Genomic DNA, 922,746 nt, shown 5'->3' with positions numbered 1-922,746 from the left:
AAGGAGCGATGCGACATGAAGGACGACATTCAAACGTATGCTACCGATCAATGGACGGAGCAGGACCAAAAAACGAACGGTCAGCCAAAGCCCCAGGCAAAGCGCAGCATACCGCAAGCGAATACCGACAAATCCGGCGGTACTAAAGCGTAAGAACGCCATGAAGAAGGCCTATGCAGTGCGCCCGCATAGGCCTTTTTTACATCGACACGGAAGCTCCTGCGTTCCTCCCTGCCCGCTTCAGCATGCTATATGCCAATAGCGAGGTCACGCAGCCCAAAATACCGACCATTAGGAAGCCTGCCTCCAAGGAAAGCCAATCCCCCGCCAGCCCCATAATCAGCGGACCCCCGAACATCCCGAGGCCATAGATCGCTTGATAGAAACCCATAGCCGTCGCACGCTTGCCGGTATCCATATGCTTAATGCTCAGCGACATCAGCACCGGGGAAGTGAAGCCCCTGCCGAACCCGGCTAACGCCTGCGTTGCCATCAGCAGCTCCAGCGAGGAAGTAAAAGGAATCATGACGGTGAAGAGGCCGCTCATAATAAAGCCAAGAACAATCGTCCCCGTCTCCCCCAGCCGGCCGGCCAAATGTCTTCCGCCGAACCAAGCGGCGAGCGCTGTAGGGAATGTCGAGAAAAACGTCAGCAGCCCCATATCCAGCTTGGTCGCACCGAGCGACATAGCGTACACCGGCGTAAACCCGAACACGGTAGCGAAAGTAAGTACCTGAAATAAAATCGACAGGAACGACACGGTAAGCAAGGTGCGGTCCTTGGCAACCTCCAGCACGCCCTCGAACGTAATTTTTTGCGCTTGCCGATCGACCTTCTCAATAAGGAACAAAGCCCCGATGAATCCAGCCATCCCGACGGCCGCCCCGATGAGGAAGGAGGACTCCCAGCCGTAACGGTCCGCAAACCAACCTCCAAGCAGAATCCCGAGCATTTGGCCGAGTGAGTTATAGAAGGACAAGGTCCCCATCGCTTTCGTCGTTTCCTGCTTCTTGAAGTAGCTGGCGAACAAGATCGTGAAATCGACCCACGTCGCGGCTGCAGCGCCTGCGAGTGCACGAAGGATGAGAATCCAGGTCACCTCCTGCGTGACCAAGATGCCCAGGCCGGCCAGCACCGAGAACAGCATACCGAAAATGATAAATATTTTCCGTTTATGAAACCGGTCGGAGATGACACCAACAGGGATACGCAGCAGCATCTGGCTAAGCCCGTACATGCCCACAATGAAGCCGGCCGTCTGGTGCGAGGCGCCAAGGTATTCCACGTAAGCCGCCAGGATCGGTACACAGGTATACATCGAAAACCAAAACAGCAGCGTTACGGTGCAAAATAACGGGATGCGGTAATTCGTCTCCAATTTCTCCATGATCAGACCACTCCGTTCGTAAGGACGATATGTGTTCCTTTCATCATAGTGGATGCGGTCTGTTATGAGAAGATAGCTGCTAAAGATTTTGCAGTGCCCGTACGCATGGTATAATGAGGAGGAGCATTTTACATAGAAAGGGTGGACTTATCTTGGATTTCATACTGGAAACCATCGAAACGAAAATAGAGTTCTTCGAGGCCTACGACCTAAAGACGCTGGAGAGGAAAATCGAGGAGCAGATCAACAACAACAAAGCGCTGCTGCTGAATGTTCATGCCGTACAGCACCAGGTCACCTTCGACCCGAACGCCGGCAAAATGTTATATACGGCGTCGGTTCATTTTCGCGTAAAATAGCTTGCCTCGTTGTATACAAAAGTATACAATATAAATACATCTTATAAATGATGCATGCAGCGATCACGATGTCATAAGCTTAAACATACAGAGGTGCACCGATGCCCGAAACCTATCGAAAATCCAAGGTGGAGCATTACGTAGCCCGGCTCGCCTTGCGGAAGAACGCTCTGCGGAGGCAGCTCGAGCAAGAGGAATTTTCGGAGATGAAGGATTTTCTGAAGGGCCAGCTCTCCGCAATTGACTTGATTATTGATGAATTGAATGCGGAGTTCGCCCTCTGTGAAGCAGCGACTAAGGAAGAGGGGGAAAACTTGTGAGTATCGAACCTGTCTCGTTTCAACATCAAACGCATCCGCAGCATAGTCATTTAAAAACGGGAAAGCTGCTCCGACGGGGTGTCTTCATGACACTTGGCGCAGCGCTCGTATCCGTAGGCCTGGAAATTTTCCTTGTGCCGAACAACATTATTGACGGCGGCGTCGTAGGGATCTCGATTATTACCTCCGCCCTATCCTCAATGCCTCTGGGTCTCTTTCTATTCTTATTCAACCTTCCTTTCCTAATCCTCGGGTACAAGCAAATCGGCAAAACGTTCGCCTTATCTACGCTGTACTCGGTTCTGTTAATGTCCGTCGGAACCACCCTTCTGCACAGTGTGCCGCCTATAACTATAGATCCGCTGCTTGCCGCCGTGTTCGGAGGCATTATTCTCGGCATCGGAGTAGGCCTTGTCATCCGGTCCGGGGGCTCCTTGGACGGAACGGAGATCGTGGCCATCCTGTTCAGCAAGAAGAGCGCCTTCTCCGTGGGTGAGATCGTGATGTTCATTAACCTGTTCATCCTCGGCAGCGCAGGCTTCGTCTTCGGCTGGGACCGTGCAATGTACTCCCTGATCGCGTACTACATCGCCTTTAAGATGATCGATATCACGATCGAAGGCTTCGACGAGTCCAAGTCCGTATGGATTATCAGTGATAACAATAAAGAGATCGGAGACGCCATTCTCTCCCGTCTTGGCCGCGGCGTCACCTATCTGAACGGGGAAGGCGGCTTTACCGGCGGAGCCAAGCGCGTTATCTTCTGCGTCATCACCCGTCTGGAGGAAGCCAAGCTGAAAACCATCGTGGAGGAGCTGGATCCGTCGGCCTTCCTGGCCGTCGGTAATATCCACGATGTGAAGGGCGGCCGCTTCAAGAAGAAGGATATTCACTAGTCTTGGTAAACAAAGGACCCTATCAACCGCAGTTCGAGCGGCCGATAAGGTCCTTTTGTTGTTGTCGATTAGATTTCAATATCCACGACGATGCTGTCTTCCCGGCCAACCTCACGGATGAAGGCCGCCACGGCTTGGTGATGAGGGTTCGGGCCGTACGCCTCGAGCGCGGCGCGATCCTCGAAGCGAACGGATAACACCACCTGATAGCCTTGGTTTTTCGTGGAAAAGTTAATTCCCGCCTGCAAATCAACGATACCTGTCAGATGCTGGCGAAGCGCCTTGAAACGATCCACAACCTCCTGCAGCTGCTCCTGTGTCGTCTGTTCGCCGAATTTCACCAGTACAATGTGATCAATCATGATTCCTGCTTCCTCTCTTCTGCTCCAAGATAAGTAACACTATACCACGGAAAGCAGGTGAGAGGAAATCCCTGGGGAAGGGACACCCCGGGGTTAGGGTTCCCTTCGCGATGGGTGGAGACGCGTTATTTTTTCCTTCCGCCCTGCGCCTTCTTCTTCGCGGATCCCTTGCGCCGGCTGACCTGGGCTAACTCATCCTCTCTCTTGTTCCAGCCCTGATGGTAGTCGTACTTATCATGATGCTGGCCAAAATGTCCATGATGATGACCGTGATGACCGTGGTGTCCATGATGATGTCCGTACCACCCTGCTCCCTGCCCCCAATATGGAGGATAGTACATCGGCGGGTAAGGAAGCGGATAAAGCGGCGGTTTGTTGCCGTACCCGTACATTCCAACATCATACACATTGCCATAAGGGTTAAAAGCCATCGTTTACATCTCTCCTTTGGATCATCCGTTGCCATACCAATTTATGCATATAAAGGAAAGCTGGTGGCTTGCCTAAGCCGAATTGGGCGCTCTGCTATCGATTGGGTTCCCTGCATAAAAAGAAAATGATTCAACCCTTCCCTTAGGTCATCGTTTATACTGAACGGTAGAGGTGATTTTGACGTGAAAATCAATGAACTCGCAAAACGGCTCGGCCTTACGCCCCGGGCCATTCGCTTATATGAACAAAAAGGGCTGCTGAAGCCGCAGAGAAACGCGGATAACGGGTATCGCGACTATTCGGACCAAGACGCCTGGCGTCTGCAAACCGTCGCTTCTTTGCGTGAGCTGGGCCTCGGCCTGCAGCAAATTGTAGGGCTGCTTGATAAGCTGGACCGGGATGACCGCGCCGAGGTGCATCACTATCTGGAGCTGCAGAGAATGGCGTTCACCGCCAAATGGGTGGAGCTGAAGTACGCCATCTCCTGCTTGGATGAGCTGATTACGCGAACGGAGAACAAAGGCAGCCTGGCGCTGGAGGACCTATTTCAGCTTTCCGGCGAGGTGAAGAGGCTTCAATCGGCTCACGCCTCCTGGAAGGACCGCTGGCATTTCGATCAGCTTGCCGTGCGCTTCGACGAGGCGGCCGCACAGGTTGCTACCGGTTCAGCCGCAACTTCGGAGGAATATGAATCGGCGCTGGAGCTGATAGCGGAGTGGGTTTCTCCGCAGAGAGAGGAGAAGGGCCTCGATATCGGCACCGGGACGGGTAATTTGGCAGGGAAGCTGCTGCAGCGGGGAGCCGACATGGCAGCCGTCGATCAATCGAAGGAAATGCTCTCGCTTTGCCGCAAGAAGCATCCCCAGGTGGCTTGCAAGCTGGGCAACGCCCTCTCGCTTCCGTTTCTGGATCGGCAATTTCACTTCGCCGTCAGTGCATTCGCTCTACAGCATCTCGAGGAAGAACAGCAGCTGCTCGCTTTGGCCGAAATGGACCGCGTCTTGCGTTCAAACGGGCGAATCTGCCTTGCGGGACCGATGTACCTTACGGAAGCAGAGAAAGCAGCCTCCTCGCCGGACAAATACCCTTCCAGCCGCTCCCGGCTGACCGAGTGGCTTCAGCAGCATCATTATGTGACCATAGCCCACCGGATCAGCGAAGGGCTGCATGCCGTCTACGGCGTACGCAAGCATTGATTTCGCTTGACCTTGACGCAGCGTTAAGCCTTATCCTACTGGAGAACGTTACTATGCAGAAGGAGGCTGTAATTGCTTGCCGAACCATGATCTGATTTACCTTACTGAAGCGGAACGCTATGATCGGCTGATTGCCAGAATGGATCCGGGAGGCAACATTCCACGTGTGCTGCGTAAGCTTGTACCGCTGCCGGGGGAGCTGCAGATGCTCGATATGGGCGCGGGTACGGGAAGGCTCTCTTGCCTGTTGGCTCCGCTGGTGAAATCCATCCTGGCGACCGATGCTTCTCCACCGATGCTGGAAGTGGCCGCAGCGAGACTCACCGGCATGGGTTGGGCGAATTGGAAAACGCGATGCGGAAGTCATCTCTCCGTACCGGCGGAGGATCAATCCTTCGATCTGATTACGGCGGGATGGACCCTTTGTTACCTGACCTCCGCACGTGTTGAGGGCTGGGAAGCCCATCTGGAGCAAATCATGAAGGAAATTCACCGGCTTCTGCGCCCCGGCGGTACTGCCGTCATTTTTGAAAACTTCGGGACCGGTGCCGAGCTGCCCGACCCGCCTGACTTCCTGACACCTTACTATCGGCTGCTGGAAACGAAATATGGCTTCTCCCATGAGTGGATCCGGACCGATTATCATTTTGAATCTCAGGAGGAAGCTGAGGAGCTCACCCGTTTTTTCTTCGGCGAAGAGCTTGCGGAGAAGGTGCGGAAGGAGCGATGGCAGACGGTGCCGGAGTGCGCCGGGGTATGGTGGAAACGGCCAACGGTTGACTAACCGCGCAAAAGGACAAGTATGTATGGTATCCTTGATGCATAAACATGCAGTATACGACCAGATCATCCCCTTCCAAGGGAAAGGAGCATGCTGAGATGTCCCATCCGGACCACCCCCAAGATATTGTACAATACTACGTAGTCAACGAGGATCTGTCGATGTCACCCGGCAAAATCGCCGCCCAAGCCGCACATGCCGCCGTAACGATGACTCTTCATTATCTCCTGGGGGATACGAAGCATCATGTCCTCTTTCAAGCGTGGCTGAATGCCGGGCAGAAGAAGATCGTGCTCAAAGCAAACGAGCAGCAGCTTACCAAGCTAACCGAAGCAGGCTTCCTAGCCATACGCGATGCCGGGCATACGGAGATACCGGCGGGCTCCATGACCGTTGTCGTGCTGCCTCCGATGGAGAAAAGCGACGCCCGCCCACACGTTCAAGGGCTCAAGCTGCTGTAAGAAAAAAGACCCGGCGTCAGGACGCCGGGTCTTTTGCTTATGGATGCACGTGCGTGAGCGAGAAGAAGGTTGCCTTCACATAATCGGACTGATTGGAGGAGGTATCCGTATTGTTTTGATTGTACACGCCTGCTTTGAAGTAAAGATACTTGTCATTGTAACCGGAAGGAAGCGTGTAATTCAGAGTGGAGGTCGAACCGCCCTCCGGTGTCACCTTAACTGTCAGCTGCAGGCCTACCACCTTGATTTCGTAGCTCCATTTCTGTCCGAGCGCGATGCCGTTCGATGGATTCAGGCTGCTTGGGCCGCCGATGATATTGACCCACGTATTATTGCCGTTCAGATCCTCCGTACCGATATAAATAGCCCCTTTGCTGTCGGACGGGCGCTTATGGTAGTACAAGCGAACCGGCTCCGTACTCGGCCCATGAATTTGACCTACGATCACGCGTCCAACCTTACCGCTATCGCCCGTTGTCGATACGCGGTCCACCCGGAGCGTAGCGTTCATCGTCCCGTCCACCCCACCGGCTTGCGACTTGGTCGTAGACGAGGAAGTGGACGTCACCCAATTGTTGCCGAGCGATTGTGTGCCTGCGGACGGATTCAGCATCTCCCTAAGCTCCGAGCGGGTATAGCTGCTGTTAGTCGTCGTACTGCCGAGGTTCGGCGAGACGAACACCATACCGCCCGTCGTCGGGTCGGTATAGAACCAGTTTGCGTTCGTGTAGCCATTGCTCAGCGCAGAGGGCTGTATTTCCGAAGCGTCGGGGAGCGTAATTTTCCACTTCGTCAAATCAAAGTTGCCTGAAGGCGGCTTCGAGGGGTCCAGCGTGCCGGTCCCGGCGGACCCTCCACCCCAAGCCTCCACCTCCGTGAAGCTGTTCCAGCTGTTCGAGGTGTTGCCATGGCCGACGATTCTCACGTACCTCGCACTGACATCGGCAAAGTCGAACGTCTGCAAATTGTTATTCAGCGCATTGTTCGCTCCGCTCAGACGGGTGGTCCAGGTGGAATTATCCGAGGAGGTCTGGACATCGAAGGTGAAGGTTCTGGAGGAGCCGTTGTAGAATGCGATCTTCACAAAAGAGACCGTCTTGCTTGAGCCCAGATCCAGCTTCAGCCATGCGCCGTCCCCGTCGCCGGACCATCGGGTCGACAGGCTGCCGTCGATGGCTTGCGATGCGTCGCAGGTGCAGCGGGTATCGTAGGTGCTGGCTGACGCCGTAGCCGCGAGCTTCACCTCTCCCGCCGCGAAGCTCACACTTCCGAGTAACGAGCCGAATAACAGGAACATGCTTGTCAAGGACATACCCAGCTTGCCCGCCAATCGTGCTTTCATCATAAATCCCTCCTAGATTTTGATAAAGCTTCAGTTTTGCTTGGAGAACGGTCCTCCTTTCCAATTAGCAGTTGCGCTATAATGATAGCGCTTACTTATAAAATAACAATTTCTTAGATGATCCGCTTGTGTAAATCGTATGCCTTATTGGGATTTTTTGGGGTTGATCTGCCAAATTATTCTTGAATCCTCCATAGGTAAGCATTACACTACTTGTAGTTCTTTTATCATGTGAAGGAGTGACTTTCATGCCTTTAGTAGATATGCCTTTAGAGAAGCTGTACCAATATGAAGGCAGAAATCCGCGTCCCGCCGATTTCGATGAATATTGGGACCGGGCCATCAACGAAATGAAGGCGACAGACCCGCAGCTGGAGCTTGTGCCAAGCTCCTTTCAGGTTCCTTATGCGGAATGCTTCGACCTGTATTTCACCGGGGTTCGAGGCGCACGAATCCATGCCAAGTACGTTCGGCCCAAGCATGTTCAAGGGCCGCACCCGGCGCTTGTCCGTTTCCACGGCTATACAGGCCGCAGCGCCGATTGGACGGATCATTTAAGCTACGCCTCGCTCGGTTATTCGGTGCTGGCTATGGATTGCCGCGGACAAGCCGGGCTGTCCGAGGACACCACTGCCGTGAAGGGCACTACGCATCACGGCCATATTATTCGAGGCTTGGATGCAGGACCGGACGATCTGCTGTTTCGCCAGATTTTCTTGGACACGGCCCAGCTCGCCGGTATCGCAATGGAGCTGCCAGAAGTCGACCCGAACCGGGTCGGGGCCATGGGGGGGTCTCAAGGCGGAGGGCTGGCGCTCGCTTGTGCGTCGCTGGAGCCGCGCATTAAGCGCGTTGCTCCGGTATATCCGTTCCTCAGCGATTACAAGCGGGTATGGGAAATGGACCAGGCGAAGGATGCTTACCAGGAGCTGCGCACCTATTTCCGTAACTTTGACCCGCAGCATGAGCGTGAGGATGCCGTCTTCGAGCGTCTCGGCTACATTGATATCCAATACCTGGTGCCACGGATTCGCGGAGAGGTAATGATGGCTGTCGGACTGATGGATACGGTCTGTCCGCCTTCCACGCAATTCGCTGCTTACAATAAGATTCAAGCTCCGAAGTCCCTGGAGATTTATCCCGACTTCGCCCATGAGAATTTGCCGAACTTTAACGACAAGACGATTCAGTTCATGCTGAAGCTGTAAGGCGGACGCCGACTGCGTCCTTTACCCAAAGAAAAAGACCCGGCCTCGGCCAGGTCTTTTCCTGTATTCGGGTGTCTGAGCTGAAGCGGCTACACCGTAACCGATTTCCATGCACCCTTTTTGAACCGCGTATAAATGAAAATCGACCGCATAAACTGATCGGCCGCCGCCGCGAGCCACAGTCCTGCTACATCCCAGCCAAACCCGTACACGAAGATCAGGCTGAACAAGACCCGGAAGCCCCAGACGCCGATGAGCGTAGAGTACAAAGGGAACCTCGTATCCCCGGCCGCCCGCAGCGCCCCGCCCAGAATAAACTGCGTTGCCTGCGAGATTTGAATAAAGCCCATAATTCTAAGGGCAATGGCCCCTTTCTCGATGATGCCGGGGTCTGTCGTAAACGCCATCATGATATAAGGCGCAAACAGGATGAATCCTACGCCCAGTCCCCCCGCTACATACATGCCGAACTTCCTCACCTGCCAGCCGTACCGTTCGGCCAGCTCGGGCTTCTCGGCTCCTAACGCCTGACCGACCAGCGTGGAGGCGGCGATGGAGAACGCCATGCCGGGCATGAAGGTCATGCCGAAGATGGTGAAGGAGATCTGCGTCGAAGCCAAAGCGACGGTCCCGAGGCTGGCGGCGATTTTGATAAACGTCAGCATCCCTAGACGCATAATCACCTGCTCCAGCGATGTCGGCAGCCCGATTCGAACAATGCGGCCGATCACCTCTCGGTTCACCTGAAACACATTGGGCAGCGTGATGCGTACCGCAGACCTACCGCTAAACAGGACGATCATCACCCATACGAAGGAAACCGCCTGCGCGGTCAGCGACGCGACAGCCGCTCCGGTAACGCCCCATTGCGGGAAACCCGCCCAGCCGTAGATCAAAGGAAAGCCGAGCACCAGCACGATCAGATTGCCCGCTACGTTAATGCGCATCGGTGTCCGGGTATCTCCTGCCCCCCGGAGAATCGCCGACATCGTCGTCGTAATCATCGTAAAACCGGCCGAGAGAAACATCAGCCCGGCATAGTGGCGGCCCGCCTCCAACACGTTGGGGGTTGCACCCATGAGGACTAGGAGCTGCTCGGCAAACATGAAGCTGGTCAAGGACACGACCACGGCGCATATCCCATTCAGCAGCAATGCCTGCCCTGCCGCTTTATTCGCATCCGCGACCTTGCCGGCGCCAACCGAGCGGGCAACGATAACGGTCGTTCCGATATTTAATGCCATAAACAAAGACAAGATGAGCAGAAACGGCTGTGTCGTCAGACCGACCGCAGCAATCGATTCCGCCCCCAATCTGCCGACCATGACCATGTTCAGCATCTGCATAATGTTGATAAGGACCATTTCCACAAGGGCCGGACCGGCTAATTGGAAGATAGCCTGCCGTACTGCTTTACTATCATTCGGATCAATCAAGGTTAACGTGCCGGGTGCCGCTGACGCGCCTGCTTTCTCCATGCTGAAACCCTTCTTCCCTCGTAATCAACTTAACCGAGCACATTCACTTCATCGAAAATATGGACTATAATGCAGAAGAACGTTTCGTCATCTCCGCCATACAGCTATAGTAACTTGAACCGAAATATCAAACCATGGATTTCCTTACTCGGAATCATGGACAATATCGCTATGGAATACGCCGCAAAAAAAAGATACCGCCTCATAAATGAGCGGTACCTGATGTGAACCTTAACGGCATGTTATCCTTTTTTCGGCTTTGCTCCAGCCACTTCGGAGTCCTGGTTGTTGCCGGGCTGCGACTTTTTCCCATTATTGTTAGCATTGTCTCGAGACATGGGGATGGTACCTCCTTACTCTATACTTGCGATTCGCCCTTATATTGTTTCTCCCGTTTCCGGCTGATATTCGGGGCCTGCACTTTCTCAGGAATATACCCTATACGTTTGCCCCGTTTGTATGCCCTCGACACTTTTTCTATACGCCAATGCTACCCTGGATACAGGGACGGGGTCTACTCCCGGAAAATAGGGAGCGTACTTATCCATGGATTCCAGCACCACATTGGGGCTGACATTGTTGATTCGGATGCCCCGGGGCATTTCGTAGGCCGCCGATTCAACGAAAGCCCGGATGGCGCCTCCGGCCAGCGCAGAAGAAGCCCCTCCCGCTATCGGATCATCCATAATAACCCCCGTCGTGAGGGTAAAGCTGCCTCCCTCTTTCACATAGGGGAGTCCGAGCAGCACGAGATGGACCTGTCCCTTCAGCTTGCTTTCGATCGAAAGCTCATTTTTCTCCGGGGTAAGCTCAAGCAGCGGACCGAAGTGGGTAGCTCCCGCCGTGCTGATCACCGCATCCACCTGCCCTACCTCTTGGTACATGCGGCTGATGCTATCCGGAGAGGTGATGTCAACCGTTAGATCAGCACCACTGCGTCCTGCCGTAACGATCTCATGTCGCGAAGCCAACTCCCGTTGAACCGCACTCCCAATGGTTCCATTCGCTCCAACCAATAAAATTTTCACTTCTCAACCACTCCATTCCTTTGTATGTAGGCTTGCCTTCTCATCGATAAAGCGATCAGGCCTCCAATGATGGCGATTTCCCGAATCAATATACCCCATTAGGGTATATCCACCTAAACAAATATAATATACCCTATATGGGTATGTCAACCGGGGTGTTTTTTATAGACAAAAAAAGCCCTTGATCATCAAGGACTTCCTCTCCCCGTATTTACGCCGAGCAGCCTTCCGATTCCGTGCCTTCACGAACGTGCTGCAGTAATACGCCCCTCACCTGCTCCAGCTGCCTTTGGACGGACATGAGCTGATGAACGGTGCCCGGATGAATCCGGCTCCGCTCTACGAGACCTTTTAGATCCTTCAGCCTCCACATTGCCTCGCACAAGCTTTCCTCTACTTCCAGTAAGCTCGCATTCATCTGCTTCTCTTCCTCCTCCGTATTGTCTATATATAGTGTACACAACCGTCCTTGGAAAACGAAGATAGGAAAATCAAGCATAAATACCTGCGATTTTCTTTACGTTTTTACTAGGCGATTTTCATGGTAAAATAAGCCATGCATTTATCATCATGCAGTTTAGGTGGAGGAGATCAATGCACGTAGGGGAAAGAATCCGATTCATTCGCACTCTGAAGAAAATGAATCAAATCGAAGCATCCCATGGCATCTGTTCGAATACGTATTTCAGCAAAATGGAAAATCATTACGTCAAGCCGGGGGAATCGTTATTGATTCCGATCGCAGAGCGTTTGGGCATTGATGCCGGCTTACTGCTCTCCGATGTTATCTATGATGAGAACAGGGTAAACGAGATCGCGGAGTTGTTCTGGAGGACGGGACGGCTCGGGAATAATGAGCTTCTTTATTTCACCATCGTTTCAAGGGAGTCCCTGCCTACCGGACAGCTGGTCAAGGTATTCGGCGTTTTAATGCGGCACTATGTGAATCTTTGCCTGGCTGATCTTGCCCATAAGGAGCAGGCCCGGGAGCTGTTCGAGCTGTCGGAGGCGATCCTGCCTAAGCTGCAGGGGGATCAATTTTATCCCGATTATTTCAACTATATGCTTGCCTGCAGCTCGTATCATGCCGATATCGCCTTAGACCACGTAAATTCCTATAAGTACATGGCGATCCTGGAACGACGAATGGACGCTTACACCGAGCTGGACAAAGCACGGCTCCACTATAACATCTCCCTGGTGCTCGATAAGATTCTTGAGGAAAAATCTATCGCACTGGCCTACTCCGCCAAGGCTTATGATTATTTCAAGGAAACGAAGGACACTCATCGATTCATTATGGTGATGCTGGCAAGAGGCATCCAGTTCCACAAGGTCGGCATGCTGGACGATTCACTGAAAATGTTCACTGAAGCGGAACAGCTTGTTGACGATAAGAATGCAGCGACATTTGCCCCCATTATCGAATTCAATCTCGGGATTATCTATGAGCTTCAGCAGCGGCACGACCAGGCCATCGAAAAGTTTCGGAAGTGTCTCCTCATGCATGAGCGGCGGCCGAACCAACAGGTGTACTGCTATCGAAGAATCGCGCAGAATGCTTTGAAGCTGAAGAGCTGGCCTTTGCTTGAAGAATGTCTCTTGGGAGGAATGGCCTTGGCCGAGGAGCTTGGCATGATGCAGGATTATTTGGAGATGACCTATCTCCGCAATCAATATTGGTTCATGAAACAGGACCTTGTTAAGTATGAAAAGGAAATGAAACGACTCGTTGATAGCAGCCTTCATCATGAGAAATTCACTCTATGCAGACAGTATGCCGACGAGCTCGGACAATATTATTACGACCGGAATGCTTACAAGAAGGCGGCTGAATTGTTCAAGATCGCCAACGACGCAGCTAAGCGGTATCGCCAATTCCGGCTGGAGCTCGGCATGTGACTTGGACAGCTCCCCTCCTCTTGCAGGAAGGGGAGTTTTTTAATTCGGTACTCTCAGCTAACGCTCAGCCTGCTCTCATCTTCGTTTCAGTTGTATGCTTCATAATGATCCTATCAGCAAGTTTTTTTGAAAGCTCACAGGAGGAATACAAGATGGCAGATCATAAATGGATAAAATGGGTCGTCGGCTTATCCAGCGTCGCCGTGTTTACGGGCTTGGTAGGGTTGAACGCAGGCCATTCGTCGCCGTCCGGACAGACCGCTGCAGCCGCAACTTCCGGTTCCGCTTCAAGAAGCGGAACCGGAAGTACACTTAGCCCCTCTTCGGAACAGAGCAATCGGAGCAGCGGCAGCAGCACCGCACCGGCAGCTCCCGGCAATCGGCAGCTGGAACGCGGGCAGTCTCAGCAGGATTCCTCCGCCGCGGCACAGCCAAGGACGCAGAATCGGATGAGAACCCACGCGTCATAAAAAGGAGGCGCAGCTTATGCATCAATTTCATGCAATGAACACAAGGATTGTCACCATAGGACTTCCTGAAAGCGCCGAACTGGAAACGGAGCATTGGTTTTCCCTCGTTGAATGCAGCCTGAGCCGGTTTCGAGAGGACAGTGAGCTGTCCAAGCTTAACCGCTCCGAAGGACGCCCGTTTCTGGCGACACCTCTTCTCTATGAGGTGCTCTCCGCCGCTCATCAGTATTATGTTGAAACGAAAGGACTGTTCAACCCCTATATGGGCAATCAGCTGCGTACGCTGGGGTACTCCGGTTCCTTTGAGCAAGTAGACGGCATCGCTCCCGCCGCTTGTACAGTAATCCCCCCCGCCCCGGTACCCGCCCGCTTCGATGCCGGGATGCAAAGCATCGTGCTGGCCAAGCAAGCCTCCGTAGATCTCGGCGGGTTCGCCAAGGGGTGGTGTGCTCATCAGCAGTCCCTTAGACTCCAACGCGATGGCATTTCTTCCGGAGCCATCGGAGCCGGAGGCGATATCGCCTACTGGGGGCATCCGGAGGATGCATGGGAGCTAGGCATTGCCAGCCCGTGGGACAGCCGCGAGGACCTGCTCACTCTGCAGCTTCGGGGGACTATGGGGATTGCTACGAGCAGCACAGCCAAAAGACGCTGGAGCGATAAGGCGGGGAGGGTTCATCATCATATACTCGATCCCCGCAGTGGCGAATCGGTCAAGTCCGACCTGCTCCAGGCTACCGTATTCGCACCGACCCTTGTCGAAGCGGAGATTTATGCCAAATGCGTGCTCATTCTAGGAGCCGATGCCGGTATCCGCTGGCTAACGGAACGGCATCCTTCTTGTGCAGTAATTGCCGTGACCCCGGGAGGCTCTCTTCTTAGCGGGGGAAGCTTGTCTCACTATACCATGGAAGGAGAGATCCGACTTGAGCTCATTTCTTAGCGCCTTCAGCGTATGGTCGACGACCCGCGCTGCAGGCATTACCTCCTATTTGTTTTTATTTCTGTCAACGGCCGCCGGAATCGTCATGAGTCTTCGGGCGCTTTCGGGTCGTGCCAAGGCAGCCCTGCTGGTTGTACACCAGTCATGCGGCTGGTTCGGCTTTCTCTTCGGGGGGCTTCATGGAGCCGTGCTCCTGTTCGACCAGTATGTCGGCTATTCGCCTTTGGATTTGCTGATCCCCTTCACCGCCTATTCTCACCCGGTTCTAAACGGACTGGGCACGATCGGCTTCTATATTTCCTTCGTACTGATTTTATCGTCAGACCTCATGAAGCAGCTGGGTCGGAACGTGTGGCGGACGATTCACTTTATGGCGTTTCCCGGGTTTATCGTAAGCCTGCTGCACGGCTTGCTCATCGGCACCGATTCCCTTCAATCCTGGGCCATATTTATGTACATCGCCACCGGGGCTATCATCATGCTGCTTACCGTACTCCGTTTCACCGGACTCAGGCAGGAGATGAGGAAGCCGTATTCGGCCGTATAAATAGGAAATCCCCCGCCTGCGTGCTCTTGCAGCACACGGGCGGGGGATGTTTCTGATCCCGTCCTTCGTCTATTTCCATATGACCTTCTCGCCGTAGTCCTTGCCCCAGCTGTACATCAATTGCAGAATCGGCATCAAGCTCTCCCCGTAGGCCGTAAGCGAATATTCCACCTTTGGCGGCACCTCGGCATATACCTTGCGTTCGACCAGCAGATCCTCCTCGAGCTCTCGCAGCTGATTAGTAAGCATTTTTTGCGTAATGGAGGGAATCAGTCTCTTCAGCTCACTGAACCGCTTGGTACCCTCGAGTCCCAAATGCCAAAGGATGATCAGCTTCCACTTTCCCCCGATCACCGCAAGCGTTAGTTCCTTCTCACAATTAATTTCCTTGAGATTGATTCGTTCCTTCAGCTCACTTGCCATATATTCCGCCTCCCTGACCTCGCTTTATATCCAATAGTATCCCAGGAGTAACTACACCACTTTGAAGTGCGTACTTCCACAAATATTCGTTACGTTTTAGAATAAACCATGCTAAGCGTTATGACAATCTGAACTTGATAAGGAGCTGGGATCAATGAAGCTGCAATTGGCGTTGGATCTGGTAAATATACCTCAGGCGAAAGAGCTTGTGAAGGAAGTTGAGGCTTATGTGGACATCGTGGAGATCGGCACACCGGTTGTGATCAACGAGGGACTCCGGGCGGTCAAAGAAATCAAAGAAGCGTTCCCGAACCTGCAGGTGCTTGCAGACCTGAAGATTATGGATGCAGGCGGCTACGAGGTCATGAAGGCGTCCGAGGCAGGAGCGGATATCATTACCGTGCTTGGTGTATCGGATGATTCCACGATCCTGGGGGCGGTGCAGGAAGCTCGAAAGCAAAACAAGAAAATTATGGTTGACATGATCAATGTGAAAAATATGGAGGAGCGCGCCCAAGAAATCGATGCGCTGGGCGTTGATTACATTTGTGTACACTCCGGCTACGATCATCAGGCAGCCGGGAAAAACTCCTTCGAGGAGCTGTCGGCCATCAAGCGCGTGGTGAAACAGGCGAAAACCGCCATTGCCGGCGGCATAAAGCTGGACACCTTACCGGAAGTCATTCAAGCGAAGCCGGATCTCGTCATCGTCGGCGGCGGCATCACCAGCCAGACAGACAAGCGGGCGGTTGCAGCTGAAATGCAGCGTTTGGTAAAGCAGGCCTAGGGATGGCGCAGCTGATGAAAGATACCTACATGGAGCAGATTGCCGGGGAGCTTCAACGCACCCTGCAGCTTATCCCCGAGGATCATGTGAAGCAGCTGGCTGATAAGCTTCTGCAAGCCGAGCGGGTCTTCGTAGCCGGCAGCGGACGGTCCGGTCTCATGATGCGGGCCTTTGCCATGAGGCTGATGCATTTGGGGTTGACCGTTTATGTTGTCGGCGAGACGGTCACTCCTGGGATTGCTGCCGAAGACTTACTGGTGATCGGCTCCGGCTCGGGAGAGACCAAGAGCCTCGCGTCGATGGCCGGCAAGGCAAAGAATGTGGGAGCGGATATCGCCCTGGTCACCATCGTACCGGAATCAACCATCGGGCAGCTGGCCCATGTCGTCGTTCCGGTACCGGCCGCCACGAAGGATTCCAACGATGAACGGTCTTCCGTCCAACCGATGGGCTCGCTGTTCGAGCAAAGCCTGCTGCTCATTCTGGATGCCATCATTCTTAGAATCATGGCTGCAACGAAACTGGATGGGCCTGCCATGTTCGGCAGACATGCCAATCTGGAATAAAAGCAAAAAAGGAGCTGATCTCCAGGCCGAAGCATACGGCGGCATGGAGACAGCTCCTTTTTTTTTGCAATCTCAGGCTCAGGATGACATGTTTACTTATTGTCTTATGATGAGGATGTCGCTAGGAGGTCTGCTCGTTCTTTGAATTTGGGAAATTTCAGAGTTGGTCAGGTTCCGTCCTACCAGAATCAACGAAGATGTGACATTGTTGAAGTTAAAGCTGCTTAAGTTCGCCACGCTTTGGCTGCCACGGTACACACGGAACGAGCCTTGAAAGTTTATTCGCGAGAACAATACAAGCGTTACTTCCGAGCGCTGCACAACATTTCTGAGCCGGAAGCTCGAGAGAACGTTGTCGAACCGAAATGCACCCAGGTCACGAACAGCAACTCCTCCGCGTCTGAAGAGGATTCGGCGACCGGAAAAATTGTTGCCGGACCAAAGAGCAAGACGTATATCACTGTTTGCCATCTATATCACTCCTTTCTCTCAGGATGATATAGAGTATTAAGGGCATCGGAGAACGGTAAATGACAAATAGAGCTGTTAAAAAGCTTGTTTTTCGGATTCCTTAGGCATACATAAGATAAATTCATGAACTTCTGACCAAAATAGGTGTAAAGATATACGTAAAGGAGGATTTTCATGGAATACAGAATCGAAAAGGATACCTTTGGCGAGATCCAGGTGCCAGCGAACAAGCTGTGGGGAGCTCAGACACAGAGGAGCAGTCAAAATTTCAAGATCGGCACCGAAACGATGCCGCCGGAGCTGATTAAAGCTTTTGCCATAGTTAAAAAGAGTGCTGCGCTGACGAATCAAAAGTTAGGCACATTGGATGATGATAAAGCGGAGGCGATTATAAAAGCAGCGGAGGAAGTGATACAAGGCCGGCTTAACGAGCATTTCCCCCTAATTGTTTGGCAGACCGGCAGCGGTACACAGACCAATATGAATGTGAATGAGGTCGTTGCGAACCGGGCCAATCAACTATTGGCGCAATCGGGCATTCCAAAACGCGTCCATCCCAATGATGATGTCAATCAGTCGCAAAGCTCCAATGATACGTTTCCTACCGCAATGCATATTGCCGGCGTCGCCGCCGTTGAGGATCAAGTATTACCCGCGTTGAATAAGCTAAAAGAAACACTTTCCAGGAAGGTACAAGAATATACGGATATTATAAAAATCGGCCGCACGCATCTTCAGGATGCAACCCCTTTAACATTGGGACAAGAAGTGAGCGGTTGGCATCGGATGCTGGAAAAAAGCGAACGCATGCTAAAGGAAAGCATCGAGTCCATGAAAGAGCTTGCCATCGGCGGTACGGCTGTAGGCACCGGCATTAACGCCCATCCGAAGTTCGGACCGATGGCCGCTGAACAGATTAGTTACATTACCGGGAAGACATTCGTTTCCGCTTCGAATAAATTTCACGCGTTAACAAGTCATGACGAGATGGTTTATGTTCACGGTGCGTTAAAGGCTCTCGCCGCCGACCTGATGAAAATCGCCAACGATGTGCGTTGGCTCGCGAGCGGTCCCCGCTGCGGCATCGGTGAGATTCACATTCCGGAGAATGAACCGGGAAGCTCCATTATGCCGGGAAAGGTGAACCCTACCCAAAGCGAAGCGCTGACAATGGTCGCCTGCCAAGTGATGGGCAACGACGCCGCCATCGGGTTTGCCGCAAGCCAAGGTAACTTTGAGCTGAACGTGTTTAAACCCGTCATCATTTATAATTTTCTGCAATCCTCACGGCTGCTGGCCGACGCGATGCTTTCCTTTAACGATAAATGTGCCGTCGGAATCTCGCCGAACCTTCCTGTGATCAAGCGGAATGTAGAAAGATCCCTCATGTTAGTTACCGCTCTAAATCCTCATATCGGCTATGAGAAAGCGGCGTCGATTGCAAAACTAGCCCATAAGAATGATATGACCTTAAAGGAAGCGGCTTTACATTTAGGCTTGTTAACGGAGGAACAATTCGATGCCATCGTCAGGCCGGAGACCATGGTTCATCCGGAAGCATGACTTCACTTCGAGCTCCGAGGTATTGAAAAAGAAAGACCTTTAAATGGGTCTATTACAAAGATCAAGGTGCGGTATGCTTTCACAGTGAATGTAATGAGTAAGAGCAAATAAGAAAATACTTTCTTTAGTGTAATAACCCACTGGGAAGAAAACTCCTCATTTTCTGTTCGTTCCATCTCGATCAGAGTCTTGACAATGGAGGCTAGGATGTTGGGAGCTGCCTTGAAAAAAAATAAGTACACAAATGCTTGTAAGATTATATCTTTCAACGGTTTCACCTCCTTTCAAGTAAAAAAAGCACGCTTAGAGCCCCATAAAGGCTTAAGCGTGCTTCGCTTTTTTCATATTAGATTACATCCAATATATCATAGTACCCCGCCTGCAATCAAATAACTTTAGGCCAGCCTTTGCGCTTTGCTCATTTCCACACACATGAGAATAAAGGCACCTGCGCCGTGCAGATCATTCTCGCTGGTAGGGCGGGCAATATAGTGGGCGTAGTCACCGATGCCCGTGCCGATGCAGATGTTGCCGATGACCACATGGCCGTTCTCATCGAACTTTAATGTGTCAATCACGCCTTGATAGCCCTTCCAGGCATATTCCAGATACTTCGCATCCAGATAGCCGAAGCGTACGGCCTTCGCTATGGCGTGAACGTAAAGGGACGTACAGGAATTTTCCAGCCAGTTGTCCGGCTGATCTCCTTTGTCGACCACCTGGTACCATAAGCCGGTTTCGGCATCCTGGAATGTAGGCAGGGCGATCAGCAGGTCCTGAAGAATGCTTACCAGCTTAGGCTTATCCTTATGATCCTCAGGCAAGTATTCAAACATTTCCAGCAGAGCGACAGGGAACCAGCCGATCGCACGGCCCCAGAACTCCGGAGCGAGGCCCGTTACGGGGTCAGCCCATTTCGCCTGCTTGGTTTCATCCCAGCCGTGATACAGCAAGCCGGTCTTCGGATCCTTCGTATGCTTCTCCATCAGAATCGCCTGGTAAGCCATCATGTCGAAATATTCGCTTTCCCCGAAGGTCTTGCCATACATGACGGCAATCGGCCCGGCCATATACAACAAGTCCAGCCACATTTGATTCGGATAACGATCCTTATGCCAGAACCCGCCTGATGGGTTCGTTTTCCATGATTTAAACAGGGGAACTAGCGTGTGCAGGGCTTTGGTATACCTCTCGTCTCCCGTTTGCTCATACAAGTTAAAAAGGAGCACGCCCGGCTGAATATCATCGAATTCACCGGGGTTATACTTCTTGATGCTGCCATCCTCGAGCACCTGGCTGTCCACCCAGCGCTTGATATAATCATAATATTTATTGTTCTTGGTCTCGCGCCAGGTTTTCTCCATACCGGACAAAAAGACCCCTTGATGATAATGGAACCTGTCCGGCGGAAGGTTTTCCGGCTCGAACTTGTACATCAATGCTTCACATGCCTTCTCCGCCCACTGAAGGGGAGTCCGTTCTCCTTGCAATGTCTTCTGGGCATTTGTTTCCGAAGAATTCATCGTACTTATCCTCCTTAACGTATTCTATACCTATACTATCACAACAATATGTACATTATTTGCAAAAAATCATGATTTCTTCTTATTTCTTGCGCATCATGTCAGGTGTATAATGAGGTAAGACAAACGGTGTAAAGGCGGTGTACAGGTTGGAAAATCTTTATTACGGGAACGACGAAGGGACCTTCTTGGTATCCTACCGGAAGGCGCTAAGTCACCATATGCCGACCAATCATTTTCACAGCACGTATGAATTTTATTATCTGATGTCCGGCCAACGGGAATTTTTTATCAAAGACCGGACCATGGTGTTACACGGGGGAGATATCATCATCATCTCGCCCAATATCCTGCATCGGACTACGAATGCGGAAATGCCTAAGCATGAGCGGCTTATCGTTAATATTCATGAGAAATATATGACCTCGGTGAATGAATCCTCTAGGGAGATTCTCCAGCCTCTCTTTGAGAGGGATTACATCATCGTGAAAGGCTCCGAGCTTGACCGGACCTGTGTGGAGTCGCTTGCGAACGGCATCATGCAGGAGATGCAGGACCGGAAGCCGGGCTTTGAGATGTATGCGCACACGTTAGTACTGCAGCTTCTTATCACCTGCTGCCGGCATGTCAAACAAAAAAGCCCGGAGCCGTTGGAATTTCCCAGCCCCAAGCATGAAAGAATTTCAGAAATCGTTCGTTACATTAACAGCCATTATATGGAGAAGCTGTCGCTTGACCTGCTGGCGGAAAAATTTTACGTCAGTCCCTATCATGTAAGCCGCTTTTTTAAAGAAGCGACAGGCTTTACCTTCGTGGAGTATTTGAACAGCGTTAGGATCAAGGAAGCGAAAAAGCTGCTGGTACGGTCCTCCATGAAGGTCAACCTGATTTCCAAAAAAGTAGGCTTTGGGAGTGTGACGCACTTCGGCAGAGTGTTCAAGCTGGTCACCGGACACCAGCCGTTATATTATAGAAAAGGCAAGTAGAATGTTCTCTTCGCCTCAAACTACCTGGCCTTCGGCATCGCCTTCTGCTCCTTGTATTGGAGCTCATACAGCCTGTAGTAGTAGCCGCGCTGCGCAAGCAGCTGATAATGGTTCCCGATCTCGCGGACCTTCCCCTTGTGCATAACGACGATCTGATCCGCATGCTGGATCGTGGACAAACGGTGAGCGACGATAAGCGTTGTGCGTCCGGCAGAAATGTTGTGCAGCGCGTCCTGCACGACGAGCTCCGTCTCCGTATCGATGTTCGACGTCGCTTCATCCAGAATGAGGATTTGCGGATTGAAGGCGATCGCCCGGGCGAACGACAGCAGCTGCCGCTGACCGAGAGACAAGTTGACGCCCCGCTCCCCGAGAGGGGTAGCATAGCCCTTCGGCTGGCTGCGGATGAATTCGTCCATGTGCACCATACGTGCCGCTTCCACGACCTTCTCCTCAGGGATCTCATGATCGTTCAACCGGATGTTCGAGCTGATATCCCCCGTGAACAAGAATACATCCTGCTGCACGATGCTGATGGTCCTTCTCAAATCGGCGACCGGAATGTCCCGTATGTCGATCCCGTCCAGCTTGATGCTGCCCCGCTGAATATCGTAGAACCGGTTCATCAGCTGAATGATTGAGCTCTTCCCTGCGCCGGTTGCTCCTACGAATGCAACGGTCTGTCCCGTCTGAATTGTGAAGCTGACATCCTTCAGAACCCAATCCTCACCGTTGTAAGCGAACCATACATTCTCGAACGAAATTTCCCCGCGCACCTGTTTGGGCAGGACGACCGTCTTCGGCGAATCCACGATCGCGGGCTTTTCATCCAGCATGTCAAAGATACGCTCCGCCCCGACCATCGCCGTCTGGATCTGGTTGTACTTCTCCGCCAGGCTCATCAAAGGCTGGAAAAATTGTCTGACATAATGCGTAAAGGCATACACGATACCGAAGGTGATTTCGCCGTTAATTACGCTCTTTCCTCCGTACCAGAGCAGCAGTGCAATCGCTACGTTACCGAGGAAGCCGATCGCCGGCTGGAAGATCGAGTTAATGACCGTTCCCTTCATCCCCGCGCGGTAATATTCGGTGTTCTGGTAGTCGAACTGCTCCCGCTGGCGCTCCTCCCTGATAAACAATTGCGTGATGCGAATCCCGGACAGGTTCTCCGCAAGGAAGGAATTCAGACGGGACAGAATGATCCGGCTCATCCGCTGGGCTTCCCGGATCACGCTCCGGTACCAGAAGGTAAGGATCGCCAGAAACGGCAGCACGGCAAAGGACAGCAGCGCCAGCTCCAAATTCATATGCAGCATGACCGCAACGATGCCAACGAGGATGATGACATCCTTCACCAGATTCACAACCACTTGGGAATAGAGCTGGTTCAATGATTCCGTATCCTGCGTTACGCGAACCACGAGTCGTCCTACGGGATTGCGGTCGAAGTAGGACATCGACATGCGGCTAAGATGCGTAAACAACTGCTGACGTATGTTAAAAATAATCGTTTGTCCCGTGTACTGAAGCAAATTACTCTGCACGTAGTTTAATATGGCCGCGCCGAGCACAGCTGCAAAGAACAGCGCGCCGAGCCACACGAAGCCCCAATAGTCCTGTGTTCGGAAAGCATCGATATCCTCGGCCGTCAGCACGGCCGACTTGGGCAGCTGTCCCGGGGCCTCCAGCTCCTGAGGCGTAGGCCAGCCGGAGACGAGCACCTCCTGCTCCTCCACCTTAACGATCTGCGTCCGCTCCGTGCCTTCCGGAAGCTGTCCCTGCAGGCGAGTGACCTCCTCCGGATCGAGCCGCACGTAAGCCTTGCCGTTCCATTCCGTAACGTCCCCGTAAGGCTTCAGCTTCTCCGCCTGAGACGCTTCCGCAGCCAGCATCGGCTGGTTTAAACCGTTGATATGTCCGTCGATAACCACCTTAATAATGTAAGGCCGAGCCAGGTCGGAGACGACGATCAGAAAGGCCATTGTAATACACAGCAGGATCATCTTCCAATATGGCTTGGCATAAGCCAGCAGTCTCGATAACAGCTGTGTGTCTTTAAACTTCTTGACTTCATTCTCGATATGGATGTTGGTCATATTCCGGCACCTCCCTGCTGCAGTCGGGCAAGAATCGCAGCCCGGTCCGCACCGTCCTGACGCTCCGCTTCCTGATCCAGCAGCTGCTTATGATACATATCCGCATAAAGGCCGTTGCGCTTCAACAGCTGGTCATGCGTCCCCCGTTCCACAATACGCCCTTCGTCCATCACGACGATCTGATCGGCAGCCTGAACGGATGAAATGCGGTGTCCTATAATAATCGTCGTACGCTGATTCATGACGGACTTCAACCCTTCGAGGATAAGGTCCTCCGTGATCGTATCCACGGCAGACAGGCTGTCGTCGAAGATCAGAATCGACGGCTTCTTGATAATCGCCCTCGCTATGCTGACCCGCTGCCGCTGACCCCCTGATAAGGAAATTCCCCGTTCCCCGAGCGCCGTATCGAATTGGTTCGGAAATTCAATGATATTCTCGTACACCTGCGCGACCTTCGAAGCTTCGATTACTTGCTCATCCGTGTAGGGATGGGGATCGAAGCCAATGTTGTCCCGAATCGTGGAGGAGAACAGGAACTGATCCTGCGGCACGATGCCGACTTGCCCCCGCAAGGTGCGCAGCGGAATTTCGTGAATGTCGTGCCCGTCGATAAACATCGTTCCTTTCGGAGGATTGTACAGCCGCACCAGAAGATGGACGAGCGTGCTCTTCCCGCTGCCGACCCGCCCTACAATCGCCAGGCTCGAGCCTTTCGGCACCTTGAGGGAAATATCCCGCAGCGTAGGCCTCTTCGCCTCCGGGTACGAGAAGGTCAGGTTCTTAATCTCGATATCTCCATCGATGAACTCAATCTCCTGATTCGCGATCACATCGTCCACGACGTCCGGCTGCGTATCAAAAATTTGCATCAATCGAACCTCCGACGCCCTGCCGCGCTGCATCAGATTGACTACCTTGCCAAGGTTCTCGATCGGACCCATAAGCAGAGATAGATACGTATTAAACGCAACAAATTCCCCTAGGGTGATCCATCCCTTCAGCACCATCGTTCCGCCAAGAACAACGGACACGAGGAAGCTGAATCCGACGATTCCCGTGCTGAGGCTGCCGAAGAGCGAGTTCGAGCGAACGAAACGGCGGTTCATATCGACGGCTTTCTGATTATCCTTCGTGAACAGCTCCCGTTCCGCCTCTTCCTGATTAAATGCCTTCACAACGCGAATGCCCGCGGTGAATTCCTGCACGCGGCTCGTTAAGTCGGAGATCGCCGCCTGCATGTCCGTCGATTGCTGCTGAATCCGCTTGTTGAATCTATACGCCAGCAAGCTTAGCAGCGGAAGCGGCAGCATGGTCAGAAGGGTAAGCCACGGATTTACGGAGCTCACCATCGCGATTACAGAGATCGTAATGAGCAGCACCGATTCCATCACGTTGAAGTATCCCTGCATCGTCACCTCCCGGATGACCCCGACGTCACTGATGGCGTGAGACATCAGGTCCCCGATCCGCTGATTGTTAAAATACTGCGCAGACAACCGCTCCCAGTGTGCAAACAGCTCGCCGCGCACCTTCATCTCCAGCTGTCTGGCCAGCCGGAATAAATAAATGCGCGAAACAGATCGAAAGAAAGCGATTCCGAACCCCGCCGCAACAAGCCATAATCCGTACTGAACCGCTTGGTCATACGTAAGGCTCCCTACCTGAAGCTGATCCGTAAATCTTCCCAGCAAGAGCGGAATGACCAATTGAAGCAAAGAAGATATGGACAATAATGCAAATCCCATTACGTAAGGCAAGCGGTGCTGTTTGATGTGACTTAAGAAAATATTTTTCCTCTCCATCCAATATCCTCCCGTACCGGTAGTTTGCTATAGTTAGGTTAACCTGAACGGGAGTAAGAAGCCATGGATATCCTTACTGCGAATCATGGACTATTTTGCTTTATGGAAGTGCCACATATGAATACGTTCCTTGCCTTGGGCGAGCCACTGCTTCATTTCCAGCAGGTCGGCATCTCCTTCGCCGGTTTCCTCTAAACGGTAGCTTTTGAGCGCTTGAAAGGCGGAATGCTCCATGCCCTCCCATACTTCGACAAACAAGCCCGGTTGATCCGTTCCTTCATAAATTTGGAGCGACGGATACCGCCCTGTCATTTTTTCCGCCCACGACATATACTTAGCACGATGAATCGAATCAATATGGTACTCAGAAAAGGCCAGCCACATTTTTTTCAACTCCTTTGCTTTATTTTGCGTAAGAAAATGATACACTAATACTACCTGCACAAAAAGACATACGAATTTTAACAGGAGGTATGCCCATGGATACCGGTACGCACCTAGTGATAGGACTTGGGCTCGCCGGGCTTGCACACATTGATCCTGTGATTGCCTCCGACCCGGTAGCATCCACCGCCGTTCTGATCGGAACCGTGGCCGGGCAGCAGGCGCCCGACGCCGATACGCTGCTGCGACTGCGAGGCAACGCCACTTACATTAAGCACCACCGCGGCATGTCGCATTCGCTCCCCGCTGTCGTGCTCTGGACAGGACTGATCTCCGGCGCACTCGGTTTGATGTTCAACAATCTTCCCATGTCGCATATCGTTTTCTGGGTTTTCATCGCTGTCGCTTCTCACGTCTTCTCCGACCTGTTCAATACATATGGAACCCAGGCGATGAGACCGATTACCGAGAAGTGGATTTCGTGGAACATCATTCACATTTTTGATCCGATTATTTTTCTGTCTCATATTCTCGCCTTGTTTCTTTGGTCGGTTCACTTGGTCGCCCCACAGGTGATTTTCCCCATACTTTACATGTTTCTGGGACTTTACTATGTGTATCGTACTTGCTACCATTGGAGATTGGAAGCCACCATGTACCGCAATGATACGACCTACGAGCCGGGAGATAAGTATACGTTGATTCCTACGATCCACCAGTATTTGTGGCAGGTTGTGAAGCGCCGGAGGGACGGTGCCTATCAGCTTGGTGAATATAAGAGCGGACAGATCAAATGGGTCGATCAGGTTGCTTGCGATGTGCACCCTGCCGTCGAAGCCTCCAAGAAACATCCGAATATCGCCTGCTTCCTGTATTTCTCCTCTTTCGCCTGTGCCCACGTAAAGGAGCACCCCTGGGGCTACGAGGTGCAATGGGCTGACGTAAGGTATCGACACCGCAAGCAGTATCCTTTCGTTGCCGTGCTGCTGATGGACCGTGAGTTTGAAGCGATCGATTCCTATGTCGGGTGGCTCAGCTCCTCCCGATTGGAGAAAAAGCTGCGGGTTGACTTGTACTAGATACGGTCTCCCGCTTGTTTTTGTTTTTGAATGGTCCGTCAGCCTAATGTTGTATTATCAAACAAATCTTATCCTTTTTCGGCTGTATGTCCCGAGAATCTTGCAGAACAAGTCAATTTCATTATGATATTGACTTCAATCGCACAAAATGAGCTTTGGCAGCGCAAATCTGCTTGCGAATTCTGCCCATTAAGATGATTTCATAACGTTCCAAGGAGCATTACCGGTCCGATATAAGCGCCAGACGCCCTGTAACGCGATTTTTGCATCTTACGGTGGCAGATGAACACATATTGGGTTCAGTAAGGTGATTTCATAACGTTACGAGGAGCGTTACCGGGCCCTGTTAAGCACCAGACTCATTGTAACGCGATTTTTTCATCTTACAGTGGCAGATGAACACATATTTGGTACAGTAAGTTAAAATGAACGAAACCGACTACCATTTTGCATTACGTAGGTTGATTTTGGAAATCAATTGAATTGAGTAATCAATCAAATAATCCAAAACAGAGCTACAAACAAAAGGAGTCGGTTTAGTAATGAGTATAACCATAAAATATGTTGGTCTAGACGTATCCAAAGAAAAAATAGCTGTAGCCATCGCCCCCGAAAATAGAAATGAACCCGTCAGGTTCCATGGTGTCATCTCGCATACGAAGGAGGCTGTTCGTAAACTAGTTAATCAGTTAATGAAAGATGATGACGTAAAGTTAAGTATATGCTATGAGGCTGGCCCTACGGGGTTCGTCTTGTATCGATGGCTTTTGGAGATGTATGTGGAATGCAGCGTCATCGCACCAACAGACTTAGAGGGGAATACTCGAATAAAAACAGATAAGAGAGATGCTGTACGTCTAGCGCAGCTCTGGAGAGCAAATGAATTGACAGAGATCTATGTACCACGTCCCGAGGATGAAGCCTTGCGAGATTTGGTTCGGGCCAGGGAAGATGCCGTACAAGACAGGAATCGGCATAAACAGCGTTTAACCAAGTTTCTGCTTCGCCATCAGATCCACCCGCCCAAGGGCGTTCGAGTGTGGACTCAGCCATATGAAAATTGGTTAGATACTTTACGGTTTTCTCGGTGTTGTGAGGATATGGTATTCCAAGAATACCGAAACAGCATCCAAGAAGCTACGAACCGGATCCGAAGATATGAAGCGGAGATGGAGAAGCAAACGAGTGAAGGATGCCAAGCGACCATGATCCAAGCATTGCAGGGGCTCCATGGCGTTGCCCTAATTACAGCCGTTACTGTAGCTTCGGAACTTGGCCACATTGCAGGAAGATTCGCATCCCCTCAGCAGCTCATGAGTTATGTGGGGCTGGTGCCATCAGAACGTTCTAGCGGGGGGAGTCGTTGGCAAGGTGGGATAACGAAAGCTGGAAATGCCCATATACGTAGGGTATTGGTTGAAGCCGCCTGGAGCTATCGGAGCTCACCTGCCATACGGAAAACGCTGCGAGATAGGCAAAAAGGACTGAGTTCGGAAATTGTCAATATCTCCTGGAAAGCACAAAAGCGATTACACCACAAATACAAGAAGCTCCTTTTCAAAGGAAAGCACAAAGGAACCATCATCGCCGCAGTAGCCCGAGAGCTTATAGGTTTCATATGGGCCATAGCCAAGGAAGTAGATAAGCAAAAAAACAGCATCACAGCATAAAAAATAAGGGTATGATTGAATGAAAAAGGAAGTGATTCCGGCTTAGTGAGTTAGGCAATGCGTTACGTTACATTCTTTGGCTCGAGGGCAAAGTACTAAAGCAAGGCAGAGAGTAATAATCCGCGGAAATCACCTGCGCAAAGTCAATCTTTCAGGTAGTGCGGCTTCATGCGCGTCGTAAGTTTAGCAGGTAAGCTCTCTGGTCGTATACAATTCACTTGTGATAACCCACGAATATCAGGTTGCCAACCGGCGCAAAGAACCATTTTGCCCTCGTGCCAAGGAATGAAACTCATTCGAACCACAAGCTCAAATTAAAGAAAGACAGCAGGGAGCACGCCCCCTGCACCCCGTTACTCGCCGTAGGGCAGGGTCTGGCTTGATCAGCCAGACCGAAGTAAAAAAGTATGGGCAGAGTGAACCGCCTGTCAAAAAAGGCATTTGACAGGCTTACTTTAGAGCACTCCAAATCAAGGGTACGTGCTGAGCACTTGACGGTTTCGTTCATATCAGTTGATTTCATAACGTTACAGGGAGCATTTCCAGGCCGTGTTAAGCGCCGGGTACATTTAATTCGAGATCGACAACCTCCCTTGAACTGCAGAAATTAAGAATAGCTTTAGATGAGCGACTGCGTTTCAGAGGTAGTTATTCTTTAACGTTCAAAAAAGCCCAAGGAGAATTCTCCTTGAGCTTCTATTGATGAATCCCTTGCAATTAGCGAACTTGGCCTGCGAGTGCTTGCTCTGCGATTTGTACCAGACGACGAGTGATGTGACCACCGATTGCACCGGTATCACGAGTTGCCATGTAACCATAGTAGCCGTCTTGAGGGATTTGGATACCCAGTTCTTGAGCTACCTCATACTTCAATTGATCCAATGCTTGAGAAGCTTGTGGAACTACCAACACGTTGCTGCTGCGGGATTGACCTGCACCCATGTTCAGCACTCCTTTCAATTTTGGATGATGTCTTTGATGTATTTGCAAGCTTGCAAGCTTATTATGTGACGTATGCCGAAACTTATACGCAACTTTTTGAAAAAACTTTTTGAGTTTCAAATGTTACGCCCCGCAGGCGTACGGAAAGGCGGTGGAACATATGAATAAAGGACTAGCACTCTTCTTTGCCTTCGTCGGAACGGCATTGCTCGCGGCCATCAGCTACTTTATGGCCGCAGGCCGCCCGTGGATGGCTCTCCTGTTCGGCGGCATTTCGCTGCTTTTCATCGGAGCCGGCTTTATCATTAAAGCCAAATCGAGAAAAAAAGAAAGCTAAGCGACCGCTCCCGCCAGGGAGCCCGCTTAGCTTTCTTTTTTCTTAATCCTAGCCTATAGGACGACGTATCCCATTTTCTCCTTCACTTGCTTCACCATCAGCTCCGCTTGCTCGTTCGCACGCTCTTTGCCGCTGCGCAGCACATCGTACAGTTCACCTGAGGAACGAATTTGGCGATAACGCTCTTGCAGAGGCTCCAGCAGCCCCACGACAGCCTCAGCAAGATCCTTCTTAAACGGTCCGTAGCCCTGCCCTTCGTATTGCGCCTCAATTTCCGCCACGGACTTGTTCGCGCATTGCGAGTAGATGCTCATCAAATTGCTGACCTCAGGCTTATTCTGAGGATCATATTTCACTTCTCTTCCCGAATCCGTTACAGCCCGGCTCAGCTTCTTCCGGATGACATCCGGCGAATCGAGCAGTGCAATGAAGCTGCCAGGGTTAGGGCTGCTCTTGCTCATCTTCTTCGAAGCGTCGTCCAAGGACATGATCCTTGCTCCCACTTCCGGGGTGTAAGGCTGCGGAATCGTAAACGTCTCCCCGAAGCGAGTGTTGAACCGGTGCGCCAAGTCGCGCGTCAGCTCAAGATGCTGCTTCTGGTCGTCGCCTACCGGTACCAGATCCGCATTGTAGAGCAGAATGTCAGCCGCCATCAAGGACGGATAAGTGAACAGCCCTGCGCCGACCGACTCCTTGCCCGCGGACTTATCCTTGAACTGCGTCATTCGCTCCAGCTCTCCCATGTAGGTGAGCGTCGTCAGCAGCCATCCGAGCTCCGCATGGGCCTTCACCGAGGACTGCAGGAAAACGCTAGCCACCTTCGGGTCAATCCCCGCCGCCAAATAAAGGGCTGCTACCGCCTCCGTTTGCTCCTTCAGCGCAGCCGGGTCTTGAGGAACCGTAATGGCGTGAAGATCCACGACCATGAAATAGCAATCGTGGGTATGCTGCAGCTTCACGAAATTTTTCAAAGCGCCGATATAGTTCCCCAGTGTCAATTGCCCGCTGGGCTGCATACCGGACAATACTCTCAGCTTCGTCATCGTATATCACTCCTGTGAATGGATTTATTTCCTGGAACGCAAAAAGGTCTCTCCTCCGCAAGGGACGAGAGACCGTGGTGCCACCCTAATTCGCCGCACGCTAAGCCTGATTGCTGCCGCATGAGCCTTCGATACTCCTGTAACGGGGAGCGTCCGGATCGGTATACTGCTGCGCGGCAAGCAATCGCTCTTCATCCGGGCCCGGATATGCGCAGGTTCAACCTTCAGCTCAAGGATCCATTCGATCGGCCGCCACCCGCCGGTTCACACCACCCACCGGCTCTCTGCAGAGCGTCGCTTCCGTCTACTTATTCCTGTCATCGCTTTGTTAGAGAACATCTTAACGATCTCATCGCCGTTTGTCAAGAAGTGCATCCTTACTTTTTTTGTAAAGCTCATCCATAAAAACTCGTCCTATTCCTCTGTTCCCCTGCATACGTTATAATAATAATTATTACGAAAAACAAAAGGGAGACATGTCCATTGCAAACGATGATCCTTCGGTGGGGCACCAACCTTCTGACGGTGCTGTGCCTCGTAATGCTGTTTCTCATTTTTACGCAAAAGCAGCCTCCCGATCTGTCGTTCCTAAACGCAGACAACGTGCAAAGCTTCAAAACCTTGTTCCTCAGCATCATTCTTGAAGCCTTCCCGTTCGTCCTGCTCGGGGTGATCGTATCCGCGCTGCTCCAAATGTTCGTCTCCGAGCAAACGATTCGCCGTTTTACTCCGAAGAATCCGATCCTGGGCGTCTTGTTTGCCTGCGTAGTCGGAATTATCTTTCCTTTGTGCGAATGCGGAATGATTCCGGTCATCCGGCGCCTCATGAAGAAAGGAATGCCTGTCTACGTCGCCGTCGTCTTCATCCTGGTCGGGCCCATCATCAATCCGGTAGTGTACGCCTCCACCTTCATGGCGTTCCGCAGCCGTCCGGAGATCGCTTATTCTCGTATGGCTCTGGCATTTATCGTCGCCTTCGTCATCGGTCTCATCATTTACCGTTTTGTTAGAAACAACCCGCTCCGCGGATCCGCTGCAGAACCCAACAACGCCGTACATAACCATGCTCATGACCATCATGAGCATCACCACCACCATGGACACCACCATCATCATGAGCACCCTCCTGCCAAAACAAACCGTTTCCTCGCTACCTTCGGGCATGCTTCGGACGAATTTTTTGACATGGGCAAATATTTAATCTTCGGTGCGCTGCTGACGGCATTGATTCAAACCCTGGTTTCCAGAGAGAGCCTTGTGTCGATCGGTCAAGGGGAGGTCGTCTCCCATTTATTCATGATGGGCTTTGCTTATGTGCTTTCTCTCTGCTCCACCTCGGATGCATTTGTTGCCTCTTCCTTCGCAACTACGTTCTCGACAGGCTCCCTGCTAACCTTCCTGGTGTTCGGGCCTATGATCGATCTGAAAGGGACACTTATGATGTTATCGACCTTCAAGGTCCGGTTTGTCATTTTGTTGTCTTTGTTAACGGCAGTGACGGTGCTTGCCGCCTCATTGCTGTTCGAACGCTTCTTTTTCATGTAAAACCATTTCGTAAGGAGTGTGGGCCGTGAGTCCTCGCGTACTAAGCTTTCATCATTTGCTAAAAGCACTGATTCTATTCGGCTTCGCCATTTATATCGCCCAGCTGGTGCGAACTGACAAGATTCTGCTGTACATTGCCCCCCGTATGGTCGACTATGTCAAATGGTCCGCCGTCGGCCTGTACGCCATCGCCGTGTACCAGCTGTACCAGACCGTCCGTACCCTTTTCGGCAAGCCTTCCGCGGTCTGCGACTGCGGACATGATCACGATCATGACCATATGCCCTCCCGCTCCTTGTTGAAGAATTCCGCGGTCTACGGCATATTCATTTTCCCTCTGCTGCTGGCCTTCCTCCTGCCGGATACGTCTATGGGCAGCAGTCTGGCCGCGAAGAAGGGGATGAATTTGAGCAGCTCCAGCTCGGTCAAAAAAGATACGCCGGCCGCACCGGCTGACCAGGCCGCGGAAGGCAAAGCCGTCACGGACAGCAGCGAGCTGTTCCCGGCCGATAAATTCACGCAGCATTATGCCAAGCACGCTGCTGCATTGTATCAGCAGGATGTGATCAAGGTTCCGGAGGACATTTATATCGAAACCTTGACCACCGTCGATCTTTACTTAGACCGTTTTGTAGGAAAAAAGCTGGAGCTGACCGGTTTCGTCTACCGTACGGAAGAGATGAAAAGCAATCAATTCGTCGTCGGCCGTTTCTCGATCCAATGCTGCTCGGCGGATGCCGCGCCATTCGGCGTTCTGATTGAGTACGACCGGGCGCAAACCTATGCTGACGACAGCTGGGTCACCGTCACCGGAACCATTGGCAAAACAAAGTTCAACGATGTGGACATCATGGTGTTAAAGGTAGAGAAGGTAGCCAAAGCGGCGGTTCCGGCCGTGCAATATGTATACCCCAACTATGATTTCGGCACATAACAGGTAAAAAGCCCGGTGACACCGCCCGGGCTGTTTTGGTACAATAAGACACAAAATGAAATGTAGAGGAGCCACTTTCGTGATTCGTCAAATCGATTGGCAGGGTACGCCTGCCTATACGCTTGAAACCGATCAATTGATCGTCAGCATCTGTCCTGCGATCGGCAACAATGTTTACAGCATCTGGGACAAGCAGCTGAAGCGAGAAATGCTACGCACCCCCGCCTCCCCTGCAGAGATGAAAGAGCAGCCCGTTCAGTTCGGCACCCCTATTCTCATGCCGCCGAACCGTATTCGGGAAGGGAAATTCCGCTTCGACGGACGGGACTATCAATTTGACCGCAATAACCCACTCACCGGCAACCATATTCACGGCGTAATCAAAAGCCAGCCGTGGACCGTGCGTTCCAGCGGCGAGCGGGATGGAAAGCTGTTCATTACGTCGGTACTCCGTACGCAGGGAGACGAGTTCATTCAGCGGCAATATCCGCATGATTTGGAATTCGAACTGACCTACGAGCTGCAAGGCAGCACGCTGCTGCACAAGCTGAAGGTAACCAATCAAGGTTCGGAATCGGCTCCATTCGGGTACGGCTTGCACACTTGGTTTCTGCTGGACGGGGAGCCGGACAAATGGAAGCTGCAGCTTCCCGTCAGCGGCTTATGGGAGCTTGACGAAACGAACATTCCGCTTGGCCCCATCGGTCCTCTAGGTTCGTACGAGGCTCTGGTCAAGGGAGACGTGCTTCAAGGCTATAACATGGATACCGTCTTCCAAATCGGCGATTATCCGTGTCTTGCCGTGCTGTCGCGCAACGATGTCGATATTCGATACAGCGGATCCGACCTGTTCAAGCAATGGGTGATTTTCACCAAAGGGGATGCCGATCAATTTATTTGTCTGGAGCCTTATACTTGGGTCACTAACGCCCCGAACATCGACCAGCCGGCTGAAGTCACAGGGCTTCGGGGCGTCGAGCCCGGCAAACCGCTGGAGCTGGAAGTAAAGCTGGAGGTTGTATATAAGTAAGCTTGGGATCAGTCGTTCTCCCCGGATTCGAATATGAGGGAGAACGATTTTTTCGCTTCACAATTTAAACGTTTCAATGCTATAATTTTAACAGGAATGTTTAAACGTTTAAATTGTCTTAATAGTATGATGGGGAGGCTTACCAATGATGGATCAGCAGTATGTGGCGAATGTGGTTGATCGGCTGCAGCCCAAGGTAGACCGCATGATCGCTCAAATCGGGGACAAATGCCCTCACGTGGCGAAGAAGGACGGCATTTATGACGATACGGGAACGGATTGGTGGACATCCGGCTTTTGGGGCGGCTTGCTGTGGGTCATGTACGATCTGACGGGCAAAGAGCATTATAAAGAGGCTGCCTGGAGCTGGGATGAGAAGATCGCTCCGTGGCTGCTGAAGGAAACGAACGAATTGCATCACGACGTAGGCTTTCAATTCCTTCCTACCGCGGTCATTAAGCATAAGCTGACAGGAGATCGCGACGGATGGGTCCGCGGCCTGAGAGCCGCCAATTTCCTGGCCGGACGCTTCAATCTGGCAGGTCGATTCATCCGTGCCTGGGAGGGCGATCGAATCGGCTGGGCGATTATTGACTGCACGATGAATCTGTCTCTTCTCTTTTGGGCTTCCCAAACGACCGGAGATCCGAGGTTTCAGCATATTGCCGTTGCCCATGCCGACACGGCCTTGGAGCATTTCATCCGCCCGGACGGTTCGGTGAACCATATCGTCAGCTTCAATCCGGAAACCGGTGCTTTCATCGAAGCCCTGGGAGGCCAAGGCTACAGTCCGACATCGGCTTGGAGCCGCGGGCAGGCTTGGGCCATCTACGGCATGGCCAATACGTATAAGTACACGAAGGAGCAGCGCTTCCTTGAAGCGGCGAAGCGTGTTGCCCACTTCTTCCTCTCCTCCCTGCCGGAAGACCATGTGCCACATTGGGATTTCCGTGTGGAGCATCTGGAGGGCGAACCGCGCGACAGCTCTGCAGCGGCGATTGCAGCCTCCGGGCTGCTTGAGATTGCGAATCACGTATCCGCCGCCGAAGCCCGCTTCTACACCGATGCAGCCAAGCGTATCCTCCAATCGCTGACAGAGAACTACGCTACATGGGAACAGCCCGATCATGAGGCGATTCTTCTGCACGGAACAGGCCACAAACCGGCGAATTCCAACATCGACGTTTCGCTCATCTACGGCGATTACTACTATGTTGAAGCGATTGCGAAGCTGCACGGCTGGAAGAACAGCATCTTCTAAAAAGGCCAAACAGGCTCCTTCCCATGGACGGTATAGCGCCACCGGGACGAAGCCTGTTTCTTTTTTACTTTGATTGCTCTGCGGATAATTGCTTTACCAGCCGTTTCACCTGCGCCAAAGTCTCGTGATGATGCGGATGGTAATCCAGCGTCTCAATAAACTGCAGGAACGCCTGACCGATAGACAGAACTCTTCTACGGTACTCTTCACCGTCAATCGTATAGACAGCCAGCTCTCTGGGCTCCCTGCCCTGCCGCTCCTCCAGCTCCGTAAGCTCCACATCCCCTTCGGAGGTGTGACGAACCCGGAACGAAAAAGCCCGGCATTCCGGGTCCCCGCAGCCGCAGCAGAAGAACGGCATCATACGCCATTCGCGGGGATCGGCGAAACGATCCGGCTCCACAGGCTCCAGTGCGCTGAGCAGCAGAGCCGGCAGCCCCACATCGACGCATAACGGCTCCTCGATAAGGGCCTCCCCTTCCACCACAAGCCTAACATCGGCGTGAACAATTTGTAAATCCTTCTCCAGCGACCATCCGCTGCATGTAAGCTCAAAAGACATATCAACGGCCTCCCGGCATATAAAATGTGGCGATAATTTCCATTGTCTAGCGTGAGTATATTGAACCGTTTGGTACATACTACCTTATGAACGGAGGTGATAACGATGGGCGCAGGACAATCCCGCAGCAGCAATGTACTGGTTGTTCCACAAGCTTCTCAAGCTTTGGACCAGCTGAAGTATGAGGTTGCACAAGAGCTGGGCATCCAAATTCCTCAGGACGGTTACTATGGTTACATGGCAACTCGTGATACCGGGGCAATCGGGGGCCACATCACACGTCGTCTGGTTCAAATCGCCGAGCAGCAATTGGCCGGCAAATTCACACGATAAGCAGTACGAAGCATACTTAGGAAGGTGACTCCTTGAGGGGTCGCCTTTTTCATTATACTACAAGCAGCAAAAAAAGCCGCATCAGGACGTCTTGCGACGCTGCTGCGGCAGGAACAGATAAATAATAATGATGAGTGCACGTGAATTAACGTATTAACGGCTCGACCGAACCTCTCCAAACAAGCTTGCCATGTTATAATTGGATTCAAAAATAACACTGGTGCAGAGCGTATTCTGCCTCATAGCGAATTCGAATTGAATTTCGCCGTGGGACCAGCGTTTGAGCTTCAGGGACTCCAACGCCGTTTCTCTAAACGAAACCTGGTGGTCCTCCGTCAATCCTTTCTCGAGCTTCTGAAGCTGCCTTCCTTTGCTTTCCAGAGGAAAATGGCGAATGCCGAACTTTCCAATGACGTTATTGCGAATTTGAACGAACACCGTACCTGATGTCAGATGTGCCAGCTCTTCCTTCAATTCCCGGAATACAAGGTCGATCTGTCTGGCCAATGGGAGTTGTTCAAGAATCATTAGACACCTCCTTTCCTATTCCAAAAATGGTGTAATCTGTATATTACTAGGACTGCAGCCCTATTATAGGATAGCTTTCTCCTATGAATCAACATGAATTTTGCAACTTTCTTAAAACTTTAGCAAATCCTACAAAATGATACAAAAAAAGACAGGAGTCATCCCTCCTGTCGAATACCTATTCTTCATCCAACGCTTCGGCATTGAATTCAATGATGTTATGATCGGGATCCAGTACATAGATCTGGGGGAAGCCCGCTTTGGCCCGGGGTCTCGCTTCATAAGCGACTCCTTGTCGATCAAGCCACGCCCTCGTTGCCTTGTAGCTGCTCACCCGGATTGCCATGTGCCCATCCCTTGTATCGATGCCGCTTTGCCGTCTCGTCTCTCCCTCGTGCACGATCAGGTGCAGCTGCTGCCCTGCGGCACCCATAGCAAACCACGCCCCGGGAAAATCAAACGGCGGCCGCGCAATCTCCTGCAGTCCTATGACCTCGCGGTAAAACGTCTTGGAGCGTTCCAAATCACTTACCGTAATGCTGACATGATGGAGCCCTTCCACAGGAATCATCGTCATCCTCCCTCCGGATCGTTCCGATTATCCTTTAACTATAAGAGACATAGCCGTCCTTTTGCAACCGAAGCACCTTCGAGAGCGGAATGCCGGTTTGCTGATGCACATCGTAGACCGTGCTTCTCGGATTGTTTTTCACAAATTCCCTGAAGGTTCTATAGATTTGGTCTTGGTTGACCTTACATTCAGCACAATATTCGGTATATGCAGCTTGGATATGCAGCTTACCGCACTCCTTGCAGTTGGTCAGTGACATGATCGATTCCCTCGCTTTTTCCTGAATACGTTTCGACTCTTGTCCTGTTATTATAAAGGATTTATCCGATATTCGACACGGTTCCAAAGATATAGTTCAAAAGCTATAGACCGCTCTCTCTCAGAGATGTTATAATTCACCATAGAAGTCGAAATTAGGGGAAGAAAGCGTTATCTTTCTGCCCTGCCTATCAAAAGAAGGGATTGGTTGCATGAGCTGGTTTCAAAGTTTGTCGATTAAGAAAAAGCTGCAGTTCGGATGTTACACGCTCGTTGCGTTATACTCCCTTGCTCTGCTGTTTCTCATTTACCAAGCAGAGGGAAGCAAGACGCTTGGTTTCACGTTTCTTATCCTGATGCTTGCACTGAGCTTCCCGATTATTCGTTTCCTTGAGAGAGCGCTTACAGATCCTATCTCCGACATTTCCCGGGTCGCTCTCAACATCGCCAAGGGCGATTTCTCCCAGAAGGTACCTGTGAACTCTAACGATGCGCTCGGCGAGCTGGCGGAATCGTTCAACCGGATGATGGACAAGCTTCGCGAGATCCTGAAGGATACCGGAAGCACCTCCAAACACGTCTTTGAATCCAGCCGCGATATTTATTTCAAGAATGAAAGCTTACGGTCGGTTCTGGAGCAGGTGTCCGTTTCCTCCGGGGAGCTGGCTGCCGGCGCCAACCAGATCTCTGAGGAAATTGTGGGCGTTTCGATGGCCACCAAGGATATTGAACAGAAGGTATCCTCTTATACTAGCGCAACCCGCGAAATGAACTCCCGCTCCGGATACATGATCGAGCTCGTGGAGAAGGGGCTTCAGGCCGTTGAGATTCAAAGCGCCGGCATGAAGAAGAACGTCGAGGCAACCGCCAACGTATCGCATACGATCGACCTGCTGGCGAAGCAGACCAACGGCATCTCCCAGATTACCCGATCGATCTCGGATATCGCGGAGCAGACGAATCTTCTCTCCTTGAACGCTTCGATTGAGGCGGCCCGGGCCGGCGAGCACGGCAAAGGCTTCGCTGTCGTTGCGCAGCAGGTTCGAAAGCTGGCCGAAGAATCGACGACCTCCACCAAGGAGGTATTCAGCCTCGTCCGCAACATCGAGCAGGGCATTCAGCAGGCGCTTCACCATATCGCTCAGAACGAGCAGGTCGTACAAGAGCAGACGAAGCTGATTAACGAGACGGAAGCGGTATTTGCCCAGATTGTGGACAGTGTGAAGTTCATCTCCGAGCAAATCTCCACCTTCGCCCAGGAGAGCGAGCATATGCTGGCTAGCGCTCAGCAAATTTCCGGTACCATGGAGAACATCTCCGCCATCACAGAACAATCGGCTGCTGGCACTGAGGAGGTTTCCTCTTCCATGAAGGAGCAAATCAGCGCCGTACAGGAGATCGTCAACCGCTCGGAGGAAATGACGAAGCTCGTCACCCAGCTGCAGCAGATGATGTCCGTCTTTAAACTGTAGACAAGAAGACCTTTAGGGTTCCAACCGCACTCGAAGTCGTGTCCAAAACAGTAAGGACACGACTTCAAAGGCGGTCGGTATATTACAGGTTCCGAAGGCTCCCCAGTGAACGGTTCGGAGCCTGTTCCTCTTTGAATTGCACATTTGTGCTATCATGCAACGTTTTTCCATTTTCTGCATTAATGCCACTTTCCAAATGCATTCGCCCCGTTTTCAGCCATTATGCCCTCTCAAAGATGCTCATTCTCACAAATCCCGTTCAGAATCCCGCTTGGGGTCACGAATTTCTGCCCATTAAGATGATTTTTCATAACGTTACAAGGAGCATTACCTGCCCGATATAAGCGTAAGACGCCTGTAACGCGATTTTTTCATCCTAAGGTGGAAGATGAACACATATTTGGTACAGTAAGGTGATTTCATAACGTTACAAGGAGCATTACCGGGCCGTGTTAAGCGCCAGACTCATTGTAACGCGATTTTTTCATCTTAAAGTGGAAGTTAAACGCATTTTTGGTGCATTAAGTTAAAATGAACGAAACCGACTACCATTTTGCATTACGTAGGGTGAATTTGGAAATCAATTGATTGAGCAATCAAATCAATATTCCAAAACAGAGCTACAAACAAAAGGAGTCGGTTTAGTAATGAGTATAACCATAAAATATGTTGGTCTAGACGTATCCAAAGAAAAAATAGCTGTAGCCATCGCCCCCGAAAATAGAAATGAACCCGTCAGGTTCCATGGTGTCATCTCGCATACGAAGGAGGCTGTTCGTAAACTAGTTAATCAGTTAATGAAAGATGATGACGTAAAGTTAAGTATATGCTATGAGGCTGGCCCTACGGGGTTCGTCTTGTATCGATGGCTTTTGGAGATGTATGTGGAATGCAGCGTCATCGCACCAACAGACTTAGAGGGGAATACTCGAATAAAAACAGATAAGAGAGATGCTGTACGTCTAGCGCAGCTCTGGAGAGCAAATGAATTGACAGAGATCTATGTACCACGTCCCGAGGATGAAGCCTTGCGAGATTTGGTTCGGGCCAGGGAAGATGCCGTACAAGACAGGAATCGGCATAAACAGCGTTTAACCAAGTTTCTGCTTCGCCATCAGATCCACCCGCCCAAGGGCGTTCGAGTGTGGACTCAGCCATATGAAAATTGGTTAGATACTTTACGGTTTTCTCGGTGTTGTGAGGATATGGTATTCCAAGAATACCGAAACAGCATCCAAGAAGCTACGAACCGGATCCGAAGATATGAAGCGGAGATGGAGAAGCAAACGAGTGAAGGATGCCAAGCGACCATGATCCAAGCATTGCAGGGGCTCCATGGCGTTGCCCTAATTACAGCCGTTACTGTAGCTTCGGAACTTGGCCACATTGCAGGAAGATTCGCATCCCCTCAGCAGCTCATGAGTTATGTGGGGCTGGTGCCATCAGAACGTTCTAGCGGGGGGAGTCGTTGGCAAGGTGGGATAACGAAAGCTGGAAATGCCCATATACGTAGGGTATTGGTTGAAGCCGCCTGGAGCTATCGGAGCTCACCTGCCATACGGAAAACGCTGCGAGATAGGCAAAAAGGACTGAGTTCGGAAATTGTCAATATCTCCTGGAAAGCACAAAAGCGATTACACCACAAATACAAGAAGCTCCTTTTCAAAGGAAAGCACAAAGGAACCATCATCGCCGCAGTAGCCCGAGAGCTTATAGGTTTCATATGGGCCATAGCCAAGGAAGTAGATAAGCAAAAAAACAGCATCACAGCATAAAAAATAAGGGTATGATTGAATGAAAAAGGAAGTGATTCCGGCTTAGTGAGTTAGGCAATGCGTTACGTTACATTCTTTGGCTCGAGGGCAAAGTACTAAAGCAAGGCAGAGAGTAATAATCCGCGGAAATCACCTGCGCAAAGTCAATCTTTCAGGTAGTGCGGCTTCATGCGCGTCGTAAGTTTAGCAGGTAAGCTCTCTGGTCGTATACAATTCACTTGTGATAACCCACGAATATCAGGTTGCCAACCGGCGCAAAGAACCATTTTGCCCTCGTGCCAAGGAATGAAACTCATTCGAACCACAAGCTCAAATTAAAGAAAGACAGCAGGGAGCACGCCCCCTGCACCCCGTTACTCGCCGTAGGGCAGGGTCTGGCTTGATCAGCCAGACCGAAGTAAAAAAGTATGGGCAGAGTGAACCGCCTGTCAAAAAAGGCATTTGACAGGCTTACTTTAGAGCACTCCAAATCAAGGGTACGTGCTGAGCACTTGACGGTTTCGTTCATATCAGGTGATTTCATAACGTTACAGGGAGCATTACCGGGCCGTGTTAAGCGCCATTTTTGCGCCTTCGTGTAGCCCATGCCATTTGGCAACCTTAACTTCGAGAATGTGGGGAGGTACTCCTGCTTTTGGATGCCGAATAACCTTATTCCACAAGGGCTTCTAATTATGAAATTGACTTCATTAGCAGCATTGCATCCTTTATCAGATGCTTGACTGCCTCTCATAAGCGGAAAACCAAAAGGGCTGTCCCTCAAAAAGTAGAAATTCTACTTGTGAGGAGACCGCCCCTTTTTTATTTCGACCGAATCCTACTCCGTCAGCCGCAAAAATTCCTCTACATCCTTCACCGTCACGTCCATCGCCTGCTGCCAGAAGTCGGGCTTCCGCAGATCGACGCCGAGATGCTTCTCCGCCAGCGCTTCTACGGTCATGCGGCCCGTATCCCGCAGCAGAGCAATATATTGCTCCTCGAATGCAGCGCCTCTCTGCAGCGCCTCCGCGTACAAGCCTGTGCTAAACAGGTAGCCGAAGGTGTACGGGAAATTATAGAAAGGCACCTCCGTGATATAGAAATGCAGCTTGGATGCCCAAAAATGCGGATGGTACTCATCCAGCGCATCCCGAAACGCCTGCCTTTGCGCCTTCACCATCAGCTCATTCAGACGTTCAACGCTGACAAGTCCGGCCCGGCGTTCCTCGTAAAATGCCGTTTCAAACAAAAACCGGGCATGAATATTCATGTAGAACGCAACCGAGCGCTGAATTTTGTCCTCCAGCAGCGTAAGCCTCTCTTCTTCGGTGGCTGCCCCCTTCACCGCTGCGTCAGACACCACCATCTCTGCGAAGGTAGACGCCGTCTCCGCTACGTTCATAGCGTACTCCTGCGCCAGCGCGGGAAGGTCGTTCATGACGTGCTGATGGTACCCGTGGCCCAGCTCATGCGCAAGCGTGGAAACATTGGACGCAGTACCTGCATAGGTCATGAAAATGCGGGTTTCCTCGGCAATCGGAAACGAAGTGCAGAATCCCCCCGGCCGCTTCCCCGGACGGTCCTCAGCCTCGATCCATTGGTTCTCGAAGGCCTTCACGGCAAAATCAGCCAGCTTCGGGCTAAACCGCCGGAACTGCTCTACGATAAGCGCGGCCCCCTCATCATAGCTGTAATGCTTGCTGCCGCGTCCTACCGGCGCCTCTACATCAAACCAGCTGAGCTTCTCCACGCCGAGCAGCTTGGCTTTACGCTCCAGATACTGCACGAAAATATCCTTGCTTCGCTCGATGACGCCCCACATGGCGTCAAGCGTTTCCTTCGACATCCGGTTCACCGCGAGCGGCTCCTTATGGATTTCCTGCCAGCCTCGGCGCTCATAAAGCTTAAGACGGAAGCCCGCCAAATGGTTCAAGGCATCGGCGCAGTACTCCGCATGCTCTCCCCACTTGCTCTCCCATCGGCGGAATAACGTCTCTCTGACGGTTCGGTCGGGGCTGTGCATCTTATTTGCCGCTTGACCGGCCGTCAGCTCCATGACCGCTCCCTTCTCTTCGAACGGAACGCGAAACTTGCTCACCGTTGTATTGTAAAGCTCCCCCCAGCCATGGTACCCGTCAACGGCGAGCTCGTTGATTAACGCCTCCTGCTCCGGAGGGAGCTTCTCTGCGGCCAGCGCCCTTCGCTCCTCGAGCGGATAGGCAATGGCCTGAATGGGCGGTTGGTCAAGAAATACATTCCAGATTCCATCCTCGATTCTCGTCAAGTAGTCGTCCAGGCGGGTCAACGCAGAGGCATAAGCAGCGCCCATCGATCTTACTTGTCCTGACAAAATGACCGCCTGTTTGTCCGCTTGATTCTCCGCCGACAGGCAAGCTGTGAAGGAATCGGCCTCCCGAAGCTTCTTCCCTGAGGACTGCAGCAGATCAAGCACAGGCATTAGGCTGGCCTGGACAGCTTCTGCAGAATCCGGCACAGGCAGGTCTCCCAGCAGGTTCACTAGCATGGAAATATCGGAGTGAAGCCCTTCCATGAAGCCCGCGAATTCCGCCGATCGGCTTCCTCCCGGGAAAAATCGTTCCAAATTCCAAGTTTGCGGCAATGGATGCTGCATCCGAGCACCGATCCTCTCTCCATTGAAGTTGGCAATGCTATCTTCATTAAAGCATATTTTGAAGAGAAACCCAAAATGCAGCCGCACCTTAAATTACGCTGTATTTTCGCTATCAAATATGGTTAAATGAAGTCTGTAGATCTATTGACAGGAGGGCCTTTCTTATGAAACCGCTGCAAATTTCACCCGAAACCGCACAGAAGCTGGCTAAAGAGCTGAATGTCCCTATAGAACATCTCATGCATATGCCGCAGCACATTTTACTGCAAAAGCTCGCAGAGCTGGCCAAAAAGCCATGATTCCTTTCAGCCATACTTGGCCGTACGAAACCATCGGGGAAGATATCTACGTGCAGGCCTGCCCGTTTTGCGATAGCAGCAACGTGATGCTCCCCCTGCAAAAAAAGGATTTGGCTGACATCCAAAGCGGTGTAAAGCGTTTACTTGTATTTCCATGCTGCCGGAACCGGCTGCGCATCGTGGATGCCGACCGGGATTACCTGCTCGCCAGTAAGCCCCTTCGCCAAGGACAGTAACCAATTCCCCTTAAGCAAACAAAGGCTCTGTACTGAAAACAAAGCTGGATTGAGGGAACCATGTCCATGTATCAAATTCCGTTAACTAATGCATGTGCGTTAATTGCTTTAAGCTATATCGCCCTTAAGCTTCGCAACGTCGCGCTGTTCGATAAGGTATCGGGACTTGCGGCTCCTTTTCTCACCGGAATCGCCAGCATTATCATGATGCTGCAGCCGTTCCCGAGCGAGCTGCTGAGCGATCTCAGCTTTGCCCCTATCGTCATGGCAGGGCTGCGATTCGGCTGGAAGACAGCCATTCTCTCTTCCTTGCTGCCGGGAGCGTATGTTTACATGTTTCCGCAGGAGGATTGGCTGCATCTGGTGTTTCAGGAGCTGTTCATTCCGGCCATCGTCAGCTCGCTGTTTCACCGCGCCGAATATGAGAACGGCTATTCCGTCATTCGGATGACGGACGGGCTCTATATTTGCCTGCTGCTGACCGCGGCGCGCATTCTTCTTCACGCAGGAGACCATCTGCTGGCGAGCGGAGCCTTCTGGTTAACCCAGTTGTTCATGTTCGGTGTCTCGGGAGCAGCTGTAGCCGTTCTCGTCTATATGTTCAATGATGAGAACAAGACGTGGATGCTGCAGCGTAAGCTGGAGCTCGAAGCGAATCAGGATGGCCTGACCCGGCTGCCTAATCTTCGCGGCTTTCTGGATATCGCCGGGCGCACCATCCGAAGCCGTAGGGTGGCCATTTTGATGATCGACATCGATAATTTCAAAATGTTCAACGACACGTTCGGTCATTTGCAAGGGGACCAGCTGCTTCGAGAAGTGGGCTCCATCCTCCGCGCGACCATTGATGTACAGGATTACGTGGCCCGTTACGGGGGCGAGGAATTCATCATCCTGAGCCATAGCACGGACCGGAGAGCCCTCGAGGCTTATGCCCAGCGGTTATGCGATGCGGTTGCCGAGTATCCTTTTGTCACGCGAGATAAGGTACGTACTACCATTTCCATCGGGATTTCCCTTGCCCGCACCGCCCAGGCGGATTTGACACAGCTCATTGCCGAGGCGGACGAAGCGCTGTACGAATCGAAATTTATGGGCAAAAATCGGTACACCATGTACCAGAAGCATATTTCCTTTCATGAATTTCCTACGGTATCCAATGAAACAAAATAACGCTTAACCGATGAGCTGCAAGCCTCATCCGGTTAAGCGTTTATTGTTATCCCTAGGTCGATTCTTCCACTTCTTCTTCGAGCTCCACTTTGTCTGCGGCCATATCCTCGCGAGTCACGACCCACTGCTCGCGGCAAGCCCGGATCATGGCGGCATCCACGATTTTTTTATCGTTAATGACGCGGCTAAACCACTTCACGGCTTGGTTGTAATGCTTCAAGCGCCGGCTCAGCTCCCCCATCAAGTACATCAGGCGTGCATTGTTAACCTCGCCTGCCTCCGTTTCGAACGTCCGGGTATACTCATCCAGCGCGTATTGCAAAAACCGGTTCTCTTGCTCGGCGTCGCCCTTATACCGGTACAGCCAGGCAATATGATGAAGCAGCCCTGCGATAACGCGGCCCTTTTCATTCTTCAGCTGAGCCGTAACCAATGCCAGCTTATAGGAAAACATCGCATCGTCCCAGCTTCGCTCTCCGCTGAGATCTCTCATTTCCCAGCGGTCCGCGATCTTTTCCTTGAATGCCATACGCTGAGAAGCCGTCAGCTTGTCCGTGGAATTCTCCGAACTGGTATAGCCGCAATACGGGCAAACCCGGACAACATAATAGTCCGGATTGATTTCCTTGTAGTGAATACAGAAATCGGTGTCCGTTTTCACCGACTTCTTGAAGCTCGGACGGACCCGAGAGGATTGAAACGTTGCTTCGCAATAAATACAATTCACTTTGACTTGGAACAAAGGCTCAACCACGAAATTCCCCACTCCCATGCATGATATCGATCCCCGTGCTATGCATCAAGGAGTATTGACGAAGTGATATGCCGGCCCCTGGAGCCGTTCAAGTACCGCCTCCTTCAGCGCCTTCTCCATGCCTACCTCATCCAAGGCATTGGCCATACAGCCCAGCCATGCGGCCGCCCGCTCAGGCGTAATCTCAAAGGGCAGATGCCGGGCCCGCATCATGGGATGCCCATACTGCTCGGAGTATAACGGCGGCCCCCCGAAAAATTGGGTTAGAAACAGATATTGCTTCTCCATCACCGGCGTAATATCCTCAGGGAACAACGGACCCAGCTTCGGGTGCTGCTGCACCTTCGGGTAAAAGGCCTCCACAATCCTTCGGATTCCTTCCGGGCCGCCCATCATGTCGAATAGCGTCATATTGTGCTGTTCACGACTCAAGCTGCTCATCTCCTACATCATGCTTCTAAACTGAAAAAAGATGCTAATGCACAAACCGCAATTAGCATCAGGAATGGCGGGACGATTACATTGAATTTATGCCGAGAAATAAAGGACTAGCCCTCCAAATCCTCTTCCGCCGAGGTCATTAATGTTTCCCTTATGACATAAACAAATGCACAAACGAGAATACCGGCAATTACGCTCATCATAAGGATCACCCCTATCTCGTTCGTTAGAAAAAGACGAAACGTAAGCGGAATGTCTTCTCTAACGTTAGTACAATTGTACCATAAATCACTTCAAATTTCAGCACTTCGCTGGAAGTTAACAAATATTTATGAGCAAAGCTTGTACAAGGAAGGGGCATGAGATGCGGGACTTGTACATATATCTGAATGAAGTCGCAATTGACGCGAAGGAGTAGATGGTTCCTATGCGAAAAAGCAACGCTCCGGCCTTAGCGGTAGCTGCACTTGCCGTTGCTCTGGCCGTTATGATGCTCATGTTCCCGGCCGAATCGTTCCATGCTTCAATCAAAGGTATCGTTATTTGGTGGGACGTGCTCTTTCCGGCATTGTTCCCATTCTTTGTTATATCGGAGATGATGCTCGGGGTCGGACTGGTGCACTTCTTCGGCACCCTCTTCGATCCCTTGATGCGGCCTCTGTTCCGCATCCCCGGCATCGGCGGCTTCGTGATGGCTATGGGCTTCGCCTCCGGCTATCCTGTCGGAGCAAAGCTTACCTCCCGTCTCTGGGAGAATCGCCTGGTCAACCGGGAAGAAGGCGAGCGGCTCGTCTCCTTCACGACCTCCTCCGATCCGATCTTCCTGATCGGCGCCGTTTCGGTCGGCTTTTTTCACGATCAAGCCTTGGCGGTTGTACTCGGAGCGGCACATTACGGAGGTGCCCTGCTGGTAGGCTTTCTGATGAGGTTTCACGGAAAGGCATCTCCGGGTAATCATGTTCAGGAGGCGGTGGAGAAGCAGGTTCGCAAGCATTCCCTGCCGAAGAACATTTGGCTTCGCGCCTTCGAAGCGATGCATGAAGCACGGATGCAGGACGGCCGGACTCTCGGCAAAATGCTCCAGCAAGCGGTCGGCTCGGGTTTGCAGCTGATTTTTGTAGTCGGGGGCTTGGTCGTTTTTTTCTCCGTCGTTATGGAAGTCATGACCTCCGGGCATATCATGGGCTACTTATACATACTAATCAATTCGATCCTACAATTCGTCGGAATGCCGCTCGGTCTGTCCCAGGCGGTGGCTAACGGCATCTTCGAGGTCACCTTGGGGGCGAAGGCTGCAGGCGGTGCCGAAGGCGTTCCTCTCGTCTATAAAGCTGCGATCGCAGCGTGGGTGCTGTCTTGGGCCGGTCTGTCCGTTCATGCACAGGTAGTCAGTATTTTGCATCATACCAACCTTCGCTATCTGCCTTTCGTCTTGGCACGCATCCTTCACAGTATCTTAGCCGGGCTATTGGTCCTCTTGTTATGGGAACCGCTAACCCCTTATAGCGAAACCATTGCCGCTCTTGTGCCGAAGCCGGATGTAACGACCCCTGTCGCCACTTTCTGGACTCATACGGTACCGATTGCCGGACTTGGCTTCCTAGTCGTACTTGGCTGCTTGCTATTGCTCTCCTTGCTTGTTACTCTTGGAAAGAGATGTATGAAGTGGAATTGAGTTTACGATACTATAGCAGGTGCAGCCTAGATGTACGCAACGTTATAAGCTGGTCTAAAATAACGCCGCCATGCCGCCTGCTCTGCCAGTAGTGCGGTATGCCGGCCGGGTAGAGGTGAAACGGTTTGCCATCCATGTACAGGTACATTCCGAAGACGATGTCGCTTCCCCCCGCTCTGGAACGCCTTCCGGAGCTTGCCTACAATCTGTGGTACAGCTGGAATGAGAGCGCTAAAGCACTGTTCGCCCGAATAGATTCAGAGCGGTGGGATCATGTGCAGCATAATCCCGTCCGGCTGCTTCTGGAGACCGAGCCTGCAGCATTCGAGGCGCTTGCCCGCGATGCGGCCTTCCTGCAAGATTATCAGGCTGTGCTGCAAGAGTTCGACGCGTATGCCGGTGCCGGCACATGGTTCGAGCAGCAGTACCCCCAGCATGTGCATCAGGCGATCGCTTATTTTTCCGCGGAATTCGGCTTCCACGAATCGCTGCCGATCTATTCCGGGGGGCTCGGCGTGCTTGCCGGGGATCACTGCAAATCGGCAAGCGATCTCGGTCTGCCGCTTGTAGGAATCGGGCTGATGTATAAGAAGGGCTATTTTGTCCAGCGGATCGACGGCGAGGGCAATCAGCATGCCGAGTCGGTGACCTATGATTTCGGGAAGCTGCCGATTCTGTCCGCTTATGCCAGAACAGGGAGCGGCGAAGCCGCCGAATACTCGGAGGAGGAGCTGGTCGTCGAGGTACGTCTCGCTGACCGGATCGTGCATCTCAAGGTATGGCAGGTGCAGGTTGGCCGTATCCCCGTTTTTCTTCTGGATGCGGACATCGACGGCAATAGTCCGTGGGACCGCGAGCTGACGGCCCAGCTGTACGGCGGAAATCAGGACGTACGGATCGCCCAGGAGGTGCTGCTCGGGATTGGAGGCGTGAAGGCGCTCCGGGCGCTCGGCATTCCCACTGGCACGTATCACATTAATGAGGGGCATGCGGCATTCCTCACCTTGGAAAGACTCCGGGAAGAGCTTCATCAGGGGCTCCCCTTCCATGTAGCGGTTGAGGTCATTCGAGCCAGCACGATTTTTACGACTCATACACCGGTACCTGCCGGGCACGATGCGTTCCCGCTGCCGATGTTCGAATATTATTTCAGCTGGTTGTTCACAGAGTACGGCGAATACCGGGAAGCCTTCACCCGGCTCGGTCTGGACGAAGGCAAGCAGCTGTTCAACATGACGCATCTTGCGCTCAATATGGCCTCTTTGCGCAACGGCGTGAGCAAGCTGCACGGTCATGTATCGCGGGATATGTTTAGAGCGTTCCATGGCAACATTGATGTACGCGAGGTGCCCATCGGTCACGTTACAAACGGAGTTCATATGAGCACTTGGCTGGCACCGGAGCTTAAGGAGCTCTACGGGCAGTTCCTTCCCGGGGATTGGGTCGGTATGCAGGCCAGCGAGCACCTCTGGAAATCGATAGATGTGGTGCCGGCGGAAACGCTCTGGAAGGTTCATCTCGGGCTAAAGGAAAAGCTCGTGGATTACGCCCGGGCGAACATCCGGGAGCATCGCCGGCGCATCGGAATGTCACAGGACCGGATCGAGGAAGTCAACGGCTACCTGAATCCTCGGGCATTAACAATCGGGTTCGCCCGCCGGTTTGCGACGTATAAGCGCGCCAATCTGATATTTAACAATCTGGATCGACTGGATCGGCTGGTGAACGATCCGGAGCGTCCGGTTCAGTTTCTGTTTGCAGGCAAGGCGCATCCGGCGGACCATCCGGGTCAGCAGCTGATCCGGGAAATCTATCGCGTATCTCAAATGGACCGTTTCCGCGGGAAGGTCGTCCTGCTGGAAAATTACGATATGAACTTGGCACGTTATTTGGTGCAAGGGGTTGATGTGTGGCTTAACAATCCGCGCCGGCCTTACGAAGCGAGCGGCACAAGCGGCCAGAAGGCGGCTATGAACGGCGTCCTCAACTTCAGTGTGCTTGACGGCTGGTGGGAGGAGGGCTACGACGGAACGAACGGCTGGAGCGTACACGGTACGAACGACGCCGACTGGGAGACCCAGGAGCGCGAGAATACGGAGTCGATCTATACGGTTCTGGAGAATGAAATCGTACCGCTTTATTACCGTGACGGCGAGCTGCCGTCCGGCTGGGTGGCGCGCATGAAGCGATCGATTCGAACGTTGACCCCGGCCTACAACACGAATCGGATGGTGATGGATTATACGAACGGCTCCTACGTGCCGTCGCTGCAGCGGACGAAGCACTTTATCGCCAATGCTTATGATGCGGCTACGAAGGTAGCCGATTACAAGCGGTTCATGACACAGAACTGGAAGCAGGTTCGGATTAAAGAGGTTGCGGATGGCGGCAGCGGTGCTTCTGGGGGGAAGAAGGAAGTGTCGGCAACCGTGGCCTTCGGTCCGGTATGGCATCAGGATACAGCCGTGGAGCTGGTGTATTACGAAGAGCGCCCCGATGGGTGGCATCCCGTTGTGGTCACGATGACGCAAGCCAAGGAGCTTGCGGACAATACGCATTTATACCGCGCTGTGATCCCTGCACATTTGCGCCATGTCGCGCACTTCCACGTCCGTGTTCATCCGATCAGCGCCAACTTTGCAAGATCCTTCGAATTGCCTTTGGTCACACGCTGGTAAGCTGCTCGGGCCAAGTACTAAGTGCCGCTCCTTCGGGGGCGGTTCTTTGCGCTTGTTCCGGGCATTGTAATCAGGGCGAATATTGATTATGATGAAATTACACGTTTGGTGTAGGAGGATACCCCCATTGAAATACAATGTTGTGCACCGTGGCGATGAAATATCGATTCAACTGATGCATACGTTTCATCAACTGATTCAAGAGTATGGCTTGGTCTTGGACGAATCGTCGCCGGACATTGTTCTCTCCATCGGAGGAGACGGCACGCTGCTGCATGCGTTTCACCGGTATAAGGACCAGCTCGATCATATTGCCTTTGTGGGCATTCATACGGGACGCCTCGGCTTCTTCGCCGATTGGAAGCCTGATGAAGTGGAGCACCTGGCCCGCTTGATGGGTGAAAGTGCGCAGCAGAACGATCTTCGCGTGGTGAAATATCCGCTGGTCGAAATTCAAATCACGACGATGCAAGGCATCGAAACGGAGCTCGCGTTAAACGAGTTCACGCTTAAGGGCGTCGACGCCACGCTGACCGCCCAATTACATATCAACGATGAGCTGCTGGAGACGTTCCGCGGCGACGGCATCTGCATCTCGACCCCGTCGGGAAGCACGGCATACAACAAGAGCCTTGGCGGCGCCATTGTGCATCCGTCGCTGGATGCAATTCAGATTGCGGAGATCGCCTCCATCAACAACCGCGTCTTCCGGACGCTCGGATCCCCGATCCTGCTGCCGAAGCATCATCACTGCGACATTTATCCGAAGGCGAATCAGAACATTCTGCTTTCGCTGGATCATGTGTATATGCAGCGCAACGACATCGTCTCCATACGGAGCATGGTGGCGGCCGGCAAGAAGGTAAAGTTCGCCCGCTTCCGCCCCTTCCCTTTCTGGAGCCGCGTGCGCGAAGCGTTCATCGGGTATGAGATGAACTAGCAAAAAAACCCGCCTTCAGCGGCCCGTCCATTCGATGGACAAGCCTGCTAAAGGCGGGTTTTTGCTGTGATGGTTCTACTTATCTGCTGCGCCACTTGCTAATCAGCTGCTCACGCTGCCGGGCAGCCAGATCGAAGCGGTAGGATTCGAGCAAGCGTCCTAAGTATGCAGGGGACAGCATCCGGTTCAAGGGAATATCGGGAAGCACGGGATACGAGAATGCCGTATTCATATAGTAGGTTTGCGCCTCGCTGGAAAGCACAAAATCGACCAGCATTTTGGCAGCATTCGTATTGCTGCCGTTCTTTAAAATGGAGACGGCGCCGATCTCCCAGCCCGCTTGCGGGGGAACGATGGATAAAGTGGAATATCCGGAATTGGCAAAGCGCAATTGATCTCCAAGAAAGCTGATGACCGCAGCCACCTCCCCCACCGCCAGCCGCTGAGCGGAAGTAATCCCCGAAAATGACGTCGACACACTTTGCTGCTTAAGCTCCTTCATAAGCTCAAGCGCCCGTTCCTCCCCTCTCTCCTGCGTCAGGGAGGCCAGCAGCGTGTATCCGGTTCCAGACGTCTCCGGGTCGGGGATCTCGATTCTGCCCTTCAGTTCAGGCCGCAATAAGTCTTCATACGTCTCCGGAGGCTCCATTCTTGCCAGTGCGGGATCCTGCCTCCAAACGTTCTGATTGATACCGATAGAAAGCGGCCCTAAATACATGCCTGTCCAGTGACCTTCGGTATCTTTATATCGATCGGGAATGCGCTCGGTTGCCGGGGAGGTGTGCCGTATCGATTTCTTGTTGTTCTTCAGCTGCTCATGCAAATCCGCAGGTCCTCCCAGCACAACGTCGATTCCGCTTTTTTTCAAGGTCAGGAGATGATAGGCCGCTTCCCCGCTGGACATACGGATGAGCTCATACGGCTGTCCTGTGGTCTCTTTAAATTTTTCCAATAAAATGCGCCCCTCGTCCTCCTGAAAAATGACGTAAATCTTCAGGGGCTGGCTGCCGGAAGGGTTTTGAAAGAAACGGTAGCCTAACCATAAGCACAAGAGTACAATGCTGATCATGAGCGCCATCTTTTTCACCTGCTTCACAACCTTTCATGATGCCTTATAAATAACGCTCCAAACAGAAAAAAGGAAAACCCGTAGTTTTCCTTTCCCCTAGTTTAGGCTATTACGTCAGCTTAATCAAATGAATTTTATCAGCCATGGCTCGAAGCTCGACTTGACCTCGGTAGGAAATCTCGCCAATATCATACGCATCGACGATCCATTCCTTGCCATCCTCCGCTTGGAGGAAATACCTCTCCTTCTCGCCTTGGAACATGGAGGAAACGACTTGGCCGTTCATAATAAATTGTCCGGCATCCGGCTGATTCATCCGCAAAGATTCGGGACGAATACAAAGCTTGACCTGCTCGCCTGGCGCCAGCGTTTCCGTAGTCGGCAATGTCAATGTTTGATCGCTATGGCCGAACGATACACAGGCCGTTCCATTATCTGCGCTGAGCACGACAGCATCCAGAAAGTTCGTTGTCCCAATGAAATCGGCAACATAGGCGGTTCGAGGCTTGTAATAAATTTCATGAGGCGTGCCGCACTGATCGATGGCTCCTTTATTGAATACAACGATCTGATCGGACATCGACAGCGCCTCGAGCTGATCGTGAGTCACATAAATGACAGTTAAGCCTAGCTCCATTTGGATATTTCTCAGCTCTACCCGGACCTCCTCACGGAGCTTGGCGTCCAAGTTACTAAGAGGCTCATCCAGAAGAATGATCGGGGAGTTCATCACGATCGCACGCGCCATCGCAACACGCTGCTGCTGCCCTCCGGACATCTGGTGAGGATACCTCTCCTCCAGCCCCGTTAATTTCACCTTGTCGAGCGCCGCCTTCACCCGCTGCAGCACTTCAGCCTCGGGGCGCTTCTGGATATCCAGCCCGTAAGCCACATTATCGAACACGGTCATATGAGGGAACAGTGCATATTCTTGAAACACCATAGGCGTCCCGCGTTTATATGGCGGCAAGTCGTTGACTACGCGTCCATCCATCCGTATTTCTCCTTCGTCGATCGTATAGAACCCTGCTATCGATCGGAGAAGCGTTGTTTTCCCGCAGCCGCTGGGCCCGAGAAAGGTAATAAACTTCCCTCTTTCAATGGTAAGATGAATATTTTTCAGGACATGATTCTCACCAAAGACCTTGTTTACATTTTTTAGCTCAAGCAATGTTTGCGAACTCACATCAGCCACTCCTTACCTTAAAAATCAAATATTTTTACCTTGTCACGGAAAATCAGCTTCATCACGCCGAGCGTAGCCAAGGTGGCCGCCATTAGTCCCACGGCAACCGCCGCCGCCCAGTAATAGGTTCCCGTTTCGGCATAATTGAAGATCGATACGGCCGCAACAACCCATTTGGGTGTAATAAGAAACACAATCGTGCTTAAGGTGTTCATATTTTTCATGAAGGCGTAGACGAAATTGGCTACGATCGTTTTCTGAAGCATCGGGAATACGATGGTAATCAAGGTTTTGCGGCTATCGGCTCCCAGATTCGTAGCGGCTTCTTCAATCGATTTGTCCACCTGCTTGAAGGAGGCGATTAATCCGCGGTAACCGACAGGCATTTGCTTCAGCAGCATAGCGACGATAATTAAGACAGCCGAACCCTGGAGCATAATCGGACCGGAGCTGAAAGCGACGATCAGAGCCAGCCCCACGAAGGTACCCGGCAGGGCAATCGGCAGGACAGCGGTGAAATCAAGCAGCCTTTTCCCCGGAAACACTTTACGCACAACAATGTAAGCCAGAACCAGGGCAAAGGCGACAGCTAAGATCGAGCTGATCAGCGACAATACCAAGCTGTTCAGAACGGCTGGACTTGATGCATTGAAAACCACCTTCATCATATGATCCATGGTAAAGGTATTGTCTCTGCCGAAGTTTTTAGTAAAGGCGAACAACAGCGTAATGGCGAACATGGCCATGATAAAAATGGAAATAACAGCATTCAGCGAGAAAAGCAACATGTCCACGCCTTTGGAGGTGGTCACCCGCTTCAATCCGGACACAGGCTTTCCCGTAATGGTAGAAAACGAGCCTTTAGATAAAACCCTCTCCTGTATGATGAACACAATGAGTGCCGGAATCACCAAGATAATTCCCATCACGGAAGCCAGTCCCGGCTCATTATTAATGATTTCCCCGTAAATTTCTACCGCCAGCAGGGAGTAATTTCCCCCAATCAGCTTAGGGTTGCCAAAATCGGCAAAGCAGTTAATGGCAACAAGCAAGAAGGCATTGATAATTCCCGGAAGCGCAAGCTTCAGCGTAATGGTACGAAATAGATGAAAACCTCTGGCGCCCAGATTTTGCGCTGCAATCTCCAGGTTCGGCGAGATGGACCGAAGCACACCGGTCGTAGTCATATAAGCCAAAGGAAAATAGGATATCGTCTGCACAATCCATAAACCGGGTAATCCGTACAAGTCCAGCTCAATGGAAAACCAGGACTTCAACCACTGCGAAACAATGCCGCCCCGGCCGAACAACAGCAAAAAGGCAAGTCCGCTCATGACCGAAGGGGCTAGAAGAGGCAGAAACGCAATAAAGCGGAAAAATCGTTTCCCTCTTATATTGCTGTAATGAATGGCATAGGCGTACAGGAAGCCGAGTACGGTTGCCGTTAACGCGGAAAGCGTGGAGCTCACTATGGTATTTAACAGTGCGGTTCCGTATCTGCCCTTTGTAAAGAAGGTCAGCCAATTTTCGCCGCTGGGAATGGTAATTACGAAGATCAAGGGATACAAGACAAACAATGCCAGCAAAACAAAGCTGATGAGAACCAAAAACATGGAGGACGGGTCTTTTACGAGTCTTACAATGGACTCGGCAAATCCTTTTTTCTCTTTCACCATAGGAGGTTATGGCCACCTTTCAAGCATTTTCAGAAAGGATTGTCTACCCGTTGGTCGGCGTAGACAATCCGTCTGCCCTTACATCGTTATTTCAAATTTTTCAGCAGATCCTGCAGCATCTTCCTCTGCTCGGCTGCCTCCCATAGGCTGTAATTTTTGTTATACTTCGTGGTCTTAATATCGATGCCGCCGTTTGGAACTGGTACGGAAGGCTTCACGGATACCGCGAAGGCGGATTGTGTGTAGAGCAGTCCCGGCTCCTTCGTGAGCATGAAATCCATCAGCTTCTTGGCAGCTTCCGTATTGGGTCCTCCCTTGATAATGGATAGTCCTCCAATTTCATACCCGGCCGCCTCCGGCACGATGCTGACGATCGGGTTGCCCTGAGCCTTCATCTTCAGCTGATCTCCGAGGAAAGTAACACCGATTGTGTATTCGCCCTTAGCCGCCTTTTGAATCGGTTCAATTCCGGATTTCGGGCGCTCCTTCAGATTCGGAAGCAGCTGCCCCATATACTTGAGCATCTCTTCGCGTCCCCATACTTGAGCAAGCGACGCTACCGCCGTATAAGCCGTTCCCGATGTCGCAGGATCGGACATGCCGATCTCGCCTTTGAATTTGGGGTCCAAAAGATCTTTAAAGGATTGAGGATACGGGGCCGTACCGTATTTCTCTTTCCAACGCTGCTCGTTAATACCGATGGCAACAGGGTTCATGTAGAAGCCCGTCCAAAAGCCGGCGTTGTCCTTCATATTATCCGGAATATCCGCAGCGTTCGGTGATGTATACGCTTTCAAAGTTCCGGCTTGTTTTAACACCTCATGAGAATCAGCCGGTCCTCCCATCAGAAAGTCCGCTTGAGGCTTGCTCATTTCGTTTTGAACCCGGGCTACGGCTTCCCCGCTTGGCAATCGCAGAATATCGTAATCGATTCCTGTTTCCTTTTTGAATTGATCCAATATTTTTCTGGCCTCTTCCTCCTGGAATATGGAGTAAACGGTCACCTTTCCTGCATCCTTTTTGCCGAAGGTGCCGGATTTATACAGGAAAAACCCGGCAACCAGCACAATCACCAATACGGAAACGATCATCATGGAGCTGTTGTTCTTTCTTCTTGCCATTTGGCATGACCTGCCTTTCAGAATGTCGTCGGAGTCGAAATCAGCTGAAAATAAGCTCTTTGATTCGTTTCATCGAGCAAGTCGAATACAACCATGTAACCGTTGTTGTAAAAGTCTAAATGAATCCAATGCGGACTTGGCGAGTCGGGGTCGCTTAGCTGAATGACATAGTTCATGTCGGGCTTTTGTGAATATTCCCGGAAATGACTGAAGTCGATCATTTTCACAGAAGCTTGGATCTGTAAGGCAAGTGCAGCTCTTTCCGCCTCAGATAGCGCTTCCATCTTTCCGCTGCGCAGCGCCATAATTCCATTTGACTCTCTTCCTACGGCCTCCGAAATCATTGACGGCGTCAGCATCTTATTGATAAATGCGCTTTGCAGCTTGCGAATATCAGCGCTTACCGATAAGGAATTTACCATGCTTTGATTCACCCGTAAGATGTTGTTTCCCACCTCGAAGGTATTGTCCTCTTGATCCAAATAAACGATCAGCCCCTTCAGCTTGAACCGCTGCGATCTTTCGATGCTCTGCGTCCTTCCTTCCCTTAATAGCTCCGTGAAGGCGGACTTCATGCTAAGCAGCTCCTTAGGATCTTGGATGGAAAGCGTTCCTAACCCAGGATACGTAACATCTACGCGCATGGGAACCCCAGACAAGGCATCGCTGGCACCGGACATAGGCGAGACCACGCGCACCTCATCCACAGGGACCCGAAACATGTACGCACATATGCCGATAATGACGATTCCTGCAGCGACTTGCATCATGATTAGACGGAGCCATGAGAGCTGTTTCTTCTCCACGGTCATTACATTACGCTCCTTTTATCTCAATAAAATCAACCAAATGTAACAATATTGTAACGCTGCTTATATCGGGAGCCGTTTGTTGAAGATCAGCTCCACTTCTGTTCCCTGCTCCACCACACTCGTCAAACGAATGGAGCCGCCTTGCATTTCGATAAGCTGCTTGCAGATCGGAAGGCCGAGCCCATGGGACCTGCGGGTGATAGGACGGTTTGACTTTTGGTCAACCGGTAAAAATAGGGTGTTTTGTTCTTCCATCGGTATGCCCTTTCCGTTATCACGGATCAACACCCGGCCGCTGCCGTTCCATTCCTCTACCGTCACATGAAGCTGTCGGCAGTCGCTGTGCTGGATAGCGTTGTCTATGATATTGAAGAGCACCTGCTGTGTCCTTACAGGATCCAGACAAACAAGACAGGGGGTCAGCTCCACCTTCATTTGCAATGCCGATTTGCGAATGGTCGGTTCAAGGATACGAATGGTATCAGAGACAACCTCTGCGAGGTTTCCGAATTCCAGGTTGATTCTCCATGCTTCTTCCCCCTTCAGGGAAGTTTCCAGCAGCTCCTCTACCATCGTCAACAGCCGGGTTCCTTCCTTGCGGATGTACTGGCTGCAGGTCCTGGCATCCTCAAGCTTATTCATTTTTTCTATTAAGTCCGAGAAGCCGATGATGGAGGTCAACGGTGTTTTTAGCTCATGGGTCATATTGTCATAAAAAACCTTCTGCTTGTTTTGCTCATACTTAAGAAGCCGAATATGTTGATTCAAAGCGTCCGACATTTCATTGAAATCCGAGGCAAGCTCGGCAATTTCATCCTTGCTGTTCACTCTTATTTTTTTACTGAAGACTCCGATCGAAACCAGCTTCAAGGCTTGTTTCAGCTCGTATACCGGCTTAAGCAGCAACGAAAAATAAGTAAAGCTTGATAAAAGCGACAGAACCAGGCACACGCCCGCTACTCCGGCAAACCAATACTTCATCTGCTGCTGCATGTGGACGTACTGCTGCATATCCAGAACGTACCGGATCCCCCCCACAATGGTTCCCTGATACCAAAAAGGAGCAGAATAAATAAAATACCGGGACGTTTCCGTTTCGGTAATCACGGTAGCCACCTGCCCCTGCAGTGCGGCTTCAATGTCCCCCCGTTTCAGCAGATCGAAGTTGTCGATGCTGCTGCCGACGATGGTTTGATCGTTCGAAAACAACTGAACCTGAAAATTGTTATTCGATGCCAAATGAGAGGCGATTAGAGGTGCATAGGAGCCGGAGAATAAATCCTTGATATTCATTTTCTTATCATTAACGATTTTCAGAGCTTCGATCTTATGAAGAGCATAGTATTGATTGAGTGTTTGAGTATCCCTTTCAATAATGCTTTTGGTAATCATATAATTCATAATAAAGTACATGGCTGTAAGCAGCATGCAGATGGTAAGCGTGTGCTGCAGGAACAGCTTGTTTCTCAATTTCATTGCTCACGCCTCCAGTTTGTATCCTGTTCCATGAACGGTCGCGATCAGCTCACCATGCGGTTTCAGCTTCTCCCGAAGGCGGTTCACGAGCATGTCCACCGAGCGGGTCTGCCCGAAATATTCATAGCCCCACACCTGATCCAGAAGCTGCTCTCTGGTAAAGACCATTTTCGGATGGCTGCACAGGAGCCACATTAAATCAAACTCCTTGCTCGTCGTTTTGATCGGGTTGCCCGCAATGGACAACGAGCGTGAGGGCTTGTTGATTTCTAGGACGCCAAGCTTAATCGTATGGGACTCGGCTTCCGTTTTCATCCGGCGCATAACAGCACGTATACGGAGGATGAGCTCTTGCGTCTCAAAGGGCTTCGTTAAATAGTCGTCAGCGCCAAGCTGAAAACCAAGAATTTTGTCATTCATTTCATTCTTAGCCGTCAAAATAATGACCGGGATTAAAGGATGCATGCTGCGCAGCTGCTGGAGGAATTCAAAGCCCGAACGGTCGGGAAGCGTCAGGTCCAGTATGATCAAATCTACAGGTGAGCCGCTAATGAGCTGAATGCCTTCTACGCAGGTACTCGCGGCAATGGGGTGATAGCCCTCGACCTGCATGCTCAGTCTAAGCAGCATCTGAATGCTGGGATCATCCTCAACGATTAGTATGTTCATCCGGTCCTTCTCCTTCCTGATGGGAATCGTCTAGCGCACAAAGGAAAAGCACCGATCGCTCGGTGCTTCTTCTTTATGGCTCGCGGGTTGGCGCGGGCGCCTGATTGCGATGGTTCGGCTTGGAGTGGCTGCGGGAGGAGCTGCGGTTCTGGCCCTGATACCCTCCAGGGCGTCCTCCCTGCGGGCGGTTCCCTTGGCCCTGACCTTGTTGCCCTTGGCGGTGCTCCTGTCCTTGCTCTTGCCGGCCTTGTCCATGACTGCCTTGTCTGCCTTGATGCTCATTGCGTCCTTGCCCCTGATGCTCACCGCGGACATGGCCTTGGTTCTCGCCGCGGCTCTGCTGCTCACCGCGTGCTTGATGCTCGCCCCGCCCCGGGTGTCTGGACTGGCCCTGCTGGTCCTTGTCCCGCCCACGGTCCTTATGATGCCTTGACCCTTGGTGCTGCGGTCGTCCGCCGCCCTGCCCTTGCTGCTTCTGCCCTTGCTGGCGGGAGCCGTGCTGCTGAGGCTGCGCATGGGTCTTCACCGGCGGAGGCGGAAGCGGCTCATACTCCTCTTCCTCCGGCTCCTCGACGTACAACTCCGGTGTTCCGTCCGGATTCTTGCCGGGGATCCGCTCAATGATGAAGTACGCACAGCCGAAATTGCAATATTCGTTCAAATAATCCTGAAGCGTATCGATCGTGGTTTCACGAGTCGCCTTCGGATGGGTGTCCTTAAAAAATCCGCGAAGCCTTAGCTGGCTGTAGCCCCAGTCGCCGACGATATAGTCATAGCGGTCCAGCACCTCGCTGTACCGCTCACGGAAAGCTTCTGGACGCCAGCCGTTCTTGTGATCCACGATCACTTCATAGGTTCGATTGGCAATATGGAACAAGCTGCTTGCCTCCTTTATCCCCTTGTACGTCTACCCTTTCGCCGATTCCACCTGCTCATGGGCATGGTAGGAGCTTCGTACCAGCGGTCCGGATTCTACGTGGCTGAAGCCTCGTTTCATCCCCTCTTCCTTCAGCTCTGCGAATTGTTCGGGTGTGTAGAATTGTTTTACCGGCAAATGCTGTAGCGTCGGCTGCAAATATTGTCCGATCGTCATAATATTGCAGTCCACCGCGCGCAGATCATCCATCGTCTGCAAAATTTCCGGCCATTCTTCCCCTACGCCCAGCATAATGCTGGATTTGGTAGGGATCGACGGCGCGATTTCCTTGGAACGCCGGAGCAGCTCCAGCGAGCGGCTGTACTTGGCTTTCGAGCGTACGCGGTCGGACATCCGTTCGACCGTTTCCACGTTGTGGTTCAAAATATCCGGCTTCGCCTCAAGAACCATACGCAAAGAATCCTCATTCCCCATAAAGTCGGGAATCAATACCTCAACCCCCGAGAAGGGCAATCGCTTGCGAATGGCCCGAATTGTTTCGGCGAAAATGGACGCGCCTCCGTCCTGCAAGTCATCGCGGGCGACCGAGGTCACCACGACATGCCGAAGACCCATCTGCTCCGCCGCTTCGGCTACGCGCTCCGGCTCCTGCAGATCAAGCTCCGTCGGGAGACCCGACTTTACGGCACAAAAGCGGCAGGCCCGCGTGCAAATATCTCCAAGAATCATGAAGGTTGCTGTCCGGTTGGCCCAGCATTCGTGTATGTTAGGGCACTTGGCCTCTTCGCAAACGGTGTGCAGCGTCTTGGTACGCATCATTTGCTTAAGCTCTTTATAATTTTCACCCGTGGTTAATTTGATCTTGAGCCAGTCGGGTTTCCGTTCGATGGATCTCGTCGCCATCCTTATGCCCCCGCTTTCTAAGGTGATCTGATGTGAAACAAGAAAAGCCTGCATCGGCATCGCAGCGCCCCTCCATGAAAGGCGCCCCCACAGGTTTTCATATATTTTACTTGCTATTATATCACGAATAGGTAAACAATCCACTTTCCTTTGTAAATGTGGTACACTGAAAAGGATGTTTTGGAAAAAGAAGCCTGCGTTGAAGCATAAAGATTCGGAGGAATCGTGACAATGATGAATATGGAGCGCATATTACAGCTGGTTCAATCCGGAGATATGGATACAGAAGAAGCCAAAAAGCTGCTGGAGGAGCTGGCCGGGGCATCGTCCGCTGTGGGGCAGCGCATTGATGATTCTCTAGGCTATGCCCAGCTGGACGTAGACCGGGCAGCGAGAACCGGCTTTCCCGAGGTTATCTTCGGCGAAGGAAAGACCGCGGAGCAGATCGCTGCGATCTTCGCCAGGCTGATGGCGCAGACGGACCGGGTGCTGGCTACGCGGGTCAGCCGGGATAAGGCCGAGCATATCCTGCAGCAAATTCCCGAGGCAGCCTATCATGAGAGCGCACGGGCGTTGACGTGGCAATCCGCAAGCGGGAAGAGCGCTGCCGCCGCGAACGAGGGATACATCGCCGTCGTATGCGCAGGCACGTCGGACGTGCCGGTCGCTGAGGAAGCCGCTATTACGGCAGAGATCATGGGCTGCCGTGTCGAACGGGTATTCGATGTCGGCGTAGCCGGGATTCACCGTCTGTTCCGGCGGCTGCCCTTAATCCGCGGAGCATCCGTAGTCGTGGTCGCTGCAGGAATGGAAGGCGCCCTTACCAGCGTGCTGGGCGGGCTGGTATCGAAGCCTGTCATCGCCGTGCCGACCAGCATAGGCTATGGCGCCAGCTTTAACGGCATTGCGGCCTTGCTGGCCATGTTGAATTCCTGCGCTCCCGGCGTTTCGGTGGTCAACATCGACAACGGCTTCGGGGCGGGCTATAATGCAGCGCTGATTTATAAAAACCAAAAAAGCGAGAGGTAGGCAAAATTGGTGAAAATTTTATACTTGGATTGCTTCTCCGGTATTAGCGGAGATATGACCCTTGGCGCGTTGGTCGATGCCGGTGCGGATCGCAGTTATATTGAAGAGGAATTGAAAAAAATCAAGATAGAGCCATTCGCTCTTGAATGGAAGCGTGTGAACAAACGCGGCATCTCAGCCTTGAAGCTGGATGTATTGCTGGACCCGCACACGCCGCCGAAGCATCACCGGCATTATTCCGAGATCGTGGATATCATTACACGAGCCGGGTTTTCCGAGCGTACGGTAAAGCTGAGTCTTGCGATCTTCGAGAAGATCGCCATTTCCGAGGCAAAAATTCACGATATTCCGGTCGAGCGGGTTCATTTTCACGAAGTGGGGGCAATCGATTCCATCGTGGATGTCATTGGGGCAGCACTGGCTATTGATTCCTTAGGCATCGAGAAAATTTACTCCTCCCCTGTACCGCTCGGCTCGGGAACGGTCCATTGCGATCATGGCATTTATCCGGTGCCTGCTCCGGCGACGCTCGAGATGATGCGCGGACTGCCGATTGTGCCGACTTCTTATTCCCTGGAGATGACGACACCGACGGGCGCCGGAATCATATCCGGCCTGGTGGACGAGTTCGCACGCGGCCTGCCTCCGATGATCGTCGACTCTATCGGCTACGGCGCAGGTACCCGTGACTTGCCGAATCAGCCTAACGTGCTGAGGGTCGTAGTAGGAGAATCGGATCCGTATATGCACAAATGGCAGGTGCACCATGAGGAGCTGGCACACAGCCATAGCCACCATCATCATCACCATGAACACGATCACCATCATCATCACGGAGATCATGGACACAGTCACGGGCACGATCACAGCCATGATCACACTCATGACCACAAGCATCATGAACACGGTCACGACCATGAGCACCACCATGAGCACGATCACGCGGATCATAAGCAGGAGCATAAGCACTCCCATAACCACCCCCCTGCCCACTCGAGTGAAGAGCCGCAGGATACCCTCTGCCGTTAGTAAAAGAACCGTTCGAGCCGCTTCATGGCCCGAACGGTTCTTTTGTCTGCTCACTGAGAAATCGCCTCCGCACCTCGTCATACACCAGCTTCAACGGAACACCATACTGCTTGGCTACCTGCTCGCACTCCTTGAACTCCGGCGCAAACTGCACCAGCTTCCCCCGGTGGTAGCCGGCCTTCACACTGACAGGCCCCCACTGCGTGTCCACCCGGTGGAAATCCCTTCCCAAACGATGGCACGAAGCCCGCAAATACCGCAAACCGATTGTGGTGGTCTCGCGAAAAATAATTTCCTCCATCCGTTCCAGCTCCGCCTCCGCTACCAGAACATTGAGCATTACGCCGGGACGCCCTTTTTTCATAATAATCGGAATCCAGAACACATCGTTGGCCCCCTGTTCAAAAAGAAGCTCTCCGATATAGGAGCAAAGCTCCGGATTCATGTCATCGATATTCGCCTGAATCATCAGCATGTGATCGTCAATATGCTCTTCCCTGTGCTGAAAGCTCACAAGCCATCCCTCCCTGCAGCCGCGCCTTGATTTCGTTCGATTATACCAAAAAGGCGGCGGGATAAAAAGGCAGCGCCCAGCGCAACCTATGATTACTATTTCGGCTAACGCAGATGTTTTCCAAAGGAGGAAACTATAGTGAAAGGACGCCGCGCTCAAGCGCTAACAGCTGCCCTGATCATCGCTATTGCGTCTGGAACGTCGGAAATTCAGGCAAGGGCAGAGCAGCCCGCTCCCTCTGTAGAGGTCAGTGCCAATGCCACCGCACCGAAAGCCGTCAAGAATGACGGCGGCATGAAAACGATATTTACCGAGCGAAAGGATATGTTCGAGAAGGTGAGTGCCTTGACCGGCCTCCCTTGGTATTATTTAGCCGCTGTAGACCAGTACGAACGAACCATCAACATGACCAAGAAGCGAGCGGCCGCTCCGGACGGACTTATTGCCATCCGCTTCACCGAGCTGCAATGGGTCGGTATGATGAACCCTGACTACAACGATCAGAATGAAAAGAGCATCGCCATGTTCGGCGGAATCGGTCTTGACGGTTCCGGGGATCATCTGGCTGACCGGAACAACGATCTGGACCGGCTGTACTCGATGGCGATGTTCCTGCTCAAACGCGGCAGCGTAGAGGATGATCTGCGAATCGGGCTGTGGGAGTACTACCAGAATACGAGAAGCGTGGAACGAATCCAGCAGTTTGCTAAAATTTACGCCAAGTTCGAAACCTTGGACCTGCACGAGCACTGCTTCGTCATGCCCCTTGGCGCCGACTATTCCTATCGCAGCACATGGGGAGCGAGCCGCGGCTGGGGCGGCTACCGGATCCATGAGGGCACCGACTTGTTCGCCGGCCATGGCGTTCCGGTACGCAGCGCTGCTTACGGCGTGGTGGAGATCAAAGGCTGGAACCCCTATGGGGGCTGGCGCATCGGAATTCGTGACCTAAACAATGTGTATCACTACTACGCTCATCTCTCCGGCTTTCAAAAGGGGCTTAAGGAAGGTGATATCGTAGCCCCGGGTCAGGTGGTCGGCTGGGTCGGCAGCACCGGCTACGGCAAGCCAGGTACCTCCGGCAAATTCCCTCCGCATCTGCATTACGGATTGTACAGAGATAACGGTCTCACCGACTGGTCCTTCGACCCGTACCCGCATCTTCGCAAGTGGGAGCGCGAAGAGCGGATGCGCAAGAAAAAGCGCTGAAACGAAATAACCCGAAGCCCCTCTGTGAAGGGACTCCGGGTTATTTGGCTTCCTTGCCCGCAGGAGCCGGCATACTCAGATTCGGCAGCGATATGCCCGGCGGCAGCGGATTCGACTGGCCGACCGGATTGCCCTTGCCGTCGAAATAATAAGTCGGGACATCCCCTACCACAAGCGAGTACGAAATCGGCAGCTCGGTTTGTACCACCTCCGGAACGGTATCGAACGGAATGATGATCGTCAGCTCCACGGTAATCCGAATATAAACCTCCACGAGGATCATATTGATGCCGGCATTCTGATACCGTGTATTCAGCTCTACCTTCGCGGCGCCGGCAGGCGTCAGCTTAATCGGAATGTCCGGCCCGAAGGAAGCGAGGATCGGACTGCTCATCGCTTGCCCTAGCGGGATGTGCTCCGGTACCGATTCCAGCGCTTTCAGCTTTTGCTCTACAGTCCGAACCGTTTCCGAAGTAATCTTCATATGCTCACCGTAATTCAGCGAGAAACCGGTGACCTTCCCATTCTTATCCGACCGCCAGTCGATCAGCTTTTCGAAATTGGTCGTCTCCGACACCCGTTCGCTGATCGCGCTATTGATGGCCTCCGTCGCCATTTGCTTAATGCGTACCTTCGCCAAGCTCATCAGCGGCTCCTTCAGATGTGTATCCACATATACGTAGCCCTGAATGAGGAACAGCAGCAGGATTACGAGAATGATAAGCAGGTTTCGTTTCAGTCTGGCTTTGCCGGTGGGACGGCTTCTCCATCTTCGCCTGATCATCGACTCCCCCCTCGTCCGCAAGCAGCGGTCCTGATCCATACAAGCATATGCAGCTTGCTTCTAGAAAAGAAGGGCAGGCTCTTCTGCATGGGGACGGCGGTACCGCGATTTAGGGAGACGGATTCGGCGGGTATTCATCGTTCCAGACCGGCACATGAAATACAAAGACTAAATCCGGCAGACCAAAAAATATTCCAGCCATGATCATAAGTAATATTTCCTTTGTTATACCATGCATACTCAAGAGCCGCATAACCAACGACCCACAGTAGATAATAAAATAACTTTTTATGAGTACGGGAAAAAAAGTGAAGATAAAGGATGGTCATGGAAGAAGCACAAACGTATTAAGCAAATCCGTAGTCTTATGGTTCAATAGCATATCCGGATGAAAGGACCATATTAAATAGTCTCGGCACAGGTAATTGTAGAGCAGATTACACAGAGAAACGTACAGGGCGGTTTTGTAGTATTTTTCCCAGAATTTCAAGGAACCTGAGGTAACTGCTATAAGCAGCAATGCAGCATTGGTTAACACAATCATAGCCGTTACCCCCGTCCACAGAGAATAACGGTAGTTTTGGATGCAAATGGTTTTTTTATACTCCACTGTTAAGGAAAGGGAGGGTTAGAGTGTCTGATGTCAAAGGCACTGCTTTCGTGACCAGTAATTTACAAATGCTCTGGTGAAAGCACCGGTAACGATATAAAAAACAAAGGAATAGCAGTAGGTCCATCCAAAATAAGAAACCGCTCCGGCCCAAACGGAAAACGGCTCACCGATAAAAGCGAATATAGCAGCCTGCAGAACTAAAGCAAGAGAGAAGGATTTCCAGGTTGTGAAGTACTGATAAATCAACATTTGTGCTACCGGAATGATAGAAAAATCAAAAGGAAACGCAATTAATGAATAAGGCACGAGCTTAACAGGGTATGTCCAAATGCCGATTTCCGCGCCAAGGTCGTCCAAAAAGGAGGAGAGGATTAACACCATTAGACCAAAAAACCAAATGGAAAGAGCCCTCTTGCGGTCAATGAGCCTGATAAGAATACACCACGGGATCACAAAGACCCCCAGCATAAACCACCAGGTCCAAGTAAATATACCGTCATTCAACCATCTTTGGAGCTCCTCATATGCCATATTTTGCTGCATTTCATGTAATTGCTCATTCATTGGTTACACCACACTAAGGGAAGGTTAATTATGGTTCTAGTGTTTCCATAACTCGTTAAGTTAAACGATACGAACCTTTTACCCCATAAATGATATACCCCTTTAAGCACGCAAAAAAAGCTCAGCCTTCTCCTGCATACTGCACGAGATGCCAAGCCTTGCGTTTATATTAAAGGGACGGTATATTTCGCCGATTCGATCCAGCTGCGGTCGGAAAACTCCCGGCCCCTCACGACAACCTCATTCGCATACACCTGAACGTACATGCCTTGCGCCACATCGGGGTTGTTTGAGCTGCGCGTTTTGCCGACAGAGGCGTTATTGAACCAATGGAACGTATTCTGCGTGTTGTAATGGCTCTCCGTGGCAAAATTGCGGTGCGTGTGCCCCGACAGCACGAATACATTGCGGTACGGCTTCAGAATGGCGCGGAATTCCTTCGCCCGGATCATCTGATGCGTTCTGCCGTCCGTATCCGGAGCGGGCAGCGGCTGATGGATGAAGACAAACGCCGGTCGGCCGTCCTCGTGCGCCTTCATGACCTCTTCGAACCATTTGAGCTGCTCATCCGAGTACCAGGCGCCCTCGCCAACCTCAGGCTTCTCCTCGGCATACGCTTCCTGCGACAGTAGAATCAGATGGACGTCACCCACCCAAACATCCTTGTAAGGCTTATCCTTGTATCCGAAAAATTTCATAAAACGCTCGCGCGCCATGGCATCGGTTTTCCCGTTGGGCTTCGTCTCGGTGGACCATTCACCCTTCTTGTTAATCCAGATGTCGTAATAATCGTGATTGCCCATATTGCCGTAAATCGGCGGAAGCTTGTAGCCGTCCAAAATTTTACGCAGCAGCTTGTAGTCGGTTTCCCTGGCCATATCCGTCACATCGCCGCCAAAGATGATCGTATCCACGGGAGATTCGAATTTGGTGATATCCTTCAGTGCCGAATGCAGCTTATCCGTCATGGTAGAAATGCCGTCGGATATGTGCACGTCACTCAGCAGAAAAAAGGAAAGCAAAAGCCGATTATCCTTCTCGGCTGGCTGTGGTACCGATGCCGCTGCGGGGCCGGCTGGCTGTGTCTGCGTCTCAGCTGCCATCGGACCGCCGGATTCCTTCCCTTTCAGTGCCTGCATCAGAAGTGCGCCGCCGCCGGTAAGCGCTGCCGCAACGCCCAGCAGCCTCTTAATAAATTGTCGCCTGGAGAGCATGGGTACTTTCCCCCACTTTCGAATAGTTACTAACTATTATCGCATAGAATTGTGAATTAATTGTAAACATCGGTTGAAAGTTTCCTGACAATTACCGAACGTTTGCCCATGGCATGCCGGAGCACACCGACATACCCTGTAGTTATAGGCCTTTGAAGGAGGGTTATTGTCATGCTGAGATTAATGTGCAAAGGAAAAATACACCGTGCTGTCGTGACGGAGGCCGATCTGGACTACGTGGGGAGTATCACAATCGATCCTTTGCTGATGAAGGAAGCCGGCATCCTGCCTTACGAAATGGTGCAGGTCACCAGCCTGCGCAATGCCACCCGCTGGAAAACCTACGCCATACCAGGTCCTGCCCAGTCAGGCAAAATCGGCCTCAACGGTCCCCCGGCCCACCTGTTCTCTCCAGGGGATCTGGTCATTATTCTAAGTCTCGCCCTGATGACTCCCGAGGAAATTGAAGCACTGAAGCCGCGTGTTGTTTTCGTCGACGAAAAAAATCAGGTGGTTCGAGTTGAAGAGCACGACCTGATTATCAAGGAGCAAGAGGAGAAGCGCAAATGACGAAAGAAATCAGTACCTCCAAATGGACCAAATACAGGCTGCTTAATCGGTCTTCGGCGCTGTCGCGCCACCTGCCCAAAACGATGTGGCTGCGCGAGTCGTCCTTGTACAGCTTCCTCGACCGGTACGGAGAGGTAATCGTGAAGCCAACCGGCAAATGGGGCGGCAGCGGTGTCATGCGTGTGCGGAAGGTTGAAGGCCGGCAATATGAGCTCCAACAGGACACCAAGGTGCAGACATTCTCCAGCAAAGAATCGCTATATGCGTATCTCCGCAGCAAGATAACGAAAAACTACATCGTCCAGCAGCGCATCTCGCTGGCCACTGTACAGCATCGCCCCTTCGATCTTCGCGTCATGGTCCAGCGCAAACGCGGCAGCAGCACCTGGAAGCTGACCGGAAAGCTCGCTAAGGTAGCCGGCCACGGATACATTATAACCAACGTCGCGCGCAGCGGCGGAAAAATCGTAACCGTGGAGCATGCACTCCAGAAAGCAGGGATCACGGACCGACGCCTGCAGGACATCCTAAGCGATATCGATCGCGTAGCCATGCTTTCGGCAAAGCAGCTGTATCCGAGGTATCGCTGGGTTCGGGCGATGGGTGTTGATATAGGAGTCGATAAGAGCGGCCACGTCTGGATTATTGAGGTCAACTACAAGCCGACACTTTCCCTGTTCAAGCGACTGAAGGACCGGACGATGTACCGAACAATTCTCGCTTATAGTAAATGATACGAAGATGAGCCTGATTGGTAACGCAGCAGGTCAACTAACAATCACTTCTCGGATGAGGAGTGATTTTTTCTATGAATCTCTCTTTTCTACCGTTTACCCTTGAATAGATTCGTCAACACTATTCCTAGAATCTTACACGGAGAGGTTGATAGATTCGCCTATGAACACACAAATGAACCAACAAAGCGAAATGGAAAAGCAGCAATTCGTCTACATGTCGGGAACGCAGCTTACGGAACAGGTACGCCAGGCTTATCAGCCGGTTTGGCTCGTGCTTATGTTTATTGTGTTGATCAGCGGAATGAGTCTATGGGGACTGGCCTTGAACGGAAGTTAGGGAATACGGGACATTCGAACAATCCTCTGCGGCTGTTGTCTCATACAATAGACCATCAAAGCTAAGGAGATGATGAGAATGGCTTATCAGCACCAATGTCCAACGGCCAGCCCAATCTATACCGCACCTACACAGGTATACAACAACATGTATTACCCTCAGGTCGTACCGGTCGTTCATCCTGTAGAAATTATTAATCAGCATCACTGTGTGCCTGTACCCCAGCATTACGTCACCTACACCGTGAAGGATGAGGTATGCACAACCAGCAGCCGGAAGCCGCGTAAAAAAAGAAAATAAGCTTGCCATCCGGCCCGCCGAAATCGTAAAAGCTATTCCGCAGGTGCGGAATAGCTTTTCGGGCCACCTTACATATCCTGATGTCGTTTCCCGATTAACCACTGGATTCGGCTCTTGAGGCTCATTCGGGTTTGATCGCTTGTTAGGCGCGGAACCTGCTGCAGATCCAGGTAGCAATGCGCCTCCTCGAGGCTGTCGTCTTCATGATGGTTTAGATCGGGATCATAGTTGACGTAATGGGAATGCTCCTCTACTTCCTCGGTATGCTTATCGAAAATATCCGTCATTCTCGTACCTCCGAAAATACACTACACATCACAGCTTTTCCAATCCGTTTTGCCTCCGGTGTCGGGACATGCTTGGAACAGCTCGCCCTTCTTGTATTGCATCTTGCGTCCGGTCACCGTTTCAAACACGCCGTTCTTAGGAGCCTCTTCACCGGTTTTGTAAGATTTCATCTGCTCATTCCTCCTCTTCAGGGTTGTTCCTCTACATCTAGGGCAGCTTTAAATGCGGAGTCCCCAGGCACGTTGGTGATCTCTTCCTTCTCATGAATCTGCTGCTCCAGCCGTTTGGAATGGCGAAGCATCCTCGGGGCCGCCGTCTGCTCAGGCTTAACGCTCTCTTTAGGGGTAAGACTATACGCTTCCAGCCCTTCCTTGCGCTCGTTCATACGGCCTTTATGCTCCTCCACTGGAGCTTGGCGCGTGCGACCCGCTCTCCCGGCTGCCGCCGACTCCACCGCCTCCGTCACCGTTCCCCGGTGTGCTTTGAGGCTGCGTCCCTTGCCCCTGCCCTTGGCCGCCTTGCTGCTGCATCTGGGATTGCCCCTGCCCGCCTTGGCCCGTCTGATTGCCGCCTTTGTTTCCTCCGCATGCTGTCAGGCTCATCCCGACAACCAATGCTATCATAACAACCGCCATACGCTTCATCTCATATGCCCCTTTGCACATTATGGAAATGCCAAACAGACATAACGTTCCCTTCCGAACCGTGAAATATCCTTTAAGTGCCCATCGCGGCGGCCGATTCGAACGTAACGAAAAAAGCCCAGCCATCTGCGCCGCGGCGCAACATGACTAGGCTTGAATCCTTTCGGCTTATTGCTTGTTGAAAATGTCTGTCAGAACAGGCACGATCTGCGACTTACGGGAAACGACGCCCTTCAACACAGCCTTGTTGTTCTCCAGCTTTACATTGTAAGCCTGCTCTACGTTGCCGGCTGCGCGGCCGAGCGCAATCCCGATGGAGTCATTGTTCAGGATATCGGTAACTACGAACAGGAACAGATCCAGGTTCTTCTCGGCGATGATGCCGTTCAGCGCGTCTTCCAGCTCGGCTTGACGGGACAGCACATCGTTGACATCAACCGCGTTGACTTGGGCGATCTCCACCTTCGCGCTGCCCATGGAGAATTCCTTGGAATCGAGGGAAATCAGCTGAGGAATCGTCTTGTCGCTCAGGTCGGCACCAGCCTTCAGCATGGACAAGCCGTACACTTCAAGCTCCACGCCGGCAATCGCTGCAAGCTCGCGGGCTGCGGCCACGTCCTGCTCCGTGCAGGTTGGCGATTTCAGCAGCAGCGTATCGGAGATAATCGCAGACAGCATCAGACCGGCGATTTCCTTGGTCACCGCTACGCCGTTTTCCTTGTACAGCTTGTTCAGGATGGTAGTCGTGCAGCCCACCGGTTCCGCACGGTAGTAGAGCGGACCGCTTGTTTCGAAGTTGGCGATACGGTGGTGGTCGATAACCTCACGCACAGTGACCTGGTCGATATCGTTAGCGCTTTGCTGACGCTCGTTATGGTCAACGAGGATGACATCCTTCACTTCGTTCGCAACCGTCTCCACTTGACGAGGAGCGCTTACCTTGAAGTAATCCAGAACAAATTGCGTTTCGCTGCTGACGGAACCGAGCCGAACCGCCTCCACCTCGAAGCCCAGTTTGGTTTTCAAATCAGCATATACGAGTGCAGAGCAGATGGAATCCGTATCGGGATTTTTGTGTCCGAAAATCAATGCTTTAGCCATGATCTTACTCCTTTATGATGAGATTGGATGTTAAACATTACCTCTTAGAAATGCCTAAGTTAGATTATATCGCTATACTCGCTGAAATCCAATTCCTTTACTTATCTTAATTACAATATATTCATGACAAAATAAAATCCGCCCTCACCCTAGGGGGTGATGAGCGGATTTTACTTGTGCCGTTACTGCTTCAGCTCCGCGAGCAGGCGCTTCACCGTTCCGGTAGGCGTTGCGATCGCTTCGTACACGCGAACCCGCAGAGGGAAGTTGTACTGCTCTGTCTTGAGGTTCGTGAAGCTGATCGTCTGCAAGCCGCTGATGAGCTTGTTCGTTCCCTGCAGCGTTTGAACGGAGCTGCCGAGCGTACGCCCGTTACGGTCAATGATCTCGAATTCCAAGGTCGAGAAGGCCGAATCGGTAATCACCTGTTCTTCCTTCTGAATATCAAGGCTTAGTCCGAGCTTGTAACTGAAGTTCCCGCCGCTGTACAGAGCCGAGATGTCATAGCTCTCCACTCTGATCTTGTACGGATACATGGCCAGCGTCGGCGAAATGTCGTACGGAAGCTCTTCTCCGAGCTTATTCACTTGAACCGCATAGTCCGAAATCGAAACCTTGTATTTTGAAGTGGTCGACTGATCCAGGATCGACAGCTTATACGGGCCTTCGGACGCAGGCGGCAGCAGGTAAGAATAGCTGTATACATACGCCGAGTTCGGAATCAGCTGCTGCAGCTCCGTCGTCTGGCGCGTTCCCGGATAAGAAGTGCCGAAGGCATCCGTCAGCTCCGTTGCGAAGGTCGGAAGCGTCATGGTCTGACCGCTTTTGTTCAGAAACTTAAACTTGGCAACTACGGTTTGATAGCCGTTCTCGGCATTCGTATGGCCGCTGAGCTCGACGACGGATACCTCCAGCTTCGGATCGATCAGCTTGCTGGTCGTATCGAAAACAAGCGGCTTGCCCAGCTCGTAAGAGGTCAGCTGCTCCAGTCCTGAGTCGACGGAGATCAGTCCTCCCTCCAGGCTTACCGTAGCAACCGGTACGGTCGATGCAGCGGAAGAACCGGAAGAGGCTTGGCTCGCATTCGAGTTCGCAGATGTATTCGTTGTGCCCGTAGTAGAGCTTGTATTCGACGCAGCCGACGACGCGGAAACCTCTTCCCCGATGAGGAACTGAAGGGTAGTTTCGTCAACGCCCTCCGGGATTTCTGCTGCGAACTTGTACGTTGCGTCCGCGCCGGTAGCTACATACGATTCCGGCTTCAAGACGGCATCGGTCTTCCATGTAAGCTCGCTGGAGACGGATACCAGGCTTCCCGCAAGGCTCGGAGCCTTCAAGGTTTTGCCGCTGTTATTATGCAGCACGGCGGTAATCAGCGCTTGGCGCTTCCCACCCTGCTGCAGTGCCTCCGCCTTGGCAACGGCCACGGCAACTCCCTGTTGTCCGGAGAGCTCGTAAGCTACTTCTTCTCCGGTTTTAGCCAGCGTAAATAACGCGGACAGCGACATTTTGCCTAGCGGCTTCGTAGACGAGACATCCTTGGACAGCTCAAGTGAAAGACCTTCGAGCGAAGGCTTACGGTCCATGGAAGCCGTAAGCAGCACATGCGACGTTTGTCCGGCGCTTAGCGCAGCCCCTCCGTTCAGTAACTTGGCCGTCATCGGATGCGCGTAGCCGTTTGCGTCGCGCAGGTAATATTTTAACGCAGCAGGTAAGGTTACGGTATCCGTTCCCTGAGGTGTGACGATAAGATCAAGCGTAATCAGCCAATTCCCGTCCTCCTGCGGATTAGCGAAGCCCTTCATGGCGCGGAACGACAGGATTTCACTGTTCGATGCGGCCGCATCCAGCTCGGAGAGGGCCAGCAGCACCTCCTGATGGCTTTGGCGGAAATTTTCCAGCTTGGCCACAGTAAGCGAGCCCAAATCTTGGATGCCGCCTCCGTTTCGTTCGAAAATGGTGACGAACATTTGGTCAGGTGTCACACCGGCCGGCAAGGTCGAGGTGAAGTAGTAGGAAGCCGCCGAATACGCGGCAACGATCCCCTCTCCTTTTTGCAAGAGACCGGCATAATAGCTGCCCCCGGCAGCGGTAGTCACCTTCACCCCGAACCGGTTATAGTCGACCGGGGTCCAGCCGTCATTATTCAGCTTCACTTGAAACCGAAGCGTCTGGTTATCGCTGCCTTGCGAGAGCGCCGCTTCCTCCAGCGTAAAATACACGGAGCTATCGATGAAAACTCCCTCCTTGCCGGCATGGGAAATCCCCGGAGCCAGCAGTGCAAGAGCCAAACAGACCGTGAGCAGTACCGCCATCCACTTCGTAAGCCGGCGGCTGTTTTTATGTAGCAGCATTCCATTGTCCTCCTTCATCTTGTTAGTCGGTGCGAAGTGCGTCGATCGGGCGCAGCTTGGATGCCTTGTTCGCGGGATACAGTCCGAAAATGACCCCTACGGCCACGGAGAAGGCAAAAGCGTACAGGCTGATATCCATCGAGATGACCGTCAGCTGCTTCGGGTTGAGATACGGCCAGAGGAGCGACAGCCCGATGCCGAGACCAAGGCCGAGGATGCCGCCGAGACCGCTGATAACGACCGCTTCGACCAGAAACTGCATCAGAATGTCGCGGCGCTTCGCTCCGATGGATTTGCGGATGCCGATCTCCCGGGTCCGCTCGCTGACCGTCACCAGCATGATGTTCATGATTCCGATCCCGCCGACCAGCAGCGAGATGCAGGCCACGCTGACGAGCTGCCCCGTCAGGGTGCTGGTCGCCTCCGTCCTAGCCGACAGAAGCTGATCCTGGTTCAGCAGGCGGAAGTTGTTCGAGCTTTTGAACGTATAGGTTAAATATTGCGTCATGGTCGTCTGGGCATTGTAAATATCGTCCTTGGAAGCAGCCTCGATATAGGTCGTGCGGATCGTCCCCAGATTCAGCTGCCGCATGGCCGTAGGCAGCGGTACGATGACATTGTCGTCTACCGACGTTCCTCCGATGTTCGAGCCTTTGGGCTTCAGCGTGCCGACGACGGTAAACTGCAGCCCGTTAATATTGATCTGTTTGCCCAGCGGATCGGCGGTATTGAACAGCGTCTTCGCCACATTGCTGCCGAGCACGGCTACATTCGTCCGAAAATCCAAATCGGATTCGGTAACGAACCGTCCTGTAGCGACATCCCCTTTCACAATCGAAAGGTAGCGGTCGTTGGTGCCGAGCAGGGAGAAGGTCTCCTGCGTGCGGTCATACTTCACATTGATGTTGTTGCCGGATACCGTCGGCGCAATCGCGCTGAACTCCGGAAATGCCTCAAACTTCATCAGCTCGTCGTAATTCAGCTGTGTCGCCCGGCCGTTCCCGTTGACCGTCACGACCAGCAGGTTCGAGCCCATGCTTTCGTACTGCTTCTCGATTTGCGCCGTCGTTCCCCGGCCGATCGAGACCAGCGTCACCACGGAGCCGACCCCGATGATGACCCCTAGCATCGTCAGCAAAGTGCGCATCCAGTTGCCGCCGACGGTCTTCATCGCCATGAGAACGAGCTCTTTGATATTCATGCGCCCACCTCCGCTTCCGCCTTCAAGGCAGGCGCTTCCCCGCTGCTCCGATCCCCGACGATCAGCCCGTCGCGGATCGTTATGACCCGCTTAGCATGCTCGGCGATGTGCAGATCGTGCGTGATCAGGACAATCGTATTGCCCTCCTCGTGCAGCTTCAGGATAAGCTCCAGCACCTCTTGCCCGGTTTTGGAGTCCAAGGCGCCGGTCGGCTCGTCGGCAAGCAGCAGGGACGGCCCTACGGCGAGCGCGCGGGCTATCGCCACCCGCTGCTGCTGCCCCCCGGACAGCTCGCTCGGGCGGTGGTTCGCTCTTGCATCCATCCCGAGCATCCCGAGCATATGCATCGCCTTCTCCCGGCGCACCTTCTTCGAGAGGCCGGAGTAAATCATCGGCAGCTCGACGTTCTCAAGCGCCGTCAATCTCGGCAGCAAATTGAACTGCTGGAAGATGAAGCCGATCTTCTGATTGCGCAGCTCGGCGAGCTGATTGTCCTTCAGCTTCTCGGTAGCTACCCCGTCCAGACGGTAGGAGCCCGAGGTCGGCACGTCGAGCAGGCCGATCGTATTCATCAGCGTCGATTTGCCCGAGCCGCTGGGACCGACGATCGCCACGAATTCCCCCTGCTTGACCGTCAAAGAAACATCCTTCAGGATCGGAAGCTCTTCGCCTCCGCGCTTGTAGGTCTTGCGGATCTGTTGAAGCTCTATCATGTTCATCGCCCGTCACCTTCCCTCTTCACGGCCGTCATTAGCGGTTGCCTCCCGCATTGCCCCCGCCGCCGCCGCCAGCAGGGAAGCCTCCCGGCGCACCTCCGGCCGGGGCTCCGCCGCCGCCTTGGTTCCGCGCACCCTGCTGGAACTGCTGGCGCATCGCATCGATCTCCTGCTGCGAGAGGTTCGTCCGGTTCCGGGTGTTCGAGCGGCTTACTACGACGTCGCCTTCCTTCAGTCCTTCGGTGATCTCCACCATCGTGCTGTTGTTGGAACCGATTTTTACCTCGTGGTTCGCGTCCACCGTACCGTCCGCTTTTTTGAGCGAAACGAACCGTTTGCCCTGACGCTGGCTCACCGCTTCCACCGGCAGCAGCAGCACATCCCGCTTATCCTCTATAATGATGTCCGCCGTTGCAGTCATGCCATATTTGAGCTCGGAGGCGTTCTTCAAGCTAAGCACCACGGTGTAGAACGAAACGCCATTGGTCACAGTCCCTACCGTAGATACCTGCGTGACTTCAGCCGGGAAGGTTTTGCCGCTGACCGCGTCCACCCGGACCTCCGCCTTCTGGCCCACCTTGATCTTCGGCAGGTCCAGCTCGTCGACCTTGATCGGCAGCTGCAGCGTGTCCAAATTGGCCACGGCCCCCAGCTGCACGTTGCTCCCTATGGTCGTTCCTACCGGATAGGAGGTAAGTACGTTTTTCTTCTGATCGGCAAAATCCGTCGAGAACACGCCATCGAACGGTGCCAGAACCTTCAGCTTCTCCAGCTGATCCTCCAGGCTCTTGATATTGTTCAGCGACTGGTCCACTTGAAGCTGCTTGTTCGTGATGTCTTTGTCCAGCGTATCGCTCTGGATGACACCGATCAGCTCTCCTGCACGCACATCCCGGTTCTCCTTGATTTCCAAACGGCTGATCGTTCCGGATACACCGGCCATTACCGAAGTGGTCGTCTGATACTGAAGCGCCGCCTGCGCAGCGGATTCAATCTTTACGCCGCCGACATTCGCCTCGCCTTTCACATTTAACCCTGCATCCAAAGAGCCGTCGTTCACTACCGTGATCTTCACGTCAAGAAGCCGGTTGCCCTTTGCGTCCCCCTTGACCGAATTGGCGACGGATTCGACCGTTCCCGTCTTGGTCAGCAGGAAGCCGTCTACCGTCAGCTCCACCAGATCCCCGGCGTGTAGCTGTGAGGCTTGCTCCTGCAGGAACGGCAGCGTCACCGTTAAGTGCTTGGCATCTGCAATCGTCGCTACCTTGGTCGTCTTATTGACAGAAGCACCCTCATTGATATTCGCGGACAAAATCAGCTTGCCGCTGGTCGGCGCCGCCATTCTAAGCGAAGCCGCTTGCGTCTTCAGATCGTTCAAGTCCGCCTGCTGCTGGCTAAGCGTCAGCTTCGCTGTCTCCAGACGCTCCTCCAGCGAGCTATCCGTAAGCTCGAGGAGCAGGTCCCCTTTTTTCACCGTCTGGTTGCGTGAAAGATTGATGACCTTGATCATTCCTTCTTTGGGAGGAACGATCATTTGCAGATCCTGCGCTTCAAGCTGCGCCGTCCCGGAAATGACCGACCTTAGGTTTCCCTTGCGCACCGGCGTTGTCGATTCCTGTACTGCGGACTGCTGCTGCTTCGGCGCTCCCCCATACTGGATATACGCGTAAGTGCCTCCCCCGCACAGAACCACAGCCACGGCGGCGAGTATCGCTGCTTTTTTCTTATTCAACTTGCCCGTACCTCCTTCAGCTTCCGTGATCTCTATGTATCGCTCTGCTTCTGTACCCTGCCTAGACCCATTATGAAGGACAATACTGAGGCAAAATTGAAGGGAAGCTGAAAATTTGCTGAATGTTCTTAAACTTCATCGGTTTTCCGCTATTTTCAGCTTTCTTTCAGCTTTTGCTCAGAGTGGGTTCAGCATGGCGGCGGATAATGAGGAAATAGTGTACAATGGACACAAAAAGAGAGGGGCCGGTCCTTATGAATAAATTGAAAGGCGTCAAAATCCTGCTCGTCGACGACGAGCCCAACATACTGCAATTTCTCGAGCTCGGCCTGCTGAATGAAGGCTTCGAAGTGGCGACCGCCCCTGACGGCTTTACCGCCATTACCACGGCCCAGCAATTCCAGCCGCACATCGCCATTCTCGACGTCATGATGCCGGGCATGGACGGCTTCGAGGTGTGCCGCATGCTGAAAAAAACGGAGAACATTGCCGTGATCATGCTCACGGCCAAGGACGAGGTCGAGGACCGGGTCAAAGGGCTTACGCTTGGCGCAGACGATTACATGATGAAGCCGTTCAGCTTCGAGGAGCTGCTTGCCCGCATTCATGCGCGGATCCGAAACCAATTTCCGAATCTTCTGGGAGAGGTATCCTACGGTCCTTTTCGCATCGATGACCGCCGCAAGGAAATCTGCTTGGACAACCGCGTGCTGGAGCTGTCCCCGACGGAGTACGAGCTGCTGAAGTTTCTTGTCATTAACCATGGCATCGTGATGAGCAAAAGCATGATCTTGGACAAGGTATGGGGCTACGATTTCGGGGGCGAGGAAAATATCGTCGAGGTGTACATCCGCTCCTTGAGGGAGAAGCTGCAGGACAAGGAGCATAAGCTCATTCGCACGCTGCGCGGAGCCGGGTACCGGGTGGACTTGCCATGAGCCGCGGGGGATGGTTTGCCCCCGGTTCGCTCAGGTATCAGATCCTGTCCAGGTCGCTGCTGATTCTGGCTGTCATTCTCTTGCTGATCGGCGTCTTTCAATACGTAGTGATGCAGAATTTTCTGTATCGCAACCGCGCGGAGACGATCCAAAGCCAAACCCGCACGATTCCCTGGGAGGCGTGGGCGCGAAATGGGACCATGCCTCGAAGAGAAGGACCCGGGGGACCTCCGGTGCTTTCCGATTCCACCATCGCTTTTATTAACCTGGATGGCGAAATGACTGTGCTTCAGGGGGACGTGGAGAACCGGCCGGCGCCGGTGCTGGCGAAAGAGGAATACCTGAAGGAGCTGCAGATGAACGAGCATCGCAAGCAAGGCGGCTACCGGATCGGCAAGGACGAGCAGGGCACGGAGGTCATGATTGTACTCCACCCTGTCGAATCGCGGGGACGCGGTGTGCAAGGGCTCATCCAGGTCAGTACCGCAACCGGTCCTATTAAGAACGTGCTGCTTCGCCAGCTGCTGACCTTCATTGCCTTATCTGCGCTCGCGCTGATCATAGGCTTGCTTACGTTCCTTCCGGTACTGCGCCGCGTGCTTGTTCCTTTATCCCGATTTATCGATACCGTGGAACGCATGGGAGCCAGCCATTTGAAGGATCGTCTTCCGGTCAATCAAGGTCAGGTCGAAATCGATCGGTTGTCCAAAGCCTTCAACGGCATGCTCGAGAGGCTGGAGCATTCGTTCGAGGCGGAGAAGGAGGCCAAGGAGCATATGCGCCGCTTCGTCGCCGATGCCTCCCACGAGCTGAGGACGCCGCTGACGTCGATTCACGGCTTCCTTGAGGTGCTGCTGCGCGGTGCCGTGAACCATCCGGAGCAGCTGAACCGGGCGCTGAAGAGCATGTATGGCGAGTCGGAGCGCATCAACAAGCTCGTGCAGGACCTGCTTCAGCTGGCAAAGCTGGACCAGACGCCGCAATTTGAGATGACGGACGGCACTCTCGACACGGTTGTGCGCGAGATGGAGGCACAGCTGCATCTCCTGGGGGGAGAGCGGAAGATCGTTCTGCAGCTGGAGTCAGGGGTAAAGGCCCGCTTCGATAAGGACCGGATCAAGCAGGTGCTGCTCAACCTGTTCCATAACGCAGTGCAGCATACCAGCCCGGAGTCGGGCTCCATCGAAATTTCCGTGAGGGATCACGAGAATCTAGTGGAGCTGTCCGTGCAGGACAATGGGCCGGGTATTGCGGAGGAGCATTTGCCGCATCTGTTCGACCGGTTCTACCGGATCGACACTTCCCGTGCCCGCCGGTCCGGCGGAGCCGGCTTGGGGCTCGCGATTACGAAGTCCATTGCCGAGCTTCACGGCGGGGAAATACAAGTCGAAAGCATCCCGGGAACAGGTACCGCGTTTCGTCTGTTGCTTCCCAAAACCGGTCTTGCCGCGGCCCACTCGGCTCAGAACCCTCCGCTCTGATAAGGGCGGCCGGGTTCTTTTTTTTCATCTAGTATCATGGCTCCAAATCCGGTATGATGGTAGGAAAGTCTTGGTTCTGGGGTGCTGCGCGTTACATGAAATTGGAACGATTAATATCAATGATTTATATGCTTCTCAATAACGAGGTCATCTCTGCGTCAGCCTTAGCCGATAAGTATCAAGTCTCGCAACGGACGATCTATCGGGATATCGACGCGATCAGCGCAGCGGGAATTCCTGTCGTCTCTTACCAGGGCGTGCATGGCGGGTACGGGATTATGGAGTCGTACAAAATGGATCGCAGCCTGCTCGGCTCCCACGATGTCGAGTCGTTAATCACGCTGCTGAACGGCTTGTCCACCGTTTTCTCCGATGAACAGGCCTCCGAGACGGTCCGGAAGCTGCGCACGATTCAAAAGGAGGGCTCCTCCCCCAGCTTAACGCTGGATATCGGAAGCCGCCGCGGCCCGAACGAATCTCTACGGCTGCTTCGAGCCGCCATCAAGGCGCGGAAGGTCGTACGGTTCGAATATGTCAGCGCCAAAAATGAACGGCTGACCCGCATCGTCGAGCCGGTCTGTCTGATGTATAAAAATCAAGTCTGGTATTTGCACGCGTTTTGCCGGGGGCGCAGCGATTACCGGGAGTTCAAGCTCACCCGGATGTCGGAGCTTGCCATGCTCCCGGAGCAATATCATAAAGTGCATCCTGTTCCGGCGGAGCGGCAAACCGGCTATCGCCGCTTCGAGAGTGCGAATCCGGTCACGCTAGTGCTGCATTTTTCCCCGCAGGCTCTTGCAAGGTCGCTCGACTTCTTCCATGAAGCGGAACGATGCTTCCAGGAGGACGGCTCTCTGCTGATTAAGCTCCGGCTCAGCGCTCCTGCGGAAATGAACTGGCTGCTCCCGCTTATTCTGAGCTTCGGCGACGATGTGGAGATCGTGGAGCCTATCGAATTTAGAGAGCAAATCAGGAGCAAGCTCGAGAGCATGCTCCTTCGGTACCGTTAATGGGTTGCCGCAGCGTGAGCGGCATGAGCTTCGAGCTCCGCTTGGGGATCATGCTTCTCCTTGCCCATCCAGCCCGCCGCCAAAACAGCGAGAAGAGCGGGGACGAGACCCCATGCGAATATACCGGCGATGGATTGGGATAGCCCCGATGTGATGATCTCCAGCGCTTTTTCGGGCACTAATGCACGGGTCGAGGCGCCCATCAGCACATACGGATCTTGAAAGTCGATCCCTGCCGGGATCGGCGTTCCTTTTGCCGCGAAGGTTTCGCTTATGGTTTGTGCCATAGAGCGGCTCTGCACAAGACCGTAAATCGTAATGCCGATCGTCATCCCGAGCGACCGCAGGAAGTTGAGCGTTGCGTTAGCCGTGCCTCTTTCACTTGGGGGCAGTGAATGAATCGCCGCATTCGACAGAATGGAGAAGGAAGCTCCCACGCCGAGCCCGACCAAAATCATATACAGCGTGATGACCAGTCGTGAGGTTTCCACTGTAATTGTAGTAAGCAGAGAAAGTCCCGCCAGGAGGAGGGTCAGCGTCGAAATGAGAATGGACCGGTACGACATCCGGTTCATGAGCAATCCTCCCCCTGTGGCCGTAACGACCGTACCCAGCATCATCGGCAGCAGCACGAGCCCCGAGCTTGTGGCTGTCCCGCCGAGCACTCCTTGGATATAGATCGGGATGTAAACCGAGGCGACGATGAACGCGGCTCCGCTGAACATCGCTACCAGATTGCTGGTCGCATATAATCGGACTCTAAACATGCTAAAGCGGATGATCGGCTCCGCCGCACGCAGCTCAGCCATCACGAAAATACCCGCGAGCACGATAAAGCTTAGGACTAGGCCAATGATGGTAGGAGAGCTCCATGCGTACATCTTGCCGCCAAGCTCCAGAACGAACATCAGGCAGGTTACGGCTCCGAGCAGCGTAACGGCCCCAAGCCAATCGACCCGCTGCTTCGCGTATTCCTTAGATTCCTTATAGAAGCCGATAATCAAGCCAAGCGCAATAAGCCCCAGCGGCAAATTGATATAAAATATCCACTGCCACGCCACATAATCCGTCAAATAAGCTCCAAGCAGCGGTCCGAAAATACTGGACATGCCGAAGACTGCCCCGAACAAGCCCATCAGCTTCCCTCTGTTTTCCGGAGAAACGGCGTCGAACATAATCGTAAAGCAAATGGGAATTAACGCTCCGCCTCCGATTCCTTGGATGGCACGGTACAGGCTTAACTCCACAATCGAGGACGCCGTACCGCACAGAATAGAGCCTAGCATGAAGACTACCATGCCGAAAAGAAAGAACCGCTTGCGACCGTACATATCCGATAGCTTGCCGAAGATCGGCATGCCCGCCATCTCGGCTATCATGTAAGCCGATGTGACCCAGACGAACTTGTCGAGTCCTCCCAGCTGTCCGACAATGCTGCCCATGGCTGTGGCCACAATCGTGTTGTCCATCGAGGACATAAGGATGGACAGCAGAAGCCCCGCAACAATCCAACCTGCTTTGTTTTGTTTCAAAGTCATATTTGTTCACTGCTTCCTTTCACTTGAATTACCTTGAGTATAAGCAGTGAACCCTGTCATCCCTATGTCAGTGTTTGAAAAAAATTCCCGACGCGCAGCCGATTCGGTTTATGGCATTTTTGCCACTGCCGGTGCTAACGCATGCGGGTGGGGCCTTTGTAATCGCATATGTGCGATTATTGCCTCACATTCCCGCTCCGCACAGCCCATCCGGCGTGGTTTATCGCATTTTTGCCATTACCGGTGCAATCGTACGCAGGTGGGGCCTTTGTAATCGCATATGTGCGATTATTGCCTCACTTTCCCGCTCCACACGGCCCATCCGGCGCGGTTTATGGCATTTTTGCCACTACCGGTGCAAGCGCACGCGGGTGGGGCCTTTGTAATCGCATATGTGCGATTATTGCCTCACATTCCCGCTCCGCACGGCCCATCCGCTCCACACGGCCCATCCGGCGCGGTTTATCGCATTTTTGCCACTGCCGGTGCTAGCGAACGCGGGTGGGGCCTTTGTTATCGCATATGTGCGATTATTGCCTCACATTCCCGCTCCGCACGGCTCATCCGGCGTGGTTTATCGCATTTTTGCCACTGCTGGCGTGAGTACCAGCGGGTGAGGCCTTTGTAATCGCATATGTGCGATTATTGCCTCACATTCCCGCTCCGCACGGCCCATCCGGCGCGGTTTATGGCATTTTTGCCATTACCGATGCAAGTACCAGCGGGTGGGGCCTTTGTAATCGCATATGTGCGATTATTGCCTCACATTCCCGCTCCACACGGCCCATCCGGCGCGGTTTATCGCATTTTTGCCACTGCCGGTGCAAATACACGCGAGTGGGGCCTTTGTAATCGCGTATGTGCGATTATTGCCTCACATTCCCGCTCCGCACGGCCCATCCGGCGAAATTAATCGCATTTCTGCCACTGTCGGCGCAAGTTCCAGCATTTGCCTGGTCCCCGCTACGTCCCTGACACACAAAAAACCTCTTAAGCTACAAGAGCTTAAGAGGTTATGTATCCTTACTGTGCAGGGGCTGTATCAGGAGCAGGTGCTGTTTTTGCCGTACGCTTGCTATCCACGAACTCATTGATGCGTTGCTCCGCCTTTTCCTTCAGCTTGCCAACTAACGTATCACGGCTGATGCCTTTCTCCTGAGCAATCTCAGCCGGAGATTTGCCTGCGGCTAGTCCTTCACGGATTTCCTGCTGGGTCAAACCCGTAACTTCGCTTAGGTCTTGGGAATGCCCAATCGGGCCGCCTCCGTGACCCTTCCCGCCGTGACCCTTCCCGCCAGGTCCTCTGCCGCCGTCACCCGCCGGCTTCGTCGAATCAACGGATTGCGTGATGCGTGTCGTCAGGTCCGTCTTCATCTTATTCGCTTGCTCGGCCATCAGCTTGCCTGCGGCTACGGCATCATCGATGTTCTTCGTTTCCGCTTCGACCATCTTCTGAATCAACGCTTCCTTGCTGAGTCCCGCTTTTTCCTGAGCTACCTGAGCGATCGTCTTGCCGCTCTGCAGTTCTTCCTTCAATACCTGCTGATCGATTCCGAGCAAAGTCGCCAGATCCGTGTGCTTCACGCTGCGGAAGCCTACCATTCCTGCACCTTTGCCGAAGCGGCCGCCCTTCATAGCCCCGTCTGTGCCTTGCTGAGCGGACGCTGCGGATGCAGCGGGTGTCGCTGCGTTTGCGAATACCTCTGTTGTCTGAAGCGCCCCTGTAAGTACGCCCCCTAGCACCAAGCTGCCTGCGATCCCTGCGATAATCTTTTTATTCAATGCTTTCATCGAAATTCCACCTTTCGTTTCGGTTGTTGAATTTATTTCCTTACAAGACCAAGTATAGACGTGCTAGCTGAATTCCCTCTGAGCCCAGGCTGAACATTTGCTGAAAAGTAGAATCATTTCCCAGTTCTCAGGCAACCCTATGAGAAACACATCCCAAAAAGGAGGCCCCCTCATGACTGAGAAGCCACTGCAGGAAAAGAATAAACAGGAGCCCTCGCAGGAAGCCCCTGTTTCCGGTGTTTCAATGGAAGCCCAAGCCAGGACGGTAGAGCAGCTGCTCACTCAACCTATCCCGGAAGCGCATTATGAGGATATGAACAATAACTGACCGGTTGTCCGGCGAGCAAACGTAAAAAAGCACCCCTCGCTAAAGCCGATCCATCCGGCTAAACCAAGGGGTACTTCATTCCGTTGCTAAAATATGCTCCACGTCAAAGCGTCGGACAGCTTCTCAAGCAGCTTCACTCCGGCGATGCTATTGCCTTTCCGGTTCAGCGCCGGGCCGACCAGCCCGATCCCGTACCGGCCGGGGACGATGGTCAGGATGCCGCCGGACACACCGCTCTTTGCCGGCAGTCCGACCTCGATGGCAAATTCGCCCGAGGCATTGTACATACCGCAGGTGATCATAAATGTTTTGGCGATTTGCACATAACGTCTCGGGATCAGCTCCCGCCCGGTTTGCGGCTCCACGCCATCATGCGCGAGTACTAGCGCCATTCGGGCAAGATCGGCGCACGTTACCTCAATCGCACAATGCCGAAAGTAGACGTCCAGCACCTCTTCCACATCATCCGTGATAATTCCGTTATCCTTCAGGAAAAACGCCAAGGAACGGTTCCGATGGCCCGTCGCCGATTCGGAGCGGTAGACCTCCTGGTTCATTCCCAAGGAAGGATTGCCCGCCAGCTCACGGAAAAAATGCAGCACCCGGTCGGTCTTATCCTGGACCGAGCTGCCCGGCAGCAGCGATGAAACCGTAATCGCTCCGGCGTTGATCAAAGGATTGAAAGGAATGCCCGGCTCGACGAGCTCCAGCTTCAGCATAGAATTAAAGTCATCCCCTGACGGCTCCTTCCCCACCTTGGCAAAAACCGCATCTTCGCCCCGGTCCATCAAGGCCAGAATCAGCGTAAATACCTTCGAGATACTCTGCATCGTAAACCTGAGGCCGGTATCTCCCGCGGCGATTTGCTGTCCGTCAGCGGTAACAATATAAATTCCTAATGCGTCCTTCGGCGCTTTCGACAGCTCCGGAATATAGGCAGCCACCTTTCCTTGCTCTGTATGTTTACGGCTTTCCTCCACCCATTCCGGCAATTTTGCTTGTATCAACTCTAATTCTTCAGCAGGCGTCATACTCCATCCCTCCGTTTTCCTTATCCTACCCTATTTGCCCGGCCTTCCTCAAGAAGGTTTTCTTACACCTGCCCCGAATGAAAAAGAAACACGTAGCCAACAATAACGGAGGATTTCGATATCCGAAGCTTCTCCTCTAAATTGAAGAAAGAAGGGACGAACCTCCATGGCAACGGTTCTTTATATTACGGCTCATCCGCATGACGACCAAGTATCCTATAGTATGGCGGTCGGTAAAGCCTTCATCGAGGCGTACCGCGAAGCTCATCCGCAAGACGAAGTCATCACACTGGATTTATACAAAATGGACGTTCCTCACATCGACGTCGACGTTTTCAGCGGCTGGGGCAAGCTGCGCAGCGGCTCCTCATTCGATCAGCTGTCCGGCGAAGAGCAGCGAAAGGTTTCCCGTTTAAACGAGCTGGTCGAGCAATATGTCGCAGCAGACAAATACGTATATGTGTCGCCGATGTGGAACTTCTCGTTCCCTCCAGTGATGAAGGCCTACATTGACGCGATCTGTATTGCCGGCAAAACGTTTAAGTATACCGAGAACGGACCGGTCGGCCTCCTCGGCGATAAGAAAGCAATTCACATTCAAGCGAGCGGCGGTATTTATTCCGAAGGGCCTGCGGCGGCGTTCGAATCCGGACACAGCTACTTAGGCAAAATCATGCAGTTCCATGGCGTTCCGTCGTTCGAAGGCATCTTCGTGGAGGGGATGGCGGCCATGCCGGACCAAGCCCAATCCATCAAGGAAAAAGCGATTGAAAAAGCTCGTCAAGCAGCCAAGAGCTTCTAAAATGGCACAAATAAAGACACCCTGCTCCGCAATCGAAGCAGGGTGTCTTTGTCATGTTTAAAATGGACTCGCAACCCCGTATTTTTTGCCTACCTCCTGCAGTTCCTTCACTAGTGCGGAACCGAGCGGAATGCCGTTTCGTTCCCGCTTCGCCGCCAGCTCCTGCTCGATCTCCCCCGGCAGATAGATCCTCTCGAAGCCTTCCGCCAGGGGAACCAGACGAACCTCGCGAATCATCCGGTCGACACGCCCTTTAAACACTGCCAAGTCCTCGAACAAATCTGCCCGCATCAACCAGAAAAATTGCCCTACCTCCTGATTCCTGTCCAGATCATCGTATAAATGTCCGATGTAAGGACCGAAGGCTGCACCCGTGAAAAGTCCCGACAAAATATCAACCAGCACGGCAAGTCCGTAGCCTTTGGCTCCGCCAAGCGGCAGGACAAGCCCTCCGTTCAGTGCGGCCGCCGGATCCGTAGTAGGCTTGCCGTCCTTCGCTATGGCCCATCCCAGCGGGATCGATTGACCGTTCTGCTGAGCTACTACCAGCTTCCCGCGCGCAACCATGCTGGTCGCCATATCGAATACGATCGCGGGCTCCTCTCCTGCAGGTACGGCATAGCATAGGGGATTTGTCCCAAAATACGCCCGCTTACCGCCCCAAGGCGCCATGTAGGCTGGCGCATTCGTTGTGGCGAAGGCGATGCAATCGTGCTCTGCGGCGTATCCCGCATAGTCGGCCAGCATCCCGCAATGGGCCGAATGCTTGATCCCTACAACTGCAATCCCTGTAGCCTTGGCTTTCGCTACCGCAAGCTCCATTCCCTTCGTCGCAAGCAGGATCCCCAGGCTATGGCCGCCATGAATCAGCAGGCTGGAGTCGGTCTCCTTCTCGATGTTCATCTGCAGCTTCTTCGACTCCAGCCCGGCCTCCAGTCTTCTCGTATAGATATCCACCCTGCTGACGCCGTGAGACTCGACTCCCCGCATATTCGCAAGGGTCAGATGCCTCGCGATAATCGCCGCGTCGGCATCCTCGAGGCCAGCGCCTGCAAATACCGCGCGTACATAAGCCTCAAGCACCGCACGCGGAACCAAAATCTGCGCGTTCCCCATGATGTTGTCCTTCATCCCTTCGCATCAGAATAACCGATAACGTTTGGTCACTCGTTATTTTATGCAAGGGGCGTCCATGGGGAGCGCCTTTTTTTATAGCCGATTACCGTGCTAACCAGCCGCCGTCCACCGCTACCGTATATCCATTCACATAATTGGACGCGGGGGAAGCCAAGAACACAACGGGACCCGCCAAATCCTCCGGAGTTCCCCAGCGTCCGGCCGGGATCCGATCCAGAATCGACTTGCTGCGCTCTTCATCGGCACGGATCGGAGCTGTGTTATTCGTCGCCATGTAACCAGGCGCAATGGCATTAATCTGGATATCGAATTTGGCCCATTCGTTAGCCATGGCCCGGGTGATACCCATCACGCCGCTTTTGCTCGCCGTATAGGAAGGTACGCGAATGCCTCCTTGGAAAGAAAGCATAGACGCTACATTAATGATTTTGCCGCCGGTGCCTTGCTGCAGAAACTGCTTTACAGCCGCTTGGCTGAAGAAGAAGACGGTCTTCAGGTTGATGTTCAGCACGTCGTCCCAATCCTTCTCGGTAAAATCAATCGCATCCGCTCTGCGTATAATCCCTGCGTTATTCACTAAAATATCGACGTGACCGAAGGTTTCCAGCGCCTTTTCTATAATTCTATCAATCGGCTCAAGGCTCATCAGATTGGCCTGGATCTCTAAGAAAGCCCTCCCTATTGCTGTGATCTTCGCTCTCGTATCCGGCATTTCCACATAGTCCACACCGACGATGTCGGCTCCGGCTTCCGCTAACGCCAGTGCCATGCCTTGGCCAAGTCCCGTGCTGGCTCCCGTAACGATGGCAACCTTACCTGATAGATCAAAGCCGCTTCGTCCCATAAAAAAACCTCCCAAGATATAATCACTTTCTACTGCGATTATACCTTCGGAGGCGAAGGGAACATGTGAATCTTGTCACTTAGTGCAGGATCAGGATGTGACAAAACGATATCCTCTTTATTTAATGACAAGCACAGGAATCTTTGATTGCTGTACGACGGAGTGGCTCACGCTGCCCAAAACCAGCTCTTGCAGTCCTCCGAGGCCGCGGCTTCCCATAACGATCAAATCGCATTGCTTGTCATAAGCATAATCCAGCAGTGCCTTGGCCGGATGTCCGCTAAGCAAAGCTACGCTGGCTTTCGGAATCTTCTCCGCCTGCTCCTGAAGCTCTTGTTTTACCGACTTGAAGGCTCCCTCCGCATCGTCAAGATACGTAGACGGAAAAGTAGCCAGAGGATGGCTCACTAGGATGGCAGGAGGCTGATATACATGGACGATATACAGATTCGCTCCGTTCTCCCCCGCCAGCTTTACTGCTTTATCGAGCGCTTTGCGGGAAAGCTCCGATTGATCATACGCTACCAATATGTTCTGAAATGCCATAGGAAATCGCTCCTTATCAGCTTGATAGCTTCATCGTAGCAGAACCACCCGAAAATGCTGTGACAAAAATCATACGCCGGTACTCCTACTGCAGCCGGCTTCGTTTGGCATGTCCTTCTCCGGATTGCACTTCCTCAAACAAATTGTTTCCCCTGCTCCCTTGTCCTTGAAGGTTTCCCTCTTTATCGGAAAAAAAAGTTTGAAGCAGTTCCCTCATTTGCTTCATCGTTACCGGCTTTGCGTCATCCGTAAGTTCATACCCCAACTGGCCGTTTGTTTCAATCGTTGCCGTTTCCCGTCACGAATCACAGTAACCGGGGGCCCGCTTAGAAATCGCTCGAACCAATCATACCGCAGCTGCAGCTTCTCTCTACACGCATTCCGTTTGAGGTTCCATGCCATCCACATTCAATTCCTGCTTCAACGCCTCCCATAAAGCATCGCATAATTCGGAGGCCGTCCATTCATACCGTGAGGTTGCTGCCCTCCACTCCCCGTTGACGGCTTGGACCCGCATCGAAGGCTGACGTTCATGTAATAGCTCCAACAGCTGCCCAATGGAAAAAAGGGGAAGCGATTTCGTCTTCACGAGACCGTTCAGGTAATAAACCATTTCCTCCTGTCCACTGGTGTAAATATAATCTCCCTCCTGAGGAGTCCAAAGACTTCGCAGCTGTTCGACCTGTCCCTCGGAGAGCTGCTGAAGCTGGCTTGCCGTTAATCGCTGCTTCATGAACCGTCCCCCTTATAGGATAAAATAAGAAAACCTCTATCGAGGTCTTTCAAAGATGAGCGACCGCGTTTCAGTGGTAGGTTTTCTTGGTAAAGAATGTTGCAGTGCTTTAAAGCTTTAGCCAACTTTAACATTCTTTAACGTTAAAAAAGACCCGTATCCGTGAAAGGTCCGCGATATGCTGCGGAAGACCTTACAAGAATCATGGGTCTAGGGTACATATAGACGCAAATAGACCCATTCGCGGGTCAACGAAGTGCACAAATATGCGCAATTGCCAAGGATTGTGACCCATCTACTGCTGACGAGGTTAGCTGCCGGGCTCGGGAAAGATGGTTCCCTACACGAGTGACGATGTGATTCGCCCCAAAAGATCTGGTTCCCCCGCTTTCCGAGCAGGCTCGGAAATTAAGCGTAACTCTATCATACACAACGTTTGAAAGCGTCGTCAACTTTTTTCAAGTAACTTATGATCTGGAATGGTTTGACAGCATGGCGATAATATGATATTTCTATATTTAAACACCATTCAATTAAAAGGAGCGACAGGCATGACCCCTAGAAAGGCCGTCGATAAGGAGCTTAGTCGCGAACGGATCGTGGATGCGGCACGAGCCTTGTTTGCCCGCAAAGGCTATCACGCGATCTCCATGCGGGCGATTGCCGAAGAGCTTGGCTACACACCGGGGGCTTTTTACTATCACTTTAAGGAAAAAGCCGAGCTGTTCAGTCTCATCGTAGCTGAGGACTTTGCACGACTTGACGCCCTGCTGGCCGGCACCCTCGCCGGACCGCCCCACCCTTCACTCTCTCCGCTGGAGACCATTCTGATTGAATTTATTCGATTTGGTTTGGACAATCGTCACGCCTTCGAGATTATGTTCCTGATTGCCGATCCCGAGCTGATGAAGTATTCTCAGCCTTACTCCGCACGTAGCTACGACCAATTCGCCGCCGCTGTGCTGAAGACGTCAGAGCTGCCCGGAACAGATCCCCAGCTTATGCAGAAAATTTGGGCGCTGTTCATCTCGATCCGCGGCTTCGTGCAGTTCTTTCTGCACTCGCAGCAATCGTTTGAGGATGTCCGTTCACTTGCCGAGGTTCAGGTACGTATGCTCTCCAGGGGGCTTGCGTAATTTTTTCGCCCCATTATTGAACGGTATTTAATTAACGGAAAGAGGTGTAAACAGATGAACAACCAACCCTTTGATTTGATTTTTGGAACCGGTCCTTTAGGCCGCTCTGTGATGGTAGAGCTGCTAGGCTATGGCCGTAAGGTGAGAATGGCAAATACCAGCGGTAAAGCATCCGGCCTTCCCGGAGATGTGGAGGTTGTACGCTGCAATGCTTACGCCGTGGAGGAGGTGGAAGCCTGCTGCCGCGGAGCCCGTGTCGTATATGTTTGCGTGCAGCCTCCATACCATGAGTGGCCGCAGAAGTTTCCTTCGCTGATCCGAAGCATCGCTGAAGGAGTGATGCGGACGGGAGCAAAGCTGGTCCTCGGGGACAACCTTTACATGTACGGCCAAACCGTTGGCTCAATCCACGAGGAGCTCCCCTACGCTGCGACGACCCGGAAGGGAAAAGTACGAAGCGAGGTGGCCCGATATGTGCTAGGTCTGCACCAAAAAGGCAATCTGCAGACCGTTATCGGCCGGGGCTCCGATTTTTTCGGTCCTTATGTGCTTGGCTCAACTCTTGGTTCCCGGGTGTTCCCTGCCCTTTTGCAGGGAAAAGCGTGCTCCCTGATCGGCCATATTGATCTTCCACATACCTTCACCTATATAGGTGACTTTGGGAAGTCGCTCGTGCTGCTGGGAGAAACCGAATCCGCCTATGGTCAGGCTTGGCATGTGCCGAATGCTCCTACGATGACCCCGCGGCAGGTGGCGGAGCTGGCATACCGTTTAGCCGGGAAGCAGCCTAAGATCCGCTCGATGGGTCGAGTCATGATCGCGATCGGGGGCCTGTTCATCAAGGAAGCCCGCGAATCGATGGAAATGATGTATGCCTTCGAGCAGCCTTATGTCGTCGACAGCTCCAAGTTTTTCCGGACGTTCGGCGACATCTCGTCTCCTTGGGAGACTTCCCTGCAAGCGACGCTGGACTGGTATGCTTCGTTGCGCTAGCCGAACAAAAAGGCCGGCCTTATCAACAAAATCATCTGCTGACAAGGCCGGCCCGTTACCGTTTATTTTTTCTGCAAATCTTCAATCGAATCGATATTCATATAGGAAGGAACGACCAGGCCGATCTTGGTGCCGTTCAGATTCGGGCCGAGATCCTCGAATTTGCCCTTGTACTTATCATAGTAGTCCTGATGCGTTGTCGGCAGCCACGCGGCTACAATGGCATCTGCGTCTCCGCCGGCAATCCCGGCCCACATCGGTCCTGCCTCTACCTGCATCATATCAACCTTGTAGCCCAAACGCTCTTCCAGCACCAGCTTCACGACATTCGTGCTGGCGATTTCGGAGTCCCAAGCGACATAAGCCAGCTTCAGCTTCTTGCCGTCCGCCTTCTCGATCCCCTTGGCCCATTCATCCACCTTCGCCTTGTTGGCTTCGATCCATTCGGCAGCGGCCGCCTCCGGCTTCTTGCCCTCTTGGATCGCTACCATCACCTTCGCCATATCATCCGGTGTCCATTCGAATTTATCGAGCAGCGCGTAGGCGGACGGATGATCGGCTTTCAACCCGTTGCGGACGATCGTGTGGATTTGCTCATCGCCGCCGAACACGCCCTTCGGATCCTTCAAGTACTTCAGCTCGTACTTCGCGAATTTCCAGTGCGGCGTCCAGCCGGTGACAATAATCGGCTTCTTGTCCTTATACGCTTTATCCAACGCGGCGGCCATTGCCGCACCCGAGCCCTCAACCAGCTTCCAGTCGGTCAGTCCGTAGTCCTTGATCGCTTTTTCCGTGGACTTCATAATCCCTGCGCCGGGGTCAATTCCGATGATTTCATACTTCACCTGATCTCCTGTAAAACCAGCAGCTGCCTGAGCCGGTTCCGCTGACGGCGGGTTGGCCGCTTCCTTGGCGCAGCCTGCCAGCAGGATGGAGCTTGTAATGCCCAACACCGTAATTGCTTTCATCCATTTTTTCATCTTATGCACTCCTCTTTTGTTTGTTTTTCACAATATGCTGTGACAAACGATCCAAAATAATCGCCAGAATCACGATAGCCAAGCCGGCCTCGAAGCCCTGCCCTGTCTTAATCTGGGTGACGGCCCGGTATACATCGGCGCCAATGCCCTGTGCACCGATCATAGAAGCGATCACCACCATGGATAACGCCAGCATAATCGTCTGGTTGATCCCCGCCATGATCGACGGAATCGCCAGCGGCAGCTGAATTTTGAGCAGCTTCTGCATCGGCGTACTGCCGAAAGCGTCGCCTGCTTCCACTAAATCGTGAGGCACCTGCCGTATACCTAAATTCGTCATACGAATCGTCGGCGGCACCGCAAAGATAACGGAAGCGATGACGCCAGGTACTACGCCCAGACCGAAGAAGGAAACAGCCGGAATCAGATAAACGAAGGCAGGCATCGTCTGCATAAAGTCCAGCACGGGCGTTATCAGGTTCCTTGCCCGATTGCTCCCTGCGCAAGCAATTCCTAACGGAACGCCAATAAGGATGGATACGATCGAGGACGTCATAACGAGAGCCAGCGTATCCATCGTATGATCCCAGTACCCCAAATTATCGATCAGTATAAGGCCGAGAAATGTGAAAACAGCGAGCGGTGCACGCGCAATCCAATAAGTTAAAGCGCTTAAAATAATGATCATCAGCAGGGAAGGTAAAAATTGAAACGCCGCCGAAAAACCCTCGACCGTCCCCTCAATTGCATCGGAGATCACCGTAAAGATGGGCGAGAGGTTCCCCTCCAGGCTGTCAACGAGAAGCTCGACCCATTCATCAAGCGGTAGCTTCGGTATCATCTACGCTCACCTTCCTTGGCAAAGGGTGTCCCGCCAGTGCGCCAAGCACGGCACCTCGAACAACGACCCCAATAATTCTTCCTTGCTCGTTCACGACCCCTACCGGATACTTTGAGGTGCCGCAAATTTCGAACAATTCATGCAGCAGCATATCGGGAGCAACGGTCGGCGTATCCCGTATGACAATTTCCTCCAAGCTTTTGCCCTGGGAAGCGGCTTCCGAGGCATCGTCCGCGGTAATGACACCGAGCAGCCGTTTGGACCGGTCCACAACGAACAGGTTCGAAATTCCGCCCTCCCGCATTAATTGCAGAGCTACCCGCGGTCCCCTATCGATGCTGATGGTCTCCGGTCTGCGCATGACATGCGACGCGGTCAGCACCTTGGATAGATCCACATCCTCCACGAACCGTTCTACATATTCGTTCGCAGGATTCATCATGATTTCTTCCGGTGTACCCACCTGGACCACCGAGCCATCCTTCATTAAGGCGATGCGATCGCCTATGCGTAATGCCTCATCAAGATCGTGGGTAATAAATACGATCGTCTTTTTCATCTTCTCTTGCAGATCAAGCAGCTCATCCTGCATATCTTTGCGGATCAGCGGATCAAGTGCGCTAAAGGCCTCATCCATAAGCAAAATATCGGGATCGTTCGCCAGCGCTCTGGCAAGGCCAACCCGCTGCTGCATGCCTCCGCTCAGCTGATCCGGGTAGCTTCCGGCCCAAGCCTCAAGTCCGACCAGCTGCAGTGCCTGCTCCGCTTTCCTCAGACGCTCCTTCTTCTCCATCCCCTGGATCTCCAGGCCGAAGGCGGCATTCTCCAGAATCGTTCGGTGAGGAAGCAAGGCGAACTTCTGAAATACCATGCTGATTTTCTTGCGCCGGACCTCGCGCAGCTGCTCCTGACTCATCTGCATCAGATCCTGTCCGTGAACATAAATGCTTCCCCTTGTCGGCTCAATAAGCCTGTTAAACAGCCGGACCAGCGTCGATTTCCCGCTTCCGGACAAGCCCATAATGACGAAGATCTCGCCAGGCTCGATCGACAGCTGAACCCGGTTCACCCCGACGGTCTGCTTTGTTTCCTTCAATATCTTCTCTTTACTCCAGCCTTTCTCAAGATACGGAAACACCTTATCCGGTTCGTTTCCGAACACCTTGGAAAGCTCTTTAACCTCAATGACGGCCAAGGTAACACCCCATTCCAGTTCATTTCCAGTTCTGACCCTAGTCTATCGTACAAGAAAACAAAGTGTCAACCGTTCATTTCGTTTGTATCGTTTGTACAGAAAATACTGTACAGGGTTATCCTTTGTTTTCTTCCCGTTTCCTCCGTAATGCTTACCTAGTTCTTTCTTTACTTTGTGTTTTCTGTTACTTACAATAAGGCTAATATGTCGAAACTCAGATTTAGACAAACACCGACAGGAGTGGATCAAGGTGTTCACCGAATTGACTGGTTTATCCGCAGAACATGAACAGTCGATTCAAAAGGCGCGCAAACGCATTATTGAATCAGTGGGCAAGAACATGGACTTATACGGCATCACGCTATCTACCGGACTATTATATGGATTGATGTTTTTTCAAGATAAACCGATGACTCTCGATGCCATGGGTGAAGCCATGGAGATGAGCAAAACGAGCATGAGCACGGGAATCCGAACCCTTGTTGATTTAAAGATGGTCAATAAGGTATGGGAGAAGGGGTCGCGGAAGGATCAGTACGAGGTGGAACGGGATTGGCATCAGACCTTTGCCGATTTCTTCGTCATTAAGTGGCGCAAGGCGGTTGAAATGAACCTGACCGCTCTGCGGAAATCGCTAAACGAGCTGACGGCGCTTGCCGGCAAGCACCCGGAGGACGAGACGCTGCAGTCTTATCTTCGCGGAGATATCGAGAAGATCAACCAAGCCATCGCCTACTATATGTGGCTCGACCGGTTGATCGATACCTTGGAATCGGGAGAAATCTACAAGCTTGTCCCGAAGGAAAACGAGTAATAAAACAAGAAGCAGGCTGTCCGCCTAACGTTAAGACGGAACAGCCTGCTTTGGTGTGCTCAAATATTGCTTTATTTTTCCCTATGCGCTTCTACAAGCTCGTACAGCGCCTCTCGGAATCTCCTTTCCTTCCTCCTCTTGAGCCGTTCCTCCTCATGAAGAGAAGTGTACAGCGAAACGCACATGAAGCCCATGATGACGGCGAAGGGCAGCGCCGTGACGATGGAGGCCGTCTGAAGTGCCTGAAGCCCTTGGCTAAGCAGCAGAACAAGTGCGATCAAGGATTGGGCAACCCCCCAAGCCACCTTAATCTTGGTGGAAGGGGTTAAGCTCCCTCCGGAGGTAAACATCCCGAGTACATAGGTAGCTGAATCTGCCGACGTAATAAAAAACGTAATAATCAGCAATGTGGCCAAAGCGCCCAAGATCTTGCCTAACGGCAAATGCCCCAAGGTTATGAACAAAGCGGAGGTCATATCCTTACTGACCGCTTGGGCAATAGGCAAGCCCTCCAGTACTTGCTGATGCAGCCCGACGCCCCCGAAGACGGAGAACCAAAGGAAGCTGAACAGACTGGGAATGAACAGCACACCCAGCACAAACTCCTTCACTGTCCGGCCGCGGGATACGCGGGCAATGAACATGCCGACAAACGGCGCCCACGCGATCCACCAAGCCCAATAGAATAGCGTCCAGTTGCTGACCCAGGTTGCTTGGGTAAAGGGTGTTAACCGCAAGCTCATCTGGATCAGGTTCTGCAGATAGCCCCCTAGCGTCACCGTGAAGGTATCGAGCAGAAACGAGGTGGGTCCGAGCACGAAGGTCGCGATCAGCAAGCCTAGAGCCACCAGCAGGTTGGCATTGCTCAGCATTTTGATCCCTTTGTCCAAACCTGTTGTTGCCGAAAGCATATACAGCACTGTAAGCACGGCAAGGATACCGATTTGGACACCTACTCCGTTCGGTACACCCCATAGAAACTGAAGCCCTCCGTTAATCTGGAGCGTGCCAAGACCAAGCGAGGTGGCCACCCCGAAGGCCGTTGCGATAACGGCAAGTATGTCAATAAGCTTCCCCAGTACCCCATCAACCCGGTCACCAAGCAGCGGATAAAAGGTATGGCTGATTAGACCCTTGCGTTTTTTACGGAATTGAAAATAAGCAAGCGCTACTCCGACGACGGAATAGATGGCCCATGGATGAAGTCCCCAATGAAAGAAAGCATATCGCATGGCAAGTCTGGCCGCCTCGGCGGACTGGCTCTCCGCTGCCTGAGGAGGGGACATGTAGTGGGACAGCGGCTCGGCCACTCCCCAGAAAACAAGCCCGATTCCCATCCCCGCGCTGAACAGCATGGCAAACCAGCTTACGTTGGAATACTCCGGCTCATCCTCGTCTTCGCCAAGACGGATGCCTCCGTACTTGCTGAACGCTAAATAAACGACAAAGATAAGAAATCCGAAGGCGGCGAACAAGTAAAACCAGCCGAAATTCGTCGTCGTATAAGCAAGAAATTCACTAGCCTGCTTCGCGAGACCGCTTGGATTCAAGCTGCCCCAGAGCACAAATAGGAGAATAATAACTGCCGCTATTGTAAAAACCATGGAAGCCTCCGTTTACCTTTTTACCATTTAAGGTATCCGCGGGCAATAGATGCTATTCGGATGCCTCATTTCCTTATCGGAACATCGGGGAGTTCATTAACAAATACAATCCCGCTTGCTTTTTTGCCGGGCTTAGTCCAATGCTTCTCGCTTCCGGGAAGATCGTCGAACCAGGCCGCATCCGAAGGACAGTCCAGCATCATGAATTTCCCATATTCCCCGTCGCGGGATTGATGGTACTTTAAATAGGCTTTGCCTGATTCGATAGCTAGTATTTCGATTTTACCGGAGGTATGGCTCATGTATAGGCGAACCCGCTTCCCGAGCCCCGATGTCCTGGCCTTCGCTTCCTCCACGATCCGGTAAACCCGCTCCAACGGCAGTACAAATTCCCGATTTCCCGTTACGGGACGATTGATGAAAAAATAATATGGCGTCACACCGGCCCAGGACAGCTTGTCGAGCAGCTCCCCAAGGATCACAGGGTCATCATGATTGATGTGAGCCATAACGTAAATTCGCTTCTCCGGAGTGGAATACATGTGGATTGTATCTAATAATTCCTGGTCCTCATAAATGCGCATCGGATTAAATACAGGAATTTTGGAGCCTAACCGTATAATCTTTACATGCTCAATCTGTCTGAGTCGCTCCAGGATCTTAGCCAACTTGGCGGTTGCAAGAATCAAGCTGTCTCCGCCGGTGAGAAGCACGTTATTAATCTCAGGATGCTTTGCAATATAGTTGATGCCCGGGCTGACATCCGACATCATAAAAAAACAGCCCATGGTCACCTAATTGCAAATCTGCCATTATACACGCGAAAGCATGGCTTCCGAGCGCCGATAATTGCACATCTGCGATTACACTGGTCATGAAACACGAAAAACCAACCTTCCTTCCCGCCCAATTGCAGATTTGCAACTATAATCGCGAAACCTGCCCATCGAGCAACAGTAATCGCACATCTGCTATTACATAGGCTTTAAAACAAGAAAAAACTCACCATGCTTGGTGGCTTTGCCTTCTTTTCCGCTTTTCAAAAGAGCAAAACAAAAAAAGACCCTTTGCTCATGAAAAAGGCTTCGTCTTACAGGACGAAAGTTCCCCCTATTCTCATGGGCACGGGTCTCCCGGAAAGCACAAAAAGACCCGATGCGTCGGGTCAATTCACACATTGAGTATGCATAGGCATGCAAACAATTGTTGACCCATCTACTGCTGACGAGGTTAGCTGCCGGGCTCGGGGAAAGATGGTTCCCTACATCGATGACTTCATGATTCGCCCCAACAACATTGGTTCCCCCGATTTCCGACGATGTCGGAAATTAAGCGTACACTTATGTTACAAAATAAGGAAAACATTGTCAGCCCTTAGACGTCTCCCTTCTCAAAACAAGACTGCGGCATCGAGTCCGCAGTCTTGTTCCGCTTACACGCGTGTTATTCTCGTCCAAAAGCCGCCCTTGAAGTTCTTGGGCTCATGGGAAATGATGAACGCCTTAGGTGCAAGCTCCTCTATCGTGTGCATGAGCTTGCGGGCGTTGCGGCGCCGCACCAGGACCTGCATCACAAGGCGCTTGCCGTCCCGTCCGTCCGCCGGCCATGTCGTTACTCCGTAGCCATGATCCCTCAGCTCGTTAGGAAGCTTGGATTCTAAGGAATCCACGATCACCTGCACCACCAGATAGCCTAATGCCAGCGCTTCTTCGATGCGGCTTCCGAGATACACACCAAGGCCAAAGCCGATGCAGTAAGCAGCCATATTCCATGGATTGTTCATGTTCTGAAGCACCAGATTCAAGCCCAGCAGGTAGATGAATACTTCAGCCATAGAAAGGAAGGAAGCCAGGAGGGTTCTGCCTTTGATGACCAAGATTAGCCGTAATGTGAAAGTAGAAACATATGCGATGTTTATGGCAATGATCGATCCGATTAAAGGCAGCGAGATCATAGGCGCTACCTTTCTGCGATATATCCGGGTCTTGGCGCTTGCCCGGAGTACGGAGCAACGAGACGATTCGTCTCGCTGTTGTACACCAGAAATACGTTGCTCCGGGGCATCGGAGAGATGTTGCTGTTCGAGCCGTGCATTATGTTGCAATCAAACAGCACGATCGACCCGGCCTTCCCGACAGGAGTATGGATGCCGTGCTCCCGCACCAGCTTCGTAAGGCTGTCCTGATCGGGAACGCCGTACTCCTGGCGGCGGAGCGACTCCTTATAATGCTGGTCCGGCGTTTGCCCCACGCACGAGATGAAGGTTCGATGAGATCCCGGCACTACCATCAGGGGGCCGTTGTAATCATAGTTATCCTCTAAGGCGATGGAGCAGCTGAGCGCCCTCATTCGGGGCATGCCATCCTCCACATGCCAGGTTTCGAAATCCGAGTGCCAGTAGAACTCCTTGCCCGTAAACCCCGGCTTAAAGTTAATCCGGGACTGATGAACGTACGTGGGCCCGCCCAGCAAATAATCGACGATCCCCTTGACCCGCGGATGCTCGGCAAGCTGCTTGAAGAGATCATTATGCTGATGCACGGCGAAGATCGATCGGACCTCTTCGCTGCCCGGCTCGCGAATCACTTCCTTCGCTTCGGAATGCCGGCCCTCCTTCCAGAGACGCTTCAGCTCGTTTTTAAATTCGGCAATTTCCCCTTCCGCAAAAAAGCTGTCGAGAAACAAATAGCCGTTCTGCTCATAAAATTCGGATTGGATACGGCTGATCGGCGCATCCGGCGACCAGGCAGAATATACAACGGGATCCTTACGTTCGATCCATTCGGGGTACTCCCGAACTCGGGATGGATATACATCGGCAGTAGCGTCCGCTTGCGTCAAATGATTGGCTGAAGTCATGCTCGTATCCTCCTTAAAATTGGGTTCGAATGTTAGCTGGTAAGCAGCGGATAGGTCCCCTGCTCGTCGTGCACCTCTCGTCCTACAAGAGGCGGATTGAACACACAGATCATGCGCAGCTGGGATTGTGCGCGCAAGTAGTGCTTCTCGTTTCCGTTCAGCGCATAGAACATTCCTGCCCGAATCGGGTACGTCTCTCCCCCGATCACCTCGATTTCGCCCTCCCCCTCGATGCAGTAGACGGCCTCCAAGTGATTCTGATACCAGATCAAGGTTTCCGTTCCCGCCTTAATCAGCGTATCGTTCATTGAGAATCCCATGCCGTCCTTCTGCAGAAGCAACCTTCTTGAGTTCCACGTCTCGGTATCCACATCGTCCTTCGTTCCCAGCACCTGCTCCAAATGCTTTACGATCATGTCGTTTCCTCTCCCTTGTCCTCAGTTATCGTTCTTCTTTGCCTGCCGCCTAGCCAGCTCCCGGAACCCTTCAGCCAGAAGGCGAAGTCCTTGTTCCAGCACCTCAGCTTCAATCGTGAGCGGAGGCATCAGCTTCGCCACCTCGCCGCGGGGGCCGGAGGTTTCCATGATTAAGCCTTGTTCAAAAACGATTCCGCACAGCACCTCCGCCAGCTCCGGCCTGCTGAAGGCGATGCCTTGAATGAATCCCTTGCCCCGGAGCTCTCCCTGCAATTCAGGATGCAGGCTGAGCATACGCTCTAACGTCTTGCGGATCATCCTGCTTTTCACATCAATTTCCCGCTCCAGCTCGTTCGTCCGCCAATATTCGAGCGCCTTTGCCGCCGCGACGAAGCCCAGATTGTTGCCTCGGAACGTTCCGTTATGCTCACCCGGGTTCCATTGGTCAATTTCGGGCTTAAGCAGCGTTATCGCCATCGGCAGCCCGAAGCCCCCAATCGACTTCGACATGCACACGATGTCCGGTTCTATCTCCGTCCCATCGAAGCTGAAGAAGCTGCCGGTCCGGCCGCACCCCATCTGGACGTCATCGATGATCAACAGAATCCCCCGCTCCTTGCACAATGCTGCGATCCCCTGCAGCCAATCCTTGCTGGCGACGTTCAGACCGCCCTCCCCTTGCAGGGTCTCCAGAATGATCGCCGCCGGCAGCGGCACTCCGCTTCCCGGGTCATCCAGAAGCTTCTCAATATACCCTGTTGTATCCAAATCCTTCCCAAAGTATCCGTCGTACGGCATAAAGATCGAATTTCCCAGCTCTACTCCCGCTCCCTTGCGCTTGAAGCTGTTGCCGGTAACCGCCAGCGAGCCGAGCGTCATGCCGTGGAAGGCGTTGGTGAAGCACATCACCGCCGTTCTGCCGGTTACCTTGCGGGCAATCTTCAGGGCGCTTTCCACGGAGTTGGTCCCTGTAGGTCCGGGGAACATCACTTTGTAGTGAAGTCCACGCGGCTTCAGGATCGTTTGCTCGAATGTCGTAAGGAAGTGCTCCTTAGCCGAAGTGGCCATATCGAGGCTATGCGTGACCCCGTCTTGGACCAAATAGTCGATTAACGCTTCCTTGATCCGCTCATTGTTATGTCCATAATTCAAGGCTCCCGCCCCTGCGAAAAAATCAATGAATTCGTTCCCGTTCTTATCCCACAGCTTGGCGTTCTTCGCTTTGGCAAATACGGTCGTAAAGCTTCGGCAGTAGCTGCGCACCTCGGATTCCATTTGGTCAAATACGTGCATGGACGGCTTTTCCAGTAAGGTCGTGTTCATTCGGATCTTCCTCCCTTATTCGGATTCGGGTCTGACTTACATCACGGCTTTCCTAGGCAAAGGGCCTAGCTTGTACAGAATCTCCTCTTCATGGGCTCGTTCAGAGGGAAACATGGATGCGGCATAGCCTTCAAACAGATGGCACTCCAGGTTATGGGACTTGGCCAAATGCAGGAACAAGCCCCTTGAAGCCAGATTGGACGGACTTACCGTCGCCTTCAGGTAACGAATATCCGTGCTGCTCTCTCGGAGCAGCAGCTCATGCAGCATATGCTTCCCAATGCCCCTGCGCTGGCGGCTCGGCTTCACGGCAATCTGCCAGATAAACAAGCAATCCTTCTGTTCCGGAGAACGAAATGCCGATAGGAATCCGACAATGCCATCCTCATCCTCCGCTATAACGCATGTGCTGCGAAAATAATCGCACAGCATGATGTAGCAGTATACGGCGTTCAAATCGAGCGTCTCCGTCTCCTTCACCAGCCTCCAAACGGCTGCGCCGTCCTCTTTTTCCGGGTAACGAAATCGAATCGTTTTCTCGTTCAACATCCTTCACTCCCTTCCGCTAGAGGTGCGGAACCGCCGTAAGAAGGACTGAAGCCGTTCGCTCTGCGGATGGTCGAATATCGCAGAAGGCGGTCCCTCCTCCACAATGCGGCCGTCCGCCCCGAAGATGACACGGTCGGCAATCTCCCTGGCGAATTCCATTTCATGTGTAATGAGCATCATGGCCATGCTGCCCTCATCGGCGAGCTCGCGGATGACCTCCAGCACCTCCCCGACAAGCTCGGGATCCAGCGCTGAGGTCACCTCATCGAATACCATCACCTTCGGCCGCATGACGAGGGCGCGGGCAATGGCGACTCGCTGCTTCTGTCCACCGGAGAGCTGTGAGGGATAAGCCTCCAGCTTATGCTCCAGCCCCACCTTGCGGAGCATCGATACGGCTCGCTCCTCGGCCTCTTCCTTCGGGAGGCCGAGGACCTTGCGCGGCGCTTCCGTCACATTGCGCAGCACGCTCATGTGCGGAAACAGGTTGAAATGCTGAAACACCATGCCGATCTTGCTTCGCATCCGATGCAGATGCTTCTCATTCGCCCGCATCAGACCGTTCGGCACCTTCCTGTGCCAGAGCAGCTCGCCGTCCACCTCGATCGTGCCCGAGGTCGGCTCCTCCAGGGTCATCAGCATGCGGCCGAGCGTCGTTTTGCCCGAGCCGCTGGGACCGATGATCGCGAGCTTCTCCCCCGGAGTCAGCTCAAGATCAATTTCCTTCAGCACCTCGGTATCACCGTAGCGCTTGCTAACTTTGTTGTACTTGACGACAGGAATCAAGCTCCCACCCCTCTCTCTGAAGTCGGTCTTTTGTCCTGTACGGCGGATGAGGAAGCCGCTTGCTTCACTTGCAGGCTAAGCCGCTTCTCCAGACGCTGCACGAGCAAGGATGCGGGGTAGCTGATCAAGAGAAACAATATACCCACCAGCGTATAAGGCTCGAACACCCGGTACGATTGCGAAACGATATTTTTGGCGGTCAGCAGCATTTCCACGAGCGTAATGGCTGACAGAATGGGGGTTTCTTTAAACATGACAATCAGGTAGTTCCCCATAATGGGAATGACGGGCGGAATGGCTTGGGGCAGGATAATCGTCGTCCATGTTTTTACTTTCGGATAGTTCAAGGCCACTGCCGCTTCCCATTGTCCGCGAGGGACCGCCTGAATTCCCGAACGGTATACCTCCGACAAATAAGTGCTGTAATGCAGTCCCAGTCCTATGATACCTACGGCAAAAGCAGATAGAGAGATATTCATGAGTTTAGGAAGGGTATAATACAGAAAAAAGACTTGGACCAGCAACGGAGTGTTGCGAATAAACTCCAAGCAAAATCTCGAGCAGACGGAGATCACTTTCCACCGGGAGCTTACGGCCAAAGCCATGACCAGCCCCCCGATGCAGGCGAAGGCGAAGCCCCCGAAGGTGGCCAGCACGGTGATCTGTAAGCCCCGCAGCAGCTCCGGCAGGATTTCGACGGCATAGCTCCAATCCCACATACGCTACACCCTCCCCACAGAGAGCCTGCGCTCCGCTCTTCGGATACCGAAGGAGAGCAGCGAAGCAATCCCGAAATACATCACAAGCAGCAGCCCCAGAATCTCCGGCGTCCAGGAAATGTAATTGTTCCGAAGGACCATCGCCTGATAAGTCAAATCCGACAAGGTGATGAAATATACGAGCGAGGTGCTCTTGATCAGCTCGATCAGCAGATTGCCGAAGGGCGGCAGCATACGGATGACTGCCTGGGGCAGAATCACGTACCGCAGGCTCTGCCATGGCTTCATGTTCAGCGCCACGGTCGCCTCCCACTGTCCCTTGGGGATCGCGAGCACGGTGCTTCGAACGACCTCCGAGCCGTACGCCCCGAAATTCAAGCCGATCGCCAGCACCGCAGCCCACAGCTTCGGAAGCTCGATTCCTACGAAAGGAAGTGCAAAGTACAGCCAGAATAGCTGGATCAGCAGCGAGCTTCCTCTGAAAAATTCCACGTACACTGTTGTTCCCGCTCTCAGCAGCCGGTACCGGGACATCCGGGCCAGCCCGGCGGTGAAGGAGACGAGAATCGCCACCACCGCCGAGAGCAGCCCGATGACTACCGTGAGCTTAGCGCCTTCCAGCAGTAAAGGAACGAATTCCATCCATGAGGAGACCATGCAGCTCTACCCTTTGCACAGAGCTTCCGAGGTTACATCACCCGGCAGCTCCTGCTCCGTAAAGCCGAATTTCTGAAGAATCTTCAGCAGCTCTCCCGATTCCTTCAGCTTCTTCAATTCCGCATTGAACGCTTGCTGGAATTCCTTATCCTCCGGCCGGAATGCGGTAGCCCCGTATCCTCTCACGCTCTTCCCATCGATTTCGGGCTGGTTGAAATCGCTTACTCTTTCCAATCCGTCGTCCTTGGCCGAATCCAGCATCGCTTGAAGCGCCGGTCCGGTCATCGTTACGGTATGTGCCCGTCCAGCCTGCAAGGCATTGAGCGCAGAGGCTTGGTCCGGTACGAGCAGCATCTGATCCTTAGAGACGCCGGACTTTTCTAAATAACCGATTTCCACCGCACCGGTCATAACAGCCACCTTCACATCCTTCTTGGATGCGATGTCCTTATAGCTGTGTAATCCGTTCGGATTACCCTTCTTTACGGCAATAGCTTCCCCAATACTGTACTCCGGATCTGCAAACAGCACCGCTTTACAGCGGTCGGGGTTAATAAACATTCCTGCGGTAATCATGTCAAAGCGTTTGGCCTGAAGTCCGCCGATCAGGGAGCCGAATTCCGTAAGCTCCCCTTGCATGTCTTCAATGCCCATGTTCTTCAGTATGGCACGAGCAATTTCTACGGCTTCTCCCGTCAGCTGACCGTCGGACGTCTTGTAGGCGTACGGCTTCTCGTTGGCGAAGCCAATGGTCACGACCCCTTTCTCCTTGACCTTGGCTAACGTGCCACTCTCCGATGACTTGGCCGGGGGCGGATTGTCCCCTCCCGCGCCGGCCTCCCGGACCTCTCCGCAACCGACGACTGATGTGAATAGCGATAGAAACAGCAGTAACGACAAACCCCTTCTCAAGCAGCACCACTTCCTCTCTTAAGAATTCGTTCGCGAACACTATTCATGCTAACACAGTTTTCCATAAGGTGTCATATGGACTCAGCCATGATATTTCCAGAGAATCCCTTCTCTCCTAGTCTGAGGGAGGATTACCCGGTACATTCTCCGAATTCCTCCCGTATGTTGCCATATCGTATCCGAAATGGCCCTTTTCCCCCCTCTGAATGTATGGTATTGCAAAAGGAACATATATTCCCTTTTTGTGTCAACCGCGATCAACATGTAGATTTCCACCTAACAAAATAACTATATCTAGATTCCCGCCCCTTAGATCATGAGCTTAGTCGTCTTCTGAACTCCTCTACCTCCTCCGGGTCACCGCTCACGAGAGCCTGCCGCCACGGCGAATTTCCGTGTTTCCGTGCGGAATCAGAAACGATTCTCCCCGGTAGATCCGAAGAATCAGAAGCTGATCGAGAAGCGGCAGCTGGCGGAGCAGTACCATGTGCAGACGCAGGCTGACCACCGTGACCTCGTGGATTGTTCCCTCCGATTCGGCGATAAGCTGCAATCCGCCCGGATTCTCGATCAATGCTCTCAGAACGGTGCGCGCCGCGAATAATGTCGAGAACACCTCAAAGCCCTCTCTGCTGAATTCCAGCTGAAGCTTCGGCTGCTCAATGCGGACCAGCACTCTTCCGTCCGTCAGCTCCTTGGCTCTGCGGGCAAGACGGGCATTGACCTCATCATCCATGTCGGCCAGCACTATAACATCCGCTTCGAAGGCCCCCAAGCTCTCCATCACCGTCTCGTCGAACGATGTCAGCTGATGAAGCGCTGCTTCCCCCTTGAAGGAATGACCACCTACGCCCATATTGGCGGATTGTGTCGTATAAACTTTTCCAACCCTTCCCACATGATATACAAAAAAGAGCAGAGGCATCGACCCCGCTCTTCTGGCTGTTTATAATTAAGATACGGCAGGATGCTCTACCTTATCTTCCTTATCCTCATTATTATGGTTGTTTTTCTTCGACAAAATTTTCCCTGCACCGACAACCACAACGGCTAGTCCGATCGGAAGGATATAATGTCCGCCCGGCACGTGCGTTTCGATAAAGTGGCCCACCGCCTTGTCCGCCAGCATCATCTCCCCTGCCGTATAGCCGAGCAGTGCTGCTCCGCCCCATACGATGATCGGGAATCGGGTCATCAGCTTCATCAGCAGCTGGCTTCCCCAGATGATCAGCGGAATGCTGATGGCCAAACCGATTCCGATCAGCAGGTAATTGCCACCCGCCGCGCCGGCTACAGCCAGCACATTGTCGAGACTCATGACGAAGTCCGCAATGATGATGGTTTTGACCGCTTCGGCAATGCTTCCGCCCGCCTTGAGATGCTCCTCATCTCCGTCGCCCTTCAGCAGCTTAACCGCAATGAAGAGAAGGAGAAGGCCGCCCGCCAGCTGAACGAAAGGAACGGCAAGGAGCCATACGGCTACGAAGGTCAACACTACGCGCAGCGCTATCGCACCGAAGCTTCCCCAGATGACCGCTCTCTTCTGCTGCTCCGCCGGAAGGTTGCGGCAGGCAAGGGCGATGACCACCGCATTATCGCCGCTAAGCACGATATTGATCAAAATAATTTTTAACAGTCCTAGTAAAAACTCGCTTTCCACCTGGTACACTCCCTTATGCCTCAACGTAATAGTATGATTTTAATAGATTAGAGGGGAAAGAACAATTGTTTCTTGTGTATAATGTCCATTTATTCGGCAGAACATGCCCTCTTTATCGAATCCTCTCACTTTCCGCAACAAAAGGCTCGATATGAATATGAACGTAAGAAATGCTGTGCTGCTCGGACATCCGTTTCTCGATATCCTCTGTTATTTCATGGCTTTCGATGACATTCAGCTGATGATCCACTGCGATCGTAACATCAACCAGCTTGTTATTCCCGTGAATTCTTGCTTTGATGTCGATGATTTTCTCTACGCCCGGCGTATCCGTAATCGTTTGTCTGATTGACTTCAACTCTTCGTAATCGAACCCGTCCGTCAAGGCGTGGGAGGCGTCACGGAATATATCCCATGCCGTTTTGCAAATGATCCCCCCGACAATGACCGCCGTGAGCGGGTCAAGCCAAGGCAGGCCGAATTGCGACCCCATGATCCCGACAAACGCGCCGACGCTGACCAGAGCATCCGAGCGATTGTCTTGAGCTGCGGCGATCAGCGCCTGACTATTGATTCTGCGGGCTAACCGAATGTTGTATAAGTACACCAAATAGATGGCCCCTGCGCAAAAAAGGGCGGTCCAAGCAGCAGTAATGTCCGGAGTCTCGATGGACGGACTGCGGAATGTAAGAATGGCCTGATACAGCACCTGCAGACCTACGGCAAACATGATGAACGATGCGACGAGGGCCGCAACCGTCTCCGCCCGAAAATGTCCGTACCGGTGGTTTTTATCGGGCGGCTTCCTTGATATTCGTAACCCGATTAAAACTGCCAGCGATGCGATAATATCCGTTGAGTTATTCAAGCCGTCCGCCGAAAGCGCTTCGGAGCCGGTTGCATAGCCTATGATCAGCTTGATCGCCGAAAGGGCAATGTAAGCAATGATGCTCAGCATGGCGCCCTTCTCACCCAGCTTAATATTGTCGTACGTTTCCTCCAACACCATTCACTCCTATTCCTTCCTCTTCCATGTTTATGTTACTTGATAGGAACCGTGTGGGTCTAGAGAAACAGTTTTGTCTTCGGCACGAAAAGTAAGGTAAGACTAACACTGTTGCGCAAGTCCAACTTTCTAAGTAGGATTTGAAAGACCAAAAAACCGGAGATTTCTCTCCGGCTCTGCAGTGCGATTTACATCGTTCCCCCGCCTTGGCGCACTTCGGGCGGAATTTTCTCGGGACCTTGATTGATATACTGGTAAATAAAGGTGCCCGCTTTCGATTCGTCATAGGCGGGAAGCTCCATGGTTTTCGTCCAAGCCGTCATGACGATTTGGTCCGGCTGGCTCAGGTCGCTGTTGGGCACGCCCAGGATGCCGGCGCCGGCTTTGCGGTATTTCGTAAGCTCCTCAATTCGTTTCACAATATCAGGATTAGCCTGGGGATGAAAATAAATAATAATATCTCCATGCTCCAGGTTGTGAACCAGATTCTCGTAGGGCGGCCTTTCCTTGTACAATCCGAACTTCAGATCATGCGGACTATGAGTGCCCGAGGTCGGAATTTTCATTTCGTACCGAATCGGCGCCTCCGAATGGCCTCCGCCGTAATCTTTATCGTTCACTACTTGAATCTCCGCCTGGTAGTTCAGCTTTTCAATGCTGTATTTGCCGCTGGTGTACTGAATAAGGTTAATTCCAATGAGGACAACCGCAAGGCCAAGCATCGCATGCGAAGCCCTGAGCGCCAGTTTTCTTTTTTTCGTCAGCTCCGCCTTCTGTGCCTTCTTCAGTTGGCTTGTATTCCGGTGATGCAGCTTATTCGAGAACCAATAACCGGCTACGGCGGCTGCAAAGAATACGAGCCCGATATACAGCAGTAAGAACGTAGTATCGAATCCTTGGTGCATACCCGCATGTGGGTCCATTCGTATCATCCCTTCGATTCGCAATTCGCGGTGTAACAACTCAGGTTACATGTAACTATAATAGTTACAACTAGTTCGGCTGTCAACCCTCAACACCCAAGTGGTAAAAAACACCATGCGCTTATTACCGAAGATTTCGTGGGTATGCTAGGGGCCACACAGGACCTCAAAGACGACCTGTCGGCTCCCCAAGGTAACTACTTTTACTGTGTAGGAACTCGTTCCTTTTCTTTTGCTTTTCCCTCACCCAGCAGCTTGGCCGCGGCCGCACCTGCGACTAAAGACCATACCGCTGCCGAGACGCCAAGGAAGGAAACGTTGGATATCGCGACGATAAAGGAGAACAAGACGGAATAACGATAAGACGCGTCCGAGAAGGAGCTCTGCAAGCTCCCCAGCAGCACGCCTACGAGCGAGAAGCCTGTGATGATGCGAATAAACGACATCGGAAGCGCCTGAATGACGACGCCGAGCTTCCAGGCGAATAACCCGAACAATGCTACCAGCAGTCCGGATACCATTGCCGCCTTATATCGCTTCTCTTTGGGGCCTGCCTCCTCACTGCTGCATAAAGCACTCATCATTCCCCCGATATTGGTGGCGTGTCCTCCAAAGAAGCCGGCAAACGCCGACGTCAGCCCAGTGATAAGAAGCGTCCGATTCACGGGAGCATCGAATCCGTTCTTCTTCAGCGCCGTTAGGGCAACGGCCACATCATTACTTAGGACAAGCACGGCACAAGGAATCGTGACCGATAAGAAGCCTCTCACTGTAAAGCTGGGCATAACAAGCTGCGGCACCACAAACTCCGCGGGGGGCAGCTGGGGCATCTCGTTACTTACCACAAGCCCCAACACAGCGAATACAACCACTCCGAAGATAGGCGGAATCGCTCTGGACACTCTCGGCGCCAGGAAAAAGCCAAGAACGGCCATCCCCCCTACGATCGGCGCCTCCTTCATCGACGGAATAAGCGCTACCGCATAACTCAGGATGAGGCCCGCCAGCATCGCATCCATAAGCTGCTTAGGGATATATTCCAGCACTTTGCCGAACAGCCCCGTTACGCCAAGCAAGGCCAGCAGCACGCCTGCCATGATGAAGCTTCCTGCGAGCTCCGGCCACGGGAACTGAACGGCAGCCGTACTCAAGAAGGCCGCTACCGTAATGGAATGAGCGCCGCCGAACGGGATTCGGTACCGCAGGCTCAGCAGGAAATTCAGCAGACCCCCTATCACATACACTGCGAACATCCAAGAGACCAGCTCCGTCCGGTCAAGCCCCAAATGATGCGAGCTTTGGACGATTAGGATGGCCCCGCCCGTACAGGCTAATAGGGCGGACATCATTCCGGTTACAACGTTCTCTGTCTTCATGGCATACATCCTCTTTCCTTCGAACAAACTTCGTAATCCCGACTTACTTGGGTCCTTACCTATGAACTGAATTGTAGGCTAACCTTCCTCAGGTGTAAACGTCCACTTTGCTTTCGGTTTTCCCGTCCACTTCTGGTATGATAAGAAAAGCTTTTACTTTCTGCTATGTTAATCATAGATATCATGTCAAAACAGACAAACGATGGTGATAAACATGCGAAATCCCGATCGGACCAGTCCCAAGCCCCTGTATCAGCAAATATCGGACGACATTGAAAGAAGCATCATCTACGGCGAATATCCGCCCGGCAGCTTCCTCCCCTCCGAAAGAAAGCTTGCGGAGCAGCTCGGAGTAAACCGAAGCACCGTGGTGCGGGCTTACGAGGAGCTGCGGGCCAAGGGCATCGTGGAAAGCATCACCGGCAGCGGCACAATGGTCAGCAAGATGACGTGGGGGGCCGCACCGAGTCTTGCACCGAATTGGCGCCAATTTGTCGAGGGGGGAACCTTCGCGCCGAACCTCCCCTTTATCCGCAGGGTCCGCGAGGTTTTGTACGAGCGCAAATCCATCATTAACTTTGCCAGCGGCGAGCTGTCGTCCGATTTATTTCCGAATGAAACGATCCGCGAGCTGCTAAAGACCGTGCCGTTTCAGGCCCATCTCGGCTATGACGATCCTTATGGGTATTTGCCCCTGCGGGAAACCCTGGTTTCCTTTTTGGAAAAGCACCTGCATATACGTACCACCGAATCTTCAATTCTCATTACGTCGGGCTCCCAGCAATCGCTTTACCTGATTACGCAGTGCCTGCTGTCCCCGGGGGATGCGGTAGCCGTCGAGGATCCTTCCTACTGTTATTCCCTGCCTATGTTCCAGTCGGCCGGTCTGCGATTATTCCGGCTTCCCGTAACGGAGGATGGCATAGAACCGGAAGACATCCGAAGCTTGTTCCGTCAGCATCGGATTCGTATGCTTTTCCTGAATCCGAATTATCAGAATCCGACGGGCAGCATTCTGCACCCGTCCAAGAGACAAGCACTGCTGCAAATCGCCGCCGAGCTGGGCATCCCGATTGTAGAGGACGATCCGTTCAGCCTGACCTCCTTCGACCACGAGCCGCCTCCTGCGCTTAAATCGATGGACATTCACGGATCGGTGCTGTATGTCGGCTCCTTGTCCAAGGTTGCGGCCTCCGGCCTTCGCATCGGATGGCTGGTTGCTCCCCAGTCGGTGGTGAAACGGCTTGCCGATTCCAAACAGCAAATCGACTTCGGACTAAGTGTCGTTCCGCAATGGCTCGCCAATGAGTTTCTCCGTGCAGGTCATTTCGATGAGCATATCAGAAGCTTGCGCAGCGCTCTATCGCGGAAGCAGTCCGTGATGCTTGACGCTCTGCAGCAGGAGCTGTCCGGTCTTATTCGCTATAATCCCGTCCGGGGCGGTCTCAACCTGTGGTGTCAAATTCTGAGGGACATTGATGATTACAAGCTGCTGGAAGAATCGATAAGAAGAGGGGTCGTCTTTATGCCCGGGACGGTGTATGGCTCGGAGCCGGGACATGTCCGATTCAGCTTCGCACGTCCCTTCGAAGAGGAAATCGTTCCCGGCATTCGGAAATTTGCCGAGGCTCTGCATTCGATTTAAGTTAAAGCGAATTGGATGGGTCAAAAATAGCCAAAGTGGATGGCCATGGACAGGCCAACTTTTGATATAGTAAAGATGTGATTCAAGTTCAGCGAGTAAGGGGGCGACAAAGAGATGCCTTTGTTTGTTTACTACATTTTGTTTGCAACTGTGATGCTGATTGCCGTGTTAGGCACCTTTTATGTAGGCTTTTCCAAAAAGAATAAAGAAGGCAATCCCACATACGATATGAAAACCAAAAGCAACTGGTCCAGACTCTCTTGGATCTATCTGATCATTATTGTTCTGAGCTATGTTGCGTTGGTCGTTTATATCGTCAAAATCAATACGTGAAAAGCAAAAGGCAATCATCCCCTGCATCGCAAGGTGATGACTGCCTTTTCTTATTGACCGGACCAGACGTCCTTCGCATACGTTCCGTTCGACTGAAGCCGCTCCAGCCATTGCTCCGCTGCCGGCCGCTCCGCTCCATGGACAAGCTGATAAGCCTTCAGCAGCTCCTCCTCTACCGACGGAGCCATCGTGCTTCCGTCTCCGCAAACGTAAAGCCGCCCGCCCCCGTCAAGCATACGGATGATCGCCTCGGCATCGTTCGCCATCAGATGCTGAACGTACGTTTTCGACTCGCCTTCCTTTCGGGAAAAGGCCGTATGAAGCGTAACGATGCCGTCTTTTTCATATTGCTCCAGCTCGTCACGGTACAGGTAATCCGCATCGTTCCTGCAGCCGAAATACAGATGGGCTTCACCCAGGGGGGCTCCTTCCCGCTTCATGACGGCGCGAGCCTGCAGAAAGCCCCGGAAAGGCGCCACTCCTGTCCCCGGTCCTACCATAATGATAGGGATCTGCGGGTCTTCCGGGAGCTGGAAGCCGGATTCCGGTGTGCGAACGAAGACGACGAGATCGTCTCCGGCCGTACGCTCGGCCAAGTAATTGGAGGCTACTCCACGGTATTCCCCTTGTCCGCTCCATGCCTCACCACGGACCACGCCAACGGTGACGCTGGCACGCTCTGCGTAGATCCGGGGAGAGCTGGAAATCGAATAGTATCTTGGCTTGAGCGGAGGCAGCATTTCCAGAAACTTCTCAAATGGTATCTCGCACGCTTCGTATTTCTCCACCAGGTCCAGCATCGTCACCCGTCTCTTCAGGATCTGTTCCTCGTATACACCCTCGCCTAACAAAGCTTCCAATTCCCGCTTATGCGGAGGACACACCGTGAATGCGGCCGCCTCACGGATTTGGGCACGTGTCGCTGGTTCTTGAAGCTCTATGCTATGGTTTAGCAGATCATGAAGCGAGACAGGGCGGTCTAGAGGCAGATGAGATGCGCTTACTCCGCTTGCCGTCAGGATCACTTGATCCTTGCCGTCCAAACCAAACCGCCGCAGGATACGCTCGACGTTCTCCCGGCGATTGCTTGGAAAAACTCCAAGATGGTCGCCTTCCTGATACGTTACGCCTTCCGGCAATTGGACCTCCAGATGCCGCGTACTCCGTTCGCTGCCGGGCTGCTGAAGCTCCCGGTTGTCCAATACCGCCGCGTGAACGGCTTCATAGGATTGAGCGAGCGGCGTCTCGGCCATGCCGCTGACAAACTGAAGGTTCAGCGTGCTCCGTTCCTTTTCCGCATTTTCGTTGAGCTTTAGATCAAACGTCTTCATCGCATCGGCCCACATTTGCGCTTTCCAGGCTTCAAACTGCTTTTCGAAATCTCCGCTCGCATCGGCCTCGCCGCGAAGGGAGAACCGGATCGCTCCCAGCTCAGCCAGCTTCTCGTCGATGTAGCGGGGGACTTCTTGATACGTGGCGGCCCAATTGCGGTCCCCGCAGCCGAATACCGAGTAGCGAACGCCTTGGAAATCCTTCGGCTCGGCCTGCTCCAGCCATTGTACGAACTGGCGCGCGTTGCTCGGCGGCTTCCCGTTATAGGACGAGGTAATGATCAGCAAAGCCCCTTCTTTGGGCAAATGGCCGAGCCGTTCATTCAATGCGGCCGCTTCGCTTCGGATCCCGTGCAGACGGGCTACATCCGCCAGCTCTTTGGCGATGCGCTCGGCCGTTCCCATATTGGAGCCGTAAAGGACAAGGAGCGGCCGGTTATCCACTCCAAGGAGGGATGCTCTCTGAGACGGCGACTCGGCCTTGGACGATGGAGCCTCCTCCGCCTTCGCTTCCGCTTCCGGCTTGACAGGATATGCCGAGGCTGCCTTCTGGTCCCGCAATTGCACGCGAATGCTAAAGTCATCCGGCTTTAGCGTCAGCGTCTGTTTGACCTTTAGCTGATAGTTCCTATGGTCAATCAACTGAAATTGCTGGAGGATCATTCCGAGCACAAGCGTAGCTTCGTGAAGCGCGAACTGCATGCCGATACATGCCCGCTGTCCGTTCCCGAAGGGCTTATACGCATGGTTCGGTATGCTTGCCGGATCTTCGAACCTCTCCGGACGGAATTGCTCTGCATCCTCCCCCCATGCTCCCTTATCCCGATGAAGCTGGGGCAGAAGCACGGATACGGCTTCTCCCTTGGCGATCGGGTACTTTCCCCCAATCACCGTATCTTCCTGGGCAACCAGATTAAATTGAGGGGCCGTCGGCCATAGGCGTAACGATTCATTCAGAATCATGCGAATATACTTAAGCTGTAACACCTGCTCATACGTAGGCAGCCCGTCGCCCAGCACTTCATCCACTTCGGCATAAGCCTTTTTCAATACTTCAGGGTGCTTGAGCAGGAAGTACGTTGTGAAGGACAACAGACCGCTCGTCGTTTCATGCCCGGCGATCAAGAAGGTGATCATTTGATAACGAATATTCTCGTCATCCAGCCGCTCTCCGGTTTCGGGGTCCTTCGCACTCAGCATCCGGGAGAGCAGGTCGGTTTCCCCTTGATCTCCGCTTGCTTTGCGGTCGGAGATAATTTTATCTACCAGCGCGAACATGGATTGAATATCGTTCTCGTATTGGCGTTTCGTCTTCACCATCAGCTTATTTTGAATCGGCAGCCGGTTGTTATAATGCATCGCTTCGTCCAAAGCCCGAACCATGCTGACGATAAAAGGATTCGGCGTTTCCCGGTAATAGCTGTTGAACCGATAGTTAAATCCGCACAGCCCGATCGTATCCAGCGTAAGGCGTGTCATATCCTCGGGCACATCGATGCTTTCGTCCGCGTTCAACCGGGCCCATTTTTGTACGAGCTGCACAGCGATATCAACCATCATGCCATGATACCCTTTCATAGCCTGCTGGCTGAAGGCCGGCATCAAAATCTGATGCGCTTTTTTCCAATTGGGCTCTGTGGTCAGACTGGTAAACAACCCGTCCCCCGCAAAGTCGCGTACCTTTAGGAGGTGACCGATCCCTTTGTCAAACCGGGATTCATCGCACGCATCGGCCACCAAATCAGGACCGGAAATAATAATGACCGATCTTCCGAATACCTCGAATCGAAAAATCGGACCGTACTCATCCGCAAGCTTACAGAAGGATAACGTGGGCGAGTCCTTATCAATTAACGGCAAATTACCGAGTACACCGTACGTTTTAGGCTGGGGGATCGACGTAACATTTTCCATTAAGCAGGCTCCTCTTCCGCATGTAAATCAGCAATTGCTGTATAAATCCTCTATAGGATTTACTTTCCACCCAGGAAGAATACAAGCAACAGTGAATTCCATGGTAAAAGGGTGCCTGCCCCGGAGCTTTTGCGAGGGCGCTACAATAATGGCGACAACAGACGGGAGACGGCTTCTCTCAGTTTGATCTTGCGGCCGCGAGCCTCATACCGTTCCGTTGTGAGCTCCGAACATACTTGCATATCTCGGACGAACAAATCATACAGCCGCTTGGCAACGTCCGTGTCATAAACGATGGCGTTGATTTCAAAGTTTAATTTGAAGCTGCGATTATCGACATTGGTTGTCCCCACGGAAGCAACGGTTTGGTCGACAATGATGGTTTTGGCGTGCAGGAAGCCCTTCTCGTACAAAAAAATTTTGGCCCCGTAAGGCAGCAATTCGCCGACATTCGACCAGGTAGCCCAGTAGACGAACAGCTGATCGGGCTTGTTAGGGATCATAATTTGAACATCGACACCCGATAACAAAGCAATTTTGCATGCGTCCATAAAGCTTGAATCCGGTATAAAATATGGAGTCTGGATATGTACGCTGTGCTTGGCCGTCGCGATCAGCTTGATATACAGATTCTTGAGATGCTCCGTTTGCGAGTTCGGACCGCTTGCGATAATTTGTACCGGAGAATATCCATGACAGCGCTCCGTACGATTCGCGAACAGCCGTGTTTCTTCCCCGGAGGCCTTCGAAGCCAACCGCCAATCCAGCATAAAGCGCCCTTGAATATGATTCACGGCCTCTCCCTGCACTCGAAAGTGGGTATCCCGCCAATAGCCCATGCCTTGGTCCAATCCCAAATACTCTTCCCCGACATTAAAGCCCCCGATGTACCCGATCTCTCCGTCAATCACACACAATTTGCGGTGGTTTCGGTTATTGATCCGAAAATTAAACAGCCGCAAGAAGGAGGGAAAAAATATCTCCACTTGCCCCCCATGCGAAGTGAGCTCTTGGAAAAAGGAGCGCGGAAGTCGTTTGGAGCCGACCTCGTCATACAGCAGCCTAACCTTGACGCCCTCTTTCGCCTTTTGTATCAATTCATCCCGCAGCTGCTTGCCGAGGGAATCGGGCTGAATGATGTAATATTGCACATGGATTTCCTTCTTCGCCTGCCTTATATCGCGAAACAAGGATTCAAATTTGTCCTTTCCATCGTGAAAAACTTGAATCTCGTTGTCCGTCGTCAGCAAAGCGCTCGAGGACCTCAAATTCATTTTGATTACATCGGAATATTGGCCGATCAAGCTTTCCTTATCGTATTTCAGCTCATCAATGGCGGCCAGCTCCTCAGCAACCTTCGTTTCAAAATATATTTTCTCTTCCCTGGTCAAATCGTAAAAATGCTTATGCTTCAGCTGCCTTCCGATAAATATGTAAAATATAAAGCCAAGCAGCGGGATAAAAAATAAAACCATCAGCCATGCCCAAGTGGAGCCGACATCTCTTCTCTCCATGAACACGACGACTCCCGCCAAAATAATGTTGCTCACCATAATCATCGATATCATGACGGACATCACAGTGATTTCCACGGAACACAACCCCTTCGATTGTTCACTTTCAGGAATCGCACGGCTGAGCCCGTGAATCGCGCTGCCTCAGCCTGAGCTGAATTGTATCATGGAACAGGCATGTCCTGCCATTCATACTATTGTTACCAGCCGATTCGTTTTCCATCTCTGAAAAATTCCCCGTTCGGTCCTTCCGGTCCAATCGTAGCCAACCAAAGGATAGACTCCGCAGCTGCCGTTGGAGTTTTGGGAGCGGATGGTCCCCCCATCTCCGAACTTACCCATCCCGGATCAACCGCATTTATTTTGATATCACCCTTGATTTCTGCAGCTATCAATTGTGTCAATCCATTCAAGGCAAGCTTAGACAATTTATAGGCCCCTGCTCCCTGATATGACATTTCGCTCATCGCCCCATATTCGGAAGAAACATTAATAATCCTGCCATATCCATGTTTTTTCATAAGGGGAAGAAACGAACGGATTACATGGTAAGCGCCGAAGAAATTAGTTGCCATTGTCCGCTCTAGAATGGAAGGTTCCATATCCACTAGCTTTTCATTTCCATCCAAGTACACGCCGGCATTATTAATCAATACGTCTAATCTTCCATACTGCTCATTTACTGTGAGCGCAGCTTGACGGATGCTTTCCGTATCGGATACATCCATCACCACAAACGAAACGTCAAGGCTTGACGCCTTAAGCTTTTGCGCAGCTGCATGCCCTCTTTCCCAATCCCGACTCGCCATAATGACCTTAAATCCATTCATAGCCAATTGTTTGACCAGCTCGTATCCAATCCCCCGATTCCCGCCGGTGACAAGGGCAACTCTCATGTCCTCTGACATCGTAACTCCTCCTCCGCCAAATAAAGAGGCACACCGGTGTAGGTGCGCCCTAATTTTGTACTAAGATAAATGTTATTCATTCCCCATCGTACTGATGTCGATCACAAACCGATACCGGACATCGGAAGCCAGTACGCGCTCCCAAGCTTCATCAATCCGGTTGGCGGAAATAACCTCGATCTCCGGAGTGATGTGGTGCTCAGCGCAAAAGTCAAGCATTTCCTGCGTTTCGCGAATTCCACCGATCATCGACCCGGCAAAAGACCGGCGATGGCCGATAAGAGAAAATACGTTAAGTGACAGCGGCTCCGCCGGCGCACCGACATTGACTAGCGTACCGTCCAGCGCCAGCAGCGAAAGGTAGGCACTAATATCGATCTTGGCGCTTACGGTATTCACGATAAGGTCAAACGTACCAGCAAGTTCTTTAAACGTCTCCGGATCGCTTGTAGCATAATAATGGTCCGCGCCCAGCCGCAAGCCGTCTTCTTTCTTCTTCACTGTTTGTGATAAAACGGTAACCTCCGCCCCCATGGCATGGGCGATCTTCACAGCCATATGTCCAAGCCCGCCAAATCCAACAACAGCTACCCTCTTGCCTGGTGCAGCTCCCCAATGACGCAGCGGGGAATACGTCGTGATGCCGGCACACAGCAATGGAGCGGCGGCGTCAAGCTCAATACCGTCAGGAATCCTTACCACGAAGTCTTCGGTTACCACGATGTGGGTGGAATAACCACCCTGCGTATATTGCCCGTACCTGTCGACCGCTCCGTAGGTGCCTGTCATGCCGCCCAGGCAATACTGCTCCTCACCCTTTTGGCAGTTATCGCACTCTCTGCAGGAATCAACCATGCAGCCTACCCCTACTCGGTCGCCAAAGGCATACTTTGTGACCTCCGGACCAACCTGTGTGACAATTCCGGCGATCTCGTGTCCGGGAACGAGCGGATAGTTGACCGGTCCCCATTCGCCGCGGGTTGTATGGATATCGGAGTGGCAAATACCGGCATATTTAATCTCAATGAGAACATCATGCGGCTCAAGCTCCCTGCGTTCTATCGTGGTTAGCTTAAACGGACCTTCGGGACTGAATGCAGCACGTGCATTAGCAATAATCATACATAACCTCCTGAAATCCATGAATTAGTTGGTAGGCTTCAGCTATCTTAATAAACACTTTATTATTAATCGACATCTGTTTATAATTATAAGTGGAACTGAAATGCTTGCAATGGTTAAAAGAACGCAATTCGTTGTTTATTCAACATATCAATAACAATTGTTCATAATTCAACACAGGAATCAAACATGTTACTTATTCAAGAAGGCTGGGTGAAAATTACGGTGGCAAAAGTAGACCGAAGAATTCTTAAAACACAAGAATCGATGAGAAAAGCTGTCATTGAGCTGATGACTGAAAAAAATTTCGATGACATTACCATTCAGGATATTGCCGACCGGGCAAACATTAACCGCGGAACGATTTACCTTCATTATCAGGACAAATTTGATTTGTTGGATAAACTTATAGAATCACACATTAAAGAATTAGAGGAGATGGGCGATTGGGCATGTAAGCTGAATTGGAGCAATGCTCTTGTGCCTTTTTTTGAATACTTTGAGAAAAATTATTTATTTTTTTCGACCATGTTAGCGAGCAGAGGAGCTCCATCGTTTAGAACTCGGCTGCTTGATTATATTATGGAAGGATTCAAAGGTGAAATTGACAATGAAAGCGAAAGAAATGCTGATTTAAGCGAAGATGTTATGCTGCAATATGCCGGGACTGCTTATGTAGGGGTAATTGAATGGTGGATCAGGAATGGAATGCCCTATCCGCCTCAAGTAATGGCCAAGCAAGTTGGGGCTTTGTTAGAAAGAACTTTATAATCCTGTGTAAATCCTGCGAATTTAACCAGAGCGTTCTGCCTGCTTGTCGGGACGCTCTGGTCTCTATCCCGTCAGCTTTGAATCGAAAGCGGCACCGTCCAATGTCCTTCCTCGATCCATGTCCGATTGCTGAACTCTCGGCCGCGCAGCACGACCTTGTCGGCATAAACCTCAACGAACAATCCCTGCGCAGCGTCCTTCCTTACATGCTGGTAGCTGCTGTCAAGCACTCTGCCGACTGATGAATTTTTAAACCAATGAAACGTTTCCTTAATGTAGTGCTGCGTGTTGTTCGTAAAGTCCTGATGGGTATGCCCGGAGAATACGAAAACGTTCGGATATGACTTCAAAATCTCGCGGAACTGCTTTGCTTTAATCAATGTATGATTACCTCCGTCCTGACCGATTGGAGGCAGCTCTTGGTGGATCATGACAAATACCGGTTTTCCGTCCTTGTTTTCCGCCATCTTGCTCTGGAACCAGTTCATTTGCTCGTCGGAGTACCAGGCACCTTCACCGACTTCCGGTTTCTCCTGAACATACGTCTCCTGCGACAGGAGGATAAAATGCACCCCGTTCAACCTCACGTCATGGTACGGCTTGTCCAGTTTAAATAAGGTTGTGAACGCTTGCCGCGCCATAGCATCCGTCTTGCCGTTCGGGAATGTGTCCATATTCCACACGCCGTTCTTGTCAATCCAGACATGGTAATAATCGTGATTGCCCATATTGGCATATACAGGCGGCAGCTGGTATTGGGACATGATAGATTGATATTCCCTATACTCTGCCGGTGTCGCCGAATCGGTAATGTCTCCGGTAATGAAAATGGCCTGAGCTTTATCTCCGAACGTATTGATGTCATCCAACGCTTTTCTCAGATGTTGGGACTGACTGGAGCTACCCGATGTAATATGCAAGTCGCTGATGATGAAAAAAGAAAGCAGCGGCAGGGCGACGGCTTCCGTCGAGTCTTTAGTCGGCGCCGTTACGGACTCAGCTAAGCTTCCTTCCGTATCAGCCTTGGAGCGGCGGAACATCGTAAATATGGAGATGGTCAGAATGAATGTCCCAACGGCAACGATCAGCCATTTGATGAAATTACGTCTTGTCACTAGGTGATTTCCCCTTAACAAAAGATGTATAAGCAAATTCATTTGTTTAATAAACTGACGTCTATTATTATATAATTAAGAATCGTGCATTCAATGGTTAAAGTAACGTAATTTGTTGATAATTCAACAGAGCGATCGAAATTGTTAATTATAGCCCAGGAAAAAAAATATCGGCAGCCGCGATTCGGCTGCCGATTTTTGCACGTTATTCTCATTCACTTGATATTACCTTTTATTTGCCATACCATATGACATTCGAACCCTACCGTGATTGCCGCTGACGCATGGCCTCGAACAAAATCACCGTAGCCGCCATAGCCGCATTCAACGACTCCGCCCGGCCTTGCATCGGTATAAGCACATGCTGCCCGGTCAACGCGCGCACTTCCTCCGACACGCCCTGCCCTTCGTTACCGATTACAATCCAAGTGGGACCGCGGAAGTCATAATCATAACAGCTCACAGCACCTTGCAGGCTGGTGGTCACGATGCCTACGCCCGTATCCGCCGCCTGGGGCAGCCATTCCGTCAACACTCCCTGGGCAATCGGAAGGTGAAACAAAGATCCCATCGTCGAGCGCACGGTCTTCGGATTGTACAGGTCCACTGTACCCTTTCCAAGCAGCACTCCAGAAGCGCCCACCGCATCGGCACTGCGAATGATCGTGCCTAGATTGCCAGGGTCCTGCACGCCGTCAATCACTACAACCAGCCCGCCGCTGGCAGAAGCCTTCAGCACGTGCTCCGGCTTCCATGGCAGCTTCGGCATGACGGCAAATACCGGCTGCGGAGTCTGGGTGTCCGTGCACTTGGCAAGTACTGATTCGCTGACGCCGACACACTCGATGCGCTGCTCGGCAGCCAGCACCAGCAATGCTCTCAGCTCTTCCGAAGGCCGCTCCCGTTCGGCTGAATACACGACGGTGTACGGCTGAATATCCGAGCGAAGCGCCTCCTGCACAAGATGCAGCCCTTCGATAAGAAAATGCCCTTCCTTATCGCGGCCCTTTTTATCTAACAAGCCCGTCCATTGCTTCACCCGCGGATTCTGCAGGGAGCTGATTTCCATAGTATAAGGTACCTTTATCGAATTCATTCTTCTACTCCGTAAGTGCTTTTTCGAATCGCTGCAGATCCGTATTTTTCCCGACAACTACCAAAACGTCGCCTTGCTTAATCAGATCATCCGCATGAGGTGCAATATTCATCTTTCCGCTTGATTTGATCGCCATGACGTTACATCCGAACCGGGCACGGATGTGCAGATCGCGCAAGCTCTTGCCGTACAACCCTTCCGACGCTTGAATCTCCACGATGCTGTGATCGTCGGAAAGCTCAATATAATCAATGATATTGGGGGAAATGAGGTGATGCGCCACACGCTGTCCCATATCCCTTTCAGGGTAAACGACCTTGTCCGCACCGACTTTAGTCAGAACCTTGCCGTGCAGCTCATTCTGTGCTTTAACAATGACGGTAGGCACGCCGATTTCCTTGAGAATAATGGTGGTGAGTATGCTAGCTTGAATATCTTGCCCGATCGCCACAACAACCACGTCAAAATTCCGAATGCCGAGCGCGCGCATCGCATCTTCATCGGTGGAATCCGCTTGCACGACATGCGTTACCAAGTGGGCGGCTTCCTGCGTCCGCTGGTCCGAGCTGTCAATTGCCAGTACTTCGTATCCCATATCGGCGAGCGATTTGGCAACGCTATGCCCGAATCGTCCCATACCGATCACAGCAAACTGCTTCTTCATAAGCTTCGCCTCCCGATCTCATTATACCAAAGTGCTGGTCATCACGCCAAAATGACAATCATGTGGTAAGCATGAAGCTTGCGTAAGTTGCGCATATTACAAAGTAGAACGGTACAGAATGACGAAATCGGAGGAATCTTTCATGAACCTAAACCTGAGGCAAGCCATTGTTCAACGAGTGCAGGGAAAGAACGACGAAGAGCTGCGCGGCGTTATCGAGGACTCCATCGACGCGCAGGAGCAAGTACTGCCCGGTCTCGGTGTCCTTTTTGAAATTATATGGAAGAACTGCGGTGCAGATGTTCAGAATCAGCTGATTTCCACACTGAAGGACCATGTCAGCACAGCCAAAGTATAATCCATCCATATAAAAAGCCACGCCGCGCGTATAGATTCTTTACGCGAAGCGTGGCTGTTTTACTCTGCTGTTTAATCCAAAATGCCCTTCACCAAGCCGGATGGCATGGCCTTCGGACGCTCGCAGGTGCTTTGCATTTGATAATGCTTGCCTTGGTCGGAAGAATCGTGGAAGCCATGCATGGCCTCCAGAACATGATAAGCAAGTTCTCCATTAGCCCGATTCTGACGACCGCCGCGAATCGCATACGCCATATCGAGCACGCCTAGACCGCGTCCGTTCTCTGCATAACCATGTGACAGAGGGATCTCCATCCACTCCTTGGCGTCATGACGCTTCAGCCGCACCGGACCGCCGAACGTATTCGGATCCGGCACACTGATCGTACCCAGGCTGCCGTAGACCTCGATGCGAGGAAGCTGCGCGCCGCCGAACACATCGAAGGAAGTAATGATCGTTCCGATCGCCCCGCTGTGAAAATCAAGCAAACCCGCCACATGGGTCGGCGTTTCTACCTGAATCGTCTGACCGTACTTCTTCTCGCTTGTAATCGTCCGCTCAGGGAAGCTCACCTTCGTCATCCCGCTCACTTGTCGGATCGGCCCGAGCATGGCGACCAGTGCCGTTAAATAATACGGTCCCATGTCAAACATCGGTCCGCCGCCCTTGGCGTAATAAAACTCCGGATCCGGATGCCAGTGCTCATGGCCGCGGCCCATCATGAACGCTGTGGCCGCCACCGGCGTACCGATCCAGCCGTCCTCGATCAGCTTGATCGAGGTTTGAATGCCGCCGCCCAGGAACGTATCCGGCGCGCTGCCCACGAGCAGCTTCTTCTCAGCTGCCTTAGCCAAAATTTGCTGCCCTTCCTCACGGGTAACGGCTAGCGGCTTTTCCACATATACGTGCTTGCCCGCTTCCAGCGCCTTCAAGCATACCTCTGCGTGCGCCGCCGGAATCGTCAGGTTGATCACGATGTCAATCGCCGGATCTGCAAGCAGTTCCTCTACCGAGCAGGCCTTCACTATGCCGTGCTCCTCAGCCGCGGCCTGAGCACGCTCCAGGCTCAAGTCCGCACAGGCGGCAACCTCCATATCGGGATACGTGCTGCAGTTTTTAAAATAAATGCCGCTGATTTTGCCGCAGCCGACAATTCCGACTCTGATCTTCTCCATGGTTCGCGTCTCCTCCTAGTTGCTGTCGCCCATGCCGGTATATTGGATTCCGGCGGCAACATTTGCTTCTTGAGCCAATCGCTTGCCTTCGGCTGCCCAGAGGAAGCCGCGGCGCATCATTTCCTTGACCTCTGGCATATCGACGATATTCGCCTGATGACCGAGCGAATTATAGTAAACGCGGCCTACACCCCATCGTTTCGTCCATACTACCGGCATATCTACGCTCTTGTTGAGCGAGTGCGGTCCCGGAACCACGGGGAACCGTGTCGTAGCCAATACCTCTACCGCCGGGTCGACGTGGAGGTAGTACTGCTCGGTTTTGACCGTAAAATCCTGCATTCCGTCTACAAGCGGACTGGAGCTGTGCTTGATGTTCACCACATACTCCACGCCGTCGTTACCGGGATGCGCCACCCATTGACCGCCGGTCATGAACTGCCAGTCGACATTATTGCGGAACGAATCGCACATGCCTCCGTGGCAGCCTGCGATACCTACACCGCTCTGAACCGCCTCCGACACATTGGCAACCAGCTGCTTGGTGATTTCACCCATTGTCCATGCCGGAACAATCAGATCGAGCCCCTTCAGCTTCTCCCCGTCCGCGAAGGCCTCCAGCGTATCGGATACCTCGACCTCAAAGCCTTCCTCCGTCAGTACGCTTCTGAAAATTTCCGCAACCTCCTGCGGCTGGTGGCCGAGCCATCCTCCCCATACGATCAAAGCTTTCTTAGCAGCCATGGTTTATTTCGCTCCTTCTCTCGGAATGTGATAGCCTTACAATTCTTCGACCTTAACCCAGCGGCGTTCCGCAATGGAAAGGTCTACCGCCTCCAGCACCTGCTGGCACTTCACACCGTCAACGAAGTTAGGCACCGGCTGGCGGTCTTCCGCCATCGCCTGCATCAGCTCAACCACCTCATGAATGAACGTATGCTCATACCCGATCGTATGTCCTGCCGGCCACCAGGCATCTGCATAAGCATGGGGAGCATCCGTTGCCAGCACGCGCCGGAAGCCCTGAACATCCTCGGCATCGTCGGTGAAGTACACCTGAAGCTCGTTCATTCTTTCGAAGTCGAACTTCACGCTGCCCTTGGAGCCGTTAATTTCGAAGGAATTCGTGCAGCGGTGGCCCGGTGCAAAACGCGTCGCCTCAAAGCTGCCGAGCGCCCCGTTCGCAAACCGGGTCAGGAACAGCGTAGCATCATCAACGGTTACCGGCCCTTTCGGCGCATCGGCGCTTCCTTTGGCGCTGAGTCCCGTCATGGAAGTCGGCAGCGGACGCTCCTTGATAAAGGTCTCGCTCATGCCGATTACCTCGTTCATATCGCCTACCAGGAAGTGCGCCAGGTCGATCAAATGAGCCCCCAGATCGCCGTGAGAGCCGGAGCCCGCCACTTCCTTCTGCAGACGCCAGACGAGAGGGAAGCTCGGATCTACGATCCAGTCCTGGAGAAACCAAGCGCGGAAGTGGTAGATTTGACCCAATCGCCCTTCCTCGATCAGCTTCTTCGCAAGCAGTACAGCCGGAGCGAAACGATAGTTGAATCCGACCATATGCTTCACGCCGGCTTCCTCGGCAGCCTTCAGCATCTCCCGCGAATCGGCCAGCGTAAGAGCCAGCGGCTTCTCGCAGAACAAATGCTTCCCGGCCTTGGCGGCAGCCAGGGCAATTTCCTTATGGGCATCGCTCGGGGCGTTAATATCGATCAGATCGATGTCCTCGCGCTGAACCAGCTCCCGCCAATCCGTCGCATAGCTCTCCCAGCCGAACTGCTCGGCCGCTTGGGCAACGCCCTTCTCATCCCGGCCGCAGATCGCCTTCATGACCGGCTTCGTCACCTTAGGAAAAAACATCGGCAAATCCCGGTAAGCATGGCTGTGCGCCTTGCCCATAAACTTGTAACCGACCATTCCCACGCGTACTTGCTTCATCCTTGCTACTCCTCCTTAAGGTTGGTTATGAGACCGGCAGGACGCGCGCACGACCAGCCGTGTATCCAGCTTGATTTGGATGGTGCCCTGCTCTTCCGTCCCGCTGGAATGGATACGCGAGAGCACCTCTTCCGCAGCGGCGCGGCCCATCTCGTAGAAAGGCACGGCTACCGAGGTTAACGGAGGATCCGTTATGCGTGCCGTATCGGAATCGTCGTAGCCGACGATCGCAAGCTCCTTGCCCCCGGCTACACCGAATTCCCTTAAGCCCTGCATGAGCCCCACAGCCATGCGATCGTTCGAAACGAACACTGCATCGATCCGATCCAGCTGTTTGTAGATCTCTGAAGCTATTTTATAACCGCTGGTCCGGCTGTAATTTCCTTCGTAGTATAAGTGCCCCGGAATATCCGGTTCCCCTTGACTGTTGTTTGAGAACCGGCCGGCCTCCTGCATTGCCTTCAGGTAGCCTTTTCTCCGATCCCGGCTGTTGGAAAACTCGGGCGGGCCGCTAATGAAAGCAATCTCCCGATGACCTTGGTCCAGCAAATGCCGGACGGCCTCATAGCTGCCCTTCACATGATCGGCGTCCACCTCATGAAACCGTTCTCCTTCAAAATGCTGGTTCACCAGGCAGAACGGGTGTCCCGCTTCCTCCAGCTTGCGGAGCTCCTCTCTTTCGCCGGGCGTGTCGGTAGCGCCGAGAATGATGCAGGCGTCGACCTTCTGCGAACGGAAGAGCTGGATGTAATCGCTTTCCTCTCCCGGAGCGCGGAACATCAGCAGCATATCGTAGCCCTTCTCTTTCACTTTCTCTCCAATACCGCTTAACACCTCGGAAAAATAATACGTGGAGAAAATATGTACCTTCGGCACGTATGGAAGCACAATGCCCAAATTTCCGCTTCTTCCCCGGGCGAAGTTCTGAGCGATCGCGTTCGGATGATAATTCAATCTCTTCGCTGCCTCGAGGACGCGCTGCTTCGTCTCCTCCTTCATAGGACCGACATTGTTAAAGACGCGCGACACAGTCGCCTCGGATACTCCCGCGGCATCAGCTACTTCTCTTCGGGTAACGATAGGTTCCACCTCCTTGGGTTGATTCTATGTGATATTTCATGATGACACTTATTAATGTACGCGCGTTCATTATCTCATGAGGCACATGGTCTGTCAATCCGTTTCTTGGAAAATATATGCTTGCTGTCTCCGGCTATTCCGCCAATTAGCGTCCCTCTGTGCCGCTGTTCGTACCCTCCCGCCAGCTGCTCCGCCTGATAACGTCCCCCAGGGACGTTATCATGCCACACTCGCGGTGCCACCCCCCATTTTCCGAGCATTAGCGTCCCTCTGTGCCGCTGTTCGTACCCTCCCGCCAGCTGCTCCGCCTGATAACGTCCCCCAGGGACGTTATCATGCCACACTCGCGGTGCCACCCCCCACTTTCCGACCATTAGCGTCCCTCTGTGCCGCTATTCGCCCCTCCCACTAGCCGCTCTGCCGAATAACGTCCCCCAGGACCGTTATCATGCCACACTCGCGGTGCCCCCCCCATTTTCCGCCAATTAGCGTCCCTCTGTGCCGCTATTCGTACCCTCCCGCCAGCTGCTCCGCCTGATAACGTCCCCCAGGGACGTTATCGACCCGCATCCCCGGCACCGCCCCCAAACTCGCTCCAAAAAAAAGAACGGCTCTACAGCCGTCCATACGCCTTTGCATACCGCACAATGCGCCGAAAGATGCTTTTATCCTTCAGCTTTTTGAAGATAAACGGGTCAGGGCTTGTATTCACCTCAAGAATCCACGGGTGCAGCGTCTTATCCAGCGCCACATCCAGACCGATCTCGCGAAGCCCGGGGTGCTTACTGTGCAGGCGTTTCGCTACGACCAGCCCCAGCTCTCCCAGCCTGCCCGCCAGCTGTCTTCTTCCGTCCGTGGACACATGCCCGCGCAGCAGCCGTCCGACCGCCGTCACCGTGCCACCATTATGAATGTTCGTTACGACCTTCTTCGGAGCGGCCAGACGTCCGACGATGCCCGTCGTCTCCCATTGACGCCTCGGATTTTGCTGCACCATGACCCGAATATCGAAACGTCTGCCGCGATATTTCAGCAGATGAATCCCCTTTTGCACCAAATACTGTCTTCTTCTCGTCAGTTTGCGTATCACGGAATACATCTTGTTATAGCTGCGGAAGCTGCGCACCTTCGTCCCGGTTTGAAAACGATATAGGAAGCCTGCCTCCGCCTCCTCACGTTCCACGCGCATGACACCGATGCCGAAGGTGCCTTTGTTTGGCTTAATATATACCATTTGATAGCTTTCCAGCATGGATAATAGGCTCCGACGCGTCATCCTCCGGGTATCCGGCACGAAGATCCGCGTCCGCGGCGAGGCCAGCAGCAGTTTGGTTTTGATCCACTTGCTGGTCACATGCCTCTTGTTCTTCTGCTTTCTCAACTCATCCACCATCCTTCTGCCTTTAGCCACATTACCGGTTTCCCGTTATTTTATGTGGGCGGTAGGTGAATGGTTATAGGATATCCGCCCATTTCACGAGCTCATCCCATCCTGCATCCGCTCAAACAAAAAAGCCAAGCCCACCGCCATGCCTAAGCATGCTGTGATGAGCTTGACCTCTTACTTCCGCCTTACGGGGCTGTTTCCAAAAACTTAGCGTCAGGACATTTCTCCATCGCCGTCCGCAGCGCATATTCGTTCTCGAAGAGCGCAACGAAGTTCCCCTTCTTATCCGTAACTAGCTGCGAATTGATGCGGAATTTCGAAGGATCCAGCTTGTCGTCGACAATCCAACGGGCGAACTGGTAGGTCATACGCGACAGCTGCACCTCGACTCCATACTCCGCCTTCATCCGGTACTCGAATACCTCGAACTGGAGCTGACCGACGACACCGAGAATCAGATCCTCGAAGCCGATCGTCTTGAACACCTGAATCGTGCCCTCCTCCGTCAGCTGGTCCACACCCTTCTGGAACTGCTTATGCTTCAGCGCGTTCTTCACCGTGACCTTCGAGAACAGCTCCGGCGAGAACGTCGGCAGCTCATCAAATTCCATCGAAACGCCTTGACAGAGCGTATCGCCAATGTTGAAAATTCCCGGATCGAACAATCCGATGATATCCCCCGGATACGCCTCGGCCACAATATCCCGATCCTGAGCCAAAAATTGCTGCGGCTGAGCAAGCTTAATATCCTTGCCCACTCGAACGTGCTTCACGGACATGCCGCGCTCGAACTTGCCCGAGCAGATGCGCAGGAAGGCGATGCGGTCGCGGTGAGCCGGGTTCATATTCGCTTGAATTTTGAAAATATACCCTGAGAACTTCTCATCTAACGGCTCTACCACGCCTGAATTGGTCTTACGCGGCGTCGGTGCGGGCGCCAGCTGCAGGAAGTTCTCCAGGAACGTCTGCACGCCGAAGTTGTTGATGGCCGAGCCGAAAAATACCGGTGTCAGCTCTCCCCGAGCCACCTTCTCGTAGTCGAACTCATCGCCTGCTACATCGAGCAGCTCCAGATCCTGCTTCAGCTGGTCATAGAAAAATTCACCGGCTACCTCTTGCACCACCGGATCGTCATAACCGCTGACCTTCCTCACCTTGATCTCCCGGTGGTCGTCGCCCTGGAACAGCTCCAGCTGTGTCTTCTTGCGGTCATAGACTCCGCACAGCTGCTTGCCCATGCCGATCGGCCAATTCATCGGGTACGAGCGAATGCCCAGCACGTTCTCCAGCTCCTCGAGCAGGTCGAACGGATTTTGCCCCTCCCGGTCGAGCTTGTTAATGAACGTAAAAATCGGAATGCCCCGCTTGCGGCACACCTGGAACAGCTTCTTCGTCTGGGCCTCGACCCCTTTGGCCGAGTCGATCAGCATCACGGCGCTGTCCGCCGCAGTGAGCGTCCGGTACGTATCCTCTGAGAAGTCCTGGTGACCGGGAGTATCGAGAATGTTGACCTTATGTCCTTCATAATCGAACTGCATAACGGAAGAAGTAACCGAGATCCCTCTTTGCTTCTCGATCTCCATCCAGTCGCTCGTCGCGTGCTTGTTGGCCTTGCGGCCCTTGACCGTACCCGCTTCGCGAATCGCGCCTCCGAACAAGAGCAGCTTCTCCGTCAGCGTCGTTTTCCCGGCGTCCGGGTGAGAGATGATCGCGAACGTGCGGCGTTTTAACACTTCATCCTTCAGTTGCTCTGATAAGCCTGTACTCATGATTGTGGTTGATCCTTCCTTAAGTTAATTTCACGGTCCAATCCGCTTCCTTCAGCCAAGTCCGGGTTGGGAAATCCCGCCCGCGCAGCGTCACTCGATCCTTATATACCTGTACGTAAAGCCCTTGTGATTTTTCCTTGGAGGCATTCTGGTAGCTGCGGTTCAGCACGCGCCCTACCGACGAATTATGGAAATAATGGAACGTTTCCTTCTCGTAATGCTCGACCCCGTTCTGGAAATCCTGATGGCGATGGCCGCAGAACACGAACACATTCGGGTACGGCTTCAAAATTTCGCGCAGCTTGATCGCAGGGATGACCGAGTGGTTTCCCCCGTCTCTCCCTTTCGGCGGCAGCGGCTGATGGGTCATGATAAACACCGGCTTGCGGTCCTTCTGCTGGGCCAGGCGACCCTTCAACCACTCCAGCTGGTCGTTCGAGTACCACGCGCCCTCGCCGACCTCCGGTTTTTCCTGCACATACGCCTCCTGAGACAGCAGGATCAGCTGATAACCCTTGACCGTTGCGTCATGGTACACATTCTTCAGCCCGAAAAATTTCATGAACCGCTCGCGCGACTGCCAGTCGGTCTTGCTGTTCGGCATTGTATCCTTGTTGAACCCGCCGTTCTTATCGATCCAGATATCGTAATAATCGTGGTTCCCCATATTGGCATAGAGCGGCGGCAGCTTATAGCCCTCGAGCAGCTTTTGCAGCTCCTTGTAGTCGGACTCCCGGCCGTATTCCGTCAGATCCCCCGTCATGACAACCGCTTCTACCGGTCCGTCGAACTTTGTAATGTCCTCCAGCGTTTCTTTCATATGCGTAATGGTATTCGGGTCATCTCTCGAAATATGAAGATCGCTTAAAATAAAATAAGAGAACAGCGGCGCATTCGGATCCGCAGCAGCGGGTGCGGCAGGGGCAGGCGTCGGCTCCGTCTTCGGGGCCACAGGGGCCGTCCCTCCGGCCTGCTGCGTCTCGATGGACTTCTGCAGCAGCCGATACAATCCGGTACCCGAGGCACCGATCAATACCAGCAAACCTAGTAACCAACCTATAAAAGCTCGTCTTGTCACCTAATCCCACTCCTAGTCTGACTTCCTTGACGACGTGCTACCCTCTATTATATAACGTTCCCCCCAAGAGTGCACTTTTTCCGGCAATAAAAAGAGGGCTTATGCAGCCCTCAGATTTTTCCACCCAAATCAAGCGGCTTAGCGCTGAACCAAGCCCCATACAACCTCGCCCTCATCCTGTCCGTTGACCGGCCACCAGCGGAAGCCGTCCTCCGCCACCAGCTGCTGAGCACGCTCAGGTCCCCATGTACCCGCGGAGTACTGCTGAAGATCCTCCGTGCGCTCGCCCCACGCGGCGGCGATCTTGTCCACGTATTTCCAGGCCAGCGCCACCTCATCCCAACGGGTGAAGTACGTCGAATCCCCGCGGGCGGCATCGTACAGCAGGCGTTCGTAAGCCTCAGGGGTGTTCAAGCCCACCTGGCAGCTTTGGCAGAAATCCATGGCGATCGGAAGGATGCTTCCGTCGGAGCCCGGCTCCTTGGCATTCATCTTGAAGTAAATGCCTTCCATCGGGTTGACCCGGAAGACGAGCAGGTTCGGCTCCAGCTTGTGCTTTTTGGACAGATAAACGTTGTTCGGCACATTCTTAAACTCCACTACAACCTCGGTCGTCTTCACCGGGAGCCTCTTGCCCGTACGGATGTAGAACGGCACCCCGGCCCAGCGGAAATTATCCACGAATACCCTGGCGGCGAAATACGTTTCCGTCGTCGACTCCGGATTGACCTTGTCCTCTTCCCGGTAGCCCGCTACCTGCTTGCCCTTGCTTGTCCCGCTTACATATTGGCCGCGAACCGTATTCGCGCGAACCTCCGCCGCGGAATTGAAGCCGCGCAGCGAGCGGAACACCTTCACCTTCTCGTCGCGGATGTCTTCGGGGTGCAAGCGGCTCGGCGGCTCCATGGCCATGATCGCCAGCATCTGCAGCATATGGTTCTGGCCCATATCCCTGAGGGCTCCCGAATGGTCATAGTATCCGCCCCGCTCCTCCACCCCGACCGTTTCACTAAGTGTGATCTGAATGTTGGAGATATAACGGTTGTTCCAGAGCGGCTCAAAGAAAGCGTTGGCGAAGCGGACTACGCTGATATTTTGTACCATTTCCTTACCCAGGTAATGGTCGATCCGATAAATCTCCTCTTCATTGAACACTTGACGAATCTCGGAATTGAGCTTCTCCGCCGACGGCAGATCGTAGCCGAACGGCTTCTCGATCACCAGACGGTGCCAGCCTTCGGATTCAAGCAGTCCGCCGGCCTGAAGATTGTGCGACACATTGCCGAACAGCTCCGGCGCCAGCGCCAAGTAGAACAGGCGGTTGCCGCCTACCGTAAACTTGGTGTCCAAACGGTTCGTCAGCTCGTTCAATTGGCGGAAGCCGTCAATGTTATTGATGTCAAGCGACATGTATTCAAAATGATCCGCGAAGGAGTCCCAATGCTCGTCCTGCGTCACATTATAGCGGGCAAATTCTTGGATGGATTCCAGCAGGTCTTGGCGGAATTGCTCGTTCGTACGGGGACGTCTTGCAACGCCGACCACGGCAAAGCGGTCTCCAAGCTTCCTCTCGCGGTATAGCGCATAGAAAGCCGGGAACAGCTTACGTCGGGCCAGATCCCCCGTAGCTCCAAATATCAAAAATACGGCAGTCGTCATAGTCTCCTCATTCTTTCTATCATAAATTTTGTGTTGTATACGCAAGTGGCAAAACATTCCTGTTCGTGTCGACATTATTAGCATAACGAAAACCTGCCGGAGATTCAACTCATAAGACTTATCATTTTGATAAATCTAATGAATTACGGCAGGCTGATTGCTATAACATCGGATTAATATTCCGTTGTAATCATCGGTGTGCCCAGGGTAAGTCTCCTGGAGCCGTCTTTGGAATCCGTATGCAGACCGACCTGCAGATGGATCTCCTTCTTTCCACTCTTCACCGAGTGCTTCAGCTTGGAGGAGGTATAGCTGACGCTAACCGTTCCGCGATCTTCATAACGTTCCGCTTCTACAGCGGCGAGAGGGGCTGCGATTCGGCCCAATACATCCTCCGCTTCCGTCCGCTGCAGCTGCCTGCTCAGCTCGCCCTGAACCATCACATTCCATACGGGCTGCCATTGTGCTCTCGTCTGCAGCTCGTGCTCAAGCTCTTGCTGCCAGACCGGCAGCTTGCTCAGCTCGGCTGCGTTGATCGTGCATTCCTTTTTCACAATGACGAAGGTTTGGGCATCCTCCCACCAAGTAAGCAGCAGCGTCTTTGTACAGCCGTCCGCCGTCTCCAGCTCCTGACGGTATACCGTTTCCCCCTGCTGCTCGCGCAGCTCATACTCCTCCTTCGGCATGCCGAGCAAACCGCCCAGCTCCTGACCGTAGCCAAGCAGCTTCGCCTTCTCCGTATAGCTGCGGTATGGGCCCGATGCCTTGAGCACAACACGAACCGGAGTTTCTTTGTCGTAGGCCTGGACCGCTTGCTCAGTCAGCATTTCCGCATCCTGATAGGCGCCGCTAGTAAGCATTCCCTGGGCCTGAACCGTCCATGCGCTTGCCAGTAAGATCGCTGCAGCCAACAAACCAAGCATCCAACTTGTCCGTGTTCTCATCGTCATCGTTCCCTCCGCTTTCCGAATCTAGTAACTATCATCTATCAAAAGCATATCCTGATTCGATAGAAAATATACCAAACCCTCAGAAATGGGCGGATTCACCCGGGCATCCGTCTATGACGACAGAGACATTCGCGCATACATTGCCTATGTATAGATGCCATGGAGGTGTGTTGGACGTGAAGCCGATCCATCCGATTTGCGAAGCCAGCTGCAAGGAGCATTACGGGAAACCGGTACTCATTTATTTGAAGGACGGCGGGGAAGTGTTCGGGGTTCTAAGTCGCCTTGAGAACAATCAGCTGATTCTGAACGAAGACCCGAGTGTCGCCGTTACGACGAAGAACAAGAAGAAAGGCAAGGCCGTCATCAAGGGGAAAAAAGGCAAAAAAACGGGTACCGTAGATGCCGCGACCTCGGCCTATCCATTCGCTCCCTATCCGTATCCGCCCTTTTACCCGGGAGGAAGAATCGTCCTCGATATTGCTTTGATCGCGCTGCTCTTTGTCTTAATTTAAGGAAAATTTCAAAAAACCAAGGCTGAAGCGGAGACTTCCTAAGCTCTCGCATGCCTTGGTTTTTCGTTACCTTATATCTTTAATGAGAAAATAACAGCGAATTCGCGGCTCATACTGAACCGCCGAAAATCCTTTGGCTTGGTAAAAGTTCTGGGCCTTCCGGTTGCTTTCATCGACCCATAATCCGACGCTGCGGCTGCCGGTGCGCAGTGCCACCCGTTCGGCTTGCTTCAACAGTGTGCCGCCGATGCCTCTGCCTTGATATCTCGGATCGACGGCCAGCATATCTACGAGCAAGATGTCCCGTCCCGATCTCAAAGAGATGAAGCCGATCACGGCTCTGCTCGGTGCTGTTTGTACATACGTGCTGCAGTGCTTCAGCCGGTTTCTCAGCGTGCTTATCGTGAAGCTCAAGTTCGGCTTGGCCTCTCTGGCAAAAGGCACGAGCAGCCGATTGACCAAATGAAAGATCGTTCCGTCGTCCTGTCTTGGGATGCGTTTGCGCAGCATCGGTACCGCCTCCGTCCGCCCCACATAATGGAATAATCCATTTTATGTTGAGCTCGCGGCAACGGTTATAGGCTATTTCAGATATTTCTTTCCGACGAACGCCATAAATAATACGCAAGCGATAATCACGGCTGCAATGACGATGATTTGAATCCAGTTCATGCCTACACGTTCCTTATGATAGATTGATAAATCATCATATCTCAGCCTTGTGTGAAGTGTCAAGAATGTTTCACAAACCAATTTACGGTAAATAGGGGCTCGGTTATAATGAAAGTAAGATGATGAGAACGGTATGAGGTGATTCGTATGGATACATCGGTTCCCAAGGTTACCCGAACGTATCAGACAACGTCTCTTTGGTATTTGATGGATCTAGAAAGGGACAAGAGGCAGGAAAAATACGCCTTTTTAAACCCTAATCTTCCCCCGGCGAACGCTCCTTTTTATCGTTATGCTTATGAGAGGTATGCCGAGACGTCAGCCCAAAGCCTTGCTTCCCTGCTGAAATCGGCACACAGCCTGAAGCTGGCGTCGGATGATGTGCGTTCAACTACAGGTGCCTCCGCCCTCGACCGGCGCAAGGTTACCGGCAATTCCCATGCGGTGACCGCGCAGGCGAAGGATCAAGCGGAGCTGCAGTCGTTCACTCTGCAGATTGATCAAGCGGCCGTTTCGCAGAAGAATACAGGGGCCGCGCTGTCACGGCTGGCTCCGTCCTCTGTAGAGGCGGGAAGCCATCGCTTTTCCCTGACGGCCGGGGCTACGACTCAGACGTTTCGAGTGGACTTCTGGAGCGGAGAAACGAATGAGCAGGCCCTTGGGAAAATTCGCCGGGTCATTAACGCGGCCGACATGGGCGTGACCGCTACCCTCGTGCGGGATACGACGAACAGCACGGTAAGGCTGGAGCTCACGGCGGATGATACGGGCAAGGGGCATGCGTTCTCCTTGAAGGATGAGACGGGCAATGCGGTTGATGCAACCGGCCTTGCTAACGTGGAACGAGAAGCGGAGAATGCACGGTACCGGGTCAATGGCGGTCCGGCGGTTTCGTCGGAATCGAACAGCATCAGACTCGGAGGCGGACAAGTTACGGCTTTCTGGACCAAGGCGACGGAGGGCTCCGTAACTCTGCAGGTGACGCCGGACAACGATGCCGTAGTGAAGCAGATCGCACAGCTTATCGAGGCCTATAACGGGCTTGCAGCCGCTGCTGAGGAAGCAGGTGCCTTGCTGAGCCCTGCCGTCACTCGCGCCATGGAACGGGCTCTGCCCGAGCGGAGCTTAGAGCTCCTCGGGATCGACAAGCGCAGTGGCGGATCACTGAAGCTGGACCTGGGCGCATCTGAGCTGCAGCGGCGTTTGGAGGAAGACTACGACGCCATTCGGCAAGAGCTCGTCGGCGCAAGCAGTCTTCCCGCACAGCTAAGCAAGCTCGCCGATAAGCTGACGGGCGCACCCTCTTTCGCCTTGCTCAACGTGTATACGTCTCCATACACATCCTTGACGAACTACCAGTATAACCCGATGTATGCCCCGCCGCTCCAGCGGTATTTGCCGGTGCCATGGACGGGAACATTGATGAATCATCATTTTTAGAGAGCATCCCGGGTCCATCCTTTCTTGCCCGAAAGGAAGGCCCGGGATGTTTATTATACTTGCCGGGCCGGCACTCGCAGCCAAGCAGAAGCCGTCCCCCAGAGGACTCCGACTTGGATTTGTGCTTTTATGCAACTTTTTTCGACGGCTATAGCCCTTTCCATTACGGAATTGTGCTAAAACGCAGCTTTCAAGTGCCTATTGGCTGCGATTCGATCGTTTACGGATCCCAAAGCTGCGCTTTTGCAGAAATCCCTGCTCAGATCCCTTACAGCTCTTTCCATTTGTGCTGATTTGCGGAATTCGTCCTCTCAACAAATTAGCGTGAGGTGCCGGCCAGCCGTTCCTTCCGTATCTGTAGCGAACAACGGATTGCTGCAGACTTAACTTCCTTCCGCCGCCCGGATTCGGCAAGCCGGAAGAAGCAGTCCCGTCGGAACAGCTCGATAAGCGCCAACTTGGCGGCCTGCTGGGCTCCCGGCGCATCTTGCAGCACATAATAGGCTACCTGATAGCAATAAGCCTCATGAACTCTAAGGACTTCCGCTTTCTGATCCGGCAAGAGCTCCTCTCCGAATTCGGCACGTTCTTTTTTCACTTGCAGTGCGGACATACGGACGTCAGCCCCTTCCTCGTCGTGTCAAACATACATCCTTTATCTATATAGACGGTGGTACCCCTGCAAAACTTTCACTTTATTAATAAAAAAAACCGCCAAAGTTGAAACTCCGGCGATTTGTTCATCAATTGGTCACATTTTACTCGACAAGACCATGTTTAAAAGCATAAATGGCAGCCTGCGTCCGATCCTCTACGCCCAGCTTAGCCAAAATATTCGTTACATGGAATTTGACCGTCTTCACTCCGATGAAAAGCTCGTCAGCCACATCCTGATTGGACTTCCCGGAAGCGATCAAACGGAGCACCTCCATCTCGCGCTCGGTCAGCTCCTCATGCGGCTGTACCGCCGCCTTCGGCTGGCGGAAGCGGTTCATGAGCTTGGAAGCCACCTGCGATTCCAGCACTGACTGACCCTTCACGGCGGAACGTATCGCCTGCGCTATTTCCGCGGCGCGCGACGTTTTCAGCAGGTAGCTGAATGCCCCCGCTTCAATGACCGGATAAATCTTCTCGTCATCGATGAAGCTGGTCAGCACGATGACCTTGCAGTCCGGATGCTGCTGGAGCAGCCGGCGTGTCGTCTCGATGCCGTCCATGCCCTCCATGACCAGATCCATCAGCACGACATCCGGCTTGTATTCCAGCGCCAGCCGGATCCCCTCTTGTCCGCTGCTGGCCTCGCCGACCACCTCAATTTCGTCCTCTGTACTCAGAACGGCCGCGAGCCCGATCCGCACCATCTCATGATCATCCACCAGCAGCACCTTAATCGTCGTCTCTTCCACTCTCATGCCCTCCTTCCGCCATGATCGGAACTCGTATATCAATCCGGGTGCCTTTGCCAGGGGCTGTAATCAAATTCAAGGAGCCCCCGATTTCGTTCACCCGTTCCTTCATCGTCACGATGCCATACGACGAATGCTTCTTGTCGTCAAGATTGAAGCCAACCCCGTTGTCCCGTATGAGCAGGCGCAGCGCGTCAGCCGACGGCTGGTTCAGACGAACCTCCAGCTTCGTCGCCTTCGAATGGCGAAGCGCATTCGACATCGCCTCCTGCACGATCCGGAACAGGTGATCCTCAATCCCCTTCGGCAGCCGAATGTCCTCCTCGATCTCCGAGGAGATCTCCATCGGCACCTTCGCCGACAGCTCCTGGAGCAGCTCGAGCAAGCCCTCGGACAGCCGCTTGCCTTCCAGATGCACGGGGCGCAGGTGCAGCAGCAGCGCGCGCATCTCAGATTGAGCGACGGAGGCCATCTCCTCGATCAGATGAATTTGCCGCTGCGCCTTGTCCAGATCCTTCTCGAACGTACGGCCCACAGCCGTTGCCGTCATCGAGATCGCGAACAGCTGCTGGCTCACCGCATCATGCAGCTCTCTGGCCAGCCTCTGTCGCTCCTCCACGATCGCGGAGTACTTCGCCTTCTGGGCGAGCTGTGCATTATTGCTCGACAGACGCTGGAGCGAGCTGACCTGCTCTTCCCATTTTTTTGTAATGGAATTGAGCTGCTCGCCGAGGCGTCCGATTTCGTCCTCTCCGAGAGGCGGGACGGAGCGGCTGAGGTTCCCTTTTTCCAGAGACAGCATTACTTCCCTCAGCAGCTCCAGCCTTCGCTTTGTCCGGCTGCTCGTCCAAAGCCCGTAAATCCCGCCGATGATTACGACCATAGCGATCAGGGTTAAGCTTAACCGGACCCCCTCCTGCCACGACGCGAAGGGAACCATATACCCGTTCGAGCTGAGAAAGTACACCACGACGGCAAACAAAACAAGGCTGAGCCCAATCGACTCCGCCATGCTTCGCCATATCATGTTGGTCAGACGTTTCTCCTGCCCGTGGCCGCCCATCGACTTACGCCTCCACTTGAGATTTACACGATTTTGATATCTATATCTGCTACGACGTACGAAATCATAAGTTTCACTTGACGGTCCGCAGAATAATAATTCGGCGACTGCCATACGACCTTGTTGAGTATGCCCGCTTCCTTATGGGTGCCGATATGCGCCTGCCCGAACAACACCGACGCTGTGACCGATATGCCGATGTCCTCAGGCACGATCAGATCAATATCTGCGATAACGCCCTGCAGAACGATCGTCGTTTCCTTCTGCTCAGGGATCGCATAGGTCAAATCCATCTGCAGCTCGCCGAGCACGTTCCAGATGGACATGTTGCGCAGAATCCACGGATCGCGCCCCCAGCGGATGCTTTCAATGAGGCTTTGCTTCTGCACATGCTGTTCATCTCTCTGGATCTGCCTTGATCTCACATAGAAAAAGCCGAGGGAGATCAGCACCACCGCGATGATGAGCGGCAGGTTGCCGCCCACCAGAAGCAGCATCGCGATCGCCATCATAATGTAGCCCTTGCGTGTGGCTCCCGAGCGGATTTTGTGAACGCCTATCAATAAGAGAAAGAGGGCAACGACGGTAAAGAAGCTGAAGTGATTGTCGAGAAGCAGGAACAAGCCGGCCCCAATCAAGATCAGCGCAATGTTGCGATTGCTGTGTTTCATCCGTGTCGCCCCCCTTTTGTCGGATCTCAGGTAGTGGTACAAAAAGCCATAGCGGCTGGAAATCATGCCCTCTATGGCCTTTCATAGCATATCATACTTGATTGACAGGCTCAAAGTGTATTTTTCATGAAAGCTTACGCTTGTTCAGCCGACAGCTTCTCTTTCAGCTGCGCCAGCTGATCGTCGATTCGCTGCTGCTTGGCGGTATCTACAGCGGGTACGCTGCCGTAGCCTGCATAAGCACTGCCGGTGTATGGAGTACGAGCGATTTCCGCTTCCACCTCAAGCGCCATGATCTTCTCTTCCATGCGGCGGAAGCCTTTCACCGCTTGGCCGCCTTCGATCACATTGTTCGCCGTCACTTCCGCCATTTGCTTCTTCGCCTTCGCCAGCTGGGCACGGGAGACAAGCTCGCTGCGCTTGTTGCGCATTTGGTAGTAGGCATCCTTCATCTCATGCAGCTGCTGAACAAGCTCCGCCGCTTGCACTTTGGACTGCTCGTGCATGTCGGTATACTCGCTGATTTTGCCCTCGTAATACAGCTTCTGCTCCAGCAGCTGGCGCGTTGCGGCCTCGTCGCCGTTCTTGAGCGCTTCCTTCGCCTGCTCTTCCCGCTGAGCGATCAGGCGGATCGTTTCTTCCAATCGCTGCTTCAGCTTTCGCTCATTGGCGATCTGGCGTGCTACCGTAACCTCCGCTTGCGCAATTTCCTCTTCCATATCGCGAAGGTATTGGTTCAGCATCACAATCGGATCTTCCACCTTATCCAGCAGCTCGTGCAGCGAAGCCTTCGTCATATCCTTAATTCTCGAAAAAACACCCATGATTACACATCTCCTTTAGTTTGGTTGGATTGGTTTTGTTTTTCATATTGCGCTACTTTAGCGCGCAGCTCTTCGATCTCTTTCCACATGGCCTTCTTCTCAATATCCTTCATCATTTCATCCAGATGGCTCTGTTCCGCGGCATCTTGCTGCGGAGCTTGCGAAGCCGCCCCGGCGTAGCTTGCTTCATGAGGAGGCGTCCAGCCGCAGCGCTGTGCTTTGCGGTAGTATCGTTCCGCCTTCCTCCACTCTTTCCAGCTGCCGAAATGCTGGCCCCACTGATGCCCGAAGCCGGGACCGCCTGGACTGCCGGGTCCGGCAGGTCCGCCGCCGTAGGCTGAGCCGTAAGGACCGGCGCCGATGCCGTTCCAAGGCTCCTTGGGCACTACAAGCGCCGTCAGCAGGTAGAACGGGATGACCGCTCCGCTGGATAAAATCGTTGCACCCACCACAATGACGCGAAGCAAAGTGGAATCGATGTTCATTACTTCCGCTAATCCGCCGCACAAGCCGGTCAGCTTGCGGTCGACGCGGGATCGGTACAATTTGGTCATGGCCGCATCCAGCCCTCCTTCTCCAGCTTCTGCCGCAGCTTCGACATTTCCTGCTCAAGTGCGCTGGACGCTGCCGTACTGGCTGTTGTCCAAGCGTCGCGCACTTGCCCCCGCACTTCGCGGAGCGTTCGTGCCGTAATTTCCATGTCGCTTACGCGCTCCTCCAGCCGATCGAACAGTCTTGGCGACGGTACCCCGCCCGCTTGACGAAGCCGCTCGTTCATGCGCTGCTGTAGTCTTACGGATTCCAATCTTGCAATATAATAAGTACGCTTCGAGGCAATCTCATCGAAATCGGCCTTCAGCTGCTGGATTTGCTCCTCCAGCTCCACGATGCCGAGCTTGCTTTGCTCGTACAGCGCCTTATACTGTCCAGCCTTCTCTTCCTGTTGAAGCTTTTCTTGCAAAGCAAGGCGTGCCACTTCATCCTCGCCGGCCTTCAAGGCCAGCAGCGCTTGCTGCTCGCGGCGCGCTTTGAGCTGCTCCGCCGAGGTGTACTGCTGGCGAAGCGATGCCGCATGGGACAGACACTGCTGCAAGAGCCGCTCCGACTCGCGAATTTGCTCGGACTGGGAGGCGAGGTACTTGTCGATCAGCCGTACCGGGTCCTCCGAGTTTTCCAGCATCTCATTGAAAGAAGCTACCGTCAGATCACGGAATCGTTTCCCTAAGCTCATTCCTTCTACCACCTTTTCCAAATTAGTGATCTATCTGTTTGCAACTTGGGAGCTAAATTATACCCACGACTTGCCGCGAAGCATCGAAATCCCGTAAACGATCAACCCGATCGCGATCAGGATGGCGAAGAACCCGGATAGCTTGCCCAGCAGGATGATCCCGCCGAGGCCCATCAGAATCCAACCGATCGCCGTGCGTCCGTTCTTGATTCCGAGATAGCCGAGGCCGACCATCGCAGCCGGGAACAGCCAGCCCATCAGGTGTCCCGTATGCACGCCGATTTTGTTTAGAATGATCAGCGAGCCGAAGAAGATAAGCAGAAGTGCCAATCCGCTGTTTCGAGTTAGTTTCATTTATGTACTCACCGCCTTTCGTTGTGATGTCGTTTGCTTATGTCTTTATTCTAGGGTTTTGGGCGGCTTTCCAAAACGGACCTGCGGCGGTTTTTGATACTGGACCAAAGTCCAGTACCCCCTCCGACTGAAGGCAAGACTACTCCCGGACCCTCCTTGGATAAAATCTCCGCACGAAGAAAGACTACGCTATAACTACGTAGACTCGAAAAGGAGACATGACGGGATGCGACGTACCTTATGTACCCTGCTTATAGGCATAAGCCTATTCAGCTTCGCTGCCGGGATCGGCCGGGCATTCCCCGCTCTGCCTGTAATGACCTCGGAGCCTGACCTCGTGCAAGTGTTTGATGTGCAGGAGGAGCGCGTCGTGTCGCGGCTCGGCATGACGCCTGAGATTCGCGAAGCGGCGGCACGCTGGCTCCAAGACGTGAGGGGCGTATCCCCTCGTTTTGAGATCGGGACGAAGAGCGGCATCGTGATCCGCATCCCGCTTCAGCCGAGTCTGACCGTAATGCCGGTCCCCGGGGTCAGCCTTCACTGCCGTGAGCTCTATGCGCTCATTCCGGCTAAGTCCGTACAAGAAGAAAGCCCCCTTCTGCTGGCTTTCAGCGAAGAGGGCCGTACGTATGCATTTGAATGTAACCGCTCCGTGCTGGAGCCGTTTCTTATTCGATATGGGCTGGAAAAGGAGTTTACTCGGTAGTCCAGGGCTGGGGTACTGACCTTACGGTTTCTCCCGTTTGGATCGCCTGTTCGATCAGTAACCCCAAGTACTGGTCGTGCGAAGCCTCGGAGAGACTATAAAATTCGGGGCCGCCTGCCGCATAATCAGCCATTTTTTCCAAGCAATGGGCAATTGCGAGCTCATCGTCATACAGTCTTGCAGGCGCGAACGGATTTTCATAAGCCCATTGCTCCCCGGCCATATAGCCTTGAAGGAAATAGCCTTCTTGATTTTCCAATTCGCCCTTGTTGATCCGCTTCATATCCAGATGCAGCGGCGTACGGTAATCCTTCATCACAGTAAGGCGGTTATCGAAAATTTCTCCCCGCTCCCCTCTTACGGACAAGTGGTTGGAGCGAATCCAGGACCGGTGCTGATCCTTGGTAAAATCATAAATCCCCAGCTTATCGCCAAAATCGAGCCATGCCAGGTCTCTCTGCGCCGGAATCCGCTTCTCCTCCTTCGGGGGACCGCTGCGGTTAGGTCCGGCCATCCATTCGGTATGAAATCTCATCCCCCGAATGGCCACCTCCTCGAATCCGACCCCCAGCATTCTTCGAATCAAGCTGACGCCATGGTAGAAATGCGATACGGATACGGTGGCTTCCGTAATGCTTCCGAGCCGCCCTTGCTTGATGACGGCAGCCCGGGCCTGATTGACCGGGTGCAGATGATACTGCTCGGCAACCTGGACACGGGCCCGCATGCTTGTCAGCTTTTCGTAAAGTGTCGTTAAGCCTTGCAAATCGGCAGCAGGCGGCGTTTCCGCGAGCACGGGGATACCTAAATTCGACAGCTGAAGCAAATACCCCCCGCGAGCAGAGAGACTCACGGATTCCACCACAAAATCGGGCCGCTCTTTGCTCAATAATTCCTCCAGCGTTCGGTAGGTGTTCACCTTCCACTGCTGCTCCAGTGCCTTGCCCTTGGCCTCGTCGCGAACGACCATACCGCTGACCTGAAACCTGTCCGGAAGTGCCTGCGCGATTCTAAGATAGTATTGCGCCCGAAAGCCGGCACCGCCAAGGATACTGAATGATGCAGGTTTGCCCATTGTTATCGCCCTTTTCGTTGTGTATTGGATATTACCTCCGCACTACAAAGCTTAAGCAATCGGAGGACAGGATCACCTTTCGCTCACCTCGTTCAATATCGAACCGAAGCGGTTTGACCGTAGAATACAGCAGGCTCCAGCCTGTAAACACGGCCTCCAGGTTCTTTACGGCCTGTTCCGTCCTCAGGTTGAGCTCCATCAACGTCTCCAGCGTTTCCCCTGTACCTGCGTCTGTTTCTCTGATGTTCGTGCTCATGATGATGCAGACGATTCCGCTCTCCCGGACTCCGCTTCGCATACGCTCCAGTACCTGACGCCATATCCGCTCCGATTCTACATGCTCTAATGCGGAAACCGCTACAATATAGTCGTAGCTCTGCTCCGGGATCTCGAAGCTTCCTATATCGGACTCGCACGTCTCGATATAATCTCGTACACCATAGTATGTGCCGTATTCCTTCAGCTTCGCCAGAGCCGTATCCATGATGTCCACCCCAACCACCCGGCCGCCCCGTCCCTTCAATGCCTGCGCCAGAGGAATGCTGTTACGCCCTACCCCACAGCCCAGATCGAGCACCGTTACTTCCCCGTAGGCATCGAACGCCCGAAACGTCTCCAGCACGGTGAGTACAGGCTTTTGCAGCCACGAACCCGCTTCAAATAAAGCATGCTTCGCATAACAAGCCTCATGGTACTTCCGTTCCTCTTCACGAATACGTGCTATTCTAGCGTCCAGCCTCTCCCCCAAAAGGAAACACCTCGCTCCTTTTTTACTCCTGCAAGCACACAGATACGAATATACATTCGCCAAGGCCCGGTCATCTCCTGCATGAAACAAAAGAGACCCCGCCGTCACAAGCCTTGTAACAGCAGGATCCCTTATCGCTAGAAAAAGTCAGGCAAATACGTTTGGCGTACCGGAATCAGCTGCTCCCAAGCCTCAATGGCCTCATCCTCAGCCCGGACCCTGCCGATTTCCTGCAAAAATCTCGGACGCTGGTACCCCATCAGCATAGCCGATAGAGTGGGGATGTCAGTCATGAGGAGCGGCACGCCCTTCGGCGCCTCCTCCAGCTTCACGATGGTCGCCGTACCCGATTCGTCCACCTCCAGCTTGAAGTAGCCGTCATTCCAATCCGCCTGATGATCGGTCACCCGAAGCGCCAACACATATTCCACGCCTGATTGGAACGGGTACCGTTCAACGAAGCCTTGTACATCCACGATTCGCGCCATAAAATACGGCACCACCTCCTGCTTCACCCTCGGATTATCCAGAAGGAAAGCCAGTTGGTCGCCCGCCGGCGCCTGCACAACAAGCTTCGTAATCATCGAATCGTGATTGCCGAGGAATCTCCACAACGCCAGCCGCGCTCCATGATGAAGGCTTACAAGCTCGTGGACGGTGCATACCTTATCCTTCACATGGTAGTACACATAGCCCATCGGCTGACCCGACGGATCATAGTAGACGGCGGTTGTTCCTTTTTTCACCAGGACCCGATCCCTCCACCACTCTTCATCACGTACCAGCGTGCCGTTATAACGGGAGGCGTATGCATCATAAATACGGTTCAGCAGCTCGATCTGACCGTCTACCCGCTCAATCCGGCCCGGTTGAGGAGCCAGCTTGGGCAGCAGCTCCGTTTCGATTTCGTATTTCTTGTACTCGCAGTAGGTTTCCCATCCGAACTTGCGGTAGAAGGCAAACTGAAACGGGTGCAGGAACGAAACCGTCTGGCCCTTCTCCTTCATTACCTTGAGTGCATTGTCCAGCAGCCCCGAGACGAGTCCCCCTCTTCGATGCTCCGGCCAGCTCGCGACACCGGCTACTCCGCCCATCGCATAGACCTTTCCTTGGATCCAGGTCTGCAGCTCCAGCAGGTTCAGCTTTGCCGCCAACTGGTCACCCAGGAAGCTCCCCCAGATCTGCTCGGGCTTTGCCGTAGCCAGTCTCCGTTCACGCTGCTCCGGTGTAAACTCCATTTGAAAAGCAAATTCCGACAGCGCTAAGCTATCCGGCAATTCCTCTGACGTTAACTGGCGAATGTTCATCTCCATCGCGTTTCTCCGCTCCCTTTAGCTTAACTCTTCAAGCCGACGCGAGCGCCGCCTTGCCCCAGGACTGCTCCCCATGTGCATCCGGCTCCAGTGTGGTCGCCACCCTGCTATACTCCCTTGGGCTCGAAGGTGAAATAAAATCGATCCCCGCCCGTTATAAGGGTACAATGTACCCTCATTCACAGGCTTGTTATCCTATTACAATCGTTGCCAACCCGCGGGAAACATAATCCTGCTCGCCCGGATTCAAGCTTGGAATCACGCGCATTTCCCGGCACACTCGAACGCTTACCAACCGGCGACAGCGCTTTCTCAGACGCAAGCGGCAGCTGCTCGCACATGTTCATAACCGGCGATGTCCTGTCTGCTGCCATTGTAACCCAATTTCATGAGAAATTCCATGATCGGAGATGGAGGAGGCGATCGGTCCCAAAGCCCCCCTGCGGCGTTACCTGCATTTCCTGCATCTAATTTTCGTCGTTCCACCTCGTTTCGCATGATTTACTCTTGGAACTGCCGCTACTGCACCTTCGTTGCACGGAATGGACCTCTGTCAAGAAAGTAGACACAGAAACTATGAAACCTGGTGTTGTTCATAGTACCTCTTCTCGCACTGATGCGGGGTGAGATAACCAATCGTCGAGTGGATGCGGATCCGGTTGTAGTCGAACTCAATGTACCGGTAAATTGCATCATACGCCTGTTTTCGGGTGTGAAACTTTGTTTGGTACACGAGCTCTTTCTTCATTACGCTGTGGAAGGACTCGATACATGCATTGTCGTAGCAGTTGCCCTTACGACTCATGCTGCCAATCATCTCATGCTTCGTCAGCCGCTCGCGGTATTCGTTTGAGGCATACTGTGAGCCTCGATCAGAATGGTGAATTAGACCTGGAGGAGGCTTTTGCCGTTCACAAGCCTGGTCAAACGCTTCCAACACTAGTTCTTTGGTCATTCGCTCCCCAAGCGCCCAACCGACGATTTTGCGAGAGTACAGGTCCATCACGCTCGCTAGGTAAACCCAGCCCTTAGATGTCCCAATGTACGTAATATCTGTTACCCATACCTTGTTCGGTGCAAGTACGTTAAAGCCGCGGTTTAACACATTGTCATACACCGGTTGATTATGTTTCGAGTTGGTGGTTGCTTTGTATTTCTTCACTGTGCAAGAGCGCAGCCCCATCTCTTTCATCAGGCGAGCCACTGTTTTCGTCGAGATGGTATCGCCTTCTTCACGCAATTTGGCTGCAATCTTATCACTGCCGTAACGACGCTTGTAGGCATAGAAATGATGCTGGATTCGCTTCATCCGTTTCTTGCGAAGCTTTTCCTGTTCGCTTGGCTTTCGGTTCAGCCACTTGTAGTAACCGCTTCGGGAAACGCCCATCACAGAGCACATCTTCTCAACACGAAACTGGAAGCGGAATTTACGGATAAACGCGTAAATCAGTCTCGGTTTTTCGTGAAGAAGTGCATCGCCTTTTTTAGAATCTCGTTCTCCTCTTGAAGTTCTCGATTCATCTCTTCGAGCTTTTTGAGTCGTTCGTAATCGACAAACAGTTGCGACTTTTCACCCGTGTTGGTAAACTGCTTTCTCCACGCTCGAATGCTGCTTACAGGGATATCCAATTCTTTGGACACTTCGGCTGGGGTTTTCCCACTCTCTTGCATATGTTTTACGGTTTGACGCTTGAACTCTTCATCAAAATGCTGACGAATATCTCCCATGACACACCTCGACCTTTCAGTTTATTTTATTGTACCAGGTCGCTGATAGAGTGTGTCTACTTTCTAGTCTAGCTCCAGAATGGCAGAAGTGCTATTATTTTGCCTCTTCCCACTTTGCAACAAGGAAGCTGAGGCGATTAATCGCATTTTTGCAACTACCGGCGGAATTTCGGACCTTTCGTAGCGCGCAATGGCAAATGTGCCATTATTTGGCCCCTTCCCGCCTTACAACCAGGAAGCTGAGGCGATTAGTCGCATTTTTGCCACTACTGGCGGAATTTCGGACCTTTCGTAGCGCGCAATGGCAGAAGTGCCATTATTTCAACTCTTTCCGCTTTGCTGACAACGATCATAAACGGTTTATGGCTAGGAGTTATTGCTGTTATCCCCCCACTCAATCAATACAGCCGGATTAGCTGTATAAGATGCAGTCACTTTCCCTGCCACATTCACTCCATTGCTCCTCGCCACCCCAGCCCCCTCCTACTGCTGCAGCTCCACATCCTTCGGTCTGGGCAATAGGATCGTCCCGCCTATTCAGTACTTCATACCCCGGATGTAGGTACTCGAAGCTCCCCACCATAGGCCACCACACATGTCGCAAGAACATCACCTCTCCATGCCGTTGCCCTCGCTCCAATCTGCTGCGACGTTCCCCCTGTCTTTTCTCCAAATCAACCTCCTGTGAAAAATGAAAAGAACGCCCTGCCGCCGCTCCTCCAAAACCAGAAGCAGTACAGGACGTTCCTCGTCTCCATTTACCAGTATAACCCAATTGGTAGCATGTATCTACTCAAACCTTCCATAAAACGCCTTGCGATACACCTCAGCCAGCTCCGTGACAAGAGGCATCCTTGGGTTTGCGGTCGTGCATTGATCCTCGAACGCACGATCCGCCAGCTCCTCTACCCGCTTCTCGAACACAGCAGGATCAATGCCAAGATCGGCGAACTTCTCCGGAATACCGAGCTTCCGGTTCAGGTCCCGAATCGCTTCAATCAAGCTGTTTACGCCCTCCTCGGTCGTCTTCGCAGGCAGCCCCAGGAAGCGGGCAATCTCTGCATACCGCTCATCCGCCACGAAATGGTCGTATTTCGGGAACGAGGCGAACTTCGTCGGCTTCCGTGCATTATACCGAATGACGTGCGGCATCAGAATCGCATTCGTGCGGCCATGTGCGGTGTGGAATTCCCCGCCCCACTTATGCGCAAGACTGTGGTTAATGCCAAGGAACGCATTGGCGAAAGCCATCCCCGCAATCGTGGAAGCGTTATGCATCTTCTCTCGAGCAAGTGGGTCGCCTGTGGCATAAGAAGCCTCCAAATACTTGAACACCAGCTGGATTGCCTTCAGAGCAAGCCCATCCGTGTAATCGTTCGCCATGACGGACACATAGGCCTCAATCGCGTGAGTCAGCACGTCCATCCCTGTATCCGCTACAGCCGTCTTCGGCAAGCTGTACACGTACTCGGGATCGATAATCGCCACATCCGGCGTCAGCTCGTAATCGGCCAAAGGATACTTGGTGTGGCCGACCTTCTTATCCGTGATGACCGCGAACGAGGTTACCTCCGAGCCCGTACCGGACGTCGTCGGGATCGCCACGAACTTGGCCCGGCGCCCCAAGCGGGGATACTTATAGACACGCTTGCGGATGTCCATGAACTTCTGCTTCAACGAATGAAAGCTGGTGTCCGGGTATTCGTAGAACAGCCACATCGCCTTCGCTGCGTCCATTGGAGACCCTCCGCCTAAGGCAATGATACAGTCCGGCTGGAAGGCCGCCATCATCGCGGTGCCCCGCTCCACCGTTTCTACCGACGGATCGGGCTCTACCTCGGAGAATACCTCTATCAACACCGGTTTACTCCGCTTCCGCAAATAGTGCTCCACCCGCTCCACGTACCCGAGCTTTACCATGGCCGCATCCGTAACGATCATCACCCGCGTGATGTCAGGCATCTTCTCAAGGTATTGGGTCGAGCCCTTCTCGAAATACACCTTCGGCGGTACCTTAAACCACTGCATATTCACCGTACGGTAAGCGACCCGCTTCAGATTGAGCAGATGCACGGCCGTCACGTTCGCCGTAGTGGAGTTATGACCGTAGGAGCCGCAGCCAAGCGTAAGCGAAGGAAGGTTCGTATTATAAATATCCCCGATCGCCCCGTGCGTAGAAGGTGAATTGACAATGACCCGCCCGGTCTTGAGCACGGAGGCAAACTGCTCGATGACCGTCTTATTGTTCGAATGAATGACAGAGGAGTGTCCCATCCCGCCGTACGCCACCACCTCGGCGGCCCGCTGAATGCCTTGCTCCGCATGCTTCACCTTATAACACGCCAATACGGGACTCAGCTTCTCGGCGGACAGCGGATGCGCAGCGCCGACCCCCGTAAGCTCGGCAACAAGGATTTTCGTGTCCGAAGGCACCGTCACACCGGCCATCTCAGCTATCTTGACCGCCGGCTGCCCTACGATAACGGCGTTGACGGCACATTTTTCCGGATGGATGACAAGTCTGGATACGAGCTCCGTCTCTTCCTTGGACAAGAAGTAACAGCCCATTTCCTTCATCAGGCGCTTCGCCGCATCGTAAATCGGCTCCTCGAGAATGACCGCTTGCTCCGATGCGCAAATCATGCCGTTGTCGAACGTCTTCGACAGAATCAAATCCGTTACCGCCTGCTTCAGATCGGCCGACTTTTCGATGAAGCAAGGCACATTGCCCGGACCGACTCCCAGTGCCGGCTTGCCAGTGCTGTAGGCGGATTTCACCATCGAGGATCCCCCCGTGGCCAGGACCAACGCGACATCCTTATGGTTCATCAGCAGCTGTGTCGCCTCGACGGAGGGCGTCTCGATCCATTGGATGCAATCCTCCGGCGCGCCGGCTTTTACAGCCGCATCCCTAACAACGGCGGCAGCCGCCACGGAGCACTTTTGCGCCGACGGATGAAACGCGAATACGATCGGGTTTCTCGTTTTGACAGCAATCAGTGACTTGAACATCGTAGTTGAAGTCGGGTTCGTCACCGGCGTCACCCCTGCAATGACACCAACCGGCTCCGCTACGACACTGAAGTTCTCATACGGGTTTTCCTCGATAACGCCGACCGTTTTGGCATACTTGATACTGTGATAAATATATTCCGTCGCAAAAATATTTTTCGTAATCTTATCCTCGTATACCCCGCGTCCCGTCTCCTCTATTGCCAGCTTCGCAAGCGCCATGTGCCGGTCTAGCCCGGCGAGCGCCATCTGCTGCACAATGCGGTCGATCGCGTCTTGATCCAGGCTCATATACTCCTGCTGTGCCGCCTTGGCCCGTTCCACAAGCCGGTCTACCTGCTGCTGGACGGACACGTTCTCCGCCCTTTCCGTCTCCTGCCGTGCTTTGTTTACTGCCATCTCCATCCACTCCTCTATAGAAATGATCCTTCCTGATCACTATGTTACTTTTTTCACAAGGAAAGAACTATGAAGTTGCTCACACCGTAAATATTTTTTTCCTGCACAAAAAAGAAAAGGACCACCCTCAGGTGATCCTTCTCACATCCTATGTACCTTGCTCGAATCAATACGCCGAACCGCCGTACAAAAACCGGTTGTTCCACTGGGTTCCGCTAATCGAATCGATGCGTACGCCGCCCGAAGCGACCGAATACGTATGCAGCATTTGGCCGTCCCCGAGATAAATGCCTACGTGCGTAACCGGCTCCGTTGACTTGTTGATCCCTTGGTAATCCGAAGCACTGGAGCCTTTGTAGGACATGAAGAACATCAGGTCGCCGCGCTTCAGCTGGCTCCAATCGTTTACCTGGTTGCCCTTGCCCCTCACAAAGTCCGCCTGTGCCTGAGAATCACTCGGGAGCACCGTTCTTGCGCCGAGCCAGAAGATCGTCTGCATGAAATCAGAGCAATCGAAGGTGGAATCCTCCCAACGGGTAGAGCCGAATTCATAAGGAGTTCCCAAGTAAGCCGTACCGGAATTGATAATGCTCTCCACCCGCTCCGCCATAGGCAGGATCACACCGGTAACGGAGAAATCCGTTGCCAGATATTGCGAACCTGCGCTTACGTAGCCGCTCACTCCAGAGGCATCCTCCGCCCGGTACCAGGAAGCATTCACCTTCTCGATGACATAAAGACCCTCCCCCACCGGCAAGGAGCGGATAATCGAAGACGAAGTCGAAGGCTGCGTACGGAAATTCACTTTGGCGATCACTTCCGCATTCGATAAAACATCAATGTAAGTGCCGCTGGAGCTGACGTACCCAGTCAAACCCTGAGCATCCTGAATTTGATACCAATTGGGATTGACCAGCTGCAAGGCCGTTACCACTTCACCGGCTTTGAGGTAGCGCATGACATTGCTTGAGGTGGACGGCTTGTCCCGGAAACTGACGCTTTTCGTCGCCTTAAGCTTGGTAACGGTCTCGGCGGCCTTCGCCGCCTGCATCGGAACCAGAAGCATACACATCATAAGCATGGCTAAGCCGGCGATCCACATTTTTTTCATCGTTAATTCCCCCGAGTTGTTAGAATGTCCTACCCGATCCGGAGTTGCCTAGGGAACGATGTAAAAAAAGAATCTTCCGCTGCAACGCCGCGCGCAGACGTCTTGCGGAGGTCCTCTTTCCTTCGATCGTTCGACAGCTGGCTGGCAAGAAGAACACCGAAACCGGCGTTCTTCGTAGCCCCTATAGCTTTGCGCCGCTGATTTTCATCAGGTTTGCCTTTTCGGGACGGAAAGTGGAAATGCTTTGCATACTCTGAGTATAATTCGACAATATTTTTCCGGCATGTGTCCAAATGCGTATTTTTTTCCATGGAATATTTAAGTTTTATTGCCTATTGTGCTCATGTTAATTTTTGTAAGGGACTTATAAGGACTCCAAGTGCTTGAGAAGTTCGTTGATTTCACGGCGCTTGTCGTTCCTGGAGATTTACAGCATTGGGCAGCAGGGATCCTTAGGGGAGGTTAGAGAAATATAGACTATTGGTCCTATACATTCGGACATTTCGTATCCCGTTTCTTTTTTAAGGGGAGGTCATTCGTATCAATAAAAATGCAGTAGCCGTGTTTTCATTCGCCGGTTACCATATTATACCTTTAAATTTAGGAGTTTATATCCTTGAAGTCGTATCTATCGAAGGGCCGGTTGGAATTAAATCCTCTTTTAGACCTGATCTATATAGTTCCCCATACCTGCCCCCAGCCTCTACTCTTCCTCCCAGCATCCTTCGCTGTATCCCTCGGTAAGCAGTCCGCCGTACGGACGCAGCACTTCATGTAGCAGCTGTATGACCGGCTCATGCTCATCCTTGCGGTATAACTGTTCCAGCGCAGCGACCAACGAATTACTCAGCTCTTCGTCGAACCTCCGCAGCATACGCAAGGCCCACTTCCCGTCTCCTATCCATTGCCGGTTAGCTCTTAATACAAATTCATGCACAGAACCGATCAGTTTCCCAGCAATAAACAATCTCTCAGCTCGATCCCTGCTGCTTTGCAGATCAAGCAAGCCATTTGTGATGTCATACCTGGCATCGCTCAGCTGCTGCGTAGTCCACTCGTAGGGTCCGGCCTGCAGCGCATCCCGTGCCAGTCCGATAAGCTCCGCCGCCGAACCGTCATCCCGCAGAACCGCTCCTTCGGTGCACATACGCAGTATCGACGGAAGTCCCGACTCGGCTGCCGCCTCGATAAACATAGGAAAGCTGTCGCGGGTAACCACGAATGCCTCAATCAACCAGCCGTGGGCGGTGTACGTTTTGCGGAACGGATACGACCGCGATTCATCCAGGATAACCAGATCCAGATCGGAATCCGAGGTGTCCATGCCTTTCACGGCACTACCGGCAAGTATGGCTGCATTGCATTCGGGAAATTGCTTCTCAAGAAACCATTCCGCCGCTTTCAGGGAAGACACTCGGCCCGCCATCTTATCCCTTCGACCCCACAAGAACGGCTGAACCCAGGAAGTCTCTGCTTTGATCCATCATGTCCGTATACGTAAGCGAGGTGTGCCATACGGAAGCGTCAATATAGGCACCTTCACTTACGATTTGATGCTCATCCGGATGATTTAGGTCATCCTGCGCCGACAGCTCTTCCATAGGGGAGACGGAGAGACGAATGTCGGTGAAGCCCTGCGCTTCCAGAATCGCTCCCCATTCCTCTGCAGATAGCAGTTGGGCAATGCCTAGAAATTCCACCAGTTCGTCTTTAATGCCTCCCGTCACATCGTGAAGGCGGATCACTTCACTGTCATATAACATCCCCCCGGGCTTCAGCACACGGTAATATTCCGAAACGGCTGCCGATGCATCCGCGAAGTTGGTAACGGATTCGGCAAGGACAAGATCAAATTGATTGTCCCCAAAAGGAAGCCGGCAAATATCGCCTACCGCAAAATCTACCTTCACCTGCTGCAATTCACTGCGCTTTTTCGCCTTCTCAATCATCCCCGGTCGCAAGTCGACGGCATATACTTGAAAGCCCTTTTGTGCAAGCAGACATGCTGTACGGCCTGTTCCGCACCCAACCTCCAGAATGGAGCTGCCCGGCTGCAGCGGAATGGTATCCAGCATTTTTAAGGTAAAAGCGAATCCTCCGGGATGGGCGCTGCCTATTCCCAAATGCGTTAACATATCTAAATATTTCAAGGTTAATCCTCTCCTTCGCACACTACTAATAAGTAAATGCGCGGAGCGAGGAGATGGTTTGGGCGATTGCCTCAGGGCATCCGTCCAAACAATTCATAAGCGGCTCCATATGCTGTTGTAGAAAACGTCAGGGAGGTGATAGACATGAGTGCAGTTGCAGGCTACCGCTCTTCCACAGCAGCGATCCTTGTGCTTTACATCCTGTTGGTCATCATTTTGTCCGCAGGTTTCTTTGTCTAAATGACACAGGGACGATTAAGAGCGTCGACCACTTCGGCCGACGCTCTTTCCTGCCTTCTTTTAAGCTTCCGCCAGCTGAAGCACGCGAACCAAGGCTCCGCGGGGAGGGGCTTGCCCGCCTGCAGGAATGCACAGCAAACACTCCGCATCCTTGATTGATACCATGATGCTGGACTTGTCCCTACCGGCAGGCGCTACCTTTAGTGTTGCTTGCTCGGTGTAAGTACGGGCTCTTACATAGCGCGGGTAAGCGGAGCCTTTGCCGTAATCCGCATCCAGCAATGCGGTACATTCTCTGGGCAAAGGACGGGCGCAGCCTTGAATCGCCTTAAGATACGGCCTCACGAACAGCTCAAAGCCGACGAAGCTTGCTCCCGGATTGCCTGACAAAGCAAACAGCGGCTTCCCCCGCCACCAGCCGAACGAGCTTGGACTCCCCGGGCGCATCGCCACCTTGTTGAAGATAAGCTCCCCGTCCCAGCGCTGAAACAGCTCGACCAGCACATCCTTATCACCGACGGAAACTCCCCCGGTCGTTACGAGGATATCCGCCCAGTCCAGCGCCTGCAGCAATGCCGCCTCTACCGTTTCCGGACAGTCCGGTAAAATCGGCATCAGCCTTGGCTCTCCTCCTGCTTCACGGATCTGGCAGGCAAGCATATGGCTATTGCTGCCTCGTATACGGCCAGGCTCCAGCGCAGCTTCTATTGGGAGCAGCTCGGAGCCGGTGGAGAAGACCGCCACTCGAGGTACACGGTGCACCCTCACCTCGGCACAGCCGAACGTAGCCAAAATGGCCGCTTCCCCGGGTCCGATACGGCGTCCTGTTTCCAGCAGCAGCTCCCCCACCCCGATTTCCTGACCGATTGGAGTGATGTTGTCACCCATCCGCATCGACTTGCGGACCAGGACCTTGTCGCCCTCCGGCCCGTCACCGGCCAGCAGCTTGTCCGTCATCTCCAGCATAATGACCGCATCCGCACCTTCCGGTACGACTGCTCCAGTCATAATGCGGGCCGCCTCTCCCGGCTGCACGGACCTTTCCGGCACCGATCCGCAAGGAATCGTCTCCGTCACGCGAAGCGCAACGGGCCGCAGCGCTTCCGCGTCCAGGCTGTCACTGGCCCGGATGGCATAGCCATCCATCCCCGAGCGGCGAAAATGCGGCACCGGATGGTCTGCTATGACGCTCTGCGCAAGCCTTCGGCCATGAGCCAGCTCCAGCGGAACGGCTTCCGCAGGCAGCAGCTCCGCCCGATTTAGGATAAGCTGCTGCGCCTCCTCCACCGTGATCGCTTTCCTGCCGAAGCGCAGCGAATTCGTCTGATCTGCGGCCATGCTTACCCTCCAATCTGCGACATGCGGCGCACCGTCGGCGTGTGGCTCTGCCGTTCGTTCAGCAGCGCCTTCGCCATTTCGTGGCTTTCGGGCTTCACGTCAAGCGCACGGAAGAACAGCTCGGCCAGCGCCTTGTCGTCGCCGATGGCCTTGCGTACGTTAAATTCGTCCGACCAATACAAACAAGGCTTGATGTTCCCGTCCGCCGTCAGCCGGAGCCGGTTGCAGGTTTCGCAGAAATGATCGCTCACAGGATGGATCAGACCGAATGAACCCGCGGCACCGGTAATTTTATAGTTTTGCGACGGTCCGTTTCCGTACACCTCTCCCGAAGGCTCGGCAAGCCACCCCTTGGCTTCACAAACATCCAGTACGGTACTAAGGGGGACATACTTATCCTTCCAGTTCTGGTCGTCATGACCGATCGGCATATATTCTATAAAACGCACCTGCAGGCTCCTCTCGATCGTCAGCCTCAGGAAATCTTCAATTTCGTCATCATTCAAGCCCTTCATGAGCACGACATTCAGCTTGATCGGGTCAAGTCCCACGCGGTAGGCTGCCTCGATACTGCCCAGCACCCTTTGGATGTCGCCGCCACGGGTAATCAGCTTGAAGCGGTCTGCTTTCAACGAGTCCAGACTCATATTGATCCGAGTCAGCCCGGCTGCCTTAAATTTCTCCGCCCGCGATGCAAAATATATCCCGTTCGTTGTGAGCGCGATATCCTCAATACCGGGGATGGCGCTCAGACTAGCGATCAGCTCTTCCAAATTTTTGCGCACCAGCGGCTCTCCGCCGGTAATCCGCAGCTTGCGAACCCCATATCCGGCCAGTACGCGAACGACTTCGGTAATCTCATGAAAGGTGAGCAGCTTCTCCTCAGGCTCAAACTCCATACCTTCCTCCGGCATGCAGTAAACACATCGAAGATTACAGCGATCCGTTACTGAAATGCGAAGATAATCATGAACTCTTCCAAACCGGTCCACTAGCACCATAGACATCCATACCCCTCCCCGCTCTCAGCCTCTTGTAGCTATTATGGCATATCCGTTTGGAAAAATATAGCCTATCTCCCCTGCAGTAATTGCTCATATGCGGCAGGATCGTTCACATTGCGAGCAAAGTCCAACCCGATTTGTCTTGTTTCAAAAAAATCCTCATCGGCATATGCCGTATAGAGCTTGTCGAGCAGCCGCATAAGACGAAGGTCTTCCGCCTGCAGCTGCCGCTCCACAAATGGCAGGCAACGCCGGCGGTAGAGACCGTGCAGCGGCTGTACGCGTCCATGAAGCCGCGGCACCGCGGCATCCCGGCTGTCCTCCTCCAGCAGCCCGACAAGAGCCTGTGCAGCCGTGGCGGAAATAAAAGGCATATCGCACGCGGCCACCCAAAGCGTATCGTTCTTGGCGGCATGCAGCGCTGCCTGCATACCCCCTAGCGGCCCGAGACCCGGCTGTCGATCCGGAATCAACGTTACGTTGAAATGTTTCGGAAGGACCGGCTTGTGACGATCGGGCTCATTGGTTACTAACAGCAGCTCCTGACAGCAGGAACGCATCACTTCCAGCTGATGCTCAAGAAAGGTCCTTCCTTGATAGGATAGCAGCGCCTTGCTTCTCCCCCCCATCCGGCTATTGAGTCCGCCGGCCAGAATGACACCGGTGAGCTTCGAGTCGCGTGTCGTCATTGCACCTCTGAGCCCTCCAGCTCACTCAGCTTCTTCCCGAACGACTCCCGCCAGCTTGCCGCAAGCGCCTCTACCTCCAGAATACGCCGGAGGGCGGGGACATCCTCCTTGTCATGGAATTTCACGCGGTTCACTTCGGCGACGGATATCCCCGACTCCTCCCGCTTCACAAGCTCGAACGTCTGTCCTGACGCTACAATGCCCTCTTGCAGCACGCGAAAGTAGTACCCCGTAAAGCCTGTCTCCTGCACCTGCACGGGCAAATCGGGCGTCTCATGCAGCTTCCCCAGCTTGAAGCACGGCCGCCGCGGCTGGCTCACTTGAACGATTGCGCTCCCGATCGCATATATATCGCCGATATGCACTGTACCTTCCGTCATCCCCTGAACTGTAAAATTCTCGCCGAAGGCGGCAGCCGGCAGCTGCCTCTTCAACTGCTCCTCCCAATAGGCATAGTGCTCCGCCGGGTACACGCACACCGCTTTATCGGGCCCTCCATGGTTCACCAGATCCGCTTGTCCGTCCCCCTGCAGATTGACTGTACTGAGACGAATCTCTCCTTCCACAGGCTGCTTGAAAATCCCCGTTTGCAGAGGCTTACCCTGGTATTGTATTGTCATCGGTTTACCGATATTAAGCGAGATCAGTCGCATGGCATACACTTCCTTTATCATCTTGGTAATCCTAGGATAAACCTCAAGGAAGCAGGGCGCAAGAGCTGCGGGATGTAAAAAAAGGCCAACCCGCCTGTCCCCGGCTTCTCGGAAGCCGAAGGTCTGATGGTCAGCCTTTTCCTCAAGTAAGTGAAACTACGTGTCGCCCCAACCTTTAGCGTGGGATTACCCGCATCAGGTCTTCACCCAGGCATCGTTCTCGTACCCCCGCAGCTCCCAATAGCCGATGTGCTCCTTCTCGATGAGCTCGATCGCCTGCAGCCACTTGACCGACTTATAGGCGTACATTTGCGGTACGATCAGCCGGACGGGACCTCCGAGCTTCTGCGGGATCGGCTCGCCGTCCATAAGGACAGCCACCAGGACATCGTCCATGCGCGCCTGTTCCAGCGAGAGTGCATCCGTATAGACTTTATCGCCCGAGTAAAACTTCACATACTTCGCCCGATCCTTAACCTGGGCCAAGTCCAGAAGATCCCGAAGCAGAATGCCCTCCCACGTTACCTTATACACCGACCAGCCGGTGATGCAGTGAAAGTCGCTCACCTGCACCGTCCGCTTCAGCTGCAGAAACTGCTCCCAGCTCCAGACCTGCTCCTTCTCCACCAGACCGGAGAGAGCGAACTGCCAGCTCTCGCTGGAGAACGCGGGAATCGGGGTGACCGTGTACACCCGGAAGCGCCCTTGAGCGCCGCCCCCCGCCGGGGGCAGCGAGGCGGGCAGCGGGTCCGGCGGCGGCACCATCCGGTTGCCGTCCTCCAGCCTCAGCTGCCCCGTGGCATCGCCGCCCGTATCGGTCGCGTTCTTCAGCCATCGATACATCGATGGCCCGACGACCGCGACCAGCACCGCCCCGGCGGCCAGGCGCAGGAACGTCGCCCGCGACACGGGCGACCGCTTCAGGGCCGCGACCACCGCGCCGGCGGCGGTCAATGCGGCCCCCGGCGCGGCGGCTTCGCCCGATGCCGCGCTGCTGCTGCGCGCCGCCTTCACCCAGCGGCTGCGCGAAAAAGCATGGTAGGCGGCATAAGGCACGCCTACCCAAGTGAAGGCATCGTGCAGCCAGAGCGCACGATTCGCCCACACCGGTGGCAGCGCGTTGTACTGCCACAGCACGAGGCCGGTGACGCCCCAACCGGCCAGCAAACCCAGGACAACGCCAAGGTTCCAGCGTTGTCCCGCGCGCGCCCGCAGCTGCCGCCAATGCTTCGGCAGCAGCGGCGCGTAGGCGGCCAGCACTAGCAGGCTCGCCGCGCCCAAACCAATGTGCGCGTATTTGAGCCATACGCGCCCGGCTCCCATCGTCCCGCGCAAGGCCGGGACGAGCAGCAGCACGCCGGTCACAGCGAGCAGCACAAGCAGCCACGCATTCCAGGCGTGCAGCTTCTTCAGCCTTTTCCCGTAGCTGACGCCGCCGAGCCACGGTATGCGTTTGCCTTTGATCCGTTCCGTCATGAGGATCCCTCCTGCGGGAAAGCCGGGTGACTCCCCCGCTCTCCCACCGTTTACCTAAATATACGCAAAAGCCCTCAAGGTAAGATTGCCGATGGCCTGATACCTGGTATATTTCATTCCCTAAACGCTTTACAGCCTAAATGTTTCATGGCGTTAACCGGCAGCGCCTATTCCACATGCCCCATGATGACGCCGGCCGTTTCCTCGATCGCCTTATCGGTTACATTAATCACGCGGCAGCCTACCTGCTTCATAATGGAATGGGCATACTCCAGCTCCTCATGAATACGCTCCATCGTGGCATACTTCGCACCCGACGGAAGCCCCACCGCTTTCAACCGCTCCGTGCGGATTTTATACAGCTTCTCCGCATCCATCGTTAAGCCGACAATCCGGTCACCGGGAACGAGAAACAGCTCCTTCGGAGGCTTCACCTCCGGCACCAGCGGGAGATTCGTCACCTTGATTCCTTTATGCGCCATGTAAATGCTAAGCGGCGTCTTGGACGTACGGGAGATTCCGATTAAGACCAGCTGCGCCTTAAGCAGTGCACTCGTATCTCGTCCATCGTCGCATTTCACGGCAAATTCCACGGCTTCCACTCTGCGAAAATAATCCTCATCCATCTGATGCAGCAGCCCCGGCTTTCGCTTCGGAGCATCGCCCCACGTATCGATGAAGGCCTCCATCATCGGGCCCATAATGTCAACCGCCCGAACGCCGAGCCGGGCCGCCTCCTCCCGCATCGTTTCCCGCAGCTCCGGCTGCACTAACGTATACGCAACGAAGCCGCCGCGCTGCGCCGCCTTTTCCAGAATGGAACGGATCTCATCCTCCGTCCGTATGTGCCCGATCCGCTTGGTCGTTACATGATGCCCGTCAAACTGGCGGATCGTTGCCCTCACAACAGCATCCGCCGTCTCCCCTACCGAATCGGAACAAATGGTAATTTCATATTGATTGTCGTCTTTCATCTGCCTTTTCCCCCATTTAGGCTGTACCGCCGATACCCAGCTCCAGCAAAATCTGCGTCATGATCGTCTTCGTCACCCGGCCGACAATTTCCAAGCGCGGACGCGTTCCCAGAGCCCCCTGAATCGGCACCACCACAGGCAAACTGTCCACCTGGTGACGAATCATTTTTCTAGCTGCATCGATTACCGATTCATCGGGTCCGACATGGACAACGTTCGGCTCACGCGTCATAACCATACTAACGGGCATCGAACCCCCATTCCCGTTACCCAGTGTGAATTTGAGCAAGTCCTTCCGGGAGATCACCCCGGTCAGGCAGCCTTCATCGTCCGCTACGATCAAATTTCCCACGTTCTCCATAAAAAGCGTAACCACCGCGTCATGAACCGACGTATGCTCTTTCACGATAACAGGGACCGCCTGCACTTCCTTCACCTTCATCTCCTGCAGCTTCCGGGATACGATCGTACCGGGCTGCACGGCCGTTCCAGCCGTATAACCTACCTTCGGCTTCGCATCGATTAATCCCAGCATAACCAGCAGAGCTAAATCCGAGCGTAAAGTCGGTCGGCTGAGCCCCAGCATCTCGGCAATCTGTTCCCCGGTGATCGGAGCATGGGCTTTAACCAATTCCACAATTTGCAATTGGCGTGCTGATAATTCGATGACAGGTCCCCCCTAACACTTAACTACCTACTACCTGCCATTGTATCAAAAAAATAGAACGGCTAATAGCTCCAAAAAGCGGAGCATATTTCTCAATTTTCTTATTTAATACACACAGTTACGCAATTTAATATGTACTATTTTCGATGTAGTGTGTTATATTTATTCCAATAAGTCATTATTAGTATATAAATGGGAGTGGGATTCGTATGGAAAGAGAGCTTGCACTTGAGGTCGTAAGAGTCACCGAGCTGGCCGCCTTATCGGCAGCGCGCTGGATGGGACGCGGGGATAAAAATGAGGCGGATGGAGCGGCAACAAGCGCCATGCGAGCCATGTTCGATTCGGTGTCTATACAAGGAACGGTCGTTATAGGGGAAGGAGAAATGGATGAGGCACCGATGCTATATATCGGAGAATCCGTCGGTAACGGACAAGGCCCTGAGGTTGATGTTGCCGTGGATCCCCTGGAAGGTACGGAGCTGGTAGCGAAAGGACTGCATAATGCGCTTGCCGTCGTAGCGATTGCCGGTAAAGGCAACCTGCTTCACGCTCCGGACATGTATATGGAGAAGCTTGCCGTAGGACCTGCCTTGGCCGGCAAGCTCAGCTTAAACGATCCTCTGGAGATGACGCTAACGAAAGCCGCGGCTATTTTGGGAAAGCCTCTCAGCAATCTTACCGTGTCCATATTGGACCGCGAGAGGCATCGGACTCACATTCAAACCCTTCGTGACACCGGTGTACGAATCAAGCTCTTGAGCGACGGGGATGTAGCCGGTGCCATGGCTCCTGCGATGGCCGAATCGGGTATTGATCTCTATGTCGGCTCAGGGGGAGCACCGGAGGGAGTACTTGCCGCAGCGGCTCTTCGCTGCTTGGGAGGGGAGCTACAAGGCCGGCTGATGGCATCGGAGCCATCGGAATGGAACCGCTGCCTCGACATGGGCATTCAAGATCCGCGCAAGCTCCTGACCATGGAGGATATGATCGGAACTGAGGATGTCATTTTTGCTGCGACCGGCATCACTCCAGGAGAAATCCTTGGTGGCGTGCGCTACCTTGCCGATCAGCAAGCGGAAACCCATTCCATCGTCATGCGCGCCAAAACCCGGACGATCCGTTTTATACGGTCCCTTCATTATTTGCCGAACAAAACACAGCTTCATTGATAAAATCTTCTCCCGTGTTATATAGTATATAAATACTCACCTATAACACAGGAAGAAGGTCTGATTTTGAGCTTTTTATTTTATACCGTTGTCGGTTTGCTTGCAGCCACTTTGGGAAGCTTGGTTGGGCTGGGCGGCGGCATCATCATTGTTCCTGCACTCGTTTATCTCGGTCCGCTCATTCTAGGCCATCCTGTCGATGTAACAACGGCCGTCGGCACTTCACTAGCCGTTCTTGTTTTCACGGCCATGTCCTCCACCTTCACCTTTGTGAAGCAGAAACGCGTCGATTTTCGCAGCGGCTGGATTTACTTTATCACTTGCGGTCCGGGTGCCATGCTTGGCTCTTATACTACACAATTCGTGAATGCGAAATCCTTTCAGCTTAGCTTCGGGTTCTTCATGCTGGCGATGGCGATCCTAATGATTCTTCGCGATAAGCTAAAGCCATTGAATGTGAAATGGGGCATCCAACGTACCTATACCGACGCAAGCGGCCAGAGCTTTGAATATGGCTACAGCATTCTCCCAGCCCTGCTCATCGGCTTAGGTGTCGGGTTTATATCCGGATTGTTTGGCATTGGCGGTGGCTCGCTTTTTGTGCCGGCTATGGTTCTGCTGTTTCGTTACCCGCCCCACGTTGCTACTGCTACCTCCATGTTCGTTATTTTCCTCTCCTCCCTCACAGGGACCTTCACCAAGCTAAGCTTAGGAGAGGTAGATCTATGGATGGTATTGGGGTTAGCTCCAAGTGCAATTGTCGGTGGCTGGCTCGGAGCCAAGATCGCCGGGAAGCTCAGCAGTAAAAAGCTGCTCTGGGTTCTGCGCATTACATTCCTTATTGTGGCTCTCAAAATGATTTATGAAGGCATTTTCTTAACCTGATACAGAAAGTCGCACAACACATGTTGTTTCAGGATAATCTCCCCGGTTTCGTCAAAAACTAAACCGACAATGCCAAAGGAGGAGAAGATCTTGGAGCGTTCTAACATGCGGTGTGCGACTTTTGCTTTCTTACTCCTTGCTATGACCTTATGCTCTTGTTCCCAAACAACGCGTCCTGCTCCACAGACATCACCTCAGCAGTCGAAGGAGTATTTCCCGGACGCGCTGCAGCAGCCTGACAATATGGTTTCTCCTCAATCGGAGGAGCGAATAGGTGCCTCACCCGTTTCGGAAGCCCCAAAGGTACTGCCGGAACAACCCGCACCGGTTCCGCAACCCGAAGCAGCGCCCGTTCCTGCCCCAATCAAGGAACCCAAACCGCCTGCTCCTCAAAAGCGTGAGAAAAAGCAAGAAAAGCCTGTCTCTCAACAGAAACAGGTCTCGTCAACAAGAAAGCTATCTTTATCTCAACTTGTTAGGAAGTACCCAGATCTCTTACTTTTAAAGGGCTCCTCAAGCTCCAAAAAAGTTGCCCTTACCTTTGACGACGCACCGGATACAACCTTTACTCCCCAAGTTCTGGATACATTGAAAAAACACAAGGTAAAGGCCACTTTCTTCCTTGTCGGAACTCAAGCGGCCAAGCATCCGGATATGGTAAAGCGGATTGTCAGCGAAGGTCATGTGATCGGAAACCATACATATGACCATAAGCTGCTTACGAAATTGTCGGATGATGCCTTCCAGCAGGAAATTATGAGAACCCAATCGATACTAGAGAAGCTCTGCGGCTATACACCACGTCTTATCCGACCACCTTATGGGGAAATCAGCGAATCCCAGCTGTTATGGGCCTCTGAGCATAATTACCGTATAGTCAATTGGAATGTGGATTCCAACGACTGGCGCCAGCTGTCAGAATCGCAAGTTTCAGACAATATTTTGAAACATACCAAAGCGGGTTCTATTGTGCTCCAGCATTCCGGCGGCGGTCCGGGACAAGATCTTTCCGGCACGGTGAACGCCCTGCCTCATGTCATCCAAACACTACAGTCACGCGGGTATAAGCTTGTCACGTTACCGGATCTGCTCGGCGAATCCAGGAAAAAGTAAGATTTCTTACATGGAAAAAAGCCCGGGAATCTTATTAGATAAGATTCTCGGGCTTTTGATGCCGGTGAAGGGACTCGAACCCCCACGGTTTCCCTCACGATTTTGAGTCGCGCGCGTCTGCCAATTCCGCCACACCGGCTAATGGCGTGCCCTAAGAGATTCGAACTCCTGACCTTTTGATTCGTAGTCAAACGCTCTATCCGGCTGAGCTAAGGGCACACAATATGAAGTTGCTAAAGTGCCGAAGACCGGACTTGAACCGGTACGGTGGTCACCCACCGCAGGATTTTAAGTCCTGTGCGTCTGCCGATTCCGCCACTCCGGCTTAAAAGAATGGAGGCGCCACCCAGATTCGAACTGGGGGTAAAGCTTTTGCAGAGCTCTGCCTTACCACTTGGCTATGGCGCCATGAAAAAAATTATGGAGCGGAAGACGGGACTCGAACCCGCGACCCTCGCCTTGGCAAGGCGATGCTCTACCACTGAGCCACTTCCGCATAATATAAAACTGGGGATCTAGGATTCGAACCTAGGCATGACGGAGTCAAAGTCCGTTGCCTTACCGCTTGGCTAATCCCCATCAAAGGTTTAATTAAAATGGGGCGATCGAAGGGAATTGAACCCTCGAATGTCGGAGCCACAATCCGATGCGTTAGCCACTTCGCCACGACCGCCACAGCTGAGACAGAAAAAAATTGGCAGGGGCAGCAGGAATCGAACCCACACCAAAGGTTTTGGAGACCTTTGTTCTACCTTTAAACTATGCCCCTAAATGAACTGGTGGAGGCTGATGGATTCGAACCACCGAACTCGTACGAGAACAGATTTACAGTCTGCTGCGTTTGGCCACTTCGCTAAGCCTCCAGGTAAAGCAATGGTGCCGCCGAGAGGACTTGAACCCCCAACCTACTGATTACAAGTCAGTTGCTCTACCAATTGAGCTACAGCGGCAAGTATGAAATTATAAAGGTGGCTCGGGACGGAATCGAACCGCCGACACGAGGATTTTCAGTCCTCTGCTCTACCGACTGAGCTACCGAGCCTAGTTAAAATAAAAAATGGCGGAGCCGACGGGATTCGAACCCGCGGTCTCCTGCGTGACAGGCAGGCATGTTAGGCCTCTACACCACGGCTCCGCAATAAAAATTGGTTGCGGGGGCAGGATTTGAACCTGCGGCCTTCGGGTTATGAGCCCGACGAGCTACCGGGCTGCTCCACCCCGCGTCGTGTAAATCTTATATGGTGGAGGCTGACGGGATCGAACCGCCGACCCTCTGCTTGTAAGGCAGATGCTCTCCCAGCTGAGCTAAGCCTCCAGGTATTGCTATGACCCGTAGGGGATACTCATCACTACGTGATGAGACTGCGAAGTATCGCTATCGAAGCTTATGCTCCGACGAACCCAAGGGTTCTCATTAAAGGGTATTGCTATGACCCGTAGGGGATTCGAACCCCTGTTACCTCCGTGAAAGGGAGGTGTCTTAACCCCTTGACCAACGGGCCTTATAACTCTTTCTTAATAAGGTATTGCTACGGAGAGAGAGGGATTCGAACCCTCGAGACGCTTGTGACGCCTACACGATTTCCAATCGTGCTCCTTCGGCCAGCTCGGACACCTCTCCATATGGCTCCCCGAACAGGACTCGAACCTGTGACAACTCGATTAACAGTCGAGTGCTCTACCAACTGAGCTATCAGGGAATAATGTTTCAAAGCGACTTGCGCCTTGAAAACTGGATTCGAAACTTCAGCAAATGTCATATGCTTTATAGGATAAGCCCTCGACCGATTAGTATTCGTCAGCTCCACACGTTGCCGCGCTTCCACCCCGAACCTATCTACCTCGTCGTCTACAAGGGGTCTTACATACTGGGAAATCTCATCTTGAGGGGGGCTTCACGCTTAGATGCTTTCAGCGCTTATCCCTTCCGTACTTGGCTATCCAGCCGTGCCTCTGGCGAGACAACTGGTACACCAGCGGTACGTCCATCCCGGTCCTCTCGTACTAAGGACAGCTCCTCTCAAATTTCCTACGCCCGCGACAGATAGGGACCGAACTGTCTCACGACGTTCTGAACCCAGCTCGCGTACCGCTTTAATGGGCGAACAGCCCAACCCTTGGGACCTACTTCAGCCCCAGGATGCGATGAGCCGACATCGAGGTGCCAAACCTCCCCGTCGATGTGGACTCTTGGGGGAGATAAGCCTGTTATCCCCAGGGTAGCTTTTATCCGTTGAGCGATGGCCCTTCCATTCGGTACCACCGGATCACTAAGCCCGACTTTCGTCCCTGCTCGACCTGTTTGTCTCGCAGTCAAGCTCCCTTATGCCTTTGCACTCTTCGAATGATTTCCAACCATTCTGAGGGAACCTTGGGGCGCCTCCGTTACTCTTTAGGAGGCGACCGCCCCAGTCAAACTGCCTACCTGACACTGTCCCCACACCAGCTAATGGTGCCAGGTTAGAACTCCGATACGATCAGGGTGGTATCCCAACGGCGCCTCCACCGAAGCTGGCGCTCCGGCTTCCTAGGCTCCCACCTATCCTGTACAGATCGTACCAAAGTCCAATATCAAGCTGCAGTAAAGCTCCATGGGGTCTTTCCGTCTTGTCGCGGGTAACCTGCATCTTCACAGGTATTAAAATTTCACCGGATCTCTCGTCGAGACAGCGCCCAAGTCGTTACGCCATTCGTGCGGGTCAGAATTTACCTGACAAGGAATTTCGCTACCTTAGGACCGTTATAGTTACGGCCGCCGTTTACTGGGGCTTCGGTTCACAGCTTCGGGTTTAACCCCTAACCGCTCCCCTTAACCTTCCAGCACCGGGCAGGCGTCAGCCCGTATACTTCGCCTTGCGGCTTCGCACAGACCTGTGTTTTTGCTAAACAGTCGCTTGGGCCTTTTCACTGCGGCCCCCTCGGGCTATTCACCCTACCGAGGCACCCCTTCTCCCGAAGTTACGGGGTCATTTTGCCGAGTTCCTTAACGAGAGTTCTTCCGAGCGCCTTAGCATGCTCTGCTCGCCTACCTGTGTCGGTTTGCGGTACGGGCACCTTCTCCCTGGCTAGAGGCTTTTCTTGGCAGCTTGAACTCATGACCTTCGCTACTTGAATTTCGCTCCCCATCACAGCCCAGCCTTACGGTTAGCGGATTTGCCTACTAACCAGCCTCGCTGCTTGGACGGACATCCATCAGTCCGCGTCACTATCCTTCTGCGTCACCCCATTGCTCATAACGGTTCACGGTGGTACAGGAATTTCAACCTGTTGTCCTTCGACTACGCCTTTCGGCCTCGCCTTAGGTCCCGACTTACCCTGAGCGGACGAACCTTCCTCAGGAACCCTTAGGCTTACGGCGGACAAGATTCTCACTTGTCTTTTCGTTACTCATACCGGCATTCTCACTTGTAACCGCTCCAGCTGTCCTCACGATCAACCTTCACCGCTGTTACAACGCTCCCCTACTGCCCATAATTGGACTCATAGCTTCGGTGGTGTGTTTAGCCCCGTTACATTTTCGGCGCAGAGTCACTCGACCAGTGAGCTATTACGCACTCTTTCAATGGTGGCTGCTTCTAAGCCAACATCCTGGTTGTCTTTGCAACTCCACATCCTTTCCCACTTAACACACACTTGGGGACCTTAGCTGATGATCTGGGCTGTTTCCCTCTTGACAATGGATCTTAGCACTCACTGTCTGACTCCCGGGTTAAAGTCTGCGGCATTCAGAGTTTGACTGGACTTGGTAACCCTTGGCGGGCCCCGCACCCAATCAGTGCTTTACCTCCGCGACTCATCACCCGAGGCTAGCCCTAAAGCTATTTCGGGGAGAACCAGCTATCTCCGAGTTCGATTGGAATTTCTCCGCTACCCCCACCTCATCCCCGAATTTTTCAACATTCGTGGGTTCGGGCCTCCAGTGCGTGTTACCGCACCTTCACCCTGGACAGGGGTAGATCACACGGTTTCGGGTCTACGTCTACGTACTTATTCGCCCTATTCAGACTCGCTTTCGCTGCGGCTCCGGCTTCTCACCTTAACCTTGCGCGTAAACGTAACTCGCCGGTTCATTCTACAAAAGGCACGCCATCACTCATTAACGAGCTCTGACTTCTTGTAAGCACACGGTTTCAGGTTCTTTTTCACTCCGCTCCCGCGGTTCTTTTCACCTTTCCCTCACGGTACTGCTTCACTATCGGTCACCAGGGAGTATTTAGCCTTGGCAGATGGTCCTGCCGGATTCCGACGGGGTTTCACGTGTCCCGCCGTACTCAGGATCCGTCTAGAGTCTCGGTTGCTTTCGGTTACGGGGCTGTTACCCACTTTGGCCGGCCTTTCCAGACCTGTTCGCCTACCAACCTGCACTCACATTGACGTCCTACAACCCCAAGGGGCAAGCCCCTTGGTTTGGGCTGTTCCGCTTTCGCTCGCCGCTACTGACGGAATCACTTTTGTTTTCTTTTCCTGAGGGTACTTAGATGTTTCAGTTCCCCTCGTCTGCCTCCTACACAGCTATGTATTCACTGTGTGGTACGTGAGTATTACCTCACGCGGGTTCCCCCATTCGGACATCCCCGGATCAAAGCCTGCTTACGGCTCCCCGAGGCATTTCGTCGTTCGCCACGTCCTTCTTCGGCTCCTGGTGCCTAGGCATCCTCCGTGTGCTCTTATTAGCTTAACCAATCGTTCGAATGATCTTGGTTCTCCGTTCCGTTGCGCTACGCACAAAGTCACTCCAAACTCAAGACATTCTCACTAGCAGCTAAAAGATTGATGATTTCGCATGCGCTCAATCATCACATCGTATAGATGTTTCGACATTTTGCTTTGTTTCGATATCCAGTTTTCAAGGAACAAGCGGAAAAACATCTTACCACGCTGCTACCGAAGTATCAAGTGGTAGGTTATGGTGGAGCCAAGCGGGATCGAACCGCTGACCTCCTGCTTGCAAGGCAGGCGCTCTCCCAGCTGAGCTATGGCCCCAAGAAAGTATTAAGTTTATGGTGGGCCCTAGTGGACTCGAACCACCGACCTCACCCTTATCAGGGGTGCGCTCTAACCAGCTGAGCTAAGGGCCCATATTACTATATGATCCACCAAAGTGGAATCGCTTGGCGACGTTCTACTCTCCCAGGACCCTTCGGTCCAAGTACCATCGACGCTGGAAGGCTTAACGGTCGTGTTCGGTATGGGTACGCGTGGTTCCCTTCCGCCATCATCACCAAACGATTTACTTGAAAGGCATTGCACCTTTCAAAACTGAACAACGAGGAGAGTGAGCTCGCTGCAACTGTTACATCGCGGAACGATGTCAGTTGTCAGCTATTATGTCCGATGGCCTGCAGCCATCATGGACTCCATAGAAAGGAGGTGATCCAGCCGCACCTTCCGATACGGCTACCTTGTTACGACTTCACCCCAATCATCTACCCCACCTTCGGCGGCTGGCTCCTTGCGGTTACCCCACCGACTTCGGGTGTTGTAAACTCTCGTGGTGTGACGGGCGGTGTGTACAAGACCCGGGAACGTATTCACCGCGGCATGCTGATCCGCGATTACTAGCAATTCCGACTTCATGCAGGCGAGTTGCAGCCTGCAATCCGAACTGAGACCGGCTTCTAAGGATTCGCTCCGGATCGCTCCTTCGCTGCCCGTTGTACCGGCCATTGTAGTACGTGTGTAGCCCAGGTCATAAGGGGCATGATGATTTGACGTCATCCCCACCTTCCTCCGGTTTGTCACCGGCAGTCACTTCAGAGTGCCCAACTCAATGCTGGCAACTGAAATCAAGGGTTGCGCTCGTTGCGGGACTTAACCCAACATCTCACGACACGAGCTGACGACAACCATGCACCACCTGTCTCCTCTGTCCCGAAGGCCTGCCCTATCTCTAGGACATTCAGAGGGATGTCAAGACCTGGTAAGGTTCTTCGCGTTGCTTCGAATTAAACCACATACTCCACTGCTTGTGCGGGTCCCCGTCAATTCCTTTGAGTTTCACTCTTGCGAGCGTACTCCCCAGGCGGAGTGCTTACTGTGTTTACTTCGGCACCAAGGGTATCGAAACCCCTAACACCTAGCACTCATCGTTTACGGCGTGGACTACCAGGGTATCTAATCCTGTTTGCTCCCCACGCTTTCGCGCCTCAGCGTCAGTTACAGTCCAGAAAGTCGCCTTCGCCACTGGTGTTCCTCCACATCTCTACGCATTTCACCGCTACACGTGGAATTCCACTTTCCTCTCCTGCACTCAAGTCTCCCAGTTTTCAGTGCGAACCAGGGTTGAGCCCTGGGCTTAAACACCAAACTTAAAAGACCGCCTGCGCGCGCTTTACGCCCAATAATTCCGGACAACGCTTGCCCCCTACGTATTACCGCGGCTGCTGGCACGTAGTTAGCCGGGGCTTTCTTCTCAGGTACCGTCATTTCCAGGGCAGTTACTCCCCGGAACGTTCTTCCCTGGCAACAGAGCTTTACGATCCGAAAACCTTCATCACTCACGCGGCGTTGCTCCGTCAGACTTTCGTCCATTGCGGAAGATTCCCTACTGCTGCCTCCCGTAGGAGTCTGGGCCGTGTCTCAGTCCCAGTGTGGCCGATCACCCTCTCAGGTCGGCTACGCATCGTCGCCTTGGTGAGCCGTTACCTCACCAACTAGCTAATGCGCCGCAGGCCCATCTGTAAGCCACAGCTTGCGCCGTGTTTCCAAGCTCCTCCATGCGAAGAAGCCATCTATCCGGTCTTAGCTACCGTTTCCGGTAGTTATCCCGGTCTTACAGGCAGGTTGCCTACGTGTTACTCACCCGTCCGCCGCTAGGGTCCGAAGACCCTCGCTCGACTTGCATGTATTAGGCACGCCGCCAGCGTTCGTCCTGAGCCAGGATCAAACTCTCCAATAAAGTAGTTTGACTTGCTCATGTTCAAAGCTAGCACGAATCCGAAGATTCGTTTTATTTTCACTCTCTCGTTGTTCAGTTTTCAAAGGGCAATGTCGGACAAAGTCAAACTCTGTAACCTTGTCGTTTGTTGTCGTCGTTTTCAGCGGCGACTTTTTTAATATACCACATTCGCCTATCTGATTGCAAGTGTTTTTTTTAATTCTTTTTAACACTCGGGATTTCGTTTCATTCAACCCTACCTCAATCGGACGAGTCGCCTTAACGACGAAGAATAATTTATCACATAGGCAAAGCTTAAGTCAAGCCTAATATTTCGAGCCATATTGAGAAGAAGAGCAAGAGCATACAACCTCGCCCCTGCTCTTCTTTTGGTCCTCTATTCGATCATACCTTCCTCAGGGCTGCTCGCAGAGGCATAGCGCTTCTTAGGTATACGTCCCGCAAGGAAACCCTTCCGTCCTGCTTCCACGGCCAGCTTAAAGGCCTCTGCCATCAAAACCGGATCCTTCGCACCGGCAACAGCCGTATTCAACAGCACACCGTCCGCTCCGAGCTCCATAGCCAAGGCTGCATCCGCAGGACCACCGATACCGGCATCAACAATAATAGGAACCTTCGCTTCTTCGATAATGAATCGCAGGTTCCCTTGGTTCACAATTCCTTGACCGGAACCAATCGGAGATGCACCAGGCATCACAGCAGCCGCTCCCGCCTCCTGCAGCTTACGTGCAAGGATCGGATCGTCCGATGTATAAGGAAGTACGATGAAGCCTTCGTCTACCAGGATTTTCGTCGCCTCAAGCGTTCCCACAGGATCGGGAAGAAGGGTTCTTGGATCGCCAATGACCTCTACCTTGATCATGTCGCAAAGTCCTGTTGCCTTGGCAAGTCTAGCTATGCGGACCGCTTCCTCTACCGTATAAGCCCCTGCCGTATTCGGAAGCAGCGTGAACTTCTTAAGATCCAAGGTCTCAAGAAAATTCGGCGCATCCGGATTATCAATCGGCAAACGTCGGATAGCAAACGTAAGTACATCCGCCTCCGAAGCCTTAACAGCCTCCGATTGAATTCCAAGGTCGGTAAACTTCCCCGTACCTAACAAAAGTCTTGACTTGAACTCATAAGGACCAATTTTCAACACGCCGCTCATAAAAAGCCGCACCTCCTGGAATAGTAAAGTATAGATGGACGGGCTTATCAACCCCCGCCTACAAAGTGAACAATTTCAATCCGATCTCCGTCCTTCAAAGCGGTCTCCTCGTACCGCTCCCGGTCAATAATCGTCCGGTTGAGTTCTACCACAAGGATCTTCTGATCTAATTTAAAAGCCTTTAACAAATCCAAAACGTTAGTTACGTCCGTTACCTCACGAATATCCCCATTCACTGTCAGCTGCATCGTGCCACCTCCCTAAAGGTCTCTACAAGCATAAAAAAAGCCAGCCGGCTAGGGCTGACTTCTTGGGTTCTACGCTGCAGAGCATCTCGTATCCGCAAAATAAGTCCACTTCCCTACGCTGGCATCACCCAGTGCCCCGCCTTACAGGCAGGCCGTATCAGGTTCCAAGGGTCAAAGAATGTCGCTTCTTACTCTCAGCCCCGCATGCAAGGGCTCCCCTAGTGGTATTCGATTACTAATATCATATCATAAGCTGGTAATGAATTATAGAGTATATCTTAATTCCAAGACGCTTAAATCATCTTCAATCACATAAGCGACTTCCCGAGCAAGTGCCTTCGTCACCAGCTTATTCAAGAGCAACGGCAGCTCTGTGCGCACATCCGACAACTTAGGCAGATGCTGCAGTTCTTCAAGACTCCAGGCAACCTCCCTGCTGCCCAGCACCTCAATCAGCAGCTTGCAGCAGCGCTCCATCTTGGACATTACGGAAAATTCACAAGCGAGAAGAACTAGTTGGACCCTCTGCTCAACGGTTTCGCTGCTTTGCATCAGCTCTTCATACAGCTTGTAGACACCGGGATTGATGCTTTTAATTTGACGCCATACGGTAACTTCAGGGTGATAGCCCGCCTCAATGATGACAATTCGCGCCCAATGATGCAGCGCTTCGAAAATATTATGATAAGCATCAAGATCATGCTTTTCCGATATATATTCCTTCGTTTGCAGGTAGCTTCGCAAAAACTTGGAAAACTCGATAAGCAGCTTGTGTTCCCTAAGCTCTACAGGAAACTCAAGCACGCGATGTCTCAAGCCCTCCAAATACATATCCCGATCCAAAAGTATCTCTCCTTTTAAGATCCAATAAATGATATTGCGATGCTCTCCATGTAAAATGAATTCATCCAGCTCTTCCGGGCTCATCCAACGTTCTTGTATACGGCGCCCCTCTTTACTATAATGGTACTGTTGATGTGTACGAGCCGGGTCTTGGGATATAACCAGCAGCAGCAAATCAAACCCGTCGGTGACTGCCGAGTAAGAAGAAGGGTTTTCTACCGCGATAACCCCGATAACTGATTCACTCTCCCGAAACCTTGCTATCCATTGCTGCTTCATTATAATCATCCTACTGGCCCCCCATGACCGTTACACATCTCTTTTTAGGTTATTTATTTCTACATTCGGACACCGGTTTCCTGCATCATTCTGTGACAAATCATACAATTCTTTTACACGAAAGAAGGCCCGACATGATACTCAGATCCAGTAAAGTCAATGAATTCCGGTTATGGGGATTACTGCTGACAATGGGCGGCATGCTGCTCATGATTCTCGGCCTTGCCGGAATCGTTTTTGATTGGGGAACCGCAGGCAGAATTATTGCCGTCATCTGTATGCTGATCGGAGCCATAGCCATGCTGGCTAGTATGGCGGTGTATTTCGCAGCAGGGATGATGTCGACCAGTGCAACCGTAGTGGATTGCCCGGAATGCGGCAAGCCCACGAAAATGCTGGGCAAAACCGATCGCTGCATGTATTGCAAAACGATTCTTTCCCTGGACCCGAAGCACGCTCCTCCGTCAGGGGAACAAACCCCAGCCGGGAAGTAGGCTGCACAAAAAAACTGGCCCTTTGTCAGCAAAGGAGCCAGTTTTTTTATTTAAGGTATAAGATGAGTGCGGATAAACTCCCAAAGCTCAGGACTTTCATAGCCGCGCCGCCAAGAGGCGATGCCGGCAAGGTCATATTTGTTCACTAGCTCCAGACGGGACTTCACGGACGTTTCATCCTCCAGCCAAATCCGCTGCAGCTTTCCGTCTTCGGTGTATTCCACGTAGTTTTGTCCGGTTTCCTTCGAAAACTCCGGGGTTAAGCCTTTTTCCTTCATAATTCGTTTGGACGTATCCATAAAAATCGCCCGGGAGGAGACTTTCGTCTTGCCATCCTTCATCTCTTCGGTCCATAAACGGGTGTAGAACGGAATCCCGAGCACCAGCTTGGAAGCAGGAACCTTCTCCTCCTGCAGCAGTACCTGCACCGTTTTCTCCACCCAAGGGAGAGATGCGACCGAGCCTGCCTTCGGGCTGCTCGCCCAATGCTCGTCATAGGCCATTACCATCATATAATCGACCGTTTGGGCGAGGGCAGGGCGGTCGTAGAAAAGCGACCACATCTCTGTCCCGGATTTCGGCGTAACGTCGATTGAAACGACTAAGCCCTGCTCATGCAGAAGCGGCGTCATTTCCCGCACGAATTGCGTCAGGTTCTGCTTATCTGCGGTATACACATTCTCGAAGTCAATGTTAATGCCGTCGAGCTTATACATCTGAGCAAAGCTGAGCAGCTGTTTGATCATGTTCATCCGCTTATCGTAGGTGGACAGAGCCTCCGTCGTTTGTTTCGGCTCGAAACCGTTGCTGAACAGCCCCCACACCTGGTAGCCGCGTTCATGCGCCCATTTGACATAAGCGGCGCTGGCCAGGTTCTTCAAATTGCCTTGACCGTCCGCCAAGTGAAACCAGGTCGGGCTGACGACGTTCAGACCGGGCATTGCGGAAATCTTAGCGGTGTCCGGGTTTTTCTCGACGACCTGCTCCCAGGTTAAGTTGATTTTGCCGCCCGGGGGCTTCCACTGAATCGGGCTTGCCGCCGGCTCTTGCTTCGGAATGACCTCTTCTCTAAGCTCCGTCAGATCCGATTGCTTCATATAACCTGTATATCCGTTCTTCAGGAGAATCTTCGCCCATTCCCCCTCCTCGCCCCAGACCATGACCTCTTCGCCTTGAACCAGATCTGCCAGGATCGGCGCCTTGATCGTCGGATCCTTACGCATAGCCAGCTTCTTCTCCGGCTTATCAGGCACCGTCCTGATCTTAGCCCAGCGAATGGTATCGCCTTCCTTGACCAGAATGACAGCCCCTGTCTCCTGCGACTCCCTAAGCTCAATACGGTATAGCATTTTTAGCGGCTCCATGGGCAAATAAAAACGGTCACCTATTTTCTCCAGCGGGAATTTTAATTGAAACGGCTTCTCATTAATCAACGCGGTTAATTGGCTTGTCTGCAGCCTGATGACCTTATCCGTGGTCGTAATGATAACCGAGTTCGTTTTGTCCTCACGCGCCATCGTCGGATCAAGCTGCTCCTTAACCATTTCATAGGGAAGCTTGAGGCTGTCCTTCTTGCCGATCGCCGGAAGGTCCAGCATTTCTCCTTCATAAAGGACCGGCTTCGGATTCCCGTTGAAATCAGGGGCTTCATGTCTCCAATTAGGAACGTATTCGTGCCATAAATAAGTGCCAAGCGCCAACCCGCATACGACGGCCAGGAGAAGCATCAAGACGGCTCCGGCTCGTGGCTTGCGCTTTCTTGGCGTGTTGATGATCTCCATGTAGTCACTCCTGTAGCTTAGTTAAAATAAAAAGGACGGGCTGCATCCCCTCGTCAGGCAAATGCAACACGTCCATTATACAATAAATCCGTGAGGCTGGCATATTAACGGATGCTGGAACCGACCGGCACGCTCGCACAGCCTGGGCAAACGCCGTAAACCTCGACCCGATGACTCTTAATCTTGAAGCCCGTCTGCTTGCTTGCCGCCTTCTCCATATCATCCAGCGGGTCATAGGCAAAATCGACCAGCTTGCCGCATTGCTCGCACAATGCATGATAATGATCGGAAAGATCGGCATCGAACCGGCTGGAATGATCTCCGTAGGTCATCTCCCGAACCAATCCTGCCTCAAGGAATACCTTAAGGTTATTATACACGGTGGCTACACTCATGCTGGGGAACCGCGGCGAAAGCGCCTTATAGATTTCATCAGCCGTCGGGTGGGTCATCGTGTCCAGCAAAAAGGCCAAAATGGCATGCCGCTGCGGCGTCATTCGTACACCGTTCGACTTGAGCTTGTCGAGCGCTTCATCCAATCGATTCATCCAGAGTTCACCGCCTTGTCTGCGTCACGTTGAGCTTCACTTTATTGTACGCAGAGGCCGGCGGCTTTGTCAATCAACGGACTTGATGGCAATGGAACCGTTCGTCTCTACCCGGATCTTATATTGGCCGCTTCCGATAGCGCCGCTCACGGTCTTTTCATGAACGGAAAGCGGCAGCTCGCTCTTGACGCTTCCCCCTCCTCCCTCTCCCTTTACTTGATAATCACCCTTGGATGGAAGCTCCAATTCAATCTTGCCGTGGGATGTCTCTACGTCCCAATCACCGCCAACCGTACGGCTTGCGATTTCAACCGATCCGTTTGTCGACTTGGCCTTTAATGCCTTCGGCGCACCATCCACTTCTACGCTTCCATTGTTCGTAGACGCATCAATCGAGCCGGTTACGTCCTTCACGACGACCCTGCCGTTCGTCGTTTTCACCTTGGCATCGCCTTTATGACCTTGCACCTCCACCTTTCCGTTCGTCGATTGAAGAACGGAGGAGGCTCCGGCAGTGTTTTTCGTCATAATGGAGCCGTTCGTCGTTTTCAGCGAGAGATTGCCTTCCAGATCGTTAACGAGCAGCTCTCCATTGGTAGACTGGGCTGTAAACTGCTGCTTAATAGGCAAACGCCCTGCGATGATTTTGCCGTTGGTCAGCTGGAGATCGACATCCACCTTCTGCTTCTCAGGCAGCGTGACGACCATATCCATGCGCGGCTTCTGTCTGCCTACGAAGCTCCCGCTGTATTCCTTGCCAGCTGCCGTCAAGGTAAGCTTATTTCCCGAGCTGGCATGCTCGATACGGGATTCCTCCGCAACACGGGCCGCTTCGACCTCATCATTCAAGTTCACGTAGACGATCAGCTCGACCTGCACCTGATCAACATTGCCTGATTGCATGGTGACAGTACCGTTGGTATTTTCTATCCGTACCTGGTCCACCCCTGCTGCAAGCGGGATGGCAGTCGTCCCCTTCTCGAACCTTTGGCCTTCACCGAAGGCACCGAACGGGTTATCCAGCGTGAAATTTTTAAAAACGGATTCCGATTGGGTCGCGACGAGCACCGCGGCCGAGATGACCACGGCAAAAATAACGCCGCCGAGATCCAGCATCAGCGCCTTCTCGCTTTCCTTGTATTTCATATTATAGAAGAGATACTCTAGGCCCAAGGAGATAAACAACAGCGGCCACCATTCGATTAACAGCGCGGTCAGCTTCGTTCCCGACAGCTTATCCGCGATAACGGCTCCCCCGACTGCGATCAACAGGAGAGCCGCGGTATACCGGCCTGCTCTGTGCATGTTTTGACACTTCCTTTTTTAAAAAAACTAATGTTATCGGCTATTTCTTAGTAGACTCACGGAAAAACATATACACCCCGATCAAAATAAGAACGATGGCGCCGATGGAGGAGCCCAGCAAATCAAAGATGCGGAACATCCAGTCGGGCTTGCTGCTGGTTAAAAACAGAACGATACCTACAAGAATCAGCATGTAGCCGAAGCTCGCCTTGCCATGAATGCGGCGATGACGCTTATGGGACCAGTGATCGTCTTCCGTCAGAAGAGAGTCCGTAGAACCGGTGCCGTAGCCAAGCCCGTTGACCTTGTCTGTCTGCTGCAGGGCATCGAAGATGTTAAAGAAATAAATGACCGGTATAAACAGGGAAAACAGGACGATAAGCGGTATGTTGGTCGCTCCGTTCGTAGCAAAGGCCACAATGGCGAAGATGTTCAGAATGAGCAGCACCATAATGGTCATGCCGCGGTGCATAAGTCCCAAATATAATTGACCCGTGCCGGGAACGAGAAAGGACAGTAATCCTGCAATCCATTTGTTCTTGACCGAGCTGCGGTAGAACGGGTCGAACGATTCCTGCCTCGGGCCGCCCCCCCAGCGCTCCAGCCGCTCTTTAAGAAACAGGTCCTCCTGATCCTCCGTTCGCTTCGGGTCTTGCTGCGGTTGGTCATTCATAGCTGGAAACCTCCATTTCTAGTACGATGATGATTATGTGAGCATTCCGCGGGAAAATATTTCGACGAATTGCGTCAGCTGGGCAACGGTAGCCTCTACACTGCTTTCCAGCTGGCTCGGACTCAGCTGCATCAGCTTGCCGGGAATGCCCGTAAGGATAAGGAAGAAGGTTGCCGCCGTAGCGATCAGTCCGTTCATTAATTCAGGCCGCCACCGTCCCGTCGGACTGGGCGGTAATTCCATAGTGGAGTCCTCCCGTTCCCAAGGCTTGGCATGAATTTGATGCATGATTCTCTCGGTCAGACGGTCCGGCGCTGTAATCAGCGGAAGCTCACTCAGCTCCGCTTCGAGGTCGGCATAGTCGGTGAGGCGCTTGCGGCAGCGCGGACATTGCTTCAAATGGCGCGAGGTCCGCTTGGCCTCGAGCTCGGTGCAGCTTCTATTTAGATATCGTTGCAGCTCTTGATCGTCCGGGTGCATGATGCTCATGCCCGCTCACCTCCAGCCATTTGTCTTTGAGCAAGGTTTTGCCGCGATACAGCCTGGTTTCGATGGTTTTGATCGGCAGGTCGGTCACCTCCGATATTTCCTGATACGATAGCTGCTTGTAATGATACAGATACATGATCAGCTTATACTTCTCAGGCAGCTCGGAGAGCAGCTGCTGCATGGTCCGCTGCTCCTCCCTACGAAGCGTAGCGGCCTCCGGCTCCTCCTTGCGGTCTCCGAACCAGTTCTTCACCTTATCGAGTATCGCTTCATACGGCTTGCGCCGCTGCGCGCGGAGATGATCCGTTACCAGATTGGTCGTCAGCCGGTACAGCCACGTAGTGAATTTGGCTTCACCCCGGTACAGCTCCAAGGAGCGGTACAGCTTAAGAAATACATCCTGAGTTAAATCCTCGGCGGTTTGCGGATGGGGAACCATGCGGAAGATGAGGGTGTAGATATAGTTTTTGTGCCGCTCTACAATGATGCGATAGGCTTCATCCTCGCCCTGACGGATCCGGTTGATGAGCTGCTCATCCGTCATTTGTTCCATCCTGCTTACACCGCCCTTCCTTCTTGATTCGCTGTTACAATTCATTAGACGCAGCTTTGGCGATAACCCCTTCAAATTCTGCAAAAAATAATTTATTCGCAGGTTACGGAGAAAACACCCTCTTGCTGCTTCAGCGCATCAATGGCCGGCGTCAGCTTATTATTCTTCGCCAGCCGAACGGTCAGATGAATCGTCATCCGGCTGGGACCGTCCGTTACCGGCGTTTCTTCTACAGACACTCTGCGAATATCATGGCCTTGTGTGGTCAGCAGGGAGGATACCGCGGTCAGGATGCCGGGCCGGTCCAACGTCTCAAGCGTCAGCTGCCTGGCTTGCTTGGCGCGAAAATATTTTTTCTCGACGTGGTTAAGTCCCCAAAGGCACATGAAAGCGAGCAGACAAGTAACCGCTGCCGCGTAATAGAAGCCGGCGCCGATGGCGAGACCCATGGCGGCAACCACCCATAACGAGGCGGCTGTCGTCAGGCCCGTTATGCTTTTACCGGTGAACATGATGGTTCCCGCTCCAAGAAAACCGATACCGCTGATAACTTGAGCCGCAAGTCTTGCAGGGTCCAGGCGAACGTTATCCAGGTAGGCGAAGGCGGAAAAGCCGTACATCGATAAAAGCATGATTAAGGTAGAGCCGAGACATACCAGAATATGGGTGCGGAAGCCGGCCGCATGGCTGCTCGTCTCCCGTTCAAAGCCGATCAGACCGCCTAATGCTACCGCCATAATAAGGCGCATTGTGATGTGAAGCGTATCAATTGTCCATGGATCCATGATCCTCGCCTCCTTGCAGTGAGTAAGTGTAAACATTGTAACATGATTCCCTTAAGATTCTATGGTTATTTTCAGTAAGATCGCCGCATCCGATACCGGAAAGGGATTGACATTCCGGCCGGTCAAGGTAGACTGGACTTATAATGAAACGTTTCAATTATGTTGATGGGGATGTGTTGGTTTTGAATAAAGAAGTGCTTGCGAGAAGACAAACGGTGCTGCAGCGTGTGGCCGAGCATGCCCTGGAGCTGCCTGTACAAGCCAGCGGCTTTTGGTTCCATGCGGATCTGCGGGATAACTTTTATTTGGCTGTTCATTTGTTTGGCTACTGTGCGGCGGGCGCTCCCGCGTGGAGTGAAGAACGGCGCCAGCGGGGAGAGGCGCTGGCCGTGACGATGCTGGAGAGGGTGATTGCACTGCAGGATCAGGATTCGGCCAGCAGCATGTACGGCCATTGGCCGCTGGGCCTTGGAACGGATCCTGCCGCGGCGAAGCCCCATCCCCTGCCTGTAGAGCTGATGGGCTGTCTGCTGATCTTCTTCTACGAGAAGTACGGTGCGGCGCTGCCCGTGGGCTTAAAGAGCGAGATGAGTATGGCGATCTTACATATGTATCAAAGCAGCGTGTACCGCCACCCGCTGGCGGCGGTGAACCATCATGAAGCGAAGCACACGGCGCTGAAGCTGCTGCTTGGCCATCAGTTTGCCGACGAGGCCCTGATGGAGGAAGGTCTGCGCTGCGCGACAGGGCTCCTTGAACACGTGCGGAAGCACGGGTTTAAGGAGTACGGAGCGCTGCCGTGGCACTGGCACTGGATCCAGGCGTTCACCTGTGTCTGGGAGGTTGTGGAGCAGGCAGCGGCCAGGAATTTGGCGGAGGAGCTGCTCGGCCTGTTGTGGGGGATCCGCGCCGACTACTACCTGAAGGGCTCCTGGGTCGGGGCGCTGTCCCGCAACTGGCCGCACGACGTGCCGAAGGACACGAACACGCTGCACGATTGGATCCAGTTCGGCGACTTCGGGGAGCCGAACGTGTTCCCGCGCGTCGAAGGCGCGGCGCTGTACGGCTACGAAGTGCCGGAGGCGGTGCGTGAGCGCGCGGCTGCGCCAGCCGAGCCCCGCGAGGTGAAGCGCCGCATCGGTTTCGCCGGCTATGGCGGCGAAGCGGAGGCTGTGGCGCACACGTACGCGTACGTGGCGCCGGGGTTTGCCGCAGGCGGCGTGTGGGAGCGCCGCGAGGAATTCGACAACGAGCAGCTGCGCTGGGAGGTGTCGCTGCCCTTGACGTCGGGAGCAGCCGCGCAGGGCGTCAATCGCCTCTACTTCTTCCACCCGGGGAAGAAGTATAAGGCGGGGGACGACCGGCATGCCAGCCCGTACGGGGAGGTGCTGCTGCATAAGGACACGGCGATGCAGCTTTGGGTGCTGCCGGAGGAGGCTGCCGATGCGGCAAACGAGCTCGTCGGCGTACTGCCTAAGGGCGAATGGAGCTTCGACGGAAGCAGCGCTTATGGAAGACTGGGCTCCGAAGTGTTTGCAGCCGTTCATTTGCTTGGTACCCTTCAGGCGGAAGAATTGGGTGACCGCATCCGGCTGACCTCCTCCGTGTTGGAAGGCCGCAACGCAGTTGTCGTAGAGGTATGGAGCGCTGAGGATGCAGCGGCGCTCGGCGCAGCGGATGCGGCAAGCTTCCGGGAAGCAGCCGGTCGTAAAAAGCCGGTGTGGGAGATCAGCGAGCACGGCACGAAGGTACTCTACGAAACCAAACGCGGCGATCGGCTGGAGCTAACGATGAATGGACGTCCCCAAGCGGGAGAGCCCGCTGCGCCAGGCGGCGGCGCGGAGCTGCTCCGAAGCATCAATGGAGCTCCCATTACTTGGGACGATTACCCGATTTCATGACGGGGCGAGGAGCCGCTGTATTTCGCCAACACGGTTAACGTTACGCCGGGAGCCAGCAGAAGCTGCTGCTCCGGCTCGAAGCCGTGCTTCGCATAAAGCTGCATCGCCGGCAGATTTCTCGTGCCTGTAGTGACTTTAAGCTTCATGCCGGGAACAGCCAGACGTTCCATATGCGTTAACAGTGCGTCGGCAATGCCTTGACGGAAGCATTCGGGATGCACCATCATCCGACAGATCAGCAGCTCCTTGGCGGTTTGCTTGCAGGAGGCCGCGCCGGCGATTCTCTCACCGGACCGGTATACAAAGAAGGTCTCCCCGGAATCCTTCAACGTTTGCGGTGAATCCAAGAGCGGCGGGACCTCCTCCAAGCCGATGAGCTCCGCCTCTATCCGATAAGCGGTTTGCTGCAGCAGAAGCACTTCCAGTACTAGCTTCATATCGTTCAAGTCAAACTCTTCAATCACTGAAACCCACCTCCCGTTTTGCAAAAAAGTGGTATATCGTGCAATCGGCCTTCTGCAGCTGATTGAGATATACCACTTTCTTCATTCCATTAACTGTTAAGAACCTCAACAATTAATTTGTTTACTAATCCGGGGTTTGCTTTCCCCTTCGTTTCCTTCATGACTTGTCCGACCAGGAAGCCGATCGCCTTGTCCTTCCCTGCCTTAAAGTCAGCTACGGACTGAGGATTATTCGCTACCACCTGCTCTACCACTGCCTTGATGGCACCTTCATCGCTGATCTGCACGAGTCCTTGCTCCTCGACGATCTGCTGCGGAGCCTTGCCTGTCTCCAGCATCGACTTGAACACGGTCTTTGCGATTTTGCTGCTGATGGTGCCTTTCTCCATGAGACCGATCATTTCCCCAAGCCCTTGGCCAGTGATCTTCACGTCGGAAAGCTCCAGATTGTTTGCATTCAGGTATCCGAGCAGATCGCCCATGATCCAGTTCGCGACAGCCTTCGCGTCCTTCGTATAATTCAAGCTTTCCTCGAAGAAATCGGCTACCTTCATGGAGGACGTAATAACCTCCGCATCATAGCTAGGCAGACCGTATTCACTGACATAGCGGCTCTTCCGCGCATCCGGAAGCTCAGGAATCGAAGCACGCACACGCGCCTTCCAATCCTCGTCAATATGCAGCTTCACAAGATCCGGGTCCGGGAAGTAGCGGTAGTCATGAGCCTGCTCCTTGCTCCGCATCGACAGCGTCTTGCCTTGAGCCTCATCCCAGCGGCGTGTCTCCTGCACGACCTTGCCGCCGCTGTCCAGCACATCGGCTTGACGCCATTCCTCATATTCCAAGCCGCGCTGAACGCCGCGGAACGAGTTCATGTTCTTCAGCTCGGCCTTCGTGCCGAACTCCTGCTGGCCGTAAGGGCGCAGGCTGATGTTGGCGTCGCAGCGAAGCGAGCCCTCCTCCATCTTCACATCGGAAACATCGCAATACAGCATAATGGCTCTCAGCTTCTCCAGATAAGCGCGTGCCTCCTCCGGGGAACGAAGATCCGGCTCGGATACGATCTCAATAAGCGGCGTGCCGCAGCGGTTCAAGTCGACCAAAGAAGCGTAGCCGCCATCCACGTGGGTCAGCTTACCCGCATCTTCCTCAAGATGTACACGGGTAATTCCGATGCGCTTCGTTTCGCCGTTCACTTCAATATCGATCCAGCCGTGCTCTCCGACCGGCTTATCGTATTGCGAGATCTGATAGGCCTTCGGGGAATCCGGATAAAAGTAGTTTTTGCGGTCAAACTTGGTCTCCGCAGCGACCTGACAATTCAAGGCCATAGCCGCCTTCATGGCGTATTCCACAGCTTGCTTGTTCAATACCGGCAGCACGCCGGGATGGCCCAAACAAACCGGGCACGTATGGGTATTCGGCGATGCGCCGAAGGAAGCCTTACATCCGCAGAAAATTTTCGAGTTCGTGTGCAGCTCCACGTGTACTTCCAGTCCGATGACCGTTTCGTATTTTTTATCGGTTGCTTGCATGTCTTAGCTCCTCCTTCCTTCTAAAGCTGGGGCCGCTGCTTATGATGTTCCGTGCTCTGTTCGAAAGCATGTGCTACGCGAAGCACAGTCATTTCATCAAGCGGCTTGCCGATGATCTGCAGCCCGACCGGCATGCCGTCTGCAAAGCCGCAAGGCACGCTGATGGCCGGTACTCCCGCCAAATTCACAGGAATCGTCACGATATCGTTCAAATACATCGTCAGCGGATCGTTCACTTGGGCACCGATCCGGAAGGCCGGCGTCGGAGTTGTCGGGCCGATGACGACGTCATAATTTTCAAACACCTTATCAAAATCCTGCTTAATGAGCGTCCGAACCTTCTGCGCCTTCAAATAGTAAGCGTCATAGTAACCGGAGGAAAGCGCATAGGTTCCCAGCATGATGCGGCGTTTCACTTCCGGTCCGAAGCCTTCGCTGCGGGACTTCAGGTATAGATCAAGCAGATTCTTCGGATTCTCCGCACGGACGCCGTAGCGTACGCCGTCAAAGCGCGCCAGGTTAGACGATGCTTCCGAGGAAGCAAGCAGATAGTAAGTCGCCACGGCATATTCGGAATGCGGAAGCGACACTTCCTCCACGATCGCGCCTTGTCCCTCCAGCACCTTCAATGCCGTCAGCACGGCATCCTTCACCTTCGGATCAATGCCTTCGCCAAGGTATTCCTTCGGCAGCGCTATGCGCAGTCCTTGCACATTGCCTGTCAACGCACTCAGGTAGTCGGGAATCTCCACGTTGAGCGAAGTCGAATCCTGAGGGTCATGTCCGGCAATCGCCTGAAGCAAATACGCCGAGTCCTCTACATTCTTCGTGATCGGACCGATCTGGTCCAAGGAGGACGCAAAGGCCACCAAGCCGAACCGGGATACCAGGCCGTAGGTCGGCTTCAAGCCCACCACGCCGCAGTAAGCTGCAGGCTGGCGAATCGAGCCGCCCGTGTCCGAGCCCAGGGTGAAGAAAACCTCCCCGGCCGCAACCGCCGCTGCCGAACCGCCGCTGGAGCCGCCCGGCACATGCTCAAGATTCCATGGATTATAGGTCGGATGGAAGCTTGAGTTCTCATTGGAGCCGCCCATCGCGAACTCATCCATATTCAGCTTGCCTACAGACACTGCTTGGGCGTCCTTCAGCTTCTTGACCACCGTCGCATCGTAAATCGGATTGTGGTTGCGCAGAAATTGGCTCGCACAGGTCGTCGTAACGCCTTCCGTTACGATGTTGTCCTTAATGCCGATCGGCAGGCCGAACAGCAGACCGCGCGATTGGTCCGTTCCGAGCTGCTTGTCCAGCGCAGCCGCCGTATTTCTCGCATTTTCTTCATCCAGCGCCAAGAATGCCTTCACCTTGCCGTCAACCGCGGCAATTCTCTTATAAACCTCGTCTACCAGATCGGTAACGGTAATTTCCTTGCTATGAAGCTTGTTATGTACTTCCTGCAGTCGTAAATCAAACAGAGACACGAGCCGCGTCCTCCCTTCAGTATACAAACGGTGCCGCAGCACCCTTCACTTTCACTCTAGCGAATCTCCTACTCCAATACGGCCGGTACCTTGAACTGCCCATCCTCTTCATCCGGGGCATTCTTCAAAACCTTCTCAATCGGATAAGACGGACGGGATTCGTCCTCCCGCATGACATTGACAAGCGGCATCGCGTGACTGGTCGGCTCAACACCCTCCGTATCCAGCTTTTCCAGCTGCTCCGCGTACTTGAGAATAGCATTGAGCTGTTCGGTGAACTGCTCCTTCTCCTGCTCGCTCAGCTCCAAACGGGCCAATGCGGCAACATGCTCAACATCCTTGATCGTAATACTCATGCTCTGCACCCCACTGTCTTCAAAAAATCATTCTTTTCATTATAGCTTAGTTGCAAATTGAACTCAATCGCTGGGATGAAAAGTTGTCATCTGGTATAATTGGCCTAGATCCTGGAGCCTAAAAAGGAGGTTTGCCACATGAGCTGTCCGAATTGCAGCAGCATGGCCCCGATTCAGGATGAGGGATGGCTGTTGTTTCAAGCAAATCAACCTGCTGCGCTCGAGAAGCTGCATACGCTTCGCGTGCAGGAACAACTGGAACTCGAACATAAGGACAGCCGGTTTTCTTTGGGCTACCGCACCAAGGACCAGCTTCTGCAGGTGCTTAACGTATTACAGTCAAGGCTCAGTGAGGAGGAACAGGAGTCACTGCTCCTCGATATCCGGGAGCCAGGCAGACCGGAATGGATTCACGGCCACTCGCTCACCTTCCGGCAGTTTAACACCCGGATGCAGCAGAGCAACATCGTGAGCTTAATCCTCGAAGGCCGATTCACCAGCCATATGCAGCCGATCGTCGATATGGCCACACAGCAGGTGGTCGCGTATGAGTTTCTTCTCCGGGCGGCCGAGGGAGGACCCGCGTTTCGTCCCTTCGAGCTGTTCTCTGTCGCTCAGCAAACGGGACTTCATTCCTTTCTCGACCGGTCTGCTCGCATCTCCGCCATACAGGTCAGCGCCTTACATTTGCCGAAGGGTTATAAGCGATTCGTTAATTTTTTGCCATCCTCCATCTATAATCCGAATTATTGCTTGAGCCATACCTTTCAAGCGATCAACCGCTTCTCTCTGGACCCGGGCGATTTCGTCTTTGAAGTCGTGGAAACGGAGAAGATTGAGGATATCGACCATTTGAAAAACATTTTTGCCGTGTATCGTCAGCATGGGATTAAGGTGGCGCTGGACGACGTCGGCTCCGGCTTCTCCACCGTCGATGTGCTGTCCGAGCTCAAGCCGGATTTCGTAAAAATCGACCGCGGCCTGGTGGACCGCTGTGACGAGGATGAGGCGAAGCAGCGGAAAATTACAGAAATTTTACGTACAGCCGATTCTTACGGTGCCGTGGTCTTGGCCGAGGGCATGGAGCGTAAAGAAGAGTGGCAGTTCTGCAAGGATCTTGGCGTCGATCTGGCTCAGGGTTATTTGTTAGGCAAGCCCGCACCGAAGCGGATGGACCCGGAGCAAATAACGATCTAAGAGAAGCGTCCGTACCTTATCAGGTTCGGGCTTTTCTTTCGTTTGGGCGGCGGATAAAGAAAAAAGACCTGAATCCGCGATCAGATCCAAGCCTTCAGGTTGATGGTTTTGATAAAATCCTCTTGCGTTTGAACTTCCTTGTTCGAATCCGCATCGGATGCCTGCTCCTCCTGATCGCCCTTCATGATCCGGTTGAACAGCTCTTCATTTCTCGTGGCCAGCGCAAAATCGATCAAAGCCTCCCGCTCCAAGCGGTCGACCTCCTGCTGAACCAGCACTTCCTCAATCTCTACATCCTCCGCAGGCATATAAAAATGCTTATTCACCTTCGGCACCCGCACGACATAGTCGAACACGTTATCCGCATTTCTGTCATACGCGATGATATATCCATATTCGCCGACCGGCAAATTTTGCTCAAACGTATCGGATATGATGTAAACCTTTTGCCCTAAGCGCAGCATGCAAGTTCCCCCTCTATGCAAACCAAAAGGTAGCTACCGTATAAGGATGAATTCTATTAATTTTATCATTTCTTCACAGGGTAAGCAATGCTAGACTACTTGTCTCTACAAGGTTCGCCCCGCCGGCTTATCCCTCAAAAGCTCTATGAAATCGTTCAGCAGGGATGACATCCATTTCTTCTTATGGGTGATCAGCTGAGTGTAAAAAGGCGGACCCGGCAGCTGAATCGGCAGCGCAATAAGCTTACCCTGTTCGATCTCGCTGTTCACGGCGATTCTGGGCAGCAGTCCTACACCGAGTCCATAGATCAAGCATTGCTTGATAGCTTCAATACTTCCCAGCTCATAGGCGAGCTGATAGGCTACCTGCTGCTCCTTCAGCCCCCGCTCCAGCATGGCTCGGTAGGTGCATCCAAGCTCCGTCACGATGAGGGAATGCCCATCCAGCGCCTGAATTCCTCTGCTCTTACAGCCTTGATGGAGGGGGTGCTCAGGAGAGGCAATGAAGACCAGCGGCTCTTCCCTGATCGCCAGCGTATCCAGCTCCGGGTCCGAGAAGGGCAGATCCAGGACAAGGCCGAAGTCGTATTCCCCTTCTCGTACCGCCTCGATAATATGCGCCTCTCTTCCCTGCTGCAGAATCACATTGACATGAGGATGCGACGAGCGAAATTGCTGCAGCAGCGGCGGGAGAAAGAAGGCGGCCATCGTCTCGATGGTTCCGATCACGATGTTGCCCGACATTTGGCTTGAGACGACCTCTTTCGATTCGTCATACAATCGAAGCATTTGATGAGTATACCGGAGCAGCTCTTCCCCTGCGTGGGTGAGCCGCATTTTGCGGCCGAAGCGTTCAAATAAAGCGGCACCGTATACCTTCTCTATCTTCTGAATTTGCGCCGTTACACTGGATTGGGCATAGCCCAGTTCTTCAGCGGCTTTCGTAAAGCTTCCCCACTTGGCTACCTCCCGGAACGTTTGCAAATAAGTCAAATCCATCGTCTCACCTGATTTCCTTGCATCGTTTTTTTCGATCGATTGCATCGAAATGTATAGCTAACTCCGATGCTTAACCTCATGATACAGTAAAGCTAACAACAGCGGCAACCATATATTTCTATACGGGGGGATATCGGATGTTACCGAATCATTTTGACTTAGAGCAGCGAATGGCGGAGCAGAGGCGCGAGGTGGAGCTCGTGCTGGAGATCAGCTATGAGAACGAAGAGGCAGGGGGTAGGGTTCTATCCGACGAGTCGTTGCAATACCCGATAGGTCGGTTTGTGAAGCCTAAGAGCTGGGACCCGTTGCGGACGGAAGAGGCGGTTCGTTCGTTGGAGGCATTCCCTTCGCTGCTTCGAGGCTTGGTGGATCAAATGGACGACGAGGCTCTTGGCCGGCGGTACCGTCCCGGCGGCTGGACAGCGAGGCAGGTAGTGCATCACTTGGCGGACAGCCACATGAACAGCTTCATCCGAATGAAGCTGGCGCTGACCGAGGAGCGTCCCGTCATTAAGCCGTATGCCGAGGACCGCTGGGCGCTCCTGAGCGATACGAGCACGCTCCCTGTGGCGGGATCGCTGCTGCTGATCGAGCAGCTGCATGCGCGCTGGGTCGTATTGCTTCGTTCGCTGAGTACGGAACAATGGCAGCGGTCGTTCGTGCATCCCGAAAGCGGCGAGATCCGCTTGTACGAAAATGCGGCGATGTATGCTTGGCACGGGCAGCATCATCTGGAGCATATCCGGTTGGCGGCTGGGGCGGGAGGAAAATAACGTGCGCCTATGATGGTGGATATGAAGCAAGCACCGGTTGGCCATCTTTGAGAATACGGGTGCTCGTTATTCCTTTGGGCCTTATCCCCTTCACTCAGTTGCAGCTGCCGCCCGGTATAAGTTGCTCGTCGGCAGCATCCGTACCTGAGCAGAAGGGATAAGTGCCAAAAGGCGCATTCTCCCCTCTTCACGCGGGACCTTAAATTTACAGACGGATGACTCCCTCGCGGGAAATCGTCAGCTTCTCAAAGCCTTCGTCCGTAATGGCGTAGCTGTTTTCTATCCCGACGACACCGAGGCCGGGAAAGGTAAATTTCGGTTCAATGGCAATTACCATTCCGGTCTGAAGAGGGTAGCTGAAGCCCTTCGCGAGGACGGGAAGCTCGTCTACCTCCAAGCCGATGCCATGACCGAGGAACTTGACCTGGTCCGCTCCGAAGCCCATGTAATGATCGCTGAGCCCAGAAGCATGTGCTTGCTGCAGCGAGCTCATATAGAGCTGCTCGCATACCGTTCCGGGCCGCAGCTGCTCCTCCGTGCGTCGGAGGATGGCTTCCGCCGTTTCGTACGCACGCTGTAGGTCATCAGGCAGCGTGCCGATGACAACGGTTCGGGTCTGGTCGATGACATAACCGTCGATACAGCAGCCGATATCGATCAGAATCGGCTCATGCTCGCGGATCTGCCGGCGGCTGACGCTCTGCGGTGCAGCCGGACTTAGACCTAAGCCGCCTGCCGGACCGTCAAAATACGTAGGGACGGCTGCCGCCTCCCCCGCTCCGACCATCCCGGTAATAACCTCCTGGTTATATCCGCGCATACGCATCACTCCGGCATGGCCTTGGCGCCGCATATCGTACTCGATGCGGGCGATGAGCTCAAGCTCCGTCATACCGGGGTGCAGCTGGGCAAGAGCTGCCTCGAAGGCCTCATCGGTAATCCGCGCAGCCTCGCGGATCCGGGAAAGCTCATAGGCCGACTTGATCATGCGCGTTTCGCGAATCCAGGAGGAGCCGTCCTTCCATTCTACATGAGGAAGAATTCCCTGAAGCCGGTTATAGAGCTGCACAGGCATCACGTCGAACTCCAGCGCTACGGACAGCGGCTTCAAGGGCAGCAGCTCCGCAATACGCTTCCCCAAATCACGGAAGGAGCCCATCGGTTCTACAGGAACCGCCGCCTCCTCGCGGGCACGGATAAAGCTGCGGCGTACAAACATTCGAGGCATGCCCTCAGACGGGATGACCAAATATCCCGTTTGCATGGTGCCTGTGAAATAATACAAATCGACGTTCTGCGTGACGATACAGCCGGAAACTCCTTCCTGCTGCAATCGCTTCTGCAGACGGCCAATTCGGCCGAGCAATTCATCTTGTGAAAGCTGGTTGTTAGTCAACATGAACGGGCACCCTCCGAAGACAAGTAGGTAATGTTATTACAATACTTGCTGTCGGACGATTTTGCAAAGGGGCATACTTGCTTACGCTCCTATGCCGTAAAGACTTCTGACCCGCTCCAGAAATGCGACGGCCTCTGCCCGGCTGGCTACGGCTCCCAGATGAAGCTCTCCCTTCTCGTCTCCACTGAAAAGTCCTTCCGCAGCAGCCCAACCGGACCATTCCTCCAGCGTGGTGCCCGCTTCTTCTCCGAGCACTGCGCGTGCCGTCATGCGCAGCATCTCGGCCCGTCGGATGCCCCGATTCCAGCCCTCTTCCGCAAAATCGTCCGGCTGTATGATGCCAAGATCAACAGACGTTTGAACGAAAGGGGTGTACCAGCTGCGGTCAGACGTTTCTTCGGCGACCGGCAGCTTCAAGGCTTTCACCAGCATCACCGTAAAATGGGCCCTGCTGACCCGGGATTCCGGACGAAAGGTACCGTCCTCGTAACCGTCTACATATCCCGCCGCAACGGCGGAATGAATTACGGAAACGGCCCAGTGTCCCTTGATATCCGAAAATAGGGATACGGCTTCAGCTGCTCGGACCGGTTTGGTATAGGTCAGGAACAGCAGTACGGCCAATAAACTCATTCTCATGGTTAGTGAACGGCGAATAACGATTCCTCCTTATTCCGCTTCATATATCTTGGATACTCTCCGGCTTTCTTGTTTACCGGTTGAGGTTACAGTGACGTATACCGTACTCCCTTCCGCTTGCAGCTGCAGCTTCCCGATCCGTACGGAGGTTTCCCCTTCAGCCACAATTGCCTCTGCAGGCTGACCGTCCTTGGTCAACAGCAGTGTTCCCGCCGCTGAATCACGATAAAGACGTACCTTGTCGCTCGGAAGGAGTCCGCTGACCGTTACCTCGTCCGCAGCCCCCGAATGATTCATCACCTGAATCCGACTTAAGGAGGGAGGAAGACTTTGCGGCTCCGCTGCGTAGATCTTCGGCTTACGGGGGCTTTCCTGCTCCTGTCCCCGCGTAAGTGTGACATAGACGACGCTGTAGCCCGTACCTAGCTGAGGGATGCTCAGAGTAATGGAGACTGCCCCCGCCGGAACCACTCCTTGGGCAATCGGAGATAACGACGTATCGTCACGATACACCTTGACCCGATTCCCGGACGAGATCCCGCTTATCGTAACGGTGTCCTGGTCCGGCTCTGCACGATTGACGATCTCGATCAGCGAACGCTCCGGCGGGGCCGATGCAGGCTCTGCGGCAAAGCTTTTGGCTGTAGCGGCGCTCTCTACCCGACCGTTTGAAGTCAGCGTTGCGTACACCTTGCCCGCTCCGCTGCCCACTTGGCTGACTTGGATTTTCACGCCGCTGCCGCCGGGACTTACGGTACCGCTACCGAGCAGCGTATTCATTGATTCGTCTGCATAAATTTTGATAAGGTCGCCCGCCGACAATTCGACTACTTCGATCAAATCATCGGTGCCGACGGTGCGGTTCTGTATGCTGATTTGTCCTGGCGACAGCTTCACCGACGGAGGCTCGGATTTGTACCCCTTGGCGATTCGGCGGCTTTCCTGGTATGGAGGCCTCGTTAGCGTTACATAAATATACCCGTTTGCGGTGCCGAGCTGCGGCACTGAAAGCAAAGCATGCGTTGCTCCCGCTGCAGCAGTGGCCGAGGCCAGCGGAGTGCTGACGGTATCGCTCGAATACGCTCGCAACACATCACCGGGCTGAAGACCGGAAACCTTGACCGTATCGGCCATTCCGGCAATCGCATTGGTTACTTCAATCGAACTAAGGGAAGGCGCCTCGGTTAACGGTTCTCCTTTGAAGCCCTTTTCCGTTCTTCGGCTTTCGCGCTTACCCGTTTCTGTGAGGGAGACATAAGCCACTCCCTCTCCAGAGCCCAGCTGGGCAACGCTGATAACGACGGTATCGCTTCCGATCATAGCCGTGGCCGTTCCCAGGGGGACTCCCCCCTCTTTGACGCTGTACACCTTCGCGATATCTCCCGGTGCTAACCCGCGCACGTTTACGTTATCGTTCGTACCGGCGGGCTGATTGTCAATTCGAATCGAGGAGGCCGCCGGAGCTGCGGTTTCAGGCTCCGAACGCACGGATTTGACGACCCTTCTGCTCTCCGAGTAGCCCGTCCGGGTTACGGTGACATACACGTGCCCTCCGTCCGCCCCCAGCTCTGCAACCGAGAGGACCGCGCTAGTGGCTCCGGACGGAACGGCTGCGGTGCTCAGAACAGCAGCGGTTGTTGCGTCTGCGTATAGCTTCACTACATCGTCCGGCAGCAAGCCCGTCACTGTGACAACATCCGCTGTACCGCTTACACGATTATCGATGCGAATGCTGCTTGGCGCAGGGGGAGGGGTGACGGCTGCCATAGCCGGCATTGGAAATGCTCCGAAAAGAATAAGAAGGCTCAGGGCCGTGAGACTGCTTTTGATATGGATAAGGATCACCTCTTTTTTACTCATAGGGGTATTCGTAAATCACCGTTTTATAAACAACCCCTTCATAGGACAACCCGTTCGTACGGGGCAGCTTTACCTTCACTTGATAAATGACAGCGGGACCCTTAAGCACCTGGGCGATACGCCTGTCCGTATGAACGTAGCTGATCGGGAAGGAGCCGCCCGCAGTGGAATCGTCGACATAATCCTCGAAAACGACGTCCGGGGATGATGAGAGAAGACTGCCCTCATACGGCGTTCCGTCCGCTTTAAGCTGAAGGTTGTGCTGAAGTCCGGTCAAAAAGGCGCTGCGGGCCTCTCCCCTGTTGAAGACGATAAAGCCTTCAGCAAGAGCACCCCGGTCGACCTGCAAAGCGGCATCATGAGCCCCCCGGTTCAGAGCAAGCTTGAGACGATTATGCGTCGTCTTGGTAACGTACCGATCCGCTTCGAAGCCGGTCGTGTACAAAAACATCAGCACGACAAAGAATAACAGCAGGACGCGATTCACCGGGCCAATCTCCCTCCTCTATCGCACTGGGGCTTCGCTCATTTGCTTCGCATACCGCACAATCTCGGGCGGCTCCCGGTCAGGAGCGCCGAACAGCTCCCGGAACAGCCAGCGCGGGGTGCTACGCACGGCGAGAGTACCTTCAATATATTCCCCCCGGGGAGTGAGGGTCGTCGTACCGAAAAAGCGAATATCCCCGGGATCCAACAGGAAGGTATGCTCCAGCGTCAGACGCATCTCCTCAATAATCTCAGGTGTGAAGCGACCGTTGTCGGAGGACGCTGCCTTTTGAATCGCGCTGTCCAGCACCAGCTCCACCGCATTCGCCCGCGTGGAGTAAATGTCATGCAGCACGGGCTGAAAAAGCAGCAGCATCAAAATGTAGACGGTCAGCATTTCCACTAATGCGGCCTTCATGGATTACACGGGTATTTCGGCAGGAGCGGAAAGCCCGGGTGGCTTCTCCGTAAACTGGCTGCTCTTGTGCAAGTACGACGTAGGTACATTGGTATTATTAAAAAGATCGTCCATTTGCGTCTTCTTCTCCTTGATCGAGCTCCACATCGCTACAAAAATGAAAAGTCCGATTGCCGCCAATGTGGCTGCTATAATAAGAAATTTTTCCAAAGCCGGTTTCATGGTTGGCACCTGCCCTTTCCTAAGGGTTCTTACCCGAAATGGTTCGTATTCTTTGCTAGATCGGTAACATAACGCTGGGCAATGCTCAGCGCATTCCATAAATAGATGAGCAGTGGACTAAAGGCTATGGCGTAAGCAAAATGTCCGAAAAGCCGGCGCCGGCGACGTTGATTCTCGCGAAGCATGTGGGTGTAGCTCTCCTCCCTCGCATCGACCAGCACCGCAATTTCCTCCGCCGGGGTCGTGTCTAGATCGGCAAGCAGCTTGCAAAGCTCCTTGGCTTCCTTGGTATCGATCTCCACGGCAATGAGCTCCATCGCGGCATGAGGACCTTCGTCAAAGCGCCGCAGCCCTTTCATCAACGCAGGCTTAATGCTCACCGTATAATCCTTCAGCTTGGATAGCAGCGAGAATAAATTCAGCCTATGGCTGTGGTTGCTTCGAAGCTCATCCGTTATCATGTTGTAAACCATGAAGAGCTCCCGATTTTTCTCCCCGTCGTAAACATCCCTCCACTTCGTAAGCAGGAAAGTAACAAGCGATGCCCTCGTGTTGGTCACCAGGAGCCATACGGCGGGTCCCCACAGCTTGAGCAGCAGAAAAGGCAAGCTAACCGCACCCGAGTGCCGCACAATATCATAGCCGCTATTGAGGATCCATAGGAGACAGATTCCATATCGGAAGCATTGCAGCTTCCAAGCTGTCACGCCGAAGGGGTAACCGGACCCGGCAAGCATCCTTTCAAGGGCTGACGCGCCGGCCTGCTGCTTCAAGCGCATATATTGCAGCCGGGTAAGACTGCGCACGGAAAACTTATCTCGAAATAAGCCATGCATAAGCCAGGCGGCCAAAACGTAGTTGAAACACACCAAACACGCAAGAAAAGCAAAGCTATATGTGCCGATGTCAACCGAAAACGTTGCTGCCAACGCCGTTTTCCTCCTTTCAGTAGTCATTGGGCGGTTTGCGGAACCAGGCAGCCATGAGAAGGGAGGAAGTAATGCAGAAGCTTGCGGTCATCAGCCAAAAGCGCCCGGTCTCCGTTCCCAGCTGGTAATGCACCGTACTGCTCCAGCCCATGAATACGACCATGAGGCCCATGAGGAGGGGGAATAACACGACATGCAGCCAGCTTAGCTGCAGCACCTCGCTGCTGGAATCCGATTCGTCCCGGAGCAGATCAATCTGTTTATGGATGTTTTTGTCAATTGTGAGCAAGGTATGTTCAACGTTCTCCCCCTGAAGCAGACCTTTCAGAATGGTCAAACCGAGCTGTTTGGCGAAGGACGTGGGAATGCCGTACACAAGCTCTCCTACTACCCTCTCCAGCTCCGCAGGCTCGGTATAGGTGAGCTCCTGCCGAACCATATGCAAAAACATTCTGCGGATCGTAGGCGAAGAAACTTCCCCGGCGGCAAGACGAAGGGCTGTGCGCATGTTGCCTCGCGACATTTTGTATTTGGCGGACAAAATTCCAACGGCTTCGGCCAGGTCGTAGCCATTCTGAATTCGGATGCTGCGAAGCTTAAGCCGGTAGCGAAGAAGGATCAGGGCCGTAACCAGTCCGCCGGTAAAAAGACTAAAGCGAACATCCGCTGAGAGGACATAGGCTATTACACCTGCAGTCGCTCCGGCTGTGATGAAGCTTAGAGTAAAGCGCTCGACAGCTCCGGACTGATAGCGCTCCCCTTGAACCGTCTTCAGCATGAGCTCCGTTTCACTCGCCCAGCGATCCTTCAAGGCGTATATTCGCGAACGGCTATCCTTACGCATTGGCTCCCGCAGCGCCCTCATGCTGGCTTGATGGCGGCGCTCAGCGGAATACTGGCGGGAGAGGCGCTGGAGCAGCGGAGACATCAGCTGATAAAGTCCCCAGACGAAGCAGCAGGCAGCAAGGCCAAGGCAAATCAGTTTCACGACGGAAAACATCCAGATCATACGGCATCAGCCCTCTTCATTCTCTAAGGTTATTGCCGGTTCGGTGCGCAAGAGTGCGATGAAGCTGCTCCAGCTGCGCCTGGATCCGGAATAACGGATTCGCCGCTGCCGGGTTGTAAACCACTACCCCTTCCTCCGGAGGAATCGGATGCTTTGCCTGCAGAGAATGCAGAGTAGTAACGACGATGTGCGCCCAATGGGGCTCTATCTCCTGCATTTCCTTGATCAGCCGTTCGCTTAAATCCATGCGGTACTGCCAAGTATCCGTACTACAGTCCCAGCGCATGAGCTCTCTCGTGCTGATCTCTCCTGTATAGCGGTCAAACCTAAGCTCCATGATGCTTTGAATCCTTTTTTTCTTACGGGAGGTATCCTGTGATTGCACAATGACGATATCTATGTTATCGGCTACCCGCTTCTCCTCCTCTTCGAACCGCGCACCAGGGTTTAAACTGCAAAGCAAGCGGGCGAATTGAGAGGGGATCGTCTCGGGCTTCCAGGTATGAAAGGTGCTTCCGAAGCCCTTCATGAGCCTTTCGCAGGCTAACATGGCTCCCTCCGCTTCCACCCTTCGAACCTCGCCTATGATGGCATAGTCCACATCAAACCGAAGAATCTGGTCCATGGCATGGTGAAAGGTGTGCTCGTGCGTAACCCGTTCTATCAGCTTTTTTTCGGGAAAATCCCGGCTGGCCGCCAGCTCGTAATGCTTCTCGATGATCGCGCCGGTGTAATGCTCAGCCCTTTCGGCAAGCAGGGCCTTGAGGGTAGTCGATTTACCTGTTCCGGGCGGACCGACTATCAGTTTGTTACAGTGGGTCTTAGATAAGCCCTGCAGGATGGGAACCGCCTCCGGCGGAATGGTACCGCGGTCCGGGTCTGCCAGGTCGGCAACGGTCACGCGACGGATCAGAAAACGCCGAAGGGTAATGACGTCATGCTTCACATCGGGCTTGACGGTAAGCGTCACCCGCTCCCCCGTATAAAGATCCACCTCCAGAGTCGTATGATAAAGGTTGACGATGGCGTTGTCCTTTTGCCGGGTGAGGGTGCGGATCATCTTGTCCACCTCGCGCGTCGATTGGAACCGGAATGGCATTCGTCTATGGGACCCCCCATGATGAATCCAGATGGAAGTGCCGATAATTTGCGCCGCATAGCTGTCCGGATACTTCATCCAGCAGGCCAGTGCTTTAAACCCGTATACCTCATGGAAAATGGCATGGGTAGCATTGTCGTAGCGGCGCTGCTCCTCCCGGGCGAACAAGTGTAAATCCACGTAATACTCAGGCAACGATATATAATGATAGCGATGGCGTTCCACAAACGTCTGGATTTGCTCCATAATCGCAGTTACGGTCTCGGGAACACCGAGCATCGCTCGATTTTCCAATTCAACGAATTCATCTGCTTCCGTCTTGGGGCTGCCGGTTGAAACCGTACGCTGTGTCAGATCGTCGGCAAGCACCCGCTTCGCAAACTCTGAGCTGATCTCGTCTTGATACTGCTTGCATACATCGGCAAACGATATTCTCTGATCGTGCAACGGACTGATCTGAGGCCGGGGTCGTGCGACTGGCTCGAACCGGCCGATGGCAAAGCGTTCCTCCCCTTTCATCTCCCCATCCCTCCGGTGTTTGCCGTACGCCACCGCCGAAGCCATGACCAGCGTACCGTGTTATTCTGAATTGCCGAGGGGAGTAAGGGTCGCTCCGGCAGCTTGTAGAGGTCGATCAACCTTCGGCATACTTTATCCAGCTCGGCTTGATAGTCTGTCGATAAAGACATACGTAACAAACGCCGGTCGGCCTCCATGCGAAGAAAGCTTGGATCATAGGGCAGCGCACCAACGTAAGGCAAGCGAAGCTGCTCCGACAGCTGTCTCTCGTTCTCAAGCTCCTCAGCCGCCCGGTGCATCCGGTTGAACCACAGCAGGAGCTTGGATTCCGGGAACGCAAATACCGGGTTCATCAGCTGCTCTCTTGTTCGGAGCCACTGGGCTTTGGCTTGTACCGATTGCCCGAGTTGAAGAAGCAATCGGTCGCAGGCGTGAATGCTCTGAGCGGCCAAGGCATGATCCGGGTAGCTGCCGGCATCCAGCAGTACAAGATCAAAGCTCTTACAAGCACACTCGATAAGCCAGGCCGCGCCTTCGGGCTGATAGTAATACAGACGCTTCAGGTCACGGCTGCCCGCCAAGTAATGTACCTTCGGGGCGACCTGCTGCATTTTGGACGAAAGCTCGGCGGCTGTCAGCTGTTTGCTTTGCACGGCTCCCCACAGCTCATCCAAATACTTTGCCGTATAGGGAATACCGGCATCGCCCGGATTCCACCCGTTCATACCGAGAATGCCGATTCGGATGTCAGCCAGCTCGGCCAGCCGCGCCGCCAAGTGAAGCACGCTTGTCGTCACACCGCTTTGGGGGAGCGCTCCCAGGATAGCCACGACCTGGCTTCTTGCAGGGGGAGGCGGCGGATCGGATGAGTAACGAACGATGTCATCTATGATTTGTGACGCCGTTCGATACGGAAGGATGCAGTGGATTCCATGCTCTGAGCAAACACGCTGCATTTGCTGAAAATGTGCCGCCTCCCCTTGGTTCGAAAGCAGGTAAAAGCAATGGGAGCCCGCGTACTTAGAACGCAGTGACAGCACAAATGAAAGGTCCCAATGCCGATCGCTTACAGCGATGATTTCCGGCACTGCCTGCGGGCCGCTGTTTGAGGAATCCTCCTCGTCAGCACAACGGCGCACGGTATGAAAATATTTCTCCTTCTTACACAGTTCAATGAAATGATCGTCTTTGGAGTAGATCCACAGATTCAGAGTTGTTCCTCCTTTCTTCGGCTACCGGTAAACGATAAGAAAACGGTACCCCTTCATTCCGTAACGACGAATGAGCTCCTTCTGCTCCTCCGATACGATGAGCTCTACGGTGGCTACGGCGCCCGTAGGCTTCTTGCGATCCTCGCTGCCGGCGATTTCCTGATTGTTGGTGCCCTTTGCGTAGCTCACCACGATATGCTGAAGCTTGCGCTCCTCCTCATACGGAATTTGCAGCGCATCAAGCTGTTCCCGCGAGACCGACTCGCTTGCCCGCTCGTCGAGGCGTTTAGCCTCCTCTTTGCTTATGAGGAGAAGGGAAATTCGATCTCCGCGCAGAAGGCTGCCCGGCGGCTTCCCGAAAATCCACTCCGTGGGCAGAGACATATTCCACTCGTCCTTTCCCGGCAGCAGATGCTTCGTGTTCAGCATATCCGGGGTCAGCTGCTCTCCGATGCGAATCGACCGCGTCACCTCCCGATCCACGGCATCCGTCAGCTTGGTCACGGCGCCTTGGACCAGCGCATCCTTACGTACCTTGTCGAGACGCAGTTGCTGCCCGCTCAGCCTTTCCCCGCGTTCGACATTCTTTACCGCTCTCACCACCTCCACGGTGCCCCAGTTGGGTTCAATCCACCAAGTCCAAGCGATTAATAGTGCCGGTCCGCTTAAACAAAGTCCGGCGATCAGCAAATAATAACCGATGATACGAAACCGATTCATCGCGTACGTTCTCCTGTTCTTGCGTAGTCGGCGAGCCAGCGGCGAAGCCACGGCCGCAAGGAGATCTGCAGCTGCCTGCGGACGGAAGGCTCATCGTGGATGAGCCTTCCGTTCCACGCGGCGGCGGCCATGGCGGCCATATCGATGGCCGGCAGCTCTACCGCGGGCGGATGCGGCAGCAGGCGCAGCCAATCTTCCCGTCCGGCCATGCGGACGGATTTGACGGCGGCGCCGTGGACGCGCTTGCCCGCGCGCTCGTGCTGCTGGAGCAGCCGGACGTTCCGCCGGGCGGACGGCTGCTCCAGCTTATAGATCAACGGATCGGCGGTGTACACCAGATCCGTTGCGACCTCCAGCAGCCGCTGCGCCGCAGGCTGCTCCCAATCGGCGCCGATGTCGACGACGAGCATCGGCCGCTGCAGCGCCGTGGCCAGCTCGCGCCACGGCAGGACCTCGGCTGCCCGTCCAGGCAGCCAGCGGGTATGGCCGTCCTCCCAGGGGACGGCCAAGGGGTCGCCGGCATCTCGGAAGCCGGCGGGGGCCTTACGTTCGCCCTCCAGCAGGGCGAACAGCTCGCTGCGCAGCGAGGGCAGCTCGATCACGGTGTGATACACACCGTGATCGTGCAGCAGCCGCGCGAGCGCCAGCGCCGTGAAGGTGGCCCCGGCGCCCGGGTACAGGGCGCCTACCGCCACGATCAGCGGCGCAGGGCCCTTTGCTGTGGCGGCATGCCCGGCCGCCGTACTCCCCGCGGCGCTGACGAAGCGCCGCGCGCCGCGCCGACCGCGCGTGCGCTCGGCCAGCGCTCGGCCGGGTTCGCGCGCAGCAGTCGCGCCAACACGGGCCCCAGCTCGCCGGGCAGCCGGCGCAGCGTCTCCCGCTGAGCGGGGGAATACAGCTGTCCCCCGCTCAGCAAGTAAAACATCAGCGCACCGAGTCCATACAAATCGGTGCGAGGATCGCTCTGCCGCCCTTCGAGCTGCTCCGGCGCCGCAAAGCCCGGCGTTCCTATCGCTACCGTATCGGCTCCCTGCCCTGCCTTGTGACGGCGAGCAATGCCGAAATCAACCAGCCTGACCCGATCCCCGACATCCAGCATCAAATTATCCGGCTTCAAATCGCGATAAATAATCGGCTCCGGCCGAAGCGAGTGCAAATAATCCAGCAAATCGCACAGCTGCATGGCGATTCCGAACACCTGATCAACCGTCATTCGGTATCCCTGGCGCTCGAACCGCCGCTGCAGCGTCTCTCCTTCGATGTAATCCATCACGACATAAAAATAGCCATGGCTATCGGGAGGATAATAATCCACAATATCCGGCAAATTCGGATGATGTAACGTGCTCATCAGCTCTGCTTCGGCGAGCAAAACCCTCCGCCAGCTAACCGCCTCCGACGCACCCCCTTTCCCAACATACGTCTCTTTCACTGCCCAACGCTTGCCGTGGAGCTTGTCATCCTCAGCCAGTAATACCCGGCTCATACCGCCATGACCAAGCTCCCTGATAATTCGATATCTTCCTGCCAGCGTACATCCGGGCGTCAATTGACCCTGTGCAGTATCCAAGCATCAGCTCCCCCTTGAACTCATTTGCATATGGCTTACCTATTTAAAATGCTTCCGGCCCCCTCTTTTTTCCCAAGATCAAAGCGGTTATCCTTGCAACTTTTACCTCCCTGTGACCTTAACCGAGCATAAAAAAAACGCCCCAACGGCATAGCTCTCGCTATGAGTTAGGGCGGTTCTTCCGCACGTGTCATGGAATTTGATATAAAAATATCATATTATTACCAATTGAGTCAACAGGTATTTTATTGGTTTGCTCAGTTCGGAATATGATGGCCAAAATATTTCCCTATTTTCTCAACCTCGGTCATAACTCGTCGAAACGGAGCCAATCCCCGATGGTAAAGGGCGGCCGCATTAGCCTCCTTTACCGATAATGGGTATCTTCAGTAACTATATTCCTCTGAACCCGGGTTAACAATGATGGAGGGCTGATGCTCTTATGATACTTTACGTGAAGCTACGGGACCTATGCTATATTGGGATTTATCTTCCGGGCTTATCCCCTACTCTCAGCAAGCAGTTGGAAATGGTCCACCCTCTATATCGTTTGCCCTAATGCACGTCCATCCTTCCGCCTTTTCTGAGTCAAAGGGATAAGCGTCCAACGTGCTGCGAGCCCCTGCCGGTCCACCCTATGAAAAAAGACATACCGTCAGGATTAAATACCTGCCTAGGTATGTCTCTTGTTCAAACCGTCAAATCCTCCGGCCAGTGCAGCTCAATTCCTTCGGATTCCAACAGTGCCTGAAACGACTGAAGATGAGCCTCGTTCTCATGAACCTCGCGAGGGATAATTCCGTGCTTTAACGCATAAGCAGCGAGGTATCCCGCCGATTCGCCGATATTCCATTCGGTAGGGTGAAGACGGTAGCAGCCGTTGGATATTTGCGTCGTGCCAATGTTCTTGCATGCCGGCAGAACGTTGGCGACACGGATCGGCAGCAAGGCGCCAAGCGGGATTTCGTATGGATAGCTAGGGACGTAGAAGTGGCGCTGTGTGATGGTGGTCGGATGCAAATCAAGATGATAGCTGCCGACACCGATGCTGTCACGGTACACCTTAATTCCCGCTTCGCCGCGCACCTCCTTGCTTACATCGTTTTCCGTTATGGTGTACACGGCCTTGATTCTACGCGACTCGCGTATGTAGGGAGCCTTGGCGAGCCCGTCCTCAGTGCCCAGAACGTCCCCGCGAAGGCGGACGCCCGGGTAGCCCTGACCGCCGTCCAACCGGGGCGCCTCCGTCTGCAGCCAATAGACGAGGGAGAGGCTGAGCTGACGGGCACCGTACAGATGCCGCTGCCTTTCCTCTTCCGATACCCCGAGGATCGGTCCCAGGTAGTAATCGTTTTGCGGCCAGTTGATCAAAGTAATTTCGCCGCTGTAAAGCTTCGGCTCCTTTAAGAGTGACGGATCGAAAATGCGCCGGTAATCCCATAGGGACACGATCCCCCGGTCATTCGGAAACAATGTGTATTCCTTCGTCCGGTCTGGATGATGCGGGTCCATCGCCTGCCAGCTTAAGATCGGAAAGCGTGAGAAGCTCGGGACATACTGCTTCCAGTAATCATACATCTCCGGCTTCTCTATCGTATAATCGCTTCCCTCTACATAGTCCAATGCGAACACGTGGGTGATGGACTGCATATCCAACGGATCGGCCGCATCCAGCGCATGGGGCTCTCCCGTTTCATTCCGGGACTCGGCCCCTGTAACATGTTCTATTCCCGCCAGCGGAAGCAGATCTCCGCATTCGGTGGCATCCAGAAACATCGGCCCGCTTAATTCATACCGCTGCCCCGTACGCCTATGCTCCAGGGTAACGGAACGCACTTGATCCGACTCGGTAACCGCAGCAACAGGACAAACCTCGTAAAGCACGGTAATCCTGCCTCCGTTCACATACGGAGCGAGCATATCCTCGAGGACGCGCAGCGCCACCTTGGGCTCATGCGAAAGCCGGCTTACCCAGCCGTTCCCCGGATTGAGCTGCTCATTACGAGCCGCCTGTTCGTTCAACGGGTAGTTATTCCGGTAATACTGCCGCACCCGGCTGCGAAATTCACGGTATGTCTTTGTACAGCCAAACGATTCAATCCATGGATGCTCGTCGGGAGGTACGGCCTGACTGGTCAGCTGTCCTCCGAGCCAATCGGTCTCTTCGGTCAAGAGAACTTGATAACCGCATTTCGCCGCAGCGAGGGCTGCAAGGCAGCCCCCGATTCCCCCGCCGATCACAATAATATCCGCATGCCGTTGTAGGCTCATCGCTACCCCTCCTTGTTCGCTCAATATGTGAGAACAAATTCTCATTCCCAAGGCTTAGCCTCACCGTAGCACAAGCGTATCCAAGGCCAGCTTGGCCGCGCCGAGCGAGCCGGCCAAATTACCAAGCTCCGCAGGTCGGACTACCGCACAGGAGCCGGCGCCTTGCAGCGATTCCTGCAGCGCCGGCCACCACAGCTCCTTAGCATCCGCCACGCCGCCCCCCAGTATGATCACCTGAGGATCTGTGATTACCATCATATTATCGATTACCACGGTAAGCAGGCTGATATAATCCCTTAACGCCTTGGAGCCTCCCGGGTTCCCATTGGCGGCTGCCTTGAATACTTCCTCTCCATGAAGGTAATGCCCCCCGCCATGCTCAGATGCGTGACGAACGAGAGCAGTGCCGGATAAGTACTGCTCTATGCACCCGCGTCGCCCGCAGTTGCAAGGGATCCCGCCAGGCACCAGGACTACATGGCCCCACTCCCCGCCATTCCAGTGGGCCCCGCGAACCAGCTTGCCGCCCGTCATGATCGCGCCACCGACGCCGGTGCCCAGCGTCAGCATGACCGCATCACTCACTCCGCGTGCCGCCCCCACCCAGGCTTCGCCCAGCAAGGCCGCATTGGCGTCGTTGTCTGCTTTGACAGGGAGGCCGAATTCCACCATGCCCCAGTCCGACAGGTTCGTTCCCTGCCAGCCCGGCAAATTCGAGGTGGCATACACCACTTCACCCGTGTCGGCATTCACTCGCCCTGCCGTCCCGATGCCGATCGATACCGCGTCGGGATAAGCTGACAGCAGCTCCGATACGGTCTTATGCACACTGCCAAGAATGGCATCGCGACCGGCGGATATATCGGTTGGATTCCTTGCTTCATGGCAAATTTCTCCCCATTCGTTACACACAATGCCCTTAACGGAGGTGCCTCCGATATCAATTCCGAGAAGATGCATAGCTTACGGCCTCCTAATAAATTCGGTCGATGACGGAACGAGCCGTCTTCTCCCTCATTAGCTTGGCTTGTGCCTCGTCTCTGCCGGCCAGTCCCAAGCAGATCAAATCCAGCACGAATAGCTGCGATATTTTCGCTGTAATCGAGCCGCCCTCCAAAGGGGATTCCTTCCCCGCGGTCAGCAGGACAATGTCTGCAATGCCCGTAATCGGCGATTTGGCGTAATGGGTGATGGCAATGACTTTGGCGCCTGCTTGCTTCGCCTTGGCCAGCATATGGTTCGTGTCCAGCGTGCTTCCGGATACGCTAAAGCCGATAGCTACATCGCCTTCGCCCATGGAAACGGCAATCATCGCCTGCGTATGGCTATCGAAGACAGCCTCCGAGCGTCTGCCGATCCGGAGCAGCCTGTTCTTGGCGTCCTGACAAGTGATGGCTGAAGCGCCGACACCAAAAAAGTGAACATGCCTTGCCTTATCTATCATGTCTACCGCTTGCTCCAGCTTATCCCGTTCCACCATCCGCAGGGAGGTTTCCAGCACTTGTACGGCACTTTTATACAGCGTCTGTACATAATCCTCAGGCCCCGCGCTCATAGAGCTGTCCAGCCTCTTCAGTCCCCCGTCCTGTGCCAACGCCAGCTTAAAGTCCTGATAGCCTTTAAACCCAATTTTGCGGCAAAAGCGCATGATCGTCGTTTCCCCGACATTCGCCTGTTCAGCCAGCTCCGTAACGGAGTGGTAAATGATCTCGCTGCACTGTTCCAATACGGTGTCGGCAACCTTCTGCTCCGATTTTGATAATGACGGATAGTAGCTATGAATTCGCGCTTTCATGTCCATAATGAGTCCCCGACTTTCTACTCCTCTAGGCTTCACGGTAAGAGGTACATGCTGCCGACCTGACCGATCTTTTCAGGTGTATTGTAACATAGGACGGAATTATTCTCCATCTTTTTATTTTTTGGTGGTAATTACTTTCTTTCCAACAAAAAAATAAGCCGCTGCCTGCTATACACCCCGCAGACAACGGCTTCCTTCCCCTTAGCTAACATATCGCTCTTGGATCACCTTCAAATGATGCTTCTCGTGCCCGAGAATAATACACGCCAAAGCAAGCGCCGAGGTAGCGTGACCGTTCACCGGCGAAGTGCGGCTCCATGCCTCTTCAGGCAGGCCCGACAGCAAGCTTAGCGTTGACGTGCGCACGGCCGACAGCTCCTGCTGCAGCTGCTTCACGGACAGCCGGTCGAAGGACGCACCTTGCACAAACAGCTCCTCGCTAAAGCCGGCCAACGGAGTTTCATCTCCCCGGGACGCGCGCAGCAGCCGATAGCTCATCACTCGCTCCGTATCGGCTAGGTGGCCCAGCACCTCCTTTAAGCTCCATTTGCCCGGCGCATAGCGATAGGCGCCCTGTTCTTCGGTTACAAGCTCCAATGCAGCTTGTGTCGCCGCAGCCTGCTCTCTCAGCAGCTGAAGCAAATCCCCCTCCGGCACCGATGTGACGTAACCCTCAAAATGTGCTGCATATTGTCCCGCTTCCGGTCTCATCCTCATACTAATCGCCCCCTAATTCTGCTCGAACAACCAAGCAAGAACGCGCTGAATTTTGGCATCCCAATAGCCCCACTCATGCGTGCCCGGTTCCTCTTCATATTCCAGCTGCAGTCCCAGACCAAGGCAGTGATCGCGAAACCGGATATTATCCTCATACAGAAAGTCCTCCGTACCGCAGCATTGAAACAAGCGCGGCTGTGTCGTACCAGAGGTCTTCAGACGATCCGCCAGCGTGAAGAGGTCATTATTCGTACCGGGAATCCGCTCCAGATCACCGAAGATGCGGCTGAATTCCTTAGGATCCCTACTGTTCGCGAGGGCCTGTACGTCCATTGCACCGGAAAGGCTGGCTGCCGCCCCGTACTGCTCGGGATGGGTCAAGCCCAGCTTGAAGGCTCCATAGCCCCCCATGGACAAACCGGCTACGAAGGTCCGCTCTCTCTCATGAGCCAAAGGGAAAAAGGATCTTGCCACCTGAGGCAGCTCCCGGCTGACAAAATCCCAATACCGGTAGCCCTGCTCCATGTTCGTGTAAAAGCTCCGATGCACGTTCGGCATCACTACGGCCAGCCCGTAGGCGGAAGCGTAGCGCTCGATCGAGGTGCGGCGCATCCATATCGTATGATCGTCCGAAAGGCCGTGCAGCAGGAACAGCACCGGATGTGTGGTGCCGGAGCTTTTTCCTTCCAGCCCGATCTGTCCCTTGGTGGTTTGGGGCAAGATCACATTCATCGAGGTGGACATCCCTAAGGTTTCCGAGAAATAGTGACATTCAATAAAAGCCATGGCTATTCATTCCTCCCGTTATGTAGCCGCTTGAGGCTTCTCGCGACCCTCGCCCAAAATTGACGCGGCCGTGTCCTCATCGGTAATCAGCACATGGATAAGACGCCCGGTCAATGCCCCTTGGATCGCCTTGATCTTACCGCTTCCGTAAGCAACTCCGATTCTTAGCTCAATCCGCAAATAATCCTCCGGCGAAGCTCCGACCACCCGGTCGCTCAGCTGCTGGTTGGAGAACTGTCCTTCCTCATTATAAAAATGAAAAATCACATCGCCAACCCCGGATTCGCTGAGTATCTTGCTGTCCAGACCGGGAACAAGAGCCGAGCGGATGATGGTGGAGTCCTCTCCCACATGCCCGATACCTACCACGGCGGCACTGACCTCCCGAATCTCCTTCATCATTTCTTGGATGCTCGGGTCAGCTAAGAAGCCGTTCTTGCTCTCCTGGGTGAGCGCCACAGCAGGGGCCGGAAACAGCAGCGGCTTTCCCCGAAGCGACTGCGCCCATACCTGGATGACGGAGGCTGCAGGCACAAGGTCCTCCTTGGCACCGGAGCCTCCGGAAAGCTGTACGATGCGAAGCCCCGGTCTTGCATCGCACTGCTGCATCTGCGTGCCGATGGAATATAGCGTTCTCCCCCACCCGAGTCCAATCGCTCCCTGCGTCGGCAATACGGAGTTTAAATACCTGCTCGTTAAGGCCTCGAACGACCCTGCCGCCTCCTCATTGCGAAACACGACGCAGTCCTTGAGGCCGTACATCTTGACCAGCTGCCTCTCGAGAGCGGAAGCTCTGGCGCTTTCGATATCCGAACGGATATGGAACTGAACGATGCCCCGCTCCCGAGCTTCATTCAAAAAGCGGGCGACCGAAGAGCGTCCGATGCCAAGCTGCTCCGAGATTTCCTGCTGGTTCATATTGAGCACGTAATACATGCGGGCAATACGCTCGAGAAAGCTGTCCTTAGACAGCTGCTCGTTGTTGGCCAATTTGCTCATAGTAACCCCACTTAGCGAAAATATCACTTATCTTATGCCCATTTTACCAATTGGGGACGGTTTCAAGCAATCATTCCTTTGACACACCGTTGCCCGGTATCATGGACCGTCAGAGCATCCCTGCAATCCGTTCAATGACCCAATACAATCCTACGAGAAAAATACATGCCGATGCGCCGCGAAAGAACCAGGAATATCCTGCGGACTGCCTGCGGAATTTAACCAGCATGGGAAGAAGGATTGCGACAATCGCCAGCTGCCCCAGCTCAATCCCTACGTTAAAAGATATGAGCGAGGTCACCATGTAGCTCTGGTGAAAGCCGATTTCGCGAATGGAATTGGCAAAGCCAAGTCCATGGATCAATCCGAAGAGAAAGGTCAGAAGCCAGCGCCATTTAAATGAAGTAAGGAAGAAATTCTCTACGGCTACGTAACAAATGGTCAGGGCAATCCCCGCTTCGACCCACTGCGGATATACCGGCAGCAGACCTAACACAGCTAGGCAAAGCGTAAGGCTGTGGGCAATCGTAAACGCAGTAATAATCTTGAGCATGGTCCCGAACCGCTCGGCGATAAGGATTAGGGCGAATAGAAACAACAGATGGTCGTATCCGGTGACAATGTGCTCCAGCCCAAGATTGATATACATAAAAATTACCGTTAGTAAATCCAATGAATTCAACCCTTCCTCATGGTTGTGACAACGACATGGATGACATACATCAACCCCAGCCACGCGAGAAGGACGCCGCTATAGTAAAGCAGCAGCGAAACCAGCTGGAATTGGCTGTTCAGCTGCAAATCGGCGACCCGTTGGAGCGAGCCCGCTCCCCAAGCGAGTCCGAAAAAAGCGGCGCACACTGATGGGGATATAAGCCTCTTTCGAAGCAGGCTGTATAACAGCAAGCACACAAACAGGGCGAGCAGCAGCGGAAAGAGCCATTCCAGCTTCAGCCGGTCTGCGGCCAGCCAGCCGATCATGCTGTGCAGGGATGCGTAGGCCAAGGCTGCGGCCATTTGCTTCTGGCGCTTGACGGTCCATGCCAGGTACAACAGCAGCAGCCAGCAGAAGGGCTGAAACAGCATTCCCTGGACACCGGACAGCACGTACTTCCCCATAAGCTTCGCGTCGAAACGAAACCGGCTATCGGGCGCATACCTTACGGTGCTTGCCCCCTTTTGCACGACCCAATGCTCAAGAAGCTCATCCTGCGCGTTGTACAGCTGAATATAGTTTTGATGAGCCTCGTCCCGGTCAAAAATCAGTTCATACCGAATCGTCACGCTGCCAAGCTGCATATCCGACGTGTATCTTAGCCTGATCTGTACCATCCGGTCTTCCGTCTGCTCCTGAACGATCGTTCGGAGGGAAAGAAGCTGCGGTTCCATTCTCTGCTCATTGTTATACAACGTCAGCCGGTTTAGGGCGTACTCGGTGATCGGGTCATGCTGCCGCTGCAGCTCCTCCTCGGAAATGACGTTATCCGCGTTGCTGTCATATACGTTCATGACGGGAAACGGCAGCTGCACCTCGTAGTCCACCGTTTTCTCCCCCGACAACCTCACATAAGAGTATCCGTTGTTCAGATTATGTGCCTGTACCCTCTCCGTGCCCAGAGATGTCCATAGGGCAGCGACAGCCAATAAAAGGAGAACTGCCCGTATCACTTCAGGCTCCAATCCTTCTCCGTAATCACTTCCAGCTTGGAGCCGTCCGAAGCGATCAGAATGTTCCCGTGAAGACCGGTGGAATATACCTTGGCGTTATTCCGTTCATAACGCTGAAGAATCTGTAAATTGTTAAAAATATTGGAGCTCAGTACGGCCACCTGCGGCGATACGGTTTCGACGAAGGACGGAGAGGAGGAGGTGGCATTTCCGTGATGCGGTGCGTGCACCATATCGGAGTCCAAGGATTTCCCTTTTAGCTCTACCAGCTCCAGCTCCTTATCCTTATAAATATCCGCCGGGAACAGGAAGCTGCTGTTTTTATAGGTCATCTTGATGACCAGAGAATTCGCGTTCAACACGCTCGTATCGAATGTTTTCACTGCGTCGGGCAGGGTGCCTTTGGCAGGGCTGAAAACCTCAAACTTCACGTGCTCTCCAAGCTCGAACGTATCCCCTTCCTCCAGCGTGCGATGCGGAATCTGCTTCTTCTCTACTTGAGCCATTGCGTTTCGATACGCACTTGAGCTTGTGTAAGGCAGATTCTCGGAATAGAAGGCTTTGGCCTCCTTCTTCGCCAGAATGGAAGCATACCCGCCGATATGATCCGAATGCGGATGTGTATTGAAGGCGATATCCAGCGTTTGGATACCGAGCTGATCCAGGTACTGAACAACCTGGGAGCCCGCCTCCGGGATGCCCGCATCGATCAGCATCGTTTTGCCGTCCGGTGTGATGATGAGGATGGAGTCCCCCGTGGCCACTTCCTTATTGGGCATGTGAAAATAACGAATGGTCAGCCGGTCCTTATATTTCGCCTGATCGAACACCTCTTTCGTCCGCAACGGCGCTTGCTCCTTGCCGGACTCTCCGGCCGGGGCCACCGGCGCCGCAGCCTGCTGAGGCTCAGGGTCCACCTGTGTGCAGGCCGCGGTAATCAGCAAGCCGGAGATGACCAAGGCACCGCCTATTTTCATACCGTGCTGCAAGAATCGGTTAGTCATTGCGGATGCCTCCTCTGAGAAGAGGCACGGTCTGTTGGGCCCAGTCAGCGAAGCGGCCCGCCATGATGCGATAGCCCTCCGCGCTCGGATGTAGCAGATCCGGGAAATAGTCTGCATATTCTTCTCCAAACAGTGTTAGCCCGTTAAGATAGTAGAGGTTGCGATCGCCTCTCGTTTGGAGCATGGAGACGGTGGCTTCGATGATCTCTCTTATTTTGACAAGCTGCAGGCCGACCTTATTGTCCGTCGTCTCCCGTTCCTTGGCATAGATAGGGGAAATGACCGCCAGCGGCGTGTGCGGATGCTTCTCGCGAATCGTTTGCAGAAAGCCGATTAAAGCCGGAGCGAAGGTTCGTTCCGATAAGGAGGAGCCGCCCATAATGTTGACGCCCACGCAAACAGACACAAAGTCGGCAGGCAGGTCCCGAATCATGCGGGACACCATAGGCTCCATATGGCAGTTTGCCGCAAAGCCTAAGCAGGTCAGCTGCAGTCCCAGCTTTGCCGATGCTAAAGCCGGCCAGGTCTGCGAGGGACTCTCCGCCTCGACACATTGGGTAATGGAGCTGCCGTAAGCCACCCATCTCGGTCTATAATCCTCCGGGATTGTGTATTCGGCATCCTCATCAATCCACACGCCCCGAATGCGAACGGGCTGCTTCTGGGATAAATAAAGCTCCACCAGCTTGTCCCCCGGCTGATTCAGCTCAAACACAAGGAACGGAGTCAACGTATCCGCTTCCAATTTGCCGGTTTGCACGAGCTTCCCGTCGATCAGACAATCCACCTCGAGCTCATAAGCCTCCCGTTCGAATTCAACCCGCAATTGGCTTGTATTCGTATGTAAGCGAATTCGAACTCCTGCCGGGATTTCCGCTTTTCCGTTAATTGCCTTCGGGTGAAACAATTCGGCATCCTCGTAGGGAATACGCCATGGCTTGACCCATTGCTCCGTAATTTGCAGGGAAACGGCCCCCTGAAAAAGCTCATTGCTTTTTGGAATCGCCTTCATGATGTCTTATGCCCCTCTGCTTTTGAGTTTTATTTCATCAATGTTCCTTAGGTAAATAAGTAAGAAGCGCCATTCTACTAGAATGGCGCCAATATCGCTTGATTGTCAAGTCATAAAAGAGATAAGACCGGACTATTCTTTGTTGCACGCCAGTACGTAATGCAGCACTTCCGCCACACCGTGCTCCACATTGCTGGCGGTGACGCGGTTTGCTATCCGCTTTAGCTCCTCCTGGGCATTTCCCATGGCGACGCCAAGACCAGCCGCCTGGATCATAGCATAATCATTCATGCTGTCCCCCACGGCTACGACCTCCGACATCTGTATGCCCAGCAAAGCACATACCTCCGACAAGCCGCTTGCCTTACTGACGCCTTTCGGATTCAGCTCAAGGTTGGTCGGGTGGGAATTCGTCACCTCGAGCTCTCCCATGGCCTCGATCCAAGACTGAATGCCGCGAAGCTTCTGCTCCTCCTTGGAGTAGAAGCCGAACTTGAGCCATTGCTGCTCTTCCCACGGCAGCTCCCGCCATGTATCCTTCGTCATCAGTCCGTCCGGCGTATAAGCCCAATACCAGGTATCCTCCTGAATAGCCTTCTCGTACAAGGATTTGACGACATCCGGCTGCAGTGCTTTGCGCGAATGCAGCATGCCCGGCGCCTTCCATACCTCTCCGCCGTTCACAGCTACAATCGGAGCCTGCAGTTCAAGCTGCTCCACATAGGCGGTAATGTTCTGAATTCCTCTGCCGGTGGAGAACATGACAACGACGCCGTTATCCACCGCTTGACGAATCGCGTCCGCATTCTGCTCGGAAATTTGCTTATGTTCATTTAATACCGTTCCATCCATATCCAGTGCTACCAGCTTGTAACGCATATGCCCTCCCCTATCCGGCATGCAACCGATGTCTGCTTATGTGCGTCGGTTTGCAGCCTTTCGAATTTCACTTACATAACGGCTTGTGATCAGCTGCGGCCGGGTAATGGCGGAACCGACAACGACGGCGAATGCCCCTGCTTGCAGAGCCCGAACGGCATGGGAAGGCTCCCAAATGCGGCCTTCTCCGATCACCGGTACGGATAAGATCCGGGAAGCCTCCAGAATCAGCGGAAAATCAGGCTCCTCCTCTTGTCTTGAATAGCTCGTATATCCGGAAAGAGTCGTGGAAACACAATCGACACCCAGCGCTGCGGCATAGACCGCTTCCTCTAGAGTAGAGATGTCCGCCATCATGCGGATTCCCCTGGAACGGATATACGCGACCAGCCCTTCCAGCGTCTCCCCTTCGGGTCTGGGACGCCGGGTAGCGTCAAAGGCAATCATGGAGGCTCCTGCCTCGATCAGCTCATCCGCTTCTTTGGTTGTCGGCGTAATGTAGATATCGCTATCCGCATAATCCCGCTTTACCAATCCGATGACGGGCAGCGGCGTCGCTTCCTTAATGGCCCGCACATCGTCGGCCCCGTTCGCCCGGATGGCAACGGCGCCTCCCTCCTCTGCAGCCTTCGCCATCCTGCCCATAATGAAGGGACTGTGCAGGGGTTCATCCGCAAGCGCCTGACAGGAAACGATGAGTCCGCCCCGAATGGATGCAAAAAAGGAATCGATCATACAAGCTCCACTCCTTCGAAACGTGTCCGCAGTCCGACCTCAAACATACGGCTCCATGGCATCCAGCAATCCTCTATGATTACCTTGCCTTGATCGTCGTTCATGTGATCGGCTGCAAAACGCCTGAGCTCCTCCCGGACTATTGCAGCCACTTTCCCGCGAGGGCCATCAACGGCAAAATAGTTCATGCCTAGCGTCGGAAGCTCCTGATCCGTAACTTTCCTTCTCACATAAGAGCAATAACCCGCATCCTCCGTGTAGCGCAGGGCAAGAAAATCACGGTGGGCTTGCGTATCCCCGAAGATCGAGAAAATCATGCCCTGAGCCAGCACGGTACCGAGCGTATTGGAGCTGGTGTTCCAGCCGGCGTAGCCGGCCAGCTGAAAGAGCAAGCCTTTGCTGCGGAGCAGCTTGACCAGCTGCAGGTCGGCACCGTTGGCATACGCAATGTCCGCCACGGCGACCGGCTTGCCCAGCATGCGCCGTGCATAATCGCCGTATTCGACAAGTTCAATGATATTGCGCATAACCTGATAGCCGACGTCCGGCGCAGCCTGAGTTACCGCTTCCTTCATCGTATCACCCGGCGTATTGACCAGCAATACGATGTCAGCCTCCCGGGCCGACTCCACGAGCATGCCCCCTGCTGCAAGGATATGATATTTTAAGCTCTCATAGAAGAGCCTATCTTCGTAGGACGGAATGATCAACGGTCCCCTGGTGCCGGAAAACCGCGGATACACTGCAGGTATTCTCCCGTGGAGCCGGTTCAGCATCCGGGCCAGCAGCGTACATCCTGCCTCGTCCGCACCGGGATACATATAGGCTTGCAGCTCTACGCCGAGCTCTTCGATTCTTCCTCGCACACGCTGTTGATCCAAGGCGGTCCAGCCGTACGGAGCGGAATCGTCCTGCGGGATGATCATGAAGTCGATGGTCCCGTCGGCTACATAATCCAATGCCCTCCGGTTCAGCTCTCCGTTCACGGCACGGCGAGTCAGGTAATCATTCAGATACTCCTCCGGCAGCCGAAGCTCGATCTCCGCCAGCTCGGCCAGCTCCTCCTCCGCTGCCAGACCCAGCTCTTGACGATGCCCGAGGTACCCTTTACGGAAAATTTCTCTGCCCCAATCCTCATAATAGTCCGGCTCCTCGTCACTGGAGGAATAACGCGGGCAGCGCATGATGAGCTGAGAGACGTACAGCGTCAACCGCGGATTGATCTGCTTCAGGCGGCCAAGACCCTGCAGCAGCTCCAGCCCCCGCTCTACGGAATCCATGTGCAGCCTTGAGGGAATGATGCCCCCATACAGCAGCATATCCAGCGACAGAATCGCTCCGTCGGCATCGGCGGCTTCCTTGAGAAGCCAGCTCCAAAGCCCATCCACATCCCCGGGCTGCTTCTTCCTGCCGAGAAGCTCAAGACCGGGTCTGACCAAGGTGACATCGGTCCCCAGCGCCATGAGCGCCGGAAATTCATAATTGCAAGGACGTTCGTCGAGCGGTACGTAAATCATTTTCTTATGCATGACGGACTCCTCCCTCTCTATCCTAATCATCCGTTCTGTTCTTATCCCTTCACCGCACCGGACACGCCTTCCATATAGTAACGCTGCGTGAATAAAAATACCACAACAATCGGCGTTACAGAGATGACCGTGCCTGCGGCAATCCAACCGAAATTATAGGAGAACTGTCCGTTCAAAAAGGTCAGAGCCGAGGCGAGCGGATACATCTTCGGATCCTCCAGAATAATCATCGGCCATAGGAAGGAGTTCCACGCCCCCATAAATTCAAGCAGGCCGATGACGGCAATCGCGGGCTTCACAAGCGGAACATACAGCTGAAGCCAAATACGGAATTCGCTCGCTCCGTCCATTTTCCCCGAATCGCGAAGCTCTGCAGGAACACCCATGAACGCTTGCCTCATCAAGAAGATGTTAAATACCGCAACCGCACTCGGTATCACCACGCCGAGATACGTTCCAACCAGCCCCAGCCACATGACGGTCAAATAATGTACCACCATTCCTGCGGCAGCCGGAATGATCATGGTTGCGACGAGCAGCGTAAAGACCAGATTTTTGCCCCGAAAATTCATGGTTGCCAGCGGATAGGCCATTAACAAGGCAAATAGGATGTTCGCCGTTACGTTTAGGACGGTTATGACGATTGTATTCCATATATACACCGGAAAGTCCATCGATTTCCACACTTCAATATAGTTGTCGAGCTTGACAAACGTCGGGAAAATCGCGGGTGGAAAGGAAAACGCATTTTTCCCCGGCATCAGCGAGGTGCTCAGCAGCCAAAGGAAGGGAAACGTCATAAACACGGCAAACAGCGCCAGGAATAAATAAATCAAAACATAGTTCACGCTTTTCTGAATTTTCGCTTGTGTCCGGACGGTGTTCATCAGTAAGAGTTCACCCCGCCTTTGCTGTTAAATCGGAATACGATGACACTCATAATGCCGAGAATCAAGCTGACGATCAAGCCGACCGCCGAGGCATAGCCGAAGTCAAACTCCTTAAATCCTTTATTATAAATGTACAGACTGGAGGTGAGCGTAGCTGTGCCGGGGCCCCCGCTTCCATTGCTCATAACGAACACCTCGTCAAATACACGCATAGCCGCCATCAGAGAAATCAGTGTACAGAAGAGCACGTAAGGACGAAGCATAGGAATGGTAATTTTGCGAATAATCTGGCTTCGGCTCGCGCCGTCGATCATGGCGGCTTCGGTCAGCTCCTTCGGAACCGATTGCAGGCCGGCCAAATAAATCATCATGTAATACCCTAGCCCCTTCCACATGGTAACGAACATCATCGTATACAGAGCTGTGCTTGCGGAAGAAAGCCAGCTGATTTTTTCCGTAATGAGTCCTGCGGACAGGAGCAAATAGTTCACGACGCCGTTTGGACTGAGCAGCCAGCCCCAAATCAAGGATACGGCTACCATCGAAGTAACGACGGGGATGTAATACGCAGTCCGAAACCACTTCACACCGGGTACGGAGCTGTTGACCAGAATGGCCATGAGTATCGAAAAAACTTGGATAAACGGCACAATGAGAACGTAAATAAATGAATTCAGCAGGGACACGCGAAAATCCGGATCATTAATAGCCCTCTCGAAATTTTTGAAGCCGACATAGCTGGTTTCTCCGATGACGGAGTAGTCCGTCAGAGCTAACGGGATGCTGTAAATGATCGGCCAAAAGATAAAGAGCGCAACCAGCAGCAGGCCGGGTGCCATGAACAGCCACGCCGTCAAGGCATCTCCGCGGAACCATTTTTTACTCACGGCGGATGTCATATGCCAACTCCTCCTCTCTATAAGAGATGGAGCTGCCTCGGACAGCTCCATCCAGCTTGATAATCGTTATTTCAGAACATTGTCAACATCCTTGGCTGCTGCATCCAGCTCCGTCTTGATGTCCGCTCCGTTCAAGAAAATGTTTTGCAGACGTTTATTAACCGCCGTGTTTACATCGCCTGCCTTCTCCACGCCGAGCAGGAAGTCCGATGCCTTCTCAAGACCCTTGGCCGAAGCGAGCTTCGCTTCCGCTTCCAGCGACCCGTCCGTTTGCGTATAGAACGGATCTTTAATCGAATCTTTCGTGGAAGGCAGCGTATTGGCGACCTTGGAGAACTCCAGCTGATTCTTCGCATTGGTCAAGAAGACGCCGAACTCCACAGCAGCCTTCACATTCTTGGATTTCGCCGGCACAACCATATTCATCGTGTTGGAGGTACGCGTACCGCTCTTACCTAGTGGTAGCGATGCCACAACGGTGTTCTGATATACTTCCGGTGCCGCCGTCTTAATCCGGTTGATGAAGGTCGTTCCGGACATTTGGAACGCTGTCTGCTCGCCCGCAAAGTAGGCTACCTGCTTATCGAAGTTTGCATCCTCCTTAGGAATGACGCCTTCCTTGTACAGCTTCGCATACTCATCGATAAACTTAACGCCTTCCGGTGTATTGAAGGCAGCCGTCTTCTTATCCGCAGAAAGAAGCGGAATCCCTTCGCCGCCGAAAATGGAGCTGTTGATCGCTCGGGCAAAGCCTGCTGCACCGGTCTTTTCCTTAATGGTGCGGGCCCATTGGAACAGCTCCTCGCGGGTTTTCGGAGGATTCTTCGGATCCAGTCCGGCTTTCTCCACCAGCTTCTTATTCATGAACAGAACACTAGCGCTAGTGTACCATGGCAGTCCGTAGGCTTTGCCGTTCAGTACGGTGGAGTTATAAATGCCATCGAAGTAAGCCGCCTTCTGTTCGGGAGTGAGATGCTGATTCAGGTCCGCCAGCGCCCCCTTGCTGCCCACCTGGTTCGCCAGCTCGGTATTCAAGTTGACGACGTCAGGCACGTTGCCGCTGGCAACGCTCGTCAACAGCCGGCTTTGAATGGCATCAATGGGGAAGTCCTTCCAATCAATCTTCACATTCGGATGCGTCGCCTGATACTCGGCAAACAGCTTATTGAAGTAATCATTGAACTTAGGCTGCAGCGAAATGGTCCAGAATTCAAGCGTAACCGGTTCGTCCTTAGCCGGAGCGGCGGCGTTCTCTGCCGGCTTGCCCGCTTGCGGCTTGGATTCTCCTTGGGAACACCCGGCAATCAGACCGGTCGCCATTAAGGCAGCCATACTTACGGATAAGGCTCGTTTCATGCTTAACTTCATCTACATCTACTCCCTTTTCCATAAAATATTTGTAATCTTCGACAGACCGATGCCAGCTGAGTCTAGGTAAGAAAGCGCTGTCGAAGATGAATTACACTAGTTCCATGAACTTCCTGAAGCAAGTATATCATCCGGTGGATATTTACGCCATAAATATTTTTAATGGTGGTAATTTTCTTCATTCAACTGTATAAAAAGGAAGCCCCCGCTTTTGCCGGCAGCTTCCCTCCAAGCACAACTTCCGTCTTTTCCCTTAATACGCATCGCTTTAGGATTTCCCAATACACTCCAAGAAGCGAGCCGGCTCATCGGTTGCATACCAGCGAATCCCCAGCTGCAGAAGCTCCTGCATCGTCTCCCGATTGAATTGGAACGGCAGCACCTCCAAATCGATCCCTGCCTTCTTCGTCGCATCCAAGGCGTAGCTAAGAAACTCCGGCTCCAACTCGTAGGGCCACGGCGCGGAACCGACCGATCCCTTAAGGTGAAGCTGGATCTGATCCAAGCCTTCGAATCCGCTCTGCAGCGCCGAACTGAAGGTTTGCTTGATGGCCTCCCCGCTGCCGCCAACCCACAGCATCGTGCGCACGCCTTCCGTGATCTGCTTCATCCGCTTACAGTTTTCTTGCCTGTTATGGGTAAAAATCACCTGCCGGTTCACTTCATACCGGTCAATGAGCTCCCCTAGCCGCCTTAGGTCTACTTCCTTCAAGTCGAGGTACATTACCCGTTCCGGATAGCCCTGCATCTCCTGGAAGGCTTCCTCTAAGGAAGGAATCCGTTCGCCCGCAAATTTCGGGTCGAATTTGCTCCCGGCGTCCCACTTGCGGACTTCGTCATACGTCAGCTCCGAAACCGGCAGCCGAGCGATCGAATCAGGGGCTGTCGTGGTGCGGGCGATCGTCTCATCATGAAGACAAATGATTATCCCATCCTTGGTCGTGCGAATGTCCGCCTCCGGGATCCCGCCAAGCCCCCAGGCATAACGGTTGGCGGCCATCGTATTATCGGGCGCTTCGTAGGCTCCTCCGCCTCTATGCGCCTGCCAATAGACGGTATCGGTCCGACTTCCGGGCTCCTGCAGCAGCTCTTCGGCGAAGGACTCAAGGAGCCCCAGCTGGTCCGCGAGCTGAAGGATCGTATATCGTCCGCGCACTTCTTTGGCATAGAGCAGAGCATCCCGAGTAGTATCGCGATCGATCCCGATCTGCTCAGGAGATACGGGCGCACCCAGCAGCTCCAGCAGCTGCTTCGCTTCCGGGGCCAGCTGCAGCAGCAGCGAGAACTCTGCCTTCAGCTCTTCCCACCTTGCTGTAAGCCTCTGCCGCCTTCCCTCCAGCTCCTCCTGCTTCAGGAACAGCTTTCGGTTGCTGCCTATGACCTCTTGAGCAAGCGGCCCGTAGCATCTTCCAACTTCACTTTCCCAGCGGGCCAGCTGTTCTTCCGATTTCTCTATCATATTCAGAGATTCCGCGGGCAGCTCAAGCAGCTTGTGATACATGGAAATAATGAATAAGGTTGCTATGCTCACCTTGACCCCATGCAGCTCCGGATCATGCCCCTGCATGACGTGCAGCATCTCCCAGTAATGAGACATGTGGTGCTCCGAGCCGGATGCGGGACGGGAGTTACCCAGCATCTGCATGGCGATTCCCGAAAGAACCAAGCCTTCCATTACATAACCTACGGCTTCCTTCTTCCCATCAGCTAAGCCTTGGACATGATTGATACATAAGGACAGTGCTTTCACCATCATTTTTGAAATAAGAGGACAGTAATGCTCCTCCTCCACCGCAGCCGCCAGCTTCCAATCGCAAAGCGCCGTGATTTTGGCCAGCATATCCCCGAAGCCAGCCGCCATCATCTCCCGCGGAGCCGCAGCCAAAATATCCAGATCCCCGATAATGGCCGCTGGAGAAACGGCAAGGAACGTTTTCTTGAAGCCTTCCACAAGCAGCGGCGATCCGGTAGAGGCATACCCGTCCATGGACGGTGCGGTGGCTACGACAAGATAAGGAAGGTTCAGCTTATAGCTTATATATCGGGCCGTATCGTTCAGTGTACCTGCGCCCACCACAATGATGAATTCCGTATCCGGTTCGATGTCGATCAGCGCTTTGCCCAGTGCCTTTTCATCCGCGTACAGGTTCTTCTCATGATTCACGCTAAGCGTAATATCGAGTCCTTGCTCGCTTAGCATTCGGTACAGCCGCTCCCCTGCGGCCTCATAGGTACGATCGTCTGCGATCAACAAGGCCTTAGTGCCCAATTGCAGCTCGGCGATCACCTCGTGTACGCGGCAAAGCGCCCCTTCCTCGATGACGACCTTTTGCAGGTCGACCCTGTGCTCCTGACCGCATTCACAGCGATAGACGAAATGGACCAGCTCCTCGAGCCGTTTATCCAGCATTTCGCCACGGTAGGCTTCCACTAGCTCCTTCATTCTCCTGCTCCTCTCCCGTTACCGATCCCCACTAGACCTTCTACAGGCTCATCTCTACATTGAACATTTGTCTCACTATAAAGCATTTGTTCAAAATTAGGTTCATTTTATCACACTGTAATTTTGCGTGTAAACATCATTTTACAGCGTGCGGCGGCCGGGGCAAGTTCGGTTTCCATCGAAAAAAAGACGCTTTCCCCGCAAAGAGTTCTTTCCCTACGTTGAGGCGTCTTCCTTCACTTCAGCTTCACTGGCCAATCCTGCACATGATACGCCATGTCCCAGAACATATATTCCATTTGAGCGCTTAGCTCAAAATGCTCGCGCATCCGCTCACGTTCGGCCGTTGTCGCCCGCTCCTCTGCCCATACGTCAATTCTCCGGCAAAGCTCCCGCGTTGCCGAAGCTATTCGTTCCGAAGCATAAAACTGGATCCAATCATAGTACGGATGATCCGGCTGAGGGTTGAACTCCTTGACCAGCCTTTCCCCAATATCCCAGTAGATCCAAGGACAGGGCAGCAGTACACACATGATTTCTCCCAGCGTTCCTTCGTGAGCAACCGTGAGCATATGCCGAATATAATGATGAGCGGCAGGCGCCGGCCGGAAGCCCTGCAGGTCCTCGTAGCTCACCCCGGCGGCTTCACAGAAGTTTCGATGCGGATGGGTTTCATCGTTAAGAATAAAGCCGATTTTCTCTTGAAAATAGGCCATCTCCTCCCGTGTGGAGCATTTGGATACCGCCAGACCGTAAGCGCGCACATATGCATTCAAATATTCGTAATCCTGTTTCACATAATGGATAAGCTGATCGGCCATCAGCTCCCCACGGCCCACGCCCCGAATGAAGGGATGATGATAATTGGCTTCAAAAATAGCGTCAAAGTCCTGCCTAAGCTGCCCGGTAAAGCTAGTCATATTGTGCTTCCTCCTCATACCGCCTCAGTGCTGAGACAAGGATAACAAAAAACCTCTCCGACGAAGGGAGAGGTTCGCTGACACAGCTCATGTGACAGGATCTACGGCTCTCCACTTCCCTACGCTGGCATCACCCAGATCAGGTTCGAAGGGTCCGGGATGGCATCCCGTCTCAGCCTGTCGGCTCCCCTAGTGGTATTTCTAACAGGAAAATGGTACCATATCGGTCTCGGTTAAGCAATGCTAAGATGGCTCCAAAACAAAAACGGCAGCCCCTCGGTGAAGAGCTGCAGCTTCCGTTATTCCGCCGGCGGCACAAAGGTCCGCTTCGCAAGCTCGGCATCCAGCATGAAGAAGGCATTGCTGTCTTTATCAATGCGCTTCAGCTTCTGAATCAGTCCGTCGAACATCGCTTCCTCTTCCACCTGTTCGTCGATAAACCATTTAAGGAAGTGAATGGTCGCGTGCTCACGATCATTCAGAGCCAGATCGGAGAGATGATAAATACGCCGGGTTACCTCCTGCTCATGCGCGTACCCTTGCTCAAATGCATCCAGCACCGAGCTGTATTCGTTGTTCGGGTCCGGCATTCCTTTGAACGTTACGCGTTTGCCGCGTGCGTTAAGGAACTTGTAGATTTTCATCGCATGAAACCGCTCTTCCTCCGCTTGCACAATAAAAAAGTTCGCGAAGCCGTCCAAGCTCTCCGCCGAACAATAAGCCGCCTTAGCCAGATACACCTGGGAGGATAGAAATTCGAAATTCATTTGGTCATTCAATGCTTGATATAAGGGCTCGTTCAATGCAGGATGCTCCTCTCAGTACGTTCATGTAATGGTCGTCAGACCTTACGTTATTCCAATATATTGTAACCGAAATTACCGTCAATATGAATCTCTATTATGAACTCTTCAGCAGAGCGCTCAGCTTCTCGTACAGCTCCTCCGGCGACATGGCGCAGATCGTATCCTTCTTGCCGATCTTCACAAAGCATTGCTTGGAGCACATTCGGCAGTTTCCGAGACAATCCTTCTTCTTCTGCTTCAGGTCTGGGTACTGTTCCTTCATCGTTCGGTAGACGGATTTGGTGCCTTGCTTCCAATTCTTGCAGCAGTACTTGATCTTCTTCATGGATGGCAGCCCTTCTTTCAAAAAGTATCCGTTATTCCAAATGATAATGCTTCTCATTCTCACTGTCAACACGAAAAAACGCCTTACCCGAAGAATCATTCCTTCAGGGCAGGCGTTATAGGATTATTCCTGTAAAAATCCTTTGCTCTTCAAAAACGGCTTCATCTGCAGCCGCAGCGGCTTGGAGGCCCGCTCCGACATCTCGCGCGACCAGACGGTATCCCGCTTTCCGCCGGAACGCTCAAGTATGTAGCTTCGGTACTCCCGATCGTAGGAAGCGACTTCCTCGTTATGCTTCCCTTCGTCGTACACATCCGTATGCACCACGGCTGTCTGTGGAAGGCGAGGCCGCTGATCCGGCGCTTGCTCCGGGTATCCGATACACATCCCGAACACCGGGTACACCAGCTCCGGAAGCTTCAACAGCTCGGATACTTGCTCAATCTGGTTGCGGATCCCGCCGATGTAGACGATGCCGAGTCCCATCGCTTCGGCCGCTACTGCTGCGTTCTGTGCGGCCAGCGACGCATCCACGGTGGCGATGACGAAATTCTCGGTCGTCCGTGCCAGCTCTTTCCCATACAATCCACAGGCATGCTGCAGCCGATGCAGGTCGGCGCACCATACGAGAAATTCCGCACACTCGAAGATGTAAGCCTGATGGCCTGCCAGCTCGGCAAGCGCCTTACGCAGCTCGGGGCTTTGAACCCGGATGACGCTGTACGCCTGCATGTTGCTGGAGGTCGAGGCTCGCTGTGCCGCGGCTATGATAGCTTCGAATTGGTTCTCGGGGACAGGCTGGTTCGTAAATTTGCGAATGGACCGGTGCTTCAGCAGCAGCTCCAGCGTTTCCTTCATAGGGTGCTTCCTCCTTCTTTCGGTGCCGGAATAACCGGAAGCTTCTTCGGCATGTCCGAACCTAATGCTCTGAGTACGAAGAGAGCCGCCTGATTAGCCGTCTCCTCTCCATTCTCCACCTTGGTATCCAGAATCGGCGCAAAGTACTCTCGTTTCTTGTGAGCCAGAACGATCCCGACAACCATCATCATGGCATAATCTAGGGAGTCATACTGAAACCGCCCAAGAGCCTTCCCCTTTTCCAGCAGTTCTCTTACCTTCTGCCACACCGGATGGGTAAAAGCGGTGACCGAGCAAATTCGCGTTGAATTGATCGTCATCTCCTGCTGCAGGATCGAGCTCAGCTCCGGGTCGGTGAAGCTGAACAAGATCACCTCGCGGACGATGAGCGCAAGGCCCTCGACCGGCTCCTTCAGCAGCTCTTCATATTGTGGTATGCGCTGTCCGGGAAAAAAGCTTTCGAACAGGGCGCGGAATACGTTCTCTTTCCCTCCGAAATAGTAGGAGACTAGCGCCACATTGGCACCGGCCTCTTCGCAAATTTGGCGTACGCTGGTACCGTCATACCCCTGCTGGGCAAACAGCTTCTTGGCGGCGAGCAAAATGCGGATTTTCATATCGGAATCGTTGTGTGCCATAGCTGCACTCCTCATGTCAACGCGTTAGCATTCATTATAATCGTTTCCTCTTGCTGTATGCAAACGTCTCCATGACGCAGAACCCGCTGCAGAACTAGGATAAAGCCGGCTTGCCGGCCGGTGCCGCCGCCTTCGTGGTAGCCTCTTTGCGCAGACCGGTTGCAAGGGCACCCAAAGCTGCACAAACGACCGCGATGGCCGCTAGAGCCCATGCTGCGGAAGCTGCACTCGGTCCGCCGAACAGCAGGTTCATGCTCCCTTCGACGGCATAGGTCGCCGGCAAATATTGGCTAATGCTATGGTAAAAGCTGCCCAGCAGCTCACGCGGCACCATCGCTCCCGAGGAAACTAGCTGTATGGACAGGCTGGCGATGTTAAGCAGCATGCCTGCCATACCGAACACGATTAAGAACAATTGGGAGAAGAACATAAAGGTAAGCAGGAACAGTGACTGGAACAGCCACATGGCCGCGAAGCCGGCTACGGTTTTTCCTCCGAGCAGCAGCACCAGCGCAGAGCCGATGAGGGCGATGACTACTGACGATACTATATTAATGAGGACGCGGGCACCGTATTTATGCCACTTGGACACTCCGCCTCCAATCATCATAGTGGACTGCTGGAGATTCATTCCCATGATCATCGCTCCGACGAAGGAGGCCAGGACGAGCATCATCGGAATCATCTGATTGTTCATCCCGCTGACCGGGTTCGTAAATTCATAATCGGCGGCAACCTTCTCAGCGAGCCCCTGCGCAATCCCATGCGCCTGGGAAGGCGGCAGACTTGCTAGCGTCAGCACGGCCTCCGCTCCTGCGATCGTCGCTTCCTTGTTGATGGATGCGGTGACGCCGGCCGCGACGCTTTGCATCATGGATTTGATCAAGGCCGGGTTGGACTCGTTAATGGAATAGTGAATTTGCGCTTTCTGGCCCGCTGCCTGCAGCAGAGGGGTAAAGTCCGCCGGAACGTGCAGCACCATCTGCACCTCGCGGCGATCGAGTCTGGCCTTCGCCTCTTCAGGCGTAGCGCTCATCTCGAGGACGAACGGTAACGCGGATTTCAGATTGTCGACGACCTTGGGGCCCATCCCCTTGTCCTCATTCACAACGGCGATCTTGAGATTCTTCGCGTTATCCGTGACCCCGTCATAACCGGTCATCCACACCAGACTAAAGATCACTTGAAACATCATCGCCGTCACGATTCCGATTATCGTGGTCGGCTTCTTGAAATAAGCTTGTAAAGCTGAAAGCATGCAGATTTCTCTCCTTTGTATGTATCCTTTTGCTAAACGTTTAATTTAATTAAACGTTTGTTTAAATAATAAAGGATAGTAGCTGCTCCTGTCAACCCACCAACCACCACCGCAAGGCTCCCTGCCCGAGCGTTACTACAGGGAGCCTTGGCGTTACATGGCGGTTCAGCCGACTGGGCCTGTCGGCTTCCCGTTCATGGCCGCCTGCTTACGCTATCTTCTTAGCATCTAACTCCGCGAAGAATGATAACGAGCAAAATGTAGAGCACGAGAATCGCTCCGGCCGACATCCAGCCCCCATGTGCATGCACATGATGATGATGCTGTTGCTTCTTCGGCGCATATACATTGATTTCCTCATAGCTGGCGTGAATGTTGATCGGCGCTGAATAGGAAGGCTGCGGCATTGGAGTCGGCATTGGCATCGGCATCGGGGCCGCCGGGGCTTGCGCTACTGGAGCCGGCATCGGCATTGGCATTGGCATCGGTTTGTACTTTTCCATATGAAAGGACACCTCCGTGTAATGGAGCCTTGGGCTTCGTGCCGTAGGCTTTGTGACATGATGCAAGTGTTCCTATCCTGAACACATCAACAGTCTATGGAAAAACACCCAAGCCGCACACGGTATTCACCCAGATGAGAAAAAATAGACGGCTGCCCGGTAAAGACAGGCTCGCGTGGAGGGAGCAGCGGCGAGTGAAGGGCATAGCGAAATGGGAGGAGATTCCGGCTGGAAGGGCGGGGAACCCGGGAGGAAGCCGGAATGGTAGAGAGTGACCGGGAAAGCCGTACAGCGGTGTACTTGGGCGAGATGATTGCTGGAGGCAGGCTTTGGCCGGTATCGAGGGTGTAATTCAACTGCCCTGGGAGGTCGGGGTAATAATAATGGGTTGATAGACATGCATTAACGGATTATGAGGGAGTTATCTCAAGCTAATTAAGGAATTGTTGAGATTTAACGGACTTTGAGGGAGCTAAATCCGATAGAGCTAACCCGATTAAGCGAAAACAACCCGATTTCATCCAAATAACCCCCTAACAATCCGCTATTCATCTCAAACGAGCAAAATTCTACCCATTAACACCCTAAAAGTCCGTTATTGGTCAGTTAACTTAATCCCCGCATAGCCGAAAATGCAAAAAGCCATCCCTCCTTCAACATGAAGGAGGAACGGCTTAGCGATTACACATAAGGATTGTTCTCGCGCTCGAAGCCGATCGATGTCCTGGGCCCATGGCCAGGGTAGACGATCGTCTCGTCCGGCAGCTTGAACAGCTTGCCGTGGATCGAATCCAGCAGCTCGTTATTGCTGCCTCCCGGCAAGTCCGTGCGGCCGACCGACATTTTGAAGAGCACATCGCCGCCAAACAAATGCTTGCCGTAGTGGATGCTCACACTGCCCGGCGAATGGCCCGGCGTGTGGTACATCCGGAACGTCAAGCCGCCGAGCAGCTTCAGCTGCATGCCCTCATCCAAGGCAAATTCAGCGGGATCCGTCGTAATGGGCGGCGTAACATCCGACCAGCGAGCGGAGCCGTTGCGGTTGGCATTGGTCAGCCAATCGGCCTCGGCATCGTGCAGATACACCGGGCAGCCCTTGAGCTTGCGCAGCCGGTCAACGCCGCCGATATGGTCGAAGTGAGCGTGCGTCAGCAGGATCGCTTCGATCGGCATGTCGGCGATGCGCTTCAGGAGCGGCTCAGGATTCATCCCCGGGTCGATGACGACCCCTTGCTCCACACCGGGCACCGTAAGCAGATAGGCGTTCGTCTGCAAAGGGCCGAGGGAGAACGTTTCTATTTTCAGCTCATGATTGTCCATATCCGTCAAATCCGCCTTAGAACGAAGACAGCAGCTCGCGCAGCTCTTGAACGATAACCGTCTGGTAGCCGTTGCCCTCGCCGTATTGGCGGCCCATTTCCTCACGAGCGACCTTGATCTTCTCATCATAGTCCGGTGCGTTGCGATCCGGATTCTCCTGCTTGAACTTGGTCATAACCGCCTGCACATGCTTCGGACGAGGACCCCACTGACCCAGCACATGACCGCTGAAATCCGCGAAAATGACGATCGGAATCGCACGGCCGCCCATGGTCAGGAACTGATCCATCGTATCGGTATGTTCTTCCATGATCAGCACTTCCGTAGGGATACCGGAAATTTCAAGCGCGCGGAACACCACCGGTACGTTGCGAACGACATCGCCGCACCATTCGGCCGCCAAAATTAAGCAGCGCAGATCGTCACGGTTGTTCAGCGACTCGAAGAACTCCTTATCATCCTCGTTTTCCCACTGAAAGCCGTTGTACAGCTCCTGGAAGCGCTCTTGATTTTTCGCCATGCCCTCCATAAATTGCTTGGGGGAAATCCCTTTCTTGAGCTTATCGGCTACACTTTTGGCCATGATCGGTTCATCCTCTCTTAGGGTACGTCTCTTTTCTATGGCTTATTGTACCAAAAAAATAACCCCCGTCCAACCGGACCGGAGGCATATATCCCATGCGCGCTATCCGCGAGCTTTATTTCGCTTCAGGAATTGATACAAGATGTAAGCGGCGGTAAGCACAATGGAGGCAAAAATAAACGGCTTGACGTAAGGCGCCGCCAATTCGTCGATCTGCTCCCAGTTATCGCCGAGCGCCTGTCCCAAGTAGACGAAAAGGATCGACCACGGAATGACCGCCAAGGTGGTAAGCACCGTGAATCGGGTCAGCGACATCCGGGCCATGCCTGCCGGAACCGAGATTGCGTGACGGACGACGGGAATGAATCTCGCGGTAAAAATAACACCCGTGCCGTAGCGGTTAAACCACTGCTCCGCTACATCGATGTGGTGTTTGTTGATGAGGATGTACTTTCCGTATCTTTCCAGAAACGGCCTGCCTCCGTAACGCCCGATCCAGTAGACGAAGATTTGGGCAATGACCCCGCCGACCGTGCCGAAGATGACCGCTCCGACGAAGGAGATTTTGCCTTGGGCTACGAGATAGCCTCCGAAGGCCAATACGATTTCACTCGGGATGACCTCAATCATTAGTCCGAACATAATGCCCCACACGCCGAGCCCCTCAACAAAATGAAGCGCCGACATAACCAGCTCATGCAACATCTCTCTCATGATTCCAGCCTCTTCCTCTCTCCCCTGTCAAAATGGAGGGCTTGCCCCTCCCTCTCTAATTATCCTATTCTATCATACTGCTTCTGATGCCGCATCCTTTGCGGGCGCTGCCGCAGCTTCGCCGTCAGGCGACACGGTCGATCGAAAGTGCTGCAGGATGCTCTGGCGCAGCAGCTCCGCCGGGCGGCCGAGCTCGCGGTGCTTCAAGCGAATGAGGCCGAAGGCGATGTCGCGGCGGCCGAGCGCCGCGCATTCCGCAAGCGTGCCGGCGCCCAGCTCGGCCGCGACATGAACCCGCGGCACGAGGGCTACGCCGAGGCCGCTCTTTACCGCCTGCTTGATCATCTCCATCGAGTCGTACTCGATGGTGCCCTTGCAGGCGGCATGGTTGCGGCGCAGCAGCTCCTCGGCTGCGCCGGTGTACTGGCATCGGCTGCCATAGCCGATGAGGCGCATTCGCGCGAGGGCGGCCCAGCCCTCGCTTGCAATGGCGGCGGCCTCCGGCGGGGCCGCCACCCACACCAGCGAGCCGCCGACCAGCGGCTCGAAGGCGAGCTCCGGCCGCTGCGGGTCGGCCGGGACGATGCCGAGGTCGGCGCGCTGCGCGAGGACGGCTTCCACCGTATCCCGGTGGAAGCCGCCTCCGAGCTCCAGCTCGACCGAGGGGTAGCGCCGCAGGTAGCGCTGGAGCACGCCGCCAAGGTAGGCGACGCAGAACGACTCCAGCGCCCGCAGGCGCGCCTGTCCCCGCGGCTCGCCGTCCTCGCGCAGGGACGCCTCCAGCTCCTCGCCGAGCGCGAGAAGCCTTGACGCGTAGGCGGCCAGCTTGCGGCCCGCCTCGGTCAGCTCGACGCCGCGCGGCAGGCGATCGAGCAGCCGCCGCCCGCTGGCCTCCTCCAGCAGGCGAATATGCGTCGTCACCGTCGACTGCACATAGCCGAGCTGCTGAGCCGCGCGGCTCAGGCTCCCGGTTTCGGACACGACGACAAACGTGCGAAGCGGCTTTCCATCCAATCGATCGAGCATACGAGTCACACTCATTTCTTTTTGCGATATGTAATATCGAATGTATTCATTACTCAAATAGGTATAATCATGATAGCATATCGCTTAGCAAGAAAACAGTCTAAAGAAACAGGTGATCCGTTATGAACACAGAAACCCAAAAAGTGAGCCCGCTTCCAAGACCATGGCTAACCGCGCTCCCCGGCCTCGGGGGATTCCTTACCATCTACCTTGTCTCTTGGCTCGGCGAGCTGTCCGAGCTTTCCCTGCTTATGGCTCCCTTCGGCGCTTCGTGCGTGCTGGCGTTCGCTCTGCCGGAGAGCCCGCTTGCCCAGCCCCGCAACCTTGTCGGGGGCCACGTGCTGAGCACGGCGGTGGGCTTGACGCTGCTGTCTGCGTTCGGGTCCCACAGCTGGGCCGCAGCTCTCGGCGTCGGGCTCGCGATCGCTCTCATGCAGCTTACCAAGACGGTGCATCCGCCCGCAGGGGCCGATCCGCTCGTCGTTCTGCTCGGCGGGGGCGCAGCCCATACGGTCGGCTGGAGCTTTTTGCTGACTCCCGTGCTGCTCGGCTCCATCGTCATTGTCCTTGTTGCCTGGGGCTTCCACCGCCTGAATAGGCGATATGCCTACCCGAAGCAGTGGTGGTAATCGTCCCAGTATTTAATAATTTACTTCCTCTCCTCCACCGTGTGACAATTGGGCTGAAGCGCCGATGCAACATCATACAATCGGCAAACGCTCTTGATGTAACAGAAGTAGGAGAGGAGCCTTTCTTTGAAAAAAACGATAAACACACTTGCCGTTTTGACGCTCTCAGCCGGACTTATGGGACTGTCGGGTACACCCGTGAAGGCTGATCCGTTGTCATTTTCCGACGTGCCGCCTCAGTTTTGGGGCTATGCCCCTATTCAGTGGGCGGTGGACCGCAAGGTGGTCGACGGCTATCCGGACGGTACGTTCCACCCGAACCAGGCGGTTACGCAAAATGACTTTTTGGCGATGCTGATCCGCGCCTACCAGCCGGATGACTTTCGGCCAAACCCACAGGAAAAGGATTGGGCTCTCCCCTATTTGCAGTACGGCACCCAATTGGGCTGGGGCTTGGCCTGGACACCTTCCCAAGGCAACCCTCCCATTACCAGAGGGACCGTAGCGAGAATCATCACGAATGCCTCCGGCAAAAATTATACTTTGGATGATTCCGTACAGTACTTGCTGGATACGGGGCTGTCCGACGGAAAAACAGCGAAAACACCGGAAGGCTACCAAAAAAACGATACTTTGACCCGTACGGAAGCCTTGACGTTCGTCCAACGCATGAGGGAAAAGGTGCCTGATTTGCAGCCCAAGCCCAACGAGGAGCAAAAATATTCAGCTGCCCTAGTCGAGGCTCCCGCCATTCATGCAGTCCCCATCAATGAGTACATTAACTTAATACAAAATACGGAGATCTATTCGCTACCCTCCAAGGAGGCCCCGTCTCTGGCAGTGATTGCGCCGCAAAGCGTGCACGCCTTTGAAAAGGCGGACAACTGGTATCATATCCATAGCCCATGGCTTGGCGATTCGTGGATCTATGCAGACAGCCAAGCTGCCCGACCGGATACAGACGGATATGGGGCGCCCGCCTTCGTACCGTTGACCGAAATCAAGGGACAATGGGCGTTTGAGCACCAATATGAACAGGTGAGCTTTAATATCGTGTATAGTATCGGGGATCATATTTCTCCGAATCTCACTTATCCGCGTGTTGACGGAGCCCCGGCGGGCGAGCCTGTGCCGTTCTCGCTTTCCCTGATCAACCGGGACCCGAATACCGTCGCCACGGTTACCGGTCATGATTTTGAAATTCAAATTTTCCGGCATCAGGAGCTGGTATGGAGAGGCAAGGTGCCTGAAGCCACCCGCATTCCGCTAAATACGCTGGCCGCCATGGGGATCGACTTTTCGTGGGATCAGAAGGATGCGAACGGAACACCGGTCCCTCCTGGAACGTATTCGGTCTACCTCCAAACGCCTGCTTCCATTCAATACCAGGTGGAAGGCAAGGAAGGTTCTTTAATCCAGCCGATAGACCATGTAGCGGATAAAACGCTCGGAGGTACATTTACCATCCGCTAATCTGCGTAGCACCGCCCTATTTTAGGGTTGGTGCTTTCTTTTCTTATCATGAACGAACAAGCCTCGGCATACATTGGTACAAACCTTCACCGGAAAGGAAGGGTGCCAATGGCCTCATTTTTCGTAATCCGCCCCAAGCATCTCCGATACATGAAGCTCGGCGTCGCCGCTCTGCTCATCTCCGGCGCTGCATGGCTCTGGTATGAGCAGGAGGAGGACAGCGTGCCCACGATGGGAGCGGCAGCCGCATCCGGGCAAGAGCGCACGATCCATCTCGTAACCGGCGAATTCAAAGCCACCGGGCCGGATGGGAAAACAATTGAAGCGTATCGCTGGGATCCCGGCACCATCTACGCTAAGAAAGGCGAAACCATTCGCTTGAGCATCTTCGGAGTCAACGGTGCCAGCCATCCGTTCATCATCGACGGCCTGAACGTGAAAGGCGAGGTAAAGAAGGGACAGGAAACGGTCGTGACCTTTAAGGCTGACAAGCCGGGGGTGTACCGGATCATTTGTATGACCCATCCGGATATCGCCCACAACGGGCCGATGGTCGGTTACTTGATCGTAGACGAATAACATGAAAAAGCCGCCTTTCCCGGCGCTTGATGATATGCAAGGGAAAGACGGCTTTGTTTTTTTGCTTAGGAGATCGCCTTTTGCAGCATACATTCCTTACAACGGCCGCTGATCTCCATGTACAGCTGCACCGGCTCGAACCCGGCCCCAAGCGTTGCCGCCACCGCTCCGGCTACCGGACCGGCGTAATAATCCTCTACGCTTCCGCAATCCATGCAGACCAGATGATGGTGGGCCGTCACATCCGTATCGTACCGCGCTACCGAGCTGCCGTGTAGGTAAAATTCCTGCACCAGGCCGAGCCGATTCAGCACCTTTAAATTTTTGTACACGGTCGGCATGCTAACCTCTCTGGGAAAGTCTTGATAGATCGCCCTATGCAGCTGCTCCGCTGAAGGATGGGACAGCTTCTCATAGAGATATTCCAGCAGCAGCTGCCGCTGCGTTGTCCTCCGCACACCGGCACGGTCGAGCGCCGCCTCCGCCTCGCTCCTTCGAATCCTCATATTCGAAACCGCCCCTTTCCGCTTATTTCGCAGGAACGAACCTGCTGATATCCACGCCTAAGCCCTTCGCTACACGCAAGCCGTAATCGCTATCCGCCCGGAAGAAATTACATATCGCTCTCAGCTGAATGTCAGGATGCACCTGCTTCAGATCTCCGACCAGATTAGCAATCAGATGGGCACGCTCACTATCCGTATAGCTGCGATACTGCTCCCCCGCTTGGGTGAAATCGTCGGTCTTCTCGATCCGCTGACGTCCAGCATGACCATGCAGTCCCATACTGCTGTCACGGTACTCCGGGCTTTCCTTCGGACTGTCCGCGTAGCTGTTCGGCTCATAATTGACCGGCGACGGGTCCTGCTTCACATTCATCGCCCCGTCACGTTGGTGGTTGCGTACCGCCGCATACGGGCAATTCACAGGAATTTGCAAATAATTCGCTCCCAGCCGGTAGCGCTGCGTATCCGGATACGAGAACAAGCGGCCCTGCAGCAGCTTATCCTCCGACGGTTCGATGCCGGGCACAAGTGCACTCGGCGAGAATGCCGACTGCTCCACTTCGGCGAAGAAGTTCTGAGGGTTTCGGTTCAGCGTCATCGTGCCGACCTTGTGCAGCGGATACAGCTCCTCCGGCCACACCTTCGTCGGATCGAGCGGGTCGAACGCATGCGCATCCATATCCTCAAGTGGCAGCAGCTGCACATGCAGCTCCCATTCCGGGAACGCCCCTCGCTCAATATGATCGTACAAATCGCGGGTCGCATGGCTGAAATCTTGTCCCTGTACTCGACCGGCCTCCGCGACGCTCAGGTTCACCACGCCTTGCTTCGATTTCCAGTGATATTTCACATAGGTGATCTTGCCCTGTGCGCTCACCCACTTGAAGGCATGAACGCCGAAGCCGTCCATCTGGCGGTAGTTGGCCGGGGTTCCGTGGTCGGAAAACACCCAAGTCAGCATGTGCGTCGATTCCGGAGACAGCGACATGAAGTCCCAGTAGCGGTTCGGCGTCTGTACGTTCGTGTCCGGAGCCGGCTTGAGGGAATGGACCATGTCCGGGAACTTCATTGCATCCCGAATGAAGAATACCGGCAGGTGATTGCCGACCAGATCGTAGTTCCCCTCCTGCGTATAGAACTTTACTGCAAAGCCTCTGGGGTCACGCGCCGTTTCGGGGGAGCCCGCGCCATGAATCACCGTCGAGAATCTCACGAATACCGGTGTTTCCGTACCGGCCTCCTGCAGGAAATGAGCTTTCGTATGGGCAGCCATACTATGCTCCAGCCTGAACACGCCATGTGCCCCTGCGCCGCGTGCATGCACCACCCGCTCCGGAATACGCTCCCGGTCAAAGTGGGCCAGCTTCTCAAGCAAATGATAATCCTCCAGCAAGGCAGGGCCCCGCTGGCCTGCAGTTCTGGAATTTTGGTTATCGCCTACCGGCGTTCCTTGGTTGGTGGTTAATCTGTTCTGATATGGGTTCATGGTTCAGCTCTCCCTTATATTTATTATATTTAGACTTAATCTAAATCTGTGTTCAAATCATACCATGCCACTATCATTAGATCATGAAGATCACATGAGGATTGCATGAAGATCCCATGAAGACCCTTCCGGCCTGCACGTATGAAAACTTGGCTGACCGCTGTTTCCCTTTAGGCCGCTCCCGCATACGTTATGGGTAGAAAGGAGCGTGTCATTCGCCGATGAAACCGAATACGCCTATGAAGCACAACCATCAGGAGCTGCCCTCCGCGCGTAAAATCCGCCGTTCTTGTGAGCGCGAGCTTTATCGCGCCCGCAAGAAGCTGGGCCAATGGATCCCTCAAAATCTGGTGGAGCAGGCTGAGGAAATTTACTATAAGAAGGTTGTTTTGAGTCTTCTATATATTCACGAGAACGGTAGCAACCGCCGATTGCTGTGCGACTGGTGGGATGAGCATGTATGCCCGGAGATTGCGGAGCTTTGGGGAGTGCCGGCGGAGAAGCTGGCCAGGGCCTTTCGCGATTCCTTCGGAGGATAATAGCTCAACGCCAAAAAGCCAGCGGCTTCGAATCCTCGAAATCGCTGGCTTATCGTTTGATTAGGGATTGGTATTAGTCCAATTTCACATTGCTGCCTGTCGCTTGGGATTCAAACGCAGCCAAAATGACCTGCAGCGACTTCAAGCCTTCTTCGCCGGATACGAGCGGTGTTGTTCCGGCAAGAATATGGCCGACGAACGCATCTACGACACCGCTGTGCGTTTGCTTCTCGTTCGTTGCCATGGCACCGACCTGATAGCGCTCCACGTTCCCGTTACGCAGCTCGACAATCACATTGTCCTTCGGATCGGTATCGATCTTGATGACTCCGTTCTCGCACCAAATGATCGTACTGTTGTCGCCGCCTTTGTAGTAGGTCCAGCTGGCCGTCAGCGTACCGATCGCTCCGCTTCTCATACGAAGGATACAGGTTGCGTTATCGTCCACGTCTGTACCCTCCTTGTGGATCGTCCCGACAAATGCGCCTACTTCCGACACCTCATCACTCAGCAGATGACGAATCAGATCCGCCTTGTGCACACCCAGATCGCCCATGGCGCCCATCGCCGCTTCCGGCTTACGGAAGAACCAGCTGCCTCGGCCGTCGACACTCCAGCCCTCCGGCCCAGGATGGCCGAAGGCGGTACGGAATGTCAGCACCTTACCGAGCCGGCCGGAATCCAGGATCTCTTTCGCCTTCACATGAGGAGGCATATAACGCTGGTTGTGTCCTACCATAAGCAGCACGCCATTCTCCCGTGCGGCCTCGATCATGGCTTGCCCTTCCTCCGCTGTGGCAGCCATAGGCTTCTCTACGAGTACATGAGCGCCAACCTTCGCAGCGGCAATCGCTACCGGGGCATGCAGCGCGTTCGGTGTACATACGCTTACTGCATCCACTTGCACTTCCTTCAGCAGCTGCTTGTAGTCAGCGTAAGCTTTGGCGCCATGCTTCTCGGCATATTTCTCAGCCCGTTCGATCACCGGGTCGGCGAAGGCAACCAATTCTACATGCTCGTTCTGTTCATACTCCACAATATGACGGCGCTGAGCAATCGCTCCGCAGCCGATAACGGCAACGCGTAATTTTTTGGACATGTTCGACTGACACTCCTTTTAGAAATAAATAAAAATTAAACCTGCACCAGGTAGTTGTTCTTAAGCCAATTCATGCTGGTCGCTACGCTCTCGAGCGGCGGATTCTGACAGCGGTCCTGCTCCACAATGATCCACTCCGCGCCGGCTTTGTCGGAGGCGGCAATAATGTCGACCAGCGGCAGCTCGCCGTGCCCCAGCTCTACGGTAACCATCTCGCCCTGTTCACCCTTTCGGTAATCCTTCAGGTGAACCAGCGGCAGACGTCCTGCATACTTGGCGATGTAAGCCAGCGTATCCTGACCTGCGAACTGTACCCAGCCCGTATCCATTTCCACCTGCACCGACTCCGGCGAAGTGGCTGAATAGAGCGCGTCAAATACAAATTCGCCGTCTACCTTCTGCTCGAATTCAAAGGCATGATTGTGGTATCCGAAAATCAAGCCCTCCTTCTGGCAAGCCGCTCCCGCTTCCTTGAACAGCTCGAACAGCGCCTTCCAGGCCTCCGTGGTTTGGTACTCCGCAATCGGCAGCCATGGACAGATGAAGTACTTTGCACCGATGGTTTTTAGGTAAGCGATTTCACCCTGCAGATTATCCCGGATCGCCGCTATGCCGATATGGCTTCCGATCGCCTTCAGGTTCAGCTCCTGCAGCAAATCGCGGACCTCTTCAGCCGTCATGCCGCCGTAGCCTGCGAATTCCACTCCCTCGTAGCCGAGCTCCGCTACCTTGCGAAGGGTTCCTGCAAAGTCCTTGGCCGTTTCTTCACGTAAAGTATACATTTGCAGCCCGATACCCATTTTTCTCATGCCGCTCACGCTCCATTGATTTGATTGTCTCTACCCAGCCGCAAGTGACCTCGCGGGATTAATTCCATTATAAAAAGACATGCCGTATAATGGGTATCAACGATGTGCCTAAGACATGAACTATTTGGCTATTATTATCGCGAAACGGAGGGGCCGCTCATGCTGGCTGAAGTATTGACGTGCGGGTATTCTTATCACGCGCAGCCCTTTTTCATCGATCAGCGCGACGGCTTAGTCAATTATCTGTTCCGATTGCAGACTGAGGGCTCCTGCCAAGCCTATGTCGATGGGAAGATGACCACGCTGAAGCCAGGAGATCTTCTTCTGTACAAACCCGGGGATGCCTACGCGTTGTCCATAAAAGAGCATGTTAATGAACTAGGCCAGAATGTCATTGCCAGCGCCGATTATTATGTGGTTGCAGCCGGTTTGTGGCTCGATGAATGGTGGGGAAGAAACCGCAAGCAGCAGTGCGTGCGGATCAATCCGGATGAGAAGCTGATCTCACTCTGGAGACATATCATTCTGGAGAAGCGAAGATTTAAAGAGGACAATAGGGAGCTGCTGCAGCTGTTATTTCAAGCCTTGTGCCTAAGCATCGATCAGGCCATTAAGGATACCGCCTTGCCGCAGGGACGTTCCTTCACCGCACTTCGAATGAAGGCATTTATTGAAGAAAACGCCGTTTCCCCGTTCAAGGTGCAGGATGTGGCGCGGCACGCGGGACTCAGCGTGTCGCGCGCCGTTCACCTGTTCAAGGAATGCTACGGTAAAACCATGATTGAATATACGATGGAGCTGCGGCTTCTGACCGCTATTGAGCGGATGAAGTACAGCTTCATGACCCTCGAGCAGATCGCCGAAACCTCCGGCTTCGGAAGCTATACGTATTTTCATCGCGTATTTCGAGAGCGCTACGGGATGTCGCCCTCCGATTACCGGAGGCAGGCGGCGATGAGCGGCAGCGGCCTTATGCCGGGTGCACCTTCTCCGTAAAATCCGAGCCGCTGCCGGATGGGAAAAGGCGGCTTCTTACCGATGGCTATGTTGAACGGTTCTTTGAAGAAAGGAATTCATCAGCAGCGGCAGTGATATCAAGATAGGGGGATCTTCCGGGTGCGGAGGGTGCAGCATTGCTTCCAGGTGCGGCGGATAGGGATGCGAGCCGATAACGATAGGCTTCTTCGAGCGCGTCCGCAAGGTAGCTTGAGGAAGAAGCACGTCCTTGGCCCGCATTCCCCAGGCTACAGAAGTGGCCATTAAATAGTACGTGCCCGGCTTTACACCGGGGATGCTGAAGTCTCCCAAGGACGAGATCAGCGTCCCGTACAAAGGCATCCCTTCCGGGATCGGTCTGGCAAATAATCCGATCAGTATTACCCCTTCGAAGGGCACCTCCGCCTGAATCGTTCCCCGAACGGTAGCATACTGCGGAACTGCCGCACTCACGGTTCGCCAATCCGCCAGCCTCTTCAAGGCTTGCAGGTGGTGGTCCGCGTGCAGCTGCTGAGTCCGAAATTCCGCCGGCGTCACTCCTACCCGCTCGGTAAACCTTGTCGTAAAGGTGCCGAGACTTTGCTGTCCAATCTCAAGCCCGATGTCGCGAATGCTGTAATTGGTATTCAGCAGCAGCTCCTTAGCACGCTGAAGCCGGAGCGAGGATACATAGTAGAGGGGCGGGAGCCCCATTCTTTCCTTAAAGATCCGGGCAAAATGGTACGGGCTGTAAGCCACATGAGCGGCCAACCGATTCAACGGAAGCGGCTCATCCAAATGCTTCCCTATGTAGGTGATGATCTCATCTATTTCTGCATACCGGGCTGTACCCATTCCTGTACCTTCCCTTCCTAGCGCCAAGAAGATAGAACATATGTTCCAGTATAGCATACCACATATTCCCTATTGCCCGAAACCGAAAATTTATTAAGAATTCGTCAAGCCATAGCAGCGATATCGCGAGACTCGTAAATTCTTGTTCCCTCTATGTTATTGTTTGCAGCCGCAGCCATAGCAGCCGCGACCTGCTCCGCCCGAATCGGCTTGTACCTTTCCAATGGTCCTGAGAACAGAAACGGAAGCTTGTCCGCTGCTTTCATCGCCGCCTGCTCCCCCGCCCGCTTCTCCTGCCGGTCCCCGAGCAGCAGCGACGGACGGAAGATGCATAGCTTAGGCAGACCCAGCTTGCCCAACTCCTCCTCTACCTTCCCTTTTACCCGGTTGTAGTAAAACAGCGAACCCCTCTTTGCGCCCATCGCCGTCACGATCAGCATCTGCTCGGCTCCATAGCGTTTGGCCAATCGCCCGAGCGTCATGGGGTACTCGTAGTCCACAAGCTCGAAAAGCTCCTTCGAGCCTGCTTGCTTCATCGTCGTCCCAAGGGTACAGAACAAGGAAGCGCCTTCCACTAGCTCCCCTGCCAAGCCCTCCAGCCGATCATAATCCACCACCAATTGTTCCAGCTTCGGATGCTCGAGGTTCATCCTTCTTCTGACGAGCACCGTAACCTTGGCATATTCCTCCTGATTCAATAGAATGCGAACCAGCTCTCGTCCTACTAAACCGGTAGCCCCTGCAACCAGCGCTTTTTTCATAAACCTCGCATCCCTTCTTGATGGGTTTGGGAAAACTAGCCTGCTCGGAATCCCGTTCCTATCCGTAGCTCGATCAAACTATATTCTGAATTTCATAACTAGAAAGCCCTTGTGGATTAAGGTTATTCGGCATACAAAAGCAGGAGTACCTCCCCACAACCATTACACGAGAAAGGAGTACTCCCATGTATGGTATTCAACAAGAAGTTTGCCGAATTGTTTAAGCTACGAACGGCCTATTGACGTGTCATTTCTATCTGAAATTATACTTTGGCATGGGCAAAAAACGGGCTTTTGCCGATCTTGAACTAAATGTACAAATAGAAATTGTTTACTTGTGGCAGATAGATGGCGTTACCAGGGCGTCTGGCGCTTAACACGGCCCGGTAATGCTCCCTGTAACGTTATGAAATCACCTGATATGAACGAAACCGTCAAGTGCTCAGCACGTACCCTTGATTTGGAGTGCTCTAAAGTAAGCCTGTCAAATGCCTTTTTTGACAGGCGGTTCACTCTGCCCATACTTTTTTACTTCGGTCTGGCTGATCAAGCCAGACCCTGCCCTACGGCGAGTAACGGGGTGCAGGGGGCGTGCTCCCTGCTGTCTTTCTTTAATTTGAGCTTGTGGTTCGAATGAGTTTCATTCCTTGGCACGAGGGCAAAATGGTTCTTTGCGCCGGTTGGCAACCTGATATTCGTGGGTTATCACAAGTGAATTGTATACGACCAGAGAGCTTACCTGCTAAACTTACGACGCGCATGAAGCCGCACTACCTGAAAGATTGACTTTGCGCAGGTGATTTCCGCGGATTATTACTCTCTGCCTTGCTTTAGTACTTTGCCCTCGAGCCAAAGAATGTAACGTAACGCATTGCCTAACTCACTAAGCCGGAATCACTTCCTTTTTCATTCAATCATACCCTTATTTTTTATGCTGTGATGCTGTTTTTTTGCTTATCTACTTCCTTGGCTATGGCCCATATGAAACCTATAAGCTCTCGGGCTACTGCGGCGATGATGGTTCCTTTGTGCTTTCCTTTGAAAAGGAGCTTCTTGTATTTGTGGTGTAATCGCTTTTGTGCTTTCCAGGAGATATTGACAATTTCCGAACTCAGTCCTTTTTGCCTATCTCGCAGCGTTTTCCGTATGGCAGGTGAGCTCCGATAGCTCCAGGCGGCTTCAACCAATACCCTACGTATATGGGCATTTCCAGCTTTCGTTATCCCACCTTGCCAACGACTCCCCCCGCTAGAACGTTCTGATGGCACCAGCCCCACATAACTCATGAGCTGCTGAGGGGATGCGAATCTTCCTGCAATGTGGCCAAGTTCCGAAGCTACAGTAACGGCTGTAATTAGGGCAACGCCATGGAGCCCCTGCAATGCTTGGATCATGGTCGCTTGGCATCCTTCACTCGTTTGCTTCTCCATCTCCGCTTCATATCTTCGGATCCGGTTCGTAGCTTCTTGGATGCTGTTTCGGTATTCTTGGAATACCATATCCTCACAACACCGAGAAAACCGTAAAGTATCTAACCAATTTTCATATGGCTGAGTCCACACTCGAACGCCCTTGGGCGGGTGGATCTGATGGCGAAGCAGAAACTTGGTTAAACGCTGTTTATGCCGATTCCTGTCTTGTACGGCATCTTCCCTGGCCCGAACCAAATCTCGCAAGGCTTCATCCTCGGGACGTGGTACATAGATCTCTGTCAATTCATTTGCTCTCCAGAGCTGCGCTAGACGTACAGCATCTCTCTTATCTGTTTTTATTCGAGTATTCCCCTCTAAGTCTGTTGGTGCGATGACGCTGCATTCCACATACATCTCCAAAAGCCATCGATACAAGACGAACCCCGTAGGGCCAGCCTCATAGCATATACTTAACTTTACGTCATCATCTTTCATTAACTGATTAACTAGTTTACGAACAGCCTCCTTCGTATGCGAGATGACACCATGGAACCTGACGGGTTCATTTCTATTTTCGGGGGCGATGGCTACAGCTATTTTTTCTTTGGATACGTCTAGACCAACATATTTTATGGTTATACTCATTACTAAACCGACTCCTTTTGTTTGTAGCTCTGTTTTGGATTATTTGATTGATTACTCAATTCAATTGATTTCCAAAATCAACCTACGTAATGCAAAATGGTAGTCGGTTTCGTTCATTTTAACTTACTGTACCAAATATGTGTTCATCTGCCACTGTAAGATGAAAAAATCGCGTTACAATGCGTCTTGTACTTAACACTGGACCTCTGTCAAGAAAGTAGACACAGAAACTATGAAACCTGGTGTTGTTCATAGTACCTCTTCTCGCACTGATGCGGGGTGAGATAACCAATCGTCGAGTGGATGCGGATCCGGTTGTAGTCGAACTCAATGTACCGGTAAATTGCATCATACGCCTGTTTTCGGGTGTGAAACTTTGTTTGGTACACGAGCTCTTTCTTCATTACGCTGTGGAAGGACTCGATACATGCATTGTCGTAGCAGTTGCCCTTACGACTCATGCTGCCAATCATCTCCTGCTTCGTCAGCCGCTCGCGGTATTCGTTTGAGGCATACTGTGAGCCTCGATCAGAATGGTGAATTAGACCTGGAGGAGGCTTTTGCCGTTCACAAGCCTGGTCAAACGCTTCCAACACTAGTTCTTTGGTCATTCGCTCCCCAAGCGCCCAACCGACGATTTTGCGAGAGTACAGGTCCATCACGCTCGCTAGGTAAACCCAGCCCTTAGATGTCCCAATGTACGTAATATCTGTTACCCATACCTTGTTCGGTGCAAGTACGGTAAAGCCGCGGTTTAACACATTGTCATACACCGGTTGATTATGTTTCGAGTTGGTGGTTGCTTTGTATTTCTTCACTGTGCAAGAGCGCAGCCCCATCTCTTTCATCAGGCGAGCCACTGTTTTCGTCGAGATGGTATCGCCTTCTTCACGCAATTTGGCTGCAATCTTATCACTGCCGTAACGACGCTTGTAGGCATAGAAATGATGCTGGATTCGCTTCATCCGTTTCTTGCGAAGCTTTTCCTGTTCGCTTGGCTTTCGGTTCAGCCACTTGTAGTAACCGCTTCGGGAAACGCCCATCACAGAGCACATCTTCTCAACACGAAACTGGAAGCGGAATTTACGGATAAACGCGTAAATCAGTCTCGGTTTTTCGTGAAGAAGTGCATCGCCTTTTTTAGAATCTCGTTCTCCTCTTGAAGTTCTCGATTCATCTCTTCGAGCTTTTTGAGTCGTTCGTAATCGACAAACAGTTGCGACTTTTCACCCGTGTTGGTAAACTGCTTTCTCCACGCTCGAATGCTGCTTACAGGGATATCCAATTCTTTGGACACTTCGGCTGGGGTTTTCCCACTCTCTTGCATATGTTTTACGGTTTGACGCTTGAACTCTTCATCAAAATGCTGACGAATATCTCCCATGACACACCTCGACCTTTTAGTTTATTTTATTGTACCAGGTCGCTGATAGAGTGTGTCTACTTTCTAGTCTAGCTCCACACGGCCCGGTAACGCTCCTTGTAACGTTATGAAATCATCTTACTGTAGCAAATATGTGTTCATCTGCCACCGTAAGATGAAAAAATCACGTTACAGGGCATCAGGAGGTTATATCATCATCTTAATGGGCAGATTTTGTGCGATTGAATTCAAGTCATTATAAAATTGACTTCAACAGCATCATCACATCCCTTGCCCAACACCTGACGGTCTTCTCACAGCTACAAAAAACCTTGAAGCCGCCGGCGTAAGGCCGAGACTTCAAGGTTGTGTCAATTACATCAAACGGCCCGCTGGCCCGTTCGGATCCAAGATGTCCTTCACCTGCCCGAACGGAATCTCGAAGGTGGGGAAGCCGTACACATACGGCGTGTATTCGTACAGCTGAAAATAAATGCCGATGGCCCGATCGGTTAAGAAGTAAGGCTGATCGGGACGGATGGATTTGAACTCCGCCAGCATCGGAATGTCCCTCTCCTTAAACTCCCGCCGGATGATCTCATTTATGCGCTTCACCCAATCGCTGCCGGGCAGGAACATATCGCCCAGCTTGTATTCCCTGCCGTCGTCCAGACCGAAGGTCTGAGAGCTCTTGTAGGTCATTCCGTGAGCCGCACCCTTGCTGTAGCCGTAATTCTCATAAACGAAGCTGGCCAGTCCGTTCTTGTGCAGCTTCGTCTCGTAGGTTCCCGTAATCGTCATCTCGGGATTATTCACATACCCCTGTGTCCGAATCAGATCGTACACCGCATCCAGAATGGAATGATTGATCATCTGCTCTGCAAAACGGCTTCTCAGCCCATGTACCTGGGGATATTTGACCTCCAGCCTGGGCTTTACCAGCTTCCGCGTGACGATCCGTTCCATTCGTATCCTCGTATCCAGCACCATATCCATTCCCACTCCCTAGGCTCTTACCTAATCGCTAAAGCATTGTATGCAGGAGGGGAACAGGGTGTTCCTGTCATTGCAGAAAAAAGCTCCTATTTGGCAGCGGGTTGAAACAACTCCAGACGTTCCCCGTCCGGTCCGAAGAAAAAGGCGAGCTTGGCGCCGTCCAGAATGGTTTGAGGCGTTTCATGAATCATCTGTACCCCGTGGCTCTTCAATCGTGCAATCTCGTCTTCGATGTCGCTTACCGTGAAGGCGATATGATGCACCTTGCCGCTGTCCGACAGCCCGTCCGAGCCGCGGCCGATCAGCTCGATCTCCACATTGTCCGATCCCGGAAACGACAGAAAGCCGAGCTCCGCCCCGTCCTCCAGCGCTGCCCGCTTCACCAGCCGAAGCCCCAGCACCTCCGTATAAAAACGGATCGATGCGTCCATATCATTTACACGCACACCCACATGCTCCAGCTTATGAATCATGCTTTAGCCACACCCTTCTTCGTCAGATTAGTATTTTCCACTTATTCCCGAAGAATAGCACGGAAGCTCCCGGATTGCAATGAAAACGCATACTTCCTAGTCCTTACAAGACATACCATTTGTCCGATTCGACATTATTTGCTATACTGATCTACTGGTTTTCATGTCCGGGCCTTAACAAATATAGAAGCTTACTTTACTGCCGAGGAGACTTACACATTATGGAACTGCCCTCATTCGATATGCTCCTGTTTCTGATCGCCGCAGGCTTCGTTGCCGCATTCATCGACTCCGTCGTGGGAGGTGGCGGCCTCATTTCGCTTCCTGCCCTGCTGCTCACGGGACTGCCTCCCGGCATGGTGCTCGGGACCAACAAGCTGGGCGGCACCTTATCGTCGCTGACCAGCACGGCGTCCTTCCTTTTCTCCGGTAAAATCAAAGGCAAGCTGGTGCTCGCGCTCTTCCCTTTGTCCTTTGCCGGGTCGGCACTCGGAACGTACTCCGTTCACCTGGTACCTTCGACCTTTCTAAAGCCGCTGGTCGTTACGATGCTGATCGTTGTGCTGATCTACACACTGCTTAAGAAAAGCTGGAGCGGCTCCGCCGTACAAGCTCCGCTGACAGCAGGGCGTACGATCGGAGCCGCGGTCTGTGCTCTCGTATTAGGCTTCTATGACGGATTCTTCGGGCCTGGAACCGGCTCTTTCCTGCTGTTCCTGTTCCTGCTGCTCGGCTTCGATTTCGTCGGTGCCTCCGCCAATGCGAAGGTGCTGAATTTTGCCAGCAATATCGCAAGCCTGGTTTCCTTTTTCCTGTTGAAATCCGTTCATATCGGGTACGGGCTTCCCATGGGCGTCGCGATGATCTTCGGCGCGCTTGTCGGGTCCCAGTTCGCCATCCGTCAAGGCTCCCGCTATGTAAAGCCGCTTTTCCTCTTCGTCACTACGCTCTTGATCGGCAAGCAGCTCTGGGATTTGATGCACTAACGGGCGGATTGCAGGAACATTTGCTCGAATTCCTGCATAGGCACCGGCCGGCTGATAAAATAGCCCTGGTAGCCGTCACAGCCCATGGCGTTCAAACGCTCCAGCTGCTGCCGTGTCTCCACTCCCTCTGCAATCACCTTTCGCTTCATCCCATGCGACATGGCGATGATCGCCTGCACTACGGCGGCGTCCTCCTCGACATTCGTCATGTTGCGGACGAAGGATTGGTCGATTTTGATGGCGTACAGCGGAAACAGCTTCAGCAGGGACAAAGAGGAGTAACCCGTCCCGAAATCATCGATGGAAAACCGGATGCCGTGCTCAATCAGCTCCTCCAGCACCGCCTTGGTGGCGCCGGCGTCATGGATGGCCGTGCTTTCCGTAATCTCCAGGCAGAGATAAGAAGGGTCAAGACCCGTATCCTCTAAGACCTTCTTCACCGTTGCGGCAAAATCCCGCTGCTGGAACTGCTTGCCCGATATATTGACGGATACGCTGAGCGGCTCAAAGCCGCGGTCCATCCACTGCTTCGTCTGGCGGCACGACTCCTCAAGAATCCACTGGCCGATCGGAACGATCAGACCGCTCTCCTCGGCAATCGGGATGAATTCCGCCGGGGATATCGGACCATGCTCCTTCGATTCCCAACGGATCAGAGCCTCCATACCGAACAGCCGTCCCGTAGCAATATCCTGCTGCGGCTGGAAAAATACACGAAACTCCTGCCGCTCCAGCGCCCTTCGCATACTGCTCTCCAGCTGAAGCTTCCGGCTGACCTTCAAGGTCATCTCCTGATGAAATACCTCTGCGGTGTTTCGGCCCTTTTCCTTCGCATAATACATCGCCATGTCCGCATTTTTGATCAACAGATCGGTGTTGTCGGCATCCTGCGGATAAAAGCTGATTCCCATGCTTGCGGATATGTAAAACTCCTGCTTTTCCAAAACAAAAGGCTTTCTTAGCTCGGTTAACAGCTTGTCCGCCAGCGGAAAGACATCCTCCGGCCTGCTCACATCCGGAAGCAGGAGCGCAAATTCATCGCTGCTCAGTCTCGCCACGGTATCCATGGGACGAATATGCTTCTGCAAAATATGGGCTGCATGAAGAAGCACCTGATCGCCTGCCTGATGCCCCAGACTGTCGTTAATCATTTTGAACCGATCCAGGTCAATAAGGACGACGGCAAGCCCCGTCTCGTACAAGTTCGCTTGAATCAGCGCAAAGGACAACCGCTCGTGGAACATCATCCGATTGGGCAGCCCGGTCAGGATGTCGTGGTAGATAAGATTGTCCGCCTTCGCTTCCGCCTTTTTATGCTCCGTAATGTCCCGAATTACAGTAAAGCCGTGAATCATTCTGCCCTGGTCGTCACGTACGACGCGGGTGTATACCAGGCTGTCCATGACCTCGCCGGACTTAGTAGTCCATTGAATCTCCACATTATCGAGGACACTCGTCTCTCTAAGCTTCGGAATGTGAACCTCCAGCAAGTAGGCCCTTGAGGCCGGCTCCATGAACTCATAAGAGCGCTTGCCTATAACTTCCTCGCGGGTATAGCCCGTGCGGGAAAGCCAGAAGGGATTCACATCGTGAATGAGACCGCCTGCGTCAAGCATGTGAGCCATGACCGGCATATTGTGAAAAATGAGCCGATACTTCTCATCCGACTCCAGCCGTGCCAGCTCCTGCCGCTTCCGTTCCTCGATGTTCCATGCGATGCCGTGAAGGTAATGAACCGACCTTGTGCGGTCCCCCTGGGCTTGTCCCAGCAGCTCCATCCACTGCCACCCGTCTTCGGCATGATGGCGAATGCGCACCTCAAGCCGCATAGGACCCCCGTTGTCCATATGCTGTTCAATGGTGCTGTTCAGCAGCACCAGATCATTGGGGTGAACGTAACGGGAGACAACGTCCGAAGACTCGCCTCCCGCTTCAAGCCCTTGTGAATGGTACTGCAGGGTGAGCCGCATTGACGACAGCTCTAATTGCCAGGTTGCATCGCTGCCGGGCAAAGCTATCTGGTTTCCGCCGGACAGAAACAGGCCCTTCGGCTGTATTCCACCATTGCGATGCCGCTGCATAAAGTATAAAAGCGCTATTCCGGCGAGGAAAATGGCTATGAAGACATAGGTTGAAAGTCCCGGATACATAATTCACCTTCTTGAACACCTGTAGTTGTACCTACATATTTCGACAATAATTTGCAAATTCCTCCTCTAGTCCCAATCTATTATGAAAGAAGCCGCAAGGCTGTCATTCGGTATTTGTTTTACCTGATTACTGCGCCACTCCTCTTGCGGATCCGTTACGGTATGAGGGTCCTCCACGGCCCTCGCATCCTCCCACTCACATTCCACACCGAGTCCCTGCGCATCCCCTGCGTACATGATACAGCTGCTGCAAAATCGTTCTTTCTGCGCATCATCGAGATCAACTACCCGGTTGCGCAAACAGCAGTACACGCGGCCCTGCTGATCGGCTAGGTTCACATGTCGTATGTTTCGCATGCTCATCGCCCCTTTCTTAGCGTGTCGAGGACAAATGTAATATTCATTATATATGCGTGTCTTCGTCGGTATGTGAGGAAATTGTCTCGGCTTGGACGAATGCGATCATACTCACGGGGTTCAGGTTCATGGGGCGAATTCGCGGGTAGTTTTATTGCAGTGGGATCAACCGGAGAAAGGCGGTGGGTGGGATGACATGGGGTATAAAATGAAACGGCCGCCTCAGGGCGGAAGCCGGCCGGGACCAGCTCCGGCGAGGCGGATTTCCCGCCTTGCTCGGCTCACGGGCCCCGGCCCTGGCTTGTGGTGCTACGCTCCGCCCTCCGCCTTGGCGAACTGCGTCCGATACAGCCTCGCATAGAGGCCGTCCGCGGCCAGCAGCTCCTCGTGGCGGCCGGACTCGGCGATCCGGCCTTCCTCCAGCACGACGATCCGGTCGGCCGACAGGATCGTCGACAGGCGGTGCGCGATAACGAGCGTCGTCCGTCCGCGCATGAGGCCGTCGAGTGCTGCCTGCACGTACGACTCCGACTCCGAATCGAGATGGCTTGTCGCTTCATCCAGAATGAGGATGCGCGGATTCTTCAGGATCGCCCGGGCGATGGCAAGCCGCTGGCGCTCTCCCCCGGACATCCTGTGCCCCCGCTCCCCTACCATGGTGTCATACCCCTGGGGGAGAGCGGCAACCGTGTCGTGGATATAGGCAAGCTTGCATGCTTCTTCCAGCTCCGCATCGGAGGCATCCGGACGGGCAAACCGTAAATTGTCCCCGACGCTGGCATGAAACAGGAACGATTCCTGCGTGACAAAGGCGATCTGTGCACGAAGCGATGCCAGCGTCACCTCCTTCACGTTGTAACCGTCGACCAATACGGCCCCGGACGTCGGATCATACAGCCGCGCCAGCAGGCCGATGAGCGTTGATTTGCCGGCTCCGCTCGGACCGACCAGAGCGACGACCTCGCCCGGCCTGGCCTCGAAGCTGACATCCTTCAGCGCTTCGTGTCCTGAAGCATAGGCGAACCCGACGCCGCGGTATTGCACATGCCCTTTCACCGGCGGCAGTACCGCGGCATGCGGCGCGTCCGACACCTCCGGCTCCAAGTCCTCGTACTCGAACAAGCGCTGGAACACACCAAGGGCAGTGGCCACCTCCACATGAAGGTTAAGCAGCGTCCCGATCGGTCCATAGAGCCGCCCAAGGTAAGCGGAGAAGGCAACAATGCCGCCGATCGTCAACGCTCCGTCCATCACCTTCCAGCCGCCGTACAAATAGATCAAGGCCGTTCCCAGAGGACCAAGTACGTTCACAAACATCCCGAACCAGCGCCCGACCAGGTTGAGACGCAGCTCCAAATCCATCACCTGCTGGTTCAGTCTTGTGAATTCCTTCTGCTGCTCCGGCTCCCGCTGAAAAATTCGCGTCAGCAGCGCGCCCGACACCCCGAAGATTTCGCCCAGCTGGGCGGACATGGTGCCCCGGATCCGCTGCGTTTCCCCGCGCAGTCTCTTGCGCACCTCGCCCACCTTGTGAACCGGCAAAATAAATAACGGCAGGATGAGCGTAGACAATACCGCCAGCTGCCAATCAAGGGCGAACAGGATGACCACGGTTGTAACCACGATCACCGCCTGCGTCACGGCGGATACGACCAATGTGGTGACGACATTTTGCACCGCCTGTACATCGCCTGTCAGGCGCTGAATGATCTCGCCCGACTTCGCCTCCGTGAAGAAGCTCATGGACTGCCGCTGCAGATTGGCAAACAGCGACTGCCGCAGGTCTCTCATGACTCCCTGTCCGACCTTCGTATTCTCGTGGTTTTGCCATACGCCGAGCAATCCGCTCGCGAGCGGCAGCACGACCATCAGCCCAACCAGCCACAGCAGCTCCTGCATATTCCCCTCGGGAAGCGAGCTGTCGATAATTTCGCGCATCACAAGCGGGGGCAGCAGTCCGATGACCGCCCCGCTGAGCGCAAGCAGCAGAATACCTGCCAGAGGCAGGCGGTAGCCCCGAAACAGCCGGTAAATCCGGCGAAGCGATACATCCTTCAGCGTAGCCTTCCCACGGCCTTGCAGCCGATGAGAGCCCCCGCTCCAGCCTTCTCTCATACGTCTTGTCCCCCTACCGGAAATACCTTCTGTACGGCCGAGACGATCTCGCGGGACATCCTCATCACCCGGTACAAGGAGGTGCTTTGCAGGATGGCATACTTTTGCCCTGTATCCACATTCACAATCGCAGCAATGGAGTAATCCCCCAAAGGCGGGAGCAGCTTCCCGAGCGACTTGCCCGGCTCAATCGGCTGGTTCGAAACCTGATAGCTCTCAAGCGATGCCTGCTGCCCCAAGCAAGCGTCAATTGCAATTACCGTGTAATCCTGCAGGGGCACCTGCTTGATCCGCTCCACCATATTGCTCGCATCCAGCGGCGAAGCCAGTGTGCCTACTACATGACGGTACCCCGCTTCTTCCAGCAGCGTGCCGACGATCGGCCCGAGCGCATCGCCCGTGGACCGATCCGTTCCGATGCAAAGAAACAGCAGCCCGTCGGCCCCTGTACCTTGGGCGGCAATCGATTCCAAAAAGTGATGCAGCTCCTCCCCCCGCAGTCTTCTCCGAAACAAAGGCTGTGCCGAAGACTCCTTCATTCTCGCTGCCCCTTCCGTAATCTAATCCTATGTATCCATCTATTGTAACATGATCGTACCCGGCATCAAGACGGGCGTTTGGTAACGTCAAGAGCCTCATGATATAATGCGGTCAATCAAGCCTTGAGAAAGGAGCCCGCAACCGTCATGAGCACCTTCCTGTCGATTCTTGCCATTGTATCGCTTCTCTACTGGCTGGCCATGGCATGGGACACCCTCCGGGCCCGCCGTTACATTATTACTATGCCGAAGCAAGCGTCGGCGTCCGGGCTTCCCACACCTCTCGTCTCCGTCATTATCGCCGCCAAGGAGGAGGAATCCTCCATCACCGATACGGTCAAGCATTTGATAAGCCAAACGTACCCGAGACTTGAAATCATCGCCGTCAATGACCGCTCGCAGGATGCGACGGGCACCAGGCTGGACGAGCTCCGGCGCTGGTCCGAAGGCAAGAGCGGACTTGGCATCCCGCTGCGGGTCATTCACATTACGAAGCTGCCGGACGGCTGGCTCGGCAAAAACCATGCTCTATACCAGGGCTATTTGGAATCGCGGGGCAATCTTCTGCTGTTTACCGATGCGGATATTCTCTTCGAGCCGCATGCCGTTGAGGATGCCGTGCGCTTCCTGCAGCAGGAGCATGCCGACCATCTGGCGCTGCTTCCCCGGATGATAGCCAAAAGCCTGCAGCTAAGGGCGTTCGTGCAATACTTTTTCTTCTCGTTCCATATGGGCATTCGGCCCTGGCAGGCAAACAACGACTTTACCGATCGAGGCGGCATGGGCATCGGCGCCTTCAATATGATTACGCGGGAGGCCTATGAGAAGATCGGCACGCACCGCGCCATCGCCCTTCGGCCGGACGACGATCTGCAGCTGGGCCGGCTCGTAAAGCGGTACCGGCTGCGCCAGCGGCTCGCCGCGGCGACGGAGCATCTGGCCGTCGAGTGGTATCCGCATCTGCATGCGGCGGTCCGGGGCCTCGAGAAAAATTTGTTCTCCGGCTTCGGCTACCGCACCTGGCTGGCTGTGGCTGCCCTGCTCGGCCAGCTTGCCTTCTTCACGGCACCTTGGCTTGGCTTGCTGCTGCTCCCTCAGCCCGCCGGATGGTTGTATTTGGCCAGCATCGCCCTAATGGCTGTCTGCTATCTGACTCTTATGCCTTCGACCTCCGACTTCCGGGTATGGGAGCTGATCGCCATTCCGGCAACATCGCTCTTCTTCTGCTATGTCTTGGCCCGTTCGGTCTATCTAACACTGCGCCAGGGCGGCATTTATTGGCGCGGCACCTTTTACTCTCTCAAGGAATTAAAGCGCATGCGGGGATCATCTTCATAAAACATTAACACTGTTGGAAAGCGCCCTGTTGTACAATGGACTTAGCAATACCAAAGTTCCATTGCAAGTCCCATAAATCCCCTGTCAAGGACACGTTCAGCGTGTCCTCTTTTTTATCCGCGGGCTTCGTCCAAGCCCTCCTTTCCCATCGTCCGGTTGCGGCCTTGCTTCTTGGCTTCGTAGAGCGCTTCGTCCGCCTGCTGGTACAGCTCTTTGAAGGTGCTGCTGGCCCGCTTCGTTCCGGCGATTCCGATGCTCACGGTAATACGGATCGGCTCCAGCAGCCCTTCCGGCCGGATCGCCTGTCCTTCAACCGCCTTTCTGATATTCTCCGCAACCGGATATGCGCTTTCCGGCTCATAACCCGGCAGCACCACAGCGAACTCTTCTCCCCCCATACGCCCTACCAGCCCCTTGTCCTTCGCCTCCCGCTTAAGCACAAGGGCAAACTGCTCCAGCACCTGATCTCCAACGTGATGCCCATAGGTATCGTTGATGCTTTTAAAGTAATCGATATCCAAAAGCATTAGCGCCAAAGACGCCGTTTCGGGCTCCATGTCCGCCAGAGCTTTCTCCGTCATTTCCATAACGTGCTGCCGATTATATACCTGCGTAAGTCCGTCCATTGTCGCCCGCTTCAGCAGATCAGACTCATAGTGATGACGATCCGTAATGTCCGCAAAAAGCAGGAGGGCGCCCGCGCTGATTCCTTCCTCCGTTATGGGCAGCAGGCTTACCGAATAATGGCGCTGCCGGATTTGAAGCCGAATCGCCGCCTGCTCCCCTAGTTTATATAAGCTCAGCAATTCAGGATAGTTCGACAAGCTCTCCTCCAGCTTCTCTCCGTGGACCCGGTTCAGCCCCCCCTCTGCCAGCTCCCTCCATATGCGGAGTCCCGCAGGGTTAACATCCGCGATCAACCCATGCGGATCGACCACCAAGATGCCGTCCTGGATCACCTCGAACACCTTCTCTTTGGCAAGAGGCCGGACCCGCAGCAATTTATATTGAAACAAGGCGTAGAAGAGCAAAATGCCCATTGGAATCGTAGAAAGAGATACACTTATCTGCACATCGCTGATATAAGATAGCAGTGTGAACACATATGGGAACAAGAGGGCGACCATCACCAGCAAGTGCTGGTTCCGGTAAAATCGCGATACCTTACGCAAATGAAGAAGCATTACCGCTAGGGTCAATAAGCCGATGATCCGCGCGGTCACCAGAAAGAAAATACTCAAATTCGTAGATTGTACGCGAATCCGCTCGGTTTGGCCGAAAGGCTCCAGCGTAACGTTCACCCGCATCAGATGGTGATAGGAATCCGTAAAAATAAGAATCAAATAAACGACGGCTGGGATCGTAATCAGCTTGAGGAGCGTGTCCCTTTTGGTTCGTTTCATTCCTGTCAGGTCGAGAACTAAACCGAGACAAGCAATCGGAGAGAGAAGGAGCGGAATCTGCTGCAAATTGCGCCAAAACAGCTTCGTCTCGAAGGGGGCCGACATCAGCTCCATGATGCTGGCGAAGGCGTTGAAGGCAAGCAGAAGCGTCATCCCTACGAAATACGCTCCCCCGGGACGCTTCCGGTACCGCAAAGCATAGAGCCCCAGCAGTGCGAACACAATGAAGTTAATCAGCGTTGAATAAGGAAATGAATACTGCAGCACGCATCTCACCACCCCAGGTAATATTTTACATAAAAAAAGCACAGGCTCCGACATCCGTCATGGCTGTCGGCTACTGTGCTTATGCGTACCTTACCGCATTTGCTTCGGCTGCTCGGTACCGAGCGACACCATTTCGATGCTCTGCATCGAATTTTCCATTTGCTGCTTGATTTGCACCAGCTCCTGCAAGCCTTCGTTATCCTGCGCCTCGATCTGACTGTGCGCCTGCTCCAGGTTGCGCTTCGCCGTCTCCAGCTGGGCAATCGCGGATTGCAGCTGCTGCGGGTTCGAGTCCAGCTGTGCGTGGCGTACTGCCATTTCTGCATCCGTAGCGACCTGAATCGCTTTCTCCGCATTATCGATTACGTGCCGTAAAGGCATTTGATGCTGTTTCACGTCTGTCATCTTCGGCATCTCCCTTATCTTCTCATGGAATGGATTTCAAAGGTTAAGATGCGCGAAACAGGGGAATTTCATTCCCCGTTATGCCCTAACGCGCACATAATCAACGAACTCGTAATCGTAGGGATTGTCTTCATTCTTCACGCCCTTCTCGCGCAGGACGGCCTTCCATTCGGCCGGGTCGACCTCCGGAAACCAGGTGTCTGCGGGGAAACGGTGCGCTATCTCCGTAACGTACATTTTATCCGCATGCGGCATGAGCAAAGCGAATACCTCCGTACCGCCAATGACGAACAGCTCCTCTTCTTCCAAGCCGCCATAACGCGACACTACCTCGTCGATGGAGTGAATGACCTCGCAGCCTTCGGCCTGAAACGTCGTATCGCGGGTCAGTACCACATTGCGCCGCTTCGGCAGAGGCTTGCGGCCGATAGAGTCAAAGGTTTTGCGGCCCATCAGGATCGTGTGCTGCAGCGTCAGCTTCTTGAACCGGGCCAAATCGGCAGGCAGGCGCCAAGGCAGCTTATTGTCCACCCCAATCCCGCGGTTCTCATCCATAGCGAATATATAGGAAATCATTGTCCGAATCCGTCCTCTCAGCTCTGCCACTGCCTAAATCGCAATCGGCGCCTTAATGCCTTTATGATACTGATATCCGACGAACTCAAAGTCCTCGAATTGATAGTCGAAAATGGATTCCGGCTTCCGCTTGATCTCGAGCTTCGGAAGCGGATACGGCTCACGGGTCAGCTGCCGGTTCACCTGCTCCAGGTGGTTGGAGTAAATATGAACGTCTCCCCCCGTCCAGATCAGGTCGCCGACCTCCAGATCGCACTGGTGCGCCACCATGTGTGTCAGCAGCGCATAAGAGGCCAGGTTGAACGGCAGCCCTAAGAACGTATCTACCGACCGCATCTGGAACATGCAGCTCAGCCTGCCGTTCGCCACATAGAATTGAAAAGCGTAATGACACGGCGGCAGCGCCATGCCGTCCACCTCCGCAGGGTTCCAGGCACTCACCAGATGTCTGCGGGAATCCGGATTGCTTCTGATCTGGCGAATCACGCTGTCGATCTGATCGACGGTCTGGCCGTTCGGCCCAAGCCAGGTGCGCCACTGCGCTCCGTACACTCTTCCGAGGTTCCCCTCTTCGTCGGCCCACTCATCCCAGATCGTAACATCGTTGTCCTGTAAATATTTAATATTCGTACTTCCGCTCAAAAACCATAACAGCTCATGAACGATCGATTTAATATGCAGTCTCTTGGTGGTCAGCAGCGGAAACCCTTCGGAAAGGTCGATTCGCAGCTGCCTGCCGAATACCGATACCGTACCGGTCCCGGTGCGGTCCCCTTTTTGCACGCCATGCTCTAAAATGTCCTTCAATAAATCCAAATATGCTTTCATGGGTCACCTCATGGTCGAAATTCTATCTCTACTCTTTCGACACCCTGCGCCAAAACTCCTGCCCGGATAGACTAGCTTACCTTCAGATAGGCCACAAGCCGCTGAGCTCTTCAAAAGAATAAAATGGGATTTCCATGCGCGGCTCACCTGTCCGGTCTTTTATTATCCAGTGACTCCCCTTCCAGTCTCCAAGTCTCTTAATAATGAGACTCAGCTCGCGTATGCAGTAGATGGCTGTATTGGGGTCGTTAATACCCAGAGAAATGGCACGGAGTCCGGTTTCAATGATCTTTTCCATAACATAAACCAAGTCCTGCTGATTCGTTCGGTCCAGTCCCAACGAGACGTTCTTGGTCAGTGCCGGCTCGAGTCCGGCGGAATCTTGGCTCCCCCAGACCTCAAACAACAACGAGCCCTTCTCGGCGTATTGCCCTACTTTCGGCGCCAATTTCAAATAAAGGCCCTCCTGCATGGCCAAATCAACCATTGGGCGGATTTGAACATAACGGACATAGCCTTCCTGCTTGGCATATATGCATAGCGGACTCTCGGCTCCGGCCTCGCGAGATTTCTCCAAGCTGCCAAGCTGCCGGATTTCTTGAATGATTTGGTCCGCATGGTCGGTAATTATGTGTATCAAATAATTGACTTGAATAAATTTGGATACAAAGTGAAAGAAGATCACAAAGAAAATCAAGCAAACCACAGCAAAAAAGACACCGATCGCAGCATCAGGCACCATGTCTTCTTTGGAGACCCGTTTCAAATTCAGCAGCGACGCTACTGAGTAGGTAAATCCGGCAAAGAGATTCCTTGCGCATGAGCCATAATTTTGCTCTTAATGAAATTCGGAAGCGTTCTCGGGGAGTACAGTACTGTGAAGCATAGGTGGAGAGCACAACCATCATTACGGAAAAGGTGATCGTTGTCATTGTCAGGAGCGACGTGGCATTCGCCGTCAAAACCGAGTCCGCCAGCTCCGCGCGGGTCAAGAAAACGGATGGGATCATCCGCTCCAGGTTTCCTTGCCCTGGTCGATCGAGACTATCAATAAGAAAAGCCAATAGTAAGGCGAACAAGATATACAATAAAGGGATGAGCCAAAACGAAACGTTTTTTTGGGGAAAAGGTAGGTTCATCGCGCTGCCTCCATGCGAATGTTTTCTATTGCCGATCGGGCATCGCCCCTGTCCGTTCGTCACCGCCGGGTATATCCAGCTTGGCATAACCATGAGGGACGAAATCCTTAATCAGCTCCTTCAGCATCCGCTCTTCCGAAGGGTCACAGCGCAGCAGGATGAGAATCTCGCTCCCTCCGCGGCTCTTCTTCCCGTGCTTCTTTGACTTTCGTTGAGCGATGGATGCCACCCCCAAAGTCCCCAGCGTCCCCCCGACCAGCCCAAATAATCCCCAAAGCACGGGTCCCAAATACAACACATACCCATAAATAACCCCGAGCAGCATCGCTGCCGTACCGATAGCCAAGGGGATATCCAGAATGTTACTGCCCCCTGTCGACGTAGCGGAAATTCGATTAACACGCCATTCCTCCTGGTTCAGAGGGAGTACCATTATATTTTGTCGAGTAACTCCTGCCTCCTCCATCCGATTCAACAAAAGCTCCACCTCAAAGGAATGGTGAAAGGTAGACACCAGATACATGACTTAAAACCCGCTCCTTACCTATGTTATATAGGCATTCGAAATTCCCGGTGCTGGTAGTTCTTGCGTAGAAACTCGGCCTGATTCATTCGATACAAATGGTTAAAATGCTTCGCACTATCATAGGATTCGTACATACCGTATACGTATAAGGAAGGCATGAACAGAAGCCATTCCGGGTTTAGCACCGACTTTGCTCCGGTGAAATCACCGATCATGGTCATATGAACCGCCTCCGGGAAATGGGAGTAATAACAGGTTAATACCCAAAAAACGATGATGAAGACACCCGAAATTAACCGCTGCAAGTAAATGTGGCCCAATCCCGGCATGAAGCTGGAATACAGCAGGGCAAGCCAAGGCTTGTAAACCCGGAGATAGTTGATGCCATGAGCTTTTATGACCATCGGAGGCTGCAAATCAAACTGATGACCGCACAGCTGGGCCAGCTTATTCATATCCAAGGTTTTCATGTAGCTGTCCCACAGGGTAAAAACATAAACAGCCACGTAGAGAATAATCCAGCTTTGGTGAAGCACCTGCTTGGCCAAGGTAAAATCGCCGATCATGGAATAATAAATCGCATAATTCAATTTGCCGTTGTAGTTGTTGAAAAATTCCCATACCACCAGCACGAAGCCCTGTCCGTATTTTCCCAGAATCATGTGGCCATAGCCCGGAATAGCTGCCGACCACCACATGACGACGAACGGATTGCGTACACTGAGATGATTCAGCGTAAATACGGAAAGATGCATTTTGGGGTAGCGGATCGGTTTCCCTTGCTGCTGCTCCACTTTTCTTCTCCTCCTTTGAGAAATGCGAAGACCCCTCGATGGTATTGTTTCTGCCGCCCCTTTTTTCTATACAAAGGTTTCCAGTTATTTTTTTGTGAAGGCGATTCCGCGATTTTGCTGACCGGAAAGTAAAGTAACCCCAGACGATCCCTACACTTACTGAAGTGTCGGGCATCTGGGGTTTATGTCATTTAAAAGGGCTCCGTCTGATCCGGGAGGTACCTGATCAGGTCCTCTTTCATAGGCGCCTTGTGCTCCCCTTCATGAGCAATCAGGGACAGCTCTTCTACCCAGCCAAAGGACCAGTGCCGCTTCGGCACATCCGGCCAATGCTGCACGACCTCTGCAGCGCCATCCTGCAGAGCGCCGCGGTAATAAATGAGGCTGAGCCACTTGGCGGCAACGTCCCGGTTTACCGGCAGCTCCAGAGCGGCAGCGTCGTCGTCCGAGCCCTCCATCAATCGCAGCGCTTTGGCCGTAGCTGCCGCTTCGCTCGCCCAATGCCCTTCCGCATCAAGGAAGCCTGGCAAAGGGAAAGCTTGCACACCGCGTACCTTTAAGATCAGGGCGACGAATTCCGCTCGGGAAATCGGCTGCTCGGGCCGAAAACGGCCTTCATTGCCGGTCATGTAGCCTGCTGCCGTAACCTTGCGGATATACTCCGCAGCCCAGTGATCAGCGGTAACGTCGCTGTAAGTCACGGTGGTCGATTCGCCCGTCAGATTCGAGAGGCGTGCGATGACGGCAGCCGTTTCGGCGCGGGTCAAGGAAGCGGCCGGGTGGAATCCCCCGTCGGGATACCCGTTAAATACCGGCTGGTGCAGCTCCGTGCCCAAGACCACGCGGACCGGGGGCAGCTCCATCCCAAGGTCGGCATCTACCCCGCCGGCACAGGCCATATCGAAGGAGCTGCCCTCCTTCGCATCGGCCTTCACTTTTAAGTTAAAGTGAAGGACATCCGCTCCTTTCGCCTTGATGTCCTTCAGATTCCACTGGAGAATCCGACTCGCGACATTCCAGTTTGCACCCGATGCCGCTTCCACCTCGAGACCCTCCGGCACCTTCACCTTGAGCCACGCCTTGGACATGCTTTGATTATCCACGTTGTGATATAAAATGTGATATCCGATCGTTCCGCCCTTGCCGACGGACTTTTGGTCAGCCATGCATTGCACATTCAGCTTGGCCCCCTGACCGGGCGCTGCGCTTGCTCCCCCCGGCATGAGAACTAGCAGCATGGCTGCACCTGCTATGAACTTGCTCAACCTGTTCCCTCTCATCGGATCAACCTCCTCTGGTTCGTTAGCCGCACGAAGCGTTTCCATGCATATCGTCCTTTGGCACTAGTGATTACCCGGTATGGGAATATATTGAAACAACCGGGACAAGCCTCTTGAAAAATAAAGAAGGTCCGTTATAATGAGGGCTATTATGCTAAGGAAGGCAGGCGTCAAAGATATGAAGTATAAAATGCTCGCAATTGATATTGACGATACCCTAATTAATGATGAAAAGCAGATTTTGCCCGGCACGAAGCAAGCGCTCGCGGAGGCAATCGCGAAGGGCGTCACCGTTACTTTGGCCACAGGGCGCATGTATGCATCGGCTAAGCAGCTGGCCGCGCAGCTAGGGCTGAATGTGCCGCTGATCACCTATCAGGGCTCGCTGGTCAAAAATCTCTTCGACGAGAAGGTTCTTTACGAACGGACTGTGCCTTTGGAAGCGGCTAGGTATATTTATGATTATTGCGAGCGGAACGGACTTCATCTGCAGGCCTATCATGACGATATATTGTATGTAAAGGAAGATAACCACAAGGCCCGGGACTATGCGGCATTATCTAAAATTCCTTATACCGTATACCCTAACTTCGAAGAATTGATCGGAAAGCCCTCTACCAAGCTGCTGATGATTGATGACCCGGCCAGATTGGATGAGGTCGCAGCCGAGCTTCGCGCCGCGCTGAACGGTCAAGTGCATATCACGAAGTCGAAGCCGCATTTTCTCGAGGTGGTTCATAGCGAGGGGACCAAAGGGCATGCGCTGGACTACCTGGCCGGCATGTTCGGCTACGATCTGTCCGAGGTTATCGCCATCGGGGACAGCTGGAACGACCGGGAAATGCTGGAGGTCGCCGGACTTGGCGTCGCCATGGGCAACGCCGTGGATTCCCTGAAGGAAATCGCCGATTACGTTACATTCAGCAATAACGACGAAGGCGTGAAGCATGTGGTGGAAAAGTTCGTACTTCAGACCGTATAAACGCTGTCGGCCATCGTAACTTTTACCCGCCTACTGCGTCAGATACCTTTAGAAATTACTGGGGAAAGAAGGACACCTCGTGGCTGAGTACATCGATAATATCCTGCTTATTATTAAAGAGCGCTATTTAACGCAAATCATCATCTTCCTTCTCGTATGTGCCGTTTCGCTGTTCCTGGTCAAGCGGAAATATCCGGCGTATATGTTTCTCGCGGAGTTCATTCTCATGGCCATCGCCTTTGCCGGCGGCATGTATGCTCTCTGGGATATCGTGACGTCGGATACACGAATCAAGACACCTGGAGCCGCTGGGTAATTCCGGAAAATTCTCCTCTACGGACAATCACGAATGGGCAAACGCCGCATATAGTGATGGTGTAATGGGCTCTTGCCAATATGGCCCGTAAGAGGAGAGATTAACGATGAATCCATATGTGTACCCAGCTGATAGCTATCGTTCTTTATTCCCGGGTTTTCCTGGCACAGGAGGTTTCCCCGGCGGTGGTCCCGGCGGTGGTCCCGGCGGCTTCCCGGGCAGTGGCCCAGGCGGCTTCCCGGGCGGCGGTCCCGGCGGCTTCCCGGGCGGCGGTCCCGGCGGCTTCCCGGGCGGTGGCCCCGGCGGCTTCCCGGGCGGTGGTCCCGGCTTCCCCCCACCGGCTCCAGGCAGTCCCGGAGGGCCTCCGCCGGCACCTCAAGGCGGAGCGCCGCAATCCCCGCCTCCGGCTTTCACCCCGCAGCTGGCGCCGTCGGTTATGGCTGTCGATCCCGGGAGTATCCGCCGCTGCTTATACCGGTATGTTTACATCTTGCAGGATAACGGCGAGCAGTATTGGGTGTACTTAACATTCGTAGGCCGCCGTTCGCTTGCCGGTTACCGCTGGTACGGCTTTGGCCCCTTCGGGTACTGGGTGTACTTCGGCTTGGATCTGCACCGCGTCAATCAATTTTATTGCTACGGCTAATATAAAAATCCCCCGGTCCATGATAGTTTGGTCCGGGGGATTTTTATATTAAAATTCGAAGCATAAGTAGCTCAGCGTACCAAAATCATAGCTGCGGTGCAGCACCTTCGGCTTACGGGACGGATCCCCGCTCCCGAGAGCTATGAACAGCGGGACGAAATGCTCCTCGCGAGGCACGGCCAAGCGGGCATGCGGCGCCAGCTCCTCCCAGCGGTACAGCTCTTCCAGCCGGCGCTCTTCGACATGCCGGATGATCCAATCGTCGAACTCCACGGCCCAGGCTTCCGGGTTGGAGTCACGCGGGCGGTCCCAGCGAAGCGCCCTTAGATTGTGGACGGTCACACCGCTGCCGATGACCAGCACATCCTCTTCCCCGATGCCCTGCAGCGCCTCTCCGATGCGATACTGCTCGCTCGGAGGCAGGAACGGATGTACGGAAATTTGCACTACCGGTATGTCCGCCTTCGGAAACAGTCGGCGAAGCAGCGTCCACGAGCCGTGATCCAGGCCGCGGGAGGTATCGGTTCGCACCTCGATGCCTTTTTGCTCGAACCGCTTCTTCACCTGTGACGCCAGCACCACCGAACCTCGCGCCTCATATTTCACAGCATATAGCTCCGGCGGAAACCCGCCGAAATCATAGATCGTCTCATAGACGCTATCCATAGAGGAAACCGTGAGTACAGGACTCTCCCAATGGGCGGTAAAGATAACAATCGCCTTTGGTTTCAAACCTGCGCCCAGCTGCTCCAAATACCTGGTGTATGCCGTATCCTCCAATGCAATCATAGGCGAACCATGAGCTAAAAACAGGGATGGCATCATCTTGTACATCTCCTTATTTTAAGTAGCTTACTTTTTGTAAGTTAAATATAACACGTTGCTTTGCCTCCGTCAATCTCATGCAGCGCTATTCCCCTTAGTGTAACCGGCACCCTTCCTACCCAAACAGAAAAAACCGGCCAGTGGCCGGTTAACTTAAAAGCTTTGAGCGGCAGCTTTCTGCAAAAATGCAACTTTTTCCGTAATTTTCCCTCAAAATGGAATGGATTTCTGCAAATATACAACATTTTGGGAACACTTGCCCATTTTCAGCCGCTGAGCGCTCTAAAAGATGCGTTTTATCACAAATCAAGTACTGAACTTGGATTGGGATCGTGAATTTCTGCACTTTTGCAGCTTTCGCGTACCCCGACTTTCAAAAAAGAGGGCATTTCCATGTCTCTTCCCTCTGATCAGATCAGATCAATCCGTCAGCTGTCCTCTTCCATTCAGCAGGGCTTTCCTCTTCGCAAAGCGCCAGGTTGGCTCCGAGCAGACGGAAGCCCTCCATCACGTCCTCGTAACCACGCTCGATATGCTCGACTCCGGTGATGCGGGTTACGCCTTGGGCCGCAAGCCCCGCAAGGATGAGCGATGTCCCGGCCCGAACGTCGGTGGCATGCACCCATGCTCCCTGCAGCGGACGGCCGCCGCGAATATAGGCGCTTTCCTTGCGCAGCTCAATGTCCGCTCCCATCCGGTTCAACTGCTGCACATGGTTGAAGCGGTGCGGGTACACCGTCTCCGTTATGATGCTCTTACCGGGCGCCATGGTGAGCAGCGAGGTCATCGGCTGCTGCAGGTCGGTCGCGAAGCCCGGATACATCGCCGTACGAATGCGGGTCGCCTTCAGCTTGCCCGTGCCGTGTGCGGTCATGCTCGATTCGTCACTCTCGATCTCGAGACCGACCTCCCGCAGCTTCGCCGTACACGATTCGAGATGCTCCCGAATGACATCCTTCAGCGTAATCGTGCCTCCCGTTAGGCCTGCGGCCATCAAGAAGGCGCCGGCGACAAGCCGATCCGGAATCACGGCGTAGGATGTGCCCCCGAGATAAGGCACGCCCTCAATGCGAATCCGGTCCGTGCCCGCCCCATAGATCTGGGCTCCCAGTTGGTTCAGGAAGTTGGCCGTATCGACTACCTCGGGATCCGTAGCCGCATTGTACAGCATCGTTCGGCCCTTCGCCCGGGCAGCGGCCAGCAAGCTGTTGATCGTCGCCCCTGAGGTAATGGTATCGAAGTAAATATCGGCCCCGCGAAGCTCCTTCGCCTCTACGACGTAATAATCCTCGTACATGCGGAAGTCCGCGCCAAGCGCACGGAACGCCTTCATATGCTGATCGATCGGCCGCGAATTGAAATTATCCCCTCCGGGGAAGCCGATGGTCACCTTGCCGAATTTGGCCAGCAGCGCCCCGGCAAAATAATAAGACGCCCGGTAGGAGGAGGCTTTGCCCGGGTCGATCGTCGTACTGTAAATATAACGCGGGTCTATGACAATATCTCCAGCATCCGTCCTTGTCATCTTAAGTCCGATATCCTTGCCGATCTGCCGTATGACCTTCACATCATAAATATACGGTATGCCCTCCAGCGTAACCACCGTATCCGCCAAACAGGAGGCGGCCAGCAGCGCCAGAGAGCTGTTCTTCGAGCCGGGAATGCGAATCGTCCCCTGCAGCGGTCCCGAGGGCTCGACTTGTATGTATCTCATCGAAAAGTTCCCACTTTCGTTATGGACATGGTTACCTATTGGCCGGACCTTGACCCTCGTTCCATTCCAGCACGTAGCCGTTACCCCGGACCGCGCTGATCGTGAAGGTATCCTTGCCGTATTTTTTGCGTATGCGGTACACCAGTGCGTTGAGCTCATCCACACTGACATCGGGCGCGCCGTCCACACCTGTCGTTCGTTCGGGCCATACCCGCTGCTTGATCTCATCCAGCGTGACCAGCTTGTTCGCGTGGTCGTACAAGGTCTTAATGAGCAAATATTCCTTCTCGGACATCGAAATCCGCTTACCCTCCACAATGACATCCCGCTTCTCCCAGTCCAGCTCCAGCGGAGGCACGAGGGCGTCCATCTGCATCGTGTGGGTCAAAGGCTCCAGCTCGAGTGTCTGGTCGGCGAATAAATAAGAAAAATGAAGAACGGCCATCCCCTTGGCCAGCTTGATGATGTCGAACGACTTAAGCGGGTAGGGCTTATTGGGCTCAATGCGTACGCCGTTCAGCTCCGTACCGTGTCTGCTGTTCAGGTCATACAGCACGGCCTGTTCTCCTTCCCTGCGCACAATCATATGCTTTCGGGAGACAAAGGCGTTGGAGAAGCCGACATCGGGTGCATATTGCTTCGAGGAACGGCCCACGACCGCGTCCTCCGACGATAGTTGTATACAAGTGCCGGGCTTATAAGGCTCTCCCCGGATCACATAAAGACAAGCGTAAGTATCCAGTTGATTTCCCTCCGGCTTTCGTGTTATAGGTACAGTCTTATTTTACATGAATCCGTGGCGGGAGAGAATACCGGCAAAATGATAACTTCCTCACAAACCGGTAATGAGCCGAGAGCGTGCGAAACCGTTACTACAAGCAAGAACCGCTCTTCCCCTTTACCCGGGTGAGCGGTTCTTTATATTTTACAGCTGGATCGGCTCGTTCCCCGGCCCTCTAACCTCAGCCTGCAGATCGCCGGGCAAAACAACCGTTACATTCATGTCAGGATAGTAGGCTCGTATCCCTCGTTCCATCGGGAGCGACTTGATAAGAATGTACAGCGTCTCCCCGACCTGCTTCACCTCGTAGACGGCATCCCGGGAAAGCGGACTCCCGTTGTCTCCTGCCTTAAGCATCTGCCGGTAGGTGCCGAACACATGGACAGTGCGTTCCGGCGAACGGTCTACCTTCGGCGGACGGCCTGTCGTTTGGACGATGACCTTCTTCACTTCGGACGGGAGTGCCTCCTGAAGCGCCGGAAGCGAGGATGTCGTCTCTACCTGCTGCAGCATCCCTCTTACTTCCCCGACAACGCCCAAGCTGGTGAGGAAGGTGAAGGCCAGGCAGCCGCTGAACAGTACCCCAACGAAAAGCATGCTTAGAAAATCATAATGCACCCGCTGCTCTTCCTTCCTCTGGAAGAACAAGTACAGCAGCACCTCCAGCCCGAGCAGAATCAAAAGGACCGGCCACCAGGCCACGAAGGTGTCGAACGCCGCCAGCCCTTGAAATTGCGAGCCCAGCAGCGCTGCGCCAAGACCTACCAGCGTAACTCCCATGGACAGCGTCCCTACACGCCAAGTTCTCATTTGGGTCCCTCCTTCTTCCCCTTGCTCCCCGCAAGAAGGCGAATGCCCCCGCCAATAAAGAGCAACGATACGACCACCGTCTGAAAATACCGCTCGATCCGATAAGTGATGCGCGCGCCCGGAAACATTTGCTCTAGAATGCCAAGGATCACCTGGTCAAACAAGTAATAAGCGCCGAGCGCGAGCAGACCGAAGCCTACCCAGCGCTGATGATGAATGAGCCAGTCAACGATCGGCACGTCCTGTACGTCTCCCTTGCCATGCTTCGAAATATGCTGGAGGCCGTCAAAGAAGCTGTAGAACCATAGGATCGGAATAAGAAACAAGAAAATCGACAAGCGAAGCACATCCATGATGTAAATGCTGAACAAGAAAGCCGCCATCAGCTGCAAGCCGCGCTTTTGAAAGCCCAGGTACATATGGCCCGCGCCCGGGAACATGCAGAGCAGGGTCGCCAGCAGCTTGTTCCTCTTCCCTGCCTCGCGGTTATCCTGAAAATCCTCGAATACCGAGCGATCTGCAAGCTCCTCTCCCCGTTCCTTACGATTGAGCTGCTGAATGACATCGAACATGGAATAAATCCAGAAAACAGGCAAAATGCCGAGGAAGGCGAGAAACTCATCCTGCTTCGTCCACGCGGTGATGAAAATGATCATCATTCCGAATCCGATAAACGAGATCAAAAGAGATAGTCCGCGCTGCATCAATCCAAGCTGAAGATGGCCCAGCCCCGGGATAAAGGAAAGCGCAATCGTAAAGCCGCGATCCTGATCGCGCCTCTGATGCTCCCCAGCCCCGTGAGCCGCCTGGGCACCCCGGCTTACCGTCCGCGCCATATCGATCAGATTGATTAAGGCGATCAGGACGGAGAACAGCGGCAGGATAAGCAGCTCATCGGCGCCTCGCCCGTTTCGCAGCAGGAGCGCAAGGAACAGCAAGCCTAAAGGCCCGAAGAAGCCGCAGCCGTAGAGCAGCCCCTTCCCCAGCTTCCCCAAATACAGGAAGCCAAGCCCGGGAATAAAAGAAAGCAGAAAAGCAACCATCGGATGTTTGGGTGGGACTGTCGGGTTCATCGCTTACCCCCTCTTTCTGTTTTTGATTGAATGGAATCCAGGACGAGCACCGTCTTATCCAGCAGCCGGCTGGAGAAGGACTGCTGGGCGGCATACTCGTTATCGTACAACGAAGCCCTGGCAACCGCATGCTGTCCGGTGCTGCCCAGCAGAGCTTGAAAAATGCCCGTGCTCACAAGCAGCAGCGTGATGGCAGCAGCAACCGCGTAGTGAAAGACCGGATGACTCCACAGCCTTGAACGATGCGGCTCGGACGGTACAAGGACCGGCGGCAGCTGCTTCAGCACCCGCTCGGTCAGTTCGGCCGGATCCGCCAGCTGAGGCATCTCATTCGACACTGCACCAAGGCAATCCATATACAGCATCAAGCATTCGTCACACTGGGCAAGATGCAAGTCACAGTGCTCCCGCTGCTCTTCGGTCATTCGGCCGCCTGCATAGTCGAGCCATTGTTCTCTTGTTGGGTGCGTCATTCTAGTGGTCCTCCTCCTTCCATGTTCTGCGCATGTACTGCTTGGCCCGGTACAGCTTGGATTCTACGGTTTTGAGCGCCAGCTTCTGCTCCAATGCAATTTGCTGATAGCTTTTTTCCTCAATATAAAAGGCGACCACTACATCCCGGTAAGCCTCGGGCAGCTGCCGGATCGAGCTTCGAACCTGCTCACGCTGCTCCCTGCTTAATACGTGCTTCTCGACCGCGCTGGTCGGCACAGTCGCCGGCGCGTCCAGCAGCATTTCAACGTCGTCCGTCAGCTCCTCGCGTTTGCGCTGCCTTGAACGCTTAAAGTCGATCGCTTTGTTTACCGCTATACGAGTAATCCAAGTCTTGAACCCTTGCTGCTGATACTGAGGGAGGGCAGAGTGCATTTTGAGCAGCACCTCCTGCGTCACATCCTCGGCATCCTTCGGCGATTGAAGCACGCCATATACAACTTGATACAGGTAAGGTCCGTATTGCAGGGCCAGATGCCTGAACGCTTCCCGATCCCCGGACGCTGCCTGCGCGATCCTTTGCTCCTCTGTGATGACTCTCCCCCTCCTCTCCAGGTATATAGACGTCATGTACGAAGGGAATCACTGCAGCTTAGCAAAAAAAATGTGCCTTAAGCATCATCATCTTACACAGAAAACGTAATCCTTGCTGCTATGTCACCAAAATAAATGCTAGATTTCGACAAAAATCGTGGTATACTCAAGGTATAACTCGAATTATGTCGAATGACTGACTTCTAACTGAATGAAAAAGGCAAACCCGCCGAAAGGAGGGGACGCAAAGCTACGGGCCTAAAGCGAGTGACGCCAAGGCAGCCGGGCTGCCATTGGGGAGAGCTTTGTACGAGGAACTGCCCCTGCGTTAAGGGCAGTTTTTCTTTTTATCAAGCTTAGGAGGGGAAATGATGCAAGCCATGGAACAGGAGCAGTATGTCGAATTCAGCCTTGGGAGCGAGCCCTATGCTCTCCCGATTCAAGACATTCATGAAATCATCAAAATGCAGAGCATTACCAGACTCCCGCAAGCGCAGAGCTACATGAAAGGCGTCATTAACATACGGGGGTACATCATCCCCATCGTGAGTCTTTGCCTGCTTTTCGGCCTTCCCGAAGAGGCTGTTACCAAAGCCACCCGCATTATTATCGTTCGTCTCGGAGAGGAAACGGTCGGCATGATCGTCGATCGCGTCAACAAGGTGACCCGGTTTACGGATATTCAGCCTCCGCCGGAGCAGCTAGGCTCCGTAAGCTCGAACTGCTTGTCCGGCATTGGTTTTTCACCTACCGGCCTCATCGGCATCCTCAGCTTGAACGGCATGTTTCAAGAATATCACTAAACCGTGCATTTGCGCTTCCAACAGGAAATAGCCCCATCTTCCCTTCGAGGGATGACGGGGCTGCTTTTTTTGTTTCCTCACCGCTTCCTTCCTTGCTCCGGCGGCTTGACGGCATGCCTGCGGTCCTTCTGCCTGCCCGAATTGCCGACGGGGCTCGGTCTCCAGCGGTCGTCCTCATCTACGAACTCCTCGTAATCCTCTATGTACGTGTCCACAACGGCTTCCTTCTGTTGTTCCGGGTTCACACAGCACTGCTCCTTCAGCTTCATCTTCAGCTTCCTTACGACAACACATATACCTTGACATTCTTCTTCACGCCGAAATGCCTTGCTTGCTTTACGTCCTCCATGTAGACGTCGATTCTGGCGCCGCGGATCGCCGAGCCGGTATCCTCCGCCTGACGGACGCCTACACCGTCAATATAAACCAGTGAACCGAGCGGAATGATGTTCGGATCTACTGCTACCGTACGCCCTTCCGTCGCCCTGCTGCCGCTGTAGGTGATGCCGTAGGCGGGGCTGGAAGGCGTTTTGCCCGTCGATTCCACCCCAGCCGTATAAGCTGTCAGAGTGGAGCTAAGCACCTTCTTGATCACCTTAGCCTCACCGGCCGGCAGCTCCAGCTCCCCTCCGATAGCCGGGATTTCCAGCTCCTGCCCTATACGCAGAGCATTGGCATTCTGAATCCCGTTCGCTGCAGCCAGCAATTGTACGTTGATGCCGAAATCGCGGGCGATCTTGTACAATGTATCTCCCCGGTTCACCTGGTATTTGACGGCTTCCGGAACGACAGGCTTCCGCTCCTCCTCAGGTGCCGGAGGCTCTTCTTCCAGCATGGCCAGACCATATGGCAAATACCCCGATTCCAAAATTTCGTTGCGCATAACATCTTCCATTTCAATATATGCATCCGCTCTAGAATTCACACTTAATAATACCACAATAGCCACCATGATCGTCCACTTTCGCATTGTCGTTCTCATCTTCTAACTCCTCCTCGAAAAAAAGTAGGTTCCTATGACTAGTAACTAGAGTTGCCCGAATTACTAGATTCTAAACCTGCTTTAACCCGAGGAGGGTGTATCTCCCTTGCGAAATCCAAAGAAGCCGCATCGAAAGAAAGCGAGGCTTTCCTCAATGCGGCTTCACTATTTCATAGACGGCCTGGCCCTTTAGTCCATTTCGTAGATCGAGCCGGAACGGCTGGCGAACAGCTCAGCGTACACTTTGTCCGCATACGCATCCGTCATGCCGGAGATGTAATCCGCCACCAGCCGCGGCCAAGACCACTTCTCCTTATGCTGCTCGTAGCTCTCGCTCCAATCCGGCGGCAGAATCAGCCGGCCGGTCTCATAATGCTTGAAGCTGTCCCACAGCTGCTGGAGCATAATCTCGCTGCGCTTCTGCAGCCGCTGGACGCGAAAATCCTTAATCAGCGTCACCCAGGCAAGCTTCTTAAGAATCTCCATCGTCCGAAGCAGCTCCAGATCCTGCTGACCGTCGCGCACGAAGGTGACCCGTTTCCAGCCGCGCTTCGGATCGTCGATAATGCCGACTCTGCCGGCGAACAAGCTTACCCACCGGGCTTTCATCTCCCGCCTCGTACGGGAGGACTCGCGGTTACACTCCGCATAGATCTGCTCCCACTGCTCCAGATACGCATCCAGTACCTGACGCACCATGACCTTCATATCCACCTGATCCCAGCCTACATCGGCGTTCCCATGATCCTGAACGATCTCTTGGATCAGATTCTCCACCAGCCGGTCATCCTCGAAGAAGGTCCGGTTCATCTGGATCTTGCCGGCACGGATGCCGTCTTCTATATCATGGGTCGAATAGGCGATATCGTCGCATAAATCCATGAGCTGGGCCTCCAGCGTCGGACAGCCGACCGGCATCCCCCACAGGTCGCGAAGGTAGGAGATGCCCTCCCATTCCATACCGTACACCCCCTTGAGCCGACCGGGCTCCTCCATCGAATACGGGTACTTATTGATGGCCAGCAGGGTAGCCGCCGTCAGGTCCAACCCGCTGCCGCTGCCGGCCCGCTTCTCCAGAAACATCAAAATCCGGAAGTTTTGCGCATTCCCTTCATAAGCGAGCCCATGCTCAGCCGAAAGCAGCTTGTTGAGCACCTCTTCCCCCTTATGGCCGAACGGCGGATGTCCAAAATCATGCGCAAGGGACGCGCATTCCACCACCTCCGGAACCACCATAAGCCCCGGGTGTTCGTTCTTCTGCAAAAACTCATACTGCTTTCCCATACGCCTGGCGGTTTCCCTGGCAATCTGGGATACCTCGAGCGAATGCGTCAACCTCGTTCTATAGTAATCGCCGGAGCCTGCTCCGAATACCTGTGACTTCCCCTGCAGACGCCGGAAGGCCGGCGATTGGATGAGTCGCGCATAGTCCTTTTCGTACTCGTCTCTTTCTTCACTGGACCTGCTGTTTGATGTATCGAATAAGCGCTGCTTTCGAATCTCCATGCTGTCTCCTCCTATCTCTCTATTCATGATACCTTATCTAACAGCATTCTGTCATGGGGAGATCGGTTAAATCGTGAAAGGAATTCGTTACCAGACTGTCGAATACAGCATGGATAGACAAATCATGGAGGTCAGAGCAGCATGCATACGATTCCAAGCGTATTACCCCATCGATACCCTTTTCTCATGGTGGATCGGGTAACGGAAGTAGAGCCGGGCGTCTCGGCCACAGGTTGGAAGAACGTGACGTGGAACGAGTGGTTTATTACCGAGGAGTATCCTTATATGCCGGGAACGATGATTCTGGAGTCACTGGCGCAGCTCGGCGCTTTTGCCATGAGCGGAAGCTCGGGCGGTCTCGGTTTTTTGTCGGCCTTCGGCGGTGTAGAGTTTCTCGGCCAAGCCCGCCCGGGTGACCGGATTGAGCTTAAATACGAAATTGTACGCAATCGCCGAGGGTTCGTGCTTGGCAAAGGGACGGCCAGCGTAGACGGTAGCGTTATTGTAAAGGCCGACGAGCTCATGGTGTATTATCAAACCGAATCCCCAAAGACTCCGTAAGCTTATATCCGGTTATCGTCTCCCAGAATAAAAAGAGAAGCAGGAGCCCCGTCAGATGAAGTACAGGTGGTTGTAAAAGAGTTATATTTTACCCGAAAAGAGGAATGGTATGTCTTACCAAATAGTGGAACATAACAATCGATTTAACGAGGTCGAACTGATCGATGCCGCGACAGATTCCGCGGTTACCGTAGCCCCTGGCAGAGGAGGAATGGCTATCCGCTTCCGTTCGCACGGCAAGGAATTGTTTTACCTCGACGAGGCTACCTATCAGGATGAGCAAGCCAATGTGCGCGGCGGCAATCCCGTACTGTTCCCTATCTCCGGACAGCTTCAAGACGGGATGTATTCATGGAACGGGCATACATACAAGATGAGCAACCATGGGCTCGCGCGCACACGTTCGTGGAAGATCATCGGTACAAGCACCGACGGCCAGGCTTCCGTCACCCTGTCGCTCTCCAGCGACGAAGAGACGCTGAAGTCCTACCCTTTCCCCTTCGAGCTGCGCTTCACTTATTCCTTGAAGGAGGGGACTTTAACGCTCCAGCAGGAGTACCGCAATCTGTCGGATGCTGCCATGCCGATGTACCCGGGCTTTCATCCTTATTTTGCAACGGATCGGAAGAAGCTGACCTACGAGCTGACAGGCGCCACCGAGCTGTACGACTACAACGACGGTCAGGTGAAGCCGTTTCACGGCACCGTCGATTTGGAAGGCAAGCCGGAATCGGTCGCTCTGCTTGATTCCACCCGCCCGGAAATCCGTTTTGCTCCCTCAGAGGATTATGCCGTACGGATGAGCTATGATCCCCAGTTTCGGTATGTGGTTCTATGGGCCGTCGAAGGCAAGCCGTTTGTTTGTGTCGAGCCTTGGATGGCCAAAACGAATGAGCTGAACGTACAAAAGGAGCTTGTCTACGTATCCCCCGGAGAGACGCTGACGGCAAGCTTGCAAATACGCGCGGAAGCTTAATTGTGGAAAACAAAGAAGCACTCTAAGCCCTTTAGGGGCCCGAGAGTGCTTCTTTGTTCCTTTTCGGGAAAAGTATCGTAATGGCAGACCCTTTCCCCGGGTTCGAATCTACTGTAATCCTGCCATGATGGCGTTCTACAATGCTTAGGCATACCGCAAGCCCTAGCCCCGTACCTCTGGTCTTGGTCGTGAAGAAAGGCTCGAACAGCTTCCGCCTTACCTCTTCCGGAATTCCTTTGCCGGTATCGGAGACCTGGAGCTCGACCTCCTCTTCCAGTTCGCGGGTGGTGATCGTGAGCACCCCCTTCTCCTCCATCGCCTCCATTCCGTTGCGCAAGAGGTTCAGGAGCAGCTGCTTGATCTCTTTGGCATTCAGCAGCAAGGGACTGAGCTCGGGGCTGAGCTCCAGCCTGAGCGTATGACCCCGAAGATTGGCCTCCGCCAGGACTAACGGCTCCAGTTGTCTGATGATTGCATGCAGGTCGCAATACTCCATGGGTACCACACGATTCTGGGCCAAGGAAAGGAAGTCGTCGATAATTCCGTTCGCCCGATCCAGCTCCTCCAGCATGATTTCAAGGTACTGTTCGTTAGATACCATCTTTTTCTCCTGCATCAGCTGCACGAAGCCGCGAATGACCGCCATCGGATTGCGGATTTCGTGGGTAATGCTTGCCGCCATCTGGCCAACCAGACTAAGCTGCTCCATATGACCGATTTCCCGGCGCAGTCGAATGAGCTCCGTCGTTTCCATGGATACCATGACGGCCCCCGTAATCCTTTGATCCTCCAGCTTGATGGGAAAGGCACTGGTGACAAAGGTACGCTCCTGGTAAGTTTGGATCTGGGATCGGATATATTTTCCTTGAAGCGCTTGCACCATGAGGCTCTGTTCCTGATCTTTCTTAAAGACCTTCGATATATACGAGTATGGAGTTCCGAGCAAGTCCTTTTTGTTTAAGTGAGGAAAAAAGCTCATCACCGTGTCATTGATCAGGGTAACGCTTTGCTTCTCATCAATGGCGATGATGCTGACCGGAGTCGCGTCGATCAGCTGCTGCAGCTTGAATGCCTCACTTCGATGTTTAACGGACATTTCCTTAAGCTCGTGCTGCAGGCGCTGCCTTTCCCTCAGATTCTCAACCAAATGGACGACAACGGCTACAGAAACCAGCTGGAGCATGCAAAAGCAGATAAGAAATAAATAAAACTCTGCGGAAAGCTCTGTAGGAGCCTGCCACTTTCGATAGGCAAGCCCTGCAGAGGTCATCAGCCAACCAAAACCTTGCAAGCCTACGGCAATGATGATTTTCCCTCTGGCATCGGCTGCCTGAAATTTGTTCTTGTACAGGAAGAAGGCAGGAACCAGGATGCTGTGAAGCGTGATAAACACCACAAAAGCCAAGCCGCCCCCAAGCGTGGCCACGCGCAAACCGAAGTAAAGGAGCGTCAGCAGCAGCCCGCTCACGTATCCGCCGTACAAAACCCCCACCGCGTAGGGAACGATCCGCATATCGAACATATAGAAGCCTTCCATTGGAAAGGAAAACAAAATGCAAAGAATGCAAGAGATGCCGCAAAGCAGCACCAGTCTTTGATTCATCGAGAATCCCAGGCCGCTCTCCGGCTTGCGTTCTCCATCCCTCTGGCTATAACCGATTCCAAGCAGCAGCGCTGGAAACAGGGCGAGCAGCACTTGCAGCATTGTATCCTTTAATCCCAACATCGTTACCATCCCCCAGCCGTCAGCCACGGTGCATTAGATCAACTATAGGGGAATCACCCAGCCTTTTCAACCTTTTATCGACGTATTTCGAGCTTTATGCATCCTGCTCTTTCGAAGGGTATTCAGGTCCGATCTTTGTTAAACAACGGCTGCCTGATTTCGGCCTGCTTCCGATCCCTCCGCTCTGCTTCCTCCGCAGATTCGGGAGGCAGCAAATCATCCGCATCCACTGTAGTTGCTAACAAATCAGTTATTTTATCCGGTCCCAGGTCCTCCATTGCCAGCCTCCTATAGGTTTTTGCATTAAGCCTTCCCTGACTGCGAAATTTTATGTATCTGCTTTTCCTGGATTTACAAACCTGTATCACTTTCGTATAATGTTTGTATAATGTTTATACATCGGTGGGAGATGACGGATAATGAGATGGAATTCCATACTTGTGAAGCTAATGGGTGCTTTTGCTTTCATTTTACTATTGTATTCCGCTATGTCTTATGCTTATTTGGGCACTACGATGAAATCGGAAATCCGGGAATCCGCTTCTCTTAAACTGCGATCCGACCTGGCTATGGCCAAGGCTTACGTGCAGCTGAAGTACCCGGGGGAGTGGTCCCTTAAGGACGGCAAGCTGTACAAGGGAACGGCTCTGCTTCAGGATCAGCACGAACTGGTAGATGAAATCGGACAATTCACCGGCGACTCCATCACTATTTTTAACGGGAATTTACGTGTTTCCACGAATGCAATGAGCGAGGGAAAGCGGGCAATCGGTACGACAGCCTCCAAGGAAGTGGAGCAAAAGGTATTGGCGGAGAAGCAGGAGTTCGTCGGAGAGACGCTTGTGCTGGGCAAGATGCACGAGGCCATTTATGAACCGATCAAGGATGCCGGAGGTGACGTCGTAGGTATGTTCTTTGTAGGGATGCCAAGTGCGCCCTTCGAGCGGCTGGTAACGGACTTTCAAGCCAAGATGATGTGGCTTAGCGCCGTGGCGATGATCTTCTGTCTTGGCATGTCTTACCTAATAAGCAGACCGACCCTGCAGGGTGTACGCCTTTTGGCCGAAGGGGCTGCCGCGATCTCTAAGGGAGACCTGACCCGAAGGGTGGCCCTCCGATCCAAGGATGAGCTGGGAGAGCTGGCGGGAACCTTTGAGCTGATGCGAACTAGGCTGTCGCAGATGATGTCAACTCTCCGCGACATGTCGGTAAACCTGAAGCAAAACAGCGATTACTTATCCGAAGCCGCTCAGCAAAGCGAGCATGCCTCCACCGAGGTAGCCAGTGCCGTACAGAGCATCGCTGAAGGGGTAACGGAGCAAAATGACCGCCTCTCGATCATTCGCGGGCAGATGCAGTCTACGGTTCTGCAGATGAAGCTTGGCAGCGATACCGTCCACGCTGCCTTGGAAGATGCGGAGCAATCCTTCGCCGCTGCCGTGAGGGGAAGCGAGTCGATCTCCGAAGCGAGCCGGCACCTGTACTCCATACGGGATACGCTCCAAAGCTCCTCCGACTCGATGCATCGCCTGAATGAACGGTCCAAGGAGATCGAAGGCATCATCGGTTTGATCAAACAGATTTCGGATCAAACCAATCTGCTGGCTCTGAATGCTTCGATCGAAGCGGCCCGCGCGGGAGAGCAAGGCCGAAGCTTTGCCGTCGTTGCAGCGGAGGTGCGAAAGCTGGCCGAGCAGACAAAAGCGGCGGCATTGGAAATCAACACCTTGATTCAGGGTGTTGTCGAAGGCACCGGACTTACGACCCGTGAAATGGATGCTAGCATGCTGGGCATTCAGGAGCAGCTCCAATATATGACCTCGGGACAAACCGCGCTAGGGACCATCTTAGCCTGTACCGAGGACACTCGCAGCAAAACGGCGGAGCTGCAAGAGGTATTCCTTCAGGTGCTGGAGCGCGCACAAGAATCGATGGAAGCGGTGGAGGGCATCGGACGGGTCGTGGAGAGCACCGCTGCCGCTGCGGAGCAGGTAGCCGCATCGGCGGAGGAGCAGACCGCTACCGTGCACGAAATCTCATCCTCCTCCCGCGGGGTCAGGTTCATCGCCGGCAATCTGGATCGCAAGGTGCAGGAATTCAAGCTGAGTGCCGCTACAGAATTCGTCTCGCCAGAGGCAACCGGCGGAGGATGAAATGGCTGATGAGGAAGCTTCCGAGAATCCCTAGAAGAGTTACCCAAACAAACCGCTGGAACGGACTTATCGGCCATTCCTCCGCAAAAAACTGTAGTGCGACTACGATGGGAACATGGATGATGTACCCCGCATAGGTGCCGGCAGCCATTGCTTTCAGGACCGGGAAGGACCGGTAGCCATAATGCCGGAACAGCGTGATCAAGCCAATGCACAGTCCTGCACACATGAAGGTTTCATGCAGAGAGTAGTAGAAGCTCCCCCATGCCAAACCGCCGAAGCTGTGTATGCGAAGGAGACCCGCGTACTGTATACCCGCAAGTGTTCCCCCTACGGCAAGCCAGAGGAAGCCTTGCTTCGCCGGGAGCTTGTCCAGCCATTGCCTGCGGGCTGCGAGAGCTCCTGCGATGAAGAACGATACGTACTGAGGCACATGGGCGAACTCCGTCTGGATAATGCCGAGAAATCCGACCCAGCGATCTATGGGGTACTCTATTCGCACGAGGAAGGTAACCGCTCCGATACCTAACGCGTATGCAACAATCGTGCTTGATTTAGGAAACGCGCCTTTGCTGCCGGTGATCGGCCGGACCGGGACGAGGCGGCGAAGAAACGCGTACACGAGTGAATAGAACAGCAGATGCTCGATAAACCACAGATGGCCGAAGTTGAAATCGGGCCAAGAGGGGCCTGTCCAGTTGGCCGGCTTGCTTCCAAGACCGAGGTACACATGAATATAGTAGTCAGGAAAGCTAATAGGGGGATAGCCCCGAAAGGAAGTATAGTAAGTGTACATCAACAGCGGAATCATCACGAGGAAGCCCAGCAGCAGCGGAATGCCGAAGCGCCCCAGCCGATCCTTCAGGAAATGACCCGCCCCTTTGCGGTCGAAGGAAGCGGGCATGAAGTATGCCGATAGCAGGAAAAACAGACTCATGAAAAAGCCCGCGTTTACGGCAAAGAAGCTGCCGAGCTCGGTCGTCTCCTGCGTCTTGAAAAACCAAAAGCCGTTCGAGGAACCGTACGGTTGCCCGGCATGATGAGCTACGACCAGCATCATCAACGCAATTTTGAGGTGGTCCAGGTAAACAAGTCTCTGTTTTATTATAGGTTGTTGCATCCTATCGTTCATCCTCCCTTGGTGTCCGGTCCTTACTTTATCATGGAAGAAAGGGCCGTTCACCGAAGAAACGAGGGCCGGGAACGCAAGCTTTTGCTTCGGAAAACGTTTCGGTGACGCTTCGGTGACTCTTTGTGGAAACAGGAGGAAAAAATTGTAACCCAATTGAAATCTGTTTTTCATTTTCCTTTAATGTTCATGTCCTATAATAATCCTCGACCCCCTTTTTTAATATATATTACTGGATGGCCTGCAGCCTGTTGCTGCGGGTCTTTTTTTTCATTTGGTCAAAAAGAGGCGGCAACCGCGAGACCGCAGCTCCCAAGCTTATGGTATAGTAAAAGCAACTACTCTTACATAAGGCAGGCGCACGCTCCATGACAACCTTATTGCTGGTGGACGACCACCCGATGTTTCTGGCCGGCACACAGATGATTCTCGAGAAGCACGGCTTCATTGTAGCTGCAGCGGCCAACGCGGCCGAAGCCCGGCAGAAGCTGGAGCAATCCCGCTTCGACGCGTATTTATACGACCTCAACCTGCCGGAGGTCAATGGCTTTGAGCTAACCGGAATGACGCTGGATCGCCACCCGGATGCGTGTATCGTCATTCTGACGGGTGAAGTGCTGGCGGAGCATTTCGATCGGCTCATGGAGCTCGGAGTCAGCGGCCTGCTTGACAAATCGAGCACCGGGGACCAGCTTGTTACCGGGCTTACCCTAGCCATGGAGGGCCGTGTCGTTCTACCTCTGGAGTTCGCCAGACAGCTTCGAACGAAGTCGTTCAGCCGTACGAACACGGACGATGCGATTCGGCGCAGGCTGACAGAGAACGAACGCAAGGTGCTTGAGCTCATAGCCGAAGGAGGCAAAAATAAAGACATTGCCGCCGCTCTCTTCATGAGCCAGCGCAATGTCGAATATTTGATCTCCAGTATCTTTGAGAAGCTTGCCGTTTCCTCCCGGCAGGAGGCCGTGGCCAGGGCAACTGCGCTGGGCTACTTATCCTAGCGCTAAGTGCAGGGAATGTGACAAACGACGCGCAGCCCTAGTCCGGACTCGGACTCCAGCTCCAGAGAGCCGTCCAGCATACGGACACGCTCCCGCATGCCCTGCAGACCGAGTCCTCCGCCTGCAGTGGAGGACAGCTCCAGCCCGCGGCCGTTATCCTCGTACTCGATGAGCATCCCCGTTCCACTGCCGGAAGGCCCGAGTCGCAGACGCACCTGCTCCGCCCCGGAATGCTTCATCGCGTTATGAATCAGCTCCTGCACAATGCGGTATGCCGCAATCGTTTGCTCCTCGCCAGGCTCTACTCCGAGCGGCTGCTGCTCGAACTCAAGCGCAAAGTCCGCACGGAGCCGCGTCTTCTCCACCAGCTTCGTCACGGCGGAAGCAATGCCGTTCTCCGCCAGGAAAGCAGGCATCAGCTCGCTGCACGTTTCGCGAAGCTGAAATTCGATATTCTCCAAACCGACGGCCAGCTCTTCACGGGTAGCCCCCATTGTGCGTCGTAGATGCAGCAGCTCCTGCAGCACACCATCGTGCAGATCGGAGGCCAGCCTTCTGCGCTCCTTCTCTCCCAGCTGCAAAAACAGCCTCGATGCCCATGACTCGCCCCCTCCCCGCTCCGCTTCCAGCTCTGCCAATCGGGCATCCGCCAACGCCAAGTTCTCATAGAATACGGCGATCGTTTTGGCCATTAGCCGCAGCGTCAGCCGCTCCCGCTCATCCGGCTCAACCATCGGCCCTCCCGGCTCGGGCCCAATGCCGACGGCGATCCGTTCGCCTTTCCATTTTCCAATCACAGCTATTTGCTCCGTCTCAAGAAAATCTTCCTCCACAGGCTGCTTCCTCAGCTCGAAGGTTTTTCGCGGAAACAGCTTGCCTCCTTCCTTTACGATCTCCTCTTCCAGGGCCTCAACCCGGTGGATCCGGGCAAGCCTTGTCAGGAGCTCGTCCATTCGAATCCGCGTTTCGGACTCCAGCTCCAGGGAATGACGGGACGCAGCGAACCGCCGAAGGAAGAGTCCACCGAAGGTTACGACCAGCACGAGCAGCGACCAAGGAAACGTATCCTCCCATCCCTGGCGCAGCCAGTGGCTCTCCTTTGCCTCCAGATTCCAGCCGAACACGTCCTGCAGCAGGTCTTTCCCGAGATCCGGTGCAACGAGCAGGATAAACACGAACATACCGCCCGCCGTCCACCGCTCCTCCGCAGCCCGCGCTCCTCCCGCTAGCAGCATTCCCATCTGGACGAGCTGGATCGAAGCGAAGGCAATGACCTCCAGCAGAAACAACTGATTCAGAAGGAAGAAATATCCCGGTGGAGCCTCGACCGCGTAAGCCATAAGGGTGACGGCAGGAAGCAGCAGGCTCAGCCCCCGAAGCCTTCGGTGAATTCCCGCCCTTCCCCTACCGTACAAATAATCCATAAGACAGAAGGCGAGGAAGAGCAGTACCGTTTTGACCAAAAGGGAGTAGTAGGTCGTATCTGCAGGGCCCCCGAACAGTAAGCTCTTCTCATCCCACTCCAGCAGGAGCAGAGTCGATGCGGCGAAAGAGAACATGGACACATAGAGAAACCCGCGCTCCCCCCGAACCGCCAAGAACATACCGAGCAGGATCAAGCCGACAAAAGCAAACAGCAGGGCAAACGCCGCATCATCCAGATGATGCCTGAGCGCCTGGACAAGGTAGGATGACGCCGGTACAGGCTGCAGCAAAAATTCATTCGTAAGCCCGTTCAATGCAAAAATGACGAAAGCCGTCAGAAAGAGCAACGGCAGCTGCAGTTGACGCAATGTAGATGTCATCCCCCTTCCGCATATCACTAATGAATTTGACTCTCGAACAGCTGATTCCTGCTGGTGCGCCGAATGAGAAAGATGAGCAGAAGCACATCAAGGACGGCTAACGCCCCGCCTGCCGCAAAAAGGATCAGGGGACTCAAGAAAACCAGTCCTGTGGATTGGCTGACGAGCAGCCCGATCACCGGCAGCACCAGCAAGCCGCCGAATTGCTGCGCCTCCTGGAACGTCTTCACCCTGGCTGAGATCAGCACGTTCAATAAGATGCTGAACAGCACCAGCGCCGGGACCAGCCAGCCCATGAGCAGCAGCCACGAGGCATCCAGGAAGAAAGGGGAGGCGAAGACCCCGCCCGCCAGTCCATTCACCGCCAGCGCCGCGAGAACAAAGGTTGCCAAAGCAATGCCATAGGAAGGCAGGAAGGCAGCCAGCACCTTGCCGGTAAACAGCTCTGTCATGGAGATCGGAGCGAACAATAAGCTCTCCAGTGTCCGGCGCTCCTTCTCTCCAACGAAGCTGTTTGCGGCAGAGACGCTGGAATTAATGATCGCCGTCAGCAGGTAGAAGGGCACCAGCATAAAATTCAGCATAAAGTACACGAACCTTAAGCTTAAGGATGGAAGCGAAAGCAGCTCCTCCTTGACCCGATTGTCGGGCAGGTGCGCCACCAGCTCCGTGATGGCTTTCTCGGCATCTCCCCCCGCTCCCTCCATCCAGTCGGTATGAATTCCAATCCAAGTGGCCGCTACCGGCATCACGCCGCAGAGAAGCAAGGAAAGCACGACCATCGGCACCCATACCTTACGAGAGGCGAAGGCTGACCCGATATCCTTGCGTAGGATCGCACCCCATACGTTACGATTCATGCCGCTCTCCTCCGATCTGAAAGTACAGTGTTTCGAGGCTTCGATTCACGATTTCGCAGGAGTGAACCCAGCCTTCAGCGAGCAGCTGCCGCAGCAGCGGGGAGATCTCATCCTTCCCGCGCAGGGTAAACATAAGCCGATTCTCTCCCTCGTAACGATAGGGATATTGTCCCTGATATAGCTCCGGATGGTCAGGCTTCACATTCGTCTCTACCAACAGCTCAACGGACTGAAGGTATTTGCGCTCAAGCGCCTCGGGGGTGCCCTGCTCCACAATGCGCCCTTGGTGAATAAACAAGTAATCCGTGCACACCGTTTCGAGCTGCTGCAGCACATGCGAACAGATAAGAATAGTTACATTCTCCTCTTGCGCTACCGACTTCAAATACCCCATGACGAGCCGGATGCCTTCCGGATCCAGGCCGTTCGTCGGTTCATCGAGGAACAGCAGCTTCGGCCGGTGGAGCAGCGCCTTGGCCAGCGACACCCGCTTCTTCATGCCCGTCGAGAAGGAGCCCACCTTCTGATCGCGATGCTCCCACATGTCAAACTGCTTCAGCAGTCTTTCGGCGCGTGCATCATCCTCCTTCTCTGTCCCGTAAATACGGCCGAAAAACCGAAGATTATCCAGCGCACTCCTGTCGTGATATAACGATGCGCTTTCGGTGACAATCCCGACCTTACGCCGGATGTCGTCCCCCTGCCGCCGCGGATCCGAACCCGCTACCCGGACCCTGCCTCCATCCGAGTCGATAACGCCGCAGAGCAAGCGAATGATGGTGGTTTTGCCGGAGCCGTTCGGTCCGAGAAGACCGGTAATCGCCCCCTCCTGCACCTCAAAGCTGACATCGCGAAGAATCGGCTTGCCGCCGAAAGCTTTATTCAGCCCTTCCACTTGAATCAGCGGGGCTGCAGCCGAATGTTTGAGCATGAATTATGCCCCCTCTTATATTATTCCCAATAATGATAATGGTTCTACGGCAAAAAAACAAGGAGAACGGGTGGACCCGTCTCCCTATGGATGAAAGGTTATGCGAATATCCAGAATCTCCGAGCGGCTGCCGATCCGAACCGGCGGCCCCCAGAAGCCGAAGCCGGAAGAGACGATCACATGCATTGCACCCTTTCGCAGGTAGCCCCAGTCCAGCTCAAATATGCGGCGGGTAATGAGATGGTTCGGCATCATTTGGCCGCGGTGGGTGTGGCCGGACAGCATCAGATCCACTCCCGCTTGCGCTGCTTCAGCGAACTGTGTCGGCTGGTGATCCAGCAGGATGATGGGCTTCGCCGAATCGATGTCCTTCAGCAGTTCCTCGTGGACGAGTCTCCTCTCCCCCGCGAAGCGATTCACAGATTTATCCTTCCTTCCGGCTATATAGAAGCTTCCGTCAATCTCCAGCACCCGATCGATCAGCACCTCGATTCCGATCGCCTTCATCCGCTTGACGTAATCCTCAATGTGGCCGCCGATATATTCATGATTGCCGAGACAGGCGTAAACGCCTAGCGGAGCCTGCAGCTTTCTCATGACGTCGGCCATATTCTCCCGAATGAACGGTTCGATGCTGTCATCCAGCACATCTCCGGGCAGCAGGATCATATCCGGCTTTAGGGCTTCCATCCGCTGAATCAAACGGGACAAGTGGCCTTTGCCCACCGTTGTGCCGAGATGCAGGTCAGATGCGGCGGCAATCCGCAGCTCCTTGCGATGGCCGGCCTGCTTGGCTATCGTGATATCATACCGTCGTACCGTCGGCTGCCAAGCGTTCCGCGTGCCTTGCAGCAGCAGTACCAGAAGAATAGCCATGACGATATACCCCACAACGAGAACGGCGGATGATTCCGGATATCCGGCGATCTGCAGCAGCCAAACCGCCAAATCAGCGAGCGGCAGCAGAAGCACGCAATAGAAGAAGCAGGCCATGCCGTAGGCACCGATCAGCTTGATCCACTTGTACAGCGCATAGGGCAGTGCCCGCCGCAGCAGCATCGCCAGCAGATAACCGAACGCAAGCAGCACGAACACGCCCCAGAACAAAACACCCGTACCGGAAGAAGGAAACGCCGTTTCCCAGAACGAAACCGCGTTCCAGAGCACATACAGATTCAAGCCGACATAAATCACCATAATGGCGGTAAACACGAGTAGAAATCGAAAATTCATTCGTTTAGTAAGCTCCTTAGCTTGAAAATAGTTCGAACGATCATTCATCCCCACTTATTCTCGCACAAACCCCGTCAAAAGCAAAATGGCGCTGCAGGTCTGCGTCCGAATTCTAAAAAAAAGATACCTTATCGGCGATAAGCCTCAAGGTATCTTATGTTCTAATCTATGGTTTCGGAGTCACTTCGATTTCCTTCAAATTGCGGAGAATGTTGACTTCTACCCTGCGGTTCTTGGACCGTCCCTCCGGCGTATCGTTGGTTTCAATCGGACGGTATTCGCCGTATCCGATCGACCGGAAGCGCTCCGGTCCCGCCTTGCCGGACGCAAGCAAATATTTCATGAAGTTCAACGAACGCCTAGCGCTCAGATCCCAGTTCGTCTCAAATTCTCCACCGCGGTTGATCGGCACATTGTCCGTATGACCCGCAACCTCGATGTTGTAATTCGGGTATCCGGCCAGCATGTCCGAAATCGCCCCCGCCAGCTTCTGGGCCTCGGGCTTCACAGCCGCCGAGCCTGAGGTAAAGAGCGCATGGTCGCGGATCGTAATCATCAGCATATCGGGCGTCAGCTTCGTGTCGAGCTGAGAATCCAATCCGTTCTCCTTAATGTATCCGTCGAGCTTCTGCTTCAGCTCCTCGAGATCCTTCTTCTCTTTCTCCAGCTGCTGTTGCTGCTGCGTTACGGTGCTGTTCTGAGGACTATCCTCATCCTTGTCCTTCTTCTTCGATTCAGAGACAGGCTCCTGCATCACGGGCACTGCGCTCGTTACCTCGAACATCCCCGTACCGCCGGAAAAGGCGGAATTCAACGCCCGCATAATCTGATCGTATTTCTTGGAGTCAATTTGGCTGGAGGCGAACAAAATGATAAACAGCGCTAGCAGCAGGGTAAGCAAATCGGCATAAGGAATGAGCCAGGTTTCGTCAATATGCTCCTCGTGGTGTTCCTTCCGATGCTTCTTGCTCATTGCTCGCCCTCCGCCTTATTCGAGGCCGCCCGCTCTGTAGGAGACAAGAATACCGAAAGCTTCTGCGTTACGGCGAACACGGATACACCCGCTTGGATGGACAGCAAGCCTTCTACGATCATCAGCTTGATTTCCACTTCCTTCTTGGACTTCTGCTTCAGCTTATTCGCCATCGGATGCCACAGCACGTAACCGGAGAATATACCGAGCAATGTCGCAACGAACGCCGCCGAAATCAAGTGACCCAGCTTCTCGACCTCGCTCAAGTTACTGAGGGCCGCAATCAGTCCTACGACCGCCCCGAGAACCCCCAGTGTCGGAGCGTAGGTGCCCGCTTGGGTAAAGATCAGGGCATTGTTTCTATGTCGCTCTTCCATGGCGCTGACTTCTTCGAGCAGAACGTCGCGGACGAACTCCTGATCGTTCCCGTCAATGATCATACGAAGACCGTTCTTCATAAATTCGCTTTGAATTTCATCTACCTTCGCTTCTAAAGCGAGCAAGCCTTCACGGCGCGTCGTGGCTGTCATTTCAGTGAACAGCTCCATTAAATCCTTCTTGGATTCCAGCTTCTGCTCACTAAAGAGAACCTTAAACAGCTTAGGAATCTTCTTCAGATCTTCCATTTCGAACCCGATGAAAAGGGCGGCCGCCGTTCCGACAAAAATAATCATGAAGGCTGCACCATTCAACAATGACGCCGGGCTTGCCCCTTTTAAATACATACCGACAACTACGGCAATTATCCCTAGCGCCAAGCCTATGTAGGTAGACTTATTCATTCCATACTCTCCCCAATTTTACATATTTCGACATTTAGACACACGGATCGACCCTACTACTATCATAATCCGACTCTACGAGATTGTAAACGATAAAAATGAGCAGATGCGGGAAAAACAAGGGGAGCAAGCCAAGCGCCTGCGTGTACTCCCCTGTCTCCCGACGCGCCGATTACTAGGACTTTAGGCGGAATTACGCAGGCCCGTAATGAAACGGATCATCTCCCCAGCCGGCAGCGGCTTGCTGAAGAAATAGCCTTGTCCGGTATCGCAGTGGAGCCCCCTAAGAATGTTCAGCTGCTCTGCGTTCTCCACACCCTCCGCTACGACCTCCTTCCCCAGCATATGCGACATCGAAATAATGGCCGGGACAATCGAGCGCTCCAGTTGCTCTTCGGTCATGTTCATAATAAAGGAGCGGTCGATCTTGATCGAGGAGACCGGAAGCTGCTGGATCACGCTTAAGGAGGAATATCCGGTGCCAAAATCGTCCATGGAGATATGTATGCCCAGCGCCACCAGCTCGTCCAGTGTCTTCATGACCATCGTCAGCTTGTCCATGACCATGCTCTCGGTAATCTCCAGACACAGCTGTCCGGCCGGAAGTCCGGTCGCGCGAAGCGCTCTCGTCACGATATAGACGAAATCCGGCTGCATCAATTGAATGGCGGATACATTGACGGACACGGTCATGGGGTAATCGGACAGCCCGGCCCAACCGACTGCCTCCCGGCAAGCCTCCTCGAGCACCCACTGGCCGATCGTGACGATCAAACCGCTTTGCTCCGCAAGAGGAATAAATTCGACGGGGGAAACGGCGCCCAACGCCTTCGAATGCCAACGCAGCAGCGCCTCCGCACCGGTCAGCCGGTCCGCAGCCAAGTCATACTGCGGCTGGTAATAGAGCTCCAGCTCCCCGTTCTCCAAACTTTTGCGCAGCGCGGTCTCCATATCCACATGACGACGAAGGGCCGCATTCAGCTCCTGAGTATAGAACCGGTATTGATTGCCCCCGCTGGACTTCGCATGATACATGGCGATATCTGCATTCTTCATAAGATGGGAGGTAGAATCTCCGTCGTTCGGATACAGGCTGATCCCGATGCTGGCCGCCAGGTAGAACTCGCGCTCCTGCAGCTCCACGGGCCGTAAGAAGAGCTGAAGAATCGACTCCGCCGTCAGGATTACCTCATCGAACTCGTTGATGCCCGGCAGCAGCAATGCGAACTCATCTCCGCCCAGGCGAGTCACAACCCCTTGTTCCCCTACGGCCTCCGTCAGACGATTCGACAGCTCGATCAGCGCTTCATCCCCGAACTGGTGCCCGAGCGTATCATTAATGAACTTAAACCGGTCCAGATCAATCAGCAGAACCGCCAGCTTTCTTGCTTTCCGTTCGGCTTCCGCCAGCTTCTCCTCCAGCATCTGATTGAACTTCAGCCGGTTGGCCAGTCCCGTCAGAGGATCGTGGTGAGCAATATACTGCGTATACAATTCCTCCTGCTTCCTGGCCGTAATATCGCGAATGACCGCAAGCACATACCGCTCGCCGCCCGCTACCATGGTGTCCGTGTCGATCAGAACCGTCTTTCTTTGTCCGGTTAAGGTTACCAGCGTGCATTCCCGGTTGACCCACGGGCTCATGAGCAAAGCCTCGGAAGTGATCTTTCCCTCCAGGGTCTCCTCCCCCTCGTTTAAGTAGCGGTACAGCGGGGTATAGAGCAGCTCGCCGCCGAACATTTTCACCGAGCTCGGGTTCGCCTCCTGCACAACCAGCTGCCGGTCCATCAGAAGAATGGCCGTTGGATTAATTTTGTACAGCACCTCGAATTTACTCGAAGCCGAAGGAAGCAGGTCGCTTCGGTTCATCAGCAGCCGGATGGCAAATCCCCATACGAATATCGGTAAAATACTAAGCGTGGACGGAATCGGGACATGCCCCTCCAGTCGCTGGGAAAGCCACCAGCATAACATACCGGAAGCGCCGACCAAAAGATGAGCCTGGATCAGCGTAAGGAAGCGGCGCTTCTCCTGCCGATTACTAGTCTGTAGCCAAGCCTTCAGGGAGATCCCGAAATTAATAAACGAAAACAAGGCCATACAGCCTAATAATAGAACGAGCGGCAGCTCCGGCTGTTCCAGCTTCCATATGGCTTCCGTCCGGACCCCTCCGACCAGCACTTGATGCCCCTGGGTGAACAGGATGGCAAAGTACACAAGCACCGGCATGAGAGCAGCCGTCCGAAGCCAGCCCCATGGAACGGAATGATGACGGCGGGCAATAAGAAAGTGAAACATCAGTGCGAAGGTACCGCACAGCAGCGTTGCGGGATATTTGACATATATGGCGATCCCGAGGGTGAAGCTCCCGGGTAGAACGATTTGCGCATAGTCCGACAGGAAGATGAAGAACAGGGTGAACATGACACCGGCTGCCGCCTGATTTTCCTTATTCTTCGGATCTCTCTTGAAGATTTCGATGGAGCAGTAAAGCAGGAAAAACATAGGCATCAAAAGGATTAGTAACACGACGCTCCCCATAGTTGTCACCTCTTGATCAGCTTTTCGATTTGCACCCTTCCTGAGAAAAAGACGGCTCCGCCTCCCATATCGGCAATTCGGTCAGGCGTCAGGGCATTCACCAAGGCGCTTCCCGGATGCTCCGTATCATCCGACCACAAGCCTTGACTCACCGCGACGCCCGGAAGCACATCGTCTCCTGCGGAAGCCGTCAGGATGCATTCCCCCCGCGAGTTCCACACTCGAACCTTTTCGCCCGATTGTATTTGAAGTCGTGCCGCGTCCGCCCGGTTCATATGCAGCTTAGGCGACTTCTCCATCCGCACATGCTTCTCATTATTGGAGAAGGTGGAGTTCAGAAAGTTATGATTCGGAGCCGGGATAAACAGAAACGGCAGGTCCCCCTCCTCCGCCAGCGGCATATAGGTCGGCAGCGGAGGATAGCCCCTGCGTTCCATAACCTTCGAGTACAGTTCAATCCGGCCGCTTGGCGTTCGCAGCTTGCCTGCAAGCAGCGGCGTCGTTTGCCCCTTCACATATTGCTTCTCCCTCAAGGCTTCATAGGTCATTCCCTTGATAACCGGATTGGCCGGATGATCCAGCGTCTGCCGGATCATGTCCTCTTCCGAATCCTGCAGCGCCTCGTCCTCGAAGCCCATGGCCCGAGCAAGCAAACGGAATACCTCTACGTTCGATTTGCTCTCCCCGTAAGGAGCAATGACAGGCTGCTGCAGCTGCACATAATGATGCCAATAGGACCGGTACAGGTCCGTATTCTCGAAGGACGAGGTAGCCGGTAAAATAATATCGGCATAGGCCGCCGTTTCCGTGAGGAACAAATCATGGACGACGGTGAACAGGTCTTCCCTGGCAAGCCCCTGCCTTACCTTGTTTGCCTCCGGTGCCACCACAGCAGGATTCGTATTATAAACATAAAGCGAATAGATCGGGGGCTCCTGCTCCAGCAGGGCGCTGCCGAGCAGGTTCATATTGATGCTGCGCGTGCTCTGCCGGAGCAGATCCGGCCTTTGCAGCGCGGCGTTGTTCATCTCCAGCCAGCCGCTGTTGCTCTTGATCGCGCCGCCGCCCTTATGCAGCCAGGCTCCCGTAAGTGCAGGCAAGCAGGCAATCGTCCGGATGCACATGCCTCCGTTGTCATGATGCTGCGGACCGTTGCCGATGCGGATAAAGGAGGCCTCCGTTTCGCCGTAAAGCCGAGCCAGACGGATGATGTCCTCCGCCGGAACACCGGTGATGGAGGCAACCAGCTCCGGCGTGTACTGCTTGACGTGCTCGCGCAGCTCTTCATGGCCTACCGTGTACTCAGCAAGGAAATCTTCATTCGCCAGCTGCTCTTTAAAGAGAACGTGCATGATGCCAAGGGCCAGCGCGGCATCGGTACCGGGCTGTACCGGAATGAACCAGTCCGCCCATTTGCCCGTTTGATTGCGGTGCACGTCAATCACAACGATCTTCGCTCCGTTCTTGCGGGCCTTCTCCGCCAGCACCACTTGGTGCATGTTCGTGCTAACCGCATTGATGCCCCACATGATAATGAGCTTGGAATGCACCGTATCTTCAGGGTCGATTCCGAACCCTCCGCCCATCGTATACGTGTAGCCCTCTTGCCCCGCCGCTTGGCAGATCGTGTATTGCAGCCGGCTCGAGCCCAAGCGGTAGAAGAAGCGCCGGTCCATGCCCTCCGTGCCGATGCGGCCCATGTTGCCGTAGAAGCTGTACGGCAGAATGGCTTCGGCGCCGTGTTCGGACGTGATCTGCTTAAAGCGGTCGGTAATGGTCCGAATCGCTTCTTCCCAGGAAATACGCTCGAACTGCGCCTCCCCTTTCCTGCCGACTCGCCGAAGCGGATATGTCAATCTTTTTGCATCGTAAATCCGTTCCGTCATGTTCCGTACTTTGTTGCAAATCGCCCCTTGGGTAACGGGATGCTCGGGATCGCCTTCGATTTTCGTTATGACGCCGTCCTGCTTATGTATGAGCAAGCCGCACTGGTCGGGACAGTCGAGGGAACAGACGGAGGGAAACACCCCATTCGGTTGATCTATATAGGAATGCATACATTGCTCCTTTCTTCCGGACATGCTAGAAGTATTATTCTATATTCGACAAAATGTGCCAGAACTCCTTCTTCATTCCGCATGGCTGCCAAACCGCTTCATAGCCAACGCTTCGGATGTATGATATAGTACTTTATGGTCTTTGACGACCCGGCCCGCCGCGGGCCGGTTTGCCGAGAGGTTCGCAAACTCCCTCTATAAAAAACTAAGGAGCTGCTTAAGATGAGCGCAGGAAGAAAAGAAGAAGAATTGAAGGATATTACGCTGCTCGGCGATCAAGGGACGCGTTATGTATTCACCTATGACCCGTCCGTCCTGGAGACGTTCGATAATAAACACCCGGGGCGCGCTTATTTCGTCAAGTTTAATTGCCCTGAATTTACCAGCTTGTGCCCTGTTACAGGACAGCCGGATTTCGCCACACTGTATATCTCCTACATCCCGGATGTGCGGATGGTGGAAAGCAAATCGCTGAAGCTGTATTTGTTCAGCTTCCGCAATCATGGGGATTTTCACGAGGACTGCGTGAACATCATCATGAATGACCTGATCAAGCTGATGGACCCGCTGTATATAGAGGTTTGGGGGAAATTCACCCCGCGCGGCGGCATTTCCATCGACCCGTACTGCAATTGGGGACGTCCCGGCACGAAATTTGAGGCTATGGCGGAGCATCGTCTGCTGAACCATGACCTATACCCGGAGAAGGTGGACAACCGGTAGTTTTTTGTGCCGTTACAATGAAAAGAGCCGGAGCTTGGCACGAGAATCCTCATGTGCTAGCTCCGGCTCTTTCTTATTTAGGATGGCGACGGAATGCTTAGCGCCGTCTTGATATTTTGCAGATCCACGTTGATCTGCTCCTGTGCGCTGTAAGGATGATAAACGCCGCGGGACATCAGATAGCTGATGATCGACTCATGCGCCGCGATCGTTTCGTGCAGCTGCCTGTGAAGGGCTTCCCTGACCTCGGGCGTCGCCGATTCCGTAATGGCCATTGCGTAGTTGATCGTCGCATTTTTCACCGATATCAAGTAATCCATCGCAATCACCTGATCGGTCAGCTTATTGACGCCAAGGACCGCCTCTACAATCGTATTCATCCGAACGCTCCTTCCTATGCCTTAGTCAGCAAGCTCTGCAGCTCTTGGAGCTGTCTAGTCGAAGTCTGCACATCCTGCTGGAGAATACTTTTCAGATCCGGATCGGATACCAGCACCTGCATGGTTTTCGATTTGGTGAGACTTACCGTCTTGAATACGGCGATTTCGTGCAAATCCATCGTTTCGTGTCTCGTATACATTGGGCTCCCTCCTATGGCTTGAGGACCACCTTAATGCAATGATCCGTCTTCGTATCAAAAATCTCATACCCATGCTTCGCCTGCTCCAGCGGCAGCACGTGGGTAACGATATCTCCGGGGTCTACCTTGCCCGAGGAGATCAGCTCATACATATGCGGCATGTAGTGTACGACAGGCGCTTGTCCCGTCCGCAGATTTACGTTCCTTTGGAAAATGTCCCCAAGAGGGAAGGCATTGTAACGGCCGCCATATACGCCGGTGATCTGAATCGTGCCGCCCTTGCGCACCGCTTGCGAAGCGATGACGACGCTGCTCATGGCCCCGCCCTGCAGCTTCAAGCCGCTAGCCAGAAACTCCATCGGCGTCATTTTGCCGCTCATGCCGACGCAGTCCAGCACAACATCCGCTCCGCCGCCGGTGATCTCCTTCAAATGGTTGCCGATGTTCTCTTCGGATTCGAAATTGACGATTTCCACATGGTTCGTCCGTTTCGCATGCTCCAGTCGGTAACCTACATAGTCAACGGCAATGACCCTCTTCGCGCCCTTAAGCCAAGCGAACTTTTGCGCCAGCAATCCGACCGGTCCGCAGCCTAGCACAATGACCGTATCTCCCGGCTTCACACCGGCATTGTCGATGGACCAGTAGGCGGTCGACATGGCATCGGAGATCAGCACAAGCTTCTCATCCTCAATCTCGGAGTCCTCCGGAATGCGGAAGGAGCTGAAGTTGGCGAACGGAACGCGCAAGTATTGCGCTTGGCCTCCGGCATACCCGCCTGTCGTTTCCGAATAGCCGAAGAAGCCGCCCATCTCTCCGTTCGGGTTCGAATTGTCACATTGGCTCTCCAGCTCGTGAGTACAATAATAGCAATGACCGCAAGCAATGTTGAACGGGATGATGACGCGGTCGCCCTTCTTCAGCTTCGTCACCTCGGGCCCTACCTCTTCAACGATCCCCATCGGTTCATGCCCGATCACATAGCCGGTAGGCAGATTCGGGATCATTCCGTGAAGGAGATGCAGATCCGAGCCGCAGATGGCCGTCGTCGTCAGCCGGACGATCATATCCTCCGGGTGCTCGATCCTGGGGTCCTCTACCTCGCGCACTTCAATGTTTTTGATCCCCTGAAATGTTACTGCCTTCATATATGATGATGTCCCCCCCTATTTGTTCGGTGTGGCGAACATGCCGATGCGCGCCGTATCCTCCGGAAACAACTTCAGCATAGCGATCTCCACTGTCGTTTGGGCGGCCTTCAGATCAATGGCAAATTGCTCATCAACCTGATAAGGATGGAACCAACGCTTCTCGATCATGAGCCGGCTGATCTCCTCATGCAGCGCGATCGCTTGATCCAGCTGCTGCTTGAGAATCGCTCTGGCGTCCGGCGTGGCCGTCTCGGCTAAGACCATGGCCGTATTCCGTACCGCACTCTTGGCCGAAATCAAAAAATCCAAGGCAAATAACGAGTCCGCCTGCTTCGGAAGCCCTTCCGAGTTGCGGGGATCCAAGTAATCTTCCATGTAGCAGCACCTCTGATTATTGTAATGGAAAACGCTGATACAGCTCCTGCAGCTGCTTGATCGATTCGACGGATTGCTCCACGTCCTTCTGCATCAATGCTTTCAGGTCGCGATCGAACACAATCCCCTGCAGCAGCTTCGATTTGGTCAGACAAATCGTTTTGAAATTGAGCAGCTCGTGAATTTCGATCGATTCATGCGGTCCAAGGGTTGTTTGGCTCATCCCTGGTATCACCTCCACATAAGTACAAGTATTGATAGGCTTTCCAAAAGCTGCCGAGGCTTATAGATTCCAATTTGTGTCACCTGGGAAGAATAATTCAGGAACAGGAAGACAGGCTAAGGAATGTCTGGCCAGTTAACGGGAAAGGCGGAAGCTTCTATGCGAAAACCTGTGTTTATCCTCTTGTGTATTTTTGGAGCCGTATTTTTGATTAATGGCCTGATTCATTACTTCACCTTCGAATACAGCTACTTTCCCAGTCAGACTGAAGCGGCTGAACCGATCCGGGTGCTGACCGCTCAGGAAACGTCGGAGGAAGAGTTCCCTGTTACCGATGAGCTGATTGCTTTTGGGCGCAAAGCCTTTTATACGGAAACGTTCGGCAACGAGGTTTTTTTTACCGATATTCTCGGGACGTACGACGGGGCTTTGACCTTGCCGAACGTGTTCAAGGCTTGCTTGAAGCTGAGAGGACAAGGCACCAACAATCTGCAGGTCGAGGCGGCAAAAACAGTTGTGCTCGGCGATCGGACGATTCATAAAGGAGAGCTGATCGACACCGGACTCGATGTGGCCAAGGGAGCTTATACCCCGCTCGGGATCACCCTCAAGGTGAAGGAAGGACGGCTTCAGGCAGGTCTCGGCTGCGTAACTTGTCATGCCATTGCCGATTTGCCTTCAGGTAAAATCCTCGAAGGAGTGCCGAACACGGATTTAAATGCAGGTCTGCTGCTTGCGCTCGGGACGAATTCTGCATCCTTTTTTACCCATACCGATGTGAATAATCTAACCAAGTTTATTAAGGATACGGGGAGAACGGTACCGGGCGAGGACGGCTCGAAGCTTGCGCTGCCCGATCCTGATGCCTTGGAGAAGGCCGTGGATCGTGATTTTCTTACATGGCCGCCCGGTTATGTCGATACCATGATCGATCTGAAAAATTCGCCGGTGCAAATTCCGGATTCCTTCACCAAAGGGGATCATCCTTACACCTGGAGCGGTTCGATAGGAATCGGCCCTTTTCACGGGCTCGCCTTTTTTAACGGGATTCCGAACGCTCAGAACATGGACCCGCTGTCCCAAATGAATCTGAGCAAGACCCTCTTTGGGCTGGATAAGGAGGTGTATGTGGGTACCCTGCTGCAGCGGGCGGCGAACGAGAAGTACCGGTATCGGCCGGAAAGCGGCGAGAAGCCTTCGGCTTTCTTAGATCGAGTGGATCCGACTCCGGGAGCCCCAGGCGTGAACGAGCTGGTCCCGACACCGAATTATCCTCGCCCGTCTCCGGTCTCCATCACCGGTTTGCTTGCGTCGAAGCCGGGCTATCCGGTCGCTTACCATCTGCTGGCTATGGCAGCTTACCAGAACGCATTGCATCCGCCCCCATCGAAGCATCAAGCTTCGGATGCGCAAAGGGTATCCGCGGGGAGAGACGTCTTTCGGAGAGCAAATTGCATTTCGTGTCATGCCGGCACTTACTTGACGAACAATTCCATTGTACCGAGCTCGGTGATCGGAACGGAGCCGACCCGGTCGATTGCTCTCCGGTCCTTGGAGCCCGCTTGGGACAAGCCGCTGATGTATCCCTGGGATACGCCGGTGCCGCTCCCGGCCCGCCCCAACACCTTTGAATTTGATCTGTCGCGGTATGATCCGGAGCAGCTTCGGCTCTCGCTGGGACAAGGCGGGAGAGAGGGGGGCTATAAGGTCCCGAGCTTGTTCGGTCTCTATTGGTCCGCACCTTATTTGCACGACGGCGGCGTTGCCGTTGGGGCGGAGGGTGCATCCCAGGCGGGGATTCCCGGCACACTGCACCGAGGGGTTGCCGCGGACCCGGCGAACAGTCTGCGGGCCCTTGTAGACCGGCGGCTTCGGCGGCAAGTCATCACGGCGAACGAAGCCGACCCCGATGTGATACGCGCACGTATCACAGGCGCCGGACATGAGTACTGGGTCGACGAGGAAGCCGGATTCACCCAAGAGCAGCAGGACGCGCTCATTGACTATTTGCTTAAAGTAAACGATCGGCCTTGATCCACATAATGAACGGGGGCTCCCGGTATGAAAGCAGTTACCTTTCAAGGAATGAATGAGGTCCAAGTCCAAAATACCCCCGACCCGCGCATCCTAAAGCCGGATGACATCATCATTCAAGTCACCTCGACCGGTATTTGCGGTTCGGATCTTCATTTTTACCATGGAATGATCCCCAGTATGGGTAAAGGCTACATTCTGGGTCATGAAACGATGGGCGTTGTGCTGGAGACGGGGCCTGATGTGCATAAGGTGAAGCGTGGCGATCGGGTCGTTATACCGTTCAATGTAGCCTGCGGCCATTGTCGGTTCTGTGAAGCCGAGCTGGAAAGCCAATGCGATCTGGCAAATCCCGAAGGCGAGATGGGAGCTGTTTACGGCTGCTCCCGCCTCTTTGGAGATTATGCCGGAGGGCAAGCCGAGCTGCTCAGGGTGCCTTACGCCAACTACCTCCCTATGGTGATCCCGCCTAGCTGTGAGGTGGAGGAAGACACGCTGCTGCTTATGACGGATGCTCTCCCCACTTCCCTGTGGGGAGTAATCCAGTCAGGCATGAAGCCAGGGGATACCGTTGTGGTTCTAGGCTGCGGCCCCATCGGATTGCTGACGCAAAAGTGGGCGTGGCGGCTCGGTGCCTCCCGGGTCATTGCCGTCGATTGCGTGCCCTATCGCTTGGAGCATGCTCGCAAGGCGAATAGGGTGGAAACGGTCAACTTCCTGGAGCAATCGCGTACCGGCGAGTATCTCAGGGAAATCACTAACGGGGGGGCCGATGTTGTGATCGATTGTGTGGGGGGCGACGGCAAGATGAGCTTTATCGAAAAAGTCGAAACCGCCCTGCGGCTGCAAGGCGGCGGCATGAGCGCCATCAATATCGCCTCGCAAGCCGTTCGCAAGGGAGGAACCGTGGAGCTGGTCGGGTTTTACGGCCTGAGGTACAATGCTTTCCCGCTCGGCGACTTCTTTGGCCGCAGCGTATCGCTTCGCATGGGCACGGCCTCGGTCGTTCATTTGATGGGACGCATCTATAAAGAGCTAAGCAGCGGCTTCGATCCGTCCGATATCATTACCCATCGACTGCCCCTTGCCTCCGCCGCCCACGCTTATGAGATTTTTGATAAAAAGAAGGAAGATGCGGTAAAGATCATCCTAAAGCCGTAGGCGAATTTACCTTCTCGGATAGCGTGCACTGCCCGATTCGGTGATGACTACACCCCCTGCAGCGCTCCTTGTCCGCGCACTTCAGCGCGGACGCCACCGCCTGCTCCGCACTGTCATACACGTGCTCACGCCCGATGCGGGCTATGACGCCGGACTTTTCCAGCATCGAGTAAGGCTGCGCGGCAACATCCGATAGCAGTACGACTCCATTAGAGCGGCTGACCTGATGAACCAGTCCTTCCAGTTGGGCGGCGCCCGTAATATCGATATAAGGCACTTTGCCCATCTGCAGAAGCAGCATCTTGGACTTTTGATCCAGGTCTTTACTCGTGACTCCCTTCTCCAGCAGCAAGGAGGAACCGAAGAACAGCGGCCCTTCTATTGTATACATGCTGAGCTGGGGGCAGCTGCGGCCGGACACCATTTTTGCCAAGCCGTTCGTATCGCCCATTCGCTTTACGAAGAGAAGCAGTGCCAGAGCCAGACCTGCTCCTACCGCCGTAGTCAAGGTGGTGAGTACGGTTAACCCGAACGTCACCAGCAGAAGCATCGACTCGCCGGTACGCATGTTTACAATGCGCAGGAACTCTTTGCGTTCGCTCATATTCCATGCCACCATCATAAGAATCGGCGCCATGCTGGCGAGCGGGATGCGGGAGGCCCATGGAGCGAAAACAAGCAGCACCAGCAGCACCGTCAGGCCATGGATTACTCCCGATAACGGGGATGCCGCGCCGTTCTTGATATTCGTCGCGGTGCGCGCTATCGCCCCTGTAGCGGGAATGCCGCCGAACAGCGGCGTAATTATGTTGGCGATGCCTTGCCCGATCAGCTCACGATTGCTGTTATGCTTGGTTCCTGCCATTTCGTCGGCCACCACAGCCGATAGCAGGGATTCGATGCCGCCCAGCATAGCAATGATCAGAGCCGGTTGAAGCAGGCTGTGCACTTTCTCCCAAGTGATCTCGGGAAGATGAAAGGCCGGCAGGCGGCTTGGAATCTCCCCGAAGGAGGAGCCAATCGTAGCCACATGCCCGTCGAAGAAAAGTGCCGCTACGATGCTGGATACGATCAGCCCGACCAGCGAACCCGGAACCTTCCAGCGATATTTGGCGCCCATAATGAGAATTACGAGGCAAATGCTTGCTGTTGCTAAGCTGTATAAGCTCCATGTTGGGAGATGCAGCCCGATTTCTTTCATATTCAAAAGAAAGCTCTCATGCTTTTCGATCTCGCGCAAGCCCAAGAAATTCGCAATCTGGCCGCTGAAGATAATAACGGCAATGCCCGCGGTGAAGCCGACCGTGACGGGCTTGGGAATAAAACGGATCAAGGAGCCCATTCGGCACAGACCCATAAGGACAAGCAGAACTCCGCCCATCAGCCCGGCGATCAGGAGATTTTCGTAGCCGTACTGTAACACGATAGCGAATAGAACAGGGATAAAGGCGCCCGTCGGCCCGCCGATCTGGAACCTTGACCCGCCAAGCAGTGAAATCAGGATGCCGGCTACAATTGTCGTGTAAATCCCGTATTCCGGCTTGACCCCCGAGGCAATAGCAAAAGCCATTCCCAATGGAATGGCTATTATCCCTACAATCAGCCCGGCAATCAGATCTTTGCGAAAAGCACCCCAAGAGTATCCTTCGAATCTGTCCATGGGACTAACCTTCTTTTCTTTATATATTTGAATATTTGAATATATATAACATGATAATCCCGCAGATATCGCTCTGTCAACGGGAAATCCTCTTTACTTGGCCTGCTCCTTCCGGATATCCTCAAGCAGATTGATGGCATCCACCAGATGATTATCGAAGATTTGCTTGGCTACCTGCAATAAATCCTTAATTAGCGGATCGCGAAGAGAGTAGATCACCGTGGTCCCTTCCTTTTTGCCATAGACGACATTCTTGCTTCTCAGAACGGCCAGCTGCTGAGATACGGCCGAGCCCTCCGAGCCCAGGATCGTTTGCAGCTCATTGACATTGCGATCCCCTTCGCTCAGCACCTCCAGAATCCGAATCCGCATGGGGTGCGCCAACGCCTTGAAGAAATCCGACTTGAACTGTTGTATCGATTGCATCGTTATATCCCTCCCGGCATTCATGGTAACCAGTATACCATATTGCCTAGGGCGCATAAATCCGGCGGGGGCGGGCACCCTATCGTCACGTGTCTTAGGCCCTGTGCATCACAGACTCCGCCATGCCCCACGCTGTAACTCGTAGCCGACAATATACTTTGCCGTCGGACCCTCCTTGGGAACAAGCCAGCCTTTACCGCAAAGTGCCTGCAGCACCCGAACCGCCGTGCGATGGTTGATCAGTAGATGCTCCCTTACGTCAACCGTACGCAGGGGGCGTGACAGACGGCATGCAAGACGAATGACCTCCTTTTCCAATACCGCCAAACGCTCTGTAGGACCTGGCTCCGCTTGATAGCGGCTGAGCACCATGCGCAGCAAGGTCGTGCAAACCTCGGGACGCTGGGACACGTCGTCATATGCGAAGGAAATGACCTGATACCCCATCGCAGTTAAGAACGTTTCACGGTTGAGCTCGCTGCAATACTTTTGTCTGTCCATATCCCGAACATGGGGACCGAAGCCTTTGATTTCTATGACCAGCTTTACCGGCTGCGTCAGCCAGACAAAATCGCAAAAGTAAGACATGCCTCGCCAATCCCGTACTTCGTACTCCGGATGCAGATCGTCGAAGCTTCCTCTAACGGGCCACCAGACATTGCGGCAGAAAAGCCTCTCCGCCTCGTTATGTCCGCGAACAAGCCGCCCTTTGCGTTCCCCCGTTCTTCGCTCGACATGGTGTAGTATAAACACGGCATGCGCTTCTTCAAAAGTCATTTCCCATCCTCCCTTGGAATGAAAAAACGCCCCGAGCCATCCTTTTGCTCAAAAAGGACAGTCATCGGGACGTTCTTCGTCTCTAATTCCATATTATAGTATAAAAGAGTATTTTCTGCTAGTTACAATACCGTCAGCAGCTCCAGCCCATGAGGATTTATGCAAATGCGCACAAATCCCCAGCCAGATGGTACTACATGTGCTTCATTTGTGCGATAATGCAACATTCCAGGAGGGCAAGGCGGCTGTTTCTCCTAATCCAGCTATCAAAGTTGCACTTTAGCACAATTCTAGCACCACAGACACGAAACCGGCCGGATTTGCTGCCGATTCGCACAAATCCTAGACGCACTTGCGCCATGCAGGACCGCGAGGAGAAGCTCACCCGCTCACCCAATCTCAGGCTTCGGGCATACCAAGCAACCCACCTCACGGCGCTGAGCATACGAAACAGCATGCCTCAGTAGCACACACAGGCCCATGAGGATTTATGCAAATGCGCACAAATCACCGGCCAAATGATACTACATATGCTTCATTTGTGCGATAATGCAACATTCCAGGAGGCAAAGCGGCTGTTTCTCCTAATCCGGCTATCAAAGTTGCACTTTAGCACAATTCCAGCACCACAGGCACGAAACCGGCCGGATTTGCTGCCGATTCGCACAAATCCTCAACGCACGTGCACCATGCAGGCCCGCTAAGGAGCAAACCGCTCCCCAGCTGCCCGCACATTACACGCCTAAAGCCGCACCGGCCCGCATATAATCGGTCGATTCCAGAAAGATGGCATTGCCGTTGATAATGAGCAGCACCGTGCCGTCCCCAAGGATCGACGCTCCGGCCAAATACGACAAATGCTTAAATCCGTCCTGCGGCGGCTTCACGACGACCTCCTGCTGCCCCAGCAAGGAATCCACCTTCAGCGCCAGACCGCTCTTCAGGATCACAAGATATTGGCCGCTCGTTTCTTCCTCCTGCCCCGCCAAGCCGAAGTAGCTCCGCAGATCGATCACCTTGTACACCTGCTCCCGAAGGATCACGATCGGCTGTCCTTGCATCGTCTGCAGATCGGCATCCGATACGCGGCCCGTTTCCTCAATTTGGTCCAGCGGAATCCCGTACGGATCTCCACCGACCTTCACCTGCAGCACTTGCGTCATGGATAGCGTTAACGGCAGCTCGATGCGAACCCTCGTGCCTTCCCCCGGCTCGCTAACGACCTGGACATCCCCTTGAAGTCTCACAATCGTAGTTCTTACCGCATCCATACCGATGCCCCGACCCGAAAGAGACGTTACCTCCTCCGCCGTCGAGAAGCCGGTATGAAATATATAGGGGATCAGCTCCTGCGGCTGAAGCTTCTCCAGCTTATCCCCTTCCACGAGCTGGTGCTCCTTCAGCTTCGCTCGAATCCGCTCCACATCGATGCCGGCTCCATCATCGCTGACCTCCAGCACAACCCGGTTGCCCTCCCGGAACGCCCCAATGCTCAGCAGTCCTTCGGGCGGTTTACCGGCGCGGACCCGGTCCTCAGGCGCCTCGATGCCGTGGTCGATCGCATTGCGAATGAGATGGATCAGCGGATCGGACAAGGCTTCGACCAGAGTTTTGTCGAGCGTGGTCTCCTCCCCGCTGAACTCAAGCCGAATATGCTTGCCGGATTGGCGTGCCATGTCCCTGACGAACCGGTTAAACTTGGTGAACACGTGGGATACCGGCAGCATGCGGATATCGACGATGGCGTCCTGCAGCTCCTTCGTGATGCGGTCCAGCATGGCATACCGCTCCTTCAGGTCTCTCGCCAGCGCTACCGTGTAAGGATCCTCCAGCATACCGCGAATCATGAAAGGAAAGGCATTCTTCGCAATTGCCAGCTCCCCGATCAGCTCCATCACCCGTTCTACCTTACCGGTCTCCACGCGAATGATTTTCTCCGATTCGGAGGACAGCTCGCCTCTTCCGCTTCGCAGCGGAGCCGGTGTCCGTTCCGGCTTCTCCACAACCGCGACGGCCTCCGCTACAGCCTCCTCCTCAGGAGGCTCCTGCTCCTTCGGCAGCACAGCCATCTCCGCTATAGGCTTCACCGCGTCACTCACGGAAGCGGCCTCAATGCTCACCTCCGTGTAGCGCGCCGCCAGCTCCTTTAAGGAATATATGTCTGGAGCAGCCGGCTGCGAGAGCTTGCGCAGCTCCTCATCCCCGAGCACCGTAGCGCAGCGATGCAGAATGCCTCTTGCCAGGTCCCACCTTTCAATGAGAGGACGACCCTTCGGGGCAAGAAAGTGAATCTGCTCCACGATGAGCTTCTTGGCCAAACCCGCGGTAACCTCCGGCGCTATGCCGGAAGAGACAGGCTCCTTGTGAGCTTGCTTAGGAGGCTCCTCCAGCTGAAGAGCAGCTGCCGTCTCCTGCAGCTCCTCCCAGCCCTCCTCCACTTCAGGCGCCAGCAGCGTGCCGAACTCCTGCTTAGTCTCTTGGCGCGGCTTGCACAAATCCCACAGATCGAGCACCATATCGGAAATGGCCACTGGACTGCGTCCCGCCGCCCATTCCGACAAAGTTCCGGCAATCGCCTGCCACACATCATACCACCAGGAAGGAACGGACGGTCCGCCCTTTTCCCGTAACGTATATTGCTCGAGCAAGGTCAATGTTACGATCATCTGCATAAAAAGGATCTGGAGGCTCTCGTTCTCCCGCTTTTTATCGGCTAAACGGGTGAGCTTCTGCACCATCGCGCCGATCTGCTCCGTCAGCGCCTCATCGAAGAAACGAATCGCTGCCAGCTGAGCCGCTTCCTGTGCCAAGGCTTTTCCGTGCTTGGCCTGGGTGCGGTCCGGCTGAATATCCGCATGATCGAGTACGGCGTACAGCGGAAACAAATGAGCCAATGCGTCCCCGGCTTTCTCCCCCTGCATGAATCCCTTCGTCATTCGGATCCATTCCTCCGGATCCGCCGAGAAAAGTCTCGGACGCGGCTCCAGCTTCTCCATGGGCTCCTCGCTCTTAGCCCGGTATTGACTTAAGCGGTGCAGCAGCTCCGGCTCCGACTGGGGATCTTCCGCCCCGGCGGCAATCGAGCCGACCATCAGCCGGATTTGGTCGAAGCTCTCCAGCAGCACATCGGTTAAGGTCGGCTCGAGACTGCGCGTGCGGCTCCGAAGCTCATCCAGGATCCCCTCCAGCAGGTGCGTCAGCACGGCAATGCCGCTATAGCCGTAAAGGTTGGCTGACCCCTTCAGCGTATGCGCCGCCCGGAAAATATGATTCACATTCTCCTCATCATCCGGGTGCTCCTCCAGCATGAGAATGTGGTCGTTAATCGAATTGAGCAGCTCGTCTGCTTCGTTCAGGAATGATTGCTTCAGGTTCATCGGCTTTCTCCCTCCGGTATAACCCCAAAGAGTCGGATCAAGCTCTCCAGCTGATCCGGTCGCACAGGCTTCACCAAGTACGCGTTCGCTCCCGCCTGATAGGCCAGATGCTGATCCGAGGGCTTGTTCTCGCTGGATATGACCGCGATCGGCGTATTGTACTTCTGCTCCCCGCCCCGCAGCTCGCGAATGAATTGGTACCCGTCCATCTTAGGCATGTTGATATCGACGATGGCCGCATCGAAGCTCTCGACCGCCATTTTCTCCAGGGCTTCCAAACCGTTGAATGCCTCGGAAACGACAAAGCCGCGCTCCGTCAGGTAGGTTCTGTAATAATCTCTTGTTGCCGACGAATCCTCTACAATGAGTACCTTGGACCTTATCACTTCCGAATCACCTCGCCACCGGTTTTTGGTAAATAATCGAATGCTGGAATTTGCGCAGTTGAAAAATCGAGGTAATCCGGCTCATCGACTCGGAATGGCCCAGAAATACATATCCACCGGGTTTAATCGATTGGTAGAAATCCAGCGCCACCTGCCTGCGGGATTGATCGTCGAAGTAAATCAGCACATTGCGGCAAAAAATGACATCCACCTCTTGAAGCTGCCGCATCATCGTCGATTCCATCAGGTTCAGCTGCTGAAATTCCACCAGGCTGCGCAGCTGCTGGTTCACCTTGAGCTCCGTACCGGACTGTTCAAAATATTTTCTGACATAAGGAGTCGGGATATGACGCGTCGACCTTTCGGCATAGCAGCCCTTACGGGCGAAGGCCAGCACCTTGTTATCAATATCCGTAGCAATGATACGGCAGCGGGCCAAGTTCTCGGGACCGAGCATCTCATGTAAAATAATCGCCAGGGTATATGCCTCTTCACCTGTAGAGCAGCCGGCCGACCAGAAGACCAAATTCCCCTTTTCTCTGCGTACAAGCTCGGGCAGCACTTCCTCTGCGAAGCATTTCAATTGACTGAACTCGCGGAAAAAATACGTTTCATTGACTGTCAGCACCTCGATAAATGCCTGCAGCTCCGTCCCATTGTTTTCAAACCTGAGCATGGAATAGTAATAATTAATATCACTGAGACCCAGCGCCTCCATGCGCTGTATCAAGCGGCGTTCCACAAAGTACAGCTTGCTGTCCGGAAAGTAAATGCCCGTCTTCTGATATATGTAATCACGCAATCGGTGAAATTGTTCCATGCTAAGCGTAACATTCATAATGACTCCTTAGACTGCGACGGCCCGTGGCCGAGTCTGCGCAGCGCCCTCTGTCCGACGTAATCAATGTACGGATGCTCGAACTGCCCCATCGCGTAACGAATGGCCTCGGCTTCTGCTTCTCCGCCTCCCAAATCACCGAGAGCCTCAATCATGGCTACAACGACGTTCGCTTCTTTATCAATGTGCAATTGCTTGATCAGCAGCCGGTTTACTTCATCCTTATAAGGCAGCTGAACCATTGCCTGCACCACAAACAAACGTACGTCGGCGTCCATATCGTTCAGATGATCCTGCAGCACCTCGAGCCCCTGCTTGCCGAAAGCGGCAAACAGCTCGACGGCCAAATTTCGCGCAGCCGCCTCCTCGGAGTAGAACAGCTCGATAAGAATGGTTGTTCCTCTCTCATGGGGCAGGCGCACGACTTCCGAGCCCAAATACTCTAGCACATCCGGTCGAAGCGGCGTCTGGAGTACGTTTCGCAGATACTCTTCCTTTTCCTCAAGAGAGATGTCCGCCAAATAGTCTCGGATCATACCCAGATTCCCGGTCTGACAATAAAACCGAAACTGCTTATATTCCATACCCCAGCACCTCGTTCACGATGACTTTACCAATCTGATGAGAAGGTAGAACAAGCTTCGCCCCGCCCAGCTCCACAGCTGCCCTCGGCATGCCGTATACGATGGCCGTCTCCTCGGATTCGGCGATCGTAAGGCCTCCGTTTTGCCGGATCGTTGCCATCCCCTGCGCACCGTCCGTGCCAATCCCTGTCAATAAGACCGAAATAATCATGGAGGCCGGCAGCTGCTCCGCAAGTGAATTCATGCTGACGTCAACGGACGGCTTGAACACGGTCTCGATCGGACCTGACCTGATCGCGATGCGAAGCTGCTGCTTGCCGAGAACCTTCTCGACGAACATATGCTTCCCGCCGGGAGCGACATACAGCGTCCCCGGCTCCACCAGCATGCGATGTGCCGCTTCGACCACACGAATTTTGAACTTGTCGTTCAGCCGCTCCGCGAAGGAGCTGGTGAACATGGCAGGCATATGCTGGACCAAAAACATCGGGGCAGGGAAGTTTGCAGGAATATGCTGCAAAATATCGATCACCGTCCGGGGCCCCCCGGTGGAGGCCCCGATAATTACGGCATGATCGTAGTCATAACCTCCGCGTTCCATGACATAAGGCCGGCTGCGTCCATCCTCCTGTCCCCGAACCGGCTTCTGCCCCGCAGCCAAAATACGCTCGGTAAGCTGCTGTATCATCGCTTCCATTTCCGCAACGCCCAGCACCTCCGGCTTCGTTACATAGTCGAATGCGCCCAGCTCCAGGGCCTCAAACGTGACCAAAGCTCCCTTACGGGAATAGGCGGAAAGAATAATGACGGGGCAAGGAGCCAGCTCCATTAAATATTGCAAGGCCGTGATCCCGTCCATTGTCGGCATGTGGATATCCATAGTCACCACATCGGGGCGCAGCTTAATCGCCTTCTCTACCCCTTCTCTTCCGTCCCGCGCCACCCCGATCACTTCGATTCTAGGATTGCGCGATAAAGCGGCCATCAGCTGCTGGCGCATTAACGCAGAATCGTCCACAATAAGTATCTTGATTGTGCTGTCCATTCCTATCATCCTGACCTTCTCCGAAATTCAAGTGTGTCCTTATTCCCATGTCGATGGGTCGATCAATGGAATCAATCGTGTGTCCGATTCCTTATAAAATCCCCGAAGCCAGCCAAACTGCGCGCTCTGCTCATACATGCCCGCCCTTTGTATTTTGTCTGCCGCTACCGGCAGTACTCGAGTGACCTCATGTACGCCTATGCACTTGGCGGTTCGATGTCCTTGCATGACGATCAGGTGCTCGAACGGGTCCCGCGAAGATTCCTGCATCAGCCAATCCTGCGCATCCAAGACCGTCACCAGCTGTCCGCGAATATTGGCAAGTCCCGCCACGCCAACAGATGCAAACGGAACCTTTCGCACCGGAGACATTCTTGTAATTTCCTTTACTCTCGCGGACGATATCCCGAACTCCTCTCCGTTCAGCCGGAAGAAGAGGATCAGCTCTTCTCCTTGACTTGAGGCGTCCTCTTCCGTGAAATCGGCGCCCGCGCCTTCTCCTCCGGCGGATTCGGAGAGCAAATAAGGCAGCACGGCAAGCTTCTCCAGCACCTGCTGCACATCCAGCAGAAACAAAGGCTTCGTCAATCCGCCGATGGAATACACTTTCTCGATTCCGTCGGACAAGCGCTTAAGAGAGGCCGGTATTTCCAGCGGGGAGGCCTGCTTCATCATCCGAACCTCATGGACATGCTCCACAGCCAACCCCAACTGAATGCTCCCATTGCCCGCCGGCAGCTCGACTACGATCACCCGGCTCAGCCTCTCGCGATGATGACCGTGCGTGAGATGGGAAGCCTCGACAATCGGCAGCATCCGTCCGCCGCGAAAGACGCCTAAACCGAGGATGCAGTCCGGCAGTCCTTGAATTGGCTCCAGCTGCTCCGGGAACGGGGCGATTTCGCGAACCTTCTCCATCGGCAGCCCGTAGCATTCCCCGGAAATCTCGAAGCGAAGAATCGCTGCGGAGCGAGGCTCCGACCATTCCGGCTCGAAGAGAGAATGGACGGCCGTTGACAGAGCCGACGGCATCACCGGTCTCGATTCGTTCTGGAGCGGCTTCAGGACCGCCTCGACCTTCAGGATCCGGATCACCGTGCCTTCCCGCATGACGAAGCCTTCATATTGCTCCAGCGAGCCTTCCTCGGGGCTCAGCACATCCTCAGGAGCAACCGTAATGACACCGTCTACTTGATCTACGGCAAAGCCTATAATCGACTTTTTCTTTTGTATTACCAAAATCTTCTCAGCAGGCGCGTGGCTCACGCGTCCCAGCCACCGGCTTCCGTTGATCACCGTCAGCAAGGACCCTCGCAGATTGACCATTCCCTCGAGGCACGGCTCGGAGAACGGCACCCGCGTTACCCGATCCATGCGAATGATTCCCTTCACGGCATGGATCGGCACGGCATAAAGATGATCATGCAAATAAAACGCAACCAGCTGCCTGCTCGTGGATGACTCCTTCATTGTTCCCTGCTCCTCCGGCTTCGGCTTATACGAGCATATCGTCCGCAAGACCTGCGATTTCCTCGATCGCGCGAGACAGCTCTTGAATGCCCACGGTTTGCTCCTGACCGGCATGTGAAGCCTGCTTGCTGGCGGCAGCCGCTTCGATTGCCGTAGCGGCAATCTGATCAACGGCCCGCTTGGAGTCGTTCACGGCATTTTCCGCTTCCGTAAGGCTGCGGCTGCTGTGCTCTGCCCCCTCCCTCAGCTGCATCAGATGTTCTTCAATCTGACCGGAGTTCACCAGAATGCGCCTAGCCTTCTCCACTTCCATCTTGGTCGTTTCCTTCGTAATCTGCAGCTCTCGGATAACCAGAGATACCTGGGAAGCAACATCGCGAATCAAATCCTTGATGTTCTCCGCATTGGTGGACGTCTCCTGCGCCAGCATGCGGATATCGGAAGCGACGACAGCGAAGCCGCGTCCGTACTTGCCCGCCCCTGCCGCCTCGATCGCCCCGTTCACAGCCAGCATATTGGTCTGAATTCCGACTTTATCTATCGTGCTTACAATCTTGTCGATGCTGCGAATTTGACGCTCCAGCTGGAGCAGGCTGGTTAGATGCTCGTCCAGCCTGGTGAGACCGAGACCGATGTTCTCTATCATGATCTCCGTCTGCTCTCTGCCCTTCTCGAACAGCCCCGTCACCTCGTTGATCCGGTCCTGCGAGGACATCGCCAGCGTGCTTACTTTGCTAGTCAGCTGCTCGAGCTGAACCAGCGCCGAAGCCGATTGCTCCGTAGCGACCGATTGCATCTCCGCGCTGCGGTCCATCGTATTGATAGCGGCCATAATCTGCTGCGCCGATTGAGCGGCCTCCGTAATTGATGCCGCCAGCTCCTCCGAAGCGGAGGCCATCGATTCGACGGATCGGCTCATGTTTTTCCCCGAGCGAAGCTCCTCCGTTAAGTCGCCAAGCTCCAACGCGCTGTGACTGATATCCTCAAGCGCACGGGTTTGCTCAGCAATGGCTTGAACCGCCTGCCCTGCACCGGTAGCCTGCTCCTCCGCCGCCTGCGCAATGATCCGCGAGCCTGTCTCAAATTCCTTGACTCCGGCTTTCAGCAGCAGCATCTCGCCGTTGATTTCCTTCGTGCTCTCGACAAAATCATTCATCCTTTGATTGATTTGGCGCAGCATGTCCGTCACGTGGCGGCCGCTTTCAACCTCCTCCAGGGACGATTGCTCCGCTGTGATAATCGAGGAAGCGATGGAACCTACCTCCGTCTGTATTGCCTCCACAACCGACTTAATATCCCTTGCCGACTTCTCCGAAATTTCCGCCAGCGCACGTACTTCATCGGCCACGACAGCGAAGCCGCTGCCGTGCTCGCCCGCGCGTGCCGCTTCAATCGCCGCATTCAAGGCAAGCAGATTCGTCTTATCCGCCAAGTGTACGACGGTGGCAATGATATCCCCGATCTCCCTCGCTTGATGCTCCAGCTCCGCAATCAACCGCGCGGATTCTGAATTTTTCACGGCGGACATCGAGATTCCTTCGATCAAGCGGCTGATGTCTTCCGAGGAGCCGTTCACCATATGCTGCATGGACAAGCTTCGGTTCATGGAGAGAGTCGCATTTTGCGAAATGATATTCATATTCTCCATGATCTTGGTTATGGATGCGGAGCTTTCTTCACAGGCCGATGCGGATTGCTCCGCTCCGGTAGCCAGCTGCTCGATGGCGGTTCGAAGCTCATGAATGGCAGATTGGGATTCCTCCACGCCTGCGGAAAGCTCCTGCGTAGCCGTGGCCAGCCGCTCCGAAAGCTGCTGCTGCTTCGCATAGGTGCGGGCACGCTGCCGCTGCTCCTGCAATCGCTTGGCCGACAAGGTATCCGCCTGTGCCTGTGTCTCGGAACGGAAGGCTTCGCTTGGGAAAGCTTCCTTCGTCATCGTCCTTTGCAAGGTTGGCGGGGAAAGCAAGGTCTTCTTCTCATTCATCGGTCGGTTCCTCCATCAGGTTCGGATTTTGCTTAAGGGGCAGGGTAATGTCGAAGGTGGTTCCTTCAAGAACACGGCTGCTAACCCCGATCTTACCGCGGTGCTTTTCAATGATTTTGTAGCTGATCATAAGTCCCAGGCCGGTGCCCTTCTCCTTACTGGAGTAAAACGGCTCTCCCAGCTTCTCCAGCCGGTCCTCCGGGATCCCGCAGCCTTCATCTCTGATGCGCAGGCATAACGAATGCTTGTCCGCCTGGCTTAGGCTAATATGGATGTTCCCTCCGGACGGCATAGCCTCGATCGCATTTTGCAAAATATTGATTAATACCTGCTTAATCTGGTTTGCGTCACATTGTATCATGGCGTTGCTGATCAAAATGACCTTATTCAGCTGCACTCCGTTCATGATCGCCTTCGTTTCCATCAGATGGATGACATCCTCCAGCAGCAAGCGAAGATCGTGGTCATAAAATTTCGCTTCCTGCGGCTTGGCGAGCATGAGAAATTCGCTGATGATAGCCTCAATCCGCTCGATCTCGGAAAGCATCAGCGCGTAATACTTGCTTTCTTTATCACTGGCTTGCAGAATCTGGGCAAAGCCCTTCAGCACGGTAAGCGGGTTCCTTACCTCGTGCGCTACCCCTGCGGCCAATTGTCCGACCGCCGACAGCTTGTCCGACTTGCGCAGGAGCTCCTCAGCTTCCTTCTTCTGCGTAATATCCTGCATTTGAATGATGTAATACAGCGGCCTGCCCTCGACATCCCGTACCAGCGTTAAGCATAAATACCCCCAGACGAACCGCCCGGAGGAGTGCAGGAATCTCCGCTCCATTTCACAGGACTGAACCTCCCCGATCAGCAGCCGGGTGCAGCCTTCCAAATAACCGTCCCGGTCTTCCTTATGAAGATAATCGAGAATCTGCAGCCCGTAAGTGTCCTGTGTATGAATATCCAGCGTCTCGGCAAAAGCATAATTCATCTCTTGGATCGACCCGTTCACCAAAACAAGGGCCATTCCCACCGCAGCATAATGAAAGGCCGCATGAAACCGCTCCTCCATTTCGCGTGAACGAGTGTCGTCCAGGCGTTTGTTCGTCACTTCTTCGATCGACTTAATCAGCAAATACCGGTCTTCGCCGGACTGCTTAATGACCCCATGAACCTCAACGTAAACAGGAGTCCTGTCCTTTCTGACTCCCTTCAGCTGAGTGTGTACCCTCTCGGAAAACGAAAACGAATGCTTGCCGGCTTGGAGCAAACTTAAAAAATTCGGACAGAGCAGCTTCTCGTAGCTCTCTCCTACCAGTTCGAAATCAAGATAGTCGAAGATCTCAAGCAGGTCTTGACCTACCTTTACGAACCGGCCATTTTTCAGGATGCTCATCTCCTGCAACCATTCGTCCCAAAAGAGATTGTTGTCACTCGCAGTACTATTCAATTGTCTCATTGCTTCGTTTGATAATTTCATGGTTGTCTCCCAATTGCCGGAATGAAACGTCGCTTTTCATAAGTATAGGGATTGAAAAACAGCGTGTAAATGAGTAATAACGTCGTATTGTGAGTAATTATGACGAACCATGTCGATAATCGAAAAATTCACGAGAATGACAAAAAATTTGAAGATTTTTGAATAAAAAAAGCTGCCGTAACGAAGTTCGGAACATTTCCAAACCGCGTTATAGCAGCCAATATTTTACAATATGTTACCGGCCCGCATTAAAATTCAGGCGTCACAGGAACAACGTTCCCTAGATCATGGGTGTATCCGCAAAACCGTGCAGCTCCAGGATGAAGTTCTCACAGCGCCGCCTGCTATGTTTGCTTGCTTCGGTACTCCCTCGGCGTGACGCCGACATAGCGTTTGAAGACCTTCGAGAAGTAGGTACGGTCCGAGTACCCCAGCTGAGCGGCAACGGCTTCCACAGTCGCTTCCGTATTCTCAAGCAGCTTGGACGCGATTTTCATCTTATAAACATTCAAGTAGTCGATGAAATTGTATCCGGTCATCCGCTTGAAGGATCTTGAGAAATAGCTGGGGCTCATATACAGATGCGCCGCCAGGTCGACGGTGCTGATGTTCTCGGACAATCGCGAATGAATATAAGCGTCGATGGCCTGAAGCTTCGGCTCCTTCGGGGCCGCTTCCTCAGCGGGTCGGTTCGCCGCCATCAAGGTAAGCAGTCTCCAAGCGAGCAAACCTTTCGTATCCTCCCAGAGCAGCGATTGTTCGAAGCTGTCATAGAAGGCCTCCTCTTCAAGCTCGGGCATAAGCTGCAGCTCCAGCAGCCGTACCCGCTTCATACACGCGTGGATGACATCAGCGGGAGCAAGTCTCTTACCCGAGGCTGTCGCGGCAAGTGCTTGGAGCGCTTCCTCGACCTTTTCCTCGCTTCCCTGCTCTACCGCTTCAGTCAGCTCCAGCAGCTCCTGCTCCAGCACTCCCGTAGGCATATACGCATAGGGCTCCGCCTTCTCCGCCCCAAACACCCCGGCCGAGCCCCCGTAATACAGAAAGTGCTTTTGCTGCTGCAGGTCCCGGTAGGCGTTACCGATTTGCTCCAGGCCCAGCCTGCCGGGCCCGCTGACACAGAAGAGCTCGACCTTCAGATAGTCACGGCAGTGCTCCGTCAGCTTCTGCAGGTAATCCTTGAGGTACTGATACTCGTTGAAGGAGAGGCTGGGGCGATAGTTGTACAGCACCGTCAGCAAGCCATCCTTCTGGAAGACGGTCAGGCCCTCGTAGGTATCGGCCAGCTCGCCCGCTATATTATACACGCCGTAACGGATCAGCGAAGCGTGGTGTAACGGATAGCGCGGCAGCAGCGTCGAATCGAGCAGCTTTACATAGCCGAGCATAAACGCCGGATACTCCCATTCAATACCGAGACGCTTGGCATAGCCGAGAATCCGCTCCGGCTCCTCGCCCTTCAGCACCTGCTGGAGCAAGGAATCCTTCAGCAGATCCCGGTTCCGGCTTAGATCCTCCCTATAAGCGTGCTGCTCCGCCTTCCACCCGGCCTTCTGCAGCGCGGCTGCACACCCCTGCAAGCTTCGCTCCAGCTGCTCCTTGGTGAGCTCATCCTTTACCAGGTAATCATCCGCCTGCAGCTGGAGCGCTTTTTTCACATAACCGAAGTCCTCATGACACGTCAAAAATAAAATGCGCACCTCCGGCTTTCTCCGGCGAAACTCCGCCGCCAGCTCCAGACCGTCGATTTGAGGAAGGCCGATATCCGTAATCACAATATCCGGCAGCACATCGGCGAACAGCCTAAGTGCCTTAGCGCTCGAATCCGTCTGCGCAACAATATGAAATCCGAGCGCCTCCCAATCCGTCAGCTGACTCAAGTATCTCAGCATCGGCACATCGTCATCGATCAGCATTACCTTCACCATGTTCCTACAGCTCCCCTTCCCCTGTCTTAGTTAAGGTTGTCCGGCCAACGCAGCATTGCGGTCGCCCCTCCATCAGGTCTATTCTCTAGTCGAAGCACTGCCTGTGTCCCATGGCTCAGCCGAAGCCGCTGAAGCACATTCACTAGTCCTACCCGTTCGTAACCGCTGTCGCCCGCCGAGGCCGCTTCTACAAACAGATGATTGAGCGCCTCCAGCTTCTCTTCGGGAATTCCTGTTCCATTATCCGAAACCTGAAGATGAATCCAGCCATGCTCCCGGAATGCGCGAACCGTAATAGAGCCGGGCTCATCCGTACCCGCCAGCCCATGGACAATGGCATTCTCTACGAGCGGCTGCAGCGTCAGCATCGGCACGGAAAGCTGCCGGAGCTCGTCCTCAAGCCGGACCTGAAGCCGGATTTCCCGGCTGCTGCGCATCTGCATAATCTCAATGTAATGCTGCAGCAGAGTGCATTCCCTCTCTAAAGTCGAGGGCTGGTCCACCTTCATATAGGCCTTGAGCAGGCTCATCAGCGCATCGATCTGGCCTCCATGCTTGCGGTCCCGCTCAATTAGAAGACTGCACTTAATGGAGTTCAGCGTATTGAGTAGAAAATGCGGCCGAATCTGCGCGAACAAAGCCCTCAGCTCCAGAAGGCGCTTTTGCTCCTGCTCCCGCTCAATCCCTTGGATCAGCTCGTCGATTTCACTCAGCAGCAGGTTCACCGCTTGGCCCAGCTCCTCAAATTCGTCACTGCCTTCACTGACATAACGCACCTTCCGGTTCCCGCCGCCGAACTGCTTGGCAAGCCCCTGAAGCTGCCGAATCGGGTGGTGCAATCTTCTCGCCAGAACGACGGCGAAGAGAAGAAATCCGACGGATAGCCCCAGCACAAGCAATCCGCTGACATAGAACGTTTGAGAGATTTGGCCGGTAACGGCCTGTTTCGGGGTGTGGTAAACCAGCTTCCAGCCGGTCTTCGGGATGACGGCCTCGCTGCGGATATCTCCATCAGCGGCGTCCACGTCGTTATGAAAGGGAGACGCCTCGCTGCCGGCAATGCGTCCTCCGTCAGCATCGTACAGGGCGAACTGCCCTTCCGCCACTGCAGCAAACAAGCTGTCGAAGTAACGGCTGGAAATCCCGACCATGAAGGTAGCCAGCACCCGGCCCTGCGGACTGCCGTCGTGAATGACACGGCCGAGATAATAATAGGTTTCCCCCGGTCGGCCCTCGGAAGGAACCGTACCGATCCACTGCAGCTTATCCGAAATCCCTTGGTCTACGCGGGGCTGAATGAGCCTCCAGTGACGCTGCATCTGCTCGATGCCGCCGCCTATGCCTTCATTGACCGTCATGTAAGGAATAACAAAGGACTGCTCATTCACGAGAAAAAGCCATATATCCTTGTTCACCGACTTCACAGCCGCCTGCTCGAAGAAGCTCTGGATCCTCGTATAGCTGTTATAATCGTCGATGGTTACGATTGCCTTCATGTCCGCGAAGGTATGCAGATGCTGCCGGATCGAAGGATCCCGGGCATAATAATGGGAAGCGGAAGCCAGCTCGTCAACCAGCTTGCTGATATCCTTCACCATGAGCTCCAGCACGGATTGATTCGCCTGACGTATCTTGTCCATCATCGTCTGCTTGATGATGGAATACGACAAGAGGGATAACGCGAGAATCGGAATCAGAATGAGGATAAGAAAGGATGCTTGAATCCGACGGTAAAATGATTTGCGCAGCATCAGACGTCCCCCTCGAGTAGTCAAATCATGACGATTCTTGTCGAACCTATACCTCTATTATACTCTGAACGGCACGCCGCCGATAGCTTCTCCGTTCCCGCCTACGAGCGAAAGGACACCCCCCGGGGTGCCCTCTCAACGTCCAGCTTACTTCGTATTTTGCTTGATGATCTTGTTCGCTTCTTCAACCATCCATGCTTGTACTTCATCGGATGATTTGTTCTCCAGAATAAACTTGGAGAAACCGTCCGTCAGCAGCTTGTCCAGATCCTTCTCATAGGAAACGGCGTTTTTGGAAGGCGGCAGCGCTTGAACCCGCTTGTCGAAGAGCGTATTCATGAGCGATTCCACATCATACAGCTCCTTGTTCGTGCCGATCAGCCGATCCACCAGCGGCTTCATATCGCCCTTCTTCCAGCCCGGCAGCTCGGTTCTCGCATCGGTCATATTCGTAGACACGAAGCGAATGAACTGGTATGCGGCGTCCTTATTCTTCGAGTCCTTGCCGATGGACAGGAACTGCCCGCCCATGTACAAATCCGGTTTGGCATCCTTGGAAGGCAGCGGCACCGGGGCGAAGGCGGTTTTAAACTTATGCGGGAACTTCGACGTATCCCCTACCTCGCTGATCATCCAGTTGCCGGCGATGATCATGGCCGCCTTCTCATTGAAGAACTCGGAGCGGTAATTCAGCTTCGCTCCAATCACATCCGCATATGGCTTGGCCGATTTGTCTTCCTTCTCCATCGCGCGGCGCAAATCGAAGAACCTTTTGTACGTCGGGTCACTGAAATTCGTCTTTCCGTCCTCGTACAGGAACGGATGCTGCATATGCACCTGAGCCGTCGGGTTCGCATACAAGGACCAGTTGTGGAAGTACGTTCCGTAACGTTTGCTCGGTCCGTCTCCTTTGTTCAGCTTCTTTGCATATTCACGGTAATCGTCGTAGGTCCAGCCAAGCGTCGGAACCGGCAGCCCCGCTTCATCCAGCGCATCCTTGTTGAGAAGCACGAAATTCAGCGTAGTATTGTTTTGAATGCCGTAGTATTTGTCCTTATAGCGCGGATTCACGTAGTATTCGTCCTCCGGCTTTATCTTCTCCTTGGCATACAGCTCATCAAGCGGCGCAAGCACTCCCTGCTCCGCCCGTGCGAAAAGATGGCGCGTATTCGGGAACAGCATGACATCTACTTGCTCCCCTGACGATAGCAGCACGTCGAGTTTCTTCATCGTCTCTTCGGAATTGCCCGGCACGAGCGGGATCGATTCCACCTTAATATTCGGATATTTTGCCTGGAATTGCTCGATGAACTTCTTGGTAACCCCTTCGGTCGTTTCGTTATCCCAGTTGTAATACTTGATCGTTACCGGCTTGGATGCATCTCCCGCCCCGTCGCCGCCGGACGCTTGCTGATCCCCCGATTGGGCGCAGCCGCTCAGCAGTGCCAGTGTGAGGATCGACCCGGTAATCAGCTTCCCTGCTTTGAATGTCATAAGATTACTCCCCCTAGAGTGATTCTTCCTTGTGCCTTGCCTGGCTTTATTATAGAATGGCGCGATTTCAAACGACGTGCACGATTGCATCCAGAACGTGCACTATTGTGCCCTGATGTCTACCCCTTCACGCCGCCTAGGGAAATGCCTTTGATGACCTGCTTTTGCAGTACCACGAAAATAAGGACCAGCGGAATAATCGCCGATAGGGAAGCCATCATCAAGACGGCGAAGTTGTCCGCGTAATCATCCTTGAACAGCTGCATGCCCAGTGTAATCGGGAACAGCTTCTTATTCAGTAGGAAGATCAGGGGATGCTGATAGTCGTTCCAGGTCCAGATGAATTTAATAATGCCCACCGTTGCGAGAATCGGCTTGCAGAGCGGCAGCACAATCCGGGCGAAAATGCGGAAATAGCCGGCGCCGTCGATTTTGGCCGCTTCAATGTATTCGGGATGAATCCCCATCATAAACTGCCGCATCAGGAACGTAAAGTAGATGGAGAACATCATGGTAACGATCAATGCTGCATGCGTATTATAAAGTCCGAGCCACTTGATCAGCAAAAAACGGGGAACCAGTGTGGCCTGCTCCGGAATAATCATGAAGGTAAGCAGCACGCCGAACGCCCAATCTCTGCCCCGAAATTGAATCTTGGTAAACGCGAAGGCCGCCATGGAGGAGAACAGGATGGTGATCACCGTAACGATCAAGGACAGCTTCAGCGAGTTCAAGTAAAACAAGTAGAACGGTACCTTGCCGAGCCATACCTCTTTAAAGTTATTCACCGTATTCCAAGCGGTAGGAATCCACTGGATCGGAAACACAAGCACATCCTTCTCATATTTCATGGCGGATGATGTCATCCATACGAGCGGTACTAGAAAAAATAATGAGAATCCCCCAAGCAGCACCGTCGTGGCCAGCTTCATATAATTGTCCAGCTTTCTTGTCATGGAGCCCGCTCCTTTCCTATGTTTTCAAGGGAATGTCCTTCCTATCCCGCACTTTTCGCTTAGTAATGTACATACCGCTTCTGAATTTGCCAGCTGAGGAAGGTAATCACGGCAACGATGGCGAAGAGCAGCCACGAAATCGCAGAGGCATACCCCATCTGAAAATTACGGAAGCCCTCCTCATAAATCCGATACACGATAACCGTAGAGGAATCGTTCGGTCCCCCGCCTGTCAGGAAAGCCACCAGATCGAATACCTTGAACGAACCCATAAGCAGCGTGATGAAAAGGAAGGAGTTCGTCGGTCCCAGCAGCGGCAGCGTAATCGCAAAAAACTGGCGAAGCTTGGAGGCCCCGTCAATATCCGCCGCTTCATACAGCTCGTCCGGAATGCCGCTGAGCCCGGCCAAATAGATGACGATCTGGTAGCCGATCCCCGCCCATATGGAGATGATGGCAATCGAGACCAAGGACATCTTCGGGTCCGCCAGCCACAAGGGTGGATTCTCCACGCCGATACTCCGCAGAAATTGATTAATGGGACCGAGTGAAGGATGGTACAGCGCACTCCATACCGCCCCGACCGCTATGATCGAGGAAATGTAAGGAATAAAGAAGGCTACTTTAAAATAGCTTTGGGCATACACCCGCGTATGAATGATCACCGACAGCACCAAGGCCAGCGCCATGCCGACAGGCACCGTCAGTAGGGTATAGATGAAGTTATTTTTCAGCGCGGACAGCACCTTGGCGTCCTGAAACATTCGTATGAAGTTATCCAGGCCGACGAATTTGATGGCCGATATGCCGCCGACCAGGTTCCATTCGCTTACACTCAGATACAAGGAGAACAATACCGGGAAAACATATAATACCAGAATGCCGACCATCTCCGGAGCCAGAAAAAACCACCCCGTTAGTGCATCCTTCCGGCTGTTGGTCCAGAACCTCCCTTGCTGCGCCGTGCCCCGCGCCGCGCTTTTCCGCGCTTCTGCTTCCATGCAGCTCACCTCGTCTTTGTTATGATGTTTATCTACAATATAATCCGCCAAAGGGACGAAGACAGAAGATGATTTTGACGGAAACGTGCACTATTGTGTCCTTTGCTTAAGCGTTTTGACAAAAATAAAACCCTCCATGGAATGGGATCCATCGAGGGTCTACGATTTATTGCATGCCTTTCTTCACCCAGCCGGCAACGGTAACAACGCGCCTCGCTTGGTGCTTCACCGCCTTACGGTAAGCCTCCTTATCTCCGACCATCTGATTGTTCTGGTCCACCGAGACGCTGGTGCCGTACGGATTGCCTCCGGCCGCAAATAGGGCGGGATCCGTATAGCCCGGTGCTGCCACGATAGCACCCCAATGGTACATCGAGGTATACAGGCTGAGAATCGTTGCTTCTTGGCCGCCATGCGCATTCTGAGCGGAGGTCATCGCGCTGACCACTTTGTTGACCGTTTTCCCATGGAACCAAATCCCGCCTGTGGTGTCCAGGAATTGCTTCATTTGCGCCGCGACATTACCGAATCGGGTAGGCGTACTGAAAATAATGGCATCCGCTTCTACGATATCATCCTAGGTGACCACCGGGATGTCCTTGGCGGCCTCTACATGGGCTTTCCATGCCGGGTTGCCGTCAATCTGAGCCTGCGGAGCCGTTTCTTGCACCTTGAAGATCTTTACCTCCGCTCCCGCTTCCTTCGCCCCTTCAGCGGCCCATTGAGCCAGCTGGTAGTTGGTTCCCGTGGAGCTGTAATACACAATGGCTAGCTTAACAGTCACGAATATGCACTCCCTAGAATTGGATTCTACGATCTATGGATAGATTTTCCCAAATCCTTGGCGCATATCCTGAACCGGCTCAGCTGCTTGTGAAAAACGTCAGATAGCGCTCGCTGAGCTCCTTCAAGACGTTCAGTGTCGCGAGAACCTCTCCTGTCTCCAGGGAATGATCGCCCCCCTCGACGGGAACTATGACCATCCTCGGCAGGCTGCCGGTAAGCTTTACCTCGTCCGGACCGAACTGCGGATCCGCCGTTCCGTAGATCATCATCCCTTGCGACCGCTGCAGGTAAGGAATCGTCGCCTTGATCGGGGTCAAGAAGAGATGCTTGATGACTTCATCGCCCAGCTGCTCGGCGCAGCCGCCGGCCACCACGGTACCGAGGCTTTTGCTTACAAAGAGGATCCTCTCGTACGTGTGCTCGCTCAAGACCTTGCGGATGGAGGCTATGCACTCGTCTACCAGGATGGGAAGCTGCTCGTTCTTCAGCTCCACTCTAGCCGCCTGGTAGCCATACTCCAGCAGCAGAACGTCATGCCCGGATTGGAGAGCGGCCTGGGCGGCATAGTACAGCAAAGGCAGCTCGTTCGGATATTGCTTGCCGGGAAACTGCACGACGAGTGTAGTTGAGTTTACCGTAATGTGCCTTTGCACGACTTCCCTTCCCCAATAAGAGGGCTGTTGAATTTTGTTTAGCTTCATTTGTCTTGGTCCGCTCCTTCGTTTGTATGTCATTGCCCGGCACCGGATAACGTTATATTTTCATCTTACAGTCGAGAGAAAGCAAGTCAAGGCTGCTTTAAGGTGATTTTTGTAACGTTTCAGCTTGCACGTCGGTCCTGAGTAAGGGTGCATACTCGCCTGTAATCATCATCTTATCGCATGACCACTGCCTGAGTTTGATCGCTGTAAGATGAAATACTGACGCTATCATCCCCCATGCAAATAACGCCGCTGCCTCCTTGTCAGAAGCGAGCGGCGACCCATGTCCCGTTCAGCGGCCCTTATACCTGCACCGAGGCCCGATATTCCGATGGAGTTACCCCCATCATTTTCTTGAACACCTGTGTAAAATATTTCGGGTCCTGATACCCGACCATCGGCGACACCTGATACACCTTCACGTCAGTGTTGCCGAGAAGCGAGCACGCCCTTTCCATACGAAGCTTCGTTACGTACTCGAGGAACGTCATGCCCGTCTCCTTCTTGAACAGCACGCAGAAGTGGCTGCAGCTCAGCCCGATGAACTCCGACACCTCATCGATGCTCAGGTCGTGGTGAAACCGACCCTCGATGTATTCGATCGCTTTGCGAATCGAGCGGAGCTCCTCCTCGCGGGAGGCTTCGGCACCGCCGATGAGCTTGGTGTATTCCAGCAGCTTCGCCAGCAAAAGCTCGTGCGCCTCCTGCAGCGTCCCGCAGCGCGGGAGGCTGGTGATCAGCTCCTTCAGCCCGGGCAGCGGCACCCCGCTTACATCCGACACGCGGCGGGAAATCCCCACCGAAAGCTCCACTAGCAGCGCAGCAGCTTCCTGCGAACGCATCCCGTTGGCCCGCAGCTGCTCCACACACTCCTCAAGGCCCGCCGCCAGCCGCTCCCCGTCGCACCCGGCAAGGGCCTGGGTCAGCCGCTGCTCCCAGGGCTCAAGGGCCGGCAGCCGGGTCTTATGCAAGGCAGGCTCCTGCTCCGCAGCCGGAAGGTCGGCATACACCTGCTCCCTGCCTCCGGCGAACCGGCCGAGCAAACCGCGCTGCGCACTGCTATAACACGCGAACAGCGCCTCCAGTCCCTGGTGCTCCCGGCTGATTCCGACAGAGCAGCTTAGCTTGGTGCACGACTTGACGACCGCGATCATCTCCCGAGCTACCTGCTGCGACTGCTCCGCACCGGCGTTCGGAAGAAGCATCACCCACTCGCCGCTGCGGAAGGGAAATACCGTGTAAGCACCGCACGCCTCGCCGAACTCCGTCAGCACATTGCCTACGGCGAAAAACCACAGCCGTCTGTCCTCCCTGCTCCAGCTCTCCACTTCCAGCGTATCGTCGATGGTAATGACCAGCATGACGTAGGAGTGCTCCAAATCCCAGCCCCGCAGCCAATAGGAGGGATGGAACAAGGCTTGGCTGCCTTCGATCATGCTGCTGATCATGCGCTCTCTTACCAGACTGGAGAGCGCTTGGGAGGAACGCGTTAGGAACTCCCACTCCGACTGCTGCTCCTCCTCATGCTCAAGCTTCGCCTTCGCTTCGCGCATGACCGATTCCAGCTCCTCGTGATCCACCGGCTTGAGTAAATAATCGAAGGCCCCATAGCGAAGCGCCTCCCTGGCGTATTCGAATTCCCCATAACCGCTGAGCAGCACAAAGATCAGCGAAGGATGCCGCTGCATCGCTTCCCTCATCATGGAGATGCCGTCCATGACGGGCATGCGGATATCACTGATCACCACCTGCGGCTGCAGCTCCTCAATTCGCTGCAGCGCGTCCTGTCCGTTGGAAGCTTCCCCCACAACGGACATTTGCAGCTCCTCCCAAGGCAGCGCCACCTTCAAGCTGCGCAGAATAATCGGCTCGTCATCGACGAGCAGTACTCGATATGCTCCGGACATTGATTCATTCCTCCTAGGCCCTTACTTGCCGACAAGCTCGTAATACTGCTGCAGCTGCTCCTCCATCCGCTCCAGAGCAGCCCTTGACGTAAGCCTGCCCGCAATCAGCTGCTCGGTGACTTGGAAGAACGTCTCCTGCAAAGCCGGGGGCAGCGCATTGTCATACGGCACGAAAGAGGGTGCCGACGCTTGCATCAGCTCGGCGATTTGCCGGTATACAGGTCCGGTTCGCTCATAATCCACCGAAATTTTCATGGACGGAAGCCGGTAGGACTCGTATACGATCCGGCGCTGCACCTCCGGCGAATAGATCGCCTTGAGCAGCGAAAGCGCCGCCTTGCGGCGTTCTCCCTCCAGCGCGGAGGAAAGCCCCAGACCGAACGTGTAGCCGCTGGCAAGGCCTTCCGAGGTCGGCTTGGCCGCCGTCAGCTGGGGAAAGTTGAACACCCCAATGCTGCTGACAAAATCCGGCTTCGCCTCCTCGCTTTGGAACAGCTGCAGCTCCCAGCTTCCGTTCAGGAACATCGCCGCCTCTCCGTCAAGAAACATTCGTTCGGAATCGGCTATACTGCGAGTATCCGACTGCGGCGGGAAGGGCTGCAGTCTTGCAAACTCGAGAAACCGCTCCGTCGCTTTCTCGTAATCGGCATGCAGGAAGGTCCCCTTCCCCTGCACAATCTGGTTAATCACCTCGGAGCCGGCATACCGCTGCAGGAAGTAGTGATAGTGCATCGCCCCCGGCCATCGCTCCTGATTCCCAAGCGCGAACGGAACCTTCCCTGCAGCCTTCAGCTTGGTGACCACCTGCACCAGCTGCTCCCAATTCGTCGGTACGCTTAGTCCCAGCTGAGCGAACAGCCGTTTGTTATAATAAACCGGCTCGGCGAAGCCCTCAATCGGCAGTCCGTAGACGCCCGCCCCGAACGTCCATAAGCTGAGGTCATGAAAGCTGTTTAACAACCCGTTCTCCCGCAGGAATCCAGACAGGTCGAGCAAGCGCTCCGCCCGCACATACGGCTCGATCTCGGCGCCGCCGAAGAGAACGAATAGATCCGGGGGATTGCCCGTTACCATCTCGCTCTTCAGCCTCTGCTCGCGGTGTACGGTCTGATGCACCCCTTCGAAGTCAACGCGGATGCTAGGGTTCGCCTTCTCGAAGTTCTTGATCACTTCGGTCATGATCTTCAGCATCTGCTGATTATGCTGCTGCACCCATACATGGCGGAAGGTAAGCCGAATCTTCTCCTCCGGAGGAGTGCCCCGCTCGGGTCCGCAGCCGGCTGTGCCAAGCAGCAGAGCTGCGGCGATAAGCAGGGACCATCCCCGTTTCCAACGTGCTCGCTTGAATCCGATCATCCTGCCGCACCTCCCCCTCCGCCGCCCGATGTGATGCGGGGCATCCGGATGCGGACAACCGTCCCTTCGCCCGCCGAGCTGCAGACGATGATGCCGTACCTGCTGCCGAAGCGAATGCGCAGCCGGTCATGCACATTTTTCATCCCAACGCCCCGATGCTTCGCTTTGCTTACCTCCGGCTTCTTGTCCGCGAACAGCTCCTCCAGCCGCTCCGGTTCGATGCCGAGCCCGTTATCCGTAACCTCCACCACCAAATCGCCGGACGATTCCAGCAGCCGGATTCGAATAACCCCTTGGCCCTGGAGCCGCTCAATCCCGTGATACAGCGCATTCTCTACGATCGGCTGCACGATCAGCTTCAGGGACAAATGATATTTCCACTGCTCCGGCGCCTCCAGCTCGTACAGCAGCTTCTCTCCGAACCTGCACGTTTGAATAAACAAATAATGCCGGACATGCTCGAGCTCCGTGCCGATGGGGATGAGCTCCTGCGTTTCGCTGATGCTGATGCGAAGCAGCTTGCCGAGAGAGATGACCAGCCGGCTGATCTCCCTATTGCCCTGAAGCACCGCCATCGAATTAATCGTTTCTAAGGAATTATAAATAAAGTGCGGATTGATCTGAGCGACCAGCGCTTGCAGCTCCGCTTCCTTCTTGCGGCGCTGCTCCTCCTCCACACGAGTGATCAGCTCTTGAATTTGACGGCTCATCCGGTTGAAGCCCCTGACCAGCAAGCCCGATTCGTCCTGGTACGCTCTGCGTCCCATGCTTACCTCGGTGAAGCTTCCGGCTTCCGCCAGCTTAAGCGCCTTAGTAACGGCAATAATCGTATGAACCAGCTTTCGCAGGAATAGCAAGTCGAACACAATCACGCTGAACAGCGTTAACAGAATGAGCCCTACGGCCAAATTACGGATGCGGATCATCTCCGCGTACATATTATCGATCGGTGTAAGCGCGATCAAATACCAGCCTTCCACTTGCGAGGGATGGTATGTAATGAACGTTTCCTTTCCTTCATAGGCTTCTACGAAGGTTTCCCTCTCACCTGTAGATGTCAAGAAGGGAAACGGCAGCCCTTCCCCTAGATGCTTGCCCGATTTGCTGAAAATGACCGTCCCGTCCCGGTTCACCACGAGCATCTCGCCCTCCTGGATGGTGCCGGCCTCCCATAGAATATGGTCGATCGCATCCGTACGGACCGTCAGCACCAGGGTTCCGATGTCCTCCAAGGAGTAATAATCCTTCACCATGCGCACCTGCGTCAGCTGCTGCCCGTCGAGCAGATCATTCTCATACGGTCCGAGCCACATCGGTCTCCCCTTCAACGCCTTCACCTTGGCATACCAAGGCTGCGCCCGCAGCGAATCGAGCGGCAGCGCTGTGCCGGAGCCCGTCGTATGCACAAGCTCGTTCTGATTATAGAGCGTCAAGGAGGTGATTTTGGGATGGGACAGCAGCAGATTGTTCAGCTCCGTCAGCAAGGCCCGCTCGGCCATGCCGTCCCCCCAGCGCAGTCCGCCCATCCGGGTCTGCTTCAGGAACTGCTGTACGACCGGCTGCGTAATGCTTAGATCCGATATTCCGTTCAGCTCGCCAAGCGCATATTGGATCTTCCGGTCGGTTTCCAGCAGGCTGCTTCGATAGTAGGCCTCCGTCTGCTCCTCGATTGCCCCGGAGAAGAGATAGTAGGTTACACCGCCCATCACGATGACGGGAATAAATACAAGGAGCAGCACGCCCAGCATAATCTTGTGGCGCAGCGACATTCAGCCTTCCTCCAGGAGAATCAAATGTAATAATTTGATCTTAGCTCTTCACCGCCCCGGAGGTCAATCCGGAAATAAACCAGCGGCTGAACATGGCAAACACAATCAGCAAAGGCATGGTAGCAAAGAAGGTCGCCGACATGATCATCCCATAATCGATCGAATCGTTTCTCGCAAACAAGCCCTGAAGCGCAATTTGAATTGTGAAATTATCGCTATTCTTCAGCACGACGAGCGGCCAGAAGAAATCGTTCCAGGTATTAAGGAAAGTAAAGATTCCGAGCGTCGCCATGGCGGGCAAAATGACCGGCATTACGATCCGGTAATACGTCTGGAAATAGCTGCTGCCGTCAATCCGGCTCGCTTCAATCAGCTCGGAATGAATGCTGGCCTGAATGTATTGCCTCATCCAAAATATACCGAACGCCGATACCATACCCGGCACGATAATGGCTTTGTAGGAATCGATCCAGCTCAGCTTGCTCATGAGAATGTAGTTCGGCAGTACGCTGAGCTGCTGCGGCACGAGCAAGGTGCCTAACACAACGGCAAACAGCACCTTCTTGCCGGGAAATTCAAACTTGGCGAAGGCAAACCCGGCCAGAGAGCAGAAGAACAGCACGAACAGTGTCGTCAGACTGGACACCACGAATGAATTCCACAGCGCGCGGAAGAAAATGATCCGTTCGATCGCATTCATAAAATTCGTGATCAGCTCAGCACCGGGTACGATCGCCGGAGGGATCGAGTAAACGGCATCCCGCGTCCGGGTGGCGATGACCAGCATCCAGTAGAACGGATACGCAGACGCCGCCGCCCCTGCAATGAGTATGATATAGGTGAGCCATCGGGAGATGACTCCCTGCCTTTCTCCTACCGGCATTACGCTTCGCCTCCCATTCGCTTGGATACCCATGTATTGAGCAGTGAGAACATCATCGTGAAGAAGAACAGAATCACGGCCGTCGCCGCGGCGCTTCCGAAGAAGGAGTTGCGGAACGCCTCCTGATACAAATAAATCACCATCGTGATCCCCTCGGCACGGGTGGAGCCGGTACCGCCTTGGCTGAGGAACACGTAAGGCTCGGTAAACAGCTGCATGCTGCCGATCGTCGAAATCAGCACCGCAAAGATGATAAAGGGCTTAAGCAGCGGCACCGTAATATACGTGAACAGCTGCGTACGGTTCGCTCCGTCAATTCGGGCCGCCTCATACAGGTCTGCCGGAATGCTCTGCATCCCCGACAGGAAAATAATCGCGTTGTACCCTGTCCAGCGCCATAGAACCATGGTGGCAATGGCGATCTTCAGCGGCCAATTTTGAATGTTCCACGAATACGGGCCCAGGTCGATCAGCGACACGAGGTAGTTGGCTAAACCTTTGTTGGCGAACGCCGCGCTGAAAATTAAGGTAACCGCAACGATAGACGTAATGTTAGGAAGAAAATAGATCGCACGAAGCAGCTTGGCCCCGCGTAAAAACGCCGAATTCAAGGCAACGGCCAGGATCAGCGCCAGAATGAGCTGGGGAACCGTGCCCATCGCCCCCATGATCAGCGTATTGCTGACCGAGGTCCAGAACGTGGGGTCGCCCAGCACAAGCTCGAAGTTTTGCAGTCCGACAAACTTTTTCGGACCGAGTCCGTTCCACTTGTACAGCGAAAGATAAAAGGTGAAGAAAATTGGATAAACCCCGAAGATCGCAAACAGGATAAAAAACGGCGAGATGAACAAGTAAGCGGCCAGCCGGCCTCTGCGGCGTTCCGTCAGCCAGGGCCGGGCCGTTGCGGCTGCAGCGGTTGCAGCGGTCTGAGTACTCATGGTTGTTTCCCTCCTCGTAGTGAGCTCCCGGAAGAAGACAGGTCCACGGAGCTGTGCCGTGAACCTGTCTTTGCCGGACGAAGCGGTTAGCTGCGCTTGTTCAGCTCTTTGATTTTCTTGATGGCATTATCCCACTCGGCCGCCGGGTCTCCGCCCTTCTGCAGTACGTTCCTGAGGCCTTCCTTCACGATGCTGTCCGTACCGTCATGCAGCTTGCCGTAGCGAAGCGGTTTAACCGATTTGGCCGCCTGAGCGAACTGAACCGAGATCGCCTGGTCTCCGAAGAACGGATCCTTCAGATCCTTGAACTTCGCATCGTCATAAACGGCAGGAATCGACGGGAAAAGACCGTTGTTGATATAGGACTTCAGCTGACCGTCCTTGCTTACCAGCCACGAAATGAACTCATAAGCTTCCTTGGCATTTTTGGATTCCTTCGGAATCGTCAGGAAGGAGCCGCCCCAGTTGCCCGCGCCCTCCGGCATTTGGGTAATTCTCCACTTGCCCGCCGCATCCTTGGCATTGCCCTTAATGACTCCGCTCATCCAAGCCGGAGCCAGCATCACTGCGAATCCGCCCGTATTCGTCTCCTTCGCCCATTCCGGCGTCCATAGCGTATTCTGGCCTACCCAGCCTTCCTTAATGGCCTTGGCGGTGTAGTCGTACGCTTTTTTCACTTGCGGGTTCTTATCGCCAATAAACTCGTCATTGTTGTTATAGTAGAGCTCGCTGCCTTGGTCACGCACGGCGTTAAACACCAGATCCGGCATGTCGACGAACGTCTTGCCCGTCTTCTCCTTGAACTTCCTTGCCGTCTCCGCGAACTTATCCCAAGTGGCAATCTCCTTGGCGAAGTCCTCCGGCTTGCTAGGGATCCCCGCTTGCTCCAGCAGGTCGGTCCGGTAATAAACGACCGTCGGCCCCACATCTGTCGGAAGGCCCAGCTGGAATTTACCGTCCACCGAGGAAGCCTGCTTCCATTTCCAATCCAGATAATTGCCCTTGATGCTGCCTGCGCCCAGATCATTGAGGTTATTGAATTTGTCCTTCGCTTCCATGAACTTTTCCAAGAAGGCGATCTCCAGCATGAAAATATCCGGTGCCCCCTTGCCTGCCGACAAGGCTGTAAGCGCATTGTTATGATGCACCGTCTGGTCCGACGTGTTTTGAATCTTGATCGTCACGTTCGGCTTCACGGCCTTATACTCCTCCGCCAGCTTCTCATACCCGTTCGTACCGAGCGACCAGAAGACCAGCTCCACAGGCTTATCCGTCTTCGTCTCGTTTCCTGTCGCTTTTCCCGGGTCTGCCGCCGGTGTGCTGCTGCATGCCGTAACAGCCGCCGCCAGCAGAAGGGCCGTGCCCGTTTTCCCCCAAGTTTTCAACCATTTCATCTTTTCGTATCCCCTCTCCCATAGTGCTTCACGTAATTCCTTGCCTCTTTATGATAGAAAAAAAGCGAGCGCTTGCAGAGGAGGCAATCCTTCGATTTAGGGTTGAAATTCTTATGCAGGGGCGGTCCCTAGATCGAGCAGGCTAAGATGATTTTTTCACATTACAGCGGAAGGGGGGGCCGCCCACGGGTACATTAAGGTGATAAAACGGCTTTACATTGTGCAGACTGGAGCTAGACTAGAAAGTAGACACACTCTATCAGCGACCTGGTACAATAAAATAAACTAAAAGGTCGAGGTGTGTCATGGGAGATATTCGTCAGCATTTTGATGAAGAGTTCAAGCGTCAAACCGTAAAACATATGCAAGAGAGTGGGAAAACCCCAGCCGAAGTGTCCAAAGAATTGGATATCCCTGTAAGCAGCATTCGAGCGTGGAGAAAGCAGTTTACCAACACGGGTGAAAAGTCGCAACTGTTTGTCGATTACGAACGACTCAAAAAGCTCGAAGAGATGAATCGAGAACTTCAAGAGGAGAACGAGATTCTAAAAAAGGCGATGCACTTCTTCACGAAAAACCGAGACTGATTTACGCGTTTATCCGTAAATTCCGCTTCCAGTTTCGTGTTGAGAAGATGTGCTCTGTGATGGGCGTTTCCCGAAGCGGTTACTACAAGTGGCTGAACCGAAAGCCAAGCGAACAGGAAAAGCTTCGCAAGAAACGGATGAAGCGAATCCAGCATCATTTCTATGCCTACAAGCGTCGTTACGGCAGTGATAAGATTGCAGCCAAATTGCGTGAAGAAGGCGATACCATCTCGACGAAAACAGTGGCTCGCCTGATGAAAGAGATGGGGCTGCGCTCTTGCACAGTGAAGAAATACAAAGCAACCACCAACTCGAAACATAATCAACCGGTGTATGACAATGTGTTAAACCGCGGCTTTACCGTACTTGCACCGAACAAGGTATGGGTAACAGATATTACGTACATTGGGACATCTAAGGGCTGGGTTTACCTAGCGAGCGTGATGGACCTGTACTCTCGCAAAATCGTCGGTTGGGCGCTTGGGGAGCGAATGACCAAAGAACTAGTGTTGGAAGCGTTTGACCAGGCTTGTGAACGGCAAAAGCCTCCTCCAGGTCTAATTCACCATTCTGATCGAGGCTCACAGTATGCCTCAAACGAATACCGCGAGCGGCTGACGAAGCAGGAGATGATTGGCAGCATGAGTCGTAAGGGCAACTGCTACGACAATGCATGTATCGAGTCCTTCCACAGCGTAATGAAGAAAGAGCTCGTGTACCAAACAAAGTTTCACACCCGAAAACAGGCGTATGATGCAATTTACCGGTACATTGAGTTCGACTACAACCGGATCCGCATCCACTCGACGATTGGTTATCTCACCCCGCATCAGTGCGAGAAGAGGTACTATGAACAACACCAGGTTTCATAGTTTCTGTGTCTACTTTCTTGACAGAGGTCCAGACGTCCCTCTGACCCGGGGGAAGCTTCGTTGTAGCGTTACTTTTTCACCTTACGCGGGTGATAGAGCCTATGTTTATCTCCTTAAGGTGATTGGATATCGCTACAAAAAAAGACCCGACACCATCAGGAAGTGTCGGGCCGTTCTATTCGCTTATTAATACGTCAGCAGGCTTCTTAAAAAACGGGAATCAGCGACAGCCGCATGGTACAGCTCTTCCTTATTCTCATGGCTGCTTACGCCTTCCGTAAATTCAATCGTAAAGGTGCCCCGGTAATTATATTTCGCAAGAATCTCGATCCCTTGATCGACCCGCTCCGGATCGCTCTCCAGCTTGACGCATTCATTCTGCGTATTGCGAAGCTGCACATGAATATGCGAGATGGTCCCTCCCAACCGGCCGAACCATTCGTCCAATTGCTCCGGCGTGCTCGGGAAATGAACGATCGCCTGAAAACGGGTATCCTTGAACTGCCGGAACACTTTCTCTGCAAACGCAGGGTCCTCCATCACCGTTCCGGGATGGCATTCGCATAGAAGACGGAAATCCTCAGGCAGTTGCTCAGCCCAGCGGTACAGGTTGTCGAGGTAAGTCTCCATTTCCGAGGCCTGCTTGCCCAGATTGTACTTGACGCCGCGGGCGCTCAAGGCGCGGATCAGTTTCGCTGCGGCTTGCCGATGTGCAGCCCCTTCCTCGTCGAAGCTGGCGTAGGAATTAAAAACCTCAATGGGGGCCCCGTACTTCCTCAAAAGCTCCAATTCCTCTTCTCCGCAAAGCATCGCGTGGTTTTCCCAAAGCTCTATCCCGTCGAAGCGGTCTGCATGAAATCGGTCGATCCACTCACTGACACGGAAGCTGGGCAGTCTTGAGCCCCACCGGTTTTTCTCCAGCAGCACAGTTCCAATATTAATTTGATACATCTCTTCGAAGTCTCCTTCCAGATACTTGCCAAATAATGACACCCTTCCATTATGCGTTTCCATTGTGTAGAGTGTAGGAAAGGAGCTGAGAAACGATGCGGCAATCCATTGTCCATATCGCATTAGTCGTTAAAGATTATGATGAGGCTATCGAGTTCTATACAAAAAAGCTGCATTTCACCTTACTTGAGGATACCTATCAACCGGAGCAAAATAAACGTTGGGTCGTCGTGGCTCCTCCCGACTCCGTGGGCACAACCATATTACTAGCAAGAGCCTCAACGCCCGAGCAAGAGTCGTATATTGGGAATCAGACGGGAGGAAGAGTTTTCTTGTTTTTAAATACGGATGATTTTTGGAGAGACTATCATGACATGGTGTCCAAAGGGGTCGAATTCGTTCGAGAGCCCAAAGAACAGCCTTACGGCATGGTTGCCGTATTTAAGGATTTATATGGAAACCTTTGGGATCTGCTGGAGCTGAAAAAGGATCATCCCCTATCCGAACGCACAAAGTAGCTAAAAGGGCCGTGAGGAAGATTCCAGTATAAGCTTGATTTTTTTCAAATCTTTGTTGTTGGCTCTCTTCATCATCATAGACATAAAGGGAGAAACTATTGCAGAAAATCCCTTGGGATTCCCTCTGTTGCGTAAAGTCATCCGAGTGGAGCGTTGACCCGCAGATTCCCACGTATATGTCGTTTCCATGGGAAAAGGACCGTCAATCGTGCTCATCACTAGTCTGCTTTGCGGGATGTACTCCTTGATTTGGTACACATAAGATAGCTCCTTCCCCAAGAAAGCAGCTCGAAATGCAACTTCAGAGCCAACCTGAAGCAGCTTTGGTGTCCGCCACTCCATGGATGTAATATTGACATACCATTCAGGCGCGTTGTCCGGGTTTGCCGCATATTCCGAAACCATATCAAGTGGACAATGAATGGTAATTTCCGTTTTTACATCCACCATGCTGAATACCTCCAAAGCGCTGAGATCCGTTCCCCTGTCCAAGTTCCGTTGCACAGCGGGTTCATTTGTTATATTCTTACCTGAAGTCAAGTTATACATAATAAGGAGCAATGTGATGCCGATTGATGCAGGTACAAAAGAAAATCCGTGGAAGCTGAAGACTCCTCCTCAAACATCCGAATATGAAATGTATAAGGACGAAAAAGACGGAAAAGCCATTCTCGTTTGTACGGTAGGTAAAACGGTTTTGCATTATGACTATCGCTGCATCGACGACTTACACGCTATGCTCAGGCAGCATGGAGATTGGGTCGAGCTAGGCAGCGCCGATGAGCAAAAACCGGCTAAAGAAGGTACTGTTGAAGCTTGGGGCCGTTCCCCTGAAAACCCAATTGGCGGATGGTATGGCCTAAAAAAAGGGTTTCGCGGCAGATTCGGCATGTATATCCCCCCTCTGCTCGAAGCATTAGGCTTTGCTGAAGTCGAGCACAACCCAAGGAACAATCGTATGAGGGCTCTCCCTGATAAGTAATTGCCTATGCAAACAACCGCCCTTAAGCAGGGCGGTGTTCTATTAATCGAAATCGTATCGCTGTTCCTTCCACGGATCTCCATACATGTGATAGCCATTACGCTCCCAGAAGCCCGGCTTATCCTTCTCCATGAATTCAATGCCTCGCAGCCACTTCGCGCTTTTCCAGAAGTACAGGTGCGGGACGACCGTGCGAACCGGGTACCCGTGCTCCGGGGTCAGAGGTTCTCCGTTATGCTTGATACCCAGGAACGTCGTATCCAGCAGAAAGTCCTCGATCGGCAGATTCGTCGTCCAGCCGTGCTCCGCGTGAAACATCACATACTTCGCCTCCGGCTTCAGCTTCACCTTCTCCATCAGAGTAGCTACCGATACGCCCTCCCAAACATTATCCAGCTTCGACCAAGTCGTTACGCAATGGATATCGTTCTTGAATTCCCGCCGCGGCAGCGCCATAAATTCATCGAAGGTGAAGGTCAGCTCTTCCTCGACCAAGCCGAAGATTTTCAAATCCCACTTGCTCATGTCATGATAATAAGGCACGCTGCCGTAGTGCAGCACGGGAAAGCCTTCGGTCAGCGTTTGGCCCGGCGGCACACGGTCATTCGTTTCTTTGTTTCCGCCATTAAGCATAATAATCCCTCCCTGCATTACTTATGTATTTAATATAACCCGACAGAGGCTGTTTCTTCCAATTCATAAGCTATACCAGCTTCTCCACCAGCCTGTGAACCGCCAGCACCTGATCCGCTCGAATGGTACAAGCCTCCGGCTTTTCCAGCGACTCAAGGAAATGCTCCACGACGCCAACGAAGCCGCGCCGATACAGCACCGTCTCCCAGCTGCCGAAGGTATGCATGCGGGGCTGAGCACCTTTTTCATACCAGGTCGCCGTCTCCATGCTCGTTACTTCAACTGAGCGGCCGCCTCCATGCAGTTCGAGCTTCTCGGAATCAACGCCGGCCGTTCTTACCATACTGAATTGGCCAACGGTAGGAACACGCTTCGAACGCAGGGAATGCCCGCTCCGGTCTTGGGTAAAGGCCAAGCTTCCTGTTCCGAAGCATAGACGGCCTTGATCATCCGTATGTTCCCGGTAGTCGGTTACTGAGTAATCCTCTCCCCCGATCCACAGCAGCAAATCCAGCATATGAATCAGATCATCGTAAAGCGTGAATTTGGAGGTCATCTGCTGCAAGCCCGTACGATGCTTCTGCGCCACACAAAGATCAAACCCTCCCGCCTCTTCCAGCCACGCTTTGCTCTTTACATACAGAGGCGCAAAGCGGCGATTGAAGCCTACCGCCAGCAAACGGCTTTGTTCCTTGGCATAGGCGGCCATTTGCTCCGACTTGCCGATCACATAGGAAAGCGGTTTGTCCACGTAGACGTGAACGCCTTCACGTAAGCATGTCATCACCAATTCATGATGCGTCTCCGTCGGACTGTGAATAAATACAGCCTCCGGCTCCGCCCGAAGCAGCTCTTCTACAGAAGTGAAACGGCCCGCAATACGGTATTGCTCACCCACTCGCGACACGGTCTCTTCCGAACGACTGGCAATACCGACAATATCAACCTTCGGGTGGGAAGCCAGAATGGGCAGGTATGCCTTCTGCGCGATGTCTCCAAGACCGATCATCCCTATTCTCGTTCTCATCCTTAAATCCCCCTTTGTTCATGTAGATGAAGCGTTAAGGAGGAAGACTTTCTGCGATTGTGTAAGCAAGCTCTTGGAAGAAGGCATAGTTCTTATTCTCCTTACAAAAATTTGATATGGAATCCCCGAGGGAAAGCCTTCAAAGACCGTGCCCGATATGATAAAATAGGAATGTTGCAGCAATGCAAACTACTGCCTTCCATCTGGGGGACTACTCATCATGACCAAGAAAAATCAGCTTTTGTTGGCCGGTTCGATTGTATTATTTATCGGATTGCTGCTGCTCGCCGTTTATTTCGAATCACAGCATTTCATATATGCAGCCAGCGCGCTGCCCATTCTCATCGTGCTGCTTCTGCCTGACTGGCGCCGGGATCAATATGTTACCGCCGCCAAATCCAGCCGATTTGAGCTTCATCGCCAATCTGCCGGTGAAGATTCCCTGCTGACAATCACCTTCAAGCCCGGTGCCGTTCGTTGGAGCAGCCGCCGCTTGTTCATTCGCTTCGAGGAAGCGGTGAATGCGGAGATGAGCCATCAGGCCGTGCCGGCTACCTCCATTGCCGTGCTTCCGTACGATCTGCTGCCGCATCCCAGCAAGGCCGGCTGGATCGGGATCGAGCTCGGACAACTGGTCGAGCGTACGCGGGGGCTTTCCTACACGACAGACGAAGTGACCAGGCTTACGATCCGAATGAACGAGCTGGAGATCGCGGCTTTGGATATGGTTTCTTCTTCATCCGCTGCGGCAAAGACCGGCAGCAAAAGTGTGCAAGCGTAAGCGGCAGGAGCTCCTGCCGCTTTTTTTTGTCTGTGCCTTGTGCCATTCTCAGTGGATTAACGGATCGCAGAGCCAATGAGCCAACGTTCGGGTCATGGTGCCTGTCCCGCCTCGCGGCTCGGTTCCCCGCTCATCCCACAGCCAGGCGGTGCCTCCCGTGTCCAGATGAAGCCAAGGAGTGTCTCCGGCAAAATAACCGATGAACAGACCACCCGTGATGCTGCCCGCCCAGCGGTCCCGCGAGGTGGAATTTTTGATGTCGGCGACCTGACTCTTCAGCATCTCATGGTATTCCGGATAATTCGGGAACGCCCACAGCTTCTCCCCAGCCCGCTTGGCCGAATCGAGCATCTCCTGCAGCAAGCCCTCGTCATTAGCCACAGCGCCGGTCGCCACATCCGCCAGGCTGACCAGCACCGCGCCGGTGAGCGTAGCCACATCTACAATGCGCGTCGCACCGAGCTCCTTTGCATACAGCACCCCGTCCGCCAGCACGACACGGCCCTCCGCATCCGTGTTAAGGATCTCGATCGTCTGCCCGCTCATCACGGTTACGATGTCGCCCGGTCTGAATGCCGTCCCCGACGGCATGTTCTCCGCCGCAGGAATGACGATCACCACATTGACCCTCGGCTTGAGCTCAGCCAGGACATGGATCAATCCAAGCAGCACGGCCGCCCCGCCCATGTCGCTGATCATCTCCTCCATGCCCTCCGGCTTCTTCAGCGAGATGCCGCCGGTATCGAAGGTGATGCCCTTGCCGACGAGTCCTACGGTGTCGGCCGAGCCCGGATCGCCCTGGTACCTCAGGGCGATCATCCGCGGCGGGTGGGCGCTGCCCATGCCCACCGCGTACAAGCCGCCCATGCCGCGCTCTCGAATCCGGTGCTCATCCAGCACCGTGCATTCGAGGCCGTACCGGGCGGCCAGGTCTTGCGCAGCCCGCGCGAGCGAATCCGGCACCAGCAGGTTGCCGGGCAGATTCGTGAGATCGCGGGCCGTGTACGTGGCCAGCGCGAGCGCCCGCGCGGCCTCCACCGCGCGCAGCAGCTCCGGCTGCGCGTCCGACGCGACCCTGCCGCACAGCAGGGTCACGTCCAGCGCGGGCGCCTCCGGCCCGCGCAAGGCAAAGCTCGGCATGCGGTAGCTGCCGAGCCAGAGCCCCTCCGCGAGCGCATACGCGAGCTCGCGGCTCACCGCGGCGCCCGGCACAGCAGCCGCGTGAAGCGGCACCGCAAGGCGCTCCAGCCCGTGCTGAAGCGCGGCGCGTGCCGCATGGACGCCGGCTGCGCGCCAGGCGTCCGTCCCGAGGCGGGCGGCTTCGCCAAGCCCGCACAGCAGCACGGCCCGGTAGCCCGGCACCAGGCCGAGCGTGGGCAGCGCCTCGGTCTCGGCGAGGCGGCCCCGGAAGCGTCCGCGCGCCTGAAGGCTGCGGACCTCCTGCACGAGCGCCGGGGGCAGCAGCCCGCCGGACGCAGCCAGCAAGGCGCCGTCCGACGCCAGCGCCTCTTCGCTGACGGGCACGACCAAAGCCCCGGATGCCGCCCCCTCAGCCTCGGTCTCCTCCCAAACCAAGCGAATTTCCGTCTTCAACTGTTCGGTAACATAGGTTCTCAGCAGGTCCAAGGAATCGCCGCCCTTCTCTAGCTTTTGACTATCTCCGAACCGGAATTAAGCCCGAAGCTTATCGTAATACCCTGCGGCCGCCTGCACTACCGATTGCATCGGCAGATGATAAGGACACTTCTCCTCGCAAAGCGGCTTTTCCTTACATGGCTCATAATCCGCACAAGAGGTTATTTTTTCCCTTTGTCGATCATAAAATCCGTTCCCCTTCGGCAGCAGGCCCAGCACCTCGCGAACCTGGCTGGAAATCATGATGTCCGGAATCGTGACGCCGATCGGGCACGAGCAGTAGTTGCAGCGGCGGCAGTTGTGTCCGCTCAGCTCCGAAGCCAGCTGCTCCAGCTCCTCACGCTCCGCCTGGCTCACTTCCTCTGCCTGAGCCGCCAAATTCTCCTTCACCTCATCGACGCTGATCATGCCGGAGATCGTCACATGCACGTCCTGGCTGTAAGGGTACCGAATCGCCTTCGATACCGGCTGAATGAAACCGCCGGACAAGGGCTTCATCGCCACCTTCCCCATGTTCATCCGCGTCAGCTCCGGAATAAGCTCCTTCAAGGCGAACGGCTGCGCCAAATTCAAGTGAAACAGCACCTGATCGTACTGCCCCTTGGCAATCCACTTCGCCAGCAGCTCCGGCCGATGCCCCGTAATGCCGATATGACGAACGTAGCCCTTCTCCTTCATTTCGAGCGCCGCATAGTAAGCGCCGTCTTCCTCCATAAGCGTCTTGTACTCGTGTACATAGTTCACATAGTGCATCTGAAGCAAGTCGATCACATCGGTCTTCATGCGGTCCAGACTGCGCTCAATCTCTTCCTTCGCTTCCTTGTAGCTGCGCTTGTTCGTCTTCGTAGCCAAAAAATATTCCGAACGGCGATGCGAAATGCACTCCCCGATGATCTCTTCGCTATTGCGGTAGCCCGCCGCGGTGTCGATATAATTGATGCCATGATCCAGCGCATAGTTCAGCGCCTCCCGAGCCTGCTCAAGCGGCACCCCCGGCAAATTCATCGCACCAAAGCCAAGAGACGATACCCGAAATCCCGTCTTCCCAAATTCCGTATAACGCATATCCCTCATCCTCTCCCATGAAAAAAAGCGTTTGTATTTTCGCTGCTCTTCGACTCATCAACTCTTTAACGCCTTACATCAAAAGGGCGGCAAGTCAGTCTTGTACCCTTCTTTTGCAGCTCAGCCCTGGCGCAGCACATCGATGCCCTTGCCCAGCATCCGCCCGTAGACTTCCGCCAGTCCCTCCGGCAGTTCCTTCCCCTGCAAAACTTGATAGATGCGTTCAAAATTATCAATCAGATGCTCAGGACCCATACCGTGCCGAATGAGAATACCGTTCAGCCATATGGCGTAATCGACGAATACCTGATCGCTCCCCACCTGATAGGCGGTTTCCAAATGGCGCAAATGATGCCGGTTATCCTCGCGGCATTTTTGCTTGCCCTGCTCGCCGTATTTGCTCAGCAGCTCCGGATAAGCCTCATAAATGCCCTGCGTAATCTCGTCAATCATGCGCTCCTGATCCGGAATCATTCGGCCACCACCTCATACCGATTCACCCTAGGCTTGATAGAGGCAAGCTCCTGATCCGGATATTTCTTTTCCAGCTCGTGAATGCGCTTAAAATCATCGCTCGTTACCCAAGCTACGTAATGCTCCTTCGTTTCCCATTGCATATGTACCGTTAGCTCACCCGGCTTCTGTTCATTCTGCCACAGCTGAAATCCCTGGAAGCCATTAGCCCGATCCACCAAACGGGAACGATTACGGTACAGACCGATCACTTCCTCCGTCTTTTCGAGCGGCACTTCGACAATCGATTGTACGACATACATGGTCTTCATTCCTCGTTTCTAGAAGGGTCCCTCCCTATTTTATCACACCTCACAGCATGAACATATCCCCTACATGGAGGAGTCACCTGAGCATACAAAAAGGACACCTGCATTTTGGCGTGCCAAATGCCGTGTCCTCTGCTTTTATCGTTTGTCGTCCTTGCCGTCCTTCTTCTCATCCCGGTCGGAGGAATCCGCTTTCTTCGGCTCGTCCTTCTTTTTAGACTCGTCCTTTTTGCGGTCTTCCTCTTCCTTCTTGCGTTCTTGCTCTTTTTTTGCAGCTTCATCCTTCTTCTTCTGCTCGTCTAAGCGCCGGGCTTCCTCGCGCCGGCGCTCCTCTTCCGCTTTCTTAGCTTCCTCCTGCTTCCGGTTATCGTCCTCATCCTTCTTCTCACTCGGCGGTCGAGTCGTTCCCGGATTGGTCGGTTTACCGGAAGGCGGCGTTACCGCCGGCTTGGGAGGGGTTTTCTTGTCGTCCTTATCGTCATCCTTCTTATCGTCTTTCTTGTCATCCTTCTTATCCGAGCTATTCCCGGAACCGGAGGAAGTACCCGGCTTCCCGTTGTTGGAAGGAGGGGTACTTGGCTTTTTCGGATCATTTTTGCTGTTGCTGTTATTATTGTTGTTGTTACTGTTGTTGCCGCTGCTATTGCCTTTGTTACCGTTATTGCTCTTGGACTCCTTCTGCTTCTCCTCCACCTTCTTATCGAGCTTCCCGGATTTCTCCTCCTCGACCAGTGCGCGGATGGCCGCTTTGTCCGGCAGCTTGCCCGGCTCCAGCGCTTTGCTGACCTCCGGCTTCTCTTTGGACAGCTTCAATACGGATTCCTTCTTGAGCTCCTCGATCGTGACCGGCGTACCGTTGTTCTTAGCATTTAGATAGACCGTATATTTCCCCATGGAAACGCCGTTCTTATCCGCTTCCGCCCGAACCTCCTGCGGCGCGGTGATGGCAGCGACCTGATACGAGCCGGTTTGATTCGGATGCGTCAGCTGAATATGCTTGGTTACCTGCTGGCGCACCTTCTCGGCAATCACCGTATCGCTCACGGCGGCGCTGTCAGACACCGTGGTGCTGGCGATAATAATTTCCGCTTCCCCTTTGGCTAATGCGGTTTGCTCTGCTTTGTCGAGCAGCGTCGCTGTGACGGCCTCCAGCTTTTTCCCTTTATATTCCACGGCTTCGATCAGCACCTGTCCGTCACCGTTCAAGCCTCGAAGCTCCAGAACGTTCTCATCCTTGTCGATACCCATTTCAATACTCGGGTTAATATCCATCGACACATACGCTACGATCTCCGGACTGCCAAGCTTGCCGTTGAAGCTGGCAAACAAGACGAGACAGAAGACAACGGCGGCCACGATCGCCGAACGTCCTGCTATGGAAGGGCTGCGCCAGTCCATACCTTTCACCGCTGCGTAATCGATTTCTTCGCCGATTTCGCAGCTCCGGTTTTTTCTCGGAACCCGGTCAAACTTGCCGTCCGGGCGCATCACGATGATACTTTTCTCCGAAATTTCCATGACAATGCCTTTATTCACTCGCGTCCCCCCCTTCGGTGTCATCTTTGATTTGCAAATAATCCTTGAGATACGGATAAGGCCCGTGATATATAATCGCAACGGCGATAATAAACTTACGGTTGCGCTCCAGCGTTTTGCGGGAGACGTCGACCTGATCCAGAAGCTCCTTAATCGGGAGCATGCGTTTGGTCAGCATGAGCCTCATCAGATCCGGATGGCGCGACAGCTTGCGTCCGATCCCGAACAGCGTCTGCCTCGAATCGTCATGCTTGGGAGAAGCGTCGACAAGCTCGGAGAAGCTGATGCCGAATTCCTTCAGACAGCGGTTTAAATCCATAATTTCACTGCGGCGCTCTTCTACTCCCCGCTGCTTCTCGTACTGCTCAACAGCCTGATGAATCTCGATCGGATTCACCACATTGTCTTCCTCATCCTCGACATCGAACGTGCTGTACGGAATTTGCCCTGTAAACCGCTGCTCCTTGCGCACATAATCGATCAGCCGTCGACGAATGACCTGCTCCGCAAAGCCCAAAAACGACCGGCCTGCCTGTGCGGAGAATTGATTGATCGCTTCGTTAAAAGCACCCAAGGCAATGCTGAACTCGTCATCTCTTGCCGGGTCGATATATCTTCTGCAGAATCGGCTCGTCACCTTGGCAACATACGGCTGGTAATCCGTGATGAACTGGTTGCGTAGGCGTAAATCACCTTCTTGTATTTGAAGTACAATCTGCTCCGGCGAGGATCCTTCACCGGAAGCACCGCTATCGTGAGACTGACGCTTTCCCAAAAATCTTTTAAATAAAACGAGCAGCAATCCGCTCCACCTCACACTAAATTTTTCGCTGTTCCTGATCTGATTACGGGGGTTCCTCTAATGCATTAAACGAAAGAATTGCAGGAATGTTTTGGCGTCCGTGGAAAATGTTCCGGCCAGCCTGTCCAGCGCATCTTTTCTATCGACCTTCCCTTTGGAAGGCCACGAGTCGATTGCCCCGAAATCCTTCATGCCCCCTTGTTCTAACGATTCTTTATCTATGTATAACGGATACGGAGCAGCGTTCTCCGTATCCACTTTTCAAACCAAAAAAATCCCTGCCGAACGCCTGTGAACTCAAGCAGCAGCCAGCCTGTTTTTATCGCACCGCAAAACAGCGATTTCCTTAAACGTCAGGGAAACCGGCGGCGATGGTCCATATGGCAGCCTCCATGCTGATGTTCCAGGGACCCGGCAGGGACCCGTATCATAACCTTTGCCTACGACATGCCGCGTGTCGACTTCTTCTTCAGCTTCAGCTTGCGCTCGCTGAGAATGTGCAGCCGCTTCTTCAGCTGCGCTTCCCATTCCGCGTCGCCGATCTGCTTCGCCACCATCATCAGATCAAGCGACATATCGATTTGGCTGCGGACCACCTCAAGCGGGTCCTCCTCCTCGGTATTGACGCAGTTCTCATACAGCTCCGATTGCTCCCGGGCCTCTACATATTCCCCAAAATCGACCTCAAGCGCCCCATCGCCATGGGCATATTCGGCCAAAATTTCGTATTCGTTCTCGACAGCATGATGCACCTCCACCCGATGACAAACCGGGCAGAACAAAATAGGTACATTATGAATCCGGGTCCGGATGTGCTTGAGCGTTCCTTTGGTACCCAGCATGCTCGCGCCGCAGCAAAAGCTCATATTTCGCAGCCTCCTCTTTCCTTCTTCCAGCACAAATCATTCTCCAACCGAGAAATCGCCAGCTGCTGTACCCTACGTATTCGACCAGAAGAGACAAAAATCCTCTTTTTTCAGCCGAATTGGCCTTTGTAAAATGTTCCCTCTCCAATGGTTTGCCGCCTTCCATTTAGCGCAGCGCAGTTCGTAAACCCCGGCTTCATGCATAATCTTGGTACTCCCTGTACATTCTGTAAAGGACATCCACCAAGAAGGAAGCAAGGGGGGACATCATAAGTGGATACGGCCCGGATAACCTGGTATGAGCTGCCGGACAGATATCACAAGGATATGCTCCGCCTGATGGTCCGAGATGCCCATACGCTGCATGTCTATTGGGAGATCAGCAATCGCAGGAGATGGCTCTGCTCCCAGCATTTTGAATGCGACTGGAGCGAGCTGCCCAAGGTACTGCGTGTGTACGACGTTACGGCCATTTACTTCCATGGCCACAATGCCAACCGCTTCTTTGACATACAGGCTACTCCGGAAGCGACCTCCTGGTACATCGGACCTGTGCAAGCCAACTCAACCTATATGGTTGATTATGGCGTCCGCACCCCTGAGGGCCAGTTTGTACCTCTTCTGCGATCGAATGCCGTCATGACGCCGAGAGACGGCGAAGCGCCGTGGGGAGAGCCGTTGCAGCCGACGGTGCCCGAGGTTCGCGGCCCTGAGCCGGTGACCGGCCGGATCATGCCGCATTTCTTCGAGAACTTTGGCGCTTACTCCAACTGTATGAAGTGAGGTTGCTTGTTTATGATCAATCGCATAAGGCAAAAACCCGAGCCGAAGGGATATTTGGCTTTGGTATTGCATGCCCACCTGCCCTATATCCGGCATGACGACCCGGACGATTATATGGAAGAACGCTGGTTTTATGAAGCGATGACGGAAACGTACTTGCCGCTGCTTGAGGTGTTCGACCGGCTTCATAGGGAACAGGTCGATTTTCGCCTGACTTGCTCCATGACACCGACGCTGCTGTCGCTTTGCTCCGATCCTCTGATGCAAGAGCGCTATTCCCGCCATTTACAGAAGCTTATTCAGCTGGCGGACAAAGAGATTGTGCGGCTTCAGGATGATTCAGGGCTTCAGCCGCTGGCACGGATGTATGCCGACCGCTTCCGTAAGCTCCGCGACCTCTATGAAGACTGCGGACGCAATATCGTCAGCCGCTTCCGTTACTATCAAGACATCGGAAAGCTGGAGATTCTGACTAGCGGGGCAACTCATGGATTTCTGCCGCTGATGATGACGGAGGAGGCGATTCGTGCCCAGATCGCTACCGCTGTACGGGATTACGAACGTCATTTCGGGAGAAAGCCCCGCGGCATCTGGCTGCCCGAATGCGGCTTTACGACCGGCATCGACCGGGTTCTCAAACCACTCGGAATCGATTATTTTGTATGCGACGACACAGCGGTTGCCAACGCCTCCCCATCACCGAACCGGGAGCTGTATGCACCGCTGTTGACACCTTACGGGGTATCCGCCTTCCCCCGTGACCCGGAATCCGCCAAGCAGGTATGGAGTTCTTCCGAAGGGTATCCGGGCGATTATTACTATAGGGAATATTACCGTGATATCGGTTGGGATCTTGGCTGGCATAACCCGGAGGAATGGGAGCATATCCGTCCTTATGTTCTACCGACGCATGAGCGCGTCAATACGGGATTGAAATATTACCGGATTACCGGACCTGGCACTCACCGCGAGCCTTATGATCCCCAAGGGGCCCGGCAGCGGGCGGCTGACCATGCCGCACACTTCCTGCATAACCGGATCCGGCAAACCGAGCATTGGCACGCGCATCTGGATCGGCGGCCGGTGATCGTCTCCCCTTACGATGCCGAGCTTTTCGGGCATTGGTGGTATGAGGGACCGATATTCATCGAAATATTGTGCCGTCAAATTTTCCATGACCAAGACGCCATTCAGCTTATCACCCCGTCGGAATACCTGAGGGAATATCCTGTTGCCGATACGGGTAAAATCAATGAGTCCAGCTGGGGTCGCAATAGCTCCTCGGAGGTTTGGCTGCAAGGCCACAACGATTGGATCTACCGGCATCTTCACGAGGCGGAGCGGCGGATGATCCGGCTGGCTACGGAACACGCGCATGCGTCCGGCCCCCTGCCGAAACGGGCTCTGAACCAGGCGGCACGCGAGCTGCTGCTGGCCCAAAGCAGCGATTGGGCGTTTATCATGGACTCCCAAACGGTCGTAGAGTATGCCTGCCGCCGGACCAAGGATCATCTAGGCTGTTTTCACCGCCTTTGCGATCAGCTCGAAGCGGACCGCATCGATGAAGACTACCTAGCCCGGCTGGAAGCAAAGGACAACTGTTTCCCGGACATCGATTACCGCGATTATGTCTCGATATATCCGGCATCGCAGGTTGCCCTTCTGCCCGACCCGTTGCTCTTGGGGGCTGTGCTGGAGGAGACGAAGCATCAACCGAACATCTTCATGCTGGCTTGGGAATACCCTCCTAAGTATGTCGGCGGTTTATCACGCGCCGTATGCGATTTGGCTGAATCGCTTGCCGAGCGGGGAAGCATAGTGCACGTGGTTACAAGCTCCCATTACGGAGCACCGCCCTTCGAGAAGCGAAATGGCGTCTATGTACACCGCGTTCCGGTGCTGTATTCCTATGATACCGATTTCTATCATTGGACCTTCGAGATGAACCTCGCCATGACAGACCATCTTGTACAGTGGAAGGAAAGCGGCGGGCGGATCGATCTGCTCCATGCGCACGACTGGATGGTGTATCATGCCGCACGCGAAATCAAAATGAGCTACAGAATTCCTTTACTATCGACCATACATGCTACGGAATGGGGCCGCAACCAAGGCAAGCTGCATTCCGCGCTTTCTCATAAAATTCATCATCTGGAATGGAGATTGACCTACGATTCGGATCGCGTAGTTGTGTGCAGCCAATATATGAAGCGGGAAGTCCTTCGCCTGTTTCAGCTGCCTGAGGAGAAGCTCCACATCTTCCCGAACGGCGTTCGCTTGAACAGCGGTCCCGCCGATGCCGGAGCCGGCGAGCGGCAGAAGGATGCCAAGCACCGCTTCGGGGTCCAAGGGAGGCCCGTCCTTTTCTACATCGGCCGCCTGGTTTACGAGAAAGGCCTCACCACACTGATTCAGTCGATGCCTAGGCTGCTTTCCCATGTGCCCGGCACCGTACTGCTGATCGCCGGCTCCGGGCCGATGGAGGACGAGCTTAAGCAGCTGGCGGCTCATTTAGGCGACCACGTCCGCTTCCTCGGCTTCATCGACGACGAAGCGAAATCGCTACTCTACCAAGCAGCGGATGTCTGCGTCATTCCAAGCTATTATGAGCCGTTCGGCATCGTGGCCTTGGAGGCGATGAAAAGCTTGAGACCTGTCGTCGTCTCGGATACGGGAGGACTGGCCGAAACGGTGGAGCACGGTATCGACGGGTATAAGGCGCTGCCCGGACATGTCGACTCCTTGGCCTGGCATGTCAGCGAGCTGCTGCTGCAGCCGGAGCTGGGTCGCCGGATGGCCGAAGCCGCTTACCGCAAGCTTGTGCAGCACTATCAATGGAGTACGATCGCCGAGCAAACCGCACAGGTGTACCGGCAATTGCTGCCCGGCGGGCAGCCGGCCCCTTCCCATACCGTACCGCAGTAGATTTTCGCATCGAAGGGAGCATTATCGAAACCCAAGCTTTGAGGAGGAAACACCGATATGAAAGCCGTCATTATGGCGGGAGGCAAGGGGACGCGGCTTCGTCCCTTGACTTGTCATCTCCCCAAACCCATGGTTCCGTTACTTGGCAGACCCTGCATGGAATATATCATTGATTTGCTGAAGAAGCACGGCATTACCGAGATTGCCGTCACCATTCAATATTTGCCCGATGTAATCCGCGATTACTTCGGCGACGGAACCGACTTCAGCGTGAAGCTGCACTACTTTGAAGAGTCGGCTCCTTTGGGGACGGCCGGCAGCGTGAAGAACGCCCAGTCGTTCCTGGACGAACGCTTCCTCGTAATTAGCGGCGATGCGTTAACCGATTTCGATCTTACCGAGGCGGTTCGCTTCCATGAAGAGAGCGGTTCTCATGCGACCCTGGTACTGACGCAGGTTCCGGAGCCGCTCCAGTATGGCGTCGTCATGACGGATGAGGGCGGCCGCGTCACCCGGTTTCTAGAGAAGCCCGGCTGGGGCGAGGTATTCAGCGATACGGTGAATACCGGCATCTACATCCTGGAGCCGCACGTATTGAACCGATTCGACGCGGACATCGAGTATGATTTCAGCAATCAGCTGTTCCCGGAGCTGCTGGCAGAGGAGCAGCCGCTGTATGGCTATGTTGCGGAAGGGTACTGGTCCGATATCGGGAATCTGCAGCAATACCGTCAGACGCAGTTCGATATGCTGGACGGGCTCGCAAAGGTTCAGATCCGCGGGGAGGAGTTGGCTCCCCGCGTTTTCGTCGGCGGGAATGTGTCGGCTGCCCCTGGGATCAAGTGGACCGGGCCTGCTTACATCGGGGAGGATTCCCAGCTGGAAGACGGCGTTGAGATCGGCGAATATTGCATCATCGGCAGGGGGAATAGGGTGGCCCGGGGCAGCTCCCTGGAGCGGACCATTCTATGGGACCACAACCACATAGCCGAGCAAAACGAGCTTCGCGGCGCCACCTTGGCCAGCCGAATCACCTGCCTTGAGCATTCCCGGCTCTCCGACGGGTCGGTGATCGGCAGCCATTGCGAAATCGGGCCGAAAGCGACCGTCGAGCCGAATGTGAAGATCTGGCCGAAAAAGCATATTCGCGAAAGCTCACGGCTCACCTCCTCCTTTATCTGGGGAGACCTCTCCAGCAAATCGCTGTTTAAAGCCAATGGCGTCTCCGGCAAGCCTAACATTGAGATCACGCCGGAATTCGCTTCCCGCTTCGGGACGGCTTACGGGGCTACACTCGCCAAAGGCAAAGCGGTTACGGTCAGCAGCTCGCATCACGAATTTGCCAAGGTACTGAAGCGCTCCCTTACGGCGGCCCTGCAGTCGGTCGGCGTCCAGGTCATCGATCTGGGCGTTGTCCTTCCCCCCGTCGCCCGTTTCGCGGTCCGACAGCTGCAAGCCGGCGGAGGGCTCCATGTGCAGCTGCATTCCGATGCCGGCATCTGCACATTCGAATGCTACGACCACCAGGGCTTGCCGATCGGGAAGGCAGCGGAGCGCAAGGTGGAGAACAGCTATTGGCAGGAGGACTATGGACGCGCCTCGCTTAGTGCATTGGGAGCCTACTACGAAGATGATTCCTTGACGGAGCTGTATTTGAGATCCGTTCTGGCCTGTACCGCCTTTGAGTCTTCTTCCGCGCGGCCTTTCCGTGTCGTCGTCAGCGCTCACCCCGAGGTTTTTTCCTTGGTGAAGCTTCTTCTGGAGCGGCTGCATAGCGAGCTGATTCATCTGCCCGGGGAAGCGCAGCAGGATCAGCTTCCCGGCTGCGTTACCGCTCTGCAGGCGGACATGGGCCTCCGGCTTGATGACGACGGACGCAGGATGTCGCTGGTCTCCGAGCGGGGCATGCGAATCGACGGAGATCAGCTTATGGTCCTGCAGTATTTGTCCTTCTTTCACAGCTTCAAGCAAACGGTTATCGGCGCTCCCGTCAGCGCCCCCCATTTGCTTGAAAGCTTGGCGGACGGACTCGGCTGCCGCGTACAGCGCACGAAGGAAAGTGCCCGCAGCATCATGGAGGTATCGGCCGAGCTGCTACTACACCCGTTGTTTGACGGGTTGTTCGCTACCGGGCTGATATTGCAGAATATGCATCGGAGCGGACTTACTCTTCACTCGCTGCTGGAGCTGGTACCGAGCTTTTATTTGCACCGCGACCGGATCGAATGTCCCTGGGACGCTAAAGGAAAGGTCATGCGCCGCATGATGCGGCAAACACAGGGACGCGAGGTCGAGCTGGTGGACGGCATCAAATTCCATCATGACGGCGGCTGGGTGCTGCTGCTTCCCGATTCGGACGAGCCTACCTTCAATGTGATCGCCCAAGGCGACCGTCCGGAGCTGGCCGAAGCGTTGGTAAGCGAATACCGCCATCACATTCTAAACTCGATGCAGTAAACATAAGCATAACCATAAGAAGAAAAATCCGTTGCCGGACTTTTTTCCGCGCCTAACGGATTTTTCGCTGTCACTTCGCCTTCGAAAGGAGAGGATCGCAAATGAGGAAGTTTCTCCCGATCAGCTCAAAGCAGATTGCCTTCGTCGAATACGACGATCAGTCCTCCCAGATGCACATTCAGTACCATACGGGACAATCGCATATCTGCACAAATGTAAGACCCGATCAGTATCAATCCCTGCTGCAGTCGTCAAACCCCTACGACATCATTGTAAAAATGGCCGCAGAGCCCTCCGCTTATCTACCCAAAGGATGAACGTTAGGAAAATCTCCTACTTTACGCTGGGAGGAGCAGCGAGGGTCGGAGATTTTTTCACCCGTATAGAAAGCTTGGATTGGGCAATAGTAGGTTACTAGAGCGATTTCCCCAAAAAATATGAAAAAAACCGCGCCGGTATACGTTTTCATTCATTTTCACGGATTGACCGGCTTGGTAGAAAAAGGTACTCTACAAATAGAGAAGTTGTTACCCCGCTTAAAGAAGGATGTGGATGAGTTGCCAAGACCATTAGCAATCGGAAACGGGAAGTTCCTAATCAACTTAGATCGACATACGTTCATGCGAGATTTGTATTATCCCTATGTGGGGCAGCTGAACCACGTCGGCGGTTACCAATGCAGAGTCGGCATCTGGGTCGACGGTACCTTCACTTGGCTTTCCGACCCCGAGTGGAATTTCCACCTTTCTTATGTAGAGGACTCCTTAGTCACGCAGGTGACGGCTTCGCACTACCATCTTGGCATCACGCTCTACATCAATGACGGCGTCCATCAACGGGAGACGATTTATCTCAAGCGGATCCGCGTACATAACCACTGGGATAAGGTGCGCGAGGTTCGGATGTTCTTCAATCAGGATCTGGTGATTAACGAGACGGAGGTCGGTGATACCGCAGCCTATTACCCTCAGAACAATACGGTGTTTCATTATAAAAAAAGCAGCTACTTCATGTTCAACGGCTTGGCCGGAAATGAAGGCATGTTCCAATATACCTCCGGTGTAAAGCGGTTCTACAATGCGGAAGGAACCTGGCGGGACGCCGAGGACGGACATCTGTCCGGCAATCCGATCTCGCAGGGCTCCGTCGACAGCACGATCAGCTTCCGCACCCATGTGCCGCCGAACGGTGATGAGCATATCTATTACTGGATGTCGGCCGGCAAAAGCCTGGAGGAAGTGAAGAAGCTGGATGCTTATGTCCGGGAAAGCCATCCGGGCAATCTCCTCGACCGCGCCCAAATTTACTGGCAGCGCTGGGTCAACAAAGCGGAGCTCAACTTCGGCGACCTGACGGAAGCCTGTGTCCGGCTGTATAAACAAAGCTTGCTGATCGTGCGGACCCAAACGGATGCGAACGGCGCCATCATTGCCGCAAACGATTCGGATATTATGCAGAGCAACCGAGACCATTACAGCTACATGTGGCCTCGTGACGGCGCCCTGATCGCTTATGCCATGTCGATGGCCGGCTATCAAGGGATGATCGTACCGTTCTTTGAGTTTTGCGCCAAGGCGCTGTCACCGGAGGGCTACTTACACCATAAGTACAATCCGGACGGCACCGTCGGCTCCAGCTGGCATCCTTATTTAAACAACGGCAATGCCCAGCTGCCCATTCAGGAAGACGAAACGGCGCTCGTGCTGTTCGCCCTGTGGCAGGACTACGTGCGCCACGGCGATATCGAGCTCCCGCAGTCACTCTACCGCGACTTGATCCGCCGCTCGGCCCGCTTCATGTCGAGCTATATTGAAGCCGACCTGAACCTGCCTAAGCCGAGCTACGACCTGTGGGAGGAGCGCTACGGCATCTATACGTTCACTGCTTCCGCGGTGTACGGCGGCTTGATTGCAGCAGCCAACTTCAGCAATCTGTTCGGCGACGAGGAACGCAGCAGCCGTTACCGCCACACAGCGGAACGTATCAAGTCCGGCATTCTCAAGCATCTGTGGGACGAAGAGGAAGGCCGCTTCGTTCGGGGGCTCTATCTCGATAACGGCCAGTGGGTGAAGGATCGTACGCTGGAGAGCAGCGTGTACGGGATTTTCGAATTCGGCGTACTGCCGGCGGATGACCCGCGCGTCGTCAGCACGATGCAGGCCAACAAGGCTGGATTGACCATTAAGACGGAGGTAGGCGGTGTGGCGCGGTACCACCACGACTACTACTTCCAGCGTTCCTCGGACATAGAGAACATTCCCGGCAATCCGTGGATTATCTGTACGCTCTGGATCGCGGAGTGGGAGATCGAATGCGCCAAGTCGCTGGAGGAGCTGGAATCGCCGCGGCGCACGCTGGAATGGGTTGTGGCTCACGCCATCGAAAGCGGCGTCCTTCCGGAGCAGCTGGATCCGTTCGACGGGGGCCCGGTATCGGTAGCTCCTCTGACCTGGTCACATGCCACATACGTGTTAACTGTGGTAAAATATATAGAAAAGTATCAAAAGCTTACAAGTCAATCCAAATGCTAAAGGTATAACCGGGATACGCCCCGACGGGGCGTGTTCCTTTTTTCAACTTGTTGTTTAAGGAGTTTTCCGTCATGACCTACTCGGCCGCGCCTCCACCCATCGGTACCTCCATCCATCACAAGCTCCCGCTGCTGCGCCGGGCACGTATGCTTGTTCTTGTGTACGCTCTCGTATACTTCGGATTATTGCTCGTGCTCCAGCCGCCATACGGCAGAATCGCTTCGGATGTGCTAAGCCCGGTTGGGGTGATGCTAAGCCTGCTTCTGATGGGGTACAGCCTTAGGCATCAGCAAGGGAAGCTGAGACGAGCATGGCAGTTGTTTTTCAGCGGTGCGCTGCTCTACGGAATCGGAGAAACCCTATGGCGCCTTCAAGACCTTTATGTATGGCAGGGCTCCGTTCCGGCGGCCTACACCACAGCGGATCTGTTCTTTGCCGTATTGCCCGTTGTGTTTATCGGGGCGATTTTGTCCTTACTGCATTCCTATCGACCGATGCTTACGATTCATGCGGCCTTTGACATTCTAATTACCATGGTGACCATCGGGACGCTCAACTGGCATTTTATTTTTTTACCGATCCTGAATCCGTCCGGCATCGACGGTGGTCGGGCTGTGCTCCTGCTGATGTATCCGATCGGAGCACTCGGCTGCTTTCTTGGTTCCCTATTTATGTATTACAGCTATCACACCCATGGAAGCCGCAGTTTGAGTCTGCTTCACATTGTATTTGCTTCCGGCCTATGGTGTATCGCCATTCAGATCTATGTAATGAAAACGATTGCGGGAAGCTATGCCTCGGGTGATTGGATTGATCCGTTATGGGCCTGCGGACTACTGATGCTCGGCTTGTCCAGCTTGACCGGCACGGACCGCCCTTTGGCAGATCCGCAAGCTCCCGATACCCGGCGTAAGCTCGGGGCGCATCCCTTGCTTCCTTATGTCGCTTTCGTCCTGCTGCTGGCGGTAATGATATTCGTCACTCCCCCGCTGGACGAGCTGATGATCGGCATCCTCGTATCGCTTGTTCTCATTATCATCCGGCAGTTTCTGACGCTTGCCGATAACCGAAGGCTGTTCGGCTTGCTGGAGCAGTCCAATGAGAAGCTGGAACGTCAGGGCCGGCGCCTGCTGCAGCAGCAGAAGGAGCTTGAGGCTGCATTCGAGGAGCTGCAGCGGCTGAACTTGCTGAAGGAAATGGAAGCGCGTACGGACTACTTGACGGGACTGATGAATCGCCGAAGCATTCAGGAGAGAATGAACAAGGTGTGGGAGAGAGCGGAGCGTACGGGGGAGCTGTTCTGTATCCTGCTTTTGGATTTGGATCACTTCAAGCAGATCAACGATCAGTACGGTCACGACTCGGGGGACAGGCTGCTTGAGTCCTTTAGCCGACTGCTGCAGAAGGAAGCCCGGACGGGCGATGCCATCGCCCGCTTCGGCGGCGAAGAATTCCTGATTCTCCTGCCGGATACCGGCTTGGATGCCGCACTGGCGCTAGCGGAAAGGCTGCTCAAGCAGCTGGCGGCGATAGAGCACCGCTCAGGTGAAGGCGCTGTCTTCCGCGTAACGACCAGCATCGGGGCGGCGCAGTGGCAGGGCCCCGGCGAGCCGCTGCACTCGCTGCTCGTACGCGCCGACCAGGCGCTCTATGAAGCGAAACGGACAGGCCGCAACCGCGTTTGTGTAGTATAAATTTCTTCATGAAAAAGGCTTCTTCCCGCCTGTCAGATACGACTCTGACTAGCGAGAGAAGCCTTTTTGTATGGTATGGCGGTGGTGGTAGTGAAGCCGTCCCGGTCCTCCGTGCCGTTATTGCGGTCGTTACCCGCTCCCCGACACTCCCTGGCACGCGTTAACGACCCTGCATGCCGTTATCCGGCGGTTTGCAGAGCTGGAATGCTCACTTAACGCACCTGCGTGCCGTTATTGTAGTCGTTCCGCGCTCTCCGGCACTCCGTGGCACGCGTTAACGACCCTGCATGCCGTTATCCGGCGGTTTGCGGAGCCGGAGCGCTCACTTAACGCACCTCCGTGCCGTTATTGCGGTCGTTCCTTATCGTTATCCCTTACTCATGTATGTAGGTTTCCTTGTACTTCTCGGCATCCCAGAGCTGTTCAAGCTCCGACGGATCGGCCATCTCCATGACGATCAGCCATCCGCTCTCATACGGCGACAGGTTGATGATCCCCGGATTCTCCAGCAGCTTCACGTTGATGTCGATTACCTTGCCGCTAATCGGCGCATACAGCTCCGATACCGTCTTCACCGACTCCAGACTGCCCAGCGGCTCCCCTGCCTTCAGCTCATCGCCTATTTCCGGCAGCTCGGCGAAGACGACCATGCCAAGCTCATCCTGAGCAAAATCGGTCACGCCGATCACCGCTCGCTTGCCCTCCGCGCGAACCCATTCGTGGTTCTCGCTGTATTTTAAATGGCTAATGACGTCCATCCTTAACGCCCCTCTCTATAGCAATAAACCCCTCGCCTGCCGTCAGCAGCCCGAGGGATTCTTGTATGCATGATGATTACTTCGCTGCCAGGAGCTTGTCGCCCTTCTTCCAGCCGATCGGGCACAGACCGCCGGATTGCAGGGCCTCCAGAACGCGGTAGGTCTCCTCGACACTGCGGCCCACGTTGTTATGGTGAACTACTTGGTACATCAGCTCGCCTTCCGGATTGATGATGAACAGACCGCGAAGCGCGATGCCTTCTTCTTCGATCAATACGCCGTAATCGCGGGAAACCTGCTTCGTCATATCGGATGCCAGCGGGAAGTTCAGCTGCCCGAGGCCATTCTGGTCAACCGGTGTGTTGATCCATGCACGGTGGGAGTGCTTGCTGTCCACGGACACGCCAAGGATCTCTGCGTCAACTGCTTTAAATTGGGCCGCAGCTTCGCTGATCGCCGTAATTTCCGTCGGGCACACGAAAGTGAAATCCAGCGGATAAAAGAACAATACGAGCCATTTGCCTTTGTAATCGTCCAGACTGACACGCCCGAATTCTTGTCCGCTGCCCAGGGCCGTATCCATTGTGAAGCTTGGTGCCGGTTTGCCTACTAAACGTTCTGCCATGATGAAAGCCTCCTAAGGATCTATATGGAAATGACGGAATAGCTCATCTTTACGCAATTCATGGTATCATTCGAAAAAATGAAAGTCAAGATTAGAACTATTATACTTTTAGAATAATTCTAATTAACGCCATTCCCTTACATTCCACGAAAAAAGACTCTCAAGAATCGCTTCTCAAGAGTCTTCCCAGGTTGATCTTATTTACGGATCGCGTTCACAATCAGCTCGCCCATTGCGGTTGTGCCGATGGCTTTGCTCTTATCGACGGCGATATCGCCTGTACGATGACCGGCATCCAGCACTTCCTTCACGGCGCGCTCGATGGCTTCCGCCGCTTCGTGGTAACCGAAGGTCAGACGGTACATCAGCGCTACGGACAGGATCGTTGCAATCGGGTTCGCAATGCCTTGACCTGCAATGTCGGGTGCGGAGCCGTGTACCGGCTCGTACAAGCCGAACGCGCCCTCGCCCAAGGAAGCGGAGGACAGCATTCCGATGGAGCCTGTCAGCATCGCCGCTTCGTCGCTCAAGATATCGCCGAACATGTTCTCAGTTACGATAACGTCGAAGCTGGCAGGACGGCGCAGCAGCTGCATAGCACAGTTGTCAACGAGCACGTGCTCGAGTTCTACATCCGGATACTCAGGAGCAATCCGGTTAACGACTTCTCTCCACAAGCGGGAGGTTTCCAGAACGTTGGCTTTATCTACGGAAGCCAGCTTCTTACGGCGAGTTTGCGCGATTTCGAACGCTTGACGAACGATGCGCTCCACCTCAGCTACGTTATATACGCAAGTATCTACCGCTTCTTGACCGTTCGCACCTTCACGGCGGAACTTCTCACCGAAGTAGATACCGCCTGTCAGCTCGCGTACCACGATCAGGTCCGTGCCCTCAAGCACTTCCGGCTTCAGCGTGGAGGCTTCCTTCAAGCAATCGAAAACGTTCGCCGGACGAATGTTGGAGAACAAACCCAGCGCTTTGCGGATACCGAGCAAGCCTGTTTCCGGGCGAAGCTCCTTCGAATTGTTATCCCATTTCGGTCCGCCGACAGCGCCGAGCAGTACCGCATCCGCTTTTTTACAAATATCGAGTGTTTCCTGCGGAAGCGGTGTCCCTTTCTCATCAATGGCGATACCGCCGAACAAGCCATGCTCGAATTCAAAGCGAAGTCCGAAAACGTCCTCGGTCTTCTTCATCACCTTAATCGCTTCGTTTACAACTTCAGGACCGATTCCGTCACCCGCGATGACGGCAATCTTTTTCAAGTCTGTCATTTTATTCACTCCTCGAGTCTTCATTAACTCTGTTGTATCATATATGTTCTTTGCTTGACCAAGATATAAAATCTATCATCGCGATAGGTTTTAACTATAGCGCTCGATTCGACCAAAAGCTTTGAGTACCCGCAGCTTCTCCAAGGTCAGGACGCCGCACCATTCCGTATGAGCCTCGGCCCACTCCTTTTCGTCTTGTCCCCAGCTCCACTCCGGCATCCAGCAGCCTTCCGGTGTTTGCTTCGATACGGCAAAATCAAGATTGGCCTGCACAGCCTCCGAGAGCATATCCGCATACGGGGAATCCGGCGATGTAACGACCTTGATCGGCTGCAGGCCATAGCCGGTCCACTTCGCCGGATCGGTAACCACATTCGATTGCACCGATGCTTGCAGCCATGGCTCCATCCGGCCGTACTGCTCAGAGGCTACAAACCGTGCCAGCCGCAAATAGCAGAGCAGTTCATGGAACTCAAGCTGCTTGACCTCCTCCAGCTTCTGTATTGCCGTCTCCGTTAGGGCTTCTGCGAAATTTCGATCCGATTCACTTCCGTAACGCAAGAAGTACCCCGCAATCTCCGCGTTCGCGTTCCCCCAATGCGGCCGGGTACGGACGCTTTCGTAGCCCCACCAGGGAGCCCTCGGAGCTTCCTCTGCCGCTTCTGGGATGAGGTCCCATCCTTGTCCGGCAGCATCATAGGTCGATCGAAAATAAGCGAGCGCCTCCTCTGCGGGCTCTTTAGCGGCTTCATCCGGCAGCAGCACGAGGTACTGCATCGCAATCGTGGTAGCGTAAGCGGATGATGCAGCCGTCCGCAGGTCCGGCTCCAGGCCGTACCCGAAGCCTCCGTCCTCGTTCCGGTACTGGATGAGCTCCTCCACTACCGTCTCCGCCGAGCCCTGACCGAATTCATAGGCCAGCATGGCACGCTCCAGCGGTCTTGCCTTTACATTCATGAAGTCCACCGCTTGTCCAAATGCATAATCCGAAAGCCTCTTCGTCACACCGATTCCTCCTCCGATTGTGTAACACCATTCTACCATAGAAACGAAGAAAACCGCCTTCTGGCGAAGGCGGTTCGTTTTACACTTTATTTCCCGTTCTTGCTCATTTGGTTGACGGCACTGAACAGCGCTTTGACAGACGAGGTCATGATATCCACATCGATGCCGCAGCCCCAATGTACGCTGCCGTTCGAAGCCTTGATGCCGATATAAGAAACTGCTTGGGATTTGGACCCTGTTTCCAGAGCATGCTCCTTATAGGATAAATCGGAGTAATCCAAACCAAGATGTGTCTGAAGCGCATTGCTGATCGCATCCAGTCTTCCGTTACCCGTACCCGTAATTTCTTTGACTTCATTGCCGGTCCGGATGGTGACTACGGTTTGGAAATCATCATCGTCGGTAAAACGGTATTTGACGAACTCAACCGGCGTTTTGATATTGACATATTCCTTCTGGAAAATGTCGTAAATTTCATCCGGCAGCAGTTCTTTCTGCTGTTGGTCCGATACGTTTTTCACACAGTATCCGAAGTGCTCGCGCATTTTCGGGGGAAGATCCAGTCCGTACTTCAGCTGCAGCACGTACCCAATGCCGCCCTTACCGGACTGACTGTTAATTCGGATAATATCCCCTTCATACTCTCTGCCGATATCCTTCGGATCGATAGGCAGGTAAGGCACTGACCAATACTCGCGCTCCTGCTCCTCGCGCCATTTCATTCCCTTGGCAATCGCATCCTGATGCGAGCCGGAGAAAGCGGTGAATACGAGCTCGCCGCCGTAAGGGTGTCGTTCGCTAACTCTCATTTTGGTCAAACGTTCGTATACGGCGAGGATGCCTGGGATGTTCTCGAAATTCAGCTTCGGGTCCACTCCGTGCGAGTACATGTTCAACGCCAGTGTAATGATGTCGACATTCCCTGTTCTTTCCCCGTTGCCAAACAAGGTTCCTTCCACCCGCTGTCCTCCCGCGAGCATGCCCAGCTCCGCATCGGCAACCCCTGTACCTCTGTCGTTGTGCGGATGGAGCGAAACGATGACGTTCTCGCGGTAATTCAGATGCTCGCTCATATATTCAATTTGGCTTGCATAGACGTGCGGCATGGACATGGATACGGTAGCCGGAAGATTGATAATTACCTTGTTGTCAGCGGTCGGCTGCCAAACATCCAGTACCCGATTGCAAATTTCGAGTGAAAATTCCACTTCCGTACCGGTGAAGCTCTCCGGCGAATATTGGAATTGGAAGTTCCCTTCGGTCTCTTCCGCACAGGCCTTCAGCAGCTTCGCTCCGGTAACGGCTATATCGATAATTTCTTCCTTCGATTTGCGGAAAACCTGCTCCCGCTGCGCCACGGAGGTCGAATTGTACAAGTGCACTACGGCCTTTTTGGCTCCTCTCAGCGATTCGAAGGTTTTGCGGATAATGTGCTCCCGCGATTGGGTAAGCACCTGGATCGTGACGTCATCCGGGATCAAATTCTTCTCGATCAAAGTGCGCAGGAAGGTGAACTCCGTTTCCGACGCTGCCGGAAATCCTACTTCAATCTCCTTGAATCCGATGTCTACGAGCAACTGGAAGTACTCCAGCTTTTCCTCCAGATTCATTGGAACGATTAACGCCTGATTTCCGTCACGAAGGTCGACGCTGCACCAAGTAGGTGCCTCGGTAATATATTCCTTTTGGGTCCACTTCAAGCTTTGCTTCGGCGGCATAAAATACCCTCTAGCATATTTCTCTGCGTTTCTCATAGGTTTCCCTTCCTCTCTTCCATATCCTGTAGCGTCCTGCCGGAACGCAAAAAAGCCTTTCATCTCCCTAAACAGAGACGAAAGACTGTGACATCTTACGCGGTACCACTCCAATTCATGCCTTTGACAGCATGCACTTAGCGGATAAGGGGCTGGCCTAACGGACAAGCCTACTATCCTCCTGATGATAACGGTCAGGCTCCGGCTCCACCTACTTGTTCGTTCAGCGGGCAACTCTAAGGCGAGTTCAGATCTCCTCCACGACTGTTTCGCACCAACCAACAGCTCTCTTAACGCTTGGGACACCTTACTATTCCTCTTCAACGTATTTTCATATTATTACGTATTGTATAACACGCGAGCCATAATATCAAGCATCTCCTTAGAAAAACAAAAAAGGTACGGCCCGAAACAGACCGTACCTTATGTAAACACCTATTACTTCTTGATCCAGTGCATCAGTTCACGCAGCTGGGAACCGACTTGCTCGATCGGATGCTCGGATTCCAGACGGCGAGTCGCAGTAAGGAACGCACGGCCGGATTGGTTCTCCAGGATAAAGTCGCGAGCGAATTTACCTTGTTGGATGTCGGAAAGAACTTCCTTCATAGCCTTCTTCGTTTCTTCTGTAATTATGCGAGGACCTGTTACATAGTCACCGTACTCCGCTGTGTTGGAGATGGAGTGTCTCATTGTTGCGAGACCGCCCTCATACATCAGGTCAACGATCAGCTTCAGCTCGTGCAAGCACTCGAAGTAAGCCATCTCAGGAGCATAGCCTGCTTCAACCAATGTTTCGAAGCCTGCTTTAACCAGTGCGGAAGCACCGCCGCAAAGAACCGCTTGCTCACCGAACAGATCGGTTTCTGTCTCTTCACGGAACGTTGTTTCGATAACGCCCGCACGAGTACAGCCGATACCCTTCGCATAAGCCAAACCGATCGCTTTAGCTTGTCCGTCAGCATCTTGGTGGATCGCGATCAGACCAGGTACGCCGAAGCCCTCAACGTATACACGGCGAACCATGTGGCCTGGGGACTTAGGAGCTACCAGCAATACGTTCTTGTCCGAGGACGGGTTGATTTGACCGAAGTGAACGTTGAAGCCGTGGGAGAACAGGATCGTTGCGCCTTGCTTCAGGTTCGGTTCGATTTCGTTCTTATATACCGACGCTTGGGTTTCGTCAGGCATCAGGATTTGCACCACATCAGCCAGCTTCGTAGCTTCCGCTACGCTGAATACTTCGAAACCGTCGTTTTTCGCTTGCTCAAAGGAACGGCCTTGACGAAGACCGATAACTACTTTCAGACCGCTGTCACGCAGGTTTTGCGCTTGTGCGTGGCCTTGGCTTCCGTAGCCGATAATTGCGATGGTTTTGCCCTTCAGTACGTTTAAATCAGCATCCTTCTCATAAAACAATGTTACAGCCATGGTATTATAGCTCCTCCTTTAATTTAGAACCCTGTATGCGGGTGTTCAGCCGGACAACACGGACTAGGGGCACCGCGTCGCGTTAAAGCGTTATCCGCTTGAACCCCCGCACACAGGAACCATTTTACTACACTTTGCCTTCAGTTGAAATGTTTATTTCGCAGACATGCCGCGAACCATTGCCGTTACGCCTGTACGGGACAGCTCCCGAATGCCGTAAGGCTTCAGCAGCTCGACCATCGCATCGATTTTGTCGGAGTCGCCTACGACCTGAACGATCAGCGAGGACGGTCCGATATCGACAACAGCCGCGCGGAAGGTTTCGACGACACCCAGGATCTCCGGACGTGCCGCCGGCTCTGCAGTAACCTTGATCAAGGCAAGCTCGCGGGCCACCATCGGATTGGCACTAAGGTCAACGACCTTGATTACGTCGATCAGCTTATACAGCTGCTTCGAGATTTGCTCCAGCGTCTGGTCATCGCCCGTAGTGACGATAACCATCCGGGAGAGGCCCTGCTCTTCGGATTCTCCCACCGTAATGCTCTCGATATTGAAGCCGCGGCGTCCGAACAAGCCGGATACACGCTGCAGAACGCCGGGCTGGTTGTTCACTAATACGGAAATGGTATGTTTGCGAATCATTCCGAGTCCCCCAATATCATTTGGTCTATCGTCGAGCCTTGTGTAACCATCGGATACACGTTCTCTCCCTTGCGGACGACGAATTCCACGAGTACCGGTCCATCGGTGTTCATTGCTTCCTGCCAAGCGGCTCTAGCTTCGTCCTTGTTGGTTGCGCGAAGTCCTTTCACGCCGTAAGCCTCTGCGAGCTTCACGAAGTCCGGGCTGCCGGCCAGGTCAATGTGGCTGTAGCGGTTGTCATAAATGATCTCCTGCCACTGGCGAACCATACCGAGCACCTGGTTGTTGATTACCACGATTTTCACCGGAATCTTGTTGATGGCGCAGATCGCCAGCTCCTGCGAACACATCTGCATTCCGCCGTCACCGTTGACCGATACGACCATACGGTCCGGATTTGCAACCTGTGCGCCGATCGCGGACGGGAAGCCGAAGCCCATCGTGCCCAAGCCGCCGGAGGTGATCCAGGAGCGAGGGTTGTTGAACTTGTAGTACTGCGCCGTCCACATCTGATGCTGGCCTACGTCCGTCGTAACGATCGCATCGCCGTTCGTCGTCTCATGAATCATCTCGATCACGTATTGCGGCTTCAGCTCCGTATCGGAATCCACATACGTCAGCGGGTTGTTCTTCTTCGTCTCGAGCACCCACTCAATCCACTTCTCGGATTTCGCCGGCTTCGCCTTCTGGTTCGCCTGCTGCAGCACTTCCTTGATATCGCCGACAACCGGGATCGAGGTTTCGACAATCTTGCCGACCTCAGCCGGGTCAATATCGATATGAACGATCTTCGCATGAGGCGCAAAGCCGTTCACCTTCATCGTCACGCGATCGTCGAAGCGTGCGCCGATCCCGATGAGCAAATCGCACTTCTGCAGCGCATGGTTCGCCGTGTACGTTCCGTGCATTCCCGGCATCCCCATCCACAGCTCATTCGCGCTAGGGAAGCCGCCCAAGCCGAGCAATGTCGTCGTTACCGGAATGCGTGTCTTCTCCACGAACTCGATAAGCTCCTTCGCCGCATCTGCGTACACCACGCCGCCGCCGGCCAGAATGACCGGACGCTCCGCTGCGGCAATGGCCTCCAGCATCTTGTCGACCTGCAGCTTGTTCGGCTGCACCGTCGGCTTATAACCGCGAATGTCCACCTTCTCCGGGTAGTGGAATTCCATTTGCGCATTGGATACATCCTTCGGAATATCGACCAATACCGGACCTTTACGTCCTGTCGACGCAATGTGGAACGCCTCTTTCATGATACGTGGGAGGTCCTTCACATCGCGCACCAGGTAGCTGTGCTTCGTAATCGGCATTGTGATGCCGGTAATGTCCGCCTCCTGGAAGGCATCCGTTCCGATCACCGTCGTGGCGACGTTTCCTGTGATAACAACCAACGGCACCGAATCCATGTAAGCCGTAGCGATCCCCGTAACGAGGTTGGTCGCTCCCGGACCGGATGTGGCGATACATACGCCGACCTTTCCTGTGGAACGGGCATAGCCGTCCGCCGCGTGAATCGCGCCCTGCTCGTGACGAGTCAGCAAGTGGTTAAAATCCGGATTGCCGTGCATCGCATCATAAATATATAAAACCGCCCCGCCCGGATATCCGAAGACGCAATCAACATCCTCCAGCAATAAGCTACGCAGCAACGCTTCCGACCCTGTTACGACATCCGGCTTCAGCAGCTCCTGACGCAGCTGCTCCTTCGACTTCTGTGTGGTTTGAACGATCATCTTCTTTATCCTCCTCTCAAAAAATAAAAACCAAAAAACCCCTCTCATCCCGACGCGCATAAACGCATCTGCCGGGACGAAAGGGGTTCGAATCCTCCGTGGTACCACCCATGGTTTGCCATCTGCCTCACAACAAATAGCCTTAGCAGGTAAAGTGCCGCTAGGTAGTGGCGCTTCTCTTTACCTTGGGCACGGTAACGTGTGCCAGTCCGATTCTCCCTAGTCGCTTTTGCTACGAGAGCAGCAACACTTTCAGGAAAACAGCTCGGAGGCGACTTCGCAAATAAGGGATTAAGGCGACGGTTTCAGCAGGTCCGCTGCTCTCTGAACATAAGAGCCCTTATTACTTTTTCCTCTTCATAGCTATTGTCAGCAGTTGTACTTTTTTAGCTATTATATGCTTATTCGGAGGTTTAGTCAATACCGACGTTGCAAGTCCCGGGTACTGGAGCCAAAGTCCTTCCAGCGTCTAACAAAAAAAGATCGCAATCCGCCGAAGCCGGCGTACTGCGATCTTTTCTATACATACGCGTTTACGCGTTTACTTTTTCCTTCGCTGCAGTAGCCAGTTGGTTGAACGAGTTGATGTCGTTAACCGCCAGGTCAGCCAGCATCTTACGGTTTACTTCGATGCCAGCCAGCTTCAGGCCGTGCATCAGCTTGCTGTAGGACAGACCGTTTTGGCGAGCAGCCGCATTGATACGAACGATCCACAATTTGCGGAAGTCACGCTTCTTCTGACGGCGGTCACGGTATGCGTACATCAAGGACTTCATTACTTGTTCTTTAGCTGTTTTAAATAATCTATGTTTGGAACCGAAATAACCTTTTGCAAGCTTCAGGATTTTCTTACGACGACGTGTGCGGATAAAACCGCCTTTCACTCTTGCCATGTGAAATCTACCTCCAGATAGTTAATGTTTAAGTATATATACGGGTCAATCAGAACGTGTGAAAATTACTTAAGCAGGGAAATTTGCTGCTTCAGACGCTTTACATCGCCTTCAGCCATTACCGGGTTTGTGCCGAGCACGCGCTTTTGACGAGCGGATTTACCGGACAGCAGGTGGTTCTTGTATGCTTTGTAGCGTTTCACTTTACCGGTACCTGTGATTTTCAGACGGTCTTTCAAGCTGCTGTGAGTTTTCATTTTTGGCATTTGGGTTTTCCTCCTTAAGAGATGTGATTTATTGCGGTTTCGGCGACAAAATCATGATCATGCTACGGCCCTCGAGCTTCGGCTTCCGTTCAACCACGGACAGCTCCTCTACCTCCGTTGCCATGCGCTCCAGCTGGCGTTGTCCGATCTCGGCGTGGGCAATTTCCCGGCCGCGGAAACGAACCGACAGCTTCACTTTGTCTCCATCGTTCAAAAATTTCACGACGTTGCGCAGCTTCGTTTGAAAATCGTGTTCATCGATCGTTGCGCTCAGGCGAACTTCCTTCATTTCGACGACCTTCTGGTTCTTACGGGCTTCCTTCTCTTTCTTCTGCATCTCGTAGCGGTACTTCCCGTAATCCATGATTCGGCAGACCGGCGGCTTCGCCGTTGGAGCCACGTTAACCAAATCCATATTCGCATCCAGCGCCAATTGCAGCGCTTCACGAATCGGCTTGATACCTAACTGCTCGCCGTCCGAACCGATCAAACGAACTTCCTTCGCCCGAATTTCATCGTTAATCATGTGCTCTGTACTAATAACCTGCCACCTCCAAAGGATTGTACAAAAAAGGACGTAGGCGTAAATCGCCCACGTCCGTTTGGTTTCAAGTGAATGATAGAGCTGAATACAGCCTATCTCCAATAAGGTCACTCAAGATCATGAACCAGCCAACCTAGGTCGGTCAGGTGAGAAGCGGGCGCTTCTACTTTTTCGCACTAAAACAGTATATCACTTACAATTGCCCAAGTCAACTAGTACTAGCTTGCCTGCTTGCTCTGCATATCCTCGAGGCGAATGACCCGGGTATGCTGCGTATGGCTCCACTGCTTGTTGTTTTGTGTGAAGAACGCATAAAACGTAATAGGCCACCAAGACAACAGGAAGATCGGATACGTGATGATGTACAGGTAAGACTTCAGCGGTGCCTTCTCAATCATCATCGCCAGCGGGAACTGCGCATACGTTGCGACTGTAAACAGCGCGAATGCGGCCGGCATGAACGCATAAAGCGATGTGAAGGTCGGTACGCCGGGAAGCAGCTGGTCAATCCAAAGCACGATGGTCAGGATCGAGCCGATGAACAGGTTATATACGTTCGCCGCATAGACGGCGGAGTCGATCTTCGCCCAGTTGCCTTCCTTGATTCCCTGCCACAGCAGCGGGAAGAAGTAGCGGCGGGCTACGTCGAAGTGGCCCTGCATCCAGCGCAGACGCTGGCGGGCGGAAGCCTTGAAGGTCAGCGGCTTCTCGTCGTACACTCTCGCATCGTAGTTAAAAATCGGATTCACACCGCGCTGCACGCAGCGCATGGTAAACTCCAGGTCCTCGACGAGGCTCGTTGCGCCCCAGCCCATTTCCTTCAGCAGGTTGGTATCGAAGCACATCCCCGTGCCGCCAAGGAAGTTCGCAAGGCCCAGGTTCGTCCGAGGCAGCTGCCACAAGCGGTTGCAGTACCAGTAAGTGGTTGCATAGGCCGCCGTAATCCAAGAATCGTGCGGGTTCTTCGTATCCAGGTAGGCTTGAATGACCTTGGAGCCGTTGCACAGATCGTCGTTCATGTGCGTCAGATAATCCGGGCTCACGAGGTTATCGGCATCGAACATGACGATCGCATCATACTGGCGCTCCATCTTCCAGAGCTCCTTGAGCATCCATTCGATAGCGTAGCCTTTGCCGCGCAGCTTCGGATTGCTGCGTTCCATGGCGTATACGCCGTGGTCCCTTGCAATTTGCGCCGTGCCGTCCGTGCAGTTGTCACAAATGACGAATATATCGTAAAGCTCCTTCGGGTAATCCAGTGTTTTCAGGTTCTCAATCAGGGCTCCAACCACTTGCTCCTCGTTGTGAGCGGCTACCAGCACGGCAAATGACTTTTGCGGCGCATGGTGCTGTTTATTCTTGCGGCGGTACCAACCGAAAAACGTCAGCAACAGCTGATAGGCTCCAATGACAGCTAAGACGATCTGGATGCCTAACAGAATACTGTCCAGCATTACAAACATCCCCCTTTTTTGTACGTACCCTTTTTACTCGCTTGTATTTGCGTCTCTCTCTAAATGCCTCGAATCCATCATCGTGTAAGACTATTCGTTGGATTGAATTGGTTTTTCGCGGGTCGCCGAATATGATTTTCCTCTCTTTACGCTCTTTTGTCAAACACCCTTGAACCGCTAATGAGGGTCGATTCTGTAGTTCTGGCGAAAAAGCATGAGGTTTCCGGTCAGACGCTTCGCCAACCAACCTTTTACCTCTTATTTTCATCGTTTTTCAATCATTTTATAAGCGGGTGTTCGAAAAAAATCCATAATTGCCCCTCGCCTCCGAGACCACATCCAAGTAGCTCCCGTACAAGCGGCTGAAGATGTGCTCCCAGGATTGGCCAAGGCTGTAGCTTCGGCCTTCTCTGGCCAGCTCCAAGCGATAGAGCGGATCGGAATACAACACCTGCATCGCCCGTGTAAATGCTGCCGGCTCTCCCGGGGGACATAACAGTCCCGTGCGGCCGTGCTCGATGTTGTCCTTCACTCCGCCTGCCGCGGCCCCGATCACTGCCGTTCCCGAAGCCATTGCCTCCAGCACCACATTGCCGAAGGTCTCGGTTGCCGACGGAAAGACGAAGGCATCCGCCGCCGCGTACAGCTCACTTAACTCCTTGCCCATCTTAAATCCGGTAAACGTAACATCCTTGCGGTCCGCATACTGCTCCTGAAGCGGCCCCAGCAGAGGGCCGTCACCTGCAATGATCAAATGCGAGCGGGTACGTATGTCATCGCATAACCCGTCGAAAGCAGCAAGCAAAACGTCGATGCTTTTCTCCGGGGCCAACCTTCCAACATATAACAAGACGAAATGACTCGGATCAATGTTGCATTCGGCGAGAACCTTTCGGCGATCCACGAACGGATGGAACAGGTTCACCTCCACACCGCGCGACCATATTTCCAGATTATGCAGACCCTTGTCCAAAAGATGCTCTCGGGTTGATCTGGAAGGCACATAAATTTTTCGACATTCTTGATGAAACCACAGCATATATCGCCAAAGCATGGGCTCCATCCACTGCAGCTTATAATAGGATAAATATTGATCGAAATGAGTATGGTAGGAGGCTACGAGGGGAATGTGATTTCTCTTGGCATAGAACAAGCCCAAGAGTCCTAGGTTAAAAGGAGTGGCTACATGAATGAGATCGGGTGCAAAAGCCTTCCATGTCCTTCTTAGATTGATTGGGCTTAGAATGGCCATTCTGCACTCCGGATACAATAGAAAGGGAATACTGTAAAACCTTTCCACTGTTTGTCGGTCCGTATTCTCGGGAGACTGGCTTTGCGGTGCGAATACCTTGCACTCCACCCCGCGCGATTCCAAATAGTCCACCCATCGCCCAAGCGTTTTCGCCACACCGTTAATATCCGGCAGGAACGTGTCTGTGAAGATGGCTACTCTCATAATAACCTCCTCAAGGGAATTTGAAACGGGACAGCCCCAAATACGTATCGTATCAGGATCATCTTACCAAGTGAGTGTTAACCGAGAGTTATGGCTATGTGAAAAATGCCGGAGCTTCAGATTTGATATCCGGATGATACTGCGTTAACAATCGGCTGATATGATGAAATAAGCAACGAAGATATTCATTACAAGGAGGGCTTAAGCCTTGAGCAGAATGGTTACATGGCTGCAGGCTCGCGAGCGCCGTATGTTCTGCTGGGTAAACCAGCGGATGCAGCACGGCGTCCTAGACCGCTTGTTCGGCACGCTGACCCATTTGGGCGGTGCTACCGCCTCCATCATGATCGCGCTCTGCTTCGCCATATTCGCCCAGGGCAGCTGGAGGCTGGCGGGAATTCAGAGCTGCATCGCCCTAGCGGCAAGCCATATCCCCGTCGCCATCATGAAGAGGAAATATCCGCGGCTTCGTCCTTATCTTGTTCTACCCGATACGAATACCTGCAAGAACCCGCTGACCGACCACTCCTTCCCTTCGGGGCATACCACGGCCGTATTTTCGGTCGCGCTTCCCTTCATGTTCTTAAGTCCTTGGGCCGCAACCGCCCTGCTTCCCTTGGCTTCCCTGGTTGGGCTATCCCGCATTTATCTGGGACTGCACTATCCTTCGGACTGTATGGCGGGGGCATTCATCGGCACCGTAACCGCCCTGGGAACCGTTGCATTTTTCGGGTAAAAGCAGTAATGTTAAAATGGTGTAAATTCCACTCGGTACAAGGTATGGTGAGACGCACATGCGGAAAAAGAGGGTTCTGTTATTATCCGAAGGCTTCGGTGCCGGCCACACTCAGGCAGCACACGCGCTTTCCGTTCGCCTGCGCCAGCAATCACCCGAGGTTCAGACCCGCGTACTGGAGCTAGGCTCATTCCTTCATCCTACGATCGCTCCATGGATCTTCACCGCCTACAGGAAAACCGTCACCACCCAGCCCAAGCTTTACGGTATGGTGTATCGCTCCCAATATAAAAAATCGCTCAACCGCTTCACGCAGCTGGCATTGCACCGAATTTTCTACGCACAAACAGCGGAGATCATCCATCAGCTGCAGCCGGATACGATCGTCTGTACGCATCCGTTTCCGAATGTGGTGATCTCACGGCTCAAGCGCTTCGGTTTGAATATTCCGTTATGTACCGTCATTACGGACTATGATGCTCACGGCACCTGGGTGAGCCCTGAAGTGAATAAATACCTCGTGTCGACTCCCGCTGTAAAGGAAAAGCTGCTCAGCCGAGGCGTACCGGAGGAATCCATCGAGGTTACCGGCATTCCCGTTCACCCGAATTTCCTCGAGCAGAACAACCGGGAGGAGCTTCGGGATCGTTTCAGGCTGAAGCCGATGCCTACGGTGCTTGTCATGGGCGGCGGCTGGGGTCTGGTGAAGGACGAGGACTTCCTGCCTTACTTGACCAGGTGGAGAAACCGGATCCAGCTGATCATCTGCTTAGGCAGTAATGAGAAGGCGCTTGAAACGATGTCGGAGGACCCACGTTTTCAACACGACAATATTCGACTCCTTGGCTTCACGAATGAAATCGATAAATGGATGGACGTATCCGATCTTCTCATTACGAAGCCTGGCGGAATGACCTGCACGGAGGGACTTGCCAAAGGAATCCCGATGCTTTTCTACAAACCGATTCCCGGTCAGGAAGAAGAAAACCTGCAGTACTTTACTCAGCATGGATTCGGACAGCAAATCACCTCGGCCGAAACGATCGATCACTGGTTCGAGCTGCTGCTTAAACGGTATCCCGAGCTGCTTCAGCGCAGAGCCATGCTGACCGAGCGCCAGAGCAAGCCTCAAGTCAAGGACTGCTCGCAGGCCATTATGGAAATGCTGACCATGCAAAAAACCTTCGTGTAGGACTCTGTTACCAGGCCCTGCTCGAAGGTTTTTATTATTACTCGGCGTCGGTTTCGCTCTCTTCCGGCTTCGGTTCATTCATCATGGATTGTTTTACCGCCTGCAGATGCTCGGTAAGCGCCTGCTCACCGATCACTACCTCGACACGGTGAATCGGCATGCCTCTCTCGTGAAACTTCGTCTCATATTCCGTCATTATGAGATCCGTACGTGGGCCTTCGGCATGAAGGTCTAGAGATATGTTTCGCATCCGAAGCCCCATATCGGCAAAGGAATTCAAGGAGAATTCGAATAAAGACCTAGAATCCGTTTTAAAATGAATCTCGCCGCGCGCATTCAGCATGGACATGTATTTCGTCACGAAAGCATGATGGGTCAGCCTCCGGCGGGCATGCCGCTTCTTCGGCCAAGGATCACTGAAGTTCAGATACACGCGTTCCAGTTCACCCGGAGCAAACATATTCTCAATGGTCTCGATGTTAAACCGAGCCAGCTTCAGGTTGGACAAATCCCCGCCATGCTCCTCACGGGACTGAGCCGCCTTCTCCGAAGCACGGCGGACAAGCTCATCGTACATATCTACGCCTATGTAATTAATTTGCGGATTGAGCGCGCTCAGCTGGCTGATGAAACGCCCCTTGCCCATGCCGAGCTCCACATGAATCGGCCGATCATTGCCGAATACTTCTGCCCAGCGCCCTTTATATTGTGCCGCATCGAGTACGACCAGCTCCGGCTGTGCCTCGAGCGCTTCTATAATTCCTTTTCTCCCGCGTAACCGCATGTCTTGCAGCCTCCTTCTGTACAAAGGGATTATACCCTTAATTCAGGAGAAATAAAAGACCGGTTAACCGCCACTGGAGCGGCAGTTAACCGGACTTTCCCTTTACGCTTCGATCAGCTGGTAGTGCAGCTTATCCGATTCCGGCAGCAGAAGCTGCTCCATCTGGGAGCGAAGCTTACGCTTCGCTTCAGCAAGCAGACCCGGCTGTTCGTGAAATCGCACACCGCTGGCTAACGCCATCGCTTCCTTTAGAGAAAGCTCGATGGTCAGCTTTTCATTCCCTTGGGGGATTTTCATGCCACCTATCCCCTTCCGTGTACCTTAGCGGTTGTTGGTGTTGAAGTCGCGGTCCCGGTTACGGCTCCGCAGACCCGCCAAGCCCAAAAGACCTAAAAGACCTAACCAGCCCCAGTCCGTATCGTTATCCGTAGCTGCAGTCGTACGATACGTACCGGTATTGTAGTTGCCTGTATATCCAGTACCGGTAGTAGTATCGTTCGTGTTGTTATAAGTGCTCATGCGATCCATCATATTATCGCTGTAATTGCGCACGGCATTACCCATGTTGGCAATCCCTGCGCCGATGCCTGTGCCAGTCCCTGTTGTACCGGCACCTGTTGTACCTGTCCCTGTTGTACCGGTCGTACCAGTAGTTCCTGTAGTTGTACCGGTAGTCCCTGTAGTACCAGTGGTTCCTGTAGTAGTACCGGTAGTTCCGGTAGTACCATAGGTACCGGTAGTCGTACCTACATTGCCGTAGTCGCCTGTAGTCATCCCTGCACCGTAGGTACCGGAAGAAGTGCTGGTCGTATGCGTTCCATTCGTGGAAGTACCAGCGGCTCCTGTTCCGGAAGTTTCAGCAAACGCCTGTCCGCCAAAGCCCAAAGAAGCAGTCAAAGCCAACGCCAGAACGGTCTTGTTAAACTTGTTCATCGATTGTCTTCTCCCTTCAAAAGTGCTTGATTTGTTGTTGCAAACATAGCATGGACTCGGAAGCAGGTTCTTATCCTGTGGAAGATACAGGAGCATGTGAAGCTCTGGGAATGGTTCGCAATTCGGGCGCGGATTCGGTACAATAGAGGCGGATACATTAATGAAGGAAACTTTGTTCGAGGAGAGGAACGCATCATGAAGCCGGAAGCAACGACGTCTCCCCGGTTATGGGGGGACAAGCGTTTTCATACATGGAATTATGAAATGAGGCGGCAGTTCGGCACGAAGGTATTCAAAGTCATGCTCGATGCCGGATTTACTTGTCCGAACCGGGACGGTAATATCGCCATCGGAGGCTGCACGTTTTGCAGCGCGCGAGGGTCAGGGGATTTTGCCGGCAGCCGTAGGGATGACTTGGTAACACAGTTCAACAGCATTCGGGACCTTCAGCACAAAAAATGGCCGGAAGCCAAATATATCGGATATTTTCAAGCCTATACCAACACGTATGCTCCGGTGGAGGAGCTGCGGGAGTATTATGAAGTGATTTTGCAGCAGCCGGGTGTGGTGGGGCTTTCCATTGCGACTCGCCCGGATTGCTTACCGGATGACGTGGTGGAATATTTAGCCGAGCTGAACCAGCGCACCTATTTATGGGTGGAGCTGGGACTTCAGACGATTCACGAAAGCACCTCAGAGCTGATTAATCGCGCACATGACACAGACTGTTACCTGGATGCGGTAAGAAGATTACGCAAGCATGGCATTCGGGTATGTTCCCATATTATTTACGGACTTCCGCAAGAAAGCCATGAAATGATGCTGGAGACCGGGCGAGCTGTAGCCAAAATGGATGTGCAGGGAATCAAAATCCATCTACTCCACCTGATGCGCAAAACGCCTATGGTCAAGCAATATGAAGCCGGACTGCTGCGGTTTTTGGAAAAGGATGAGTATGTGAAGCTGGTTGTCGATACGTTGGAAATTTTGCCCCCGGACATGATTGTACACCGGCTTACCGGGGATGCGCCCAGAGATTTATTGATCGGACCGATGTGGAGTCTGAAAAAATGGGAAGTGCTGAACGCGTTCGATCACGAGCTGCGAAGCCGCGATACTTGGCAGGGAAAGCTTTACCGGCCTTAGAGGGTTCATTTCCGCGGTAAGGGAGCCGATATAATGGGTAGCTTCATTTCCCAGGATAGAGACATCTACTGATTGAGGAATAGAGGGGATAGCCCATGAGAAAAAATGTAACTTGGTATACAGGGATTGTGCTCGGCGCAGCGGTGCTGGCCTTGGCCGCATGCGGCGAGAAGGCGCCGGAGCCGGCAAAGCCGGCGGTGACTGCGCCCGCGATAGGCGAGCTGGCGACGCCCCCGAAGGCGGAGTCCGGCGTTAGCACGCCGGGCGGCGCGGTGAGCCCGGGGGCGGCGGCGAGCGCTAACGCGGGCGGGGACGCAGGCGCTGGCGGAGCCGGCGGCAGCGCGGCAAGCGGCGGACCGGCGGCAGCACCCGCTGCGCCGGCTCAATCGCCGGTGGCCACGGTGCAGCCGCCGGCTCAGCCGACGCCGAAGCCGGCCGCGCAGCCGGTGCAGGAGCCGGCGAAGGCGGCGTCGGAGCCCGCCAAGGCGAGCGAGCCGGCCACGACAGCGCCGAGCGAGCCGCTGACGCCGCCGAAGGCGACGTCGGAGCCGGCGGGAGCTCCCGGCGAGACGGTAGGCGCAGGCACAGGTAAAGGAGAGCTGCATGACGTGCCGCGGGCGGGCGCTGGGAAGTAACGTTGGCGCTCAGACCCTATGGCAAAAGTAATTAGCGGACTTTCAGGGTCATATTCCTTACATTTGCTCCTATTTAACACGAATAACGGATTTTTACGGACTTATTTTGCTTATATTATCGATTTTCCCTTGTTTATTTTGTTTTCGTTTCAAATAAGGCCTTCGGAATCCGCTAATCGCAAAACGATCGCATTTATAGGGATAATAAGACCTTCAAAGTCCGTTATTTCCTCGGAATCTTATATACGGAAGGACTAGAGACATCGTGGGCTTCGTATCCATTCTCAGCTTTGCCCATCAACTGATCGAGGCGCGTGTGCAGCCGGGCGAAATCGTCATCGACGCTACCGCAGGGAACGGAGTCGACACCGTCTTCCTGTCCCGCCGAGTCGGTTCCGCAGGCGTCGTTCACGCCTTCGACATTCAATCCCAGGCGCTGGAGCAAACCGCTCTGCGCCTCGCAGCAGAACAGCCGGACAGCGATGTCCGGCTGCACTTATGCAGCCACGCGGAGCTGCTTGAGCGCGTGCCGCAAGAGCAGCACGGCAAGGTAGCCGCGGTCATGTACAACCTCGGCTACCTGCCGGGACAGGACCATGCCGTCACTACCACGGCCTCCTCCACCCTTCCTGCGCTTGATGCGTCCGCTCAGCTGCTTCGCCGCGGCGGGGTCATCACGATCGTGCTGTACACGGGTCATCCGGGCGGCATGGAGGAGGCGGAAGCGGTTGAGGCTTGGGCTGCAGCGCTTCCTCAGAAGGAATTTCAAGTGCTGCAATACCGTTTTCTTAACCAAAAAAATCACCCTCCCTATGTCATCGCTATAGAAAAGAGATAGCTAGATAAGCTATAATCCTTAGCATGAAGGGTTCTTTTACCAAATAGAGAAAGCAGGGAGCAGAGAGTTGAAACCATATCCTTTACAATTCAAGCCGGAATTTAAAGAACGTGTCTGGGGAGGCCGGGCTTTGGAGCAATTCGGATTCGACCTGCCGGAAGGCCATATCGGCGAAGGCTGGATGATCGGAGACCATCCGAACGGAACCACCTCCGTCATGAACGGCGAGCTTGCAGGCCTCGGTCTGGACCAAATCCGCGAGCAATATGGCGAGGCATTTTTCGGAAGCAAGGGCTTCTCCAAGAAAAACGGACGCTTTCCGCTGCTGATTAAGCTTCTCGATTGCAATGACGATTTGTCGGTGCAGGTGCACCCGAATGACGATTATGAGCGACTCCAGCCGGGCGAGCTGGGCAAAACCGAGATGTGGTACATTCTTGATGCCAAGCCGGGCGCAAAAATCATTTACGGTCTGAAGGACGGCGTGACACGTGAGTCACTTGCGCAGGCTATCGAGGAGAATCGCATCATGGACTGTCTGAATGAGATTTCAGTCGCTGCCGGCGACTCCTTCTATATTCCGGCGGGCACGATTCACGCTCTGGGTGCGGGCGTTTTGGTCGCCGAAATTCAGCAGAACTCCGACACAACCTATCGAGTGTACGACTATAATCGTCTTGGCCTGGACGGCAAGCCGCGCGAGCTGCATGTGGAGGACTCGCTTAATGTAACGGCCTATGAGGGCTCCGGCGCTACTTATATGAAGACGGACTTGTCCCAGGACAACAGCTGGCTGACCTTGGCGGACACGCCTTTCTTCGTTACGGAGAAAGGGCATGTGGAGGGCTCCTGGAGCTTGCAGACGACACCCGAGAGCTTCCTGATTCATATCATTTGCGACGGTACGGGAACGATTCGTTGGGACGGCGGCGAGGTGCCTGTGAAGCCTGGGGACTGTTATCTGATCCCTGCCAACCTGGGCGCTTACACGCTGCAAGGAAGCATGACCGTACTCCGAAGCTACTTACCGTAATCATAACGCAAAAAACACCGTACCTGGCGCTGAGCTGCAGCGTTTTCCAGGTACGGTGTTTTTATTATACTACTGCTGCATCTGCATCCATCGCGTAGGCTTGGGCTTTTGCCGCCCCGTCCGGCGGGAAATAAGCAATGAGCAGCTGCGGCTTGCCCGGCTCCAGCTCACCAGAGGATAAATAGCGCGCAAGATCGAATGGCACAACCTCCACCATGACATGCTTGTGAAGGTCCTTCTCGCTGATCCGCAGCTCAGCGAAACCGCCTGCCGCCTGCTCCGGATGCTCCGCCAGCAGCCGCATGTAGGCTAACTGCTGTGCCTTGTCGAGAGTGAAATCCCACCAGATTTTCCGCGGCTTGTACTTGTGATTCTGGAAGTAATCGAGCTTCATGAGCCCTTCAACCACATCCATTCGCTCCGTTCCCCGATCCTGCAGGAAAGCGAGCAATCGCGTGAATAGATCCTCCAGCTGATGCCCGATCTTCTGCCAGCCCTGCGCTTCCCAATAATCCCCGAACTCTTGAAAGAAATCGAAGGGCGAAGCAAATTCCCGCGTGATCAAATACTCCACCGTTTGATCCATCCGGTGCGCATTCCAATACTTCTCCAGCACATCCTCCACCCGCTTGATTCTCACCAAATCCGAGAAAGGAAGGATGTCGTTACCCAAAATTTCGTAAGGCGCATGGTCCATATAAATGTAGCCGTATTTCTCCGCATCATGCCTCATGCCGGTACCGCGAAGCATCTTGAGAAAGCCGAGCTGCAGCTCCTCCGGCCGTAAGACGAATACATCGTTGAACGTTTTGCGGAAGCTGTAGTAATCCTCCTCCGGCAGCCCGGCAATGAGATCCAAATGCTGATCGATCTTGCCGCTTTCCTTCACCTTCATGACCGTCCGTGTCAATTTGGAGAAGTTTTGTCTTCGCTTCACCAGGCTGTTGGTGAGATCATTCGTCGACTGCACGCCGATTTCGAAGCGGAACACGCCTGGAGGCGCATTTTCAGCTAAGTAGTCCAGCACCTCGGGCCGCATAATATCCGCCGTAATCTCGAACTGGAACACGCAGCCGCGATGGTTCCGGATCAGGAACTCGAAAATCTCCATTGCATAGTCACGCTTGATATTGAAGGTGCGGTCAACGAACTTGATCAGCTTTGCTCCGGAGTCGATCAAATACAACAGATCGCTCTTCGTCCGTTCCATGTCGAAATACCGCACACCCACTTCTATAGAAGAAAGGCAAAATTGGCAGCTGAACGGACAGCCCCGGCTTGTCTCGAAGTACACGACACGGCTTGCCAGGCTAGGCACATCCTCGGCAAACCGATGAGGCGACGGAATGTCATCCAGCTGAAGCTTCGGACGCGGTGCGTTCAGCACGACACTGCCATCCTTCTTGCTCCGGTAAGCAAGCCCAAAGACGCTGTAGTACGCCTTATCTCCTTGGAGCTCCGTGAGCAGGTGGTGGAAGGTTTCCTCCCCCTCCCCCATTACGATGAAATCCACCTCGGGCAGACGGTTCATCCAATAGTCCGTATCGTACGAAACCTCCGGCCCGCCGAGTACGATCGTTACGTTCGGCATAATTTTGCGAAGCATTCCGATCACGACGATTGTCTCTTCAATGTTCCAAATATAACAGGAGAAGCCGATCACATCCGGCTTTCGTTGGTAAAGGTCCGATACGATGTTCATGGCCGGGTCCTTGATCGTATACTCCGCGATGGCAATGCTCGGGAAGTCCTTCTCAGCAAACGATTTCAAATAGCGAAGCGCAAGCGACATATGAATATATTTGGCGTTTAACGTGGATAGAACGATGTTCATAAGGGTATGCAATTCCTTTATATCAAGTGGATTTATCCCTCAATTCTACACGGAAACCTGCATGATTACAAAAAAAAGAAAATGGAATCCGAAGTTCGATCCCATTTTCCCATCTACCATGAATAAGTGGTTTGCGTTCCGTCGATCTCGGGAGTTAGTGCGGATAGCGTAAAAGCATCCTGCCCTTCTTCCGTCCACACATTCGCTTGCGACTGCAGCTGTTCCTCGACCTGCTCTTTCTTTGTCAGAAGCTCCTCGACGTTCCCTTCGGTCCGGCCGATCGTCTCCTTCAGCTGATTTCGCTGCTCCAATCGTTTCGCCATTTGGTACAGTATCATCATCTTACATCCTTTCGTTTGTTTTATTCTGTCCCTTATCTTACACACTAAATATGAAGACAAGATTAGAGGAATATAAACGTACCGTTAAAAATTCCCCGATACATACTGTATTCAGATTTGGAAATAGTTTTACCGATATTTGTGAAAAATATGTGCCCGCATGATTTACTTTGGAAAGTCGGCATGTGTTAGCCTGTTTCGGCTTGAGTGGTTCGCTGTGGTATAGTAGTAAGTAGCAGGTAGGCTTGCTATTCACGGGCATAAGTGTAATGGATGATGCCTGACGCCGATGACGCACCGTGAACGTCTTATCGGATGGGGCCGGTGGACTCGAGGCACGATTCCTAATTACACGCAAACCGGCCTGTTGAAGCAGCTTTTATCCAAATGAACGACTTATCGGGTAAGAAACGGAGCGTATCCTTGATGAATAAAGTAAAGCCACATGGTAGGAAAAATGGAGCCTCACGACCGCGCCCCTCGCTTGGGACGGCAGAGGACGTGAAGGTAGGCGACCGGATTGTCGTCACTATTAAGCGGATCGGCATTAACGGAGAAGGCGTCGGCTACTACAAGCGCAAAGCTGCGTTCATTGACGGCGCTTTGCCTGAAGAAGTGGTGAAGGCTACCGTCACCAAGGTGGAGTCCAGCTTCCTCACCGCCAAGCTGGTCGGCATTGAGAAAAAGTCGCCGGATCGGGTCAAGCCACCCTGCCCTGTCTATGAGAGCTGCGGCGGCTGCCAGCTGCAGCATATGTCCTATCCCGCCCAGCTGCGGGCCAAGGAGGAGATTGTCCGGGAGTCGTTCTCCCGGTACGCCAAGCTGACGGAGCTCCCGCTCCGTCCGATCCTCGGCATGGAGGACCCGTGGGGCTACCGCAACAAGTCCCAGCTTCAAGTGGGCCGCGAGGGCGACCGGGTGATTACCGGCTTGTACTCTCCCGGGACCCATAAGCTGGTGGATATTGCAGGCTGTGCGGTTCAGCATCCGGTCATTAATCAGGTTACCGGCCAGGTTAGGGACATATTAATCGAGTTGAATATCCCTATCTACCATGAACGTTCGCGGCAGGGTGTCGTCCGTACGATTGTCGCGCGGGTAGGCCGTCAATCCGGGGAGGTTCAGGTGACGCTCATCACGGCGGCTGACCGCATTCCTCAGCAGCAGGAGCTGGTGAAACGCATTCGTGTGAACCTGCCTATGGTTACCACTATTGCGCAGAACATCAATAAAGCGGATTCGCCCCTGATCTTCGGGGAAAAAACGGTGCTGCTCTGGGGGAAGGAACGGCTGGACGAGATGCTCGGCGAGGTTCGCTTCTCGCTATCCCCGCGGGCCTTCTTCCAGCTCAATCCCGAGCAGACGGTGAAGCTGTACGACGCCGTAAGCGAGGCTGCCGCCTTGACAGGCGAGGAGCTCGTCGTCGACGCCTATTGCGGCTCCGGCACGATCGGGCTCTGGCTGGCTCCGCAGGCGCATGAGGTGCGCGGCGTCGAGCTCATCCCGGAGGCGGTCGACGATGCCCGCCGGAACGCTAGAGACAGCGGTGCGGACAACGCCCGCTTCTACGTCGGCCGGGCCGAGAAGCTGCTGCCCGAGTGGGTCCGCAGCGGAATTCGCCCCGACGTCGTCGTCGTGGACCCGCCGCGCACCGGCTGCGAGCGCCCGCTGCTGGACGCCGTGATTACGGCTCAGCCCGAGCGGCTCGTGTATGTGTCGTGCAACCCGTCCACGCTGGCGAAGGACTGCAAGGTGCTGCTGGACGGCGGCTTCCGTCTGGAGTGGATCCAGCCGGTGGATATGTTTCCGCAGACGAGTCACGTGGAGTGTTGTGCTTTACTCACTAGAAAATAACATGTTTGAAAGGAGAACTTAACATGACTAAGAGTGATATCGGCAATGTAAAGGCATTATTGCCGGAACAACGTGAAGAACTACTCCAAACGCTCAAAGCCCGTTTTGAGAAACACATGAATCGCCATCAAGGTCTTGAATGGGCAAACCTGCAAGCAAAGCTCGAAGCGCATCCTGAAAAACTGTGGTCACTCTATGAAATGGAGAGAACCGGCGGTGAACCGGATGTTATTGGTCATGACTCGAAGACGGACGAATATATTTTTTACGATTGTTCCGCGGAAAGCCCTAAAGGGCGCAGAAGTATTTGTTACGACCGTGAAGCGCTGGAGTCAAGGAAGGAACATAAACCGCAAAATAATGCGATCGATATGGCAGCTGCTATGGGCATCGAGCTTTTAACAGAAGAACAATACCGCGGGCTGCAGAAGCTTGGAAATTTTGATTTGAAAACTTCAAGCTGGGTGACAACACCCGCTAATATTAGAAAACTCGGCGGGGCCATCTTTTGCGATCGTCGCTACGACACGGTCTTCGTGTACCACAATGGAGCCGAATCCTACTATGCTGCTAGAGGGTTCCGCGGCTCGCTAAGGGTCTAAAATTGGGGCGAGGAGCCTAAGATCACCCTCTTCCCATGAATGGAGATTTGGGGTACCATAAAATGGATGAATTTTCACTTGGAATGGAGGCCAAAAATCCATCATGTTCATCGTAAACGTGGAGGGCGCCGTCTACCGGGACGATCAATGGCTCGTGATTACACGAAGCATGAAAGAAGAACACGCAGGGGGGACTCTGTCACTGGCGGGAGGAAAGGTAGATGCCGAAGGAAATTCGGCTGACATCCTGGAGCGGACGATAAAACGAGAGCTGTCTGAAGAGGTCGGCATCGAAATCAAGGATACAGTTACTTTTGTGTATAGCTCCTCATTCGTGACGGATGATGGATGCAGCGTAATCAATGTGGTCTTCCTCTGCGAGTACAACCAAGGCACAGCCCACTGCAAGAGTCCCGATGAGGTGGAAGCCGTCCACTGGATGACCAGCGAGGAGATCATGAACCATCCCACGGCTCCTCCGTGGACCAAAGAAAGCATCAGAAGAGCCGCATTAGCCAGAAGGCAGCTAAGCTAACAAAGTGATCCTCTGACACATCCGGTTTTGATCCAAGTTTCCCTCTCGGGTTCCCCTCTTCCCGGCTTCTTCGGATAGGTCCCGCGAGGTCCGCACAATATTCCAGTGAAAGATCCAAATACATATACTTTTCGTACACCCATAAACCGATGGTTTGTGGGTAGTTTTATTTGGGAATCGGAAATCGACCGCAATCGAAACAAGGAAGAGTAAGAAGCAGCATTTCAGACAGCCCATGGAGGTGTACGCGTATGGAACGATTATGGACGAAATCCTTTATTCAGATGACGTTAGGCATGCTTGTCTTATTCACCGGCTTTTATTTGCTGCTGCCCACGATGCCGCTCTTTATTAAAGAGCTGGGCGGCAACGAATCCCAGGTCGGTCTGGCTGCAGGAGCCTTCACCCTGACGGCGGTCATCTTTCGCCCTGTTGTCGGGGGCTTGCTGGACCGGTATGGCAGAAGGCCGTTCATGGTCTGGGGACTGGTCTTCTTTGTCCTCTCGATGTATTTATATAACTGGATCGGCGGCATTGCCCTCCTTCTTGCCTTGCGGGTGCTTCACGGCGCAAGCTGGGCCTTCTCTACCACGGCCGTCAGCACTTCGGTTACCGATATTATTCCTATAGCCCGTCGGGGGGAAGGTATGGGATGGTTCGGCATGGCGATGACCATCGCGATGGCCATCGGCCCAATGCTTGGAATATGGGTTGTACAGAAGGGATCGTTCCACAGCCTGTTTCTTTTGGCGGCCGGTCTATCTGTGGTAGCCCTAATACTTGTATTTACAACGAAACTCCCTGCTCAACCGCAAACCGAGATCCGGCGTATCGTTCTATTCGAAAAATCCGTATTGCCTGTCACAACGTCGCTTTTTTTCCTGACGATCGCTTACGGCGGGATCACGACCTTCCTTCCGCTGTTCGCAGATTCGATTCAGGTCAATCCCGGTACCTTCTTTCTGGTCTACGCCGTGGCGCTTACGCTCACAAGACCCTTCGCGGGCAAGCTGTCCGATCGGCTCGGTGAAGCCTATATCATCGTCCCGGCCCTTGCGGTTACCGTCTCTTCCTTGCTTGTATTGAGCTTCTCTAACGGGCTGGGCGGGCTTCTGGTCTCCGCCGTGCTGTTCGGTATCGGTATGGGCTCCGCACAGCCGGCTCTTCAAGCGGCAAATCTCCGTTTGGCTCCCCAGGATAAGAAGGGCGTGGCCAACGCATCGTTCCTGACAGCATTCGATCTTGGGATCGGACTCGGTGCCATCTTGCTGGGCTGGGTTTCCCAATACACCGGATACGCCGCCTTGTTCATCGTTTGTGCAGCGTCAGTTGCGGTTTCGGCAGTCGTGTTTGCAGCCCTTGCCAGACAGAAATTATCGGAGAAGCGCTCTGTACTAGAGCCTTAACGCCGAACCCCATGAACCCTTATTATGAGAGGAGCCTACCAATGACGACTCATCATCTTATACAGCAGCTCTGCGACTTCATCCCTTGGGCGAAAAAGCTCAAGGAAACCGCCGCCGGCCAATGGCGGGACCCCATAGCAGCAGGCAAATGGTCCCCTCGTGAGATTCTGACCCACATCATGAACTGGGACAGGAATCTGCTCGAGGAGATGCTTCCCCATGTAGCGAGCGACGCCAAGTTATCCTTCATCGATATCGAACAGCATAACCAAAGAGCCGCTGTCTTAGCGCAGGATTACTCTACACTTGAGAAGCTGATCGATGACGTGACTCACGCGCGTAGGCAGCTTACGGACGCCCTGGCCATCCAATACGATGAGATCACACACTTTACCGTAGATGGGCAGCCTTATACTTATGAGAGCTTTATCCTCATCTTTACAGAGCATGATGAGCATCATCGTAATCAAATCAATACATTCCTTGGGAAGCGGCGCCCATGAACTATATTTACCTCGTACGACACGGCCAAGCCGAAGGGCAAGCGCCCGAAGCGGTACTCACTGAGAAGGGGCAGCTCCAAGCACTGCAGCTGGCCGATTTATTATTGGATACACCAGTCGATCACATCCTCTCCAGCCCGTACTTAAGAGCTCGTCAAACCATTCAACCGTTAGCCGCACGGCTCCGTCTCCCCGTGTATACGGACAAACGATTGATGGAACGTGTCTTGACCGGCAGCAGTCACCCGCAGTGGCGTGAAATGCTTCGCTTGACCTACGATGATTTGGAACGCGTCTACGAAGGCGGCGAATCCAGCCGTGATGCGATGAACAGAGCGGTATCAGTCGTCAAAGATATTCTTCAGGGCGGCTTCACCCACTGCGTGCTTGTCTCTCACGGCAATCTGATTTCCCTTCTCTTGAGGTATTATGACGACCGGTTTGGCTTCAAGGAATGGGAAGCTCTCACGAACCCCGATGTATACCGGCTTACCTTTTCGAGCCGAACCGGCTTGCCTTTGGTCGAACGCATCTGGAAGACATAAAGCCCACCTTCATTTGGTTTTATTTTCCACGCGGGCACCCGGATAACCTTAAAGTGGTTGTGTATCCTGTAAAGTAGCTAGCCACGATATCCAAAGGAAGGGTGCTCATGATGAACAAATGGACTACGATCCTGTGCACGTTGCTGGTGTTTACCCAGCTGACGGCATGCGGCGGCAACAAAACAAACAACCCAGCCGGCAATACAGCAGGCGGAGGCGCAGCCGGAGGAGGTACAGCGGCCGGTGGTACAGCAACAGCTGCGGATGCGCAGGCTATTTTCAAGGCCAACTGTGTGGGCTGTCACGGGGATAACCTGGAAGGACGCATGGGCGGTAATTCGAATCTTCAGCAGGTAGGCGCTCGGAGGTCCAGAGAAGAAATCTCGGGACGCATTACGAATGGCGGCAATGGGATGCCCGCTTTTAAAGGGAAGCTCAAGGATCAGGAAATCAACGCGTTGACGGATTGGCTGCTGACGAAGAAATAATTCGCTTTACAGACGGATATTTCCGGGGAACCCTGTGGAATACTTTAAGAGTCATGAGGAGGTGATACTGATGGCGGAAAACCAACAAAACACTGTACAGCACGGATTGAACGCGGCGCAAGCCAATGCGGAGAGCGAACAGGATCAGCAGCAGGTACAAGCCCTCGCCTCCCAGCTTCAGCAAGGTGCGAATCAAACGAATGAGGCTCAAGAGGAAAACAACACAATGAGCTAATTGCCTGAACAGAAGGCGGAACGGTGGGTTCCGTCTTTTTTCTCGCGCGAAAAAGGCCTCCACCTTCCGCAGAAGGCAAAGACCCTTGCATAACCCTGCTGCATCCAATTACCAGAAAAACCCTCCATACGGAGCCCCAAAACCAAAACCGGCCCCATACGGGTAACCATAACCGCCATAACCGCCATAACCATAGCCTCCGTAAGCGTACGGCGCTGTGCCAATGGCCAGCAGGTCAAACAACACTAATGGGGCAATGGCCGAGGTCTTAGCTTGTTTTCCCTTGCGCTGGGATACAAACAGCTTCCCGCCACTGATTCGAACCAGCTTTCCTTCCACTACGGAGCCGTCTTTACGTACAGCATAGATGTGCTTGCCAACGAGTTTCTTTACGTCCTTCTTGCGAACCGCTTTCTGCATATGCGTGCACCTCCCTATTCGCACCGGGCATCGCCCTTGGAATGGTTGTGTAACGCTATATCATACGGAAGCGGCAGCTAGGTTGCTTGTATAGAAGTCCATAGGCCCCGACAATGGACGTGTGTACCTATTTGCGCAGTCTACCGAGCTCGCTGGTGATCGCCTCAATCTCACTGATGCTGAACTGATTCTTGCTGCACACCATGTCATAGATGTCCCTAAGGTCCTCGTACTGCTCATCCCCAAGCGCTGCAGCCTTCAGGGCAGCCCCGGTCGCCATGCGAAGTCTCTTTTTGATTTCCTCGATCATAAACTCTGTATTTTCCATTGTGTTCTGCGTTAAATCCATGGGGAATTCCACCTTCCTCGTCTCATCCGTCAAGATTCTATTGTACCACGTTTGGAGTACGGGCGCTTCCTGTAATATAATGTTCCCAATCGCTACATAAGCTTCCTAAGGAGGGAATCCAGCCATGATCCATACGCTTCACTTCAAGACGACTAGGCGGGACGAAATGATCGAGATCACCCGCCAGATTCACGACTTGCTTAAGCAAGAGAACATTGAGGAGGGCATCGCCGTTATCTATTGTCCGCATACCACCGCAGGCATCACGATTCAAGAAAATGCCGATCCGGATGTGAAGCATGATGTCCTGATGCGGCTCGATGAGGTATACCCTTGGGAGCACCCGAAATACCGGCATGCTGAAGGCAATACCGCTTCCCATCTCAAGGCGATGACCGTGGGCAGCTCACAAACCGTGCTGATTTCCGGCTCCCGGCTGCTGCTCGGCCGCTGGCAAGGGATTTACTTCTGTGAATTTGACGGGCCGCGGGAGCGCACTTGCCTGGTTCGGCTATTGAAGTCCGAATAGACCATTAGCCAAAAGCAGTGAAGCCTAACAGCGGTCATGCGTCAATGCAATAAAGCGAGAGGAGCAAAAAAAACGGCTCTCATCCAAGCGGGTGTTATCCGGCTTGCTCCTTTAGCCCTTCACATAAATACTTCACATGCGATTCCGCGAGCTTCTTCACGTCATCGAAGGTTTGGTTATAATGAATATTATAAGAGATGAATCCGTGCATCGACATAAACAGGCTCCATGGCATGCTGTACATCTTCTGCTCGTTCTTCGGCTGTCGAGCGATCACCGACCGGACGACCGTAGCAAACAGCTCCAGGCATTGTGCCTGTTCCGTCCTCGAGTACCGCTGCAATTCCGGGTCCTTGATCATGAACATGATTTCGTAATGGTTCGGATTTTCCAGCCCGAAGCGGATAAACTCAAGCATCAGCTTCTCCAGCTGCCCCAGGTCGCCAAGGCGCGTTCGGCTCAGCATTTCCCTTTGCCGCTCAAGCAGCAGCTTAAAGTCGTCTGTTACCAGCGCGTAGAACAGCTCCGCTTTTTCCCGAAAATGATAATACAATGCTCCATGGCTGTAGCCCATAGACTTGGCGATGCTGCGCATCGTTAAAGCATGATACCCGTGCTCTACGAATAAAAGCCTGGCCTCATCCAAAATCCGCTCCCTGCTCAGCTCCTGTGCAACCGCTTTTCTTGCCACCTCTCCAGCTCCCCCTTACATTCCCCATGTAGTGAATCCTGATATTTACAAAGCTGCCGGCCCCATTCCGGGTGTATGACAGTGAATGCATTGAACTGCTCTCTTCCGTCACGTGAGCTGCATCGGGGGCTCGGCATGTTCTATATAGCGTGCTTCTCCTGCAATAATCGTTCCTTGCCCTTGCGTTACATCCGTCATCCAGGCGATGAATCGATCGGCATCCGCTGCCAGCGGCAAGCAGTGAATCGTGACTTTATCGGTAAAAGCGGTCTCAGCAATCAGCATGCCGCGATTGCGCAGCTCATTCTCCACCTTACCGTGCCAGGTGTAGTCGATTTCGACCAGCACCTCCTGGTGCAGCACCCGGTACACAGGCTCGGCCGCGGCAATCCCTATAACGGCCCCATCCGTATAGGCGCGTATCAAGCCTCCCGCTCCCAGCATAATGCCTCCGAAGTATCGGGTGACCACGACAACGATATTCTTCAGTCCCTGGTTCTTAATAACCTCCAAAATCGGCTTTCCTGCGGTACCGCTAGGCTCACCGTCATCCGAGGCCTTCTGGATCTGATCCCGTTCACCGATCACATAAGCGGAGCAGTTGTGCGTTGCGTTCCAATGCTCCTTCTTAATCCCCTCGATGAACGCTATGGCTTCCTCCTCGGATTGCACGGGCTTGGCATAGCCGATGAACCGCGACTTCTTGATCACGATTTCCGCTTGTCCGAACTGCTTCAGCGTCTTATATTGGTTCAGCATGATGTTTGCCAAGCAGCCTCCTTCCTTTGAAAAAAAGCAGCCATCCCGCCCCTTTAGGCCGGGATGAACCGCTTTATCGAAGGGCGCGGGATCAGTCGTTCAATCTGGCCTCCAGCGCAGCCTTTTCCTTCTCGAAGCCCGGCTTGCCGAGCAGCGCGAACATATTTTTCTTATAAGCCTCGACACCCGGCTGATCGAACGGATTCACACCCAATAGGTAGCCGCTGATGCCGCATGCCTTTTCAAAGAAGTATACCATATATCCGAACGTGTAGGGAGACATATCCGGCAGCGTAACGATGAGGTTAGGAACGCCTCCGTCCGTATGCGCCAGCATGGTGCCCTCGAACGCCTTCTTGTTCACAAAATCCATGGTCTTGCCGCTGAGGAAGTTCAACCCGTCCAGATCCTGCGGATCCGTACCGATCGTAATATGCTCCGGCACTTCAGCCACCTGAATTACCGTTTCGAACAGAATGCGGTTGCCTTCCTGTACGAATTGGCCCATCGAGTGCAGATCCGTCGAGAAGTCCACGGAAGCAGGGTAAATCCCCTTATTGTCTTTCCCTTCGCTCTCGCCATAAAGCTGCTTCCACCATTCGGAAACATAGTGCAGGGACGGCTCGTAGTTCACGAGGATTTCAACTGTCTTGCCCTTACGGTACAAGGCGTTGCGCACAGCGGCATATTGATAAGCCTCGTTCTCGGCCAGGTTCGGGTTGGAGTATGCTTCGCGGGCATCCGCCGCACCCTTCATCATCGCTTCGATATCGATTCCTGCGGTAGCGATCGGCAGCAAGCCTACCGCTGTCAGCACGGAATAACGTCCGCCTACATCGTCCGGGATCACGAAAGACTCATAGCCTTCTTCGGTCGCCAGCTTCTTAAGTGCGCCCTTCGCTTGATCGGTCGTTGCATAGATCCGCTTGCGCGCGCCTTCTTTGCCGTACTTCTTCTCCAGATACTCGCGGAAAATACGGAAGGCAATCGCCGGCTCCGTTGTCGTCCCCGACTTGGAGATGACGTTCACCGAAATGTCCTTGCCTTCAAGCAATTGAAGCAGGTGTGTTACATAAGTGGAGCTGATATTTTGTCCGACAAAATATACCGCCGGCGTCTTGCGCTGCTCCTTCGGCAGCAAATTATAAAAGCTGTGCGACAGCATCTCGATCGCCGCTCTAGCGCCCAGGTAAGAGCCGCCGATCCCGATCACGACAAGCGCATCGGAGTCGGATTGAATCTGCTTCGCCGCCTGCTGAATGCGGGCGAACTCTTCTTTATCATAATTCACAGGCAGATCAATCCAGCCGAGATAATCGTTCCCGGCACCGGTTTGATTATGAAGCTGCTCGTGCGCCGTCTTTACCTGCTCTGACAGGTAGTCCACCTCATGCTGCCCGATAAAGCCGATGGCCTTGCTGTAGTCGAAACGCAATGTATTACTCATAAGCGCGGTTTCCTCCTAAAAGGTATGTATCTATATAGAAATAGAATACTTTAACTCTCTGTGGGAAGCAAGTGAACATTCACATGTTTATCCCGAAATGCTACAATATTCCCAAGAGGTGATTGTCCGATGAAAACTGTTGCATTTATCGGGTTGGGCACTATGGGTAAACCTATGGCTGCCAATCTGTTGAAAAAACATTACCCCGTGATTGTTTATAACCGAACCGCTGACAAGGCGGTCGATTTGCTGGACCTTGGAGCCAAGGTGGCGGTAACTCCTTCCGATGCGGTCAAGCAGGCCGATATCGTCATTACCATGCTGTCCACAGATGCTGTCGTGCTGGATACATTTTACGGGGAAGAAGGAATTCTCCAGGGGCTGCGATCCGGCCAAATCGTAATCGATTGCAGTACCGTCTCTCCGGAGACGAGCCGGAAGCTCTACAAGGAGCTGCTATCGCATGATGTCGATTTCATTGATGCTCCAGTCACAGGCAGCAAGCCTGCCGCGGAGGACGGAACACTGGTATTCATGCTCGGCGGAAACGAGGAAGCGATTGAAGAGGTCCGCGGCGTCTTCGAAGCCATGGGCCGGAAGCTGGTGTTCATGGGACCGTCCGGTTCGGGGTCGCACGCGAAGCTTGCCCATAATACAATGGTGGGTATTAATGCGCTTGGCCTGGTCGAAGGACTGTCGATGGTCACCAAGGCGGGCTTGAATGCGGCCGATTTCCTGGATATCGTGCTGGCCGGGGGAGCAAACAGCCGACAGGCGGAGCTTAAGGGCAGCAAGATCATCAACCGGGATTTCAGCAATCAATTCTCCCTCCAGCTTATGCTGAAGGATCTGCTGCTTGCGGGCAACGTAGCGAACGGCTATCAGCTGCCTTCCCCAATGCTGCGCGCGGCGACAAGCATCTTCCAGATGGGCCTTGCCAAGGGACTCGGGGATGAGGACCTCTGCTCCGTCGTTCAGTGCTACGAGGACTGGATGAGCGAGCAGGTAGGCGGCAAGCCGGAACAACCGGCTGGGAATGGCTCCGGTCAAGATCGCCGCCGCAGCACAAGGATTCAACTGAATATCAAGCTTCATCTGTCGGTCTATCAGTGGGAGCAAGAGGGCTCCTTCTCGGGTCAGACGCTGGATGCCACCCTCGTGGACTTGTCCGAAAGCGGCATTCAGATCGTCTCCTCGTTCCCGCTTGCACAGGACATGTTCGTTGTCATTCACTTCCAGCCGGAAGCCGGGTTGCCTCCGGTCACCGCCAGGATCATCCGCATCGAGCATGATGACAATGGCCTGTTCCGTTATGGCTGTATGCTGTCCGGGCTTCCGCCTTATGTGCGGGTGAAGCTGGAAGAATATATCCGCATGAAATCGGAATAGGCGGACACATATCGAGCGGTAAGTTAAAATGAACGAAACCGACTACCATTTTGCATTACGTAGGGTGAATTTGGAAATCAATTGATTGAGCAATCAAATCAATATTCCAAAACAGAGCTACAAACAAAAGGAGTCGGTTTAGTAATGAGTATAACCATAAAATATGTTGGTCTAGACGTATCCAAAGAAAAAATAGCTGTAGCCATCGCCCCCGAAAATAGAAATGAACCCGTCAGGTTCCATGGTGTCATCTCGCATACGAAGGAGGCTGTTCGTAAACTAGTTAATCAGTTAATGAAAGATGATGACGTAAAGTTAAGTATATGCTATGAGGCTGGCCCTACGGGGTTCGTCTTGTATCGATGGCTTTTGGAGATGTATGTGGAATGCAGCGTCATCGCACCAACAGACTTAGAGGGGAATACTCGAATAAAAACAGATAAGAGAGATGCTGTACGTCTAGCGCAGCTCTGGAGAGCAAATGAATTGACAGAGATCTATGTACCACGTCCCGAGGATGAAGCCTTGCGAGATTTGGTTCGGGCCAGGGAAGATGCCGTACAAGACAGGAATCGGCATAAACAGCGTTTAACCAAGTTTCTGCTTCGCCATCAGATCCACCCGCCCAAGGGCGTTCGAGTGTGGACTCAGCCATATGAAAATTGGTTAGATACTTTACGGTTTTCTCGGTGTTGTGAGGATATGGTATTCCAAGAATACCGAAACAGCATCCAAGAAGCTACGAACCGGATCCGAAGATATGAAGCGGAGATGGAGAAGCAAACGAGTGAAGGATGCCAAGCGACCATGATCCAAGCATTGCAGGGGCTCCATGGCGTTGCCCTAATTACAGCCGTTACTGTAGCTTCGGAACTTGGCCACATTGCAGGAAGATTCGCATCCCCTCAGCAGCTCATGAGTTATGTGGGGCTGGTGCCATCAGAACGTTCTAGCGGGGGGAGTCGTTGGCAAGGTGGGATAACGAAAGCTGGAAATGCCCATATACGTAGGGTATTGGTTGAAGCCGCCTGGAGCTATCGGAGCTCACCTGCCATACGGAAAACGCTGCGAGATAGGCAAAAAGGACTGAGTTCGGAAATTGTCAATATCTCCTGGAAAGCACAAAAGCGATTACACCACAAATACAAGAAGCTCCTTTTCAAAGGAAAGCACAAAGGAACCATCATCGCCGCAGTAGCCCGAGAGCTTATAGGTTTCATATGGGCCATAGCCAAGGAAGTAGATAAGCAAAAAAACAGCATCACAGCATAAAAAATAAGGGTATGATTGAATGAAAAAGGAAGTGATTCCGGCTTAGTGAGTTAGGCAATGCGTTACGTTACATTCTTTGGCTCGAGGGCAAAGTACTAAAGCAAGGCAGAGAGTAATAATCCGCGGAAATCACCTGCGCAAAGTCAATCTTTCAGGTAGTGCGGCTTCATGCGCGTCGTAAGTTTAGCAGGTAAGCTCTCTGGTCGTATACAATTCACTTGTGATAACCCACGAATATCAGGTTGCCAACCGGCGCAAAGAACCATTTTGCCCTCGTGCCAAGGAATGAAACTCATTCGAACCACAAGCTCAAATTAAAGAAAGACAGCAGGGAGCACGCCCCCTGCACCCCGTTACTCGCCGTAGGGCAGGGTCTGGCTTGATCAGCCAGACCGAAGTAAAAAAGTATGGGCAGAGTGAACCGCCTGTCAAAAAAGGCATTTGACAGGCTTACTTTAGAGCACTCCAAATCAAGGGTACGTGCTGAGCACTTGACGGTTTCGTTCATATCAGGTGATTTTGTGGCGCTACAGCACCCAAACTGAACCTCAGCCATGGCCTTAAAGTGATTTCATCACCTTATTGGACCAGATGGAGGAGCATCTCCTCCCCTGGGGCTTCGATAAGGTGTTTTTTTACCACTACAGCTATCATGTGCGCTGTTCCACCTGTTATAGAGTGATTTATTCACACTATCTCCCTACGAACATAAATACCCCGCCCGACCTCAAATGAGGCTAGGCGGGGTATTTCGCGTCTTAAGCTTACTCTTGAATGTAAGAGCAGATGTAATCCGTTACGGCAGCTACTTCCAGCTTGAATTTCTTGCCGGCCGGAACGGTGAACTCACCTGAGCCGCTGATTTGCAGCCATTCCGTTTGGTCCGGCAGCAGCACCTTCAGCTCGCCTTGTTGAATTTCCATAATTTCTTTAACGTCCGTGCCGAATTCATACTCCCCCGGCATCATAATACCGAGGGTTTTCTTCGTGCCGTCTGCGAACAATACTGTGCGGCTCGTTACTTTGCCGTCAAAATATACGTTCGCCTTCGTGGCTATCGTTACGTTCTCAAATTGAGACATATTCTCGTTCCCCTTGTCTTTCTTATTTATTCAGCAGCTGCTTCACTTTAGCAACCACGTTTTCTACCGTAAAGCCGTACTCTTTAATAAGCACAGGGCCCGGAGCGGATGCACCGAAGGTGTCGATGCCGAGCACCGCTCCTTGATCGCCTACATAGCGATGCCAGCCGGTGGATACGCCCATCTCGATGGCCAGACGCGCCTTCACATCCGGAAGCAATACGGAGTCTTTGTACTCCTGCGATTGCTTCTCGAACAGCTCCCAGCTTGGGATGCTGATGACGCGGGCAGCGATGCCTTCTTCAGCCAGCTGCTTCTGAGCCGCTACCGCGAGCTGCACTTCCGTACCGGTTGCCAGGATTTGCGCCTGCGGCTTGCCGCCGGCTGCGTCGGACAATACATACGCACCGCGATCTACTGCGCCAGTAGCCGTACCCTCCAGCGTAGGAGCCGCTTGGCGGGAGAAGATCAGCGCTACAGGGCCGTTCTTGTTCGCTACCGCATAGCGCCATGCCGCCGCCGTCTCGTTGCCGTCCGCAGGACGAATCACCGTTACGTTAGGCATCACGCGAAGCGCAGCCAGCTGCTCGATCGGCTCATGAGTAGGACCGTCCTCGCCGACACCGATACTGTCATGCGTAAATACGTAGATGGCAGGAACATCCATGATCGCCGCGAGACGAATAGCCGGACGCAGGTAGTCGGAGAACACGAAGAACGTACCGCAGAATACCTTTACGCCGCCATGCAGCAGCATCCCGTTCACAGCCGCGCCCATACCGAATTCGCGCACGCCGAAGTAGATGTTCTGGCCGCTGTAATCCTTGGCTGTGGCCACGCCCAGATCCTTCAGGTGCGTCATCGTGGAGGACTCCAGGTCCGCCGAGCCGCCTACGAGGGACTTCACGTTCTTCGCAATCGCGTTCAGCACGACGCCGGAAGCGGTACGAGTACCCTTCTCAGCCGAAGCGCCTGCAGGAATATCCTTATCCCAGCCCTCAGGCAGATCGCCGTTTGCTGCGATTTCAAACTGCTTTGCAAGCTCAGGGTAAGCCTTGGCATACTCGGAGAACTGGTTCTTCCAAGCGTTGTAAGCCTCAATGCCCTGCTGCTTCTTCTCGGCGAAATGCGCACGCACCTCATCCGGCACATGGAAATGCTGGTTCTCGTCCCAGCCGTAGGCTTTCTTCGTCAGCGCCACTTCGTCTACGCCAAGCGGTGAGCCGTGAGGACCTACGTGACCGCCCTTGCCTGCTTTGTTCGGGCTGCCGTAGCCGATGACGGTTTTCACTTCGATCAACGTAGGACGAGGATCAGCTTGTCCTTCCAGCACGGCCTTGTTGATCGCTTCGAGATCGTTGCCGTCCTCTACGCGAAGCACCTGCCAGCCGTAGCCTTCGAAACGGGTGGCCACATTTTCCGAGAAGCTCAGGTTCAGCTCGCCATCCAGCGAGATATCGTTCGAATCGTACAACACAATCAGCTTGCCCAGCTTCAAATGTCCTGCAAGGGATGCGGACTCAGAGGAAATTCCCTCCATCAGGTCGCCGTCGCCGCAGATCGCATAGGTGTAATGGTCGATGATTTTGAATTGGTCGCGGTTGTATACCGACGCCAGATGCGCCTCAGCCAGCGCCATACCGACAGCCATACCGAAGCCTTGTCCCAATGGACCTGTCGTGGCATCCACACCCGGCGTATGTCCGACTTCCGGGTGACCCGGAGTCAGGCTGCCCCACTGGCGGAAATTTTTCAGTTCCTCCAGAGGCAGGTCGTATCCTGCAAGGTGAAGAAGGCTGTATAGTAACATGGAGCCGTGGCCGGCGGACAATACGAAGCGATCGCGGTTGATCCACTCCGGCTGCTCCGGATTGTGCGTCATCAGCTTCGCATACAATTGATACCCCATCGGCGCCGCGCCCATCGGCATGCCCGGGTGACCGGAATTTGCCTTCTGTACAGCATCGATAGACAGGGTACGGATCGTATCCACGGATAATTGCTCGATCGATTTGTTCGTTACCGTCATAGTAGTTATCCTCCTACAATGTAAATTGGAATTTGCCGCGACAATGCAATACAGCATCAGCTTATTGCAATGCCGAAGCATAAGGGAGCTTCTGGCCTTTTATCCTTCAGCAGTGCACACGTGTGCACAAACGTCTAGGCAAAATTTTGTACTTGACCTATTGTACCATTCTCTTCAGAAGTTTGCCACAGGAAACCGGAACGGCCCTTTTTATAAATTTTATGGAAAAAAGTTCAAGAATCCCGAAGGAGTTTTATCTTTGAGAGCGAATAGTTACATAGTACTAAATACCTGTATTTTTAGAACTTAAGGTAGGGGTCGATTTATGAACCAACTGCTGCTGGAACTTGCGAATACCAGACGAACGTATCGTAGCATGCTCAACCTCTACTGGCTGACCATCGTGCTCACCGTCATTCTGGAATACACGCTGTACTATATAGAAGCTAAGCCGGATTCAGCCGATATCAAGGAGATGCTTCTGCTGCAAGCCCTCGGATTGGCCGCCGTAACGGGACTTGCCGAGCTGCTCTACCGCTACCGCAAAATGCAAAGCGATTGGCTGCTCATTCTAACCGGGATCATCTACGCGACATCGATTATTCTCATCAATCCATCCATCGGTATCGTCCCGGCCATCTACATTTTCCCCATTCTGACATCGGTTCTTTCCTTTAACAAAAATCGGATCTTATTCGCCTTCGCTCTTATTCTCGTTTGTTTTTCTCTGTTATATGCCGTAAATCCGGAGCTTCGCCAAACGCTCGAGCCGGTCCATACCATCGGGATTTTGTTTCTATATACCGGCGTTACCGTCATTGCCCTGGCCATTGCCGGCAGCGGGATCGAGCTTCTTAATAATCTGAAGCATGCAACGGAGGCCAAGCAGGATCTGCTTGTTCAGAATATTATTATGGACAAGCTGTCCAAGATGGACGCCCTGACGGATATGTACAACCATAAGACCTTTCACGAATACCTGGAGAAGTTGATCGAACACAACCAAAGCAATCCTCTTTCCCTGCAATTGGCCGTGCTGGACATCGACAATTTCAAAACCATCAACGACACCTACGGCCACTGGGTAGGAGATATCATCTTAATGCGCGTTTCGCATATTATTAAGGAAACGATTACACCTAACGATTTTGTCGCCCGCTACGGCGGCGAGGAGTTTGCCGTTATTTTCACAGAAAAGACGCTGGAGGAATCGTACCGGATCGTGGAGCTAATCCGCCAAAAGCTGGCGGCCACCATCCATACCGAGCTGGATTCGAAAGCAGCTACCCTGAGCATCGGGCTCGCCGAGTATAAGAAGGGTGAAGGCAAGGAGGCTTTGTTTAAGGGAGCCGATGCTGCACTGTATGCAGCCAAGCGCACCGGCAAGAACAAGACCGTTGTGCAATCCTTCGCAGGCAGCATGGAATTGTTACCGGGCGTGAGGTATTGGGTATGAGCCGGCGTGTGCTTGTGCAAGGGTTTACTCTCGGCCTCGCTGCTGGGGTGGTGCTGGGCTTGTTTCTGCGAACCGTTCAGCAGCTTACAGGCAGCCAAGTGTATACTCTGCTCTTGAACATTGATTTTCTTCCCGTCGCTGACGCCTTAGGCCTATTGGTACTTCCGGAATGGTTCGAATTTACCCTTCATCTCATCGTTTCCCTGCTGCTGGGGATCGTCTACGTCGGTCTTGTGCTCGGAAGCCGCTCTCCCTGGACTTGGGGCTGGCTGCTCGGGCTGCTTCCGTCCCTGCTGTATATCCCTTTGACCCAGCTCTCGGACCGGGTCCCCGATCTGTATGACGCCCAAGCGATCGGTTGGTGGCTGGCAGGACATTTCCTTTACAGCCTGGTGTTGATCGGCGCAGGTATTACCCTCCAACGCAAAAACTGAGGCTTCCCTTCTCCAAGCATGGGAAGCCTCAGTCTGTTTGTATCGAATTAGGCCGACTTCGTCTCCGGCTTCAGCAGCAGGTGCATGTATCCCTGCTCATCTACCTCTACCGCATAGGTTGTCACACAGCCTTCGTCCGGCGCTTGGACCAAGCCGTTCTTCAGGTTGATCTTCCAATCATGCAGCGGGCAAAAGACGTGCGTATCGCATACGATGCCTTCGGACAGCTTGCCGCCCTTGTGCGGACAGCGGTTCTCCACAGCGCGAATCCTTCCGTCCGACAGCTTGAACACCGCCACTTCCACACCATCCAGCGTCACCGTTCTCGACCTAAGCTCCGGAATGTCAGAAACATGACCGACCATGATTCGTTCCATCTCCATCCACCTATCCTCTCCATGACTTTCTCTTTATCTATAACCTGTAAAAAACTTACTGCTCCCTCGCCGCGGCAGTCTCCTGCCCGGGTAGCGCCTCGAACATCGAGCGCAACGCTTGATTCTGTGTGATTTCCTTCCAAGGATCCTTCGTCAGGCTAAGTGTTTTATTAATGCGCTCAATCAGAGCTTGACGCTTCTCCTCGGTATCCAAAGCCGCCTTGATGGATTCCAGTCCAACCCGCTCCACCCATTCGCTGGTCCGCTCGTTCCACTTCGCATGCTCCCGATAATATTGCAGGAAAGCTGCGCTGTACTCTTCCACCTCTTCTTCGGTCTTTACCTTCCAAGCCAGGTCTCCCGCTCTAACCTTCACGCCGCCGTTTCCTCCTACATAGAGCTCCCAGCCGCCGTCAATCGCTACGACACCGAAATCTTTAATGACGGACTCGGCACAATTACGCGGACAGCCGGACACCGCCATCTTCACCTTGGCCGGAGTATTCAGCCGCTCGAAGCGTTTCTCCAGCTTAATTCCCATCGCAATGGAATCCTGGGTACCGAAGCGGCAGAAGGTGGAACCGACGCAAGTCTTCACCGTGCGAAGCGCTTTGCCGTAAGCGTAACCGGAAGGCATATCGAGATCCTCCCACATAGACGGCAGGTCTTCCTTCTTTACCCCAAGAAGGTCAATCCGCTGCCCTCCTGTGATTTTGACCATTGGCACCTCATACTTTTCGGCTACTTCGGCTATCCGTTTCAACTCTTGCGGGGAGGTCACGCCACCGTAAATTCTCGGTACGACCGAGTAGGTCCCATCATGCTGGATGTTCGCGTGGTTCCGCTCATTGACGAACCGCGATTCCCGCTCATCCGCGTGCTCCTCCGGCCATACCATCCCCAAATAGTAGTTCAGGGCAGGACGACACTTCGAACAGCCCTCGGGATGGCTCCAACCCAGCACGTTGCGCACTTCCTTGCCGGTCGTGAGCTCCATGGACCGGATGGCTTCCACTACCTCGTCACGGCTAAGCGCCGTGCAGCCGCAGATGCTTTCCTTGCCTACGGTGATCTCCGCATCATCGCCCAGCGTGCACTTCAGCACCTCGCCTACCAGCGGCTTACAGCCTCCGCAGGACCTTGAGGCATTGGTGCAAGCCTTGATCTCCTCTATCGATGTCAGGCCTTTCTCCTTAATGGCCTGCACGATCGTTCCCTTGGAGACGCCGTTACAGCCGCAGATAATCTCCTCATCGCTCATAGCCGCGACGGACGAGCCGCCGCTGGCGCTTTGGCCAAAGCCCTCCCCAAGCACAGCCTCCTTCTCCCGGCCCGTAATATCCTCACCGGTACGAATCAGCTTGAAGATGCGAGAGCTGTCGCTGGTATCGCCGAACATGACGGCGCCTACGATTTTCCCGTTTTGAATGACGATCTTCTTATAGATACCGGAGAATTCGTCCTGAAACTTAATTGATTTGGATCCAGGCACATCGTTATATTGACCTCCGGAGAATACATCAACACCGGACACCTTCAGCTTCGTCGAGGTTACGGAGCCCTGATACCCTTCGCAGTCCAGGCCGCACAGCTTCTTCGCCAGCACATCGCCTTGCTCGTAAAGGGGGGCCACCAGACCGTAAGCGATGCCTCGATGCTCCGCACACTCCCCCACCGCATAGACGTTCGGAATATTGGTTTGAAGAAAATCATCAACGACAATCCCGCGGTTGACTTCAATGCCGCTGTCCTTGGCCAGCTGCACATTCGGCCGGATCCCTACCGCCATGACGACCAGATCGGCCTCCGCCAAGGTGCCGTCCTTGAACTTCACTCCCGTTACCCGCTTCTTACCCACCAGCTGCTCCGTCTGCTTCTCCAGCAGGAATTTCATCCCCTGACTTTCAAGCTCCGATTGCAGCATACGCGCTGCAGTCTCATCAAGCTGACGCTCCATCAGATGCCGGTAAATGTGGACCACCGATACATCCATGTTCAAGTTTAGAAGTCCCCTGGCCGCTTCCAGCCCGAGAAGTCCTCCGCCGATGACGACTGCCTTCTTGTACTTCTTGGCGGTATCGATCATCGTCTCGCAATCTTTAATATCCCGGAAGGCGATAACCCCTTCCTTATCCGCTCCCGGCAGCGGCAGCATGAATGGGAGGGAGCCGGTCGCCAGGATGAGCTCATCGTATTCCACCTGAACGCCCTTGTCGGAGGTAACGGTCTTTCGTTCCTTGTCGATCTTCGTGACCGTATGCCCTGCATGGAAATGAATATGATTGTCCTTGTACCAATCCCAGTCGTTGAGAACGATGTCCTTCATACTGGAATCGCCCGCCAGAACGGAGGATAACAAGATCCGGTTATAATTCGGATGCGGCTCACTGCCGAAAATGGTGACTTCAAACTGCTGCGGAGCCAGCTTAAGGATATGCTCCACACACCAAACACCCGCCATCCCGTTACCTATCAGCACTAGTCTTTTCTTCATTCTTCTCCACTCCCTCACCGAACTTTACGTCATATTCCATAACAAAACTTTTGAGCTCACGCCAATATTTGAGTTTTGGTGTTATATTATATGACATATTTTCTGTATATTCCAACTATATCGAATAAAAACGTAAAATTCAATAGTTTTATGTTAGTTTAATTAACATTTTCACTTTGCATTTGGGTAGACACGAACAATCCTATGTAACATTCTTGTTACTGTTCGTCTTTGGGCAACAACAAAAAAATCCCTTTCTCAGCAAATTGCCGGAAAGGGATCCCGTTACACTTATGATTACTTACTAAACACTACCGTCTTATTCCCATGCACAATCACACGGTCCTCCACATGCCACTGCACAGCTCTAGCCAGCACCGTACGCTCGATGTGCCGGCCGATTCGCTTCAGGTCCTCCACATTGTCACGATGGCTGACCCGCTGCACGTCCTGCTCGATGATCGGACCGCCGTCCAGCTCCTCCGTCACGTAATGCGCGGTTGCACCGATGATTTTTACCCCACGGTTATAAGCCTGCGCATACGGCTTCCCGCCGACGAAGGCAGGAAGGAAGGAGTGGTGGATATTAATAATCCGATTTGGAAAATGGGTAATGAAATTCGGCGAAATGATCTGCATATATCTAGCCAGCACCACTGCATCCACTTGACCTGACACCAGCTCCAGCTGACGCTTTTCCGCCTCTGCCTTCGTGTCCGCCGTAACAGGAATATGATGATAAGGGATGCCAAGGGGCTCTACCAGGCCGCGCATGTCATTGTGGTTGCTGATGACCATCGCAATGTCCGCGTCGAGATCTCCCGATTGCCAGTGCCACAGCAGCTCCAGCAGCGCATGATCCTCCTTCGATACGAAGATGGCTAACCGCTTCTTGCGGCTTGCCCGGGTAATGCTCCATTTCATCTGAAACTTCTCGGCCACCTGGGCGAAATCCGCCTTCAGCTGCTCGCGTCGTTCATTCAGGTTCTCCAAATCGAATTCGATCCGGATGAAGAACAATCCGCCCTCCGCCGGTTCCATGGTATATTGGTCGGACTGTATGATATTAGCGCCATGCTCGAACAGGAACCGCGATACCGCGGCGACGATGCCCGGCTGGTCGGGACAGGATACGAGCATACGCGCCCGATTGATCATATTGATTTGTTTAGCTTTAGAAGCACCTACATTTGGAATCATTTCGTCTCTAGTCTTCTCCTTTAATTACACAGTGGCAAAAAGATGCTCGGAAGCGAACCAGGCCGTCAGGCGTTGGTTGGTCTGTTCCTCGCTCAGCTCCGGGAACAGGTTCTCCGCAGCTATCAGGTCGTACAAGCGTTCCATCGGCTCACGGCCGTCCGCTTTTTTGGCTTTGGCGTCGTTCTTCAGCAGCTCCCAGGTTTGCAGCACGAAATCCCGCGGCGCCAGCTCCTGCTTCTTAAAGAAAGCGTTCAGCTTCTCTACATCAGCCAGGAACTCTTCCCCGAAGCGGCCCTTCACATTGTCGCTCAGCAGAGCAATCTCCGCCTCGTACATAGGACGCTGGGTGTTGTCTTGCTTCCCGATCCATGGCGTTTCGAGGATGAAAGGCAAATGCTTCAGCTGGTCATGGTGAACCACACTATGCATCGCCTTAAACCCGATCCAGCCCGCACCTACAGGAGCATGGCGGTCCTTGCCCGCGCCCTTCGGATTTTTGCTGTCGTTCAGGTGCACTACCCCGATACGCTCCAGCCCGATCGTCTTATCGAAGCGCTCAAGCACACCGTCGAGATCATTCACAATGTCGTAGCCTGCGTCGTGAATGTGGCACGTATCCATACATACGGACAGCCTGTCGTTGAATTCCACACGCTCCATAATCTCCGCGATTTCCTCGAACGAGCGGCCAATCTCCGTTCCTTTGCCGGCCATCGTTTCCAGCGCGATCTTCACGTTCGTGTCCTTCACGCCGGCCAGCACTTCATTCAACCCTTCCGCGATCCGGTTAACACCGTACTCCACATCCATTTCGGTGTAAGCACCCGGGTGCAGCACGATCTGGCGTACGCCCAAATAATCCGTTCGTCGAATCTCCTCCTGCAGGAAGCGTACCGCCAGCTCGAACGTATCCTCCTTATGGGATCCGAGGTTAATGATGTACGGAGCATGAACGATAATTTCTCCGATGCCGTGCTTGTCCATCACGGCCTTGCCCTCTTCGACGAATTGATTCTCGATTGGCTTGCGGCGCGTATTCTGCGGGGCTCCGGTATAAATCATAAAGGTGCTGGAGCCGTAAGTTACGGCTTCTTCCGCTGCATTCAACAACCCTTTATCTGAAAATGATACGTGAGATCCGATTTTCAACATGTCGAGACAATCACTCCTTTCATTGTTTCTATTTTACTAGGAAAAAGGCAATAAATCTAGGAATTCGGCAGTACTTTTTCTAGGAAGAAAAAATGCGGTATAATAGATTTGAGGTGAATTAGTACATGGAAGCAGCGAATAACGGGTTTATGTGGTTTATTTTCTTTTGGGTGTTTGTTCTGATCACTTTCATGTCCATCGGCGGCTACTTCATGTTTCGTAAATTTATGAAGGTGCTTCCTAGGGAAGACGGCAAATCCACGCTCGATTGGCAAAATCATTACGTTGATTCCTCCCGTCACCTATGGACGGAGGATTCGAAGGCTTTCTTAGACATGCTCGTAGAGCCGGTGCCTACGCCGTTCCGCGACATTGCTAAGCACTCCATTGCAGCGAAAATCGGGCAGGTCGCCCTGGAGGACAAAGCAGCTCAGATCACCCAAGACCACTGCATCCGAGGTTATATTCTGGCAACGCCTAAACGGGATTACAAGAGCTTGACCTCATATCTGGATAAAAAACAGATCGACTACACTGCATATAAGCATCTATTGCAGTAAAAAAGAAGCTGCCCGATTTCTCCTGCTGAGCAGGTGATCGGGCAGCTTTTTTTATTTTTTGGGCTTGGTCGCCTTCGGCTCTTCTTGAGACAGCTGAACCGAAAGTGTGGCAACCGTCCCCCCTACGGTTTGTGTACCTTTGCGCACCTGCGTCCGCAAGCCTACCGTAGTAATTCCCCTCACATCCAGCGTAAGCGGCAGCTCCTCCTGCTTCACAAAAGCAATCTTGCCGTCGAGGATGATATACAGATCGATCTTGTCGATAGATTTAAGACCGATGGTCAGGTAGTTCTGGTCCTTCGGGATAACGGCCGTTTCAACCTCTCCATAAGCCTTAATGTCTTTCGTGATAACGCCCTTATCGTCAAAATAATCCCTCACGTTAATAACCGAAAGACTCGAGCTCGTTCCTCCGGAGGCCGGTGCCGGGTTGTTGATGACATTGGAGGTCGGATTATAGCTGAAAGGCGCTTGAGACGACGGTTGTCCCGTATTCGTTCCCGGCGCCGCTTGCCCCGGATTCGGAGCAGGCTGTGCAGCCGTTCCTCCTTGTGCATCCAGATCGAGGGAGGAGAACCGCTTTAGCGCATCCGTTTTCTTAAGATATCGATAAATCCTGTCTAGAATGGTTACCGCTTCCGCCCGGGTCACCGGATCATTCGGCCGGAAGTAGCCGTCCTCATCCGCCGTCAAAATCCCATTGTACTGCAAATGGGCTAAAGCTTTGGCTTGGATTTTGGTCAGAGGATCCACGGAGAAGTCGCATTCGCCGTTGTAGAATTCAAAGAGCAGCACCGGATACACCCGATTCGAGTCCGCATGCTGCAGGCCGCTGGCCTCGTAACGCCGCTCTGAGTCCGCATACTGCTTGATCGCTCCCGACTCGGTGAATTTCTCCACCCGAATATCGCGGTAGGCTTCAAGCATCGTGCACACCTGCTTATCCCCGAGCTTTTCATTCAGCAGCTTATTATCGAAGAAAGAGTACAGCATATTCGCCAGCTGCAGCCGCGTCAGCTTCTTATCCGGCCGAAACGCCAGCTGTCCGCTGTCATCCACCCCGTATCCGCCATATTCGAAGCTGCGGTCGTAGATTTCCGCAATCGGCTTGGCCGCCCAATGCAGCTCCGGGACATCTTGGAATGGCGGCAGCCTTTTGGAGGAATACGAAAGCTGATTCGGACGGTAAAAGTCAAACAGCCGATACACCATCATAGTCCATTCCGCTTTCGTCACCGGTTGATCCGGCCGGAAGGTGCCGTCAGGATATCCGACCAGGATTTGCTTGGCCGACATCGTATTGATCGACGGCTCAGCCCAGGCGTACCTTTGCGAGTCTACATCTATAAATGGAGTGGCAGCCTTCGCCTGAGGCACAGGGGCCACCGACGAGAACATCAGTACGAGAGATAACCCAATCGTTACGGCGCGTATCCGTTTAAAGCTATACCATTTCATTGATTCTAAAACCTCCCATCTCCCTTACTTTATCGGATGCTGAGGCTCCTTTTGTTACCCATTATTCGTATTTTTCCAGCAGCTCCTTTAATCTGGCCGGGTAATCCGTGATAATCCCCGATACCCCTGCATCGATCAGTCTGCGCATATGCGTCTCCTGGTTCACCGTATACGGATAGGTTTGAATGCCATGGGCGTTCAAATCGGCAATATCCTCCGGCTGAATCAACATATGGAACGGATGAAGCGAATACACAGGCATGCCGGACGCTTCCGCGGCAAGGCGATGCTGAACAAAGTCACTGCAATACAAGAGACCCACGGAAAAACGCGGCTCATCCTGCTTCAGCTGATAGAGCAGCTTGTGACTGAAGCCGGAGAGGACTACACTGTCCCACCGATCATACTGCTGCATTAGCGCTCTAAGCCGTTCCGACAGAGCCGGGCTGTACAAGCACTTCACCTCTACGTTGATCTTGATGTGGGCAGGAACCTGCTCGAACACCTGCTGAAGCGTCGGCAGCCGCTCGCCGGCGAAGCGCTCATGGAACCAGCTTCCGGCGTCCAGCGTCAGCAGCTCATCCACCGTGAGCTCAGAAATGGCTCCGCTGCCGTTCGTTGTGCGGTTGACCGTTTCGTCATGGCATACAATGATTTCGCTGTCCTTCGTCAAATGCACATCAAGCTCCAGCATGTCCGCCCCTTGCTCCATCGCCAGCCGGAAAGAGGCCAGTGTGTTCTCCGGAGCTTCTCCCGCGGCGCCGCGGTGACCGATAATGAGGGGGCGTTGATAGGACTTAGTACTCATAGCAAAGTTCCTCCTGTTACATGAAATGGTTGGATAAGCACAGAAAAGCCCCACGCTATAGGCATGGAGCTTGTTCTTACTACACTTTAATATCCAATTGCTTGCCAAGATAAGGATGCTGTGCTGCTGCGAAATCCTGAAGCAGCGTCGCGGCTTGAGCAGCCTGCGTATCCTTCACGCGATTCAATAACGTAATGCCGATCGCTTGCTTCAATGCATCTCCGCTGGAGGCTGCATTCAATGCGCCGTTGATATTCAACCGGATCACCCGATTCGTAAGTTATGTAATATGCGGTTGAGAGGACTCGAACCTCCACGGGCGTAAGCCCACTACCCCCTCAAGATAGCGTGTCTGCCATTCCACCACAACCGCGTGACGTAATTCTTATTATATCCGTTTTGTTGATAGGAGTAAAGACCGCGCAAAAGGAAAAACCCGCCCACAAATGTGAACGGGTCTTTATGCGGTTGAGAGGACTCGAACCTCCACGAGCGTACGCCCACTACCCCCTCAAGATAGCGTGTCTGCCATTCCACCACAACCGCAAATATTAGGTTATAAACATGAGCCATGTAGGACTCGAACCTACGACACCCTGATTAAAAGTCAGGTGCTCTACCGACTGAGCTAATGGCTCTTATACAAAGGACATCGCATGCCCTGCATGGATGAAAATGGTGACCCGTAGGGGATACTCTCCGCTACGCTTCGAGACTGCGAGGTATCACTAACGAAGTGTCGCTTCGACGAACCCGCGGGTTCTCATTAAAAACAGGGTAATGCTATGACCCGTAGGGGATTCGAACCCCTGTTACCTCCGTGAAAGGGAGGTGTCTTAACCCCTTGACCAACGGGCCGTGCGTCATGTCGAACTGTCGCTCTTTTTGGCGACAAGTGTTATTATAGCGAATAGGCTGAGGCTTGGCAAGTCTTTTTTTGAAGTAAAAAAAAGACTGTTGTCGCGGAAGCTCGAATGTCCTTTTTAGGGCAGAACTGTAATTTGTACAGTTATTTCTTGATGCTCGAAGGATTGCTTACCTGCATTGTGTGCAGCTAAAATAGCCTACTGCAAAGATTGAGGCAAAAAAAAGTGAATTTAACGGTAGCATTGCATTCATTCGCATAGGAACGGGCGTTTCCATTGAACACAACTGTATGATTTACAGTTAGTCTCACTCTTTTCGGGTTCAAGCCTCCCTCAATTGGGCGGATATAACAGAGAAAGACTTCTGGCTCCGCCTCACGAGACTCCGTGGTCTTCCCCCTCCCACTCCGATGTCCCCCTCTCCTCGGATAATCGATCAAACCCCTCTCTAGTCTCCGTACATAACGAAAAAAGCTGCCATATAGGCAGCTTTTCGTTATGTACGGAGAGAGAGGGATTCGAACCCTCGCACCACTTACGCAGTCTAACCCCTTAGCAGAGGGTCCCCTTGAGCCACTTGGGTATCTCTCCAAGATAATGGCTCCCCGAACAGGACTCGAACCTGTGACAACTCGATTAACAGTCGAGTGCTCTACCAACTGAGCTATCAGGGAACGGTTTAATTAATTTATCATGAATTTTTCTGTAAGTCAAGTGCATACAGCTTCAGTTTCCCGCGGCATTTGCCGCAAGCATACTTGGTCGGGTCGAGCTTGCGTTTGCGCATATATTCCACCTTGCAGCCCATGCAGACCAGCTTGTACCGATAAGGCTCCTTGCGCTTCATCGACGCAGGCAGTGATTGGCAATACCGTGTACCGCCCACCTGGGCAAGCAAATTTTGAAAATCCGCATCCCGATGCTGGTATCCCCGCTTCATCAGATGCAAATGATAATGGCAAAGCTCATGTTTAATGATTTTCTCTACATCCTCGGCTCCGAATTGCTCATACTGCGCCCAGCTGATCTCAATATCATGAGTCCGGGTAAAGTAGCGTCCGCCCGTTGCCGTCAGCCTGCGATTGAACCGTGCCTGATGCTGAAAAGGCCGACCGAACGACGATAGCGATATTTTCTCTACCCACAGCTGCAGCTGCCGGTCATCCATCATGTCTTCCCACCTGTTTCCGCCACCGCGCTTTTCCGGTTGCACGCAGCAGCTATTTGTAATGATCCATGGATTTCTCACTTGAATTGTAACCGCACCTTGGGCTACACTGTCAAGTAGAAATCTCTGACACACGGCATCCGCCCTGCGAAGAGAAAGAGAGGAGTCCCATCCAACGCCATGTCCAAAATGAGATACGCACTACTCCAGCTTCAAGACAACATCGAATTCGTCGAGCTTCCGGCATCCCATATTTATCAGCTGACAGCCCTGAATAAGAGGCTGCATAAGGAAATGGAAAAGCTTACCGCGTCGAATGTCCCGCCCCTTCCTACTGTAATTGCGGAGTTCGATAATTTGGATATCGTTCACCCCAGCTATCGGCTGCACCACGGTTTAGAGTATATCAATCAGCTGGAAACGACCTTTGCTTCCATTCAGGAAAAAGAGTACCCTCTTGTCTCGCTGCTCACTGAAATACGCGCTTTACAGGCGCAGCTGGAGCAATGGTACGAGGAAGAAGAGGATCTTGCTTAATTCTGGCATAGATTAATCCCTTGGGACCTGCACCTGACCTCCTATCTGCCCATATGCTATTGTTATCAACGGGGTATAGAGCTGGGAAGGAAAGGGGCTGGTCCGCGTGCCGCAATGGCTTTGCAACCAATTGATGCGTGCCTTCTATAATAAGAATCGCCGCCAGATTCGCCTATTGAACGATTGCTGGTATTTCTATCGGACACGAAAGAACGACAGCAAAACCGAGACGGAATCCACTACGTCACAAACGCCACTCTAACAACGACAATAGAGCATAAGCCAGACGAAAGGGAGCTCCTGCACCCTTGCTTCCGGCCTATGCTCTATTTTACTTATCTGGGGATGGATTCATTCATTTCCCAGCTCATTTCCCGTTTAGGGGGGCATTACTGCGGCTTCTTCATCGTCAAACTGACGCGTCCCTTCTTGGCATCGACGCTCAGCACCCATACGGTTACGACATCCCCGACGGATACGACATCCATCGGATGCTTCACGAAGGAATTGCTCAGCTGTGAAATGTGGACAAGCCCGTCATTTTTGATACCGATGTCGACGAAGGCGCCGAAGTCGATCACATTCCGCACGGTCCCCTTCAGCTCCATGCCTGGGGCCAAATCCTCAAGCTGCAGCACATCCGTCCGGAAAATCGGCGCCGGCAGCTCCTCCCGCGGATCGCGTCCGGGACGCTGCAGGCTGTCGATGATGTCACGCAGCGTAGGCACGCCTACGCCAAGCTTCGGTGCCAGCTCCTCCACGCGCAACTCGGACAGCATCTGCTTCAGCTCTGTGCTGCCTAGCTGGGACAGCTCCAGCTTGAGCTCGCGGAACAGCTTGTCCACCACGTCATAGGATTCCGGGTGAATCGGCGTATTATCAAGCGGGTTGCCCGCTTCCGAAATTCGCATAAAGCCTACGCACTGCTCGAAGGCTTTGGCTCCGAGCCTTGGCACCTTTTGCAGCTGCATCCGGCTTGTGAACTTTCCGTTCTCTTCACGATACTTGACGATATTCTTGGCCAGCGTGCTGTTTACTCCCGATACATACGATAACAGCGAGGGAGATGCGGTGTTTACGTCTACGCCGACATGGTTTACCGCCGACTCGACGACGAACGTCAAGCTCTCATCGAGACGCTTCTGCGTCACATCATGCTGGTACTGCCCGACGCCAATAGCCTTCGGCTCGATCTTCACCAGCTCGGCCAGCGGATCCTGTAGACGCCGTGCAATCGAAATGGCGCTGCGCTCCGCCACGTCCAACTCCGGGAACTCCGCTGCCGCCAGCTTCGAAGCCGAGTACACCGATGCCCCCGCTTCGCTTACGATTAAGTACTGCAGCTGTCGCCCCTTCAGCTCGCCGATCAAATCCGCCACGAACTGCTCCGTCTCCCGCGATGCCGTCCCGTTCCCGATGACAATGAGCTCTACGCCGTATTTTTCGATAAGCTGCTTGAACTTCGCCTTCGCTTCCACTACTTTATTGTTCGGAGGCGTAGGATACGTTACCGCGATCTCCAGCATCTTGCCCGTGTCGTCGACTACAGCAAGCTTACAGCCTGTCCGATAGGCCGGATCGACGCCAAGAACCACCTTGCCCTTCACAGGGGGCTGCAGCAGTAGATTACGAAGATTTTCCGCAAAAATCTGGATCGCCTTCTCTTCAGCCTTCTCCGTCATCTCCCCGCGCACTTCCCGCTCGACAGAAGGAGCAATCAATCGCTTATAAGAGTCCTCAATGACGGCTAAAAGCGTATCCCTAACGATGGAAGGGCCTTTGATATACTGCTTCGCCATATAATCGTGTATCCGTTCTGCTGGGACGTCCAGCGCCACCTTCAGCACGTCCTCCCGCTCCCCGCGATTAATCGCAAGAATACGATGGGGAGGCAGCTTTTTAACCGGCTCCTGATAGCTGTAATACATCTCATAAACCGTTTCGGCAGAAGCATCCTTCGCCTCCGTACGCACAATGCCGTTGTCGTATGTATGTTTGCGCACCCACGCGCGTACCTTCGCATCGTCCGCCATTTGTTCGGCGAGGATATCCATAGCGCCTTGCACGGCATCTTCCGCTGAAGCTACACCCTTGTCTTCATTCACATACTTGCGAGCTTCAGCGAGCAAATCACCTTGGCGGGGCTGAGACAGGATCCAAACCGAGAGCGGCTCCAGGCCTTTTTCCTTGGCTACGCTGGCCCTTGTTTTGCGCTTCTGGCGATACGGACGGTACAGGTCTTCCACTTCCTGCAGCTTCACCGCCTGCTCAATCGATCCGCGCAGCTCGTCCGACAGCTTGCCCTGCTCATCGATCAGCCGGAGCACCTCCAGCTTGCGATCCTCCAGGTTGCGCAGGTACGTCAGCCGCTCTTCAATATCGCGAAGCTGATTCTCGTCCAGCTCACCTGTCATTTCCTTCCGATACCGCGCGATAAAAGGAATCGTATTCCCTTCGTCCAGCAGACCGATCGTCGTCTTCACCCGGCCTACAGCAATCTGCAGCTCCTGCGCGATTTGTTTAAGAATGCGCTCGGCGATCGCCGCTTTTTTCTCCTCCGTCAGCTCCAGGCTGCCTTGCCCCTCTACCACTTGCTCCTTCGCCATCCCCACGACTCCTCCTTAACAAATAAACGCCCCAGCAAATAAAAAACGAGGGCATCAGACCCCCGCTTCGCATGAAATGCTCAAAATTCAATCAGTCCAACACTGATTTGCAAAGCTTCATCCACCTTACGCATGGTTTCTTCATCCAAGTGCGTGATTTTATCCGTGAGACGCTGCTTGTCAATCGTACGTATCTGCTCAAGAAGAATTACAGAGTCTCTGTCAAAACCGTGCGCTTCCGCTTCAATCTCCACATGCGTAGGCAGCTTGGCCTTTTGGATCTGTGCTGTAATCGCCGCCACAATCACCGTGGGACTAAAACGATTACCGATATCATTCTGAATAATCAGAACGGGACGGATACCGCCCTGCTCCGACCCAACGACCGGTGAAAGATCCGCGAAAAAGACATCGCCACGTTTGACAATCACTCGCTACACCCCGCTTACCAAACGGTCAAGAGTGTGGTCCGCTTCTTCCTCCGCCTGAAATGCCTCCGAGGCCATGTGCAGGTTGATCTTCGCCATTTCCATATACCCGCGCTGCATCGATTCACGCAGATGACGCTTCTTCCGCTCCACCAGATAGAGCTTCATCGCTTGACGAATGAATTCGCTGCGATTGGAATTCTCCTTCTCCACCAAATAATCCACTTCCTGGAGCAGATTATCCGGCAGGCTGATCATGATCCGTTTCGTGTTATGCGCATTGGCCACCTTATCATGCACCCCCAACAACATTCAAAGCCTATTACCTATCATTATGGCAAAATTCCAGCAAAATTATACAAATTGAGTATATGCGTGCGGTATATCAATTATGTTATACCTTTCGTCGCTCCACAAAGTATGTATAGAACATATTCGCGGAATAAGTGAAAAATCCTTTCAAACCCATGGAAAAACTTCATTGCCAAATGCATCCAACCCTTTTAGTGTAACGGGTCAGCGAATTAGCGGATTCACAATGGATACTACTTGGCCGCCCCTGACGTACACTCTAGGTACCCGGTGCGAGATCATACAGGTGATCTCATAATTGATCGTTCCAAGCCATTCGGCATGTTCTTCTGCTGTGATCCGCTCCTTCCCTTGTCTGCCTAGAATGACGACTTCTTCCTCTATAGGAATATCGGCAAGACCGGTCACATTCATCATACATTGATCCATGCAAATTCTCCCAACGATCGGGACCCGCTGCCCTCGTACCAGCACCTGCGCCTTCCCCGTAAGCATCCGCGAAAAGCCATCGGCATACCCGATCGGCAGCGTCGCAATCGTCTCCTCCTGCGTCGTCCGGTAGATCGCTCCATAGCTGACCCCTTCGTCAGGCGGTACCTGTTTGACCATCACTACACCGGTTTTGATGCTGAGTACAGGCTCGAGCTGGATTTGCTGATGATTGACCTCTTCCGAAGGGTATAAGCCGTACATGCTGATCCCGAGACGCACCATGTTAAAGGTTTTGTCCGGCATATCTATGGCTGTTGCACTGTTGCCCGCGTGGATATATCGGAAGGTAATATTTTGTTGCTGAAAATGCTCCACTACACGTGAAAATCGCTCATGCTGAGCCTCGGTATAGCTTTTGTCCTCTTCGTCGGCACAAGCGTAGTGAGTAAACAGTCCCTCAAGCTCTATGGAAGGGATGCTTAATGCCTTGGTGATGAGGCGGATCGCCTCTTCCTCCGAAGGGACCCCGATACGGTTCATGCCGGAGTCGATTTTCATATGTACTTTTAAAGGACGGTTCTGCGTGTTCAGGGCCTGCGCCGCGTTCAGCAGCTCCTCCGTGTAAATGTTCACTGTAATGTCATGCTCCCAGGCCGGCTGAAGCCCTTCCGGAGGCGTATAACCAAGCACCAGAATTGGCGCTGTAATACCCAGTCTGCGAAGCTCAAGCCCTTCATCGAGAAAAGCCACCGCGATATACGAAACGCCGCAGCGCAGCGCCTCCTTGCTTACCTCCAGCGCGCCGTGACCGTAGGCATCCGCCTTCACTACCGCCATCATGTTTACATGCTCCGGAAGCGCCTTACGAAACGCCTCTAGATTATGTCGCAGAGCATCAAGCGATATCTCCACTCTCGTCGGCCGGTAAAATGAATCCACTCTAGTCCACCTTCTTTGTTCTTATGAGGTATCTAAGGAAGCCCACAATACCCATTATATGTGCATAGGAATAGAACCATGTTAATCCCATACCAAATGGCTGTCAACGACAAAAACGGTACTATTTACGGTGTTGTGGACATGCCCTATAATGTAGAAGTAAGGTAAAACCGCTGTGGAAGGGAGGTTACGCGCGATGAGCGAGCAGATTCTTGGGCAGATATTGGAAGAGCTGCGGGGAATGAATGGACAATTGACTTCACTTAATGAACGAGTATCATCACTTGAGCATCAATTTCAAGAGTTCCGAGTTGAGGTTCGTACGGATTTGCAGGTATTAAAGGCAGGTCAGCAAGGTTTGCGCAAAGAGATTACGGATCGTTTCAAGGAAGTCGATGAACGCTTCCATCGTCATGAGTTTACGGATGATGTACTGAATCGCAATATTTTGAGGCTGGAAACCGAACTTCAGATGCTTAAAGAGAAAAAATAGCAGACATTACAGCTGCAACCCCTCTGGCGCCCTTACCAATGTATTCGCTAAGCACCCATGCACAGAAAGCGGATCACAAGGGTTCCTTTTCTCAAAAAAGAAGTGCCCCGGAACACTAGGTCCAAGACACTCTTCTTATTTCTGTTATTTGCCCATTTCGCCTTGTACGGCTTGAGCCACCTTAATCATTTCTGTCTCCGGCAAGTCGCCTGTAGATAATCGGAACTCTACCCCGTCGTACGTCCATGTCAGCGTCTTCTTAGAGTCACCCGTTACTACCCCTAATGTAAATCCGAGGTCAATCACGTTGCCTTGAAGCGATGTTACCGTTTGTGTCGTTGGACGGGATTCCACCAACGTATAGTTGAACTTCCCGGAATAACGAAGCATAACCCCTTGATCCTCGCCAAGCTTAATCATCGTTTTGTCCTGCAGCTTCACACCGCTTGGCATATAGTTCGGCTCAATGATCCCGAACTCCTGCTGCTTAGCCACATCCGTCTTGGCTGCCGCGGCGCCATTGTTTGCGCTTTTGTTACCAGTCGCCGTCGCACCATGGTTGTGCTTATCGCTGCCTGCATTAGCCATCGTCGGAAGCGACTGAATGCTCATGCTTGTCATATTGCGCTGCATGTCAAACTGATCCTTATCGAACTTAGCGCCGAATTCGAACTCATTGAACTTCATCATGACCATCACATTGCCGTTAGCGTCGGCTACTTCCACATGCTGCGGCGCGTAGGTCTTCTTGTCCAGCCACACCTTCTGACGGGCCAGAGAGCCGTTCTGGTAGTTCGCAACCACATCGAAGACGTAAGCCTTCTCATCGGCTGTCATTTGGCGCTCATTGTCCATCAGGATGCTTTGAGCGAGCGATTGGTACAAGTACACCTGACCTTGGTTCTCCGGCCAGTCACTTTGGAAGCGGAAGCTCTTATTCAAGTGAGGCGTCAATACAAATACACCATCGTCATTGCGCAGCACGATCTGGGTGATATCCTTCTTCTCATTCGTCAGCGAGATTCTGTAGAAGTGCGGAGCCTCATAACATACCTCCACCGCATATTCCTGCGGGTCTTGTCCCGTATGAAGCACCATCGTGCCGGTACCATGATAGCTTTGGAGTTTATTCATCACTCCATCCAGATCCTTGACTACCCCCGCTGCATCCTTCTTGCCCACACCACAGCCCGCCAATACCAAGCTGAAGCACATTACCAGGGCCACCACCCACGTGTAACGCCGCATTTGTACATCCCTCCACCACATATTAAGATCAACTGTTAACATGTCTATGTGGGGACTTGGACAATTATGCAGACGAGTTGTGGGTGGAAAAAGAAAGACTCCAACAACCCTTGTTGTTGAAGCCTAGAGATATTATTTATGACCAAAGTTTAATATTATGAAGTTTCGTGCAAATAGCATCGAATACAATGTTCTCTTTTTCAAGATTCTTCTTGTAGTTAGGTATATCTTCTGGGCGACCTTGGAGTTCGGGAGAAACCAGACAAAGCTTAAACCCTGCTTCCTTTAATGTTTGATAGCTATTTTTATCGATTGGTAACTTTGTGAAACAATCAACCCAAACCCATTTAACTTTGTTCTGCATCAATAAAACGGATTCTAGACTTTCATACTCCGAATACCTTAATGCGATATTATGTTCACCATTTTGAACAAGATTAAAAATCATCGGAAAGGATGAGTCAAGAAAAAAATAGTCTTTGATATTATACTTCTTTATTAACTCCAAGACCTTATGCTCAATACGCTCACTTTTCACATTGAGAATTATTGTTCCGTGCTTATATTGCTTAAGATACTCCTCAAAGCATTCGCCCTCTGTGAATGGATCATGATGGATAATTATTCTCCCATCTTTGTGGTCCCTCAAATCTAGTTCTACACCCAAGTGCATAGGTACATCTTTAAGCTGCTCGACAGAATTAATTCGATGTGCGATAAAATTCATTTTTTTAACTCTCCCTTTAATTTTTTACTAAAACTAAGGGTTCTTTTGATGAATTTCCATTTGGACGCTAACCCTGTGTTCCAACTCGATTGTCCATGTATGCGCTCAGGAAATATAACATCAAATCGTTCAATAGTTAAGTTCGCTTTACTTGCTTTATACAGAGCAAACAGATCAAGTGAAAAGTCATGTGGTGGACTCTTCCATGAATCAAAGAAAGAGCGATGAAACAGATTAGGTTGGGCATTGATATCGGATAATTTTGTACCCATGTAAATAGATTCAAAAATACTCATTCCCGAGGTGAAAAATTGATCAAAAAGCGGTCTATTTTTTCTGTTTCCCTTGACATAGATGTCCCCAGGGTATCCCTTATTCTCTATTATTTTCAGGGCTTTAATAACATCATTAGGGTCTGTTTGTAGGTCTGCATGAGTCCATCCTATATATTTTCCTTTAGCTTCCCGTAAACCACTGATTATACCGAATCCATACCCTTGATTCACCTGGACCAAAACAGTTCGAGCGAAAGAAAAGCCTGGGAGTAGTTTCCTAAGCACCTCTTCACTTCTATCAGTGGAACCATTGTTAACTAAAATAACTTCAATATCCTCTCGTCCGTTAATGCACTGGTTAAACCTTTCAAGAATTAATGGTATATTTTTCTCCTCGTTGTAACATGGGACGACTATCGTTAGTAACGTCACTTCGGAACACCCACCATTTCTGGCCTATGAAATTAAGAACTGTACTCACACCCGTTGCTATAAAAAAGGCAAATATAAATTGCTCTTCCAGGATGAATAAAACACTCTTGTTTGTGATAACATTTGCCCCTAGTGTCAAACTGTATAAAAGTAAGAATTTAAATAGCTCTTTACTACTGAAATGCTTCTTTTCAAAGGTCCAAAATTTATTAAAAATGTACGCGACACAAGTTCCCAGAAGAAAAGAAATCGATTTGGCTAATGAAATGGATAGTAATGCTGACAGTAGGTAATAACAGATCGAATCCGTTGTTACGGCCAATGTACCGGTAGTAATGAACCGAATTAGTTGTTTAACTGAATTGGATTTATTCATAGTCCTGAGCAAAACTACAGTATCTATTTGTTAACTCCAATACTTTAGTCTTATTCATTTGGTTATCGCTAGTTAATGTATACGGGTGCCAGTTACATTTATGGAAAAAGCTTTGCCAATACTCGAATGTTCTCAAGTCATTCGGTGTTCCCCAACAAACATAATGATCTAACTCAAATACTTTTGCGGTCAATCCATTATAAATTAATTCATTAACACAGCTATCTACATAAAATTCTCCATTTACCCGGATATTTTTGTTATACAGATTTCTAACAGCGTCAATAAAATATTTTGCTTTCTTAAAATAAAAAGTTGCAACAATCGCATGATCATTAAATGGGTCGTCACTGATAGGTTGTTTTACTGAAACGGACTCTATTATATCTTTATCGTTTACTTTAATCCATCCATACATTTGCGGATTTCTTTGACTTGAAACATGATGACGGAAGCTAAAGATAATAGCATCTATCGATTCATCATTAAGCAAATGTTCATATTTCTCTACACCCCAAATCATACCATTATCACAAGCAGCGATTAATAGAGGCGATTCAAGATCTACACCCTCTAAACCAAGCTCGCATGTGCAAGCTTGCCCTTCAGTAATTGAATTAAGTGAAACTATTTTGGCTTCAGGATAGACCTTTTTTATCTCATCTTCTAACGGATAATTATTTAAATGGTCCTGCAGACATATAAAAATGTGGTTTTCTGCATTCGGTAAAGAATCAGCCGCTTGAATGATCATTGGCTTCCCGGATACATCAATGAGTGGCTTAGGATCCTTATAATTTTCTTTTGCAAATCTGCTTCCAGCCCCAGCTAATGGAATCATATTAATACTTTTGTGTTGAGGTTGTATGTTATCAAGAGGTTTAATTATTCTTGCAAAATAATTAGACCAACCCTCATATTCCTTAAGGTCTTGAGGTGTTCCCCACTGTAACATGTGCTGGATTTCATAAATAGAAACTTTAAGTTGATCCCTAACTAACAGGTTATATACGAGACTAACGTAATATTCGCCATTTAAATTTTGGTCTTCTTCAATCAATTGAGTGAAGTATTTTTTTACATAGGATCCTTTTTTAAAATAGTAAGTTCCACTAGAAGCGTATTCTGCCATACGATTATCTGTGAACGGTGCTTTTTCTTTTATCTCCAACATCCACTGTTGCTCATCTCTCATAAAAGCATAGTTCGTTGTCCCCAACATATGTGGGTGAAAACCTTTATAAGCAGGAATAGCACCGTCAGCATTTCTATTACGAGTATGTCTAAGGAAATCTGTATAATCCCAATAGCAGGAGAAATCACAATAGTTTACAATCACTTCTTCTTCATCGTTTATCATCTCTTCGAGATACGAAACTGCGAAAACCGGACCTTTTTTGTGAGGAGGAATTTCCACAATCCGTCCATTCGGAGCGATTCTCTCAAGAATGGTTCTCATGTTCGTTGTCTTTAGGTGATCACTATTACATATAAAGGTGAAATTCTCTTCGCCTGGAAACATATTTACTACATGTTCAATGATCGGTTTTCCATCAACTTGAATCAGAGGCTTAGGATCCTCATATCCTGCCTCAATAAACCGCTTACCAATCCCTGACATAGGTATAATGATTTGCATTTATAATCTACTCCCCTGTATTTATAATTTTTGCCGATATTTTTCTGCGTCCCAATTTCCTAAATAATTTAATTCATCCGTCGTTAATAAATTAATGTTTTCAATATCATTGTGAGAGAAAGACATTAACTGAAATTTAAATACATCCTCAATTTCTTTTGCCTTTCTCACATTTGCTGCAACTATAAATAACCTCTGGTTATAAACAATAATTTTGGGTAAATCAAAATACTGATCATAATATATCTGGATAGATTCTTTGTCTTGCAGATTTTTTATTACGACTGGTTTTACACCACAGAATACAAATCCATCTGGACAAAATGGTGTTAGGGCCATTAATGTATCATCTGAGATGAGTTTAGCCAATTGAAGGTCTTCTGACAAGTAGGCTATATTACTAGTTCCATTTAAAGAATTGACTAACCTTGATATAGCATTAGCTAATTTATATTGTGATGAATCAAACTTTAAATATTTTTCTAGAGTAGAAGTTACACGTTCGTTTAATATTTCAATTTCCGTATATTCATCTGATGAAACAATCAACCCATGATTTTGCAAAAAAATTAGTTTCGGTTTTACTCCATGTAGAGAGATGTATTTCTGCAATTCTTTGTTCATCTCCAAAGCTAAATCAATACCAGGTGTTTGATAAGAAATATATAGTGGCTTATCTTCGGAAAATATATTTTCAAGACTCTCTTTCCATTGTTTTTGACATGTTATAATGTTGACTACAATGGGGTGTGTATGAAGTGTATACTTGTAAAGTAAAGAGTGTAAGAAAGTTTCGATAGAAGGTCTGATATTATAATCCGAATGAATTGAATCTTTAAGAGCGAATGCCGCATACTTTTCTCGTTGTTTTTTATCATCAATTTCAAGTAATTCTTCATTACTAAAAAGTTTAAGAATCTTTTTATTATTAACTAACACATAGCCCCGATCTTCTTCAACATCTGATAGCAAAAAACCTGAGGCTTTGATAAGCATCTCTTCTGAGTTAAGTTTAACTGACGTGTTTCCCCCACCAGCTTGGATTAGATCAAATCGTTCCCCTGCGTACTTGGACATTAAGGATAACTTCTTGAATTCAGACATCATATATACCTCACAATTTCCTCAAATTTACTTACTACAGTTGTATTTTGGGGAACTGTTACCTTGGGTTTTTCAGGTGAAATCCAGAAATTCTTAATGCCCAGTTCAGAAGCCCCTACAATGTCTTTTTTATATGAGTCACCAATCATACAAACTTCATCTGGTGTCATTCCTAATTTTTTTAATGCTAACAAAAATATATAAGGATGAGGTTTCTCCACACCTGCTTCCTCGCTCGTCACCACATATTGGCAATATTTATCAAGCTGTAACTTTTTTATTTTCTTAAACTGAACATCCGCAGTTAAATCCGTTACTAAACAGATCTTACTGTTTTTACTTTTTTGAAAAAACTCTATAACCCCTTTTGAAAAAGTCATATGAGTTATAAATGTGCTCCAATAAACCTCATAAGCATCCCCCGCCAAAGGCATACTCGGTTTACCCAACAACTCGAATAACCTTTGAAAATATAACAATCTATTATGAGAAGCAGCAGTACCGTGAAGCTCAATATGAATCTGATTCTTTGCGATATTATAGTATTCATATAGAATTTCATTCTTTATTGAAGACTGTTCGCTTAAAAAGCCAATAACTGATTGTAATGCTTTCTGATGAACGGGTTCATACTCATATAGAGTATTATCAATATCCAATAATAAACCATTATAACTCATTTTCTGTATACTCCCTCATTTTGTAACTAATCATAAGTAAAATGATAATTTGAACAAGCCCACGATGATTTGAATGCCAAGTACTTTCTCCGAAAAGAATTTCTTCTCTGTTTGGAATTACTTGATCAATTATCAGGTCAAAATTTACCTTGAGATCCCCTGTGTTTACAACAATAAATTGTGAGCTTAGATCTTCGGAATAATCATGTTCAATATATATTCTATAAAAATTGAGAATACTAACTAATGGTTCTAAATCCACACTTGAGTCCATAGTAATTTTTAGTTTAATTTCAAATTCAGCATTCTCGTCTCCAAGTTGAAAATCGTTTTCCGTATAATAATTTATTATTAAATCGGCAAATTGTTTTTGAGGCCATATATATTTCTGGGCATCATTCATTCGAAATTCAATTTGTTGAATTACCTTTTCTATGCTATAGCCTCTCTTCTTTGTATCTCTTATAATTTTCCAGTGTCTTCTAAGTTTTTCGTCTGTTTCTAGATATATTTTCAAATCAATGACTTTTCTCATCTTAGGTAAATAGAAGGGATGAAGTCCAGCCATGACAATATAGTTTTTTAGTGATACTTTCTGTGGTTCGGTAAACTTACCCGTTTGATGATCATACTCAACTCTATGAATAATTTCACCTTTTTTTATTGCAAGCAAGTCGTCTGCTTGCCTGTGAAGATAATTTGCTTTGGGATTTAAATGAGTAAAAACTCCCCAATTTTCGTCACCACGTTCCCACTTATGGTCACCGTCACCTTCTATATGAAGGACGTTATGCTGATTTAATAGCTTGTCAATATCACTCAATAATGTACTTTTACCTGATCCACTATCGCCTCCTACACCAACAACAAAAGATGAACTTTTCTTTTTATAAACAGAGTTACTCTTTATTCCGTACTTATATAAGGAGTATATAATCGCTAACAAACAAGCTTCTAAAATCGTGAAGAACAAATTTCTTAATATTCCGGAGTCTTGTTTTACATTTAATGCTTGTTGCAAAAAATTTATGTCACTAATTGGAGATACATGTAAAAAGATAAAATAAATTATATAGGCAAAAGCAAGTGAATAACTCAAAATGATGTTTGTTCTAGCATTCAATTTGGATGTATTTATAAAATAAAGTGAAATAAAAGGTATAACCCATAAATACCAAGCTGGCATAGGTGGCACACAAAGAACAAATACTGAGAACAATAGTCCCATAGAACTAAAAAACAAATCATTATTAATTTTGGGGTAGCCAGCAAATCTAGCATAAATTAATAATATGACAAATGGAGCAACGTAGATGTACAAATTATTAAAAATAAAATAAACATCAAATAACTGATTTTGTTCAGCATTAAATAAGACTAACTCATAAAAGCCTGCACTTCCTAAAAAAGGTGTCGAGAGACTTATATACATTGCAACAGGTACACCTATAAAAGAAAGGATAGTAATAGCAGGTTTTTTACTTTTAAATAAATAAAGTAGAATTATTGGCAACGCTGCAATGACATGAAACTTTGTGGTTATCGCTAAACCATAAATTACACTTGCACTTATAATTTTATTCTTTATTAGTAAGTAAAGGGATATCAATAACATCGCAGTCGGTATCAAATCTAACTGCGAATGCATGTAACTAGCATAAAGTACAATTGGTGATGCAAAATAAATATAGATGATTTCTTTGTCCTTACTAGGAAATATTTTATATAAAATATACAAAATTGAAAAATCTGCAAAAAAAATCGGAAGTTTTATAAACACGTTTTGTATAATTACCGGTAAGTGAAATGAATAAGGGATCCAATAGGATACTGATAAAATATAAAGCATCAGTGGAGGATAAGGAAATGATTTAGGTAAATTATTAACATAATAATATTCCCATGGATTATCAAAGGAAGTTAGGAATGTATGAACAAAAGGTACAAATAATTTGTCTTGATAGTCAGAAGAAAAAAGTGCCATTACAACAAGTTTTGTAATAACTATAAATAAAAAAAACCTATTTTTTATTATGCTTTGCATTCATGCGACACCTTTCGATATATTTCAACCTTATTTAATATATCATAAATTTTGGTCTCCGGCACGTAATGTTGTTACCAACGTTGCAAATGAAAATAACTACCACCGTCCTTCAAAAAATATTGTACCTATTGCACTATGGACAAGCAGACACATTCCACCTCCCCCGAATCCGTGGGACATAATGCCCTTCAGCGATCAGGGATATAGTGGCACACGATGTCAAGACAGCTTTTTTAGATTTTTAAGGTGTGAAATTTTTCACTAGGCTCTTTAGTTTCCCTCTTGGGAAACCTGAGTTTCATTACATAAATGGAAAAACTAGAATTATAAAGTTGATAATAGCTGTCCACAGGTGGAGGACAAAGCCCAAGCGAAGGCGCGGGAGAATTGGTTTATTCACACGTTGGTGTTCATTTATCGTTGGTATAGAACAGCTGGCGTTTGATATTGTAAGGATTGATGCGGTAAGTAGTGATTATGTAGATGAATGTAGCGTTCCACACCATGCCGGGTCTCTCGCGGACTTTTGTAATCATGAATGTAGACTTCATTGTACTTCAGACTTCTCCAGAACCTCTCGATCACGATGTTATCAGTTGCTCGGCCTTTGCCATCCATACTTATACGTACCTCATGCTCCTTCAGTAGGTCCGTGTACTGTGGGCTGGTGAAGTGGCTGCCTTGATCACTATTAATAATCTCAGGTTTGCTCTTCTCCAGTGAGCGCTTCATGGTGTCTAGAACGAAACCAATCTCTAGGCTCTGATCAAGCTGCCAGTCTACGATGTAGCGGGAGTACCAATCCATAACAGCATAAAGATACATCCAACCGTGCTTCATTCGTAGTGAAATAAGAGATAGGGCGTAGTCGGACTATTTCCCCACCTCTCTTTCCCGAACCGGACTTGCACCTCTCAGCGCATCCGGCTCTCCATTTAAGTGTTGCTCAAAGCAAAGGCGACTTCATCATAATAGGATTCAATTGTACGACGTTTCTCTGAACGCAGGATGTATGGGTTCTCCGCAGGAGTGCGCCATGTGAACCAGCCTTTGCGGCTAGTTATTAGCCTTTTCAGCGGCAGTTCTCCATAGAATCCTCGGCTGTTTTAGCCTTGCAGCACCCAGATTTTAGCCTTACCCTTCTCAGGTGATCGGACATAATCTCTCATCAATGATCGGAAGCCGCGCTTGTACTTTCGTGCCAACCAATAGCCGAGTTTCCAGAAAACCGTACGATCAACTTTACCGTATATCGTCGCGGTATGGTCTGTATATTGATAGAAGTTTGCCCAGCCTGCAAGTTGTCGGTTCAGGCTTTCAACCAGATCCATCTTGTTCATGCCGAAATTCCCTGACAGTTGCTTGACTAATTTCTCCGTGAAACGGCGGTATTTATCCCAAGGGATAGAAGATATAGGACGCATACGCCCTCTGGCTCCACGCTTACGAATAATACAATGGCCGAGGAACACAAAACCATCATTCGCATGCGTAATATGTGTCTTATCCATATTAAGTGTGAGTTTCAACCGATCTTCGAGAAATGCTCGACATGCTTCACGCACTTCATCTGCGTGCGCCTTGGTTCCTTTGACCACCACCACAAAATCGTCAGCATAACGGCAATAGGAGATTGCTGGCTTCTATTGTCGCTTCTCTCGTATTGCGATAGGGCGCTCTTTCTGAATGCCGAAGTTCCAAGCCCGCGATCCTTCCGTACCTTCTTATTCAGAAATTTCTCTTCCATCCACTGATCGAATTCGTGTAACATAATATTGGATAGGAGCGGTGAGATGACACCGCCCTGAGGAACTCCTTCACTAGAGGCCCGAAACAGTCCGCGGTCTACGCATCCCGCCTTAATGATTCTCCATAGTAAGGAAAGGAATCGTTGATCTGAGATGCGTTTACGAACTGCCTTCATCAGCAAACGATGATGAACGATGTCAAAGTAACTGGCCAAATCGCCTTCGATGACCCAACGTCCTGCAGTTGCTTCTGTGCGTTCATTTCCATCCTGCAGCTGTATTTTAACCGTTCGTATGGCATGATGGACACTTCGTGCCGGTCTGAATCCGTAGGATTGAGCGTGGAAGTCGCTTTCCCAGATAGGTTCCATAGCCATTACCATCGCACGTTGCACGATGCGGTCTCGGAGACAGGGAATGCCTAGGGGCCTAAGCTTGCCGTTCGCTTTTGGAATATATACGCGCCGCGCAGGCCGTGGGCAGTAGGTTCCTGTCAGCAATTCGTGCCGCAGGTTTTCTAGCTCAAGATCAAGAATCTCTTCCATTTTGCTCTTATTGATGCCATCCACACCGGGTGTTCGGGCACCGCTAGAAGCTAGGGTAATGCTAGCCGCTTCACTGAGCCAAGTCTTGTTTGCAATAAGTCTTAGGAGTCGGTCGAACTTGCGTTCTTTACTTTCTGTTGCCCATGTCGCCAGTTTGCTTTGCATTTCACTGATTATCAAAGGTCTTCACCTCACTAGGGTCAGTTAATATGCCGAGCAAACCACTTAAACTGCCTCCCTTCGCCATGTGGCCGGCTTTCCCGTCCTCGGACTACTACGGAGGCTCCGTCATTCTGCATAGCATCGGGGAACTCACTCCCTTGGCATCCATGCAGACTTTCCCCAGTTCACATGCTGGACTTCACACATGGGTTAGGCTGCCTATCGCAGTCTTTGTCCTTGCATTCTGCAAGTCACCGCAGACATCACGCTCTAGCTGTGCGCTCTTCGTGAATCCCTGTAGGTCAACGTACATATTTGACCGTCATTCGTGAATACCGTCAATTCGGCTAACAGTATTCCAGTCCGCGACCTGCCTGTTAAGCGGTGTAGGCAGGGGTGACATTTCAACCCTCAGATGCGGTTTAATAGGTTCGTGTTCCTCAACCTTCCCATGCTCAGCCTAGAGACTCATCTTGGCGTAACGCTTCGCCGCAAGCCCCGTTAACCGCGGACTACGTCACCTTGCCAGTGTCGGCAAGTCACCGCCGCTTCGGCTCACTTCCCCTCACAGCAGGGGAAGGATATGCCTGTATAAAAAAATCGACATATATTCCAAAACATGCTCAAGTAACTTCGTTCCACTAGGGGAACTTGTTAGCTGGGCGTACTGTAAGTGATATCCACACTCCATACATGGTCTGGCTTTGTAATCGCTAGCCCACGCAGCAGATAGGGATAAATGCGATGCTGCAAGTTCCGCTTGCTAAGGTTAGGCCCAGGATAGATAGCGGCTAACCCCATTTCTTGCATATACTTTTGAACCGTATTTCGATGGACCTGCAAGTCCTCTCGATTAAGAATTGCTGCAATCTTCCGGGATCCCAAGAATGGATGCTCCGTATAGATTTCATCAATCCGGTGTTTGAGGCGAACTTCCTCCAGAGAAGGAGGTACCGGCTTGTAATAAAGACTGGAGCGGTGGAGGCTAAGAATGTCGGCCTGAGCCGTTAGTGGAAGCTCTGTGCTATGCCAATCGAGCATGGACATACGCTGTTCACGTGTTTGATCCGTAGCCAGATTTTTTTTTGATCCACGCCAATTGAGTGGACAATTTTCCGACTTCGGCGTAGAGTTCATTGATCTGATTTTCATAGTCGTTTTTCATTTTGGTTGTCGCCTTACGATCATCTACAAACAGCTGATGTAGATTCTGGACTGCTTCCGCTTTCCACCGCTGGAGGACATTTGAATGAATCCCGTGTTCGGCTGAGAGCTGGGAAACCGACTTTTCTTCCTTCAAAATTTCCAGTACAATCTGTGCTTTTTGTTCTGGCGTAAACCTTCTTCTTGATGTGGCCATACAACTTAAATACTCCTTTTTTGCTGTCCAGTTTTCTTAGTCCATTATAGGAAGCGTATATGCATCCCAAACATACCAGGAAGCAATAAAAAGAAAAGGCATTACCATTAGCATGTCCCGTGATGGAATGCCCGCTGATAATGCTTGATTAAACCCTAAATTCTGAAACGTTACGTTCTATCTCGAAGGGATTACTTGTATCATGAAGGTAATCATTCAACACTTCCTTTTATTATTTACTATTGCATTCAAACGAAGCTAAATAACAAATCACTGATTGAATACGACTGTTTTAGCTTGTAAGTGCTTTGATCCCTGTTAAGTCAAGCGGCTGTGTAGAACGATATATTTATCATTCAGATAATGTACACTAACAGGCAATCACTTTTCCGGTGTATCCTCTGTAAACATCAATACACATCAATACACATCAATACAGACAGAAGCTCTCTATTTTTGTCCTTTTTCAGGATGAACTAATACAATACATAAATCATATTGTGTCCAATTGTATGAAATAGACTTCAATTCCAAATTAGAAGTAAACTCTTTATCTTTTATTTTTACATAATCTGTTGAGGTCATAAGTACTAAAGTGTCTTCCTTAATGTTATTTTCAATATATTTTATTACTTCTTCAGGGTTGTCTTGAGGGTAATCCCTCCAAGCCTCCATTAAATATAATTTTATTAAACGATTGTTAATATCATCATTAAATAATACTCCAGTTATGGGTTTTGGGAACTTATTTTCATTTGTATTAATTACATTTGTATATCTAATATTAAGACTTGTTAATGTATCTAAAGAGCCACCATAGGCATACCAAAGTGTAGACATAATATTTATATTATTTGAGTTACTTTGTAGCATATCTTTAATGGTCGAATCTAATCGCATATGATTATTGTTAATATGATTTTTAAATTGCTTCATTCGAATTGGCTCATAGAAAGATCCCGAATAAATTCTATGAACTCCTTCACGACTCATAATCTCATCCGAAAAATTATGATAAGAGCTATACCACAGAAAAAAAAGAGACCCTATTGCTATACTGCATATCAGTAGCATTCTTTTTCTCAAGATAAAAAGTTGTTTTAATCCTTCAATCACTGAAACAGCCAAGAATATAGTTGATATAACCATAAATCTGGATTCAACTAAATTCGATTTATACACAAAGGCTAGTGCTATCATTGGATACGTACAAATTAAAAATAAAACATATTTTTTATGTTTTATTAAACTCAATAATCCAACGAAATAAAATGTCATTGTAACAACGGACATGAATTTAACTGTTGTAATGGATGTTATTTTTAATAGATTCCATAAACCTGCATATGAGGTGCTACTATTACTTTCTTTAATAGATTGAATTATATTCAAATCTAAGTATTGATAGAATACAACTACAAATAAAGCAGTAAATAGCGCAAAATTTAAAGTGTGTTTAACTGATGAAGAATAATTATTTTTTTGGGATATCAATACTAACAATATCAAGGGTAGCATCGCGAGAATATCAATTCGCATTGTTGCTGATAACGCAAAAAGAAATGAGGAAAACATGTAATTCCTTAATGTCGGCTTTTCCCCAATATAATATAACCCAGCAGCTAAAAAAGGTAATGCATACGTTTGCGAATTCGGAAATGATGCTGCTGAGGAGAGTGCAGGAAATAATAACATTGCAATTCCACAAATATAAATATTGGCACCTGTTATTCTTTTCAAGAACAACATTCCATAAATAATAAAAGTTAAAAACGAAAAAATACTTAATATTCCCGAAGAGTTCATTGCATTTAAACCAGTTAAGCCACTTATCCATTCGGTTATGACATATCTTCCTGGACGATTAATATAATTGTATTCATCTAGTTTTACGGCTGGGTTATTAATGTTATAATTTATTCCTGAAGTTTCCATCGCTTCAAATCCCTCAATAGATACAAATGGAATAAATGATTGTGAAACAAATAATATCATAGCAATAAATAGTAAAAATGAAGTGTTTTTAACAATTACTATTTTAATTGTATTGTAAAATGAATATACCTTCCAATTAATCATTCGTATACTCCTTAACATCTTAGTTATTCTATCACTTCTATCACTCACCTTAAAAAGGTTTGTTAAGAGGTAAATATTATAAAACTTAATAGGCGTTACGGTTAATTAATCCATTAGTGATAGTCATCCAAATAATCTTTATATCGAAGATAAAACTCCAATTCTCAATATAGAATATATCATGCTTTATCCTCTCTTCTATAGATGTATCACCTCGTAAACCACATGCTTGAGCCCATCCTGTAATGCCAGGACGAATATGATGTTTTACCATGTATTTAGGTATTTCCCATTTAAACTGATCCACAAAATAAGGTCTCTCCGGTCTTGGTCCTACTACACTCATGTGCCCAAATAGAACATTAAAAAACTGTGGCAGCTCATCTAAGCTTGTTTTCCTTAAAAAAGATCCGAATTTTGTTTTTCTCGGATCATTCTCCGTTGTCCACAAGGTATCTGAATCCGATTCCTTTTGTACTCTCATGGAACGAAACTTATACATCTTAAAAGTACGTCTGTTTAAGCCGACACGTTCTTGTTTAAAAATAATAGGCCCCGAAGAAGTAAACTTAATACCAATTGCAATTACAATCAATAAGGGAAGAGTAAGTATAATTGCTAATAGCGAAAAAATAATGTCAAATGCTCTTTTAAAGAATCGATTTCTAAATTCATCAAGCGGTATATCTCTGACATTGATTAAAGGCATTCCGGCAAAATTATCAAAGTATGGCTTTGAAGGTAAATAATCATAATAATCAGGAATAATTAACGTTTTAACTCCTGCTTTTTCACAGGTATTAATAATCTGACCATACTTGTGATGAGCTGATAAGGGCAGCGCTATAATAACTTCGTCAATTAATAATCGCTCCAAAATGACTTCCAATTCGTCCACCTGTCCCAGGATGGGCTTAATTGCGTCAAGTCCGAGTTCATGCTCCTCATAAAGGTCGTCCAAAAAACCGACCACTTCGTACCCTAACTCGGGATGCTGTATTAGTTGCTTATAGAACCTTTTTCCCAAAGTGCCAGCTCCAAGTATTAAAACAAATTGCTTATTATAACCACGCTCCCTGAGCTTTTTAAGAGTATTTTTCAATATATATCGATAAAGACTGATCATTAAAATATTATTTACCAAGAATAATAAAAGATAAGATCGAGAAATATGCAATTCTTTAAAAATAAACAAGAAACTGAGTAGTATCAATAAACTGATTGAATGTACTTGAATTATTGTAAAAAGTTCGTAAGAGAATTTTTTGCGTCGTTTTGGGGTATAAAAATTAAAAAAATAACTAAGTACTACCGCTATTCCACTATACAATAAACTCCACTGAGCATATATCTCTAAAGGCAAAGGATTTTCAAAGGGAATAATGCCACTTTTAAATTTTAACCACCAAGACAAGATGAACACACATTGAATACATATAAAATCAGCTAAAGCGTATATTTGCGAAAGGAAACTTTGGCTTTGTCTTAACAATTGCTTTCACCTCACTTGAAACCAAAAAGAGATTGATATCTTCTTTACATATATAATACCTCCTACGTTATTCTATAACAAAGAATATTAATATGCTATAAGAAAAATTATTAACATATATAATCCACTGGAATAAATGGGTATAATTATTAGTCATTCAGGTCATGGGAGAAACTGAGTTAGGAGCAGCAATTTATATCAAAATTGCGTTACACTCAATGTCAGTCTTTGCGTTATACTGTAATCATCTCTGCCCATAGATTTTTCACAAAATCAACTTCTCATTTTAGTTTAGTTCATTTAGGTTATCCCTTTTTTTTGTATAAAATACTTTCATAAAGTTTCCAATGAAATATCTAATAACAAATGCACATGGACGTTGGTTCAAATAAAATTGCTACTAGTTCCGTTCCGAATTCTTCTTAGGTACTGACCGCACTACTAAATTCGAGATACAAGCTTCTCAAATGCACGTGGTCATTGCCAATAGGCAAAACTTCTTCTTCAAAGATCGTAAACTTTATAACAAATAATGGTAAAATTTTAATAAATTTTTTACAAAAATATCGTCTGAAAACTTATTAATTACAGTTTTATATGCCTCAGAGCCAATTAATTGAGCCTTTTCGTGATTCAGTAAAATATCGCTGATAAAGTTACAAAATTCAACAGTATCTTTTGCTATGAATCCATTAACTGTATGAACTATAACGTCCCGATGACCGGGTATATTAGAAACCACCACAGGTTTTTTTTCTAACATTGCTTCTAATAAAGAAAACGGTAATCCTTCCCATAATGAGGCTTGTATAAATATAAAGCTTGCACGTAATATTTGGTTAACTTTATCTTTAGGAAGCCAGCCCGTAATTGTTACAGGTAAACCCAAGCTCTTAGCTTTTGCTTCAAACTCTATCCTTAAATCTCCATCTCCAATCCAGACAAAATTTAATTGTGGATATGTTTTAACCAAATCATTAATTATTGATAAAATTTCAAATGGATTTTTTGCTGCTGTTAGCCTTCCTATTGTTACTATCTGATAGGGATTTACACAAGTTTCACTCCTATCAATAACTTGACCTGTATCCACAGAATTAAAAATTAATTTCACCCTTGTTTTCTTCCTGTTCAATTTTACTGCTTGATTGTATTCTTCTTTAGAAACACAAAGGAAATAAGTGGTCCTTATTAACTGTGCTGCTGTTTTCTCTATAAAGAAGTAAAAAAACCTTTTCATTTTAGAAATATCTTTTCTCAAAAACGAAAAACCATGAGGTGTGTAAATAGTTTTTACTCGCAAGTTTATAGATGCAATACGTCCTAAAATCCCAGCTTTTGAAGAATGTAAATGCAATAAATCGGGCTGAACTGTTTTTATTATTTTCCTTAAGTAGTATATATTTAGAATATCTAATGGCAATGATATATTTCTCTTCATTATTAATTTAATGAACTGAGTATTTTTCGTAAAATCTTGAACAAAATTAACTGGGGTATCCTTTCTTAACGAATGAACGATTATATGGTCAGCATCAATGTTTTTCACAATTTTCGACACATACATGTATGAGCCGCCAGAAAAGCTTTCAATTACATGCAATATTTTCATTTATAACACCTTGTAATAATATCATCAAGATGACTTAATGAGTTGTTTACACTGTTCATTTCAGCTATCAGACGTCTCCTTTTTCTTTTTTCTTCATTCTCAGTATTTTTTAAATTATTAAAAGCATTTTTAAAATCTTCTGGTGTTTCGCATAAATAAATTACATCATTATATGGTTCTAAGGATGGTAATCTTGAGGCAAGCAAAGGCTTTCCAATCGCTAAACATTCGAATATTTTAGCTGGGATTATCCCGTCAGCAAAGGATGATAATTTATAAGGAATTATGAATGCATCATATTTATTAATTTCACAAAAGAGTTCATCTTGTTTAAATGGTCCTTTAATAGTGTAACGATTGGGGATATTTGCTGATTTCACGGCACCAATTAAATCTACTTTCACACCATTTTGCTCAAGTATATCCATATAACCCCAATCAATTCTATCGTCAATTGCTCCGAAAAAACAAATAGATCTAAACTCGTTGATATATGGTTCTTGATATTTAAATTTTTCAGTATTAACTCCTTGATGTAATTGATGTACATTATGGTGCATATTGTTATATTGGGTATAAAGAAGATTAGAATCTGTAATAACTGTGTCCACTATTTTCATTAATTGACTTATAATTCTATCATAATCTTTAGGCTTTTCATTATGGTCAGAGAAATTCGCAACACAGTCGAATATAACTTTGCTAGGGGAAAGTTGTCTTAATAATTCTATAGATGTAAATGATGGCAGATATATAAATGCAATATCTCTTTCATTAAAACCTAAAGATTTTATCTTCCTAATAAGTAACGGAATAAAAATATATTTATTTAGAAGTCTGAATATTATTCCATTAGGGGGAAATATTACAGGTTTAACTACGACCAAATTGCTAGGCTTGGGATTAACATATTTATTGTTTTTTTTAAATATAGAAATTATCCTTTTCCAATCTTTAACTTTCGGGTTACGGAATCCTGTATTCTCTAGATATATCACGTTATAATCTTTTGATAAATGTGTCATGAATATATGATGTCGTTGCCATAAAAAGTTCCAATCAATTGTTGAAATACATAGAATATTTTTTTTCATAAAGTCCATTACCTTTCGTATCTGTCCCTATAGAGAAAACGTCGCATAAGGCGACGTTTATAGTTTAAGCATCTTTTTCTTCTTTTGGTTGATAAACATTCATGACAGTTTTTGCATCTGCAAACATTTTAGTTTCTCCTTTATTAATCCATAAAGCTTTTTGACATATTTCTTCAATATCAGAAGCCCCATGAGAAACTAAAAGTAATGACGTACCAGATGATATCATTTGCTTAATCCTATTTTTACATTTTTTTTGGAACTCTACGTCCCCTACGGCTAAAACCTCATCTACAATTAGTATCTGCGGGTCGACCGAAGTTGCAACAGAAAACCCTAACCTTGCCTGCATTCCAGAGGAATAATATTTCACGGGAACATCAATAAACGACTCAATTTCAGCAAAATCAACAATTTCATCAAATTTCTTTGCAATCTCCTTTTTAGTCATTCCCAACATCATACCATTAATAAACACGTTATCTCTTCCGGAAAAATCGGGGTGAAATCCAGCGCCTAATTCTATCATAGCAGATATCTTTCCATTAATATTAATTACCCCTTTAGTTGGGCTCATGATTCCAGTTAATAGCTTAAGTAATGTACTTTTACCTGAACCATTTGATCCTACTATTCCGAGACTTTCACCCTTTTCAAGCTTAAATGATATATCTTTAAGTGCCCAAAAATCTTTTGTAATTTCTTTATTTCTTTTTTCTTTCCTTAATGAAAAAATTTGAGAAAGACTATTTACCCTGTTAGAGCTAATAGAAAACTTCTTCCAAATATTGCTTACCTCAACTGTCACCATCACATGACCTCCGCAAAGGAGCCTTCTAATTTCTTAAAAATTAATATCCCGATAAACAAAGTTACAATAGATATGCTAGTAGTAAGAAGCAAATCGTTTATATTTGGGCCTGTTTTACCAAATATAGCGGTAACTTCCATGTGAATAAGTTGTCCTATAGGATTATAACTAAAATACTTTCTTATATCTTCAGGGATTTGTTTAACAGTATAGAGTACAGGAGATATATACATCCATAGCATTAAAACAACACTAATAATTTGACTTACATCCCTAAAAAACACATTTATTGCTGAAAACAAATATGCTAATCCTGCAGTAAACATCAGTTGAACAATCAATAAAAGTGGTAACCATAAAACTTCCTTTGTGACGGAAATATCATAATAAACCATTAACACAATCAGGATCAGTAAAGAAAAAATAAAATCAACAAACCTTGCTATTATAGAAGAGGACGGTAATATAATTCTTTCAAAAGAAACCTTCGATAACATTGTGGCATTACCTACTAAACTATTCACGGACGACATAATTGAATTTGAAAATAACTGCCAGAGGGTAAGACCACAGAAGAGAAACACTAAATAAGGGACCCCTTCAACCCCCTGAGATTTAAACATATTATTAAAAACAAACCCCCATACCAACGCCATAAGCATAGGGTTTATAAGAGCCCAATATATTCCTAGTACCGACAACTGATATCTAATTTTTACATCTCTAACTGCTAATACTAAAGTTAAGTCCAATGATTTTCTCGCTTTTTTTAAAAAAGATCCCATATAAGTTCCTTTCTAGATCAGATCAGGAGAATAACTTATCCAACTTTAATTTCATAGCGAGCTTTAAAATTTTTTTAAATTTATTATTCTTCCAAAGAATCATTAATTTCTGTTTCAGTTCTATAGGCAACTCGTTTGTGTCAAAATTAATATTCGATATATCGTTGTTAATATTAACAAATCCACAAGGGGGCAAATTCCATGTAGGATTGTCATACAAATGGGCTGGACCATTGTTGTTTACAATATTAAATATTTCTTTTGCATACATGTTATAAAAGTCACTATTTTTTTCAGTGATCAATCTATACAAATAATTTTGGTTATCAGGGTTAAATTGTCTTGACATAGAATCGGCTCTAATCCTGTAGATAAACAAAGGCTCAGTAATAACTACTCCTCTGCAATTGGCTTTGACCATTCTTATCGCACTTTCATAATCTTCCATACCATAAACCATATCTGGGTCATTTAAGCCATTTCTAACGAAATCATCCTTTTTATAAACAAGTGCACTACTATTTACTGTATTGTGCACTAAGAAAAAAGGCGGTTCCGGATTCCAAGTAGGCCATAAATTTTCCGATCCTTCAAAGAATTGAGTCCAACATCCAACAAAGCTTACATTGTCATAAGCTTTCAAAATATTAATTGCCTTGGTGTAGTAATTTGGAGCAACTTTATCATCCGCATCAAGAAAAGTAAGATACTCTCCTTTTGCGTATTTAACTCCTTCATTTCTTGCACTTGCCAGTCCACCATTGTTTTTACTTATTATTTTAACTGGATATTTATCCTTAAGTTCTTCTAATTTTTTAATGCTTTCTTCATCTGTACTCCCATCATTAATGAGAATTATTTCATAATTTGTGTAATTAACTGATATTAAAGAATCTAAGGTTTCCTGGATCCATTTCCCCATATTATAGTACGGGATAACAATGCTCAATAAATCGGGTTCGTTTATTGAACCCACCGATGGTAAGTTTGCTAAATTTTTGTTACTCTTAGTTTTTATTTCTCTGATAAAGGGATATATCCTGCTTTGGGAAGGATTATTGATTTTAATTTTCCACGCATCTAATTTATTCTTATAAACATTTTCATAAGAGCAATAATCGTTTATTCTCGTGACTGCTTCTTCTCCATAATTAATAATTTCAGTATCCGTTAGTTGTAATAAGTGGTCAAAAGCTTGCTTAAATGAATCATGATTTTCGATTTCGAACAGTAAACCATTCTTTGTATTTTGAATTATTTCCCTTTGACCACCACTATCGGAAGCAATAACCAATTTCCCATTAGACATTGCCTCTACCACAGCATAAGAGAAGCTTTCAAATAATGAAGGTACAAAAATTACTTTTGCTTCAGACATCTGCTCATAAGCTTCTTTGGGATTTAACAATCCAGTAAAGTTAATGAGCCCTTTATCAATATATTTTTTATATTTTTTTGTTAAGTATTCTGTAAAGGAAATGTTTTTGGGAGCGAAAAAACCATCACCTCCAATAACTTTTAGAGGTAGTTTCATGCCTTCATCCCAATAATAGCTTAAATGCCTCAGTAGTTGGTCTAAACCTTTGTGATATTGAACCCTACCGAAAAATACCATTTCCTCCGAAATATATTTGTCCTTCTTCTCGTTTAGCAAACTTTGAGCTTTATAAGGATTAGGTATAACATATGCATTCCCAATTTTCAAAGAATATTTCTTTTGAAGTTGATCTAATAAAAATTGACTAGGAGAAATTACAATATCAGCTGCCTGTATACAGTACCTTTCCATTTCACCTATCCAAAAATCAGGCAATTTATAAACGGATGCTTGACAAATGTCATCAACAATAAACTTTGGAGTATGCAAATTTATTGATATAGTTAAATCTTGCAACAAGGGATTTAATTGTTTTTTGCGTAATAATAAGAAATATGCTATCCCTGAATAATCTTGACTTTCGATGATATCAGGTGCACCTTCATCTCTTATCAGCTGTTCAACCACTTCAGCAAACTCATAACTTAATGCAGCCATATAACCCAAATTCCTGTATATGGAGATTTGTGCAGGCCTGAATCTATATACTGTAATTTTTTCTTTCGTATTTTTGTCAAACGGTATAGATAGGTTACTATCTGGTAAAATAACAGTAACATCATGCCCATTTTCAGCCAACATTTTACTTGTATGAAGACAATAAGTGCTAATCCCCCCACCAAAGAAAGGAGGAAACTCGGTTGTCAATAACCATATTTTCAAAACTATGCCCTCCCCCGTAATATTAGTAAGACCAGTTTCCTACTTTTTCTAAAGAACCATCCAATTGATGTTTTGTCCATAAACGTCCTATATATTTTTATCATTTTCCATGTTCTCATGGAATAAATTTCCGACAACTCATTTTGAAGATTAGATTTAATTGCCTTTTCTTCATTTATTAATAACCAGAGATTATTTAATTCCTGAGTAAAATTCGCTTTTTCCTTAATTAATAAATTAAGCATGGTTCTGTAATTATCCCGATCCTCAGCAAGTAAAGAAACTTTCTTTTTTAATCTTTCTTTATCTTCCAGTAAAAATTCGTGTTTTTCTTTCAACTCAATATTAATCTTATATAACTGTTCCAAATGTTGTAAGTTTTCTTTTAACTCAGCATTTTCCTTCTCAAGTTGCTCATACTTATTGCTTATTAGTAAGTTTTCTGCTGTTAATAATTCTTCTTTTTTCTCTTTTAATCTCAATTCCATTTCGAGCAATGTTATTTTCTTAATCAAATTCTCTTTTTCTTGTAAATTTGCTTCTTTTATTTCATTAATATTTTTTGTATAGTTATGCTTTAAGTAATCTATATTTTCCCATAAATCATTCAAAGGCTTACGATATATATCATAACATACGCTATCCAAAGAATCATAGATTTCATTATTTGAACAAACTGCGACCATGTATAGATGAATATCAATTGGTAAATCTGTAGGAGTAATATTGTTATCCTCTATACTTATTCTGTTGTGAAGAATCGTTTCCCTTGGAGTATCCATTCCCCAAATTACGCTACTCATATTTGTTTCCTGGTAATAAAATTGAATTTGTGAAAAATGTTTACTAAGTAAATCTCGGAACTCCGCTTGATAAAGTTCTTTAAGGTGATATGGATTTTTTTCTTGGTACAAATCTGTTCGATTTTTATCTGGTGTTGAAATAAATAATACTCCATCTGGTTTAAGTACTCGTTTAATTTCTTTTAGAAAACGAAGTTGGTCTTCCTCGGGCATATGTTCTATTGTCTCAAATGAAGTAATAATATCGAAAGACTTATCTGCAAACCTTAAATTGGTTGCATTCCCCATATTAAATTCTAGATTTTCTTTTTGATATTTATTTTTTGCATTATTTATAGAGGTCTCGTCTAAGTCAACTCCTATTACCCTTTTAGCTTCTTTAGACAATGTAAAAGCCCCATATCCTTCTCCACATGCAAGGTCGAGCACAACTTTTCCCTTTACAAATTTACTAGCAATTAAATAACGGTGCCAGTGGAACAAAATTTCTACATAGTCGTTTGAAGACTGAATGTCAATTCTTTCAACGGTCATTGTTTACCCCCGCGTTTTCCAGTTTACTTTCAATTTGAAGTTGTAAATATTTTAGTACATCATCTTTCAATTCTGGATGTTTTAAAGCAAACTCAATCGTAGTTTTAATAAATCCTAATTTTTCGCCGACATCATATCGTTTTCCCTCGAAGTGATAAGCATAGACTTTTTCGAAGCTTGTTAGCTTCGAAATTGCATCTGTTAATTGTATTTCCCCACCTGCGCCACTTTCTTGACTTTCAAGTATATCAAAAACTTTTGGTGTTAGGATATATCTTCCGAGAATCGCCAAATTCGAAGGAGCCTTATCCTTAGTGGGTTTTTCAATTAAGCTATTTATGGAGTAGCATCTTTCAGTGATTTCATATGCATCAATAATGCCATACCTAGAGACCTCATCATAGGGTACTGGTTGTACACCGATAATTGATGCCTGATATTGGTCATACAAATCTATCATTTGCTTTAGACATGGTCTCTCTGCCTGAACCACATCATCCCCTAGTAATACAGCGAACGGTTCATCTCCAATAAATTTTCTTGCACACCAAATAGCATGCCCTAAACCACGCGGCTCTTTTTGTCGAATATAATGAATATCGGCCATCTGGGAGGGCTTTTGAACCTCACTAAGTAAATCCATTTTACCTTTACTTAATAAAGAGTGCTCCAACTCATAGTAACTATCAAAATGGTCTTCAATAGCCCGTTTGCCTTTTCCGGTCACTATAATTATGTCCTCTATCCCTGAAAGCACTGCTTCTTCAACAATATATTGAATAGTTGGTTTATCTACTATTGGAAGCATTTCTTTGGGCATAGCTTTGGTTGCGGGCAAAAAACGTGTCCCCATACCAGCGGCTGGGATAATGGCTTTTCTTACTTTTTTCATTAACGAATTTGCCTCCTGAGCGTATATAATATATTACAATTTTAATAACAAGAATTATGACGGATTTTCTCGAATTTCATTGTAACAAATGAATGTTGTAAATACTAGCGGTTGATGTTTTCCTATGCTTATTTACATTATCTATGTTAAAATAATGTCGGAAAATAAAAAAAGGAGACGAACCATGAGCAGCAAAAAGGGGTACTATGTACCTAATAAAAAGGAACAAAAAACTATTAGAGATTCCTCTTCAGAGAATCAGTCAATCATTTATTGGGCCCTTACAATATTTTCTGTTTTTTTTCTGGTATGGGCCCCATTTCAAAAGGCTTTATTTAATGGAAATTCGTTTGATTTTGAACGCCCAATCTATTCTACTTTAATTTGGGCATGTATTCTTCTATTTTTGATTTCTGTCAACATGTATTTCCAAACAAATTTCTTCACTAGATCATTTCTTATAAGTGCTCTCGTTTGGATGATACCACTAACGTTCTTGTTTTCTTCGCTCCATCCAGCTTCTCGTTATTATGCTAACAATATGAATCTAATAGAGATAGCATTTTGTGTCTTTTTTCTTCTTGGTTATTCATTAAGCAGAACCGAAAAAAGCCTCTCTATATTAACCAACATTGTATTAACAACAGGATATATCGTAGTAGGGTTCGGGGTTATTAATTGGTTTGGTAACAAAGAGCTAGCCTACAACTTGGTTAGCTGGTTTGCAGCCGAAATGAAAAATATTAATTTTTATCAAGATGCTATCATGGCGGACCAGAATGGAGTAAGGTTGACATCCTCTTTTCAATACGCCAATGCTTATGCAGCTTTTCTTATTGCCCTACTACTCGGTGCTTTGTATCTCGTCTCAACATCAAAACGATGGTATAGCATTGCATACCACTCGTTTATGATCATTCCAATCTATACTTCTTTTTGGGTGACTTTATCGCGCGGCGCTCTCGTAATATTACCTGTCATTTTTTTAGTATGCATGTTGATCCTAAAACCGAATAAGCAATTAACCTTACTTATACACACGATTATTGCTACCCTTATTTCTTTCATTGTTTTAGGACCCATATCAAATATTGGAGTAGAACAGGTTAAAAGCTATAATTCTGCGCTATCCTTAAAAGGATGGGGATTTCTATCAGCCTCAACAATTATTTTTACTTTTATAGTTATGATAATTCAGAAATATGTTGTACCTATATTTAACAGTAAACTTGTGAAGATTAATAGTTTTCGTTTTTCCAACCTTTACTTCCCTGCGGGAGCTATCTTGGCGGGTGTTTTAGCAATAACTTTGCTACTGAGCAACAATGTTATTTTAAATTTATTGCCTGAGAACATTAAGCAACGGGTTGAAAATATTAATTTCCAACAAAATAGCGTATTAGAACGTGGCACATTTTATGTAGATGCCATAAAGTTATTCCAGGACTACCCAATCACAGGAGCAGGTGGCGGCGCATGGTCCGCCTTATATGAGAAATATCAGAACAACCCCTATGTAAGCCGTCAGGCTCATAACTTCTTCCTGCAATATCTGGTTGAAACGGGAATCGTGGGAATGACCGTATTTTTACTGTTACTTGCCGCCGTATTCTGGATCTTTATTCGGACTCATAGACAAAGCATTGAAGAATCCAACGACCGTCGCATGGTCTTTTACATCATTGCCGTATCCTTACTCATCCATAGTATGATTGACTTTGATTTGAGTTATGTGTACCTGGGCATTCTACTGTTTTTATCTCTTGGCGCTATGATTTCCGGAGATACGACAGAGTTTAGGAGCCGCTGGGTTGACACGATTAACAAATACAGATGGGTCTATCCTTCGCTTCTGATGGTATTCTCCATTGTGATGTTTTTCCAATCTACCCAACTTCTTAGCGGGAATACTCATTTTAAAAATGCCGTTGCTCTGGCTCAAGCGCAGAAGCCTGTTAGTGAAATCTTCGCGTCCTTGGATAAGGCGATTGTTAAGAATCCAGGACATCCTGACTATGTTGGATATAAAATTGACATTTTACTACAGCTTTACAACCAGACGAAAGAAGAACGTTATTACACGGAAGCACTTGCGCTTATCGGACAGATTAGAACAACGGAATCTCATAACCGAATGCTGCTGGAGAAAGAAATTTATGCTTATCTGATGAAGAATGATTTAGAGAAGGCATTAACCTTGGTAACAAGCCAAATAGAAAATTTCCCATGGGATATTTCGTTATATGAGAGAAGTGTTACTCTGAACACGTCTCTTGGGGATAAGGCACAAACGGAGAACAATGCTCAGAAGAAAGATCAATACTGGAACCGAGCGTTCGAAACCTATTACGCTGTAATAGAAAAGCAGAAGGTACTAACCGCTTTGCCTAAGGAGCAGCAACAGGGTAGAGCTTTCAACGTTACTAAAGCAATGGGTTTGAATCTTGGACAAATTGAGTATATCCGCGGGAAATACAGCGAAGCAGAAAAATTATTAAGCATTGGAATGGATACAAACGTTCTAGATGATATGGGTAACCGCCTGCAGGTTCGCTGGTACCTAGCATCCTTACAGAAGCAAGGGAAGAACGACCAAGCTTTGCTGGATAAGCTAGTTGCTAAGGATGCGAATGAGCGTTCTGAAATTCAAAATCTAGTGAATGCTAAATTTTAAGTACTAAATCCGATGCTTGCTTGTTACAGGCATCGGATTTTTCTTTTGTGTTAAAAAAACTACAAAAAATTCTACAAAAAAAGACAGTTTGGTGGTAAAATCGTGTGGGGGAATAATCTATTTCTCGACAATTTAGGTTTTACGACCTATGACTCAGTGAAGTCAGCATAGGAAAGGAGGTGCACAAATACATGCACAACAAACTAGACTTACATGCTTTGCTTAGAGATGAGAGGAGAAGGATCCGTTTGAAATCTGCTGTAATGAAGAAAATGTCAAAGGTATTATGCGTTCTGTTGATCGTTTCTATGTTCTTGCCGGTGCTTGCCTCTGCCGCTACAATCGAAGCGACTTATGATGGCAGCTCCGTATCGGGCAGCGTATATTCCGATGTATACTACGATGCGCCGATCACAATTACGGTGTATGGACCTGACAGTACAACACTAATCACTACAACCACTGCTACATACTCGGTATACAACAGTGTATATCGCTATGATATCATCCCTGTTTCTATTAGCATGGCCTATCCGAAGGTTGTGTTGAAGACGGTTGAGGATTCAGTGTACGATGCGGTATACAGCAGTTATGTAGCTCCTGGTGATTCCGAAGCACCAACATGGCCTATAAATCCAAGTCTTTCTGTTACCGACGTAACTTATAAGAGCTTAAGCTTGAGTTGGCCGGTTGCAACGGACAATATGGCTGTAGTGAGCTATGAAGTATGGAAGAACGGAAACTTCTTCGAGAACCTATCTTTTGGCACCAATAGTTTGAGTGTAACCGGATTAACTTACAGCACTGAGTATACCTTTGCTGTTAAGGCTAAGGATGCACAAGGCAATGCTAGCTCGACTCTATCCGCAACGGTAACCACTCTTCCAGAACCGAGTGTTGACCCACAGGATACAACTCCACCAAGCTGGTCGAATAAGACGTTAACCGCAACCAACATCACCAAGACATCTCTGGTTTTGAACTGGACTGCAGCAACGGATGTACACGGTCCGATTGAATACTTTGTGTATCAAGGACAAACGAAACTTACAACAGTTACAGATGTGACTTACAACGTTAGCGGATTGACCGGGGAAACAAGCTATACTTTCTCCATTCTGGCGAAGGATGCTAAGGGCAATGTAACAACTGACGGCCCTACAGGTACCTTCAAAACGGATAAGGATAACAACGACAACGGTTCGAGCGGCGGTGGTGCTCCAGCTGGCGGTCTGACCACTGCAGCGGGCAAAATCGAAGCTAACAACGGTAAAGTTGATGCCTCCGTACTCTCCAAAGCATTCGAAGCTACTTCCAAAGTAGAAATCAAGGTAACCGGCGAGAAGGCTGAGCTTTCGGCAGCTGGTCTGGTGGAAGCAGCGAAGAAGAGCGATGCAGCAGTAACGATCGTTTCCGACAAAGGTACGTACACGCTTCCTCTGTCTGTTCTGAAGCTCGACGCTCTTGCGAAGTCTCTGGGTGTTGATGTAAAGGATCTGACAGTATCGGTTTCCATTACAGTTCTTAGTGGCGATGCTGCTACTGGCGTGAGCAGTGCAGTAAGCACTGCTGGTGCTACTTCCGTAGCTGACGCAGTTGACTTTGCTGTAACTGTAACAGGTAAGGATGGCAAGGCTGCATCGGTAGACTTCGGTAAGACTTACGTATCCCGTTCCCTGAACGCTACAAAAGCACTTGATTCCAAGAAAGCTACGGGCGTGCTGTACAACCCGGAAACAAAGAAGCTTTCCTTCGTACCAACAACCTTCGAAACGAAAGATGGTAAGACGGTAGCGACTCTGAAGCGTAATGGAAACTCCATCTACACCGTAGTGGAAGTGAACAAATCGTTCTCTGATTTGGCTAACCACTGGTCCAAGGCTGACGTTGAGCTGCTGGCTAACAAGCTGGTAGTTGAAGGCGTAGCTGAAGGCAAGTTCGATGCAGAGCGCAGCATTACCCGCGCTGAGTTCGCTGCTCTGGTTGTTCGTTCTTTGGGTCTGACGGAAGTATCCGGTAACGGCAACTTCAAGGATGTAAGCGCTGGCGCTTGGTACGCAAGCACAGTAGCAACAGCTGTTAATGCAGGTATCATTAACGGCTACGAAGATAACACCTTCCGTCCTGATGCTACAATCACTCGTGAAGAGCTGGCCGCTATGGTCATTCGCGCTCTGTCTTATGCAGGAGTTGCTTCTGAAGTAAGCAATCCTCAAGATGTTCTGAAAAAGTTCAAGGATGCCAATGACATCGTTTGGGCTCAAAAGGAACTGGCAGCTGCAGTTAATGCGAAGATCATCAACGGTTTGACAGATGACAAGATTAGTTCTTCCAGCCAAGCAACTCGCGCACAAGCAGCTACTATGCTGAAGCGTTTCTTGGATCTTGCTGATTTCATTAACTAAATCGTCGCACTTTAAGCACCCGGTCCTATTGCTATTGGACCGGGTGTTTTTTTATACAATTCAAAATTTAAGAGAGTAATCATCTAACTTTACTATTAACATTCATTGCCTACAGTTGATAACTTTCGGAACAAGGGAAATGATGCTATGATAAAATGTATAATACTAGAGAGGAGCTTAAAGAGAACATAATGAAATTGATAACCAAAATGTTAACAACCCTCGTGCTTGCTTCATCCATTTTACCTATTGGCAGCGCGTGGGCAGCTGAACAGGATGAAATCACCTACACCTTGGAAATGGTTGAGCCGACTAACTCGACGGTAACGGACAGTGTGTATGGTTCTTCGTTCGCCGATCTCGCCGACCACTGGGCAAAGAACACCGTTACTCAATTGGCCGGTAAAGGGATCATCTCCGGCGTAACGGATACCTCCTTTGAGCCTGACCGGAACATCACTCGTGCGGAATTTGCGAAAATTCTCGTTGGTGCTCTGAATCTGAATGTGGAAGCCAACGCTGTGTCCAGCACTTTCACTGATGTTAAAGCGGGCGAATGGTACACCGATGCTGTTACCACAGCTGCGAAAGCGAAACTCATTGACGGTTATGAAGACGGTACCTTCCGTCCAAACGCTTCTATCACAAGAGAAGAGCTGTCTGCTATGGTCATCCGTGCCCTGAGCTTCTCGGACATTGCTTCTTTTGTAAGTGTGGAAAGCCAAGGCACTTTGTTAGCCAAATATAATGATGCTGATCAAATCATCTGGGCACAAAAAGAAGTTGCGGCCGCCCTCAACGCTAAGATCGTTCAGGGCCTTACCGAAGATACATTGGGAACATCCAAACCTGCTACACGTGCTGAGGCGGCTACGATGATCCGCCGCATGATGGCCTATACAGCTGAATAATACCATTAAAAAAACAAGCCTAAGGACTCCCAAAAATCCTCAGGCTTGTTTTCTTTCACTACCTCACAGTACGCGAGATCTCGGCATATAACTTCTGCCAAGCAGGACTCATCTGCTCCAAATGAGGACTCGCCTCCACATCCATGTGCTGTAAGAGCTCCTCCACTTGCTTCGACCCCTTGGACTTGCCTCTACGCACGACCGATTGCTCGCCATCTTCCTTTCTCCTTCTTCCCATACATACCTCCCCACTTACTTCCCAATCCACTCACGCCTTAAAGCAAACAACTCCCGCAGCTCGCCTGTGGTCATCTCGGTAACCCAGTTCTCTCCCGCACCTACGATTTGTCGGCTAAGGCCGGATTTCTTCTCAATCATCTCATCGATTCGCTCTTCCAGTGTGCCCAGGGTGACGAACTTGTGCACCTGCACGTTGCGCGTCTGACCGATGCGGAAGGCCCGGTCCGTGGCCTGGTTCTCTACAGCAGGATTCCACCACCGGTCGAAGTGGAACACGTGGTTGGCCTCCGTCAGATTAAGCCCTGTCCCACCGGCCTTAAGCGAAAGGATGAAGACTCCGCTGGCCTCATCCCTTGAACGGCCCGATCCCGGCTCCTGGAACTGTGCAATCATCTCATCCCGCTTCTTCTTCGGCACGCCCCCATGCAGGAACGGCACCGCCTGTCCGAGTTCCCGCTCCAGAATCCCTTGCAGCAGCATACCCATCTCAACGAATTGCGTGAAGATCAAGCATTTATCTCCTTCCGAGCGCAGCTCGTCAATCATTTCCAACAGACGCGTGACCTTCGGGGATCGGCCTTCCTCTTCTCCCTGCGCCGCGGCGCCTTGCTCCTTCAAATACAGCGCTGGGTGATCGCAGATTTGCTTCAGCTTGGTCAGGGTGGCAAGAATTAGTCCCTTTTTCTCCATGCCAGTAAGCTCATCGATTCGATTCATCAACGACTCCACGACGTTCTCGTACAAGGAGGCCTGCTCCACGCTAAGTGACACGTACGCCTTGCTCTCCGTCTTATCCGGCAGATCGAGCTGAATGGTAGGATCCTTCTTAACGCGCCTCAGCAGGAAAGGCCGGATCAATCGCTGCACCTGTGCCACAAGCTCAGTATCCCCACTCTTCTCGATAGGATTGACGAATTTATGCGCAAATTCATTCAATGTACCCAAGTACCCCGGATTCATAAAATCAAAAATGGACCACAGCTCGGTCAATCGGTTCTCAATCGGTGTACCTGTTAACGCGATTCGATGCCCTGCCTCCAGCTTCCTGATCGCCGAGGATTGCTTGGTGTAGGCGTTTTTGATGTTTTGTGCCTCATCCAGTCCGATCGACTGCCAGCGAGCGGAAGAGAGCTCCTGCTCATCCAGCTGGGCAAGGGTATAGGAGGTCATCACAAGATCATACCCCGCTATCGACGCCGCAAACTCCTCCCCCTTCGCCCGCTGCGGCCCGTAATGAAGGTGTACACGCATCGACGGAGCGAAGCGCTCCAGCTCCTTCTGCCAGTTCCCGAGCACCGAGGTCGGGCAGATTAATAGGGCAGGAGCCGTCTGAGGACGCCCCGCCGCTTGATCCTGTTCCTTAGCCCCTAGGAGATACGCTATGAACTGAACGGTCTTCCCAAGCCCCATATCGTCGGCGAGACAGGCACCCAGTCCGAACCTACGCATGAACAGCAGCCAGGACATACCTTCCTTCTGATACCTCCGTAGATCCGCTTGTAGCATAGCAGAAGGCTCCGCAATCGGAATTCGCTCCGTCTGCTCCAGCTGATGCATGATCTCGGCTACGTGCTTGTTCAGCTCAACTTCGATCCGGAGCAGCTCCTCCTGATCCCCACCGTCCTGCGCCTCCTCAGAGGCTCCGAGCAAATGAAGCTCCATGACCTCCCGGAAGGTGAGTCCGTCCTTCTCGACCCGCTTCATTGCCTGCTGAAGCTGCTTTAGGAAAGCAGGGTCGAGCTGAACCCAGCGGCCTCGGATGAATAGAAGCCTCTTTTTCTCCGCTGCGATCTGGTGAAACTCTTCTTCGCTGAGCTCAACGCCCCCCATGGCAATTTTCCAATCAAATTGAATGATCTGATCAAGTCCGAACATGGAGCTGCGAGCCGAGCCAACGGACGATTTCAGCTTCGCCTTGAGCCGCGGCTTCTGTCTCTTCAGCTCTTCCCACCACGCAGGAAGCATAACGGAATACCCCGCCTGCAGCAGCTTCAGACTGCCCTCGTTCAAGAAATCCCACGCCATTTCGTCGCTAAGGTCGCTCACGACTTCGCCCGATGCACCCTCAAGCTCCGGCAGGATGCCTAGAAGCCGCTCTAGATGCCCAGGAATTCGCCTTTCAACCTGTTCCTTCCATTCCTCCGGAAGCTGCGTTACCGCCAGGACATCTGCCACTCCCGGCTCCGATTCCACCAGGAATCCGGCTCTCTGCTTATCCTGCAGAACGAGACGAAGGCTCCAATCCTCCAAACCCAACCCATCAGGTTCAACCAATTGAAAGCAGGTGCGAAACGGAACCTCATCCTTTTTCCACTCGACTGCGGTTAACCATTCATCTTCATTCAAAATAAATCCGCTGACCCGCGTCTCACGTTCTTCCTCGTCCAATTCTTGCAGCTGCGGCACTTCTGCCACAAGTTCCTCCCAAGCTTTGGATACACTAGCCTCCTCGCGAATCAGCTGCACGAGAGCCGAGCTAAACCATGCGTCCACATCTATCGACACCCCGGTCGCCTGCTCCCGCAGCTCCGTGAACGCCCTCTCCTTGTCTTCCGGCAGCATCAGCCTCCATCCAGGCGTACCCCTCTGCCAAGAATCGCTGTCCGGGACATACCAGCCCTTTTCAAGGGCTTCCAAGAAGACCCGTGCAACCCTACCTGCTATATCCAACCCACCGCTCCATTCGACAGGCAGATGTAGTATCGCAGCTGGAGCCGCCAAATACTCAGCCGCCGCCCAAGGTGAGAGAAGAAGCGCATGCTCGAACTTTTGAACTCCCTGCTTCAGCGTAGCTCCATAGAAGCTGCGATGATGCCAAGCAAACAAACGGACTCGCAGTTCATGAACAGGCAAATGTGCCCCGTTCTCGTCTTCAGCCCATATTGCCCATTCTCCGCTCTCCAGCTGCCGGCCTTGCACCTGAATCGTCCTGATCCCTTGCATCAGCTCTCCCCTCCCTTCTTCAGCTTACCCAGCTCCTCCTGAAAAGCACGCAGCCTTGCATACTTCTGCGTCAAATGCTCCAAGTACTTCTCCCAGCGGTCAGTTTGTTTGAGAGAACGATAATGCTGCCTCAGCTTTCGCAACAAGCGGATCGCCGTTTTGTAGGCTTGTCTATTTTTCAAAGCGATGTTCTGCTCCGTACTAAGATGATACCAAGGCAGCAGCAGCTCCCGTTGCTTCGTTTCGATTTCCTTGAAATCAGCCACCCGGTAATCGAGTGGCGAATAGCCGGCGGCCATGTTCATATCGATCCATTCCCGGTACTGCCCCCGTTCCATCAGGTACGTGGTGTAATAATCGTGGCTGCCCGGCAATGCCGCAAATACCGCTTGTCTCCACTGGCTCTCTACAGGACGATGCTCCATCAGCTTTTCCCAGAACGAAAAATAAACGGGAATCACCCCGGCCCCCGTATGACGAGTTTTGGGCAGCAGCCATTCCAACCACATCTGCAATCGGTCCCAAGTGCCTGAGTGCACCATCCCGTGAAGGTATGGAAAAAGAAAACCGAACGACTTGCTGTACATGCTTCCGATCAACCTCATAGCACGCTGGTCCTCCTGTACCCGCATCTCGAAGAACAGCAGCGCCAGCTTTAATCGGTCCGTATAGTGAGGAGAATCCGTTCCCGTTGTTTCCTCCAGAGCTTGATGCAGTCTCTCGATTTCCTTGTCGACCAGTGCCTGTACCTGCGTAAGCAGCAAGCCCCATATCATCGCATACACGTCCGACCAGTACATATAGCTTGATTCTCTGGGAAAAGCATAAGCGGCCAAGGATTTCGCCGTCCCCTCTGCAAAGGACAATACGAGCACATAGCCAGAAGACCCTCCATTAAACTCGTGAAGCCGACTGGAAATCTCATCGTAGCATTGATTGGCGATCTTTTTATATTGCTCCATCAACTGATAGTACTGACTGTAATGGTATCGATAATGATGCTGCTGGACCGAATCCGTCAGCCTCATAACAAACAAATACACCTGGATCTCATATATAAGTCGATAAGCTGGCTCCCACATCTCCGCGATAGGATGAAGCTCCTCGGTAACCTGCGGAAGCAGCTTAGGCAGATCATGGGGCTTGGCAAAGCGTTCCACTCGATAACGGCTCTCAAAGTAACGCTGCCACTCAATTGGCATGCCTTGCTCACTAGGAGGAGGGATCATCTCTTCCTTGGAAACCGTCGCCGTCCTTCCCTTTGCAGAAGCCGCAGATAGCAATGGTAACCCCCGGTTTGCCATCAGCTCGTTCAACGCGTTCATTGCATCGGTTGTACTTCGGACTGACCTTTGTCCCCACGCATTACCTCCCGGCTTCAGCAGCTTATAAGGGTCCAGTCCCGATTTGTCGCATACCTCAAAGATCAGGGCAGCCATATGCTTGCAGTAGCCGTCATACGGACAATCGCACTCGCTTTGCGGCAGCTTATTCAGGTTGACCTCCACATCATACACTTCCGTACCGGCCACGCTACCATAAATGACTCCGCTCTCTTCATATTCCGCCTCTAAGACGGCACCCCTCTCGAAATACGCCCAGCCCCGCTCCAGAATGGAATAGGAAAAATAACGATAAACCAGTTGGGTCAGCTCCGCCATGGTCAGCTGCACGATCTGTCACCTCCGTTCGGCGTTTTGTTCGCATAACCTATATTATAGCATGCAGAGCCGTGACAGCATACAAAAAGGCAGCATCCCCGTTACCGGGAATGCTGCCCTTGAGCAGGGTCGGATATTAGAATCCGCCCATGCCACCCATACCGCCCATGCCGCCCATATCAGGCATAGCAGGCTTATCTTTTTCTGGCTTGTCAGCGATAACCGCTTCAGTTGTCAGGAACATAGCCGCAACGGAAGCTGCGTTCTGCAAAGCGGAACGAGTTACCTTCGCAGGGTCAACGATACCCGCTTCGAACATGTTCACCCACTCGCCGGTTGCTGCGTTGTAGCCGATGCCTACAGCTTCCTTCTTCAGGCGCTCAACGATGACGGAGCCTTCTTGACCTGCGTTAGCAGCGATCGTACGTACAGGCTCTTCCAGAGCGCGCAGAACGATGTTTACGCCGGTTTGCTCGTCGCCGCCTACTTGTACTGCCGCTACAGCGTTGTATACGTTCACGAGGGCTGTACCGCCGCCGGATACGATACCTTCTTCAACCGCCGCGCGAGTTGCGTTCAGAGCGTCTTCGATGCGAAGCTTGCGCTCTTTCAGCTCCGTCTCGGTTGCAGCACCTACTTTGATTACCGCTACGCCGCCGGCAAGCTTAGCAAGACGCTCTTGCAGCTTCTCACGGTCGAAGTCGGAAGTAGTTTCTTCCAGCTGGGAACGGATTTGGGATACGCGCGCGCCAATATCCTTCTTGTCGCCAGCGCCATCAACGATGATAGTGTTTTCTTTCGTTACGCGAATTTGACGAGCGGAACCGAGCTGGTCAGGACGAGTGGACTTCAGCTCCAGGCCGAGCTCCTCTGTGATTACTTGGCCGCCGGTCAGAGCAGCGATATCCTGCAGCATAGCTTTGCGGCGGTCGCCGAAGCCAGGTGCTTTTACCGCTACGCATGTGAAAGTACCGCGCAGTCTGTTCACTACGAGTGTAGCCAGCGCTTCGCCTTCTACGTCTTCAGCGATGATCAAGAGCTGCTTACCGGATTGAACAACCTTCTCCAGAACAGGCAGGATCTCTTGGATGTTGCCGATTTTCTTATCTGTGATCAAGATGAACGGGTTATCCAGAACCGCTTCCATCTTGTCTGTGTCCGTAATCATGTAAGGAGAGATGTAGCCGCGGTCGAATTGCATACCTTCTACAACTTCCAGCTCTGTAGCGAAGCCTTTGGACTCTTCTACGGTGATAACGCCGTCTTTGCCCACTTTTTCCATAGCTTCAGCGATCAGTTGACCTACTTCATCGTCAGCAGCGGAGATCGCAGCAACTTGAGCGATGGATTGCTTGCCTTCGATTGGCTTCGCGATGTTCTTCAGCTCTTCTACAGCTGCTTTAACCGCACGATCGATACCTTTGCGAACGACCATTGGGTTAGCGCCTGCAGTTACGTTCTTCAGACCCTCGCGGATCATCGCTTGAGCAAGGACAGTAGCTGTTGTTGTACCGTCACCGGCAACATCGTTTGTCTTCGTAGCTACTTCTTTAACCAGCTGCGCACCCATGTTCTCGAATGCGTCTTCCAGCTCGATTTCCTTCGCGATGGTTACACCGTCGTTGGTGATGAGCGGGCTGCCGAACTTTTTCTCCAAAACTACGTTACGGCCTTTAGGACCGAGTGTTACTTTTACGGCATTCGCAAGCGCGTCGACACCACGAAGCATCGAGCGGCGAGCTTCTTCACTGAAACGGATTTCTTTAGCCATTGTGTAGAACCCTCCCGATTAATTGGATTGTGTATTTGGTCGTTCGCATAATTCGTTAAGTATGTGGAAAACTTGATTTACGGAATCTTTTCCCCTGACAGTTATGCCAAGATCGCGAGGATGTCGCTCTCACGCATAATCAGCAGCTCGCGGCCGTCGAACTTTACTTCGGTACCGGCGTACTTGGAGTAAATGACACGGTCGCCTTCCTTCACTTCAAGCGGAATGCGCTGTCCGTCTTTGAGTGTACCGCTGCCCACAGCTACGATTTTGCCTTCTTGCGGCTTTTCTTTCGCCGTGTCTGGCAGGACGATACCGCTTGCTGTCGTTTCCTCCTTAGCGATAGCTTCGATTACTACGCGATCACCCAACGGTTTGATCATGAGAAAATAGCCTCCTTTAAATTGGTGGTTCAGTGTTTGCAATTTTATTAGCACTCTTAACTGTTTAGTGCTAACAACACTTTTTATAATAATGATTTTGGAGATATTTTGCAAGTGGTTTTCTCTACTTTTTCACACCTCCTACATTGTCCCCATGGATTGGTAATTTATTCACTCGGTAGCTGCTCTTACATAACGTACTTTCATGCCGCTATTTCATACCACGAAAGCTCATGCAAGCCTCCATCCGCCTCTTTAGCGCACCTGTGTGCCGTTATCCTTTCCTTAGTCCTGTAAAATCCAGCAGTAACGGCACGACATGCCGCTATTCGTACCACGAAAGCTCCTGCAAGCCTCCATCCGCCTCTTTAGCGCACCTGTGTGCCGTTATCCACTCCTTAAATCTGTAAAATCCAGCAGTAACGGCACGCTATGCCGCTATTCATACCACAAAAGCTCATTCAAGCCTCCATCCGCCTCTTTAGCGCACCTGTGTGCCGTTATCTTCTCCTTAGTCCTGTAAAATCCAGCAGTAACGGTACGCCATGCCGCTATTCGTACCACGAAAGCTCATGCAAGCCTCCATCCGCCTCATTAGCGCATCTGCGTGCCGTTATCCACTCCTTAAATCTGTTTAATCCAGTAATGGCTATTCAACTCCCCCCGACTGAGCCAACGGGATAAGCACCTAAGGCTTACGCCCACCCAATACATAACAAAAAAGCCCTAGAATCATCATTCTAGGACTCTTCCCTATTCCGGTTAGCCGGGTCCAGCTGTTCCCGCTCCCACTCCATATCCTGCTTCAGCTGTTTGCGGTAAATGATCCCCGACATGATCACACTGAACTCATACAGCAAAATCATCGGCAGCGAAACGAGAATAGCCGAGGTGGCATCCGGCGGCGTAATCATCGTAGCTACCACAACGAGCAAGAGATATGCATAACGGCGCAGCTTCTTTAGCAGCACCGGATTCAGAATCCGAAGCTTCGTCAGAAACATCACCACTAGAGGCAGCTCAAACAAGAGCGACAGAGGAATCAGAATATTGAACATGAAAGAAAAATACTCCGAAATCCCGTACGTTTCCTGCAGGTGAAGCTTTTGCGTAATTGTTGAAGTAAACAAAAACGCCATTCGGAAAACGACGAAATACCCGAACGCCAATCCGATCAGAATCAAAACGAACGCGAACGGAATATACAGCAGCGTCGCCTTTTGCTCCGCCGGCTTCAATCCGGGCTTCAGAAAAGCCCATACCTGATACAAAGTAAAGGGCAGCGTAATAATGAGCCCCGTAACCAGTGCAACGTTCATGTAGATTTTAATCGCATCCCACGGGTTAAAGACATTCAAGCCGATTTGATCGGCCGGCGGAATGCTCTGAAGATAAGTGATCAGCGGCTGGGCGTACACGAGCCCTACAACCATGCCGACGACCAGAACAAGAAGCACCCAGATGATGCGCTTGCGCAGCTCGCCCAGGTGCTCTACAAGAGACATGCCGTCTTCCTGATGTTCCATGCGAAGTTTCACCAACCCGTTATGTTAAAATGGTGCCACCTTACAGCCTCAATCCGGCAAACGGCGATTATCCGCCGCCGGCTTCTCCGGCTGTCCTGCCGCAGCTTGCGGCTGCTCTGCAGACGGCTGAGCCGGGGCCTCCGCTGCCGGCGGCGTCACATCCTTGCGCGGCTGCTGCTGGGCCGGCTGCTCCGTCTCATCCGTGGACATCAAGTCACGGGCTCCCTGTTTAAACTCCCGCAGTGTACGACCTAGGGCACGCCCGAGCTCCGGCAGCTTTGCTGGGCCGAACAGCAGCAGCGCGATCAAGGCAATCAGCAAAATTTCTCCAAATCCTAAATTTCCGAACATGACTTTCCTTCCTCCTTCCTGTGAAGCACAGGCGTTAGCATCCGAGCAGTCCGCCATAGCCCATTTCCGTTATATCCGATCGAACAATGGTTTCCCCTGCACATATTCTCGGCAATAAAACATCAAACGACGTATAAGGGTCATGCATAACACAGCCGGGCAGTCCCATGATCGGGACCTCTCCTTCGAGGTATCCCATCAGCAGCATCGACCCGGGAAGCATCGGCGTGCCGTAGCTTACAATCCGGGCGCCGGCCTGCTTAATCGCTCCTGGCGTCCGGTCATCGGGATCCACCGACATCCCGCCCGTCACGAGAATCAGATCCACCCGGTCCTCATGAAGAAAGCGATGGATCTCCTGCACGATAACTTCGCTCTCGTCCGGCGCAAGCCGCTGGTCCACCACCTCGGAGCCGAGCGCCGCAACCTTTTGCTTCACGACGGGACCGAATTTATCCGTAATCCGTCCCTTAAACACTTCGCTGCCGGTGGTGATGATTCCGACTCGCAGCTTCCGGAACGGCTTGACCTCCACAAGAGGCTCCCCATCGCCCGCAGCGGCAATCCGTTCCGCTTCCTCGATCCGGGCCTCCTCCATCACAAGGGGTATGACCCGAGTCCCCATGAGTGCTTGCCCCGGTTGAACCACCGTATTGGTCCTAATCGTCGACATAATGATCTGATCCAGCGAATTGACTTGATCAATAAGCTGCTTGTTGATTTTCGCCAAGCCGTGAATGGTCGATTTCAGCGTGATTTTGCCCTCATGGGGCTGCGTCAGCTCGACATGCTTGCCCCGCGCGGCCGTCGCCAAACGCAAGGCCGCCTCATCCTCGTGCAGATACCCTTCCGCCAGCTTCAAGGTGTAGATATGCTCCTTGCCAATGCTGAGCAATGCCGGTATATCCTCTTCCGTGATCACATGCCCTTTACGAAACATGCGTCCCTTGAAGGTACCGGGAAGGATCTGCGTCAGATCATGAGCAAGGACCATGCCGATCGCGTCCTCTACCTTGACCTCCTGCAGCATGGCGTCAGGCTTCATTGCCGTGGTCCCCTTCCCGTCCGGTCAGGATGCCCAGCGCATGGGGAAGCTGATCCATGATGGCTAGCAGATTCTCCGAAACTCCCTTTGGACTTCCGGGGAGGTTGATAATCAGTGTGCGTCCGCGAATCCCGGAAACGGCCCTCGACAGCATGGCTCGAGGCGTCTTTTGCATCGAGATCATACGCATGGCCTCGGCGAAGCCCGGTGCCTGACGGTCGATAACGGCCAGCGTCGCTTCCGGCGTCACATCGCGAATCGCAAGACCCGTGCCGCCGGTCGTCAGAATCAGATCCGCCCTGAAATAATCGGTCATCTCGATCAACGCGGCCATGATCTCATCCTTCTCGTCAGGCACAACGCGGTATTCGATGATTTCCCCATGAATCTCCTCTTCAATCAGCTCCCGGATCACCTGTGCACTAGTGTCTTCTCTTTCTCCACGGAATCCCCGGTCGCTTGCGGTTAAGATAGCCACTTTCCAGCGCATAAGCCTGCTCCTCTCCAGAATGTACTTCCTTTATCTAGTCTCCTAAATGGTAATCCCCGCTCTTCCCGCCGGTTTTCGTCACCAGCAGCGTCGGGCCGATCTGCATCCCCTTTTCCGCCGCTTTGCACATGTCATAAACAGTGAGAGCAGCAGCGGAAACGGCTGTGAGTGCCTCCATCTCCACACCGGTTAATCCCTTTGTTTTTACCGTTGCTTCAATATATAGCTCATTCGTCCCGTTATCGGCAAAGCTGACATCCACTCCGGTCAAAGAGAGCGGATGGCACATTGGAATCCAGTCGGAGGTTTTCTTCGCCGCCATAATGGCTGCAACCTGAGAGACCGCCAGCACATCCCCTTTGCCGATGCGGCCCTCCTTAATCAAGGCCAACGTATCCGGCCTCATTGTTACCGTCGTCTTCGCTGTAGCCGTACGGCTTGTTTCCTGCTTCTCCGAGATATCCACCATCCGTGCGCGGCCCTGCTCGTTAAAATGCGTTAAATCCGCCATCCTAGCGCACTCCTCAGTCTAAAATTTCGAAGGCAGCTGCCGGTTCGGGGTTATCACCCTGGATTCCGTAATCAGCTCGTCGATGCGAAAATCAAACAGTCCCATTGGCACCTCGCGAATGATTTGCTGCTCGAAGGCCGCTGCAATAATATAAGGCTTCGGCAGCCTTGATCGAACATACTGCTGCATGAAGCGGTCGTAGAAGCCTCCGCCATAGCCAAGCCGTCCCATCCGCAAATCAAAGGACAAGCCCGGCACCAGCGTGACGTCAACCTGCCTCAGCTCCGTCACCTGCGGCAGCGACATTCGCGGCTCCCGGATGCCCCAGCTGCCCTGCTCCAGATCCTCATAGGAACGTATCTCGTAAAGCTTCATTTGCTTGTTAGCCGGAAATACCCTGGGAACCACGACACGAATCCCGCGCTTCCAGCAAGTCTCCATCACCGGCGTGACATCCACCTCGGTTTTGACCGGCATATACGTAAACAGCGTCGGACGGTGCCCCAGCTCCCGCTCCGCCTCCGGCCGAAGCAGCTCCCCCAGCCGCTCCATCACCTTCCTGCTGATCAGAGCGGATTTGCTGCGGTGTTCCTCAGCCGTCAAAGCCGCCCGCCGTGCTTCCGCTTCCTTTCTCAGCTCGATTTTGCGTTCTTTGATATTCATGTAAGGTCTTCCTTTGTCTTAGTCGATCTATGGTTTCTTATTAGTGTAACATACATTGCTTCGTTCGGAAAATGCACCTTGGGCCCCTCCAAGAAAAAAGCCGTGATTTATGATACACTCTTAATAGATTTGTCAGAATTGGGGGATTAGGTACATGCTTTTGCAGGTGTCTGGAATTACGAAGAGCTACGGAGTCAATACCGTGCTTTCTAATATATCGCTCCAAATCGAGCCGAGGGAACGGATCGGTCTTGTCGGCGTCAACGGGGCGGGGAAATCTACGCTGCTGCAGATCATAGCAGGAGAAATGTCATATGATAGCGGCGATATTTTTAAAGCGAAGGAAACCAAGATCGGCTATCTAAAGCAGAACAGCGGCTTGCACTCGGATCGCTCGATCGAAGCGGAAATGCGCAGCGTATTCGCTCACCTGCTGGATACGGAGGCTGAGCTTCGCAAGCTGGAGGAGCAGATGGCGGACCCCGCTGTGCTGGCTGATGAGAAAAAGTATGAGGAGACGATGGGGCGTTATGCGGCGCGCTCGGAATGGTTCCGGGAGCAAGGCGGCTACGAGATGGAAGCCAAAATCCGCGGCGTACTGCACGGAATGGGCTTCGGCGACTTCGATCCGGCTACTCCGGTCAACACGCTGAGCGGCGGTCAGAAGACACGGCTGGCGCTGGCCAAAATGCTGCTGCAGGCACCCGACCTGCTAATGCTTGACGAGCCGACGAACCATCTGGATATCGCTACGCTCACCTGGCTGGAGGGGTATCTGCGATCCTACAGCGGCGCCATTCTTGTCGTATCCCACGACCGCTACTTCCTGGACGCTCTGGTCGGTGCGATCTATGAAATCGAGCGTACGACCTCCCGCCGATATACAGGGAACTATTCCCGCTATGTTGAGATTAAAGAGGCCAACTACGAGGTTGAGCTGAAGCATTATGAAAAGCAGCAGGAGGAGATCGCGAAGCTGGAGGACTTCATCCAGCGCAATATTGTACGTGCTTCCACCACAAAGCGGGCGCAAAGCCGCCGGAAGATGCTTGAAAAGATGGACCGGATCGATAAGCCGCTGGGAGATTTGAAGCGCGCCAGCTTTGCCTTCGAAGTCGAACAGATGACCGGGCGGGATGTGCTGCAGCTGGAGCATGTCGCTGTCGGCTATGAGGAGCATAAACCGCTTTCCCGAAACATTTCCTTTGAGCTGAAACGAGGCGAAACCGCGGCACTGATCGGCCCGAACGGGATAGGCAAATCGACGCTCCTTAAGGCGCTGATCGGACGGCTGGAGCCGCAAGCCGGTTCGATTCGTTGGGGAGCTAACGTGAAGATCGGTTACTACGACCAGGAGCAGACGGGACTCAATCCCCAGAATACGATTTTGGATGAAGTGTGGAGTGCTTTTCCTCATGTGGAAGAAGCGCGGATCCGGTCGGTGCTGGGAAACTTCCTGTTCAGCGGCGAGGATGTATTTAAGAAGATCAGTTCTCTCAGCGGCGGCGAGAAAGCGCGGGTGTCTCTGGCCAAGCTCATGCTGGAAAAAGCGAACGTGCTGATCCTGGACGAGCCGACCAACCACCTCGATCTCTATAGTAAAGAAGTGCTGGAATCGGCTTTGATCGATTATGAAGGCACCCTGCTCTTCATCTCTCATGACCGTTACTTCTTGAACAAAATGGCCGAGCGCATGCTGGAGCTGTCGCCGCAAGGGGTATCTGCGTATTTCGGCAACTATGACGACTATGTGGAGAAAAAACAGGAGCTCGCCGAAATGGAGCTGCTTCGCCAGGAGCAGGAAGCGGCCAGACGCAGTGCTGCTGCCGGGGCAGCATTGACCTCGGCGCCGGCTGCGGGCAACGATTACGAGGCGGGTAAGCAAGCCAAACGCGAGGAGCGAAATCGCCAAAGGCGTCTGGAGCAGCTGGAGCAGCAGATTGCGCAGCTGGAGTCCGACATCGGCGAGCTGGAGTCGGAACTGACGGAGCCGGATGTGTATAACAACTATGTCCTTGTACAAGAGAAGAATGAGTTGATCGAGAAGAAAAAAGTCGAGCTCGCGGATTGCTACGAGCAGTGGGAACAGCTCGCAGAATAGATGAAACGGAGGATCACGATCCGCTGCACTTCGCAGCGTGAATCGCGATCCTCCGCTCTTTTTCCAACAGAAACAACCACGGTTCGCCTCAATCCCGTTTTATCGACACCCCACGACAACGGGCTGCTCGGCGCTATCCACAGGTGTACAACTTTCTCTACATTCCTCCAGCGGTTCCCTTCCTCTTGTTGATAAGCGTCGAACGGCAAGGGGAAGCAGCTATTCAACCGGTTGATATGACAAGCTTTCTCCTGCCTTGACCGCAAATGACAGCATCCCTCGGACGTTTCTTGGACTCGTACCCACACATGATCCAATAGTGGCAATCACAGACAATATCCACAAGATTATCCCCAGAAAAAGATGTCATTTTCCCTAGAAAAAACAGGCTTTTTCTTCGAATCCACAGCCTTATCCACATTATCCACAATTGAGCTGTGAAAAACTATTCCCATCCCATCGGGATAAGTTTGTCCTCCAATTCCGCTTTGCAGCGGGCTTTTTCAGACTTACCCACATTATACACAGGGGCTGTGGATAAGTCATATCCACAGCCCCTGCAGCTTCCTTTTAGGATACGCTTGCCTTTACAGCCTTTTCCATGCTTCCCTCCGCTGCCGACCGTTGTCGATTGTAGTCTCTCGCAGCCTGATTGCAGGCAGCCATAAAGGCATGCGCCGCAGCGAGCAAAATATCCCGATGCTCCGCGACCCCGCGATAGCTTTTTTCTTCGACCATTATCGTAATGATCGCCTCTCCGTTCGCCTCTTCCCCGGAGGACAAGGAGTACAGCTCCAAATCAGAGAACTTGACCTCAAACGGAAGCGCCTGCTTGATTCCTGCGACCACCGCCTCCACCGGCCCGGCGCCTGTCCCTGTGTACACCGTTTCCTGCCCGGTGGTATGGTCTGCAATTGTGCAGGAAGCCATACGATGACCTGTATTGCCAGTCACCAGCTGCACGGACACCAGACTATACGGCTCCAAGGATACATTGACCGCATGACCGACCAGTCCCAGCAGCTGATGATCGTGAACCACCTTCTGGCGATCCGCCAGCTCCTTGAAGGCTTCGTACACTTCCTCTACCTGTGTTTCAGTCATTTCTACACCGAATTGGCCGATCCTGTGCTTAATGGCATGGCGGCCGGAATGCTTGCCCAGAATGATCATGCTGCGGGGAATGCCCAGCTTCTCGGGATCCATAATCTCATAGGTGCTGCGGTTCTTCAGCAAGCCGTCCTGATGAATGCCCGCTTCGTGCTGGAAGGCATTCCGCCCAACGATCGGTTTGTTGAAGGCGATCGGGAAGCTCATCGACCGGCTTACCATTTGCGACGTTTCGTAAATATGCTCGGCGCGAATGCCCGTTTCCACGCCCATTGCCTCACCGCGAGTCTCAATGGCCATCACCAGCTCCTCCATAGAGCAGTTTCCGGCACGTTCTCCTACCCCGTTCACCGTTACTTCGACGTGAGTAACGCCGTTCTGAATGGCTGCCAGACTGTTGGCTACGGCAAGACCCAAGTCGTTGTGGCAATGGGCGCTGTATTCCACCTTATCGCCGCCGCGGACATTTTTCCTCACCCGGGAGAACATGGCGCCGTACTCTTCCGGAAGCGCGTAACCGACCGTATCGGGGATGTTAATGATCGTAGCGCCTTCAGCGATAACCGCCTCGATCATCTCGAACAGGAACTCATCCCCGGTTCTCGTCGCATCCATCGGCGAAAATTCAACGCGGTCCACGAACTGCTTGGCGTGGGCTACCATCTCGCGGGCCATTTGAATCACCTGCTCACGCGATTTGCGAAGCTGGAAGTCCAAATGGATGCTTGAGGAGGACAGGAACATATGCAGCCTGCGCCGCTCCGCATCCTGGGTCGCCTTGACCGCCGCATCGATATCGCCTTTCACGGCTCGAGCGAAGCCGCAAATTTCTACGCTGCGGATTTCACGTGAAATTTGCTGCACCGCGGCAAAATCCCCCGGGCTAGAGATCGGAAAGCCCGGCTCGATCACGTCCACGCCCAGCTTTGCCAGCTGCCTTGCGATGACAATTTTTTGCTCCGGCCTTAACATGGCGCCCGGCGCTTGTTCCCCGTCTCTCAAAGTGGTATCGAAAATGGTAATTTTACGTTTATGGTTTGTTGCTGTTGTGTTTGTCATAGGATATTCCTCCTTGGAATTTTGGGTCATCTATGCAAAAAAGCCCGCCGTCTCCTGAAAAACTCAAGAGACGACAGGCTCTAACCTACCGCGGTACCACTCTGATTGACTCCTACGTGCAGTAAGAGTCCGCTCAATCCCCGTATCGTGGGGCGAATCCGTCATAACCTACTTAAGACTTCGGCCGATGCGCGCTATCCGCCGAGTCCCCTGTTCCGTTATGCCGCTCCCGGGCGAGCTTCAAGCTTCCTGCTTACTGCGTCGCACCACCCCGCAGCTCTCTGATAAGCCGATTCGCTTTACTACTCCCGTTCCTCGCGTTAAAATTTTTAGTTAGCTTACGTGGAGATGATTGTTTTTAGCAGCGACTTTTGACGAAGTCAACGGAGCGCTAAAAATAATCATCGAAACATCAAAAAAACCTGCCGCCTCTTATAAACATAAGAGACGACAGGCTGATCAACCTATCGCGGTACCACTCTTGTTGCCCCGCATTCTCATGCGAAGCCCCTCAGCGTGCCATCGGCTGAATGCTCCGATCCGCACCGCCCGATCACGGGGGCGACCCGTTGAGGCTTACAAAGCACTCCCGCTAGCAGAGAGTCCCTTCAGCTTCACCGCTCCCGGGCGAGGTTCACCGATTCCTTGACTGCGTTGCACCAACCCGCAGCTCTCTGGCAAGGAAGATCAGGTTACTGGCTCCCGTTCGTTGCGTTTACAGATATTGTTTGTGATTATAGTATGCACATAAACGAAAGTCAATACATCATTCCGCCCTTTTTCATAAAATTTAGAAAAAATGTAAAAAGCCCCGATGCTCGAATCGATTCGAACACCGGAGCTAGTAAACCAACCTGGATTAGTGACCGGTCAGGAAGAAATAACGGGCCACGATCAATACCGCCAAAACCCACATCAGCCAATGTACACGGTACTTGCCTTTGCCGCCCAATTGAGCTGCGGTTGCAAGAACCACATACGTCACGATACCGAAGGAGATCCCGTTGGCGATGTTATATGTGAAAGGCATCAGGGCAATCGTCAGGAACGAAGGAATCGCATAGACGAAATCCTGGAAATCAATTTCCTTTACAGCCTGCATCATCAGCACGCCGACTACGATCAGCGCAGCCGCAGTAGCCGAGCCCGGAACCAGGGCAGCAATCGGAGCCAAGAACAGGGCAAGCAGGAAGCATACGCCTGTCGTTACCGCCGTCAAACCAGTGCGTCCGCCTTCAGCAACACCGGCGGAGCTTTCCACGAAAGCCGTCACCGTACTGGTACCGACCAGCGCACCGGCGCTGACGCCGACGGCATCCACCATCATCGCCTTGCCGACCTTCTTGTTGCCTTCTTCCTTGTTCTTCATGAAGCCGGCGCGGTTGGCCGTACCGACCAGCGTACCGAACGTATCAAACAGCTCTACGAAAGTGAAGGTCAAAATAACGGAAATAATCCCCGCATTCATAATACCAGCAAAATCAAAATGGCCGAAGTTCAACATTCCAAAATCCGGAACCCAAGTCGTCTTAGGATCCGATAACATGCCAAGATTCACTTGGCCCATGAAGTAACCGATCACCGTCGTAAGCAGGATCCCGATCAGAATCGCGCCGCGCACCTGCAGCACCATCAGAATCGCTATCGCCAAGATACCAATGATGGTCAGAATGACAGCCGGATTGTGCAGACTGCCCATATGAATGACCGTTTCGAAGCCCAGTACGTCCGTGTATTGATGCGCAGGAATCGGATTTTGCGATTCCACGGCAACCGTCATGATGCCGCTGTTCTTCAAACCGATAATCGTAATAAACAAACCGATACCGACTGTAATCGAATGCTTGATGCTGTCAGGAACCGCAACGAGCAAAATTTGGCGAACCTTCGTCACCGTCAGCACGATAAAAATCAAACCGGACAAAAATACAGCCGTAAGAGCCATTTGCGCTGTAAATTGACCTTGGGAAGATAACACAACCGTAGCAAAATAAGCATTAAGTCCCATCCCCGGAGCAAGCGCCACCGGAAAGTTCACGAACAAGCCCATCGCAATCGTCATCACGCCTGCCGCGATTGCTGTGGCCAAGAACACCGACGTCCAGTCGAGTCCTGTCGCCCCGCTCTTAAATGCACTTAAGATGTCCGGGTTGACGGCCAGTATATAAGCCATCGTCATGAACGTGGTGAGACCGGCCATAATCTCGGTGCGTACCGTCGTGCCGTTCTCCTTTAGCTTAAAAAACCGATCCATTCCTCAAATCCCCCTCAGCGGTTTGTGGAACAACGACAAAAACCCAGGTTCGTATGCCCCTGGGCTCCCCAAGCAAAAAGAAAGCTGCACGCGCCCCATGGCGGTCCACCATTCTTCTTCTTGTTCGTAGCCAGATCATTTACGGTGACCTCGTAGAAACTCCCAGGCCGATTCCCGGGATTATACGAAACTGTTATTCCCTTATTTTTCAACACTTATTCTAAGAGTCATGACGAAATTTGTCAACGGGTTTTTCCGAACATTCGTGTATTCCCATGCTCTTCCTGTTCGGAAAAAGAAAGACCCAGCCGCTCCTTACCGGAGAGACTAGGTCCGTTATCATTATTCCCACTCGATGGTAGCCGGTGGTTTGGAGGTGATATCGTACACGACGCGGTTCACGTTGTCGACTTCATTTACGATGCGCACGGAGATTTTCTCCAGCACATCCCACGGAATACGCGCCCAGTCGGCTGTCATCCCGTCGATGGAAGTCACCGCGCGAATGCCGACGGTGTAGGAATAGGTCCGGGCATCGCCCATAACACCTACACTCTTCATGTTCGGCAGCGCCGTGAAATACTGCCAGATCTCGCGATCGAGGCCGGCTTTGGCGATTTCGTCGCGCAGGATGGCATCCGAATCGCGAACGATTTTCAGCTTGTCCTCGGTTACCTCGCCCAGTACGCGAATCGCCAGACCAGGACCCGGGAACGGCTGGCGCCATACGATCTCAGCAGGCAAGCCGCACTCTTCCCCTACCTTGCGGACTTCATCCTTGAACAGCGTCTTCAAAGGCTCTACCAGCTTGAACTTCATGTCCTCCGGCAAGCCGCCGACATTATGGTGCGACTTGATGGTTTGGGCGGTTGCCGTGCCGCTCTCAACAATATCCGTATAGAGCGTACCTTGTGCAAGGAATGCAAAGTCGTCGAACTTCGCCGATTCTTCCTCAAACACGCGGATAAATTCGTTACCGATAATTTTGCGCTTTTGCTCCGGATCATCGACACCCGCGAGCTTGCTCATGAAACGCTCCCGAGCATCGATCTTCACAACCGTCAGACCGAACTTGCCGACAAAGGTTTCCATGACGCTTTCGGCTTCGCCCTTGCGCAGCAAGCCATGGTCGATAAACATACAGGTCAGCTGGGACCCGATCGCCTTATGGATCAGCATGGCTACAACGGAGGAATCTACGCCGCCGCTTAGCGCACACAGCACCTTCTCTTGCCCAACCTCCGCACGAATGTCCTTCACCGTGTCCTCAATCCACGTCTCCATGCTCCAGTTGCCCTCGCAGCCGCAGATGCGATAAAGGAAGTTGTGAATCATTTCGTTCCCGTAGACGGAATGGCGAACCTCCGGATGGAACTGGACCGCAAACATCCGCTTCTCCGGATGGCTCATCGCCGCTACCGGGGCATGCTCCGTGCTGGCATCCAGCACAAAGCCTTCCGGCAGGTCCACGACGAGGTCGCTGTGGCTCATCCAGACCGTTTGCTTCTTCTCAAGACCGTGCACCAGGTGGCAGGCATCGTTGAAATCCACTTCAGCCTTGCCGTACTCCCGCTTTCCTGCCCGTTCCACTTTGCCTTGCAGCTGGTGCGCCATCATCTGCATGCCGTAGCAAATGCCGAGGATCGGCAAACCCAAGTTGTAGATTTCAGGATCTACAAGAGGGGAGTTCTCCCCGTACACACTAGCCGGACCTCCGGAGAAGACGATTCCTTTCGGCTGCAGTGCTTTGATTTTCTCCACAGGCGTGTTGTAAGGAACTAGCTCGCTATACACACCCATATCCCGGATCCGGCGCGCGATCAACTGGTTATACTGTCCGCCAAAGTCGAGCACCACAATAATTTCATTCGGCTTGTCCATGATTTCCTCCATTTGTTTATATTTGTTCTTCCCATGAGTAACGCTAACGTCCTTGAGACTTGAGACGCTTCGTTACCCTTCGGTCATGCGAAGCGGTATAGAGCCAAAAGCGATATACGTTCAATATGACTAAATTCAATAGACAATATTATAAGCTTCCGTTTCTTAAACAGCAATGCCCACCCCGGAAAAAGTATACGAAGGCCTGTTTCTCCTGTTGATATCTGGATAACTCTGGCTTGCGTACAGTGCACAGGAAGTGGGGATAAGCTTGATTGAGGCGGTCGCTGCCTTGTGTGGATATGTGGAGAGGCTAGCGATTCAAGTGAACAAATATGGATGTTTGAAAATGGAGATTAGGCGGCGTGCACAGGTGGATAATTCGGAGGGAGGTTGATGAGGGTGTGGAGGAGATTTTGGGCGCGGTGGTGGGAGGCGGATAAGATGGGCGGAGGAAGGCAATGGTTGGCTGGATTGGTGGGATGGGGAAACCCCAAAAAAAGAGGAGCCCTAGGCTCCCCCAACCGGAAGGATCAATGTTTTGATGCTTTGCACCGTTTCAGCTGCTGCCACGCCTCGTATAAGCTGCGCCGATTCACCTGAGAGCACCGAATTCCCTCCCGCTCGTATCGCAAGACCTCCAGCTGCCGAATAAAATGCAGCCAAGCCTGTCGAGAGGACTCCTCTTGCCCGGCATGTTTTGCAGCGTATTCCCGCAAGGTTTGCGTATTTGAACTGCGCCCATAGGTACGCTCAATCCGCTTCCAAAGACGTTCACCGTAAAGGAGAATCGCCCGGTGCCGTAAGCTGACGAAAAAGAGCTGAGGCCCCATGTCACCCTGCTGCTGAACCGCTCCGGCAGCAACAGTCTTCCGCCAATGCCGCCAAGAAAAGGCCAAAAGCAGAAGCATTCCCATCATCGGCAGCAGCACCGTCCCCGCCATAACGTAGACAAGCTCGCGTTTACCGATCGAAGCGATGTAGAACATTGTTCTGTCGGCAGCTTCTGCAGCAAGCACGGCTGCCTGCCTGACAAGCGGGGCTAGTCGTTGGACCATAGTTCCCTCTGAGCCGTTAGCTGCAACTGCGGCACTAGCGTTTGCCGAAGCCGTAGAGCTTACGTTGGTGGTGGCTGCCGCCACGGCTGTCAAAGCCTGCGTTCCGTTACCGGTTAACGCTCCCCCGGAGAAACCGGGCGTCGGCTCGAACGGAACCCATCCGTAGGACGGGAAATACACCTCCACCCAAGAGTGAGCATCCTTATTACGCACTTCAACCGTGTATTGCGGTTTGCCGTCCCTCTGCTCGATGTTGCTGACATCCCCCGGAGCAAACCCCTTGACCCAGCGGGCCGGCACACCCGAAGCACGCAACAGCACGACCATAGCGGAGGAAAAATGATCGCAATAGCCGGCCTTCTGCTCAAAGAGAAACCGATCGACCAGATCTTCGTCTCTCTTTGGAATCCGGGAAGTGTCCAGAGCGTACTTATATTTTTCCTGCAAATACCGCACGACAGCCTCCGTCTTCTCCAGCTGCGTTCCACCGGACGACGTAAGGGTCCCGGCCAAGCTCCTGACGCGTTCCGGCAAGCCTTCCGGAAGCTGCAGATACTTCGACTTCATTTCGGGGGACAGCAGTTCGGACGCAGGAAGGATCGCTGAGGCATCCGGCGGCGTCAGCACCGTAACCCGATAAGACATCATCGGGTCTACCATAGACGGAACCGTATACTTCCCGGACTCCCCTCCAAGCCAAACCCAGTCCGCCGCAATGGGACGTCCATCCGCGGTGCTCATCGCATCCACACTTGTTATTTCTCCGCCGGTAAATAACTGCCGGGCCAACCGAGGATCATGGAAACGGATCTCCTGTGTAAGCAGCTCTTTACTGCGGTGGATCGGGTCCTCGGGATTGGCCATGGCGGCTCCATTGAGATTTTGAACGCGGGCGCCTTCGGGCTCCGTCCAGCCGTGCCCGGTATAGTAGCTCTTGGATTCGCCCCGCCAGTAGGTCAGCTTAGGGGTTACCGCGGTAAACGCCTGCTTATCATCCAAGGTAAGCGGCTGTCCCAAGAGTGTATCATCCGTACCGTACCCCGTCCTGGCTTGAGAAGCTCCTCCCTCCGAGCTGCCGTATTTTCCCGTAACCCACTGCTCCCAGGCCTGATATGACTTCGACATATCCATAGGGCGCATCTCGGCCGGATGCAGCATGCCGCCCAAGCTCCCCAGGATGACACAAACCAGGGCAAGCAAAAGGGGAGCACGAACCCCGGTGACCTTGCGACCTTCCGAATCCTCCCGCTGATAGGTCGGTTCATCGGACCATCGCCGCCAGATCCCCGATTGAATCCAGCCCTGCAGCAGCAGCCCGATTCCCACCGTCCGGATCACCGCATACCACAGATCCAGCTCAAACATCCACTGCAGGAAGCCGAGATACCCCAGCGTGAGCAGTACGAACCAGAACAAATAATGCCGCTCCAGCACAAAGGTTTGAACAATAGATATAAAAAAGGCCCAACCGGCCAAAAACAGCATCGTCCGCGTAGACGCCTCCCAAGCGCCCCAGCGGCCCTGCACGGCTTCAACGCCGTCCTGCGCCAGCTCCGCCGCCCACATCTCCCACCAGACGGGCTGCAGCGCCTGCGCCCCTCCGTGCAGGTAAGCGGTGACGCTGACAAGGAGCAGCACCTTGACCGGCCAGCCGACCCAGCCCGGCGGACGCATCGAATCGACCAGCAGGAGCAGCGCGAAGGCGACAATAAAGGGACCGATCATATACACCTCGGTCACCCGCGACAGCTGGCGCAGCGGATACAGCCATTCGAGCAGCAGCGAGAAAAGCAGGAAGCTCAGCGCCGCATTGCCGGCCCAGGTGGCCCGATAGCGGCGGGGCGAGCTATGCTCCGGCGATAGCATGGACACCCGCTCCTTTCGGCGGCGACGGCTCGGGAGCCGTCAGCAGCGTAACGCGGCAGCCGCAGGCTTCCAGCTGCCGCCTCCAGGCGTGCACGGCCCCGGACACCGCGCCCGGGCCGTGCACGTACACCACCTGCGCGGCGCCCCGGGGCAGCCGGCGCAGCAGCTCCGGCAGCTGCGCATCCGCGCGTGCCGTCACCAGCGTGACCGTCCCTCCGGCAGCCTGCTGCGCCTCGCGCAGCAGCAGCCCGCCCACGGGACGGTCATCGCTGCCCGGCACCGCGGCCAGCAGCCGCAGCAGCTCCGGGAGGCGCTCCCGGCGCTGCGCCTCCCACACCCGGCCTTGCCCGTCCGCGACGGCAAGGCGAACCCCCCGGCCAAGCTCAAGCGCTTGCTTGGCCAATCCCGCCGCGGCCTCGACCGCCGCCTCCAGCTTCAGCTCCGCCTCCGCGGAGCCCAGGCTGGAGGCGCCTCCGGCCGCGTCCAGCACCAGGAGCAGCCGCCCGGCGGCAGGCTGCTCCAGCTCCTTCGCGCGCAGGTCGCCCGTGCGCGCGCTGCTGCGCCAATGGATCCGGCGCAGCGGATCGCCTGGCGCATAAGGCCGGGTGCCGCTCACCTGCGGCACCTCCACCGGCCGCGCGTCGCCGCGGCCGCCGATCTCGCCCGCCGCCGCAGCGGCGGCAGCCCAAGGGCGGGGCAGCACGTACAGTGCCGCCGCCCCCTCCTCCAGCCTGCGCTCGAGGCGCAGCAGGCCGAAGGCATCGCCCGCGCGGACGACTACCGCGTCCGGCGCATACACGCCGCGCGACGGCGCCGTCATCCGTCCGCGGAACACCACCTCGCGGCGGCGGCCGGCCGGCACCGCGTCACGCATGACGAGGCACGCCTCCGTTACGGCGTGCAGCCAAATGATCTCCAGCCCGATCCACGTGCCCAAGAGAGGACGCCGGGCAAACCGCACCGCATAGCCGGCCTCCAGCCGTTCGCCGCGCACACAGGAGCCTGTACCGGAAAGAGCCTCCACCTGCACCGGACCGAGCCATTGCCAAACGACAAGCCCCAAGTAAGCCCATAAGAAACCAAGGGAATATACGACAAACCAGGCCGTCTGTCCGCCGCGATCCATGGCGAGCCACAAGGCGCCCGCCGTCACGATCAGCAGGCTGCCTATACGAAGAAAGTTACCCATCGGCCCGTCCCCCTAACGCCCGGCCGCTATACGCCGGATGGGAACGACGGTGCTCGCGGCAACCGAAGCCATCACTTCTTCCGCCGTACGACCTGCCAGGATGGCTGACGGCGCCAGGACCAGACGATGAGCGAGTACGGCGACGGCCAAGCTTTTCACGTCATCAGGAATGACATAGGTGCGCCCCAGAAGGAAGGCCTTCGCCTGTGCCGCCCGCATAAGCGCGATGGATGCCCGGGGACTTGCGCCTAGGGCCACTTCGGCATGCTGACGGGTGGCAGAGGTTAAAGCGACGATATACAGCTTAATTGCCTCGTCGACATGGGCTTGCTCGGCTTCCCTTTGCAGCGCCAGAAACTCCTCCCGCAGCACGACCGCTCTTACGGCGCTTAGCGGCTCCCGCTCCGACATCCGTCCGAGCATGTCCGCCTCTTCCGAAGCCGTCGGATAGCCTAGACGGAGCTTCAGCAGGAAGCGGTCGAGCTGCGCCTCGGGCAGCGAATACGTCCCTTCAAAATCAGCGGGGTTCTGCGTTGCCATAAGGAAAAAGGGCTCCGGCAGCGGGTAGGTCGTTCCGTCGACCGTGACCCGTTTCTCCTCCATCGCCTCCAGCAGCGCCGATTGCGTACGGGGGGAGGTGCGGTTCAGCTCGTCCGCCAGCACCATATGGGCCATCAACGGACCCGGCCGAAATTCAAATTCAGCGGACCGTTGATTATAGACAGAGACACCGGTCACATCCGACGGAAGCAAGTCGGGCGTGCACTGCACCCGTTTAAAATCACAATCGATCGTCCGGGCAAGAGCGCGCACGATCATTGTTTTGCCTACGCCCGGCACATCCTCCAACAACACATGCCCGCCGCACAGCAAAGCGATGAGCAGCTGATCCAGAACCTCTCTTTTTCCTACGATGACCTTCTCTACTTGATATCGGATTCTATCGAGCACCTGCTGCGGTGCTACCGACGGTGATGATGACGGCAGGGATGATGGCTTTTGCATACCGAAAATCCTCCTAAACGAGTTACGAACGACAAGACCTGCTAGTCTTGCATTCTATTATTTTTCAGTATGGACAAAATCCCCGCCGCTTAGACTTGCTAGAGCTAGAAACCTGCCGCCGTGAAAGACTCCGCCGCCCGATTCATGACATAACCGCTATCCTTCGGCACCACCGGCGCCTCCGCCCCCCGGCTCCAATTTACACCGAAGCTGCTGTGCAGGGCCATGCGAACATGCGCCTCTTCGCCGGCAATTCCTTTCTCAAAGGACATCACCTGATGGCCTAACAGCTCAAGCGTCTTCTGGAGCGGAACGTACAAGGTTCCTTCGCGCACATCCATTTCAGGAAGTGTCAGTCTCTTGGTCTCTCCGCCGAAATGCAGCCCCAAGCCAAAGCCCAAAAATCCTGCTGCAGGTCTTGTTACGCGGAGCTCCCTCCGCCCGAGATCATACTCCGCCTGATATAAGCCGAAACGTACGGCCGCCGTGCGCGCCTCGTCCCTCCACTCTACTTTGCCCCCCAGCATCTCCGTTAATTGACGCAAGGGCACCTGAACGCTTTGCTCCCCCAGCAGGAAGCGGTTCTGCTCCAGCAGCAGCGATTTGTCGCCGAACTGCAGCTTCAGCTGCGCCACCGCAGGCTTCCGCTCTTCTGCTTTGTCCTTTTCCCCTTCGCTTGGCTGCATCGCGTCTCCTTTTTGAGTCTCCTCGTTCCCTTTCGCCCAGCCTTTTCTCTTCTCCGTTTGCTCTTGAACCATGGCAAGCTGCCGTTGATACGATTCCACAGCTACCTGCCGCGGCCACTTCGGTTTACCGGAAGAGAACTGAATCGGCTTCACTTCCGTGGTGAGAGGAGCAAACTCATAGCCCTTTTCCTTAAACAGCTTGATGATCCTCGGAAGCGCCTTCACGGTTTCCCCATGACCTCCGCTATCATGCATAAGCACCACCATTTCCTTCCGGAAAGGTCCCTTGGCTACGGTCCCGTAGATGTCCTCCGCCGTCATTCCCGCCCGCCGTGCATCCTCGCTATCAATGTTCCAGTCATGCACCTCATATCCTGCCTGCTCTAAATAGTAGAAATAGAAAGCATCGAAATTCCCGAAGGTTCCCCCCGGTGCTCTTACGAGCTGCGGTCTTACTCCGGCTGCTTTCGCAATCGCCTCCTCCGCCTTTTGCAGCTGCAGCCAGAAATTGCCGAACCCGGCATACAGCTCCGAGTACACATGATTGTAGCTGTGATTCCCGACAGCATGCCCTTCCTTCACCATCCGCTTCACCAGCTCCGGCCTTGCTTCCACTTGCTCTCCCAGCACGAAGAAGGTTGCTTTCACTTGCTCTCTATGTAAAATATCCAGGACCTCCGGAGTCAGCTTGCTCGGTCCGTCATCAAAGGTCAAATAAACGGTAGGCTTCTCGGCCGTTTGATAGGTTCGTCCCGCATCGACCCGCTTCCCCTGCTGAAGCTGCTCGAAAAGCTGCCGATCTTCTGCTTCCGATGACACTGCAGCCAGCGCAGGCCATGGCGGGCATATTAGCAGCAGCAGCACTGCAGACAGCATGGCGGAAATCGCCTTGTGGATTCCATTTTTCACAAACAGCTTCAGCTTCGATGTCATGGAACAATCCCTCCGTATACTCTAGCAATTTGGGTTTACTAGAATATATGGGAGACGATGCGAATGTATGCCGATCTTTGGAAAAAGAAAAGGAGACCCGTCCCGGGTCCCCTGCATCTTCACTTACGGCAGCGCCTTGATAGCCTCCAACACATCGGCTACATGATTCTTGATCCGAACCTTGCGCCATTCCTTCACCAGCACCCCTTGCTCATCAATGAGAAAGGTGGAGCGTTCCACACCCATGTATTCTCTCCCGTAAAGCTTCTTCAGCTTCCATACCCCGAACAGCTCGCACACCGTAAGCTCCGTATCGGATAGCAGAAGGAACGGCAGCTCATACTTTGCAATAAATTTATCGTGCGAGCTCAGCTTGTCCGGACTGATGCCGAGAACCGCCGTATTCAGCTTGCGGTAGTCCCCATGGTAATCGCGAAAATCACATGACTCCTGCGTGCAGGTCGGCGTATTGTCCTGGGGGTAGAAGTAGATCACGACCTTCTGACCCCGATATTGCTCCAGCGATACCTCTTCCCCATTCGATGCAGGGAGAGTAAAGCTCGGTACCTGCTTGCCCACTTCCACTTGCGCCATTCTTGCTGCAGCTCCTTTCAAGATTCCCTAGCCCACGCAAACACTGTCCATTCTCTCCCAGTCCGCTTCCGCTCGAGTCCGCTAGGATCCCGCTCCGCGATACCTTTTCACACCGTAATTCCATACCGTTAAACCGAACGTCAGGAATACGAGTCCGACCAAGGGCGTCAGCAGAGCGAACATTCCCCAATTCGCCCGGTCCAGGAAATACGCCGCCGGGTAGAACCCGACGAAACCGAACGGCAAAACCCATGTCAGCATAAAGCCGAGCAAACGGTTGTAGATCGTCATCGGATACCGCCCGTAGTTCTGAAGGTTCCAGAGCAGCGCCAAAATCCCCGTAGGCGAGTCCGAGAAGAAGGAAAGCGACGTAAAGAAAATATAGACGCCTCCGTAGATCATGATCGAGCCGAGCACAAGCGCCACGAATACGAAAGGATCGTACCACATCAGGTCAAGACCGAGCTGCGATCCGGAATACACCATAATCAGGAAACCGACGAGTGCGCTGAAGAGAGACGAAGGATCCATATTTTCCAAAATCAGCTGAATCAAATTGTACGCCGGCCTGGTCAGGATCCGATCCAGCTCCCCTTTGACGATATACTTCTCGCTAAAGCCCCACAAATTAAAAAAAGTAATGAACAAGCCATAGGGCACCATAAAATAACCATAGATAAACAATACCTGCTGCTCCGTCCACTCATCGATCCTGGCGGTATGCTGGAATACAATTAAGATGAAGAACAGGTTCAGCACGTTAAAAAGCAAGTCGGACATCACTTCGATCCAAAAATCGGATCGGTACGTAAGCCGCGTTTTCATGTAATTTTTCAAATAGTCTACCAGTAATCCTGCATAGAACATACCCTTACCCTCCCTGCACGAACAAACGGGTTCTCGCGCCGCGCCACAAGAGCCACAGCGGAATGATCAGAATCGCAAACCAAAGCAGCTGAATGCCAAGCACATGGTATGCTGCGTCGCCTGCGACCTTCCCGGTAAAAACGGAGCCCGGCAAATAGGTGATGGCTTGGAACGGCAGCAGCTTCATCACACTCTCCGCCCAGCCGGGGAAGAACGACATCGGTACGACCAGGCCCGAGAACAAGTCCACCGCTACACGCTTCATGCGCATCATGCCTTCGTTGTTTTCTAGGAAGAAGGCGAACAGCCCTGTGATGATGTTGATCTGCGAATTGATCAGGAAGCTGAAAAACAGCATAACGAGAAAGATTGCCCACACACCCGGATCCGTCGGAAGGCGAACCGGGAAGAGCAAAGTCACAATGACCATTCCCGGCGTGGTAAACAGCAGCAAACGAAACAAACCTTCGCCCAGGCCCTGCATCATTTTTACAATAATATAGTTATAAGGACGAATGAATTGGATCGCCACGCTGCCGTCCTTTATCTCATTCGCAATCTCTCTGTCCAAGTTATTGAAATAAAACGCCCGTGCCATCCACGAGACGGCCACGTAGGTCGTCATCTGCGTAAGGGTCATGCCGCCCAGCAATTCCTTGGCTCCGTAAATGGCCTTCCATAGAAAATAGTACGCGCCGATGTTGAGCGCATAAATAATGATGCCGCTGTAATAATTGACACGATAGGCAAGCATCATAAGAAACCGCATCCGAATGATATCCAGGTACGCGTTATGCATGGACAGCCACTCCCTGCTCCTGTTTGGGCCGTTCCACATTCGCCGTGCCGGACTTATATATTTCGCGTACGATATCATCGGTGTTGGTTTCGACGATCTTGATATCCTCAATGTTCATTACACCGACGACGCGGCTGAGCACCTCGGATACATTCACTTGCTGAGGGATCCATACTTTCCCGGTTAACGAATTCTCAAGGCTCCAAGCGACTTCCAGTCCGCGAGTCAGCTCCTGCAGCCTCTCCAGCTGCACGGGCTCAGGAAATTGCAGCACGACTTCCTTTCCTTTGCCCCACTTGGCCTTCAGCTCCTCCAATCCGCCGTCATAGATAATACGGCCGTCGTCTAGCATAATGACTCTGGAGCAGAGCGCTTCAATATCCTGAAGGTCATGCGTGGTCAACAGAATCGTCGTTCCGAAGCGTTGATTCATTGATTTGAGGAACTCGCGAATTTCCGTCTTCACTACAATGTCCAATCCGATCGTCGGCTCGTCCAGGAACAAAATCTGCGGATTGTGAAGCAGAGAAGCCGCCAGCTCACAGCGCATGCGCTGACCGAGACTAAGCTTACGCACCGGGCGGTTGAGCAGTTCCCCAAGCTGCAAACGCTCAACGAGCTCGTCCAATCGACTCTTGTAGTCGCTCTCCGAAACACGGTACACCTTGCGCAGCAGCTGGAACGATTCGATGACGCCGATGTCCCACCAGAGCTGGCTTCGCTGACCGAAGACCACGCCGATTCCTCGGACGAATTTCTCCCGCTCCTTAAAGGGGATATAACCGTTTACCTTGATATGTCCTGAGGTAGGGACGAGAATGCCTGTCAGCATTTTGATCGTCGTGGACTTTCCGGCCCCGTTCTCACCGATATATCCGCAAATTTCCCCTTGGGGAATTTGAAAGCTAATGTCTTTTACCGCCGTAACTTGGTTATACTCTCGGTTAAACAGATCGCGGATTGCGCCCCCGAGGCCCTCGCGGTTTTTCTGCACCTTAAACTCCTTGCGCAAATCCTTTACATCTATAGCCAGCATAATGCTTTTGCCCCTCCTGTCATATTTTGACGATGCTTGCAGTGTCGAATGCATAGCATTTATAATAGAATGAAATTGTTTCCTGCCGAAAAACAGCATGTTTTTGCAACAAAATCGAATCCTAAATACGTTTACTTTGTAATGATACACGAACTCTCTGAGAAGGAAAAGCGACCGTCGACTCACACACAATCCACGGAGGAAAGGAATGGATCCGTATGGTACGTAAGCTCAAATGGGTATTGCTGTCGCTGTCACTCATTGTACTGGTTGCAATCGGCTATTATACATATGCCTTTTTAAACTTTGCAAAGAACATTCAAGAGGACCCCGCGACGAAGATAGGCAGTATCCGGCCCAGTCAACTAAGCAGTAAAAATGGAGAATCTCTGCTCCCGCCCAAGTGGGAGGGCAAGGACCGTGTGAATGTTCTGATTCTCGGAGGGGACTCCCGCGGCTTGAAGAAGAATGAGGTGCCGCGTTCGGACTCCATTATGGTGGCCTCCATTGATCCTGCTACGAAGAAGGCGTACTTGTTCTCGATTTTGCGGGATACGTATGTAAAAATTCCCGATCATGGCGAGGACCGGATCAATGTCGCTTATGCCTTGGGCGGCGCGAACCTGGCGATGAAGACGGTAAGCGATCTGCTCGGCATTCCGATTCAATATTACGTGTACACCGACTTCAAAGGCTTCGTTGCTCTGGTTGACGCTATCGGCGGTATCGAGATCGATGTGGAGAAGGACATGAAATATAAGGACGCTTACGACGGTCCGGAATATGATATCGATTTGAAGAAAGGACTGCAGACGCTGGATGGCAAAAAGGCGCTGCAATACGTCCGCTTCCGTCATGATGCCCTAAGTGATTTCTCCCGCACGGAGCGGCAGCGCAAGTTCCTTCAGGCTGTCGCCGCGAAAATGCAAAGCACCGGCTCGCTGATCCGGCTTCCCAAAATTTTAAACAGTATCGATCCTTATATTGAGACGAACCTCTCGACGATGGATATGCTGAAGCTGGGAACGCTTGGCTATGAAGCGAAAACCGAGGGGATGGTCAGTCAGCAAGTGCCGCCGCAGGAGCTGCTTGTGGAGAAACGCGTCGGCGGCGCCGAAGTTCTCGGGGTCGATCAGAATCGGTTAAAGATCTACGTGAAGGCTTTGTTTGAAGGCAAAGATCCGATTATGGCGATTCACGAGAAGCCGGCGACGACCACTAACGTGAAGAGCTCCCCGTCTCTGGGTACGGTCAGCGGGGCTGGCAGTACGAAAGCAGGCTCAAGCACGAGCACAGGCTCGACGTCCGTCAAGGGGACGACTGCGAACCCGACGGCAGGGAACGGCAGCACAAGTACGGCTAACGCAGTGCCCAAGCCCGGCACAAGCACAACGGGCACGGGTACATCCGTAACCGGAACAGCCGGTGGCGGAACAAGTACCGGTACGAAGCCATCCACTACGACCGGAACAAAAACAGGAACGGAATCGAACACCGGCGGCACTGCGGTAACATCGCCGGATGATACCAAGGCCGTTCCGACGCCAACACCGACCCGTACGGAAACGACGAACACCGGTACGACCAGCCCGTCTACGAAAACCGGTACGGGAGGAACCACGGATGCATCGGGATCGAATACCGATGAACCGGCAACTCCAGGAGCACCTGTGCCAAGAAAAACAGTACAATAAGTTGATAAGGAATGACCGGAGCCCCCTTCTGTCATTCCTTTTTTTATCCAGTAAAATTACTACTTGCTATCCATTTTACGCAGCCCCCCAATTTCCCCCATAAATTGGGCTGCAGCCGCTGTAACCTTTGCCAGCCGCCATCGTCTATGAGAGCAGAATAGGATAAAGGGGTTTGGTAACTATGGAGAATAAGATCATCCATCGGAAACGAGGCATCGGAAGAATCCTTCTGCTCTGCGGCTTGCTCCTTGCTGCCTGTGAGAATGACACGCCCCCTGCGCCCTCCGGCGTTACGAAACCGGAACCGGGGGCAACGGCTCCCAATGCCAATGCGGAGCCTTTGAAGCCTCCCCAAGCGGATGGCATTCCCTCCGGTGAGGTTCGTATGCATCTAAGCTCGGATCCCCGGCTGCAATCGCCCATTACGACCTTGGTTTCCCCGGGGAAACAAGAGCTCGTGGTTCGCTTCGGTGATGCGATGAATACGGCTTCCGTGGAGCAAGCGATCCGTAAGCAGCTTTTTATTCCCGAAGCTTCCTCTTCTCCCGCAGCTGCCAAAATCGACGTAAAGCTCCAGTATCGGTGGGAAAGCGATCGGACGCTCCATGTTACAGCCGAGCCCGTGATCAATAAGCTTCCGGATTACCCTTTATTCCGTTATCAAATCGATGTAAGCGGATCGCTTACCGCCGGCGGCAGCGTTCTGGAGAAGGTCCCCGCCTTTCAAGCCGTTATCGATCCTCCTTCCCAGCTATGGCGTGTATCTGCTGATGGGGCGAAACGTGAGAAGGTCAGCGGCTTCACAGAGCCTTATTGGTTTCAAAGGCTGGACGGCGATCCGAATTACGTGATCGCAACACGCACAACCGGGTACTGTGAATGTGATGCTCCTTCCCTTAAGCATTACTCCGTCTATGATGTCGCAAATAAAGAACTGGTGCATTATCCGGTTACTTTACACACTACGTATCAAGGACAGGGGCAATTCGTCGCCGATACACGCGGCTTCTTTTATGAAGAGACAACTCAATCGGTTCCATCCAGTACGACGACCCATAAAATTAAAGTGGATGGCTACTATGTTCATGGGGCCTCTCTCAGCAAAAACCGGGAATATGTTCTTATGGCTGTGGGTGAGACTAAGGAAACGACGGCTAACTTAGATTTCATTTTATATAAGCTGTCCGACGGAACCTCGAAACGCATGCCTCAAGCGCTGCTCGGATCTGTCCCGGAAAATCAGGTGAGCAGCGGACTGATGCCGGTACCTTTTACAGACAATGGCAAGGAAATCCGTGTACTATTAATGAAGAATACTAACTTCGATTGGACGGCGAACGTGTACTCCTGGGACAAAGGAAGCTGGCAGCAGCAGGAGCAGCCTGAAACGAACCGTTCAGGGGACGGAGTGTATGCTGTGGACACGTCCGACAGACTTTATCATAACGACAAGCTTGTTCAAGGGGTGAAGGCCCCTTCCGGGTTTCAAGGCATATGGCTGGGCAAGACGCACCGGTATGTTTACTTGGACTACAATTTTGAAGAGGCAAACGCCAAAAAGATCCCGCCCAAAGGAAGTCTCTTTGTCTATGATGCGGACCAGCGCAAAGCTCAGCAGCTTGTAGCTGGACTTGACCAAGGCGATATGCTGTTCAGTACCAGCAGTGACGGCACATGGATCTACATCCTGTCCAAGCATGAGCTTCCGGGCAAGCCGTAACCGTCAGTTTACCTCCCTCCGCAAAATGGCTATAATGTTCTCTTAAGCAGTAACTTTCAGGAGAACAGAAAGCCGATTCCGGCAGGGAGGTTTTTGCATTGAAAAGAACACAATCGGAGGCGCTGTATCAAGAAGCGCTTGACCATATTGTCGGAGGGGTCAACAGCCCCTCACGATCGTTTAAAGCTGTGGGCGGCGGCGCCCCTGTTTTCATGAAGCGCGGACAGGGCGCATATTTTTGGGATGTAGACGACAATCGCTACATTGATTACTTGGCCGCGTACGGACCGATCATTGTCGGACATGCCCATCCTCATGTGACGGAGGCCATCGTCCGGGCGGCACAGAACGGCACCTTGTACGGGACGCCTACCGAGCTTGAGATTGAATTTGCCCGCATGCTGAAGGACGCTATCCCGTCTTTGGATAAGGTACGCTTCGTCAATTCGGGTACGGAAGCGGTCATGACGACCATCCGTGTTGCCCGTGCTTATACGAACCGGACGAAGATCATCAAGTTCGCCGGCTGCTATCACGGCCACTCCGACCTGGTGCTCGTCGCCGCAGGCTCCGGCCCGTCAACCCTGGGGATTCCGGATAGCGCCGGCATCCCTACCAGCATCGCGCACGAGGTGATCACCGTGCCGTACAACGACCTCGCCGCGCTCGAGGCTGCCCTGGAGCGCTGGGGCGACGACGTCGCCGCCGTGATGGTCGAGCCCATCGTGGGCAACTTCGGCATGGTGATGCCGAAGCCGGGCTTCCTCGAGGGGCTCTGCACCTTGGCGCGCAGCAACGGCTCCCTCGTCATCTACGACGAGGTGATCACCGCCTTCCGGTTCCACTACGGCGCGGCGTCCACCTTCGATGGCCTCGGCGATCCCGCGGCCATCGAGCCCGACTTGACGGCCCTCGGCAAAATCATCGGCGGCGGCCTGCCGATCGGAGCTTATGGGGGCCGCAAGGACATCATGGCGCAGGTCGCGCCCTTAGGCCCGGCTTATCAAGCCGGCACGATGGCGGGCAATCCTGCGTCGATCTCCGCAGGCATCGCATGCCTGCAAGTACTGCAGCAGCCGGGCGTCTACGACCGGCTGGACGAGCTGGGCCGCCTGCTGGAGGGCGGCCTTACCGCCTCCGCTGAGCGTCACGGCGTTCCGCTGACGGTCAATCGGATCCGCGGCGCGCTCTCCACTCATTTTTGCGACCATCCGGTCACCAATTACGAAGAGGCGCAGGATACCGACGGCGAGCAGTTCGCGAAGTTTTTCCGCCTTATGCTTTCCGAGGGCGTTTGCCTCGCTCCTTCCAAGTACGAAGCTTGGTTTTTGACCACCGCCCACACGGAGGCTGATGTTATACAAACGATCGAGGCGGCTGATCGCTCCTTTGCCGCGTTGAAGCGCCAATAAACTTCATTTATCATCCAAATCACGAACTATTATCGGATAACGGTAATAGTTCGTTCGTTTTTAAATACCTAACATGACATGTGAAGATTTTACCTTTATTCACCTGATATACAGAATATATAGCGCTTACATTTGTCGATTCTCCTGATTGTTCTATTGTCTAGCCATCATTTTCGTGTTATTCTAATAATACTTTTACCTTTTTAAAGTCGGCTATTATTGGAAGGTTGTTGTCATGGAAGCTATTGGGACATGAGCTCATTTTGTCGATATAGGGCGCTTTACTTTTTATAAGCCCTATGCAATTCTGTTTCCGTCCTGCCCAAAGAATCGCAGAGTTGGTCATTTATGCATCGAACTGAATTTTTATTCATGCTTTTCATGCTGATGACTTTGTCCGCTTTCTTACAAGCGATCATGTTGTAACCTTTGTTTCAGGGTTAGCCCTATTATTTTTTTGGGAGGTGACGGTCAGCCTGCTGACCAATAGAATGAACGAAGTAATGCGCAATGAAGGCCGCTTTCAGAACTTGCTGGCAACCGAACATGACAGTTGCGGTATTATCTGTATCGTAGAGAAGGATGGATTTCCATCCCGCGATAATATTCAAAAAACGATCGACGCTTTGGTTAAGATGGAGCATCGTTCGGGCTTTATTAACGGAGAAGGCGACGGCTGCGGTATTTTAACGGATATTCCTCGAGCTCTCTGGGAAAGCAAGCTTAGCAGCGCAGGCCTGGACGGCAAGCTTGCTTATGACGAGCGCTTCTCCGTCGGACATATTTTTGTTCCGCGCAAGCTGGATCAGTCCGTTGAAGAGATTCAGAAGGGCATCCGCGAGCTGTTCGCACAGTTCGGTGTGAATATTATTCTTGAGCAGGAAAATCAGGTGGACAGCAGCGTGCTCGGCCCGAACGGCCGTGCGGATGAGCCTACGTTCTGGCAGATCGCCGCGCTTTGCGACAAGCAAGGTGTGAAGGTTGCCGATCACTTGTTCGAGCTGCATATTGCCATCGAGTCCAAATACTACGTTCACGTCGCTACACTCAGCAATGTGACTGCAGCCTATAAGGTCATGGGCGCGGCCAGCATCCTGCCAAAATATTTCAACGATACGCGTGATCCTCTTTTCGCGGCACAAGTAACGATCGGCCATAACCGTTATTCCACTAATACACAATCCAGCTTCTTCCGGGTTCAGCCGTTCTCCCTTCTGGGTCATAACGGGGAGATCAACACGGTGAAGAAGCTTCGCCTCGAGGCGGATATGGTCGGCGTGCCGCTTGTAGACGGCGGTTCCGACTCTCAGGATATGAACCGTACGATCGAAACGTTCATCCACCGCTTCAACCTCAGCTTGTTCGAAGCTATGGAGATCGTCTTCCCTCCGATCCTGAACGAGATGAAGCTGTATAGAGAAGATCTGCAAAATCTGTATGTTTATTATCGTCAAATGTGGGGTCATTATGCGCAGGGTCCTGCGGGTATCGTATCCCGATACGGCAATGAATGTATTTTCAGCGTGGATGCTCTCGGTCTTCGTCCGGTATGGATGGTAGAAAGCGAAACTTCCCTTTACTTCTCCTCCGAGCAAGGCGTCATTACCGTTGACGAAATGGTAGCAGATCCGAAGCCGATCGCTCCGGGCGAGAAGGTTGGCGTTCTGCTGACTCCGGGCGAGCATGTACAAGTGATTCCTTATCACCAAGTACAGAACACCGTCTTGAAGCGTGCTCAGGCCCGCATTTCTTTGGATGGTCTGAACAAGTATCTGAAGGCGGAAGCTCCTGCTGTCGAAGCGGCTCCTAATGCAGACATCGTGCCTACTGATTCCATCTATAGCGCATTCGGCTGGGATCGCGACGGCATCAGCATGATCGAGACAACAGCGGAAACCGGCGCAGAGCCGATTCGCTCCCTTGGCCATGACAGCCCGCATGCCGCTCTGGCTTGGGAACGTGTGAACATTCCTGATTTCATTAAAGAAAGTGTTGCCGTCGTTACCAACCCGGCGATTGACCGCGACCGTGAAATGGAGCATTTCTCCACTCGCGTGATCGTCGGACCTCGCCCTACCGTGTACGGCGCACATGATGCTCGTCCTCGTTTCGAGGTATTGTATCCGCTCGTACTGGAAGGCAGCAACGGGGTTGACTCCCTTGAGCAGCTGCACCAGCCAAGCTTTGAGCAGATCGCTGCTTTCTTCCGCAGCCATGGGGACAATGCGGTAGCTACGCTTTCCACTACCTTCGCGCGCGGTACATCGCTGAAAGATGCTTTGGAGCAGCTTGCTGCCGATGCCGTTACTGCCGTTCGCGGTGGAGCCATGCTTGTTGTTCTTGACGACAGCGACGCTCACCAAAACGATCGTTTGTGGCTGGATCCGCATCTTGCGGTTTCCAAGGTGGATATTGCGCTTCGCGCAGAGAAGCTTGGCTCCGGCGATAACCTGCGCCGTCATGCTTCCATCGTGCTTCGCAGCGGGGCCGTTCGCAACCTGCACGACATTGCTGTGGCATGCGGCTTGGGTGCGGATCTGATCTCTCCTTACGTTATGTTTGCAACAGCTGCCGTGAAAGACGGAGCTGTCGCAGCCCGCAAAGTGCATACCGCTCTGTCCAAGGGCTTGGAGAAGGTTATCTCCACTATCGGTACGCATGAGCTCAGAGGTTATACTCGCTTCTTCTCCTCCATAGGTTTGAAGCCGGAGGTGGCGGAGGTTCTTGATATCGTGAACTATCTCGGCAGTGACAATGTTGGTACCGGCTTTGCAGAGCTTGAAGCGGATGCGGAAGCTCGTTATAACGACTTCTCCAATGCTAAGGCCAAAGCTGCGAAAAACTTCCGTTTCTTCCAGCGCATGTGGAAGGCTCTCGGCGACGCGGCTTCCGGTACGGCACCTTACACCGATTACCGTGATAAGCTTCGTGAAGAAGAGAAGAAGAACGGCATTTCCATTCGTCACGTGGCTGACTTTAACTTCGAGAAGGCTCTGGCGGAAGGCCGCAAGCCGCTTGATAAGTCCCAGGTGGATATCAGCATCGGTGGCCACGATCTGCCTACGTTGATCTCCTCCATGTCCTTCGGTTCGCAGAACGAAACGGCTTTCCGTGCCTATGCGGAAGCAGGCGAGCGTCTGAACATGGTTACCATGAACGGTGAGGGCGGAGAGATCAAGGATATGCTCGGACGTTATAAGCGTACTCGCGGTGCTCAGGTAGCATCCGGACGTTTCGGTGTGAACGTAGAGCTGGCAACGGCGGTTGCGTTCCTCGAGATCAAAATCGGTCAAGGCGCGAAGCCGGGCGAAGGTGGTCACCTGCCGGGCTCCAAGGTTACAGCGAAGATCGCTGCTGCTCGTAACGCAACGATCGGCTCCGACCTGATCTCGCCGTCCAACAACCATGATATTTACTCCATCGAGGATCTGGCGCAAATCATCAGCGAGCTGAAGGAAGCAAGTGGACGTAAAGCGAAGATCATCGTGAAGGTTCCAGTAGTACCGGGTATCGGTACGATTGCTGTCGGCGTTGCCAAAGCGGGTGCGGATGTCATCACGCTGTCCGGCTTTGACGGCGGTACCGGTGCAGCACGGATTCACTCCATCACCCACGTTGGCTTGCCTACCGAGATCGGTACGAAGCTGGCTCATATTGCTTTGATCGAAGCAGGTCTTCGTCATCGCGTCGAGCTGTGGTCTGACGGCGGTATGAAGTCCGGTGCGGACGTTGTCAAAATGATTATGCTCGGCGCAAACCGCGTAGGCTTCGGATCCATCGCCATGCAGGCAGTCGGCTGTACGACTTGCCGCGGCTGTCACTTGGATACTTGCCACGTTGGTATCGCTACTCAGATCGACTCCCTGGAAGAGGCTGAAGAAAAAGGTCTTCGCCGCTTCGTACCTCGTGTGTACGACACGGCTGTAGATTCTCTCGTTCGCCTGTTCAGTGGCATCGGTGAAGAAATTCGTGAAATCACAGCTCAGCTGGGCTTCAACAGCCTGCAGGATCTTGTCGGTCGTTCCGACCTGCTCCAGCAAGTAAGCCATAACGATCGCATCGACCTGAGCGACCTGCTCCGTCCGGCTCCACTCTCCTTCGCGGCAGCGCAAGAAGCTCAAGCTGAGGTGGCGGCAGCGGTATCCTCCGATATTCGTATCGCAGCTGGCGCTGAAGGCCAAGAATTTTTCCCGGATGCTGTGGATTACAGCGCGCCGGTTGAGCGTCGCTGGTCCAAGGTGGATGCCGAGACTCGGATTCTCGGAAGCCGTTACTCCAGCCATCGCGTAAGAGACCGCTATGACGGCAGCTATGATCAGCTTCCGGCTGCGAACATCACCATCACCGATGGTTCCGTTCCAGGTAACGGTCTGGCGGCCTTCAACGCTCGCGGCGTTAACATCACCGTACATGGTGGTGCGGAAGACGGCGTAGCGAAGATGTCTCTTGGCGGTAAGGTTGCCGTTCTGAAGTCGCTTGGCAAGCACAAGCAATTCATTAACGGCTCCGTCGGCAAATCGTTCGGTTACGGCGCGCAGAAGGGTCTGTTCCTGATCCAAGGTAATGCCGATACTCGCGCATGTATCCGTTTCTCGGGCGCGGACGTTGTCTTCGGCGGCGAAATCACCAGCCCGCTGCAGGATGAGCTTGGCGGTTTGGCGGCACGCGCCAACCTGAAAGGCTTCGCGTTTGAGTACATGACAAACGGCCGTGCCGTTGTGATGGGCGACCCAGGTCCATGGATTTGTGCCGGTATGACAGGCGGCGTGATCTACCAGCGTCTGGTGCCTGAGATGGGTCTGGACCAGGCTGCTATCGAGCGTCGTATCGCCAAAGGCGCGAAGGTCAAAATCGAACCGGTCGGCGTACAAAGCACTAAGGACCTGAACGAGCTGCTCGGCGCTTACCGCGAAGAGCTGGCGAACTCCGGGCAAGCAGAAGCCGCTGCGAAGATCGACGCTCTTCTCGCTAACCTGCAAGATCACTTCGTACGGATTGCTCCTGTGGGTCTGCAAGCAGATCAATCGGTAGCTACAGAATAGAAATGCGTAAAGCCCTCTGGAAAGATATCCAGAGGGCTTTCTTTTTCCCTTAAAGGCATAAAAAAGGCGCATCCCTCATTTGTTGAAGGATGCGCTTTTTTTTATTATTAAGCTTTTGCCGCGCGATAGGCTTCGATATATTGGGCTGCTTTCTTTGCAACGAGACTGTAGTCTCCTGTCTTCACAGCATCAGAGGTTAGGTCGGAGCCGATACCCACGGCTACCGCTCCGGCTTGAATCCACTCACCCAGATTACTTAGCGATACCCCGCCGGTCGGCATAATATTGGCTTGCGGCAGCGGTCCTTTGATCGCTTTGATCATCGATGGGGAGTACAGGTTGCCAGGGAACAGCTTTACGATATCCACGCCAAGCTCTAAAGCCCGCTGGATCTCTTGGATTGTCATCACACCCGGCATGACAGGCACTCTGTAACGGTTACAGAGCGTGATCGTTTCAGGGTTGAGCGACGGACCTACCACGAACTCGGAACCACTTAGAATGGCAGCACGAGCCGTCTCAGGGTCAAGCACCGTGCCAACACCAATGATGGCGTACTTCGAAGGATCGGACGAGCTGCTGGAATATTTCTTCGCGAGCTTCTCGATCGCCTGCAGGGCAAACGGAACGGTCATCGTGACCTCAATAACCTTGATTCCACCCTCGATCGATTGCTCCGCCATCTCTACAACTTCATCCGGCGTTTCCCCGCGAAGAACGGCAACTACGCCTTCTTGCGAAATCTGCTGGAGTAATTTTAGCTTTTTCATCTAGTACACCATCCCTTAGCGTTCTACGTGCTTCACATTATTCAGGAATGCCTCGACTTGCTCCCAAGTCGGAATGCCCTCCCAATCGCCTTCCATTTGTACGACCATACAGCCAATCAGATTACCGAGCTTCACGGCCTCATCTAGGCTGTAGTTCTTTAACAGGCCAACGAAGAAGCCCGCACAGAAGCCGTCGCCGGCTCCTACCGTATCCACCACTTGTTCCGCCTTAAAGTAAGGCACGGAACGAACATCTCCCTTTTCTACGATCAGGGTAACGTCATCTCCGCCCTTCACAATCGATACAGCATTCAGCTGGTTCAGGTGACCGACGATCTCGTCAAAATTCTCCGTTTGATACAGCAGCTTCAGCTCATCCAGCCCGGGGAGGAAATAATCCGCTTCCTTAGCCAAATCCAGCAGGACATCTCTCGCTTCATCAATAGACCACAGCTTCAATCTCAAGTTCGGGTCAAAGCATACCTTTACGCCGTGTTTTTTGGCTAAACGAATCGCTTCCTTCGCCGTCTCGCGGCAGGATTCGCTGAGAGCCGGTGTAATGCCCGTAACATGCAGATATTGGGCCTGCTTGATATATTCCTCATCTAGGTGCTCAGGACGCAGCGTACTGGCCGCAGAGCCCTTACGATAGTAGTATACCGATGTCTTGCCTGACACAACCTCGCGAAGCATTAGGCCCGTCGGTGCTTCCGTAGTCAGCTCGACACGGGATACATCCACACCTTCGCCCCGGATTTTCTTCAAAATCATGCGGCCGAAAGGATCCTTGCCCAACCGGCTGAACCATCCCACGCGATGACCAAGACGAGATACCCCGATCGCTACATTACTCTCGGCACCGCCAAATAAACCTTGAAACCCCGTTGCGTATTCGATTCCTTTGACACCATTAGGCATCATTAATGCCATTGTTTCCCCAAAAGTGATAATCTCCGGTTGAAACATCTGCTGTCCTTGGTTTGTCATGGGTTACCTCGACATCCATCCGCCATCCACGCAAAGGACGTGTCCGGACATGTAATCAGAAGCCTTCGATGCTAAGAATATCACTGGACCTTGCATGTCTTCCGGCGTTCCCCAACGTGCTGCAGGAATTCTTACAAGGATTTGGGCGTTTCTTTCCTCATCGGCACGCAGAGCCGCTGTGTTGTCCGTTTCCATATACCCTGGTGCAATGGCGTTGACTTGAATGCCCTTGCTGGCCCATTCGTTTGCTAATGCCTTCGTTACCCCCGCAATTGCATGCTTAGACGCGGTATAGCCCGGTACGTTAATGCCGCCCTGGTAGCTCAGCATGGATGCAATATTAATGATTTTACCTGATCCTTGTTTAATCATCTCCCGGCCAACCAATTGGGAAAGGAAGAAAGCGGAATTCAGATTTAGCTGCAATACATCATGCCAATCCTGTGCCGCATGATCCGCTGCAGGCGTACGACGAATAATCCCTGCATTGTTAACCAAAATATCAATCTTGCCGAAAACCTTCAGCGCCTCATCCACAACCCCTTGCAGAGCATTCTCATCCATTAGGTTGGCCACTACTGTGTGTACCTTGCGTCCCATGGCTTCGATTTGCTCCTGCGTCTCACGGGATCGGTCATTACTTGTTACAATCACAATATCAGCACCAGCCTTTGCCAGGCCGATCGAAATACCGCCGCCAAGACCCACTGCTCCACCAGTAACAATCGCTACTTTACCGCTCAAATCAAAAAAACTCACGTTCCATTCACCCCTATATCATCTTATGAAATTGAACCAATTCGAACCGATATGAACCATACCGGACATGTCTGCCCCTTATATTATAAGTCAAACCCTAGGAAATGACCAGCAATATACCGATTCGTCAACTTTATCACACCAAAAAAAGACCCTTATCAAAGGGTCTTGACATGTACATTCTTATGATAAAGAAAAAGCCTTCACGAGAAGGGCTTCATCTTACGTCCCAGGAGGGATTCGAACCCCCGACCGACGGCTTAGAAGGCCGTTGCTCTATCCAGCTGAGCTACTGGAACAAAGGACGATATGGAGCGGGTGATGGGAATCGAACCCACGCTACCAGCTTGGAAGGCTGGAGTTCTACCATTGAACTACACCCGCATTATAAATAAGAAAAATCGGGACGACACGATTTGAACATGCGACCCCCTGGTCCCAAACCAGGTGCTCTACCAAGCTGAGCTACGTCCCGAAGTTACAATGCTGGTAGAGGGACTTGAACCCCCACGGTTTCCCTCACGATTTTGAGTCGCGCGCGTCTGCCAATTCCGCCATACCAGCATATTATGGAGCGGAAGACGGGACTCGAACCCGCGACCCTCGCCTTGGCAAGGCGATGCTCTACCACTGAGCCACTTCCGCATACTCACTAAGTGAGACACATTTGATACTTTACAATAAAACCGCATAACTTTCAATAGAAAGTTTTGGAGCGGAAGACGGGACTCGAACCCGCGACCCTCGCCTTGGCAAGGCGATGCTCTACCACTGAGCCACTTCCGCATAGATGGTGCGCGTAGAGGGACTTGAACCCCCACGGTCTCCCGCCAGATCCTAAGTCTGGTGCGTCTGCCAATTCCGCCATACGCGCACAAGGAATAAAACTGGTGAGCCATGTAGGACTCGAACCTACGACACCCTGATTAAAAGTCAGGTGCTCTACCGACTGAGCTAATGGCTCTTAAAGCATGGCTGGGGATCTAGGATTCGAACCTAGGCATGACGGAGTCAAAGTCCGTTGCCTTACCGCTTGGCTAATCCCCAATAAGGTAATAATGGGGCGATCGAAGGGAATTGAACCCTCGAATGCCGGAGCCACAATCCGGTGCGTTAGCCACTTCGCCACGACCGCCAAGTTTATTAAAATAGTGGCGGAGCCGACGGGATTCGAACCCGCGGTCTCCTGCGTGACAGGCAGGCATGTTAGGCCTCTACACCACGGCTCCGCGATAAAGATTGGTTGCGGGGGCAGGATTTGAACCTGCGGCCTTCGGGTTATGAGCCCGACGAGCTACCGGGCTGCTCCACCCCGCGTCGTGTAAATCTTATATGGTGGAGGCTGACGGGATCGAACCGCCGACCCTCTGCTTGTAAGGCAGATGCTCTCCCAGCTGAGCTAAGCCTCCATATTGCTATAACCCGTAGAGGATACTCATCACTGCGTGATGAGACTGCGAAGCATCGCTATCGAAGCTTATGCTCCGACGAACCCAAGGGTTCTCATTAAAGGGTATTGCTATGACCCGTAGGGGATTCGAACCCCTGTTACCTCCGTGAAAGGGAGGTGTCTTAACCCCTTGACCAACGGGCCTTATTAAAATGGCTCCCCGAACAGGACTCGAACCTGTGACAACTCGATTAACAGTCGAGTGCTCTACCAACTGAGCTATCGGGGAATGTTAATAACGAGTGTAAAGCGGTATTTCGCTTGGCGACGTTCTACTCTCCCAGGACCCTTCGGTCCAAGTACTATCGACGCTGGAAGGCTTAACGGTCGTGTTCGGTATGGGTACGCGTGGTTCCCTTCCGCCATCATCACCAAACGTGATGCTTCTGCCAAGAAACATCTAGGTTGTTGTTCAAAGCGACTTGCGCCTTGAAAACTGGATTCGAAACTTCAGCAAATGTCATATGCTTTATAGGATAAGCCCTCGACCGATTAGTATTCGTCAGCTCCACACGTTGCCGCGCTTCCACCCCGAACCTATCTACCTCGTCGTCTACAAGGGGTCTTACATACTGGGAAATCTCATCTTGAGGGGGGCTTCACGCTTAGATGCTTTCAGCGCTTATCCCTTCCGTACTTGGCTATCCAGCCGTGCCTCTGGCGAGACAACTGGTACACCAGCGGTACGTCCATCCCGGTCCTCTCGTACTAAGGACAGCTCCTCTCAAATTTCCTACGCCCGCGACAGATAGGGACCGAACTGTCTCACGACGTTCTGAACCCAGCTCGCGTACCGCTTTAATGGGCGAACAGCCCAACCCTTGGGACCTACTTCAGCCCCAGGATGCGATGAGCCGACATCGAGGTGCCAAACCTCCCCGTCGATGTGGACTCTTGGGGGAGATAAGCCTGTTATCCCCAGGGTAGCTTTTATCCGTTGAGCGATGGCCCTTCCATTCGGTACCACCGGATCACTAAGCCCGACTTTCGTCCCTGCTCGACCTGTTTGTCTCGCAGTCAAGCTCCCTTATGCCTTTGCACTCTTCGAATGATTTCCAACCATTCTGAGGGAACCTTGGGGCGCCTCCGTTACTCTTTAGGAGGCGACCGCCCCAGTCAAACTGCCTACCTGACACTGTCCCCGCACCAGCTAATGGTGCCAGGTTAGAACTCCGATACGATCAGGGTGGTATCCCAACGGCGCCTCCACCGAAGCTGGCGCTCCGGCTTCCTAGGCTCCCACCTATCCTGTACAGATCGTACCAAAGTCCAATATCAAGCTGCAGTAAAGCTCCATGGGGTCTTTCCGTCTTGTCGCGGGTAACCTGCATCTTCACAGGTATTAAAATTTCACCGGATCTCTCGTCGAGACAGCGCCCAAGTCGTTACGCCATTCGTGCGGGTCAGAATTTACCTGACAAGGAATTTCGCTACCTTAGGACCGTTATAGTTACGGCCGCCGTTTACTGGGGCTTCGGTTCACAGCTTCGGGTTTAACCCCTAACCGCTCCCCTTAACCTTCCAGCACCGGGCAGGCGTCAGCCCGTATACTTCGCCTTGCGGCTTCGCACAGACCTGTGTTTTTGCTAAACAGTCGCTTGGGCCTTTTCACTGCGGCCCCCTCGGGCTATTCACCCTACCGAGGCACCCCTTCTCCCGAAGTTACGGGGTCATTTTGCCGAGTTCCTTAACGAGAGTTCTTCCGAGCGCCTTAGCATGCTCTGCTCGCCTACCTGTGTCGGTTTGCGGTACGGGCACCTTCTCCCTGGCTAGAGGCTTTTCTTGGCAGCTTGAACTCATGACCTTCGCTACTATAATTTCGCTCCCCATCACAGCCCAGCCTTTCGGTTAGCGGATTTGCCTACTAACCAGCCTCGCTGCTTGGACGGACATCCATCAGTCCGCGTCACTATCCTTCTGCGTCACCCCATCGCTCATAACGGTTCACGGTGGTACAGGAATTTCAACCTGTTGTCCTTCGACTACGCCTTTCGGCCTCGCCTTAGGTCCCGACTTACCCTGAGCGGACGAACCTTCCTCAGGAACCCTTAGGCTTACGGCGGACAAGATTCTCACTTGTCTTTTCGTTACTCATACCGGCATTCTCACTTGTAACCGCTCCAGCTGTCCTCACGATCAACCTTCACTGCTGTTACAACGCTCCCCTACTGCCCATAATTGGACTCATAGCTTCGGTGGTGTGTTTAGCCCCGTTACATTTTCGGCGCAGAGTCACTCGACCAGTGAGCTATTACGCACTCTTTCAATGGTGGCTGCTTCTAAGCCAACATCCTGGTTGTCTTTGCAACTCCACATCCTTTCCCACTTAACACACACTTGGGGACCTTAGCTGATGATCTGGGCTGTTTCCCTCTTGACAATGGATCTTAGCACTCACTGTCTGACTCCTGGGCATAAGTCTGCGGCATTCAGAGTTTGACTGGACTTGGTAACCCTTGGCGGGCCCCGCACCCAATCAGTGCTTTACCTCCGCGACTCTCAATCCCAAGGCTAGCCCTAAAGCTATTTCGGGGAGAACCAGCTATCTCCGAGTTCGATTGGAATTTCTCCGCTACCCCCACCTCATCCCCGAATTTTTCAACATTCGTGGGTTCGGGCCTCCAGTGCGTGTTACCGCACCTTCACCCTGGACAGGGGTAGATCACACGGTTTCGGGTCTACGTCTACGTACTTATTCGCCCTATTCAGACTCGCTTTCGCTGCGGCTCCGGCTTCTCACCTTAACCTTGCGCGTAAACGTAACTCGCCGGTTCATTCTACAAAAGGCACGCCATCACTCATTAACGAGCTCTGACTTCTTGTAAGCACACGGTTTCAGGTTCTTTTTCACTCCGCTCCCGCGGTTCTTTTCACCTTTCCCTCACGGTACTGCTTCACTATCGGTCACCAGGGAGTATTTAGCCTTGGCAGATGGTCCTGCCGGATTCCGACGGGGTTTCACGTGTCCCGCCGTACTCAGGATCCGTCTAGAGTCTCGGTTGCTTTCGGTTACGGGGCTGTTACCCACTTTGGCCGGCCTTTCCAGACCTGTTCGCCTACCAACCTGCACTCACATTGACGTCCTACAACCCCAAGGGGCAAGCCCCTTGGTTTGGGCTGTTCCGCTTTCGCTCGCCGCTACTGACGGAATCACTTTTGTTTTCTTTTCCTGAGGGTACTTAGATGTTTCAGTTCCCCTCGTCTGCCTCCTACACAGCTATGTATTCACTGTGTGGTACGTGAGTATTACCTCACGCGGGTTCCCCCATTCGGACATCCCCGGATCAAAGCCTGCTTACGGCTCCCCGAGGCATTTCGTCGTTCGCCACGTCCTTCTTCGGCTCCTGGTGCCTAGGCATCCTCCGTGTGCTCTTATTAGCTTAACCAATCGTTCGAATGATCTTGGTTCTCCGTTCCGTTGCGCTACGCACAAAGTCACTCCAAACTCAAGACATTCTCACTAGCAGCTAAAAGATTGATGATCTCGCATGCGCTCAATCATCACATCGTATAGATGTTTCGACATTTTGCTTTGTTTCGATATCCAGTTTTCAAGGAACAAGTCCAAGCTTTGCGAAGCAAAGCTGCTTCGTAAGCATAGGCTTTGAAAGGCATTGCACCTTTCAAAACTGAACAACGAGGAGAGTGAGTATTATGTCCGATGGCCTACAGCCATCATGGACTCCATAGAAAGGAGGTGATCCAGCCGCACCTTCCGATACGGCTACCTTGTTACGACTTCACCCCAATCATCTACCCCACCTTCGGCGGCTGGCTCCTTGCGGTTACCCCACCGACTTCGGGTGTTGTAAACTCTCGTGGTGTGACGGGCGGTGTGTACAAGACCCGGGAACGTATTCACCGCGGCATGCTGATCCGCGATTACTAGCAATTCCGACTTCATGCAGGCGAGTTGCAGCCTGCAATCCGAACTGAGACCGGCTTCTAAGGATTCGCTCCGGATCGCTCCTTCGCTGCCCGTTGTACCGGCCATTGTAGTACGTGTGTAGCCCAGGTCATAAGGGGCATGATGATTTGACGTCATCCCCACCTTCCTCCGGTTTGTCACCGGCAGTCACTTCAGAGTGCCCAACCTAATGCTGGCAACTGAAATCAAGGGTTGCGCTCGTTGCGGGACTTAACCCAACATCTCACGACACGAGCTGACGACAACCATGCACCACCTGTCTCCTCTGTCCCGAAGGCCTGCCCTATCTCTAGGACATTCAGAGGGATGTCAAGACCTGGTAAGGTTCTTCGCGTTGCTTCGAATTAAACCACATACTCCACTGCTTGTGCGGGTCCCCGTCAATTCCTTTGAGTTTCACTCTTGCGAGCGTACTCCCCAGGCGGAGTGCTTACTGTGTTTACTTCGGCACCAAGGGTATCGAAACCCCTAACACCTAGCACTCATCGTTTACGGCGTGGACTACCAGGGTATCTAATCCTGTTTGCTCCCCACGCTTTCGCGCCTCAGCGTCAGTTACAGTCCAGAAAGTCGCCTTCGCCACTGGTGTTCCTCCACATCTCTACGCATTTCACCGCTACACGTGGAATTCCACTTTCCTCTCCTGCACTCAAGTCTCCCAGTTTTCAGTGCGAACCAGGGTTGAGCCCTGGGCTTAAACACCAAACTTAAAAGACCGCCTGCGCGCGCTTTACGCCCAATAATTCCGGACAACGCTTGCCCCCTACGTATTACCGCGGCTGCTGGCACGTAGTTAGCCGGGGCTTTCTTCTCAGGTACCGTCATTTCCAGGGCAGTTACTCCCCGGAACGTTCTTCCCTGGCAACAGAGCTTTACGATCCGAAAACCTTCATCACTCACGCGGCGTTGCTCCGTCAGACTTTCGTCCATTGCGGAAGATTCCCTACTGCTGCCTCCCGTAGGAGTCTGGGCCGTGTCTCAGTCCCAGTGTGGCCGATCACCCTCTCAGGTCGGCTACGCATCGTCGCCTTGGTGAGCCGTTACCTCACCAACTAGCTAATGCGCCGCAGGCCCATCTGTAAGCCACAGCTTGCGCCGTGTTTCCAAGCTCCTCCATGCGGAGAAGCCATCTATCCGGTCTTAGCTACCGTTTCCGGTAGTTATCCCAGTCTTACAGGCAGGTTGCCTACGTGTTACTCACCCGTCCGCCGCTAGGGTCCGAAGACCCTCGCTCGACTTGCATGTATTAGGCACGCCGCCAGCGTTCGTCCTGAGCCAGGATCAAACTCTCCAATAAAGTAAAGTTCGACTTGCTCATTCAAAGCTAGCACGAATCCGAAGATTCGTTGTATTTTCACTCTCTCGTTGTTCAGTTTTCAAAGGGCAATGAATTCGCCATTTCGAGCACCGCTCCAAAAGCGACTTTTATAATATATCACATTCACCCAGTTCATTGCAAGTGTTTTTTGAAATTCTTTTTTCATCGAATCCCTCAGCACTTGAAGAACTTGTCCGGCTCAAACGGCCGGAAGAACAATATAGCATGTTTCAAAATAGAATGCAAGCACAAAATGAAATTAAAAAACAACAGGAAGCCGAAGAGGCTTCCTGTAACATTTTTAAAGAGGAACTGACGTTACTTCGTTTAACTGCTCAAGCAGCTCGGAATGAATCCGAGTATTGCTGGCCGCCACGTCTCTGACCTCGAGCGAATATGGCTTCCCATGTATATCGGTTACCTGTCCGCCCGCCTCTTGAATGATCAAGGCTCCGGCGGCGATATCCCATGAATTCAGCCCAATTTCCCAAAACCCGCTTAATCTTCCTGCAGCTACATAGGAAAGGTGTAATGCAGCCGAGCCGGCCACACGCAAATTACGTACCTTCGAGCTCAAGGCTTGGATCCCGGCAAGATTCATGGGGAGCGCACGTTCGCGGTCAGCGGGTAGACCTGTAGCAATCAGGCTGTCTTTCAGCTTTTCCTCCGAGGAAACCTGAATACGTCTTCCCTTCAGATAAGCGCCCTTCCCCTTCTCAGCAACAAACAGTTCATTATGAATCGGGTTGTAAACAACTCCCGTAACCACTTCGCCTCGATGCGCCAATGCAATGGATACGGAGAAGAAAGGAAAGCCGTGAACAAAGTTAGTCGTACCGTCAAGCGGATCGACAATCCAGAGATACTCGGCATCCTTCATCTGGCGCAGGGCTTGCTCGGAAGCAGCCGGGCCCGGCTCAACGCCTTCCTCGCCTAATATGGTATGGTGCGGGAAGTGAGTATGAATTAAATTACGAATCATCATTTCAGCGCCCTTATCCACTTCCGTAACCAGATCGTGCGATGAATATTTGGTAGAAAGGCTCTGATAATCGCCAAGCTTGCTTTGGATCCATTCTCCCGCCTTCGACGCGGTATTAATGGCTACGGCAGTGAAGCTCTTGCCTCCCACCGAAAATGATTGCGATTCTTCACTAGCCAATCCAATCAACTCTCTTCCTAAAAATCAGTCATCTTATGTAACTCAAGTATAATCAATTATACGCCGGAAAAGCCATGGGGTTTCGCTACAAAAATAATTAGAATTCAGCCTCATTTTTGATGCACATTGTCTATATTAGCCCGCCGAAAATTGTGATATAGTTAAATTTAGTTCATTTTATCCCTAAACATTGCTAAAGACGCCGGGTCTTTCAAGGACCCGGCGTCTTTTGATATAAGCTGGAAAGCTAAAACTACACACCGACGATGTGATAGCCGTTATCTACATAGATGACCTCGCCCGTAATCCCCCGGGACAGGTTGCTCATCAGGAAGAGAGCCGTATCCCCAACCTCGGCGACTTCGGTCGTGCGACGCATCGGCGCTTTCTCTTCAACGGTTTTCAAGATGGAGTTAAAGTCCTTGATCCCCTTAGCGGCCAGTGTACGAATAGGCCCTGCAGAAATGGCATTCACACGAATATTAAATTGTCCCAAATCCGAAGCCAAATACCGCACGCTTGCTTCGAGCGCCGCCTTAGCAACTCCCATGACATTGTAGTTCTTCATAGCGCGTTCCGCTCCGAGATAAGTCATTGTCATGATGCTGCCGCCTTCCGTCATAAGCGGATACAGCTTCTGAGCTACGGCTACGAGTGAATAAGCGCTGATATCGTGAGCCAGAGCAAAGCCTTCACGGGATGTGCCGACGAACAGGCCTTCGAGCTCTTCCGTTTTGGCAAAGGCGATGCTGTGTACAATGCCGTGAAGCACACCGCACTGCTCACGAAGCGTTTCCGCTAATCGGTCAATGTCCTCGTCAACCGTCACATTGCAAGGAAGGATCGAGGAATTCGGAATTGTCTCCGCCAGCTTGCGAACACGCTCTTCCACACGCTCGCTTTCATATGTAAATACTAAACGGGCACCCTGGCTAGCCAAGGATTGAGCGATGGCCCAAGCGATGCTGCGGTCATTGGCAACACCCATAACCAATATATTTTTACCTTGTACCAAATTCATCTTCAACCGTTCCCCTCTCCATGAAAAAATGCTGTGTTGCTTGTCCGATGGTTCCTTCCTCAAAGTACCCCATTTTACCGAATATTTCAAGTAAAAGGAAAGGATTATTTATCGTCAAAAACCGCGCGGTTTCTCGACAAAAATCAGTTCCTACAGCTCAAATGAAGCTTGCGTGAGCAACGTTACTCCCTGTTCTCCTTGCAGATCCTCCATCAGCTTGAATAATGCTTCATCCTTCTTCTTTGCCTCCAGCATCATATCGAGCCTCGGAGTTACCGGAGCGATCTCACGCAAAAAACTCATTAGAGGCTCTATCTCAATAAAGTCTGCATGAGCTCTGACGTCTTTATCGCTTTTGGGGCTGGAGATATGGATCTTCGGCGGCAGCCCCGTTTCCTGCCAGGTTGCTTGAATTCGTGGCCACAGCTCAACCGGTGATTCCCCGGTATTGTTTACTTGATGGTGATGAATATCTAGCACCATCGGGACGCCGATCGCCTCGCAAACCTCAAGCGTTTCTGACGCCGTGAATGTTTTGTCGTCATTTTCCAGTGTCACTCTTTCTTTAATCCGTCCAGGCAGCTCGGTAAAGTTAGCAATAAAGCGTGCACGGGCCGTTTCCTTGTTACCATACGTACCGCCGATATGAATATTACATTTTGCCGTTATATCCAGTCCCATCGCTTCCAGCATATTTACATGCCGGTCAAGGTCCTCGCGGGAATGCCGCAAAACGTCAGCCCGCGGCGTACTCAGCACCGTAAAGTGATCGGGATGAAAGCTGAGCCTCATCCGATGCTCTTTGGCGTATGTGCCCAGCTCGGCGAAAGCCTCAGCCAAGACGGGAAACGGATCCCATCCGGCAAGCAACTCATGCCCCATAAGCGGAATCAGCTTCGAGGACATGCGATACATCTCAACATCGTGGGCGCGGTTATGCCGAAGCAGCCGAAGCGTATTATGTATGTTCTCCGCAGCAATACGTTCGAGCTTGCGGACGGCCGCTTCGCGGTCATCCAGCTTGGCGAAGTTGGTTGCGGTCATAGTCTTGGATGGAGACGCGTTGGCAACGATGGTGGACATGGCAACATAACCAAGACGAACGATCATGAACGTCACGCTCCCATATTGTGTCGGATTGGCTCATCCCTGCTTAGGCTTCCCTCGAAAGAAAAAAGCATCCCCTCTCCCGCCAACGGGAAAGGGAATGCTTCGTTTTTAGACATTTAAGCTTGCTGTTCTCCGAAAAACATTTCGTGTGCCAGAGCCGTTTGAATCCTGGCTTCTTCGTCGGTCAGCTTGCGGACCAGCTCCATCTCCACTTGCGTTACCTCTTCACCTTGAAAGTTAATCTCGGCGATCGAAGCAAGAATTTTTACAATCGCGATTGCTTTATTGTCGGGGGTATAAGCGAAGACCTTTTGTCCCGTCGGAAAGACGCGAAAGCCGCTTTTGACCATTTTGCCACGGCCGTACTCCAGCAGCTCATAAAGCTCCTGTTCGGATTTGAATTTGCATACGGAATTGAATTCAGTTTGAAAACCCATCGTTCTTTGCTCCTCCAGACTTACGTTCTAGGGCAAATCGAAAGAATAAACCAAGCCTTGCTTATCGGCATGGCGTTGAAGCGCCAGTCGGATCAGATCATCAAGCAGCTCCCGGTAAGGCTTGCCGCTCTCCTGCCATAACAGCGGGTACATACTGAACGGGGTAAATCCGGGCATCGTGTTGATTTCATTAATGAATATCTTGTTATCATCCTTGCGAAGGAAGAAATCCAAACGGGACAGTCCCGTTCCATCTACCGCTAGATAGGCGCGAATGGCCAAATCGCGGATTTGGTCGCTTAGCTCCGGAGATATCTCAGCCGGAATGATCATCGCGGATTTGCCGTCGATGTATTTTGCTTTGTAATCGTAGAATTCATTCGAAGAAACGATCTCGCCGACAACGGAGGCTTGCGGCTCCTCATTACCGAGCACGGCAACCTCCACTTCTCTGGCATTGATAAACTCCTCCACAATGACCTTGCGATCATATTGGAACGCCAGTCGAATGGCCTCGATCAGCTCGTCGCGGTTTCTCGCCTTGCTGATCCCAACGCTGGAGCCCAGATTCGCCGGCTTTACGAAGCAAGGGTACCCGATGGAGATCTCGATTTCCATTAGGAAGTAGGCATTGTCCTTCTCCCATTGGCTGCGTGTAAAATGGCGGAATACGCACTGCGGAAGCCCCTCCTGGGCAAAAACCTTCTTCATCATCACCTTGTCCATGCCAACGGCCGATGCCAGCACACCTGCGCCCACATAAGGGATGTTAGCCATTTCCAGAAGCCCCTGGATCGTGCCGTCTTCTCCGAAGGTTCCATGAAGCAGTGGAAACACAACATCTACCGCCGCTTTGTTACCTTCAGCCGCAGCCTCTTGAACCGTACCAAAGAACGGTTGAAGAGCGAACGAGCCTTCCTGCTGAGCCTGGTCGGCGAAGGTCAGTGCCGCTGCGGATGGCGCCGGGCCGGTCAGGGCAGGACCCGTACGCCATTCGCCATGTTTCGTTATGTAAAAAGGCTGTACCTCATATTTGTTTAAATCAAATGCTTTGGTTACAGCAAGCGCCGTTTGCAACGAAACCTCATGCTCTCCGGACTTGCCGCCGTAGATCAAGCCTACGCGTATCTTATCGCTCATAGCAACCTCCGATGATGATCTGTAGTAAGGGATAGCTCCTTATGCATGCCGGACATGCAAATAGTAAAGCTTAAAGATGGATGAAAAGCGAAGTGGCTACATGGATTCTACAATATGAAGGAAACGATATTGTGTGCGCTCCGACCAGGAAGGCGAGTCTCGGTAGCTCCAGAATCGGTGCTTGCTGTTCGTCGTATGAGCGTTCACCAGCGGCATGCCGTTCGCATCCTTGGCGGTTATGATGGTGTTGTGCTGAAAGGTTCCGTCTCCGTTCCAGTCGTAACAGATGACGTCGCCCAGCTCAAGCTGCTCCGGCGAAGCGACTTCTTCCGCCCGGAGCCCTGTGCGGCTTCGCAGCAAATAATACAGCAGACTGTTGGCTACAGCCCAGCTGTAGCTCCAATGCTCTTGCCCGCCGAAGCGGCCTTTGTACCACCAGCCCGAATCCCTTCTACCAGTATAGTTCATCGCCGCCCCCCCTGCATAGAGGCACTGGGACACAAAATTCGTGCAGTCCACCTCGAAGGTGATGTAGTCCGGGTTACCTTTGTCCCACCAGGCATCGGCGTAAGCAACGGCCGCTGCGCGGTTATAACGAGCGCGAGGGGCCCACGGCTGAACCTGGGGATTCAGCAAGGGACTTGAAGGAAGACGCATCGGCGCAGTCGCATGAAAGGCTTCATCAGCCTGCAGCAGACCTCCGTCTGACGGCAGCGTTATGAGTGATCGCTCGGTTTGGAGAGGCTCGATTCGAACAATATCCCAGCCATCTTCTTCCGGCCGCAGCGTAATCCGCTCCCATTCGACTCGCTGCTCCGACAGCTCTTCCTGCGCTTGAACGCCTACGGAGCTGCAGACCAGCTTAATATCGGCTGTAACCTGATCTTCCCTTTCAGCAAACCTTTGAACGGATAGTCGGGTTTCCTTTTTCGTTGGAGTGATCCCCCGGGCTTGATCCATAGCGCACTTGCGCCGAAGTCTGTCAGCCTCTTTATTCAAATAATTGTGATCACTTACGAACGGCAGCACGGATTCGACGGAATATTCCATGTCCAACTGATTTCGATGGTGAACGTAATTATACAAGGCGTTTTTCCAAGACATGAATAAGCCCCCCTATAAGCATAGAGACAGATGAACCACCGGCGAAAAGAAAAAGGCATACGGACGGAGGTTTCCATTCTTATCCTTATGACAGCCCGATGATAAAAATGAACGAAATCCACCTTTACGAATGGACGTCGCAGCAGTATACTATGTATAGAGTTACTTAATGAAATCGTGTTTCACAGAATGGAACAAGACGAGTTCAAACCGAATCCGTTTGCGGCATTTACATTAAGGTAAATGACTAACCGCACTATTAAAAGGAGGAACAGCGACCCATGTCCAGACAAGACCAGTTTTCGGTCCGCAAAGAGCTGTCGGTTGGCAACAAATCGTTCAACTACTACAGCTTGCCTGCATTTGAAGAGCAGGGCAACGGCAAGATCAGCAACCTGCCTTTCTCCATCAAGGTATTGCTCGAGGCGGCGCTTCGTCAATTCGACGGCCGTGCCATCACCCAAGAGCATGTGAAGCAAATTGCCAACTGGGCGTCCGACCGCGATGCCAACAAAGAAATTCCTTTTATCCCTGCACGTATCGTGCTTCAAGACTTTACCGGTGTACCGGTTGTCGTTGACCTTGCAGCGATGAGAGATACCATGAAGCGCGCCGGCGGAGATCCGAAGCGAATCAACCCGCTTGTTCCGGTTGACCTTGTTATCGACCACTCCGTTATGGTTGATGCTTTCGGTTCCTCCTCCGCTCTGGAAGAAAACATCGAGCTTGAGTTCCAACGCAACGAAGAGCGCTACCGTTTCCTTCGCTGGGCTCAAACGGCGTTCGATAACTTCCGTGCGGTTCCGCCGTCAACAGGTATCGTTCACCAGGTAAACCTGGAGTATCTCGCTTCCGTAGCAGCTACCAAGCTGGTAGACGGCGCGACAGAAGTATATCCTGACTCTCTGGTAGGTACAGACTCCCATACGACGATGATCAACGGTCTCGGTATCGTCGGCTGGGGCGTAGGCGGTATCGAGGCGGAAGCAGGTATGCTTGGCCAGCCGCTGTACTTTGTAACTCCTGAAGTTATCGGCTTCAAGCTGACAGGTACGCTTGCTGAAGGCGCAACCGCTACCGACCTTGCTTTGACGGTTACCCAAATGCTTCGTAAGAAGGGCGTTGTAGGTAAATTCGTTGAGTTCTACGGTCCTGGTTTGAGCAACATCAGCCTGGCTGACCGTGCGACAGTTGCCAACATGGCTCCTGAGTACGGCGCAACAATCGGCTTCTTCCCGGTTGACAGCGAGTCCCTGAACTATCTCAGAGGCACAGGCCGCGACGAAGAGCAAATCGCTCTGGTTGAGGCTTACTATAAAGCACAAGGCATGTTCCGTACCGACGAAACTCCGGATCCTGTGTTCACTGATGTGATCGAGCTGGATCTGGCAACGGTAGTACCGAGCTTGGCCGGTCCTAAGCGTCCTCAAGACCGCGTAGAGCTGACGAACATGAAGGAATCCTTCAATTCCATCATCCGTACCCCGATCGACAAAGGCGGCTACGGTCTGACAGAAGAGAAGATCGCCGAATTCGTAGATGTGAAGCATCCGAACGGCGAAACCAGCAAGATGGGCACCGGCGCGGTAGTTATCGCGGCGATCACTTCTTGTACGAACACTTCCAACCCAAGCGTTATGATCGGTGCCGGTTTGGTGGCTAAGAAAGCCGTTGAGCGCGGTTTGATGAAGCCGGGCTATGTGAAGAGCAGCTTGACGCCAGGTTCCCTGGTGGTTACCGAGTATCTGCAAAAAGCGGGCTTGATTGAGCCGCTCGAAGCTCTCGGCTTCCACGTAGCAGGCTACGGCTGCGCAACCTGTATCGGTAACTCCGGTCCGCTTCCGGAAGAAGTCAGCGCAGCCATCGCGGACAATGACATGACGGTTGCAGCTGTATTGTCGGGTAACCGGAACTTCGAAGGCCGCGTACACGCTCAAGTTAAAGCAAACTACCTGGCATCTCCTCCGCTGGTTGTTGCTTACGCTCTGGCAGGTACGGTGAACATCGATCTGGCCAACGATCCAATCGGCCACGACCAGCAAGGTCAGCCGGTGTACCTGAAGGACATCTGGCCGACATCCAAGGAAGTTCAAGATGCTATGGCTTCCGCTATGAGCGCTGACATCTACCGTGCGAAGTACTCTAACGTATTCCGTGCGAATGAGCGCTGGAACGCTATCGACGTACCGGAAGGCGATCTGTACGAGTGGGATAACAGCTCCACTTACATTCAGAACCCGCCGTTCTTCACGAACCTTGGCTCCGATCTGAACGATATCGCTGATATCCGCGGCGCTAAGACACTTGCCCTGCTGGGTGATTCCGTAACTACGGACCACATCTCCCCTGCAGGTAACATCAAGGTTGACAGCCCTGCCGGTAAGTATCTGATCGAGCATGGCGTGAAGAAGGAAGACTTCAACTCCTACGGTTCCCGTCGCGGTAACCACGAAGTGATGATGCGCGGTACTTTCGCGAATATCCGGATCCGTAACCAAGTAGCACCTGGCACGGAAGGCGGCGTAACTACTTACCTGCCTACCGGTGAAGTCGAGTCGATCTACGATGCTTCCATGAAGTATCAAGAAAACGGCACGAACCTTGTCGTTATCGCAGGAAAAGAGTACGGTACAGGCTCCTCCCGCGACTGGGCAGCAAAAGGTACTTTCCTGCTCGGCGTGAAAGCCGTCATCGCTGAAAGCTTCGAGCGTATTCACCGCTCCAACCTCGTAGGCATGGGCGTGCTTCCGCTGCAGTTCCTGGAAGGCCAAAGCTGGAAGACTCTTGGTCTGACCGGCCGCGAAGCGTTCGACATCACCGGTCTGAGCAACGATGTACAGCCTGGTCAGAAGGTGACTGTAACGGCTACGCGTGAAGACGGCACCAGCTTCAGCTTCGAAGCGCTCGTTCGTCTGGACAGCTTCGTTGATGTGGACTACTACCGTAACGGCGGTATTCTGCAAACGGTATTGCGTCAAATCATGGCTTAATTTTATCGATTCAAATAGAGCCGCTTTACGAGCCCCTAGTCTCTTGTCCATACAAGAGGCCAGGGGCTTTTTGCCTAAGCTGCGGGTAAGCGTCGACACGGATCTCTATAAAAATATAAAACTTCCATAAAATGTAGTTGATCCTACTAGAAATGACAATTTTTGAGTGATATGATGGTAAATGATTGGTAAATAGGATAGATATGACAGGAGGGCGTGTCTTGATTAATTTTTGGGACCAGGTAAATCCGGGGGATTTTCTGCAAGGGGAAATCGAAGGCTACGATAAGCCGGTTCGGCAGCTGTATCGAACGATTTTGTCCCGTCTATCGGTGGACGATATGCTGGAGGTCGGCTGCGGACCGGGGGTAGATTATATCGGGGCAGCGGTTACTTGTCCGGAGATCCGTTACACAGGCGTTGATTATACGGAGCAAATGATCGAGCATTGCCGCGCCAGCTTTCCGAAGGGAACGTTCCTCCAAGGCAATATTTTCGACCTTCCTTTCCAAGACGGTGAATTCAGTTTGGTTTACTGCAAGGATGTACTGAATCATCTGGACAATTGGGCAGCGGCCTTTCAAGAGCTGGTTCGCGTAAGCAACCGTTATGTATTGGTCAACTTCTTCGACGGACTCGGGGCTACAACCAAGAGTATTCGTACCGAATGCGAAGGCGGCTATATCGATCATTTCTATGACTGGAACGAAGTGATGACCACCCTGACTGCACTCCGGCCGGCGTCCATGACCATCCATACGGTGGTTTGCCCTCCGAATGGAGAGGAGACGATGATCCTGTTCGAAAAGAACAGCACAGCTCTAGAGGCTGTGACGGAAAGACTTACGGCGGTAGGTGCCAGGTAAATAAAAGCATTCCATATTTCCTCCCCGGGGCTGAAGCCGCGGGGAGTTTTCGCTGTATGCAAAAAAGCCCGTAAGTGCCGAGAGTGCCGCACCGTTCACAGCACGCTCAGACCTAGGAGCCTTTTGGAGTTACTTCACCATTTTCCCCATCCGACGAGCTGCTTCCATTAGCAGCGGAGCATGCTCGCGCATCAGCTCCGGAGTCAGCCGGTTCGACGGCCCCGATACCGCGAGCGCAGCCACAAGGCGATGCGCCCGGTTAAAGATCGGCGCAGCCACGGCGGCCGCGCCCGGCTCGCGCTCTTCCACGCTGGTCGCGAAGCCGAGCGAGCGAACCTCCTCCAGCTGCTGGCGATAAGCCGCAGCAGCATCTCCCTCCGCCTTCGGCCAAGCCGGATCCTGCAGCAGTGCCTGCTGCACCTCCGGCTCCGCGAAGGCGACGAGCACTTTGCTCGACGCGCCGACATACAGCGGCAGTCTTGCCCCAATCGGAGCAACGCGGCGAATCGCCTGGTTGCTCTGCACGGCCTGTACGCGAACACGCTCCATCCCGTCGCGCACGTACAGGCTGACGGTCTCGCCGAGCTGATCGCGCAGCCGCTCCATCTCCGGGAGGAGCAGCAGCTCGGGGTCATCGCTGTGCGACAAGTTCGCGGAGAGCTCCCAGATGCGGAAGCCCAGCCGATACCGCTCGGATGCCGGGTCCCGGATGATGAAGCCCTTCCCTTCCAAAGAGGCCAGCAGCCGATGAACCGTACTTTTGTGCAAACCTACGCGGGAAGCGATTTCCGTTAAGCTGAGGTCCTCCGACTCCGCAAAGCAAAGCAAGATATCCAGCGCCCGCTCCACAGCGCGCACCGTTAGTTTGCCGTCCTCCATGTATTCCATCTCCCGAAAAAGAGTTTCACTAGTTGAAATCTATTATACCGGATTTCATGCAAATTGCCTACCGTCCCCCGCATAATTGGATACAATCCCCTGCAGTATTACAGAATGATTACAAGCAGTTTACATTTTTCGCGGCTGATTGACGGTATCCCCCGCCGCATCTTACTATAGAAATAGAAGGAACTCACTTGAACGGCACGCACTTAAGCGACAGAGGCAGGACCTTCGACTCATCATGATAAGGGGGGACCTCTATGGATTCGAACTCGTACACTCCCGTCACTCTTCAAAACCCAACCGTTGAAACCGCTGTCAAACGCATATCACTTGCCCGGCGTTATCGAGCTTGGCTTCTGGCCCTGTTCTCCCTACTGCTCGCACTTTCCAGCTTAGTGCTGGGCTTCCATGCTTACATCGCGTGGACGCTGGCGAGACCCCATATCGATCCGCTGACCTCCAATCCGGCCTTAGCCTTCGGCGCGGCTTATGAGGATATTCAGTTCCCGAGCAGGGATGAGGCTTCCCGATTGGACGGCTGGTACATTCCGGCAGCAGCTGCAGGAGGAGCGGCAGCCTCCAAAATCACCGTCATCTTCTCGCATGGCTACGGCGGAAACCGAGAGGAGATCTGGGTGCCGATCTACGATCTGGCCAAGGCCGCCAAAAACCAAGGCTACAATGTGCTCATGTTCGATTACGGCTTCGTTCAATCGGAGCTCGGTGTGACCGGAGGACTGCGCGAATCCCAGGAGCTGCTCGGAGCGATCGACTATGCCAAGGAACGCGGCGCGGAGAAGATCTTCATCTGGGGCTTTTCCATGGGAGCCGGAACGGCACTACAAGCAGCGCTGCAAACCAGAGAGATCGACGGCATGATCCTCGACAGCACCTTCATTCTGGAGCCAGCTACGCTATACCACAACATGAAGCAGGTAGCCAATCTTCCTAAGCTGTCTCAACCGCTTGTTCATTTCTTTTTCCCGCTGATCAACGGGGTGAGCCTGAACCAAATCCCATATGATAAAGTGAAGGAAACACAGTATTCGATGCCGATCTTCTTCATTCATGGAAAGAAGGATCTGAAGGCCCCTTACGAAATTGCCGAAGAAATTTTCCACAATCAGAAGGCCGATTCGGGCTCGCAGCTATGGCTGTCCGACAAAGACTATCATGAGCTGATTTATCGCGGTCAGAAACGGAGCTACCTTCAAATGACGACAGGCTTCCTCCGTACTCTGGCGACAAGCCCTGCGAAAAATATTTCCAATTCCGGCGGCCGCTAACCCCGGAAGGAACATAGGACCCAAGCCTCCCTGAATACAATGTCTCGTAGCCGTTCGTTCTTCACAAAACCGCGAGACAAGTACAAGTATTCACAGGGAGGTTTTTTCATTTATGCTATATGTCTATGGAGCACTAATGCCGCTTCGGGTGCTGGAGGAAATCCGCTTCTGGAAGATGCAGGAACGAGAGCACACCGTTGTCATCCGTACGCTTGTCCCTAACCTGGAACCCGCATATGCAGCCTTGCTGGAAAAATGGGAGCAGGTCTTCGCTCAGACCGAAACCGCAGCTCAGCAATGGATCGAGGCCGTGCTTAGGGCCTCGGCCCCGATCAGTCCGGCCGTACATAACCAAATTCAAGAGCTTCTGAGGGTATCTATGGCTCAATCCCAGCAGTTTATCCACCAGCTGTATGCCCTTCTTGCCCAAAGCGCTCCCATCCAGGCCAATCCGGTCATCGAGACCGTCATGCTGCATATCATCCGGGAATCCGAATATTTCTTGGGCGTGCTGCAAGCCGTGCAAAGCGACCAGACCCCTTGTTAGCTCCCACCCTGTAACAACAAAGCCCATCGAAGTCTACCGTCAAGGTAGATTTCCATGGGCTTTTCTGTTTAATTTTCACGAATTAAGGATAAAAATTCCGAACGAGCCGGCGCATCCGTACGGAATACACCACGTACCGCTGACGTTACGGTCTTGCTGCCGTACTTCTTTACTCCCCGTGCGCACATGCAAAGGTGTTCGCCTGTGACGACAACCATACACCCGTGCGGTGTCAGCTCTTCTTCAATAATGTCGGCCAGCTCCGATGTAATTCTCTCTTGTACCTGCAAACGACGTGTAACCGCTTCGACCAGCCGGGCGAACTTGCTAAGACCTGCGATCTTGCCGCTCGGAATGTAGCCAATATGCACCTTGCCGAAGAACGGCGCCATGTGGTGCTCGCACTGGCTGTAGTATACGATATCCTTGACGATAACGAGCTCCTCATGCTTCTCGTCGAATGCTACGCCTAGAATATCCTTCACATTAGCGTCATACCCTGCGAAAATTTCCTCATACATCCGTGTTACCCGAGCGGGCGTTTCCAGCAAGCCCTCCCGATCCACATCCTCGCCGATCAAGCGCAAAATCTCGCGAACGTGGTGCTCAATCTGCTCCCTGTTCTCCTGTACGCGGCTATTCTTGTAATCTTTGGCCGGCATGCTTTCCCCTCCTCCTTAAGCTCCTCTCCGGCCGACTTAACGCCAGCCGAAAGAGCGATCCGCACCGCAATGCCAAATTACGGGCGGAATTTCTGCTTTTTCATCGCTTGCTGCATCTTGTTCATCTGCTGTTTATTCAAGTTGTAACCCATCTGCTTCGCCATCTGCTGCAGCATCTCCGGGTTATTCTGCATGTTCTCGATTTGTTTACGCAAGTAGTAGACGCCGATAAAAAAGCCGCCAACGCCACCTGCAATGAGTGCCAGCAAGCCTGTAATGATGTAACCCCACATATGTCCTTCACTCCTGGTGCCAAGATTTTCCTAATTCATCATACCATGTCCATAGATTGGATACAAACCATTAAAGCATAACGCTGTCGATAAATATAGTATTATGTTTTGCCAAATCGACTTCCTTCACTTCCAGTTGTCCTTCTGCGTCCTGCTTCACGATCCGCACGACAGGGCGTCCCGGCAAGCCGCGATGCTGCCCGACGACAACACCGGTTTCCTTGGTCGACAGGCGAACGGACGCACCGGTCGGATAAACCGACACGATGCGTAAGAACTGAATGACAATCTCGCGGTCCAGCTTCTTGCCGGCCAGCGCCATCAGATGCTCGCACGCTTCATGAGGCATCATACGGTTGCCGCTTTGTCCATCGTACAGCAAATTGTCGTAGGTATTGGCTACAGCAACTATTCTTGCATATAGATGGATATCGTCGCCGCGGAGACGCCTTGGAAGCCCCTCTCCGTCCATCGTCTCATGATGTTGAAAAGCCACATGAGCGATGAGCAGATTCAGCTCACGTTTATTTTTGATCACCTCAAAGCCGCGCCAGGTATGGTGCTTCTTCAAATCCCCCGCTTCATCATCTGTGATGTTCTCGAGCTTCCCTACATCATGCATCAGGGCGCCGATCGCCAGCTCACGAATCTGCGGAACGGGCAGCCCCATATTGATGCCGATGAGGGTAGACATCATACATACATTCATGGCGTGGACGTACATAAGGTTATCCTTCGTGCGGATATCGGACAGCTGAACGAGCACGTCTTTGTTTTTCATAATCTCATCCAGCAGGTTATCTACGCTGAGCGCAATATGCTTCGTGTTAAAATCCTTGCCTGAACGGATGGACTCGAAGCTTTGGCACATTTGCTGAATGACCGCCCGCTTGGTTTCCTCCGAAACAAGATCGACAATCTCGACATCGTCAAAGCTTGGATCCTTAATATACACCATGGTTACGCCAATGCGCTTCAACGTGGTGATCATGAATACCGTCAGCTGAACGCCCTCAGAGAGCAGCACGGAGCCGTTGGCGGAGAAGATCGTTTTCCCCAGGAGCTGACCCGGTTCCACTGTCTCGATGTGTACATACTTCATACCGGAAATCCCTCCAGCTGTAATAAAAAGGTTTTGATCTGCAGCCCGCCGCCGTATCCAACCATGGCACCGCTTGCCCCGATCACCCGGTGGCAGGGCACGATGATGGGCACCGGATTGTTATGGTTCGCCCCTCCTACCGCACGTACCGCTTTGGGCGCATCGATTCGATAGCCGATATCCCGGTAGGAGCAGGCCTGTCCATAAGGAATGTCCATCAGTGCCTGCCATACCTTCTGCTGGAATGTCGTCCCTCGCAGCTCCAAAGGCAGGTCAAAGGAGGTCCGGATACCGGCAAAATACTCCCTCAGCTGCTCGGCGGCCGGCGCCAGGTGCCCGGGGTCATGCCGCCATTCGGTCTCCCCGTACCAGCGCTTCGACCATGCTCTAAGCTTGTCCTCCGCCTCATGGAAGGCACCGAACTCGATCTGGCACAGCTTCGCAGAAGCTCCCTCCCCAACCATACCTAGCGTCAACGGACCGATGGGCGAATCCATTTCGTCATACTTCAGCAGAGCCAACGTGATCATCCTTCCGTTCCCTTAACTTCATCCGCGCCTTCTCTACCTCGCGGCGAGCGGCGTCATCGCGCTCGTGCTCCCGGGCGGCGTCCAGCGCTTCCAACGCCGCTTCGCCTCCTATACGGCCCAATGCCCATGCGGCCGTGCCGCGAATCTCGGGACGCTCGTCCCGCCGCAGCAGCTCTGCCAGCTGCGGTACCGCTGTGGCGTCCCGGAAGTTGCCCAGCGCGAGGATCGCGTTGCGCTGGATCGGCTTCTTGCCGCGCCATGACGCGGCACTTGAGCCGAACCGCTCCTTGAACTCGCGGTTCGACATCTCCAGCAGCGGCTTCAGAAGCGGCTTGACCTGCTCCGGATCGGGCTGCAGCTCCGGATGATGGTCAAAGTGAATGCCCTTGTTCTTCGGACAGACGATCTGGCATGTATCGCAGCCGTACAGGCGATTGCCGATCTTCTCCTTCAGCTTATCGTCCTCGATGATGCCCTTCGTCTGCGTCAGGTACGATACGCACCGCTGGGCATTCAATTGACCGGGACCGACGAGCGCATCGGTCGGACAAGCGTCGATGCAAATCGTGCAATCGCCGCAGCTTTCCAGCACTGGCTGATCCGGAGGAAAGGGCAGGTTCGTGATCATCTCGCCGAGATAGACCCATGAGCCGAACTCCGGCGTAATCACGGAGCAGTTCTTGCCTACCCAGCCGATGCCCGCCCTCTCGGCTACAGCCCGGTCCACTAGAGCCCCGGTGTCGACCATGCTGGCCAACCGGGCATCCGGCACCCGCGCATGAATCCAATCGGCCAGCCGCTCCAAGCGATTGCGCAGCACATGATGGTAATCCGTTCCCCATGCTGAGCGGGACAACATCCCGCGGTAGGCCCCCGGCTCGGAACGCGGGGGATCCTTCAGCTTCGAGGGATAGGCGACAGCAATCGACACAATCGAGCGGGGCTCCGCCAACGTAAGCGACGGATCCACCCGCTTCTCGATATCCCGCTCCTCGAAGCCGGATTCAAAACCCTTGGCCCGATGCTTCAGCAGGATGCCCTTCAGTTCCGTGAACGGGTCTGCGGCGGCAAACCCGATCTTATCGATACCCAGCTGAGGCGCCGCCTCTTTAAGCTCGCTTTTTAACTTCCCCCAATCGATGTCATGCTCTGTTCTGCTCATTGTTCACCTCGCCGCGCCGGTAAGCGGGCCCTCCTCCTGTTCCTGCCTTGTCCGACCTCCCCATTCGCAACTCCCGCGTTTGTTTACTGCCTATAATCGGCTCCATTTGGCCAAAGGCCATACAATCCATTCCGCTCTGCCCTCGATCTGGCCTACGGGCACAGGACCGAAGCTGCGGCTGTCATGACTTGCACTGCGATGGCGGTTATCCCCCATGACGAATACCGTTCCTTCCATCACCGTCAACGGCTCAAACCGTCCGTCTTCAATCGGCGAATCGATGTAGCTTTCCTTCACCTCTACTCCGTTGACAAGAAGCTTGCCGCGGATAATTTGCACCTCATCCCCGCCTACCGCCACAACTCGCTTCACTAGATATGGATGCGGCGAGTCCATCCCCGAAGGATCCCGGACTACGACAATATCACCGCGCTCCGGCGTACCTAGGTATTGGATCGTCTTGTTAATGAACAGCCATTCGCCCTCCGTAAGCGTCGGCTCCATCGAGGTTCCCTTCACCGTAGACAGATGAAACCCGTATTGGTGAAGCAGGATAATGACCGTCATGGCGACGACCACTGCTTTAATCCAATCCCAAACCTCCAGCAGCAATCCCGGCTCGGCCTGATCCTCCGTCTTATGAGTCTTCGGCTCCGCTCCGTCGGACAGCGGTGCGCTCACAACAATTCACCGTCCTTGCGATCTTTCCATCGCTCCCATTCCGCGTAATAACGCAGCACCTCTTGATCCTGAAAAGGCGCTGCGCCGCGCTGTAGCCGCTCAAGCAGAGTCTCCATCCCCTGCTTGACGAGCGTATCGACAGCTTGGGAATAATGGTAGCTTATTTTGTGACGCTCGTATTCCTCTTGGTCGACCACGTGCACATCCCCGCTGGGCATGCGAATGACGTCCAGATCATAATCGATATAGGTGATGACTTTGCCGTTGACATAAGGAGGGGAGGCGATATTACAGTAATACCTTACGCCGTTCTCTTCAATCAGCGCCACCACATTGAACCACAGCTTTGGGATAAAAAAAGACACGCCGGGAATGCGGCTTACCCATTCCTTCCCGTCGGCCTCCACGATTTTCGTCTGGCTGTTGATGAAGACAAGCATCGACTGCTCCCGGTGATCCTTGTGCAGAAGGGATTCCGGGACCAGCCAATTTTCCAGCCACATTCGATGCAAATGGCCGTCGTGCTTGAAGCTTTTGATGATATGTGCGGAAAAAGTAGCCATCGCTCGCCCTGACCCTTCTACAGTCTCTTTGTTCTAGAATAAACGTATGTTGCTTCGCTTTCAAGCAAAAACAAAAAAAGCATAACGACGAAAGCGATCTGGGAAGGTCGATGTTCGTGTCTATGCTTAGGATTACCATTCAATATGTAGAATTATAGATCAGCCGCCCACAATGCTCAGCCGATGCGCTGCTCTGGAGAAATCGTTCGGTTGATAGCCGGCCTTCTCATAAACAGGCAGGATCATCTCGTTATGCACATCCACGGTTACCATAATGCGTCTTACCTTACGTTGCTCGAAGCGTCCCCGTAAGCTCTCGATAAGCGACTTCCCGATTCCCCGGCGCTGATAATCCTTATCTACGGCAATACGGTAAAAATAACCGTTCTGATTGTCGATGGTGCCTACGATGACGCCGGTAATCCGGTCACCTTCTTGAGCAACCATCACAAGCTCGCTATCCCAAGATAATTGCCGAGCGAATGCAGCCATCGTTTCTTCGTAGCATTCTTCCGACAATGTCTTGCTAAATAGCTCCGTAACGGAAACATAATCGGAAAGTTGAAAGGACCGAACCTGATATGTGCTCACCTGCATGATGGTCTCTCCCCGCAGCATAAAGTTTGGTATTAGTTAAAAATACGACAAATTTCACAAAATTCCTGCTGAAATTTTAAGATTTCTTTAAATTTCTGCAAAAAACCTCAGAAATTTGTTGAAAGCGCTTTTTATGAAGCGTTTTCATGCTGTTTGCGTGCATTTGCTACGTTTTTATGCGGTTTTCCTTATTACATTTTTATATGCAGTGAATGCGAGAGCGATGCCTTTTTTTGCAAGCCGATGTCCGCCTCCCTTTCTACCCTTGAAACATTGCAGGGTCGATGTGCGTATTAAGAGTATCCTTAGCAATCATGGATTGGAGCGAAACGTATGGAAAAGGAGACTTCCTCAGGGACCGGCAGATCGGCTGCAATCGTAAGCTTATTTCTGGCAACGGCCTTAACGGCGGGCTGCGCACCGGCTCCGAAGCCGGCTGTTCCCTCCCCTGTACCCTTGCCTCCCGCGGCGGTTAAAGCGGACCCAACACCGGGCGGAATCCCCCCCGCAGACGCTTGCCGGGATGACGATCAGGATAACCGCTGTGATGATGACGGCATCGATATCGACCGCAGCGGCGGGACTTATATTTATAATGGAATGACCTATTATCGTCGAGGCAGCGGCTTTTCGTCGGGAGGGGCAGCTGTTCGGCAGCCTGCGACTACGACGTTACCGCCAAGCAGCGGCAGCGGTGCGGGCGTAAGCAGTGGTACCGCGCCGGGTGGGACGGCTTCGAAGCCGGATGCGGCTCCTGCCACGAGCGCGCGGACGGGAACGTTCACACAGAATGGAGGATCGAGCAGCACTGCAGGGGGAAGCAGCACGTCTTCATCCTCTGTGTCATCCTCCAGTACATCACGGTCGTCAAGCTCCAGCAGCGGGATTTCCTCCGGCACCTCGTCTTCGCACGGGGGAATCGGCAGCTCCGGCACGAGCAGCAGCAGCTAGCGGCGTTGAACTGGAGGTATGGCGGTAAGCGCGCTTGCATGGGCGGTTGTAAGGTTGATTTTACGCGGCGTGGCAATACGTAAGCACACCAATGAACGGAAGAATGGACGCCCTGCGGAGGGCCGGATAATGGCAGTTTTGCCACTGCACGGGCGAAATCGCACCTCCACGGCTTCTCTAATCGCACATTTGCAATAATCTGGACCGGGGACACCTTCTCTCCTCCCGGGAGGGCCCTATAATCGCAGTTCTGCCACTGCACGGGCGAAATCGCACTCCCCGGGTATCTCTAATCGCACATTTGCAATAATCTGGACCGGGGACACCTTCTTTCCTCCCGGGAGGGCCGGATAATGGCAGTTCTGCCGGCACGGGCGAAATTGCACCCCCACGGCTTCTCTAATCGCACATTTGCGATAATCGGGTTCGGGCACACCATCCTTCCTCTCGGGAGGGCCGGATAATGGCAGTTCTGCCACTGCACGGGCGAAATCGCACCTCCACGGCTTCTCTAATCGCACATTTGCGATAATCGGGACCGGGGACACCTTCTTTCCTCCCGGGAGGGCCGGATAATGGCAGTTTTGCCACTGCACGGGCGAAATCGCACTCCCGCGGCATCCGTAATCGCACATTTGCGATAATCGGGACCGGGGACACCTTCTTTCCTCCCGGGAGGGCCGGATAATGGCAGTTCTGCCGGCGCACGGGCGAAATTGCACCCCCACGGCTTCTCTAATCGCACATTTGCGATAATCGGGTTCGGGCACACCATCCTTCCTCTCGGGAGGGCCGGATAATGGCAGTTCTGCCACTGCACGGGCGAAATCGCACCTCCACGGCTTCTCTAATCGCACATTTGCGATAATCGGGACCGGGGACACCTTCTTTCCTCCCGGGAGGGCCGGATAATGGCAGTTTTGCCACTGCACGGGCGAAATCGCACTCCCGCGGCATCCGTAATCGCACATTTGCGATAATCGGGACCGGGGACACCTTCTTTCCTCCCGGGAGGGCCGGATAATGGCAGTTCTGCCGGCCGCACGGGCGAAATTGCACCCCCACGGCTTCTCTAATCGCACATTTGCGATAATCGGGACCGGGGACACCTTCTTTCCTCCCGGGAGGGCCGGATAATGGCAGTTCTGCCACTGCGCGAGCGAGATCGCACCTCCACGGCTTCTCTAATCGCACATTTGCGATAATCGGGACCGGGGACACCTTCTTTCCTCCCGGGAGGGCCGGACTAAATCCCGTACGAGTCACTGTATAGTGTATTAACAGCTACTGTGACCCGAACGGGCTTTTTCCCGTATAAAATCATACCTCTAGAGGGAATATAATCCGGGTGTGAGATTAAGCAGGCCCGGGAAAGGAGGTAGTTACATGCCGAACAATAAGGAGCAGGTCCGTTCCATTAATGAGCTTCATACGCACCAGTATTCCGAATGGACCTCGGAGGAGCTTCACTACCATCAGCGTGTGATGAGCGATATGTCTCCTTGGCTGAATGCGCAAGGGACGGCCATGCTGAATCAGATCATCACCGAGATCGAGGACCGCGGACCCGGAGTCCATAACCAATAACCTGCCGCTTTGCTACACTCGGTTACTTTTTATACATACATGTTGATTTTATATAAAAAATCAGCGATAATGTAGAGGAAATTACATATTTCTAGGAGGTTTTTCAAGCCATGGCACATCAATTACCGCCACTGCCTTACGCGAACAATGCACTGGAGCCACACATCGATGAAATGACAATGATGATTCACCACGATCGTCACCACAATGCATATGTAACGAACCTGAATGCGGCGCTGGAATCCGCTCCTGAACTGCAAAACAAGAGCGTTGAAGAACTGATTGCCGACCTGAACAGCGTGCCTGAGGGCATCCGTACTGCCGTTCGCAACAACGGCGGCGGCCACGCGAACCACTCCCTCTTCTGGGAAACGATCGGTCCTAACGGCGGCGGCGCTCCTACAGGCAAGCTGGCTGATGCGATCAATAACGAGCTCGGCGGCTTCGATAAATTCAAAGAGGATTTCGCTAAAGCAGGCGCAACTCGTTTCGGCTCCGGCTGGGCGTTCCTCGCAGTAACGAAAGAAGGTAAGCTGAAGGTATACAGCCTGCCTAACCAAGACAGCCCGATCATGGAAGGCGAGACGCCAATCCTTGGTTTGGATGTATGGGAGCATGCATACTACCTGAAATATCAAAACAAGCGTCCTGACTACATCGTCGCATTCTGGAACGTTGTGAACTGGGCTGAAGTAGGCAAGCGTTACGAAGAAGACTGTAAGACAAGACTCCAGACTTATGTAAATATAAGCCCCTCGTCCAAGCTGGCACCGAATTCCACCGGTGCCAGCTTGTTTTTGTTTTCTTTGAATCAATCTCCTCATTTGATGATGTTATTAAAAATTGAAGATTTACATGTTATCGGTTGTATCGCTACAGTAAGTACGTGCGATGTTCGGTGAATCGCATGACAAAATCCAAGATAAAAAGGAGGAATCGGATAATGAATCGAAAAGCAATCATGATTGTAAGCGTTTTACTTGCATTCACGCGCTAGTTGGCTTGTTCCCGTTCACTGAATCCATGCGGTCTCTGCTTCCGAGAATGATGTGGTCGTATGATCTATTGCGTTCGAATTGGAGCGATTTACTGACCGGCGGCAATCAGATTGATCAGAACGATCCGGGCATTGTCGCGCTATTGCTTCCCTTGCTTCTCAAGTGTCCAATCCGGAGGAAACCGGCCTATGGGATACGATGAATCTTACGACTGAGCGAACCGGTATATGGAATGATTTGTCCAGCACGAGTATATCCTCTCACATCACCGGCACATATTCTCGTCTGCGTGTAATGGCAAAGGCATATGCGACCCCCGGGTCGTCATTGTATCGTAACGCAAACCAGCGCAAAGCGATATTATCGGAGCTTTGGAATGGATGTATGCGAACCGCTACAACGAGAACAGCAGAAAGTACGATAACTGGTTCGATTGGGAACTGGGAAGCCCGATGAACCTGAACGATATCATGGTCATGATGTACGATACGCTGACAGCCGAACAGATTGAACGGTTCAGCCGCCCGATCCCTGTATTTTCACCCGGGATCCTAAGTTCGGATACGGGCGCCAACCATGTCTGGAGGGCCACGGTGCTCGCTTTGTACGGAACTCTGACAAAACGTGTGGAAAGTCTCGAGACAGCACGCGACGGACTGAGTCAAGTATTTATGTATGTAGCCGAGGGCGACGGGTTTTATGAGGACGGGTCGTTTATCCAACACAACAAGCATCCTTATAACGGAGGCTACGGCCGAGCATTGCTCGATTCCATAGCAAACATTTTTGTTTTGTTGAAGGGCACTCCATGGGAAGTGACGGACCCGAACAAACAAAACGTATATCGCTGGGTTACAGATTCCTTTGAGCCGCTGATCTACGACGGCGCTTTTATGGACATGGTACGCGGAAGGGAAGTAGCCCGGTCCCAGCTTCAGGATAATGCCGCCGACAATTCGGCGATTCTTGCCATCCTAAAGCTGTCGAATGCGACTTCTTCTGCAGAGCGACTGACCCTGCGCGGATGGTGAAGCGATGGATCTCCATCGATCCGGATTACTATTACTCCAGCGACAACGTGAATTTTCTTATACATGTAAAAGCACTGATGGCCGGTACGGCAATGACTGCCGCCGACGATTTGATCACGCATAAGGTTTTTCCGTCCATGGACCGCATCGTGCATCATCGCCCGGATTTTGGCGTGGGCTTAAGCCTTTCCTCTAATCGCACCTATAAATACGAGTCCATTAATAACGAGAACCTGAAGGGCTGGTATACTTCCGATGGTATGCTGTATTTATACAATAGAGATCAGGACCATTACAGCGAGGGATACTGGGCGACGGTCAATCCATATCGGCTTCCGGGAACCACTGTGGACACAAGACCCCGTTCCGCCCAATCGATTCCTTGGGGCTCAGACTACGTTCCCGTTAACAGATGGGCTCGCGGAGCTTCATTGGATAACAAATACGGTGTATCCGGCTTGGACCTGGATGCTTACGGAAGCGATCTGGCGGCGAAGAAATCATGGTTTATGTTTGATGATGAAATCGTAGCTCTAGGGGCGGGAATCACAAGCCAGGAAAATGTAACCGTCGAAACCATCGTCGAAAATCGGCGGCTGAATTCCTCCGGCGGCAACGTCTTAACGATCGACGGCACGGAGAAGCCGAGTGAAATGGACTGGTCGGAGACCATGCCCTCCGTGCAGTGGGCTCATTTGGCCGGAAGCTCGCCGGAAGCCGGGATCGGGTATTATTTTCCGAAAAGGGCGGACCTCAATGGGGCGCGCGCGAGCGCGAACAGGTGCTTGGAGCGATATTAACCGGAACTCCGGAAGCCCGCATGACCGATAACAAACCATTATGTGAATCTATGGCTGGATCACGGCATCAATCCAAATCAGTCAGACTATTCCTATGTCCTCTTTGCCGAACAAGGATGCCGCTCAAACGGCGGCATACAGCGCGAACCCTGCGGTGGAGATTTTGAGCAACTCTGCTAACGTTCAGGCGGTTAAACACCGTTCGCTAGGCATCATCGGGGCTAACTTCTGGCGACCGGGACGAGCGGGGTACATCAAGAGCTATCAGCCTGCCTCTGTGCTGGTGAAGGAAAGCGGCGACGAGCTTACCGTATCCATCTCCGATCCAACCCAAACGAGCGAATATATCGTACTGGAGCTGAGCAAGGTCGGCGTCAGCATCATCAGCAAGGATCCAACCGTTACTGTTCTGAATACGTCGCCGAATATCAAGATTATGGTAGTCGCCGACAGCTCGCGAGGACGCACTCATACGATCAGACTCTCCATCGACCCGAATGCACTGAATCCTTATCTGACGCTGTTACCCGCGGCCGATGCTTACGTTGAGAGCGGGAATCCAACGATCAATTACGGCCAGTCCCCAAGCTTAGCTGTAAATTACGGAAACGCCCGCCAGAGCTACCTAAGGTTCGATCTCTCCGCCTTGCCTCGCGAGATCGATCATGCTTCGTTGAAGCTTAATGCGGCCGTAACCGACAGCAAGGGGGAACAAAGGTGAACCATGTTCACCAGGTTACGCAGAACGGCTGGATCGAATCGGGAACCGGCGGGATCACTTGGAACAGCAAGCCGCCGATCGGCATCAAGCTCGGCTCCTTCGAGGCCACTCCAAGCAATCAATGGGCAGGTCTCGATGTAACCGATTATGTATATTCTCAATTCGATAAAAAGGAGCAAGCCGGCTTCGTTGTGCTTCAAAGCGAATCGGGCTTGTACACAAACATACGAAGCAAAGAGTATGCCGACGCGAGCTCTCCGCCCCCGCTTAGAGGTAGAAGCGTACTCCTTTATAGGCCCGCGACTTCATCAGATCGAGCTGTCACTGGAACCGAACGTGCTAAAGGTTGGAGCATACGCCCAAGTGGAGCTAAGCGGTAAGCTGGAGGACGGATCGGCGACCGATCTATCGCAAGCGTCCGTCACCTACAGCAGTGAATATCCTTCCGTTCTATCGGTTGACCATGAGGGCAATGTTCAAGCCCTATCCGCCGGCATAAGCCGTATTACGGCGACCGTGACGCTTAACGGCGTAACTCGCACAGCTTCGATCGAAGTTATTTCTGCAATTCATGGTCTCGAAACGAGCGAAGTGCCTATCTTGGCAGATGCGTATGTGGCGAGCGGCGCCCGAATACGAATTATGGCAGTGCAACCACATTAGCCGTGACAAGCTCAAGCACAATACTCGCGAGTCGTATTTCAAATTTGATTTGAGCTCTTTGACAGGAACGTCGCATTCAGCCAAGCTAATGCTGTATGCCTCGAATACGGACAGCAGGGGCGGCGAGAAGGAAAATAAATTGTATTCGCATGCCCCCGGCGGCTGGGAGGAACCGAGCATCACTTGGAATAATAAGCCTGCTCCAGACCGTTTTCTTGCATCGAAATTGATAGCGCCAGGTTTTACATGGCATGAGCTCGATGTCACCTCTTATGTTCAAGAGCAGATGAACGGTGAACGGAAGGCGGGCTTTACTATGCGGCAGGAGGGCGCAGGCTTGTACATTTCCATCTACAGTAAAGAACGTCCGTCCGAAAGACCTTACTTGCTGGTGCAATCCTACCGGTTGGAGAATGAATGGTCGTCCTTTACCTTAACTGCCGATTCCGTATTTATGAGCGCCGGGCAATCGCAAACGCTCCGGTCGGAAGGAAGCATGGATGACGGGAGCCCTGTGCAATTCCCCGAATCGTCCGTCTCCTATACAAGCGACAGACCCGACGTGCTTACAGTGAATGGTTCGGGTACGGTTACTGCCTTGAAGCCGGGAAAATCGACAGTTGCCGCAACGGCTGTCATGAACGGAAAGAGCAAATCAGCGTCCATCGAGATCATAGTCCCGCAGGCGGGACCTTTTGTAACGAAGCTGATTCCCGAAGCGGATACTTATGTGCGCAAGGACGCATATGCCGATACCAATTTCGGTACGAAACCGCGACTTGACGTCAACAATACGGCTTCCGGCTATCCTACGCAAAGAGGCTTATCTGCGCTTCCAGCTTGCCGGCGTGAGCGGAAACGAAATTCATTCCTCCTCTCTCTACGTATCCGCCGCGACCAACAGCGGAGTCAAGGAAGTCGGAGTGTATGAGGTGCAGGACGACTCCTGGATCGAACAGGGCGAGGGCGGAATGACCTGGAACAATAAGCCTGCCGTCGGAACAGAGGCGCTGGCTTCTAGCCTGATCGACAATGCCTGGTCGCCACGCGCCTTTGACGTTACGGGCTTCACCCGAACCGAATTTGCGGGCGATCAACGGATTAGCATAGCTCTAAGCCAGCTGGGGGCAGGGAATTATGTCGGTGTAAAAAGCCGGGAGAATACTCCTGCGGATACAATCCCTTATTTACAAGTGGTCAGTTACCAGTTAAGCGAGCCGGAACCGCAGATACAGTGGCCTGAACACGCTGTCTTGCAAGCAGAAGCAATCAGCCGCAGTAAGGTGCTGTTAACTTGGACGCCGGCAGACGCCGGTAAAGCACCGGTTGGCTATTCAATCTATAAAAAATCGGTTGGCGAAAGCGTTTATTCTCAGGTCTATTCCGCGACTACAGCAGATTTCGCTGTTTATGGATCTGCCTATGGCTACGAGGTTGACGGATTACTGCCTGGCACCTATCTATTTAAGGTGGAAGCCATGAAGAATGACGCCCTCGAAACCTTAACGGGTCCATCCGTCGAGATCACGATACCGGAGCATTCTTTTCCTCCACAGCTTCCAAGCGCAAAATTTGAAGGCTCTAAGCTCCCATCCGGTTCGACCGGGAGATCGTTTACCCCCGCCTCCTCCTGCGCTTGCAATCAAGCGCCGGGAAAGATCAAACAGCAAAGAGGAATGGGCTAAAGAAGAATGAGCTACACAGAAAAGAGACACTTGCCGGGCGGCAAGTGTCTTTTCTGCTTCAGGCGTAGCTTTGCACGATTTATAGCGTCGATTTGAATTGACCTGGAGTGATGCCTTCATACTTCTTAAAAACGCGGATAAAGGCATTGCTGTTATAGAAGCCAACCTTAACGGCCGCATCCCCGATACTGTCGCTTTCGCTCAGAAGCGTCTTCGCTTTCTGAAGTCTTGTTCTATTGATCGCGTCCAGCATGGACTCTCCCGTTTGTTCCTTATAAAACTTGGATAAATACGACGAATGAAGGCCGAAATGCTCCGCAACGGACGAGATGCTTATATTCACATCCTGGTAGCGCTCCGCAATATACTCCTGCACGAGATCCCTTAAATCGGTATTATGACTCTTTTTATTCGCATCGATATAACTGCAAACTTGACCTAATATGTCGATCATAACGGACTTCATCTCCGGCACGCTTTCGCGCCCGAAGAGTCTGCTCATCGGTCATAGACTTATCCATAAACGTTTGTTCGGAGATGGCGATGTCGTCCAATGTTTTCAGCATCGTGCCGATCATCGTGAACATCAGGCATTTGGCCAGATCCGTGGAAACCGGTCCCCTCGAAAAATTTTTATCAAAGATGTCTTGTACGGCCTGTTCGGCATTATCGAATTGCCCGGCTTTAATAAAGTTGATTAGTCAGCCGCTCCAGTCCTATGGGATAAAAAAACTTCTGCTCCTGCGGTGGAACCGCTATATCCTCATAATAAATGATTTGGCTGGAGCCCCTCACCAGCTTGTATTCTATCGCTTCAACCGCTTCCTGATAGGCGGCGGCTATTCCAACGATGCCTTGGTGGGTCCCGCTCACCGCAACCGTGAATCGGATATGAAACCGGTCTTGGATGTACTTTTTGGCTTCCTCCAGTATGTCGTTCGTTAAAGCCTTCGTGTCGCCGGCATCCCCGTGAAAGCTGATCAGACAAGCCATCATGCCGTCCACTTCTTCGACAAATCCATTGCTGTGCCGCTGTCCGGCCAGCTCCTCCACAATATTCTTAATTATGAGATGCACAAACTTCAGCTTCTGCTCCAAATCCTGCTCGGAGGAGTCCTTGAATAAACCGCTGTAATCCTCAATATAAAAAAGGAGGACGGCAAAGCGATCGGAAGCGAAGCTCATGTGATAGGAAGTCAGCGCGTCGTCAAGCGGGAAGTTTCTCTCCAATCTCCCCTTAAGCGACCTTTCCACAAAATTGGCTCTCATGGCCGAATTTTGTTTGCTCCAGCCTGCGGTTGATTTCTTCCTTCTCGTCAAAGGTGTGGTATACGATTCCCTTGATAAACTCATATTCATGCTTCGTTGTCTCAAAGGAAATCTTGGCTTTCTCGGACAATAGCTCCACTAGCTCATTAACAGGATTATAGTTTTTTCTCGCAAAATAATAGGCCAGTACACCGCCGCCAATCAAACAAATCGCCAGACTAATCAACGTCAGATTACGGATGTACTGCGCTTTTTCCAAAAAGATAGAGGAAGGCAAAGACCGACACGTATTTCCATTTGTTCACTTCCGATGAAACATACGATATGGTAACGGATTCCCCGTTTGCTTCGGTGCTTAGGATATTCTCGGAATCGTTCAGCCGGCTGTACGCCACAAGATCCTGATAAGAAGGCCCGCTGGAGCTTGATGCCAGGACTTGATCATTCTCGTCGATCATAAAGACGATGCCCTGGTTAACCCACTGCACCCGCTCCACTTCCTGACGAAACAGCCTTTCATCCAGCATGATCACGACTTTGGCATAGGAACGGTTAGGCTCCTCCAAGGGAAGCGAGCGGGCGAACGCTATGATTTTACGGGACTCCTCTCCAAGGCTCTGCCGATCCAATACCATATAGTCACCACGCTTTTTTTGGTTCATCAGTTTCAGCCATTCCGCATAATTCATCCCATGAAAGCCTTCATACGATTCGAAAAATAGCTTTGCATCATCATACTTCGTGAAGCTATTAAGAATAATGCCGGAATTCGGCAAAAATAAATAAAAGTCATAGATAAACGGGTTAACCGTTTTATAAAGTTTAAAGTCATTTAATAGTCAAGCATCATCGAATACCGGTGAAAATCAGACATTTCCCCGTTAACATACATAAGCCCATTGATTTGCGGATTAAAAGCAAGCCGCATGCTGAATCGCTCGACTTCCTTGATCCGGCTGTCCATCACCTGCTGAACCTGCTTCAACAATGCCGTATTGGCGCGATTAATCTCATTTTCTATGATACGTCCGGATTGAAAATAGACAAGGATGCTGATGATCATGGGAATAGCCAGGATGAAGGCGTACGAGCTCATCCATGAAATGAAAAGACGCTGTTTGGGGAACCGGCGTAACGATTGCTTCAAGTCCATCACACTCTCCATTAGCTGAATTTCAAGCTACATCATCATACTATCACTAGTCATCCAGACGTCCAAGCTATTCTTTGATGGCGCCGATCATCACACCTTTGGCAAAATATTTTTGCAGGAAAGGGTACACGATCAGGATCGGTAATGTCGCTACCATAATCGTCGCATATTTGATGCTTTCGCCAATGGTATGCTTATCGGCATCCCCCATGTTGGTCATCATGCTCTCCGTGCTGTTAGTAACGAGAATTTCCCGCAAAATCAGTCATAAGGGGAACAATTCTCGTTCTCTCAAATAAATCATTGCGGGAAACCATGAATTCCAATGTCCTACTCCGTAGAACAGGATCATCACGGAGATCACCGGCATCGATAACGGAAGCACAATCCGGAACAGGACGCCGAAATCGGAGGCCCCGTCCATCTTCGCGGATTCAATGAGCCCCTCCGGGATCGCGCGAAGGAAGTCCGCATTACAATCAAGTTCCAGGTAGATATCAATCCCGGAATGATGAGCGCCAGCAAGGTATTGCCAAGGTTTAAGGTTTTGTAAACAAGCAGATAGGTCGGAATCAAACCGCCGCTGAAAAACATGGTGGTGAATACGATCATAAACATGATCGGCGTGCTCCACAGCACCTGCTTCCTGGATAAGGCATAAGCTCCGAGCGATGTCATAAAGATGTTTAAGCACGTACCGACCGTAACAATGAGTAATGTATTGGCGTACCCGGTCAAGATATTCGGATTTTGCGACGAGCTGATAGGCATCCAAGGAAAATCCCACGGGAAGCAGTAACATTCCCGTATGGCTCAATAGCCTATTCGAGTCGCTTAAGGAAGCGGCAAAAACGTACAGGAACGGATATAGGGTGACGACAATTAACAAACACATGAGCAAAGGTGTTTAGGATATCAAAGAGATATTCCCCATAGCCTTTTTTTGCAAACATAGGTCGCCCTCCTCTCTACCATAAGCCGGAACCGTTCATTCTTTTGGTCAACCAGTTGGCCGTGATCAGCAAGCTGAAATTAATGAGGGATTGAAACAGTCCGATGGCCGAGCTGGAGCTGTATTCATAGCCGCCGCTTAAGCCCTTGCGGTACACGTAAGACGAAATGACATCCGCCGTTTCAAACGTAGTGGGATTGTAAAGCAAAATGATTTTCTCGAAGCCTACGTCCATCATGTGTCCGATTTTCAATATGAGCAAAATAAGAATAATCGGCGTGATGCCCGGTATCGTGATGTGAAACAATTGCCGCCACCGGCCCGCACCGTCCACTTTGGAGGCCTCATACAATTCAGGGTTAATGCCGCTGAGCGCGACCAAATAGATGATGGAGCCCCAGCCGATCTCCTGCCAAACTCCCGACGCAATAAAAATCGTTCGAAAGTTGCCTGCTTCGGACAGCAGCGACGAAGACCTCTCGCCGCCAAACCATACGATGATATCGTTAATTAGACCCTCTCTGCCTACGAAATCGATAATCATTCCGCAAATGACGATGAGCGAAATAAAGTGAGGCAAATACGTTGCCGTTTGAATCACTCTTTTGAATAAAGCGGCGCGGATTTCGTTCAATAGCAATGCCAGAATAATAGGAGCCGGAAATCCAAAAATCAGGCCGTAAAAGTTAATCAGCAACGTGTTCCTTACAACTCTCCAGAAATAATAGCTTTCAAAAAACTCCTGGAAATGCTTGAAGCCAACCCAGGGCGAATTCCAAATCCCCTTAGCGATGTTGAATTGCTTAAAAGCGATTACCGCCCCGTACATCGGCATGTAATGCATAATGATGTAATAGATCACGACGGGCACGACCATCATGTAAATGTATTTGTTGCGAACAAAATCTTTAGCTACCGTCCTTCGGAAGCCGCCGGTAATACTCGATTTCGCGGAAACGTTCGCAGAGCCCGACGCCGGTTCGATATGCCGCATGTCAGATTTTCCTCCCTCTTTTTCGGATGGAAAAAGGGAGGAATCCACCTCCCTTTTAGGTTTCTGCTCTATCTCTTGTTATAGCGGTCCAGCGCGGCCTGCTTCATGCTGATCGCCTTTTCAATATTCATCTTCTTCAGTCGCTCCCTGTATTTATCGAAGTTCTCGACCGGCTCTACTCCCATAATAAACTTAAACAGCATTTCGCTCTGATAAGTCTTGACCTCCGCCATAATTTTGGAAAGTCAGCTCTGCCTCCTCCGGCGTGTTTGTAGCGGGAGGCATCAGAACCTTTACCGCATTGTCCGCGTACTTGGACAAGGTGGTCAGTGCCTCCTTCTGCTGAGGGAAATCGTAATATTGCTCAAGGTACCGATCGTCGGCCAATCCAGGGCTCGGATAGTTCGCCCTAAAGTATTTGCCCATCGCTTCCCCAATCGACAGCTTATCGGGATTTTTCATAATGAGATCCGTATATTTCGGATACCCGTTTTCCATTTTATAAGTTAGACCCTCAACGCCGAAATTTTTGAGCATATGCCCTTCGTCGCCGTAGAGATAGTCCAGCCACTTCACCGTTTCCTCCGGATGCTTATTGGATGTGGAAATGGCGGCGGCTCCAAAGGCGTTATACTCCCAATCTCGTGGAATAAACTTGGGTGTACTGCCCTTGACGGCTACCGGGTACTGGACCATCACCAGGTTGACGTTCGGATTTCCCCTTCAATGCCGGAATAAACTTGCCCATACTGCTTCCGATATAACCTGGGAAGGCTCCCGCTTTCTCCGTTGTCACCTTGGAATCGAACGCTTTAGTGTCATTGGTAGCGAAATCCTTGTCGATCAATCCCTCTTTGTACCATTTGCTGAACAGCGTCAGAAACTGCTGATAGGCCGGCTCATACGGACCATACTTGACGACGCCGTTATCGACATAAAAGTCGTTGTTCACTCCGAAGGCTTCCAAGAAGCCCGGGATCCCGCCTATATGTCCTTTGGTCAAGGTGAATGGAGTGGTGGCGCCCTTCTTCTCCTTGAATGCCTTTAATACCTTCTCCCAGTCGTCGATCGTTTCCGGCTGGGCAAGTCCAAGCTCATCCAACCAGTCCTTCCGCACCATGATGCCGCCGAAAACCCGGTTCTTCTGAATGTTAAGTGAAGGAAAAGCATAAATATTTCCGTTATCCGTGCTGATTTGCTTCTTCACCTCAGGATGGCTGTCCAGAATCTTTTTGAGATTAGGAGCATGCTTGTCGATCAGATCATTAAGCTTGATGATGATTCCATCCTCGATCGCTTTGTTCGGGCCACCGGGATAGTTAACCCACCCGTACTCGATTACGTCCGTCAAATCATTGGAGGCTACCAGCAATCCGAATTGCTCAGCGACCTGACCCGCGACCGGGTGCTTGAAATTCACCTTCACTCCCGTGCGCTTCTCAAGCTCTTTGTACATTTCAACCTGTCCCAGGCTGGTGACGCTTGCCGCCGCATTGCTCGTTAAATCTGTCCAGTACGTCAAAGTGATTGGTTTTGTTGGAGTTTTGCTTCCTTCTGCAGACTGGGCAGGTGCCGCATCCTTGCCTGTACATCCGGCCACCAAGCTTCCTGTCATTACTACAGCAAGGGAGAGAGCTAACGATTTCTTTGTGGTTGTTCTCATTTAGAAATATCCCCTTTCTGGATTTCCTGTTCAAGTCCGTCGCTTTCGACAAACTAACAGTAGCCCAGGCAAACCATGTAAGTAAATCACCAATTCACTTCTTCATCCTAAAAAGCGGATATTGCCCATCACCAAAAATTAATTTCATATTCAACATTCAATAATAGCCCGCTATCGGGGTACAAATGGGAAACTATAGGTTCCTTAGTACGCCATTCAGGTCTTTTTATCCATACAGAATACCAATAAAGACTCTTGTAACAGTTTGGTTTTAAAGGAATTCAAGGACTTTTTACATGGTAGAATTAGGGAATCCGGTAAAAACCCATGTCTTTTTCTCATTTTTGTTGCAAACGCCACAGATTATTTTGACCGCCTGTGAAATAATGGATGCTACGACGACCTGCCGTAGTGCGACCTGATTCTAAGCTACAAAATAAGGGTGATCCATTCATGAGACTACTTCCCATATCCTTCATACAACCTGGCATGCGCCTCGGGAAGCCTATCGTCACGGAGGAAGGAAAGACGCTTCTCGGGTACCATGTCGAGCTAACCCAAGGAGTTCTTACCCGGCTGAGACAAATGGGCTTTCATCAGCTATACATTGAAGACCCTAGAACAGACGATATCCGGATCGAGGACCCGTCATGCGGGAGGAAACCCGTACCTTGGTTCGCGGGAACCTGCTCCGCATTTTTCAAACGATGATGAGCAAGCTGGGGGCGAGTTAAGCAACACAGAGAAGCTGATGTTTGCTAAAGCGGCAACCCAATCGGTCCAGGGGATACTGGATGACGTGCATGCAAGCTCCCGACCGAACGACGATACGATCGTGCTGATGGACCTCAACCGAAGAAGCCATTCGCCGATGGAACATTTTACGCAAAATGCCGTGAACGTTTGTGTCTATGCACCCGGCTCGGCCTGACGGAGCGGTTCACCAAAGATGATCTCTACGCCATCGCATTAGGCGGTATGTTTCACGATATCGGCAATTCGCTAATATCCCCTAAGTCGCCGCAGAAGGACTCCTCTCTCTCACCGCAAGAGTACAGCGAAATTCAGAAGCACACCGAGTACGGCTACAAGATTCTCAAGGAACTCCCCGGCATGCCCTTGCTGGTCGCACACTGTGCGTTACAGCATCATGAGAAGTTTAGCGGAGGAGGATACCCCTCCGGTCTATCCGGAAGCAAAGATTCATTCGTTCGCCCAATGGGTCGGCTTGCTCGACGCCTATGACGCCATGATCAACCCGCGTCCTTATCGGTCTGCAATTCCTCCCGATTATGCATTAGAAATGCTTTTCGCCGGAGCCGGAACGTTGTATGATAAGTGTAAGGTGGAAGGCTTCCGCAACAAGGTCGCGATATACCCGTCGGGTTAAGCGTACGGCTAAGCACGGGGGAAAGCGGCTTGGTCTCCCGCATCAATAATTCTTATAAGCGGCGTCCCGTGGTTCGAGTGCTGACCTCTCCAAGCGGAGAGGATCTGAAGCATCCTTACGAAATAGACTTGTCCCGCCATCTGCACATCATGATTTTCCGAGTCGGAGAAGATGCGCTGGTCCATTGACACGCTTGCGAAATACATGATCGGAAAAGAGTGATGTGTTCCATGAGCAAGTTAATCCCTTTATTAAAAAATGTTCCTTTGTTCCAAGATTTAACCGTCCCGGAGCTTGAGACCATCGCCCCCTTGTTTGTCGAACGGAAATATAAGAAGGGGACGATTCTGTTCTTCGAGGGCGATACAGGAGAAGAGTTTTTTCTGATTCAGAGCGGTGTCGTCAAAATTTATCGGATCGATAACGCCAAGGAGATCATCCTCTCCCTGTTCCGTGACGGCGATTTTTTTGGGGAAATGTCGCTGATGCAAAAGGGACTCACCCGCTCCGCCACAGCCGAGACACTTGAGCTCAGCTCGATCTACACACTGGTCCGGTCCGAGTTCTACCAGTTCATGGAACGGAACCCAACCATCAGCCTTAAGTCGCTTGAGGTTACGATGGAACGGTCATGGAAGGCCAATGAGCAAATTTATGATTTAACGTTTCTGGATGTACGGACACGGACCATCAAAACGATTTATCGCCTGTCGGAGGAGTACGGTATCGTGAAGCCGAACGGCATCTTAATCAACATGAAGCTGACCCATCAGCAAACTGGCCAACATGGTCGGTACGGTGCGGGAATCGGTGACGAAGGTGTCTTTGCAGGAGCCGCAGGAGGACGACACGATTACGATCGAGAAGAAGTTTATTTTTGTAAAAAATCTGGACGGGCTGAAGAAGATGATTTACTAATTCTGTCTTGGCAGAACGGAAAGGAAAAGAGGTATGCTCCCTCAGCTAAGGGACACACCTCTTTTTGTGTTTTTATTGAGTTCGTGCGATCCTGGCGGCCAGCACTTGCTCCAGGATGATGGCTACGCCGTCCTGATCGTGATGCTCTGTTACAAGTCGTGCGCGATCATGAAGCTCGGCAATGGCGTTGCCCATCGCGACAGGCCAGCCGCGCCGCCGGGCTCGAACAGACTGAGATCGTTGAAGTCGTCTCCGAAGGCCATGATCCGTTCGATTGGAATGTGAAGTCGCTCTGCCGCCTTCTGCAGTGCACTCGCCTTCGACACTCCCGCCGCCATCACCTGAAGGAGTCGCCCCCGGTCGGTCTGCACAATCTGCAGACGGTCGCCGAAGTTGGCTTGGAGGCTATCGTACAGCCCCTCGCGGCCCGGAGAGAGCGACTTGGATACGCGCGCGCCCCTGCACCGCGCCTGCGTAAGCGGTTCAGGGAGCGGCAGGCCGGGCGGGATGCCAAGCACGGTTACATCCGAGTGATCGAGCCGCCGGTCGCTGTAGAGCTCGTCATCGATCTCGAAGCATACATAAGCGTCGGGGGCGGAGCCGCTTGCGTGGTGACGAATATCGAGAATAAGCTCTGGGGCGCGCCTGATGATGCGCCGCCACCCCCTGTGCGTTGTGAAGCATGAGAGCGCCATTGTAGCAGATCAGCCAGCCGAGCTCCAGCGGCTCCTCCGGCGGCGCATGCGGACCGATCGAGGCGGTCTAGCCGTAGCCAGGATAACGTGTATCCCCTGTGCACGACAGGCCAAGACGGCCGCTCTATTGCGAGCGGAGACCTGCTTCTGCGAGTTCAGCAACGTGCCGTCAAGGTCAAGGACTATCGCCTGAATGTCATGCATGGTCGCTCTGCCGCTGACGGAAGTATTCCCTCAGGATCCGCAGGAAGACGTTAGGGAACGGGTACTGTTCCATCTCCTCCTCCGCGATCCAGCGGTACGCCGCCGGCAAGGGCGGCTCCAGACCCGGCACGGGCGATGGCTCCGCATGGCACACATACACCTCCATATCCCAATGGATATGGCTGAAGGTGTGCTCCGCGTGCATGAGCCACGCCGCCGGGCGGACGCCGATGCCGTCCGCGGCCAAATGGCCGCCCAGCACCGCATGGGCGGCCGGAAGGCTCGCCGCCGCAGGCGCGGTGCCCGCTGACGAGTCAGCGGGGGCCGCGGTGTGCGGCGACTCCCACATGCGCGCCAGCAGGCCTTCGGCCGGGCGCTGGCGGATGAGCACGCGCCCGGCGTGCTCGCGCGTGCCTTCGACGAGCGCGCGAGGCGCCGCTCGGGGCGCGGGGGCTTCGCCTTCTTCTTGACCGGCGGCGCCTCCTCCATGCCGGCCTCACGGCCGGCGCAGTGGGCGAGCACCGGGCAGGTGAGGCAGTGCGGCGAGCGCGGAGTGCAGACCATAGCGCCCAGCTCCATGAGCGCTTGGTTGAAATCGCCGGCGGCCCCTCGGGGATGAGCTCCTGCGCCAGCTTTTCCATAAGAACACGCGTGTCGCCTTTCATAATATCCTCTTCGATCAGAAAGTAACGGGAAAGCACCCGCATGACGTTCCCGTCTACCGCCGGCTCAGGCTTGTTATACGCGATGCTCAGAATGGCTCCGGCCGTGTACGGACCGACGCCTCTGAGCGAGGAGACTCCCTCCTTCGTATCCGGCACGACGCCGCCATACCGCTCCTGAACCTCCCGAACGGCCGTCTGAAGATTCCTGGCCCGCGAGTAATAACCGAGCCCCTCCCAGCACTTCAACACCTCTTCTTCCGGTGCCTCGGCCAGCGCTTCAATGGTAGGGAACTTTTCTATGAATCTATGAAAATACGGCTTGACCGTTTCGACTCTCGTTTGTTTGCTGACATAATTTCCGATACCCAAATGTGATAAGGGTTTCGGTCGCGACGCCACGGCAGGTCCCGCTTGCTTTGACGGTACCAGGCTAACAGCTCGCGGCTAAAGTAAGATTTTTGCTCTGCTGGATACATGTTGTCTCCTTCTCTTAGGTATTGGATCGGGGTATAATGTAGTGAATAAACGCCGTGAAAGGACGATGAACATGCTGACTCCCGGAGAACTCGCTTCCCGTCTGAATAAGCTGGTAATATCCATCCTGATGGTCGGACACCAGAAATGCGAGCCTCACTGGTACCATAAGCCCCGAGAGATTCGGCATCACTCCATCTGGCTCGTCGTCAAAGGCAAGGGCACCTTCACCATCGGCGGCACACATTATCCGGCGGAGCCGGGCAAGCTGTTCTGCTTCGCTCCGGGTATGAAGGTCGAACGAAAGACGGACCCGGAACAGCCCCTGGAATATTACTTTCTACGATTTCATTATACGGAATGTTACGAGGAGAAGGAACAGTGGATTTATCGCAGTGCCGCCGAGACGGGATTCCCGCTGGAAGGCATGTACACGGTAACGAATGCGCCTCAGCTGATCTATTTGTTCGAGCAGATGGATACGCTGTGGAAGCGGCGCGGGCATATGACGGCGATGCGGCGCAATATTTTGCTTTGCATGAATTTCTGCTGGCCTTGATCCAGGACTTCCGGACGCAGAAAATCGCCGGCGATACGACAGCGACCATCGAGCTGACCCAGGATTATATGGCTCAGCATTATCAAGAGTCTCTGACCCTGGAGAGCCTCGCCCAAATGGCCGGGCTCAGTGTGAGCCACTACTCCCGTCTGTTCAAAAAATATATCGGCTACAGCCCCATCGACTATTTGACCCATCTGCGCGTGGACCGTGCGAAGGAGCTATTGGTGCTGTCCGACTATCGTTTGAAATCGATTGCAGGCAGTGTAGGCTATACGGATGAGTTTTATTTCAGCCGCATTTTCAAGAAGGTGACCGGACAATCGCCTCGGGAATATGCGAAAAAGCATCGGTTTGCCCCGTTTCGCTGACGGTTTGACTTCATTTTGGGAAAAGTGTACGCTGGGGAAAACAGGTGGATGGTGTGGTGAAAGGCGTTATGACGGAAACCGCGGCTTCCCGGCGCAGAGGCGCTTCCGGAGGCACAAGTAGGGTACCGCGGCTTAAGGAGTCCCGCGAGGTCGCGGCGGCCTTATGCATTTTTGTATGTGTGGGGGGCAGTGGATTGTGGCGGCCATCGTGGAATTTATGGGCCAGTGGCGGGATGTCAGCTTGTATCAAGCTGTGGTGTTGTGGACGGCCGTAGCGGTAACGATCGTTCTGGGAGCCCGTCGGTCTGCGGCGGCCGCCGTGGCCCGGGATGGGATCGCATGGCTGGTGCCGCTCATGATAGGGATCGGCGGACTCATAGTACTGCAACGAGTCGGAGCCGTTACATGGTTCTTCTGGCCCGTGCTTCAAGGCTTCGCGCTCTCCTTTGGGTTCGCGCTGGCCTCTCCCCGGCTCGGGCCGCCGCTATTCTGGCTCAGCTTATGGATGTTTGCTGTGACGGCCTGTGCCGCATTTTATTATCTGGGCTATAGCTCGTCGCTGGTCGGAGGCTTCGGAGGACTCAGCCTGCTGGCCGTCGGATGGATGATTTCAGTATGGAACAGGAGGCGTACGATGCAATGAAACGAATGACAGGGTTGTTATCGCTGGCTATGGTGGTGGCGGTGCTCATGTCCGGTCAGCGGAACGCAAAACAGTCCCGAGCCTTTCGGCGGCGGAGGGAAGAGCGGCGGCGGGCATGACCAAGGAGCAGGCGATGGCCGGGGCCTCCGATGAGATTCAAACGATCTATACCAAAAATTGTCTCTCCTGCCACGGTGGGAGTCTGGAAGGGAAGATCGGACCGAACACGAACCTGCAGAAGGTTGGATCTCGAATGAACAAAGAGCAGATTGCAAAGCAGATCAATCAAGGCGGCAATGGAATGCCGGGATTCGGCGGGAAGCTGAAGCCGGAGGAAGCAGAAGCGCTGGCCGCTTGGCTGGCGGAGAAGAAATAACATTTGCCGGTGGCACAGATGTACTGAGTGGCGACATTTCTGCAAAAATACAACTTTTTTCCTGATTGCCTATCAAAACTGAACAGATTTCTGCGAATATGCAAAATTTCCAGGTCGCTAGCCCATTTTCAGCCACTGTGCGTATTGAAAGATGCGTTTTATCACAAATCTCATGCGCACTTGGATTGGGGTCTTAAATTTCTGCACTTTTGCAAAATTTCGCTTTCGCACTTTAAAAGATATTAAAGGAAAACCGTCCCTGCAACAAAACATGGCAGGGACGGTTTTCGCGTTTATTCCGAGTAAAAAAAGCCGAAGGGCTTGCGCGCCGGCGCTGGGGCAATCCAAAGGCTCCATCTCTTCCGTCTCGAAGCTGTCATACGTTTCCTTCCTTTGCAGAGACGATAGCCACATTGCGGACATACGCTCTCATCATGGGGATCGTACATGGCGGGCACCTCCTGTTACGGACTGGAACTTTCGACAAAGGTAACCATAGTATGGACTGCCTTTCCTTTAATTATGCGGTCGCTCGGCAATGGCGTAGGCCATGGCCATGCTCTCGCTGTGCGTGATGCTGACGTGCGGCGTCACCGCGCCGGCGACAGGCCGATTCTCTGCCAGGCGGCCTCAGCGAGAGCGCTGTGGGCTTCCCCTTGGCATCCGGCGCGACGGGAGAGGTCCTGGAAGCCGACCTCCTTGCCGATACCGCGACCCAGCGCCTTCACCAGCGCTTCCTTAGCGCCGAACCGGCCTGCCAGAAACTCCGCCAGCCGGCCCCGCCGCTTCACCGCCAGCTCCCGCTCCGGCGGAGTCAACACCCGCTCGAGGAAACGGTCTCCTGCCGAGCTGTTCAATATACGCCGAATGCGCTCAATCTCCAGTAAATCGGTCCCCACACCGATGATCATATGCCGCCTCCTTCCTCCGAGGTCTATAGGCAACCCCAGAGAGTTCTCCCAGCCTCATGAGCTCACCCTACCTGAGCAGTGGGGATAAGCCACCAACACAGCCGCAAACCCCTGAGCCATAGGGATAAAATCCCTTAATAGATCTTCCACCACCACGGCTTTAGCCGTTTTCTCCTTATACAGTCAAGCGCTTTCTCCTTAATCCGGGTCGCAATGACGGAGAACAGGATATCGATGACGAGCGGTACGCCATTTTACCCGCAACCGAGCCCCCGTCAAAAGGAAGCTCCTTTCCCGCAGTCAGCAAAATATGATCCGCTGTTTTCGTAATCGGCGACTTTGCGAACTGGGTAATTGCTACTGTGCCGGCTCCATTCTCCTTGGCGATGCGAAGCGCATCAATGGTATCCTTAGTGCTTTGCCGGAGACGGTAAGTCCAATCGCCACATCCATTTCCCCCAGCGTAGTCGCTGACATTGCCTGCAGATGGGAGTCTGTGACCGCTTCCGTTGCGATCCCGATACGGAGAAATTTGCTCTTGGCATCAACCGCCGTGATTCCCGACACTCCCACGCCATAGAAGTGAATTCGTCTTGCGCTCAGCAAAAGGATCGCCACTTCCTCTACCTTCTTGGAATCAAGCAGTGTCATCGTCTCCTGCGCGCCTTTATATTCGCCGAGGTCGCCTTCTGCATAATAGCTTGAATTTCGTCGTTCTCGTCGAAGCCACCAACTATTGAGGAGGAAGCTACCGCATGATTTTGTGCGAGAGCCAATTTAAATTCCTGATATCCTTTATACCCGAGCTTCCGGCAAAAGCGGAGCACCGTCGTTTCACCTACATCCGCTTGCTCCGCCAGGTCGGTTACCGATAAATAAATGACCTGCTCGAACCGGTCCCGGATAAACTCCGCTACCTTGCTCTCAGAGGCTGTTAAGGCATTCTTCAAGCTGTTGATCTTCACTTGAATCGCGCTGACCTCAGACTTAGACATCGTATGTCTCCCCCGCTCGTTGAACTGTTATCCTTGGTTATATCATATCACAGTCACCGACGGACAGGCAGTCTACCTTTTTCCCGAGTGTAAACGATAGCGCAATGAAAAAACCATCAACGCGCTTTATGAGGCGACCCTCGGCATTGATGGTTTTGTCGCATATCGTTAAATTCCAGGAATCGGAGCGCGCTTATGCTCTGTTCGCAAGTACTGCTTCTCCAGCTTCGCTTGGGCTTCCGCCGAAATCTGCTTGCCCTCGAGATAATCGCTGTTGTCGCCGTACGTAATGCCGAGCTCCTGCTCGTCCGTCTGGCCTTCCCAGAGGCCTGCCGTCGGGGCCTTATCGAGCACGCTCTGCGGAACACCCAGCTTCGACGCCAGCTGTCTAACCTGACGCTTATTCAGCGAGCTCAGCGGCGTGATGTCTACGGCGCCGTCACCGTATTTCGTGAAGAAGCCGGTAATCGCCTCGGAGGCATGATCCGTACCCACAACGAGCAGGTTCAACTCGAAGGCTAAGGCATACTGCATGACCATCCGGGTTCTGGCTTTCACGTTTCCTTTGCCGCCGCGGCTCAGGTGCTTGTGAACTCCAATCGACTTCAGTCCATGCTCCGCTTCAAGCGCGATTTCGTTCACCGCTTCCTCGATGTTCGTCTCAATCCGGTACTTCAGCTGGAACGCTTCCGCTGTAGCATAGCTGTCCGCAATGTCCGCCTGCTCGCCGTATGGCTGGAATACACCGACCGTCTTATATTCACGGCCCTTCTCCGCTGTCAGTTCATCGGTCGCCATTTTGCAAAGGCCTGTCGCCACCGCACTGTCAATTCCGCCGCTGATGGCTATCAGCAGACCCTCTACATTCGCCTTCACAACATATTCCTTCAAAAAATCAACCCGCTTGCGAATTTCCACATCGACGTCAATCTCGGGCTTCACACCAAGCTTTGCAATGATCTCCTGCTGTAATGTCATGGGGATCACCTCTTCCTCATTTTTCTATTTAGTATAACCGTCCAGCCCCGTACGTTACAATACAAAAACTCCCGCCGCGCTAAGTCGGCAGGAGTCCGGGGACTGCGGTTATTTGCAGTATTCGTTAAAAGCGCCGATCAAATCGGCGGCGATCATCTCTGCAGAGCGATCCTCCACCTGATGACGCTGGATGAAATGCACCAGCTGACCGTCCTTCATCAAAGCGATGGAAGGCGACGACGGCGGGTACGGAGCGAAATATTCGCGTGCCTTCGCTGTAGCTTCTTTATCCTGGCCTGCGAACACGGTGTACAGGCGGTCGGGCTTCACATCGTTCTGCGGCGCCTTGGCTACGCCCGGACGGCATTGACCGGCGGCACAGCCGCAAACCGAGTTGACAACGATGAGCGCCGTCCCCTCTTGATTGCTGAGCGCTTCCTCCACTTGCTCCGGTGTAGTCAGCTCTTCGATACCAAGACGGGTAAGCTCATCGCGCATCGGTTGAACACTATTTCTCATGAATGCCTCAAAGGACATAGACATGCTTCCATTCACTCCTTTTTCAACATATCGGTATAGTAAGTATCCTTACGACCTTATTATACATCGGGAGGGAATGAAAGCAAGCGCCTCTTTTCTGCAGAAGAAGGGGCGGAGGCCCTAAGGACGTCCGCGCTTCGTGTCTTTCTTCTTGACATCGGGATCCCCTTCTTGACTCTCGAATAGATACGGCTTGTAAGCAACATCCTTATCCGGATGCATAAAAGGATAACCCTGCGGAGGAATCCCTTGTTCGAACAATTCCTTGTTCTCGGCTGTCTGGAAGCCTACATCCTTGTAAGGGTGCACCCAGTCGTCTCCCGACATGATAGAAGGATCCGTCTCCTTGCTCCAATTCTCCAGCGGGGAATTGTCCGATTCATAATCATGGTCGCCGATCAGAACGCCGTGCTCGTTGACGAACGGCTCCCGAGGCCCGCGGTCTTGCTGATACTCTGCACGAAAGTTAATCTCGAACGGATCGAGGGCCGGATCGTTCTTCTCGTTATACTCAATGTTTGTTTCTACGTTCTCATAGGTTTGCGTATTCTTCTTGTCTTTCATGAGAACCTCCTCGGATGATGGCGATCGTTACTCCGCAGGACGATTAGGGCCGTCCAGCTTTTTGTCGAACGCCGCGCTTGTCGGATCCGGGCTGTTCGTTTGCCCGTTCTCGCGAGCTTTCTTGGCTTGCTCAACAGAGCTGTTGGACTGATTCTTGACCATGGTCAGCTCACTCCCTTCTGCTCCTTAGTATGTGAAATATGGCAGGAAATTACCGAACGGTCATGGTTTTAAAAATTGGTAAGTAAAGCTGTCCCGCTTCAGGGTCCGGAATTCATAGCCCTGCTCCTTTAAATAGCGGATAACCGAAGGTAATGCCTCAACGGTGGTCCGCTTCGCATCCATATCATGCATGAGAACGATGATGTCCTTTTTGCCGTCACTATTGGCCTTTACTGAGTGAATAATGAGCTCCTTTTCTTGAACGGGAGTCGCCGCATCCGTAGAGCTGACATTCCAATCAAAGTATTGGTATCCAGCATTCGACATTTCCCGGGCAATATTCGGCATGATCTGACGACCGCCGCTTTTTCTCGATAAATGATTGTTGGAGCCGCCTGGAAACCTTAAGATGTCGGGGCGAACGCCGACTGTTTCTTGCGACAGATCGTTCAGGCGCTCAACATCCTGCTTGAATGCAAAACGCCGATGCGTACACCTTGCGGTAATCATGACTGTAAGTATGATTCCCGATCGCGTGTCCCTCTTTTGCAATTTGCCTATAAAGCGATTTGCTTTCCTCAGAGGTCTTTCCCACGACGAAAAAGGTGGCTTTCACGTTATGTTCCTTGAGCACCTCGAGAATTTGGGGCGTGCTTCGGGACGGACCGTCATCGAAGGTCAAATAAGCCCTTTTGTCGGTGGCAGGCGGGTTGCTAGGGCTCTCTACAGAGATTTCTAATGTCTCTTCGCCGATTTGCCTCCATTCGGGCATCAGGGGCTGATGAAGGCGTTGGGGTGGAAACGATAGGGACCGGCTCAGATGGTTTCTCGGCATGAGGAAGCAGGTTCAACGGACTGCTTTGCGAGATCTTTTGAAGCGGCTCCTTGCTGTCATCTGAAGCGAGTATTCCTATTCCCAGCAGTACCGCCGTAAGGGCACCCGCCCCGATCCAAACATAGCTTTTTCGTTTCATGCTCCGCCCTCCTTTATCCTAACTAGGGTAGGATTTAGTATGGCTTGGAGCGGATAGCCCGCCGCTGTAGGATTGCTGGAAGGACTGGCATATAAGGGTAACGGCCCTGCCGTGTCGCTGAAGGAGCAACAAAAAACGCAGGAGCAAGGGAAGCCTAATAGACTTCCCTTCTCCTGCGTTTCCAATTTGTGAGTTCTACACCAGCCAGCGAATCCCTTCGAGCGGCACCCGATCAGGAAGCCGCAGATGGCCCCGTTCACCCGGATCCACTGCAGATCCTTGCCTACCTTGTCCTCCATCAGATGGATTAAGGTTTCGTTATCGAAACGCTCGACGTTCTCTTGAATGAGCACGCCGATTTTGTGATGGTTAGCCTCCACCCATCGAGCAAGCCGCGCACGTACGTAAGCCTCCATCCGCTCTAATAGCGACTCATCTTCCTGGAGCTTCTGCGATCCGCTCCAGCGGCGGCAGAACGAAAGCCGAAAATCGTCGTCGGATCCATTCCAGAGCCTTTTCCTTCAAATGCATGGCAAGGCTGTGCAATTGCTCGTTCAAATTCCATTCGCCGAGCAGTTTTTCCTTCCACTCGCCAATCGTCTCCAGCGGCTCCGGATCCTCCGAGATCTGCTGCAGACTTCCCGCGTACCGCATGCAGTATGGCCCTGCGGTTGCTGTCCCCTTGTCTTCGCAGATCCATGAGCGCCTTAAGAATGAACTGCTGAATCATGGAGCCCAGCTTGTCCTCGCTGAGGAAGCCGGCGAAGGCATTCAGCGCGAAGCCCATAAACCCGCCCGTTTGCATTTGACCGATCGCCTGGGAGGCCATCGCGCCAAGACGATCCCGCGTCTCGTCCCGGAAGACGAATTGCTCCGCTACATCCAAGACGAAATCAAAAGCCTTTTCGTCATATTCCTTCGCAAGGACCTGCTCCATGACGAACTCAATTGCCTTGCGGGTATCCAGCGTTTCCAGCTTGGTGCGAATTTCGCTCTCCGCGAAGGCCACCGCCTGCTCCACCGGAATTTGCTCGACTAACCGCTCACTAATCATCTGGAGCGCGTTCTTCACTTCATCCGAATATAACTGCTTCTCAGCGTGACCAATACCCGTGAGACGATGCGCCACTCGGTCAGCTTATTCATGATGCTTTCCTTGCTGAGCAGATCGTTCTCAATCGTCGATACGAAGGCTTTCGTTACCCGGTCCCTATTCTTCAGCGCCAGCGCAGTATGCGGGATAGGAAGCCCCAGCGGATGGCGGAATAAAGCCGTTACGGCGAACCAGTCCGCCAGTCCGCCGACAAGTCCGGCTTCAAAGCCGCTATGAAGGAAGGTCAGCCCAAGGATTCCCGGTAAAAGCGCGTTGCGGCAAACCCTGCCCCCATCACGCCTAGGGATACTGCGGCCGTGTATTTTGCTCTTCCGCTCATCGGATCACCTCTTGATTTCAAATAGCCATTCCTGCCTATATTTGTCGAAACCATTCATATAAGACATATTACTTCATCTTCAGTAACATTTCCAATGGGGGCCAAAAGGAAAAAACAGCCGACCCCGGTCAGCCTCCCCTTACCCTTTGGACGTTCGCTTGGCTCTCAGCTGTCCCCATAGCGAACGCATTTGTTTGCGGTTCATCTGAACCGTATCACACGTCTGTTTTAATGTCGCGGCGTTCTGTGTCAGTGAAGTAACCAGGTGCAAATGCCGGCTCGCTAAGTCGTGCATGCGCCGCTCAGTTGATCCAATCTGCCGTAGGAATCCCCTATTTTCCGATCGCTTAGCATAGATGTTGTCACCCCTCATCCGGAAATAATACCCAAAGGAAAAATGCGACAGGTTCCATTATACAACAAAGAATACTACGATGTTTGTCAAAATCGGTCGCACAGCCTGCCAAATTCGGACGCTTAAGATATGTCTTTTGTTTTATTTTCATTTTGGTTACACTGGCAATATAATCAATTTGACTCAAGCGGGAAAAGGTGAATTTATGCTATATGATGTGATCGTCATCGGAGGAGGGCCGTCGGGGCTTATGGCCGGTATTGCGGCCAGCGCTCATGGCGCGAAGGTGCTTCTTATCGATAAGGGAGATAAACTCGGACGCAAGCTCGGCATCTCGGGCGGCGGGCGGTGCAATGTGACCAATAATAAAGAATTTGAGGAAATCATCAAGAACATTCCGGGCAACGGCCGGTTTCTGTACAGCGCCTTTGCCAATTTCAGCAATCGGGATATTATCGCTTTTTTTGAACAAATGGGGATTGCTTTGAAGGAGGAGGATCGGGGACGTATGTTCCCAGCTTCCGACAAGGCCAAGACGGTTGTCGAGGCTCTGATCAACAAGGCGCGAAGCCAAGGCGTCACGATGCGTGTGAATGCCGCCGTGAAGCGCGTTCTCTATCAGGACGGACAAACGTCCGGAGTGGAGCTGAAGAACGGCGAACGCTTGAAAAGCCGAGCCGTCATCATTGCTTCCGGAGGCAAATCGGTGCCTCATACCGGATCCACCGGGGACGGCTATGCTTGGGCGGAGGACGCCGGCCACACGATCACGGAGTTATATCCGACGGAGGTGCCTCTTGTCTCAAGGGAGGCATTCATTCAATCCAAGGAGCTTCAAGGTCTCTCGTCGGGACATCGTCGTCTCCGTGTGGAATCCCAAAGGGAAAAAGGTCGTGGAGCATGAAGGCGATTTGCTCTTTACCCATTTTGGCGTCTCCGGTCCGACGGCGCTTCGCTGCGACCAATTCATCCATAAGATCAAAAAGCAATTTGAGGTGCCTACCGTCAAAATCACGATCGATCTGTTCCCTGACCGGACGGCGGATGAAGTATTCGAGGACTCCATGTCCCTTGCAAGACAAGAGCCGAAGAAGGCGATCAAGAATGTGCTCAAGGGCCTGGTCCCGGAGCGCATGATCCCTATTCTGCTTAAGAAATCGGGGTCGCCCGAGCACATCACCTTCGATAACATTCCGAAGCGACCATGGCTCCAGCTGGCTCAGTTGCTGAAGGCATTTCCTCTTCAGATCGCAGGAACACTTTCCATCGAAGAGGCGTTCGTGACAGGCGGAGGCGTTCATCTGAAGGAAATCGAGCCGAAGACCATGCAGTCGAGGTTAATGCAGGGGTTGTATTTTTGCGGCGAAATTTTGGACATTCATGGGTATACCGGGGGGTATAATATTACGGCAAACTTTCACAACCGGATATACCGCCGGCAAAAGCGCCGCGGAGTGGGTACGTTCCGAATCGGCCTTTCTTGCCTAAGGAAAAGCAAGGCCCGATGCAGGGCATGAAGTCGCACGAATCAGAGCGGAGAGCCGCTACTTGAAAGTAGGTCCCAGTCATGAGCAATCGGTATGTTTATGTTATGTTGTTCCTCCTGATCAGTCAGGGGATGCTTCTCCTGTGGCCCGAAACGTCGTCTGCCTTTCGCTGGACGGTCCTTCTTCTCTCTTGGTGTGCAGGCGCCCTGCTCGTCTATGCCGTGGCGGCCGTCCCGAAGGCGGACCCTGTCCCGATCCGGGCTTGATTGGATGGTGCAAATGGGATTCCTTGCGCTATTTTTGCTATAAACCGCTCCCATCAGCTGATCTACATGAATGACAGCGGACAGCAACTTCTGCATGAGTTGACGGGGCTGGAGGTGCGTATCGGGCAAGACGTTTACGAAATGCTCCGGACCGCAGGCTATACTTCCGCGGAGATTCCGATTACCACGGCATTGCGCCAAGCGGTTGCCATAAATAAAGTAAAGTCGCATACGTCTGCCGGCCGCGTCTATCTAGTGAGCGCGCGCCTATTATGAATCCCGACTCAGGGGATATTGTCGGAGCCGCCGCCTACCTTGAGGATGTTACGGAGGACGAGAGGCTGTATCGCCAAGCCCAGGAATGGTCGCAAAAATATCAGGTGCAATCGGCTATGCAGAAAACCTTGCTGAATTCGCTCCCCCTTTCCGTCATGGCTGTAGACAGCCAAGGGAGAATCACCGTTATCAATGAAAGCGGCAACGTATTTTTCCAAATGGGAGAAGGACGAGCTGATCGGCATGGATGTGAATGAGCTCTATCGCAAGAACGGGAATCCTCCGGAGGAAGTAAAGCTCTCCCGGTCTTTGCGCGGGGAAACGTATCGCGAGGTTCAGACGACCTACAAGGGCATGACCTTTATGGTCCACACGTATCCCTTATACAGCCTGGACGGCTCCACCATTACCGGGGCTGTCGGCATCTATCAGGACATTACGGAGTGGGAGCGGCTCAAGAAGGAATGGAGCGAGCGGGAGCGGCTGAATTTGGTCGGTCAGCTTGCGCCGGCATCACCCACGAGATCCGTAATCCGCTTGCCGTCATGCGTGGCTTTCTACAAGTGCTTCGAGAAAAAAGCGAGAGGCGCAAAGACCATTACTTCGACATTATCCTATCCGAGCTGGACCGCGCCAACAATATTATTTCCGACTATCTGTCGCTCGCCAGGCAGGATGATAAGGAGGTTGTTGAAAAGCGGCAGACTGAACGAATTGATTGAATCCCTTGCGCCTCTTCTCTCGGCGGATGCCAACCTGAAGGGGATGACGCTTAGGCTATCTCTGGAGGAAGGCCTTCCGGAGATTCCGTTAGATGTGAAGGAGATTAAGCGACTGATTCTGAATTTGGCCTCCAACGGCATGCACGCGATGGAAGAGGGAGGTATCCTTACCATTGCTACAAGCCGCCGCGAGAACAGTGTCGAAATGCGTATAGCGGACACTGGGGTCGGCATGGACGAACAGCACTAAGCCGCATCTTCGAGCCTTTCTATACGACCAAGCCGACCGGCACCGGACTCGGATTGGCTACTTGTTTGGCGATAGCGGAGCGCCACCGGTTCCAGATCCGCGTCGATTCCGAGCCGGGCGGCGGAACCACCTTCACCTGCCGGTTTCCCCTGGAAGCTTCTCCCCCTGCCTAGAAAGGCCTGTTCCCCTCAGCTAACCGCTTGGGTAACAGGCCTTTCTTCACCGGCGACGCTACGTGTCACGGGAGCAGGGCTCCACATGCACATGCACACTTTCTACCGCATCTTTGCTCCATCATTCTCTTCTCAATATCGTCGCTGATATCATGACTTTGCTCTACACTAAGCTCCCTGCTTACCTCGACCACCACATCCAGAAGGACGTTATTGCCGTGGGCGCGGGCGCGAATATCCTTGATTCGCTTTACGCCCGGCGTTTCCTTCACGGTTTTGCTGAACACCCGGAGCTTCTGCTCGTCGAAGCCGTCGGACAGCATATGCGTCGCCTCCGTGAAAATACCCCAGGCCGTCTTGCAAATAATCAAGCCGACGGCAAACGCCGCAGACCGGATCCAGCCAGCCGATCCCGAAGCTTGCTCCGACGATCCCGACGGCCGCACCGATGCTGACGAACGCATCGGAGCGATTGTCTTGCGCCGCCGCGGCCAGCGCTTGGTTATTGATGCGCTTCGCCAACCGGCTGTTATATAAGTAAACGCCCCACATGACGGCGGCACAGGCTATGGCGACCCAAGCGGCAAGCATATCGGGTACGGGGCGATTCGCCTCGAAGAAGCCGCCCGGCTTCAATGACGACCTGAATGCCCGCCGTAGCCATCACGAAGGAGGCCACCAACGTAGCGATGGTCTGAGCCCGCATGTGCCCGTAGGGATGATCGAGATCCGGCGGCTTGCGCGAGATTCGAAGCCCGATCAGTACTGCTACGGATACAAGAATATCCGTAGTATTGTTCACCCCGTCGGCGGTAAGCGCCTCCGAGCCGGTGTAGAAGCCTGTACCGATCTTGACAGCAACTAAGAGAAGATAGGCGGCGATGCTAGTCCATGCTCCCTTCTCGCCCTCTTTTAACTCGTCATAGGTTTCCAAACTTATCTTCCCTCCAAGCTATTACTCACATAACGTACCGACCTGCCTGATGACTCCCGCGAAAAAGAAGCAGTGCTCCGTAACTACTAACAGAGCACCGCCGCTGATGAGAAAACCATCCGTGGATCACACGTGAATTCCCGGATCGAAGTGATCGTACTTGTCGCGAGAGACGGGTCGAACGGATCCTCATGATCCGTATCATTATAGGAGCCTCGGTCTTTCATAACGTAATCGGGAGCTTGGACCTGATCGTCCTGCCAATCCTCATTCACCAAATGCGCCGGAATCGGGATCATCTCCTGCTCGTCGTAAGCCATGGCAAAGGTTGCAGGCTCGGACAGAGTGCCGGGATGCTCGACTAGTCGTCCTCCATGGGCTTGTGCAATTTCAAGTGCCGAGGTCAGATCCGATCCGTCGACGATTACGTGGAGGGTCGACTTCTCGGCGTCGTCATGAAGACCGACACCGTAGCCGAGCTCCTCCAGGGTACCGGCCGCCATATTCGCCTCATCCCGTGTTTCAAATTCAAAAAAATCGGTGTCTTGCTCATCGGCGATTCGTCCTCTCTGTTAAACATTTCACGTCTAAGGATTAGATTGCCCCTTAGCAGGAAGTTTATCCCTCCGAAGAGACGGCATCCTTGCATAACCTAGCTTAGTCCCGCATAGGATGTACCGTCATCCTTGTTCGTGTCCCCCTACCCATTCTGTATGAAATGAGGTGTCTGTATGACGGTAGATCCCGAGTCCAAAGCCGACGCTGAGAAAAACAAGCTGGTCGCCGCCGTAGCTTACCTTCTCTTCTTCATCCCGCTTCTTGCCGCCAAAGATTCCCGGTTCGCCATGTATCACGCCAATCAGGGCCTTGTCTTTTGCCGCTTACCGCTATTGCCTCCAATGTCGTGCTCGGCTTGATTCCGTTCCTTGGCCTGTTCCTGGTTCCTCTGGCTAACCTGGGGCTCCTGGTGCTGACGATCATCGGTATCCTGAACGCACTGAACGGCTATACCAAACCGCGCCGCTGATCGGCGGGTTTACACTGTTGAAATAATGCGAAAAAGCCTGAGGCTTGGTCTCAGGCTTTTTCGCTGGTTTGGAGGTGGAGCGGTCTTGGCTCAACCCCCAGTAGCCGATCTCCCTGGAAGGCGCATCGATATTCCATCGGCTCCCCTCCCTTGAGCATCGAAGGCAGAAAAAACTTCACATGAACGGCCACGCCCCGATTCTCCGCGTCGCACACCCAATCGATCGATTTCCAGGCGAGAATGCCCTCCTCCGTATCCAGCGGTGCTTGCCGCGCCGTATCCTCGGGGACCTCAGCCACATACACATACATGCCCCCTGTGTAGCTTCCGTCCACATCCCACGTTACAGTGCCCGTGAAGCGCAATGTCTCCGGCGCTTCCAGCCCTGTCTCTTCCCTGATTTCCCGACGCATGGATTCCTCCGGAGTCTCTCCCGACTCCAGCTTCCCCCGACCCCATTCCATATGCCTAGCAAAGGTGCCTTAGCCCGGTTCAGCATCAGCACTTGATTTCCTTTTTTCAGAAAGCATAGATTGTATTTCAGCATGCCGTTGTCTCCTCATCTTTGGGTACATGGTACTTCCACAAAGAATCCCGGAATCCTTTTTTTTCATTATAGGGCATTGGTCGGGCGGGTTTGTCAGGCGGTCTTGAATTTGTTATCATTGACAGAAAGCCAATATTATGCAATAGTAATGGATATATTATGAATCCTTTACTGCTTAAAAGCACGAAAGCAGTTTACACTTGGAGAGGAGCAATTCAAGATGACTAGAGACGTTCAACACAAAATTCTAGACTGCACCATCCGCGACGGAGGTTTGGTTAACAACTGGGATTTCAGCGTGCAATTCGTAAAGGATATGTATTACGGACTTAGCGCCGCCGGCGTTGAATATATGGAGATCGGCTATAAAAACTCCGCCAAGTCGCTCAAGGGTGCCGATGCGGGCCCATGGCGCTTCCTGAATGAGGACTTCCTGAAAGAGGTTATCTCGCAGAAGACCGATACGAAGCTTTCCGCACTGGTCGATATCGGACGCGTGGATGAGAAGGATATTCTCCCTCGCGAGCAGAGCCAGCTGGACCTGATTCGCGTGGCGACCTACATTAAGGATGTGGACAAGGCCCTTGATCTGGTACAGAAGTTCCATGACTACGGCTACGAAACCACGATCAACATTATGGCGCTTTCCCATGTCATGGAGAACGACCTGAACGAAGCCTTCGAGGAAATCAACAAAAGCCCGGTGGATGTAGTGTACATCGTTGACTCCTACGGCAAAGATGGATTACAAGGATATCGATTACCTCGCGGCGAAGTTCCAGCGTTTACTGCCTGAGAAGCGACTCGGCCTGCACATGCACAACAACATGCGGCTCGCCTTCTCCAACACGATCATGGGTGCCAATAAGGGCGTACAGTTCCTGGACACTTCCGTATACGGCATGGGCCGTGCGGCAGGCAACTGTCCTACGGAGGCGCTCGTGAGCTACCTGAAAAATCCGAAGTACGATCTGCGTCCGGTGCTTGAAATTATCGAAAAGCATATGATCACTATGCGTGAGAAGTGGGAGTGGGGCTACATTATTCCTTACATGGTTGCGGGCGTACTGAACGACCACCCGCGTGCCGCCATGGCGCTTCGCGCCGGCGAGGACCGTGACAAATTCGTAGAGTTCTACGATAGACTGACCTCCCCTGAAGCGATGCCTGCCAATCATTCCGAATAATTATGAAGACCGGTGGTTTCCCTGGAAGGGAAATGCACCGGTCTTTTGGTTTGGCACGAACCAGCACCGCCTAGATGAGCAAAGGAGAAATTGTTTATGAAGCCCTTCATAGCCTTCACTACCCCATCAAGGCTACTCAATCCGGCTTCCGGGTACCTCGCAGGATATACGCATACCTTAAACCCCTATACCGGCGCGCGCCTTCGCTTGCTCCTATTGTTATGTCAGAGAAATGCCGGTGGCAAAATTCCGTCCGGCCCCTTGGGGAACGTGGGTTGATGTGAAGGAGGGGCGCCGCCAAGCGCATAAAGAGCTGGTTCGTGAGCGGAAGAAAGGCGGACCGATCACGATCTTCCTGTCGTCCGCCACCGATCCGTATCAACCGATCGAGTATCGCACGATGCTCACACGCTCCTTGCTGGAAACAATGCTGGAGGTTCGCCCTGATTTCGTGCTTGTGCAGACCCGCTCCCCGCTGGCCGTGCGTGATATAGACGTCTTTGCGGCTGACTAGGAAGCGGTGTCCGGGTCAGCATGACCATTGAAACGGACCTTGAGGAAGTGCGTAAGGCTTTCTCTCCGGTCGCCCGCCGATCCCGGCCCGGTCAAGCGTGCCCTGCGTCAGCTATGTGATGCCGGCATTCCGGCACAGGTCGCCGTCTCTCCGTCACGCCGAGCAGTGATGCCTTCGCGGACCGGTTAGCGGACACGGGAGTGCGCCGCATCTGCCTTGACGATTACTTCATGGGTGACGGAAGCCTCGGCAAGCGTACTGCGCGACTCGGCCTTCAACCGATATACCAGTCGCTTAACGCGCGGACTGGTATGATCCTTCCGCCTATTTGCGCGTCATGGAGCGACTCAAGCGCCGCTTTGCCAAGGAACAGGTTCGGATTAGCCAGGCCGGCTTCATGCCGTTCTGATACGATTATACCCAGAAGAAAGGAACCAAAAAGAGCAATGAAATCAGCGCTAAACTAAGAGCATACGCTCCGCCAAATGGATACCCGAACGCTTTCGTTTTTGCCTTCGCCTTGTTCCGATTGATGATTTGGGACTTGGCCTTTTTTCGTTCGTAGAGAGTGTGTAGGCTCCTTGCGTAGCTCCTCCCAGCAAAGAAATGTCCGCCGTCAACACCGGTGATGGTTCCATAAATGCGACTTCCATCATGGAGCACGGCGCAGACCTGTCTCCCGATATACGGGGATATGGCTTCTGCATGAATCGGGCTGATTGCTTGCACGGCTTCACCTCCCGTCTGAATCAATGATCAGCAGGTCGCTTCTGAATATCAACCCTCTTCCATATTATTTCCAAATACCGAATTGGCTTGGGTGTTATTGTTCGATTCTAAGAAAATAGACGGGATCGACCTTCTTCCCCATACGGTATTCAAGCGGCGTCACTCCCACGAACGAGCGAAATACCTTGCTAAAATAATTCGCATACCCGAATCCCGTCTCCGCCGCGATCGACTCCACCGTTTGCTCTGTGTGCCGCGGCCAGGTCAGCCCCCTCCACCCTTACCTTGCGCAAGTATTGATTGGGCTTTAAGCCCGTTTTCTTCAGAAACTGCCGGCAAAAGTGGAATTTGGTTAGCCCGGTCGCCAAGGCCAGCTGATCAATGGACAGGTCCTCCCGGTAAGAAGACTTCATCAGCTTCACAGCCGCCCGAATCGACGCAGGCAGCTCCTCCGGAGCGCGTACGATATCCCTGCCCTCCGCCAATCTATGCAAGCCCATCATCCACTCATACAGCCGCGTTGAAATCGTATATTTATCCAGTCGCGGGTTGCCGGCGATTTCGGAGTACAGCCTGCTAAGCGCGAGAATCGGTTCTTCATGCTCTTTGAAGGCAATTACCGGACCCATCTTCCGCATCAGCTCGCGAAAAGAGTGATTCAGCGCATCCTTGCCCGTTACCACCACGTAAAGAAACTCCCACTCCTCCCCGCCCTCCGGAAAATAATACTCCTGATCCCCCGGTATGACGGTCAAAAAGCCGGTTCCCTTAGGCAAGGCGTAAAGCGAAGATCCGTCCCGGAACATCCCTCTGCCGGACAAGGTATATTGAAAGACGGCATACCCGCCGCCGCGCTTTTGCCCGTGCCAACGGTAGTCGCTTCGATTCACGCGATCCCAGCCGATATTGATCAGCCGCATGGGTAATCCGGCTTCGCTTATGTACTTAAAGCCGAAGCTGGTTCGCTCACAGCTCTCATGTGGATACAGCAATATTGTCGCATCCTTTCGCAAATATGTTATCATTGTCCGCCCTCGTGCTCTTGCTTTATTATGAAGGTATCCGGAATGACATGTCAATTCAGAGAACTTCATTTCTTGGTTTGGAGGGCTTATACTCATGCTAAAAATCGCTATGATCGGTGCAGGCGACATCGGCTTCACTCGGCGCTTATTGATGGACATTCTCGCGGTGGAAGAATTTCGGGATGCGCAATTCCGTCTCATGGACATCCATGAAGAAAATCTGAGCATGGTGACGAACCTCTGTCGAAAAATGATCGCCGACAACGATTTGCCGGCCACCATCACAGCAACCTTACACCAACGGGAAGCGATCGCCGGGGCTGACTACGTCTTCTGTACGGCTCGGGTCGGCGGGCTGGAGGCATTCCGGCATGACATTGAAATTCCGCTTCGCTACGGTGTCGATCAGTGTGTCGGCGACACTCTCGGCCCCGGCGGCGTCTTCTTCGCCCTGCGCACCATTCCTGTCTTTGCTGGACATTGCAAGGGACATGCGCGAGCTGGCGCCGAATGCGGCTGGCGCTGAATTACTCGAACCCGATGGCGATGAATACATGGGCCGTTCGCCGTGCAGGCGGCGTGAAGATCATCGGTTTATGTCACGGCGTACAGCATAGCCATTCCCTGATTGCGAAGGCACTGGGTATTCCTAAGCAGGAGCTGGATTTTACCGCCGCGGGCATTAATCATCAAACCTGGTTCGTGCAGGTATCCCATCATGGCCGAAGTGTGCTGGAGGAGATTTTACCGGCCATGGAGCGGAGCACCCGGATATCTCACGCTGGGAGCCGTGCAGAATTGATGTGCTCAGAAGGTTCGGGTACTTCTCTACCGAGTCGAACGGACATTTAAGCGAATACCTGCCGTGGTATCGAAAGCGTAAAGAAGAAATCGGCAAGTGGATCTATCCTGACGTATGGATCGGAGGAAAAACCGGGGGTACCTGGAGCATTGTCTCGAGCGCGGCGACGAGTACAAGGAGGATTATCCGAAGTGGCTCAGCGGCGAGAAGGAATTCATCAAGCTCGGCCAGCGCTCGGAGGAGCATGGCTCTTACATTTTGGAGGCACTGGAGACAGGGCGAGTGTACCGGGGGCATTTTAATATCGAAAATCAGGGGCTTATTACGAATCTTCCGAACGATTGCACAATCGAGATTCCTTGTTATGTGGACCGGAACGGGATTCAGCCGACCTTCATCGGCAAGTCGCCGCTGGTCGCGACCGCTACGTGCCGCGTCAGCATCAGTGTGCAGGAGATGGCTGTGGAAGCGGCGCTGACGGGCAACCGCGAGCTGGTGAAGCAAGCCGTCTTTGCATGACCCTCTCACTGCGGCGGTTTGCACCACGGAGGAGGTATGGCGTATGTGTGATGAGATGTTCGACGCGCTGGCCCCATGGCTCCCCCAGTTTAACGGCGAAGGGCGGACGTGGGACGACATTCCCCAACCCGATGAGGGCCGGTCATGATTCATTCGCTAGAATGGATAGCGACGAACGATAAGCAAAAGGAACCCGCTGACCTTGGCCGTCAGAACGGGTTCCTTTTCCTTCTTACGCTTCGCCTTCCTCCGCTGTACGGGAATAAGCGATCAGAGTGACGTCATGCCCGGACAGCTTGGCAATTTTCTCTTCCGCCTCCTGAATAGCCGCAACGGCTTGCGGATCATCCATAAGCCGCGCGATGCGGTAGTCCTGCGTCTCGATCTTCATTCGGATCTTCACCTCATTTGGGCAATATCTCCTATTGTGGCCGATTCCGCATCACGGCATTCACCAACCGGAAGTTACCGCATAAACCAGCGAATCACATACATCACCAGAGATAGCACTACGCTAAGTACGATACAAGTCACGATCGGAAAATAAAACTTGAAACCTTCCTTCTCGACGGCAATGTCGCCCGGCGACCTGCCCAGGTTCAGGAACCGTCCCCCGACCATCCAAAGCGGCCCGATCACGATCATCACGATTCCGCCGATAATCAACAGCTTGGGCACCGAGTTCAAGCCGGTTTCCCTCCTCCTTCAACTCGCAATAAGAACGTCAGCTCCGCATCGCTTCCAAGCTCAGAAACAACAATCCGGGTGCGATACACGTTTACGGGCTCTCCCAGATGCTTAGTCGTTTCGATGCGTTCCACAGAAGCGACCCCCTGAATGGCACCAAGCTCTAAGCTGGCCTCGCCGCCTGACCCGCGCCATACGATCCGCTTACCGTTTGCTTCGATCGAAGGCTCGTAGAAGCTAATGAACAGCTCCTCCACCGTATTATTCGCCCCGACGAACCGAAATGCGTCTGTAAGTTCCAATCTGGCTTGGCCTGCCGACGCGTCGGTGCTCCAGACAAAGCTTCTTTGAAATGCTTGAAGCCCTGCCTCCTCCGGATAAGCTCCGCCCAGCTCTAGCCCGAACCTTCGGCGTCCCGCCGCTTCCTCGTTCTCAGCCACCTTGGCACGCGAGGCGCCGCCCGCCGACTGAGGGATCCCGTTTACCAGCGGAATGGAATGTCCCTCTGCGCTATTATGGATCAGCGTATAACGTAAGGGACCGAAATAATCCTTCGTGTACAAGCCTGCCCCCAGATCGGACAACAGATTGTCTCCGCCTGCATGAACGATAAAATGCCCCAGATCGTTGTGGTTGTGCGGTTCATCGTTATGTCCCCCTTTTGCGGCGAAGGCGATGAAATGCCCTTGAATGTTCCGTTTATCAATGAGCCACTCCGTGTCCGGATAGTAATAACTGCCTTCCTTAACGGTGTCACTTATGTGAGCAGGGTCCGTCCAGACGATCATTCTAACCAGTCATGCGGCCAACGGTAGCAATGATCCTGATGGAACGACCTTACCCCCTTAAGCGGTGGCGACGTTACGCCTAGGCGCTTCGTAAGCCGGCCACATGCCGGGATTGACGATATAACTTTCCGAGGCGTCGGAAAAATTAACGAACTGAGGCGAGGTCAAGGCAATGCCTGTAGGGAATTCTGCGATACGCCGGATTTTCTCCCCTTGCGACAGGTCGATTTCCCCCCGGTGTATGTATGCGGCATTTCTGCAAAGAAGACGTAATAGCCGAACCCGTAGCTCCAATACCCGATGCCCTCGGGACAACAGCCGTCCTCTCCATAACCGGCAAGAAAGCTCTCCATGGCTCGAACCACTCGATCCAGCATTCCGGCCAAACGTTCCCGGTTGTCCACAGTCAAAAGAGCGGCCATCCCTACCGCACCTGCGCATACGGCCGACCAATTGTTCGTTACCGCTTCCCAATGGAAATGATGCGGTGTGTTAAATAACGGCTGATAAACCCTGCGCTCCAGCTCCTCCCGGATCCGGTCGGCGACCCAAGGGTTCAACCGGTCCTCCAGCAGGTACAGCGTTTCCGCCAGTGCATGGGCTGTTTCGGCCGCGAACAGGTCGACGACTTGCCACATCGGCGACCTAGCAGTCCTGGCCTGCTCCAGTCGCGACGGCAAGTGAGCGGGCACAGCCCAAGCATACTCGCCGCAGATCGCCCAGATGACATTCTCCAATGTTTCCATATAAGCGTCCGTATCTTCAAGCAAGCTCGCCAGCACAAGAGCCAGCAATCGTCCTCTTCGTTCGAAATATGGCTTCTCATAGTCCCTGCGGGTCCCCACGGAAGCAAATTTGTGAAACTCACCAAAAGTCAGCTCCGGCGCGGCTCCCGACCAGCCTTAACCGCTTCCTCATGAATTTCGCCTACAAGCCCCTGCAGATGCGGCGCCTCTCGCAAGGCTTGAAGCCTCGCCTTATCGAGTACGTCTCCAGCCAAGCCCTCCGGACGTTCCTTTACCGATTGTACTGCCAAGATAAGCTCCCTGTAGCTGACCATAAGTTATCTCTCCTAACATTGAAACGTTTTATTTTCTCGTCGCTTCCTTCAGCATATCAAAATTCATCGGTCCCTGATAGCGATAAATGACTTTTCCTTCCGCATCCATCACATAGGTAGTCGGATAAGAGTTAATCCGATACGCCTCGATCACCTTCCCCTGCGAATCCAGCACAATCGGGAATTGAAGTCCCCACTCCTTGACCCAAGCCTCAACCACATTCGGACTGGCCTCCGTTGTCGTCGCATTCATCCCCAAGACCACTACATCGTCATGGTACTGCTCGTGGAATCGCTCCATATGGGGCATTTCCGCACGACATGGCGGGCACCAAGTGGCCCAGAAATTTAGCACAACGGTTTTCCCCGGTAATCGGAAAGCTTAACGGGCTTCCCTTCCAAATTCTGTACCTCAAAATCCGGGGCCTGCTGTCCGATATTGAGACCATAGCCCGCTTCCGATGACTGTGAGGCATCCGGCTTTTCCCACAGGTTCGCGACAAACGAAACGATCAAGGCACTGCCGACCAAGAACATAACAGCCAGCTGAGCGGCGCCCTTAAGCTGACCTGGAGCGACCTGACGTAGCCAAAGGTCGCCAACAAGAACGGCTAACAAAACGATCAATCCGTCACGAAGCATGTGTTCGCCGCCCGAGAGAACATCCAATAACAATTTTGTCGAGTACCCACACAAAATGAAGAATAATGTCGAATCAATGTATTGAGGTCTGCTCGTCCGCTCTTCCTTTCGCGCTTGCGCGATATACATAGGCAAGAGCAAACGGCCGTTCCAAGCCAAGCTCCACGTGCTCCTCCGGTAAAATAGAGCAGTGACATCGGTCGCCGGATTACCTCCATGGGGCTAAAGAGCAGTAAGTCAGCCTTTCCAAACGACAATGCCGCATAACAGCGCGTTAAGCGACTGAGAGCCGATTCTCGCTCCTGTTGCCGTTCCTTTCATTCTTAGCCGCATCAAGCTAAAGCCAACCGCGCCGCAAGGATCCATTCCAGCATGTCTCTTTTTAAAAGTAAGGGTCCTACATTTATCGTATCCATTGTTCGTCCGTTCTCCATTCCGCAGATGTCCTTACACACATTGTGGAGTGAGTCTTCGTCCTTGTCAAATCATAACCTACTATTGGAGGCTAATACATCATGATGATGAAAAAACAATTGACGATCGCCTTGTTAGCTACTACGATTGCATTCGGTTCTCAAGCTATGCTGGCTCATCCTGTAAGCGCGCCGCAGATGCCGTTATTGTCAGCAGTGTCAGCTTCCGGACGGCTCCGGATTCAGGCTCTACCCGAATCCGCTATATCCAAGACGGCGAGAACGTAGATATCCTTGAGAAGGTAAACAGCTGGTGGTACAAAATCAAAGACTCACGCGGTCAAGTGGGTTACATCTCGACTAGCGACCAATATGTGAAAGTGTTATCAGGCGGCGTTACACCTACGCGACCTGCGGATACGTCGGCACTTCGCACGAAAATCATTAACGCGGGCAAAGCCTACCTCGGCACGCCTTATGAATACGGATCGGACCGTTCGACGACAAAGACGTTTGACTGCTCCGATTTTATTAAACAAGCCTTCAAGGATGGTGCCGGCATTACGCTCCCAAGCGATTCGCGGGCCCAAGGGGATTATGTGAAATCAATCGGACGTACGACGAAGACTTGGTCTAATTTGAAGCCAGGCGACCTGATGTTCTTCATGGAATACCGCGACTCCGGCAAACTATCCGTCGGATAAGTCCGGACAACGCATTACGCATGCCGGCATTTACATAGGGGATGGAAAGATCCTCCACACTTATTCCAAAGCCTCAGGAGGCGTTCGAATCGATGCGATTGACGGAAAGCATTGGGAGAAGCGATTCATTTTCGGAGGCGCATTTAAAGTAGCCATTACGAAAAAAGCAGTGAGGTCCCCGCTGGAGACTTCACTGCTTTTCTTATGCTGGTTTACGTGCCGAGAATCGCATCGATCACCGGCTTGGTTGCTCCTCCAGGGTACAGCACATACAGCAACCGTATATACCACAACTCCTGTAGGCGCCGTCAGCAACCAGACGACCGTCGTGATTTTACCGATACGTCTATGCTTTGCGAACTTCTTGTTGAAAGCGAAGATCAGGGTTGTAATTCCGAAAACCGCGCAACCGTCGCTAGAGTAATATGGAAAAACAAGAAGAGATGATAGGCCAGCTTCAGGCTCTCCGGCCCCCCGAACGATGTATTTCCTACGAATACCGTTCGGCTCGCATAGATGAGAAAGAAGGCAATGGCAAAGAAGGCTCCCCATAGCATTAGCTTCTGATGCGTCTCCCGGTTTCCCTTCACAATCTGATACCAGCCGAAAGCTACGAATACGGCGCTGATGACAATGAAGCTTGTACTGATCGTAGGCAGTATAGGTAAATTCATTACAATCCCACCTAATAGACAAATTATTAAGTTTATGCCCGGTTCCAATTCTCAGGAGCGTCCAGCAAAGAGTTCATCCTTCCGTTCGCGGCGATACCAGCGGTAGAAAATATACCCGAGAGCCCAGCCGTAAACGATTTCCTGCACGATTTTCATAATTACGCCGCCAAACGACTGATCGTTCACCGTAGAGAGCAGAAGCTGATCCGGAATCGCACATACATCGCATACAACGGATCCTTAGCGAAAATAATCAAGGCACAAGCCGGTGTAAGCGACAGTCCGTTGATGAAAATATAAGCAAGCTTCTTCATGTCGCTCAATCGATCGTATTGTGGCGCTGGAGTATATACCGGGAACCACATCATGAAGGCGGCAAGAAGGAATACCACTTTATATAACATATGAACCGTTCCGTTCACCATCAGATAGTCCATCACAATCGGGACATGATATACGGAAAATACAAAGTTAAAAACAAACAGGGCCAGGATCGGGTTCGTAATGAAGCGAAACACCTTCTCGACAACAGCATTGCGCAGTCCTGCCTGCGCAGCCATCCTGGAGTCGCCAGAAGGATAAGCGGCGGCATAACCAAATACAGCATCGATTGCTGAAGCATGTGAATGCTGAAATAATAGTGATGGCCGTAGTACGCTAGCGGGCTTCCGTCTGCGATACCAGAAGGCCAAGCCAATCCAGAAATACAGGCGATGCTTCTGCGCCACGGGCTCCGAACCTTCAATACGATGCCTCCAAGAGCCTGTAAACAGCGTGTACAAAATACCGAGAACAACCAACACCAGCAAAAAACCGGGACTCCACAGCTGAGCGAACGAAGGCGCCGCGCCTTGCACATGCTCTTCATGAGCGATGTGGATCGGATGGGTAAGCATGATGAGTGGCCGCTCCTTTCTATACCTTTTTTTTCATCCAAGGGAGCATCTTCTCCGCTTGTGTCTAACTTGTGAATTCTGTTACATACTTATCCAAAAGAGAGGCGCCTTCTCTAATCAAAGCCGCCTCTCCCACATATCCTACCAGAATGTCCAGTAAACACCGGTCGCCAGAGCCGTCATTGCAATAAACGTTCCGAACAGAAGACCTACGATCGGCCACAAATGCCCTTTTTCCTTCATATGCATCCAGTAGGCCAGCTGGAAAATAACTTGCACTACTGCCAGACCTACCAAGAAGAGGATGATGAAGGAACGATCCAAGCCGCCGTAAAGAACGACTGCGAAGGCCAACATCGTAAGCACGATCGAGATAATGTACGACAAATAGTGATTCTTAGGGCCTTCTAACCGGTGACGCTCATTCCCAGCGGAAGATGAATGTTGTCCTGCCATCTTACGGCCCCACCTTTCCGAGCAAGTAAACGACGGTGAAGATGAATACCCACACGACGTCGATAAAGTGCCAGTAAAGCGCCGCAACATAATACTTCGGAGCCGTAACGACCGTCAGCCCCTTCTTAAAGCCCTGAATGATCAGAAGACCGATCCAAAGCACACCGAAAGCAACGTGGCCTCCATGGAAGCCGACCAATGCATAGAAGGAAGTCGAGAAGGCACTGGTCGTAAAGCCGTGACCTTCATGTACATAGTGATAGAACTCATAAATCTCAAGACCCAAGAACGCAAGTCCGAGAGCAATCGTTACCGCCATCCAGCCTTGAAGCGCCTTGAAATTATTGCGGTGCATCGCCATGATGGCGAATACACTCGTCAAGGAGCTCGTAAGCAGGATAAACGTTGACAAAGCAACAATGTCCAACTGGAACAAATGCTGAGCCGTCGGACCGTCCGGCACTTGGTTACGAAGTGCCACGAACGATGCAAACAGCGTACCGAACAATACGCATTCTCCGCCGAGGAACAGCCAGAAGCCGAGAACTTTATTCTTACCTTCCAGGGTTGCCGTTTCCGGATGAGGTGGCAGGGCACCGCCTACTTCGTGATGTCTTTGCACTCATGCCTTAACCCCCTTATCATCGTTTAACTCTTCCGGTTCGATATGCCAGCCGTGATCGTCGTAAACGGAACGAAGGAACATACAGATCAAGGTGATGCCGATACCGATAATACTTACAGCATAGTGGTGATACATGAAGCCATAACCCGAAATGAACAAGCCAACCGACATAAAGAACGGCAGGATCGAAGGCGATGGCATGTGGATCGAGCCGATTGGCTCTGCCGGAGTCATTTCTTTGTTGCCGGCCATCTTTTCTTTCCAGAAAGCATCCAAGCCGCGAACCAGCGGAGTTTGCTTGAAGTTATATTCAGGAGCAGGAGAAGAAATCGTCCACTCCAATGTACGTGCATCCCATGGATCGTTCGGTGCATTCATCGGCTTGCGGGACGTAGCGATGATGTTGATGATAAATGCAATCGTACCGATACCCATCAAAATCGCACCAATGGTACTAATAAAGTTACCTTGCTCCAAACCGACGCCCGGCTCGTAAGTGAATACGCGGCGAGGCATACCCATCAGTCCGAGGAAGTCTTTGCGGGAAGAAGGTCAAATGGAAGCCAATGAAAAAGGTCCAGAAATGAATTCTTCCGAGTGTTTCGCTCAGCAGACGGCCGAACATCTTAGGCCACCAGTAGTAAGCAACAAGGAACAAACCAAGCACCAAGCCGCCGACGATAACATAGTGGAAGTGAGCTACAACGAAATACGTATCGTGGTATTGGAAGTCAGTGCAGGAACGGCAAGCATAACCCCTGTTACCCCACCCATAACGAATGTCGGGATGAATGCTGTCGCAAAAATACTTGCTGTTGTAAACTTGATTTGGCCGCCCCACAGAGTAAACAGCCAGTTAAATACTTTCACCCCAGTAGGTACTGCGATCGCCATCGTCGCTACCCCGAATATGGCGTCCCCGATCGGACCGATACCCGTTGTAAACATATGGTGAGCCCAAACCATGAAGCCAAGGAAACCGATAAGCGCTGTAGCGAATACCATGGAGCTGTAACCGAACAGACGCTTGCGGGAGAACGTAGATACGATATCAGAGATCATACCGAATGCAGGGAGAATCAGAATGTAAACCTCCGGATGACCGAAGATCCAGAAGATATGCTCCCACAGTACAGGGTTACCGCCCTTCGATACATCGAAGAATGCCCCGTCAAAAATGCGGTCGAACATCAATTCAACCAAACCTACCGTAATGGCAGGGAACGCGAACAAGATCAGGATGGACGTAATAAAAGCAGTCCAGGTAAACAGCGGCATCCGCATGTAAGTCATACCAGGTGCGCGCATGTTGATAATCGTAACGATAAAGTTAATACCGCCGATTAAGGTACCTAGACCTGCGATCTGTAAGCCCAGCACGTAAAAGTCTACGCCCTTAAAGGCCCCTGTAGGATCGACAAGTCCGGAAAGCGGCGGGTAAGCCGTCCAGCCCGCATCCGGCGCACCGCCTAAAAACCAGGAGGTGTTGAGGAGCAAGCCCCGAAGAAGAACAACCAAAAACCAAGGGCGTTCACGAATGGATACGCTACGTCGCGCGCTCCGATTTGGAGCGGTACGATCGCATTCATGAAGCCGAAGATGGCGGGCATGGCCGCCAAGAAGATCATCGTTGTTCCGTGCATCGTCGTTAACTGATTAAAAGTGTCCCCGATAAAAATCTTCTGGTCCGGGTAGGCCAGCTGAATCCGGATCAGGATCGCTTCCAGTCCACCGATCAGGAAGAAGAATCCGCCTGCAAGCAGGTACAGGATCCCGATCTTCTTGTGATCGACGGTCGTCAGCCAATCCATGATGCCGGTATGACGTTTAACTGTGTGTGCGTGAGCCACGAATGTAACCTCCTTTTTCCATTGATGCCGTTATTGCGGCGCGTTCAGGTATTTAATCAAATCATTCACGTCTTGTTCACCAAGCGGTTTTGGTCCGTTAGGTCCGAACGCAGGCATCTTGTTGCCCGGCTTCTGCGCTTGCGGATCGAGAATCCACTTTCTCAAGCTCTCATCGTTATGCGGCAGAATTCCGGCAACCATCTCACGCTTCGCAAATCCGTTGAGGTTCGGTCCGGCGCCAAGTCCTTGTGCATTGACTGCGTGACAGGACAAGCAGTTATCTTTAAACACTTGCTCGCCGCGCTTCGCGTCTGCAGGGATAGTAGCCGGAGCTTTCATATCGGCAACCCACTTATCGAAGTTCGCAGGGTCCAAGCTGTTTACTTTAAATAACATTAATGCGTGGGAAGCTCCGCAAAGCTCCGCACAAATCCCTTTGAACGTATCCACTTCATCCGCTTGCAGATAGAAGATATTGTTCAATCCAGGGTTGGTATCCATTTTACCGCCGAGCGATGGAATCCAGAAGGAGTGCTTTACATCCGATGCTGTAATTTCAAAAGCGATTTTCTTCCCTGTAGGGATGACCAGGTCTTGTGCAGTCGCAATCCCCAGGCTCGGGTATTCAAACTGCCACCAGAAAGCATGGGCCGTTACCTTGACGTGCAACGCATCCTGGTTACCGCGGTGGTCCTCAAGCGCCTTGAACGTATACTGAACTGTCGGCACCGCCAGAATGAGCAAAGAAATGATCGGAATAACCGTCCAAATCAGTTCAAGCGTATGGCTTCCTTCCACTTGCTTAGGTACGATATCTTTTTCGCCCTTTTTCTGTCTGAAGCGAACGAGCACGTACAGGTAAATAACAAAAACGACCACTACGACCAGAATCATAATCCCAAAGCTGAGCTTCATCAGGAATAGCTGGTCTCTGGCCACGGGTCCTCTTGGTCTCAAGGCGGAAGTCGTCGGATCTCCACACCCTGCTAGCAGTAACACCATCCATAGAGGGATGAGCCGCCACAGATTTTGCCATCGAATCATCTTATCAATCCCACCTTAGAACGTAAATGTTTCGGAACAACGAGCACTTGCCGACTTACAAAATTGCCATAAAACCCTTGCAAAAAAAATCATTTCCTGTCAAGGAACCTAATCACCATTATAACTATAAATTCGTGCCTACTTTTTGTCAATCAATCTAGACGAGTTCACAAAACGTTCGGAAGTCCGCCATTTTTCCTTTGTTGACGTCATTTTTCCTCTTCATGGTTATTTCCAAAAAGAGGTGAAATTATGCATATTGCGAACCAATGTTTATGACGCATAAATCCTCCTATTTAATGAATCCTAAGAGTAGTTCATTCATTATGAGGAGGCCTGGTCATGAAATTATCCCGTTTGCTGAAGACCGTCTCTCTGGGCGTGCTGACCGTCGGCATTTCCGGTCGCTTCGCTTACTATGATTACAACAGCGCTAATAACTACGGCTCCAGACGCGATGCCCCGCCGGAAAATAACTCCCGTGCTTATCAGACTCAACAGCAGTATGCCACCGTTTCCCATAAAGTAACCAACCTGCGACTCAATCAAACATTATCTGACATGGTGCAGGGCATGAGCGGGGTAAACAGCGCCATCGTCATGATGGGCGATAATATTGCCTATGTGGCGATCACCATCGACAATACGGCCTTCGGTACCCGCGGCGGCCGTGCGGATGCTGTGCCCGGTTACGGTTCCGAGACAAACAACTACGGACTCGTTAGAGGCTTATACAACACCTACGACCAGGGGAACGATTATGCCGATCCTAATCAGCTGATTCCGGGAGTGCAAGGTGCCGATACGGTGATGCATCATGAGTACTTATCCCACATGTTTAAGCAGAAAATTGCCGAAAAGATTCGCATGGCCCAGCCATCGGTTCAGGATGTGTACATTTCGGCCAATCGTGATTACGTTAATGAGTTTAATGCCATTGCACAGGAAGCATGGCAAGGGCGACCGCTAGAGCCATATCGCGAAAGGTTTGTTTCATTAAACGAACGCATCTTCGGCACCGGCGTGACGATCCCTACGCAAACGGAGAATAATGGACGGTAACCGAATGAAAGCATCGATGTAAAACTACAATATATATAGGTAGAAATAGGCAACAATTAGCGCCGCATGGGGCCTAAGGCCTCATGCAGTTTCTTTTTTCCCGCGGTTCCTGTAGAATGCTTACATATAATAACCGGAATGTTTTTCCACCTAAGGAGAATGATTATGAAGAAGAATGGTTTTGCGGAGCTAGGCATAGATTCGGATTTGGCGGAGGCGCTGGCAAAGGAAGGATATACGGATCCCACGCCCATTCAAAAGCAAGCGATCCCTCTTGCTTTAACGGGGGATGATTTGATTGCACAGGCGCAGACCGGAACGGGGAAAACGCTGGCCTTCCTCTCGCCGATGCTGGAGTCGCTGGATGCAAATAAGTCCCACGTACAAGGATTGGTAATAACCCCAACCCGCGAGCTGGCCATTCAAATTACCGATGAGGTGAAGAAATGGGCGCCTTTGCGCGGTTTAAGAGTTTTGTCTGCCTACGGGGGACAGGATGTCGAAAGGCAGATCAGGAAGCTTGAAGGTGCGGTGCATATGATCATTGCAACGCCTGGGCGTCTGCTGGATCACCTGCGCAGGGAAACCGTCGATCTCGGAAGGCTGTCGGTGCTCGTATTGGATGAAGCGGATCAAATGTCTTGCATATGGGCTTTCTAACCGAGGTTCAAGAGATTATTATGCAAACGCCGACACGACGGCAGACTATGCTGTTCTCCGCGACGATGCCGGATAAAATCAAGCGACTGGCGCGGAACTATATGCGCACGCCTAAGGAAGTCGCCGTTCAGGCAAAGAAGATTACTCTGGAGGAAATCGATCAGGTTGTCGTTCGCACGACCGATCGAGGCAAGCTGGATGCGCTTTGTAAAACGATCGATGAGGATCCGCCTTATTTGGGAATGATCTTCTGCCGGACGAAGTCGCGGGCCACGAAGCTGAATGCGGAGTTGAACGAACGGGGCTACAGCTCGGATGAGTCGCACGGTGATTTGACCCAAGCCAAGCGGGAGCAAGTCATGAAACGGTTTCGCGATGCGAAAATTCAATTGCTGGTGGCGACGGATATTGCCGCAAGGGGACTGGATGTAGAAGGAATTACCCATGTGTATAACTACGACATCCCGCATGACGCGGAGAGCTATATTCACCGCATCGGACGGACGGGACGTGCGGGCGAGCGCGGTAAGGCGATTACCTTCGCCGCACCGCGGGATGCCGATCATCTCGAGAAGATCGAGAGAGGGATCAAGCAGACTCTCGCGAAACGGCAGGGCCGGGCGCCGGAGGGCGAGCAAGCTTCGCGCGGACGCGGCGGCGAGCAAGCTCGCGCAGGGCGCGGCGGCGAGCAAGCTCGCGCAGGGCGCGGCGGCGAGCAAGCCCGCGCGGGACGCGGCGGCGAGCAAGCCCGCGCGGGACGCGGCGGCGAGCAAGCTCGCGCAGGGCGCGGCGGCGAGCAAGCGCGCGTAGGGCGCGGCGGCGAGCAAGCGCGCGTGGGGCGCGGCGGCGAGCAAGCTCGCGCGGGACGCGGCGGCGAGCAAGCTCGCGCGGGACGCGGCGGCGAGCAAGCCACGCGCGGGCGCGGCGGCGAGCAAGCACGCGCAGGGCGCGGCGGCGAGCAAGCCACGCGCGGGCGCGGCGGCGAGCAAGCTCGCGGCGCGGGTACAGCGGCACGCGGGCGCGGGACGGACAAAGCGGCCACCTGGGCAACGGGCAATCCGGCGCGGGCGGGTGTTGCGGCACGAGGACGTGGAGCGGATACGAAGCGTGGTGGCGCGAATCGAAGCGGTGGCGGAAGGCGCGGAAGATAGGCGATCCCAGTTCGGGCGTAGAAAACACATGGGAGGGCACAAGCTCTCCCCCTCCGCCCTTTACCTCATCCTGGAAAGCATGTAAAATAAGGAAGTGAGCTGCCGTCACCGATCTGATCTTTCACTACCATGAAGGAGGGATTCTATGTACGAGTTAAAGGATACAGATACGATCTTTATCTTCACAGGCCCGAACGGAGCTGGGCGCAGGACCGTTGCACAAATGTCAGGCGATACGCTTGGAGTCAAACAGGTGCTTTCCTACACGACACGTACACCACGCTCTTCTGAAGTAGATGGACAGGATTATTTTTTTATTACCCGAGATCAGTTCGCCGAGGCGGAAGCGGCCAAGCAATTTATTGAGGTACTTGAAATCGACGGAAACCTCTACGGAATCAAGGAACAGGATGTCGCTTCGATGCTTCAGAAGCACGGTGCGATTTATCTCATCTTGAACCGGTACGGTGCCGACGTACTGAAGCAGGTCTACGGCGATCACGCGGTACGGATCTTCATCTATGCAGATCGGCAAACCGTGCTCCGGCGCGAGCAGGAACGCGGCGACTCGCCTGAGCTGATTGACCGGTACATGTCGCATTACGACGAAGAGATCGCTTACAAGGATGCTTGTGAACACGTTTTCGAGAATGTGGATTTAGCTCATACCGTTTTTGATTTAACGAAGACGCTCGACCAGAAGTATTTGCACCGCAACCTGCTGGATCTCGATTAGAAGCAGCCGGTTACATACAACCTAACAGAAGAGACCGTTAAGACCCTTCACGAGTCTGCGGTCTCTTTTGCCTATCCGAAAGGAGCAGCCATGCAATGACCATCATCTCTATTGAACCTACCCCTAGCCCGAATACGATGAAAATTACATTAACCGAACGTGTTCCGGAGCATGTCAGGGAAACCTATACCAGGCAGGAGGCCGGCCGCGCTCCCGAGCCGCTGAACCGTTTGCTGGCGATAGAGGGAGTCCGGAGCTTGTACCGAGCGGCGGATTTTATCGCCCTGGATCGAACGGCTCACGGTGATTGGCAGCGAATCCTGGCAGAGGTTCGCGAGGTATTAGGGGGATCCACGTCTCACCCTGCCGGCACGGCTCCCGATCAACCGCAGCAAGAAGCCTCCTTCGGCGAGGTCCATGTCAAGCTTCAGCATTTTCGGGGAATCCCCCTCCAGCTGCGGGCATCTAACGGTACCGAAGAGAAACGGGCGGCGCTTCCCGAAAGATTCAATGAATCGGCCATACGCGCTGCTGCCGCAGCCCCTAACTTAATTAAGGAACGAAGCCTGGAGGATTGGGGGGTCCGGTACGGCGATTTACAGGAAGTACTTGACGAGCTGGTGCAGGAACTCGATGCCTCATTTCCCCAAGAACGGTTGAATCAGCTGATTCAACAAGCTATGGATGCGCCGGTAGCGAGCATAGCCGAAGCACTTGAGGCAGTAGATCGGCAAACCGGTCTTTCGTACGAAGAGCTGGAACGCCAGCTAAAGGATCCCGACTGGAAAAAGCGGTACGCGGCGCTGGAGCAGATCAAGCCGGAGCCATATACCGTGCCCCTTCTTCTGCTCGCCCTGCGGGATGAGAAATCCACGGTACGGCGCCTGGCAACCGTTTATCTCGGCGATTTGAAGGATCCCTCCGTGCTTCCCTATCTCTACGAAGCGTTGAAGGACGCATCCGTTTCGGTGCGCCGAACAGCCGGCGATACGCTCTCCGACCTTGGGTTTCCCGAAGCACAGGATGCTATGGTCGAGGCGCTCGGCGACCCGAATAAATTGGTTCGCTGGAGAGCGGCGCGCTTTCTGTATGAAGCCGGTGACGCCGAGGCCCTCCCTGCCCTGCAGGCTGCGCAGGAGGATCCCGAATTCGAGGTTCGCATGCAAATTCGCATGGCCATCGAACGGATCGAGAGCGGTGAAGCTGCCGCGGGCTCCGTATGGCAGCAGATGGCCAATCGGGAAAAATAGAGCGTAAACCAATAAACACCGGATGGTCGCTTCCAAGAAGCCGCCATCCGGTGTTTACGATGCTTACAGTTCAATACGAAGCTTCAACAAGCCGGCCTTCTTGACCGCCTGATAGAAAATGACGACCAGCGGACCTAGGAACAACCCCGCCAGACCGGCCAATTGGAGCCCGATATATAAGCTGACAAGGGCCGCCAAGGCACTGATACCCACGGCATCCGCCACGATCTTCGGCTCGGCGATGCGGCGGAAGATCGTAATGACAACAAAGAGAATGATCAGCCCGATCCCAAGTCGCTGATCTCCAGCTACAAAGCTGTAGATGGCCCATGGAACGAGGACGGAGCCCGTACCCAGAATCGGCAGCAGATCTACAATGATGATCAGCAGCGCAATCGCCAGCGGATAACTGACACCGAGGAACAGCAATCCTACAAGGGAAACGATGTAAGTAAGAAAGCTTAGCAAAATTTGCGCTTTTAAGAACCCGACCACTGCGACTCTAAGGTGTTCCAGAACAGCCTCCATCTTATGCCGCGTATTCTCCGCGAAGATCGATAGGAAAGCCTGCCTAATATTCGGGAGACCGAAGCTGATCAAGTATAATGCAATCACAAATACGATCAGGAAGATGAGCATATTCGGCACCGTTTTCGCAATGCCCAGCATCATGCCGGACAAAGACGTAACAAGGAAGTTAATTCCCTGAGTAATATATTCGAGCCCCATCTCAACCCCGCTCTGGATATAACCCGCCCAATCCTCAGGGAAGGAGCGGTACAGGATCCCTTCACCCACTACAGCCTCTCTTACAAACCGGTCCGCTTCGCTAATGATTGCGGGGACCTTCCCCATATACTCTACAAATTCATTAAAAATCGTCAGCCCGATAAAAATAACGAGGGCCAATGCGCCGATCAAAAACAAAGAGCATACGGTCAAAGCACTCATAACGCGGTTCAGCTTCAGGCCCCTCTGCAGCCACCCGACAAAAGGCTCCAGCAAAATCGCAACGATGAGAGCCAGCAAAAACGGAAAGCCCACCGTAAACATCAGGTACAGCAGCAGAATGGCGGCAGCCATGAAGCCAATCGTTCTTAGCGGCACATGCTTTCCTTCCCTTCTATGTACGATAAGCCGGGAGTCCTGCTCCCGGCTGCAATTAAATCAGCAATTCATCCGCGGCATCCGGCAGTGCAGCAGGCACTTCGCGGCTTACCTCGACCCTTCGAATTCGATGCTCTTCTTTATCCACCACGACGAATCGCAGGCCATCATACTCGATAGGCATATTCAGCTGGATATCCGGGTTCTGCGTATAGAGCCAACCGCCTATGGTATCTACATCCTCGTGCTCCAGTGCCGTGCCGAATATAGCATTCAATTGCGTCAGCAGCACCTTGCCGTCCAGAATGTATTTGTCTTGATCGATTTGCTCGATCTCTTTGGCCTCGTCGGCGTCGAATTCGTCTCGAATCTCTCCGACGATCTCCTCTAATATATCCTCCATCGTAATCAGCCCGGAGGTACCGCCGTACTCATCGACCAGAATGGCAATGTGAACACGCTCCTTTTGCATCCGCTTCAGCAATTGATTCAGCGGCATGTACTCGGGAACGCTAAGCACCGGCTGCAGCAGCTCGGAAATATCGAACGATTCCGAAAGATTATCATATTTTAAGAAAAATTGCTTTGTATTAATAATCCCGATGATGTTGTCCTTGCTTTCCTGAGCAATCGGGAATCGTGTGTATTGCTCTCGGCGGATCACTTCCAAATTCTCTTCCAGCGAGTTATTCGTATACAAGCATACCATATCCGTACGCGGCACCATGATCTCCCGGGCCAGCATCTCGTCAAAGGCGAAGATTCGATTCACATAGCCGTATTCCGCCTTGTTGATTTTGCCGCTCTGGTAGCTCTCGGTGACGATAATTTGGATTTCTTCCTCCGAGTGGGCTTCCTCATGCTCCTTCGCCGGCTTTAAGCCGAACATCCGCACAAGTGCATTCGCCGAGCCGTTAAGCAGCCAAATGAAGGGATACATTATCTTGTAAAATAACATAATCGGCTTCGCCGCAAAAAGGCTCACGACCTCTGCTTTCTGGATAGCCCATGTTTTAGGGGCAAGCTCACCTAACACGACGTGCAAAAAGGTGACCGAAGCGAATGCGATAACGAAGGATAATAAACCGGCGACATCCTCTCGAACACCAAATGTTTCAAAAAACGGATGCAGCAGCTTCTCCACCGTCGGCTCCCCTAGCCAGCCTAAGCCTAGCGCCGTGATCGTAATACCAAGCTGGCACGCGGACAAATACCCGTCCAAATTGGCTTGAACCCTTCTCACTGCCACCGCATTGCTCTTTCCTTCCGCAATCAGCTGATCTACGCGACTGGAGCGCAAGCGAATGATAGCGAACTCCGTAGCAACAAAGAAAGCAGTCAGCAGAATCAACAGTGCGACGAGAAACAGATTTAAGGCCATATCAACCTTCCTCATAATTGGATTTTAAAACCATGAACAGATAAAGTTCTTATGAACTTATTATAGTAAAGATCAGGTAAATAGGAAATGCTCTAAAAAGGGCGCCTTTGACCATTTAAGGCGTCTACGGGTTTATTTTCCCGCAAAAGAAGTTCGGCATCTTCATTATCTACCTTTGACAAGCGCTTACGACTGGATTTATGATGAGTTCATATGAACCCGAAAATTTAAGCATGAACGGAGGTGGCAGGAGTTTGGAGACCTTCACGCTTACCCGCAAGGAAATGGCGCAAATGCTCCTGGCCATGAAAGGCGCCGCGGATCGAAGTCCGTTAATGATTTTGCAGGAGGCCTGGAAAAAGAATCACCTGACCCAAATGAAGCACGGCAGCTCGCTCACGGCCTTTCTCTCCACTCATCTTCCTCCGGTCATGGAGAAAATGATCAAGCACGAGAGCATGGAAGGCTTTTCTCTGCAAGAGATAGTATCCCTCGGAAACCAAATTGAATATACCAATATCTCCATCACCTCAATGCAAAACTGGGTGAAACGGGATTTCAAGGATTATTTGGGGTCGCCCAAGCTCGGCAAAAAATACTCGGTCGATCAAGCGGCGCTGCTCTTCATTATTGATGATATGAAGCATTGCCTCGATTTTGAAGCGATTCGTAAGCTGCTTCACGTCGTCCTTCGCAAGCCGGAGGAGGACAGCGATGATTTGCTTGGCCCAGCGGAGCTATATGCCGCGTATTCACGGCTGTTCGAGGAGCTGGATGCCAATAACGACCAAGTCATGGACGTTCAAGGACACGGCTTCGGCAAAAGAAATTACGATACGCTGACCGAAACGACGATCCGGCATAAGGCCGACCAGTACGCCTGCAGTCTGGAGGGGTTGAATGCGGAGCAGAAGGAAGCGGTGCGCAATGTGCTGTTCATCGCGATGGTATCCGTGCAAACGGCTTACTTCCACTCGCTGGCCCGCAGGTATATGAATGCAACGCTGTTTCTCCATGGGCTAAGCTAGGCGGCCGCCGCGAAACAAAAGCAATCGCAAAACGTATTACTAAGTAATACGCAATTGGAGGTGGATCTACGATGTATCTTTTGGCGATATTGCTTCCTCCTGTGGCCGTTTTGTTCTGCGGCAAGCCGTTTCAGGCATTTCTTAACCTGATTCTGACCCTATGCTTCTGGCTCCCGGGCGCCATCCATGCCTGCATGGTCGTTCATGAGCGCAAGCAGGACAAACGGATGGAGAAGCTTGCACGACATATGCACCAGTAATGGATTAAAAAAGGCAGCTTCCGTGACCGGGAATCTAGTATCCCGTGCCGGCAGCTGCCTTTGCTCTGTGGCCGCATTTTTGTTACTGATTCAAGCCTCCGCCCTGGACGGGAAGAAGGCTTCGTACTCGCCCATCCCGAAGCCACAGTCCTCCCCAAGCAAGAACGGCGAAATAAACAGGAAACAGCGTATGGGTAAACAGCGGGGCATCCATCCGCAGGTGGGTTGCGATAACTCCGCCAAAATAACCGGTCAGCAGCAGCGCTCCCAGGAACGACGTACGCGGGACGGCATACAGGATCGTGGAAAGCAGCCCGAGAATCCCAATGATCGCGATGTGATGCTCCCCAAAGCCTAGCGTAACGGTTCCTTCGATAACCGGTGCGGGCTTCACCAGCTTCATTATGCTGTCCATAAGCATGAATAAAATAGTAATCCCGCTCATGATACGTGCCGTCCATAGCCGGCCCTTGGACAATTTTCCAGTCATGTACATAACCTCCATTGTTTCATTTCATCGTTGCTTCTAAGATAACATGACCAAGGGGCAAGCGTTTCTCTTCGATTGCTATTTATTCATTGGTCTTAAATCTCTTTCCTAACTATGATAAAATAAAGCTATCATGAGCATACACAGGTGATAAGATGAAGCGTTCCGGCAAACGTGCCGTAATTTTCTCAGGCGGGCAGCTCGGAAAATGGGCATTGTCTGAGATAAGGGACAACGATATGCTGATCGGTGCGGATCGGGGAGCACTCTTTCTGGTACAGCAGGGGTACCGGCCGGACGTAGCGTTAGGTGACTTCGACTCGGTCAGCAAAGACGAGCTGCGGCAGATTGAAGCTTGCAGCAAGCACTTTACCGCGTGTGACCCTGTCATGAAGGACTGGACGGATACGGAAATGGCGGTTCGATTCGCCCTGCAGCAAGAGGTGAGCGAAATCCTGCTGTGCGGCGTACTCGGCACTCGCTGGGATCATTCGCTGGCGAATGTACACCTGCTTCGGCAAGCCTTGGATGCCGGCGTGGACTGCCGGATCGTCGATGCTCATAATGAGCTGACCTTGCTGAGCGGACCGTCGAAGCATAGCGTGGTCAAGGGGCGCTTCTCCCATGTATCACTGCTGCCGCTATGCCTGGAAGTGAGGGGCATTACCCTGCTGGGCTTTCAATATCCGCTCTACGAAGCGACCCTGACTCTCGGACAATCGCTCGGGATCAGCAACGTGCTGCTCGGCTCCGAAGGGAGGATCACCCTGCGTGAGGGGCTGCTGCTGGTGATCCAAAGCACGGACACGGCAGCCAAGGAATGAGCGCCAACACAAACAGACAGGGAACACTTCATCTGCCTAGGGCAGGAGTAGCGTTCCCTGTCTGTTGTTTTATGCGGTAACGGCACTCGTAGGATCCGCGTTGCCGGATTGCAGCTGGTACATCCGGTAATAGCGTCCTTGCAGCTGCATCAGCTGCTCATGATTGCCCCGTTCTACGATCTCTCCGCGGTGCAGCACAAGGATCTGATCCGCTTCGCGGATCGTCGAAAGCCGGTGGGCGATTACGAACGTGGTCCGCCCCTCGCTCACCACCTGCAGCGCCTGCTGGATCAGGCCCTCCGTCTCGCTGTCGATGCTGGCCGTCGCCTCATCGAGGATGAGGATCGCCGGGTCGAAGGCGAGCGCTCGCGCGAACGAAATAAGCTGCCGCTGCCCGGCGGACAGCGTGCTGCCCCGCTCGACGACCGGCTCGTCGTACCCTCCCGGAAGCTGCTCAATGAAGGAGGCGGCACCGACGTCAGCCAGCGCTTTTTTCACCTGATCTATGCCGATCTTGTCGTTATATAAGCTCACGTTGAACTTGATATCTCCGGCGAACAGGAACGGGTCCTGCAGCACGATGCCCATATGCTTTCGAAGGGCTTGCTTGGACATGCCCTTGATGTCCTGGCCGTCGATGCGGATCGAACCGCCCGTAGGCTCGTAGAAGCCGAGCAGCAGGTTCATGATGGAGCTTTTGCCCGATCCGGTGTGTCCAACCAGAGCGACCGTCTCCCCGCGCCGCGCCTCGATGTTGATTCCGCGCAGCACAGGCTCTCCTTCCTTATAGGCAAAGGTCACGTTGTCGAACACCACATGCCCTTCGGGACGCTGTACCTCCTCGGCCGCCTCCACCTCGGAGCCCTCCAGATCGAGTAAATAAAACACCTTCTCGGCCGAAACCAACGCGCGCTGCGCATTCAGCAGCTGGTCGAAAATCCCGATGATCGGCTGGAAGAACCGGCCCATGTAATCAATGAAGGCGTAGAAGACACCGAAGGAGATCGCCGTCTGCAGCGATTGCCCGCCGAAGTACCAGATCGTGCCCGCCGTAAAGAGGGAACCGACCAATCCCGTAAAGTTCCGGGAGGACAACGAGAACACCCGTATTTGCTTGATGTTGTTCACATACCTGTCGTGGTTGAGCACCTCGAACTCATCCCGGCGCGCCTTCTCCTGTCGGAACGCCTGCAGTATCGGCATAACGGCGATCGATTCGCTGATCATCGCGTTCATATCGCTCAGACGGGAACGCATGACCTCGATGTACTTTCTCGAATACTTGAGATGCACCGCCATTACTACCGTAAAGAGCGGCACAAAGAGCAGCGCCACCATCGCAAGGCGAACATCAAGCAGGAAGAGCGCGATATAAATACCTGCAATGTTGATTGTACTGACCACGAAGGTGGCCATGAAGCTCATGAACAGATCGCGGATCGCTTCGGTATCGTTAGCGATACGGGAGACGACCTGGCCGATCGGCGTGCTGTCGAAATAGCGGATCGGAATGCGCTGAATATGATTCATAAGGTCCATCCGCATCCGTTGAATAATACGAAGCGCCGTCGTCTGGAGGGTATACCCTTGGATGTAGTGCATGGTGCTGCCGGCGATCAGCAGCCCGACGAACAGCCCGAGCCAGCCCAGCACCGGCTTGAAATCATGCTGGTAGAAGAGGCCAATCTCCGCCGTCGTCAGCTTCGTCCCGGCATAGGTTTCCACAACGCCTCCGGCTCGGGTGACCTGTACCTTCGCTTGCCCCCCCGAAGCAGGCGCCTCCTCCGCCAGCTTCCAGTCGCCGCTATAGTCGGACGGCTCCCGTACGAGATACATCCCTCGCTCCAGCTGCATGATGCGTACCGGCTTGCCGAAGTCCGTCCCACCAGCCGGCGCCCAGTCCTGACGAATGTAAGCCCGGCCGCTCCAGTCCACCCGCTTGATTCCGGTAGGCACCCGGCCGGGCTCCGCCGCTTCGTACCACGGCTGCTGTATACCCGCGATGTGCTTGTCGATGATGGTTTTGGCGATGAAAGGACCCGCCAGCTCCACGCCTACCGCACAGCAGAGAACAAGCAATGCCGCCAAAATTCTATATTTAAATATAAGTGCATAGTTCAGTAATCTTCTTGCCTTCGAAGGCTTATCGGATTTCATTGTATTCCCATCCCTCCTTAACCGCCCCGCTTATTCCTGCAAATTCGCCTCCAGCTGCTGCCGCTCGAACTGCTCTTTGTACCATCCTCCGAACAGCATGAGCTGCTCATGCGTCCCCTCTTCTATGATCCGCCCATCCTCCAATACTACGATCCAATCCGCATGCATGACGGCGGAGAGACGATGGGTGGCGATCAGCGTTGTTTTTCCTGCCCGCTCGGTTCGGATATGCTGCAGGATGGCGCTCTCGGTTCGGGCATCGACCGCTGACAGTGAATCGTCGAGAATCAAAATCTCCGGATTCACCAGCAGCGCTCTCGCAATGCTGACCCGCTGCTTCTGGCCCCCGGACAGCATCACGCCGTTCTCGCCGACGACTGTTTCCAGCCCTTGCGGCAGCTGGGCGATGTCCTGCGTGAAGGAAGCCATCTCGATGGCGCGCCGCACCTGCTCATCCGTGGCTCCCGGCACGCCTAGGGCAATGTTTTGCCGCACCGTCTTCGAGAGCAGAAGATGCTCCTGAGGCACATAGCCGATCCAGCTGCGAATCCTCTCCACTGTCAGCTGCTCAATAGGGATTCCGGAGATGCGAACCTTGCCGGGCTCCACCGGATAGTAGCGAAGCAGCTGCTTCAGGAGTGTACTCTTGCCGCTGCCGGTTCGGCCCACAAGGCCTAACGTTTGCCCGCGCTCCAGGGTTAAGGACACATCCCTCAGACTATCGCTCGAAGCACCGGGGTAGCGGAACGTCAAGTGGTCCAGCTCAATCCGGCTAGGCAGCTCCGCCTGCGCAGGCTGCGAAGGATCCTGAACGTCCGATTGCTGAGCGAAGCTCGCGGACAGCCGGTCCACCGAAGCCGTCCCCCTCTGCAGCACATTAATAAATTCACCGAAAGCGATCATCGGCCAAATCAGCATCCCGAGGTAAATGTTAAAGGAAATCAGCTGCCCCAGCGTAATCTCCTGCTGAAATACCAAATACGAGCCATAGCCGATGCCGATCACATAGCTCATCCCGACAATCAGGGAAATAATCGGATGAAACAGCGCATTGATCGCCGCTACCTTCATGTTCTTCGTCATGACGTCCTGCGTCACCCGGTCGAAGGACTCCAAGTCATGCTTCTCTTGCACATACGAACGGATTACCCGCATGCCGGAAATCGACTCCAGCGCCTGATCGTTCATTTTGCCGAAGGCCGCCTGCGCGGCAATGAACCGCTTCCGGGTTTCCTTCCCGAGCCGGCTGATGGCCATTACGACGAAAGGCATCGGAATCAGTGCCGCCAGCATCAGCTTCCAGCTGATCAGGGAGACCATCGTCGTAATGACAACCGCTGTGCCGACGACGGTATTGACCAAGGTCATGACGCCGTAGCCTGCCGTCTGGCTGATAGCCAGCACGTCGTTCGTAGCAAGTGCCATCAATTCTCCCGTGCTGTTGCGTTGAAAAAAAGAAGGCGCCATCCGCGTCAAATGCGCCAGCAGCCGGGTGCGCAGCAGCTTTTCCAATAAGATGGAATTGCCGAACAAGGTTGTGATCCAAATGTAAACCATTCCGTAGACAAGCAGCGCCAGCCCGACGAGGAGGAGCACGGATTGCTGAAGCTCTCCTGCCGTCAGCGACCCGGTGCGGATGCTGTCAATGACCGACCCGATCATTCGCGGCGGAATAATGCCCAGTATGTTCACCAAGGCCATCAATCCGATCGCGACGGCATAATGGATCCAGCGGTCCCGGAAAAACCATGAAAGTCTCATAATAAACGACATTGTGAGTAAGCCTCCTTTTCACACACCTTTTAACATACCATAATTTGGGTGGTTTGCCATCGGAAAGTTTGAGTTAAACGATTCCGTACACGACAAAGAAGCCCTTCGGTTGTGAAGGGCCCTCCTAAGTACAGCGTCTATCCGCTTATCCAGTTCAGCAGAGGAACGGCCGCAGCCGCAATGAGAATCGACGGCAGCAGATTCGCCACGTGAATCCGGCGAATGTCCAGCACATTCAAACCCAGCCCCATAATGAGCACGCCGCCGACAGCGGTGATCTGCGTCAGCATTTCGGTCAGCATCACTTGATCAATCAGCGCGGCGATGAGCGAAGCGGCCAAGGCGATGGCTCCCTGATACAGAAATACCGGCACGGACGAGAACAGCACCCCGATTCCGAGCGTCGAAGCAAAAATGATGGCCGTAAAGCCGTCCAGCATGGCCTTCGTATACAATATATCGTGGTTGCCGCGCAGTCCCCCGTCCATGGCACCCAGTACAGCCATCGCTCCCACGCAATACAGCAGCGTTGTACTGACGAAGCCCGCAGCGATGCCGCCCTGCTTCATGCCGGGTACGACGGCATTCACCCCGCGCTCCAGCAGCTTGCCGAGCCGCTCCAGTCCCTGCTCCACCTTCAGCAGCTCCCCGATCAAGCCGCCCAGGACCAGGCTCGACACAATAAGCAGGAAATCGCTTGACTTCAATGTCATGGAAATTCCCAACGCAAGCAAGGCAAGTCCGATCCCCTGCATCACCGTTTGTCTGATCCTATCGCGCATTCCCTGCAGAAATAAACCTAGAAGCCCTCCGGCAATAATCGCCAGCGCGTTGACAATCGTTCCCCATAATGCCATTCTTTTGTTCCTTTCCTTATTGTCTTGCATGTCATGCAGACCCGAAAACACTTGTACCATCATAACGCCGACGAGGATTTTTGACAACGGGTTGATTCGCACCCGCCTTCATACTTCGCACCAATCAGGGTATACTAACGCTCGAATTCGATGAAGGAGGGTTATGGAAGCCATGGCAAACAACAAAGACATGAACCCGATGTCCGGGGAAGAAGTCGAAACCACCGGCGTGTATGCGAATGAAGACGGACGAGAAGAGACACTAAAGCGCGGTGATGTGTTTCCGTCCGACTTGACGCTCGGCAAGACGGAGTGGGAGCTGGTCAGTCTCCCTCTCGAGAGCCAGGAAGCGGAGCTCTTTAAGAACACGAAAGCCAACACGGAGAAGCGCCAGCACATCAACCAGGGCCACGCAGAGCCGAACCGGGCTGAATAGCAAGCCATCAGTAGACAAAAAAGAAGAGCGTCCTTCACGGTCCGCCGCGGAAGACGCTCTTTGTTATAGAAGGAAATTTCCCCCGGAATGCCCCAATTTTTTACTTCCGCCCGTAGTCGGCTTTGATCTCGCCCCAGGCTTTGGTATCCCACTTGATAATCTTGTTCGGATACTTATTGTTCTGCAGCCAAGCCTCCGCCCGGTCCACCAAATCCCAAATCTCCTTCGTAGACGCATCGCGCACCAGCGTGGAGGCTACCTTCTTCTTCTTGACCCAGCTGATCGCCGTCATGGAGTCGCTATACACCGTCATGCCGCTGCCCTTCTTCTTCAGATAGGCCAGCGCGTGCACAATCGCAAGAAATTCACCCATATTGTTCGTTCCCTTGGAGATCGGAGGATGCTGGAAAATGACCTCGCCCGTCCGCGTGGACACGCCCTTGTACTCGACGATGCCGGGATTGCCGCTGCAGCCCACATCCACGGACAAGCTGTCGAGGTCCACCTCGGGCGCGAGCTCCCCGCCCGTGGAGCCTGACGACTTGGTCTTGGCTCCCGTTCCGGCAGCGCTCTTCGCCGCCGCGCCGAACGTCGCCTTCCACCCGCGGGCCAGCGCCGCCTTCGCCTCCGCCTCGCTCTCGAACGCTTTAAATTTCGCTTGCGGGAAGCCGTTCGTCTGCGTCTGACACTCTGCCCAAGAGGTGTAGATGCCCGGCTGACGGCCCTCCCATACTACATAATACTTCGACTTTGCCAACGCCAGTCCCCGTCCTTATCCGTTTTGCCTTGCTTCCTGCTGCTGCAGCTGCTTGAAAAAGTCGATAAAGTACGCTCCGTACTTGAAAAACTTCGCTTCCCCGACGCCCTTGATCTTCAGCATCGCCGCCGGATTGGTCGGCTTCACGCCGCACATCTCGCGCAGCGTACTGTCCGGGAACACGATGTAAGGCGGGATGCCCTCTCGCTTCGCGATCTCGGAGCGCACGCGACGCAGCTCGTCGAACAGCTCGCTCTCCACGTCCTGCACGGTCGCCGCAGCCGGCTTCACGCGGACCTTCTGCACGACGCGCTCCTCGCCCGTCAGCACGGGAGCCGCCTTAGGCCCGAGCTTTAGCAACGGGTACTTGCCCTCCGTCAGCTGCAAATATCCTTCCGCCGTGAGCAGCTGAATCAGGTCGACGATCTCCTTCTCCGTGCGCTTCGCCATGAGCCCGTACGTGCTCAGGCTGTCGAAGCCGAACTCCAGCACCTTCTTGTTGCGGGAGCCCTTCAGTACCGACGCCACAAGCGTCGTGCCGAACCGTTCGCGCATGCGGCGGACGCAGGAGAAAATCTGCTGTGCTTCCAGTGTAATATCCGTCAGCTGCCGATCAGGACTTGCACAGCTGCTGCACTTCCCGCAATCGCCTGCCGGCTCCCCGCCGAAGTACCGCACGATGTAGCTCTGCAGACATTGTGCCGTGTGGCAGTAGTCGGCCATCTGCTGCAGGCGGCGATACTCCTGAGCCCGCCGCTCCGGGTCACCCACCGACTGCTCGATGAGGAACTTCTGGATGTGAATGTCCTGCGGGCTGAACAGCAGCATGCATTCGCTCGGTTCGCCGTCACGGCCCGCACGACCGGCTTCCTGATAATAGGCCTCCATGTTTTTCGGCATATTGTAATGAATGACGTAACGCACGTTCGATTTATCAATCCCCATCCCGAACGCGTTCGTCGCAACCATCAGCCGCACCTCGTCGTACAGGAACTGCTCCTGCATGGCCGCCCGCTCTTTATCCGTCAACCCGGCATGGTATTTGCCGACGGACAGCCCTTTGCGCTCCAGCAGGTCGTGCAGCTGGTCGACGTCCTTGCGCGTAGCCGCATAGATGATCCCCGCGTCGCCCTTATGGTCCCGGATGTATTCCAGCATCACATCGCGCTTGTTCTCGCCCTTGATCACCGTAAAGCTCAGGTTCTCCCGGGCGAACCCGGTGACGAACACCTGCGGCTCCCGCAGCCGCAAATTGGCGACCACATCCTCTCGCACCTGATCCGTCGCGGTTGCTGTAAAGGCCGCAAGCAGCGGTCTCCCGGACAAATGCTTTACAAGCTCATGAATGCGCATATAGCTCGGGCGAAAATCATGTCCCCATTGCGACACGCAGTGCGCCTCGTCCACCGCAATCATCGGCACCTGCAGCTCGCCGAGCAGCTCGATGAACCGCTCCGACTCCAGACGCTCCGGCGCTACGTACAGCAGCTTGTATTCGCCGCGTGCCGCCTTGCGGATCCGATTTTCCACCTGCGGGTACGTCAGCGCACTATTAAGATACGCCGCCGGCACGCCGATGCTGTCCAAGCTGTCAACCTGATCCTTCATCAGTGAAATCAGCGGAGAAATGACGATCGTCGTCCCCGACATCATCATCGCCGGAATCTGATAGCAGATCGATTTGCCGCCCCCGGTCGGCATAATGCCCAGCGTATCCGAGCCGGACAGGATACTGTCGATCACCTTCTTCTGTCCGTCGCGAAATGCAGGATAGCCGTAATATTTGCGCAGCAGCTCTTGTGCCTGCTCCATCGTGCCAATCATCACTGCTGCCTCCTTTGTCCAAAATCTATGCGTAGAGCCTTCATGCTTGCCTCACCCTTCGGGAGATGACAGGCTCCCCGTCCCATAACACTTGTGTCTGCGCCCGGCGGCTCATCACTTCCGGCTCTTCCAGCAGAACGAAGAAGTTCTTCGTGGGCAAATAGCCGAGTCCATGCTTGGCCGACAGCTTATCGAGGTAAGGGCGCATGTCCTCGTGGTTCCCCGACATGTTGTCTCCTGCCTCAGAGAAAGCGTACAAAGCACTGGCGACCGGCACCCGTTTAACCCGAAACCGTTCTACCGCCCGCAGGAAAAAATCCCAATCCCAATAATGATACATCTCCGTATCGAACGGACCCAGCGCCTCATACACGGAGCGACGGAACAAGCAGCCCGACGATACGAAGGTAGAGAACTTGCGCATCGCCTCCACATCGTGCTCGTAGGCAAAGACGAATCGTTTCGTTGCGCGGCGGGCCCGATTCTCGACGGTATAATCGAAGATCTCCACATCCGAGTACACCAGGTCGGCATCGGCCAGCTCCGCCACCATCCGCTCTACATGCATAGGGAGGAGCAAATCGTCGTCGTCGCAAAGCATGATCAGCTCGCCCCGGACCAGCTCCAGTCCCCGGTTACGGGCAAAGACGTGCTTTTGATTCGCAGGCATGGTTACGATAGTGATGTCCAGCTCAGGATAAAGCTCCTTGACTTCCTCCACCGGCTCTCCGGCGTCGTTCACCACGATGATCTGCAAATGCTTGTACGTCTGACGAGCCAGTGATTCAAGGAGCTCGCACAGGAAATCCGGCCGGTTATAAGTAGGAATGATTACAGAAATTAACGGTTGGTATTCACTCATGGATCAGCTCAAGCTCCTTCATGGTTACTCCGTGCGCACCCATAGCTGCTACCCACCACTATACCGAAAAAATGCGAAAAGGGAAACCTTGCGCCGTCTCCTTTTCATTGGTAAGTGCTAAGCCTCCTCGGCTTCCCGCCTCACCTTCTCCTTGATATCCATCGGCAGCTCCAGCCAGTGTAAATCCCAGAGCGCCGCCTCAAGCGCATAGAGCGCGTTCAAGCTGATCTTCCCTGCACGGTGCTCCTTCAGGCGGCGATAGACCTCGACCGAGCCCCATTTCGCCAGGTCCTCATACGCTTGAATACCGACCTCGCGGAGCCAGTCTTCCGTTTTCGGGCCTATATTCCGAATCCCCATTTCCTTCTTGCTCCTTTTCCCTCCACTCATCCTTCCGCTCCCCTCCGTCCCAATCTATCATACAATAAAACAAGGACAATTCCTGTCACCTTTCCTGCTTGCCTTCCGTGCTAAAGAGGATTTCCCCGCTTTCGTGTGGAAGCTTTATCCAACAGGAAAACGAAAGGGGAGTCTCGCCTATATCATGGCTTGGACAACGATATTTGAGAACGAGCAATTGACCGTTGTCGTAGACGACGAGAAAAGCAACATTATGGTGGAGTTGAGCAGCGGCGGTTATCGCCCGAGGTTCGTCACGGCCCACTGGTCCGCGGAAGAGGCCCAAGCTGTCATTGATGCGCTCCGGAAGGCAGTAGCAGCCGTGCGAAAAGACGATTCTCCGCTTTAGGCGGCTGTGCTACAATAAAGTTATCAACCGAATCGAACACAAGAGCATACCAAGTAATCTCGAAGGAGGTATTCGCCATGCCACAGCAAAAAAAGGGTCAAATCGATACGGGTGCCGGCACGAATCCGGTAACGGAAGCGCCGGCTCCGTCCGTGATCGAAGAGAAGCAGGCCCCGAAGCGCAGACGACCGGCTAAAGCCGCCCCGCCGGTTCCCGCTGCAGAGCCCGTTGCCGATGATTCCGGTGTCGTTGCAGAGCCCGTCGCTGCAGAGCCCCAAGAAGAGCCGCTGATTTCCCTTCTTGAGGTCGGCCTCAAGAAGAAGGAGCGCAGCGAGACGCATGACAAGGACCGCGTTTACATCCGCAAGGACCTCAAGGCTCGGCTGGACGCCGTTGCGGAAGGGCGCGGGAAAGGCTTCAAAACGCTGCTGCTCAACTACGGGCTTGAGAAAGCGCTGGAAGAGCTGGAAAGCGCAGAAGCGAAAACAAAAGAGGAGGCGTAATCACGCCTCCCCCTCCTCTTAGATCGCCAGCAAAGGAACCGATTCTCTTTGCTTCAGCCCTTCTACCATCTCATGCCACAGCTTCGGCTTATCCGGCAGCACGGCATAATACGTTTCCAGGAACTTAACGACCAGCGCCGCCGGCACCGCCGACATTTCCGCCCTGATCGGCATGAAGCATAGGTCCAAGCCCTGAACCGCCTCCCCATCCTGCTGCCAGGACGGATGCACGTAGTCCACATCCAGCTTTAAGTAGCCAAGGTGTGCCAGAACCTCACGCCGTACATAAGGGTTCATCGATTTCACCCCGCCGAACTCCAGCGCATCCACCAGATAGGGATTGTAGATTTCGGCGAACATCCCTTGAAGCCGGCCTCCTGCAGCAGCCACAACCGCCTGCAGATCCTTCATCCGCTCCTTCGCCAGGAAAGGTCCGATACCAAGGCCATCACGTCCGATGATGGTAAAATCAGTCATGGCCACCTGCATGTCCTCATAGTAGCGGTACTCCGTTGCCCCCGCCACTTGTCCGTCCCGGACGGCCACGAATACGCGGATGCCCGGATCCTGAAGCGGTCCCGCCCAATCCTCGAAAGCCAGCACCTCTTCCGGAGGAAACACCGTTTGCATCAGCTCATGCATTTGTTTAAAGTAAGGATCGCCAATATCCGTAATCCGATGATAGATCATGAATTCGTTCAACCTCCAGCCCGTTTCGAATAATAAGATCTGCCCCGCAGAACATCCCTCTTATTATAACGGACTTCACCAGCTTTATCCAAATCCCACGTTCTCTTATCGTACCTTATGATGCGGCTGCAGCCATCCCGGCCTCATGGAGCTGTCCGAGAAATTGCGTCAATTCATCCACTCCGGTTATCGTCACATCCCAGACCTCCGGGTCGCTCGATGGGTAAGGCGCGATCCATGCCGTTCGTCCTCCGAGCTTACGGATCGGATGCAGGTCATTCCAAGCATGATCCCCGATGGACAGGATTTGATAAGGGGCCGCCACCCCTTGCCGCACCAGCTCACGTACGAACAGTTCGATTCCCTCGGGCTTGTCGGCTGCATAATGAATCCGATCGAATAATTCCTCGCAGCCCAGCGCACGGATAAATTCCTCGCCAGTATCCCTCGGAGAATTGGTCAGCAGTACTTTGGCCCTCAGCTTGGTTAAGCCACGAATCGCTTCGATCAGCTCAGGATGCTTGACCCGTCCGCAGGCGCCGGCGAGCATCTCTTCTCTGACCCGGTAAAACGCGTCCCGCTTCCGTTCCTCACGGATCTGAAGGCGGCTTGCCATAACGCCCGTTACGCTCCAGGCATCTCCCGCATAGATCAGATCCTTTCTCGAGCCCTCCAGGGCATGGAGATCCAGCTCGACCGGTGTGCCCGACCAATCGAAGGCGACAGCCCGCTGCTCCTGGAGCAAGCGCATCCACACCTTCCGGCCCGGATGATACCAGTCGCCGATTCGGCACCTGTGCTGTCCTGACAGGATCCGGCCAACTTCCTCCGTAACGTCAGCCAATGCTCCTTCGTACTCTGTCTCCCGCAGCAGATGGCCCAAGTACCGCTTGTAGAAGGTATCATCCTGATATAACGTGCCATCCAGGTCGAACAAAACTACCTTGATATCCTGAAGCCAATCCATACCCGATGCCTCCTGCTTAAGTGATGGTACTCCTTTGAAGACCATGGTACCATGCCATTGTCAGAAGGGTATTAACAGAAGGTTAAGCTTTTATGGAGGCAAGCTCTGTAACGTCAAAAAAGGACCCGCACCTCCGTGCGGATCCCGATAGTTCCCCATCCTTTATTTCAGCGGCTGCTTGCGGCTCTGCTCCGCCATTACGTTCTCCTTGTAGTCATACACCTTCTGCTTCACCGGACGGTAGCTCTGGTCTTCTCCAAGCCAGTACACGTTCTCCAGCAGCGCAAGAGTATCCGGATGTCCGATGCCGATCACCCGTTGCTGCGTTACGATCTCCTTACGGCCATCCTTGTCGTCATCGGTAATCTTATAGAAGCTGACCGGATCCACCCACACATGAAGCTTCTCCAGCATCGGCTCCAGCTCTTTCTTCGGGATGCCCTTGTATTTCTCAAGGCTCTGAGGAATGACCGCCTTAAGACCGGTTTCCTTATCCGTGAACTCTACCTCCAAATTCCCCAAATAACGAACCCCGTACCTTGCCTCCATGCGTTCGAGACCGTCGAAGCGGAACGGATCGGATACGGCGAAGATCGCCCTCCAGAGCACGCTCGGCTCGTAAACGGTTAATCCGATCGCCCCGGCTGTCCCCGTATTATACCGATACACAAGCAGCTCCGGCTTGCCGTCGCCCGTCAGGTCATTCGTCTCCATATGGGCAACCGGTCCGTACATGCCGTCCTCCGGCTGGGTCAAGAACGCCCGCAGCCCGCCGTCCACCAGAATGCGCCAAGCGAAGGGCGCTCCTTCCTCGCTGACGTCTGCTACCAGCTCTACAATTTCCTTCGTTCCGTCGAGGTCCAAGTCGACCTCCAGTGTTTCCAGCGGCTGCACCTTCAATGCCTTCGCGGAAGTGCTGGCGGGGGTCTCCGCCCGTACCATCACCGTCTTGGTCTCTTCTTCATAGCTTACCTTGGAGCCCAAGGCTTCTGCCACAAAGCGGAGCGGCACATAGACGGAGCCGTTGTAGTTCAAGACCGGATTCCCATCGGCCGGCTGTTTCTCCACCCCGTTGATCTGCAGCTTCGCCGGAAACAAAAACGCCTGAATCGTATCGCTTGCCGCGGCTACGGTCGTCAGCGACAGCAGCGTTCCGCACAGGAAGCTGATTACTGTTTTTCTCATCGTCCCGATCACCTCTGTTGTCATAAATGGACTCTAGCTGCTTAGACGCGAAATCCGAGACAAGGTTGCATTCTTTTGGAAAATTTTTATAACTCGTGCAGCGTCTCCGCCAGCAGCCTCCAGTCCTCTAGGAAGAGCCGCAGCAGATTCGGCCTCCGCCTCACGGCAAGCGGATGGTAGGAGACGACGACAGACCAGCCTTCCATTTGATGCACCCTGCCTCTTAAGTTCTTCACTTCAGCCTCCGGGTTCCCGAAGAACGATTGCACCACCACATTGCCGAGGCAGAACAGGAGCTTAGGTCTTTGCAGCGCCAGCTGGGCGGTCAAATGCCCGGAGCAAGCGGATCGGGCCAGCTCCTTATCGTATGCCCGCTTCGGTCGGCACTTCAGCAAATACGTTACGTACAGGTCCTCTTCGCTGAGCCCCGTCTCATAGGCCGCCTGCTGCAGCGCTTGCCTGGTGCCGCAGACGAAAGCATTCCCCTCCCGATCCTCCCGGTCGCCGGGATTGTCGAGCAGCACGAGAATCGGTGCCTTCGGATTGCCTTCGCCCCAGATGACGCGGCTTCGCTGGCCGGCCAGCTCGCACGCCATACAGTTTACCGCATGCTCCGGCGCCGGCTCCTCCCGCCACACCCTGGGGGCAAAATCCTCATGATCTCGCAGCATGAGAAACCGAGCGCCCTCCCGGAGAGCACATTTTCCAGCCGACGAAGGCAAGCACCAACCCGGACGCCAGGTAGGCCAAATCGTACCACAGCTCATAAGGATCTCCCGGCTTCACATGATGCAGCTGCAGCAAATGATGGTTGATAAGCCCCTCCGCCAGATTAAAGACGCCGCCCCCTACCCATATACTGCCCCAAAATACAGCAGAGCGTCCTGATAATTGGTCTTCCTGAGCATGGCGAAACAGTCTGATCGCCCCCCACAGCATCAAAGCGCTAACGACGGCGTGAAAAACACCATCGGAGATCAGCTCCACCCGCGAATCAGGATGATGCACAACATGATGCCACTGCAGCAGCTGGTGAAACATGATCCCGTCAAAGGCTCCTAACAATCCTAATCCCAAGACAAAACCTGCGCTAAACAAGTTTTTCTCGGCAAGCGTCATGTGCAAATTCATCCCCCCCTACTTTCCAATGATATCCATGTCGGATTATTACTCATTATCCACCGATTCCGCGCATACTAAACTCATTCCAAGTTACCTTTAAAGGAGTCTGCAGTCCTTATGAACACGAAGCAAATTATCGAAGAGATTCAAGATCATGCGACGGCGCTCCGTTCTTCGGAGGACCTTGACCGGATTGTGGACGCCATCGGCGACGCCCATTATGTGCTGCTCGGCGAGGCCTCCCACGGCACATCCGAATTTTATCAGTACCGGGCTGAGCTGACCCGTCGTCTCATCGAGCGCAAAGGGTTCCGCGTCATCGCCGTAGAGGGCGATTGGCCGTCTTGCTTCAGCGTCAACCGCTACGTGAAGGGGCTGCCCGGCGCAGCCGCTTCCGCAGAGGAGGCGCTGCGCGACTTCAACCGTTGGCCGACCTGGATGTGGGCCAACCGTGAAATACAAGACCTCACCGAATGGCTCCGCACCTACAATGACGGACAGGAGCTTCCGAACCGTGTCGGCTTCTATGGCATTGATGTCTACAGCTTGTGGGAATCGATGGATGATATCCTGAACTATATGCAGCAAACAGGCTCTCCCCATCTGGACACCGCCCGCGAGGCGTTCGCTTGCTTCGAGCCGTTCGGCCGCGACGGGCAGTCGTACGGCCTGTCCGCCTCCCTGTTCAATGAAGGCTGTGTGGACGAAGTGATTCGGCTGCTTACCAAGCTTCGCACGGACGCCCACCGCTCCGATGATCCTGAGGAAGCAGCCCTTGCGGCGGAGATCAACGGCCTCGTGACGGTTCATGCGGAGGAATATTACCGGAGCATGATTACCGGGGACGCCGAGTCCTGGAACATCCGCGACCGCCACATGGTCGAAGCGCTGAACCGGATCGTCCGGTTCCACGGACCGGAAACGAAAGCGATTGTATGGGAGCACAACACCCATATCGGAGATGCGAGGGCGACGGACATGGCACGGGACGGCATGGTCAACGTCGGCCAGCTGCTTCGTGAGCAGCAGCCACCGGGCGATGTATACGCGGTGGGATTCGGAACGCACCGCGGTACGGTTATCGCCGCCACCTCCTGGGGCGCCCCGCTGGAGGTCATGGAGGTTCCGCAAGGGCGCAGGAACAGCTGGGAGGACCTTATGCATCAGGCGGGCGCTCATGATCAGATCCTGATCTTCGGAAAGGAAGGGCAGGATTCGTTCAAGCAGGTGATCGGTCACCGGGCGATCGGGGTCGTTTACCATCCGCAATACGAGCGCGGCAACTATGTGCCGACCGTACTGCCGGAGCGGTATGATGCTTTTATTCATGTGGATGAGACCACAGCCTTAGCTCCGCTCTCAGTTGAACCCGTATACGTATAATAAATCAGCCGGTTGGGGTCATGCAGGGGGGAATCACACTTTGCTGCCCTTGACCGGCTTCTTGCTTTCTATTACGCTGGGGATACTTATGTGAAATTCGTTTCGGAGAGGAGACGATTCTTGTGAGTCATGAGGAAGAACCCCGGCAGCGGCCGCTGATCCCGCTTCCGAAGGAAACCTTCGAGGATACGGATGTGATGCTGGCGGCGGAGCGGCAGCAGCGGCAGTGGGTGGACGAAGCCTACGAGGACTTTGTGAAAAAAGGCGGGCTTGAATCCTTGGCCGGCTACGGCAAGCCTTTGGAGGTGCCTACGGGAGATATCTTAACGACGCTGCTCAAACAAGCCAACGTTCCACCTCCCTTCATCATGCTGCGCAGGGAGATTCAAGCAAACACAGTAGAAGCACTTAAGCTTCTGGAACGGGAACCGGAAAGCCCTAAGCTGGGAGAGCTGATGGAGGACATCAACCGCCAGATTGCCGAGCTGAATCATCAGGCGCCCAGTCTGTCACTCCACCGTAAGAAGGTGAACCGCGCCAACCTCCGGGAGCAGTATGAGAGATGGAAATAGAGCAATCCGTAAGAAACGGGATGGCCTCCTGAAAGCTATAATTAGTCTATAGCAACTATACACCTTCTAAGGAGCTGAGACTTATGGCCAAATTAACACCGTATTTTTTTTCAGAGGATGCACGTTCGCAAGCGGATTTTTATGTATCGGCGCTCGGAGGGGAGATCAACAGCATCATGACCTTCGGAGAAACTCCAAACTGCCCCGACGCGATGAAGGATAAGGTCATGCACCTGTGCATGACGGTGGCGGGGGTGACCTTCTTCATGTCCGATTCGGTCCAAGGCCCCCTGCAGCAAGGGAATAACCTGGATTTGAACCTGGAGTATGCCACGGTTGAAGAAGCTCGTGCCGCCTTCGATAGGCTGTCGGCCGGAGGCAAGGTAGTTGCGCCGCTGAAGAAGGAATTCTGGGGCTCCTGGTTCAGCAAGCTGGAGGACAAATACGGGATCGGCTGGATGATCACGACAGCTGGAGAATAAGTCCTGGACATGACAAAGCCCTGCTTCGCGGCACATTGCCGAAGCAGGGCTTTGGTCTTTATTAGAAGCGCTCGCGGATGACGATCTTATCCAGAGGGAATCGTTCCGTTGCACGGCCAGGCGTTTGCGCCTTACCGATCGGAAGCAGCATCACCGGAATATAACGCTCGGGAATACCGAATTCCTTCACTACGCCAGCCGGGTCGAAGCCGCCCATCGGTACGGAATCATAACCTTTCGCCTTGGCGGCAAGCATCAGCTGCATAGCGCCGAGAGAAGCGTTGCGGATGGCTTCGTCACGGGCAACTTGCGGATTGCTTGCGTAAGCGCCGTTGATCTGCTGAACCATGCGCTCTTTGATTTCCGCAGGGGCACCGGCAAATACCTCTTCAGCTACCAGGTTCGCCTGCAGGTCGCCAAGCACGATGACAACAACGGAAGCATCTACTACCTGCTGCTGGCCAAAGCTTAACGGTAGCAGCTTCTCCTTGTTAGCTTGATCCTGAACGACAAGATAACGCCAATGCTGCAAATTCCATGAGGAAGGCGCAAGGCCTGCCAGTTCGAAAAGCTCATTCAGTTCGGCTTCCGGAATAGTAACACCCTTCTGATATTGGCGCACCGAATGACGCTCGCGAATGACTTGCACTCCAGACAATTGTTCCGTTGTATGTTCCATCGTATGGTTTTCACTCCTAATTAACTATTTATTTTACATTAAATACTATATCATAACCTACTTACTTTTGTTAAGTAAAAAATTCGTTAAGTTTGACACTCTTTTTAGCATACCTTACGCGTCAGGACGTTACACCTTCATAAATATATCCTGTTCCCCCTCACGCTCCAGAGCTGCGTCATCTATCGGCAGCAGCAGCGTGAAGCGACTACCTTCCCCCAGCTTGCTTTCAACGGTTAGAGCCCCACCTAGGAGCACGGCTAGCTGCCTGCTGATGGACAATCCTAAACCCGTTCCTCCATACTGCTTATGGATGGACCCATCCCCTTGCTGAAACGCATGGAAAATAAGCATCTGCTTATCTTCTGCGATGCCGATTCCCGTGTCTATGACACTAATGGCCAGCCATTCCTTCTTACCGTTTTCCAGCTCATCAGGGGCAGTCTTCATCCGCTTCAGCTCTAGAGTTACTTTCCCCTCATGGGTAAACTTAAACGCATTAGACAGAAGGTTTTTTAAAATTTGATGCACCCTCATCCCATCGGTTCGAAGCAGCTCCGGAAGACCCGGCTCCATGTGGATCTCAAACGCAACGCCCTTCTGCTGCGCAATCATCAGAAATTGATGATACAAAATTTGCGGAATTTCCTGAACGCTTATAATCTCGTCCAGGATGTCCATTTTGCCCGCCTCGACCTTGGACAGGTCCAAAATATCGTTAATCAGCTGAAGCAGCTCTTTTCCCGAGGAATGCATCATTTGAACGTATTGCCGATCCTCTTCGGACAGGTGACCCGGGACCTCAGAGCGATCAAGCATCAGCTGGGATAATAAAATAATGCTGTTCAGCGGCGTTTTCAGCTCATGGGACATGTTTGCCAGAAACTCCGACTTATATTGGGAAGCCTGCTCCAGCTGCTTCGCCTTATCCTCAAGCGCCGACTTGGTATGAAGCAGCGCCACCGCTTGCTGCTCCAGCAGATCGTTCGTCCTGCGAAGCTCCAGCATACGCTGCATTTCCACATAAAAGTCACGCAGAAAAAACATAAACAGACAGCTCAGAGCCAAGCTGAGCGGCAGCGTCTTCGGTACAATCGTCAGCAGGTAGGTCGGCAAATCCAGAACACCGAAGATGCTGATATTCACTACATTAACCACGTTCATAACGATGATGGCAGTTCCGACCTTCCGCCAGAATGGGTCGGGCTTACGTTGGTACCAGGCATTCAAGGCCGCCGCGAGGATCCCAAGCAGCGTCAGGTTAATAAATCCCGCCATCGCGGCTTCATTCATACCCAAGGTAAATCGCGCCAAGCCGATACCGATCCCAATCAGCGCAGGGAAAAGCGGATTTGTGTATACGAAGATGGCGGTAATCAACGGGACAATCCGCAAATCGAAGAGCACGTTCTCTCCGATCTGCAATCCGAATACCATCGTCAGCCAGCCGGCAAATATAAACATAACCACCGACGCAGCGAATTTCACCCTGCGGGGAGCGCTGCTGAGTATGTATTTATAGCCTACGTTCATTAAATAAGCCAGTGAGATCAGCAGGCTGATATTCATAAAAAACACTTTGGAAAAAGGCATAAGGATCCCCCGGTGGAAAACATAAAGTGTGTATCATTATGTAATATACGGAATGCGGCCTACTTATGCCTAGCGCAAAATTTGTTTTACCCTTCCGACCTGTCCGTCCGTCAGTCTCACTTTGATTCCATGAGGATGCGTCGGCGACTTGGTGAGGATATCCTTCACTATTCCTTTGGTCAGCTTGCCGGTCCGCTGATCCTGTTTAAGCACAATCTGGACTTCCAGTCCCGGCGTAATTTCATTGCGATTGTTTCCTTGTAATTCCGTCATGATCGTTCCATCGCTTTCTTTTGATTTTTTATTCCAGAAGGAAGTGGGACACCCGTCATGTTTATTTTAACAGAAAATGAAGAAGTTCGCCTTTTCCTGCCATTTGCCGATAAGGTACTATAGAATAGGAGAAGAAACGGAGGGATCCATGTGAATGACAGTCCGATTACAATTGTGATCGCGGACGACCAGACCCTCATGCGGGACGGACTTCAGACGATCCTGAGCCTGGAGGAAGACATGAACGTAGTAGGCACGGCGGACAACGGGCTGCAGGCATATGAGGTCGTAGGAAGGCTTCGTCCCCGGGTCGTGCTGATGGATATCCAAATGCCGGTCATGAACGGCATCGAAAGTGCGAAGCTGATTAAAAAGGACTATCCCGATACAACCGTACTCATCCTTACTACATTCATAGAGGACGATTATATCATCGACGGGCTGATGAGCGGCGCCTCCGGCTTCCTGCTTAAGGATATGCCGGGGGATAAGCTGACTCACTCGATACGGGACAGTATACGGGGACAGCTCATGATGCCGGCTGCGGTCGCATCCCGACTGGCTGCCCGGCTGACGCAATCCGCGAACGGCGGCATGGCCGACTGGGGTGCTCAACGCCTGAAAGCAGAGGGCATTGCTTTCACGGAACGGGAGAAGAGCATTATTGCCCTGATGCTGGAAGGCAAGACGAACCGGCAAATTGCAGGCACGCTTTACATGAGCGAAGGGACCGTGAAAAATTACGTCAGCACGATTTACAGCAAGATTGGCACTAACGATCGTACCAAGGCGATTCTAATGCTTCAGGAGCTGCTGAAGGATGGGTAAAAAAGCGCTTACAATTCTACCGCTTTCCGTGTATAATTAGACTATTCAGACAACTTAACGCCAAAGGCGGCTGGAAAGCCGCCGGAGCAGGAGGAATGATGGTATGCTAAAGAATACAAGCGAGTTCTATGCATCCTTACCCGCCAAATGCTGTGACCGTTGTGGTGAAGTGTTGGAGGAGATGGCCGATTGCTACCGCTGCACTTGTACGAAATGCACGGGGGAAACCTTCTATCCTCTCAGTCCGTTGTCCGCCGCTCCTGTATCGCCCGTACCTCCTGTCTCCAAGCTAAACGGCTCTTGAACAAAAAACACGCTTACTGCTGATCCTGTTCCCAGGCGGCTGTAAGCGTGTTTTGATTTTCCGGCTCATACGAAGGCAGGTATTCGGCCCGTTCGGGCGGTAACGGAAGCGCGCTGGACCTTGCCGATCTGTTCGATCGCCCGTCTTGCCGATTGCCGGCTTCCACAGGCATCCGCACAGCGGCGCATAGCCGCGAGCCTTTGCGGGTCCCGAAGCAGCTCCAGCAGCTGCTCGTCCAGCCCGCGGTCCGCCGCAGCTCGAACGGCCGCCCCCGTCTGCTCCAGGAAGCGGGCATTATCCTCCTCCTGCCCCGGAATCGGCTTCGTCAGCAGCATCGGCAGCTTCATGGCCAGCGCCTCCGCTGTCGTCAAGCCGCCGGGCTTTGTGACGAGCACATCCGACACCGCCATCCACTGGTGGATATCCGTCACGAAGCCGAGCACACGGACGCGATCCCCGATCCGCAGCAGCTGAACCTCCTCCTCCAGCTGCTTACGATACGACTCGTTTCGTCCGCACACCATCACGAGCCTTAGAGCCGCCTCTCGTTTCGCCGCAAGCAGCAGCTGTTCCCGCACCAGGTCGCCCAGCAAGCCGCACCCGCCTCCCATCACCAGAGCAACACGGGCATCCGAGTGGAGGCCGAAGGCTGCCCGCAGCCCTTCCCGGTCCGGTACCGCGCAAAAGCGCTGGCGCAGCGGAATGCCGGTTACCGTTACATGGGAAGGCTCGATCCCCAGCCGGACTAGGGCGGACTTCACTTGAGGAGAGCCCACCAGATAGGCATCCGTATGCGGGTGAATCCACAGGCTGTGATCCGTATGATCCGTTATTACCGTAATGAGCGGAAGCCCGCAAAGTCCCTTGTCCTTCAGAAGAGAAACCGCCGCCGCCGCCAAAGGAAAGGTACATACAATTTCATCGGTCTGCAGCGCTCCAAGCTTCGCCGCCATTTTCTGAAGCCCAAGCCACAGGAAAGACCGAAGCGGCAAGGAAACGGCTTCCGCCCTTCGCGTTTTTTGATACAAATATCCATAAACAGCCGGCGCCTTCTCTACTCCCTTCACGAAGCAGTATTTCACCAGCGTATGTACATAGGGGTACATCCATTCCATCGAGTCGACAATTTGCACGTTTACCTCAGGGCGATACTTTCGAAACCCTTCGGCAAGTGCTTCCGCAGCCTGACGATGTCCGTCGCCTAGGCTGCCCGACAGGATCAGCACATTCCGTTTTCCTCTGCCCCCAGCAAACCCGTTTTCCATCCGATCCGCTCCTCGTCCCTTGGTTCCGTTACACCCATTGTATAGGACAAAACTGAACTTTTTTCAGTCGAAGGCCTTAACATTTTCTTAAATTTGCCGCAAGTCCTTTAATAAAGCACTTACCCGTTATGCCGCCCTTATAAACAGACAGCCTGTCTATAACTGCTACACAGTATACTATGCTTTGTCTCTTGAGTATAGGCATACAAATACAAAAGCACGCCCTCTCCCCCGGAGCCGAGCGTGCATTTGCCTGCCGCAGGAGTTACTTCTCCTCGTCCTGCTTCTCAATATGCCCTTTGATGGCCGCTATGGCATCTTCCTCCGGGCTGTGAATCGCATTCGTTCCATCCTCCACAATACGCGAGCGGTCATACTTCTCATTGCTATTGGTAACAAAGGCGTCGTTATCGTTACGCTGCTGGGCCATGAGCTTGTCTCCTTCCTTTCGGGGTTCCTGAAGGTACCCGATATATAGACTTACATAAACGGGTACCGATTATTCCTTCAGACCAAAATGTCGATCAGCTGATCCAGCACCTTACCTGCATAGACGACGCGTTCCAGAATAAGCTTTCGCTCCTCCTTCTTCAAGCCGCCGCAGGCGGACAGCTCCCGTTTCAGCAAGACTAAAGTCCTCTGCAAGGTGTAGCCCCTCTGCGTGCTGCGGAACCGGCTGATAAACAGATCCTCTTCTCCCGATACCGCCATCTCCAGCTCGCGCAGCTGCCTTATCGACGCATCAGCTGACATAACAAGCTCCTCGGAAGGAATGTCCTTCGTCAGCTTCTTCACCTCAAGCAGCGCTCGGCCGATTTCCGTATAGGCCGCCGGAGCGAGTTCATCGTACAGTTGCAGGCGGTTCACAAGATCCAGAAGATCCATAGAAAAAGCCGCGGCAGACTCCGTTCCTAAAGCCCTCAACTGCTCGCTTAAAGGGGACATACGATTACGGTTCATGATGTATTACTTCCTCCTGTTGATGTAAAAATGAAAAAAACCGAAATGGAAAGCGAACTGCGTCCGCTTTCCATTTCGGTTTATGACTGGCTCATGTCAACCATGTCCAGCACATTGCCACCGGGTGGATGTTTTGGATTCAAAACGAAAACCATCATGCTCTTGTCCAGCTGATAGTTCCAATCGACAAAGGAGTCGATGACTCTTTTTTGAAGAAGCGATTCAAACGCACTGTTATTGTGCATGTAGCCCTTCTCCAGATATCGCTTCACCGTCCGAAGTAAATCTCCGTGTCCCAGCCGAATGAGCTCCTTCTCAATTCGCACCAGAATCCCGTTGCGCAGCACGACAAGCGTTCTGGGATTGATTTCGCAGGAGTAGATTTCCTCCGGCGCCTTCTGGGCCTGCTGGCTGATCTTTACAACCTCAACCTCCAGACCTTCCTTGCCTTCGTACTGCTCGATCGGCGGGGGCGTGTCGGGAAATGGCTCCGAGGTCATTCCCATTATCATGCCCGAGCGATTATTTAAATTCCAATCGTAATAAAATTCCCTCGGCTTTACTCCCGTTACGATACTCATATACGTGCTAATCTCGGGAATGATGTTATCCATCAGCTTATCCCGCATCTGATGAATGATCCTGTCATGATCCTGATCCAGCAGTACCCGTTCGGAGGGAGAGAGGAAATTCCGCAAATAAATCGTAAAGAAGGTTTGTCCCAAGGAAACATAGACTGACTCCGGGCCTTTGCCGAAGGTATCCCGCAGCAGCTTGCCCGTATAGCTGGCAATCAATTGCTGGGCCTGCTGGGCCGATGAGCCCGTCGTCCCTTGATTTGTCAACTCCTGCATGGTCGCTCCCCCGCCTGATGATTTTCCAAGAAAAGGCATCCTATCCCTTTCTCTATAATGAACCGCGGGCAAACGAATATAGCTCTTATTATATAAAGGAGCCGCCTTTCCTGTAAACCGTTCAGCCCGCCTTAACGGCCAGTAAATTGCAGGCAGCTCTCGTCCTACTTCAGGACAATGCACATCAAGCTCTGATCTTCCTTAAGCAGCCAATCCACGAAAATATCCTTCATTTCCCGGCCGAACAGCTCCTGCAAGCTGCCGTCGCGGCGAAAATACGTTTTCTCCAGCTCATCCTTGGTAACCAGAAGCTCCGCCTCAAACCCTTTCTTGATCAAAGCTTTCTCAAGCGTAATCAGAATACCTGTACGTATGATTACATAGACATCGGGATGCAAACGGTACGTTTCGATCCGCTCGGGTACCTTCTGTACCAGTGAACTGATTCTGGCCACTTCCAGCTCCAAAGCCCCCTGGCCTGCTCCCTCGACCATTGCCGGTGCCTCTAAGGGAGGCGCAATCTCCTGATGGAATACGGCCGCCATCATCCCATGATTAGAGCTATAGTTCCAGTCATGGTAACAATGGACAACGTCCCTTTCCAGCGTCACCTGGATGACGCCACGAAGCTCCTCCAGAAGGGTAGAGACGATCTTCGTCCGGGCAACGTCAACTGTGTCCTCATGTCCTTGCCGCAGCAGCACTTCCTCCATGGGAGACAAAAAATGCTGTATGTATAAAATGAGGAATCGATCTCCGGCATAAGCGAAGATTTGATCCGGTCCGCGCCCGAATTTCTGCCGCAGCAGCTTTCCGGCATAGCTGCTGATATGCTGTAACCGCTCTTTACCAAACATACCAATTCGCCCCCTCCTACCAGCTTTCCCAAGGTTATCCTCTGCTATGCGAAGCAGCTTTCCTGAAACCTCAGGAGCGTCAAACCGTACATATAATGTAAATCCAGTTCGAATCGGAGGAGGCCACGTTATGATCAAGCATCTGCTCAGAAAGTTACTATCCTCTCTGCTTCACTCCAAGCAAGGGCATTATCAGCACAAGCCGATGTACAAAAAGCACTCGTCTTCCGACGTGCATAAGAGCTACGGCTACCGTCAAGGACACCGTCATTACAAAAACAAGTACGGCCGTTATTCCAGCTCCTGAATCGATTGCCTCAGGTCCTGAAGAAGCGTCTTGTCACAATCATAGGGAGCATCTCTTTGGAGGAGCTTGCGCAGCAAGGACGTCGTTCCTGCCGAGAGCGCAAGCTCCTTTTCCCAATCGTCTCCCTCCGAAGCGCTCTCCTGTGTATCCGAATCCGCGCTGGGGTAGGAGGAATACAGCAGGTACAGCAGAAAATGGCCTAACGCGTAGTAGTCGCTCGAAAGCGTCGGAGTCCGGCGTCGCACGAGCTCCTCGTCCATCCCTCGCTCCGGCACGAAATGCGCACCGATCCGCTTCGCCAGTCCGAAATCGATCAGATGCAGATCGTTTCCCTTCCAAATCACATTGGGAATGCGGATATCCAAATGAACGAACCCTTGGCCATGTACATAAGCTACTATGTCCATCAGCTCCCGAAGGACTTGCAGAGACGTCCGCTCCGTAAAGTTGAGGCCCCGCTCGAAAATCAGATCCTCTACCGTATCCCCTTCTACGTACTCCATGATGAGATAGACATGCTTCCCTGCCGCGACCGTCCCGACAAGCTTAGGGATACGCGGGTGGTTCATAAGCGCCATAACCTCCGCCTCCCGCTGAAGCAGCTCCGCTCCCAGCCTCCCCTTGCTCGGTTTCGCCTGCTTCACGACGGCCTGCTCCCCAGTGGTTCTATGCTCGCACAGATACGTCAGCCCGTAGCTGCCCGCACCTAGAAACCGCACGATTCGGTACTCTCCTCCGGCGAGCCTGCTTCCTTCCCGACGCGGATAATCGATCCAGCTCTCATACGCTTTACGCAAGTAGTCCCGCATACCTGTCTCACCTCTCTTCCCCCCATCGTAGCACAAAAAAGCACTGACCCTCTACCAAGGTCAGTGCCCGTTCCTGTAGCATTCACTTACGATTCGATGATCTCATCCAGCTCCGAATCCTGTTCGTTCGCCGCAGCCAGAATTTCCTGATCCGTTTCGTTCTGCCCCTGAATCTCCGCGGCCGCTTGCGCCTGCTGATTCAGCTGCTCTTCTGCCTGCCCGATGCCGTGTGCTCCCTGATGATTTCTGCTCGATGCCATGGATATCGTTCCTCCTGTGCCGGTGAAGTAGATGCATAACCGTTACTACTATGCGCTCACGGCAGAGGTCCTATGCACGAGTTCGCCTAAGGCCGGATCGGCACGAAGCCGCCGCGCTCGATCAGCCGCGCCCCTTCGCTGCTCTGCAGCCATGCCAGCAATCGGCCGACCGCGCCGTCCTCCGGCTCTCCTTCTCTGGTTACGGCATACAGCGGAGCCGTCAGAGGATACTTCTCCGAGCGGATGTTGTCCTTATTCGGCTCAATTCCCTCCAGCGCGAGGAACTTTACTTCCTCACGCCGATGCATCTCATTGGCAAAATAATAGAACGTATAGCCGATCGCATGCTTCGAATTTTTATAATCCGCTACCGCATCCATCAGCCCGCCCATTCCGGTGACCTTGCGGTCCATCGGAGGATTCGCCATCGTGAGTCCCTTCATGACCTTATTTTCCATGAAGGTTTGGCTGCCGGAATTCGCTTCCCGCTGGAAGGCTGTGATGGCGCTGTCCTCTCCGCCCAGCTGCTTCCAGTTATCCGCATCGCCTGTATAGATATCCTGGATCTGCTTCAAGGAAAGATTGCTCACCGGATTTTCCTTATGCACGAGAAAAATGAAAGCGTCCTTCCCGATCGGGGTCAGCTTCAGCTTCACCCCGTTCTGCTCGGCCAGGGCCAGCTCCTCCTTCGACGGACCGGAGACGAGGATGAGGTCGGCGCGCTTCTCGATGAGGTTCACATAAGCCTCATGCGAGGTATAGAAGCGAAGCGCCCGGTCGGCGTGCGCCCGATTCGTGCCCGTCAGCTCGCTCAGCATGAGCTTGCCGAAAGGAATGGCCGCGGTGGCGCCGTCTACAGTAGGGTACGTTTTCCAAGTGAACAACGTCCCTTTAGGCAGTATGCCGGTCAGCACAATGATGAGAACGATAGCAGCAGCCGCCCCTGCCCCCAGCCTGTAAGCCTGCCGTTTCCGGGCCGGCCTCCATGGCTGGCGGTGAAGCCGGATCCCTGCCAGAAAAGCCGCCGTAGGGAGCAGCGATACCAGCGCGCCGATATATTTCATCCGTGTTGCATCCGTAACGTAGTACTGAAGCGTGTCCATCAAAGGCAGCATCCAAATGTTATACAAAGTAAACAGCAGCCATTCCATACTGCCGATTCCCGTCTGGGAACCACGGAGACTGAAGAATGTGGCGGTCCAGATGACCAGCCCAAGCGCCGGAACGAGCAAGGACCCTGCCGCCGGAAGCCATGCCGGGTGCTGCGATGCGATCTGAGAGACCCGGGTACCAAGCCATCCGAATAATATTGCAATGACCGAGCTATAAAGCAGCAGGAGCAGCAGGACACCCGTATCGGACAGCGAAGGCCAGCGATAAAGAAAGTCCGGCTCGTTAGGAACGATGGCAAACCCGCTAAGGAATGTGAACGCGCCGTAGATCAAAAAGTACAAGAGCCCGTATATGAGAATCCAGCCCGCCCGGATCCCCAGCGCCTTAACCCTGCCCGCCATTTACCGGCTTTCGCCTTCCAGCCGCTTCATGAAATCCTCTACGGCACTGTAGCCCTGCTGACGGAGATACCAGTTGTTCGCCGCCGCCTCAACAAGTCCTGCTACGTCTCTCCCCGGCTGCAGCTGAATTTGCATGTGCGGGATTTGGACATCCATATATTCGGTGAACTTCGGTTCAAGCTCCAAATCGTTATTCAGCGCGTTCTCTTCCCACTTGGTGAGTTCAATGTCCAGTACGATACGGGTTTCGTCCTGGAACGCCTTGCGTCCGTACAACCGGGACACATTGATCAGCCCAATACTTCGCAGAGCCAGAAACTCCTTGCTCGTACCATTGTGGGTCCCGAGAATGGTTTCCGGGCTGATCTTCTTCAACACGACCAGATCATCGGCAACGAGGCGATGCCCGCGCCGAATCAGCGTGTGAGCGGTTTCGCTCTTACCGACGCCGGATTTGCCCCGCAGAAGAATCCCGATACCGGAGACGTTGACGCATACGCCGTGAACGGCAATTTCCGGCGCCATCGCCTTGGCCATGAACGTATCCAGCAGATCCAGAAATTTATAGGTCGCTTCCCCGGTACGAAGCAGCGGAATACGTTCCTCCTCGCAATATTTCATTAAATATTTCAAGCCTTCCTGATTGCGGGTCACCACAAAGCAGGGCGGATGGTATTTCACGATGTTGCCGATGCGCTCGTTGCGCTCTTCTTCACTTAGCTTATGGAGGTAGTTGATTTCCTTTCTGCCCAGCACCTGAACATGCGCATGAGAGAAGAAATCGAAGTAGCCGACAAATTCCAGCCCCGGCCGGTAAGCTCGCGGCTTCTCAATCGTGCGGTGGAGCTCCTCCGCCCCTGTCAGCACCTCTAATGTAAAACGGGTAACCAAATCCTGTACTGTGATCGCTTTCACGAAGCCATTCTCCCCTTCACACTTCATTCCTGCTACAGTTATTCTACAGCGGCCGGCATTTCCCTGCTTGCACGCCAAAGCGACATTTGCCGGACCTCCATCCTATGTATATGGAGCCCGGACGTCCTCTAATCCACTGCAGCGTAACAAAAAAAAGCAGGGAGTCAGAAGGCCGTCCGCCTTCCTCATCCCTGCCGCATCACCTGGCCTACTTCTTCACCTTATCCTTATGCCGGAAGCGAAGCGCCGACCATTTCTCGTCCACTGCCACATTGCTGACCGGACGGTAGTCGGAGATTTCATCCGCCAGCTTCCACAGCGAGTCGCGGTTAATGTCCGTCTTCACCTTCGAGGATTGCTTCGGATAGGTTACCCAGAATACCGCATCCTCCTTTAAAAATGCGAGCGCCCGAGGGAATTGCTCCCGTACCTCCGAGCTGTCTGCTACGAACAGCATGACGAATTCATACGTCCCGTCCGCCGTACGATCCGCTTCGATCCCGAGATCAAAGCCCTCCGGAACAGAGCCGATGACCAGGGCTCGTCCTGTTTTATACTTCAGCTTTTTCAATAATTCTTCGGACACCTTCGCCCACATCCTTCAAGATGATTGATTAGCCCAAAGTATACCCGAAACCGCAGCAGCACATCAATACCGGGCAAGCGATTCGCAGCCGAGGGTTTGGGTTAAGTTTACCTTACGAGATTTGTCACAGTTTTAACCGATCTGTAACAACTTCCGAAGAGACGTCATGCTATTATGGATCCATAAGTGAAATAAATCACAACAACCTTGAACAGATTGTGAATATTTTCTCAATGTGTGTCTTTTTTGTGAAGGGAGTGCTTACCTCATGAGTAAAATTAGGCTAATTGCATTGCCGCTGTCGCTGATCCTGGTCCTGCTGCTTGGCGGCTGCGTACCGGACATGGTCGTCTTCAACCCGCAGGGTCCGGTGGCGCGAAACATCCTCGACCTGATCAACTGGTCGCTCGTCTGGATGCTGCTGGTTGTTGTCGTGGTGTTCGGATTGTTCGGTTACATTGTGTGGAAGTATCGGGAGAAGCCGGAGAATAAGGACTATGAGCCTCCTAATGAAGAAGGCAGCCTGCTTCTGGAGATCGTCTGGACGGCGATTCCGATTCTCATCATCATTGCCTTGACGATCCCGACGGTCAAGAGCTTATACGACCTCGAAGGTGTTCCGAAGGGCTATGAGGAGAAGAAGCCGATTACGATTCACGTCACCTCGGCCGACTGGAAATGGATCTTCAGCTACCCGGAGCAGGGTATCGAGACCGTCAACTATGTCAACATTCCCGAGGATACGCCGGTGCTGTTCAAGCTGACTTCGGCCAGCACGATGCAGTCCTTCTGGGTTCCGGCACTCGGCGGACAGAAGTATACGATGGGCAAGATGGAGACGCAGATGTACCTCGTCGCCGACCATCCGGGGTCTTACATGGGACGCAACACGAATTTCAACGGCCGCGGCTATGCGGATATGGAGTTTGAGGTGCTGTCGCAGACGCAGAAGGATTGGGACGCATGGGTAGCCGAGGTAGGCCGTACCGCACCGAAGCTGACCGAAGAGAAGTACGAGGAGCTTCTGAAGCCGACGCATCTCGGACGGATGACGTTCTCCAACACGCATCTGGCTTGGGTGAACCATGCGGATCCGGACTCGAAGTCGTACACCAACCCGGAGCTGTACCAAAGCGGTCATGGGTATAAAGGAAAGATTTTCGAAGAGGAAGACAACTACAAAAATAAAGGCACGGAATCGTCTAACCAGCCTGCGCAGACAACGCCAGCTGCACCGGCGACGAAGCCTGCCGTAACCGAGAAATCTGCTGGGGGTGAGCACCATGGGCATTAAATGGAATGAATTCTTCATCACGGGAGATCCGCTGATCTTAGGCTCCCAAATCGCCATTGCATTAACCATGCTCGGCATCGTTGGAGGCGTCACTTATCTTCGGAAGTGGAAGTGGCTTTGGAGAGAGTGGCTGACCACCGTTGACCATAAAAAAATCGGTATCATGTATATACTGTCCGCCGTGCTCATGTTTTTCCGCGGCGGCGTCGACGGCCTCCTGATGAAGGCCCAAACCTCGCGTCCGGATATGACGTTCCTGGATGCGCAGCACTATAACGAGATATTCACCACGCATGGTGTCATCATGATTCTGTTCATGGCGATGCCGTTCCTGATCGGTCTTATGAACGTGGTCATTCCGCTGCAGATCGGCGCACGGGACGTAGCCTTCCCTCAGTTGAACGCTCTGAGCTTCTGGCTCTTCTTCAGCGGAGCGATGCTGTTTAACCTCAGCTTCGTCATCGGCGGCTCGCCGGATGCAGGCTGGACTTCCTATTTCCCGCTGGCGGGCAAGGAATTCAGTCCGGGTATAGGAAACAACTATTATGCCGTCGCCCTGCAGATTGCGGGGATCGGTACGCTGATGACCGGGATTAACTTTATCGTGACGATTCTGAAAATGAGAACCAAAGGCATGACGCTGATGAAAATGCCGATGTTCACTTGGACGACGCTCATCACATCCGTCATCATCGTCGCTGCCTTCCCAATTTTCACCGTTGCGCTTGCTTTAATGACATTTGACCGCCTGTACGGGACGCACTTCTTCACGCTGTCCGGCGGCGGGATGGATATGCTGTGGGCCAACCTGTTCTGGCTGTGGGGCCATCCTGAGGTGTATATCGTAGCGCTTCCTGCGTTCGGTATTTTCTCAGAGGTTATTTCCACCTTCTCGCGCAAAACGCTGTACGGCTACAAGTCGATGGTCGTCTCGATCGTCGGGATCGCCCTGCTCAGTATGCTTGTGTGGGTGCATCACTTCTACACCATGGGTGCCGGACCTGCCGTCAACTCGTTCTTCTCGATTACGACGATGATGATTGCCGTGCCTACGGGCGTGAAAATGTTCAACTGGCTCTTCACGATGCGCAAAGGCCGCATCAAAATGACAACCGCCATGCTGTGGTCGCTCGCCTTCGTCCCATGCTTCGTCATCGGCGGGGTTACGGGCGTCATGCTTGCGATGGCTTCGGCGGATTACCAGTACCACAATACCTTGTTCCTGGTGGCGCACTTCCACTACGTGCTCATTCCGGGCGTTGTGTTCGCGGTGTTCGCAGGCCTGTACTACTGGTGGCCCAAAATGTTCGGTCACATGCTGAACGAGCGCATCGGACGCTGGCATTTCTGGCTGTTCGTGATCGGCTTCAACCTGACGTTCTTCCCGATGTTCTTCCTGGGTCTGAACGGTGCCGTAAGACGCGCATACACGTTCTCTGCGGAATCCGGCAATGCGCCGCTGTTCCTGCTGTCGGCTATCGGCGCGCTGATTCTTGCCGTCGGCTTCGCTGCCTTCTGCTACAACATTTACTGGAGTCTGCGCTTTGCCAGCCGTCAGGTGCCATCAGATCCGTGGGATGCAAGAACACTGGAGTGGGCGACCGCTTCTCCGGTGCCGCATTACAACTTCGCCAAGCTGCCTGAGGTGAAGGGCTTGGACGCCTTCTGGCATATGAAGAAGAACAATGAGGGCTTGACCCTGGACCATAAAGAAATTGAAGAGATCCACATGCCTAGCAACTCGGGTCTTCCTATCATCATGAGCGCCGTCTTCGGCGTCGCGGGCTTCTTCCTTGTCTTTGAATGGCATATTGCCGCCGCGGTAGCCGCAATCGGCATCTTCGCCGGACTGATCGTTCGCTCGTTCGATTACAACGAGGGGTATCATGTGCACAAGGAAGAAATCGAACAAACGGAACGCAAGTGGAGAAATCGCAAAGGTGAGGTGAATCGTTATGTCGGCTAACACGGCTCACGGACATGAGAACTCGTCGCTCCCTATGGAATACCGGGATGCGCAGGGACGGATGAATATCCTGGGCTTCTGGATTTTCCTCGGCGCGGAGATCATTCTTTTCGCAACACTGTTCAGCGTATACGGCGTGCTGTTCGACCGGTATGCCGGCGGACCGACGCACAAAGACTTATTTATCATGAAGGATGTCATGATCCAGACGGTGCTGCTGCTTACGAGCAGCTTCACCTGCGGGCTAGCCATTCTCGAAATGCGCCGGAACTCCCTGAAGGGGCTGCTCACTTGGCTGATCATCACGCTCCTCCTGGGCGCAGGGTTCGTCTATATGGAAGTGAACGAGTTCATGCACTACGTTCACGAGGGCGCCACGATGCAAACCAGCGCTTTCCTCTCGAGCTTTTTCGTTCTGCTTGGGACCCACGGGCTTCACGTTTCCATGGGGATCGGCTGGGCGATCCTGATCATCATACAACTGCTTCGCCGCGGCATAACGCCGGTTACGGCACGCAAGACGTTCATTATCGGACTGTACTGGCACTTCCTTGATGTGGTATGGATTTTCATCTTCACGTTCGTCTATCTGAAAGGGCTGGTGATATAAGATGGAGCGGAAGCAAACGGGGAAATTCCCACTCGGCCATGTGCTCGGATTCCTGCTCTCGCTGCTGATGACCTTCTTGGCAGCCATCGTTGCCCTGAAGACCAATCTCAGCTTCCAGGTCATTATGTGGATTATCGGCACTTTGGCTGTCGTGCAGGCGGGGCTGCAGCTGTTCATGTTCATGCACGTAACCGAGGGCGAGGATAAAAAGTCCCAGGTCATCAACATCGTTTACGGGGTGCTGATGGCCGTTGTGATCGTGCTCGGTTCGATCTGGGTCATGTCGTTCGGAGGCGGCGGGCACTATCATTAATTGGTTGCCTACGCATAACAACAAGAAAAAAGGGCGCGCCCTTCAGTCTTCGATGACTGGGGTGTGCCCTTTTTCCTCTACCAGTGCAAGCACAAGGCCGAACATATACAGGAAGACGGACGAGATAACAACGCCAATGCCGCTGTATAAGATATAGTCCGCTGTCATATCGGTTGTAAAGAAGCTGGTCAGCACGACGAGCATGCCTGCAATGCAGATGGCCGGTGCGACCCGATTCGTGAACTTCAGCGATCTCGCTTGGTTGTCGGTCATAATCCTCACTCCTTCAAAGGATAGGTGGATACGCTTACCTTCTATTGTATGCACGTTCACAGTTTTGTCAAACCTTATTTTTCACAAAACGTACAAAAATAGTTGGTAATCCGATCCAGAAATCCTGCTTGCGGCTCCTAATGACTTATGTCATAATTGACATGCTATGTAACCCTTATCCCTGCCGCAATGGAGAAGTGATCTAGTGTTCCGTCGTGTTCACCAATTGTACGTTACCCACCGAAACCGCGAATGGTTCTACTTGGTCCCGCTGATGCTGTTCGCGCTGTTCATGCGATTTCGCCACTTGTATCGAGTGTACTATTCCCCTGCGGGCCTACCCCACTCCGACGACAGCAAGTGGTATCTGGATTACGCCTACCGTCTGCTGAATGACTTTCAAATCGGCTTGACCATTAATGATATTTTATATTTTGGATATAATATACTCCTCACCGTACTTCTAGGGCTTCTCAAAAGCCAAACGGCCGTTATTTTCCTGCAGTGCTTGGTTTCCGGCTTATCGGTATTTTTCGTATATCACATCGCGCTGAAGCTGTTCAACCGTGCGACAGCGGTTATTGCTTCCCTGTTCTACGCTAATTCCTGGGGCGTCTCGATCTGGTCCATGTACATCCTGTCCGACAGCTTCTTCATCAGTCTGCTGCTCGCATGCGTGTACTTGCTTTTGGTTGCCTTCGAAACCCGAAAACGCAAGGACATCCTCCTCTTCGCTCTAAGCGCATTGTATATGCTCATTTTCCGGCCGACCGGGGTCGTTTCTTTGGCGTTTATTTTCCTGTACATCCTGTTTCGCCTGCCCCAGCCTGCTGTACGAGCCTTTCTTAGGAAGTACATATGGCTGCTCGGAGGAGGTACGGCGACTGCGTTGCTCGCTGTCCTCGTGCTCCTGTTCACCGGCAAGCTGGACCCCTTCGTCGGCTCCCTGCAGTTCAACGCCAAAATGGTGCTGTACAACGTCTACGCCCACGGCTGGATTTATGATAAGGCCACGCCTTATGATTATTTTTACAAGCCGGATTATGCAATTAATATATTGAACAGCTTGGTTTTAAGTTTTATAATCAATAATTGGGACCATGTGTCTATCTTATACGGGAAACGAATGATCGGCTTTCTCGGCTGGTGGGTGTGGAATGTCCGTTTGACGAGCCTTTCCGGCATCCTCAGCTTTGCTTGGCACCTGCTTCCGACCGTGCTGTTTCTTACCGGAACGGCAGCCGCGGTCAAGAACGGGCTGTTTCGTAAGGCATCCATTGTCTGGTTATCCGTCTTGGCCGTGTTCCTGTTTTGTATTTTCTTATTCATCGACGGAATGTACAGGTATAAGGCACCCGCATTGCCGTTCCTAGCCATTGCGGCTGCTTATGGGACCGACAGAATCATTCAAGGCATTATTGTGTTTTCCAAAAAATTTGCGGGGATGCTGACATTATGGAACAAGAAAAAATTTTGATCGTCATTCCGGCCTACAATGAGCAGAACAACATTTTGAAGGTCATCACGGATATCCGCACAAGTCTTCCTCATGCCGGCATTCTGGTGATCAACGACTGCTCCAAGGACAGCACGTCTTCCGTAGCACGGACGGCCCCCGGCGTTCATGTCGTAGACCTTCCGTATAATCTGGGGATCGGCGGCGCGGTGCAGACCGGCTTCAAGTTCGCCAATAACCGCGGCTATGATTACATGGTTCAAATCGACGGGGACGGCCAGCACATGGCCAAAGAGGTAGAGAAGCTGTATCACGCCATGCAGCGCACAGGCAGCGACATGGTGATCGGTTCGCGCTTTCTTGATATTCGCTCGTTCCGAACCTCCTGGTCCCGCCGCATGGGCATCAAGGTATTCTACTACCTGTTCCGCATGCTGATTCAGACCAAGGTGACGGACAGTACGTCGGGCTTTCGCATGTATAACCGCAAAAGCATTGAATTGCTTAGCCGGATTTACCCGGACGACTACCCGGAGCCGGATGCCATCATCGTTCTGAACAAGCACAACCTGCAAATCTGCGAAGTCGGTGTGGAGATGAGAGAGCGCGAGCACGGCGAATCCTCCATTACCCCGCTGAAGAGCCCTTACTATATGGCGAAGGTGATCCTGTCGATCTTCTTCTCCTATACCAGAACTAGGTGGTGAAAGCGCTATACAAGCCGAACATCTATACAGTGTACAGCTGATGGGCGTAGCGTTTAGTCTGACCATGATCATTTCCGTTTTTTTCATGGTTAGAGCGCGCATGATTCGAGAGAAGTATGCCCTCGTCTGGTTCCTGATCGGACTCTTCACGCTAGTGATGTCCGTCTTCCGGGACCTGATCGACTGGTTTTCCGACCTGATCGGCGTCGATTATGCTCCTTCGGCTTTCTTTGCGATCTTGATCGTTTGCGCTTATCTGCTGCTTCTTAATATGAGCGTCAGTATCTCCGGCATCAAGATGCATAATAAAGCCCTGACCCAAGAACTCGGATTAACCAAGCTTAAGCTCGAGGAGCTTGAGAAGAAAATAAATGAGGCGGGATTATAATTAATTATTTGATTCTTCTGGCCAGCGTCAGCATGACGGTGCTTGCCAGCACCCTGCTGAAGATCGGCAGCAAATCGATTCACTTCGAAGGCGCGCTATGGGGCATTCTTATGGGCTATATCACCTCGCCGCTCATTATCGCGGGCTTCGCCTCGTATGCGGTAGGAGCTGTGCTCTGGGTCTATTGCCTTGCTAAGTTTGACCTCAGCTATGTCACCTTCGTTTCCAGCTTTCAATACGTACTGCTGATTGCAGTATCTCTGCTTGTGTTCCATGAACACATCAGTCTGATGAAATGGTCCGGCACGGCATTCATCATGATCGGTGTCATCCTGTGGATGAAAGGATAGTGCACCGATGCTCCAATGTATAGCTTATACCGAAGCCATGAAGGAAGCGTGGGATCGCTATGCGCTTTCGCACGGCACGATATATCATACGACCGCCTTCCGGCAGCTGTTGATCGATTCCTTCGGTTATCAGTGCAGGTATCATGCGGTTATAGATGAGCGCGGAAGCATCCAGGCGCTGATTCCTCTGGTTGCAGGCCGCAACCTCGGTCTGAGACGCATCGGTGTCTCATTGCCCTTTATCAACTACATGGACCTCTGTGCGGCATCGGACGAAGCGCTGCAGGCTGCTGCCGATTCGCTCAAGCGGCTGCGGGAGCAGGACAAGCTCGCCTACGTGGAGCTTCGCCTGAAGGACGACCGTCTGCCCGATGCCTCGGGATGGAAATCTCATCTGCACAATCACACCTTTGTGCTTCCTCTCTACGAGGATGAAGAACAGGTGCTTGCCCTTTCGACCGGCAGCAACCGCAACCACGTGCGCAAAACCTATAAGAACGGATGGTTTACCTCATCCTTCGACCCGGGTCATCTCCCGGAATTTTACAAGGTATATGTCCGGCGCATGAAGCAGCTGGGCTCCCCGGCGCCGAAGCTGAGCTTCTTCGAAAGATTCTTTGAGCTGCTGCCGGACAACGCCTTCCTGTTGACGATTCACGATCCGTCGGCTGGACAAGTCGTCGGCGGCATGCTTCTGATCACAAGCCCCGGCAACGCTACCCTGTATTACCCTTACGGGGCCAATCTTGTAGAATACAACAATAAGTATTTGAACAACTACATGTACTGGGAAGCCGTAAGGTTCGGCATCCGCAGCGGACTGAAGTCGCTTGACCTCGGACGCTCGCAGACCGGCTCGGGCACCTACAAGTACAAGGAGCAATGGGGTGCGAAGCCTGAGCAGCTGACGTATCTCATCTATGACGGAGCCGGCAGCTCAAGCCTCTCCGGTCCGCCCGACAAAGAAAGCCTCCGCTTCTTTATCGAGCTGTGGAAGAAAGCGCCAAGCTTTATTACCGATTCCGCAGGGAATTATCTGATCAAGTACCTTATGCCTTAGGCAGCACGGAAGGATGCACAGTAACCATGAGTTCGAACCATAACAGTTGGAAGCAATATTTCGATAACAAAGCAGAAACGCACGGAGCTTCGGTCAAGTCCTCCGACTACTTCGACGACGAAAGCTTCTTCATGCAGCGGGACAACACCCTTCGTTGGCTGGGTAAGCTGAAGGACGCAGAGGTACTGGATGCCGGCTGCGGCGTCGGTGCATTCAGCGAGCCGCTTGTGAAGCACAATACCGTCTACGGTGTAGACTTCTCCGTGAAAAGCCTCGAGTTCGCAGCCAAGCGAGGGCTGGTGACGATGTCTGAGGATCTGACGGCGCTCCCCTTCGAGCAAGGCAAATTCGACGTGGTGATGTGCATCGGCGTCATTCAGCTCATTGAAGAGTATCGTAAGGTGCTGGATGAGCTGAGCCGGGTGACGAAGCCGGGGGGTACGCTGCTGATCCAAACCCTGCATAAAGGCTCGGTTCAAAGGAAGCTGCTTCGCCTGTTCGAGAAAACGAAGAAATTCGATCGTATGTATGCGATGAACGAGCTGAAGCAAGTATTCGAGCAGAACGGCTTTGAGAATATCGAGTTTCTCAAAATGTATCATCCGTTCAAATTTACGACCAAGGGCAGCTCTACCGGGTCGCTATCCGACCTGTTCTGCACCTCGTTCGCCATTAAGGGGCGTAAACGAAAGTGACCAAGACCGGCATCGATAATATGCTTACGTTCGATATAGAGGAATGGTTTCACGCGAACTATGACCACATCAACCCTGACGATTACCGGGGCAAAGGCTCCAAGTTCCGCGCGCATATGGATTCGCTGCTGCAGCTCTGCAGCGATACCGGCTGCAAGGCCACCTTCTTCACGCTCGGCTGCATCGGCGAGGACTATCCCGATGTTGTGAAGGCCATTGCACGTGAGGGGCATGACGTGGCTTCCCACGGCTATGGCCACCAGCTTGCCTATAAGCAGACGATCGGGGAGTTCAAGGCAGACGTTGCCAAATCCGTCGCCATCCTCGAGGATCTCACCGGAACAAAGGTGCTGGGGTACCGCGCTCCCTCCTGGTCGATCGTGGAGAGTAATCTGCACTACCTCACCGCTCTGGAGGAGCTTGGGATGGTGTATGATGCAAGCATCTTCCCCGTTAAGACGTTCCTGTACGGGATTCCGGATGCCCCTCAGGACATTCACAAGCCCAAGGTCAACGGCAAGGAGCTCGGCATTTATGAAGTACCGATGTCCGTCATGCAGGTGCTTGGCCGGAATATCGGCTACTCCGGCGGCTTCTACTTCCGCTTCTTCCCGAGACTGCTGATAAAGCAAGCGATTCGCTCTGCGAACCGCAAAGGCAAGAGCTCTATCGTCTATCTGCACCCTCGTGAGATCGATGCCACCGAGCAGAAGCTCAGCTTGCCGGCTAAGGAAGCATTCATCCATTACTACAACGTCGGCGGTACCGAGGCAAAGCTCGACAACATCCTGCGCAGCTTCCGCTTCACGTCGATCTCCGAGCATCTGCGAAAGCAGCATGGGGTCATGCTGTGATTCTAACCTTTTTCTATTTGTTTGTGCCTAGATTATCGCACGGGAATATGAATCGTAGTTGAAGGAAACCTGAAAATTTGCTGAAAGCTCGCAGTTCGGCTCTGGCGATCCTGGCTATAAAAGAAAAGCACCGATGTCTCCATTGCCGGAGGAATCGGTGCTTTCTTATTATTGCAAGCCCTTGTAGAGTGCCGTCAGCAGGTCGCGATTCGCGTTATCCTGCGGCAGCGTCCAGATCATTGCTCCGGCAATACCGGTATTCTTGATATAAGCTGCCTTGTAGCCCATGGATTCCGGATCATCGTAGCTGATAAAGCTGGTTCCGTTGAACAGATACGGTACCTTCGAGGCCGTATGGAAATATCTTGTATAACCCTGATTTAAATATTTCGCCACGATCTCGCCATAGGACAAGGAGGTCCCGCCGGAGTATGTTTGGTACAAGCCGTTATTGCTATTCGTGACGTTATCATACTTGTAGCCGTAGAACGGAACCCCCATGACCAGCTTGCCTGCCGGTACGCCTGCATTCAGGTACAGCTGCACGGCATCCTGCACGCCCATGTCGTATGCGAAGCCGCTGGCCGGATCCTTGTACAGAGGAGCGTTAAGGCCTGTCTTCGACTCCCAGGTGCCATGAATGTCATAGCTCATGATGTTGACGAAATCCACGGAAGCCTGAAGCTTGCCGGCCTCAACATTATTGAGGTAGTAGGACCCTGCCGCTCCTGCAAAGCTGAGTAGATATGTCTTGCCGTCCTTAGCTTTCTGGGCATCCAGCTTCTCGCGAAGCTTCTGCATCAGCAAGGTGAAATTCTGCTTGTCCTCCGGACGGCGCACATTTTCCGGCATACCGCCGGATACCGGGTATTCCCAGTCCATGTCCACGCCATCGAAGCCGTATTTTAGGAGAAAAGCGACTACGCTATCAGCGAAGGCCGTACGGGAAGCATCCGATAGAGCCACGTCGGAAAATTTGCCGGACCACGACCAACCCCCAACGGAGATCAGCGTCTTCAGATGAGGATACCTTTGCTTCAGCTTGAGCAGCTGATTGAAATTCCCGAAGAAGGGCTCGGTACCGGTATCGTCAGGAAAGCGCTTCTCTATGTCGGCATACGAATCACCGACGGCGATCTTCAGATCGGGGCCGATGTTTGCAAAAGCATAATTGATGTGGGTCAGCTGCGACCCGTCCAAATCGGCAACTTGCTTGCCGCTGTATGTAGACCAGCCGGAATAGTAGCCAATCACCACCTTCGCCGCCGATGGCGTCGGGGTTGGGGTCGGAGTTGGGCTCGGTTCCGGCGCAGGAGCGGTAGGAGTGACTAAGGTGGTCACTGTAACAGCATTGCTGGATGGCGATACGTTCCAAGCCGCATCCGCTGCCTTTACGCTGAATGAATATGTCTTACCTGGGCTTAACCCCGTCACGGAATAGGAAAGGGATGTAGTTTTCCCCTTCAGTGTCGTCCCCTGATATACCCAATAATCGGCGACCTTCACATTATCGGTTGCGGCGTTCCAAGCCAAGGCTACCGTTGTCTCGGTAACGCCGGTTACCTTGAGTCCTGTAGGAGCGGTAGGGGCTTGCTTATCCTTTGCGGCATAAGCATGAGGAGTGACGACGGAGAAGACGAGTGCAACAATCATAGACACGACAAAAACATAACGCAAAGCTAGGTTTGTTCTCAAGCTGCTTCCTCCCTAATCTAGTTGTGGACCTACACTAGCTTTATCGGAAGAAAGGAACGCAGCGGAGATAGAGCGGAGGTACTGTAATTTATGGAAGCAGGGTATAGGTATTTGGATGCTTTCACAGAAGCCTTTTAGGCAGAGAGCCGCATCTGCAAGAAAGAAAGGGAGCCACGGCATGATGCCGGGCTCCCAACTTTCTATATGCTGTTACAGCCGGAACGCACTCACCTTATCCTGCAGCTCTTCCGCCGTGGTGGCCAGCATAGCGGCGGAAGCCGCCATCTCCTGCATGGAGGCCGTCTGCTGTTGTGAAGAAGCGGCAACATCGTGAGTATTGGCCGCAATGGCAAGGGTCATTGCTTTCATCTGCTCAATCGCCGAAACGACTTGTGCCGCGTCATCGGCTAATTGAACAATTCGGCCGGAAACCTCATGCGACTGTGAAGAGACATGCTGAATCGATTGATGAATATCGGCAAAGGCCGTACCGGCCTCATTGACAAGGGAAATGCCCTCTTTGACCGCAGTATTGCCCTCCTCGACCGAGACCAATACCTCTTCGGTACCAAGCTGTATATCGCGGATCATATCATACACCTGTGTGACAGCAAGGGCGGATTGCTCCGCCAGCTTGCGCACTTCGCCGGCAACAACGGCGAATCCCTTGCCCTCTTCCCCCGCGCGGGCCGCTTCAATCGAGGCATTCAACGCGAGCAGATTCGTGCGGCGGGAAATATCCGTAATGACGCCCAGAACCGCGTTGATTTCCTTTGATTTATCCGCAAGCGTCCTCGCTACGACTCCTGCAGCATCCACCTTCTCGCCGATGCTCCGCATCTGAAGGACACTTCTCGTAATCATATCCTTACCCGCCTGCGACTTCTCCGAAGAGTCAGCGGCACCCATAGTAACGCTTTGTACGCTCTCCGAAATCTCCGCCATTTGGCTGGTCATCTCCCGAACGATGCCGAAGCTCTGTGCTGCTCGCTCGGATTGCACCTCGGAGGCTGCAGCTACCTCAGAGATGGATTCGGAGATCGACATTGAAGTTTGCATCGTCTGCTCAGAGCTTGCGGTCAGCTGCTCGGAGGCTGCTGCGACGGTTTGCGCAGCGAGCGCAACGTCGGTGATGATAGATTTGAGGTTACCTACCATAACCTGGAAGTCTGCGGCAAGCGCTCCTACCTCGTCCCGATTCTTGACCTGCAGCCCGACCGTCTGTAGATCACCTGCAGCAATACGCGAAGCCTCTTGTGCGACCCTCTCGATCGGCTTGCTGATATGTCTCGACAGAATCCAGCTAACGGCCAAACCGACGAGCAACGCAATCGACACGGTCACGGCGAGATACGTAAGAACGACGTTAGCGCCGCTGTTGTAGTCCATGTAGTACGAACCTGCGCAGATAACCCAATTCCAGGTCGGATCGTGTTTAACGTACGTGATTTTGGGTGCGATCTTCTCGCTGCCCGGGAGCTGGAAATCGAAATCATAGAACCCGCCGCCGGCCAGTGCCAGCTTCACCAAGTCTTGACCGATCGTCTTCCCGTCACTGGACCGAAGCGGAGTTACGTCCTTCCCCTCAAGGGTAGGGTGGGCCACCTCAATGACCCGGGGTCCTTTGGCTGTACTGCCGTCCGCATTTTTATATTCCGTCTGCTGCTCTTGAACAATAAAGAGATACCCGTTCGGTCCGAGATCAATACCGGTCTTCCGGTAATCCGGGCGCTTGCCTTCCGCATTCTTCTTGCCCAGGATCGCTTCCCTCACCTTCTCCTGAGCGGCTTCCTGAGTAATCGCGCCTCGCTTGACATCGTCCTGATAGGCTTGAATCATAGCCAACGTCTGATTCACGCTGTTCGTTAAAGTAGTCTTGCCGGACTCCGTCAGCTGCCGCTTGGCCGCATAGTATCCGAGTCCGCCTACAATCAGACTTGGAATCACGAGAAGAGCAATCGTAACCGTCATCAATTTTCTTTGGATGGTCATTCGAAACAGCCTCGACACCATCGCCCGCAATGTAGGTAATTTCATAGTCATTAACCAAGATGCCTCCTAGATTTTATGTAAGTGACTATCGTTTCCTCACCCATATTACGACATGATTCTACATTTTACTACAAATTTTTCTAGTTTTTTATGATACCAAATGTTTCCTTTGTCTAGTTATCATCGTACATAAAAAACCACCGTCTGCCCTCAGACGGTGGTTTCGTTCGAATTCGCTGTATCTACATCAATGACATCCAATAAGAACACGAAGATCGGTATGCCCAGGATCAAGCCCCAGATCCCCATGTAATGCTCAGAGAAAATTAACACGATGAAGGTATAGAACATGGGAAGGTTCATTTTGTGTGACATCAGCTTGGGGTTGAGGAAATATCCCTCCAAAAAATGGAGCACGGCGATCATGACCAAAACATAGATCACCAGCGTCACGCCGCCCAGGTTATAGCCGATGATGCATAAAGGGAGTAAAGAAATCAGGAAGCCGGCAACCGGAATTAAGCTGAGCAGAAAAATCATAATCGACAAGGCGAACAAGTAAGGAAAGCCCAGGATCCATAAGCCGATCACGGTAAATACCGTATTAAACAGCGCGATAAGCACTTGAGCCTCGATCACTTTGCCAAAGGAGAGAATGAACTTCTTCCCGAAGTACTCCAGCTCCTCGTACAGCCAAGAGAGCTTACTTTCCCTAAGTCTGGCGGTGAACGAGACGACCCGATTTTTCTCGAGGATAAATACAAGGCTCAAGATGGTAGCCATTACGAAGGTCGTTCCCCAATTGCTGATTCTCAGGATATAGTCGAAGCTGTGCTTGACGTAGGATTGCAGGTCCAAATCCTTCACATAGCGGTAAACGAACCGGGCCACTTCATCCTGAGGCATCGGCATGTTATTCAAGCCTACCAGCAAGTCCTTAAGCTGCTTCGCCTGAATGAATACCTTGGGCCAATAATTAATAATGGCGGTAACCAGCATGGTCACCATAGCCGCGTACAGAAAGATGATGATCACTTTGCTGTTGATGACGACGAACTTGCTTAAGCGCTTCGATAATGCCTTCTGGAAGCTGTTCATGATGTAGGCGATCAGGAAGGTTAATAGAACCAAATTCAGCATATCTCTGATACTGAAAAGCAGCAGGCATATCACCGCCAGGATGATAAATCTTCGCACCGTTAAATCCGCTAGAAACCGCTTTACTATTTCCATCCGTTCAACCCCATCTATGGTAGCGTTCCTTCTTAGTCTACCGCATTCAAAATGGTCAATGCAATAAAGTTGTGAAGATTGTTGAATCCTGGGACGAAAATATCACGCTAGGGCAAAAAGATGGTATATAATGAGAAGAAAGTCCTATTTATACAAAAGAGATTGGGAGACCCTATCATGCCGCATACAAAGAAAAACCGGAGAACGCTGCGTAAGCGCGTGCGCCGGCTGATGTATTTCTCAACATTGATCAACATCTTGGTGTTCGGGGTGATTCTTCTGGTGATCGTCACCCAGATGTTCCGGCCGCTGTCGGAGACCGCCGCTAAATTTATTGGCAGCAGCATCGCGCGTGATATGAACTCCCCTGCCTTCCTGAATCAATTCGGCATCGCCGGCCTGGAGCAGTTCGATCCGGCTGCGGATAGTGCTAAGCAATGGATGAAGACCCATCTGGAGGATGTGGCCACCCAGGAAAAGTTCATCTATGCCATGCATAGGGACGAGCACGGGGTTTGGGGCGAGAAGCGGCACGACATCATACTCCTCGAGGTACGAATTCAGGACCGGGTCCTGTTTTCCAACGTGCAGGACGTTACGTCTACGCTTGAGGAGACCGGCCCTTGGGTAAGCAAGATCGTCGAGCTCTACAATATTGAATCGAAGCACTCGCTGGTGGATGCTCAAGGAGAGACGATCGGCAGCGTAACCGCGGGCATTAATCCGCTTGTGGGCTTCGGACTGCTCATGGCGGCCGTCGCCTCGCTGCTGCTGCTGATCATTGTCGTTCTGTTCCTGTCCAAGCTGGTCAGCTCTCTATTTACCCTGCCGATTATTGCCCCGATCGACCAGCTGGAATGCACGATGAAATCGCTCGCCTCCGGAGAAGACGTCGAAACGACGATCAGCTCCACGGTCAAGCTGAAGCGCCCCCTGCGCGAAATCGAATCGCTCATTGATTCCACAAATACCATCATGGGGAAGATGAAGAGCTACACCGAGCTTATGAGAGATCAGAATGAAGAGCTCGAAGCCCAAAAGCTGGAGCTGGAATCACAGCGGGATGAGATGGAGGCGCAGCGGGATGAGCTCGAGGCGCAGAAGGAGGAGCTCCTCCGATCGCAGGAGCATATCCAGGAGGCGAAGCGCAAGCTCGCCCTTCAGGAGAAGTCGCTGCGCAGCCTGCTGAACAACGCAGGGCAGGGCTTCCTCTCCTTCGGCGCAGATCTGCGCGTTCGCGAGGAATACAGCCTGGAATGCGTGAAGCTCTTCGGGGCAGGCTTAGCCTCCCGCCCGTTCCCCGAGCTGATTGCTCCAGCTGACACGGAACAAATGACGTTCCTTAGGAACCTCCTCAGCAAGCTGTTCCAGGAAACGGAACCGGCCAAACGTGGATTATATGTGCCGCTGCTCATCGATGAGATTCAGATCGATAACCGTCATATCCAGCTGGAATACAAAATGATCCCGGAGACGGAGCCCGGGGACGGGGAATCCTGCATGGTCATCCTGACCGACGTGACGGAGAAGCGGCTCTTGCAAAGCCAGATGGAGCAAGAACGCAACACGCTCAAGATGGTAGTGAAGGTGGTCGTCGGCTATAACGACTACTCCGAATTGGTCCGTGAGTATAAGGAATTTACCGGCGAGCGCGTAAATGCCTTATTCAGCGAGGAGGTACCGCTGGATGCGGCACTGTTCGAACTGTTCCGGCAGCTGCATACGTTCAAGGGCAATTTCGCCCAATACGGCCTGACCTACGCTGTGGATCAGCTTCATGAGGCGGAAAACATCGTAGCGGAGCTATGCAAAGCCTCCGATACGCAGTCGCTGGAGGAGGTGCGGTCCGTGCTGGCCGGCTTCCGAATGGGCGAATGGCTGGAACCGGAGCTGGAGGTTCTGCAGAGCTTCCTCGGCGATACATTCTTCGGGCAGGATAATGTCCTGTTTATCGATAAAACGAAGATTGTGGAGATTGAGAAGAAAATGGTCGCCACCCTCTCGACCGCGGATTGCCAGGTGCTGCTGCCCGAGCTTCGGAAGCTGCGCTTCAAGCCGTTTAAAGAGCTGCTGCGCAGCTATCCTGAATATACGGCAGGTCTGGCGGAGCGTCTTGATAAGATGATCGAGCCGTTCGAGATCGAAGGCGATGAGGTGCTGTGCGATTCTGAAAAGTATGCCGACTTTGCCCGCTCGCTGGTCCACGTGTTCCGCAATATGGCGGATCACGGCATTGAGTGCTGCAACGAGCGGGAGGCCCAAGGCAAGCCGGAGCTGGGCCGCATCCGCTGTGAGGTTCGACAGGAGGAGAATACGATTCGAGTTACCGTCAGCGATGACGGACGAGGCATTTCGGCGGAGCTGGTGAAGGCAAAGGCAATCGCCAAGGGATTGATCGTCGACGAGGCTGCCGCCGCGATGTCGGAGGAGACGCTGCGGGAATTCATCTTCCATGAGCAGCTCAGCACGAAAGAGGACATTACCGAGCTATCCGGCCGCGGGATCGGTCTCTCGGCGGTGAAGCTGGAAACCGAACGTCTCGGCGGCACCGTAGAGGTGGCTACCGAGGTTGGGCAAGGTACCTCCTTCACCTTCCGCTTGCCGTTCGAGGCCGTGTCCGAGGTGCCGCAGCTGGAGGCCGACTCCATGATCACACCGCTGGCTGAGACGGCGGAGCAGTTCTTCCGGGAGCAGGTCGGTCATTCGCTTCAAGCGCAGACCCCGTTCCAGCTCAGCGCAGAAGATAAGGTATCCCTTCGGAACATCACAACCTTCATTGGCGTGAAGGGGGCGCTTGAGGGCCGGTTCGTCCTCACGATGGACGAGTCTCTGGCCTCCGCAACCGTACGGTCCCTCGTTTACGGCAGCCTTAGTGAAGAAGAGGAGCGGCAGCTGGCCGAGGATACGCTCGCCGAGGCATCCAACATCATCCTCGGCAACTCGATACGCCGTTTTCCCGAGCTGGAGCCTTACATCGTCATTGAGCCTCCGATCACGCTCCAAACCCGGGGCGCTTCAGTCAAGTATGCCGACGCCGCGATATGGACCTGCCGGATGGCCTGCGGGGCCGGTGCTCTGCAGCTCAGCCTGATTTTGACCAGAAAACCTGACCTTTCCTAGGAGGAATACATATCCCATGGCTACAATATTAATCGTTGATGATTCGATCTTAATGCGCCGAAATCTCAAAATGATGCTCACTGAAGCAGGACATCAAGTGGTGGCTGAAGCCTCCAACGGCATCGAAGCTTATAAGGAATACGCTAAACATATGCCGGACCTGGTCACCATGGATATCACAATGCCTGTTATGAGCGGCATCGATGCGGTGAAGAAAATTATCGCTACCTACCCGGCGGCCAATATCATTATGATTTCGGCGCTGGATCAGAAAAGCATGGTGTTCGAGGCGATTCAGAACGGCGCCAAGCACTATATCCTTAAACCGATTACGATGGACAAAATATTGGAGACGATCGACGACGTGCTCAAAATTCATCGCGAGGAGCAGCAGGCCGCCAAAGCGGAGACTGCGGCCGGCGCGGCCGCTCTACCGGAGGCCGGAGCGCCGGCCTTTGCCATCGAGAACAAGAATGGTATTTTCATTGTCACCGCGTTCGGCGGAATTAGCGCTGAAGAGCTCGATTCCATCGGAATGGCAGTGCAGGGCTTCCTGTTTCTGAAGCCTCTCAAAGTGGTGTTCCACTTCCATGACAGTATCGATTCGATGGACGGCGATTTGTTAGCGCGATTCGAGCAGTTCAGCTCCAGTATTACCGGAGCCGGCGGTACTGCTAAGGTGGTCTGCAGGGGCAAGGCATTGACGCAGCAGCTGAAGGAGCTCAATCCCGAGCTGTTCGGCAAGGTGTACACCGATATTTCGCAAATTATTTTGTAACCATAGACTTGATTGAAAAGAGGATCAGCCTTGACGCAGAACAAGAAGACAACCGTAGATCCTATAGCGCTTGCTGCCGCTTATGAACGCTTCGTGCCCAGCACGCTGCTCCGCTTTCTAGAGCAGTCCTCGATGGACTCCGTGCGGCTCGGAGATCATCGGCAGATGGGGATGACGGTGCTGTTCTCCGACATCCGCTCCTTCACGGATCTGTCGGAGCGGCTGACTCCGGAGCAAAACTTTCGCTTCCTCAACTCCTATTTGTACCAAATGGAGCCAACCGTTACCGAGCATGGCGGGGTCATCGATAAGTTCATCGGCGATTCCGTCATGGCGCTGTTCGACGGTGGCGCGGACGGCGCCGTAAGATCGGCGCTCGACATGCTGCGTAGACTCTATGAATATAACCTGGGGAGACTGCGGGCGGGCTATGTGCCGATCCGCATCGGCATCGGACTGAATTCGGGACCGGTGATGGTGGGGATTGTCGGAGGGCGAGAGCGTATGCAGGCTACGGTGATCGGCGATGCCGTGAACCTGGCTTCGCGGATCGAGGGGCTGAACAAGCGGTACGGCACATCGCTGCTCATCACGGAGCCAACCCGCCGCTCGCTGCAGCAGCCGGAGGACTTTTGCTTACGACTTATCGACCATGCCGCGGTGAAGGGCAAGCTGGAGACCGTCCCGATCTACGAAGTATTCGACGGCGATGCGACGGACATCCGTCAAGGGAAGCTGGAGACGCTGCCTTTGTTCAATGAAGCCCTAAGGCTCTATATGGACAATCAGCCGGGTGAGGCCCGCGAGCGGTTCAGCCAGGTAGTGGAGCGAAACCCGTATGATTGGGTGGCGAGACACTTTGTCCGGCTGTGTGCGCCGGAGGGCCGGATTTGGACGGAGGCCGCCTATGACGACAGCTCCCTAGAGCTGACGGTGCGGCAGCTGATCGTCTATGGCGAAGTGGAAACGGAGCCGGGTGCCAGGGGGAGCTCTGGGCGGTTCACCCCCGCTATGCTGGCTCCGCTGCTGGACGCCGTCCGCATGTATTTGCCTTATCGGGCCGGCTTCGGCGCCATGGAGGAAACAGCGTATAGGGGCGGTCCCACCGGGCTGGAGGAGCAGTCGGTATTCCTAGAGCTGCGGGGCTGCTGGAACGGACTCTTTGTGCTGTCCGCCGATCCGATTGCCCAAGAAACCTTGCTACAGTCCATGATAGGAGAAAGCATTCATGCTCTACCGATCGATACCGAAGAACGTCCGGCCTACCTGACCGATGCCGTCAAGGAAACCGCCAATCAGCTGCTCGGGAACGCACTGAAGCTGTTCGAGCCCCATGAATCTTTCGTACAGCTCAGCCCGCCGGTGGCTCAGCTTACGCCCGACGCCCGGCTTCGTTACGATACGAGCCGCATCTGGGGCTCACGCTTCGTCTCGCCGGGACAAGGCTGTGTCGTTGTTTATTTTCTGGAGTATCGGCAGTAGGCGGGATCACCATTTGACTTGTTTCACCAGCCGGATCATCCGCTCCCGATCCTCCTCGGAGACGGGCCACGTACGGAGCTCCTCACACACTCTCGCGAGATTCGTATATCCCTTTGCCAAGCCGTTCAGGCGCGCCGCCAAGGTAGCCCGGGTCAGCTCCTCCGCGGACGGGTATAACGAGGCAAGCTTCGTGATCGCATCGGGATACCGTTTCAAATAATATTTCTGATGCCGCTCCTCCGCCGTATAAAACGCGGTGAGAGGAGCCACCTCCGTGTCCGGTCTGCCCTCTCCCTGTGCCTCTATGTCGTTCAGCACCCGTTCAATCACCCCCAGCTGATCGGCATCGTGATACAATACCAGAGACTGATACTGCCTTCCTTTATACTCATTGATGTTGATCGGCTTGTGGCTGCTCCAGAACAGCTCTAGAAGGTCCTCCAACGACAGCCTCACCGGATCGTACTCGATCTGGACCGTCTCCGAGTGATCCCCCATCTCCCGGTAGGTCGGATGCTCCGTAGTTCCTCCCGCATACCCTACCCGAGTCCTTATGACCCCTGCCAGCTGCCCGAACAAGGCATCCGGACTCCAGAAGCATCCCATCCCGAGCGTAATCGAATGGCTCTTGGTACCGTTCATTGTCGGCTACCTCCCTTTGACTCCGTTAGACTTGGTATTACTTAGTATGACCGCCGATCCCGGATAGAATCAGCCGGTGATACATCCGATTGTTCTTGTGCGCGGTTTACGGAAAAGTCCACCATATGCACCAGCGGAAATTCGCTCCCCTGCAGCCCGGCGCCCCTTTACCCGTGCTCTCCGTCTGACTGCTGCAATTCGACTTGCTCGACTTCAAAAGCATACACGGGGCATGACAAATATGCTACTATTTGGCTTGAGATCATTTTTCTAAAGTGAGAGGAGCCATGGAGCCCATGATAGTTACAGTCGTGAAGGTATATGTGAAAGAGGAGCATGTGGAGGAATTTATTGCTGCCACATGCAAAAACCATGAAGGCTCCGTACAAGAGCCCGGAAACCTCCGGTTCGACGTTCTGCAGCATCGGGATGAGCCAACCTGCTTCACTCTGTACGAAGCTTATGAATCCGAGGAAGCGGCGGCCAAACATAAAGAAACCGCACATTACTTGGAGTGGAGAGATACCGTTGCCCCCTGGATGGCGAAGCCGCGGGAAGGAACGGCCCACCGGGTGATCGCGCCTGCGGAGAAGTCCCAATGGTGATGAACTCCTTTTTGTTTGCAGGCACGCCGGGGATCACTTTTGGCTGTGGGGCGGCAGGGAAGCTGCCTGAGGTGCTGCCGCAGGGAACACGTCGCATTCTGTTCGTGACGGGCAGCTTTCCAAGGACGAACGCGGCGGTATGGGAGCAGATCACCGCGCTGCTTGCCGAGAAGCAAATGACATACGAGGTAGCCCATATCCATTATGAACCGACGGTAGAATGGGTGGATGACGTCGTAGATCACTACCGGTCTTCCGGGATCGATGCCGTTGTTGCCATCGGCGGAGGAAGCGCCATGGACGCGGGCAAAGCCGTATCCGCCATGCTGCGTACCGAACCGGGAGATACGGTCCTCCATTACTTGGAGGGGCAGCCGACTTATCGGCCGCACAGCGGTAATAAAGTGTTCTTCGTGGCGGTCCCCACCACTTCAGGCACAGGCAGCGAGATGACGAAGAACGCGGTTATTTCCATCAACGGGGGCTTCAAGCGTTCCATCCGGCATGATCGCTTCATACCGGATGCGGCGATTGTGGATGGACGGCTCACCATCAGCTGTCCGAGGCCGGTGAAGGCCTCCAGCGGGCTGGATGCGCTGACCCAGCTGATCGAGTCGTACGTGTCGACGAAGGCTTCTCCGTTGACAGATGCTCTTGCGCTATCCGGTATCGAAGCGGCTGCGGGGAGCCTGCTGCCGATCTACACGGATGCGGAAGCTCAGGATGAGGTCCTGCACGGGCAAATGGCCTATGCCTCCATGCTGTCGGGGATTACGCTCGCCCATGCGGGGCTCGGCCTTGTGCATGGCTTTGCCTCCCCGCTCGGCGGCAGCTTCCCGATTCCGCACGGCGTCATCTGCGGGACCCTGCTCGCCGAGGTTACGAAGCGAAACGTGGAGCAGCTGCTGCAGTCCGGGACGGAGCAGGCTGCAGAAGCGCTGATCAAGTATGCCAAGGTCAGCAGGGTGCTGACGGGCCATGCGGACGGCGATCTCGCCGGAGCTTGCAGACGCTTGGTCGAAACGCTGGAGGATTGGACGGAGCGGCTGGAAATTCCAAGGCTTGGCGCCTATGGAGTGACCGAGCATAACATCGATGCTGTCCTGAGAGCGACCGACAATAAGCAGAGCCCCGTTCAGCTGGACCGGAGCGTAATGCGCGAGATTTTGCTAGCCAGGATGTAGCGCTATGTCTCTCATATACGCCGGATGCCGTGTCCCTGCCGGGGACAGAGCGCGGTCTGCCATCTGCACTGCTTTCCCGGGCATGCTGCTGGATATAGCCGGCATGCATTGGAGCGGCTTCTTTTTCCCGGTCATGTCTGCAATGGGATTATCGCTGCTCCCGATTTGGCTGCTGTGGGCTTACAGCCTGATTTCGCTCACGGGTTTACGGACACCGGCTGCTTCTCCCGCGCTTCAAGGATCCGGTGGAGAATGACATACATCTATCACGGAAGGAAAAAAGGCCACCCTAAGGTGGCCCCATTGAATCATCCTACAAGTGCAGCAAGGAATTGCCTATCATATAGTACAAGGTATCATTCACATAGAAGATGTGACTAGCCCCGGAAAGCGATAACGCCTGAAGCTTCTGATACGTTACGGCATCGTAGATGCCGGTTTTGCCCACCAGCTTGGTACCGTCAGGACTAATGGCATAGATGGCTTCCGGCAGCAGCGTCACCGTCTCATTCAAATTCGTTCTCCTGAGTACCCGGTTCTTCGCGATGACGACTCCTTGCTCCTCCAACACTAGCATGGGAGTATCCAAGGGATCTCTCAAGAAGTTCGGGTAGCCGATTTGGGAGCGAGCCGACTGCGCTAAGGTCGATCCGGAGACGGATATTTCGTACACATCGGTACCGGCATTGCCTGCCCCCCAGCCCGATTGATACCAGTAATACAGCTTGCTTTGGTCACTTGTCCACGCAAGGTCACCGACGGAAGCAATGGCAGCCCCGTAGTTAACAGATGCAAACGTAGCAGCGTTAAACATAAGAAGCTTGGGTTCGAACTCTCCTGTTACGATGTAGAGATAGTTCCCTTTTTGATAAATGTGCCCATGAGCCTGATCGCTGCTATCCCCAGCCGTTTGGTAATTCATGTCGCGGGTAACCTGCATCGTCGCCAAGCTGATCTCGGTAACCAGTACATTCGCATCGTTATTACGAATGTACAGCTTCGTTCCATCCTCGGAGAGAGCCAACTCAGAAGGCTTATACTCAAGCGATTTCGTCTGCTCCACTTGCCCGCTGGCCAGATCCACAACATAAAGCTTATGGAACGCTTCATCGACCGCATAGGCTTTCCCTGTCGCGTGGGAATATACAACATCCGATACGGAGCCATGAAGGTAAATGCCTTGTCGTTCTGCCGCTGGCAGTGTCTCCATGGAGGATTTCTCAACAAGCTCAATCACTTGACGTGTGCCGAGAGACGATACGGCAAGTACACGATTCATGCTATTATATAGAGCTTTTGTTGTTCCATCGGCATGGAACGTACCGAATTGCTCAAAATCGGAATAACGATAAGCGCCGATCTGTTTGTCTTTCGTAGTGTAGAAACGTGTGTTGTCCAAATCAAATGCAATGTCGGCAAAGCCACGATTCAAGCTGTACATGTATCTCATATCGCTGTACTTCGTCGTGCTGGTCCGGAATACCGTTCCCGCTCCATTAAAGATGTATTCTCCGTCTGGGGAAAACTTCATCTGCGTATCCATTGTGTAATCTCCATGGTAAGGAGAATCGTAGCCTGCTGGTGCAAATGCACCGTTCGCTACATGATACATTCTCATGTCCCGTGGGGAAGAGTCCGTAGTAATCGAGTAAACCCGGTTCAGTGTTGGGTGCATGTGAATATAGCTTGCCTGCCGAATGTCGGTTGTAGCGGCTTCTCCCGCCCCATTCGGGTTGTAGGACTTCAGCCAAGTCCATTGACCCGATCCCGAGGAAATATAAATATACCCGGACGAATCCACAGCGATGTCATAAGGATCAATACCGATATCGAAGGTCGTGCTCACCGTAAACGATGCGGCATCCACAATGGCAACCGCCCCTTGCTGCGATTCCTTCCACCAGTAGGAGGAGTGCTCGCCCTTTAACAAGGACACATAGATCTTGCCGCCCGCAAAGGTCAGGCTCTCAGGCGGCAGCGCCAAGGAAAGCTCGCTTTTCGCACCGGTTGCATAATTGATCGCATGGAGCTTTTTATTCTGCTTATCCGTCAAATAAAGGATCGGCTCGTCAGGATGCTGTACCGAATCGGTCACCTGGAAATCCAGTGCGATGTGCTCGTTGTAGTAGGTTGTTGCCGTAACCGTGCTGCTTGGCTTCGATTCAATCGCCCAGCCCGCGCCTCCAAGCACAGCCTTCACCAAATAAAATCTTGTCGTGTTCGGCGAAAGCGTATCATCAATGTAAGTGGTGCCCGTGGCTTTCACATCATTGCCCTGAAGATCCTTCAGCAGCGTAAACTCGCCGCCTTCTGCCGGACGTGAATAAATATGATAATAGCTCGCATTTCCTACAGGGCTCCAGCTCACTTGGATTTTGCGGTTCGTCATTGCAGCGGCACTAACACTGACAGGAGCTGTGACAGGCTCTTTCACCAACTCAGTGTACACCCATGCCGTCCCATCCCAAACCGCACTGATCATAAATTGATTTCCGTAATACAACTGCATCACATCATCAACGACTAACGCCGGCGCCAGTTCCGCATAGGTTGCGTTGATAACTGTCGTTACTGCAGCTGGACCGTTATAGAACAGCTTCCCATAGACGGCTCCGTTCACCGTTGCCGTGCCTGCCAGAATGGTTGGATACTCCGTTGCCTTACCTGCCTGAACCGCCGTGTAGCTGCCAGCCGATACGCTGTCCCCTTGAATGGTAAATACAGCCGCATCCTGGTCTTGGCGGGAATACAACGCTTGATACACCGCTTGCGACACACTATCTTTGACTACCCAGCTGGAGGTCGAATAATCACCTGCTGACGGGTATTTGGCAATGAGCTTATCTCCTACGACAAACACCGCTTCAGCATCGACATCGGTCTGTGGATTCGGATGCACGGTTACCTGAAGCTCTGCCGTATACTTTGACAGCTTGTCTACTAAGAAAATACTAGCTATACCCGGATAGGGAGCACTGCTTCTTGTCAGCGTGAGTGTCGACCATTGCTCCCCGTTCACGGTCACGCTGCCGAAAGCAGGACCCTGGTTGTTTTGCTTGATAGTCAAGACCTCCGGCTTGCCCGCAACGATACCAAAGTTTTCAGACCGAAGCTCGGTGCTCCCCTGCCAACGGAATAAAATCATAAACTCTGAAAAATTCGAATCAACCGTCAGCAACTGATTGGAAGAGTGATAGAGCCCTTTGACTACAATGGATGGAGGCTGGCTACCCGGCTCCGTCTGCTGCCCTCCCCCGCCGCCGCTTTCATCGCTTTCGCTTTCGTTGGAGGCCGATGGTGCCGTTGCCGGATTTCCTAGGGAAGAAGGCTGCTTCTCGAACGTGGTGGCCTGCGCCCCCTCGCCAAGGGTTGCTTTTTCAATGGTTCCTTGCCCCTCTACCTTAATGACCTCGCTTGCAATCAGTTCCTTGATAACCACAGTGGTCCCTAAGCTGACTAGGTTGTTTGAGGCTCCATCCGCCACATCCAGCGTCACGACCGAACCATGAACCAGCTCGATTTTAGCCCCGGAGGATGCAATCTGAACCTCCTGGAAATCCCCCGCCAGCTTCACCACGGTTCCTGCCGGTAAGCTTGGCTGCAGAGTTACCTTTATAAATCCGCTTCCTGTACTGCCTTCCTCTTCAATGTTGACGGCTGAGAATACCTCCACCAGCTGCACTACCGTAGTGCCGGCAGCTACAACACGAACCTCTCCGCCTGCTTTCTCAATAATTACGGTGGCAAACGAACTGTTGACCAAGTGAATACTATGGGCTCCGCCGCCCTTCACTGTCGTTTTGCCGCGTACCGTTACATTCTCAAGGGTCACATCGCCTTCCCCAATGCCTTCCCCCAGCAAGAGGTCTCCGGAGATGATCATATTGCGAAGCGTGACCCCGGAGCCATTGACAATGACGTCCTGCTGTAGAGTCTCTGTACCGTGCTCCGGTCCGTAGATTCCAGCCTTTGTATACGAGAGAGGCTCCTGCTTCAGCTTCGTCTGAGCCGAGCGCTCGATCGTTACGACGGCTTCCGCGCGAGTCACCTTACGGGCCGGAGCGAAGCTTCCATCACCGTACCCGTTCATAATCCCTTTTGCCGAGACGGCAGCGACTTCCTTCCTGCTCCATGCGGGGATCACTGCTTGGTCTTGGTACTTGAGGTCTTCGCCCCCCGGCTCCAGCTTTAGTAACCCTGTGAGCATCACCGCCAGTTCCTGACGAGTGACGGCATCCCCCGGACGAATCGTCCCGTCTTCGTAGCCCTTCATATATCCGGCTGCCGTCGCCGCCGAGATAGGTTTGTACTGCCACTCGTCCTTCGATACGTCCGGGAAAGAAGCCGTGCCGTTCGTCGAAGTAAGATGGAACTTACGATTAATTAGCGCGGCCATTTCTGCCCTCGAAATCGAATGGTCAGGCCGGAAGGTCCCGTCCTCATACCCTTCAATCATTCCCTCCTTCACCCACTGCGCGATGGTTTCTTCCGCCCAATGGTTACTGATGTCCGTAGCTGCACTCGCCTTCAAGGCAAAGCTGAAGAAAACCACCCAGGCCAAGGCCAACATAAGTGCTTTGGGTTGAAACATCACTTTCATCGATCTGACTCCCTCCTGCTTCCTCTTGTCCGCTTACATCGAACGGCTATGCTTTCAGGACCCCTGGATACGGAAAAGTCCCCTGAAAGGCTCCGAAGGCTGCACGATAACATCATGCAGCGTTCGATCACCCTTAGAGGACCTTATCACATGCATCGTTTCGGTAGCCTGGCAATCCTGGACCGCAATTCGCCCTTGAGCGTTGATTGCGTTCGTTAGACCCATAGCTTTGCGTCACCGTCTTTCGGCGGTTTTGCCTTTGTCGTTCAATGGTACTATTCGTCTGATTTTGTTGAATGGTAGGACGTAGTCATTTTATCACAGGAATTTGAGCCCCGACAATACAAAATATTCCTTTCCAATAGGCCTATAACACTATTCATCTCATCCTATCTCACACCATACCCCGCTTCGATTTCGTACACTTCAAGCGATACTTACGCCCATACCCCCTGCCATAGCGAATAATCCGGTGCAGCATGCTCCGATCCCTCAGCTTGGTGAAGGGGCACGGGTCGGGGCTGGTGTTCACCTCCAGAATCCAGGGCTTCAGGTGACGGTCCAGGGCGATATCCGCGCCAATCTCCCGGATCCCGGGAAAGACGGCGGCGAGCTGCCGTGCGGACTTCACCCCAATGCGCTGCATGGACGCGATTAGTGCTTTTCTTCTCCCATGGCTTGCATAGGGCTGTAAAATCACGTCCACCGGATAGATCGTCCCCCCCTGGCTTCCGTTGGTAACCACCTTGCGGGGATGGGCCACCCGGCCGACAATGCCCGTAGCATCCCATGACCCCCGGCGGCTGCGCTGTACCATGACCCGGATATCAAAGGGACGTCCTCGGTAGGTTAACAGCTCGATGCCCTTTTGTACCAAATACGGCGTCCCCTTGGTCAATCGATAAAGCTCCTGATAAGCTTTGCCAAAATGCGCAAAGGAGCGTACCCGCGTGCCTTCCTGGTAGCGGTAAACGGTACGTGCCCTCCGCCCTCCTCTTCTGATCTTGTCCACCCTTATGACGCCGTTTCCTTGGGCGCCTTGGCACGGCTTGATGTAGACCATACCGTACTTGTGCAGCATGTCATAGAGAACGCGTCCATTCATGCTCTGCGTTAAGGGAATTTGGCTTCTTACCTCTGCGCATCGACACAGTACCTTCGTCTTGATCAGCTTATCCGGCACATGGCGGATATGCCTCTTCATAGGATCCCTCCGTTCTATGGACTCTCTAGGTTACTATACGGGGGGAACAGGGTATTGGACTGGGCAATGACCCAATGCGGACACCGAAATTCCATTTTTTACATAAGCTTTACTGTGCACATCTATCTCAAAGTAAGGGAGTCGGACATGTACCATGGATCAATGGAAGGCTAAGCTGATAGAGGTAGGGGAAACGTACCCATGGTATACGGGCCTGCTTGGGGGCAGACAGGCGGAGGAATTCGGCAGTCTTCAAGAGCTGCCGCTGATCACTTCGGCTGTCCTTGAGGCTCACTACTATCACCAGACGCCGGATCCCGCCCTTGCGGTATACCGCACGTCAGGCACCAGCTCGGGCCGTCGGAAGGCGATCTTCTACTCCGAGGAGGACGACAGAAGGTATGTCGAGATCAAGACCCGGCTGTTCGGCAAGCTGCTCGAGGGCAGCGGCTGCAGAAGGGCGCTGGCCGATATGGGAACCGGCCATGCGGCGAGTACGGCTACAGCGATTTTCGACCGTCTGGGCCTCGACAATCGTTCGATCTCCTTCGAGCTGCCGATAGAGCGGCATATCGAAGCGCTGACGGCGTTCCGCCCGGACCTGCTCTATACGATGCCGTCCATCCTCGATCATATCGTCTATGCCTCCGGGGACCCCCGTGCCTTCGGCATCCGCAAAATCATCCTGGTCGGGGAAATCGCCCCGCCCCAATGGCAGCGTAATATGGCTCAGTTGTTCGGACTGGATTCCCGCGATGTAATCGATACCTATGGCTCGATCGAAATCGGCACGATTGCCTACTACTCCCATGATATCGGCAGATACCTTCTTGTCGACAATATGATCGCCGAAGGGATCGGGACGAAGGAGCTTGGGGAAGCGCTGGAGCCGCTTGGGGCCGATGAAAGTGTCCTCGTGCTGACCTCCCTTGTGCGCAGCATGCTTCCGGCTCTACGGTTTGTGACGTATGATGTGGTGCGTGATCTCAGGCCTGTCATAGTGGATGGCGTGGAGAAAATGAGCTTTCAGTCGATCGTCAAGCGGGTTGGCCGCGAGCTGAAGCACGGGGAAAAAATCAGCGTTTACGATATTGAGCAGGTCGTCTACCGGCATCTGGAGGATGCGATGGTTCGCGTGAAGATGCATAACAATGCCCTGGTGGTGGCGATTCAGAGCAAATCGGCAACGGAGGAGGCAGCTCGCATCATTCAAAAAGAGCTCGGGGAATGCATCCCGGAAATCGGTCTGATGATTCAAAACCGGCTGCTGGGAAATATTCGGGTGACCCTCTTACCGGAAGGCGAGCGGATGGAGAACGGCCAGGTAAAAAATAAGAAGCTCTATTATTAGAAGACAAAGGTTGGATAAGGATGAACACCGAAGGTAGTATGATTTCCGCAATCGGAAATACGCCACTCCTCCGACTCCGCCGCCTATTCCCTGACGGCGGGCCGGAGGTACATGCCAAGCTGGAGCTGCTGAACCCCGGAGGAAGCGCCAAGGACCGCCCGGCCCTGCGAATGATTCAAGAGGCCTGGCACACCGGGATGATTGGACCCGGTTCCGTCCTTATCGAGTCGAGCTCCGGCAATATGGCGATTAGCCTGGCCATGATCAGCAGATATCTCGGCATACGCTTCGTCTGTGTGATCGATCCGAGAACGACGGAAACCAATATCCGCATTCTGAAGGCCATGGGCGCGGAGATCGACTATGTCGCCGACCCGGACCCGGTGACCGGCGAATTTTTGCCCGCCAGGCTGAATCGAGTTCGGCAGCTGCTTAAGGTGCTCCCGGGGAGCTACTGGCCGAATCAATATACGAATGCCGACAATTACCGGTCCCATTACCACACTACCATGAGAGAGATGGTGGAGCGGCTCGGACGAATCGATTATTTGTTCTGCGCTGTCAGCACGTGCGGAACGATTCGGGGCTGTGCCGAATATGCGCGGGATCACGGGCTCAATACCAAGATCGTGGCCGTCGATGCGGAGGGAAGCGCCATCTTCGGGAGACCGAACGGCAAGCGCAGGTTCCCAGGGCTTGGTGCCGGTATGGTGACCCCTTTGTACCGGGAGGAGCTGATTGATCGCGTCGTGCACGTATCCGACTGGGACATGGTGAAGGGCTGTCGCGCCTTGGCACAGAAGGAATCGATTTTGGCCGGAGCCTCGTCCGGAGCTGTTGTGGCTGCGGTGATGCAGCTGCAGAAGGAGCTCGACCCCGGTTCGGTATGCGCCGTCATTGTTCATGATAGAGGGGACCGCTATCTGGATACGGTGTACTCGGATGCTTGGATCGGCCGGGAATTCGGCCCGGAGCTTGCGGAGGATGCCCTGGCCGGCTTGGAGGAGGGACTGTAGGCTGCATGTATGCGATAAGGAGGAATCGACATGCTGTACCTGAACGATAAGGATATCCAAGCGCTCGGTATGGATTGGCCTGCTCTCTTGGAAGTAATCGAATCCACCGTCCGGCTGCTGGATGCGGGTGATTATGCTCAGCCCATGAAACCGTATTTGCGGTACGGCGACCCGAACAATCGCATTATTGCCATGCCCGCCTATGTGGGGGGAGAGGTCCATACGGCGGGGATCAAATGGATCGCCAGCTTTCCCGGCAATCATGCTTACGGTCTGCCGCGCGCGCACAGCGTCGTCGTCCTGAACGAGTCCAGGACAGGACAACCGTCCGCCCTGCTCTGCTCCCCGCTTCCCAGTATCGTTAGAACGGCCTCGGTCAGCGGACTGCTGCTCCGCCGTGTCATGGAGGCACGCAGCTATGAGCAGCTTCAGCTTGGGATTATTGGCTGGGGCCCCATCGGTCGCTACCATGCCCGGATGGCGTTATCACTGTACGGGGATCGTATCGGACGAATACGGGTTTACGATAAGAAGGGTGTGGGGCTGGAGGAGTTTCCTCCCGGCTGGCGGGAGCGAATTCAGCCTGTGAAGGCCTGGGAGGAAGCGTATCTTCACTCCGAGGTATGTATCACGTGCACGGTATCGGATGACCGGTACATCACGCTTCCACCCCGCCCGGGGAGCCTGCTGCTGCATGTGTCCCTTCGCGATTATGCGCCGGAAGCGCTGGCCCTGGTTGAAGCCATTATTGTTGACGACTGGGATGAGGTATGCCGTGAGAACACCGACATCGAGCTGCTCCACAAGATGCAGGGACTGGCCCGAGCCGACACTCTCACGCTGGCTGATGTCATCTGCCGCGATGCTCTCGCCGGGATCGATGCGGATCAGCCGATCCTGTTCTGCCCGATGGGCATGGCGGTATTCGATGTAGCCGTTGCCTCCTACTATGTGAAAGCGGCGAAAGAGCGGGGCATGGGGGTTGCGCTGGATTGAAGACAACTTACTGTTGACGAGTCCCTGCCTCCCATGTGCCCCCAACTTCCCAAACTACCCTATCGCCGCCCAGCTTAGCCGTTGAATGGAGTCCTTATTTGGGGGCAGCTACAAAGTACATGCCGAACGTATAGATCTGGAATACGCCATTTTTTAGTCTTCCTTGCCAGTCGGAGCCGTATTGAAAATTGCTAAGCATTATTTCATTGCTGTTCTTTACCTGGCTCCACTTCCCGTTGTACTGCTTCGTTCCCAGCGTATACTGCCATGTATTATCCGCCTTAATGACAAGAATGCCGCCCTGCTTCCCTGTGGTGTACTGCCCGCCGCCTCCCGGAGTATCCGATGGGACACCCGGTACCCATAATTCCCATGTTCCCAGGAAGTAAGGATCCGGCTGTTCCGGAACGGCGGGGGGCGTAGTTTCGGGTGGCGTATTCTCCTTCGGAGGATCCACTTTTGGCGGGTCCTGCGGAAGCGGCTCTTCTTTCTCCGGTTCGTTCTTGCCAGCGCCACCGGCAATGATGATGCTTCGCGTATCATTGTCGAAACGAACCTCCTGCTTGAGGCTCTCGCTAACGAAACGCACAGGAACCATGGTAGTCTCCCCAATAATCATGGCAGGGACATCCATCATGACCTTCTGACCGTTAAGGGTTGCTTCTGATTGGTCAATCTTCAGCCCAACGGTCTGATCCCCGAGCCGCATGGAAATGCTCTTGTCCTCCCCGTTCCATTCCACCTTCGCCCCGAGCGCCTCCCCGATAAAACGAAGCGGCACCATCGTGCGGCCATTGATTAACGTCGGAGCCGCATCCAGTGTGTGCTCCTTACCGTTAACCTTAGCACTAAGGCTATCCAATTTCAGTTCAATGACCTGCTTTGGCTTCTCCATGCTTTTCTTCGTGACCGTCACCTTGATTGGAGCTGAATACGTAAGCTTACCGTTGGGGCCGTGCGATGCCAGCCTGTAAACGTAGGTATGCTCCGCAAAGGCATAATGATCGGTATATTCCGGCTTCTCCAAAGAAAAATCGTTCATCTTTACATACGCTCCGCCGTTGTCGGAACGATATACGTCATACCTGCTGCCAGAAGTGACTGCCTTCCAGGGGACGGTTACCGGCCCTTCTTCCACCTGATAGCTGTATTCCGTACGAGCGGCGTCTGAGCCCGGATCCTGAAGGCCGGCGTAGTCCCTCCCATCCGTTACCGGAGACGTTGGCGAAGGTTCTGGCTGCGGCAGAGGACGCGCAGGCTCCGGTACAGGTGCAGGCTGGGCAATGTCCTCCTTCTTTTGTTCCAGTACATAAGAAAAGAACACCTTGGTAATTGCCCCGCCGCGATCCGCATTATATAGGTCCACCCGCAGCTTCGCATAAGAGCCGTCGCTCCGCTCGATCCAATAGATTCCGCCGCTTACAAGCTTCTGCGTGTTGGAGAAGGCTTTGCCGGCCGGCGCAGACGGCGCCCCCAGCTCCTCTCCCTCCAGCACGGCAATCGAGGCAGCCCCGATGCTGCCCTTGCCGTCGATGACAAAATCCGCTTCCGCTGCAGAAGAGGTCAGCTTGCGCTGCTCTAAGCTATATCCGCCCTTATCCAGCACATTGCCCGACCAATTCAAGGTGTAAATGCTGGGGGAGTCATACGTCCCTGCTTGGACTTCTCCCCACGTAACCGCATTCGCTGCACCGGTCGCGCCTGACGGAAGAAACCATAGACCGATACAGAGAGCTAGAACAAATAAGGGATACCTTGCATATTTCATACCATCCGCTCCCTTCTTCTTACTTGGCTGCAGGGCTTGCTATATAGTAAGGCAGCCACATGACGCTTCCGTCCGCCCATTTGCCCGCCTCGTAGGACACCATCATTTTACCGGAGCCATTAACGAGCAGGGTCCAGTCGATAGAGTCCGGTCCATCCTCCAAAATAATCGAGTACTCGTACCCGAATACCTCGTTCAGCTTCGATTCTCTCCACTTGCCCGAGACCGCTTCCTTTGTCTTCATCGTGTAGGTGCCGTCCGCATGGATGGTCAAGGTACCTGCCGCAGCGCCTGCTTGGTATTCATGCGTCGCATAAGTCCCCGTATCCCTATAATACAAGTTGGTCGCACCGCCCTCGATCCAAAGATCGTAGCTGCCCACGAAGCCGCTGAAATCATATTCCTTCAGTTTAAAATCCTCAATAGCCCCCGGATTGTCCGAAGCCTTTACTCCACCGTAGCCGGGGAGCCAAGTTGTAGTGATTACGGTGTTGTATAACGTATTGTTGGAATACACATATTTTTGCAGCAGCTGCACGGATCCCCTCTGCCCGGGAACCACCGCCCAATCGGATTTATCCATCGCATGGCTCAATATAATGGCTTCAGGATGCCCCTCCACCTCGGATTCTTTAGCTATGGTCCAATTACCGGTAAATTCCCCGCGATGTTTCAGCTTAACGAGGTAGGTGCCGTCTTGAAATATACTGAGGGACCCAATCGCCTCATTCGCAGCATCGGCTACCGAATAAGAGAGTGACCAATTGCCCATCATCCCGACCAGAAACCCTTGATTCGAAGCCGGGTTGGACGGCTCGGCAGTCTGTGCAGCGGGTGCCTCCCCTGTAATCGTAATCGTCTTGGTGCTTGCATCATAGCCCACCTGCTGATTGAAGCTCTCGCTGATAAAGCGAATCGGAACCATTGTCGTATCCGCCATAATCGTCGGCGCTACCTCCAACCAAACGAGCTTGCCGTTAACAGAGGCTGCAGTTTGGTCGACCCGCAGCACGATCATCGTACCCTGCTGCTTCAAGGTGATCTTCCTCTCGCCGCCGTCCCAAGTCAACTCGCTCCCCAACGCCTCGGCAACAAAACGAAGCGGTACCAGCGTTGTTCCGTCTACAATGGTCGGCGCCACCTGGAGCGCTACCGCCTTTCCTTGCACGGTCGCTTCCTTCTTGTTGACGGCAAGCCGGATCGTCGATTTCTGCTCTGAAACAGCTGGAGCTGCAGGCGGATCAAATGTCAGTGAGGCGGAAGCAGGCTCCTTAGCCGCGCCTTCCATAACGTAGCTGAAAGCTACCTGCTGGAAAGACTGGCCCCCTTCCGGCATGAGGCGGTCTATTCGAAGCTTGGCATACTTGCCGTCGCTGAGAACGATCAAATACAGATCCCCTTTAGCCATGGTGTAAGAGCTGCCAAAGTTGGACAAATCTCTGCGTGTCGGGTCTTCCAGCTGCTCCCCGGTCAGCTTGCGCAGGGAAGCAGCCCCGATGGAACCATACTGGTTCATGACCAGATCAGCCTTCTTGGTGTCCGTAGTTATTTCCATCGTCTTTAAGTCCAATCCGCCTTTATCCAGCACATCCCCCGACCAATTCAATGTGTTCGGATGAAGGGGCTGATACGTCCCTGTTTTCACTTCCCCCCAGTACAGTTTCCCGTCGCCGCCGGCGGCGGCTGCAGTGCCGAAAGGCACCAGCGCAGCCATGAGAAGCAAAGCAAGCATCCAAGTGATCGTTTTCAATAGTCCCACTCCTTCTTTCCTTCGTTAGGATGAAGTATACCGGGATTCGCTTACAAATCTCTTACACGATGTGACACTTTGCTGTAGATAATCAGCCCTGCCCATTATAAAATAAGTGGGAGTACTGACATCTCCCTACAGATAGGAAATAGTGCTGATGACCTACACCCTTTCGCTGCTAATGCGCAGGTTTTTTTACATGTACGGTGCAGCCGGCGTGCTCTGCTTCTTTATCTTCTATAACTATAACCTGATGGAGGAGAGCTCCGGCATGCCGCATAGGATGAATACCGGCGTGGTAGGGCTCATCCTGTTCTGCCTGGCCGGCGCGATGGTCCTTTCCACGTTCACCTATTATCAGCTTGGTTCTGCGACACTTGAAAAGCCTATCGGCAGGACTACCGTTAACGGTGTGCGACTTCAGCGGCTGGTCCGCTTTCCCATGCGACTTTTCTGGGTTGTTATCGCCTGCGGAGTCTGCTCGGCTGCTTACTATGCCACCTGGGGGTTCGCCGTTTCCGAGCAACGCATGGATGGCTATGCTGCAGCGCAGCACCTCCTTCTGGAGCTATCCATAAGCCTGGCTCTCGGCCTGCTCATGTACGCCTGCGCCGAAAGATGGCTGCGGCCTCTTGTAATAAAGGAGATGGAGCTCCATTCTCTGTGGCCGTCCGCTGCCAGCCATATACGTCCGCTCCTTCTTGCCTCCGGCAGCTTCACCCTGATCACTATCTTTGCCCTCTTATGGCTGATCTTGAATGACTTGGGACTGAATAGAGCGATTTCGGAGGGAAGACTCCTGTTCGCCGCCTGCTTCGGTTTCCTGCTCAGTACGTTGCTTATTGCATGGCTGCTGTACCGACTCCGCCGGGATGTACTGGAGCTGGCAAGCCGTATCCTCTTGCTGCCAGGCTATAACCGTTCCGATTACTACGCGCAGGTTCCTGTAGCTTCTCCCTACGAAACAGGGGAGCTGGCGGCGGCCTTTCAAGAGATGCAGCAGCGTTCTCGCAAGGAGCATGAACAACTCGAGAAGCAGCTTGAGCTTGCGAAGCAGACACAGCTAAGGCTGCTGCCCCCGGAGGAACACCAATTCGGCCCCTGCCTTATCCAATGCATACCTCGGCAAAGCTCCGACGTGCATGGCGAGATGCTCGATGTGTCCCCTCTACCGGATGGCCGCTTCCTCATCATGACCGGATGCGTCACGGGGGTGCAGGGCTTGCCTGCCGCAGTGATCATGTCTGCTGTTCTTATGCTGTTCCGGCTGGAGGTGAAGCAAGCTGCGTCCGCCTCGGGATTAGTAACCTCCCTTAACCGTGCGCTGTGGGATACGCTCCAGGAAGGGATTCAGGTATCCATGACCGTCGGCTGGTTCGACCCCCACCGCGCTCAAGTCATGATAGCCAGTGCCGGCCGTCTCTCTTGCTCTGATAGCCGAGGACGTCTGTGCCTCCACGCAGAAAAGACGCCGCCGCTATTGGGCACGACAGCTGATGTCTTATACACGGAACATACGCTTCCCCTGTTCCCTGGGGAGAAGCTTCTTTTCACCGCGGGAGTGAACCATGATGACGAAATGCAGCCCTCCGCCATCACGGTCATCTGGAAGGGGGATACGGCATGAACCGTACAGGTGTACAGCTGCTGCTGCGCTTAACCCTTTGTTACGCGGCTGCACTGGCGATCGGAACGATCACCCTTACTTGGATTTATAATATGCTGATTAATGGCAGCTCTCTGGACAAATTGTTGAAGTTCAACCTGAAGGCCATTCTGATCGGGGATGCACTAATGCTACTCCTGCTGACCTTCCTAACCTGGATTCGCCTTCACAAGGCAGTTTCCTACTGGGGAGCGCCTCATAAGGAGGAACGAGCAGCGACCGCTCTCCGGCGAATGTATCAATTTCCCGCGGAGCTCTTGTGGGGGATGCTCGGCTTGTCACTCGTTTTCTCCCTTTTGTATGATTTGGCCAGCTTGCTCTATGAGGGACAATCCCCGTTCTCCATATCTTCTAAGAAACTCTTGCAATTGCTGGAGTCCTTGCTGAAGGAAATGACACTGGCCGCTACCCTGGCCATGCTGCTATATACTTTTTCACGCAGCAGCCTGCAGCCTTATATTATTATGCTTCAGCAGGCCTCTCCCGCTTCTGCTGAGCCAATACAGCATAGGACGTCACGAAGCTTCCTGCATCCCTTCTTGGTAACCTTCGGGATCTGCTTTTTCATTATGCTGTTTAGCATGCTCAATTACGTACATACCAAGAACCTTCGCGGGAAGGAGCTGTTACTGCAGGACATCGGGACTATTGCTGCCTATTATTGCGTTATGGGGGGCACCCTCTTCTGTATGCATGCTTTGTCGTTCCGCAGGGAGCTTCGCACCATTATCGGTTCCTTTAAAGCTGCTCTAACAAGCTCCGAAAGCAGGGAGGCGGCGCAAAGGCTGCCCGTCTTGGCAGAGGATGAGCTGGGGCTTCTCGCCACTTCCGTCAATGGGTTCCGTACCCGCATGAGGGCGGAATACAATAAATTGCAGCAGGAGCTTCAGCTCGCATCGATTGTACAACGAAAGCTGATGCCGCCTGCCTATTACACTGCAGGCGATATAGAGATCAGTGCCTGCTGCCGCCAAAGCCAGGAGGTAGGCGGTGACCTCTACGATATCGTCCCCATCGATGAACATCGGGTCGCCGTAATCAATGGGGATGTTTCGGGAAAGGGACTGTCGGCAGCCTTGGTCATGTCAGCCGTTATGGTGCTGTTTCGGGCAGAGGTTCGAAATGGAGGCTCGGCAGGGGAGCTGATGACGAGGTTAAACCGTATGATGACGGAGACGCTCCAAGGCGAGATGTTCGTTACCCTAGGAATTGCTGTTATTGATTGCATTACAGGCCGTCTGGAGTATGCCAGTGCAGGTCATATGGCCCCTTATCTTCTGCATAACGACAGCGTTCAGCAAATAGACTGTTCTTCCCTCCCCATCGGTATTGATGAGGAAATGGTATATGGCTACCGGACCATTGACCTTCGCCCCGACAGCCGGCTGGTGCTTTATACAGATGGGGTCATTGAGGCAATGAATGACCAAGGCGAGATGCTTGGCTTTGAGAGCTTTGAGTCCATTCTCAGCAGGCTTGCCCATGGTAAGCCGCTGCAGGAACAGCTGAACACTATGACTGCCCCGCTGATGCAGCGAAGGTTCGGATCTCATGAGGATGACTGGACTGTGGTCCTGATTGGAAGGAAGATGCCTGACACGAGATACGGGACCGGTTTGTAAGAAATATGTAAGGCGCAGGAAGCTATACTTTGCATAATTGATTTGATTACAAGTGAAGGGGGGAGCATCATCGAATCGGTACTTGAGCTGATCCATTCGGGTTTATTTCGTGAGGCGGCATGGCGCATGGAAGCCGCTGCCCTGGACCACTTCACGTCGGCAAGCGAGTACGTGGATCTCCTTCCTCATGGTGAATTGAAGACGTCCCCCCTACTGCTTCAAGTATACGGGGAGAAGCGCTGGCTGGAGGGCAAGCTGTCCTTGGCTGCAGATGCTCTTCAGTCTTCCGTGAAGGGCTATGTCAGGCAAGGCTTGTCTGCCCGCTTCCTGTCCGCCTTCGCTTCGCTGGCTATTGTCCGCACACAGCTGGGGCAATGGCATGAAGCAGAAACGATGCTTGCGTTCTTGGATCGGGAGTGGGAACTCAGGGAATTGGAAATCAAGGATGGCCGCATTCCTTTAGCCTTGGCTGTGCTGGCCCGCTCCCGAAAGGATCTCGGGCTGGAGGCGGATCGTTACGAATGCGCAGCTTCGTTATTCCGGGAAGCGGACCTGCGCAGCCTTGCCATATATACTCTGGCGGAGGCTTCACTCCGTCCCCAGCTGCTGCTGCAGCATCCGGCGACTAAGGAGGCTCTGCTTCTCCACGTCCGGCAAGCCGGAGCTTCTCCAGAGTGTATCCGGATGCTTAACGAAAGCTCCGCCGGCATCACCGGACTCCCTGCTGAACTCAGCAAGCGCCATTGGGATTTGCTTTCCCTTCAGTCATCGGGTACCTGTGCAGATCCCGTGTCTGAGGATGTAGAGGTACAGTACAACCACGCGTGGATTCAGTACCAGCAGTTCATGACCCAAGGAAAGGAATCGAAGGCGGTTTCTTTTGCTTCCAGAGTCCTGCTATTAAAACAGCAGCTGCCCTATCAGGATCTGCACCCGCTTGACGAGAGGAGCTCATCAGCGGCTCCACTTTCGCAGGAGACTTCTTCCCCGATGCTTCCCAGCGGCTGGAGCATCCGCTGCTTGGGCGGGCTTGCCTGCACTAGCCAAGGTACCGAAATCACCCATATCCATTGGAAGCGAAGGAAAGCGCTGGAGCTATTCGCCTATTTGCTTCTACAGCCCGGCTACAATGCGGTAAGGGAGGTTGTGGCTGACGTGCTTTTCCCTGATGCGGAGCCCGGCAAAGCAATCAATCAGCTGCACGTGGCCGCTCATCGGCTGCGTCAGGTGCTTCAGGAGTCGCTTCATGCGGAAAGGGGTCTCTATATGATCGATGGTACCCTCTATCTCGATCCGCAGTTGATCAGGGAGGTCGATGTGGAAACATACCGGATTCAGGTGAGGGTGGCCCATCAGCTTGGATCCGATGATCCGGATCTTGCCCTGGAGCTGCTCGGTAAAGCCAGTCTGCTGTACGGCCCCCTCCTCCCCGAGCTTCCCTATTCCGATTGGCTCGAACGGTGCCGTACTCAACTGCAGGAGCTGCAATGCGGCGTTCTAAGCAAGCTGGCCGCCGCGTCTATTGCCGCCGGAGACGAAGAGAAGGCAAAGCATTATTGGACCGAGTGGATCTCGCTCGCTCCCGCTCAAGAGGAAGCGTACCAGCAAATCATCAGACTGCACCTAAGCCAGGGGCGACCCGCTGAGGCGGAGGCTTGCTACCGCAGGCTGGAGGCGGTTCTCTCGGATGAGCTGGGGATGACCCCCTCGGTAGAGACCAGACGTCTGCTGCAACGGATGACGGACAAAGGAAAGGAGCGCCACTATGAATAACGGAATCGGCAGCCTGGAGAGAAGCTGGACCATTCCCAGCCGATATGGCTGGGAAAAAACCATTATGAACCAAATCCAAGCTGAGCTTTCCTCCATTCCCGGTGCGGCTGCCCGGCTTCACGATATGCTGACGGCCGTATCCGAGGCTTGTCTGAATGCCATGGAGCATGGCAACGGTATGAACCCTTCACTCACGGTAAGCACGGATATGCTGGTACGGGAGCGATCGGTTGTATTCCGTATTTGCGACCAAGGCGCCGGTTTCGCTCCCGATGAGCTGACCCGACGCGATCCATACGGGGAGGCAAACCCCCGGGGCTGGGGCATGCTGCTTATGACTCAGCTCGCCGACGAAGTACGAGTGGGGATGGGCCAGGCCCCCTTTTGCATCGAGCTGCATTTCGCAACCAAATGAGGAAAGGAGGAGCATCCCTATGGAATCATCTTTTCAGGTACATCATCACAAGCTGGAGAAGGCCATCGCTTTAGACCTGCACGGCGATCTTACTAAGCAGGCGGAGGAGCTGCTGCTGCAGCCGCGCTGGGAGGAAGGACTCGAATCCGGGCGTCGTTTTCTCATCATCAATTTTACAGAGACCGTTTATATCAACAGCTCCGGAATAGCCCTGCTCATTCGGATTGTACGGACTGGGCGTAAAGCAGGCTTCGAGACGTTCGCATTCGGGGTAACCCCTCACTATCAGAAGCTCTTTCGTATGGTAGGACTGACCGAGTATATGATGATCTATCCAGACGAGTATTCGATACTAGCTAGAATCGAGGAGGAATGAGGGCAGCCGCAATCCACAGGAACGTAGATGCCACAGCGATCCGCGTTCCTTTTTTCCCATTGTCCTTGTGTTTTCTGCAGGTCCCCGAAGGCCACCTAAAAATAATCCGCCTACACGGATGTTTAGACCAATGTTATATTATGGAATGTAAGCGGTTTCCAATAACTCTTCGAAAGGTGGTTTGTTAATGAACAAAGCAAGGGCTTCATTGCTTATCGGCATGTCGCTCGTGATCGCGGGAAGCTTCCTCCCCGCGCCGAAGGAGGCTTCGGCAGCAAGGACCATTAACTGCAGCACCGCTTCCTGCCTCTCCAGCGCTCTAAGTACCGCGCTCGCTGGGGACACGATCGTGCTATCGGCAGGAACCTACTCGGGGAATTTCGTCCTGAACAAGGACGGCAGCTCCGGCGCACCCATCGTCATCACAAGCGCCGACAGCAGCAATCGGGCAATTCTGAACGGAGGGACGACAAGCTCAGGGTATGTTTTTCACAACACGGGCAACTATGTCCAGCTTAAAGATCTGAAACTTACAAACGGAAAGAAGGGAATTATGTGGGATAACGCCAACAACGGTCTCATCGACAACGTTGAGGTGTACAATATTGGGGAGGAAGGCGTGCATTTCCGCGACGGCAGCTCCTATAATACGATCCAAGGCTCTACCATACGCGACTGCGGCGTGCTGACCCCGGATTACGGCGAAGGCATCTATGTCGGCTCCGATTATGGCAAATGGTCCACTTATGTGAAGGAAACCGACTATAACGTCATTCGGAACAATACGATCGGACCGAACGTGGCCGCGGAATCAATCGATATCAAGGAAGGATCTAAGGGCACGCTGGTGGAGGGCAATACCTTCAACGGAACGGGCATCTCCGGCGCGAATTCGGCCGATAGCTTCATGGACGTGAAGGGCAACGACAACATCATCCGCAATAATATCGGCTACCGCAACAACAACGCCAATATTAACGATGCCTTCCAAACCAACGAACGGCAGCCCGGCTGGGGCTTTAACAACGATTTTTATAAAAATACGGTCTATATGGACTCCGGCACCGGTTATGTAGTCAATGTCAAAGCGGGCTCCGCCAAAGCCTGCAGCAATACTCGCAGCCCGTCCGGCAATATGTACCTCGGGACGGTGACAACCTACACCGGCTGCAGCTCGACCTCGCTTCTCAGCGATTCCTTCGAATCGTACGGCTCGTTCCCGGCCGGAGGCTGGACGAACGCCACGGGCAACGGCACATGGAGCATTGTGACGGACGGCACCAAGACAGCCAAACAGAGCAGCAGCACGGCTTCGACTTACTTGGCGACGAACGGCGGCACGTCCTGGACGAATTACGATTACAGCCTGAAGCTGAAGGCTGCCTCCAGTACAACCCGAGCGGGGCTTGCTTTCCGGGTGACGGACAATAACAACTACTATTGGACGTACCTGTACGACGGAAAGCTCTATTTGCAGAAAAAGGTTGCCGGAACGAACACCGTCTTGGCGTCCACCGCGGTAACCTACAATGCGAATACTTGGTATACGTTGAGGGTCGTTGCCAGCGGGACCAGCCTTAAGGTGTATCTGGGCGGAACGGAGCTCCTCTCAGTGACGGACAGTGCCCACAGCGCCGGTAAAATCGGCTTATGGAACCAAGGCGTCGTCGTGTACGACGATGTGTCGGTAGTGCAATAATGGAAAAAGGAGGGATGCATCCGGCTGAGCCTGCGATGCGTCCCTTCTTTTTCCATTTGTCCGCACAGGTCCGTCCTGTGCTACAATAAGTAGTCGCGCAGCTTCGGCTGCCGCTATTTCATACATTCAGGTGATTCGCACTATGACTCTTTATCCCATCGACCGTCATCCCTGCGGGGCTGAGCCCCGTGTCCTCCCTAAGGCTTCTCTTGCCGAGCTGCGTACCAGCAAGGAATTGGTAGCCGATCGAGAGGGGGATGCTACCTTTTTTCGTACGCTGGAGCGGCATGGCATTCTCTTGAACGCTCCTCAAATTCAGGCCGTCCGCCATGGGAATGGGCCTTTGCTGACCTTGGCCGGCGCCGGTACCGGGAAGACGACCGTTCTGGTATGCCGTGCAGCTTATCTGATAACCGTGCACCGTGTGCCCCCTCGTCAGCTCCTGCTGGTCACCTTCTCCAAGAAAGCCGCCGAGGAGATGAGGGAACGGCTTGCCCGCATGCCCGGCTTGTCCGCTTCCGTCGCAGCTCAGGTGGAAATCAAAACCTTTCACGCATTTTGCCTGCGGATTCTGCGTTCCCGCGGTTACACCCAAGACATTTGGCACGATACGCGTCATCAGCACATTCAGCTGAAACGCTTCATGCTGGAGATGGGACTCCAGGACGCCTATCAGCCCGAAGCGCTGCTCTCCCTGCTATCCTCATATAAAATGCAGATGCTCGAGCTTACGGAGCTGCCGGAGCATACCGCCGAGGAGAAGGACGTGAAGGCTCTCCTGCTCCGATACGAACAGTGGAAGGCCGAGCATCACAAAATCGACTTCGATGACGTACTCTTGCTGGCTTATCGCGAGTTGAAGGAGCAGCCTTCTCTGCTCCGCACGCTGCAGCGGCGGTTTCACTACTTATGCGTCGATGAATTCCAGGATACGACCAAGGTGCAGTATGAGCTGGTCCAGCTGCTGGCGGCGGAGCATACCAACTTAATGGTTGTAGGGGATGACGACCAGACGATCTACTCCTTTGCCGGCGCCCGGCACGAGTTCATCCTGGAGTTCGATCTGCTGTACCCCCAGGCGGCTTCTGTCGTACTGGATATCAATTACCGCTCTACCGCTTCCATTGTCGGACTCGGCAATGAGGTGATTCGTCATAATTTTCATCGGAGACCGAAGACATTACAGGCTACAAGGGAAAGCAGGCTCGAACCGCGTTATGTCCGCCCGGTGAACAGCGATGTGGAAGCCGAGTGGCTGGTGAATGACCTCATGGACAAAGCGGGTGCTTCAGGAAAAAGCTATAACGATATCGCCATCCTATACCGCACCGAGAGCAGCAACCGGGCGATCCTCGAGCAGCTGATTTCCCGTGGCGTCCCTTTCGTCGATTACGGGGACCGGCAGTCGTTCTATGACCAGTGGATGGTAAGACCCCTTGTCGATCATCTTCGCCTCGCGCTCGATCACCGAAGCTTCGAAGCTATGGAGAGCGTGCTGCCTACGCTCTATATCGGCCGTGAGCAGGGCATGAAGCTGATCTACGATCGGGAGGCCGCCGGCAAGCCGAAAAAGTGGCCCATGATCCACCTGCTGGAGCTGCCGAACCGGAAGGAATTCCAGCAGGATAAGCTGAAGGAGCGCCTGAAGCTGATTCGTATGCTTCAAGGCATGCAGCCCGTAGAAGCGATCCGCTTGATGCGGCGGGACTTCTACGACCAGTTCCTGGAGACGAACAAGCGAAGCACCCTTACGCAGCATAAGGAAATGCTTAGGGAAGCGCTGGATGAGCTGGAGGCTTCGGCGCAGCGCTTCGGGACGATAGAGCAGTTTCTGGCCTTCGTGAAGGAGATGGCGGAGAAGCGTCAGGAGATGAGCGGGGGGAATGTCAGCCAAGAAGACGCAAAGGTATCACTCATGACCATTCACAAGTCGAAGGGACTTGAATTTCCGATCGTTTATTTGATCGGAGCCGTAGAGGGCAATCTGCCGCACAGCTCTGCTATGGAGCCGGCGGAAGCTCTGGAGGAGGAGCGGCGTCTCGCTTACGTCGCGATCACCCGGGCGAAGGAGGAGCTGACGATCAGCTCGCCGGATTACTTCCGCGGCAAGAAAGCACAGACGTCCCGCTTCCTGCTGGCCGCCTACCCTAAGCCGGAGCAGCCGAGGGCCGCTGCAGTCCATGCTGCCACGCCTCCTGCCGGACCAAGGGAGCCGGTCTTCGCCTGGGTATGCTCAAGCGGCTCGTGTCATGCGTGGCAGAGAATCATCCCTCATGAGGAAGAGAAGCTCGCTTCGAAGACCTGCCCTCTCTGCAAGGGTACGATGGTCAAGGGTAGCAAGCACATGTAGAACGAGGCACAGCCCGCTACGATTCGGGCTGTGCCTCTTTCAGCTTTTCCGGGTTAAACACGGCGTAGATGGTGTCAATCTTCTCTCCCCAAGCAAAACAAAAGACGGATTTGAGCCTGCCCTCCTTGTAGAAGAGGAGCTCCTCCCTGCCGTTAACCTGCCGAATCTGCGCCTCAGCCCCGGCAAGATTCCCTCGAGCTATGACCTCCAGCAAGGTGGTGACGCGGTCGCGGCTATAGATCGGCTTCATGGCAGAACGTACCTTGCCGCCTCCGTCCGAGACAAGCACGGCGTCTTCGTTCAGCATGCGCATCAGGCCCTCCACATCCCTTCGCTGAAAGGCTGCGACGAATCTCTCCAGCCTCTGTCTTCGGGAGACGGGGACGTGCTCTTCTCCCCGCACCGCCGCTTCCGGCTGCAGCTTTTTCCTGGCGTTGCTGTACAGCTTGCGGGTATACACCTCTGTCCGCCCGACCATCTCCCCGATGTCCGCATAATCATATTCGTACGCCGTCCGCAGCACGAAGACCGCCCGCTCCAAAGGAGACAGACGGTCCAGCATAACCAGAAACGCATACGATAAGGCTTCGTTATTCTCCGCCGCGGCGGCAGGCAGGTCCTGTTCCGCGATCAGCGGCTCGGGGAGCCACGGACCGACATATTCCTCTCTGCGCCGGCGGGCTGATTTGCATTCGTTCAGGCAGCGGTTCATGACCATTTTGCAAAGGTAGGACTTGATGTTGCTAATTCGCTCAAGCTGGGCAGCCTGCATCGCTGCGAACGTCTCTTGAACAATATCCTCGGCATCGGCGACCGTTCCGAGCATCCGATAAGCGATGGAGAACAGCAAAGGCCGATATTCGGTAAACAGCTGCCCCACCCTAGCCGCAGACACCTCCTTGGCTCCTCCGACATTCATCATTCCCTACCTCCCGATTCATTCTATAAAAAACACCCCGGATACATACCGGTAGCCACACCAAGCCGGTTCCAGCCGTTGATCACGTTCACCGCCATGATGAGCGCGGCAATCTCCGCCTCGCTGAACTGCGCTCTTACACGTTCGTACACTTCTTCCGGGAAGCCCGATTCGGACAGCCGGGTCAAATACTCCGTCAGCTCGAGCGCCGCCCTTTCCTTATCACTATAGATCGGTACCTCGCGCCATGCGGTTAACAGCAAAATCCGCTCCAGCTGCTCCCCCGCCGAATGCAGCTCCTTGGCGTGCATATCGATGCAGAACGCGCAGCCGTTCAACTGGGACGCCCGAATTTTGATAAGCTTGTAAAGCGTCTTGTCGATCCCCAGGCTTTGCACGGTCGTTTCCAGCTGCAGCATCATGTCGAATACGGCAGGATTGGCCTGACGGTAATTCATTCTCGTTTTCATATGGATCTCCTCCTACGTGTTTTGGTCTTTACACTACTTAAGACAACGCAGGGTACGAATTTGTGAAAAAAAAGATTAGGCCTCCAGATCATACTGCTCCTGAAGACTTCTCAGCTTGCTGCGGATCTGGTCCCGAACGGCCTGCGGACGTCGGACATTCGCCTCCATCCCGAAGCCGAGAAAATAATGGACGGCCCATGGGGTATACGATGCGCTCATTTTCGTACGGATGGTTCCCGAGCCGTCCTCCCTCCGCTCGATCGCTCCATATAGCCATAGATCTGACTGGCAGCGCCTAACCCCTTCGGCCGTCAGCTCCACCTCCAGCTCTACCGCATCGCTTTTCTCCATCCTCATGATCCATGACTCCAGCCGTTCCTCGCTTGTATCAAGGCGCAAGCTCTGGTCCGCTTCCTCCGAGAAGTGCTTGACCCGGTCCACGCGAAACACCCGATAATCCCCGGCCAGAAAGCAGTAAGCCTGACAATACCACAGCCCGCTCATAGTATACAGCCCCAGAGGCTGAATCATCCGTTCCCGGCGCGAGGCCGCTTCATAGACAATCGTGACGACACGCTGATCCAGCGCAGCCTCCAGCAGCTCCTCCAGAAACCGTACCTCCAGCTCATGCGGGGGCACCCAGAAAACAAGCCGCTGCTGCATGCGTTCGATCTTCCGTTTCAAGTCGCTTGACAGGTAATGAAAAAATTTCTGCAGCGCCGTACCCACTTCATTCTCAAAGGGAAGAGCCTTGTAGTTCTTAAGCGATTGGCAGGCAAAAAACAAAGCCGTCGCCTCATGCTCAGTAAAGCTGATGGGAGGAAGCACCTTCTCGCGCAGCACACGATAGCCGCCTCCGACACCCACCTCGGAGTAGAGCGGGACCCCCAGCTCGCTTAGCTCCATCAAATCCCTGAGCATCGTCCGGCGCGAAACGCCGCACTCATCGGCCAGCTCTTGAACCGTAAACCTCTTGCGTTCGTTCACGAGCATAATAAGCTGAATGAGCCTCTGGGCTTTATGCATGGATCTCCTCCTCCCTCTGATGCAAATGTGCCATTAGTTGTCACCATTATTTCGTATGCTGACAAGGAAGTCAATTCCGAAGGAGGATCACCCCACATGAAACACCCCATTATTATTGAGCTTGTATCCGCCCGTTTGAAGTCAGGCGTTAGTCGAGAAGCGTTCCTTTCAGGCATCCGACAATCCCAAAGGGCACTGGAGCGTTATCCCGGGTTCAGAAGCAGAGTGCTCGCCCATGATACCGATCATCAGCTTTGGTTCGACTTGGTACAGTGGGCCGACTTGCTGTCAGCGAAAGCGGCGGCGGCGGATTTTATGAAGGATCCAGCCGCGAAGGCACTGATCGATAGCTTGGAAGAGAGCACCGTGACGATGCGTCACTATGTGCGGCAGGAGGCGCTGAGTGTACCGACCTCACGGAATGCCGCCGGCACCTCTGCGGGCTGCGTGGAACTGTTGATGTATCGTCTTAAGCCGGGAGCTGATAGGGAGCGCTACGGGCGAGCGGTTCAGGACATGTCGGAAAAGATGCAGGCTATGCCCGGATTCATCCGAAGAGAAGTCCATATCGAGCAGGAGACTGGAGAGTGGCTGGAGGCGATCTTTTATCAAGACCGGGCAGCAGCGGATGCGATGTTCTTAGAAATCAAGGATGCCCCCTGCATGCAGCAATGTATGGAGCTGTTGGATGAAGCTTCCCTGAGGATGCATTGGGCCAGCCCTGTGGAGTGGGAGTAAATGCGACGATGGCCGAGTTGATAAAAGACGTATACAATGACCGATTCTTCGAGGAGGTGGCCTTTCGATTTCGGGAGGCTTATCCCGCTTTCAACCCAGCGGGATTTTTGGCAATTGTCCGGGATAGCCGCTGGGAGCAGCTTGCATTCAAAGAGCGCATGCGCCACATTAGTCTAACGCTGCTGAACGATATGCCGGAAGCCTGGGAAGAGACGGTGGACATTGTTTGCCGTGTGGCCGCTCATTTTGGCGGTCTAGCTTATATGGTATTCCCTGACATCGTCGAGATAGGCGGCCTAGACGAACCCGAGCTTTCCATCCCGGCGCTTGCCCGTCTGACCCCATTCTCCAGTTCGGAGTTTGCCATCCGCCCCTTCCTTATGCGGTACCCGGAGTTGACACTCCGCTATTTGCACGAATGGGCTAAGGATGACAATCCCCACGTAAGAAGGCTGGCCAGCGAGGGCAGTCGCCCCCGCTTGCCTTGGGCCATGGCGCTGCCTGCTTTCAAGCGAGATCCTCGTCCGGTTCTGGAGGTACTTGAGAAGCTTAAGGCTGATGGCTCCGAATACGTCCGTCGAAGCGTCGGCAACTGTCTGAACGATATCTCCAAGGATCACCCCGACCTTATTCTGGAGACCGCTCGGCGTTGGTACGGCACGAATGCCGATACGGACTGGGTTGTCCGTCATGGCTGCAGAACCTTGCTGAAGCAATGTCATCCCGTGGCGTTATCCTTCTTCGGATTTACTGCCCCGGAGGCCGTGTCTGTGGAGGGGTTTGCGCTGGCGCCTGGACAGGTGAAGCTCGGCGAAGCTGTGAAGCTGACGTTCAGCGTGCGGAACACGAGCGGGGAGCCCGTCAAGCTGCGCATCGAGTATGGCATCGATTTTGTCAAAGCGAGCGGACGAACCTCCCGCAAGCTGTTTAAGCTGTCCGAGCGCACGTATCCTACTGGGCCTACAGTTATGGAAACGAAGCATGCGTTCGTCCCTATCACTACGCGCGTTCATTATTCGGGCGCGCATCGGTTTTCGATTATTGTGAACGGCCGGACACTGGCGGAGAGCACGGTGCATTTGGAGCTGTAACCAAGCAACTGCCAGCCCGTTACCGCTCCTTCGGGTGGTTGCAATGGCATTTGTGCCACTATCTCAGCCGGATTCGCTCTCAAACCGGCTAATAAGCGAATGCAATCGCATTTCTGCCACTGCCGGCCCGTTATCTCTCACCTCGGGTGTCTGCAATGGCATTTGTGCCACTTTTTCAGCAAGATTCGCTCTCAAGCCGGCTAATACGCGAATGCAATCGCATTTCTGCCACTGCCGGCCCGTTGCCTCTTACCTCGGGTGGTTGCAATGGCATTTGTGCGATTATTTCGTTTCACCAACGGCAGGCGATGTCCCTAAGTCGATCCAAAACCGCTTCACCACATTCCCATCGTCTTCCCGAAATTCAGATTCGAAGACGCCGCCGTGCTTCACGATCGTCCTCTCCGACCCGATATTGTCGTTATCGCAGACCAGCAGCGCCTTATCGCCTCCCATTTTCTTCAGGAGCTTCAGGCTTTCCCCCAGCAGGAAACCGGCATAGCCCCTCCGTCGATAGGACGGTCGGATCCCGTAACCGATATGTCCGCCGGAGTTCAGCAGCTTCGGATTGAGCCGATGACGGATATTCACCGCACCGACAAGGACATCCTCCTCATTCCATAGCCAGTACGTCGAGTGAGGCACCCAGCCGGGGGTGCTCAGCTTCTCCTCGCTATCTTCGGCATACAGGAAGTCTATGTACGCGCCAAAATCATACGGCTCCTTCTCCACCACCCAAGGTACAATGTCCTCTCCGCTCCGAATCCAGTCCTCGTAGAAATCCAGATACTGCGTTCGGTACTCCACTGACGGTTTGATAAGACGAAGCATCGGTCATCCCCTTCCTCTCTCAAGATATTGAGAGCTATTATATTTCCAATTCCGCCCACTGGCAAGCAAAAAAGACACAGAGTCCCTTACACTGGGACCCCGTGTCTCTTCACTTCTTCCTATGGCAGTCTCATCTCCCGCGGACCTCGATTCCCGCCGGGACCGGCGCCGCCAGGGCCACCGGGACCTGCGCTTCTGGCAGTGGTCACGCCGGACTCATTCAACCAAGTGGTCGCACTTGCCGCGGTGAATTCCACTGTCTTAGCTCCTGCGGTATGGAGCGCATAAGCAGCATCCTTCTTCAGCTCCGGCGAACCGATCACAACCGTTTGGAAGTCCTTGTCGGGGGCGAAGCTGGCCAGCGTCTTCCCGCTCTGATCCTTCAGCTCAACGAGCGTCCCCGCTTTTTGCGTCTGGGAATACGTCATCAACAGCGAGTTCTGGGACGAGGGATCCGACGGCGCCTGCGCCATGCCTGCGCTTCCCGCAGCGATCAGCTGACCGCCCGTGAATTCAAACGTTCCGTCATAATCGAGCGCGCCGTTATTATTCGCCGTCGGCCCGCTTACGAAGACCGTGCCGCCGGACATCGCAATGGAGCCGTTGGAATCGAGTCCGTCGCCGGTGGAGTTAACCTGTAGCGTTCCGCCTGTGATCGTGAGCTTGCCGCCGCCGGTTGAGCTGAAGCTGTTCTGCCCGGGACGTCCGTTCACTGCCGATCCGTCCGCCCCTCCGGAGACGTTGACGCCGTCATCGCTGGAGGTTACCCTAGCTTCCCCGCCGGATATCGTAATATTCGAGCCCTCGATGCCTTCGTAGCTCTTGGCAATCTGAACAAAGCCGCCGCTAATCTGGACAGACGAATCGGCATGAATACCGTCATCGCCGGAGGTAATGGATAGCTCTCCACCTGCAATCGCTACACTGTTATTGCTGTGGACGGCATCATCGGCGGAGTCGATACGAATGCTGCCCTTGGCAATCATCACGCCTGCGCCAGCCTTGATCCCCTTGGCGCTCTCCTTCTCAGCAGCACTAGCAGCTGTTGCTGCAGGAGCTGCCGGGGCCGCTGCTTGCCCCGGGCCGCCTCTCATGCCGCCGGGCTGCTGCTCCACCTTCACCGGCGCTTTCGCGCTGCCGCCGCCGGAAGTAATCGTCAACGTACCGCCGTTTACCTGCACCGTCGTCACCGCTTGGATGCCGTCGTTTCCTGCAGTTACCGTTACTGTTCCGGCATCGACTTGCACGAGACCCTTGGAGGCGTCCGCATCATTGGTTGCCTTGATACCGTCTCCCCCGGCTTCAATCGTCAGTCGTCCCTCCTTGACCGCCACCAAATCCTTGCCCATCACGCCGTCGTCCTTGGCATAAACCGTAATAGTCCCCCCGAGCACCTTCAGATCGTCTTTACCGGTGATGCCGTTGTTATAATTGCCTCGGACAGTCAGAACGCCCGCACCATTGAACGTAAGATCGCCTTTGCTGAAAATAGCCGCATTCGGCTCATCCGTCGAAGCATCCGCCAGCTTATACTCCGCAGCATCCGTCACCACGTTATTCGTTCCTTCCTCAAGCGTGAGGATCGCTTTGTCCGCCTGCTTCACGTAAATCGCCGAGCTTTCCTTGCTGTGAATCTCCACCCCGTTTAACACCAGACGCACCTTCGCGTCCTTCGGAGCATCTACGACGATCTGCCCCTGCTCCCACTGACCGCTCAATACATACGTACCTGCGGCAGTGATCGTTACGGTGCGATCCTTTGCCTCAGCCCCGCTTCCCTTAATGCCGGCGCCGCTCGCGCTCAGCTCAAGGTAGGTCGGATTCGTCGTCTTCCAATCGCTGTACTCATCATATTGGCTGTAAGATACCGGGTTTGCAACCGCCGGTGCTTGCGCAGCCGCATCCGTTCCAGCGGCCGTTTGGACGGCGGCTGCTTGTGTCGAAGCTGCGGGTGCACCCGCTTCCGTAGATGTAAGGCTCTGGCAGGCCGGCAGTACCGATGCGCAGAGCAGCGCTAGCATAATCACTTTTTTCACATTCGTATGCTTCTTATTCATTGAACTTTCCTCCGTTTGCGGTTTAGTAGTCCGATGCTTCCGGACTCATGGATAAGGTAATGTTCAGATTTCCGTTCCTGCATCGCAGGGCGTCGATGAAATCCTTTTGGCTCACGGCCGGGTTCATCGTAATCGTATAAACCAGCTCAAACAAGCTGCCCAGCTCGGTCGTTTTGACCTTTTTCAGCTCATGGCTGACTTGAAAATTCTCAAATACCTCATGAAAAGCTTCCTCGTAGCCCAAATCCTCCGGCACCGTAATTTTCAGCAGCTTCTGTGTGCTTCGCTTCGCCCCGAATTGAAGCTTGTGAAGCACGATCATCAGTGCGCACAGAATGAAGGTGAAGAGAACCGCATAACCGAACATCCCTACGCCACAGGCAAGACCGGTAGCCATCGTGAACAGGACATAGGCGATATCCTTAGGGTCGCCCGGCGCGCTTCGGAAACGAATGATCGAGAACGCCCCGGCGAGGCTGAAAGCCCGAGCCACGTTATTTCCAATCAGCAGAATGATAATGGCGATAATCGAAGGAATCAGAATCATCGTCAGTGCGAAGTTTTGAGAGTAGGCTTGCCTGCTCGTTTTCATATAAGTCATACTGATGATCCCTCCCAAAAGGAAGGAAACGATAATCGTGAGCAGGGCATGGGTCAATGTCATGGTCGTATCTGTCGTTGCCGCGGTAAATAAAGCGTCAAGCATAGGCGCGTGCTCCTTTCATTTGCTCTTGTCTCATCTTGATAAATTCGTTGCCGTACTTGGAAAAGCTCGTCCGAAACATACTGTGCTCGGACAGCAGCCGCGCGAGCCACACCGGGATCCTCTTCTCCGCCTTGACCTCCATAAGCCAGCGGCCGTCCTCCAGCAGCGGTTCTCCATGATCGCCGCTCTCCAGCAGCAGATCATACCGTCTCGATCGGATGTTCCGGTCGAATGTGATGCGCAGATCCCGGCTTTCCTTGCAAAACATCGCAATGCGGTCATAAGCCAGGTACACCTTCGGCTCCAAGGTATAACGCTGCAGGAAGTACTCGATCTCGCTTACCACCTGCTTGTTCATATAGCTGGCCGGCTCCGGCTTGACTCCTGTACGGACAAACTCGTAAGCCTCGTGGGTCCGAAGGGCTGTTCTTCTTTTGTTCACCAGCCCATGAACCTTCTTCTTCAGCTCCAGATATACCTTGGCGCCCGGCGCCGGAACACCGTAAGCCCGCAGCCGCAGCTTCTCCTTATATTTGGGCTTCGCCAGCGAATTCCGGATCAAGGCATGGTCCTGCGTATCAAAGTAAATATTACTGATGGAGTAAAACGTATGCTTCCGGTTGTATTCGTCGAGCTCCATATATTCAAGCAGGCGATCATGAATCGTCCGAAAGCCGGCATCGTCAAGCAGATACTTATTCTCGTATCGGTTGAACACCTCAATGGCCATTCTCGCTCATCCTTTCTGTCTCATCGCTTTCGATGACCCTATCTTAGGACGCGAACCTTTAGTGAACCTTAAATACGAATTTCAGGTTTCTTTAAGGTTCAGGATGGTATACTGTTGCTACTACTTACAAAAGGGCATCGCCCGAAAGCCGAAAGAGAGGAAATGCGATGCGAATACTAATCGTCGAGGATGAAGAGCATCTGGCGGAGGCGCTGGCTCAGATTCTTAGGAAGCATCATTACTCCGTCGATGTCGTGCATGACGGCACCACCGGCTTGGATTATGCGCAAAGCGGCATTTACGATCTGCTGCTGCTCGATATCATGCTTCCAGGCATGAGCGGACTTACGATCCTGCAGGCCATCCGTAAGGAAAATATAGCTACACCGGTCATCCTGCTTACAGCTAGGGGAGAGACCTCGGACAAGGTGTCAGGGCTGGATTACGGAGCGGACGATTATATTGCCAAGCCGTTCGTTACGGAAGAATTGCTGGCCCGTATCCGTGCGGCGCTTAGGCGCAAGGGCGAGGTCTTAGCCGATAATTCCCTGCGTTACGGCGATATCGAGCTGAATCCGTCGACGCTGAAGCTTACTTGCGGGGGGAAGGAAATCAAGCTGATCCTAAAGGAAAGCGAGCTGCTGCAGCTGCTGATGCTGAGGAAGCAGGCGGTAACGCCGAAGGAGCTGATTATCGAGAAGCTGTGGGGCTTTGATTCCGAGGCGGAGCATAATAATGTAGAGGTTTACATCTCCTTCCTGAGGAAAAAGCTGACCCACCTGCAATCGGAGGTAGCCATCAGCACGATTCGGGGAGTGGGTTATGTGCTGGAGGTGAAGGCCTGATGTTTCGCAAGCTCCGCAATAAATTTCTGCTGCTGAATATGGTTACCATCTCGGTGATGCTGCTCATTGCGTTCGCTTGTATCTATGTCATTATGTATCAAAATGTAAGCCGGGATATTGGGATGGATCTGCACCGGGAGGCAGAATTTGCTCGCAAGCCTGCTGGAAATTTGGGACCGTTCAAGCCGGGGCATGGCCCCAAATCGGAGCCGGGCGGGAATGATCAGCAGCCTATGGCACGTTCCGTTTCCTTCTCCGTGGTTACGGATTCGGAAGGAACGGTTCAGAGCGTCGCTTCCCGATTTGACTTAGCGGAGCAGATCTATCGAGCTGTGGCGGCGAAAGCCCTTGCCAGCGGCAAGCAGGAGGGCAAATTTAAGCTTGAGGACACTCATTGGGCGTTTGAAGTACAGAAGCTGTCCGACCGCTATGTCCTGTCGTTTCTCGACATTACGTCACAGCAAGACTTTCTGGCGAATTTAGTATATGCGTTTCTCCTGGTTGCATCCATTATGCTGATCCTGATCTACTTCATTAGCCGATATTTCGCCAATCGTTCGATTGAACCGGTTCAGGTGGCCTTCGATAAACAAAAGCAGTTCATTGCCGATGCCTCCCACGAGCTGAAGACTCCGCTTGCCGTGATCCAAACGAATGTCGACGTCCTGCTGGCCCATGCCGACGATACGATTGCCAATCAGTCCAAATGGCTGACGTTCATTCAATCGGAGTCCGAGCGGATGTCCAAGCTGACCAATGACTTGCTTTACTTAGCCCAAATCGATCAGGCGGAAGCCGCGGTCCTATTCTTACCGTTCGATGTGAGCGAGGCAGTGGAGCAGGTGGTGCTTACGATGGAGGCAATCATTTTCGAAAGCCGGATCCAGCTTTCCTACGAAATTGAGCCTGGACTCATCGCGCGCGGCAGCCAAGAGCCGTTTAAGCAGGTGGTCATGATTTTGCTGGATAATGCAGTGAAGTATACAAATGCGAACGGATCCATGGATATTGTGCTGAAAAAGCGTCACCACAGCATTCAGCTCACCGTCACAAATACCGGAGAAGGCATCTCGGAATCGCATTTGGAGCGAATCTTCGATCGCTTCTACCGGACGGATGCATCCCGCTCCCGCAGCCAAGGAGGCTACGGTCTGGGCTTGGCCATTGCAAAGGCCATTGTGGAGCAGCATAAGGGGAACATCTATGCGAAGAGCACTGAAGGGAAGCAAACCACTTTTATCGTCGAGCTTCCGCTCAGTGCGTGATAGCCCAAAAGACCGCATCCCTCGGGGGTGGTGCGGTCTTTTCATGCTAGTCATCGCTTCGGGTGACCCGCAGCAGCGGCTCTTTCATTGCCATCCGATGAGGCGGTGCTTTTTCATATACATATAGCTTACTGCCATTACGGTTTGGACAGCCAGGAACACCGCGACATTGTATTCCAGCCTATATCCGTGCTGATATGTGGTCATTCCCATCTGCTCCGATACCCATTCCACCGCAACCCCCAGCACCGTCCAGCCCAAAATATAAGGTATAACCGTTTTCCTCGTAATCTTCATCACCTCGAAAAAATAGACGAAGAAATAGCCGAACGGCGCGAACATAAAGTACACCAAAAGATCCGTCAGCTCATACCTGTTCGTATCGTTGACTCTATAGAAATCCATCAGTCCCCCGCCGATGGTAAAGTCGAAGAGCGTCGAGCTGGCGAATCCCCATACCAAGCCGGCAATCAGCAAACTTCTCGGCAATCTCTTGGGCAGCAGCCAGATGGCACCATAGGCAATAACAAGCATACTCAGGATATACCATTCGTTTTTGTCAAAATGCTCCCACAAGATCATGCCGGTTCCTCCTCTGCATACATCCACTTGGAGGCAAGTCTGTAAACCAAAAGCAGCGACCCTTGCAGAAGCACCACGGACAGAAAGTCGTATAATACATTCCACTGGACATATCTATAGATCTGGTAGTATTCGGCAAGGCTGTTGAAGCCGAGCAGTAGACCCGTGCACGCCAAGGTAGCGAAAAAATAAGCCTCGGTCGTTTTTTTCAATACCATGTAATTTATCCATAAGACAAGAATCAACGGCTGAAGCAAAGTCCGGTTCAGTAGATAGCCCGTATACAGCAGCGGATCCTTCGTCAGCTGAACCCACTGAAACTCCTCGATAATAAGCCAAGACAGGTTAACCCCTAAGATCAACGCCATGAGAAGCACTACGGTATTATCCATGAAGGATAAGCTTTTGTTCATCATGTAAAAGGCCAGGACGGCAAGCCAAGTTGCTGAGAAAATCACAACGAACCCCATATATATCCTCCCCGGTAAAGGCTTTTTCTAATTATTGTTATAATGGGCTAGGAATATACGGGGAATTGGACAAAATCTTAGCGTGCCTCAAGCCAGCATGATGCTGATGAGACAAAGCCCTAAAAATAAGCAAAGCGGAGAGTAGAGAAGAGTGTCCCAACGGGCAAATACCGAGCCCCTCCGCTGCTTCATGAAGCCTACCCAGCGAAAATCGCCGACGGCCCGGATCAAGAACACCAGAGCTAACGTCCAGCCGCCGTAGTTCATGAACCAGCCGGGAAACACCAATAGTCCCGGCACCGCCCCGCCGAGCTGCAGCACGAACAACCCGGCCACGGCCAGCGCTCCTGCCACGATCCCCGTAGCAATCTTCGTCGGACGGAATACCGCTTCGGAACCGATACTGGGAATGGCGGCTAGAGCGCCTTTCCTCCCTCCTGCCATCCAGTACAGATGAATACCGCTTACTGCGAACAGGATTATGCCAACCACCCAAGCAAAAACAACCGCCATGTTCTCCCTCCTCAAATCCCTAGCAGGTGCTTCCGAAGCATATCGATATGCTGCTGTAATGCCTCTTCGCTTATCAGTTCATGCTTATGCCGCTCATACCACCCCAAGTAATAATGATACAGGATGTGTGACTTGTGATAAGCTGCCTCGGACGGCAATCCCGCATCCATGAATAGTCCGCAAGCGTAGTTCATTCTCTCCTGCTCCACCCGATCGATGACGTTCCGGTAATCGGACTGCTGCTCACTTAGCTTTCGCAAATAAAATAGAAAATCCCCTTTGCGTGTAGCGGAGAACATCTGCCGCAACAGCCCGGTGATCTTCTCCTCAGCCGACTCCTGCTCCGACGAACGCCGGATTACTTGGCTCGTCGTGATCTCCGTCCATTTGTCAATAATCCGTTTAAGAAACTCATCGCGATGGCTAAAGTACCAATAAAAGCTGCTTTTGCTGCAGCCGAGTTCCGACGACATCTGTTCAATAACCAAGCCCTCCGCCCCATGTAGGGCGAATCGTTCCATTCCCTTTTGAATCCATTGCTCTTCCGTTACCACAACTCTAGGCAAGCAACCACCCCCTTCTGTACGATACCGTACATATAATTTCATAATAATGGAAAATGCTATATAAAACAATATCTGTACGGTAACGTCTAGAAAATGCCACAAAATACGCCTCACGGGTCATTCAAAGATTTTTGCGTACCGAACCGAACTTATGGTCTCCACTCCATAGCGTGGCGGCTTACCCGCTGGCAACACCAACCACTTTTTGAGAAAAAAGAAGAAGGACACCTATACGGTGTCCTTCCAGCATCGCTATTTTTTCATCCGAATTACATTCCAGGAAAGCTTCGGCAGCGGCGCCGTCAGCCGGCCGTCCTGCAGCTTCGCTTCTCCGCCGCTGTGCGGCTTCACGGCATCCGGACGCTCGGCCGTATTCGCGGCCTTGATGTCATCATTCTCCAGCACCAGATGCTCTACCACCCGGTACCCCTCGAATTGACGCGCATCACACTCCAGCAGCAGTCCTTCCGTTGTATCCCGATTCACGGCAAAGACCGTCAGCTCCTCATTCTCTTCATTATGTACGGCGATCGATTCCAGATACGGCACATCGGTGAATTCCTTGCTGTCGTAGACCGGCGACTTCACGATCGTTTGCAGCGCAGTGCCGCGGCCGTAATTGGAGGCGTGCATGAACGGATAGAAGATCGTTTGGCGCCAAGTCTCTCCTCCGTTGTTCGTCATGATTGGAGCAATCACGTTCACCAGCTGAGCAAGGCAGGCAATCTTCACCCGATCGGAGTGACGGAGAAGAGTAATCAGCATACAGCCTACCAACAAAGCGTCTTCGAAATTATACACGTCCTCCAGCTGAGGAGGAGCTACAGTCCAAGGTTCCAAGCGCTTGTCGGACTCGTGGGAGTGATACCATACGTTCCACTCGTCGAAGGAAAGATTGATCTGCTTCTTGCTGCGCTTTTTCGCCTTCACATAATCGCATATCGAAATCACCGATTTTATGAAGGAATCCATGTCGAGCGATTTGGCCAAGAAATTCGAGATATCATTCTGCGGGTTTCCGTAATAGGTATGCAGCGAAATATACTCAACATGATCATAGGTGTGATCCAGAACCGTTGCTTCCCATTCCGCAAAGGTACGCATCCCTCTGGAGGAGCTGCCGCATGCCACAAGCTCAATAGTCGGGTCGACCCATTTCATGACCTTGGCTGCCTCCGTTGCGATCCGTCCGTACTCCGCCGCCGTTTTGTGTCCGATCTGCCACGGGCCGTCCATTTCGTTGCCGAGACACCAGGTTTTGAATTTGTGCGGCTCCTTATAGCCATGGGATCTCCGCAAATCACTATAATAGGAACCGGACGGATGATTGCAGTATTCGACCAAATTTCTTGCGGCATCAATGCCGCGGGTGCCCAGATTGACGGCCATATTCACTTCCGCGTTGACTCGCTTCGCCCAATCGGCAAATTCGTTCGTGCCGACCTCGTTCGTCTCCACTGTCCTCCACGCCAGGTCCAACCGGCGAGGGCGGGATTCCACCGGACCTACGCCGTCCTCCCAGTTATAACCGGAAACAAAGTTACCGCCGGGGTAACGGATGAGAGGCACGTTCAGCTCCTTCACCATGTCTATTACGTCCTTGCGGAAGCCTTGCTCGTCCGCTGAAGGATGTCCGGGCTCATAGATGCCTCCATAGACGCAACGCCCCAGATGCTCGACGAATGAGCCGTAAATGCGTGGATCGATCTTGGAGATTTGGTAATCCTTGTCGATAATCATACTTGCTTTTTTCATATCCATCAGGGCTCCCCTCGGGTTCCGTGTGCGCACACGAAAATGGACGAACGGAGTCGGACGGTGCGAATAAGCATAGACTCGATTCATTTCGTGTGCGCACACGATTTGATTTTACTATAGCAGAGCACCCCAGCACCGTCAATCCGAAATCTTCCATCCGGCCATTAGATCGATTCCCCCTGGATAATCTGATAAGCCAGCAGCGGCTCAGGACGCAGGTCCCCTGTTTCCAACTGATGAATCAACGCATCCACCGCCCTGACCCCAAACTCCTCTACCGCATATTCCACCGTGGATAAGGCAGGTGTTACATATTTGAGGACGTCGATATTGTCAAAGCCCATGACCCCAACCTCTTCCGGCAGCTTCAGTCCTTTGGACTTGATATGGTTCAAGACCTCCAGCGCATAAATATCACAAGAGCAGATGATTGCCGTCCGGCCGGATGCCCGTAAATCGATGCTATCCAGTACGGACACATAGTCCTTCTCCGTAATGATCAGCGGCTCCCGCCGTACGCCATTTTCCTTCAAGCTCTCCAGACAGCCGGCCAGACGTTCTTCCTGCGTGTAGATGTTGGATTCGTTCTTCTTGGCCAGCGGCGGGCATACATAGATGAACTCCTCATAGCCCCGGGAGCATATATAATCCACCGCATCCCTCATCGCCTGACGATCATTGATCCCTACATAGCTCCACCGGTCGGAAATGCGATTGCAAATCGTGATGATCGGAACCCGCTGCTCCTGCAAAAACCGGTCGTACTCCTCCCCTTCATTCACCGTGAAGAGGATAATCCCGTCCACCTTGCGGCTCACTAAATGTTCAATGCATTTCCTCTCGTTTTCCTTATCCTTGCCCGTGAGCAGCAAATTGACAAAATAGCCCTTTTCCCGGCAGCGGCTTTCGATTGCATTCATGAGCTGGGCAAACGAACGGTTATGCAAGTCGAACAGCACAACCCCAATGGTCATCGTCCGTCCGCGCGCGAGACTGGAGGCCATATAGTCCGGTTTGTAATTCAGCTCCTCGGCGACCCGAAGGATTTTGCTCTTGGTCTTGCTGCTGATCCCCGGCCGGTTGTTTAGCGCCCGATCCACGGTTCCGGCAGAAACGCCGCACAGATCGGCTATATCTTTAATGGTTACTGCCATACCGACTCCTCTTTCCTATGCTGACCCCGGCTTCGTATGCTCAGGGCATTTCTATTGCGATTGCTCGCGGGTTTACAAGTATTATATACCTTCCCCCGCGGGACTGAAAAGAAAAAGGCACTGCGTTGCCATTGTATTTCACATGATGACAAATAAAAAAACACCATCCTCGACGGGTGGTGTTCCCCTGCACGCCTATGTTGTCAGCCCTTTACCGCCTACGGGCCTGAAGCGGACGGCTTCGACCCCCGCTATCAGCGGCATGGCCTCTTGAATCGAAGCCTTGGTTGCCTCCTCGTCGAGGGAAGCCTTATGAGCCTCCTGACTGCCCCACACTTCAGTTACATAGATGGTATCCGCCTCTGTATCCGAAACATGGACAAGGTATACTTCGCATTCCTTAACGTTCTCCATGACAGCCCCAGCCTCCAAAAGGATTGCCAGCAGACGATCCCTCTGGCCGGGTTGGGTTGTAAATGTAACCTGGGTTCCGAACTTACTCATTGCTCCTCCACCTTTACCCTGTTTGAATTCGAGTCCTTCGTTCCATATTATTATACGGCGAAACATCGAGGGAGTATTGTAAAAAAGCGACATGAGGTTTACCGCCGCCCAGCAAGGGAAAAGCTGTGAAATTGGAAGATTCGACACCAATGGACATGACTGGAATGGAACTTTATCGATATACCAAGTAAAATGGAAGTAAATCTATGAAAAAGCAGGTGATAGACTCGTGAAGCAAAAACTGCTCTTTTCAATTATTTCCATTGTACTATTAGGAATAGTAACGAACGCCGCCTCCGCCGATGCAGGAGTGCTGGATCGAATCAAGGGTATTTACCAAGCGCCCGAGAAAGTGGAGGAGCTTCAAGCCCATGTGACGGAAGCGACACAGCAAATAGAGGAGTCCAGAAAACAAGCGGAGCAGCTCCTGCAGCAGAATGCCGAGCTGCAGAAGCAGAACGGGGCTTTGGCCGCCCAGAATCAGCAATTGCAGAGCCGCATAGAAGAAATGGATGCGGATCGCCGCACCTTATATCGTCAGCTCACCTCAACCGGTATCACGGCAATCCTGCTTATCCTTGGCTACGCGGCGGCCGTACGCATATGGCGCTACACCGTCTGGCGCAAGCAGCGTAAAGAGGAGCATGAGGTGACGATGCTATGAAGGTCAGCGCACCGCAGCCTACGGGGCACGCCCGAATCGAACTGTCCGGCGGGGAAGCGCTGCATGTTCTGCATCCCGGCTCCATTCTGGCTTACCGGGGCCAACCCGGGCAGCGGGAGGATCGGTGGATGGATCTGGGGGGAGCCTATCGCAAGCGAAGGTGGGTTCGATCCGTGCTGAGCGGGCCCTCCGAGTTCCTGCTGGGGCTGCCTACGGGACACTCTCTCATTTCTTACGAGCTTCCCGCCGACAGCAGCCTGCTGTTCGACTTTCGCCATGTCATCTACTTTACGGACGGGATGTCCATGAAGAGCAAGATCCTGAAGCTGAAGACAGCCTGGATCTCTCGAGAGCTGGTCCGTATGAAATTTTCCGGTCCCGGCACCCTCGGAATTCTAGCCGCGGGTGACGCCGCCGTAATGAAGCTCGATCCGTCCCAGCCGCTCTTCGTCGATAAGAACGCGCTTATCGCTTACCCCGAGGACGCGTCCATTCAGCTCTCCGTTTATGGTAACTCCCTCGCCAGCCAGCATATGAATGTGCAGTGGGAAATTCGCGGGACGGGGAGCGTGCTCGTTCAATCGGGCTCCCGCGACCGTCAGCTGGAGGACCGTCTATCGGGCGACGGCTGGTTTAAACGGCTGCTCCGGGAGGTGCTGCCCTTCGGCAGCGTATATATTAAATAAGACACCAGCCTGCCTGACAGGTTGGTGCCTTATTCCGTTCACGCTCTCCATTCCAGCAGCTCATCGATGATTTGGTGCTGTCCGCCCGGCGACCAGCTCATCCGGACCCAGTTCGGAACCGAGCGAATCGGATAGCCCTCTAGCGCACTCATCGCCTGCTCGGCTTCCTCCGCCTGCAGCGAATGCTTGTAGACGAATAAATAGCCCGAATCTAGCGGCGGCAGGCTTTCGAGAGAATATTCCCGGTTTCTTTCATGTAGCGGAACACAGCTTCCCGGCTGTAATCCCAGCTCAGTATAAAGCAGGTGACTAACAGGGTGATCCACCATCCCCTGCACGCGAATCCTTCCGTTATACAGCCGCATCAGAGACACCGGGACCTCTCTCATCGTATGGGCCAGTATTTTGCGGGCATAGCTCGCCTTCAGCTCCAGCTGGCCGATCGTTCGCCGGGCTTCTTCTTCCCTGCCGACCAGCTCAGCCAGCCTCATATAGTGCGAGCGCCAGTCGTAGGCCAGATCAACGATCACCGTTGGAGCGATTTGCTTTAACCGCTCATAGAAGGGCGAATGCCTGGAGTCCGCAATAATGAGCTCCGGACGGTATCCTTGCAGTGCTTCCAGCTGCGCTTGGAGCATCCGGCTCCGTTCTTCTTCGTCCGCGCCCATCAGCTGATAGGCATTCCATTCAAACGGCGCGGAGACCCCCAGGGATCGCAAGCAATCCTGATACCGAAAGCAAGAGGCTGCGGCAACTCTCAGCTGCCTTCGTTTCATAAACAGGACGGGAGAAATGCCTACCGTATTTTTAAACAATCGGCTGAAATAAAACTCATTGCTGAAGCCCAGTGCGGCGGATACATCCTTAATCGTGACCTCCGGCTGCTGCAGCAGCTGCTTGGAGGAGTGAATCCGAAGCCGGTTCACATATTCGAGCGGAGAGATTCCCTTCGCCTTCTTAAAGCTCCGCGAATACGAGGTGGGGGTCAGGCCGGCAATGCCCGACAGCGTCTCCAGCTTTATTTTCGAATGGAAATGCTTGTGCATGAAAACGATGCTTTGTTCGATCCCGCTATTCCCCTTGTCCTTCCCGTCCGACTCCTGCCGAGCCTTCCGCATCGCTTCTAGGATGGCTTGAAATTTCAGCTGCCGTTCGGAAGAGCTGCCCCGGTGAGTCCGGCATTGCTCATGCAGCTGCTCGATCTCCTCTAGCAGGGGTTTCACGTATCGCTGCCCGATTTGGCCGGTTGGCCAAAGGTCAGGCTCCACTCCGTTCGTACAGCTCCATTGCCCCTTGCGCTTCGCAATCGCTACTTGGACCACCGTCATAATATATACATCTACTAGGCTAGACTCAAGTATGACCTCTATTGCCGTTCCTCGGGGGAAAAATAAAGACCGCCCCGGATGGATGGGAAGCACTTCCTGCCCCGTGCAGAGCATGCCTTTGCCCCCGATAACAAGAATAAGCATATCGCAAGGAATATGCTTGGCAAGTAAGGTTGATCCCTTCAGGTATCGCCTTCTTCTTATGGAGGAGAGCAGCGGCAGGCAATATGCTTGGTTGGAAACGGTTGGCATAGCAACTCCCCCCTTCTTCTATGGGACTGTTCATCAGCCGATGATCGTCAGAAGCTCCTCCGCACTCCTGCGCGGCTGGACGTCCGGCACGGACCTAGGGTACCCGATGTGCAGAACGCCGATGATTTTCTCTTCCAGCTGCAAGCCCACCGCTTCCTGGAACTGGGGATCATAGTTGTAATGGTTCGTTTTCCATACGACGCCAAGCTGCTGCTCCCATGCCGCCAGCTGAAAATTTTGAATGAGCGCACTGACGGCGCAGTAGTCCTCCTCCCACTGCTTCCGGCGTGGATCCTCCTTCATAATCACCACAAGATGGGCGGGGACATTCATGAAATAGTTCCACTTGGGCTCTCCGTGCTTCTTCTTTTCTTCGTCGGAATAGGTCCGGAGCATGGCATCCGCCAGGATCGACCGCCCTTCTCCCTTATACAGCAGGAAACGCCAAGGCTGCCTATTCCCGTGGTTGGGCGCCCACACCGCGACATTCAGCAATTCCACAATCAACTCCGTCGGTACAGGGTCACTCTTGAAATCGCGGATCGTTCTTCTGTTCTTGATCAGCTCCGCCATCGTCCCGGCATGTTTATACGCTAATAAGCTCACTTTTTTGCGCCTCCTTAGGCTCCTTGATGGTTTGGATCGAACCGTACTTCCGCTCGGCCCGTCGGCCTTTCCCCTGCGGAATACAGAGCGGCGTACCGAAGTAGGGATCCTCCACGATGCTGCACTCCATCCCGAATACATGCCGAACCAGCTGCGGGTGGATCACCTCTTCCGGCTTGCCTTGCGCATAGACGGTTTTATCCTTGATAGCGACAAGATGATGCGCGTATCGGCAAGCAAGATTCAAATCATGAAGAACCATGACAATCGTCCGCCGGTCCCGTTCATTCAATTCGAACAGCAAATCCAAAATATCCACTTGATGGGCCATATCAAGATAGGTTGTCGGTTCGTCCAGCAGGATCGTATCCGTCCCTTGAGCCAAGGTCATCGCAATCCACGCACGCTGCCGTTGTCCGCCGGACAAGGAATCCACCGGCATTTCGGCCAGCGCCTCGGTCTTGGTCACGCGCAGTGCCTCCCGGACAAGACGCTCATCCTCCTCCGTCCACTGCTTTAGCCAGTGCTGATACGGATACCTCCCCTGCTTCACCAGCTGGAATACGGTTAACCCTTCCGGAGCGATGGGTCCCTGCGGCAAAATGGACAAGCGCCTCGCGATCTCTTTGGTGGGGATCTTCGCAATCTGCTTGCCGTCCAGCACGACCTCTCCCTTGGACGGCTTCAATAAACGGGCCATCGAGCGAAGAAGCGTCGATTTGCCGCAGCCGTTGGAGCCGATCAAGACGGTAATCTTGCCCTTGGGTATGGACAGATCGAGCTGTTCGATAATGCTTTCGTTGCCATAGGTCAAATGCAGATTTCTAGCCACTAAGGAATGCATGGTCATCTCTCCTATTTGGAATTGCGCTTGGTGTACAGCAAATAGATAAAGAAGGGAGCGCCTACAGCCGAGGTAAATACGCCTACCGGAATATCGAGCGGAAGGAAGAAGGTTCTCCCGGCCAGATCAGCCAGCATAACAATCGCGCCGCCCAGCAAGGCGGAGACGGGAAGCACACTCTCGAAGCTGGAGCCCACCAGCTTGCGGGCCATATGCGGGGCTATCAAGCCGACAAACCCGATCCCTCCGGCTACGGACACGGCCGAGCCCGCCAAGGCTACACTGATGAACAGCAATACCAAGCGGTTTCGTTCAACCCGGCTTCCTGCGCTTGCCGCGACGTCATCCCCGAGCTGGCCGATGTTCACATGGCGGGCCATCAGGAAGGAGAGAGGAATCAGAATCATCGTCCAAGGCAGCACCGTCAGGACATTCTCCCAATTGGAGGCGTACACCGAGCCTGTCAGCCATAGGTACGCCTGGCTCACATCCTTGTTCTCGCTAAAGACGATCATCATCGTGGTGGCAGCCGACGTCAGGGACGACATCCCGATTCCGACCAGAATGAGCCGGATGGGGGTAACCCCTTTTTTCCAGGCAAGCAAATACAAGACGACCGATACAACACCCGCGCCTAGCATCGCGCTGACCGGCAGCCAGCGAATGCTGAACGCGCCGGCGGTTAACGTCAGGAAGGACACCGCTGCAACGGAGGCTCCTCCGGTAACGCCCATGATATCGGGTGACGAGAGCGGATTCCGGATGATCCCTTGCAGGATGGCGCCCGCCGCTGCCAAGGAGCTCCCAACCAGCAGGGAAATGACAATCCGGGGAAGCCGCAGCTTCTGGATGACCATGGAATGCTCTTCGGCCCCCATGCCGAACACGCTTCGAATGACATCGGCAGGAGAAATGTACATCTCCCCCATACCTGTGCTAACCACGGCAATGAGGATACAAGCAGCCAGCAAAACGAAGGTTGTCACAACCGTTCGCTTATGAAGCAAAAAGGAAATTCCCCGACGCCGGAACCGAACAGGAACATGCTGCATCATGCTTTGGCCAGCCCCCTTCGCGCGATATAAATGAAAAACGGGGCGCCGATCGCGGCCGTCATCACGCCTACCGGCATTTCCGAGGGAATCATAATAAATCTTGCGACCACATCCGCCAGAAGAAGCAGGGTCGCACCGAGCACGGCACAATACGGAATGACCCACCGATGATCCGTTCCACCGATATAACGCGCAATATGCGGAATTACAATCCCGATAAAACCAATAGGTCCCGCTACCGAAACGGAGCCGCCCGCAAGGACGACGATAATGATCCCGGCCGTCAGCTTGACCCACATCGTCCTTTGTCCTAAGCCTTTCGCCGTATCCTCGCCCATCAGGAGCAAATTCATATCTCTCGCAATGAACCATGCGACCGCCCAGCTCACGGCCATATAAGGAAATACGGCCATAATCATATCGGGAGAGCGGCCCGCAATCGTTCCCGTCAGCCAATACAGCACCGTTCCGAGGCCTTGCTTGTTCAGCACCAGAATCGCTTGGGTAAACGATGCGAATAAGGCGGACATGGCAGCGCCGGCGAGTACGATTTTGAGAGGAGTCAAGCCGTCTCTGCCCATTGAGCCCAGCACGTAAACGAACACAGCTGCCAGGGCAGCTCCTATGAAGGAGATCCACATCAGCCATTGCATGGATGAAATCGAGAAGGCGATGGCTGCAAGGACGACGAAGAAGGTAGCCCCGGCATTCACTCCTAGCACACTGGGCGAAGCGAGCGGATTGCGTGTCAGCGTCTGCATCAGCGTGCCCGCGATGGCAAGGCTGGCCCCTATGGCTGCGGCAATGCAAGCCCTCGGCACACGAGTAGTGCGGATAATGATTTGGTCGGCGACATTCTCATCGTAGTGAAAGACGGACGCCCAGGCGGTATGCCAATCGTATTGGGTCGCACCGAAAAGGATGCTGGAGACAAAGCTCAGCAGCAGGACCAGCAGGAGAGCCAGCAGACCGCCGGCCTTCGCTACAGTCGAATGCATCAGATTCATGGTGAAACGCTCCCTAGGAACTACTTGATTTCAAAATAATGGTAGAGGTCATCCAGCATTGCCTTTGCCGCCATGGACCCGCCGGCCAAGTTCCAGGTGATCGTGTCGACCTTGTAGTACTTCCCGTTCTTGACACCCTTCAGGCTCTTCCAGAGAGGATGGGAGGTCCAATCGTTTTGTGATTTGGCTACCGTCGGCTCATTCTCATTGAGTCGGGTAATATCGAATATGTAGTCCCCATCCAGCTGCGACATCTGCTCCTTCGAGGTGAGGTTCACCACGGCCTTGCCTTCCACCATTTGCGCCTTCGGACGAGGCAATCCTAGCTCCTTGAAGATCGTGCCGGCAAACCCTGTCGCATAGAAGCGCGCGCTGCCGTCCCGTTCGAACCGGACAATCGATACCTCCGATTTGGCCAGCTTATCTCCCGCCTTCTGTTTAAACTCCGCCACACGGCGATCCCATTCGCTAAGAATCTTCGCGCCTTCCTCCTGCTTGTAGAGCGCATCGGCTGCGATCTTCAGGTTCGCCTTCCAATCGAAAATCTCTTCCGTCATAATCGTCGGGGCAATGCTCTCCAGCTGAGGATAAATCTTCTCATGGCGATTTTTCGTTCCGATAATCAAATCCGGCTTGAGCGCGATAATGGCCTCTACATTGGGCTGGGTTTCCTCGCCGAGGTTTTTCACCCCGTCCATCTGCGCCCGCAAATAGTTGTACCACGGCTTCTCTTCCCACGACTCTACCGAGCCGACAGGCTTCACACCCAGATGAAGCGAAATATCCGTCATCCCGTTGAAAAGAACGACCACCCGTTCCGGCTTTTTCTTTAAGGTTGCCGTTCCCATGGCATGCTTAATGATTTTTTCCCCTGTTGCGGCTGTACTCGCCCCGCCCTGGTCCTTCGATTTCCCCGCTTCCGGAGAAGCTGCCTGATTAACGACTGTTCCCGCCGATCCTCCCGGTGCCGCTGTACTTCCGCAGGCAGAAACCGCCAACGCCAGTACAAATAGGACCATCCATCGTAAAGCCTTCATATTGTTGCTTCCTCCTTAACCACAGCTAATGCAGACAATGCAGTTCGGACTGCGTTTGCTTCGGTGTATTGTATTGATAATAATTATCATTATCATTATAGGATGCGTTTTTTCCAAAGTACATATCTTTTTTTATCCGTTTGCTTTACTGAATTTATCTCAACCAACGAGAAATTTGTCGATTTTTGTTGATAATTTCTAAAGTACACTTTATACTATGGGGGATTAGGTCCTTTCTACTAAATCGAATATTCTTCGTCAACGGCAAACCCCTCGAAAGGCGGGGACGCAAAGCTACGGGTCTAAGGTTTCATTAACTACGATCGCCGGGCTACCGAAGCTGCATGAAAACCGGCTTCCTGGCGGTTTTTTTATTTACATTGATACCCAGTCATACAAAAATCGGGAGGCCAACATCCATGAGACTGAAGACGAAGCTTCTACTTGTTCTTGCAACACTGCTTAGCATGATTGTTTTCATTGGGGTTTATTTTTACATTAACACCGAACACAACCAGAAGATGTACGATGCCCTCTTGCAAAAGCAGGAGTACCGGTTTCACATGAAATCCATTCAATTTCGGTTAACGGGCTTATCCAATGACGAGAGAGGCTTCCTCCTTCAAGGTGATGCAAGCTACCTGCCGGAAATGAAAGCGAAGACCGCCGATATTGACGGTTATTTGCAAACGCTTCGCAGAATGAAGGAGCTCGGTCCTGAGGAGCAGCAGACGATCGATAAAATCAGCCGAAACTTCATTAACTTCTCCGCCGCCAGCAAAAAAGTTCTCGACGCGTACAATCAAGGCAATCCGGCCGAAGCGCTGAAGCTTCATTTTGGCGAAGAGCGCGAGGCCCGTAAGGAGCTGGATCCGATCATAGCCGATTCACTTAACAGTCTGAATGATCAGATCGCCGTCTCCCTTCAGGAACTGGAAGCCAAGCAAAGCTTGAATCAAACCATTATTATTACTATCATCATCGTTTGCTTGGCCATTAGTGCAGCCTTCGGATGGATCATGCTGAACAATTTGCGCTCTGTGATCCGAACCGTAATGGCCTCCGCGCAGAATGTTTCCGCTTCGGCACAGCAGATTTCGGCCAGCACCGAGGAGATTGCCAGCGGCGCCAACGATCAATCCCAATCCGCACAGCACATGACGGAGCTGATTACGGAGCTCTCCATTGCAATCAACTCAGTGGCGGAGAACGCGGAGCAGGCCGCCGAATTTTCCAGCCAAACCGTCTCCATTGCCAAGGAGGGCGGGGAAGCGGTACGCAACTCGATTACCGGCATGGATCAGGTAAGCCGTCAAATGTCCAAGCTGGAGCAGGATTCCGCTACCATCGGTGACATTATTGAGGTTATTGACGAAATTGCGGACCAAACGAATCTGCTGGCGTTGAATGCCGCCATTGAGGCCGCCCGCGCGGGAGAACACGGCCGGGGCTTCGCCGTTGTCGCCGATGAGGTGCGTAAGCTGGCCGAACGCAGCCGGGAAGCCACGAAGCAAATTTCCGGAATCATCAAGGGGATGCAGCACAACACCGAGCTGAGTGTTCTTGCCGTGAAGGAGGGAGTGGCCTTGTCGCAGATGACAGGAGAGTCCTTCGAGCGCATTATTGCGAAGCTGAACGAAACCGCAAGCAAGGTGGTGGAAATTGCCGCTGCCTGTGAGGAGCAAGCCGCTCAATCGGGCGATGTGCTGCGTTCGGTAGAGAGCATCTCCGCCGTAACGGAAGAGACCGCCGCCAGCGTCGAGGAGAATTCGGCGACCTCGCAATCGCTTGCCCAGATGGCGGAAGCCTTGTCCGAATCGATTGCGAAAATTTAAACGTACAAAGGCACGGTACCGTAGGAAAAACGGCCCGTGCCTTTTGTCAATGAATCGAGCGATACTACGGCCTCTGTGATTGTCTAGCATAGGACGACGGAGTCATTCCGGTGATCCGCTTGAAAATACGACTGAAGTAAAATTCGTCCTCATATCCGACTAACTTTGAAATATCGGTTAAAGCCAAGCCTGAGCTCCCCAACAATTCCTTCGCTTTGCTAACCCGCAACCGTATCAGATAATCCTTCGGAGCGAAACCGGTGAGCCGCTTGAACTGCCGCGAGTAATAACCGGTGCTGAGCCCTGCCGTCTTGGCCAACTGTTCAATGGTCAACGGAGATTGATAATGATCGTCGATATACCTGAGAGTAAATTGAATCACTGTATCAGCGTTGTTGCTGTACTGTTGTTCGTACATATTGTCGATTAAGGAAAGCCACAGCTCACGAAACGCCAGATTGCAGCGGTATTGGGAGATAGGATCGTAGGTTTTCCACAATTGAAACACTCTATCAAACCATCTGCGGACTTCGGCAGGCCGTATCGTCATCATCATGCCGCGTAAGGGAGCGAGCCCGTTGTCCGGAGCCTCAGAGATCCACTCCAGCTTATCCTTATAACAAACTCGATAATCGAACCTGATATGGTAAATTTCAACGTCCTCCGAATCTGAAACCGACCACTCAAAGGTCGTATCGGGAACGAACACCATGACCGATCCTGCTTCCAAAGCATACTTGACGTTATTCATCACATAGAAGCCGGAACCTCTTACTATAAAGTGAATGGAATGAATCTTATGAACGTATGGCGCTTGGTACGAACCGGCCTTGAGGATCGTGTTTCCGGCAAAGGTAATCGAGAAAACCGACCTATGGAGATAATCGGCCAACTGAGTCGCATTGATCAATACCTATTCACTCCTTGTATATCAAGAGCATACTCAGAGCGCAGAACGCAGGATTACGTGCTGCTTCCCCCGCCCTATCGGTACCGTCGCCTCCTGATAAGAAACAATGAACGCGCGTCGAACATGATCTGTTTCGTTGCCTTTTGAGGAATGCCATGTCAGCGCGTTAAAAAGAAGCATAGAGCCCGCCTTCATCGGTACCGGTACGGCTTTGGACAAGTCCACCTGCTCCTCATCCAGCGCCCTCCGGCAAGTGCCATGATCCTTCACGGCATATGGCAGCAATCCTCGCTTGTGGCTTTCTGGAACGACCCATAAACAACCGTTTCGCTCATCGGTATCCTGAAGCGGCACCCATATCGACATTCGCGTATCGCTTTTCACCACTTCCGAATAATAGGCGTCGTCTTGATGCCAGTGACAAACTGACGTGCTGTGCGGAAGCTTAGTTAAGAGCTTCGAGGAAAAGATGGAAATCCCCGGTTTCACGATATCCTCAATAAAGTTCAAAATCCGCTCGTCCTGGGCGAATTGCTTGGTCTTGTCTGTCAGCATCGCCAGCTGATAAGTAAATCCCTCGTGTTCCCCCGACTTCTGGACGGGTTCTTCACATTCGTCAAGCTCTTTGTTCATCTCACTCAATTCGTCTGGCGAAAAAAAACTCGAAATGACCACATAACCAAGTTCATCATAATGGTTTTTCTCTTCAGCCGTCAATTTTCTCATCTTACTCACTCCTTATGAAATCGCTTTACTGCATTGTAGCACTAGGCTTTACGCTTCCGCCATGGAGAAATACGATCATGAATCTGGACAAATCGAACTTCTTCGGGCATCGATGCGCCGGGTCGGCAAAAGAGGCTGCAGATAAAAAACAAAAAGGCACCGACCCCTAAGGTCAGTGCCCCTTGCTGTATGGATACTAGGCGCAGCTAGCTAAGACAGCATTTTTTGAACTTTTTCCCGCTTCCGCATGGACAAGGGTCATTACGGCCCACTTTCTTCTTGGTTTGAAAGCTGTACACGGTTCCTTCTGTACCGGTTCCAACTTGATGCGAACCACCTTGTATCAAAGGAGAAGGCGCTTGCGGGATCGACTGCTTCCGTTCATTCCGGGAAAGCTCTTGGGGTGTATATCCTTTCAGCTCCCATAGCCGCGTATTGTTCATAAGCACCATTAATACATCTAGCAGCTGCTGCACCAGCTGCATGTCCTTAAAGTCCAACTCGTCCTGTAAAGCCGATACCAGCTCGGAGGGCGATTCTCCCCGTTGGATACGGTCCACAAGCTCTGCGGTCATCAGATCCGCTTCCTCCGCTTCCATAGTCCAATGCTTTTTTATAAAGGAAACAAACGATACATAACCCGCATGGCGATCGACAAATCCGTCAGCCGAAGCACTCAGCACCTGGGCCTTCGTGAATGGATAATAATCAAGCTCCGGTCTATTGCTCTGTTCCCCTAGGATCCGCTTCGGGTCATCGACCGTGTAGTGGGAGAAGCCGTGCGGACCGTGACTCACACTTCCGTCGTACTGTTCCAGCTCCGATATCATGTGCTCATACTCGTTACCATCGATGCTTTGACCCGTGTAATGCTCTATCTTTTCCTTGAGCTCTTGGCCTCCCATGCACCCGTAATAATAGAGAAGTCCTTGAGTCAGCTTAACCCAATCCGTATTTCGATCCAGGATCATTTTCAAACGTTTCGGGTCGTAACGACGCAAGCCTTCCCTAATTTCTTCGGACAGGTGGACTGTATCGTTCTTAATTAACAACAAGCCATAGGCTTGGAAATACGCGGGGTCATAATTCTCGTCATTCACCATCTCGCTAAGCGGCACTTTGCAGCCCGGCGCTTTCGAGACTTTATCCAATACGTTGTATCGGTTGTGGTCCAGCTTTTCCAAATGCTGATTCAGATGCTGCATCATATAAGAATACAAGCGTTGAACCAGGTCCGCTTTGTTCAACTGGCTTGCCTGTTGAATATTCAACGTTCGGCGAATGTTATGAAGCTCGTCCTTGGTGAGCGAGGTCAACAACTCGGTTAACGACATCATGCTTTCTTCAACAATTAGCATTTAAACCAATACTCCTTCTTTCTCTCACAGCCTTATTAAAAATATTATTATACTAGGCTTCCTGTAACTTTTACAAGTTTTTATGCGGAGAAACCTATTACCAGCCCGCCTATTTCCCTTCGCAACCGCTCATGTGAAGCATGTCGAAATTGAAGTATTCTTGCCGAAATTCAAGAATTATTTACTGTTACTTTACTATTTCCACTGCTATTATACTTCTTAAGACCTAAACCACATAACGATTTTCACAGGATATCTAGTACGGGGGGAGGACATATCGGAGACAGAGCAAGATTTGAAATGCTGTGAGGTTATCGAACTTACGAGGAGAGAAGAGAATGTCAACAAAACTACGCAATTCGGTGAAAACTAGAGCGGTTGCTATGCTGATGAGCTTTCTTATGATCATGGCTTATCTGGTGCCATTTGCCGCAGGCAGCCGCAGCGCTTATGCGGAACCGACTCCCTATACCCCGCTTCCGGAGGTATCCCCGGCTTATACGGGTCCATTGACCTGGATGAACCATACGGCTCCGTTAATGTCACCAGGCCAACCGCCGGTCATGGGCAGCTACACCGTCCCGTTTTTTATGGACATAGATGATAACGATACGATCTATGTGACCAAGTTTGGCGGCACGTTAGGCTCGGGCGGTAAAGTGGAGAAAATATCAAGCGACGGCCAAACGGTCACCGATATTACCTACAATGCTGCCGTGATCTTTCCCATAGGCATCGCGGTGGACCAACACGGAAATGTTTACGTGGCCGATAACAGCAAGTCCACAAGCAATTCTGCAGGCACCAATACAGCTAGGATTTTAAAGCTGCCTTACGGAACCAATTCTTGGGAAAACATTACTTACGGTCAATCTATGAATTACGCCTACGGCGTGGCGGTCGATAAGTATGGCAACGTGTATGCGGTCGACGGCAAATCTGATACCGATTCAGTGGCAACGCCGCATATAATTAAGCTGCCTGCGGGAGGCACATCGTGGGTCAACATTTCGGGTAGTCCGTCGCCGTTCGTTTACCCTGTCGATATTGCGGTTGACGGCGAAGGCAATGTTTTCGTCAGTGACTTAACGAATACGAGTGTCATTAACAACACGAAAATATTTAAGCTTCCTTTCGGGGAAACCACTTGGACGAACATTGCCCCGACATCTCCCGCAGGAGCCATGCCGTTCATTGCTTACGGCATCCATGTCGATAAATTCGATAACTTATATACGATGAGTATCGGCATCAGTAAAGCCATGGAGCTGAAATATAATGGGGGCACCAACGATTGGAAAGAGGTTCCTGCCATGACTCTAACCTCCAGCATGAGTTACGATGTTGCCGCAGACAGCTCCGGTTATTTGTACGCCACGAATTTAGGTCTCGGCAACATCACCAAGCTGATGGCGTCTGTCATTTATAACGGCAGCGGCAATACGGGCGGAACGGTTCCGAACGACACGGCCGGGTACGGACCGAACGTTGTCGCTACTGTATATGGCAATACAGGCAATCTGGTGAAAACGGGGCATGTATTTGGGGGCTGGAGCACCTCGCCTAACGTGACGGAGGCCACTTATGCAGCAGGCGATACAATCAACATGACGCAAAGCGTAGCGCTGTATGCCGTTTGGAAGCCTCTGATGACAGTCACCTATAACGGTAATGGCAATACAGGCGGAAGCATGCCGGTTGACGCGAATGAGTACACTCAGGGCCAAACAGCAACGGTGCTTGGCAATACAGGCAATCTCGTGAAAGCGGGTTATGTGTTTGATGGCTGGAGCACGACGCCAAATGCGACAGAAGCCTCTTATACGGCAGGTGGCACCATCAACATGACGCAAAGCGTAACGCTGTATGCCGTTTGGAAGGCAATCCCTACGTACACGGTATCCTACCAGGCTGCAGCAGGCGGTAGTATCAACGGTTCGGGCAGCGAAACGGTTTACAGTGGTCACTCCCCGGCTTCCGTGCCGACAGCAACTCCAGATCCGGGCTATACCTTCCTTGGCTGGAGCAACGATGGAGGAACGACACTGCTTACTGACGCTCAATTGGCATCTATTATTGTAACGAGCAATAGTACGTATACAGCTTACTTTAAGCCGCCTGTAACCTTGTCAAGTCTTGCTCTGGACAGTGTTAGCTATTCGCTTAGTACAGGCGCTACGCATCAAACGGTAGTGACTGCAATATACTCCGACCAGAGCACTTCTGTGGTTTCCTCAGGAGCTTCGTATTCCTCGAGCAATGCGGCTGTCGCTACGGTAAACAATACGGGTCTAGTGACCGCTGTTTCAAGCGGGCAAACGGTTATTACCGCTGAATTCGGAGGTAAACAAGCTAAAGTGACCGTAACAGTTGATGAATCCTCTTCGGATTCATCTTCAGGTAGTCCGGGCGTCATCTCAGGCAGCCCCTCGGGCACGAACAATAACTCGAAACCGGGTGTTGAGGTCATTGTCGACGGAGTGAAGCAGGAGCAACTGGCAACCATTCAGCAAGATACAATGAACGGACGAACCGTTGCAACCGTTGTGCTGGATAGCCAGAAGGTAATCGATAAGCTTCAGCAGGAAAACAACAAGCTTCTGACCATTCCATTAAGCGGAGACAGCCAGATTGTTGTCGGCCAACTGAAAGGCAGCTTGGTTAAGGCGATGGAATCGAATCAAGCACAGATTCAGATCGTTACCGAAAAGGCTACTTATACGCTCCCGGCGTCACAAATCAATATCGATAGCATTTCCGCGCAGGTTGGAGCCGGCGTGAAGCTTGAGGACATTACCGTTCGTATTCAAATCTCCGAAACGTCCGGTGACAAAGCGGCACAGGTACAAACGGCTGCGCAGCGCAATCAATTCGAGGTTGTCGTGCAACCGGTCGACTTTGAAATTTCCGCTTCCTACGGTTCGCAAACAGTACAAGCGAATCAATTCAACAGCTACGTCGGACGGATGATCGCCCTCCCTGATGGGGTCAATTCGCAAAACATAACGACAGGTGTTGTCCTGTCGACTAACGGTGAACTGCTCCACGTACCGACCATCGTCGTGCAGCAAAACGGTAAACCGTATGCGCTCATTAACAGCTTGACCAACAGCACGTATTCCGTCATTTATAACCCTCGTGAAATGAACGATGTGAAGGGTCACTGGGCGAATGCCGATGTGAATGACATGACCTCCCGTCTGATCATCCAGGGCGTAACGTCAACGGAGTTCCGTCCGAACGCGCCGATTACGAGAGCGGAATTTGCAGCAATCGCCACTCGCGGGCTGGGCATTCAAGGCACGCCGTATGCAGGCACCTTTACCGATGTCTCGGCAAACAGCTGGTACGCAGGAGCAGTGCAGGCCGCAGTCCATTACAAGCTGATGGACGGTTATGAAAATGGGACGTTCCGTCCGGATCAAAACATTAGCCGGCAAGAAGCAACGGCTGTACTGTCCCGCGCGGCGGCTATTGCGAAATTGAAATCGGAATTGTCTTCCGATGAGGTCCACCGCCTGTTGTCCACTTTTGCGGACGGCAGCGATGTAGCAAGCTGGGCGCAGACGAACGTCGCCGCTGCCATCAGTCTTAACCTTATGAACGGCCGAGGCGACAAGCTTGATCTTGAAGCTACTCTGACTCGTGGGGAAACGGCAGCTCTTGTACGCCGCTTCCTGCAGGCTGCGAAGTTGATTAATCCATAAAGCTTTTCCCGGAAGGGCTGTCCCGAGCAAGCAAATCTGCTTTGGGGCGGCCCTTTTTTGGGTAATGAAAAAGAGCACCTCAACGGTGCTCTTGCATAAACCTTATGGAGACGCGGAGAATTGAGCCCCAGTCCGAAGATAACGCCACATAACACTCCACAAAATAATTATGCCTTTAAAATGTTATTACTGTATAATTGTTATAACAGTTGAATAGTATGAATAGGGGGAAATAATGTTGGCAAAGGTGATCGATATGGAGCGTAAAGTCTCAAAGTTCGGCAACAGTCTTGGAATCACGATGACGGATGCTCTGAAGCAGCTTGGTCTCGAAGCAGGTGATTCCGTTCAAATCGACGTAAGAGCGAGCGATGGGGAAATCGTCATTAAAAAGCTAACCAAGGTAAATCTGCCTACTGGACTGAGTCCAGACTTTTTAGAAACACTTGATCAAGTCATCCATGAATATGATGACACACTGAAAGGCCTTAAGGATCGATAATGACCACATTGCGATATCTTTCTGCTCAAGAAGTCATAGCTATTAATGTTGCCATGATCCAAAGATATAGTCCTGGTGAGCAAATAGGTGTAAAAAGCAGTGCTATGCTTGAATCTGCAATTCAACGCCCGATGTCATCCGCCTTTGGTGAAGACGCTTATCCTACCGTCTTCGAAAAGGCGGCAGCACTGTTTGAATCATTGGGACAGAATCATCCTTTTCAGAATGCTAACAAACGAACAGCCTTTACGGCACTAGTTATTTATCTCAGATACAATGGTTTCATATTGATCATGGACACGAAAGCTGCCGAGGATTTTACCGTCGATATGGTCAATCATAAATTTACATTTGCGGAGTTAGCAGGTATCATTCAGAGTCATTCACAGAAGAATGCATGAAAAAACACCATCGCATCGGATGGTGTTTTTGTCTTTATGGAGACGAGGGGAGTCGAACCCCAGTCCGAAGATAACCACTTTAGCTGCGCTTCGCGGTGGGTGTAGCCACAGTTTTGATGTCACCCTAGAATTGCCCCGTAACCACCCGATGGTTAAACCTTCGAGGGTCGTATATAATGGTTGGTATAGGGCTCTAAGGAGGGATCGCATGCGGAAGCTATCACTTCAAGATATTCAAAATAAACTCATAAATAGCAACCCAGATGTAAACTTGGCAGTAGCTAAATTCCGAGAAAAGACAAAGGAACAGGGATGGTCCTTATCCCGTAATCGCCCTAGGTCGGAAGATGAAGTCAAAGCTTTAAACTATCTCGCCCGGACTACTCTCCGAGAAGGCCTCCGTTCAGGCACCATTGTTTATGATAAAGCAAAGAGGGTGCTACGGATTGACCAATATGCAAGAAGCTAGAGAAGCCCTTGAACAGCTTCAAGATAAAACGAAATTTGAGAAGATGCTTCACACTGCCGCAATCATTACAGAGCTACTTCTCCCCCAAGGCATTCGACCTATTATTGTTGGAGGTCTCTCCGTAGAAATTTATACTTTAAATGGTTATGCCACCCAAGACATTGATTTTGTTATGGATGGGTATGACCTGGCTGGAGAGGTACTTGGTTCTTTAGGTTTTACAAAATTAGGCAAAAATTGGACCCATGCAAACCTAGGAGTCTCTGTAGAGATACCGTCAAATTTTTTGGCTGGGGACTATAATAAAGTAACGGAGCTTACTGTTGCTGATAAAGCAGTCTATGTAATCGGGATCGAAGACATTATTTTAGACCGACTGCGAGCCGCTGTTCATTGGAAATCAGGCGAGTCCCGTGAGTGGGGATACCGCATGCTGCTTATGTATTTCGAGGATTTAGACATGGAATACATCCAATCGCGTTTCGAACACCCTATGGAAAAGTATGAATTCAATCTGTGGATAAATGCAGCTATTCAAGAGAAGGCGCAAATCAATAATGGTTATGAAAAAGGCACCGACCATTAAGGTCAGTGCCTCTTTGCTTTATGGAGACGAGGGGAGTCGAACCCCTGTCCGAAGATAACGCCACATAAGCTTCTACGGGTGTAGCCACAGTTTTGATGTCACCCTAGAATCGCCCCGTAACCGGCTATCCTTTGGGTCAGCCTGATTGTCTTCTTCAGCTCACCGCAGGCGGAGATGAGACAGCGTATCCCACTAAGGTTGAGCCCCTATCCGGCCACATGGGCGATGGACGGTAGAAGCTTAGCACACAGGTTATTAAGCTGCTGCTAAAGTTGTACGTTGGTTGCCAGTTAATTGGCTGTAGCGTTGATAAAGCGGACGCGTCCCCACTACCCGCTACTCATGCTCGAACTATCCCCGTCGAATCCAAGAACGTCCCCGCATTAAGTAGTCGGCCATCCGTCTCCTGCCAAGGAGTCCGGACAGCCGATCATATACAAAAAAAGTTATCAACAGAAGTTTATCCCAAACATAAATCTTGATGCAAGAAGCATAACTACTAGCAACTACAAGACTTATTATAGCACAGCCCCGGCAAAAAGAAATCCTCAGATGCTGGGCAATCCTCCAACCGGATGACAATACTGGGAGCCCGATCCGGAAATGGGTTATCTTGCGATCTTCTGCTTCTCCCGCAGGGCCCGCTGAATATCGCGCTGCGCATCCTTCTTCGCTGCGGATTCACGCTTGTCGTACTGCTTCTTGCCCTTACCTAGCCCTACCAACAGCTTAGCGTAGCCATTGCGCACATATACCTTCAGCGGCACTATGGTGTAGCCCTCTTGCTTCGATTGACCCAGCAGCTTATTGATCTCGCCCTTCTTCATCAGCAGCTTCCGCGTACGCGTCGGGTCCGTAGGGTTGTGGCGATTCCCTTGCTCGAAGGGACTGATATGCATGTTGTGAATGAACGCTTCGCCATTGCGAATGGTTGCGAACGCATCGCCGATGTTGGCCTTGCCCGCCCGCAAAGACTTGATCTCAGTACCTGTCAGCACCAAGCCGCATTCATACGTATCTTCGATAAAATAATCATGCGACGCCTTCTTGTTCTGCGCCAGCACCTTGCCGTCTGCCTTCTTGCTCATCCGCGCGTTCACTCCTTCCCCAAGCGCTAACCCTACTAGGGATGGAGATAATTGTACCAGAATCCGCCCGGCAAAAGCAAGCGGCAACCCCGCCGATCCCAGCCCACGGGGGCTGTACCGGCCAGAGCTGCCGCCCTCGCGTCAGCGCTTCGCTACGCGCTTGCGCTTCGGCGGCTTCCCGCCGCCGCCGCCGGCGGCGCCGACCCCCTCGCGCGCCGCATCCAGCGCGCGCGCCTTGGTCGCGCCCGGGCCCTTGCCCCGGGCGCCTGCCGCTACCGGCTCACCAGCCGTGCCAGCTGCTGAGCCGCCTGCACCACGCGCGCCCCGCCCTGCAGGGGCTCCGGCGCGACCACCCCGGCTGCCCCCGCCGGCAGCCGAACCGCCACCGCGCCCACCGCGGCCGGCGCGTGCAGCACCTCCAGCGCCACGGCCCGCCGCAGCGGCCCCGCGCTCTCCGCGTCCGCCCCGCTTATCCTTGCGGACGGCCTTCAGTGCGTCAACCAGGCTCACCTTGGTCTTCCGCGGCTTCATATCGACCATCTCAAAATCGATGGTCTTCTCCTCCATGCTCACTCGGGCTACACGCACCTTCACTTCATCGCCGAGGCGATAAATCTTCGAGCTGCGTTCCCCGATCAGAGCATGCTGGGCGTCGTGGAAGTGGTAATAGTCGTCCGTCAGATCGCTCAGACGAATGAGTCCTTCCACCGTATTATCCAGCTCCACGAACATCCCGAAGCCCGTCACGCTGCTGATGATGCCGTCGAACTCCTGTCCGACCTTATCCATCATGAACTCTGCCTTCTTCAGCGCCTCAACCTCACGCTCCGCATCGACGGCGACACGCTCCCGCTCCGAGGACTGCTTGGCGATATCGTCCATCCGTGACGCCAAATATTCATGCCTTGCCTCACTCAGTGTCCCTGATTCAATCACCTCACGCATGACGCGGTGAATGACCAAGTCGGGATATCGGCGGATCGGCGAGGTGAAGTGGGAGTAATATTCCGCAGCCAGACCGTAATGACCCAGACTCTGCGAATCGTATTTCGCCTGCTTCATGGAACGCAGCATCACGGTGCTAATGACCGTTTCTTCCTTCGTACCCTTAATCTCTTCCAATAAGGACTGCAGCGCACGAGGATGCACCGTGTTGCCCTTGCCGCGCACCACGTACCCGAAGTTCGTAATGAACTCCATAAAGTGCTGCAGCTTCTCCGCATCCGGATCGTCATGGACACGGTACAGGAACGGAACCTTCATCCAGTGGAAATGCTCCGCCACCGTTTCATTTGCCGCCAGCATGAATTCCTCAATAATCTGCTCCGCCACCGTCCGGTCCCGTTTCACGATATCCGTCGGCTTGCCGTTCTCATCCACGAGGATCTTCGACTCCTGGAAGTCAAAATCAATCGCGCCCCGCTTCATCCGCTTCCGGCGCAGACGCATAGCAAGCTCTTCCATCAGCTTGAAATCGTCCATCAAATACGCGTAACGCTCCACGAGCTCCGGATGCTCATCCGGCTCGGTCAGAAGCAAGCGTACATTTTTATACGTCATCCGTTCACTCGTCTTGATCACACTGGCGAACACATCATGCCGAACGACATTCGCATCGGCGTCGAATTCCATTTCGCAAGACATCGTCAGACGATCCACACGCGGATTCAAGGAGCAAATCCCGTTGGACAACCGGTGCGGCAGCATTGGAATAACCCGGTCCACCAGATACACGGAGCAACCGCGGGCATACGCTTCCTGATCCAACGCCGAATCCTCTTTTACATAATAACCGACATCCGCAATGTGGACGCCCAGCAGAAGGTTTCCGTTCGGCAGAAGCTCTACATTGACCGCGTCATCCAAGTCCTTCGCATCTTCACCGTCGATGGTGACAATTCGCTTATGGCGCAGATCCCGTCGTCCTACGAGATCTTCCTCGGTGATCGTATCTGGCACCGCCGTCGCTTCCTCCATCACTTCATCCGGGAAGCCCTCAGGCAGCTGATGCCTGCGAATGACAGAAAGAATGTCGACACCAGGGTCGTTCTTGTGACCCAGAATTTCGATAACCTCTCCTTCTGCCGCCGCGCGTCCTTCCGGATAGTTTACGATCTTCACAACGACCTTATGGCCGTCCATGGCGCCGTGGAACGAATCCTTCGGGACAAAAATATCCCGAACCACCCGCTTGTCATCCGGAATCACGAAAGCATATTCCCCCTGCGAAGAGAAAAGCCCTACGATCTGCGTATTTCCCCGGCTGACCACACGAACCACCTCGCCCTCCAGCCGGCCTCCTGCCGGACTTTTGGACGTCACACGAACGAGAATGGTATCTCCATTCATGGCCGTATTCATATCGTTCGCATGAATGTACACATCCGGATGGTCGCGATCCTCTGGAATCAGGAACCCGAACCCCTTGGCATGCGCTTGCAGTCTTCCGCGGATCAAATTCATCCGCTCCGGCACACCGTAACGGTCATTGCGCGTGCGCATGATGAGTCCTTCTGATTCCAACTCGTTCAGAAGCTTCAAGAAGGCTTTAAACTCCTCGGCGCTCTCAATACCGAACTGCTTCTCCAGCTCGCTGTACGTCATCGGCTTATAAGCCGTCTCCTTCATAAAATCCACTAATTCTTGTTTTGTCACGTTCATCAGCTTCACCTGCCCTGTTCTCTTTATCTTATGTCAGTACACCCGTCAGCGCTTGTTCCATTTGTCCCGTTATTCTCCACATGGGCAAGGAATCGATACACATCCTCATACACCTGCTCCCGCTCCTCATCCAACAGAATAGCATGGGAGGTAAGCGAATAGTACGCAACCTGTCTGACGGGTGAGGATACGTGCTGATAAATGTAGCCCGCGCTTTTGGGATGCACGAGCCCGTCCAACTCTCCTTGTCCTACGAAGATAGGCGCCCTTACTCTATTTAACCCAGATTTCACCATCTTAAGCAGCTTGCGCAAATCCACCACGCACGGCACTGGGGTTTTGCTGTATGTACAAGCTTCTTCTATAATATGTGCAGCTACGGTAGGTTTTTTTTCAATGTATTTAATGACATACTGCAGCAGCACCGCGAAGATGGTCTTCTTGCTCATGAGGAATATCGGTGCAGCCAAGGAAACCACCGCATCCAGCTGCCGTTCCATCGAAAGCTTTAAAGCCAGCAGGCCGCCCATGGAATGCCCTAGCGCCACGATCTGTTTCGCTCCTTGCTCCTTCATAGCGTCGTAGACCTTCGTTACATGCCCGGACCAATCCTTCCACCCGGTGCGGATCATTTCCTCTGGTGTGGTCCCATGCCCGGGGAGAAGTACTCCATGTACAGTATAGCCCAAATCATTCAAGTAATAGCCGAGCCGGCGAAATTCCGAAGGAGATCCCGTAAAGCCGTGAATCATAAGAAGATGCGTATCCGCCCTCTTGCCCGATCCCTCCAGCTTAAAAGGCTCCGTTGTCTTGTATATCCGTTCCATAGCCTGTCCACCTGCCAGCATAAAAAAAAACAGCAGGTATAGCTTTCCCCTGCTGCTTGCGTTTATGTTTATGCAGATCTAACAAAGAATGCCACAACAATCGTCAAAAGAAAGAACACGATCGCCAGACCCATCGTTAAGCGAGACAAAAACAGCTCCAAGCCGCGCGCCTTCTGCTTCCCGAACAAATGCTCCGCACCTCCGGAGATGGCACCGGAAAGACCCGCGCTTTTCCCCTGCTGCAGCAGTACCGCCGCGATCAGACCGAGAGAAACCACAACCAGTATGATTTTCAACGCTAATTCCATTATTCCACCTCCTGCGAGAACCAAGGATAAATGCTGCATTCCTACCGGAATGTCTGCCATTTACCAAGGTTGATACGAAGTAAGTTACATTTGTAACGTTTAGCATCAACATGCCGGGTCAAGCCCAGAAAAGACAGCATGTCTATTATAACATAGGAAGAGAGTCATGACAAATCCTTACTATTCCCCATAGCCTGGGCCGGAGAGCATCTTGGCACGACGGGGCTTTTTGCCCCCCAGGAAGATTCGTATCGCCTTCCCCGCACACATGAGAGCGAACACAGTAAAGATCGTTCCCCACACGACGGGCGGCAGCGGAGTCACCATACTAAGATTCGTTGCGTCCCCTGCCTTAGACGGGTCCTCCAGCGCATACAAGATCAGCGAGAATGGCCCGAACACCGATTCCTCCAATGTTAAGAACGCCAGCAGAAGGTAATAGATATCCCTCAGCCAACGGGGCACGAAAGCCAGCATGACTGTATTCAACACTATAAAGCCAACGGTCCATATGATGCCGAATTCATTGCGGATGAACAGCACCAGAGCCAAGACAGCAATCAGTGTCATGAGCTGCAAACCCAGTTTTTCTTTTCCTTTTGCTCGGACATGGAACAAGAACAGCGCAAACAGCGAGGCCATCATATAGCCCGACAAGGAGATGGGAATCATGCTCCAATTCGCCATCACTCGAGAATACGTCACGCCGCTATGGTTCGCATACAGCTCTATGTACCTAACCTCCCCCTGAAGTGCCAGGGTTGCTACGGCGTGGCCAAACTCATGAATCATCGTATCCAAGTTGCGGAACACATCGGAGAAGGGGATCAAGTGCGTCAGAAAGGCAGATAGGATTAGAAACAATACGGTTTTTATCAGATTGCTCATCCGTCAATACGTCCACCCTTCTTCATGGCATGAGGGGAAAAAAGCTCCAGAACCCCTAATACAAAGGGCCCTGAAGCTTATATCTATGCGAAGAAATTACTTGAAATTCTTCAGATTGTAGAATGCTTTCTTTCCTGGGTACTTCGCGACGGAAGCCAGTTGATCCTCGATGCGGAGCAATTGGTTGTACTTCGCTACGCGGTCCGTACGGGAAGGAGCACCTGTTTTGATTTGGCCTGCGTTGGTAGCCACAGCGATGTCGGCGATCGTGCTGTCTTCGCTTTCACCGGAACGGTGGGAGATAACAGCTGTGTAACCTGCGCGCTGTGCCATTTCGATCGCGTCAAATGTTTCTGTCAGCGTACCGATTTGATTTACTTTAACAAGGATGGAGTTACCGATGCCTTGCTCGATACCGGTGGACAGACGCTCTGTGTTTGTAACGAACAAGTCGTCGCCAACGAGCTGTACTTTGCTGCCCAGACGGTCGGTCAGAAGCTTCCAGCCATCCCAGTCGTCTTCGGAGCAGCCGTCTTCGATGGTGATGATCGGGTATTTATCTACCCAAGCCGCCAGGAAGTCTACCCATTCAGCGGAAGTGTAGGACTTGCCTTCGCCTTCGAGGTGGTATTTGCCGTCCTTGAAGAACTCAGTGGAAGCAACGTCCATACCCAGGAATACGTCTACACCCGGCTTGTAGCCTGCGCGCTCGATAGCTGTGATGATCGTTTGGATCGCTTCTTCGTTGGAGCCCAGGTTAGGAGCGAAGCCGCCCTCGTCGCCTACAGCCGTGTTCAAGCCTTTCTCTTTCAGTACGTTCTTCAGGCTGTGGAAAATTTCCGTACCTGTACGAAGAGCTTCCTTGAAGGAAGGAGCGCCTACAGGCAGAACCATGAACTCTTGAACGTCAACGTTGTTGTCGGCATGCGCGCCGCCGTTGATGATGTTCATCATAGGAACCGGAAGCTGTTTGGAGTTGAATCCGCCGAGGTATACGTACAAAGGCACATCCAGAGCTTCTGCCGCTGCGCGAGCAACTGCCATGGATACAGCCAGAATCGCGTTAGCACCCAGCTTGCCTTTGTTAGGCGTACCGTCCAGCTCAATCATGCGCTTGTCGATGCCGACTTGATCCAAAGCGTCCATGCCAACGATCTCAGGAGCGATGATGTCATTTACGTTCTCAACAGCCTTGAGAACGCCTTTGCCGAGGTAACGGCCCTTGTCGCCGTCGCGAAGCTCTACCGCTTCGTATGCGCCTGTGGAGGCACCGGAAGGAACGATCGCACGGCCGCGTGCGCCGGACTCCAGGTATACTTCTACTTCTACGGTCGGGTTACCGCGGGAATCCAATACTTCGCGTGCATAAACGTTAGAAATAGTGGTCATGACTACAATACACACTCCCATTTTTTGATATGAATTTAACCGATTAGCGGCTTTCCAGTCATCTCTTCCGGCTGGCTAACGCCAAGCAAAGAGAGGACCGTAGGGGCAATATCCGCCAGAATGCCATCGTTTCTTAGTGTAACATTTTTGCTGGTCAAAATAAAAGGCACCGGGTTTGTCGTATGCGCCGTGTTACGGGTCCCGTCCGGATTCGTAACCAAATCCGCGTTACCGTGGTCCGCCGTGATCAATGCCACGCCGCCCTTGGCCAGAATCGCATCGACCACCTTGCCGAGGCAATCGTCGGTAGCTTCAACCGCCTTAATGGTTGGCTCAAGCAAACCTGAATGGCCTACCATGTCCGGATTCGCAAAGTTCAGGATGATCACATCCTGACGCTCCGCTTCAATCTCCGCTACTGCCGCAGCAGCCACTTCATAAGCACTCATCTCCGGCTGCAGATCATAAGTCGCAACCTTCGGCGAATTGATCAGAATGCGTGTTTCGCCCGGAAGCTCCACATCACGACCGCCGCTGAAGAAGAACGTTACATGCGGGTACTTCTCCGTCTCGGCAATGCGCAGCTGCTTCAGGTTGTTCTGAACCAGCACCTCGCCCAGCGTGTTATCCAGGTTCTTAGGCTTATACGCAACATACCCGTCAACGGATTCACTGAAAAGTGTTAAGCACACATAATAAAGATCGGAAGGCACTTTATCGCCGCGATCGAAGCCGCGGAAATCGCTGTTCGTGAATACTTGGGACAGCTGAATCGCACGGTCCGGGCGGAAGTTGAAGAAAACTACTGCGTCTTGGGATTCCACCAAGCCCACAGGACTGCCGTCTTCCTTCACGATAACCGTAGGCATAACGAATTCGTCAAATACGGACTTTTCGTAGGATTCTACAATCGCCTTCATCGGATCCGTGTATTTCGGTCCGTCTCCGTACACCATGGCACGATAGGACTTCTCTGTACGCTCCCAGCGCTTATCACGGTCCATCGCATAGTAACGGCCTTGCACGGTGGCAATCCGCCCTACGCCCAGCTCTGCGATTTTTGCTTGGAGCTGCTCCATATAGCCCTTCGCGCTGTCAGGAGCTACGTCACGGCCGTCCAAGAAAGCATGGATGTAAACATCGTCCAGCTGCTCCTTCTTGCAGGCTTCCAGCAGGGCAAACAGGTGCCCGATGTGGCTGTGAACGCCGCCGTCCGACAGCAAGCCGTACAGGTGCAGCTTCTTGCCGTTATTCTTCGCGTGGCGAATGGCTCCGAGAATCGTTTCGTTCTCGAAGAACTCACCCTCACGAATGGATTTGGAGATACGAGTCAGGTCTTGATACACGATCCGGCCTGCGCCGATGTTCAAGTGACCTACCTCAGAGTTCCCCATTTGACCTTCAGGCAGTCCTACCGCCTCACCGCACGCTGTCAGCGTCGTATGAGGGAATTCCGCCCAGTACCGGTCGTAGTTCGGCTTCTTCGCTTGGGCAACCGCGTTGCCCTGCACATCGCCGCGAAGCCCGAAGCCGTCGAGAATGATTAACGCTACCGGTTTCGGTCTGCTCATCTTACTTCGCCCCCTCGACAAGCGCGATGTAGGAAGCCGGCTCCAAGCTGGCGCCGCCTACGAGTGCCCCGTCGATATCGGAAGCTTGCATGTATTCCGCAATGTTGTTCGGCTTTACGCTGCCGCCGTACTGAATGCGCACTTGATCCGCCACTTGCTGGCTGAATTGACCGGCTACCAGCTGACGAATGTAGCTGATCACTTCGTTTGCATCGTCAGCCGTAGAGGACTTGCCTGTACCGATCGCCCAGATCGGCTCGTAAGCGATGACCACTTGAGCCGCTTGTTCAGCGGACAAGCCTTGGAGAGCCGCTTCCGTTTGTACCTTGCAAACTTCCTTCGTTTGGCCGGCTTCACGCTCTTCAAGCTTCTCGCCTACGCATACGATAGGAGTCAAACCGTGCTTGAAGGAAGCAATTACTTTTTTGTTAACGGTCTCGTCTGTCTCTGCAAAGTATGCACGACGCTCCGAGTGTCCGATGATAACATAATCAACGCCGAGATCTTTCAGCTGAACGCCGCTGATCTCGCCTGTGTAAGCGCCGTTGTCTTCCCAATGAAGGTTTTGTGCGCCGACCTTCAGGTTCGTGCCTTTAACCGCCTCAACCAAGGCAGGGAGGTTTGTGTAAGGTGCGCAAATGACGCTGTCTACACCGTCTACTTCCGCTTTGCCCTTCACTTCGTTCACGAAAGCAATGGATTCTTGAACGGTCTTGAACATTTTCCAGTTACCCGCAATAATCGGTTTCCGCATGGATCCTGTCACTCCTTATTTATCGTTCAGGGCTACTACGCCTGGAAGCTGCTTGCCTTCCATGAATTCCAGGGAAGCGCCGCCGCCTGTCGAGATGTGGTCCATCTTGTCCGCCAGGTGGAACTTCTCAGCAGCCGCCGCAGAGTCGCCGCCGCCGATAACCGTGTAACCGGTTGTTTCCGCGCAGGCTTCCGCTACGGCTTTCGTTCCTTCCATGTACGGAGTCAATTCGAATACGCCCATCGGTCCGTTCCAAACTACGAGCTTGGAGCTTTTGATAACGTCAGCATAAATTTTACGAGTTTCCGGTCCGATATCGAAGCCTTCCCAGTCTGCCGGGATGCTGTCCACAGGGACAACCTTCGTATTCGCATTGTTGCTGAAGTCATCGCCAACAACGATGTCCACCGGCAGAAGGAAGTTCACGCCTTTTTCCTTAGCGCGGCGCTCGAACTCTTGAACCAGCTCAAGACGGTCCTTATCGAGCAAGGATTTACCGATCTCGTAGCCCTTCGCTTTGAAGAAGGTGTAGGACAACCCGCCCCCGATGATGATGTTATCAGCAATCTCGATCAGCTTCTCGATAACGCCGATTTTATCTTTTACCTTGGAGCCGCCTACAATTGCCGTGAACGGACGCTCCGGGTTGTTCAGCGCTTTGCCGAGAACCTCCAGCTCCTTCTCCATCAGCAAGCCGGATACGGCTGGCAAGTAATGAGCGATGCCCTCTGTAGAAGCGTGTGCACGGTGAGCTGCGCCGAACGCATCGTTTACATAAACATCAGCCAGCTCGGCGAACGCCTTCGCAAGCTCCGCATCGTTCTTCTCTTCACCGGCATAAAAACGCACGTTCTCAAGCAGCAATACATCACCGTCATTCAATGCAGCTACTTTTGCTTTTACCGCTTCGCCGATCGCTTCGTCCGCTTTCACAACCGGCTTGCCCAGCAATTCGGACAAACGGGCAGCTACCGGAGTCAAACGGAGCTCTTCGACTACTTCGCCCTTCGGACGGCCCAGGTGGCTCGCCAGAATTACCTTCGCGCCGCGCTCTACCAAGTATTTTACTGTAGGCAATGTTTCACGAATCCGTGTATCGTCCGTAATTTGGCCGTTTTCGAGCGGCACGTTGAAATCTACCCGTACAAACACTCTTTTGCCGCTAACTTCGATATCCCGTACGCTTTTCTTGTTCATCCCGCACGCCTCCCGAGGTCGTAATTTCCGTATCTATTTGACCTTTCCTACTTACACACAAAAATTGTGGTCTGACGCATTTGAATTCAACGGACCAGATAGCAAATGGGGGTGTGCCGGAGAGCGTAGCGAGGGCCTTTGAATTTGGATAACATCCACTTCTTCTAATCCAGTTATCCAAATTCAAGAGACCCGGAGGCACATCCCCATTGCCTTTACCGGCGGGGCTGTTGAATCAACTTAAGTCACACCACAATTTTTAACTTCTTACAAACCTTTTTTCGCGATGAAGTTAGCCAGATCCACTACGCGATTGGAGTAGCCCCACTCGTTGTCGTACCAGGAAACCACTTTAACCATGTTGTCGCCTACAACCATAGTGGACAGAGCATCGATTGTGGAAGAAGCTGGGTCACCGTTGTAGTCGCTGGATACGAGCGGCTCTTCGGAGTAGTTCAAGATACCTTTCAAAGGACCGTTAGCAGCTTCTTTCAAAGCAGCGTTAATTTGATCTACAGTTACGTTCTGGGATAGTTCAACAACCAGGTCGGTAACGGAAACGTTTGGTGTAGGAACACGCATAGCCATACCGTTCAGCTTGCCTTTCAGCTCAGGCAGTACCAAGGAAACGGCCTTAGCAGCACCTGTAGTGGAAGGAATGATGTTCTCAGCAGCTGCGCGGGCACGGCGAAGATCCTTGTGCGGCAGGTCAAGAACGGATTGGTCGTTCGTGTAGGAGTGAACAGTAGTCATCATCCCTTTAACGATACCGAACTTGTCGTTCAACACTTTCGCGAACGGCGCCAAGCAGTTTGTCGTACAGGAAGCGTTGGAGATTACTGTGTGAGAAGCTGCATCGTATTTATCTTCGTTAACGCCCATTACGATGGTGATGTCTTCGTTCGTAGCAGGAGCGGAGATGATAACCTTCTTCGCTCCGCCCTTCAGGTGAAGCTCAGCTTTTTCCTTCGCAGTGAAAATACCAGTGGATTCAACTACGATTTCAACGCCGTTAGCGCCCCAAGGCAGGTTCTCAGGGTTGCGCTCAGCAAATACTTTAACCGCTTTGCCGTTAACGATCAGTGCGCCTTCTGTAGCTTCTACAGTAGCGTCCAATTTGCCGTGAGTTGTGTCATATTTGAGCAGGTGTGCCAGTGTATTTACATCCGTCAGGTCGTTGATAGCAACGATTTCAACCTCAGGGTTGTTCAAAGCTGCGCGGAATACGTTACGTCCGATACGTCCAAATCCGTTAATACCTACTTTTACCATGTGTATGGCCTCCTAAAAATTGTTTTTTTATGGTCAAGACAGAGCTAGGCTCCGTCATGATATCAAACCGTCGATTCGCTTCATGATTTCCATGGCGGCCGCTTCATCAATGATGAGGATGTCCTCATGGCCGTGCAGCAGCACTGAAGCAATCGCCTCGCCTTTACTCTTCCCACCTGCAACTCCGATCACCGTATCCATCTGCTGGATATCCTCGATCCGTAACCCGACGGTTGGCATCTTATGTAGGATGTTCCCGTCACGGTCAAAATAATACCCGAATGCCTCAGCCAATGCACCATCCCGCTGCAAGCTTTCCTTCGTAGCTTCATCAACCTTCCTGCGCCTTGCCATAACCAGAGCATCCCCGATCCCATGGATCACGATGCGGGCCTTGCGGATGAACTGGATAATCTCAAGAATCGTATTATCCTGCATCAGCGTCTGATAAGCTTCCTCGCCCAGATGATCGGGTACGTGAAGCAGCCGATATCGAGCGCCGGTCTTCTTCGCCATCGTGGAAGCAATAGTATTCGCCTGAAGCTCCACACTCTCGCCAAGTCCGCCGCGCGCTGGAACGAACCAGCAGCCCTTCAGCGGCGACGTCGCGGTCAGATGATAAGCTACCTCCGCCAGCGTCGAGCCTCCCGTGACAGCGATGACCTCATCGCTTGCCATTTGCTTACGCAGCACGGCCGCGCCTGCACGCCCCAGTTCCTTCTTCGTATGCGGTGACACATCCGAATCGCCGGGTACGATAACAACCTGCTTCAGTCCGTAATGGGAACGAATACGCTCTTCCATCTCCGTTAACCCGAACAGGTCCTTCACAAGCGGCTCAATGCTTTCCAGCAGCTGTCTGCCGCTGTAGCTGATGCGCATCCCCGAAGCTTCGATCTCGATCAGCCCTTGCTCCTTCAGGAAATCGACTTCCCCGCGAAGAATCCGCTCCGTCGTATTCAAGGATACGGCAAGTGTTCTTCGGCCTACGGTACCGGAAATCATGATGTGCTGCAGTATGGTATACCGCTTCTTCATGGTGTCGAGCAAATCCGGCAGAAGCTGCTTCTGAATATCAAGGATTTCTCTCATGGTACACTCCCGCCGCTTCCGTTGGACACTTTTCGTCCCAGTACTACATTTTTAGTCCCACTTGCTGATTTCATTATATATAATCTTGGTTTAAATTTCAAGGAGGTGCTTGAAAATTCCACTTGATGCCTTTCATTATTTGGGGCTTGCAATTTATCGCCGGGTATCATATAATAAATTTCGCTGTCACTCAAATAAATATTGTGCGCTCGTGGTCCAATGGATATGACGTAGGCCTCCGGAGCCTGAGATCAAGGTTCGATTCCTTGCGAGCGCGCCACTTTACCCTAACTAGTTTCTTTTTTGACTGGTTTTTTTATTTTATAAAGTTTGACCTTTCTTGACCTTTATCCGATAATTCGGTAAAATAAGTACAGCCTGAGAATGTTATCCCATTATTTGCGTATACATACTCAGGCATGTGATAATCCTTGTAATGATAAAAAGGAGGCTGCAGCTTATGAGTTTCATTCCAATGGTTGTTGAACCGGATGCAAGAGGAGAACGCGCATATGATATTTACTCCCGACTGCTGAAGGACCGCATTATTTTTCTCGGAACCCCGATTAACGACGTTGTAGCCAATGCAATTATTGCGCAATTGCTGTTCTTGGCTGCCTCCGACCCGGAAAAGGACATTCACCTCTACATTAACAGCCCAGGCGGATCCATCACTTCCGGTATGGCGATTTATGATACGATGCAATTCATCAAGCCTGATGTGTCCACTATCTGCGTAGGTATGGCCGCTTCCATGGGAGCGTTCCTGCTGGCTGCAGGCGCGAAGGGCAAGCGCTTTGCTCTGCCGAACAGTGAAGTGATGATTCATCAGCCGCTCGGTGGTGCCGAAGGCCAGGCAAGCGACATCGAGATTCGCGCGAAGCGCATTCTGAAGATGCGCGATAAGCTGAATACGATTCTTGCCGAGCGCACTGGCCAGACCTTCGAGCGCATTGAGAAGGACACCGATCGCGACAACTTCATGAGTGCTGAAGAAGCCCGTGAATACGGTCTGATCGATAAAGTTATCGAGCGCGTGTAAACAGAAAACCGACTCCGTCACATGGCTAATGTGATGAAGTCGGTTTTTTTATTCTCCCGTATAAAAATAAAACACATGACTGCGCATTCCTGCCTCAACCGTGACCTTCAACTTCCTCCCCGGCTCAAAGGGCTGATCCGGCTTGAAGGAGACTCCGGTCATGGAAGCGCCCGATACACCTGGAATGTACCTCTCTGGCTCATCTGCATACCTCACCCGAATTCCTATGTTATCCCGGCTCCCCCGCCAGCCGGCGCTTACCGTAACGTCCTTGGACACGTCTCTCGCTTCGGCCACAGGATGGGTAAAGGTAACCCAGGTCTTTTCCTCGTAGAAGTTCCACACAACCCACAGAGCGCCGCAGACGAGAAGCACGCCCACTGCGCGAAAGCTCTGCTTGCCCGTTAACTGTAAAGCCGAGGTGTGAGTAAGGAGTGCCCTTAACGAAGCAAGCAGCGCAATTGCTCCTGATACCACCAGCCATGTGTGTAATGACAAGCCCGCCATCCAGCCTGCCGTATCGTTCGGAGCCCATCCGCGAGTGAAGCTCCCATCGTACATCTGCCACATCACAAAGGCCGGCAGTTGAGAGAGGAGCAGTGCAGCCATTCCTAGACAAGCTATGACCAGCAGTCCCTGTTTTACCGGCCTAGCAGCTGCTCGCTTGACCGTTTCAGCCCCTGTCACACAGAGGAGCCCACCCAATACAGTAAACGTACCCCACAGCCCGATCTCCGCCTCCTTCACCTCACCGAGCAAGTACCATGGCACGCTCGGAACATAGAGGCTGCCGATTACAATCGCGGAAATGCCCGTTATACGAATCCATTTTTCCACTGATGCTTGGATCCCGCTGTTTTCCATCCCCTATTGGCCCTCCTTATACACGTATCATCCATACAATTGGATAACGCTTTTCAGCGCTGCAAAGTTCCGCCTCCGAAGATCATTGTCAGTCGTTTATCAGCAGCGCATCAGGAACGCAAAAAATCCCCTCCAGTCACCGGGACCGGAGGGGATGAAGCTTACACCTTATTCTCTTTCATCCAACGGATAGAAGATGAGATCGATCGGGAAGGCCGATCCGGCCGGAGGGCTAAACTCGATGTCGAGCGAATCCTCCTTGCCTGTCGTACGGGCCAGGATCTGCATGCCGTCGAACGCGGTCATGACACCGGACTCCGGCACCAGGCGGATGTCGCCGTTGATCTTGAACGGCCCTTTGAACACGCCGCCCTTCGGCAATATCATCACCGCCATCTTCCTTGGCTTATCGGCATGGATTTTGTAGACCACGCCGTAGTTTCCTTCGTTCAGCACGTTCTGCTTGCGCATCGGGTCATAGCCGGAAACAAACGGATCTTCCTTCCCGTCCCCGATGATGAGCCTTGAAGCCTTATCGAAGTTGGTCGCGTCAATCGTCCAGTTCACCTGGGATACCGGGAAGGATCCGCGCACGTGGCCGTTGAACGCCAGAAGCGGCAGCCGCTGCAGCGTATCCGATGTTACCTTATCCGTAGCTACGAAGGAAAACTGTACTTTACCGTCGGTCTCCAGATCGTAGAACAGGTTCACGCCTTGCCCCGGATAAAACTCGGGGAATTGCTTGTAAGTAAACGTCTGCCCTGCCGGTACCGTCAAGCTTTCCGTCAACGGATCGTTCAACAGGAAGTCTACTGTCGCCTCGCTGCCGATAAGATTCGCATAAACGGACGGCCATACCTCGCCGCGGTTCGTCGTTTTGATCGTAACGGGCTTATCCGTCATGTTTTTCGCGAGGATCGCGAGCGTTACTTTTTCCTTGGTTCCGTTAATGTGATCCGCATACAAGCGTCCCTTGCCGTTGACCTCGTCCTGATACAGAATCCCCTTCTCCGTGAATTCCTCCGGACTATCGCTGACCAGCAGCAAGCGGGATTTATCCTCCTCAACCTGCTTAGGCAGCTGCGGCAAGTCCCAGTAATGGCCGTACAGTATACTCCAATCGGTCTTAATGAAGCTGCCGACTGGCTTCTTGTAAAGCGGGTATTCGACCTGGCTCAAATACGTTGTATTCTCAATGACGAGATTTCGCGTATATCGTGCACTTTGATTTCCATGACGGTCCGACACGGTCAGAGTAATCGGGTACGTTCCCGGCTCGAAGTATACCTCTTTCTTATTTTCCCACTTCCAGTCCGCGATGCCTTCCGCATCCGGGTCATAGCTCAAGTCCACATACTTGATCGTTTCCCCGATTTGGTAGGTCGATTTGGCGAAGGTAAACTTGGCCACCGGTTTGGAATTGCCGGAATTCGGATTAACAATGCCGCTAGGCGATTTCACATGGATGATCTCCACACGGCGGAGCTCATCGTTGTACTCATATCTCGCACCCATGTAATCTGCGAGCCAGGTCAGCTTGATCAGCAGACGCCCGTTTGCCGTAATATGAGCGACCGAATCGAACGGCACCATAACGCCATTGATCCAAACCGATTTATTATCGCTGTCGAGCGTTATTTTCGTTCCTGGAGGCGTCATTTCAATCTGGCGGGTCGCCGCATTCCATTCCACCTTCACACCCAAGGCATCGCCCAGGAATTTGGCAGGTACGAACATTTTGTCCTGAATGATTGTCGCCGGTGCGTCCAAAGTGATTTGCGTGTTGTTGTAGAACGCCTCCGCCTTATCCACATAAAGCAGGATATGCGTGGTACCGGACGATACCGGCACCTCTTGCTCTGCAGCTCCCGCCAGCGGGGCCAAGCATAACGTGAACAGCATACCGATGATCAACAATAAGGCCAGTTCTCTTCTTAGCGGTTTCATTTCCGTTTCTCCTCTTCTCTCTACATCCTTCGTTGCCCATGCCAAAAAAACCTCACCGCACAGACAAACACGTCATCTTAGACGCATGTCATAGCAAAAAGGTTTCGTTGGGACAGCGCGGAATTGAACAACCCAGGGAAAAGAAAAAGCTTCCTTGCGGAAGCAATGGGACCGGGCTATTGGTTCTCCAATTCCTCTTTACTAACCAATGTGACTAAAGCGTTTACAGCCTGCTCAGCGTCCGAACCTTCCGCACTAATGTGTACTTCTGTGCCTGTGCTGATCGCCAAACTCATAATCCCCATGATACTTTTGGCATTCACTTTCTTCTCGTCCTTTTCCACAAAGATCTCAGAAGAAAATTTGTTAGCCTCCTGAACGAAAAGCGCCGCCGGTCTGGCATGAAGACCTGTTTTCAACTTGACGACTACTGGGCGTCTCGACATGCAACCAATACCCCCTACAATCTTTATAATGCAAAATGATGAAGGACTTTCGCCCCAGATTCGATGGATCTTACCGGTCCAAGAGTGACGAACCATTCCATGTACAGACAGCTGTAATCTTGCAAAAAAAGCGATTTTTCAACCATTATATCATTTTTCGGTAGATTGCACTAGAAAAATTGAAAATTTACACAAAAAAATGAAAAACAGTGATGAACAATTTATGACCTGCGTAATTTTTCCGCCATCTCATCAATTTTACGGAGACGGTGATTTACGCCTGATTTGCTTACTTGGCCTTTCAAGAGATCGCCGACTTCCTTAAGGTTCATATCCGGATGCTGAAGGCGAATTTCCGCGACCTCCCTCAGCTTCTCAGGTAAATTCCCGAGGCCGATTTCCTTTTGCAGCAGACGAATGTTCTCGATTTGCCGCACGGAAGCGCCGATCGTTTTGTTCAGATTCGCTGTTTCGCAATTGACCAAACGGTTCACGGAATTGCGCATATCCTTCATAATGCGTACGTCTTCAAAACGGAGCAGCGCCTGATGAGCCCCGATCAGATTGAGGAACTCGATGATTTTCTCGCCTTCCTTAATGTACAGCACAAAGCCCTTCTTTCGTTCAATGCAGCGGGCATTAAGATCGAATTCATTGGCCAGCTGACACAGCGCCTTGCAGTGTTCTTCATACATAGAAGAAATCTCCAGATGGTACGATGAGCCCTCCGGATTATTCACCGACCCGCCCGCCAGGAAAGCGCCGCGCAAATAAGCCCTTTTGCAGCAGCTGCGGCGAATGATCCTGGACTCAATGCCGGGCGTGAACAGGAAGCCTTCCGAAACGATACTGAGCTTCGCCAAAATTTCCTGTACTTGGCTGGGTACCCGAACAATGTAGACATTGTTCTTCTTGAGACGCATCTTTTTCCGAACCAACAGCTCGGTATGCACCTTGAACTTCTTCTTCAGGAGAGAATAAATCCTGCGCGCGATCGCCGCATTCTCCGTAGAGATATCCAGAACCACACGCTGGCTTGTCAGCTGAACGCTGCCGTTCATACGAATCAGTGCCGCCAGCTCCGCATTCTCACAGCAGTTGTCCGCTTCGATCATCGTCAATTCTTTTTTCGTTTGTGCGGCGAAGGACATGGAACATCACCTCTTCTTGAACATCCAGCTCTCCACCAGCTGATAAATATGCTGACTTAGCCGCTCGGCATCGTGGCGTAAATACGTCCGAAACAGCACCAGCTGGTCAGCAATGATTTGGTAGCTTTTGCCGGAGATTTTGTCTTCATCCACGGGTACTACTTTGGCACCCTTCTCGGCGTATCGATGCTGTACCTCTTCCGGTATTTCCCCGTTATTGATGATGACATAATCGAACAGATCATGTCCAACGTGCTCGTAGATCGCATTAATGTGATCGCTAACCGTATAATTGTCCGTCTCCCCAGGCTGGGTCATCACATTGCAGATAAACACCTTCAGGGCCTTGGACTCCACGATCGTTTGAGCAATTTCCGGAACCAGCAGGTTGGGAATAATACTGGTGTAAAGACTGCCGGGACCGACGATAATCGAATCCGCCTGCCGAAGCGCTTCCAACGCCTCAGGCAGCGGCTTCACATCCGAAGGCTCGATAAACACCCTGCGGATGACGCCTCCGGCTTTGGGAATCTTCGATTCCCCCTCCACAATCGTACCGTCCGTCATTTCCGCTTTGAGAATGATGGCATGGTTCGCAGTCGGAAGCACCTGACCCCGTACCGCAAGCACGCGGCTGAGCTCCCTCACGCCGGTCACGAAGTCCCCAGTAATATCTTTCATTGCAGCCAAAATTAGGTTACCCAAACTATGTCCGGCTAATCCGTTCCCCCGATCAAAACGATATTCAAGCATCTGCCCCAGCAGCGGCTCTACCTCGGATAACGCCGTTAGCACGTTGCGGATATCCCCCGGAGGAACCATCTCAAGCTCCGAGCGCAGAATGCCGGAGCTGCCTCCGTCATCCGCCACGGTAACGATCGCCGTAATATCGACGGGCATCTTCTTGAGACCTCGAAGCATGACGGAGAGACCTGTTCCGCCGCCAATGACGACTACCTTAGGGATGTAGCTGTCGGCCGGGGTCATCTCCGCACCTCAACCCGGTCGCGCTCCGAATCCCGATGCGTTACCCGGACAACCTCGGTTTCACTGTTGCCCATGACTTTCCCCAAGTATTCGGCAATCGCTACGGAGCGGTGCTTCCCTCCGGTACAGCCGATTCCTACGACAACCTGGCTCTTGCCTTCCTTCTTGTACTGCGGAACAAGGAAATGAAGCATATCCAGAAGCTTCGCCAGAAATTCCTGAGTCTCGTTCCACTTCATCACGTATTCGTATACATCAGGATCCTGCCCTGTATTGGGGCGAAGCGTCTCTACATAATGCGGGTTCGGCAAGAAACGAACATCGAAAATCAAATCCGCATCAATCGGAACGCCGTATTTAAAGCCAAAGGAGATCACATTTATAGATATGCTGCTAGAGTCCAAATTGGTGAATCGGGAAATAATTTTCTCTTTGAGCTGCGCCGGTTTGATACTGCTGGTGTCGATTACCTGTGTAGCCAGTCCCTTCAGCTCCTCGAGCAGCTTCCGCTCCTGCTGGATTCCTTCCAGCGGAGCCCCTGTCGGTGCAAGCGGATGCTTTCGGCGGCTTTCTTTATAACGCTGGACTAGGATCGAATCGGTCGAATCCAGGAACAGGATTTCATACGTCAGTGTATAGTTATCCTTTAAATAGCGGAGCGATTCCGACAGCGACGTGAAAAACTCACGGCCGCGAAGGTCAATCACTAGAGCTACCTTGCCGATCCGGCCCTTGGATTGCTCTATGAGCTCTGCAAATTTCGGGATCAGCACAGGGGGCAAATTATCCACGCAGAAAAAGCCCAAATCCTCCAAGCTTTGCACCGCGATCGTCTTGCCCGCACCGGACATCCCCGTGATGATAACGAGCTTGCCTAGGGTATGCATCTCTTCCATGGCTGTAGCGGCCTCCCTTTTGCTTCCCATGCAGGAACGATTTACTATCTATACCCCCATACTGCCTACGGGCGGTTCCAACTGGAACCGCCCTGGATAGGTCTAGGTTGATTAGCCGCGCAGATTCAGGCCTGCCGCGCCGACTACACCGGCGTCGTTACCCAGAACGGCAGGAACGATATCCACGCCTTCCTTCGCCGTTTCTTGCGCACAGCCGTAGTAATACTTGCGAATCGCTTCGAAGAGGATATCGCCGGCCTTGGATACGCCGCCCCCTACGATGAATCGCTGCGGGTTAACGACCACGGATACGGTCGCCATTGACTTGCCAAGATACATGGCAGCGCGGTTAATAATGCGGAGCGCTACCTCATCGCCGGTCTTTGCAGCGTCGAAGACATCCTTCGCCATGATATTCTCAACCAGCGCTAGAGATGTATGCTCACCGCGCTCTACTGCTTCCTTCGCCATCCGGATAATGCCTGTCGCCGAGGATACCGTCTCCAGGCAGCCCTTACGGCCGCAGCCGCACGCAATGGACTCGAGGTCCGGTACAATAATCATATGCCCCAGCTCGCCTGCCATGCCATTAAAGCCTTGGTATATCCGACCGTTAATGATAATGCCGCCTCCGACACCCGTACCGAGCGTATAGCACACTACGTTCGGTACGCCTTTGCCCGCGCCGGCCCATGCTTCACCAAGCGCAGCGACGTTCGCATCGTTGTCTATTTTTACGGTTTTCCCGAGCTTCTCTTCGAGGATCTTCTTCACTGGCACATTGCGCCAGCCGAGGTTGGGAGACAGCTTGATAAAGCCTTCCGGAATGTCCATAAAGCCAGCGATACCGGCACCGATTCCGGCAACCTGCTCCCATTCGTAAGGTGATTCTTGTACGAGCTTCCTTACATATTGAGCGATGTTCTCAAGCACTACGTCCGAGCCGTGCTCGGTTCCCGTTGGCCCCTCGTATGTCTGCAGCAAATTCCCCTGCTCGTCACATAACCCCACCTTAATGGCCGTACCGCCTAAATCCACTCCTACGTATACCTTATCCGCCACTGACTCTTCACCTCATAAGAAATAATGTTCCCTGGATTAACCGATATGCACTCTTTATGACCAATATTAAGCTAACGGTCTCCATTGGTCAAGATGAGTCGCGGCAGTAGGGCCGATTTTCCATTCATAGGTACTACGCGGATAAACCGATTCCGTTTCGGGTCATATTATGGGCGAAGACTTATTCTTGAGGAAAAGGAGGTGAATCCCATGGCACTTCATGGCACCCCTGCCGAGGACCGCACGACCAAGAAGAACCGTACCGCTACGGACCGCGATATCGCGAATGCGCAGGAATATACGGCGGCTCTGGCCCAAGAGGATCAGCTGAATGCCGATGCGGCCGAGCCGGTGGCTTCCGTGCAGCAAGAGGAGCTTCAGTAAGGAACCTTCTTCTAAAATTACAACAAAAAAGCTGTCCCCGCTAGGCAATCATAGCCCTGTGGGAACAGCTTTTTGCTTTTTTACAGCGATTGGCTCCAGTCATGCACCATGTGGCCTTCGAGGAACTTCTCGCAGTCCAGCGCCGCCATACAGCCGCTGCCAGCCGCCGTAATCGCCTGGCGGTACTTGCTGTCCTGAACGTCGCCGCAGGCGAAGACGCCCGGAATGTTCGTCATCGATGTGCCTGGCTTCACTTGAATGTAGCCTACCTCATCCGTTGTGATCTGACCTGCCAAGAAATCCGTGTTCGGCTTATGACCGATGGCTACGAAAATCCCGTCGGTTTCAATGATTTCCTCCGCACCCGTTTCGTTGTCACGCACCTTCAGACCGGTTACTCCTTTGTCGCCGGAAACGACGGCAAGAGGCGTCTTGTTCAAGCTCCAGCTGATCTTTTCATTCTCGCGGGCGCGATCCTGCATGATCTTCGAAGCACGCAGCTCATTGCGACGGTGTACCAGCTGAACCTCTGTGGCAAAGCGAGTAAGGAAATTCGCCTCCTCCATCGCAGAGTCTCCGCCGCCGACCACGATAATCTTCTTGCCGCGGAAGAAGAAGCCGTCGCAGGTTGCGCAGGTGCTTACGCCGCGGCCAATCATTTCCTTCTCGTTCTCGATGCCTAGCAGCTTCGCAGATGCGCCGGTAGAGATGATCAACGTTTCCGCTTCGATCTCTCCCATGCCCTCTACCGTCAGCTTGAATGGGCGCTTGGACGTGTCCACGCTGTTCACCCAGCCGGTCTTGAACTCCGCGCCGAAGCGTTCCGCTTGCTTTCGCATATTGGCCATTAATTCGGGTCCCATGATTCCTTCCGGAAAGCCGGGAAAATTCTCGACCTCCGTCGTTGTCGTCAGCTGTCCGCCTGGCTCCGGCCCTTCGATAACCAACGGATTCAGGTTCGCACGCGCCAAGTAAATGGCCGCTGTCAAGCCGGCAGGGCCGGTCCCGATGACGATCGTTTTGTACATACGGATAATTCCTCCTCCAACATGCTGCCAAACCAAAATTTATTAAGAAAAGCTTCTATCGAAAAGAAAACCTCATAGTAGAAGTTTATCCTATCGCTCCGATTTTGAATCAGTTCTAGGCAGCTTGGAGAAAATCGCATTCATCTTCTCTTTCAAGCCGCAGGCCTCGTCAATCAGCTTCACATTCTTGCTTACGGTCGCGACCGACACACCGTAACGCGCGGCTACCTCATGGAAGGGAACCGGCCGGCGATGCATTTTGGCGGTCAAATATTCCAGCGCCGCCGCCCAGCCTTCCACCTTCGTGATCTTCGGCACCGCCGGAAACACCCTGGTTACGTATTCTACCCATAGCGTTTGCAAATCGTACTGCTGCACCAGCTCGTATCTGCGGTTCATATGCGATAAGGCGCAGTCCATCACCTGCTGCCACTTGCGGTCCCAACGCGGTAAGCCTGGGGAAAACGGCGAAGGGGCCACGGCAACCTGACGTCCGTCCAGCACCGCTTTGACCGTGTCCTTATAGCCGATGCTTCGGAGGACGAAGAGAGCCATTTTCTTCAAATAGTCGTCTTCCTCCGGCTGCTGGATAAATTCGAGCAGCGTATCCTTCACCTCATCGTCACCGATCAGGCTGAACGCTTGAATGACCTGCAGCTTCGTGTCCATATCCCCATGACGCAGAGCCCAGAAGAAAGAAGAGCGAACCAGCGGATCCTTCTTCAGATGCTCCGGAAGCCCGTTCTCTGACCGCTCCAAGCCGCGGAACTGCTCCTCGAACGGAAGGTGGTAATGATAGCTTACCGAAGGCTTTACCGCTTCATGACGATACCTGCGGAGCAGGTTCAAATAAAACCGGGGAATTTCCGAGCCCGGGTCAAACTTCTCCGCCTGCCGCCACTGGCGTTCCGCCTCATCGTATCGCTTCGTTTGGTAAGCAGCCACCGCCGTATAGTGGAACAGACAAGGGTCGAAGCCCGCTTCTCCTGTTTTCAGCAAGCGCTTGAACAAATGGTACGCCGCCTCGTGCTCGCTAAGAATGCCCATCGTGGTTGCCAGCTTAAACACATGGTCCTGATGGAAAGGATACATCTTGCGCAGCAGCATCAGCAGCTCATTCAGATTGTCGCGGTCACCGAAATGCTGATAGAAGATGGCCAGGTTGCAAAGTGCGTGCAAGTTGCCCGGCTCCAGCTCCAGCACCTGTTTGATCATATCGACGGATTTATCGAAATGCCCCATATAGTAATAAGCAAGCGCCAAATTATTCCGGGCCGCCATGAAATCGGGGTGCTTCTTAATCAGCTTCTCCATAATCCGAACCGCTTCCGCGAACTTGCCTTCCTCCAGCAGCGAACGGGCGCGGTCATGCTCGAAGAGGCCTTCCCTGGACTTAATCGTAGCCAGCTTCGTCGGACGGTCGAGCTCGTAGCTGAGCAGCTCCATCATTTCTTCCGATTCCTCGAGAAACTGCCCGTTCGGATCATTCTCCAGATAATGCACAATCGCCTTCTCGGCCGATTCATAATTTTCCATATTGGCAAAATTATTGGCCATATAGAAATAACACTCGGTCATCGAGGGATCAATGACATCGAGCACATTTTGCAATATCTTGTTGGACTCCTCATAATTGCCCATCTCCGACAGCAGTCCTGCCAGATTGCAGTGGTTCACAGGATTCTCGGGTTCGTATTCGGCGGCACGTTTAAAATACTTCAGTGCCTTATCATATCGATATCGGTCCATGGACTGAACGGCTTTCTCGAAAAAGAACGTAGCGTCCAGTTTCATCGGGATAATATTCGTAGTGGGTTTAAGCTGTACGCGTTTTTTCTTCTCCATGCAAGGCACCTCCGTGGTCCGTCCGGAACTCGCTCAGAAATCCGGGGTAATCTTAATGTACCTCTATAGTAACATACTCCGGCCCAAAATCGTAATCGATTCCTGAGCCGGAGCACGAAGTGTCGCAATATTTTAATTGGAAATAGGGAATCTATACGCCGCCGTACTTGAACAAGGAGCTGATCGAGCCGCCGGATTGGATGATGCGGATAGCATCCGAAAGCAGATGAGCTACGGAGAGCACCTTAAACTTCTCAGGATGATCGTCCGGAATCGCAATCGAGTCGGTAATAATAACTTCCTTAATGTTCGGATGGTTCAAGCGCTCCAAGGCTGGCCCGGAGAATACCGCGTGGGTGGCAAGAATGTAAACGTCCTTGGCGCCGCGTTCCTTCAGCCCTTCCACGACGTTGACGATTGTCGTACCCGTATCAATCAAGTCTTCGATAATAACAGGCGTTTTGCCTTCCACATCCCCGATGACGTGAGTAACGACAGCTTCATTGTGCGCATAACGCTTCTTGAACATCATTGCGATCGGCGCTTCGATCACGTTCGCCAGGTTCTCAGCTCGCGTTACGCCGCCGGCATCCGGAGAAACCACGATCAAGTCTTCGATATTCTTCTTCTTGATGTAACCGCTGAGAAGATCCAGCGCGGTTAAGTGGTCTACCGGAATATTGAAGAAGCCCTGAATGGCCGGAGCATGCAGATCGATCGTAATGACGCGGTGTGCGCCTGCCGTTGTGAGCAGATCAGCTACCAGCTTAGCCGAGATCGGTTCCCGTGGAGCCGCCTTGCGCTCTTGGCGGGAATACCCGTAATATGGAACGACAAGATTGATCGTCCGTGCCGATGCCCTCTTCGCCGCATCCATCATGACGAGCAGCTCCATGAAGTGTTCGTTGATCGGGTGAGAGAACGTCTGCACCAAGAAGACGTCACAGTTCCGAATGCTTTCCTCATAGAGGCAGTAGACCTCGCCGCTTTTGAATCGGGACAGTTTGATGTTACCCAGCGGAACCCCCAGCTCCCGGCAGATCCGCTCTGCCAATTGGGGATTGGATGATCCCGAGAATATTTTCACCTTGTCGCTGTGCATGATAACCTCCGCATATTATCTTAGATTCCTTAGTCCATGTTGACATGTTTCTACATCATCAGCCCTGTGACGATTTACACAATATTTAAAAAGTCCGACATTCCCATTATACATGAATTCGTCAAAATCCAATAGGCACCATCGTGCGTTTCCGACCCTTAAATGTGGCTAAATCGGTAAAACCGACGTCCTTCAGCAGGGCCACCGCTTGATCGAGATATTGCGCGAGCCGTTCCGGCTGGTGGCAGTCCGATCCAATCGTTATAGGTATTCCCAATTGCAGGGCATATTCAAGCATGCGGCGGCTTGGAAACATTTCGTTTACGGGCATGCGGAGTCCCGATGCGTTCAGTTCAATAGCCAACCCGGCCGTCTTCACGGCCTCCAGCGCTTCCCGCTCCAGATGCTCCGTAGGCTGCTCCGGCTTGAAGCCGAAGCGTTTGATAACGTCAATATGACCGAGGTAGTCGTAGAAGCCCGTCCGGGCCGCCTTTTTCACCGCGTCATAATATTGAACGTACACCTCGTAGGCGTCGCGTTCCTTCCATCCGTCCGTTTGCCGGTAATCCGTGATATCCCATTCCCCGAGAAAATGCACCGAGCCGATCACGTAATCCCACGGATACGCCTTCACAATGCGCTCGATGTCCCGCTCATAGCCTTCAATGTAGTCCCCCTCCAAACCGACTCGGATGTCGATCTGCCGCTTGTATTTCTCCTGGAGACGGAATGCCTCTTCGACATAGTTCGGCAATTCCTCCATCGGCATCGCCATACCCGGGAGATATGTTGCCGGGTCTACATGGAGCAAGGGCATGTGATCGGACAGCCCCAATTGAGTGAGTCCGATCTCAATGCCCTTCAGCACGTATTCCTCCAGCTCGCCCGACGCATGACCACACCTAACGTGGTGGGTATGATAATCGATCAGCATGTTGGAGCTCCTTACTTTTTGGTATTGTGGCGGCGGTCCAGCTCACGCATAACCTCATCCAGCGGCAGCTTCTGCTCGCGCAGCAGCACCATCAGATGGAAAATCAGGTCGCTGGCTTCATAACGAAGCTCGTCGGCATCGCGGTTCTTCGCGGCGATGATGACCTCGGCGGCCTCCTCCCCGACCTTTTTGAGGATTTTGTCGACCCCTTTTTCAAACAAGTACGTAGTATAGGCTCCTTCCGGACGCTCTGCATCCCGCTGCGCAATAACCGATTCCAGTGCGTTCAGGATCGCGAAGCGGTCGCTGCCTGCAGCTTCTCCGGTCCCTTGAACCGCGCCCAGCTTCACTTCATTATAGAAGCAGCTGTATCGGCCGGTATGGCAGGCAGCACCCGCTTGATCTACCAGCACCAACAGCGTGTCGCCGTCGCAGTCGTAACGGAGCGCCTTGACCTTCTGCGTGTGTCCGCTGGTCGCGCCCTTATGCCACAGCTCGTTGCGGGAACGGCTCCAGAACCACGTTTCTCCCGATTCGATCGTCAGCTTCAGTGAATCCTGATTCATATAAGCCATCATGAGGACTTCCTTGCTTACGGCATCCTGCACAATCGCAGGCACCAGGCCGTTAGCGTCCCATTTGATCGCTGCATTCAGCTCTTCCACGTTGGTGATTCCCCCAGCTTGCTCACTCACCGTACTTCCACTCCTCTGCTTCGGAGGTCCTGCTTGACCTCACCTATCGTCATTTCCTTATAGTGAAAAATCGTTGCGGCCAATCCTGCATCCGCTTTGCCTTCGCCAAACACATCGTAGAAATGTTCTTTCTTCCCCGCTCCGCCGGAAGCAATCACCGGAATGCTGACCGTCTCCGATACCGCCCGGGTCAGCTTCAGGTCAAAGCCGTCCTTTGTTCCGTCCGCGTCCATGCTGGTCAGCAGGATTTCCCCGGCGCCGAGCTCCTCAATCCGCTTGACCCACTCCAGCGCCCTAATTCCCGTGCCGTTACGGCCGCCGTGGGTGAACACTTCCCACTCGCCCCATTCGCTATTAAACCGGGCATCCACCGCGACAACGATGCATTGGGATCCGAATCGGCGGGCGCCGTCCGAGACGAGCTGAGGATTTCTCACCGCCGCCGTATTGATCCCGATCTTATCCGCACCCGCACGCAGCAGCCTCTTCATATCGTCCACGCTGGCAATGCCGCCGCCTACGGTAAAAGGAATCGTGATTTCCCCCGCCGTCTGCTTGACGACCTCGATCATGGTCGCTCTGCCTTCATGGGAGGCCGAAATGTCAAGGAATACCAGTTCGTCAGCGCCTTCCTTATCGTAAATCGCCGCCAGCTCGACAGGGTCTCCTGCATCCCGAAGGTTTACGAAATTCACACCCTTTACGACACGGCCGTCCTTCACATCAAGGCAAGGAATGATTCGTTTAGCCAACATCTCTTGTATTGCCCCCTCTCCCTATCGAATCATTAATTGAAGTTATCCCTTAACAGAAGCTGCATTGACACACATAGCCAGAAAATTCCCCAGCAGCTTCATGCCGACTTCTCCGCTTTTCTCCGGGTGAAACTGCATGCCGAATACGTTGTCTCTTCCCACAATCGCTGTTACCTGTTGGAAGTAATCCGTTGTGGCCAATAGGTCCTCTTTACGTTCAGGCAATACATGGAAGGAGTGTACGAAATACACATGGCCCTCCTCCAGATCACGAAAAAGCGGGCTTGCCTGCTTAAACTCCAGCCGATTCCAGCCCATATGCGGGATTTTGTAGCCGCCTTGGAAACGAACCACGCTGCCAGGCAACAGGTTCAAGCCTTGATTAAGTCCGTGCTCCTCACTGCTGCCGAACAAAAGCTGCATCCCAAGGCAGATGCCCAGCAGCGGCTTTCCCGTCTCGGCATAATGCTTCACGGCTTCGTCCAAATTCGAGGCACGCAGATGCTCCATAGCATCGCCGAAGGCGCCGACGCCCGGCAAAATCGCACCGTCCGCCTCAAGCAGCACCCGCTCCTCCGAAGTCACAACGGCTTCGTAGCCGAGACGCTCCACGGCCTTCGCCACGGAGTGAAGATTGCCCATTCCGTAATCGATAATTGCGATCATGCTTACAGCACTCCCTTCGTCGAAGGCACGCCTTTCACACGGGGATCGATTGAAGTTGCCTCGTCGAGCGCGCGTCCGAGCGCCTTGAATACCGCTTCCACCATGTGGTGCGTATTGTGCCCGTAGTGCACGATGACGTGCAGTGTAATGCGCGCTTCGAGTGCGAACTTATGCAGAAACTCATGCACAAGCTCTGTCGTGAAGCTACCGACCGTCTGGGACGGGTACTGGGCACGATATTCCAGGTGGGGACGGTTGCTGATGTCGATGATGACTTGCGCCAGCGCCTCATCCATCGGAATGAACACATTCGCGTAACGCTTGATGCCCTTCTTGTCGCCAAGCGCTTCTCTCACCGTCTGTCCGAGACAAATTCCTATATCCTCCACCGTATGATGATCGTCAATCTCCACATCGCCGATCGCCTTCACGTTCAGGTCGAACTGGCCGTGCTTTGTAAACAGATCCAGCATGTGGTTGAAGAATGGCACATCCGTGTCAATCTCCGAAATCCCCGTTCCATCAATGGCAAAAGAAAGCTTAATATCCGTTTCGTTCGTCCTTCTAGCTACCTCTGCCGAGCGTACCTGCTGCTTTTGCTCTTGTTCAGCCACGAGTGTTCCCTTCCTTCTCCAGTCGAATTTGGATCGCGCGCGCGTGAGCCTCGAGCCCCTCATGACGGGCAAGAGCGATAATTTTCTCGCCGTCGCGCAGCAGCGCTTCCTTGCTATAGTAAATAACGCTTGATTTCTTCATAAAATCGTCCACGTTCAGCGGCGACGAGAACCTTGCGGTTCCGTTCGTCGGTAGCACATGGTTCGGACCGGCAAAATAATCCCCTACCGGCTCCGAGCTGTAAGGACCGAGGAACACGGCGCCGGCGTTTTCGATTTTGCCGAGGTACTGGAACGGCTCCCGCACGATAACCTCGAGATGCTCCGGCGCCAGCTGATTGACGACGCTCACGCCCTCGTCGAGGCTCGCTACGCGCAGGATCGCGCCGTAATCGCGGATCGATTGCGCCGCGATGTCCCGCCGTGGCAGCGCGGCAAGCTGGCGGTCCACCTCGGTGCGGACCGCCTCGGCCAGCTCCGGCGATGGGGTCACCAGAATCGCCGAAGCCATCTCGTCGTGCTCCGCCTGCGAGAGCAGGTCCGCCGCCACGTAGGCGGCGTCCGCGCTCTCATCCGCCAGCACGACAATCTCGCTCGGGCCGGCTATGCTGTCGATGTCGACGGCGCCAAACACGTAACGTTTGGCTAAGGCGACATAGATGTTCCCCGGCCCTACGATCTTGTCGGCCGCCGCGATCGACTCGGTGCCGTAAGCGAGCGCCGCTACGGCCTGCGCCCCGCCGACGCGGTAAATCTCCCGCACTCCGGCTTCGGCTGCCGCTACGAGGATGTGCGGGTTAATGCCCTCCACGCCCGCCGTCGAAGGCGGCGTGACCATCACGATCTCCGGCACGCCGGCCACCTGAGCCGGGATCGCGTTCATCAGCACCGACGAAGGGTAGGCCGCCTTGCCCCCTGGCACGTACAGCCCTACCCGGCGCAGCGGACGGATGACCTGGCCGAGAATGCTTCCATCAGGCTGCAGATCCATCCAAGACGAACGCTTCTGCTTCTCGTGAAAGCGGCGAATGTTCACAGCCGCCTCGCGGATCGCTTCAAGGAACGAAGCGTCTACATGCTGGTAGGCCGCTTGGATTTCCTCTTCGCTCACCCGGAGACCCTCTACCTTCACCTTATCCAATTCGAGCGCCAGCCGACGCAGTGCCGTGTCGCCGTTCACCCGAACGTCTTCGATAATTTGCTTCACGCGCTCGTTCTGTTCCGGTGAGCCGTATTCCACTTCCCGCTTCAGCGAGAAGTCGTTTGCATCCATGATTCTCATCGTTCTTTCGTCCCTCCCATATCGGCCAGGCTAGACCTTCGCCGCTGCTTCCAGCTTCGCTGCAATGACCGGCTGCAGCTTGTCGCACAGCGCTTGAATCGCCTCGTTCTTCATCCGGTAGCTTACCCGGTTCGCAATCAGACGGCTTGTGATCGGGAAGATCACTTCGTGCTCCGCCAGCCCGTTTTCCCGCATCGTCGTCCCGGTTTCCACCATATCCACGATTCGGTCCGCCAAGCCGATCAGCGGCGCGAGCTCGATCGAGCCGTTCAGCTTGATGACCTCTACCTGCTGCCCCTGCTCCCGGAAATATTGGGAGGCTACGTTCGGATACTTCGTCGCTACCCTGGGGTTCAATACCGGCTTCCAGTCCGGTAGGCCGATCACCGACATGCGGCAGCGCGCGATCCCGAGGTCCAGCAGCTCGTACACATTGCGGTTCTCCTCCATGAGGACATCCTTGCCCACGATTCCGATGTCCGCTACCCCATACTCGACGTAAGTCGGTACGTCCACCGGCTTCGCCATGATGAACTCCATGTTCGCCTCCGGCACCGCAATGATCAGCTTCCGCGAATCATCCATATCCTCCGGAATCGTGTAACCCGCTTCTCTCAGCAGCTTCGATGCCTGCTTATAGATACGCCCCTTGGGCATGGCTACCTTCAATAGGTCTTGCATCCGATTCGCCCTCCTTTACAAGCCGAACTCTATTACATCTTGATAAATGACGCCGTTCACACGATACGTTTCATCCGGCTGCAGCTCCGCCCGGAAGCTCCCCGCCTCGTCTACCAGCCTCGTTTCCACCATCACGCCTTCACGACGACGCATGTCTGCTGCCGCTTGCAGTGCTTCCTGACGTTGTGCTGCCGTATAAGCAATAAGGATGCGGTATGGCGCCTCCGGCGTTCCGTACTTGCTGACCGCCTCCAGGATGCGATTCGTCTTCAATGCAAAGCCCGTTGCCGGCGCCGGACGCCCGAATTGGGATAGGAGGTTATCGTACCTGCCGCCGCTGCATACCGGGAAGCCCAAATCTGCCGCATAGCCTTCGAACGTCATACCTGTATAATAGGAGAAATCCCCAATCATCGTTAAATCAATCACCACATGCTCGCTTACTCCGTACGCCTTAAGGACATCCCACACCTCGCATAGATGGCTAATCGCCTGCTGCGCCGTCGGATCCTGCGTTACTTCTCGCGCTTGGCTGCAGATCTCTTGACCGCCGCGGAGCCGTAATATCCCCTCAAGCTCCGATTGTACCGCTTGGGATAAGCCTAGATGACGAATGGTTTCCCGATAGCCTACATAGTCCCGTCCCAGAAGACATTCCTTCAGCGCAACCTGCGCTTCCGGACGATCCGCCAACGTTTCACGGAACAGCCCGTTCAGGAAACCCACATGACCGACAGCCATCTTGAATTCCTTCACTCCGGCCGCTTGCAAGCCTGCTACCGCTAGAGCTATTACTTCCGCATCGGACTCCGAGGAGGCATCCCCTACCAGCTCCACACCTGTCTGGAAAAACTCCGCATCGCGTCCTGCCTCCGCCTCAATGGCGCGAAACACATTCGCGTGGTAGGAAAGTCTCAGCGGAAGCGTCTCCTCCTTCAGAAGGGAGGAAACCACCCGCGCGATCGGAGCAGTCACATCCGAACGAAGCACCAGTGTCGTGCCCTTGCGGTCCAACAGCTTGAACAGCTTCTTATCTTCCGTGGAGCTAGCTACCCCCACAGTGTCGTAATATTCCAGCGTCGGCGTTAAAATTTCGCGATAGCCCCAGCGCTCCATGCATTGAAGCACATTACGCTCAATCCTGCGCAGCTGCGAGATCGCTTCCGGTAAGTAATCCTTCACGCCTGACGGCTTCTCAAACACCTTTGGTTTGGACATTGTTTTACACCTGCCTGCCAGAAATTTATGCCTTATCTCAGAACGTTACAAATAAGGATTGATGCTTAAGCGTTCAGTTATCTGCATGTTGTACAGCTAAATCATGTGTTTAGACAACGTTCCTCAGCTTAGCTGCATTTCGTACATCTAATTTGCCTGTTGGATCCATCTACAGCTATTTCCTGAAAACCGCCAATAAGCCTAAATATAACTTTATAGAATACAGGTAACCATCACGTGCACTTTTGCCAATAACGACTCCGAGCTCAGCTTACAGCCATTACCCAAAGCCTTACGCAGAGCCCCGCAGCATCCAGCGCCAACCCCTCAAGCAAACTTACTTCTAAACTTATTCGCTTTAGTTCGCTAATATGTTACCATGCTACCAAAATAAAGAATGTAATCGTAAGTTTACCACGGAAACCATTGACCGGTCAATGAATTTTCCATGGTTTTTCCGCGCCGGCACTCACTTTTTCCTCCTACGGGTCATCCCTCGTACGACCCTTTACGAACATCCTCACGGATGACACGCAGAGGGTTGCCTGCAACAAAGCTGTAAGGCGCAACATCCTTATGTACGACCGAACCCGCACCAATCACAGCATGATCCCCGATGGTAACCCCCGGCAAAATCGTCGTATTCGCACCGATCATTACATGAGAGCCGATCCGTACATTCCCGAGCCGATATTCTTTAATCAAATACTCATGGGTCAGGATCGTCGAGTTGTACCCGATAATCGTGTTCTCGCCTACTTCAATTCGCTCCGGAAAGAACACATCCACCATGACCATTAAAGCAAAGGAGGTATGCTCTCCCACCTTCATCCCTAACACGCGCCGATAAATCCACCGCTTGAGGGGCAAAGATGGGGCATACCTTGAAATTTGAATGAACACGAAATTTCGTACCGCTTTCCATCTCGAAATCGTGTTGTACATTTGCCATAAGGAATTCGGCCCTTCTACCGGGTACCGTTCCGTTCGTCTCAACGAGCATCACCTTGAATGCCGACAACCTGCAGCAGCTCACGCATGTCATCGATAATATGAGTCGGCTCGTAGCCCTTCAAGTAATCCATTCCCTTCAAGGACCAAGCCACGCCGACGGATACAACACCTGCGTTCTTACCCGCCTCGATATCGTAATGGCTGTCCCCGACCATCGCCGCGGAAGAGGCATCTCCGCCGAGCTCGCGTAAGGCCCGCTGAATCCCCTCCGGATGCGGCTTCGGGTTCTCCACATCCTCTACGGTTACGATCGTGCCAAAGTAATCATACAATCCGCACAGCTTCAAGCCCATCTCGGTGGTAAGCCGGATTTTGCTGGTTACGACTCCAAGCTTCACACCAGCAGCGTGCAGCGCAGCCAGCGTTTCTTTCACGTGGGGGAATTCCTTCACGAATTCATCATGACGCGTTACATTAAATTCCCGATATTTTTTCACCAGATCATCCACCTGCTCGCGCCCGGAAAAATGCACCATCTGCTCCACCAGAGGACGCCCCATGTTTGGAATGATGAACTCCCGCGTCATCGGCGGATCGACAACCCCTTCGAACGTATGCAGGAAGGATTGAATAATCAGCTCGTTCGTGTCGATTATCGTCCCGTCCAAATCAAAAAGTACCGTTTGAATCATGCTTCAAGCTCCTTTGTCTAGCTGTCGATTGTACGTTCGTTTTTTTCCTCGCTGCCCTGCTGCTCAGCCTTGGCTTCGCTCTCCGGCTCCATTACCGTTTCGCCTTGGCGTACGATAGGGTCCGCGTATCTTACCGATGCTGCGCCTGTTTTCCGGCGTATCGTTATGAAAGCAATCCCACCCAAGAAGATCAAGATCGCAACCAGCTGAGATATTCTCACATTGCCGCCGTATGTTAACGTACCCTGGGTAAAGCCGAACCACGTCATCGGCGTCCATAACCAATTAATAAACCCTGCAAGCCACTCCGGTCCCGTAAAGTCCAAACTGTCCGTTCGCAGCGCTTCTACAAAGAAGCGACCGATGGAATACCAGAGGAAATAGCCTGCGAACAGCTCTCCTGCCCGTAAAAACGGTCTACGGCGCAGCCAGAGCAGAAGCAGCAGCCCGACAAGGTTCCATAGCGACTCATATAAGAAGGTCGGATGGTAATATGTGCCCTCGATGAACATTTGCTGCACAATCCAATTCGGCAAATTCAGCGTCTCCCGCAGGAATGCTTCATCGACCGGACCTCCATGAGCCTCTTGGTTCATGAAGTTTCCCCAGCGGCCGATCATCTGCCCCACGATTAACCCTGGAGCGCAAATATCCGCAATACGCCAAAAGTTGTAGCCTTTTTTCCTCGAGTAAATGACGCCTGCTGCGACCGCCCCGATCAGTGCCCCATAGATGGCAATTCCACCGTGCCAGACGGCAAATACCTCCAGCCAATTATCCCGATAATCCTCCCATTTAAAAGCGACGTAATAAATTCGGGCCCCGACGATCGCCGAAGGAACGCCAATAAGTATCAAATCCATGAAAAAATCGGAAGGAATTCTGAATCGCTTTCCTTCCTGGACTGCCAGCAGCAGTCCGACGAGAACAGCCGTTCCTAGAATGATGCCATACCAATGAACCTTGATCGGTCCTAAGGCGATTGCGATAGGATCTATTGCCAACGTCATACCGCCAACCCTCCCTTATTCGATATCATCCATATCCTCGGCGAGCGATTCCGTCAGCTTGTTCGTAAACTGAAGGGCCGCGTTATACCCCATGCGCTTCAACCGGTAGTTCATGGCGGCCACCTCGATGATGACCGCAAGGTTCCTTCCGGGACGGACGGGCACCGTGACTAATGGGATATCCGTATCAATGATGCGTGTCGTCTCTTCATCCAGTCCCAGCCGGTCATACTGCTTGTCCTGCTGCCAGGTTTCCAGCTTGCACACGACGGATATTTTCTTGGCCGTGCGCACGGCTCCCGCACCGAAGAGCGTCATTACATTGATGATACCGATTCCGCGAATTTCCAGCAAATGACGAATCAGCTCCGGTGCGTTGCCAATCAAAGTGTGATCGGCCGTCTGGCGGATTTCTACCGCATCGTCGGCAATTAATCGATGCCCTCTTTTTACAAGCTCCAGCGCCGTCTCACTTTTACCAATTCCGCTTGATCCCGAAATGAGCATGCCGACGCCATAAACATCTACTAATACCCCATGAATCGTTGTCGTCGGAGCGAGACGGTTCTCCAAGAAACCTGTTAACCGGCTCGTAAAGATTGTTGTTGCCGTCCCTGTTCGCAGCACGGGAATCTGATTGTCATTTGCCGCGGCCAATAGCTCAATCGGCGCTTCCAATCCACGGCTCAAAATAATACAAGGCGTTTCCTCCGGCTTACACAGACGGGCCATTCGATCCATACGCTCATCCGAAGAAAGCCCATCGAAAAAGGTTAGCTCCGTCTTCCCCAGAATCTGTACGCGCTCTCTCGGATGAAACTCGAAATACCCGGCGATTTCAAGTCCGGGTCTATATAAGTCCGCTACTGTAATAGGGCGCTTTAAGCCGCCTTCCCCACAGATAATCTCCAAATGAAACTCCGCTACCAAATCTGATACTTTTACCTTCTTCGGCATAGATGAGGTCGTCTCCTTTTGTTATCCCAATATTCTCATCCTAATGGAATTAATCGGGGAAAGCAAGCATGTTGGACCACTTCTCCGTCTCCGAATCCTAAGGGTGGGCCTCAACTGAAACATCTTATCCTTCGATCCCTTTAAATAAAAGTGGATGGATGGGATCGAAGGATAGAACTCGCGGCCCAACCCTTAGGATCCTACGACTGTCGAACTAGTTCAACATGTTGCGAAAAAAAGCAAAAAGAGACCGTCCGAGTTATTCGGACGGTCTCTGGGCGGGTAAGATAATATTAGTTGTTCACGAAGATGGACAGAGTCGTTTCTTTATCGAAGAAATGAACTTTGTTCATGTCGATAGCAAGCTTAACGCTTGTGTTTTCTTTAAAGCCTGCGCGGCCGTCTACACGAGCAACTACGCTTTGAGTACCGATGCCAGTCAAGTGCAAGAGCATTTCATGACCGAGGTTCTCGGACACTTCAATGTGAGCATTCACGATGGAGTTCGGGGAAGCTTCCATGAAGATTGCCTCATCGTGGAAATCCTCCGGACGAACGCCCATAACTACCTCTTTACCGATATAGCCTTTGTCACGCAAAATCTTTGCTTTGCCTTCTGGCAGTTCAACGCTGACTCCGTTAGCCTTGAAGTAAAGGCTGCCACCTTGCTCTGCGAATGTACCGTTGATGAAGTTCATGGATGGGGATCCGATGAAGCCCGCAACGAACATGTTCAGAGGGAAGTTATAGATCTCTTCCGGTGTAGCCGCTTGCTGAATGATCCCTTTATCCATAACGACGATACGATCGCCCATTGTCATCGCTTCTGTTTGGTCATGCGTTACGTAGATAATTGTTGTTTCCAGACGCTTGTGAAGCTTACCGATCTCAGCACGCATCTGTACGCGCAGCTTCGCATCCAAGTTGGAAAGCGGTTCGTCCATCAAGAACACTTGCGGTTCACGGACAATCGCACGTCCCAAGGCAACACGCTGACGCTGACCGCCGGAGAGAGCCTTCGGCTTACGATCCAGCAAGTGAGTGATGTCGAGGATACGAGCAGCTTCGCGAACGCGAGCGTCGATATCGGCTTTCTTGAACTTACGAAGCTTCAAACCGAAAGCCATGTTTTGATACACGTTCATGTGCGGATACAACGCGTAGGACTGGAACACCATCGCGATGTCGCGGTCTTTCGGAGCAACGTCGTTCACAAGACGGTCGCCGATGTACAATTCGCCCTCTGTGATTTCTTCCAAACCTGCGATCATACGAAGCGTTGTGGACTTACCGCAACCGGAAGCGCCTACCAATACCAAGAATTCTTTATCTTTAATTTCCAAGTGGAAATCTTTAACCGTTGCTTCTTCTGCACCCGGATATTTCTTTACGATATGGTTTAAGCGTACGCCTGCCATGATTCATTCCCCCTACGAGATAGTATCAACTTATAGATCCATCTTACCTTACAGACACGCTTATGACTATGCACAATCTTCACAAAAAAATCACTTCCTTTTCGTTACTTTGTACAATAGCATGGCAATCTTCACAAGAACCGCGTCGTTGAAGGTCCGCACGTCCAAACCCGTCTCCTGCTTAAACTTATCGAGTCTGTATAAAAGCGTGTTTCGATGAATATACAGCTTCTTGGCCGTCTCGCTGACATTGCAATCCAGGGCAAAAAACTGCTCCAGCGTCGTCATGGTCTCCGAATCGAGCACCACATCCAGCCGCTTCAGCACCCTCTCCAGGAAGCCGCTTTTCTCCGCCTCGGGAATATGATGTATCAGCTTCTCAAGCTGCAAGCTCCATGGCAAATGCATATTACTGCCTACGTGATAGGTGCGTCCAAGCATGATCGTCTCTCTTAGCTGCAGAATCGCGCTGTATAACGATTTGGCCGGTTTGATCGGATAATGAATGGCCAGATGGCACTCTCCCACCCATTCACTCTCCAGCATTTCGTGTAACCCGTAGCCAATTGCGGCAAGCTGATCCTCCAAGCTTTCCTCATCCTCGGAATCGCGTTCATCCAGCGTATCAGCGGACAGGATCTTTTCCGGACCAAGAATGACCCACTCATTATCCGTTAGAGGAACAAGTGTGATCTCTGCGTCGAAGAAGCTTTCCAGCAGCTTTTTCAGCTCTTGAAATTGCACCCTGCGAGAAGTAGTCGAATCACCGTAAAGCAGCAGCGGGATTTTACTTGAATATAGAGACATCTGGGAGACAAGCGTGTCCGGCATCTCTGCCTGATGGAATCCCAGCTCCTGCTGCTGACGCACCCAATCGCGGACAAGCGCCGCCTTGCGCTCCTCGTCGCTAAGACCTGAGCCTGCACTCTTCTTGTCACCGCTGCGCTTGAGTCCTGACGTTATCGTTAATGAAACCAGTTGCCGCTCTACAGCCGTTACGCCTGCCGATGGGAGCTGCAATAGATGCGCCTCTTGACCTTCCTTTTGCACAAGAAAAAAGAGGCTCTCCCCCTGCTCCATGCTTCGACCCGGCATAACCGCTTGGTCCGCTTCCCGATTACTACTTTGCTTTACGGCCTGAAGCCAATCGCTCCAAGGCCATCGGATCCATTGTACGGGCACATTCAGAATTTGCTGCAGCTTCTCTCTCAACTGTTCCCAATCCATTCCGAGGCTCCTTACTCTCTATATAATAGTGATCACCGTATGAATACTACCTCTATTGTATCACAACCGTATCTAGTTTTATGGAAAAAAATAAACCCTGCCGTTTCGCAGGGTTCGGATAACTTCGAAATTATAGAACGCGGCGGGCCGTTACATAATGCTCCTTCCACCAACCGCTTTCGATTGTACTGTATTTTACCCCGCCTTCGCCGTAGGTATGAATCATCATGCCGTTACCGACATACATCCCAACATGTCCGATTTTACCACCGGAATCCTTGGTTGTGAAGAATACGAGATCTCCCGTTTCCAGGTTGCTCTTACTTATATAACGGCCTTCCTTCGCTTGGTCTCGGGATACGCGAGGGAGCTCAATGCCATGCTTGTTATAAATCCACTTCATAAAGGAAGAGCAATCGAAGGTCCGGGTTTGCCCATATTTCGCCCCAAAATCATAAGGAGTGCCCAAGTATTGTCTTGCTGTCAGCACCAAGCCGACTTTCTTCTGGTCGTCACTGCTAAGTACGCGTCGGGCTCCGATAAACTGACTCTTATACAGATCGACATCACGAGTAATTACCTCATCCTTCGCTTTGGACGCCATGACCATTTTATCATTACCAATATAAATTGCTGAGAAGCTTGGGTTCTTTGCCGCCGGAGCCGAAGAAAAGCACATCGCCAGGCTTGACACTGCTTAGCGTTTTTATGAACGGCTTGTTCATCTTGTATTGAGCATCGAGGGAACGAGGCATATTATAATCAATCTTTTCAAATACATAATGGATCAGACCGGAAGCATCAAACCCGTTACTCATGCTTTCCCCGCCGAGGGTATACTCCTTGCCTACCGTCTTTTTGGCCAAGGATACAGCATCCATATCATCATAGGCGGCAAAGGCCGAGCCCGCAAAAACCCCTGTCAACATAACCGTCATCGCGACAGTCAGCCCTGCCGTACGAATTACAGCGCTTTTCTTCAACATGAAACGCTTCCTCCCAGTTCGTGTAGTATTCTCCATGTTTGGGTATTCACTGTACCCGCATTCACAGATTACCATGGGAGGAAACGGGTGCGCATTCCTCAAACTTTTCCTCTATACGAGAGCTAATGGGAGGAAAACCAGAATAAGCCAAACCCCTATCAAGCAAGGAGTTTGACTTGTAATTGATTTTTTATGTAGGTAAGATGCAAAAGCCGCGTCACTACTGGGTTTTCGAAGGTTTGAGGACCGGCCTTTTTGGGGTTGGAGCACCTTCTGCTTCCAGTCTTAAAAGATCAACCAGGAGCATTTCCCTCACTTACCATAATATTGGCCTTAAAAAATGACCCCTACCGTAATAAGGATATTTTCACTTTTGGTGGAAAGAATGTTAGAAAGTTAGAATAAAAGAGAGGAGAAGTCTCCCATTTACCATCTCAGATTTGGAACCGCGTCTGTAACCTTCCAGCTTCCCTCATCTGTCTCCGCCAAGGTGGTTACTTATCGGGACAAGCCTGTTTACGAGGAGGATTCCTCCCATTCCGTATTACAGCGAGCTATGAAACAGCCTATTGGCGACAAGCAATTGAATGAACTAGCCCGCGGTAAAAAAAGTGCGGTTATTCTCATTAGCGACGGGAGTCGCTTGGCCCCAAGTCATTTGATGCTTCCGGTTCTGCTGGAGGAGTTACATGCCGGCGGCATTCCCGACGAAGCGGTTGATGTCGTTATTGCATTGGGCCTCCATCGTAAGCATAGCGCAGAGGAAATCGAACACCTTGTCGGGTCTAGCATTTACCGCCGCGTCCGTATACATAATCATTCCTCTTTGTCGGAGGACTGTGTTTTTGTAGGGACTACTTCCGCAGGCACGCCGCTGGAAATAAATCGAATTGTAGCTACCGCGCCTTTGCTTATTGCAACAGGCAATATTGAGCCGCATGCGCTGGTCGGTATCTCCGGGGGGTCAAGGCTATGGTGCCGGGAACAGCCTCACACCGGACCATTGAGCACAATCACGGGCTCTCGCTTAAGTACAAAGCCGAACCCGGAAAATCCGATAATCCCATTCATCGCGATTTGGAAGAGGTACTCCGGTTTGTGCCGATCCACTTCCTGCTCAATACGATCGTCGACATCGATAAGAATGTTCTAGAGGCCGTTGCGGGCGACGTCATGGAAGCCCACCGGGCCGGTATTTCATTAGCTTCCCAGCGTTTCGTAGTCCCGACTGAGGAAGAACTCTATGATGTTGTCATTGCTTCTCCGGGAGGTGACCCCAAGGATAAGCAGATGTATCAAGCTATTAAATCGATGAAGAATGCCGCCGCTTTTACAAAGCCGGGAGGTACGATTATCATTGCCGCCCAGTGCAGTGAAATGCTAGGCAACGGAACTTTACAGTATTGGGTTGATACGATGCCGAGCCGGGATTGGATGGTGCGTAAGCTGAAAGAGCAGTTTGTTATCGGCGCCCATAAAATACTGCATATCGACGAGTCGCTCCAGCAAAGATCAGGTCTACCTGTATTCGTCGTCGCCGAGCTATTTACCCGAGCTTCTAGGGTTGCATGTGGTACAGAACCTTCAGCAAACGATAGATACAATACTTACGCCCGGGATGAAGGTCGGAATCATGCCGTATGCATCATTAACCTTTGCAGGGCAGATATCTACTTAACGCAGACTCTTCTTGTAATGTTGCTTTTTTGGCTCTATGCTTAGATAGGATGTATTGGCAACATAACTTCATTTTGGGATTAGGGGAGAGAAAAGGCATTGGCGATTATTGAGATTACAGTTATCCCCATTGGGACGGCGAGCACCAGCTTAAGCTCTTATGTCGCGGATCTTCATCGGTCGCTGGAGGAAGCCCCGGAGACAATCCAGTTTCAAATGACGCCCATGAGCACTATCATCGAAGGTGAGTTGGATGAGCTTCTTTCCGTCGTACGTCGCTTGCATGAAGCACCTTTCTTGCGAGGCGCCAACCGCGTCAGCACATCGATTAAAATCGATGACAGGCGTGATAAAGCCGCCTCCATGGCGCAAAAGCTTAGATCCGTCGAAGAGAAGCCGCGCTAGCTTCTCTTGCATACAGAGAAACAAAAAAGAGACCACACGGGTGGTCTCTTGCTATTTTTGTTTAGAAAAGTGAGCCATGTAGGACTCGAACCTACGACACCCTGATTAAAAGTCAGGTGCTCTACCGACTGAGCTAATGGCTCAAAGCAAACTGGTGGAGGCTGATGGATTCGAACCACCGAACTCGTACGAGAACAGATTTACAGTCTGTGCGTTTGGCCACTTCGCTAAGCCTCCAGGTTGTGGTGATCGGCCGCTTAGCAGGATAACCTATGGTGGCTCGGGACGGAATCGAACCGCCGACACGAGGATTTTCAGTCCTCTGCTCTACCGACTGAGCTACCGAGCCATATGCTTGTATTAGATTGAGGTTAAATGGCGGAGCCGACGGGATTCGAACCCGCGGTCTCCTGCGTGACAGGCAGGCATGTTAGGCCTCTACACCACGGCTCCACACATTAAGTAAAACAGTGCCGCCGAGAGGACTTGAACCCCCAACCTACTGATTACAAGTCAGTTGCTCTACCAATTGAGCTACAGCGGCATAAATAAACATATGGTGGAGGCTGACGGGATCGAACCGCCGACCCTCTGCTTGTAAGGCAGATGCTCTCCCAGCTGAGCTAAGCCTCCATATGATAAGTAGCGGCAGAGGGGATCGAACCCCCGACCTTACGGGTATGAACCGTACGCTCTAGCCAGCTGAGCTACGCCGCCATATAAAGAAACGGAGAGAGAGGGATTCGAACCCTCGCACCACTTACGCAGTCTAACCCCTTAGCAGAGGGTCCCCTTGAGCCACTTGGGTATCTCTCCAAGATCACTTGGATGCAGTAAGTTGCACCCTAAAAACTGGATTCGAAACGCTCCGACAATCTCGTTTTATCACTCCGTTGTGCTTCGCACAAAGTCGCTCCCAAACGAGATGTCTTCGCTAGCAAATTTGTCTAGCTATGGGGTCCCCGCAAAGTAATCGGTATACGCTTCGTCAGCTTCACTTCACTTTGTGGGGTACATTTGGATAAGCCCTCGACCGATTAGTATTCGTCAGCTCCACACGTTGCCGCGCTTCCACCCCGAACCTATCTACCTCGTCGTCTACAAGGGTCTTACATACTGGGAAATCTCATCTTGAGGGGGGCTTCACGCTTAGATGCTTTCAGCGCTTATCCCTTCCGTACTTGGCTATCCAGCCGTGCCTCTGGCGAGACAACTGGTACACCAGCGGTACGTCCATCCCGGTCCTCTCGTACTAAGGACAGCTCCTCTCAAATTTCCTACGCCCGCGACAGATAGGGACCGAACTGTCTCACGACGTTCTGAACCCAGCTCGCGTACCGCTTTAATGGGCGAACAGCCCAACCCTTGGGACCTACTTCAGCCCCAGGATGCGATGAGCCGACATCGAGGTGCCAAACCTCCCCGTCGATGTGGACTCTTGGGGGAGATAAGCCTGTTATCCCCAGGGTAGCTTTTATCCGTTGAGCGATGGCCCTTCCATTCGGTACCACCGGATCACTAAGCCCGACTTTCGTCCCTGCTCGACCTGTACGTCTCGCAGTCAAGCTCCCTTATGCCTTTGCACTCTTCGAATGATTTCCAACCATTCTGAGGGAACCTTGGGGCGCCTCCGTTACTCTTTAGGAGGCGACCGCCCCAGTCAAACTGCCTACCTGACACTGTCCCCGCACCCGATCAGGGTGCCAGGTTAGAACTCCGATACGATCAGGGTGGTATCCCAACGGCGCCTCCACCGAAGCTGGCGCTCCGGCTTCCTAGGCTCCCACCTATCCTGTACAGATCGTACCAAAGTCCAATATCAAGTCGCAGTAAAGCTCCATGGGGTCTTTCCGTCTTGTCGCGGGTAACCTGCATCTTCACAGGTATTAAAATTTCACCGGATCTCTCGTCGAGACAGCGCCCAAGTCGTTACGCCATTCGTGCGGGTCAGAATTTACCTGACAAGGAATTTCGCTACCTTAGGACCGTTATAGTTACGGCCGCCGTTTACTGGGGCTTCGGTTCACAGCTTCGGTATATACCTAACCGCTCCCCTTAACCTTCCAGCACCGGGCAGGCGTCAGCCCGTATACTTCGCCTTGCGGCTTCGCACAGACCTGTGTTTTTGCTAAACAGTCGCTTGGGCCTTTTCACTGCGGCCCCCTCGGGCTATTCACCCTACCGAGGCACCCCTTCTCCCGAAGTTACGGGGTCATTTTGCCGAGTTCCTTAACGAGAGTTCTTCCGAGCGCCTTAGCATGCTCTGCTCGCCTACCTGTGTCGGTTTGCGGTACGGGCACCTTCTCCCTGGCTAGAGGCTTTTCTTGGCGGCTTGAACTCATGACCTTCGCTACTTGAATTTCGCTCCCCATCACAGCCCAGCCTGTCGGTTAGCGGATTTGCCTACTAACCAGCCTCGGCCTTGGACGGACATCCATCAGTCCGCGTCACTATCCTTCTGCGTCACCCCATCGCTCATAACGGTTCACGGTGGTACAGGAATTTCAACCTGTTGTCCTTCGACTACGCCTTTCGGCCTCGCCTTAGGTCCCGACTTACCCTGAGCGGACGAACCTTCCTCAGGAACCCTTAGGCTTACGGCGGACAAGATTCTCACTTGTCTTTTCGTTACTCATACCGGCATTCTCACTTGTAACCGCTCCAGCTGTCCTCACGATCAACCTTCACTGCTGTTACAACGCTCCCCTACTGCCCATATATGGACCCATAGCTTCGGTGGTGTGTTTAGCCCCGTTACATTTTCGGCGCAGAGTCACTCGACCAGTGAGCTATTACGCACTCTTTCAATGGTGGTCGCTTCTAAGCCAACATCCTGGTTGTCTTTGCAACTCCACATCCTTTCCCACTTAACACACACTTGGGGACCTTAGCTGATGATCTGGGCTGTTTCCCTCTTGACAATGGATCTTAGCACTCACTGTCTGACTCCCGGGTTAAAGTCTGCGGCATTCAGAGTTTGACTGGACTTGGTAACCCTTGGCGGGCCCCGCACCCAATCAGTGCTTTACCTCCGCGACTCATCACCCGAGGCTAGCCCTAAAGCTATTTCGGGGAGAACCAGCTATCTCCGAGTTCGATTGGAATTTCTCCGCTACCCCCACCTCATCCCCGAATTTTTCAACATTCGTGGGTTCGGGCCTCCAGTGCGTGTTACCGCACCTTCACCCTGGACAGGGGTAGATCACACGGTTTCGGGTCTACGTCTACGTACTAAATTGCGCCCTATTCAGACTCGCTTTCGTCAGCGGCTCCGGCTTCTCACCTTAACCTTGCGCGTAAACGTAACTCGCCGGTTCATTCTACAAAAGGCACGCCATCACTCATTAACGAGCTCTGACTTCTTGTAAGCACACGGTTTCAGGTTCTTTTTCACTCTCCGCTCCCGCGGTTCTTTTCACCTTTCCCTCACGGTACTGCTTCACTATCGGTCACCAGGGAGTATTTAGCCTTGGCAGATGGTCCTGCCGGATTCCGACGGGGTTTCACGTGTCCCGCCGTACTCAGGATCCGTCTAGAGTCTCGGTTGCTTTCGGTTACGGGGCTGTTACCCACTGTGGCCGGCCTTTCCAGACCTGTTCGCCTACCAACCTGCACTCACATTGACGTCCTACAACCCCAAGGGGCAAGCCCCTTGGTTTGGGCTACTCCGCTTTCGCTCGCCGCTACTGACGGAATCACTTTTGTTTTCTTTTCCTGAGGGTACTTAGATGTTTCAGTTCCCCTCGTCTGCCTCCTACACAGCTATGTATTCACTGTGTGGTACGTGAGTATTACCTCACGCGGGTTCCCCCATTCGGACATCCCCGGATCAAAGCCTGCTTACGGCTCCCCGAGGCATTTCGTCGTTCGCCACGTCCTTCTTCGGCTCCTGGTGCCTAGGCATCCTCCGTGTGCTCTTATTAGCTTAACCTATCGCTCCATATGCTATTTCTTCGTTCCGTTGTGCTTCGCACAAAGTCACTCCTAAACAGCATATTTCGCTAATAGCTATTGTAAGATCGGATGATCTTCGACATTTTGCTTTGTTTCGATATCCAGTTTTCAAGGAACAACTACTTTCTTCGCTAAAAACAGCAACGAAAGCTATATTACCACATTGAGGGATGTCTTTCAAGAGCTGTCAAAAATTATATTTGGTGGAGCCAAGCGGGATCGAACCGCTGACCTCCTGCTTGCAAGGCAGGCGCTCTCCCAGCTGAGCTATGGCCCCATACAGCACTTAATAAGAAAGCTCCATCAAAACTGAACAAATGAGTTTCGAATGTTATAATGCTTGTCCGATGGCCTACAGCCATCATGGACTCCATAGAAAGGAGGTGATCCAGCCGCACCTTCCGATACGGCTACCTTGTTACGACTTCACCCCAATCATCTACCCCACCTTCGGCGGCTGGCTCCTTGCGGTTACCCCACCGACTTCGGGTGTTGTAAACTCTCGTGGTGTGACGGGCGGTGTGTACAAGACCCGGGAACGTATTCACCGCGGCATGCTGATCCGCGATTACTAGCAATTCCGACTTCATGCAGGCGAGTTGCGACCTGCAATCCGAACTGAGACCGGCTTCTAAGGATTCGCTCCAGATCGCTCCTTCGCCGCCCGTTGTACCGGCCATTGTAGTACGTGTGTAGCCCAGGTCATAAGGGGCATGATGATTTGACGTCATCCCCACCTTCCTCCGGTTTGTCACCGGCAGTCACTTCAGAGTGCCCAACTTAATGCTGGCAACTGAAATCAAGGGTTGCGCTCGTTGCGGGACTTAACCCAACATCTCACGACACGAGCTGACGACAACCATGCACCACCTGTCTCCTCTGTCCCGAAGGCCTGCCCTATCTCTAGGACATTCAAAGGGATGTCAAGACCTGGTAAGGTTCTTCGCGTTGCTTCGAATTAAACCACATACTCCACTGCTTGTGCGGGTCCCCGTCAATTCCTTTGAGTTTCACTCTTGCGAGCGTACTCCCCAGGCGGAGTGCTTACTGTGTTTACTTCGGCACCAAGGGTATCGAAACCCCTAACACCTAGCACTCATCGTTTACGGCGTGGACTACCAGGGTATCTAATCCTGTTTGCTCCCCACGCTTTCGCGCCTCAGCGTCAGTTACAGTCCAGAAAGTCGCCTTCGCCACTGGTGTTCCTCCACATCTCTACGCATTTCACCGCTACACGTGGAATTCCACTTTCCTCTCCTGCACTCAAGTCTCCCAGTTTTCAGTGCGAACCAGGGTTGAGCCCTGGGCTTAAACACCAAACTTAAAAGACCGCCTGCGCGCGCTTTACGCCCAATAATTCCGGACAACGCTTGCCCCCTACGTATTACCGCGGTCGCTGGCACGTAGTTAGCCGGGGCTTTCTTCTCAGGTACCGTCATTTCCAGGGCAGTTACTCCCCGGAACGTTCTTCCCTGGCAACAGAGCTTTACGATCCGAAAACCTTCATCACTCACGCGGCGTTGCTCCGTCAGACTTTCGTCCATTGCGGAAGATTCCCTACTGTCGCCTCCCGTAGGAGTCTGGGCCGTGTCTCAGTCCCAGTGTGGCCGATCACCCTCTCAGGTCGGCTACGCATCGTCGCCTTGGTGAGCCGTTACCTCACCAACTAGCTAATGCGCCGCAGGCCCATCCGTAAGCCACAGCTTGCGCCGTGTTTCCAAGCTCCTCCATGCGGAGAAGCCATCTATCCGGTCTTAGCTACCGTTTCCGGTAGTTATCCCGGTCTTACAGGCAGGTTGCCTACGTGTTACTCACCCGTCCGCCGCTAGGGTCCGAAGACCCTCGCTCGACTTGCATGTATTAGGCACGCCGCCAGCGTTCGTCCTGAGCCAGGATCAAACTCTCCAATAAAGTTGAGTTGATTTAAAGCTCAAAAGTCATTGCTGACTATTTATTTCGTTCATTCGAACTCATTTGTTCAGTTTTCAAAGAGCTTTCGTCATCGATGTTGTTTTTTGTCGTGACAAGAATACATCTTATCACTTTCAGTCAAACTTTGCAACATCTTATTTTTCCCAGCGTCACCGGTCTTTCGCGGCGACAAGCAATAATGTAGCACAAATCGACTATACTTTGCAACCCCCATTTTTTTAACCCAGGAAAAACACCTAAAAACACAAACAGACAATGAGTTTTAGTTTATGCGTATCACTTTTCTTTTTATCCCAAAAAACATGAAAAGTCCCCGCAGATTGACGCCTGCAGGGACTTATTAATGATACGTTAGGATTATTCGCCGATAAGTTCTAAAAGCTCGGCTTCATCATCAATGATGCGAATCCCCAGCTCCTGAGCCTTGGTAAGCTTGTCGCCGGCCGCTTCTCCGGCAACGACGATCTCCGTTTTCTTAGAAACGGAGCCCGTGACCTTAGCACCCAGCTTCTCGAGCTTCTTGGTCAGCTCATCCCGACCCATAGCTGTGAAGGAGCCGGTGATGACGACGGTTTTACCAAAAAAGAGACTGTCGGTATGGACGACCTCCTCCTGCTCTTGAGCCGAAGGCGTGACCCCTGCGACCAGCATTCGCTCAATACTGCGCCGCATCGCCGGATCGCGGAAGAAGCCGACGATGCTGTCTGCCACAATACCCCCGATATCCTGAAGGGTAATAAGCTCCTCCTGCGTGGTTTGCATCAGCTTATCCAAGTCATGGAAATGATCGGCGAGCACTTTGGTCGTCGTCTTGCCCGTATTCGGAATACCTAAGGCGTAAAGAAACTCCGCGAGATCGCAGGTCTTGCTTTTCTCAAAGGCGGCAATCAGCTTCGTAGCTTTCTTCTCGCCGAAGCGCTCCAGCTTGATCAGGTCCTCAAAAGTTAAGTAGTACAAATCGGCAGGGTCACGAACCTGGAGCTCGTCGTAGAGCCGCTCTGCGGTCTTTTCGCTGAAGGTTTCAATATCCATTGCATCGCGGGAAGCGAAATGCGCAATACGGCCGATCAGTCATGCGGACGGCATTCATACTTGTTCGGACAGAACAGATGCGCGCCGCGGAGCTCCACAGGGGTACCGCAAGAAGGACAGTGCGTCGGCGCCGTAATCGGCTGTCCGTCCTGCTCCTCCGTCACCTTGCCGAGAATCTCGGGAATCACGTCATTGGAGCGGCGAATGTACACCAGGCTACCGAGAGCGTTTTTCAAATTTTTCCGTTCGATGTCATCCATGTTATTGAGCGTACAATTGCTGACGGTTACTCCGGCTATATCGACCGGCTCTACTTGAGCCACCGGTGTGACCTTGCCCGTGCGGCCTACGTTCCAGATGACGCCCACGATGCTCGTTACCGCTTCTTCCGCCTCGAACTTATAGGCTACCGCCCAGCGTGGAAATTTATCGGTATAGCCAAGCACTTCGCGCGTGCGCATATCCGTGATTTTGATGACAAGGCCATCGATCAGGAAGTCCAGCTCGCCCCAGCCGCGCCGCCAGCTTCTGCACTTCCTGCTCAACCTCGCTGATATCCTCAAAAAATTTCACATAGGGACTGACACGGAACCGGTTCTGCTCAAGGAAATGCACCATTTCTTGATGATTCGTGAACTGGATGTTATCCGAATAGCCTACATTATAAAAGTAAGCATTGAGGCGACGCTCAGCCGTTACTTTCGGATTCAAGTTGCGGAGAGCTCCTGCCGCCGTTGCGCGCGTTCTTCAGAGGCTCCGCCGCCGTCTTGTTGTACTCCTCCAGCACCGACAGGTTCATAATGCCTTCGCCTTGGATTTCAAGAATTCCGTCCTTGTATGGGATTGTTAGCGGGATGGACTTGATCGTTTTGACATTCGCCAGAATGCCTTCGCCGATAGCCCCGGTTCCGCGTGTCGCCGCTTGGACCAGCTCACCGCCGTCATAGGTCAGATTCAGCGTCAGCCCGTCGAATTTGAGCTCCAGCACGAAAGAAAGCGGAGGCGCGGGGTTCTCCGGATGCCGTCCGTTATAATCATTCACGAGCTTCACGGCACGGTTGTACCAGGCCATAAGGTCGTCATGGTTTTGTGCCTTATCGAGGCTCCAAAGCCGGGCTAAGTGCCGATGCTCGTCGAAGCCCTGCGTGACTCCCCGCCCACCCGTTGGGTAGGCGAATTCGGAAGCACGGTGCCGGTTTCCTTCTCCAGCCGCACTAGCCGGTCATAGAGAGCATCCCACTCCGCATCGGTAATGGCCGGCTTATCAAGCGTATAATAATTGTAATTATGCTGGTTAATCTCTTCGATGAGGGCTTTCATGGTATCCAAAGCATTGGACATTGGGCTTCCGTCCCCTCTCCTGAATCAATGAAATAAGGTTACACTTTTGTAATCGGCGCGAACTTCGCCAGCAGACGCTTCACGCCGGTAGGGGCCGGGAAGGCGATTTGCGACTCGGTGTCGTCCCCCGAGCCCTTGATCGCCACCACGGTGCCCGTGCCCCACTTGCCATGGGAGACCTTGTCGCCCATGGCGTAGCTGACCGCGGCCCCGCCGGAGGCCGCGGCGAAGAGGTGCGACCCCGCACCGGCGGGGCGCGAAACATCGGCGCGCGGCCGGCCGTGGCGGCACCTGCGGTGTCGCCCGCGGCGCTTGTCGCGCCAAACCCGCCGGCGCTGCCGAAGCGGCGGTCTCCGCCGCCGAAGGCGCCGGCGCTGCGGCCGGCGAAGCCGCCCGGCCGCGTGGCCTCCACGAGCTCCGTCGGGAGCTCGCTGAGGAACCGGGACGGCGCGTTGGACGCCGTCCGGCCGAACAGCGTGCGGCTGCCCGCGCACGTGAGGAACAGCTCCTCCTCGGCGCGCGTAATGCCGACGTAGGCGAGGCGACGCTCCTCCTCGAGCTCCTCATTGTCCATCAGCGCCCGGGAGTGCGGGAACACGCTCTCCTCCATACCGATGATGAATACGACCGGAAATTCGAGGCCCTTGGCGCTGTGCATGGTCATGAGCGTGACGCCGCTCTTCGCCTTCTCCTCCGGGTCGTCGTTCATCGAGTCGATGTCCGCAATCAGTGCGAGATCCGTCAGGAAGGAAACGAGCGACTTATCTTCATTGCGCTTCTCAAAGTCCTGCGTCACGGACAGGAACTCGTCGATGTTCTCCAGACGCGCTTCGGATTCGAGCGTCTTCTCACGCTTCAGCTCGTCACGGTAGGCCGAAAGCTCCAGCATTTTCTCCGTCAGTTCAGTCACGGACAAGTACTCGACCATCCGGTGAAGGTTCTCTATCATGTCGCGGAACTCATACAGCGCCCCTCGAGCCTTTGCCGTTATATCTATCATATCCGCATTTTCCAGCATCGCAAACATGGACACGCCATACCGGCCGGCCATCTCGGCAATACGGTCTACCGTAGTATCCCCGATGCCCCGCTTCGGCACGTTGACAATCCGTGCGAAGCTGATGTCATCATCCGGGTTGGAAATCAGACGCAGATAGGCGAGAATATCCTTGATCTCTTTACGATCATAGAACTTGATGCCTCCCACAATCTGATACGGAATGTCCGATTTGATCAAAATTTCCTCGATTACCCGGGACTGGGCATTCGTTCGATACAGAATGGCGTGATCGCTGTATCGCCGGCCCTTGTCCACATTTTTCTTGATTTCGCTTGTAACGAAATAGCCTTCCTCGTGCTCCGTGGCCCCTTGGTACAGCCGGATCTTTTCCCCTGCGCCCTTGTCGGTCCAAAGATTCTTCGCCTTGCGGCCCATGTTGTTGCCAATGACCTTGTTCGCGGCGTTTAGAATGTTCGAGGTGGAACGGTAATTCTGCTCGAGCAGAATGGTGGTAGCGTTCGGATAGTCCTTTTCAAAATCAAGGATGTTCGTAATGTCCGCTCCGCGCCAGCGATAAATCGACTGGTCGCTGTCCCCTACGACGCAAATGCGCTTGTGCTTATCCGCCAGCATCCGGCAGAGCATATACTGCGCCCGGTTCGTATCCTGGTACTCGTCGACGTGCAGATACAGGAATTTGTTCTGGTAAAACTCCAGCACCTCCGGCACTTCCTTAAAGAGCTGAATCGTCGTCATGATCAAATCGTCGAAGTCAAGCGAGTTGTTCGCTTTTAGCTTCTTCTGGTATAAGGCGTATACCTTAGCCACGATCTCGTCAAAATAGTCCCCGATCTTCTTCTCCAGCTGATCCGGTGTTTGCAGCTGGTTCTTGGCGTCGCTCATTTTCGCCTGAACGGCCTTGGGCTCAAACTTCTTCGTGTCGATGTTGAGCTCCTTCATGCAGTTCTTGATGACCGAGAGCTGATCGCCCGAATCCAGAATGGAGAAGCTTTGCGAATAACCGATCCGTCCGATATCCTTACGCAAAATTCGTACGCACATGGAGTGGAACGTCGATACCCAAATATCCTGCCCCTGCGGGCCTACGAGTGCGCTGACACGCTCCTGCATTTCCCGTGCGGCCTTGTTCGTAAACGTAATGGCCAGAATGCTCCATGGGGCCGCCTTGCGCGTCGCAACCAAGTACGCAATCCGGTGCGTCAGCACCCTCGTCTTGCCGCTCCCCGCTCCCGCCATAATGAGCAGCGGTCCGTCTACGGTCTCCACAGCCTTCCTCTGCTGCGGATTCAGCTTCGTGATCGCCTTCATAATATCTATCGGTTGATTCATTGCCATAGTGCTTGTTCCTTCCTCTCCCCATAATCCGGCTCTAGACAGCGGCCTTCACAGCCTCCACCGTAGCAAGAGCCTGCTCCAGGTCTTCATAAACAACGTTCCCGACAACAACGGTATGCGCCGCTGCCGCCGCTTCCTTTGCCTTCTCCGGTGTGTCAATGCCGCCCCCGTAGAACAATCGGCTATCCTGCAGCAGACCCTTGGCCTTCGCCACCAGCTTCATATCGCCGAAGGAGCCACTGTATTCCAAATAAACGATCGGACAGCGAAAAAGCCGATCCGCCATACGCACATAAGCCTCCACATCTTTCGTATCCAGCTTGGTTTGCGCCTTCGTCACCTGGGCTACCGCGGAGTTTTCATTCATCACGATATATCCCTCCGTGAGAATTTCTCTCCAATCCAGCATGGCCCCATACTCCTTGAGCGCCTGATGATGCTGTCCGACGATCCATTGCGGATCCCCGCTATTAAGCACGATCGGAATCAGGAACATGTCAAACCCCGGCACAATCGCCTCCTGATGAGAAATCTCGAGGATACAAGGCACCTCGTAGCGGCGAATTCTCGCCAGCAGATCCACCGTGTTCTCGAAGGTGACACCCGTGGAGCCTCCGACCATAACTGCATCCGTCCCGGATAGACACAGGCGTTCGAGAGCCTCATCGGACAGCTCGCGGTCCGGATCCAGCTTAAAGACATGCTTCCATTGTTCTATCGACACCAGCAAAGGGAAATCCTCCTTGTTCTTACCTAACATGACTCTACTAAAAAATAGTCTAAGCTACTGTGCCGGGCGTGTCAAATGAAAAGGGGAAAATATGTTCGATCATTTTCTGGCATAAAAAAACAGAACGGCAGGGAATCCCCTAGCGTTCTGTCAGTTTGGAAAGCCGCCCTTAGGAGTGGGTTGTAAACTCCTTGATCACGAGCCTATCTCCCTGCACCTGATACACCGAAATATGCTGCATGACCGACTCGCTTACATCATGCTGCGTACGTCCGGTAAGCCGAATTCGATATTGGTCTCCGCTTGGCTTTTCCTTCCGAAGCTGATAGCTGCCCCATTCGCTTCTCATGCCCAGCATGGCATCCGTGCTGTTAGCCTGATATGTGCCTGTGCGCAGGTCGCGCCGATAGAAGTAGTCGATGAGCTTGTCCGCGGCGTCCTGCGTATAAACCTGAGCCAGATGGTTGCGTATCTCCATCGCGGCCGCCTGATCCATCTCCCCGGTAACTGGAGCCGACAATACTTGATGCGTCCAGGCGTCAATCGATTTGATCCACGCGATGATTTCCGTGTCGGACTTGTCCATGATGCTCTTATCCATCGAAGGGTTGGCCACCTGTGTCAACGTCATCGATATGCGCTCCTTGCCGACCGTTTTTTGCAACGACTTGATGTCCAGCTGCGTGTCTTGATCGGCTCTGGATTGACATCCGGCACTCAGGGCTACGACGGCCAGCATCAAAATGATAAAACCTCTCATGGTGCGCTCTCCTCCTGTCGCATTTCCTGCTTTTCCGTATTATTGATCAAAAGTGAAAAAATATACTTCGGCCTCATGGAGGAAACTACTCATAGCTAAGATTTTGAAAAGAGGACCGGTGAGAACATGGCAAAGCTGAAGCATCTGGGCACCTGTGAGCTCTGCGGCAGGGAAGGGCTGGAGACGACCAAGCATCATCTTACCCCGAAGGAGCTCGGAGGCACCTTCCTGCCTACAGCCGACTTATGTATCGCTTGTCATAAGCAGATTCACGCCTTATACACGAACGAGCAGCTGGTGGGGCAAGGCCTGACAACGATTGAGGAGCTGCAGTGTGAGGAGCGTATGGCAAGCTACCTCCGGTGGGTTCGGAAGCAGCCGCCTTCCCGTTTGCCTCGGGTACGCAAGTCTCAACAGGTGCGGGGACAGCGTTAGAATGGAAAAGCCCCGTCGGGATGCTTAATCAGCTCCGCGGGGCCAGCCATTGCTTACATTAGGTACGGTTTTTGATTACCCTGGTTCGTGTATTGCTGCTGCGACTTGGCGCCGGCTTGCTCTCGGGAGGAGCCGCCTGCCGACTCGGACCCTTGCTGCGAGGAGCCGAAGCTGTAGCCGCTGCTTTGGCGGTTGTAGGCTTGGTCCTGACCGCTTTGTCCGGATTGCCCGGATTGTCCGCTTTGGCCGCTTTTCGAAGCGGAGCTTTCCGCACCGTACTTGGAGCTGTAGCTTCCGGTACCGTAGTTGCTTGTGCTGCTGTAGCTGCCCCCGTGGCCAATGCTGCTGGGGGAGTTGTCGCTGCTGTAGCTTCCGGCACTGTAACCGGAATTGTTCTGCTGTCCGGCATAGCTGCCGCTTCCGGAAGCACTGTAGCCTCCGGTGTTATTGCTGCCGTAGCTTCCGGTACCGTAGCCGGTGGTTCCTGAGGCATACCCGCTGGTTCCCACCCGATAATCGTCGGTGCTGTCGGTGCCGGAAACAGAGGACTTGCCGTATTCTCCGGTCGTACGAAACTGGCTTGCGCTGCTGGGATTGAAGCTGTACCCTTGCGCTTGACCTTGCCCTTGATTCTGAGAAGCGGACTGAGGATAGCTTGCATTCATCCCCTGCTCCCAGCTGCCGGACTGGTTGTACTCCTGCTGAGAGGAGCTATACCCGCTTGTATAGGCAGGCTGGTATTGAGCTTGCTGCTGCTGCTGATAAGAAGCCTGCTGCTGCTGTCCGTAACCGTAAGCCTGCGCCGCGTTCGCCCCGGCATAAGCATTTTGAAGCACCTGCTGTACCATGCCCTGCAGCTTCTCCACGCTTTGCACTTGCTTTTGCATCTCCTGCTGTACTTCCTGCTGCGTAGCCATCAGCACTTTGCCGTAATCCTTCATTTGAGCGATCACATGATACAGCTCCGCTTGATCCTGAAGCGTCTTGTTCGCCAAGCTGACGAAGGTTTGGCGAATCGCAGGATGCGTCGCCTCCAAAGCCGCAGTGGTATACTCACGTGCCGCCCGCTTCAGCTCCGATAGCAGCAGATTTGCGATATCCTGCTCTTGCAGGTGCATATGTTGCTGTTGTTGCTGCTGGTCCTGCCAGCTTTGCTGTCCACTCCATTGGTTTTGCTGGTACATCCTACCGCACCTCCTATGTATGTCTTAATGCGTCCATTGCGTTTGCTGCTGCAGCGCCCTAAGCAATTGATCCGAATTTTGCAAACGATCCTGAGCGATCTGTGTAAACTTTTGTTTCAGCTGGGGCGTTTGTGCCTCGACTACCCCTTGGAGAGCCAGCTTGGCCAGCAAATCCTCATTCTTCAAGCTATCCGTTATGTATGCGAGTTCCTTGGAGCTGACGGCGTTCGCTCCTTGCTGCTGCTGTTGTTGCTGTTGACCGGTAAACATGCATACTCCTCCTTTCGATTGACTTTATTATCCTTTCCTTTCTGAGGAAAAATATGTGTGAAAGTCCATTATTTTTTTCGAATCAAATTATGATATATTGGAAATATAGGCAGCTTGGGCCTTGACCTGACATGGGGGTGGAGATCAGCTATGAGAAATCAATTGATTGCGCTTACGCTCGTAATTACCGTGTTTGTCACCGGCATTCATTATACGGAACGGTCTCTAAACCCCGACCCGTCCATATGGCAGATGAGCCCCACCTTCACCATGTTCAATACGACGCTTCGCGGAAACCCGGAGCAGATCGGCGTAACCGCCGGTGCTATGGAGGCGGGAGTTTCCGGCCAGTACCAGTGGTACTTCTGGAATCAGGAGCAGTCCCTCTTCGGGCAACCGTTTCAGGTCATGGCAACAAACCGCAAATCGGCTAAGCAGCACCTCGTGTTCGAAGGCAATATCGCACTGCCGAATCGACGCCCGGGTATGGGGCCTCCGCGCGTTATTCGCACCCCCTCCACCTTCTCCCTGCCGACGAAGGGCATTTGGCGCTTGGAAGCAGTGGTTGACGGAAGGAAGCTGGGCAGTGTCGTGGTGGAGGTTTTTTAACCAAGCGAAAAAAGCACGGCGAAGGGAGCATCGCGCTTCCTTTTCCGTGCTTTGGTACCGATTATACATAGTCAGCCAACCGTTCCCGCCATACCTCATACACAGACATGGCTTCGATCACATCCATGTACTCTAAAGCGAGCCCCTTGGCCTTTTCCTCCTTGCCCGTCGCCCGGTACAGCTCACACAACCGCACAACTCCCTGCCAGTGAAAGGGTGCAAAGCGCACAAGCAGCTCCAAATGTGTCCGCGCCTCTTCCCAGCGGGTCAACTGAGCGGCAGCCGAAGCAAGCAAATAACGAGCCTCTATATTATTCGAACGGAATTCCACGCTTTTCTTGAAAGAAGCATATGCTGATTCCCACTCGTTAAAATTCAAATGCGCCTTGCCTTTATACTCATAAGCTTCGCTCAAGAATAAAGCGTTCAGCTGAGCGGCAGCCCGCCATTCGAGCTCCTCGGCGCCACCGAGAATCCGCTCCCGCTCCACACGGAAATCATCATAGGGGATTGCGAACAGCAGCCCGTCCCATGCACCGATACCCGCTTGTGCCGCACGGCTCAGGAAACGGTCGAAACGATCAAGCACAACCCGGTGATTGCCGCTGGCGGACATCGCGCTAAGCAAGTTGAACAAGGGAAGCGCGTTTTCCGGTTCAGCCTCAGCCGCCTGCTCCCAGTCTCTAACGGAAAGCTGAAGGAGCGCCGTTTTATGCTCCGTTCCAAGCGACGGTTCTCCCAATAGAAGCAGCCGAACGCAGGCTTGGGCATTTTTCCGCCGGGCTTCTGCTCCTCCCACCCGGTTCAGCAGCAGCTCCATCAGCTGTGACGATCGGCCTTGAGAAGCATAGTACACTTGGGTAAGATGAGCGAATGCCCGCTCCTCCCGCACGGCATCGGACCTTCGCGACCTACCCGCCTCCGGGATCCCCTTGCTCTGCAGAAGTCCCCATATTCGGTCCATGTGATGCGTGTAGCTGTCGGTTTCCACAATCTTCGTATGCCCTGCCGCCGCTATCGCCTCCCGACCCGCAGGGTCCGATAAGTAGTGAAGGATCAATTGTTCGTAATTATTCTCATGGTATGGAACATACTCCTCGAAGGGGACCAGATGCTCCTCAACCTCGCCGTTGCCATCCTCCAGCATCATCAGAGCACCGGCAGCAGGAGCTTCGTATGCCCGCAGATTCATTTCGGATCGGATCGACCGGTTGAATACGATCTTGGAACGGTTCATAACGTCGTTATAGTCTGCTCCGAAAAGATTCGTGGCGATCCTTACCCGAACCCCCTTGCGACGCAATGCGCACAGCTTTTTGAGCCAAAGCGAACGCTCCTCCTGCACCTCATGATTCAAATTGCCGACGATGGAAACATCAATATCCTTTACTGCCGAAGAAACTGGGAAGTGGATGGCCGGGTCATAGCTGTACAGCGGTGCATACGCCGCCTGCCTCAGCCCCCTTCTGCGCAGAAGCTCTGCCCCCCTTTTATCGGTGAAAATCGCATCATAATCGGGCAGCGTACCGCAAACCGTCCCGTACCCCAAATTCCAATCGCTGATTAGCGCTACAAGAGGGACGCGTTCCTCGAACAGGCCGGCAGGATTGGCATGGAACTCGGGAGACCATACCCAAACCAGCTCCGGCTCCCATCCCTCCGGAAGCTGAGTTCGGACCGCCTCCATCGTATGACATCCGGCATGCAGCCTGATCCGGCAGTTCTCTTCCCAGCTGACGGTTATTAACCGCTCGGGGTCATAATGCTTGCCAAAGAAAGCCTTCGCAAACGCATTCGTAAAATGCAAGCAGATCGCACGCGGCAGCATTACCGGATCCCTCCCCGTGCATAGGCCGCAAAATAATCCAGCGTCCGGCGCAGCCCTTCCTCGAGCCCGATAGCGGGCTCCCATTTCAACAGCCGCTTGGCCTTGGAAATATCCGGTCTGCGACGCTTCGGGTCGTCCTCCATCGGAGGCAAATGCTCTATGGTTCCTTTGTTTCCAGTCAGCCTTAGAAGAATATCCGCCATGTCCCGAACCGTATACTCCGCCGGGTTGCCCAAATTCATCACCTCGCCGATGGCCTTCGGTTCGGTAATGCTGCGCACAATCCCCTCGACCAAGTCGGCGATATAACAAAAGCTGCGCGTCTGGCTGCCATCGCCGTATACGGTAAGCGGCCTGCCCTCTAGGGCCTGCATCGCGAAGTTCGGAATGATCCGGCCATCCTCCGGATTCATCCGGGGCCCATAGGTATTAAAGAAGCGCAGAATGACCGTATCCATCCCGTATTCCCGATGATGGGCCATTACGAGCGCTTCGGCGAACCGCTTCGCTTCATTATAAACAGCCCGGGGCCCTACTGGATTGACGTGTCCCCAGTAGTCCTCCCGCTGCGGGTGCACTTCAGGGTCTCCATAGATCTCCGACGTAGAAGCTAACACATACCGTGCTTGATGCCTGCGGGCCAAATCCAGCGTATGGAAAGTCCCCAGACTGCCTGCCTTCATCGTTTCGACGGGGTGCTTCAAGTAATCTCTCGGAGAAGCCGGGCAAGCCAAATGCAACACTGTATCCACGGGACCGAGCCTGGACTCCGGCAGCGGAAGACTGACATCGGATTCGTAGAAGGCAAAGCACGGGTGCGCCATCATCTCTTTCAGGTTGCCTTGACGCCCCGTGATGAAATTATCAACCGCCGTAACTTTCCAGCCGAGCTCTATGAATCTTTCGGCAGCATGCGAGCCGACGAACCCCGCAGCACCGGTAATATAAATATGAGGCATGTTGATTCTACTCTCCTAACATGAATGCTCCTGTACACTTACTATAGCAGAAAAATAGGCGAGAACGTGGTACTTTTCACCTAATCTGTCGTATTCAGCCTTCCAACCGCATGGTAGAATAGAAGTACTAGTTTGCGGAAAACGAGGTGTACGATTTTGATGAAACGGATCCATTCCAAGTCAACAGCCCCCTGGCAAAAGGCAAACGCGCTTCTAGCCGCCTCCTTGTCCGTCGCTCCGGCGTTATTTCCATCCGCCGCGGCTGCGGCTGTGGACACCGTTCCTATTCCGATTCAAGATGTAATCGGTCTGCCGGCAGAATCACTAACGCTCAATTTGGACTATCACTTCGGATCCAGCAGCGGGACGTACCGTCTTGCGGCAATGGACGGCGATACGGCGAAAGCCGTCGTTTCCGGTTCGAGGCTAAATGTATATTTGCAGCATCCGGGGCTGACTACTTTCACAGTGACGCTCGATGGTTCCAGCAAAAGCGACGTATTCCAAGTACGTGTTATGGACATAGGATCAGACCATCGCTACGACGTCGGCGATCTGGTGAAATTTATGTTTGATAACCCCGGCGTCGTCCAAGACAGGACTGCTGTTACTAGACTGACCGGCCGGATTTCGGGTCAAACGGCACATGAAAACCACCCTCCTGTGCCGGTCCAAACACAATACATAGTGAATTCATACAACGGCTCGTACTTCAATTCGATCAGTTCATGGTTCCAGGATGCCGATGGGGATACACTGCAATACGATGTTAGTGTTGTGACGCCTTCCAGCGGCCTGGATGCTTATATTTCCGGCGATAGTTTATTTGTTAACGGAGCATTAAGTCAGGATGGAGTGCTGCTCATTTACGCGAGAGACGGCAAGGGTGGATATTCGCAGGTGATGCTGACGTTAAAGCCCGTTGTGACTTCACCTGTAAACCATCCGCCGACGGTTACTAATGTAACTTACAGCGTTTACGCTCCTGCCGGTGAGGTGCCGGCGCCTTTCCATCTGATGCAGCTGTTCCATGACGCAGATGAAGATCCATTAACCTTCAACGTAAACAGTTCTACATCAGGGGCCCCTCCGGCTTCGATTTCCGGCAGCTATCTGACCTTTAGCGGTGCGGTTTCCGGGGTCGCCACCTATAGCATCAGTGCCACAGACGGCAAAAGCGATCCGGTTACCGCCAGCCTGATTCTCACCCCGGATTCCGCTGCCAATTTACCGCCGGTGGCTGCGCAAAGCTCTATTTTCGGATATTACACAGTCAATGAAACGGCAAGCCAGTCGATCCTCTTGTACAGCAATTTCAGCGATCCTGAACACGGCTCGCTTACCTTTGAAGTTAATCCTCCTACATCTAATGGCGTATCGGCCTTTGTCAGCGGAGGGATGCTGAGCTTAAGCGGACCCGGATCCGCAGGGGCGACAGCAAGCTTCCTGGTTACGGCGACGGACTCCGTCGGCCAATCCGTAAGCGCAGACTATCACTTTAAGGTCAACCGGAAACCTACTGTGACGCAAAGCACCTATGAGATTTATTTGCCTTCGCATCTTAGCGTTCCTTCGACTGAGCTCGATCTGACGGAGCTGTTTGCGGATCCGGATGAGGACGGCTTAACGTTCGAAATCGATTACTCGAATTCCTATCTCCCTTCGAGCGGTTTCGGCGCTTACGTAGACGGAAGCAGGCTTTCTTATTACGGTAAATTGAATGGTGCTACTTACTATGCACGGATCCATGCCAGTGACGGAAAAGGAGGCGAAATCCACAGCGACTACATCTTCCAGCCCAAACCGAACGCGGCGCCGACATTTCACTATCCGAATACGTCGCAAAATATTTATTATACGGTAGGCGATGAGGTAACCTTTGGGATTGCCGGGGATTTCACGGATGAGGACGGCCAAGCTCTGGAATACTCGGTGAGCCTTCCGACTTCAAGCGGCATTACTGCCAGCATTAACGCCAGCAATGAGCTTGAGCTGCACGGCGATACCAGCAGTCCTACCGTCGATATGACCATTACGGCGACGGATCCTTTCGGGCTGCAGGCTACAGGAAATTACACCGTATATGTCAACCATGCGCCGACAGTCAACGATGATGAGGAGGCCGTTTATTATAACGGAAGCTTGACTACCTTTGATTTATTCGGTTATTTTGCCGATGCGGATGCGAGCTACGGTCAGGCTCTTACCTTTACTGTAACCCCAAGCAACTCCTATGGGGTTAGTGCCTCCATCCATTCGGGTGTGTTGTACTTGAATAACGAGCCGACTCAAGCCGCTACGTTTACGGTAACGCTGCAGGATGCTTCTCCTTTCAACAAGCAGGCATCCATGGATTTCACGCTTCTGCCGAACCAGACTCCTGTGTTGAAAATGGCTTCTTCGTATAAGGTCGATACGGACGGGAACAATTGGCCTGCCATCGGTACGCTGCCGCCCACGGGGTATATCGTCGATTTGACGCATGCTTTCGCCGATCCGGATAGCGGAGATACGCTCAAATATTCTGTTTCTGTTAAGGAGCCTAAAGTGACGACCAATAACGGCCATGATTGGCTTACAGTGACAGGGAACGCGGATCATCCGGGCCTCTATGTAATCAGTACGGGATCCGTCAACACAGGTACGGCTCAAATTGAGATTACCGCGACCGACAGGGACGGAAAGGGGAGAGCGGCCACAGGCACTGTTTCTTTCATCAAAGACGCACTCCCGGTGAAGCCTGCGAACGAGCAAAATATGACGTCCATCGAGGAAAAACTGATCACGAATCTGGCGGGGCAGTACGGATTTCCTCCGGATACGACCTTCCAGGTAATTTCTTCGAATTCGAGCCTTGTTTCCGCTGCCATGGTAGGAAATGATCTCAAGCTGAAAACTATCGGCGGTACCGGGACTGCCTATATTACCATTGTTGGAACAACCGGAAACCTGGTCCTTGGCTTCATTGATGAGATTACCGTTATCGTGGGGTCCGGCTCGTCATGACAAGGAACCGTATGCACGATAGAAAACTGGCAGAACAGCACTATGGAGCGATCATCCGGGCTCTGCAGGAGAAGCGATTCGAGGAAGCAGAGGAGCAAGCGCTGGGGGAGATCAGCAAAGCCCCGCTCATTCCGCAGGCTTGGGTGCTTCTAGGTGAAGCCCTGCTGCATCAGGGTTTCGGCTCCGCTGCACGCAAGGTGTTTCACCGGGCGTGGCTTCTCGATCCGGAGGCGGAATGGATTACTGCAGTGGAGCAAGCCGTCCGGCAAGCTCCCGCAGGGCAAGATAGAGCGGATATCAATCAGTTGCTGCAGGTGAAGAAGGTTACCGTCACCATCGGCATCATTGCCCGCAACGAAGAGAGATCCATTGCACGCTGCTTAGAAAGCCTCAAGGGAGCGGCCGACGAGATTATCTTGGTGGATTGCGAGTCGACCGATCGCACAGCGGAGATTGCCGGCTCGTTTCCCGGGGTTCGCATTGTCCACGCGACATGGGAACAAGACTTCTCGGCCTTACGAAATAAGGGACTGGCTCACATGAAAACGGATTGGGTGCTCTGGGTGGATGCCGATGAGGCCCTGCACCCCGAGGATGTGGATGCCGTGAGGGAAGCTGCCGGACTATTCGATGATTTCCCGATCCCTCCCGTGCTGTATATTTGGCAGGTCAACTCCATTAACGGCTCGGTTCGGCACGAGATGTCGCAGACCCGCATGTTTCCGCTGCGTTACGGGTTAAAGTATTATGGGCGAGTTCATGAGCAGGTCGGCTCGGGAAGCGGCGGCATCTTCTCCGGGCAAAGCTACCGTAAGCCGGTACGAATCCGCCTCCTGCATGACGGGTATGAGCCGACGGTGATTCAGGCCAAGGATAAGCTCGCGCGAAATCTATCATTGCTCCGAATCATGGTGGAGGAAGAGCCGGACAACCCCGGTTGGTGGCTGTTCTACGGGCGGGAATCGTTATCAGCCGGATTGCCGGAGCAAGCCGAGGAGGCGCTTCGTAAAGCGGAGGCCCTCGGAAAGGACAATTCCGCTTTCGCTCGGATGCTTGATGTTTACATGCTTCAAGCTAAGCTATATCTCGGTAAGCGGGAGTGGGATCTCGCGGAGGGCGCTGCCTTAAGAGCCTTGGAGCTCCATCCGCAGTTTCCGGATGCGAAATTTTACTTAGCTGCAACCAAGCTGCATAGGGGCTACGCCCTGTTTCATGAAGCGGAGGGGCTGCTCCGGCAGGCGAAGGCTGATTTCGCCCACTACCGCGGAACGGTTACTCCCGACCATGAAATCGCCAAGTGGAAGGCGGACGTATCGCTCGCCGATATCGCCCGGTCCGTGGGCAAATTCGGCGATGCCGCTCAGATCTACAGATCGGTGGCAGAACGCTACCCTTATGCGGCAGAGCTTCAGAAGCCACTCAGGCTGATCGAGGAGCAGCGGCAGAAGCTGTGATCAACGAGCTCTAGGGATCTTACCACACTTCGGGGTAAGATCCCTTTTTTTTGCTTTCGCTTAATCCCGCTCCATCGCCGTTTCTCCTGTACGGGTGATTTCGATGATCCCATACGGCTCGAGCAGTCGTAACAGGGCATTATTTTTACCCTCGTCCCCCACGATTTGAATAATGACGGACTCCATGGCTACGTCGATGACAGCGCAGCGGAACGTTTCCACCATACTGAGAATCTCCTGCCGCTGATTCGGCTTAGCCGACAGCTTGACCAGGAGCAGCTCCCGCGATATGACGACATCGGGATTTAGATGGACTACCTCAATCACATCAATCAGCTTCGCAGCCTGCCTGCACATCTGAATCAGCTCGGCGGGCTCCCCGTTTAGTATGACGACCATCCGGGAAATCCCCTCTTGCTCGGAACCGCCTACTGTGATGCTGTCGATGTTGAAGCCTCTCCGGCTAAGCAGACCCGCTACCCGCTGCAGCACTCCCGGCGAGTCGTTCACAAGAAGTCGAATCGTATGTCTCCGTCTCATGGGCGGCTCACCTCCACAATCATATCCCGCAGTGCCATCCCTTGGGGTACCATCGGCAGAACAAGCTCATCCTTATCGACAATAAACTCCACCAATGCCGCCTCCTTCGTCTGCAAAGCCTGCTGCCAAACTTGCTCCGCCTCGGCTGCGGTAGACGCTCTCCAAGCCTTCACCCCGTACGCTTCGGCAAGCTTGACAAAATCCGGACTGCCTGACAGATCGATATGGCTGTATCGACGATCATACACAATCTCCTGCCACTGCTTGATCATGCCGAGATTCTGATTGTTGATGACGACAATCTTAACCGGAATCCGGTGCAGCGCACAGACGGCAAGCTCTTGAGCACACATCTGCATGCCGCCGTCTCCGTTAATGGACACCACAAGCCGATCCGGTCGGCCGATCTGGGCGCCTATCGCGGCTGGGAAGCCGAAGCCCATAGTCCCAAGTCCCCCGGAGGTGATGAGAGACCGTGGATGCTTAAAACGGTAAAACTGTGCCGTCCACATCTGGTGCTGCCCGACATCGGTGGTGATGATGGCTTCGCCGTCAGTTGTTTTGGAGATAAGCTCGATGACGTATTGCGGCTTCAAGCTGTCTTCGGATTGCGTGTACCGCAGCGGCTTCTCCTCCTTCCAGCTTGCACATTGAATAATCCACGGACCGAAGGCTTCCCGACGGCTGTAGGCCTCTTGAGAGATCAGCTCGTTCATCGCAGCAAGCGCCTGCTTCGCATCCCCGCGAATCGGAAGCAGCGTCGGAACCAGCTTACCGAGCTCCGCGGCATCGATATCCACGTGCGCAATCCTTGCGTTAGGGGCAAAGCCCTCCAGTTTCATGGTGACCCGGTCATCAAATCTTGCCCCTACGGATAACAGCAAATCGCAGTGAAGCAAAGCTTGGTTGGCCGCGTACGTGCCGTGCATCCCTGGCATTCCGAGCCATAAGGGGTGATGGCCGGGAAATCCACCCAAGCCTAGCAGCGTAGTCGTAACGGGAATCTGCGCCTGCTCTGCCAGCCACAGAAGCTCCTGAGAGGCATCCGCCTGGACGACCCCGTTTCCCGCCAAAATCAGGGGACGCTCCGCTCCTGCCAGTACGTTCATGAATTCTTCCACGGCCGCCCTGTCGAAGGGCGGTATCGGCTCATACCCACGGACTACGACGGAGTCAGGGTAATGAAACACCGCGGTATCGGCGGAAACATCCTTCGGAATATCAACGAGAACAGGTCCCTTCCTTCCGGTGCCGGCGAGGTAGAATGCTTCCTTGAGCACACCGGCCAGCTCTTCTGCGCTTCGGACGAAGTAGCTGTGCTTCGTAATCGGCTGCGTGATGCCGATAATGTCCGCTTCCTGAAAGGCATCGGTACCAATAAGTGAGGTGGCAACGTTCCCGGTGATGACCACGAGCGGTACCGAGTCCATATAAGCCGTAGCGATCCCCGTCACCAAATTCGTCGCCCCCGGACCTGACGTTGCGAGGCATACTCCCGTTCGGCCGGTGGCCCTTGCGTAACCGTCCGCCGCATGAATCGCTCCTTGCTCATGTCTTGTTAGCAGATGATGAAAGTCAGGGTTGCCGTGCATAGCGTCATAAATGTAAAGGAGTGCTCCGCCCGGATAACCGAACACGCATTCCACACCCTCCAGCAGCAGCGATCGCAGTAAGATCTCCGAGCCGGATATTCGTTCCGGCTTTCTCCAGCGTTCCTGATTCGATTGTTGCATTTAACCTCATCCCTCCCGGCCTGCGCCAATGATCTAGGTCTATGCTAGCATTCGTGGGGCCAAGAGGTTACTACCCAATGGGATAGTTTCGTAGTATACTTTCTGTTAAAAATGGACCGGAAGAAAGGGGACAATCGCAGGATGGTGTCCAAGGATGGGAGAAAGGCAAGTTCAGCGCCTGCATCTGAAAACCTGCAATCCTTGCTCGAGCGGCTTGAAGTTCAGAGCTTCACAGGCAGAGTCTTCGAGCTTCAATTGTTTGAACAATTCCTCCTTCATGTCGAGTCCCGTGCAGAGAAAATCATCAACGTCTACGGAATCGGAGGCATTGGCAAAACGTCCCTGCTGAACCGTTACCGCAGCATCGCGGAAGCCAGAGGTGCTCTGTATCTTCATGCAGACCTGTCCGAGCAGCGCGGCAGTCAAGAGGCTCTTGGTACGGTGTTTGCCTCCCAGCTCAAAGCAAAAACGCAAGCTTCGGATTGGTCCGGCTGGGAACCTTGCATGGAGCAGCTTCATGCTGAAGCAAGCGACCGGAGAATCATTATCGTATTGGACCATTATGAGGAGGCGGGGGGTCTTGATGCTTGGCTCCGCGAGTGGCTCTTTCCTCAGCTTCCGGTGAATTCGCTTCTCATCATCTCCGGCCGGCAGCCGCTGCAAGGCCCTTGGCGGCTTTCTCCTGCTTGGCGAAGGCTCATTCTACCTCTACGTTTGGACGCGTTAGACTACGAGAGCATAAAGCAATTTCTCTTAGGGGAGGGAATTACGGAGGAGCAGGTCGTAGATTCCATTTGGCTGCGAAGTCTAGGCCACCCGCTTCTGGCCACCTTGCTGGCGGAAACCGTAAGCCGACAGGAAGCCGGCCCCATGTCCAATACCAAACAAACATTCGATATGGAGGAGCTGCTGCAGAATTGGTGGAGGGAGACGCATGGTGACGAGCTGCGCGACCTTATCATGGCCGCTTCGGTCGCCCGGTCCTTTCATCAGGAAATGATTTCAGCCATGACCGGGCATGAGCTGCAGCCGGCTCTATTTGACCGTCTTGTTCAACTGTCCTATGTACGACGTACGGATAAAGGCTGGCAGCTCCATGAGCTGGTCCGCGAGTCTGTACGCAGCAGCTTTCGGGATCGCTCTCCGGAGCTGTTCGATCAGTACAAGGAACGCGCAAGCCGCTATTTGCTGGAGCGAATCTCCAGAGCACTAGCCGTGCATCGGGATGTAACTTGGGAGGTGGCAGAGCTTCTTGGGCTGGGAGGGAACGCTGTCCTTCGGGCGCATTTCCGTCAAAATGCGGGAATGGATTACTACATGGAATCGGCGGATGAAAGCAGCTTGGAGGAACTGGAGCGGTATATGGCATTCCGCAAGGAAACCTCGGGAGCCAAGCGAATCCTATGTGCCGATCCCGAAACCGGAGCCCAGTTCAAGTATACGCTTGCGGCAGAGGAGAGCTGCTTGTGGCTAACATCGACCGATGTTCGGGGGTTATACCGGCACTGCCCCTCCTCCTTAACGCTCATGCGGTCGGCGGACGGGGCGCTTGCCGGCTTTCTGGCGCTTTGTCCGATTTCGGCGGTCACACTGCCGTATCTCGAGCTCCATCCCTTGTCCTCCGCTTACTTCAGCCGGCTTAAAACGGAAGAACGGGAACGGTATGCCTCACCGCCGGAAAACCCGGCAGGGTATTTTATCTTGATGAGAGATGTCGCCGAGATCGAACGACCGGAGCAGCGGTCGGCCATACTCCAGCCTTTATTCGAATATATACTGAAGGGGAGTCTGCTCTTTTCCTCTCCGCCGCCTTTGCCCTATTTCAAGGACGGTCATCTTAGTCTCGGTTTTGAAGAGCTTCCCGGGGTCCGCCATACGTTCTATGGGGAAGCTGGGGAAGCGCCCATCTATGTGCTGGACACCCGCAAAGGCAAGCTGATGTCCTACCTGGAAAAGGAAACAGCGCTAAAGCCGCCACCTTCGGCAAAAGTACATCAGACAGACCCGCCGCTCCCCTTTACGGACAGAGAACGGGAGGTGGCGGAACAGCTTGTCCAGGGCTATACGAATCCCGAGATTGCAGTAGCTCTGTATATTAGCGAAGCCGCGGTGAAGAAACACGTCAACAACATGCTGCAAAAAACCGGGCTGAAGAACCGGACGCAGCTCGCCAAATTGATCATGGAGCACCGCGAATAACACAACAAAGCCGGCCTCTCCTCCATGAAGAGTGACCGGCTTTCGACTTCCTATTGCGCTTTCTCCGCTTGCTTCTTCGGCAGGTCCGCCAAGTCTTGAATCGATTGCAGCGGCACGGCGTAAGCCCACTCTCCGCCCTGCTTGGCGATCCAGACAAGGTCTCCCTCGCTTTTTCCGGTATAGACCGAAGCGACCTCCTTGCCTGCCGCATCCGCTTCCTTGATCTCAAGCTTCAAATCCGGCGGGTCCAGCTTTACTTCCGACGCCTTTTTCACTAACTGCTCTGTTGAAAGGAACATGGTCTGGTCAAGATATTGGCTTGCATCCGTCCCCTTCAGCTCCTTCTCACCCAGCTTCCAGTTCGCTTCATGTGGCTTTTTATCCTTATCGGCCTCCGCCCGCACGATCGACCATTTCTCACCTTTCCAGTCTAAGCTCATGCTTTGGACCTGATCATATTGAAGCTTCACCGGACTCTTTTCCATAAAATCGATCGGCTGCTTCGCCAGCGGCGTAACGGAGGAATCACTGATCCGGAACACCTCCGGAGAGCCGCTGAATTTGGCATAGGAATAGCCTTGGATGGCTACCGGGTCCCCGATCGAAAGCGTATGCTTCGTACCGTCCGTAAGCTGAACCGTAAATTCCTGCTTCGGTTTATCGAGCCCGAATTGTGCGAGATCCGTCGGGTTCTCATCCACCGTCTTCTCCTTCGTTAACGCAGCGAATGAATCCACCCAGCCTTGAGGGCTGTAGTTGTTCAGCGGCAGAGCCGACGGCTTCACCATCGACCACTTGCCCCCAGATTGCTGCATTTCTACCGTACCCTCCGGCGTTGTAATGGTGTACGAGATGACTTCCTCCTTTTTCACCGCTGCCAGTGAAGGGCCTGCTTCCTTCTTTTCTTTAAAAAAGTCCTTGCTGGAGGCATACCAGAATCCTCCGATACAAAGCACCACCAGCAGGAGTGTGGGGATGAGCCGCTTCATCCTTTTCTCCTCCTCCACCAGATGGTTCCGCCAACAAGAAGGAACAGCAGCGGGAAGATCAGCACCGTACCGTAGAAAATCCAATTGGCATCGCTGCCCACGATCAACGCCTGCTGCAGCTTATCACCCTCACGCGGACGGATCGTTACCTGATCCTTCTGCTCCTGCAGCCAGCCTACACTGTTGAGGGCAAAATCACGGTTCCCCTGCAGCTGAATGAATTCATCCGCCAAGAAAATCGAACCGCCCAGCACAACAGCCTTCGGCTTGGCCTCCTTGTTCTCCACCACATAACCAATGTTGAACGGACCATTCACGTCATTTGCATCCTTGTTGGTGCGATTGCGGACCAGCTGCTCCAGGTCGGTTTCCCCGTACGCGTCAGAGGTTGTTCTTAGCACCGCCGTTGCCGGGTAATCGGCATTCGGATTTTCTGTAGTTAAAGCGATCGTCTGGCTGATGACAGTCAGCAGACCGTACTCCTGCAGCTTCTTCGTAATTTCGTGGTAGCCGTAATCCGGCACGATGGCCAGCGGCCCCAGCATTGGGCTCTGCTTCGGATCGATCGCTACCGCATGCTGATCCTTGATGCCGTATTGCGCCATGATGGCGTCGATATTTTTCCACTTCGTCTTCATGTCCTTGTTGAAGCCTAAGGCGAGATACAGCTTGCCTTTGCCGTTCAAGTATTCCTTAATGACCTCGGCTTCCTTATCCGTCAGGTCGTTCTGTGGCCCGATGATGAACAGCGTCTCCGCATCCTCCGGCACCTTGCCGTCACGCAGCAGGTTCAGATCCTTAATCTCGTAGTTGTCGCCTTCGAGGCCGCTCCGCCAAATGCTCATCTGCTGCAGCGGAATCTCGTTGTGCCCCGACAAGAAGTACACCTTGCGCTTCTCCTTGTTGTTCAGGTTGACCAGCGCCTGCGTCAGCTTCTCTTCCCCGCTGAATTTGTAATCGCCCTGCTGCTGGCCAAATTGGAACATGTCGGCGTAATAGACTGTTTTCTTCTGCGTACCGTTATCCACCACTAGCGTGCCGGAAGGATCCACATCGTACTGCTTGGCGACGGTCGGATTTTTGACAATATCGTATTCCTCAAACACCAGCTTGCCGCTGCGCTTCTTGTACTCCTGCACCAGCTCATTCACCTGACGTTTGATGTAAGGATCCGTCTGGTCACTCGTCAGTGAAATGAGGCGTACCTCTTTATCGAGGGCCTGAAGCGTTTGTACCGTTTGATCGGAAAGGGTGAACTTCTTGTTCTCCGTGAGGTCCACCTGCATGCTCTTCATGGAATTCAGAAATATGGTCAGAACGATGAAAATCCCGATCACCGCGAGCGACAGCACCGCAGCATTCGTTCCGCGTATCCACTTGTTCAATGGTCTTCCCCCTTCTCGGATTATCTCCAGCGCTTGCGCTCCAGCACCTGAATGCTAAGGACGATGAACACCAGAATCAGCGTGATATAAAAGAGCACATCCGTAAAGTCGAGCACGCCCTTCTGCAGGTCATTCGCCCGTCCTACGATGGAGAACATGCCCAGAAAGTCTTTGATTTTGCCGCCGACCGTGTCGCCGAGCCATTCGATCGTCCAGAACACAAGCAGGATCGCGAACGCCACAATACCCGACACCATCTGGTGCGACGACAGCGAGGAAGCGAACAGGCCTACGGACATCATCGCCGCGCCCATCAAGAACATAGCCAGGTAGGAAAGCCAAAGCTGCGGCTGATCAAGCGTTCCGTATAAGCTCATGATAAGCGGATAGAGCAAGCTGCCTACAACTAGCAGCAGCTGAACCGTCAGCGCCGCCAAATACTTGCCTGTGACAATCTCCGTAATACTGATCGGCGAGGTCAGAAGCAGCTCGTCAGTCCCTTGGCGAAGCTCATCGGATACCAACCGCATCGTGAGCAGCGGAATAATGAACAGGAACACGAAGCTGATCGTCCCTACCACCGGGCGAACGTCAATAATGTTCGGCGGGTAGAGAAAGTTCGCGCTGAAGAAGTATCCGGCAATCAGGAAAAAGAACGCGAAGCCCGCATATGCGACCGGCGAGTAAAAGTACATCTGCAGCTCTTTCTTCGTAATCGCGAGAGTTCTACGCATGTGGAGTCACCTCCTCTTCTTGCTCTGCGGATGCCGGCTGCTCAAGCGACTCGTTCGTCGTCAGCTTGAGGAAGATCTCCTCGAGACTGAGGCTCTCCTTCTTCATGGAGAGAATCGGATATCGCTTCTCGGCCATCCGATAGAAGAGAGCTTCCCGAATATCATTATGCTCCGCCGCGGTGACGAGCACCTTGAGCGGCTCCTCCTCTTCGGCCGCGGCTTGCGCCTCAACCTTCGCAAGCTCTGGCATGGAGCGCAGCTCGCTCAGGATCTCCTCTCGCGGCCCCTTGATTTCCAAGGACACCTCGAAGGATTCGCCCATGGAGCTCGCAAGCTGATCCGGATGCCCGTCCATGACGATACGGCCTTGGTTAATGATCAGCACGCGGTTGCAGAGCGCGTTGATCTCCGGCAAAATGTGCGTGCTGAGCAGCACGGTATGGTTCTCGCCGAGCTCCCGGATGAGCTGACGAATCTCGATGATCTGCTTTGGATCGAGACCGGAGGTTGGCTCATCGAGAATCAGCAGATCCGGGTTGTGAAGGATCGCTTGCGCTAGACCGATCCGCTGCTTATATCCCTTCGACAGGCTGCGAATGATCTGTCGCTCGCGTCCTTGCAGGCCGAGCCGGCTGATGACCTCCTCGATGCGCTTCTTCTGCTCTCGCGCCGGGATGCCCCTCAGGTCGGCGATGAATTGAAGGTACGCGCGAATGGACATCTCCGGATAGAGCGGCGGCGTCTCCGGCAGGTAGCCGATCTTCTGGCGCGCCTTTTTCGGGTGATCCGCCATGGATAATCCGTCGATGGTGATGCTGCCATGCGTCGGGTTCAGGTAGCCCGTGATCATCCGCATGGTCGTTGTTTTTCCCGCTCCGTTCGGGCCCAGAAAGCCAACGATCTCGCCGCGGCTCATGGAGAAATCGATGCTCTGCACCCCTCGCTGGTTCTCATACAGCTTGCTGACTTGTTTGACCTCAAGCACGTAACCCAAGCCTCCCTTTTCCATCTTTTGTAGGAGTTTAACAGAAAATAATATAGACAGAAAAGAATAAGCCCAGCTTAAGCAAAGCTTAAATTGGGCTTAAAAAAATGTGTCGGAATTGTGAATGAAACTTATTCTTTATTAACTATCCAAATTTGCGCCAGAGAACAGCAGTTTAGCATCCTCTACAATACCAGCACTTGTAACCCATACAGCATAAACGGAAGCGTTAGATCCTCCAAGTGTTGTAACCAATGGGCTTGCTACGCCGTCACTGTTAGTGCTAGCCGTTGCATCCCAAATGTTAGCTCCATCTGTTCCAGTGTAACCTACTGCTTCATTAACAGCAGCGTCTGCAGAAGATGCAACCACCAGGAACACTTTACCACCAGTCGATTCATCCGCCAGCGGAGTAGAATAAACGACTTCACCGACTGTTGTACCATCAGTAAAGGTTCCAAGCTTAAGTCCTGGCAAGACAACGAATCCGTTTGTAATAAATGTGCTTGTCATTTCTGCGTTTGTAATTACGATGTTCGAAGACCCTGCTGCTTCATTTGCCGGTCCTGTGAAAGTCAATGTTCCTGCGCCGGTGTTGTATACGGCACCAGTGACCGTTTGGTCATTAACAGATACAAGTGGGTTTGTCTGGAATCCGCTAACGCCTGTAAGGGTTACAGACTCATTTGTATTTCCTTCAATCACATAAACGGCAGTATCAGTTACAACAGGATTATACACAGCTCTAGTTACAGAAATTGTGTAATCCTTTGTAGCTCCATTTTGGGCATATACACTTACAGTAACTGTATTTACGCCTTCAGTCAGGCTGATTGGAGCAGATGCTGCACCACTCGTTACTGTGACGTTGTTGATCTTTAAAGTTGAATTACTGTCATAAACAGTTGCTGTAACAGTGATATTGTTTGTTGCATTGGATACAGAAGCAGTGTAGCTATTTACATTGGCATTAAACGCTGGCGCAAGTGTACCTGCACTCAATGTCAAATCACTCAGGTCAGCATTACTGCTGAGGGCCGCTTCTCTTGTAATTACTACAGTATAATCTTTAGTGCTTCCGTTTTGTGCGTAAACGTTAAGAGTAACTGTATTGCTTCCTACATTCAAAGAGATCGGAGCTGAAGCATAGCCGCTTGCAGTATAAATGCCATTCACTTTTAGCGTCGAATTACTGTCATAAACTACACCAGTTACCGTAACACTGTTTGTTGCATTTGAAACAGTTGCTGTGTAGTTCGTAGTGTTCGCATTAAAGACTGGAGCCAATGTTCCTGCACTCAAGCTAATTGCCGTCAAATCCGTATTTCCACTCAAAGCAGGTTGACGGTAAACCATTATGCTATACCCTTTTGCTACTGTACCGTTCAGAACATTAATTGTAATCAGGTTGTTACCTTCGTTAAGATTGATTGCGGACGATGCCGAACCACTTTGTACAGTAGAACTATTTACCTTTATGGTTGCATATACCGCATCATAAACAGTAGGTGTAACAGTGATGCTTGAAATGGAATTTGGCACCATTACCCCATAGTGGAAGGTGGCAGAATTGAACCCAGGGTTCAAGATTCCTTCGCTTACTGCGAGATTGGACAGATATGCGTTTTGCTCTGGTTCAACGCTATAATGTAATGTTACATCTACACCTGCATTATGTGTATCATATACAGTCGCAACAACCGTTGTAGTCCCTACTCCAATAGGGTTAATATACAACTTTCCACCACTTATCCATGCATTAACGATGTTTGCAATTTCGTCATAAGTAACTTTGGTAACCGTTAATGAATCCCCATCAGCATCAGTTGCTAAGTCAGATCCGGCGAAAACATGTGTTGGTGCATTAACAGTGGCTGCCACGTAACCTCCTATACTCACAGGTGCGCTATTAGTATGCGTATCCGGTGTTATAGTAATGCTACCTGTTATTACAGTAGACTCAAGAGTATCACGCACTGCCCTAACGCTCCAGCCCCAATCACCAGGACTAAGAGAGCCGGATGTGAAAGTGAAGCTACCATCAGAATTTAGGATTACTCCTTGTGCCGTAGTATGTGGGAAAGTATCACCATTAGGGCTGACTACAGTTACAACTACATCAGATGCAAAGCTTACTTTCCCCGTTACTTCAATTTGCTTGTGAACGTTAACAGTAGCAGAGGCTTCGTTTACTACAGGAGTAGCAGCCGGTACAACAAACTGTGCATCCACTGTTTTATTCTTGTAGCTTACGCTATATACAACCGTTTGTTCATAAGTTGCTGCTGTGAAAAAGGGTACTTTTAATGTTACTGTTTTTGCCTCTTTATCTGCTGTCAGTTCAGTTGGTGTAACGCTGTAGGTTAAAGTTTCTTTACCATATACCGTTGCAGTTACGCTGAAATTAGCGATATCGAAGCCTACAGCTGGAACAGCTGTTACGTTTACTGTAATAGCACCATTTACTGCAGTTGCAAAGGTAATGTTAGCTACAACTGGATTAGGATTGTTGTTGTCGTCTGAGCTGCCGCTGTCGTTGCTGTTGCCAGTCGACCCACCACCTATTGCACCGGATCCGTTAGTGTTGTTGCCAGTCCCTTGCTCCACTTGCTGTGGTTGCTTCTCAAAGGAGCTGTTCTCCGCGCCTTTATTTACAGTCGCCTTCTCAATTGTTCCTTCGCCTTTAACGGACAAACGAGCATTCAATACCAGTTGAGAAATTTTTGCGTCTTTACCAAGGTTAAGAGCTGTGTTGGAGGATTTATCCGACGCCGTAAGATTCTTAATCGAGCCAGACGGAACATCTACTGCAGTTCCCTTGGAATTGATTGCAACATTCTCGAAATTTCCAAGCAAGCTAATTTTAGACCCTTCAGGTAAACGGTCAGATAAGGTTACATTTTCAAACCCTTTTCCTGTGGCCTTAGAATTGTCAATCTTAGCATTAGATTGAACATCAACATCTTTTACCGATGTTTTTCCTTCAGCTACGATTCGAACTTCCCCGGTACGCTTATTGACTACGATTTTTACTAGCACTGCATCTTTAAAATGGATCGAATTGGCCCCGCCACCGTTTACAAATGTATCGCCATTTACGGTAACATTGTTGAGGTTTACATCGCCCTCGCCAACACCTTCACCTAATGTCAGATTGCCGTTAATCCTCATGTTCTGCAGCGTTACTCCAGGAGCATTTACGATTACGTTACCTTTTACAGTCTCGTTACCCGTTGCTGGCCCGTAAGTCCCTGCCTTATCGTATGTAACACTTCCAGCTCGATCCAGCGTTACAATTGCTTCAGCTCTTGTAATTTTGCTGTCATAACGAAGGGATCCATCTTCGTAGCCTTGGAAGAAACCTTTCGATACGACTGCGCCGAATGCACCTTTACTCCAATCAGGGAGCAGGTTTCCGTCCTTAAACTTGCTAAGATACGCATCCTTAGTTGTGTCAAGCTTAAGCAGGTTAGAAATGATAACTGCTACCTCTTGACGAGTAACATGATTAGTTGGACGGATCGTGTTATCCTCATAACCACTGATGTACCCTGCCTTTAATGCAACTGCAACCGGCTCGTGATCCCAGTTGGATGGATTAACATCCGTTGCCTTAACTTCAGCCTTTTCTTTGAAGCCCCAGACACGGTTCACCATGGTCATGAGCTCGGCACGAGTAATCGGATTGTCCGGCTTTACCGTTCCATCCTCATACCCTTGAATGTATCCCTTTCCGACCCAGGACTGAATTTGGTTTTCAGCCCAATGACCTTTTGTGTCCTTAACTTCTACTGCCGCAGATGCCATATTCACAGATGCGAGCATTAAGCATGTGCTCATGAGTATGGCGGATGCTCTGCGTAACTTCGAGAATCCTTTCACTGTTCTTCCTCCTCTTTTTCTAATGCAGGAGATAAGAACGGAAATCTTCGGGGTCGTGTTACAAATATTCTATTGTATGGTTTCACATATACCTCCTTAGCTCCAGCTTATTCCTGCTAAGGATTTTATAATTCGACACTATTTTGGTATTTCCTTCTATTTTTTTGTGACTTTACACACATATTAAATAGTCTTTAGGATTTATAAATCTAAGTCCGAAGAGATAAAAAAATCCCCCTTCATTTTTAAGCAGAAGGGGGATTACATGTCTCTCTATTTCACCAGCTGTCCGCGCGTTACGCCGAGCTGGTTGGTCGCCTTCAGCGACTTCCACACCTGGGTGCCGCTGATCTCGCCGCGCATGGCGCGCTCGTACAGCCCGAGCACCTCGTGGACCTTATCCGGTGTTTCCTCGAGGAACTCCACGCGGTACCGCGATACACCAAGCTCCATGAAATGGGCCAGGTACTCGGCCCCCGACTGATCGATGGCGTTGTAGACGGTATTGCGGCAGCCCTCGTCCACCCGCACCGGATGGGAGAAGCCGACGCGGTCCTGCAGGGACACGCGATGCTCTTCGCACGGACGACCGCAGTTCGTGTAGTCCGTGCCGGGGCTCATAAACGTGCAATAGACACAATGCTCGGTATGGAACATCGGCAGATGCTGGTGGATGACGATCTCGAGACGGCTCGTGTCGGTACGGCGCAGCAAATCCACCATCTGCTGGATGTTCAGGTCGTACGACGGCGTGACCCGGTCGAGGCCGGCATCGGTGAACAGCGCAGCCGCCTTGTGATTGGCGATGTTCAGCGAGAAATCGCCGATCAGCTCGCGGCGCGCTTCCGGGTTCTCGGCGAAATGCCGCAGGAACCAGTACACCGCACCGGTGTTGCGTACCAGAACCGCGTCCGGCGCCAGGTTCAGGATGTTCTTGAAGTAGCCCGTCTCGCCGGGCATATGGATCCGCGGCGTAGCCAGCGCGATTCGTTTGCCCGCAGCGCGGGCAGCGTCTACGGCGGCGGGGAACTGCTTGATGAACTCGAAATCGGCATAGATGAGTTCAACGTCCCGCTCGCACGCCGCCTGCACCTGCTCGAGGCTGCGGCACAAGACCGTGAGCCCCGAACGCGCGGTGCCGCCCGAAGGCAGCGCGGACGCCCCGGCAGCCGCGGCGTCGTCGTACGCCCCGAGGCTGCGCTTCACGTAGGCGCGCGGCCGGCGGCGCGCCGTCTCCAGCTCCTCCGCGGCGCGGCGGCGCATAGCGTTCAGCTCGCGCATCGGCACGATGAGGTCGCCGTTCAAATGAACGTCGACCGACTCCAGCGCGAACACGGTGCCGCCGAGGCGCCCGAACTGCTCCTCGAACAGCGCCGCATCCATCGGACGCTTCTCGGCAGGAGCCAGCGGCAGCTCCGACTCGACCACGACGGTGTGACCGGCTTCCACGTCGGTCCATACGCTCTTGAGCGGCTGCCCTGTCGTTCCGGTCACCTTCACCCGCACCGGGAACACGCGGTACGGCTTGTCGGTTTCGTAGGTTTGGCGAAGCCTTTTATCCAAATGAGGGTCGTTGGTCTTCCAGATCCGGTCACCCACATGCACACGGCCCAGGTTCACATCGTTGCGTCCGGGTACGATCTCAATCGCACCGCCCTCCGCCTCGCCTTCGAGCTTCACGCCCTTACGACGCAGGTCATACACTCGGCCGCCCTCTTCCTTCTTCGTCGGATCGCCGGCATCGAATACGATGCCGTCTCCGCGCTTCAGGGGCGCCTCGAGCTCACAGATCACGCCGTCACGAAGCACCTGCTTCACCCGGCCCAGGAAAACGCCGCGGCTTTTCGGATACGTACCCTCCACCAGCTGCTTGTTATTCGTCCCCTTCAGGAAGCCGTGCGTGAATCCGCGTGAGAAGCTCTGCTCCAGCTCCCGCAGCTCCTCCTTCGTAGGTTTCGCATCCTTCCCGTCAAAGTAACGGTCAATCGCGGCACGGTACTTGCTTACCACGTTCGCCACGTACTCCGGGCTCTTCAAGCGGCCTTCGATTTTGAAGGAGGTGACTCCCGCCTCAATCAGCTCCGGGACGAGCTCCAGTGCGGCCAGATCCTTCGGCGACAGCAGATAGGCGACATCCCCCATCGGCTTCTGCACACCGTCCACCATAAGGTCGTATGGCAAGCGGCAAGCCTGCGCACATTCCCCGCGGTTCGCGGAACGGCCGCCCCACATCTCGGAGGTCAGACACTGACCCGAATAAGATACGCACAGCGCTCCGTGCACGAACACCTCCATTGGAAGCTTGGCCTGATCGCCGATCTGCTTGATTTGTTTCAGATTGTTTTCCCGGCCGAGAACTACCCGCTCGATTTCGAACGGCTTCGTGAACTCCACCGCCTCCGGCGAGGTGATGGTCATCTGTGTGGAGCCGTGAATCGGGAAGTCCGGCGACAGCTCGCGGATCATCCGCACCAATCCCAGGTCCTGCACAATCACTGCGTCGACCCCCGCGTCAATACAAGCCTCAATCAGCTGCTTGGCGTCCTCCAGCTCTTCCTCGAATACGAGGATGTTAAACGTCAGGAAGCCCTTCACTCCATATAGATGAAGAAAGGACATAATATCCGGCAGCTCGTCCATCTTAAAATTGTGCGCACGGGCGCGAGCATTGAATTTTTCCACTCCAAAAAAGACCGCATCGGCGCCATTGGCCACCGCCGCCCGCAAGCAATCCCAATCGCCGGCCGGAGCCAGCAGCTCTATATCTGATCTGCGTAATTCGCGCATGAAAGGTTCCTCCGATTTCAAACGTACTCTTCTATATAGTGTACCAGAAGGCGCCTGGCAACGCGAATTGGAGATGAGTGGAAAGAGGATTTTGTCAAATCATGACGAATAATATATCTATATATTTTTCGCGAATCGCGGTGAGCTGACGATGCTAAAGGATTTCATCACCAACGCTTCCCTTTTAATAGCATCACTACTAATCATTGTATACTCGTTCAAGCGCTGGCCTGTGCGGGAACAGACCGGCTTGGCCCTTCGAGCTGTAGCAGGCATACTGTTCGGACTCCAAGGGATATTGTTGATGGTCTATAGCATCCGAATAACGGAAACCGTGATCATAGACCTTCGCCACATCCCCGTGCTCCTTGCCGCCCTGTATGGAGGCTGGCCGGCAGCCGTCATTTCGGTGCTGATCGTCGTCATCGGCAGAATGGGGCTCTACGGTATTACCTTCTCCTCGCTTGCATCAGGGGCAGGAATGCTTTTGGTGGCCGCACTCTGTATGCTGTTCGCCGGCCGGAGGGGGGTAAGCCTCACCCGTTTCTTATGGCTGCTGATCATGTCGGAATCCATTTTGTCCGTCGTCATCTGGTCAGGACTTCAGCGTACAGGGGCGACATCCATTCTTCCTTCTATTATCGGCGCTCACTGGGCGGCTTCCTTGTCCGTCGGCCTGCTGACTGCGTATGTCTTCCGTTCCATGATCCGGGCCAATGAGTTCAGCCGGATTCTTCAGGAAAGCGAGGAAAATTACAGGAAGCTGATCGAAAATTCTCCTGATGCGACCTTCGTGCATAATGAGAAGGAAATCCTTTTTGTAAATGATAAGGGACTGAGGCTCCTTGACGCGGCAAGCCCTAAAGAAGTGCTGGGGAGATCGGTTTATGATTTTATCCACCCGTCCCACCAGAAGGAAGCCCGGAGGCAGTGGAGGCTGATTTTACAAAAGAATGGAGCTCTTCGGCTGGACCAAAAATACTTGACCTTAAGCGGAAAAGAGCTGGATGTAGAGGTTTCCGTCTCACCGATTAAGTACAATGAGGAATCGGCCTATTTGGCCATATTCCGGGATATTACGGAGCGAAAGCAGACGGAGCGAAAGCTCCAGGAGGCGATGGACGCCTTGCAGAAGCTGTCCGATCTGGACGGACTGACGGGGATTCCTAACCGGAGGAGATTCGACCGGTTCTTGGCGGAGGTTTGGCTGGCGGCTGCGGAGCGGTCACAGCATCTGTCCCTTGTGTTCTTCGATGTGGACTACTTTAAGCTGTATAACGACACCTACGGTCATCAGGTAGGGGATGTCGCGCTGCGGAATATTGCTTCGGTCATCCGCGACATGATGGAGGGAACCGCCCACCTGCCGGCTCGATATGGCGGCGAGGAGTTTGCGGTCATCCTGCCAAATACACGAATCCAAGTAGCGAAGGAAACCGCCGAACGAATCCGGGGACGGATCGAGCAGCTGCACATGGCGCACACGGCATCCAAGATTGCCGATCATGTCACCGTCAGCTTGGGCGTAGCTTCGCTGATTCCCGGCGCGGGAATGCCGCAGGAGGTATTGCTTCAGATGGCGGACCGGGCACTGTATCAGGCAAAAATGGAAGGACGCAATCGCGTCATGGTCTATCATACGACCGAAGGCTGATCCCTTGGCAGGAGATCAGCCTTTTTTATTGCCGCCAACCGCTCAACTTAAGCATACCAGCCCCAAAGCAGCAGCGAAGTGCCGATCACGGCGATAAACAGCTCTGCGAGCGCGATCGACCGCTTGGATAAACGCACCATGAACAGGTTGAAGAAGCTGTGGACCGGGATGAGCAACAGCACCAGCCAAGCGGATTTCGCCAGCAGAAGCGCAGCCCCGATATGGAAAAAGCTTGCGAAAACCCGCTCCGGCACGCCCCACAACGGATGGGTCGGCCTGTGCCCCTGCGCCGCGAGCATCTCCTTCGCCTCCATGGCCTTCTCGTCGGTCTTCTCATACAGCGACATCATAGCGATACCGGAGATGATGGCATAGATGACCTCAATAGCCGCCCAGCCCTGTCCGAAGGAGAGCGAATAAGAGAAGGCCGTGGAAAGCAGCAGCAGCATGACGAGGCGGACGCCCTCCTCCATCAGACCGGAGGAAAGAACGACCAGCGTTTGCCCGCGCTGTTCGCCCAGTTTGCGTGCAAGCAGAATGACAGGAGTGCGCAGCATAAGCGCGAGTACCCAGCCGGCGGCGCCAAGTCCGAAGGCACCCCATTCTACAGCATAACCAAGCGCTTGGAATAAGAAGATAAGGGCTGCGGGTACGGCAAGCAGCAGCGGTATCGCGATAACCATACCTCGCTTCATGGATCGGATTTTTCCCGGTGATATGTCTTTCATAGGAAAAAGACTCCTTTCAAATGGAGATGATTTGTCCTTATTCAATATTATCATTTTTGATAATAATAGTTTACCGTTTGGGACAGCCGGGTGTCAAGTTCGTGTCCAAGGCTCGACAAAAGTTAACAAAGCCTGCTATCCGTGCTATAATGGCAAGGTAGTCCAACCAAGCTATAATTGAGGGATTTTTTTGAAACGGATCAGGCACCGCAAGGCCTCCCGGGTTCTCGTTCTGATCGGACTGCTGCTTCTCGCATCAGTCCTTGCCTTGCTGCTTATAGCGGAGAAAAAGCTATCCGTGCGCATGCTGTACTTGACTTCGGAGACGAGCTTCGATACAGCCGCCTATGGACAGCTGCAGCAATCGCTGGTTGCGAACCTTGAGCTGGAGCGCAGGGCATGGGATCAAGAGCTTACGGAGAAACGTCTTCAGACCTATCATAGCATTTACTTGGACCCGTCCCTCCATGAGCGTTTAACCGAAGCGCAGCAGAAGCTGCTTGAGGGTTACGTAGCGAAGGGCGGGCATTTGTTCCTTGAAAACACATTCGCCGCAGATTTTCCTGCAGAATTTCTTGGCGCCCAGGCGATCGTCGATGTGAAAGCTCCTGACGAAGGTCCGCTTACGTCGGCTCGCCTGAATGCGCAGCAGAGCGGCACCGCAGCCGGAACAGAAGGCAAGGAGATCCGGCCGGACGCCGGGATCTTCTTTACGTTCCCCGAGACTGCGGTCAATCTACGCTCGGTGCAGGAGCTTCTCATTAGCGCCGCGGACCACCTAGTGAAGCATGATACGGAAAATTCATGGAAGCATTTTTCCTGGGGGCAGGGCGTGATTCCTTCCACGGCCCAGCCGCTCATGACCCTGAAGGGGACGGATATCGCCCTCTACTCGCTGAACCGCTTCGGCAAGGGCACCGTGTTCCTCAGCGGCACCCTGCTGCCGAACCGCTATTTCCCGACCGGTTATGACTTGGCCGGAGGCATGGATCCGAAGCTCGGCTTCGACCGGTACGCCGCGGTGAAGAACGCGGCAAAAGGGCCGGTGCAGGGGGCGCTTTATTTCGATCGATCCCAGCTGCCGGTGGAGCCGTTCTTCCACTTCACCTTTGCTGCCGAGAGCGCCTTATTCCGCAGTGAATACGCCGCCTTCGTCGCGAAGGAGCTGTACGGCTACAGCGTGAAGAAGGTGCTCGGCCCTTATGGCCGTCCGGCGATGGCGCATCAGAATCATTTTGAGGCGTGGGAAGCGATTCGTGACGGAGAGGGCATCCGCTGGGCCGAGATGCTTCGGGAGTACCAGCAGATTCCCTCCTTCTCTCTCGTCCGTTCCGCCTTTCGCTGGGGGCAATGGGTTGAAGGCGTCGCCGTGCATCTCAACACGGGAACGCAGGCCGCTCCGGCGTTTGCCGGGGAGTCGCCGAGCTCCCATTACTCCAGCGGCCTGCGGCTGATGACGACGGACGGTCCTCTGCGGCTTGCGCCGTATCCGACCTACCGCTCGCTGGGCGATCGCATCGAGCTGCCGTACCGCGCGTACCCCGCGCTGGCGGACTTGAACGGCGACGGTCGCGCCGACCTGATCGTCGGCTCCGGCGACGGCAGCCTGCAGGCCTACATGAACGCGGGCACAAGTGCCGCCGCGTACGAAGGCCAGCCGCTGCCGGCCGGCATCCAGGCGCCGCCGTTCGTCTTCGGCGCGCCCGAGCCCCTGCGGCAAACGGACGGCACGCCGCTTGCCGTTGGCTCGTACGCCAGCGTCGCGGCGTACGACCTGAACGCCGACGGCCGCCCCGACCTGATCATCGGGTCGGCCGACGGCACGCTGCTGGCCGCCTACGGCGAAGCCGGCGGCCGCTACAGCAAGCCCGCGCCCCTTCGGGCAGGCGGGCAGCCCCTACGCGCCGCCGGTCCCGTAGCGGCGGCTGTCGGCGACGTCACCGGAGACGGCATCCCCGACCTGGTGGTCGGGGATGGCGGGGGCCAGGTGACGCTGTACAAGGGCCAGCGGAGCACCTCCGGTGCGCTGGCCTGGTCGGCGGGCACCCCTCTCGTGAGGGTGCCTGCGCCGTTTGCGGCGCCGTCCGTCCGCGATATGGACGGCGATGGGCGGGCCGACCTCGTGGTCGGCAATCTCGAGGGCGATCTGCGGGTGTACCTGCAGACCGCCCAAGGCGATTTCCGCGAGGCCGGCACACTGCAGGGCGCGAGCATGAACCAGCTCGGCAACCATGCGCTCGTCGGCGGGCACAGCTCCGTACCGCTATGGTACGATGTGAACGCCGACGGCAAGGACGATCTGATCGTGGGCCAGCTCGAGTTCGGACTGGCGATGCCGATCGATCACCCGCAGTTCCCTTTGAAGGAGCAGCTAAACGAATTTATCCGGTACACCAAGGAGCATTACCTTGAGCTGTACCCGCATATATTTGTTCATAACTATACAAGCGATGAGCAGGAGAAACAGGAGATCGCACTGCATCAGGAGGCATTCGAGAAGCTCGGGATTCCGTGGAGAATGACCGGTACGAATCAGCATACTTGGCGGATCAGCCATCCGGACCGGCTCCAGACGCTGCGTAATGAACGGGAAGCGGATATCTGGTTTAACTTCGGATTCCGTTCGCCTTATGCACCGAACGACCCGCGGCTCGGCTTCGAGTATGATGTCAGCCTGCCGTTTCTCATGACCGACAACGAGGGGCTCCCGGAGCTGGAGCAGCCGATGCTGCTGCATACGCCCGCTCCCGTGCTCCGTACCCGGCAGAAGCAGCCGATGTATTCGACGGAGGATCTGTTCGAAATGTACACCGCGCTGGACCTGCCGATCGATTATTTTGAGCACGTGGAGTACCAGACGATCGCACACCCGGAAAATCTCCTCGAATTCGTGCGTTACCTGGACAAGCTCCGCGACACGCACGATTATAATTTTATGACGGAGCAGCAGATGGCCCGCTCCTTCTTGAATACACTTACCACGAAGGTGGAGGTGTACCGGTCCTGGGGCACAGTTCTCGCCGACCGTATCAAAAAAGCGCTCCATCTCCCGACAAGCCCAAGCTTCCTGATCCGGCAGGACACAAGCCTCGTGCCGGATCAGGCGGCGGAATACAAAGGAACGCTGGGACTCGTCGTAGATCCCGGAGGCTTCTATATGGGCCGGACGGCGGCCACTAACGCCGAGGTGCATGATACGAAGGCAGGCAAGCTGTACTTGGGAGCAGCCGCCGGCGCTTCCACCTTGGTCAGCTTCGAACAGCAGGCCGAGCAAGCCTCGGATATGCATCTGATTCGTGTGAATGTGCCGTACAAGCTTAACGTTCAGAAGAACCGCTGGACGCTCGAGCTTAACGCTCCGGGCATGCAGCAGGTCAAGCTTTACAGTTCTGCGCCTCTTCAGTTTAAAGGACCCGACGGGATGACGGTGGAGCAGGACAAGCAGCAGAACACCTATACGATCACCCATTTTGGCGATATCACGACCATCACCATGACCATGCCTTAACTGCGAGGACGGCTTCCGGCCGTCCCGCTTCCATGTCACGCCCTAATCCAGAAGGAGGAGCTGTACTATGTCACTACAAGAGCTCATCGACCAATTGGAAGCTCATATCAAGAGCCGTTACGAAATCGAAGAGGACGATGACGATTTCAGTACGGACGTTCACCTTTTTGACTACGGCTATATCGATTCCATCGGTGCTACCGCACTCATCGCTCACATCGAAAAAACCTACGGCATTCAAGTAACCAATCAGGACCTGATGCTGTATCCCATGAACACCGTACGCGAAATCGCGCAATTCATTCACCAAAAGACTGCGAGGTAATCTCTCATGGAATGTGTAGTATCCCTGGAAGGTCTGGCGGCCAGCCAGCACGGACAGCTGAAATACGCTGCGGCCTTCATCGATGAGCAGATCCAAGACATTCGTCTTGAGAACGGAAGCATTCATATCCGTCACGAATCCCCCAAAGGAAACGAGGCGATCGCCGAGCGCGTGCGCAAGCTGATCGACCGTTTCTCGCAAGGCGATTTCGGCTTTAAAGAGAACATCCTGTTCGAGCATCGCACAGCGACGCCGTACAATCAGGATATCATCGCAGAGCTCACCGAGCGCAAAATCATCAAGGTGCTGGAGCCGGGCCTTTTTATTTTCCGGGAACCGTTCTCCAGCCTGATGCGTTTTCTGGATTACTCGTTCGTCACCAAGATCGGCGGGCGCTTCGAGGGTATGAAGGAAGAGCATTACCCTGCGGTGATTCATGCGGAAACATTGAACAAAACGAATCATTTCACCTCGTTCCCTGAGCATATCCACTTCTTGTCGCATCTTCGCGAGGATCTTGATGTCATTGAAGCCTTCAGTCAATCGATCCGCGACATCGGCGGCTGGAAGGACGAGGCGCCGTTGGATCAGGACGCCAACCTGGCAAAGCCGCGGTTCACGATGAACCCTTCAACCTGCTATCACTGCTACGAGGGATTACAGAACGAGATTCTGGAAGGGGAAGGCGTCATCGTCACCGCCATCTCCAAATGCCATCGCTTCGAATCCCGCAACCATACGGACTTCGGGCGTTTGCTCGATTTCAGCATGCGCGAGATTATTTTTGTCGGCAAGCCGGATTTCGTGAAGGAGAACCGCCTCCGTGCCATCGAGTACCTGAAGGAGCTCGCCGTGGAATGGAACGTGGACAGCATGCTGGAGATTGCGAACGATCCGTTCTTTACGAACGACTTCCAGGTCAAGGCTTCCTTCCAGCGAAACCAAGAAATGAAGTACGAGCTTCGCCTGACCATTCCTTATATCGATAAGTCGATCGCCTGCAGCTCGGTCAATTTCCACAGCAATACCTTCGGTAACGCCTTTAATATCAAAATGGGCAAGCGCAACGCCGTAACGGGCTGTGTCGGCTTCGGGATCGAACGCTGGGCATTCGCCTTCCTCGCTCAGTACGGCTTGGACGAGTCGAATTGGCCTGCCGCCTTCCGGGAGCAATACCATGCGTGGCAGCAGAAGTCACTCTAGAAAGCGTAGGACGTCTGCAGCCATGGTCGCTTTTTTACGTAAAAACAGCTTCGTGCTTCTACTCTTAGCCGCATTCGTGCTTTCGGATCTCGCCCTTGCTTACTGGGATCCGATGGTCACGTCGCGGCGTTTTTATAAGAACGATTTTACTAAAACCTTATACCACCACGGCTGGCAGGATCACGGTCCGATATTCTTCGGCAACTCGGCCGTCACGGGAGCTTACATCGAGCAGGAGTCGAAGTCCAAGCTGATGGAAATGGGCTTGTCCTATGGCAGACCTACCGATCTGAAAGCCATTCTCGAGCAGCAGCGCTTCCGCGTAGAGGACGAGCTTGTGATCGGGATTGACGTGCATACGATGCTTAACGTATTGCCTACAGATCCGACCTACCCATGGTTTAAGCCTTGGTACCAGCCTTATGTCTATGCTTATAGGGATTATTTCCGCGACAGCGGTACGGAGCTTGTGAAGAATCTTGCGCTTAAGATGAGCCTTGAGTATGAGCCTCGCTGGATTGACAAGGAGCTGTACTTCGGCCGAAAGACCGATGAGGAGCTGAAGAAGAAGTGGGATGAGTACGAGGAGAGGTTCGGCTGGAGCGCTCAGCCCCAGTACAAGGAAGACGTTGAAGCTTTGCAATGGATTACCGAGTACTGCCGGACAAACAACATTGCCATGCGTGTGATTTGGATGCCTTGGAATCGCGCTTACCCGCTGCCTCGCTACATGTCGGGGCTGCAGGAGGACGTAAATGCAAGACTGAAGGCTTCCGGAGTGCCCGTACTGGACTTGTTGACCGCCTATGATCCCAAGTATTTTCATGACCTGGTGCACCTAAGCCGTCAAGAGGGCGCTCCCGTATTCACGAAGGAGGTGGACGCATGGCTCGCATCGCTCGCAAATTCCTCGAAGTGATCGTTTATCTCGCCATGCTGATCATGGTGCTCATTTATTTTACCGGTAAGGGCTTATTCATTTACGAGGGGTTCTAATATGTGGTATTTAAATATGAACGCCGTGCTGGCGATGATCGGCATGTCGCTGCTGCTCGGCCTCACCCGCTGGTGGACCCCGAATAAGCGCTACCTGCTGCTCGCGTTCAATCTCGGCTTTCTCGTCATCTTCAGTCAAAAGCTGTTCGTTTTCTACCTCGCCTACACGGCGCTGAATTACTTGGCGTTCCTGATGCTGTGCCGCACCTCCCGTTTTCGGCAGGGCTGGTTCATCCTTCTGATCGGTTTGAATATAGCTATCGTCTGCGGACTGCGGATTCTCTTCATGGAAGAGTTTACGCACCCGGTGCTGGACGCGGTGATCACGCTTGGACTTATCTATAACGTGCTGAAGGTGATTGACGCGCTCTACTTCGCTTATTTCTTCGGTAAGGACGGCGAAGCGAAGGTCATCGATTATTTCAATTATATTTTATTCGTACCGACCTTTACTTCCGGACCGATTCTGAAGTTTCGCGACTTTATGGCAGATACCAAGCAGCCCTATCAGGTTAACGCAGCGCAGGTAGAGGAAGGCGTCAAACGCATTATTCTCGGGATGTTCAAAAAAATCGTGCTCGTCACCTGGATGACCGATGTGTTTACCAAATTATCCGGTCAGGAGCTGCACACGCACGAATCCTTGTTTTTAATGGTGTGGTTCTACGCACTCATCTATTTCGATTTTTCCGGTTATTCGGATATCGCCATCGGCTTCGGCCGCTTGTTCGGCTACAATATCCCGGAGAACTTTAAGAAGCCGTTCCAGTCTCCTACGCTCACGCAATACTGGCGCAACTGGCACGCTACGCTAGGCGATTGGTTCCGCGATCATATCTTCATGTTCTTCTCCCGCCAAACACCGAGCAAATGGACGGCCGCCGGCTTGTCGGTGCTGATCATGGTTCTAATCGGCCTTTGGCACGGCTTCTCGTGGCTGTACCTGCTCTGGGGCGTGTATCATGGGATGCTGCTTGCGTTGGAGAACCTTCTGGGCAAAACCATTGTCAACAAGAAAAAGGTTTCCAAGGGCTATTTCTACGCGCGCTGCGCCTTAACGCAATTGTTCGTAACCGCAGCTGTTATCGTCTATGGCGGCAGCCCTGAGGTTGTAGTGAAAATTTATCGCGGCTTGTTGAACTGGCCGTTCTGATGTAATAAAGCAGCAGTTGCTCCCCGGGTCTCCATTAGGGGGAGCAGCCGCTGCTTTTTGCTTATGGATCGTATCCCGAATGCTCAGGTCCTCTGGTCCAGAGGGTGGTGTCTGTTCGCAGCTTCTAAGCCTTATCCCCAACGCTCAGGCCCTATGAAACTTTCGGCAGAACACGATGACCGTTTTCTCGATTTTCCCCGTGCTGTGAAGGAGTAAGAAGTATTCGTTTCATCCCCCCTGTAACCATTCGTACTGAGCCATGGGGATAAGCTTCCAACACATCGCCTGGACCCTGCTTCCCGTCCATTAAAAAAGCAGCCTCCCCGGCTTAAAATACAACCGAAGTGCTGCCTTTTCTGTGGAATGGAGTCCCCTTCTAACTCGCGTCCGACTTATCCATCAACATTTCCATTCGGTCGGCATAGCCGTGTGATGAAACCGAGCACTGAAGCTGATTGCCTGATGAGGAGATGAATAGCTCCCCGATAGGTTGGTACACATTGTTCGCATCCCTCTTATGTACCTGAACGCTGCCCGACTTGATGTTAATGTTGAGTGAGATCTGGCTCGTGAGTTCAACCAGACAATGTAACTTTTTAAAGCTGTTCGGAAAGCGAAGCCAACTGCCGGATACCGTTTCAACAATATGAGTCTCCCTTAGATTCAATTCGATCCGCCCTCTCTTTAAAAAGTTTACCACATATTTCCGATTAACAAACTTATTGTATACGATGCGTATCGAAAAGAAACAGGAACGGTGTCGAGAGGTTATGTCGAAAGATCTTTTTTTAATTTACCATCGTACAACATGTCGATGGTTGTCCGAAACTCATACTTTGAGATGCGTGTAAGTAATGCTATAATTTGGTTTGATGCGTGTTAGAAAAGCCGTCGTTGAAGTGTATCTCTACTGTACACGCGTACATTTTATGAACCCTTATGGAGGTGTCTTATGAAGTTAGGCGTTTTCACTGTCTTGTTCCAGCAAAAGCCTTTCGAAGAAGCACTGGATTACATCGCATCCAAGGGCCTTGATGCTGTTGAAATCGGCACCGGTGCCTGGCCGGGCAACGCACACTGCAATCCTGACGTTCTCCTTTCCGACGAAGGCAAGCTGAAAGCGTTCCAGAAGGCTGTAGAATCCCGCGGACTTACCATCAGTGCACTCAGCTGCCACGGTAACCCTCTGCACCCTCAAAAACATATTGCGAAGGAATACCATGAGACGATTATTAAAACGGTAGACTTGGCTCAGCGCCTCGGCGTGCCGGTTGTCAACACGTTCTCCGGCTGTCCGGGAGACTCTGAAGACGCCAAGTACCCCAACTGGCCTGTGGCTCCATGGCCTCCGGAATTCCAAGAAATTCTCGCTTGGCAGTGGGATCAGAAGGTCATTCCTTACTGGAAGGAAACCGGTAAGTATGCATCCGACCGCGGTGTGAAATTCGGCTTGGAGCTTCATGGCGGCTTCTCCGTACATACTCCGGCTACACTACTGCGTCTGCGTGAAGCAGCCGGCGAAGTGATCGGCGCGAACCTAGACCCAAGCCATATGTGGTGGCAGGGGATCGATCCGGTTCAGGCTGTGCAAATTCTGGGCCGAGCCGGCGCCATCCATCACTTCCATGCGAAGGATACGACGATCGATCCGATTAACGTGAATCGCTACGGCGTAACCGATATGCAGCCATACACCAACATGCTTGATCGTGCTTGGCAGTTCCGCACGGTGGGCTACGGCCATGACCTCAAGACCTGGGCTGACATCATCAGCGCACTGCGTCTTGTCGGTTACGACTACGTTGTCAGTATCGAGCACGAGGACGGATTGATGTCCGTCGACGAAGGCTTCACGAAGGCGGTTCAGAACCTGCAGCAGGTATTGATCAAGGAACCGCTCGGCGAAATGTGGTGGGTGTAGCCCGCACGCGAAAAAGCCCTGACTTTACATTCGTAAGGTCAGGGCTTCTTTTTGTCCCCCATAAGTAAACGATACGCTTAGCTAACCCAGCCCTTGATCATGACGACTGTCACGAACATGAACACGAGCAAGCTTACCAAACCGAAGCCGATCGCAAACGGGTTCTTCTTCGGCGCCTTCAGCAAGCGGAATACACCAATCGCAATGATCAATGTAAACAAAATTACAAACGGGTCAAACCCGGTAAATTTGCTAGCTGCAGCTGCTCCTTCAGCCAAAAACATTGGAGAGACCTCCTTCAATATACGAAAAATACTTAATTTCTATCTTAGCCTGTGACGATTGGAAGTGCAAGGGGTTTGCCCAATCGTAACAAGTTTGTCACGTTTGCCGGGAAGGAATTGCAAGTATAACGAAAATCGCTAATTTGTATAACAAAACATTATAGGTTGTATCCCCCTGGCGATTTACGCCTAGCCCCAAAAGTGGTACTATAATGTAGATATTTCATATTAAGCTTATCGGAATTAGGGAGGCACTACAACATGGCATACGAAGCCGTTTGGACGAAAGACCCGTCCAAGTTAAATAAGTTCGAGTTTGTCAAGCTGGAAAAGGACGGACTGGACGTCATCCGCACGATCATTGAAAAGTATGCTCACGAAGGTTATGACTCCATTACGGAGGACGACATGAACCGCTTTAAGTGGGCCGGCGTATACGAGCAAAAGCCGAAAGACGGCCATTTCATGATGCGCGTACGCATCAACTCCGGGATCATGACTTCGGATCAAGCCCGCGCTATGGCTGAGATTGCCAAGGATTACGGCCGCAACCTGGTGGACGTAACCACACGCCAGGCCATTCAGTTCCACTGGCTGCGCATTGAGAACATGCCGGATATTTTCAACCGTCTGGAGAAGGTCGGCTTATACTCCTTCGAAGCATGCGGCGATTGCCCTCGTACGGTTGTCGGGAACCCTCTTGCCGGTATCGACAAGGACGAGCTGATGGATACGACGGATCTGGTGAATGAAGTTAACGACTTCTTCCTGATGAACCGTGATTTCTCTAACCTTCCACGTAAATATAAAATGTCCATTTCTTCTAATATTTATAACTCCGGTCATGCGGAAATCCAATGTCTTGCCTTCACACCAGCTACTAAGGTGATTGACGGTCAAGAAGTCGTCGGTTTCCATGTATGGGTGGGCGGCGGCTTATCCGCGAAGCCTCATTTGGCTCAGCAGCTTGATATGTTCGTGACACCGGGCGAAGTGCTGAAGGTAGCAACGGGCGTTACAACCATCTATCGTGACTACGGGTACCGCGAGAAGCGCCATCACGCGCGTCTGAAGTTCCTTGTTGCCGATTGGGGCGCGGAGAAGTTCAAGGAGAAGCTGGTCGAGCTGATCGGCGATATGCCGTCCCGCGGCGAAGAAGGCGTCATTGGCTGGAAGGCCGCCTATTTCGACGGCGTTCATCCGCAAAAGCAAGAAGGTTTGAATTATATCGGTCTTAGCTTGCCTGTAGGTCGTTTGAGCGGTGATGAGCTGATTGAGCTCGCTCGCATTGCTGACCAGTACGGCGAAGGCAAGCTGCGTACAACTGTTTCCCAGAACATCATCATTTCCGGCGTGAAGGACGAGAACGTGGATAAGGTGCTTGCTGAGAAGGTGCTTGAGCGCATCACTCCGAATCCGAAGCATTTTATGAGCCGTACCGTTTCCTGCACAGGGAATGAATTCTGTAACCTTGCAGTTGTAGAGACGAAGGAAAGAGCGGTCCGCGTAGCGGAATACCTCGATTCCAAGCTGGAGCTGGATGAAGAGATTCGCATTCATTTTATCGGCTGTCCGAACGCTTGCGGACAAAAGCATATTGCTGACATCGGTCTGCAGGGTGCTCTTGTGAAAACGCCGGAAGGTATGGTCGACGCATTCGATATCGCTGTAGGCGGTATTCTCGGGCCTGGCGCTCAGTTCAACCAAGTCATTAAAGGACGTGTGAAGGGCGACGATGTCGGTCCTGTTCTGGAGCAGCTGATCTTGTTCTATAAAGAGAACCGCAGCCCTGAAGAAACGTTTAATCAGTTCGTGAACCGTGTGGGTGTGTCCGCATTCCAAGATAAGCTTACTTCCGTTCTTGCTGTTGCTGCATCCTAATTCTTTTAAAAAAGCCGAGGTACATCTTATCCGATGTACTTCGGCTTTTTCGTTATTAGCTATGTCTTTGTAGCCAGTCGATGACATCGGCGGTTACTTCATCCCGGTTGATTTCATTCAACATTTCATGTCTTCCGCGGGGATACAGCTTCATCTCGATGTCCCTAAAGCCCATGAGCCGGAGCATCGCCGCCAGCTTCTTGACCCCCTTCCCGTAGTTACCTACCGGATCATCGTCCCCTGAGAACAAAAAGATAGGCAGATCCTTTGGGATTTGCTGCAGCCGATCCTTCCGGTACGATTCCTTTAACCCCTTGAAAAGCTCATAAAAGAAGCGCGCCGTAGGTACTCCCCCGCAATGCGGATCCTGTAAATAGTAGTCTACTTCAGAGGAATCCCTCGTCAGCCAATCAAATTTCGTTCTTCGCGATGTTATTCGCCTATTGTAGGGACCAAACGCGAGATGGTCGAGCAGCTTGCTGCGATGGCGTTCTCCTTTCAACCTCATGATCCCCCTTGCTATGGCTATCCCGATATCCAGCTCCGGCCCCTGCTCTGCCTTGACCCCGGAAAGCAGGACTCCCCTGACTTTGCTCGCATACCGAACCATGTAATGCTTCGCCAGCATCGAGCCCATGCTGTGACCTAAAAGAAATACAGGAAGCCCCGGGTGACGATCATGGATAAGGCTTGTTATGCCGGCTACATTACTAACCATTTGACGGAAAGCATCCTTCGGGAGATGTCCGAGCTCTTCCTCAGAATTTGCCGTACGTCCATGACCAAGATGATCATTCGCATACACCCCATAGCCAGCCTTTACTAGCGCTTGTGCGAACCGCTCATACCTTGCGGCGGTCTCCACCATACCGTGGGCTACCTGAACCATGCCTCTTATCGGTTGACCCGGTTCGGGCAGCCAGCTGTAAACATAAATCGACCGCCCCTCGTGGTCCTGCCAAGTGAAAGTCTGTTTTGCTACCATAGCCTAGCCCCCCAGTATCGAAAAAGCCCTGAACCACACATCTTCACCGGTTCAGGGCTTTCTCCTGCTGTTCTATATTTATGCAGCTAGACTGCCGCATCTTCCATTTCCTTCAACCGTTTGGCATAATCGGCCGAACGTGCCTTATCCCGCTCCAAAATCGGCTTCAAGTACTTGCCTGTATAGGAGCCCTCCACCTTTACCACATCTTCCGGAGTACCGGTGGCGACGATCGTACCACCACGGCTGCCGCCGTCAGGCCCCAGATCGACAATGTAGTCGGCTGTCTTGATTACATCGAGGTTGTGTTCAATGACCAGAACGGAGTCGCCGTTCTCCACCAAGCGATGAAGCACCTTCAACAGTCGGTCAATATCGTCGATATGCAAGCCGGTAGTCGGCTCGTCTAGAATATAAATCGTCTTGCCCGTACTACGACGGTACAGCTCTGCTGCAAGCTTTACACGCTGTGCTTCGCCGCCGGACAAGGTCGTAGCCGGCTGCCCCAGATTCATATAGCTAAGCCCTACATCCATCAGGGTTTGCAGCTTCCGATGAATTCTCGGGATGTTCTTAAAGAACTCCGTTGCATCCTCAATCGTCATCTCCAGCACGTCCGCTATGCTCTTGCCCTTGTATTTAATCTCCAAGGTTTCACGGTTGTATCTCTTGCCCTTACAGACCTCACAGGGCACGTATACATCCGGCAGGAAGTGCATCTCGATCTTAATGATGCCGTCCCCGCGGCAGGCTTCGCAGCGTCCGCCCTTGACGTTAAAGCTGAACCGGCCCTTCTTGTAGCCTCGCACCTTCGCTTCGTTCGTTGCCGAGTATACATCGCGAATATCATCGAATACGCCTGTATAGGTGGCCGGATTCGAACGCGGAGTACGGCCGATCGGCGACTGGTCGATATCAATGACCTTTTCGACGTGCTCCAAGCCCTTGAATTCCTTGTACTCGCCAGGACGAACCTTCGCACCGTTCAGTTCCTTGGCCAGCGTCTTATACAGGATCTCGTTGATCAACGTACTCTTGCCCGATCCCGAAACCCCGGTCACGCAAGCGAATACGCCTAACGGGAACTTAACGTTTACTCCGCGCAGGTTGTTCTCCTTGGCGCCTCGGACCTCCAGCCACTTTCCGTTCGGCTTGCGTCGTTCGGCTGCCACCGGAATAAACTTACGTCCGCTCAAATACTGCCCCGTTAAAGATTTCGGATCCTCCATGATTTCCGCCGGCGTTCCCTGCGCAATGACCTGCCCGCCATGAATCCCCGCACCGGGACCAATATCAATAATATAATCCGCGGCCATCATCGTATCCTCATCGTGCTCTACCACGATCAGCGTGTTGCCGAGATCCCGCATATGCTCCAGGGTTTTGATCAGACGGTCGTTATCCCGCTGATGCAACCCGATACTCGGCTCATCAAGGATATAGAGTACGCCCATCAGGCTGGATCCGATTTGCGTGGCCAGACGAATTCGCTGCGCCTCTCCGCCGGATAAGGTGCCTGCGGCGCGATGCATGGTCAAGTAATCCAGCCCTACATTCACCAGGAAGCCCAAGCGTGATTTAATCTCCTTCAAGATCAGGTGGGCAATCTGCAGCTCCCGATCTGTCAGCTCCAAGGAATCGAACCAGTCATGCGCTTCTCCGATGGAAAGCGACGTGACGTGAGCTATATTTTTGGAATTGACGGTTACCGCCAGCGATTCCGGCTTCAGCCGCGCGCCTTTGCATTTGCCGCATGGCTTCGCGCTCATATATGACTCGATGTGCTCGCGGATCCCGTCGGAGAACGTCTCGCGATAACGTCTCTCCAAGTTATTAATAATCCCTTCGAACGCAACCATCGCATCTTTCTTTTGGCCGAACTCGTTCTCGTATTTAAAACGGATCTTCTCTCCGCCCGTACCGTTCAACAGCTTGCTCATCTGCTCCTTCGTCAGCTCGGATACCGGAACGTTCTGCGGTATGCCGTAATGCTCACAAACGGAGGACAGGAACTGCGGATAATAGTTGGATGTGCTGCCGGCCCATGCCTCAAAGGCTCCCTCCTCGATGGACAAGGACGGATTCGGTACCAGAAGATCTTGGTCGACAATCATCTTCTGCCCCAAACCGTCGCAATCCGGACACGCGCCGAACGGACTGTTGAAGGAAAACATCCGCGGTGCCAGCTCCTCGATGCTGAAGCCGCATTCCGGGCAGGCGAGGTTCTGGCTGAAGAGGAGCTCTTCTTTATCCATTACATCTACAATGACCCGGCCTTCCGCCAGCTTCAGTGCCGTCTCCAGCGAGTCGGCAAGGCGAGTCTGCACATCATCCTTCACTACGATCCGGTCGACAACCACTTCGATGTTGTGCTTCTTGTTCTTCTCCAGCTCGATCTTATCCGACAGGTCCATCGTTTCGCCGTTCACGCGTACACGAACGAAGCCCTGCTTCTGGATGTCGGCCAACAGCTTGGAGTGCTCACCCTTCCGTCCGGAGACGATCGGCGCGAGAATCTGCAAACGCGTCCGCTCCGGATACTCCATGATACGGTCTACCATCTGTTCGACGGTTTGGGACGTTATCTCGATACCGTGCTGCGGACAGTGCGGCCGGCCGACACGTGCGAAGAGCAGACGTAAATAATCGTATATTTCCGTTACCGTTCCTACGGTTGAGCGCGGGTTGCGGCTCGTCGTCTTCTGGTCGATGGAGATCGCAGGCGATAAGCCCTCGATCGAATCGACGTCAGGCTTGTCCATCTGGCCGAGGAACTGCCGCGCGTACGCGGACAGCGACTCGACGTATCTGCGCTGCCCCTCAGCGTAGATCGTATCGAAGGCTAGCGACGATTTCCCCGAGCCGCTAAGCCCGGTAAGCACGACGAACTTGTCGCGCGGTATCGTGACGTCGATATTTTTCAAATTGTGCGCTCTTGCGCCTTTGATAATAATGTTATCTCTTGCCACGTGAATCCCTTCCCGTCCTTCCTGGAGACGCTTCTCCTTACAGCTCTGCCCTCAGCTCGAGAATCGCATCGCGGAGCTCCGCGGCGCGTTCGAACTGCAGGCTCTTGGCTGCTTCCTTCATCTCTTGCTCCATCCGCTCAATGAGCGACATCCGATCCTTCTTGGACATCTTCGTCTTCACGTCCGCCAAGTAATCGGCCTTCTCTTCCGCCACTTTCGTAGCCTCGATGACGTCTCTAATCTTCTTCTGTATAGTCTGAGGCGTAATGCCGTGTTTTTCATTGTAGGCCAGCTGGATTTCGCGGCGGCGGTTCGTCTCCCGGATCGCCTTATCCATGGAATCCGTCACCCTATCCCCGTACATGATGACCCGGCCGTTGGCATTCCTTGCGGCACGTCCGATCGTCTGTATGAGGGACCGCTCCGCCCGGAGGAAGCCTTCCTTATCGGCGTCCAGGATGGAGACAAGCGATACCTCCGGAAGGTCAAGGCCCTCCCTCAGCAGGTTGATTCCGATGAGAACATGGAACACGCCAAGCCGAAGCTCACGCAAAATCTGCATCCGCTCCAGCGTCTTGATATCGGAGTGAAGGTACTTGACCTTGATGCCGACTTCCTTCAAGTAATCCGTCAAATCCTCCGCCATCTTCTTCGTCAGCGTCGTAACGAGCACACGTTCATCCTTCTTGATGCGGTCATGAATCTCACCAAGGAGATCGTCGATCTGTCCCTTCGTCGGCCGCACCTCAATAATCGGATCAATCAAGCCGGTAGGACGGATGATCTGCTCGACCATCTGAGGACAATGCTCCAGTTCATAAGGTCCCGGAGTCGCGGAGATAAACAGCAGCTGTCCCGCCTTTTCCTCGAATTCCTCGAAACGGAGGGGACGGTTATCCAGTGCCGAGGGCAGGCGGAAGCCGTGCTCGACCAGTACTTCCTTACGAGCCCTGTCCCCGTTGTACATGGCGCGAATTTGCGGCAGTGTCACGTGCGACTCGTCGATCACGATCAGCATGTCATCCGGGAAATAATCCAGCAGCGTATAAGGCGTCGCGCCGCGCTCCCGGAAGGTCAGCGGTCCGGAGTAGTTCTCGATCCCCGAGCAGAAGCCCATCTCCTGCATCATCTCAATGTCATAGCGCGTCCGCTGCTCCAGCCGCTGCGCCTCCAGCAGCTTGCCGTTCTCCCGCAGCTCGGCCAGACGCTCCTCCAGCTCCCGCTCGATGTTGACGAGGGCGCGCTTCATCGTATCCTCATGCGTTACGAAGTGGGACGCAGGGAAGATTGCGATATGATCGCGTTCGCCCAGAATCTCGCCTGTGAGCACATCAATCTCGGTGATCCGCTCAATCTCGTCTCCGAACAGCTCGATCCGCACGGCATGCTCGCTGTGAGATGCAGGGAAGATTTCCACGACATCTCCACGGACCCGGAATGTGCCCCGCACGAAATTCATGTCATTGCGTTGATACTGAATATCAATCAAGCGATGCAGAATCTCGTTGCGCGAACGCTCCATTCCTACCCGGAACGACACGACCAAATCCCGGTACTCCATAGGGGAACCGAGACCGTAAATGCAGGAGACGCTTGCGACGATAATGACGTCACGCCGTTCGAACAAGGCGCTGGTCGCCGAGTGCCGCAGCTTATCGATCTCGTCGTTGATGCTCGAGTCCTTCTCTATAAACGTGTCCGAGGACGGGATGTATGCCTCCGGCTGATAGTAGTCATAGTAACTGACGAAATATTCGACGGCATTGTTCGGAAAAAACTCCTTGAGCTCGCTGCACAGCTGTGCGGCGAGCGTCTTATTGTGCGCAATCAGCAAGGTAGGACGATTGAGCTGCGCAATCACCTGAGCAGCTGTAAACGTCTTCCCCGTTCCCGTAGCCCCGAGCAACGTCTGATACCTGTTCCCGGACTGGATCGATTGCAGCAGCTTCTCAATAGCCTGCGGCTGATCCCCCTGAGGCGTGTAGTCGGAAATCAGTTCAAACTTTCGGTCGCTTACCACCACTTCATTCACTAAATTCACCTCTTCTTTTCCAAAACATTCCTGTTCTATTCAAATTCATAGCCCTGCAACCGATAATATATATGCATCATTCATAGTTGTTTGACGTTGTTCAACGTACCTATACATAAGATCTGGATGTTATAGGAATATTTGTTCCCATATATTATACCTTTTTTCGAACATGGATGCAAATGAGGAAACGTTTCCTTCGATGCCTTATTCAGGCTATTTATTAGAAAAATGTTAGGATGTGGCTGATGTGGATTTCATAACGGTGCTTGGTTTACTTATCGGGGCAGGAGCCTTGATCGGAGGTTACTTATGGGACGGCGGTCACATATCCGCGCTATTTGTGCCAAGCGCTTTGCTTATTATTTTCGGCGGGACGATCGGAGCGGTGGTGGTCAGCTTTCCGCGGTCGCAGCTGAAGGAGCTGGGAAAAGCGCTCAAAATGGCGTTCGCATCCTCGGAGCAAAATCCTGAGGCTATCATTGAAGAAATCATCGATATGTCTACCGTTGCCCGAAGAGAGGGCGTTCTTGCCTTGGAACAGCGCGCACATGAACACCCGAATCCTTTTCTCAGCGAAGGCATGGTGATGGTCGTCGATGGGACGGACCCGGAGCTGACCCGCCAAATATTGGAGCTGGAGATGGACTCGCTCTCCCACCGTCACGAGGGCTGGGCCAAAATCTTCGAAGCCGCGGGGGGCTACGCTCCTACGATGGGGATTATCGGAACGGTAATGGGGCTGATTCACGTGCTTGGCAATCTCTCGGACCCGGGCAGCCTGGGACCGGCCATCGCCGTCGCCTTCTCCGCTACCTTATACGGTGTCGCATCCGCGAACCTGATTTTTCTCCCCATCGCCAGTAAAATCAAGGTCCGCAGCAGCCAGCAGCTGGACGAGATGGAGCTGATGCTGGAGGGCATTCTTGCCCTGCAAGCCGGAGAGAACCCTGCGCTGATCAAAAAGAAGCTGACTTCCTTCATCCATCAGCCGGGCAGTCGGAAACAGAATGAAGGTGAAGCGCGTGGCCAGGAATAGAAGAAGACGGCAAGAAGGTCATGCGAACCACGAGCGCTGGCTGCTCAGCTATGCCGATTTCATTACGCTGGTGCTCATTTTCTTCATCATCATGTATGCCATGAGTAAAATCGATGTCGCCAAGTATGAAGCTTTGGCGCGATCCTTGCATATGGAGTTCGCGAAGGCAGAATCGATTATCCCTATGGGCGAGGGCATCCAGGGCTCCGCTCCTTCTCCTTCCAAGCCGGCCGAGGAGACGAAGAAGGAAGACCAGGGCGAGAAGGATTTGCGTGAGAAAAAGGATAAGGAGCTGGCCGATCTGCTTCAGCAGGTTCAGCAATATATCGATAAGAACAACCTGCAGACGCAGGTCTCTGCAGCCAATACGCAGCGCGGTGTTGCGGTCACCTTGAACGATTTGTTCCTGTTCGACCTCGGCAAGGCGGATCTGAAGCCAGGCGCAAATCCGGTGCTCGAACAGCTCGCCAGCCTGTTTCCTACCCTGACCGACGCTACGATCAGCATCGAGGGTCATACGGATGACGTACCTGTTGCCACCGGTTCCCCGTTCCGCGATAACTGGGGCCTGTCGCAGGCACGCTCCCTGTCGGTTCTTCGCTATTTTGTCGATACCGCCGGGCTCTCGCCGAAGCAGTTCATTTCGACCTCCTTCGCCGATACGCGGCCGGTCGTGGAGAACAGCAGTCCCGAGAACCGAGCCAAAAACCGCCGCGTTGAAATTGTCGTCCTTCGGGAAGCCTCCCGCTGAACAAACACAAAAGCTGTCCGGTGCGCTGGGAAGAAGCGCGGGACAGCTTTTTTTACAGTGACTTCGTGCCTGTTGAGCCGGGACCCGAGCGATTGCTTAACAGTCCTGACAGCTTGCGGCTGAAATACGCTAAGATCGAGTTCTGCTGCTCCTCGGCATAGAATGGTGCGTTCTGATCCGGAGCCAGCAAAATTCCCAGCTGATGGTGCTCGTCCGAGAAGATCGCCCGCTTCACAAACTTGCTCTCCCCCGCCAGATTCAACACCTCCAGCTTACAGAACGCCGGATTCAGCTGCATCGCCTGATGAAGCTCATCCTTCGTCCGCACAGGCACTCCATTGACCTTGTGAAGCACTTCACCCACATGAAGCTCCAGCTCCTCCGCCGCGCTTCCCGGCAGTATGCCCAGAATCCTCAAGCCCTTAGAGCTGTGCACGTAGTAAGGAGTGCGATTCGTTTCCTCCCAGCGGCTGTACAGAATGATCGCCTCGTGCAGCCCGATACTGAGCAGCGCCCCCAAGAGCGTCAATGCCGGCCACAGATGAGCCAGATAAGCAAAGCCCAGCAGCACCAAAGCATACCCCATTAAGAGCTTCGAGCTGATCTTCACTTTATCCTGCGGCAGTCTCGACATCGTCATCTCCGTAAAGCCGATCATAACCGGAAAGCCGATGATCGTCCAGCCGCCGCTCCACAAATCTCCGCCAAGCAGCGGGGTCCAGGGCAAGGAAGCTCCACCGCCGCCCTCCAGCGGGACAATCAGGAATAGGGCCATCGGCCAGAAGCCTTGCAGATGATATCCGCCGACGATTTTCCCCCGCTTACTCTCGAAAAACAAAGGCATTCCCAGCCGTGTCCCTTGCCGCCTTACATAGATCGCCTCGACGAAATGCAATATCGCCACCAGCGCCAGCATAGCCGGTATACTCAGCTCGAGCAGCGGACCGCTAAGCCATTGGAGTGCCTCCATCTCCTTCAGACCGGGAAGGGTCTTAAACGCCACTTGAAGCACACCGATCACGCCGAAGGCATAAGCCCAGCATAAGTACCGGACGCGGATGAAAATAAGCAGCAGCGACAAAATCCAGAGAAGGATCACCGCTTCCGCCTGAATCGTCGCCCCTACCAGCGCCATGAGCACCGAGGCCATCAGGCCTCCGATCCAGCCCCAAAGCACTGTTCTCCAGGTTTCCGGGAGCAAGGAATGGAGCTTCGTGGAAAAAAGCTTGCGCTCGAAGGCTATATGCCTCCGATACTGCAAAATGATGAACAAAATGCCAATGTAATAAAAAGGATGCGTCAATAGCTGCAGCAAAGCCTGCACAAACCGGTAGGCCAATTCCGTTACCACGATCATAAGCCGCTCCTCTTCGATAGAACAGATTATTGGTACAAAAAAAGAAGGCTGAGCCCTGAACCTCAGGCCCACCTTCTTTATTCATTCGACACCGGAATTTTATTTCCTGCTTAAGCAAGCAACTTCCCAGATATCGACATTATTTGATGACGCTCTGCATGTATTGCACTGCCGCCTTGAGCTGCAGGTCATTCTTCGGATCCCGGATTTCTCCTACGATCGCTTTTTCCAGCTTATTGGCCGTCTCCACGTCCACCTCGCCGTTCACCGGAAGGCTGTGCATCCGCTGGAACGACTTGACCGCTTGTGCCGTTTTCTCACTGAAGTACCCGTCGGTCCGATCCGGATTCAGGCCCAGACCTTGAAGCATGATCTGAAGGTTCTTCACGTCCTCGCTGTTCATATCCTGCTTCAGCGTCGCTTTCTTCGTGAGAGGAGCAACCTTGAAGAATGCCGGCTGCTCTACCGGAAGATCAGGTGCGATACCCTTCTTATGGATCCAAGTGCCGTTTGGCGTCAGCCACTTGTAAACGGTCATTTTGATGTTGCTGCCGTCTCCCATTTCCTTCTCGAAGGTAACTTGAACCGTCCCTTTTCCGAACGTATTTTCCCCGATCAGCTTACCGCCGGCCGAATCCTTGAGCGCGCCTGCCAGGATTTCCGATGCGCTTGCGCTGCCTTTATTGATAAGCACCGATACCGGATATGGCTTACCCGTTCCGTTTGACGGCGTCGCTTCCTTCTCGCCTTTGCGGTTCTCGATCTGCACGATGCTTTTCCCTTTCGGTACGAAAGGCTCCACAATCTCCACAACCGAGGACAACAAACCGCCCGGATCGTTGCGCACGTCGATAATCAAGCCCTTCATGCCCTTGCCCTCGAGAAGCTTGAGTTCTTCTGCGAAACGCTTGGAAGTGTTACTGGAAAATTGGCGAATTTCGATTTTCCCGATATTGCCCTGCAGCATCTCCGCATGCACGGTCTCCACATCGATATCGTCGCGAACGACAATGACCTCGATCGGATCCGGTACGCCGGACCGTGCAATCTCGATCTTCGCTTGGGTCCCTTTGGGCCCGCGAATTTTCATAATCGCCTGATTCAGAGTTAAGCCATCCAGCTTCTCGCCATTCACGGAAAGGATGACGTCATTGGCATGTAGTCCTGCCTTCTCCGCGGGAGAGCCCTTGATCGGCGCTACGATAACCACCTTGCCATCCTCGGAGCTGACCTCGGCCCCAATGCCTTGGAACGAGGAGGTGATGTTCTCATCAAATTGCTGCGCTTCCTTCTGGTCCATGTACACGGTGAACGGATCATCCAACGCCGAGAGCATGCCGTTGATCGCTCCGGTCATGACTTTCTCGTGGTCCACCTCACTAAGAAACTTGCTTTCGATCAGCTGATACGTAGTCGCCAGCTTGTTGATGTCCTTCGTGGTCAGCCCCGACTTCACCGAAGCGGACACCTCGCCATTCTTGCCGAGGGCCGAAAGCATCGACGGCTGCACGATCGTTAAGGTCATGATGCTGCTTGCAAACATGGACAACAAAATGAAAGCCACTACCGTACGTCCTTTAAAATTCATAATTCCTCGTTACACCGCCTTTGCTGCTGGCTGATAAAAAAAGACTTGTCTGTGTAGTGTATGACAAGCCTTGGTAAAATATGAACGTCAGCGGATTATCGCAGGTACGGCTTTGGATCAACCGGCTCCTCATTGATACGAACCTCGAAGTGCAAATGGTTGCCCGTCGAGCGCCCGGTAGAGCCTACCTCGGCGATCTTCTGTCCGCGCTTAACGACATCGCCCTTCTCAACGACAATCCCATCATTGCGTATATGGCCATACAAAGTCCAAACGCCCTTGCCATGATCTATTATAACGGTATTTCCGTATCCGCTCCACCAGGAGGCCACAATTACCACTCCGGCCTCGGCCGCCAGGATGTCAGTACCTGCCGGTGAAGGAAGGTCGATCCCGCTGTGCGAAGCGCCTTTGCCGGTAATCGGATCCTTCCGTCCCCCGAAGTCGGAAGACATATTGACGACTCGCTCGAGCGGATAGCCGAACTTACCGCCGCTGTAAGAAAAGACCGGCTTCGGGGCCTCCCCCTTCGCTTTAGCTGTGTTAGCCGCCTTCTCTTCGGCAATTCTCCGAAGAATGACAGACTCTTGGGAAGCGAGCTTCACCTGCGCCTTCACTTCGTCTTCACTAATCTCGGCAAATTCACGCTTTTGCTTCGAGAGACTGGCGATCTTGACTTCCTTCTCCTTTTCTTTGACCGTCAGGCTTGCTTTGGTTGCATTCCGCTCCGCAATCAGCTGATTGAGCTCCGCCGCCTGTAGGGCGATTTGCTCCTGCTTCTCCGCCTTCAGATCACGGTCACGCTTGTTGGCATCAAGAATTTCCTTATCCTGATTCACAATGGCCTTCAGCGCATTCATCCGGTCGAGGAAATCCGTAAAGCTCGTTGAGCTTAGGAGCACCTCCGCGTAGGACACGGTGCCGCTCATATACATTAAACGTACACGGGAACGCAGGATTTGATCGCGCGAGGCCATTCTTTCCTCAGCTTCGGCAAGCTGCTTTTCGTTTTCCGTCTTTGCCGCCTGAATCACGGTTTCTTTTTCCTTCAGCTTATTCAGCTCCAGGTTCACGGAATCGATCTGACTCATAATCGTGTTGAGCTCAGCCATATTCTGCTGCTCCTGCTGCTCCAGCTTTTCTGCTTGCGCCTTAGCGTTTGCGGCATTTTTCTCTGCTTCCGCCTTCTGACGCTGCACATCCTTCAGCTGCTGCTCCAGCTGCTTTTGCTTATCCGTTGCGGCAAATCCCGCTTGGGAGGTAAGCAAGGTTCCCAGCAAACTTAACGTAACGACGATGGACACGGACGACTTGTTCAAATTCCCGATCCTCCCTACACCCGTAAAAATTTACGAACCGATAATGTGCTTCCCCAGACGCCGATCATGATGCCGATCCCGATGAGCAGCCCGGCTGTTTCGTAGCGGATCGCTTCAAAGGGCAAAAGCTTGATAAGCAAGAGACTCATATCCACCTGAATCAGCCTCATCATCTGCCAGTAGCCGTACAGCAATATCGCAACCGGGATGATCGAACCGATTAGTCCCAGCAGCGCTCCTTCGATAAAAAACGGCCAGCGTATGAATGAATTCGTCGCACCCACCAGCTTCATGATGGAGATTTCGCGGCGGCGGGCGACAATCGTAATCTTAATTGTGTTTGAGATCAAAAACATGGCTGTCAGCGCCAAACCGGCTACAAGCACTAGGCCCACATTGCGCACGATTTCCGTCACCTTAAACATCGTTTCGACGGTTCCTTGCCCGTAGCTGACCCGATAGATCGGCTTCATCGGCCTGGTATTGTTCAGCTCGCTGATTTTCTGGGCAACACTGGCAACCTCACGCGGCTCCGCAACCTCTACGGTGTAAGAGTCGTTCAACGGATTGTTGCTTCCGTCAAAGCCCTCGAGGAGCTGTTTCCCGCTTTCCCCCAGCTTCTCCCGCAAATATTTAAGCCCCTCCTCCTTGGAGACGAAGGTCACCTTCGACACTTGAGGGATGGCGGCGATCTCATTTTGAATTTGCTGAATTTGGTCCTGCGGCGTATTGACCTCCAGGTATACTTTAATTTCTACCTGCTGTTCAATCTGCTGGGCTAAGAAATTCACGTTCAAAGACAGCAGCAGGAAGACGCCCAGAATGAAGAGCGAAATCGAGATGGAGCTAATGGAGGCAAAGGACATCCACCCGTTTCGCGCAACATTCTTGAAGCCTTCGCGAATATGGCGACCGGCGGTACTAATCCTCATAGCCGTATTCACCCCTTGCTTCATCACGGGCGATCTTCCCGTTCTCGATTGCTATGACCCGCTTGCGCATCGTGTTAACAATTTCCTTGTTGTGTGTGGCCATAACGATCGTTGTGCCCCGGAAGTTGATTTCTTCCATGAGCTTCATGATCCCCCAGGACGTTTCCGGGTCTAAGTTCCCGGTCGGCTCGTCCGCGATAATCACTGCGGGATTATTGACAATTGCCCGGGCAATGGCAACTCGCTGCTGCTCTCCTCCGGACAGCTGCGTTGGCAGCGAGCCGGTCTTATCCTTCAAGCGAACCAGCTCCAGCACTTCTTGCACGCGCTTCCTGATGATCTTCTTGGGAGCTTCGATAACCTCCATCGCAAAAGCGACGTTCTCATACACGGACATCTTCGGCAGCAGCCGGAAGTCCTGAAAAATAACCCCAATATTCCTGCGTACATAAGGGATTTTACGCTGCTTCAGCTTCTCCAGATTAAAGCCGTTGACAAAAATCTGCCCCTTCGAAGGCCTTTCTTCTCTATACATAAGCTTCATAAAAGTCGATTTGCCGGCGCCGGACGGGCCTACCACGTAGACGAACTCGTTGCGGTCTACCTTTACGCTGATGCCGCGGAGGGCATGGTTGCCGTCTGGATACGTTTTCCATACGTCCTGCATTTCGATCACGTCATCACATCCTGATAGTTTCGTTTTGTCGTTTTCTGTCATCTATATCGAACGATCGGCTCGTTCTTCCGGTAATGGTAGTGCCGGTCATTCCCAGCCTATTAAACTTCGACATAAAAGGGGAAAATCCTTTGCACGTCCAACATTTTCTACAGCTTTCACGCAGGTTTGGTGGAGAAATGGTGAACGGTAGCTGAATGTAAGTTGAAAATGGGTCTTCCCGGCCCCGCAGTCGAATCATTCGACAAATCCCGGCGAACTAAGACTATAGGAAAGTTTCAAGGCTTGGCCGCATATATATCGGAGTAGTACAAGCGTGGAAGCAAAAGGAGATAAACGGTGATGCAGCTTCGAATCCCAACCTTTTGGACAAGTATGGCATTGACCTCGATTGTGTTTACCTTGTCCGTTCTGCTAACGATCAGCTGGTATGGCTCAAAAACCACCTTACCTTCAAGTGTTACTGTGGAGGATTGGTCTGTCGGAGGCATGCCGATCCAAGAGTTTGAACGTCAGCTTGCATGGAAAAAGGAGCTTTTGCTCGGGCAAAAGGTGCAGCTGGTCGCAGCAGTGTCCGGCGGTCAGCCGCTGATCGTAGAACGCACCTTGGGGCAGCTAGGACTCGTCGTAAGTGATGGGCACACGGTCGAGAAGTTGATGCCGCTGAAGGAAGGCTCGTTGTTCCGGCGGGCTGTGTACCGATGGCAGCAGCGGGGAGGCGCTTGGACAATCGAACGGACGGTTGCCGAGGACAAGCTGAAGGCTTCGCTGCAGGAGGCCCTACAGACGCTTTACACAAAAAAACCAGTCGATGCGAAACGCTTCGTCCGAGGAGACGATACGATCGGATACACGCCGGAAGTGAAGGTTGAGCGGGTCGATGAAGGCAAGCTGCTGACGCTCCTTGGAAGCTTGCTGCCGGCGTGGGGATCCGCAGAAATGCAGGCGGGAATCGAGCGCTGCAGAGGCGGGGAATCAGGCTGCGGGGAAGGAAGCCAGCCGGTTACAGTGCAGGTCCCCCTCTATTGGCTGGAGCCCCAGGTAACCGTTGCTTCGCTGCAAGCGCAGGGGATTGTGCGTAAGCTGACGGAGTTTTCGACCAGCTATCCGCCTGGATCGGCGGCGGTCAGCAGTGAAGGACGCATTCACAACGTGCGCTCCACCGCAGCAAGCATTCATGATGTGGTGCTCAAGCCGGGAGAGGTGTTCGATTACGCCACCTATATTGAGCAAACGGAGAAAAAGTTCGGCTTCCGCGAGGCACCCGTCATTCTTAACGGCAAGCTGGTACCCGGGATCGGCGGCGGCATATGCCAAGTGTCTTCGACCTTGTACAATGCCGTGCTTCGCGCCGGCTTGGCCATTGTCGAACGGCGCAACCACTCCCTGCCGGTCAGCTATGTGCCTCTCGGCCAGGACGCCACCTTCGCCAGCGGACATATTAACTTTAAGTTCCGCAATAGTACGCAGCATCACTTACTCATACGGACGTCAGCGGATGATGTTCAGGTGTCGGTCAAGCTGTTCGGTCAAATGCCGGGGGATGTTACCTATGAAGTGGAGTCGAAGCTGCTGGAAACTCTTCAGCCGCCGGTCAAGTATGTTCATAATCCCTCTTTACGGGTCGGCAAGCAGGAAATCATCACGCAGGGAAAGCCCGGTTACGTGGTCGAAACGTACCGGATCAAGAAGCAGAATGGCACGGTAGTAGGGCAGGAGCGTATTTCCAAGGATACATATTCCGCACAGCCGACGGTCATTGCCGTGAATAACGGCGGTGATGGGGCCAAATCGGGCGAACCGGCTCCCAATGCCGACCCGCGGGGGCCGATGATTGAGGACGGAGTGAAGGGACCGACGTTCCGTTAAACCAATACAAAGCCCGGGTACACTTCATATTTGAAGGACCCGGGCTTCTCTGTTATCTGCTTTTGTTGTAGAACTCTTCAAACCATGCATTGGTGCTCTCGAGCACTTTACCGGCCCGCTCAATGGCGCCGCTTACCTGATTCGTCGCGGTTCCGCCGTACACGTTGCGTGCGTTGACTACGCGCTCCGGCTGCAGCACCTCGTAGATGTCGCTCTCGAAGAGCGTCGAGAACTGGTGGTACTCCTCCAGCTTCAGATCCAACAGGAACTTCTGCTGCTGAATGCAGTAAAGCACCGTTTTGCCGATGACCTCATGCGCTTGGCGGAAAGGCAGCCCCTTGTTCACAAGGTAATCCGCAATATCCGTCGCGTTGGAGAAGTCCTGATTCACGGCTTGACGCATCCGGTCCTTGTTCACCTTCATCGTGGCTACCATCGGAGCGAACAGCTGAAGCGCCCCTTGCAGCGTGCGAACGGTATCGAACATGCCTTCCTTGTCTTCCTGCATGTCCTTGTTGTAGGCAAGAGGAAGCGACTTCAGCACGGTCAGCAGACCGAACAGGTTGCCGTAGACACGGCCGGTCTTACCGCGCACCAGCTCCGCCACGTCCGGGTTCTTCTTCTGCGGCATGATGCTGCTGCCCGTACAGAAGGCATCGTCCAGCTCGATAAAATGGAACTCCGTGCTCGACCAAAGCACAAATTCCTCACACAAACGGGACAAGTGCATCATGATAATCGATGCGTTCGACAAGAACTCCAGGATGAAATCACGATCGCTTACCGCATCGAGCGAGTTCTCGTACACCGCGTCGAAGCCGAGCTGCTCCGCCACGAAATGGCGGTCGATCGGGAACGTCGTGCCGGCCAAGGCCCCTGCGCCGAGCGGAAGCACATTGATCCGGCTGTAGCTGTCCTTAAGACGCTCGATATCCCGTTGGAACATTGATACGTACGCCATCATATGATGCGCGAACAAAATCGGCTGGGCACGCTGCAAGTGGGTGTAGCCCGGGATGATCGTATCCAGATTCTGCTTCGCCTGCTCCAGAAGCGCCTCCTGCAGCTTGCTCAGCATCCCGACGAACTCGACAACCCGCTTCCGCAGCCACAGGTGCATATCCAGCGCCACCTGATCGTTCCGGCTGCGTCCCGTGTGCAGCTTGCCGCCGACCGGACCTACCTCATCGATCAACGCCTTCTCGATGTTCATATGGATGTCTTCATCGCCGACGTTGAACTCCAGCTCGCCGCGGCGGATCATGCCCTGCACCTTCAGCAGGCCGTCCTTGATTTTCTCAACATCGTCCGCAGGAAGAACCCCTTGCTTGCCCAGCATCGTCACGTGCGCCAGACTGCCTTGAATATCCTCCTCGGCCAGCTCCTTATCGAAAAGAATCGAAGCCGTGTATTCCTCTACCAATTGGTCGGTTTTCTTCGTAAAACGCCCACCCCAAAGCTTAGACACATCACTTGCTCCCCTCTAACGTAACTTCATTTCCACCACTATACCATAAATAGCCTGTCAGCGTCTCGATTGCGGCTGTTGCCGCCGGCCGCGGCAGGAAGGCATCCGCCCCTTGCGTGCGACCAAGAAAATAACCCGCAGCTCCGAAGCTCGGGTTATTCTCAGGGACACAGCAGCTTACTTCTTGCTTTGCTCTACGCCGGCAGCAACACGCAAACGCAGCGCGTTCAGGCGGATGAAGCCTGTCGCATCGCCTTGATCGTATGCCTTCGTCGGATCGGCTTCCATCGTTGCGATGTGCGGGTTGTACAAGCTTACAGGGCTTTGTACGCCGGCGCCGATGACGTTACCTTTGTACAGCTTCAGGCGTACTACGCCGGTTACGTTCTTCTGGCTCTCGTTTACCAGAGCTTGCATGGCCAGACGCTCCGGAGCGAACCAGAAGCCGTTATATACGAGCTGAGCGTATTTCGGAATCAGGGAGTCGCGAAGCAGCATAACCTCGCGGTCCATTGTCAGGGACTCCATCTTGCGGTGTGCGGTGAACAGAATCGTACCGCCCGGCGTCTCATATACGCCGCGGCTCTTCATGCCTACGAAACGGTTCTCCACCATATCGACGCGGCCTACCCCGTGCTTGCCGCCCAGCGCGTTCAGAGTCTCCATGATTTGCAGCGGAGCCAGACGCTGGCCGTTCACTGCTACGCAGTTCCCTTGCTCGAACTCAAGCTCAATGTATTCCGCCTCGTTCGGAGCATCCTCCGGGTCTACGCTCAGCACGAACATGTCTTTGTTGGATGTCGCGCTTGGATCGAACCAAGGATCCTCCAGCATACCGCTCTCGAAGCTGATGTGCAGCAGGTTGCGGTCCATGGAGTAAGGCTTGGAAGCGGACGCCTGCACCGGGATGCCGTGCTTCTCCGCATAGGCGATCATCTCGGCACGTCCAGGGAACTGCTCGCGGAATTCCTCGAGGCGCCAAGGGGCGATGACTTCGATGTCCGGCGTCAGTGCAGCGGCCGTCAGCTCGAAGCGAATTTGGTCGTTACCTTTACCTGTTGCTCCGTGAGCAATCGCGGTAGCGCCTTCTGCGCGTGCGATCTCTACCATGCGCTTGGCAATCAGCGGGCGAGCGATACTCGTACCGAGGAGGTATTGACCCTCGTACAGCGCTCCTGCCTGGAACATCGGGTAGATGAAATCCCGCGCGAATTCTTCACGGAGGTCATCGATGTATACCTTGGATGCACCGGTGCTCAGCGCTTTTTCCTCGAGGCCGTCGAGCTCTTCTCCTTGCCCGATATCCGCGGTGAACGCGATAATCTCTGCATCATAGGTTTCCTTCAGCCATTTCAAAATGACGGACGTATCCAAACCGCCCGAATATGCCAATACGATTTTTTGCTTCGCCATGGTTTCCCTTGCTCCCTCTTCTAATGGAATCTATCGCTACATGATGGCGGCCATAACCGCTTTTTGCGCGTGCAGACGATTCTCCGCCTGATCGAAAATAATGGAATTTTGTCCGTCGATGACGCCCTCGCTGACTTCCTCGCCGCGATGCGCTGGCAGACAATGCATGAACAGATAGTCCTTCTTAGCGAACTTCACCAGCTCATCGTTCACCTGATAGTTCGCGAAGGCCGCTTCCCGCTCCTTCTGCTCCGCTTCCATGCCCATGCTCGCCCATACGTCGGTATATACGACATCCGCGCCGTCGATCGCTTCCTTCGGATCGTATACGACCTCGATCGTGGAGCCGTTCAAAGCAGCTACCTCCTTGGAAAGCTGTACGACCTCGGCATCCGGTTCATAGCCCTCCGGCGTCGCTACCGTGAAGTTCACGCCGAGCTTCGCCGCGCCCATCATCAAGGAATGCACCATGTTGTTGCCGTCGCCGATAAAAGCCATCTTGAGCCCTTTCAGGCGTCCCTTATGCTCAAGGATCGTCTGATAATCCGCCAGTGCCTGGCACGGATGGGACAGGTCCGTCAGCCCGTTAATGACCGGAATGGTCGCATTGCGGGCCAGCTCGATTACCGTGCGGTGAGCGAACGTACGGATCATGATGCCGTCAAGATAACGGGACATGGTCTGAGCCGTATCGCCGATCGTCTCGCCGCGGCCGATCTGCAGGTCGTTCCTGCTCAGGAAAAGCGCGTGCCCTCCGAGCTGGTACATGCCCACCTCGAAGGAAACACGGGTCCGGGTGGACGATTTTTCAAAAATCATGCCGAGGGTTTTGCCCTTTAGAGGCTGGTATGCCTCACCGGACTTCTGCTTCTTCTTCAGCTCGATCGCCAGATCGATCAAATATTGAATCTCTTCGGACGTGTAATCGACCAGGCCGATAAAATCGCGTCCTCTGAGCTGTGCTGCGATGTCTTGCTTCGTTAGATTACTCAAGTGGGTTTCCTCCTCTATACCGCCGCTGCAGCCTTCTGCGCCAGAACGGAGCAGATGACCTCGATGCCGCGGTCAACGTCTTCCTTCGAAATCAACAGGCTCGGCGCCAGACGAATGACATTCGGTCCGGCCGAAACCACCAGCACGCCCTCCCCGTGGATGGCGCTGATCGGCTCCGCCGACGGTCCCGTCAGCTGAATGCCGATGAGCAGGCCGATCCCGCGGATCTCCTGCACCAGCGGATTGCTTGCCAGCTTGGAGCGGAGCTCGCTGACAATGTAGTCGCCCATCTCCGCCGCACGTTCCGGCAGCTTCTCGGCGAGCATCGTCTCCAGTGTAGCAATCCCTGCCGCTGTAGACAAATAGTTGCCGCCGAAGGTGGAGCCGTGGCTGCCCGCGCTGAACGCCTGGCGCAGCTTCTCTTTGCCAAGCAGCGCGCCGATCGGCATCCCGCTGCCAAGACCTTTCGCCAGCGTGAACAGGTCCGGTTCGATGCCGTAATGCTCGTAGGCGAACAGCTTGCCTGTGCGGCCCATGCCCGTCTGGATCTCGTCAATGATCAGCAGCAGGCCGTGCTTCTCGCAAAGCGCCGCCACCTCGCGGACGAACTCCCGGTCCGCCGGGTTGACGCCGCCCTCGCCCTGAACCATCTCCAGCATGACGGCGCATGTCTTTTCACTGATCAGCGCTTCTACGGAAGCTGTGTCGTTATAGTTGGCATAAACGAAGCCTTCCGGCAGCGGGGCGAAGCCCTCTTTTACCTTATCCTGGCCTGTTGCCGTTAAAGTCGCTAATGTCCGTCCGTGGAACGACATGTGGAACGTAATGATCTCATAACGCTCTGGCTGCCCGATCACCTTCTGGAAATAACGGCGAGCCAGCTTGATCGCTGCTTCGTTCGCCTCCGCCCCGCTGTTGCAGAAGAACACCGCATCAGCACAGCTATGGTCTACCAGCAGCTGCGCCAGCTTCTCCTGATTCGGAATGTGGAACAGGTTGCTTGTATGCCATAAAGTATCGATCTGCTCCTTCAGGCGTTCCGTTACCTGCACCGGGGCATGCCCCAAATTCGTAACGGCGAGGCCGCACATCAGATCCAGGTACTCGCGTCCGTTCTCATCCCAAAGTCGGCTGCCCGCCCCCTTAACAAACGTTTGCGGATAGCGTGCGTAGTTCGGAAACAATGCGTTCTGAGACTCTCCCATGTCGTTCACTCCTTCTTATTCTCGATTGATAGGCCAAATCTATTTAACAATCCGGGTACCGACCGCGCCCTCCAGCGCTTTGCTCAATACTTCCGGCTCTGCCCCGTTCACAATAACCACTTCTTGTACGCGGCCCTGAATGCACTGCACGGCTGCCCGTACCTTCGGAATCATGCCCCCGTAAATTTCGCCGCTCGCGATCATTTCGTCGATCTGTGCCACCGTGACGGAAGGCAGGACAACCTTCTCCCCGTCCACGACTCTCATAATGCCCGGCACATCCGTCACGACGATCATACGCTCTACGCCGAGGTGAGAGGCTACCGCACCGGCTGCCGTATCCGCGTTGATGTTGTAACGCTGGCCGCCGTCCGCACCAATCCCTACTGGAGCAATAACCGGCATGTAACCCATCGCAACAATGCCCTCGATCAGCGATGCATTCACGTTCGTCACATCGCCCACCAAGCCCACTTCATGTGCATTCGCCACCGGCTGGGCTTGAATTAGATGACCGTCCACACCGCTAAGCCCCAGTGCTTGCGCGCCGGACAGCTGGATTTTGCGGACAATCTCCTTGTTGATTTGACCCGCCAGCACCATCTCCACGACATCCAGCACCTCTTCATTGGTCTTGCGAAGTCCGTTCACGAACTCCGTCTCAATGCCGAGCTTTTCGAGCGTACCCGAAATCGCCGGGCCGCCGCCGTGCACAATCACAGGGATGTTGCCCGACTCCTGCAGCTTCTTCAGATCTGCGAAAAAAGCGTCCGGCAGCGCCGCCAGCGTACTGCCTCCGCATTTCATAACAAAACAGCTCATCGTCCTACTCCTTCGCCCTTAAGTCCGATACGCCGCGTTGATGCGGACGTAGTCATAGGTAAGATCGCAGCCCCAAGCCGTAGCCGAAGCCTCGCCCATATTCAGATTCACATGGATGTGCACAAAGTCGCCCTTCAGGTACTCCAGGGCCTTCTCTTCGTCGAACTTCACCGGTCGGGACTGCTCCAGTGTCACGATGTCGCCGAGACGAATATCCACCGTCTCCGTGTTCACCGGCTGTCCTGCACGCCCTACGGCCGCAATAATGCGTCCCCAGTTCGCATCGGCGCCGAAGCAAGCCGACTTCACCAGGCTCGAGCCGATGACTGTCTTCGCGATCGCGCGGGCCGCATCGCGGGACTCCGCCCCGCTTACCGTCACCTCAATCAGCTTCGTCGCTCCCTCGCCGTCGCGGGCAATTGCCTTAGCAAGGTATGCGCCTACGTATTCAAAACCGGCACGGAACGCTTCCCAGTCCGGGTGCTCCGGTGTCAAGGCATCGCCGCCTGCAAGGCCGCTGGCCATCACGACCACCATATCGTTCGTGCTCGTATCGCCGTCTACTGTAATCATATTAAATGTGGAATCCGTCACATCGTTCAGCAGCTTCTGCAGATGCTGGCTCTCAATGTTCGCATCCGTCGTCATAAAGCCGAGCATCGTCGCCATGTTCGGATGAATCATGCCGGAGCCCTTCGCCGCTCCCGCAATATGTACCGTGCGTCCGCCAACCGTTACGCTTACGCAGGTTTCCTTCTTCACCAGATCCGTGGTCAGAATCGCCTGGCAGAAATCATCGCCGCCCTCGATGCTAACCCGTGCAGGCAGCTTCTCAATGCCGCCCAGCACCTTAGGCATCGGCAGCAGCTCGCCGATCACGCCTGTGGAGGTAACGCCGGCCAAGTGCTCCTTCACGCCGAAGGCCGCAGCCACGGCGGCACGCATGGAGCGCGCGTCTTCCTCGCCCTGCCGGCCCGTACAAGCGTTCGCGTTGCCGCTGTTGACCAGCATGACCTGCAGACGGCCTTCCGCCGCAATGCTTTCCTGCGTCACCTTCAGGGGTGCCGCCTGAAACTGGTTCAGCGTGTACACGCCCGCCGCTGCTGCAGGAACTTCACAATAGATGACGCCGAGGTCGTGGCGCTCCGTTTTTTTCAAACCGCAATGCAGTCCGCCTGCCTGAAATCCCTTCGGCGTCGTCACTGTGCCGTCCGGCACTACGATAAAATCTTTCCCCACCGCGTTCGCTCTCCTTTATGGATATACCGGGGTAAACGCAAGGCCTGTCGCCTCGTCCCAGCCCATCATCAAATTCAAATTTTGTATTGCCTGACCGGCAGCGCCCTTCACTACGTTGTCGATGACCGAAATGACGGTCAAGCGGCCTGTACGCGGGTCAAGCGAAATGCCGATATCGCAGTAGTTGGAGCCCCATACTTCCTTCGTCGCCGGCCATTTGCCCTTGTCGCGGATCCGCACGAATTTGCGTCCGGCATAGTACGAACGGAACAGCTCCAAGACCTCGTCCTCCGTCCGCTGCTCTTTCAAATTGACATAGATCGTGGACAATATGCCCCGCGTCATCGGGACCAGATGGGTCGTGAACGTCATGACCACCTCTTCGCCGGCAAGGCGTCCGAGCACCTGCTCGATCTCCGGTGTATGCTGATGTTTGTTCACTTTATAAGCCAGGAAATTCTCGTTGATTTCCGAATAATGCACGAGTAGGCTTAAGCCGCGGCCCGCGCCGGAAACGCCGGATTTGGCATCCACGATGATCGATTTCAGATCGATCCAGCCGTTGGCTGCCAGCGGAGCCAAGCCAAGCAGCGTCGCTGTCGGATAACAGCCCGGATTGGAGATAAACTCCGCTCCGTGTACTTCTTCACCGAATACCTCCGCTAACCCGTATACGGCACGCTCTACATAGGCCGGATCAGCCGGCTTATGCTTATACCATTGCTCATATGTCTCTCCGTTCGTTAAACGGAAATCCCCGGAAATATCGATGACCTTCAAGCCCGCATCCAGAAACTTGGGAGCCAGCTCCGAAGCTACGCCATGCGGTGTAGCCAGGAAGACAACGTCCGCCTTGCCGCGAATCAGCTCCACATCGATAGCATCCAGACGATCCGTGAGAATTTGATTGAGATGCGGATATCCGTCCGCAATGGGCGCTCCCGCGCTGGAAGAGGAGATTACCGAAGTGATCGCCACGTGCGGATGTGCCAGCAGAAGCCGGATCAACTCCACTCCGCCGTAGCCTGTAGAACCGATAATCGCCGCTCGTAAAGTTGTTGTTGTAGACATGGCCGTTCCCTCCGATTTGAAAAACTATGTATTATTATACATTCGACGGTATATTAATTCAATAAAAATTTCCTAAGAAAAGGAGCCCCCTCTTAGGAAGAGCCGGGCTCCTTCTTCATCAGCGCCGCGACCCAGGAAGCCTCATCCCACTGCAGCTCGTACCCGAGCAAATCAGCGGCCCGCTTCAGATCCACTAGCGCAAAATTATTCAGCACATGCACCGGTACCTCTGCCACGAGCGCTTCTTCGCCTTCCTGCCGAGACAGCAGATAGCGAACCCGCTTCCGTTCTACATCGTACCGCACATGATGCGCTCCGAGCAAGTGAAAAGTCTCCTGCAGGGGGGCCCATGGCTTCCCCTCGATCACCAGCGGCTTCAGCCCGCCGAATTTGGCCGGTTTCCCGTCCACCGTCATCCGCATCACCGGCAAATGCCTCGCCACGACATGACCCGGCAGCAGCGTCACCTTCCCTGCATTCAGCTCCGCCCGCTGCTCCTCGTTCATCCATTCGATCTTGTTTTTAGCCTCTCGCGGCGCGACTTGAATATGATATTTCGACGCCAAATACTGATGCAGCGACTTCATCTCTTCCTCCGTGACCGATTTCAGGCTTCGGCCTCCGATCCGTCCCATCAGCACTCCGATCGATTCCGCGGCGAGGGCTCCGTTGGGCTGGATCCGCGTGCTGCCGTAGGCAACCACCGACGACCCTACCAGCTTGCCGGCCGTGACGACATTATCGTAGCCCTTGAGCAGGTAGCTTCGCAGCGGCAGACCATATTGGTCCGGCTTCCCTACCGCCAGTCCCTCCCGATTGGAGCGCGAGCCTTGAATGTCCATGAAATAACCGCCGATGCTTACGTTATCCCAGAACATTCGTCCGCTCATCACATCCGTCGCCTCCATAACATATTCCGTCGGATAATGAAGATATTCGCGCACATACAGATAAGCCGGCTCCCCGTTCAGCTCCGCCTTCTCGAAGCCGACGATGGACTTCCGCAGATGCTCCAGAATGTGGGGCACCTCCTCCCGCGCCGCCTGCATGCCGCGCTCCACCGTTTCCGGCTTACTCGCATCCACATCGTACACCTGCAGAGCGTTAATGATCAGCTCCCCGTCCCCTTGATTCAAAATATTCAAGCCGCGCAGGTTCAGCATCTGCGGATTGCGAAGCTCATACTTGTTCACAATCGGCGGAAACCCATAGGCGATGTTCGAATCGACGTACGTTTCCGGTCCGTATAGACTGGCACGCTCTACTTTGTCCAGCTTCCAAAAGTGGCTGTAGAACTGATGCCAGTCCACATTCTTAAACTTCATCATATAGGTGCCGCTCATAAACTCGCGGGGCCCCTTGGAACCATACAACGATTCCAGCCCCGGCAGCGGTTTTACCCCGCCCAGCCTGCTTATGAAAGCGGCATCATCCGAGTTGTCGACCACGTACCCCGGCTCCACCCGAACGAGGTCCCCATTTTTTCTCGTGTATGTAAACGCCGTTATGCGTCCTTCCTGCGTCTCGATGTCCTTTATCACGATACCCTTATCGATGGGGATCCGATGAATCAGCCGGTGGAAATATTCGGCGAACTGTGCCTTCTTGCGGATATCTCCTTTATCATACCGGTCAAAAAGGTCCTTCATGCCGCCCTGCACCAGCGAGTCGCCGTTATCGTTGTACACGCCGTCCAGATACAGCATTTCCCCTTGGATCAGCTGACCGCCGAGGCGTTCCTTCGTTTCCAGGATGAGCACCTTCAGCCCCTCCTGCTTTGCCCTTCGGGCCAAATACATCCCCTCCAGCTCCGTCCCGATCACCACCACATCCACCTGCTTGGCAAAAGGGTTTTGAAGCACGAAGCCCCCGTCGCTGTCCCGGGCCGTCAATTCGTATGCGCTGGCGGCACTGCTCATGATTGTAATTAGGATGATGACACTTACCATGATCCACTTTTTGCTCATCGTTAGACCCAACGCTCCCCTTCCGGCACCCGCACCGATCCGCTGCCGCTACGAATGAATCGTACCGGATTCCCGGGATAAATTCAATCCATTTCCGGGCGTACGAGCAACTTTTTTTGATAGAAAAAAGGTACTTCCCGGATTATACTGTTCCGTACCGCTTGAAGCCTTCTCCCAGCACCTCATTCGTGTCGCTTAAGATGACAAAAGCCTTCGGATCCGTCCGCCTCACAAGCTCCTTCAGCTTGGTCACCTCCGTCTGGCTTACGACGACCATAATGACCGTTCGCGACTCTCCCGAGTAACCGCCAGTCGCTTGCAGATTGGTGAGCCCCCGGTCGAGCTTGAACAGAATGGCCTCTCTTATCGCCTCAGCGTCTTCCGTAATAATAAAGGCCACCTTCGAATAACTGAAGCCCAGCTGCACGATACCGATCGTTTTGGTGGTGACGAACAGGCCGATGAGGGCGAATAGCGCCTTTTCCGGAGAAAATACGAACGCCGCCGTCATGATGACCAGCCCGTCCAACAAGGCAACCGACACCCCTAAACCGATACTTGTATATTTATGCACAATTTGTGCCGCGACATCCAAGCCGCCGGTGGAGCCGCGCGCACGGAACACAAGTCCCAGCCCCAAGCCGATGAGCATCCCTCCGTAGATGGTCGCAAGCAGCAGATCATGCGTAAGGGACGGCAGGCCCCGTGTTAAGAGGACAAGTAAGGGCAAAACAATGGTGCCCACCAATGTCTTCAGCCCGAATTCCCCTCCGAGCAAATACATCCCCGCGAAGAACAGCGGAATGTTGAGCGCCCATTGGGTGATCGCCGGCTCCCAGCCGAACAATTCCTCTGTAATAATACTTATGCCGGAAACGCCGCCGGATGCCACCTGGTTCGGGTTTAAGAACATGTTGAAGCTGACGGCGATCAGCAAGGAGCCAACCAGCAGCAGCGTGTAATCGCCGGCATGCTGCTTCCATGCAATCCGGGCCTTCGTTCCCCTTTCTTTACGCGACTGAAGGGCCGATACCGAATATCCCCTGGTCCGTACAATCCCCTGCATAAGCTCACGCGATTCCGGTCGTTCCATCTCGGGCAGGACCCCGTCATCGAACGGCCACGGTTCGGTGTGTCCTAACAGCTGCTCTTCCTTCGTCGTTTCCGTCACCTCTGCGTTCCCCTTTCCCATAGCAAAAAATCCTACCCGTATCCGAATGCCGGGACGCTGTAATGCGCCCTGGTTTCAATACAAGTAGGATTCGCCGGAACTGCTGAATTTATGTTGAACTGGCCTTATGCTTCCTTATCCGCAGGTTTCGCAATCTGCGCTCTGAGATAAGCGTCGATGAAGAGATCAAGGTCGCCGTCCATCACGGCACCGATGTTTCCTGTTTCCGCGGAGGTCCGGTGGTCCTTCACCATGCTATAAGGGTGGAATACGTAGGAGCGGATCTGGCTGCCCCACGCGATATCCGACACCTCGCCGCGGATTTCCGCCAGCTGCTTCTCATGCTCCTCGATCTTCTTCTCGTAGAGCTTCGAGCGCAGCATCTTGAGGCATCGCTCCCGGTTCTTGATCTGCGAGCGCTCCGTCTGGCAGCTGACGACGATGCCGGTCGGGATGTGCGTCATCCGTACCGCAGAATCCGTCGTGTTGATGTGCTGTCCGCCGGCGCCGCTCGCTCGGTACACGTCAACCTTCAGATCCTCCGTGCGGATCTCAATTTCGGCGTCATCCTCGATCTCCGGCATCACGTCACACGATACGAACGACGTATGGCGTCGCCCCGAAGCGTCGAACGGCGAGATGCGCACCAGCCGGTGCACGCCCTTCTCCGCCTTGAGATAGCCGTAGGCGTTATAGCCCTTGATGAGCAGCGTTACGCTCTTCACGCCGGCCTCATCGCCCGGCAGATAGTCGAGAACCTCGACCTTGAAGTCTCGTTTCTCGGCCCAACGGCGGTACATGCGCAGCAGCATCTCGGCCCAATCCTGCGATTCCGTACCGCCCGCACCCGGATGCAGCTCCAGGATGGCGTTGAGCTTGTCGTACGGCTCACTGAGCAGGAGCTGCAGCTCAAATTCCTCGAGCTTGCGCACCAGCGCCGTGATGCCCCGCGTCAGCTCCGCGGCCATGCCCTCATCCGGCTCCTCCTGCATCAGCTCCTGCATGACCTCCAGGTCGTCATACTCCGACGCGAGGGCCTGGAACTGATCCACCACGCTTTTGACCGCGTTCGATTCCCCGATGATCTTCTGTGCCTTCTCATTGTCGTCCCAGAAATCCGGAGCCGACATTCTCTCTTCGAAATCCGCGATCTGCTCCAGCTTCAGATCTAAGTCAAAGAGACCCCCTAAGCTCAGCCAAGCGCTTGGCCGTTTCTTGCAAATCACGTTTCACTTCTGGATCCAACATCTCTACAACACTCCCTATACGTTATCTTCGAGAAAAAGGAGACCGGAGCCGCATCAGGCCCCGACCTCCTTCTGTCTAAAGTCTTTGGCGTGCGTTAGCTTACGCGCCGTGACATTGCTTGAACTTCTTACCGCTGCCGCAAGGGCACAGGTCGTTCCGGCCGATCTTGTCGTCGTTCGTGACCGGTGTTTTCGGCGCATCGGCTGCAGACGGATCGATCATCTCGATCACCGGCTCACGCACGAGATTCGTCTCGACATGCGCCTTCATGATGTAAGTTGCAACTTCCTCTTGGATGCTCTGAACCATCTCTTGGAACATCTCATATCCCTCGAACTGGTATTCGCGAAGAGGATCAGTACCGCCGTAAGCGCGGAGGTGAATCCCTTGGCGCAGCTGATCCATCGCATCGATGTGATCCATCCACTTGCTGTCTACCGCACGAAGCACAACCACCTTCTCGAATTCACGCATGAAGGTTTCGCCAATATGCTGCTCGCGTTCTTTATACAAGGTGCGGACAAGCTCCTGAATAAACTCAATGATCTCTTCCTTCTCTTTGCCCCAGAGATCGTCCTTGGTGATTTGGCCTTCATGCAGGAACGTTCCGTTCGCATAATCCACAATCGCTTGCAGATCCCACTCTTCCGGCACCAGATCATCCGAGCAGTGCGCTTCAACAATACGCTCAATGACCGGCATAATCATGCCATGAACGATTTCCGTCACATTCTCCGACTCAATGACCTCGCGGCGCTGCTTGTAGATGATTTCACGCTGCTGGTTCATGACGTCGTCATACTGAAGGACGATCTTCCGCACGTCGAAGTTATTGCCCTCTACGCGCTTCTGAGCGGACTCAATTGCCTTGGAGATCAGCTTGCTCTCGATCGGCTGGTCCTCCTCGAAGCCGAGGCGGTCCATCATGCCCATGATGTTCTCCGCACCGAAACGACGCATCAGCTCATCTTCCAGCGACAAATAGAACTGCGAGGAGCCAGGGTCGCCCTGACGTCCCGCACGACCGCGGAGCTGATTGTCGATCCGGCGGCTCTCATGGCGCTCTGTACCTATAATATGCAGACCGCCGAGTTCGGCTACTCCTTCGCCCAGCATGATGTCGGTACCGCGTCCCGCCATGTTCGTGGCGATCGTCACGGCCCCGCGCTGACCCGCTTGGGATACGATCTCCGCTTCCTCCGCGTGCTTCTTCGCGTTCAGTACCTGGTGCTTCACGCCTTTGCGCTTCAGCATGTCGGACAAGCGCTCCGAGTTCTCAATGGATACGGTACCTACAAGTACAGGTTGTCCTTTGGCATGGCGTTCCACGATCTCGTTCACAACCGCACGGAACTTACTGCCTACCGATTTATATACGACATCCGGCATATCCTGACGGATCATCGGTTTGTTCGTCGGAACCACGATAACCTCGAGGCCGTAAATCTTCTTCAGCTCTTCCTCCTCCGTCTTCGCCGTACCGGTCATCCCGGCCAGCTTGCGGTACATCCGGAAGTAGTTCTGCAGCGTGATCGTCGCCAGAGTCATCGATTCGTTCTGAACCTCCAGCTTCTCCTTCGCTTCGATCGCCTGGTGTAAGCCTTCGCTGTAACGGCGGCCTACCATAAGACGTCCCGTAAACTCGTCAACGATGATGATTTCACCCTCGGACACGACGTAGTCCACGTCCCGCTTCATGATCGCATGCGCCTTCAGCGCTTGGGTGATGTGGTGGTTGATCGTGACATTGTCGTGATCGAAGAGGTTCTCTATATGGAAGGCACGCTCCGCCTTCTGCACCCCTGCTTCGGTCAGTACAACCGACTTCATCTTCACGTCGATCGCATAATCTTCCTCATCCTTCAGCGTGCTCACAAACCGGTCCGCCTGCAAATACAGGTCCGTCGACTTGGCGGCTTGTCCGGAAATGATCAGCGGCGTACGGGCTTCGTCGACCAGGATGGAGTCCACCTCGTCAATGACCGCGTAAGACAACGGACGCTGTACCATTTGCTCCTTGTAGAGCACCATATTGTCGCGCAAATAGTCGAAACCGAACTCATTGTTCGTTCCGTACGTGACATCACATGCGTATGCCGCCTGCTTCTGGCTGTGCTCCAAATTCGGAAGGTTTACACCTACCGTCATGCCAAGGAAATGATAGATCTGTCCCATCTCCCCGCTGTCACGCTGAGCAAGGTAATCGTTAACCGTAACAACATGCACGCCTTTGCCTGCGAGCGCGTTTAGATAAACCGGCAGCGTCCCTACCAGCGTCTTCCCTTCCCCTGTACGCATCTCTGCGATACGGCCTTCATGCAGCGTCATACCGCCGATGAGCTGAACGTCATAATGGCGCTTGCCGAGCACGCGCTTGCCCGCTTCCCGTACCGTAGCGAATGCCTCCGGCAGCAGGTCGTCGAGGTCCTCACCTTTTTCCAGACGCTCGCGGAACTCTACGGTTTTGTTCCGAAGCTGATCATCCGTCAGCACCTCAAATTGCGGCTCCAACGAATTAATATATTCAACGGCCTTCCACATACGTTTTAATTCGCGTTCATTCGAATCGCCAAAAATCTTCTTCACGAGTCCTAGCATTGCTTGCTAATCCCCTTTCTATGTCCAGAACGGCAAGTCGGCAGACTTAGCCTATTTATTAGCTAAAGTAAATTGTAGCATTTTTGAACACTATGCCGCAACAAATGTGAGCAATTCCCTTTAGTTTTTCCCCATTCTGCCAAGAAAAATGAAAAGCCCGCCCTTCTCGGGCAGGCTGTAATTTACGTGTTATTGGGCCGGCTCGATCAAGCCGTAGCGTCCGTCATTGCGCTTATACACCACGTTCACCTTGGACGTGTCCGAATTGGAGAAGACGAAGAAGCTGTGCCCTACCATGTTCATCTGCAGGATCGCTTCCTCCACATCCATCGGCTTCAGTGTGAATCGCTTCGTACGGACCAGTTCAAAATCGTCTTCATCATCGTAGTCATAAGCAACAGCAACTTCGGAATCCATCCGGAACATATCCCGTTTGCCACCGGCTACGCGAATTTGACGGTTCGCTTTCGTCTTGTGTTTGCGGATTTGGCGCTCCAGCTTATCCACAACCAAATCAATGGCTGCATACATATCGGAGTGCCGTTCCTCCGCCCGAAGCACGAACCCGGTCAGCGGAATAGTCACCTCTACGGATTGCATGCCTTTGACCACACTTAACGTGGCATAAACTTCTGAAGTAAGGGGGGCTTCAAAGTACCGATCCAGCCTGCTCAGCTTTTTTTCAACATGATCTCTGAGTGCTTCAGTCACCTGGATGTTTTCTCCGCGAATGTTGAATTTCATTGTACAATTCCTCCCTTCAAACTACACTTATATATATTCGCGCTTTCTTCCTCAAATCCTGCTAAATTATCAGAATATTTAAAAAAATATTTAGAGAGTGTTCGTTGGTACGCAAAAAAGCACCCCGGATCTCTCCAGGGTGCTGTGGCTGCTAATCATTTGTTCAATTAATAACCATCTATACGGTCGGCCAAAGAAGCCGGGATGATTACAACTTGATCACGTTAGCTGCTTGAGGACCGCGTGCGCCCTCTACGATATCGAACTCAACCGCTTGGCCTTCTTCCAAAGTCTTGAACCCTTCGGATTGGATTGCGGAGAAGTGTACGAATACGTCGCCGCCGTCTTCACGCTCGATGAAACCGTAGCCTTTTTCTGCGTTGAACCATTTCACTTTACCTTGCATGCACGAACATTCCCTTCATTGTCAAATAACTTTATGAAGCGTTTTCTTTCGCTCCATATTTTGACTATATCATCCCATTTTTACCCTGTCAATGCAGGCTTGTACCTGTTAGCGAAATATTTTGAAAATTCTAGTATTAACATTTGAGGAAAACTGTATACACAGACAAAAACCTTGCTGCATCAAGCTTTTCCGACATTTTCCGCAAAGTTATACACAGAGTTGTCCACATTGTCCACAGGTCCATATTAATAATTTGGCTGATACGTTAATGTGATTGTATGAATTGATGAAGTTACACTACATTAGCAAATTGCAATTAAAGAAAATTTTCTTAACAATACTCAATTGCCCGTCGATATAGTCAGTATAATAAAAATTGCTTCTAAAGACCTATCATAATTGAAATCGATAATAAAGGGACTGAGGTAACCACCGCCAATGTTGATACAATATTTGGAAATAATATGAGCATGGAAAATGACTCTCTAGATCTCGTTCACTGAAAGGAGGTGAAATAGTAAATGATCATACGGAATAACGTCTCCGCGATCAATACGTGGAGCAGCCTTAAGTTAAATAATAATGAGCTTCAAAAGTCCTTGGAGAAGCTGTCCTCCGGACTTCGTATTAACAAGGCGGGGGATGATGCTGCAGGCTTAGCGATTTCAGAAAAGATGCGGGGCCAAATTCGAGGGTTGGGGCAAGCTGCGCGTAATATCCAGGATGCTGGCTCTCTCGTGCAAACTGCTGAAGGCGGTATGCAGGAGGCGCATTCATTGCTTCAACGAGGGCGTGAGCTCGCCGTGCAAGCGGTAAACGACACTAATACGGCAAGAGATCGTGAAGCGATTCAAAAGGAAATCGAGCAAATCATCAAAGAGATCGATCGCATTGGACGCACTACAGAATTCAATACCATTAAGCTATTGGATAAGGCCACTTCCGACCCTCAAAAAACTGCAATAATACAATTACTGACTGACCAATGGCTTGGGAATGCGGAAGATTTAATAACCAACCGATTTGGATTGTCCGGAGATGGTGTTAACCTCTCCATCATCCTAGAGGAAGGTGATGTCGGCGGTGTTCTTGCATACGTATCTGCATCAGTGCCCCCCACCGGACTGGGAATGAATTTGGAGCTTCACGTACATATGGCTGACTACCGTGCCGGAAACATTGACGACCGTATTATCGCCCATGAAATGGTTCACGCCGTTTTAAATCGTACAGTAAACGTAGGGTATACGACGGGGATTCCGACATGGTTTAACGAGGGGCTTGCTGAATTCATCCATGGTGCCGACGAGCGGCTCGCGAATGAACTCGGGGCTCTTGGCGGCAATACCGCAGCGAATCGGGCAACCATTGCTGCGAATGGAACGAATGCTTGGGGGAGTACCTCTCAGGACTATGCAGGGGCTTATGCAGCGGTTAAATACATTCATCAAGAGATTATCGCTAGTGGTGGCACCGGTGTACAGGACATGTTGGCTTATTTGAGTGCGGACACCACTAGAACTCTGGACCAAGCGTTCACGAACGCAACTTCAGGTGCATTCCTTAATACGGCTGACTTTAACACTAAATGGGGAGCTGATGGTGAGACATTTATCGCAGGATTAAATTTAGCAGATGCAGACACCGGTTCCATTGGTGGCGGTGATGACGCTTCTGTGGTTCCCGATGTGATACCGGCACCTACCTCCAACTTCAACTTGATACTCCCTGATACTACGCCTACTGGCTCGGGCCCGTTAACGTTCCATCTCGGAAGCAACTCTAGCCAAATAATTGACGTTAGTATTAGCAAAATCGACAGTACTGAACTAGGGATCAAATCCGTCGACCTTGTCTCCAATGCTTCCCAGGCCATTGATCGATTTGACAGTGCTATTAATGCTATATCAGCAGAGCGTACGAAGTTAGGTGCGATTCAAAATCGTTTGGAGCACGCTCTTAGCATCACGAAGAACAATGAAGAAAACCTGAGTGCGAGCGAATCTCGGATTCGTGATACAGATATGGCGAAGCAAATGATGGAATTTACCAAAATCAATATTTTGCAGCAAGGCGCAACATCTATGTTGACACAGGCAAATCAAACTCCTCAAGCCGTACTAAAACTGATCAGTTAGCCCTAAAACAAGCAACGAACGATCAACCAGGACGTTCGTTGCTTGTTTTTACTTATGAAAAAAAGCGATTCTTTCCTCCATTTAGGAAGATAATCGCCTCTTAAACTATTTTTTTTTATCAACGAAATGACTCTCCGGTGTATAAATCGAGTTATATGCATTCATCGTCTTCTGCGCAGTTGAAAACTTGCTAAGATGCTTTTCGGCTTCTGCCTTATAAGCTCTCATCCGATGTAAAATAATTTCATCACAAGACAAAATTCTTTGTATCCGTTCTTGCTGACCTTCCGTAGGCATAAAGTTCGATTGGCCCTTAAGCTGATCGATCAGTTCGCCTCTTACCTCAATAAATTGCTGAAGCTCTTCCCATTCAATTGTATCAATCCGTGACAAAACATGTGCCGTTAGCTGTTCCAGCTTACCAATAGATTCATCCATTCTTCACACCATTGGCTGGCTGCAAGGACGTCAACTTCGATGCTTGAACCCATGTCTCTTTTAATTCCATAAGATACTGAGTAACTTCTTGAACGGGCTCCACAGTTTTCTTCATATTCGCTTCAATTAATCGGTGGATAAAATACTCATACAATTTCTCTAAGCTTGCTGAAACTTCTGCATTCTTATCAAGAGTAAGGGAAAATTCCCTAATAATGTCTTGCGCTCGGCATAGATTTCTATTAGCTTCTGCATAATTATTTTGACCAATAGCTTCTATCCCAAGCTTGCAAAAACGAATGGCACCATCGTATAGCATAATTAACAATTGGGCAGGTCCTGCGGTTTGAACGGTAGTCTCCAGGTATTTGTTACGTTGTGCATTGATCATCCGCTACACTCCCATCAATTTGTTACTTTCCGCCAAGTTGTTGAGCCAAGCTTGCAGACTGGGCGTTCATTCTGTTAATCGCTTGCTCCATAGCAGTAAATTGCCGATAATAACGATTTTCAATATCTGCCAACCGGCTGTTATAACGATCTATTTGTACTCCAAGAGCATACATCTTTTTACCAAGAAGGGTATCGTCATTTAATACGCTGGTTAAACCCGTTTGTTCTTTGATTTCCTCCAATGCATTCTCGAAGGTTTTGTACATTCTCTCAGCTATACCAATATCCGAGCCATTGGAGCCTTCAACGCCATTAGCCGTGAATAAAGCCGTAACCGCTTCCGGGTCTGTCTCAAGGGCTTTTCGCAATTCAGCCTCATCCTTGAGATAGAGCTTTCCTTTCTCAGAATATAATCCCGTTTCAATCCCTATTGAGCTTAAAGTGGTGTAGTCTTTATTCCCCGTATCCACTTTCCCTGCGGCTGCATATCGCATTTCAGAGATTGCTTTGCTAAGAATAGAGTCGTTGCGCAGCAACCCACTCTTGGCTTTCTCTTCCCAGAGCTTAATGTCGTTTTCTTTCATGTCTTTCTTTTGTTCATCCGTCAGAGGCGTATAACTTCGATACTTCGACTCCCCTACCTTATCCTGTAAAGCCTTCAGCATTTCATTATAATCTTTAATAAAACCTTTAATAGATTCAATTACCTTATCTGTATCCGAAGTAACATTAATGTTAGTTGGTGTTACCCCACTCTTTGCTTTCAATGTAATTTCAACGCCATTGACGGTAATTACGTTGCTGGCTGAGGTGGTCTCAATTCCATTAATAAATGCTTTCGCATTGACTCCTTGAGTGGAATCAGCTGCCGTATTGAATGAAGGATCAACATTCAGCACAGTCTTAAGGAAGTCGCTATCGTCAACAAACTGGATATTGCCCGTTCCATTAATAAGACCCGTTTCTTTTGAAGTAAAGGAAACCTTCCCGTCGCTGTAATACGCTGTTACTTTGGCGCCGCTGCTATTGATTTTATTAATTACATCATCCAGGGAATCTTCATTCCGGTTAAATTTAATTTCCTTACCATTAATTTTAATCGAATAGTCATCCTTCGTAAGGTTGCCGGTCAGATTAACATCCTCATCTACTAACTTCTTGCTGGAATTAAAATTAGTCGATGCCCTAAAATCCCCTGAACTCCATTTCATTGCAGCAGACGCAACCGTATCTACTTTCACATTCAGCGTTCCCGTAGAGGCCGTGCCGGTGGCTTTAGCGGTCAGTGTAGTTGTATCGCCCGTTATATCTAGCTTTTTTGCCGTTAAGGTTCCCTCTTTTTTAAATTCAAACAATTTACTATTTCTAAAGTCATACATTTTCGCATTCATATCTAAATAGCTTTCTCGCTGCCAGATGACCGTCTGTCTCTTTTGGGTCAGCTTTTCTACAGGCATCCGATGTGCCTTCATAAGATCGCTAACAAGAGTATCAACATCCATTCCTGAAGCTAGTCCGCCAATTCTAAATACCACGTTGCTCCCCCCTATCTCTTTTCATCAACCAATAAGCCGGCCATCTCCCATACCTTCGCAAGGAAATCCAGACTTTTCTCCGGAGGAAGCTCCCTGATGACTTCGCCGTTCTCCCGATTTTTAACCTTCACCATAATCTTCTTGGTTTGCTCATGGATGGAGAATTCCAAAGATGTGGAAGTACCCTCAAGAGCCTTGATTGCACGATCGATGGCCTTAATCACTTGCTCATCACTAATGGTAATTGGATCACCCTTGAGCTCCGCTTTTTTTAATTCCTGAACAGAAGCTATCGCAGCGACTGACTCCGCCTCTATTGAACCCGATTTCCCTTTCACGTCGAGTGATGTGCGCTCCGCTCCAAATCCTCTGCTTACATCAATACTGATTGACATGTCTGAACTCATACAAAGCCCCCTCCAAATAAACATAGTCCTATCATCTATATCGGTTTGGTATAGGGGATGTTTTATAGAATAAGTACTAAATATTTCAAATTTGTTTGCTGACTTTACTGCTCTGCATGATATACGTTCTTCCACAGGAACAAATGGAGGTATCCTTCTTTCCGAAATCAAGCCTCTCTCCACATTCACAAATCCAGCCAATCACCTTCGCAGGAACCCCCGCAACTAACGCATAATCAGGCACTTCTTTCGTCACTACCGCGCCTGCTGCAACCATAGCTGATTTCCCGATCGTTCTTCCGCAAACGATGGTAGCATTGGCTCCAATGGACGCCCCCTTTTTCACAAGCGTAGGCAAATAATCGTCACTTGTGTTACGGGGGAAGGCTGAACGAGGAGTTTTGACATTGGTAAACACCATGCTTGGGCCGCAGAACACATCATCCTCTAAAATAACTCCTTCATACAAGGAGACATTGTTCTGGATCTTTACATTGTTTCCTACCTTCACATTAGAGGCAACAAACACGTTTTGTCCTAGATTGCAGCCCTCGCCAATGGCAGCCCCGCCCATCACATGAGAGAAGTGCCAGATTCTTGTTCCCTTCCCAATCACTGCACCCTCATCTACATAAGAAGAAGGATGAAGAAAATAATCCGTCATTCTACACTCATTCCTTTCGGTGCACTGGAACTTAACGCTGCTGACGCCTGCTCCAATACGCGTATTACCTCTAAGCCGTTGGCCCCGTCGGACAAAGGCTTTATTCGCTGATCGATACACTCTAGAAAATGCTGGCATTCCAGCCTCAAAGGCTGAACGGCTCCCTCGAATACAACTTCCGATCCTTCATCCCGGTTACTTAGGTCCGCATGAATCCCTTTCTGATGCAGAGTAACCGTCTGCTTCTCTTCGTCATACAGCAGCATTCCCTGGTCGCCAATGACGACTAAGCGCCGCCTCATCTCGGGCCATAACCATGAAGTATGGAGGTGCGCTACTGTGCCGTTCGTAAACGTAAGATGTAAATAATAATCGTCTTCAACGTCAGACTGAACAATGGCTTGACTACTTGTTACCATATGCTCAGGTGCCTGCCCTGTTAAGTACAAAAATACGGCAATATCATGAACGCCAAAGCTCCATAGGACATTTTCCACAGAGCGTACTCTTCCTAATTTCATCCTCTCCTGATGCAAGGATTTCAAAGAGCCAATTGAACCGACTTCAATGAGTTCTTTTATTTTGCGGATAGCCGGTTGATATAGTAAAAGATGCCCCACCATTAGGATTCGCTGCAGCTTTTCAGCCAGCTCGACCAGCTTTTGAGCGTCTGCTGTAGACAAGGTGATTGGCTTCTCTACGAACACATCCTTGCCAGCTTGCAAAGCATAACTGGCAATTTCATAATGAGTAGGAGCCGGCGTAGCAATAACCACTCCCTTGGCATCCGTGTTTTCAATAGCTTCCTTATAATCTTCAAATAACGGAACAGCGGGATAATCATTGGACAGGCCAACTCGCAAATGGGGAGCAGACTCGACCACAGCAGCCAGTGCATCTAGCTCGCGGAAGGTACGTACTAAATTTTTGCCCCATTGTCCTGCTCCGATAACGATAACCTGTGGCCCCATAAGCTCTCCCTTATAGTCGATAAATTTTGTTGGCATGTTCTTTCTCAGCTTTCAATGCATTTCGCGTATCAAAAATAACTTTAGAATATTGCGCAATCATTCCATAGTCAAAGCTCGTATGATCTGTCGTGACAACAACAAGGTCCGCTGCTTCCAAATTCTCTCGAGTTAAAGGTATCCCTTCATATTTTCTGCCGCGGTAGGCAAAATTAGGAATATGTGTATCGCTAAAAACGACGTGTGCTCCCTTCTTTTCCAGAATATCAATGATCTTCAAAACAGGAGATTCCCGAAAATCATCAATATCCTTCTTATAAGCTACCCCGAGCAAATGAATCGTTGAATTCTTAATCGGCTTCGCTTCCTCATTGAGGATGCTCCCAATTCGTTCTACTACATACTCCGGCATGCTATTGTTTATCTCACCCGCAACCTCTATCAATCTCGTATGATAGTTAAATTCACGAGCTTTCCACGTTAAATACCATGGATCGATTGGAATACAATGGCCGCCTAACCCCGGTCCCGGATAAAACGCCATAAAACCGTAAGGCTTAGTCTTAGCCGCATCGATTACTTCCCAGACATCAATTCCCATACGGTTACAGAGAATTGCCATTTCGTTAACAAGTGCTATGTTAATATTCCGGAAGGTATTCTCCAGGATTTTTTCCATTTCCGCAACAGCCGGCCTAGTTACCCTGTGAACGGAACCTTCCAGGACCTGCTCATACAGTGTTGCTGCAATTTCAGTACAAGCCGGAGTTATACCTCCTACCACCTTTGGAGTGTTCTTCGTATTGAAGTTTTTGTTACCCGGATCCACTCTCTCAGGTGAATACGCGAGGAAGAAATCAGTGCCGCATACCAAACCGCTTGTTTCAAGAATCGGTTTTACGACTTCTTCCGTCGTGCCTGGATAAGTGGTACTCTCCAGCACAACAAGCATTCCCGGACGCAATCGCTTTGCAATTTCTTCAGACGAAGCCTTGACATAGCTTATATCAGGCTGCTGATATTCATCTAGGGGTGTCGGCACACAGATGGCAACGATATCTAGGTTGTTGATTTCACTATAATCTACCGTTGCTCTAATGCGCCCTTCTTGGACAAGGTCCCGCAATTCATCCTCGACGACATCACCAATATAGTTAACACCTTTATTCACCATATCAACGCGGCTTTGCTGAACATCAAAACCAATGACATGATATCCGGTCTTCGCCTTTTCTACGGATAAGGGAAGCCCCACATACCCAAGACCAATGACACCAAGAACTGCTGATCTATTTGTTATCCCCTCAAGTAATCTGTGTACTAGTTCCATCGGGAGTTCTCCTTTGGTCTTTTTCCAATGTAACAGCTGCTACTTGGCTAAAACACTATATAATTTTCGTTTGTCAGGGAAATTCACGAGCACGCCCATTCCTTTGTTCTGGAAAACAACCATGCTCCCTAAGCTCACAGCGGAAGCATGACCATTGCGAACGGCGTCTGCGATGTGATCGATACTTCCCGCTCCTCCATTAGCAATGACAGGAATCCCTACTGTATCGGAAACCATCTTTATTAGGTTCGTATCAAAACCCTTCCAAGTACCTTCATTATCTATCCCTGTAAGCAGGATTTCACCCGCTCCCAAATCCTCGAGTTGCTTCGCCCATTCCAAGATCCGAGGCTTTTGCTTCGTCGAACCCGAGTGGGAATAAAGCTGGTATCCGGAGAACATTCCTTTGCGTACATCAATGGAGGCAATAACACTTTGTGAACCATAGACCTTGGCGATGTTATTAATGATTTGGGGCTCGCTGTACAAGATACTGTTTAAGATGATTTTCTCGAATCCTGTGTAGAATAATTGTTCAGCTTGACTGAGCTTCGTGATCCCGCCACCGTAGGAAAGTGGCATGAAGCATTCGCTTACCAACGAATGGAGAACTTTGAAGTTCGGCTCTGCTGCCCGCTTGCTAGCCGTTATATCTAGAATCATCATTTCGTCGACTTCAAGTTCATTAAATATGCGGCACGTATTTAAAGGGTCGCCAATGTACTGTTCATTTTTAAATTTAACGGTTTTCACCAGAGTATCGTCTTTAAGCAGTAAGCAGGGGATAATCCGGGTTCTCAACATTCGCCTTCTCTGCCTCCACATTGCTAGGTTCCATGATTCATCACAGCTTGGCAAAGTTGCGCAAGAGCTGCATCCCATATCTATGACTTTTTTCCGGGTGAAATTGAACACCATATATATTTTCGCTTTGAATCCCTGAGTCGTAGCTGATGCCATATGTGGTCTTTAACATGGAGTGCTTCTCATTCTTCACATGTACGCGATAGGAATGTACAAAGTAAAATTGGGTCTCTTCATTGAACCCTTCGGTTAGAGGACACGGATTGGAGACTTGAGTCAAATTCCAGCCCATGTGAGGAACTTTCAAGTTGGCTTCCTTTGGAGATGGGAATCTGCTTGCATGGGCATCAATCCAACCTAATCCAGGCAAGTCCCCTTCTTCACTCCCGTTTGTCAGTAACTGCATACCAAGACAAATACCGAGAATAGGTGTCTTTTCAAGGATTACCTTTTGCTCCAGCAAACTTCTCAGCCCCAGCTCATCTATTTTTTTCATAGCAGCGTCAAAGTGGCCGACACCAGGCAGAATGAGCTTAGTGGCTTGCTGAATGTCAAGTAACTCTGAGGTAATTTGTGACTCTACCCCTACACGCTTAAACATATTTACGATGGAACCCAAATTTCCCAACCCATAATTAACAATTGTTATCAAGTAACCGCCTTCTTTACCGTTGATCCTTGGTGGTATATTTAAGGTAGAAACTCATAGGCACCAGACTTGCTTTTGCCAGCATATAAAACAGAGGCCTTAAAGACTCAAATAAAGGTTTATACGTAGGATAGTCCTTGTAAGATTTATTTGGTATACTCATCAAGCTGTGAAGCTGTTCATCCGTTAGATTCATCCGTTCCTTGAAGTAGGTCAGCAAACCTTCCTCAGCGGTTGGGCTTTGATTGAAATAAATATCCATCGCTTCGGCTCTCGGCATACTGCCTGAACGAGCAGCCGCGGCCAGGCTAAGATTGCGATTATCGATGCCAAACTTTACGTAGTTGTAGTACGTGTGCTGCATGGCCGTGATCCGGTTCTCCAGATGATGCCCGCCGTAATATTCCCACCCGAACTCCTTCTGTAAGTATTCCCTGGCTTGTTCCTTTGAGTAATCCATGTACCAGAAGGGGCGAATCTTCTTTATTCGTTTAAACAATGTCCATTTCATGAACGCTGCAAAATGCATTAAAGGATACGTCTTCATAGGCAAACGGCCGAATTGCCGGTGGATGGATTGAATATATTTTCCGTCAAAATACATACTTCCAATTGGTGCAATTCCCTCCGTTACGAAGGAGTGCCCCTCAATGACGTACTTGACTCCATATTTGGAGGCTGCTCTATACATCACCTCTGCCAAAGCAAGATCCGTTGATGCGTCGAGCTCCGGTACGCCTGCCTTCATGAAGGATAAAAAGATGTCATCGGCCTCTTTGTTATCTACAACGTACGTATATAAATCAACATTCAGCTTGCTGAGCACCTTCCGAATATTCTCCGTTGCAATGGCCGTATTCCAGGTATTGTCATAATGGACGGCCAACGGTTTAAGGCCCCACTCAATGACTTTTGCCAGCAAGTATGAAGAATCTGTGCCCCCAGAAACTCCGATGACACAGTCATATTTCTTGCCTTTTCCGTCACGTTTGATTTGTTCGATGATTTCATTCAGTTTGCGGAGCCCTTCAGGTTTTCCTGTTTGATACTGCTCCAGCAGCGAATCCATCATGTGGCAGAAATTGCACACACCCGCATCATCAAACGAAATCCCTCTGATGGTCTCATCATATATACACCGACTGCATACCTGCAGAACCTTGCCTCTATGGGTGATCGTCTCCATCCTTCTGTTTCCTCCTAGCAGGAGTGATCCTGCGACTTGTAACTGTAATCCAGCGTCACATTCCCGTCTTCGTCTAAGCGGACTTCGCCTATCTTGCGGGCAGGAGTACCCGCAATGATGGTATAGTCAGGAAAGCTCTTATTGACGAAGCTGTTGGCGCCAATTACACAACCTGTCCCAATTGTAACACCTTTGGAGATGATACACATTGGTGCTATATAGCAACGGTCACCAATCTTTGTGGGCCCTGTTGTTCTCGGTTGCTTTCCTCCGGAAACGGACCATTGTACCGTATCATGCGTGTAAATCTGAACTCCCGCAGATATACTGCAGTAATTCCCAATGGTCAGTCCACCACCCGAACCATCAAGGAGGGTGAAAGGTCCAACCCATGTATTTTCACCTATCTGCACCTCGCCGAGGATCATACTGGAATCATAGATGCTTGTCCCGTCTCCCGCACCAATGTACCGCGCTTTCGCCCAACGGTCAAAGAGCAGCTCATTCGTAGGAAGCACCCGATTCCACGTACTTTTCATTTCTTCCCGCTTCTCTTGAATTTCCTGCATGAATGAGCGCATGCTTCTCAACTCCTCAGGGTGCCGGAATACCAATCCAAGGTCAGCCTAAGACCCGTCTCAAAATCATATTCAGGGTAAAAACCAAGTATCTCTTGGGCCAGCTTAGCAGAGGCACACAGATTTTTCACGTCTGATTTGCGCTCCGGTCTTCGTTCGATCTCACCCTTGTAGCTATAATAATCGCAGATCTGATGGATAAGTCTGTTGATGGAGATATCTACACCTGAACCGAGATTGATTATTTTGCCGCGGCACGCCTCATTTTCATAAGCTAACAGCATAGCCCTTACTGTGTCCTGTACAAAAATGAAATCTCTGGTTTGTTCTCCATCCCCTTCAATTACAGGACATTCACCATTAAGAATTCGCTGTGCGGTAAGCGGAATGATAGCAGCTAGTGCACCTTGCGAATTTTGTCGGGGACCATAGTTATTAAAAGGTCGGATAATGGAACAATCAATGCCTTCCGTATGATAGAAGGAATGCACCAATAAGTCTGCTGCCGCTTTACCTGCTGCGTAGGGAGTAGTAGGATTCATCGGATGGTTCTCATCCATAGGAGAATATTGTGCCGTCCCATATGCCTCAGACGACGAAATATGAATTAGCGTTTGATAGGCACCTGATTTAATGAGCTCTAACAACACATTAGCTATCTGGACATTAACCATGTAGGCATCAAATGGATTGAAAAAAGAGTAGTTCAAAGCGATAGTCGCGAGATTGTAAACAACCTCGATCTTCTCTTTCTCCACGACTGAACGAACTACTCCATAATGTCTCGCATCATCACGGTAGACGATCAACCTTTGATCCTTAGAGGCCAACTCCAGGTTCTCCGGTTTGCCCAGGAAAAAGTTATCGAGGACAACAACTTTCCCCGCCCCCCGCGCAAGCAATAAATCGCATAAATGACTCCCAATAAAGCCCGCTCCACCGGTAACTAGAACGTGTTTTCCTGCTATATCCAACATAAAGAGTCCCCTATCTTTCCGACATCTCGTTTATTTCACTAGCTACCTTCAGTATGGTAGTGATAACAGCCTTTTGATCTTCATCGGTCATTTGTACGTACAATGGCAAGGTGATGGACAAACGATCAGCCGTATAAGACACAGGAAGATCTCGCGGCGTATATCCATACTGCTCTTTGTAATAGCCCAACATATGGACAGCGTGCGTTCCTTGGCGTGTGGAAATACCAAGCTCCTCCAGGCCAGCCAATAGTTTATTTCTGTAATCTCCAAGAGCGTCAATATCGTTAATGCCCAGGCCTTTAGGGTCGATCATACAAACATAGGATTGATACGTGTGATAGTATCCTTCCGGCACTGTTGGCGGGATCAGGAAAGGTATCTTCTCATGAATCCAGTATGTGTATAAGGACGCTCTTCTGTTGCGTTCCTCCAGCAGCCAATCCAACTTCTGAGCCTGTGCAATGCCAACTGCTGCTTGGATATCATTCATGCGATAGTTAAAACCTATCTCATTGAATTCCGGTAGAAGGAAGCCCTGCCCCGTATGTCGCTGGTCTGCGGATACCGAAGCTCCATGACTTCGCAGGGTCCGCAACCTCTCCGCCAAGGCATCGTCATTGGTAAGAATCATACCACCCTCACCCGTCGTGATAGACTTACGGGGATGGAAGCTTAGACAAGACGCATGGCCAAATCCACCTTCATAGACAGACCCGATTCGGGCTCCTACCGCACAGGCTGCATCCTCGATAATCATAAGATTATATTCCGCGGCGATCTTATTGATTCGATTCATATCGGCACATAGGCCGAACTGATGCACCGCAATTATTCCCCATAAGCGATTCCCAGTCTGTTTATGAAATAATCCATCTTCTTTTTTTACATAGTAGATATTGATTAACTGCCGTACATGCTCTGGATTTATATTAAACGTGGCTTGTTCAATATCTGCCAGTAGTGGTGTTGCTCCTGTCATACGAATGGAATTGACTGTAGCTACAAATGTAAACGATGGAGCAATTACATCCATTCCTTCGCCCAATCCAAGAGCAACCATAGCCAAGTGTAACGCGGTTGTGCATGATGTCGTAGCAATACCATGACGCACACCCTCGTGCGCGGCTATAATTCGCTCGAACTCAGCCACCTTCGGCCCCTGAGCTACCCATCCACTGTCGAGAACATCATGAATGGCGTCTTTTTCTTCCTGTGTAAAGAATGGCTTCATTACTGGAATTTTGTTCACAAGCATCACGTCCTTAGTCCCTTCATGGCTTCCTCGAGAATCTTCATCACTCGAATGGAGTGCTCCGTTCCCGTTAAGGAAGCTTGACCGTTGTTGATGCATTCGATGAAATGCATAACGCTATTTTTGAGAGAATCCTCATTCTTAATATTCGGGATAAAGATGTCACCTGTCCGAGTTTCGACCTCGTAGTGACCGTATTCCTCATAATTGGTTACATCAAAGCCATGATTATAGATCATCAGCTTTTCCGTCAGCTTCACATCATCGAAGATAACCATCTTCTTCGTGCCGGCAATCATCATGCGACGCTCCTTGAGTGGCGATACCCAGCTTGATTTAATATGAGCAATAAATTGAGGGTATTTCAAGGTCAAGTACGTTATCGATTCTTGATCGCCATACAGGACTTGTCCCAATGCAGAAAGGGTAAGTGGAGTTTGTCCCGAAGACAAATAGTCGATAACTGCAATATCATGCACCGCCAGATCAAGCATCGCGTTCACATCTTTGCGGATAGGCCCCAGGTTGATTCGGGAAATATCAATATACATTAAATCTCCAAGCTCGCCGCTATCCAGCATAGCCTTCACATAACGTATGATGGGATTAAAGACCATTATATGATCACAATGAACTATAAGTCCGTGCTGTCTGGCTTTGGCATGAATATTTTCCGCTCTCTCGACGGTGGAAGCAATCGGCTTTTCGATAAAGCAATGCTTCCCCGCATCGAGAGCATCCATAATAATCTGATAACTTGGCTCGGTTTGCGTTGCAACCACAACGGCATCGATCTCCGGGCATTCAAGTATAGTCCTGTATTCGTCCGTATAGAGCTCTACGTTCCCGCCGTACAAGGATTTTGCCCGCTGCATGCGACCGGAGTTCATCTCGCAGATCGCATATAGCTTTACACCATCCGTATCCGTAATATTTCTTGCCAGGTTAGGACCCCAATACCCATATCCGATAAGACCAATATTCAATGTGTTAGTCAATCTTATTCCCATCCTTATCGATATGATAGGCGTATCTCGCGGGGTTGCCTCTAACAAGAGTATACGGCTCCACATCCTTCGTCACGACACTTCCTGCCGCAACCATGGCATATTCGCCAATCATCACCCCGCAGATGATGGTACAGTTGGCCCCCAGGCTTGCACCCTTCTTAACGAGGGTAGGTGTAATCTTCCACTCCGTATTAAAGGCCCTGGGCACTCGGTCATTGGTAAAAGTGACATTGGGACCAATAAATACATCATCCTCCACGGTGACTCCCTGATAAACCGATACCCCGTTTTGAATTTTGCAGCGGTCGCCAATACGCACGTTTTTGTCGATATACGTATCCTTAGATATGATGCAGCTACGACCAATAATACTGTCCTCACGAATTTGCGAGTTGATCCAGACACTCGTGCCCTCTCCGATGTGACTGCGCTCAGATACATGAGCCGAGGGATGAATGAAGACCGGTGTACTCATCTGTATCACCTGCTTAGGATGGTTTCAATAATATAATCCTGCTGATCTTCAGTCAGAAATGCACTCATTGGTATACTTAAAATTTCTCGGGATACCTGCTCCGTAACAGGGTACTCTTTCGGATCGATTTGAAGGCAGCTGAGTGCTTCTTGCCGGTACATAGGCACTGGGTAGTGTACGGCGGTTGGGATCTGTTTGGAATTCAAGTAGGCAATGAATGCTTCTCTGTCCTTCACCCGGATCGAATATTGAGCATATACACTGGTTCGGTCGCTCTTGATAACAGGTGTCACGATGCGTTCCGAGTCAACTGCTGGACGGAGACCTTCTGTGTATCTTTTGGCAATTCTGTCTCTCTCCAGTACCTCATCGGGAAAGTACTTAATTTTCACATTCAGAATCGCTGCTTGTAAGGTGTCCATACGACCGTTAATCCCAATATAGCGGTGCTGATAACGGGCGGATTGGCCGTGCACCAGTAAGGATCTCATTTTCTGGGCAAGCTGATCATCATTCGTAAAGATAGCGCCACCGTCTCCGTAGCAGCCCAATGGCTTAGACGGGAAGAAGCTTGTACAGCCAATGGTGGACAAATTGCAGGATTTGTTGCCTTTGTACTCCGCACCAAAAGATTGGGCAGCATCCTCAATTACGGCAATATTGTATTTTCCGGCAATCTCGTTAATCTCATCCATGTCTGCGCATTGTCCATACAAGCTTACCGGAATAATGGCTTTCGTTCGAGCTGTAATTTTCTCCTGCAGGCGCTCCGTGTCTAAATTATACGTTACAGGATCGATGTCGACAAATACAGGGGTACCGCCCAGCAAACAAATGACTTCTGCTGTCGCAAAGAAAGAGAAGGGAGAAGTGATGACTTCGTCCCCGGGTTTAAGATCGAGGGCCATAAGAGCTAGCAGCAGCGCATCGGTACCGCTGGAACAGGCAAGTACATGCTTGGCCCCAGTGTACTCCGCCAATGATTTCTCCAGCTGAGCCACCTGTGGTCCCATGATGAAGGCTGTGGACTCCAGTACACTCGTAATCGCCTGATGGATCTCCTCTTTATTCTGTTCATACTGCTGCTTCAAATCGATAAAAGGAATTTGCATGCTTATCGAGCTCCCACATCGGATAAAATCGTTTGGTATAAATCAATAAATTGCTTAGCAATAATTCTCGCGTCATGATGTTTCTCGACATACAATCGACCTTGCTTGCCCAGATGTACACGTTGATCCCAATCAGTAAGAAGAGATTTCAATACTTCCTTCACTGTTTCGGGATTCGCGGTAACGAGAGGTAGTTCGCTCGGATAAGTCTCTCTTATATGCTCGTTAATATATGTGATGACCGGCTTGCCCATAGCCATGGATTCTATAGCTAGTATACCGTAGCTTCCACACAGTAACTCGTCGAGGACTATATCCGCCTGTTGGTAGATTTGTCTCGCTTCATCATGTGACTTCCCTTGAACAAGGACAAATTCAAAGTCATATTGGCTCTTAAGCTCTTCAACCGCTTGCAGAATGAACTTTGTGCCTTTAATCTCGGGTGAAGTAGGAGCATGTACAACGAGTGGTTTTTTCTTACGAAACTTGAACCGCGGATCAGGCATATACTTCTCTAAATCTATCGTTTGTTTAATAAAATGAATATGTTTATGATATCCCTTAACATATTGATAAAGCTCATGGTCCGCTACAACGCAATGGTCGATCATTGAACCTAAATGCTCTAATTTCCTCTTAATTTCATCTTCGTCCGACACTTTAACTTGCACATATCGGTTCCACTCCCTTGCCACGGATAGCATACGAACCTCAGAGCCCCAATAATGCATGAGAACAGCTTTCTTAGCTCCGCGCAGTAACGGTAGATCGGAGTGATCTAATGTTAAGGTTGTGCCGAAATGGAAGTGGAATACATTAAAGCATTCCATGGCCTTTTTTGTAATCTCTCCAAGATCCTTAACCATTCTGTCTTTATTAGTGTGGGTATGGATGTCTAATTCATAATCAGCATAGTATCTAAGATAGTTTGGATGATAAGTTAGACTTCTAGCGCAAACCTCATTTTGTTTTAACCCTTCAGTTAAAAGTGACATCTGGTTGGCAATCTCAATTGAACCCTGCAAAACTTTTAATTCATTTCCAGACTGTGAAGAGTCACGTTTCATTGAAGCCAAAATCAATTGCTTCGATGCGTTTAACATCATGTTCGCAATCCAGTGCTTAACCAACTCTGCTAGAAAAGGATAGTGTTCTGCCGCTCCTTTATAGTACTCAATAGCATTCTTCTGTAATCCACTATCGAAAGCCTCCTTGGCCAGGAACAGTAGAATATAAAATTGATGCTCACTATTATCAAAGGTTTTGTAGTTCATTCTAATACCATTGGTCTGATACAATGACGAAATATAATGAATGCCGGCTTGCTTATACTCTTCCGATAAACTTAAATCCTCAGCAGTGAGCGGCATGTTGCTAGCTTTAGCTTTTTCTATTGCTGTTAGAAACAGAACATTACCTATTGCAGTAAGCAATCGGTTGGCATGATAATCGTTGCTTCTCGCTCGAGTATTTTGAAGATAATTTTTAAAGTACTGAACCGATTTTTGTGAGTAATCAATTGCTATTTTTACAAGTGTCTTAATGTTCCCATCGGATAGCTTTTTTAAATACGGGAACAGATTGATTTCTGCTTCAATCGCGTAGGTTAATACTTGTGAATAAGGTTCTGAACTCAACACGCTAATATCATAGTTGCCTATAAAATTACGGATAAGTGCTGTATTGTGCTTTTCCTTCCGAATTGCATTAAACCGAGAGTAAAGGTCTTGTCCTCCAGCAAAGACAGCCACAACTTCACTAACATCCGACTCCTCCATCTCTTTAAGCTCATTCTCCATGCAAGCTACAAAAAAAGGGAGCAATGATTTGTCGTTTATTGCATTGTAAAAACCAAAAAGCTCGTGATAACGTTTAAGTTTTAGATAATTTCGGATAAAAAGTATTGATTTTTTATTACTTTCATACATGTATTCAGCATATTTGAGCGATTCCCCATATCTTTCTTTGGAATATAAGTAATCCGATAGATGAGAAGCCACTACTGCAGCCGCTTGCTTATCAACTGTATACATCTCAATTGATGAGAATTTGGCCAAATCCACCTTATTCGCTCGATACTCATCCAATAATTTAAAATACTCAACAAAAACGGCCTCTGCTTCTTCCTTTTTGTCTAGATAATACAGTGATGCAGCTTTATAATAATACAGATCAAGATACTCAGAATTATCGGCTAACCCTTTTTCAGACACGTTTATACACTCTTGCCATTTATCATTAAAAAATAAAATCCGGACATATTCACCAAGTACATAATAATACCTTGTTTTTATTAATGACTCTTCTAGCTTCTGAACTAATTCAAAAGCTTTTTCAATTTCTTCAAGAGCCTCTTTATTATCCTTATGCATTAAATAACTTCTCGCGAGTTGGAACCGATAATATATACTATTAGGATCTTTCTCTAATTCCTTTAAAAGTAATGTACTTGTTCTCTTGAACTTTCTTTCCATCAGTTCTGGATCATCATTGTAATATCCATAATGATTTATAACTAAATCGGTATTAATGACAGGACCTTTAAATATCGGTTGATTATGAATAGATCCAGCGTAATGAAACTCCCCGTCATTTCGAAATAACCGTTCTGATACATTATAGATTTCTTTCTTTTCATCCTTAAAAACATAGTTCCTAACTTGCATCCGAATGGTGTTAAATCTATTGATTTCATTATATTCAAAAACTTTATGCAGATCAGTCGGAGCATCCAGTTCTTCATCGGCATCAATAATAAAAATCCATTCCCCCTTCGCGTAAGAAATGGAAATATTGCGCATTTCGGAAAAATGGTTATTCCATTTATGAAAATACACTTTATCTGTATATTGATTTGCTATTAAAACTGTATCGTCTGTTGAACCTGTGTCAACAATGATGAGTTCAGACGGAATAGCGGACATAACAGGTTCTAGACTTCGCAAGCAGCGATTGAGGTTTTTTTCTTCATTCTTCACCATCATGCAAATACTTAATAAAGGTTTATGCATCTCTAGTCAGCTCACTCCAATATTCAAGTAAAGGTTTCAATTCAATGGAAATAACGTCCATAATTAATAAATAATTTTGTTCTTCCATAGCTTGAACTAAATCTTGTAATTTCTCATTCAACTCGTTTAAATCGAGAGACGGAATAGTTGCTTGCAAGCTATTAATTGTATCAGCCAGGACTCCTAAGTCCTCGGCAAGAAACAAAAGTCTATCATTCACTTCTATAAAATGTTGTTTACTTATTAAATTAGAGATAGATTCGATACGCAAATTTAAGTTAATAATAAACTCTTGCATATCTAACTTTAATTGATGAAGTTCAGTAATCACTTGTTCCATCCCCTTAATTGTCATTGCCTTCTATGTTTTATATCGGTTTTATTACGTCGAAACTAAATAATTAAATTAATAAAATCAATCATGTATTTATTTACAACAAAAAAGCCCGAATCCTGTGGGATTCGAGCTTTTTTGTTGTAAATATTAAAATTAACGAAGCAACTGAAGAACGCCTTGTGGGGATTGATTCGCTTGAGCAAGCATTGCTTGCGCAGCTTGAGTCAGGATGTTGTTCTTTGTGAAATCCATCATTTCCTTCGCCATGTCTACATCACGAATACGAGACTCGGCAGCGGCCAGGTTTTCGGAAGAAGCACCCAAGTTGTTGATTGAATGCTCCAGACGGTTTTGATAAGCACCCAATTTGGAACGTTGAGTCGATACATCATCCAAAGCCGCTTGGATAGCAGCAATTGACGCCTCAGCAGCGCCTTTCGTTTCAACGTTAACAGAATCAACATTCAGGGCAGCAGAACTCATGTCCTCAACAGCCACGTTCATAACCTGCGAGGAATTTGCACCGATTTGGAATGTCAGAGATGCATCAGTACGATCGTCAACCTGGGCTCTTGTAGTAAACGTAACTTCTTCACCGATGAAAGCAGCCATTGTACTTGCACCAGTACCCATAGCGCCGAAAGTGATTGTTGCACCAGTTGTACCAAAGCCATGTGTGCTTCCACCGCTCAATGTAACCGCGACAGACGTTCCATCTGCTTTCGTAAGAGTCGCATTAAATGCACCTGTTGTTGCATCATTGATTCCTGTAATTTTCAGGTTGAATGACACATCTGCACTAACTGAAGTCGCAGAAACAAGAGTAATACCAGTAACGAATGTTGTATTTGAAGTTTCATTTAACTTCACGGTAGCCAGTTTGAAACCAGCACCACCAAGATCACCATTAAGCAACTTCTTAGTGTTGAACTCAGTTGTATTTGCAATTCGATCCAATTCTTTAACCAACTGGTCAACTTCTTTTTGAAGTTCACCGCGGTCAGCATCAGTGTTCGTATCGTTGGACGATTGAACAGCCAGCTCACGCATACGTTGCAGGATGCTGTGAGTTTCAGTCAATGCACCCTCAGCAGTTTGGATCAGGGAGATACCGTCTTGCGCGTTGCGTTGTGCTTGATCCAAACCACGGATCTGGCCGCGCATTTTCTCGGATATCGCGAGACCTGCAGCATCATCACCTGCACGGTTGATGCGAAGACCGGAAGACAATTTCTCAAGTGATTTGCCTACCGCAGTGTTGTTACCAGACAGCTGACGGTGAGTGTTCAATGCAGCAATATTGTGGTTAATTCTCATTTCTTTCTTCCTCCTTGAAGTTTATGTACTATCCCACTTCCATGTGGGAAAAATTGTTGTTACTTATAAGGTCGGCCGCCCTAATAAGTAACATCTAATTATGTATATCGGTCGATTCTTGGATTTTTTTAATAGCTTTTTGAAAAAAAAGTCGTACGATGTACCTATTATTTTTCTTTTATCTTTGCTTTTAGTGATCCCGTGAGCTTGCGCAGGTCCACCAGTCCCGAACTCGATTGAGCAGCCTTGTTAGCGGCTTCAATTTGTAGATAAATTTCTTTCCTGTGAACTTCAACATGCTGGGGTGCCTTGATCCCTAAACGAACAGCATCTCCCTCCACATCCAAGATCACCAATTCGATTTGCTCCCCGATCATAATGGACTCGCCTTTTTTACGAGACAACACTAGCATGAGGGGCCAGCCTCCTTTGAAGAAACTTCTGTTTTCTGAGCCAGTGGGTGTTTTGTCCGATAATCCGTATTGTGTAAAATGATCTGTTTGGCCCTCTTAGCATTAGGATTTACAATTATTGGGGCCAAAAGATTCATTGTTGCCTCGAAGCTCTCGTGATGAACAGTAATGATCCCTAGAACCATCACATCTGACTCAGATCGAATGTGCAGTTCATCCTTGATTGACTCGGTTAAATCAAACTCATAATCCACGAAAAAGAAAAAGGGAGGTGCTACAACAAAAGATATGTTGGAATTATCTACCGATTGGAGATAAGCAAACGGTTGCTCCTCCTCAAATTGAAGCAAAGCAAATTGATTATACTCTTCGAATCCCGGCAAGCCTTGGGGAAAATCAAGCAGCTGTTCCTTACTAATTTCAATTTCGCCAAAGTGAAGTGTGTTGCACTTCATCACTCTTCATCTCCTTATTCGTAAAAAAATAAAAGGCTTGGGCAGCCTCTTTAAAATATTAGATCAAATTGTTTGGTCAATTGCCGGAGGCGTAATCTCTACACTCGCATACTGGAGCATATACATGTCCAGCTTTCCTCTCTGGAAAGAAAGCTCGGGCTTATTAGGATGTGTGTTTACATCAATACGTCCATCCGTCACTTGAATTTCCGGCTTTCTCGCTTGATATGTGATGTCTACATTATCATAAGAAGCTGGGCCCGCGTAATCGAACTCCGGAAAAGTGAAGAATAAATCCTTTGCATTCTCTGCAATTGCATTTCTCTTAGAAGCAATATCTGCTAATCGGTTTCCTTGCTCTACTCTCCGGGCAATCCCCTGCAAAGCAATACTCTCCGCCTGGGAATAAATTCTGTTCATCGTTGTAAGGATCCCCCCCTTACCATAGGCATCCCAAGCTTTGCTCTGGTCTATCGTCAACTCGCCTATCGGCTGCTTCATATCAAGTTGAGAGGGAATCCGTTTCATTTCGTAGGTCGCTTTCGGTTGCTGCTGCTCTATAACAGCATGATCTGCGTCCATGCCCAGCTTAGCATACTGCTGTCTTATTTGTATTTGAGGGAAGGTAACCATCCTCTGCCTCCTCCTTGCTCAAATTTCAAGAAAAGGACGCAGCATACAGCAGCGTCCCTCTTTCTATTATTACCTATTACCGGATAAAGTCAATTAAACTCGACTGTATTAATTTGGCCCCGACGGAAAGAGAAGATTGATATACATTTTCGCTCATCTTGAGCTTTGTAATCACTTCTGCCATGTCCGCATCTTCCGTCTTCGATTGCAAGGATTCCAAGTTAATTGAAATATCATCGAGTCTATTTTCGATAAATTCAATCCGATTGGTTCTTGCTCCAATCTCGGCTCGCATTTCAAGCAGCTTCTCCATACGCGTATCAATGGAATCAATTGCATTCGAAACCGCAGTATAGTTTCCCGCCCCAAGATTGGTAACCAAATCATCAACTACTTTAAACATGGCATCAGTAACAAGTGGGTCTGTTGGATCCCCGAAGGCTTGATTCCCAGTGATGTTAACCGGGAGCATGATTCCCGCACCGACCTCAAAACGAATGACACCGTTATCCGTAGCTTCATTCACAGCGTTCGTCGCTGTATAAGGAGCTTTATCTGTAAGCTGCCCATTAAATACAAACTTTCCTTTAAACTTACTGTTCCCAATGTCAAGCAGTTGTTTGTAGAGTTCTTCGACCTCTACCTTAATCGCATCCATGGCTGTCTGGGGATTAGAGCCGGTTGCCCCCTTTACTGCAAGCTCGCGAACCTTCTGAAGCACGTCCCCTGCTTGTCCAAGCATAGTGTCCAAATATTCCAAGTTAGAAACCGCAGTATCCACATTGCGCTGGTACTGTGCGTTCGCACCGAGCTCCGTTCGATAGCGCATGGCATAAGTAATACCGACAGGGTCATCGGAAGGAACGTTGATTCGTCTTCCCGTGGAAAGCATAGCTTGCTCTCGGTCCATCTTCTTAATATTTTTGTTGATATTACTAAGCAATTGCGTATTCATCATGCCTTGCGTAACACGAACCGGCATTATACGTCACTCCCACGTTCATTTACTAGCGACCGACAAGCCCCATGCTATTGATCACTTTATCTAACATTTCGTCAAAAGTAGTAAGCGACCTCGCAGCGGCATTATATGCATGCTGGAATTTGATCATGTTTGCCATCTCTTCATCCAGAGATACTCCACTTACTGATTGACGTCTTGATTCGACCTGATCAACCAGGTCTTTCGAATTCGTCGCTTGGCGAATCGCCTCCGATGTTTGAACCCCAAGCTGACCGATAACCGATCTATAATAATCATCAACCGTGACTTGGCTTACATCTGTACCCGTCGGGAAACTAAACTGTTGATCCTTCAGCTGGGACATCAATACGGCGAGGGTGTTGTCCCCTTTGATCACCGTACCTCCAAGCCCTGTCCTTGTCATCCTCATGGAAGTTGCAATGAGCTCAGGATTATCGACGAAATCCATGTTAAGCTGAATGGTAGCTGCTGTAATAGCTCCACCATCTTTAGCAACAAAGAAGTCTCCGCTTGTATAAGGCGACTTGAAATTGTAACCCAATTTGTGCAAACCGTTGATTCCGTTCACTTTTACAGAAAGGTCAGACGTTAACTCTCGTGTCGGGCCACTATAGGTAACACCATTCAATACAGTCCCCTCAGGCAGAATCGTACCTTTGGGTATGGTAACTGTTACTTCTCCATTCGCCATGGTGTTGGCAATCGAGTTAAATTCATTAATATAATTGGTAACGTACGTATTCCTGGAGATAATCATTCCATGAACCTCACCACCGGACAGATCTCCTGATTCTAGAGCACTTTCCAATGATGCACTGGAAACTGTAACGGGACCGCCACCAACCGTCAGCAACGCAATATTTCCCATAGTAATATTATAGCCGTTATCCGTCTCTGTAACCGAGACATTGGCAATACTTGATAAATCATCAAGCAGCAAATCTCTTTGATCTCTAAGATCATTCGCATCATTGCCGATGCCTTCAACCCGTCGAATCTCCAAATTCAGCTTATTAACAGACTGTAGGATACTGTTCATCTGGGTTGCCTTCACATCGATATTCTCTGTAAGGTCACTCCTAAGATCGGTCAAACGCTTACTGGTCGAATTAAACGCGTCGGTCAGGGACATAGCCGTTTCCCGCAAAATCTTACGTCCGTCAATATTCTCCGGATCCTTACTCAGATCGGACCATGCATTCCAGAACTTGGTTATCAATGAACGAATTCCTGAATCCGATGGCTCATTTACGATCTTCTCCAGCTTCTCCAAGGAATCCTGCCGGATCGTCCAGCTACCCAGTGAGTTGTTTTCGTTATAATATTGATCGTCCAAAAACTTCTCTCTGACCCGCACAATATGATCAAATTCTACGCCCTGTCCCATCTGTCCAGGAACATTACTTCTCATCAGTCCAGGAAACTCAATTGGCTTTGAAGCCACCATATTTACAACTTGCCTCGAGTAGCCTTTTGTATTCGCATTGGCTATATTGTGTCCAGTAGTAGACAACGCCGCCTGCTGCGTAAACAAACTCCTTTTGGATATCTCAATACCACCGAAAGTAGACCGCATTGGAAGACGGCTCCCCCTTTATCATTAACCTTTTGTATCAAAAAGCCCTTGTCGCTTCATTCCGTAACCCTGTTGTTGCGGATTATGGTAGATTACATCATCCTCAGGGGGACCAACAATAATATCTAAGGAGTAATTAATATAATTAAGAGACTGTTGAATAAGCTCCTGATTGAACTGATTCAATTCCCTCAACTTGCGTATCGTACCCATAAGCTGCTTCTGTGTATCTGTCAGCTGCTTCTTCTCATCTGCGTTAAAAATAATCTTCGTCAGGTCTCCCACCGTCACTCGTGGATTCGGCTTATACCCTTTTTCCATCAGGAACTGCCCGATCACTTCCACACGCTGCTGATCCAATTCTCCGATCTGCTTAAGCAGCTTATTCTCCTTAGTCACGATCTGGGTTAACTGCTCCACTTGATTGTGAATGAGCACATGCTTCTTCTGCTCAGCCAGTTCTAGTAGCGTGTTGTGAATTTCGTTCAAGGCCGACATGATCTCTAACAGAGCTTGAAAAGACAAGGCTCATTCACCTCTTTGTTTGTTATTTCAAAAACGGGAACAGCTTTTCCACGAGCTTCTTCGTATCCACATGATATGTACCATCCGCAACCGACTTCTTTAGCGATTCGATCTTCTCCGAGGAAGCCACTCCCTGAGTTTCCAGCAGTTCCTTGGCTTCATTCGAAATCTGCACTTGATCCAGCTTGCCCTTCTTGCCGTTAACCTGCTGCTGCTGAGCGTCCTGCGTCTTCTTATATTGATTGACGGCTCCGATCCGATTCGGTCCATTAATCTTCATCATTCCCACCTCATTCGACACAAATAGTAAACCCACCGTAAAAGCGTTACTACTTTTATCGGTGGGCTCTATTCAAAAGTTTATATGTAATTATGATATCAATTTCCTATTTGTCTTGCAAACGATCCTTGATCTGGAAGCTCGGTCCGTGATTCGCCTGGTTCGCCTGCCTTTTCTGCTGGTCCTCCTGCAGGTTCGATACATCCTTCGCGAGACGAGAACGGCACGGCTCACAGATCGTCCCCTCACGGATGGACGTTCCGCACACCTCGCAACCAATAGACATGTTCGGGTTGTGTTTGATGGAAATGCGCCCTTCGCGGATAAACTTCGTGATCTGAGCGACAGAAACCTCTGTGGCTTCGCTGAGCTCTTGAAGAGAGCACTGTTTATTCTCCCGCAAATACTTTAAACACTTCTCGTATTGCTGCTCGATGTCCTTTATACAGTTAGGGCATACCCCGTAATGATTCTTCATAAACACCTTGCCGCAGCGATAGCAGTTGGCGACATTCAAACTCATTTCCGTAACCCCTTTCTATATATCCTGCGCCTGAACTAGATGTATAGTTCTAGTTTACTGTATCTATCGACATTTTGCATGTGATTTTTTTGTGGTATCCTTCACAGTCTCGATTGCCAATTACCGAGCCCAGTTCAATCCATAAACTTCAATCGCCGGAAAACGCTCCTTCACCACCCGCGCACATTCATTTAATGTACTTCCTGTTGTGTAGACATCATCCACGATAAAAAGCTTGACACTAAGATGCTGCCGCTGCAGCCGTTGAAGCCCTTCCATGCCCACCGATGCAATCCGAAATACTCCAAGCATGTCCTCCACCCGTTCCGCACGTGCTTTCAGACTTTGCTTATTCGTATGCCGGGTCCGTTCGAATAATGGCAGCACCGGGATTTGGGTCCGTTTACCCAGTTCTATGGCCAGCTGCTCCGCCTGATTGAAACCCCGTTCGTCAAATCTCTCCTTGCTTAGAGGGACGAAGGTTATATATTCCGTGGACTCCCGCTTCCCATCAGCTCTATGAAGCTGAAGCGCATGCATCAGCATCGGACCAAGCACTTCCTTTAGCCTTTCTTGCCCACGATACTTATACAACGCGAGCCAAGACTTCATCTGTTCATCATACCGCACCGCACTTCGATTCCTTGTAAAATAAGTCACCGACCGCCGCTTGCAATCCATGCAAGCCTCGTATCGGCCGCAGCATCCACACTGTACCTCGTGAATCCACGGTATGGAATGCCAACAGCTCAGACATACCGGCAAGGCTCTCTCCCCGCGGCACGCTCCCCCGCAGCTGAGACACGCTTTCGACGTTGCCGCCAAACCAGACTCCAGTGTGGCCAGCAGACCAGAAGCCCACTTGCGCCACGAATGAAGTAAGCTTATCAAACAATTCCCCCCTTAGCTTTTGGGCAGTAGCAAACCTTTCTTGCGGGCCAGACGATTCATGCTTTTGATCTGCTGTATAGCCTCTGCCTGCGATCTTGTTTTTTCCTTAGAGTAAAAATAAACAAAGCCGTTCGGGTCCTGCACCGATCTTCCGGCTCGGCCTGCCATCTGAACCATCGCGGCTGAATCAAACACAGGAGAGTCCGCGTCCAAAATAAACACATCGGATTGCGGAATCGTCACTCCTCGCTCCAATATCGTTGTCGTAATCAGCAACCGGATTTCACGTGCACGAAACGCAAGCACCTTCTCTCCACGGTCAGCATCCTTTGAGGAGGTCCCTTCGATTCGCACATCAGGCAGTGCCTTTCGCAGCAGCTTCAGCAAGGGCTCCACCATCGAAATGTTCGGAACAAACACGAATAGCTGAGCCCCCCGGTCCAGTGATTTTTTTAATTTACTAATTAGCACGGCAGGAACGTTCCCCCGTTGAACGATGGTTCGCAGCGCGAGCGACTTCTCCACCGTAGGTTCAGGCAAGGGCTGCCGATGATACCGCGCAGCTACCTTAACGTGAGGAAGCTTTCCTCGAACGGCAAGTTTCCTCAACGGGGAAGGTGGCGTAGCAGACAAAAGAAAGTTTACCCCCCACGGTTTACACACCTTTGCGGCAGCAAATAGGAGCATGGGATTATTATGATAGGGAAAAGCGTCAATTTCATCGATGATCACCAGATCGAAAGCATGCCGAAACCTCATCAACTGATGCGTCGTAGCGATCGTAATCTCCCCTTGCTCCCAGCGCTGCTCACTCCCACCGTACAACGTAACTACCGCTGCATCAGGAAATGCCTTGCGTATACGGGGCATCAGCTCCAGCACAACATCTCTTCTCGGTGTTGCCACGGCCACCGTACCGCCCCGTGATAGTGAATACGAGATCATTGGAAAAATCATTTCCGTCTTCCCAGCACCGGTTACGGCCCATATCAGAAATCTGCGAGGCTCTTCTCCATTCATAGGTGAAAGGAATATATTTGCTTTCAAAAAACGAAGCGCTGCATCCGCTGCTTCCTCCTGAATCGAGCTTAGTCCCCACGGACTTGTATAAGCGGACAATTCCTGTGAATCCTCTTTATTTCCTCGGCAACTGCTAACCCCGCTAACTACAATGGAACAGAATCTGGCTCTTCCCATCGTTAGGCATGCCTCACAATAAGCACAGTCTTGCTGACAGTGCGGACATGCAGCCCAGCGAATGGACCTAGCAGCCCCAGCATCTCTGTTCTTCTTAGCCTCGGTGCCACAACGGCAGCATTGATATCGCTTTTCCCGAAAAATAAATCCCCGTTCACGTATCGCCACCCCTTGTTCAATTTCTACCAACCCGGCAAGCCATGCGCGCTGAAGATCGTATAGAAGCGTCGAATCGGTTTTCATTTCCCCACGGGCACTCTCCAGTAACGCAACCAACTCGTCCATGAGGAGCTGCCGCCCTTGAAGCATCATCGCCATGTAGCGAATTCTTTTCTCATCATCTACTTCATTTGCATATCCATGCTCGGCACCCGGCTTCCACTCACGAATGAGCCATTCTTGCGTACTACCGGGTCCTACTCCAAGCACATCCGCACCTAACGCCCGAATCCGCTTTGAAGTCACTACAGCGTTCCCTTCACGTGAAAAACGCTTCTGCAGTTCCATAGCTTGTCCGAACGAAAGAGCCGGTTCCAGTACACGCAGCTTGAAGCACGGGCCATACAAAGACAGATAATGCTGCCGGTCTGCCCGCAAATCCAAGGATACATGCCAGGAACACGCTGACTCTCGAATTACAGCATAAAGATAGGCCTTCATGCGACTCCTTTATGGTTACATAAATTTGTAAGCGGTTTCTAAACCTTCGTTTTGGCTAAGCCGAACGACAACCACTTGCTCATTCTCATGCTCCTGGACCCAATCGTCCCAGTTCCATGCTTCTGCTGAGCAGATGTGCAATTGATGTTCTTCGCTTAACCTTGCTACAATAGAGAGCGTCTCGTCCGTCGAGCCTTCATCCACTAGAGTTACGGTAATCGCACGGCCTTTGAGCCATGAGAAAAAACCAAGCGACCGAATGTACCACTCCACCTGCAGCTGGTTGTTCCTCGTCACGAGCACATAGTGCATCATGCGTTCCAGACCGCGGCGCTGAAATCGCCAGTGGAGCCAGTGGATCAGCAGGATCCCGACGGCATAGGTACCCATAATTCCAACCAAGCCTAACATCATAGCGGCTCCCTCCCTTAAGAACAGTATATGCCGCTAGGAGTAGGTTGGTTCCATGCCCTTTGCAAAATCTTTACAGATCATTCTAGCCGATCTACAGTGTAACCCAGCCATTCTTAATCGCGATAATAACCGCTTGTGTTCGATCGTCCACTTCCATCTTCTGCAGAATGCTGCTGACGTGGTTTTTGACCGTTTTCTCACTGATATATAAGAATTCCCCGATCATCTTGTTACTCTTGCCCTCAGCCATCAAACGTAATACCTCCGCCTCACGACGCGTAAGCGGACTGTTATCGGAATGAACGTATTTCACGCCCGCTTCCTTCGAAACCGTACCTCCGCCTGCTACGCCTACCTCGTCCAAATAGGTCATGCGACGAAGCTGGTTGATCAGCTTACCCGTCACCTTCGGGTGAATGTAAGCATGCCCTGCCACAACGGAGCGAATAGCGTTGATCAGCGATTCTGCTTCCATATCCTTCAGCAGATAGCCGGATGCGCCCTTGCGGAGCGTTTCAAAAACATAGCTCTCATCATCATGAATCGAAAGAATGATCACTTTAATATCCGGGAAAATGTCCTTGAGCTTCTCCGTAGCCACAACGCCGTTCTCAATCGGCATGTTGATGTCCATGAGGACGATGTCCGGGTGCAGCGTATTGCACAGCTCAATGACTTGAATGCCATCGCCGCATTCGCCTACTACCTCCAGGTCGTTCTCCATGTTCAGGATGCGTTTGACGCCTTCCCGAAACAATTGGTGATCATCCGCCAAAACCAGCTTAATCGAACGCTTCGCCGTACCAATAATGTCCATTGGCTTTACTCCTCCTTAGATTCGGATGTAATCGGGATTACCATAGAAACCTTCGTGCCTCCGCCGACAGTCGATTGGATTTCGAGCCGCCCTTCCAAGAGCTCCACTCGCTCCCGCATACCGATTAAACCGAAATGTCCGCTGCGCTTATCCAGCTTTCGGTCTATCGTATCTGTCGAGAAGCCAACACCGTTGTCCGAAACGGTAATTTTTACCATCTGCTGCTGAAAGGCGACCTCCAAGCTCACAAAGCTAGCTTGTGCATGCTTCATTACATTGGAAAAGGCTTCCTGTACCAATCGATAGATCGCCACTTCCATACCGGAAGGCAACCGAAAATCTTTACCCACGACTTCAAACTTCGTGCGAATTTTTGCTTTTTCCTCATAATCCTGTACGAATTTTCGCAGTGTCGGCACCAAACCAAGATCATCAAGAGCCATTGGCCGCAGGTTGAAAATAATTCTTCGAACCTCTTCAATCCCGCCGCGAACCTGCCCCTTGAGATCAACCAACTCGTCCTTCACCGCGCTATATGCTTCCTTGCCGAGCATCCGTTCTGCAATCTCCGTTCGAAGCACTACATTGGCCATGTTCTGGGCTAGTCCGTCATGGATTTCCCGTGCAATCCGCTTCCGTTCTTCTTCCTGTGCAAGAATGATCTTCAGCCCAAGCAGCTGACGGTTTTTCGCTGATTCCAGCAAGCGCGTCACTTGGCCCAGATCGCCGGAGAGGTACTCAAGCACCACATTCACCTGAGAGACGAGAGTTTCCGCGCGCTCCATCTGGCGGTCGAGATTCTTAAGCCGCTTCTGAAGATCGTCCCGACGAGCCTTGAGGTAAATCTCCTTCTCACGGTACGTTGCAAGCTGAGTCTGAAGCCCTGTTGCAGCCTCATAGGCAGCACGGATGTCCTCTTCATTGAACCGCTTGAAGTCCCGGCTGACCTCTGTCAGCCGGACACGGGAGCGGCGATATTCCAGCTCGAATCGATCGACCATCTCAATGGTTTTGGAGGCTTCCTCAATCACCTGCTGAAGCTCTTTGTTCAAGGCTTCCCTCTCGGCGCGGACGCTTTCGCAAATCTCAAAAATCTGATACTTGCTGCTTTCCATAACATCAATAGCATTTTTGAGTACACGATCTAACGCATCCACCTGCATCCGGAACAAAGCCCCTTCTACATTTTTCTTGTAGTTCTAGCAATATAGTACCATATTTGAATTACAATGTGAGAGCATATAGTACTAATTATTGGAGAGTAATTTGCTGGGTATTCCCGTCCCACGTTACTTTCCAACCTAAATTTTCCGACAAAATCCTTAATGGCACCATGGTGAGATTGTTCATGATCACTGGAGGAACCTCCGCTGTGACTCTTTGCCCATTCACGATTAGGTCTACATTATCGACCCATAGGTCAATCATCTTATCGCCCCGAATGACAGTAACCTTCCTTTCCTGCTCATCCCACCGAACCGTTCCGCCCAAGGCTTCACTTACGAAACGAATCGGCACCAGCGTATTGCCCTTTGTAATAACAGGAGCTTGCTCCATCGTCATGCTTTTGCCATTCAGGGATACGGCTGTCTTATTGACGGTGAGCTGAACATTGTTTTTGGTTGGTTGAGGCACGGAGCCTTTATAGGTGAAGCTGATGTCATCGATCTCAATTTTCCCTTTGGCGGCTCTCTCGTCTTGTCCGATTTCTTCATTAACCACATAAATGCTCTTCATGCGGATCGGATACTCGATCTTATACTCCGAGAGGTCGGCCGTAAGCAGCTTCCAACCCTTCCAGTTGATGCTCCGGGCCAGGTCCACACGATGGATCTCGTTTTTGTTGTCCAAAATCTCTGCACGCAGCCAATTCAAGCTTTCATCGCCATTGACCTTCAGCTTCAAGTATTGCGGACTTCCTTCAATCCATACTCTTGTATCTAATGTAGCGAACGCCCACTTGTTACCTGTACCTTTGGTGAAATCGTAACCAAGCTCGAGGTATTTATTGCCCGTAGCTTCTTGTTTTACATTAACTGAGGCGGTTACCTCCTGCGGCTTCACATCCGACAAAGTCATGACGGCATTCTTATCTAGATCATACCACACCTTATCGACCCCTACCGGTATGGTCACCATCGTGCTGTAGCCATCATATCTGGCAATTAGCTGAGCCGCTGTGCTGCCCTCCAGGTTTTTCACTGTAAGTACTCCATTCTTCACTTCCCCTTGAATTCCCGCAACCTCCCAGCTGATAAGCTCCGCGGGGACCTCTCTTGTTTTACCTGACTTGGTGGTGGCGATGACCGGAAGCTTGTATGTTTCGCCTTGCGAAAGCGCCATGTTATCTGCTTGGATCTTCAGACTGGAGATGTCATTGCGTCCTGCAACCTCAATATCAGCTGTTTGACTTCCCTGCCCGGATTTTGCCGTGATTTTCGCTGTTCCTGCCTTCTGCGGCTTGAATACATTGTCTACAAATACACCTGCATTATCCGCTGTGGACCAATCCGCTTTGACTTTATCCGTTTGTACCGGATTGTAGTAAATATCGTAGGCTTTAAAACTAAGCGGTGCTTGTTCATTGATAAAAAGAACGTTCGGAGCCTGAATGTACAATCCCTTGACCTCTCCCTGCGGTGCCAGCGAGTACACACCAACACCGTTAACCACCTTACGCTGAAGACCGGTTTCCGTTTTGTTCGTTAACACCGGGGTAACCTCTCCTAGAGGACGGGTCACCATCTGAGTCGATCCGCCCCCATCCAGATTGATTCCCTTCCAGACGCCAACCTTAATCATGAATTGCTGAAGCTCCGTCATGCTCAGCCCTTTACTATCTCCTGCATTGTCTACGGTGATAAGATAGGCCGTTTTGAGATCCTTCGAATACCCGATTGCTGTTCGCGAACGATAACAGCACAAGCTCGCTACTTCTCTTGAGAATTCGGCCGGCATGCCCTCATCCACCATGATCGTATGGCCGCCGATCATCATCCGGAAGCTTTTCGCATCATACGTCTTGGACGAGTCTTGAGAAAGAACCTTATAATCCGCGATCAGCGGATCCCCAATCTTCATGTTTGCTTTCACGAATTCGGCAGCTTTACCCGCGGCTCTTAGGATGTAACCATCCTTGGGCGCCACCATATTGAGAATCGTACCCTCTGCGATTTGGGTAATGATATTATTTTGTACTAGCACTTCTGTAGGAGTGGTGACACCATCATTCGAGCGGTCGACCTGTCCCCAGGCATTCGTATACATGAACATCGCATCGATATGGCTGTGCTCACCGCCTGGCTCGAACCAATAATACGTTTTATTGATCCCTCCTAACGGATAACTGGAGCCATTCTTAGTCTTAATCGAACCTTCAAAAGTAAATAAGTCCACAATCGGTTTATTATCTTTATCCAACGCAAAGCTATAGAAGCCAGGAAGATAGGGCGGTGTCGCCATGAGCTGACTATTGCTCACTTGAGGGCCTATGGGTACCCCCTCGGCTTGTGTATTATAGAAGTCCCCGTTAATACCGGCAACTGCTTTTGTTTCCGTGGCCATACCAAGCACTGTCTGCTTGCGGGTAAACTGATTCTCCGTCCCCGTCATGACATCGAGCTTTACATTCGGGTTCGTCAGATCTACCTCGACGACATTCCCATTTACTTTGATATCCTTGCTGCTTCGTTTCCCCTGCCATACATATTTCTTCAAAACCGCGCCGGAGGTCAGTATCTCCTGACTCGTCATAGTTACGGTCGGTTCGGGCTCTGCGGCCTCGACTCTATTTGTATACCAACCTTGCGTCAACAGAATGGTTGCTGATAGGACCATTGCAGACATTTTTCTCCATACTTTTTGCTTAACCACGATGTTAGCACTCCTCTCCTTGTTCCACTCTCCTTTGTATTAGACTCCTAGATTGATAGAAAAGTTACTGTCTAAATGTGACAAAAAAAATGGAGCAAAGACCCATTGGGTCTTCACTCCATTTGTTCTTCAAATGGCTTCCCTGGTATTAAACTGTAACTTGAGCGTCTTTCTTAAGAAGCTCAGCCTTATCTGTGCGCTCCCAAGGAACATCCAGATCCGTACGGCCAAAGTGACCGTATGCAGCTGTTTGCTTGTAAATCGGACGACGCAGATCAAGCTGCTTGATGATACCGGCTGGACGAAGATCGAAGTGCTTGCGAACGAGTTCAACAAGTTTTTCTTCTTCCACTTTACCTGTACCGAATGTATCAACAGCGATCGACACCGGCTTCGCTACGCCGATTGCGTATGCGAGCTGAACTTCGCACTTATCTGCAAGGCCGGCAGCAACAATGTTCTTAGCTACGTAACGTGCTGCATAGGCACCGGAACGGTCAACCTTTGTCGGATCCTTACCGGAGAACGCACCTCCGCCATGACGAGCGTAACCGCCATACGTATCAACGATAATTTTACGGCCTGTCAAACCGGCATCACCTTGAGGTCCACCAATAACGAAACGGCCTGTTGGGTTGATGAAATAGTTGGTGTTCTCATCCAAGAATTTGGCAGGAACGATTGGCTTAATGACATGCTCTTTAATGTCCGCTTGGATTTGTTCCAAAGTGATTGCTTCATCGTGTTGAGTCGAAACTACGATAGCATCGATACGTACTGGTGTATCTCCATCGTATTCAACGGTAACTTGCGTCTTGCCGTCCGGACGGAGGTAAGCAAGCGTACCGTTCTTACGAACTTCAGTCAAGCGGCGAGCTAATTGATGAGCGATCGAGATAGGTAACGGCATCAGCTCAGGGGTTTCGTTGGTAGCAAAGCCGAACATCAAGCCTTGGTCACCGGCACCGATTGCTTCGATTTCTGAATCCGTCATTTGGCCTTCGCGAGCTTCCAGTGCCTTGTTAACGCCTTGAGCGATATCAGGGGATTGCTCGTTCAAGGAAACAAGTACTGCGCAAGTTTGGGAGTCAAAACCATACTTAGCACGAGTATAGCCGATCTCTTTAATAGTTTGACGAGCGATGGATTGGATATCAACAAACTCGGATTGGCTGGTGATTTCACCGATAACAAGTACAAGACCTGTAGCAACGGAAACTTCACAAGCTACACGAGCGTTAGGGTCATTCTTAAGGAATGCGTCAAGGACGGCATCCGAGATTTGGTCACAAATCTTATCCGGATGTCCTTCTGTCACGGATTCCGACGTAAACAAACGACGGCCTTTAAGGTTAGACATAGTGAATTACCTCCTACAACTAGTATTGATAAACGAATATGTACCCATACAAAAAATCAACCTTTTCCATAGTGGAAAAGGTTTCTTTTGTCGATTACCTTCTTTTGTTTATGTTACTGGAAATGTCGATGACTGTCAATAAATTCGCATAAGTTCAAAGAAATTTTATAGTCCCGACAAGTTAAACATCATCTCTTCGGCCTTACCGATAAGCCGCTTGGTAATGTGCCCACCAACTGCGCCGGCATCTCTTGCTGCTATATGGCCCCAGTAATCCTCTTTAATTGAAGCTGAAGGAATAGAACCTAACTCCGTTGCAAATTCAACATTCATGTTAGCGAGCTGCTTTCCAACAGGTAAGCCTAATTCAGCTGCAATTTCGTACTTCATGATATCAAGAGCCTGCTTACTCTCGGGTACGACCTTGTTGTTGCTGCCACCGTTTTTAGCCATTATGGATACCCTCCTTGTTGGAATGTACCCTTAGTATGGTGGTTATGTAGATTGCCGAAACGTATAAACTATTGGTTCCATGGGTAAAATTATGGAGAAACCTTTGAACCGTCAGCATTGGTCAAGAGGTAGCTGCCGCGCACCATGACATAGATCTCTTGGTTGTTCTTTACATCAGGCTTAATGCCGCGACCTTCTCGCGGAACGATGAGCATGTGGTTGAGCTCGACGGCTTGTCCAGCAACGATGTCCTTGCCGACTGTGACGTCGGCGATGCCGCTTTCGTCATTGCTGAAAACGACGGTTTTGCCGGTACGGACGATAAACTCAGTTCCTGATCCACCATAAAGTGATTGGCCGGACTCGAGTCTGATGATGTTTAAACTACTATAAGTACTTATATTTCCTTCGGACGTCACTTGTCCAGGTATAGGAGCAGACTTCAACTCTGCAGCTAGAATTTGTTTCACCTTATCTTCAGTGACACTTAGTTTATTTAAAGCATCTGCTACTTTGATACTGATATTTTGGTCAAAGTAACTTTTGGTGATGACAGGGTCTTCCACAGAGCCTGGAGTATTATTACTTGGTGCATCTGCTATAGATATACTTGTTAGTCCAAAGAATATTGTAATAGCAATCATTACCCATTTCGGTATAGATACTTTAATCACGTTCATCCTCCATATTGGGCTTATATAAAAAATGAAGACCCCGAAGGGTCTCCATTCTGATAAAGTTACTGCTATTAGGACGGGTTCTTAACAACAACTGGTGTCATTGTGGACTTACCATTAGCATATGCAGTCAGGTTGAAGGATGCAACATTGCTACCAACTGTAAGAACACCAGTAGTTTGGTCAACAGTTACTTCATCAGCAGCTGTTCCAGTAGCAGTAGTTTTAAGGGCAACATCAGTCAAACCATAACGAACTTGCAAATGAGCGTCGAATGCATTAATTGCATCGTATGCGATTTCGCCATCATTAGTAGTCGCAGGGTTGTTGTCGTCAGCAAGTAAGTGAATCTTGCTATCGTGGTTGTACTCGATACCGTAGTTATCCTTAACTTTAAGTTCCATAACTTTATTAGCAAGTTTACCGTTAATGTTAGCAAGAACATCAACTCTGGAAGCTTTAGAAGTCATAGATGCAACAGTAACTGGATCTGCTTTAACAGTTACATCAGTGCTCAGCTGTTGATATTCACCCTTAGCGTTCTTGAAGAACACACTAATTGTAGAAGTACCAGCTTTGTTACCCAATACATACGCTTTACCGTTGTGTGGATGCTTTGCAGTTGTAGCTACAGTGTATACAGAAGAAGTAACACTTTCAATCATGCTAGGTCCGTCAATAGCAACAATGTTACCACCGGAGTCTTTAGCAGTCAGTTTAACTTCTTTATGTTGGTGAGAGAACGCAGCGTTATCAAAGATGCTCGCATCTTGAAGAGTTTTGTCCTCAATAGTTTGGAACAGATCACCTACAGTGTTAAGCTCGTAAGTCAGCTTCTCATTCTGCGGGTTAACTACAACGATTTCCTTAGTATAAGTTTTAACGGAATCATCGATCACTTCAACTGGAGAAGAACCCTTAACAACCTTACGCAATTGAACCTTCACTTCAATTTTTTCATTTATAGCAGTATTTGTTGCAGTAGATACCTTAATCTTCTTGTCGAAGAATTTATCTGTATCTACTTTAACCCCTACGCCGTTAGTAAGGTCGCCAGTTCCATCAAGGTTAACAGTTACACCTGTAGGAATTTTAGCAGTAACATAAACATCATAAGTTACGTTCTTACCGTTCTCTGTGATATCGATGCCATCCGCTTGCTTCTTGTACTCAGCATTGTTCTGATCATAGATCTTGATCTTAGTTTCAGTGGAAGCACCTGCAACGATCTTACCAGCTAGGTCAGCACCATTGTTTCTCATAGTTACTGCGAAACGAGGGTTAGACACATTGTAGGATTGTTGAGTATTGCTGGATTGTCCAGTTGTAGTTACGATTGCGGCGAAGATATAACCAGTACCTTTGCTTACTTTAGCAAGGTGAATCTTACCTCTGTGCTCGCCAGCAAGGCTGATTGCACCGTTTTTAGCATCAAGAATGGAGGCTGGAACATCAGTAGTCGCGCCAGCTGCAAAAGCACCGGATACATTGATTGTAAATCTGCCATCCTTTGCATTTTGAACGATATCATCTTGAGACAGCTTTTCTCCGTTTGCATCGTACGCCACGATAGTTACATACTTATCAGTGTCGCCTTCTGCATAAAGCGAACCATCATTCAACAATTCGATTTTAGCTGCTACTTTGTTTGCTACAGTCTTAACTTTTGTTGTAGCTGCGCTAGAACCACCGTATACCGACACAGTATATTCTTCATTCTTTTCAGCATCTTTCTTCAGCTTAACTTCCAACTGACGTACGCCGTCTCCATTGTACTTGAAGCTTGCATCGTTGATGTCATTGAACTCGCCAAGATTTGGAGTAACCAGACCGGAGAGCTTAGTGATGCTGTCATGGCCGGAACCTTCAACAAGAACGTTACCGTATTGGTCAATTTCTGTAAGTGCGATTGTTGCATACTCGCCGGACTTAGAAAGACCTACAGCGTTAGAATATTTAGGCTGGCCCAGTTCTACTTTAGCAACATAAGGAGCAGTACCTACTTTAAAGATCTTAGAAGCAGAGATGTTACGGCTGTTGTCATAGATGTTAATGGAAACTTGGCTAACATTCTGAGCTACTGTACCAGTGTTAGTCGCAAGTTCAACATACATGTCACCAGCATCAGTCTTCTTAATTACTGGGCTACCAGTAGTTGCGAAAACAGAGAAGTTACCAGCAGACATGGAAACTGCTTCACCGTATTGGTTCGCTGCTTTGAAAGCAACGCGTACTTTAGGAGCGTATGCAATAGTATCGCCAGCGTTTAAGAAGTCAATTTTAACAACCTTCTCATCTTCAGCCGTGAACTTCGCGCTAACTTCCTTTTCTAGGCCTGTTACAGTTACAGTATGCTCTCCTGCAAGCAACTTTACATCTTTAACAGTCAGTGTTGCGGATTTCTTATCATCTGCAAACTTAACATCAGTTGCAAGAGCCGTTGTGCCACGCTTCAGATCGAACTTAGCTTTAGTATCATCAACTGCTTTGTTGAATTTAACTTCAACTTTGGATGCACCAACTGCCTTTGCTTCTACGTTAAGACCTTGTTGTGCGTTGTATGCTTCTTGACCGCCGTAAGCACCAACAACCAGATCAGCACGAGTAGCTGTCTTAGCGCCGTCTACGCCTTCAGGAAGAACCTTCAGTTCAACAGCTTGCTTGATAGCGTCGGAGTACCATGGAGTACCTGTTGTGCTAACAGTTTTCCCAAGACCTTTAACCAATGCAGTAGCGAATTGGCCAAGTGTCACGTTTTCGCCAGGAGCGAAAGTGCTGTCAGTCATACCATCGATCAGGCCTTTTTTCTTAGCAGCTTCGATGAAAGGAATCGCCCACGCGTTAGCATTGTCGTCAGCTTTAACATCGGAGAAGCTGGAAGCCTTCACGTTCATGTCAACTTCTACACCGTAGATCAGTGTAAGAACTTTTGCGAATTGAGCGCGAGTCATGTTCTCTTTGATACCGAAGGAATCTTCGGAAGTACCTTCGAACACGCCTTTAGCCAGCAAAGCTTCGATCTTAGCTTTCAGACCAGCGTCGATGTCAGCCAGATCTTTGAAATCTGCAACAGTTTTCTTAGCAGCAGTAGCTGTAGCTGTTGTTGTAGTGCTTGTAGTTGTAGTTGCTTCTGCACCAAATGCTACGGACGAAAACATGGAGAACGCCATAGCCAGGGACACGATTGCGGATAAACTTTTCTTCATAACCTTTTTTTCTCCTCCTCGAATATCTTTCGGTTGTTGAGAGTTTTGTTTAGATAAATTTGAGCTCGATTCCCTCATTAGCCGATTCACCCCCTTCCCAGAGTTAGAGCGGATTTATTAGTTAGGTCTGCAACGTATAAGATTGCAGAAACTAGTAAACAATAATAATGAGTAGTAGAGACTCGCATGCCATTTAACATTATACAACGGCATTCTAGTCAGGTAAAGAGTAAATTGTGAAAAATATTCCAAAACCTAACTCTTCTCTACTGTTCCTTTTGAGTTACACCTATTTAAACGCTATGTTTCTCAAAAAGTTGCGCTCTTAGAAAAAAACTTTTAAATGTTTTTTTCGAGGAGTCTTGGTCTTGGGGGCGTGTATCAACTCGTCTATCAACTTGTTGTATCGCTCGCTTACGAAACTTAGTATATAACGATCTATCAACTTCGTCATCACTAAGTATTTTCCATTTGGTCTACATAAAAAGGGCCGCCATAATGGCGGCCTTTTTCATTTATTTCGGTACTTTCTTCAGTTGTTGAAGCACACGCATAGCTACTGCTGATGCCTCTGCTCGAGTAAAGTTGTCAGTCGGGTCAAAACGGATTGTTTGCTGTTTTTGTCCCGGCAGCATTTCATTTGGTTTCCCTTGAATGAATCCAGCCTTATTGACCGCTTCAACTGCTCCACGAGCATAGTAATCGATTGTACTGCTATCAGTGAATGTTTTATTTAAGGAATCAAGCAGCTTCTTATCATCTGTTCCTATCTTCAAATCAGCCGCTCTCGCAATCATAACAGCAGCATCCTGACGAGTAATAACATTACCCGGCAAAAATAAGCCTTGGGATGTCCCTCTCACAATACCGGCACGTGCAGCGGCCTCGATATGCATGAAATCATACAATCCATTGCTGTTCGGGATAGTATAACCTCTCTGCACATCGGCGAATGTACCACGGTAATTAGGATCATTCGGATTATTCACGCGGGAGATCGTATCGGAATTCTTTAATGGAATATCGAAAATTTTAACCAACATGGTGACAAACTCACCGCGGCTGATCGCATCATTTGGCAAGAATCGTCCACCCGGGTCTTTATTTTTCATCATCCCTTTTGAGTACAACGTATCGAGCTCATTACGAGCCCAAGGGTGATTGGTTACATCTTCAAAGCTGTCGTTCATATACATTACCTGGAAGTAACCAAATGATTCGACTTCTACCGTAATCGTATTTTTCTTAGTATCTACAATACCTCCAATATTTCTCCAACCTTGCTCTGGGAAACCTCCTCCGGTCATATCCTCGAATCGGTTGAACTGGAATACCGTAACATACTTCCAAGCATCATCTCTTATATACGGATCATACTTAAGCGTAAGAGTGACTCGCTTTGTTGGAACCACCAGATTGCTTAAATCCCGTGAATAGAACGCGGGCTGCATATCCTCAGGTAAAGTAACCCCTACATTTGTAGGCACAGGAATCGTTCCGCTTCCTTCTAGTGCATCCTTTAGCTTTTCCTGATATCTATTTCCCGGAATAGTTGAAAGATCACGGATGGTTCCCGCATCGATCCAATACAGCTTACTTGCCGCTTTGAATCGATTTCTCTCTGTTGAGCCATTGAGATGGAACTGCCCACTTGGGCTTTCTCCATTGAGCTTATCTACTTGTCCTGTATCAATGTCCGCGATACCAAAAAGCAGCTTACGGTTCGTACTCACATACTGTTTTGTAGCATTGCGATCATTACGCATTAGCTTTGTATCTTTAGGGAATTTAAGCTCGATATCCCCATCAAATACTTTCATATTGCTTGACAAAATACTTTTGTACATCGCACCTTCAAGAGGCGTATTCACATGGAACAAAATGATGCTGCCATTTGTTTTGGCCGTACCACGATTCACAGTAAACTTAATTTCATTTTTACCTGGTTTCAGGTCCTTGGCTTCATAAGTAAAAGTGCTGCCGTTCTTCCTGGCCTCTTCTTTACCAAAAACAACGCTATCTGCTTTATTCGCTTCAATAACAATGTTTTGGAAGTTAGCATTAATATTGGCTTGGTCTTTACCTTCCGCATTTTTGATTAACTGCGGACTCTTAATGACGTATGGTTGAACTTCTTTAGTTATCTTTATTGTTTTGGTCGTGATGATACCGCTGCTGTTCGAAGCGGTCAACTCAAAATAATAATCACCGTCATTCTCTAGCGCAATCCCGGAACCAGGCGTCATCTCCGGAACTACGGCTGTAAAAGACTCATTAAAGTTTGGAGTAGAGCTTAAATCACCCGGATCATTCACCTTCACTGCATTCGTAATCGGTACGGTTCGTTGGGTTGTTTCTCCAGGAACCCTGTATTTAATTGAATATTGGGGTCCCGTTCCTGCGGACTGACTCGAATTGCGTACTATACCATCAAATGTAACATTCGAAGCAAGAGTAACGTAAGTATCATCCGCGGTTTTCTTGAATTGCTCTGCACCTGTTACACTCTCGCGCGGTTCAAGCTTCAATACGGAAGGAACATGGTCGCTAAGAATGAAAATGTCATAACTTGTCTCGGTTACAGGTTTGCCGCTAAGCTGAATGGAAAACTTAAGTGTTTTCTTTCCGTTCTTGTCCATCTCATCAGCAGCTGCACCCCGTGTCGGAGGAGTACCTGTGAAATTCGAGCTTCGAATGACGAAGGTTCCAAAGAGTTCTGATGTCTCATCAGTATCAATGTCAATTGTTAAAGGAATCCCGTTCAGGGTAACATTAACTTTAGACATTTCACTTTGGGGTAAGTTTACAAGACGTCCCGTGAAACATGGAGCCGGATAATTACCTTTTGGATTCGTAGAGGAGCTTGGATCAACACCGCATCCGATAAATTCCTTCTTCGAAAATACCTGACCATTATAAATGTGATTTACGATGACATACGGAGCTGCGGAAACACTAATAGCGTATGATTTAATCCCTTCCGAAGACGGGTTAGAATAATCTGCACTCTTATACGGCGTGACCTTCATCGTCTTTACGCCATCCGTAATCCCTTCCAGCTTAACAGCTGCTCTTCCTCCGATGACGTCCCCATCAGCATTGGTAATTGGGTCTACTGTGTTCTCAAATATTTTGCCATCCATTTCAATTCGGACAGATTGGGCTTGACTGTTCGTATTGACCTGGAAGGTAGCTGGGAAGCTGTTGATTTGTGTCGTCCCGGCTTCATTAAGCTTTAATTTCGCAGTTGAATTGATCATATAATCTACCGATTCAACATACGCCGTTGAAGGATCCACGACATAGAAGGTATAGCTGCTGGAATCTACAACACTGCCGGAGCGGTAAAAATCTACATTGAACTCCTGAAGCTTGGAACCGGAATTAATAGCAAAGATGTGATTAAAGTCATATACTCTTTGTTTACCGGTGATGGTATGTGCAGAATTAGGCGTAATTACACCAATTTCTGTTTCTGTGCTGCCATTTACAACATAATTTCGGCCAACATTGAAATCGTATCTGTACTTATTGTTCGTGGAGCCGCTGGAACTATTCACATAAACAAGTGCATAGTCATAATAAACGCTATTCGAGACAGTTACCGGCATTTTTAACAAACCGGACACATTAACTTGCGTCAAGCTGGCCCCGCTGATCGTTGGAGCCCCAATCAATTTTCTAGGGTTAGGTGTTGTCGGCGGGACACTTGGTACATTATCGATGAACAAATTATAAGGAAATGCACGCCCATTATCATACACGAAAGAACGCTCGAGCACATAACTGTTCGTGTTATTCTTCGCGATCATCTTAATTTCGTTATCACCTGGGTCAAACGTCAGGTCTGTTGAACGGTTGGTGTTGGTTATGTAGGTGAACTCGCCCCGATTAAATACTGTGGGACCATATAGCTTACCATTATAATAGGTCTCAATCTGATTGGAGTTGTTAGCAACACCAGAAACGCTCAAACCGGTATAAGGGGGCGTCTTCGGATACATACCGCCGTCCTCAAACTCTTCACCATTAAATTTGAGGTTGGAGATGTTCGTCACCGGTGTGAAGTATGCCCAACCTGCTCTTGATGATACTACACTGGTTTCACCATATTTAATAATGATTTTGTTCAATCCCTCGGGCAGGGTTACATTATTAAAAGAAATCTCATTCGCATTAATTGCGACCGGCTTATTCGTCTTATTAATCGAAGTAATATTCGTATTTACATTGGTGATCTCATAATAAATGGAGTTAATATTCTCCGCTGCAATACCGTTTATGGTAACTGCCACACTGATCGGGTTAGCTGTTACCCGAATTACATCGGCGTCATTATCGGGTGCCGCATCGCTAGTACTGCTGTTCACAGTAAGATTCGTTATTTCCAACGTAACTGCCGCAAAAGCCGTCATCGGTGGCAACAAGCTCACGAGCAAGGCCATAACAAGCCAAGCGCTTGTCCATGTGCGCAAGATTCGTTTCAAGTGGATTTCCTCCTTATGTACTATAAATGTATGATGACAAATAGCGTACTTCCCTAGCTTCGAGCCGATTCGTGCAAATCCTACCTCCCTTGATATGGTTAATTACAAAATTAGACAACCAAAATAAGCAAAAAGTTGCGTGTACCTTTTTATCGGTTATCAAAGATGAAAAATTTAGGTATTTGGGCAGAAAAGTACAATAGCAAAAAAACCCACACCAATGCGGTATGGGTTTAATCCTATACACTCTTATTTCGTCATACGGGAACCAAGGGTCTTGAGCCTGATTTTATTCAAAAATTGCAGTACCGGCTTCTTCGTCTTGCTGATGATCCCGATCGCCTCCGCACCGAGAACAAGAACACATAAGAGCACAGCAATCAGGACAATGGCTCCCCAAAGCGCTTGCTGCTCCGACATGTAAGACAGCAGTACTGCCGACGTTCCGAAAAGCGAAGCAATACCGTAAATGATTAACACGGTTGTACGATGACTAAAGCCTAACTGGAGCAAGCAGTGGTGCAAATGGCTCTTGTCCGCTACGGAAATCGGAAGGTTGTTCACCCAGCGGCGCATGATGGCGAAGAAGGTATCCGACAACGGTACGCCCAGGATCATAATCGGCACGAGCAGGGATACGACCGTAGCTTGCTTGAAGCCGAGTACGGACAAGGTGGCCAGGCAAAAGCCAAGGAACAACGCCCCGGAATCACCCATGAAAATCTTGGCCGGGTGGAAGTTGTAAAACAAGAACCCCCCGATGCTGCCCAGCAAAATTACACAAAGCAGTACAACGGTTACGTTGCCCATCATCAAGGCAAGCACTAATATTGTTAACGTGGCAATCGCGGAGACGCCAGCAGATAGTCCGTCCAAACCGTCAATCAAGTTAATCGCGTTCGTCACACCGACAATCCAAAAGATGGTCAACGGTACAGCGAGCCATGACAACGAAATCGTCGTATCGCCAAAAGGCGTATTCACAAGATCAATCACAACGCCGTTGTATACAACGACACTTGCCGCGAGGATTTGCCCAAGCAGCTTCACCTTTGGGGACAAATCGAATCGGTCGTCCAGAGCACCGATGATAACCACAATAGTACCGCCGATCAGCAATCCCTTGATCACATCGGCTTGAAGCGTATCGATAGCGGGCGAGACAATAAAATAAGCTCCGATAAAAGCAAGGAATATAGCTAATCCGCCAAGCCTCGGCATGATGCGGCTATGTACTTTGCGCTGGTTCGGCGCATCCACAGCCCCCACCCAGAAGGCAAAGCGCTTGACTAGCGGCGTTAACAGCAGTGCAATAAATAATGCAGCTACAAAGCCGATTCCGAATAACAAGTTCATCTGTTTACTCACAGCCCCTTTTTCTATGAAAACCCCAAACACTTCAAATTATACTCCGAAGGTTTCGGAAACACCATCGTTATTTTTGAGTAATTTGGGGGTTTTCAGGTTGTTTTCACAGTTCTAGTTAAGGTTTCTGTACGTTTTCTTTCTCACGGATGACTTTCAATGCGAATTTCGGAAGATCAAGCATTCTTTTGTATCTCCATGGCTCCTGCAGCAGACGATAAAACCATTCCAAACGCAGCTTAATGAACAGCTCGGGTGCCCTTTTTAGCTTACCCGACAATACATCGAAGCTTCCTCCGACGCCCATCATGATGGGAATACCTAATCTTTCCTTATACTTATAGATCCATGGCTCTTGTGTTGCAGCCGAGCGGCCGACCAGCAAGATGTCAGGATTTGCAGCTCGGATAGTCTCAATGACGGAGTCGTCTTCTTTTTCACCAAAATAACCGTCTCTGAAACCGACTAGCGAGAGCTTGGGGTAAAGCTCCTTCAATTGATCGGCTGCCGCCTGGATGTTCTCAGGAGAAGAGCCCACCAGAAAAACTCTCCAGCCGCATTCCTGCCCTCGCTTCATCAGCTCATGCATCAGGTCAAAGCCGGCTACCCGCTCCGCCACAGGGTTCCCAACGTAGCCTGCTGCCCACACCACCCCGGCTCCATCCGGAACGATAAGCTCCGCTTCCTTCATCAACCTCATGTAGGAGGGATCATTCAGCGCGGCCGTAACCATAATCGGATTAGCCGTTATGACCTGATGCGGCTCCCGTGACGCGATCGCTTCCGTTATATAGTCTACCGTTTGCTGCATATTCATCTTGGAAATGGGAACGCCGAATATGTTCACCCGCGGATAACTCATTGCACATCACGTCCTTCGGTATAAAATGAAGCGATGAGCTCGGCCGGACGAGCCGCCTCATTCTTCAGACGTTCGATCACGGACAGCTTCTCTTCTCTCCATTGCTCGGCCCCCTGCAACAAACGCAGCACCTCCGTCGTCAATGCTGCGGCATCCGGCCGTTTCGTACTGCAGGCCGACTGCATACCCAGTCGATTCAGGAACTGATCGATCTTCGGGTCGTAGGAAACGCCGACCATTGGCACCTGCTGTCCCGCCGCATAGATCAGGGAGTGCAACCGCATTCCGATAAGTAGGTCACAAGCCTGCACTTCCGCCAGCATATCCTGCGGATGGGTTACATTCTCGGCGGTCGAGATTCGGTGAGAGTAGGTTTCCCCTAGCTTTTCCCTTACATACAAGGAAGCTGCTGCATCCGATGGAAGATGGAAGGGAAGGAAACGAATGCTTGCATCGGTTTGCTCCAACACGTTCCGCAAAGCCTCAGCCACTGCGTTCAGCTCGGACCGGTCCTCATTCCAGAAGCGAACGGATACACCAATCATACGGTTCGCAGACGGACGGTTCGTTTCAGTCCGTTCCTTGCGAAGAGGCATGCCCATGACCGGGTCGGGCACAACATGCACCCGATTCGTCTCTATCCCCATACGCTGCAATAAAGCACGGGATTCCTCGTCCCGGACGGAAACCACTGCGCACTTGCGAAATACGGAGCGAATCCAGCCGTAGAACATGGGCCGGTGAACCGGTCCGATGCCTTGCGAGTAGATGAAGGTCGGCTTACCGAGCCATTGGGCCATTTTCAGGATGGCTAGGTAGTAAGGGATCGTTTTCCATCCTGTCTCGTCCTGAAGCAGGCTGCCGCCACCGCTGATTAAGCCGTCGGCCCCCTTGATGGCTCGCCACACCTCTGCCATGCGGTAGCGATGAACGGATTCTACTCCGTAGGTAGCTGCCGTGGATTCCGGCTGGATGGACAAAACGACAGGGACGATGTGGACGCCCTGTCGCTCTCCTTGCTCCCGCAGTGCGAGCAGAATGGATTGCAGCACCGCTTCGTCACCGCTATTTTGAAAACCATAATATCCGGAAATTACTATTCGTTTAGTCGGGGTACCCAACGCTGCCAACTCCTTGAAACAATCTCCCAAACGATTATTAAAGCAATACCGATCACCATACCGAACGCTAATCCGTAAACCACACGAATCGAAGAGATCATTAGCGGGGTATGCAGATGGGCGAACGTATCGACAATCGAGGCTTGTCCGATGACGCCTGCCAGAATGAGCAGCACGGCGCTTCGGTACTTATAGCTCAAATAGGCACCTAGCAGGAACAACGGATGGGCGATCAAGAACTCCTTCGTTCTTGGGCGAACTCCCAGTGTGTTCTCCAGGAACGATCGGAACAAACGTTCGAAAGTCGAGGCTTGTCCTTCATTCCCTGTGCGGGATAAATAATAGAAGCCAACAGCTGCCAGAACGGCCGCGGTGATGACCCATAACACACTGATATGAGCCGAAAGCAGCTCTCTCGCTTTACCGATTCTCTCTCGATAGCTCAGCTTCTGACTGAACAGCAGCCAGTATACGGCTACCAATGCAATCGGTGCTAGGTGCAGGACGCTTACTCCCCGGAATTGCTCCAAGACCAGCATGTAAGTAATCTGATTGAGCAGACCGACGATGAACAAAATCCCAATCGCCGAAATCGCTGATGTTCGCAGCAGCAAGCCCAGTGCGAAACCAAGCTTCAAGCCTGTCGGATTCTCACGCTTGCGATTTGCGGCTTGGATGGCGTACATGATCGCGACGGTCGGCGCACTCGTTCCCGCTCCTAAAGCAAGGGCTTGTCCGAATAGACTGGAGCTCATGACCATAAGTCCCGCCGTACCGACCATTCCCAGGACAAATGCAGCTAAAGCCAATTCAGGGAAGAAATAAGCTATCAATAGAGCAATCAGCGCAACGGCACCAATCCAAAGCAAGCCCTTTGCAAGGCTTTGCCAGCCGGAATGGACTAAGGTAAACTCACCTGCAGGGCCGAGCACGTAGCCTGCATCCAGGATGCGTGGTAATGCCCCCTCGGTAACCGGACTTCCTTTCACAGCCTCATAGATGGAGTTCAGCGGATGAAGTATCATCCCTTTATCCAAGTTGCGAACCGCTCTGGCATTCAGGAATACCATCCGAATGTTCCGGTCCTTCACAGCTAATACGAAACGGTCCGAAACTCCCTGAATACGATCTCTCAGCTCCGCTTCGGTCAAGTTCTGAGTCAGCTTCTCTCCGTCACTTTCCGTGAAGGAGTGCAAACGGACCACGTTATGATGGATCGTTTTGGCCAGACGGTTAAAGCCTCTTTGCTGGGCCTTCTGAAGCTCGATATTGGCTAGTCCAATATCGTATTTCAGCATCAATTCGCCCATCTTATCCAGGTTCTCCATGTCTTTGTCGTTGACAAAGCCGGGAACCGTCTCCCCGTCCACGATAAACCGCTTCACACCGTACTGCTGCAGCGTGGCAAGCAGCTTGTCCATCGCAGAGGCATCGAACGGCCTACGGTTCGACATCCGAACCACGATTTGGTAGCCCTGCTCCTTTAACGTCTGCAGTACAAACGGATCGGGATCCATCGTTTTCAGCAGCGCCTCTTCTCTCGCCATCTCAATGATCATACCCGGCTGATTCTTATAGGACCACGGACGCGTTCTTACCTTGAGCGAAGAAAAGGTTTGGGTAATGAGCGGCTCCAGCCGCTGCTGCGCTTCTTTATCGGCAAAAATCAGATAGGAGAAATTCTCATTCGGCGATATCGGCGCCTGTGTCAAGGCCATCGCCTCATGAGAGGTGAACATTTCAATTCTCCGGCTTAGGCGCAGCTCGTTCAGGGTAGACTCATAGACGGCAACGGAACGAATGCCGTTCTGCTTCAACAGACGAAGCTGATCCTCCATGAACTTGCGGGGATCCGCCTGGGTATCGGATATCTCCAGCAAATCCCGGTAATCCATGACGAACTCCACTTTGCGTCCCGAGCCTTGCTCGGTTTGATGACGCTCATAAGCAACAGGAATGGCGGCCAGCATCCCTAGGATGACCAGCCACCAAACCACACGCAAAAACTGTTTATTTAAGCTCAAATACCTGGCTCGCAAAAGACGGTCACTCCTAGTTTAGTTTTGGTCGACCCGAGCCATAACGGTTGTGACAAGGCCCTGTATGGATTCAGCTGCAGCTGCAGCCGAGGTCCCACGGACAGCAAAGTACACCTTGATCTTCGGCTCCGTGCCGGACGGGCGAAGACAGAACCACGAGTCGTCTTCCAGTGTGTATTTCAGAACATTTTCGACCGGTAGTCCGTACAGCCCCTGCGAGAAATCCTCCACCTTCGTCACCTTCAACCCGTTCCATTCGGTCGGAGGGGTAGAGCGCCAATCACGCATAATGCCCTGGATTTGCTCGACGCCGTCCTTCCCCTTCATCGTACGGGATTCGAGCTTCTCCAGGAAGTAGCCGTGCCGCTTGTACAGCTCCTGCAGCACGTCATACAGCGTCTTGCCCTGGCTCTTATAATAAGCGGCCGCTTCGGCAATCAGCATCGAGGCGATGACCGCATCCTTATCACGCGCATAGGTCCCTGCCAGATAACCGTAGCTCTCTTCATATCCGAACAGGAAGGAAGCTTCGCCGGTTTTCTCGAATTGCGTCATTTTCTCACCGATGTACTTAAAGCCGGTTAGCGTGTTGAGCGTCTGTACGCCATAATGCTTAGCCACTTCGGCTCCCATCTCACTGGTCACGATGGTTTTAATGACAACCCCGTTCTGCGGAAGCTCGCCCCGGTCCTTCAAGCTGCTGAGTAAGTAGTCCACTATCAGCGCACCGGACTGGTTGCCCGTCAGCACGAAGTATTCCCCGTCCGCATCCTTCGCCACAGCGCCCATCCGGTCACAGTCCGGATCCGTACCAATGATAATATCGGCATTCAGCTTCTTCGCTTGGGCAATGGCTAAGGTAAATGCCTCCCGCTCCTCCGGATTAGGCGACTTCACCGTTGAAAAATTCGCATCCGGCAGCTCTTGCTCCGGCACGACGTGTACTTGCGTGAAGCCCACACCGGCCAAGGCAGCGCGAACGGACAAATTGCCGGCCCCGTGCAGCGGAGTATACACGATGTGGAAGTCATCGCTTATACGGCTGATGATTTCACGATTGCGGCTTACCGCCGTCACTTCGGCAATATAAGCCTTATCTACAGCATCCCCGATCCACTCCAGAAGACCTTGCGCTTCCGCATCTGCCCGCGAGAGGCGTTTCACATCGGAGAACGACCCGATGTCGCGGATCTCTGCGATAACACGCTCTGCCTGATCCGGAACCAGCTGACCGCCATCGGCTCCATAGACCTTGTACCCGTTGTACTCCGGCGGATTATGGCTTGCCGTAATGACAACTCCTGCATTCGCCTTCAGATACCGAACGGCAAAGGACAGCTCCGGCGTCGTCCGAAGCGATTCGAAAACGTAGGCTTTAATCCCGTTGCCTGCGAGCACCTTCGCTGTCTCCAGGGCAAACTCCGGTGACTGATTTCGGGAATCGTACGCAATCACTACGGCCAAGTCTGTTTGGCCCGTTTGGAGCAAGAATTGAGCCAGACCCTGCGTTGCCCTAGCGATGGTGTAAGCATTCATCCGGTTCGTTCCGGCGCCAATGACTCCCCGAAGCCCTCCGGTCCCGAATTCCAGGTCACGGTAAAAGCGATCCTCAATCTCCTTCGGCTGATCGCCGATAGCCCGAAGCTCCGCCTTGGTGTTTTCGTCAATGGCTGCATCCTGCAACCAAAGCTCGTATTGCTCCTGAACGCGAATTTGAGTACTCATCATCTAGCTCCTTTATCTTCAAAATTGATAATGTTATCAATGATGACTGATACGTTATTTCTCTTGCTTCTCCGCAGACAGGGCAAACATCAGTTCCCCTTCAGCTACGACCCGGTCTCCTACCTTGGCGGTAGCCTGTCCTTTACCTACCGTGCCCTTCAAGCGAGTAATCACGACCTCAAGCGTGAGGCTGTCTCCCGGCACCACTTGGCCGCGGAAACGGAAGTTATCAATGCCTGCGAAGAAGGCCAGCTTGCCTTGGTTCGCCTCCAGCTGAAGCATGGCCACAGCGCCTACCTGCGCCAGCGCTTCTACGATCAGAACGCCCGGCATCACCGGATAACCGGGGAAATGCCCGGCAAAAAACGGTTCATTGATGGTGACATTTTTAAGGCCAATTGCTTTGACTCCCGCTTCTACCTCAAGTATGCGGTCTACGAGCAGAAAAGGGTATCGATGAGGGATGATTTGTTGGATTTGAACGGCGTCTAACAAAGGATGTTGCTCCTTCCGTATGGTATAAAATTTGACGTTTCAACTTAGACTAGAAATGTCCCTTCATGAGCTGCAGTAATGAAGGTTGATATAAGGGAGCTTATGTCCTTACCGCTCATTGTATGACGGTGAAGACATGGGCTCTTTTTATCATGGAATACTTATACGTTTGCTTTCTTCTTGTTCAGCAGGTTAAACTGCAAAATGTAAATGACGGAGGCCACGAAGGACACGCCGATGACAAACCATAGATACACATGGGCGTAGGGAAATTCAAAGACGATCAGCAAGATGGCCACATAATAAAGCACCGTAGTGAGCTTGCCTAAGGCATTGGCCGGTACTGTTTTTTTTCCTCGGAAATGAAAGAATGCCGAACCGACGATCATCCCTGCGTCCCTAATAAACATAGCCACAGCCGCCTGCCATGAGATCATTTGCGAGAATACAAGCGATAAAATGACCGTGATCATCATCGACTTGTCAGCTAGCGGATCCAGCATGCTTCCTAGCTGGGTAACCAGCTTCCTTGATCTTGCAATGTACCCATCCAATACATCCGTCAGCCCGGCAAGCAGCAGAACGAAAAACGCCGTCTTGACATAACCGGCCTCAAATACCACTAAATAGACGGGGATGAGCATAAAGCGGCACAGGGTCAACAGATTGGGTACATTCCACATGGTTTCTTTCTTCCCCCTCCATTATGGGCTTACGCCGGCATCCGGTCCCATCCATACATTATACCTTTATCAGGAAAAAAATAAAACTCCCTTACGGGAGTTCAGGAGAATCCTCCGGATTCAATTGTCCGCAAAAATCAGATCGAATAAATGCCGCCAGGTACCCATGTCCAGCATTTCACCTGGCTCCTGCTTGCCGAGATAAACGTACCCTACGACCATACCGATGATGACAGCCGCTACGCAGGCGAGCGGAAGCCAGGTCCATCGGATGACCCCAAGAAGCGCCTTCTGCCAAGGCTTCCTCTCTGCAACAGTTTTCTTCGAAGCGGTTTCACTCATCTATCGTTACCTCACTTTACCCGTTGCCGGTTAACCGCGAAGGTTATTAGCAAGATTCATCAATTGGTCGGCGGACGATATTGCTCTCGAGCTCAGCTGGAACGCCCTCTGCACCTGCATCAGCTCCGTCATCTCGTCAGCCATTACCACGTTCGACTGCTCAATAAAGCCCTGTCGCACCGTGATCGGATCCACCGCATTGTTCGCTGCGGTAACCGTCTGGAGAATTTCCTCGCGCACCTGCGGCGTTACGCCCGCCGGCAAGCCGTACAAATTATCTCCGAGCTGCTCGAGCAGCTGAGGGCGAACCACGCGGACCAGCTTCAACTGACCGAGATCGACCGGCGGTGCCATCTTGTCGGCGTCATTAAAAGCCATGATCGTACCGTCCGTGCCGATTTGAAGCGAATGGCCTTCCGGCACGCGAATCGGATTATTATCAGCCCCCATCACAAAACGCCCGTCCTTCGTCGTCAGGAACAAATTCCGATCGGGATCATTAACATCCGGCGGAGAGTAGTTAAAGGAGCCGTTTCGTGTCCATACCGTCTGAGGCACCAAGTTATTGTTCTCATCCCGCGTATACGTATTGATCTCGAACAAACCCTGACCCTCAATAGCCATGTCCAGAGGGTTCTCGGAGGCGACCAGCGAGCCTTGAGCCATATTGACCTGCGCGCTTACCAGCTTGGCGCCCCAGCCCTGATTATAGCCAAGCGGAGTCAGGCGCCCGTTCTTCTCGAAGCTCTGCGGCTGCTGCTTCAAGCTGGTCAGCACATCCTGAAAGGACGCTTCCTTCCGCTTGTAGCCGTTCGTGTTGAGATTCGCCATATTGTTCGCAACCAAATCGAGCTTCTGCTGCAGCGCGTGCATCGACACGAAGGAATTAATCATCGAATGGTTCATTGTCTACCCTCCTACACTCTACCGATGTCATTGACGGCCTTTTCCATGCTCTTGTCGTAATATTGGACCATCTTCTGATTGGCCTCATACGCCCGCAAAGCCGCCATCATATCTACCATAGATTGGCTCGGGTCTACATTGGAACGCTCGATGAAGCCTTGCCGCACCTCTACCTCGTCCGTAGCAATCACCTGTCTGGCGATGCCGGCATCGTTTTCATTCAAACGATACAAGCCGTTCCCTTCACGCACCAGCTTATTGGGATCCTCCACACGCGTGACCAGCAGGTTCAACGGTTGTCCGCCAGGACCGTCCAAGGGTTGTCCGTCGATATCCGTGAACATGCCGCCCTTGGTTATGCGGAAATTCGTAATCGGCGTCCGTTCTCCGTTCGGTCCGGTCTGCAGCAGGACGATAGGTTGTCCGTCTTGGCCTACAACCCGATGGCCTTCGGAATCGATAAGCTCCCCGTTCACATCAACGGAGAATTTGCCGTTTCCGGAGTAGCGCAGCTCGCCTTCCGCGTTCATGATCGTGAAGAAGGCCTGCGGCTGAATGATGCGCTCCCCGTCAGGGCCCACATACTTACCGGATGCGTCAAAGAACGCGCCCGGCACTTGAATGTTCGAGATCAGTGCGAAGTCGAACGGATTGTTCGTCTCCTGCACGTCCCCTTCCGCATGGAGAGATACGTTCTCCTCGGCTAATACGCCGGTGTTGATCCGGCCCATAGGCACAGAGGCCGGCTCTCCTTGACCGTTGCGAATCCGTGCTACCAGCATCTCCGGGAACGAACGGTTGATGGCGTTGCCCTGCTTGAAGCCGGGCGTGTTAATATTCGCAATATTGTTCGTTACGATGTCGTGTCTGCGCTGCTGTGCAATCATACCGGAAGCTGCCGTATAGAGGCCTCTTAACATCGGATGGTCAGTCCCTTCTAAAATTTACGCTTGGATACTCTATCTAAATTATCGAGCATAATGCCCGTTCCTTTAACAACACAGCCCATGGGATCTTCTGCCACCAGCACCGGCACTTTAAGCTCGTCCGCCAGCAGCTGGTCGATGCCATGCAGCAGAGCACCGCCGCCGGTCAGAATCACGCCTCGGTCAATGATGTCGGCCGATAGCTCCGGAGGCGTCTTCTCCAGCACCGTCTTCGCTGCAGTGACGATCGAAGAAACCGGGTCCCACAGCGCCTCTTGGATCTCATTCGAGCTGACGGAAATCGTTTGCGGCAGCCCGCTCACCATATCCCTACCGCGGATATCCATCTTTTCCTTCCGTCCGTCCGGATACACCGTGCCGATCTTCACCTTAATATCCTCGCTCGTCCGTTCGCCGATCAAGAGCTTGTACTTCGTTTTGATATATTTCATGATGGCCGAGTCGAACTTGTCCCCCGCAATTTTAATAGAAGAGGAGGTGACGATATCGCCCATGGAAAGCACGGCAACATCCGTCGTCCCTCCGCCGATGTCTACAACCATGTTGCCGCTCGGCTGATAAATGTCCATACCGGCGCCAATCGCTGCAGCTTTAGGCTCTTCTTCCATAAACACCTCACGCGCCCCGCTCCGCTCGGCAGCTTCCCGAATGGCCTTCTGCTCCACGGAGGTAATGTTCGTCGGGGCACAAATAAGGATGCGCGGGTGGCTGTACCACTTGCGGCCTCCAACCTTCTCGATAAAATACTTCAGCATCATTTCGGTTACTTCAAAATCGGCAATGACCCCGTCACGCAGCGGTCTAATGGCGATAATATTACCGGGCGTACGCCCTACCATCCGGCGAGCTTCCTCACCAACGGCGAGCACTCGCTTAGTATCGCTTTCGATCGCGACTACGGAAGGTTCATTCAATACGACACCGCGTCCCTTAACATGAATCAGGACGTTCGCGGTCCCTAAGTCAATGCCAATATCCTTGCTCAACATTCGAATATCCTCCCTAAACCATTCCGTCCATCCTCACATATGTAGAAGCGGCACTTTCCCTATTATAAGCCCTACTTAGAACATTTCGCTATAAAAATGCAAAATCCTTTTTCCAAATCTTTTTTTCGACAAGAAAAGCCGGTATCTTGGGGGGGGCGGCAGGAGGGGAACGTACCGCCAGCAGACGAGCGGCTCACGGTACGGCCAGTAAGGCAGGTTTATTTAACGGAAACGAGCTTTTCTTGCGATTTCGGACTGCGTGTCTTCCGGTACTTGATCTTCGTCGCTTCTCCTCCGCGCAGGTGACGAATCGACTTGTGATACTCTAGAATGTGCTTTACCTGATTCGCAAGCTCCGGATTGATTTCCGGAAGCCGCTCCGTTAAATCTTTATGCACCGTGCTCTTGGAAACACCGAATTCCTTGGCTATGGTGCGAACCGTGTGCTTGGTCTCCACCAGACAGCGGCCGATTTTGATGGTTCGCTCCTTAATGTAATCGTGCACTCCCCTCGCCTCCCTACTCGAGTTAGTTTGGTACATTATATGAGGGGCGTTTACTTATATTCTTTGTTTCCAAGCCTGACAAGCTTGACAAGTCACATTTATTTTCGGGACAAGTAGGCAAACCGCTCTCTGAACAAAGAAAAAAGCAGGAAGCCTCTGCCTCCTGCCCTTTCTTATGTATGGCTTAGTTGGTTCCCAGATACTGCTCCGGATTGACGGCCGGACCGCCTTGCCCTTGTCTCAGCTCGAAGTGCAGGTGAACGCCTTGCTCCTTCTCCAGCTCGTTACGGCCGGCCTTCGCGATCACGTCGCCCTTTTTCACGTCAGCATCCTTCGTAACCGTTACCTCGGATAAGCTTTGGTACACAGATACAAGCCCATTGCTGTGCGTAATCTCGACCAAATTGCCGACCACAGGGTTTTTCTCCACGGCCGTTACTTTCCCGCTAGCTACAGCCAGCACCTCGAAAGGCTGATTGTCCTTCTTCGCGAAGTCCATACCCATATGAGGGGTGAACGTTTCGCCGTACTCTACCATCGCAGCTTGACGAACATCATTAGAAGCATTCTTGTCGAAGAAGTGAAGCACCAATTCAAGCTCGTTTCTGTCCTTGAACGGCCATTGCATGGTTTCCGTCTTGGCGTTGGTTGCCAAGGCATCCGGGCTGGATACGCTGTCGGTGACCGTTTTGGCGGAATCGATACTGACTTGCTTGTCAGTGACGCCCGAACCCTGGTACACCCACATTAACGTTAAAATAATTGCCGCAGCTGCCATGTACGTTGCCGGAAATACCCATTTCTTGGCGAGCAGTCGTTTCCATGCATTACCGCCTTGCGCTTGTGTTACTGGGGCTCCTTCGTAGGATTTAGGAGCTTCTTCTTGGTTTGGCAAATCTCTGTTTTTATCATTCATTTTATATCACCTCGCTAACCAGTCTTGCCGGATTCGCGAGATTTATACAGCGTGATCTACTATTTTTTTAGAATGATTTTCCTTTTAGTAGTGGCGTGTCGGAACTGACCTGAATCCCTGTATAAAAGTACTTAACGATTTCCTCCGCTTTCTTCCCTTCCTTTGCCATTCCGTTCGCGCCCCACTGGCTCATCCCGACTCCATGCCCATAACCGAAGGTGGTAATCTGCAGCTCCGAACCCTTCCATGACCATTGAAAATGAGTCGAGTTCAGTCCCAGCTTCTCCCGGAATTCGCGGCCGGAGAACGTTTTGCCTCCGACGGTTAGGGTTTTGATCCGATTGCCTTCTGTCTTCCCTATCACCCGTAAGCTATTGCTCTGGTTGGCCGATACCGGTATCGCCGTCCGAAGACCGAGCTTCTGCCCGAGCTCCTTGCTTGAGATCGAAATCGTCTCCTTATATCGGGGAGACAGCTTCACATCCCATGGGCTGGGCACGCTGCGCAAATAAGGAATGCGGTCGCCCCAATAATCCTCCGAATTCTCGGTGTAGCCATTACTAGTGGAGAAGAAGGTCGCTTGAATCGGCTTTCCCTCATACGTGAGAATCATGTCCTTCGTTTCCTCGACGGCCCGGTTCAACTTGTCCATATTAGCCGCATACTGCGCCCCGCTCCAGCGCTGCTTCAGCTCCTGCTCGCTGACATACGCCTGATGCGTGATCGTATCCGTCACTACCGCGCCCTCCACCGGTACACCTGACAAGTCCTTCTCCAGCAGGCGACGGACAATGTATGTCCTGGCTGCCATCGCCTGTGCCTTGAGAGCCTCCAGCTCGAAGTCTATCGGCATTTCGGCAGCGACCACGCCCCGGACGTACTGCTCCAAATCTAGCTGCTGCACCTTCTTGTCCTTACTCAGATAGACAGGAATCGTTAAACCCGGCTCTCCTCCGGCAGGAAGCCCTTTGGTGTTATAAGGCTCGGCTGCACCGGGTACCTCCGTGCTTTTACTAGAGGGCAGACCCTTCGTCGTCAGAACCGGCACAAGCACAACAATTGCTAGAAAGCTGGCCAGTCCGATCAACACCAGCTGCAGCCAGTGACGCTTTTTGTGCATTACCTTGTATTTCGCTGTCATAAAATCCTCCATCTTTTGTCGATTCCGCTGGTTTTCGTAACGAGATGCTGTGGCTGCAGGTAACATCATCATATGAAATCGAAAGATAGATTAGACCTGTGAAAAAAGAAAGAGAACCCGTCTCTCCTATCTCAGGAAAGCCGGGTTCTCTTCAGCAAGCTCTAGGCCAAGCTAGGCTGTATGGTGAAGATCGGAAGCGTCGCTTCCTCTTCGTTGTATTTCTCCGGGGTAATCCGCTCAATATCCGCGCCCAGAAGCCGCAGCTTCTCCTCGATACCGACGTAGCCTCGGTCGATATGGTGCAGTCCGGTAATTTCAGTTTCGCCCTCGGCCGCAAGCGCTGCAAGAATTAAGGCCGCACCCGCTCTCAAGTCCGTGGCGCATACTTTCCCGCCCTGAAGCCGATTCCCACCGGTCACAATAGCCGTACGTCCCTCTACTTTAATCTGAGCATCCATGTTCAGCAGCTGCTCTACGTGCATGAACCGGTTCTCGAAAACAGTCTCCGTCACGAGGCTGGTGCCCTCCGCCTGAAGCAAGAGCGCCATCATCTGTGCCTGCATATCCGTAGGAAAGCCCGGATACGGCAGTGTTTTTACATCCACCGCGCGCAGCGGCCCTTCCCGGTATACGCGAATGCCATTCTCATCCTCGGCGATCTTGACGCCCATCTCCTGCATTTTCGAAATGACCGGCCGAAGATGATCGGCAATAGCATTTTCTATGTAGAGATTACTGCCTGTAATGGCAGCCGCGATCATATAAGTACCCGCTTCAATGCGATCCGGGATTACCGTATGTACCGCCCCGCGCAGCTGCTCCACGCCATCGATCCGAATCAGACCGGTACCGGCGCCGCGAATCTTCGCCCCCATCGCATTCAAATAGTTCGCGAGATCGACGATTTCCGGTTCTTTCGCGGCGTTCTCGATCAAGGTGGTCCCTTCGGCGAGAGCCGCGGCCATCATGATGTTTTCGGTAGCGCCGACACTGGCCACATCGAGATAAATTTTCGCGCCTTGCAGGCGACCTCTTACACGGGCTTCAATGTAACCCTGTCCCAGCTCGATTTCCGCTCCCATCGCCTCGAAGCCCTTCAGATGCTGATCGATCGGACGAGTGCCGATAGCGCAGCCGCCGGGTAATGAGATGCGCGCCTGTCCCATGCGGGCCAATAAAGGTCCCATCACAAGAAAAGAAGCCCTCATTTTGCGAACCAGCTCGTAGGAGGCTTCGCAGGTGTTGATGCGTTCCGCATTGACGCGGATCGTTTCATTATAGTAATCAACCTTAATTCCTAAGCTTTCAAGCACTTGGTTAATGACCAGGACGTCGTCTAATGGAGGCGCATCATGTATGATGCTCTCTCCTTCCGTTCCTAGGATGGATGCTGCAATAATCGGCAGTACGGCATTTTTGGCACCGTGGATCTTCACTCTGCCAGTTAGTGGTTTGCCGCCGCGGACGATAATTTTGTTCATCATGGTCCCCCTCCGCGTTTTTCTTTTTGTAACATAATGATAAGATTCGAATCATGTTCAGCTTTTAAAGCGGTTGTACTATCCATTGTTGACAATATTGTCCTTGGTTATTCGGATGGAATGCATTTAGAACATTCCCCCGAGCCAGGTCGACCACTGCAGGTAGTCGATGATAAAGCGTGCCAGTTGATAGCCTAGCGCCACCGATAAAAAGATTTGCAGCAGCTTCGCTTGCGGACCCTTCGGATGCTTAAAAATGGCCTCGAGCTTGATCCCCTGCAATGCCCACCAGGAGAACCCGATACACATTAGTGCAATAAATATGTTAAGCACGCCGCTGATTCCAAGGGAATTGTTCATTTGATCGACGTATTCCATGACCGTAACGGTCCTCCTTGCCGTGCAAATCAAGCCTGATTCAGGCAGGCTGGGCTCTGCGCTGTCCGTCATGCATACTTACCCAGCCCGCCGCCGGTTTAATCGCAAAGTGGTTCCGAATGATGCAAAATGTTCCATACCCCATTATGGCAGAATTCTCGCCAGGATGGCAACGAACTCAGCCCTTGTTGCCTGCTGGTCCGGACGGAACGAACCATCTCCATACCCCGTAATCCAGCCTTCCGCTTTCATCTGCTTGAGCAGCCCCGTTCCCCAGTAGGTCTCATCTACGTCGGTAAAAGGTAGCAGCCCGCGATGCTTGCCTGTCATATTCATGCTTCTCGCCAGCATCGCGGTCATTTCCATACGGCTCACCGGCTGATCTGAAGCGAAGGTCCCGTCGGGATATCCATCCACAACGCCGGCCTGCGCGGCTTTACTAATGTATTCGTACGCCCAGTGGTTCGGATCCAGGTCGCGATACTGAATCGGCCGCTGCTTGCTCCAGTGAAAAGCGCGTGAAAGCACCGCTGTCACTTCAGCGCGAGTGATCGGCCGGTCCGGCTGAAACAGGTAGTCGCCGTAGCCCTCTACAACTTGCTTTTTCGTCATCGTGAGAATCGCCGGCAGCGCCCAGTGCGAACGAATGTCGGCATACCCGCCGTCCAAAGGCTTTGCATCTACTTGGAATTGGTACATTCGGTCGGTGAATGGCAAGTTGGTTGTCAGTCTCACATAATAAATGCCCGGACTGAATCGTCCCTTTAACTGCTGATCCGCCTGATAAGCCGCATTCATTGACGATGCCATCGGCTTCAAAGTACCGTCGTAAAGGTGCATATAAATGCTTGCCGGGGCTGGGATATCATTCAGCCGAATCGTCACCAGACTCTCCTCATCCACCCGGAATTGGAACCAGTCGATATCGTCCGCCCGATCCAGCAAGCCGCTGTAGACCGTATCCATAGAGACTGTCGTCGCTTGATAAGATCGGTTGTTCGGCTCGTGCGGATCAAGCAAACGCGCATTATACTCAATCGTAAGCGTATACTCGCCTACAACAGGATTGGCATATTCTTTTACGTTCGTCACCCGAAGGTAATAGCTCCCGGGGAAGACTTGGGACAAATAAACAGACTCCGCTTCCCCGTCATCCCCGTCGTCATAAACCACAGAGCGCTCCCCCTGCTTTTGCACCAGAAGGACAGGGTCCATTCTGGCGGTATCCGTGGTTAAACGGATTCCCAAGGTCCCCGATTCCGGGATCGGCAGCTCGAACCAGTCGGTATCATTCCACTGATGGAAGGTGCCTTTAATCGTTTGGCTTCGCGCAGGAAGAACAAACGCCTTGTATTGCTTATCGTTGTCCTCATAAGCATCGGCATTCATCCCGAAGGAGGTGATCAGCTGATACTTTGTTTCATTCTTGCGATTGCGATCGCTAAGCTGCAATTGGATGTAGCTTCGTCCTTTGCGAACGGGAAGCGTCAAGGTTTGTCCCGCTGCAACAGTTCTGCTGCTTAGAACTCCGTTGGCATCCGTGTACTGCAGCTGAACGGAAACCCCGCTTTCCATGACGAATCTCAAGTCCATTGCTCCATCATAGATCGAGTCCCAGTAGTACCAATCGGTATCCGTTCCGCTTGAGAAAGCAGCGCCTACCCGATGGCTTACGGAGATCGGCTTCGCCTGATCCTTCCGCTGATTCGGCTCATACATATCCGCCAGCAGCGGCTCTTTCAATGCCCGGTCGGCACGCAGCAGCCCGAAGCCGGTCTCCGGGTCCCAGCCTGCGTCTCCCAGGTTCTCGGCCGTCTGCCGCAGCAGCTGCCGAATCTCAAAGGGAGTGTACCATGGGTACTTGTTCCATACGAGCGCCGCTACCGCTGCAACTTGTGGAGCCGCCATGGAGGTGCCGTCCATGTATTCGTACGAATGACCCATCGCGGTCGTGAACACATCCCAAGGTGCAACCAGGTCCAGCTCAGGCCCCCTGTTGGACCGGTCATGAACCCGTCCATCCACACCCATGCCGCCTACACTCAGCACAGTCGAATACGCGGCAGGGTATTTCACCACATTGCCTTCATTCCCGGTGGCAGCGACCAGCAGCACACCGCGTTCCTCAGCATAGCTGATAATCTCGCTCATATAATCCGAGTACTTATTCAAGCCAAGCGACAGCACCACAATTTTGGCTCCGTGGTCCACCGCATATCGGATGCCTTCCCCTAGCTTGGCTTCACCCCCGGTTCCATCCGCTTCCAGCGCCTTGATCGGCATAATCTTGGCATTCCATAGAATGCCTGATATCCCCCGGTCGTTATTGCCTTGGGCCGCAATCACACCGGCCACATTGGTACCATGTCCGTTATCATCGGCCGGCCCCAAGCCCGGCTGTACCAGATTCACGCCGGGCACCAGATTCTTCTTCAGATCCGGATGGTCCAGCTCCACGCCGGTATCAACCACAGCAATAATGATGTTAGTATTGCTGTTCGTTACCTTCCAGGCTTCCTCTATCCCAATTTGCTTTAAATAGGTTTGTTTTTCATAGAACGGGTCATCCGCTAGCTGAGCATTCGCCGTCGTCTGCCCGGATGCCAGCAACCATAGGCTTAGAAGGATCGTTAGCACATATGTAAATCTAATAGGTTTCATAGATATGGTTTCCTTTCCCCTTGGAAACAATCATATCTAATTCTATAGTGCACCTAAGCTCCCTGCAACTGGAAAAGAGAACCTAACGTTGCTCTCAGCCCTATTGTCACGAAACTGTTGAAAACAGGTATGAAAAAAGCCGCCTCCTCAGGTAAATTACTGAAGAAACGGCTTTGGTTGCAGTTAATAGAAGAAAAACAAGTCTTGCGTTAAGGAGAAGATACGCTCGATGTAACCAAGCACCCAATGCGGTACAATCCCGAGCAACAAGCTGATCCCGGCGCACAGCCAGAGGGTAATCCCTAACGGCAGCGGCACGATCACTTCACGTGACTCCAGCTCGCTGCGCATGAACATCTGCCGTATCAATCCGAAGTAATAGTAGAAGGAAACGACGCTGGTCCCGATTAAGACAGCCGCAAGCCAATAATGCTGCGTCTGCAGTGTTCCCAGCATAATGTACAGTTTTCCGAAGAAGCCCCCCGACAGCGGTAAGCCTGCCAAGGAAAGGACGAGCAATACGGCAGCGATAGCCGTTGCGGGAGCTCTGTAGTACAAGCCCGCCAGTCCGTTCAATGTGTCTTCCCCCGTAGACCGTTCCAGAATCATGATCAGCGCAAAAGCCCCGATGTTCATAAACAGGTACGCGATCAAGTAAAAGGCGAACTCCGAGAAGTTAGAGAAGTGCACCATCGAAAACTGAATGCCGATCGGCACGAGCAAATAACCGGAGTTGGCTACTCCCGAGTAGGCCAAGAGACGCTTCATATTCGTTTGGCGCAGCGCCACGAAGTTACCGACAATCATAGCCAGTGCAGCCACGACCATTAAGGCTGTAAGCACATCGCCATGAACCGGCTGGCCCATGAGCTCACCGACGCCGTATACGCCGTACATGACGCGGAACAGGATGGCAAAAGCCGCCGCCTTCGATACCGTCGCCAAGAAGGCGGTAATCGGTGTAGGAGCGCCTTGATATACATCCGGTGCCCACATATGGAAAGGTGCAGCCGCCACCTTGAAGCTAAAGCCTGCAAGCAGCAGGAAAAAGCTCAGATAAATAAAGGGCAGCGACGTCGCGGCAGACTGGCCTACGGCAGCGTTAATTTCCTGGATCGACGTCGAGCCGGAGATGCCGTAAAGGAACGACATCCCGTACAGGATAATCGCTGACGAAATGCCTCCAAGGACAATGTACTTGAAGGCCCCTTCATTGGAAGAGAGGCTCTTTTTACGCATCGCTACTAAAATGTAGGATGTGATGCTGAGCAGCTCAAGACCTACGAACAGGGTGATCAAGTCGCCCGAGGACGCCATGATCATGCCGCCTAGTGTAGCCGGAAGCAGAAGGTAATAATATTCCCCGACGTGATGGACTTCTTCTTCCTTTACCGTACCAAGGCTCATAAATGTAATGAGACCTGCGCCGGTAAGCAGGATCAGCTTAATAATATTACCGAAATCGTCGATGCGGTAGCTGTAGTTAAGCAGCTGCTTCGGCTCTGCAGGAGCCAGATAGGTTACCACGAAGAAGGCGGAAACCACAATACCGAGAAGAGACAAATATCCAAGCCACGTACGGCTTACGTTCCGCGGCAGGAATAGATCTAACAGGGAAAGTACCACAGCAGCGGCGACAAGCGTCAGCTCCGGTGCCAGCAGTCCCAGATCGCTAACTTGAAGACGTAATGGTTCCACCGGTCTAGCCTCCCATCTTCGCTAAGCTTCGAATGAATTGATCGAAGCCGCTGACGGTGTGATGAAGCGGTTCACTTACAACACTCGGGTAGATCCCGAGAACAACGATAAAGGCAACGAGCGTAATCATCGGAATCGCCTCTATGAGACGGGCATCGCGCATTTCGGGCCGCTCCACGCGGACAGGCCCGTATGTAATCCCGAGCACCCCGCGAAGCACATAGACGGCCGCGAGAATAATGCCAAGCGCCCCGACAACGGCGGCTGCCGGAATTCTTTGGAACAAGCCGAGAAACGCCATAAACTCGGCAACAAAACCGGACAGGCCCGGAAGACCTAAAGAGGCCATACCGGAAACCAGTAAAATTCCCGAAATAAACGGAATCGATTTTGCCAATCCGCCCAGCTCATCCAGCCGCGTCGTTTGCGTGCGCTCGAAAATCGCACCGACCAGCAAGAACATGAGCGCCGAGATCAAGCCGTGAGACACAAGCTGGAAGACGGCTCCCTCCATGCCTTCCATGTTGAACGCGGCAAGTCCGAGCAGCACGATACCCATATGGCTGATACTGGAATATGCAAGCACCAGCTTGAAGTCCTTCTGCACGAAGGCCAGCACAGCCCCGTAAATAATGTTGATAACGCCCAGCGTTGCGAGAACGCCAGCCCATGCATAAGCCTCTTGAGGAAATAGCAGGATCCCAAAGCGGATAAGTCCGTAGGCGCCCATTTTCAATAGAATTCCCGAGTGGATCATAACAATGGACGGAGGAGCTTCCGTATGCACCTTCAGCATCCACGTATGGAACGGGAAGATCGGCAGCTTAATGCCGAAAGCGACGAGCATCAGAATAAAGAGAGCCCATCTCATCGTTTCACTCAGGAAAAACGGATTATCCGGAATCTCCCCTTGGTTCACGAGCGCATTTGCATTCTGTAACAAGTTTTCCTGAATCACCTGCAGGCTTCCACTATAGAACAAGGAAGCTCCGTTAGCATCATTCACCTGATTGAAGCCGGCTGTGCTTACGAGAATCAGGAAGGCGATCAGCATAACAGCCGAACCGAGACCGTTGTAGATCAAGAACTTATTTGCAGCCCGCTCCCTGTCCATATAGCCCCAGATCCCGATAAGGAAGAACATCGGAATGAGCGTAATTTCGAAGAACACGAAGAACAGGAACAAATCCTGTGCCAGAAATACCCCGAACATCCCTGTCTCCAATAGCAGAAATAGGATGAAGTACGATTTCCAGCGCTTCTTGATATAGACCGAAGCGAGAGCCGCCATCGTTGCGACCAAAGCAGTCAAGAACACAAGCGGTAGCGACAAGCCGTCTACCGCCATCGAATACTTGAATTCGAAGAAGAAGGAGGTTAACCCGTTCAAGGTCTCCTTATTTAGCGGAACGACGATCCATGGTACATCCTCACGGAACTGAAGACCCGCATTTTGATTGGTAAACTGCGAGTAGAGCCAGCCGGAAAGCACAAGCGGTATCAAGGTAGCGGCGATCGCTACCGCCTTGATCATGCCTCCTTGTGTCTTGGGCAGGAACATAAGAACGAGAACACCGATGAGCGGCGTAAACGTGATCAGTGAAAGTATAGGGAAATTATCCGGCATCGATGAACCTCCTTCCTGCAATCGCCAAGATCAGAATAAGCAATCCGAGCAGGGTAGCCAATCCATAGGACTGCATTTGCCCGTTCTGCATTCGGGATCCGAGACGACCGATTCCCCAGACTGCATAGCTCGAGAGGCGAACCACTCCGTCTACCACATACACATCGAACAGATGCAGCAGCTTGCCGAGGCCCCCTAACGGAACTACGATAACGGCTTGATACAGCTCATCGATGTAATATTTGCGATTCAGCAGCCGGTATAGCCAAGGAGCATTGCTTGGAAGTGCATTCGGATCGAGCGATTTCTTCACATAGAGCAAATACCCGAGACCGATGCCCAGCAGACCTACCAGATTCGATAATAGGATCACAACCCAGTTCGCATGCTCCTCAATCGTTTCCCCTGTAAGCCACGTGCCAAGCCATGGGTTGAACGGTGTAAAGACGAACCCTGCTGCTACAGCCAATACCGCCAAGACAAGCAAAGGTATGGTCATAGAGGCCGGCGATTCATGTACTTCCGCATGGTGGCGGGGCTTGCCCGTGAACACCAGGAAGAACAATCGGGACATATAGAAGGCTGTGAAGAACGCAGCGATCAATCCGATCCAGAACAGCAGCTGATTGTGATGATAAGCCTCTGCGAGAATCGCATCCTTGGACCAGAAGCCGGACAAGGGCGCAATTCCGGAAAGGGCCAGCGTACCGATGGCGAAGGTCCATGTTGTGATCTTCATTTTGCTGCCGATGCCGCCCATTTCATGGATGTCCTGTGTATGTACCGCGTGAATGACGCTGCCCGCCCCCAGGAACAGCAGCGCCTTGAAGAACGCATGGGTAAACAGGTGAAAAATGCCCGCCGTATACGCAATCGTCGAACCTAGACCTAGTGCCATCATCATGTAGCCCAATTGGCTGACGGTGGAATACGCAAGAATCCGCTTAATATCGTTCTGCGCCGTACCGATGGTCGCTGCGAAAATCGCTGTGAAGCCGCCGATAACCGCTACCACCGTTAAGGCCGTTGGAGATGCAACGAATACTTCATACGTACGAGCTACCAAGTAAACGCCTGCAGCTACCATCGTAGCCGCATGGATCAGCGCACTGATCGGTGTCGGACCTTCCATGGCGTCAGGAAGCCATGTATGGAGCGGAAACTGACCGGATTTCCCTACCGCCCCTACGAAAATCAAGATCGCGATGGTCGTAGCCATACTTGCGGGAATCGCACCGCTGGAAAAAGCGTTATGAATCGAATTAAAGTCCAGCGCGTGATTTGGCATGACTTTATACAACAGAAGAATGGCAATGAATAAACCGACATCCCCGATACGGGTGACAATAAACGCCTTTTTCGCGGCAGCTCTTGCCTCCGGCTTGAAATACCAGAACCCGACCAGCAAGAACGAACAAACGCCGACCAGCTCCCAGAAAATAAAGAACTGTACCAGGTTCTCGGATATAACGAGTCCCAGCATCGAAAAGGTAAATAAGGCTATGTATGCGAAGAACGTATTGATCCGCTCATCTCCGTGCATGTACCCTTTGGAATACAAATTGACCAGCAAACTGACGAGCGTAACCACCACCAGCATTAAAGCATTCAGGTTGGTTACTTCGAAGCCCATTGTCAGTGTTGTCGTACCCAGCTTCAGCCAGTGCAGCTGGTTCCATGTATAGTCTCCGACTTGACCGCCGACGCGCTCAATGAAAATAAGCACCGACAGGGCAAACGAAGCAAACACGGCCACAATGCTGATATAGGCGCCCGCATCCTTCAGCTGCCGTCCTACCGCCGTCAGGATCAGAAACGACAGCAGCGGAAACAACGGGATGAGCCAGGCGTATTGCGAATAAGCCGATACCATAGTGCTGCTCCCTTCTCAAAGCTTGCTAATTTCGCAAGCACTTCGTAAGCGTACAATTTATCGTTTCAACGAATCCATTTCATTTACATCCGTTGTCCCTTTATTGCGGTAGAGAGCAATCAAGATGGCAATGCCCACGGCCGCTTCCGCCGCTGCGACGGTTATGTTGAACAAACTAAAGATTTGACCTGTTAGATTCGGATTGACACCTAATTTGGAAAACGCAACGAGATTCAGGTTCACGCTGTTGAGCATCAGCTCGATGGACAGCAGGACGACGACCGCGTTCTTTTTCGTCAAAGCCCCGTATAATCCGATACAGAATAGAATCGCTGCCAGCGTCAGATAGGGTGTAGCCAGTCCGCTATTGAACTCCATCCGTTAGTCCTCCTCCCTCTTCGCCACAATAATGGCTCCAATGAAGGCTACCGTGAGCAGAACGGACATCAGCTCGAAGGGAATGACATGGGCGCCGAATAACAGCTTGCCGATCTCCATCGTGTTGTCCTGCCCTGCCTGGAAGGTTCCTGCCGAAGCAGGCAGCTCGGAATTCTGAATTGCATAGAAGATCAATCCGAAGAGCGCCAGACACCCGACAAAAGCCAGCACGTTATGCGCCGGCCGCTTCGGTTCTTCCTCGATGCCTTTATGCTTCGTCATCATAATCCCGAAGATCATCAGAATGGTGATGGCTCCGGCATAGATCAGAACTTGCACGAAGGCAACAAATTCCGCCTCCAGCACGACATAGAGCGCACCCAAGCTGATAAAGGTACAGGCAAGCGCCAGTACCATGTGCACGACCTTCTCGAAGCTGATCATGAAGATCGCTCCGCCGATGGCCAGCAGCGCGCAGAGGAAAAAGGCGATATTCTCCCCGTTCGATAAAAAGTTAACGATGTTCTGAATCATCTACTTCGCCCCGCCTTTCGGAAGCGCCGAGTTGTTTTCCTTGCGGATGTTCTGATTGTTCTCGTTCAGCCACTGCAGGTTCTTGAACAGATCGTCCCGGCTGTAGGTGCTGAGCTCGAAGTTATTCGTCATTACGATCGCTTCCGTAGGACAAACCTCCGTACAGAGATCGCAAAGGATGCAGATTTCGAAATTAATATCGTACGTGTCGATGACCTTGCCCTTCTTCTCCGGGTCCGGATTTGGCTTCCCGATCAGGTTGATGCACTCGGTCGGACAAATGCGCGCGCATTGGTTGCAGACGATGCATTTTTCAGGGTCGAAATGCTGAATACCGCGGAAGCGGTCCGGCATCTCGAGCGGAACATCGGGGTACGCATACGTTACTTTTTTCTGCGTCATGGCCTTCAGGGTAAAGCCGAGCCCCTTGATAATGCCTTTCATGACTGTTTCACCCTTTCCAAGCGTTGCAACGCTTTACATCGCGATCGCCATATAAATCGCTGTAACGAAGATATTCACCAGCGCCAGCGGCAGCAATACTCTCCAGCCGAGTCCCATCAGCTGGTCTACACGAATACGCGGAAGCGTTGCGCGGAACCAGAACAGGCAGAACACGATAAAGGAAAATTTCAGCAGGAACCAGATGATTCCTGGGATAAAGCTAAGGAATGGAAACGGTGCATGCCATCCGCCTAAGAACAAGGTTGTCGTTAGGCCTGCGATAGCGAATACGTATACGTATTCGGCCAGCATGAAGAAGGCGAACCGGAAGCCTGAGTATTCAACGTGATAGCCCGCTACTAGCTCCGACTCCGCCTCCGGCAAGTCGAACGGTGTACGGTTCAGCTCAGAAACCGCAGCAACGATGAAAACACAGAAGCCGATAATCTGCGGGAGGAAGTTCCAATGCCAGAAGCCGCCCTCCTGCTGCAGGACAATCGCATTCAAATTCATGCTGCCCGTCATCATGATGACGCCAACGACGGAAATAACCAGTGGAATCTCGTAGCTGATCATCTGTGCAGCGGACCGCATCCCGCCAAGCAGCGCATATTTGTTATTGGACGCCCATCCCCCAAGCACGATACCGATGGTTGAAATCCCGGACAGGGCGACATAGTACAGAATGCCGACATTCATATTGCTCGACAGCAGGTTCGGTGCAAAAGGAATGGCCGCGATGACCGTAAAGGCAGGAATAAACGTAATGACCGGAGCCAATATAAAAAGCTCCCGTTCCGCCTTATGCGGTATCGTATCTTCCTTAATCAGCAGCTTCGTTACGTCGGCAACTGTCTGCAGAAGTCCCAGCGGACCTACGCGATTCGGACCGATCCGCAGCTGCATCCACCCGATGACCTTCCGTTCAAAGTAAATGGCATACGTAACAAATCCAAGTACTACGAGAAGCAGGACGACTCCCCAAGCAAACAGGATGGCAAAATTCGTCCAAGTTAGCTGCTGCTCCAATAAATCCATCATTACGCATCCACCTCCCCGACGACGATATCAATACCGCCGAGAATCGTGATTAAGTTGGTCATCGTTTCGCCGACCAGGAGCTTCGGCAAGATTTGCAGATTCACAAAGGACGGACGCCGGAACTTCAGGCGATACGGCTTATCCTTACCCTTGGAAATAATATAACAGCCGATCTCCCCCCGTGGAGACTCGATGGCCGAGTATACTTCCCCTTCCGCCGGACGAAGCACACGAGGCACCTTGCCCATGATCTCCCCACCGGAGGGAAACTGCTCTACGGCCTGCTCCAGAATGCGGAGGGACTGCTTGATCTCCTCCAGACGCAGCACATAGCGGTCATAGCAATCGCCGTTCGTCGATACCGGAACATCGAAATCGAAGCGATCGTAGATGCTGTACGGCTGTGCCTTGCGTAAATCCCAGTTGACGCCGGTACAGCGCAGATTGGCGCCGCTCAAGCCATACGCGATGGCGTCTTCGGCATTATATTTGCCAACGCCCTTGATCCGCGCCAGGAAAATTTCGTTACCGCTCACCAGCTGATGATATTCCTCCAGCTTCTCTCTCATGTAAGGAACGAAGTCGCGGACCTTCTGAATCCAGCCCTCAGGCGCGTCCCATTTCACTCCGCCGACACGCATATAGTTGTATGTTAAGCGGGCGCCGCAAAGCTCGTTGAACAAATTAATGATGATTTCCCGGTCGCGAAAAGCAAACAAGAACGGGCTCATCGCCCCGATATCGAGCAAATAGGTGCCCCACCATACCATATGGCTGGCAATACGCTGCAGCTCCATAACGATCAGCCGGAGATACTCCGCGCGCTCGGGAATTTCGAGCTGCATCAATTTCTCTACGGCGTTCACAAGCACGTAGTTATTGGTCATCGCCGATACGTAGTCCATCCGGTCCGTGTAAGGGATAATTTGAGTATACGTCAAATTTTCCGCCAGCTTCTCCGTACCCCGATGCAGATACCCCATCACCGGGTTGGCTTCCGTAATGACCTCGCCGTCCAGCTTCACGACAATCCGGAATACCCCGTGTGTACTAGGATGCTGCGGACCTACGTTTAGTAGCAATTCTTCCGTTCTAATCAACGTGTCCTACACCTCCGGGTCAAGCGGTTCATAATCTTTGCGCAGCGGATGGCCGACCCAATCGTCAGACATCATGATTCTTCGTAGGTCCGGATGACCCGGGAAATCGATCCCGAACAGGTCATACGCTTCCCGCTCATTCCAATTCGCCGTCGGCCACAGCGGCGTCACCGATGCCACGGAAGGATTCTCCCGGTCCGTCTTCACCTTAATGCAGTACTCTTGCTTGCTCTCGAGCGAAATGAGATGATACACGACTTCCATATGGCTTTCCATGTCGACCCCGGACAAGTTGCGCAGGTAGTTCAGCTTCAGCTCCGGATGCTGCTGCAGCACCTTGGCCGCTTCATACCAGCTGTCGTTCTTCACGATGAGATACGGCATGTGATCGTTCTTCTCATTAATGAAGGCCTGCTCCACTGCATCGCTGCCGACCGCTTCCCGCAGAATCGCTGCGGCGCGATCCAACACCGGCTGCTTCGGCGACGGCTCCTTCGGCGCTTCCGGCGCATCGCCTTCCTTGGCGGCTGCGCGCGCATTCGCCCGCGCGGCTCTCGCCTCGGCGGCGGCCTTCGCCTTCGCCTCTTTCTCCGCGTCCGTCGGGGCCGCCCGCTCGGCTGCCGGCGGGTCGCTCGGCTCCCCTGTTGCGGCTGGCCCGGCCGGCGGCTTCGCTTCCGCGGAGATACCGCCCTTCTGACGGGCGGTCTCGTCCGCGTCGGCGCTCACGCCCGGCTGTGGCTCGCGCGCCGCATCGCCCGTCGGCGGCTCTCCGGCGCCGCCGGCAACCCGCACGTCGGCCGGACTGCCGACGCCTCCTTCTGCCCGCGCCTCACCGCTCGGCGCAGTCGATTCAGCCGCAGCTTCCCCCTGCGGCTTCTGCTCTTCCGGCGCGGTCACGTCTTCCGCGTCCGGGTTCTTTTTGACCTCGTCACTCATGCATTCGTCACCTGCTTACCGGTTTTCGCTTCGTAGCGGATCTTCTCCTGGAGCTTGTTGATCCCGTAGATAAGCGCCGCCGGATTCGGCGGACAGCCTGGGATGTATACATCTACAGGCACAACCTGGTCTACCCCTTTGACCACAGCATATGACTTCACGTACGGACCTCCTGCGGTTGCACATGAACCCATGGCAATAACCCACTTCGGCTCCGGCATCTGATCATAGAGACGGCGAAGCAGCGGAGCCATCTTCTTCGTGACGGTACCTGCAACGATCATAACATCGGATTGCCGAGGCGAGGTACGGAAGATGACACCGAAGCGGTCCAAGTCATAATGCGAGGCTCCCGTTCCCATCATCTCGATAGCACAGCAAGCCAGACCGAACGTAAGCGGCCAAAGCGAATTGCTTCGGGCCCATGCCTTTACCTGCTCGAGCGTTGTCATAAATACGTTGCGTTCCAGCTCTTGGCGTTCCTCTGGCGAAATTGATTCTAGATTGAAGTCCATTGCAGCACCTTCTTCTTATAGGCATAAACTAATCCTATGATCAACAATCCGATAAAAATGCACATCTCAACAAGCGCAAACAAGCCCAATTGCTTGTACGCAACGGCCCACGGATACAAGAAAACAGTTTCTACATCGAAAATAACAAACATCAAGGCGAACAAGTAGTACCGAATGTTAAAGCGTACTTGTCCTTCACCCACCGGCTCGTTACCGCTTTCATAAGTCGTATACTTTTCTGTTGTCGGCTTGTTCGGTCGTAACAGTTTACCGATTGTAAGCGCTGCTATGGGAAGCAGCACACCCAAGAACAGAAAAATCGCAACGACCACGTAGTTATTCGTGTACATCGTAAACGAACCGCCTCCTGCCTTATCCATTTGTATAGCGCAAGATTGACCCGCGCTAATTCCTTCCATATATGCCCTAACAATTATATCAAAAGCCCTAAGGGGTGTCTAACATTTTCCTTCCCTCACGAAACAGTTTCTATCCCCCGGATGCAAAAAAAGCGAAGGAACCCATTTCCCCCGCTTTTCCCGTTCCTTATGCTATTGTTTCCCAGATACGTCAAGTCGATTCATGGCGCGTTGCAGCGCTAATTCGGCACGACGGAAATCGATCTCATCTCTTTTCGCCGCTAAGCGCTTCTCAGCACGTTCTTTCGCTGCTTGCGCCCGATCGATATCGATTTGACCCGGCAGCTCGGCGCTTTCCGCCAAAATAACCACCTTGTCCTTCCGCACTTCCATAAAACCGCCGTGCACTGCGATGACTTCGTCCTTCTGGCCTTGTCTCTTCACAGTAAACGGAGCGATCTTCAGCGGAGTGACTAGCGGAATGTGATTCGGCAGAATCCCAAGCTCCCCTTCGACACCTTTAGCGATGACCATGTTGACATGATCGGAATACACCTTGCGTTCCGGGGTTACCACTTCCAGCAGGAATGTACTCACTTGGATTCCCCTTTCGAAGCTTTTTTGAAAAAGGTGGAGCTACTTATTGCATCGGCATCCGACGACCTCCGGGAAAAAGAGCTTCGCTAACCTCAGACAGTTATTTGTTCGATCCCTGATTAGAATAGGATAAGAATGGATCGAAAAATAAAACTCGCGCGAAGCTTCTTTTTCCCTACGGCACTACGGACTGCCGAGGCAATAAAGAGCGTAACCTTTTTCAACAAAAGCTTACCTTTATATTAGAGCGTCTTCGCCTTAGCGACAGCGTCTTCGATTGTGCCCACGTTGTGGAACGCCGGTTCAGGAAGATCGTCGTGCTTGCCGTCAAGGATTTCCTTGAAGCTGCGCACGGTTTCTTTAACCGGTACGTACAATCCTGGGATCCCGTTGAACGCTTCCGCAACGTGCAGAGGCTGGGACAGGAACAATTCTACGCGACGCGCACGGTGTACAACCAATTTGTCTTCATCGGACAACTCGTCCATACCCAAGATCGCGATGATATCGAGCAATTCCTTATAGCGCTGAAGCAGTCGCTTAACGCCTTGCGCTACTTGGTAGTGCTCTTCGCCCAGGATTTCCGGTGTCAGAATCCGGGAGGAGGATGCCAGCGGGTCAACCGCAGGGAAGATACCCTTCGCTGCGATACCGCGCTCCAGGTTCGTCGTTGCATCCAAGTGAGCAAACGCCGTAGCAGGAGCCGGATCCGTGTAGTCATCCGCAGGAACGTAGATCGCTTGAATCGACGTTACGGAACCTTTTTTCGTGGAAGTGATACGCTCTTGCAGCTGACCCATCTCGGTAGCCAGTGTCGGCTGGTAACCTACCGCGGAAGGCATACGGCCGAGCAAGGCGGATACTTCGGAACCCGCTTGAGTAAAGCGGAAGATGTTATCGATAAACAGAAGTACGTCACGGCCTTCTTCGTCACGGAAGTATTCTGCCATTGTCAAGCCAGTCAAAGCTACGCGAAGACGCGCACCTGGCGGCTCGTTCATCTGACCGAATACCATCGCCGTTTTGGAGATAACGCCGGAATCCTTCATTTCATGGTACAAGTCGTTACCTTCACGAGTACGCTCACCTACACCCGCGAATACGGAGATACCGCCGTGCTCTTGCGCGATGTTGTGAATGAGCTCCTGCATCGTAACGGTTTTACCTACACCCGCACCACCGAAGAGACCGATCTTACCACCCTTGGCATAAGGAGCCATCAGGTCGATAACCTTAATTCCAGTTTCGAGAATTTCCGCTTGTGTGGAAAGGTTCTCGAACGCAGGAGCCGGCTTATGGATCGGGCTGCTCAACGTACGATCTACGTTAGCGTCGCCGTCGATCGGCTCGCCTACAACGTTAAATACGCGGCCCAAAGTCGCTGCACCTACGGCAACGGTGATAGGAGCTCCGGTATCGATTGCCTCGGTACCACGCACCAGACCGTCCGTAGTGGACATCGCAATACAGCGAACCATGTTGTCACCAAGGTGAACGGCCGCTTCCAGCGTCAGGTTGATGTCTTGTTCACTTGCGTTTTGCGCTTTTCTTTCAATCTTGATTGCGTTCAAGATCTCAGGGAGGTGTCCACGCTCGAACTCGATGTCGACAACCGGCCCCGTTATATTAACAACGCGCCCTTTGCTCACTGTTTTCCCTCCTAAAAACTTTGCCCTTGGGCAAAGTTGCGTCGTAAGCATAACCTAAGTTTCGCTTTAACGAGAATACTTCGTAAGCTAAACCTACGTTTTACCTTAGCAAAACTGCTTTAAAAATCCGTTCTTAAGCTTGTGCGTTTGCTCCGGCTACGATCTCCGAAATTTCCTGGGTAATAGCAGCCTGACGGGCACGGTTGTAAACAAGGGTCAACGAGCTGATCATCTTCGATGCGTTCTTCGTTGCATTACTCATCGCTGTCATTCTCGCCCCAAATTCACTCGCCTTACCGTCGAGCAACGCGCTGTAAATCAACGTTTCAGCGTATCTTGGGAGCAATACCTCAAGGACGCCTTCCGGTGAAGGCTCATACTCATAATTCGCTGTGCTGCTCGCGCTGACATCCTCCAAAGGAAGCAGACGCTTAATTTCAGGAATCTGAGTAATCGCGTTCTTGAATTCGTTGTATACAAGGTAAAGCTCGTCGTATGACCCGTTTTCGAAGTTACCCACCGCTTGTGCCGCTATCGACTTGATATCGGCGAAGCTTGGAGAATCCGGAAGACCCGTGATTTCCTCCACGATCGGAATATTGCGTTTCTTAAAGAAATCGCGACCCTTACGACCAATGACGAAAATCGAGTACTCGTTAGCCGACGTATGCTTTTCCTTAATCGTAGCCATTACCTTACGAAGCACGTTCGCATTGTAACCACCAGCCAAACCGCGGTCTGAGGTGATGACGAGATACCCTGTTCTCTTGATCGTCCGGGTTTGCAGCATCGGGTGCTTCACACCCTTGGTGCCTGCAGCAATACTCGCTACGACCTCTTTCATCTTCTCAGCATAAGGACGGGAAGCTTGCGCCGCATCCTGCGCTCTTTTCAGCTTCGCAGCTGCAACCAGCTCCATTGCCTTCGTGATTTGACGCGTGTTTTGCTTCGATTTGATAGATCGTTTAATCTCACGCATACCTTTTGCCATGCCTGCTCACCTCTCTCTCAAAGCGCCCGCTGGGGACGCCAATAGATAAGCCTATATATGTCATCCATTCCAAGCGCCAAGCTCCTCTTTCCTCGAAAGAAGAGCTCTTTACTCAGCATTTATTATGCAGAAGGAGCGAATCCTTTTTTGAACGTTGCAATTGCATCCTTCAGTGCGTTTTCGTTATCCGAAGTCAGATCATTCGTGTCACGGATGTTCGTCAAGATCTCCGGACGGTTCGAATCCAGGTAAGCCAGGAACTCTGCTTCGAAACGACGCACGTCTTGTACCGGAAGCTCATCTACATGGCCTCTGGTTACCGCGTAGATCGCAACAACCTGCTTCTCAACCGACATCGGCTGATTGACACCCTGCTTAAGCAGCTCAAGGGTACGAATACCGCGGTTCAGACGAGTCTGCGTAGCTTTGTCAAGGTCGGAGCCGAAGGCAGCGAACGCTGCGAGCTCACGGTATTGCGCCAAGTCCAGCTTGAGGGTACCGGCAACCTTCTTCATCGCTTTGATTTGTGCAGAGCTACCTACACGGGATACCGAGATACCGACGTTAACGGCAGGACGCTGACCGGAGTAGAACAAATCTGCCTCGAGGAAGATCTGACCGTCCGTAATGGAGATTACGTTTGTTGGGATATAAGCGGATACGTCGCCCGCTTGCGTCTCGATGAATGGCAGAGCCGTCATCGACCCGCCGCCGAGCTCATCGTTCAGCTTCGCCGCGCGCTCCAGCAAACGGGAGTGCAAGTAGAATACGTCACCAGGATAAGCTTCCCGACCCGGAGGACGTCTCAGGAGCAAGGAAAGCTCACGGTATGCAGCTGCCTGCTTGGACAAGTCATCATATACGATGAGCACATGCTCGCCTTTGTACATGAAGTATTCACCCATGGAGCAGCCGGCGTATGGAGCAAGCCACAGCATTGGAGCCGGCTCGGAAGCGGATGCGGTAACTACGATCGTGTAGTCAAGTGCGCCCGCTTTACGAAGCGTTTCAACCAAGGCTACGACAGTGGATTGCTTTTGACCGATCGCAACGTAAATACACTTTACTCCGCTGCCCTTTTGGTTGATGATCGTATCAACGGCAATGGAGGTTTTACCTGTTTGACGGTCACCGATGATGAGCTCGCGCTGTCCGCGACCGATTGGGATCATCGCGTCGATCGCTTTGATACCGGTCTGCATTGGCTCATGTACGGATTTACGTGCCATAACGCCCGGAGCCGGGGACTCGATCGGACGGAAGTGTGTTGTTTCGATTGGGCCTTTGCCGTCAACCGGCTGACCCAGTGGGTTGACTACGCGGCCAAGCAGAGCTTCTCCAACCGGGATTTCCATGATACGGCCGGTACGCTTTACTTGATCGCCTTCACGGATGTCCGTGTATGGTCCCAAGATAACGATACCAACGTTACTTTCCTCCAGGTTGAACGCATAACCCAAAACGCCGTTGGAGAACTCTACGAGCTCGCCCGCCATTACGTTCTCAAGGCCATGTGCACGGGCGATACCGTCACCGACCTGAATGACCGTACCAACGTCAACGACTTGAATGTCAGACTTATATTTTTCAATCTGCTGTCTAATCAGCGTGCTGATTTCTTCAGGTTTGATACTCAACTTGCTCACCCCTATCTACAGTGCTTGAGATTGATTCAACGTTTTTTCCAGGCGCTGAAGTTTGCCGGACAAGCTTCCGTCATACAGACGATCGCCGATCCGAACTTGAATGCCGCCCAGCAAGCCTTTATCGAGAACCGATTCCACACGGATTTGTTTGCCCGTAATTTGGCTGAAGGCTGCCGCAATGCCGGAGAGCTCCGTCTCAGACAAAGCTACCGGCGTGTAAACCGTTGCATTCGCCTGACCTAGCGCCTCATTGGCAATGGCAACATAGGAATCCACTACGGCTTCCAACGCGCCTTCTCTTCTTCTCTCCACAAGAAGAACCAGCGTAGCGAAAACGAGCTCCGAAACCGTACCGCTGAAAATTTCCTTCAGCAGGTTCGTCTTCGCCGACACGTCAACACCTGGATGCTGAATCAGCTTATGCAGATCTCTTTGCTCTTGAAGCACAGCAATTACTGCTTTCAGCTCTGCCTCAACCTGCTGGACCAGATTTTGATCCTTGGCGGCGGCGAACAGTGCTTTGGCATATCTTTTGGCTACGATGATGTCCTTGCTCATTGGTTGCCTCCTACCTCTTTGAGGTATTGCTCAACCAGCTGCTCCTGCGACTTCTCATCGATTTGCTTCTCGATAATTTTGGAGGCGATCAGAACGGACATGGCGCTCACCTGACTACGCAGAGCGGCAACAGCTTTGTTCTTCTCGGTCTCGATATCACGAAGCGCGTCCTGCTTCAGACGGCTCGCTTCTTCTTTCGCTTGTTGAATAATGTCCTCCGCCTGCTTGCTGCTGGTTACGCGGGCTTGCTCCATCATTTGCTTCGCTTCGCTGCGCACTTGCTCCAAGGCAGCCTTCTGCTCAGCAAGGAGGGCATCGGCTTGCTTGCGGTTCGATTCCGCGCTATCAAGCTGATCCTTCACCAGTTGACGGCGTTGCTCCATGATCCCCATCAATGGACCGAAAGCATATTTGCTGATCAGCCACATCAATACCAAAAAGGACACGATGGCAATACCGAACGAAGTTATATTGAAATGCATCTATACGTCACTCCCTTCAAGGGGCTATTGGCAAATCCAGACACGAATGCAAGCATTCGGACAAAAGGAAGGCGTGGAGGCTTAGAGGGCTTCCCCGCCTTGTGCGCTATTAAGGTTGGATTACGAAAGTGAAGAGCAATGCGAATACAACCGCGATGATTGGAATCGCCTCGACGAGACCTACACCGATAAACATAACTGTTTGAAGAGTAGCTTTTTGCTCTGGCTGACGAGCGATACCGTCAACTGTCTTACTTACGATCAAACCGTTACCAATACCTGCACCAAGTGCTGCCAAACCGATTGCGATTGCTGCTGCTAATGCCATACCTGCCATTGTGTAAATCCTCCTTAGAATAATAAAATTTAGGTTTGTGGTGTTAAAAAGCGGTTGCGGTCAAGGGGATAACTCGCTTAAGCCGTCCGCATGTCAGTGTTCCTCGTGTTTTTCGAGTGCCTGAGATAAGTAAACCATCGTCAACGTCGTGAAAACGAACGCTTGGATCGCCCCGACGAAGACCGAGAAGCCTTGCCATATGATCAGCGGGATTACCCCTCCGATCCCGGCAAGCAGAATCACCCCAATGAGAACCTCACCGGCAAAAATGTTACCGAATAGACGCATACCGAGCGTCAAGAGCTTGGAAATCTGCTCAACGATGTGCAATGGAAACATCACAGCGTACGGCTCAAAGTAATGGCGAAGATAATGCTTGGTGTTGCGAGTCAATCCCAGGAAGTGCACCAGGAAGATGACCATGAAGGCAAGACCCATCGTCACGGACAAGTCTGCTGTAGGAGATTTCCACCAGCTCAGCCCAAGATGCTTCCCTGCTGCATGCGCAGCATCGTATTCCTCTTTCGTGATGCCTAATTGCGGAATCGGTCCGGTAACATCTGTGATGATGACAAGCGGCAGCCCCAGCATGTTGCCCACGAAGATGAACATGATCAGCGTAATGCCGAGCATAATGAAGGTCTTACCCTTCTTCATATCCATAGAGCTGGAGATGATATTGTGAACGAACTCGACTAACCACTCCAAGAAGTTTTGTAATTTGCCGGGGTTGTGTACAGACAAATTGCGCGTTCCGGCAATGGAGAGGATTAGTACAATTAAGCAGGTTACTGAAATGGTAATGACGACAGACAAATCCCAACTCAGACCTAACCAATTGACTATCGGAAATTCATGCATGTGTAGTAGTTTCACCCCTTTCCAAGGCATGATGGAATTATTTTTTATTTGAAATAATACCCAATAGGAGTGTTGCCAACTGAACGGAGATTAAACCTGCGATCACAGACCACATGGCAAAGTGCTCCGGCAATTTGTAAGCGATGATCATAGCAATGATCGCAATCGCCGTCCTGTTGCCGAATCCCAGGCCTCGCTTTCGCTTGCCCTGAAGGGCGCTCTCCGATAGCTGACGAATTTTCCAAGCCAAGTACATAGCGTTCACGAAACTAAAAACGGTCCCCAAAATCAAACCCGCGATGATCGGCCGATAAGCCGGCAGTAATGCCCACGCAAAGAAGCACACGGACAAAAAAAGGTACACAAAGCGTTGAACCGTTTTCAGATGGGCTGCAAACTCATCCATTGGAGCCTCCTTGCATTACGCGTCGAATGATTAGGACCACGCTGACAATGCCTAGAATAAAACCGAGCATCATTCCAAGTGCGATCCAGATCGGCTCTCCGCCCCGGTAATCGCTGAACCAATCGCCCAGCCAAAAACCGGCAAGCATGCAAACGCCAAGGTCAACACCGATACCGCCAAGCATCGCGACGGCACGCCAGGGATTATCCTTCGAACGGAATCTCTTCATAATCCTCCTAACACTGCCGACATGTGGGCTTTGTTGGCCGCTTACATTCCATGTCTACCGTAACCCTAGTTTATTTTAGCTAAGCGTAGGACGCTTTGTCAATTACACATAATTGTGTACCGTCTGTGACCAAAATCACACGAACCCAGTAATACCAAGGGTTTCCGCGTCTTCAAACCAAACAGTAGTACTGTATGCTGTAACGTTTGTCATGAGATTGTCACGGTTGGAACGGCTCCGGTCTTTCTTTGGTATGCCCGAAGTGGTACAAGATGGCATCTACGATGCGTTCGGAGGCTTTGCCGTCGCCGTAAGGGTTGGCTGATTTACTCATCCGGTCGTACAATGCCTGGTCGGTTAACAGAGCGCGGGCACGATCATACACCTTCTGCTCATCCGTTCCAACCAGCTCCAGCGTCCCTGCATCGATGCCTTCCGGACGCTCCGTTGTTTCACGTAGAACCAACACCGGTACGCCGAACGATGGCGCTTCCTCCTGTAAGCCACCCGAATCCGTAAGGATCATGTGAGTATGCGGGTACAGATTGTGAAGCTCGAACACATCGAGCGGGTCGATCAGCTTAATGCGGTCATGACCTCCGAGAATTTCATGAGCCGGCTCCCTTACCGCAGGGGAGAGATGAACCGGATATACGATTGCGATATCCTCAAACTCATCGGCCAGACGACGAACCGCACGGAAAATCTGACGATGCGGCTCTCCCTGCGATTCCCGCCGATGCGCTGTCATCAGCACGAGGCGCTTGCCCTGTGCCCATTCCAGAACCGGATGATGGAAGTCCTCCTTCAGCGTATACTGGAACACATCGGTAACCGTATTGCCTGTGATGAAGATCGTCTTTTCCAATTTGTTTTCTTTCCGCAGATTGCCCGCAGACCAGTCCGTCGGAGCAAAATGAAGATCCGCCAGTACTCCAGTCAGCTGCCGGTTCATTTCCTCCGGATAAGGCGACAGCTTGTTCCATGTACGAAGCCCCGCTTCCACATGGCCTACCTGAATCTGCTGCAGGAATGCCGCATAGCTGGCCAGGAAGGTCGTCAGCGTATCCCCGTGCACCAGAATCAGATCCGGCTTCTCTTCCTTGAAGACAGGATCAAGGCCTTGAAGGACGCGAATCGAAATTTCATTCAGCGTTTGACGATCCTTCATCACGTCGAGATCGTAATTCGGTTTGATTTGAAATATATCAAGCACTTGATCAAGCATTTGACGGTGCTGAGCGGTTACGCATACCAGCGAATCGATCTGTTCCGGATGCTTCTCCAGCTCTTTGACGAGCGGTGCCATCTTAATGGCCTCGGGTCTCGTTCCAAAAATCGTAATGACCTTCGTTTTCTTCATGCTAGGAAGCTCCTCTCCTCATTAAGCATCTTCAGCTTTATTTCGTGCCGAACAGCCTGTCCCCGGCATCCCCCAGCCCCGGAATGATGTATCCGTGGTCATTCAGGTATTCATCAATGGCGGCAACATAAATATCCACATCGGGATGGGCCTGTTGAACAGCTTGTACGCCCTCCGGTGCGGCAATTAAGCACATCAGTTTGATTTGTGTACAGTTGCGGTTCTTCAGCGCTTGAATGGCTGCATTGGCTGAGCCGCCGGTTGCCAGCATCGGGTCGATTACGATGAGTTCCCGCTCCTGAACGTCCGTCGGCAGCTTCGCGTAATACTCCACCGGCTGAAGCGTTTGCGGGTCGCGGTACAAGCCGATATGGCCTACCTTCGCCGCAGGAACCAGCTTAAGAATGCCGTCCACCATGCCTAGTCCTGCACGCAGAATCGGAATCAATCCCAGCATGCGGCCGGAGATAACTCGACACTCGGTTGTTGCTACCGGCGTGCGAACTTCTACCTTTTCCAAAGGAATATCCCTAGTAATTTCATAGGCCATCAAGGTGGCCACCTCATCGACAAGCTCCCGGAAATCCTTCGTTGTCGTATTCTCATCCCGTATGTAGGTCAGCTTGTGCTGAATCAGCGGGTGATCGCATACAAACACTTTTCCCATACTACCTGCTTCCCCCTATGAAAACCCAAAATCTTATCTATTATACCACAGGGTACCTAAAATATTCTAATCGAATTACCTATGGTTTTCATAAATAGAATAAAGGGTGCCTCAAGGCGGCCTGTTCGCGAAAAATAAACGGAGGCAGCCAACATTGTGGCTGCCTCCCTATTTATTAATAGCCCAAGCCCGGGTACATTGGGAACTGCGCTGTCAAATCCTTCACCATACCGCGAACCTTCTCATGCACTGTCGTATCAGTAGGGTTTTTCAGCGTCAACGCAATGATCTTGGCGATCGTCTTCATCGCTTCCTGATCCATACCGCGGGAAGTCACAGCCGCCGTACCAACACGGATACCGCTTGTGATCATCGGCTTCGCCGGATCGAAAGGAATGGCGTTCTTGTTCACAGTTACGCCGATTTCGTCCAGAAGGTGTTCCGCATCCTTACCGGAAATGTTCAGGCTGCGCAGGTCGATCAGCATCAGGTGGTTGTCCGTACCGCCGGATACCAGGTTCACACCCTCTGCGAGCAAGCTTTCGGACAATACCTTCGCATTAGTCACTACATTCTGGGCGTACGTCTTGAAGTCAGGCTGTAGTGCTTCGCCAAGCGCAACGGCCTTCGCTGCGATCACGTGCATTAGAGGACCGCCCTGTGTACCTGGGAACACCGCTTTATCAATCGCTGCAGCCCATGGCTTGCGGCACAGGATCATACCGCCGCGAGGACCGCGGAGCGTTTTGTGAGTTGTCGTTGTAACGAAATGAGCATAAGGCACCGGATTCGGATGCAGGCCTGCAGCAACCAGACCGGCGATATGCGCCATGTCTACCATGAACAGCGCGCCTACATCATTAGCGATTTGCGCCATTTTCTCAAAATCGATGATGCGAGGGTAAGCACTTGCGCCAGCCACGATCAGACGAGGCTTGTGCTTGAAAGCTGCCTTACGAACATCATCATAATCGATGCGGGAGTCGGACTCGCTTACGCCGTAAGCCACGAAGTTATAAAGAATACCGGATGCGTTTACCGGGCTGCCGTGAGTCAAGTGACCGCCATGCGCCAGGTTCATACCCAGAATGGTATCCCCTGCGTTGACTGCCGCCAAGTAAACGGCAAGGTTCGCTTGTGCGCCGGAGTGAGGCTGAACGTTCGCATGCTCGGCACCGAACAGCTCCTTCGCACGGTCACGGGCAATATCCTCCACGATATCCACGTATTCACAACCGCCATAGTAACGCTTGCTTGGGTAACCTTCCGCATATTTGTTCGTCAGCACAGTGCCCATGGCCTGCATCACCGCTTCGCTAACGAAGTTCTCGGATGCAATCAGCTCGATTTTGTCGCGTTGGCGGCCGAGCTCGAGGTTCAGGGCTTCTACGATTTTAGGATCCTGCTTGCGTAATTGTTCCATGGTAAATTCCTCCCCAATGATTGATGTATATAATTAATTGCAGTTACTGTCTGAATGGGGTGCTTCCGCGGTGTACACCGCTCTAGCTCCGCCAATCAGTTTAGGTCGGGTATAGGCCGCCTGGACAGTCGCCTGTCCGATGGTTCGGATCGACGGCCGATACGGCACCGCTACCCGCTTGAGATGCATGCCGATCAAAGTACCTCCAAGATCGATGCCCGCATGAGCCTGCACCGTTTCAACGACGACCGCCTCCCGGAGATGCTTGTAGGCATAGGATGCCATCGAACCTCCGGCCGTCGGCACCGGGATGACGGCTACCTGCTCCAGCTGATACCTGCGCATCGCATCACGCTCTACAACAAGCGCTCGGTTCAAATGCTCGCAGCATTGGTAGACCGGGTAGAAACCTATCGCTTGCCGGGCCTCCTCGACTCCATCGTAAATGTGTCGAGCAACCTCCTCGGTTCCTGAGGTACCGATATGGTGGCCTAGAATCTCGCTGGTGCTTGTGCCGATCACGAGAAGCTGTTCCCGCTCCAGGCCTCCTGCGCGTGCAAGCTCCTCAATAATTTGCCGTACCTGCTCCTTGATCTGGGAAAGCTGAACCGTCATCGTTCGTTCCCCCTCTTCCCGACCTATGGATGAAGTGCGAACTTATCTTCGATCGCCTTCACTTTGCTCACACGGTTCTGATGGCGCTCGCCTTGGGAAAACTCCGTTTCGAGCCAGATCCGGATGATTTCCTGTGCAACGCCGGGGCCGATAACACGCTCTCCCATGGCCAGCACGTTCGAATCATTATGCTCCCGTGTAGCCTTCGCCGAGAACAAATCGTGAACCAAAGCGCAGCGAATACCCGGCACCTTGTTCGCCGCGATTGTCATTCCGATCCCGGTTCCGCAGATCAGAATTCCCTTATCCGCTTCCCCCTGCGTCACCTTCTCGCATACCGCGATCGCATAGTCCGGATAGTCAACGGAATCGGTGCAATTGCAACCGAGATCCTCCACTTGATGTCCCAGCGATTCGATAAAGCTGATCAATTCATCCTTCAAGCGTACACCTGCGTGATCTGCGCCTACGGCTACCTTCATAACTTTCGTCCTCCTTGGAGATTGATATTTCCATAGCTCCATTATAACCGAAAGCTTCGACAAAAACGAAAAAAGAGCATGTCGAATGCTGTACACAGCATTCCAATGCTCTTTGCCCAGGCGACCGGCCGTATTCCCTGATGCTCCACTGTGGTTGGTTCCACTCGTCGCCAGTTACATCAGGTCTTATTTGATACATTTATCATATCGGATTCCGGCGGCTCTGTAAAGCCCTATTGTTGCCCGCCTTGCTTCAGCTTTCGGACCAATTTGTGAAGCTGCTCCTCAATCTCCACGGCGCACTGCCGATAAAGCGACACCGGCCCGCCGAACGGATCAGCGATGTCCTGATTCGGGAGCTCCCGCTCCAGAGTCATCAGACGCGCCCGTTCTTCGTCAGTCACCGGCTGCGCCAAGGCCCGCTTCAGCTGCAGCTCGGTGAGCAAGCTGTTCATCTCTGCGATTTTGCCCGCCGCCTCCAGCTTATCATCAACGTATTCCTTCAAGGTTGCCACCTTGTCCACCGCATGCGGATAGAGCTGAATCGTATGACGCTTATGATTATTCGTCATCGTTAGAATCAAGTCCGCCCAATCCACCAGCGTCTCATTCAGCTGAGTGGATCGAAGCTCCTCCCCGAAGCCCTTCTCCTTCAGGATGGTCGCTGCGTGATCGGACATCGGCGTACCGTCATAGGCCGCCACTCCCGCCGAGCGCACCTCCATATCGTGAAGTCCTTGCTCCTGCAGCAGCAAGCGCATCATGCCTTCCGCCATCGGACTCCGGCAGGTGTTGCCGGTGCAGACGAACAAAATTCTTTTGTTATGCTTCATCGGAATTTGCCTGCCTCCTTGTTAAGAAGATTAGGATCGGCTGCGTGCCGTCTCCTTCATGCTCTGGATGATGCCGATTTACATCGATACCCTACTCCTTATTGTACCTCAAATGAAGATAAATATGGATAGGGAATGCAGCTGCATCAAGCAAAAACGAATTTTAATCCGAAGGCCAGCAGGATAATGCCGCCAAACGCCTCTCCGTACTCGCCCACCCAAGAACCAACATGACGGCCCAGCATCAAGCCGGTCACCGACATCAAGCCTCCTACCGCCCCGAACACCAGTACGGTCAGCAGCGGGTCCCCTGCAAACATCCCGAGCGAGACGCCGACGGAGAACGAATCAATACTAACGCTTAGGGAAAACAGGGTAATTCCCCACAGCGTGCGATGATCGAACGATTGCACCTCGTCTCCCTTGAGAGAGCTGTACACCATATGAGCACCCAGCAGCAGCAGCAGAATGCCTCCGCAGATCGTCGCGACCTGCCCGAGCAGTCCGCTCACGACGCCCCCCATCCACATCCCGCCAAGCGGCATAATCATGTGGAAGAACGCGATTACCAGGCTGATCTTCAGTATATCCAGCTTGCGGATTCCCTTCATGCCGATACCCAGGCCAAGCGACAGTGCGTCTAGACCAAGGGCTACAGCCATGATTAGTATCGTTACAAAATGTCCCCAAAATAGCGGCGACGCCCAAGTCATGCTTCTCCTCAACCCCCTGTCCTGTTCCTCATCAACTTATGCAGGACAAGGTGGAAACATGCCTAGGCTTGGCACGGTACCGGGGCATGCTCCGGGATTACACGAGGATGATTTCGTTGCCGGCCGCCTTGCGCAGCCGGTTCATGATCGCCGCGCCGAGCCCGTCCTCGGGGCAGGCCTCGATGACGATGAAGCCGGACTCCGCTTCATCAAAGCTGCGAAGCGCTGCGTAGAGCCCGTGGGCGACCTCCTCGAGGTCGCTGAGGGCGCCGCAGAGCGCGACGTGATCCGCCCGGAGGCGGCCGGCGTGCTCGCGGTAGGTGAGGACGCCGGTGCGATCGCCGCGGGCATGCGCTTGGTCGAGCTCGCTCTGGATGCGAGCGAGCACTTGTTCGGCGCCGGTGCCCGGCTGGCCTTGAACGAGCACGGCACGGCCGCGGGGCGCGTAGTGCGTGTACTTCATCCCCGGAGCGCGCGGAGCCTCGGCTTCATGCGGCGAGGCTTCCCCCTCCCGCACGGGGATGTCCGGCAGCGCTTCGCGAAGCTGATCTGCCGTCACGCCGCCGGGCCGCAGGATGTGCAGGACGCCTTCGGCGAGCTGCACGACCGTCGACTCAAGGCCGACGCCGGTCGGGCCGCCGTCGACAAGGCCGTCGATGCGGCCCGCAAGATCCTCCCACACATGGCGGGCCTGTGTGGGGCTGGGGCGGCCGGAGCGGTTGGCGCTCGGGGCCGCGACAGGGCAGCCTGCAGCGGCGATCAGCTGCAGCGCCACCGGGTGTGCGGGCATGCGCACACCGACGGTGTTCAGCCCCGCGGTGACCAGCGGGGACAGCACGCCCTCGCGGACCGGGAGCACTACGGTCAGCGGGCCGGGCCAGAACGCGTCCAGCAAACGCGAAACGGCCTCATCCGCAGGAGCGGCGAGCTCCTCAAGCTGAGACCGGTCGGCGATGTGGACGATCAACGGATTATCCGACGGACGTCCCTTTGCCTCGAATATTTTGGCCACGGCCTCCGAGCTGCGCGCATCCGCCCCGAGCCCGTATACCGTTTCCGTAGGGAACGCTATCGTCCCGCCATCCCGAAGCAGCATCCCGGCTTCAGCCAATCCCTCCGGCGATGCCTGCTCCGAATCCACAACCCATGTTTTCGTCATGTCTTCCCGTCCTTCTTACGATACTATGCGAATAACGAACCGATCTTCTTCATCAGATCCCACAGGAAGAAACGTACCTCCGGCTTTTCGCCGGCAGCTTCCGTCTTCTCCACTTCCGCTTTTGCCACCGATGCAGCAGGAATCTTGCCCTTTTCTTTACTCTTTGGTTCAGCAGCCGGCTTTTCTTCCACTTCTTCCGCAGAAGCGGCATATGCCGTGTTACCGGTTTTCTTCTTCGCAATCATCTCCGAATCTACGAAGCACAGCGGCGGGAACAGCACACACCACCAGTTTTGCCCTTCCGCCGCACCGATCGAAACGCGAAGCGCCTCATACTCGCCGGCTGGGTACACTTGATTGCCGTACATTTTCGTAGGGAACGGGACCACGCCCAGCTCCACGTTATAGCTATAATCGAAGCCGTACTTCTCCAGCGTTGCTCCTACTACACCGTTCAATTCAGGCAGGCGGGCGGTCACTACCGCACGAGCTTCTTCAATGCCTTGCGGTGCCGTGACCCAAGCATTCATCTGTTCGATGATAGCATCACGGACCTGACGCTTAATCCATTGATCCTCCGGAGCATCCGAGTTGGCCAAAATACGAAGACGAATCGATTCCTGCGGGATCACTGCCGCATCCGTACCGGCTGGAGCCAGATACAGCGCTGCCTGAGAGCGGTTTGCTTCCCAGCACATCAGCAGTACCATAAGAGCGAACACCATATATGCGTATTGTCTCCACGCGAATCGTTTAACCATCTTCGTCAGCCCCTCTCAACCTCTTGTGACTCTATGATTCTCAGTATGTCCGGTTTGAGAGAGTTTAAACCTAGCAATCTATTATTTTTGAAAATACTAGATTCCCAGCCACTCGATAAAGTGATTTTTTACCGCTAAAAGCACATAAAATCACTCAATCTCCGTTGGTAGATGATTTTATCACCTTACAGAGACCAAAAGAAAGACGGAACCAACCCACTGGACTCTGTAAAGTGATTCTATAACCTTATCCCAGTCTGTTTGAGCTACCTAAGCGCTTCAAGATGATTATTTCACTCTATCCGCTCCAGGCAGCCGATAGGCCACCACATGCCGCCCGATGCCCGCCAAATCCGGGATGATCTCGATCGCATCCCAGTCCGCGGCTTCCGCCAGCAGCAGCTGCACTTCCTCCGCCTGCCCCCGGCCGACCTCAAAGCCGACCAGCGCCGGCATCGCCGGCAGCTTCGCCAGCTGCGCCGTCAGCCTCCTGTACGGCTCCAGCCCGTCGACGCCGCCGTACAGCGCCGTCCGCGGCTCATACAGCCGCACCTCCGGCTGCAGCCCCGCTTCATCCGCCTCCGGAATGTACGGCGGATTGGACACCACCGCATCGAGGCGTATGCCGCGCTCGATGAACGGGGCCAGCAGGTCCCCTTCCCAGAAGGCGACCCGCCGACCCACGCCGTGGCGCTCGGCATTGCCCCGCGCCACCGCCAAGGCTTCCGGCGAGATGTCGCTTGCGACCAGCCTCCAGCCCTCACAATGCACCGCAAGGCTCACCGCGATCGCCCCGCTGCCTACACCGATGTCCGCGACCAGCGGGCCATCTCCTCCCGGCACGCCTGCGTTTCCAGCTATCGGCTTCCCAGTATCCCCGGCGACCGCACCTTGCCATGTCTCCGGCCACAGCTGCCGCCCCAGCTCCATGACCTGCTCCACCAGCAGCTCCGTCTCCGGCCGCGGAATCAATACGGCCGGCGTCACGGCAAAGGGAAGCCCGTAAAACTCCTGCTCCCCGCGAATATATTGCACCGGTTCGCCGGCTGCCTTCCGTTCCAGCAGCGCCTGCCAGTCCCCTTCGCGTTCCACGGGGAACATTTCCGCCCAGCGAAGCAGCAGTCCCGTCCGATCGGTGCCGAGCAGGTGCTCAAGCAGCAGCTGCGCGTTCGATTCGGGCTCCGTTACCCCGCGCTCCCGCAAAAAAGAAGAAGCCTCCGCGAAGGCTTCACGAATCGAACGCTTGCGCACATTAGGCATGGTTCGCGTATTCTCCTTTTTCCATCTGCTCTGTCTGGGAAGCGATTGTGAGCGCCGATACGATCTCATCCATGTCGCCGTTCAATACCGCATCCAGCCGGTGCAGCGTCAAGCCGATACGGTGATCCGTAACGCGGCTTTGCGGGAAGTTGTAGGTCCGAATGCGCTCGGAGCGGTCGCCCGTTCCGACCTTGCTCTTCCGCTCGGCGCCGTACTTCTCCATCTCTTCCTGCTGGAACTTATCGTAGATCCGCGCACGCAATACCTGCAGCGCCTTCTCTTTGTTCGAGTTCTGCGATTTGCCGTCCTGACACGTAGCAACGATGCCAGTAGGAATATGCGTCACTCGAACCGCCGATTTCGTCGTGTTTACGGACTGTCCGCCCGCACCGCTAGAACAGAAGGTATCCACGCGGATATCATTCTCGTTGATCTCGATATCGAACTCTTCCATCTCCGGCATCACCGCTACCGTCGAGGTGGAGGTATGAATCCGTCCGCCGGACTCCGTCGTTGGAATCCGCTGAACGCGGTGCGCACCGGATTCGAATTTCAGCTTGGAGTACGCACCCTTACCGTTTACGGTAAAGATGATTTCCTTGAAGCCGCCGAGATCGTTCATGCTGGCATCCAGCACTTCCGTCCTCCAGCCTTGCGCATCGGCGAATTTCGAGTACATGCGGTACAGATCCGCTGCGAACAGCGCCGCTTCGTCTCCGCCGGCCGCGCCGCGAATCTCCACAATGACGTTCTTATCATCGTTCGGATCCTTCGGCATCATGAGGATTTTAATCTTTTCTTCGAGCTCCGTCTTGCGTTCGGACAGCTCTTCAAGCTCCATCTTCACAAGCTCTTTCATTTCATCGTCGAGCTTTTCGTTCTGCATAATGCGAGCGGCATCATACTGCTCCACTACGCTCTTGTATTCCATATAGGCATCGTAAGTTTCCTGAAGATCGGATTGCTCCTTGGAATACTCACGCAATTTTTTCGAATCGTTCGCTACATCCGGATCGCACAGCAGCTCGCTCAGCTTCTCATAACGGTCTGCCAGTGCCTGGAGTCGGTCCAACATAGATCATTCACCCTTTCCTTAGTCTTCATCATATCTCTAATCGCCGGGGATGAACTTGTCCGGCCGCATCCTCACCGGTCCGCTATACGTTGAAGCGGAAATGCATGACGTCGCCGTCCTGCACCACATAGTCTTTTCCCTCGAGACGCACTTGTCCTTTTTCCTTGGCTGCGTTCATCGACCCTGCGTTCATCAGATCCTCATATGCCACAACTTCCGCACGAATAAATCCGCGCTCGAAGTCGGTATGAATCACACCTGCCGCCTGCGGAGCCTTCGTCCCCTTGCGGATCGTCCATGCACGAACCTCCTGCACACCCGCTGTAAAGTACGTATACAGCCCGAGCAGCTTATATGCCGCACGGATCAATCGGTTCAAGCCGGATTCCTGAAGTCCGAGCTCCTCAAGGAACATTTCCTTATCCTCGCCCTCAAGCTCTGCAATCTCGGACTCCACCTTAGCGCTGATAGGCACCACTTCCGCGTTTTCCGCCGCCGCGAATTCCCGCACCTTCTGCACATACTCGTTGTCGTCCGCGTTCGCTACCTCCGCCTCGCTTACGTTTGCCGCGTAAAGAACGGGCTTTAGCGTAATCAGATGCAGATCGCGAATCAGCAGCTTCTCATCGTCGCTCAGCTCAACGCTGCGAGCGGAATGGCCGTTCTCGAGCGCTTCCTTCACCCGCTCCAGCACTTCCACTTCCTGAGCGTACTTCTTGTCTCCGCCCTTCATGTTCTTGCGGGAGCGGTCGATGCGCTTCTCCACCGAATCAAGGTCAGCAAAAATCAGCTCCAAATTGATCGTCTCAATATCGCCGAGCGGATCAATCTTACCGGATACATGCGTGATATTCTCATCGACAAAGCAGCGAACCACATGTACGATCGCATCCACCTCACGGATATGAGCAAGAAACTTGTTACCCAGTCCCTCACCCTTGCTCGCTCCCTTTACCAAACCGGCAATATCCACGAATTCAAAAGCCGTCGGAACGACGTTCTTCGGCTGTACCAACTCGGTCAGCTTCACCAAGCGCTCGTCCGGCACCTCAACGACGCCGACGTTCGGATCTATTGTACAGAAAGGGTAGTTCGCCGATTCGGCCCCAGCCTGTGTAATTGCATTAAATAATGTGGACTTTCCGACATTCGGCAGCCCGACGATTCCTGCTTTCAAAACCATACCCAAGGACAACTCCTCATCAGTTCAACTAGGTAAATCCCTAAATAAAGATTATACTACAAAAGCTGCCCACATGTCACCTAATCCTCCGGTGGAACAAAAAGCCGGCACCTGCGTGAACGCAGGTCCGGCATCGCCTTTTATTTCCCATTTTGTCCAAGCAGGCTCACCTTATTCACTGTCCCAGCTGTCCCGAAATCCGGCGCAGCTCATTCGCCAGCCTGTTGAACTCCGCTCTTGCCTCGGGCACCTCCGTCGCATACCACCCGGCTGACAGGAAGCGGATCATTTTATTCGCATCCTCGGGACGGATCAGAATATCCGGCTCGGGGATCGGATCAGGTACGGCACTCGCCCGGTACTCCCGGTACACATCGTTCAAGAAGTCACTGAAGCTTTTGCCCAGCAAGCGGAGAGGCTCGGTCGGGTCCGTCCGCCGCGCCGGATCGAGCGTATTGTGGCCGACAATATCGGTGAGCGGATTCAAGCCGTATTGGTAGCAGGCATACGCCATGACCCAGACATAACGGTTATACGACTCCTGAAGATTGATTTTTCCGCCGTAACACAGCTCTACACCCCCGGCCGTGTCATTCGCATCATCTCCGTACCGTTCATTATCCGTTGTCACGTTGTAGCCTACATGAAACGCCTTCTCGGGCGATCCTGTCAAGAAAGGAATACACTCAATAATTTGCTGATCATCTACAAAAATATGTGCAGAAGCGGACATGTCATACGCCGTTCTTTCAAAATAAGTCACATTGTTCGCCGCGGTTGACCCGGGGTTCCCTGTATCATGAGCAACCATAAAGCGGACGCCGTCCATCGGCAGGATCGGTCTGCGATTGCTTGGCCCTGGCAAATACCTCCGTATGATTTCGTACTTCATGAGAAACGGCACTTGCGCATCACCCCAATGCTTTTACATACACAATATGCCGCAGCTGCAGGAATGGTCCCCCTACGTGTATAAAATGAAAGGCTGTCCCACTGGACAGCCCCCCCTATCTGAAGTTATTTCTTTTCCAGCTCATTCTTCTGCTCCAGCCGTTTCTTAACAAAGTACGACTCCACTTGCTTTCTGAGAACATACGCCCGAACCGCGTTCACCTTCTCCGGTTGCAGGTCTACGTAACGGGCACCAAAGTAGATCCCGTACTCCGCCCGTTCTTTTCTAACGATCTCCGCTACGCATCGGAAGGAAAACCCAAGATCCATCTCCATCTCAACAAGCGAGCTGCTGCTCAGCCGGTCGGCTTGATCCTGAAGAACAAACCCTATCCCGCTGATGCTTATATTTTTTATCTGCAAACCAACTTCATCCTCTAATTGCAGCTTCGGGCTGCCTGCCCCATGGGCGATCGCCTGGAGCTTTCCTTCTTGACTGATTTCTATTCTCGGATGCTCCCGCTTCTCCGGGAATCGGTCCTTCGTCTGTGGGGGAATAATCACCATTAAGGCTCCGTGATCCATCGCGACGACCGTGGAATGAAACGTGTAGATGCCGCCTTTGGAATATACCATCAGCTTCACTTGATCGCCGAGCTTGAACATTTTATATTCCGGAAGCTCAATCTCCAGAATATCCCCTTCCGCATAGGTAAGAATGCCTGTAGCGACATAATCCTTCTTCTCTACCGCGGTACGGCTGTTCAGCATAATCCCGTGAGAAGTATTGTACATTTCTTTTTTTGGTGCGGAGGAATTGAATCGAAACGTCACTTAGACCACCTCTCTGTCGAACGGGATTTTTCTCGATAATCACCCTTATGGCCCGACATACCATCTCCACTCTTCGACATATGTCCTTGCCGGTTGCTCTAAGGTAATACTATTATACCGGGTAAAAAGTCCTGCAACAACTGTTTTCCACAGAACGATATCTTATCCAACGCAGGAACAAATGTCTTACAGTTGCAGGCTTTGTCCATTTTTTCTACAATAAGGTGTGAATAACATGAGAGTTATCCACATACTTATCCACACCATGTTAACAACGAATATTTGTTCGTTTATTTGTCCACATCGGTATAACTGGAGGTTTTACGTTGTCAACAACAGAACAACACGTTTACTATATGCAGGCTGCTATTGAAGAAGCACGAAAGGCAGAGGCGCTAAGAGAGGTTCCGATCGGGGCTGTGGTCGTGCGGGACGGGACGATCATTGGCCGCGGCTATAATCTGCGTGAAACGTCCAAGGATCCTTTAGCCCACGCCGAGCTAATTGCTATCAAGCAGGCTAGCGAAGCACTTGATGCATGGCGGCTGCTGGAGTGCCGGTTATACGTTACGCTTGAGCCGTGCCCCATGTGCGCCGGCGCCATTGTCCAAGCGCGTATTCCCCAGATAGTCTACGGCACTACGGATCCGAAAGCCGGGTGTGCGGGGACGCTCATGAATTTGTTGCAGGAGGAACGTTTCAATCATCAGGTGGATATCGTAAGTGGTGTTCTTCAGGAGGAGTGCAGCCGTTTACTGACTGATTTTTTCCGCAAATTACGAAGCAAGTAGGCCCAAACCGTATTTACAGCGAAATCCTCCTTTGCTAAAATAACAATACTAAAGCAAATCGAGACGTGGCTCAGCTTGGTAGAGCGCTTGGTTCGGGACCAAGAGGTCGCAGGTTCAAATCCTGTCGTCTCGACCATCATGATTTGTGCCTGGTGACATTGCGTCATATTATGATATAATATCCCCAGCATAGGTCCCCGTAGCTCAACAGGATAGAGCAGTCCTCTCCTAAAGGACAGATAGTGGTTCGAGTCCTCTCGGGGACGTAAAAAGGTATTTACAAGAAAGAGGCTTACAGCATGCTGTAGGCCTCTTTTTTTATCGCGTAACTATGATGGGCTCCTTCTTGGTTATGACGATCGTATGCTCAAATTGTGCCGAGAGACTTCCATCCCAGGTACGCAGGGTCCATCCGTCCGCCTCCAGGTATACATCAGGTCCTCCCTCATTAACGATCGGCTCAATGGTGAGAACCATGCCTTCCTGCAGTAAGAAGCCGGTTCCCGGTCTGCCGGTATGGGTAAAAAGAGGCTGCTCGTGGATCGCCCGCCCGATCCCATGCCCCCTCAGCTCCTGAACGATCGAATAGCCTGCCTGTTCCACGTGCTTCTGCAGCGGATACATGACATCCCCTATCCGGTTCCCTGCAGTCGCCCTTCGCAGTCCCAGCTCTAAGCATTCTTTCGCCGTCCGAACAAGCTTCTTGGCCTCGGGAGTAGCTTCCCCTATGAGATACGTACGGGCCGAATCCGCCAGCCAGCCCTGAAAGCTGCATACGATATCCAGCTTTACGATATCTCCGCTTTGTAAAGGGGCTTCTCTAGGAAATCCGTGAGCCGCTTCATCGTTAATCGAGATACAGGTGGCATAGGGAAATCCTTGATAACCTTTAGTGGCCGGTTTGGCCCCATGCTTCTCCAAGAATCGTTCGGCTTCCTCATTGATTTCCATTGTGGACACGCCCGGTTTCATCCAGGCTGCGATATGCGAATGAAACGCCGACAGGATGGCGCCTGCCTTTTGAATCTTCTGAATCTCCTCCGGCCGTTTGATATAGCCTTTAGGTCGCTTCATTTGCTTCTCCTCCTTCCGCCCGTCAGCCTTCCTTGCTCCATAGTACGCAATTGCATGAGAAAGTTGCACTGTGGTACCATAACCACACAATGATCTGTTCAAGGGGGCCTGACCGAATGATTCAGGATGCCGACTGGCAGGAGGAACGCAAGCGGCTGAAGCTTGTCTTACGGGAAGTCAAAAAAATTCTCGACAAGACGGAGGATCTCAGCGATCAACGAAAGTCTACGGTATTTGAAGCGCTGAAAGACTTCTGGGAAGACATCTCCGTGAACATGGCGAACCCGGACGATATTATGGAAACGGTGACGAGCATCACCCAACAGCAGATGATGCTGGCAGGCCAGGAGCGAAGTTTGATGCACGCGGAAGCCACACGCCATCGCGTCGTTCGTATGTACCGTACCCCCTATTTCGGTCGAATCGACTTCACAGAGGAAGGGACTAACGACCGGGAGCAAATCTACATCGGGATCGCTTCCGTATTGAACGAGGAGACGCAAGAATACTTGGTCTATGACTGGCGGGCGCCGATCTCGAACCTTTTTTACGATTACCCGCCGGGCCCCGCCTCCTACGAAACCCCATCCGGTACGATCTCCGGCATGCTCAACCTTAAGCGCCAATACGTTATCCGTAATGGTGAGCTGCAAGCCATGTTCGATACCGGGGTGACCATTGGCGACGAGGTACTGCAGCATCTGCTCGGGCAAAGTGCGGATGATCGTATGAAAAGTATTGTCGCGACCATTCAGAAGGAGCAGAACCAAATCATTCGCGACGACAAGCATCAGGTTTTGATCGTGCAAGGCTCGGCCGGCAGCGGCAAAACCTCGGTTGCGTTGCAGCGCATCGCCTACCTGCTATATAAGCACAGAAATACGCTGAATGCGGATAATGTGGTCTTATTTTCACCTAACACGCTGTTTAACAGCTACGTTTCGAGCGTGCTTCCCGAAATGGGAGAAGCGAATATGCATCAGACGACCTACCAGGAATATTTGCAGCTGCGATTGGGCTCGCGATTCGATATCGAAGACCCTTACTCTCAGATGGAATACATCCTAACGGCCCCAGCCGGCAGGGAGCTGGAGGTACGCCGTCTCTCGATCCGTTTCAAGTCTTCCGAAGCGTTTTTGGCCATTATGGATGCCTATGCCGCCCGTTTGGAGCAAGAGAGGGGCATGCTGTTCCATGACCTGACCTTCCAAGGTCGTATCCTTATCTCAGGTAAAGCTATACGTGAACAGTTCTACGGAATGGACCCGAGCCTCAAGATAACGAACCGGCTTGGTTTGCTTAAGGACTGGCTTCTAAAGGAGCTTAAAGTCGCAGCCAAGAAGGAACGTCAAGCCGATTGGGTCAAGGATGAGCTTGAGCTGCTGGATAAGGAGGACTACCAGCGGGCTTATGAGGCAATGCGGAAGGTAAATGATGAGCGGGAAATCAGTTTTGACGATGCCCGTCTGGAGACACAGTTTCTTGCCAAATTTATCGTTCATGAACGTTTTAAGCCGCTGCGCCAAACGATCCGTAAGCTGCGGTTTCTATCGGTAACGGCGATGTACGAGCAGCTGTTTACCGGCTCCTGGCTTCAGGAGGCAGCCGAACAGGCGGGTATCGGGGTGCCTGAAGGAATGGATGACGTGGCCCGGTTTACCCTTGGTAAGATCCAGTCCGGGCACCTGCCTTATGAGGATGCTACCCCAATGCTCTATCTGAACGAGCTCATTGAAGGCTTTCAGTCGTACAATACGGTCAAGCATGTATTCATAGATGAAGCACAGGATTACACAGCATTCCAGTATGCTTTCCTCGGGCGATTGTTTCCGCGCAGCCGGCTGACGCTTCTCGGCGACTTCAATCAAGCCATCTATGCCCATGCGTCGGAGCAGGACGGTTATAATGTGCTTTACCGGCGTTATAGTCCGGAGCAGGTTCGGATGATCCGGTTGGTCCGCAGTTATCGTTCCACGGAAGAAATCGTAGCGTATTCCAAAGCGATTCTTCCTGACGGGGAGCCTGTAGAGCCCTTCCGTCGCAGCGGTCAGCCTCCTAAGGTGACTGCGGCTTCTGACACCGGTGCCCTGGCAGCCGCCATTGCTGAGGAAACGGGCTTACTGCTGGCTAAAGGGGTTACCTCCATAGCAATCATCTGCAAAACGGCTCAAGAGGCTGCTGAGGCTCACGAGCTTCTCAAGGACTTTATTTCGGTCGAGCTTATTACGAAGGAATCCCGGGACTTTCACGGAGGGCTCCTGGTGATCCCGGTGTACTTGGCCAAAGGGTTGGAATTTGACGCTGTACTTCTCTTCGATGCCGGGGAAAATAAGTATGCTAAAGAAAGTGAACGTAAGCTTCTATATACCGCTTGTACCCGGGCTATGCACCATCTGTCTATATTTTACACGGGTGAACCTTCTCCCTTTCTTCCACTCGCTGGAAACACCTAAAGATTTGCTAAAATGAGCAGAGAATCGTCTTTTGGCGATTCTCTTTTCTTAGGGTGCATGGTAAAATAGTGGCATTCTGTGTTGCGAGGTGTAGACAGCATGCCGCTTAATAGCCGCTATTATGTAGTTTACGATGAATTTACGATCTCGATTTGTACCTTGCTTGAAGAAGTGTTTGAAGCTCTTGCCGGCGGGTCGAATCTTTACGGCTATACCGATGATGAGCAGCTTGCGCAGTTATTGATGACGGAATGCTTTCATATTCTTGAAAAAAAGTAATTTATATGTCATATAAAAACAACATCTTCTTACCAAAGATAAGATGCTTGCATATACGAAGTAAAAAGACCCCTTTTTCTTGAAGGGGTCCTTTTTTTACCGTTCATTTCCTTCTTAGCCTTCCCCGTTGTTATGACGGGAATGGTTTTGGTTTTTTACACGTTTCGATCCGGATAACGGCTCATTTTGAGCGGCATGCTCTTCTTGATTCTGACGTCCGCTTGGAGGGTTAACTACCTGCGTCTTATTTTTAGGCATATCGCGTCTCCTCCTTATTCTTTATCTAACAGCATTGTGCCGCCGGGTTCTTTGTCATGGTTTAATGCATCCTGATGACGGTGATCATTGGTTTGCTGCTGACTTTGCTGGGCCTGCAGACTGTTTACCGTGTTCTTCTCCAAATCCTTAACGACGTTTTGCAGGTTCTTATCGACGTTGCTTTTATTTTTCGTCATCGTAGGGCGACCTCCACTCTAGCTTGTAAGATCATGCAGCTGCGAAGCACACTCGTGAATGTGACGAACATAATCATCAATTAGTGTTTGGATCGTCGCTGTGCGTTCATCGACATGCATTCCCGCACTTTCCACATCAACCAGCTCTACCTTCACTTCTCTCGAGTCCACATAAGTACATTTGAAGTCAAAGCTGTAACCGCTGTGCCCAGCCGTTTCAATGGTAATGCGGAGCACCTTCTCGTCTGCCTCATCGGCTACCACCTTTGCCTTATCCGATGAATTTAACACATTCGGCAGCGTCTTATCCCAGGCTTCGGCAAGCTTCTGCTGGCTAATTTGCAGCGTATCTGTTCTGCTCATGAGATTCCACCTCCACGTACTTAAAATGCGGAATCCCAGACCCCTTTATGCGGAAAAGCCGCAGGGGAAATTTAGACAGCACCGTCACCTCTGTCCGGTGGGATACCCCTGCTAGCAGCCGACTGCGATGTATTCCTCTCGAAGCTCATGCTCAGACGAACCTGCGGTTCTCATCCCACCGTCTCTGTCCGACAACAAAAAAACGACCCCGCAAGGTCGTTATGTTTATATGTATGGCGGAGAGGGAGGGGATACGGCTGCCTTCAGCCGACTGCGATGTATTCATCCCGAAGCACTTGCTCCGACGAACCTGCGGTTCTCAACCCACCGTCCCTGTCCGCCAACAAAAAAACGACCCCGCAGGGTCGTTATGTTTTTATGTATGGTGGAGAGGGTGGGATACGGCTGCCTTCAGCCGACTGCGATGTATTCATCCCGAGGCACTTGCTCCGACGAACCTACGGTTCTCATCCCACCGTCCCTGTCCGCCAACAAAAAAACGACCCCGCAGGGTCGTTATGTTTTTATGTATGGCGGAGAGGGTGGGATGCGGCTGCTTGCAGCCGACTGCGATGTATTCCTCTCGAAGCTCATGCTCCGACGAACCTACGGTTCTCATCCCTCTCTGTCCGCCAATAAAAAAACGACCCCACAGGGTCGTTATGTTTAATATGTATGGCGGAGAGGGTGGGATTCGAACCCACGGTAGCCTCACGACTACGGCGGTTTTCAAGACCGCTGCCTTAAACCACTCGACCACCTCTCCAATTGGTGACAAGAAGCATTGTATCACAGATCAAAAACGATTATCAAGCGTTATTTTCTGCTGATCCGGTCAATTCCACCCATATAAGGGCGTAAAACCTCCGGTATCACAATACTGCCGTCCTCCTGCTGATAGTTCTCAAGGATCGCAGCAACGGTGCGGCCAAGGGCAAGGCCTGAGCCGTTCAACGTATGCACAAACTCCGGCTTCGCCTTGGCATCGCGGCGGAAACGAATATTGGCACGTCGTGCTTGGAAATCCTCAAAATTGCTGCAGGACGAAATCTCGCGATAGGAATTCCCGCTTGGAAGCCATACCTCAAGGTCATACGTCTTGGCTGAGGAGAACCCGATATCGCCCGTACAGAGGTTCAGTACACGGTACGGCAGCTTCAACAACTGCAGCACCTTCTCGGCATCCGCCGTCAGCTTCTCCAGCTCGTCATAGGACGTTTCCGGAGCCACCAGCTTCACCAACTCAATCTTATTGAACTGATGCTGGCGAATCAAGCCGCGCGTATCTCTCCCGGCAGAGCCTGCCTCTGATCGGAAGCAGGCACTGAAGGCTACGAAGTACTTCGGCAAATCCTCGGCGGCAAGAATATCCTCCCGGTGATAGTTGGTTACCGGGACCTCAGCTGTCGGGATTAAGAAATAATCCGTATCCGTAAGCTTAAAGACATCCTCTTCAAACTTTGGAAGCTGTCCCGTCCCTGTCAAGCTATCCCGGTTGACGATATAAGGAGGGAGCATTTCCTCATAGCCGTGCTGATCCGCATGCAGATCCATCATAAAGTTCATGAGAGCACGCTCTAAGCGCGCACCGAGTCCTTTATAAAACACAAATCTGGAGCCCGTCACCTTCGCCGCTGCCTCGAAGTCAAGAATGTTCAACTGCTGTGCCAATTCCCAATGAGGCTTTGGTTCATAGGCGAATGCGGTTGGTTCCCCGATACGGCGAATTTCTACATTCTCCTCCTCGGAATGTCCTACGGGAACTGTTCCATGTGGAACATTCGGAATCGACATGACAATCGCGTCCAATTCCGCTTCCAGCACACGAATCTCATCGTCGAGCCCTTTTATGCGATCACCGACAACCTTCATTTCCTCAATAAGGTGGTCCGCATTTTCCTTCGCCTTCTTCAGTGCCGCGACCTCTTGGGATACAACATTCCGTCTATTCTTAAGCTGCTCCACCTCTTGAAGCAGCTCTCTGCGCTTAGCATCCAATTCCGTGAAACGATCCAGCTCTGCAGGAACGCTCCCCCGGTTGGCCATGCCTTGCTTTACTTTCTCCATTTCACTGCGCAACAGCTTTACATCCAACAAGGGAAACCCCTCCTACCTCGTGTCACGTACCATGTCTAGGAAATATGCATGCATCCGTTCATCATCGGTCAACTCCGGATGAAACGAGGCTGCGAGCAAGTGCCCTTGGCGGGCTGCTACAATCTGATCCTGATAGGTCGATAAAATTTCCACACCTGTTCCTACCGATTCAATCAAAGGGGCCCGGATAAACACAGCCCGTACATCCTCACCGATCCCCTTAACCTTCAGATCCGTTTCAAAGCTCTCCCTCTGTCTGCCAAAGGCATTACGGGCTACCTGAATATCCATCACGCCGAGATGAGCTTCATCCTGACCCGTAATCTCCTTAGCCAAGACAATCAATCCGGCGCAAGTACCGAACATCGGTTTGCCTTGGGAAGAAAACTCGCGAAGTCCGTCAATGAACCCGTAAGTGCGCATTAATTTTCCGATTGTCGTGCTTTCCCCGCCGGGAATGACGATGCCGTCCACCTCGGCCAGCTGTTCCCTTTTCTTGACAACAACGCCCTCGGCACCGGCCTTTTCTATTAAACGGATATGCTCAGCTACTGCACCCTGCAGCGCCAATACACCGATTTTCATACCAGCTACCTTCTTCCTTCGCTTACCTTGGCTTCGTTAATCTTACCAGCCGCGTTCGGACATCCGCTCGGAGGCTTGCAGCTTGGAGATCTCGATCCCTTTCATCGGCGTACCCAAATTCTTGGATACTCTGGCGATCAACTCATAGTCTGTGTAGTGTGTAGTTGCCTCCACAATCGCTTTGGCAAACTTCTCCGGATTATCCGATTTGAAAATACCGGAGCCCACGAACACACCATCAGAACCCAAATGCATCATCAAAGCCGCATCAGCAGGTGTTGCAACGCCGCCAGCAGCGAAGTTTACTACCGGCAGTTTGCCAGTCTCATGAACCTGAAGCAGCAGGTTGTAAGGAGCGCCCAACAGCTTAGCTTCATTCATCAGCTCATCGCGGGACATAGCTTGTACCTTGCGAATTTGGGAAACCATCATACGCATATGACGAACGGCCTCTACGATGTTTCCTGTGCCCGGCTCGCCCTTCGTACGGATCATCGAAGCACCTTCCCCGATTCTTCGAAGCGCTTCTCCCAGATCTCTTGCTCCGCATACGAACGGAACCGTAAACTCGCTCTTATTGATATGGTACACTTCGTCAGCAGGTGTCAGTACTTCACTCTCATCGATGTAGTCTACACCCATGGATTCAAGGATTTTTGCTTCGACAAAATGTCCGATCCGTGCCTTAGCCATAACCGGGATGGAAACAGCCCTCATTACCTCTTCCATTACCGTAGGGTCAGCCATACGAGCTACTCCGCCCGCCGCACGAATATCGGAAGGTACCCGCTCCAAAGCCATAACGGCCGAAGCTCCTGCCGCTTCCGCAATTCTCGCCTGCTCTGCATTCATGACGTCCATGATGACGCCACCCTTTTGCATTTCAGCCATACCCTTTTTCACTCTGGACGTTCCTGTCTCCATGTCCGAACTCCTCCTAATCTATACAATAAACTAAAGTCAAATGCCAAATTTAGGCCAAACTAACTAAACAAATATTTTACATGAATCTTCATAAATATACAATAACTATGCCGACATTCCCCTTATCCCTGAGGCGTTCCGCCGAGCATATCTACGAAAAAGTTTTTAATCGCCCGGAAAAACAATCGGAACCAGCCGCCCTTCTCCACATCCTGAGTTGCGATGAGGTTCACAGGGTACTCTTTGCCATTGTAAGTAACCTTGGCAATGCCAAGCACCTGATCCTTCTGAATCGGCGCCTCCAGCTTGCTTGCTTCAATAGGCTCTGCAGTCACAACGAATTCTTCAGGCTTTGCATCCTTTTTAGCAACAATATTCAAACCTGTCTGCGTTACCACAGGTACCTGCAGCTCTACACCTTTTTTAATATGGACGGTTTTCAAGGAATCTATTTCCGACTTCGCCGTAAGCACTTGCTTCAACTGAAAATTGTTAAATCCGTAATCGAGCACCTTGCGGCTTTCTTCAAAGCGCTTCGGTTCCGTTTTTGCGCCCATGATGACACTAATCAAACGAATTCCGTCACGTTCTGCCGTACCGGTAAAGCACCAGCCCGCCTCGTTGGTATGTCCTGTCTTTAGACCGTCCAATCCAGGATAGGCATATCGTTTGAAATTGAGAATATCCTTATTGCCTTCCAGCATCCAGTTCCAATTGACCATTGGTGCTTTATCAGTAGGTCTAAATTTCTGAGAAGGGATTTTCGTAAAATCAAGCACATCTTTATGATCTTTAACAATATTGTATGCTAGAATGGCGGCATCTCTGGCGGTCATTAACGTCTCGCCTTGAATTTCTTTCGGTACGTAAGGAGCTTTCATATCTGCGCGGGACAACCCTGTGGCATTAATAAAGTTGGCTGTTTGGGACATCCCCATCTCTCTAGCCTTTTCATTCATTTTCTTTGCGAAGTTTTCCTCGGTGCCCTCAAGAAACTCCGCCAATGCAACCGAAGCGTCATTACCCGAATAAATCGACATCGCCGAGAACATATCCTTAACCGTGGCCTTCTCATTCTCTGCCAGAAGGTCACCGGAACCAATAACCGTTGCAGCATTAGCAGTCGTATTCACCATATCGGTCATCTTGATCTTACCGTTCTTTACGGCATCCATGACCAGATACTCCGTCATCATTTTGGCCATACTTGCCGGTGGCAGCGCTTCGTCTGCATTAAGCTCGTAGAGCACCTGACCCGTCGATGCTTCCATTAGAATGGCCGATTTCACATCCAGCTTCAAATCCACAGGGTCTGCTGCCATAGCTGCCTGGGGTTGTGTCCAAGCCAGAGACGTAGTAAGTACAATAAGAGCCATAAACGAAGTGGAAACGCGCTTCACTGACTTAAACATCCTCTCACTCCCATTATTCGTATTGTGATTCTTTGAAAACAAGCAACATCTATTTTACCATAAGCCCTAATGCTGTACAAAAAAGAAAAAACAGGAGGAAGTTTCCTCCTGTGGTTTGCAATAAATTAAAGGGAGTAGTTTGGCGCTTCCTTCGTAATCTGAACATCATGAGGATGGCTCTCACGAAGGCCGGCACCGGTAATGCGAATGAACGTTGTATCATTGATCAGCTCTTGGATGGTAGCTGCACCACAGTAGCCCATACCCGAACGAAGTCCGCCGATCAGCTGGTAGATGGTATCCGCAAGTGGTCCCTTGTAAGCCACACGGCCTTCAATGCCCTCCGGTACCAGCTTACTTTCGTTCTCTTGGAAATAACGGTCCTTGCTGCCTTCCTTCATTGCGCCAAGGGAACCCATACCGCGATACACCTTGAACTTCCGTCCTTGGAAAATCTCCGATTCCCCAGGGCTCTCATCCGTTCCTGCGAATAAGCTTCCGATCATTACTGCACTTGCGCCTGCTGCGATTGCCTTCGCTACATCACCGGAATACTTTATACCGCCATCCGCGATGATCGGTACATTGTATTCTCTTGCTACCGCTGCACAATCGTAGATAGCTGTAATTTGAGGCACGCCGATACCGGCAATAACACGTGTAGTACAGATCGAGCCAGGACCGATTCCGACCTTTACGATGGAAGCACCTGCTTCAATCAGATCCCGTGTACCGTCTCCGGTCGCCACGTTCCCCGCACAAATCGGCATATCCGGATATTGATCACGCAAGCGGCGTACTGTATTCAGAATATTGACGTGGTGACCATGAGCGGAATCCACTACGATAAGGTCCACACCGGCCTCTACGAGAGCCGCGGCACGCTCCATGACATCCTTCGACACACCGAGCGCTGCACCGACCAGAAGCCGTCCTTGAGCGTCCTTCGCCGAGTTCGGGAACTGGATGGCCTTCTCAATATCCTTGATCGTGATGAGCCCCTTCAGAATGTTGTTCTCATCCACTAAAGGTAGCTTTTCAATCTTATGCTGCTGCAAAATGATCTCTGCCTGCTGCAATGTAGTTCCTACAGGAGCCGTTACCAGGTTCTGCTGCGTCATCACTTCGCTGATCTTGATTGAGTAATCATGCACGAAACGCAGATCACGGTTTGTAAGAATACCAACCAGCTTCTTCTGCTGATCGCAGATAGGTACGCCAGAGATCCGGTATTTGGCCATTAAGGCTTCCGCGTCGTAGACATGATGGTCAGGCGTTAAATAAAAGGGATTCGTTATAACGCCGCTTTCCGAGCGTTTCACACGATCTACTTCCTCCGCTTGCTGAGCGATCGGCATGTTCTTATGAATGATACCGATGCCGCCCTCCCGTGCCATAGCAATGGCCAGCGCGGATTCCGTTACTGTATCCATTGCAGAGCTCAAGAGTGGAATGTTCAGTTTAATACTCCCCGCCAGCTCCGTAGAGATGTCGATCTCCTTACCGAATACCTGAGACTTTCTAGGAACAAGCAATACATCATCGAACGTCAAGCCTTCTTTACCAAATTTGGTTTCCCACACAACCTTAATCCTCCTTTATTTCTATACCTACCGAAAGATATTATTGCAATCTTAACAAAAGCCCAAAATTGGTGTCAAGCTTAAAGTTCTAATCACCTTTAGTATGCCTTGAATATGAGAAAAAGAGCCTTCCGGGTTTCACCCCATAAGGCTCTTGTGCTGCTTGGCGACGTTCTACTCTCCCAGGACCCTTCGGTCCAAGTACCATCGACGCTGGAAGGCTTAACGGTCGTGTTCGGTATGGGTACGCGTGGTTCCCTTCCGCCATCATCACCAAACGTGATGCTTCTGCCAAGAAACATCTAGGTTGTTGTTCAAAGCGACTTGCGCCTTGAAAACTGGATTCGAAACTTCAGCAAATGTCATATAGCTTTATTTGGATAAGCCCTCGACCGATTAGTATTCGTCAGCTCCACACGTTGCCGCGCTTCCACCCCGAACCTATCTACCTCGTCGTCTACAAGGGGTCTTACATACTGGGAAATCTCATCTTGAGGGGGGCTTCACGCTTAGATGCTTTCAGCGCTTATCCCTTCCGTACTTGGCTATCCAGCCGTGCCTCTGGCGAGACAACTGGTACACCAGCGGTACGTCCATCCCGGTCCTCTCGTACTAAGGACAGCTCCTCTCAAATTTCCTACGCCCGCGACAGATAGGGACCGAACTGTCTCACGACGTTCTGAACCCAGCTCGCGTACCGCTTTAATGGGCGAACAGCCCAACCCTTGGGACCTACTTCAGCCCCAGGATGCGATGAGCCGACATCGAGGTGCCAAACCTCCCCGTCGATGTGGACTCTTGGGGGAGATAAGCCTGTTATCCCCAGGGTAGCTTTTATCCGTTGAGCGATGGCCCTTCCATTCGGTACCACCGGATCACTAAGCCCGACTTTCGTCCCTGCTCGACCTGTTTGTCTCGCAGTCAAGCTCCCTTATGCCTTTGCACTCTTCGAATGATTTCCAACCATTCTGAGGGAACCTTGGGGCGCCTCCGTTACTCTTTAGGAGGCGACCGCCCCAGTCAAACTGCCTACCTGACACTGTCCCCGCACCCGATCAGGGTGCCAGGTTAGAACTCCGATACGATCAGGGTGGTATCCCAACGGCGCCTCCACCGAAGCTGGCGCTCCGGCTTCCTAGGCTCCCACCTATCCTGTACAGATCGTACCAAAGTCCAATATCAAGCTGCAGTAAAGCTCCATGGGGTCTTTCCGTCTTGTCGCGGGTAACCTGCATCTTCACAGGTATTAAAATTTCACCGGATCTCTCGTCGAGACAGCGCCCAAGTCGTTACGCCATTCGTGCGGGTCAGAATTTACCTGACAAGGAATTTCGCTACCTTAGGACCGTTATAGTTACGGCCGCCGTTTACTGGGGCTTCGGTTCACAGCTTCGGGTTTAACCCCTAACCGCTCCCCTTAACCTTCCAGCACCGGGCAGGCGTCAGCCCGTATACTTCGCCTTGCGGCTTCGCACAGACCTGTGTTTTTGCTAAACAGTCGCTTGGGCCTTTTCACTGCGGCCCCCTCGGGCTATTCACCCTACCGAGGCACCCCTTCTCCCGAAGTTACGGGGTCATTTTGCCGAGTTCCTTAACGAGAGTTCTTCCGAGCGCCTTAGCATGCTCTGCTCGCCTACCTGTGTCGGTTTGCGGTACGGGCACCTTCTCCCTGGCTAGAGGCTTTTCTTGGCAGCTTGAACTCATGACCTTCGCTACTATAATTTCGCTCCCCATCACAGCCCAGCCTTACGGTTAGCGGATTTGCCTACTAACCAGCCTCGCTGCTTGGACGGACATCCATCAGTCCGCGTCACTATCCTTCTGCGTCACCCCATCGCTCATAACGGTTCACGGTGGTACAGGAATTTCAACCTGTTGTCCTTCGACTACGCCTTTCGGCCTCGCCTTAGGTCCCGACTTACCCTGAGCGGACGAACCTTCCTCAGGAACCCTTAGGCTTACGGCGGACAAGATTCTCACTTGTCTTTTCGTTACTCATACCGGCATTCTCACTTGTAACCGCTCCAGCTGTCCTCACGATCAACCTTCACCGCTGTTACAACGCTCCCCTACTGCCCATAAATGGACTCATAGCTTCGGTGGTGTGTTTAGCCCCGTTACATTTTCGGCGCAGAGTCACTCGACCAGTGAGCTATTACGCACTCTTTCAATGGTGGCTGCTTCTAAGCCAACATCCTGGTTGTCTTTGCAACTCCACATCCTTTCCCACTTAACACACACTTGGGGACCTTAGCTGATGATCTGGGCTGTTTCCCTCTTGACAATGGATCTTAGCACTCACTGTCTGACTCCCGGGTTAAAGTCTGCGGCATTCAGAGTTTGACTGGACTTGGTAACCCTTGGCGGGCCCCGCACCCAATCAGTGCTTTACCTCCGCGACTCATCACCCGAGGCTAGCCCTAAAGCTATTTCGGGGAGAACCAGCTATCTCCGAGTTCGATTGGAATTTCTCCGCTACCCCCACCTCATCCCCGAATTTTTCAACATTCGTGGGTTCGGGCCTCCAGTGCGTGTTACCGCACCTTCACCCTGGACAGGGGTAGATCACACGGTTTCGGGTCTACGTCTACGTACTTATTCGCCCTATTCAGACTCGCTTTCGCTGCGGCTCCGGCTTCTCACCTTAACCTTGCGCGTAAACGTAACTCGCCGGTTCATTCTACAAAAGGCACGCCATCACTCATTAACGAGCTCTGACTTCTTGTAAGCACACGGTTTCAGGTTCTTTTTCACTCCGCTCCCGCGGTTCTTTTCACCTTTCCCTCACGGTACTGCTTCACTATCGGTCACCAGGGAGTATTTAGCCTTGGCAGATGGTCCTGCCGGATTCCGACGGGGTTTCACGTGTCCCGCCGTACTCAGGATCCGTCTAGAGTCTCGGTTGCTTTCGGTTACGGGGCTGTTACCCACTTTGGCCGGCCTTTCCAGACCTGTTCGCCTACCAACCTGCACTCACATTGACGTCCTACAACCCCAAGGGGCAAGCCCCTTGGTTTGGGCTGTTCCGCTTTCGCTCGCCGCTACTGACGGAATCACTTTTGTTTTCTTTTCCTGAGGGTACTTAGATGTTTCAGTTCCCCTCGTCTGCCTCCTACACAGCTATGTATTCACTGTGTGGTACGTGAGTATTACCTCACGCGGGTTCCCCCATTCGGACATCCCCGGATCAAAGCCTGCTTACGGCTCCCCGAGGCATTTCGTCGTTCGCCACGTCCTTCTTCGGCTCCTGGTGCCTAGGCATCCTCCGTGTGCTCTTATTAGCTTAACCAATCGTTCGAATGATCTTGGTTCTCCGTTCCGTTGTGCTACGCACAAAGTCACTCCAAACTCAAGACATTCTCACTAGCAGCTAAAAGATTGTTCATCTCGCATTCGCTCGATAAACCATCGTATAGATGTTTCGACAATTTGCTTGTTTCGATATCCAGTTTTCAAGGAACAATATCTTTTGTCACAAATTGCGACAAAAACAATCTTACCATACCGACAGTCGTGATGCAAGTGGTAGGTTATGGTGGAGCCAAGCGGGATCGAACCGCTGACCTCCTGCTTGCAAGGCAGGCGCTCTCCCAGCTGAGCTATGGCCCCAAGAGAATATTAACTTAATATGGTGGGCCCTAGTGGACTCGAACCACCGACCTCACCCTTATCAGGGGTGCGCTCTAACCAGCTGAGCTAAGGGCCCGTATGCACTAAAATACTCACAAGAAAAGCCCACCCTTGGTGGGCTTTCTCATGTGCTTGGCGACGTTCTACTCTCCCAGGACCCTTCGGTCCAAGTACCATCGACGCTGGAAGGCTTAACGGTCGTGTTCGGTATGGGTACGCGTGGTTCCCTTCCGCCATCATCACCAAACGATTTACTCGAAAGGCATTGCACCTTTCAAAACTGAACAACGTGGAGAGTGAGTTCGCTGCAACTGTTACATCGTGGAACGATGTCAGTTGTCAGCTATTATGTCCGATGGCCTACAGCCATCATGGACTCCATAGAAAGGAGGTGATCCAGCCGCACCTTCCGATACGGCTACCTTGTTACGACTTCACCCCAATCATCTACCCCACCTTCGGCGGCTGGCTCCTTGCGGTTACCCCACCGACTTCGGGTGTTGTAAACTCTCGTGGTGTGACGGGCGGTGTGTACAAGACCCGGGAACGTATTCACCGCGGCATGCTGATCCGCGATTACTAGCAATTCCGACTTCATGCAGGCGAGTTGCAGCCTGCAATCCGAACTGAGACCGGCTTCTAAGGATTCGCTCCGGATCGCTCCTTCGCTGCCCGTTGTACCGGCCATTGTAGTACGTGTGTAGCCCAGGTCATAAGGGGCATGATGATTTGACGTCATCCCCACCTTCCTCCGGTTTGTCACCGGCAGTCACTTCAGAGTGCCCAACTCAATGCTGGCAACTGAAATCAAGGGTTGCGCTCGTTGCGGGACTTAACCCAACATCTCACGACACGAGCTGACGACAACCATGCACCACCTGTCTCCTCTGTCCCGAAGGCCTGCCCTATCTCTAGGACATTCAGAGGGATGTCAAGACCTGGTAAGGTTCTTCGCGTTGCTTCGAATTAAACCACATACTCCACTGCTTGTGCGGGTCCCCGTCAATTCCTTTGAGTTTCACTCTTGCGAGCGTACTCCCCAGGCGGAGTGCTTACTGTGTTTACTTCGGCACCAAGGGTATCGAAACCCCTAACACCTAGCACTCATCGTTTACGGCGTGGACTACCAGGGTATCTAATCCTGTTTGCTCCCCACGCTTTCGCGCCTCAGCGTCAGTTACAGTCCAGAAAGTCGCCTTCGCCACTGGTGTTCCTCCACATCTCTACGCATTTCACCGCTACACGTGGAATTCCACTTTCCTCTCCTGCACTCAAGTCTCCCAGTTTTCAGTGCGAACCAGGGTTGAGCCCTGGGCTTAAACACCAAACTTAAAAGACCGCCTGCGCGCGCTTTACGCCCAATAATTCCGGACAACGCTTGCCCCCTACGTATTACCGCGGCTGCTGGCACGTAGTTAGCCGGGGCTTTCTTCTCAGGTACCGTCATTTCCAGGGCAGTTACTCCCCGGAACGTTCTTCCCTGGCAACAGAGCTTTACGATCCGAAAACCTTCATCACTCACGCGGCGTTGCTCCGTCAGACTTTCGTCCATTGCGGAAGATTCCCTACTGCTGCCTCCCGTAGGAGTCTGGGCCGTGTCTCAGTCCCAGTGTGGCCGATCACCCTCTCAGGTCGGCTACGCATCGTCGCCTTGGTGAGCCGTTACCTCACCAACTAGCTAATGCGCCGCAGGCCCATCTGTAAGCCACAGCTTGCGCCGTGTTTCCAAGCTCCTCCATGCGGAGAAGCCATCTATCCGGTCTTAGCTACCGTTTCCGGTAGTTATCCCAGTCTTACAGGCAGGTTGCCTACGTGTTACTCACCCGTCCGCCGCTAGGGTCCGAAGACCCTCGCTCGACTTGCATGTATTAGGCACGCCGCCAGCGTTCGTCCTGAGCCAGGATCAAACTCTCCAATAAAGTAAAGTTCGACTTGCTCATTCAAAGCTAGCACGAATCCGAAGATTCGTTTTATTTTCACTCTCTCGTTGTTCAGTTTTCAAAGGGCAATGTTGTCAGCCGTTTCAGCGGCGACTTGATTAATATAACACATTTGCCTAACCCAATGCAAGTTCTTTTTTTATCCAGTCAGCCGAAACTCTTGTCATCTCTAACGTCCTAGAAAAAGAAAAATCCTCGCCACCGGAGCAGCGAAGATTAATTTATCATAAACCATTGGAAGAGTCAAGCTGTAAGGATGAAAATCTCTACTGAAGCACTTCCTGAATATAAAGGCTCCTCTCGAGCGTGAGGTTAATTATTTTTCCGTTCACATTGACCCATGGTCTAGTAGGATTAGCTCGATCGGAGAATACAATCTCGCCAATCCGGTTATCGTTCAGCTTCACCAATGTTCCATTATGGAAGGAGGTCACCTTAGCGATAAACGTCTGAATTAATGCGGGATCCATCTTGCCGAACGCTTCGTTAAAGAGTTGCTCCAAAACCAAGTATGGAGAAGTACCTTTTTTGTGGAAGCGGTCTGTCGTCATCGCATGAAACATATCCGTGATCGCAATGATCTTAGAATATGGATGAATCTTATCTCCGCGGATTCCGAGCGGGTAGCCGCTGCCGTCTTCCCGTTCATGATGCTGCAGCGCGCTAAGCTTTACCCCTTCATTGATAGCCGGTACGGATTTGAGAATATTGTACCCGATGACGGTATGCTTCTTCATATCCTCAGTCTCCTCCAGGCTAAGCTTAGAAGGCTTAAACAGGATATTGGGATCCACCTTGGCATTGCCTATATCGTGCAAGAGTCCGCCTAAAGCAATCGGCATTAAATCCTTGGAGGGCACGTTGTGCCATTTAGCCAGGTAGTACGAGGTTAGACTCACCATAATGCTGTTGTGATAAATAAAGTCGCGAAGCTGAAAGCTTCTCGGGTTAAAGGTTAAAATATTATACGAGTCAATGTACTGAATCAACGATTCTAGCGTAGTTCGAATCTCTAGGATCGGCAGGTTGGCTCCGCCGGCATCCGCTATGGTAAATACCTTTTTCAACAAATGGAGCATTTTTTCATAGTGTTCATAGAAGGGAAGAATGCTCTTGGAGGCATCCTCTACCGGCTCTTGATTTGCCGCCGCCTCTTCGGGCTTCGATTCAATCGTTACAGACGGAATGAGAAACGCCCGAAGGATCTCCAAATCCCGCTCGCTAATTACCCGACCCTTAGTAAACAAAACATTATCGAATTTGGTGATGACATTCTCTACAATTTTTTCTCCGGCCTTTACCTGGGAAACGGGAATAGTCCTCATGTTATCCCTCACCTGTCCTTAACTTAGCTTGCATTAACTATAGGGGTTCTTCCGTCCGATTAGTCATACTTAAGACCTATATTCTTGTATTATAAACGAAAAAGAATGGGGATGTAAGCCCCCATTCTCCATGGTTTACTTCTTTTCTTTATTCTGTTTCTGTAGTGCCTTCAGACTCGCTGCCTTCCAGTTCTTCCTCATCGGAATCCGGTTCCTCGCTTTTATCTACACGAGCCAAAGTCGAAACTTCGTCTTCTTCTTTGATATTGATGAGTTTAACGCCCTGCGTATTGCGTCCCATGAGCGAAATCCCGGACATGCTTGTCCGAATTACGGTTCCCATCGCCGTAATAATCATCAGATCCTCGTCATCGTTTACAATCTTAAGGCCGACAACGGTTCCGTTCTTAGGCGTGACATTGAGCGTTTTGATCCCTTTACCACCGCGGGACTGAAGACGGTACTCGGAAATCGGCGTCCGCTTGCCGAAGCCCTTGGAGGTTACGATCAGCACGCTGTTATCCGGATGAACGACATCCATATCAATAACGGCATCGTCGTCAGACAAGTCGATCCCTTTTACCCCTGTAGCCGCGCGGCCCATCGGGCGCACTTCCTCCTCAGGGAATTGGATCGAGATGCCTTCCTTCGTTCCCATAATGATCGATTGGTGGCCGTCTGTAAGACGAACACTGATCAGATCATCATCCTCGCGAAGCGAAAGGGCGATCAGTCCGCCTTTGCGAATATTCGAATAGTCTTCAAGCGGAGTTTTCTTGACGATACCTTTCTTGGTTGCGAAGAAAAGGTACTTGTCATCCTCGAAGTTCTCCACCGGAATGACGGCATTGATCGTTTCGCCTTGTTCAATCTGGATCAGATTGATAATCGGCGTACCCCGAGCCGTCCGGCTGAGATCCGGAATCTCGTAAGCCTTAAGACGGTAGGCCTTTCCTTTGTTCGTGAAGAACATCAGGTAATGGTGTGTGTTGGTAACGAACAAATGCTCAACGAAGTCGTTGTCCTTCGTATCCATCCCGATGACACCCTTGCCCCCGCGCTTCTGGCTGCGGTAGGTGGATACCGGCAAACGTTTAATATATCCCGTATGGGTAATCGTAATAACGACATCGCTCTGAGGAATCAGATCCTCATCCTCAATGCTTTCACCGCCGTAGGTAATCTCGGAGCGACGGTCATCGCCGAACTTATCCTTAATTTCATTCAGTTCCGTACTGATGATGTCGAGAACAAGCTTCTCATCGGCTAGAATCGCTTTGTATTCCGCAATTTTCTTTAACAGCTCTGCGTATTCCTCTTCAATCTTGTCGCGCTCCAAACCGGTCAGGCGCTGCAAGCGCATATCGAGAATCGCCTGGGCTTGGTCATAGCTTAGGGTGAAGCGCTCCATCAAGCCGTCGCGTGCTTCCTCCGTTGTTCGGGAAGCACGAATCAGCGCGATAACCTCATCCAGGTGGTCCAGCGCAATACGTAAGCCCTCCAGGATGTGTGCTCGAGCCTCAGCCTTCTTCAGCTCGAATTCGGTCCGTCTGCGGATGACGACCTTCTGATGCTCAAGATAGTGATAGAGCATTTCCTTCAGGTTCAATACCTTCGGCTCGCCATTGACAAGTGCCAGCATAATAATCCCGAAGTTGGACTGCATCGCCGTCTGCTTGTAGAGATTGTTAAGCACGACATTCGGATTCACATCGCGGCGAAGCTCAATGACAATCCGCATCCCGTTACGGTCGGACTCGTCACGCAAATCCGTGATGCCGTCGATTTTCTTCTCGCGAACCAGCTCGGCAATCTTCTCAATCAGTCGGGCTTTATTGACTTGGTACGGCAGCTCATACACGATAATACGCGCCTTGTTATTGTTCTCTTCAATCGTTGCCTTAGCGCGCATAGTTACGGAGCCGCGGCCGGTTGCATAAGCTTGCTTAATGCCTTCTCTTCCCAGAATGAACCCGCCCGTAGGGAAGTCGGGACCCTTGATTGACTGCATTAGGTCAAGCGGAGCAATGTCCGGGTTTTCGATCAGCTGCTGAACCCCGTTAATGACTTCGGTTAAGTTATGAGGAGGAATGTTCGTTGCCATCCCTACCGCAATCCCAGACAATCCGTTTACCAGCAGGTTCGGAAAACGCGCTGGCAGAACGACGGGCTCTTGTTCTTCGCCATCATAGTTAGGAGCAAAATCAATAGTATCCTTGTTAATGTCGCGAAGCAGCTCCATCGCAATCTTGGAAAGTCTGGCTTCGGTATAACGCATCGCCGCAGCCATATCGCCGTCAATCGAACCGAAGTTCCCGTGGCCGTCGACAAGCATATAGCGAAGTGAGAAATCCTGTGCCATCCGCACCATCGTTTCGTACACAGCAGAATCCCCGTGAGGATGGTACTTACCGATGACCTCGCCGACGATTCTCGCGGATTTCTTATATGGCTTGTCCGGGGACATCCCCAGTTCTGACATGGCATAAAGAATACGTCGGTGAACCGGCTTCAATCCGTCACGAACATCCGGCAAAGCACGGCTGACGATGATACTCATGGCATAATCCATAAAGGACGTGCGCATCTCCGAGCCGATATCGATTTCTTTTACTTGCGAACGCGGTTCTTCTGACATGGTTACCTCCTTCAAGCTTTCGTAAGCTAGCACTACTACACAATGAAAACGATAAATCTATGAGTACAGACGTAAACGCACGAAACTGCCGGTGAAAGATAGATGGCTATCCCACCAGCAGATGTCTGCGTCTTCATTCCAGCTGTTTAAATGTCCAAGTTCTTAACGTACTTCGCATGCTCTTGAATAAAATCACGACGTGGCTCTACGGCATCGCCCATCAACGTATCGAACAGATCGTCAGCAAGCTTCGCGTCCTCGATCGTCACTTGCAGCAGCGTTCGGCTCTCCGGATCCATCGTTGTCTCCCACAGCTGGGACGGATTCATCTCTCCAAGACCCTTATAGCGCTGGACATTCACTTTGGAGCCCTCGCCGAACTCCGCCATTATCGCTTCTCTCTGCTTATCGTTATAAGCGTATCGAATCGTTTTGTTGCGCTCCAGCTTGTAGAGCGGCGGCTGTGCGATATAGACATAGCCGTACTCGATCAGCTTGCGCATGTAGCGGTAGAAGAACGTGAGCAGCAGAGTCCGGATATGGGCACCGTCCACATCCGCATCAGTCATGATAATGATCTTGTGGTAGCGCGCCTTCGAAATATCAAAATCATCCGCAATCCCCGTACCTAGGGCTGTGATAATGGCGCGAATTTCCGCGTTGGACAAAATTTTGTCCAACCGGGCTTTTTCTACGTTCAAAATCTTACCGCGCAACGGGAGAATCGCTTGGAAGTGCCGATCGCGTCCTTGCTTGGCTGATCCGCCAGCGGAGTCACCCTCAACGATGTACACCTCACTTATCGAGGCATCCTTGGAGGAGCAGTCGGCCAGCTTCCCTGGGAGGGAGCTTACTTCAAGTGCGCTCTTGCGCCGCGTCAGCTCACGAGCCTTTCTCGCCGCTTCACGGGCACGCTGGGCTTGCACACCCTTCTCTACGATTTTCTTCGCAATCGAAGGGTTCTCATCCATGAATTCCTGCAGCTTCTCGGCAAACAGGGATTCGACGATCCCGCGCACCTCGCTGTTGCCGAGCTTCGTCTTAGTCTGTCCTTCAAACTGCGGCTCGGGAATTTTCACGGAAATGATCGCTGTCAAGCCCTCCCGCACATCATCCCCGGAAAGGTTCGAATCGCTGTCCTTAATGGCGTTATGCTTACGGGCATAGTCGTTCATAATACGGGTCAATGCGCTTTTAAAGCCCGATTCGTGCGTGCCGCCCTCATGAGTATTAATGTTGTTGGCAAACGAATAAATGTTCTCGCTATAGGAATCGTTATATTGCAGGGCAATCTCCACCTGAATGTGATCCTTCGTCCCCTCCGTATAAATCGGCGGTTGGTGCACCACTTCCCGGTTCCGGTTCAAATATTCGACGAATGAGATGATCCCGCCCTCGTACTGAAAGCTTTGGGACTGTTCCGTACGCTCATCCGTCAGAACGATCTCGATGCCCTTGTTCAGAAAAGCAAGCTCGCGAATGCGCCCTTGCAGCGTATCGTAGTCGAATTCCGTGGTCTCCGTGAAAATCTCATCGTCCGGCCAGAAGGTAACGGTTGTCCCCGTTTCATCCGTCTCGCCGATCACCTTGATGTCGTATTGCGGCACACCGCGGTGATACTCCTGCTGATGAATCTTTCCTTTGAGCTTAACCTGTACGACGACCTTCTTGGATAACGCGTTGACAACGGACACACCTACGCCGTGCAGTCCGCCGGACACCTTATAGCCTTCGCCGCCAAACTTTCCGCCTGCATGAAGTACGGTGAGTACAACTTCCAGAGTAGACTTCTTCAGCTTCGGATGTTCGCCGACAGGAATGCCCCGGCCATTATCGACAACCGTAATGCTGTTATCCTTATGGACGGTTACTTGAATTTTGGTACAATAGCCGGCTAGCGCCTCGTCGATACTGTTATCTACTACTTCCCACACCAGATGATGAAGACCGCGGGCGCTCGTGGAACCAATATACATCCCCGGACGTTTCCGAACGGCTTCCAGGCCTTCCAACACCTGAATCTGACTTTCATCATATGTCGCAGCATTAGGATTGACAGACATCTTGACACCTACTTTTCTTGATCAATCTAGTTTGTTAACAGCTGATGGGCTCGTTTCTTCAGAGTCATGGAGGAGATGGGAGAATAATAGACCTTCGTCTGCGTTACGACGAGCGACTTGCTTTCCTCCTCGCCGATGACCTCCACCCGCTTTTCTTTATTGGCATACGTGATAAATTGCTTCGAGACTTTTGAGGATTTTTCGATAGATAAGTCAAAAATAGCGACAAGCTCTGAAGCGCGAATAATCTTTTCTCCGCCCAAGTGGATGAACATCCCGTTCAGCTCCTTACCCGTCAGACGATCTATGATAAAAGCTACGCTCGTACAAGTCCGGGCGTAAGCCTTGGTGAACCATTACACGATACTGCCGCTCTTCACATGAATGACTGAGGCGCTCTCCAGCTTGGAAAGATCGATCCCCTCAATGCCGGTTGTCGTGATGAAGGTTTGTACCTTGTTCTGAAACGTCTCGATTAGCTGCGTCTGGCGGAAGCGGTCCAGCTCCGACAAGACGTCGTCAAGAAGCAGCAGAGGGTATTCCCCGACCTCCTCATTGATAAGCTCGATCTCCGCCAGCTTCAAAGACAATGCCGTTGTCCGCTGCTGTCCCTGGGAGCCGAAGGTTTGCACTTCCTTCTCATCAATGAAAAAGCGCAGGTCATCGCGATGCGGGCCGACAAGGGTGACGCCGCGGCGCAATTCCTGATCCTTCACCTGTGTTAACTTTATCATAAATTGGTCCAATAAAACAGCTTCATCTTCCGTCTGCGCGGCCGGCAGAGAACTTTCGTAAGCGATTCGAAGCGTTTCTTGTCCGTTCGTAATGCCGCTATGAATCTTTTCCGCCCAAGTTTGCAGCTTCTTAATAAAGCTTTGACGCTTTTTCATAATTTTAACACCAAACTGCGCTAATTGTTCATTCCATACCTCAAGAAGGGGGGCTTTGCCGCCGGGAGAAGCGTACAGCTGCTTTAAATAATTGTTTCGCTGCAGCAGGATTTTGTTGTACTGCGTCAGGTCGTAGAGATAGGCAGGGTGCACCTGGCCGATCTCCATATCGAGAAACCGGCGGCGTACACCCGGGGAACCCTTGACGATCTCCAGATCCTCCGGAGCGAACATGACGACATTCATAGTACCGATGAAGTTGCTTAATTTTCTCTGTTCGAGACCGTTGATCTTGGCCTTCTTCCCTTGCCGGGTGATGGACAGATCCAATTGAACGTTCCCGTAGCGCTTGACAACTTCAGCGTGCAGAAGCGTATGGGGGGCATCCCACCGGATAAGCTCCTTATCTTGATGGGTGCGATGGGATTTGGTTAGCGCCATGACGAAGATGGATTCCAGCAAATTCGTTTTCCCTTGCGCGTTAGGTCCGACGATAATGTTCACCTGGTGGTCCGTTGAGAATTCCACATGTTGATAATTGCGGTAATGCTGCAGGGACAGCTTCTTCAGATGCATTATTTGCGCACCACTTGAAATTGTCCACAGCCTTCGACCTGGATGACATCCTGATCTCTCAGCTTGCGTCCGCGGCGGTTGTCGGCTTCCCCGTTAATGATGACCTCGTTTTCCTGTAAAAAAGGCTTCGCCATGCCGCCTGTGGAAATGCAGTCAGCCAGCTTCAAAAACTGCCCTAGGGTGATGTACTCCGTATCGATTTCCACTTTTTTCATGTTGGCATCCGCCCTTCCATCAGTTTGTCGTGCGATATGGCAGGATCAGCTGCAGCAGGCTCGACTCCTCATCCGGACGGATAATGATCGGCTGCATGGCGCCTGTAAATCCGATTTGGACCTGCGCGCTGTCCATAACCTTCAGTGCATCAAGCATATATTTGGAGTTGAACGAAATACGGAGCAGCTCTCCGTTCAAGCGCGACACGACCAATTCCTCCGTTACCTTCCCAAGCTCGGAGGAGCTGGAAGAGACCTCTATGGACTGGTCATCCCGCATAACAAGCTTCACGATATTCGTCTTCTCCTCGCGGGAGAGTACGTATGCTCTATCGATCGCATCGGCCAGCTCCTGGGTGCCTACGGCGAGCTCCGTTTGGAACGACTGCGGAATCAGCTTGGAGGTATCCGGGTACGTGCCGTCCAGAATCCGTGTATAGAAAAGAATCGAGCTCATCTTGAAAAGCACCTGATTATCCGCGAATACCACGTCAATCAAGGTATTCTGGTCAGGCAAAATTTTGGAAAGCTCGTTCATCGTCTTCCCTGAAATGGAAACATTGTTAAGCGAAAAATCCGCATCTACATCGATGTTCGTCTCCCGGCTGGCAAGGCGATGCCGGTCGCACGCGGTAAATTTCAGCTTTCCGTCGGAGATCGTCCACAAAATACCAGTCAAAATCGGCGTTGCTTCATTCGTCGATACGGCGAAGGCCGTTTGTTTGATCATCGTTTTCAAAAGGTCGCTCGGAATTTGGACACGGCGGTTCTCTTCAATACCCGGCATAATCGGATATTCTTCCGGATCGAGACCCATCAGCTGGATCTCTGCCGAACCGGAGCGAATGATGGTTTGAAAATGATCCTTCACTTCGATCTCGATTTGCTGCGCAGGCAGCTTACGAATGATTTCAACGAAAAATTTAGAAGGGAGAACGACGCTGCCTGATTGCTTCAGCTCGATCACGCGAATATCGTTCTTCTCCATAGGAATAAAGCTTTGGATTGAAATGTCCGTATCGCTGGCGGTTAATGTCATACCTGTGGTGTCTGCATCTATTTTGATTCCGCTCAAAATGGGAATTGTCGTTTTGCTCGTAATCGCTTTGGAAACATGCGAAATGGATTCATTCAAAAATTCCTTCAGTACGGTTAATTTCATACTTTCACTCCTACTGGTTCTAAAATGGACAGACCTCGCATATATATCTACATAATACCTTTTTTTATTTAGTAATAGTAGTAGGGGGCCGGGATATGTGGATATGTGCATGAAACGCGCAGAAAGAAAGCCTATCCACATGTGAATAGTTTGTGCATAGGCTCCCCTTTATGCAGATGTAGATGGCTGCTCGTTTCGGCCGCTACATCGTCACGTTTTTAATTTTTTCGGTGATATTTTGTAAAATTTTAAATAATTCCTGATCGTTCTTTAATGCTACGGAAATCTTCTCATGAGCATGGATCACCGTCGTATGATCTCGTCCTCCGAAGGCCTCGCCGATCTTAGGAAGTGAGAAGTCCGTCATCTCTCTTGCCAAATACATGGCGATTTGCCTCGGATAGGCAACGGATTTGGTTCGTTTCCTCGCTTTGAAATCCTCAATCTTCAGTCCGTAGAACTCCCCGACCTTCTGCTGAATATCCTGGATCGTAATGACCTTAGGACGGCTGCTTGGAATAATATCCTTCAGCGCTTCAGCTGCCAGATGCGAGGTGATGTCTTCATTGATCAGCGAAGAATAAGCCACAACCCGAATCAAAGCGCCTTCGAGCTCACGAATGTTCGAATCGATCTGATTGGCTATGTAGACCATCGCCTCATTCGGAATATCAAGGTTCTCGGCCTTAGCCTTCTTGCGCAGGATGGCGATCCGCGTCTCCAGATCAGGCGGCTGAATATCCGTAATTAAACCCCATTCGAAGCGCGATCTGAGCCGTTCCTCCAATGTCGGTATTTCTTTCGGCGGCCGGTCACTGGAAATAATGATCTGCTTCCGTTCTTCATGCAGCGCATTGAAGGTATGGAAAAATTCCTCCTGCGTTTGTTCTTTTCCGGCCAGGAACTGAATATCATCAATGAGCAGGATATCGATGTTGCGGTATTTGTTGCGGAAGCTTTCCCCGCGATTGTCGCGGATGGCGTTAATAAACTCGTTGGTGAATTTCTCGGAAGAAATATAGAGCACCTTCGCACTAGGATTATGCTCTAGCACATAGTGACCGATCGCATGCATCAAGTGCGTTTTCCCAAGCCCCACGCCTCCATAAAGAAAGAGCGGATTATACGCTTTGGCCGGCGCCTCGGCGACAGCAAGCGACGCTGCATGAGCGAACCGGTTGCCGGATCCGATGACGAAGGTATCAAATGTATATTTTGGGTTCATCATATGACTAAAGGGTTCTTCGCCCGCTGCGGGAGCAGCAGCTTGCTTGGCCGGCTTGGAGGGCTGGGGGGCGGGAGCCGATGAGGTCTCTTCCTTCTCATCTTCCGACTCTATAATAAAGCGCAGCTCCACCTGCTTGCCGTTATACTCGAGAATCGCATCTCTAATGAGCTTCGTGTAGCGGTTCTCCAGCCATTCTCTCGCGAAATTGTTGGGGGTGCAGATGACGACCGTCGTATCGGTGAACCGGGCCGCCCTTGTGGAAGTAAGCCACGTTTCGTAGCTTGGTTTGCTCACCCTTTTTTGAATAATGGATAGTACCTGCTGCCACTGGTCGTTAGGATGGCTTTCCACAATCTATTCACTCCTTCAGAAAAATAACCGGTGTGGCGGAACCCGTGACCTTGTAGAATAAAACGGAAACTTGTCGATAAGTATCCACAATATGCAGAAACTTGGGGAAAATTCTATTCAGAGGGTCGGAAAATTGTTCACAAAGATATCCACAGGCTGTTGATAAAGCTGTTGACGAATTTCGATATCCACAAACGAAAACATACTCATAATAACAAAAAAGACCCTGCTCCGCAACGGAAGTTTTGGATTTATCCACAAACCCCATAGATTGTGCCCATAACTTATCAACAACACAAGATATTGTTTATAATCTGTTCACAGTTCGACAGAATCGGCGAAGTTCTGCCGTTTTTTTATTCACAGGCGATTTTGTCGATTTCCGCTTCTAGCATTTACCGTTTGTGGATAGCCGTTTTGCCCGCCTGCAGCGTTGACTTTTGCCTCTCAAGATGGTTTAATGTTAGAAGGTATTTTGGGGACCCAAGGACTCACAATGTAGATCGAATCCCTATAGGAGGTGCAATAGATGAGACCGACATTTCAACCGAATGTAAGGAAGCGCAGCAAGAATCATGGCTTCCGTAAGAGAATGAGCACGAAGAACGGCCGCAAGGTTTTGGCTGCTCGTCGTCTTAAAGGCAGAAAAGTACTGAGCGCGTAAAATGAAAAGACCACATCAGGTGGTCTTTTTTGCTTATTATGGGCAAAATCGTTTAAAATCTCATGGAAACGTGCAGGATAGGTAAGGATTTGCCGGATTCTGAAGGATATTGGAGCGTATGATCCGTGGATAAGAGTAATCGTTTAACGAAAAGGGAGTATTTCGACAAGGTATACCGATATGGCAAATCGGCGGCCAATCATCAGTTTGTACTTTATTATATGCCGCAGCCTGCCCAGGGCACGTTTCGACTTGGGGTTTCGGTCAGCAAGAAGCTGGGGAATGCGGTCGTCCGCAATCGGATCCGCCGGGTGATGAAGGAGATTGTACGACTGAATGCCGATCGCTTTCCTGCAGGATATGACTTGATTGTCATTGCCCGGAAGCCGGTCGTGGAGATGTCGTACCAGGAGCTCGAGAAAAGTATGCTGCATGTCCTGAAACGGGCGTCGCTGCTCGTACGTACTCCTTCTATAAAGACGAAAGAATAATTTTCTTTAGTGTGCCAGATATGATATAGTTGATAATTGGAAAAGACTCTTTTTATCCACAGCTTATATTTGTAGCGAATGCTTAGGAGGAACTCATTTTGACGCGTCGATTTGCAAAATATGTGCCGCTTTTCTCATTGCTATTACTACTTGCGGGTTGTAGTCCGGCGCTTACGCCGATCGATCCGAACAGCGGTGTGTGGGACAAGTATTTCGTCCATCCTTTGTCCGTCTCTATGGACTGGTTCGCCGATCTCCTCTGGGGGGAATACGGGTTAGCGATTCTCGCGGTAACCATCATTATCCGTCTTATTATTCTTCCATTAACGCTGAAGCAATATAAGAGCTCCAAACGGATGCAGGAAATTCAGCCGGAGCTGAAGAAGATTAAGGAGAAATACAAGGACGACGCGAAGAAGCAGCAGGAAGAGACGATGAAGCTGTTCCAGAAGGAAGGCGTCAATCCGCTTGCCGGCTGTTTACCGCTCGTTGTTCAGATGCCGATTCTGATTGCTCTTTATAACGCCATTATGCGTAATCAGCATATCGGGGAGCATTCCTTCTTATGGATGCAGCTCGGTACGAAGGACCCTTATTATATTTTGCCGCTGCTTGCAGCGCTCACAACGTTCCTTCAACAGAAAATGATGTCGTCCCAGATGAATCCGCAAATGCAAAGCCTGATGTTTATTTTCCCGGTGCTGATCTTCGTGATGGCCATGAACTTCGCTTCTGCGCTTCCGCTTTACTGGGTATACAGCAATATCTTCACGATCGTTCAAACTTATTTTATCTACGGACCTCAAAATAAGGGTGGCTTGACGAAATGAAGAAAATCGTGGTGACGGGTAAAACGATTGAGGATGCGGTTCAAAACGGCCTCCAGCAATGGAACGTTACCGAAGAACGAGTAAAACGGGTGGTGCTGGAGCAGCCGAGCAAGGGATTGTTCGGACTGTTCGGCGTTAAAGAGGCGAAGGTTGAGCTGGAGCTGATTCCCGATCCGATGGAGGAGGTTCATGCTTTTCTCCAGGATGTATTCCGGACGATGAATTTGCAGGTGCGCATCGATCAAAAGAAGACGAGAGACGGCATCGAGCTTCATCTTCACGGATCGGAGCTCGGCATGCTGATCGGCAGGCGAGGACAAACGCTCGATGCGCTGCAGTATCTGGTGAACATTGTCGCGAACCGATATTCCGATCATCATATGCGCATCCTATTGGATGCAGAGCAGTTCCGGGAGCGTCGAAAGAAGACGTTAGCCGAACTGGCGGATCGTCTTGCCGACCGGGTCATTCGTACGAAGAAGGAAGTTGTTTTGGAACCGATGTCACCGCAAGAGCGCAAAGTGATTCATTCCCAGCTTCAAAACCACGCCAAGGTACGAACCTTCAGCCGAGGGGACGAGCCGAACCGCAGAGTCGTTATCGTATTACGCTGAAACCACCGCAATGATGTCATGATGTTTATGACTCATTGCGTTTTTTCTTAATTATGAACGTCTACGAAAGAGAAGAGGAAGGTATTTGTGATGATTGAGGATACGATAGCTGCCATTGCCACGCCCATGGGAGAAGGCGGAATTGCTGTCATCCGGGTTAGCGGCGATGAGGCGGTAGCGATAAGCGATAGAGTATATCGGGGCAAGACGAAGCTTACGGACATGGAATCGCATACGGTGCGGTACGGCTTCATTCATAATCCGAAAACCGGGGAACGGGTGGAAGAGGTACTGGTTACGATAATGAGGGCTCCCAAAACGTTTACCCGTGAGGATGTGGTGGAGATTAGCTGCCATGGCGGGTTTGTTTCCGTCAAGAAGGTGCTGGATCTGCTGCTGGAGCAAGGAGCGCGGATTGCGGAGCCGGGGGAATTCACGAAGCGGGCTTTCCTGAACGGGCGAATAGACCTGTCTCAGGCCGAAGCGGTTATCGATTTAATCCGTGCGAAGTCGGACCGTGCGTTCAAGGTGGCCTTGAAGCAATCGGAAGGCAGTCTGTCTCGTCAAATTAAGGTGCTTCGGCATCAGCTCGTAGAGCTTATGGCTCATATTGAAGTGAACATTGATTATCCGGAGCATGACGTCGAAGAGATGACGAATGCTTTTATTAAGGATAAATGCACAAATGCACTAGCTGAAATCGATCGGTTGCTGGTGACGGCGCAGCAGGGTAAAATTTTACGTGAGGGCATCACAACGGCGATCGTAGGCCGCCCGAATGTAGGGAAGTCCTCCTTAATGAACACTCTTGCTCAAGAGGAGAAGGCAATTGTCACTGAGATTGCCGGTACCACACGGGATGTCATTGAGGAGTATGTGCACGTCAACGGAATTCCGTTGAAGCTGCTGGATACGGCGGGTATTCGGGAAACGACAGACTTGGTCGAACAGATTGGCGTCGAGCGTTCCAGGAACGCTTTGTCGGAGGCGGATCTCATTCTCTTCGTAGTAAACGGAGCGGAGCCGCTCCAGCAGGGTGAACATGAATTGATCGAGCAGCTGCGTGAGCGTCAGGTCATCGTAATTGTCAATAAGTTAGATTTACCGCAGGAGATTGAACTGAATTACCTGGTAGAAGTGTTTGGCGATGAACGGGTCGTTCGGATGTCCCTCCTGGAGAATCAGGGGATTACCGATCTCGAGAAGGCGATAGCCAGCATCTTCTTCAGCGGTCAGCTGGAGTCGGGGGACCTAACCTATGTAAGCAATGTACGCCATATTCACTTGTTAAAGCAGGCGCATAGCGCTTTATCCGAGGCTTATGAAGCAGCGGAAAGCTTCGTGCCGATTGATATGATCCAAATTGATA

Annotated in this window: 873 protein-coding genes, 55 tRNA genes, 12 rRNA genes, 1 other RNA gene, 23 pseudogenes, 11 riboswitches and 5 other annotated features (1 of these 980 cut by a window edge); of the genes and pseudogenes, 249 read left to right on the top strand and 715 right to left on the bottom strand. The window is 52.5% G+C overall.

Features of this window, described 5'->3' with window-relative positions; all coding sequences use genetic code 11:
• The first annotated feature begins 15 nt into the window (after positions 1–15).
• Complete coding sequence (locus tag RAC89_RS16835) at positions 16–153, top strand: hypothetical protein (RefSeq protein ID WP_284644590.1); 138 nt, start codon at positions 16–18, stop codon at positions 151–153.
• A gap of 46 nt (positions 154–199) precedes the next feature.
• Here RAC89_RS16835 and RAC89_RS16830 read toward each other — a convergent pair whose 3' ends face one another.
• Positions 200–1,387 carry an MFS transporter gene (locus RAC89_RS16830; RefSeq protein WP_306614852.1) on the bottom strand — a complete coding sequence of 396 codons (1,188 nt, stop codon included), beginning with the start codon at positions 1,385–1,387 and terminating at the stop codon, positions 200–202.
• A 152-nt stretch (positions 1,388–1,539) separates the two neighbouring features.
• On the opposite strand from RAC89_RS16830, the gene RAC89_RS16825 reads away from it, so the two are divergent.
• The 3 genes from RAC89_RS16825 to RAC89_RS16815 all read left to right on the top strand — a co-directional run bounded on the left by RAC89_RS16825 (position 1,540) and on the right by RAC89_RS16815 (position 2,962).
• Entirely contained in the window at positions 1,540–1,746 is a 207-nt protein-coding gene (locus tag RAC89_RS16825; RefSeq protein ID WP_306614851.1) for a YrzA family protein, read from the top strand.
• A 101-nt stretch (positions 1,747–1,847) separates the two neighbouring features.
• Positions 1,848–2,066 carry a hypothetical protein gene (locus RAC89_RS16820; RefSeq protein WP_306614849.1) on the top strand — a complete coding sequence of 73 codons (219 nt, stop codon included), beginning with the start codon at positions 1,848–1,850 and terminating at the stop codon, positions 2,064–2,066.
• A gap of 86 nt (positions 2,067–2,152) precedes the next feature.
• Positions 2,153–2,962 (top strand): YitT family protein, encoded by an 810-nt coding sequence (locus RAC89_RS16815; RefSeq protein ID WP_306616114.1) that lies wholly within the window; start codon positions 2,153–2,155, stop codon positions 2,960–2,962.
• Positions 2,963–3,030: 68 nt separating this feature from the next.
• Here RAC89_RS16815 and RAC89_RS16810 read toward each other — a convergent pair whose 3' ends face one another.
• Together RAC89_RS16810 and RAC89_RS16805 are read right to left on the bottom strand one after the other, a co-directional pair.
• Positions 3,031–3,324, bottom strand: coding sequence for a Dabb family protein (locus tag RAC89_RS16810; RefSeq protein ID WP_284644580.1), 294 nt, complete (start codon positions 3,322–3,324; stop codon positions 3,031–3,033).
• 125 nt (positions 3,325–3,449) lie between these two features.
• A complete protein-coding gene (locus RAC89_RS16805; protein ID WP_306614847.1) occupies positions 3,450–3,755 on the bottom strand; it encodes a hypothetical protein in 306 nt (101 codons plus the stop codon).
• A gap of 183 nt (positions 3,756–3,938) precedes the next feature.
• Between RAC89_RS16805 and RAC89_RS16800 the strand changes: the two genes are divergently transcribed.
• From RAC89_RS16800 to RAC89_RS16790, 3 genes are all read left to right on the top strand, one after another.
• A complete protein-coding gene (locus RAC89_RS16800; protein ID WP_306614846.1) occupies positions 3,939–4,952 on the top strand; it encodes a MerR family transcriptional regulator in 1,014 nt (337 codons plus the stop codon).
• A 76-nt stretch (positions 4,953–5,028) separates the two neighbouring features.
• The gene (locus RAC89_RS16795) at positions 5,029–5,736 is read left to right on the top strand and encodes a class I SAM-dependent methyltransferase (protein ID WP_306614845.1); all 708 of its coding nucleotides are present in this window, start codon (positions 5,029–5,031) and stop codon (positions 5,734–5,736) included.
• 95 nt (positions 5,737–5,831) lie between these two features.
• A complete protein-coding gene (locus RAC89_RS16790; RefSeq protein WP_306614844.1) occupies positions 5,832–6,194 on the top strand; it encodes an aminoacyl-tRNA hydrolase in 363 nt (120 codons plus the stop codon).
• Between the two features lie 37 nt (positions 6,195–6,231).
• Here RAC89_RS16790 and RAC89_RS16785 read toward each other — a convergent pair whose 3' ends face one another.
• Complete coding sequence (locus tag RAC89_RS16785) at positions 6,232–7,539, bottom strand: polysaccharide lyase family 7 protein (protein ID WP_306614843.1); 1,308 nt, start codon at positions 7,537–7,539, stop codon at positions 6,232–6,234.
• Positions 7,540–7,784: 245 nt separating this feature from the next.
• On the opposite strand from RAC89_RS16785, the gene RAC89_RS16780 reads away from it, so the two are divergent.
• Positions 7,785–8,744, top strand: coding sequence for an acetylxylan esterase (locus RAC89_RS16780; protein ID WP_306614841.1), 960 nt, complete (start codon positions 7,785–7,787; stop codon positions 8,742–8,744).
• Between the two features lie 89 nt (positions 8,745–8,833).
• Here the strand turns inward: RAC89_RS16780 and RAC89_RS16775 are convergent, their stop codons facing one another.
• The 3 genes from RAC89_RS16775 to RAC89_RS16765 form a co-directional block, all read right to left on the bottom strand.
• Complete coding sequence (locus tag RAC89_RS16775; protein WP_306614839.1) at positions 8,834–10,222, bottom strand: MATE family efflux transporter; 1,389 nt, start codon at positions 10,220–10,222, stop codon at positions 8,834–8,836.
• A 425-nt stretch (positions 10,223–10,647) separates the two neighbouring features.
• Positions 10,648–11,250, bottom strand: coding sequence for a short chain dehydrogenase (locus RAC89_RS16770; protein ID WP_306614837.1), 603 nt, complete (start codon positions 11,248–11,250; stop codon positions 10,648–10,650).
• Positions 11,251–11,461: 211 nt separating this feature from the next.
• Positions 11,462–11,668 (bottom strand): hypothetical protein, encoded by a 207-nt coding sequence (locus tag RAC89_RS16765; protein WP_306614835.1) that lies wholly within the window; start codon positions 11,666–11,668, stop codon positions 11,462–11,464.
• A gap of 221 nt (positions 11,669–11,889) precedes the next feature.
• Between RAC89_RS16765 and RAC89_RS16760 the strand changes: the two genes are divergently transcribed.
• From RAC89_RS16760 to RAC89_RS16745, 4 genes are all read left to right on the top strand, one after another.
• Positions 11,890–13,152 carry a tetratricopeptide repeat protein gene (locus tag RAC89_RS16760; RefSeq protein ID WP_306614833.1) on the top strand — a complete coding sequence of 421 codons (1,263 nt, stop codon included), beginning with the start codon at positions 11,890–11,892 and terminating at the stop codon, positions 13,150–13,152.
• Between the two features lie 152 nt (positions 13,153–13,304).
• Positions 13,305–13,622 carry a hypothetical protein gene (locus RAC89_RS16755; RefSeq protein ID WP_306614831.1) on the top strand — a complete coding sequence of 106 codons (318 nt, stop codon included), beginning with the start codon at positions 13,305–13,307 and terminating at the stop codon, positions 13,620–13,622.
• Positions 13,623–13,638: 16 nt separating this feature from the next.
• Positions 13,639–14,565, top strand: coding sequence for an FAD:protein FMN transferase (locus RAC89_RS16750; protein WP_306614829.1), 927 nt, complete (start codon positions 13,639–13,641; stop codon positions 14,563–14,565).
• Entirely contained in the window at positions 14,549–15,112 is a 564-nt protein-coding gene (locus RAC89_RS16745) for a ferric reductase-like transmembrane domain-containing protein (RefSeq protein WP_306614827.1), read from the top strand. Before RAC89_RS16750 ends, RAC89_RS16745 begins: the two co-directional genes overlap by 17 nt.
• Positions 15,113–15,181: 69 nt before the next feature.
• Here the strand turns inward: RAC89_RS16745 and RAC89_RS16740 are convergent, their stop codons facing one another.
• On the bottom strand, positions 15,182–15,535 hold the full coding sequence (locus tag RAC89_RS16740) for a winged helix-turn-helix transcriptional regulator (RefSeq protein WP_284644557.1): 354 nt from the start codon (positions 15,533–15,535) through the stop codon (positions 15,182–15,184).
• A 154-nt stretch (positions 15,536–15,689) separates the two neighbouring features.
• Here RAC89_RS16740 and hxlA point away from each other — a divergent pair, with 154 nt between their 5' ends.
• The gene (gene hxlA, locus RAC89_RS16735) at positions 15,690–16,322 is read left to right on the top strand and encodes a 3-hexulose-6-phosphate synthase (protein ID WP_284644555.1); all 633 of its coding nucleotides are present in this window, start codon (positions 15,690–15,692) and stop codon (positions 16,320–16,322) included.
• Positions 16,323–16,324: 2 nt separating this feature from the next.
• Positions 16,325–16,888 carry a 6-phospho-3-hexuloisomerase gene (gene hxlB / locus RAC89_RS16730; RefSeq protein ID WP_306614824.1) on the top strand — a complete coding sequence of 188 codons (564 nt, stop codon included), beginning with the start codon at positions 16,325–16,327 and terminating at the stop codon, positions 16,886–16,888.
• 96 nt (positions 16,889–16,984) lie between these two features.
• Here hxlB and RAC89_RS16725 read toward each other — a convergent pair whose 3' ends face one another.
• Positions 16,985–17,359 carry a hypothetical protein gene (locus RAC89_RS16725; RefSeq protein ID WP_284644551.1) on the bottom strand — a complete coding sequence of 125 codons (375 nt, stop codon included), beginning with the start codon at positions 17,357–17,359 and terminating at the stop codon, positions 16,985–16,987.
• 174 nt (positions 17,360–17,533) lie between these two features.
• Here RAC89_RS16725 and fumC point away from each other — a divergent pair, with 174 nt between their 5' ends.
• On the top strand, positions 17,534–18,922 hold the full coding sequence (fumC, locus tag RAC89_RS16720; RefSeq protein ID WP_306614821.1) for a class II fumarate hydratase: 1,389 nt from the start codon (positions 17,534–17,536) through the stop codon (positions 18,920–18,922).
• A 395-nt stretch (positions 18,923–19,317) separates the two neighbouring features.
• Here the strand turns inward: fumC and RAC89_RS16715 are convergent, their stop codons facing one another.
• On the bottom strand, positions 19,318–20,445 hold the full coding sequence (locus RAC89_RS16715) for a glycoside hydrolase family 88/105 protein (protein ID WP_306614820.1): 1,128 nt from the start codon (positions 20,443–20,445) through the stop codon (positions 19,318–19,320).
• A gap of 149 nt (positions 20,446–20,594) precedes the next feature.
• Between RAC89_RS16715 and RAC89_RS16710 the strand changes: the two genes are divergently transcribed.
• The gene (locus RAC89_RS16710; protein WP_306614818.1) at positions 20,595–21,431 is read left to right on the top strand and encodes an AraC family transcriptional regulator; all 837 of its coding nucleotides are present in this window, start codon (positions 20,595–20,597) and stop codon (positions 21,429–21,431) included.
• Between the two features lie 20 nt (positions 21,432–21,451).
• Here RAC89_RS16710 and RAC89_RS16705 read toward each other — a convergent pair whose 3' ends face one another.
• From RAC89_RS16705 to RAC89_RS16695, 3 genes are all read right to left on the bottom strand, one after another.
• Positions 21,452–23,530 (bottom strand): ABC transporter ATP-binding protein, encoded by a 2,079-nt coding sequence (locus tag RAC89_RS16705; RefSeq protein ID WP_306614817.1) that lies wholly within the window; start codon positions 23,528–23,530, stop codon positions 21,452–21,454.
• Positions 23,527–25,335, bottom strand: a complete 1,809-nt coding sequence (locus tag RAC89_RS16700; protein WP_284644518.1) for an ABC transporter ATP-binding protein — start codon at positions 25,333–25,335, stop codon at positions 23,527–23,529. The genes RAC89_RS16705 and RAC89_RS16700 overlap by 4 nt, the downstream gene beginning before the upstream one ends.
• A 90-nt stretch (positions 25,336–25,425) precedes the next feature.
• A complete protein-coding gene (locus RAC89_RS16695; protein ID WP_306614815.1) occupies positions 25,426–25,719 on the bottom strand; it encodes a hypothetical protein in 294 nt (97 codons plus the stop codon).
• Positions 25,720–25,814: 95 nt separating this feature from the next.
• On the opposite strand from RAC89_RS16695, the gene RAC89_RS16690 reads away from it, so the two are divergent.
• Positions 25,815–26,798 (top strand): metal-dependent hydrolase, encoded by a 984-nt coding sequence (locus RAC89_RS16690; protein ID WP_306614813.1) that lies wholly within the window; start codon positions 25,815–25,817, stop codon positions 26,796–26,798.
• 542 nt (positions 26,799–27,340) lie between these two features.
• Positions 27,341–28,468: an IS110 family RNA-guided transposase gene (locus RAC89_RS16685; protein ID WP_306612462.1), complete on the top strand. Its 1,128-nt coding sequence runs from the start codon at positions 27,341–27,343 to the stop codon at positions 28,466–28,468.
• Between the two features lie 717 nt (positions 28,469–29,185).
• Here the strand turns inward: RAC89_RS16685 and RAC89_RS16680 are convergent.
• Positions 29,186–29,410 (bottom strand): alpha/beta-type small acid-soluble spore protein, encoded by a 225-nt coding sequence (locus RAC89_RS16680; RefSeq protein WP_284645009.1) that lies wholly within the window; start codon positions 29,408–29,410, stop codon positions 29,186–29,188.
• Between the two features lie 160 nt (positions 29,411–29,570).
• Between RAC89_RS16680 and RAC89_RS16675 the strand changes: the two genes are divergently transcribed.
• Complete coding sequence (locus RAC89_RS16675) at positions 29,571–29,747, top strand: hypothetical protein (protein WP_284644513.1); 177 nt, start codon at positions 29,571–29,573, stop codon at positions 29,745–29,747.
• A 53-nt stretch (positions 29,748–29,800) separates the two neighbouring features.
• Here the strand turns inward: RAC89_RS16675 and trpS are convergent, their stop codons facing one another.
• Entirely contained in the window at positions 29,801–30,790 is a 990-nt protein-coding gene (gene trpS, locus RAC89_RS16670; protein WP_306614811.1) for a tryptophan--tRNA ligase, read from the bottom strand.
• Between the two features lie 57 nt (positions 30,791–30,847).
• Positions 30,848–31,120: a binding site (T-box leader), on the bottom strand.
• 162 nt (positions 31,121–31,282) lie between these two features.
• On the opposite strand from trpS, the gene RAC89_RS16665 reads away from it, so the two are divergent.
• The 4 genes from RAC89_RS16665 to RAC89_RS16650 all read left to right on the top strand — a co-directional run bounded on the left by RAC89_RS16665 (position 31,283) and on the right by RAC89_RS16650 (position 35,560).
• Positions 31,283–32,335 (top strand): permease, encoded by a 1,053-nt coding sequence (locus RAC89_RS16665; RefSeq protein ID WP_373430025.1) that lies wholly within the window; start codon positions 31,283–31,285, stop codon positions 32,333–32,335.
• A gap of 25 nt (positions 32,336–32,360) precedes the next feature.
• On the top strand, positions 32,361–33,269 hold the full coding sequence (locus RAC89_RS16660) for a TIGR03943 family putative permease subunit (protein WP_306614808.1): 909 nt from the start codon (positions 32,361–32,363) through the stop codon (positions 33,267–33,269).
• 79 nt (positions 33,270–33,348) lie between these two features.
• Positions 33,349–34,299 carry an aldose 1-epimerase gene (locus RAC89_RS16655; protein WP_306614806.1) on the top strand — a complete coding sequence of 317 codons (951 nt, stop codon included), beginning with the start codon at positions 33,349–33,351 and terminating at the stop codon, positions 34,297–34,299.
• Positions 34,300–34,447: 148 nt separating this feature from the next.
• A complete protein-coding gene (locus RAC89_RS16650) occupies positions 34,448–35,560 on the top strand; it encodes a glycoside hydrolase family 88 protein (RefSeq protein ID WP_306616113.1) in 1,113 nt (370 codons plus the stop codon).
• 64 nt (positions 35,561–35,624) lie between these two features.
• Here RAC89_RS16650 and RAC89_RS16645 read toward each other — a convergent pair whose 3' ends face one another.
• Positions 35,625–36,122 (bottom strand): hypothetical protein, encoded by a 498-nt coding sequence (locus tag RAC89_RS16645; RefSeq protein ID WP_306614804.1) that lies wholly within the window; start codon positions 36,120–36,122, stop codon positions 35,625–35,627.
• Between the two features lie 105 nt (positions 36,123–36,227).
• On the opposite strand from RAC89_RS16645, the gene RAC89_RS16640 reads away from it, so the two are divergent.
• Complete coding sequence (locus RAC89_RS16640) at positions 36,228–36,455, top strand: alpha/beta-type small acid-soluble spore protein (protein ID WP_284644504.1); 228 nt, start codon at positions 36,228–36,230, stop codon at positions 36,453–36,455.
• Between the two features lie 153 nt (positions 36,456–36,608).
• On the opposite strand, the gene RAC89_RS16635 is transcribed toward RAC89_RS16640, so the two are convergent.
• The 3 genes from RAC89_RS16635 to RAC89_RS16625 form a co-directional block, all read right to left on the bottom strand.
• Positions 36,609–36,983, bottom strand: coding sequence for an O-methyltransferase (locus tag RAC89_RS16635; RefSeq protein WP_306614802.1), 375 nt, complete (start codon positions 36,981–36,983; stop codon positions 36,609–36,611).
• Positions 36,984–37,161: 178 nt separating this feature from the next.
• Positions 37,162–37,554 (bottom strand): VOC family protein, encoded by a 393-nt coding sequence (locus RAC89_RS16630; protein ID WP_306614800.1) that lies wholly within the window; start codon positions 37,552–37,554, stop codon positions 37,162–37,164.
• Between the two features lie 34 nt (positions 37,555–37,588).
• A complete protein-coding gene (locus tag RAC89_RS16625) occupies positions 37,589–37,813 on the bottom strand; it encodes a hypothetical protein (RefSeq protein WP_284644501.1) in 225 nt (74 codons plus the stop codon).
• A 211-nt stretch (positions 37,814–38,024) separates the two neighbouring features.
• Between RAC89_RS16625 and RAC89_RS16620 the strand changes: the two genes are divergently transcribed.
• Complete coding sequence (locus RAC89_RS16620; RefSeq protein WP_306614798.1) at positions 38,025–39,284, top strand: methyl-accepting chemotaxis protein; 1,260 nt, start codon at positions 38,025–38,027, stop codon at positions 39,282–39,284.
• 647 nt (positions 39,285–39,931) lie between these two features.
• Complete coding sequence (locus tag RAC89_RS16615) at positions 39,932–41,059, top strand: IS110 family RNA-guided transposase (RefSeq protein WP_306612462.1); 1,128 nt, start codon at positions 39,932–39,934, stop codon at positions 41,057–41,059.
• An 817-nt stretch (positions 41,060–41,876) separates the two neighbouring features.
• On the opposite strand, the gene RAC89_RS16610 is transcribed toward RAC89_RS16615, so the two are convergent.
• Entirely contained in the window at positions 41,877–43,670 is a 1,794-nt protein-coding gene (locus RAC89_RS16610; RefSeq protein WP_306614796.1) for a M3 family oligoendopeptidase, read from the bottom strand.
• Between the two features lie 164 nt (positions 43,671–43,834).
• On the opposite strand from RAC89_RS16610, the gene RAC89_RS16605 reads away from it, so the two are divergent.
• The 3 genes from RAC89_RS16605 to RAC89_RS16595 are packed head-to-tail and all read left to right on the top strand — an operon-like array spanning position 43,835 to position 45,378.
• Positions 43,835–43,969 (top strand): YycC family protein, encoded by a 135-nt coding sequence (locus RAC89_RS16605; RefSeq protein WP_284644498.1) that lies wholly within the window; start codon positions 43,835–43,837, stop codon positions 43,967–43,969.
• Positions 43,966–44,205: a hypothetical protein gene (locus RAC89_RS16600; protein WP_284644497.1), complete on the top strand. Its 240-nt coding sequence runs from the start codon at positions 43,966–43,968 to the stop codon at positions 44,203–44,205. The genes RAC89_RS16605 and RAC89_RS16600 overlap by 4 nt, the downstream gene beginning before the upstream one ends.
• A 60-nt stretch (positions 44,206–44,265) precedes the next feature.
• The gene (locus RAC89_RS16595; RefSeq protein WP_306614793.1) at positions 44,266–45,378 is read left to right on the top strand and encodes a GGDEF domain-containing protein; all 1,113 of its coding nucleotides are present in this window, start codon (positions 44,266–44,268) and stop codon (positions 45,376–45,378) included.
• A 52-nt stretch (positions 45,379–45,430) separates the two neighbouring features.
• Here the strand turns inward: RAC89_RS16595 and RAC89_RS16590 are convergent, their stop codons facing one another.
• Both RAC89_RS16590 and RAC89_RS16585 read right to left on the bottom strand, forming a co-directional pair.
• Positions 45,431–46,132: a DUF2225 domain-containing protein gene (locus tag RAC89_RS16590; protein WP_306614791.1), complete on the bottom strand. Its 702-nt coding sequence runs from the start codon at positions 46,130–46,132 to the stop codon at positions 45,431–45,433.
• A gap of 45 nt (positions 46,133–46,177) precedes the next feature.
• Positions 46,178–46,543, bottom strand: a complete 366-nt coding sequence (locus tag RAC89_RS16585) for a globin domain-containing protein (RefSeq protein ID WP_306616112.1) — start codon at positions 46,541–46,543, stop codon at positions 46,178–46,180.
• 457 nt (positions 46,544–47,000) lie between these two features.
• Here RAC89_RS16585 and ylbJ point away from each other — a divergent pair, with 457 nt between their 5' ends.
• The 3 genes from ylbJ (at position 47,001) to RAC89_RS16570 (ending at position 51,866) form a co-directional block, all read left to right on the top strand.
• Positions 47,001–48,248 carry a sporulation integral membrane protein YlbJ gene (ylbJ, locus tag RAC89_RS16580; protein WP_306614790.1) on the top strand — a complete coding sequence of 416 codons (1,248 nt, stop codon included), beginning with the start codon at positions 47,001–47,003 and terminating at the stop codon, positions 48,246–48,248.
• Between the two features lie 134 nt (positions 48,249–48,382).
• Positions 48,383–50,926, top strand: a complete 2,544-nt coding sequence (gene glgP / locus RAC89_RS16575) for an alpha-glucan family phosphorylase (protein WP_306614788.1) — start codon at positions 48,383–48,385, stop codon at positions 50,924–50,926.
• A gap of 127 nt (positions 50,927–51,053) precedes the next feature.
• Positions 51,054–51,866, top strand: a complete 813-nt coding sequence (locus RAC89_RS16570; RefSeq protein ID WP_284644492.1) for an NAD kinase — start codon at positions 51,054–51,056, stop codon at positions 51,864–51,866.
• 79 nt (positions 51,867–51,945) lie between these two features.
• Here RAC89_RS16570 and RAC89_RS16565 read toward each other — a convergent pair whose 3' ends face one another.
• From RAC89_RS16565 to lipA, 9 genes are all read right to left on the bottom strand, one after another.
• Positions 51,946–52,962: an extracellular solute-binding protein gene (locus RAC89_RS16565; RefSeq protein WP_306614787.1), complete on the bottom strand. Its 1,017-nt coding sequence runs from the start codon at positions 52,960–52,962 to the stop codon at positions 51,946–51,948.
• A gap of 82 nt (positions 52,963–53,044) precedes the next feature.
• Positions 53,045–54,121, bottom strand: a complete 1,077-nt coding sequence (locus RAC89_RS16560) for an ABC transporter ATP-binding protein (RefSeq protein ID WP_306614785.1) — start codon at positions 54,119–54,121, stop codon at positions 53,045–53,047.
• A 17-nt stretch (positions 54,122–54,138) separates the two neighbouring features.
• Positions 54,139–55,797, bottom strand: coding sequence for an ABC transporter permease (locus RAC89_RS16555; protein ID WP_306614783.1), 1,659 nt, complete (start codon positions 55,795–55,797; stop codon positions 54,139–54,141).
• A gap of 86 nt (positions 55,798–55,883) precedes the next feature.
• A complete protein-coding gene (locus RAC89_RS16550) occupies positions 55,884–56,918 on the bottom strand; it encodes an ABC transporter substrate-binding protein (protein ID WP_284644485.1) in 1,035 nt (344 codons plus the stop codon).
• 17 nt (positions 56,919–56,935) lie between these two features.
• Entirely contained in the window at positions 56,936–57,730 is a 795-nt protein-coding gene (locus RAC89_RS16545; protein ID WP_306614781.1) for a DUF3919 family protein, read from the bottom strand.
• A gap of 60 nt (positions 57,731–57,790) precedes the next feature.
• Complete coding sequence (locus RAC89_RS16540) at positions 57,791–59,206, bottom strand: sensor histidine kinase (RefSeq protein WP_306614780.1); 1,416 nt, start codon at positions 59,204–59,206, stop codon at positions 57,791–57,793.
• Positions 59,207–59,209: 3 nt separating this feature from the next.
• A complete protein-coding gene (locus RAC89_RS16535) occupies positions 59,210–59,875 on the bottom strand; it encodes a response regulator transcription factor (protein ID WP_306614778.1) in 666 nt (221 codons plus the stop codon).
• Positions 59,876–59,948: 73 nt separating this feature from the next.
• The gene (locus RAC89_RS16530) at positions 59,949–60,752 is read right to left on the bottom strand and encodes a YutD family protein (protein WP_306614777.1); all 804 of its coding nucleotides are present in this window, start codon (positions 60,750–60,752) and stop codon (positions 59,949–59,951) included.
• Positions 60,753–60,782: 30 nt separating this feature from the next.
• Positions 60,783–61,655 carry a lipoyl synthase gene (gene lipA, locus RAC89_RS16525; protein ID WP_306614776.1) on the bottom strand — a complete coding sequence of 291 codons (873 nt, stop codon included), beginning with the start codon at positions 61,653–61,655 and terminating at the stop codon, positions 60,783–60,785.
• 231 nt (positions 61,656–61,886) lie between these two features.
• Here lipA and larB point away from each other — a divergent pair, with 231 nt between their 5' ends.
• On the top strand, positions 61,887–62,684 hold the full coding sequence (gene larB, locus RAC89_RS16520; protein WP_306614774.1) for a nickel pincer cofactor biosynthesis protein LarB: 798 nt from the start codon (positions 61,887–61,889) through the stop codon (positions 62,682–62,684).
• Between the two features lie 9 nt (positions 62,685–62,693).
• Positions 62,694–63,713, top strand: coding sequence for a nickel pincer cofactor biosynthesis protein LarC (gene larC, locus RAC89_RS16515; protein WP_306616111.1), 1,020 nt, complete (start codon positions 62,694–62,696; stop codon positions 63,711–63,713).
• A 22-nt stretch (positions 63,714–63,735) separates the two neighbouring features.
• Here the strand turns inward: larC and larC2 are convergent, their stop codons facing one another.
• Complete coding sequence (gene larC2 / locus RAC89_RS16510) at positions 63,736–64,227, bottom strand: nickel pincer cofactor biosynthesis protein LarC2 (protein WP_284644472.1); 492 nt, start codon at positions 64,225–64,227, stop codon at positions 63,736–63,738.
• 138 nt (positions 64,228–64,365) lie between these two features.
• On the opposite strand from larC2, the gene RAC89_RS16505 reads away from it, so the two are divergent.
• Entirely contained in the window at positions 64,366–65,436 is a 1,071-nt protein-coding gene (locus RAC89_RS16505) for a M23 family metallopeptidase (protein WP_373429948.1), read from the top strand.
• A gap of 40 nt (positions 65,437–65,476) precedes the next feature.
• Here the strand turns inward: RAC89_RS16505 and yunB are convergent, their stop codons facing one another.
• From yunB to RAC89_RS16490, 3 genes are all read right to left on the bottom strand, one after another.
• Positions 65,477–66,220, bottom strand: coding sequence for a sporulation protein YunB (yunB, locus tag RAC89_RS16500; RefSeq protein ID WP_306614772.1), 744 nt, complete (start codon positions 66,218–66,220; stop codon positions 65,477–65,479).
• A gap of 643 nt (positions 66,221–66,863) precedes the next feature.
• Entirely contained in the window at positions 66,864–67,397 is a 534-nt protein-coding gene (locus tag RAC89_RS16495; RefSeq protein WP_306614770.1) for a CBO0543 family protein, read from the bottom strand.
• Between the two features lie 164 nt (positions 67,398–67,561).
• Positions 67,562–68,611 carry a metallophosphoesterase family protein gene (locus RAC89_RS16490; RefSeq protein ID WP_306614768.1) on the bottom strand — a complete coding sequence of 350 codons (1,050 nt, stop codon included), beginning with the start codon at positions 68,609–68,611 and terminating at the stop codon, positions 67,562–67,564.
• 171 nt (positions 68,612–68,782) lie between these two features.
• Here RAC89_RS16490 and panD point away from each other — a divergent pair, with 171 nt between their 5' ends.
• The 4 genes from panD (at position 68,783) to RAC89_RS16470 (ending at position 70,555) form a co-directional block, all read left to right on the top strand.
• Positions 68,783–69,181 carry an aspartate 1-decarboxylase gene (panD, locus tag RAC89_RS16485; RefSeq protein ID WP_306614766.1) on the top strand — a complete coding sequence of 133 codons (399 nt, stop codon included), beginning with the start codon at positions 68,783–68,785 and terminating at the stop codon, positions 69,179–69,181.
• On the top strand, positions 69,178–69,915 hold the full coding sequence (locus RAC89_RS16480; protein ID WP_306614764.1) for a YheC/YheD family protein: 738 nt from the start codon (positions 69,178–69,180) through the stop codon (positions 69,913–69,915). The genes panD and RAC89_RS16480 overlap by 4 nt, the downstream gene beginning before the upstream one ends.
• 175 nt (positions 69,916–70,090) lie before the next feature.
• A complete protein-coding gene (locus RAC89_RS16475; protein ID WP_306614762.1) occupies positions 70,091–70,255 on the top strand; it encodes a hypothetical protein in 165 nt (54 codons plus the stop codon).
• Between the two features lie 78 nt (positions 70,256–70,333).
• A complete protein-coding gene (locus RAC89_RS16470) occupies positions 70,334–70,555 on the top strand; it encodes a hypothetical protein (RefSeq protein WP_284644456.1) in 222 nt (73 codons plus the stop codon).
• 68 nt (positions 70,556–70,623) lie between these two features.
• Here RAC89_RS16470 and RAC89_RS16465 read toward each other — a convergent pair whose 3' ends face one another.
• The 9 genes from RAC89_RS16465 to RAC89_RS16425 all read right to left on the bottom strand — a co-directional run bounded on the left by RAC89_RS16465 (position 70,624) and on the right by RAC89_RS16425 (position 78,591).
• Positions 70,624–70,842: a hypothetical protein gene (locus RAC89_RS16465; RefSeq protein WP_306614760.1), complete on the bottom strand. Its 219-nt coding sequence runs from the start codon at positions 70,840–70,842 to the stop codon at positions 70,624–70,626.
• Positions 70,843–70,863: 21 nt separating this feature from the next.
• Positions 70,864–71,013 (bottom strand): hypothetical protein, encoded by a 150-nt coding sequence (locus RAC89_RS16460; protein WP_284644452.1) that lies wholly within the window; start codon positions 71,011–71,013, stop codon positions 70,864–70,866.
• Positions 71,014–71,030: 17 nt separating this feature from the next.
• A complete protein-coding gene (locus tag RAC89_RS16455) occupies positions 71,031–71,228 on the bottom strand; it encodes a hypothetical protein (protein ID WP_306614757.1) in 198 nt (65 codons plus the stop codon).
• Between the two features lie 7 nt (positions 71,229–71,235).
• On the bottom strand, positions 71,236–71,487 hold the full coding sequence (locus RAC89_RS16450; RefSeq protein WP_306614755.1) for a hypothetical protein: 252 nt from the start codon (positions 71,485–71,487) through the stop codon (positions 71,236–71,238).
• A gap of 168 nt (positions 71,488–71,655) precedes the next feature.
• A complete protein-coding gene (locus RAC89_RS16445; protein ID WP_306614753.1) occupies positions 71,656–72,588 on the bottom strand; it encodes a manganese-dependent inorganic pyrophosphatase in 933 nt (310 codons plus the stop codon).
• 182 nt (positions 72,589–72,770) lie between these two features.
• On the bottom strand, positions 72,771–74,942 hold the full coding sequence (locus RAC89_RS16440) for a hypothetical protein (RefSeq protein ID WP_306614751.1): 2,172 nt from the start codon (positions 74,940–74,942) through the stop codon (positions 72,771–72,773).
• Positions 74,943–74,964: 22 nt separating this feature from the next.
• Entirely contained in the window at positions 74,965–76,143 is a 1,179-nt protein-coding gene (locus tag RAC89_RS16435) for an ABC transporter permease (protein ID WP_306614749.1), read from the bottom strand.
• A complete protein-coding gene (locus RAC89_RS16430) occupies positions 76,140–76,862 on the bottom strand; it encodes an ABC transporter ATP-binding protein (protein ID WP_306614747.1) in 723 nt (240 codons plus the stop codon). The genes RAC89_RS16435 and RAC89_RS16430 overlap by 4 nt, the downstream gene beginning before the upstream one ends.
• Positions 76,863–76,893: 31 nt before the next feature.
• Positions 76,894–78,591 carry an efflux RND transporter periplasmic adaptor subunit gene (locus RAC89_RS16425; protein ID WP_306614745.1) on the bottom strand — a complete coding sequence of 566 codons (1,698 nt, stop codon included), beginning with the start codon at positions 78,589–78,591 and terminating at the stop codon, positions 76,894–76,896.
• Positions 78,592–78,845: 254 nt separating this feature from the next.
• On the opposite strand from RAC89_RS16425, the gene RAC89_RS16420 reads away from it, so the two are divergent.
• From RAC89_RS16420 to RAC89_RS16410, 3 genes are all read left to right on the top strand, one after another.
• Positions 78,846–79,529 carry a response regulator transcription factor gene (locus RAC89_RS16420; protein ID WP_284644438.1) on the top strand — a complete coding sequence of 228 codons (684 nt, stop codon included), beginning with the start codon at positions 78,846–78,848 and terminating at the stop codon, positions 79,527–79,529.
• Positions 79,526–81,010 (top strand): sensor histidine kinase, encoded by a 1,485-nt coding sequence (locus RAC89_RS16415; RefSeq protein WP_306614742.1) that lies wholly within the window; start codon positions 79,526–79,528, stop codon positions 81,008–81,010. The genes RAC89_RS16420 and RAC89_RS16415 overlap by 4 nt, the downstream gene beginning before the upstream one ends.
• 95 nt (positions 81,011–81,105) lie before the next feature.
• On the top strand, positions 81,106–82,020 hold the full coding sequence (locus RAC89_RS16410; RefSeq protein WP_306614740.1) for a helix-turn-helix transcriptional regulator: 915 nt from the start codon (positions 81,106–81,108) through the stop codon (positions 82,018–82,020).
• Here RAC89_RS16410 and RAC89_RS16405 read toward each other — a convergent pair.
• Positions 82,017–83,558 carry an MDR family MFS transporter gene (locus RAC89_RS16405; RefSeq protein WP_306614738.1) on the bottom strand — a complete coding sequence of 514 codons (1,542 nt, stop codon included), beginning with the start codon at positions 83,556–83,558 and terminating at the stop codon, positions 82,017–82,019. The two genes, RAC89_RS16410 and RAC89_RS16405, sit on opposite strands and share 4 nt — an antisense overlap.
• Positions 83,559–84,581: 1,023 nt before the next feature.
• Positions 84,582–85,349: a helix-turn-helix transcriptional regulator gene (locus tag RAC89_RS16400; RefSeq protein WP_306614736.1), complete on the bottom strand. Its 768-nt coding sequence runs from the start codon at positions 85,347–85,349 to the stop codon at positions 84,582–84,584.
• Between the two features lie 172 nt (positions 85,350–85,521).
• Here RAC89_RS16400 and RAC89_RS16395 point away from each other — a divergent pair, with 172 nt between their 5' ends.
• On the top strand, positions 85,522–85,677 hold the full coding sequence (locus RAC89_RS16395; protein WP_306614734.1) for a hypothetical protein: 156 nt from the start codon (positions 85,522–85,524) through the stop codon (positions 85,675–85,677).
• Positions 85,678–85,763: 86 nt separating this feature from the next.
• Here RAC89_RS16395 and glsA read toward each other — a convergent pair whose 3' ends face one another.
• A complete protein-coding gene (gene glsA, locus RAC89_RS16390) occupies positions 85,764–86,708 on the bottom strand; it encodes a glutaminase A (protein WP_306614732.1) in 945 nt (314 codons plus the stop codon).
• Positions 86,709–86,874: 166 nt separating this feature from the next.
• On the opposite strand from glsA, the gene RAC89_RS16385 reads away from it, so the two are divergent.
• Positions 86,875–87,510: an FMN-dependent NADH-azoreductase gene (locus RAC89_RS16385; protein ID WP_306614730.1), complete on the top strand. Its 636-nt coding sequence runs from the start codon at positions 86,875–86,877 to the stop codon at positions 87,508–87,510.
• A gap of 57 nt (positions 87,511–87,567) precedes the next feature.
• Here the strand turns inward: RAC89_RS16385 and RAC89_RS16380 are convergent, their stop codons facing one another.
• The 4 genes from RAC89_RS16380 to RAC89_RS16365 all read right to left on the bottom strand — a co-directional run bounded on the left by RAC89_RS16380 (position 87,568) and on the right by RAC89_RS16365 (position 90,770).
• The gene (locus tag RAC89_RS16380; protein ID WP_306614728.1) at positions 87,568–88,626 is read right to left on the bottom strand and encodes an Ldh family oxidoreductase; all 1,059 of its coding nucleotides are present in this window, start codon (positions 88,624–88,626) and stop codon (positions 87,568–87,570) included.
• Between the two features lie 103 nt (positions 88,627–88,729).
• Positions 88,730–89,491, bottom strand: a complete 762-nt coding sequence (kduD, locus tag RAC89_RS16375; RefSeq protein ID WP_306614726.1) for a 2-dehydro-3-deoxy-D-gluconate 5-dehydrogenase KduD — start codon at positions 89,489–89,491, stop codon at positions 88,730–88,732.
• A 117-nt stretch (positions 89,492–89,608) separates the two neighbouring features.
• Positions 89,609–90,037 (bottom strand): universal stress protein, encoded by a 429-nt coding sequence (locus RAC89_RS16370; protein WP_306614724.1) that lies wholly within the window; start codon positions 90,035–90,037, stop codon positions 89,609–89,611.
• 370 nt (positions 90,038–90,407) lie between these two features.
• Positions 90,408–90,770 (bottom strand): hypothetical protein, encoded by a 363-nt coding sequence (locus RAC89_RS16365; protein ID WP_306614722.1) that lies wholly within the window; start codon positions 90,768–90,770, stop codon positions 90,408–90,410.
• Positions 90,771–91,054: 284 nt separating this feature from the next.
• A riboswitch (cyclic di-AMP (ydaO/yuaA leader) is annotated at positions 91,055–91,195 on the bottom strand.
• A 126-nt stretch (positions 91,196–91,321) separates the two neighbouring features.
• Between RAC89_RS16365 and RAC89_RS16360 the strand changes: the two genes are divergently transcribed.
• Together RAC89_RS16360 and RAC89_RS16355 are read left to right on the top strand one after the other, a co-directional pair.
• Positions 91,322–91,906 (top strand): TetR/AcrR family transcriptional regulator, encoded by a 585-nt coding sequence (locus tag RAC89_RS16360; protein WP_306614720.1) that lies wholly within the window; start codon positions 91,322–91,324, stop codon positions 91,904–91,906.
• A 54-nt stretch (positions 91,907–91,960) separates the two neighbouring features.
• The gene (locus RAC89_RS16355) at positions 91,961–92,899 is read left to right on the top strand and encodes a Rossmann-fold NAD(P)-binding domain-containing protein (RefSeq protein ID WP_306614718.1); all 939 of its coding nucleotides are present in this window, start codon (positions 91,961–91,963) and stop codon (positions 92,897–92,899) included.
• Positions 92,900–92,961: 62 nt separating this feature from the next.
• On the opposite strand, the gene RAC89_RS16350 is transcribed toward RAC89_RS16355, so the two are convergent.
• Genes RAC89_RS16350 through proV form a run of 3 tightly spaced genes read right to left on the bottom strand, consistent with a single transcriptional unit; the run spans position 92,962 to position 95,915 of the window.
• On the bottom strand, positions 92,962–93,879 hold the full coding sequence (locus RAC89_RS16350) for a glycine betaine ABC transporter substrate-binding protein (RefSeq protein WP_306614717.1): 918 nt from the start codon (positions 93,877–93,879) through the stop codon (positions 92,962–92,964).
• Position 93,880: 1 nt separating this feature from the next.
• Complete coding sequence (locus RAC89_RS16345; protein WP_306614716.1) at positions 93,881–94,720, bottom strand: ABC transporter permease; 840 nt, start codon at positions 94,718–94,720, stop codon at positions 93,881–93,883.
• Positions 94,698–95,915 (bottom strand): glycine betaine/L-proline ABC transporter ATP-binding protein ProV, encoded by a 1,218-nt coding sequence (proV, locus tag RAC89_RS16340; protein ID WP_306614715.1) that lies wholly within the window; start codon positions 95,913–95,915, stop codon positions 94,698–94,700. Before proV ends, RAC89_RS16345 begins: the two co-directional genes overlap by 23 nt.
• 250 nt (positions 95,916–96,165) lie before the next feature.
• Here proV and RAC89_RS16335 point away from each other — a divergent pair, with 250 nt between their 5' ends.
• A complete protein-coding gene (locus RAC89_RS16335; RefSeq protein ID WP_306614714.1) occupies positions 96,166–96,729 on the top strand; it encodes a GbsR/MarR family transcriptional regulator in 564 nt (187 codons plus the stop codon).
• 71 nt (positions 96,730–96,800) lie between these two features.
• Here RAC89_RS16335 and RAC89_RS16330 read toward each other — a convergent pair whose 3' ends face one another.
• The 16 genes and pseudogenes from RAC89_RS16330 to RAC89_RS16255 all read right to left on the bottom strand — a co-directional run bounded on the left by RAC89_RS16330 (position 96,801) and on the right by RAC89_RS16255 (position 111,519).
• Positions 96,801–98,333, bottom strand: a complete 1,533-nt coding sequence (locus tag RAC89_RS16330; RefSeq protein WP_306614713.1) for a glycine betaine uptake BCCT transporter — start codon at positions 98,331–98,333, stop codon at positions 96,801–96,803.
• 65 nt (positions 98,334–98,398) lie between these two features.
• Positions 98,399–99,103, bottom strand: a pseudogene (locus RAC89_RS16325) (KamA family radical SAM protein); the annotation flags it as partial.
• 434 nt (positions 99,104–99,537) lie between these two features.
• Positions 99,538–99,678, bottom strand: a riboswitch (cyclic di-AMP (ydaO/yuaA leader).
• Positions 99,679–99,765: 87 nt separating this feature from the next.
• A complete protein-coding gene (locus tag RAC89_RS16320; protein WP_284644402.1) occupies positions 99,766–100,287 on the bottom strand; it encodes a DUF2179 domain-containing protein in 522 nt (173 codons plus the stop codon).
• 5 nt (positions 100,288–100,292) lie between these two features.
• Positions 100,293–101,192, bottom strand: a complete 900-nt coding sequence (gene thpD, locus RAC89_RS16315; protein ID WP_306614710.1) for an ectoine hydroxylase — start codon at positions 101,190–101,192, stop codon at positions 100,293–100,295.
• Positions 101,193–101,224: 32 nt separating this feature from the next.
• On the bottom strand, positions 101,225–101,608 hold the full coding sequence (locus tag RAC89_RS16310; RefSeq protein ID WP_284644398.1) for an ectoine synthase: 384 nt from the start codon (positions 101,606–101,608) through the stop codon (positions 101,225–101,227).
• Positions 101,609–101,629: 21 nt separating this feature from the next.
• Positions 101,630–102,931, bottom strand: a complete 1,302-nt coding sequence (gene ectB, locus RAC89_RS16305; RefSeq protein WP_306614709.1) for a diaminobutyrate--2-oxoglutarate transaminase — start codon at positions 102,929–102,931, stop codon at positions 101,630–101,632.
• A 36-nt stretch (positions 102,932–102,967) separates the two neighbouring features.
• On the bottom strand, positions 102,968–103,480 hold the full coding sequence (gene ectA / locus RAC89_RS16300; protein ID WP_306614707.1) for a diaminobutyrate acetyltransferase: 513 nt from the start codon (positions 103,478–103,480) through the stop codon (positions 102,968–102,970).
• 3 nt (positions 103,481–103,483) lie between these two features.
• Positions 103,484–104,266 carry an ectoine/hydroxyectoine ABC transporter ATP-binding protein EhuA gene (ehuA, locus tag RAC89_RS16295; RefSeq protein WP_306614706.1) on the bottom strand — a complete coding sequence of 261 codons (783 nt, stop codon included), beginning with the start codon at positions 104,264–104,266 and terminating at the stop codon, positions 103,484–103,486.
• The gene (ehuD, locus tag RAC89_RS16290) at positions 104,263–104,985 is read right to left on the bottom strand and encodes an ectoine/hydroxyectoine ABC transporter permease subunit EhuD (RefSeq protein WP_306614704.1); all 723 of its coding nucleotides are present in this window, start codon (positions 104,983–104,985) and stop codon (positions 104,263–104,265) included. Before ehuD ends, ehuA begins: the two co-directional genes overlap by 4 nt.
• A gap of 3 nt (positions 104,986–104,988) precedes the next feature.
• Positions 104,989–105,642, bottom strand: a complete 654-nt coding sequence (gene ehuC / locus RAC89_RS16285) for an ectoine/hydroxyectoine ABC transporter permease subunit EhuC (protein WP_306614703.1) — start codon at positions 105,640–105,642, stop codon at positions 104,989–104,991.
• A 6-nt stretch (positions 105,643–105,648) separates the two neighbouring features.
• Positions 105,649–106,554, bottom strand: coding sequence for an ectoine/hydroxyectoine ABC transporter substrate-binding protein EhuB (ehuB, locus tag RAC89_RS16280; RefSeq protein WP_306614702.1), 906 nt, complete (start codon positions 106,552–106,554; stop codon positions 105,649–105,651).
• Positions 106,555–106,918: 364 nt separating this feature from the next.
• Positions 106,919–107,410 (bottom strand): NAD-binding protein, encoded by a 492-nt coding sequence (locus RAC89_RS16275; protein ID WP_306614701.1) that lies wholly within the window; start codon positions 107,408–107,410, stop codon positions 106,919–106,921.
• Between the two features lie 96 nt (positions 107,411–107,506).
• Entirely contained in the window at positions 107,507–108,214 is a 708-nt protein-coding gene (locus RAC89_RS16270) for a TerC family protein (protein ID WP_284644385.1), read from the bottom strand.
• Positions 108,215–108,326: 112 nt separating this feature from the next.
• Positions 108,327–109,217 (bottom strand): cation diffusion facilitator family transporter, encoded by an 891-nt coding sequence (locus RAC89_RS16265; protein WP_306614700.1) that lies wholly within the window; start codon positions 109,215–109,217, stop codon positions 108,327–108,329.
• Between the two features lie 191 nt (positions 109,218–109,408).
• Positions 109,409–110,125: a thioredoxin-like domain-containing protein gene (locus RAC89_RS16260; RefSeq protein ID WP_306614699.1), complete on the bottom strand. Its 717-nt coding sequence runs from the start codon at positions 110,123–110,125 to the stop codon at positions 109,409–109,411.
• A 221-nt stretch (positions 110,126–110,346) separates the two neighbouring features.
• On the bottom strand, positions 110,347–111,519 hold the full coding sequence (locus RAC89_RS16255; RefSeq protein ID WP_306614698.1) for a benzoate/H(+) symporter BenE family transporter: 1,173 nt from the start codon (positions 111,517–111,519) through the stop codon (positions 110,347–110,349).
• Between the two features lie 214 nt (positions 111,520–111,733).
• Between RAC89_RS16255 and pdxR the strand changes: the two genes are divergently transcribed.
• Together pdxR and RAC89_RS16245 are read left to right on the top strand one after the other, a co-directional pair.
• Entirely contained in the window at positions 111,734–113,164 is a 1,431-nt protein-coding gene (gene pdxR / locus RAC89_RS16250) for a MocR-like pyridoxine biosynthesis transcription factor PdxR (protein ID WP_306614696.1), read from the top strand.
• 114 nt (positions 113,165–113,278) lie between these two features.
• On the top strand, positions 113,279–113,497 hold the full coding sequence (locus RAC89_RS16245) for a hypothetical protein (protein ID WP_284644379.1): 219 nt from the start codon (positions 113,279–113,281) through the stop codon (positions 113,495–113,497).
• 50 nt (positions 113,498–113,547) lie between these two features.
• Here the strand turns inward: RAC89_RS16245 and RAC89_RS16240 are convergent, their stop codons facing one another.
• The 4 genes from RAC89_RS16240 to RAC89_RS16225 form a co-directional block, all read right to left on the bottom strand.
• Positions 113,548–116,742, bottom strand: a complete 3,195-nt coding sequence (locus RAC89_RS16240; protein ID WP_306614695.1) for a bifunctional cytochrome P450/NADPH--P450 reductase — start codon at positions 116,740–116,742, stop codon at positions 113,548–113,550.
• A 140-nt stretch (positions 116,743–116,882) separates the two neighbouring features.
• Entirely contained in the window at positions 116,883–118,319 is a 1,437-nt protein-coding gene (gene cls, locus RAC89_RS16235) for a cardiolipin synthase (RefSeq protein WP_306616109.1), read from the bottom strand.
• A 137-nt stretch (positions 118,320–118,456) separates the two neighbouring features.
• Positions 118,457–119,164 (bottom strand): SDR family oxidoreductase, encoded by a 708-nt coding sequence (locus tag RAC89_RS16230; protein ID WP_306614694.1) that lies wholly within the window; start codon positions 119,162–119,164, stop codon positions 118,457–118,459.
• A 72-nt stretch (positions 119,165–119,236) separates the two neighbouring features.
• Positions 119,237–120,286 carry an NAD(P)-dependent alcohol dehydrogenase gene (locus RAC89_RS16225; protein WP_306614693.1) on the bottom strand — a complete coding sequence of 350 codons (1,050 nt, stop codon included), beginning with the start codon at positions 120,284–120,286 and terminating at the stop codon, positions 119,237–119,239.
• 225 nt (positions 120,287–120,511) lie between these two features.
• Here RAC89_RS16225 and RAC89_RS16220 point away from each other — a divergent pair, with 225 nt between their 5' ends.
• Positions 120,512–121,057 carry a TetR/AcrR family transcriptional regulator gene (locus tag RAC89_RS16220; protein WP_306616108.1) on the top strand — a complete coding sequence of 182 codons (546 nt, stop codon included), beginning with the start codon at positions 120,512–120,514 and terminating at the stop codon, positions 121,055–121,057.
• A 71-nt stretch (positions 121,058–121,128) separates the two neighbouring features.
• Here RAC89_RS16220 and RAC89_RS16215 read toward each other — a convergent pair whose 3' ends face one another.
• The 3 genes from RAC89_RS16215 to RAC89_RS16205 all read right to left on the bottom strand — a co-directional run bounded on the left by RAC89_RS16215 (position 121,129) and on the right by RAC89_RS16205 (position 123,932).
• Positions 121,129–122,172 (bottom strand): metallophosphoesterase family protein, encoded by a 1,044-nt coding sequence (locus tag RAC89_RS16215; RefSeq protein ID WP_306614692.1) that lies wholly within the window; start codon positions 122,170–122,172, stop codon positions 121,129–121,131.
• A gap of 262 nt (positions 122,173–122,434) precedes the next feature.
• Entirely contained in the window at positions 122,435–123,268 is an 834-nt protein-coding gene (locus tag RAC89_RS16210) for a TrmH family RNA methyltransferase (RefSeq protein WP_306614691.1), read from the bottom strand.
• A 4-nt stretch (positions 123,269–123,272) separates the two neighbouring features.
• Positions 123,273–123,932 carry a potassium channel family protein gene (locus RAC89_RS16205; RefSeq protein WP_306614690.1) on the bottom strand — a complete coding sequence of 220 codons (660 nt, stop codon included), beginning with the start codon at positions 123,930–123,932 and terminating at the stop codon, positions 123,273–123,275.
• A gap of 142 nt (positions 123,933–124,074) precedes the next feature.
• Here RAC89_RS16205 and sspI point away from each other — a divergent pair, with 142 nt between their 5' ends.
• The gene (gene sspI, locus RAC89_RS16200) at positions 124,075–124,290 is read left to right on the top strand and encodes a small acid-soluble spore protein SspI (RefSeq protein WP_284644369.1); all 216 of its coding nucleotides are present in this window, start codon (positions 124,075–124,077) and stop codon (positions 124,288–124,290) included.
• A gap of 71 nt (positions 124,291–124,361) precedes the next feature.
• Here sspI and RAC89_RS16195 read toward each other — a convergent pair whose 3' ends face one another.
• The 11 genes from RAC89_RS16195 to RAC89_RS16145 all read right to left on the bottom strand — a co-directional run bounded on the left by RAC89_RS16195 (position 124,362) and on the right by RAC89_RS16145 (position 135,323).
• The gene (locus RAC89_RS16195; protein WP_306614688.1) at positions 124,362–125,465 is read right to left on the bottom strand and encodes a Gfo/Idh/MocA family protein; all 1,104 of its coding nucleotides are present in this window, start codon (positions 125,463–125,465) and stop codon (positions 124,362–124,364) included.
• A 15-nt stretch (positions 125,466–125,480) separates the two neighbouring features.
• The gene (locus RAC89_RS16190) at positions 125,481–126,209 is read right to left on the bottom strand and encodes a ThuA domain-containing protein (RefSeq protein ID WP_306614687.1); all 729 of its coding nucleotides are present in this window, start codon (positions 126,207–126,209) and stop codon (positions 125,481–125,483) included.
• A gap of 36 nt (positions 126,210–126,245) precedes the next feature.
• Positions 126,246–127,406 (bottom strand): Gfo/Idh/MocA family protein, encoded by a 1,161-nt coding sequence (locus tag RAC89_RS16185; RefSeq protein WP_306614686.1) that lies wholly within the window; start codon positions 127,404–127,406, stop codon positions 126,246–126,248.
• Between the two features lie 15 nt (positions 127,407–127,421).
• On the bottom strand, positions 127,422–128,495 hold the full coding sequence (locus RAC89_RS16180; protein ID WP_306614684.1) for a LacI family DNA-binding transcriptional regulator: 1,074 nt from the start codon (positions 128,493–128,495) through the stop codon (positions 127,422–127,424).
• 65 nt (positions 128,496–128,560) lie between these two features.
• Positions 128,561–128,860, bottom strand: a complete 300-nt coding sequence (locus RAC89_RS16175) for a hypothetical protein (protein ID WP_306614682.1) — start codon at positions 128,858–128,860, stop codon at positions 128,561–128,563.
• A 130-nt stretch (positions 128,861–128,990) separates the two neighbouring features.
• Complete coding sequence (locus RAC89_RS16170) at positions 128,991–129,113, bottom strand: hypothetical protein (RefSeq protein ID WP_306614681.1); 123 nt, start codon at positions 129,111–129,113, stop codon at positions 128,991–128,993.
• Positions 129,100–129,876: a YheC/YheD family protein gene (locus RAC89_RS16165; protein ID WP_306616107.1), complete on the bottom strand. Its 777-nt coding sequence runs from the start codon at positions 129,874–129,876 to the stop codon at positions 129,100–129,102. Before RAC89_RS16165 ends, RAC89_RS16170 begins: the two co-directional genes overlap by 14 nt.
• 182 nt (positions 129,877–130,058) lie before the next feature.
• Positions 130,059–131,642 (bottom strand): peptide chain release factor 3, encoded by a 1,584-nt coding sequence (locus tag RAC89_RS16160; RefSeq protein WP_306614679.1) that lies wholly within the window; start codon positions 131,640–131,642, stop codon positions 130,059–130,061.
• A 19-nt stretch (positions 131,643–131,661) separates the two neighbouring features.
• The gene (locus RAC89_RS16155; protein WP_306614677.1) at positions 131,662–132,720 is read right to left on the bottom strand and encodes a metallophosphoesterase family protein; all 1,059 of its coding nucleotides are present in this window, start codon (positions 132,718–132,720) and stop codon (positions 131,662–131,664) included.
• A 138-nt stretch (positions 132,721–132,858) separates the two neighbouring features.
• Positions 132,859–134,379 (bottom strand): glucose-6-phosphate dehydrogenase, encoded by a 1,521-nt coding sequence (gene zwf, locus RAC89_RS16150; RefSeq protein ID WP_306614676.1) that lies wholly within the window; start codon positions 134,377–134,379, stop codon positions 132,859–132,861.
• A 173-nt stretch (positions 134,380–134,552) separates the two neighbouring features.
• Positions 134,553–135,323 carry a YwmB family TATA-box binding protein gene (locus RAC89_RS16145; protein WP_306614675.1) on the bottom strand — a complete coding sequence of 257 codons (771 nt, stop codon included), beginning with the start codon at positions 135,321–135,323 and terminating at the stop codon, positions 134,553–134,555.
• Positions 135,324–135,505: 182 nt separating this feature from the next.
• On the opposite strand from RAC89_RS16145, the gene RAC89_RS16140 reads away from it, so the two are divergent.
• Complete coding sequence (locus tag RAC89_RS16140) at positions 135,506–135,844, top strand: hypothetical protein (RefSeq protein WP_306614673.1); 339 nt, start codon at positions 135,506–135,508, stop codon at positions 135,842–135,844.
• 66 nt (positions 135,845–135,910) lie between these two features.
• Here the strand turns inward: RAC89_RS16140 and RAC89_RS16135 are convergent, their stop codons facing one another.
• Positions 135,911–136,354, bottom strand: a complete 444-nt coding sequence (locus RAC89_RS16135) for a GNAT family N-acetyltransferase (RefSeq protein ID WP_306614672.1) — start codon at positions 136,352–136,354, stop codon at positions 135,911–135,913.
• 309 nt (positions 136,355–136,663) lie between these two features.
• On the opposite strand from RAC89_RS16135, the gene fliD (RAC89_RS16130) reads away from it, so the two are divergent.
• The gene (gene fliD, locus RAC89_RS16130) at positions 136,664–137,956 is read left to right on the top strand and encodes a flagellar filament capping protein FliD (protein ID WP_306614670.1); all 1,293 of its coding nucleotides are present in this window, start codon (positions 136,664–136,666) and stop codon (positions 137,954–137,956) included.
• Positions 137,957–138,275: 319 nt separating this feature from the next.
• Here fliD (RAC89_RS16130) and RAC89_RS16125 read toward each other — a convergent pair whose 3' ends face one another.
• The 8 genes from RAC89_RS16125 to RAC89_RS16090 all read right to left on the bottom strand — a co-directional run bounded on the left by RAC89_RS16125 (position 138,276) and on the right by RAC89_RS16090 (position 143,505).
• Positions 138,276–138,554, bottom strand: coding sequence for a hypothetical protein (locus tag RAC89_RS16125; RefSeq protein ID WP_306614668.1), 279 nt, complete (start codon positions 138,552–138,554; stop codon positions 138,276–138,278).
• Positions 138,555–138,714: 160 nt separating this feature from the next.
• Positions 138,715–139,368: a response regulator gene (locus RAC89_RS16120; protein WP_284644341.1), complete on the bottom strand. Its 654-nt coding sequence runs from the start codon at positions 139,366–139,368 to the stop codon at positions 138,715–138,717.
• Positions 139,343–140,425: a sensor histidine kinase gene (locus RAC89_RS16115; protein ID WP_306614665.1), complete on the bottom strand. Its 1,083-nt coding sequence runs from the start codon at positions 140,423–140,425 to the stop codon at positions 139,343–139,345. Before RAC89_RS16115 ends, RAC89_RS16120 begins: the two co-directional genes overlap by 26 nt.
• 23 nt (positions 140,426–140,448) lie before the next feature.
• The gene (gene liaF, locus RAC89_RS16110; protein WP_306614663.1) at positions 140,449–141,096 is read right to left on the bottom strand and encodes a cell wall-active antibiotics response protein LiaF; all 648 of its coding nucleotides are present in this window, start codon (positions 141,094–141,096) and stop codon (positions 140,449–140,451) included.
• Positions 141,097–141,230: 134 nt separating this feature from the next.
• A complete protein-coding gene (locus tag RAC89_RS16105) occupies positions 141,231–141,920 on the bottom strand; it encodes a PspA/IM30 family protein (RefSeq protein WP_306614661.1) in 690 nt (229 codons plus the stop codon).
• A 2-nt stretch (positions 141,921–141,922) separates the two neighbouring features.
• Positions 141,923–142,474: a PspC domain-containing protein gene (locus tag RAC89_RS16100; RefSeq protein ID WP_306614659.1), complete on the bottom strand. Its 552-nt coding sequence runs from the start codon at positions 142,472–142,474 to the stop codon at positions 141,923–141,925.
• Positions 142,471–143,151, bottom strand: a complete 681-nt coding sequence (locus RAC89_RS16095) for a PspA/IM30 family protein (RefSeq protein ID WP_306614657.1) — start codon at positions 143,149–143,151, stop codon at positions 142,471–142,473. Before RAC89_RS16095 ends, RAC89_RS16100 begins: the two co-directional genes overlap by 4 nt.
• A 57-nt stretch (positions 143,152–143,208) precedes the next feature.
• A complete protein-coding gene (locus RAC89_RS16090) occupies positions 143,209–143,505 on the bottom strand; it encodes a LiaF transmembrane domain-containing protein (protein WP_284644333.1) in 297 nt (98 codons plus the stop codon).
• A gap of 226 nt (positions 143,506–143,731) precedes the next feature.
• On the opposite strand from RAC89_RS16090, the gene RAC89_RS16085 reads away from it, so the two are divergent.
• Entirely contained in the window at positions 143,732–144,211 is a 480-nt protein-coding gene (locus RAC89_RS16085; protein ID WP_306614655.1) for a hypothetical protein, read from the top strand.
• On the opposite strand, the gene RAC89_RS16080 is transcribed toward RAC89_RS16085, so the two are convergent.
• The 8 genes and pseudogenes from RAC89_RS16080 to RAC89_RS16040 all read right to left on the bottom strand — a co-directional run bounded on the left by RAC89_RS16080 (position 144,201) and on the right by RAC89_RS16040 (position 155,747).
• On the bottom strand, positions 144,201–145,286 hold the full coding sequence (locus RAC89_RS16080) for a Gfo/Idh/MocA family protein (protein ID WP_306614653.1): 1,086 nt from the start codon (positions 145,284–145,286) through the stop codon (positions 144,201–144,203). The two genes, RAC89_RS16085 and RAC89_RS16080, sit on opposite strands and share 11 nt — an antisense overlap.
• A gap of 31 nt (positions 145,287–145,317) precedes the next feature.
• On the bottom strand, positions 145,318–146,034 hold the full coding sequence (locus RAC89_RS16075) for a class I SAM-dependent methyltransferase (protein ID WP_306614651.1): 717 nt from the start codon (positions 146,032–146,034) through the stop codon (positions 145,318–145,320).
• A 137-nt stretch (positions 146,035–146,171) separates the two neighbouring features.
• Positions 146,172–147,347: a GNAT family N-acetyltransferase gene (locus tag RAC89_RS16070; protein WP_306614649.1), complete on the bottom strand. Its 1,176-nt coding sequence runs from the start codon at positions 147,345–147,347 to the stop codon at positions 146,172–146,174.
• A 574-nt stretch (positions 147,348–147,921) separates the two neighbouring features.
• A pseudogene (locus tag RAC89_RS16065) lies at positions 147,922–149,066 on the bottom strand (IS3 family transposase).
• Between the two features lie 798 nt (positions 149,067–149,864).
• Positions 149,865–152,486: a bifunctional acetaldehyde-CoA/alcohol dehydrogenase gene (gene adhE / locus RAC89_RS16055; RefSeq protein ID WP_306614647.1), complete on the bottom strand. Its 2,622-nt coding sequence runs from the start codon at positions 152,484–152,486 to the stop codon at positions 149,865–149,867.
• A gap of 166 nt (positions 152,487–152,652) precedes the next feature.
• A complete protein-coding gene (locus RAC89_RS16050) occupies positions 152,653–153,597 on the bottom strand; it encodes a C40 family peptidase (protein WP_306614645.1) in 945 nt (314 codons plus the stop codon).
• A 129-nt stretch (positions 153,598–153,726) separates the two neighbouring features.
• A riboswitch (cyclic di-GMP riboswitch) is annotated at positions 153,727–153,825 on the bottom strand.
• Positions 153,826–154,300: 475 nt separating this feature from the next.
• Entirely contained in the window at positions 154,301–155,011 is a 711-nt protein-coding gene (locus RAC89_RS16045) for a nucleotidyltransferase domain-containing protein (RefSeq protein ID WP_306614643.1), read from the bottom strand.
• Positions 155,012–155,024: 13 nt separating this feature from the next.
• A complete protein-coding gene (locus RAC89_RS16040; RefSeq protein WP_306614641.1) occupies positions 155,025–155,747 on the bottom strand; it encodes a class I SAM-dependent methyltransferase in 723 nt (240 codons plus the stop codon).
• A 144-nt stretch (positions 155,748–155,891) separates the two neighbouring features.
• Here RAC89_RS16040 and RAC89_RS16035 point away from each other — a divergent pair, with 144 nt between their 5' ends.
• On the top strand, positions 155,892–155,987 hold the full coding sequence (locus RAC89_RS16035; protein ID WP_284644314.1) for a YjcZ family sporulation protein: 96 nt from the start codon (positions 155,892–155,894) through the stop codon (positions 155,985–155,987).
• 60 nt (positions 155,988–156,047) lie between these two features.
• Here RAC89_RS16035 and RAC89_RS16030 read toward each other — a convergent pair whose 3' ends face one another.
• The 7 genes from RAC89_RS16030 to RAC89_RS16000 all read right to left on the bottom strand — a co-directional run bounded on the left by RAC89_RS16030 (position 156,048) and on the right by RAC89_RS16000 (position 162,767).
• Positions 156,048–157,325, bottom strand: a complete 1,278-nt coding sequence (locus tag RAC89_RS16030) for a molybdopterin molybdotransferase MoeA (RefSeq protein WP_306614639.1) — start codon at positions 157,323–157,325, stop codon at positions 156,048–156,050.
• Between the two features lie 2 nt (positions 157,326–157,327).
• Positions 157,328–158,332, bottom strand: coding sequence for a GTP 3',8-cyclase MoaA (gene moaA / locus RAC89_RS16025; protein ID WP_306614637.1), 1,005 nt, complete (start codon positions 158,330–158,332; stop codon positions 157,328–157,330).
• A 65-nt stretch (positions 158,333–158,397) separates the two neighbouring features.
• Positions 158,398–159,018 carry a molybdenum cofactor guanylyltransferase gene (gene mobA, locus RAC89_RS16020; protein WP_306614635.1) on the bottom strand — a complete coding sequence of 207 codons (621 nt, stop codon included), beginning with the start codon at positions 159,016–159,018 and terminating at the stop codon, positions 158,398–158,400.
• Entirely contained in the window at positions 159,015–159,692 is a 678-nt protein-coding gene (locus RAC89_RS16015; protein WP_306614633.1) for an MOSC domain-containing protein, read from the bottom strand. The genes mobA and RAC89_RS16015 overlap by 4 nt, the downstream gene beginning before the upstream one ends.
• A 174-nt stretch (positions 159,693–159,866) precedes the next feature.
• Positions 159,867–161,147 carry a molybdopterin-dependent oxidoreductase gene (locus RAC89_RS16010; protein WP_306614631.1) on the bottom strand — a complete coding sequence of 427 codons (1,281 nt, stop codon included), beginning with the start codon at positions 161,145–161,147 and terminating at the stop codon, positions 159,867–159,869.
• 167 nt (positions 161,148–161,314) lie between these two features.
• The gene (locus tag RAC89_RS16005) at positions 161,315–162,121 is read right to left on the bottom strand and encodes a pyruvate, water dikinase regulatory protein (RefSeq protein WP_284644305.1); all 807 of its coding nucleotides are present in this window, start codon (positions 162,119–162,121) and stop codon (positions 161,315–161,317) included.
• A 16-nt stretch (positions 162,122–162,137) separates the two neighbouring features.
• Complete coding sequence (locus tag RAC89_RS16000; RefSeq protein ID WP_306614629.1) at positions 162,138–162,767, bottom strand: helix-turn-helix transcriptional regulator; 630 nt, start codon at positions 162,765–162,767, stop codon at positions 162,138–162,140.
• A gap of 230 nt (positions 162,768–162,997) precedes the next feature.
• Between RAC89_RS16000 and glpX the strand changes: the two genes are divergently transcribed.
• The 3 genes from glpX to RAC89_RS15985 all read left to right on the top strand — a co-directional run bounded on the left by glpX (position 162,998) and on the right by RAC89_RS15985 (position 165,958).
• Complete coding sequence (gene glpX, locus RAC89_RS15995; protein WP_306614627.1) at positions 162,998–163,960, top strand: class II fructose-bisphosphatase; 963 nt, start codon at positions 162,998–163,000, stop codon at positions 163,958–163,960.
• 66 nt (positions 163,961–164,026) lie between these two features.
• Positions 164,027–164,845: a sulfite exporter TauE/SafE family protein gene (locus tag RAC89_RS15990; protein ID WP_306614623.1), complete on the top strand. Its 819-nt coding sequence runs from the start codon at positions 164,027–164,029 to the stop codon at positions 164,843–164,845.
• Between the two features lie 90 nt (positions 164,846–164,935).
• Positions 164,936–165,958 (top strand): polysaccharide deacetylase family protein, encoded by a 1,023-nt coding sequence (locus RAC89_RS15985; protein ID WP_306614622.1) that lies wholly within the window; start codon positions 164,936–164,938, stop codon positions 165,956–165,958.
• 59 nt (positions 165,959–166,017) lie between these two features.
• Here RAC89_RS15985 and RAC89_RS15980 read toward each other — a convergent pair.
• From RAC89_RS15980 to RAC89_RS15860, 25 genes are all read right to left on the bottom strand, one after another.
• Positions 166,018–166,097: transfer RNA gene (locus RAC89_RS15980), tRNA-Leu, on the bottom strand.
• A gap of 3 nt (positions 166,098–166,100) precedes the next feature.
• Positions 166,101–166,177 (bottom strand) — tRNA-Arg (locus RAC89_RS15975).
• A 20-nt stretch (positions 166,178–166,197) separates the two neighbouring features.
• Positions 166,198–166,283: transfer RNA gene (locus RAC89_RS15970), tRNA-Leu, on the bottom strand.
• Positions 166,284–166,292: 9 nt separating this feature from the next.
• Positions 166,293–166,366 (bottom strand) — tRNA-Cys (locus tag RAC89_RS15965).
• Between the two features lie 13 nt (positions 166,367–166,379).
• Positions 166,380–166,454: transfer RNA gene (locus RAC89_RS15960), tRNA-Gly, on the bottom strand.
• Between the two features lie 11 nt (positions 166,455–166,465).
• A tRNA-Gln gene (locus RAC89_RS15955) sits at positions 166,466–166,537 on the bottom strand.
• Between the two features lie 18 nt (positions 166,538–166,555).
• Positions 166,556–166,631: transfer RNA gene (locus RAC89_RS15950), tRNA-His, on the bottom strand.
• Between the two features lie 22 nt (positions 166,632–166,653).
• Positions 166,654–166,727: transfer RNA gene (locus RAC89_RS15945), tRNA-Trp, on the bottom strand.
• Positions 166,728–166,735: 8 nt separating this feature from the next.
• A tRNA-Tyr gene (locus RAC89_RS15940) sits at positions 166,736–166,821 on the bottom strand.
• Between the two features lie 11 nt (positions 166,822–166,832).
• Positions 166,833–166,908: transfer RNA gene (locus RAC89_RS15935), tRNA-Thr, on the bottom strand.
• A 19-nt stretch (positions 166,909–166,927) separates the two neighbouring features.
• Positions 166,928–167,000 (bottom strand) — tRNA-Phe (locus tag RAC89_RS15930).
• Positions 167,001–167,016: 16 nt separating this feature from the next.
• Positions 167,017–167,093: transfer RNA gene (locus RAC89_RS15925), tRNA-Asp, on the bottom strand.
• 11 nt (positions 167,094–167,104) lie between these two features.
• Positions 167,105–167,181, bottom strand: a tRNA-Met gene (locus tag RAC89_RS15920).
• A 16-nt stretch (positions 167,182–167,197) separates the two neighbouring features.
• A tRNA-Val gene (locus RAC89_RS15915) sits at positions 167,198–167,273 on the bottom strand.
• A gap of 115 nt (positions 167,274–167,388) precedes the next feature.
• Positions 167,389–167,460: transfer RNA gene (locus tag RAC89_RS15910), tRNA-Glu, on the bottom strand.
• A 30-nt stretch (positions 167,461–167,490) separates the two neighbouring features.
• Positions 167,491–167,579: transfer RNA gene (locus RAC89_RS15905), tRNA-Ser, on the bottom strand.
• A 3-nt stretch (positions 167,580–167,582) separates the two neighbouring features.
• Positions 167,583–167,658, bottom strand: a tRNA-Asn gene (locus RAC89_RS15900).
• Between the two features lie 68 nt (positions 167,659–167,726).
• Positions 167,727–170,639, bottom strand: a 23S ribosomal RNA gene (locus RAC89_RS15895).
• 226 nt (positions 170,640–170,865) lie between these two features.
• Positions 170,866–170,941: transfer RNA gene (locus tag RAC89_RS15890), tRNA-Ala, on the bottom strand.
• Positions 170,942–170,959: 18 nt separating this feature from the next.
• Positions 170,960–171,036: transfer RNA gene (locus tag RAC89_RS15885), tRNA-Ile, on the bottom strand.
• A gap of 31 nt (positions 171,037–171,067) precedes the next feature.
• A 5S ribosomal RNA gene (rrf, locus tag RAC89_RS15880) occupies positions 171,068–171,184 on the bottom strand.
• Between the two features lie 137 nt (positions 171,185–171,321).
• Positions 171,322–172,856, bottom strand: a 16S ribosomal RNA gene (locus RAC89_RS15875).
• The 16S, 23S and 5S rRNA genes sit together here with 19 tRNA genes alongside, the layout of an rRNA operon.
• Positions 172,857–173,232: 376 nt before the next feature.
• On the bottom strand, positions 173,233–174,006 hold the full coding sequence (locus RAC89_RS15870; RefSeq protein WP_284644295.1) for a thiazole synthase: 774 nt from the start codon (positions 174,004–174,006) through the stop codon (positions 173,233–173,235).
• A 47-nt stretch (positions 174,007–174,053) separates the two neighbouring features.
• Positions 174,054–174,254: a sulfur carrier protein ThiS gene (gene thiS / locus RAC89_RS15865; protein ID WP_306614620.1), complete on the bottom strand. Its 201-nt coding sequence runs from the start codon at positions 174,252–174,254 to the stop codon at positions 174,054–174,056.
• 93 nt (positions 174,255–174,347) lie between these two features.
• Positions 174,348–174,484: riboswitch (TPP riboswitch) on the bottom strand.
• A gap of 34 nt (positions 174,485–174,518) precedes the next feature.
• Positions 174,519–175,385 (bottom strand): nucleotidyltransferase-like protein, encoded by an 867-nt coding sequence (locus RAC89_RS15860; protein ID WP_306614619.1) that lies wholly within the window; start codon positions 175,383–175,385, stop codon positions 174,519–174,521.
• Positions 175,386–175,510: 125 nt separating this feature from the next.
• Between RAC89_RS15860 and RAC89_RS15855 the strand changes: the two genes are divergently transcribed.
• A complete protein-coding gene (locus tag RAC89_RS15855) occupies positions 175,511–175,870 on the top strand; it encodes a DUF2614 family zinc ribbon-containing protein (protein ID WP_284644288.1) in 360 nt (119 codons plus the stop codon).
• A 50-nt stretch (positions 175,871–175,920) separates the two neighbouring features.
• Here RAC89_RS15855 and RAC89_RS15850 read toward each other — a convergent pair whose 3' ends face one another.
• The 7 genes from RAC89_RS15850 to RAC89_RS15820 form a co-directional block, all read right to left on the bottom strand.
• The gene (locus tag RAC89_RS15850; protein ID WP_306614617.1) at positions 175,921–177,651 is read right to left on the bottom strand and encodes a glycosyl hydrolase family 18 protein; all 1,731 of its coding nucleotides are present in this window, start codon (positions 177,649–177,651) and stop codon (positions 175,921–175,923) included.
• Between the two features lie 104 nt (positions 177,652–177,755).
• Positions 177,756–178,199 (bottom strand): Fur family transcriptional regulator, encoded by a 444-nt coding sequence (locus RAC89_RS15845; protein WP_306614615.1) that lies wholly within the window; start codon positions 178,197–178,199, stop codon positions 177,756–177,758.
• 69 nt (positions 178,200–178,268) lie between these two features.
• Positions 178,269–179,504, bottom strand: a complete 1,236-nt coding sequence (locus tag RAC89_RS15840) for a DUF4097 family beta strand repeat-containing protein (RefSeq protein WP_306614614.1) — start codon at positions 179,502–179,504, stop codon at positions 178,269–178,271.
• 40 nt (positions 179,505–179,544) lie between these two features.
• On the bottom strand, positions 179,545–180,177 hold the full coding sequence (locus RAC89_RS15835; RefSeq protein ID WP_306614613.1) for a hypothetical protein: 633 nt from the start codon (positions 180,175–180,177) through the stop codon (positions 179,545–179,547).
• Between the two features lie 33 nt (positions 180,178–180,210).
• Positions 180,211–180,666: an anti-sigma factor gene (locus RAC89_RS15830; protein WP_306614611.1), complete on the bottom strand. Its 456-nt coding sequence runs from the start codon at positions 180,664–180,666 to the stop codon at positions 180,211–180,213.
• Positions 180,617–181,219 (bottom strand): RNA polymerase sigma factor, encoded by a 603-nt coding sequence (locus RAC89_RS15825; protein WP_284644276.1) that lies wholly within the window; start codon positions 181,217–181,219, stop codon positions 180,617–180,619. Before RAC89_RS15825 ends, RAC89_RS15830 begins: the two co-directional genes overlap by 50 nt.
• Positions 181,220–181,311: 92 nt before the next feature.
• On the bottom strand, positions 181,312–182,007 hold the full coding sequence (locus RAC89_RS15820) for an MgtC/SapB family protein (RefSeq protein ID WP_373430024.1): 696 nt from the start codon (positions 182,005–182,007) through the stop codon (positions 181,312–181,314).
• A gap of 179 nt (positions 182,008–182,186) precedes the next feature.
• Here RAC89_RS15820 and RAC89_RS15815 point away from each other — a divergent pair, with 179 nt between their 5' ends.
• The gene (locus tag RAC89_RS15815) at positions 182,187–183,905 is read left to right on the top strand and encodes a hypothetical protein (RefSeq protein ID WP_306614607.1); all 1,719 of its coding nucleotides are present in this window, start codon (positions 182,187–182,189) and stop codon (positions 183,903–183,905) included.
• Here the strand turns inward: RAC89_RS15815 and RAC89_RS15810 are convergent.
• The 4 genes from RAC89_RS15810 to gatC all read right to left on the bottom strand — a co-directional run bounded on the left by RAC89_RS15810 (position 183,890) and on the right by gatC (position 187,738).
• Positions 183,890–184,369: a GNAT family N-acetyltransferase gene (locus RAC89_RS15810; protein ID WP_306614606.1), complete on the bottom strand. Its 480-nt coding sequence runs from the start codon at positions 184,367–184,369 to the stop codon at positions 183,890–183,892. The genes RAC89_RS15815 and RAC89_RS15810 overlap by 16 nt on opposite strands.
• An 89-nt stretch (positions 184,370–184,458) precedes the next feature.
• The gene (gatB, locus tag RAC89_RS15805; RefSeq protein ID WP_306614605.1) at positions 184,459–185,904 is read right to left on the bottom strand and encodes an Asp-tRNA(Asn)/Glu-tRNA(Gln) amidotransferase subunit GatB; all 1,446 of its coding nucleotides are present in this window, start codon (positions 185,902–185,904) and stop codon (positions 184,459–184,461) included.
• A gap of 20 nt (positions 185,905–185,924) precedes the next feature.
• Positions 185,925–187,382, bottom strand: a complete 1,458-nt coding sequence (gatA, locus tag RAC89_RS15800) for an Asp-tRNA(Asn)/Glu-tRNA(Gln) amidotransferase subunit GatA (protein WP_306614604.1) — start codon at positions 187,380–187,382, stop codon at positions 185,925–185,927.
• Positions 187,383–187,450: 68 nt separating this feature from the next.
• Complete coding sequence (gatC, locus tag RAC89_RS15795; protein ID WP_284644266.1) at positions 187,451–187,738, bottom strand: Asp-tRNA(Asn)/Glu-tRNA(Gln) amidotransferase subunit GatC; 288 nt, start codon at positions 187,736–187,738, stop codon at positions 187,451–187,453.
• Between the two features lie 138 nt (positions 187,739–187,876).
• Here gatC and RAC89_RS15790 point away from each other — a divergent pair, with 138 nt between their 5' ends.
• Complete coding sequence (locus tag RAC89_RS15790) at positions 187,877–188,935, top strand: EAL domain-containing protein (protein WP_306614602.1); 1,059 nt, start codon at positions 187,877–187,879, stop codon at positions 188,933–188,935.
• Between the two features lie 80 nt (positions 188,936–189,015).
• Here RAC89_RS15790 and RAC89_RS15785 read toward each other — a convergent pair whose 3' ends face one another.
• Together RAC89_RS15785 and RAC89_RS15780 are read right to left on the bottom strand one after the other, a co-directional pair.
• The gene (locus RAC89_RS15785; protein ID WP_284644262.1) at positions 189,016–189,399 is read right to left on the bottom strand and encodes an ATPase; all 384 of its coding nucleotides are present in this window, start codon (positions 189,397–189,399) and stop codon (positions 189,016–189,018) included.
• A 105-nt stretch (positions 189,400–189,504) separates the two neighbouring features.
• On the bottom strand, positions 189,505–190,398 hold the full coding sequence (locus tag RAC89_RS15780) for a LysR family transcriptional regulator (protein ID WP_373430023.1): 894 nt from the start codon (positions 190,396–190,398) through the stop codon (positions 189,505–189,507).
• Between the two features lie 137 nt (positions 190,399–190,535).
• Between RAC89_RS15780 and RAC89_RS15775 the strand changes: the two genes are divergently transcribed.
• Positions 190,536–191,174, top strand: coding sequence for a YfiT family bacillithiol transferase (locus RAC89_RS15775; protein ID WP_306614600.1), 639 nt, complete (start codon positions 190,536–190,538; stop codon positions 191,172–191,174).
• A gap of 205 nt (positions 191,175–191,379) precedes the next feature.
• On the opposite strand, the gene RAC89_RS15770 is transcribed toward RAC89_RS15775, so the two are convergent.
• The 41 genes from RAC89_RS15770 to RAC89_RS15570 all read right to left on the bottom strand — a co-directional run bounded on the left by RAC89_RS15770 (position 191,380) and on the right by RAC89_RS15570 (position 231,207).
• Positions 191,380–192,573: a M24 family metallopeptidase gene (locus RAC89_RS15770; RefSeq protein WP_306614599.1), complete on the bottom strand. Its 1,194-nt coding sequence runs from the start codon at positions 192,571–192,573 to the stop codon at positions 191,380–191,382.
• An 81-nt stretch (positions 192,574–192,654) separates the two neighbouring features.
• The gene (locus RAC89_RS15765) at positions 192,655–193,212 is read right to left on the bottom strand and encodes an S-layer homology domain-containing protein (protein ID WP_306614598.1); all 558 of its coding nucleotides are present in this window, start codon (positions 193,210–193,212) and stop codon (positions 192,655–192,657) included.
• A gap of 30 nt (positions 193,213–193,242) precedes the next feature.
• Entirely contained in the window at positions 193,243–195,072 is a 1,830-nt protein-coding gene (locus RAC89_RS15760; protein ID WP_306614596.1) for a hypothetical protein, read from the bottom strand.
• Complete coding sequence (locus RAC89_RS15755; RefSeq protein WP_306614595.1) at positions 195,065–195,559, bottom strand: hypothetical protein; 495 nt, start codon at positions 195,557–195,559, stop codon at positions 195,065–195,067. The genes RAC89_RS15760 and RAC89_RS15755 overlap by 8 nt, the downstream gene beginning before the upstream one ends.
• An 18-nt stretch (positions 195,560–195,577) precedes the next feature.
• Positions 195,578–195,976, bottom strand: coding sequence for a protein kinase family protein (locus tag RAC89_RS15750; protein ID WP_306614594.1), 399 nt, complete (start codon positions 195,974–195,976; stop codon positions 195,578–195,580).
• 3 nt (positions 195,977–195,979) lie between these two features.
• Positions 195,980–196,198 carry a hypothetical protein gene (locus RAC89_RS15745; RefSeq protein ID WP_306614592.1) on the bottom strand — a complete coding sequence of 73 codons (219 nt, stop codon included), beginning with the start codon at positions 196,196–196,198 and terminating at the stop codon, positions 195,980–195,982.
• Positions 196,199–196,227: 29 nt separating this feature from the next.
• Positions 196,228–197,127, bottom strand: a complete 900-nt coding sequence (locus RAC89_RS15740; RefSeq protein WP_306614591.1) for a hypothetical protein — start codon at positions 197,125–197,127, stop codon at positions 196,228–196,230.
• 16 nt (positions 197,128–197,143) lie between these two features.
• Positions 197,144–198,136 (bottom strand): hypothetical protein, encoded by a 993-nt coding sequence (locus tag RAC89_RS15735; RefSeq protein ID WP_306614590.1) that lies wholly within the window; start codon positions 198,134–198,136, stop codon positions 197,144–197,146.
• A 16-nt stretch (positions 198,137–198,152) separates the two neighbouring features.
• Positions 198,153–199,754, bottom strand: a complete 1,602-nt coding sequence (locus RAC89_RS15730) for an ATPase, T2SS/T4P/T4SS family (RefSeq protein ID WP_306614589.1) — start codon at positions 199,752–199,754, stop codon at positions 198,153–198,155.
• On the bottom strand, positions 199,751–200,893 hold the full coding sequence (locus tag RAC89_RS15725) for a P-loop NTPase family protein (RefSeq protein WP_306614588.1): 1,143 nt from the start codon (positions 200,891–200,893) through the stop codon (positions 199,751–199,753). The genes RAC89_RS15730 and RAC89_RS15725 overlap by 4 nt, the downstream gene beginning before the upstream one ends.
• A 93-nt stretch (positions 200,894–200,986) precedes the next feature.
• The gene (locus RAC89_RS15720; RefSeq protein ID WP_306614584.1) at positions 200,987–201,685 is read right to left on the bottom strand and encodes an SAF domain-containing protein; all 699 of its coding nucleotides are present in this window, start codon (positions 201,683–201,685) and stop codon (positions 200,987–200,989) included.
• Complete coding sequence (locus RAC89_RS15715; RefSeq protein WP_306614580.1) at positions 201,682–202,380, bottom strand: hypothetical protein; 699 nt, start codon at positions 202,378–202,380, stop codon at positions 201,682–201,684. The genes RAC89_RS15720 and RAC89_RS15715 overlap by 4 nt, the downstream gene beginning before the upstream one ends.
• A gap of 2 nt (positions 202,381–202,382) precedes the next feature.
• On the bottom strand, positions 202,383–203,255 hold the full coding sequence (locus RAC89_RS15710) for a serine/threonine-protein kinase (RefSeq protein WP_306614579.1): 873 nt from the start codon (positions 203,253–203,255) through the stop codon (positions 202,383–202,385).
• Between the two features lie 690 nt (positions 203,256–203,945).
• Positions 203,946–205,526, bottom strand: a complete 1,581-nt coding sequence (locus tag RAC89_RS15705; RefSeq protein ID WP_306614577.1) for an FAD-dependent oxidoreductase — start codon at positions 205,524–205,526, stop codon at positions 203,946–203,948.
• Positions 205,527–205,586: 60 nt separating this feature from the next.
• Entirely contained in the window at positions 205,587–206,486 is a 900-nt protein-coding gene (locus RAC89_RS15700; protein ID WP_306614576.1) for an ROK family protein, read from the bottom strand.
• Between the two features lie 13 nt (positions 206,487–206,499).
• A complete protein-coding gene (locus tag RAC89_RS15695) occupies positions 206,500–207,327 on the bottom strand; it encodes a MurR/RpiR family transcriptional regulator (RefSeq protein WP_306614574.1) in 828 nt (275 codons plus the stop codon).
• A gap of 201 nt (positions 207,328–207,528) precedes the next feature.
• On the bottom strand, positions 207,529–208,044 hold the full coding sequence (locus RAC89_RS15690) for a DinB family protein (protein ID WP_306614572.1): 516 nt from the start codon (positions 208,042–208,044) through the stop codon (positions 207,529–207,531).
• Between the two features lie 12 nt (positions 208,045–208,056).
• Positions 208,057–208,830, bottom strand: coding sequence for an alpha/beta hydrolase (locus tag RAC89_RS15685; protein ID WP_306614571.1), 774 nt, complete (start codon positions 208,828–208,830; stop codon positions 208,057–208,059).
• An 18-nt stretch (positions 208,831–208,848) separates the two neighbouring features.
• Entirely contained in the window at positions 208,849–209,829 is a 981-nt protein-coding gene (locus RAC89_RS15680; protein ID WP_306614569.1) for a sugar-binding transcriptional regulator, read from the bottom strand.
• 109 nt (positions 209,830–209,938) lie between these two features.
• Positions 209,939–210,478 (bottom strand): HupE/UreJ family protein, encoded by a 540-nt coding sequence (locus RAC89_RS15675; protein WP_306614567.1) that lies wholly within the window; start codon positions 210,476–210,478, stop codon positions 209,939–209,941.
• Positions 210,479–210,507: 29 nt separating this feature from the next.
• A complete protein-coding gene (locus RAC89_RS15670; RefSeq protein WP_306614566.1) occupies positions 210,508–211,497 on the bottom strand; it encodes a carbohydrate kinase family protein in 990 nt (329 codons plus the stop codon).
• Positions 211,494–212,501 carry a ComEC/Rec2 family competence protein gene (locus RAC89_RS15665; RefSeq protein ID WP_306614565.1) on the bottom strand — a complete coding sequence of 336 codons (1,008 nt, stop codon included), beginning with the start codon at positions 212,499–212,501 and terminating at the stop codon, positions 211,494–211,496. The genes RAC89_RS15670 and RAC89_RS15665 overlap by 4 nt, the downstream gene beginning before the upstream one ends.
• Positions 212,494–213,513 carry an SGNH/GDSL hydrolase family protein gene (locus tag RAC89_RS15660; RefSeq protein ID WP_306614564.1) on the bottom strand — a complete coding sequence of 340 codons (1,020 nt, stop codon included), beginning with the start codon at positions 213,511–213,513 and terminating at the stop codon, positions 212,494–212,496. Before RAC89_RS15660 ends, RAC89_RS15665 begins: the two co-directional genes overlap by 8 nt.
• A 132-nt stretch (positions 213,514–213,645) precedes the next feature.
• A complete protein-coding gene (locus RAC89_RS15655) occupies positions 213,646–214,392 on the bottom strand; it encodes a Cof-type HAD-IIB family hydrolase (RefSeq protein WP_306614563.1) in 747 nt (248 codons plus the stop codon).
• 36 nt (positions 214,393–214,428) lie between these two features.
• A complete protein-coding gene (locus tag RAC89_RS15650; RefSeq protein WP_284644212.1) occupies positions 214,429–215,127 on the bottom strand; it encodes an N-acetylmannosamine-6-phosphate 2-epimerase in 699 nt (232 codons plus the stop codon).
• Entirely contained in the window at positions 215,124–216,656 is a 1,533-nt protein-coding gene (locus RAC89_RS15645) for a DUF4127 family protein (RefSeq protein WP_306614561.1), read from the bottom strand. Before RAC89_RS15645 ends, RAC89_RS15650 begins: the two co-directional genes overlap by 4 nt.
• A 41-nt stretch (positions 216,657–216,697) precedes the next feature.
• A complete protein-coding gene (locus RAC89_RS15640) occupies positions 216,698–217,543 on the bottom strand; it encodes a carbohydrate ABC transporter permease (RefSeq protein ID WP_284644208.1) in 846 nt (281 codons plus the stop codon).
• Entirely contained in the window at positions 217,543–218,445 is a 903-nt protein-coding gene (locus RAC89_RS15635) for a carbohydrate ABC transporter permease (RefSeq protein ID WP_306614559.1), read from the bottom strand. The genes RAC89_RS15640 and RAC89_RS15635 overlap by 1 nt, the downstream gene beginning before the upstream one ends.
• A 66-nt stretch (positions 218,446–218,511) precedes the next feature.
• Positions 218,512–219,813, bottom strand: a complete 1,302-nt coding sequence (locus RAC89_RS15630) for an ABC transporter substrate-binding protein (protein ID WP_306614558.1) — start codon at positions 219,811–219,813, stop codon at positions 218,512–218,514.
• 268 nt (positions 219,814–220,081) lie between these two features.
• Complete coding sequence (locus RAC89_RS15625) at positions 220,082–222,256, bottom strand: iron-containing alcohol dehydrogenase (protein ID WP_306614557.1); 2,175 nt, start codon at positions 222,254–222,256, stop codon at positions 220,082–220,084.
• A gap of 236 nt (positions 222,257–222,492) precedes the next feature.
• Positions 222,493–223,176, bottom strand: a complete 684-nt coding sequence (tenA, locus tag RAC89_RS15620) for a thiaminase II (RefSeq protein ID WP_306614556.1) — start codon at positions 223,174–223,176, stop codon at positions 222,493–222,495.
• Positions 223,177–223,275: 99 nt separating this feature from the next.
• A riboswitch (TPP riboswitch) is annotated at positions 223,276–223,377 on the bottom strand.
• Positions 223,378–223,475: 98 nt separating this feature from the next.
• Positions 223,476–223,979: a ferritin gene (locus RAC89_RS15615; RefSeq protein ID WP_306614555.1), complete on the bottom strand. Its 504-nt coding sequence runs from the start codon at positions 223,977–223,979 to the stop codon at positions 223,476–223,478.
• A gap of 97 nt (positions 223,980–224,076) precedes the next feature.
• Positions 224,077–224,364: a DUF1450 domain-containing protein gene (locus tag RAC89_RS15610; protein ID WP_306616105.1), complete on the bottom strand. Its 288-nt coding sequence runs from the start codon at positions 224,362–224,364 to the stop codon at positions 224,077–224,079.
• A gap of 66 nt (positions 224,365–224,430) precedes the next feature.
• Entirely contained in the window at positions 224,431–225,165 is a 735-nt protein-coding gene (gene nfsA / locus RAC89_RS15605; protein WP_306614554.1) for an oxygen-insensitive NADPH nitroreductase, read from the bottom strand.
• A complete protein-coding gene (locus RAC89_RS15600; protein WP_306614552.1) occupies positions 225,162–225,818 on the bottom strand; it encodes a TetR family transcriptional regulator in 657 nt (218 codons plus the stop codon). The genes nfsA and RAC89_RS15600 overlap by 4 nt, the downstream gene beginning before the upstream one ends.
• A 79-nt stretch (positions 225,819–225,897) precedes the next feature.
• Positions 225,898–227,061 (bottom strand): YhgE/Pip domain-containing protein, encoded by a 1,164-nt coding sequence (locus RAC89_RS15595; protein ID WP_306614551.1) that lies wholly within the window; start codon positions 227,059–227,061, stop codon positions 225,898–225,900.
• Between the two features lie 221 nt (positions 227,062–227,282).
• A complete protein-coding gene (locus tag RAC89_RS15590) occupies positions 227,283–227,564 on the bottom strand; it encodes a hypothetical protein (protein WP_306614550.1) in 282 nt (93 codons plus the stop codon).
• A 681-nt stretch (positions 227,565–228,245) separates the two neighbouring features.
• Positions 228,246–228,884: an MBL fold metallo-hydrolase gene (locus tag RAC89_RS15585; RefSeq protein ID WP_284644997.1), complete on the bottom strand. Its 639-nt coding sequence runs from the start codon at positions 228,882–228,884 to the stop codon at positions 228,246–228,248.
• A 16-nt stretch (positions 228,885–228,900) separates the two neighbouring features.
• Positions 228,901–229,467, bottom strand: a complete 567-nt coding sequence (locus RAC89_RS15580) for a thioredoxin family protein (protein WP_284644189.1) — start codon at positions 229,465–229,467, stop codon at positions 228,901–228,903.
• 102 nt (positions 229,468–229,569) lie between these two features.
• Positions 229,570–230,172, bottom strand: coding sequence for an undecaprenyl phosphate transporter UptA (gene uptA / locus RAC89_RS15575; protein ID WP_284644996.1), 603 nt, complete (start codon positions 230,170–230,172; stop codon positions 229,570–229,572).
• Between the two features lie 81 nt (positions 230,173–230,253).
• Complete coding sequence (locus tag RAC89_RS15570) at positions 230,254–231,207, bottom strand: LysR family transcriptional regulator (protein WP_306614548.1); 954 nt, start codon at positions 231,205–231,207, stop codon at positions 230,254–230,256.
• Between the two features lie 122 nt (positions 231,208–231,329).
• Here RAC89_RS15570 and RAC89_RS15565 point away from each other — a divergent pair, with 122 nt between their 5' ends.
• From RAC89_RS15565 to RAC89_RS15555, 3 genes are all read left to right on the top strand, one after another.
• Positions 231,330–231,836, top strand: coding sequence for an HPP family protein (locus RAC89_RS15565; RefSeq protein ID WP_306614546.1), 507 nt, complete (start codon positions 231,330–231,332; stop codon positions 231,834–231,836).
• Positions 231,837–231,962: 126 nt separating this feature from the next.
• Positions 231,963–233,309, top strand: coding sequence for an S-layer homology domain-containing protein (locus tag RAC89_RS15560; RefSeq protein WP_306614544.1), 1,347 nt, complete (start codon positions 231,963–231,965; stop codon positions 233,307–233,309).
• Between the two features lie 108 nt (positions 233,310–233,417).
• Positions 233,418–233,888 carry a cupredoxin domain-containing protein gene (locus tag RAC89_RS15555; protein WP_306614542.1) on the top strand — a complete coding sequence of 157 codons (471 nt, stop codon included), beginning with the start codon at positions 233,418–233,420 and terminating at the stop codon, positions 233,886–233,888.
• Between the two features lie 65 nt (positions 233,889–233,953).
• On the opposite strand, the gene RAC89_RS15550 is transcribed toward RAC89_RS15555, so the two are convergent.
• Both RAC89_RS15550 and RAC89_RS15545 read right to left on the bottom strand, forming a co-directional pair.
• The gene (locus tag RAC89_RS15550) at positions 233,954–234,394 is read right to left on the bottom strand and encodes a Fur family transcriptional regulator (protein ID WP_306614540.1); all 441 of its coding nucleotides are present in this window, start codon (positions 234,392–234,394) and stop codon (positions 233,954–233,956) included.
• 22 nt (positions 234,395–234,416) lie between these two features.
• Entirely contained in the window at positions 234,417–235,880 is a 1,464-nt protein-coding gene (locus RAC89_RS15545; protein WP_306614538.1) for a catalase, read from the bottom strand.
• Positions 235,881–236,101: 221 nt separating this feature from the next.
• Between RAC89_RS15545 and RAC89_RS15540 the strand changes: the two genes are divergently transcribed.
• Entirely contained in the window at positions 236,102–236,419 is a 318-nt protein-coding gene (locus tag RAC89_RS15540) for a dehydrogenase (protein ID WP_306614536.1), read from the top strand.
• Positions 236,420–236,492: 73 nt separating this feature from the next.
• Here the strand turns inward: RAC89_RS15540 and RAC89_RS15535 are convergent, their stop codons facing one another.
• The gene (locus tag RAC89_RS15535) at positions 236,493–237,518 is read right to left on the bottom strand and encodes a Gfo/Idh/MocA family protein (RefSeq protein WP_306614534.1); all 1,026 of its coding nucleotides are present in this window, start codon (positions 237,516–237,518) and stop codon (positions 236,493–236,495) included.
• 35 nt (positions 237,519–237,553) lie between these two features.
• Entirely contained in the window at positions 237,554–238,327 is a 774-nt protein-coding gene (locus tag RAC89_RS15530; protein WP_284644172.1) for a sugar phosphate isomerase/epimerase family protein, read from the bottom strand.
• A 159-nt stretch (positions 238,328–238,486) separates the two neighbouring features.
• On the opposite strand from RAC89_RS15530, the gene RAC89_RS15525 reads away from it, so the two are divergent.
• The gene (locus RAC89_RS15525) at positions 238,487–239,323 is read left to right on the top strand and encodes an AraC family transcriptional regulator (protein ID WP_306614532.1); all 837 of its coding nucleotides are present in this window, start codon (positions 238,487–238,489) and stop codon (positions 239,321–239,323) included.
• Positions 239,324–239,359: 36 nt separating this feature from the next.
• Here the strand turns inward: RAC89_RS15525 and RAC89_RS15520 are convergent, their stop codons facing one another.
• The 6 genes and pseudogenes from RAC89_RS15520 to RAC89_RS15490 form a co-directional block, all read right to left on the bottom strand.
• Positions 239,360–240,157: a helix-turn-helix domain-containing protein gene (locus tag RAC89_RS15520; protein WP_306614530.1), complete on the bottom strand. Its 798-nt coding sequence runs from the start codon at positions 240,155–240,157 to the stop codon at positions 239,360–239,362.
• A gap of 104 nt (positions 240,158–240,261) precedes the next feature.
• Complete coding sequence (locus RAC89_RS15515; RefSeq protein WP_306614528.1) at positions 240,262–240,918, bottom strand: NAD(P)H-binding protein; 657 nt, start codon at positions 240,916–240,918, stop codon at positions 240,262–240,264.
• A gap of 929 nt (positions 240,919–241,847) precedes the next feature.
• Entirely contained in the window at positions 241,848–242,975 is a 1,128-nt protein-coding gene (locus RAC89_RS15510) for an IS110 family RNA-guided transposase (RefSeq protein ID WP_306612462.1), read from the bottom strand.
• A 230-nt stretch (positions 242,976–243,205) separates the two neighbouring features.
• Positions 243,206–244,350: pseudogene (locus RAC89_RS15505) on the bottom strand (IS3 family transposase).
• Positions 244,351–244,713: 363 nt separating this feature from the next.
• A complete protein-coding gene (locus tag RAC89_RS15495) occupies positions 244,714–245,334 on the bottom strand; it encodes a DUF3298 and DUF4163 domain-containing protein (RefSeq protein WP_306616104.1) in 621 nt (206 codons plus the stop codon).
• A gap of 86 nt (positions 245,335–245,420) precedes the next feature.
• Positions 245,421–245,807 (bottom strand): VOC family protein, encoded by a 387-nt coding sequence (locus tag RAC89_RS15490; protein ID WP_284644162.1) that lies wholly within the window; start codon positions 245,805–245,807, stop codon positions 245,421–245,423.
• Positions 245,808–246,028: 221 nt separating this feature from the next.
• On the opposite strand from RAC89_RS15490, the gene RAC89_RS15485 reads away from it, so the two are divergent.
• Positions 246,029–246,793 (top strand): sulfite exporter TauE/SafE family protein, encoded by a 765-nt coding sequence (locus RAC89_RS15485; RefSeq protein WP_306614525.1) that lies wholly within the window; start codon positions 246,029–246,031, stop codon positions 246,791–246,793.
• Here RAC89_RS15485 and RAC89_RS15480 read toward each other — a convergent pair.
• The 4 genes from RAC89_RS15480 to yyaC all read right to left on the bottom strand — a co-directional run bounded on the left by RAC89_RS15480 (position 246,790) and on the right by yyaC (position 251,954).
• Positions 246,790–248,874, bottom strand: coding sequence for a putative bifunctional diguanylate cyclase/phosphodiesterase (locus RAC89_RS15480; protein ID WP_306614523.1), 2,085 nt, complete (start codon positions 248,872–248,874; stop codon positions 246,790–246,792). The genes RAC89_RS15485 and RAC89_RS15480 overlap by 4 nt on opposite strands.
• Positions 248,875–249,009: 135 nt before the next feature.
• The gene (locus RAC89_RS15475) at positions 249,010–249,300 is read right to left on the bottom strand and encodes a hypothetical protein (protein WP_306614520.1); all 291 of its coding nucleotides are present in this window, start codon (positions 249,298–249,300) and stop codon (positions 249,010–249,012) included.
• Positions 249,301–249,609: 309 nt separating this feature from the next.
• Entirely contained in the window at positions 249,610–251,415 is a 1,806-nt protein-coding gene (locus RAC89_RS15470) for an ABC transporter ATP-binding protein (RefSeq protein WP_306614519.1), read from the bottom strand.
• Complete coding sequence (gene yyaC / locus RAC89_RS15465; RefSeq protein WP_306614518.1) at positions 251,412–251,954, bottom strand: spore protease YyaC; 543 nt, start codon at positions 251,952–251,954, stop codon at positions 251,412–251,414. Before yyaC ends, RAC89_RS15470 begins: the two co-directional genes overlap by 4 nt.
• A 147-nt stretch (positions 251,955–252,101) precedes the next feature.
• Between yyaC and RAC89_RS15460 the strand changes: the two genes are divergently transcribed.
• Entirely contained in the window at positions 252,102–253,292 is a 1,191-nt protein-coding gene (locus RAC89_RS15460; RefSeq protein ID WP_306614517.1) for a glycosyltransferase family 2 protein, read from the top strand.
• 113 nt (positions 253,293–253,405) lie between these two features.
• Here the strand turns inward: RAC89_RS15460 and RAC89_RS15455 are convergent, their stop codons facing one another.
• From RAC89_RS15455 to RAC89_RS15415, 9 genes are all read right to left on the bottom strand, one after another.
• Positions 253,406–254,962 carry a histidine kinase N-terminal 7TM domain-containing diguanylate cyclase gene (locus RAC89_RS15455; RefSeq protein WP_306614515.1) on the bottom strand — a complete coding sequence of 519 codons (1,557 nt, stop codon included), beginning with the start codon at positions 254,960–254,962 and terminating at the stop codon, positions 253,406–253,408.
• A gap of 90 nt (positions 254,963–255,052) precedes the next feature.
• On the bottom strand, positions 255,053–255,367 hold the full coding sequence (locus RAC89_RS15450; RefSeq protein ID WP_306614514.1) for a hypothetical protein: 315 nt from the start codon (positions 255,365–255,367) through the stop codon (positions 255,053–255,055).
• 78 nt (positions 255,368–255,445) lie between these two features.
• Complete coding sequence (locus RAC89_RS15445) at positions 255,446–255,943, bottom strand: dihydrofolate reductase (protein WP_306614513.1); 498 nt, start codon at positions 255,941–255,943, stop codon at positions 255,446–255,448.
• Positions 255,944–255,976: 33 nt separating this feature from the next.
• Entirely contained in the window at positions 255,977–256,771 is a 795-nt protein-coding gene (gene thyA / locus RAC89_RS15440; RefSeq protein WP_306614512.1) for a thymidylate synthase, read from the bottom strand.
• Positions 256,772–256,853: 82 nt separating this feature from the next.
• The gene (locus tag RAC89_RS15435; protein WP_483874684.1) at positions 256,854–257,537 is read right to left on the bottom strand and encodes a DUF2254 family protein; all 684 of its coding nucleotides are present in this window, start codon (positions 257,535–257,537) and stop codon (positions 256,854–256,856) included.
• Positions 257,503–257,910, bottom strand: a complete 408-nt coding sequence (locus RAC89_RS15430; protein ID WP_306614509.1) for a DUF2254 family protein — start codon at positions 257,908–257,910, stop codon at positions 257,503–257,505. Before RAC89_RS15430 ends, RAC89_RS15435 begins: the two co-directional genes overlap by 35 nt.
• A gap of 25 nt (positions 257,911–257,935) precedes the next feature.
• Positions 257,936–258,433: a hypothetical protein gene (locus RAC89_RS15425; RefSeq protein WP_306614507.1), complete on the bottom strand. Its 498-nt coding sequence runs from the start codon at positions 258,431–258,433 to the stop codon at positions 257,936–257,938.
• 26 nt (positions 258,434–258,459) lie between these two features.
• On the bottom strand, positions 258,460–259,230 hold the full coding sequence (locus tag RAC89_RS15420) for a hypothetical protein (protein ID WP_306614505.1): 771 nt from the start codon (positions 259,228–259,230) through the stop codon (positions 258,460–258,462).
• A 191-nt stretch (positions 259,231–259,421) separates the two neighbouring features.
• Complete coding sequence (locus tag RAC89_RS15415) at positions 259,422–260,510, bottom strand: S-layer homology domain-containing protein (RefSeq protein ID WP_306614503.1); 1,089 nt, start codon at positions 260,508–260,510, stop codon at positions 259,422–259,424.
• Positions 260,511–260,649: 139 nt separating this feature from the next.
• Here RAC89_RS15415 and RAC89_RS15410 point away from each other — a divergent pair, with 139 nt between their 5' ends.
• The 3 genes from RAC89_RS15410 (at position 260,650) to RAC89_RS15400 (ending at position 262,454) form a co-directional block, all read left to right on the top strand.
• A complete protein-coding gene (locus tag RAC89_RS15410; RefSeq protein WP_306614502.1) occupies positions 260,650–261,492 on the top strand; it encodes a Cof-type HAD-IIB family hydrolase in 843 nt (280 codons plus the stop codon).
• A gap of 79 nt (positions 261,493–261,571) precedes the next feature.
• Positions 261,572–261,808 (top strand): hypothetical protein, encoded by a 237-nt coding sequence (locus tag RAC89_RS15405; protein ID WP_306614501.1) that lies wholly within the window; start codon positions 261,572–261,574, stop codon positions 261,806–261,808.
• A gap of 106 nt (positions 261,809–261,914) precedes the next feature.
• A complete protein-coding gene (locus tag RAC89_RS15400) occupies positions 261,915–262,454 on the top strand; it encodes a hypothetical protein (RefSeq protein WP_306614500.1) in 540 nt (179 codons plus the stop codon).
• A gap of 48 nt (positions 262,455–262,502) precedes the next feature.
• On the opposite strand, the gene RAC89_RS15395 is transcribed toward RAC89_RS15400, so the two are convergent.
• The 7 genes from RAC89_RS15395 to RAC89_RS15365 form a co-directional block, all read right to left on the bottom strand.
• Positions 262,503–263,279: a dioxygenase family protein gene (locus RAC89_RS15395; RefSeq protein ID WP_306614499.1), complete on the bottom strand. Its 777-nt coding sequence runs from the start codon at positions 263,277–263,279 to the stop codon at positions 262,503–262,505.
• Between the two features lie 415 nt (positions 263,280–263,694).
• Positions 263,695–264,993, bottom strand: coding sequence for a UDP-N-acetylglucosamine 1-carboxyvinyltransferase (gene murA, locus RAC89_RS15390; RefSeq protein ID WP_306614498.1), 1,299 nt, complete (start codon positions 264,991–264,993; stop codon positions 263,695–263,697).
• A 31-nt stretch (positions 264,994–265,024) separates the two neighbouring features.
• Complete coding sequence (locus tag RAC89_RS15385) at positions 265,025–265,648, bottom strand: FHA domain-containing protein (protein ID WP_306614497.1); 624 nt, start codon at positions 265,646–265,648, stop codon at positions 265,025–265,027.
• 270 nt (positions 265,649–265,918) lie between these two features.
• The gene (locus RAC89_RS15380; protein WP_306614496.1) at positions 265,919–266,584 is read right to left on the bottom strand and encodes a LiaF transmembrane domain-containing protein; all 666 of its coding nucleotides are present in this window, start codon (positions 266,582–266,584) and stop codon (positions 265,919–265,921) included.
• Positions 266,581–267,657 (bottom strand): hypothetical protein, encoded by a 1,077-nt coding sequence (locus RAC89_RS15375; RefSeq protein WP_306614494.1) that lies wholly within the window; start codon positions 267,655–267,657, stop codon positions 266,581–266,583. Before RAC89_RS15375 ends, RAC89_RS15380 begins: the two co-directional genes overlap by 4 nt.
• The gene (locus tag RAC89_RS15370; protein ID WP_306614492.1) at positions 267,654–268,130 is read right to left on the bottom strand and encodes an anti-sigma factor family protein; all 477 of its coding nucleotides are present in this window, start codon (positions 268,128–268,130) and stop codon (positions 267,654–267,656) included. The genes RAC89_RS15375 and RAC89_RS15370 overlap by 4 nt, the downstream gene beginning before the upstream one ends.
• A gap of 1 nt (position 268,131) precedes the next feature.
• Positions 268,132–268,719, bottom strand: a complete 588-nt coding sequence (locus tag RAC89_RS15365; protein ID WP_306614491.1) for an RNA polymerase sigma factor — start codon at positions 268,717–268,719, stop codon at positions 268,132–268,134.
• Positions 268,720–268,892: 173 nt separating this feature from the next.
• A riboswitch (cyclic di-GMP riboswitch) is annotated at positions 268,893–268,978 on the top strand.
• Positions 268,979–269,051: 73 nt separating this feature from the next.
• On the opposite strand from RAC89_RS15365, the gene RAC89_RS15360 reads away from it, so the two are divergent.
• The gene (locus RAC89_RS15360; RefSeq protein ID WP_306614490.1) at positions 269,052–269,486 is read left to right on the top strand and encodes a chemotaxis protein CheW; all 435 of its coding nucleotides are present in this window, start codon (positions 269,052–269,054) and stop codon (positions 269,484–269,486) included.
• 77 nt (positions 269,487–269,563) lie between these two features.
• Here RAC89_RS15360 and RAC89_RS15355 read toward each other — a convergent pair whose 3' ends face one another.
• From RAC89_RS15355 to RAC89_RS15345, 3 genes are all read right to left on the bottom strand, one after another.
• The gene (locus RAC89_RS15355) at positions 269,564–269,755 is read right to left on the bottom strand and encodes a hypothetical protein (RefSeq protein WP_306614488.1); all 192 of its coding nucleotides are present in this window, start codon (positions 269,753–269,755) and stop codon (positions 269,564–269,566) included.
• Positions 269,756–269,766: 11 nt separating this feature from the next.
• The gene (locus tag RAC89_RS15350; protein ID WP_306614486.1) at positions 269,767–270,468 is read right to left on the bottom strand and encodes a 3D domain-containing protein; all 702 of its coding nucleotides are present in this window, start codon (positions 270,466–270,468) and stop codon (positions 269,767–269,769) included.
• Positions 270,469–270,657: 189 nt separating this feature from the next.
• Complete coding sequence (locus RAC89_RS15345) at positions 270,658–271,974, bottom strand: deoxyguanosinetriphosphate triphosphohydrolase family protein (protein ID WP_306614485.1); 1,317 nt, start codon at positions 271,972–271,974, stop codon at positions 270,658–270,660.
• 141 nt (positions 271,975–272,115) lie between these two features.
• Between RAC89_RS15345 and RAC89_RS15340 the strand changes: the two genes are divergently transcribed.
• Together RAC89_RS15340 and RAC89_RS15335 are read left to right on the top strand one after the other, a co-directional pair.
• A complete protein-coding gene (locus tag RAC89_RS15340; RefSeq protein ID WP_306614484.1) occupies positions 272,116–272,535 on the top strand; it encodes a hotdog family protein in 420 nt (139 codons plus the stop codon).
• 109 nt (positions 272,536–272,644) lie between these two features.
• Entirely contained in the window at positions 272,645–273,511 is an 867-nt protein-coding gene (locus tag RAC89_RS15335; protein WP_306614482.1) for an aldose epimerase family protein, read from the top strand.
• A 31-nt stretch (positions 273,512–273,542) separates the two neighbouring features.
• On the opposite strand, the gene RAC89_RS15330 is transcribed toward RAC89_RS15335, so the two are convergent.
• Positions 273,543–275,264 (bottom strand): two-component system sensor histidine kinase NtrB, encoded by a 1,722-nt coding sequence (locus RAC89_RS15330; protein WP_306614481.1) that lies wholly within the window; start codon positions 275,262–275,264, stop codon positions 273,543–273,545.
• A gap of 95 nt (positions 275,265–275,359) precedes the next feature.
• Positions 275,360–275,515 (bottom strand): hypothetical protein, encoded by a 156-nt coding sequence (locus RAC89_RS15325; protein ID WP_306614480.1) that lies wholly within the window; start codon positions 275,513–275,515, stop codon positions 275,360–275,362.
• A 141-nt stretch (positions 275,516–275,656) separates the two neighbouring features.
• Here RAC89_RS15325 and RAC89_RS15320 point away from each other — a divergent pair, with 141 nt between their 5' ends.
• Positions 275,657–277,390, top strand: coding sequence for a methyl-accepting chemotaxis protein (locus RAC89_RS15320; RefSeq protein WP_306614478.1), 1,734 nt, complete (start codon positions 275,657–275,659; stop codon positions 277,388–277,390).
• On the opposite strand, the gene RAC89_RS15315 is transcribed toward RAC89_RS15320, so the two are convergent.
• Positions 277,350–278,510, bottom strand: coding sequence for an acyltransferase family protein (locus tag RAC89_RS15315; protein ID WP_306614477.1), 1,161 nt, complete (start codon positions 278,508–278,510; stop codon positions 277,350–277,352). The two genes, RAC89_RS15320 and RAC89_RS15315, sit on opposite strands and share 41 nt — an antisense overlap.
• 377 nt (positions 278,511–278,887) lie before the next feature.
• On the opposite strand from RAC89_RS15315, the gene RAC89_RS15310 reads away from it, so the two are divergent.
• Positions 278,888–279,520 (top strand): response regulator transcription factor, encoded by a 633-nt coding sequence (locus RAC89_RS15310; RefSeq protein WP_306614475.1) that lies wholly within the window; start codon positions 278,888–278,890, stop codon positions 279,518–279,520.
• A 2-nt stretch (positions 279,521–279,522) separates the two neighbouring features.
• Here the strand turns inward: RAC89_RS15310 and RAC89_RS15305 are convergent, their stop codons facing one another.
• From RAC89_RS15305 to RAC89_RS15270, 8 genes are all read right to left on the bottom strand, one after another.
• Complete coding sequence (locus tag RAC89_RS15305) at positions 279,523–281,325, bottom strand: sensor histidine kinase (protein ID WP_306614474.1); 1,803 nt, start codon at positions 281,323–281,325, stop codon at positions 279,523–279,525.
• A 17-nt stretch (positions 281,326–281,342) separates the two neighbouring features.
• Positions 281,343–282,185 (bottom strand): ABC transporter permease subunit, encoded by an 843-nt coding sequence (locus RAC89_RS15300; protein WP_306614473.1) that lies wholly within the window; start codon positions 282,183–282,185, stop codon positions 281,343–281,345.
• Positions 282,175–283,116: an ABC transporter ATP-binding protein gene (locus RAC89_RS15295; protein ID WP_306614472.1), complete on the bottom strand. Its 942-nt coding sequence runs from the start codon at positions 283,114–283,116 to the stop codon at positions 282,175–282,177. The genes RAC89_RS15300 and RAC89_RS15295 overlap by 11 nt, the downstream gene beginning before the upstream one ends.
• Before the next feature lie 84 nt (positions 283,117–283,200).
• A complete protein-coding gene (locus tag RAC89_RS15290) occupies positions 283,201–284,349 on the bottom strand; it encodes a metallophosphoesterase (RefSeq protein WP_306614471.1) in 1,149 nt (382 codons plus the stop codon).
• 166 nt (positions 284,350–284,515) lie between these two features.
• Positions 284,516–285,322: a flagellar motor protein MotB gene (gene motB / locus RAC89_RS15285; protein WP_306614469.1), complete on the bottom strand. Its 807-nt coding sequence runs from the start codon at positions 285,320–285,322 to the stop codon at positions 284,516–284,518.
• Positions 285,319–286,104, bottom strand: coding sequence for a flagellar motor stator protein MotA (motA, locus tag RAC89_RS15280; protein ID WP_284644079.1), 786 nt, complete (start codon positions 286,102–286,104; stop codon positions 285,319–285,321). The genes motB and motA overlap by 4 nt, the downstream gene beginning before the upstream one ends.
• Positions 286,105–286,287: 183 nt before the next feature.
• Positions 286,288–288,615: a putative bifunctional diguanylate cyclase/phosphodiesterase gene (locus RAC89_RS15275; RefSeq protein ID WP_306616103.1), complete on the bottom strand. Its 2,328-nt coding sequence runs from the start codon at positions 288,613–288,615 to the stop codon at positions 286,288–286,290.
• A 35-nt stretch (positions 288,616–288,650) separates the two neighbouring features.
• A complete protein-coding gene (locus RAC89_RS15270; RefSeq protein ID WP_306614468.1) occupies positions 288,651–290,702 on the bottom strand; it encodes a molybdopterin-containing oxidoreductase family protein in 2,052 nt (683 codons plus the stop codon).
• A gap of 171 nt (positions 290,703–290,873) precedes the next feature.
• Positions 290,874–290,917: riboswitch (PreQ1 riboswitch) on the top strand.
• A gap of 7 nt (positions 290,918–290,924) precedes the next feature.
• Here RAC89_RS15270 and queF point away from each other — a divergent pair.
• Positions 290,925–291,425: a preQ(1) synthase gene (gene queF, locus RAC89_RS15265; protein ID WP_284644073.1), complete on the top strand. Its 501-nt coding sequence runs from the start codon at positions 290,925–290,927 to the stop codon at positions 291,423–291,425.
• A gap of 77 nt (positions 291,426–291,502) precedes the next feature.
• Here queF and RAC89_RS15260 read toward each other — a convergent pair whose 3' ends face one another.
• From RAC89_RS15260 to RAC89_RS15240, 5 genes are read right to left on the bottom strand one after another with little or no spacing between them, the layout of a single operon-like run.
• Positions 291,503–291,805, bottom strand: coding sequence for a spore coat protein (locus RAC89_RS15260; RefSeq protein WP_284644071.1), 303 nt, complete (start codon positions 291,803–291,805; stop codon positions 291,503–291,505).
• A gap of 14 nt (positions 291,806–291,819) precedes the next feature.
• Positions 291,820–292,005: a hypothetical protein gene (locus tag RAC89_RS15255; protein WP_306614467.1), complete on the bottom strand. Its 186-nt coding sequence runs from the start codon at positions 292,003–292,005 to the stop codon at positions 291,820–291,822.
• A gap of 11 nt (positions 292,006–292,016) precedes the next feature.
• Positions 292,017–293,153 carry a zinc-dependent alcohol dehydrogenase gene (locus RAC89_RS15250; RefSeq protein WP_306614466.1) on the bottom strand — a complete coding sequence of 379 codons (1,137 nt, stop codon included), beginning with the start codon at positions 293,151–293,153 and terminating at the stop codon, positions 292,017–292,019.
• An 18-nt stretch (positions 293,154–293,171) separates the two neighbouring features.
• Complete coding sequence (locus RAC89_RS15245; protein WP_284644067.1) at positions 293,172–293,531, bottom strand: spore coat protein; 360 nt, start codon at positions 293,529–293,531, stop codon at positions 293,172–293,174.
• A gap of 16 nt (positions 293,532–293,547) precedes the next feature.
• Positions 293,548–293,754, bottom strand: a complete 207-nt coding sequence (locus RAC89_RS15240; protein ID WP_306614464.1) for a spore coat protein — start codon at positions 293,752–293,754, stop codon at positions 293,548–293,550.
• Between the two features lie 159 nt (positions 293,755–293,913).
• On the opposite strand from RAC89_RS15240, the gene RAC89_RS15235 reads away from it, so the two are divergent.
• Both RAC89_RS15235 and RAC89_RS15230 read left to right on the top strand, forming a co-directional pair.
• Complete coding sequence (locus tag RAC89_RS15235) at positions 293,914–295,788, top strand: electron transport protein (RefSeq protein WP_306614463.1); 1,875 nt, start codon at positions 293,914–293,916, stop codon at positions 295,786–295,788.
• A gap of 27 nt (positions 295,789–295,815) precedes the next feature.
• Entirely contained in the window at positions 295,816–296,949 is a 1,134-nt protein-coding gene (locus RAC89_RS15230) for an alcohol dehydrogenase catalytic domain-containing protein (RefSeq protein WP_306614462.1), read from the top strand.
• Here RAC89_RS15230 and RAC89_RS15225 read toward each other — a convergent pair.
• The 24 genes and pseudogenes from RAC89_RS15225 to RAC89_RS15110 all read right to left on the bottom strand — a co-directional run bounded on the left by RAC89_RS15225 (position 296,933) and on the right by RAC89_RS15110 (position 327,828).
• On the bottom strand, positions 296,933–298,609 hold the full coding sequence (locus RAC89_RS15225; protein ID WP_306614461.1) for a SulP family inorganic anion transporter: 1,677 nt from the start codon (positions 298,607–298,609) through the stop codon (positions 296,933–296,935). The genes RAC89_RS15230 and RAC89_RS15225 overlap by 17 nt on opposite strands.
• A 93-nt stretch (positions 298,610–298,702) precedes the next feature.
• Positions 298,703–299,035: an ArsR/SmtB family transcription factor gene (locus RAC89_RS15220; RefSeq protein ID WP_306614460.1), complete on the bottom strand. Its 333-nt coding sequence runs from the start codon at positions 299,033–299,035 to the stop codon at positions 298,703–298,705.
• A 108-nt stretch (positions 299,036–299,143) separates the two neighbouring features.
• The gene (locus RAC89_RS15215; protein WP_306614459.1) at positions 299,144–299,812 is read right to left on the bottom strand and encodes a DUF559 domain-containing protein; all 669 of its coding nucleotides are present in this window, start codon (positions 299,810–299,812) and stop codon (positions 299,144–299,146) included.
• 734 nt (positions 299,813–300,546) lie between these two features.
• A complete protein-coding gene (locus RAC89_RS15210) occupies positions 300,547–303,189 on the bottom strand; it encodes a chemotaxis protein CheA (RefSeq protein WP_306614458.1) in 2,643 nt (880 codons plus the stop codon).
• A complete protein-coding gene (locus RAC89_RS15205; RefSeq protein ID WP_284644051.1) occupies positions 303,186–303,575 on the bottom strand; it encodes a response regulator in 390 nt (129 codons plus the stop codon). Before RAC89_RS15205 ends, RAC89_RS15210 begins: the two co-directional genes overlap by 4 nt.
• Before the next feature lie 7 nt (positions 303,576–303,582).
• The gene (locus tag RAC89_RS15200; protein ID WP_306614456.1) at positions 303,583–304,413 is read right to left on the bottom strand and encodes a CheR family methyltransferase; all 831 of its coding nucleotides are present in this window, start codon (positions 304,411–304,413) and stop codon (positions 303,583–303,585) included.
• Positions 304,410–304,997 carry a HEAT repeat domain-containing protein gene (locus RAC89_RS15195; RefSeq protein ID WP_284644046.1) on the bottom strand — a complete coding sequence of 196 codons (588 nt, stop codon included), beginning with the start codon at positions 304,995–304,997 and terminating at the stop codon, positions 304,410–304,412. The genes RAC89_RS15200 and RAC89_RS15195 overlap by 4 nt, the downstream gene beginning before the upstream one ends.
• Complete coding sequence (locus RAC89_RS15190) at positions 304,987–306,042, bottom strand: protein-glutamate methylesterase/protein-glutamine glutaminase (protein ID WP_306614455.1); 1,056 nt, start codon at positions 306,040–306,042, stop codon at positions 304,987–304,989. The genes RAC89_RS15195 and RAC89_RS15190 overlap by 11 nt, the downstream gene beginning before the upstream one ends.
• Positions 306,043–306,081: 39 nt before the next feature.
• Positions 306,082–307,512, bottom strand: coding sequence for a chemotaxis protein CheW (locus tag RAC89_RS15185; protein WP_306614454.1), 1,431 nt, complete (start codon positions 307,510–307,512; stop codon positions 306,082–306,084).
• Positions 307,513–307,537: 25 nt separating this feature from the next.
• Entirely contained in the window at positions 307,538–309,496 is a 1,959-nt protein-coding gene (locus RAC89_RS15180) for a methyl-accepting chemotaxis protein (protein WP_306614453.1), read from the bottom strand.
• Positions 309,489–310,943 (bottom strand): ATP-binding protein, encoded by a 1,455-nt coding sequence (locus RAC89_RS15175; RefSeq protein ID WP_306614452.1) that lies wholly within the window; start codon positions 310,941–310,943, stop codon positions 309,489–309,491. The genes RAC89_RS15180 and RAC89_RS15175 overlap by 8 nt, the downstream gene beginning before the upstream one ends.
• Before the next feature lie 365 nt (positions 310,944–311,308).
• The gene (locus RAC89_RS15170; protein WP_306614450.1) at positions 311,309–312,892 is read right to left on the bottom strand and encodes a helix-turn-helix domain-containing protein; all 1,584 of its coding nucleotides are present in this window, start codon (positions 312,890–312,892) and stop codon (positions 311,309–311,311) included.
• Positions 312,893–312,918: 26 nt separating this feature from the next.
• Complete coding sequence (locus RAC89_RS15165) at positions 312,919–314,643, bottom strand: sensor histidine kinase (protein ID WP_306614448.1); 1,725 nt, start codon at positions 314,641–314,643, stop codon at positions 312,919–312,921.
• Positions 314,644–314,790: 147 nt separating this feature from the next.
• The gene (locus tag RAC89_RS15160) at positions 314,791–316,137 is read right to left on the bottom strand and encodes an ABC transporter substrate-binding protein (RefSeq protein WP_306614446.1); all 1,347 of its coding nucleotides are present in this window, start codon (positions 316,135–316,137) and stop codon (positions 314,791–314,793) included.
• 119 nt (positions 316,138–316,256) lie between these two features.
• Positions 316,257–317,093, bottom strand: a complete 837-nt coding sequence (locus RAC89_RS15155; RefSeq protein WP_284644031.1) for a carbohydrate ABC transporter permease — start codon at positions 317,091–317,093, stop codon at positions 316,257–316,259.
• A gap of 59 nt (positions 317,094–317,152) precedes the next feature.
• Complete coding sequence (locus RAC89_RS15150; protein ID WP_306614444.1) at positions 317,153–318,094, bottom strand: carbohydrate ABC transporter permease; 942 nt, start codon at positions 318,092–318,094, stop codon at positions 317,153–317,155.
• Between the two features lie 166 nt (positions 318,095–318,260).
• Positions 318,261–318,878: pseudogene (wrbA, locus tag RAC89_RS15145) on the bottom strand (NAD(P)H:quinone oxidoreductase).
• A 79-nt stretch (positions 318,879–318,957) separates the two neighbouring features.
• A complete protein-coding gene (locus RAC89_RS15140; protein ID WP_306614442.1) occupies positions 318,958–319,581 on the bottom strand; it encodes a hypothetical protein in 624 nt (207 codons plus the stop codon).
• A 302-nt stretch (positions 319,582–319,883) separates the two neighbouring features.
• Entirely contained in the window at positions 319,884–321,488 is a 1,605-nt protein-coding gene (locus RAC89_RS15135) for a response regulator transcription factor (RefSeq protein WP_306614440.1), read from the bottom strand.
• Positions 321,489–321,509: 21 nt separating this feature from the next.
• Entirely contained in the window at positions 321,510–322,844 is a 1,335-nt protein-coding gene (locus RAC89_RS15130; protein ID WP_306614438.1) for an ABC transporter substrate-binding protein, read from the bottom strand.
• Positions 322,841–324,613, bottom strand: a complete 1,773-nt coding sequence (locus RAC89_RS15125) for a cache domain-containing sensor histidine kinase (protein WP_306614436.1) — start codon at positions 324,611–324,613, stop codon at positions 322,841–322,843. Before RAC89_RS15125 ends, RAC89_RS15130 begins: the two co-directional genes overlap by 4 nt.
• Before the next feature lie 40 nt (positions 324,614–324,653).
• A complete protein-coding gene (locus RAC89_RS15120) occupies positions 324,654–325,496 on the bottom strand; it encodes a carbohydrate ABC transporter permease (RefSeq protein ID WP_306614434.1) in 843 nt (280 codons plus the stop codon).
• Positions 325,496–326,434, bottom strand: a complete 939-nt coding sequence (locus tag RAC89_RS15115; RefSeq protein WP_306614432.1) for a carbohydrate ABC transporter permease — start codon at positions 326,432–326,434, stop codon at positions 325,496–325,498. The genes RAC89_RS15120 and RAC89_RS15115 overlap by 1 nt, the downstream gene beginning before the upstream one ends.
• Before the next feature lie 86 nt (positions 326,435–326,520).
• Positions 326,521–327,828, bottom strand: a complete 1,308-nt coding sequence (locus RAC89_RS15110) for an extracellular solute-binding protein (protein WP_306614431.1) — start codon at positions 327,826–327,828, stop codon at positions 326,521–326,523.
• A gap of 314 nt (positions 327,829–328,142) precedes the next feature.
• Between RAC89_RS15110 and RAC89_RS15100 the strand changes: the two are divergent.
• Positions 328,143–329,287, top strand: a pseudogene (locus RAC89_RS15100) (IS3 family transposase).
• A gap of 186 nt (positions 329,288–329,473) precedes the next feature.
• Here the strand turns inward: RAC89_RS15100 and RAC89_RS15095 are convergent.
• On the bottom strand, positions 329,474–330,238 hold the full coding sequence (locus RAC89_RS15095) for a hypothetical protein (protein WP_306614429.1): 765 nt from the start codon (positions 330,236–330,238) through the stop codon (positions 329,474–329,476).
• Between the two features lie 95 nt (positions 330,239–330,333).
• Between RAC89_RS15095 and RAC89_RS15090 the strand changes: the two genes are divergently transcribed.
• Complete coding sequence (locus tag RAC89_RS15090) at positions 330,334–330,756, top strand: VOC family protein (RefSeq protein ID WP_306614427.1); 423 nt, start codon at positions 330,334–330,336, stop codon at positions 330,754–330,756.
• Here RAC89_RS15090 and RAC89_RS15085 read toward each other — a convergent pair whose 3' ends face one another.
• A complete protein-coding gene (locus RAC89_RS15085; protein WP_306614425.1) occupies positions 330,757–331,206 on the bottom strand; it encodes an SRPBCC family protein in 450 nt (149 codons plus the stop codon).
• A 115-nt stretch (positions 331,207–331,321) separates the two neighbouring features.
• On the opposite strand from RAC89_RS15085, the gene RAC89_RS15080 reads away from it, so the two are divergent.
• Positions 331,322–331,738 carry a DUF6855 family protein gene (locus tag RAC89_RS15080; RefSeq protein WP_306614423.1) on the top strand — a complete coding sequence of 139 codons (417 nt, stop codon included), beginning with the start codon at positions 331,322–331,324 and terminating at the stop codon, positions 331,736–331,738.
• A 42-nt stretch (positions 331,739–331,780) separates the two neighbouring features.
• On the opposite strand, the gene RAC89_RS15075 is transcribed toward RAC89_RS15080, so the two are convergent.
• Positions 331,781–332,371: a sulfite oxidase-like oxidoreductase gene (locus RAC89_RS15075; RefSeq protein ID WP_306614422.1), complete on the bottom strand. Its 591-nt coding sequence runs from the start codon at positions 332,369–332,371 to the stop codon at positions 331,781–331,783.
• Between the two features lie 70 nt (positions 332,372–332,441).
• Positions 332,442–333,398 (bottom strand): Gfo/Idh/MocA family protein, encoded by a 957-nt coding sequence (locus RAC89_RS15070; RefSeq protein WP_306614420.1) that lies wholly within the window; start codon positions 333,396–333,398, stop codon positions 332,442–332,444.
• Positions 333,399–333,618: 220 nt separating this feature from the next.
• On the opposite strand from RAC89_RS15070, the gene RAC89_RS15065 reads away from it, so the two are divergent.
• Positions 333,619–334,179, top strand: coding sequence for a hypothetical protein (locus RAC89_RS15065; protein ID WP_284644003.1), 561 nt, complete (start codon positions 333,619–333,621; stop codon positions 334,177–334,179).
• 48 nt (positions 334,180–334,227) lie between these two features.
• Here the strand turns inward: RAC89_RS15065 and RAC89_RS15060 are convergent, their stop codons facing one another.
• From RAC89_RS15060 to RAC89_RS15025, 8 genes are all read right to left on the bottom strand, one after another.
• Positions 334,228–335,805, bottom strand: a complete 1,578-nt coding sequence (locus tag RAC89_RS15060) for a leucyl aminopeptidase (protein WP_306614417.1) — start codon at positions 335,803–335,805, stop codon at positions 334,228–334,230.
• A gap of 45 nt (positions 335,806–335,850) precedes the next feature.
• Positions 335,851–336,879, bottom strand: a complete 1,029-nt coding sequence (locus RAC89_RS15055) for an aldo/keto reductase (protein ID WP_306614416.1) — start codon at positions 336,877–336,879, stop codon at positions 335,851–335,853.
• Between the two features lie 120 nt (positions 336,880–336,999).
• Positions 337,000–337,353: a hypothetical protein gene (locus RAC89_RS15050; RefSeq protein ID WP_306614415.1), complete on the bottom strand. Its 354-nt coding sequence runs from the start codon at positions 337,351–337,353 to the stop codon at positions 337,000–337,002.
• On the bottom strand, positions 337,350–337,655 hold the full coding sequence (locus RAC89_RS15045; RefSeq protein ID WP_306616101.1) for an antibiotic biosynthesis monooxygenase family protein: 306 nt from the start codon (positions 337,653–337,655) through the stop codon (positions 337,350–337,352). The genes RAC89_RS15050 and RAC89_RS15045 overlap by 4 nt, the downstream gene beginning before the upstream one ends.
• Before the next feature lie 144 nt (positions 337,656–337,799).
• A complete protein-coding gene (locus RAC89_RS15040) occupies positions 337,800–339,197 on the bottom strand; it encodes an anti-sigma factor domain-containing protein (RefSeq protein ID WP_306614414.1) in 1,398 nt (465 codons plus the stop codon).
• The gene (gene sigI / locus RAC89_RS15035) at positions 339,190–339,999 is read right to left on the bottom strand and encodes an RNA polymerase sigma factor SigI (protein ID WP_284643990.1); all 810 of its coding nucleotides are present in this window, start codon (positions 339,997–339,999) and stop codon (positions 339,190–339,192) included. The genes RAC89_RS15040 and sigI overlap by 8 nt, the downstream gene beginning before the upstream one ends.
• Positions 340,000–340,056: 57 nt before the next feature.
• The gene (locus RAC89_RS15030; protein WP_306614413.1) at positions 340,057–340,257 is read right to left on the bottom strand and encodes a hypothetical protein; all 201 of its coding nucleotides are present in this window, start codon (positions 340,255–340,257) and stop codon (positions 340,057–340,059) included.
• 182 nt (positions 340,258–340,439) lie between these two features.
• A complete protein-coding gene (locus RAC89_RS15025) occupies positions 340,440–340,865 on the bottom strand; it encodes a hypothetical protein (protein ID WP_284643987.1) in 426 nt (141 codons plus the stop codon).
• 273 nt (positions 340,866–341,138) lie between these two features.
• Between RAC89_RS15025 and RAC89_RS15020 the strand changes: the two genes are divergently transcribed.
• From RAC89_RS15020 to RAC89_RS14995, 6 genes are all read left to right on the top strand, one after another.
• Positions 341,139–341,648 (top strand): DUF4912 domain-containing protein, encoded by a 510-nt coding sequence (locus RAC89_RS15020; RefSeq protein ID WP_306614412.1) that lies wholly within the window; start codon positions 341,139–341,141, stop codon positions 341,646–341,648.
• A 12-nt stretch (positions 341,649–341,660) separates the two neighbouring features.
• A complete protein-coding gene (locus tag RAC89_RS15015) occupies positions 341,661–344,573 on the top strand; it encodes a 1,4-alpha-glucan branching protein domain-containing protein (protein WP_306614410.1) in 2,913 nt (970 codons plus the stop codon).
• 57 nt (positions 344,574–344,630) lie between these two features.
• Complete coding sequence (locus RAC89_RS15010; RefSeq protein ID WP_306614408.1) at positions 344,631–347,030, top strand: sugar phosphate nucleotidyltransferase; 2,400 nt, start codon at positions 344,631–344,633, stop codon at positions 347,028–347,030.
• Between the two features lie 101 nt (positions 347,031–347,131).
• A complete protein-coding gene (locus RAC89_RS15005; protein WP_284643979.1) occupies positions 347,132–347,347 on the top strand; it encodes a KTSC domain-containing protein in 216 nt (71 codons plus the stop codon).
• 240 nt (positions 347,348–347,587) lie between these two features.
• Entirely contained in the window at positions 347,588–349,561 is a 1,974-nt protein-coding gene (locus RAC89_RS15000) for a glycoside hydrolase family 15 protein (RefSeq protein ID WP_306614407.1), read from the top strand.
• Positions 349,562–349,632: 71 nt separating this feature from the next.
• Positions 349,633–351,255: a GGDEF domain-containing protein gene (locus RAC89_RS14995; RefSeq protein ID WP_306614404.1), complete on the top strand. Its 1,623-nt coding sequence runs from the start codon at positions 349,633–349,635 to the stop codon at positions 351,253–351,255.
• Positions 351,256–351,629: 374 nt separating this feature from the next.
• Here the strand turns inward: RAC89_RS14995 and gcvH are convergent, their stop codons facing one another.
• The 13 genes from gcvH to RAC89_RS14930 all read right to left on the bottom strand — a co-directional run bounded on the left by gcvH (position 351,630) and on the right by RAC89_RS14930 (position 365,099).
• The gene (gene gcvH, locus RAC89_RS14990; protein WP_306614402.1) at positions 351,630–352,013 is read right to left on the bottom strand and encodes a glycine cleavage system protein GcvH; all 384 of its coding nucleotides are present in this window, start codon (positions 352,011–352,013) and stop codon (positions 351,630–351,632) included.
• Between the two features lie 76 nt (positions 352,014–352,089).
• Positions 352,090–352,638, bottom strand: coding sequence for a peroxiredoxin (locus RAC89_RS14985; RefSeq protein WP_306614401.1), 549 nt, complete (start codon positions 352,636–352,638; stop codon positions 352,090–352,092).
• A gap of 197 nt (positions 352,639–352,835) precedes the next feature.
• Positions 352,836–353,915 carry a 3-isopropylmalate dehydrogenase gene (leuB, locus tag RAC89_RS14980; RefSeq protein WP_306614400.1) on the bottom strand — a complete coding sequence of 360 codons (1,080 nt, stop codon included), beginning with the start codon at positions 353,913–353,915 and terminating at the stop codon, positions 352,836–352,838.
• 90 nt (positions 353,916–354,005) lie between these two features.
• Positions 354,006–354,920, bottom strand: coding sequence for a hypothetical protein (locus RAC89_RS14975; RefSeq protein ID WP_306614398.1), 915 nt, complete (start codon positions 354,918–354,920; stop codon positions 354,006–354,008).
• 86 nt (positions 354,921–355,006) lie between these two features.
• Complete coding sequence (gene leuA, locus RAC89_RS14970; RefSeq protein WP_306614396.1) at positions 355,007–356,674, bottom strand: 2-isopropylmalate synthase; 1,668 nt, start codon at positions 356,672–356,674, stop codon at positions 355,007–355,009.
• A 70-nt stretch (positions 356,675–356,744) separates the two neighbouring features.
• Positions 356,745–357,007, bottom strand: a binding site (T-box leader).
• A 105-nt stretch (positions 357,008–357,112) separates the two neighbouring features.
• Positions 357,113–358,105 carry a ketol-acid reductoisomerase gene (ilvC, locus tag RAC89_RS14965; RefSeq protein ID WP_284643964.1) on the bottom strand — a complete coding sequence of 331 codons (993 nt, stop codon included), beginning with the start codon at positions 358,103–358,105 and terminating at the stop codon, positions 357,113–357,115.
• A gap of 153 nt (positions 358,106–358,258) precedes the next feature.
• Positions 358,259–358,750, bottom strand: coding sequence for an acetolactate synthase small subunit (ilvN, locus tag RAC89_RS14960; RefSeq protein WP_306614394.1), 492 nt, complete (start codon positions 358,748–358,750; stop codon positions 358,259–358,261).
• The gene (gene ilvB, locus RAC89_RS14955) at positions 358,747–360,486 is read right to left on the bottom strand and encodes a biosynthetic-type acetolactate synthase large subunit (RefSeq protein WP_306614392.1); all 1,740 of its coding nucleotides are present in this window, start codon (positions 360,484–360,486) and stop codon (positions 358,747–358,749) included. The genes ilvN (RAC89_RS14960) and ilvB (RAC89_RS14955) overlap by 4 nt, the downstream gene beginning before the upstream one ends.
• 533 nt (positions 360,487–361,019) lie before the next feature.
• Positions 361,020–361,379, bottom strand: a complete 360-nt coding sequence (gene rplT, locus RAC89_RS14950) for a 50S ribosomal protein L20 (protein ID WP_284643959.1) — start codon at positions 361,377–361,379, stop codon at positions 361,020–361,022.
• Between the two features lie 65 nt (positions 361,380–361,444).
• Positions 361,445–361,645 (bottom strand): 50S ribosomal protein L35, encoded by a 201-nt coding sequence (gene rpmI / locus RAC89_RS14945; protein ID WP_284643956.1) that lies wholly within the window; start codon positions 361,643–361,645, stop codon positions 361,445–361,447.
• Between the two features lie 28 nt (positions 361,646–361,673).
• Entirely contained in the window at positions 361,674–362,171 is a 498-nt protein-coding gene (gene infC / locus RAC89_RS14940) for a translation initiation factor IF-3 (RefSeq protein ID WP_306614390.1), read from the bottom strand.
• A 35-nt stretch (positions 362,172–362,206) separates the two neighbouring features.
• Positions 362,207–362,364 (bottom strand) — a sequence feature (ribosomal protein L20 leader region).
• 43 nt (positions 362,365–362,407) lie between these two features.
• The gene (locus RAC89_RS14935) at positions 362,408–363,643 is read right to left on the bottom strand and encodes a glycosyltransferase family 2 protein (protein ID WP_306614388.1); all 1,236 of its coding nucleotides are present in this window, start codon (positions 363,641–363,643) and stop codon (positions 362,408–362,410) included.
• A 283-nt stretch (positions 363,644–363,926) separates the two neighbouring features.
• On the bottom strand, positions 363,927–365,099 hold the full coding sequence (locus RAC89_RS14930; RefSeq protein WP_306614386.1) for a glycosyltransferase family 4 protein: 1,173 nt from the start codon (positions 365,097–365,099) through the stop codon (positions 363,927–363,929).
• A gap of 208 nt (positions 365,100–365,307) precedes the next feature.
• On the opposite strand from RAC89_RS14930, the gene RAC89_RS14925 reads away from it, so the two are divergent.
• Entirely contained in the window at positions 365,308–365,835 is a 528-nt protein-coding gene (locus RAC89_RS14925) for a phosphatase PAP2 family protein (protein WP_306614384.1), read from the top strand.
• 58 nt (positions 365,836–365,893) lie between these two features.
• A complete protein-coding gene (locus RAC89_RS14920) occupies positions 365,894–367,027 on the top strand; it encodes an MGDG synthase family glycosyltransferase (protein WP_306614383.1) in 1,134 nt (377 codons plus the stop codon).
• A gap of 37 nt (positions 367,028–367,064) precedes the next feature.
• Here RAC89_RS14920 and trmB read toward each other — a convergent pair whose 3' ends face one another.
• The 3 genes from trmB to RAC89_RS14905 all read right to left on the bottom strand — a co-directional run bounded on the left by trmB (position 367,065) and on the right by RAC89_RS14905 (position 368,744).
• The gene (gene trmB / locus RAC89_RS14915; protein ID WP_306614382.1) at positions 367,065–367,811 is read right to left on the bottom strand and encodes a tRNA (guanosine(46)-N7)-methyltransferase TrmB; all 747 of its coding nucleotides are present in this window, start codon (positions 367,809–367,811) and stop codon (positions 367,065–367,067) included.
• A gap of 102 nt (positions 367,812–367,913) precedes the next feature.
• On the bottom strand, positions 367,914–368,108 hold the full coding sequence (locus RAC89_RS14910; protein WP_306614380.1) for a hypothetical protein: 195 nt from the start codon (positions 368,106–368,108) through the stop codon (positions 367,914–367,916).
• Between the two features lie 24 nt (positions 368,109–368,132).
• Positions 368,133–368,744 carry a WGxxGxxG-CTERM domain-containing protein gene (locus tag RAC89_RS14905; RefSeq protein ID WP_306614378.1) on the bottom strand — a complete coding sequence of 204 codons (612 nt, stop codon included), beginning with the start codon at positions 368,742–368,744 and terminating at the stop codon, positions 368,133–368,135.
• Positions 368,745–368,939: 195 nt separating this feature from the next.
• Between RAC89_RS14905 and mnmL the strand changes: the two genes are divergently transcribed.
• On the top strand, positions 368,940–369,890 hold the full coding sequence (gene mnmL, locus RAC89_RS14900; RefSeq protein WP_306614376.1) for a tRNA modification radical SAM protein MnmL/YtqA: 951 nt from the start codon (positions 368,940–368,942) through the stop codon (positions 369,888–369,890).
• Positions 369,891–370,305: 415 nt separating this feature from the next.
• On the opposite strand, the gene RAC89_RS14895 is transcribed toward mnmL, so the two are convergent.
• Positions 370,306–370,605: a hypothetical protein gene (locus RAC89_RS14895; RefSeq protein ID WP_306614374.1), complete on the bottom strand. Its 300-nt coding sequence runs from the start codon at positions 370,603–370,605 to the stop codon at positions 370,306–370,308.
• 185 nt (positions 370,606–370,790) lie between these two features.
• On the opposite strand from RAC89_RS14895, the gene mnmM reads away from it, so the two are divergent.
• Both mnmM and RAC89_RS14885 read left to right on the top strand, forming a co-directional pair.
• The gene (gene mnmM, locus RAC89_RS14890; protein WP_306614372.1) at positions 370,791–371,363 is read left to right on the top strand and encodes a tRNA 5-(aminomethyl)-2-thiouridylate-methyltransferase MnmM; all 573 of its coding nucleotides are present in this window, start codon (positions 370,791–370,793) and stop codon (positions 371,361–371,363) included.
• Between the two features lie 67 nt (positions 371,364–371,430).
• Entirely contained in the window at positions 371,431–372,396 is a 966-nt protein-coding gene (locus RAC89_RS14885) for a type I phosphomannose isomerase catalytic subunit (protein WP_306614370.1), read from the top strand.
• Between the two features lie 64 nt (positions 372,397–372,460).
• Here the strand turns inward: RAC89_RS14885 and RAC89_RS14880 are convergent, their stop codons facing one another.
• Complete coding sequence (locus RAC89_RS14880; protein ID WP_306614368.1) at positions 372,461–374,230, bottom strand: B12-binding domain-containing radical SAM protein; 1,770 nt, start codon at positions 374,228–374,230, stop codon at positions 372,461–372,463.
• Positions 374,231–374,343: 113 nt separating this feature from the next.
• Positions 374,344–374,553 carry a hypothetical protein gene (locus tag RAC89_RS14875; RefSeq protein WP_306614367.1) on the bottom strand — a complete coding sequence of 70 codons (210 nt, stop codon included), beginning with the start codon at positions 374,551–374,553 and terminating at the stop codon, positions 374,344–374,346.
• Between the two features lie 444 nt (positions 374,554–374,997).
• On the opposite strand from RAC89_RS14875, the gene rlmD reads away from it, so the two are divergent.
• From rlmD to RAC89_RS14835, 8 genes are all read left to right on the top strand, one after another.
• Entirely contained in the window at positions 374,998–376,425 is a 1,428-nt protein-coding gene (gene rlmD / locus RAC89_RS14870) for a 23S rRNA (uracil(1939)-C(5))-methyltransferase RlmD (RefSeq protein ID WP_306614365.1), read from the top strand.
• Positions 376,426–376,448: 23 nt separating this feature from the next.
• The gene (locus tag RAC89_RS14865) at positions 376,449–377,027 is read left to right on the top strand and encodes a DUF4256 domain-containing protein (RefSeq protein ID WP_306614363.1); all 579 of its coding nucleotides are present in this window, start codon (positions 376,449–376,451) and stop codon (positions 377,025–377,027) included.
• A gap of 103 nt (positions 377,028–377,130) precedes the next feature.
• Positions 377,131–377,562: an NUDIX hydrolase gene (locus RAC89_RS14860; protein WP_306614361.1), complete on the top strand. Its 432-nt coding sequence runs from the start codon at positions 377,131–377,133 to the stop codon at positions 377,560–377,562.
• A gap of 251 nt (positions 377,563–377,813) precedes the next feature.
• Positions 377,814–378,968 (top strand): MFS transporter, encoded by a 1,155-nt coding sequence (locus RAC89_RS14855; RefSeq protein WP_306614359.1) that lies wholly within the window; start codon positions 377,814–377,816, stop codon positions 378,966–378,968.
• A 41-nt stretch (positions 378,969–379,009) separates the two neighbouring features.
• Positions 379,010–379,471 carry a DinB family protein gene (locus RAC89_RS14850; RefSeq protein WP_306614358.1) on the top strand — a complete coding sequence of 154 codons (462 nt, stop codon included), beginning with the start codon at positions 379,010–379,012 and terminating at the stop codon, positions 379,469–379,471.
• Entirely contained in the window at positions 379,468–380,016 is a 549-nt protein-coding gene (locus tag RAC89_RS14845; RefSeq protein ID WP_306614356.1) for a histidine phosphatase family protein, read from the top strand. Before RAC89_RS14850 ends, RAC89_RS14845 begins: the two co-directional genes overlap by 4 nt.
• Before the next feature lie 107 nt (positions 380,017–380,123).
• On the top strand, positions 380,124–380,504 hold the full coding sequence (locus tag RAC89_RS14840; RefSeq protein ID WP_306614354.1) for a c-type cytochrome: 381 nt from the start codon (positions 380,124–380,126) through the stop codon (positions 380,502–380,504).
• Positions 380,505–380,574: 70 nt separating this feature from the next.
• Complete coding sequence (locus RAC89_RS14835; RefSeq protein WP_306614352.1) at positions 380,575–380,739, top strand: hypothetical protein; 165 nt, start codon at positions 380,575–380,577, stop codon at positions 380,737–380,739.
• 108 nt (positions 380,740–380,847) lie between these two features.
• On the opposite strand, the gene RAC89_RS14830 is transcribed toward RAC89_RS14835, so the two are convergent.
• On the bottom strand, positions 380,848–381,159 hold the full coding sequence (locus tag RAC89_RS14830) for a hypothetical protein (RefSeq protein WP_306614351.1): 312 nt from the start codon (positions 381,157–381,159) through the stop codon (positions 380,848–380,850).
• 127 nt (positions 381,160–381,286) lie between these two features.
• The gene (locus RAC89_RS14825; protein WP_284643909.1) at positions 381,287–381,508 is read right to left on the bottom strand and encodes a DUF1128 domain-containing protein; all 222 of its coding nucleotides are present in this window, start codon (positions 381,506–381,508) and stop codon (positions 381,287–381,289) included.
• Positions 381,509–381,632: 124 nt separating this feature from the next.
• Between RAC89_RS14825 and RAC89_RS14820 the strand changes: the two genes are divergently transcribed.
• Positions 381,633–382,037, top strand: coding sequence for a secondary thiamine-phosphate synthase enzyme YjbQ (locus RAC89_RS14820; protein WP_306614349.1), 405 nt, complete (start codon positions 381,633–381,635; stop codon positions 382,035–382,037).
• A 94-nt stretch (positions 382,038–382,131) separates the two neighbouring features.
• Here RAC89_RS14820 and RAC89_RS14815 read toward each other — a convergent pair whose 3' ends face one another.
• The 3 genes from RAC89_RS14815 to RAC89_RS14805 form a co-directional block, all read right to left on the bottom strand.
• A complete protein-coding gene (locus RAC89_RS14815; protein WP_284643906.1) occupies positions 382,132–382,728 on the bottom strand; it encodes a TetR/AcrR family transcriptional regulator in 597 nt (198 codons plus the stop codon).
• 108 nt (positions 382,729–382,836) lie between these two features.
• Positions 382,837–383,487 carry a YigZ family protein gene (locus RAC89_RS14810; RefSeq protein WP_306616100.1) on the bottom strand — a complete coding sequence of 217 codons (651 nt, stop codon included), beginning with the start codon at positions 383,485–383,487 and terminating at the stop codon, positions 382,837–382,839.
• A 91-nt stretch (positions 383,488–383,578) separates the two neighbouring features.
• The gene (locus RAC89_RS14805) at positions 383,579–384,934 is read right to left on the bottom strand and encodes a glucose-6-phosphate isomerase (RefSeq protein ID WP_284643905.1); all 1,356 of its coding nucleotides are present in this window, start codon (positions 384,932–384,934) and stop codon (positions 383,579–383,581) included.
• 129 nt (positions 384,935–385,063) lie between these two features.
• Between RAC89_RS14805 and RAC89_RS14800 the strand changes: the two genes are divergently transcribed.
• Both RAC89_RS14800 and RAC89_RS14795 read left to right on the top strand, forming a co-directional pair.
• A complete protein-coding gene (locus tag RAC89_RS14800; protein WP_306614348.1) occupies positions 385,064–386,323 on the top strand; it encodes an NAD(P)-binding domain-containing protein in 1,260 nt (419 codons plus the stop codon).
• A gap of 144 nt (positions 386,324–386,467) precedes the next feature.
• Positions 386,468–387,595 carry an IS110 family RNA-guided transposase gene (locus tag RAC89_RS14795; RefSeq protein WP_306612462.1) on the top strand — a complete coding sequence of 376 codons (1,128 nt, stop codon included), beginning with the start codon at positions 386,468–386,470 and terminating at the stop codon, positions 387,593–387,595.
• A 764-nt stretch (positions 387,596–388,359) separates the two neighbouring features.
• Here the strand turns inward: RAC89_RS14795 and ppnP are convergent.
• Both ppnP and tkt read right to left on the bottom strand, forming a co-directional pair.
• On the bottom strand, positions 388,360–388,677 hold the full coding sequence (gene ppnP / locus RAC89_RS14790; protein ID WP_306614347.1) for a pyrimidine/purine nucleoside phosphorylase: 318 nt from the start codon (positions 388,675–388,677) through the stop codon (positions 388,360–388,362).
• Positions 388,678–388,699: 22 nt separating this feature from the next.
• The gene (tkt, locus tag RAC89_RS14785; protein ID WP_306614345.1) at positions 388,700–390,706 is read right to left on the bottom strand and encodes a transketolase; all 2,007 of its coding nucleotides are present in this window, start codon (positions 390,704–390,706) and stop codon (positions 388,700–388,702) included.
• 325 nt (positions 390,707–391,031) lie between these two features.
• Here tkt and RAC89_RS14780 point away from each other — a divergent pair, with 325 nt between their 5' ends.
• Both RAC89_RS14780 and RAC89_RS14775 read left to right on the top strand, forming a co-directional pair.
• On the top strand, positions 391,032–392,162 hold the full coding sequence (locus tag RAC89_RS14780; protein WP_306614343.1) for a GGDEF domain-containing protein: 1,131 nt from the start codon (positions 391,032–391,034) through the stop codon (positions 392,160–392,162).
• Entirely contained in the window at positions 392,159–392,596 is a 438-nt protein-coding gene (locus tag RAC89_RS14775) for a hypothetical protein (protein ID WP_306614341.1), read from the top strand. Before RAC89_RS14780 ends, RAC89_RS14775 begins: the two co-directional genes overlap by 4 nt.
• 47 nt (positions 392,597–392,643) lie before the next feature.
• Here RAC89_RS14775 and nirD read toward each other — a convergent pair whose 3' ends face one another.
• The 4 genes from nirD to RAC89_RS14755 all read right to left on the bottom strand — a co-directional run bounded on the left by nirD (position 392,644) and on the right by RAC89_RS14755 (position 397,819).
• Positions 392,644–392,973: a nitrite reductase small subunit NirD gene (gene nirD / locus RAC89_RS14770; protein ID WP_284644994.1), complete on the bottom strand. Its 330-nt coding sequence runs from the start codon at positions 392,971–392,973 to the stop codon at positions 392,644–392,646.
• 55 nt (positions 392,974–393,028) lie between these two features.
• Positions 393,029–395,467, bottom strand: a complete 2,439-nt coding sequence (nirB, locus tag RAC89_RS14765; protein ID WP_306614339.1) for a nitrite reductase large subunit NirB — start codon at positions 395,465–395,467, stop codon at positions 393,029–393,031.
• A gap of 297 nt (positions 395,468–395,764) precedes the next feature.
• Positions 395,765–396,667 carry a formyltetrahydrofolate deformylase gene (purU, locus tag RAC89_RS14760; protein ID WP_306614337.1) on the bottom strand — a complete coding sequence of 301 codons (903 nt, stop codon included), beginning with the start codon at positions 396,665–396,667 and terminating at the stop codon, positions 395,765–395,767.
• Between the two features lie 24 nt (positions 396,668–396,691).
• On the bottom strand, positions 396,692–397,819 hold the full coding sequence (locus RAC89_RS14755) for a deoxyribonuclease IV (protein ID WP_306614335.1): 1,128 nt from the start codon (positions 397,817–397,819) through the stop codon (positions 396,692–396,694).
• 125 nt (positions 397,820–397,944) lie between these two features.
• On the opposite strand from RAC89_RS14755, the gene RAC89_RS14750 reads away from it, so the two are divergent.
• Positions 397,945–398,379 carry a DUF2621 domain-containing protein gene (locus tag RAC89_RS14750; RefSeq protein WP_306614334.1) on the top strand — a complete coding sequence of 145 codons (435 nt, stop codon included), beginning with the start codon at positions 397,945–397,947 and terminating at the stop codon, positions 398,377–398,379.
• Between the two features lie 51 nt (positions 398,380–398,430).
• Here the strand turns inward: RAC89_RS14750 and RAC89_RS14745 are convergent, their stop codons facing one another.
• The 10 genes from RAC89_RS14745 to RAC89_RS14700 form a co-directional block, all read right to left on the bottom strand.
• On the bottom strand, positions 398,431–399,837 hold the full coding sequence (locus tag RAC89_RS14745) for an S-layer homology domain-containing protein (protein ID WP_306614332.1): 1,407 nt from the start codon (positions 399,835–399,837) through the stop codon (positions 398,431–398,433).
• A gap of 61 nt (positions 399,838–399,898) precedes the next feature.
• Entirely contained in the window at positions 399,899–400,645 is a 747-nt protein-coding gene (locus RAC89_RS14740) for a glycerophosphodiester phosphodiesterase (RefSeq protein WP_306614330.1), read from the bottom strand.
• A gap of 79 nt (positions 400,646–400,724) precedes the next feature.
• On the bottom strand, positions 400,725–400,913 hold the full coding sequence (locus RAC89_RS14735) for a putative motility protein (RefSeq protein WP_306614329.1): 189 nt from the start codon (positions 400,911–400,913) through the stop codon (positions 400,725–400,727).
• 22 nt (positions 400,914–400,935) lie between these two features.
• Positions 400,936–401,018: transfer RNA gene (locus RAC89_RS14730), tRNA-Leu, on the bottom strand.
• A gap of 90 nt (positions 401,019–401,108) precedes the next feature.
• Positions 401,109–401,191: transfer RNA gene (locus RAC89_RS14725), tRNA-Leu, on the bottom strand.
• Positions 401,192–401,210: 19 nt separating this feature from the next.
• Positions 401,211–401,283 (bottom strand) — tRNA-Lys (locus tag RAC89_RS14720).
• A gap of 148 nt (positions 401,284–401,431) precedes the next feature.
• Positions 401,432–401,503 (bottom strand) — tRNA-Glu (locus RAC89_RS14715).
• Between the two features lie 511 nt (positions 401,504–402,014).
• Positions 402,015–402,102, bottom strand: a tRNA-Ser gene (locus tag RAC89_RS14710).
• Between the two features lie 7 nt (positions 402,103–402,109).
• Positions 402,110–402,185, bottom strand: a tRNA-Asn gene (locus tag RAC89_RS14705).
• A gap of 17 nt (positions 402,186–402,202) precedes the next feature.
• Entirely contained in the window at positions 402,203–402,679 is a 477-nt protein-coding gene (locus tag RAC89_RS14700; protein WP_306616099.1) for a SprT family protein, read from the bottom strand.
• 180 nt (positions 402,680–402,859) lie between these two features.
• Here RAC89_RS14700 and RAC89_RS14695 point away from each other — a divergent pair, with 180 nt between their 5' ends.
• Both RAC89_RS14695 and cmpA read left to right on the top strand, forming a co-directional pair.
• Positions 402,860–403,216 carry a hydrolase/acyltransferase gene (locus RAC89_RS14695; protein WP_306614327.1) on the top strand — a complete coding sequence of 119 codons (357 nt, stop codon included), beginning with the start codon at positions 402,860–402,862 and terminating at the stop codon, positions 403,214–403,216.
• 106 nt (positions 403,217–403,322) lie between these two features.
• On the top strand, positions 403,323–403,478 hold the full coding sequence (cmpA, locus tag RAC89_RS14690) for a cortex morphogenetic protein CmpA (RefSeq protein ID WP_306614325.1): 156 nt from the start codon (positions 403,323–403,325) through the stop codon (positions 403,476–403,478).
• Positions 403,479–403,605: 127 nt separating this feature from the next.
• Here cmpA and RAC89_RS14685 read toward each other — a convergent pair whose 3' ends face one another.
• The 4 genes from RAC89_RS14685 to alr all read right to left on the bottom strand — a co-directional run bounded on the left by RAC89_RS14685 (position 403,606) and on the right by alr (position 407,933).
• Complete coding sequence (locus RAC89_RS14685; protein ID WP_306614323.1) at positions 403,606–405,822, bottom strand: Tex family protein; 2,217 nt, start codon at positions 405,820–405,822, stop codon at positions 403,606–403,608.
• A gap of 80 nt (positions 405,823–405,902) precedes the next feature.
• The gene (locus RAC89_RS14680) at positions 405,903–406,253 is read right to left on the bottom strand and encodes a type II toxin-antitoxin system PemK/MazF family toxin (protein WP_269881020.1); all 351 of its coding nucleotides are present in this window, start codon (positions 406,251–406,253) and stop codon (positions 405,903–405,905) included.
• Between the two features lie 3 nt (positions 406,254–406,256).
• Entirely contained in the window at positions 406,257–406,538 is a 282-nt protein-coding gene (locus RAC89_RS14675; RefSeq protein ID WP_284644992.1) for a CopG family ribbon-helix-helix protein, read from the bottom strand.
• Between the two features lie 228 nt (positions 406,539–406,766).
• A complete protein-coding gene (alr, locus tag RAC89_RS14670; protein WP_306614321.1) occupies positions 406,767–407,933 on the bottom strand; it encodes an alanine racemase in 1,167 nt (388 codons plus the stop codon).
• Positions 407,934–408,129: 196 nt separating this feature from the next.
• Between alr and RAC89_RS14665 the strand changes: the two genes are divergently transcribed.
• A complete protein-coding gene (locus RAC89_RS14665) occupies positions 408,130–408,426 on the top strand; it encodes a hypothetical protein (RefSeq protein WP_306614320.1) in 297 nt (98 codons plus the stop codon).
• Between the two features lie 144 nt (positions 408,427–408,570).
• Here RAC89_RS14665 and RAC89_RS14660 read toward each other — a convergent pair whose 3' ends face one another.
• The 22 genes from RAC89_RS14660 to galU form a co-directional block, all read right to left on the bottom strand.
• Positions 408,571–409,674 (bottom strand): outer membrane lipoprotein-sorting protein, encoded by a 1,104-nt coding sequence (locus RAC89_RS14660; RefSeq protein ID WP_306614319.1) that lies wholly within the window; start codon positions 409,672–409,674, stop codon positions 408,571–408,573.
• A 136-nt stretch (positions 409,675–409,810) separates the two neighbouring features.
• Positions 409,811–410,401, bottom strand: coding sequence for a PI-PLC domain-containing protein (locus RAC89_RS14655; protein WP_306614318.1), 591 nt, complete (start codon positions 410,399–410,401; stop codon positions 409,811–409,813).
• Positions 410,398–411,108, bottom strand: a complete 711-nt coding sequence (locus tag RAC89_RS14650; RefSeq protein WP_306614317.1) for a glycosyltransferase family 2 protein — start codon at positions 411,106–411,108, stop codon at positions 410,398–410,400. The genes RAC89_RS14655 and RAC89_RS14650 overlap by 4 nt, the downstream gene beginning before the upstream one ends.
• Positions 411,044–411,484: a GtrA family protein gene (locus tag RAC89_RS31730; protein ID WP_373429940.1), complete on the bottom strand. Its 441-nt coding sequence runs from the start codon at positions 411,482–411,484 to the stop codon at positions 411,044–411,046. Before RAC89_RS31730 ends, RAC89_RS14650 begins: the two co-directional genes overlap by 65 nt.
• The gene (locus RAC89_RS14645) at positions 411,477–413,123 is read right to left on the bottom strand and encodes an NTP transferase domain-containing protein (RefSeq protein ID WP_306614315.1); all 1,647 of its coding nucleotides are present in this window, start codon (positions 413,121–413,123) and stop codon (positions 411,477–411,479) included. Before RAC89_RS14645 ends, RAC89_RS31730 begins: the two co-directional genes overlap by 8 nt.
• 21 nt (positions 413,124–413,144) lie before the next feature.
• Positions 413,145–414,200 carry a class II aldolase/adducin family protein gene (locus RAC89_RS14640; RefSeq protein ID WP_306614314.1) on the bottom strand — a complete coding sequence of 352 codons (1,056 nt, stop codon included), beginning with the start codon at positions 414,198–414,200 and terminating at the stop codon, positions 413,145–413,147.
• A gap of 26 nt (positions 414,201–414,226) precedes the next feature.
• Positions 414,227–414,907 carry an HAD family hydrolase gene (locus RAC89_RS14635; RefSeq protein WP_306614312.1) on the bottom strand — a complete coding sequence of 227 codons (681 nt, stop codon included), beginning with the start codon at positions 414,905–414,907 and terminating at the stop codon, positions 414,227–414,229.
• Positions 414,897–416,951, bottom strand: a complete 2,055-nt coding sequence (locus tag RAC89_RS14630; RefSeq protein ID WP_306614310.1) for a hypothetical protein — start codon at positions 416,949–416,951, stop codon at positions 414,897–414,899. Before RAC89_RS14630 ends, RAC89_RS14635 begins: the two co-directional genes overlap by 11 nt.
• Positions 416,952–417,368: 417 nt before the next feature.
• Complete coding sequence (locus RAC89_RS14625; protein ID WP_373430022.1) at positions 417,369–417,761, bottom strand: integrase core domain-containing protein; 393 nt, start codon at positions 417,759–417,761, stop codon at positions 417,369–417,371.
• Between the two features lie 299 nt (positions 417,762–418,060).
• Positions 418,061–418,552 (bottom strand): group II intron maturase-specific domain-containing protein, encoded by a 492-nt coding sequence (locus tag RAC89_RS14620; RefSeq protein WP_373430021.1) that lies wholly within the window; start codon positions 418,550–418,552, stop codon positions 418,061–418,063.
• Positions 418,480–419,427: a reverse transcriptase domain-containing protein gene (locus tag RAC89_RS14615; protein ID WP_306614307.1), complete on the bottom strand. Its 948-nt coding sequence runs from the start codon at positions 419,425–419,427 to the stop codon at positions 418,480–418,482. The genes RAC89_RS14620 and RAC89_RS14615 overlap by 73 nt, the downstream gene beginning before the upstream one ends.
• Positions 419,428–420,063: 636 nt before the next feature.
• Entirely contained in the window at positions 420,064–420,450 is a 387-nt protein-coding gene (locus tag RAC89_RS31725) for an IS3 family transposase (protein WP_373430020.1), read from the bottom strand.
• A gap of 13 nt (positions 420,451–420,463) precedes the next feature.
• Positions 420,464–420,769 carry a transposase gene (locus RAC89_RS14610; RefSeq protein WP_306614305.1) on the bottom strand — a complete coding sequence of 102 codons (306 nt, stop codon included), beginning with the start codon at positions 420,767–420,769 and terminating at the stop codon, positions 420,464–420,466.
• A 450-nt stretch (positions 420,770–421,219) separates the two neighbouring features.
• On the bottom strand, positions 421,220–422,848 hold the full coding sequence (locus tag RAC89_RS14605) for a hypothetical protein (RefSeq protein ID WP_306614304.1): 1,629 nt from the start codon (positions 422,846–422,848) through the stop codon (positions 421,220–421,222).
• Between the two features lie 85 nt (positions 422,849–422,933).
• Complete coding sequence (locus tag RAC89_RS14600; protein WP_306614303.1) at positions 422,934–424,340, bottom strand: undecaprenyl-phosphate glucose phosphotransferase; 1,407 nt, start codon at positions 424,338–424,340, stop codon at positions 422,934–422,936.
• Between the two features lie 520 nt (positions 424,341–424,860).
• Entirely contained in the window at positions 424,861–425,907 is a 1,047-nt protein-coding gene (locus tag RAC89_RS14595) for a glycosyltransferase (protein WP_373430018.1), read from the bottom strand.
• Positions 425,908–425,948: 41 nt separating this feature from the next.
• Entirely contained in the window at positions 425,949–426,977 is a 1,029-nt protein-coding gene (locus RAC89_RS14590; protein WP_306614300.1) for a glycosyltransferase family protein, read from the bottom strand.
• A gap of 133 nt (positions 426,978–427,110) precedes the next feature.
• Complete coding sequence (locus tag RAC89_RS14585) at positions 427,111–427,857, bottom strand: ABC transporter ATP-binding protein (RefSeq protein WP_306614298.1); 747 nt, start codon at positions 427,855–427,857, stop codon at positions 427,111–427,113.
• Complete coding sequence (locus RAC89_RS14580; protein ID WP_306614296.1) at positions 427,857–428,609, bottom strand: ABC transporter permease; 753 nt, start codon at positions 428,607–428,609, stop codon at positions 427,857–427,859. The genes RAC89_RS14585 and RAC89_RS14580 overlap by 1 nt, the downstream gene beginning before the upstream one ends.
• 55 nt (positions 428,610–428,664) lie before the next feature.
• Positions 428,665–430,902 (bottom strand): glycosyltransferase, encoded by a 2,238-nt coding sequence (locus RAC89_RS14575; RefSeq protein ID WP_306614294.1) that lies wholly within the window; start codon positions 430,900–430,902, stop codon positions 428,665–428,667.
• 2 nt (positions 430,903–430,904) lie between these two features.
• Entirely contained in the window at positions 430,905–432,239 is a 1,335-nt protein-coding gene (locus RAC89_RS14570) for a class I SAM-dependent methyltransferase (protein WP_306614292.1), read from the bottom strand.
• On the bottom strand, positions 432,229–433,131 hold the full coding sequence (gene galU, locus RAC89_RS14565; protein WP_306614290.1) for a UTP--glucose-1-phosphate uridylyltransferase GalU: 903 nt from the start codon (positions 433,129–433,131) through the stop codon (positions 432,229–432,231). Before galU ends, RAC89_RS14570 begins: the two co-directional genes overlap by 11 nt.
• 184 nt (positions 433,132–433,315) lie before the next feature.
• On the opposite strand from galU, the gene RAC89_RS14560 reads away from it, so the two are divergent.
• The 3 genes from RAC89_RS14560 to RAC89_RS14550 all read left to right on the top strand — a co-directional run bounded on the left by RAC89_RS14560 (position 433,316) and on the right by RAC89_RS14550 (position 439,121).
• Positions 433,316–435,805, top strand: a complete 2,490-nt coding sequence (locus RAC89_RS14560; RefSeq protein WP_306614288.1) for an O-antigen ligase family protein — start codon at positions 433,316–433,318, stop codon at positions 435,803–435,805.
• A gap of 191 nt (positions 435,806–435,996) precedes the next feature.
• The gene (locus tag RAC89_RS14555) at positions 435,997–438,210 is read left to right on the top strand and encodes an S-layer homology domain-containing protein (RefSeq protein WP_306614286.1); all 2,214 of its coding nucleotides are present in this window, start codon (positions 435,997–435,999) and stop codon (positions 438,208–438,210) included.
• A 155-nt stretch (positions 438,211–438,365) separates the two neighbouring features.
• Positions 438,366–439,121: an S-layer homology domain-containing protein gene (locus RAC89_RS14550; protein WP_306614284.1), complete on the top strand. Its 756-nt coding sequence runs from the start codon at positions 438,366–438,368 to the stop codon at positions 439,119–439,121.
• Positions 439,122–439,179: 58 nt separating this feature from the next.
• On the opposite strand, the gene RAC89_RS14545 is transcribed toward RAC89_RS14550, so the two are convergent.
• From RAC89_RS14545 to RAC89_RS14495, 11 genes are all read right to left on the bottom strand, one after another.
• On the bottom strand, positions 439,180–439,359 hold the full coding sequence (locus tag RAC89_RS14545) for a hypothetical protein (protein WP_306614282.1): 180 nt from the start codon (positions 439,357–439,359) through the stop codon (positions 439,180–439,182).
• A 14-nt stretch (positions 439,360–439,373) separates the two neighbouring features.
• A complete protein-coding gene (locus RAC89_RS14540; protein ID WP_306614280.1) occupies positions 439,374–442,304 on the bottom strand; it encodes a DEAD/DEAH box helicase in 2,931 nt (976 codons plus the stop codon).
• On the bottom strand, positions 442,304–443,977 hold the full coding sequence (locus tag RAC89_RS14535; RefSeq protein WP_306614278.1) for an SWIM zinc finger family protein: 1,674 nt from the start codon (positions 443,975–443,977) through the stop codon (positions 442,304–442,306). The genes RAC89_RS14540 and RAC89_RS14535 overlap by 1 nt, the downstream gene beginning before the upstream one ends.
• Before the next feature lie 124 nt (positions 443,978–444,101).
• Positions 444,102–445,736, bottom strand: a complete 1,635-nt coding sequence (gene groL / locus RAC89_RS14530; RefSeq protein WP_306614276.1) for a chaperonin GroEL — start codon at positions 445,734–445,736, stop codon at positions 444,102–444,104.
• 101 nt (positions 445,737–445,837) lie between these two features.
• Positions 445,838–446,119 carry a co-chaperone GroES gene (gene groES / locus RAC89_RS14525; RefSeq protein ID WP_284643811.1) on the bottom strand — a complete coding sequence of 94 codons (282 nt, stop codon included), beginning with the start codon at positions 446,117–446,119 and terminating at the stop codon, positions 445,838–445,840.
• A 740-nt stretch (positions 446,120–446,859) separates the two neighbouring features.
• Positions 446,860–447,645 carry a twin-arginine translocase subunit TatC gene (gene tatC / locus RAC89_RS14520; RefSeq protein ID WP_306614275.1) on the bottom strand — a complete coding sequence of 262 codons (786 nt, stop codon included), beginning with the start codon at positions 447,643–447,645 and terminating at the stop codon, positions 446,860–446,862.
• Between the two features lie 48 nt (positions 447,646–447,693).
• The gene (locus tag RAC89_RS14515) at positions 447,694–447,996 is read right to left on the bottom strand and encodes a twin-arginine translocase TatA/TatE family subunit (RefSeq protein WP_306614273.1); all 303 of its coding nucleotides are present in this window, start codon (positions 447,994–447,996) and stop codon (positions 447,694–447,696) included.
• Positions 447,997–448,030: 34 nt separating this feature from the next.
• Complete coding sequence (locus RAC89_RS14510) at positions 448,031–449,041, bottom strand: molybdopterin-binding protein (protein ID WP_306614271.1); 1,011 nt, start codon at positions 449,039–449,041, stop codon at positions 448,031–448,033.
• Entirely contained in the window at positions 449,031–449,531 is a 501-nt protein-coding gene (mog, locus tag RAC89_RS14505; RefSeq protein ID WP_284643805.1) for a molybdopterin adenylyltransferase, read from the bottom strand. The genes RAC89_RS14510 and mog overlap by 11 nt, the downstream gene beginning before the upstream one ends.
• Before the next feature lie 34 nt (positions 449,532–449,565).
• Positions 449,566–450,042, bottom strand: coding sequence for a cyclic pyranopterin monophosphate synthase MoaC (moaC, locus tag RAC89_RS14500; protein ID WP_306614269.1), 477 nt, complete (start codon positions 450,040–450,042; stop codon positions 449,566–449,568).
• 18 nt (positions 450,043–450,060) lie between these two features.
• Positions 450,061–450,705, bottom strand: coding sequence for a 5-formyltetrahydrofolate cyclo-ligase (locus RAC89_RS14495; protein ID WP_284643801.1), 645 nt, complete (start codon positions 450,703–450,705; stop codon positions 450,061–450,063).
• 154 nt (positions 450,706–450,859) lie between these two features.
• Here RAC89_RS14495 and RAC89_RS14490 point away from each other — a divergent pair, with 154 nt between their 5' ends.
• Positions 450,860–452,806: an ABC-F family ATP-binding cassette domain-containing protein gene (locus RAC89_RS14490; protein ID WP_306614267.1), complete on the top strand. Its 1,947-nt coding sequence runs from the start codon at positions 450,860–450,862 to the stop codon at positions 452,804–452,806.
• A gap of 570 nt (positions 452,807–453,376) precedes the next feature.
• Here the strand turns inward: RAC89_RS14490 and RAC89_RS14485 are convergent.
• The 11 genes from RAC89_RS14485 to RAC89_RS14435 all read right to left on the bottom strand — a co-directional run bounded on the left by RAC89_RS14485 (position 453,377) and on the right by RAC89_RS14435 (position 469,143).
• A complete protein-coding gene (locus tag RAC89_RS14485) occupies positions 453,377–454,975 on the bottom strand; it encodes a 2-isopropylmalate synthase (RefSeq protein WP_306614265.1) in 1,599 nt (532 codons plus the stop codon).
• Between the two features lie 63 nt (positions 454,976–455,038).
• Positions 455,039–455,300 (bottom strand) — a binding site (T-box leader).
• Between the two features lie 115 nt (positions 455,301–455,415).
• Positions 455,416–455,694: a binding site (T-box leader), on the bottom strand.
• 140 nt (positions 455,695–455,834) lie between these two features.
• Entirely contained in the window at positions 455,835–457,229 is a 1,395-nt protein-coding gene (locus RAC89_RS14480) for an NCS2 family permease (RefSeq protein WP_284643796.1), read from the bottom strand.
• Positions 457,230–457,336: 107 nt separating this feature from the next.
• Positions 457,337–457,437: riboswitch (purine riboswitch) on the bottom strand.
• A 134-nt stretch (positions 457,438–457,571) separates the two neighbouring features.
• Positions 457,572–459,110, bottom strand: coding sequence for a glutamine-hydrolyzing GMP synthase (gene guaA, locus RAC89_RS14475; protein WP_306614263.1), 1,539 nt, complete (start codon positions 459,108–459,110; stop codon positions 457,572–457,574).
• 533 nt (positions 459,111–459,643) lie between these two features.
• A complete protein-coding gene (locus RAC89_RS14470) occupies positions 459,644–462,034 on the bottom strand; it encodes a transglutaminase-like domain-containing protein (RefSeq protein WP_306614261.1) in 2,391 nt (796 codons plus the stop codon).
• Positions 462,015–463,223 (bottom strand): DUF58 domain-containing protein, encoded by a 1,209-nt coding sequence (locus tag RAC89_RS14465; protein ID WP_306614259.1) that lies wholly within the window; start codon positions 463,221–463,223, stop codon positions 462,015–462,017. Before RAC89_RS14465 ends, RAC89_RS14470 begins: the two co-directional genes overlap by 20 nt.
• A gap of 12 nt (positions 463,224–463,235) precedes the next feature.
• Positions 463,236–464,228 carry an AAA family ATPase gene (locus RAC89_RS14460; RefSeq protein WP_306614258.1) on the bottom strand — a complete coding sequence of 331 codons (993 nt, stop codon included), beginning with the start codon at positions 464,226–464,228 and terminating at the stop codon, positions 463,236–463,238.
• 104 nt (positions 464,229–464,332) lie between these two features.
• The gene (locus RAC89_RS14455) at positions 464,333–465,847 is read right to left on the bottom strand and encodes a polysaccharide deacetylase family protein (protein ID WP_306614257.1); all 1,515 of its coding nucleotides are present in this window, start codon (positions 465,845–465,847) and stop codon (positions 464,333–464,335) included.
• A 123-nt stretch (positions 465,848–465,970) separates the two neighbouring features.
• Positions 465,971–466,441 (bottom strand): thioredoxin-dependent thiol peroxidase, encoded by a 471-nt coding sequence (gene bcp, locus RAC89_RS14450; RefSeq protein ID WP_306614255.1) that lies wholly within the window; start codon positions 466,439–466,441, stop codon positions 465,971–465,973.
• Positions 466,442–466,522: 81 nt separating this feature from the next.
• Complete coding sequence (locus RAC89_RS14445) at positions 466,523–467,308, bottom strand: ABC transporter permease (protein WP_306614253.1); 786 nt, start codon at positions 467,306–467,308, stop codon at positions 466,523–466,525.
• A 4-nt stretch (positions 467,309–467,312) separates the two neighbouring features.
• Positions 467,313–468,107 (bottom strand): ABC transporter permease, encoded by a 795-nt coding sequence (locus RAC89_RS14440; protein ID WP_306614251.1) that lies wholly within the window; start codon positions 468,105–468,107, stop codon positions 467,313–467,315.
• Positions 468,100–469,143 carry an ABC transporter ATP-binding protein gene (locus RAC89_RS14435; RefSeq protein WP_306614250.1) on the bottom strand — a complete coding sequence of 348 codons (1,044 nt, stop codon included), beginning with the start codon at positions 469,141–469,143 and terminating at the stop codon, positions 468,100–468,102. Before RAC89_RS14435 ends, RAC89_RS14440 begins: the two co-directional genes overlap by 8 nt.
• 218 nt (positions 469,144–469,361) lie before the next feature.
• Between RAC89_RS14435 and RAC89_RS14430 the strand changes: the two are divergent.
• From RAC89_RS14430 to RAC89_RS14415, 4 genes and pseudogenes are all read left to right on the top strand, one after another.
• A pseudogene (locus RAC89_RS14430) lies at positions 469,362–470,363 on the top strand (LCP family protein); the annotation flags it as partial.
• Between the two features lie 655 nt (positions 470,364–471,018).
• Entirely contained in the window at positions 471,019–472,557 is a 1,539-nt protein-coding gene (locus RAC89_RS14425) for a hypothetical protein (RefSeq protein WP_306614249.1), read from the top strand.
• Between the two features lie 98 nt (positions 472,558–472,655).
• On the top strand, positions 472,656–473,969 hold the full coding sequence (locus tag RAC89_RS14420) for a glutamate-1-semialdehyde 2,1-aminomutase (protein ID WP_306614248.1): 1,314 nt from the start codon (positions 472,656–472,658) through the stop codon (positions 473,967–473,969).
• A 491-nt stretch (positions 473,970–474,460) separates the two neighbouring features.
• Complete coding sequence (locus tag RAC89_RS14415; protein WP_306614247.1) at positions 474,461–479,011, top strand: glutamate synthase-related protein; 4,551 nt, start codon at positions 474,461–474,463, stop codon at positions 479,009–479,011.
• 107 nt (positions 479,012–479,118) lie between these two features.
• On the opposite strand, the gene RAC89_RS14410 is transcribed toward RAC89_RS14415, so the two are convergent.
• From RAC89_RS14410 to RAC89_RS14280, 27 genes are all read right to left on the bottom strand, one after another.
• Entirely contained in the window at positions 479,119–479,781 is a 663-nt protein-coding gene (locus tag RAC89_RS14410) for a bifunctional 2-keto-4-hydroxyglutarate aldolase/2-keto-3-deoxy-6-phosphogluconate aldolase (protein ID WP_306614246.1), read from the bottom strand.
• A gap of 15 nt (positions 479,782–479,796) precedes the next feature.
• Positions 479,797–480,768 carry a sugar kinase gene (locus RAC89_RS14405; protein WP_306614245.1) on the bottom strand — a complete coding sequence of 324 codons (972 nt, stop codon included), beginning with the start codon at positions 480,766–480,768 and terminating at the stop codon, positions 479,797–479,799.
• A gap of 3 nt (positions 480,769–480,771) precedes the next feature.
• The gene (gene kduD, locus RAC89_RS14400; protein ID WP_284643768.1) at positions 480,772–481,527 is read right to left on the bottom strand and encodes a 2-dehydro-3-deoxy-D-gluconate 5-dehydrogenase KduD; all 756 of its coding nucleotides are present in this window, start codon (positions 481,525–481,527) and stop codon (positions 480,772–480,774) included.
• Positions 481,528–481,752: 225 nt separating this feature from the next.
• Positions 481,753–481,826 (bottom strand) — tRNA-Arg (locus RAC89_RS14395).
• 11 nt (positions 481,827–481,837) lie between these two features.
• Positions 481,838–481,911: transfer RNA gene (locus RAC89_RS14390), tRNA-Gly, on the bottom strand.
• A gap of 17 nt (positions 481,912–481,928) precedes the next feature.
• A tRNA-Pro gene (locus RAC89_RS14385) sits at positions 481,929–482,002 on the bottom strand.
• A gap of 9 nt (positions 482,003–482,011) precedes the next feature.
• Positions 482,012–482,091, bottom strand: a tRNA-Leu gene (locus RAC89_RS14380).
• A 6-nt stretch (positions 482,092–482,097) separates the two neighbouring features.
• Positions 482,098–482,172 (bottom strand) — tRNA-Gly (locus tag RAC89_RS14375).
• 66 nt (positions 482,173–482,238) lie between these two features.
• A tRNA-Gly gene (locus tag RAC89_RS14370) sits at positions 482,239–482,313 on the bottom strand.
• 5 nt (positions 482,314–482,318) lie between these two features.
• Positions 482,319–482,401: transfer RNA gene (locus tag RAC89_RS14365), tRNA-Leu, on the bottom strand.
• Between the two features lie 14 nt (positions 482,402–482,415).
• Positions 482,416–482,491: transfer RNA gene (locus RAC89_RS14360), tRNA-Lys, on the bottom strand.
• 8 nt (positions 482,492–482,499) lie between these two features.
• Positions 482,500–482,574 (bottom strand) — tRNA-Gln (locus RAC89_RS14355).
• Between the two features lie 12 nt (positions 482,575–482,586).
• A tRNA-His gene (locus RAC89_RS14350) sits at positions 482,587–482,662 on the bottom strand.
• Positions 482,663–482,679: 17 nt separating this feature from the next.
• Positions 482,680–482,756: transfer RNA gene (locus tag RAC89_RS14345), tRNA-Asp, on the bottom strand.
• An 11-nt stretch (positions 482,757–482,767) separates the two neighbouring features.
• Positions 482,768–482,844: transfer RNA gene (locus RAC89_RS14340), tRNA-Met, on the bottom strand.
• A gap of 16 nt (positions 482,845–482,860) precedes the next feature.
• Positions 482,861–482,936, bottom strand: a tRNA-Val gene (locus RAC89_RS14335).
• 113 nt (positions 482,937–483,049) lie between these two features.
• Positions 483,050–483,121 (bottom strand) — tRNA-Glu (locus RAC89_RS14330).
• Positions 483,122–483,130: 9 nt separating this feature from the next.
• Positions 483,131–483,206: transfer RNA gene (locus RAC89_RS14325), tRNA-Asn, on the bottom strand.
• A 30-nt stretch (positions 483,207–483,236) separates the two neighbouring features.
• Positions 483,237–483,353 (bottom strand): 5S ribosomal RNA (gene rrf / locus RAC89_RS14320).
• A gap of 96 nt (positions 483,354–483,449) precedes the next feature.
• A 23S ribosomal RNA gene (locus RAC89_RS14315) occupies positions 483,450–486,363 on the bottom strand.
• Between the two features lie 304 nt (positions 486,364–486,667).
• A 16S ribosomal RNA gene (locus tag RAC89_RS14310) occupies positions 486,668–488,202 on the bottom strand.
• 322 nt (positions 488,203–488,524) lie between these two features.
• Positions 488,525–489,385, bottom strand: a complete 861-nt coding sequence (locus RAC89_RS14305; RefSeq protein WP_306614244.1) for an inositol monophosphatase family protein — start codon at positions 489,383–489,385, stop codon at positions 488,525–488,527.
• Between the two features lie 253 nt (positions 489,386–489,638).
• A complete protein-coding gene (gene fabI / locus RAC89_RS14300; RefSeq protein WP_284643765.1) occupies positions 489,639–490,406 on the bottom strand; it encodes an enoyl-ACP reductase FabI in 768 nt (255 codons plus the stop codon).
• 150 nt (positions 490,407–490,556) lie between these two features.
• The gene (gene uvsE / locus RAC89_RS14295) at positions 490,557–491,516 is read right to left on the bottom strand and encodes a UV DNA damage repair endonuclease UvsE (protein ID WP_306614243.1); all 960 of its coding nucleotides are present in this window, start codon (positions 491,514–491,516) and stop codon (positions 490,557–490,559) included.
• A gap of 116 nt (positions 491,517–491,632) precedes the next feature.
• A complete protein-coding gene (locus RAC89_RS14290; protein WP_306614242.1) occupies positions 491,633–491,953 on the bottom strand; it encodes a hypothetical protein in 321 nt (106 codons plus the stop codon).
• Between the two features lie 27 nt (positions 491,954–491,980).
• Positions 491,981–493,093 (bottom strand): D-alanine--D-alanine ligase, encoded by a 1,113-nt coding sequence (locus tag RAC89_RS14285; RefSeq protein ID WP_306614240.1) that lies wholly within the window; start codon positions 493,091–493,093, stop codon positions 491,981–491,983.
• Between the two features lie 96 nt (positions 493,094–493,189).
• On the bottom strand, positions 493,190–494,197 hold the full coding sequence (locus RAC89_RS14280; RefSeq protein WP_306614238.1) for an amidase domain-containing protein: 1,008 nt from the start codon (positions 494,195–494,197) through the stop codon (positions 493,190–493,192).
• A 281-nt stretch (positions 494,198–494,478) separates the two neighbouring features.
• On the opposite strand from RAC89_RS14280, the gene acnA reads away from it, so the two are divergent.
• Both acnA and RAC89_RS14270 read left to right on the top strand, forming a co-directional pair.
• Complete coding sequence (gene acnA, locus RAC89_RS14275) at positions 494,479–497,187, top strand: aconitate hydratase AcnA (protein ID WP_306614237.1); 2,709 nt, start codon at positions 494,479–494,481, stop codon at positions 497,185–497,187.
• 221 nt (positions 497,188–497,408) lie between these two features.
• A complete protein-coding gene (locus tag RAC89_RS14270) occupies positions 497,409–498,053 on the top strand; it encodes a class I SAM-dependent methyltransferase (protein WP_306614235.1) in 645 nt (214 codons plus the stop codon).
• A 129-nt stretch (positions 498,054–498,182) separates the two neighbouring features.
• On the opposite strand, the gene RAC89_RS14265 is transcribed toward RAC89_RS14270, so the two are convergent.
• Positions 498,183–498,932, bottom strand: coding sequence for an IclR family transcriptional regulator (locus RAC89_RS14265; RefSeq protein WP_306614233.1), 750 nt, complete (start codon positions 498,930–498,932; stop codon positions 498,183–498,185).
• A 263-nt stretch (positions 498,933–499,195) separates the two neighbouring features.
• On the opposite strand from RAC89_RS14265, the gene RAC89_RS14260 reads away from it, so the two are divergent.
• Together RAC89_RS14260 and RAC89_RS14255 are read left to right on the top strand one after the other, a co-directional pair.
• Positions 499,196–500,224, top strand: coding sequence for an alpha/beta hydrolase (locus RAC89_RS14260; protein ID WP_306614231.1), 1,029 nt, complete (start codon positions 499,196–499,198; stop codon positions 500,222–500,224).
• A gap of 112 nt (positions 500,225–500,336) precedes the next feature.
• Positions 500,337–500,771 (top strand): DUF2935 domain-containing protein, encoded by a 435-nt coding sequence (locus tag RAC89_RS14255; protein ID WP_284643747.1) that lies wholly within the window; start codon positions 500,337–500,339, stop codon positions 500,769–500,771.
• Positions 500,772–500,839: 68 nt separating this feature from the next.
• On the opposite strand, the gene folE is transcribed toward RAC89_RS14255, so the two are convergent.
• From folE to RAC89_RS14210, 9 genes are all read right to left on the bottom strand, one after another.
• Positions 500,840–501,433: a GTP cyclohydrolase I FolE gene (gene folE / locus RAC89_RS14250; RefSeq protein WP_284643745.1), complete on the bottom strand. Its 594-nt coding sequence runs from the start codon at positions 501,431–501,433 to the stop codon at positions 500,840–500,842.
• Positions 501,434–501,510: 77 nt separating this feature from the next.
• On the bottom strand, positions 501,511–501,726 hold the full coding sequence (locus tag RAC89_RS14245) for a YneF family protein (protein WP_284643744.1): 216 nt from the start codon (positions 501,724–501,726) through the stop codon (positions 501,511–501,513).
• A 70-nt stretch (positions 501,727–501,796) separates the two neighbouring features.
• Complete coding sequence (locus RAC89_RS14240; protein WP_284643742.1) at positions 501,797–502,828, bottom strand: HD-GYP domain-containing protein; 1,032 nt, start codon at positions 502,826–502,828, stop codon at positions 501,797–501,799.
• A complete protein-coding gene (locus RAC89_RS14235; protein WP_284643740.1) occupies positions 502,825–503,358 on the bottom strand; it encodes a methylated-DNA--[protein]-cysteine S-methyltransferase in 534 nt (177 codons plus the stop codon). The genes RAC89_RS14240 and RAC89_RS14235 overlap by 4 nt, the downstream gene beginning before the upstream one ends.
• Positions 503,330–504,520, bottom strand: a complete 1,191-nt coding sequence (queG, locus tag RAC89_RS14230; protein WP_306614228.1) for a tRNA epoxyqueuosine(34) reductase QueG — start codon at positions 504,518–504,520, stop codon at positions 503,330–503,332. The genes RAC89_RS14235 and queG overlap by 29 nt, the downstream gene beginning before the upstream one ends.
• Positions 504,501–504,626 (bottom strand): hypothetical protein, encoded by a 126-nt coding sequence (locus RAC89_RS14225; RefSeq protein ID WP_306614226.1) that lies wholly within the window; start codon positions 504,624–504,626, stop codon positions 504,501–504,503. The genes queG and RAC89_RS14225 overlap by 20 nt, the downstream gene beginning before the upstream one ends.
• Positions 504,611–505,201: a signal peptidase I gene (gene lepB / locus RAC89_RS14220; RefSeq protein WP_306614224.1), complete on the bottom strand. Its 591-nt coding sequence runs from the start codon at positions 505,199–505,201 to the stop codon at positions 504,611–504,613. Before lepB ends, RAC89_RS14225 begins: the two co-directional genes overlap by 16 nt.
• Positions 505,198–505,764: a DUF402 domain-containing protein gene (locus RAC89_RS14215; RefSeq protein ID WP_306614222.1), complete on the bottom strand. Its 567-nt coding sequence runs from the start codon at positions 505,762–505,764 to the stop codon at positions 505,198–505,200. Before RAC89_RS14215 ends, lepB begins: the two co-directional genes overlap by 4 nt.
• A gap of 159 nt (positions 505,765–505,923) precedes the next feature.
• Entirely contained in the window at positions 505,924–506,361 is a 438-nt protein-coding gene (locus RAC89_RS14210; RefSeq protein ID WP_284643734.1) for a GNAT family N-acetyltransferase, read from the bottom strand.
• Between the two features lie 333 nt (positions 506,362–506,694).
• Here RAC89_RS14210 and RAC89_RS14205 point away from each other — a divergent pair, with 333 nt between their 5' ends.
• The 10 genes and pseudogenes from RAC89_RS14205 to RAC89_RS14160 all read left to right on the top strand — a co-directional run bounded on the left by RAC89_RS14205 (position 506,695) and on the right by RAC89_RS14160 (position 514,797).
• Positions 506,695–507,312: a hypothetical protein gene (locus RAC89_RS14205; protein WP_306614219.1), complete on the top strand. Its 618-nt coding sequence runs from the start codon at positions 506,695–506,697 to the stop codon at positions 507,310–507,312.
• A gap of 1,386 nt (positions 507,313–508,698) precedes the next feature.
• Entirely contained in the window at positions 508,699–508,899 is a 201-nt protein-coding gene (locus RAC89_RS14200) for a hypothetical protein (RefSeq protein ID WP_306614217.1), read from the top strand.
• A 110-nt stretch (positions 508,900–509,009) separates the two neighbouring features.
• Positions 509,010–509,621 (top strand): annotated as a pseudogene (locus tag RAC89_RS14195) (superoxide dismutase); the annotation flags it as partial.
• A 438-nt stretch (positions 509,622–510,059) separates the two neighbouring features.
• On the top strand, positions 510,060–510,353 hold the full coding sequence (locus RAC89_RS31720; RefSeq protein ID WP_373429938.1) for a hypothetical protein: 294 nt from the start codon (positions 510,060–510,062) through the stop codon (positions 510,351–510,353).
• Positions 510,278–510,928 carry a hypothetical protein gene (locus RAC89_RS14190; RefSeq protein WP_373429937.1) on the top strand — a complete coding sequence of 217 codons (651 nt, stop codon included), beginning with the start codon at positions 510,278–510,280 and terminating at the stop codon, positions 510,926–510,928. The genes RAC89_RS31720 and RAC89_RS14190 overlap by 76 nt, the downstream gene beginning before the upstream one ends.
• On the top strand, positions 510,922–511,728 hold the full coding sequence (locus tag RAC89_RS14185) for a polysaccharide lyase family 8 super-sandwich domain-containing protein (RefSeq protein ID WP_306614216.1): 807 nt from the start codon (positions 510,922–510,924) through the stop codon (positions 511,726–511,728). Before RAC89_RS14190 ends, RAC89_RS14185 begins: the two co-directional genes overlap by 7 nt.
• Before the next feature lie 169 nt (positions 511,729–511,897).
• Positions 511,898–512,829: pseudogene (locus tag RAC89_RS31855) on the top strand (CBM96 family carbohydrate-binding protein); the annotation flags it as partial.
• Entirely contained in the window at positions 512,813–513,112 is a 300-nt protein-coding gene (locus RAC89_RS14170) for an Ig-like domain-containing protein (protein ID WP_306614212.1), read from the top strand. The pseudogene RAC89_RS31855 and the gene RAC89_RS14170, both read left to right, overlap by 17 nt.
• Positions 513,057–514,043: a CBM96 family carbohydrate-binding protein gene (locus RAC89_RS14165; RefSeq protein WP_306614211.1), complete on the top strand. Its 987-nt coding sequence runs from the start codon at positions 513,057–513,059 to the stop codon at positions 514,041–514,043. Before RAC89_RS14170 ends, RAC89_RS14165 begins: the two co-directional genes overlap by 56 nt.
• Positions 513,961–514,797, top strand: coding sequence for a fibronectin type III domain-containing protein (locus RAC89_RS14160; RefSeq protein WP_306614210.1), 837 nt, complete (start codon positions 513,961–513,963; stop codon positions 514,795–514,797). The genes RAC89_RS14165 and RAC89_RS14160 overlap by 83 nt, the downstream gene beginning before the upstream one ends.
• A gap of 79 nt (positions 514,798–514,876) precedes the next feature.
• On the opposite strand, the gene RAC89_RS14155 is transcribed toward RAC89_RS14160, so the two are convergent.
• From RAC89_RS14155 to RAC89_RS14110, 10 genes and pseudogenes are all read right to left on the bottom strand, one after another.
• Positions 514,877–515,299, bottom strand: coding sequence for a helix-turn-helix transcriptional regulator (locus RAC89_RS14155; protein ID WP_306614209.1), 423 nt, complete (start codon positions 515,297–515,299; stop codon positions 514,877–514,879).
• Positions 515,300–515,481: 182 nt separating this feature from the next.
• Positions 515,482–516,027 carry a hypothetical protein gene (locus RAC89_RS14150; RefSeq protein ID WP_306614208.1) on the bottom strand — a complete coding sequence of 182 codons (546 nt, stop codon included), beginning with the start codon at positions 516,025–516,027 and terminating at the stop codon, positions 515,482–515,484.
• Positions 516,028–516,034: 7 nt separating this feature from the next.
• Positions 516,035–516,292, bottom strand: a complete 258-nt coding sequence (locus RAC89_RS14145; RefSeq protein ID WP_306614207.1) for a hypothetical protein — start codon at positions 516,290–516,292, stop codon at positions 516,035–516,037.
• A 7-nt stretch (positions 516,293–516,299) separates the two neighbouring features.
• Positions 516,300–516,728 carry a hypothetical protein gene (locus tag RAC89_RS14140; RefSeq protein ID WP_306614206.1) on the bottom strand — a complete coding sequence of 143 codons (429 nt, stop codon included), beginning with the start codon at positions 516,726–516,728 and terminating at the stop codon, positions 516,300–516,302.
• Positions 516,729–516,898: 170 nt separating this feature from the next.
• The gene (locus RAC89_RS14135; RefSeq protein ID WP_306614205.1) at positions 516,899–517,231 is read right to left on the bottom strand and encodes a hypothetical protein; all 333 of its coding nucleotides are present in this window, start codon (positions 517,229–517,231) and stop codon (positions 516,899–516,901) included.
• Between the two features lie 55 nt (positions 517,232–517,286).
• A pseudogene (locus RAC89_RS14130) lies at positions 517,287–518,172 on the bottom strand (carbohydrate ABC transporter permease).
• A gap of 15 nt (positions 518,173–518,187) precedes the next feature.
• Complete coding sequence (locus RAC89_RS14125; protein WP_306614204.1) at positions 518,188–519,165, bottom strand: ABC transporter permease; 978 nt, start codon at positions 519,163–519,165, stop codon at positions 518,188–518,190.
• A gap of 68 nt (positions 519,166–519,233) precedes the next feature.
• On the bottom strand, positions 519,234–519,368 hold the full coding sequence (locus RAC89_RS14120; protein ID WP_306614203.1) for a hypothetical protein: 135 nt from the start codon (positions 519,366–519,368) through the stop codon (positions 519,234–519,236).
• Complete coding sequence (locus RAC89_RS14115) at positions 519,358–519,861, bottom strand: type 2 periplasmic-binding domain-containing protein (RefSeq protein ID WP_306614202.1); 504 nt, start codon at positions 519,859–519,861, stop codon at positions 519,358–519,360. The genes RAC89_RS14120 and RAC89_RS14115 overlap by 11 nt, the downstream gene beginning before the upstream one ends.
• A complete protein-coding gene (locus RAC89_RS14110) occupies positions 519,794–520,828 on the bottom strand; it encodes a type 2 periplasmic-binding domain-containing protein (protein ID WP_306614200.1) in 1,035 nt (344 codons plus the stop codon). The genes RAC89_RS14115 and RAC89_RS14110 overlap by 68 nt, the downstream gene beginning before the upstream one ends.
• Before the next feature lie 607 nt (positions 520,829–521,435).
• Between RAC89_RS14110 and RAC89_RS14105 the strand changes: the two genes are divergently transcribed.
• Genes RAC89_RS14105 through RAC89_RS14090 form a run of 5 tightly spaced genes read left to right on the top strand, consistent with a single transcriptional unit; the run spans position 521,436 to position 523,255 of the window.
• Entirely contained in the window at positions 521,436–521,759 is a 324-nt protein-coding gene (locus tag RAC89_RS14105) for a hypothetical protein (protein ID WP_306614199.1), read from the top strand.
• Positions 521,732–522,073 (top strand): HD-GYP domain-containing protein, encoded by a 342-nt coding sequence (locus RAC89_RS31715; RefSeq protein WP_373429936.1) that lies wholly within the window; start codon positions 521,732–521,734, stop codon positions 522,071–522,073. Before RAC89_RS14105 ends, RAC89_RS31715 begins: the two co-directional genes overlap by 28 nt.
• Complete coding sequence (locus RAC89_RS14100) at positions 521,979–522,218, top strand: HD-GYP domain-containing protein (RefSeq protein WP_306614198.1); 240 nt, start codon at positions 521,979–521,981, stop codon at positions 522,216–522,218. The genes RAC89_RS31715 and RAC89_RS14100 overlap by 95 nt, the downstream gene beginning before the upstream one ends.
• A gap of 29 nt (positions 522,219–522,247) precedes the next feature.
• Complete coding sequence (locus tag RAC89_RS14095; protein ID WP_306614196.1) at positions 522,248–522,406, top strand: hypothetical protein; 159 nt, start codon at positions 522,248–522,250, stop codon at positions 522,404–522,406.
• A 42-nt stretch (positions 522,407–522,448) separates the two neighbouring features.
• Entirely contained in the window at positions 522,449–523,255 is an 807-nt protein-coding gene (locus tag RAC89_RS14090; RefSeq protein ID WP_306614195.1) for a Crp/Fnr family transcriptional regulator, read from the top strand.
• Here RAC89_RS14090 and RAC89_RS31710 read toward each other — a convergent pair.
• From RAC89_RS31710 to mutY, 4 genes and pseudogenes are all read right to left on the bottom strand, one after another.
• Positions 523,209–523,331 (bottom strand): hypothetical protein, encoded by a 123-nt coding sequence (locus RAC89_RS31710; RefSeq protein WP_373429935.1) that lies wholly within the window; start codon positions 523,329–523,331, stop codon positions 523,209–523,211. The two genes, RAC89_RS14090 and RAC89_RS31710, sit on opposite strands and share 47 nt — an antisense overlap.
• A complete protein-coding gene (locus RAC89_RS14085) occupies positions 523,286–523,831 on the bottom strand; it encodes an HAD family hydrolase (protein WP_306614194.1) in 546 nt (181 codons plus the stop codon). The genes RAC89_RS31710 and RAC89_RS14085 overlap by 46 nt, the downstream gene beginning before the upstream one ends.
• A gap of 9 nt (positions 523,832–523,840) precedes the next feature.
• Positions 523,841–524,035 carry an HAD hydrolase family protein gene (locus RAC89_RS31705; protein WP_373429934.1) on the bottom strand — a complete coding sequence of 65 codons (195 nt, stop codon included), beginning with the start codon at positions 524,033–524,035 and terminating at the stop codon, positions 523,841–523,843.
• Positions 524,028–525,176 (bottom strand): annotated as a pseudogene (gene mutY, locus RAC89_RS14080) (A/G-specific adenine glycosylase). Before mutY ends, RAC89_RS31705 begins: the two are co-directional and overlap by 8 nt.
• 41 nt (positions 525,177–525,217) lie before the next feature.
• On the opposite strand from mutY, the gene RAC89_RS14075 reads away from it, so the two are divergent.
• The 5 genes from RAC89_RS14075 (at position 525,218) to RAC89_RS14055 (ending at position 527,123) form a co-directional block, all read left to right on the top strand.
• Entirely contained in the window at positions 525,218–525,733 is a 516-nt protein-coding gene (locus tag RAC89_RS14075) for an AraC family ligand binding domain-containing protein (protein WP_306614193.1), read from the top strand.
• Positions 525,709–526,104, top strand: coding sequence for an AraC family transcriptional regulator (locus tag RAC89_RS14070; protein ID WP_306614192.1), 396 nt, complete (start codon positions 525,709–525,711; stop codon positions 526,102–526,104). Before RAC89_RS14075 ends, RAC89_RS14070 begins: the two co-directional genes overlap by 25 nt.
• A gap of 196 nt (positions 526,105–526,300) precedes the next feature.
• Positions 526,301–526,747, top strand: coding sequence for a hypothetical protein (locus tag RAC89_RS14065; RefSeq protein WP_306614191.1), 447 nt, complete (start codon positions 526,301–526,303; stop codon positions 526,745–526,747).
• Positions 526,744–526,866: a hypothetical protein gene (locus RAC89_RS14060; RefSeq protein ID WP_306614190.1), complete on the top strand. Its 123-nt coding sequence runs from the start codon at positions 526,744–526,746 to the stop codon at positions 526,864–526,866. Before RAC89_RS14065 ends, RAC89_RS14060 begins: the two co-directional genes overlap by 4 nt.
• On the top strand, positions 526,863–527,123 hold the full coding sequence (locus RAC89_RS14055) for a c-type cytochrome (RefSeq protein ID WP_306614189.1): 261 nt from the start codon (positions 526,863–526,865) through the stop codon (positions 527,121–527,123). The genes RAC89_RS14060 and RAC89_RS14055 overlap by 4 nt, the downstream gene beginning before the upstream one ends.
• 590 nt (positions 527,124–527,713) lie before the next feature.
• On the opposite strand, the gene acpS is transcribed toward RAC89_RS14055, so the two are convergent.
• The 14 genes and pseudogenes from acpS to RAC89_RS13980 all read right to left on the bottom strand — a co-directional run bounded on the left by acpS (position 527,714) and on the right by RAC89_RS13980 (position 533,975).
• Positions 527,714–528,034, bottom strand: coding sequence for a holo-ACP synthase (gene acpS / locus RAC89_RS14050; protein WP_306614188.1), 321 nt, complete (start codon positions 528,032–528,034; stop codon positions 527,714–527,716).
• 175 nt (positions 528,035–528,209) lie between these two features.
• Positions 528,210–528,422, bottom strand: coding sequence for a hypothetical protein (locus tag RAC89_RS14045; RefSeq protein ID WP_306616097.1), 213 nt, complete (start codon positions 528,420–528,422; stop codon positions 528,210–528,212).
• Positions 528,392–528,685 carry an SIS domain-containing protein gene (locus tag RAC89_RS14040; RefSeq protein ID WP_306614187.1) on the bottom strand — a complete coding sequence of 98 codons (294 nt, stop codon included), beginning with the start codon at positions 528,683–528,685 and terminating at the stop codon, positions 528,392–528,394. Before RAC89_RS14040 ends, RAC89_RS14045 begins: the two co-directional genes overlap by 31 nt.
• Positions 528,682–529,029 carry a MurR/RpiR family transcriptional regulator gene (locus RAC89_RS14035; RefSeq protein ID WP_306614185.1) on the bottom strand — a complete coding sequence of 116 codons (348 nt, stop codon included), beginning with the start codon at positions 529,027–529,029 and terminating at the stop codon, positions 528,682–528,684. The genes RAC89_RS14040 and RAC89_RS14035 overlap by 4 nt, the downstream gene beginning before the upstream one ends.
• 168 nt (positions 529,030–529,197) lie before the next feature.
• Positions 529,198–530,007, bottom strand: a complete 810-nt coding sequence (gene nadE / locus RAC89_RS14030) for an ammonia-dependent NAD(+) synthetase (protein WP_306614184.1) — start codon at positions 530,005–530,007, stop codon at positions 529,198–529,200.
• Positions 530,008–530,115: 108 nt separating this feature from the next.
• Positions 530,116–530,550 carry a BrxA/BrxB family bacilliredoxin gene (locus tag RAC89_RS14025; protein ID WP_306614183.1) on the bottom strand — a complete coding sequence of 145 codons (435 nt, stop codon included), beginning with the start codon at positions 530,548–530,550 and terminating at the stop codon, positions 530,116–530,118.
• A gap of 117 nt (positions 530,551–530,667) precedes the next feature.
• Positions 530,668–531,111 (bottom strand): DUF3905 domain-containing protein, encoded by a 444-nt coding sequence (locus RAC89_RS14020; protein ID WP_306614182.1) that lies wholly within the window; start codon positions 531,109–531,111, stop codon positions 530,668–530,670.
• Positions 531,112–531,138: 27 nt separating this feature from the next.
• Complete coding sequence (locus RAC89_RS14015; RefSeq protein WP_306614181.1) at positions 531,139–531,273, bottom strand: hypothetical protein; 135 nt, start codon at positions 531,271–531,273, stop codon at positions 531,139–531,141.
• 60 nt (positions 531,274–531,333) lie between these two features.
• Positions 531,334–531,783 (bottom strand): polysaccharide deacetylase family protein, encoded by a 450-nt coding sequence (locus RAC89_RS14010; RefSeq protein WP_306614179.1) that lies wholly within the window; start codon positions 531,781–531,783, stop codon positions 531,334–531,336.
• Complete coding sequence (locus tag RAC89_RS14005) at positions 531,731–532,045, bottom strand: polysaccharide deacetylase family protein (protein ID WP_306616096.1); 315 nt, start codon at positions 532,043–532,045, stop codon at positions 531,731–531,733. Before RAC89_RS14005 ends, RAC89_RS14010 begins: the two co-directional genes overlap by 53 nt.
• Entirely contained in the window at positions 531,987–532,247 is a 261-nt protein-coding gene (locus RAC89_RS14000) for a hypothetical protein (protein WP_306616176.1), read from the bottom strand. The genes RAC89_RS14005 and RAC89_RS14000 overlap by 59 nt, the downstream gene beginning before the upstream one ends.
• Entirely contained in the window at positions 532,244–532,663 is a 420-nt protein-coding gene (locus RAC89_RS13995; RefSeq protein WP_306614178.1) for a DUF445 family protein, read from the bottom strand. Before RAC89_RS13995 ends, RAC89_RS14000 begins: the two co-directional genes overlap by 4 nt.
• Positions 532,664–532,668: 5 nt before the next feature.
• Positions 532,669–533,543, bottom strand: a pseudogene (locus RAC89_RS13990) (DUF445 family protein).
• Positions 533,544–533,819: 276 nt separating this feature from the next.
• Positions 533,820–533,975, bottom strand: coding sequence for a hypothetical protein (locus RAC89_RS13980; RefSeq protein WP_306614174.1), 156 nt, complete (start codon positions 533,973–533,975; stop codon positions 533,820–533,822).
• 265 nt (positions 533,976–534,240) lie between these two features.
• Here RAC89_RS13980 and RAC89_RS13975 point away from each other — a divergent pair.
• From RAC89_RS13975 to RAC89_RS31690, 7 genes and pseudogenes are all read left to right on the top strand, one after another.
• A pseudogene (locus RAC89_RS13975) lies at positions 534,241–535,523 on the top strand (BaiN/RdsA family NAD(P)/FAD-dependent oxidoreductase).
• 79 nt (positions 535,524–535,602) lie between these two features.
• The gene (locus tag RAC89_RS13970) at positions 535,603–535,788 is read left to right on the top strand and encodes a hypothetical protein (RefSeq protein ID WP_306614172.1); all 186 of its coding nucleotides are present in this window, start codon (positions 535,603–535,605) and stop codon (positions 535,786–535,788) included.
• Positions 535,789–536,064 carry a hypothetical protein gene (locus RAC89_RS13965; protein ID WP_306614170.1) on the top strand — a complete coding sequence of 92 codons (276 nt, stop codon included), beginning with the start codon at positions 535,789–535,791 and terminating at the stop codon, positions 536,062–536,064. It abuts the gene before it with no gap.
• A complete protein-coding gene (locus RAC89_RS13960; protein WP_306614168.1) occupies positions 536,061–536,321 on the top strand; it encodes a hypothetical protein in 261 nt (86 codons plus the stop codon). The genes RAC89_RS13965 and RAC89_RS13960 overlap by 4 nt, the downstream gene beginning before the upstream one ends.
• 207 nt (positions 536,322–536,528) lie before the next feature.
• Positions 536,529–536,786 carry a histidine kinase dimerization/phospho-acceptor domain-containing protein gene (locus tag RAC89_RS31700; RefSeq protein WP_373429932.1) on the top strand — a complete coding sequence of 86 codons (258 nt, stop codon included), beginning with the start codon at positions 536,529–536,531 and terminating at the stop codon, positions 536,784–536,786.
• Positions 536,755–537,036 (top strand): ATP-binding protein, encoded by a 282-nt coding sequence (locus RAC89_RS31695; RefSeq protein WP_373429931.1) that lies wholly within the window; start codon positions 536,755–536,757, stop codon positions 537,034–537,036. The genes RAC89_RS31700 and RAC89_RS31695 overlap by 32 nt, the downstream gene beginning before the upstream one ends.
• Before the next feature lie 53 nt (positions 537,037–537,089).
• Complete coding sequence (locus RAC89_RS31690) at positions 537,090–537,209, top strand: hypothetical protein (RefSeq protein ID WP_373429929.1); 120 nt, start codon at positions 537,090–537,092, stop codon at positions 537,207–537,209.
• Between the two features lie 58 nt (positions 537,210–537,267).
• On the opposite strand, the pseudogene RAC89_RS13950 reads toward RAC89_RS31690, so the two are convergent.
• From RAC89_RS13950 to RAC89_RS13940, 3 genes and pseudogenes are all read right to left on the bottom strand, one after another.
• Positions 537,268–538,143, bottom strand: a pseudogene (locus tag RAC89_RS13950) (cation diffusion facilitator family transporter).
• 86 nt (positions 538,144–538,229) lie between these two features.
• Complete coding sequence (locus RAC89_RS13945; RefSeq protein ID WP_306614166.1) at positions 538,230–538,646, bottom strand: hypothetical protein; 417 nt, start codon at positions 538,644–538,646, stop codon at positions 538,230–538,232.
• 177 nt (positions 538,647–538,823) lie between these two features.
• Positions 538,824–538,997 (bottom strand): hypothetical protein, encoded by a 174-nt coding sequence (locus tag RAC89_RS13940; RefSeq protein ID WP_306616175.1) that lies wholly within the window; start codon positions 538,995–538,997, stop codon positions 538,824–538,826.
• Here RAC89_RS13940 and RAC89_RS13935 point away from each other — a divergent pair.
• A pseudogene (locus tag RAC89_RS13935) lies at positions 538,920–539,196 on the top strand (magnetosome magnetite crystal formation protein family). The gene RAC89_RS13940 and the pseudogene RAC89_RS13935 overlap by 78 nt on opposite strands.
• Before the next feature lie 24 nt (positions 539,197–539,220).
• On the opposite strand, the gene RAC89_RS13930 reads toward RAC89_RS13935, so the two are convergent.
• Positions 539,221–539,634 carry an NUDIX domain-containing protein gene (locus RAC89_RS13930; protein ID WP_306614165.1) on the bottom strand — a complete coding sequence of 138 codons (414 nt, stop codon included), beginning with the start codon at positions 539,632–539,634 and terminating at the stop codon, positions 539,221–539,223.
• Between the two features lie 303 nt (positions 539,635–539,937).
• On the opposite strand from RAC89_RS13930, the pseudogene RAC89_RS13925 reads away from it, so the two are divergent.
• Positions 539,938–540,904 (top strand): annotated as a pseudogene (locus RAC89_RS13925) (aldolase catalytic domain-containing protein).
• A gap of 96 nt (positions 540,905–541,000) precedes the next feature.
• A pseudogene (locus tag RAC89_RS13920) lies at positions 541,001–541,827 on the top strand (radical SAM protein).
• 5 nt (positions 541,828–541,832) lie between these two features.
• On the opposite strand, the gene RAC89_RS13915 reads toward RAC89_RS13920, so the two are convergent.
• The 3 genes from RAC89_RS13915 to RAC89_RS13910 form a co-directional block, all read right to left on the bottom strand.
• Entirely contained in the window at positions 541,833–542,147 is a 315-nt protein-coding gene (locus RAC89_RS13915; protein ID WP_306614164.1) for a hypothetical protein, read from the bottom strand.
• A gap of 94 nt (positions 542,148–542,241) precedes the next feature.
• On the bottom strand, positions 542,242–542,385 hold the full coding sequence (locus RAC89_RS31685; protein WP_373429928.1) for an AraC family transcriptional regulator: 144 nt from the start codon (positions 542,383–542,385) through the stop codon (positions 542,242–542,244).
• A complete protein-coding gene (locus tag RAC89_RS13910) occupies positions 542,336–543,139 on the bottom strand; it encodes an AraC family transcriptional regulator (protein WP_306614162.1) in 804 nt (267 codons plus the stop codon). The genes RAC89_RS31685 and RAC89_RS13910 overlap by 50 nt, the downstream gene beginning before the upstream one ends.
• 127 nt (positions 543,140–543,266) lie before the next feature.
• On the opposite strand from RAC89_RS13910, the gene RAC89_RS13905 reads away from it, so the two are divergent.
• The 3 genes from RAC89_RS13905 to RAC89_RS13895 all read left to right on the top strand — a co-directional run bounded on the left by RAC89_RS13905 (position 543,267) and on the right by RAC89_RS13895 (position 544,493).
• Positions 543,267–543,698 carry a family 4 glycosyl hydrolase gene (locus RAC89_RS13905; RefSeq protein WP_306614161.1) on the top strand — a complete coding sequence of 144 codons (432 nt, stop codon included), beginning with the start codon at positions 543,267–543,269 and terminating at the stop codon, positions 543,696–543,698.
• On the top strand, positions 543,683–544,024 hold the full coding sequence (locus tag RAC89_RS13900; RefSeq protein WP_306614160.1) for a family 4 glycosyl hydrolase: 342 nt from the start codon (positions 543,683–543,685) through the stop codon (positions 544,022–544,024). The genes RAC89_RS13905 and RAC89_RS13900 overlap by 16 nt, the downstream gene beginning before the upstream one ends.
• Positions 544,025–544,088: 64 nt before the next feature.
• The gene (locus RAC89_RS13895; protein WP_306614158.1) at positions 544,089–544,493 is read left to right on the top strand and encodes a family 4 glycosyl hydrolase; all 405 of its coding nucleotides are present in this window, start codon (positions 544,089–544,091) and stop codon (positions 544,491–544,493) included.
• Between the two features lie 232 nt (positions 544,494–544,725).
• Here RAC89_RS13895 and RAC89_RS13890 read toward each other — a convergent pair whose 3' ends face one another.
• From RAC89_RS13890 to RAC89_RS31675, 7 genes are all read right to left on the bottom strand, one after another.
• Positions 544,726–544,884 carry a hypothetical protein gene (locus tag RAC89_RS13890; RefSeq protein WP_284643665.1) on the bottom strand — a complete coding sequence of 53 codons (159 nt, stop codon included), beginning with the start codon at positions 544,882–544,884 and terminating at the stop codon, positions 544,726–544,728.
• Between the two features lie 74 nt (positions 544,885–544,958).
• The gene (locus RAC89_RS13885; protein WP_306614155.1) at positions 544,959–545,180 is read right to left on the bottom strand and encodes a DUF2905 domain-containing protein; all 222 of its coding nucleotides are present in this window, start codon (positions 545,178–545,180) and stop codon (positions 544,959–544,961) included.
• On the bottom strand, positions 545,177–545,968 hold the full coding sequence (locus tag RAC89_RS13880; protein WP_306614154.1) for a heparinase II/III family protein: 792 nt from the start codon (positions 545,966–545,968) through the stop codon (positions 545,177–545,179). The genes RAC89_RS13885 and RAC89_RS13880 overlap by 4 nt, the downstream gene beginning before the upstream one ends.
• 164 nt (positions 545,969–546,132) lie before the next feature.
• Positions 546,133–546,813, bottom strand: coding sequence for a hypothetical protein (locus tag RAC89_RS13875; protein ID WP_306614153.1), 681 nt, complete (start codon positions 546,811–546,813; stop codon positions 546,133–546,135).
• Positions 546,814–546,842: 29 nt separating this feature from the next.
• Positions 546,843–547,028 carry a hypothetical protein gene (locus RAC89_RS13870; RefSeq protein ID WP_306614152.1) on the bottom strand — a complete coding sequence of 62 codons (186 nt, stop codon included), beginning with the start codon at positions 547,026–547,028 and terminating at the stop codon, positions 546,843–546,845.
• Positions 547,029–547,056: 28 nt separating this feature from the next.
• Positions 547,057–547,383 (bottom strand): TlpA family protein disulfide reductase, encoded by a 327-nt coding sequence (locus RAC89_RS31680; RefSeq protein WP_373429927.1) that lies wholly within the window; start codon positions 547,381–547,383, stop codon positions 547,057–547,059.
• Positions 547,377–547,829 (bottom strand): redoxin domain-containing protein, encoded by a 453-nt coding sequence (locus RAC89_RS31675; protein ID WP_373429926.1) that lies wholly within the window; start codon positions 547,827–547,829, stop codon positions 547,377–547,379. The genes RAC89_RS31680 and RAC89_RS31675 overlap by 7 nt, the downstream gene beginning before the upstream one ends.
• Positions 547,830–548,185: 356 nt before the next feature.
• Here RAC89_RS31675 and RAC89_RS13860 point away from each other — a divergent pair, with 356 nt between their 5' ends.
• The 3 genes and pseudogenes from RAC89_RS13860 to RAC89_RS13850 all read left to right on the top strand — a co-directional run.
• Positions 548,186–548,371: a hypothetical protein gene (locus RAC89_RS13860; RefSeq protein WP_306616174.1), complete on the top strand. Its 186-nt coding sequence runs from the start codon at positions 548,186–548,188 to the stop codon at positions 548,369–548,371.
• Complete coding sequence (locus tag RAC89_RS13855) at positions 548,290–548,787, top strand: C40 family peptidase (protein ID WP_306616095.1); 498 nt, start codon at positions 548,290–548,292, stop codon at positions 548,785–548,787. The genes RAC89_RS13860 and RAC89_RS13855 overlap by 82 nt, the downstream gene beginning before the upstream one ends.
• Before the next feature lie 13 nt (positions 548,788–548,800).
• Positions 548,801–548,905 (top strand): annotated as a pseudogene (locus tag RAC89_RS13850) (NlpC/P60 family protein); the annotation flags it as partial.
• A 94-nt stretch (positions 548,906–548,999) separates the two neighbouring features.
• Here the strand turns inward: RAC89_RS13850 and RAC89_RS13845 are convergent.
• The 8 genes and pseudogenes from RAC89_RS13845 to coxB form a co-directional block, all read right to left on the bottom strand.
• Positions 549,000–549,461, bottom strand: a pseudogene (locus tag RAC89_RS13845) (DUF420 domain-containing protein).
• Positions 549,462–549,512: 51 nt separating this feature from the next.
• Positions 549,513–549,647, bottom strand: coding sequence for a cytochrome c oxidase assembly protein (locus RAC89_RS13840; RefSeq protein WP_306614151.1), 135 nt, complete (start codon positions 549,645–549,647; stop codon positions 549,513–549,515).
• Positions 549,644–550,357, bottom strand: coding sequence for a cytochrome c oxidase assembly protein (locus RAC89_RS13835; protein ID WP_306614150.1), 714 nt, complete (start codon positions 550,355–550,357; stop codon positions 549,644–549,646). Before RAC89_RS13835 ends, RAC89_RS13840 begins: the two co-directional genes overlap by 4 nt.
• A gap of 141 nt (positions 550,358–550,498) precedes the next feature.
• Positions 550,499–550,813 (bottom strand): cytochrome C oxidase subunit IV family protein, encoded by a 315-nt coding sequence (locus RAC89_RS13830; RefSeq protein ID WP_306614148.1) that lies wholly within the window; start codon positions 550,811–550,813, stop codon positions 550,499–550,501.
• Between the two features lies 1 nt (position 550,814).
• A complete protein-coding gene (locus RAC89_RS13825) occupies positions 550,815–551,435 on the bottom strand; it encodes a cytochrome (ubi)quinol oxidase subunit III (RefSeq protein ID WP_306614147.1) in 621 nt (206 codons plus the stop codon).
• The gene (locus tag RAC89_RS31670) at positions 551,436–551,954 is read right to left on the bottom strand and encodes a hypothetical protein (protein WP_373429925.1); all 519 of its coding nucleotides are present in this window, start codon (positions 551,952–551,954) and stop codon (positions 551,436–551,438) included.
• Positions 551,902–553,249 (bottom strand): annotated as a pseudogene (locus tag RAC89_RS13820) (cbb3-type cytochrome c oxidase subunit I). Before RAC89_RS13820 ends, RAC89_RS31670 begins: the two are co-directional and overlap by 53 nt.
• A 69-nt stretch (positions 553,250–553,318) precedes the next feature.
• Entirely contained in the window at positions 553,319–554,332 is a 1,014-nt protein-coding gene (gene coxB, locus RAC89_RS13815; protein ID WP_306614146.1) for a cytochrome c oxidase subunit II, read from the bottom strand.
• Between the two features lie 342 nt (positions 554,333–554,674).
• Between coxB and RAC89_RS13810 the strand changes: the two genes are divergently transcribed.
• The 5 genes from RAC89_RS13810 (at position 554,675) to RAC89_RS13790 (ending at position 559,191) form a co-directional block, all read left to right on the top strand.
• On the top strand, positions 554,675–555,394 hold the full coding sequence (locus RAC89_RS13810) for a YhcN/YlaJ family sporulation lipoprotein (RefSeq protein ID WP_306614145.1): 720 nt from the start codon (positions 554,675–554,677) through the stop codon (positions 555,392–555,394).
• Positions 555,395–555,559: 165 nt separating this feature from the next.
• On the top strand, positions 555,560–556,054 hold the full coding sequence (locus tag RAC89_RS13805) for a DEAD/DEAH box helicase (RefSeq protein ID WP_306614143.1): 495 nt from the start codon (positions 555,560–555,562) through the stop codon (positions 556,052–556,054).
• Positions 556,042–557,205 (top strand): DEAD/DEAH box helicase, encoded by a 1,164-nt coding sequence (locus RAC89_RS13800; RefSeq protein ID WP_306614141.1) that lies wholly within the window; start codon positions 556,042–556,044, stop codon positions 557,203–557,205. The genes RAC89_RS13805 and RAC89_RS13800 overlap by 13 nt, the downstream gene beginning before the upstream one ends.
• A 145-nt stretch (positions 557,206–557,350) precedes the next feature.
• The gene (locus RAC89_RS13795) at positions 557,351–557,941 is read left to right on the top strand and encodes a guanylate kinase (RefSeq protein ID WP_306614140.1); all 591 of its coding nucleotides are present in this window, start codon (positions 557,351–557,353) and stop codon (positions 557,939–557,941) included.
• A 95-nt stretch (positions 557,942–558,036) separates the two neighbouring features.
• Positions 558,037–559,191: a virulence factor gene (locus tag RAC89_RS13790; RefSeq protein WP_306614139.1), complete on the top strand. Its 1,155-nt coding sequence runs from the start codon at positions 558,037–558,039 to the stop codon at positions 559,189–559,191.
• Positions 559,192–559,254: 63 nt separating this feature from the next.
• On the opposite strand, the gene ytvI is transcribed toward RAC89_RS13790, so the two are convergent.
• Both ytvI and RAC89_RS13780 read right to left on the bottom strand, forming a co-directional pair.
• Entirely contained in the window at positions 559,255–560,298 is a 1,044-nt protein-coding gene (gene ytvI / locus RAC89_RS13785; protein WP_306614137.1) for a sporulation integral membrane protein YtvI, read from the bottom strand.
• Between the two features lie 55 nt (positions 560,299–560,353).
• Positions 560,354–561,679 (bottom strand): hemolysin family protein, encoded by a 1,326-nt coding sequence (locus RAC89_RS13780; RefSeq protein WP_306614136.1) that lies wholly within the window; start codon positions 561,677–561,679, stop codon positions 560,354–560,356.
• Positions 561,680–561,933: 254 nt separating this feature from the next.
• Here RAC89_RS13780 and RAC89_RS13775 point away from each other — a divergent pair, with 254 nt between their 5' ends.
• Both RAC89_RS13775 and RAC89_RS13770 read left to right on the top strand, forming a co-directional pair.
• On the top strand, positions 561,934–562,707 hold the full coding sequence (locus tag RAC89_RS13775; protein WP_306614135.1) for a DUF1836 domain-containing protein: 774 nt from the start codon (positions 561,934–561,936) through the stop codon (positions 562,705–562,707).
• Between the two features lie 71 nt (positions 562,708–562,778).
• Entirely contained in the window at positions 562,779–562,967 is a 189-nt protein-coding gene (locus RAC89_RS13770; RefSeq protein ID WP_306614134.1) for a YqaE/Pmp3 family membrane protein, read from the top strand.
• 82 nt (positions 562,968–563,049) lie between these two features.
• Here RAC89_RS13770 and RAC89_RS13765 read toward each other — a convergent pair whose 3' ends face one another.
• Positions 563,050–563,457 carry a DoxX family protein gene (locus tag RAC89_RS13765; protein ID WP_306614133.1) on the bottom strand — a complete coding sequence of 136 codons (408 nt, stop codon included), beginning with the start codon at positions 563,455–563,457 and terminating at the stop codon, positions 563,050–563,052.
• A gap of 155 nt (positions 563,458–563,612) precedes the next feature.
• On the opposite strand from RAC89_RS13765, the gene RAC89_RS13760 reads away from it, so the two are divergent.
• On the top strand, positions 563,613–564,281 hold the full coding sequence (locus RAC89_RS13760) for a thiamine diphosphokinase (RefSeq protein WP_306614132.1): 669 nt from the start codon (positions 563,613–563,615) through the stop codon (positions 564,279–564,281).
• A 69-nt stretch (positions 564,282–564,350) separates the two neighbouring features.
• Here the strand turns inward: RAC89_RS13760 and RAC89_RS13755 are convergent, their stop codons facing one another.
• The 3 genes from RAC89_RS13755 to RAC89_RS13745 form a co-directional block, all read right to left on the bottom strand.
• Positions 564,351–566,438 (bottom strand): ABC transporter ATP-binding protein, encoded by a 2,088-nt coding sequence (locus RAC89_RS13755; RefSeq protein WP_306614131.1) that lies wholly within the window; start codon positions 566,436–566,438, stop codon positions 564,351–564,353.
• Positions 566,439–566,468: 30 nt separating this feature from the next.
• The gene (locus RAC89_RS13750) at positions 566,469–568,211 is read right to left on the bottom strand and encodes an ABC transporter ATP-binding protein (RefSeq protein WP_306614129.1); all 1,743 of its coding nucleotides are present in this window, start codon (positions 568,209–568,211) and stop codon (positions 566,469–566,471) included.
• A gap of 137 nt (positions 568,212–568,348) precedes the next feature.
• On the bottom strand, positions 568,349–569,068 hold the full coding sequence (locus tag RAC89_RS13745) for a DUF554 domain-containing protein (protein WP_306616094.1): 720 nt from the start codon (positions 569,066–569,068) through the stop codon (positions 568,349–568,351).
• Between the two features lie 172 nt (positions 569,069–569,240).
• On the opposite strand from RAC89_RS13745, the gene RAC89_RS13740 reads away from it, so the two are divergent.
• On the top strand, positions 569,241–569,504 hold the full coding sequence (locus RAC89_RS13740) for a hypothetical protein (protein ID WP_284643625.1): 264 nt from the start codon (positions 569,241–569,243) through the stop codon (positions 569,502–569,504).
• A gap of 100 nt (positions 569,505–569,604) precedes the next feature.
• On the opposite strand, the gene rnhA is transcribed toward RAC89_RS13740, so the two are convergent.
• From rnhA to RAC89_RS13720, 4 genes are all read right to left on the bottom strand, one after another.
• Positions 569,605–570,261, bottom strand: coding sequence for a ribonuclease H (rnhA, locus tag RAC89_RS13735; protein ID WP_306614128.1), 657 nt, complete (start codon positions 570,259–570,261; stop codon positions 569,605–569,607).
• Positions 570,262–570,276: 15 nt separating this feature from the next.
• Positions 570,277–572,085, bottom strand: coding sequence for a DNA helicase RecQ (gene recQ, locus RAC89_RS13730; protein WP_306614127.1), 1,809 nt, complete (start codon positions 572,083–572,085; stop codon positions 570,277–570,279).
• Between the two features lie 40 nt (positions 572,086–572,125).
• Positions 572,126–572,947, bottom strand: coding sequence for a glycosyltransferase family 2 protein (locus RAC89_RS13725; RefSeq protein WP_306614126.1), 822 nt, complete (start codon positions 572,945–572,947; stop codon positions 572,126–572,128).
• A 117-nt stretch (positions 572,948–573,064) separates the two neighbouring features.
• Entirely contained in the window at positions 573,065–573,307 is a 243-nt protein-coding gene (locus RAC89_RS13720; protein ID WP_306614125.1) for a TfoX/Sxy family DNA transformation protein, read from the bottom strand.
• A 184-nt stretch (positions 573,308–573,491) separates the two neighbouring features.
• Between RAC89_RS13720 and RAC89_RS13715 the strand changes: the two genes are divergently transcribed.
• Both RAC89_RS13715 and RAC89_RS13710 read left to right on the top strand, forming a co-directional pair.
• Positions 573,492–573,695, top strand: a complete 204-nt coding sequence (locus tag RAC89_RS13715; protein ID WP_306614124.1) for a hypothetical protein — start codon at positions 573,492–573,494, stop codon at positions 573,693–573,695.
• Positions 573,696–573,772: 77 nt separating this feature from the next.
• Positions 573,773–574,198: a hypothetical protein gene (locus tag RAC89_RS13710; protein WP_306614123.1), complete on the top strand. Its 426-nt coding sequence runs from the start codon at positions 573,773–573,775 to the stop codon at positions 574,196–574,198.
• Between the two features lie 18 nt (positions 574,199–574,216).
• Here the strand turns inward: RAC89_RS13710 and RAC89_RS13705 are convergent, their stop codons facing one another.
• The 5 genes from RAC89_RS13705 to RAC89_RS13685 all read right to left on the bottom strand — a co-directional run bounded on the left by RAC89_RS13705 (position 574,217) and on the right by RAC89_RS13685 (position 578,171).
• Positions 574,217–574,888, bottom strand: a complete 672-nt coding sequence (locus RAC89_RS13705) for a GNAT family N-acetyltransferase (protein ID WP_306614122.1) — start codon at positions 574,886–574,888, stop codon at positions 574,217–574,219.
• Positions 574,889–575,003: 115 nt separating this feature from the next.
• A complete protein-coding gene (locus tag RAC89_RS13700) occupies positions 575,004–575,855 on the bottom strand; it encodes an HAD family hydrolase (RefSeq protein ID WP_306614120.1) in 852 nt (283 codons plus the stop codon).
• Between the two features lie 162 nt (positions 575,856–576,017).
• Positions 576,018–577,040, bottom strand: a complete 1,023-nt coding sequence (locus tag RAC89_RS13695; protein ID WP_306614118.1) for a stalk domain-containing protein — start codon at positions 577,038–577,040, stop codon at positions 576,018–576,020.
• Positions 577,041–577,126: 86 nt separating this feature from the next.
• A complete protein-coding gene (locus RAC89_RS13690) occupies positions 577,127–577,711 on the bottom strand; it encodes a uracil-DNA glycosylase (RefSeq protein WP_306614116.1) in 585 nt (194 codons plus the stop codon).
• Positions 577,695–578,171: a DUF2243 domain-containing protein gene (locus RAC89_RS13685; RefSeq protein WP_306614115.1), complete on the bottom strand. Its 477-nt coding sequence runs from the start codon at positions 578,169–578,171 to the stop codon at positions 577,695–577,697. The genes RAC89_RS13690 and RAC89_RS13685 overlap by 17 nt, the downstream gene beginning before the upstream one ends.
• 108 nt (positions 578,172–578,279) lie before the next feature.
• Between RAC89_RS13685 and RAC89_RS13680 the strand changes: the two genes are divergently transcribed.
• From RAC89_RS13680 to RAC89_RS13670, 3 genes are all read left to right on the top strand, one after another.
• On the top strand, positions 578,280–579,545 hold the full coding sequence (locus RAC89_RS13680) for an erythromycin esterase family protein (protein WP_306614113.1): 1,266 nt from the start codon (positions 578,280–578,282) through the stop codon (positions 579,543–579,545).
• A 122-nt stretch (positions 579,546–579,667) separates the two neighbouring features.
• Entirely contained in the window at positions 579,668–580,117 is a 450-nt protein-coding gene (locus RAC89_RS13675) for a DnaJ family domain-containing protein (RefSeq protein WP_306614111.1), read from the top strand.
• A gap of 83 nt (positions 580,118–580,200) precedes the next feature.
• The gene (locus RAC89_RS13670; protein ID WP_306614110.1) at positions 580,201–580,599 is read left to right on the top strand and encodes a VOC family protein; all 399 of its coding nucleotides are present in this window, start codon (positions 580,201–580,203) and stop codon (positions 580,597–580,599) included.
• Positions 580,600–580,660: 61 nt separating this feature from the next.
• Here RAC89_RS13670 and RAC89_RS13665 read toward each other — a convergent pair whose 3' ends face one another.
• From RAC89_RS13665 to RAC89_RS13655, 3 genes are all read right to left on the bottom strand, one after another.
• Complete coding sequence (locus tag RAC89_RS13665) at positions 580,661–581,278, bottom strand: nitroreductase family protein (RefSeq protein WP_306614108.1); 618 nt, start codon at positions 581,276–581,278, stop codon at positions 580,661–580,663.
• A gap of 129 nt (positions 581,279–581,407) precedes the next feature.
• A complete protein-coding gene (locus tag RAC89_RS13660) occupies positions 581,408–582,871 on the bottom strand; it encodes a sensor histidine kinase (RefSeq protein WP_306614106.1) in 1,464 nt (487 codons plus the stop codon).
• A gap of 69 nt (positions 582,872–582,940) precedes the next feature.
• On the bottom strand, positions 582,941–583,144 hold the full coding sequence (locus tag RAC89_RS13655) for a YwbE family protein (protein WP_306614105.1): 204 nt from the start codon (positions 583,142–583,144) through the stop codon (positions 582,941–582,943).
• Between the two features lie 150 nt (positions 583,145–583,294).
• Here RAC89_RS13655 and RAC89_RS13650 point away from each other — a divergent pair, with 150 nt between their 5' ends.
• Together RAC89_RS13650 and yhfH are read left to right on the top strand one after the other, a co-directional pair.
• On the top strand, positions 583,295–583,972 hold the full coding sequence (locus RAC89_RS13650; protein ID WP_306614103.1) for a response regulator transcription factor: 678 nt from the start codon (positions 583,295–583,297) through the stop codon (positions 583,970–583,972).
• A 103-nt stretch (positions 583,973–584,075) separates the two neighbouring features.
• Positions 584,076–584,276, top strand: coding sequence for a protein YhfH (gene yhfH, locus RAC89_RS13645; protein ID WP_306614102.1), 201 nt, complete (start codon positions 584,076–584,078; stop codon positions 584,274–584,276).
• A gap of 65 nt (positions 584,277–584,341) precedes the next feature.
• Here yhfH and RAC89_RS13640 read toward each other — a convergent pair whose 3' ends face one another.
• From RAC89_RS13640 to RAC89_RS13620, 5 genes are all read right to left on the bottom strand, one after another.
• Positions 584,342–585,541 (bottom strand): MGDG synthase family glycosyltransferase, encoded by a 1,200-nt coding sequence (locus RAC89_RS13640; protein ID WP_306614101.1) that lies wholly within the window; start codon positions 585,539–585,541, stop codon positions 584,342–584,344.
• A 265-nt stretch (positions 585,542–585,806) separates the two neighbouring features.
• Positions 585,807–585,971 carry a hypothetical protein gene (locus tag RAC89_RS13635; RefSeq protein WP_284643594.1) on the bottom strand — a complete coding sequence of 55 codons (165 nt, stop codon included), beginning with the start codon at positions 585,969–585,971 and terminating at the stop codon, positions 585,807–585,809.
• Positions 585,972–586,048: 77 nt separating this feature from the next.
• The gene (locus RAC89_RS13630; RefSeq protein WP_306614100.1) at positions 586,049–586,501 is read right to left on the bottom strand and encodes a hypothetical protein; all 453 of its coding nucleotides are present in this window, start codon (positions 586,499–586,501) and stop codon (positions 586,049–586,051) included.
• Positions 586,502–586,581: 80 nt separating this feature from the next.
• Positions 586,582–587,355 (bottom strand): Na-translocating system protein MpsC family protein, encoded by a 774-nt coding sequence (locus RAC89_RS13625; protein WP_306614099.1) that lies wholly within the window; start codon positions 587,353–587,355, stop codon positions 586,582–586,584.
• Between the two features lie 164 nt (positions 587,356–587,519).
• Complete coding sequence (locus RAC89_RS13620; RefSeq protein WP_306614098.1) at positions 587,520–588,212, bottom strand: Na-translocating system protein MpsC family protein; 693 nt, start codon at positions 588,210–588,212, stop codon at positions 587,520–587,522.
• 130 nt (positions 588,213–588,342) lie between these two features.
• On the opposite strand from RAC89_RS13620, the gene RAC89_RS13615 reads away from it, so the two are divergent.
• Complete coding sequence (locus RAC89_RS13615; protein ID WP_306614097.1) at positions 588,343–588,519, top strand: hypothetical protein; 177 nt, start codon at positions 588,343–588,345, stop codon at positions 588,517–588,519.
• Here the strand turns inward: RAC89_RS13615 and RAC89_RS13610 are convergent.
• The 5 genes from RAC89_RS13610 to RAC89_RS13590 all read right to left on the bottom strand — a co-directional run bounded on the left by RAC89_RS13610 (position 588,504) and on the right by RAC89_RS13590 (position 592,603).
• Positions 588,504–589,328 carry a serine/threonine protein kinase gene (locus RAC89_RS13610; protein ID WP_306614096.1) on the bottom strand — a complete coding sequence of 275 codons (825 nt, stop codon included), beginning with the start codon at positions 589,326–589,328 and terminating at the stop codon, positions 588,504–588,506. The genes RAC89_RS13615 and RAC89_RS13610 overlap by 16 nt on opposite strands.
• An 86-nt stretch (positions 589,329–589,414) precedes the next feature.
• Positions 589,415–589,588, bottom strand: coding sequence for a hypothetical protein (locus RAC89_RS13605; RefSeq protein ID WP_284643582.1), 174 nt, complete (start codon positions 589,586–589,588; stop codon positions 589,415–589,417).
• A gap of 86 nt (positions 589,589–589,674) precedes the next feature.
• Complete coding sequence (locus tag RAC89_RS13600; RefSeq protein ID WP_306614094.1) at positions 589,675–591,102, bottom strand: PstS family phosphate ABC transporter substrate-binding protein; 1,428 nt, start codon at positions 591,100–591,102, stop codon at positions 589,675–589,677.
• On the bottom strand, positions 591,103–592,017 hold the full coding sequence (gene hprK / locus RAC89_RS13595; RefSeq protein WP_306614093.1) for an HPr(Ser) kinase/phosphatase: 915 nt from the start codon (positions 592,015–592,017) through the stop codon (positions 591,103–591,105).
• 208 nt (positions 592,018–592,225) lie between these two features.
• Positions 592,226–592,603, bottom strand: a complete 378-nt coding sequence (locus RAC89_RS13590; RefSeq protein WP_306614092.1) for a hypothetical protein — start codon at positions 592,601–592,603, stop codon at positions 592,226–592,228.
• Between the two features lie 268 nt (positions 592,604–592,871).
• Here RAC89_RS13590 and qoxA point away from each other — a divergent pair, with 268 nt between their 5' ends.
• Genes qoxA through qoxD form a run of 4 tightly spaced genes read left to right on the top strand, consistent with a single transcriptional unit; the run spans position 592,872 to position 596,786 of the window.
• A complete protein-coding gene (qoxA, locus tag RAC89_RS13585) occupies positions 592,872–593,897 on the top strand; it encodes a cytochrome aa3 quinol oxidase subunit II (protein WP_306614090.1) in 1,026 nt (341 codons plus the stop codon).
• Complete coding sequence (qoxB, locus tag RAC89_RS13580; RefSeq protein ID WP_306614088.1) at positions 593,887–595,863, top strand: cytochrome aa3 quinol oxidase subunit I; 1,977 nt, start codon at positions 593,887–593,889, stop codon at positions 595,861–595,863. The genes qoxA and qoxB overlap by 11 nt, the downstream gene beginning before the upstream one ends.
• The gene (gene qoxC / locus RAC89_RS13575) at positions 595,853–596,473 is read left to right on the top strand and encodes a cytochrome aa3 quinol oxidase subunit III (RefSeq protein ID WP_284643569.1); all 621 of its coding nucleotides are present in this window, start codon (positions 595,853–595,855) and stop codon (positions 596,471–596,473) included. The genes qoxB and qoxC overlap by 11 nt, the downstream gene beginning before the upstream one ends.
• Before the next feature lies 1 nt (position 596,474).
• Positions 596,475–596,786: a cytochrome aa3 quinol oxidase subunit IV gene (qoxD, locus tag RAC89_RS13570; protein ID WP_284643567.1), complete on the top strand. Its 312-nt coding sequence runs from the start codon at positions 596,475–596,477 to the stop codon at positions 596,784–596,786.
• Positions 596,787–596,828: 42 nt separating this feature from the next.
• Here qoxD and RAC89_RS13565 read toward each other — a convergent pair whose 3' ends face one another.
• Positions 596,829–597,059: a hypothetical protein gene (locus RAC89_RS13565; protein ID WP_284643566.1), complete on the bottom strand. Its 231-nt coding sequence runs from the start codon at positions 597,057–597,059 to the stop codon at positions 596,829–596,831.
• 205 nt (positions 597,060–597,264) lie between these two features.
• Between RAC89_RS13565 and RAC89_RS13560 the strand changes: the two genes are divergently transcribed.
• The 7 genes from RAC89_RS13560 to RAC89_RS13530 are packed head-to-tail and all read left to right on the top strand — an operon-like array spanning position 597,265 to position 602,569.
• Positions 597,265–598,536, top strand: coding sequence for a glycosyltransferase family 39 protein (locus RAC89_RS13560; RefSeq protein WP_306614086.1), 1,272 nt, complete (start codon positions 597,265–597,267; stop codon positions 598,534–598,536).
• Positions 598,515–599,222 carry a glycosyltransferase family 2 protein gene (locus RAC89_RS13555; protein WP_284643563.1) on the top strand — a complete coding sequence of 236 codons (708 nt, stop codon included), beginning with the start codon at positions 598,515–598,517 and terminating at the stop codon, positions 599,220–599,222. The genes RAC89_RS13560 and RAC89_RS13555 overlap by 22 nt, the downstream gene beginning before the upstream one ends.
• A gap of 40 nt (positions 599,223–599,262) precedes the next feature.
• A complete protein-coding gene (locus RAC89_RS13550; RefSeq protein ID WP_284643561.1) occupies positions 599,263–599,610 on the top strand; it encodes a DUF2304 domain-containing protein in 348 nt (115 codons plus the stop codon).
• An 8-nt stretch (positions 599,611–599,618) separates the two neighbouring features.
• A complete protein-coding gene (locus RAC89_RS13545) occupies positions 599,619–599,960 on the top strand; it encodes a DMT family transporter (RefSeq protein ID WP_284643560.1) in 342 nt (113 codons plus the stop codon).
• Between the two features lie 37 nt (positions 599,961–599,997).
• A complete protein-coding gene (locus tag RAC89_RS13540) occupies positions 599,998–601,020 on the top strand; it encodes a GNAT family N-acetyltransferase (RefSeq protein ID WP_306614083.1) in 1,023 nt (340 codons plus the stop codon).
• 26 nt (positions 601,021–601,046) lie between these two features.
• Entirely contained in the window at positions 601,047–601,715 is a 669-nt protein-coding gene (locus tag RAC89_RS13535) for a class I SAM-dependent methyltransferase (protein WP_306614082.1), read from the top strand.
• Positions 601,712–602,569, top strand: coding sequence for a DUF3473 domain-containing protein (locus RAC89_RS13530; protein WP_306614081.1), 858 nt, complete (start codon positions 601,712–601,714; stop codon positions 602,567–602,569). Before RAC89_RS13535 ends, RAC89_RS13530 begins: the two co-directional genes overlap by 4 nt.
• Positions 602,570–602,737: 168 nt before the next feature.
• Here the strand turns inward: RAC89_RS13530 and RAC89_RS13525 are convergent, their stop codons facing one another.
• From RAC89_RS13525 to RAC89_RS13515, 3 genes are all read right to left on the bottom strand, one after another.
• Positions 602,738–604,264 (bottom strand): glycosyl hydrolase family 18 protein, encoded by a 1,527-nt coding sequence (locus RAC89_RS13525; protein ID WP_306614079.1) that lies wholly within the window; start codon positions 604,262–604,264, stop codon positions 602,738–602,740.
• Positions 604,265–604,474: 210 nt separating this feature from the next.
• Positions 604,475–606,307, bottom strand: coding sequence for a methyl-accepting chemotaxis protein (locus RAC89_RS13520; protein WP_306614078.1), 1,833 nt, complete (start codon positions 606,305–606,307; stop codon positions 604,475–604,477).
• 159 nt (positions 606,308–606,466) lie between these two features.
• Positions 606,467–607,489 (bottom strand): AI-2E family transporter, encoded by a 1,023-nt coding sequence (locus tag RAC89_RS13515; RefSeq protein ID WP_306614076.1) that lies wholly within the window; start codon positions 607,487–607,489, stop codon positions 606,467–606,469.
• Between the two features lie 177 nt (positions 607,490–607,666).
• On the opposite strand from RAC89_RS13515, the gene RAC89_RS13510 reads away from it, so the two are divergent.
• The 3 genes from RAC89_RS13510 to RAC89_RS13500 are packed head-to-tail and all read left to right on the top strand — an operon-like array spanning position 607,667 to position 612,869.
• Positions 607,667–610,609 (top strand): ATP-binding protein, encoded by a 2,943-nt coding sequence (locus tag RAC89_RS13510; RefSeq protein WP_306614074.1) that lies wholly within the window; start codon positions 607,667–607,669, stop codon positions 610,607–610,609.
• 16 nt (positions 610,610–610,625) lie between these two features.
• Entirely contained in the window at positions 610,626–611,387 is a 762-nt protein-coding gene (locus RAC89_RS13505; protein WP_306614073.1) for a response regulator, read from the top strand.
• A 30-nt stretch (positions 611,388–611,417) separates the two neighbouring features.
• Entirely contained in the window at positions 611,418–612,869 is a 1,452-nt protein-coding gene (locus tag RAC89_RS13500; RefSeq protein WP_306614071.1) for an adenylate/guanylate cyclase domain-containing protein, read from the top strand.
• A 6-nt stretch (positions 612,870–612,875) separates the two neighbouring features.
• Here the strand turns inward: RAC89_RS13500 and msrA are convergent, their stop codons facing one another.
• Positions 612,876–613,511: a peptide-methionine (S)-S-oxide reductase MsrA gene (msrA, locus tag RAC89_RS13495; protein ID WP_306614070.1), complete on the bottom strand. Its 636-nt coding sequence runs from the start codon at positions 613,509–613,511 to the stop codon at positions 612,876–612,878.
• Positions 613,512–613,807: 296 nt separating this feature from the next.
• On the opposite strand from msrA, the gene RAC89_RS13490 reads away from it, so the two are divergent.
• Genes RAC89_RS13490 through RAC89_RS13480 form a run of 3 tightly spaced genes read left to right on the top strand, consistent with a single transcriptional unit; the run spans position 613,808 to position 615,556 of the window.
• Positions 613,808–614,116: an antibiotic biosynthesis monooxygenase gene (locus RAC89_RS13490; protein ID WP_306614069.1), complete on the top strand. Its 309-nt coding sequence runs from the start codon at positions 613,808–613,810 to the stop codon at positions 614,114–614,116.
• Positions 614,110–615,300, top strand: a complete 1,191-nt coding sequence (locus tag RAC89_RS13485) for an iron-containing alcohol dehydrogenase (protein WP_306614067.1) — start codon at positions 614,110–614,112, stop codon at positions 615,298–615,300. The genes RAC89_RS13490 and RAC89_RS13485 overlap by 7 nt, the downstream gene beginning before the upstream one ends.
• 4 nt (positions 615,301–615,304) lie before the next feature.
• On the top strand, positions 615,305–615,556 hold the full coding sequence (locus RAC89_RS13480) for a DUF5367 family protein (protein WP_306614065.1): 252 nt from the start codon (positions 615,305–615,307) through the stop codon (positions 615,554–615,556).
• A 57-nt stretch (positions 615,557–615,613) separates the two neighbouring features.
• Here RAC89_RS13480 and RAC89_RS13475 read toward each other — a convergent pair whose 3' ends face one another.
• Complete coding sequence (locus RAC89_RS13475; protein WP_306614063.1) at positions 615,614–619,900, bottom strand: S-layer homology domain-containing protein; 4,287 nt, start codon at positions 619,898–619,900, stop codon at positions 615,614–615,616.
• Positions 619,901–620,059: 159 nt separating this feature from the next.
• A riboswitch (cyclic di-GMP riboswitch) is annotated at positions 620,060–620,168 on the bottom strand.
• 126 nt (positions 620,169–620,294) lie between these two features.
• Positions 620,295–621,104: a YheC/YheD family protein gene (locus RAC89_RS13470; RefSeq protein ID WP_306614061.1), complete on the bottom strand. Its 810-nt coding sequence runs from the start codon at positions 621,102–621,104 to the stop codon at positions 620,295–620,297.
• A 154-nt stretch (positions 621,105–621,258) separates the two neighbouring features.
• Between RAC89_RS13470 and RAC89_RS13465 the strand changes: the two genes are divergently transcribed.
• From RAC89_RS13465 to RAC89_RS13455, 3 genes are read left to right on the top strand one after another with little or no spacing between them, the layout of a single operon-like run.
• Positions 621,259–622,455 carry a phenylacetate--CoA ligase family protein gene (locus tag RAC89_RS13465; protein WP_306614059.1) on the top strand — a complete coding sequence of 399 codons (1,197 nt, stop codon included), beginning with the start codon at positions 621,259–621,261 and terminating at the stop codon, positions 622,453–622,455.
• Between the two features lie 20 nt (positions 622,456–622,475).
• Positions 622,476–623,471, top strand: a complete 996-nt coding sequence (gene sbnA, locus RAC89_RS13460) for a 2,3-diaminopropionate biosynthesis protein SbnA (protein WP_306614057.1) — start codon at positions 622,476–622,478, stop codon at positions 623,469–623,471.
• A 30-nt stretch (positions 623,472–623,501) separates the two neighbouring features.
• Positions 623,502–624,467 (top strand): 2,3-diaminopropionate biosynthesis protein SbnB, encoded by a 966-nt coding sequence (locus RAC89_RS13455; RefSeq protein ID WP_306614056.1) that lies wholly within the window; start codon positions 623,502–623,504, stop codon positions 624,465–624,467.
• 94 nt (positions 624,468–624,561) lie between these two features.
• On the opposite strand, the gene RAC89_RS13450 is transcribed toward RAC89_RS13455, so the two are convergent.
• Both RAC89_RS13450 and RAC89_RS13445 read right to left on the bottom strand, forming a co-directional pair.
• Positions 624,562–626,235: a copper amine oxidase N-terminal domain-containing protein gene (locus tag RAC89_RS13450; protein WP_306614054.1), complete on the bottom strand. Its 1,674-nt coding sequence runs from the start codon at positions 626,233–626,235 to the stop codon at positions 624,562–624,564.
• A 19-nt stretch (positions 626,236–626,254) separates the two neighbouring features.
• Positions 626,255–627,985 (bottom strand): copper amine oxidase N-terminal domain-containing protein, encoded by a 1,731-nt coding sequence (locus RAC89_RS13445; RefSeq protein WP_306614053.1) that lies wholly within the window; start codon positions 627,983–627,985, stop codon positions 626,255–626,257.
• Between the two features lie 181 nt (positions 627,986–628,166).
• Here RAC89_RS13445 and RAC89_RS13440 point away from each other — a divergent pair, with 181 nt between their 5' ends.
• From RAC89_RS13440 to RAC89_RS13410, 7 genes are all read left to right on the top strand, one after another.
• Positions 628,167–629,612: a PP2C family protein-serine/threonine phosphatase gene (locus RAC89_RS13440; RefSeq protein WP_306614051.1), complete on the top strand. Its 1,446-nt coding sequence runs from the start codon at positions 628,167–628,169 to the stop codon at positions 629,610–629,612.
• Positions 629,609–631,273 (top strand): PP2C family protein-serine/threonine phosphatase, encoded by a 1,665-nt coding sequence (locus RAC89_RS13435; protein ID WP_306614049.1) that lies wholly within the window; start codon positions 629,609–629,611, stop codon positions 631,271–631,273. Before RAC89_RS13440 ends, RAC89_RS13435 begins: the two co-directional genes overlap by 4 nt.
• A gap of 42 nt (positions 631,274–631,315) precedes the next feature.
• Positions 631,316–633,046: an AfsR/SARP family transcriptional regulator gene (locus tag RAC89_RS13430; protein ID WP_306614048.1), complete on the top strand. Its 1,731-nt coding sequence runs from the start codon at positions 631,316–631,318 to the stop codon at positions 633,044–633,046.
• Positions 633,039–633,461: an ATP-binding protein gene (locus RAC89_RS13425; RefSeq protein ID WP_306614047.1), complete on the top strand. Its 423-nt coding sequence runs from the start codon at positions 633,039–633,041 to the stop codon at positions 633,459–633,461. The genes RAC89_RS13430 and RAC89_RS13425 overlap by 8 nt, the downstream gene beginning before the upstream one ends.
• A gap of 19 nt (positions 633,462–633,480) precedes the next feature.
• Entirely contained in the window at positions 633,481–633,837 is a 357-nt protein-coding gene (locus RAC89_RS13420) for an STAS domain-containing protein (protein WP_306614045.1), read from the top strand.
• Between the two features lie 187 nt (positions 633,838–634,024).
• Entirely contained in the window at positions 634,025–635,536 is a 1,512-nt protein-coding gene (locus RAC89_RS13415; RefSeq protein ID WP_306614043.1) for a 3-keto-alpha-glucoside-1,2-lyase-like domain-containing protein, read from the top strand.
• Between the two features lie 142 nt (positions 635,537–635,678).
• Positions 635,679–637,886: a UvrD-helicase domain-containing protein gene (locus RAC89_RS13410; protein WP_306614041.1), complete on the top strand. Its 2,208-nt coding sequence runs from the start codon at positions 635,679–635,681 to the stop codon at positions 637,884–637,886.
• A 16-nt stretch (positions 637,887–637,902) separates the two neighbouring features.
• On the opposite strand, the gene RAC89_RS13405 is transcribed toward RAC89_RS13410, so the two are convergent.
• The 3 genes from RAC89_RS13405 to RAC89_RS13395 form a co-directional block, all read right to left on the bottom strand.
• Positions 637,903–638,808 carry an RNA polymerase sigma-70 factor gene (locus RAC89_RS13405; protein ID WP_306614039.1) on the bottom strand — a complete coding sequence of 302 codons (906 nt, stop codon included), beginning with the start codon at positions 638,806–638,808 and terminating at the stop codon, positions 637,903–637,905.
• Positions 638,809–638,828: 20 nt separating this feature from the next.
• The gene (locus tag RAC89_RS13400) at positions 638,829–639,275 is read right to left on the bottom strand and encodes a carboxymuconolactone decarboxylase family protein (RefSeq protein ID WP_306614038.1); all 447 of its coding nucleotides are present in this window, start codon (positions 639,273–639,275) and stop codon (positions 638,829–638,831) included.
• 75 nt (positions 639,276–639,350) lie between these two features.
• A complete protein-coding gene (locus RAC89_RS13395; RefSeq protein WP_306614036.1) occupies positions 639,351–640,301 on the bottom strand; it encodes a helix-turn-helix transcriptional regulator in 951 nt (316 codons plus the stop codon).
• A 96-nt stretch (positions 640,302–640,397) separates the two neighbouring features.
• Between RAC89_RS13395 and RAC89_RS13390 the strand changes: the two genes are divergently transcribed.
• Positions 640,398–641,039 carry an antibiotic biosynthesis monooxygenase family protein gene (locus tag RAC89_RS13390; protein WP_306614034.1) on the top strand — a complete coding sequence of 214 codons (642 nt, stop codon included), beginning with the start codon at positions 640,398–640,400 and terminating at the stop codon, positions 641,037–641,039.
• Between the two features lie 8 nt (positions 641,040–641,047).
• Positions 641,048–642,130 carry a DNA alkylation repair protein gene (locus tag RAC89_RS13385; protein WP_306614033.1) on the top strand — a complete coding sequence of 361 codons (1,083 nt, stop codon included), beginning with the start codon at positions 641,048–641,050 and terminating at the stop codon, positions 642,128–642,130.
• A gap of 282 nt (positions 642,131–642,412) precedes the next feature.
• Here RAC89_RS13385 and RAC89_RS13380 read toward each other — a convergent pair whose 3' ends face one another.
• The 4 genes from RAC89_RS13380 to RAC89_RS13365 form a co-directional block, all read right to left on the bottom strand.
• Positions 642,413–642,961, bottom strand: coding sequence for a GNAT family N-acetyltransferase (locus RAC89_RS13380; RefSeq protein ID WP_306614031.1), 549 nt, complete (start codon positions 642,959–642,961; stop codon positions 642,413–642,415).
• 119 nt (positions 642,962–643,080) lie between these two features.
• Entirely contained in the window at positions 643,081–645,018 is a 1,938-nt protein-coding gene (locus RAC89_RS13375) for a carbohydrate-binding domain-containing protein (RefSeq protein ID WP_306614030.1), read from the bottom strand.
• 22 nt (positions 645,019–645,040) lie between these two features.
• Positions 645,041–645,724 carry a DUF4956 domain-containing protein gene (locus tag RAC89_RS13370; protein ID WP_306614029.1) on the bottom strand — a complete coding sequence of 228 codons (684 nt, stop codon included), beginning with the start codon at positions 645,722–645,724 and terminating at the stop codon, positions 645,041–645,043.
• Positions 645,717–646,454: a polyphosphate polymerase domain-containing protein gene (locus RAC89_RS13365; RefSeq protein WP_306614028.1), complete on the bottom strand. Its 738-nt coding sequence runs from the start codon at positions 646,452–646,454 to the stop codon at positions 645,717–645,719. The genes RAC89_RS13370 and RAC89_RS13365 overlap by 8 nt, the downstream gene beginning before the upstream one ends.
• Positions 646,455–646,621: 167 nt before the next feature.
• On the opposite strand from RAC89_RS13365, the gene RAC89_RS13360 reads away from it, so the two are divergent.
• Positions 646,622–647,299, top strand: coding sequence for a response regulator transcription factor (locus RAC89_RS13360; protein WP_306614027.1), 678 nt, complete (start codon positions 646,622–646,624; stop codon positions 647,297–647,299).
• Positions 647,299–648,564 (top strand): sensor histidine kinase, encoded by a 1,266-nt coding sequence (locus tag RAC89_RS13355; protein WP_306614026.1) that lies wholly within the window; start codon positions 647,299–647,301, stop codon positions 648,562–648,564. The genes RAC89_RS13360 and RAC89_RS13355 overlap by 1 nt, the downstream gene beginning before the upstream one ends.
• An 84-nt stretch (positions 648,565–648,648) precedes the next feature.
• Here RAC89_RS13355 and RAC89_RS13350 read toward each other — a convergent pair whose 3' ends face one another.
• The 7 genes from RAC89_RS13350 to RAC89_RS13320 form a co-directional block, all read right to left on the bottom strand.
• Positions 648,649–649,146, bottom strand: coding sequence for a hypothetical protein (locus tag RAC89_RS13350; RefSeq protein WP_306614025.1), 498 nt, complete (start codon positions 649,144–649,146; stop codon positions 648,649–648,651).
• The gene (locus RAC89_RS13345; RefSeq protein WP_306614024.1) at positions 649,143–649,616 is read right to left on the bottom strand and encodes a hypothetical protein; all 474 of its coding nucleotides are present in this window, start codon (positions 649,614–649,616) and stop codon (positions 649,143–649,145) included. Before RAC89_RS13345 ends, RAC89_RS13350 begins: the two co-directional genes overlap by 4 nt.
• Positions 649,617–649,703: 87 nt before the next feature.
• Positions 649,704–650,129, bottom strand: a complete 426-nt coding sequence (locus tag RAC89_RS13340) for a DUF3995 domain-containing protein (RefSeq protein WP_306614023.1) — start codon at positions 650,127–650,129, stop codon at positions 649,704–649,706.
• Between the two features lie 11 nt (positions 650,130–650,140).
• Positions 650,141–650,695 carry a TetR/AcrR family transcriptional regulator gene (locus RAC89_RS13335; protein WP_306614022.1) on the bottom strand — a complete coding sequence of 185 codons (555 nt, stop codon included), beginning with the start codon at positions 650,693–650,695 and terminating at the stop codon, positions 650,141–650,143.
• A 252-nt stretch (positions 650,696–650,947) separates the two neighbouring features.
• Positions 650,948–652,456 carry an arabinosylfuranosidase ArfA gene (gene arfA, locus RAC89_RS13330; protein ID WP_306614021.1) on the bottom strand — a complete coding sequence of 503 codons (1,509 nt, stop codon included), beginning with the start codon at positions 652,454–652,456 and terminating at the stop codon, positions 650,948–650,950.
• 161 nt (positions 652,457–652,617) lie between these two features.
• A complete protein-coding gene (locus tag RAC89_RS13325) occupies positions 652,618–653,607 on the bottom strand; it encodes a LacI family DNA-binding transcriptional regulator (protein WP_306614020.1) in 990 nt (329 codons plus the stop codon).
• A 195-nt stretch (positions 653,608–653,802) separates the two neighbouring features.
• Entirely contained in the window at positions 653,803–654,111 is a 309-nt protein-coding gene (locus RAC89_RS13320) for a putative quinol monooxygenase (protein ID WP_306614019.1), read from the bottom strand.
• 229 nt (positions 654,112–654,340) lie between these two features.
• Between RAC89_RS13320 and RAC89_RS13315 the strand changes: the two genes are divergently transcribed.
• Together RAC89_RS13315 and RAC89_RS13310 are read left to right on the top strand one after the other, a co-directional pair.
• Complete coding sequence (locus RAC89_RS13315) at positions 654,341–654,775, top strand: coiled-coil domain-containing protein (protein ID WP_306614017.1); 435 nt, start codon at positions 654,341–654,343, stop codon at positions 654,773–654,775.
• Entirely contained in the window at positions 654,772–655,461 is a 690-nt protein-coding gene (locus tag RAC89_RS13310) for an AIM24 family protein (protein ID WP_306614016.1), read from the top strand. The genes RAC89_RS13315 and RAC89_RS13310 overlap by 4 nt, the downstream gene beginning before the upstream one ends.
• Before the next feature lie 38 nt (positions 655,462–655,499).
• Here the strand turns inward: RAC89_RS13310 and RAC89_RS13305 are convergent, their stop codons facing one another.
• From RAC89_RS13305 to RAC89_RS13280, 6 genes are read right to left on the bottom strand one after another with little or no spacing between them, the layout of a single operon-like run.
• Positions 655,500–657,041: a helix-turn-helix domain-containing protein gene (locus RAC89_RS13305; RefSeq protein ID WP_306614015.1), complete on the bottom strand. Its 1,542-nt coding sequence runs from the start codon at positions 657,039–657,041 to the stop codon at positions 655,500–655,502.
• A 33-nt stretch (positions 657,042–657,074) separates the two neighbouring features.
• A complete protein-coding gene (locus tag RAC89_RS13300) occupies positions 657,075–657,647 on the bottom strand; it encodes a nitroreductase family protein (protein WP_306614014.1) in 573 nt (190 codons plus the stop codon).
• The gene (locus RAC89_RS13295) at positions 657,628–658,491 is read right to left on the bottom strand and encodes an ABC transporter ATP-binding protein (RefSeq protein ID WP_306614012.1); all 864 of its coding nucleotides are present in this window, start codon (positions 658,489–658,491) and stop codon (positions 657,628–657,630) included. The genes RAC89_RS13300 and RAC89_RS13295 overlap by 20 nt, the downstream gene beginning before the upstream one ends.
• Before the next feature lie 11 nt (positions 658,492–658,502).
• On the bottom strand, positions 658,503–659,546 hold the full coding sequence (locus RAC89_RS13290; RefSeq protein WP_306614011.1) for a FecCD family ABC transporter permease: 1,044 nt from the start codon (positions 659,544–659,546) through the stop codon (positions 658,503–658,505).
• Positions 659,543–660,544, bottom strand: coding sequence for a FecCD family ABC transporter permease (locus RAC89_RS13285; RefSeq protein WP_306616093.1), 1,002 nt, complete (start codon positions 660,542–660,544; stop codon positions 659,543–659,545). Before RAC89_RS13285 ends, RAC89_RS13290 begins: the two co-directional genes overlap by 4 nt.
• Before the next feature lie 29 nt (positions 660,545–660,573).
• Positions 660,574–661,590, bottom strand: coding sequence for an ABC transporter substrate-binding protein (locus tag RAC89_RS13280; protein ID WP_306614010.1), 1,017 nt, complete (start codon positions 661,588–661,590; stop codon positions 660,574–660,576).
• 253 nt (positions 661,591–661,843) lie between these two features.
• A riboswitch (cyclic di-GMP riboswitch) is annotated at positions 661,844–661,929 on the top strand.
• An 80-nt stretch (positions 661,930–662,009) separates the two neighbouring features.
• Between RAC89_RS13280 and RAC89_RS13275 the strand changes: the two genes are divergently transcribed.
• Positions 662,010–663,425 carry a methyl-accepting chemotaxis protein gene (locus tag RAC89_RS13275; protein ID WP_306614009.1) on the top strand — a complete coding sequence of 472 codons (1,416 nt, stop codon included), beginning with the start codon at positions 662,010–662,012 and terminating at the stop codon, positions 663,423–663,425.
• 64 nt (positions 663,426–663,489) lie between these two features.
• Here RAC89_RS13275 and RAC89_RS13270 read toward each other — a convergent pair whose 3' ends face one another.
• The 3 genes from RAC89_RS13270 to RAC89_RS13260 form a co-directional block, all read right to left on the bottom strand.
• Positions 663,490–664,335 (bottom strand): AraC family transcriptional regulator, encoded by an 846-nt coding sequence (locus RAC89_RS13270; protein WP_306614008.1) that lies wholly within the window; start codon positions 664,333–664,335, stop codon positions 663,490–663,492.
• A 33-nt stretch (positions 664,336–664,368) separates the two neighbouring features.
• A complete protein-coding gene (locus RAC89_RS13265) occupies positions 664,369–665,061 on the bottom strand; it encodes a phytanoyl-CoA dioxygenase family protein (protein WP_306614007.1) in 693 nt (230 codons plus the stop codon).
• Positions 665,062–665,267: 206 nt separating this feature from the next.
• The gene (locus RAC89_RS13260) at positions 665,268–666,419 is read right to left on the bottom strand and encodes a YecA family protein (RefSeq protein ID WP_306614006.1); all 1,152 of its coding nucleotides are present in this window, start codon (positions 666,417–666,419) and stop codon (positions 665,268–665,270) included.
• Positions 666,420–666,757: 338 nt separating this feature from the next.
• Between RAC89_RS13260 and RAC89_RS13255 the strand changes: the two genes are divergently transcribed.
• The 4 genes from RAC89_RS13255 (at position 666,758) to RAC89_RS13240 (ending at position 672,084) form a co-directional block, all read left to right on the top strand.
• Positions 666,758–670,126, top strand: coding sequence for an S-layer homology domain-containing protein (locus tag RAC89_RS13255; protein WP_306614005.1), 3,369 nt, complete (start codon positions 666,758–666,760; stop codon positions 670,124–670,126).
• Positions 670,127–670,361: 235 nt separating this feature from the next.
• Positions 670,362–670,628: an AbrB/MazE/SpoVT family DNA-binding domain-containing protein gene (locus RAC89_RS13250; RefSeq protein WP_373429922.1), complete on the top strand. Its 267-nt coding sequence runs from the start codon at positions 670,362–670,364 to the stop codon at positions 670,626–670,628.
• Positions 670,628–671,029, top strand: a complete 402-nt coding sequence (locus tag RAC89_RS13245; protein ID WP_306614003.1) for a type II toxin-antitoxin system death-on-curing family toxin — start codon at positions 670,628–670,630, stop codon at positions 671,027–671,029. The genes RAC89_RS13250 and RAC89_RS13245 overlap by 1 nt, the downstream gene beginning before the upstream one ends.
• Positions 671,030–671,484: 455 nt before the next feature.
• Complete coding sequence (locus RAC89_RS13240) at positions 671,485–672,084, top strand: hypothetical protein (protein WP_306616091.1); 600 nt, start codon at positions 671,485–671,487, stop codon at positions 672,082–672,084.
• Between the two features lie 18 nt (positions 672,085–672,102).
• On the opposite strand, the gene ssrA is transcribed toward RAC89_RS13240, so the two are convergent.
• From ssrA to RAC89_RS13180, 12 genes are all read right to left on the bottom strand, one after another.
• Positions 672,103–672,464, bottom strand: a transfer-messenger RNA (tmRNA) gene (gene ssrA / locus RAC89_RS13235).
• 228 nt (positions 672,465–672,692) lie between these two features.
• Positions 672,693–673,172 (bottom strand): SsrA-binding protein SmpB, encoded by a 480-nt coding sequence (gene smpB, locus RAC89_RS13230; protein WP_284643439.1) that lies wholly within the window; start codon positions 673,170–673,172, stop codon positions 672,693–672,695.
• Positions 673,173–673,313: 141 nt separating this feature from the next.
• Complete coding sequence (gene rnr / locus RAC89_RS13225; protein ID WP_306614001.1) at positions 673,314–675,833, bottom strand: ribonuclease R; 2,520 nt, start codon at positions 675,831–675,833, stop codon at positions 673,314–673,316.
• Between the two features lie 23 nt (positions 675,834–675,856).
• Positions 675,857–676,660: an alpha/beta hydrolase gene (locus RAC89_RS13220; RefSeq protein WP_306613999.1), complete on the bottom strand. Its 804-nt coding sequence runs from the start codon at positions 676,658–676,660 to the stop codon at positions 675,857–675,859.
• A 68-nt stretch (positions 676,661–676,728) separates the two neighbouring features.
• Positions 676,729–676,968 carry a preprotein translocase subunit SecG gene (secG, locus tag RAC89_RS13215; RefSeq protein ID WP_284643436.1) on the bottom strand — a complete coding sequence of 80 codons (240 nt, stop codon included), beginning with the start codon at positions 676,966–676,968 and terminating at the stop codon, positions 676,729–676,731.
• Between the two features lie 180 nt (positions 676,969–677,148).
• A complete protein-coding gene (locus RAC89_RS13210) occupies positions 677,149–677,856 on the bottom strand; it encodes a M50 family metallopeptidase (RefSeq protein WP_306613997.1) in 708 nt (235 codons plus the stop codon).
• Between the two features lie 96 nt (positions 677,857–677,952).
• Positions 677,953–679,245, bottom strand: a complete 1,293-nt coding sequence (gene eno / locus RAC89_RS13205; protein WP_306613995.1) for a phosphopyruvate hydratase — start codon at positions 679,243–679,245, stop codon at positions 677,953–677,955.
• A 35-nt stretch (positions 679,246–679,280) separates the two neighbouring features.
• A complete protein-coding gene (gene gpmI / locus RAC89_RS13200; protein WP_306613993.1) occupies positions 679,281–680,816 on the bottom strand; it encodes a 2,3-bisphosphoglycerate-independent phosphoglycerate mutase in 1,536 nt (511 codons plus the stop codon).
• A 1-nt stretch (position 680,817) separates the two neighbouring features.
• A complete protein-coding gene (tpiA, locus tag RAC89_RS13195) occupies positions 680,818–681,570 on the bottom strand; it encodes a triose-phosphate isomerase (protein ID WP_306613991.1) in 753 nt (250 codons plus the stop codon).
• Positions 681,571–681,585: 15 nt separating this feature from the next.
• Positions 681,586–682,767, bottom strand: a complete 1,182-nt coding sequence (locus tag RAC89_RS13190) for a phosphoglycerate kinase (RefSeq protein WP_306613990.1) — start codon at positions 682,765–682,767, stop codon at positions 681,586–681,588.
• A 267-nt stretch (positions 682,768–683,034) separates the two neighbouring features.
• Positions 683,035–684,039, bottom strand: coding sequence for a type I glyceraldehyde-3-phosphate dehydrogenase (gene gap / locus RAC89_RS13185; RefSeq protein WP_284643430.1), 1,005 nt, complete (start codon positions 684,037–684,039; stop codon positions 683,035–683,037).
• Between the two features lie 54 nt (positions 684,040–684,093).
• Positions 684,094–685,131 carry a sugar-binding transcriptional regulator gene (locus RAC89_RS13180; RefSeq protein ID WP_306613988.1) on the bottom strand — a complete coding sequence of 346 codons (1,038 nt, stop codon included), beginning with the start codon at positions 685,129–685,131 and terminating at the stop codon, positions 684,094–684,096.
• Positions 685,132–685,336: 205 nt separating this feature from the next.
• Between RAC89_RS13180 and RAC89_RS13175 the strand changes: the two genes are divergently transcribed.
• Positions 685,337–685,411 (top strand) — tRNA-Arg (locus tag RAC89_RS13175).
• A gap of 180 nt (positions 685,412–685,591) precedes the next feature.
• Positions 685,592–686,173 carry an ATP-dependent Clp endopeptidase proteolytic subunit ClpP gene (gene clpP, locus RAC89_RS13170; RefSeq protein ID WP_284643428.1) on the top strand — a complete coding sequence of 194 codons (582 nt, stop codon included), beginning with the start codon at positions 685,592–685,594 and terminating at the stop codon, positions 686,171–686,173.
• Between the two features lie 48 nt (positions 686,174–686,221).
• On the opposite strand, the gene RAC89_RS13165 is transcribed toward clpP, so the two are convergent.
• The 7 genes from RAC89_RS13165 to RAC89_RS13135 all read right to left on the bottom strand — a co-directional run bounded on the left by RAC89_RS13165 (position 686,222) and on the right by RAC89_RS13135 (position 693,526).
• Entirely contained in the window at positions 686,222–687,037 is an 816-nt protein-coding gene (locus RAC89_RS13165) for a hypothetical protein (RefSeq protein ID WP_306613985.1), read from the bottom strand.
• 168 nt (positions 687,038–687,205) lie between these two features.
• Positions 687,206–688,984 (bottom strand): stalk domain-containing protein, encoded by a 1,779-nt coding sequence (locus RAC89_RS13160; protein WP_306613984.1) that lies wholly within the window; start codon positions 688,982–688,984, stop codon positions 687,206–687,208.
• Positions 688,985–689,160: 176 nt separating this feature from the next.
• Positions 689,161–689,430: an HPr family phosphocarrier protein gene (locus tag RAC89_RS13155; protein WP_010500412.1), complete on the bottom strand. Its 270-nt coding sequence runs from the start codon at positions 689,428–689,430 to the stop codon at positions 689,161–689,163.
• A gap of 221 nt (positions 689,431–689,651) precedes the next feature.
• Positions 689,652–690,581 (bottom strand): DNA-binding protein WhiA, encoded by a 930-nt coding sequence (gene whiA / locus RAC89_RS13150; RefSeq protein WP_306613982.1) that lies wholly within the window; start codon positions 690,579–690,581, stop codon positions 689,652–689,654.
• A gap of 6 nt (positions 690,582–690,587) precedes the next feature.
• Positions 690,588–691,568 carry a gluconeogenesis factor YvcK family protein gene (locus tag RAC89_RS13145; RefSeq protein ID WP_284643424.1) on the bottom strand — a complete coding sequence of 327 codons (981 nt, stop codon included), beginning with the start codon at positions 691,566–691,568 and terminating at the stop codon, positions 690,588–690,590.
• On the bottom strand, positions 691,565–692,464 hold the full coding sequence (gene rapZ, locus RAC89_RS13140; protein ID WP_284643423.1) for an RNase adapter RapZ: 900 nt from the start codon (positions 692,462–692,464) through the stop codon (positions 691,565–691,567). Before rapZ ends, RAC89_RS13145 begins: the two co-directional genes overlap by 4 nt.
• 111 nt (positions 692,465–692,575) lie before the next feature.
• Positions 692,576–693,526 carry an ROK family glucokinase gene (locus RAC89_RS13135; RefSeq protein WP_284643422.1) on the bottom strand — a complete coding sequence of 317 codons (951 nt, stop codon included), beginning with the start codon at positions 693,524–693,526 and terminating at the stop codon, positions 692,576–692,578.
• 210 nt (positions 693,527–693,736) lie between these two features.
• Between RAC89_RS13135 and RAC89_RS13130 the strand changes: the two genes are divergently transcribed.
• Positions 693,737–693,910: a hypothetical protein gene (locus tag RAC89_RS13130; RefSeq protein WP_284643421.1), complete on the top strand. Its 174-nt coding sequence runs from the start codon at positions 693,737–693,739 to the stop codon at positions 693,908–693,910.
• Positions 693,911–693,990: 80 nt separating this feature from the next.
• Here RAC89_RS13130 and trxB read toward each other — a convergent pair whose 3' ends face one another.
• The 19 genes from trxB to RAC89_RS13035 all read right to left on the bottom strand — a co-directional run bounded on the left by trxB (position 693,991) and on the right by RAC89_RS13035 (position 711,974).
• Complete coding sequence (gene trxB, locus RAC89_RS13125) at positions 693,991–694,938, bottom strand: thioredoxin-disulfide reductase (RefSeq protein ID WP_284643420.1); 948 nt, start codon at positions 694,936–694,938, stop codon at positions 693,991–693,993.
• A gap of 90 nt (positions 694,939–695,028) precedes the next feature.
• Positions 695,029–696,783 carry a tetratricopeptide repeat protein gene (locus tag RAC89_RS13120; RefSeq protein ID WP_306613978.1) on the bottom strand — a complete coding sequence of 585 codons (1,755 nt, stop codon included), beginning with the start codon at positions 696,781–696,783 and terminating at the stop codon, positions 695,029–695,031.
• Between the two features lie 151 nt (positions 696,784–696,934).
• The gene (locus RAC89_RS13115) at positions 696,935–697,885 is read right to left on the bottom strand and encodes a ribose-phosphate diphosphokinase (RefSeq protein ID WP_284643418.1); all 951 of its coding nucleotides are present in this window, start codon (positions 697,883–697,885) and stop codon (positions 696,935–696,937) included.
• Positions 697,886–698,006: 121 nt separating this feature from the next.
• Positions 698,007–698,819, bottom strand: coding sequence for a histidinol-phosphatase HisJ (gene hisJ, locus RAC89_RS13110; RefSeq protein WP_284643417.1), 813 nt, complete (start codon positions 698,817–698,819; stop codon positions 698,007–698,009).
• Between the two features lie 11 nt (positions 698,820–698,830).
• Positions 698,831–699,514, bottom strand: coding sequence for a bifunctional phosphoribosyl-AMP cyclohydrolase/phosphoribosyl-ATP diphosphatase HisIE (gene hisIE, locus RAC89_RS13105; protein ID WP_306613976.1), 684 nt, complete (start codon positions 699,512–699,514; stop codon positions 698,831–698,833).
• Positions 699,511–700,269, bottom strand: a complete 759-nt coding sequence (gene hisF, locus RAC89_RS13100) for an imidazole glycerol phosphate synthase subunit HisF (RefSeq protein ID WP_306613975.1) — start codon at positions 700,267–700,269, stop codon at positions 699,511–699,513. Before hisF ends, hisIE begins: the two co-directional genes overlap by 4 nt.
• 42 nt (positions 700,270–700,311) lie before the next feature.
• Complete coding sequence (gene hisH / locus RAC89_RS13095) at positions 700,312–700,935, bottom strand: imidazole glycerol phosphate synthase subunit HisH (protein WP_306613973.1); 624 nt, start codon at positions 700,933–700,935, stop codon at positions 700,312–700,314.
• 2 nt (positions 700,936–700,937) lie between these two features.
• On the bottom strand, positions 700,938–701,549 hold the full coding sequence (gene hisB / locus RAC89_RS13090; protein WP_306613972.1) for an imidazoleglycerol-phosphate dehydratase HisB: 612 nt from the start codon (positions 701,547–701,549) through the stop codon (positions 700,938–700,940).
• Positions 701,542–702,831 carry a histidinol dehydrogenase gene (gene hisD, locus RAC89_RS13085; RefSeq protein WP_306613971.1) on the bottom strand — a complete coding sequence of 430 codons (1,290 nt, stop codon included), beginning with the start codon at positions 702,829–702,831 and terminating at the stop codon, positions 701,542–701,544. The genes hisB and hisD overlap by 8 nt, the downstream gene beginning before the upstream one ends.
• 30 nt (positions 702,832–702,861) lie before the next feature.
• On the bottom strand, positions 702,862–703,512 hold the full coding sequence (gene hisG / locus RAC89_RS13080; protein ID WP_306613970.1) for an ATP phosphoribosyltransferase: 651 nt from the start codon (positions 703,510–703,512) through the stop codon (positions 702,862–702,864).
• A 15-nt stretch (positions 703,513–703,527) separates the two neighbouring features.
• Entirely contained in the window at positions 703,528–704,730 is a 1,203-nt protein-coding gene (locus RAC89_RS13075; RefSeq protein WP_306613968.1) for an ATP phosphoribosyltransferase regulatory subunit, read from the bottom strand.
• Positions 704,731–705,219: 489 nt separating this feature from the next.
• Entirely contained in the window at positions 705,220–705,726 is a 507-nt protein-coding gene (locus tag RAC89_RS13070) for an acyltransferase (protein ID WP_306613967.1), read from the bottom strand.
• Positions 705,723–706,376 carry a pyrophosphatase PpaX gene (gene ppaX, locus RAC89_RS13065; protein WP_306613966.1) on the bottom strand — a complete coding sequence of 218 codons (654 nt, stop codon included), beginning with the start codon at positions 706,374–706,376 and terminating at the stop codon, positions 705,723–705,725. The genes RAC89_RS13070 and ppaX overlap by 4 nt, the downstream gene beginning before the upstream one ends.
• A gap of 17 nt (positions 706,377–706,393) precedes the next feature.
• Positions 706,394–707,386, bottom strand: coding sequence for a prolipoprotein diacylglyceryl transferase (lgt, locus tag RAC89_RS13060; protein ID WP_306613965.1), 993 nt, complete (start codon positions 707,384–707,386; stop codon positions 706,394–706,396).
• Between the two features lie 15 nt (positions 707,387–707,401).
• Positions 707,402–708,343: an HPr(Ser) kinase/phosphatase gene (gene hprK, locus RAC89_RS13055; protein WP_284643402.1), complete on the bottom strand. Its 942-nt coding sequence runs from the start codon at positions 708,341–708,343 to the stop codon at positions 707,402–707,404.
• A 293-nt stretch (positions 708,344–708,636) separates the two neighbouring features.
• The gene (locus tag RAC89_RS13050) at positions 708,637–709,761 is read right to left on the bottom strand and encodes an ABC transporter ATP-binding protein (RefSeq protein WP_306613964.1); all 1,125 of its coding nucleotides are present in this window, start codon (positions 709,759–709,761) and stop codon (positions 708,637–708,639) included.
• A 90-nt stretch (positions 709,762–709,851) separates the two neighbouring features.
• Complete coding sequence (locus tag RAC89_RS13045; protein WP_284643398.1) at positions 709,852–710,988, bottom strand: PucR family transcriptional regulator; 1,137 nt, start codon at positions 710,986–710,988, stop codon at positions 709,852–709,854.
• A gap of 130 nt (positions 710,989–711,118) precedes the next feature.
• Positions 711,119–711,592 (bottom strand): C40 family peptidase, encoded by a 474-nt coding sequence (locus RAC89_RS13040; RefSeq protein ID WP_306613963.1) that lies wholly within the window; start codon positions 711,590–711,592, stop codon positions 711,119–711,121.
• A gap of 13 nt (positions 711,593–711,605) precedes the next feature.
• Positions 711,606–711,974: a C40 family peptidase gene (locus RAC89_RS13035; protein ID WP_306613962.1), complete on the bottom strand. Its 369-nt coding sequence runs from the start codon at positions 711,972–711,974 to the stop codon at positions 711,606–711,608.
• A gap of 490 nt (positions 711,975–712,464) precedes the next feature.
• Here RAC89_RS13035 and RAC89_RS31665 point away from each other — a divergent pair.
• The 3 genes and pseudogenes from RAC89_RS31665 to RAC89_RS13020 form a co-directional block, all read left to right on the top strand.
• Positions 712,465–712,881 (top strand): annotated as a pseudogene (locus RAC89_RS31665) (lactate racemase domain-containing protein); the annotation flags it as partial.
• 65 nt (positions 712,882–712,946) lie between these two features.
• Positions 712,947–713,696, top strand: coding sequence for a nickel-dependent lactate racemase family protein (locus RAC89_RS13025; protein ID WP_306613959.1), 750 nt, complete (start codon positions 712,947–712,949; stop codon positions 713,694–713,696).
• A gap of 54 nt (positions 713,697–713,750) precedes the next feature.
• Positions 713,751–714,056, top strand: coding sequence for an MTH1187 family thiamine-binding protein (locus RAC89_RS13020; RefSeq protein ID WP_306613958.1), 306 nt, complete (start codon positions 713,751–713,753; stop codon positions 714,054–714,056).
• A 70-nt stretch (positions 714,057–714,126) separates the two neighbouring features.
• On the opposite strand, the gene RAC89_RS13015 is transcribed toward RAC89_RS13020, so the two are convergent.
• From RAC89_RS13015 to RAC89_RS12945, 15 genes and pseudogenes are all read right to left on the bottom strand, one after another.
• Positions 714,127–714,199: transfer RNA gene (locus RAC89_RS13015), tRNA-Lys, on the bottom strand.
• Positions 714,200–714,208: 9 nt separating this feature from the next.
• Positions 714,209–714,293, bottom strand: a tRNA-Tyr gene (locus RAC89_RS13010).
• 36 nt (positions 714,294–714,329) lie between these two features.
• Positions 714,330–714,405, bottom strand: a tRNA-Phe gene (locus RAC89_RS13005).
• A 27-nt stretch (positions 714,406–714,432) separates the two neighbouring features.
• A tRNA-Asp gene (locus RAC89_RS13000) sits at positions 714,433–714,509 on the bottom strand.
• An 18-nt stretch (positions 714,510–714,527) separates the two neighbouring features.
• A tRNA-Thr gene (locus tag RAC89_RS12995) sits at positions 714,528–714,600 on the bottom strand.
• Between the two features lie 13 nt (positions 714,601–714,613).
• Positions 714,614–714,689: transfer RNA gene (locus RAC89_RS12990), tRNA-Val, on the bottom strand.
• A 10-nt stretch (positions 714,690–714,699) separates the two neighbouring features.
• Positions 714,700–714,773: transfer RNA gene (locus tag RAC89_RS12985), tRNA-Met, on the bottom strand.
• Between the two features lie 11 nt (positions 714,774–714,784).
• A tRNA-Ser gene (locus tag RAC89_RS12980) sits at positions 714,785–714,872 on the bottom strand.
• A gap of 201 nt (positions 714,873–715,073) precedes the next feature.
• Positions 715,074–717,987, bottom strand: a 23S ribosomal RNA gene (locus tag RAC89_RS12975).
• Between the two features lie 224 nt (positions 717,988–718,211).
• Positions 718,212–718,287 (bottom strand) — tRNA-Ala (locus tag RAC89_RS12970).
• A 99-nt stretch (positions 718,288–718,386) separates the two neighbouring features.
• Positions 718,387–719,921 (bottom strand): 16S ribosomal RNA (locus tag RAC89_RS12965).
• 378 nt (positions 719,922–720,299) lie between these two features.
• Positions 720,300–722,315 (bottom strand): annotated as a pseudogene (ligA, locus tag RAC89_RS12960) (NAD-dependent DNA ligase LigA).
• 38 nt (positions 722,316–722,353) lie between these two features.
• Positions 722,354–724,644: pseudogene (gene pcrA, locus RAC89_RS12955) on the bottom strand (DNA helicase PcrA).
• Positions 724,645–724,705: 61 nt separating this feature from the next.
• On the bottom strand, positions 724,706–725,401 hold the full coding sequence (gene pcrB, locus RAC89_RS12950) for a heptaprenylglyceryl phosphate synthase (RefSeq protein WP_306613957.1): 696 nt from the start codon (positions 725,399–725,401) through the stop codon (positions 724,706–724,708).
• Positions 725,402–725,570: 169 nt separating this feature from the next.
• Positions 725,571–726,161, bottom strand: a complete 591-nt coding sequence (locus RAC89_RS12945; protein WP_306613956.1) for a hypothetical protein — start codon at positions 726,159–726,161, stop codon at positions 725,571–725,573.
• Positions 726,162–726,287: 126 nt separating this feature from the next.
• On the opposite strand from RAC89_RS12945, the gene RAC89_RS12940 reads away from it, so the two are divergent.
• Positions 726,288–726,596: an HNH endonuclease gene (locus RAC89_RS12940; RefSeq protein WP_306613954.1), complete on the top strand. Its 309-nt coding sequence runs from the start codon at positions 726,288–726,290 to the stop codon at positions 726,594–726,596.
• Between the two features lie 53 nt (positions 726,597–726,649).
• Here RAC89_RS12940 and RAC89_RS12935 read toward each other — a convergent pair whose 3' ends face one another.
• Together RAC89_RS12935 and RAC89_RS12930 are read right to left on the bottom strand one after the other, a co-directional pair.
• Positions 726,650–727,780 carry a spore coat protein gene (locus tag RAC89_RS12935; RefSeq protein WP_306613952.1) on the bottom strand — a complete coding sequence of 377 codons (1,131 nt, stop codon included), beginning with the start codon at positions 727,778–727,780 and terminating at the stop codon, positions 726,650–726,652.
• A gap of 24 nt (positions 727,781–727,804) precedes the next feature.
• A complete protein-coding gene (locus tag RAC89_RS12930; RefSeq protein ID WP_284643384.1) occupies positions 727,805–728,050 on the bottom strand; it encodes a hypothetical protein in 246 nt (81 codons plus the stop codon).
• 150 nt (positions 728,051–728,200) lie between these two features.
• Here RAC89_RS12930 and RAC89_RS12925 point away from each other — a divergent pair, with 150 nt between their 5' ends.
• A complete protein-coding gene (locus RAC89_RS12925; protein WP_306613951.1) occupies positions 728,201–728,659 on the top strand; it encodes a hypothetical protein in 459 nt (152 codons plus the stop codon).
• A 61-nt stretch (positions 728,660–728,720) separates the two neighbouring features.
• On the opposite strand, the gene RAC89_RS12920 is transcribed toward RAC89_RS12925, so the two are convergent.
• A complete protein-coding gene (locus RAC89_RS12920; RefSeq protein WP_306613949.1) occupies positions 728,721–730,487 on the bottom strand; it encodes a glycosyltransferase family protein in 1,767 nt (588 codons plus the stop codon).
• Positions 730,487–731,446: a UDP-glucuronic acid decarboxylase family protein gene (locus RAC89_RS12915; protein WP_306613948.1), complete on the bottom strand. Its 960-nt coding sequence runs from the start codon at positions 731,444–731,446 to the stop codon at positions 730,487–730,489. The genes RAC89_RS12920 and RAC89_RS12915 overlap by 1 nt, the downstream gene beginning before the upstream one ends.
• Before the next feature lie 159 nt (positions 731,447–731,605).
• On the opposite strand from RAC89_RS12915, the gene RAC89_RS12910 reads away from it, so the two are divergent.
• Both RAC89_RS12910 and RAC89_RS12905 read left to right on the top strand, forming a co-directional pair.
• Positions 731,606–734,452 carry a hypothetical protein gene (locus RAC89_RS12910; RefSeq protein WP_306613946.1) on the top strand — a complete coding sequence of 949 codons (2,847 nt, stop codon included), beginning with the start codon at positions 731,606–731,608 and terminating at the stop codon, positions 734,450–734,452.
• Positions 734,449–735,906, top strand: a complete 1,458-nt coding sequence (locus RAC89_RS12905) for a glycosyltransferase family 2 protein (RefSeq protein WP_306613944.1) — start codon at positions 734,449–734,451, stop codon at positions 735,904–735,906. Before RAC89_RS12910 ends, RAC89_RS12905 begins: the two co-directional genes overlap by 4 nt.
• 60 nt (positions 735,907–735,966) lie before the next feature.
• On the opposite strand, the gene ilvN (RAC89_RS12900) is transcribed toward RAC89_RS12905, so the two are convergent.
• Both ilvN (RAC89_RS12900) and ilvB (RAC89_RS12895) read right to left on the bottom strand, forming a co-directional pair.
• Positions 735,967–736,446, bottom strand: a complete 480-nt coding sequence (gene ilvN / locus RAC89_RS12900; RefSeq protein ID WP_306613943.1) for an acetolactate synthase small subunit — start codon at positions 736,444–736,446, stop codon at positions 735,967–735,969.
• On the bottom strand, positions 736,443–738,179 hold the full coding sequence (ilvB, locus tag RAC89_RS12895; protein WP_306613942.1) for a biosynthetic-type acetolactate synthase large subunit: 1,737 nt from the start codon (positions 738,177–738,179) through the stop codon (positions 736,443–736,445). The genes ilvN (RAC89_RS12900) and ilvB (RAC89_RS12895) overlap by 4 nt, the downstream gene beginning before the upstream one ends.
• 111 nt (positions 738,180–738,290) lie before the next feature.
• Between ilvB (RAC89_RS12895) and RAC89_RS12890 the strand changes: the two genes are divergently transcribed.
• On the top strand, positions 738,291–740,378 hold the full coding sequence (locus tag RAC89_RS12890; protein WP_306613941.1) for a LuxR C-terminal-related transcriptional regulator: 2,088 nt from the start codon (positions 738,291–738,293) through the stop codon (positions 740,376–740,378).
• A 50-nt stretch (positions 740,379–740,428) separates the two neighbouring features.
• On the opposite strand, the gene RAC89_RS12885 is transcribed toward RAC89_RS12890, so the two are convergent.
• The 7 genes and pseudogenes from RAC89_RS12885 to RAC89_RS12860 form a co-directional block, all read right to left on the bottom strand.
• Positions 740,429–741,367, bottom strand: coding sequence for a DUF4340 domain-containing protein (locus RAC89_RS12885; protein WP_306613940.1), 939 nt, complete (start codon positions 741,365–741,367; stop codon positions 740,429–740,431).
• Positions 741,364–742,752, bottom strand: a complete 1,389-nt coding sequence (locus RAC89_RS12880) for a GldG family protein (RefSeq protein WP_306613939.1) — start codon at positions 742,750–742,752, stop codon at positions 741,364–741,366. Before RAC89_RS12880 ends, RAC89_RS12885 begins: the two co-directional genes overlap by 4 nt.
• 20 nt (positions 742,753–742,772) lie before the next feature.
• The gene (locus RAC89_RS12875; protein ID WP_306613938.1) at positions 742,773–743,486 is read right to left on the bottom strand and encodes an ABC transporter permease subunit; all 714 of its coding nucleotides are present in this window, start codon (positions 743,484–743,486) and stop codon (positions 742,773–742,775) included.
• Entirely contained in the window at positions 743,479–744,471 is a 993-nt protein-coding gene (locus RAC89_RS12870) for an ABC transporter ATP-binding protein (RefSeq protein WP_306613937.1), read from the bottom strand. The genes RAC89_RS12875 and RAC89_RS12870 overlap by 8 nt, the downstream gene beginning before the upstream one ends.
• 141 nt (positions 744,472–744,612) lie before the next feature.
• A complete protein-coding gene (locus RAC89_RS12865; protein ID WP_306613936.1) occupies positions 744,613–748,134 on the bottom strand; it encodes a cadherin-like beta sandwich domain-containing protein in 3,522 nt (1,173 codons plus the stop codon).
• A gap of 12 nt (positions 748,135–748,146) precedes the next feature.
• A pseudogene (locus RAC89_RS31660) lies at positions 748,147–748,278 on the bottom strand (S-layer homology domain-containing protein); the annotation flags it as partial.
• A 348-nt stretch (positions 748,279–748,626) separates the two neighbouring features.
• A complete protein-coding gene (locus tag RAC89_RS12860; RefSeq protein ID WP_306613934.1) occupies positions 748,627–751,140 on the bottom strand; it encodes a U32 family peptidase in 2,514 nt (837 codons plus the stop codon).
• Between the two features lie 151 nt (positions 751,141–751,291).
• On the opposite strand from RAC89_RS12860, the gene RAC89_RS12855 reads away from it, so the two are divergent.
• Positions 751,292–752,794, top strand: a complete 1,503-nt coding sequence (locus RAC89_RS12855; RefSeq protein WP_306613933.1) for a GGDEF domain-containing protein — start codon at positions 751,292–751,294, stop codon at positions 752,792–752,794.
• 47 nt (positions 752,795–752,841) lie between these two features.
• Here the strand turns inward: RAC89_RS12855 and RAC89_RS12850 are convergent, their stop codons facing one another.
• Positions 752,842–753,522: a hypothetical protein gene (locus RAC89_RS12850; protein ID WP_306613932.1), complete on the bottom strand. Its 681-nt coding sequence runs from the start codon at positions 753,520–753,522 to the stop codon at positions 752,842–752,844.
• Positions 753,523–753,712: 190 nt separating this feature from the next.
• Between RAC89_RS12850 and RAC89_RS12845 the strand changes: the two genes are divergently transcribed.
• The 6 genes from RAC89_RS12845 to RAC89_RS12820 all read left to right on the top strand — a co-directional run bounded on the left by RAC89_RS12845 (position 753,713) and on the right by RAC89_RS12820 (position 762,628).
• Positions 753,713–757,030: an FG-GAP repeat domain-containing protein gene (locus RAC89_RS12845; RefSeq protein WP_306613931.1), complete on the top strand. Its 3,318-nt coding sequence runs from the start codon at positions 753,713–753,715 to the stop codon at positions 757,028–757,030.
• A gap of 67 nt (positions 757,031–757,097) precedes the next feature.
• Positions 757,098–757,355 carry an acyl carrier protein gene (locus RAC89_RS12840; protein ID WP_284643348.1) on the top strand — a complete coding sequence of 86 codons (258 nt, stop codon included), beginning with the start codon at positions 757,098–757,100 and terminating at the stop codon, positions 757,353–757,355.
• 6 nt (positions 757,356–757,361) lie between these two features.
• Complete coding sequence (locus RAC89_RS12835; protein WP_306613930.1) at positions 757,362–758,558, top strand: class-II aminoacyl-tRNA synthetase family protein; 1,197 nt, start codon at positions 757,362–757,364, stop codon at positions 758,556–758,558.
• Positions 758,559–758,580: 22 nt separating this feature from the next.
• Positions 758,581–759,477 carry a hypothetical protein gene (locus tag RAC89_RS12830; protein ID WP_306613929.1) on the top strand — a complete coding sequence of 299 codons (897 nt, stop codon included), beginning with the start codon at positions 758,581–758,583 and terminating at the stop codon, positions 759,475–759,477.
• 78 nt (positions 759,478–759,555) lie between these two features.
• Positions 759,556–760,707: an MBOAT family O-acyltransferase gene (locus RAC89_RS12825; RefSeq protein WP_306613928.1), complete on the top strand. Its 1,152-nt coding sequence runs from the start codon at positions 759,556–759,558 to the stop codon at positions 760,705–760,707.
• A 952-nt stretch (positions 760,708–761,659) separates the two neighbouring features.
• On the top strand, positions 761,660–762,628 hold the full coding sequence (locus RAC89_RS12820) for a sugar phosphate isomerase/epimerase family protein (RefSeq protein WP_284643338.1): 969 nt from the start codon (positions 761,660–761,662) through the stop codon (positions 762,626–762,628).
• Positions 762,629–762,705: 77 nt separating this feature from the next.
• On the opposite strand, the gene RAC89_RS12815 is transcribed toward RAC89_RS12820, so the two are convergent.
• The gene (locus RAC89_RS12815) at positions 762,706–762,912 is read right to left on the bottom strand and encodes a DUF2759 family protein (RefSeq protein ID WP_306613926.1); all 207 of its coding nucleotides are present in this window, start codon (positions 762,910–762,912) and stop codon (positions 762,706–762,708) included.
• A 261-nt stretch (positions 762,913–763,173) separates the two neighbouring features.
• Between RAC89_RS12815 and RAC89_RS12810 the strand changes: the two genes are divergently transcribed.
• Entirely contained in the window at positions 763,174–764,793 is a 1,620-nt protein-coding gene (locus tag RAC89_RS12810) for a nitrite/sulfite reductase (RefSeq protein WP_306613925.1), read from the top strand.
• Positions 764,794–764,848: 55 nt separating this feature from the next.
• On the opposite strand, the gene RAC89_RS12805 is transcribed toward RAC89_RS12810, so the two are convergent.
• The 3 genes from RAC89_RS12805 to uvrB form a co-directional block, all read right to left on the bottom strand.
• Positions 764,849–765,778 (bottom strand): alpha/beta hydrolase, encoded by a 930-nt coding sequence (locus RAC89_RS12805; protein WP_306613923.1) that lies wholly within the window; start codon positions 765,776–765,778, stop codon positions 764,849–764,851.
• An 86-nt stretch (positions 765,779–765,864) separates the two neighbouring features.
• The gene (gene uvrA, locus RAC89_RS12800; RefSeq protein WP_306613922.1) at positions 765,865–768,747 is read right to left on the bottom strand and encodes an excinuclease ABC subunit UvrA; all 2,883 of its coding nucleotides are present in this window, start codon (positions 768,745–768,747) and stop codon (positions 765,865–765,867) included.
• Between the two features lie 37 nt (positions 768,748–768,784).
• The gene (gene uvrB / locus RAC89_RS12795) at positions 768,785–770,779 is read right to left on the bottom strand and encodes an excinuclease ABC subunit UvrB (RefSeq protein WP_306613921.1); all 1,995 of its coding nucleotides are present in this window, start codon (positions 770,777–770,779) and stop codon (positions 768,785–768,787) included.
• Between the two features lie 250 nt (positions 770,780–771,029).
• Between uvrB and RAC89_RS12790 the strand changes: the two genes are divergently transcribed.
• Both RAC89_RS12790 and RAC89_RS12785 read left to right on the top strand, forming a co-directional pair.
• Complete coding sequence (locus tag RAC89_RS12790) at positions 771,030–771,818, top strand: flagellar motor protein (protein ID WP_306613920.1); 789 nt, start codon at positions 771,030–771,032, stop codon at positions 771,816–771,818.
• Entirely contained in the window at positions 771,805–772,569 is a 765-nt protein-coding gene (locus tag RAC89_RS12785) for a flagellar motor protein MotB (protein ID WP_306613919.1), read from the top strand. The genes RAC89_RS12790 and RAC89_RS12785 overlap by 14 nt, the downstream gene beginning before the upstream one ends.
• Positions 772,570–772,621: 52 nt before the next feature.
• Here RAC89_RS12785 and RAC89_RS12780 read toward each other — a convergent pair whose 3' ends face one another.
• The 5 genes from RAC89_RS12780 to ftsE all read right to left on the bottom strand — a co-directional run bounded on the left by RAC89_RS12780 (position 772,622) and on the right by ftsE (position 778,441).
• On the bottom strand, positions 772,622–773,926 hold the full coding sequence (locus RAC89_RS12780; RefSeq protein WP_306613917.1) for a PDZ domain-containing protein: 1,305 nt from the start codon (positions 773,924–773,926) through the stop codon (positions 772,622–772,624).
• Between the two features lie 139 nt (positions 773,927–774,065).
• Positions 774,066–775,514, bottom strand: coding sequence for a S41 family peptidase (locus RAC89_RS12775; RefSeq protein WP_306613916.1), 1,449 nt, complete (start codon positions 775,512–775,514; stop codon positions 774,066–774,068).
• 95 nt (positions 775,515–775,609) lie between these two features.
• Positions 775,610–776,833, bottom strand: coding sequence for a murein hydrolase activator EnvC family protein (locus RAC89_RS12770; protein WP_306613914.1), 1,224 nt, complete (start codon positions 776,831–776,833; stop codon positions 775,610–775,612).
• Positions 776,834–776,847: 14 nt separating this feature from the next.
• Positions 776,848–777,765 (bottom strand): permease-like cell division protein FtsX, encoded by a 918-nt coding sequence (gene ftsX, locus RAC89_RS12765; RefSeq protein WP_306613913.1) that lies wholly within the window; start codon positions 777,763–777,765, stop codon positions 776,848–776,850.
• The gene (gene ftsE, locus RAC89_RS12760) at positions 777,755–778,441 is read right to left on the bottom strand and encodes a cell division ATP-binding protein FtsE (protein ID WP_306613912.1); all 687 of its coding nucleotides are present in this window, start codon (positions 778,439–778,441) and stop codon (positions 777,755–777,757) included. Before ftsE ends, ftsX begins: the two co-directional genes overlap by 11 nt.
• Before the next feature lie 342 nt (positions 778,442–778,783).
• On the opposite strand from ftsE, the gene RAC89_RS12755 reads away from it, so the two are divergent.
• On the top strand, positions 778,784–780,310 hold the full coding sequence (locus RAC89_RS12755) for a VanW family protein (protein ID WP_306613911.1): 1,527 nt from the start codon (positions 778,784–778,786) through the stop codon (positions 780,308–780,310).
• A 52-nt stretch (positions 780,311–780,362) separates the two neighbouring features.
• Here RAC89_RS12755 and argH read toward each other — a convergent pair whose 3' ends face one another.
• From argH to RAC89_RS12690, 13 genes are all read right to left on the bottom strand, one after another.
• A complete protein-coding gene (gene argH / locus RAC89_RS12750) occupies positions 780,363–781,778 on the bottom strand; it encodes an argininosuccinate lyase (RefSeq protein WP_306613910.1) in 1,416 nt (471 codons plus the stop codon).
• A 177-nt stretch (positions 781,779–781,955) separates the two neighbouring features.
• The gene (locus RAC89_RS12745) at positions 781,956–783,191 is read right to left on the bottom strand and encodes an argininosuccinate synthase (protein ID WP_284643316.1); all 1,236 of its coding nucleotides are present in this window, start codon (positions 783,189–783,191) and stop codon (positions 781,956–781,958) included.
• Positions 783,192–783,227: 36 nt separating this feature from the next.
• Positions 783,228–784,184 (bottom strand): ornithine carbamoyltransferase, encoded by a 957-nt coding sequence (gene argF / locus RAC89_RS12740; RefSeq protein ID WP_306613908.1) that lies wholly within the window; start codon positions 784,182–784,184, stop codon positions 783,228–783,230.
• Positions 784,185–784,198: 14 nt separating this feature from the next.
• Positions 784,199–785,389, bottom strand: coding sequence for an acetylornithine transaminase (locus RAC89_RS12735; RefSeq protein ID WP_306613907.1), 1,191 nt, complete (start codon positions 785,387–785,389; stop codon positions 784,199–784,201).
• 39 nt (positions 785,390–785,428) lie between these two features.
• Positions 785,429–786,211 (bottom strand): acetylglutamate kinase, encoded by a 783-nt coding sequence (argB, locus tag RAC89_RS12730; RefSeq protein WP_306613906.1) that lies wholly within the window; start codon positions 786,209–786,211, stop codon positions 785,429–785,431.
• A gap of 18 nt (positions 786,212–786,229) precedes the next feature.
• On the bottom strand, positions 786,230–787,450 hold the full coding sequence (argJ, locus tag RAC89_RS12725; protein ID WP_306613905.1) for a bifunctional glutamate N-acetyltransferase/amino-acid acetyltransferase ArgJ: 1,221 nt from the start codon (positions 787,448–787,450) through the stop codon (positions 786,230–786,232).
• 15 nt (positions 787,451–787,465) lie between these two features.
• A complete protein-coding gene (gene argC / locus RAC89_RS12720) occupies positions 787,466–788,521 on the bottom strand; it encodes an N-acetyl-gamma-glutamyl-phosphate reductase (protein ID WP_306613903.1) in 1,056 nt (351 codons plus the stop codon).
• A 92-nt stretch (positions 788,522–788,613) separates the two neighbouring features.
• A complete protein-coding gene (locus tag RAC89_RS12715; protein WP_306613902.1) occupies positions 788,614–790,488 on the bottom strand; it encodes an FAD-dependent oxidoreductase in 1,875 nt (624 codons plus the stop codon).
• Positions 790,489–790,630: 142 nt separating this feature from the next.
• Positions 790,631–791,554, bottom strand: a complete 924-nt coding sequence (locus RAC89_RS12710; RefSeq protein WP_373430017.1) for a YitT family protein — start codon at positions 791,552–791,554, stop codon at positions 790,631–790,633.
• 230 nt (positions 791,555–791,784) lie between these two features.
• A protein-coding gene (gene prfB / locus RAC89_RS12705; protein ID WP_306613899.1) for a peptide chain release factor 2 occupies positions 791,785–792,907 on the bottom strand; the annotation gives its coding sequence in 2 pieces (ribosomal slippage) (positions 791,785–792,834 and positions 792,836–792,907; 1,122 coding nt in all).
• Between the two features lie 99 nt (positions 792,908–793,006).
• Positions 793,007–795,505 (bottom strand): preprotein translocase subunit SecA, encoded by a 2,499-nt coding sequence (secA, locus tag RAC89_RS12700; RefSeq protein ID WP_306613897.1) that lies wholly within the window; start codon positions 795,503–795,505, stop codon positions 793,007–793,009.
• A 189-nt stretch (positions 795,506–795,694) separates the two neighbouring features.
• A complete protein-coding gene (hpf, locus tag RAC89_RS12695) occupies positions 795,695–796,249 on the bottom strand; it encodes a ribosome hibernation-promoting factor, HPF/YfiA family (protein ID WP_306613896.1) in 555 nt (184 codons plus the stop codon).
• A 208-nt stretch (positions 796,250–796,457) separates the two neighbouring features.
• Positions 796,458–796,655, bottom strand: coding sequence for a cold shock domain-containing protein (locus RAC89_RS12690; RefSeq protein ID WP_079914265.1), 198 nt, complete (start codon positions 796,653–796,655; stop codon positions 796,458–796,460).
• A 524-nt stretch (positions 796,656–797,179) separates the two neighbouring features.
• On the opposite strand from RAC89_RS12690, the gene RAC89_RS12685 reads away from it, so the two are divergent.
• Positions 797,180–798,796 carry a flagellinolysin gene (locus RAC89_RS12685; protein WP_306613893.1) on the top strand — a complete coding sequence of 539 codons (1,617 nt, stop codon included), beginning with the start codon at positions 797,180–797,182 and terminating at the stop codon, positions 798,794–798,796.
• A gap of 105 nt (positions 798,797–798,901) precedes the next feature.
• Here RAC89_RS12685 and RAC89_RS12680 read toward each other — a convergent pair whose 3' ends face one another.
• From RAC89_RS12680 to RAC89_RS12230, 91 genes are all read right to left on the bottom strand, one after another.
• Entirely contained in the window at positions 798,902–799,234 is a 333-nt protein-coding gene (locus tag RAC89_RS12680; RefSeq protein ID WP_306613891.1) for a flagellar protein FliT, read from the bottom strand.
• The gene (gene fliS, locus RAC89_RS12675) at positions 799,227–799,625 is read right to left on the bottom strand and encodes a flagellar export chaperone FliS (RefSeq protein WP_306613889.1); all 399 of its coding nucleotides are present in this window, start codon (positions 799,623–799,625) and stop codon (positions 799,227–799,229) included. Before fliS ends, RAC89_RS12680 begins: the two co-directional genes overlap by 8 nt.
• Positions 799,626–799,647: 22 nt before the next feature.
• Positions 799,648–801,162: a flagellar filament capping protein FliD gene (gene fliD, locus RAC89_RS12670; protein WP_306613887.1), complete on the bottom strand. Its 1,515-nt coding sequence runs from the start codon at positions 801,160–801,162 to the stop codon at positions 799,648–799,650.
• Positions 801,163–801,173: 11 nt separating this feature from the next.
• Positions 801,174–801,569: a flagellar protein FlaG gene (locus tag RAC89_RS12665; protein ID WP_306613885.1), complete on the bottom strand. Its 396-nt coding sequence runs from the start codon at positions 801,567–801,569 to the stop codon at positions 801,174–801,176.
• 85 nt (positions 801,570–801,654) lie between these two features.
• On the bottom strand, positions 801,655–802,233 hold the full coding sequence (locus tag RAC89_RS12660; protein WP_306613883.1) for an acyltransferase: 579 nt from the start codon (positions 802,231–802,233) through the stop codon (positions 801,655–801,657).
• Entirely contained in the window at positions 802,230–803,240 is a 1,011-nt protein-coding gene (locus RAC89_RS12655; protein WP_306613881.1) for a Gfo/Idh/MocA family protein, read from the bottom strand. The genes RAC89_RS12660 and RAC89_RS12655 overlap by 4 nt, the downstream gene beginning before the upstream one ends.
• Positions 803,215–804,531, bottom strand: a complete 1,317-nt coding sequence (locus RAC89_RS12650; RefSeq protein ID WP_306613879.1) for a nucleotide sugar dehydrogenase — start codon at positions 804,529–804,531, stop codon at positions 803,215–803,217. Before RAC89_RS12650 ends, RAC89_RS12655 begins: the two co-directional genes overlap by 26 nt.
• Before the next feature lie 39 nt (positions 804,532–804,570).
• A complete protein-coding gene (locus RAC89_RS12645; protein WP_306613878.1) occupies positions 804,571–805,335 on the bottom strand; it encodes an AglZ/HisF2 family acetamidino modification protein in 765 nt (254 codons plus the stop codon).
• Positions 805,336–805,375: 40 nt separating this feature from the next.
• On the bottom strand, positions 805,376–805,987 hold the full coding sequence (hisH, locus tag RAC89_RS12640) for an imidazole glycerol phosphate synthase subunit HisH (RefSeq protein ID WP_306613876.1): 612 nt from the start codon (positions 805,985–805,987) through the stop codon (positions 805,376–805,378).
• Positions 805,988–806,000: 13 nt separating this feature from the next.
• Positions 806,001–807,170, bottom strand: a complete 1,170-nt coding sequence (locus RAC89_RS12635; RefSeq protein ID WP_306613875.1) for an N-acetyl sugar amidotransferase — start codon at positions 807,168–807,170, stop codon at positions 806,001–806,003.
• 14 nt (positions 807,171–807,184) lie between these two features.
• Positions 807,185–807,751, bottom strand: coding sequence for an acyltransferase (locus tag RAC89_RS12630; protein WP_306613874.1), 567 nt, complete (start codon positions 807,749–807,751; stop codon positions 807,185–807,187).
• Positions 807,752–807,756: 5 nt separating this feature from the next.
• A complete protein-coding gene (locus RAC89_RS12625) occupies positions 807,757–808,725 on the bottom strand; it encodes a dTDP-glucose 4,6-dehydratase (protein WP_306613872.1) in 969 nt (322 codons plus the stop codon).
• A gap of 10 nt (positions 808,726–808,735) precedes the next feature.
• Positions 808,736–809,977 (bottom strand): DegT/DnrJ/EryC1/StrS family aminotransferase, encoded by a 1,242-nt coding sequence (locus RAC89_RS12620; RefSeq protein ID WP_306613870.1) that lies wholly within the window; start codon positions 809,975–809,977, stop codon positions 808,736–808,738.
• Between the two features lie 5 nt (positions 809,978–809,982).
• Positions 809,983–810,978, bottom strand: coding sequence for a Gfo/Idh/MocA family protein (locus tag RAC89_RS12615; protein ID WP_306613868.1), 996 nt, complete (start codon positions 810,976–810,978; stop codon positions 809,983–809,985).
• Positions 810,971–811,465 (bottom strand): acyltransferase, encoded by a 495-nt coding sequence (locus tag RAC89_RS12610; protein WP_306613866.1) that lies wholly within the window; start codon positions 811,463–811,465, stop codon positions 810,971–810,973. Before RAC89_RS12610 ends, RAC89_RS12615 begins: the two co-directional genes overlap by 8 nt.
• A gap of 5 nt (positions 811,466–811,470) precedes the next feature.
• A complete protein-coding gene (locus RAC89_RS12605; RefSeq protein ID WP_306613864.1) occupies positions 811,471–812,577 on the bottom strand; it encodes a DegT/DnrJ/EryC1/StrS family aminotransferase in 1,107 nt (368 codons plus the stop codon).
• A gap of 2 nt (positions 812,578–812,579) precedes the next feature.
• Complete coding sequence (locus tag RAC89_RS12600) at positions 812,580–815,561, bottom strand: glycosyltransferase (protein ID WP_306613862.1); 2,982 nt, start codon at positions 815,559–815,561, stop codon at positions 812,580–812,582.
• A 19-nt stretch (positions 815,562–815,580) separates the two neighbouring features.
• Complete coding sequence (locus tag RAC89_RS12595; RefSeq protein WP_306613860.1) at positions 815,581–815,919, bottom strand: hypothetical protein; 339 nt, start codon at positions 815,917–815,919, stop codon at positions 815,581–815,583.
• Positions 815,920–816,078: 159 nt separating this feature from the next.
• Positions 816,079–817,242 carry a flagellin N-terminal helical domain-containing protein gene (locus RAC89_RS12590; RefSeq protein ID WP_306613858.1) on the bottom strand — a complete coding sequence of 388 codons (1,164 nt, stop codon included), beginning with the start codon at positions 817,240–817,242 and terminating at the stop codon, positions 816,079–816,081.
• A gap of 167 nt (positions 817,243–817,409) precedes the next feature.
• Complete coding sequence (gene csrA / locus RAC89_RS12585) at positions 817,410–817,655, bottom strand: carbon storage regulator CsrA (RefSeq protein ID WP_306613856.1); 246 nt, start codon at positions 817,653–817,655, stop codon at positions 817,410–817,412.
• Positions 817,649–818,110 carry a flagellar assembly protein FliW gene (fliW, locus tag RAC89_RS12580; RefSeq protein WP_306613855.1) on the bottom strand — a complete coding sequence of 154 codons (462 nt, stop codon included), beginning with the start codon at positions 818,108–818,110 and terminating at the stop codon, positions 817,649–817,651. The genes csrA and fliW overlap by 7 nt, the downstream gene beginning before the upstream one ends.
• A 63-nt stretch (positions 818,111–818,173) precedes the next feature.
• Complete coding sequence (locus RAC89_RS12575) at positions 818,174–818,743, bottom strand: DUF6470 family protein (protein ID WP_306613853.1); 570 nt, start codon at positions 818,741–818,743, stop codon at positions 818,174–818,176.
• Between the two features lie 76 nt (positions 818,744–818,819).
• On the bottom strand, positions 818,820–819,725 hold the full coding sequence (gene flgL / locus RAC89_RS12570; RefSeq protein ID WP_306613852.1) for a flagellar hook-associated protein FlgL: 906 nt from the start codon (positions 819,723–819,725) through the stop codon (positions 818,820–818,822).
• A gap of 25 nt (positions 819,726–819,750) precedes the next feature.
• A complete protein-coding gene (flgK, locus tag RAC89_RS12565; protein WP_306613850.1) occupies positions 819,751–821,304 on the bottom strand; it encodes a flagellar hook-associated protein FlgK in 1,554 nt (517 codons plus the stop codon).
• A 24-nt stretch (positions 821,305–821,328) separates the two neighbouring features.
• Positions 821,329–821,829 carry a flagellar protein FlgN gene (locus RAC89_RS12560; protein ID WP_306613849.1) on the bottom strand — a complete coding sequence of 167 codons (501 nt, stop codon included), beginning with the start codon at positions 821,827–821,829 and terminating at the stop codon, positions 821,329–821,331.
• Between the two features lie 22 nt (positions 821,830–821,851).
• The gene (flgM, locus tag RAC89_RS12555; RefSeq protein WP_306613847.1) at positions 821,852–822,112 is read right to left on the bottom strand and encodes a flagellar biosynthesis anti-sigma factor FlgM; all 261 of its coding nucleotides are present in this window, start codon (positions 822,110–822,112) and stop codon (positions 821,852–821,854) included.
• A 103-nt stretch (positions 822,113–822,215) separates the two neighbouring features.
• Positions 822,216–822,632, bottom strand: coding sequence for a flagellar protein (locus RAC89_RS12550; RefSeq protein ID WP_306613845.1), 417 nt, complete (start codon positions 822,630–822,632; stop codon positions 822,216–822,218).
• Between the two features lie 120 nt (positions 822,633–822,752).
• Positions 822,753–823,244, bottom strand: coding sequence for a ComF family protein (locus RAC89_RS12545; protein ID WP_306613844.1), 492 nt, complete (start codon positions 823,242–823,244; stop codon positions 822,753–822,755).
• A 7-nt stretch (positions 823,245–823,251) separates the two neighbouring features.
• Positions 823,252–823,503: a hypothetical protein gene (locus tag RAC89_RS12540; RefSeq protein WP_306613843.1), complete on the bottom strand. Its 252-nt coding sequence runs from the start codon at positions 823,501–823,503 to the stop codon at positions 823,252–823,254.
• Positions 823,504–823,535: 32 nt separating this feature from the next.
• Positions 823,536–825,227 (bottom strand): ATP-dependent helicase ComFA, encoded by a 1,692-nt coding sequence (locus tag RAC89_RS12535; protein ID WP_306613842.1) that lies wholly within the window; start codon positions 825,225–825,227, stop codon positions 823,536–823,538.
• Positions 825,228–825,395: 168 nt separating this feature from the next.
• Positions 825,396–825,794 carry a glycosyltransferase family protein gene (locus tag RAC89_RS12530; protein WP_306613841.1) on the bottom strand — a complete coding sequence of 133 codons (399 nt, stop codon included), beginning with the start codon at positions 825,792–825,794 and terminating at the stop codon, positions 825,396–825,398.
• A gap of 91 nt (positions 825,795–825,885) precedes the next feature.
• Complete coding sequence (locus RAC89_RS12525; RefSeq protein ID WP_284643200.1) at positions 825,886–826,611, bottom strand: response regulator; 726 nt, start codon at positions 826,609–826,611, stop codon at positions 825,886–825,888.
• Between the two features lie 5 nt (positions 826,612–826,616).
• Positions 826,617–827,774, bottom strand: a complete 1,158-nt coding sequence (locus tag RAC89_RS12520) for a sensor histidine kinase (RefSeq protein WP_284643198.1) — start codon at positions 827,772–827,774, stop codon at positions 826,617–826,619.
• A gap of 88 nt (positions 827,775–827,862) precedes the next feature.
• Positions 827,863–830,484 (bottom strand): stalk domain-containing protein, encoded by a 2,622-nt coding sequence (locus tag RAC89_RS12515; RefSeq protein WP_306613840.1) that lies wholly within the window; start codon positions 830,482–830,484, stop codon positions 827,863–827,865.
• A 148-nt stretch (positions 830,485–830,632) separates the two neighbouring features.
• The gene (metK, locus tag RAC89_RS12510; protein WP_306613839.1) at positions 830,633–831,844 is read right to left on the bottom strand and encodes a methionine adenosyltransferase; all 1,212 of its coding nucleotides are present in this window, start codon (positions 831,842–831,844) and stop codon (positions 830,633–830,635) included.
• Positions 831,845–832,009: 165 nt separating this feature from the next.
• Positions 832,010–832,297, bottom strand: a complete 288-nt coding sequence (locus RAC89_RS12505) for an alpha/beta-type small acid-soluble spore protein (RefSeq protein WP_284643193.1) — start codon at positions 832,295–832,297, stop codon at positions 832,010–832,012.
• An 89-nt stretch (positions 832,298–832,386) separates the two neighbouring features.
• Positions 832,387–832,971: a hypothetical protein gene (locus RAC89_RS12500; protein WP_306613837.1), complete on the bottom strand. Its 585-nt coding sequence runs from the start codon at positions 832,969–832,971 to the stop codon at positions 832,387–832,389.
• Positions 832,972–833,045: 74 nt separating this feature from the next.
• A complete protein-coding gene (locus RAC89_RS12495; protein WP_306613836.1) occupies positions 833,046–836,258 on the bottom strand; it encodes an S-layer homology domain-containing protein in 3,213 nt (1,070 codons plus the stop codon).
• A gap of 437 nt (positions 836,259–836,695) precedes the next feature.
• Entirely contained in the window at positions 836,696–840,667 is a 3,972-nt protein-coding gene (locus RAC89_RS12490) for an S-layer homology domain-containing protein (protein WP_306613834.1), read from the bottom strand.
• Between the two features lie 249 nt (positions 840,668–840,916).
• Entirely contained in the window at positions 840,917–842,023 is a 1,107-nt protein-coding gene (locus RAC89_RS12485) for an MraY family glycosyltransferase (protein WP_284643187.1), read from the bottom strand.
• A gap of 127 nt (positions 842,024–842,150) precedes the next feature.
• Entirely contained in the window at positions 842,151–842,894 is a 744-nt protein-coding gene (locus tag RAC89_RS12480) for a WecB/TagA/CpsF family glycosyltransferase (protein ID WP_306613833.1), read from the bottom strand.
• A complete protein-coding gene (csaB, locus tag RAC89_RS12475; protein ID WP_306613832.1) occupies positions 842,891–844,015 on the bottom strand; it encodes a polysaccharide pyruvyl transferase CsaB in 1,125 nt (374 codons plus the stop codon). Before csaB ends, RAC89_RS12480 begins: the two co-directional genes overlap by 4 nt.
• Positions 843,991–846,039, bottom strand: coding sequence for a DUF5693 family protein (locus tag RAC89_RS12470; RefSeq protein ID WP_306613831.1), 2,049 nt, complete (start codon positions 846,037–846,039; stop codon positions 843,991–843,993). The genes csaB and RAC89_RS12470 overlap by 25 nt, the downstream gene beginning before the upstream one ends.
• 33 nt (positions 846,040–846,072) lie before the next feature.
• Complete coding sequence (locus RAC89_RS12465) at positions 846,073–847,779, bottom strand: phospho-sugar mutase (RefSeq protein WP_306613830.1); 1,707 nt, start codon at positions 847,777–847,779, stop codon at positions 846,073–846,075.
• A 54-nt stretch (positions 847,780–847,833) separates the two neighbouring features.
• A complete protein-coding gene (gene fabZ / locus RAC89_RS12460; protein WP_284643177.1) occupies positions 847,834–848,274 on the bottom strand; it encodes a 3-hydroxyacyl-ACP dehydratase FabZ in 441 nt (146 codons plus the stop codon).
• Between the two features lie 161 nt (positions 848,275–848,435).
• Positions 848,436–848,957: a CDP-alcohol phosphatidyltransferase family protein gene (locus tag RAC89_RS12455; RefSeq protein ID WP_306613829.1), complete on the bottom strand. Its 522-nt coding sequence runs from the start codon at positions 848,955–848,957 to the stop codon at positions 848,436–848,438.
• Positions 848,958–849,077: 120 nt separating this feature from the next.
• Positions 849,078–849,299, bottom strand: a complete 222-nt coding sequence (locus tag RAC89_RS12450; protein WP_306613827.1) for a DNA-directed RNA polymerase subunit beta — start codon at positions 849,297–849,299, stop codon at positions 849,078–849,080.
• Positions 849,300–849,329: 30 nt separating this feature from the next.
• Complete coding sequence (locus RAC89_RS12445) at positions 849,330–850,205, bottom strand: flagellar hook-basal body protein (RefSeq protein WP_306613825.1); 876 nt, start codon at positions 850,203–850,205, stop codon at positions 849,330–849,332.
• A gap of 11 nt (positions 850,206–850,216) precedes the next feature.
• The gene (locus tag RAC89_RS12440) at positions 850,217–851,125 is read right to left on the bottom strand and encodes a flagellar hook-basal body protein (protein WP_306613823.1); all 909 of its coding nucleotides are present in this window, start codon (positions 851,123–851,125) and stop codon (positions 850,217–850,219) included.
• 17 nt (positions 851,126–851,142) lie between these two features.
• Positions 851,143–852,141 (bottom strand): rod shape-determining protein, encoded by a 999-nt coding sequence (gene mreB / locus RAC89_RS12435; RefSeq protein ID WP_284643167.1) that lies wholly within the window; start codon positions 852,139–852,141, stop codon positions 851,143–851,145.
• A 218-nt stretch (positions 852,142–852,359) separates the two neighbouring features.
• A complete protein-coding gene (spoIIID, locus tag RAC89_RS12430) occupies positions 852,360–852,647 on the bottom strand; it encodes a sporulation transcriptional regulator SpoIIID (RefSeq protein WP_284643165.1) in 288 nt (95 codons plus the stop codon).
• Between the two features lie 184 nt (positions 852,648–852,831).
• On the bottom strand, positions 852,832–853,563 hold the full coding sequence (locus RAC89_RS12425) for a M23 family metallopeptidase (RefSeq protein ID WP_306613820.1): 732 nt from the start codon (positions 853,561–853,563) through the stop codon (positions 852,832–852,834).
• Positions 853,564–853,630: 67 nt separating this feature from the next.
• Positions 853,631–854,683, bottom strand: coding sequence for a stage II sporulation protein D (gene spoIID, locus RAC89_RS12420; protein WP_306613819.1), 1,053 nt, complete (start codon positions 854,681–854,683; stop codon positions 853,631–853,633).
• Positions 854,684–854,865: 182 nt separating this feature from the next.
• On the bottom strand, positions 854,866–856,185 hold the full coding sequence (murA, locus tag RAC89_RS12415) for a UDP-N-acetylglucosamine 1-carboxyvinyltransferase (protein ID WP_306616090.1): 1,320 nt from the start codon (positions 856,183–856,185) through the stop codon (positions 854,866–854,868).
• Positions 856,186–856,311: 126 nt separating this feature from the next.
• The gene (locus tag RAC89_RS12410; RefSeq protein ID WP_284643159.1) at positions 856,312–856,563 is read right to left on the bottom strand and encodes a DUF1146 family protein; all 252 of its coding nucleotides are present in this window, start codon (positions 856,561–856,563) and stop codon (positions 856,312–856,314) included.
• Positions 856,564–856,707: 144 nt separating this feature from the next.
• The gene (locus tag RAC89_RS12405) at positions 856,708–859,224 is read right to left on the bottom strand and encodes a S8 family serine peptidase (protein ID WP_306613817.1); all 2,517 of its coding nucleotides are present in this window, start codon (positions 859,222–859,224) and stop codon (positions 856,708–856,710) included.
• A gap of 183 nt (positions 859,225–859,407) precedes the next feature.
• On the bottom strand, positions 859,408–860,922 hold the full coding sequence (locus tag RAC89_RS12400; RefSeq protein WP_306613816.1) for an NADH-quinone oxidoreductase subunit N: 1,515 nt from the start codon (positions 860,920–860,922) through the stop codon (positions 859,408–859,410).
• Between the two features lie 4 nt (positions 860,923–860,926).
• Complete coding sequence (locus RAC89_RS12395; protein ID WP_306613815.1) at positions 860,927–862,549, bottom strand: complex I subunit 4 family protein; 1,623 nt, start codon at positions 862,547–862,549, stop codon at positions 860,927–860,929.
• Positions 862,539–864,422 carry an NADH-quinone oxidoreductase subunit L gene (nuoL, locus tag RAC89_RS12390; protein ID WP_306613814.1) on the bottom strand — a complete coding sequence of 628 codons (1,884 nt, stop codon included), beginning with the start codon at positions 864,420–864,422 and terminating at the stop codon, positions 862,539–862,541. The genes RAC89_RS12395 and nuoL overlap by 11 nt, the downstream gene beginning before the upstream one ends.
• 57 nt (positions 864,423–864,479) lie before the next feature.
• On the bottom strand, positions 864,480–864,800 hold the full coding sequence (gene nuoK / locus RAC89_RS12385; RefSeq protein WP_284643150.1) for an NADH-quinone oxidoreductase subunit NuoK: 321 nt from the start codon (positions 864,798–864,800) through the stop codon (positions 864,480–864,482).
• 3 nt (positions 864,801–864,803) lie between these two features.
• Positions 864,804–865,334 carry an NADH-quinone oxidoreductase subunit J gene (locus RAC89_RS12380; RefSeq protein WP_306613813.1) on the bottom strand — a complete coding sequence of 177 codons (531 nt, stop codon included), beginning with the start codon at positions 865,332–865,334 and terminating at the stop codon, positions 864,804–864,806.
• Positions 865,335–865,778: an NADH-quinone oxidoreductase subunit NuoI gene (gene nuoI / locus RAC89_RS12375; protein WP_284643146.1), complete on the bottom strand. Its 444-nt coding sequence runs from the start codon at positions 865,776–865,778 to the stop codon at positions 865,335–865,337.
• A gap of 33 nt (positions 865,779–865,811) precedes the next feature.
• Positions 865,812–866,819 (bottom strand): NADH-quinone oxidoreductase subunit NuoH, encoded by a 1,008-nt coding sequence (nuoH, locus tag RAC89_RS12370; RefSeq protein WP_306613812.1) that lies wholly within the window; start codon positions 866,817–866,819, stop codon positions 865,812–865,814.
• Positions 866,819–867,919: an NADH-quinone oxidoreductase subunit D gene (locus RAC89_RS12365; protein WP_306613811.1), complete on the bottom strand. Its 1,101-nt coding sequence runs from the start codon at positions 867,917–867,919 to the stop codon at positions 866,819–866,821. Before RAC89_RS12365 ends, nuoH begins: the two co-directional genes overlap by 1 nt.
• Positions 867,920–867,925: 6 nt before the next feature.
• Complete coding sequence (locus RAC89_RS12360; protein ID WP_306613809.1) at positions 867,926–868,855, bottom strand: NADH-quinone oxidoreductase subunit C; 930 nt, start codon at positions 868,853–868,855, stop codon at positions 867,926–867,928.
• Positions 868,852–869,370: a NuoB/complex I 20 kDa subunit family protein gene (locus RAC89_RS12355; RefSeq protein WP_284643138.1), complete on the bottom strand. Its 519-nt coding sequence runs from the start codon at positions 869,368–869,370 to the stop codon at positions 868,852–868,854. Before RAC89_RS12355 ends, RAC89_RS12360 begins: the two co-directional genes overlap by 4 nt.
• On the bottom strand, positions 869,355–869,720 hold the full coding sequence (locus RAC89_RS12350) for an NADH-quinone oxidoreductase subunit A (protein ID WP_284644979.1): 366 nt from the start codon (positions 869,718–869,720) through the stop codon (positions 869,355–869,357). Before RAC89_RS12350 ends, RAC89_RS12355 begins: the two co-directional genes overlap by 16 nt.
• A 201-nt stretch (positions 869,721–869,921) precedes the next feature.
• Entirely contained in the window at positions 869,922–870,326 is a 405-nt protein-coding gene (locus tag RAC89_RS12345) for a F0F1 ATP synthase subunit epsilon (RefSeq protein ID WP_306613807.1), read from the bottom strand.
• Between the two features lie 242 nt (positions 870,327–870,568).
• Positions 870,569–871,975, bottom strand: a complete 1,407-nt coding sequence (atpD, locus tag RAC89_RS12340; RefSeq protein WP_306613805.1) for a F0F1 ATP synthase subunit beta — start codon at positions 871,973–871,975, stop codon at positions 870,569–870,571.
• 133 nt (positions 871,976–872,108) lie between these two features.
• Entirely contained in the window at positions 872,109–872,966 is an 858-nt protein-coding gene (atpG, locus tag RAC89_RS12335; RefSeq protein WP_306613803.1) for an ATP synthase F1 subunit gamma, read from the bottom strand.
• Positions 872,967–873,088: 122 nt separating this feature from the next.
• On the bottom strand, positions 873,089–874,603 hold the full coding sequence (gene atpA, locus RAC89_RS12330) for a F0F1 ATP synthase subunit alpha (RefSeq protein ID WP_306613801.1): 1,515 nt from the start codon (positions 874,601–874,603) through the stop codon (positions 873,089–873,091).
• 15 nt (positions 874,604–874,618) lie between these two features.
• The gene (locus tag RAC89_RS12325) at positions 874,619–875,170 is read right to left on the bottom strand and encodes a F0F1 ATP synthase subunit delta (RefSeq protein ID WP_306613799.1); all 552 of its coding nucleotides are present in this window, start codon (positions 875,168–875,170) and stop codon (positions 874,619–874,621) included.
• Positions 875,167–875,652 (bottom strand): F0F1 ATP synthase subunit B, encoded by a 486-nt coding sequence (gene atpF, locus RAC89_RS12320; protein WP_284643125.1) that lies wholly within the window; start codon positions 875,650–875,652, stop codon positions 875,167–875,169. The genes RAC89_RS12325 and atpF overlap by 4 nt, the downstream gene beginning before the upstream one ends.
• Before the next feature lie 109 nt (positions 875,653–875,761).
• Positions 875,762–875,989, bottom strand: coding sequence for a F0F1 ATP synthase subunit C (gene atpE / locus RAC89_RS12315; protein WP_284643123.1), 228 nt, complete (start codon positions 875,987–875,989; stop codon positions 875,762–875,764).
• 93 nt (positions 875,990–876,082) lie between these two features.
• On the bottom strand, positions 876,083–876,850 hold the full coding sequence (atpB, locus tag RAC89_RS12310) for a F0F1 ATP synthase subunit A (protein ID WP_284643121.1): 768 nt from the start codon (positions 876,848–876,850) through the stop codon (positions 876,083–876,085).
• 37 nt (positions 876,851–876,887) lie between these two features.
• Positions 876,888–877,256 carry an ATP synthase subunit I gene (locus tag RAC89_RS12305; RefSeq protein WP_306613797.1) on the bottom strand — a complete coding sequence of 123 codons (369 nt, stop codon included), beginning with the start codon at positions 877,254–877,256 and terminating at the stop codon, positions 876,888–876,890.
• A complete protein-coding gene (locus RAC89_RS12300) occupies positions 877,249–877,485 on the bottom strand; it encodes an AtpZ/AtpI family protein (RefSeq protein WP_284643117.1) in 237 nt (78 codons plus the stop codon). Before RAC89_RS12300 ends, RAC89_RS12305 begins: the two co-directional genes overlap by 8 nt.
• A 220-nt stretch (positions 877,486–877,705) precedes the next feature.
• Complete coding sequence (gene wecB, locus RAC89_RS12295) at positions 877,706–878,848, bottom strand: non-hydrolyzing UDP-N-acetylglucosamine 2-epimerase (RefSeq protein ID WP_306613796.1); 1,143 nt, start codon at positions 878,846–878,848, stop codon at positions 877,706–877,708.
• 37 nt (positions 878,849–878,885) lie between these two features.
• Positions 878,886–879,515, bottom strand: a complete 630-nt coding sequence (upp, locus tag RAC89_RS12290) for a uracil phosphoribosyltransferase (RefSeq protein ID WP_284643113.1) — start codon at positions 879,513–879,515, stop codon at positions 878,886–878,888.
• Between the two features lie 175 nt (positions 879,516–879,690).
• Positions 879,691–880,938 carry a serine hydroxymethyltransferase gene (gene glyA / locus RAC89_RS12285; RefSeq protein ID WP_306613794.1) on the bottom strand — a complete coding sequence of 416 codons (1,248 nt, stop codon included), beginning with the start codon at positions 880,936–880,938 and terminating at the stop codon, positions 879,691–879,693.
• Between the two features lie 33 nt (positions 880,939–880,971).
• A complete protein-coding gene (locus RAC89_RS12280; RefSeq protein WP_306613793.1) occupies positions 880,972–881,553 on the bottom strand; it encodes a TIGR01440 family protein in 582 nt (193 codons plus the stop codon).
• Positions 881,554–881,576: 23 nt separating this feature from the next.
• Positions 881,577–882,035 carry a ribose 5-phosphate isomerase B gene (gene rpiB / locus RAC89_RS12275; protein WP_306613792.1) on the bottom strand — a complete coding sequence of 153 codons (459 nt, stop codon included), beginning with the start codon at positions 882,033–882,035 and terminating at the stop codon, positions 881,577–881,579.
• A 107-nt stretch (positions 882,036–882,142) separates the two neighbouring features.
• A riboswitch (ZMP/ZTP riboswitch) is annotated at positions 882,143–882,223 on the bottom strand.
• A gap of 45 nt (positions 882,224–882,268) precedes the next feature.
• Entirely contained in the window at positions 882,269–882,868 is a 600-nt protein-coding gene (locus tag RAC89_RS12270; RefSeq protein WP_306613790.1) for a low molecular weight protein arginine phosphatase, read from the bottom strand.
• Positions 882,869–883,014: 146 nt separating this feature from the next.
• Positions 883,015–883,581, bottom strand: coding sequence for a manganese efflux pump MntP (locus RAC89_RS12265; RefSeq protein WP_306613788.1), 567 nt, complete (start codon positions 883,579–883,581; stop codon positions 883,015–883,017).
• Between the two features lie 97 nt (positions 883,582–883,678).
• Positions 883,679–884,740, bottom strand: a complete 1,062-nt coding sequence (locus RAC89_RS12260; protein ID WP_306613786.1) for an L-threonylcarbamoyladenylate synthase — start codon at positions 884,738–884,740, stop codon at positions 883,679–883,681.
• A gap of 23 nt (positions 884,741–884,763) precedes the next feature.
• Entirely contained in the window at positions 884,764–885,501 is a 738-nt protein-coding gene (gene spoIIR / locus RAC89_RS12255) for a stage II sporulation protein R (protein WP_306613785.1), read from the bottom strand.
• A 288-nt stretch (positions 885,502–885,789) separates the two neighbouring features.
• Positions 885,790–886,761, bottom strand: a complete 972-nt coding sequence (prmC, locus tag RAC89_RS12250) for a peptide chain release factor N(5)-glutamine methyltransferase (RefSeq protein WP_306613783.1) — start codon at positions 886,759–886,761, stop codon at positions 885,790–885,792.
• A complete protein-coding gene (prfA, locus tag RAC89_RS12245; RefSeq protein WP_284643094.1) occupies positions 886,754–887,836 on the bottom strand; it encodes a peptide chain release factor 1 in 1,083 nt (360 codons plus the stop codon). The genes prmC and prfA overlap by 8 nt, the downstream gene beginning before the upstream one ends.
• Before the next feature lie 82 nt (positions 887,837–887,918).
• The gene (gene ychF, locus RAC89_RS12240) at positions 887,919–889,019 is read right to left on the bottom strand and encodes a redox-regulated ATPase YchF (protein ID WP_306613781.1); all 1,101 of its coding nucleotides are present in this window, start codon (positions 889,017–889,019) and stop codon (positions 887,919–887,921) included.
• Between the two features lie 175 nt (positions 889,020–889,194).
• Positions 889,195–889,911: a peptidoglycan recognition protein family protein gene (locus RAC89_RS12235; RefSeq protein ID WP_373429914.1), complete on the bottom strand. Its 717-nt coding sequence runs from the start codon at positions 889,909–889,911 to the stop codon at positions 889,195–889,197.
• A gap of 125 nt (positions 889,912–890,036) precedes the next feature.
• The gene (locus RAC89_RS12230; protein WP_306613778.1) at positions 890,037–890,705 is read right to left on the bottom strand and encodes a PilZ domain-containing protein; all 669 of its coding nucleotides are present in this window, start codon (positions 890,703–890,705) and stop codon (positions 890,037–890,039) included.
• Positions 890,706–891,070: 365 nt separating this feature from the next.
• On the opposite strand from RAC89_RS12230, the gene tadA reads away from it, so the two are divergent.
• From tadA to RAC89_RS12215, 3 genes are all read left to right on the top strand, one after another.
• The gene (gene tadA, locus RAC89_RS12225; protein ID WP_306613776.1) at positions 891,071–891,535 is read left to right on the top strand and encodes a tRNA adenosine(34) deaminase TadA; all 465 of its coding nucleotides are present in this window, start codon (positions 891,071–891,073) and stop codon (positions 891,533–891,535) included.
• Positions 891,536–891,594: 59 nt separating this feature from the next.
• Positions 891,595–891,671: transfer RNA gene (locus RAC89_RS12220), tRNA-Pro, on the top strand.
• A 57-nt stretch (positions 891,672–891,728) separates the two neighbouring features.
• Positions 891,729–891,801 (top strand) — tRNA-Arg (locus tag RAC89_RS12215).
• Positions 891,802–891,853: 52 nt separating this feature from the next.
• On the opposite strand, the gene map is transcribed toward RAC89_RS12215, so the two are convergent.
• Positions 891,854–892,609, bottom strand: coding sequence for a type I methionyl aminopeptidase (gene map / locus RAC89_RS12210; protein WP_306613775.1), 756 nt, complete (start codon positions 892,607–892,609; stop codon positions 891,854–891,856).
• Between the two features lie 116 nt (positions 892,610–892,725).
• On the opposite strand from map, the gene helD reads away from it, so the two are divergent.
• Together helD and RAC89_RS12200 are read left to right on the top strand one after the other, a co-directional pair.
• Positions 892,726–895,062 carry an RNA polymerase recycling motor HelD gene (gene helD / locus RAC89_RS12205; protein WP_306613773.1) on the top strand — a complete coding sequence of 779 codons (2,337 nt, stop codon included), beginning with the start codon at positions 892,726–892,728 and terminating at the stop codon, positions 895,060–895,062.
• Between the two features lie 99 nt (positions 895,063–895,161).
• Positions 895,162–895,341, top strand: a complete 180-nt coding sequence (locus RAC89_RS12200; protein WP_284643080.1) for a hypothetical protein — start codon at positions 895,162–895,164, stop codon at positions 895,339–895,341.
• 114 nt (positions 895,342–895,455) lie between these two features.
• Here the strand turns inward: RAC89_RS12200 and RAC89_RS12195 are convergent, their stop codons facing one another.
• From RAC89_RS12195 to RAC89_RS12185, 3 genes are read right to left on the bottom strand one after another with little or no spacing between them, the layout of a single operon-like run.
• Positions 895,456–895,599: a small acid-soluble spore protein P gene (locus tag RAC89_RS12195; RefSeq protein WP_284643078.1), complete on the bottom strand. Its 144-nt coding sequence runs from the start codon at positions 895,597–895,599 to the stop codon at positions 895,456–895,458.
• 14 nt (positions 895,600–895,613) lie between these two features.
• Positions 895,614–895,796, bottom strand: a complete 183-nt coding sequence (locus RAC89_RS12190; RefSeq protein WP_284643076.1) for a hypothetical protein — start codon at positions 895,794–895,796, stop codon at positions 895,614–895,616.
• Positions 895,797–895,814: 18 nt separating this feature from the next.
• A complete protein-coding gene (locus RAC89_RS12185) occupies positions 895,815–896,159 on the bottom strand; it encodes a hypothetical protein (RefSeq protein ID WP_284643074.1) in 345 nt (114 codons plus the stop codon).
• A 424-nt stretch (positions 896,160–896,583) separates the two neighbouring features.
• Here RAC89_RS12185 and RAC89_RS12180 point away from each other — a divergent pair, with 424 nt between their 5' ends.
• On the top strand, positions 896,584–896,829 hold the full coding sequence (locus tag RAC89_RS12180; RefSeq protein ID WP_306613772.1) for a hypothetical protein: 246 nt from the start codon (positions 896,584–896,586) through the stop codon (positions 896,827–896,829).
• A 6-nt stretch (positions 896,830–896,835) separates the two neighbouring features.
• Here RAC89_RS12180 and RAC89_RS12175 read toward each other — a convergent pair.
• The 20 genes from RAC89_RS12175 to dnaA all read right to left on the bottom strand — a co-directional run bounded on the left by RAC89_RS12175 (position 896,836) and on the right by dnaA (position 918,778).
• A tRNA-Ser gene (locus tag RAC89_RS12175) sits at positions 896,836–896,925 on the bottom strand.
• Positions 896,926–896,975: 50 nt separating this feature from the next.
• Complete coding sequence (serS, locus tag RAC89_RS12170) at positions 896,976–898,226, bottom strand: serine--tRNA ligase (protein WP_373430016.1); 1,251 nt, start codon at positions 898,224–898,226, stop codon at positions 896,976–896,978.
• A 42-nt stretch (positions 898,227–898,268) separates the two neighbouring features.
• Positions 898,269–898,841, bottom strand: coding sequence for a pyridoxal 5'-phosphate synthase glutaminase subunit PdxT (pdxT, locus tag RAC89_RS12165; protein ID WP_306613770.1), 573 nt, complete (start codon positions 898,839–898,841; stop codon positions 898,269–898,271).
• A gap of 42 nt (positions 898,842–898,883) precedes the next feature.
• Positions 898,884–899,765, bottom strand: a complete 882-nt coding sequence (gene pdxS / locus RAC89_RS12160) for a pyridoxal 5'-phosphate synthase lyase subunit PdxS (RefSeq protein WP_306613769.1) — start codon at positions 899,763–899,765, stop codon at positions 898,884–898,886.
• 122 nt (positions 899,766–899,887) lie between these two features.
• Positions 899,888–901,177: a D-alanyl-D-alanine carboxypeptidase family protein gene (locus tag RAC89_RS12155; protein ID WP_306613768.1), complete on the bottom strand. Its 1,290-nt coding sequence runs from the start codon at positions 901,175–901,177 to the stop codon at positions 899,888–899,890.
• Between the two features lie 125 nt (positions 901,178–901,302).
• Positions 901,303–902,760 carry an IMP dehydrogenase gene (guaB, locus tag RAC89_RS12150; protein ID WP_284643063.1) on the bottom strand — a complete coding sequence of 486 codons (1,458 nt, stop codon included), beginning with the start codon at positions 902,758–902,760 and terminating at the stop codon, positions 901,303–901,305.
• 161 nt (positions 902,761–902,921) lie between these two features.
• Positions 902,922–903,038: ribosomal RNA gene (gene rrf / locus RAC89_RS12145) — 5S ribosomal RNA — on the bottom strand.
• A 98-nt stretch (positions 903,039–903,136) separates the two neighbouring features.
• Positions 903,137–906,049 (bottom strand): 23S ribosomal RNA (locus tag RAC89_RS12140).
• 244 nt (positions 906,050–906,293) lie between these two features.
• Positions 906,294–906,369, bottom strand: a tRNA-Ala gene (locus RAC89_RS12135).
• Positions 906,370–906,389: 20 nt separating this feature from the next.
• Positions 906,390–906,466 (bottom strand) — tRNA-Ile (locus RAC89_RS12130).
• Positions 906,467–906,520: 54 nt separating this feature from the next.
• Positions 906,521–906,637 (bottom strand): 5S ribosomal RNA (rrf, locus tag RAC89_RS12125).
• Positions 906,638–906,774: 137 nt separating this feature from the next.
• Positions 906,775–908,309: ribosomal RNA gene (locus RAC89_RS12120) — 16S ribosomal RNA — on the bottom strand.
• Between the two features lie 287 nt (positions 908,310–908,596).
• A complete protein-coding gene (locus RAC89_RS12115) occupies positions 908,597–909,655 on the bottom strand; it encodes an HD-GYP domain-containing protein (RefSeq protein ID WP_306613766.1) in 1,059 nt (352 codons plus the stop codon).
• A gap of 148 nt (positions 909,656–909,803) precedes the next feature.
• The gene (gene gyrA, locus RAC89_RS12110; protein ID WP_306613765.1) at positions 909,804–912,293 is read right to left on the bottom strand and encodes a DNA gyrase subunit A; all 2,490 of its coding nucleotides are present in this window, start codon (positions 912,291–912,293) and stop codon (positions 909,804–909,806) included.
• A gap of 146 nt (positions 912,294–912,439) precedes the next feature.
• Positions 912,440–914,356, bottom strand: coding sequence for a DNA topoisomerase (ATP-hydrolyzing) subunit B (gene gyrB / locus RAC89_RS12105; RefSeq protein WP_306613764.1), 1,917 nt, complete (start codon positions 914,354–914,356; stop codon positions 912,440–912,442).
• Positions 914,357–914,382: 26 nt separating this feature from the next.
• The gene (remB, locus tag RAC89_RS12100) at positions 914,383–914,631 is read right to left on the bottom strand and encodes an extracellular matrix regulator RemB (protein WP_284643055.1); all 249 of its coding nucleotides are present in this window, start codon (positions 914,629–914,631) and stop codon (positions 914,383–914,385) included.
• A gap of 81 nt (positions 914,632–914,712) precedes the next feature.
• The gene (gene recF, locus RAC89_RS12095) at positions 914,713–915,822 is read right to left on the bottom strand and encodes a DNA replication/repair protein RecF (RefSeq protein ID WP_306613763.1); all 1,110 of its coding nucleotides are present in this window, start codon (positions 915,820–915,822) and stop codon (positions 914,713–914,715) included.
• Positions 915,822–916,037 (bottom strand): S4 domain-containing protein YaaA, encoded by a 216-nt coding sequence (gene yaaA, locus RAC89_RS12090; protein ID WP_284643051.1) that lies wholly within the window; start codon positions 916,035–916,037, stop codon positions 915,822–915,824. The genes recF and yaaA overlap by 1 nt, the downstream gene beginning before the upstream one ends.
• A 19-nt stretch (positions 916,038–916,056) precedes the next feature.
• Positions 916,057–917,199 (bottom strand): DNA polymerase III subunit beta, encoded by a 1,143-nt coding sequence (gene dnaN, locus RAC89_RS12085; protein ID WP_306613762.1) that lies wholly within the window; start codon positions 917,197–917,199, stop codon positions 916,057–916,059.
• Between the two features lie 202 nt (positions 917,200–917,401).
• Positions 917,402–918,778: a chromosomal replication initiator protein DnaA gene (gene dnaA, locus RAC89_RS12080; protein WP_306613759.1), complete on the bottom strand. Its 1,377-nt coding sequence runs from the start codon at positions 918,776–918,778 to the stop codon at positions 917,402–917,404.
• Positions 918,779–919,307: 529 nt separating this feature from the next.
• Between dnaA and rpmH the strand changes: the two genes are divergently transcribed.
• From rpmH to mnmE, 5 genes are all read left to right on the top strand, one after another.
• A complete protein-coding gene (rpmH, locus tag RAC89_RS12075; protein WP_284643045.1) occupies positions 919,308–919,442 on the top strand; it encodes a 50S ribosomal protein L34 in 135 nt (44 codons plus the stop codon).
• 125 nt (positions 919,443–919,567) lie between these two features.
• Complete coding sequence (gene rnpA / locus RAC89_RS12070; RefSeq protein WP_306613757.1) at positions 919,568–919,933, top strand: ribonuclease P protein component; 366 nt, start codon at positions 919,568–919,570, stop codon at positions 919,931–919,933.
• Between the two features lie 98 nt (positions 919,934–920,031).
• Positions 920,032–920,763, top strand: coding sequence for a Vpu (locus RAC89_RS12065; protein WP_306613755.1), 732 nt, complete (start codon positions 920,032–920,034; stop codon positions 920,761–920,763).
• Positions 920,760–921,377, top strand: a complete 618-nt coding sequence (gene jag, locus RAC89_RS12060; RefSeq protein ID WP_284643041.1) for an RNA-binding cell elongation regulator Jag/EloR — start codon at positions 920,760–920,762, stop codon at positions 921,375–921,377. Before RAC89_RS12065 ends, jag begins: the two co-directional genes overlap by 4 nt.
• 90 nt (positions 921,378–921,467) lie before the next feature.
• Positions 921,468–922,746: the 5' portion of a tRNA uridine-5-carboxymethylaminomethyl(34) synthesis GTPase MnmE gene (gene mnmE, locus RAC89_RS12055; RefSeq protein WP_306616089.1), read on the top strand. Its footprint extends 98 nt past the window's final position; only the first 1,279 of its 1,377 coding nucleotides appear in the window; it begins with the start codon at positions 921,468–921,470; the stop codon falls past the right edge of the window.

Source organism: Paenibacillus sp. GD4, assembly GCF_030846225.1.
Taxonomy (GTDB): domain Bacteria; phylum Bacillota; class Bacilli; order Paenibacillales; family NBRC-103111; genus Paenibacillus_G; species Paenibacillus_G silviterrae.
The sequence above is the reverse complement of the archived record's forward strand: the minus strand, read 5'-3'. Positions and strand labels throughout refer to the sequence as shown.

Coding starts and splice junctions, on each gene's coding strand:
- RAC89_RS16835 (WP_284644590.1), top strand. CDS start 16: ATGAAGGACGACATTCAAACGTATGCTACCGATCAATGGACGGAGCAG.
- RAC89_RS16830 (WP_306614852.1), bottom strand. CDS start 1,387: ATGGAGAAATTGGAGACGAATTACCGCATCCCGTTATTTTGCACCGTA.
- RAC89_RS16820 (WP_306614849.1), top strand. CDS start 1,848: ATGCCCGAAACCTATCGAAAATCCAAGGTGGAGCATTACGTAGCCCGG.
- RAC89_RS16815 (WP_306616114.1), top strand. CDS start 2,153: ATGACACTTGGCGCAGCGCTCGTATCCGTAGGCCTGGAAATTTTCCTT.
- RAC89_RS16810 (WP_284644580.1), bottom strand. CDS start 3,324: ATGATTGATCACATTGTACTGGTGAAATTCGGCGAACAGACGACACAG.
- RAC89_RS16805 (WP_306614847.1), bottom strand. CDS start 3,755: ATGGCTTTTAACCCTTATGGCAATGTGTATGATGTTGGAATGTACGGG.
- RAC89_RS16790 (WP_306614844.1), top strand. CDS start 5,832: ATGTCCCATCCGGACCACCCCCAAGATATTGTACAATACTACGTAGTC.
- RAC89_RS16785 (WP_306614843.1), bottom strand. CDS start 7,539: ATGATGAAAGCACGATTGGCGGGCAAGCTGGGTATGTCCTTGACAAGC.
- RAC89_RS16780 (WP_306614841.1), top strand. CDS start 7,785: ATGCCTTTAGTAGATATGCCTTTAGAGAAGCTGTACCAATATGAAGGC.
- RAC89_RS16775 (WP_306614839.1), bottom strand. CDS start 10,222: ATGGAGAAAGCAGGCGCGTCAGCGGCACCCGGCACGTTAACCTTGATT.
- RAC89_RS16765 (WP_306614835.1), bottom strand. CDS start 11,668: ATGAATGCGAGCTTACTGGAAGTAGAGGAAAGCTTGTGCGAGGCAATG.
- RAC89_RS16760 (WP_306614833.1), top strand. CDS start 11,890: ATGAATCAAATCGAAGCATCCCATGGCATCTGTTCGAATACGTATTTC.
- RAC89_RS16755 (WP_306614831.1), top strand. CDS start 13,305: ATGGCAGATCATAAATGGATAAAATGGGTCGTCGGCTTATCCAGCGTC.
- RAC89_RS16750 (WP_306614829.1), top strand. CDS start 13,639: ATGCATCAATTTCATGCAATGAACACAAGGATTGTCACCATAGGACTT.
- RAC89_RS16740 (WP_284644557.1), bottom strand. CDS start 15,535: ATGGCAAGTGAGCTGAAGGAACGAATCAATCTCAAGGAAATTAATTGT.
- hxlA (WP_284644555.1), top strand. CDS start 15,690: ATGAAGCTGCAATTGGCGTTGGATCTGGTAAATATACCTCAGGCGAAA.
- hxlB (WP_306614824.1), top strand. CDS start 16,325: ATGGCGCAGCTGATGAAAGATACCTACATGGAGCAGATTGCCGGGGAG.
- RAC89_RS16725 (WP_284644551.1), bottom strand. CDS start 17,359: ATGGCAAACAGTGATATACGTCTTGCTCTTTGGTCCGGCAACAATTTT.
- fumC (WP_306614821.1), top strand. CDS start 17,534: ATGGAATACAGAATCGAAAAGGATACCTTTGGCGAGATCCAGGTGCCA.
- RAC89_RS16715 (WP_306614820.1), bottom strand. CDS start 20,445: ATGAATTCTTCGGAAACAAATGCCCAGAAGACATTGCAAGGAGAACGG.
- RAC89_RS16705 (WP_306614817.1), bottom strand. CDS start 23,530: ATGACCAACATCCATATCGAGAATGAAGTCAAGAAGTTTAAAGACACA.
- RAC89_RS16700 (WP_284644518.1), bottom strand. CDS start 25,335: ATGGAGAGGAAAAATATTTTCTTAAGTCACATCAAACAGCACCGCTTG.
- RAC89_RS16695 (WP_306614815.1), bottom strand. CDS start 25,719: ATGTGGCTGGCCTTTTCTGAGTACCATATTGATTCGATTCATCGTGCT.
- RAC89_RS16690 (WP_306614813.1), top strand. CDS start 25,815: ATGGATACCGGTACGCACCTAGTGATAGGACTTGGGCTCGCCGGGCTT.
- RAC89_RS16685 (WP_306612462.1), top strand. CDS start 27,341: ATGAGTATAACCATAAAATATGTTGGTCTAGACGTATCCAAAGAAAAA.
- RAC89_RS16680 (WP_284645009.1), bottom strand. CDS start 29,410: ATGGGTGCAGGTCAATCCCGCAGCAGCAACGTGTTGGTAGTTCCACAA.
- RAC89_RS16675 (WP_284644513.1), top strand. CDS start 29,571: ATGAATAAAGGACTAGCACTCTTCTTTGCCTTCGTCGGAACGGCATTG.
- trpS (WP_306614811.1), bottom strand. CDS start 30,790: ATGACGAAGCTGAGAGTATTGTCCGGTATGCAGCCCAGCGGGCAATTG.
- RAC89_RS16665 (WP_373430025.1), top strand. CDS start 31,283: ATGATCCTTCGGTGGGGCACCAACCTTCTGACGGTGCTGTGCCTCGTA.
- RAC89_RS16650 (WP_306616113.1), top strand. CDS start 34,448: ATGGATCAGCAGTATGTGGCGAATGTGGTTGATCGGCTGCAGCCCAAG.
- RAC89_RS16645 (WP_306614804.1), bottom strand. CDS start 36,122: ATGTCTTTTGAGCTTACATGCAGCGGATGGTCGCTGGAGAAGGATTTA.
- RAC89_RS16640 (WP_284644504.1), top strand. CDS start 36,228: ATGGGCGCAGGACAATCCCGCAGCAGCAATGTACTGGTTGTTCCACAA.
- RAC89_RS16635 (WP_306614802.1), bottom strand. CDS start 36,983: ATGATTCTTGAACAACTCCCATTGGCCAGACAGATCGACCTTGTATTC.
- RAC89_RS16630 (WP_306614800.1), bottom strand. CDS start 37,554: ATGATTCCTGTGGAAGGGCTCCATCATGTCAGCATTACGGTAAGTGAT.
- RAC89_RS16625 (WP_284644501.1), bottom strand. CDS start 37,813: ATGTCACTGACCAACTGCAAGGAGTGCGGTAAGCTGCATATCCAAGCT.
- RAC89_RS16620 (WP_306614798.1), top strand. CDS start 38,025: ATGAGCTGGTTTCAAAGTTTGTCGATTAAGAAAAAGCTGCAGTTCGGA.
- RAC89_RS16615 (WP_306612462.1), top strand. CDS start 39,932: ATGAGTATAACCATAAAATATGTTGGTCTAGACGTATCCAAAGAAAAA.
- RAC89_RS16610 (WP_306614796.1), bottom strand. CDS start 43,670: ATGCAGCATCCATTGCCGCAAACTTGGAATTTGGAACGATTTTTCCCG.
- RAC89_RS16605 (WP_284644498.1), top strand. CDS start 43,835: ATGAAACCGCTGCAAATTTCACCCGAAACCGCACAGAAGCTGGCTAAA.
- RAC89_RS16600 (WP_284644497.1), top strand. CDS start 43,966: ATGATTCCTTTCAGCCATACTTGGCCGTACGAAACCATCGGGGAAGAT.
- RAC89_RS16595 (WP_306614793.1), top strand. CDS start 44,266: ATGTCCATGTATCAAATTCCGTTAACTAATGCATGTGCGTTAATTGCT.
- RAC89_RS16585 (WP_306616112.1), bottom strand. CDS start 46,543: ATGACGCTATTCGACATGATGGGCGGCCCGGAAGGAATCCGAAGGATT.
- ylbJ (WP_306614790.1), top strand. CDS start 47,001: ATGCGAAAAAGCAACGCTCCGGCCTTAGCGGTAGCTGCACTTGCCGTT.
- glgP (WP_306614788.1), top strand. CDS start 48,383: ATGTACAGGTACATTCCGAAGACGATGTCGCTTCCCCCCGCTCTGGAA.
- RAC89_RS16555 (WP_306614783.1), bottom strand. CDS start 55,797: ATGGTGAAAGAGAAAAAAGGATTTGCCGAGTCCATTGTAAGACTCGTA.
- RAC89_RS16550 (WP_284644485.1), bottom strand. CDS start 56,918: ATGGCAAGAAGAAAGAACAACAGCTCCATGATGATCGTTTCCGTATTG.
- RAC89_RS16545 (WP_306614781.1), bottom strand. CDS start 57,730: ATGACCGTGGAGAAGAAACAGCTCTCATGGCTCCGTCTAATCATGATG.
- RAC89_RS16540 (WP_306614780.1), bottom strand. CDS start 59,206: ATGAAATTGAGAAACAAGCTGTTCCTGCAGCACACGCTTACCATCTGC.
- RAC89_RS16535 (WP_306614778.1), bottom strand. CDS start 59,875: ATGAACATACTAATCGTTGAGGATGATCCCAGCATTCAGATGCTGCTT.
- lipA (WP_306614776.1), bottom strand. CDS start 61,655: ATGGCGACGAGATCCATCGAACGGAAACCCGACTGGCTCAAGATCAAA.
- larB (WP_306614774.1), top strand. CDS start 61,887: ATGATGAATATGGAGCGCATATTACAGCTGGTTCAATCCGGAGATATG.
- yunB (WP_306614772.1), bottom strand. CDS start 66,220: ATGATCAGGCGAAGATGGAGAAGCCGTCCCACCGGCAAAGCCAGACTG.
- RAC89_RS16495 (WP_306614770.1), bottom strand. CDS start 67,397: ATGAATGAGCAATTACATGAAATGCAGCAAAATATGGCATATGAGGAG.
- RAC89_RS16490 (WP_306614768.1), bottom strand. CDS start 68,611: ATGCTCTCCAGGCGACAATTTATTAAGAGGCTGCTGGGCGTTGCGGCA.
- panD (WP_306614766.1), top strand. CDS start 68,783: ATGCTGAGATTAATGTGCAAAGGAAAAATACACCGTGCTGTCGTGACG.
- RAC89_RS16480 (WP_306614764.1), top strand. CDS start 69,178: ATGACGAAAGAAATCAGTACCTCCAAATGGACCAAATACAGGCTGCTT.
- RAC89_RS16475 (WP_306614762.1), top strand. CDS start 70,091: ATGAACCAACAAAGCGAAATGGAAAAGCAGCAATTCGTCTACATGTCG.
- RAC89_RS16470 (WP_284644456.1), top strand. CDS start 70,334: ATGGCTTATCAGCACCAATGTCCAACGGCCAGCCCAATCTATACCGCA.
- RAC89_RS16465 (WP_306614760.1), bottom strand. CDS start 70,842: ATGACGGATATTTTCGATAAGCATACCGAGGAAGTAGAGGAGCATTCC.
- RAC89_RS16460 (WP_284644452.1), bottom strand. CDS start 71,013: ATGAAATCTTACAAAACCGGTGAAGAGGCTCCTAAGAACGGCGTGTTT.
- RAC89_RS16455 (WP_306614757.1), bottom strand. CDS start 71,228: ATGAACGAGCGCAAGGAAGGGCTGGAAGCGTATAGTCTTACCCCTAAA.
- RAC89_RS16450 (WP_306614755.1), bottom strand. CDS start 71,487: ATGAAGCGTATGGCGGTTGTTATGATAGCATTGGTTGTCGGGATGAGC.
- RAC89_RS16445 (WP_306614753.1), bottom strand. CDS start 72,588: ATGGCTAAAGCATTGATTTTCGGACACAAAAATCCCGATACGGATTCC.
- RAC89_RS16440 (WP_306614751.1), bottom strand. CDS start 74,942: ATGCTGCTACATAAAAACAGCCGCCGGCTTACGAAGTGGATGGCGGTA.
- RAC89_RS16435 (WP_306614749.1), bottom strand. CDS start 76,143: ATGAATATCAAAGAGCTCGTTCTCATGGCGATGAAGACCGTCGGCGGC.
- RAC89_RS16430 (WP_306614747.1), bottom strand. CDS start 76,862: ATGAACATGATAGAGCTTCAACAGATCCGCAAGACCTACAAGCGCGGA.
- RAC89_RS16420 (WP_284644438.1), top strand. CDS start 78,846: ATGAATAAATTGAAAGGCGTCAAAATCCTGCTCGTCGACGACGAGCCC.
- RAC89_RS16415 (WP_306614742.1), top strand. CDS start 79,526: ATGAGCCGCGGGGGATGGTTTGCCCCCGGTTCGCTCAGGTATCAGATC.
- RAC89_RS16410 (WP_306614740.1), top strand. CDS start 81,106: ATGAAATTGGAACGATTAATATCAATGATTTATATGCTTCTCAATAAC.
- RAC89_RS16405 (WP_306614738.1), bottom strand. CDS start 83,558: ATGACTTTGAAACAAAACAAAGCAGGTTGGATTGTTGCGGGGCTTCTG.
- RAC89_RS16400 (WP_306614736.1), bottom strand. CDS start 85,349: ATGAAAGCATTGAATAAAAAGATTATCGCAGGGATCGCAGGCAGCTTG.
- RAC89_RS16395 (WP_306614734.1), top strand. CDS start 85,522: ATGACTGAGAAGCCACTGCAGGAAAAGAATAAACAGGAGCCCTCGCAG.
- glsA (WP_306614732.1), bottom strand. CDS start 86,708: ATGACGCCTGCTGAAGAATTAGAGTTGATACAAGCAAAATTGCCGGAA.
- RAC89_RS16385 (WP_306614730.1), top strand. CDS start 86,875: ATGGCAACGGTTCTTTATATTACGGCTCATCCGCATGACGACCAAGTA.
- RAC89_RS16380 (WP_306614728.1), bottom strand. CDS start 88,626: ATGGGGAACGCGCAGATTTTGGTTCCGCGTGCGGTGCTTGAGGCTTAT.
- kduD (WP_306614726.1), bottom strand. CDS start 89,491: ATGGGACGAAGCGGCTTTGATCTATCAGGTAAGGTTGCCATCGTTACG.
- RAC89_RS16370 (WP_306614724.1), bottom strand. CDS start 90,037: ATGGCATTTCAGAACATATTGGTAGCGTATGATCAATCGGAGCTTTCC.
- RAC89_RS16365 (WP_306614722.1), bottom strand. CDS start 90,770: ATGAAGCAGCGATTAACGGCAAGCCAGCTTCAGCAGCTCTCCGAGGGA.
- RAC89_RS16360 (WP_306614720.1), top strand. CDS start 91,322: ATGACCCCTAGAAAGGCCGTCGATAAGGAGCTTAGTCGCGAACGGATC.
- RAC89_RS16355 (WP_306614718.1), top strand. CDS start 91,961: ATGAACAACCAACCCTTTGATTTGATTTTTGGAACCGGTCCTTTAGGC.
- RAC89_RS16350 (WP_306614717.1), bottom strand. CDS start 93,879: ATGAAAAAATGGATGAAAGCAATTACGGTGTTGGGCATTACAAGCTCC.
- RAC89_RS16345 (WP_306614716.1), bottom strand. CDS start 94,720: ATGATACCGAAGCTACCGCTTGATGAATGGGTCGAGCTTCTCGTTGAC.
- RAC89_RS16330 (WP_306614713.1), bottom strand. CDS start 98,333: ATGGTTTTTACAATAGCGGCAGTTATTATTCTCCTATTTGTGCTCTGG.
- RAC89_RS16320 (WP_284644402.1), bottom strand. CDS start 100,287: ATGATCTCGCTGCCTTTAATCGGATCGATCATTGCCATAAACATCGCA.
- thpD (WP_306614710.1), bottom strand. CDS start 101,192: ATGACTTCAGCCAATCATTTGACGCAAGCGGACGCTACTGCCGATGTA.
- RAC89_RS16310 (WP_284644398.1), bottom strand. CDS start 101,608: ATGATCGTAAAGCATTTGGAGCAGGTGCTGGGAACGAAGGACGATGTG.
- ectB (WP_306614709.1), bottom strand. CDS start 102,931: ATGAACACGACCTTACTGGAAAAGCCGTCCATGCACGTATTTGACCAA.
- ectA (WP_306614707.1), bottom strand. CDS start 103,480: ATGTTGAACGAGAAAACGATTCGATTTCGTTACCCGGAAAAAGAGGAC.
- ehuD (WP_306614704.1), bottom strand. CDS start 104,985: ATGTGGGATTGGAGCTATGCCGTCGAAATCCTGCCGGAGCTGCTGCGG.
- ehuC (WP_306614703.1), bottom strand. CDS start 105,642: ATGGTCTCCTCATGGATGGAATTCGTTCCTTTACTGCTGGAAGGCGCT.
- RAC89_RS16275 (WP_306614701.1), bottom strand. CDS start 107,410: ATGGGCGTAGGTGGTCATTCCTTCAAGGGGGAAGCAGCGCTTCATCAG.
- RAC89_RS16260 (WP_306614699.1), bottom strand. CDS start 110,125: ATGCACCAAGGATTCGATACTACGTTCTTACTGCTGTATATCGGGCTC.
- RAC89_RS16255 (WP_306614698.1), bottom strand. CDS start 111,519: ATGAAGACAGAGAACGTTGTAACCGGAATGATGTCCGCCCTATTAGCC.
- pdxR (WP_306614696.1), top strand. CDS start 111,734: ATGCGAAATCCCGATCGGACCAGTCCCAAGCCCCTGTATCAGCAAATA.
- RAC89_RS16245 (WP_284644379.1), top strand. CDS start 113,279: ATGCCTTTGTTTGTTTACTACATTTTGTTTGCAACTGTGATGCTGATT.
- RAC89_RS16240 (WP_306614695.1), bottom strand. CDS start 116,742: ATGGAAAATGTTACGTCGATCCCCCAGCCTAAAACGTACGGTGTACTC.
- cls (WP_306616109.1), bottom strand. CDS start 118,319: ATGTCCGTCATGATATCGATGATTATGGTGAGCAACATTATTTTGGCG.
- RAC89_RS16230 (WP_306614694.1), bottom strand. CDS start 119,164: ATGTCAGAGGACATGAGAGTTGCCCTTGTCACCGGCGGGAATCGGGGG.
- RAC89_RS16225 (WP_306614693.1), bottom strand. CDS start 120,286: ATGATTATTGCTAATGCACGTGCTGCATTCAGTCCCGAAGGTCCGTTT.
- RAC89_RS16210 (WP_306614691.1), bottom strand. CDS start 123,268: ATGAATTCGATAAAGGTACCTTATACTATGGAAATCAGCTCCCTGCAG.
- RAC89_RS16205 (WP_306614690.1), bottom strand. CDS start 123,932: ATGAAGAAGCAGTTTGCTGTGATCGGTATGGGACGATTCGGGCATAGC.
- sspI (WP_284644369.1), top strand. CDS start 124,075: ATGAACCTAAACCTGAGGCAAGCCATTGTTCAACGAGTGCAGGGAAAG.
- RAC89_RS16195 (WP_306614688.1), bottom strand. CDS start 125,465: ATGGAGAAGATCAGAGTCGGAATTGTCGGCTGCGGCAAAATCAGCGGC.
- RAC89_RS16190 (WP_306614687.1), bottom strand. CDS start 126,209: ATGGCTGCTAAGAAAGCTTTGATCGTATGGGGAGGATGGCTCGGCCAC.
- RAC89_RS16185 (WP_306614686.1), bottom strand. CDS start 127,406: ATGAAGCAAGTACGCGTGGGAATGGTCGGTTACAAGTTTATGGGCAAG.
- RAC89_RS16175 (WP_306614682.1), bottom strand. CDS start 128,860: ATGGTCGGAAAGTGGGGGGTGGCACCGCGAGTGTGGCATGATAACGTC.
- RAC89_RS16170 (WP_306614681.1), bottom strand. CDS start 129,113: ATGGACGGCTGTAGAGCCGTTCTTTTTTTTGGAGCGAGTTTGGGGGCG.
- RAC89_RS16160 (WP_306614679.1), bottom strand. CDS start 131,642: ATGAGTACAGGCTTATCAGAGCAACTGAAGGATGAAGTGTTAAAACGC.
- zwf (WP_306614676.1), bottom strand. CDS start 134,379: ATGACGACTGCCGTATTTTTGATATTTGGAGCTACGGGGGATCTGGCC.
- RAC89_RS16145 (WP_306614675.1), bottom strand. CDS start 135,323: ATGAGAACACGGACAAGTTGGATGCTTGGTTTGTTGGCTGCAGCGATC.
- RAC89_RS16135 (WP_306614672.1), bottom strand. CDS start 136,354: ATGCTGCGCAAACGCATCCCAAGACAGGACGACGGAACGATCTTTCAT.
- fliD (WP_306614670.1), top strand. CDS start 136,664: ATGGATACATCGGTTCCCAAGGTTACCCGAACGTATCAGACAACGTCT.
- RAC89_RS16120 (WP_284644341.1), bottom strand. CDS start 139,368: ATGAGAGTGGAAGAGACGACGATTAAGGTGCTGCTGGTGGATGATCAT.
- RAC89_RS16115 (WP_306614665.1), bottom strand. CDS start 140,425: ATGGGCGGCCACGGGCAGGAGAAACGTCTGACCAACATGATATGGCGA.
- liaF (WP_306614663.1), bottom strand. CDS start 141,096: ATGAAACACAGCAATCGCAACATTGCGCTGATCTTGATTGGGGCCGGC.
- RAC89_RS16105 (WP_306614661.1), bottom strand. CDS start 141,920: ATGGGTGTTTTTTCGAGAATTAAGGATATGACGAAGGCTTCGCTGCAC.
- RAC89_RS16100 (WP_306614659.1), bottom strand. CDS start 142,474: ATGACCAAATTGTACCGATCCCGCGTCGACCGCAAGCTGACCGGCTTG.
- RAC89_RS16095 (WP_306614657.1), bottom strand. CDS start 143,151: ATGAGCTTAGGGAAACGATTCCGTGATCTGACGGTAGCTTCTTTCAAT.
- RAC89_RS16090 (WP_284644333.1), bottom strand. CDS start 143,505: ATGAAACTAACTCGAAACAGCGGATTGGCACTTCTGCTTATCTTCTTC.
- RAC89_RS16085 (WP_306614655.1), top strand. CDS start 143,732: ATGCGACGTACCTTATGTACCCTGCTTATAGGCATAAGCCTATTCAGC.
- RAC89_RS16080 (WP_306614653.1), bottom strand. CDS start 145,286: ATGGGCAAACCTGCATCATTCAGTATCCTTGGCGGTGCCGGCTTTCGG.
- RAC89_RS16070 (WP_306614649.1), bottom strand. CDS start 147,347: ATGGAGATGAACATTCGCCAGTTAACGTCAGAGGAATTGCCGGATAGC.
- adhE (WP_306614647.1), bottom strand. CDS start 152,486: ATGGCAGTAAACAAAGCACGGCAGGAGACGGAAAGGGCGGAGAACGTG.
- RAC89_RS16050 (WP_306614645.1), bottom strand. CDS start 153,597: ATGAAAAAAATGTGGATCGCCGGCTTAGCCATGCTTATGATGTGTATG.
- RAC89_RS16035 (WP_284644314.1), top strand. CDS start 155,892: ATGAGTGCAGTTGCAGGCTACCGCTCTTCCACAGCAGCGATCCTTGTG.
- RAC89_RS16030 (WP_306614639.1), bottom strand. CDS start 157,325: ATGGCCGCAGATCAGACGAATTCGCTGCGCTTCGGCAGGAAAGCGATC.
- moaA (WP_306614637.1), bottom strand. CDS start 158,332: ATGTCTATGGTGCTAGTGGACCGGTTTGGAAGAGTTCATGATTATCTT.
- mobA (WP_306614635.1), bottom strand. CDS start 159,018: ATGACGACACGCGACTCGAAGCTCACCGGTGTCATTCTGGCCGGCGGA.
- RAC89_RS16015 (WP_306614633.1), bottom strand. CDS start 159,692: ATGATAAAGGAAGTGTATGCCATGCGACTGATCTCGCTTAATATCGGT.
- RAC89_RS16010 (WP_306614631.1), bottom strand. CDS start 161,147: ATGACGGAACGGATCAAAGGCAAACGCATACCGTGGCTCGGCGGCGTC.
- RAC89_RS16005 (WP_284644305.1), bottom strand. CDS start 162,121: ATGAAAGACGACAATCAATATGAAATTACCATTTGTTCCGATTCGGTA.
- glpX (WP_306614627.1), top strand. CDS start 162,998: ATGGAAAGAGAGCTTGCACTTGAGGTCGTAAGAGTCACCGAGCTGGCC.
- RAC89_RS15870 (WP_284644295.1), bottom strand. CDS start 174,006: ATGAGCGGCGTGTTGAAAATTGGTCCTTATGAGTTCAAGTCAAGACTT.
- thiS (WP_306614620.1), bottom strand. CDS start 174,254: ATGCAGCTGACAGTGAATGGGGATATTCGTGAGGTAACGGACGTAACT.
- RAC89_RS15860 (WP_306614619.1), bottom strand. CDS start 175,385: ATGATTATAATGAAGCAGCAATGGATAGCAAGGTTTCGGGAGAGTGAA.
- RAC89_RS15855 (WP_284644288.1), top strand. CDS start 175,511: ATGATACTCAGATCCAGTAAAGTCAATGAATTCCGGTTATGGGGATTA.
- RAC89_RS15850 (WP_306614617.1), bottom strand. CDS start 177,651: ATGGAGATCATCAACACGCCAAGAAAGCGCAAGCCACGAGCCGGAGCC.
- RAC89_RS15845 (WP_306614615.1), bottom strand. CDS start 178,199: ATGAATCGATTGGATGAAGCGCTCGACAAGCTCAAGTCGAACGGTGTA.
- RAC89_RS15840 (WP_306614614.1), bottom strand. CDS start 179,504: ATGCACAGAGCAGGCCGGTATACCGCGGCTCTCCTGTTGATCGCAGTC.
- RAC89_RS15835 (WP_306614613.1), bottom strand. CDS start 180,177: ATGAATGACCAACCGCAGCAAGACCCGAAGCGAACGGAGGATCAGGAG.
- RAC89_RS15830 (WP_306614611.1), bottom strand. CDS start 180,666: ATGAGCATCATGCACCCGGACGATCAAGAGCTGCAACGATATCTAAAT.
- RAC89_RS15825 (WP_284644276.1), bottom strand. CDS start 181,219: ATGGAACAAATGACGGATGAGCAGCTCATCAACCGGATCCGTCAGGGC.
- gatB (WP_306614605.1), bottom strand. CDS start 185,904: ATGCAAGCAACCGATAAAAAATACGAAACGGTCATCGGACTGGAAGTA.
- gatC (WP_284644266.1), bottom strand. CDS start 187,738: ATGAGTATTACGATCAAGGATGTTGAGCATGTTGCCGCATTGGCCCGT.
- RAC89_RS15790 (WP_306614602.1), top strand. CDS start 187,877: ATGAGCTGTCCGAATTGCAGCAGCATGGCCCCGATTCAGGATGAGGGA.
- RAC89_RS15785 (WP_284644262.1), bottom strand. CDS start 189,399: ATGCTGCGCTTAGGGCAAAAGGTTTACATCATATCCGATACGTTTGAG.
- RAC89_RS15780 (WP_373430023.1), bottom strand. CDS start 190,398: ATGGATTTGACTTATTTGCAAACGTTCCGGGAGGTAGCCAAGTGGGGA.
- RAC89_RS15775 (WP_306614600.1), top strand. CDS start 190,536: ATGTTACCGAATCATTTTGACTTAGAGCAGCGAATGGCGGAGCAGAGG.
- RAC89_RS15770 (WP_306614599.1), bottom strand. CDS start 192,573: ATGTTGACTAACAACCAGCTTTCACAAGATGAATTGCTCGGCCGAATT.
- RAC89_RS15765 (WP_306614598.1), bottom strand. CDS start 193,212: ATGAGAATGAGTTTATTGGCCGTACTGCTGTTCCTGACCTATACCAAA.
- RAC89_RS15760 (WP_306614596.1), bottom strand. CDS start 195,072: ATGAGTAAAAAAGAGGTGATCCTTATCCATATCAAAAGCAGTCTCACG.
- RAC89_RS15750 (WP_306614594.1), bottom strand. CDS start 195,976: ATGAAGGCCGCATTAGTGGAAATGCTGACCGTCTACATTTTGATGCTG.
- RAC89_RS15745 (WP_306614592.1), bottom strand. CDS start 196,198: ATGAAACCGGCTTTGGAAAAATTTCTTATTATAGCAGCCACATTGGCG.
- RAC89_RS15735 (WP_306614590.1), bottom strand. CDS start 198,136: ATGATCTGGATGTTTTCCGTCGTGAAACTGATTTGCCTTGGCCTTGCT.
- RAC89_RS15730 (WP_306614589.1), bottom strand. CDS start 199,754: ATGAAAGGGGAGGAACGCTTTGCCATCGGCCGGTTCGAGCCAGTCGCA.
- RAC89_RS15720 (WP_306614584.1), bottom strand. CDS start 201,685: ATGAATCGGTTTCGTATCATCGGTTATTATTTGCTGATCGCCGGACTT.
- RAC89_RS15705 (WP_306614577.1), bottom strand. CDS start 205,526: ATGAGCCTACAACGGCATGCGGATATTATTGTGATCGGCGGGGGAATC.
- RAC89_RS15700 (WP_306614576.1), bottom strand. CDS start 206,486: ATGCATCTTCTCGGAATTGATATCGGAGGCACCTCCGTTAAGGGCATT.
- RAC89_RS15695 (WP_306614574.1), bottom strand. CDS start 207,327: ATGGACATGAAAGCGCGAATTCATAGCTACTATCCGTCATTATCAAAA.
- RAC89_RS15690 (WP_306614572.1), bottom strand. CDS start 208,044: ATGAGGATGAGACCGGAAGCGGGACAATATGCAGCACATTTTGAGGGT.
- RAC89_RS15685 (WP_306614571.1), bottom strand. CDS start 208,830: ATGGCTTTTATTGAATGTCACTATTTCTCGGAAACCTTAGGGATGTCC.
- RAC89_RS15680 (WP_306614569.1), bottom strand. CDS start 209,829: ATGAGCAAATTGGCCAACAACGAGCAGCTGTCTAAGGACAGCTTTCTC.
- RAC89_RS15675 (WP_306614567.1), bottom strand. CDS start 210,478: ATGTATATCAATCTTGGGCTGGAGCACATTGTCACCGGATACGACCAT.
- RAC89_RS15665 (WP_306614565.1), bottom strand. CDS start 212,501: ATGACTAACCGATTCTTGCAGCACGGTATGAAAATAGGCGGTGCCTTG.
- RAC89_RS15660 (WP_306614564.1), bottom strand. CDS start 213,513: ATGAAGGCGATTCCAAAAAGCAATGAGCTTTTTCAGGGGGCCGTTTCC.
- RAC89_RS15655 (WP_306614563.1), bottom strand. CDS start 214,392: ATGCGTTACAAGCTGGTAGCACTGGATATGGATGGAACGGTATTAAAT.
- RAC89_RS15650 (WP_284644212.1), bottom strand. CDS start 215,127: ATGATCGATTCCTTTTTTGCATCCATTCGGGGCGGACTCATCGTTTCC.
- RAC89_RS15645 (WP_306614561.1), bottom strand. CDS start 216,656: ATGCATAAGAAAATGATTTACGTACCGCTCGACGAACGTCCTTGCAAT.
- RAC89_RS15640 (WP_284644208.1), bottom strand. CDS start 217,543: ATGAACACCGTCCGGACACAAGCGAAAATTCAGAAAAGCGTGAACTAT.
- RAC89_RS15635 (WP_306614559.1), bottom strand. CDS start 218,445: ATGACATCCGCCGTGAGTAAAAAATGGTTCCGCGGAGATGCCTTGACG.
- RAC89_RS15630 (WP_306614558.1), bottom strand. CDS start 219,813: ATGAAGTTAAGCATGAAACGAGCCTTATCCGTAAGTATGGCTGCCTTA.
- RAC89_RS15625 (WP_306614557.1), bottom strand. CDS start 222,256: ATGAAGGAGCTAGTGGAAGCCTACCGTGGCGAAATGCTGGATAAACGG.
- tenA (WP_306614556.1), bottom strand. CDS start 223,176: ATGACTAGCTTTACCGGGCAGCTTAGGCAGGACTTTGACGCTATTTTT.
- RAC89_RS15610 (WP_306616105.1), bottom strand. CDS start 224,364: ATGAGAAGCATTATCATTTGGAATAACGGATACTTTTTGAAAGAAGGG.
- nfsA (WP_306614554.1), bottom strand. CDS start 225,165: ATGAAGGAAACGCTGGAGCTGCTGCTGAAGCACCGGTCCATTCGCAAA.
- RAC89_RS15600 (WP_306614552.1), bottom strand. CDS start 225,818: ATGAGGAGTGCAGCTATGGCACACAACGATTCCGATATGAAAATCCGC.
- RAC89_RS15595 (WP_306614551.1), bottom strand. CDS start 227,061: ATGCTTTCAGCTTTACAAGCTTATTTCAAGAAGCCGACCACGATAATC.
- RAC89_RS15590 (WP_306614550.1), bottom strand. CDS start 227,564: ATGGAAAAGTACAAACCGATGCCAATGCCAATGCCGATGCCGGCTCCA.
- RAC89_RS15585 (WP_284644997.1), bottom strand. CDS start 228,884: ATGGACAATCATGAGCTGAAAATAGAAACGTTCTCCCTCGGCCCTTTG.
- RAC89_RS15580 (WP_284644189.1), bottom strand. CDS start 229,467: ATGGCCAAAAGTGTAGCCGATAAGCTCAAGAAAGGGATTTCCCCCAAG.
- uptA (WP_284644996.1), bottom strand. CDS start 230,172: ATGTTGCATGAGCTGGTTATGTCGGCGCTTCATTTTGTTGAGGGGCTC.
- RAC89_RS15570 (WP_306614548.1), bottom strand. CDS start 231,207: ATGCTCGATCGATTGGATGGAAAGCCGCTTCGCACGTTTGTCGTCGTG.
- RAC89_RS15565 (WP_306614546.1), top strand. CDS start 231,330: ATGAACACAGAAACCCAAAAAGTGAGCCCGCTTCCAAGACCATGGCTA.
- RAC89_RS15555 (WP_306614542.1), top strand. CDS start 233,418: ATGGCCTCATTTTTCGTAATCCGCCCCAAGCATCTCCGATACATGAAG.
- RAC89_RS15550 (WP_306614540.1), bottom strand. CDS start 234,394: ATGAGGATTCGAAGGAGCGAGGCGGAGGCGGCGCTCGACCGTGCCGGT.
- RAC89_RS15545 (WP_306614538.1), bottom strand. CDS start 235,880: ATGAACCCATATCAGAACAGATTAACCACCAACCAAGGAACGCCGGTA.
- RAC89_RS15540 (WP_306614536.1), top strand. CDS start 236,102: ATGAAACCGAATACGCCTATGAAGCACAACCATCAGGAGCTGCCCTCC.
- RAC89_RS15535 (WP_306614534.1), bottom strand. CDS start 237,518: ATGTCCAAAAAATTACGCGTTGCCGTTATCGGCTGCGGAGCGATTGCT.
- RAC89_RS15530 (WP_284644172.1), bottom strand. CDS start 238,327: ATGAGAAAAATGGGTATCGGGCTGCAAATGTATACTTTACGTGAAGAA.
- RAC89_RS15525 (WP_306614532.1), top strand. CDS start 238,487: ATGCTGGCTGAAGTATTGACGTGCGGGTATTCTTATCACGCGCAGCCC.
- RAC89_RS15520 (WP_306614530.1), bottom strand. CDS start 240,157: ATGGGTACAGCCCGGTATGCAGAAATAGATGAGATCATCACCTACATA.
- RAC89_RS15515 (WP_306614528.1), bottom strand. CDS start 240,918: ATGAAAAAAGCGCTGGTTGCAGGGGCTACCGGTTTAGTAGGACGAGAG.
- RAC89_RS15510 (WP_306612462.1), bottom strand. CDS start 242,975: ATGAGTATAACCATAAAATATGTTGGTCTAGACGTATCCAAAGAAAAA.
- RAC89_RS15495 (WP_306616104.1), bottom strand. CDS start 245,334: ATGGATATGGTGCTGGATACGAGGATACGAATGGAACGGATCGTCACG.
- RAC89_RS15490 (WP_284644162.1), bottom strand. CDS start 245,807: ATGATTCATAAGCTGGAGCATGTGGGTGTGCGTGTAAATGATATGGAC.
- RAC89_RS15485 (WP_306614525.1), top strand. CDS start 246,029: ATGGAACTGCCCTCATTCGATATGCTCCTGTTTCTGATCGCCGCAGGC.
- RAC89_RS15480 (WP_306614523.1), bottom strand. CDS start 248,874: ATGCAGCGGCATCGCAATGGTGGAATACAGCCGAAGGGCCTGTTTCTG.
- RAC89_RS15475 (WP_306614520.1), bottom strand. CDS start 249,300: ATGCGAAACATACGACATGTGAACCTAGCCGATCAGCAGGGCCGCGTG.
- RAC89_RS15470 (WP_306614519.1), bottom strand. CDS start 251,415: ATGAGAGAAGGCTGGAGCGGGGGCTCTCATCGGCTGCAAGGCCGTGGG.
- yyaC (WP_306614518.1), bottom strand. CDS start 251,954: ATGAAGGAGTCTTCGGCACAGCCTTTGTTTCGGAGAAGACTGCGGGGG.
- RAC89_RS15460 (WP_306614517.1), top strand. CDS start 252,102: ATGAGCACCTTCCTGTCGATTCTTGCCATTGTATCGCTTCTCTACTGG.
- RAC89_RS15450 (WP_306614514.1), bottom strand. CDS start 255,367: ATGACAGACGTGAAACAGCATCAAATGCCTTTACGGCACGTAATCGAT.
- RAC89_RS15445 (WP_306614513.1), bottom strand. CDS start 255,943: ATGATTTCCTATATATTCGCTATGGATGAGAACCGCGGGATTGGGGTG.
- thyA (WP_306614512.1), bottom strand. CDS start 256,771: ATGAAAGCATATTTGGATTTATTGAAGGACATTTTAGAGCATGGCGTG.
- RAC89_RS15430 (WP_306614509.1), bottom strand. CDS start 257,910: ATGAACCTACCTTTTCCCCAAAAAAACGTTTCGTTTTGGCTCATCCCT.
- RAC89_RS15425 (WP_306614507.1), bottom strand. CDS start 258,433: ATGTATCTGGTGTCTACCTTTCACCATTCCTTTGAGGTGGAGCTTTTG.
- RAC89_RS15415 (WP_306614503.1), bottom strand. CDS start 260,510: ATGAGAGGGAACAGGTTGAGCAAGTTCATAGCAGGTGCAGCCATGCTG.
- RAC89_RS15410 (WP_306614502.1), top strand. CDS start 260,650: ATGAGGGCTATTATGCTAAGGAAGGCAGGCGTCAAAGATATGAAGTAT.
- RAC89_RS15400 (WP_306614500.1), top strand. CDS start 261,915: ATGAATCCATATGTGTACCCAGCTGATAGCTATCGTTCTTTATTCCCG.
- RAC89_RS15395 (WP_306614499.1), bottom strand. CDS start 263,279: ATGATGCCATCCCTGTTTTTAGCTCATGGTTCGCCTATGATTGCATTG.
- murA (WP_306614498.1), bottom strand. CDS start 264,993: ATGAGATACATACAAGTCGAGCCCTCGGGACCGCTGCAGGGGACGATT.
- RAC89_RS15380 (WP_306614496.1), bottom strand. CDS start 266,584: ATGAGAACTTGGCGTGTAGGGACGCTGTCCATGGGAGTTACGCTGGTA.
- RAC89_RS15375 (WP_306614494.1), bottom strand. CDS start 267,657: ATGAACCCGACAGTCCCACCCAAACATCCGATGGTTGCTTTTCTGCTT.
- RAC89_RS15370 (WP_306614492.1), bottom strand. CDS start 268,130: ATGACGCACCCAACAAGAGAACAATGGCTCGACTATGCAGGCGGCCGA.
- RAC89_RS15365 (WP_306614491.1), bottom strand. CDS start 268,719: ATGACGTCTATATACCTGGAGAGGAGGGGGAGAGTCATCACAGAGGAG.
- RAC89_RS15360 (WP_306614490.1), top strand. CDS start 269,052: ATGATGCAAGCCATGGAACAGGAGCAGTATGTCGAATTCAGCCTTGGG.
- RAC89_RS15355 (WP_306614488.1), bottom strand. CDS start 269,755: ATGAAGCTGAAGGAGCAGTGCTGTGTGAACCCGGAACAACAGAAGGAA.
- RAC89_RS15350 (WP_306614486.1), bottom strand. CDS start 270,468: ATGAGAACGACAATGCGAAAGTGGACGATCATGGTGGCTATTGTGGTA.
- RAC89_RS15345 (WP_306614485.1), bottom strand. CDS start 271,974: ATGGAGATTCGAAAGCAGCGCTTATTCGATACATCAAACAGCAGGTCC.
- RAC89_RS15340 (WP_306614484.1), top strand. CDS start 272,116: ATGCATACGATTCCAAGCGTATTACCCCATCGATACCCTTTTCTCATG.
- RAC89_RS15335 (WP_306614482.1), top strand. CDS start 272,645: ATGTCTTACCAAATAGTGGAACATAACAATCGATTTAACGAGGTCGAA.
- RAC89_RS15325 (WP_306614480.1), bottom strand. CDS start 275,515: ATGGAGGACCTGGGACCGGATAAAATAACTGATTTGTTAGCAACTACA.
- RAC89_RS15320 (WP_306614478.1), top strand. CDS start 275,657: ATGAGATGGAATTCCATACTTGTGAAGCTAATGGGTGCTTTTGCTTTC.
- RAC89_RS15315 (WP_306614477.1), bottom strand. CDS start 278,510: ATGCAACAACCTATAATAAAACAGAGACTTGTTTACCTGGACCACCTC.
- RAC89_RS15310 (WP_306614475.1), top strand. CDS start 278,888: ATGACAACCTTATTGCTGGTGGACGACCACCCGATGTTTCTGGCCGGC.
- RAC89_RS15305 (WP_306614474.1), bottom strand. CDS start 281,325: ATGACATCTACATTGCGTCAACTGCAGCTGCCGTTGCTCTTTCTGACG.
- RAC89_RS15300 (WP_306614473.1), bottom strand. CDS start 282,185: ATGAATCGTAACGTATGGGGTGCGATCCTACGCAAGGATATCGGGTCA.
- RAC89_RS15295 (WP_306614472.1), bottom strand. CDS start 283,116: ATGCTCAAACATTCGGCTGCAGCCCCGCTGATTCAAGTGGAAGGGCTG.
- RAC89_RS15290 (WP_306614471.1), bottom strand. CDS start 284,349: ATGAATTTTCGATTTCTACTCGTGTTTACCGCCATTATGGTGATTTAT.
- motB (WP_306614469.1), bottom strand. CDS start 285,322: ATGAGCAAGAAGCATCGGAAGGAACACCACGAGGAGCATATTGACGAA.
- motA (WP_284644079.1), bottom strand. CDS start 286,104: ATGAATAAGTCTACCTACATAGGCTTGGCGCTAGGGATAATTGCCGTA.
- RAC89_RS15275 (WP_306616103.1), bottom strand. CDS start 288,615: ATGCCTATGTTTTTCCTGCTTTACTGCTCCATCGAAATCTTCAAGAGA.
- RAC89_RS15270 (WP_306614468.1), bottom strand. CDS start 290,702: ATGCATTCCTATATAGATCAACCGAATGGGGTGTTTCCCTCCGTCTGT.
- queF (WP_284644073.1), top strand. CDS start 290,925: ATGAGCGCAGGAAGAAAAGAAGAAGAATTGAAGGATATTACGCTGCTC.
- RAC89_RS15260 (WP_284644071.1), bottom strand. CDS start 291,805: ATGAATACGATTGTAGAGGCGGTCCTTGGCGTCAATAAGCTGACCGAT.
- RAC89_RS15255 (WP_306614467.1), bottom strand. CDS start 292,005: ATGTATACGAGACACGAAACGATGGATTTGCACGAAATCGCCGTATTC.
- RAC89_RS15250 (WP_306614466.1), bottom strand. CDS start 293,153: ATGAAGGCAGTAACATTTCAGGGGATCAAAAACATTGAAGTGCGCGAG.
- RAC89_RS15245 (WP_284644067.1), bottom strand. CDS start 293,531: ATGGAAGATTACTTGGATCCCCGCAACTCGGAAGGGCTTCCGAAGCAG.
- RAC89_RS15240 (WP_306614464.1), bottom strand. CDS start 293,754: ATGAGCCAAACAACCCTTGGACCGCATGAATCGATCGAAATTCACGAG.
- RAC89_RS15235 (WP_306614463.1), top strand. CDS start 293,914: ATGCGAAAACCTGTGTTTATCCTCTTGTGTATTTTTGGAGCCGTATTT.
- RAC89_RS15230 (WP_306614462.1), top strand. CDS start 295,816: ATGAAAGCAGTTACCTTTCAAGGAATGAATGAGGTCCAAGTCCAAAAT.
- RAC89_RS15225 (WP_306614461.1), bottom strand. CDS start 298,609: ATGGACAGATTCGAAGGATACTCTTGGGGTGCTTTTCGCAAAGATCTG.
- RAC89_RS15220 (WP_306614460.1), bottom strand. CDS start 299,035: ATGCAATCGATACAACAGTTCAAGTCGGATTTCTTCAAGGCGTTGGCG.
- RAC89_RS15215 (WP_306614459.1), bottom strand. CDS start 299,812: ATGACTTTTGAAGAAGCGCATGCCGTGTTTATACTACACCATGTCGAG.
- RAC89_RS15210 (WP_306614458.1), bottom strand. CDS start 303,189: ATGAACCTGAAGCAATCATTCCTGAACGAAGCAGACGAGCTGCTCAAT.
- RAC89_RS15200 (WP_306614456.1), bottom strand. CDS start 304,413: ATGAATGTTACGCTTAGCATGGAACAATTTCACCGATTGCGTGATTAC.
- RAC89_RS15195 (WP_284644046.1), bottom strand. CDS start 304,997: ATGGAATATAAGCAGTTTCGGTTTTATTGTCAGACCGGGAATCTGGGT.
- RAC89_RS15190 (WP_306614455.1), bottom strand. CDS start 306,042: ATGGACAGCACAATCAAGATACTTATTGTGGACGATTCTGCGTTAATG.
- RAC89_RS15185 (WP_306614454.1), bottom strand. CDS start 307,512: ATGAAGGAGTCATCCACGAGCAGGCAGCTGGTTGCGTTTTATTTGCAT.
- RAC89_RS15180 (WP_306614453.1), bottom strand. CDS start 309,496: ATGAATGAGAAGAAGACCTTGCTTTCCCCGCCAACCTTGCAAAGGACG.
- RAC89_RS15175 (WP_306614452.1), bottom strand. CDS start 310,943: ATGAGACAATTGAATAGTACTGCGAGTGACAACAATCTCTTTTGGGAC.
- RAC89_RS15170 (WP_306614450.1), bottom strand. CDS start 312,892: ATGGTGAAGGTAATGCTGATCGATGACGATGTGCCGATGCTGAGATAC.
- RAC89_RS15165 (WP_306614448.1), bottom strand. CDS start 314,643: ATGCTGCGCAAATCATTTTACCGTCGGATTCAAGCATCCTTTCTTATC.
- RAC89_RS15160 (WP_306614446.1), bottom strand. CDS start 316,137: ATGACATTCAAAGCAGGGAAGCTGATTACCGGGTCGATCCTCACACTG.
- RAC89_RS15155 (WP_284644031.1), bottom strand. CDS start 317,093: ATGACAAGAAAGCTGGACAATTATATGAAGCTGGCCACGACGGTGCTG.
- RAC89_RS15150 (WP_306614444.1), bottom strand. CDS start 318,094: ATGGAAGCAGAAGCGCGGAAAAGCGCGGCGCGGGGCACGGCGCAGCAA.
- RAC89_RS15140 (WP_306614442.1), bottom strand. CDS start 319,581: ATGAAGCTAAACAAAATTCAACAGCCCTCTTATTGGGGAAGGGAAGTC.
- RAC89_RS15135 (WP_306614440.1), bottom strand. CDS start 321,488: ATGTCCGGAGCATATCGAGTACTGCTCGTCGATGACGAGCCGATTATT.
- RAC89_RS15130 (WP_306614438.1), bottom strand. CDS start 322,844: ATGATCGGATTCAAGCGAGCACGTTGGAAACGGGGATGGTCCCTGCTT.
- RAC89_RS15125 (WP_306614436.1), bottom strand. CDS start 324,613: ATGTCGCTGCGCCACAAGATTATGCTGGGCGTGCTGCTCCTTGTATTT.
- RAC89_RS15120 (WP_306614434.1), bottom strand. CDS start 325,496: ATGCCGGTAGGAGAAAGGCAGGGAGTCATCTCCCGATGGCTCACCTAT.
- RAC89_RS15115 (WP_306614432.1), bottom strand. CDS start 326,434: ATGAGTACTCAGACCGCTGCAACCGCTGCAGCCGCAACGGCCCGGCCC.
- RAC89_RS15110 (WP_306614431.1), bottom strand. CDS start 327,828: ATGAAATGGTTGAAAACTTGGGGGAAAACGGGCACGGCCCTTCTGCTG.
- RAC89_RS15095 (WP_306614429.1), bottom strand. CDS start 330,238: ATGTATCAAATTAATATTGGAACTGTGCTGCTGGAGAAAAACCGGTGG.
- RAC89_RS15090 (WP_306614427.1), top strand. CDS start 330,334: ATGCGGCAATCCATTGTCCATATCGCATTAGTCGTTAAAGATTATGAT.
- RAC89_RS15085 (WP_306614425.1), bottom strand. CDS start 331,206: ATGGTGGATGTAAAAACGGAAATTACCATTCATTGTCCACTTGATATG.
- RAC89_RS15080 (WP_306614423.1), top strand. CDS start 331,322: ATGCCGATTGATGCAGGTACAAAAGAAAATCCGTGGAAGCTGAAGACT.
- RAC89_RS15075 (WP_306614422.1), bottom strand. CDS start 332,371: ATGCTTAATGGCGGAAACAAAGAAACGAATGACCGTGTGCCGCCGGGC.
- RAC89_RS15070 (WP_306614420.1), bottom strand. CDS start 333,398: ATGAGAACGAGAATAGGGATGATCGGTCTTGGAGACATCGCGCAGAAG.
- RAC89_RS15065 (WP_284644003.1), top strand. CDS start 333,619: ATGACCAAGAAAAATCAGCTTTTGTTGGCCGGTTCGATTGTATTATTT.
- RAC89_RS15055 (WP_306614416.1), bottom strand. CDS start 336,879: ATGCGTTATACGGAATTTGGGAAGACGGGATTTCGGGTATCGTCTCTT.
- RAC89_RS15050 (WP_306614415.1), bottom strand. CDS start 337,353: ATGATTCCGGATCAGGAGCGCATGATTGACGAGATTACGCAGGGCATT.
- RAC89_RS15045 (WP_306616101.1), bottom strand. CDS start 337,655: ATGTATGTCGTACAATCGATTGTCGAAGTGCCGCTCGAAAAGACGGAG.
- RAC89_RS15025 (WP_284643987.1), bottom strand. CDS start 340,865: ATGAGCTTTTGCTGCGGCGCGAGCATGCTGGGTACCAAAGGAACGCTC.
- RAC89_RS15015 (WP_306614410.1), top strand. CDS start 341,661: ATGATCAATCGCATAAGGCAAAAACCCGAGCCGAAGGGATATTTGGCT.
- RAC89_RS15010 (WP_306614408.1), top strand. CDS start 344,631: ATGAAAGCCGTCATTATGGCGGGAGGCAAGGGGACGCGGCTTCGTCCC.
- RAC89_RS15005 (WP_284643979.1), top strand. CDS start 347,132: ATGAGGAAGTTTCTCCCGATCAGCTCAAAGCAGATTGCCTTCGTCGAA.
- RAC89_RS14995 (WP_306614404.1), top strand. CDS start 349,633: ATGACCTACTCGGCCGCGCCTCCACCCATCGGTACCTCCATCCATCAC.
- gcvH (WP_306614402.1), bottom strand. CDS start 352,013: ATGGACGTCATTAGCCATTTAAAATACAGCGAGAACCACGAATGGGTT.
- RAC89_RS14985 (WP_306614401.1), bottom strand. CDS start 352,638: ATGGCAGAACGTTTAGTAGGCAAACCGGCACCAAGCTTCACAATGGAT.
- leuB (WP_306614400.1), bottom strand. CDS start 353,915: ATGACAGACTTGAAAAAGATTGCCGTCATCGCGGGTGACGGAATCGGT.
- leuA (WP_306614396.1), bottom strand. CDS start 356,674: ATGAGAAACGCAGAGAAATATGCTAGAGGGTATTTTATGCCGCCGAAG.
- ilvC (WP_284643964.1), bottom strand. CDS start 358,105: ATGGCTGTAACATTGTTTTATGAGAAGGATGCTGATTTAAACGTACTG.
- ilvN (WP_306614394.1), bottom strand. CDS start 358,750: ATGATTCGCAAACATACCATTTCCGTATTAGTGAACAACCAGCCCGGC.
- ilvB (WP_306614392.1), bottom strand. CDS start 360,486: ATGATCGTTCAAACCACACAGAAGTCGAAGGAGCAGCTGCGTCAGGAG.
- rplT (WP_284643959.1), bottom strand. CDS start 361,379: ATGGCAAGAGTGAAAGGCGGTTTTATCCGCACACGTCGTCGTAAGAAA.
- rpmI (WP_284643956.1), bottom strand. CDS start 361,645: ATGCCAAAAATGAAAACTCACAGCAGCTTGAAAGACCGTCTGAAAATC.
- infC (WP_306614390.1), bottom strand. CDS start 362,171: ATGATTAACGATGAAATTCGGGCGAAGGAAGTTCGTTTGATCGGTTCG.
- RAC89_RS14935 (WP_306614388.1), bottom strand. CDS start 363,643: ATGCTGGACAGTATTCTGTTAGGCATCCAGATCGTCTTAGCTGTCATT.
- RAC89_RS14930 (WP_306614386.1), bottom strand. CDS start 365,099: ATGAGAGTAGCCATCTTCACAGACACGTTCCTGCCGGATATTAACGGT.
- RAC89_RS14920 (WP_306614383.1), top strand. CDS start 365,894: ATGCGGAAAAAGAGGGTTCTGTTATTATCCGAAGGCTTCGGTGCCGGC.
- trmB (WP_306614382.1), bottom strand. CDS start 367,811: ATGCGGTTACGCGGGAGAAAAGGAATTATAGAAGCGCTCGAGGCACAG.
- RAC89_RS14910 (WP_306614380.1), bottom strand. CDS start 368,108: ATGAAAATCCCCCAAGGGAATGAAAAGCTGACCATCGAGCTTTCTCTA.
- RAC89_RS14905 (WP_306614378.1), bottom strand. CDS start 368,744: ATGAACAAGTTTAACAAGACCGTTCTGGCGTTGGCTTTGACTGCTTCT.
- mnmL (WP_306614376.1), top strand. CDS start 368,940: ATGAAGCCGGAAGCAACGACGTCTCCCCGGTTATGGGGGGACAAGCGT.
- RAC89_RS14880 (WP_306614368.1), bottom strand. CDS start 374,230: ATGAACATCGTTCTATCCACGTTAAACGCCAAATATATTCATATGTCG.
- RAC89_RS14875 (WP_306614367.1), bottom strand. CDS start 374,553: ATGGCGAAACGATTGGAGCAGCGAAATCAGCTGAAGGAGACGATCGGC.
- rlmD (WP_306614365.1), top strand. CDS start 374,998: ATGAATAAAGTAAAGCCACATGGTAGGAAAAATGGAGCCTCACGACCG.
- RAC89_RS14865 (WP_306614363.1), top strand. CDS start 376,449: ATGACTAAGAGTGATATCGGCAATGTAAAGGCATTATTGCCGGAACAA.
- RAC89_RS14860 (WP_306614361.1), top strand. CDS start 377,131: ATGTTCATCGTAAACGTGGAGGGCGCCGTCTACCGGGACGATCAATGG.
- RAC89_RS14855 (WP_306614359.1), top strand. CDS start 377,814: ATGGAACGATTATGGACGAAATCCTTTATTCAGATGACGTTAGGCATG.
- RAC89_RS14850 (WP_306614358.1), top strand. CDS start 379,010: ATGACGACTCATCATCTTATACAGCAGCTCTGCGACTTCATCCCTTGG.
- RAC89_RS14845 (WP_306614356.1), top strand. CDS start 379,468: ATGAACTATATTTACCTCGTACGACACGGCCAAGCCGAAGGGCAAGCG.
- RAC89_RS14840 (WP_306614354.1), top strand. CDS start 380,124: ATGATGAACAAATGGACTACGATCCTGTGCACGTTGCTGGTGTTTACC.
- RAC89_RS14835 (WP_306614352.1), top strand. CDS start 380,575: ATGGCGGAAAACCAACAAAACACTGTACAGCACGGATTGAACGCGGCG.
- RAC89_RS14830 (WP_306614351.1), bottom strand. CDS start 381,159: ATGCAGAAAGCGGTTCGCAAGAAGGACGTAAAGAAACTCGTTGGCAAG.
- RAC89_RS14825 (WP_284643909.1), bottom strand. CDS start 381,508: ATGGATTTAACGCAGAACACAATGGAAAATACAGAGTTTATGATCGAG.
- RAC89_RS14820 (WP_306614349.1), top strand. CDS start 381,633: ATGATCCATACGCTTCACTTCAAGACGACTAGGCGGGACGAAATGATC.
- RAC89_RS14810 (WP_306616100.1), bottom strand. CDS start 383,487: ATGCTGAACCAATATAAGACGCTGAAGCAGTTCGGACAAGCGGAAATC.
- RAC89_RS14805 (WP_284643905.1), bottom strand. CDS start 384,934: ATGAGTAATACATTGCGTTTCGACTACAGCAAGGCCATCGGCTTTATC.
- RAC89_RS14800 (WP_306614348.1), top strand. CDS start 385,064: ATGAAAACTGTTGCATTTATCGGGTTGGGCACTATGGGTAAACCTATG.
- RAC89_RS14795 (WP_306612462.1), top strand. CDS start 386,468: ATGAGTATAACCATAAAATATGTTGGTCTAGACGTATCCAAAGAAAAA.
- ppnP (WP_306614347.1), bottom strand. CDS start 388,677: ATGTCTCAATTTGAGAACGTAACGATAGCCACGAAGGCGAACGTATAT.
- tkt (WP_306614345.1), bottom strand. CDS start 390,706: ATGACGGTAACGAACAAATCGATCGAGCAATTATCCGTGGATACGATC.
- RAC89_RS14780 (WP_306614343.1), top strand. CDS start 391,032: ATGAACCAACTGCTGCTGGAACTTGCGAATACCAGACGAACGTATCGT.
- RAC89_RS14775 (WP_306614341.1), top strand. CDS start 392,159: ATGAGCCGGCGTGTGCTTGTGCAAGGGTTTACTCTCGGCCTCGCTGCT.
- nirD (WP_284644994.1), bottom strand. CDS start 392,973: ATGGAACGAATCATGGTCGGTCATGTTTCTGACATTCCGGAGCTTAGG.
- nirB (WP_306614339.1), bottom strand. CDS start 395,467: ATGAAGAAAAGACTAGTGCTGATAGGTAACGGGATGGCGGGTGTTTGG.
- purU (WP_306614337.1), bottom strand. CDS start 396,667: ATGATTCCAAATGTAGGTGCTTCTAAAGCTAAACAAATCAATATGATC.
- RAC89_RS14755 (WP_306614335.1), bottom strand. CDS start 397,819: ATGTTGAAAATCGGATCTCACGTATCATTTTCAGATAAAGGGTTGTTG.
- RAC89_RS14750 (WP_306614334.1), top strand. CDS start 397,945: ATGGAAGCAGCGAATAACGGGTTTATGTGGTTTATTTTCTTTTGGGTG.
- RAC89_RS14745 (WP_306614332.1), bottom strand. CDS start 399,837: ATGAAATGGTATAGCTTTAAACGGATACGCGCCGTAACGATTGGGTTA.
- RAC89_RS14740 (WP_306614330.1), bottom strand. CDS start 400,645: ATGAGTACTAAGTCCTATCAACGCCCCCTCATTATCGGTCACCGCGGC.
- RAC89_RS14700 (WP_306616099.1), bottom strand. CDS start 402,679: ATGGATGACCGGCAGCTGCAGCTGTGGGTAGAGAAAATATCGCTATCG.
- RAC89_RS14695 (WP_306614327.1), top strand. CDS start 402,860: ATGTCCAAAATGAGATACGCACTACTCCAGCTTCAAGACAACATCGAA.
- RAC89_RS14685 (WP_306614323.1), bottom strand. CDS start 405,822: ATGGCGAAGGAGCAAGTGGTAGAGGGGCAAGGCAGCCTGGAGCTGACG.
- RAC89_RS14665 (WP_306614320.1), top strand. CDS start 408,130: ATGAGCGAGCAGATTCTTGGGCAGATATTGGAAGAGCTGCGGGGAATG.
- RAC89_RS14660 (WP_306614319.1), bottom strand. CDS start 409,674: ATGCGGCGTTACACGTGGGTGGTGGCCCTGGTAATGTGCTTCAGCTTG.
- RAC89_RS14655 (WP_306614318.1), bottom strand. CDS start 410,401: ATGAATTTTATCGCACATCGAATTAATTCTGTCGAGCAGCTTAAAGAT.
- RAC89_RS31730 (WP_373429940.1), bottom strand. CDS start 411,484: ATGAATAAATCCAATTCAGTTAAACAACTAATTCGGTTCATTACTACC.
- RAC89_RS14645 (WP_306614315.1), bottom strand. CDS start 413,123: ATGCAAATCATTATACCTATGTCAGGGATTGGTAAGCGGTTTATTGAG.
- RAC89_RS14640 (WP_306614314.1), bottom strand. CDS start 414,200: ATGTCCAAGTACGCAGGGGAACGATTTGATCTAATCCAAGCTGGTGGG.
- RAC89_RS14635 (WP_306614312.1), bottom strand. CDS start 414,907: ATGAGTTATAATGGTTTATTATTGGATATTGATAATACTCTATATGAG.
- RAC89_RS14630 (WP_306614310.1), bottom strand. CDS start 416,951: ATGCAAAGCATAATAAAAAATAGGTTTTTTTTATTTATAGTTATTACA.
- RAC89_RS14625 (WP_373430022.1), bottom strand. CDS start 417,761: ATGGATTGGTACTCCCGCTACATCGTAGACTGGCAGCTTGATCAGAGC.
- RAC89_RS31725 (WP_373430020.1), bottom strand. CDS start 420,450: ATGCTCGATTGGCATAGCACAGAGCTTCCACTAACGGCTCAGGCCGAC.
- RAC89_RS14610 (WP_306614305.1), bottom strand. CDS start 420,769: ATGGCCACATCAAGAAGAAGGTTTACGCCAGAACAAAAAGCACAGATT.
- RAC89_RS14605 (WP_306614304.1), bottom strand. CDS start 422,848: ATGATTAATTGGAAGGTATATTCATTTTACAATACAATTAAAATAGTA.
- RAC89_RS14595 (WP_373430018.1), bottom strand. CDS start 425,907: ATGTATGTGTCGAAAATTGTGAAAAACATTGATGCTGACCATATAATC.
- RAC89_RS14590 (WP_306614300.1), bottom strand. CDS start 426,977: ATGACACATTTATCAAAAGATTATAACGTGATATATCTAGAGAATACA.
- RAC89_RS14585 (WP_306614298.1), bottom strand. CDS start 427,857: ATGGTGACAGTTGAGGTAAGCAATATTTGGAAGAAGTTTTCTATTAGC.
- RAC89_RS14570 (WP_306614292.1), bottom strand. CDS start 432,239: ATGACCGTTGAAAGAATTGACATTCAGTCTTCAAACGACTATGTAGAA.
- galU (WP_306614290.1), bottom strand. CDS start 433,131: ATGAAAAAAGTAAGAAAAGCCATTATCCCAGCCGCTGGTATGGGGACA.
- RAC89_RS14560 (WP_306614288.1), top strand. CDS start 433,316: ATGAGCAGCAAAAAGGGGTACTATGTACCTAATAAAAAGGAACAAAAA.
- RAC89_RS14555 (WP_306614286.1), top strand. CDS start 435,997: ATGCACAACAAACTAGACTTACATGCTTTGCTTAGAGATGAGAGGAGA.
- RAC89_RS14550 (WP_306614284.1), top strand. CDS start 438,366: ATGTATAATACTAGAGAGGAGCTTAAAGAGAACATAATGAAATTGATA.
- RAC89_RS14545 (WP_306614282.1), bottom strand. CDS start 439,359: ATGGGAAGAAGGAGAAAGGAAGATGGCGAGCAATCGGTCGTGCGTAGA.
- RAC89_RS14540 (WP_306614280.1), bottom strand. CDS start 442,304: ATGCAAGGGATCAGGACGATTCAGGTGCAAGGCCGGCAGCTGGAGAGC.
- groL (WP_306614276.1), bottom strand. CDS start 445,736: ATGGCTAAAGAAATCCGTTTCAGTGAAGAAGCTCGCCGCTCGATGCTT.
- groES (WP_284643811.1), bottom strand. CDS start 446,119: ATGATCAAACCGTTGGGTGATCGCGTAGTAATCGAAGCTATCGCTAAG.
- tatC (WP_306614275.1), bottom strand. CDS start 447,645: ATGGAACATCAGGAAGACGGCATGTCTCTTGTAGAGCACCTGGGCGAG.
- RAC89_RS14515 (WP_306614273.1), bottom strand. CDS start 447,996: ATGTTCGGAAATTTAGGATTTGGAGAAATTTTGCTGATTGCCTTGATC.
- RAC89_RS14510 (WP_306614271.1), bottom strand. CDS start 449,041: ATGAAGCCTGACGCCATGCTGCAGGAGGTCAAGGTAGAGGACGCGATC.
- mog (WP_284643805.1), bottom strand. CDS start 449,531: ATGCGCTGGAAAGTGGCTATCTTAACCGCAAGCGACCGGGGATTCCGT.
- moaC (WP_306614269.1), bottom strand. CDS start 450,042: ATGGCGGATTTAACGCATTTTAACGAGCAGGGCCGCGCACGGATGGTG.
- RAC89_RS14495 (WP_284643801.1), bottom strand. CDS start 450,705: ATGAATATCAAAGAACGCAAAATCGAGCTGAGAAAGGAAGCGGAAGCA.
- RAC89_RS14490 (WP_306614267.1), top strand. CDS start 450,860: ATGCTTTTGCAGGTGTCTGGAATTACGAAGAGCTACGGAGTCAATACC.
- RAC89_RS14485 (WP_306614265.1), bottom strand. CDS start 454,975: ATGACAAACACAACAGCAACAAACCATAAACGTAAAATTACCATTTTC.
- RAC89_RS14480 (WP_284643796.1), bottom strand. CDS start 457,229: ATGGATCGGTTTTTTAAGCTAAAGGAGAACGGCACGACGGTACGCACC.
- guaA (WP_306614263.1), bottom strand. CDS start 459,110: ATGGACAAGCCGAATGAAATTATTGTGGTGCTCGACTTTGGCGGACAG.
- RAC89_RS14470 (WP_306614261.1), bottom strand. CDS start 462,034: ATGCTATCGCCGGAGCATAGCTCGCCCCGCCGCTATCGGGCCACCTGG.
- RAC89_RS14465 (WP_306614259.1), bottom strand. CDS start 463,223: ATGGGTAACTTTCTTCGTATAGGCAGCCTGCTGATCGTGACGGCGGGC.
- RAC89_RS14460 (WP_306614258.1), bottom strand. CDS start 464,228: ATGCAAAAGCCATCATCCCTGCCGTCATCATCACCGTCGGTAGCACCG.
- RAC89_RS14455 (WP_306614257.1), bottom strand. CDS start 465,847: ATGACATCGAAGCTGAAGCTGTTTGTGAAAAATGGAATCCACAAGGCG.
- bcp (WP_306614255.1), bottom strand. CDS start 466,441: ATGGCGCAAGTGGAAGTGGGCAAGCAGGTACCGAGCTTTACTCTCCCT.
- RAC89_RS14445 (WP_306614253.1), bottom strand. CDS start 467,308: ATGTTCTATGCAGGATTACTGGTAGACTATTTGAAAAATTACATGAAA.
- RAC89_RS14440 (WP_306614251.1), bottom strand. CDS start 468,107: ATGCATAACGCGTACCTGGATATCATTCGGATGCGGTTTCTTATGATG.
- RAC89_RS14435 (WP_306614250.1), bottom strand. CDS start 469,143: ATGCTGGCTATAGATGTAAAGGATTTGCGCAAGGAGTTTAAGGTGCAG.
- RAC89_RS14425 (WP_306614249.1), top strand. CDS start 471,019: ATGGAGAATAAGATCATCCATCGGAAACGAGGCATCGGAAGAATCCTT.
- RAC89_RS14415 (WP_306614247.1), top strand. CDS start 474,461: ATGAACGAAGTAATGCGCAATGAAGGCCGCTTTCAGAACTTGCTGGCA.
- RAC89_RS14410 (WP_306614246.1), bottom strand. CDS start 479,781: ATGAAAAAGCTAAAATTACTCCAGCAGATTTCGCAAGAAGGCGTAGTT.
- RAC89_RS14405 (WP_306614245.1), bottom strand. CDS start 480,768: ATGACAAACCAAGGACAGCAGATGTTTCAACCGGAGATTATCACTTTT.
- fabI (WP_284643765.1), bottom strand. CDS start 490,406: ATGAATTTGGTACAAGGTAAAAATATATTGGTTATGGGTGTTGCCAAT.
- uvsE (WP_306614243.1), bottom strand. CDS start 491,516: ATGATCGTTCGTCTTGGTTATGTTGCCATGTCCACCATCGTTGCCAAC.
- RAC89_RS14290 (WP_306614242.1), bottom strand. CDS start 491,953: ATGGGTTTTCAAACTGAATTCAATTCCGTATGCAAATTCAAATCCGAA.
- RAC89_RS14285 (WP_306614240.1), bottom strand. CDS start 493,093: ATGAGCGATAAGATACGCGTAGGCTTGATCTACGGCGGCAAGTCCGGA.
- RAC89_RS14280 (WP_306614238.1), bottom strand. CDS start 494,197: ATGTCTTGGAAAAACGCCTTGTATAATTACGTTCACCATCGAAATCAG.
- acnA (WP_306614237.1), top strand. CDS start 494,479: ATGTCCAGACAAGACCAGTTTTCGGTCCGCAAAGAGCTGTCGGTTGGC.
- RAC89_RS14265 (WP_306614233.1), bottom strand. CDS start 498,932: ATGGAGGACGGCAAACTAACGGTGCGCGCTGTGGAGCGGGCGCTGGAT.
- RAC89_RS14260 (WP_306614231.1), top strand. CDS start 499,196: ATGGATTCGAACTCGTACACTCCCGTCACTCTTCAAAACCCAACCGTT.
- RAC89_RS14255 (WP_284643747.1), top strand. CDS start 500,337: ATGCTATATGTCTATGGAGCACTAATGCCGCTTCGGGTGCTGGAGGAA.
- folE (WP_284643745.1), bottom strand. CDS start 501,433: ATGCCGGCCAAAGATTACAAGAATAGCCGCGTACAGGAGAACAGGGAG.
- RAC89_RS14245 (WP_284643744.1), bottom strand. CDS start 501,726: ATGTGGGGTTACATCATTACAGGCTTGCTGGCACTCATTGCAGGTGGC.
- RAC89_RS14240 (WP_284643742.1), bottom strand. CDS start 502,828: ATGAAGTATGTACACATCGAGACAGTGGAACCGGGTCAGCTCCTGGGG.
- RAC89_RS14235 (WP_284643740.1), bottom strand. CDS start 503,358: ATGATCACGTTGGCTCTGCTGAAGTATGACGAAATGGATTCGCCCATC.
- queG (WP_306614228.1), bottom strand. CDS start 504,520: ATGAGCAGAACAGAGCATGACATCGATTGGGGGAAGTTAAAAAGCGAG.
- RAC89_RS14225 (WP_306614226.1), bottom strand. CDS start 504,626: ATGGAGCCGATTATAGGCAGTAAACAAACGCGGGAGTTGCGAATGGGG.
- RAC89_RS14215 (WP_306614222.1), bottom strand. CDS start 505,764: ATGGCTACTTTTTCCGCACATATCATCAAAAGCTTCAAGCACGACGGC.
- RAC89_RS14210 (WP_284643734.1), bottom strand. CDS start 506,361: ATGCAGGTGAGCACATATCAGGTTCGGTCCTTTCAACTTTCCGATTAT.
- RAC89_RS14205 (WP_306614219.1), top strand. CDS start 506,695: ATGGAAAAGGAGACTTCCTCAGGGACCGGCAGATCGGCTGCAATCGTA.
- RAC89_RS14200 (WP_306614217.1), top strand. CDS start 508,699: ATGCCGAACAATAAGGAGCAGGTCCGTTCCATTAATGAGCTTCATACG.
- RAC89_RS14190 (WP_373429937.1), top strand. CDS start 510,278: ATGTATGCGAACCGCTACAACGAGAACAGCAGAAAGTACGATAACTGG.
- RAC89_RS14185 (WP_306614216.1), top strand. CDS start 510,922: ATGGTGAAGCGATGGATCTCCATCGATCCGGATTACTATTACTCCAGC.
- RAC89_RS14165 (WP_306614211.1), top strand. CDS start 513,057: ATGCGTATGTGGCGAGCGGCGCCCGAATACGAATTATGGCAGTGCAAC.
- RAC89_RS14155 (WP_306614209.1), bottom strand. CDS start 515,299: ATGAGCAGACTCTTCGGGCGCGAAAGCGTGCCGGAGATGAAGTCCGTT.
- RAC89_RS14140 (WP_306614206.1), bottom strand. CDS start 516,728: ATGAACCAAAAAAAGCGTGGTGACTATATGGTATTGGATCGGCAGAGC.
- RAC89_RS14135 (WP_306614205.1), bottom strand. CDS start 517,231: ATGGAGAGTGTGATGGACTTGAAGCAATCGTTACGCCGGTTCCCCAAA.
- RAC89_RS14125 (WP_306614204.1), bottom strand. CDS start 519,165: ATGCGGCATATCGAACCGGCGTCGGGCTCTGCGAACGTTTCCGCGAAA.
- RAC89_RS14120 (WP_306614203.1), bottom strand. CDS start 519,368: ATGCTGTTTAAGTTTATTATGGGAGTAGAGCCGGTCGAGAACTTCGAT.
- RAC89_RS14115 (WP_306614202.1), bottom strand. CDS start 519,861: ATGGTCCAGTACCCGGTAGCCGTCAAGGGCAGTACACCCAAGTTTATT.
- RAC89_RS14110 (WP_306614200.1), bottom strand. CDS start 520,828: ATGAGAACAACCACAAAGAAATCGTTAGCTCTCTCCCTTGCTGTAGTA.
- RAC89_RS14100 (WP_306614198.1), top strand. CDS start 521,979: ATGAGAAGTTTAGCGGAGGAGGATACCCCTCCGGTCTATCCGGAAGCA.
- RAC89_RS14090 (WP_306614195.1), top strand. CDS start 522,449: ATGAGCAAGTTAATCCCTTTATTAAAAAATGTTCCTTTGTTCCAAGAT.
- RAC89_RS31710 (WP_373429935.1), bottom strand. CDS start 523,331: ATGGGCAACGCCATTGCCGAGCTTCATGATCGCGCACGACTTGTAACA.
- RAC89_RS14085 (WP_306614194.1), bottom strand. CDS start 523,831: ATGGCGCTCTCATGCTTCACAACGCACAGGGGGTGGCGGCGCATCATC.
- RAC89_RS31705 (WP_373429934.1), bottom strand. CDS start 524,035: ATGCATGACATTCAGGCGATAGTCCTTGACCTTGACGGCACGTTGCTG.
- RAC89_RS14060 (WP_306614190.1), top strand. CDS start 526,744: ATGAAACGAATGACAGGGTTGTTATCGCTGGCTATGGTGGTGGCGGTG.
- RAC89_RS14055 (WP_306614189.1), top strand. CDS start 526,863: ATGACCAAGGAGCAGGCGATGGCCGGGGCCTCCGATGAGATTCAAACG.
- acpS (WP_306614188.1), bottom strand. CDS start 528,034: ATGATCATCGGTGTGGGGACCGATTTACTGGAGATTGAGCGCATTCGG.
- RAC89_RS14040 (WP_306614187.1), bottom strand. CDS start 528,685: ATGACACTGCTTGATTCCAAGAAGGTAGAGGAAGTGGCGATCCTTTTG.
- RAC89_RS14035 (WP_306614185.1), bottom strand. CDS start 529,029: ATGTCTAAGTCTGAGGTCAGCGCGATTCAAGTGAAGATCAACAGCTTG.
- nadE (WP_306614184.1), bottom strand. CDS start 530,007: ATGACATTACAGCAGGAGATCATTGCAAAGCTTGGTGTGAAGCCCGAG.
- RAC89_RS14025 (WP_306614183.1), bottom strand. CDS start 530,550: ATGTCTATGTCCTTTGAGGCATTCATGAGAAATAGTGTTCAACCGATG.
- RAC89_RS14020 (WP_306614182.1), bottom strand. CDS start 531,111: ATGAAAGACAAGAAGAATACGCAAACCTATGAGAACGTAGAAACAAAC.
- RAC89_RS14015 (WP_306614181.1), bottom strand. CDS start 531,273: ATGGTCAAGAATCAGTCCAACAGCTCTGTTGAGCAAGCCAAGAAAGCT.
- RAC89_RS14010 (WP_306614179.1), bottom strand. CDS start 531,783: ATGATTACCGCAAGGTGTACGCATCGGCGTTTTGCATTCAAGCAGGAT.
- RAC89_RS14005 (WP_306616096.1), bottom strand. CDS start 532,045: ATGCCCGAATGGAGGCAAATCGGCGAAGAGACATTAGAAATCTCTGTA.
- RAC89_RS14000 (WP_306616176.1), bottom strand. CDS start 532,247: ATGAAACGAAAAAGCTATGTTTGGATCGGGGCGGGTGCCCTTACGGCG.
- RAC89_RS13995 (WP_306614178.1), bottom strand. CDS start 532,663: ATGGAGGCTTACGTACGTGCGCGGCTTGCTCGATGGGTGGAGGCTAAC.
- RAC89_RS13980 (WP_306614174.1), bottom strand. CDS start 533,975: ATGCACGACTTAGCGAGCCGGCATTTGCACCTGGTTACTTCACTGACA.
- RAC89_RS13970 (WP_306614172.1), top strand. CDS start 535,603: ATGAGCAATCGGTATGTTTATGTTATGTTGTTCCTCCTGATCAGTCAG.
- RAC89_RS13960 (WP_306614168.1), top strand. CDS start 536,061: ATGAATCCCGACTCAGGGGATATTGTCGGAGCCGCCGCCTACCTTGAG.
- RAC89_RS31700 (WP_373429932.1), top strand. CDS start 536,529: ATGGAGCGAGCGGGAGCGGCTGAATTTGGTCGGTCAGCTTGCGCCGGC.
- RAC89_RS13945 (WP_306614166.1), bottom strand. CDS start 538,646: ATGGCGGCCGGTACCCTGGAGGAGCTCGGCTACGGTGTCGGTCTTCAT.
- RAC89_RS13930 (WP_306614165.1), bottom strand. CDS start 539,634: ATGGAATGGGGTCGGGGGAAGCTGGAGTCGGGAGAGACTCCGGAGGAA.
- RAC89_RS13905 (WP_306614161.1), top strand. CDS start 543,267: ATGCTAAAAATCGCTATGATCGGTGCAGGCGACATCGGCTTCACTCGG.
- RAC89_RS13900 (WP_306614160.1), top strand. CDS start 543,683: ATGCGGCTGGCGCTGAATTACTCGAACCCGATGGCGATGAATACATGG.
- RAC89_RS13895 (WP_306614158.1), top strand. CDS start 544,089: ATGGATCGGAGGAAAAACCGGGGGTACCTGGAGCATTGTCTCGAGCGC.
- RAC89_RS13890 (WP_284643665.1), bottom strand. CDS start 544,884: ATGAAGATCGAGACGCAGGACTACCGCATCGCGCGGCTTATGGATGAT.
- RAC89_RS13880 (WP_306614154.1), bottom strand. CDS start 545,968: ATGATCGTCTGGACGGACCCTGCTCACATAAGTGACACCGTTAAGGAA.
- RAC89_RS13870 (WP_306614152.1), bottom strand. CDS start 547,028: ATGGTCAGCTACAGGGAGCTTATCTTGGCAGTACAATCGGTAAAGGAA.
- RAC89_RS13860 (WP_306616174.1), top strand. CDS start 548,186: ATGATGATGAAAAAACAATTGACGATCGCCTTGTTAGCTACTACGATT.
- RAC89_RS13835 (WP_306614150.1), bottom strand. CDS start 550,357: ATGCTTACCCATCCGATCCACATCGCTCATGAAGAGCATGTGCAAGGC.
- RAC89_RS13830 (WP_306614148.1), bottom strand. CDS start 550,813: ATGGCAGGACAACATTCATCTTCCGCTGGGAATGAGCGTCACCGGTTA.
- RAC89_RS31670 (WP_373429925.1), bottom strand. CDS start 551,954: ATGCCTCGCCGCGTATTCACTTACGAGCCGGGCGTCGGTTTGGAGCAA.
- coxB (WP_306614146.1), bottom strand. CDS start 554,332: ATGATTCGATGGCAAAATCTGTGGCGGCTCATCCCTCTATGGATGGTG.
- RAC89_RS13810 (WP_306614145.1), top strand. CDS start 554,675: ATGAAATTATCCCGTTTGCTGAAGACCGTCTCTCTGGGCGTGCTGACC.
- RAC89_RS13805 (WP_306614143.1), top strand. CDS start 555,560: ATGAAGAAGAATGGTTTTGCGGAGCTAGGCATAGATTCGGATTTGGCG.
- RAC89_RS13800 (WP_306614141.1), top strand. CDS start 556,042: ATGGGCTTTCTAACCGAGGTTCAAGAGATTATTATGCAAACGCCGACA.
- RAC89_RS13795 (WP_306614140.1), top strand. CDS start 557,351: ATGTACGAGTTAAAGGATACAGATACGATCTTTATCTTCACAGGCCCG.
- RAC89_RS13790 (WP_306614139.1), top strand. CDS start 558,037: ATGACCATCATCTCTATTGAACCTACCCCTAGCCCGAATACGATGAAA.
- RAC89_RS13780 (WP_306614136.1), bottom strand. CDS start 561,679: ATGGCCTTAAATCTGTTTCTCGTCGCACTGTTGATTCTGCTGACTGCT.
- RAC89_RS13770 (WP_306614134.1), top strand. CDS start 562,779: ATGTATCTTTTGGCGATATTGCTTCCTCCTGTGGCCGTTTTGTTCTGC.
- RAC89_RS13765 (WP_306614133.1), bottom strand. CDS start 563,457: ATGACTGGAAAATTGTCCAAGGGCCGGCTATGGACGGCACGTATCATG.
- RAC89_RS13760 (WP_306614132.1), top strand. CDS start 563,613: ATGAAGCGTTCCGGCAAACGTGCCGTAATTTTCTCAGGCGGGCAGCTC.
- RAC89_RS13755 (WP_306614131.1), bottom strand. CDS start 566,438: ATGAAATCCGATAAGCCTTCGAAGGCAAGAAGATTACTGAACTATGCA.
- RAC89_RS13750 (WP_306614129.1), bottom strand. CDS start 568,211: ATGTCGTTTATTATGAGACTTTCATGGTTTTTCCGGGACCGCTGGATC.
- RAC89_RS13745 (WP_306616094.1), bottom strand. CDS start 569,068: ATGGCATTATGGGGAACGATTGTCAACGCGCTGGCGATTATTGCCGGA.
- RAC89_RS13740 (WP_284643625.1), top strand. CDS start 569,241: ATGGCAAACAACAAAGACATGAACCCGATGTCCGGGGAAGAAGTCGAA.
- recQ (WP_306614127.1), bottom strand. CDS start 572,085: ATGATTGGCACGATGGAGCAGGCACAAGAGCTGCTGCGCAAATATTAC.
- RAC89_RS13725 (WP_306614126.1), bottom strand. CDS start 572,947: ATGAGTGAATACCAACCGTTAATTTCTGTAATCATTCCTACTTATAAC.
- RAC89_RS13720 (WP_306614125.1), bottom strand. CDS start 573,307: ATGGGGATTCGGAATATAGGCCCGAAAACGGAAGACTGGCTCCGCGAG.
- RAC89_RS13715 (WP_306614124.1), top strand. CDS start 573,492: ATGGCTTGGACAACGATATTTGAGAACGAGCAATTGACCGTTGTCGTA.
- RAC89_RS13710 (WP_306614123.1), top strand. CDS start 573,773: ATGCCACAGCAAAAAAAGGGTCAAATCGATACGGGTGCCGGCACGAAT.
- RAC89_RS13705 (WP_306614122.1), bottom strand. CDS start 574,888: ATGATCTATCATCGGATTACGGATATTGGCGATCCTTACTTTAAACAA.
- RAC89_RS13700 (WP_306614120.1), bottom strand. CDS start 575,855: ATGGATTGGCTTCAGGATATCAAGGTAGTTTTGTTCGACCTGGATGGC.
- RAC89_RS13695 (WP_306614118.1), bottom strand. CDS start 577,040: ATGAGAAAAACAGTAATCAGCTTCCTGTGCGGAACGCTGCTGTCGCTG.
- RAC89_RS13690 (WP_306614116.1), bottom strand. CDS start 577,711: ATGCTGCGAGATCATGAGGATTTTGCCCCCAGGGTGTGGCGGGAGGAG.
- RAC89_RS13685 (WP_306614115.1), bottom strand. CDS start 578,171: ATGAATTTGCACATGACGCTTGCCGAGAAAAACTTGTTTAGCGCAGGT.
- RAC89_RS13680 (WP_306614113.1), top strand. CDS start 578,280: ATGAACACGAAGCAAATTATCGAAGAGATTCAAGATCATGCGACGGCG.
- RAC89_RS13670 (WP_306614110.1), top strand. CDS start 580,201: ATGGCCAAATTAACACCGTATTTTTTTTCAGAGGATGCACGTTCGCAA.
- RAC89_RS13665 (WP_306614108.1), bottom strand. CDS start 581,278: ATGGAACATACAACGGAACAATTGTCTGGAGTGCAAGTCATTCGCGAG.
- RAC89_RS13660 (WP_306614106.1), bottom strand. CDS start 582,871: ATGCCTTTTTCCAAAGTGTTTTTTATGAATATCAGCCTGCTGATCTCA.
- RAC89_RS13655 (WP_306614105.1), bottom strand. CDS start 583,144: ATGACGGAATTACAAGGAAACAATCGCAATGAAATTACGCCGGGACTG.
- yhfH (WP_306614102.1), top strand. CDS start 584,076: ATGCTAAAGAATACAAGCGAGTTCTATGCATCCTTACCCGCCAAATGC.
- RAC89_RS13640 (WP_306614101.1), bottom strand. CDS start 585,541: ATGGAAAACGGGTTTGCTGGGGGCAGAGGAAAACGGAATGTGCTGATC.
- RAC89_RS13635 (WP_284643594.1), bottom strand. CDS start 585,971: ATGGCCCAGCAGCGTAACGATAACGACGCCTTTGTTACCAATAGCAAT.
- RAC89_RS13630 (WP_306614100.1), bottom strand. CDS start 586,501: ATGAACCGTAATCGTATGTCCCCTTTAAGCGAGCAGTTGAGGGCTTTA.
- RAC89_RS13625 (WP_306614099.1), bottom strand. CDS start 587,355: ATGCAGGAGTTGACAAATCAAGGGACGACGGGCTCATCGGCCCAGCAG.
- RAC89_RS13620 (WP_306614098.1), bottom strand. CDS start 588,212: ATGTTTGGTAAAGAGCGGTTACAGCATATCAGCAGCTATGCCGGAAAG.
- RAC89_RS13615 (WP_306614097.1), top strand. CDS start 588,343: ATGATCAAGCATCTGCTCAGAAAGTTACTATCCTCTCTGCTTCACTCC.
- RAC89_RS13610 (WP_306614096.1), bottom strand. CDS start 589,328: ATGCGGGACTACTTGCGTAAAGCGTATGAGAGCTGGATCGATTATCCG.
- RAC89_RS13605 (WP_284643582.1), bottom strand. CDS start 589,588: ATGGCATCGAGCAGAAATCATCAGGGAGCACACGGCATCGGGCAGGCA.
- RAC89_RS13600 (WP_306614094.1), bottom strand. CDS start 591,102: ATGGCGGGCAGGGTTAAGGCGCTGGGGATCCGGGCGGGCTGGATTCTC.
- qoxA (WP_306614090.1), top strand. CDS start 592,872: ATGAGTAAAATTAGGCTAATTGCATTGCCGCTGTCGCTGATCCTGGTC.
- qoxB (WP_306614088.1), top strand. CDS start 593,887: ATGGGCATTAAATGGAATGAATTCTTCATCACGGGAGATCCGCTGATC.
- qoxC (WP_284643569.1), top strand. CDS start 595,853: ATGTCGGCTAACACGGCTCACGGACATGAGAACTCGTCGCTCCCTATG.
- qoxD (WP_284643567.1), top strand. CDS start 596,475: ATGGAGCGGAAGCAAACGGGGAAATTCCCACTCGGCCATGTGCTCGGA.
- RAC89_RS13565 (WP_284643566.1), bottom strand. CDS start 597,059: ATGACCGACAACCAAGCGAGATCGCTGAAGTTCACGAATCGGGTCGCA.
- RAC89_RS13555 (WP_284643563.1), top strand. CDS start 598,515: ATGGAACAAGAAAAAATTTTGATCGTCATTCCGGCCTACAATGAGCAG.
- RAC89_RS13550 (WP_284643561.1), top strand. CDS start 599,263: ATGGGCGTAGCGTTTAGTCTGACCATGATCATTTCCGTTTTTTTCATG.
- RAC89_RS13540 (WP_306614083.1), top strand. CDS start 599,998: ATGAAGGAAGCGTGGGATCGCTATGCGCTTTCGCACGGCACGATATAT.
- RAC89_RS13535 (WP_306614082.1), top strand. CDS start 601,047: ATGAGTTCGAACCATAACAGTTGGAAGCAATATTTCGATAACAAAGCA.
- RAC89_RS13520 (WP_306614078.1), bottom strand. CDS start 606,307: ATGACTATGAAATTACCTACATTGCGGGCGATGGTGTCGAGGCTGTTT.
- RAC89_RS13515 (WP_306614076.1), bottom strand. CDS start 607,489: ATGGAAATAGTAAAGCGGTTTCTAGCGGATTTAACGGTGCGAAGATTT.
- RAC89_RS13510 (WP_306614074.1), top strand. CDS start 607,667: ATGCCGCATACAAAGAAAAACCGGAGAACGCTGCGTAAGCGCGTGCGC.
- RAC89_RS13505 (WP_306614073.1), top strand. CDS start 610,626: ATGGCTACAATATTAATCGTTGATGATTCGATCTTAATGCGCCGAAAT.
- msrA (WP_306614070.1), bottom strand. CDS start 613,511: ATGAACGGTACCAAGAGCCATTCGATTACGCTCGGGATGGGATGCTTC.
- RAC89_RS13490 (WP_306614069.1), top strand. CDS start 613,808: ATGATAGTTACAGTCGTGAAGGTATATGTGAAAGAGGAGCATGTGGAG.
- RAC89_RS13485 (WP_306614067.1), top strand. CDS start 614,110: ATGGTGATGAACTCCTTTTTGTTTGCAGGCACGCCGGGGATCACTTTT.
- RAC89_RS13480 (WP_306614065.1), top strand. CDS start 615,305: ATGTCTCTCATATACGCCGGATGCCGTGTCCCTGCCGGGGACAGAGCG.
- RAC89_RS13475 (WP_306614063.1), bottom strand. CDS start 619,900: ATGAAAGTGATGTTTCAACCCAAAGCACTTATGTTGGCCTTGGCCTGG.
- RAC89_RS13470 (WP_306614061.1), bottom strand. CDS start 621,104: ATGAAGAGGCATATCCGCCATGTGCCGGATAAGCTGATCAAGACGAAG.
- RAC89_RS13465 (WP_306614059.1), top strand. CDS start 621,259: ATGGATCAATGGAAGGCTAAGCTGATAGAGGTAGGGGAAACGTACCCA.
- sbnA (WP_306614057.1), top strand. CDS start 622,476: ATGAACACCGAAGGTAGTATGATTTCCGCAATCGGAAATACGCCACTC.
- RAC89_RS13455 (WP_306614056.1), top strand. CDS start 623,502: ATGCTGTACCTGAACGATAAGGATATCCAAGCGCTCGGTATGGATTGG.
- RAC89_RS13450 (WP_306614054.1), bottom strand. CDS start 626,235: ATGAAATATGCAAGGTATCCCTTATTTGTTCTAGCTCTCTGTATCGGT.
- RAC89_RS13440 (WP_306614051.1), top strand. CDS start 628,167: ATGCGCAGGTTTTTTTACATGTACGGTGCAGCCGGCGTGCTCTGCTTC.
- RAC89_RS13435 (WP_306614049.1), top strand. CDS start 629,609: ATGAACCGTACAGGTGTACAGCTGCTGCTGCGCTTAACCCTTTGTTAC.
- RAC89_RS13425 (WP_306614047.1), top strand. CDS start 633,039: ATGAATAACGGAATCGGCAGCCTGGAGAGAAGCTGGACCATTCCCAGC.
- RAC89_RS13420 (WP_306614045.1), top strand. CDS start 633,481: ATGGAATCATCTTTTCAGGTACATCATCACAAGCTGGAGAAGGCCATC.
- RAC89_RS13415 (WP_306614043.1), top strand. CDS start 634,025: ATGAACAAAGCAAGGGCTTCATTGCTTATCGGCATGTCGCTCGTGATC.
- RAC89_RS13410 (WP_306614041.1), top strand. CDS start 635,679: ATGACTCTTTATCCCATCGACCGTCATCCCTGCGGGGCTGAGCCCCGT.
- RAC89_RS13405 (WP_306614039.1), bottom strand. CDS start 638,808: ATGATGAATGTCGGAGGAGCCAAGGAGGTGTCTGCGGCTAGGGTGGGG.
- RAC89_RS13400 (WP_306614038.1), bottom strand. CDS start 639,275: ATGAAAACGAGAATGAATTACCGTCAGGCCAATCCTGCCGTATTCGAC.
- RAC89_RS13395 (WP_306614036.1), bottom strand. CDS start 640,301: ATGCATAAAGCCCAGAGGCTCATTCAGCTTATTATGCTCGTGAACGAA.
- RAC89_RS13390 (WP_306614034.1), top strand. CDS start 640,398: ATGAAACACCCCATTATTATTGAGCTTGTATCCGCCCGTTTGAAGTCA.
- RAC89_RS13385 (WP_306614033.1), top strand. CDS start 641,048: ATGGCCGAGTTGATAAAAGACGTATACAATGACCGATTCTTCGAGGAG.
- RAC89_RS13380 (WP_306614031.1), bottom strand. CDS start 642,961: ATGCTTCGTCTTATCAAACCGTCAGTGGAGTACCGAACGCAGTATCTG.
- RAC89_RS13375 (WP_306614030.1), bottom strand. CDS start 645,018: ATGAATAAGAAGCATACGAATGTGAAAAAAGTGATTATGCTAGCGCTG.
- RAC89_RS13370 (WP_306614029.1), bottom strand. CDS start 645,724: ATGCTTGACGCTTTATTTACCGCGGCAACGACAGATACGACCATGACA.
- RAC89_RS13365 (WP_306614028.1), bottom strand. CDS start 646,454: ATGGCCATTGAGGTGTTCAACCGATACGAGAATAAGTATCTGCTTGAC.
- RAC89_RS13360 (WP_306614027.1), top strand. CDS start 646,622: ATGCGAATACTAATCGTCGAGGATGAAGAGCATCTGGCGGAGGCGCTG.
- RAC89_RS13355 (WP_306614026.1), top strand. CDS start 647,299: ATGTTTCGCAAGCTCCGCAATAAATTTCTGCTGCTGAATATGGTTACC.
- RAC89_RS13350 (WP_306614025.1), bottom strand. CDS start 649,146: ATGATCTTGTGGGAGCATTTTGACAAAAACGAATGGTATATCCTGAGT.
- RAC89_RS13345 (WP_306614024.1), bottom strand. CDS start 649,616: ATGGGGTTCGTTGTGATTTTCTCAGCAACTTGGCTTGCCGTCCTGGCC.
- RAC89_RS13340 (WP_306614023.1), bottom strand. CDS start 650,129: ATGGCGGTTGTTTTTGCTTGGGTGGTTGGCATAATCCTGTTCGCAGTA.
- arfA (WP_306614021.1), bottom strand. CDS start 652,456: ATGGATATGAAAAAAGCAAGTATGATTATCGACAAGGATTACCAAATC.
- RAC89_RS13325 (WP_306614020.1), bottom strand. CDS start 653,607: ATGGCAGTAACCATTAAAGATATAGCCGATCTGTGCGGCGTTTCTGCC.
- RAC89_RS13320 (WP_306614019.1), bottom strand. CDS start 654,111: ATGAGTAAGTTCGGAACCCAGGTTACATTTACAACCCAACCCGGCCAG.
- RAC89_RS13310 (WP_306614016.1), top strand. CDS start 654,772: ATGAAGGTCAGCGCACCGCAGCCTACGGGGCACGCCCGAATCGAACTG.
- RAC89_RS13305 (WP_306614015.1), bottom strand. CDS start 657,041: ATGCCAACCGTTTCCAACCAAGCATATTGCCTGCCGCTGCTCTCCTCC.
- RAC89_RS13295 (WP_306614012.1), bottom strand. CDS start 658,491: ATGCATTCCTTAGTGGCTAGAAATCTGCATTTGACCTATGGCAACGAA.
- RAC89_RS13290 (WP_306614011.1), bottom strand. CDS start 659,546: ATGATGCAGCATGTTCCTGTTCGGTTCCGGCGTCGGGGAATTTCCTTT.
- RAC89_RS13285 (WP_306616093.1), bottom strand. CDS start 660,544: ATGCATTCGACTGTAGCGAAGGCCGGCGGTCTGCTGGCTCTCCTGCTG.
- RAC89_RS13280 (WP_306614010.1), bottom strand. CDS start 661,590: ATGAAGGCTTTACGATGGATGGTCCTATTTGTACTGGCGTTGGCGGTT.
- RAC89_RS13275 (WP_306614009.1), top strand. CDS start 662,010: ATGAGACTGAAGACGAAGCTTCTACTTGTTCTTGCAACACTGCTTAGC.
- RAC89_RS13265 (WP_306614007.1), bottom strand. CDS start 665,061: ATGAGAAAATTGACGGCTGAAGAGAAAAACCATTATGATGAACTTGGT.
- RAC89_RS13260 (WP_306614006.1), bottom strand. CDS start 666,419: ATGCTAATTGTTGAAGAAAGCATGATGTCGTTAACCGAGTTGTTGACC.
- RAC89_RS13255 (WP_306614005.1), top strand. CDS start 666,758: ATGTCAACAAAACTACGCAATTCGGTGAAAACTAGAGCGGTTGCTATG.
- RAC89_RS13250 (WP_373429922.1), top strand. CDS start 670,362: ATGTTGGCAAAGGTGATCGATATGGAGCGTAAAGTCTCAAAGTTCGGC.
- RAC89_RS13245 (WP_306614003.1), top strand. CDS start 670,628: ATGACCACATTGCGATATCTTTCTGCTCAAGAAGTCATAGCTATTAAT.
- RAC89_RS13240 (WP_306616091.1), top strand. CDS start 671,485: ATGCAAGAAGCTAGAGAAGCCCTTGAACAGCTTCAAGATAAAACGAAA.
- smpB (WP_284643439.1), bottom strand. CDS start 673,172: ATGAGCAAGAAGGCAGACGGCAAGGTGCTGGCGCAGAACAAGAAGGCG.
- rnr (WP_306614001.1), bottom strand. CDS start 675,833: ATGAACGTGACAAAACAAGAATTAGTGGATTTTATGAAGGAGACGGCT.
- RAC89_RS13220 (WP_306613999.1), bottom strand. CDS start 676,660: ATGGAACGGATATACAAGACAACGGAGCCTTTTAAGCTGGAGGGATCG.
- secG (WP_284643436.1), bottom strand. CDS start 676,968: ATGGAATTAGCGTTGAAAATCATACTGGTTGTGGTTTCTCTCGGTCTG.
- RAC89_RS13210 (WP_306613997.1), bottom strand. CDS start 677,856: ATGAGCAATCTGATAAAAACCGTATTGTTTCTAATCCTATCTGCCTTT.
- eno (WP_306613995.1), bottom strand. CDS start 679,245: ATGACCACTATTTCTAACGTTTATGCACGCGAAGTATTGGATTCCCGC.
- gpmI (WP_306613993.1), bottom strand. CDS start 680,816: ATGAGCAGACCGAAACCGGTAGCGTTAATCATTCTCGACGGCTTCGGG.
- tpiA (WP_306613991.1), bottom strand. CDS start 681,570: ATGCGGAAACCGATTATTGCGGGTAACTGGAAAATGTTCAAGACCGTT.
- RAC89_RS13190 (WP_306613990.1), bottom strand. CDS start 682,767: ATGAACAAGAAAAGCGTACGGGATATCGAAGTTAGCGGCAAAAGAGTG.
- gap (WP_284643430.1), bottom strand. CDS start 684,039: ATGGTAAAAGTAGGTATTAACGGATTTGGACGTATCGGACGTAACGTA.
- RAC89_RS13180 (WP_306613988.1), bottom strand. CDS start 685,131: ATGAGAGAAATCCTTGATATTCAGAAGCAGCTTCTGCCGGATTTGCTC.
- clpP (WP_284643428.1), top strand. CDS start 685,592: ATGAGTTTCATTCCAATGGTTGTTGAACCGGATGCAAGAGGAGAACGC.
- RAC89_RS13165 (WP_306613985.1), bottom strand. CDS start 687,037: ATGGAAAACAGCGGGATCCAAGCATCAGTGGAAAAATGGATTCGTATA.
- RAC89_RS13160 (WP_306613984.1), bottom strand. CDS start 688,984: ATGAAACCGCTAAGAAGAGAACTGGCCTTATTGTTGATCATCGGTATG.
- RAC89_RS13155 (WP_010500412.1), bottom strand. CDS start 689,430: ATGTCGAGACGCCCAGTAGTCGTCAAGTTGAAAACAGGTCTTCATGCC.
- whiA (WP_306613982.1), bottom strand. CDS start 690,581: ATGTCCTTCGCCGCACAAACGAAAAAAGAATTGACGATGATCGAAGCG.
- RAC89_RS13145 (WP_284643424.1), bottom strand. CDS start 691,568: ATGACCCCGGCCGACAGCTACATCCCTAAGGTAGTCGTCATTGGCGGC.
- rapZ (WP_284643423.1), bottom strand. CDS start 692,464: ATGGAAGAGATGCATACCCTAGGCAAGCTCGTTATCATCACGGGGATG.
- RAC89_RS13130 (WP_284643421.1), top strand. CDS start 693,737: ATGGCACTTCATGGCACCCCTGCCGAGGACCGCACGACCAAGAAGAAC.
- trxB (WP_284643420.1), bottom strand. CDS start 694,938: ATGTACAAAACGATCGTCATCGGGACCGGCCCTGCCGGCTTGACAGCG.
- RAC89_RS13120 (WP_306613978.1), bottom strand. CDS start 696,783: ATGGAGAAGAAAAAACGCGTACAGCTTAAACCCACTACGAATATTATC.
- RAC89_RS13115 (WP_284643418.1), bottom strand. CDS start 697,885: ATGCACAGCGACAAGGTGAAAATATTCTCGGGATCATCCAATCCCCAA.
- hisJ (WP_284643417.1), bottom strand. CDS start 698,819: ATGCTGATCGATTATCATACCCACCACGTTAGGTGTGGTCATGCGTCG.
- hisF (WP_306613975.1), bottom strand. CDS start 700,269: ATGTTGGCTAAACGAATCATTCCTTGCCTTGATGTGAAGGACGGCCGT.
- hisH (WP_306613973.1), bottom strand. CDS start 700,935: ATGATCGCAATTATCGATTACGGAATGGGCAATCTTCACTCCGTGGCG.
- hisD (WP_306613971.1), bottom strand. CDS start 702,831: ATGAGAATCATGGATGCAAACGACTTCTCGCTGAAGCGGGAAGTGGAA.
- hisG (WP_306613970.1), bottom strand. CDS start 703,512: ATGCAAGACCTATTGAAGGTAGCCATGCCCAAGGGGCGTATCTATAAG.
- RAC89_RS13075 (WP_306613968.1), bottom strand. CDS start 704,730: ATGTCCAAACCAAAGGTGTTTGAGAAGCCGTCAGGCGTGAAGGATTAC.
- ppaX (WP_306613966.1), bottom strand. CDS start 706,376: ATGATTCAAACGGTACTTTTTGATTTGGACGGGACGATAATCGACACG.
- lgt (WP_306613965.1), bottom strand. CDS start 707,386: ATGACGTTGGCAATAGATCCTATCGCAATCGCCTTAGGACCGATCAAG.
- hprK (WP_284643402.1), bottom strand. CDS start 708,343: ATGCCGAAGAAGGTAAAAGTATCAGATTTGGTAGCGGAGTTTCATTTG.
- RAC89_RS13050 (WP_306613964.1), bottom strand. CDS start 709,761: ATGGCAGGCGTACGCTTAAACCATATCGTAAAGAAATATCCGGGTGCA.
- RAC89_RS13045 (WP_284643398.1), bottom strand. CDS start 710,988: ATGGATTGGGAACAGTTGAGAGAGAAGCTGCAGCAAATTCTGAATGTG.
- RAC89_RS13040 (WP_306613963.1), bottom strand. CDS start 711,592: ATGGCGTCCAAAGCGAAGGATGAGGTAATTACTCGTGATGTCGATCTG.
- RAC89_RS13035 (WP_306613962.1), bottom strand. CDS start 711,974: ATGTTGAAGAAAAGCGCTGTAATTCGTACGGCAGGGCTGACTGTCGCG.
- RAC89_RS13025 (WP_306613959.1), top strand. CDS start 712,947: ATGGTGCCGGGAACAGCCTCACACCGGACCATTGAGCACAATCACGGG.
- RAC89_RS12945 (WP_306613956.1), bottom strand. CDS start 726,161: ATGAGAGGTTTTATCATTTTGATGCTGGCCGTCGTAGCCCTGAGTGCC.
- RAC89_RS12940 (WP_306613954.1), top strand. CDS start 726,288: ATGGCAAAGCTGAAGCATCTGGGCACCTGTGAGCTCTGCGGCAGGGAA.
- RAC89_RS12935 (WP_306613952.1), bottom strand. CDS start 727,780: ATGTACCAGCAAAACCAATGGAGTGGACAGCAAAGCTGGCAGGACCAG.
- RAC89_RS12930 (WP_284643384.1), bottom strand. CDS start 728,050: ATGTTTACCGGTCAACAGCAACAACAGCAGCAGCAAGGAGCGAACGCC.
- RAC89_RS12925 (WP_306613951.1), top strand. CDS start 728,201: ATGAGAAATCAATTGATTGCGCTTACGCTCGTAATTACCGTGTTTGTC.
- RAC89_RS12920 (WP_306613949.1), bottom strand. CDS start 730,487: ATGCTGCCGCGTGCGATCTGCTTGCATTTTACGAATGCGTTTGCGAAG.
- RAC89_RS12915 (WP_306613948.1), bottom strand. CDS start 731,446: ATGCCTCATATTTATATTACCGGTGCTGCGGGGTTCGTCGGCTCGCAT.
- RAC89_RS12910 (WP_306613946.1), top strand. CDS start 731,606: ATGAAACGGATCCATTCCAAGTCAACAGCCCCCTGGCAAAAGGCAAAC.
- RAC89_RS12905 (WP_306613944.1), top strand. CDS start 734,449: ATGACAAGGAACCGTATGCACGATAGAAAACTGGCAGAACAGCACTAT.
- ilvN (WP_306613943.1), bottom strand. CDS start 736,446: ATGAGACGGAGACATACGATTCGACTTCTTGTGAACGACTCGCCGGGA.
- ilvB (WP_306613942.1), bottom strand. CDS start 738,179: ATGCAACAATCGAATCAGGAACGCTGGAGAAAGCCGGAACGAATATCC.
- RAC89_RS12890 (WP_306613941.1), top strand. CDS start 738,291: ATGGACCGGAAGAAAGGGGACAATCGCAGGATGGTGTCCAAGGATGGG.
- RAC89_RS12885 (WP_306613940.1), bottom strand. CDS start 741,367: ATGAAGCGGCTCATCCCCACACTCCTGCTGGTGGTGCTTTGTATCGGA.
- RAC89_RS12875 (WP_306613938.1), bottom strand. CDS start 743,486: ATGCGTAGAACTCTCGCGATTACGAAGAAAGAGCTGCAGATGTACTTT.
- RAC89_RS12865 (WP_306613936.1), bottom strand. CDS start 748,134: ATGACCATGGTGAACCGTGTCTGGGGCTTCAAAGAAAAGGCTGAAGTT.
- RAC89_RS12860 (WP_306613934.1), bottom strand. CDS start 751,140: ATGCGCGAATTACGCAGATCAGATATAGAGCTGCTGGCTCCGGCCGGC.
- RAC89_RS12855 (WP_306613933.1), top strand. CDS start 751,292: ATGCTAAAGGATTTCATCACCAACGCTTCCCTTTTAATAGCATCACTA.
- RAC89_RS12850 (WP_306613932.1), bottom strand. CDS start 753,522: ATGAAAGACATATCACCGGGAAAAATCCGATCCATGAAGCGAGGTATG.
- RAC89_RS12840 (WP_284643348.1), top strand. CDS start 757,098: ATGTCACTACAAGAGCTCATCGACCAATTGGAAGCTCATATCAAGAGC.
- RAC89_RS12835 (WP_306613930.1), top strand. CDS start 757,362: ATGGAATGTGTAGTATCCCTGGAAGGTCTGGCGGCCAGCCAGCACGGA.
- RAC89_RS12830 (WP_306613929.1), top strand. CDS start 758,581: ATGGTCGCTTTTTTACGTAAAAACAGCTTCGTGCTTCTACTCTTAGCC.
- RAC89_RS12825 (WP_306613928.1), top strand. CDS start 759,556: ATGTGGTATTTAAATATGAACGCCGTGCTGGCGATGATCGGCATGTCG.
- RAC89_RS12820 (WP_284643338.1), top strand. CDS start 761,660: ATGAAGTTAGGCGTTTTCACTGTCTTGTTCCAGCAAAAGCCTTTCGAA.
- RAC89_RS12815 (WP_306613926.1), bottom strand. CDS start 762,912: ATGTTTTTGGCTGAAGGAGCAGCTGCAGCTAGCAAATTTACCGGGTTT.
- RAC89_RS12810 (WP_306613925.1), top strand. CDS start 763,174: ATGGCATACGAAGCCGTTTGGACGAAAGACCCGTCCAAGTTAAATAAG.
- RAC89_RS12805 (WP_306613923.1), bottom strand. CDS start 765,778: ATGGTAGCAAAACAGACTTTCACTTGGCAGGACCACGAGGGGCGGTCG.
- RAC89_RS12780 (WP_306613917.1), bottom strand. CDS start 773,926: ATGATCGTGGTAACGGAATTGGCCTACCGGTTTGTGCAGGCTTTGCTG.
- RAC89_RS12775 (WP_306613916.1), bottom strand. CDS start 775,514: ATGAATTTTAAAGGACGTACGGTAGTGGCTTTCATTTTGTTGTCCATG.
- ftsX (WP_306613913.1), bottom strand. CDS start 777,765: ATGAGGATTAGTACCGCCGGTCGCCATATTCGCGAAGGCTTCAAGAAT.
- RAC89_RS12755 (WP_306613911.1), top strand. CDS start 778,784: ATGCAGCTTCGAATCCCAACCTTTTGGACAAGTATGGCATTGACCTCG.
- RAC89_RS12745 (WP_284643316.1), bottom strand. CDS start 783,191: ATGGCGAAGCAAAAAATCGTATTGGCATATTCGGGCGGTTTGGATACG.
- RAC89_RS12735 (WP_306613907.1), bottom strand. CDS start 785,389: ATGGGAGAGTCTCAGAACGCATTGTTTCCGAACTACGCACGCTATCCG.
- argB (WP_306613906.1), bottom strand. CDS start 786,211: ATGAGCTGTTTTGTTATGAAATGCGGAGGCAGTACGCTGGCGGCGCTG.
- argC (WP_306613903.1), bottom strand. CDS start 788,521: ATGTCTACAACAACAACTTTACGAGCGGCGATTATCGGTTCTACAGGC.
- RAC89_RS12715 (WP_306613902.1), bottom strand. CDS start 790,488: ATGAGCAAAAAGTGGATCATGGTAAGTGTCATCATCCTAATTACAATC.
- RAC89_RS12710 (WP_373430017.1), bottom strand. CDS start 791,554: ATGCAGGGGATTGTACGGACCAGGGGATATTCGGTATCGGCCCTTCAG.
- secA (WP_306613897.1), bottom strand. CDS start 795,505: ATGCTAGGACTCGTGAAGAAGATTTTTGGCGATTCGAATGAACGCGAA.
- hpf (WP_306613896.1), bottom strand. CDS start 796,249: ATGAAATTCAACATTCGCGGAGAAAACATCCAGGTGACTGAAGCACTC.
- RAC89_RS12690 (WP_079914265.1), bottom strand. CDS start 796,655: ATGCAAGGTAAAGTGAAATGGTTCAACGCAGAAAAAGGCTACGGTTTC.
- RAC89_RS12685 (WP_306613893.1), top strand. CDS start 797,180: ATGATCATACGGAATAACGTCTCCGCGATCAATACGTGGAGCAGCCTT.
- RAC89_RS12680 (WP_306613891.1), bottom strand. CDS start 799,234: ATGGATGAATCTATTGGTAAGCTGGAACAGCTAACGGCACATGTTTTG.
- fliS (WP_306613889.1), bottom strand. CDS start 799,625: ATGATCAATGCACAACGTAACAAATACCTGGAGACTACCGTTCAAACC.
- RAC89_RS12665 (WP_306613885.1), bottom strand. CDS start 801,569: ATGAGTTCAGACATGTCAATCAGTATTGATGTAAGCAGAGGATTTGGA.
- RAC89_RS12660 (WP_306613883.1), bottom strand. CDS start 802,233: ATGACGGATTATTTTCTTCATCCTTCTTCTTATGTAGATGAGGGTGCA.
- RAC89_RS12655 (WP_306613881.1), bottom strand. CDS start 803,240: ATGCCAACAAAATTTATCGACTATAAGGGAGAGCTTATGGGGCCACAG.
- RAC89_RS12650 (WP_306613879.1), bottom strand. CDS start 804,531: ATGGAACTAGTACACAGATTACTTGAGGGGATAACAAATAGATCAGCA.
- RAC89_RS12645 (WP_306613878.1), bottom strand. CDS start 805,335: ATGTTGAGAACCCGGATTATCCCCTGCTTACTGCTTAAAGACGATACT.
- RAC89_RS12635 (WP_306613875.1), bottom strand. CDS start 807,170: ATGGAGACGATCACCCATAGAGGCAAGGTTCTGCAGGTATGCAGTCGG.
- RAC89_RS12630 (WP_306613874.1), bottom strand. CDS start 807,751: ATGCGCTCATTCATGCAGGAAATTCAAGAGAAGCGGGAAGAAATGAAA.
- RAC89_RS12625 (WP_306613872.1), bottom strand. CDS start 808,725: ATGTTGGATATAGCAGGAAAACACGTTCTAGTTACCGGTGGAGCGGGC.
- RAC89_RS12610 (WP_306613866.1), bottom strand. CDS start 811,465: ATGAGTACACCGGTCTTCATTCATCCCTCGGCTCATGTATCTGAGCGC.
- RAC89_RS12605 (WP_306613864.1), bottom strand. CDS start 812,577: ATGCAAATTCCTTTTATCGATTTGAAGCAGCAGTATGAACAGAATAAA.
- RAC89_RS12600 (WP_306613862.1), bottom strand. CDS start 815,561: ATGATGGTGAAGAATGAAGAAAAAAACCTCAATCGCTGCTTGCGAAGT.
- RAC89_RS12590 (WP_306613858.1), bottom strand. CDS start 817,242: ATGAGAATTAACCACAATATTGCTGCATTGAACACTCACCGTCAGCTG.
- csrA (WP_306613856.1), bottom strand. CDS start 817,655: ATGCTAGTGTTGTCTCGTAAAAAAGGCGAGTCCATTATGATCGGGGAG.
- fliW (WP_306613855.1), bottom strand. CDS start 818,110: ATGAAGTGCAACACACTTCACTTTGGCGAAATTGAAATTAGTAAGGAA.
- RAC89_RS12575 (WP_306613853.1), bottom strand. CDS start 818,743: ATGGTTACCTTCCCTCAAATACAAATAAGACAGCAGTATGCTAAGCTG.
- flgL (WP_306613852.1), bottom strand. CDS start 819,725: ATGCCGGTTCGTGTTACGCAAGGCATGATGAATACGCAATTGCTTAGT.
- flgK (WP_306613850.1), bottom strand. CDS start 821,304: ATGCGGTCTACTTTCGGTGGTATTGAGATATCCAAAAGGAGTTTGTTT.
- flgM (WP_306613847.1), bottom strand. CDS start 822,112: ATGATGAAGATTAATGGACCGAATCGGATCGGAGCCGTCAATCAATAT.
- RAC89_RS12550 (WP_306613845.1), bottom strand. CDS start 822,632: ATGAGTTTGAATGTCGCCAACTGCTATCGCTGCGGCAAGGTGTTTATG.
- RAC89_RS12545 (WP_306613844.1), bottom strand. CDS start 823,244: ATGAAGTCTTGGCTCGCGTTGTATAAGTATCGTGGGCAAGAAAGGCTA.
- RAC89_RS12535 (WP_306613842.1), bottom strand. CDS start 825,227: ATGGAACTGCAGAAGCGTTTTTCACGTGAAGGGAACGCTGTAGTGACT.
- RAC89_RS12530 (WP_306613841.1), bottom strand. CDS start 825,794: ATGATGTTAGGCTTGGTTGGAATTATGGGTACCTATGCCGTCGGGATC.
- RAC89_RS12525 (WP_284643200.1), bottom strand. CDS start 826,611: ATGGACATTATTGGTACGGCGAAGCGTTCGATTAAGCTGGTTTTGGCG.
- RAC89_RS12520 (WP_284643198.1), bottom strand. CDS start 827,774: ATGCAGGTGGATGCGTTAGATCGTGTACTCAAAAATGCTATTGATGTT.
- metK (WP_306613839.1), bottom strand. CDS start 831,844: ATGTCTAACCTTAAAGGCCGTCGTTTGTTTACGTCGGAATCCGTGACA.
- RAC89_RS12505 (WP_284643193.1), bottom strand. CDS start 832,297: ATGGCTAAAAACGGTGGCAGCAACAACAAGGTCGTACCCGAGAGTAAG.
- RAC89_RS12495 (WP_306613836.1), bottom strand. CDS start 836,258: ATGAGGGAATCGAGCTCAAATTTATCTAAACAAAACTCTCAACAACCG.
- RAC89_RS12485 (WP_284643187.1), bottom strand. CDS start 842,023: ATGAACTTGTTATTCGGAATCGGCTTTGTAGCTGCATTATTTATTGCA.
- RAC89_RS12480 (WP_306613833.1), bottom strand. CDS start 842,894: ATGAGTTATCCGCGGGTGAACATATTCGGCGTTCCCATTTCCAAGATG.
- RAC89_RS12465 (WP_306613830.1), bottom strand. CDS start 847,779: ATGAGTACTCAAATTCGCGTTCAGGAGCAATACGAGCTTTGGTTGCAG.
- RAC89_RS12455 (WP_306613829.1), bottom strand. CDS start 848,957: ATGTGGAATGTACCCAATCTGTTGACCCTGTGCCGCTTTATGCTCATC.
- RAC89_RS12450 (WP_306613827.1), bottom strand. CDS start 849,299: ATGAGTGAAACCGCTTCGAAGAAAACTGTTGCAGAGAGGAAGCCTTGG.
- RAC89_RS12445 (WP_306613825.1), bottom strand. CDS start 850,205: ATGAACCATTCGATGATTAATTCCTTCGTGTCGATGCACGCGCTGCAG.
- RAC89_RS12440 (WP_306613823.1), bottom strand. CDS start 851,125: ATGTTAAGAGGCCTCTATACGGCAGCTTCCGGTATGATTGCACAGCAG.
- mreB (WP_284643167.1), bottom strand. CDS start 852,141: ATGTTGAGCAAGGATATTGGCATTGACTTAGGGACCGCGAACGTCCTG.
- RAC89_RS12425 (WP_306613820.1), bottom strand. CDS start 853,563: ATGAATGATAAAAACAGAGATTTGCCAAACCAAGAAGAAGCTCCTAAA.
- spoIID (WP_306613819.1), bottom strand. CDS start 854,683: ATGCACAAAAAGCGTCACTGGCTGCAGCTGGTGTTGATCGGACTGGCC.
- murA (WP_306616090.1), bottom strand. CDS start 856,185: ATGAACAAAATTATCGTCCGCGGCGGCAAACCACTAACTGGCAGAGTG.
- RAC89_RS12410 (WP_284643159.1), bottom strand. CDS start 856,563: ATGGAATACGTCGATCAAATGAACAATTCCCTTGGAATCAGCGGCGTG.
- RAC89_RS12405 (WP_306613817.1), bottom strand. CDS start 859,224: ATGAAACCTATTAGATTTACATATGTGCTAACGATCCTTCTAAGCCTA.
- RAC89_RS12395 (WP_306613815.1), bottom strand. CDS start 862,549: ATGCCGGATAATTTCCCTATACTTTCACTGATCACGTTTACGCCGCTC.
- nuoL (WP_306613814.1), bottom strand. CDS start 864,422: ATGGTATCGGCTTATTCGCAATACGCCTGGCTCATCCCGTTGTTTCCG.
- nuoK (WP_284643150.1), bottom strand. CDS start 864,800: ATGGAGTTCAATAGCGGACTGGCTACACCCTATCTGACGCTGGCAGCG.
- RAC89_RS12380 (WP_306613813.1), bottom strand. CDS start 865,334: ATGATTCAGAACATCGTTAACTTTTTATCGAACGGGGAGAATATCGCC.
- nuoI (WP_284643146.1), bottom strand. CDS start 865,778: ATGAAAGGCATTATCAAGGGGCTCGGCTTTACCCTGAAGGCCATGACG.
- nuoH (WP_306613812.1), bottom strand. CDS start 866,819: ATGATGGATTTATTGGAGCAGCAGCTAACTTGGACGAATTTTGCCATC.
- RAC89_RS12360 (WP_306613809.1), bottom strand. CDS start 868,855: ATGAGTGACGAGGTCAAAAAGAACCCGGACGCGGAAGACGTGACCGCG.
- RAC89_RS12355 (WP_284643138.1), bottom strand. CDS start 869,370: ATGGACTTCAATCTAGAATCAATTTCGCCAGAGGAACGCCAAGAGCTG.
- RAC89_RS12350 (WP_284644979.1), bottom strand. CDS start 869,720: ATGTACACGAATAACTACGTGGTCGTTGCGATTTTTCTGTTCTTGGGT.
- atpG (WP_306613803.1), bottom strand. CDS start 872,966: ATGGCAAAAGGTATGCGTGAGATTAAACGATCTATCAAATCGAAGCAA.
- RAC89_RS12325 (WP_306613799.1), bottom strand. CDS start 875,170: ATGAGCAAGGACATCATCGTAGCCAAAAGATATGCCAAAGCACTGTTC.
- atpF (WP_284643125.1), bottom strand. CDS start 875,652: ATGCATTTCAATATAACTTCGTTCGGTATTGCCATCGTGTCCTTTTTG.
- atpE (WP_284643123.1), bottom strand. CDS start 875,989: ATGGCAGGTATGGCATTAGCAGCAGCAATCGCAATCGGTTTGGCAGCA.
- atpB (WP_284643121.1), bottom strand. CDS start 876,850: ATGCATGAATTTCCGATAGTCAATTGGTTAGGTCTGAGTTGGGATTTG.
- RAC89_RS12305 (WP_306613797.1), bottom strand. CDS start 877,256: ATGGATGAGTTTGCAGCCCATCTGAAAACGGTTCAACGCTTTGTGTAC.
- RAC89_RS12300 (WP_284643117.1), bottom strand. CDS start 877,485: ATGAAGAGATTCCGTTCGAAGGATAATCCCTGGCGTGCCGTCGCGATG.
- wecB (WP_306613796.1), bottom strand. CDS start 878,848: ATGAAGAAAACGAAGGTCATTACGATTTTTGGAACGAGACCCGAGGCC.
- upp (WP_284643113.1), bottom strand. CDS start 879,515: ATGGGAAAAGTGTTTGTATGCGATCACCCGCTGATTCAGCACAAGCTG.
- glyA (WP_306613794.1), bottom strand. CDS start 880,938: ATGGAACAATTACGCAAGCAGGATCCTAAAATCGTAGAAGCCCTGAAC.
- RAC89_RS12280 (WP_306613793.1), bottom strand. CDS start 881,553: ATGACGGTTCAGCTTTCCCAGATCAAGGAGCAGGTACGGCAAATTATT.
- rpiB (WP_306613792.1), bottom strand. CDS start 882,035: ATGAAGGTAGCCGTAGGCGCAGATCACGCAGGTGTACGCTTGAAGGAT.
- RAC89_RS12270 (WP_306613790.1), bottom strand. CDS start 882,868: ATGAAGCATAACAAAAGAATTTTGTTCGTCTGCACCGGCAACACCTGC.
- RAC89_RS12265 (WP_306613788.1), bottom strand. CDS start 883,581: ATGACTTGGGCGTCGCCGCTATTTTGGGGACATTTTGTAACGATACTA.
- RAC89_RS12260 (WP_306613786.1), bottom strand. CDS start 884,740: ATGACGAAAACATGGGTTGTGGATTCGGAGCAGGCATCGCCGGAGGGA.
- spoIIR (WP_306613785.1), bottom strand. CDS start 885,501: ATGGTTAAACGATTCGCGTGGAGACAATACGCATATATGGTGTTCGCT.
- prmC (WP_306613783.1), bottom strand. CDS start 886,761: ATGCCTAATGTGCGCAAGCGTTCGATTCGTGAAGCCTTCGCGGAGGCT.
- prfA (WP_284643094.1), bottom strand. CDS start 887,836: ATGTTGGACCGACTCCAGGCACTGGCAGACCGTTATGAGAAGCTGAGC.
- ychF (WP_306613781.1), bottom strand. CDS start 889,019: ATGGTTTTGAAAGCAGGAATCGTCGGGCTGCCGAATGTCGGAAAGTCC.
- RAC89_RS12235 (WP_373429914.1), bottom strand. CDS start 889,911: ATGAAGTACGAAATCATACGGAGGTATTTGCCAGGGCCAAGCAATCGC.
- RAC89_RS12230 (WP_306613778.1), bottom strand. CDS start 890,705: ATGTACAATACTTCTCACGGGATTATGCTGAACAGCCGTACCGCGGTA.
- map (WP_306613775.1), bottom strand. CDS start 892,609: ATGAAGCGACCTAAAGGCTATATCAAACGGCCGGAGGAGATTCAGAAG.
- helD (WP_306613773.1), top strand. CDS start 892,726: ATGATTCAGGATGCCGACTGGCAGGAGGAACGCAAGCGGCTGAAGCTT.
- RAC89_RS12200 (WP_284643080.1), top strand. CDS start 895,162: ATGCCGCTTAATAGCCGCTATTATGTAGTTTACGATGAATTTACGATC.
- RAC89_RS12195 (WP_284643078.1), bottom strand. CDS start 895,599: ATGCCTAAAAATAAGACGCAGGTAGTTAACCCTCCAAGCGGACGTCAG.
- RAC89_RS12190 (WP_284643076.1), bottom strand. CDS start 895,796: ATGACGAAAAATAAAAGCAACGTCGATAAGAACCTGCAAAACGTCGTT.
- RAC89_RS12185 (WP_284643074.1), bottom strand. CDS start 896,159: ATGAGCAGAACAGATACGCTGCAAATTAGCCAGCAGAAGCTTGCCGAA.
- RAC89_RS12180 (WP_306613772.1), top strand. CDS start 896,584: ATGTATTCATCCCGAGGCACTTGCTCCGACGAACCTACGGTTCTCATC.
- serS (WP_373430016.1), bottom strand. CDS start 898,226: ATGGAGAAAGTAAAGCAAGGCATGGCCAACCGGGGGAGCGTTCCTGCA.
- pdxT (WP_306613770.1), bottom strand. CDS start 898,841: ATGAAAATCGGTGTATTGGCGCTGCAGGGTGCAGTAGCTGAGCATATC.
- pdxS (WP_306613769.1), bottom strand. CDS start 899,765: ATGGAGACAGGAACGTCCAGAGTGAAAAAGGGTATGGCTGAAATGCAA.
- RAC89_RS12155 (WP_306613768.1), bottom strand. CDS start 901,177: ATGTTTAAGTCAGTGAAGCGCGTTTCCACTTCGTTTATGGCTCTTATT.
- RAC89_RS12115 (WP_306613766.1), bottom strand. CDS start 909,655: ATGAGGACTATTCCCGTTTCCCAGGTAAAGGCCGGAGAAAAAATTGTA.
- gyrA (WP_306613765.1), bottom strand. CDS start 912,293: ATGTCAGAAGAACCGCGTTCGCAAGTAAAAGAAATCGATATCGGCTCG.
- gyrB (WP_306613764.1), bottom strand. CDS start 914,356: ATGTCTGTCAATCCTAATGCTGCGACATATGATGAAAGTCAGATTCAG.
- remB (WP_284643055.1), bottom strand. CDS start 914,631: ATGTTCATCCACTTGGGCGGAGAAAAGATTATTCGCGCTTCAGAGCTT.
- recF (WP_306613763.1), bottom strand. CDS start 915,822: ATGCATCTGAAGAAGCTGTCCCTGCAGCATTACCGCAATTATCAACAT.
- yaaA (WP_284643051.1), bottom strand. CDS start 916,037: ATGAAAAAAGTGGAAATCGATACGGAGTACATCACCCTAGGGCAGTTT.
- dnaN (WP_306613762.1), bottom strand. CDS start 917,199: ATGAAATTAACCGTACTGAAGGAATTTTTGAATGAATCCATTTCGCAT.
- rpmH (WP_284643045.1), top strand. CDS start 919,308: ATGAGACCGACATTTCAACCGAATGTAAGGAAGCGCAGCAAGAATCAT.
- jag (WP_284643041.1), top strand. CDS start 920,760: ATGAAGAAAATCGTGGTGACGGGTAAAACGATTGAGGATGCGGTTCAA.